Source organism: Sphingobacterium lactis, assembly GCF_011046555.1.
In the GTDB taxonomy this organism is placed as follows: Bacteria; Bacteroidota; Bacteroidia; order Sphingobacteriales; family Sphingobacteriaceae; genus Sphingobacterium; species Sphingobacterium lactis.
Genome location: NZ_CP049246.1, coordinates 1439921 through 2362666 on the forward strand (window position 1 = coordinate 1439921; position 922746 = coordinate 2362666).

Genomic DNA, 922746 nt, shown 5'->3' on the forward strand with positions numbered 1-922746 from the left:
TTTTTTATAAAATATCCATGTTGATTAAAAGTTGTAGATAATATCCGCGTATAAATAACGTTTTGAATAATAGGGTTTGTTGATTTAGGATTGTTTCGGCCTTTACCTAAAACGTTTTACTTCAACTAATCACTTAATAAACCTTAAACGATTATTTATTCATTAACGTTAATTAACATGCCAAACATTTACAGTTCAAGAATGTATCGAGCAGGTTTTGTCCGGGGGAGCGTATTGTGCTTTGCCCTGATGGCCTGTTCCTACGGAATTGCGGCAGAAGCTTCTTCAACGGCCCCATCACCAGCCAAGCGGGAGTTACGCGCACAAGAAACAGTGACCGGGGTTGTAAAGAACCTCAATACCGGCGAACCCATTTCCGGTGTTACGGTCAAAGTAAAAGGAAAGGAATCTGCAGCGCAGACCGATGAAAGTGGTAATTTCACCGTTAATGCGGTGGTTGGCGATGTCCTTCAGGTCAGCTTTATCGGTTTTAAAACCCAGGAAGTGCCGGTTAGTACAGCTGCCATGACCGTTAATTTAGCACCCAACGAAGAGGAGATCGATGCGGTTGTGGTCGTGGGTTATGGTACGCAGAAGCTAAAGGAGGTAACCTCTTCCGTTGCGCACGTGGATGCGGAGCAATTCCGCCAAAGTGGGGCGCGCAATCCGTTGGACCTAATCCAGGGTAAGGTTGCAGGTCTGCAGGTTTCACGTAGTGGATCCAATCCCAACTCTGGCGTTGCCACGCAGATCCGTGGGGCGATTTCCGTAACGGGATCCGCAAGTCCACTGTACGTCATCGATGGAATTCCGGGCGGTAACCCCGATCTGTTGCAACAGGATGATATCGAATCCATTGACGTCCTGAAGGATGGTTCCGGTGCGGCCATCTACGGTACATCCGCCAATGCGGGGGTTATCTTGATTACTACCAAGAAAGGGACACCAGGACAGCCACAGGTCAACTATTCCAGTTATTTCCGAAAAGACTTTCTGTTCAACCGACCTGATTTCTTGACCGCCGATCAGTTTCGTCAAAAGATCGACGAGGGCGCAATCAATAGGGAAGACCGTGGTCATTCCACCGATTTCTTCGATGATCTCGTGAACCACGATAACTTCTCCCATAACCACAATATTTCCCTATCCGGAGGGTCGGAATCCACGACCTATCGCGGTAGTGTGAACTACAGGAACCTACAGGGTATCGCGAAAGAAAATGGTCGCGAGGAATACACCGTTCGGATGAACCTCAACCAAAAGGCGTTCGATAATAAGGTTAATTTCCAGTTGAACATGGCGACCAATACCAACCATGCGAACATGCTGGGCGGCGGCGGCTGGGAAAGTGAAGCCACCAAAAACCCTACATTTTCCAATTTCAACGATGATGGCTCGTATTACTACGACTTTACCAGTACCAACGAATTTGCCCGTCTGTCCACTGAAACATCATACCGGAAGCAGCAGACCTCATCCATTGACGGAAAGGTTGATGTCGATATCATCGAAGGCCTACGCTTTTCGGCATTCGGATCGGTTCAGCGAAACTCATATGTAGATGGATCCTATAGGCAATTGAACAGTGAGGCATCCTTGGAAGATCAGGATTACCCAGGTGGCGGTTATGCCTCCAAGGCAAACCTGTTGAACCAAAAGTATGCTTTTGAACCGACCTTAACCTACAACAAAACCTTTGCAGATGTACATAGCCTGACCGCCTTGGCGGGTTACAGTTACCGCTATGAAATGGATGAAGGACAGAGTGCCGACAACCGGGGCTTTATCAACGACCGTTTCAATGAGGATAACCTTTCTGAAGGTCAAGCGCTGCGCGATGGACGCGCCAATCTGGACAGTTACAAGAACGATAACACCCTGATCGCTTTCTTTGGTCGTGTCAACTATGCCTTCAATAACAAATACATGATCCAAGCTATCGTTCGCCGTGAGGGATCGTCCAAGTTTGGAGCCAACAACAAATGGGGTACTTTCCCATCCCTTTCTGCGGGTTGGAATATCTCCAGTGAGGAATTCATGCAGGATGTGGCTTGGGTGAACTTCCTAAAGCTAAGGGTAGGATATGGTGTTACGGGTAACACCGGTTTTGCGAACAATGCCTCGCGCCTGACCTTGGGTGGCGGAGGTAAATACCTCTACCCGGATCAAGCGTACCGGGAAACCTACGGTCCGGACAGGAACCCAAATCCGGATTTGCGATGGGAAACCAAGAAAGAAACCAATATCGGGGTGGACTTCACACTCTTCGACAATAAATTATCCGGTGCCATCGATGTCTTCCAACGCAAGACAGTCGATCTATTGGATATTTACAGAACGCCGCAACCACCCTATATCCGCGAGAACATCTATTCCAACGTAGGAACGATGTCTTCCAAAGGTATTGAATTGGCGTTGAGTTACCGCGTGATGGACAAAGGTGATTTCAAGTGGAGCATGGATGCAACGGCGAGTACCTTAAAGAACGTGATGGAAAGCTACTCCAATGATGTCTTTACCGTGAAATACAAGACCTTCGGATCGATCGGCGGTGCCGGTGATTTAGGCGATGCCTATACCACGTTCGAGGGACAGCAAATAGGTCAGTTCTTCGGAAAGAAATTTGCTGGATTTGATGACGATGGGAAATGGTTATTCTACAACAGAAATGGAGAAGCCGTTCGCAACGATGTCATCAACAATTCACGCGATGATCTGAACTCCTCGGATTTGCAGCATTTGGGTAATGCAGTACCGAAGTACTATGTTTCCTGGACGAATAACTTCAGCTACAAGAACTTCGATCTCCGCATTTTTATGCGCGGTAAGTTCGATTACGATATCCTGAACACCACCGCCTTATCCTATGGAAATAAGGTGTGGACCGGTAACCTTTTGCAGGATGCTTTTACGAAGTATGACGAAATCAACGACACCTACATGTACTCGGATTACTATTTGGAAAACGGAAGCCACTTCAAGATTGATGAGTTGACCCTAGGGTATCGCTTTAACTTGAACAACAGCCGTTATTTCAAGAACCTGAGGTTGTATGTTACGGGACAAAACCTATTGACCATTACCGGATATTCGGGAAATGACCCTGACTTCGTGCTGGACACTGGTCTGGGGAATGAAATCAATGGACAACGTCTGGGTATCGATAGTAGAGGACCCTATCCAAATACACGGTCCTTCTTGTTTGGTGTAAATTTTGGTTTTTAATTCGGAGAAAAAATGAAAAATATTCTAAAAATAATGTTGGTTGCTTCCGCTTTGACAGCAGGTGGGTGTACCAACTTGGATGAGAACGCTTATGATATCATCGTGGCGGATCAATTCTATGAAAATAAAAATGAGGTGCTGTCGGCAGTGTTACGTCCCTATACCCACGCCAATGCTTGGGTATCCCCATCCGGACAGGACGGTTGGTGGCGGCCGGCGGAATTAACGGCCGACCAATTGGCATGGCCGACAAAAGGGCGCCATGGTGAAGATAACGGGAAATGGAAAAGATTCCACTACCACACATGGAATGTCGATGAGGGCAACATGAACCAAGCTTGGGTATTGATGTACTGGGGGATCGGTCTCTGCAATAGCCCGATCAGCATCCTGGAATCCAAGGATGTTGCAAGCATGGGCATTACGGAAAAAGAAAAGAATGAATTTATCGCAGAGTTGAAATTGCTGCGTGCATTCCATTATCTGAAATTAATGGATCTTTTTGGCAGCTTGCCGATCACGATAACGGCACCTGCCACCAACAATGAGCCGATCCCGGAGCAAACCCCGCAGAAGGAAGTCTTCGCCTTTATCGAGAAGGAAATTCTCGAAAATGTAGAGAAGGCTCCGAAATTGAGCCGTGGCATGATGGGACGGATGAGCCAAGCAGGTGGCTACGCCATGCTTGTAGAGCTCTATCTGAATGCGGAGAAATGGTCCGGAACAGCGCGTTGGGATGATTGTATCAAAGCTGCGGATAAGTTGATCAGTGGTACCGCAGGTGGACAGAACGGTGGCATGGTATTGGAACCGAATATTGTCGATTCCTATTCGCCAACCAATGATAAATCAAAGGAGGTCATTTTCTCGGTTGCCTACGATTATCAGACGGCGGATTTCGCAACAGGTTTCCCAAGTGAGTTTTATCATTTCGTTCAGCGGGAAATCTACGGAGGTGGCCGGACCGGTAACAATGGTATCGTGATGATCCCAGGGGTATATACTACCTTCAAGGATACCGATATGCGGAAAAAGGAATGGTTCCTGGCAGGCCCGATGGTGAAATTCTCCGATGGAAAATCCCCAGTTTTGGGTTCCGAGGAATATAAGGACAAGCCTTTGGTTTTCGTGGACTATATCCGTCGGGAATCGGAAGGTAAAACGTCCTCGACCATGAGTGATGGTGAAGAGAATTCGGGTATCCGCTTCAACAAATATAAACTTGGAAATTCCTTGACGGGTGTTGTCAACGGCGAAACGGTTGCACCGAATCCAGAATACAACAATACCGATTGGAACATCTACCGATTGAGTTGGATCTACTTTGCCAAGGCAGAAGCGCTGATGCGCAAGAGCGGCGGTGCTGCGAATGCAGAAGCCGTGGAATTGGTGAATACCGTGAAGAAACGAGCATTCAAGGCTGCTGACTGGGAAAAGGAGAAGTACACAACCTCGACCCTCACCTTGGATGAATTGCTGGCCGAGCGCGGTCGTGAGTTTATCTTTGAAGGCTTCCGTCGCCGTGACCTGATTCGCTTTGGAAAGTTCCATACCGCAAGCTGGTGGGATCACAAACCATCGCAGGAATACAGAACGTTGTTCCCGATTCCACAACAACAGATTTCGATGAACCCCAACCTGAAACAAAACCCAGGTTATCCAGGAGGGTAAGCTTTACCTTTGTTATATTTTTTGAAAGGAACCGTCCGTTATTGGATGGTTCCTTTTTTATGCGCAAGCATTCTCCATTCGGGATCCTTCCAAAAGCAAACGATCCCGTAAAACCAAGTTTCACGGGATCGCTTTATTTAACAAAGAGTATTCAAAAATTAAATATCTACGGTCGCATCCATGGCGAAATCTTCATTTTTCAAATGCACGATTTCAGTTGCTTTTTCGTAGTTGGTGGATTTCTTCGAGAAGAAATCGTGTTGTGTTGTTTCGGTATTCAAGCCGTTCAATACAATCGGGTTAACCTGCTTCACTTCGAAGATAGGATCAAAACCTAAGTTCATCAAGGCTTTATTTCCGTTGTAGCGCACGTATTCTTTCACCTCAGCGGTTAATCCCACTACGGTGTACAATTCTTCGGTATACTTGATTTCGTTCTCGTACAGGTCGTTCAACAAGTTCATGAAACGTTCTTTCACTTCTGCTTTGTTGTTCAATCGCGCGAAGACTTCCTGACCGATCAAGCCTACGAAAACCCCGTGGATGGATTCATCAGCGATAATCTTCTTGATGATATCCGCAGAAGCCACCATCTGACCCTGTCCGCATAACCATAGTGGCAAGAAGAAGCCAGAGTAGAAAAGGAAGGATTCCAATAATACGGAAGCACCCAAGGCCATGAACAACTCTTCATCGGAAACGACTTCTTTATCGATCGCACGGTAGTGCTGATCGATGGTTGCCGCCTTATACTGTAAGAATTTGTTCTGTGCCACCCATCCGAAAACATCGTTGATCTCGTTGGTTGTCGACACTGTCGTAAAGATTGTCGAATAGGACTTCGCGTGGATCGCTTCCATCATACACATGTAGGATAGAACGGCTTTATTCTGTAGGGAGCTGATGTGGTCGATGATCTTTGGCATACCCGTATGGCTCTGCAGGGTATCCAAAAGAGTCAATCCACCGAGTGCTTTCTTGTAACACTCTTTCATGTCCCAGCTCAAGCCTTTCCAGCTATCGATATCCTTGGAAGGGATATATTCCGTATCAATCCAGAACTGTCTGATGTTCTGCTCCCAGAACATCAAGGCATAATCGTTGTCTGGTGTATTCCAGTTTACGGCCGTAAATTGTTTACTCATCTTTCTTCTAATATTTTAGTGGAAGAAGCTGAATTGGGCAAGGTGTCCAATTCAGCTTCTTTGGTATGTTTTATCTGTCTTTTGGAGGATGTATTATGCCGAGCAGGAAATACATTCCTCGATGGTTGATTTACGCGTACGGGTATAGTACAGCGATTTCAAGCCTAACTTATGACCGTAGATGTAGTATTTAGCTAGATCACGGGTTGAATCTTTCGAGTTCGTATGCAAGATCGTTGATACCCCTTGGTCGATGTGACGTTGAATCACAGAGATCAATTTCAAGACTTTCATCTGGTCCATGTCGTAAGCCGACTTGAAGTAGAAGTAGTTGTCGTTTGTTAGATACGGCATCGGGTAGTACGTTGTACTGTCGCCATACTCTCTGACTTCGATGATATCTACGATTGGCATAACGGATGCCGTTGCGTTCATGATATACGATGTAGATTGGTTCGGAGCGATGGCCAAACGGTAAGCATGGTAGATTCCGTGCTCGGCTACCTGTGCTTTCAGGTTCGCCCAATCTTCAATCGTCGGGATGTGGATACCTTCGAACAATTCTTTTACCTTATCGGTTTTCGGCATGTAGTCGCGGTCCAGGTATTTGTCGAAATAAGCACCATTTGCATAGTCTGATTTTTCGAAACCTACGAATGTACGCTGACGCTCTTTTGCGATTTCCATGGATGCTTCCAGGGAATAGTAGTTCATGATCATGAAGAACGTGTTCGCGAAGTCTAGCGCTTCGGTGGATTCGTACATGATGAAGCTCTTCGCCAAGTAGCCGTGCAAGTTCATGGCGCCCAAACCTACGGAGTGTAACTCGCGGTTTGCTTTGGCAATGGAAGGTACCATTTCGATATCGGTCACATCCGTCACCACGGTCAATGCGCGCATGGCTGTTTTCACAGTTTCCTTGATCCGTTTGTTGTCCATCACTGTAGCGATGTTCAGGGATCCCAGGTTACAGGAGATTCCATAACGGATGGTATCTTCTTTACCGTAGATATTGATGTCCGATACTTCGGATACCTGCATGATCTCGGTACATAGGTTGGAGAATTTAACTTTCCCGATGCCATTTAGGGCATGGGCGCGGTTGGTGTTCTCCTTGAAGAAGATGTATGGATATCCAGACTCTTTCTGTGTCTGTGCAATCTTCACCAAAAGGTGACGTGCGTTGATTTTTTTCTTCTTAACGTTCGGGTTGGTGATCAACTCGTCGTACATCACATCCATATCCAACTCATCAAGGTACTTGCCGTACTCTTGCATTACGGTGTGTGGATAGATCAGGTAGCATGGTTCGTCTTTTTCCGCCAATTCCATGAACTTATCCGGAACGATGATACCGATGGATAGGGACTTGATCCGTACCTTTTCATCGACGTTGATTTTCTTACAATCCAAGAACTCTTCGATATCGGAGTGGAAGATGTTCAGGTACACCGCACCAGCACCTGGGCGTTGGCCCAATTGGTTGGCGTAGGAGAAGGTGTCCTCCATGATCTTCATGATTGGCAATACCCCACCTGCACGTCCGTCCACGCCCTTGATGGCTTCGCCACGACCGCGGATTTTGGAGATATTGAAGGATACACCACCACCGATAGAGGATAGTTTCATGGCAGAATCAACCGCATAACCGATACCGTTCAGGTTATCGCCGATCTCATCCAAGAAACAGGATACCAATTCACCGGAACGTTTCTTTCCAGCGTTCAAGAATGTCGGGGTAGCAGGCTGATATTCTTGATTGATCATAATTTCAGCATATTCGATGGCCTTCTGCACACCTTCTTCGCGAGCGAGGAATAGGGATACAGCAACCACGCGGTCTTCGTAGCGTTCCAAGAACTTCTCGCCAGAGTCATCACGTAAGGCATAACTTTGGAAGAACTTGAAAGCAGCCATAAAGGACTGGAAACGGAATTTCTTCGCATAGACGAAGTTGAATACCTCTTCCATTTGCTCAAACGTAAACCATTTGTAGAAATCGATATAGTAATTGTTCTCTACCAAATAGTCTATTTTTTCCTTCAATGTGTAAAAGAAAACGGTGTTTTTATTTACATATTCCAGGAAATAGGCGCGTACAGCCTCCTTGTCTTTATGCAAGCTGAACTCGTCATCATGTTTGATCATGATTTCGTTGTTAAGCAATATCCAGTTTTTCGCTACCTCGTTTGCTATCATAGTGCTGATTTTTGATGATGTCAATAAATTGATTAATATCTTCTAGTGTGCCTGAAAGTTCGAATTTCATCGCTGTAGGGATGTCGAAGTTTTCAGAGATTTTGTCTGCTGCAATGGCAAAGTTGCGCCCCCAGTTTCTGTTTCCGCTGGATGTTACCGAGCTGATCAGGTGGGCTTGCTGCTGCATGAAGGTCTCCGTTTTCTCGGGCACCTTGCCAAAGTTTGTGGTATAGGTGATCAGGTGTCCAGCCTCCTGCACTTCCAAGCCATCTTGGATGCGTAGAGCCGTCCATCCTGTAATCTGAACGACTTTGTTAATAAAGCGTTCCACATTACCTGTTCGAGAGTCATAATATAAATAAATCATAATACCTCCGGATTTATGTTCATCTACAATGCAATTTGATCCAACTCCGCAGGGTTGAAACCAATGATGCGGTTCTTGATCTCGTCGTTCTCCAGTACAATGACAGTAGGTACTGTGCGAACTTTAAACTTAACAGCTAATTCCGGCTCGTCGAAAGGATTGATCGTTTCATAGGCAATACCTTTACTGTCCAGGTAAGCCGACACTTGTGCGCATGGAGCACAGTCATTTTTTTCGAATTTAATGATTCTTGCCATGTTATATTAAGTTTAAAAGAATTTGACTTATTTTAAGCCTTGGTCTTTGATAAATAAAAAAACGTTTGAATCGAGAAGGTCATTTTCTCGAGGTAGAACAAATATCTACTATTTTCCTTCGGTAAGGGAATGATACTTTTCCACATCAATTCCCAAAACAGAGTTAAAACACCCTTGGCAACATCCAAGGTTCGCTAAGCTGTTGTTTTACAACCCCGTAGCTATGTGGATAACTTTGGTGAGCCTAATTGTAGAGAAAAATTTACTTCCAAATCTTTCCTCTTTTTATTGTCATAATCGGTTGAAAATTTTGGCTTTTTTAACCAAAATCATTATATATATTTTATTTGACCTCGGCAATGCTTAAAATGTTAAATTTGTGTACTTGTTCATGGCCATTTTCGGAAAATAACCAGGGCGTCGCCCATCGGCCACCAGCCAACAAAAAATTATTAAAGACTAAATAACAAAAAATTATGAAGTACAATTTCCTCTTTATTTTGTTGTTGATTTTCACCCTGGGCCACGCCCAAGAAAATCTCTCCTTTCAGAAACCCGTTCAGGATATCTTGACCTTGGCAGACTACCAACGCCCGCCTTCGATCCAGATGAGTAGCGATAAGGCATGGGTGCTCTTTATGTACCGCCCGACCTATAAGACATTGGCCGAGCTGGGGGTGGAAGAGACCAAGCTTGCCGGTCTACGCATCAACAAGAGCGCAGCAATTTCCAGCACGGAAACATATTTTGATAGGCTTCAGGTGAAACCAGCAGCAGGAGATGCCTATATTGATATCCCGCTACCTGAAAATGCGCAGGTATCCAATGTACAATTCTCACCAGATTCCAAAAAGATCGCATTCACGAATACAGATGCTACTGGGGTAGCGTTATATATCTACCAATTGGACAGCAAAAAACTGGATAAAATCACGGAATATAACCTGAATGCGATTCTGCACCAACCATTTCTCTGGAACCGCAGTTCCGATAAGTTATTGGTCAGCCTCCGTCAACGTTTGGTGAAGCGTGAACCTTCCGAAAGGGTAGTTGCTTCAGGGCCTATCATTTCGACCTCGGATGGCCAGGTTTCGCAATTGCGTACCTACCAGGATCTACTGAAGACACCCGATGATGAACGTGAATTTGAAGAATTGACTACTTCCTCATTGGCATGGGTCGACTTTACAGGTGCACAGACCAAATTTTTGGATAACGACCTGTACATGAGTTCCTCCCTATCACCGGACGGCCAGTATGTTTTGGTGACCAAGTTGAAGCGCCCATTCTCTTATGTTGTCCCTTATTACAGTTTCCCGACGGAATCCACTGTGTATGACCTGTCCGGAAATGTGGTGAAGCAGGTGAATGCAACGGATTTGATGGAAGTGATGCCTAAAGGTTTCTCTTCTACGCGCCCTGGCAAACGCTCCATGAACTGGCGTTCCGATAAACCGGCGACCCTGTCTTTTGTACAGGCGCTCGATGGTGGCGACGCCAATAAACCGGCAGAATTCCGTGATGAACTTTTCCTATGGGATGCGCCATTCACAGCGGCTCCGAAATCCATCGTCAAATTGGCCGATCGCTTTGGTGGCGTGCAATGGGGGAATGACGAATATGCTTTGGTATATAGCCAATGGTACGATACCCGGAATATCAAAACCTTCCTATTGAACCCAACAACCGGAGCAAGCAAGTTGATCCATGACCGCAACAGCCAGGATATCTACAGCGATCCAGGGTATGCTTACAGCGATAAGAACCAGTTCGGTACCTACAGTATGTACATCAAGAATGGCAAGTCATACTGGTTGGGATCCGGTTATACCAAAGAAGGGGAGTTCCCTTTCATTGACGAATTTGATTTCAAGACTTTAAAGACCAAGCGTCTGTACACGGCAAAAGCAACCGATAAGCAAGAGCGTATTGCCTCTGTGATCGATATGGACAAAGGTAATATCCTGATCTCCTTGCAATCACCAACAGATTACCCGAATTATTACGAGAAGAACATAAAATCCGGAAAGACCAAGCCGGTCACCTCCATTGAAAATCCGTTTGCCAGTTTAAAGGATGTGCACAAGGAAGTGCTAAACTACAAGCGTAACGATGGCGTGGAACTGTCGGGTACACTGTATCTCCCTGCGGGATACGACAAGACCAAAAAGGAAAAACTTCCGCTGTTGATCTGGGCTTACCCACGTGAGTACAAGGATAAAGCAACTGCAGGGCAGAGCACGGCGAATCCGAAGCTGTTCACATTCCCGAGTTACGGATCCTTTATCTATTGGGTGAACCGCGGGTATGCGGTACTGGATAATGCGGCATTTCCAATCGTTGGCGAAGGTAAGACCGAGCCGAACGATTCCTTCATCCCGCAATTGGTCGCCAATGCTGCCGCCGCTATCGATGCTGTGGATCAATTGGGCTATGTAGATACTGCTAGGGTCGCTGTTGGAGGACACTCGTATGGCGCTTTCATGACGGCACACCTCTTGAGCAATTCGAATTTGTTCGCTGCGGGGATTGCACGCTCAGGTGCCTACAACCGTACGTTAACACCATTTGGATTCCAGAGCGAGCAACGGAACTTGTGGGATGATCCGAAGTTGTACACCACGATGTCGCCATTCTTTAGTGCCGACAAGATGAAGACGCCAATGCTGTTGGTGCACGGTGCCGCAGACAACAATCCAGGAACCTTTACCCTTCAGACCGAGCGTTACTTCCAGGCCCTGAAGAACTTGGGCGCACCAGTGCGCATGGTATTGCTTCCAGGGGAATCCCATGGCTATGCTGCCAAGGAGAATATCTTCCACTTATTGTGGGAACAGGATCAATTCTTGGAAAAATATGTGAAGAATAAAAAGAAATAGGAGGGACCTCCAATTGTAGGAAAGGTGGATTTTGGTGAAGGGTGCTATACACCCGCCAAAATCCACCTTTTTTTGTTATTTGGCTGCTTTCACATTCATGGAAAGGCCGTAGTTCCCCCAAGCGAGGTGAATCTTTCCGGATTTGTCCGCAGTAATTTTCAAGCGCTCGACACTATCCGATGTTTCCTGGTTGTCGACGTCTACACGCAGTGCATCCTGCGCCTCATCATACTCAGTACCCCATTTCTTCCAAACCTTATTGAAGATAAAGGTGGTCTTTTGCTCACCCGGAATGGCATGCAAACTGTATTTACCGGCAGGTAGTGCCTTGCCTTCCACTGTAACGTCTTTATCGAAGGAAACCGTGGTTGCTTCATTCGCTCCGGCGCGCCAAACTTTACCCACTTCGGCAATATCAACACCCAATTGGCGTCCTTTCAAGGATGGACTGCCATAATTGATGGCAATGGTGACACCATCATCCGTGGTGACGCTCGAGCTGTCGGGAGGACTTTGCTTCGGTTTCGTTTCTTGCGCCTCGGCAAGACCAAAACTGAAAAGCATAGTCAAAACTAATAAGATCGTAGATGCTTTCATGTTCGTTATTTTTTTTGGTTTTCAACTTTAATAATAACCTAAAATAATCAAAATTGTTCATCAATTCGCTTATAAATCACCAACTTAACGTATTTAATGATAATTTAACAAGGCGATGCCGTACCCTGCTTCCTTAATTTTTCCGGAACGAAAACACCGCTGAACTCAGGGGATCATCCGCTTTTCCCGACAGGAGCTCCATTTCGATGTTGAGGTCAAAAGGGGCGAAGTCACAATTCAATTTCCCGGTGATGAGCAGCATGGCCATTTCGTCTGCCGGGTTGCTCGCATACAGCGTAATCCGGGCGTGGATGGTTCGGTCCAGCAGTTGGAAACCAATCCGCTCGATGGATCGTTCCAGGTGGACCAAGAGCCGCAGATACGCAATGATAAGATTCTTGATGCCCAGCTCCGGAACCTGACCAGCAGCGTTGCTGGGATCCGTACAAAGTTCATCATACGTCCGATTGAATAGTTTCGCATCCACAGTCTGTAAGAAAGCCGAATACCGGAGATCGTTGATGAAGGTGGAGAACCATGCCGTTTTCAGGATGGTTTGGTCTTGTATTTCTTTATTTTTTGCTACCATAGTCTGTGGTTGTTCGGTTTACACGAGAGGTATACCTGCTGTAAACCCGTCGTATAAATATAGATATTTTCTTTTGAATTAAAAAAATTACAACATTACCTTTTGATGAAAAAATTGAATGTTTAATGCCTCATTTACAACCTGATCACCTGGCCCGAAAATCCCGAGTAAAGTCAGTACGGGTACGTCTGACGATGCATTTTTACTCAAGCGTAGTTTTTAAGGTTGTTTTACGCTTTTTCGATGCATAGGAGCAGATTTTTAGGTAATGGTGCGTGTCTGTTCCTTAGCGGCAGGGATGGACCTTGTCCGACATGAGAGCGTGGTGAGAGCGTACTGAGAGCGAGGTGAGAGCGTGTCCATAGCACGCTCTCACCTCGGTTGTACTTCGGACGCACCGCGGACGCATGTCAGACAAGGTCTAACTTCCGTCCTAAACCATTACAAGCTGGTTTTCTTACCAAACTTTGAAATGTCAAATCTATAATAACTCGCTGCAGGAGATGAAATGTTCGAAAATGGAGAGCGTGTCGAGGTTGTCCTTTTGCTAAGAAAGTTGGAGAAATATTAGGAAATTGATAAAAGGAATGAAATCTTGGATTAAGAAATCGCTTGATAGTCAGTGTTTTAAATATAGGAAGATTATCATTTATTTCCTAATGAAAAATCTCAAGAATAAGCCAGAAATATAAAAGCCATTTGGAAACAATTTTCCCTTCTGTTGAATGTATTGGTCAGCAGCACCCCCCGTTGATTTTAAATTATTTTATTTCTTTTGTAACAAAAGCTACAGAAAAATGACAATTCCCGTATACTAAAAAAAGCAACGACCAGAATTCTCATGGTCGTTGCATCTACTTTATTTGGAGGGTTAGTTGCGTTTTTATACCAGATACTCGAATAAAGTCTGGTCTTTGTTGACTTCAATGAAGTCAAACTTATAGGCTTTCAGCCGTTCTAATAATGTAATATAATCATTTGGATGATTTAATTCAACACCAATTAACGCAGGACCGCGTTCACGCTCTGTTTTTTTAATGTATTCAAAGCGGGTGATATCGTCTTTTGGTCCCAAGACCTCGGTTACCAATAACCGGAGGGCACCCGGGCGCTGTGGAAAGCGGACGATAAAGTAATGCTTGAATCCTTCATATAACAGGGACAACTCTTTGATCTCGCTCATGCGATCGATATCGTTATTGCCACCGGAAATGATACACACCACTTTCTTGCCCTTGATCTGATCTTTATGGAATTCCAAGGCGGCTACGGATAGTGCACCTGCAGGTTCCACCACAATGGCATCCTTGTTATACAGTTCGAGGATAGTCGTACAGATCTTTCCTTCGGGAATGGATCTGATGCTGGTCAGGAGCTGCGAACTGATGTCATAGTTGAGGGAGCCGACTTTTTTAACTGCTGCCCCGTCCACGAATTTGTTGATGTGCTCTAGCTCAATAGGACCGCCATGTTGCATGGCTGCCTGCATGGAAGGCGCACCTTCGGGCTCTACCCCATAGCACTTCACCTGCGGTGCCACCTTGCTCAAATGATAACTGACACCGGAAGATAGACCGCCGCCGCCAATCGGGATAAACACCGCATCGACATCCGGAAGATCCTCCAGGATTTCAACTGCCACCGTTCCCTGGCCTTCGATTACCTTCGGGTCATCAAAAGGTGGAATAAAGGTCATGCCATGCTCCCGAGCGTATTCCAATGCACCTTTTTGGCAATCATCGAAGGTATCGCCCGTGAGGATGATTTCGATATTGCCATTTCCCCACATCTCCGTCTGGGTGATTTTCTGGCGTGGTGTCGGTCCGGGCATAAAGATGACGCCTTTGATATCCAGTTTCTTGCAGGATAGGGAGACGCCTTGCGCATGGTTGCCGGCACTGGCACAGACTACGCCACGTGCACGTTCATCGGCACTGAGGCTGCAGATCTTGTTGAAGGCACCACGGAGCTTGTAGGACCGTACAACTTGTAGGTCTTCCCGTTTCAGGTAGACCTCCGCACCGTATTTCTCCGACAGGTGATGGTTGTATTGTAGGGGCGTGCGTTTGACGACGTCCTTTATTTGTTCTTTGGCAGAGACCGAGTCTAAGGTAAGTGTCGATAGATCCAAACTCATTCTTTTCGTACTGTTTAGTTTAGGTGATTGAAAAAGGCTGGAAAACCAGCCTTTCTATAAATTTTATTTTACTAGGCTCAAGAGGTCTTCATCAACGATTTCTTTCTTCGCATCTGCAAGAACCAAGAAACGCTCGTAGCAATTTGCCAATGTTTCCTTGTCGAGGTTATACCCCAAGCGCTCCAAGTGGTGCTTCAGGGCGTGACGTCCTGAACGTGCGGTTAGGATAATGTCTGCCTCTTCCAAGCCGACATCTTCCGGACGGATGATTTCGTAATTTTCGCGATGCTTGAGGAAGCCGTCCTGATGGATACCGGAGCTGTGGGCGAAGGCATTCCGACCAACGATAGCTTTGTTCGGCTGAACCGGCATATTCATCATGTCGCTAACCTTTCTGGAAAGGGCCGTGAACATTTGGCTATTGATGTTGGAGGAAAGTCCACCGAACGATTGGTTGTGCACTTTCAGGATCATGGCAACTTCTTCCAGGGAGGTGTTTCCGGCGCGCTCACCGATGCCGTTGATGGTACATTCCACCTGACGGGCACCATTCTGGATGGCTGCAATGGAATTGGCCGTAGCCAAGCCCAAGTCATTGTGGCAATGCGCTGAAATAATGGCCTGATCGATGTTCTTCACATGTTCCTTCAGGAATTTGATCTTGGCGCCATATTGGTCCGGTAAACAATAGCCGTTGGTATCGGGAATATTCACAACTGTCGCTCCGGCACCGATCACCGCTTCGACCATCTTTGCCAGGAATTCCAGGTCGGCACGGCCGGCATCTTCCGCATAGAACTCCACATCCTCCACATAGGATTTGGCATGTTTTACGGCTTCTACGGCGCGTTCTAGGATTTCCTCACGCGTACTGTTGAACTTATATTTAATGTGCATATCCGAAGAACCGATACCTGTATGGATACGGGGTCTCTTCGCATATTTTAAGGCCTCGGCCGCGACATCGATGTCGTTTCTGTTAGCGCGGGTCAGTGCACAGATGATCACATCGTTCACTGCCTTGGAAAGCTCAACGACCGACTGGAAGTCTCCAGGGCTTGAGACCGGAAAGCCAGCCTCGATAATATCGACCCCCAGACGTTCCAGATCTTTAGCAATTTCGACTTTCTCTGGGGTCGTCAATTGACACCCCGGCACTTGCTCACCGTCACGTAATGTCGTGTCGAAAATGTATAAGTGATTAGGATCGTGTAACATATCGTTAAAATTTATGTTTATACCTTGATTAATTTCTACTTTAAGAATTCCAAAACCTTGGCGCCCATTTCCTTGGTGCCCAAGATCTTGTCCGCTGCGGTCTCCGCATTGGCGATGTCCCCCGTTCTCCAACCGGCTTTCAGGGTTGCTGCCACAGCATTGGTTACTTCTTTGGCTTCTTCCTGTAATCCGAAGGCGATGTCCAGCATCAGCGCTGCCGATAGGATAGAGGCCAATGGGTTCGCCTTGTTCTGTCCTGCGATATCATGCGCAGAACCATGGATCGGTTCGAAGAATCCTGTTCCGTCTCCCACCGATGCCGACGCCAACATACCCATGGATCCCGCAATCTGCGAAGCTTCATCCGTTAGGATATCACCGAATAGGTTTGCGGTCAATACCACGTCGAATTTCTTCGGGTTCTTCACCAGCTGCATGGCCGCATTGTCGATGAACATGTGCTCTGTTTCCACATCGCTGTATTCTTTGGCCAGTTCCTGCACCACTTCGCGCCATAGGCGGGAAGTCTCCAATACATTCGCCTTGTCGACTGAACATAACTTCTTGCTTCTGGTTCGTGCAGCCTCGAATGCCTTGCGGGCGATACGCTCCACTTCATAGCGGTGGTAGTTCATCAGGTCGGACGCAAAGGTGTTGTCTTCGTTGCGGTTTTTTTCACCGAAATAAACATCTCCCGTCAATTCACGGAAGAATAGGATGTCCGTGCCCTTCAATACCTCAGGCTTCAAACTGGACGCATCCAAGAGCTCGTCGAACAACAGGATCGGACGCAGGTTGGCATATAAGCCCAATTCCTTGCGTATTTTCAATAAACCTTGCTCGGGACGAACCTTTGCTGAAGGGTCATTGTCGTATTTGGCATGGCCAATGGCACCGAATAAAATGGCATCGGACGCTTTCGCTTTTTCCAATGTTTCATCGGGCAATGGGTTTCCGGTCGCCTCAATGGCTGTATGGCCCATAATGGCTTCATCAAAAGTAAACTCGTGGTTATACTTCTGTGCAATGGTATTTAGAACTTCTTTTCCCCAAGTGGTTACCTCTTGGCCAATTCCATCTCCGGGAATGATAAGAATGTTTTTCTTCATGTGTTATAAAACGTTTTCTACTTTATTTTCCAAGGCTACTACTTCGCCTTTTTCTAATATGATTCTTTTTTCGATGCACTGCGGCAGCTGACTTTCATAATGGCCCACGTAGATCAATGTTTTGCCGTGGCGGCAGAGTTCGTCGACCACTGCATTGAAGTACCGTGCCTGTTGCGCATCCAGTCCCTGGCAGGGCTCATCCAAGACCAATAAAGGAGGGTTCTTGATGATGCTTCGCGCCAGCATAGCCAAGCGCTGCTTGCCTAGGGGCAGCGTATGCAGCAACTGATCTTTATGTTCCGTCAGATCGAAGAAAGCCATCAGGTCCTCAATCTGTTTTCTTTCCTGGAATTTCACATCGATAAACCAACCGATACTGTCGTAAAATCCGGAGGCTAAGGTATGCCATACCGTTGCCTGTTGGTCAAAGTACCAATGCATTTCCGGTGATATCATACCGATCTTTTCCTTGATGTCCCAGATGCTCTCGCCGGACCCCCTTTTCTTGCCGAATAGGGTGATGTCCAGTCCATAGGATTGGGGATGGTCACCATTGATCAAGCTCAGTAGCGTCGATTTCCCGGAACCATTGGGTCCCTGTAGCAGCCATTTATCCCCGACCGCTATTTGCCAGGACACGTCCTTCAGGACGACTTTTTCTCCATACCGCACCACAATGTTCCTGAGGTCCGCTATGCTGTCAAAATCGGTCTGCGGTTCTTCCATAAGGAAAGCCGGCAAATCCTTCGCTTGGCGCAGGGCATCCTGCGGAATGTCTGCCAATGCGGGAACCACCTCCAACTTACCGTTGCTGATATGTGCGTAACGGTTCATGGCTGCGGGTAGGATGTGATCATTGGTAATCAGTACCAATTGCACGCCTTCTTCCGCCAATTCGTCCAGCCAATCATTGAGGGCGTACCTCGACTGCGTATCGAGCCCGGTGAAGGGTTCATCGATCAGCAGCAGCTGTGGTTTCTGCCACAGTGCCTTGACCAATTGCAGTTTCTTGTGTTCGCCGCTGGATAGCTCGATCAGTTGAGAATCCATGGTATGTGCAAAACCCATGGCATCCATCTTATCCTGAACCGTGCCCAGATCCAGGCCGTTGGATTTCGCAAAGTGCAGCAGTTCCGCACGTACCGTCAAGGTATCTTGGCCTTGGTGGCGGTTGTAGCGCTGCTGGTAATAGAAATTCCGGTCGCCCTCCAAATTGGTAAACTGGTACCAGTTGGAAACATAGATCGCTTTGGGCAGCAGCGGGCTTTCGGTATCGAAAGCATACGTAATGGTTCCACTGCTGGAAATTAATCTAGCGATGGCCTTCGCCAGCGTACTCTTTCCGGATCCGCTTGTGCCCGCAAGAACGTAATGGCTTCCGCGTTCAATAGTCCATGACAGTTGTTGCAAAACGGGCGTCTGCCCGTATGCTACAGCAAGATTGTCGATATGGACTATAGCGCTCATTATCTAATTTGATCTATTTTGCTCGAATGCTTCGATTTCGTTTTTATGGCTCAGGATAAAGTCGATGTCATCATAGCCATTGATTAAACAGGATTTCTTGTATGGATTGATCTCGAATTCGAATTGCTCGCCAGTGTCCGCAATGGTAATGGTCTGCGCTTCGAGATCCACGTTGATCGCTGCTTCTGGATTAGCAAATACCTGGTCAAAGATCTTTTCCAAAAATTCTTCCGGTACGGTGATCGGCAAGACGCCATTGTTCAGGGCATTTCCTTTGAAGATATCGGCAAAGAAAGAGCTGACCACGACATCAAAGCCATAATCCTGGATTGCCCAAGCGGCATGCTCCCGAGAGGAGCCACAGCCGAAGTTTTTGCCGGCAACGAGGATCTTCCCGCTATAGGTGGGGTTGTTCATCACAAAATCAGCCTTGGGCTGGTCATTGCTGTCATAACGCCAATCGCGGAATAAATTGTTTCCAAATCCCTCTCGCGTGGTTGCCTTCAGGAAACGCGCGGGAATAATTTGGTCTGTATCAATATTTTCTATCGGTAGTGGAACTACGCGAGAACTTAATTTTTCGAATTTTTTCATGTTTCTGTGTCTTAAGGAACTTTAAAGATGTTGGGTTTGCAATTCGCTTGGTTATACCAATTCCCGTACATCCACAATTTTGCCTGTTACGGCAGCTGCAGCAGCGGTCAATGGGCTTACCAGCATGGTACGCGCATTTGGCCCCTGTCTACCTTCAAAGTTTCTGTTGGACGTAGAAACACAGTATTTTCCTGCTGGAATCTTATCTTCATTCATCCCTAAGCAAGCAGAGCAGCCCGGTTCACGGAGCATGAAGCCAGCTTCTTCGAAAATCTTGTCGATCCCTTCCAATTTGGCTTGTGCTTCCACTTGTTTCGAGCCCGGGACGATCCATACTTCGACATTTTCCGCCTTGTGCTTGCCCTGTACGAAGGCAGCAACCTGACGTAAATCTTCAATGCGGGAGTTGGTACAGCTACCGATGAACACATAATCAACGGGTTTGCCCATCACTTGTTCGCCATCGTTAAAGCCCATGTAATCCAACGCCTTTTTGTAGGATGGTTGTTCGTTATCCGGCTGGGAATCCGTGGTTGGGATATGCTCCGTAATGCCGATGCCCATTCCTGGGTTCGTACCATAGGTAATCATCGGTTGGATGTCCGCTGCATCAAAGGTTAATACCTCATCGAAAAGAGCATCCTCATCCGAGTACAGGGTTTGCCAATAGGCCAATGCTTTGTCCCATTCTTCACCTATAGGTGCGAATTCGCGGCCGTGGATATAATCGAAGGTGGTTTGATCCGGTGCGATAAGACCGCCACGGGCACCCATTTCAATACTCATGTTACAGATGGTCATACGGCCTTCCATGCTCAGGGAGCGGATCGCCGAACCTGCATATTCCACAAAATACCCTGTACCACCGGCAGCAGAGATCTTTGAAATAATGTACAGGATGATGTCCTTGGCACCTACTCCGTTGCCGAGTTCACCGTTGACCTCGATTTTCATCGTTTTCGGTTTCTGCTGCAATAGACATTGCGTAGCAAAAACCTGCTCCACTTGGGAGGTACCAATACCGAAGGCAATCGCTCCGAAGGCACCATGGGTAGACGTATGGCTATCTCCACATACCATTGTCTTTCCAGGTAAGGTTATGCCCAATTCAGGGCCAATGACATGGACAATCCCTTGGTAAGGGTGGCCCAAGCCATACAGCTCAATACCGAACTCCTTACAGTTCTTGGTCAGCATGTCGACCTGGTAGCGAGAAAGTTCTTCTTTGATTGGCAAATGCTGGTTCAATGTGGGTACATTGTGATCGGCAGTTGCCACAGTTTGATCAGGACGGAATACTGGCAGTCCTCTCTTGCGCAATCCATCGAAGGCCTGTGGGGAGGTCACTTCATGGATCAGGTGGGTGTCGATATATAACATATCTGGAAAACCCGCTTGACGCTTGACGACATGTGCATCCCAAATTTTTTCTACTAATGTTTTTCCCATTGTTCTCTTTATACTCTTGTTGGTTTGAAAATCTAGAAGGGGTAAAATGAAAATTTGATAATTTTACCCCTTATATAGCTATCTAATTTACGGAAAATTAAACAGTTTTTATAGATTTCATTGCAGTCATTGCTTTACGCAACTTCCTGCCCACAATTTCTACTTCATGATTTCTTAATATCTCGTTAATCTGAACCAGTTTGATGTTGTCTACAGACCCATCTTTTCCTTCATTGTAGTTCTTGCCCACCACGTCGGTATCGATTTTCTTCATGAAGTCTGCCAATAACGGTTTACATGCTTGATCAAACAGGTAACATCCGTATTCTGCCGTATCGGAGATGATGCGGTTCATTTCGAAAAGTTTCTTCCGCGCAATGGTATTAGCGATCAATGGTGTTTCGTGCAAGGACTCGTAGTATGCGGATTCAGGTTTGATACCTGCTTCGACCATGGTCTCAAAAGCCAATTCTACACCGGCGCGAACGAAAGCAACCATCAACAAGTAATTGTCGAAATACTCCTGTTCGGAAATTTTAACATCTCCTGCAGGTGTTTTTTCGAATCCTGTTTCACCGGTTTCCGCTCTCCATTTCAATAGGTTCGCATCGCCATTCGCCCAGTCTTCCATCATGGTCTTGGAGAATTCTCCAGACATGATATCGTCCTGGTGTTTTTGGAATAACGGACGCATGATATCTTTCAATTCTTCGGAAAGTTCAAAAGCTTTGATTTTCGCAGGGTTGCTCAAGCGATCCATCATGCCGCTCACACCACCATGTTTCAACGCTTCGGTGATCACTTCCACACCATACTGCACCAATTTAGAAGCATAACCTGCATCGATTCCTTTTTCCACCATCTTGTCGAAGGAAAGGATAGAACCCGTTTGCAACAGTCCACATAGGATGGTCTGCTCGCCCATCAGGTCGGATTTCACTTCCGCAACGAACGATGATTTCAATACCCCGGCGCGGTCGCCACCTGTACCTGCACAATAGGCTTTTGCCTCCGCCCAGCCTTTACCTTGCGGATCGTTCTCAGGGTGTACGGCGATAAGGGTCGGCACACCGAATCCACGTAGGTATTCTGCACGCACTTCCGATCCTGGACACTTCGGTGCCACCATGATCACGGTGATATCCGGACGGATCTGCATTCCTTCTTCCACGATATTGAATCCATGGGAGTAGGATAGGGTAGCACCCTGTTTCATCAAGGGCATGACCGCATTGATGACCGAAGTATGCTGCTTATCCGGAGTCAGGTTGATCACCAGGTCCGCGTTTGGAATCAATTCCTCATACGTACCTACGGTAAAGTTATTGTCGGTTGCATTTTTCCAAGAATCTCTCTTTTGTTCAATAGCTTCTTTACGCAATGCATAGGAAACATCCAATCCACTGTCACGCAAGTTCAGGCCCTGGTTCAAGCCTTGAGCTCCACATCCTACGATTACGATTTTCTTACCCTTTAAAGCATTTACACCTTCATTGAATGCTGCAGAATCCATAAATTCTGCGACTCCTAATTGGTCTAACTGTTCCCTAAGTGGTAATGTGTTGAAATAATTTGCCATTGTAATACTGTTAAAATTTTTTTCGATTAAGGTTTCTTATACTTATTTGTTGATTATTCTTCTTTGGGCCGTTGCATAGCCGAAGTGCAGATTGTCATGGCCAATGGAGGTTACGAGAACATCTGCTATGCTGTTCAGTGTAGCTCCATAGGTAGCCGTTTCGTAAGGCGTGGTCGTCTGGAAGACTCCCGCATGATAATCCGCTTCAATCTGCTTGATGGAATCGATAGCGATTGCTTTCAGCTCGTCTACCTCTTCCTGTGTTACGTAGTAGCTCGGTTTTGTTCCTTTGGCATAGGCAGCCACGTACTTGACCCAGTCCACACCTTCTTTAATGCCCGTCCGCGTATAGCTCAAGGTTTGCGTGCTGACCACGATATGACCAAAGTTCCATATGATGTTGTTATTGAAGCCGGCTGGAATCTCGTTCAATTGATCCAAGGTAAGCTCATCGATCAGGTTGATGAAAGCCTTACGTCCGTCGACAATAAATTTGAAAACACTCTCCATGTGATGTATGTTATTGCTGTTTATAAAATGAATTACATGGTAAATACATCGTCCCGTTGATCCAGGAATTCATTTTCCACGATATCCGGTGCCGGCTCGTTGATCTCGAATTGCTTTAACTTGGTGTGGAAACCAGCGCTATCCTTGATGATGGCGATGCGTGCGCCACGCACGAACTCGATCAGGCTGTATTTACCCAATTCTTCCGTTAGGCGATCGATCTCTTCGCGATGTCCCGCTGTTTCAAAGACGATGTAGTCGTTTCGGATAACCACGACATTTGCGCCATACTGACGCAATAGGCGTTCGACCAACACTTTCTCCGCGATGGCTTCTGCCGGAACCTTGTACAGGGCCTGCTCTTGCCAGATCAGCTCATCGTTGGTGTTGAAATAAGCTTTCAAAACCTCCACTTGCTTTTCGATCTGCCGACATAATTTACGCACCACTTCTTCCGATTCGGTGATCAGGATCGTGAAACGGTGGATGCCTTCCACTTCGGAAGGGGAAGTGTTCAAGCTCTCGATGTTGATCTTCCGTCTGGAGAAGATGCCGGATATACGGCCGATCATCCCGATGGAATTCTCTGTATAGATGGTTATGGTATATTCTTGTTTTTCCATGATTACTTCAATCTAATTTCTGACACACTCGTTCCCTGGGCAACCATTGGGAACACATTGTTCTCTTTACCCACCATGACCTCCAATAAGTAGGCGCCATCATGGTCGAGCATTGTTTTCAGGGCATCCTTTAATTTTTCACGTTCGGTGACCTTATTTCCATCAATGTAATATCCTTTGGCCACAGCGACGAAATCGGGGCTGGTGATATTCACGAAGGAGTATCTTCTGTCGTGGAACAGTTGCTGCCACTGGCGCACCATACCCAAGAACTCATTGTTCAGGATCAGGATCTTCACCTTAGCACCGAATTGCATGATGGTACCCAACTCCTGGATGGTCATCTGAATCCCGCCATCACCGATAATGGCAACCACATCGCGTTCCGGAGCACCGTACCATGCACCGATGGCTGCCGGTAAACCGAAGCCCATGGTTCCCAAGCCTCCTGAAGTAACGTTCGATTTGGAGCTGTTGAATTTAGCATAACGGCACGTGACCATTTGATGCTGGCCCACATCCGTTACCACTACGGCATCACCACCGGTCAGTTCGTTCAAGACCTTGATGACCTCACCCATGGTCATGACATCGCCTGTCGGGTTCAACTCATCCTGGATAACTTCTTTGATCTCTTCTTTTTCCAATTCACGGAATTGCGCCAACCATTCGGCATGGTCCGTCTGATTGACAAGTGAGGTCAGTAGGGGCAAAGTTTCTTTACAGTCTCCCCAAACCGGTACATGTGCTTTTACGTTCTTATCGATCTCGGCCGGGTCGATATCCAAATGGATGACCTGAGCCTGTTTTGCATATTTGTCCAATCGGCCGGTGACACGGTCATCGAAGCGCATCCCGATCGCAATGAGCACATCACATTCATTGGTCATGACATTCGGGGCGTAATTCCCGTGCATCCCCAACATGCCGACATGCAGCGGATGGTCTGTTTCCAATGCGCTCAAACCCATAACGGTAGAGGCCGCGGGAATGCCCGTCTTTTCGAGGAAGGTCTTCAATTCCTGCTCCGCCTTGCCTAGGATAATTCCCTGACCGAAGAGAACGAATGGTTTTTTCGCTGCGTTGATAGCCTTGGCTGCCTCCTCCACGTATTCTTTACGTACGATAGGCGCAGGGCGGTAACTGCGGATATGCTTACACGGCTCATAGCCCATATAATCGAACAACTGCAGCTGTGCATTTTTGGTGATATCGATCAAAACCGGCCCCGGTCTTCCCGTTTTGGCAATATAGAATGCCTTGGCCAGGACACTTGGGATTTCATTCGCATCGGTTACCTGGTAGTTCCATTTGGTTACCGGCGTTGTAATATTGACGACGTCGGTCTCTTGGAAGGCGTCGGTTCCCAATAGGGAGGCAAATACCTGCCCGGTAATGCAGACAATCGGATTGCTATCGATCATCGCATCGGCCAAACCTGTCACCAGGTTGGTGGCTCCAGGACCGCTTGTTGCAAAAGCCACACCCACACGTCCTGATGTACGTGCGTATCCTTGCGCAGCATGAATTCCACCTTGTTCGTGACGGACCAGAATATGTTGCAGCTTGTCTGTATAGTCATACAAGGCATCATAAATTGGCATAATCGCCCCACCCGGATACCCGAATACCGTATCCACGCCCTCGTGGATTAAGGCTTCCATAACAGCTTGCGATCCGCTCTTCTGCGTTAATGCAGCTGTTGCTCTGGCGTCCTTTGCTTCCGTTGTTTCAAGTGTCATTTTCGTCGTTATTTAAATGGAGGAACGCTATGCGGAGCAATGCCGCTGTTACCGTTCCTGTTATTCTTTATCTGTTGTTGGTTTGCGCAGCTTGCCTTGCTGCAGCTGTGCTTTCTTTCTTATAAATCCGTTACGCAGCCCTGCGACGCATTGGCCACTGTTTTGGCATATTTGTACAGCACCCCTTTGCTTACCTTCAATGCCGGTTGCATCCAAGCGGCACGGCGCTTCTCGATTTCTTCGTCTGCGACTTTCAGGTTAATGCTGTTGTTGACGGCATCGATCTCAATAATGTCATCATCCTGTACCAACCCGATCAGTCCGCCGGCATAAGCTTCCGGTGTGATGTGCCCGACTACGAAGCCATGTGTGCCCCCGGAAAAGCGGCCATCGGTGATGAGCGCTACGGAAGAACCCAAGCCTGCACCGATGATCAAAGAGGTTGGTTTTAGCATTTCAGGCATCCCCGGAGCCCCTTTAGGACCTTCATTTTTGATCACGACAACATCGCCGGATTTAATGCGGCCGGTTTCCAGACCTTTGACCAGGTCATGTTCGCCATCGAAGACACGTGCCGGACCGGTGAATTTCTCCCCTTCCTTGCCGGAGATCTTCGCTACGGAGCCTTGCTCCGCCAAATTTCCGTAAAGGATCTGCAAATGACCTGTCGCCTTGATCGGGTCATCCAGTTTATGGACGATCTTTTGGTCGTATTCAATAATGGATTTTACATCGGCCAAGTTCTCCGCAACCGTCTTTCCTGTTACGGTTAAGCAGTCGCCATGCAATAGTCCTTCATCCAATAGGTATTTCATGACCGCAGGGATACCGCCATATTGGTGTAGATCCTGCATCAGGAACTTGCCCGAAGGCTTGAAGTCTGCCAACACTGGAGTTTCATCCGACATGCGCTGGAAGTCATCCGGAGTGACCTCTACGCCTACGGAGTGGCCCATGGCGATAAAGTGCAATACGGCATTGGTTGAACCACCGAGAATAACAATGATACGCATGGCATTTTCAAAAGCCTTGCGCGTCATGATGTCCGATGGCTTGATATCTTTTTCCAGAAGGATACGGATGTATTTTCCGACCTCTAGGCATTCGTTTTTCTTTTCTTCGGAAACGGCTGGGTTGGATGATGAGTACGGCAAGCTCATGCCCATTGCTTCGATCGCTGAAGCCATGGTATTGGCCGTGTACATCCCGCCGCAAGCGCCCGCTCCGGGACAGGTATGGCGGATAACGCCGTCATAATCCTCGTCTGAGATGGTGCCGGCAATCTTTTTACCCAACGCCTCAAATGCGGAGACGATGTTCAATTCCTCACCTTTATAATGTCCAGGTGCAATGGTACCGCCATACACCATAATCGCGGGACGGTTCAGGCGTCCCATGGCCATGATCGCACCCGGCATATTCTTGTCGCAGCCTGGGATGGCAACCACGCCATCGTAATACTGACCGCCGCAGATGGTTTCAATGCTATCGGCAATGACATCGCGCGATACCAACGAGTAGCGCATGCCATCCGTACCGTTGCTCATCCCGTCGCTCACCCCGATGGTACCAAAAGTCAACCCGACCAGATCGCTGTTCCAAATCCCTTTTTTAACCTGTGCTGCCAGGTCATTCAGGTGCATATTGCAGGTGTTCCCGTCATAGCCCATGCTCGCGATGCCCACCTGTGCCTTCTCCATGTCTGCATCGGTCAGACCGATGCCGTACAACATGGCCTTGGCAGCCGGCTGTGTCTCATCCTGTGTGAAGATGCGACTGTACTTGTTGATTCCCCCTTGGTTATCAGATGATGACTTCATAGTTCTCTTGCTCTAATACTAAATTTTTATATTTTCTTTGGATAGATGCGCCGATGCTATCTTCCCATGTTTCTGGGAATACCACATCGTCAATTTGTTTTATACCGATAATTCCCGCTGCGGTGCCGCTCAAGAAGGCACTATCGGCCTCGTAGATGTCCTTGACGGAAATACGTTTCTCGATGATCTCAAAACCCAGGTTTTTACAGATCTCGATAACGGTTTCGCGTGTGATCCCTGGGAAGATATTTCCCAATGGTGGCGTGTAGATCTTAAAGTCTTTCTCAATGAACAGGTTCTCACTGGAAGCCTGTGCCACAAATCCATCCTGATCAAGGAGCAAGGCTTCATCAAAGCCTTTCTTGATGGCATCGGATGTGGCCAAGATGGAGTTGATGTACTGCCCGGAAACCTTCGCATCGATAGGGAAGGACTTCGGGTTGGGACGCTCGATGCGGGAGATGTTTACCTTTAGTAGGTGCTGACCTAAGTAAGGTCCCCATTCCCAAGCGGCGATCATGATGTTCGCTGTATCGGACGCCGTCAGGTGCATGTTGGATCCGGAATAGATCAATGGCCGGATATAGGCCGAACGGAGATTGTTCATCTCCAGAAGTTCATAGGATTTTTCAATAAGCTCGCGGTTGTCCCAGGTGTAGGGCAAGCCGATGGCCTTGCAGGAGCGCTTCAACCGCTCGAAGTGTTCCTCTGCCTTAAAGATCCGCGTGCCATTATGGGTGCTGTATGCACGTAAGCCTTCAAAGGCACCATAACCATAGTGTAAGGATTGGCCGAACATATCAACGCCCGCATTGCTCGCCTTCACAAACTCGGCGTTCAGATAGATTAGTGTGTCCTGATTGTAATACTGCATAATACCTGTGTTTTATGACCTCTGTTTTTCCTCCATAGGGGATGCCTCAACGGAGTGCATCCAATGGTTTTGTTAAGTTAGCTCGAAATAAAATTCTTTACAATAGCCATACAATTTATTTTAAGAAAGTTTTTTATTTCGAATCATGGTTTATTAAAAAATATTATTTTGTTTAACTGGCTAATTTTCCTATTTAAATTTTACAGCAGGTAGACTCAAATTAAAATTGGTATATTTTTGTTTTTTCAATGGATTTCGGAAACTCGCCGAAATTCTTCCTGAAATGACCTTCCGTGCCGGAAAAGTTGATAAAATATGCCCCAAAAAAATAGCCCTTAAAACTTTGAAGTTCTAAGGGCTATGCTATCTTTTTTTATCTATCTAAGCTTCTGCTATTCCTTCCGCTAAAACGATGATATTATTTTCCTTGACTTCAACGACGCCACCTTTAATAATAATGACTTGTTCATCATTATTATTTTTAATAATGACCTTTCCGTCTTCTAGCGTAGACACAATAGCAGCGTGATCCTTCAAGATCTGGAATGATCCTGCGGAACCCGGTACAGTAACAGCAGTTACTGGGCCTTCAAATGCTAATTTGTCTGGAGTTATGATTGTTAATTTCATTTTGCTGAGATATGTGATATGAGATTTGAGCTATGCGATATTTTGTTTTAAATAGGAGACATCTGCAGATGCACATGTCTCCTATCTCAAATCTTATGTCTAAAGTCTATCGTTAGACTGCTTCTGCTAATAGTTTTTTACCTTTTTCGATGGCATCATCGATGTTACCTACCAAGTTGAAGGATGCTTCAGGGTATTCATCAACTTCACCGTCGATGATCATGTTGAATCCTTTGATGGTATCTTTGATGTCTACTAGACAGCCTTTCAAACCTGTAAATTGCTCTGCAACGTGGAATGGCTGTGATAAGAAACGTTGTACACGACGTGCGCGGTGTACTGTTAATTTATCTTCTTCAGAAAGCTCATCCATACCTAAGATAGCAATGATATCCTGAAGTTCCTTATAACGTTGAAGGATTTCTTTTACGCGTTGTGCTGTATTGTAGTGCTCATCACCTAATACTACTGGAGAAAGGATACGTGAAGTGGAATCCAATGGATCCACCGCAGGGTAGATACCTAGCTCAGAGATCTTACGTGACAATACTGTTGTTGCATCCAAGTGAGCGAACGTTGTCGCTGGAGCAGGGTCAGTTAAGTCATCGGCAGGAACGTAAACCGCTTGTACGGAAGTAATGGATCCGTTTTTAGTGGAAGTAATACGCTCTTGCATCAAACCCATCTCCGTAGCAAGTGTTGGTTGGTAACCTACCGCTGAAGGCATACGGCCTAATAACGCGGATACCTCAGAACCTGCCTGTGTGAAACGGAAGATGTTATCGATGAAGAAAAGGATATCACGACCTTGTCCTTCGCCGTCACCATCACGGAAGTATTCCGCAATCGTTAATCCCGACAAAGCAACACGCGCACGTGCACCTGGAGGCTCGTTCATCTGACCGAACACGAATGTACATTTGGATTCTTTCATCAATTCCAAATCTACTGTATCCAAAGGCCATTGTCCTTTTTCCATTTCTTCCATGAAGTGATCGCCATATTTGATAATGCCGGATTCCAACATCTCACGAAGCAAGTCATTTCCTTCACGAGTACGCTCGCCAACACCAGCAAATACCGAAAGACCACCGTGTCCTTTTGCGATATTGTTGATCAATTCCTGGATCAATACGGTCTTACCTACACCGGCACCACCGAACAATCCAATCTTACCACCTTTAGCATAAGGCTCCAACAAGTCGATAACCTTGATACCCGTGAACAATACCTCTGTTTCTGTGGAAAGATCCTCGAATTTAGGAGGTACGTTGTGGATAGGACGACCGTTTTCTTTGTTTAGTGCTTGAATACCGTCAATTGGGTCACCAACAACGTTGAATACACGACCTTTGATTTCTTCGCCAATCGGCATTTTGATAGGAGCGCCGGTATCAACTACTTTCATGCCACGAACTAATCCTTCTGTAGCATCCATTGCAATCGTACGAACACGTTCCTCACCTAAGTGCTGTTGAACCTCTAATATAATGCGTTGTCCATTGTCTTTTTCAATGTACAATGCATCATAAATCTTAGGAAGATTTTCATTGTCGGCAAAGTTGACGTCAACCACTGGGCCGATAATCTGCGCTATTTTACCAATATTGGGCATATTATAGGGACTAAAATTTATTAATCAATTTATATACAGCTTGTTTTACGCACTGTATTTTGGAATGCAAAAATAAGTTTTATCTTATTAAAACCAAAAGGGATATGCATATTAATTTTTATTTTTTTCATAATCCATGCAATATCCCATTTCCCTTATTTAATTCGGTCTTGGATTAGTCCATGCGACACCTTAATTAAGGCAAGGTTATTTTGTGTAATCCAGATACAGATCCACCTGCCGTCACCTTAAATAAAGGCTTCGCCGCGGTTCCCGTCAGCTCAAAATACCCGTTTTCACTGCCGCTTTTTGTATTCACCCGCAACAGGGTTCTGCCATCGATCTCAATGGCACAGAATGCCGCACCGGGATTTGTAACCGCAGGAATGCCGGTGATCTTCGTGCGCTTCTTGGAAGCGACATCGATTTGGTGGAATTCCCATACATCTTCAAAGTTGATGTTTCCTGTTGGGCCTCCGGTTAATGCCGTGTTGGGAATTACCGTAATGAGCTTGCCGTCCTTCGCAAAAACCGAAACAAACTTACCCCCTTGCTGGATATCATCCATATTTAAGGACCAAGTTTTGTCAATCGTTGTTTCCGCAGCCTTGATGCGGACGATTTTTGACTTCCCGCCAACCGGAGAACGACCCTGTGTAACGATATACAGGTCTCCATTGCTGTCGAAGTCATACATATTGTTGTCGTTGATATAGGCAATGGAGCCGGTATCTTCAATCGTTATGGTTTTTTCATGTTTGCCTGTGGCTATATCAATCACAGCAATATACACATCGGGAAAATAATCGTCGAAAAATCCCTTTTGAGGGCCATTGGTCTTGGCGTAGGTAATATTTGCAAATAATTTACCGTTCTTCACGGCAAGGAATTTCTGTCCGATAGAGCGGTAAAGGATTTCAGGAACGTCTTTTCCTCTTTCATTCACGACGGCGGAGAAGTCCAAATCCCCCGTGCGGGCCATCGTTGATGGGTTGAATGTCTGGATTTTCAAAGGAGCAGCGCCATCCCAGTAAAATCCCTTAGTTTGATCCACGATGACAAAATTACCGGAGCCATTGGTCTTATTATCCGCGGAAATAAACTTTCCAGGGGTTATTTTTCCGGAAGCATCCACCACAAGCTGTTCGATGCCCAATTCATTGGCATTGGTACTGAACATTTTTAAAAGTTGGTTGCCTACTGGTCTCCAGCCACCAAAGCCCATTCCTTGGGTACTGTTGGCTCCATTGCTCACAATATTGCCGGATGGTAGCTCATCGAATGCCACCGCATAACCTGGTTTCGTTAGGTTGTTTTCGCTCATCGTAATCAGCACGTACTTTTCTTTTGCTTCGGGATTGGGTAGTGTAGGTGTGGGGGTGTCATCACCACAACCCGCAAAAAGGCCAGCGGTAAGAACCATGGCTAAAGCTAATCTTAATCTGTTCACTATCATAATCGTTTCATTTAGTATGCTGTATTCTTTAATAAAATCTGTAACTCAATTTCAGGTGGAAACTTCTCCCTGGTCGCTGCACGCGGTAATAATCGTATATGTCCTTGTTCAGGATATTCCTGACCTCGGCGCCGAGATGCATTTTCTGCTGAGGGAAAGCATAGGTCAATCCGGCATTGAACAGGTGCTGGTCCGGAATAATTAAATTGGTATTCATGTCCGCACTTCCGGAAAGCCCCAGAAATCCACCAGGTTCGGCCTCCCGAGGAATTGTTTCCAGATAGAATTCCCGCATGTAATTGTAATGTGCTAAGACCTTCAGCTCATCTCCGTCCTGAAATACCCCGCTATATTTAGCAGATGCGCCAAGGTTTGCGAAGAAATAGGGTGTATTGCGCAATCGGGCCTTGTTTTTCCAGGTATCCAGTGCATTCGTAATGCCGTACAGGCGTAAATCTTGCCAGGTTGCATTCCCGTTTAGGGTGTACTGCTCGGTCAATCGATAATTGATGTCCACATCCACACCGTAACCACGCACGTTTTCCTGGTTTTGATATTGAGCATTAGGTGCCTGGATAGGCACCAACAAGATCAATCCTTTTGTGTTTCTGAAGAACGAATTGGCCTCTAGGGTTAAAGATTCGTTCGGTTGGGACTGAACCCCCAGGTTCAGGTTTAGGCTCTGTTCCGGATCGAGTTCAAAATTCGGAACGATAAAGATGTTGTTGCCGAAAAGTTCTTCCCGCTCCGGTAGGCGGTAGGTGTATTCAACGGATGCCCTGGCAAAGGTGCTGGTTGATATTTGGTATTTCAGGGCTTCGGTAAAACCCCAATAATCGCCGGATATATCCCGTCTGTCGTTATCAGTTATGGGGGTCGAAAACCAGGTGTTCTGGTATCCGGATGCTCGGTATCGGTAGTATTTGGCCATGAGGTGGTTCTGGAGCCGATCATCGAGAAGGCCTTGCTCATAGGAAAGACCGAATACATGTTTTTGGTAAGTCGATGATAAGGATAGAATATCGATATCGGTACCCTGCAATCTGGGTCCCAATGGATCTTCTCCGGAACGTTTGGCGGAAGTGAACACATGGTTCAGTTCCAGCTTGCTATCGGGCTTCAAGAGGTAACTGACATTTGTTCGGGTTACCCATTGCCGCTCGTCGATAGCCGATTGCGAAGGTAATCTGCTTTCACCTACCTGCGTTCCGGGTGTGAATTCGCCAAACCAGTCGTAGGATCCATGTAGGGTGTCGATACGTGCTGTTTTAAGGATGTTGAAGGTCGTAAATTGATCTATTCGTAGTCGATTGTCAAGTATATTCTTCTTGTAGCGCACCGAAGGTGCCAGAGTGGATTGCTTGCTGTGCAGCGACCCAAAGGCATCTGTCATCAGGGCGGGGTGCTGTTGTTCTTTTTTCAGGTTGAAACCCGATAATCCAAAGCGCAGTTCATCTGCCCAACGTCTATTTCTCACACCAGCAAATGCTTCTCCCATGATATGGTTGTAGGCATTGTGGAACATCGGTAACCGCATGGGTTCTTTGTTCTTCGTGTCTGGGTTCACCACTTCCACTAGCGCCTTATAATCATTTGCTGCATAATTGAAGAATGCTTCCAGACCATAAAACCAGCGCTGGTCTGCGCTTGATTGCGAAGCCAGAACACCTGCACGATGGGTTTGGAAGGAACCGATTTCATAATAGGCATTGACCTTGCTTCCCATCTGCTTGTTTGTCACCAGGTTGACGGCTCCGCCTAAGGCATCAGCACCCAAGGAGACAGGGAGTACCCCTTTGTACACTTCGACATGGTTCAGCATTTCCACCGGAAGGGCAGATAGGTTATACCCTTCACCTAAATAGTCAAGCGGGATGCCATCCTTGAAATATTTAATGGCTTTTCCCTGAAAACCATTGACTGAAACCTCCGGGCGACTGCCCAAGCCGCCATTCTGCCGGATACGGATTCCTGTACTTCTGTTCATGAGGTCCGTGAGTGAGGTGGCCTGCGTAGCGATTGCACGCGTATCGATATAAACCGATCGGATAGGGGCCTGCTTAATTTTTTGGCTTTGGTTGTCTCCGGTCACCTGGATTCCTTCGATTTTTTCTGCCGATTCAATAAGGGGAATAGTCAGCGTTAAATTTTCCGTACTGCTGACCAAAAGGGTGTCCGTGTAGGGGACATAACCCAAAGAACTGACCTGTATGATGTATTTCCCAGATGGTACATCGGAAAAAACGGCTACTCCACCTTCTCCTGTTTGCCCTGCATTGTTCCCGATTTGCACGCTGGCTCCGGAAATAGGGCTTTCAGTACCGTTTTTAACGATTTCAACCGTGATTTTACGGAATTGCTGGGGGAAAGCCCAAAATGAAGAAAATAAGAATAGGATCAATGGAAATAGTAGTCTCATGTGTGCTAATAACCCTCATTTTTAATGTTGAATGGTTACAAATATAGGTTTAATTAGACTTATTATAAATAATATTTGATATTTATTTAGAATCTATCTAAATTAGTGGCCATCCAAATGGAGTAAAAGTCACAAACATTTATCCATGAGTAAAAAAGTTTATCAAGTAATCGTAAATGTGCTTAATACGAATGAAAATTTTATTGGCGCCCCATTGTACCTCGTGGGTACCTTTAATAATTGGTCTGCGCGGCATTTACCCATTGGAGAGATTCCTGCGGTAGGGGAGCGCATGCACTTTCTGCTGCCAGCCGTCGAAGCGGGAGACTTGGAACTTAAGCTCAGTAGAGGCGATTATAGAACCCTGACAGCAGACCAAGATGGAAAACTGGAAGATCCGCAGATTTTCAAGATTCAAAAGGATACGGAAGTAACGCTGACCATTGAGAACTGGCGGGATCTCTATCCTGCTTCCACCGCGAGTCCACAGGTACATGTACTTGATGAGCATTTCTTTTTCCCTGAACTGGATGTGTTCCGGAAGGTGAGTATCTATCTTCCCGAGGATTATGTCGGATCGGAACAAAGGTATCCTGTACTGTATATGCATGATGGACAGCATCTCTTTGATGAGGCGACATCGTTAGGCCGTTCAGGTCCCGTCGAGTGGAAAGTTGATGAAACCATAGATAGTTCGGGTTCATCGGTTATTGTAGTGGCGATCGATCATGCAACCGATTACGAAATTCGGCAACAGGAATACCTGGTCAATAGCGGAAAGGGTACGCCGGATCCGAAAGGATGGAAATACCTGCATGATATTGTGCATACCCTGAAACCCCATGTTGACCTTAAATATAGAACGCTCGCAGGCGTACGACATACCGCTATGTTGGGGAGCTCCCTAGGTGGTTTATTGACCCTTTATGCCGGCTTGGCGTATCCCCAGGTTTTTGGCACCGCGGCCATTTTTTCACCTTCCATCTGGATGGATGAAGAAAACCTGTACCGCTATGCGGCGGAAAAACTAGGGATGGGTGTCGACAGAAAAGAGCAGGAATTCTATTTCTACATTGGCGATAGGGAGCGGCGATTCCGAATGATGGATGCCAAGAACAACATGCGGTTGGACATGGACCGCTTCTATACCTGGTTTGCGGAACATTTCTCAGGCAAGTTGACCCTTGATGTCAACCCGGAAGGCAAGCATGACTGTGGGTATCATAGGTGGTTTGTTGTTCTTGTTGTTAATCCTTAAAAAGCAGGCATGAAGACATCCCTTAAAATAGCCCTCCTTGGATTGATCCTGCTGGCGGTAACTTTAGGTTTCCTATTCGTGGATATCGACCTGGATAACCGATATGCCTTAAATAAACGGACCATGCGTTTGGCAAGTATGGTCCTGGTTGGCATCAGTGTGGCGTACTCATCCATTATTTTCCAAACGATTACAAATAATCGGATTCTTACGCCTTCCATAATGGGATATGAAGCTATTTTCATTCTCTTTCAAACATTTATAGTTTTTGTCTACGGCGATAAGGCTTTCCAGGTCATCGGGCAGCAGGAAAACTTCTTCTATGCGATCGTGCTGATGTTGGGTTTCTCTTTGGTGCTCTACTTTCTCCTGTTCGGAAAAAGAAAGCGCGGAATGTACTTCTTGTTGCTGACAGGTATGGTCCTTGGGACGCTATTTCTGACCATAAGCCAGTTTATGCAGGTTATGATCGATCCAAATGAATTCTCCATTGTACAGAATTTTATGTTCGTCAGCTTCTCCAAGATGAACACCAAACTATTGGGCATTGCCGCCGCCACGCTTGTTGTCGCTCTTGCATTTACCAGTTTCCATTTGCGGAAGCTCGACGTTCTTGCACTTGGGCGCGACCATGCCGTGAATTTGGGGCTGTCCTACAATCAGGTGGTGCAGCGCTTTTTGTTGGTGATTTCCCTGTTGGTTTCCGTATCTACGGCTTTGGTGGGGCCGATTACCTTCTTGGGTATTTTGGTCTGCAACCTAACCTACGAACTATTACCAACACGTAAACACAGTATTATGTTGCCTGTATGCAGTTTGATTGCCTGCATCTGTTTGGTGTTCGGACAATTCCTGGTCGAACATGTCCTGAGTTTTTCAACGACCGTCAGTATCATTATTAATTTTATCGGCGGAGTTTATTTCATGTATTTATTATGGTTAACACGGAAAAAAATCAGTTAGTCTATCAAGGCATCCAGAAGCGTTATGGCAAGGCCGAGGTTTTGAAGGTCCTGTCGGGGAGCATTCCCAATCGGCAGATTACCTCGCTCATCGGTCCCAATGGTGCCGGCAAGAGTACGCTGTTGTCCATTTTAAGTCGGTTGATCAAGCAGGATGGAGGCGAAGTCAGTTTCTTCGATAAGCCCTTGAACGAATACCGTGGTGCCGAGCTGGCCAAGAAGCTTTCCATTTTGAAACAATCCAATCACCTTGATCTGAAGTTGACCGTTCGGGATCTCGTTTCCTTTGGTCGCTTTCCTCACAGCAAAGGGCGGTTGTCTGCCCATGATTGGGAAAAGGTGGATGAGGCATTGCAGTTTTCCGATTTAATGGACCTTCGGGATGCCTATATCGATGAGCTTAGTGGGGGACAGCGGCAACGGGCTTTTATCGCCATGATTATTGCCCAGGATACCGAATATATCCTCCTTGATGAGCCCCTCAACAATCTCGATATGAAGCATGCTGTCCATGTGATGAAAACACTGCGCCGGTTGGTGGATGAAAAGGGGAAGACCGTAGTCATCGTTATTCATGAAATAAACTTTGCTGCACAATATTCCGATCACATCATCGCGCTCAAAGATGGCTATATCGAATTTGATGCTCCTGTCAATGACGTGATCAGTGCGGAAAATCTCCAATCGATCTTTGCTATCGAATTTGATATCATCGAAAGGAATGGTAAAAAAATATGTAATTACTTCAATTTATAATATGATTAAAAAATTTTTAAAGACCAGCTCTTCTTTATTTGTGCTGGTTATGGGTTTACAACTGTTGCTCTCCTGTCAGTCCTCAGATAAGCAGGCTGGAAAAACAGCAGGCCAGGATACCCTGCAGGTTTCCCATAAACTGGGAAATACCGTATTGGTGAAAAATCCCGAACGTGTGGTTGTACTGGATATTGGTGCCTTGGAAACCATGGATGCACTGGGTGTAAAGCCCATTGGGATTCCCAAGAAATTTGTGCCAGCGTATCTGAAGGATTTGCTGGATGATCCCAATATCGCGGATGTCGGGTCCGTTATTGAGCCTGACTTCGAAGCCATCGCGGCATTGAAACCGCAATTGATCCTTCTGTCCACGCGGCAGGAGCGGTTTTACGAAGAACTCCAGGAAATCGCACCAGCGGTATTTATTGGCACGGACAACAAGAATTACTTGCCCTCCTTTGAAAAGAATGTGCAATTGATCGGTCGAATCTTCGAAAAACAGAACGATGCACAGGAGCAATTAAACGCATTGGAAACAAAAATCAAGCAAGCGCAAGCAAAGTATAGCCAAGATCCCAATAAAGCGCTATTCCTGATTTTCAACAATGGGAAGTTCTCCGCGTTTGGACAAGGCTCCCGCTTTGGTTTTATTCACGATGTTCTGGGGATAAAACCGGTATTGGATCTACAGGATGAGTCCGTGCACGGGCAGCGCGTATCCAATGAGCTCATTGCAGAGTCTAATCCAGACTATCTCTTTATTGTTGATCGCAATGCGGCGGTGCTGGGTAAGGTTTCCAGCAAAGAAGATGTCGAAAATAAATTGATCAAACAGACCAATGCCTATAAGCAAGGAAAAACCTTCTACCTGAACCCGAATGTCTGGTTTATTTCGGGAGGTGGATTAACATCCGTCAACATGATGGTGGATGATATTGTCAACTTAATTCAGTAAGGAAATGGAAAAACCGAAGATTTCAAAATACGTTTTTAAGGTAACGGCGAAAGAAAACATAACGCCGCACTATATCCGGATCAAGTTAAAATCGGATGAGGACATTGAATTCGATCAATGTACGCCAGGGGCAAACAATAAGATTTTTATTCCGCCCAGTGGAACTCGAGAGGTTCAGTTTTCGACCTTTGATCCCGAAAAGGGAGAATGGGTGATGCCTGATGATGCGATCAAACCCATCGTCCGTACCTATACTCACCGGGCAATTGACCCGGAGACCAAGGAGATTACCATAGATTTTGTCAACCATGGGGATAATGGTCCGGCTTCGGCCTGGGCCAGGAATGCCGTGCTGGATGATCAATTGGGTGTCGCCATGAAAATCCGACCGACGGTACACGTTGGTGAGGCTGACCACTACCTATTGATCGCGGATTCTACCGCCATCCCTGTGTTGTGCTGTATCCTGGAATCCCTTCCTGAGGATGCTTCAGGGCGGTGCATTGTCGAAGTCGCTACACCTGAAGATAAACATCCCGAGGTTCAGCATCCCGGATTCGAGGTTACTTGGTTGGTCAATCCGCATCCGGAGAAAGGGAGTGCACTCGCGGAGACCGCTAGGGCATGCGCCATCGATCCCGATAAGAAATACTTCGCCTACATTGCTGCCGAATACAGTACGGTCAGAGATCTGAGACAATACTTTAAGGAAGAGCTAGGTTGGGGAGCCAAGGATTTCTATGCGTTCTCGTATTGGAAGTCAGGAACGGCCGAAGATAAATCTGCGCAAGATCGTCGAGAGGAACGTGGATAAAGAATATTTAAATCTTAAATAGGACACTAAGACCAAAATTGAAGTATTTGTTTTGTGATCCATTAAATTGAGTTTTGGCAATGTTTCCATTTTTATAAAAAAGATAATCAACTCCCTTAAATCCTTTAGACATATATGTTTCTGTTTTAATTCCTGTATGAACAGATGGAAATATTAAATAATGGATGCTCATAGAAGATTTGAAATCCAAACCAAAAGATTTATGAATAAAGCTAGGGTTCTGGTTCAAATTAGTTCTTTCTGCCCATTGAGCTTGAGCAAAATATTTATTTGGTGAAATAGAAAAGACTGTGCTAAATTCAAGGTTATTTAAGCTAACTATATCCTTGAAGGAGATAATAATACCATTTTTTTTAAAATGATAGCTTGAAATCAGTTCTGAATTTTTGTGAAACAATAGATTAGTACTATTTACCTTAGTTATGCCAATGTAAAAGTTTCTCATAAAATTTTTATGAGAAACTTCGAAAGTTAAATCTGATTTTTTGCTACCAGAACTAAAAAGCTCTTTTGAATAAATGATATCCGTTTTATTATCTGATTTAAAATCTTGGTCAAGCGCTGTGCCTTTATATGAAATTAACTCGGAATATGAGAATTCGTAGGAAATATCTTTGAGTTTTAACCCTAAAGCATACTTTGATCCTGAATAAACGTTTTTCCAACTTAATTCTGATAATATATTAGGACTAAGGCCATTTTCATTGCCTGCAATAGACCATTTTAAATTTTCATTTTGGATAATTTTGCTAAAATTCTGATACGAGGTGCTCTCTTTTTGTAAATATTGAGCTGAAACTGTTGTAGCAGAAGCACAGAATGTTACGACATATAGAAATAATGATTTCTTATACCATCTAAGAAAGTAATCGTTTTTCTCTCTTAGATGGTGGGATATATTAGAAATAGGGCCCAACGATGTATCCTGAAATGCTCTTAACTTGGTTAATTCTGTTTTTGTTAAAATTGTAAAAACTTATTGCTTTTTCATCATATATTGGATAAATAGTAGTTGTTTCGGGTTTATCTTGAGGTTTTTCATAAAATCTAACATAAATTTTGTTTTGAAATTTTATCAAATCCAATTTTCTTTCCACTTTGTAATGTGATTCATCATAAGCAGAATTATTAATTTCAATTTTATCAATATCACTTAAAGCATTTAGGATGGGAGTAGACGAAAAATTTGACAATCCATGCATACTTCCAAATGTAAAATATCTAAATGTTGATATTCGTTTGTTGAATAGTTGAATTGAGTTTGAGCTATTAACTTCACGTAATATTGTATTCATTCTTTCATTGGAAGTTTGATTATATGTATTTATACTTCCTTTAATAATGCGTGGTCTATCTGGAAATATCATTATGGCACTTTCAATATCATCTAATGTGTGCCCTGCTCCTAAAATATCGCCGGTTGAAAATAACTCCAAATTTGTGTCGGTTTTAAAAATCTTTAAATAAGAGTAAAGAATATAATCTTTGACCTTCGCTCTTTTTTCATGATCCTCAATAAATTCATATATTGGGATTAAACCGTTCTTGTTAATTTTTACTATTTGCGAATTATTATTAGTTACTGAACTTTGCCAATTAGAAGTATTAATTTTTGTTGTTTTAGGATTCGAGAGGGATATTGATTCTTCAAGGCTTTTTGTAGGATCTCCACCATATGTTTTATAATATAATTCAGCTTCTGAATTGCTTGATGATTCTTCTTTCGTATAAGATCCATCATAATTGAATGTTGTTCCTGCAAATAATGTAGTAATTGTTGCTTTTAAACCTGCTTTTACAGTTTGATTTTTATTGGAGTGATTTGCACGTGATCTATATGCAAAATGTAACTTTGCTCCATTCATAAAATTTAACACTACATGAGTTCCATAAGTATTTACTAATTCGGCGGGAGCTAAGGTCTCGCAATCGCGAACAAAATTGGGTTCTATATATGATTTAAGCATTCTCATATCTCCTACAAAAGAAATTTTATTTTTTAATATCAATTTGTCGAAGGTAGCATACGAATAGTAATTTGAATCACGTGTATTTTTTTTAAAACCTGCGGTTAAAGTTGCCTCTGCAATTTTAAAGATTGTCTTAGCATATATATTAAGATCGTTACTTAAAAGTTTTTTATAAGCTGATGACGTTTCTCCAGAAAGCAAATATCCATCTTGATAATCCAAAGGTTTAAATTCAATTGTTTTATGATTAGCTTCATGCAAATCTTCAATTCTCAATATTTTTCCACGTACAGCTTTGGGAGATCCAATTTCCTCTAATATGTCGTACCCATAACCAAGCTCTTTAAATTCATCTTGGCCAATGTATCTTGGTGATGTGTCCTTACTGATTTGTGAAAATTCTTTTTTGCAAGAAGTTGTCAACAATAAAAGAAAAAGAAATAAAAAGTTTAAATTTTGATTCATAAGTTTTTGAATTTAGTTGTTTTTTTTGATAAATTTTATTGTTAATAGTAAATTGATTAATTGTTTAGGGTGTTGTCTTGCGTAATTGTGTTGGGATTAAAATAATTCAATTAATTAGTTTTGATTTGCTTTTAATTTTATTTTAATTAATAATTGGTGTTAATTATTAATGTTATCGATACAAATGTATTTAGAATTAGTTTAAATAAAAATAAAATTATCAAATATTTAATTTTAATTCTTTTTAAACGTCATGAATAGTTCTCTTGATTGAATTAAAAATAAATTTCGAAAATATTCATAGAAACTTGTTTCTGTTAAATAATTGGTTAATTTGTAAAGAACTAAAAGCCTAAGTATATGAAATATGTAATGCTGCTGCTGATCTCATGCAGTATGCCATTTTTTGCGCAAGCACAATGGAACTATCCCAGTTATGATGCTTTAAAAAAGCAGTTCAATACACTTTCTTCCCATTCGTCTGTCGAAATGGCGTCCATCGGTAAAAGTTATGGCGGGGAGGAAATTCCCATGCTGAAAATTCAGAAGGATAAGCTGAGCCGGCCGACGCTACTGATCGTTGCCGGAGTTGATGGGCGACACCCTGCTGGCGTGTTGCAATCCTTAAGAATAGTACAGGAAATCGTAGGGAAGCCACAGGGCGAACTGGAGTCCTTATTATCGGAGAAGTCGATTTGGGTCATTCCCGTCCTGAATCCGGACGCCTATAAGCGGAATATAAATAGTGGTCGCTGGCATGCGGGGAATGGTCGTGCGATTGACAACGACCGGGATGGCCGCCTGGATGAGGATCCCGATGTGGATCTGAACAAGGATGGTGTCATCAGTCAGATGCGGGTGAAGTCTCCTGCAGGACAGTACAAGGTACACCCCCTGCATCCGAGTGTGCTGGTGCAAGCGGATAGGAGCAAGGGAGAAAGCGGCCAATATGAATTGTTTATGGAAGGTATGGATACGGACCACGATGGGCAGTATGGGGAAGATCCATCCGCTGGCGTGAACATTGACCGGAACTTTACGTTCGATTATCCATTTTTCGAATCAGAGACCGGAGACTATGCGGCCTCAGAACCGGAGACACGCGCCTTTATGGATCTGCTATTCGACCAACCGCAAGTGGCAGCAGTGCTGCATCTTGGTATGCAGAATAACCTATCGGTAGCAGAACCATTTGACCAGCGGAAAGCGAGTGAACGCATTGTGAAGTCATGGTCTAAAAACGATGTACAGGTGGCAGCAATGGTGAGCAAGTTGTATAACGATGCGGTAAAATCACAAGGTGAAGCGCCGAAACTACCTGCCGGTAAAGGCAACCTCTCCACTACCGCCTACTACCATGCGGGTAAGTTCAGTTTTGTTACCCCAGGCTGGTGGATTCCGGCAAATTCGGATACCAGCAAAAATGTACAACGGGTGCCGAATGGTAAGGAATTGGACCGTCTGGTGAATTGGGTGAATAACAAAGGAGTTCAAGGAGCCGTATTGCCGTGGACCAAAATTGATCATCCGGACTTCCCGGGACAGGAAGTTGAGGTGGGAGGCGTGGTTTCTGCGTTTCTCAACAATCCGCCAATTGACCATCTGGAAGGTCCTGCGAAATTGCATACGGAATTTGTCCTGCAACTGGCGAAATCGTTGGCCACCCTGGAGTTCTCGACACCGAAGGTAACGGCTTTGGGGGATGATATCCACCGGATCGAGATCCGTCTGTATAATACGGGAGCCATGCCTACCTATCCGGAAATTGCCGATCGGATCAAGCATGTCTCCAAAATGAAAGCTATTCTCGACATGCAGAAGAACCAATCTTTCTTAAGTGGGAAACGTCTGCAGCTTTATCCAGCCCTACAGCCCGGAGATGCCCTATCGTTATCGTGGCTGGTCAAAGGAAAAGGGACAGTGAAACTGACGGTTGGATGCCCAACGGCAGGTGAGAAAACAGTGGATATAAAACTATAAACCCCGAAGAAATGAAATTTACACAGAGCATACTTGCAATGGCGCTGGCATTCAGCCTAAGTACGGCCATAGCCCAGAATAAAAAAGATGACGTTAGCCGCGAAATAGCAGGCCTTCGAGCGGTAGGTTCCCCCTCGAACCCAAAGGTGCCGATGAACTGGAGTCGCTACCATGACCTCAAGCAGATGGAGCAATTTTACCGCGACCTGCAGAAAGCATATCCTAACCTGATCAAATATGAATCCATAGGAAAGAGCTTCGAAGGTCGGGATATTTTCGTACTTACCGTAACGGATTTCAACCAAGGAAAAGCAGAACAGAAACCAGCGATGTGGATCGATGGGAATATCCACGCCAATGAGTTGCAGGGTTCCGAAATCTCTATGTACACCGCTTGGTATCTTGTGGAAAACTACAATGCAGTACCCTTTATCAAGGAGCTGCTGAAGGATAAGGTGTTCTATATTGCACCGACGATTAACCCGGATTCACGGGAATATTTTATCTATAACCCCAACACGATGCATTCTTCGCGCACCGGGCGTCGACCATTCGATAACGATGGCGATGGATTGGTTGCGGAGGATCTGTATGACGATCTGGACAAAGATGGCGAGATTGTCATGATGCGTCGGAAGTCCAAAACCGGGCGGTATAAGGTTGATCCGGATAATCCGAACCGGATGGTTATGGTGAAGCCCGGTGAGGTCGGCGAATATGAGCTGCTGGGTTTCGAGGGGATTGACAATGATGGGGATGGCTTGGTCAACGAAGATATTACGGGCACCTACGACCCGAATCGTGACTGGGGGTGGAATTGGCAACCCAATTATGTGCAGGGTGGAGCCCTGTATTATCCAGGTACACTTCCGGAAACACAGGCCGTGAAGAAGTTCATCTATGCGCATCCCAATATTGCCGGTGCGCAATCCTACCACAATTACGGAGGTATGATCCTGCGCGGCCCTGGTGCGGCGGAAGATGAACGCTTTTATTCCCGGAAGGATGTGCAGGTGTATGATGCACTTGGTAAAACCGGTGAAAAGATGTTGCCGGGTTACAATTATATTGTGATCCACAAGGACCTGTATACGGTATTTGGGGGTGAGATTGATTTCTTGGCTCTTACCCGTGGCATTTTTACATTTTCAAATGAGCTGATGACCACCTATAAGCTGTTCAATGAAAAAGCAGAAGGGGGCATGCGTCAGAGTGATGAATACTATGAGTTCGATAGGTTGCTGATGTTCGGGGATGCCTACGTGCCGTGGAAAGAATTCGACCATCCACAATATGGCAAGATCGAGATCGGTGGGGCTAAGAAGAATTATACGCGGAACCACCCGGGATTCCTGTTGATGGAAGATGCCCATCGCAATGCGGCTTTTACCATTTACCATGCATACCATTTGCCTAAACTTGAGCTCATGGAATCTTCCATTACCCCTCTTGGCGGAAATTTATATGAGGTCAATGCTACCATTTGGAATACCCGCATAATCCCGACGCATTCCGACCACGATGTGAAACACCGTATCGAACGCCCGAACCACATTCGCCTGGAAGGCGCCAAGGTGGTGACCGGCATGCAGGTGATCAATAAAGACTTCAACGAAACTAGGGAGCAGAAATATAAACCTGAACAGATTGAGGTAAACAGCATAGACGGCATGTCCGCTGTACAGGTCCGTTGGATCGTCAGGGGCAATCCGAATGCAGCGAAATTGATCGTTGACAGTCCGAAAGGTGGATATCAGGAATTTCAGTTGAAGGAAACGGCAGGAAAGTCCTAAACCGAGGGCGCTAAAATAAAACAGGGTTGACCACATTCCAATGGTCAACCCTGTTTTATTTTATTAAGTACTAAGCTTAAGAATTTCTTTTTAATTGCTCATCCAAAAGTTGGCGTTTCAACAGTTGTTCTCTTTCCATAGATTTCTTGCGGAGGGTCTGTAGCTCTTCCTGCAATTCATCCACGGTGTTCTTGCTTTCTGTTGTGTCAACCTTCGCTTTTCGGAAAGCAGCAAGGATTCCGAATAGGGCAGCGGCCAATACGATGATAATTACCCATACCATCGTGTGGTAGGAGCTTTTGGAAAACTGAATGCCCAGGAAGGAAATGCTATCGGTCTTTTGCTGTTCCGCAGATAGGGCAGCACTCAGTGATTTCACGGAGTCCTGCAAGCCTAAGATATTGCCTTCCGAAGATGATGCATCACCACGTAAAGTAGCGATTTGCTTTTTATAGGTGTTCAGGGAATCCCGGACATTCTTGCGGATGATATCGAGGTTTGTTTTGCGAATTATCTTAAAATCTTTGTCCTGAGATCGTGACTGTAGATTCAACACAACAAACTGGCTGTCCAAACTGGAGGTCATGAGTTTTTGCTGAAGGGTCTGTCCAGATACACTTGGGACTAACACCCAAAAGAAAAGAATAATAGCTAATAATCGCGTCATAATGATTTGTGTTTTTCACTTTAAAGAACCAAGTTTAGCAAAATTATTAGAATTTGTAAAGAACATTCTGGAATTTGGCAAAAGATATCATTTTCTAAATGAAAGATTAATTATTAATTAATCTTTAACATTTGCAGTTCTGCATTGCGTACACTATAATTTAGGACTTCCACCATTATCGCACTACTTTTTGTTCTATTGGTAATTTATAGGGGTGTTTACTATAAAGAATTGAACAAGAAACCGTTAAAATTTTTATTCTCATAAAAATCATTCAAGATTAGCAGTTTGATATAAAATCCTTAAATTTAAATAAATTATAAACTGATAGGTTTTGATACTGTTTCACCAAAAAATATTCTAGGATTGTTCCTGATTTAAGGAAATAATTTGGTTTTCATGGGGATCCATGACTGCAAACAGTACACAAACACACTATTTATTTCATATACCTTTTATAGGATTTAATACGGAAAGAAATGATTGATAAATCGGTGTCCAATGCCAAAGAAGCCATTCAAGATATTGCGGATGGCATGACCATTTCCTTAGGAGGGTTTGGTCTTTGTGGCATTCCTGAAAATTTAATTGCCGCACTTTTGGAAAAGGGTGTGAAGGATTTGACCTGCATCAGCAACAATGCCGGGGTTGATGATTTCGGCTTGGGGCTGTTGCTGCAGCATAAACAGGTCAAGAAAATGATTGCTTCCTATGTTGGGGAGAATGCGGAGTTTGAACGGCAGATGTTGAGTGGCGAACTGGAGGTGGAACTGATTCCTCAGGGAACTTTGGCGACACGCTTAATGGCCGGTGGTTACGGGATGCCCGTGATCTATACGCCCGCGGGTGTGGGTACAGAGGTTGCCGAAGGCAAGGAAAGCCGCACCTTTACCTTCCACGGTGTGGAAAAGGAATACTTGATGGAATATGCTTTTGAACCGGATTACGCCTTGGTCAAAGCCTGGAAAGGTGATCGGGACGGTAATTTGGTCTATCGTGGGACAGCACAGAATTTCAACCATGCTGTAGCCATGTGTGGCAAGATCACCATAGCGGAAGTTGAGGAATTGGTAGAGCCTGGGGAGCTAGATCCCAACCACATCCATACGCCTGGGATCTTTATCAATAAGATCTTCCAAGGCGAGAACTATGAAAAGAGAATTGAACAACGTACAGTAAGACAAAAAGATGAGCAATAATAAAAAAGTATACATCGTAGCTGCCAAACGGACGGCTATGGGCAGTTTCGGTGGCGCAATTTCAAGTGTGTCGGCAACAAAATTAGGTGCTGCGGCAATTTCGGGGGCATTAGATTCCCTAGAATTGGGCAACTATGAAGTGGACGAAGTGTATATGGGGTCGGTCCTACAGGCCAATTTAGGTCAGGCTCCGGCTCGACAGGCTTCCAAATTCGCAGGTTTGCCAGACCATGTGCCGGCAACAACCATCAATAAAGTATGTGCCAGTGGTATGAAAGCCGTATCTATTGCTGCGCAACAAATCCTCTTGGGTGATGCCAAAGTGGTTGTTGCTGGTGGTATGGAAAGTATGAGCCAAGTTCCCTACTACGATTCTGCGGCACGCTGGGGTGCTAAATTTGGTCACCAGCAATTGGAGGATGGATTGCTGAAGGATGGTTTGACTGATGTGTACTCCGATCAGGCGATGGGGAATTGCGGTGAGCTGTGTGCTGAGAAGTACGAATTGAGCCGTGAGGATCAGGATGAATATGCCATCCAATCGTATACGCGCAGTAAGATTGCGTGGGAAAGTGGAAAGTTTGCCGGTGAGGTGGTTCCCGTAGAAGTGAAAACACGGAAAGGGGTGGAGGAATTCTCAGAGGATGAAGAATATAAGAATATCAATTTCGATAAGGTAGGTCAACTGCGTCCTTCATTTAAGGCCGACGGAACCATTACGGCAGCAAACGCATCGACACTGAGCGATGGTGCTGCAGCCTTGGTCTTGATGAGCGGCGAAAAGGTAGCAGAGTTGGGCTTGACACCCTTGGCGGAAGTCGTTGCGTATGCCGATGCCGAGCAGTCTCCGGAATGGTTTACCACCACGCCAGCCATCGCCACCCAGAAGGTGCTGCAGAAAGCTGGTCTGACCATCGACGATATTGATTATTTTGAATTCAATGAGGCCTTCTCGGTAGTCGCTCTCGCCAACGCCAAGATTTTGGAGATCTCTTCTTCAAAAATTAACGTGTATGGTGGGGCTGTGGCCTTGGGGCATCCACTGGGCTGTTCCGGTGCACGTATTTTGGTGACATTAATTTCGGTATTAAAACAAGAAAATGGAACCCTGGGCTTAGCCGCTATCTGTAATGGAGGGGGAGGTGCCAGTGCCATGATCTTAAAAAAATGTTAAGCTATGCTGGATAAATTTGGAATCGCGAAACGAATCGCCAAGGAAGTTAAGGATGGATACTACGTCAATCTGGGTATCGGTATTCCTACCTTGGTGGCTAACTATATTCCCGAAGGGATCAATGTTGTTTTACAGAGTGAAAACGGCTTGTTGGGCATGGGACCCTTTCCGTTGGAAGGTGAGGAGGATGCAGACTACATCAACGCCGGAAAACAGACGATCACAACCCTACCAGGTTCTGCATTCTTTGATTCGGCCATGAGCTTCGGAATGATCCGCGCAAGGCGGGTCGACCTGACCATCCTCGGTGCGATGGAAGTTTCCGAAAATGGCGATATCGCCAATTGGAAAATCCCAGGAAAGATGGTCAAAGGAATGGGCGGAGCCATGGATCTGGTTGCCAGTGCCGAAAACATTATTGTTGCCATGCAGCACGTCAATAAAGCTGGAGAATCCAAGCTTCTTCCGTCCTGTACGCTGCCCCTCACCGGAGTACGCTGCGTAAAGAAAATCGTGACGGAACTCGGGGTATTCGAAATCGTCCCAGAGGGAGGATTCAAAGTCCTTGAACTCCACGAAGGCGTATCCCTCGACCAGGTACGACAAAGTACTGCCGGAAAGCTGGTCTACTGAGGATAGATATGAGATACGAGTTGTTAGATTTGAGATATGAGAATTGAGATGTGAGATAGTAAGGGTAAGCGAGGTGCAATATTTGGCTGAAGAATATCCTAATTTCCTTCATGCTATTCCGCCCTATGTCTAACTACTTAATTCTAACTACTACAAACTGTAACAAAAAGGGTGGGCGAGGTGCAAAATTTGGCTAAAGAGATAAGTGTACTTTGCAATTCCGCCCTAGGTCTAACTACTTAATTCTAACTACTACATACTGTAACAAAAAACGGGAGCTCCTAAGAGCTCCCGTTTTTTGTTACCTCAGATCGACCAATTCAAATCCCGGATATTTTGTTTTCTGGAATTGGAAGGCAGCATCTGCGATTGGGGAGTTTACATATAACCCGTTGATAGTATAGGTATATTTGGCTCCCGATTTATCAAATATTGTCACATCGTGGATGTGTTTGTTCTTGTTTATTCTCAGCTTGATCTTTGCATAGTTGCTCTTGGTATCCGCTGGAGACAGGTCGATAACCGTTAATTTACCGACTTTGCCTGCACTTTCATCGGTGCTGCTCACGTAGTTGTAGCCATCCCTATAGAATGTGAAGATATTGTTCGGTCCTATGGATTGACCGGAGTTATCCGCTTCAGATACCTGAACTTCTTTATCTTCCTTCAGTACAGACCAAACCGATTTCCCATCGGAAATCAATTCCTGCGTAGGCAGGTTGATCTTGTATTTGTTTGCACCCTTGTTCAGAAAGAGCTGGCCTTTGTCGTTATAACTTTCGCCATTCTTCTGAGTAGCTTTAAAGCTGAAATCCGACTGAATCGTGCTATAACCGTCATATTTACGGGATACTTCGTCCAAAAGTGCTTTTGCAGCCTTGTCCTGTGCAAAACCTGTGGTTGCTGCCAGGAAGGCGATACATACAAAAAGTAGTTTTTTCATCATTAATCTTTTCTTAACGTTTCCAAATACTGTTCCAATGAATACTCATCCGGGTAGAGGACCTCGCGGGCCTTGCTGCCTTCAAATGGACCTACAATACCTGCAGCTTCCAGTTGATCGATGATTCTTCCAGCGCGGTTATAACCTAATTTTAACTTGCGCTGAATTAATGATGTTGAGCCTTGCTGATGCATGACGATCAGGCGTGCTGCTTCTTCGAACAGTTGGTCGCGATCGTCCGGATCGAAGTCCGAAACGTCGGAGCCTCCATCTTCGCCCACATATTCCGGTAGGAGATGTGCTGACGGGTAACCGCGTTGGGATCCGATGAAATCGGAAACCTGGTCCACCTCCGGCGTATCGACAAAAGCACATTGGATACGGATCAGGTCACTTCCTGTCGCCAGGAGCATATCCCCGCGTCCGATCAGCTGATCGGCACCACCACTATCCAGGATAGTCCTGGAATCGACCTTGGACAATACCCTGAATGCTAAACGAGCCGGGAAGTTGGCCTTGATCGTACCTGTGATGATATTCACGGATGGCCGTTGCGTGGCAATGACCAAGTGGATACCTACCGCACGTGCTAACTGCGCCAGACGAGCAATCGGTGTTTCCACCTCTTTACCTGCTGTCATCATCAAGTCGGCAAACTCATCAATAATAAGAACTATAAACGGTAAGAATCGGTGACCCTCCTCAGGGTTTAATCGCCGATTGATAAATTTTACATTATATTCCTTTAAATTCCGGACCTGCGCGTTCTTCAACAGATCATAACGCTGGTCCATTTCGATACATAGGGAATTTAAGGTGTTGATTACCTTCTTCGTATCCGTGATAATCGCTTCATCCTCGTTTGGTAGTTTTGCTAAGAAATGGCGTTCGATCTTTTTGAACAGAGAAAGCTCCACTTTCTTCGGATCGACCAGAACGAACTTCAACTCCGCAGGATGTTTCTTGTACAGCAGCGACGTCAAGATCGCGTTGATACCAACGGATTTACCCTGACCCGTCGCACCCGCCACCAAAAGGTGAGGCATCTTCGCCAAATCGGCAATATACACCTCATTGGAAATCGTCTTTCCTAAAGCTATAGGCAGGTCCATGTCGGTTTTCTGGTATTTCTCCGTGGCCAAGATAGAGCGCATGGAAACCATCTCCGGTGACGAGTTGGGAACCTCGATACCGATGGTGCCCTTTCCAGGCATTGGCGCAATGATACGGATACCCAAGGCCGCTAAGCTTAGGGCAATATCATCCTCCAGGTTCTTGATCTTGGAAATACGAACCCCCGGTTTCGGGATAATCTCGTAAAGGGTTACCGTAGGACCAATAGTCGCCTTGATGTGTTCGATCTCAATGCTGTAGTTCCTTAAGGTTTCAACAATTTTATTTTTGTTCGCTTCAAGCTCTTGTTGGTTGATCGTGATCTTGCCAGTTCCGTAATCTTTCAAAAGATCAAGGGTAGGGTACTGGTATCCGGAGAGATCCAACTTAGGGTCATATTCGCCGAATTTTTCCACAAGATCATTGGCCGTGATCGGTTTTTCCTCGATCACTTTCGCTACGGTAAGCGCGGGTTCAGCCACGACTTCTTTTTCCTGCGGCGCAGGTGGGTCGATGGTCAGCTCAATTTCCTGGTTATTTTGCCCGAAATTGGTATTGGGTTTTATCGTGTTCAACGGTAAAGAAACGGTGTTATCCTCCACAGGTTCCGTTTTTAATCCAATGTTGTCCACATCGCCCTCTTCCTCTTCTTCTATCACTTCCTCTTCAACGTGGTTGTACGTATGTGTGGCTACCTGAGCCGTATTATCACGTACTTTATTGATGTGATTTTGGTGTGCCTGATTGGTGGTTGCAAGGTCTTCTTCCTCATCTTCCTCATCGTACTCCTCATCTCCATTGCTGTTGCGTAAGGACTGGAAGGAGAACTTCAGATCCAGGTTGTAGATCAGTACCAGAGCGGTCAGGATGATAAAGATCAAGAGCCCTGCAGTTCCGATGACGCCAATCTGTGATTTCAAAATCTGATTCGTCCAGAATCCAAATTTACCTTCCAGGATATGGGGCGTATTGGAGATGAAATCCTGTGCGAAGCCCAAGGTCACGGAAAGAATGATGATGGATACTGCGGAATAGATGATCGTTTTCCATACTGGCAGGATCGAACGTTTATAGAGAAACTTATAGCCGATGACAAAGATCACCAAGATAAACAGGAAGGAGGCTATACCGAACCATTCATACATGAATTGGTTGGCCAACAGGGCCCCAAACTTTCCGAGTTTATTTTCTACGACTGGGGTCTCGACCGCTTCATCGTTGATTTCCTCTGTAGTCTTCATTAAAGTGCTCCAGCCACCGTTACTCTGAGCGATGTAACTTTGGTCTGCCTGCCACGTAAAGAGGTAGGAGACAAATGCTACGGTAAATAGACCGGCAAGGATCAATAAGAATAAACCTAATATTTTAAGTGCCTTTTTCTGACCTTCCGAAAAATTGAATTGGTCAAAAGACTTTGTCCGACTGCGTTTTTGATAGGATAGCGTGGTATTCTTCGCCTTCTTAGTCCCAGTTGAACCACTGCTGTTTTTGAATGTGTTTAATTTTGCCATTAAATGACGCTATTTTCTTTAGTACAAACTTAAAAAAAAACCTTAAAGTATACGAATCATAACCCATAGGTTGGTCCTTACTTTTTGTTTAAAATGTCGATATATTCAGACAGGGGCTAAATTGTACGATCTTTTCAGGTTCCTTGGTATTGAATTACGTATCCATGTAGCAATAAGCTTTCCAAAATCGTTGTATATTTGAAATTTAAGATTTATAAAATAATATGTCCATTCCAAAATATATCATTTCTTTCACCATCCTTGTTTTTTGCCTCATAACAAGCTCATGTTCCAAAGATAATGCGTTAGATGAATTAGATGCTCCAGGTAGCTTTGCCGGTGTTTCGGCGTTCAATGCTATCGGTGGAAGCGATAGTTTGGAGCTGATGATTGCGGGGCAGGTCGTAAATCGAGACGGGGAGATCTTCAGTGAAGGGACCAACCTGGCTTACAGAACGGTCTTCCCAGGCGAACAAGCCATTGAACTGAAATCCTTCAGTCCAAATGCAATCTATGCCAAAGGCAAGCACCATTTTCTGGGGTCTAAATTCTATTCCATCTTCTTCTGGGGGAAAGGATCACAAGACTATTATGTTTCCGAGGATGATATCCTCCAACCTAAAGATGGCTTCGCAAAAATTCGTTTTGTTAACCTTGTGCAGGGCTTAAAAGTCAAATTGGACTATAAAAATCAATCGAGCGTCCAATCGCATTCCTTTACTACGCCCATCAGTAACTTCGTAGAAGTAAAACAAGGGGCCAATATGGAGCTTTCGGTTAGTTCGGCTGATAGTAAATTGGCTGCTGTGGAAGAAAAGGTATGGCTGCAGAACCAAGCCATCTATACATTTGTCATTTATTCCGTTCTTAATAAGGAAACTAAACAACCGGAGTTGAAACTTCAACAGATTAAACTTCCTTAGATTTACTTGAAACAAATATGTAAAAAGCCCCGATAATTCGGGGCTTTTCTTGTGTGTTGCTATTAATGAACGGTGATCAGGTAGTAGTTTTTCTTACCACGCTGCACGATCAGGTATTTGTTGTTGATGAGTTGATCCGTGTTGACGGTCATTTCGATATCGTTCAATTTCTCACGGTTCAACGAAACTCCACCACCTTGAAGCATTTTACGGGCTTCCCCTTTGGAAGGGAATACCTGTGAATCTACAGCTAGGAGATCCAGGATATTGATGCCGGCGGCAAGTTTATCCTTGGCAATCTCAAACTGAGGGACACCATCGAATACTTCAAGAACAGCCTCATGGTCCAGATTGGACAAGAAATCCAGTGTTCCGTTTCCGAATAGGAACTCCGACGTCTTCACTGCAGTTTCATAATCCTGCTCACTGTGTGTACGAATGGTGATATCCTTCGCCAATGCCTTCTGCACCAAACGCATATGAGGTGCTTGGTCATGCTCAGCAATGATGGCATCGATTTCTTCCTTCGGTTTCAACGTGAAGATCTTAATCCAGTTTTTGGCGTCATCATCCGTTGCATTCAACCAGAATTGATAATATTTATATGGAGAAGTTTTCTTCGCATCCAGCCATACTGCGCCGGATTCCGTTTTACCAAACTTCTGCCCATCGGATTTCTTGATAAGCTGGGTAGTCAAGCCGAATACGGTACCCTGTTCCTGGCGGCGTACGATCTCACTACCTGTGACGATGTTACCCCATTGGTCGGAGCCACCCATCTGCACTTTACAGCCATGGTTCTTCCAAAGATAATAGAAGTCATACCCTTGAATCAGTTGATACGAGAATTCCGTGAAGGATAAACCGTTCTCCCCCTCTAGGCGTTTCTTAACCGAATCCTTGGCCATCATGTAATTCACGGTAATCAGCTTTCCAACGTCACGGATAAATTCCAAGAAACTGAAGTCTTTGAACCAATCGTAGTTGTTCACCATCTTCGCATCCGTTTCACCTTCGCCAAATTCCAGGAATTTGACCAATTGGTTTTTCAACGATGCGACATTGTGTTTCAGCGTTGCTTCATCAAGAAGGTTACGCTCTGCCGATTTAAATGAAGGGTCACCAATCATTCCCGTTGCCCCACCAACCAAAGCAATAGGCTTGTGGCCTGCATGCTGAAAGTGGATTAACGTCATGATTTGGGTTAAATGACCAACATGTAGGGAATCGCCTGTTGGGTCGAAGCCGATATAGCCCGCCACTTGTTCTTTGTTTAACAATTCTTCTGTTCCTGGCATGATGTCTTGAAGCATGCCTCTCCAGCGTAGTTCTTCTACAAAGTTCATAATATAACCCTTAAATTATTTTTAATTAAGATTGCAAAGATACGAGATTATAATGTATCTTTCAGATAATAATTGCTAGGAGCGCTTGGATGAATTTTCTTTCTCATTTCTATTTTGAACGTTTTGCAACCCATCCGGAGCGGGTAGTGGGCTCCCTACTACCAGATTTACTGAAGAACTTCGATAAGAGCTATACCTTCCACCCCCAACGGTTCGAAGAGCAGTTGTTTACCCATCCGCTGGGCGTTGAGCTGTCCGAAGGGTGGTACCGGCATGTGGAAGTCGATAAACTATTCCATAGTAGCACCTATTTCATCGATCACAGCCATTACCTGCGGAAGGAGCTTGATCCCGTCATTGCCGATCTCCCTATCCGTGGAACCTTCCTAGCCCATATTGCCATTGAACTGATTTTGGATCATTTGCTCATCAAACATGAATTGGTGAATGTTTCCCGATTATATGAGAACCTTGCCAATGTCAACCGCACGGTGCTCAAAAATTATTTAATAACCATAGGGGTTCCAGATGTGGATGGATTCCTGACCTTTTATGATAAGTTTATTGCATGGCGTTATATTTTCGAATATAAAGACTTGGAACAGATTTCAAAGCCTTTGATTAATATTTCAAAACGGATTTGGCAGTTCGAGGTGACGGCAGATGTACATGAGCGAATGACGGCAGTACTGCTTTCCTATACGGAGGAGCGGATGCATGATTTTAAAGATGTATATGCATATATTCAGGATAATTTGACGTATTTGTCATAAATTTTTTCACTTTTGTTGAAACTCCAATAAAAATTAACTTAATATGGCTAATAGGCTATTTCGAAAGAAAAGCGTAGATCAGATTCTTTCAGATGCGGAACATGGCGGCTCGGGCTTAGCGAAAGTCCTTGGTGTCCGGGACTTGGTTTCCTTGGGTATTGCCGCAATCGTCGGTGCCGGTATTTTCAGTACCATCGGACTGGCGAGTTACAACGGAGGTCCCGCAGTCTCCTTATTATTTGTCTTTGTGGCCTTTGCCTGTGTTTTCACAGCACTATCTTATGCACAGTTTGCCAGTACGGTTCCGGTTTCCGGATCGGCCTATACATATGCCTATGTGGCATTCGGCGAACTTTTCGCATGGATCATCGGTTGGGCATTGGTGCTCGAATATGCAGTTTCCAATATGGTGGTGGCGATCTCCTGGTCGCAATATTTCGTATCGATGCTGGAAGGATTCGGTATACACCTCCCCAAATGGCTGACCATGGCGCCGGGATATGCCCTAGATGCCCACCAGAAATTCCTGGAAGTAGGGTTGGATAAAATGGAATCCATCGATAAAGTTGCCCTACAGGCCTATGAAACGGCTCCTCGGATTTTGGATATGCCCATCATCTTTGACCTTCCGGCCGGCTTGATCACATTTTTTGTGACCTGGTTGGTATACATCGGAATCAAAGAGTCCCGCAAGGCCAGTAACTTCATGGTCCTGGTGAAGGTCGGGATTATTCTGGCAGTTATCCTTGGTGGTATTTTCTTTGTGAAACCTGAAAACTGGGTGCCTTTTGCTCCCAATGGCTTGGGTGGCGTAATGAGTGGGGTGGCTGCGGTATTCTTTGCCTTTATCGGCTTCGACTCCATTTCTACCACAGCGGAGGAATGTAAGAATCCGCAGCGCGATCTGCCGCGCGCAATGATCTATTGCCTACTTATCTGTGCTGTACTGTATGTGGCCATAACCCTCGTCCTAACGGGGATGGTGAATTATACCGAATTGAACGTTAAGGATCCATTGGCATATGTTTTCCAATATGTCGGATTTGACCACATGGCGGGTATAATATCGGTTACTTCTGTCATTGCGATCACATCCGCATTGTTGGTGTTCCAATTGGCACAACCGCGGATCTGGATGACCATGAGTCGGGACGGATTGCTGTGGAAGAAATTTGCCACCATCCACCCGAAATATAAAACACCATCCTTTGCGACAATCGTAACAGGTATCGTGGTTGCCGTACCGGCCTTGTTCTTCAAGATGGATTTCTTTGTGGATTTAACGTCCGTGGGGACTTTCTTCGCCTTTATCCTGGTATGTTGCGGTGTGCTGTATATGGATGCCTCAGGTCTTTCCAAACGCTCCAAATTTAAGGTGCCTTATGTGAATGGGAAGTATATCGTCGGGATTGGATTTATCATCGGCGTCATTCTGGTTTATCAATTCAGCGGAGAAACAGTTTCTCATTGGATGGAGATGGGTTCTGCCAATATCCTTTTGCATAAATCGCTGGTCATATTCTTCTGGTTGACATGGTTGGTGCTGAGTTACCTCAGTTTCAAACATAATTTCTCGCTCTTGCCGGTAATGGGAATCCTCATCAATCTGTACCTGATGTCAGAGCTTGGAGCGAGCAACTGGATCATCTTTATCCTGTGGTTATTGGCCGGTTTGGTTATCTATTTTGGGTATGGCTATAAGCATTCCAAACTCAGAAACAGAGAGGAAGAAAAAACGGTATAATCGGACAGTTTAATCAAGAGATATATTTTTAAAGCATAAAAAAGCGCCTGTGAAGAGTATCACAGGCGCTTTTTGTTGAGGCGTTATTTATTATAACCGTGTCAGCTTGACTTCTTCCGTGTTCGGAATGGTCAGTGGCACGCGCTCAAGCGTTACGAAGCTGCTATCCAGGCCAAAACCTTTCTCCTCGGAGAGGCTGAGCTTCTTCAATATTTTATAGATTTCCGTAATGATCTTCTCGTTCCATTTCAGGAAGTGTGTCTTGGAGATGACTTTCTCGAGTACCACAAAGTTGAAATCGCCAGGGATATTGTGCTTCTTCAGGGTTTCATAGTTGCTGGTGATATTGATTTCTCCATTTTTCACCATATCTTCTACTACTTTACGGAAAAGCAAGCTGATTTTCTGTTCCTCCCGGAAACCGAGATGGAAGTCAATGCGGATCAATTTCCCAGGAATCAATTGGGTGACCTTATATTCTCGTGTATGCGGGTTGTCCATGACATCCACGTGCACCAACCAATATACATCGGCACGTTTCGCTTTCTTGTTGATGATGGAATAGGTGATCTTGGATTCTACCTCGTACAGGTTGTTCGCACTGGTCAGGTAGACCAGATGGGAGGCGAACAGGGGAACGGATTTGTCCTCGCTGAGTTCGGACAGAATAGGAAAGTAGTCCCGGATATTGACGAACTTCACAAAGCGATTCTTAATTTTCCGTGCGCCGTACCAGCTATACATCACAATGAACAGACTCATCGCCAACAGCAGGGTCAACCAACCACCATGCGCAATCTTACTGATATTTCCGACTAGGAATGCCACCTCGATGATGGTATAAACCGTTGCAAAAAGACCGATCAATACCGCATTGATCCGCTTGCGGATCATAAAAACCGTCATCAGGATGGTGGTCATGATAAAGGTCAGGTTGATGGCCAGACCATAGGCAGCCTCCATATTGCTGGATTCTCGGAAGACCAAGATGACCAACATACAGCCCAAATACAGGATGAGGTTCACTGAAGGTACATAAATCTGTCCCTTGTGGTCACTCGGGTAGCGGATTGCCACTTTTGGCCATATATTCAGGCGTACCGCTTCAGCAATCAGGGTAAAGGATCCCGAAATCATGGCCTGACTGGCAATGACCGCCGCAATGGTCGCAATGGTAACCCCCCAGATCACAAACCAATCCGGCATAATCGCATAGAATGGGTTGGTTTCGCCCAATAACAATCCGTTGTGCTCCAAAAGCCATGCACCCTGTCCGAAATAGTTCAGGATCAGCATAATCTTCACATAGATCCAGCTGATGCGGATGTTGGACTTGCCCACATGGCCCATGTCCGAATACAGCGCTTCAGCACCCGTGGTACACAGGAAGATGGCACCCAGGATAAACCATGCATCGGGATAGGTCGCCAGCAGTTGGTAGGCATAATACGGATTGAGGGACTTCCAAATATCCGGACTGTGTCCCAAATAGGAGACACCCAATACACCAATCGTGGTGAACCAGATCATCATCAACGGACCAAAGACCCGACCCACGATATTCGTTCCGAACCGTTGGATGATAAAGAGGAAGGAAATGATGAGCACCACCACGGGGATTGTCGGGAAATTTGGCGTTTTGATCACCAAACCCTCGATGGCCGAAGAAATCGTGATGGCCGGTGTGATCATCCCATCGGCCAGGAGCGTACTACCTCCGATAATAGCCGGAATAATTAGCCATTTCGCCTTTTTCCGAACCAAAGAGTAGAGCGATAGAATACCGCCCTCGCCCTTGTTGTCCGCATTCAAGGTGATCAGGACGTACTTTACCGTGGTCTGAAGCGTTAAAGTCCAGAAGATACAGGACAGACCGCCATAGATCATGAGTTCCTGGATTTCTCCCTTGTTGAAAATTGCCTTGAATACGTAGAGTGGGGATGTGCCTATGTCTCCAAATATGATACCTAAACTGATTAATAAACCGCCCCAACTAAGTTTGTTGAGATTGTGTTTATGGTCTGATGACATATAGATTGTGCGTTAGTTTTGTGTCAATTATTGAGTGCAATATTACTACTTTTATTGCGACAACGTATTTTCTTGTTAAAAATTGTTAAAGGGTATAGTTTTTGCTCATAAAAAAAGTAAATTTTTTTAGTTTTGCATTAGGAAATAAGGATTAAATGTTTATTTTTGATTAAACCATTGACCTAGTTCCTATATCCAACTTTTACTATGAAATTAGAATTGAGAAAAATATCACGTCTTGCAGTCTGTAACCTATGTCTTTGCTTAGGTTTAGCAGGATATGCTCAAGCTTCTAGTTTATCCACTTCCACTTCTTCCACGGTGACGGCATTTGATTTTTCCGCAGACAAACCGGAGGAGAACGAAAAGTTGATCAATAATGTAAAGGTATTCTACAACGGCATTGCCGATCAGGTAGCTGTTCAATTCAAATTGAGCAAATCCAGTACGGTAAGCATTCGGGTGATGGATGCCCTGGGGAATGAGGTCTTGAGTCTTCACAATGGTTCCCTGGAAGCTGGCGTACAGAACCTGCAGTTCGAGACACACCAGAAATTGACCGATGGGTTTTACTTCGTTCGTGTGTCGAGTGGATCAGAGACCATCGTAAAACGTATTTCAGTTCGAAATTAAATCCATTTTTGGAAAATTAGATATTTAAAAGGCCTTCAACAGAAGGCCTTTTTCATTTTCTAACCTGTAATCATTTCACAGGTATGATTGAAAAACAGAAAAGCCGGACCTGTGAAGGATCCGGCTTTTACATGCTTGTATGAAATTCTTATTTTCTATCTGCGATAGGAACGTATTGACGAAGGTTCTCACCAATGTACACCTGTCTAGGGCGGCCAATTGGCTCCTTGTTGTCACGCATTTCTTTCCATTGTGCAATCCATCCCGGAAGACGGCCCAATGCGAACAATACGGTGAACATATCCGAGTTGAAACCTAGTGCACGGTAGATGATACCGGAGTAGAAGTCAACATTTGGATACAATTTACGGTCGATGAAGTACTGATCGCTCAGTGCTGCTTCTTCCAGACGTTTCGCGATATCCAATACCGGATCTTGAACGCCTAATTTTTCCAACACATCGTCACATGCTTTCTTGATGATTTTAGCACGTGGGTCGAAGTTTTTGTATACACGGTGTCCAAATCCCATCAAACGGAATGGATCGTTTTTGTCTTTTGCTTTTGCCAAGTATTTGTCAGCATCGCCGCCATCGTTCTTGATCGCTTCCAACATCTCGATTACCGCTTGGTTGGCACCGCCATGCAATGGACCCCAAAGGGCATTGATACCTGCGGAAATGGATGCGTACATGTTTGCGTTTGATGAACCTACCATACGTACCGTAGAGGTCGAACAGTTTTGCTCGTGGTCCGCATGTAAGATCAATAATTTATGCATCGCATCGATTACTACTGGGTCGAAAGTTTTCTCCTGATTTACTTCGCCGAAGATCATGTTCAAGAAATTCTCGATATAGCCAAAGTTGTTTTTCGGATAAACTACCGGATGGCCCAAAGATTTCTTCTGGATCCAAGATACGATCGTTGGCATTTTCGCCAAAAGATTGATGATCATCTTGTTCTCTTCCTCGTCCGTTTGGTTCGGGTTCAAAGATTCTGGATAGAATGCCGATAGCGCACCTACCAAACAAGAAAGCTGACCCATCGGGTGAGATTTGGATGGAAATCCAGCAAAGAAATTCTTCATGTCTTCGTGGATCATCATCTGCGAACGGATGTCCGCACGGAATTTCTCCAATACATCCTTCGTTGGAAGTTCGCCATAAATCAATAGGTAGGCAACCTCTAAGAAAGTAGATTTATCCGCTAAATCTTCGATCGCATAACCACGGTAGGTCAATACACCTTTCTCTCCATCTAAGAAGGTAATGGCACTCTTTGTCGATCCTGTGTTTTTAAATCCCGGGTCTAGGGTAATGTATCCTGATTGGTCTCTTAATTTTGAAATATCTATGGCTTTTTCATTCTCCGTTCCCGTGATAACAGGGAAATCAAATGTAGTCCCATTTAAGTTAATAGATGCAGTTTCAGACATAATCTAATTTCTTGTATTTATAGTGATATTACTTTAATCGTATTCTTACAAATGTATAAAATTGATTTCTATTTTTTACCCCCGGCGTCGATAATAAATGACACAAATTCGTCATTTTGGCTAAATATTAGCCACTTTTTCAAGGCATTTGTTCAGAACAGCCAATTCTTTTCCATTATCGATATCGAATGCAAATTGATCCCTTGAATCGCACCACTATCGCTTGACAATCAATCCCTAAACGCGTAAAAAAATGTTAAAATATTTGGACGTCTACGAAAAGTTCGTAAATTAGTGAAAAATACGTAGACCTATGGAAAAGCTAACCTTGCAAGAAGAAGAAGCGATGTTGTCGATCTGGCAATTGAATGGTGGTTTTGTCCGGGAAATCCTGGAGAATCTTAAAGACGGTCAAATGCCCTATACAACCCTGGCGTCCACCATCCGGAACCTGGAAAAAAAAGGCTATGTGAAAGCCGTGAAGTACGCTAATGCCAAGCGGTATGAACCCATGGTATCGGCGGAAGAGTATAAAGCCAAGTTCATGAATTCCTTCGTCGGCGATTATTTCAAGAATTCGTATAAGGAAATGGTTTCCTTCTTTGTGAAGGAGGAGAAGCTGAGTTCCGAAGAGTTGGAGGAAATCATGAGTATGATCAAGAACCAAAAATCTTAAACGATGGAAGCGATACTGACCTACCTCATTCAAGTGAACCTGCTCTTGGCGTTGCTGTTCCTGGGTTACCAAGGTTTGTTGAAAGGGCTAACTTTCTACAGGCTCAACAGGCTGTATCTGTTGCTTGGCTCAATGTACGCCTTCCTGTACCCATTCTTAGATGTAAAGTCTTGGTTTGCGGACAAGCTCGAGCTCCCTCAGGGTATTTTCTATAGTTATCTCCCGGCGGTGGAGGTGGAGCAGGCCACCCAATTCAGTTTCGTCGATCTATTGACCTACACAGTGCTGTTGGGGGCAACCGTGTTCTTTACAAAATTGCTCATGCAGTTATTGAGCCTGCTGCGTATCCATTGGCACTCCAAACCTGCCCATTGGCGGCAATACCTCTTTCGTAACGTGGTTTTTCCCATTACGCCGTTTTCCTTTTTCAATAAAATCTATCTCCATCAGGAGCAGCACCATGACCTGGAGCTGAACGATATTTTCAAGCACGAATACGTCCATGTGAAAGGCCTTCACAGTATCGACGTCCTCTGGTTTGAAATGGTGTTGATAACCTGTTGGTATAATCCTTTCGTATGGCTAATGCGCAAATCCGTACGTCAAAATCTGGAATTCTTGACTGATCAACAAGTGCTGGATAAAGGTGTGGACCGACAGGCTTACCAATACTCGCTGCTGCATGTCACCAAGCAGGGTGCTCGTGTGGACATCAGCAACCAGTTTAATTTTAAAACCTTAAAAAAGCGCATTATGATGATGAACAAAAAACGCTCATCGAAGGTGGAGCTGGGCAAGTACGCCTTTCTCCTCCCAATCTTGATCATTACCGGCATCAGTTTTTCAGTAAACAGGGCAGAGGCTCAGATTGAAAAGGTGGTCATCCAATTGCAGGATGCCGACGTGGTCGAACAGATGGACCGGGTGATGACCATTAAGCTCCCGGATACCACCAAGCAAGAGGTCAATCGGGTCCATATCGCCAGGGACATGGGAACCCCAGATTCCATTATAGTGAATTTGAAGGAATCTACCGACGAAGTAATCGTCCGTGAGAAAGGCAACATGGAACAGGGGACAAATACTGAATTCCGCCCCAAAGTGGAACGGATTACCGTAGATCTTCGGAGACCTGTGATAATCTATAATGGAGAAAAACTGTCGAAGGAAGCTTCCATAATAAATGTTCCGCTCGAGGAAATGTCGTCCGTGGAAATCATAAAAGGTCCGGAGGCTGTACAGAAATACGGTCAGGAAGCAAAATATGGCGCCCTTGTTGTCAGGGGTAACCTTCCTGCAGATCGTTTTATGCCCAGGACACCGCAGGTAGGAGTTGAGTTCAGATCCAAAAAGGTCAAGAATATACCAGGGTTGACTGTCAGCGGACAACAGACAGATACCGTTATAACGGTACAGGGATTCCAGTCGAAACCACAACGGTTACATAATGGGGAAGGGATGAAGTTCGAGGCGAAACAACAGGATCTGACAGAAATAACGGTGCAGGGCTACAAGCGTCCTGACAAAACTGAAGATAATTCTTCCGCTGCCGAAAGTATTCCCCACCGCATTCGAATCTTAGGACATTCGCTAAATTCTGGGAATGCAAGGGATGCACTATATTTTATCGATGGCAAGGAAAGCTCCTTCAAAGAGACCCAGAAAATCAATGCCGCGGAAATTGATAGCTTTGAGACAATAAGTCCAACTTCTGCAACATCCCTATACGGTCAGAAGGGCAAGCATGGAGCGATCATTATTACAACCAAGAACGCCAAGAGAAAGTAATCGGAATTTTTAACAATCTATATTTTTTAACCCCATCAAATTAGGCAAAAAAATAGCAGCCCTTGGGCTGCTATTTTGATTATTTGATATCCTTGAAAATTACCGGACTGTTGCCGTACAATGGCGTTGATCCGTCCCATTTCTCGATAAATTGTTGTTGGATGATCAATGGTGATAGGGTTTGCTGCCTAAGTTCGTTGGCTTTGGCTTCTGCTTCCGCCTGCACGATCATCTTCTTGGCATCGGCCTCTACCACTTTCAGCTCATTTTCGGCCTGTTGTGCCTTCTGTATGGCCGCATTCTTGGCATTGATTGCTTGGGTGATGGATTCCGGGTATTGGATGCCACTGGTCAATTGCTCCAGCACAAAGCCTTCCTGAGCCAGAAACTTGTTCATCTTATCCTGTACACCCGCTTCAAAACGTTCGCGATTGCTGATAATCGAATCCGTACTGTAGTTATTGAATTCAATACGGTAAACATCCTTGATGTGGTTCACCAAGGTCATGTTCAGGATCTCCTCAACCGGTTTGCGGTATTTGGTGAAAATCTTTGGGGAACTGCCCAAGCTTACCCGAAGGGAAAGGGTAGGATCCACCGAAAATACAGAACCATCCTTGGCATTCACGGTAAAGCTCTCGTAGTTTACGGTCTGTACATAGGTCGGAAATTCATAGATGGATTCGGTAACCGGGTTGTACCATACGCGGCCGGTAACTAGGCTGACGTCCTGAACACCCTTTTCCGAACCGTACAATTTGACTTTGATGCCCTCATATCCTGCGTCAATACGCTCCGTACAGGAAACCCAGACAATAAAAGCCACAATAAGTGTTGCGCTAAGCGCGATGAGGTTACGTTTCATTAAATTGGTTTGTTAATTAGATATAGTATAAATTTATAAAGTACGGCAGCTAAAAGGATAAGTAGGCCAACTCCAGCAATAACATCCCAGTCATTCGCTTCACTTAGCAAATGAAAAGCCTGTGTCGACCCCCAAATCAAAAACACAAGGACTACCGGAATGGCAATGAATGGTCTAATTTTATCCATGGCGATAAGTTCAATATTTGTCTATAAGATACCGAAAAATGCCGAATTATAAAAGGGGTAGACCCGAAAAAATAATATATTATTTGGTGTTCAGGTTGGTCATGGTCAACTCGATCCCGATGTTGATGAAGCTGTTCACCATTTTCACGGCATGCTCGATCAGGGCCGGGAGCTCACGGGCTTCCTCTTTATCGAACGGACCCAGGACATAGTCCACCTGACGGCCCTTTGAAAAATTGTCGCCAATCCCGAAACGCAGACGTGGGTAATGCTGGCTACCGACACTGGCTTCTATGGAGCGAAGACCATTGTGCCCGGCTGCAGAACCCTTGGGTTTAATGCGCAGTGATCCGAACGGTATCGCCAGGTCATCAACGATAACCAAAACATTCTGGATGGGCACCTTCAGCTCGTGCATCCAATAGTTAACGGCTTTCCCACTCAGGTTCATGAATGTCGTAGGTTTGATCACCACCACATTGTGGCCGCGCTGCTTGTACTCCGTATAGTACGCATGCTTCAGCGTAGACCAGGTGCTGCCCGCTTGGTTGGCAAGCTCATCCGCTACCATAAAACCAATGTTATGTCTCGTGTCGGCATATTCCCTGCCGATATTCCCTAAGCCTACGATCAAATAATTCATGCTTGCAAAAGTAAGATTTATCGCGCTGTTATTGAAATATTATATCTATCACGGAAAAATGTGACCAAGGGAATTTTTTAGCATTCCTAAAAAAGACAAATTTGTCTTAAATATAAAGCACATATCATGAAAAAATTATTCAACATCGGATCAATCGCATTATTAACCAGTTTAGTGATCGCTTCATGCGGCAACGCGGACCAAGGAAAGTCCAGCGAAGTCGACCATAGCGCACATACAACGGAAGCAACCGCTGAAACGTCAGCACCTGCGTCCACCCCGTCAACAACGGCTGCCGCAACGTCAAACACGATAACTGTGGAAAGCAACGACCAAATGCAATTCAATGTGAGTGAACTGCACGTCAAAGCTGGAGAGCCTGTAAGCCTGACGCTAAAACATGTCGGCAAAATGGATAAAAAAGTAATGGGCCATAACCTTATCGTCCTGAAATCAGGGGCTGATGTCGCCAAGTTTACCGAAGAAGCCTTGAAAGCACAAGCGACTGACTATATCCCGCAATCCAGCGATATCGTCGCGCATACCGACCTGATCGGTGGCGGGGAAGAGAGTAAGATCGAATTTACACTGGATAAAGCTGGGACCTACGATTTCATCTGTTCGTTCCCAGGCCATGCCGGAATCATGAAAGGAAAGATTATAGCCGAATAGTTGAACAAGTGAAACTGGTGCAGCGTAAGGCTGCACTGGTTTTTTAAAACCCAAACCTTCGTATCATGACAAGAGAGAAAAAATTATGGTGGTCCTTTATCCTCGTGGTGCTGATATCCTTCGGGGTATTGCTGTACTACGGGTATGAGATCTACCAAGTAGCACCACCCGTTCCCGAAGCGGTCGTCGATGAAAATGGCGAACAACTGTTTACCGGTGATGACATTCGGGATGGGCAGAATATCTGGCAAAGTATCGGTGGTCAGGAAGTGGGTTCCATCTGGGGGCACGGCGCATACGTCGCACCGGATTGGACAGCTGATTACCTGCATCGCGAGGCTTTGCATATCCTCGGAATCTATGCACAACGGGAATATGCAAAACCCTACGATGCCCTCCAAGAGGAACAGCAGGCCTTACTTTCGACCCGCTTGAAAAAGAATATCCGAAAGAACACCTACGATCCGGCGACAAAAACCCTAACCATCGATGCCGATAGGATCGCAGCATACCGCGAACTGTCCGCTTATTATGCAGGTCTGTTCACGGATGACCCCAAATTTGATCAATTGCGGAAAGATTATGCCATTCCGGTAAATTCCATTCAGGATGCTACCCGCATGCAGCAGATGAACGCATTTTTCTTTTGGGCAACCTTGGCAACGGTTACCAACCGTCCGGATGCCGAAGTATCCTATACCCACAACTGGCCGAACGAGAAGCTCGTGGGCAATGAAATGACCATGGACCTGCTGGCCTGGTCGGGGGTAAGTATTATCCTCTTGATCTTTTGTGTAGGTGCGCTCGTGCTCTACCAAGTGAAATCCGGGGAGGATGATGAATTGCTGTATCCCGCGGAAGACCCGTTACTGCGACAAGGCGTAACACCATCCATGCGGTTGGTGAAAAAATACTTCTGGGTGGTGAGCCTCTTGATGTTGGTGCAAGTGGGGTTGGGGATTGTTACGGCGCACTATGGTGTGGAAGGCGACGGGCTGTACGGTATTCCGATCGACCAGTTTCTTCCTTATGCTGTAACGCGGACCTGGCATACACAGCTGGCTATCTTCTGGATCGCCACAGCCTGGCTGGCAACAGGCCTCTATATCGCACCGGCGGTATCCGGAAAGGATCCGAAATTCCAGGTGTTCGGCGTAAACTTCCTGTTCATAGCGCTATTGATTATCGTTGCGGGGTCCATGATCGGACAATGGTTCGGGGTCATGCAAAAATTGAACCTTGTGGAGAACTTCTGGTTCGGGCACCAAGGATATGAGTATGTCGATCTGGGCAGATTCTGGCAGATCTTCCTGTTTGTCGGCCTCTTTGTATGGCTTGCCTTGATGATCAGACCATTGCTGCCGGTATTGAGGCGCGGAGGTGAAGAGAAGAACCTGATCATTATGTTCCTGATTTCCTGTTCAGCCATTGCGCTGTTCTATGGTGCAGGGCTAATGTGGGGAAGACAGACCAACTTGGCCATTGCCGAATATTGGCGCTGGTGGGTGGTACACCTGTGGGTAGAGGGCTTCTTTGAAGTGTTTGCTACCGTGGTGATGGCTTTCCTTTTCGTTCGCCTCGGATTGCTGAAACCGAAAAGCGCAACCTCAAGTGTACTGTTCTCCACCATTATCTTCCTATCCGGGGGGATCTTGGGGACTTTCCACCACCTGTACTTCTCGGGAACACCAACAGCTGTTATGGCATTGGGAGCTACCTTCAGTGCGTTGGAAGTTGTGCCATTGACCATTATCGGTTTTGAGGCCTACCATAATTACAAGATCTCCAAAGCGACCAAGTGGCTACAGGATTACAAATGGCCGATTTACTTCCTGATTTCCGTGGCCTTCTGGAATTTCTTGGGAGCAGGGGTCTTTGGATTCATCATCAATCCGCCAATCGCACTCTATTACGTACAAGGTCTCAATACCACACCGCTTCACGGACATACCGCTTTATTCGGAGTGTACGGGATGTTAGGAATAGGCTTGATGCTGTTCGTGCTCAGAAGCTTGTATCGCAATGTGAAGTGGAATGACAAACTGATCAAGGTCGGCTTTTGGGGATTGAATATCGGTCTCTTGGGTATGGCGCTCCTTAGCCTTTTGCCGGTGGGTGTTTGGCAGGCCATTGAAAGTATTGGCAAGGGCATGTGGTATGCCCGGTCTGCCGAGCTGATGCAGCAACCGGGAATGGTCTTCCTGAAATGGATGCGTACACCGGGGGATGTGGTGTTCGCCATCGGTGTCTTCGCCATCGCTTGGTTCGTATTTGATTTAACCCTTAAAAACAAAAAATAACAATAACATGGAAAATTTAATGAATGAAAAAATAGGCGATATCGTAGCTAAGAATTTCAAGACTGCTGCGGTATTCACAAAATATGGATTGGACTTCTGTTGCGGTGGACAGATTAGCTTGGAGAAGGCTGCCGAGAAAAAGGGCATCGATGCCGAAGCACTGTTGGCGGAGGTGAATGCTGTCCTGCAGGAAGGCGGTCAGGAACAGATCGACTTTAATGCTTGGCCTACGGATCTCCTCGCATCTTATATCGTGAAAACTCACCACCGGTATGTACGTGAGAAAACTCCTGTATTGCTGACCTACCTCAACAAGATTGCGAAGGTCCATGGTGAGCGGCATCCGGAATTACTTGAGATCAATAAACTGTTTGAGGAATGCGCGGTGGAGCTTGGCCATCACCTGGAAAAGGAGGAAAAGGTGCTGTTCCCGTATATTGAAAAATTGGAAGAGTCCAAAACAGATCGCAATGCCTACCAGCAGCCTGGTTTCGGATCGGTGAAGAATCCCATCTGGATGATGATCCACGAGCACGAAGCTGAGGGTAACCGCTTTGAAAAGATTGCTGAATTATCGAACAACTATACTGCGCCGGATGATGCTTGCAGCACCTACCGGGTAGCTTTCGATATGTTGCGCGAATTTGAACAAGATCTTCATAAACATATCCATTTGGAGAATAATATCCTATTCCCCAAATCCATAAAATTGGAAGAGACCCTGCTTTAGAATCTCCTCATTATGACTCCATATTCATGCGCCCGCATGGAACGTAAAACAGCGTTCGAAAATTAAATTAAGTAAACGGAGAGGTTATCGTGCATAGCCCCTCCGTTTTTTGGTGAAAAATGCGGTTTTTTATTATGTACGGGCGGTTTTTGAATTGTCATAAAAATGTAACGAAGGTCGCTTTTTTGCATGGTAACAGTCATATTTTATGCGCGATTTTTAGGGTATTTTTAGTTAAAAGGAAAGGATAAAAAGAATACAAATTAACATCTACTATATGAAAAGGAAATTCAAAATTTTCAGTATGCTGATGGGGTTTGGCCTTGCATTTATGAGCTGCAGCCAACCTGCCGAAAATAAGGCAACCGATACCAGCAAGATACCGGTAAAGGGGGAGTTCGTAGCCGAACTGACATCCCCGCCGCATGTTCCAAAACCTATTGGCAAACGGGATGCCGCCAAGCTTAAGGTAAGCTTGGAGATCCTCGAACTTGAGGGCGAAATGGTGGATGGCGTAAGCTATACCTATTGGACCTTTGGTGGAACCGTGCCGGGACAGTTTATCCGTACCCGCGTTGGGGATGAGGTGGAGTTTCTGTTGAAGAACCACCCGGACAACAAACTGCCGCACAACATTGACCTGCATGCCGTAACCGGTCCTGGCGGTGGTGCGGAGTCTTCCCTGGTGGCGCCTGGACATGAGGTGTCGTTCTCATTCAAGTGTCTCAACCCCGGACTGTATGTGTACCACTGTGCCACAGCTCCCGTGGGTATGCACATCGCAAATGGAATGTACGGCCTAATCCTGGTCGAGCCAGAAGGTGGATTGCCACCCGTGGAGCGCGAATATTACGTGATGCAGGGGGACTTCTATACCGAAGGTGGCTATGGCGACAAAGGATTGCAACCATTCGATATGAACAAAGCGATCAAAGAAGAAGCTGATTATGTGGTGTTCAATGGCAATGTGAATGCATTGGTCAATGAAAATGCCCTTCAGGCAAAAGTGGGTGAAACCATTCGCCTCTTTGTCGGTAATGGTGGCCCCAACTTGGTGTCTTCCTTCCACGTGATCGGAGAGATCTTTGACAAGGTGCATGTTGAAGGGGGAGACCTGATCAATAAGAATATCCAGACCACGATGATCCCAGCCGGAGGTTCTGCCATCGTGGAGTTTAAGGTGGATGTACCGGGAACATTGGTGCTCGTCGATCACTCCATTTTCCGCGCCTTCAATAAGGGAGCGCTCGGGATGATGAAGGTAGAAGGTGAGGAAAACCACCAGATCTATTCCGGAAAGATCATGGAAGGAATCTATCTACCTGAGGGTGGTACCATCCAGAAAATGCCGAAGAAGAAAAAGGTAGAGGTCATTGAGAACAAGACAACCGATCAATCCATCAAGGATGGAAAGGCCATCTTCGCCAGGACCTGTTTGGCCTGTCACCAAAGTGAAGGGCAGGGGATCAAGGCGGTATTCCCGCCATTGGCAAAATCCGATTACCTCAATAAGCACAAGGATAAATCCATTGATGCGGTTCTGTTCGGCCTGAAGGGAGAAATAACCGTGAATGGCGAGAAATATAATTCTGTCATGCCTAGTCAGGCGCTATCGGATCAAGAAGTGGCCGATGTGCTGAACTATGTGTACAGCAACTGGGGGAACAACAAAACCGTTGTGACGCCAGCGGACATAAAGAAACGTCGAGAAAAATAAGAAATCAGGGGCAAGGTCCTGAACGACCTTGCCCCCAAAACCCTGATCGCTATGTTTAAATGCTTCACCTTCCTGATTGTTTTGTTTGGGATACTTTCCCTTCCGCCAGCACTTTCGCAAGAAATGGTGCTGGTGAAAAAAGGGAGCTTTGTGCCGCTCTATGGGTCGGCAGATAAGCAGCCAGTACAGGTCAAGTCCTTTTACCTGGATGTTTATCCCGTTACCAATGCCCAGTACTTGGAGTTTCTCAAACAGAATAAGGCCTTCACAAAATCGCAGATCAAGACCATATTTGCCAACAAGAGCTATTTGGCCTATTGGAAGTCCGACCTGGATTACGGGGATGCGAAACCAAATGCGCCGGTGACGAACGTATCCTGGTATGCAGCGAAGAAATACTGTGAGCGTATGGGGAAACGTTTGGCCACGGTGGATGAATGGGAGTATGCCGCCATGTCGGATGCAAAGACCTTGGACGCACGCGCAAAGAAATCATACAACCAATATATCCTGAATTGGTACGAGAGCCCACGAACATATAACAACGTGGTTGGCAGTACTTTCAAGAACTATTGGGGGGTCTATGATATGCATGGCTTGGTTTGGGAGTGGACAGCAGATTTTAACAGCACCTTTCTGACCGGCGAATCGCGGAAGGATCGGGGTGATGATGGCAATTTATTTTGCGGCGGTGCCTCGGTCAACGCCAGCGACCTGATGAACTATGCCGCCTTTATGCGCTATGCCTTTCGGGGCAGCATGAAGGCAGCCTATGGCGGCAGGAACCTGGGCTTCCGATGCGCCAGGGATTATAAGTAAGGAGCAATTAAGGAATAATTAACGAATATGAAACTACGAATGAAATACCTCGGATGGGTAGCCTGCGTGGTGGGGCTATTGCTGGGCTGCCAGCCCAAGAGCGGCGACACGCAAACTGCCAAGAAACAGCCAGTCGTGACGGAGGATCTTTCGGATCTGTCCGTCTATCATTTGCCGGCCCATTGGACAAACCAGGATGGCGAACAGATGGAATTGAAGGACCTCCAGGGCAATGTGGTCGTCGTGGCCATGATCTATACCTCCTGCAAGGCGGCATGTCCCCGTTTGGTGGCGGATATGCGGCATATCGAGAAAACAATTGACACGAAGCATAGGGATAGGGTCAAGTTTCTTTTGGTCAGCATTGATCCGGAAACCGATACCCCCGAAAAGCTGAAGCAATTTGCCATCGATAATGAAATGGATGGACAGCAATGGCTTTTCCTTCGCTCCAATGAGAACGATACGCGCGAATTTGCGGCAACATTGGCCGTGAATTACAAAAAGATATCGCCGATCGATTTCTCCCATTCCAATATCATCAGCCTGTTCAACCCGGGTGGTGAACTGGTCTACCAGCAGGAAGGGCTGGGCGTGGATTATGCACCGACCATTGCGGCCATTGAAGCCGAGGCCAACAAACTTTAAGCATGCACTTACCCTTTATATATTAAGTTAAACAAAAGAAGGCATCGAGTGATCGATGCCTTCCTATTCTATACCGTGGTTGGTATGGATTATTTTTTACCGCCTTTAGCAGCTTTAGCAGCTTCTTGCTCTGCTTGACGCAATGCACGAGACATTACTACCGATACGATCGTATCATCGCTGTTGTTCAATACGACTGCATCTTTCAATTCTACTTGAGCAACGCGGAAAGATTTACCTACTTCTAAGCTTTCCATAGGAACTTCGATTTCCTGAGGCAAGTTGTTAGGCAATGCTTTTACGCGAAGGTTACGTAATTTCTGTACCAATTTACCACCCATTTTCACACCTGGAGATGTTCCGGTCAATTTGATTGGGATGTTTACAGAAACTTCTTTATCATCGAATAATTCCAAGAAATCCACGTGAGTAACTAAGTCAGTCAATGGGTGGAATTGAGCTTCTTGAACGATAGCTTTTGATTTTTTGCCGTTGATATCCAACTCTACGAAGACAACTTCTGGAGTGTAAAGAACGGATTTCAAATCAGCTGCGGATACAGATAGGTGTGTTTGCTCTTTACCACCATAAAGAACCGCTGGGATTTTTCCCTCGTAACGCAATTCTTTTGCATCTCTTTTCCCTACGTTCTGTCTTGCAGAACCGCTAATAGCAATTGATTTCATTTGTTAAATATTAAAATTTTGAGGTGCAAAGATAATCAATAAGTTGAATTACTGAAAGGATTTTCATTTTATTTTGGATGAATAATCCGCTGGCTATCAATTATTCCGAGAAAAAGAAAAGCGGCAGGGAGATCATTTCCCTGCCGCTCTTTACATTTATAACCTAAATGGTCTTATTTTACGTCGAATAGATCAGAAATTGATCCATGCTCGTTTACATTCTTGATTGCACCCGCAAATAGGTTCGCCGTGGAAAGTACCTTGATCTTGCTGCACTGCGCTGCTTTTTCAGGGTTCAATTGAATCGTGTCAGTAACGATCATTTCAGTCAATACAGAATTCTCGATGGTTTCGTAAGCCTTGCCCGATAGGACAGCATGCGTACACACCGCACGTACCGATTTTGCACCGTTCTCCATGATCAATGCTGCTGCCTTGGATAATGTACCCGCAGTATCACAGATATCATCGATCAGAACCACATCCATACCTGTAACATCACCGATGATGGACATGGATTCAATTTCGTTCGCACGTTTTCTGCGTTTGTCACAGATCACAACCTCTGCATTGAAGAATTTCGCGAATGTACGCGCACGGTACGATCCGCCCATATCCGGAGAAGCGATCATCAGGTTCTCCAAGTTCAAGGACTTGATGTAAGGAACAAAGATTATCGCACCATCCAAGTGGTCAACCGGGATATCAAAGAATCCTTGGATCTGTGCTGCGTGCAAGTCCATGGTCATGATACGGTGAGCACCCGCAGCGGTAATCAGATTTGCAATCATCTTCGCGCCAATCGCTACACGTGGTTTGTCCTTACGGTCCTGACGTGCATAGCCAAAATAAGGTACCACCACCGTGATGTAATGCGCAGAAGCACGCTTCGCAGCATCGATCATCAAGAGTAATTCCAATAAGTTGTCTGAAGGTTGGTTGGTCGATTGGATGAGGAATATATCGCTCCCGCGAACTGATTCATTGTAAAATGGTTGAATCTCGCCATCTGAAAACTTTGACAGAGTCATGTCTCCAAGAGGTTTTCCGTATGATTTTGAAATCTTCTCCGCTAATTCCAGTGTACCCGATCCAGCGAATAATTTTACGGTATTAAATTGCAAAGGCATGGTGAAATGATTTTTGGGGTTTTTATATTTTTTATACTGTTTTCTGCACCATCGTTAACTGCTCTTCCCAGAGTCTGTTAAATAATTATAGCCGCAAAGTTAGGTAAATGTTTTAGATTATGAAATTAGAAATGAATAGGGAAAGTTCAAGTTTGCTTGGCCTGTTGACGTAGCGGTTTGCCTTGGGGCTTGGCGCTATGCTGAAGCAACTGTTCGTTAACGGAGTAGGTGTGCAGGAACGCCAATGCCCTGTCGCCTTTCATCGCAATTTGCCCCAACGCAACATGTGGTGTGCGAAGGCTGGCAATTGGTTTATATGCATGAGTTGCAACTCTAACAAAAAAATAGGAAAGGGTGGACCTTGTCTGAGGTGCATGCGAGGTGCGACCGAGGTGTAGCCGTGGTGAATACGTGTCTATAGACACGCTCTCACCACGCTCTCAGTACGCTCTCACCACGGTCTCATGTCGGACAAGGTCCTTGTGTAATTTTAAGGGAATTATCGTTGGTTTATGGTTATGTGTCTTATAATGAGGTGATTGTATGTTTTTTTTCTTTGAGTGCAAAATTCGCCAATAAGCGTTTATTTGGTAGTTTTGCACCAAATGTTTGCTCTAAATAGCTATTATTTGAAAAAAAAGCAGCAGCTAGTAGATGTAAAGATTGTTTTAAAGGGGATTGAAGGGGGAGGATGAAGCTGAATTTTTATTGTGAATATTTTTTAAATATATGTTCTATGAAAACTATCATTTTTTGAGATTAAAAATTCACTTTAAAGCCAATTCCCCTAATTGTTTCTATAATTAAATTTTCATCTCTTTGTAAATACTTTCTCAATCGAGAAATGAATACATCCATGCTTCGACCTGCAAAGAAGTCATTGCTTTGCCATACCTCCTTTAATATATCATCTCTTGCAATCAGTTGGTCTTTGTGCTGAATAAGGTAAGAAAGCAATTTGTTTTCTCTTTCAGTTAATTGGATGGAACCGCTTTGAGGGTGTGTTAACAACATTTTTTCTTGGTCAAAAGTATAATTGCCTAAAGGAATAATTTGATGCAACGTCGGCTGGATTTTTGTTCTTTTTAAAATATTGTGGAGACGTAAGGTCAGCTCTTCTGGGTCGCAAGGCTTGGTCATATAATCATCGGCTCCGATCTTCAAACCTGTTAACTTATCGATTTTCTGGTCTTTGGCAGTTAGAAAAAGGATTGGCAGTTTGGGATATGAAGAAAGGAACAATTCTGCTAGCTTAAACCCATTCATATGAGGCAGCATGACATCCAAAATTGCAATATCATATAAAGAAAGGGAATCAAGTCTATCCAGCATTTTACGCGGATCATCTATCCATTCCACACTCATATCGGAATATTCCAGGTATTGCTGCAACATTGCTCCAAAGTCGGGATCGTCCTCAACTAATAAGACTTTATTTTCCATACGGCAAAACAATTAAGAATTCTGAACCTAGATTAATTTGGCTCTTTACTTTGATATCTCCATTGAATTGATCTACCACCCTTTTCACGATGTTTAGTCCTAATCCAAGACCTTTAGTATTATGGACATTGTCCCTTTGTACACGATAAAATTTCTCAAAAATATATGGCAATTCATCGGCATCAATTCCCTGTCCATTATCTACAACCTTGACATTTAACATATCATCAATAAAATCAACCGCAAGACTTACCTGAGTCGCTCCATATTTGAAACTGTTTGTTATCAAATTACTAATGATGGTTTCAAATAAAACCTTATTAACTTGAATTGTCTGTTGAGGAAAAGATAATAGATTTACTTGCCCGTTTAATTCAGTTGTCTGCAAATCGGATAATAAGTGGTTGATGTCATTTAAACCATAATCACTTTTTTCGGTTGTTACATCAGGATCAGTTAGTGGTTGTAATAATTTCTCCAATCGAAGTATCTGACGGTCTAAAATGGAGAAATTACTATCACTATGTCTTTTCTGCAAATTAATTGATGCTAACTTCATAGTAGAGATAGGTGTTCTCATTTCATGCGAGACATTGTCTACCATATCATGGAGAACCAAAACCTGTTTCTTCTGTTTAAGAAGATTTTTATAAGTTATATAGAATATATAAAGAATGGCTATAAGAATTAGGAAGGAAGCTACAACAAACAACAATAATTCACTAAATAAAATCCAATACAAGTTAGCTATGATAAAAGTAGTTTTTCTTGAAACCAAAAAACCATAGCTTATGATTTTTTTATCTTCGTTAACCTGTTCATTTATCCTTTCTTTTTCTGAAGTTGACTTGGAATAGGACATTTCCCAGGTACCACTAGTTAGAGAATTTTCCAGCCCTTTAACTTCTGAAGATTCATAAATTGTGATGTTCTTATTAAGAAGATTTCGATTTTTAGTATTAGAATATATTGAGGTTAACTCTTTTTTCACCCCAACTTGATAGCCAAGGTCCATGAATAAGCTATCTACATATTTTTTTAATTTCCTAGATACCGTATCTGAACGATCATTGTAAAATCTTCGAACACTATCCTCATTGATTTTATTTTCATCTAATGCAGCAAATAATTCTACATAGCTTTTGTTCTTCATGTAATAAGAATCATCGAATTTATCTACGTCATCTTCTAAGTTCTTTAATTTTACACGAACAGTCTCGACAATCTCCTTTTGCTTCAATGCATAACTATTGACCAGAAAATAAACCTGCATACCGACCAATACTGTAAAGAGTAGCAAAAATGACAGGATATATATAATTGGCCTTTTGTTCATAGCACAAATATAGATTAAGGAATTCAACATTAATGTACATTAACCTCTCATTAACCGTTTGTTAACCATCGTTTCAAAGCCCATTCATCAATTTTGAAAAAAAACTATGATGAGATTCGTTTTAATGCTACTATTATTTCCTCTATCACTGGGTGCTCAAGAGATAATGCTCAATGGTCGTGTGTTTTCTGAACTACAAAAGCCGATCAATTCGGCTACCATCACTTTTAAAGATATCCAGACAAAACAACCCCTAACATCTGCAGTTTCTAACAATGATGGAACCTTTAAAGCAACTTTCAAAGCTCATGACAGTTTGATATTGGAAGTTTCGCATTTAAGCTTTGAAAATTACACTGAGGTCCTATCCCCAAATTCTATCGATAGTTTGCTGATTCAACTGTATGCTAAAGGTAATCAGTTAGAGGAAGTTTCTGTCATTGGCAAAAAACCATTAATAACCCGCAAGATTGATAGATTGGTTTTTAATGTCGAGAATAGCAATATTACTTCACTTAACAGCTGGGAAATACTTAAGAAAACTCCATTGGTCAGTGTTCATGGTTCAACAATAAGTGTAAGAGGTAATTCCAATGTTAAAATACTTATTAATGAAAAACCTGTGATGCTGAGTGGTGAAGAGCTAAAGGCATTATTGGAAAGTAACAACGGAACTGATATCGAAAGTATTGAGGTTATTACAAATCCGCCCGCAAAATATGAAGCATCTGGTTCTTCAGTCATTAATATTAAAATGAAGAAGACTAATTTATATGGCTATAAAGGTGTTCTCACAGCAAGACACACGCAAAGCGACTTTGCAAAAGAATTAATTGGGATCAGTAATTTCTTTAGGTCTGAAAAATGGAACATCAAGGCTACCTACAATTTCATCAGTGGAACATATGCCCGATACGGGACCGATTTTATTTATTATCCAAAGGACGAAACGGAATGGAAAACAGAATTGAACAGGGTAGACCACGCAAAGAAACAAAACAGCTATTCAATTGGGGCCGACTACTCAATCGATAGTACAATAACCCTTTCTTTTGGAATCGATGGATATTATGACCCTAAAACTTATGGATATTATAATGTACCAACTAATATTTCAAACAATAGTGGAACTGTGATTTCTAGATATCAAACGCTCAATGACCATATCCGAACTAATAAGAATAATAATTTCTATACCCAATTAAGTAAAGTATGGTCAGAAAACAAAAAGCTGGATTGGACAAACTATGCCTCCTTCAGCAACAGTACTCATTGGCAAGATATACAGACCCATCTCAACTTTTTAAATGAGCCAAAGGACACATCTCATTTTAGTACTGATAATATAAATAAAATCCAGATGTATGCAAGCCAAATGGACCTATCAAATTCATGGAAAGGGGTTGGTTTGGAGTATGGTGCGAAATACAGCTTCGTTAAGACCCAAAGTGATTTGCAATTCCAAGAAATGGGTAATGGAACTATGCAACATATACCTGAAAAAAGCAATCTCTTCAATTATAAAGAACATAATATATCAGCCTATGCATCAGGTAGCTATTCTTATAAAAGATGGCAGTGGAAAGTAGGATTGCGAGCTGAACAAACTTTGTTAAATGGTACTGTTGAACCAAGCCTGGATATTAATAAACAAAATTATCTAGAATTTTTTCCTACTTTCTACATGCAATATAATCTTGAAAAAGCCGGGCAGATAGGTTTTTCATATGGAAAGCGGATCAGCAGACCTTCATACACTTGGTTGAACCCTGCAAAGTCATTTTACAACCTTTTCTCCTATTTTCAGGGAGACCCCAGACTTCGAGCAACCCTTGGCCATAATCTCAGCTTGAATTACACCATAAAGAATTGGAATATCGACCTTTTCTATCAATATGAAAAATGGCCAAATATGGAAATTTCATTTCAAAACAACGAGACAAATGAGCTGGTCTATAAATATACCAATATCCGAAAAAGAGAGTTGGGTGGTCTGAGTATAAACAAGAATTTTTTGCTCTACAAATCTTGGCAACTTCAGACGGATCTAACCGGTTATTTCCATGAAAACCAATTCATTGGAATGGATCAACAATTATACTTTAATAATGTATTCTTTTTTAACAGTCGAATTAATACGAGTCTGGTTATTGACCCGAAATCTAAGTGGAATTTGGAGGTTGGATATAACTTCTACTCTCCTTCTATCCAAGGTCCATTCACGATATCATCTTTTTCCAGTACGTATTTAACAACATCAAGAAAATTCTTCAAGGAACGGTTAGAGCTCGGTCTTTCCTTTATGGACATTTTTAAAGATGAAGGGACCACTATCAGAACGCGTTACGCCGATCAAAACAATTACTTTTTAGATTATGCTGATGCATGTAGAATTGTCGGAACCCTTAAATATTCCTTCGGGAACCAGACTTTGAAAAATGGAAAGTCAGTGAAACAGGCAGAAGAAAGAGGAAGGTTTTGATCTTTAAAAATAATACTTATATGGTAAAATAAACCTATATATGGATTACCGGGCATACAAATAAAACATATTAGTGATCCACTTAAAGTATGGAAATAACTACTTCAACAGTATAAATCGAAAAATATCAGGGGATATAATGTTTAAAAATATTGAATACCGGGAAAAGTCTACCTGGCTGCGTAGTTGCGGGTTAGAAAGCCGAAACTTTCAATCTCGAACTAAGCTGAGCAACTGCCATTTAATATTTTTTAAATATTAAAAAATGAAATAAAAAAATGAGTATTGAAGGCAGTTTCCTTGCCAGAATTAGCAGAGGAATTTCCAAAAATTCCCGGCCGCCCGCCGGGGCAAATTTTGGGGCGAAAAAAAAAGCTTCGATTTTCATCGAAGCTTTTCGTTTGGTTGCCCGACCTGGATTCGAACCAAGACAAACGGCACCAAAAACCGTCGTACTACCATTATACTATCGGGCAATCCTTTTATGTTTTGTCGCTAGGTTGTTCCCTTTTGACGATGCAAATATACGTCGAGTTTTCTATTCTGCAAATAAAAAATACGTTTAATTATTAAATATACTGATTTTCAGTCCAATATTTTTTCACGTTATCGGTGCTGTTTGGTATGTCAACGGCATTTGCTGGATTTTAAACGGATAAATTAGAAACTATTTCGGCAATTATAATTTGTAATCCTTATTTTCGAAGCAGATTTATTAGAAAAACCTTCTATATTTTTATGAACTATAACAAAATCAATAATCTGTTGGGATGGGCGGTAGGAATCATCGCTACCTTGACATACATATTGACACTAGAAAAGACAACGAGTTGGTGGGATACCGGTGAGTTTATTGCATCGGCGTATAAATTGCAGATCGTGCATCAACCTGGAGCACCATTATTCTTGATGATCCAGAACCTGTTCTCGAATTTTGCGATGGGTGATAACACGCGGATTGCCTACTGGATGAACATCGGATCTGCAGTATGTAGTGGATTGACCATTACCTTCCTCTTCTGGACGATCACTGCTTTGGCGAGAAAAGCCTACCTGCACTTGAATAAAGAAGAAGTCCTCAACCAGGCCAACCTGATCAAGATCATGGGTGCTGGCGTTGTCGGAGCTTTAGCCTATACCTTTTCCGATACATTCTGGTTTTCAGCGGTGGAGTCCGAGGTATATGCGATGTCTTCCCTGTGTACAGCAGTTGTATTCTGGGCCATCCTGAAATGGGAAGCACGTGCCGATGAGCCTGGTGCCGACCGTTGGTTATTATTGATTGCGTATGTGATGGGACTTTCCATTGGGGTTCACCTCTTGAACCTTTTGGTTATTCCGGCAATTGCCTTGGTGATCTACTTCCGCAAAGCGAAGCAGGTGACCGGTATGGGGGTTGCCAAAGCCTTACTCTTGGGGGTTGTCGTCCTGGGTTTTGTGCTGTGGGGCGTTATCCAGTATGTTATTAAGTTTGCCGCATTCTCCGACCTGTTTTTCGTGAACAGCCTGGGTATGCCATTCGGATCCGGCGTGACTTTCTTTGCGCTGTTGTTGGTTGGTCTATTGGTATTCGGTCTGTGGTATTCCCACAAGAACCTGAAATATATATTGAACATTTCCCTGTTAAGTTTGGTGTTGATCCTTTTCGGATACAGTTCATTTTCCATGATCCTGATCCGTGCAAAAGCAGATCCAACCTTGAATAACAGTGATCCTGACAATGCCTTTACGTTCTTGAGTTACCTGAACCGGGAGCAGTATGGTGATGAGCCGTTGATGAAAGGTCGTTATTTCGATGCGCAGCCAACGGAAATCTTCAACACGGGCAATGTGTACCGTAAGGACGGTAATAAATATGTCGTTGCCAAACAGAAATTCGATTATAAATGGAGCCGGACAACCTTGTTTCCGCGTATCTATTCCGATAAACATTCCGGTTACTACCGTGATTTCTTGAACCTTGGACCAACGGAAGAACCTACCATGGTGGATAACCTGAAGTTCTTCTTCGGTTATCAGATCGGGGAGATGTACAGCCGTTATTTCATGTGGAACTTTGTGGGTCGCCAGAACGATCATCAAGGGCCGGGATCCTTCTCCGAAGGAAACTGGATCTCCGGGATCAAACCTATCGACAACATTCGATTGGGCGGTCAATACGCCCTTCCGGAATCCGAGAAAAACAATGCCGGTCGAAATACCTATTTCTTCCTGCCGCTGATCTTGGGGATCCTGGGTGCCATTTGGCACTTCAATAAGCAGCAAAGAGGAGCAGCCGTTGTTGCCCTATTGTTCTTCTTTACGGGATTGGCCATCGTGCTATACCTGAACCAAACACCAATGCAGCCACGTGAGCGTGATTATGCCTATGCAGGATCGTTCTATGCATTCTGTATCTGGATCGGTTTCGGCGTGATTTGGCTTGCCGACCTGATCGGTAAAAAGGTGAATACCAAGAACGCTGCAATCGGCGCAACTGCCGTAGCGACCTTGGCCGGACCGGTATTAATGGCTAGCCAGAACTGGGATGACCACGACCGCTCGGAGAAATTCCTTGCCCGGGATATGGCAAAGAATTACCTAGAATCCTGTGCACCGAATGCAATCCTCTTCTCCTACGGAGATAATGATACCTACCCGCTATGGTATGTTCAGGAAGTCGAAGGCTTCCGTACGGACGTTCGCGTCGTCAACCTTAGTTTATTGAGCTCCGATTGGTACATGCGTCAGATGATGCAGAAAGTGAATGACGCTGATGCGTTGCCGATCAACATCGATCCGGAAAAAGTAAAGGATGGTGTCCGTGATGTCATCTATTACAACGATCTGAATATCCCGGGACACGTGGATGTGGAAGACCTATTGACGATCATGCTTTCCGATGATCAGCAATATAAGGTGCAACTGCAGAGTGGCGACTGGGCCAATATCCTGCCGACCAAGAAAATGCAATATAAAGTGGACAAACAAGCTGTCCTAGCAAATAATGTGGTACCTAAAGGATGGGAATCAACCATCGTCGATACCATGCAATGGACATTCCCGGGCGGTATCATCAGCCGTGCGGACCTTTCCATCATGGCGATCTTGGCGAACAACAACTGGAAACGTCCGGTTTACTTCACGACGACCACACCTGAGGAAAACTTTATCGGCCTTGGAAAATACATGATCTCCGAAGGTTTTGCCATGCGCCTGATGCCGGTGGATACCGGTGCTGAAGGGGCAGATGGCAGCTTGGTGCTGGATGCCGAAGGTACCTATAACAACATCATCAATAAGTTCCAATGGGGTAATATCGCTCATGCGAAATACCTGGATCCGGATTCCTACCGCTACATCAGTATGTACGCAGGAACCATCTTCGGTGAGACCGCGCAGAAACTGATCTTCCAAGGGAAACAGGATATGGCGAAGAAATTGGTGAACAATGCCTACGAAAACCTACCGAAGAAAGTGTACCTGATGTCTGAAGCATTTTCGTATGCTTCCCTGATCGATGCCATGTATAAAGTAGGGGAAGTGCAGAAAGCCAACGAGATTGCAAAACGCAATTTGACGTTCATCCGTGAGAATATGGCCTACTACATGAACATTGCCGAAACCAAGCCGAATTTGGAAACACGCAACATGCGCTTTGGTTTGGCAGCCATTCAGAATTACCAGCGTATCCTGGAGGCCGCACAGCAGAAAGAGCTGTTGAATGAGGTCAACAAGATCTATGAGGTGTACAGACCATTGTACGAAGCCGCACAGAACTAACGCATACCAAAGATATAGGCAACCCGCCGTCTCCGCCCTGATCAAGAAAGCTTCAGGATAGAGACGGCGGGTTTCTTTTTTGGTGTCTTCAATTTCCGGTAATCGGCATCCATTTCCACGGATTAATTTCCCAACAGCGCTGTCATTAATTACGATTTTTGGAAAAAATGCCTTACTTTTGCCTAAATAAATCCATAGATGAAACAATCGATATTATTAGATGGACCGAAGTTTCAGATTACGCTCAAGCGATTGTCTCAACAATTAATTGAGAACCATGGGGATTTCTCAAATGCCGTAATCATTGGAATTCAACCGCGCGGGACCTATTTAGCACAACGTTTAGCAGAAGAGATCAAGGAAATGACCGGAGCCGTGGTGCCCGTTGGCATCCTGGATATTACCTTTTACCGGGATGACTTCCGGATGAAGGGGGCCAGCCCATTGGCAGCCAACAGTACCGTGATCGACTTTATCATTGAAGGAAAGGATGTCATCCTGGTGGATGACGTACTGTGGACCGGAAGGACTATCCGTTCGGCCATGGATGCTATTCAGGCGTTCGGCCGTGCAAACCGCATTGAATTGATGGTATTGGTGGATCGCCGCTTCTCGCGCCAGATCCCGATCCAACCCGATTATATCGGTATCCAAGTGGATTCTATAGATTCGCAAAAAGTAATTGTGAGCTGGAAAGAGGTGGATGAAAACGATAGTATCGTGCTGATCACCGAGAAGAAATAGTCTTAGTTTTATTGTTTTACACATGTCAACAACCGAACAACTGAGTACCCGCCATTTATTGGGTATAAAAGATCTGAATAGCAACGATATCCAATTGATCCTGGATACCGCCGCCAACTTTAAGGAAGTCCTGAACAGACCGATCAAGAAGGTTCCATCCCTGCGTGATATTACCATTGCGAATGTGTTCTTCGAGAACTCCACGCGGACAAGACTGTCCTTCGAGCTGGCAGAAAAGCGCCTCTCTGCGGACATCGTGAACTTTGCAGCTTCATCATCTTCCGTGAGCAAGGGCGAGACCCTGATCGACACGGTAAACAATATCCTGGCGATGAAGGTGGATATGATCGTTATGCGCCACCCCTATGCGGGCGCCGGCGTATTTCTGAGCCGCCATGTGGATGCCCAGATCGTCAATGCTGGAGATGGTGCACATGAGCACCCGACACAGGCCCTTCTGGATTCTTTTTCCATTCGCGAGCGATTGGGCGATGTGGCTGGAAAGAAGGTCGCTATCATCGGTGATATCCTGCATTCCCGTGTTGCACTGTCCAATATCCTATGCCTACAGAAGCAGGGTGCGGAAGTGATGGTGTGCGGACCAACGACGCTTATCCCTAAATATATTACCTCACTTGGTGTGAAGGTGGAGCACGATCTGATGAAAGCCCTGAATTGGTGTGATGTCGCGAATATGCTGCGCATCCAATTGGAGCGTCAGGACATTGCTTATTTCCCTTCCCTTCGGGAATACTCCATGTTGTATGGATTGAATAAGCAGATCTTGGATTCCTTGGATAAGGAAATCGTCATCATGCACCCCGGACCGATCAATAGAGGGGTGGAGATCACCTCCGATGTTGCGGATAGCAGCCATTCCATTATCCTGGACCAGGTTGAAAATGGGGTTGCCGTGCGTATGGCAGTGCTCTACCTCTTGGCTGGAAAAAGAGGATAGAAAACAAAAGACCTTTTTAGTATATACGAAAGCCCTTCGGACCGAACCCGAAGGGTTTTTTGCTGCGCGGAAATTTCATTTGAACGTGCTGATTTAAAGAGGTTTCATCTTAAGTTCACTTCGATTTAAGGTCTACGTAATACGCAATAGCTATAATACGCTATATAAGATTATGGTTTCTGCACAACAACATCAGGACATGATTCTACCGTCCTACAGGGGGTTGGCCCGGGGTGCTTATTCCTTTAGTACGGGATGGCCGGTGTGCGAGTTTTCCCTCGAAAAGTTCTTCCCGAAAATGGGGATCCGATTATATCAAAAAAGATACTTTTCGCAAGACTTCATCGTTTTCATACGGGCGGGGAATGTGTTGTGTTAAATAACGTTAAAAGCCCTAGGTTATTAACAGTTGTTAAGAACTTTTGAGGAAAACATACAACTTATACACTAATTTCGTAGGTTGAAGGAATTGTATCATTTCGCCAGTGGAATGGTATGTTTTTAATAGAAAAGGATTCATTTAAAGGAGTATTCAATCATATGTATAAAAAAATTTACCAGGCAGGAATAGCCTTAAGCTTGATGAGTACGCCCGTATTGGCACAGCACTCGGCATGGCAGGAGGTGAACAAGGCCTATAAGGACGGACTGGAGCTTTATGAGAGAGGGAAATTCAGTTCAGCGGCGAAGCAATTCGACAAGTTTGAGGAGATCCGTACGAAGTCGACGCTGCAGCTAGATGAGACTGAAGAGCTGTCGTTATTGAAAGAAAACGTTCGTTATTACCAAGCGGTGTGTGCCCTGGAATTGGGGGAGAGCGATGCAGAAGGACGTTTCTTGAAATACCTCCGCGATTACCCGGCAAGCTCCAACTCCAAAGCGGCATATTTCCAAATCGGTAAATCATATTATGCGAAGAAAGATTATGCCAAGGCAATCGAGTGGTTCGAAAAAATCGATGGCAATAATCTAGCCGGAGCGGAAAACACAGAATACCGTTTTAAATTGGCCTATGCCAAATTCATGACCGGCGATTATGAAGCCGCAAGACCGGTATTCAACGAGTTGAAAGATAAGGGCGGACAGTACCAAGAGGCTTCCATCTACTATTCAGCCTACCTGAGCTACCTAAATCAAGAATACAAAACAGCATTGAATGAGTTTGAGCGCCTAGAAGGGTCGAAAACTTATGAAAACAGCTACCCATACTACATCACGGCACTATACTTCTTAGATAAGCGTTACGATGACGTATTGGCCTATGCACTGCCAAAATTGGAGTCCACCAAGCAGGAAAGTGAAACGGAAATGCTCCGCATTATCGCTGCGACCTACTTTATCAAGGGTGACCTCGATAAATCCAAGGATTACTACGATAGATTCCAGGCACAGGACCAAGGGAAGACACAAAACAACCAGGACAGCTACCAGATCGGTTATATCAACTACAAGCTGGGTAACTACGAAAAGGCGATTAGCGAATTGGAAAAATTGGAAGAACCGGATGCGTACTTCCAGAGTGCCATGATTACCTTGGGTGATGCCTTCCTGAAAACCGGAAATAAACAGAGCGCAAGAAATGCTTTCTTCCGTGCATCGAAATTGGATTTCGACCCACAATTGAAGGAGGAAGGTTTATTCAACTATGCGAAGTTATCCTATGATCTGGAATTCCACCAGGTTGCATTGGATGCCATCAATGAATATATCGCAACCTACCCAAGAACCCGTCGTGCGGAAGAGGCAAAGACCTTATTGGCCGAGGTGTTGTTGAGCACGAAGAACTACCGCGCAGCGGTAGACGTGTTGGAAGATTTGCCAAACAGAGGTCGGGATGCGAATGCAGCCTACCAGAAAGTAACCTATTACCGTGGTTTGGAATATTACAACGAGCGTGCCTTTGAAAATGCAATCTCCATGTTCATGCGTTCCGAAGCGAACCGTTATGATGAGGAGATCTATGCGTTGGCAACGTATTGGAAGGCCGAAGCGATGTATGAGGTTCGGAAATACAAAGAGGCCGTAGCCGCCTTCAACAGATTCCTTTCCTTGCCGGCAGCGCGTAAGACAGATGTGTACAATTATGCCAATTATGCTTTGGCATACGCGGCATTCCGTGCGGATAACTACAGTACGGCGGCCAACTATTTCGAACGCTTCCTGGCTAGTGGTGGTAAGGATGGTATCGACTTGAATACGCGCAATGACGCTATGGCGCGCGCTGCGGATTCCTACTTGGCCATCAAAAATTACAGCAAAGCGGCCAACTATTACGATAGATTGATCGCATCAGGAGCACAGAGTCAGGATTACGCACTTTTCCAAAAGGGGATCCTATTGGGCTTACAGGGTGATAACAACGGTAAAATTTCCACACTGAACACCGTGATGTCGAAATATCCGAAATCAAACTATGCCGATGATGTAGCCTTTGAAATCCCGTATACCTATTTCTTGATGGGGGATCACGACCGTGCCATCACCGGGCTGCAGAAAATGGTGGAACAATACCCGAGAAGTTCGTATGTGCCAAGAGCACTGACGACCATCGGTTTGGTACAGTACAACAAAGACGAAAATGATGCCGCTCTTGCGACCTTCCAACGTGTGGTAAACCAATATCCGACAACGGACGAGGCTAAGCAAGCGTTATCATCCATTGAAAATATTTATTTGGATCGTGGTGATGCATCGGGTTATATCCGTTATGCTACCGGAACGAATATTGGTGATTTGAGCACGGCTGAGCAAGATGCCCGTACGTTCTCCATTGCCCGTACGTTATTCGACCGTGGAAACTGGCAGGCATCCGTGGAAGCCATCAATGCCTATTTCGATAAATTCCCGAAACCGATCCAAGAGAAACATGCCCGTTTTATCCGTGCGGAAAGTAATGCGCAATTGGGTAAGGACAAGGAAGCCATGCATGATTTCAATATCATCATGAACGACTGGACCTCGGCGTATACCGAGCGTACCTTGATCTCCGTAGCGAAATTGCACCTGCGCAACAACGCCTACAATGAAGCCGTACAGGTTCTGAAGAAACTGGAATTGACTTCCGAATACAAAGAGAACTACGGTTGGGCGGTGAACAATTTGTTGACCAGTTATTTCAACATGGGCGACTATGCAGAAACGCTGAACTATGCGAACATCATCAAGAAGTATGAGAAGTCATCGGAAGAGGATATCGCTAAGGCGCACCTGTATGCGGCGAAGGCTTACCTATCGACAAGTAAAGGTGGCGAAGGTATGAAAGAATTGAACCTTGCGGCATTGAAGTCCAAAACAGAAACCGGAGCGGAAGCCCGTTTCTTAGTGGCAGAACAACAATTGAAGAACAAGAATTACGATGGTGCTATCAAATCAGCATTTGATATTTCCGACTCCTTCTCTTCTTACGATTACTGGGTAGCAAAAGGCTTTATCATTATGGCCCAAGCGTACCAAGGTAAGGGCGATAACTTCCAGGCGAAATCAACGCTGGAGAGTGTGATCGACAATTACGAGAATAAGGATGATGGAATCTTGGATGAGGCGACAAAACTATTGGAAAAAATTAAATAAGAATAGGACAGATGAAGTTGAACAAAGTTTTTAAAAGATCAACCATATTAACTTTATTATTAAGTGCTGGTTTCGGGGCCTATGCGCAGAAACGCGATACCGTAGACCGCCCAGTAACCTTAGACTCTTTTGATATCGTACGTGATTACAGACCTATTCTTGCTGATGCGGTAAAAATCCGCCGTAGCCCTGATATGGCCAACAAGCGTGAGTACATGCCTAAACTTAACTATGGAAATGTACAGGATAAGAAATTGGATATCAATACGGGATTGAGCGCCCTCCAGGTGATGGAGACGCCATTCTCGAAGATTGCCGATTACAAGAGCAATTACATCAAATTTGGTGCGGGTAACTTCAATACTATTCTAGGTGAAGCGTACTTTGCCGTAGAGGATTATGAGGATATCCGTTTCGGTGGTTTTGCGAAGCACCTGAGCCAGAAGGGTAGCCTGGAGGATCAAAAGTTCTCCAAACAGGAAGTGGGTATCTTCGGACGCCGTATTTTCCCTATGTTTACCGTAGATGGCGTGATCGGCTACAATGGTTTCGGAACCCGTTTTTATGGAATTCCAACCACTGTTGACAATATTTCATTGAACCCATCGCGTGAGGCGCAACGTTTCAATGATATCTACTTTACAGGTGAATTGACCAGCAATTTCGACCCAGAGAACGAAGATGCATTAAGTTATTCCGTAAAGGCAGATGCCTATACGTATAACGATAAGTACGAGGCAAGGGAAAGTTCCATTGCGCTATCGGGATACCTGAACAAACGCTACAGAGCATTCAATGCCGGAGCGAATCTATCCTTGGATTACAATACCATTAAAGGTGTGAACACACCAGACGCGAAGTTGAATAACTCCGTGGCGAACATCAATCCATACATCCGTTTCAAAGGGGAGAACTACAACATTACCTTGGGCGCGAACATTGTTTCTGAATTTGGCGACAGCTCCCGTTTCAATGTGTTCCCAGAAGCAGAGATTGACTTCGCTTTGGCACCGGGTTACTTCTACATCTTTGGTGGGGTTACTGGCGGTGTGGAAAAAGGATCTTTCCGCGACTTCACGCGTTTGAATCCATATTTAGGTTCCAATTTCAATATCCAGAATACCATCGAGCGGATGAATATCTATGGGGGTATCAAAGGGAATGCAGGAGCAACCTTTGGCTATAAGGTAAAAGGTTTCTACCGGAAGGTAGAGGGCTTGGCCATGTTCGTGAACAATGCCACGACGCCATTCAATTTTGACCTGGTCTATGACGGAAACGGCGATGACGCGGTGAAACATGTCGGTATCGAAGGGGAGATCAATGTACGCCTATCGGCCCTAGTGAACTTAGGTGGTCGCTTGAACATTGACCAATACACCATGGTCAATCAGGAGGAAGCTTGGCACATGCCAAAGATGAGATTGGCAGCAAATGCGCGATTCAATATTTCAGAGAAATTATTTATCGATGCTGAGGCCCTATTCCATGGGAATTCCTACGCGAAGGAATACACCTATTTGGATGCAACCACAGTACCTACGGATTATAAGAAAGCGACAGTTGCGTCGTTCTTTGATTTGAGTGCTGGTGCAGAATACAAGGCCACCAAGCAATTAGGGATCTTTGTGAAAGCGAACAACATGTTAAATACGGAATATTCTCGCTACCTGTATTATCCGAAACTAGGATTTAATATTTTAGGTGGTGTAAATTTTTCTTTTTAATCGAACAAACTATAACTTTGCAGCAGGAACAGGATAAATGGATTTAGGTAGATATATTCATCAGTTATTAAAGCGCCGTAACGAGGTTTATGTGAAGGGTTTGGGGGTATTCAAGCGCATTCATACACCTTCAGTTTACGATGAGAAACGGGCTGTATATCTGCCACCGGTCACTTACCTGGAGTTTGATGCGAAATCCACCTCAGGTGTAGATTTCGTGGACTATCTGCAGCAGGCCAAGCAGCTTTCCAAGCAGGCCGCTGAAGCCGAAGTGGAAGAGGCTGTTGTCACTTTGTTGGCGAACATCCGGGACAATGGTCAGGTGCAGCTGAATCATGTCGGACAACTGATCAAGCACGGGTCATCCTTGGTTTTCAAAGCCGAAGACCTGAGTGGATTTCAATTGCAACCCATCGAACGGACAATTGCTGAGCGGGAGGAAGAGACCCCTGTGGTCGAAGAAACCGTAGAACCGGTTCCAGCTCCAGCACCAGAAGTGGAAGAGGTCGTAGAAACGCCGATTGCCGAGGAAGTGGTGGAAGCTCCCGTTAATGAACCGGTATATGAAGAAGAATACAGTAGACCTGCGGGTAAATCTTCCTGGTACATATGGGTCGGTCTGCTGGCCCTCTTGATCATTGGGGCATTGGTTTACTTCAATTGGTCTTCATCCGCGGCACCGGAGGCAACAACGGCCGCTGGATCGGATTCAACTTCAGGAACTACCGATAGCATCGCTCAGGCATCCACTTTGGATAGCAGTAAAGCGGTTCTGGCAGATTCCCTGGCGGCAGACACAACGGGTAAGAAAGTGTACAATCCACTTATTCCGGCAAATCACACCTATCAGATTGTTATCGGTACGCACAGTACCCTGGCTCAGGCGTACGAACAAGCCGAATCTTTTAACAAGGCAGGCGTTGAATCCGTACGGGTGATTCCGAGCAATCTGGCGCATAACAAGAAAAAAGTAATCTGGGATTCCTACGAAACAAAATTACAGGCAGATTCTGCATTAAAATATGTGCGCAAGCACTATGTATCCGATGCTTGGCATCAAAAAATTAAATAGTAATCAATCAAAACAGTAAAATATTCTTTTAAACTATGTCATTAGTACAAAACCCAGCGATCGTTGACACATTGAACCAAATGCAACAACAGCAACCGGTAGCTTTAGCTACAACGGATGATCTTAATCTTTTAGAGTTATTAATGAAGGGTGGATGGATTATGATTCCAATCCTCTTGTTATTCTTCTTGGGATTGGTTATATTCTTTGAACGTTACATCACGATCCGTAAGGCAAGCCGTTCCGAAGGTGGATTACTGGCACAGGTAAAGAGCAATGTATTATCGGGTAAGATCGATGCAGCGATGGCCGCTTGTCGTTCCAATAACTCAGCACTTTCCAGAATGTTGCAAAAAGGATTGACACGCGTTGGTCGTCCGATCAAAGATATCGAAGGTGCGATCGAGAACCAAGGTAAGTTGGAAGTTTCCCGCTTGGAGAAAAACATCAATATCTTGGGTATCATTGCCGGTATCGCGCCGATGCTTGGTTTCGTAGGTACGATTTTCGGGGTTATCCAGATCTTCCGTGATGTGGAGATGGCCGGTGGTATCGATATCGGTTCGGTATCCGGAGGTCTTTACGTGAAGATGATCGCTTCGGCATCGGGTCTGACCATTGGTATCTTAGCCTACATCGGTTATCATATCCTGAACATGATGGTTGAGCGCTTGATCTTGCGCATCGAAACGGATGCTATTGAATTTATTGATTTATTGGATGAACCAAGCATGTAATCCGGGTAACCGATTACAGTAAACGAGCTAAAATGAATTTACGAAATAGAAGAAATAAACCTGCTGCAGAAGTGCACACCGCGGCGCTGAACGATATCATGTTCTTCTTGATGTTGTTCTTCCTATTGGCTTCCGCAGTCTCCAACCCTCAGGTGGTGAAATTGCTGTTGCCTAAGTCCAGCGCTGGGGAGCAATCGGTAGCGAAAAAAACCATGACCATTTCCATAACCAGTGATCTGGTCTACCATGTGGATAAGCAACCTGTCCCTTTGGAGCAATTGGAATCTTATATCCAATCCAACCAGGCAACAGGTGAGGAGCTGACCATTATGTTGTACGCGGATAGCACCGTGCCGATCCAGAACGTGATTTCGGTCATGGATGTTGCGAACAGGTTGAAGGTTAAATTGGTATTGGCTACCGAACCCAAGAAAGATTAATGGCACTGCCATTAAACGTTTTGGGATTTGAATGGTCGTAACAAAGAAGAGATAAGGACATGTATTACAATCAATATCGCGAAGAAAATAACCTGCCGAAGGCATTTGGGATATCCTCATTGGTGATGGCTGCCTTGGCAGCTATCGGATTCTTCATTGTCTTTGGTCAAGACATTCCAGAATACGGTATGGGTGGTATCATCGTGAACTATGGTACATCCCCAGAAGGTATGGGTGATGACTATATGAGCGTGGATGAACCTTCCATGGATGAGAATGCGAATAATGTACGGCCCGATAAGATCGATCCGAATTCAACACCGATCCCTACACCATCCCAGCAGGTAGCCGATAAGGCTGTCGCCACGCAGGATGTGGAAGAGGCACCCGTTGTTGCCAAAGCGGAGAAACCTGTAAAGGCGGTCGCTGAACAGACCACAGCGGAGAAAAAGAACGCTACACCGGCAGTAAATCCAAATGCCCTGTACAAAGGGAAAAAGAACAATGCACAGGGAACAGGTGATGGTACAGGGTCCACAGCCGGAAACCAAGGCTCCAAACTGGGTGACCCATTGGCCAGCAACTATGGTGAAGGTGGTTCCGGATTCGGAAATGCCATGCTTTCCCTGGAGAATAGACGCTTTACCGTCCCACCAAAGATTGATGATAACGGCCAACAGACCGGAATTGTCAAGATTGAATTTACCGTGGACAAAAGTGGTAAAATCGTCCGTGCAAGACAGGCCAAAGGAACCACGATCGCGGATTACCGTTTGATCGAGAAATGTATCCGTGCGGTGGAAAATGCACGCCTGAACGAGCTCCCTAATGCTCCACAGACCCAAACCGGTCTGATTACTTTCAGATTTAGAGTACGATAATACTGCATATATGAAAACATTTACAGAGGTAATCGAGTATCTTTTTGCTCGATTACCTATGTTTACACGTGATGGTGCCTCAGCCATCAACCCCGACGTCGATAAGACCCTATTGTTTTGCCAGCACTTCGGCAACCCCCAGCACAAATTCAAATCCATACATATCGCCGGTACCAACGGCAAGGGATCATCCTCACACATGACCGCCTCCATTTTGGCAGCAGCAGGCCTGAAGACAGGATTATATACCTCGCCTCATTTGGTGGACTTCAGAGAGCGCATCCGCATCGATGGGCAGATGATTCCCCAGCAATGGGTAGTGGATTTCGTCAATGCCAACCGGGAATTCATCGAGGACATCAAACCTTCGTTTTTTGAAGTCACCGTTGCGATGGCATTTGCTTTCTTTGCAGAAGAGCAGGTGGACATCGCTGTGATCGAGGTCGGTTTGGGTGGAAGGCTCGATAGCACAAACATCATCCTACCGGAATTATGCCTCATCACCAATATCGGCATGGACCATATGAATATCCTTGGTGATACCATTCAGGAGATCGCTGGGGAAAAGGCCGGCATTATCAAGCCTGGCGTTCCGGTAATTGTGTCGGAGAAACAGGAAGAGATCGTCTCTGTTTTTGTGGACAAAGCGGCAGCAGGTGATAGTCCGCTAACTTTTGCGGAGGATGTATATACCGTTCGTCAATCCGAAAGGAAACTGACGGGGATGGATGTCGCGGTTGAGGATGTCAAGACTAAGGAATGCCATGTATGGCACCTGGACCTGGCCGGATCTTACCAACGGAAAAATATTATTGGGGTGCTCTGCGTAGTGGATAGCCTTCGTGAAATGGGGTATACCCTGACGGAAGAACAGGTACGCTATGGTCTGTCCCATGTGCAACAGGCAACCGGTTTGCGTGGGCGTTGGGAAACCCTGAGCACCGATCCTTGGGTGATCTGTGATACCGGACATAATGAGGACGGCATTAAAGCCGTGGTACGAAACCTGACCACCCTTAATTTTCATCACTTGCACATCGTCATGGGCGCAATGAAGGATAAAGACCTGGCACATATCCTTCCACAACTGCCTAAGCATGCGCATTATTACTTTGGAGCACCTGACATGCCAAGAGCGATGAGTGCCGCGGAACTAACCGAGCAGGCAGCATCCTTCGATTTGCAGGGCAATCCATACCCTAGCGTGGAAGATGCTTACCAAGAGGCATTAAAAGCGTATAAGGAAGGTGATTTGATCTTTATCGGTGGAAGTACCTTTGTTGTCGCTGAGGTCTTGACTAATCATTCTTAGTCAATTCCCCGCGAATAGGCTGCTGTACCCAATGTGCTACTTCTTCTTGGCTGGATAATTCCCCCTGAAGGTACATGAGCTTGGTTACAGCGGTCTCAAATGTCATGTCATACCCATTGAGTACACCAATGGTCTGAAGGCCCTGAGAGGTCTCGTAACGCCCCAGTTCTACCGAACCAACCTTGCACTGGGAAATGTCCAGGATGTTCTTTCCGGATTTAATAGCACCTTCCAGAAGATCCAAGAACCACTTATCCGTCATGGTATTGCCGCTACCGAAAGTTTCCATAACGATACTGCGTACATTGGAGTTCAATACAGCTTCAATAGTTTCCGTACTGATGCCCGGGAATAACTTCAAAACCCCAACTTGGTTGTCGATATCGTAATGACAGATGAATTCCTTGTCGTCATTATTTAAGAGGACTTCCTCGTTGTAGCGGATATGGATGCCCGCCTCAGCAAGAACAGGGTAATTCGGAGAGCGGAAAGCCTCGAATTTATCCGAATTGTATTTGAAGGAGCGGTTTCCACGGAAGAGCTTGTTGTCGAACAGAATGCAGACTTCTTGAATAATGGAACGTCCATCTTTCTTGGCGGATGCGATTTCCAGGGCGGTCATCAGGTTCTCACGTGCATCGGTGCGGATTTCGCCGATCGGGAGCTGTGATCCGGAGAAAATTACCGGTTTCTGCAAGCCTTCCAAGAGGAAGCTCAGCATGGATGCGGAAAACGCCATGGTATCGGAACCGTGTAAGACCACAAAACCATCATACTTCGTGTAATTGTCGCGGATAATCTTTGCCATTTCCAACCAGATGCTTGGGCGCATGTTGGAAGAATCGATGATGGGATCAAAAGAATGGACCGTCAGTTCATAGTTCAAGCGACTGAGGTCGGGTAAATTCTTTTCAATTAATTCAAAATCAAATGGAATAAAGGTACCTGTTTCTTCATCTTGTACCATACCAATTGTTCCACCGGTGTAAATGATGAATATATTGTGCATCGATTAAATTTTAAAGATTAGTTTGGAGTTATTTGTTGTTATTTCAGCAATCTTATCGATTGCCATCTCATGGATGTCTGCTAATTTTTCGGCTACATAGTACAGGTAGCTGCTTTCATTTTCTTTACCACGGAAAGGCACGGGAGCGAGGTAGGGTGCATCTGTTTCCAGTACAATGTGCTTGAGATCGATCTCCTTTACAACGGCATCCAGTCCGGCCTTCTTAAAGGTCAGGACGCCACCGATTCCGAGCATGAAACCGAGGTTAATCGCGCGATGGGCTTGCTCCAGATTGCCCGTGAAGCAATGGAAGATCCCGAATAGCCGTTCGTCCTTTTCGGACTCCAAGACCTCGAATACCTCATCGAAAGCCTCTCGGCAATGGATGGAAATCGGTAAGCCCATTTCTTTCGCCCAGCGGATCTGCTGGCGGAAGGCTTCCTGTTGCCAGGCTAGTGTGGACTTGTCCCAATAGAGGTCAATGCCGATCTCACCGATCGCATAGATCTTGGCCGTATCGATGCGCTGACGGATGGTAGCCAATACCTCCTGGAAATTTTCCTTTACGTCGCATGGGTGCAACCCCAACATGGGGAAACAATTCGATGGGTAGGCATCGACCGTTTCGAAGACCTTTTCCATCGAGTCGATATCGACATTCGGAAGGAATAGACGGGTAATACCCTGATCAAAACAACGCTGCATCTGCTCCGCCAATTTAGGGGTGCCTGCATGGTAGTAAATATGGGTATGTGTATCCGTTAAGGTCTGATTCTTTAGGTCAATTTGCGCTGCCATGGTGCCAAAGTTAACATATTGTTAGTTAACCTGTTTGAAATGAATAAAAAAACGCAGTTATCATAATGAAAACTGCGTTTTTTTAAGAATATTGTAATTTATCACCTGTTTAGTTAACAGGAATTTGAGTAGGTGCTCCAGTCGGTGGAGTTACCTGTGGTGTATCACCTTTAGGGCCTGCAATGATGTCCGTGATTTCCACATCAAACACCAATGGTGCATACGGTGGAATCAAGTTGCTTTGCTGACGCTCACCATAACCTAAAGCTGAAGGAATGATGAAAGTAGCTTTTGATCCTTTTTTCAATAATTGAAGACCTTCAGTCCATCCTTGAATCACTGGTGTGTGTCCGATACGAACGCGCAATGGCTCATATTGTTTCATCGGGTGGAAGCTGTTTTCTTTCTTCGCGATATCCAAATTGCTGGTATCGAAAACTTTTCCATTCGTTAATTTACCGGTATAGTTCAATACTACGGTATCACCAACTACAGGATTAGCACCTTTACCTTCTTCTTTGATTACGTACTGTAAACCTGAAGCAGTTTTCTTTGGTTGCAATTTGTTTTTTTCAACGAATCCAGCGATTTTGCTCTCTTCTGCTTTCTTCAAGCCTTCCATTTCGCCCATGTAGTATTTGTTTACTTGGTCAAAAAGTGCTGAATCAGTTAAGTTACCTTTCTTAAAGTGTTTTTTGACTTTAATCGTGAATTGGATGTACTTGTCTGCGAATTCTGGTTTAGGTTGTCCAGTTCTAGCAGCCATGGTATCTAAATCCAATTTAAATACGGCGCTATCACCTTCACCTAACATTTTTAGGATTGTGTTATTGTCACCTGGGTAACCACCTTGCATTAAGGAATCTGGAACGATAGGTGCAATCTGCGGTAATCCAAGGTCATATGTGCTAGCCAAAAGGGAGTCACGGTCTGTTTTAACAACGATGTCCATGGCAAGAACGTCACCACCTACTGCTTTTTCGCTGGCTTTGTCCTCGAAGAACTTGTATTCTAGGCCACCTTCGCCTTTTTTGAAATTCTGGCAAGATGCAAGCGCTAGACCTGCTACTGCTGTTAATACTAAAATTGATTTTTTCATTTTTCTATTTATAACGCTTATTATATGCTTATGTTAAATACTCTTTATATTCCGGTAATACCGATTTGAAACGGTTCACGACAGTCTGTAGATCTTCCGTTGAATTTCCACCGGCAGCATTCAAATGGCCACCGCCATTGAAATGTTTCTTGCAGATTTCATTGCAAGGGATATCGCCAATGGAACGCAAAGATAATTTAATTAATTCAGTTCTATCAACAAATAGTCCTGCCAATCGAATGCCTTTGATCGATAGGGCGTAGTTCACCAACCCTTCGGTATCACCAGTGGTCACATTGAACTTCTGCAGATCCTCGCGGGTCAAAGCAAAAAGTGCTGTATGGTATTCCGGAATCACTTCCAGGCAATTCAGTAGGCAATAGCCCAAGAATTTTAATCGGTTCTCCGTAGAGCTGTTGTAGATGTTCTCATGGATCTCCCAGTTTCGTGCGCCTGCATCAATCAGGTTGGCAATGATATGGTGAACGGCAGAGGTGGTTGACTTGAAGCGGAACGATCCAGTATCCGTCATAATACCGGTATATAGGCAACTGGCAATTACATCATCAATACCTTCCTTGTCGTTATAGACGTCGGCAATAAAAGTATACACCAGCTGAGCAGTTGCTGCAGCATTGGAATCCCAATAGGACACCTGTGCGAAATCTTCGGGATCCAGGTGATGGTCGATCATCCATTTCTGCCCTTTGGCTGCGCGGATAACCGGTTCCAGGATATTGGTACGGGAAAGTGCACTGTAATCCAAACAGAAAATAATCGCTGCCTCATCGAACAGTTGTTGTGCACGATCTGGCTGTTCCGGATAATAGATCAAGGTCTCAAAACCGGGCATCCACTCCAAGAAGGCAGGGAAATCCGAAGAAAGCACAACATGCACGTCATGTCCCTTCTTTTTCAACCAATGGTATAGACCCAATGACGAGCCTAACGCATCGCCATCCGGTTTATGATGGGTTGTGATGATAATCTTCTTAGGTTTAGCTAGTTCTGTTAAAAATTCTTCTCCTTGTAACATACGTATTTTGTGATTGCAAACCTACTGAAAAAAAATCTGCAAATAAAAAAAATTAACGGCTAAAGTTGTACCGCTTGCAAATTAAGCGATGTCCTGAAAAGCTTGATTACGAACAGCTTAATGCCTGTAGGCATAAAGTTTGAAATCGCGCTTCGTACTGATCAAGTAATTGCCTGTATTGTAATTGATTTTACCATAGTAAAATAGGGGCTGCGCTTCCAATGGGAATCCTTCCAGCACGCCACCATCCGAATTGAAGACATAAATCAGGTTATTTCCCTGAACGGCAATCCCCAGCTGTTTCATACCCCCTGGAGCAGGGAAGAACAAGGGCTCGTCGGCAATATTCTGTGAGAATGTATAGTCAAAAACAGGACGCAACGGGTCCGCCAATTCATACACCTGCAAAACATTGCCATCTGTAATCAGCATTTCCGGTGTGGAATTGCCTTGTATGTTTTCTACATATACCTTGAATCCGGAGCGCCAAGTACCTTCCGTGACAACCTTCGTCGTGCCATCACCTTGGATTTCATGCACCTGGCCAGCATCATCAACGGCATAGAATATGTAACGGTTGTCCCTGTTCAATACAGCCAATGGGCTCACGAAATTCACGTCGCCTTCCAGATCGATCTGCTTGGCTTCATTTCCGGAAGCATCAAAAAAGTAGATGCGCCCGTAGCTGGTCTGCACCACGATCTGATTGTCCAACAATTGCGGCAAACCGAGGATTTCCCCTTCCACCTGTACATTGTCCCAGCCTGTAATCGGTCCGCCATCCATGTCGTATGCTAAAAGGCGGGAGGAAGCAGGGATAATTATACGTTCCTGACCATCCCAATCCACCACGATGGGTTTTCCGGTTGGCTCAGCTGGTAAGCTCGTGGAGAAACCACTGAGGTTCTTGCCTTCGGTATCCATCCGGTATAGTCTTCTGCGATCCGTTACGGCCAAGAGGCTGCGGTCCTTCAATTGTTGGATGCCGCCTACTAATCTTCCCGCAACTAGGGTAGACCATTGTTTGGTTCCCGATGGGTGAATGGCATGTAGGGTATGGTCCTGCTCCTGTGCGATGATCATCTGTGACGTGTCCGCATATTCGAAGACATACGGGCCATTGATCAGGCGGCTGCCCAATTTATATTCCCATTCCGCATTTTCGCCCAGGCGATTCTTGCTCTTGTAGATGGCGTAGAATCGGCTCAGGAAATTGCCGCCATTTCCGGACAGCTGCAGCGACCACGAGTAAAATTCTTGGTAGCCATATTCTTCATCGTTGCGGAAGTTCCTGCTGTATTTATCATTCAGCACATTCTGAAGGAAATTCTTCGCATTGCCGGAGTTCAGGAAGAACGTCACATTGGCTTCATTTCCCTGAATCTGTTCATAATTCTTGAATCCCAATTCACCGACCAAGAGATCCCGTCGGTTCCACTTGCGGCGGTATTCTGTGAGGGTACTCTGATGGTTCGCCATAACCAATAGGTCATCGATCAAGATGAAATAAGGTCTGGAAAAAGCTTTCAGGCCATCCCCAAAAAAACGGTATGGCATATTCGCATAGCGGAATCGGTAGATGCTGTCACCAACGCTCTCCGCAAAGTCACTGAGCGTGGAGTCCAATACTGTAGTGTCCTTAAGGCTCACAAATCCCAGATAGTCCGAATTGGTCTGCTCCACGACGGCAAAATTACCGGCCAGGTTGTTCCGGAAAGCATCCAGCATGCCTTCTTTTTCTTTTTTCAACTGTGTTTCCTGTCCCTGCAATTGCTTGAAGTTGTCCTGCGTGGATTGCCAGCGACTGAGGTCCGAAAACCAAGTCGAAGCATCACTGAAGGAATATTCAATGAAAATCATGCTGTTGGATGGGAAATAGTTGTACAACCGTTGGGTTGATTTCTGTTGGTTGGCAAAAAGCGCTATATATTCCTTTTCGGTATCGACCAATTCACTTTCCCCGGTCAGCATCAGGGCATCATTCTTATAGTTGATGTTCCAGACGGTTTGTCCTTTTAGATTGATGAACTGCCGAAGGAAATCACCCGCTCTATTTTTCTTGAATGCTGCTACGAAAGCGGGCATATTTTGTTGTGGCAAATAGACGGTGAAAGGGGCATTTCTGTTGTTGTGCTCATTGAAGAACGTCAATTGTTCCTCATTTAATTTCGGGGTCTTCCTATCATTGATCTTGAACAACAGTTCTTTGTCAAAGCTGGCAAAGAAGATGTTCTCCAGGTAAGAAACATAGAAGATGGAATCGGTCAATTTATGGTCTCGTTCAACGGTATCTTTTTCCGTTTTAAGAAACTGATAGATGCGGATTCCTGCTGTATCCTGCGTAGTGACTTTATACTTGGAACTGATCGTCAGCATGCCCTGGTCAACCTCCGCCTGTTTGAGTTTGGTTTGGCTTGGTACACTGAACAAGGTACTCACGGATTCCTTCCCTGGATGGAGGGAAATGAAAACATCCGTTCCATTAATGTATTCATCCAGGTTTTGACTGCGCAATACATGATTCTTGAGGTGATTCAATTGGTCCATCTGTTGCTTCCCGAGCATGGCTTCGAAGATTTCAAAGTCCATGAACGTTTTATCTGTGGATGCATCATTCACAAAGGATGTGATCAAATACGTATCTGCAGGTAAATGTTGGATGGGTCGTACGGCTTCTTTCTTCTCTTTATTCAGATCTCCGAAATAGAACACCGAAGCAACGACCACGGCTATGAAGAGGAGAACGGAAACAATAATTGTATTTCTCATGGACGAAAAGACTTCCTTTTATTTGTTTTCAATTTCAATATAGACAAAAATGCAAAATTAGGAGTGGTTTTATGATTTATTTTATACATTTATAAACGAAAAATCATAAGCGATTATTTTAGCTTCAATTTATGAACAAACAAATTATCCTGACTGCTGCTTTTTTTGGGCTGTTAGCTGTAATTCTTGGCGCTTTCGGCGCACATGGTTTGGAAGGTAAGATTTCCGATAAACAATTGGAAACGTGGGGGACAGCAAATCAGTACCATTTCTACCACACCCTAGCCTTATTGTTCTTATCGACATTCTCTAGAGCAAAAAGCCAATCGATTAAGGTTTCCTACATCATGTTCACCCTGGGTATATTCTTGTTTTCGGGTTCACTTTACCTATTGAGCACAAGAAATCTATTGGGCATCGAAAATATTTCCATCATCGGTCCGGTAACTCCATTGGGCGGACTATGTTTTATGGTCGGGTGGATCGCACTTTTTGTTGCCGCAATGAAGAACAGGGCATAGCACGAGAGACGTGTACATAACGATGTGAAAAACGAGATATTGAGGCGACCCTAGGGTCGCTTTTTTTATGATCGTCGGCGAAGGAGCTGTTTTTATATGTGAAATAGGCGAGTCGCTTGTTATCGCACTGCCAGATGGGGTTTAAACCCGAGAAAAATGTTATTTTTGTTTATGTCTCAACTGGATCTGTCCTCAGGGAATCGTAAAACTTTATTTGTGGAGGTGGTGTTGCCTTTGGCGATTGCCAAGACGTACACCTACCGGGTTCCACAGGAATTGAATGATAAGGTGCAAATTGGTGTGCGCGTTATTGTTCAATTTGGTCGCAACAAGATCTATTCAGGTATTGTGCGCACCATTACGACGGAGGCGCCGCAGCAGTACGAAGCTAAATATATCCTGGATGTCGCAGATCAAAAGCCCATCCTGCATGAGCGACAATTGGAGCTGTGGGATTGGATCGCGGAATACTACATGTGCTATGTGGGGGATGTGATGCAGGCCGCTTTGCCGGCTGCGCTGAAAATGGCTTCCGAAACCAAAATCGTAGCTTCCGATGATCCCAATCTGGACCGTTCAGCAGTATCCGATAAAGGGTATATGATTCTGGAAGCGTTGGATATCGCTGGCGAACTATCGGTAAACGATGTGATCAAGATATTGGGACAGAAAACTGTCTTTCCACTGCTGCGTAGTTTGTTTGAACATGGCTATATCCTCATCTCTGAGGAGATTAAGGAACGTTATAAACCGAAAACAAAAGCTTACTTGCGGCTGGCTTCGGAATTTAACGATGCCGATGGTCGCCGCGAACTATTGGATAGCCTAAATCGGGCGCCAAAGCAACAGGATGCTATTATTGCTTTTCTACAGTTGCTGAAAACAAAGAATGATATCTCCCGGCAGGATGTAATGGAAGCGTCGGGGTGTGGTGCTGGAGCAATTACCGGTTTGATCGATAAAGGCGTACTGACTGTCGAAGAAAAAGTTGTCAGTCGATTCGAAGGAACGGATATTTTATTATCTCCAGACTTTACGTTCAGCGAGGCTCAACAGACTGCTTACGATAAAATAAAACTTGAATTTAAGGAAAAGGATGTCAATCTGCTGCATGGGGTAACCGCCTCAGGGAAGACGCAATTGTATATCCGACTCATTGAGGAAACACTTGCCCAAGGCAAGACGGCCCTATACCTGTTGCCTGAAATTGCGCTGACCGCACAGATTACTGAACGGTTGAAGTTGCATTTCGGTGATAAGTTAGGGGTGTACCATTCCAAGTTCAATGATAATGAACGCGCAGAAGTATGGCATAAGGTTAACAACTCCGAATTTAAGGTCGTTGTGGGCGCACGATCGTCTGTTTTCCTGCCGTTCCACAACTTGGGGCTGATCATTGTAGATGAAGAGCACGAGAATTCCTACAAACAATACGATCCGGCACCGCGCTACCATGCCCGCGATACCGCCATCTACCTGGCGCATCAACACCAAGCAAAGGTATTGTTGGGATCAGCGACACCATCGGTGGAAAGCTATTATAACGCCAAGGCAGGTAAGTATGGATTGATCGAGCTGTTGGAGCGTTATGGAGAAGCTAAGATGCCCGAGATTCAGATTATCGATATTACAGCAGCCTCCCGGAAGGAAGAGATGTTTTCCTACTTCAGTGCGGATCTGTTGCGCGAAATTGATGAGGCTGTAAAGCGTAAGGAACAGGTGATCCTCTTCCAGAATCGGCGCGGACACACCCCATTTCTCCAGTGTGGAACCTGTGGGTATGTCGCCAAATGCATCAATTGTGATGTCAGTTTAACCTTCCACAAATCGAGTAACCTGATGCATTGCCATTACTGTGGTTTCTCCGAAGAACTGGTCCAGACCTGCCCAGCTTGCGGTTTGCCCAATATGCAAAGTAAGGGCTTCGGTACCGAAAGGGTGGAAGAGGAGCTGGAACTGCAGCTCCCGAATCTACGCATTGGTCGGTTGGACCTTGACTCCACCAAAGGGAAGTATGGTTTCGACAAGGTCATCTCCGCATTTGATAATCAGGAATACGATGTGCTGATCGGTACGCAGATGATTACCAAAGGCCTTGATTTTGGGAATGTAACATTGATCGGTATTATCAACGCCGATTCCATGATCAACTTCCCTGATTTTCGAGCATATGAGCGTGCCTTTTCACTATTTTCTCAGGTTTCGGGTCGTGCCGGTCGAAGGCAGACTCCAGGAAAGGTGATCATCCAGACCAACACGCCGAACCATCGGATTTTGGAACAGGTGACCAATCACAATTACCTGGATATGTTCATGACGGAGGTCACGGAACGAAAGAACTACCAATATCCACCTTTCTATAGGCTCATCAAATTGGATGTAAAACATACGGACCAAGATCTGGTGAACCACGCTGCCAAAAACCTGGCATCGCTTTTACGCCAGCAATTGGGTGCAAGGGTCCTCGGACCAGAACCTCCACTGGTGGCCCGTGTTCGGAATAACTACATCCAGACCATTACCCTCAAGATTGAACGGCAACAGATTTCCATTGTGAAAGTGAAGGAGCTGATCAAACAGGCTCTCCTGCATTTTGAACTCGATAAGAAGAATAAAGGGGTACGCGTGCAGATAGATGTCGATCCGTATTAAGCGTTGGTTTGAAGAACCTTCTTTTTCTTTTTTGTCTTTCGTGCCTGTGCCTGCACCTTGTGGCGCCACAGGATAAACCCTGTTACGGGTAAGACAGCACAGAAAAGAGAAATGATAAAAGCCAGTATTTTCGTAGGCAGACCGCCGATATTACCGGTATGGAGGTCGTAATTCAAGGTTCCGATCCGATCGCCCAACTGAAGTGTGGCAGGCGCATTGACCCGGTCGACTTTATTCTCCGCTTTGCTGAAGTAATACCATTTGAAATCTCCCGTTTTCATTTCCTGCATCCGAATCTGGACATCAAAAGTCTCATTTTCTGGTTTGCTGCTGCGGATGGACATCATTCCCGATTGAGGGTATTTCTTTAGGAGGAAATGTAGGGCATTGTCCAGTTGTTCGCCATTTTGAAAATGCATGGGAATGGATGTAACCGGTGGCGGAGCATCCACTTTCTGTTGGCTGTCCAGGGCATTGAAAAATTGGATATATCCCGTCTTGAAAGATGGATACGTAAAGACCAGCCCCGTAATAGCAATGACCAACGCCAATAGGAAGGAGTAAAATCCCATGACATTGTGAAGGTCGTAATTCAGTCTTTTCCACTTGGCTTTCCAGTCGATCCACACACTGCGTTTCAATGCCTTGCCCCGCCAGCGTTTCGGCCACCACAGGACCATTCCGGAAATTAGGGTAACCACAAAAATGATGGTGGACACCCCGACAACCCATGTGCCGACTTTTTTGCCCAATAGGAGGTTCATGTGCAGTTGCAGGGTGATCTGGAAAAACTCAGTTTTTGAATTTTCAATGGCAACGAGTTGACCGGTATAGGGATTCATGAAAATCCGTTTATAGGTTTTAAACTGGTTCCAATACCCAAAAGCAGTGTTATCCACATCCTGTATACGAAATATCCAGGATCGGTTCTTTGCCGGGTAGAGGTCGACACGCGAAACCTGTTCATTTGCTTGAAGATGTTTCTCGGCAGATGCACGCAGCGTACTGAGCGGAAGTGCATCACCGGTATAGGTATCCTCAAGGAAGTATTTTTCGGGGTAGCATAGGAGTTTGAGTTCATCCACAAAGGTGTAGATACAACCCGTAAGACCAAGGATGACAACGACAATTCCCGTTGTTAGCCCGAGCCACTTGTGCAACCATAGGATACCCCGTTTTATCATCTTAGAATCTGTAATTGATATTCAGTGATGCTGTAGTGCCAGTTCCCTTTACATATTCCGCATCCACGGCGCGGTATTGGCTGACAACAGGGAAATAGTCTTTATTCAAAAGATTTTCAATACCCAATCCGACAGCCCAATTACGGTTGATCCGGTAGCTACCTGTCAGGTTGAACAGGTCGATGGACTTGACACGACCTTCACTGTTCTTGTACACCCCTTTGTCATTCGGTTCGAAACGATCCCTTGATCCGGTAAGGATATAGTGGAGTTGGAGGTTCAAAGCAGGAATGGGACTATAATAGACATATGCTGTGGCTTTATCCGGTGTTATGCGCGTACCATTGAGGTAGTGGTCTTCATTTTCGGAATCTTCCGCTTTACCTTCCACATGGGTATAGGTCCCACCAAGGGTCCAGGTATCGGATAGTCTCGCGTTCAGGGCAAATTCTACACCCTGCACCTTTTCTGGTAATCGCTGAGCAACCAGATAGCCATTTACATCGACCAATTCCACCCCCAATTTCGAGGTACTGTAGTAATAGGCGGCCGAGAAATTGAAGATGCTGTAATTGCTGCTGAACCCGATTTCATAGTTATTGGTGATAACCGGATCGGTTTTGATGCTGTCCAAATCGTTGTCTGTAGCGCGGCGTACGATTCGGCCCAACTCATTGATGGCAAATCCCTGTGAAAAGCTTACAAAAGGATTGAAGAAATCAAATTTATTGTAGCGAAGTCCGGCATTGAATGTTGCGCCTTTATAAGGTATTTCTCCCCCTGTAACCGCGATGCTGCCCTCGTTGTTCGGACCTGAGGCAATGGTATGGAAATCCTTGATCTTCACGGTTGCATTTTCATACCGAACACCCCCTTTAAAGATCAGGTTCTCAAAGAAGTCAACACGCAATTGTGCATAGGGTGCAAAATTAACCATATTCATGTCAGGAATATAGATCCGGCCATCGGTCAGGTTCTGGTCTGTAATATCGTTGAGTAAGTCCAAGCCATAAGTTACATCCGCTTGGGAATTCAGCAATCGAAATGGCGTATTCAGGTTCAGGCGAAGTCCTTTTTTCTCCGAATTGATCTGGGTCTGTCCCGGACCGTACCATGCAGTGCCCTTTTCTATATAGCGGTTCATGGACCGGAAGGTGTTGTAGTACAGCGATGCTTGCAGGGAGGTTTTTCCGATCAGGTTGTTCTTGCTGTAGGTAAGCATGGCATTGTGGTTATACGGTGTACCGGTAGGCTTTCCTGGGTCTTCACCCGCTATACCGATCGTAGCTTCCGAACCGTATTTGCCGACTTTACTGATGTACTTCGCATGCTGGCTGCTGTTGAAGAAATTATACAGCAACGATATGGAGGAAGTGGTGTCGATTTCATAACCGACTTTTAAAAACGCATTGTATTGGTAAGAGTTGGACAAGCCATCGGTTTGGCCCAATGGAAGTCCGTCGGCGTCACGCTGTAGACCTGTATAATCCACAGTTCCGCTTACGGTATAGTTCCATTTATTTGCGCGACCAAAGAAGGATTGATCGACACGGTAGCCAAATGTTTCACTGCTGTGGTACGGATTTAAGGTACTGCTCAGGTTGGTGCTGCCCGAAAATGGTTTGTTACTGTCTTTATTCGTCTTGGTAATGTAGTTGATGATACCTCCGGCAGATCCATTTCCATAAATCGAAGTTGCGCCCTTAATGACCTCCACGCGTTCGATCACCGCTGGATCGATGGAGCGGATATCCCGTGCCCCGTTCATCAATGGGGTAGATTGTGGAATTCCATCGATCAATACTAAGACCGAACGGCCACGAAGTGTTTGCCCGGTATTGGTCGCCTTGTTGTTGCTTACACCCAATCCCGGGACTGTATTTCCAAGGATGTTGGAAATATTGGTGCTGATCTGACTTTGTGCTTCAATTTCCTTGCTGGTCAGGATCGTGATCGAAGAGGGCACTGTGGAAATGTGTTCCGGTTTACGCCCCGCCGTAACCACAATCTCATCCAGGTTATTTTTCTCTTGAAGAACAAATTGAAGGGGGGATGTGAGTGTATCGGTCCGGAAGGTGTATTTAATCGGTTCGAAACCTGTATAGGATAATTGCAATTGGATGGGTTGTTTGAAGTCATTTAAGCTATAGCTAAATTCTCCATTGCTATCCGTTCGGCCCAAGGATTTTCCGTTGATCCGAATGTTTACATCCGCTTGCGGACGTAAATCTGGAGATTGAACCTGGATGTTAAATTCTTGTGCAAAAGCAATTTGAATCAAAAATAAAAGGGTAATTACGACTTTGTATGTTGCGTTTTTGCTTAGGTAATGCATCTTATTCTTATTTAGAACAATTAAAAATTGAGCCAAAAATAGATAAAGAATCATGAATTGCAATAACAAAATTTGCAATTATTTTAAAATGATGAATAATCTAGTTAAGATTAGCTATTTGTGGAATGGGTTATTCCGTTTTCCAATCGATGCTACCGAGGTATTTACTGCTTGTGCAAGGTGTCAAATCGTTGATGGGGCCAAAGGCAATATAAACATGGTATTTGATCTTTTTAAGGGATTTCCCCAAGGGGATAAGTTGTTGTGCACTAAGGGGCGAATTGCCGTACATCTCTGCGATGATGGGATGCTTTGTTGGTTTGTCCGGAAACAAGAGAACCATGGCCTTGTATTCCGCCATTTTCTCCTTGATCTGCAATTGCGGATTGAGTGTCCAACTGATGGAGAGAATCTGCTGCTCGGCACTGATATGTAATGCAGCGCTGTCGATTGGATTGGCAGGTCCTTGGCTGAAAGAGAACTTTTCCCAGAGGATTTGCAGTTCTGTTTCGCTTTCATCGATAGCATGCTGCAGATTATAGGATAACGCTGCATTCTGGGGATTGAAATTCGGGAAATAATATTTAAATCCGCGTTTCACAAAGGGTTGGATGAATGAAAGGTGCTGCTGCATAAGTTTAAGCTTGACCTGCTGGTTACTGGGGTTCTCGGAATTTGGCTTCATGGAAAATTGCTCTTGATCTTTCTGGAAATGGACAACGCCCTTGTTCGTGACATTGGCGGATTTATGTGCCTGTCCTGAAACCTTACCAATGTTCGATACATTTTTTGCTGCCATAAAGAAAGAATAATATGTTTTTATAAATATATTAATTTTCTTTTTGTGAAAATAATTATTCCTGATTATGAACAGGAAAGTTTGGGGAGTTTAAAAGAAAGGAAGGATTTGTGTCGGGCGTAGGTGCTACGCCCTTTGGGAGAATCTTTTACCAGGCTTGATCGCCCACCAGTGGAACGAACCGGAAGGTGTCTAGTTCAATGCGCTCGAAGTCATTTTCACCGACCCGCAGAATGGTGACCATTTTCTGGAATTTCTCATCGCCTACAGGAATCACCAATAAACCACCCAAGCGGAGTTGCTTCAACATTTTTTCCGGCACGAACGGCGCTCCGGCAGTCACGATGATCTTGTCATAAGGTGCATGTTCCGGAATGCCCTTGGAACCATCACCCAGAAAGAAATTCGGCTTGTACCCCATATATGGTAATACTTGGATAGTTCTGTTAAACAGGTTTTCCTGGCGTTCAATGGTGTATACCTTTGCCCCCAATTCCAGGAGGATGCAGGTCTGGTAGCCAGAGCCCGTCCCGATTTCCAACACTTTATCACCCTTACGGATGTGCAACAGCTGACTTTGGTAGGCTACGGTGTAAGGTTGAGAAATGGTCTGTCCATCCCCGATTGGGAAAGCAATATCACGATAAGCTTGGTTCCAGAACGTCTCGTCGAAGAAATAATGGCGTGGCACTTTTCCGATCGCCCGTAAGACCTGCTGATCTTCGATGCCTCGTTTTTCCAGATGCCTCACCAATTGTTTCCGCGCGCCCTGCTCCCTGTAATTGTCAATAAACTTATACGCCATATTCTTCAAAATTAGCCTTATTTTATCACATTCCCGACGTAAAAATGCAAAACATTCACCATCAGAACTGTTATTAATTTTCGGCATAAATATTAGCCTCCTGCTATTTTTTTGTACATTTATAGTTGCGGACGGTGTACAAAGTAGCGGCGATAAATTATTCCGGAATTGCAAGCGCATGGCTGTCATGGCATTCATGCCGATCCCGAATAGTATTTGGCGGTTTCCGATTACCATCCCACAGTTTGTCCATTCAAATTTCGAGATATATGAAAAAGCTATCCCTGCTGTTCGTTGTGCTCCTGTTGCAACTGCAGTTTATTTTTGCCCAAGAGAAAAAGTCCCCATCCGATGATGACGTTATGAAAGTATTGGCTATCGGGAATAGTTTTTCGGAAGATGCGCTAGAAAATTACCTGCATGAGTTGGCAACTGCAGCAGGCAAAAAGATCGTCATCGGAAACCTATATATCGGTGGAGCACCGCTTGAGCTGCACCTCAACAATGCGCATAACAACCTGAAGGCTTACAGTTACCGTAAGATCGGTGAGGACGGAAAGAAGGTTACGAAAGATAGTACCAGTCTGGAAGATGCCCTAGCCGATGAGAATTGGGATTATGTCAGCTTGCAACAGGCAAGTCCGCTATCCGGAAAACTTGATGTCATCAATGAATCCCTGACTGACTTGTGGACCTATGTATTTGCGCATGTCCATTCCTCCACTAAATTACTGTATCACCAAACATGGGCTTACCAACAGGATTCCAAGCACGAAGGCTTCAAAAACTATAACAATGACCAGCTGACGATGTATGACAGCATCATGCATGTGAGCAAAGAATTGGAGAAAATCGGCGATTATGCCTTTATCGTACCTTCGGGAACGGCGATTCAAAACTTCCGCACAAGCTCGGTAGGCGATAAGTTGACCCGAGATGGATACCACCTGAACCTGGATTACGGACGATACGCAGCCGCCCTGACGTGGTACGGTAAATTGTTCAACCTCGACCCGAGGAAGACAACCTACAAACCCGAGAAAGTATCGGATCTGGAAGCGAAAATAGCACGCGAGGCTGCACATAAAGCCATAAGGAAGCCCTACAAGATTTCAAAGATCAGAAAGTAACGATCGATATACAGAAGAAGCATCGCCCACGCGGTGCTTTTTTCTTTTGGCGTCGGCTATAGCTCATGGATTTTTGTCTGCGGATGCGGGAATACTTTTGCGCTTGCTGACCGGAAATTCCGCGCCTAATCCTTACCTTAGTGCCATGAGTACCGAATTTTACCAACAGAACGTCGACCGGACGAAAGCCCAAATCACATCCTTGGAAAAACAGATCAATAAAAACGCCTTCTATAGGTTGGGGTTGATCCTGGTAGGAGGGATAGGTATCTGGCAGCTGTTCTCGCTGAATAATATCCTATTGGTTTTGGGCGCGATGTTGTTGGTCATCGTGCTGTTCGCCTACCTGGTTTTCAGGCAGGCAAAAGTAGATCGGAAACTGGAGGAAGCGAAGGTATTCCTGCGGGTCAATGAAAATGAGCTAAACATGCAGGCCGGTCAGCCGAACATGTATGCTGATGGCGCTGCATTCGAAGATCCAAAACATCCCTATAGCGGCGATCTGGATATCTATGGGCCAAATTCATTGTTTGCCCTACTGAACCGATGTGCAACTCGTGACGCCGTTCAGGAATTGGCAAATTGGCTTATGGCACCGGCAGACCGAAAAACCATTTTAGATCGCCAAGAGGCTGTCGAGGAGTTGAAGCAAGACCCGGAACACCTGCAGGGGATCCAAACAAAAATGCTCTTCAACCTGGGGTCTAAAGTAAATCTTCGATCGTATATCTACAGCTATTTCCACGACCAATCCCTGCAATTTGGAAACACATTCTATAAATTCTATGTCCCGCTGGTTCCTTTTATTTTCTTGGCAGGCATACTATTTTCCATCTTCGTGCAGAATTTAGGGGGGTATTTATTGGGATTGGGGATTGTTCATCTCTTATGGACGATGAGCCAAGCGGGGCGGGTGAGCCAGTTTTCCAATAAAATCGATAAGATTGGCATTTCGCTAATCGGCTTTGCCGATGCCATCAAATTGATGGAAGAAAAACAATATCAAGCGTCCCTGAATAAGGAGTTGCAGCAGCAGATCCATGTGCAGGGCCAGGATAAGAAATTATCGAATATCATCCATGAGTTGGGTAAACTGATCGACAAGTTGGATGTACGAAACAATATGCTCGTTGGAGCCTTGTTGAATATGCTATTTTTATGGGATTTCAAACAGGTGATGGCCATCAGCAAATGGAAGGATCACTATGAGGATTCCATTATCTCGGGGTTTGATGCCATTGCAAAATATGAGGCATTGGTTTCCCTCGCTGTTCTCGCGTATAACCACCCCAACTGGACGCAACCTGTGCTGTTGCCGGATTTCCAAAAGGATGCCCTTATGGCTCAGGATATCAACCACCCCTTAATTTCAGGAGGAAAATCTGTTGGCAATGATTACAGCGCTCAGGATCACCGGATCGCATTGATCACCGGTTCCAACATGGCAGGTAAGAGTACCTTTCTACGTACCGTCGGGATCAACGCCGTGCTTGCCTATGCCGGTGCTGTGGTCTGTGCGAAACAATTCGCATTGCCGATCTATCAGTTGGTGACCTATATGCGGATCAAGGATTCCCTGAACGAAAGCACGTCCACCTTTAAGGCCGAGTTGGATCGCATGAAATTTATATTGGACCGTGTTTCCGATATAAAAGACAGCTTCTTCCTGATCGATGAGATGCTGCGCGGAACCAATTCCGTGGATAAATATTTGGGATCCAAAGCCATTATCAAAAAATTGATTGCCTTGGATGGGCGAGGCATGCTGGCCACTCATGATCTGCAGCTTTCCGAGCTGGTGAACGAATATCCGATGGTATTGAAGAACTATCACTTTGATATTCAGGTCAAGGGTTCCGAAATGCTGTTCGATTATAAATTGAAGGATGGTGCCTGCACGATTTTTAATGCCTCCATGCTGCTTAAAGGCATCGGTGTTGTGGTAGAAAGCGAAAAAGTTGATTAACTTTGCCCCTTCAAATTTTAACATGACACTTCAAGAACGTATTGAACAAAGTGAAACACGCATTACCATGACGGTGTTTCCTTCCCTCACCAACCACCACGATACCCTATTCGGTGGTAAGGCGATGTCCATGATGGATGAGGTTTCCTTTATGTGTGCCACCCGATTTTGCCGCAAATCCTTGGTGACAGTTTCCACCGATAAGATAGACTTCCACAAAGCGATCCCCTCTGGCAGTATCGTAGAGGCCGTTGCCCGCGTAGAAAATGTGGGACGCACGAGTCTTAAGGTCTTCGTGGAGATCTTTTTGGAAAGTATGTACGAGGATGGTCGCCAAATGGCGATCCAGGGACGCTTCACGTTCGTAGCCCTTGGCGATGATAAAAAACCGATCCCCGTCTTGGAAGGATTGGATGTGCAATAAGCGATCAGCTTAATTTCGCACGCTCATATTGTGGAGCCCAGGAAATCGGTACGCCCAATTCCTGGGCCCAATGATACACTACATGCGGATACCGTAAGAATTCACGACCCAGCAATATCAGATCGGCTGCATCTCGTTCCAATATATCCGTTGCTTGCTGGGCAGTCGTAATCAGTCCGACCGTACCGGTATAGATGCCGGTCTCCCGCTTTACTTCTTCGGCAAAGGGCACTTGATAGCCCGGTTCCACGGGAATCTCCTGATGATGGACTGCACCACCTGATGAGATATCCGCTACTTCCACACCCATATTCTTCAATTCCCCGATCAAGCGAATGCTTTCCTGGAGGTTCCATCCACCCTCCGCCCAATCCGTTGCGGAAAGACGAACCCATAAGGAATGCGCATGACCCAATTCAGGTCGCACCGCTGCAATAATCTCCTTCAGCAATCGGGTTCTATTTTCAAAGGATCCGCCATAGGCATCAGTCCGTTCGTTCACCAAAGGGGAAAGGAACTGGTGGATAAGGTAACCATGGGCAGCATGGATTTCAATGATCTGGTACCCTGCTTGGACGGCTCTTTTGGTCGCTGCCCGAAAATCGTCAACAATGCTTTTCAGCTCGTCGACAGTCAGGGCAATCGGTGGATGCTCATCCGCATGGTAGGGGATGGGGGATGGTGCTACCGTTTGCCAGCCATGGGGGTGTGCCGGAGCGAACTGCTCCCGACCCAACCAAGGCAGCTGCGTGCTGGCCTTCCTGCCGGCATGCGCCAGTTGAATACCAGGAATACTATCCTGCGATTGGATGAAGGCAGCAATGGGTTTCAATTTCTCCGCCTGTTGGTCGTTCCATAGCCCCATATCCCCATAGGTGATCCTGCCGGCAGGAGATACAGCCGTCGCTTCCTGGATTACGGCGCCTGCACGGCCAATGGCAAACTGTCCCAGATGGACCAGGTGCCATTCCGTTGCCTTTCCATCCTGTGCGCTGTACTGGCACATGGGGGAGACAACGATACGGTTGTTCAATGAAATTTGGGATAAAGGTAGTGGGCTGAATAAGATGGACTGTGACATGCTTGAAAATTAGATGATCGAAGGGAAATCCCTTCTTTCCAAGATACGCATTTATAGTCAAAATAAGGCAAGGGGCAAGCGTTATTGCCATTGGGATGGCAATTTCAGGGTAATGGAGGAATTGGTTTATTCGTTGCGGATAACAGGCTCCAGATCCTTCAGTTCGGCTTCGGTAAAAAGCCGATAATGGATCTTAAAGGTCTTGCCCATGGGCGTTTCCAATGAAAATCCGCCAGGACCAAATCCATCCAGTACATCCAACGTAAAATGGGAATATTGCCAATACTCGAAGAGATCCCGGTCTATCCAGAACTCAAATCCCTCCACCAGACCGATCATGGCATCGTTCATCCGGGGGTAGAAGCCTCCCTTTTCGAAACATTGCGGCTGGGTTCCCTCGCAGCACCCACCGGCTTGATAGAACATCAGTGGTCCGTGTTTTTCGGCCAATTCTTGAATAACTGCCTTTGCAGCATCGGTAACATCGATTCTTGAAATCATAAATTCTTCGTTTAATAGAAAGGGGTTACAGAACATAACCCCATTTCACACTTAACTACTATTAATTGTATTTAGAAGAAACCAAGTTTTTCCTTGCTATAGGAGATTAGCATATTCTTGGTCTGACGGTAATAGGCAAGCATCATCTTGTGGTTTTCACGACCGATTCCGGATTGCTTATATCCACCGAAAGGTGCGCCTGCAGGGTAGCTGTGGTATTGGTTTACCCAAACGCGGCCTGCTTGAATCGCACGCGGAACCATGTATAGCTGATGCGCATCGCGTGTCCAAACGCCAGCGCCCAATCCGTAGATGGTATCATTGGCAATCTCGATCGCTTCTTTTTCATCCTTGAAGGTCGTCACGGCCAGAACTGGTCCGAAGATCTCCTCTTGGAAAATACGCATTTTATTGTTTCCCTTGAATAGGGTCGGCTTGATGTAGTATCCATCTTCCAAGCCCGAACCGACGTTGTTCTCATCTCCACCGGTCAACACTTCTGCACCTTCTTCCTTACCCAACTTGATGTAGGACATGATCTTGTCCTTCTGGATCTTCGAAGCCTGAGCACCCATCATCACGTCTGGATCCAGTGGGTTACCCACCTTGATCTTGTTCACGCGATCGATTACCCGCTCAATGAATTTGTCATAGATGTCTTCTTGGATCAATAGGCGGGAAGGACATGTACAGATCTCACCTTGGTTCAGGGCGAAAAGGACCGCGCCTTCGATGGCTTTGTCCAAGAATGCATCATCCTCATCCATAACCGAGCTGAAGAATACGTTCGGCGATTTACCGCCCAGTTCCAGCGTTACAGGGATGATGTTTTCCGTAGCGTATTGCATCACCATACGTCCTGTAGCAGTCGATCCCGTGAATGCCGCCTTGGATACCTTTGGATGCGTCACCAGGTGACGGCCCAATTCGGATCCAAAACCGTTTACCACGTTGATCACGCCCGGTGGGATTAGATCGCCAATCAATTCCATCAATACCAAGATGGACGTCGGGGTGCTTTCCGCTGGTTTTAACACAACGGTACATCCAGCCGCCAGAGCAGGGGCCAGTTTCCATACTGCCATGAGGATCGGGAAGTTCCACGGAATGATCTGTGCAACGACGCCGATAGGTTCGTTCACGATCAGTGAAACTGTATTGGGATCAAGCTCTGATAGCGATCCCTCTTCGGCACGGATCACACCGCCAAAATAGCGGAAGTGGTCTATGGCCAATGGGATATCCGCGTTCAGGGTTTCGCGAACGGCTTTACCGTTGTCAATGGTTTCTGCAGCGGCGATCATTTCGAGATTCTGCTCGATGCGGTCCGCAATTTTGAACATAATGTTGCTGCGTTCTGTTGCCGAAGTCTTGCTCCAGCTCTCAAACGCCTTCGCCGCAGCCTCAACAGCCTTGTCGATATCTTCTTTGGTCGAATGTGCTACCTGTGTGAAAGGCTTTCCATCGATCGGCGATATGTTGTCGAAATATTTTCCCTGTACCGGGGCAACGAATTTGCCACCGATGTAATTGTCATAACGTTCTTTGAACGTCGGTCTTTTAACTTCACCCATAGTTGTTGTATTATAAAGTTTATTATTGGACTCTTTCTCAAATTTACCGAAAGGGCATTTTTATCGATAGCATTATAGTCGCTATTCATAGCATTATAATTACAGTAGCGTGTTTTTTGTTTTATTTACTTTTTTTAAATTTACGGAACGACCGATTATAAATGATTTACTATGGATAACAGAAAATTAATCCAGCAGTTGCCGTTTTCAAAAGAACATGAGATCAATACATTGGTCGAGAACCGTCGTGCCTTCACCTTGAACAATTTTGAGCTGAACGTCTATGAGACCTATCAGGCCAGTCATTTGGTGCCATTGCGCTTCAATGATATGGTGATCATCAATATGTTGAAGGGGAAGAAGGTGATGCACTTGGAGGATATTCCCGCATTTGACTATTTCCCGGGCGAAACGTTGGTGCTGCCTGCCGAGAGACAGATGAAGATCGATTTTCCGGATGCCCAGATGCAGGATCCCACACAGTGCACGGCATTGGTGATTTCCGCCGACAAGATCACCGAAACCATTGATTACCTCAACAATCAATATCCAAAGACGGACAGCAAGCTGTCCTGGGATTTTTCCTGGAATAAGTTTCACCTCATCAACACGGCGGAATTGACTGCCCTGACGGATAAGTTGTTCGCCAATATGATCTCTGATGATCCCTTCAAGGATATGTTGGCCGATCTGCAGTTCAAGGAACTCCTGATCCGCATCATCCAACAGCAACAGCTCGGTGAGCTCTTGGAACCCAGCAAGGCGGTAAGTAGCGAAGTAGACCTGCTGATGAGCTATATCAAAAGGAATATTTCAGAGAAATTGACGGTGGAGGACCTCAGCAAGGTCGCCAATAGGAGTAAGGCGAGTTTATTTCGGTTGTTCAAGGATGAATATGGCATTACACCTATGGAATTGGTCATTCAGGAAAGGTTGCGGAAGGCAAAGGAAATGTTGAAAGCGGACCACAGCATCAAAGAGGTATGTTATGCCTGTGGGTTTACAGATGTGAATTATTTTACCCGATTGTTTAAGGCCAGGGTGCATGTTACACCCGGTGCCTTCCAGCGGGAAACAGGTGTTAGCGTTTCATAGCACGATCCAATTCCCTTTTGGTCTCTCTTTCCTTGATACTGTCGCGCTTATCAAAATCCTTCTTACCCTGCGCCAGGGCAATCTCGACCTTGGCAAATCCGCGCTCGGATATAAAGATCCGCAAAGGCACGATCGTATAGCCCTTTTCTTCCCCTTTCTCGCGTAATTTCTTCATCTCACGCTTTGTCAAAAGCAGTTTTCGGTCTCTTTTTGCTTCGTGATTATAGAACGATCCAAAGGAGTATTCCGCAATGTGCATATTCCGGATATAAAGTCCGTCCTCGAAGAATGCACAGAAGCTATCGTTGATGTTGGCCTTTCCCTGTCTGATGGATTTAATCTCGGTTCCCAGAAGTGCAATCCCTGCGACATATTTGTCAAGTAGGTGATATTCAAAGGAAGCCTGTTTGTTTTTTATGTTTACCGATGCAGAAATAGCCATTATTTTGTTTAAATTAATTCACAAATGTAGTAAAATTAGATTTTTAGCAAAATAAGAGTTGCTTTAGACTAAACTTTATCTTAATATTAATTTAATTTTATGATATTTATATGTCAAATGAAAAACGATTTGAAACTTAAGTTTTGTATGTTTGCGTCGATTTTTTGTAAAGAAAGGTAATAATTACATGAAGTATTCAGTGTAATAGAAATGTTTTGTACCTTTGTGGGATTTTTGACGATTTATGTTGAAAGTTCAAAAAGTAAATATTATTGAGTAAATAGATACCTGAACGAATGAGCAAGGGAAAATTAAACGAAAGAACTTCGCGGTTTTTAAATGGCGAGTTAGGAGATATCAAGTCGAAAAACTTATATGCTTATTTTAGACCGATTCAATCCAAGCAAGACACCGAAGTTATTATCGATGGCAAGCGTGTGTTGATGTTTGGATCCAACTCATATTTAGGGTTGACAACCGATGTTCGTATTATCGAGGCCGCACAGGATGCGCTGGCTAAATATGGAACAGGTTGTGCGGGTTCACGTTTCTTGAATGGTACCTTGGATATTCACGTGGAATTGGAAGAAAAATTAGCCGACTACGTGGGTAAGGATGCTGCCATACTGTTCAGTACAGGTTTCCAATCGAACCTGGGTCCATTGTCCTGTTTGACAGGTCGCCATGACTATATCCTTTTGGATGAACGCGATCATGCTTCCATTATCGATGGTAGCCGTCTGTCGTTCTCCAAAGTTATCAAATATGCGCACAACAACATGGATGATTTGCGCGACAAGATGTCCCGTCTTCCTGAGGAAAGCTTTAAGCTGATCGCAACGGACGGTATCTTCTCCATGGAAGGCGATATTGTAAAATTACCGGAATTGGTGCAGGTAGCGAATGAGTATGATGCGGCCATCCTTTGTGATGATGCGCACAGCTTAGGTGTTATCGGTGAAAAGGGTGCCGGAACAGCGAGTCACTTCGGATTGACCGAAGACGTAGACTTGATCATGGGTACCTTCAGTAAATCATTGGCCTCCCTGGGTGGGTTTGTTGCCGCAGATACCGATACCATTGAGTTCCTTAAACACCGTGCCCGTTCCTTAATGTTCTCGGCAAGTATGACACCTGCATCGGTTGCATCCACGCTGAAAGCCCTGGAAATTATCCAAACCGAGCCTGAGCATATCGAGAAATTATGGGCGAACACCAACTACGCCAAGAAATTATTGTTGGATAATGGTTTTGACCTGGGTGCTACCGAAAGCCCGATCCTTCCTGTCTTCGTGCGCAACAACGAGAAAACGTATGTCGTGACCAAGATGTTGCAGGATGATGGGGTATTCGTGAACCCTGTGGTTGCTCCGGCCGTACCAGCGGAAGAATCCCTAATCCGATTCTCTCTAATGGCGACGCATACTTTCGACCAAATTGATGAAGCCGTGGATAAAATGGCTAAAGTATTCAAAGCCTTAGAGGTGGAGAGTTTTATAAGTTAAACACTAACCGAATACAAAGTGATTACTATAGTTCCTGTTGAAACAAAGAAGGAGAGGGCGAAGTTCATCGATTTCCCGCATGATCTCTATGCGAATGATCCGAACTATGTGCCCGAACTTTTCTTAGGACAGGATGATTTATTGAATCCTGCGAAACATCCCTATTACAAGCATTCCTCCGCACGCCTGTTCCTAGCGTACCGCGACGGAAAGATTGTGGGCCGGATCGCAGCATTCTGGAATGTAAATCATAATGCCTTTAATAAAGTGAACGAAGGCCAATTTGGCTTTTTCGACTGCATAAACGACCAGGAAGTTGCCGACCAATTGTTCGCCGCTGCAGAAGCATGGGTGAAGGATAAGGGCGGTGATAATATCGTCGGACCAATCAACCTGACCACGAACGACACCACAGGTCTGCTGGTACAGGGTTTCGATCGGCCACCAATGGCGATGATGCCCTACAATTTTCCATACTACGAAGATCTGATCCTGCAAGCGGGGTTCGCCAAAAAGGTCGATCTGCGCGCATACCTCGTGACCAAGGCGACAGCCAGTCAGCGGTCGGTATTGCTTTTGGATAAATTGGAAGAGCGCTTGAAGCGTTCGGGAATCATCCTGCGCCAGATCAATCTGAAGGATTTCAAGAATGAGGCTGCCCGTATCAAAGAGGTGTACAACAAAGCATGGGATAAGAACCTGGGCTTTGTGCCGATGACGGATGATGAATTCATGTATGTCGCCAAGGACCTGAAAATGATCGTGGATCCCAAATACTGCATTGTCGCCCAAAAGGGTGATGAGATCATCGGTTTTGCATTGGGTATCCCGAATATCAACGAAATCCTGATCAATATCGAAAGAGGTCGCCTCCTTCCGACGGGAATCTTTAAGCTCTTATTTGGTAAGAAGCATGTCAAATCCGTGCGTGTACTGATGCTCGGCGTCTTGGATTCGTACCGTAAGTTAGGTATTGAAGCCTGCCTATACGGTCGCATCATCAAGAATGCACTTCCTTCGGGAATTGTCGAAGCGGAATGTTCCTGGATGTTGGACCACAATTATATGATGAACCACGCGATTGAACAGATCAACGCGGACTTATATAAGAAATATCGACTTTTTGAAAAAGCGGTATGAAAAAGAAGATCTTTATAACTGGTGCGAGCGGATTTGTAGGCTCGCACTTAGTTGAAGCCGCCCAAGCCCTGGGGCTTGAAGTCCATGCTGCGGTTCGGAAAAGCAGCAAGATTGCCGATATCAAACCTTTTGTAGATAAATTTGTCTATCCCAATATGGCAGATGCAGAGGAACTTCAGCAGCTTTTCGAAGCCGAACAATACCATTACATCATCCATGCAGCAGCCATGACCAAGGCAAAGGAGGAATCCCAGATGCGCCAGGTCAACGTCGGCTATACGCGCGCCATCCTGACGGCGGCCACACAGGCCAATATGCCGCTGGAGCGGATTACCTATGTCAGCAGTCTCGCAGCGATCGGGCCGATTCCCTATGCCAGCGAACGCTTGATCGATGAATCGTTCCCGTATCAGCCGCTGACCGTCTATGGTCGCAGCAAACAGGAGTCGGAGCTGATGATCCGGCAGGAATTCCCAACGGCACCCGTGTCGGTCATGCGACCTACCGCCGTGTATGGGCCTCGCGAAAAGGATATCTTTATCCTCTTCGAAACCATGAACAAAGGATTGGACCCCTATATCGGGCGCAGTCCGCAAAAATTGAGTTTTATCTACGTGAAGGACCTGGTGGACGTGCTGTTGCAAGGTTGCATCGTTCCGCAGGAAGGCCTTCAGTTCTATAACCTTTCCGATGGGGAAGTATATTCTCGGTACGCCATGGCGGATATCTTTAAAACGGTAATCCGCAAAAAGCTGTTGCGCGTGCATGTTCCGTTCAGCCTGGTGCGCGGTGTCGCGGCACTTTCCCAGCGCCTATACCGGAACTCCACCAAGACCCCGGTCATCTACCCGGAGCGGCTGCACGAGCTGACAGCCGAGAATTGGGGATGCGATATCTCCCGCGCAAAAGCGCAATTGGGCTTCCAGCCAAAGTTTGACCTCGAACAGGGGTTGAAGGCGAGCCTGACCTGGTACAAAGAAAATAATTGGCTTAAATAGTTCTATTGAAATGAGTGACGGTAAAATAAATAAAAAGCTTTTTCAGGATAGAAAGCGGACAAATATATTGAGTAACCCCGAGCAGCGCCTGATTACCTACCTGGTGCCGCGCATCCCGAACTGGATTTCCTCCGACGGCCTGACTGCTATCGGTATGTTCGGATCCCTCATGATCCTCGGCAGTTTCCTGCTGGCGGAATATGTGCACATCAATTACCTCCTTTTGGGGATCGTTGGTTTCTTCGTGCAATGGTTCGGAGATTCCCTGGATGGGCGTATCGCCTTCTACAGGAATAAATCCCGCAAGTGGTACGGATTTGCTTTGGATATCGTGATGGACTGGGTGAGTACGGTCTTTATCGGTTTAGGGTACGTGCTATATGCACAGGGTGATTTCAAATATCTAGGATTTACCCTGGTGGCGCTTTACGGTTGGGCGATGATTATTTCCCAGTTGCGCTATCGGATCACGGATCAGTACACCATCGATGCAGGACTGATGGGGCCTACGGAAATCCGTGTGATCATCTCTTTGGTGATGGTCTTGGAGGTGTTTGTTCCTGGTTCTATCAACTATTCGGTATTGGCCATCTGTATCATCCTGTTCTTTATCAACCTTGGGGACACCAAGAAATTGCTGGCCATGGGTGATGCGAAGGACCTGGAGGAGAAAGCGAAGAAAAAAGCTGCTGAAGAAGCTGCACAACAATAATCACTGGGCAGATGAATGCGAAGGTACGTGAATTTCTAAGGGCGCAACTATCGGCATTTGTCGGTGGCCTGTCGGACTTTGGGATCTACACCTTCTGCTATACGGCACTGAAGTTGACCGCTCCGCTTTCCAATGTAATTTCGGGCAGTTTGGGTGCCGTTGTCAACTTTACGATCAATCGGTATTGGTCGTTCAAATCTTCCGAAATGCCCATCGGGAGCCAACTCTGGAAGTTTATCGTCGTGGTGCTCTGCAGCATTGGCTTGAAAACCCTCGGCGTCCATATCTTTGTGGATAAGCTCCACTGGCACTTCCTCATCGGAAAGCTCCTGATCGAAATCGTTGTTTCGCTGGGGTTCAACTTTACGATGCAGAAGTACTGGGTGTTCAGGAAGGAGAGGTGAGATATGAGTATTGAGATATGAGATGCGATTTGTGAGATATTAGATGTGAGTATTGAGATATGTGATAGAAAGGCGGCCAATGGGTTGCCTTTTTTTTTGGTGGGGGAGATGAATCTGCTGGCGCACGTCTTTTGATTTGGGGCGTGCGGAGGCTGATTTGTGCCCGGTCTAACCTCGCAGACGGGATTGCTGGCGCGCGTCTTTTGTGATGGGCGGTGGATTGGCGAACTTGTGCCCAGAGCACCTGCCCAGAGGTAGAGGCCCGTACATGCCGATGCGATTTCAACTGATTGGCACCACGTAACCCCGGAGGGGTGCAACTATTTTAGCAGTGGTGATAGGATAGAATTGCCCGATCGCCCCGTTTTTTGGTTTGCTTCAGCAAACCAAAAATCGGGGCGGTCGGGCTTTGGGTATGTGTAGGCGCACTGCTAAAATAGTTCAACCCCTCTGGGGTTGCATGGCGGATAGGTGGGTTGCGCGTTGGCGGACTTGTGCCCGACACTATCTCGCCGACGGGATCGCTGGCGCACGTCTTTTGTGGTGGGCTGCGTGGTGGCGGACTTGTGCCCAATGACTGAACAATTGATCTTGCCCCGGACCCCCCCAAGTATCGTTTTTTACAACTTTTCCGGCTTTTTCCAGCGGTTGCGGTAATCGCACCGACCAAAACCCCGAAATAATCGCTTAACCTGCATTCTGCTTTTCGGCCGAAAATCGCGCACTGCGCATGATAGACGGATATTTTACCTAAAATTCACCTTTTTTCACCCACTTTACCTGCCTGGACCTTGTCCGAGGTGAGAGCGTGGTGAGACCGTACCGAGAGCGGGGTGAGAGCGTGTCCATGGGACGCTCTCACCTCGGTAGTACCCCGGACGCACCTCGGATGCATGTCGGACAAGGTCCAGGGCAGCCGCAAGGCGGTTCCTGCACAGGGGCACGATTAGGGGAATGGCAACAGGGACCCTACCCATATTACGGAATGGATAATACGAGAGCGTGTTGGGGTTGCGGATTTTTTTATGAAGAGGGGGTCCTGCCATGGATATGGCAACCGGGGATGGCGGCCGCGGAAATGGCGGCCGCCGGAATGAATATAGGGAATATATTTCTGATGGGGAGGATATTAAGCGCTTAATATAATATGGGAGGGGAGACGCTGACTGGGTTTCTCCGACGGGACCGCTGGCGCTTTTGTTGTGGGCGGCGGGTTGGCGGACTTGTGCCCCGGGCAATGTCCAAGTGCAAAATATAAACAATCCCTCCACCCCTGGGCACAAGAGATCCACCGCACCGGCCCTCCGCACAACTCTTGCGCCAGCATCCGCACTGCCCACGCACCGGGTAGCACGTTGGCAAACCCCGGAGGGGTGCTGCTAAAATAGTTCAACCCCTCTGGGGTTGCATGGCGGTTAGGCCTTCCCCCCCCCGGGCACAAGAGATCCACCGCACGGGCCCTCCGCACAACTCTTGCGCCAGTATCCGCACTGCCTTCGCACTGTCCGCGTTCCGTCCCACGCACCTGCGCGCCGTTCCCAACCCTTCGCCCACCTTGTCCGCGTTCCGTCCCCGGACCGCCCCCAGGCCCCCCGCACCCCCCCCTTTCCGCTGCGCTTCCCCGAAAATTATCCGCCATTGGCATAGGCAGTTACGCGCTATCCCCGAAAAATCTTTGCCGGGCCCCTTGGAGATATGGATGATTTTCCCCTATCTTTGCACCACTCCGCAAGGGAGGGACGCCGGAAACGGCACTGACATATGGGTAATTGGAACGGATCGGAAGGTCGCCCCTGGGCACCGGAAGATGTCCGGAAAAAAGCCCCCGAAAATTATTTCAAAATAAATTTTGGGGATTAAAAAAAACCTCTTACCTTTGCAGTCCCAACTACGGGGAACGGCACAGGGCGCGACGCCCGGAGCCGGAAAACAATGACAGATCAGGACCCTTCCGGGGGTCACGATATACAGGCCGAGGCGCGATGCGGAGGCCGCAGAAGTTCTTTAAATGATCATGTAGCGCAGCGATTAGTCGGAAGACGAAAGCTGAAGATTTATTAAGTTAAGTCAATTCAGAAAATCTCGGGAGCGGGAGAACAACATTAATACAGACGATTCTATTTTTATAAATAGTCTCGATCGAAACTTCATTTTACAATGGAGAGTTTGATCCTGGCTCAGGATGAACGCTAGCGGCAGGCCTAATACATGCAAGTCGGACGGGATCCAGGGGGTAGCTTGCTACCTTCTGGTGAGAGTGGCGCACGGGTGCGTAACGCGTGAGCAACCTACCCATATCAGGGGGATAGCCCGGAGAAATCCGGATTAACACCGCATGACACAGCAACCCCGCATGGGGACACTGTTAAATATTCATAGGATATGGATGGGCTCGCGTGACATTAGCTAGTTGGTGGGGTAACGGCCCACCAAGGCGACGATGTCTAGGGGCTCTGAGAGGAGAATCCCCCACACTGGTACTGAGACACGGACCAGACTCCTACGGGAGGCAGCAGTAAGGAATATTGGTCAATGGGGGCAACCCTGAACCAGCCATGCCGCGTGCAGGATGACTGCCCTATGGGTTGTAAACTGCTTTTGTCGGGGAATAAACCCCACTACGTGTAGTGGGCTGAATGTACCCGAAGAATAAGGATCGGCTAACTCCGTGCCAGCAGCCGCGGTAATACGGAGGATCCGAGCGTTATCCGGATTTATTGGGTTTAAAGGGTGCGTAGGCGGCACTTTAAGTCAGGGGTGAAAGACGGCAGCTCAACTGTCGCAGTGCCCTTGATACTGAAGTGCTTGAATGCGGTTGAAGACGGCGGAATGAGACAAGTAGCGGTGAAATGCATAGATATGTCTCAGAACACCGATTGCGAAGGCAGCTGTCTAAGCCGTTATTGACGCTGATGCACGAAAGCGTGGGGATCGAACAGGATTAGATACCCTGGTAGTCCACGCCCTAAACGATGATGACTCGATGTTTGCGATATACAGTAAGCGTCCAAGCGAAAGCGTTAAGTCATCCACCTGGGGAGTACGCCCGCAAGGGTGAAACTCAAAGGAATTGACGGGGGCCCGCACAAGCGGAGGAGCATGTGGTTTAATTCGATGATACGCGAGGAACCTTACCCGGGCTTGAAAGTTACTGAAGCATCCAGAGACGGATGCGTCCTTCGGGACAGGAAACTAGGTGCTGCATGGCTGTCGTCAGCTCGTGCCGTGAGGTGTTGGGTTAAGTCCCGCAACGAGCGCAACCCCTATGTTTAGTTGCCAGCATTTCAGGTGGGGACTCTAAACAGACTGCCTGCGCAAGCAGAGAGGAAGGCGGGGACGACGTCAAGTCATCATGGCCCTTACGTCCGGGGCTACACACGTGCTACAATGGATGGTACAGCGGGCAGCTACACAGCAATGTGATGCCAATCTCGAAAAGCCATTCACAGTTCGGATCGGGGTCTGCAACTCGACCCCGTGAAGTTGGATTCGCTAGTAATCGCGTATCAGCAATGACGCGGTGAATACGTTCCCGGGCCTTGTACACACCGCCCGTCAAGCCATGAAAGCTGGGGGTGCCTAAAGCATGTAACCGCAAGGAGCGTGTTAGGGCAAAACCGGTAATTGGGGCTAAGTCGTAACAAGGTAGCCGTACCGGAAGGTGCGGCTGGAATACCTCCTTTCTAGAGCCCGCCCCGAGAGGTCGCTGCGCGACATCATGATCATATATTGAATAAAAAGAAGACATTCAGAAGAAAGTGCCCGCCCCGCAAGTGGGAGGTACCGAGAGATGAGAGAGATAAGCTAGTCCCGTAGCTCAGTTGGTTAGAGCACTACACTGATAATGTAGGGGTCAGCAGTTCAAATCTGCTCGGGACTACGACGCGAAGGGGAATTAGCTCAGCTGGCTAGAGCACCTGCCTTGCACGCAGGGGGTCAACGGTTCGAATCCGTTATTCTCCACATTGGATATGGGATGTGAGATATGAGATATGGGATATCACCCGTACGAATATCCGTCCGGATCTATCCAGAAGAGTTCTTTGACATATTGGAAGAAAAGAGATAACAAGAGAAGACAACAGAGGTCTGTCGCAGCAATGCGCGGACCGAAAGCAACCTACCACTTGGCAAAAGGGGTGGTAGCGTGAAGAAAGTAAACAAGGGCACACGGGGGATGTCTAGGCTCTCAGAGGCGATGAAGGACGTGATAAGCTGCGATAAGCCACGGGGATCGGCAAATGCGAATCGATCCGTGGATTTCCGAATGGGGCAACCCGGCATGTTGAAGACATGCCATCAAATGAGGCGAACGCGCTGAACTGAAACATCTAAGTAGGCGTAGGAGGAGAAAATAACAATGATTTCCCAAGTAGTGGCGAGCGAACGGGAAAGAGCCCAAACCATGGTTGTTACGGCAATCATGGGGTTGTAGGACCACGATATTGTACTGTGCTATGAACTGGAAGCAGGTGGGAAACTGCGCGATAAGGGTGAGAGCCCCGTACAGGCAAAGAATACAGGCATAGTGGTATCCTGAGTACCGCGGGACCGGAGAAATCCTGTGGGAATCCGCCAGCACCATCTGGCAAGGCTAAATACTCCTGAGAGACCGATAGTGGACCAGTACCGTGAGGGAAAGATGAAAAGAACCCCGAACAGGGGAGTGAAAAGAACCTGAAACCGTGTGCTTACAAGCGGTCGGAGCGGAGCGATTCCGTGACGGCGTGCCTTTTGCATAATGAGCCTACGAGTTACTCTTGTCCGGCAAGGTTAATCGATTAAGTCGAGGAGCCGAAGCGAAAGCGAGTCTGAACAGGGCGCATAGTCGGACGAGGTAGACGCGAAACCTTGTGATCTACCCTTGGGCAGGTTGAAGGTGCGGTAACACGTACTGGAGGACCGAACCGATAAACGTTGAAAAGTTTCCGGATGACCTGAGGGTAGGGGTGAAAGGCCAATCAAACTGGGAAATAGCTCGTACTCCCCGAAATGTTTTTAGGAACAGCGTCGGCATATGAGTCTAGCAGAGGTAGAGCTACCGATTGGGTGCGGGGGAGTCAAATCCTACCAAATCCAGACGAACTCCGAATGCTGCTAGATATGGCCGGCAGTGAGGCTTTGGGTGCTAAGGTCCAAGGCCGAGAGGGAAAGAACCCAGACCATCAGCTAAGGTCCCCAAATCCGTTCTAAGTTGAACTAACGAGGTCCGGTTGCCCAGACAGCTAGGATGTTGGCTTGGAAGCAGCCATTCATTTAAAGAGTGCGTAACAGCTCACTAGTCGAGCGGCCGGGCGTGGATAATAAACGGGCATCAAGAACGGTACCGAAGCTATGGATTGCAATTTATTGCACTGGTAGGGGAGCATTCCATCGGGGGCGAATCCGCAGGGTGACCTGTGGTGGACCTGATGGAAAAGCAAATGTAGGCATAAGTAACGATAAGGCGGGTGGGAAACCCGCCCACCGAAAGACCAAGGTTTCCTGATCAACGCTAATCGGATCAGGGTCAGTCGGGACCTAAGGCGCATCCGAATGGAGGCAGCCGATGGCCAACGGGTTAATATTCCCGTACTGTTGATGACTGCGATGTGGTGACGGAGTAGTGACACTGCCGCGAGCTGACGGAATAGCTCGTTGAAGGGCAAAGGTATTGGACCGGTAGGCAAATCCGCCGGTACAGCTGAAGCCCGATAGTACGGCAAACCCTCGGGGGCGCCGATAGTGCAGGTAAGCAGACTTCCAAGAAAACCCGCTAAGCTTCAGGTCATCAAGACCCGTACCGCAAACCGACACAGGTGGTCGAGGAGAGAATCCTAAGGTGCTCGAGTGAATCATGGCTAAGGAACTCGGCAAAATGGCCCTGTAACTTCGGGAGAAGGGGCGCTTCCTCCAGCGATGGAGAAGCCGCAGTGAAAAGGCCCAGGCGACTGTTTAGCAAAAACATATGGCTTTGCGAAATCGAAAGATGAGGTATAAGGCCTGACACCTGCCCGGTGCTGGAAGGTTAAGAGGGGATGTCATCCGCAAGGAGAAGCATTGAATCGAAGCCCCAGTAAACGGCGGCCGTAACTATAACGGTCCTAAGGTAGCGAAATTCCTTGTCGGGTAAGTTCCGACCTGCACGAATGGTGTAACGATCTGGGCGCTGTCTCAGCCATGAGCTCGGTGAAATTGTGGTATCGGTGAAGACGCCGGTTACCCGCAACGGGACGGAAAGACCCCATGAACCTTCACTATAGCTTAACATTGAAATTGGGTACAGGATGTGTAGGATAGGCGGGAGTATGTGAAGCGGTTTCGCCAGGAATCGTGGATACAACCTTGAAATACCGCCCTTTCTGTATTCGGTTTCTAATCCCGCACAGCGGGAGACATTGTTTGGTGGGTAGTTTGACTGGGGTGGTCGCCTCCAAAAAGGTAACGGAGGCTTTCAAAGGTAAGCTCAGTACGCTTGGTAACCGTACGTGGAGTGCAATGGCATAAGCTTGCTTGACTGTGAGACCTACAAGTCGACCAGGGTCGAAAGACGGACATAGTGATCCGGTGGTTCTGTATGGAAGGGCCATCGCTCAAAGGATAAAAGGTACTCTGGGGATAACAGGCTGATCTCCCCCAAGAGCTCATATCGACGGGGAGGTTTGGCACCTCGATGTCGGCTCGTCACATCCTGGGGCTGGAGAAGGTCCCAAGGGTTGGGCTGTTCGCCCATTAAAGTGGCACGCGAGCTGGGTTCAGAACGTCGCGAGACAGTTCGGTCCCTATCTGTTGTGGGCGCTGGAAGTTTGAGTGGATCTGACCTTAGTACGAGAGGACCGGGTTGGACGGACCGCTGGTGAACCTGTTATGCCGCCAGGTGTACGGCAGGGTAGCTACGTCCGGGATAGATAAGCGCTGAAAGCATCTAAGTGCGAAACTAGCCACGAGATGAGACTTCCTCATAAGGGTCGTCGGAGATTACGACGTCGATAGGCCACAGGTGTAAAGGTTGAGAGACCAAAGCCGAGTGGTACTAATAGCCCGAAGCTTTCCAATGCGGATAGTCTGTTGTCCTCTCTCTTTTTTGATCTTTTCTTCCAATAACATGTCAATGATGGAATCATCCATCAAAAGGTATTCAGGTGCCTATATCGGCGGTGTCCACCTCTTCCCATTCCGAACAGAGAAGTTAAGCCCGCCAGAGCCGATGGTATTGCCGTAACAGGTGGGAGAGTAGGTCGGTGCCTAATTTTATACAAAAGGCCATCCTTGCAAAGGGATGGCCTTTCTGTTTTTATAGTATTGAGATGTGAGTATTGAGATGTGAGAGGGAGTATTGAGATGTGAGTATTGAGATATGAGACCCATGCGTGCCGGAAAGGAAACATGGGTCTTTTTCCATTTATAGTATTGAGATCTTAGATGTGAGATATGAGACCCAGGTGTGCCGGAAAGGATTAGATTTATCTTAATACTAAATACTAGCTGCTAAATATTATTTTGCACTATCCAAGCCTTTCTATCTCAAATCTCACATCTCAAATCTCATATCGGAAAAAATAGATCGTATTCCCCCAGAATACGATCTATTTTTTTCTCCAAACAAATTTGTTATCACAACTGTTTAGTCTGTGAAATTTGAATGGAATTTTAAATTAATTTCTTTGGTCGTTGGTTTTTGAGGAATTTCATTTCCTTGGCTGCTCATATTTCCTGGTCTTTTTCCATTCTTATGCAATCACTTAACTATAGTTTTATAATTTTATGAAGAATCTCCTCTGTTTTCTTGCCTTAGCTGTCTTTGCTTTGCCTGGAATGGCTCAACATGTCGATCTTATTATCCACAACGGTAAGATCAGTACTTTATCCGATCAACACCCCGATGCGCAGGCTGTTGCCATTGCCGGCAACAAAGTGCTGCAGGTGGGGAGCAACCAAGATATCCTTAAATTAAAAGGTAACCAGACCAAGGTCATCGATGCCAAGCAGCACCGGGTTATCCCTGGACTTTTCGATAGCCACAGCCATGTGATCCGCGGAGGCCGATTCTACAATACCGAGCTTCGGTGGGATGGGGTAACATCCCTGAAGCGGGCTTTGGAGATGTTGAGGGAGCAAGCCAAGCGGACCCCGAAAGGGCAGTGGGTGCGTGTCGTTGGTGGCTGGAATGAATATCAGTTTGAGGAGAAGCGACTTCCAACCCTAAAGGAAATCAATGAGGCTACGGGTGATGTACCGACCTTTATCCTCTACCTGTATGGGAAGGCCTGGGTCAACAAATCTGGACTTGCAACGCTCCATATTACCGGTGATACCGAGAATCCGCCTGCGGGGTTGATCGAGAAGGATGAGCAAGGGAATCCGACCGGACTGCTGGTGGCTGAACCTAGTGCATTTGTCCTCTATTCCACCCTCGCCAAGCTGCCGGAATTGACCACCGAGGAGAAGGTAAACTCAACGCTGCAGTACTTTACCGAATTGAACCGCATTGGGGTTACCGGTGTGATGGATGCCGGCGGAGGCTTCCAGAATTTTCCCGATGATTATGGCATTACCGATTCCCTAAATAAACTGGGCATGATTACCATCCGCCTCCCTTATTTCCTGTATGCACAGAAGAAAGGCACCGAACTGGAGGATTTCACGAAGTGGGTGGGGATGGCCGATGTAGGCGCGCATGCCACCAACAAAGTCAATCAAGTCGACTATTATACCGCAGGTGGGGGCGAAGGATTGCTCAGTGATGCCGCTGATTTCGAGAATTTCCTCTACCCGCGTCCCGAATTGCCGCCAACCTTGGAAACAAACCTCAAAGCCATTATTCGCCTGTTGGCCCTGAAAAAATGGCCATTCCGTATTCATGCCACATACGATGAAAGTATCACACGATTCCTTGACGCCATAGAAAAGGTGAACGAGCAAGTTCCATTGACGGATAATGTCTGGTTCATCGACCATGCTGAAACTATAAGTGAGGAGAATATGCAGCGCATCAAGCGCTTGGGCGGAGGTATTGCCATCCAACACCGTATGGCCTTCCAGGGCGAACTGTTCATCAAGCGCTATGGAAAGAAACCGGCCTTGGATGCGCCACCAATTAAGCGTATACTTGCTATGGACATTCCAGTTGGATTGGGAACGGATGGAACGCGCGTAGCCTCCTTCAACCCATGGATAGCGCTCTACTGGATCACCACGGGGAAAACCGTGGGCGGAAACCAAGTCATGGGTGAGGACTTTGTCCTGGACCGCACGACCGCCCTCCGTTTAGCGACCCATAAAGGCTATGAACTGGTCAGGGATATGGACAAGGGGAAAATCGAAAAAGGCTATTTTGCCGATATGGTTATCCTGGATGAAGATTATTTCCAGGTGGACGCCGAACGGATCAAGAACATCACGTCAAAGCTGACCATTGTTGATGGAAAGGTTGTCTATGGCGATACCGATTACAGCGATGTCGCACCCAAGAAATTGGAAGTCCTGCCGTCATGGTCTCCGGTAAAATATTACGGAGGTTATCAGACGCAAAAGAAATAGGAATTATATGCAACCTAGAATCAACCTGTCCCTGTTTATCCTATGCGGCTTGCTGCTGGCGCATATTGGGTATGCACAGCAACCGCTACCTGCGTTCAAGCCGTTGCGCTATAACGAGGATTACAGCTATCTGGCGAAGGATACCGCCCGGACAAGCTATGAGAACATGAAATTTATCCCACTTGGGAAACAACAGTATCAGTATTTAAGCATTGGCGGGGAGGCACGTCTGCAATATTTCCATGCCAAAAATGAGGAGTGGGGCGATGTGCCTGCAGATAACGATGGCTATATACTTTCGCGTTTCCTGTTGCACGGTGATTTTCATTTTGGCTCCCGTTTCCGGACATTTGTACAACTCCAGAGCAGCTTGAGCGGCAGCAGAATCGAGCCCAGTCCCGTAGATGAAAACCCCTTGGATCTGCACCAGGCATTTGTGGATGTTGTTGCCCTGCAGCAGGAAGAAACACAATTGACCCTGCGCTTGGGGCGGCAGGAGATGTCCTATGGCTCCCAGCGATTGGTTTCGGTTCGCGAGAATCCGAACAACCGCCAATCCTTTGATGGCGTAAAGGTGATGCTGAACCGGAACAATACCTCAATTGACGCGTTCTACTCCCATTATGTGGCCGTAAAGAAACAGATCATGGATGATGGATTCGATAAAAATACCCGATTCTGGGGTGTTTACGGTACCCAGACTAACCTGCCGGTATTGGGGAATTTGGACCTGTACTATTTGGGTTTTTCGAAGAAAAAAGCGGTGTACAATGCGTTAACAGGTGATGAAGAACGGCACTCCATTGGTTCGCGCATCTGGGGAGGTTACGGTTCATGGACGTATGATCTGGAGGGACTCTATCAATTTGGCCAGCTTGACGCGTTGGATATCCAAGCATGGACGGCTTCCCTGAATACCACTTACCAATTTGTCGATGCGCGCTTTCAGCCTGAATTGGGACTGAAAACAGAACTCATCAGTGGGGATAAGGGTACTGGGAAGACCTTGGGAACGTTCAATCCGATGTTTCCGAAAGGTGCTTATTTTGGTTTGGCAGCCGTGATTGGTCCATCGAATCTGGTCGATCTGCATCCCTCCGTCAACTTCTCCCTATCCAAGAAACTCGATCTGACGCTGGACTACGATATTTTCTGGCGCATGGAAGAACAGGATGGCATCTATGCCGTTAACATGTCGCCCATCTACGGAGACGGAAACACCAACGAAATGCACATCGGAAATCAATTGACCAGTGCATTGCTTTTTTCGCCAAATCGGTTCATCAATATTCGTGGTGAATGGACCTGGTTCCAAGCTGGCGATTACCTGAAAGCCGTCAGCGCAGGAAAAGACTTCTTCTTCTCTGGACTCACATTGCAGTTAAAAATTTAAAAATTTTTAACGGTATTTAGTAGTTAGTATGAAGTATTAAGACCTATGCGTGCCGGGGTTTTTAGCATTTAGTAGGATGCCTTGGGAAGTGGGGCGGCATGCTATTTCCGAGGATCTTTATCTATTTCCTTCGCCCATAAGCCGAGTCTATGCTCACGGGCATATTGTTGCGCTTTGTAAAAGCGTTCTTCATATTTAATATTCGGAGCAATTGTCATCAGGATACCATTGCCCGTTCTGACGATCAATTCATTGACCATTTCGCCATTTTCCAGATAGACATAGGCCAGGGTCCGGCCAAAGGGATCCAGTGGATCCACATCCAATTCCAACCTGACTTTTTTTCCCTCCAGTAATTCCATAAGGTAGGCCTTGGATTCTTCTCCGTAATATTCTTTTTTCTTCTTAAAGGCATTGCGGTTTTCCGGAGCATCGATCCCAATGAATCGTATCTTTTGTCCTGTCGGACTGCCGTCCTCAATCCAAAACGTATCGCCATCTACAACATGACGTATGGGATAGAACTGCTCCTTGCTGAGGCTCTGCTGGGCTGAGGCTCCCGAGGTAGACGTGCTATTATCAGGATGCTCAAGCGCACAGGAAGTGAGGATATAAAGAAATGTTGAGATAACAAGACCTTTCATGTGTGATTTTTGGATAAAGGTAAGAAGGATTCGGATGGGGATTTACGGAAAGCCGTAAAATAGGGCATTGGTTTTTGAAAGGATACAAGGTGGAAAATGTTCTGAATATTTTATGATCAACGCAGCTGTTATAACTCCTTAAAATAGTACAGCTGTAAAAACTGTCCTCCTGAGTCGTACTTTGAAATGGTGTAGCAGGGAAAGGTGCATATTAATCCTAAAAACAATGTTACATTTACCCGTGTTAAAACTTAAATTTCAAATAAAAAACTATCCTTAGCTGTGCGCATAGGTTTTTTTATTTCGTATAGTTTTTCTTTTTATTCTTTTCGGAACAAATAATTATCTTTCTGATGCATTAATCACGCATCTCTGGTTATTTTGACCTTTAAAAAATTAAATTATGTTCCGTTCAAGTAGCTGTACTTTTTTATTTTGGATATTTTTATTGTTTAGCCAATTAGTATACTCGCAAACAAGTTACATCTTATTTGATAAATCCAAATTATCCGGCTCAACGGTAAAGGGGATCCCATTTAATAATGCATATATCGATATCAAACCCAAAAAGAAGGGTGAATTCGTGGATCTGACCATTTATAATTTCAAGTTTAGTCATGGTTACCAGACGCGATATCTAGATAATAAGCAGGTTTTTCAACATTGGCAAAAGAGTCTGAAGGATTTGCAAAAAAAGAATAACAGACATAATAAAGGCGGAACAATATGGAATTCAAAATGTTGCAACAAAAGGGAAAAAACGTGGATGTTAATAATCTAATTATGAGTTTAGTAATAATTTTAATTCTTTCATCCTGTCAAGGCACAAAAAGCTATATTAATAGCAAAGGGTACGAAATTATTCATCACACTCAGGATAAATCGGTCCAACAAGTTCCTCTGCTTGTACATGGAAAAGTTACTATCAGTGAAACGGGTAAAAGAGCTGCTTTTGCAACATTACGGTTTGAATCAAGAAAGGGTAAAATCTATAATGCAAAGGCAGATAAACGAGGCTTTTATAGTATTAATTTAGATGAGAAATATTTCGAGGGAAATGTTAACGTAGAAGGAAAAGGGTGTTCATTTATGGTAGAAGATGTGTTTTTTGGTTATTCAGATGCCAGTGAATTTAACATTAAGCTATATAACTATGACAAGCCAGGTAACTTTGTTGTTCTGAACAAAGATGAAATCATTTTTATAAGGGAAAGAAGTGCAACAAAAGATAGTCTTAAGGTGGACCAAAATAATAGTAATCTACAATGATTCGGATCTATTAAAAAGTCTATATACTATATTTGAAATGCATTAATGAAGATTTACTTCATCAAATCGGGTCAAGATTTTGATTCAAAAGTAACTGATGAGAAGAAAGAGGAAGTAAAGGGCATATTTGCGAAATTTAAAACTATTTTAAAACTAGTGATGCTAAATTCAATGATTTTTTAACAAAACATGCTAATTCAAAAGAAAAGATGCCATGTGCAAAAGAAAAATAATTACCCTATTGTTACTGCTTTGTTTTAGTACTTTGCTTGGCTATTCTCAACCGCAATACATCCTATTTGATAAATCCAATTTATCAGGTTCAACGGCAAAGGGAATCCCATTTAAAAATGCATATATCGATATCAAGCCCAAAAAGAGGGGCGAATTCGCGGATCTGACCATTTATAATTTCAAGTTTAGTCATGGTTACCAGACGCGATATCTAGATAATAAGCAGGTTTTTCAACATTGGAAAAAGAGTCTGAAAGAGTTGCATTTCTTTCCGAAAAATATCCTGATAACGATGACGCCACTCACACGGGATAAATTCAAGAGGGTCGATGTTACGGATCAGGTAAACCGTGGGGAATTGCAGTTTACTGTGGCGGACTCGCTTTTGAAATCTGCAGTAAAAGAAATTTTCTACGGGATTTATGCACCCTTAGGCGTCTTGGATTGGGACCAGGAGCTAAAGATTAAGCGTCTGGATTTCAGACTCGTTTTAAAGGAGAGGGATCGTTATTTCCTCATCGATAACGAAACCTTAACGGAATTTTATTATGTGGATTACAAACCTATTTATCAGGATCTCCTGACGACCTGTGGCATCCATCCAGCCACACGGAATGAACAAAAAGCAGCTTATATCAAAGGAGCTGTTTATCCAACAGGGCATGGAAAAAATCTAATCGGGAAAATATTAAAGGATAGTGCCCTCAACATTGATTTGAAAGAGAACAGGTACGTCAGATTTTATCATTTCTGGACAAATTCCTACGTTCTGAGTTTTTACAAATATGGTGATCGTTGGGGACAGGATCGTGCCTGGTGGGTCGATAGCGGAATAGGGGATTTTGTGTACGTTGAATCTATAGGAATTATCAATGGTAATTTCCTGGATTATTTCCGAAAAGCATTGCCGACATATAGCGCGGATGCCAAAAACAATCCACAGTTTCACCTTTACTTTGAGACTGCCCGAATAAATGGGTTGAAGGCGAGGGATTATCTGCAGCGGTATGCTAGTAGTAAAAAGGGATTTTTTTAACGCCATTACTTTCAATTATTTTCAGGAAAGATATTTTTTTGGATTGACCAGATCCCTATGGGCCATACTTAAACTACATTTGTGTCTGTTCGATATTAATTTAACATTATTTTAAACATTAAATAATAAAATAATAGTTAAATTTACCTTGTATTCAAACAGCTGCACGATGTCGGACCCATTTAAATTAAAAGTATGGACACACAGATGAAAGGCTTGGATTTCCAAGAGGTGAGACGAATCCGGAAGCTGTTGGAGAAAATCTACCTATTGAATGAGCAACACTTCCCCTTGCTCAGTGAATATTTGGAACAGATCAGTTCTTCCATGGAAAATGGCAACCCTGCCGAAACAGATGATCCCACCAAACAGACCTTACTCGATGCCCTTGATCTTATGCAGTTAATGAAAATCAGTAGATCCACCTACTATAGGTTGAAAAATGCGAAAATGATCCGTCCGATCAAGGTCGGAAGTAAAGATTACTTTACGCAAGCAGAAATTAAAAGGATTTTGAATAGAAAATAAGCGTGCGACATCCGTAAGTCCGATGTGGGGAGGTCTTGTTGGAAGACTGATGCAAGTCATCGTTAATAAAAGTGGTGTTTGATTCTATTTATTATCTTTGTTCATGGAAAATATGGGGCCAAGTATAACCTGATATTTGCCTGTCCAAATTATGGAGCATTACGAAATTAAACAGCATACATCAAAGAGGTACCCTGGTGCAGGTATTCGCTTACACCTCCAAAGAGTAGGCGGATGGTAAAGCGAACAACACTTGAGCGCTTGTCCACGGCCGACCTTGAAAAATTCATTTCTCCAGACAGCCGTAAGGTCGCTGATGCTGTGGAAATGGCGATTACCATTCTTAAAGAAAGAGGACGCATTTTTTCTGAGGAGGAAGATCAGGAACTAAAAGCAATGGTGGAAAGGAAGCGTGCGGAGGAATTTGTCGAACCATTTCCAGCTCAGGGTACGCTGTTGGAAACTCCTTATGAAGAACCGATAACAATTGACGAAAGTGCCATTTCGCTCTATTCTCAGCGAACCATTTTACTCTTTCTTTGTTTCGTGGGGATGCCTTTCGCCATAGCGCTCCAGGCCTACAATTTCCTTAAATTGCATAAAACTAAAGCATTTTTCACGGTCCTTTTATTTGGGATCATCCTCTTTATCTTGCAATATTTTCTTTGGGTATATTATCCGTTATTTGATGAATGGTCCGGAAGTGATTACATCAAAAGAAAATCCAATATCCTTTTTATTATACCGGGGATAGGAGCGGTTGGGTTGGTCGCTCTTTGGAAAAAAAACCTTGATCCGAATGTCAGTTATAGGTCCAAAAATTATCTATTTGCATTATTGCTTTCGTTGGCTGTCCTAATTGTATTGTACTTAACAGTTGGTTTTATCCCAGGATTTTCAATTTTAAATTATCTGTTGCACTTGATCATGCAATAGTTGATTAATGCTAAACCACTTCGTGAGTAACAAGGATGGGCACAGATGGAGTAATAGTGGTTTGCTTGGATACTTGAGCCTAAAATTTGAACGAAAACAGTATCCGGAGATCACCTTTGCGCTGTGGTTTATTGGCATGCAGCCCGAATGCGCTATGCAATACATGTGGTGCACTGCAATTTCCTACAGATTACAACTTGGATGCCGTGTTAGCAACATCGTGGACCTTTTCAAAAAATCAAATCAATTCCTTACCTTTTGCGTCTAATCCATTTTAACGTCGTATTATCTTATGAAACGATACTTTTTATTAATTTCTGCCCTTTTTCTGGGGCTGATGAGTTATGCGCAGCGTATTCCATTTGCGGATAGCACCATTGTTACAAAACATAACATCACTGCAAATGGCCAGAAGTTCGGCTATACGGCCAAGACTGGTTTCCAACCGGTATGGGATGCGAATGGCAAAGTGTTGGCCACCGTGCATTACACCTATTATTCGCGTGACGGTGTAAACAAGAACAACCGCCCCTTGGTTATTTCATTCAATGGCGGTCCAGGATCGGGATCTGTATGGATGCATCTGGCCTATACGGGTCCACGCTTATTGAATATAGATGATGAGGGCTACCCACTGCAGCCTTATGGTGTTAAGGAAAATCCATATACCATTCTCGATGTTGCCGATATCGTTTATATCGATCCGATCAATACCGGATATTCCCGTATTCTGGATGAGAAGGCAGACCGGACACAGTTCTTCGGCGTCAATGCGGATATCCGCTACCTGGCGGAGTGGATCAATACCTTCGTGACGCGCAACAACCGATGGGCATCACCAAAATACCTGATCGGGGAGAGCTACGGTACGACCCGCGTTTCCGGATTGGCGTTGGAATTACAGAATGCCCAATGGATGTACCTCAATGGAGTTATTCTGGTGTCTCCGACGGAGCTGGGCATCAAGCGGGAAGGCGCCGTGGAGCAGGCCAATATATGGCCATATTACGCCGCAACGGCCTGGTACCACAAGAAATTGGCGCCAGCATACCAGAACAAAAAGTTGGAGGACTTCCTTCCGGAAGTAGAGGCATTTACCATCAATGAGCTGCTGCCAGCCTTGGCGAAAGGACACAGCATTACTGCGGAAGAGAAAAGTGCCGTAGTCAAGAAAATGGCACAATATACCTCCCTTTCGGAACAGGTTATCCTGCAGAACAACCTGAATATCCCAACCTCCCTGTATTGGAAGGAACTGCTCCGCGGTGAAGGAAAGACCATCGGTCGATTGGATTCCCGATACCTGGGCATTGACCTGCGGGATGCTGGTGAACGACCGGATTATAATGCCGAACTGACCTCCTGGTTGCATTCGTTCACACCGGCAATAAACTATTACTATGCGAATGAATTGAACTATAAATCCGATGTAAAGTATAATATGTTCGGACCGGTGCATCCATGGGACAATAAGAACGACAATACCGGTATGAACCTGCGTCAGGCGATGGCCGCCAATCCATACTTGCATCTGATGGTGCAGTCGGGTTATTTCGATGGGGCTTGCGATTATTTCAACGCCAAATATAACATGTGGCAGATGGATCCTTCGGGTAAGCTTGCGGACAGGATGAGCTTTGAAGGATATCACTCCGGGCACATGATGTATCTCCGCAAGGAAGATCTGATCAAGGCCAACGAAGATATCCGTCAGTTTATCCGTAAATCCTTACCGAAGGAAGGGCAGGCTGCGAAATATTAAGGGGAACTTCCGCATACTAACACTAGAAATCGCACTTCCTTTTAAGCTACGCTATAAAAAAGCGTTGTTTTTAGGTAAATTATTAACTGATTAGTATGTGTTTTTTGGAAATTATCCCATCTTTACGGCTTTATTAGAATGATGTACTATGATGAATACATATGAATTGATCTCCATTGGGCTATACATGCTTTTAATGGTATTGATCGGATTTTACTCGTGGAAGAAATCGACAAGCAATTCGGAGGAATTCCTGATCGGTGGACGTAAGATGGGAGCTGCCGTTACGGCACTTTCAGCGGGTGCTGCCGATATGAGCGGTTGGTTGCTGATGGGTTTACCTGGGGCCATGTATATGTCGGGAATTTCAAGTTCCTGGATTGCGATCGGTCTAACAACGGGTGCATTCCTGAATTACGTCCTGGTGGCACCGCGGCTTCGCGTTTATACCGAAGTGGCCAAGAACTCCATTACTATTCCCGTATTTTTTGAAAACCGATTCCATGATAAAACACAGCTGTTGAAAATCGCATCTTCCGTTTTCATCCTGGTTTTCTTTACCCTATATACCTCCGCGGGTATGGTCTCGGGAGGACGGCTGTTTGAATCTGCTTTCCAGATGGATTACTACACCGGACTGTTTGTGACCACCTTTGTGGTTGTGCTGTATACTTTCTTAGGGGGCTTCCTCGCCGTAAGTCTGACGGATTTCGTGCAGGGCACCATTATGGTGACCGCCTTGGTCATCCTTCCGATCGTGATGGTGAGCCAGATCGGTGGTTTGGGAACAACCATGGACATTATCGAAACGAAGAACAGCAATTACCTCAACCTCTTTACCGGCACGACGACGGTGTCGATCATATCGTTGCTGGCTTGGGGATTGGGGTACTTTGGGCAACCGCATATCTTGGTCCGCTTTATGGCCATTGACAGTGTAAAAGATATCCCCAAAGCCCGTAATATCGGGATCAGCTGGATGATCTTTACCGTAGGTGGTGCAATGTTGGTCGGTCTGTTCGGAATTGCCTATATTGCAAAATTTGATGTGGCCACCATGGCCAAATTTGATGGAAGCAAAGAACAAGCAGAGACCATCTTTATCTACCTATCGCGCATCCTTTTCCACCCATTGATCGGTGGGTTCCTGTTATCCGCGATTTTGGCGGCTGTTATGAGTACCATCTCTTCCCAGTTATTGGTGACTTCGAGTTCCATGACGGAGGATATTTACAAGACTTTCTTCAATAAACAGGCTTCAGCAAAGCGAATGTTGATGATGAGCCGGTTGTCCGTGTTGATCGTAGCCATCATCGCGCTTTTACTGTCCTTGAACCCGAAAGATAGCATCTTAAACTTGGTGGGAAATGCCTGGGCCGGATTCGGCGCTGCATTTGGTCCACTGATCCTATTGTCGCTCCTTTGGAAACGGACGACCGCTACTGCAGGACTTTTGGGGATGTTGGTCGGCGGTGCTACGGTACTGCTATGGGTGTATGTTCCGCACGATTATAAGGATGTGTATGAAATGATTCCTGGTTTCTTGCTTGGTTTTCTGACCATTGTGGTGGTTTCCTTCCTTTCGAAGCCAGTATCTCAAGAAGTACAGGATGAATTTGATGAAGTCGCTCGTATTGTGAAAAGTTAAAGTGAGCCAAATATTTGCAGGAAAACTTAATCACGTTTTCAATTGAATAGGATAGCGCTTGAAATCGAAGTACCTTCGATTTCAAGCGCTATTTTTTAATCTAAAGTCCTTTCCTACGAAATCCGCTATATACAAGACTTTTGGAGGCTTTTTCCATTTCTAAGATCTCAATTCTTCATCACAGCACGCCAATTCAAATGGATTCCCTATCTTTGGCACCAACTATATTATAACCCTACGATTATGTCACAACTAACCATCATTGATCTGGCGGCCAAGCTAGGCTTGTCGAAGTCGACGGTTTCCCGCGCTTTTCGAAACAGTAGTGATATCAATCCGGAAACAAAGGCGCGTATTTTGGCGATGGCGGAGGAACTCGGGTTTTCACCGAATACCCACGCATCAAATCTTCGCGGTAGCAAGAGCCAAACCATTGCGATCATTATCCCTGAGTTTGGGAATAAGTTCTTTAGCTTGGCAATTAAGGGCATTGAATTGGTGACACGATCGAAGGGTTACCACACGTTGATCTATGTAACAGATCATCAGGTGCAGAATGAGGCAACGATTGTTCGTTCTTTATCCAATGGTCGTGTAGATGGTGTGATCATGTCGGCATCAGGCGAGGGACATGAACATAACCACATCAAGCAATTGCGAAGCAAGAATATACCAATCGTATTCTTCGACAGAAATTATGACGATATCAATACGGTCTATGTAACGGGGAACGATGAGGAGGCAAGTTTCAAAGCGACCGAACATTTGATTGAAAACGGATGCAAACGGATAGCCTATTTGGTCATCAATAAGAATATTTCGATTGGCAAGGTGCGTATGGATGGCTATGCGAAAGCCTTGGCAAAACATGGGTTGCCCTTTGATGATCATTTGGTATTGGATACGGTCAATGAGGCGGAAGAAAATTGCAAGGATATCCGTCAGTTGCTTCGGGAATCCCGTCCGGATGGCGTAGTCGCTTCCGTTGAGCGATTGGCAATCTCAACCATGCGCGTGGCGCGTGAGGAGGGTCTTAAGATTCCTGACGATATCAAATTGATCGGGTTCTCCTGTCTGGATATTACCGACCTGGTACAACCTTCGTTGAGCGTCGTGAAACAACCTGCTTTTGAAATGGGCAAAATTGCAGCAACTTACCTGTTTGAGTCCCTTGCTAAACCGTTAAATCTTAAAGAACAGGAAACTACAATCCTCGAATCAACGCTAATTTACCAAGATTCTAGCAAAAAAAGTTGAGCAAAAGTTTGATTTTTAGCTAGGAAGCGGTTATCTTCGAATAGGATTCGGGAACATTCCCAAAATTCGATAACCAATAATTGCTTTTGATATAAACCTATTCATAAAAAGTATTTATTCGTAATAACTGTGGAAAACATCCGATTGGATAAGGGAAATCCAATACGTGACGCATATTAAACCCAATTTGAACACCGACACCTGTACTGCCGCAGGGACGGTATGGAAACCTAGATAATGAAAAACCGGTTGGTCCTTTTCTTTATTTGCGCTTTTCTGGCTGCGAACAGCAGCTGCAAGAAGGATATTGCAGTAGAAAATCCCCCAATTGAAGTCAGTGAATCAGATGGTTTTGTGCGCATTGATGAACATTTCCTAACCTGGGAACAAGAGATTACCCTCCGTTTTGATTTACGAAAAGGAAATGGTGAGCTCAGCAAAGCTACGGGCGATCTATACCTACATGCAGGGTTGATTACTCCCGGTAGCTCCAATGCTTCGGATTGGAAAGCAGTTGCGACGGAATGGAACAAGAACAACCCTTCTCACAAACTGAAGAAAGAGGAGGATGGCAGCTATAGTTTCACCTTTACGCCGAAACAATTCTTTGCGAGCTATTCCGCAACAGATGCACTGTATATGGCATTTTTGGTGCGCAATGCCGATGGCACACAAGTCGCACGAAATGCAGATGGTTCCGACCTTTATCTTCCAATAAGTTTCCAGCAGAAACTGGATGTGCAGTTCAACAGGCCGGTTGTGCTTCCGACGTATGTTGCCCGTACGGAAAAGCAATCTTTTGCCTTACAGGAAGAAATTGCTTTTGAAATTCTTTCATCGCAGAAAGTGGATAAAATCTCATTATATCTAGGAAGCGAAAAGATTGCCGAGGAAAGTGGGAGCGAAGTGCTCAAGGTAAAGTATACCCCCAAAACTGCCGGAGGACAGCTATTCCGCGCGCGCGTGGAAAGCGGAGGACAGACTGCGGAAAGAACCCTGAGCGTATTTGTAATGGGTGGTACTGCCGTTGCCGAACTTCCGGAAGGTGTAAAAGCCAATGGCATAACCGTTGATCGAACAAAAAATACGATATCCTTTGCCATTACAGCTCCGAATAAGCAATCTATCTTTTTATTGGGCGATTTCAATGGGTTCAAAGCCGATGCTGCCTATAGCATGAGCAGAACACCGGACGGAAAGACCTTCTGGGTTACCCTGCCGAATTTGGATTTCAACCGAAATTATACCTACCAATTTCTGGTGGATGGACAGGTAAAAATCGCCGATCCCTACAGTGAATTGGTGCTGGACCCAGCGCATGATGCAACAATTCCCAATATTCCTGCGTATCCTGCAGGCGCAAGCGGACATGTTTCTGTCCTTAACTTGACGCAATCCGCTTATCAATGGACGAATACGGCCTTTACCAATCCGCATCCTCAAGATCTGGTAATCTATGAAACCTTGGTACGCGATTTTATCCAAAGCCATGATTATAAGACTCTGACCGACTCTATCGGTTACTTTAAACGATTGGGCGTAAATGCGGTGCAACTGATGCCTGTGCAGGAATCGGAAGGAAATTCCACATGGGGTTATAATCCATCCTACCACATGGCACTGGACAAGTATTACGGGACGAAACAAGAATTGAAAACCTTTATCGATAAATGCCATAGTGAGGGCATCGCTGTTATTTTGGATGTGGTCTTAAACCATGCCTTTGGACAGTCGCCTTTGGTGCAGTTGTATATGGAGAATGGTACAGCAGCAGCGAATAACCCGTGGTTGAATGCGGTTGCCATGCACCCCTTTAATGTGGGAATGGACTTTAACCATGAAAGTCCATATACACAAGTGTTCGTGAAGGATGTACTGGCGTACTGGATTAATGAGTATAAAGTGGACGGTTTCCGATTTGACCTTTCCAAGGGATTTACGCAGAAGAACTCCGGTACTTCTGACAATGCCGTGGGAGCTTGGTCAGCATACGATGCGAGCAGAGTGGCCATCTGGAAGAAGTACAACCAATACCTGAAGTCGCTGGATAGTGATTTCTACGTTATTTTAGAGCATTTTGCTGAAGACCGGGAGGAACAGGAATTGGCAAATGAAGGCCTGTTGCTGTGGAATAACCTAAACCACGCCTTCAATGAGGCGACGATGGGATATGCATCGGATTTCACCAGGCTCTTTGCCAGTAACCGTGGCTTCGGTAATGCCAACCTGATCAGCTATATGGAATCGCACGATGAAGAACGCATTATGTTCAAGAACTTGCAGTATGGCAATGGCAATGGGGCATATTCAGCTAAAGCGCTGAAAACTGCACTGGAAAGGACCAAAATGGCGGCTAGCTTTCTTTTGGCTGCACCTGGGCCAAAGATGATCTGGCAATTTGGGGAGTTGGGTTATGATATCTCCATCGATTACAATGGGCGGACCGGAGAAAAACCGATCCACTGGGAATACCTAAAGGATACGGACAGAGGGAACCTATATCGCCATTTTGCGCAGTTGATCAGGATGAAAAAAGCCAATCAGATCTTCCGAAATGGCAAATTGCTGTCTTCATCTTTGCAGGGAAGTGTAAAATACTACGTGTTGGAAGAGGGTAGTCAACAGGTGCTGTTGATAGGAAATTTCGACGTTAAGGCACACGACTTCCAGATCCCATCTGCTGTGCAGGGAACGTGGCGGGATAACCTCACCAAAGATACGCGGGTCTTAACTCCAAATTCCACCTTGGCATTAGCGCCGGGAGCCTATTATTTTCTGAGTAAAACCTTACTAAACATAAACTAATTAAATTAATTGTAATGATGAGCAAATTTACTTTTCGAGTTGTATGGAGCATCGGTTTTCTGATGGTTCTGTGCATGACAACATTTGCCCAAACAGCGAGTCTCTCAGGCCGAATCACCGACCAGAATGGTCAGCCAGTATTGGGAGCGACTGTGCAGGTAAAAGGATTGCAGGTTGCCACCGCTTCCGGCGCGGACGGGAATTATTCCCTTTCCAATGTGCCGGTAGGAAATCAGGTGATCTCCGTCAATGCCATGGGATATGGTTTGGATGAGCAATCCATTGTGATCAATGCTGGAGAAAATAGCCTTAACTTCAGCTTGATTGAAACTTCGAGCGATTTGGATGAAATCGTGGTAATCGGTTACGGTATTGCAAAGAAAAAGCAGATTGCCGGTTCGGTTGCATCTGTTGGCCCCAAAGAATTTAACAAAGGTGTCGTAAGTTCGCCTGACCAGTTATTGACCGGTAAAGTGGCGGGTTTGACGATCAACCGGTCCAGTGGTGACCCAACTGCAGGTTCAACAGTGCAGTTGCGTGGTCCTTCGTCCCTGACGGCTAGTTCGTCACCTTTGTATGTTATCGATGGTATTGTCGGCGCAAGCATTGATCTGGTTGCACCTGATGATATCGTTTCCATGGACATCATGAAAGATGCTTCCTCCACAGCTATCTACGGTTCACGTGCTGCCAACGGGGTTATTTTCGTAACCACCAAGCGAGGCAAAGCGGGTAAGCCAGTATTGGCCTACAGTGGATATGCAGCATCGGAATCCATTTCGAACCGCGTGAATGTCCTGAGTGCAGACGAGCACAAACAGTTTGTTGAAGAACATGGACTGACCGTTTCCCCTGTGGAAACAGGCCACAATACAGATTGGCAGGATGAAATTACACGTAGTGGTATTTCCCACAACCATAACCTTTCCCTAACGGGAGGTTCCGAAGGAACACGTTATAACGCTTCCATTAACTATTTCAATAATCAAGGTATTGTGAAGCGCAGCAACCAAGAGCGCATCGTAGCCCGTTTAGGGGTTGATCAAAATGCTTTTGATGACCGTTTGAAACTTTCTCTGAACGTAGCGAACAGCTTGAAAAAAGGTAGCCACGTAGATTATGGTATCTTCAATGGTGCAGCGCGTTTCGTACCGACTTCACCGGTTATGTTGGAAGATGAACAATATGCGCCATATGGCGGATATTTCCAGGTTCCGGGTCGTACGAGTTACTTGAACCCTGTGGCGATGTTGAACCAACGTGATGAAAACCGTGAAAACAACACCCTATTGGCAAGCTTAAAGGCCGATCTAACCCTGACAAAAGGCCTGACTTGGTCCAATGTCGTTTCCTACCAACGCAATCAGTACGATAAAGTGTACTACATGCACCGCACGGATTTCGACTCCAAAGCATTGGGCGTTGGATATGCAGAACGTGATAACTACAAGAATATCGATCAGATCTTTGAAAGTTACCTGAACTATAACCTGACCAAGGACGTCCATAACATCGAAGCGATGGCAGGTTATTCCTACCAAAAGACCAAGAACAATGACGGTCTGCACGCTCGCTCAACGGGATTCCTTTCGGATGACCTGGGTGGCAACAACCTCAACTTAGGTACATTGCCGACGGGTTACAACCCTTATGCAGATACCCCTTATATCTTGGAATCCCTATTGATCTCCTATTTCGGACGTGTAGGGTATACCTTTGACGATAAATACATCTTAAGTGCATCCCTGCGTCGTGATGGTTCGTCCAAATTCGGTAGCAATAACCGTTGGGCAACTTTCGGGTCTGTTTCCGCAGCATGGCGTATCTCCGAAGAGGAATTCATGAAAGATCAAGAATTGTTCTCGGATTTGAAACTGAAGGCAGGATACGGTACTTCGGGTAACCAGAATATCGACCCATACCGCCAGATCCTAATCTTTGGACCGCGTGACGGACAGTTCCTATACAACGGCGAATGGGTAAATGCATACGGTGTAAACCAGAATGAAAATCCTGATTTGAAATGGGAAACAACATCCATGTTGAACGTGGGAATCGATTTTGAAATGTGGAAAGGTCGCTTTGGTGGTAGCATCGAATACTACCAAAAGGAAACAAAAGATCTATTGTATGAATATGACGTTCCTTCTCCTCCCTACCAATTCAACAGATTATTGGCGAATGGTGCGAGCATGACCAATAAAGGGGTGGAAATCTCCTTGAACGCTGTGGTCTATAGAAATGAAAACTTCTCTTACAATACCTCGGCAAACTTTGCACGCAACATCAATGAGGTCGGTAGTTTGGAATCCAACATCGAGAACATCGGTGTATCGCAGCGCTACGAAGGTGGCATCGGCTTGGAAGGATGGACCGGACAGACTGCGTCGATCGTATTGCCAGGGCAACCTATCGGGACGTTCTTTGTCGCGAACTACATCGGATATGATCAGGCAACGCAAAAGACCAAATACTTAACGCCAGCGGGTGAAGTCGTGACACAAGATCAGATCTCCGCTCCGGATGATTACATGATCATGGGCCACGCCCTACCGAAGTTTACCTATGGTTGGAACAACTCTTTCCAATATAAGAGTTGGGATTTCAACTTCTTCCTACGTGGGGTATATGGTAACCAGATCTTCAATGCTACGCGTGCCGATCTATCCAGATTGCAGCAGGCAAACGTAACGAACATCTCCAAGGATGCCGTTGAGGAAGGGATATTCGAAACACCATTGATCGCTTCAAGCAGATTCCTGGAAGACGGATCCTTCTTGCGTTTGGATAATGCGACCCTTGGTTATACCTTCAAGACGGATAAGATCAAGTACCTGAACAATGCACGCGTGTATGTTTCAGGACAGAATCTATTCACGATCACGAACTATACGGGAGTTGATCCAGAGGTTAGTCTGTCGGGTCTAGCGCCAGGTATTGACAATAGAAATTATTATCCGAAAACAAGATCCTTCTTGCTAGGTGTTAATCTTACTTTTTAATCTGTGAGCCATGAAAAAGAATTTCAATAAAATCTATATACTCTTAGCCTTGGGGCTAACCCTGGCGGGGCAGTCTTGTACGAAGTTTGACGACAAGATGTACTCAGCCTATACGGAAGAGACGTTTCCCAAGACACCGGAACAATTTGTTGCGGTTACAGGTCCGGTATACACATCGGCACGTGGTTTCTTCGATAATTATTTCAGTCTGCAGACGGGTGGTGCGGATGAGGTAGTCGTACCTACGCGCGGTGGTGACTGGTTTGATGGTGGTAAGTGGCGTGATATGCACTTCCATACCTGGTCGGCGAACCATGAGGTCGTTGCCGGTACATGGGATTGGGGATTCAATGCCATCGGTACCTGTAACCGTGTGCTGAGCATCTTGGAAAAGGCGCCAGAAAATGACACAAAAGCACAGACCATCGCTGAAATCAAAACCATGCGTGCATGGTACTATTCCCTATTGTTGGATACGTATGGAAATATTCCATTGGTAACCACCTTCGATACGGGTACGGAATTGCCGAAAACGGCTCCACGTGCACAGGTGTATGAATATGTGGTGAAAGAATTGGAAGAGAACCTGGCCGCATTGAGCGAAGATAAATCGACAGCAACCTATGGTCGTCCGACAAAATGGTTTGCCCATGCGCTGTTGGCAAAGATTTACCTGAATGCCCAAGTGTATGCCAATACGCCGCAATGGAATAAGGTAGTTGAGCATACCAATGCCGTGATCGCTTCGAATAAATATGCGCTGGATGCGAACTTCCTAAACCAGTTTCGCCCGGAGAACGGCGCGGGAGATATTGAACCGATCTTCTCTATTCCTTATGACGCCAATCGTGCGACCGGTAATACCTTATTCAACCGTGTATTGCATTACTCACACCGGATAACTTATGAACTCAGTGTGAACCCTTGGAATGGATGGAGTACACAGCCTGCGTATTTCGATCTGTTCGAAGATGATGACCTTCGCAAGGAGCAGTGGTTGTACGGTCAGCAATATGACAATGCCGGCAATCCATTGAAGTATAACAACATTGATGTAGTTATTGACCCATACGGTTACAACCTGTTGCCGGGTTCTGACTTTGATATCGGTGGTGCCGATGATGGTGGTCGTTTGGCGGGAGCGCGATGCGTGAAATATTTTCCGGACAAGAACCAGCTGAACAATCAGGCTGGAAACGATGTGGTTGTCATGCGCCTTGCTGATGTGCTGTTGATGAAAGCGGAAGCTATTCTTCGCGGTGCGACCAACGGAACGCGCGCTGAAGCGCTGACTGCGGCCAATATGGTGCGCGGAAGAGCATTCCCTACGGCTCCGAACCGTTTGTTTACGGCTGCTAACCTGACGTTGGATGCCATTTACAAAGAGCGTGCGCTGGAATTTACCTTTGAGGTGACACGTCGTACGGATATGATCCGTTTCGGCAAGTGGGAAGATGCACAGTTGTTCAAGGCTGCGAATGCTGGTGAGACCTATAAACGTCTATTCCCGATTCCTGCCAAAGCACGTGCAAACAACAGCAATTTGGATCAAAATCCTGGTTACCCTAATTAATGAAGACAATTATGAAATTAAAATTTAAACATATCATGCTCCTGATGCTATCTGTAGGCATCCTTGGTTTTCAGGCCTGCAAGAAGGTGGAGCATGGCATCGATGATCAAATCGTTTCGATCAACGAAGGAACGGCAAGCTCCGTTCAGGTTGGTAAACCACTATCGGTGGGTTTCCTAAGCAACAATGTCACCAACTTTACCTTCAGTATTGTGAAGGCAGAAGGTGGCGATGCTTTATTTACTCAAGAGATGACCTTTCCCGGTGACTCAACAATCATCGAACGCGAGTTCGATCTGCAGTCGGATGCATCGTGGGTAGGGGAGGCGCTATTGAAAATCACCTACCAAGCCGGTGGACAGACCGTGGAAAAAACAAAACCGATCACATTCTTGGAAAGTAACCCCGTGATGTACATTGTGGGCGGATCTATCGGTGCAGGTTGGGAACCGACCTTGGCTGTGCCTATGCAGCTATACGATGCAGAGAGCAAGGTGAAATTCCAAACGTTCCAGTACATTACTGTCGATGGCAGTGGTTTCAAATTCCTGCCAACGAACATTAATTGGGAAGATGGTTATGGCAAGGGTGCAACGGCAGGAAGTCTATTGCAGAGCAATGATGCGGGCAATGTGGAAGTGGCAGCGGATGGATTCTACCGTGTTCGGATGGATGCCGAGAAATTAACCTATGAGCTTCTGAAGACAACTTGGGGTATCATTGGAAGTGCTACCGCAGGAGACTGGAATACCGATACACCAATGACTTTTGCCGGTGGTAAAGGAACCTACACCTGGAAGATTACAACAGCGTTGATTCCTGGGGAACTTAAATTCCGGGCGAACAACGATTGGGGAATCAACTTCGGTGGAACCCTGGATAACCTGGTACATGATGGTCCAAACCTTAAAATCGATGCCGCAGGAACCTATGATATCGAATTAAATCTCTTGCCTACAGGATATACGGCAAAAATCACAAAAAAATAGGCTTGATAGCGCCGTAATGATGAAGCGGGAGAATTGCATATAGTTTATGTTAGGCGGTCTGAAAAGACCGCCTTTTTTAATCTTTACATTCTCTTACACCCCCACTGTCTCACATCTCAAATCTCAATCTCAAATCTCTCAACTCACATCTCACATCTCATTGCTAACTACTATCTTTGCTCCATGACCATGCACGACCTAAAGCCTTCCCTTCGTTTGGGGCAGATCATCAACATGAACATCGGTTTTATCGGTGTTCAGATTGGTTTTGCGTTGCAGAACAGCAATGCCTCGCGCATTTTGCAGGCGAACGGTGCGGATCTGGAACATTTGCCTTTATTTTGGCTAGCGGCTCCATTAACGGGCATGTTGATACAACCCATTGTTGGGCATTATAGCGATGGTACTTGGGGACGTTTTGGTCGACGTCGTCCGTATATTTTCATAGGGGCAATACTGACTGCTCTGGCACTTTGCCTGATGCCGAATATAGGCGGTTTTCAACTGTATGCCAGTGCCCTTCTGATGGGTGCCATTATCTTTACCTTTGCGGATGCAGCGATCAATGTGGCTATGGAGCCCATGCGTGCCATGGTTGGGGATAAGCTACCCAGTGGGCAGAAGAACCTGGGCTTTTCCATCCAGACCGTGCTCATAGGGGTTGGCGCGGTCATTGGCTCATGGTTACCTTATGGCTTGCAAACCCTGTCCGAGCAAACAGGTTGGGGTTTGGCAGAGTTGGGTGGCGATGCTGTCGCTGCTGCTTTCTATGTCGGAGCCGTGCTTTTATTGCTTACCCTATTTTGGTCCATTTGGACAACGAGAGAATATACACCTAAGCAGTTGCATGCTTTCCATGAAGACCAGGGTAGGCCGCTGATAAGTGTAGCAAAGCGTGGTTTGATTGCTTCCCTATGGACGGATTTTAAGCATATGCCGCAAATCATGCGCGATTTGGGTTGGGTGCAGTTCTTTTCGTGGTTTGCGCTCTTTATCATGTGGGTGTATATGACCCCTGCTCTGGCGGAACATATCTATAGGCAGCGGCCAGAGGACTATCCCGATGCGATCGCTGCAGCGGGCAATTGGGTTGGTGTGCTATTCGGTGTCTACAGTGCAGTTTCAGCGGTATATGCGCTCTTCCTCCCAGCCATTGCCAATCGTTGGGGCAGGAAATTGACCCATGGCCTATCTCTTTTCCTGGGCGGGATTTCCTTTCTTGCGCTATATTTTATCCAAGACCCGATCTTCCTACTGATTCCCATGCTGGGGATAGGGATAGCATGGGGGAGTATCCTCGCGATGCCCTATGCCATGTTGAGTGATTCCCTCACCACCGAAAAAATGGGAACCTATCTCGGTCTCTTTAATTTCTTTATTACACTGCCCCAGATTATTTGTGGATTTACCGCCGGTTGGATCATTAAGTACCTCTTCGATAACCAACCGATGTATGCTATTGCACTTGCAGGTATATTGATGGTTTTCGCTTCCTTGTTAATGATTCGATTTAAGGAAAATAAATAGAATCTTTCTTTTGTGGTATTAATGGTTTGTTAAATGTTTTAATGTTCTTGGTTCGGGGTAGATATCGATCAGGCAGTCGGAAAGAATTATATCCTAATGGATTTCGGGATAACATATTTTCATGTGAGTACCGATATGTTGTATGAAGATTGGACGAAGATTTCTTCCCTTAAAGCGGCAGATCTCGATAATCACCTTTATGTGAATGGAATTGGTTATGGTAAAAGGTTCTTGATTCTGGTGGAATCTGCATCCTCGGAACAGGAACTTAAAAATATCATCGAAAGATTTTTCTTCGATAAACCCATTACAGCTACTGATAAAACTATCCTCGCCAACTCTTCTTTCCATGCGCTGACCTTCGGAAAGGATGCAATTGCTCCAGACAAAGAAAATCCAGTCAAGGCTTATGTCGACTACCTAAAGAAGCCATTTACCAAAGAGGATTACGGCACACCGGTCTATATGGTTCTTTTCGATTTAGAGAATCAACTGTACTACAATGAGATCAAATAAAAAATCCCCCGTTGTTCTGCTTGTAGTCAACGAGGGATTTTATGTATAAAAATGTTATTTTAATTCAAGATCGGTGTTAAAGTATACCCTTTGTCCTTGAGCAATTGTAGGATGCCGTTCTTTCCCATAAGGTGTGCTGCACCAACCGCGAAGAACATACTGTTGTTCTTCATCATGTCCGGCATTTTGGTCATCCATTCTTTGTTTCTATTGGTCAACATCATGGCTTCTTTTTCAGGCGTCATCGTTGAAGTTTTTGCCAACCACTCTTCCAGAGCGGCAGGTTTCTGCCCAAAATATGCTTGAACCAGGTGCTTTGTCTGCGATTTTACGCTGTCGATTTGTAGCACGTAATTGTAAAGGTCTTCTGCCTTAAAGAATTCATTCATCATATTGATTTGGAATTCGACAGTTTCCAGCTCATCTACCGGCTTACCGGCTGCACCTTCCAACTTCTTCAATTCCAATTCCATCATTTTAAAATCCGTAGGGTTAGCACATTCAAAACCCTGAATGGAAAGAATGGACAGTAACATCGCAGGTCCTACCTTATCCAACATAGCGGAATTGAGGTTACGTGTCATCAGCACGCTGTCAATAACTTTCTTTTTCTCTGGTGCCAAACCATCAAAGAAACCTGGAACAGGACCCATATTGGCCTGCATAGCTTTCAGGGTTTCCGGATTTTCCGCATCGATCTCAAATGCAATCCGATCACTGGTTTTCAGGGCTTCGTTGACTTTATTCTCAATCTTGAAATCCTGGCCACAAGCCATATGTAAAGTCCCGAAAACATACGAATCCTTCGTTAATCCGTTACCTGATACTTTCCACAAGAACGTGTCCTGAGCAAATAGAGCCACCGACATGCATAATGCGATAGCAGTAAGAAATAGTTTTTTCATAGTTGTTTAGTCTTGATATATAGTTAGTCGCTGTTTTGTTGTATATGTTACAGAATTTTGTTAAAAAAAGATATTAGCCTTCCATAGCGCAGTTTTCGTCTATTTTCTGGTTGATTTTGATCGGCTGAATTTCCAGTTGAAATCTATACCACGTACACCTAATAATCACGCACCTCCATATGCACCTGTGCAATACCGGATTTATCCCAGAATATTTTCCCGCAGTTATCACAATGGGATTGCGCAAGCTTCATTGTCGAATCCTTATACCGCAATTCCCATACATTTTTACAGGAGCAGTCAGGGCAGGTCACGGTGAACATCGTTCTGCTGGGTAAGTCATCGAGGGACTTGAATACCCAATTGGATGAAATTATCCTTCGGAGCCTATGCGCATCTTTTCTGCTGACCAATATGATTGAACAGGCATCATCACTTAAATTAAGCAAGAGCATGGCGACTTGGTACGCGTCCAAAACTTTCCGGTAGGAAAGGAGAGTATATGGTATAGTTTCAGGGCGATCATTTTTCAGTAAAGATTCTCCACTTCGAATGATCTCTTCCCAGGCTTCATCTTCCGGTTCGACTTGAAACTTTTCCCTAAGACGGACATGTAAAAATTGATGGAATTTTTCTTTGTCAAACTTTCCTTCGAGGTAATGCGTCACGTGATTTTCAAGCAAGTAAGCATAGAGTTCCTTATCCGTGCACAGCAAATTGAAGTTGACCTGGTTAAGCTCCTTCTCAGATAAGACCTTGGTTAGGAAAGTCTTGAAGTTCATCGAAATAATTGTTGGTTTGTGTAATTATAACGAAAAAATATATTTCCTTATTGTAGGTTATGTTGTGAAAATATGTTGTTCATGAAAAATTTGCTCTTAACGGAAACCGTCCGTAAGAAGGCCCAATTTCAGGGATCAACGTACGGACGGCATATCAGTTCCCGAACGGGAATAATGTTATGGTTATAGCTGGCTAAACGTCAGTTTACTCGGGTGTGCCTTGTCAAAATACAAACGGTGTGTATTTTTGATAAAGTCTTCTTTCTTGGCTTTAAAGATATCCATAAACTGGTTTGGATTTCTATCGACCAAAGGGAACCAGGTATGTTGGATCTGCACCATCACCCGATGTCCCTTTTTGAAGGTGTGTGCCACATCAGGAAGGGTAACCTTTACCGGGGTAATTTCATTCGGTGTAAATGCTTCAGGCTTACTGAAGGAATTACGGAATTTTCCACGAAGCACATCTCCACGCACCAACATCTGATAATTCGGCATCACAATTTTTTCATCGATAGCTGAAGTGGCAGAACTGGAATCCGGATATACATCGATTACTTTAACGATGAAATCAGCATCCGTTCCCGTCATGGAAACATGCAGATCGGCCATTATGGGGCCAACCATGGTTAAGTCCTCCGGTAGAGGGTCTGTTTCAAAAACCAGGACATCTGGTCGATTGGCAACGAAGCGTTGATCGGCAATCATATATTCCCGCGTGCGGTCCACAATGGTACCTTCCTGGAAGGGCACGGGTTTGTTCGGATCGCTCGTATACTCCACGTGCGAATCGGTTCCATCCTGCGGGGCATCACAAAGTCGGCCTTCAGCTGATAGGTAGAAAGACTTTTCTTTTACATTTTTAACTGGCCAAGCATCAAATGAGGTCCACTCGTTAGATCCCGTGATAAAAACTGTTGCTTCGGCTGGATCGAATTTTCCTTCTCCTTTGAGATAATATTCAAAGAAAGGCAATTCGAAACGCTGTTGGTACTCGAGGCTAGTTTTCTGACCGAAGCGGATATCACCGAAGGAATCACCTTCGGATCGAACCCATCCGCCATGGTACCAAGGTCCCATAACCAGGATGGAGTTGTTTTTCTTGTTGCGCTGTTCAATTTGTTTGTAGGTTTCGAATGCGCCATAGGTATCTTCCGCATCGAAGAGTCCTCCCACCACCATAACAGCTGGTTTTACGGCATTGAGGTGTTCGGTGATGGTTCTGGCCATCCAAAAGGTATCACGCGTGGTGTGCTTCTCCAAATTGTTCCAGAATTTCACGGTGTGGGATAGATAATCGTTCTTCAAGCCGGAAAGGGTAGGATTGTCCATAAAGAATTTATAGAGATCCTTGGAAGGGAGAGTAAATCCTTTTGGGCCTTCCTCGTTGGTAATCGGTTTTGGCCGTGGTGCATCAAAGATATACATGAAACGGAATGCATCGGTCAAGAACAGTGCTCCGCCATGGCGAAAATCATCGCCGATGAACCAGTCGGTTACCGGTGCCTGCGGCGAAACGGCTTTCAATGCAGGATGGCTGTCGATTAGACTGGCGGTAGAATAGAATCCTGGGTAGGAAATACCATACATGCCCACTTTACCGTTGTTGTTTTTCAGGTTCTTTACCAACCAGTCGATGGTGTCATACGTATCTGTGCTTTCGTCGATTTTATGGCCATTCTCCTTCGTTTTGGTCGGGCGGATATCGTCAAAGGTACCCTCACTCATCCACTTCCCGCGTACATCCTGATAGACAAAAATATATCCTTTTTTCATCATTTCGGGGAAATTTCCCAAGCTCTGTTTGAACTTGTCGGCACCATAGGGTGCCACGGTGTATGGCGTACGATTCAACAGGATCGGATAGCTTTTTGATTTATCCTTTGGCATATAGATCGAGGTAAATAGACGTGTTCCGTCGCGCATGGTAATATACTGTTCGATCTTGTCATAATTTGCCTTTACATAATCGGCATTGTCCTGTTGGGCCCAACTTTGCATCATCGCAAAAAAGAAGAGGAGGCAAAGGGTAAGTAATTTTTTCATTTGTTAGGTTTTTTGCTAGATTAACTTTACTAAAGTTAGGCTTTTTACTTAATTTAGAACAACAAATTTATACATGATGAGCATAAAAGAAGGATTTTTAGTGGAGTTGGAAAGAGAGACCAACAACACGAAAAGAATATTGGACCGTCTAAAGGATGAAGATCTGAATTTCAAACCACACGAGAAATCGATGGCCCTTGGTGAGCTCGCGGGCCATGTGGTGGAATTGCACAACTGGGTTTCTGGCGCATTGACAAGAAACGACTTTAACCTTGCGACAGATTATACGCCTTTCCGTCCGAGTACGGTTGCCGAACTGAAATCAGCCTTAGAGGAAGGCTACAAAAAAAATGAGCAGACCCTGGATCAATTTCCGGAAGAAGAATGGTTTACCAAATGGACCATGCGCGTAGATAATTATGTGATCGGTGAAATGCCGAAATTAGGTGCTTTGCGCTTTGTGATTACAAATCACCTGATCCATCACCGTGGGCAATTGGTGGTTTATCTTCGTTTGTTGGATATCCCGGTACCGGGACTGTACGGTCCTTCCGCAGACGAACAGAAGTAGTCTTTACATTTTAAAAAATATAAGGGCAAGCCAAACAGGGTTTGCCTTTTTTATTCTTTGATTTTTAAGTACTTGTGCATGAATTGGAATAATTTTTCAATTTTCATGTAATACATTGGGCAGTGAATCTGTCTTGTTAATAAATAGCGATAGAATGATGAACCAAGAAACCTTTAAAGCCACGGTATTTGTCCTGAAGGACAAGCTTTACCGTTTTGCGAATCGGTTTTTGGAACATCAGGAAGACGCTTACGATCTGGTGCAGGAGGTGATGCTTAAACTGTGGGAGCAGCGGGGTCAATTGACACAGTTGAAGAGCGTGGAGGGGTTTGCGATGCAGATGGTCAGGAATATGGCATACAACCGGATCGATCGGTTGGGAAGGCAGGCGAAATACCTGAGTCAGTTGCCGCCTGACATACAGCGTGAGGAGTATCCCTCGCTCACCCGGGAGCTGGTGCTGAAGATGATCGATGCACTCCCGGAAAAGCAAAGGCTCGTCATGTACCTCCGCGATATCGAAGAATATGAAGTCGCCGATATTGCCGAACTGACGAATCTGGAGGAAAATGCCGTGCGGGTCAACCTTTCCAGAGCTAGAAATACCGTAAAAGTAAACTTGACTAAAGTTTTTGACTATGAAAAACGAAGAATTGGATAAGCTGAAAGCAAAATACTGGGCAGGAAAAACCAGTATAGCAGAGGAGCGCAGGTTGAAGGAGCTGGAAGCTGATGCCTACTTCGGCATGCTCCAAAAACCGGATAGCAAGATGGACTGGGATTTCGATGACTTTATGCAGGATCTTCCGGAAGAAGAACTTGCGCAGCCAAAGGATAAGGTGCGGACCCTGCCGGGAAGGATGATAGCCCTGTTGGCAATTGCCGCTTCGCTGATCTTGGGATTCTTCCTCCTCCGGCCTCAAAATGGTGCTGAAAGCGATTTGAACACCGCTAGAATCGCACAAGCACAGCCACAAATCGAACCTTTGGATGTGCAAATGCCCAAACAAGAGGTCGCCGCGAATCGCTTAATGCACGAAACCGAAACTGAACAACCTGTTGTACCGCCGGCCCAGAGGATATCCCGTGCACCTAAGCAAAAGGTCTCAACACAACCAGTGGCTCAACAGCCCGAAGAAAATGAGTTTTACGTGGAAATTAACGGCGAACGGATCTACGATGAAGAAAAGGCGCTGGAGGTGACCGAAACGGCTCTGCACTTGGCGACTTCCAACCTGAGGAAGGGTATGGAAGGTGTCGAAAACATCAAGTATTTAACAATAGAAATCTAAAGAAATGAAAAGTATGAAAATGTTCATGTTGATAATTGGCCTCCTAATGGCCAGCATGGCACAGGCACAGATCTCGAAACTGGACCAGATTTTCGAGCAATACAAAGAGCAGAAGGGGGTTACTTCCATTAAGATCGGAAAGCCGATGTTCAAGATGCTCAATAAGATGAAACTGAATGATCACGATATCGAAACCATTAAACCGCTTTTGGGGAAAATTAACTCTATCAAGATGCTGATTTTCGAAGATGGTGGGACTTCGATCAAGGATCAGGTTAGTACGGCCATTGGCAGGCTCAATTACGAAGAGCTCATGGTTGTCAATTCCGATGGCAATAAAATCAAATTCCTCGCCGAAAAGGTTGATGGAGATTTTATAGACAATCTATTGCTGAGCATTACTTCCGATACCGATACGCTATTCCTGATCTTGGATGGGTCACTGAAATATGATGATATCAATAACCTTGTACAAACGAACTAATTCTTTAACCAATAAATAGAACCTTATGAAACGTTACATTGGATTACTACTCATAGCACTAAGTGTTTTCAGCTTACAGAGCTGCATGATCAAGCGTGGAGCGAATATGGATTTTGCCAAGGGGACCCATTTGGCCAAGGAAGCAGAAGTTGTTTCGATACGTGTGCCGGGGATCCTGATGAAGGCCTTTATTCGGAGTGAAATCAAAGAGCTACGGGAAGATGACCCAGCCTTGGCGATGGCGCTGAAGAAAATTAAGAAATTGAAATTTATGGCCGTATCTGGTGGTGGAAAGTCTGGCCTGCACAACAAATTCAATCAGTATCTAGCCGATAACAACTTCGAGGAATTAATGAGCCTGTACAGCGACGGATCTAAGATTTCGATCAACACCCGCACCAAGGGTGATCGCATCAAGCAAATTATGCTCGGGATTACGGATGAGGATGATCATGTCTTTGTAGATGTAAAATCAGATATCGATCTCAATGAGCTGAATGAATTGATTGCTCACTATGAGGAAGTGCAGGAAAAGAAATCACAGGAAAAAAGCACCGAACAATTGGAGGCGGAAGTTGTTGCAGGTGCGCATTGATTGGAAATAATTGTTAAACATATATAAAAAAGAAAGCCTGACTCGCTCGAGTCAGGCTTCTGTATTTTTAGCGCTTTCGAATTATTTAGCTAATTCTTCAGCCATTGCTTTTCCGATTTCAGCAGGGGATTCCACAACGCGGATTCCGCACTCGCGCATGATTGCCATTTTCGCAGCAGCTGTATCATCAGCACCACCAACGATTGCACCAGCGTGGCCCATACGGCGTCCCGGAGGCGCTGTTTGTCCGGCGATGAAACCAACAACTGGTTTCGTGCCGTTTTCTTTGATCCAACGTGCAGCTTCTGCTTCCATGCCACCACCGATTTCACCGATCATGATGATACCTTTGGTTTCTGGGTCGTTCATCAACAACTCAACAGCTTCTTTTGTCGTTGTACCGATAATAGGGTCTCCACCGATACCGATTGCCGTTGTGATACCTAATCCAGCTTTCACTGTTTGGTCAACCGCTTCGTACGTTAAAGTACCTGATTTGGAAACGACACCTACGCTACCTTTTTTGAAGATAAATCCTGGCATGATACCGATTTTTGCTTCTTCTGCCGTGATGATACCTGGACAGTTAGGACCGATTAAACGAGAGTTTTTGTCGCTCAAGTAAGATTTTACTTGAATCATGTCTTTAGTTGGGATACCTTCAGTGATACAAACGATCAACGCAATACCTGCCGCAGCAGCTTCCATGATCGCGTCAGCAGCAAATGCTGGCGGAACAAAAATAATAGATACATTCGCACCGGTAGCATCAACCGCATCTTGAACAGTGTTGAATACTGGGCGATCTAAGTGTGATTGTCCTCCTTTTCCTGGAGTAACACCACCTACTACGTTTGTACCGTACTCAATCATCTGAGATGCATGATAAGTACCTTCGTTTCCGGTAAAACCTTGAACGATTACTTTGGAATCTTTATTTACTAATACACTCATTTTTTCTTATTTTTTGCAACGCAAATCTACTATTTTGATATGACTTCTAAAAATCAGAGACGTAGGTATTTTGTTATTTTTTAATAAACTTTGTTTTGTTTACCAAATCCCACAAAACAATGCCCATTGTTACGGAAACATTAAAGGAGTGCTTGGTGCCAAATTGCGGGATTTCTAGCGTAAGATCCGACGCCGCTATAACGTCCTCATCTACGCCATGGACTTCATTTCCGAATACCAATGCATATTTCTTGCTGCTGTCCGGTTGGAAGGTTTCCAAGGATACACTGTTGCTGGTCTGCTCCACACTGATGATTTCATAGCCTTCCTCCTTCAACTGGGCAATCGCTTCGACACTATCCTTTACATGGCTCCAGGCCACGGATTGGGTAGCGCCAAGGGCAGTTTTCTCAATCTCCCGGTGTGGGGGTGTTGCAGTAATGCCACAGAGAACAATCTTTTCGATGGCAAAGGCATCACCTGTCCGAAAAGAGGAACCTACGTTGTGCATGCTGCGTACGTTGTCCAGAACCAACGCAATCGGCGTTTTATCCTGCGTTTTGAAAGTTTCTACATCAACTCGGTTCAGTTGATCCATCGATAATTTCTGCATATGCAAAGATAAACAATTCGAAATATTAAAAATGTTTTTGAATATTGGTTTTTGTATGTTATTTTTGCAGTCCGAAATTAAGAACAAAAAAGATTTAAAATTATTATAGCTAAGAGAAATGGCAAATCATAAATCGTCGATCAAAAGAATTAGAGCAAACGCTGCGAAGCGTCTAAGAAACCGTTACCAAGCGAAAACTACACGTAACGCAATCAAGAAATTACGTAACACTACTTCTGCGGAAGAAGCTAAAGAATTATTGCCACGCGTGGTATCTATGCTTGATCGTCTTGCAAAGAAGAACGTTATCCACAAGAAAAAAGCGTCTAACAACAAGTCTAAATTGACTAAATTCGTTAACAAGTTAGCGTAAGTTTAGCTTTTTCCTGAAAATATGTAGGGGATGTTTTTTAACATCCCCTTTCTTGTTTGGTGTCCAGTCATCTTATGTTCGCTCGACTAGTTTCTTTGGAATTATATTCCAATCCAGGTTTAAAGATGTAGATGAACATGGAATGGTTACCAACGAAATTGCCCCGATGCTTACGCTGCAGGTGCATTGACGCAACCTGAACCGTAATCATCGGGGCAATACTATTTAATCTCTTATTTATGGAAGTGGGAGCGAAAGTGAATTACTGGCTAACCACTTTGGGGATTATCTCTTCAAAATGGTATTCACCACCTCAGTCAATTTCCCTTCATTTTCTTTGTACGCCGATAGGTCGTATAATTCCACCTTCCTGAAATCGATCGGATGGCTTTCACTCTGCAGGTAGATGTAACCTTCCTTCAGCAGTTTGCCATCTTCTTTTTGCTTCGGATCTACGGGGCCAACATTTGCTCCGCCAATCTGCGGTTTATTATATTCCAGTACCACTTCACCTTCTACTATATGTTGGATCAAGGAATCTCCCAGCACCAGGAAATCCGCGGTTACCCATTGGTCGCCATGGTAGGTCTTCGATTTTGAACTTAGGCAGTGTGGGGTGAAGAGTTTATCCTTAATCACCACATTCGTGCCCGGTGTACATAAATTGGATGTCGTACGTTCATTCTTGCCATCTCCGCCCAACAACTGGCCCTCAATGGAAATCGGGAAATCCTGATCCTTTAACATGGTCTTGGGATCCTGTCCATGCAACATGGCTCCGCTATTGCTCCAAGCCCAGCCTTCACCACCCTTGGTCTGTTCGCCGACAAAGCGGTACTCCAAGCGGAGGATATAATAGCCGTAAGGCTTATTGAATGCCAAGTGACCATATTGTTGATTGAAATCATCATAACCATCATAACGCACCTTCAGGAGCCCATCCTCCACACGGAAAGTGTTTGCATAGTTGTCGCCTACCTCGTGCAAGCGGATCTTTGGCGTCCAGTCCTTGATATCCTTCCCATTGAACAGTTGGATCGGCTTGGGCGCTTCAGGCGCTTTAGTAGCGACCTGTGAAGTTGCAGAGCACGAGAATAAGGTGCCTAGGATGAGTGTGGCAATTGCTGATTTGATTTTCATATACATAGGTTTAGAGAAGTAAATTACGGTTCTTAACATATTCACTCGGGCGGACTCCGATCACTTTGTTAAAGGTGTTGCTAAACGTTGGTAGGCTATTGTACCCTACCCGTAACGCCACCTCGTTCACACTTAGCTTATCGTCAAGCAACAGTTTCAGGGAAGTCAGCATCCGCAATATGGTGAAGTATTGGATGTAGGACATGGCCAATTCTTTTTGGAATAACCGTGCCAATGTCCGTTCAGAAATATCGAAATGCTCTGCCAAGCTCTTGAAACTGATGTTCTCGGCGATGTTCTGCTCGAGGTAGGTGATAATCTGTTTCAGTTTTTCATTCTTCGGATACGGGAGAGCCAAAGGCAATTCCGTTTGGGAAAGCTCCGGCAGGATCAGTTTAAATGCTTTCGCAATGGAATAGCGCGGTTCTTCCTCCGGGAAAATATTGCCGTTCCAGCGGTTGGTGAACATAATCAGTTCGATCAATAGATCGTTCACCGGGTAGATGTTCACTTTATCGAAGAATGCCGTATCGGTACTGTATTTCGGGAAGTACAGATTTCGCATCACGACCTCTGGACTGCTGGGGTGGATACTGTGCTTGACATGTGGAGGAATCCAAATGTAATGCCTTGCAGGTAAAAAATACGATTTCTCTGCCGTTTTCAGGAAGACCACACCGCCCTCAGTATATAGGAATTGGCCCTTTTCATGTGAATGCTCGGTGACAGATTCGCCCATCACAGCATGATGACAGTAGATACTGTTGGCATACGTATCTACCTCTGTCATATAATATTTGTCAATATATTCCTTTTGCATTCAGATTAAGGAGTTAATGAGGCATAAATTTCCTGTTTTTTATTGATAAAAGCAAAGACTACAGGGGCATAACAAGCATTTATTAGCCTGTTCAAACCTTTATTTTTCCCATTCAGGCTAAATTTTCCAATTACCTCATATCAAGAGTAGGGATAAACTGGTTTAATCTCTTAAATTTACTGTGGATATTTTCCTGGAGAGGGGATGGTGCTGGATTTGAAGTGGAAACGGGATGTAAGTAACCGGTTACTTTTATTTTTGGGGTAAAAAGTAACTGGCGATTATGGATAATTTATTAACTAAAATATTGATTAATATTGCCCACTCTCTTTAGGAGATTTAAAATTTGATATCGTTATGATGGACAGAATACGCCTAGAAAGACTTAAGGAAAAAGTAATGACTGCCGAAGAGGCGGTGAAGTTGATTGAAGATGGCATGGTAGTAGGCTCCAGTGGATTTACCAAGGCTGGAGATAGCAAGGTGGTCCTTCCGGCACTTGCGGACTACGCAAAACAGGAAAATATAAAGATTACCCTGATGAGTGGGGCTTCCCTGGGTCATGGTACCGATGGGAAATTGGCTGAAGCCGGTGCGCTGAAGAAAAGGATGCCTTTTCAGGTCGACCCTATTCTAAGGAGCAAAATAAACAGCGGCGAAGTATTGTTTATCGATCAGCACCTGAGCGAGAGTGCTGAATTGCTGCACAACAAAAACCTTCCAGATGTAGATATTGCCGTGCTGGAGGTCGCTTACATCGACCGCGATGGCAGTATTGTTCCGACGACCTCCGTTGGTAATTCTGTAACCTTTGCCGCCTTAGCGAAAAAGGTGATCCTGGAGATCAATACCTCCGTACATGAAAATGTGTATGGGATCCATGATATCTATCAAGCGGAAGATTATCCACATCGGAATGTAATTCCTATCGTAGCGCCTTGGAATAAAATCGGACGTAAAACCATCCCGTTGAATCCGGATAAGGTTGCAGCGATCGTCTTTACGAACGTACAGGATAGCCCGGCCGATATTGCACCTCCTGATGAGAAAACTACGAATATTGCGAAGCACATCTTGCATTTCTTCGAAGAAGAGGTGCGATTGGGTCACTTGTCAGATCGTTTGTTGCCTATACAGGCGGGTATCGGAAAGGTTGCGAATGCGGTTCTAACAGGTTTCCTGCACAGTAATTTTTATGACCTGACCATGTTCTCCGAAGTACTTCAGGATTCGGCCTTTGACCTTATGGACGCCGGTAAATTGAGCTTCGCTTCGGCGTCTTCAGTAACCGTCTCTAAGGAATGCTATGACGGGGTCTTCAACAACCTGCAGCAATATAGGGATCGCTTTGTCCTGCGTCCACAGAACATTTCCAATACGCCGGGACTTATCCGTCGTTTGGGTATTATCGCGATCAATACAGCGATTGAGTTTGATATCTATGGAAATGTCAATTCCACCCACATTGGGGGAACCAAGATCATGAACGGTATCGGCGGTTCCGGCGACTTCGCCAGAAATGCCTATTTAAGTATCTTCGTGACCCAGGCGGCATCCAAGGACAATAAGATTTCACATATCCTTCCGATGGTTTCCCATACCGACCATACGGAACATGATGTCGATATTTTGGTTACCGATATCGGTCTGGCGGATCTACGAGGTTTGGCACCACGCGAACGTGCGCAGAAGATCATCGATAATTGTGTGCATCCGGACTACCGCGGGGAGCTGCAATCCTATTTCGACCGTGCCTGCGAACGTGGCGGCCATACACCACATCTGTTGGAGGAAGCATTCAGTTGGCATATTCGTTTCAATGAAACGGGGAGCATGAAAAAAGCTTAATATTTATTTTTCTTATTTAAATTGCAAAAAGCTTAGGGGTGACCCTAAGCTTTTTTTATGCGAAAGGGCTATCTTCCTTTCGGAAAATAGCCCTTTACAGATCGAATATAAAATTATCTATTTCTTCCTGGCAAGTAGATCTGGAAACCTACGGCCACACCCAATCCCGATTGTTTATCAGATTGTGCGTTGATGTTCGCTTTGGAATAGTTGTAACCCGCTGTTACTTCCAACGCTACTGTTTGCGTAATGAAGTGTGCATAACCGGCATTTAAACCTAAGTTTAATGCCACATCGTCACCGGCAGAACTACCACCGATACCGATATCGCCCTGTCCGAAGAAACGGCCCGTTGCACTCGCTCCTCCTGGGAAGTAATAACGTACGAATGGTGCAATACCATATCCCCATACATTATCGGCGTCTGCATCCGATGTCCTAAATCCCAAATTCGCCTGTGCACCGATCGCGACACCATCCGAGATAAAATATCCCGCTCTTGGGTTCACCTGGATATTGAAAGATTCAGATTCAAAGCTATAACCTAAACTTCCAATGGATCCACCAACCATCCAGTTGCCCTGTTTGATAGGCTCCATACCAACATCTGCTGAGGATTGCGGCACGGTATTGATTTGTTGAGCTGAACTATACGTTAAGCAGCCTGCTGTTAAAGCTAAAGTTAGTAGTAAATTTTTCATGTTATTTCTTGTTTATTATTTGAATAACAAAAAAACCTTAAAAATGTTTCATTTTTAACATATTATATAGACGAAAAACCCCAAGATCCGATGACGGTTTGGGGTTGTAAATGATTTTATTTTCGTATTCCGCTAATGGATATACGGAGACGTAATATTGCGTTTCTGAATATAGAAGTCCAATGCTTTCTGCGCTTCAAACGGTCTATCGGTAGATAGGATATCAGCGCCATTCACGATATAATCTGCATAGACTTGGTAGCCGGCACGCTCGGCAGCACGGTCCAAGTTACCAATCGTGCCGAGAATGGATTTTATGCCATGCTGGCGCAACAGCGAATAGGTAGAGGAATCGGGTTGCCGTGTTCCTACAAATGCAACTAAGCGATTGTCCGGGATGCCAAGGTCATTCAGGCGGGTCAGGTCATCCGATTTCCTGATGGAAGCTGAGATCATCAGATCCGGAGCCAGCTTATTGACAACTTCTGCCTGGTTTGCGGAATAGGTAATAATGATGCTATTTGATTCTGCTTTGGTTTTGCGGATGGCCTCGATTACTTTTTCGTAAGTTACAGATTTCTTGACGTCCAACGTATAGATCACACGTCCGATTCCCCAAGTTAGGGCTTCTTCGAGCGTAGGGATCTTATAACGCGTTTCTTCGCCATCGATATCTTTCAGGTGTAATTCCAATAATTCAGCGTAGGTCTTTTTTGATAACTTTCCTTTCCCTGTTGTCGTCCGATCCAACGTCTCATCATGCATTAGGACAAGGACGGAATCTTTGGTCATGGCGATATCACATTCGATGATCGCTGGCATCTTACTGGCAACTTCAGCAAATGTCTGAATGGCATTCTCGGGAAATCCTTTACCTGGACCGCCTCGGTGCGCACTGACCAAAGGGTAGGAGCCTTCCGCATAGGTCAGGAATTCGTACAGTTCATCCACAGTCTTTAATTTAAAGACCTCATCCACCTGAGGAACCTCTTCTACGGCATTGCCCGTACTGGTTCGGAAACAGGAAAAACTGAGGATGCTCCCGAACAATAGCAATAAGCAGGAGATGGAAATGTTTTTATTCATGGAATATTATCTTTTTAATAAGTTCACCAATTCTTCGAGTGGGGTGTTGATCTGGTCGACGATGATGCTGGAACGTTCATAAAATGGTGCCCGTTCTGCCAGTTTGGTTTCAATGAAAGCCAAAAGGTCGTCACCGGTCATTCCCTTGAGCCCTGGTCTTTTGTTGACATCTGAATTGCTCAACCGGTTCCAGAGCGATTTGGGGCTGTGCTTCAGGTAAAGGACGGTACCATGCTCGAGTAGCCAATCCATATTGTCGAAATAGCAAGGGGTCCCACCTCCAGTGGAGATAACGCCTGTTTTTCCGAGCTGTTGCTGCATAATTTCGCGCTCTACCGTGCGAAAGCGATCCTCGCCGTGCAGGGCAAAGTATTCCGGGATACTCATCCCGATGTGCTTCACGATCTCGTGGTCCAGATCAAGAAAGGGAAGTCCCATGGCGTTCGCCAGTTTCTTACCCCAAGTTGTCTTTCCACTCCCCATAAAGCCAACAAGAAAAATCGGTCGCTCCATTACTGTACCTTATCTAGATAGGTGTTGATCAATTCGTGCTTGCTCGGGAAATTGTATGCCGACCACTTCTTTACCACGGTGCCATTCAGCATCAATACAAGCCCTGGATTGGAGCGTACCATGCTCTTTAAAGGAACGGCATCCACGTAGAAAGTTTCCAGGACCAAGTCCATCTGGTCGTTCAGGTAATTCACCTCATCGGCAGACGATGCGGTCGCGAGGATGGCGCGTAAGTTATAGTCCGCCGAAAGATCTCTGATGGTGGAGTTGATCCGATCCAATGCCGCCAGATCCAATGGTGACATCTTTTTCAGGTCGGTACTCACTACGATGAAGTTGTAATATGGGTTTTCAATGATTTCCTGCGTGCGGTCTGTGCCGTCCATATCGGTAATGATCAAATCTGGGATCTTCAGCTCAAATCCTTTCTTTACCAATTTTGATTTAGGCTCACCGACCACTTCCCAATTTTCATCTTCCCAAAGTTTTTGACCCATGTATTCCTTATCGGTAACCGTTTTGGTTTCATTGGTCGTTTTATTCTTTAATTCATAGATGTGCTCATAAACATCAGGCTGTGCACCTTCAGGAACTTTCATGAGCTCAGGAAGGTTATTTCCCTCCTTGTACGGAAGGAAATCGATAAAAGGTAAGAAGTAGTACGTGTAGATCCCAATTCCAAAGGAGGCAATGATTATGAACGTCGCCAATAAGTTGAGCGTGAAGGCGCTCTTGATCCATGGACGGATTTCAGCACGTTTCACGAAAATATACACGATCAAAACCAGCAGCACAAGATCCTTCAGGAACGATTGCCAAGGGGTCAGCGGAATGGCATCGCCAAAACAACCACATGATTTTACGACCTCAAAGAATGCGGAATAGAAAGTCAGGAAAGTGAAGAAAATGATCAACAGCAGCAATCCCCAGGCTACTTTCCGACCCGCGATGCCCAAAATCAATAATCCGCCGAGAATAATTTCTACAGCACAGAGGAAAATGGCAATCCATGTCGCATAATCATGTAGGAAACCCAAATTCAGGACATGGAAATATTCCTGCAACTTATAACCAAAACCCATCGGGTCATTGGCTTTAATCAATCCGGAAAATATAAATAATAAGCCGACGAAAAGGCGTGCAAGCCATAATAAAATATTGGTCTGAGGTGGTTTCGTCTGTGAATAGGCTGTGGTATACGTCATAATCGTGTATTTAGGGGCAACGGCAGGCAAGTACAGTATGTTTTGATCATTGGGTAACCCTAGCTAAACATCCTGTTGTTTCCTGAGGTTGCATCCATAAATTTTATAAATGCATTATTGATAGTGAGAAACAAATATAACGAGAATATCACGAATCTCATGGTCACATTCATGTACAATTTTACCGTGACAACAATTTTTTGTAGCGATAAGTTTAACTTTGAAGAATGCATCTACCGAACTTTGAAGATATTGCTTACCTGCAATCTGGATCGCCCCTACAGCAACAAGCCTATGCCATCCTTCGGGACTTCAGGGTAATGGAGATTCTCCAAGATTTTAACCCCATCCTCATCGGTACGATACCCTTGGATATTGCCATCGCCAACAGCGATCTGGATATTGCCTGCGAGGTATATGATCTGCAGCTGTTCGCAGACCATGTGGCAAAACACTTTGCCAGATTCAATGCCTACCAATTTAATAGAAAATGGATTCGTGAGAAAGAGGTAGGAATTGTTAACTTTATCCTGATGGGAATCCCGGTGGAGCTGTATGGAGAGGGGAGACCAGTTCCGGAGCAATACGGATACCGGCACCTGGTGGTGGAGGCCAAACTCCTGGCATCGGGTGGGGAAGGATTGAAACGGGAAGTCATCCGCTTAAAGGAACAAGGGTTAAAGACCGAACCTGCTTTCGCGCAGGCACTGAACTTGGAGGGTGATCCCTATGAAAACATTTTATTGTTAGTATAGATACACATGGAAATCAAAAAGCCGGAGATTAGAGAGGTGCATATCATGCGGTACCTGCAGCCCTTTCGGGAAGGTGGATCCTTGCCTGGACTGGTGGATGCCGATGACGGATTCAGTTATGTCATCAAATTCCGCGGTGCCGGTCAAGGGAAGAAGGCCCTTGTTGCCGAATTTATTGGTGGCGAGTTAGCACGGTTCATGGGACTCCGGGTTCCGGAGATGGTATATGCGGAACTTGATGAAGGTTTCGGCCGCACTGAACCGGATGAGGAGATTCAGGATTTGCTCAAATTCTCCGTAGGGAAGAATCTTGGGGTCAGTTTTCTGAACGGTGCGATTACTTTTGATGCCAATGTGGATGAGATAGCAGCGGAAGAGGCCTCGAAGATCGTGTGGCTGGATGCCCTGTTGATGAATGTGGACCGCACGGTGAAGAATACCAATATGTTGATCTGGCATCGGGAGCTCTGGCTCATCGATCATGGTGCCGCACTCTATTTTCACCACAATTGGGACAATTGGGAAGATACCGTGGGGAAACCTTTCGTGCAGATCAAAGATCATGTGCTTCTGAAGAACGCCACGGAGGTGGAGCAGGTGGATGCCGCCTATAAAGGGTTGTTCACGCGGGAAAACATTGCCAAGGTATTGGAGGCCATTCCTGATGAGTGGTTGATCGACGAGGTGAGAAATCTCGGTGCGGACGAGGTCCGATCGGTTTACGTGGAATTTTTGGCAAGAAGGGCAGCGCATTCGGAAATTTTTGTAAAACAGATTCAAGATGCACGATAGGACCTTATATGAATTTGCCGTCGTGCGGTTGGTGCCACGGGTGGAACGCGAAGAGTTCGTGAATGTGGGCGTGCTTTTATATTGCCGCAAGCAACGGTATGCAGATTTGCTGTATGTGCTGGATGAACAGCGTTGCGGATTGCTAGCGAAGGATATTGACTTTGATCAGATCCGAGCGCATCTGGAGTCAATGAAGCAGGTCTGTTTGGGAACAAAAGCCGGCGGGGCATTGGCACAGCTCGATCAAACAGAGCGGTTCCGGTGGTTGACGGCTAAACGCAGTACCCTGATCCAATGCTCAGCTGTGCATCCCGGGTTATGTATGGATGCCAAAGAAACCCATCAGGAATTATTCGAAAAATTTGTGCTTTAATCATAGCCATCCTAAACCGGAAGAAAATGAACGAATTCTATAAACATATATACGATAAACAAAAAGCCGTGCAGGATATGCCCAGCAATAAGGCAATTGCACAATGGGCTATCAATGTGCTACACCTGCTTTTTCCCGAACGGAACTCCAAGTCCTTTGGCTCCGTGGAAGAAATTGCCACCGCCTTTCAGGCTTCTGAAACGGAACTCTACGATCTGATGTTGAAGACCAAAGCATGTTCCACCTGTGACATCAAGAATGTGGCCAAGCAATTTTTTGTGCAACTGCCAACGATTTACAGGACAATGCTGACCGATGCGCAGGCCATTTTGGACGGTGACCCCGCCGCAAAGAGCATGAATGAGGTCATCCGCACCTATCCAGGATTTTTGGCAATTTGCATCTTCCGACTTGCCCATGAGCTATGGGAGCAGGAAATTCCGCTGATCCCTCGGATCTTAACGGAATATGCGCACTCCAAGACGGGTATCGATATCCACCCGGGTGCTTTTATCGATGAATACCTTCATATCGACCACGGAACGGGAATCGTGATCGGGGAGACGTGCCGGATAGGGAAACATGTAAAACTTTATCAAGGAGTCACTCTTGGCGCGTTGAGCGTAGAAAAGAACATGGCCAATACGCAGCGGCATCCGATCATTGAGGATCACGTGATCATCTATGCAGGAGCCACTATCCTGGGTGGAGAAACGGTTGTCGGACATCACTCCACCATTGGCGGAAATGTTTGGCTCACCAGCTCCATTGCTCCGTATACCACGGTATACCACCAACCGAATTCAAAATTTATAGACGCAAAACCACTCGCATAATGGGAAATATAATCGATACTATAGGCAATACGCCGCTCGTGGAAATCACGGGTTTTCATGATAACCCCCGTGTCCAGATCTTTGCTAAATTGGAAGGCAATAACCCAGGAGGATCGGTAAAGGACCGTGCGGCGCTGAATATGATCCGCTCCGCAATGGAACGTGGTGAAATAACGAAGGAAACAAAGCTGATCGAAGCAACCAGTGGAAATACGGGAATCGCGCTGGCGATGATTGCCAGTATGTTCGGCCTACAGATCGAGTTGGTCATGCCTTCAACTTCCACCCGTGAAAGAACATTGACGATGGAAGCTTTCGGCGCCAAAGTAACCTTACTGGACAATATGGAAGTAAGCCGGGATTATGCCGAAGAAAAGGCCGCCACAGGAGATTACTACATCCTAAATCAATTTGCGAACCCCGACAATTATAAAGCACACATCAAAACGACAGGCCCGGAAATTTGGCGGGATACGGAAGGGAAGATTACGCATTTCGTAAGTGCAATGGGTACAACAGGGACTATCATGGGCTGCTCAATGTACCTAAAGGAACAGAATCCTGAAATCCAGATCGTGGGCTGCCAGCCGACACCGGACTCATCCATTCCAGGAATCCGCCGATGGCCGGAGGAATACCTGCCGAAGATCTTTGACCCCGCGCGGGTGGACCGTGTGATCGATATTGATCAAGCCGATGCCACTTCCCGTACCCGAGAATTGGCGCGTAAGGCTGGCGTATTTGCGGGCATGAGTTCCGGCGGAGCTTTTCATGCTGCGGTGCAGGTGGCCAATGAAATTGAAGAAGGCTGCATCGTTTTTATCGTTTGCGACCGCGGAGATCGCTACCTCAGTTCCGATCTATTCGGTTAGATAGACCTACAGAACTTTATAAAAAAGAACGTCAGGAATTACCCAATTCCTGACGTTCTTTTTTTGATTACCCAATCTCTTTAATTGTCTCGAGACCATATTTCATAGATTGGATCTCCTTTGGAGCTCAATCCTTTATGGTGCCAAGCGCCGTCTTTCAATTCTCCATCAAAGGAAAGGTCCGCGCCTACACGGCTGTTGTCCCTGGAGAAGAACACGATGTGTTCGGTATATTTCTTGTCCGCAAATCGGTAGGTACCTCCGCCAGTGCCATAGAATCCACGTTCGGCAGGATTGATAGCGATCCATTGAAAATATCCGGATACCAATAGTTTAATGGTTTTGCGGTCCCCGCGAGGAATCTCACCCATTTTATCGCCCTGCTGCCTTCCGGTAATGCGCCATAAACCATCCAGATCCTGCGCTTTTGGCGGCAATTGCTTGTACGTTAGCTTTGCTGAACTGATGGCATTGCCGTTCAACTTTGCCGAGGTGGATTTTTTCGTGCCTACCTCTGCAGGATTGGCATCGCTGTATTCGATGTCCACCACAATGCCGTCCTCACCCATGCTGAATGGTCCGCCCCAAGTGGAGAGGTACTTGTCGTCTTCGTATTGGATATAGGAACTGTAGCCATCAATAAAGAGCCAGAGATGGTTTATCTTCCCTTCTTTAGCCATATAGGCGCCGGTTAGTTTGGTCGGCTGCTGTCCAAATGCCACAATGCTCATGAGGATCACGGCAAAACTTAAACATAGTCTTTTCATACTGTTTCCGTATTGGTTATTTCTAATATAATTAAAACCAAGTAATTGGGAAACTGTTTTATCGAATGGGAAATCTCATCTCAGGGTTAAAACTCAACTTCGGGTGGGACTATTGGATTATTTTCGTAGGTTTTGATGCAATAAGCATTAATTTTGCGCCTACATTAAAATTAGTTGCGATTGTATAATAAATTCAGATGGCTGTTGGGCCTAATGGTATGCTGCCTTAGTTTTTCGGCAGGCGCCCAGGTGGATACGGTACGGCACTTGCCTACGGATACCCTTGTTTTTCGGAAGGATAGTTTATCCGAACTTCCTGCTTCACCGGCATTTTTGAAGGATACCATAGCGTGGAACCTAAACCCAAAAAGGGAGAAGAAGTTCTGGCGTGCCAGTGCGGAATGGTTTCTAGCACAAGCTTTCCCTGCGTCCTTTAATCGGTTTATCACCAAAGATCCTTATTCTTATATCAGTTTCCAGAATTTTCTGGATCATCAACGTTTCAGTGCTTGGGATTGGGATGACAACCAATTTACGACCAACCAGATTGATCATCCCTTCCACGGGCAGATCTATTTCAATGCCTTCCGGAGCAATGGTTATAACTTTTACCAATCCAGTTTAGCTACCCTTGCGGGAAGTTATATTTGGGAGACAGCAGGGGAGACCCAGCATCCTTCCATCAACGACTTGGTCAATACGACATTCGGAGGTATTGTGATGGGGGAGATGATGCATCGCGTGTCGCGGAATATTCTGGCCCGGAATCGATCGGACCACAATAGAATCGGAAATGAAATCGTAGCAACCATCGTCAATCCCATCAATGGGCTGAACCGGTTGCTGGATGGAAAATGGGGAAAACGGATCGATGATTATTACGGTGCAGATTCGTCCATTATCTCTGCGGAGGTGGATGTCGGTATCCGTAGGTTCGATGCCAAGGAAGGCGATTTCCTCAATGAAGGGAAGAACGCTTTCTATGGACGCTTGCGCTTCCGATATAGCAATGGAGACCACAACTACAAACGGCCTTTCGACCAATTCTCCGTAAATCTGGAGCTGGGGAATGGCGACAGTTCCTTTATCAATGCGGTCAATGTGCATGCCCTGCTGTACGGTGCAAAATTCTTCAAATCGCAGAAAGGCGATCATTACGGAACCCTGAATGCACATTATGACTTCTACAACAACGATGCGTTCTTCTATGGCGCGCAGAGTCTGAATTACAATTGGCTCTCGGAATTTAAGTACAAGAAAGGCTCTCGGCTGAACCTGAGTGTCGGTGCCGGAGCTGTTATCCTGGCAGCTGTACCGGATCCGTATCTCTTGTATGGTGCGAGTAGGAACTATAACTATGGTCCAGGGGCATCCTACCGCTTTAGGGGCGAACTGATGCTCTTTAACCGATTTATGATCAATGCAGATTACAATGGTGGCGTGTTCTTTACCATCTCCGGTACGGATTCGTATTATATCCTCCATGGACTAAATGTCGAGGGAAGCCTCCGTGTCTGGAAACGATGGTCCATCAACCTGAGCTCGGGGTATTTCAACCTGCAGGGACACTTCAAGGATCATCAATACCCAGATTTTAACCGGGAATATCCCTATGGAAGATTGTCAGTGGGGTATAATATCTTTTTTTAGATGTGAGATTTTAGATGTGAGTATTGAGATTTGAGATTTGAGATATGAAGGCGGCTATGGGTCGCCTTTTTTTTGCCGTTTTTTTGCCCTAGATGAGCCCCATCACGCTGGCGCAAGAGTTGTGCGGATTGGCTTGTGAGGTGGCTCTCTTGTTCCTCAGGCATGTTTAGGCATTTTCCCACCATGCAACCCCAGAGGGGTTGAACTATTTTAGCAAGCCATGGCTTTCCGCATGGAACCCCAGAGGGGTGTAACTATTTTAGGAACACCCCTTCGGGGTTGGCATGCGTGCAATTACATCCAACAAAACCAACCCATTAAAAGCCTAAAACAATGCTAGCGCAAGAGTTGTCCTCAAAACATTCGCCAGCACCCTACCACCCATCTTAATCCCTGCCCATAAAAAACAAAAAAGGTTAGCAGAAGAGCTAACCTTTTATTTTATAATTATTTACTAATTCTTATGGTGCTTATTTGTCAAGCTTTTCGAATTTATCGAAGTCAATTTTCTTAGACTTGATTTTCACAGTCTCTTTCAATTGATCGAATACTTTCAATGCTTTCACCTCTTCGAACAAACGGTTTGCTTGCTCTCTGTCAGATAATAATTGCATAGCGAATTGTTGCAATTGCTCATCTGTAGGTTCGTCATTGATGTTGTACATTTTGATTTGTGCGTAGATACGTTCTTTCGCCAATTCAACAACCTCATCGTACTTCACCTCTAGGTTATTTGCCGTAACGATACGGTTTTCAATGATCGTCCATTTCAAGTTGTTCAAGAAATCTTCGAATCCTTCTTCGATTTCTGTCTCCGCTAGGTTCGGGTTGGTTGCTTTCAACCATTTTTTCAAGAACTCCTCAGGGAATTTAGCGTCAACTTTCTCCATACCGTATGTGTATAGGTCGTTGCGTAATTTCTGTGCAGCGTTTTGTTTGAACAAGTTTTCAACTTCTTCTTTTACTTTTTCGTTGAATTCTTCTTCTTTAGTAACCTCACCAGCAGGGAATAATTTGTCGAAGAACTCTTGGTTCAAATCAGACTCTTCCAAACGGTTGATGTTTTTAACCGTCAATTCGAATTTGGTAACATCCAAGTTTTCAGCTTCATCTTCGGTAACACCCAAGATACGTGCTAAATCAGCCACTTTGAATGCTTTCTTCACGTCGATTTTCGCCGTGTCGTCTTTTTTCAAGCCTACCAAAGCTTTCTTTACTTTAGCATCCTCGATGATATCTGTACGTACGGAAGTAGTCTTCTCGATACCGTCCTCTTTATCTTGTTTCAATGTTGCGTACAACACGTCACCTTCCTCAGAAACTTCTGGGTTGGTCATCTTACCGTAGCTGCGACGTAGGTTTTTGATACGCTCAGCAAGAGTAGCATCGTCAGCCTTGATATCGTACTCTGTAAACTCTGTTTCAGCAGAGAATGGAGTTTCGAATTGTGGAGCAAGACCGATTTCGTAGTTGAAGTTAAAAGTATCATTGAAATCCCAGTTGTACTGACCGTCTTTATCTTCTTCCAATGGAAGCGGCTGGCCCAATACTTCTAGTTTTTGTTCGCCGATATATTCAGCAATTTTATCATTGATAATTTTGTTGATTTCATCAAATAAGATTGCTTTACCGTACATGCGCTTGATGTGGCCAGTAGGTACCATTCCTTTACGGAATCCAGGAAGGTTTGCTTTTTTAGCCTGGTCTTTAATTGCTTTATCAACCTGAGGGTTATAATCTGCAGGTGCTATTTCCACTTGGATTTTAGCGTTGATGTCATCAATGTTCTGGTGTGAAATATTCATACTCTTGTTTTAGCTATACGCAATTAATAAAAAAAATCCTCCTGATATTTATTTTCAGGAGGACTTCAAGTGCGGAAGAAGGGACTCGAACCCCCACGCCTTGCGGCGCCAGATCCTAAGTCTGGTGCGGCTACCAATTACGCCACTTCCGCGATTAGGATATTTATTGAGCCACAAAGATAGAAACCAAACCCATACATGTCAAGCATTTTCTGCTATTTTTTTCTGATTTTTATGTAACTGTTTGGATGTTAACCCGCTAAATTTTCAGAAATTTTTGCCGCAGTTTCGCAAAAGGACTTTTCATAGCCTTTCAACAGCCGTCAAAGGGATGTGCTACGTCAAAAATCAGCCAGTACAGCATATTTTAATAGGTGGAATTTATATCAAACGCGAGGAAAATTATCGGAAAATGTAAACCAATCCTTTCATTTATGGTAGTTGGGCGGTCTGCACTTCCTTTTTTTTGGAAGAAAAATGAAAATAAATTTGGAGGGATGTATTTTTCTCCTTTACTTTGAAACGCAAAGTACTTTTATGGATCAGAAAGATATTTTAAAAGAGATAGGTCAGATTCGCTCCATGATGGAGAAATCATCCAAGTTTATGTCCATCAGTGGGCTGTCGGGCGTATTGATAGGTTGCTTGGCCTTAGTGGGGGCGACGGCGGCATATTTTGTGGTGTACGGAACGGATAGCGCATTTGGCTACCGCGATTATTATGTACTCGATACCCAGGTTATTTGGAAACTGATCATCATTGCTCTGTTGGTATTGGCGATCTCTGTAACGGTTGGAATCAGTATGGCCAAGGCCAAGGCCAAGAAAGCTGGGCAGACCATTTGGAACCCGACCAGTAAAGCCTTGGCAAAGGCAATGGCCATTCCTTTGGTAACGGGTGGTTTGTTTGCTATGCTATTGGTCAGTAAAGGCGAATATGGGCTGATTGCGTCGACCCTGTTGATCTTTTACGGTTTAGCCTTGGCAGCAGCCAGTGTCTTTACCTTTCGCGAAGTTCGCGTGCTTGGGGTTTTGGAAATTGCGCTAGGGTTGCTAGCTTTGGCCTTCCCTGGATATGGTGTGGTGTTTTGGGCGTTGGGATTCGGCGTATTGCATATCGTCTACGGGTTAATTGTCCATAAAAAGTACGAGAAAAGGTGAGTTTAGATTTAACATTATATGACAAGGTATTCGAAAATAGGATCAGGTTGCAGATCATGAGTATCCTGATGGCGAATGAGTCCTATGACTTCAATTCCCTGAAGGAATTGTTGGAAGTGACCGATGGGAACTTGGCTTCAAACCTGAAGAACCTCGAGAAAGAGGGGTATATTCTGGTGACCAAAACCTTCATCGATCGTAAGCCGAATACCCGGTACAGCAAGACGGACAAAGGCCAAAAAGCATTTGAAAACCACTTGGTTGCCCTGGAAAATTTAATAAAACAGCAGTATAAATAATTTTTTTTACACATACACTTTGAAAGTCAAAGTACTTTAAGATAATTATGAGAGGATTACGTTTAAAATTCATGCTGTTCGTCTATAATTGGTCGACCCAAGTATATTCCGAACTTTTTAAAGGCCATGTCAAAGCCTGGGGGATTTCCAAAGAGGAGTTTCTGACCTATCCCGAAGGTAGCATTGGCGCTGCACTTGGCGCGTTTTACCAGGAAAAGGGCTTTGATGTCATGCCCAAGCTGGAAAATCATGATGTCTTCCATATCCTGACGGAAACCGGAACGGCGATTCATGATGAAATTGCCATGCAATATCTCCTGTTTGGAAATGGAAAGATCAGTTTATATCTATTGGGCATGCTGCTGATCGGTACGCTACTCTTTCCGGAGCATGGCCGGTATTATTTGAATTCCTTTCGCAAGGGCAAGCGTATGCAACGCTTTTACGATATCGCTTTCAAGGACTATCTCCTCGAATCCCGTCAGGCATTTCAACTCTCACTCTATAACAAAACGATACACACAACTTACAACACGATTTAAAAATGGAAAATAATCAACTTAATGAAGGTTTAGAGAACAGTTCTCCAAAATCCTTGTACGACAAAATTACCGGCTCCATGCTGTTGAAGATCTTCGTAATCTTCTTCCTGACGATCATTCTATTGATTCCAATGGCTTTGATCGGTGATCTCATCAGCGAGCGCAAGCAACGGGAAACGCAAGTTTCTACCGAAATTGCCAGAAAATGGGGATTGGAACAGGTGGTGAGTACTCCCGTGATCGCTGTTCCCTATGACGCGGTACACGAAACTATAAAACCGACAACGGATGGCAAGCAAACCACCGAAAGGATAGTGGTGAAGGAATGGGCATTCCTATTGCCGGAGAACAGCGCCATCACTGCGGAGGTTCAACCCGAACCTTTGAAGCGCGGCATTTTCCAAGCGATAGTGTACAATGCGAAAGTAACCGTTAAGGGTAATTTCAAGCCTTTTGATTTGACCAAATTGGATGTTCCAGCTACAGACCTGAAGTGGAACGAAGCGAAAATGGTCTTTGGAATTCAGGATACCAAGGGGCTATCTGCAAATCCAAATGTGCAATGGAATGGACAGGGATTTCCAATGGATAAATATTTCCAGGAGTTGGATCTATTCACCAATAATTTGACAACAAACCTGAACCTGACCGGCAATGAAGATTTGAATAAGCCTTTCCAGATTACCATGGACTTGAAGGGATCGAAATCCTTGAACTTCCTTCCATTGGCGAAGCAGACCACGATCCATGCTTCTGGAAACTGGGCGAACCCAAGCTTCAACGGCAACTTTCTACCGGAGGATCGGGAAGTGAATGAAACCTTCCGCGCCAACTGGTCGATTCCGGATTTCAACCGTAAGCTTGCTCAGCAATGGACCGGGGAACCAGTTGCCCTGTATAATTTCTTGGGGGTGGACCTTGCTAGTGAGGATGTCCAAATGACGGACTTCCCTGAACCTAAAGTTGTAGGATCCGCTGAATCCAGCGACAAATTGACCTCAAACGATTACGATATGGTGCAGATCAATTTCCTGCCAAATGTCAATAATTACCAAAAGGCAACGCGTGTGACCAAGTATGGTGCGTTGGTCATTGCATTGACCTTTATTTCCCTGATTTTTATGGAGATCATCAAGAAACAGCGCGTGCATCTTATCCAATATGTACTCATCGGTTTTGCCATGGTGCTCTTCTATGCGCTATTGTTAGCTATATCGGAACATATCGGCTTCAACCTGGCCTATCTGCTTGCCGCTGTAGCAACCATCCTGTTGATCGCCACCTTTGTCCGTGCGATTACCAAGGACGGAAAATCAGCATGGATCTTCGGTGCTATCTTAGCCCTGTTCTACACCTTTATCTTTGTGTTGCTCCAACTTCGCGACTACTCATTGATCGTTGGAACAGTAGGTTTATTCATCATCCTTGCCGTATTGATGCGTCTGTCGACAAAAATCAATTGGTATCAATTCGAGAAATAATGATCAAGTTAACCAGCGCATCACTACGGATGTACCTCACCAGTATCTGGCTGCTATTTTGGAAAACCAGTCGAGGAATTTAGGCTATGATTTCGCTTTGCCTGTCAACTTTAGTAAATTGGCAGGCAAAACGATTGTTAAAACTAAAATTATATGCACAAGATTTCATGGATTGGCGCATTCTTATTGATCAATAATATGGTTATTGCACAGGTAGGAAAGGAAGTCCCACAGAAAGTGGAACGTAAAACAGTGGATACACGCAGCAGGCACTCCGCAGCCGTGGAACCCTTAAGCCCGCAAAAATTATGGGAATTGGGCCGAGTCAGTGGGGAGGGATTATCCGCAGATGGTACCCAACTCATTTATGGCGTTTCCAATTATCAGTTTGATGATAACAAATCCGAAAAGAACCTCTATGTAATTCCTGTCAAGGGAGGTACACCGGTTCAGTTTACGACGGAGGCTGGTTCGGAATCGGTTCTGAAGGTCGATGGCGATCAGGTTCTCTATATGTTCAAGGGACAGCTATGGAAGAAAAGCCTAAAAGATGGCAATGCCACACAGGTGACCAATTATGAAGGTGGCCTGGAAAATGTGAAGATATCTCCGGATGGAAAGCATATCCTCTTCAGTAAGCAGGTGCTGTTGAAGCCCTATTACAGTCAGGATAAATACAAGGACCTGACAAAATCCAATGTCTATATCTATGATAATCTGGATTACCGCCATTGGGATACCTGGAATGATGGTAAATTCAACCATCCATTCGTGGCTACCTATGCCGATGGACAGATTGGAGAGGCTAAGGATATCTTGGGCGAAGAACCTTATTATTCGCCGACCATGCCTTTCGGCGGTGCGGAAGATTTTACATGGTCGCCCGATGGGAAGGCTGTGTTCTATGTCTGCAAGAAGAAATTTGGGAAGGACTATGCCCTCAGTACCAATACGGATATTTACCGATATGACCTGAGCTCCGGCGAAACGACCAATGTCACCGAGGGTATGATGGGATATGATAACAGTCCTGCATTCAGTCCCAATGGCAAGCTATTTACGTGGTTGAGCATGAAAACCGACGGTTATGAGGCTGATAAAAATGATGTGATCTTGCTGGATCCCCAAACGAATACCAAGCTGAACCTGACCGCACATTGGGACGGAACGGTGAACGCATTTACCTGGAGCAAGGATAACAAGAAAATTTATTTTGTTGCGCCAAGTGAAGGTACGGTGCAACTTTTTGAAATCCTGGTTCCCACCAACCTGAAGAACCGTGCCTTGCCGATCATTAACCAGATATCGTCAGGCGATTTCGATATTACGGGAATTGTTGGTGAAACGAAGGACGGCCTGGTCGTTACTTCCACAAAGATGACACGTGCAGCCGAGGTGTTTCTGTATTCCTTCAAGGATAAAAACCTAAAGGCCATCACAACGGTGAACGATCAACTGTACAGTACGGTCGCAGCGACAAAAGTAGAATCTAGGGTAACAAAGGCAACGGATGGCTTGGATCTATTCTCTTGGGTGATCTATCCACCGGATTTCGATCCTGCGAACAAATATCCGACCCTATTGTTCTGTCAGGGAGGACCGCAATCTGCCACAACGCAGTCGTATTCTTTCCGATGGAACTTCCAGTTATTGGCATCTCAGGGATATATTGTTATTGCGCCGAACCGTCGCGGAATGCCGGGTTGGGGCGTGAAATGGAACGAGCAGATCTCCAAGGACTGGGGCGGACAATCCATCCGCGATTACCTATCGGCAATTGATGATCTATCCAAGGAACCTTATGTCGATAAAGACCGCATTGCAGCCGTTGGTGCGAGCTACGGTGGTTACTCGGTGTTCCAATTGGCAGGTGTGCATGAAGGCCGCTTTAAGTCTTTTATTTCGCACTGTGGTCTGTTTGATATGAAGTCGTGGTACGGTACAACAGAAGAGCTGTTCTTTGCCAACCATGACCTTGGCGGACCGTACTGGGATAAAGCCAATGCAAAGACCTATACGGAATTCAATCCGAGCACTATGGTGGAGAAATGGAACACGCCAATTTTGATCTTCCAAGGAGGCAAGGACTACCGTGTGCCGATCGGGCAGGGGCTGGAAGCTTTCCAAGCAGCGCAGTTGCGTGGCGTAAAGAGCCGATTGGTTTACCTTCCGGATGAAAACCACTGGGTGCTATCGGGCCATAATGCCCAAGTATGGCAACGTGAATTCTTTGGTTGGTTGTCCGAAACCTTGAAATAGAAAAAGAAAGAATAGTATAAATGTAAAGCGGCCATGCAATGGCCGCTTTTTTTGTGAAGTAGGGGGGGAGAGTGGTGGAGGGTTTTGTAATGATGAGTGCTGGCGCATGCCAACCCCGGAGGGGTGTTCCTAAAATAGTTACACCCCGCTGGGGTTTCATACGGACAGCCATGGTTTGCTAAAATAGTTCAACCCCTCTGGGGTTGCGTGGAGGAAAAATGCCCAAATATGCCATGGGCACAAGAGACCCCACTCACTGGCCTTCCGCACAACTCTTGCGCCAGCATTATTTTTGGCTTTAAAAGGGTCGGTTTTGTGGGAGGGAAAGGGCGCGCTTTGCGCGCCCTTTCCCTCCCACAAAACCGACCTAATCGTGCCGTAACGCATGCTGGCGCTAGTCTTTTGTGGTGGGCTGTGGGGTGGCGGACTTGTGCCTAAAAACATGCCGTAGGCACAAGAAAATAGCTTCGAAAACTGCCCATGACTTGCGCCAGCGAGGGTGCTAGAATTCCATCCAAGGCACAAGAGATCCGCCACACTGGCCTTCCGCACAACTCTTGCGCCAGCGAGGGGGTTCCATCCAAGGCACAAGAGAACACACACTTGCCTTCCGCACAACTCTTGCGCCAGCGAGGGGGTTCCATCCAAGGCACAAGAGATCCACACACTAGCCTTTCGCACAACTCTTGCGCCAGCAATGTTTTCAGCATAAAAAAGGCGACCAATGGCCGCCTTAATATCTCAAATCTCACATCTCACATCTCACATCTACTTCGTGTCTTTCTTCCCGAAAATAGAGATCTTCAAGTATTTTCCTGGATTTTCTTTCAGGTCTTTCACGAGTTGGTCCAGACTTTCCGATGCGTTGGTCAGGTTGTTGTACAGCTTTTCATCGTGGATAAGCTGGCTAAGTGATCCTTCGCCTTTATTGATTTTATCCGTAATGGCTGCCACATCCTGCATCGCTTTGTTGGCGTTGTCCACCGTCGCTTTGATTTCCGTTTTGGAAAGGTCGCTCGAAAGGTTATCCAAGTTCGCGAGGATATTGTTGATCTTGTCGTTGTTGTTCTTGAAGTTCATAGTAATGGACTCCATATTGGACAAGATGTTGCTCAGGCGGTTCTTTTCTGCACCCATCAGGCCATCCACATCGCCGGTGATTTTTTCCAGATTTTTCAGGGATACCGAAATACTATGGATACTGCTTTTGAAGTCACGTTGGAAATTCTCATCCAATACCGAGTTCACGCCCGACAGGACGGAATCCAATTTTACGACCAGGTTCTCGATTTTCTTCTGCAAAGGTTCCACCTTTTCCATCAGATTGGCCTGCACATCCGAAAGAAGTGGGTCGCCATTGCGGGCCATGGTGGTACTGTTGCCCAGTTCAAAGACAATGGCCTTACTGCCCAGGAGATCCGCACTCACAATCCGTGCGACCGTATTGGAGGGGATATCGTAATCGTCATTAATCTTAAATTCAGTCTTGATCTTACCGTTCGGTTGGAGGGTAAGTTTCGAAACCCGACCGATCTGGAAACCGCTCACAAGCACTGGCTTGGAAACTGCTAATCCATCCACATTGTCGTATTCCGTATAAAAAGTGTTCTCGTTACTGAACACATTGTTGCCTTTCAGGAAACTATAACCAATAAACAAGATGGCAATTGCAATACTGGTTAATGCCCCTACTTTCGTTTCATTCGATATTTTCAAAATAACCGCTTTTAAGATTTGATACCTCTATTCTAACCGCCAATTTAAGAAAAAGTTTATTTTTCCACGCTTTTTCTGTAGGTATTTATCGCATCAAACAAGTTATTTACAATAGCTTCCTGTCCTGCTGCCGACATCATATACCGTTCTTCATCCGGATTGGAGATAAAACCGATTTCCGTCAGTACGGCAGGCATCCCTGCGGTGGCAAGGACGGCGAGGGACTGTTCCTTCACCCCGCGGTCGGTCCGACCGGAAGCTTTGAACTGGTCCTGCATATACGAAGCCAAGCGGATGCTCTGTTCACGGAATCTTCGCTTCATCAGCGAAAAGATAATATAGGTTGAGGGGTCTTTAGGGTCAAAACCACCATAGTTCTCTTTATAGTTATCCTCCATCAGGATGGATGCGTTCTCACGGATAGCCACATCCTGGTCACCAGTTCTGCTGAAACCCAGAACAAGGGTCTCCGTACCTTTGGCGCTCGTGTTTAAGGTACGTCGGGTGACGTAACGGCCATTCCTGGCTTTTACCCGCCGCGAGGTTACACCACCGGAGTTGCAGTGGATCGAAATGAATAAATCCGCATGGTGTTTGTTGGCTAGGGCAGGGCGTTCATACAATTTCGGGTACACATCGGTCGTGCGGGTGTACACCACTTTGATCCCTGGGAATTCCCGCTGTATTTTTTTACCCAGCTTGAGGCTTACCTGCAGGGCAATATCCTTTTCCTTGGATTGGCGCCCGACTGCCCCGGAGTCATGCCCGCCGTGGCCGGCGTCAATTACAATCGTCCTTAGTTTACGTTGGCTGCCTTGTTCGTCGTTTTGCGGGTCGGCAGGTTTAAAACTTGCCAATAAAACTACCGATACGCAGGTCAATAGGCAACCTACTTTTCTCCACATGTTTTGTTTTTGCTTGATAATACTATCCAATTTCACGTATCCTCTTTTTGTTATCTATTTTTTTATTGCATGCCCGAGCTGGTGCGGTAATGTTTGATCGCATCCACAATGTTCGCTACGATTTCTTCCTGCCCTTTGTTGGAAGCCATAAATTCTTCTTCCTGTGGGTTGGAGATAAATCCGATCTCCGTCAATACGGCTGGCATGGCTGCAGAGGCCAATACCGCTAGGGATAATTCCTGAACACCACGGTTCGGACGCCCTTTCTTCACGTATTCATTCTGGATATAAGTGGCAAAACGGATGCTCTTATCACGATAGGTGCGCTTCATCAGCGAGAAGATGATATAGGTTGATGGATCTTTCGGATCGAAACCACCATAGTTCTCTTGGTAGTTGTCCTCCATCAAGATATCGGCATTCTCGCGAACGGCAACATCCGATTCACCACGCTGTAATCTGTTGAAACCACAGACAAATGTCTCTGTGCCGCTTACCTCTGGTCGCTTGATCACTTGGGTGACGTAACGTCCGTTCTTTCCCTTCACCCGACGGTCCGAATTGGCCGAGTTGCAGTGGATGGAAATAAAAAGATCCGCATGGTTTTTATTGGCCAAGGCCGTACGCTGGTGAAAAGGAACATCAATGTCCGAGTCCCGTGTCAACATCGCTTTCACACCGGGCATTTCTTTTTCAATAGCCTCTTTTAATTTTTTTCCCACTTGCAAGACAATATCCTTTTCATACGTGAATTCACCCTTCGCTCCAGGTAAATTCCCGCCATGTCCTGGATCGATAACGATCAGTTTCATGGCTTTATTGCTCTTTCCTTCCTCTTGTTCCTGATTTTCTGGGGTGTTTAAATTGGAAGATTGCACAAACGTACTTAGGAATAATAGGGGAATAAGCATGCCTAGGGCCGTTGCAGTAATCTTAAAAGTTTTATTGAATTTCATAGTTATTGCCGTTTTTTCAATTCCTGTCTACAACTTTTCAAAAGTTAACTGTTAAATATCGTGAACTTTTTAAAAACCTAATCTATGTTATCGATTTTTGACTATTTTTGCCAACAAGAGTTTAAAATTAGCACAAAAATAACATTCATATTTCATTTTGAAGGCTTTAAGTTGTTTTTTCCTTTCAGTTCTGCTTTTCATAGTTGGGATGTCCCTTGGACATGCCCAAGTAATTCCGCCTTCAACACGGGAAAATGTTACAATTGATACCGTTGTGCGCGATACCGTTCCAACGGACACCAGCAAGAATAACTTCCGGGAAAGAACAGGACGCGATACAGTCCACATGAAAGATGAAGGTGGTCTGGAAACCGTGGTGACCATCACAGCGAACGACTCCTCTTGGAATGAAGTCAGCAAGAATGTGCTGCATTTGTTCAAAGGGGCAAAAGTAAAATATCAAGGATTCGAATTGGCGGCAGACTATATCCGTTTGGATCGGAATACCAATGTCCTTTTCGCATCTGGGGTAATTGACCACAACGATAAATATGTTGGGCGGCCGGTTGTCATTATGCCGGGTGAATCACCCATTGCGGTCGACTCCCTGCTGTATAACTATAAAACGCAAGTGCCGAAGACTTTCGGCGTGATGACGGAAGTCGATGGCGGTTACATCCAAGCGCGGGAAGTACGTAAGAACATTTACGATGAAATGTCCCTCTATCAAGGTTTGTACAGTACCTGTAACCTGCCTTATCCGCACACCCACTTCGGTATCCAGATTACCAAGGGGGTAATCACCCAGAAACAGATCATTGCAGGATATTCCTATCTGGTGGTGCAAAATATACCCATCAAATTCTTGGGCTTGCCTTTCGGTTTCTTCCCGAAACAGGATAAGAAGAGCTCCGGTTTCCTATTTCCATCTTTCGGTGAGGATGCTACCCGTGGTTTCGCCATGCGCGACCTGGGTTGGTACCTGACCTTCAATGACTATTGGGATTCCGAAATCCGCGGTACCCTGTATTCCAAGGGAACTTGGGAGGCCAATGTCCGGACCCAGTATTTGGTGAACTATAAATTCAACGGTAATTTTACCCTGCAATACGGATCGTATGTACAGGGTGTTGAGGGAACCGACAACTACGGTCGTGACAAGAACTTCCGGGTTACCTGGAACCACACCCAACGGCAGGAAGCTAACCCTGGGACGTCTTTCTCGGCATCGGTGAACTTCGGTTCGCGGAACGTCTACCGGAACTCCGCGACAACGGGCGCGTTCAATCCAGGACAAGCCGTGAACAACAGCATGCGTTCATCCGTAGCATATGGTAAAGTATTCGCCGATGGAAAGGTGAACCTTACGACGAATATGTCGCACGAACAGGATCTTACTACAGGAAAGTTATCCATGACTCTGCCAACCATCAGCTTGAACGTAGCAACCTTCAATCCGTTCGATTCGAAAGACCGTATCGGTGAGCAGAAATGGTACCAACGTATCACCGTCGGGTACAGCATGGCTGCGGAGAATCGGATCGTTACCACAGATTCCCTGTTGTTCAGAAAGGAATCCCTGCAAAATTTTACCAACGGTATGCAGCACAACATTCCTATAGCTTTGAGCATGAACGTTATGAAGTATTTCCAGTTCAACACCGCATTCAACTACACCGAACGCTGGTATCTGCAATCTGTACGCGACCGCCTGCAGAATGAAATCTATGGATTTACAAATGTGCGTGATACGTTACAGGGTTTTAAAAGAGCTTACGACTATACCGTTTCCAGTGGTCTATCCACTAAGATATACGGTAGCTATCCAAAGATCGGTAAGATCAATGCGATGCGCCATACCATTACCCCATCCATCAACGTCAATTACCGCCCGGATTTCTCTACAGATCGCTATGGTTACTACCGCGATTTTACGGATGCAACAGGCCGGTACAAACGCTATTCTATTTTTGAAAATTCATTATACGGATCGCCGGGAGAAGGAAAATCCTTCGGTATCGGTTTCTCCATCGATAACAACTTGGAAGCGAAGATCCGCGATGATAAAGACACCACCGGAAAAGGGGAGAAAAAGATCCCAATTATCCAGGGGCTGACCTTTAGTGGTAACTATAACGTAGCAGCCGATTCCCTGAAATTATCACCGATCAGTTTCTCCGGACGGACCTCCCTATTCGATAAGAAAGTCAATGTCAACTTCAATGGAGCTTTTGATGCCTATAGTTACGACCGGTACACAGGGAATCGGATCGATCGTTTCGCGATCAAGGATGGTACTTTGGCCCGTTTGACGAATTTCGGTCTATCCTTTGATTATAGCTTCAATCCGAAGGCCAACCAGAACAGGAGCGATAACATCGACTCCCTGCGAAGTCAGATGCCTAATCTGACCCCCGAACAGGCACAGGCCTTGGCGCGCATCAGTACAGACCCCAATGCATTCGTGGACTTTAATATTCCATGGAACTTGGCGGGATCCTTCAGTATGAACTATGTAAACGCTTGGAGCTCCGAGAAAGAACGTATGGTGTCCACAATTACCAGTACGGTCAATCTGCATGGCGATTTTAACGTGACTCCGAAATGGAAGGTACAGTTCAATACGGGATATGATTTTGTCCGTAACGAAGCCTCCATGACGCAGATCAGTATCTATAGGGACCTACACTGTTGGGATATGTCCGTAGGTTGGGTGCCGTTTGGTCAATTCAAGAGTTACAACATTACCATTCGGGCCAAGGCTTCGATCTTGCAGGACCTGAAATTAACCAAGAGACAGAGCCATTACTCATACTATTAATCGCTCGAACTAAATTCGCTACCTATGAAAGCCGAAATTATTACCATTGGTGATGAGATTCTGCTTGGACAGATCGTAGACACCAACTCCGCATGGATTGCGCAGGTCTTGTTCGCCGAACAGATCCATATCCAGCAAATTACATCCATAACCGATAAGGAGGATCATATTCTCCAGGCCTTGGCGGATGCCCGAGACCGTGCCGACCTGATTATCTGTACAGGTGGGTTGGGGCCGACGAAGGATGACGTCACGAAGTTTACAGCCGCAAAATTCTTTCTTACCGAACTGGTCCATGACCCCGCAGTATTGGCGCATGTAGAACAGATATTTGCCCGTTTCAACCGGACTATGCCGGACATCAACCTGGGGCAGGCAGATGTACTGGCCAACGGCGAGGTGCTCTTCAACGACTGGGGGACAGCCCCCGGGATGTGGGTGGAAGACCAGGGGAAAGTTTTTGTTTTTCTTCCCGGAGTACCTTTTGAAATGAAGAACCTCATGACCCATCGGGTGATACCGAAATTGAAAGTTTTCAAATCAACCGAACAGGTTGTTAACCGCTATATCCTGACGGTAGGGATTGGCGAATCGCACCTTGCCGAATCCATTGCCGACATCGAAGATTCCTTCCCCCCACATGTGCACTTGGCCTATCTTCCCAAAATAGGGTTGGTGCGCTTGCGCATTTCAGTAACCGGAACGGATATTGATGCCCTGAACAGGGAGGCCGACCAATGGAAGGAAGCCCTTGCGAAGCGGATAGGTAAAGCTGTCGTGGCAACGGAAGATATCAGTTTTGAGGAGGTCATCGTTCGTGCGTTTTCCACGTGTGGGTACACCTTATCCACTGCGGAGAGCTGTACCGGCGGGAACATCGCCCGCTTGATCACGGAAATACCGGGCTCCAGCGAGATGTTCCAGGGGAGCATCGTGGCCTATGCCAATTCCGTAAAGGAAAACATGTTGGGCGTACAGGCAGATACCCTGGCACACCATGGTGCAGTGAGTGAGCAGACGGTAATCGAAATGGCCAAAGGGGTGCAAAGCAAGCTGAACAGCAATTACGCCATTGCGACCAGCGGGATTGCAGGACCAGGTGGTGGTACGCCAGAAAAACCTGTAGGGACCGTCTGGGTTGCCGTAGCCGGGAGAGACCAGGTCCGGACCAAACTGTTTCAATTCCATCAGGACCGCCTATTGAATATTGAACGCACAACTGCCCAAGCGCTGTTGATGCTCTGGAATTTATATCAGGAAGAGTCGGGTTTTTAACGAAATAATATTCTTTGCACTTCTTTAAGTAAAATATTTAATTTTGTTTACTTGTCGAGTAACTTTTAATAATTAACTTAGTATTCTAACAATCCAAATAATTATAGATGGCAATATATAAACTATTTTTACCTAAGATGGGCGAGAGTGTTTCTGAAGCTACCGTGACCAAATGGGTAAAGCAGGTCGGAGATAAAATAGATGAGGACGATGCGGTAGTAGAGATCGCCACGGATAAGGTTGATTCTGAAGTTCCTTCCCCAGTTGCTGGAGTACTGAAGGAGCGACTTGTTGAAGAGAACCAAGTCGTTCAGGTGGGCGATGTTATTGCCCTGATTGAAACGGACGGTCCGGAAGGGGATGACCAGGCCCCTGCGGTACAGGAAGAATCCGCACCGGTTCAGGAGGAACGTGTAGAAGAGCAAGATATATCGGAAACCATGCAGGAGGAAGAAATTCCCGGTATGGACCAGATACAACATAACAGAACGGAAGTGGAATCCAATCATCAGGATACTCATTCCGGATCACAGGAAGCGCATTCGGGAATCCGTTTCTATTCCCCATTGATCCGCAATATTGCACAGCAAGAGGGGATTTCCCAGCAGCAATTGGATGCCATTGAGGGAACGGGAGCTGAAGGTCGTGTCACCAAGCAGGATGTGCTGAACTACCTGCAGGGGAAACCTTCCGGGACACCGGCACCTAGCGCCGTGCAACCGCAGCAGGAACAAGCTGCTGCATCGGTACAAGCTCCAAAAGCGACTGAACAGCCAGCACAGAATACACAACCTGTGCAGATCGTTCGCGCATCCGGCGATGATGAAATCATCGAAATGGATAGAATGCGCCGTTTGATCGCTGACCACATGGTCAACAGCGTGAAAACATCGCCGCATGTATTCTCGGTGGTGGAAGCCGATGTGACCAATTTGGTGAACTGGCGCAATAAAGTGAAGGATGGCTACAAAAAAGCAGAGGGCGAAAACATCACATTCACCCCGTTGATTATCCAGGCGATTGCCAAAGCCATCAAGGATTTCCCGATGATCAATGTTTCGGTGGACGGTTATAACATCATCCGCAAGAAAAATATCAATATCGGTATGGCAACGGCCCTACCTTCCGGAAACCTGATTGTTCCTGTCATCAAGAATGTAGATCAATTGAGCCTAACGGGGATCTCCAGATCGGTAAATGATCTGGCGAACCGCGCACGGAACAATAAATTGAAACCGGACGATACCCAGGGCGGTACCTTTACGATGACCAATATCGGTGCGTTCGGCAATATCTTCGGTATGCCGATCATCAACCAGCCTCAAGCAGCGATCTTGGCTGTCGGCACGATCAAGAAAAAACCTGCGGTTCTGGAAACGGAATTCGGTGATGTGATTGCTGTACGCCATATGATGTATATCTCCATGTCCTACGATCACCGCGTGATCGATGGAGCACTGGGAGGGCAGTTTATCCGTAAGGTAGCTGATTACCTGGAGCAGTGGGATGTCGATACGGTGCTGTAATTGACTGCTAGTCGATCGTATAAACAGCGCGCTTGCGCATAGACATACAAGATGGCGACCCATGCGGTCGCCATTTTATTTTACATTAAACGCTTAAGACAGCTAAAGGCACAAAGCAATTGCCTATATTTAAAGAAATCAACCGCTAAAAATTGGGCAAATCATCAATTTTGCCAATTCTTCATTATTTCCATTTATTTCTTGAGAAAGTCAAATTCCCTACACGCTCTCGCTGTTCGGTATTGGCAATGTATCGGTCTGTTTATTTCCGATTTCATAAGGTAATCCCGTGATGAACATGCTTCTGAATGGCTATACCTTGTCTGAGTTGCGTCCGTGGTGCAAGCGTATTCCATACGTGCTGCATACGTGCTATAGACACGCTATCACCTCGCTCTCAGTACGCTCTCACCACGCTCTCATGTCAGACAAGGTCCAGCATTAAATTCGGTGCTTTTATTAGTAAAAATATTGTAAAGTGTTGAATTCTAGTGTTTAATGAGTTTTTTTGGAGCTGATGTAAAATTGTGGTTTAAACGCTTATAGCGTAGGTTTGGTCGTGGGTGTGTTTGGAATGATGCAGATCGGGTAATTTTTGGTGGTGGATTTGTGACATTAGCATTTTTTTTTCAAGTCCGCCACGCTGGCGCAAGAGTTGTGCGGTAGGATTGTGTGTTGGATCTCTTGTGCCTTTGGATAAATACTCGCTATACAACCTTCGTTACAATTAATTTCGCAATGAGGTAAATGGCCAGCTCCTGGATTCCCTATATCGTATCAAAACCTAATGTGAATTTATTGTATTACCCACCATACAACCTCGTTAGAGGTGTAACTATTTTAGCACCATTCCGAGAAAGGCATAAAACCTCAGAGGGGTGTAAATTTAAAAGCTATAAAAATGCATGAAAGTCCAGGATTTCGATTTGCTAAAGCAAACCGAAATCCTGGACTTTCATGCTTTTACGTTTGTAGCGGTATTTCTAAAATAGTTACACCCCTTCGGGGTTGCTAGGCGTGCTATTATCAACCCCAAAAGACCCTTTATTAAAACCACGCTAGCGCAAGTGTTGTGCGGGTGGCCCTGTGTAGTGGATCACTTGTGCTCAAGGCATGCGATGGACCCCTGCCACTTATTTTAATCTTTCCCCAACCTGCCGTTTAAACGTATTGGGCCTGCGGCCTCGCTCTCGATTACCCACGCACCAATTTCTTTTTGATCATATACCGATACCGCAAATACAGTAACACCGACGATGTCAATAGACCCAATGTCAACCCATACCAGATTCCCTGTACACCGATATCCAGGACAATTCCAAGCAGGTATGCCACAGGAATCCCAACGACCCAATAGGCAAAGAAGGTTATAAAGGTAGGGATATTGACATCGCCCATGCCCCGCAGCGTTCCCAATCCGACAACCTGCGTGCCATCGAACAACTGGAACATACCGGCAATGATCAGTAGCTGCGATGCCATGGCCACCACTGTGGTATCCTTCGTGATGATGTAGGGCAGATATTGATTGAATACAGCGAATATAATGGCGCAGATGATCATGAACACCAAAACCAAATGGTAGGATACGGTGGCAAATTTCTGGAGCCTGAACAGGTTTTTTGTACCATACGCATTCCCCACCTTGATGGTTGCTGCGGAGGCAATCCCACTGGCCATCATGTATGTCATGGCCGCCAGGGTAATGGCCGTCTGGTGGGAAGCCTGTTCGATGGCACCGATCTTCCCTGCAATCAGGGCAGCCGCAGCAAAGGCGCCGATCTCAAACACATACTGCATGGCAACCGGCGCACCGATCTTCAGAATCTTCTTCATCCGCACCACATCGATGAACTTCACCGAGAAATGATCGATGTAGCGCTTGAAATTCTTGGACTTCAATACATACCAGGCCATCACGATCATCATCAAGATCCGATCCACCAGCGTAGCGATACCCACACCACTGACACCCATAGGCTTGATGCCGAACATGCCCTTTACCAGAATTATCGCCAGGATCACATTGAGCACATTCCCCCAAATGGTAATGTTCATTGCCTGCTTGGTGTAGCCCAACCCCTCGGCAAATTGCTTGAAGGTGTTGAAGGTCATCAATGGAACGATGGAAATGCTCAAGATCAGTAGATATGGCTTTGCGGTTTCCACGACCTGGGGGTCCTGGTCCGCATGTTGCATGGCCCACATGGATCCGAAGTAGACGAACAGGAAGAGGAGAATACCGGATATGATATTCAACCAGAAACTATTGGAGAGCAACTTGGCACATTCGGGCAGGTTATGCCTGCCATTTTCCTGTGCAATCAATGGCGTCAATCCATATGCAATGCCCAAGCCGATCACCAACACCACCATAAACACCGAATGGACCAAGGAAACCGCCGCCAGGGAAATCGTTCCGGCAAAGTGACCTACAATCATCGTATCGGCAGTTTGTACCAAGGTATGGCCGAGCTGTGAAATAACCACCGGACCAGCCAGTGCCATCGTGCTCAGGTAATACATCTTGTTGGACTTGAAGCGTGGTAGCATATAAAATTTCAATTTAGCCCACAAAGGTACGATTAAAAACAGGCATGGAAAATCATGTGGATATTAACTTTTTGTTTCTAATTATTTACACGAAAATATTGATGAAAAAAAATAATAGACTTACCTTAGCCTATTATCAAATTTAAAGAGAGAGATGAATTTAGCGTTTTTGAACATTGGAACCCAAGAGATGATGTTGATCGTTCTGGTCGCATTATTATTGTTTGGGGGTAAGAAATTACCGGAATTGGCGCGAGGGTTAGGACGTGGAATCCGTGAATTTAAAGATGCTTCGGAGGGAATAAAAAGGGAGATCTCTGACCAGATCAACAACTTTGAGAAAGAAGTTGATACCGTAAAGGCCGATATCGAGAAAGAACCTGAACCTACGAACACCGTTGCGGAGGTGCAGACCGAGCTGGACCAACCGTTGGCAACAACTGAGGAAGGGGAGAACCCGGAAAAACCGGAAAGGAAAACTCCACAATTTACGGCACCTGCCGGCACCTACGAGCATAAACCGTATACAACACCGACAGCTGACGATTACTACAGCTACGGCTATAACGATAACTTTGCAACGACTGCAGCACCTGCAGACTCGAACACGACACCAGATGATTTCCCGAAAGATGAACCTGCTTCTGAAATCGAAAATCCTGAAAAGGAAAACCCTACAAGACAAGCTTAAAACAATTAAGAATTCTATACGTACAAGCTGTTGAATTTCTTCAACAGCTTTATTTTTCCATTGATTTTTATGATGACAACCCACGAGATTATCGTATCGAAAGAACTATCGATTAGCGAGAAGCAAGTGCACACCACGATGTCGCTATTGGATGAAGGCGCTACGGTTCCTTTTATCGCGCGATACCGTAAGGAATTGACAGGAAGCCTGGACGAGGTCCAGATTACCGCCATCAGGGACCGCATGCAACAATTGCGGGAACTCGACAAGCGCAAGGAAGCGGTGCTGAAATCCATTGGTGACCAAGGCAAACTGACACCGGAGCTTGAGCTGCAGGTGAAAACTGCCGAAACCATGTCCGCACTGGAGGATATTTACCTGCCCTTCAAACCGAAGCGGAAGACGCGTGCGTCTGTTGCACGGGAAAAAGGACTCCAAGGGTTGGCCGACCAACTGTTGAACCAGGAGAAGATGGATGTGGAAGCCTTAGCGGAAACTTTCATCAATGCGGATCTGTCCGTAAATAGCAGTGAGGAAGCCTTAGCCGGAGCCCGTGACATCATCGCCGAACAGATCGCTGAAGATGCCAATGTCCGCGCACATGCCCGGAAAACAATCCTGAACAAGGGGCAGTTCGTATCCCGCGTGGTACCTGGAAAGGAAGAAGCAGCTTTGAAGTACAAAGATTATTTCGAATGGTCGGAAAACCTGAAGGATGCACCCTCGCACCGTGTGCTAGCGATGCGCCGTGGGGAGAAAGAAGAACTGCTTTATTTGGATATCGATGTGGCTGAGGGAGAGGTGCTGCCGGGTATCGAAAAGCAATATATAAAAGGAAGCAATGCCGCAAGTGACCAGGTTTCCCTAGCCTTGCAGGACAGCTATAAGCGCTTGCTGAAACCTTCCATGGAAACGGAAGTCCGCGTGCTGACCCGTCAGAAAGCGGATGAAGAAGCCATTAAGGTTTTTGCGGATAACGTTCGCCAGTTGTTGCTGGCGGCACCGTTAGGCCAAAAGCGCCTGTTGGCCATTGACCCGGGGTTCCGGACAGGCTGTAAGACCGTTGTGCTCGATGCGCAGGGCAATTTGTTGGAGAATACGGCGATCTTCCCGCATAATGGAGCGGGTGGCGCAGCAGAAGCGGAACGCATCGTACGCAATTTGGTGGACACGTATGCCATTGAGGCCATTGCTATTGGAAATGGTACAGCAGGTCGCGAAACAGAAGATTTTGTGCGGAAGCTGAATCTACCAAAAGCTACTATCGTGATGGTCAATGAAAGTGGTGCTTCCATCTATTCGGCATCTCCGGTTGCCCGTGAGGAATTTCCGGATCACGATGTCACCGTTCGGGGTGCCGTTTCGATCGGTCGCCGATTGATGGATCCATTGGCGGAACTGGTAAAGATTGATCCGAAGTCCATCGGCGTTGGCCAGTATCAGCACGATGTGGATCAGAACAAATTGCAATCGGCCCTGGACGATACCGTGATGTCCTGTGTGAACTCGGTAGGAGTAGAGTTAAATACGGCATCGAAACAGATCTTATCCTACATTTCCGGTTTGGGACCTGCCTTGGCGCAGCAGATCGTGAATTACCGCAAGGAGAATGGTCCGTTCAGCTCCCGCCGCGAATTGAAGAAGGTACCGCGACTAGGTGACAAAGCATTCGAGCAGGCAGCAGGATTCTTGCGGATTCGGAACGCCGAGCATCCTTTGGATTCCTCTGCGGTTCACCCGGAGCGTTATGCACTCGTGGAAAAGATGGCCAAGGATTTGGGCGTTTCCATCCAAGAGCTCATGAAAGATGAACAGGTACGCAAGCAAGTGGACCTTAAGAAATACATCAGTGAGGAAGTCGGCTTACCGACGCTGAACGATATTTTGCTGGAATTGGCTAAACCAGGCTTGGATCCACGCGATAAGTTTGAGGCCTTTTCCTTTACGGAAGGTGTCAACGCCATTGGCGACTTGAAGGTAGGCATGAAGTTGCCGGGCATCGTAACCAATATTACGAACTTCGGTGCCTTTGTGGATATCGGCGTCCATCAGGATGGATTGGTGCACCTGAGTCAATTGGCAAACCACTATGTATCCGATCCGCACGAGGTGGTGAAGGTGCAGCAACAGGTTATGGTGACCGTGACGGAGATCGATGAAAAGAGAAACCGTATCGGCCTGACCATGAAAACAGAAGAGAAAGCGCCACGGAAGCATGCGGATAAGCGTGCTGACCGGCGTCAGGAAAAGGCGCCAGAAACCGATATGGCGGCTAAGCTAGCAGCCTTGGCAAGCAAGTTTAAATAAGATTATGAACCGCATCCATCCCGATGCGGTTTTTTTGTCCCTTTATTTTTGGTATCTTAAAATCATGACAGCAGCAGACTTTGAAAAGACCCTAAATGAACCTGGACCGGATGCGAATTGGCCGGTGCAGGCAAAAGCCCTATGGTATGATGGCAAAGGCCAATGGAAAGAAGCGCATGACCTTATCGATCAACTGGATGATCGTGTTTCCGCCCATATCCATGCGTACCTGCATCGGGTAGAAGGTGACTTGTGGAACGCGCGGTATTGGTATAATCGGGCGAAACAACCGGAATTTACGGGAAGCTTAGTAGAGGAATGGAAGGCGTTGGTAGAACGGTATACGGATTAACGGGGTTGATCCACTTTCTTGACCGTATCCTGTTGGATGGATGGCAGGACCAATAGGCTGTCCTTTTTCGGTTTCCAGGTCCACATCTTTTTCCAGAACTCGCCGAGGGTATTGAACTCCGTTCGGTAAACCAAGCCCAAAGCATTGATGTAATCATCCGTAGGAGTGAACAGGATGTTCCGAGTGTTCAACCGGTTGTAGGCGCGGAACATTAAGCTTCCATCCCGGCGGATTTTATAGGTCAATTCCGCATCGGTGGCGACCTGATTCGAGAAGAAGGTAAGGTCGGTTGTTTGAATGTTCCTGCGATCCACAATTCCCCCGGTCAGCACCAAGCGGTCGTTGAAGAATCGGACCGATGCCGAAGCATCATTCAGCGAGCGGATGTTAAAATCTAAGAAATTGATATTGAGCGATTGCGCTAGGATGTTATTCAACTGGTTGAAGGCGATTTCCGTTCCTGCAGATAGCAGGGTATTGTTCACCTCACGGCCAAACTCATTTGTGGAATTGGCGGTAAAGCTGCGGCGAATGATCAAGCTCAGGGCTTGCTGGTTGACGTTGTTGGCGTCGCTGAGGTAAGATTGCAATTCATCCTTCACGTACGGTGTCTGCGGGAAATTCAGGTCAAAGGAGACATCCGGTTGGCTGAGTGTCCCTTTAATGATCATGTCCGCCTGCGCCAGCACGCGTTCGTTCTGCCCGGCACGTCCTGCAGCATTATACAGATCCGTTATAGAGGTCCGCTGTTGGTAGACGGCGGTCATGTTGACGGTTGCTCCAGCAGGGGCACCGGTCCATCGGATCGTACCGCCCTGCTTGATGTCGAAGTATTTGTTGATGAAATCCTGTGCCGTAAAGTGGAATTTACCCGAATTAATCGAATAATCGCCGAACATCTCGAAGTCCCCGAGACTCGAAATCTTCAAACTGATCTCTCCTGATCCGTTACCTTTCAGGGAACCGATATCCGTTTGCAGATTGACCTCGGCACTCGGGGTCAGCTCCAAGTCCATATTCATAGTCATCCCCTTGAAGAAATAACGGGATTCATTCTTTTTATTCTCGCTCGAATCTTGGCTCACGAAGTAGATGAAATCACTCTCCGAAACCGTCATCGCCGTATTGAAAGGGATGGTGATGGACGTGTTATCTTCCGAACGCGCTTTGATGTTGATGTCGATTGCCGAAGTCAGCCCCTTGAACTTATAGGTCCCCGTAGCGTAGGCTGTTCCGTAATAGAGGTTGTTGTCCTTGTAGGTCGTGTTGAGGATCATTACATTATTGGAAGCAACTTCTACGTCAATATACGGGTTGCTCAACTTCGATAGGTCTACCAGCCCACCCGCGACAGCCTGATTGCCTTTGCTATCTGCAAAGGTCAGGTTGTTCAACATGATGGTGTTCTTATCCAAGAGCACGGATTGATTGTTCAAGCTGTAGGATGTTTTCAGGTAGTTGACATTGAAGGACGCCGTTTCGATTTTTGCCAAGCCATTGATCTGCGGATTGCCCAACGTACCCCCGATTTCCAGATCGGCATCCATCTTTCCGGTCAGGTCAGATGCCAAGGACCGTACGAAAGGCTGCAAAAGGATCAGCTCCATTTGGTTGAGTTTTCCCTTGAGATTGATGGATTGATTTGCTGATTCCAGGCGATAGGTCCCTTGCAGGGTAAGTCCACGCTTCATGTCGTCCAACAATTGGAAGTCCAGATTCGCCATCTTGGTCTCTGGATCGAAGTCCGCCAACAGCACCAGCTGCCCAATCGGAATCTGATTATAGACCAGTGGGGTCGTATGGACATTCGCCGAAAGGTAGGGTTTCTTAAAGATGGAATGGATCTCGATATTTCCGTTCAGTTCTCCATCCAGATGGATGCCCATAGGTTTTGTGACCGACTCGATGGAGTGTAGATTGAATCGACTGAACCTGACATCCAACTTGTCGTCCTCATTGGACAAAACACCATTGAATTCTACCTGTTGATTGCCCTGTGATGCGATCAGTTTGTTCAGGTAAAATTTCCCTTTGGATACGCGCATTTCTGCATCCGTATTAAAGGACCATGGTTCATCGTTCACGACAATGGTTGATTCATTGAACTTGATGTATGCCGGTTTATTGTGTGCAAAGTGGATGTTACCACCTAACCGCAAGTGGTTCAGGTCGGTTTCTTCGGCTCCTTTGATGGTGAACAATAAACTGTCCTGGGCAAGGATGTTGTTGATCTCAATGTTATTCACGAATACGCTATCGCTGAGCAGCAGCCTATCGGCCTTTAGGTTCAGCGTAAAGGCATTTTCGTCGGCCATTTCCTCAATGGAAAGGTTCTCTAGGTTAATGCCCTGGTATTTGACGAATGGGCTGAAAGCCTTGAATGCCGCGGTGTAATCTTCGGAAGAGAAATGTGCTTCCAAGTTGGCGCCGTCCTCCAACGTAAGGGTAGGGTCTAGGAACGCCGATAAAGGCTCAAAGGATTTGATATCCAGTTTGAGGTCGAAAAGCTGCGGATTATACGGTTCGATGTCCAAACCAATGGCCGGCGCATAGCGCATTGCCAACGCCTTGAAGTAGGGAACAATGGTATTGAGGTCGATTATACCGCGCATCTCGGCATCCAGTACATTGGATTTGAGTGTCAGGAAGCGGTCTGTTTGGTTACCCTCCGCCGCAAAATAGAGGTCATCGATTATGAAATTTCCCTTGCTGGTTTCCATGGAAATCTGATCGGCAAGCAGATCCCCCGTCAGGTTGTTCAGGTTGTTGCCTGCCAGTCGTGTGCTGATCGTGGAATTGTAGATCAGGATGCTATCCTGATTGACGAAGCCCATGCGCTTCAGGTTGACCTTTTCAATCTGTGCGTCGACCTCGTAGGTGCTCTGCGAACCTTGTAGATTTACGGTCGCGAGATAGTCAAGACGGATGTTGGGGTCGCTGATCTGACCCTGGGCATCTATCTGCTGATCCTGCAGCACGGCATCTACAGCAATACTGTCGTATTGATAGTTGCTGAAATAGAAATTCCGAAGGTTACCGATGAGGCTCAGTTTCAGATCTTGGAGCACTAGGTTGCGGCCATCGAAATCCAGGTCGAACGCCGTATTGCGAAAAGAGGTATTGTTCAGGAGCTCGCCAATCTGGAATTCCTTCGATCTGGCCACACCTGAATAGGCTATGCCTTGTTGGATGTCTATTTTAGATGTGGTGGTCAGGTCACCCAATTGGGTTTCGAATTTTCCATCCACATCGAACAGATTGTACAGCCCCTGTAAACTTCCCTGAAAATGAATGGTTCCTAATTTATGGAGTTGCTCAGGAAGCGAAAAGTCTTTGCGATTCGCCAATTGCGGGACAAGCATTTCTACATCGTTAGCAGAGGTACGGAGTTCCCGCGCCTTAAAATCAAAGATTGTTTTATTGATATTGGGCAGTCCCTTGATGGTGAAGTCGCCCATTAACGATGTTTCCTGGCCTGTTTCGATAGCAGCATTGCGTACAACCATGTTGGCCACCGTTCCGGACACCTCCCCGCTATGGGCTTGGGCCTTGAATTTTACGAATTTCATGTCCGGAGCAAAATATTCGATATCCCGAGAGTCCACGAAGACATCCTGCATACTGGCTTGCATCTGCACTTTCTTTACGAAATCACTGAAAGCCCCGAAATCGGTGTAACTAAATTTCAGATAGTTTCCCACCGTAGAATTGTTCGTCAAGATATGGAGATCTTTAAATTCCATTTCTTTTTTCGCAATGCGGGTATTTGCACTCAATTCTTTCAGGTGGAATCCTGATTTTTCGCGAAAGCGCAAGCTTTTGATGCTTGTCCGTAGCGCTGTGGAATCGTAGTCGATCTTGCTGAATTCACCCGATAGGGCGGTCAGCTCAATATCCGAAAAATCAATACCGCGGCTGTGGTGCTTTTGGGTATGGTTGAGGATCTTGATATGGTTGTCCACCAATTTCAGCGCATCCAAGCGCAGCTCCATTTTCTTCTTGCTGGGTTGGTCTTCCTTTTTCTTGGGACGGAAGTAATCGATTAGGAATTTGATGTTGGAACTGTCCTTATAGACCTGGAAATCGACGTATGCCTGTTCTAGGGTGATCTGTTCGATGACAACCTTGTTCTGAAAGAATTCCGTCAGTACGAGGTCGGCATCCAATTTCCGCGCAGAGAGGATCTCGACGCCGTTTGGATCCGAGAGTTTGAATTCACGTAGGCTGAGTGCGGAGAAGGGCTTGAAGTAGATACTGCCAATTTCAACCTTGCCACCCAACTGTTTGGAGATATATCTTGCCGCCTGTTTGGTCAATAGGGTCTGGACTGATGAGAATTGTAAAGAGAATATCAAAATGCACAGCAGGGCCAACATGCTGAGCAAGCTAATCAACGTTATTTTAAGTATTTTTTTGATACTTTTGTAAATTAAATTTTAATACTTCTCTCAAAATGGCCATAATTCTAGGAATAGAATCTTCGTGCGATGAAACTTCGGCCTCTATCTGTATAGACGGCGAAATTAAGTCAAATATTATTGCAAGTCAAGCAATTCACGCTAAATATGGGGGTGTTGTTCCCGAGTTGGCGTCAAGAGCACATCAGCAAAATATTATTCCTACGGTAGACCAAGCAATTGCTGCTGCTAAAATAAACAAAAATGAGATAGATGCAGTAGCTTTTACACGCGGTCCCGGACTTTTAGGTGCTTTATTGGTAGGTACTTCATTTGCGAAGTCTTTCGCCTTGGCGATGAATAAACCGTTGATCGAAGTCAACCACATGCAGGCCCATATTCTGGCCCATTTTATCGACGATCCAAAGCCTAATTTTCCATTTCTCTGTTTGACGGTTTCCGGAGGACATACCCAGATTGTGTTGGTCAAGGACTATTTCGAGATGGAGCTGTTGGGTGAAACCTTGGATGATGCCGCAGGCGAAGCGTTCGATAAGACAGCAAAAATCCTGAACCTCCCATACCCTGGAGGGCCATTGATTGATAAACATGCCCAAAATGGCGATCCAAAAGCTTTTAAACTGCCAGAACCGCAGATTGCTGACTTGAACTTCAGCTTCTCGGGTTTAAAAACAGCCATTCTCTATCTGGTACAGGACGAAATCAAGAAAAATCCAAATTTCCTCGATGAACGCATGGATGACCTCTGCGCCTCGGTGCAAGATCGCATCGTATTCATTCTCCTGAACAAACTGAAGAAGGCAGCAAAGGAAACCGGTGTCAAAGATATCGCAATCGCCGGTGGTGTATCCGCCAACTCCGGACTGCGTAAGGGATTGCTGGAAATGGGCGAGAAATATAAGTGGAACGTATTTATTCCAAAGTTTGAATATTGCACCGATAATGCCGCAATGATTGCAATTGCCGGTTATCAAAAGCATCTTATCCAAGACTATGTGCCGCAGGATATTGCCCCGTTGGCAAGAATGACGGTGTAGCTCACATCTCCAAGCCTACTGCTTGAACTCCATTCTCACTTCGATTTTCTTGCCGTCGTTACCTTTTCTCCAGTCGGGACCATTTTGGATGATCTGCTGGGCGCGTTGGTTCAGCGCCGGATTGGAGGATTTCTTGATACGGATGTCAATCGGTCTCCCGAAGTTGGAGATATCGAATACCAACGTTACGTTGCCATTTCCCAATAGCGTCTGGTAGGTATTGTCGGTGATGTACTTTTTATAGGCTACCCATCCGATGAGGGGTTCGGATTTGATTTTCGCATTTCGGTTAGCCCTGCTGACCGCCACTTCCTGCAGGTATTCGAACTCCGGTTTCATGTGGGTAATCTTGTTGTTGCTCGCCGTCAATCTTTGTTTTTCGTAGCCCAAGGTCATCAATTCCAGTGTCTGGTTGTCGGAAGTTAGGGGCATCACGTACTGTCCGGACGAGTCCGTAATGGCAATGGAATTAGTCTTGACATCTTTTACCGTGACGTTGGCCAAGGGTCTGCCGGATGATTCATCCAGCACAATACCGGTGGCAAACCGCTTGGTATCCGGCGACGGGCTCATCTCGATGGAAGAAGCCATTGGCGCATACGCGGATGCTGCCGCCTTAGTCCGTTTTCCGCGGATCTGAATGACCGAGGATTGCGATTGCTTGGCCACTCCAGCGCTTGCATCCGCCAATTGGTCATGCGAATCTTGGAAACCCGCGGAGTCTGCCTTTGGAATTTCCCGCAGGAATATATCTTGATTGGCCGATACGATTTCATCGATGTGCTCGCCCCTGGAAGTTTTTGCTGCCGATCGACTGCTTCTCGATAATCGATCTTGATGATCACCGGCGGATTCCTCCGGGCTCGCCATGGCAATGATAGGATTCTCCTCAGGTTGCAGGTAACTGCTGTCCAGTTGGATGGTGTTCAGTGTCGTATCTGTTGGAGCTTCCTGTTGATCCATGGCGATGGCCTCGACAGCCGTTTCGGTCGGATCCTGTCTGCTATTGAGGTACCAAATCGTACCGATACCCAAGACCAAAAGCAGGGAAGCAGCAATGGACAATGTTTTATAGTAGCGTAGGGATCGAACGGGAGTAGGGTGGGTCCGTTCATAGATAGCGGCGTGCAATTCCGAAGCTTCCAACGGATCCTGCAGCTCTTTCTCCGCCTCCAGGCCCATGATTATGTCCATGAGCTGCTCGTCCTCATGGGAAGCTTTCTCAATAGCATACATTTCGGTCGAAGATAATTCGCCGTTCACGTATTGACGTAAATATGCTATATCAAAATGCTTATTCATGGCCATTCCTTTCCATACAGTTCTTTAAATTCCGCTTGCCATTTTGGATGTAACTTTTGACATCGTTCATGCTGAAACCGGTCAGCTCCACCACCTCCTTGTAACATTTCTGCTCGATAAAGAAGAGCTTGATACTGGTTTTCTGCTTGTCGATCAAGGTATCCAGACAACGTTCCAATTGCAACAACTGTTCCTCCTTTTCCTGATAGTTTTCCTCCGGATGCAGGTTGACGGAAAATTCCACAAAATTATCTGTAACAATTTCTTTTTGATTCTTGTTGGACCGCAAGGCCATCAAGCTGTGGTTCTTGCTGACGACATATAGCCAGCGTGGGAAGTCTTTGATTTCTTGCTTTTTAACCTTGTCGATGAGCTCTTCGAAGATATGCATGACGGCATCCTTGCTGCGCTCAGTTTCCTTGAAATAGCGTAGACAAACATAATAGACCATCTCACTGTGCCGTTGGAAAAGTTCGCCAAGATAGCTCAGATCTCCATCTTCCAGATAGCGGGACAGCAGATCTTCATCGGCCAATTTCTTCTGTTTGGACAAGGTTTTTGTGCTCATTTGCTGAAGGGAAAATAATTTTTTTTTCTCATTTATGGAAATTTGATTTTTCGTGCATCCCTTTGCAAAAATCTACGAATCATGAACAAGATATGGATACTTATGGTCTTCTTGCTTACCCTGGGCGGTAAGGGGATGGCACAGGAAAGGTTGATCAGTGGAAAGATTACAGAATCAACCAATGGCACCCCGCTTGCTGGCGTTGCGGTACAGGTACAGCAGACGAAGGCAACCACGAATTCGGATCAAAATGGCGAGTATCAGATCAAGGCATCCGAAGGGGATGTATTGGTATTTACTTACCTAGGCTATAAGGCTGTAACCAAGACAGTCAAGAAACAGCAACGAATCGATGTACGGATGCAACCCGAAGCCATGCTTTTGGATGAAGTTGCCGTGCGCAGCCCACACAAAATGGAGGTGATGGCTGCAGGTGTCACCCTGTCCAGGAGTAGAGTCGGCATGCCGAGACAACCTGTTTCAGAGAGTTACAAAGGCTTTGATGAAAATGGTTTTATATCGCCGCTGAAGGAGGCCCTCTCGACCTTTGCGGCCGATGTGGATGGTGCATCCTACAGCAATGTCCGCAGGATGATCAATGCTGGAGAAATGCCGCCCAAGGATGCGGTACGTGTAGAGGAAATGATCAACTATTTCCAATACAACCTCGCACCGCCAACCAATGGTGATCCTGTGAAGATCTATACAGAATTGGCTACTTCGCCGTGGAATAAAGCACATCAGTTGATGCGCATCGCGCTAAAAGCAAAGGATATTCCGAAGGCCAACCTGCCGGCATCGAATCTTGTGTTCCTGATCGATGTATCCGGTTCCATGTTCGGCCATAACCGACTGCCCTTGGTAAAATCCTCCTTGAAATTATTGGTGGATCAGTTGCGCGATGAAGATCGCGTCGCTATCGTCACGTATGCAGGGTCGGCCGGTGTGAAGTTGGAAAGTACGAAAGGGAGCCAAAAGATGAAAATAAAAGAAGCGATCGATGAATTGGAGGCCGGTGGTTCCACCGCGGGCGGTGCAGGAATCAAAAAAGCATACCAGATCGCCAAACAGAACTTTATCAAAGGCGGCAACAACAGAATTATTTTGGCCTCCGATGGGGATTTCAATGTCGGCGCCTCCTCCGATGATGCCATGGAAGATTTGATCAGCAAGGAGCGTGAAAGTGGTGTTCACCTGACCGTGCTCGGATACGGTATGGGTAATCTGAAGGATAGTAAAATGGAGCTATTGGCCAATAAAGGCCATGGAAACTATGCCTATATCGACAACATCTCCGAAGCGCGTAAAGCCATGGTTAACGAATTTGGTGGTACCTTGTTTACCGTAGCCAAGGACGTAAAAATACAGGTCGAGTTTAACCCAGCCTATGTGCAGGCTTATCGGCTTGTAGGCTACGAGAACCGTCTGTTGGAAGCTGAGGATTTCAATAATGACGCGAAACTGGGCGGTGATATGGGTGTCGGTCATACCGTAACGGCCATTTATGAAATTGTACCGGTAGGCGTAAAGAGTGGGGTTGTCGGTACGGTGGATCCGCTGAAATATCAGCAGAACGATAAGGCGCCGGTAGGCGCTAAGAACGGCGAGTTGGCAACCGTGAAATTTCGGTATAAGGATCCGGAATCAGATAAGAGCAAATTGCAGCAGATCGTAGTGGGCAATCAGGCCAAATCCATCGATGCTGCTTCCGAAGACTTTCGCTTTGCGACAGCAGTGGCTGAATTTGGTATGTTGATCCGCAACTCCGAGTATAAGCAAGATGCAAATTTTGATCGGCTTGTTGCCCGTGCAAAGCATTCGAAGGGAACTGATGACGAAGGTTATCGAGCAGAATTTATTCGCATGGCGGAAAACGCATCATCTTTGGTGAAGACCGATAGTTTTGATAAAGAGAATAGTAAATAGTTGTTTAAGGTTCATAGTAAAAAAGCAAACCCCAGCGGGTTTGCTTTTTTTATTTATTGATTCCGAAAGAATCTTATTTATCATTTTTCTGTTTTTCTTTCCATTGTTGGGCGAATGACTTATCCGCAATTTTGGGAAGTTCACGTTGGCTGCCCCAAGCCTTCTTGAAGAAATTTCGGACAAAGAAATTCTTGGTCTTGCCACCGAAGAAGTCGATGACCTTTCTTTTCTGAATGGCCCATGTGAAGAGCCCCCATCCCTTTTTCTCAACACCGGAAACTATATCCTGCTGAACGGCATCGCGGCGGTTCAAAAGGAGCATTTTCTGGATGTCGATGCCTACCGGGCACACTTCCGTACATTTCCCACATAGGGAGGATGCATAGCTGAGGTGCTTGAATTCCTTCATGCCGTTGAGGTGTGGGGAAATCAGGGAACCGATCGGACCTTGGTAGGTGGTTTCGTATGTATGCCCGCCAATATTCTGGTAAATAGGGCAGACGTTCAAGCATGCCCCACAGCGGATGCAGTATAGTCCCTGACGTTGGTCCTTCTGCTCCAGCACTTTCGTACGGCCGTTATCCAAGAGGATAACATACATCTCTTCCGGTCCGTCATATTCTGTGTTTTTCCGGGGTCCTGATAGGATGGTATTGTAAACGGTCAGGTTCTGACCTGTACCATGGCTGGCCAGGAGTGGCCAGAATAGATCCAAATCGTTCTGACTGGGCAATACCTTTTCGATCCCAACGACAGCGATGTGCACCTTAGGAAAAGTGGTCGTCAAACGCGCATTCCCTTCATTTTCCGTAATGGCAATGCTGCCGGTATCCGCCAACAGGAAGTTTGCTCCGGTGATACCGATATCTGCACTGGTGTATTTATCGCGCAGGATTTCGCGCGCCTTCATGGTAAGCTCCTCAGCCGTCGCTTCCAACGGCGTATCAAACTTCTCATGAAATAGTTTGGCGATTTCCTCCAAGCTCAAGTGCATTGCCGGTGTTACGAAATGGTAGGGCTTATGGTTCAGCAGCTGGATGATGAATTCTCCAAGATCACTTTCGATGGTCTCGATGTTCTTGCCTTCCAGGAAGTGGTTCAGGTCGATCTCTTCGGTAGCCATGGATTTGGACTTCACGATGCTCTTCGCCTGGCGCTGTTCCATAATCTTCCAGATTTCCTGACGTGCCTCTTCGGCATCATTGGCCCAGATCACTTTTCCGCCGTTGGCCGTGAAGTTCGCTTCGAAATCCAACAGGTACTTGTCCAGGTATTCAATGGTCTTCCATTTGACCAAGTTGGCCTTGATCTTACTATTTTCCAAATCAAAGAACTTACTCTTTCCCTTTTCGAAAGCAACGTCATATTTATCAATGTTGTTATTGATAATTTGTCGGTGATTTAAATCGAAAGATTTTGTCGCACTGTCCTTCAAGAATTTATCTGCTACTGTCTGTGCCATAGGGATGTTGTAAAGCTAATTGCAAAAATATAAGTTGATCGGGATTTTAACCATTTTAAAGATAAAAAATTATCTGGTTAATGCTTGAAAATGTGGAATACATTTAAAAAGTTGATAAATATACCCTTTATTCTCGCAAAAAAAATGGGATGCTGCCTCCAGCATCCCATTTTGGATATGTTGAAAATGTTGTATGCTAGTTTTTTGGGGCGATAAGGCTGATGCTCAATTCGTCCAATTGCTCTTTGGCCACCGTTGCTGGGGCATCGATCATCACGTCGCGTCCGGAATTGTTCTTCGGGAATGCGATAAAGTCTCGGATGGTTTCCTGTCCGCCAAGGATTGCCGTCAAGCGATCCAGACCGAATGCCAAGCCACCGTGTGGAGGGGCACCATACTGGAAGGCGTTCATAAGGAAGCCAAACTGCTCCTGCGCCTGTTCTGGTGTAAAGCCAAGGTGCTTGAACATCAAGGCTTGCATATCCTTGTCGTGAATACGGATGGAACCGCCACCAATCTCATTTCCGTTCAACACCAAGTCATAGGCATTGGCGCGAACCTTACCCGGATCCGTATCCAATAAAGGCATATCCTCGATCTTCGGTGAAGTGAAAGGGTGGTGCATCGCGTGGAATCTCTCCGTGTCCTCATCCCATTCCAAGAGCGGGAAGTCGATCACCCACAATGGTGCGAATTCATCCGGCTTGCGCAAGCCTAAGCGATTACCCAGCTCCATGCGCAATGCACTTAGTTGTGCGCGTGTTTTATTCGCAGGTCCCGAAAGGATCAAGATCAAATCACCGGCGCTGGCACCTGTGGCTTCTGCCCACTTCGCAAGGTCTTCCTGATCGTAGAATTTATCCACCGAAGACTTGAAGCTGCCGTCAGCTTCACATTTGACATACACCATACCCGATGCACCCACCTGCGGGCGTTTTACCCATTCGGTCAGCTCATCGATCTGCTTACGTGTATAAGATGCTGCTCCAGGAACGGCGATCCCAACGACAAGTTCAGCGTTGTTGAAGATGGCGAATTCCTTGTGTTGCGCCACGGCATTCAGCTCACCGAACTTCATGCCGAAACGGATATCTGGTTTGTCATTTCCGTAGGTACGCATAGCCTCTTCAAAGGTCATGCGTGGAAATTGCTCCACATCAATACCGTGGATAGTTTTCAAGAGATGACGGGTCATGCCTTCAAAAACATTCAGGATATCTTCCTGCTCCACGAAGGACATCTCACAGTCGATCTGCGTGAATTCCGGTTGCCTATCGGCACGAAGGTCCTCATCACGGAAACACTTCACGATCTGGAAGTATTTGTCCATGCCACCAACCATCAACAATTGCTTGAAGGTCTGTGGCGATTGCGGAAGGGCATAGAATTGACCTGGGTTCATGCGGGATGGAACCACAAAGTCACGCGCACCCTCAGGGGTGGACTTTATTAAATAAGGTGTTTCGATTTCACAGAAATCCAAACCTGAAAGGTAGTTTCTAACTTCTTGTGTTACCTTGTGACGGAACAATAGGCTGTTCTTCACCGGATTCCTGCGGATATCCAGGTAACGGTATTTCATGCGGATATCTTCACCGCCGTCAGTATCATCTTCAATGGTGAATGGCGGCAATTTTGATTCATTCAGGATCTCCAGGTTGCTAACCTTGATTTCAATGTCTCCCGTTGGGATTTTGGCATTCTTGCTGGAACGCTCGATCACCGTTCCGGTTACTTTAATGACATACTCTCTGCCCAATTCGCGGGCATGGCTGCGCAGGGTTTCGTCATCTTCACTATTAAAGGTAAGTTGTGTAATGCCGTAACGATCACGGACATCGATGAAAGTCATTCCACCCAAATCACGTGATTTTTGTACCCATCCTGCCAGGGTCACTGTTTTTCCAAGATCTGTTATTCTTAATTCGCCACAAGTATGTGTTCTGTGCATGATATCTTCAATTTTTTTATTGACCCACAAAATTATCTGATTTATATTAAAATAAAGAATATATATGTAGGGGAGCTGCATTAATTTCCCGGAAACGGAGCGATGGAACAGCTGCATCCCACCAGAAGGTGATGTGCACCTGAAATTTTGATTCATTTCCTCCACTTTGCCCCACCGGGACATCCATTTTGCTACCGATCCACCACTTTGCCCCACACTACCTAGCAAATCTGAATTTATCAGCTTAAAACAAAGAGGTTTAGACCAATATTAGTTAAAATTCTTTCCGCTTTTACAATTGATAATTTATTGAGATTCAATCGTATTGTGCGTTTTAAGGCCGTTTGAGGGCATTTTTGTAGTGGATAGGCTATGTGGAAAACTTTTTTGTGGGGCATAGTGGGGGATTGTGGGAGAAAGTGTATACTTTTACATTGAAATTACCGTAGAAGTATAGTAAATGATTCAATTAATCGGAGAATACGACTGTAAGCTAGACACCAAGGGAAGAATGGTGGTTCCTGCTGCGCTCAAAAGGCAATTGCCTGACGCAGAGCGGGAAGGGCTTGTCGTGAACCGCGGTTTTGAGAAGAATTTAGTGATCTATACGAAAGAAGAGTGGAATAAGAAGATGCTTCAGCTATCCAAGTTGAACCAGTACAACGTGAAGAACCGGAACTTTATCCGTCAGTTTATGCGTGGTGCGACAGAGTTGACCTTGGACTCGGCCGGTCGGGTGCTGTTACCGAAAACCCTTTTGGAATATGCGAATATTCAAGGGGATGTTTTCCTGCAGTGCCAATTCGATAAAATCGAGGTTTGGGCGAAAGCTGAATACGAAAATCTGATGGAGGGTAATTCGGATGAGGATTTTGCATCCTTGGCAGAAGAAGTTATGGGCGGATTTGATTTTGGAGGATTGGGAGATGAGTAATGAAATCGGCTACCACGTTCCTGTCATGTTGCAGGAATGCATTGATGCACTAGCTATAAAACCAAACGGCATTTATGTCGACGTCACTTTCGGTGGAGGAGGGCATTCAAAGGAGATTTTGAAGCATTTGGGGCCAGAAGGTCGCCTGATCGCTTTTGATCAGGATCCGGATGCCATCAAGAATGCGCTGCCCGATGAGCGATTTACGCTGATCCACCAGAATTTTAGATTCTTGAAAAATTATTTGCGATTGGAAGGTGTGAAGCAGGTGGACGGGATTTTGGCGGATCTGGGGGTTTCTTCACATCAGTTCGACGCGGCGGACCGTGGGTTTTCCATCCGTTTCGATGCGGATTTGGATATGCGCATGGACCAAGTGTCGGATCTGGATGCACGGAAGGTCTTGAATACCTATGCAGAAGAGGAACTTCACCGCATATTCGGTATGTACGGCGAGATTCAGAACGCGAAATCCTTGGCGAAAACGATTGTCACCAACCGATTGAACGGGCCGATCCAAACCGTAGCGGAACTTAAGGAAGTTATCAAACGTTTGGTGCCGAAAGGGAAGGAGCATAAATACCACGCGCAGGTTTTCCAGGCACTACGGATCGAGGTGAATAAGGAGCTGGAGGCATTGCAGGAATTCTTGGAGCAGACAGCGGCTGTCCTAAAACCTGAAGGGCGTTTGGTGGTGATGTCCTACCATTCCTTGGAAGACCGTCTGGTAAAGAATTTTATGGCCAAAGGGAAATTCAAGGGCGAAGTGGAGAAAGATTTCTTCGGCAACGAGATCAAGCCATTCCACGTGATCAGCAGAAAAGCGATCGTGGCGACGGCAGATGAAGTGCAGCAGAATAACAGAGCCCGCAGTGCAAAGTTGAGGGTGGCGGAAAAAAAATAGAGAGCAGGTACATGGCAAAGAGAAATACCATAAAGCAGAAAGAGCTGAGTGAGGAAGTTCAGGAGGAAATGTCCGATGCGGTTGAAGAGAAGGTTGAGGAAACGGAAAATTACCTGAAGAACATCTTTTCGCAGAAGAGAATCTCTTCCTATTTGGTTGCCAAGAACTTACCGTTTGTGGCATTTCTTGCTTTCTTGGGGTTGCTGTATATCACGAACCGACATTTGGCAGAAAACACGGTTCGGAAGATCGATAAACTGGGACGTGAAGTGAAGGAGATGAGTTGGGATTATAAGTCGCTGAATGCGGAATTGATGAAGTTGACCACGCAGACAGAGATTGCCAAGCGGGCGGATACATTGGGACTGAAGGAAAGGACCGAACCGCCGATTAAGTTAGAAATTGTTAAAGAAGTAAAATAGTAGATAGCGAAACATGAATATTAGAAAGTCCATATTGATTCGGGTTTACCTGGCATTTGGCCTGATGGTGTTTGGTGCGCTATTGGTTTTCGGGAAGCTCTTGCATCTGCAATATGTGGATGGGGATGAGTGGCGTCAGATCGCGGATAGCTTGACCATCCGTGAGCGCGTGATCGAAGCGGCCCGTGGAAATATCTACTCCAATGATGGAAGTTTACTGGCTACTTCGGTGCCAGAATATGAAATACGGTTTGATGCGATGGCCATTCCATCCGAGCACAATGATGTATTCAATGCTCGGGTGGATTCTTTGGCCAATAAGTTGTCGAAGTTTTTCGGTGACAAATCGGCACGTCAATACCTCACCCAACTGAAGGCGGCACGTGCCAAAGGTCAGCGCTATATGCTGATCAAACGCGATGTGTCCCATCAGCAATTGAAAGTATTAAAGACGTTCCCTCTTCTTCGGAATTTTAAGGAAGAGAAGGAGCGTTTCTCGAGTTCATTGATCGCGGTTCGTGAGAACAAGCGCATTCTGCCTTTCACCAACTTGGCAGCGCGTACCATCGGGTACAAGAATACCAAAGGCGACACCGTGCGTGTGGGTCTTGAAGGTGCTTATGGCGATTACATCGAAGGGAAAAGCGGTGTGCAGTTGATGCAGCGTATCGCAGGGGGTGTTTGGATTCCGGTAAACAGGGAGGTGGAAGTTGCCCCAACCGATGGATCGGATATCATCGCAACCATTGATGTAAACATGCAGGATATGGCACAACGTGCCTTGGAAAAACAATTGATCACGAGTAACGCCGATAATGGTTGTGTGATCCTCATGGAAGTCGAGACCGGCGAAGTGCGTGCGATTGCCAACTTCACGAAAGATACAGATGGCGTTTACCGCGAGAAATTCAACTATGCGATTGCGCAGGGTGCGGATCCAGGTTCCACCTTCAAAGTAGCTTCCTATTTGGTGGCGTTGAATGATGGTGTTGTGGATACAAATACTGTAATTGATATCGGCAATGGTACTTATAAGGTTCCGGGTCATACCATCCGTGACTCCCATGCGCCGAAGAAATCCAGGGTAACCGTGAAAGAAGCCTTTGAGGAATCTTCCAACGTCGGTGTTGCGAAAATGATCAATACGCACTACGGTAAGAATCCGGAGAAATTTACGGGCAGATTGCATGAGTGGGGAATGAACCAGCCATTGGGCCTTCAGATCCCTGGAGAAGCCAATCCATGGGTCAAAATGCCTGATAGCCGCTCTTGGAGCAAGTTATCCTTGGTACAGATGGCGTATGGCTATGAATTGAAATTGACACCACTACAGACATTGACGCTATTCAATGCCGTTGCAAATGACGGTAGAATGGTGGCGCCATTGTTCGTAAAGGAAATACAACATTTGGGAACAACGGTTAAGAAATTCGACGCCCGCGTGATCAACAAACAGATCGCTTCTGAAGATGCCATCCGTAAGATGCAGGCCATGATGAAGGGCGTAATGGTGGAAGGTACAGGTAAACGCCTGACCAGTCCATTGTACACTTCAGCGGGTAAGACCGGTACGGCGCAAATGGCGGACGGTGCAAAAGGATACGGAGCACGCAGATACCAGTCCTCATTTGCGGGATATTTCCCGGCAGATAATCCGAAGTATTCGATGATCGTCGTGATCCGTAACCCAAGGAATGGATATTACGGTGGATCGGTTGCAGGACCGGTATTCCGGGAGCTTGCAGACATGGTCTATGCGAATGACCTTTCGCTGCATAAGACATTTGACAAGCGTAAGGTAAATTTCACCGGTGCGAAAGTGCCTTATACCTTACAGGGTTCCAAGGATGCGACAGCGAAGGTATACCAGATGCTGGGCATTCAATCCGTAAACTGGAATACGGTTGTGGATTCGGGGAAAGATTCCTCAAAACATACACCATCCGCATTTACGGTGTCGGAATTTAAGGAAGGTATTGTGCCGAACGTCGTAGGTATGGGCTTGGTGGATGCGATCTATGCGATGGAAAATGCAGGTTTCAAAGCGACCATCCATGGTAAAGGAAAAGTGATTAATCAATCGTTAGCTGCGGGTCAGCGTTTGAGACCCGGCACGAACGTACTCATAGAATTGAAATAATATGTTATTGAAGGACTTGCTACATGCTATACCGGTAACTGATTACCGTGGTTCTCTGGAAACAGAGGTGAGCTCGTTATGCTTGGACTCAAGAAAAGTACAGCAGGGCAGTGCCTTTGTTGCCGTACGTGGACACCAAACCGATGGCCATCTCTACTTGGGGAAAGCCATCGAACTTGGAGCATCCGTGTTGGTGGTGGAGGAGTTGCCGGCAGAAATCAATGAAGGGTTGGTGTATGTGGTGGTTGCCGATTCAGCCTATGCATTAGGTGTGATGGCATCCAACTTTTACGGCAATCCATCGGCGAAGTTGAAATTGGTGGGTGTAACGGGTACCAATGGAAAAACGACCATTGCGACACTGTTGTTCAACCTCTTTCAGAAACTAGGTTTCCATGTGGGTTTGCTATCCACTGTTCAGAATATGATCGGAGACCGGAAAGTGGAAGCAACGCATACTACGCCGGATCCCATTTCCCTGAACGCACTGTTGCGTGAAATGGTCGAGGATGGTTGTGATTATTGCTTTATGGAGGTCAGCTCCCATGCGGTAGTTCAGCAGCGTATTGCAGGCTTGCGATTCGTGGGCGGGATATTCAGCAACATTACCCATGACCACCTGGATTTCCACGGAACATTCGCACATTATATCAAAGCGAAGAAAAAGTTCTTTGACGATTTAGATCGCTCTGCATTTGCGCTGAGCAATATCGATGATAAAAATGGGTTGGTGATGCTGCAGAATACTTTTGCACACAAGAAAACCTATGGCCTTCACCAAATGGCAGACTTTAAGGCTAAGATCCTGGAGAACCACTTTGATGGTATGCTCCTGCAGATCGACGGACAGGAAGTTTGGGTGAAATTGGTGGGCGACTTCAACGCCTACAACCTATTGGCGGTTTTCGGTGCAGCGATTTTGCTGGAGCAGGAAACGGTTAAGGTCCTGACCGCATTGAGCGAGATAACCGGTGCCGAAGGTCGTTTCGAGACTTTGAAATCCAGTACGGGTGTCGTAGCGATCGTCGATTACGCCCATACGCCGGATGCGGTTGAAAATGTACTGGAAACCATCAACGGCTTACGCCAGGCAGGTCAGCAGATCTTTACGGTGTTGGGTTGCGGTGGTGACCGTGACAAGACCAAACGCCCCGAGATGGCGGAGGTTGCTGCCCGATTGAGCGACAAAGTCGTGTTGACTTCGGACAACCCGCGCTCAGAGGATCCAGCGACGATCATCAAAGAAATGGAAGTCGGCGTGCCGGCGGACAAGAAAAAGAACGTGTTTTCCATTACCGACAGAAGAGAGGCCATCCGTGCGGCATTCCATCTGGCACAGCCAGGAGATGTCATCTTGGTAGCTGGAAAGGGACACGAGAAATACCAGGAAATACAAGGAGTGAAAAATCACTTTGACGATAAGGAGGAATTAATAAAAATTTTTAACGATCACAATTAGTCTGCATGCTTTACTATTTATTCACTTGGCTTAACGAGTATATCCACATTCCGGGTGCTGGATTATTCCAGTATATCTCGTTCCGTACGGCCATGGCAGTTATTGTGTCGTTGATGATCACTACAGTTTACGGTAGCCGTTTGATCCGCCTGTTGCACCAGAAGCAAGTTGGAGAAACCATTCGCGACCTTGGTCTGGAAGGTGAGAAAAAGAAACAAGGTACACCGACGATGGGGGGGCTCATCATTATTGCGGGTATCCTGGTGCCGACGCTGTTGTTTGCCAAGTTGGATAATATTTACATCATCCTGATGATCATTACCACGGTGTGGATGGGAGCTATTGGTTTCCTGGATGACTACATCAAGGTGTTCCGCAAAAACAAAGAAGGTTTGGCAGGTAAGTTTAAAGTGATCGGTCAAGTAGGTCTAGGTGTATTGATTGCGATCACGATGTACTTCCATCCAGAGATCGTTGCCAGACAGCAGGTGACCAACCCCACTTCTTCCAAGCCTGTTGAGGTGGTGATTAACCCATCAACTGGAGAAAAGATTTACGCAGAGAATGTGAAGTCCACGAAGACGAACATTCCTTTCTATAAGAACAATGAATTTGATTATGCCAAGGTATTGGATGTTTTCGGCATCACGAATCCTTGGGCTACGTTCGTGGTTTTCTTGATTGTGGTCGTGTTCATTATCACGGCGGTATCCAATGGAGCCAATATTACCGATGGGATCGATGGCTTGGCCACGGGTACCTCGGCGATCATGGGGGTGACCCTGGCGATATTGGCCTACGTGTCGGGTAACATCATTTTCGCAGATTACCTGAACATCATGTTCATCCCGAATTCGGGTGAGCTGGTAATCTTTGCCGGCGCTTTTGTAGGGGCATGTACGGGATTCCTGTGGTACAACGCCTATCCGGCGCAGGTATTCATGGGGGATACAGGATCCTTGGCCATTGGTGGTATCATTGCTGCCTTCGCCATCCTGATCCGTAAGGAATTGTTGATCCCTGTATTGTGCGGAATTTTCTTGATCGAGAATCTGTCGGTTATCCTGCAGGTTTCCTATTTCAAGTATACCAAGAAGAAGTTTGGTGAAGGCCGTCGGATTTTCCTGATGTCGCCATTGCACCACCACTATCAGAAAAAAGGATACCATGAATCCAAGATCGTGACGCGTTTTGTAATCGTGTCCATCATCTTGGCAATTTTAACCATCGTAACATTGAAAGTAAGATAAACAGATGCCAAACATTGCACATACATATTACCCACAATCTGGACGCCTCGTTATCCTTGGCGCAGGAGAGAGTGGTGTGGGTGCCGCGATCCTGGGTAAGGATAAGGGCTTTGATGTATTTGTGTCTGATATGGGATCTATCAGCGATAAATATAAAGCGGATCTACAGGCGGAGGGCATTGCTTTCGAGGAAGGGCAACACAGCGAGGAGTTGATCCTCAACGCTGACCTTGTCGTAAAGAGCCCCGGCATTCCGGAAAAGGCACCGATGATCAAGAAATTGAGAGCTGCGGGATTGCCCATTATTTCGGAGATCGAGTTTGCGGCACAATATACCGATGCCAAGCTGTTCTGTATCACGGGTTCGAACGGAAAGACGACCACCACATTGCTGACATATCATATCCTGAAAAACGGAGGTATGGACGTTGGTCTGGCGGGCAATATTGGCAATAGCTTTGCCCTGCAGGTGGCGCGTGAGCACCATGAAGCCTATGTACTGGAAATCTCCAGCTTTATGTTGGATGACATGTACCACTTCCGGGCCGATGTTGCCGTGATCTTGAACATTACACCGGACCATCTGGACCGGTATGACTATAAGATGGAGAATTATGTGGCTTCAAAGTTCCGCATGGTTCAAAATCAAACTTCCGCGGATTACTTCATCTACTGCATGGATGACCCGGAGACCATGGCCGCATTGGCAAAGCACCCTACTGCAGCGGTGCACCTGCCATTTACCTACGATTCCATGACGGAATTGGGAGCATACGTGGACACAGCAAAGAATATCAACATTTTAGTACCTAATAGAGACGCTTTTATCATGAATATTGAAGAATTATCATTGCAAGGCAAGCACAATGTTTACAACAACATGGCTTCGGGGTTGGTTGGAAAAATCCAGCAGTTAAGAAATAAGGCGATGATGGAGAGCATGAGTTCCTTTACGAATGTAGAGCATAGATTGGAACATGTGGCCATTATTGGTGGGGTGAATTATATCAATGATTCAAAAGCAACAAACGTGAATTCCGTATGGTATGCGTTGGAGAGCTTCTCCACGGATATCGTATTGATCATGGGCGGTGTCGACAAGGGGAATGATTACGAAATGTTGAAAGATCTTGTGCGCAGCAAGGTGAAAGCGATCATCTGTATCGGTAAGGATACGGGCCGTATTCATGAGGCATTTGAAGATGATACCGAAGTTATTGTGAACTCAGCATCGATGAGCGATGCCGTTCAGATTGCTTCCCACTTGGCGAAGAAGGGAGATACTGTTCTGCTTTCTCCAGCATGTGCAAGTTTTGATTGGTTTAAGAATTATGAAGACCGCGGCGATAAGTTCAAAGAAGCGGTAATGACTTTATAAAAAGAAAGGGGAACGATGGAATACATTTTTTCTAAACTGAAAGGCGATAAGTGGATCTGGATCATTGTGATCCTGTTATCCTTTTGGTCCTTGTTGGCTGTTTACAGTTCGGTAGGAACGTTGGCTTACAAGGAAGGCAAGGGTACGGAGCTTTATCTATTTAAACATTTATTTATCGTTGTTGCCGGTTTAGTGCTGATGTATCTGTCGCATAAATTGGATTACCGGTATTATGCGGGTATTTCCAAGTTATTGATGGTCATCACCATTCCACTATTGTTATACACCTTGGTGTTCGGAAGCAAGGTCAATGAAGCAAGTCGCTGGCTGACGATTCCGGTGATCAACCAGACGTTCCAGACTTCCGATTTGGCGAAATTGGCATTGATTACCTTCCTGGCGCGGATGTTATCCCGGAAGCAGGAAGAGATCAAGGATGTGAAGAAATCCTTCATTCCAATCATGGGGGCGGTTTGTTTTGTGTTCGTCCTGATTGCTTGGGCCAACCTCTCCACGGCATTGATGCTGTTCGGCGTGAGTGTGCTCCTGTTGTTGATCGGGCGGATCAGTTTCAAACAGATTGCAGTCGTATGCTTGGGCGGAGGTGTGCTCCTGATGTTGGTGATCCTGTTGGGGCCACGTCGTGCAACGTACATGAGCCGGATCGAAGGGTTCTTTAAAACAGAAAGCGTACATGACGGAAAGACGTCATTCCAGGACGATAAGAATTTCCAGGCGAACAATGCCAAGATTGCGATTGCGACTGGTGAGATGTTCGGTAAAGGTGTGGGCAATAGTGTGCAGCGTAACGTGCTGCCGCATCCCTATTCGGATTTTATCTTCGCGATCATTATCGAGGAATACGGAACGATAGGTGGGGCGGTGTTACTCTTTCTGTATATCGCACTGATGTATCGGTGCATACGGATCGTGACGCTGAGTCCGCGAGCCTTCGGGGCTTTTCTGGCGGCTGGGTTGGGCTTCAGCTTGACCATACAGGCCTTGGCCAATATGGCGGTAGCTGTCGGTTTAGGTCCGGTAACAGGGGTTCCGCTTCCGTTGGTCAGTATGGGGGGTACCTCCATCTTGTTCACCAGTGTGGCCTTGGGCATTATCCTGAGTGTAAGCCGGAACGTGGAGGAGTTGAAACAGGAAGAAGAAAAAGTTCCCGTAAAGAGCCCGAACAAAAAGGTTGTTGTCGGAACGATTTAATACGATTGAAAAATGGCGCATAGAATTATTATCAGTGGTGGTGGAACGGGAGGACATATCTTCCCTGCGATTGCGATAGCCAATGCGCTAAAGAATATTGCTCCGGATACCGAGATCCTCTTTGTTGGGGCCAACGGTAAGATGGAAATGGAGCGAGTGCCTGCAGCAGGATATGAAATCATCGGATTGGATATCGCTGGCATAAACAGACAATCTCCATTGAAGAATATCGGTCTTCCCTTTAAGATGATCAAAAGTCTGTGGAAGGCGAGACGCGTTCTTAAAGAGTTTAAGGCAGAAGCAGCCATTGGTGTTGGGGGGTATGCATCGGGGCCGTTGTTGATGATGGCCAACATGATGGGCTTACCAACAATCATCCAGGAGCAGAATTCCTATGCTGGGGTAACCAACAAGAAGTTGGGTGCCAAAGCCAGGAAAATCTGTGTCGCCTATGAGGGGATGGACAGGTTCTTTCCTTCAGAGCGTGTGCTTTTGACGGGAAATCCCATCCGTAAATCTTCGGTTTCGATCGAAGGCAAACGCGAGGAGGCCATGCATGCTTTCGGGCTGGATGCTTCCAAGCCTACGCTTTTGGTGACTGGAGGTAGCTTAGGTGCCCTGACACTGAACGATAGCATCAAGGCCGGGATCCCTGCTTTGGTCGCTGCCGGGGTGCAGGTGATCTGGCAGTGTGGCAGCTATTACTACGAGAAATTGCAGGCCGAATTTGGCGAGCAGCTTCCCGATAGCATCAAGCTGATGCCGTTCCTGGAGCGTATGGATTATGCCTATGCAGCTGCTGATGTTATCGTAGCACGTGCTGGTGCAGGGACCATTTCCGAGCTGTGCGTCATTGCAAAGCCCGTGGTGTTGGTGCCTTCGCCGAATGTAGCGGACGATCACCAGACCAAGAACGCCAATGCATTGGTGGTAAAAGGTGCAGCGCTGATGGTTCGGGATGTGGAAGCACGAGAAGGTTTGGTACCTGCCGTACTGGAATTGTTCCAGGATACCGAAAAACAGGCGGACCTGCGCGAGCAGATCGGCAAATTGGCCCTTCCGGATGCGGATGTGGTCATCGCACAGGAAGTTTTGAATTTAATAAAGTAACAATATGAATATCGACAAAATAAAACGAGTTTACCTTTTGGGGATTGGCGGAATCGGCATGAGCGGATTGGCTCGTTATTTTAGTCGTTTGGGGTGTGAAGTCGCCGGTTACGACCGAACTTCAACGGAGCTGACCAAAACATTGGAAGAAGAAGGGATGCAGATCACTTACACGGATGACTTGCAGTCCATTCCCGATGTATTCAAAGCGGCCAGTGAAGACACCCTATTGATTTACACACCAGCTATTCCCAAGGACCTTCAATTGAAGGCCTATTTCGTGGAAGCTGGGCATGAGCTTTTCAAACGTTCGCAGGTGCTGGGATTCATCTCTGCAAGCCGATTTACCATCGGTGTAGCCGGAACGCATGGAAAGACAACAACATCCACGATGGTCGCCCATGTGCTGAAGCACAGTGGATACGACTGTTCGGCATTTTTGGGTGGTATCAGCAGCAACTACCAGAACAATGTCCTTTTTGGGGACAACGATGTGGTGGTCGTGGAGGCAGATGAATACGATCGTTCCTTCTTGACGCTGCATCCGAATATTGCCATCGTGACTTCTGCGGATGCAGATCACCTGGATATCTATGGCGATGCGAATGAGTTGATCACGAATTTCAAACTGTACCTGGATCGCGTTGTTGAAGGCGGTACCAAGATCGTGAAGAAGGGGCTTCCTTTCGCTGGTGATATTGCTTACGCACGTGAAGAGGTATGCGATGCCTACGCCATGAATGTGCGCGTCGAAGATGGCGAGTTCTACTTCGATTACCATTCAGTGGATTTGGACATTAAGAACATTCACCTGGGTATACCGGGTTTACATAATGTGGAAAATGCAGTGGCAGCCGTTACGGTAGCCAAACTGTTGGGTATTTCCGCAGACAAAATTGCGGCGGCACTGTCGGCCTTCAAAGGCGTGAAGCGTCGCTTTGAGTTTATCGTTAAAGGCGAGAAAGGCATCTATATCGATGATTATGCGCACCATCCTGAGGAATTGCGCGCATTCCTGACTTCCATGCGGAAACTCTACCCGAACAAGAAACTGACGGTGGTATTCCAACCGCACCTGTTCACCCGTACGCGCGACTTCATCGATGGTTTTGCCGAAGTATTGGGTCTGGCGGATGAACTGTTGCTGATGGAAATCTATCCGGCGCGCGAGCTGCCTATCCCGGGGGTTGATTCCTCGTGGTTATTGGAGAAAATCGACCTGCAGAACAAACGCGTGGTGAGCCCTGAGGAGGTGCTATCCATCGTTGAAACAGAACAGCCAGAGCTATTGGTGACGGTAGGTGCTGGTGATATTGATAAATTGGTGAAACCTTTAAAAGCAATCATGACCGATGTTAAATAAGATCAGAAATATACAATGGCGCCAAGTCGCTTATTTTTTCTTAGGTCTTGTGGCTTTGGTCGGGGTCGGCATGTTGATGAGCTTGGTCAATAAGAAAGATCAGGTACAGGTATGTTCCGCTTTGAAAGTGATGGTCGAGGGGCAGGAGACCTTCATTGACCAGAATGATATCACATCAATGATCAAGGAGAAGTTCGGAACGGTCGTAGGGAAGCCCTTGAATCAATTGCCTTTGCAACAGATCGAGACAGAGCTGAAGAAATCGCCTTATGTTTCCGAAGCCGATGTGCATATGGATATGGATGGCACGATGCAGGTAGCGGTGCAGCAACGCGAAGTGGTGGTGCGCATCATCAGCCAGAATGGGCAGCAATATTATGTGGATTCCAAGAGTAATAAAATCCCGGTGACCCTGAAATATGTACCGCATGTAATGGTTGCGAATGGTTATATCAACGAAGGGTACAAGAAGGCACTGGAACCGGTGAAGAGTCAATTGGTGAAAGACTTGGTCAAGATCGTGGAAGACACGAAAGGCGACGACCTGTGGAGCAATCAGATCGTGCAACTGTACGTCAATGACGAGCGCGATATTGAAATCGTACCGCGTGTGGGCAGTCAGCAATTGATCATCGGCAATGCGGATTCGTTGAGCTATAAGTTAGATCGCTTGAAAAGCTTCTATACCCATATTTTGCCAAAGGTGGGCACGGATGCCTACAGCAAGGTGAACGTGAAATACAGCGGACAGATTGTCTGCGAGCGCAATGGCGATTGGTTTATCGATAGCCTGCAAATGAAAATGCACACTAAGTAATAATAAATAAGATATTTTAATAACATACAGCATCAAACACAGCATATGAAACCTAGAATTGTAGAAAACGAAAAAGAAAATCCAATCATTGTCGGGTTGGATATTGGTACGACGAAGATCTGCGTAACGGTAGGCCGTCGTAGTGGTTCGAACAAGGTTGAGTTATTAGGTGTAGGAAAAGCAGAATCTGCTGGCGTTAACCGTGGGGTGGTAGCGAACATCCAGAAAACGGTGACCAGTATCCGTGAAGCTGTTGCTGTTGCTGAAGGACAGTCTAACGTTGACATTAAGGTCGTGAATGTTGGTATTGCCGGACAGCACATCAAGAGTATTCAGCACCGAGGAATTTTGACCAAGAACGATGACGATGAAATTGGCCGCTTGGACATCGAGCGTTTGATTTCGGATATGTATAAATTGGTACTTCCTCCAGGGGAAGAGATCATCCATGTCTTGCCGCAGGAATTTACGATCGACAACGAACCGGGCATCAAGGAACCTATCGGTATGGCAGGTAGACGTGTGGAAGCGAATTTCCATATCATCTCCGGTCGTGTAACGGACATCAAGAACATCAAGCGATGTGTCGACAACTCCGATCTTGAAGTGTCTGATTTGGTATTGGAACCTCTTGCTTCCTCCGAGGCTGTGTTGGATGAAGAAGAGAAAACAGCAGGTGTCGTATTGGTCGATATCGGTGGTGGTACGACCGACGTGGCGATCTTCCACGAAGGTATTATCCGCCATACGGCTGTAATTCCATTGGGCGGAAATATCGTAACCGAGGATATCCGTCAGGGATGTGCCGTGTTGCGCAATCAAGCTGAGCAATTGAAAGTACGCTACGGTTCTGCCCTAGCGGATGAAAATAAAGATAATGAAGTGATCTGTGTACCTGGAATCCGTGGCCGTGAAGCCAAAGAGATTTCGGTTAAAAACCTAGCTTTTATCATTCAGGCAAGAATGGAAGAGATCATTGAGCACGTATACTACGAGATTAAGGCTTCCGGATATGAGGATAAATTAATCGCTGGTATCGTGATCACTGGTGGAGGTGCACAATTGAAGCACTTGGTGCAGTTGGTGGAATACATCACAGGTATCGACTGTCGTATCGGTTACCCGAACGAATACCTTGCAAAGACAGATATGCTGAACAAGCAGGCGTTTGATGAGTTGAAGAGCCCATTGTACGCTACGGGTATCGGACTCTTGATCAAGGGTATTCAGGCGATCGAAGAAGAGGAGATGCGCAATGAAGAGAAAACCACGAAAAAAGAAGCGCCAGTAAAAGAAAAACAGAAAGAAAACGTTAAGGATATTGCAGACGGTCAGTCTAAGAAAGAGGGTTGGTTTGCCCGGATCTTAGGTGACTGGATCAAGGACGGCGCGGACATCGATGACGATACGTTCATCGGAAAGAAATAATTATCAACATCGCTGTGTTTTTTCCACATTTTAACAAATGTGGAAAACTCTTGTTAAGATTTTGGTAATATTACATTAGAATTGTTGAATCAAGTTGCGTTAGCGTAATGGATTGAGGAAGAATTAAATAGGATAAAATATATGTCGATACAATTTGAAATGTTAAAGGAGAACTCATCAATTATCAAGGTAATTGGTGTAGGTGGGGGCGGTGGTAACGCAGTCAACCACATGTATAAGCAAGGAATTAGTGGTGTGGATTTCATCGTGTGCAATACAGATGCGCAGGCGTTGGAGCTGAGTCCGATCCCGAACAAGGTTCAGTTGGGTGCGAGCCTGACCGAAGGTATGGGTGCCGGAGCAGATCCTGACGTAGGTGAGAATTCCGCAATTGAGAGCATCGAGGATATCAAACGCATGTTGGGTACCAATACGAAGATGCTTTTCATCACTGCAGGTATGGGTGGTGGTACCGGTACGGGCGCAAGTCCTGTTCTGGCCAAAGCTGCCAAGGAGTTGGGGATTTTGACAGTTGCTATTGTTACTACTCCATTTACATTCGAAGGAAAGCGACGCCGTATGCAAGCCGAAGACGGTTTGGAAGAACTACGGAAATATGTGGATTCGTATTTAGTGATTTCCAACGATCGCCTACGGGAGATCTTCGGAAACCTAACGATGACTGCTGCATTTGCCAAAGCGGATGATATATTGACCACTGCGGCTAAAGGTATAGCAGAGATCATCACCATTCCGGGTTATGTGAACGTCGATTTCAAAGACGTGCGCACCGTGATGAACGATTCTGGTGTTGCCATCATGGGTAATGCCGTGGCAACGGGCGAACAACGTGCATTAGATGCTGTAACAGGTGCGTTGGCTTCCCCATTATTAAAAGACAATGAAATTGAAGGTGCTCGTTACATCCTATTGAACATTACTTCCGGTACACGTGAAGTAACCATGGATGAGGTAGCGATCATTACAGATTATATCCAGGAAAAAGCTGGTCTATCGGCAGACTTGATCTGGGGTAACTGTATCGATCAGAACTACGAAGAGGAACTTTCCGTAACGATAATCGCAACAGGTTTCCAAACTGCTGAAGAGCGCGTAAAGGAAAAAGAAAAAGAGAAGATCGCTATTCCCTTAACACCGGAAGTGCAGACTTCCGCATTTGTTAAGCCGGTTGCTACAAACCAGTTTGTGGAGCGTACGCAGTCTGAACCATCAGCCTTCGTAAAACCTTCAGAAACACCAGCTGCACCGAGTAACCCGCAGCCACCGCAGGATTTGTTCTCCAACAAAACATCGGTTGCTTCACAGGTGAATGCTGCTGCTGAAAAAAACGAACCTCAGGTTATCCGCCATACCTTGGAATTCGACGATAATTCCGATGTTGAAGAGGTAGAAGAGGATCCAAATCCACATGGATTTGAATTGAAGACTTCGGCTTCCATGTTCGAGTTCAAGTTACCAACTGTGTTTGATACCTACCAAGCGCCTGAAGAGGAAGAGGTAGAACCGGTAGCTGAGGTGAACGAAGTGGCACCGAAGGCAGAGATCGAATTGGAAGAAGCGAAAAAGGAAGAGACCAATTTTGAAGATCAATTGTTGAAAACAAAGGAACGCATCCTTCGCTTGAAAGAATTGAGCATGAAATTGAAGTCCTCCAACGGCCTTCAGGAATTGGAAAATGAGCCTGCTTACAAGAGAAAGCAAAAGCCTTTGGACGATGTTCCACATTCTTCCCAGTCGCAGGTTTCGCGTTTCACGCTATCCTTCGATGATGGAGAAACGGAGATCAGACCGAACAATTCCTTCCTGCACGATAACGTAGATTAATCTTATCCTATTTAATAAATTAAGGGTGGCCTGTGAAGGTCACCTTTTTTGTTTTTTATTTTAATTTTTGAAAAAAGATGCTAATTTTAAAGGTGTTACTAAAAAATTAAAACTTATAAATCTACAAATTATGGCAAGTATTGATAAATTCAAAGAATTGAAATCCCTAGTTGATGGGTTGGAAAATGATGCGGATAAGTTCTTCGCAAAGGGGAACAGTGCCGCGGGTACACGTGTGCGTAAAGGCCTGCAGGACATCAAGACCTTAGCACAGGATCTACGCCTGGGCATCCAGGAGCTGAAGAACAAGAAATAGTATTTCAGCACTCCTGTAACAGTTTTAAGCCCTTTTAGGGCTTTTTTTTATGAATTGTTGGCTAGGAATGATAAATTCGAGAATGAATCAAATCCAGAACCCGATATGGCTGATGAGCTCGGCCTACGACCAGCTTAATCAGGATGAATTGTTGGCGACAGCATCATCGGTAGGAGCACAGGGCATCGACCTGTGCGTCTTCCGGGAGGACGGTGCGCGCGCCGACCATACGGCCACCCATCTTGCCTATGGAAACTTTAGCCCCGAGGACGCCCTTGTTACAATAGCTAAATTTAACAGCAAAGGCCTTAGGCTCTCGCTTGGCGCCTTCGAGAACATGATCGGGGGTGATGTGTCCGAACGGATTAAAAATCAAAACCACCTGCTTAAATTGATCCGTATCGCTCACCTGTTGGGCGGGGATGAGAACGATGTGAAGGTTGGGACCTTCGTGGGCTATAACCATGAGTTGGGCCAGGAGATCGATGGGTTCCAGAAAAACCTGGATGAATACAAACGGGTGTTCGAACCGATCGTCCGCTATGCGGAAGATCTAGGGGTGACCATTGTCTATGAAAACTGTCCGATGGAAGGCTGGCGTTCCTCCCGGTTCACCACCACCTTCAACAACCTACCGGGTGTCTTGGCTGCACGGAAATTGATGTATGCCCTGATCCCGAGCAAGGCACACGGTGAAATCTACGATCCATCGCACGATATCTGGCAGCATACCGATCCGGTCGAGGTCATTCGGCAGATGGATATCTCCAGGCTCAAAAGAGTCCATGTGAAAACGACGCGCATGCACCGTAATCAATCGATCGTGGAATGGGGCGGTATGTACCCGATGCAGCATGTCGATGCTTCGCTGGCCGAAAGGGCAGGCGTGGCCATTCCGCAGAACGATTGGGATAGGCATCATTATACAGCCATGTTGCCAGGCTTTGGCGGAACGGACGATATGGATTGGAATGCCTTTGTGGAAGTGTTGCATCAACGCGGATTCCAAGGGCCATTCGAGATCGAGAATGAAGCGAAGAACTCCAAGGATACCCATAACCTTGCGGCCATCAATCAGGGCGCAAAGGCCTGCATCAGCTTCCTCTCGCCAATGCTCTGGTCGCTTACCGATCAAGGTTATGCCTACACTGCGCAACAACCCCTGCAGGAAGTCCACAGAAAGGACATTCCGGTGGAGACCATGGACAGGTTAAAAGCATAAAAAAAGGAATAACCGTACGGTTATTCCTTATCTGCGTTCATTTTGAACAAGGCTATTAGATCTGGGATGTTGTGAACGCCCAGTTTTTCGAAAATTCTACTTTTATAGGTGGAAACGGTCGAGGAGCTCAGGTTGAGGCGGTTGGACACCTCAATAATGCCCAGTCCTTCGATGAGGTGCCTGGCCACGTCCATTTCCCGATTGGATAATTTATAGAGTGGGTTCAGGCTATCGACCTTGGATTTGCTGGTTGTCAGTTTTTGGACATAGAGGTCCTTGATAGCTTCGGACATGTACCTGCCGCGTTCGAAGATGCTGTTGATGGCGTTGGTGAACTCGGTCATGCTGGTTGTCTTGTTAACATACCCAGCTGCGCCGGCTTCAATATAGCGCAAAGCATATAAGGTCTCGTCGTAGGAAGAGAATACCAGGATCTTCAGGTCGGCCTGGATTTCCAGGAGCTCTTTGATGACCTTGATGTTGTTTCCCCCGGGCATATTGATGTCCAATAATAAAAGGTCGAAGGTGGAGCTTTTCAGCTGAGAGAAGACTTCATCGTAGGTCTGTGCATGGACGATTTCTACAGCTTTAATCGTTTCCTTGATGGCTGTAGAAACACCCAACCTGACAATGATGTGGTCGTCGGCTATTAAAATTTTCTTCATAGAATCTAAATACAAAAAAGCTAAGTGCAACGCTTTTACTAGTTCAACCACATATTCAAGGATGGTTGATAAATTGTTTTTAGTAGTTAATTTGTTTCCTCAAATATAATAATTATATATCTTTTAGTTCAGTAATTTAAAATTTTTTACTTATAAAAGTTGAGTAAACGGATAAAAATAGTCAAAAATTTTTAAATATAATTTCAGTTTCTGAAACTAAACCCTTTTTTTTGCAGGCTATAACTATTAAATAATAATTTCACATTTAAACTAGAACACATTATGGGATTTTTAAAGGAGTTTAAAGAGTTCGCGATGCGCGGCAGTGTGATTGATCTTGCTGTCGGTGTGGTGATCGGTGGAGCATTTGGTAAAATCGTGACCTCATTGGTTGACGATATCATCATGCCACCGATTGGGTTCATCACAGGAGGCGTCGATTTCTCGAAAATGAAATATGTAATCAAGGAAGCGAATGAAGCTGCCGGTGTTACAGAAGTAGCGATTACCTATGGTAACTTCATCAACGTATTGATCCAGTTCCTGATCATTGCCTTCTGTATCTTTATCGTGATCAAAGGGATCAATTCTTTGAAGCGCGAGGAGCCAGCAGAACCGGAAGCAGCGCCTGCGCCGACCAAGGAAGAAGCATTGCTTACTGAGATTCGCGATATCCTAAAGAATAAATAAGCAAGCAAAAAGCTGAAAGAAGCAAATTATGGCGGTTTTACACCAAAATAATTTGCTTTTTTTTATTTATTAGTTTTTCACTGTTGCGTATTTGTGAAATAAACTTTATTTTTGCATTCCTCTTTTGAGGGATAAATTGATTAAAAATATTAAAACAAGCATAAAAGCGTCATGAAGAGAACATTTCAACCTTCGCAAAGAAAAAGAAGAAATAAACACGGATTCAGAGAGCGTATGAGCTCTGCAAATGGTAGAAGAGTACTTGCTTCTCGTAGAGCAAAAGGAAGAAAACGTCTTTCTGTATCTGACGAGTACCGCCACAAAGGTTAATCCAACTCTTGCCGGTGATTCATAGGTCGCGCTTTCATGGCCGGCTCTTACATCATCGAAATGGAAAAATATACATTTAAAAAAGAAGAACGATTATGCAGCAAAAGGTCCATCGATGACCTTTTCCATAATGGTTCTTCTTTTGTCGTATATCCTTTCCGGGTTGTGTACCTTGCCTATGAACCGCAGGAACGGCCATTCCCGGCGCAAGCCATCTTGTCCGTCCCCAAGAAAAGATTCAAACGAGCCGTGGATCGCAACCACCTGAAACGCCAGATGCGCGAGTGCTACCGCCAGCAGAAACATACCCTGTATGCTTTTCTGCAGGATAATGCGCTGCATATGTCGCTTGCCATTCAGTACGTTAGCAATGAGAAATTGCCCTTTGAAACCCTCAAGGCCAAAACAGCACAGCTATTAGCACGTCTAGAACATGAAATTGATCAATCTCATCTGGGAAAAGGGAATTAAGCTGCCATTGAAGTGGCTTTTCTTGCTTATCATCAGGTTCTATCAACTGTTTATCTCCCCATTCCTGGGAGCCAGCTGCCGCTACTCACCGACCTGTTCCCAATACGGAAAGGAAGCTATCCTGAAACATGGTCCCTTCAAGGGCGGATGGCTCACCTTCAAGCGGATTCTCCGTTGTAATCCATGGGGTGGTCACGGCCACGATCCAGTACCCTAAGCAAATGAAGTCGAACACCTACATCCTATCCATCGAAACAGCAACAAATCTGTGCACGGTTTCCTTAGCCAACCATGGTGAAACCCTCTTTTCCATCGTCGGGGAGGAGCCGAACCTGCATGCGACCAAATTGACGGTCTTCGTTCAGGAAGTTGTCGAAAGGGCAGGGCTTACCTTCGCCGATCTGTCGGCCATTGCTGTCAGCAAAGGTCCAGGTTCTTACACAGGACTGCGAATCGGCGTCTCTACGGCAAAAGGACTGTGTTATGCGCTCGATATACCTTTGATAGCAAATAATTCCCTGGAGGCACTTGTAGCGGGCTATATGGAGAAGTCAGATCGGGACCTGGATGGGGAAGTGTTGTTATGTCCCATGATCGATGCCCGTCGGCGTGAAGTGTATACCGCACTGTTCGATGCCCACGGTAGGGAACTTTCCGAAACCCACGCGCTTATCGTTGATGAAACGACCTTTGATTCTTACCTTGAACAGGGCAAGCAATTGATCCTATTCGGGTCGGGAGCCGATAAGTTCGCTGAAACATTTGCCCATATACCGGCCATTACAGTAGTACCGGCCTTCGAATCACTCGCTTCGCACCAGGATCGGATGGCATACGCCAAGTTTCAGGCTGCCGCATTTGAGGATGTCGCCTATTTCGAACCCTTCTACCTGAAGGATTTTGTGGCCACTACACCCAAGAAATCTCCCCTGCTATAGCCACCGCTTCCGCTTGAACCAGATGTAAATACCTATGGAGACCACTGCCATGGCGATCCATACGAACAGGTAGCCGTGCTTCCATCCCAATTCCGGCATGAACTCAAAATTCATCCCATAAACCCCCACGATAAACGTTAATGGCATAAAGAACACCGAGATAATCGTCAGGGTACGCATGATCTCGTTGGTATGGTTCGATTCGATATTGAAGTAGACCGACAGCAACTGCGCGGTATTTTCTGCAATATTGCGGTAGAGCGTGCTGGTCCGTGCATAGATATCGCGCAGATCCTGTGTATAGATGTTCCTGTATTCCGGCATGTGGAAGTAATCCACGATATCCTTGTACAGGGTCAGTACGATGCGGATCAGGTCAATCTGCCGCTTCAGGTAATACAGCCTCCGCAGGAAAGGCTTGCGCCGGTTATGGAGAAAGACAATCTCCTCGTAATCATCCAGCTTCTCCGAAAGTACATCGATGATCAACTTCTCGAACGTCTTCAGGGACGCAGACACCAGGCTGTTGACCAAGCTCTTGCTCGATTTCAGCTTCTTGTTGGTCGTGTCCATGTCGATCAGTTCGTTCAGGAAATTGATGTCGCCACGGTGAACCGTCAGGATAAAATCTTCGTCGTAAAAGATGGAAATCCGCAGGGTAAGGTCCATCAGGGTATCTGAGGTCTCCGGGAAGTTATCGGCAATGGAGCGGATGATCAGGAAATGGTAGTGCTCGAACTCCTCGATCTTTGGGAGATGCCCGATTTCCAGGCAATCTTTGATGGAAGCATCATTGAGTTGGTATTTTTCCTTGAGCCCATCGAAATCGGCCAGAATGGGGTCCGTGATGTCATACCAATCGTATCCGTGCAATTCTTTCTGGAGTATCTGCTTAACCATAGTTTACGGGTGAAATAAAGTTTAAATATAGCGGATTGGAATGAAATTTTGATCCGCCGCAAAGATTATGTCAGTAGTTGGGCAGGGCGGTGATATGGGTAGACCTTGTCCGACATGCGTCCGTGGTGCGTCCGAATTCCGAGCGTGGTGAGAGCGTGCCTATAGACACGCTCTCACCACGCTCTGACCACGCTCTGACCACGCTCTCATGTCGGACAAGGTCCGCCTGGAAGGTTGGGGATTCTGAGTGGATCCTTTGGGGTGTCATTTTGAAAATCAGGGTTGGTATCGGATTTAAGGCAGTTTTTGAGCATAAAAAAAGGGTTTCCCTGCGGAACCCCTTTTCTATTTACGGTTAGGCTAACTTATTTTTTAGCCGCGTTTTTGTCTTTGTATTCTTTGTTCAGCGCATCAAGTACGGAATTGGTGATATCCATAGCCGGGTCTGCATAAAGCACTGCAGGGTTGGTTTTGGAATAGGTCAATACCAAACGGTATCCTTTTTCCTCGGAGTGCTTCTTCAAGTAATCCGTGATTGCTGTGTACACTTTCGTGAATTCTGTCTGTTCTTCCTGCGCGATGGAAGTAGAAGCGTTCTGATCCATACGGCCAAGGTCGTTCTGGTGTCTTACCAGACGCTCTTCGGTTGCTTGACGCTCAGAAGCACTCATGGTTGCCGCTTTCTGCTGGTAGTCTGCCAATTCACGTTGGTAAGCCTGTCCCTTCGCTTGCAGGTCGTTCTGTGCTTTCTTCACTTTTGCTTCCAAACGCGTGCGCACATCCTTGAAATACTGGTATTTTTCAGATAGCGTATCGGAGTTTACATAGACGATTTTTTCTACGTTCTTTTCTACAGCTTCTGTTTTCGCTGCAGGCTCATTGTTCGTCGTTGTTTTTGCGGGCTGCTGTTGGTTACAAGCAACAATTGCTGCCGAAGCAACAAGACCTAACGTAATTTTTAAAATTTTATTCATTCTAATAGTGTATTTCGATTTTCTAAACGACAAACCTAAGATAAAAAAATTAAATTTTCTAGTATCCTCCGGAAAAGTGCTGAAAAAGTCCGTCTTAAATTATGTTAATTTACACCGTAAACGGGTACTTTTTTATTTGATTATTCCCTTAAAATTTCGTATTTTTGAAAGTTAATCAACAGTAATTTTAAAGGATTTTCATGAGCGAAGAAAACAAAAAAGCTTCAACGTATTCAGCGGATAATATCCAGGTATTGGAAGGATTGGAAGCGGTACGTAAGCGTCCCTCTATGTATATCGGTGATACAGGTGTTAAAGGTCTGCATCACTTGGTTTATGAAGTAGTCGATAACTCCATCGATGAAGCTGTTGCTGGTTACTGTGACGATATCGTCGTAACCATCCTAAAAGATAATGGTATTTCCGTAAAGGACAATGGTCGTGGTATCCCGACCGGTATCAATAAGAAAGAAAATAAATCGGCCTTAGAGCTTGTTATGACCGTGTTGCACGCGGGTGGTAAGTTCGATAAGGACACGTATAAGGTTTCCGGTGGTCTTCACGGTGTGGGTGTATCCTGTGTGAATGCCCTATCGACACTCTTGCGTGCCGAAGTGTACCGTGAGGGCAAGATCTTCGTGCAGGAATACGAACAAGGAAAACCAAGAGATGAAGTAAAGGAAATCGGTGTAAGTGATGTAACGGGAACTATCGTTACGTTCCACCCGGATCCTGAAATCTTCACCACAACATTGATCTATAACTACGATACGTTGGCGAATCGCCTTCGTGAGCTTTCCTTCCTGAACAAGGGGATCCGCTTGACGCTGATCGACGAGCGTGAGATCCTGGAGAATGGCGAGTTCAAGTCCAATACGTTCTTCTCCGAGGGCGGATTGCAGGAATTCGTGAAATTTCTGGATGGAAACAGGACTTCCCTGATTCCCGATCCGATCTATGTGGAAGGCATAAAGCAAGGTATCCCTGTGGAATTGGCCCTGCAGTACAACGATACCTATTCCGAGAACGTGCATTCGTATGTGAATAACATCAACACGATCGAAGGTGGATCGCACGTGGCAGGTTTCCGTAGGGGACTGACGCGTACGTTGAAGAAATATGCCGATGATTCCGGTCTTTTGAAGAACCTGAAAGTGGACATCCAAGGGGATGACTTCCGTGAAGGATTGACAGCGGTAATCTCCGTTAAGGTTGCAGAGCCACAATTCGAGGGACAGACCAAGACGAAATTGGGGAACTCCGAAGTAATGGGTGCCGTGGATGTTGCCGTAGGGGAGATCCTGAGCATGTACCTAGAGGAAAACCCGAAGGAAGCGAAGCAGATCGTGCAGAAGGTAGTTATTGCGGCACAGGCACGTGCGGCAGCGCGTAAGGCGCGGGAGCTCGTGCAGCGCAAGACGGTGATGGGCGGATCAGGCCTTCCCGGAAAATTGGCCGACTGTTCGGACCGCGATCCGCAAAAATGTGAGATCTTCTTCGTCGAGGGTGACTCGGCGGGTGGTACCGCAAAACAAGGCCGTGACCGTGCTACACAGGCCATCATGCCGTTGCGGGGTAAGATCCTCAACGTAGAGAAGGCCATGGAACATAAGATCTATGAGAATGAAGAGATCAAGAACATGTTCACCGCATTGGGCGTGAGCATCGGTACAGCGGAAGATTCCAAAGCGCTGAACATCGAAAAACTTCGTTACCACAAGATCATCATCATGACGGATGCCGATGTCGACGGTTCGCACATTGCGACGCTACTGTTGACATTCTACTTCCGTTACATGAAAGAACTGATCGAACGTGGATATGTCTATATCGCAACACCGCCGCTTTACTTGGTGAAGAAAGGTAAGGATTTCGAATATGCATGGACGGAAGATCAGCGCCTTGCAGCAATCCAGCGCCTGAAAGGTGCCGGAAAAGAAGACAGTGTACATGTACAGCGCTATAAAGGTCTTGGTGAGATGAACGCGGAACAGCTATGGGAAACCACCATGGATCCGGAAAGACGTACACTTCGTCAAGTAACCATTGAAAATGCAGCAGAATGTGACCGTGTATTCTCCATGTTGATGGGCGATGAGGTGGCTCCACGCCGCGAGTTCATCGAGCAGAATGCGCGCTATGCGAAAATTGATATTTAAGAGCATTTTCCATGCTTTCGAAAAGGAGTTGGCCAACTGGTCAACTCCTTTTTGTTTGCTATGCGGAATGATTTAATATGCGATTCCGTTCCCTTATTAATCTCTTCAACTATTCCTAATGTTCCCTTTACAATGCCTACCTAGATTAGCAATGGCAGAGCATCTGTATTTGGAACATGGATATGATATGTGTAAAATTTCTTGGTGTGGCGTGCCTTATTGGGCAGGTGGGCCTGGCATGTGCACAGACGGGAGCTGAAAACATCGATGAATTGATCGCTGGACAGGTAGGGGATGAAGCGGCTATGACGCTTGATTTTGTCGAACAGGCCGAACAGCTGGAGCAGCTGTTGCGCAAGCCCATTGATCTCAATTCTGGAACGGAAAAAGACTTTGCAGCCCTATTTTTCCTGAGCCCATACCAACAGTCCATGCTGCTGGCGCACCGGCAACAGAGTGGACCCTTCCAGTCCGTCCTGGAATTGCAGGCCATTCCCGGATTCAATCTGGAAACTGTGGAGCGGATGATGCCCTATGTCCATGTAGGCCGTATTTCTGACTTGACGTTTAAATCTTTGCCGGCAGTCCGTTCCTGGCGCGGTTCCTGGATGAGCACCTATGGCCGGCCCTTCCAACTGCAGCGTGGCTATCGAATTACCGACTCCGACCGATCCCGCTATTTGGGCACTGCAGATCGCTTGGTGAACCGTTTCCGGTTGCACTACCTCCAAACACTGTCCATGCACCTCAATATGAAAAAGGATGCGGGAGAACCGTACTTCAGCGACCGTCAGCAATATGGTTTCGACCATTATTCCGGGAGCATCCAGATCCGTGATCCATTTGGGTTGGATAAGATGATCCTGGGCGATTATCAACTTCAATTCGGACAAGGGTTAGTTATGTGGAATGGCGGTATCTTTGGCAAGGGTGCAGCCGCAGCTCAGGTTATGCAGCAGGCGGGAGGATTGCGCCCACATACCGGGCTTATGGAAACGGGCTTTCAGCGTGGCATTGCGGCGGAGTACAGCGTGCGCCATTTTCGTATAACACCTTTCGCATCCATCAATCGGCTCTCATCGACAGGAAAGATGAACAGAGGCATGGAGGTGGTGACCTCCATCAACAACTCCGGTTTACACCGAACACCAACGGAGCTCAGGAATAGAAAAAATCTTAGCCAGTATGTGTATGGAGCCAATATGACCTATCAAAAAAGCAATTTTGCCATGGGTGGAACCTATGTAATTACGCAGTTCAATCGGTATCTCAAGTTGAATAATCAGGCCTATAGCCGATACCGTTTCGAAGGGCATGTCCTTCAGAATATGGGTTTGCATTACCAATATACCTGGCGCAATCTGCTTTTCTTTGGCGAGTCCGCACTAAGTTTCCCTGGGGGCATGGCCCATAACCACGGCATGCTTGCCGGCTTGGGCCCCAAACTGTCCGCCTCTTTTAGCTTCCGCGATTACCAAAGGAACTACCGGCATTTCTTTGCTCGGTCTTTTCAGGATCAGTCCACCCTGGGAAATGAGCGTGGCCTCCATTTTACCCTGGTCTACCACCCCACCAGGAAATTGGAATGGGCCAGTTCGGTCGATCTTATGGCTTTCCCGTGGTTGAAATTCCGAACGCGCGAACCAAGCCGTGCGCTACAGGTACAGTCGCAATGGAGCAATATATGGTACAAAAAGGGTCACCTGCGCCTGCGTTACCAATACCGCTATTTCCAGGAGAATTACCCAGCGGTACTCAACGTGCAAGAAGGCATTGCCGACGTCGCCCGGCAACAGTTGCGGCTGCAGTTTCAATATGCCGTGCATCCTCGCTGGCAGATCGGCAATGCTGTAGAAGGCAAACTTTTCCAGAAGACCGGACATGAAGAGGATATTGGCTTTATGGTCCTGCAGGATCTCGCCTGGAAGGACTTGCCTAAATCCGTTTCTGGAAATTTGAGATTGGCCTATTTCCGGGTAGATAGTTACGAAGCCCGCATCTTTACCTTCGAAAGAGATGTACTCTATGGGTTTGGATTCCCGTCCTTCTATCGACATGGATTCCGCTTCTACCTGAATAAAAAAATTAAACTTTCCAAAGGTCTGGACGCATGGGCGCGCTACGCCCATACCACCTATTTCGGGGAAGAAAAGATCGGTTCGGGACTCACAGAGATCCGTGGTAACCAACGGAGTGATTTTAAGATTCAGGTGCGCTATTCGTGGTAATGGAAAACCTGAAGAATAGCTCTTTTCAACATGTACCATTCCTGCGGATCACCCTCTTTTTTGGACTCGGCATCACGACGGCATCCGTAGGTGAAGAAGGGTGTGAGTTGCTGCCCGTTGTAGGGATCTTCCTGCTGGTTTTATCTCTGTTTATTTGGCTATTATTTTATCTTGGTTATCAGCGGGTTGGCACAATGCTCATGTATGCCACCTTATTTATAGCAGGGTTTTATCATTATGCAATGTATGTAAAGCATCCTGATTTTCAGATCGATCGCCCACAAACCTTTGTGGCGCGGATTACCGAAGAACCTCGTGTGTCTGAAGGTGCTGTCCGCACCTCCCTGCGTTTGATGGCCTGGAAAAAGGAAACCGACTGGTTGCCAACGGAATTGCCAATTGTCGCAAGTTTCTGGCGGAATGATAGCTTAGCGACCCTACAGCTAGGGGATACCATTGCATTCCGAGGGGCTATAAAGATGTTGGAACCCCCGCTCAATCCCGAGCAGTTTGATTATGCCAGGTACTTAAAGAGCAAAGGGATTTTTTATGATGCATTCGTTCCACTGGATGCGGTAAAGGTGCTGGGCAGTGCTGAAAAAGGAAAGAGGGTGTTGCATACAATGCGAATGTCCCTACACCGAAAATTCAGTACCTATATTCCGGACAGCGAAGCGCATCAGATTGCTGCTGCCATTGGTTTTGGCTACCGGGCAAACCTCTCGCAGGACGTATTGGAAGCCTTTGCCAATACAGGGACCATCCATGTGCTCAGTGTTTCCGGGTTTCATGTCAGCTTGATGTTCCTGCTGGTGACGATGTTATTCAAACCGATGGACAGGATTCCGTATGGGCGTTCCTTTCGTTTTGTCCTTGTCCTGCTCCTTATTTGGCTCTATGCTGCAATCTGTGGTTTTGAACCTGCAGTACTGCGTGCAACGGTCATGTTCAGTATTTTCCTGATCGGTTATTGGCATACGCGAACGGTATTGTCGCTCAATACGTTGTTTCTATCCATGTTCATTCTCATTGTGATCGATCCTTTTATGCTGTTCGATGTCGGATTTCAATTGTCCTATCTAGCCGTGCTGGGCATTTTGCTGTTCTATCCCATATTGCAGGCAATGTATCTGCCCAAGCGCCGGAAACTACAGCATCTGGTTAATCTCTGTTATGTATCCATTGCAGCGCAGCTGACCACCACAAGTTTGGCACTATTCTATTTTCACCAGTTCCCCACATATTTCCTGCCCGCAAACCTGTTGCTGACCTTCCCCTCAACGGCCATTCTCTACCTGGGATTTTTCCTTATGCTATGTCCGGTTGATGTGCTTAACTCCTGGGTTGGCTATTTGCTGGAGAAATTGATCCTCTACAGTTTTCAGCTGTTGCAATGGATCGATTCACTGCCTTTTGCCAGTTTACAGGGATTGCCATCCTCTTTGTGGGCCCTGCTGTTGAGTTATGGTGTTCTCCTGCTCCTCATACTGGCGATTCGTAGGCATGCTAAAGCAGCTTTAATGGTGGCAGGGGTACTGTTTATTGGTCTATTGCAAGCGCTGTTCTGGCAGCGTTGGCAGGAGCAGGGATTTCGTGGGGTAAAAATCTACCAAATGCATAAGCAGATCGCCATTGCCCTGATCGATCGAGGTGCCGTGACGCTGATCAGCACCTTGGATTCCCTGAACCATGCCCACCTGCGGTTTGCAGTCCATCCCGATCTTAAGCGGTATGCTGCATTGGAACATATCCAATTCGAACACCTGGTTGTGGATAGTACGGATTATTTTATTTCCTGGCAAGATACGTTCCACATACAGGTGAAGAACATGTCTGGACCAACGAATAGTAATGCAGATCTGACACTGGTCCGAAAAAATGTGAAAATCTCCCCAACCGATGCGCGTGGTCTTGTGATTTTTGATGCTTCCAATTCTCAAACCTACTTGGATCAAGTACAGGTGGAATTGGCGGGAGGAAAGCTGCCCTATTATATTTTAAAGGATAATTTTGCGTATGTTTGGCGTTGGGAGTTATGATGGAAAAAACAAGTTTATCCATATTGAAAACATATTGGGGGTATGATCGATTCCGGCCTTTGCAGGAAGAGATTATCCATGATATTCTATTGGGTAAAGATACCTTGGCCCTGATGCCCACGGGGGGTGGTAAGTCCTTGTGTTTTCAGGTTCCAGCCATGATGCAGGATGGAATCTGCATTGTGGTGAGCCCATTGATTGCCCTGATGAAGGACCAGGTGGAGAACCTCCGTAAGCGGAACATCAAGGCCATCGCCATTTATTCGGGTATGTCCCATCGGGAGGTGGACATTGCTTTGGATAACTGCATTTTTGGGGACATCAAATTCCTATACCTTGCACCCGAACGACTGTATAATGACATGGTGCAGGAGCGTATCAAGCACATGCCGGTCAACCTCTTCGCCATTGATGAGGCCCATTGTATTTCCCAATGGGGTTACGACTTTCGACCTTCTTATCTTGAATTGAGCCATCTGCGGTCCCTAAAGCCCAATGTGCCCTTTCTTGCCCTGACAGCAACCGCCACGCCACGTGTGGTGACCGATATACAGGAAAAATTGGGATTCAGATCCGAGAATGTGCTATCCAAGAGTTTCCGTCGGGAAAATTTGGCCTATATGGTCCTGCCGGAAGAAAATAAGATGGGCCGCATGCTGAAGGTGATCACCAAGATCGGCGGGACAGGAATAGTGTATGTCCGCAATAGACGGGAAACCCAAGAAGTTGCTCGATACCTGCTAAATCATGGGATATCTGCCGATTTCTACCACGCCGGTCTGGATATGCAGACCCGTTCCAAGAAACAGGATGCTTGGACAAATAACCAGACCCGTGTGATCGTGGCGACCAATGCCTTTGGGATGGGTATCGATAAAGCGGAGGTCCGCTTTGTGATCCACCTGGATATTCCCGATTTCCTGGAGGCCTATTATCAGGAGGCGGGACGTGCAGGCCGTGATGGCAAGAAGGCCTATCCTGTATTGCTCTACCAACAGGCGGATCGAGACGAACTGTGGGAGAGCATTGACCAGAATTTTCCGGATTTTCAATATATCCAACAGGTTTACCACCATGTCTGCAATTATTTTCAGATCGCCTACGGCGCCGGACAGGGCATGACCTATGACTTCGATGTCGTGGACTTCGCGAAGAAGTATAAACTGGAGGTCATCAAGTGCCTCAGTGCATTCAAGTTTCTGGAAAGGGATAAATGGTTGTCGCTCAGCGAATCCGTTTATTTACCGTCTAGGTTTAAGTTTGAGGTGGACTTCCAGGAACTGTATAAATTTCAGGTGCAGAGCGTACATTTTGACCCCTTGATAAAAGCCATTCTGCGCATTTACGGCGGTGTCTTTGATTTCTATGTGGCCATCAATGAATTCGAATTGGCAAAGAAGATCGGCAAGCCCTCTGAGGAGGTGGTCCGGATGTTGAACCTGATGCAGAAACAGGAAATCGCTTCCTATATCGCAAAAACCGATTCCCCGCAGATGCAGTTCCTACAAGCCCGTGTGGATTACAAGAACCTGTACATCGATACCCAGTTCATTGCCGTGCGCAAAAGCCATAAAGAAGAACAGGTAAAAGCCATTTATGGCTACTTGGATGAAAAAGTATGCCGCAGTTTAGCCCTCCAGCGCTATTTCGGTGAGGAGGTGGAAGAACCTTGTGGTGCATGTGACCTCTGTTTGGTGAAAGCGCATAAAGCAGGTCTCGATGAATCCATCGGCAAGAAGATCCAATACCTGTTATTGGATTCTCCACGTACCCTGCACGCACTTATCGACGCCATCGATATGGGGAGTGAGGATGATCGATTGCGCGTTTTCCGCCAATTACTGGATGCAGGAACCATTCTCCTGAAAGAGGAGACATACCATTGGAATGCATTGTAGCACGATAAATTTCACGGCAATTTCACCCTAATCTAGAGGCTAATTGATTTGTTTCCATTAGTTTGTGTGCTCTATTGATAAAAAATCCTATCTTTAATAGTAACCAAATAAACTTTTGTATGGAACATTTTATCATCTATTTACCTGCAGCTCTCGCGCTGTTGGGTCTACTGTTCATGTTTGTAAAGGCGGGTTGGGTTGGCAAACAGGATGCCGGGGAGGACCGGATGCAATTTATTTCCAAAAGTATCAAAGAGGGAGCTATGGCATTCCTCAAGGCGGAATATAAGATTCTCTTTATTTTCGTCATCATTGCGGCCATTGCCCTTTTCGTGGTGTCCACGCTGGTGGAAACAACGCATTGGATTATTGTTGTTGCGTTCATCTTCGGTGCTTTCTTTTCTGCGCTTGCAGGGAATATCGGGATGCGCATTGCGACCAGTGCCAATGTACGGACCACCCAGGCAGCCCGAACGAGCTTGCCTCAGGCCTTGAAGGTTTCCTTTTCAGGCGGAACGGTTATGGGCCTTGGTGTTGCGGGATTGGCGGTGTTGGGCCTCAGTATCTTCTTTCTGCTTTTCTTGCGGATGTTCCTTACGGAAGGCGGTAATTTCTATCAGGAGATGACCGTTGTGTTGGAAGCCTTAGCGGGCTTTTCCCTAGGTGCTGAATCCATTGCACTTTTTGCACGTGTTGGTGGCGGTATCTATACCAAAGCGGCCGATGTGGGTGCGGATTTGGTGGGTAAGGTGGAAGCGGGCATTCCCGAGGACGATCCGCGCAACCCAGCAACCATTGCGGATAATGTGGGTGATAACGTTGGGGATGTCGCTGGAATGGGAGCCGATCTGTTCGGGTCTTATGTCGCAACGGTATTGGCCTCGATGGTGCTCGGAAATTACATCATCAAGGATATGTCCGAAGTAAATGGTGCACCGTTCACAGATGCCTTCATGGGCATGGGTCCCATCCTATTGCCGATCGTGATCGCTGGCGTAGGGATCTTGGCTTCCATCATCGGAACTTTCTTGGTGAAGGTGTCCAGCAATGATGCCAAGGAGAATCAGGTGCAGAAGGCCCTGAATACCGGAAACTGGACTTCGATAATCCTGACGGTCATTGCCTGTTATTTCTTGATTCAATATATGCTTCCCGAAGTGATCCAGATGAAATTCTTCGGTGAAGGCTACATCGATATTCCCCGGATGAATGTGTTCTATTCGACCATCGTCGGGCTGGCTGTTGGCGGATTGATTTCCGCTTTCACGGAATTCTATACCGGCTTGGGAAAAAAACCGGTATTGAATATCGTACAGAATTCGTCAACAGGTGCAGCGACGAATATCATCGCTGGTTTGGCAACGGGAATGAAGTCTACAGCGTCTTCTGTAATTCTATTTGCTGCTGCCATTTGGGGGTCCTATGAATTGGCGGGATTCTATGGTGTGGCCATTGCAGCATCGGCCATGATGGCAACAACAGCGATGCAGTTGGCTATTGACGCCTTCGGTCCGATTGCCGATAATGCCGGCGGTATTGCCGAGATGAGCGAACTCCCAAAAGAGGTACGCCAGCGTACCGATGTGTTGGATTCGGTAGGTAATACAACGGCGGCGGTAGGGAAGGGCTTTGCCATTGCATCGGCAGCATTGACCGCATTGGCACTCTTTGCGGCCTATGTCACCTTTACGGGAATTGATGGAATCAATATCTTTAAGGCGGATGTGTTGGCCGCGCTATTCATTGGGGGCATGATCCCTGTTGTGTTCTCGGCTTTAGCGATGCAATCCGTTGGTAAGGCCGCCATGGATATGGTAAACGAAGTGCGCCGTCAGTTCCGGGAAATTCCAGGGATTCTGGAAGGCACAGGTAAACCTGACTACGGCAAGTGTGTGGATATATCCACCAAAGCCGCCCTTCGGGAAATGATGCTGCCGGGAGCCATTACCATTATCACACCGATCATCGTCGGTTTTGTGATGGGAGCAGAGGCATTGGGCGCTTATATGGCCGGTGTAGCGGTATCCGGAGTGATGTGGGCAATCTTTCAGAACAATGCCGGTGGTGCATGGGATAATGCCAAAAAATCCTTTGAGGCCGGAGTGATGATCAATGGGGAAATGACCTACAAAGGTTCCGAAGCGCATAAGGCTGCGGTTACTGGAGATACCGTAGGGGATCCATTCAAGGATACCTCGGGGCCTTCCATGAATATCCTCATCAAATTGACTTGTCTGGTAGGTTTGGTAATCGCACCGATTCTGGGTGGACATACCGTGTCGGAGCAAGTGAAAAAGGACAAACCTCAGATTGAAAAGGTGGTTGTGTTGAAGAAAGAACCTGTAAAGCAGGTGGAGACCATAAATAGATAAATAAGAAATTGCAATAAAATTGAAAAGGCCGATAAGATGACTTATCGGCCTTTTTTATTGCTTGTTGAAATTTTATTCCACGATTCGCAGCTGTATATTTCCTGACCGGGCATTGGTGGTCGGGTCGTACATGCCCTCGATCTGGGTTATCCCCGAATTGAATGCACCGATGTTATTGGCCTTCACTTCGTAGGTAAAGGTGCGCTTTCCTTTCGGAAGATAATCGAAGAAATAATTTGTGGAGGCATCCTTCAGTGTGAAGTAATATCCCTCGCGCCAATGGTAACCGGAGCTGCGGAATACCGGTTCTACGCCTGATGGACGGCTATCTTTCAGGTGGACATACTGCAGGTCCTCATCGTTGATGACCGTCAGGACAACCCTGATCTTTTCGCCTATCTTAGCCTCCTTGCTCTCCAACCATTCGCCCTTGCGTTCCACTTGGTAGACCTTGCTGACCTTCAAGCCTTTTGTCGATGCCTCCACCTGATCCAGGGGAAGGAAGAATTGATGGATCAAACCACCATAAACCGTGCGATCGTTGTTGTTCTTAATCTCAATGTGGGTATCGGTCTGCAGTTCCTGTGGTGTAAAGGTTTTGGATGTCTGTCCCAATATTACTGAATCCATCGCTACGGCTTGTCGATCGACCAAAACCTGGACATTGTTTTCCATTCGGAAGTCCTGCGGATTATTGGTCAATAGCAAGCTATAGATGGCATCTACGGTCATCCAGGTACTGCGCCAATAGTTCGCTTCCTTTTTATAGAAGATCCATTGGCTGATGGCATTGAGCTTGGTCGGATCGTACAGTTTATAGGCCTCCAGCAGATAACTGTGCAGGCTGATGTCGTTGTAGTGGTTGCTATTGGATTCCCAGTACATGCCACGGTTTTCATCGTAGATCACTTCCTGCATGATCCTGTTCTTGAGTTCATTGGCCTCCTTTCCAGCACCGAAGAGCTGGTTGACGATCCATGCCTTGGCGGCTATTCCCGCTGGACTACCAGCCGTGTGGAGTGGTGCCTTGGCTATTCGAGCCTGTAGCGTTTGCTTGGCCTTCGCCGGAACAGGAACTACGCCATGCCAGAAGTGACGTGCATAGAGGTAATCCAAAGCGATGGATGCTGATGCTTTCTCACCAAAAATGGCCGGGTCAGCGTCCAGGTTCTGGATCAGTTTTTTCATCGATCCCTGCATTTTTGAGCCAATGGAGCTTGGTTTTAACTGAAGTGCCTTTCCTGCAACTTCCAGAATGCGGATTGAGATAACTGTATTTGCACTTCCACCTTCAAACCATGGGAATGCTCCGTTATCCAGTTGGGCTTTTTGCAGCTTGTTTTCCAATTGCTGTAGTTCGCTATGGATATTGCTGTTGAACAGCTCCGCCAAAGCAGCTAATTTCTTTTCATCGGCCTGCATGTCGCGGATCCAAGGCATCTCTTGTGCACTGAGCGAAGCCAATGCGCTGTTATCCGCTAAGCGCCCTTTTGTTTCCCTTTCGGTAATCGCTTTAAAATAATTCGCGATTGCTGGATATTCGGAACCGATGTATTCCACCATCTTCAATGCAAACCATCGGCTGGTTTGTTGCTCGGTGCAATCATACGGGTAATTATTAAGGTAGTCCAATGCGGAAATAATTTCCAATATCGGATTGCTCTGTACCTGCACCTTTGCCGTGAGGTTTTCCTTGCCGGCAGATTCAAGGATTAGCTCTTGCTGCTGCTGCGGCTTGAGGGTGAGTTTTTGGGTTTCGGATATAAGGATTGAATTGTTCAAAACGGCCAATTCCTGCACTTCACCATCAGAATAGCTATCTGAAGCGGCAACTATTTTTACCTGTACCGTTGGATAGCCAGCCGGTACCTTGATCTTCCAGGATACCGTTTGATTAGCACCCTGTTTCACGTCAAAGGATACGGATTCAGAATCGATAACAAAGTCTTTGGTTACCTCTGCATGATCAACGAGATTGATGAACGCTATCTTAGCCTGACCTTTTTGTTGTCCATCGCTAAGGTTTTGGACCTGCGCCTTTAAAATCATTTCATCATTTTCGCGGAAATAACGCGGCAGGTTCGGTTGGACCATCAGTTGCTTCTGGGTCTGGGCATAGTGCATGGCCTCGCCAACTTCCAATTTTTTGCCGTGGGCAAATAATTGCAGTTTCCATTTGGTCAGTGCTTCCGGTGTCGTAAAATCGAAACTGATAAGACCGTCCTTATCGGTGGTAAGATTGGGGTAAAAGAATGCGGTTTCCTTCAGATTTGTTCTCGGTACGACCTGATCAATTGCGCCGGATCCATCTTTTATGGCCTCCTTTTCCTGCCGAAGAGGAGCGTCATGCAAGTCATCATATGCAGTAGGTTCGAAAGATGCAACCGATAGGCCGGCTACTTTTCCAGCCATGCCTATTACTGCAACTTCATTTAACACAGCATCGGATTCTATAGCGCTCGCGCTGTAGTCTACCCTAGAGAAACCGTGAATGATCGTCCTATTATAGTTTTCCCAATCCAAATTTCTCCATAAGCCATAGTTCATGAACATGGGAATGCGTGAACCTAACGGTGTCACCATCTGTATTGGATTAATGACCGCAATGGATTGTGGGTAATTGCTCCAGTAGAATAGGTCGACCAGCTCTCTTTTCGATTGATAATTATGCGGAAAGTCGGTCTCAAAGTAACCACGGATATAATTTACCTGGAATTCGTCCAATGATGCATCATACATCGTAGCTAATACTTCAGCAGGAATGACTTTTCCGTCCTGGCGAATCTCAAAACTCCAGGTTTCCTGCGTTCCAGGAAGAATCTTGTCTCGAAAGGTTTTGGTCCTGATTTGCAATTTTTTCGATGCATCTGCAGCTGGAATCTGGAGGTCTATGTTTTCAGCCAAATTATTGACGATCAACAAGGCGGATACGTTGAAATCCAGAGCGATATGTTCCCTGGTTACAGGAAAGGAATACTCGGACTTACCGTTCTGGAAGGGTAAAATCTGAATTTCTTCCTCAGAAAAACTATTTGAGGTGTATAGATACAGGTATTTCGCCTCTTTGACATCCGAATAAAAGGTGATTTTTGCTCGATCGCCCTCTTTATACTGTGTTTTATCAAAGTTAGCCACCAAGAAGTCCTTATCTGTGATTTTATGGGTTTCCGCGGCATACAGTTCCACGGTTCTTGTGGAGGTGACAGTATCCTTGCCCTGCATGCTGATCGCTTCCACAAGGTATGCGCCTCGATCGAAGAGTTCGGCATCCAACTTGACCAGGGATGTGTCGTTGGTATCAAAGGTGTAGCTTTTTACCAATGTCTTCTTGGGATCCTTTAACCTGGTATCGTCATAGATCAAAGGAAAATATTCCTTATAGGCTTTCTTATCCAAAATATGGAAATTAGCATCCTTAAATTGAAAGGTCTGCGGGGGCAAGGCCACTTCAGGTTCCTGGAATTTATAGATATTGACTTTCCCGGCAAATTTTAGGGGTTGGCCATTCTGGTTTTTGGTATCGATATGGAGTGTTGCCCATTTCTTTTCCTCCGCTCTATCCTCGGTCAAAATATTGATGCGCCATGGTTTTTCGTCAAACTGATAAAAGGCAACAGCTTGTTGCATCTCTCCAGTTTGATTGACCACCTCTGCAGTTACCTGGATCGAGAACGACTTCAGCTTGGTCAGTGCTGTGTCGGTTAGGGGGATACGAATGTTGAATCTTCCATCCTCTGCAACGGTGACCGTACTGTCCTGCAATTGAAATTGCCTATATATGGATCCGTAGCTCGTGATATTTACCTTGTAGTTCACGGTTGCTCCCGAGAGATTGACGCCTGAAAAAGTTTCGACCTTTCCCGAAAATACTGCCGTATCGGTTCGGGTATATGTTTCCTCGTTGGTATCAAAAAGGACTTTAAAAGTCGGTCTTTTGTATTCCTCTACACGGAAGAAGTGTGCATTGATCTGCTCCTTGCCCCGGTAGATTTCAATTCGCATGCCGCCGTTCAAGGTCAATTTTGGAATGTGCAGTTCGCCATGGATGGAACCGAAGCTGTTACTGGTTAGGGTAAGGGAATCAACATGCTGTCCATTTCCATCGACGAGTTTAGCCGTGATCTTCTGTCCTTCCAATACCTTTCCCGATAGAAAATCGCTAGTGTAAATGATCGATTTAAAATAGACGGTCTGACCAGGTCTATAGATTGCACGGTCTGAAATTGTCCTAGCCCGGATATTTTCCTTGTCGTCTACATAATCCTGGAAATAGTTGTAACGGGCGGATTGCCTGTTCAATGGAACCAATTGTTTTTCGTCTTCGAGGTATAGTAAGAAATCACCGTTCGCGAAAGCGTCATCGCTTTCTTTTGGCTTAAAAATGAGCAGACCTTGCTTATTGGTCGTTGCTGTTTTTGACACCTGAATGGTTGAATCGGTGGTGTTGTGGAAGATTTGAATTTTCCGTTGGGCATAAGGCTGCCCATCGTTTCTGTTGATCAGCTGAACCAAAAGCGATTCATTGTCTTCTTTATCGGTCCGATTTTCTAGATAGCTGAATTGGTCGGTGATGATTATCGGATTTTTTGCCACGGTATGGAAAAGCCCATCATGGATAAAATCTTTATTATTGGAAACCAATACCATATAATTTCCAGCTTTTAGCGGATTTAGCTTATAAATGGTCTTATGTTCTTTGAAATCCTCCTCCCGGTCCAAATCGACCCGTTCCTCGTATGTAAGGGCAGCTGTTGTTGTTACCTTGCGGCTTGCGCTATCCTGTTCAAAGGTGAATTTCTGAAAGTTTTCGGGTGTATTGGTGATATTGTAGACACGGATGTACAAGTCTTTTGTATTCCTGAAATTGATAAAGAAGGGTACATATGTTTGCGTTGGTTGTTCATATTTGAACTCGACCCCCAAGGATGGCATCTTGATGATATTTTCTAAAAACTCTATATCTTTCAGCCATGGTGAATTTGCATAATCTTGTTTTGCTTGCTCCAGCATCGCTAGGGCTTCAACATATTTTTCCCTTGCGGCCAATAGCTCGGCAACCTTGCTAAGAAGAAAAGCATTAAAGTCACTTTTGTATGTTTCGACCTGTTGCAGCAGAGCCTTTTGTAGGTTATTTGATGGCTTCAACATTAGTTTTCGGTAAGCCAGATAAGCTTCAGCATTGGCATAACCTGCTGATCGATTCAGTGTACTGATCTCATCAGCGAGCTGCTGAATCTTGGGCTCCGACTTTTTCCCCATATTCGGCAAGAAGTTGATGTATTGGAGACCGATCTGATGGAAAAGGGTTGGTGTCAAAGATTGATTCGTACTATCAGTAAGTAGATACTGCCAATTGGTAAGCCCCTCTTTCTTCAGCAGCTGTTTATTTTCCAATGCCTGTTGAAAAATGGAATCGATGATTTTGTTCTTTGTAGAATCATTACCTGCAACAAACGGATGATCACTCTGACTTCTGAATCGTCTTTCACTGTTCAGAAACTCGGCATAAAAGAATTGAAGCAGGCTCTTTACTACAGGTTTGGCGGTGCTGATTTCCTGTTGAAAATGCTGATCTATTTTTAGGAAAAATTGATCTTCCGTAACGTTAACCAGAAGCAACCTATTCTCTGCCAGAAAGGCCCGCAATACCATGGGGTCATTGCCAGTGCGCTTGGCATAGGCTTTTATGTCGCTTAGGATGGGTTTGGCCTCTTCGTAATTATGGATCGAGATTAACCTTTCCACTTCCTTCCATTTTTCCTGAATGGAGGGGTCGCCAGCATTTCCCTGGCCAAAAGAAAGAATAGGTAGTAGCATGCAGATCAAAATAAATAGCTGTTTCATAACCTTGTGAATCATCAAAATTGAAATTTTCCCAAGTGATGCAATAATCGTTTGGTTTCCATAAAGCTAAGGAAAAAAACGCCTATTTTTTTTAAGGATACTTGATGGAGAGCTAATTAATTTTCATTTTTTTTAATGCTTTTAAGCGAGTTGATACAACAGAATTGATTCCTAAATGATATTTAGCATTATGTTTTAATATTCTTGAATTGATTGACAATTTCCAGCATTAGCGGAATTCCAGGGTTTCGATTTTGTTTATTCCAGACCAAGGATAATGTAGTTCGTTGGGGTAGGTGCTGCAATTCCAAAAAATCCACATGGGTGTGGTATCCTTTTTTCAGGGAGGATGGCACAATAGCTACGCCCAGACCCTGGCTGACCAAGTTGAAAATACTGAGAGCATTCACGGTTTTCAGCGTTACATGTGGAACGAAATCATGGTCTTCAAAAATACTCATCACCAATTCGTAATAAGAGTTGCTGTATTCCTTGGAGAATAGAATGAACGACTCCTGCTTAAAATCCTGCAAATTAACTTTCCCTTTTGTCGGAAATCGATTCTTGGGTACCACCAAGGAGAAATGTTCGGTGAGTATGGGTAACGACTCCATACCTATCGGCGTTTCCTTTATCCGCACAAATCCAAAATCTAGTTCCTTTTTGCTCAGCATTTCCAATTGGACTTCATTGGTGAGTTCATTGAGCGTAATGTCGATCAATGGCTGCTGTTTTTTCAATTCCACCAACAATTGAGGCAAAATGGCCTGAACTGCGGATCCGATAAACCCTAATTTTAAGGAGGTAATCTTCCCCTCTGTTATTTTCTCGATATGTTCCTTGACCGTTCCCAATTGATTGAACAACAGATCCACTTCCTTTTGGAGATAGCTGCCAGCCTCCGTCAGGGCGACATTCCGCTTATCCCGAATAAAAAGAGGGGTACCATAATAGTCTTCCAATTGCTTGATCTGTCGGGACAATCCCGGTTGGGCAATAAAAAGGCGCTCAGCTGCTCTTCGGAAGTGTAGTTCCTCTGCAACAACCTTAAAGTAATGTAAATGTCTTAGTTCTATTTGATAACTCATAGGTATCAATTTATATAAAAAATGGTATTACCAATTATCAAATATAGCAGGTAAATTTGGATATAGACAGGTTAATTATGAATACATTTAAATACGGAGAAGATTATTTAAGCAGTTCCATTGCTGTGGCAATTGCCAAAGGTGCGCAGCACGGGGTATTATCATCGGATACGATCGACAAGATCAACCAGAGTGCGCAGTATGTGCAGGATATCGTGGATTCGGGCAAAGTGGTTTACGGGATCAATACGGGTTTTGGCCCTTTATGTACTACTTTGATCAGTCCGCAGGACACTAAGAAATTGCAGGAGAATATCTTGAAGAGCCATGCCGTTGGCGTAGGAGAACCCATCGATAAGGAATTGAGCAAATTGATGCTCATCCTTAAAGTGCACGCATTGGCGAAGGGTTTTTCGGGTGTGCAATTAAGCACTGTAGAACGCATCATTTGGCATATTCAGGAAGATGTGATTCCAGTTGTACCTAAGCAAGGTTCTGTGGGTGCATCTGGTGACTTGGCTCCACTATCGCATCTGTTCCTTCCCTTGATCGGTCTTGGTAAGGTGTGGAAAGATGGGCAAGTCGTGTCCACCTCATCCGTTTTGCAAGAGAAGGGCTTGGAGCCTATCCACCTCGGTGCAAAAGAGGGGCTGGCGCTGATCAATGGAACGCAGTTCATGGCGGCTCATGGTGTAAAAGCAGTCGTGGAAATGAACCGATTAATGAACAATGCAGACCTGATCGCAACCTTGATGATCGAAGGGTTGAACGGTTCCATTAAACCGTTCTATGCGGAATTGCACCAATTGCGTCCATACCAAGGAAACAGTTTCGTGGCTTCCACCATCCATAACCTCTTAAAGGGTTCGGCAATTTTGGAATCTCATAAGAATTGTTCACGCGTACAAGATCCATATTCGCTACGGTGCATTCCACAGGTGCATGGCGCTTCCCGCAATGCCTGGTTGCATTTTCGGGATACCATCGAGCTAGAAATAAACTCGGTAACCGATAATCCAATCATTATCAATAATGAGCTTACCATCAGCGGCGGTTCTTTCCACGGTCAACCGATTGCCCTGCCTTTGGATTATGCAACATTGGCGGTGTCGGAACTGGGGAATATTTCAGACCGAAGAGTATACCTATCCCTGGAAGGTGAAACCAATGGGGTGCCGAAATTGTTAATGAAGACAACAGGATTAAATTCTGGATTTATGATCTTGCAGTACAGTACTGCGGCCATTGCCAGTGAAAATAAAGGGTTATGTTTCCCGGCCAGTGCAGATAGCATTCCGACCTCTCTAGGGCAGGAAGACCATGTCAGCATGGGTTCCATCTCGGGCAGAAAGTTACTCCAGGTGTTGGATAACGTAGATAAGATCTTAAGCATTGAGATGCTTTGTGCTGCCCAAGCGAAAGATTTCCACAACCCCTTGGCGTCGACTGCCGTGATCGAGGCGATACACCAACATATCCGGAAGACCATCCCGCACATCGAGGAAGATCAACCGATGCAGGAAATCCTGGACAACGCCTTAGCGATCATCAAATCTGGCGAATTGATCGAAGTCGCTAAACAAGCTGCTGCGGAACATCAAGTTGCCTATTTCGGAAAAGGTGAGGATTACTTTGAAAACTTTTAAGCATGAATGTACAGGAAAAATTAATTGGTCCGTTCAAGCAGTTGCTCACCATGCAGCATCTGCCTGTCAAGGGGGCTTTACAGGATAAGGATTTAGAGATCATTGCCGATGCAGGTATACATATCAAGGATGGCAAAGTGCAGACTGTAGGCAATTTTAAAGGCTTACAGGAGGCTTTAGGTGATTCAGTGGAACTGATAGAGCTGACGGGCGAATATGTGGCCCTACCGGGGTATATCGACTGCCATACACATATTGCCTTCGGCGGGAACCGTGCCAATGATTTTGCCATGCGCAATGCAGGAAGTTCCTACCTGGAAATTGCTGAAGCAGGTGGCGGAATTTGGAGTACAGTGAAGCATACCCGGGAATGTACGGAAGAAGAGCTGAAAAAGCTGACGCTGCAACGCGCTGATGACCTTTTTAAGCAGGGAGTAACGACTATTGAAGTGAAAAGTGGGTATGGACTGCGTGTAGACGAAGAATTGAAAACCCTTCGTGCGATTAAACAGGCCAATCTTTCCAGCTTTGCAGATTTGGTGCCAACCTGTTTAGCCGCACATATGCTACCCAAAGATTTTGAAGGCACAGCAGCAGAATACTTAACATTGATGGCGAATGAACTTTTTCCCGTATTGCAAGGCGAAGAGCTGACCAATCGGGTGGATGCCTTTGTGGAAAAGAGTGCCTTTTCAGCTGAGGAAATCGTACCGTATTATCAGCGCGCTAAGGAAATGGGTTTTGATATCACTGTCCATGCCGATCAGTTCAGCACATCGGGTTCCCACCTGGCTGTCGAACTTGGCGCGGTCTCCGCTGATCACCTGGAGGCATCAACAGCCAATGAGATTGACCTATTGGCCGATTCGGATGTGGTTGCCGTCGCGCTTCCAGCCGCGTCGCTTGGTATTGGATGCGCCTTTACACCGGCGAGAAAACTATTGGATGCAGGAGCCAGCTTGGCCATAGCTACCGATTGGAACCCAGGTTCCGCACCAATGGGCAAATTGATCGAGAGTGCTAGTATTCTGGCGACCATGGAAAAGTTGAGCAATGCCGAGATTCTTGCGGCGATTACCTTCAGGGCAGCAAAGGCCCTCAACCTTTCAGACCGCGGTCGACTCGTAGAAGGTCAATTGGCTGATTTTAATATTTACAGTACCGATAACTACCAAAACATTACCTATCAACAGGGGCGATTGCAACCTGTGGCCGTTTGGAAAAATGGCATGGAGGTCTATGTGCATACCGAAAAAATGAACTAACATGACTTTAGAAAATTTTCAGGCGGCAATCAAACAGGGGATTCCTTCTGAACTCCCAGCCGCAGTGGAACTCGATCATACCGTCAGCCATGCGCCAAAGCGCAAAGCTATCCTGACCAAGGAGGAAGAGAAGTTGGCCATCAGAAATGCGTTGCGCTATTTCCCACAGGAATGGCATGCTGAACTGGCAAAGGAATTTCTAAACGAATTACGCACCTATGGTCGGATTTATATGTACCGCTTTCGCCCAAGCTATGCCATGCATGCGCGTCCGATATCGGATTATCCGGCAAAGAGTCAGCAAGCGGCAGCGATTATGTTGATGATCCAGAACAACCTGGATCCAGCGGTTGCCCAACATCCACATGAGTTGATCACGTATGGCGGAAACGGTGGGGTTTTTCAGAACTGGGCGCAATACCTGGTTACCATGAAATACCTTTCGGAAATGGATAACCAGCAGACGCTGCACATGTATTCAGGCCATCCTATGGGGTTGTTTCCATCTTCGGAACAGGCACCGCGGGTGGTGGTAACCAATGGCATGATGATTCCTAACTATTCAAAACCGGATGATTGGGAACGGTTCAACGCATTGGGCGTAACTCAATATGGACAGATGACCGCAGGATCCTATATGTATATTGGTCCGCAGGGTATTGTCCATGGTACGACGATAACTGTAATGAACGCTTTCCGGAAACAATTGCCGAAAGGGGAAGAAGTTGCAGGAAAGATATTTGTCACTTCCGGTTTGGGCGGCATGAGCGGTGCGCAGCCAAAGGCCGGCAATATCGCCGGTTGCATTACGGTCTGCGCAGAGGTGAACCCTGCTGCAGCGCGGAAACGCCACGAACAGGGTTGGGTAGATGTGCTGGTGGAAGATATGGAAGCCCTGATTGCAACGGTTAAGCAGGCCGTTGAGGATAAACGTGTGGTCTCCATTGCCTATATTGGTAATATCGTTGATGTTTGGGAGGCGTTTGACCGTGAAGATATCCGGATTACCGTTGGTTCTGATCAGACATCGCTGCACAATCCTTGGTCCGGCGGCTACTATCCGGTGGATTTGACATTTGAAGAATCGAATGCACTGATTGCGAATGATCCGGAGCAATTTAAAAAAGAAGTACAGCGCACCTTAATTCGCCACGCTGCTGCCATCAATAACCACGTTGCCAAAGGCACATATTTCTTTGATTACGGCAATGCCTTCCTCTTGGAAGCGAGTCGTGCCGGCGCAGATATCATGGCAGAAGATGGGATCAATTTCAAGTATCCTTCGTATGTCCAGGATATTTTGGGGCCGATGTGTTTCGATTATGGCTTTGGCCCATTCCGTTGGGTATGTACATCCGGAAAACCGGAGGACCTCCGGTTAACGGATCAGCTTGCGCTCGAAGTCATGCAAGAGCTTCAGCAAGCGGCATCTGAGGAAATCTATCAGCAGATGGAAGATAACATCCGCTGGATCCAGGAAGCCGAGAAGAATAGGTTGGTGGTCGGGTCACAGGCACGTATTCTATATGCGGACGCGTTGGGACGCATGCGGATTGCCAAAGCGTTCAATGATGCCGTACAGGATGGCCGATTATCGGCTCCAGTCGTATTGGGTAGGGATCACCATGATGTCAGTGGTACGGACTCGCCATACCGCGAGACCAGCAATATCTACGATGGTAGCAAGTTTACGGCTGATATGGCCATTCACAATGTCATTGGCGATAGCTTCCGTGGAGCGACCTGGGTTTCCATCCACAACGGTGGCGGTGTTGGTTGGGGCGAGGTGATCAACGGTGGTTTTGGCATGGTGCTGGATGGTTCAGCTGCCAGTGAAGCGAAACTGAAACAGATGCTCTTCTTCGATGTGAATAACGGTATTGCACGACGTGCTTGGGCACGAAATAAAGAAGCCATGTCGGCCATTGAGACGGAATTGAATAGGACCCCAGAATTGCAGGTCACCAAGGCTGCGGTGGTTGCCGATGAACTTATCGACGGACTTTTTAATGCATCGAAATAATTTACATATGCACGATAAACAATATCAACCCGGAGATCGGGCTGCATGGACGGGCAGGGTCGATGGTGCGGATGCCAACTTCAGAAGGTGGCATCAGCGGATCGAAATGCTCAATCTGGATACACAGAAAATCGAATTCGATACCAGTTTTGTCCTTTTGGGATTCTGCTGTGACGAAGGGGTCCGTCGGAACCTGGGTCGGGTGGGGGCGAAGGATGGTCCTGCGACCGTGCGTAAGGTATTGGCAAATTTACCGGACCATATTCCTTCTTCTCAGGTTCTCATGGATGCCGGAGACGTTGTTTGCATCGGCGAGGATATGGAATCCGCCCAGCAGGAATTGGCCAAGCGGGTCGGACAGGTACTGGAGCAGGGAGGATTTACCATTGTGATCGGTGGTGGACATGAAATCACCTATGGCCATTACCAAGGAGTGAAGCAGGCAAAAGCAGGGAAGAAGATCGGAATCATCAATCTGGATGCACATTTCGACGCACGTCAAACTCAGGGTGGCCGCGGTAATTCCGGAACAGGATTCTACCAGATCCTGGAGGAAGCGAAAGCTGAAGGCATTGAAGTAGGCTACCTCGCCCTGGGCATACAGGAAATCAGCAATACATTGGGTTTATTCAGGTATGCCGATCAGAACGGAGTCCGGTATATCCTACGCAATGAACTTACCCCTTGGAACTTGGAAAAGATATTGGAACAGATTGAGGATTTTGCTAATGGGGTAGACGCCATTTATGTGACCGTCGATATGGATTTCTTCGCTGCACCGTATGCGCCAGGAGTCAGTTCTCCGGCGTTCAATGGGGTGGTTCCAGATAGCATGTATTATGCATTATTCAATTTTATTACCACCTTGCCGAAGGTGTGCACCATTGATTTTGCAGAGATCAATCCCCAATATGATATTGACAGTAGAACGACAAAATTAGCTGCGGAAATGATTTTTCGGCTAGTCAATAACGGCTAATATTCCTTAACTTTAAGGATAAATTATACAAATTAAGGAGTTTTATGTCGAATATCGATTTCATTAAAGAAGAAACCGCCGCAGATATCGGGAACTTTTTGGTGGGAAGGTTATTGCCTTTCCGTCAGAAAAGATCCATTGGCCCATTTGTGTTTATTGACCATATGGGACCAGCATGCCTCGCTGACCATGAGAATCTGGATGTCGGACCACATCCGCATATCGGCTTATCGACCCTGACCTATCTTTTCGATGGTGCTATTTTCCATCGAGATAGCCTGGGTACGGCTATGGAGATCAAACCGGGTGCCGTCAACTGGATGACTGCCGGAAAGGGCGTTGTCCATTCGGAACGAACACCGGAGTATTTGAGGCAACAGGATAAATATCTTCATGGCTTGCAGATTTGGGTGGCGCTGCCTAAGGAACTTGAGTTTATGGAACCTGAATTCCATCATATCGAAGCCAACGATATCCCAGCGTGGGAAGACGATGGCATCTCCTATAAGCTTATCGCAGGAGACGCATTTGACAAGAAATCTCCGGTTCCGGTTTACAGCAAGTTGTACATGATCGAGGTAAAAGCCTCAAAAGATGCATTGATTGATATCAAGGGTGAATTGTACGGCGAGAGCGGATTGTATATCCTGGAAGGCGAAATCTCCAGCAATGGCTTTACCTATGGACCTAAACAGATCTTGATTACATTGGATGCCCATCTGTGTACCTTTGAGATGAAGGCAGGGACTACCGTTTATATCTTCGGTGGAGAACCTTTCCCAGAAGAGCGGTTTATCTCGTGGAATTTTGTTGCCAGCAGCAAGGAGACCATTGATGAAGCTAAACAGAAATGGATCGACCATGAATTTCCGAAGGTACCTGGCGATGATGGCTATGTGCCTTTGCCAAGTCCACGAAAATAATATTGTTCAGGGTGTCCATGAGGACACCCTTTTTTAATCCTTTTGTATAGGAAGCGATGGATCGGCACCCCATTCGCTCCAGGAGCCATCATATAGGCTGATCTGGTCCAGACCTACCTCATGTGCCGCTAGTGCAATGATGGCGGCAGAAATGCCCGATCCGCACGTGAAGATTAATCTTTTACTGTTATCCGCTTTCCCTTCAAATACACCACGTAGTTCTTCCTCATCCTTGAGGTATTGTTCGTCCAGCACTTGGTCAAAGGGAATGTTCTTTGCACCAGGCATATGTCCGGAACGGAGTCCTTCCCGCGGTTCGGCTGCTGTGCCATGGAAACGTGCCGGGGAGCGAGCATCGAGCACCTGCACGTGGTCATTATCTAAGTTCTGTAGTAATTCTTCTTTACTGGTCAACCACTCTGCTTGCGGTTTGGCGATGAAGACTCCGTTTGTTTCAGCTTCACCATGTTCATGGACGATGGGCAAGCCAGCCGCTTTCCATGCTGGCGATCCGCCATTCAATACATACACTTTATCAAAGCCCATATACCGGAACATCCACCAAGCTCGTGGACTTGAGTACACCCCCCACCGATCATAAACAATAACGGTTGAATCGTTGTCTATGCCTAGTTTTTGGGCCTCCCTGCTGAACGTGTCTGCATCCACCATGGTATGCGGCAATCCGGAGCTATGGTCTGAAAATACACCTTCAATATCAAAGAATAGGGAATTCGGCAGGAGATCTACCTGCTGGGGGTCCAGCTTTTGATTGACCTTGTCAATACTGGCATCCAGGACAACACACTTTTCCTCATTGATAAGCCGAAGGGCATGGTCGGTTGATATTAGGGCGGATTGATTCATCATAAAACGGCTTTGTTTCGCTGAATGAAGTTAAGGATAATTTTTTGGAAAGGGGAAAGCTAGATGGAGGGAAGAGCAAAAATTGGGTAGGCTTGATGTTGGCCTTGCATCCTACCGTTACAAAGAAGGGAGGATGTACGGCACAAAAAAAGCCCCGGTTCATGAACCGGGGCTTCGAAGTATGTAGAGCAATCTAAACTTATTTAGATTTTTTCTCGTTGTCTTCCATTTGCTCTTTCAATTGAGCTAGAACGTCAAGATCACCTAAAGTAGATTTTTCAACTGAATCTTTAACTTTCTTCACTGCAGATGAAGCTGCTTTAGCTTCTTTCTTGCGGTTGTTGAAGTCTTCGATACGCGCTTCTGCTTTTTGGTCTTCCCAAATACGAGAGTGAGAGATCACTAGACGTTTGTTTTCTTTGTTGAATTCAATGATTTTGAACTCAGCAACTTCGTCAACTTTCAATGCTGAACCGTCTTCTTTTACAGAGTGTTTGTTCGGGCAGAAGCCTTCAACACCGTACTGTAGCGCAACGATATCACCTTTGTCACCAACTTTGATTACTGTACCTTCGTGAACAGAACCTTCAGTGAAGATTGTTTCGAAAGTATCCCAAGGGTTTTCTTCTAATTGTTTGTGACCTAGAGAAAGTTTACGGTTTTCTTCGTCAAGTTCAAGAACCACAACATCTAAACGCTCACCAACTTTAGTGAATTCGTTAGGGTGGTTAACTTTCTTAGACCAAGAAAGGTCAGAGATGTGGATCAAACCATCGATTCCGTCTTCTAATTCAACGAATACACCGAAGTTAGTCATGTTTTTAACAACTGCTGATTGTTTAGAACCTACTGGGTAACGCTCAGTGATGTTTTGCCATGGATCTTGAGTCAATTGTTTGATACCTAAGCTCATCTTGCGCTCTTCACGGTCAAGTGTTAAGATTTCAGCTTCGATTTCGTCGCCTACTTTCAAGAACTCTTGTGGAGAACGTAAGTTTTGAGACCAAGACATTTCTGATACGTGGATCAAACCTTCAACACCAGGGATGATTTCTAAGAACGCACCGTAGTCAGCTACAGTAACGATTTTACCTTTTACTTTAGAACCTACTTCTAGGTTTTTGTCTAAAGATTCCCAAGGGTGCTCAGAAAGTTGTTTCAAACCTAGTGCGATACGTTTTTTCTCGTCATCAAAGTCAAGAACTACAACGTTGATTGTTTGGTCTAATGCCAATACCTCTTTTGGATGCTCGATACGGCCCCAAGAGATGTCTGTAATGTGAAGTAATCCGTCAACACCACCCAAGTCGATGAACACACCGAAGTCAGTGATATTTTTAACAGTACCTTCCAATACTTGACCTTTTTCCAATTTCGCAACGATTTCTGATTTTTGGTTTTCTAAATCGTCCTCGATCAATACTTTGTGAGAAACTACTACGTTTTTGAACTCGTGGTTGATCTTAACAACCTTGAATTCCATAGTTTTTCCTACGTAGATATCGTAGTCACGGATTGGCTTAATATCAATTTGAGATCCTGGTAAGAAAGCCTCAACACCTTTGATGTCTACGATTAAACCACCTTTAGTACGTGATTTAACGAAACCATCGATAACTTTGTCATTTTCTAAAGCTTCGTTGATCTCTTCCCAAGATTTTTGAGTTTTCGCACGTTTGCGAGATAATACCAACTGACCGTTTGCATCCTCTTGTGATTCAACAAATACATCAACAGTATCACCTACTTTTAAGTCAGGTAAGTCACGGAACTCAGATAATGCTACCAGACCGTCTGATTTGAAACCGATGTTTAAAACAACATCTTTGTTATTGATCGATACAACTGTACCTTCAATAATCTCGCCTTGATTGATTTGGTTGAATGTGCCTGCGTATTGCTCTTCTAATTGCGTACGCTCTGCATCACTGTAGTTCCCAAATGCTTTTTCATCAAGATCCCAGTCGAAGTCTCCAGATGGAGTACTCCATGTGTTTGATTTAATCTCATCGATTAAATTTGAATCTGCTTCAGACTCAATCTGTTCAGTGTCCTTCACAACTTTTGTGTCAGCACCTTGTAGCTCTGCGTTTTTCGCCGCTAACTCTTTTTCTGCTTCTTGTTTTTTTGCCATTAATTAATAATCTCCTTTTCCCTACTGTGTAGGGATTGCAAAGATACTAAAAACTTTTATTTACAAGAGTTTAGATGAAAAAAAGAAAAAAAAGTTTTGAACAATTAGGGTTTTTCGGACATCGCCTCACCATCCTCAAAGATCGGGTAAATGGTTTTCAAGATCGTTTCTGTCAACTTCCGCTCGTTGAACGGCTTGATCAAAATACCATCAAAACTAACCTTTCTGACCTTTTCTAGTTTTTTAACTTGCTCATTATCAGAGGATGTGGCTATTATTTTAATATTATCCCACGCGCGGTTCGCACGAACGTTCGCCAATAACTCGTCACCCGTCATTACCGGCATGTTAATATCCGTAACAATCACATCGATAGGGACATTGCGGAGCACCTCCAGGGCCTCTTTTCCGTTGATCGCTGTGTTCACATGGTTGTGTAACGAGAAAAATTGCTTCAAATAGAGTAAGTTCAAGGCATTATCATCGACAATTAGCCAATTCAAGTCCTTCGGAAGGTCGTTCACTTTCTGCACATTCAGGGTTGTCTTCCTTCGCTGTTTTGGCTTAGGAATAGGAACCTCTACCTTAAAAATGGTTCCCAATCCCGCATTGGTCTTAAAGTTGATCTTCCCGTTCAACATGTTCACGATGTTCTTGGTGATGTAAAGTCCCAAGCCTACGCCACCTTCAATCTTATTGTTGCTGTTGACGGTATAGTATTTCTTGAAGATATTCTTCTTCAGCGCATCTGGAATTCCTTGCCCTTGATCCGACACGGTAATGATCAAGTTGCTTTGGCTATCGACATCCATGCTCGCCTTCACGGTGCCATGGGTGGAATATTTGATCGCATTGCTCACCAAATTACTGATGACCTGTTTCAGCTTGACTTCATCCGAAAAGATTATGGTCGGCTTATCCCTGTCATTTTCAAATTCCAGTTTAATATTCTTCAGGTCCGCTTGGTTTTTATGCGCCTCCATGACTTCGGCAAGGAGATCCATATAGTCGAAGTGACTGGACTCCAGTACATCGTGCTGATCGATCTTGCTGAGGTTAAGAATGTCATTGATCGTCTTGGAGGTCGCGGTTATATTCGAATAGGCAGATTCCAACAGCAGAATGTCCTTAGGTTGATACAAGTCCTTTCGGCTTTTCAAAAGATCCACAATACCGATCAGGGAATTGATTGGAGTCCGGATTTCATGGGTGATCTCTGCAAGGATATCGGTTTTCTGCTCAGCAAGTTTAGATGCATACACTTTCTCGTCCATCAGCTTCTGTTCATAGTAGCTCGTGAAAAATTGATAGTATACCAATATACAGATGACGATAAAGACAAAGGTCAACGAAATAATGATCTGCCACTTAAAGGTGTCAGTCTTGGCGATCAGCGTGCTGAGTTCATGATCTGTATTTTCCCGTTGGATCTGAATCCGTTGTTCATGGATTATCCGGATCAACTGGTTTGCACTGTGCAAGAGCGTGAAGTTGTCTGCCAAAAGTGCCCGTTCGTTTTTGCGCAATTTGCCAAGCGTTTGCTTCAGTTCTTCAAGCTTTTCCTGGGCCTTGATGTTGTTTTCATGAATGATCTTCTGGAGATTGTTGTTCTCCTGAATAATTTTTTCCGTGTGTTGGATACTGATATTATCTACGGTAACCGTATCATCTGTTCTTTGGAATATGCGCTTTAGCAAGGGTTTCCGCTTAACAACAATTTTCTTGGGATCCACCTCTGTCACCGTTTCTGTGGGCTGATGGATGGGAGACAACTCAAAAAGTTCGCTGTTGGAGTATTCCGTCCGGAGGATGTTGAGGTCCTTGGATGCCGTCAACATGGAGTCCAGCATACTGTTCAACTTGTCGTATTGGGGCAGCAGGTCATTTACAGATCTGCCCTTATAATCGCTGTTGGGTTTTTGCAGGGAGGAGTCTTCCTTAGCATATTTGAGGGAGTCTACAGCATCTTTGAGTTTCACTAATCGCGAACGGTAACTCGTATAGTCTTCCATGTTATAGGTGATGGAGAAAATACGGAAATGGTCCTCCGCCTCATTGAATAGCTTCAATAAGTCCGAGAAGTTATTCTGATCACTGTTAACGGAGGTATAGATATTCTGTATCCGTTGCTGTATGCTTTTGTACTGTATGTAGGAAAATATGAAAAATACAACGAAAGTAACAAACAGAACAATAATTGAGGTTAACAATATGTTCCTTACGTTTTTGTTTCGCCGACTCCTTTTTAACAGCTCTTTGTCTTCCATCCGCGTGGCTATATTATCTGTTTTTCATTCAGGTGACCGGGTGCGGCCACTTTCAGTGTACAAGTATAATAAATTTGTGTTAAATTAAATTTTGTTCGGTTTAAAAGAATTATAAACTCTAGGTTTTACAATTTTAATGCTTTGTTTGGAAAGGGCAATGCTGGCATTCAATTCGAAGCCAATAATTAGTATTAACGCATTGATATACATCCAAATCATGATGACGATTAGCGTACCGATGGATCCGTAAAGTTTATTGTATGCGCCGAAATTATTGATGTAAAATGTAAAGAGGGAAAATGAAAGCATGGCCAATAAAGTGGCCAAGGTTGCCCCCGGGGTGAATAATTTCCACTTTTTGGTGGAACTCGGACCGAACTTATAGATCAAACTCACTGTAAAAAAATAAATACTGAACAAGATTAACCATTGCGCAGTCTTAATTAAGAAGGCCCACAGCCATTTCAGGTCATAGTCGATATGTGTTTTCAAGTAGTTGATCAGGTAGTTGGATCCTGCATATAGGGAAATTCCTACGGCAAGTGCAAGAACAATAGCGATGGACAGGGCCAAGGCCACCATGCGCCGCTGAAACCACGTACGCGACTCCCGCGAGAGAGAGGCCTTGTTAAAGCTCATCATCAGCGTTGTCATCCCGTTGGTGGCAAAAAAGGTGCATAGCACAAAACCCGCAGAAAGTAAACCGCCGTTCTGTCGGTTGATGATATCCTCAAGGGTAGTCTCCAAAATGGAATAAGCATTGTCGGGAAGAGCCAATTGAATCAACTCCATCAATTGCTTTTGGAAATTGTCAATCGGGATGTAGGGAATGAGGGTAAAGAGAAAGATAATCCCTGGAAATACAGCCAACATAAAGTTGTAGGCTAGGGAAGAAGCTTTATTGATGATGGATTCACGGGCGATTTCCTGGAAGAAGAAGACCATTACGGTGTATAGGGGTAATTTCCCAAAACCGGGCAATGTTGCTGTTTTTGTCCACTCGATGAATCGGTCATAAATGCCGACATGCAGTAGCCTTTGGTGAATCTTTTTCATTTACTCTCCAAAAAATGGAGCCATCTTGTCCATAAAGACCTGAGGTGGTTTGCAGGGCCTGTTCCTTTTCATATCTACAAAAACCAGTTGGGTATACCCTGTGTTCAATAATTCCCCAGCTTCGTTAAATAGCTCATATTCAAATTTAATCCGTATTCCTGGCTTTTCCCGAATATAGGTATTTATCGTTATTAAATCGTCATACTTGGCGGCTTTAATGAATTTACAGTTCAAGTCTGTAACAGGCAGCATCACACCCATATCTTCCAGCTCCCGGTAGGAGATGCCCGTGCTGCGTAGCATCTCGGTCCGCGCCACCTCATAAAAGGCAGCGTAGTTTCCGTAGTACACATAGCCCATGTTATCTGTCTCCGCGTAACGGACCCTGACTTGATGCTGAAAAGTGAACATAGCTATTTCTTGATATTGCGTGCGTCAAGTGCCCGCTGGAATTTACGAGCATTCACCAAGTGTTCTGCAACGGTTTCTGCAAATAAATGATAACCGGAGAAGTCGTCCTTAGCGCACATGTAAATGTAATTGTGTTGATTGAAGTTCAAAACGGCGTCGATGGAAGCAATGCTCGGCATCATGATCGGTCCTGGAGGCAATCCTTTGTAACGGTAGGTGTTGTAGGGATTGTCAATCGCCAAATGCCTGTTCAACACCCTGCGGATGGTGAAATCATTGTTGGCAAAGATCACGGTTGGATCCGCCTGTAGCAACATACCCTTTTTCAACCTGTTCAAGTAGAGACCAGCGATCTTCGGCATCTCGTCCACATGCAGGGCTTCCCCTTTCACGATGGAAGCCAAGGTGCTCACTTCCTGCGTGGTCAGATTCAAGGCTTCGGCCTTCGCTTTGCGCTCAGCAGTCCAGAACTTTTCATATTCTTTCCCAAAGCGGTCGATGATTTCCTTAGGTTGTGTATTCCAATAGATTTCGTATGTGTTCGGAATGAACATGGAAAAGAAATTATCCTTCGTAAAGCCATAGGATTTCGCCAATGCTTCGTCGTTCAATAAGTTTAGAAACGCCAAGGAGTCCGCTTCGAATGATTTACCCAAAAGACCGGCAAAGTCCTCTTTCAGGCGGATGTTCTGGAACCTGAACTTAACGGCATCCTGATAGCCACCACGGAGGTTGCCAATCAAGCGCCTGTTGGTGAGGTCTTTCGATAGTTTATAGCGACCCGGTTTGATACCGGCACTCTGCAGGTCCATGGCTTTTGCCACGTAGCTGAAGTAGGTGAAGTTCTTCACTACGCCTTCATCCTCGATGCGTTTGATGACGCTTTCGTAGGGTTCATCCGTTTTCACGTAAAAGTATTCTGCATCCGTTGCAATGCTCGGAGCCATAAATGCTTGGTACCCAATGAAGGCTGCCACAAGCGCCACAATCAGGACAATGATCAAAACAATGCCTAATCCTCTTCTATTCTTTCTGTTTTCCGCCATGTTATGGGTTTTGTGTTGTTGGCTCCGGAGTTACCGGTGCCGGTGCTTGCTTACCTAGGGTGACATGGATGGCACTACCGATTGAAATAATCTTAGCAGCCGTATCCGGTGATTGTTTAACAACCACGGAACCCAAACTATCGGTTGTCGTTCCATCAAAATCCACAGATCCCAATACCAGACCTAAGCCAGCAAGGGCAAACTTCGCCTCATCGATATTGAAACCAACTAGGTTAGGGATATTGACTTCACTGTCGCCACGCCCATTACCGAGCACCAAGGAGATCTTCGATCCCTTCGGCACCATACGGCCCTGGCGGATGGGTTGCCCAGCAAACTTAACATCCAATACCACATCTCTCGCAATATCGTTCATATATACCGTATCCGCGATCTTCAAAGAATGGTTCTTTAAAATCGCTGAAGCCTCAATATAAGTCTTGTCCACGATGTCAGGGAAGGCGATCTCCGGTGCTGACTGCGTAATGATCGTCAGATAGATGGTCCTGCCGCTCTTTACATGCGCCTTTGGATCCGGATCCTGGTCGATCACCAAACCTGGTTTCGCATCCATTTGGTAGATGGAATCAATCTCCACTTCCAAACCGGCGCGATCAATGATATCCAAGGCCTCGCTCACATGGAGCCCCTTTAGTAATGGTACCTCCTGCGAATCGCCATGTTTCGTGTACATCTTCAAACCAAGGTACACGACAATAAATAATACGACTATGAAAATAAGTCCCGCGATCAGGTTCTTCCTGAAGGAACTCGTTCTCAAGTATAAAAAGAACTTAGACATCTATGATTTTTGTTTTTTGAATATCTTATTAACAATATTAATTCCAATTTTTGGGGTTTCCAATTCTGGAAGCGAATTATAGGGAAAATATAATCGTTGTGAATTATACGTTCTGGTCATCAAGTAGCCAATTTCAAGATCCGATTGTAATATACCTCGGTCTTTTCTTAACGGCATTATTATCTATTGTAAAATAAATAGCCCGCCAAATATAACACGCAAACATATGATAAAGAACGTATGATCCCAACAAATTTACAAATGCTGTAATTTGGGTTTATAATCCCTCGGCAAAAATAATAAATGATATACAAAAAGAGCACTAGAAAATGTTATTGAAATTTACGTAAAATTATGTGATATTTATTTTTAGGTTGATCCTGGATGTTTCTTGTTTAAAATTTAAATATCGTAGATCCAATTTTTGAAGGGAAGATGAAAACGTTAAGTGAATTTAGGTATTGAAAGTAGTGGTTTGAGCTAAAGCTTGGTTTAAACAAAAAATCAAAATAGGGATAAATGGACTGTGTTAAGATAGTGATTGCATATTGTTTACGGATGTCATTGGATTTCAAGTATATATGTTAAATTTTGCTTTGGTTTTTATTAATAAATGTGTAGATTTACTTTAAAATAATTAATAGGTCATGAATATGTTTAAAGTTATCAAGAAGTGGTTTAAAAAAGATGATGGTACTGACTTGAAGAGAGTTCGGGTTACTTCTTCCGGAGCTTTCTATATGAAGAGTGAGGATTTATTTCATGATAGCAAGAAGACACTTGAATTGATTGAAAAATTAGATAAATCAATTGCCAATTATATGAAGAGAAAATCTAGAAATCTTGACAGTGCTGTCTAATGCCACGGTTAGACCTCATAATTTTGCCATTATTAGCAGGATACCTCTTTCTAACCAATTTTAATCTCACAAAATATTATAATATTAGAGTCGATAGACAACGATTAGTTTTTAATTCGCTAATCTGTTCTGTCATATTATCTATACTTTCTTTTTTGCTTGATCATTTTATCCTTAAATCAGCACTATTTTCTGTTTTTAGAAATTGGGGAAATGTTTTAATAAATAACATTGTAGGCAAGGAGCACATCGAATTCGGATTTAAACACGCCCTACTGATGTTAGTAATTGCCTATCCTCTGGCTCTTTTATTAAATTTGATGGTTTGAAGAAAGTTCGCTTTCGGGTATACAATAATAAGGTTCGGTTCCCAATTGGATAGGCTTTTTTGGTTTTCACTTACACAAAAAAAAGATGAAGACAAATTATTAATGATAACTACTAAGGGTAATAAGGTCTATATTGGTTATGTAAATAAAATATCTGAGCCATTGGGCGAGCATTATATAACCATAATTCCTCAATATAGTGGATTTAGAGATAAAGAGAAGCTTAATCTTGCGATAACAACAAGGTATACTGATGTCATAAAACACTATGTTCAAATAGGTAAAAAAGAAGAAATTGGTAAAAAATTAGGTATAATTCTTCCATTATCTGAAATACTGATAGTTTCAAAATTTGACATGGAAATTTTTGGTAGATTCAATCCGAACGGTAATACGGATGAAATACAGCAATCAAAATCAAAAATAATCTGCAAAAACCTGTCAAATCTTTTAAATGATCTATCAAAATAAAGCCTTTAAGAAATAAACCCATTTATTTCTTAAAAATATGATTTGATACTCCGAAGGTTGTTTTGGAACTCATTCTTGAAATTTTTAAAAATAGATTGTTGATTTTAAAATTACATGTGAATAATATTCGTTTTTCCTCGTATCGCAAATTATATTTGTTACTCGAATAATACATATGAAAACTAAAGTAGCTTTAATTACCGGCGGTTATACTGGAGAATCGGAGATCTCCTATAAAAGTTCCGCCTTTGTTTACTCCCAAATCGATAAGGAAAAGTATGATGTCTATGTCATCGATATCACGGTAGCTGATTGGACCTATACCGATGATGCCGGCCAGAAACATACTATTAATCGCGAGGATTTCTCGCTTTCGATCCAAGGGGAGCAGGTCAAGTTCGATGTTGCCTTTATCATCCTGCACGGTACTCCGGGCGAGGATGGTCGTTTACAGGGTTATTTCGATATGATCGGAGTGCCATACACATCCTGTGGCGCATTGACATCCGCACTGACCATGAACAAAGGGTATACAAAAGCTATTATCCAGGACATTCCCAACTTAAACGTTGCGCAGTCCGTATTGTTATTTGATGTCGATCGCGCCAATGGGGAGGATATCGTGCAGCAAAAGCTGAAACTTCCTTTATTTGTCAAGCCGAATGCAGGCGGCAGCAGTATAGGTATGAATAAAGTGAATGCATGGTCCGAATTGGGCAAGGCATTGGACGAAGCCTATGATGCAGAAGGAACAGGACAGCAGGTACTTGTCGAGGAATTCGTGAGTGGCCGTGAATTTTCGCAGGGGATCTACCGCGATGCCCAGGGCCTACTGCAGGTGCTACCAGCTACCGAAGTGATCACCACCCGTGAATTCTTTGATTACATTGCCAAATATACACCGGGTTTAACCCAGGAAATAACACCTGCGGATCTGCGGCCTGAACAAAAAGAGCAAGCCGATGCGCTGGTTCGGGAGATTTATATCCGTCTGAACTGTAAAGGTATGGTCCGTGTGGACTTCTTCATCCAGAAGGAAACGGAAGACTTCTATTTTATTGAGATCAATACCATTCCGGGGCAAACAGCACAGAGCTTTATTCCACAGCAGGTCCGTGCTTCCGGGCGTACGGAAACTGCGTTCTATGGTGAATTGATTGAAGCGGCACTGCTAAAGCGCTAACCGCATAGGATACATAAAAAAACATAAAAGTAGGGGCTGACCATTTATGGTCAGCCCCAGTTGTTTAGTTGGTTTGGTAAAGATATTGGATTCAGCTTAATGGAGCTGGTTGAAAAGCAATTTAAACGTACCGTGTGTCTGTGCCCTAAAGGTTATATCGTTACCAAAGGTAATCAACCTCCCTTTTCCGACAGGCGCATCGAATGCCAATACTGCATCCTTTAAGTAGTGTTGGCCCCAGGACCAACCGCTTTTCAGCACGTTTGCCGAATTGAACCACAACAATGGTTTGATTTCCGTGTCGGTGATGCGGAACAGGTTGTCATTGCTGTAATACACATCGACCTGATCCTGATAGCCCCATGTACCGGGATGGTCCCGGTTAACTTGGGCGGTGAGTACGGAGCCAGGGGTATAGAATTGCGTGCGCTGTAGCGGTTTCTTGGATTCGTCCACCAAATGGCTCTCAATCCCCAATTGCAGGTGTTGCGCCAGGTCGCTGCTGTTGCCGATCGTGATGATCTTTCCCCCCGATTTTATGAACTGCCGAAGGACAGGAATACTCTTTTCTACAGTCAAACGACCCCATTTTGCCTGATGTTCGGCAGGGATATTCGCGGGCATCGCCGTATTGGATTGCCCCTGATAGCGGGAATTGCCCAATGGTGCGAGGCGCGGAATGGAATTGCCGGGGAGGATTAAGATGTCGTATTGTTCTGCAAGCGTTCCTTTGTCGATATCTCCGGGATAAACAACATCAAATGCATAACCATGGCGCTCCAATAAAAGACGTAGCCAGCCCGATGGCATGCTCCCGCCATAGGTATCCCATAAGGCAATTCGCTTCGGCTGGAGTGGTTTGCTGCCCTTTGGTAAATTGCGCATTCCGATACCGGATTGTGTCAGTACCAGATCATTTGCATTCTCTAGAATAAAATGCCCGCTTTCCTGATCCCGCCAAACCTTTTTGCCCTTTTTTAACTGTTCGTTGACCATGGTATAGCTATCGTTAACCGAAACCGGGAGCTGCACGAACTTGGCCTTGGGACTTTCGATCACCGCTTTTTCAATGGTCTGACCGATCGGTAATTTCTGGAACGGGCCAGGTAGCTCGTCCATGATCCGATCGAACTTGATGTCCATCAGATAGGCCAGTGTCCAGCCTGCAGCATCATATGGAGGGATTGGGGGACCACCGGGGTATTGGAAGTCATCCGGGTGATCCTGCGGTTCGAACATATCCAAAATATGCGGGCGGAAAGCTTGATCGGTTTTGATGACGTACGTCTTGGCCGGATATCGCTTGCCTGCGGCTGAAAAACTTGCGGTCGCCTGTTGTACTTCGATCCCGTTCTGGATCAGGGCATTCAGGAATGTGATGGCCTTGCCGTAATCCTCTTGGTCGGGAGCGATGATATAGGCGCGCGGGTCGCGAAGGTCTTTATTCTGGAAAACTTTATCCAAGAGTGCCCTTTCCTGTTCCCTTTTCAAGGGCGTCCGTTCATCTTTTCTGCGGGCTTGCTGCAAAGCGCTGTCGATGATGGCTACCTTGCTCGGCGACAATGGCCAAAAATCTTTTGAGCCACGGTCAATGGAGTTTCTGCCCATGCGATAGATGTTCATCAATACCTCGTCCTTATGGCGGCTCGCATAATTCAGAACTGCATAGTTCAGCGAAAGGGAATAGTCTATGGATTGTTGGAAATGCCAAACTTGTGGCAATACCGGATTCTGGGTGTCGTTGTTTGGGATTAGCCGCGCTGGTACCAACGGGATTTCGAATGGGGTGGGGTTTCCGATAATCTCTGTTAGGAGTCCGGTCATGTTATGAAAATAGGTCGTCGTCCGTAATCCGCCATTGTACCAGGTGGAAAACACGGAGCCATCCTTGGCGGTATAGCCAGGTTTTCCTTCCGCATTCAGGCGTGAAGCCATTGCTGCACCAAGGGCATCTATACCTGACATCAGGAGCGGGTCGAATACATAGTTGAAAGGGTCGCGGTAGGGCGCACCGGCAACCACAGCACCGGCAGGTGCCGTTTGGTGATGGTTATACATGATCTGCGGAATCCACTCCACGAACAGTTGTCGAGCCATATTCTGTGATTCCTTCAGGTTCAGCATAAAGAAATCCCGGTTGTTGTCATGGCCTGCATATTTCTGGTACAGAACAGGGACAAAACTGGTGGATCTTTTCTCAGGTTGTTTCTCCCGCATGTACCAATTGCTTACCAATTCTTGACCGTCCGGGTTGGCATGAACCAAAAGGATGATGGTATTCTGGAGGATATGTTGTGTCTCTGCGTCTATCTTTGACGCCAAAACATGGGCTGTCTGAATCAATTGATGCATGCCCACAACCTCATTGGAATGCAGACCGCCATCAATCCAGACTACGGCTTTTCCCTGCTCTGCCAATGCCTGGGCTTCTGCCTCAGGGATCTCCGCACGCGCCATCTTTCGGGAAATGTCTTGGTAGGTATCCAGTTTTGCGAGGTTTTCAGGAGAACTGATGATCAGCATGCATTGGTCGCGACCTTCCTCTGTTTTTCCGATGCTATGGTACTGAATGCGGTCAGACTGTTCGGCAATTTTCTTGAAATAACGTTCTGTTTCCGTGAAGTTGGCCAAGTGGTAATCGTCGCCAATCTGAAAACCGAAATGTTCCTTGGGGGTTGTGATCTGTTGTGCACAGGTCGGCTGCACCAACAGGCACAAAAGAATCAATAGGCCCAGGAGACCATATATTTTTTTCATAATTATCGGTTAGTTATCCCTATAAAGATAGGAAAGGGCATGCATTCCTAGGGAAGTCGGTTTCGCAATTCACGTATCTTCACAAGAATATTACAAAGCAGGGTCGGCGGAATATCCTGAAAATTGTTCTAGCTTGGAGAGCGGCGTCCCATTTTCTGCACCTTTGATTTTCGAGGTTCCGGAAAGCATACCTTATTCTTAGCCGTATTTTTTTGTATATTTGAGATGATATTTAGTACATATGATTTTAGTTGCAGATAGCGGGTCCTCACGATCTGATTGGATGCTCCATCTTCCAGATAGTAAACCATTACGATTCAGTACCAAGGGCCTTAATCCATTTTTTGTCTCAGAGAAGGAAATTGCGACCATCTTGACCGAGGTTCCGGAAATCATTCCCTATACCAAGGAGGTCAAGGAGGTGTATTTCTTTGGCGCCGGGTGTTCCACGCCGGACCGTCGGGAGATCGTTTCCAACGCGTTGACACAGATTTTTCCGGCATCGTTCATTTCTGTGGAAAGTGACCTGTTGGGCTCAGCCTATGCGACCTTCGGATTGGAGAAGGGGCTAATTTCCAATATCGGTACCGGTTCGGATATCAGTTTTTACGATGGCGAGATGCTGTCGCCAAGCTTGCATGGCAATGGCTATGTTCTTGGTGATGAAGGATCGGGTGCCTGGTTCGGAAAGCAACTGATAACCGCCTACCTATATGAAACCATGCCGCGCGACCTGATGCGCAAGTTCAAAGAGGTGCACCCCATAACCAAGGATATCATCATCCGCCACGTCTATCAAAAGGACCGCCCGAATGCTTATTTGGCTTCCTTCGCGGAATTTATGTCCGCCAATATATCCCACCCCTATATCGATAACCTATTGCGGAACGGATTCGATGAGTTCGTCCGGACCAATATCATGACCTATCCCGAATTTTGGGAACATGAATGTCATTTTGTGGGCGGAATTGCCTATTACTTCGATCTCCATTTAAGAGAGGTATGTAATTTGCATGGAGTAAGAATCGGGAAGATCCTTAAGAACCCTATAGAGGAGCTCTTCCATTTTGTGGTCGATAGGGAATTGAAAATTAATATTTAAAATTTAAGCTATGGTAGTTAGCATGATTATGTTCTTTACGATGCTGTTCCAGCAGCCTACGGTGTATGATTTCTCCTTTACCTCGCTGGATGGGAAGCAAGTCAACCTTGCTGATTTCAAGGGTAAGCAACTGCTGATCGTGAACACTGCGTCCAAATGCGGATTCACAAAGCAATACAAGGAATTACAGGAACTGCACGAACAGTACGGTGATAAATTGGTGGTAATCGGTTTCCCTTCCGATAATTTCGGAGGTCAGGAATTTGCGGATAACCAAGCCATTGCGGAATTCTGCGAAAAGAATTTTGGCGTAAATTTCATCCTTGCGGAGAAATCCGATGTAAAAGGGGAGCATATCAGTCCGTTGTTCAAATACCTGACTTCTGCTGAAAATCCAGATTTCAAAGGCGACATCAAATGGAACTTTGAGAAATTTTTGATCGGTAAAGATGGTAAATTGGTGCATCGATACCGCTCCAAGACAAATCCTATGGATGCCGAGATTACAAAGCAGATCATATAAAGAAATTCGCCATGACGGTGATAATTCAAAAAGCGCAAGAGATCCCTCTTGCGCTTTTTATATTTTCATCATATTTTCAACGATCTTGATTTCGCTTATCGTTCGTTCAGTTTGTAATAACAGCTTCTGCACCGGGGTTCATAACTTTCCTTTTCACCGAGAAGGACACGGGCATCGCTATCCTGTAAGCGATAGGAATAGTTTGCAGGAGCGCCGCACTGCATGCATACGGCATGCACCTTGGTGACATCTTCGGCAATGGCCATGATCGCAGGAATGGGTCCGAATGGTTTTCCGAGGTAGTCCATGTCCAATCCGGCAACTATCACGCGTATCCCGCGGTTGGCCAGCTCAACACATACATTGGGCAGTTCTTCATCAAAGAACTGGGCTTCATCGATTCCGACAACTTTGGTGTCGGCACTCAGCAGAAGGATCGCAGATGAATTGCTCACCGGTGTGGATGGAATGGAATTGCTATCATGCGATACCACTTCATTGACACCATAGCGGACATCGATCTCCGGCTTGAAAATCTCCACCGGCAGCTTGGCAAATTGCGCCCTTTTCAAGCGGCGGATCAGCTCCTCTGTTTTTCCAGAAAACATAGATCCACAGATAACCTCGATGCTGCCAACTCGGCCGCGACGATCATGGAAATTATGTTCAGAAAACAGCATCATATTTGAAAAAATTTAACGTAATTATCGTTTTTGGACACGATTTTTGCTATAAAAATCTTACCTGATATTGCCTACGAATATCGAAATTTAATCTTATTTTTGATTTAAGGAATCATTTAAAAAAAGAAAAGCTGTAGCAATCAGGCTATTTATTTTTTATTTGTCGCAATATAAAAACGGAATTACACACAAATCTATAGAAAACACATGGCTTATACTGATCAAGATATTTTAGGGAAAATTGGCGATCTTTTGGTAGAGATAAACGAGCAATATGCTGGTTTGGAAAAAGACAAGTTGGGCGAACGCCGGGCGGAGGTATTATTACTGGCCGCGCAGGCGAAATATCTGGCAGCACATATTGAGGTTCTGGCTTCCATTCAAGAAAAATCGGCAGCACCTGTTGCTGGCGCTACTGCGGTAGAGGAAGTTGAGGAAACAACGTTTACACCAGCATTGGAACATCACGAGGCGCAAGCCGATGAACAACCTGTTTTGGAGGAAATCAAAGAAGTCGAACCCGTTGAAAACGCTTTCGTTGAAGAATATGATGAAGAGGAGCCTGAAACATCTACCTATGGCGAGGCTTCCAATATAGCCGATGAGCAAGTTCGCGAGCAAGAGCAGGAGGAATTGGAAGTTGAGGCTGCGGACAACCAAGTGGAAGAAGTAGAAGAGTTGATAGAAGACGAACAAACCCCTGAGGAGATCGACGAGGTGGAAGAAGTGTCCAGTTTTAAGGATTTCAATGTTTCCAATAGTCCTGTCCACACGTCCGAATCAGACTATACTGCGGTAAAGCCTGCGCATGAGGTTGAAGAACAGCAAAGCAAGGACGAAAAAGAAGAAGATAACGTGCAGGAAGAGGTGAAAGTGGAGCCTGTCGTGAACGAGGTGGTGATTGAGCCTAAAGAGGTGTCCATTCCACAGGAGCCAAAAGAAGAGGAAGTGACCCTGAATGACCTGGCAAAGCAGGCTGAAATCAGACCGAGCCGTCCTTTGACCCTGAACGAATTGATCCAGCAACAGAAAAAAGCAGGACTGACCAATGCCAACCAGTTCAATACATCTTCAGCCTCTGCAGATCGTGGCGGAGAACGGATTTCCGACCTGAAAACGGCAGTAAGCCTTAACGATAAACTGTTATTCATCAAAGACCTGTTCAATGGCTATAGCTTGGCTTATTCAGAAGCTATAGAGTTATTGAATCGCTTTGATAACTTCGCAGAAGCAGACGCCTTCCTGCAGACAAATTATGCCCTGAAAAACAATTGGGCGGCAAAATCAGGAACAGTGGATAAGCTGTATGCCATTTTGCGCAAGAAATTTATATAGTCATGCCTACAAAAAAAAGAGACCATACGAAAATGGTCTCTTTTTTTATGGCTTTAATTTCCTTTTATAGAGCGAAACGAATCCATTGTTCGCCTTCATGTCCGTAGACAAAATACTTGGATTGAACGATCTCTGCCGATATTTCGGTATCAGGTAGGAGGTTGTCTTCCTGCAGACCGAAATCTGGTTTCAGGATAATGAAGATATTGTTGTCCTGCACGGCCTTGTAATCCCCGTACTCGGCATTGATCAATTCCGGAAGGGTACTCAGGAAATTCATGGAATCGGCCTTAAAGATAAGGATATCGATATGTTCAGGGCTATTTGCTAGGGGATTGATCTGTGCTCCTGCAATCTCCAGGATTTCCTCCAAGTATTCCCTATCGATCAGGTCAGCGGTCCGGTTCACGAACTCCACCTGTGGTCTGGCTTCCAAAGGAATGAACTTCAGTTTATGGATGATGATATTGATCTCCTCTTCCAAGACTTCATGTTTTTCTGGTGCTGATTGCTGCAATCGGTCGGCCAAAGCCGTATAATGTTTGAGTTGATGCATGGGGGTACTGTTTGGTGCAAAGGTAATGAAGCTCGTTAAAAGAACCTAAGGGATGGAGCAGTTTCCTAAATAATTCGTATTTTGGAAGCTGATTAAATCGAGAAGGATATGTTTGATAAATTATTTGAAGCGCAGAAACAAGCGGAGGAAATTAAAATGAGGTTAGACCATATCTCTGTTTCGGGTGAAGCAGAAGGTGGCAAGGTACGGGTGATTGCCTCGGCCAATAAAGAGATCCGAGAAGTGGTTATCGACCCTGAATTCTTGAAGGAAGCGGATAAGGAAGAGTTGGAGGAAATCTTGGTGGTTGCCTTGAACAAGGCCCTTACACAGGCGGAAAGCATCAGCCAGGCCGAGATGCAAGCAGCATCCCAGAGTTTATTGGGTGGCCTCGGTGGATTGGGTAACTTATTTGGAAATAAATAACGAACATGATGAAAGTAACTTATTACGGACAGTCCTGTGTGGAATTTGATTTTGATGGTACGAAGGTTCTTTTGGATCCATTCGTAACGTATAATCCATTGGCCAAGGATGTTAAATTGGCGGATATCAAACCCGATTATATCTTTTTGAGCCATGGTCACCAAGATCATGTTGCGGATATGTTGGCTGTTCAGCAACAGAGCGGAGCTACTGTTGCGGCGGTGGTTGAAACGGCAGCATGGGTACGCCGTCAGGGGGTGGAAGAAGATAAAGTCATCGAATATAACCTAGGTGGAACATTGGACCTGCCCTTCGGCAAGGTGAAAATGGTCTATGCAGCGCACACCAACAGCACGCCAGATGGTGAATACGGTGGGTTTCCTGTGGGATATGTATTCTTTCTGAAGGGAAAGACCATTTATTTTGCCGGTGATACCGCCCTGACCATGGAAATGAAACTGCTGGAACGCCACAATATCGATTGGGCATTCTTGCCCATCGGCGGACATTATACCATGGATGCAGGGGATGCCATTATTGCGGCGGAATTCGTGAACTGCGATAAGGTGTTCGGGATTCATTACGATTCTTTCCCTCCGATCAAGATCGATAAGCAACAGGTTGAAAAGCAATTTGCGGAAGCCGGAATATCCCTGTCGCTTCCAAAAATTGGCGAAACGATAAACTTATAAGAGCAATTTGATAATGCATAAAAAAGCCACATGTTTCGCATGTGGCTTTTTCTATGGAGTCGTTGCGGATTAGGCAACTGTTTTAGATCTGTTGATATGGAACTGTACCAAATCATCGATCGGAGAACGTAGGATCTTGCCTACTTTCATGCCGTACTGACTGGCTTTATCTTCCAATACATTTCTGAAGTTGTAACCTACAGAACCGATACAGTTAAATGTGTAAGACTGGTAATCTGGGTATTGACTCACCAAGTTCTTGAAGAAAGCTTCGAAAGCATCTTCAACAATCTGACGTGTATATTGGATATTCACGTTGTTATCATATACAAATTTGCTGAAGCTCGCACAGAAACGGTTTGCCAAAGGCTTGGTGTACACATTGTCCATGATTTCATCAGGAGTAAGCTTGTATGTTTCATAGAACACATCGGCAACATCTTTCGGCATCAAACCACGGATGAAATCAACCAATAGTTTCTTACCGATATAGCTACCGGATCCTTCGTCACCCAAGATATAAGCCGCTGAATCGATGTTGTGCGTGATGTCTTTACCATCATAGATACACGTATTCGTACCGGTACCCAGAATCGCAGCAAATCCAGCATTCGTACCCAAAAGTGCACGTGCAGCCGCTAATAAATCGTGACCAACTTCAACTTTAGAATTCGGGAAAACAGCTTGAATAGCGTCCTCCACAATCTTTGCCTTTTCTTCGTTATGCACGCCCGCTCCGTAATAATTTACTTCCGTAATCTTATCGTAAGGGATATCCTGAGGTAGTCCTTTCTTTAGGGATGCAATAATGTACTCGCTATCTACAAAATAAGGGTTGTATCCCTCGGTGTTGAAGTAGATTTTCTTGTTGTTATCATCTAACAAACACCAGTTTGTTTTTGTAGACCCTCCATCTGCAATGATTATCATTATTTATAAAGTTTAGTTTTAAAGTAAGTTGTTTTTACGTTTTACAATGGTATTTTATTTTGTATAAAATCCAAAATACGGTATTTATAAATAAAAATAAGAATTTTTATTCGATATATTGAAATTATTACCCCGATGGATGTGCATAAATAAAACAAAAACTCTCGTAATTTATTGATTACGAGAGTTTTATGATGTTAAAAATTTATTAACTACTTAGTGTAGTTTTTACAATTAGTAAAGGCTTAATGGCCGCCTTCGGCTTCGATACCGTCAATGTCAATGCCTTGTTTTGTAAGGAATTTACGAACCATAATGGCAAAAACAATAATGTAAAGGAATCCGATTACAGGAACGATATAGGAGTTGTGAATACCGATAATATCGGATAATTTACCTTGGATAGGAGGGATGATACCGCCGCCCAAGATCATCATGACCAAGAATCCCGAACCCTGTTCGGTGTATTTTCCCAATCCTACGATCGACAAACTGAAGATGGAACCCCACATGATGGAACACGCCAGACCGCCCGCTAGGAACGAATAGATGGCAATCGTGCCGGAGGTCAGTAAACCTGTAATCATCGCCAATAAACCGAACGTTCCGAAAATGATCAGTGTGCGAACCGGTTTATCCTTACTGATAAAGAACGCTAGGATTTGTAATGCCACGCACACAATGAAATAATACAATACCGACATGTCGAATCCGGCAAGGGAGTTGACACCAATAATAATGGTAAAGGCAATCAAAGGAACGATAATGGTTAAGATCTTCTTTTTTGAAGTCGAGAAATCGAATGCTGCAATGGCTCCTGCCCAACGGCCGATCATCATACCGCCCCAGTACATGGAGACATACGGCGTAATCTGAGAGGATTGCAGGTTGCCGAATTCATCCAGGGTCAACAATTCCCCAAGGTTACTACCGATGGCCACCTCAATACCCACATAGACGAACAGGGCAAGCATACCCAATACCAACTGAGGATATTTAAGGGCTCCCCATCCTTCAGGTTTCTTGCTCGCACTCTTGTATGCGAATAGTAATCCACCAACAACCACGGCCAAGGCACCCAATAACCAGAACATACGCTTGATCTCCAAGCCATGCGTCAATTCCTTGATCTGCGCAAGCAGACCTTGGTCATTGCTCAATGCTGCCTGTTCTTTCAGGTCCAAAATATGCAATGCCGTTTCAGACTTGTACGACGTGAAAACGGGAATGAAAGCACATAATAAAAGGATGGTCATGGTGATCAACGTGGTGCGCGCCTTGTTGGCTGGCTCCATATCTTCCAAATTGTAGCCCGGTGGCACTTTCTTCGAAAAGTGAAAAAGACCAGCGGCCAAGATGAACAGGAGTCCCACACCGATGTAAAGGTAAACAACCTTGTTTAAAGGAAGATTGGCAATTTCCGCATCGGAAATGGTTTCAAACGTTCCAAATAGGGCAAAGCCAACGATCAGTGGACCAATGGTTGTTCCCAACGAGTTGATACCCCCGCCCAAGTTTACGCGTGAAGCGCCTGTTTTCGGGTCACCCAATAGGACTGCAAAGGAATTGGCAGCTGTTTGTTGCAGGGAGAAGCCCAGGGCAACAATAAAGAGGCCGATCAGCATGCCTGTATAGACATTGACCTCAACGGCAACGATCATGGCCGCAGCTCCCAGTGCAGAGAAGAGCAATCCGTACACAATACTTCTTTTGTAACCCCACTTGCCGACCAGGTCCTTGCCACCGATGGTGCCGAAGATAAATAGCAGAAGGGCCCCAATGTAATATGCCGAGTAGAAGGCGAAATCGATCAGTTGGGACTGAAATTGGTCCAAGTGAAAGTAATTCTTACAAAAGGGGATGAACACACTGTTTCCTGCGGCGATGAACCCCCAGAAAAAGAACACCACAATTAAGGTGTACAGTGCGGGATAATTTGTTTGAGTTTGTTGGTTATTCATAAAATATGGATCTTACTTTGCAGATTTAATCGTGCAATTAAAGAATTTTTTTTCGATTTATAAATATTTTGCTGAGTTGCTAAATCATTTTATCAATAAAAATTGTTAAATTAATTATAGTAAGTAGAAAAAAAATCTTAAATTTCTTTTGAATTTACAATAGTTCTTTTTTTCTTTGTGACGGTTCTTAAATTGTCTTTCGGAACGGTAAAAAGAAAAATCTCTTAAAAGATTAACAGTTGCCCCCACAAAACATAGAATTACCTTTGTTTTACTGAGAGATACATTTTCATAAAAAAGTAAAATCCTTAAAGAAATCATATTTTAATATTAATGGATATTAATGAATTGAATACGAAACTCGTGTCTGAATTGCGCGAGATTGCGAAAGTTTTAGGCATTGCAGATGCTGAAAAGCTTAGAAAACAAGAGTTAATTGATCGTATTTCTGACATTGCCAAAGAAGCTCAACAGGGCGAACCTGTTGCGGTAGGTGGTGAAGAAGACGAGCAAGCGAACACCGAGCGTCCGCGTAAGCGTGTCCGTACGGTAAAGGCTGCGGAGCCTGTGGCTGTCGGAAGAAACAGAAGCCAAGAAGAAGAGCAACCGAAAATCGACTTCCCAAGTAAGCCTGCTGCCGAGCCAGCAACTCCCGAATCGCCCGCAACCCCATCCCCAGAACCCACCGCTAAAGCATCATCCCAAACAGATTTCGATAATGTTATTGTTAACGAAGGTGTCCTTGAGATCATGGCCGATGGTTACGGGTTTTTGAGATCATCAGATTATAACTACCTGACATCCCCGGATGATATCTATGTTTCCCAATCGCAGATAAAATTGTTCGGATTGAAAACAGGTGATAACGTGCGTGGTTGTATCCGTCCGCCGAAAGAAGGCGAGAAATATTTCCCATTGGTACGTGTGGAAGCCATCAATGGTCAGGATCCTGCTGAAGTTCGCGACCGCGTTCCTTTCGACTACCTGACACCATTGTTCCCGGATGAGAAATTGAACCTGGACCTTGGTCCCGGAAATTACTCTACTCGCATCATGGACCTGTTCACACCGATTGGTAAGGGACAGCGTGGTCTGATCGTTGCGCAGCCGAAAACCGGTAAGACCAATCTATTGAAGGAAGTGGCGAACGCCATTGCTAAGAATCACCCAGAGGTTTATTTGATCATCTTATTGATCGATGAACGTCCGGAAGAGGTGACCGATATGGCAAGAAGCGTACGCGCGGAAGTGGTGTCTTCCACCTTCGATGAGCCTGCCGATCGCCATGTGAAAATTGCCAACATCGTTCTGGAAAAAGCAAAACGTATGGTAGAATGTGGCCATGACGTGGTGATCTTATTGGATTCCATCACACGCTTGGCACGTGCCTACAACACGGTAGCTCCAGCGTCCGGTAAGATCCTTTCCGGTGGTGTGGATGCAAATGCATTGCATAAACCGAAACGTTTCTTCGGTGCGGCACGTAATATCGAGAATGGTGGTTCCCTGACGATACTGGCAACAGCATTGACAGAAACCGGTTCTAAAATGGATGAAGTAATCTTCGAAGAATTCAAAGGTACGGGTAACATGGAACTCCAGTTGGATCGCAAGCTTTCCAACAAGCGGATCTTCCCGGCTATCGACCTGACGGCATCCAGCACAAGACGCGACGATCTATTGGTAGATCGCGACGAATTGCAACGCCTATGGGTATTGCGAAACCACTTGGCCGATATGAATTCCCAGGAAGCTATGGAGTTCTTATTGACGCAAATGCGTGGAACCAAATCAAATTCGGAATTTTTAATTAGCATGAATGGCTAAAAAGCTGTGCTAAATTGATATTTTTGAGCCATCTTTGTATAAAGATGGCTTTTTTTATGAAGAAATATATCCCAAATACCATTACCTCCTTGAACCTGTTCAGTGGATGCATCGGTACCGTAATGGTGCTGAATCAGGAATTTACCATGGCATTCTATTGTGTACTGGCTTCGGGTATATTTGATTTCTTCGATGGTATGTCCGCCCGTGCACTGCACGTGAAATCCCTCATCGGTAAGGAATTGGACTCCCTGGCCGATGTTGTTAGCTTTGGATTTCTTCCCGGTGCGATCCTGTTCATGATGCTCAAGGAAACTACGGCACACCCTTATTTGCCGTACCTCGGGTTTATCATCACCGTTTTTTCAGCATTGCGCCTCGCCAAGTTCAATATCGATACCCGGCAGACCACCGATTTTATCGGTGTGAATACCCCAATGAATACTTTCGTGATTATATCGCTACCGTTTATAGCTCAGGATTATCCTGCCATCTATTCCACTTGGTTGCTGTTGGCGATTGCGCTAGTGAGTAGTCTATTGTTGGTGTCGGAGATTAAATTGTTCTCCATGAAGTTGAGTAGCCTGAGCTGGCAGGTCAATAGATTCAAATACCTCTTTCTGATCGTCAGTGTGGTCCTGCTTTTCTTGCTGAAATTTATGGCCCTGCCGATTATTTTGATCCTTTATATTGTCTTTTCCAAGATTCACTTTGCCAATGAAGTGACAGATCAGACCAAGGTTGCCTGATAGGATGTCAATTCCTGCATCGCCAGTCCGAAATCCTCTTCAATCTCGCTAAATAAAGTCCGTATGGTGGCTAAATCTGCCCCTTCTTGGCTCAAATTTTCCAGTTCTTGGAATTTCAGACGTAGCGCAGTGGCCCCTAAATATTCCATCGTCGGTTTAATATGGTGTGCCTTGGCCTTAATTTCGGCTAAATCTTCCTTGTGAACGGCATCAACCAATGCCTGAAAATCGTCCTGTCCCTGACCCAGGTACATCGGGATCATTTGTTTGACCACATCAATGTTGCCCATCATGCTCGCTAACATCGTGGTCGGGTTGATTATCTGGTATGTGCTCATGGTTGTAGGATTTTTACGTTTAGGGGATCTGTCGATTCCTGCAATAGTTCAGTGTTACTTTTCTTAAAAATTGGATGGATGTAGTCCGCAGCGATTTCCACTAAGGGAATCAGGGTGAAATTGCGTTCCTGAATGTAGGGATGTGGCACCTGCAGATCTTCCTCATGAACGATTTCCGAATTAAAATACAGGATATCGATGTCGATTATCCGCGATCCCCAACGTTGCCCCCTGATCCTTCCCAACAAGATTTCGATCTTCATGATATCCTGTAGCACCCGCTGTACGGTATGTTCGGTTTCCACTTGGATCACCTGGTTGAGAAAAATAGGCTGATCTTCCACACCCCAGGCTTCCGATTCATAGAGGCTCGAAGCCTGTATGATAGGACCGATTCGGTCTGTAATTTCTGCCCGGGCATCCTGTAACTGCTGTACCGGATTTCCAATGTTTGCTCCTAATAATAGGTAAGCTGTATTCATGGGTTTAATATAGGAATTGTTTATGAAAATCGGAATATTAGCTTAAATTTACGGACACGACAAGAACTATGAGATCATTTTTTAAATATGTATTGGCAACCATCACCGGGATCATTATCTCGACGGTTTTGCTGTTTATCATTTTTATCGGGATCATCAGCATGATGGTGAGTTCCGTAGGGAGCAGTACAGAAGCTGTTGTCCCGACAAATGCAGTCCTATTTATAGACCTGAACCACGAAATAACGGAAAAATCAGAGCCCAACCCATTTGAAAACATGGAGCTACCGGGGTTTGTGAGCACCAAAAGTATCGGTCTGAACGATATTGTTTCGAGGATCAAGGCCGCCAAGACGGATGGCAATATCAAGGGGATTTACCTGAATGTCGCCGGCGCAGGAACAGGCTTCGCTACGCTGAAGGCAATTCGTGAAGCCTTGGTGGACTTCAAGACTTCCGATAAATTTATCATTGCCTATAGCGATGGAATGACCCAAAAGGGATATTACCTGAATGCTGTGGCGGACGAGATTTACCTGCATCCGCAGGGATCACTGGACTTCCGTGGCCTAGCAAGTTCGGTCATGTTCTTCAAGGAAGCATTGGATAAGGTAGGTGTAGAAATGCAGGTGCTGAAGGTTGGTACCTACAAGAGTGCCGTAGAGCCGTTTATCATGAATTCCATGAGTGATGCGAACCGCGAACAGGTAAACTCCTATTTAGGGAGTATTTATGGAACGTTCCTACAGGATATCTCCACTTCCCGCAAGATTGCCGCGGACAGCCTGCGGTCTATCGCCAATGGATATCTGATCCGTGAAGCTTCCGATGCTAAGAAATACGGTTTTGTAAACGACCTATTATATAAGGACCAGGTGATTGCCAAGATCAAGGCGAAATTGGGCTTGGATGATAAGAAAGATATTCCGACGGTTGCCCTGTTGGATTACAAGAAATCTGCAGATAAGGGCGAGGCCGGTGGAGATCGCGTTGCGGTTTTGTATGCTTATGGTGATATCGTGGATGGAGAAGGTGTTGAGGGGCAGATTGGCGGCGATAAACTATCGCGCGAATTGCGGGAGTTGCGGAGAGATGATAAGGTGAAGGCCATCGTCCTGCGCGTAAACTCACCGGGTGGGTCCGCTTTGGCGTCGGAATCCATCTGGCGGGAGGTCGATCTGACCAAGAAAACCAAGCCAATCGTTGTTTCAATGGGTGACTATGCGGCTTCCGGGGGCTATTACATCTCCGCCGCAGCGGATTCAATTTTCGCCGATCCGACCACCCTAACGGGATCCATCGGCGTTTTCGGTTTGGTGCCAAGCTTCCAGAAACTGTTCAATACCAATCTGGGGATACATTTCGAAGCGGTAAAGACTGCGAAATTCGCGGATATGGATGTCGATATGGACCGTCCACTGACCGAAGAGGAAAAGACCATTATCCAAGGTGGGGTCAACAAGATCTATCAGGTGTTCATGAAGCGCGTGGCCGACGGACGTAAGATTTCCATTGCCGAAGTGGACAGTATCGGGCAGGGACGTGTTTGGACCGGTGAGCAGGCCGTAAAACTGAAGCTTGTGGACCGTGTCGCAACATTGGACCAAGCTATTGCAGCTGCTGCAAAGAAAGCCAAACTGGAAAACTACCGCGTGTCGGAATACCCAAGGGAAAAGGATCCTTTTGCCACAATTTGGTCAACTTCCAAGGATAAGATCAAAATGTGGATGTTGGAAGATGAACTCGGTGATTATGTAAAATACCTAGCAGAAGTGAAGAAAATAACCCAAATGTCTGGGGTACAGGCGAGGATTCCTTACCTCGTAGAAATATATTAATAGAAAAGGCGTTAAGAAGGATTTCCTGATTAGCGCCTTTTTTTTATCTTTAAGCTCTAAATCAACCGGAAATAAAAACAATATGAAAACTATCGACGATTTGAATTTCTCAGGAAAAAAAGCATTAATCAGAGTTGATTTCAATGTCCCTCTTGATGACAACTTTAAAATTACTGACGACAACCGTATTCAAGGTGCATTGCCGACCATTAAAAAGATTTTAAAGGATGGTGGATCAGTGATTTTAATGTCACATTTGGGCAGACCGAAGGAAGGACCTACGGATAAATATTCCCTAAAGCATATCGTAAGCTACCTATCTGAAGTCTTGGGTGTAGAGGTGCAATTCGCTGATGACTGTATCGGTCAGGAGGCCATTGACAAGGCCAAGGCTTTGCAACCGGGGCAGGTATTGCTGTTGGAGAACCTACGTTTCTATAAAGAAGAGGAAAAAGGAGACCGTGATTTCGCTAAGAAATTGGCGGATCTGGGTGATGTGTATGTCAATGATGCCTTTGGTACGGCACACCGTGCACATGCTTCTACAGCGGTTATTGCGGAATTCTTTCCGAATGACAAATATTTCGGCTACTTGATGGCGAAGGAAATCGAGAACGCAGAGAAGGTGATGAACAAGCCTGAGCGTCCGTTTACTGCCATTATGGGTGGGGCGAAAGTGTCCGACAAATTGGAGCTTATCGAAGCCCTATTGGATAAGGTAGATAACCTGATAATCGGCGGAGGTATGGCTTATACGTTCGTGAAAGCGCGTGGCGGAGAGATCGGAAAATCCCTAGTGGAGCTTGATAAATTGGATCTGGCGAATGAATTGGTGAAAAAGGCTGACGAAAAAGGCGTGAACCTGGTATTGCCTACCGATGCACAGATTGCAGATCGCTTTGCTAATGATGCGGAGGTTTATGATGGTCCGAATGACGAAATCCCTGCGGATATGCAAGGTTTGGATATCGGTCCTGAATCATCCAGTCACTTCAAGGACGTGATTATGGCATCCAATACCCTTTTGTGGAATGGCCCTATGGGTGTATTTGAGATGGATACCTTTGCAAAGGGAACGAAAGCTGTTGCTGATGCGGTTGTGGCTGCTACGGAACGTGGCGCATTTTCGCTGATCGGTGGGGGAGACTCCGCGGCTGCAGTATCCAAATTCGGAATGACAGAGCATGTCAGCTATGTCAGTACAGGAGGTGGTGCCCTTTTGGAATATATGGAAGGTAAGACCCTACCAGGTGTGAAAGCAATCTTGGACTAAGGGTATTTAACACATAAAAGTAAAGGCCGGATTATCTTATTCCGGCCTTTTTTATGTGTTAGCAGTAACCTTCCATGATCTGTCACACCCCTTACGTTCTCTTGTTCTTTACATCAAGGGTTTTAATACGTATAGCTCAAACTGAAGCTCGGGACCAGGTCGCCCTGTGCGCTGGGGTGGTTGATATAGGTCAGTTTTGCACCCACGCCGAAGTCCGGTAGTACATATTTGAACATATTAAAGTCTGCGGAAAGCCCCAATCCAAAGGAAACCGGTGCGCCATTGCTGTCCTGCAGGTTCTGGTAATCGGCAAAGAAATAGCCATGGAATCGCTTGATATAGGCCAGATTTCCTACGGACCAGTCCGGGTAGGCAATAGGGAACCTGTAGTTCATCAATAGGGTGTTTTCCACTTTTGGTGAATCAAAGTGTGCGAATCCACTGACCATGGGAATGTCATTGGAAGCCATGTACCGGCCGTCCTTATGCTGATAGGATAGGCGTGCCTGGAAGCCGTGATTCCGGAAGAAACCCGGAAAGTAGAAGTTGGTCCGTACGGCAAATAATGTCCCTTCCAGCGCCTTTTCAAAAGGCACATGCCGGTAGAGAATATTGATATTCTGGCCCCATTTCGGGATCAGATCCATTTGACTACGGCGCTGATTTCTGTTGAAATACACTTGATAATTGAGGGGAAAAGCTATTTCATCGATGAATCCCTGAAGGCTGGAAAGGCTGAGATCATATCTTTTCTGGTAGGATGTTCCGATATTCAGGCCGTAACTATAGTTCGTTTTTCCCCGATAGATGCTCATAGGGATCGCCATATCCAAGGTATAGACATGTTCCCGGAAGTCAAATTTGAGGTATTCATCCTGTGTATTGGCCTTGCGGGCATAGTCGATCTGGCCGCGATTGGTATAGGCCAACGTGAATTTCGGGTAGTATTTCTGGTAGATCAATTCGGCCGAATAGCTGCTTTTTTCGATTTCTAGGTCGTACTCGTAGCCCAATTTCAGCTGCGAAGTATTCAGCAGATCGTTCGCCAACCAGAAGATGCCAGGGCGATAATTGTCAAAACTTTCAAAGTTATTGCTGCTTAAACTCAAGCTGTGGAAGTTGAAAAAGTCACTCCAGGTACTGTATTTTTTGCTGGAAAACACCTGGGCTGCAGTATCCGGAAATGCCTCAGGAAGGGAATTTATGTTCCGATCGAGGGTCGGTTTTGCTTCGAAATCCGGTGAAATTGGGGTGCCTACAGCGCCGATTTTATCCAATACGGCTGCCTTATAGCCGTCAAATTGATAGTCGTTATACAGTATTTTGCCGCTCGAATCGGTGCTTGGGTAGAACGCGCCAAAGGCTGCATCCGTGATTTTATAGAGCTTGTTTTCCGCGGTTGCATAGCGAAATAGGTTGTCGATGTTGCCGAATTGCGCCTTGAAAACAAGGTCATTTCCGTAGTAGATCGGGCGTTGATACTCTTGATTTTTCCATGGGAATAGGGCTTTCCACTGCTTGGTTTCCAAGTCAATTTCCAGAATATTGGTGCCTTTTGGACCAATGGCAATCGCTGTAAGGGCCCGCCCATCGGCCCGCAAACTCGGCTGTTGGATCAGGATTTGGTCCGGAAATTCGATGATTTTCTCCTGCTTTTTGGTAAAACGGTCGATATAGAAGAGGCTGGAGACGTTGTTTTCGTCGACATGGACCGCATATACCTTTTCGGAATTTGCGCTTATTATAGGGCTGTAAAACCGGGAATTCTTGGAAAGGTCCGTCGTTTTGCCTGTTTTTAGGTCCAAAATCCGGATGATATTATACGTTTGCTTTCCATATCGAGCATCTTTGCGGAGCTCGTCCCATACCAAAAATTGATCGTTTACATGGAAATATGGCGTCAATTGATAGCCGATTTTCACCAAGATTTCCTCCTTTCCGTTGTTGGTTTTTCGGATTTCCGGGATGAATTCCGGCGATGAAACAAGGGTAAAAAGGGCACCTGATGTGTTCGATTGAGGGAGGTAATCATGGGTCGGATACCGAGATTTTCGCGCCAAAAGTAGGGTCGGTTCTTCTCCGATTTCCTCCTTTTTCCATTGTGATTTCAGGGAGTCCATCGTCGCAAGATAGAGCTTCCGAGCACGCAATTCCGTTGCTTTTTTTAATGCCCGATTGAAGGTGAATGGACGCACCAAATGGCGGCGCATGTCTTCCATGATTTGCTCTTTTACGGCGTATCCAAAAGCATTCGTCAGGTAGGTGTTCATGCTGTAACCTGTAGCATAGTAGGAGGGGGTAAGGTCCTTGAATGAACCCAAGATATTCTTGCTGAAACTGTAGTCTCTACCCGAGAGGATGTTGGTCCGGAGCGGCATCAGAAAGGTACTGCTTCGGCCTCGTCCCCCTGTTGAATATTCCGTTTCAATGGAGACGGCATCACCCTCAAAGTACCAAGCTGGAAGGTGAAGACCATAGAGAGCAAGGGCCAATTGTTCGAAAAAAGGCCCCTTTATCTTGCCTGTCAATTTGTCAAATTGTGCCACATGTCTGAGCTCATGTTGCACTAAGTTTGGTAACCACGCCACGTTATCACTGGCCGGCCCGGGCGTAGAAAATGCTTCAACTTTCCGAGGTGCCAACTGGGCAAATCCATTCTGTTCAATGTTATTTTCGTGAAGAATTATGGAAATCTTTCGTGGTTTAGATGCAAGCTGCGCTTTTGAAAAGACGATCATCTGATCGATCTGCTGGGCGAGGAGGGAGGCTGAACTTTCAAAGGATGATGGATAAATCAATTGGAAATTGGTCGTTGAAATCTGTCTCCATTGAATGGATGCAGGGGCCTGGTCGGTGTTAATTATCTGTGATTTTGTATGTTGTATATTTATTATTGATATAAAAACACATAAAATACTGATAAATAATTGTTTATGACGTGTAAAAAACCTTAAAAACCTCATTTGCTAAATATTTTAGTAAAAATAGCGTATTTTTTGTGAATTTTAAATTCATTTATATTTTGTAAAATATTGAAAAATAGATTCATATATTGTTTTATAAATTTGTTATTTTCTGTTGATTTTACGGTTAATATGCTTGTTTTATCCCGTGATTGTGAATAAAATAGCTGCTCTTGATTTGTGTTGTAAATGTATGTTAAATAGTTAGAATATACAAGATTTTTCTGTGTGGTGTAAGGGTCAGCGTTAACGGTGAATTGGAATTTTGAAAATAGCCTACTGAATAGGTCGAATTAAATTACTGCAGCCTTGCCCAGATTTTGATTTTGGTGGCGCGGCAAAAAATTGGTCGGATTTTTCTTTTGTCGAATGGGATGTTCTGGGTTTTGTATTTCTTGACTCCAAATGAGGGAATGGACGTGGGTTTTGTGTTCGTTTATTTAGCTGTCATTGTGGCATGTTTTTCTTATTGGTTGCCGCTGTTGTTTTTGGTGTAGTCGTGGTGACCAAGGGGTCGTTAAAATTTAATTATATTATCCGGTTAAAAAAAACGACTTTTGCACAAACGATTTTCGGACCCATGTAGGATTACAAAAATAAAGGAGGCGTATGGAAGAATTAGCAATGCTTGTTGCTCATGTAGAGCAGTTGATTGAACGTGGTGATCAGACCGAGCTTGCGGATTATTTGAACGAACTGAATATTTCGGATGTCGAGGAATTGATCGATGAGTTACCCGAATACGGTCCTCTATTTTTAGAAACCTTAAGTCTCAAAAGAGCGGTTAATGTTTTCCGTATTTTGGACTTCCCCACCCAAGAAAGAATCTTCAAAAAATTACCGGCGAATTTAATCCGAGAGCTCTTGAATGAGATGCCTCCGGATGACCGTACCTCCTTCTTCTCGGAGCTGACTGGTGATGTCGTAAAAAGGCTCATTATTCTCCTGACTCCGGAGGAGCGGAAAGAGGCACTTTCGCTGTTGGGCTATCCCGAAGATTCGGTCGGTCGTCTGATGACGCCCGACTACATCACCGTGAAAGAACACTGGACGATGCCAAGGGTGTTGGATCACATCCGTCGCTATGGTTCGGCATCCGAGACGATCGATGTGCTCTATGTTATCGATGCCGATGGTAAGCTGATCGATGACGTTCGGATCAAGGACATCGTGATCGCGGATCCGGAGGCCGTGGTCTCCGACCTGATCGACAACCGGCTGATCTCTCTCCGCGCCAACGACCCGCAGGAGGAAGCGGTGAACATCTTCCGGATGAACAACCGTGTCGCGCTCCCGGTGGTGGACGAACAGGACATCATGTTGGGGATCGTGACGATCGATGATATCCTCTGGGTAGCCAACGAAGAGTATACCGAAGACATGCAGCGCTTCGGGGGTACAGAGGCCTTGGATGAGCCGTACCTGGATGTGTCGATTTTCCACCTCGTGAAAAAACGCGCCGGTTGGTTGATCGTCCTTTTCCTCGGACAGCTCTTGACCTTCAACGTGCTCCAACATTACGAAGCTCGCCTAACGACCATCCTTGTCCTGCTCATGCCGGTCATCATGTCCAGCGGGGGTAACTCCGGTTCGCAGGCATCGACCCTGATCATCCAGGCCATGGCCATGGGTGAGGTGACCCTGCGCGATTGGTGGTTGGTCATGCGACGTGAGTTTCTTTCCGGAACCTTGCTCGGAATTATCCTCGGGCTTCTTGGGTTCTTCCGGATCGGAGCTGAGGAAGCGATCCAATCGACCTACGGTGCCGACTGGCCGCTGTACGGTCTGGCGATCGGCTGCTCCCTGGTGGGAGTCGTGCTCTGGGGATCCTTGGTCGGCTCCATGCTGCCCTTCATCCTTCGGCGCTTCGGTGCGGACCCGGCAAGTTCATCTGCACCATTCGTATCCACATTGGTGGACGTAACAGGCTTAGTAATTTACTTCAGCTTCGCAACCTACATCCTCCAGGATATCATGTACTAATTATTCTAATTGGTTCTGAATAACTTGCGAAAAAACGCTTAAAAATATTTGCACTTCTCGGTGAATCTTCCGATAATTGCATCACCGAAAACGAAAGGGACGGTTTAAACTCCTGAATAGCTCAGTTGGTTAGAGCATCTGACTGTTAATCAGAGGGTCGCTGGTTCGAGCCCAGCTTCAGGAGCAACAAAAAGCTCAGCATTACGCTGAGCTTTTTTCTTTTTCAGCCCTTTTGTGACCCCGCTGGCCCGCGGCAATGCACCGCCAAGCACGATCTTTCTGAAAATTTACAGTAGTACGCGCGAAATGGAATTTCGGGTAGGAAACCGATATTTTATGGCGAATTTTTCTTGCATTTTTCGTCTTAAAATGCTTATATTTAACACGTTATCCTTGTTTTGGCGTCTTGGCCGAAATTTGCCAATATTCTAAATATTCCCCGATTTTCTTATCAAATACAAACCGCAGACACGCTCTTGCCATGCGATGTTTTTGTCGTTTGGTCCATATAGCTATGGATTTCATAACCTCCAAAACTCAGAATACTAAAATAAAAGACGGTTGGACCTTGTCTGAGGTGCATCCGAGATGCGGCCGCGCTGTTACCGTGGTGAGACCGTCCTATAGGCACGCTCTCACCACGCTCTCAGTACGCTCTCACCTCGGACTCATGTCGGACAAGGTACCAACGTTATTATCGGGTTTTTAAATTTAATATTGTCTTAAGTGGTTGATAATGTGGTTTATATATGTGAATTTGTAAGTTTATTAAATTTGGCGTTTAAACGATTAATTAGGTGGTTTAGGTGGGGACTGCTGGATTTGCGGTTGTGCTGTCATATAATGGGTGATGTACTGGCGCATGCCTGAGCACAAGTGACCCACCGCTCATTGCCCCGCGCGGAACATTTGCGGTAGCGTGGGTTACACCCCTCTGGGGTTGTAGGGGTTGATTTTGGCTGGTTCTAAAATAGTGACACCCCTAGCGGGGTTGCATGGCGGATATAATATGGATATTGCAGAACGGCTTTATATTATTGAGATTTAGGACTAAAAAATGTCATAGGCATCCGCAAATCCATTGTGCTGGCAAAACAAAAAAATGAACTTTTATCACGCTATCCAACCCCGGAGGGGTGCAACTATTTTAGAGACACCCCTAGCGGGGTTACGTGGCGGATAGCAGACCGCTTATGGAGTGAGGATTTTGCACTAAAATTTCATAGGCATCCGCAAACCCATTGCGCCAGAAAAACAAAAAAAATGTTTATCACACTATCCAACCCCGGAGGGGTGCAACTATTTTAGTACATAATCGGAGAGACCGTGCAACCCCAGAGGGGTGTAACTATAAGCGCATGCCTGAGCGCAAGTGACCCACTGCTAATTGCCCGGCGCACAACACTTGCGCTAGCGTGTTTAGAATGTTGAATAAAGGTTGAGGTGAGGGAGGAAACGGCGCGCGATCTGCGCCGTTTCCTCCCTCACCTCAACCGCCCCTGCAAAACATGCCGCTGGCGCCAGTCTTTTGTTGTGGCCTGAGCGGTGGCGGACTGGTGCCGAAAAACATGCCTTAGGCACAAAAGACTCAACACGCATTGCCCCGCGTACAACACTTGCGCTAGCATTGCCGGACTGGTTCCCCAAGAATTACCGTAGGCATTCGAATTCCACCGCTCCGGTGGTTCGCGCCACACCTCTCGCTAGCACATCTCACTATAACTTCATATTACCTCAATCGAACACATCTCCAAACCTCCATACCGGCACTTTTAATCCCCTCCGCTGCATCTTTTTCTCTTTAACGACCACTTCGGCGCCCCGCTCCTCAAAGTCGCTTAAAACGCCTTAAATCGCTCCGATCGATTTTCTTGTTTTTGTCTTTCCCCGACCACCTCTCCTCGGAAACAAACCATTGCGGTATTCGGTTGTTCAATAAACAGCATGAAAAACTTGGAAGAATACAATCGGAAGCGAGATTTTTCGGAAACCCGAGAGCCCAAAGGCAAGAAGGTTGCCGGAAAGTCCACCGCACCCATATTTGTGGTGCAGCGGCATGAGGCACGCCGCCTGCACTATGATTTCCGGCTGGAGATCGATGGCGCATTGAAGAGTTGGGCCGTCCCCAAAGGACCGTCGCTCTACCCCAAGGATAAGCGCTTAGCGGTGCAGGTTGAAGACCATCCTATGGATTATGCCGGATTTGAAGGGTCTATCCCCAAGGGGAATTACGGCGCCGGCGAGGTCATGATCTTTGATTCCGGGACGTTCAGCTATCTGGAGGATAAAGATGAGCGCGCCTTTTTGAAGTCCTGGGAGGAAGGCAATATCAAGTTTGTCCTGAACGGAACAATTTTGAAAGGCGAGTTTGCCCTGGTGCGCATGAAGGGAAAGGGGGATGAAAACTGGCTTCTCATCAAGCATGCCGATGCCTATAGCGTGGATAAGCCCTATGATGCGGAGGATCATCTCGGAAAAAAGTCCGTAAGGGAAGATGATCAGGATGAGGATGAACCAGATGCGGGTGGTTCGGCCAAGATGGAGGATAACCTTCTGCCCATGCTGGCCAAGCTCAGCAAAAATATTCCCGATACGGCAGATTGGATCTACGAAAAGAAGTTTGATGGCTTCCGCGCCCTTGCGGCCATCGATGGCGGGTCGGTGAAACTGGTGTCCAGGAACGGAAATTCGCTGAATGGCAAATTTCCGAGCTTGGTGAAGGCGTTGAAAAAGATTCCGCACCAGTTGGTGCTGGATGGTGAGATCGTCATCGAGGACCAGCAGGAGCGGGCCCAATTCCAATACCTGCAGTCTGGAGAACCAATCCCGATGAAATTCAATCTGCGGTACTACGTATTTGACCTGCTCTATATGGATGGTTCTCCGCTCCATACGTTTGCCCTGAACGAACGTAAGGAAGTGCTGACACTCCTCATGAAGAAATATGCCTCCGAATTCCTCAAGCCGGTAGCGGCCTTGGAAATGCCTCCTAATGAACTGTTGGATTTTGCAGCGAAGCACAGCTGGGAAGGGATCATAGCCAAATTGGCTTCAAGTACCTACAAGTTTGGGAAACGCAACGATAACTGGCTCAAGATAAAATTGCGCAATGCCCAGGAAGCGATTATCTGTGGCTTTACAAAGCCTCAGGGCGGGCGCTCCTATTTCGGGGCGTTGGTACTGGGGGTCATGCTGGATGGGGAATTGCGCTATATCGGCAACTGCGGCACAGGTTTCACGGAAAGTAGCCTGAAAGAACTGCACGAGCGCATGGTCAAGCAGGTGCGCAAGACAAAGCCATTTTCGACGGATACGGTCGTGGCGAACGAACGTACCGTCACCTGGTTGGCGCCGACATTGGTGTGCGAGGTGTACTATTCCGAATGGACCATGGATCGCCACCTGCGGCATCCCGTTTTCAAAACATTAAGAACCGATAAAGACATGAAGGACGTAAAGATTGAAGATACGGTAACGAAGGATTCCGGTGCAGAAAAGAAAACCCTTACATTCGGTAAGAAAGAAGTGGCACTGACAAACCTCAACAAAGTGTACTGGCCCGATGGGAACATCACAAAAGGGGAAATGCTCGCCTATTACGAAGACATGGCGGACTATATCCTGCCTTACTTGAAAGATAAGCCGATATCGATGCGCCGATTTCCGGATGGCGTCGATGGGAAGAGTTTCTTCCATAAGGACGTGGATACGGAAAAGATCCCCAGCTGGCTGAAAACCACATCCATTATTTCGCAGGAAGGCGAGAAGCAGGTGGATTACCTGATCTGCAACGATAAGGCAACGTTGCTGTATATCGCCAACCTGGGTTCGATCGAGATCCATCCTTGGCTGTCGGATTTCAAGAAGATTGAACAGCCCGAATTTGGGGTATTGGATCTGGATCCGAACGGAGCCTCCTGGGAAGAACTGATCGATGTCGCCAATACGGCGCGTGGCATTCTCGATGAGGCCAAGATCGATGCATTTATCAAGACATCGGGATCTACAGGGCTCCATATATTCTTTTACGTGGGCAAGAAATTCGAGTATGAGATAGTGCGGAATTTCGTGCAGTTGATTGCAGAGTTTATCCATGCACAGCACCCCGAAACGACAAGCTTGGTACGGGATACCAAGAAGCGAAAAGGACTGATCTATCTCGACTTCCTGCAGAATAGGAGGGGGCAGACCGTGGTGGCGCCCTATTCCCTACGGGCAAAAGCTGCGGCAACCGTCAGTACGCCCCTGGATTGGGAAGAGGTCACGCATGACCTCCGAATGGAAGATTTTACCATACAGACCATCCAGGAGCGAATCGGTAAAGTTCCGGATCCCTGGGCCGATATCTGGGACAAGCCCGTGGATATCAAAAAGGTCATCCAGAGCTTCTAACCGAGGCTTGCCTTCAGTTTCTCCAACAGGTCCGTAGCCTTTGTGTTCTCCACCTTGATCTTGCGGATGGTGGCCCGTTTTCCCTTGCTCTTGGCCTTGATGATCTTGAGCAGCTCACTGCTGTATTCGTTCTTGAAGGCAGAAATGTCGAATTCCTTGCTGTTCATCTTGATCAATTGCATGGCCATGTCCATTTCGGCCTTACTGATCTTGATGCCGCTGACATTGATGGGGTCCTCCACCTCCCGAATTTCTTCCTGAAACCTGATCTTGTTGAGCACCAATACGTTATCGGATGGCTTGACAATGGCTAAATTCTCGGAACTGCGCATCACGAAGGTGCCCAATCCAGCCATCTTGCTCTTCTGTAGGGCTTTGTACAAGAGGGCATACGCTTTTTCGCCTGCTTTCTGAGGTAACAGGTAATAGGGGGTATCAAAGTAAATGCTATCGATTTCCTCCAATTTGACGAAGGTCTGCAGGTTGACCATTTTATTCTTCTCGGGCATGGCTTCCTCAAAATCGGCATCCTCCAGGACGACGTATTTGTCCTTCAGCATGTATCCTTTTACGATATTGTCCCACTCGACCTCCTTGCCACTCTCCTCATTGACGCGCTTGTATTTGATGCGTGCGCCATCCTTGCGGTCCAACATATCGAGGTCCAGGCTGCTGCTCTGTGTAGCCGAATAGATTTTGATGGGAATATTCACCAGGCCAAAACCAATGGCCCCCGTCCAGATTGCTTTCATAAGATTCTCCTTTCCCTTAAAACAGCTGAATTGGCATTTGGTTGTGCGCAAAAGGAAAAAGGATAAGAAAAGGGTGACCATTTGGTCACCCTGAGTTGAGTTTGTTTGTTTTAGTAGGTGTGTTAGACGGTATAATATTGTTCCCAACCTTTCGCCGGTGGAGGCCCTACGAGCATCTCGTTGGCAAAACGGTGGTTGGTGACCTGTTTGGTGTTCGGATCGAATTCCAGCTTGCAGTTCAGTTTTTGCGTGATCACACCGAGGCAGAAAACTTGACTGAGCGGACCGGCGATGGCAAATGACGAACGTGCTTTCTCGGTACCGCGGCAGGCGTTCAGGAAGTTGGCGAAATGGTTCGATGGGCTTGCCGGTACCTCCGGAAGTTTCGATGCCATATCCTTGGCTTTCTGTTCGGGGATGATCTGCAGCGTGCTGCCATGGGAACCGCCTTTGAAAATGGTGTCCTTGGCATAGATGATCTTTCCGGGATTCAATTTTACGGCTTCCAGCTTACCCGTGCTCGGTGGCGGGATATTCGGGTCAAGTCCGGATACACCGTAGCCCTGTGGGATTTCCGGTAGATTGTCCAGTCCATCGTACCAATTGATGTCCACGGCCGGCATGTTCCGGCGTTTCGGAAAATGGAACTTCAGGGTGGAGGACATCGGGAAGAAGTAGGAGTTATGCCCATCCAGCTTTACGGCTTCCACAGTCGTTGGCAGCCCTAGGTCCAGGAACTCATGTGCGGTATCCAGAATATGCGCGCCCCAATCGCCCAAGGCACCCATGCCAAAGTCGAACCAACAGCGCCATTGCCCATTCACAAAATCCTTGTTGTAATCGTGTCCAAGGGTCTGCATTTGCCATATCTCCCAATCCAGGGTCTCGGGAATGCGCTCAGGGTAAGGGAACCCCTTGATGTTGGGATCCCACCCATGCCAGCGTCGTGGGCTGTTCATGTGTGCGTCGATGCGGGTGACGTCCTTGATGATACCGGCATCCTTCCAGGCCTTGAATTGGAAATAATTGGCCTCACTGTGGCCTTGGTTTCCCATTTGGGTGGCCAATTTGGGGTTCTTCGCGGCTTTCTGCATCATCAGGTCCACCTCGGTGAAGGTGCGTGCCATCGGTTTTTCCACATATACGTGTTTTCCAAGGTCCAGCGCGAGCATGGTGATGGCGAAGTGGGAGAAGTCGGGGGTACCGACCACTACTGCATCGATCTTATTCGCCATGGCGTCGAACATCTTCCGGAAATCCTGGAAGCGTGGCACATCGGGGAACATCTTGATGATTTCCTGTGTCTGTTTGGCGCCCATGTCCACGTCGCACAGCGCGACGATGTTACACTGCCCCGTTTTATAGAATTCTTTGATAATTTCGTTCGCTCGGTTACCGATGCCCACACAGGCCAAGTTGACCCGCTCGTTGGCAGCGGCTAAGTTTACCTTTCCCAGTACGCTATTCGAAAGGAGTACGGCACCACCGGCAAGGATGGACCTGCTGATAAAACTACGGCGTGATAAGTAATGGTTCATGATAGCTATGTTTAGGTTTTACTTTGTTTTCTTGACTTTGATGGATCGGAAATATACTTCATCGCCATGATCTTGAAGCAGGATATGCCCCTTTTCCGCTTCGCCGAACCGATCCCAATCCTTGTATTTGCTGATGGCCACCAGATCACGGAATTCCTTGGACCCGCGCGTATAGCTGAGGATCTTGGCACCGTTCAGGTAGTACGTGACCAGGTTATTGCCGTCCACAACAAGTCGGCCGCGATTCCATTCACCGATGTTTCTTTTGGAGACATTCGGTTTTTCGGAAGTGATCAGGTCATAGAGCGAGCCCAAGGTCCTGTTGCCATCCCGCCCCAGTTTGGCATCGGGGTGGAGTTTGTCGTCCAAGATCTGGTATTCCAGACCGATCGCCGAACCTGAAGTCTGTTCTTTCAGGGTGACGAAATATTTTACGCCCGAATTGGCGCCCGGTGTCAATTTGAACTCAAAGGACAGATCAAATACCGCGTATTGATCTTTGGTGATGATATCTCCGCCGTTGGTGGATTCGGCACCATCGGATTTCTGTACCTTAATGGCGCCATCCTTGATTTCCCATCCCTTTGTTGGAAAACCATTTCCGCGTACACCGGTCCATCCTTTGGTGGTCTTCCCATCGAACAGCAATTTGTAGCCGGCAGCCTTTTCGTTCGGACTTAACGCATTCGGTGTCAGGTTAACGATGTATTGATCTTTGCTATACGGACTCGGTTTCAGGTTTTCCGTTTTGATCTTGATATTTTTGAAATAAACCTTTTTACCATCCAGTTCATCGGGAATGCTGTGCACCTGAAGGCCGATAAATCCGGATGCATCTACCGTGTCCACCACGTAAGCGGCAGGAACGCCGTTGACCCAAGAGCGCAGCTCATTGCCGATTGCTTCAATGCGGATGTGGTTATATTCTTCTTGCTTATAGGCTGTCTTGGCTTTTTCGTTCAATTCCAAAGGGTATATCCAGCCACGGCGAGCCTCATCGTACACGCCGCCGGTCCATGCCCGTGCCGCCGGATCAATGTCGATCTGGCGTCCATAGACCCGACCTTTCCCATTGTTCTGGTTCATATCGATATGGCTCCGGGTCTGAATTCCCGAATTGGTCTGGTTGCCCTCCAGCTTAACGTCCAGTTCCAGGATGAAATCGCCATAATCCTTTTCCGTAATCAGGAAGGAATTGGGGGTACCTTTTGTCATCCGACCAACGATTGCACCGTCTTCAATAGTGTAGGGCGCATCGCCACCCACGGCCTTCCAGCCTTGGAGGGATTTGCCATCAAATAGGGGTCTGAAGCCTTTGTCGTCCGTCTTTTGGCCAAATGCCGACGTGCCGAGCAACAACATACAGGAGAGGGTACTGATCGATTGTAAAATGGTTTTTCTTTTCATCTGGTTGCATTTTTTAAGCGCCTGTTTTGCGGTAAAATCCCTATCAACATGGAGCGGGTTACATCGCAATTTGCACTTGGCTAGTAAGTTTCTCTGTTAACCAAATCCTGCTTAAAAATTGATTCTTCAGTTTATAATCAGCAGTGGTTAGGTTTAAAGTTTTTCGGTTATTTAACACAAGTATAGAAAATTAATTATAGGCCATGGCATAACTTTCTCGATAATATTTACGAAAACGTTTTAGTCAGTAAACAAACGATTGTTTTAGCTAAAAAAGGGCGATACATAGGTTGGAGATAGGTTTAGCACTTGATTTGCTTTACACCAGTAGCACACAAGGATTCTTTTAGCATGTTTTTTAGCTGATTTTGTTGGAATGGCGTGCATACTTCTCCAAAAAAATGAATTATCTTGTAGCATCAACTCAACCACTATAAACTATTATGCTGCTACTCGGAATAGATTTAGGCACTTCATTTATCAAGGTTTCCATCGTCGACTCGGCCACAGGTTCGAAAGTCGCGTCCGCCCAATATCCGGAAACGGAGGCGGAGATCATCTCCGTCCAAAAGGGTTGGGCAGAGCAGGATCCAGAACGCTGGTGGACTTATACGAAGAAAGCTATACTGAAGGCCAATGCGGAGGAACTGTATAACCCCAAGGATATCCAGGCCATCGGTATTGCCTATCAGATGCATGGGCTCGTACTGGTGGATCGTGCGCTGCAGCCACTGCGAAACGCCATTATTTGGTGCGACAGCAGGGCTGTTGAGATCGGGAATACAGCGTTTGAAACGCTGCAACATGCAGGGTTCTTGCAGTCCCACCTGAATTCGCCGGGTAACTTTACAGCCTCAAAATTGGCTTGGGTAAAGGAAAATGAACCGGAAATCTATAGCCGCATCTACAAATTTATGCTTCCGGGCGATTTTATTAGCATGCGATTGACGCAGGAGATCAATTCCAACCCGAGCTCGATTTCCGAAGGTATCCTATGGGATTTTGAACAGGATAGCCTATCGGATCGTCTTCTGGATCATTACGGCATCGACCGGGAATTGGTTCCGGACATCCAACCTGTTTTTTCCGTTTACGGAAAGGTTGCTCCAGAAGTTGCCCAGGAATTGGGACTTTCTTCCGAGGCTGTCGTTAGCTATAAAGCTGGTGACCAGCCCAACAATGCCTTATCCCTAGGGGTGCTGGATGTTGGTGAGGTTGCGGCGACTGCCGGTACATCGGGTGTAATCTATGCCGTTGCCGACCACCTGCTCTATGATCGGGAGTCCAGGGTGAACAGCTTTGCGCATGTTGGGCATTCGGATGGGCAGACGAATATCGGTGTGCTGCTCTGCATCAACGGAACCGGCATACAGAACAGTTGGATCCGAAAACTTACGGGTGCGGAACGGTCCTATGCCGAAATCAATGCAGAAGCTGCACAAATCGCAGTTGGCTCCGAAGGCATCTTAGTGCTGCCCTTTGGGAATGGTGCCGAGCGGATGCTGAACAATAAGACTATTCATGGGCATGTGGAGAACCTTGATTTCGTGCGCCACAGTGCCGCCCATATCTGGCGAGCGGTGCAGGAAGGGATTGCCTGTTCGTTTCGGTATGGCCTGGATATCATCCGGGAGAATGATATCCATCCCACCGTCATCAAAGCGGGCCATGCCAATATGTTCCTCAGCCCGCTGTTCCAACAGGCCTTTGCGGATGTAAACCAGGTTGCGGTTGAGCTTTATGAGCAGGATGGCAGTGTTGGGGCTGCCCTTGGTGCCGGAATCGGTGCCGGGATTTTCCGGGATAAACGGGAGGCCGTAGCAGGACTGAAGCGGAAAGGCACCATCGAACCCCAGCAATCAACGCGGTATGAGGAGCTCTACAGCAGTTGGCTGCAAGCATTGAATCAGAAATTAAATCAATCTAACATATGAACGTACTATTAGGAGAAAAGGAGTATTTTAAAACTGTCGGACAGATAAAGTTTGAAGGGGTTGAATCGGATAATCCGTTAGCATTTCGTTGGTACGATGCGAATAGGAAGATCGGCGGAAAGACAATGGCAGAACATTTCAAGTTTGCCTGTGCCTATTGGCATTCCTTCAACGGCGACGGGTCGGATCCCTTCGGAGGACCGACGCATGTGTTTCCCTGGGATAAGAAAGCCGATACCATAGGTAGGGCGAAGGATAAAATGGATGCAGCCTTTGAGTTTATGACCAAATTGGGGCTGCCTTATTATTGCTTCCATGATGTGGATCTGGTGGACTACGGAAATGATATTAAAGCCAATGACACCCATTTGGGTGAGATCGTTGAATATGCCAAGGAGAAGCAATCCGCCAGCGGCATCAAGTTGCTCTGGGGGACAGCGAACCTCTTCAGCCATCAACGCTATATGAATGGAGCCTCCACGAATCCGGACTTCCACGTACTGGCGCATGCCGGTGCGCAGGTAAAGGCGGCTCTGGATGCGACGATCGCGCTAAAGGGTGAGAACTATGTCTTTTGGGGCGGTAGGGAAGGTTATATGACCCTTTTGAATACAGATATGAAACGTGAGCAGGAGCATCTAGCCCGTTTTCTGCACACAGCGAAAGACTACGCCCGGGGGCAGGGGTTCAAAGGCACCTTCTTTATCGAGCCGAAACCCTGCGAACCGACCAAGCACCAATACGATTATGACGCAGCAACAGTGATTTCCTTCCTGCGTCAATACGACCTGCTGGAGGACTTCAAACTGAATATTGAAGTGAACCATGCGACTTTGGCCGGACATACCTTCCAGCATGAGCTGCAGGTCGCTGCGGATGCTGGGCTGTTGGGGTCCATTGATGCCAATCGCGGAGATTATCAGAACGGTTGGGATACGGATCAGTTTCCGAATGACCTGAACGAATTGACGGAGTCCATGTTGATCATTCTGGAGGCCGGTGGCCTGCAGGGTGGAGGCGTGAATTTCGACGCCAAGATCCGTCGGAATTCCACCGATCCGGAAGATCTATTCTATGCACATATAGGCGCCATGGATGCCTTTGCGAGGGCCTTGGTCATTGCGGACAATATCTTGGAACATTCCGATTACCGCAAGATCCGTGCGGATCGCTATGCGAGTTTTGATTCCGGAAAAGGTGCGGAATACGAAAGTGGAAAACTGTCCCTGACGGATCTGCGCGACTACGCCATCGCCCAGGGGGAGCCTGAAATCCGCAGTGGAAAACAGGAATTCCTCGAGAATCTCATCAACAGGTATATTTAAGAAAAATCAATAGATGAGGTAATTTTATTGAAAATTAACCGGTTACGGAAATATTGGCTGTGTAGCATTAAAAATTTCAATATTTTTTTGCGGATTACATATTAAAACTCTATTTTTGTACCACTTTCAAGATGAGGCTATCTCATCTATTGAATTCCTGAATAGCTCAGTTGGTTAGAGCATCTGACTGTTAATCAGAGGGTCGCTGGTTCGAGCCCAGCTTCAGGAGCAAGATTAAAACAAGCCGGCAATAGCCGGCATTTTTTTTATATAATATTTGAATCCATGAGTTTAGTAATCGTTGGAACAGTTGCATTCGATGCCATTGAAACTCCTTTTGGCAAGACCGACAAAATCGTAGGTGGTGCAGCGACATTCGCTGGTTTGGCGGCATCCTATCTATATCCTGAAGTTAAATTGATCTCCGTAATTGGAGAGGATTTTGGTGATGAGAACCTGAACATCCTGACCTCCAAAGGCATTGATGTGGAAGGTGTCGAGATTATTCCTGGCGGGAAATCTTTCTTCTGGTCCGGAAAGTACCACAATGACATGAACAGCCGCGATACCTTGGTAACCGAGCTGAATGTATTGGCGGATTTTGATCCTAAGGTTCCAGCGTCCTACCAAGATTGCGAATACCTGTTGTTGGGTAACCTGACACCAGCGGTTCAGATGGCAACTTTGGAACGTTTGGAGAACAAGCCTAAATTGGTCGTTCTGGATACCATGAATTTCTGGATGGATGTAGCGATGGACGAATTGCGTGAAGTGCTTAAGAAAGTGGACGTCTTGACGATCAACGATGCGGAAGCACGTCAGTTGTCAGGAGAATATTCCTTGGTGAAAGCAGCGGAAAAGATCCTTCAGATGGGGCCGGCATACCTAATCATTAAAAAAGGTGAGCACGGTGCTTTATTGTTCGGTGAGGGACAGGTATTCTCAGCACCGGCATTGCCATTGGCGGATGTATTCGATCCAACTGGGGCAGGGGATTCCTTCGCAGGTGGTTTCATCGGATACCTTGCGAAATTGCAATCCGTAAACTTTACCAATATGAAAAATGCATTGATCTTCGGATCTGCCTTGGCTTCATTCTGTGTAGAGAAATTCGGTACAGAACGCTTGCAGAACTTAACAAAAGAAGAGATTTCTGACCGTATACAGGCCTTTGTAAAACTATCAAAATTCGAGATAAGCGAATAAGCTTATCTCGAATTTGCTTATTTGTGATTGTCGGTTTGTGAAGGAAGGGTTATATGGGATCCATTCCCTGATCCACCGTCAGTGTGATTTAAATAACGACTAGTTCTCCTTGAACTTGTAGGCAGTCAACGTCTTCTTCATTGATTTTCTTGCCACGTGGATACGTGTTTTTACCGTGCCGATCGGGATTTGGAGATGCTCCGAAATTTCATGGTATTTGTACCCCTCAAAATACATGGTAAATGGAACATAATATTCATCCGAAAGCTTGGATAGCGCGTGGTTGATATCTTCCATGATAAATTTGTCTTCACCATTGTTCTTGGTTGCGGATACGACCAAGTTAGTTTGAGAAATTTCTTCTTCCTTAGTGATGAAGGAATTTGTTTTGACTACGCGACGGTAATTGTTGATGAAGGTGTTTTTCATAATGGTGTACAACCATCCTTTTAGGTTTGTGCCGTCTCTAAAGTTCTTGAAGTACGTGACAGCCTTAAGCAGGGTGTCCTGTACCAGGTCGTTGGCATCATCATTGTCGCGGGTAAAGTTCCTTGCGTAACTTCTTAACGACTCCGAATGTTTTACGACCATGTGGTTAAATTCGATCTTGTTCATACAATTAGCGATTATAGTATAGTTAAATGTTTCGTTAATGATTTTTCAGATCTTCTGAAAGAAGCGATAACAATCGAAAGAATTATTATGCTATATGTTCAATTTTATGCAAGAGTTGTGCTGGAAATAAACAATATTGTGGAATTCGATAAGAAAAAATTACCGATTTTCGTTAAAAGTAAGGCGCAAAGAATTTAATTTCTGCGTTGAAAGTCAATAAAAAGGGAATTATTGTTTTATAATAAAAAAATAAACGGTTGGCGAAAATGTGGAAAACTTTTAAAGGATGTTTACCTCGCGTTCCAAAAGTACCCCAAACATTGTACGCACATCGTCCACAATAGTAGACGATACTTCGTAAATAGCATTCCCTGAGGCATTTCCTTTGTTGGTGAGCACCAAAGCCTGATTTTTCCAGACGGCTACTTCACCCACAGCTTTACCTTTCCAACCACACTTTTCGATCAGCCAGCCGGCTGCTAATTTTTCACGCCCATCCGGAAGGGGATAATGTACGATTTCAGGGTGTTCAGCTGCGATTTTTTGGAATTCCGCTGCGCTGATGATGGGGTTCTTGAAGAAACTACCTGCGTTTCCGATGGTTGAGGGGTCGGGTAATTTTTCCACACGGATAAATGATACCACTTCGGCGACATCACGAATGGTCGGTTCCGTGATTCCACGCTTGGCCAACTCACCCTCAATCGCTCCGTAACTAGTGTTTACTTTTCCGAACAGGTCCAGTTTGTAAGTCACGCTACAGATGATGAACCTGCCCTTATATTCACGCTTGAAAATACTGTCCCGGTAGGAGAATTGACATTCGGTATTGTTGAAGGTTACGAACTCACCGGTTTGGGTATCAAATGCGCGACAAGAGTAGAAAATGTGCATCAGCTCCTGGCCATACGCACCAATATTTTGGATAGGGGATGCGCCGACTGTCCCTGGGATCAGGGCCATGTTTTCCAAGCCTGCGAAATCATGATCGATGCAGTACCATACCAGGTCGTTCCACACTTCACCTGCTTCAGCAGTCACGAAAACCTGATTGCCCTCAATGAAATGTTGGATGCCTTTACTGGCCATGTGCACAATGAGTCCCGGGTAATCCTTGGTAAACAGGACATTACTACCACCACCCAGAATAAAAAATTCGGAATCAAAGGCTTTGTCCTCGTAAAGGCTGGAAAGCATGCTTTCGTCTTCAACTTTTACGTACTTTTGGGCCGTCGCTTGGATTCCGAAAGAATTCAATGCGTTAAGTGGCTGTTGTTTAAGGATAATGCTTTTCATTTTTTTGACCGAATCTTTTAAAAGTTCGAAAAATTAAGTTATCTTAGGTAACCTACAAATTCGGGTGTAAATATAGTTAAAGCACAATTTATAAACTAATAATAATTGCTGATGGCAAAAAATGCAGATGCGAAGCGAATGAAAATCTTGGAAGCGGCGAAACGGAGGTTTGCCCATTTTGGACTAGCCAAAACCACAATGGCCGAGATTGCCCAAGATTTATCCTTTTCAAAAGCACTATTGTATTATTATTTTCCGGATAAGAACAGGTTGTATGCCTCTGTCTTTGAGATGGCCGTGGATGAGATTATCACGGAGACCACTGCGAAGATCGAGGATGCCAACGGTGTGTGCCAAGCGATGGATGCCTTCCTAAGCACCCGCCTGCAGATCATCAAAGATAACTACAGCATCTTTGAGTATGCGTATTCCCTACGCAGTGAATTGCCACCCGACGTGGAAGAAGTCCTACCGAAATTATTTGAAAAGGAAATCCAGCAGGTCAGTACCATCCTTCGCAAGGGAATCAAGCACGATGGCTTGGTCGTGGATGATGTGGAAGTAACCGCCAAGATTTTATTGATTTCGCTATTGGGTATGCGCTTGGGAATCCTTCAGGAAGTGAAGAGCTTATTCCTGCCGCCATCCAAGGAAGAGTTTGACTATATCCTGGGTTTACAGCAGAAACTTGCCAAAATATTTTTGAACGGTCTTAAGAGTTAACGCTCTTCAAGATGTGGCTGACGATCAGGTTTGCATGCACCCGGGAGTTCTCGATGAACCATAGGTGTGTGTTCAGACCACCACAAACCACGCCCGCCAGGTACAGGTTGGGGATATTGGTTTCCATGGTCTCGGGATTGTGATGCGGTATGCAAGGCGCTTGCAAAGGAATTTCAACACCAATTTTTTCCAGAAATTCAAAGTTCGGTCGATAGCCCGTTAATGCCAGCACGAAATCATTCTCAATGACCTTCTTGCCGCGGGGCGTATCGAATTCCACCTCCCTTTCCGTAATGTTGGTGATGTTCGCATTGTAGTATGCCTTGATCTCACCAAAAGCAATTCTATTCTCTATATCCGGACGTACCCAATATTTGACACGTGGGCTAACTTCCTTCCCGCGGATGATCAAGGTCACTTCAGCACCTTTCCGATAGGTCTCCAGGGCAGCATCGATGGACGAATTGCTGGCCCCCACCACCACCACCTTCTGTTTGGCATAATAATGCGGATCGTCATAATAGTGGCGTACTTTGGGCAGCCCCTCTCCAGGAACGCCTAAATACATGGGTATATCGTAGAATCCCGTTGCGATAATCACATGTTTAGCGCGATAAGAGGTTTTACTCGTTGTCACCAGAAATAGGCCGTCTACTTTATTGATGTCGATAACTTCTTCGAATAGATGGGTATTCAGGTCAAATTTGCGCTCCACCCGCCTGTAATATTCCAGGGCTTCAGCCCGTTTGGGTTTCGGGTTGGTTGTCACAAAAGGAGTGTCGCCAATTTCCAATCGCTCGGACGTGGAAAAGAAAGACATGTTGATCGGGTAATTGTATAAGGAGTTGGTAAGACATCCCTTCTCCAAGATTACGTGCGAAAGGTTGTTGCGCTTTGCTTCGATTCCACAGGCAATGCCTATCGGTCCACCACCTACGATCAATATATCAATACTGTTATCCATTTCTTATCTCTAATTTTTGCGCTTGGATGGCGGTTTCCTTTTCCATCACATCCAAGGTCGATTTGTATAAATCTGCGGATATTTTATTTAAGAATTGCAATTGTTCTGTAATTAAATCCGTTTCTACAGGATCCAGCGTGTCCGGAGTCAGTTCCGGAAAATCCGAAACAGGCTGGAAGGGGCTGCTGTTCTCCTTGGCCGGGATTTCCTCGATGGATTTGGCCAAATTGTTCAAGATCTTCTTCAGGATGATCAGGTGCTCCTTTGTGTAGTTACTGTTCTTCGCTTCCGTCAATTGGGTCAACAAAGTCGCGCCATAGGAAGAGAGGATGTGGTTCAGTATTACGAACCGGTTGGCTTCCTTGGTGCTCTTCTGCCGCCATTTGGGCTCCGAGAGCATCCGTTGGAACGTAGATCCCATATTGGCTGAGGCAATGTAGAGCTCCTTGCGCGACAGTTTATAGCTGGTGATGCTGATGTCTTCCCCGGATAGGATCCGGACCGCCTGCGCCAGGTAGTTGTAATTGGCAATCAGCAGTTGACGGATATTGTTCTTGATCTGAAAGCTCTCCCAATTCGGAAAGACGATATAACTGGAAATAAAGGCAATCATCCCCCCGAGGAAGGTGTCGAAGATCCTTTCCTTGGCGATGTCAAACGTGTTGTGCCCGGTAAAGCTCAACATGATCAATACATAGGGAGTCATGAACATGACGGCCATAATGTAATTCACGCGGAAGAGGCTATAGGCAATCAGGAAGAAAAAGATCAGGAAGATAAACCTGGCGATTTCGGAATGGACCGTCATCAGGATGATGGCCCCGATGATACCGCCGATGATCGTCCCGAGGAGCCGTTGGAAATTCCTTTCCTTGGTCAGCCCGAAGCCGGGCTTCAGGATCACCATAATCGTCAGGAGTACCCAGTAACTGCCCATGGTACCGATATTGAACCACTGCGCGTTCAGCACCAGGTACGTGATGGACATCACGACGGCCATCCGCAGGGCATGGCGAAATATCGTGGATTCCATGGAAAGGTTGTCCTTCAATTTCCGCAGGTCGATATGCTCGGTCTGGATAAATTTGTTGGCTTCCTCGATCTCCTGTTTCTTGATCGTATTGTTCGGCCGGATAACGCCGTAATTGTAAATGTTGTGAATAAAGGAACTGATGTGGCGGATGCTAATCAGGATCTTCTTCAAGGGAATGCTGTTGATGTTCTGCTCCCTTTCGATTTTCTCGATGGACAGCAGGATGGACTCGATATCTTCCTTGAAGTTGTACAACGGTTTCGGCGCCCGGTTCGCATTGAGCTGGTAGGCCAGGTGATCGAGTTCATTGGCGGTCTTGATCAGTAGGTGCTTGAAGTCCTTCAGGATACCCGTGTGCCCATATTCCTTCCGGATTAACTCATAGTCATAATGCGTGGTCATGGCCTGTTCGTACAGGTCTACGATATCATTAAAAGTTAAGGTAAGGAAACGACCTATTTTCGTTGTATCTTTAATCGATCGCTTGCTCTGGAACAGCAGGTCGCGAACGTTCTCCTGGTGTTCATGCACTTCGATCTGCTTATCGATGAGTTTGCGGTAATTATCGTCGATATTGATTCTAGTGTCGTAGAAATTTGCACGCAGGCGGATGAAATCCCCGACGTGGCGGACCGTTTCGGAAAGTTCCTGTTGGGCAAGACGGTAAGGTCTGGCCTGGGTGATCGAGAAACTGATCAGCATGTACCATAGTCCACCGGTCGTGAAATACAGGAGGAACATGAGTTCATCGTGAAAACTGTTCTGGTCGTCTACATAAATCAGCATGATCAGGATGCCCATGGAACCGACAGTGGCGGCCCGGGCATTGAAGACGGCAAACATGGAATAGACAAAACAAAGGAGGCCGATTACGATGGTCATCAGCCAGATATTGCCGTTCACCAATACGGTGATGAATTGAGTGATCAGGCAGATGATGAAACAGGCAATCATGCCCGTTCGACGATGGGCTGGTGCGCCAGGGGTATCGGAAAGGCCAACTAATAATGCGCCAAGGGAAATGTAAGTCCCTAACAGGATCTTGTCCAATGCCGCGCAAATGATGATCGGAACGATACAGCCAATGGTGATGCGAAGGCCATCAGCAAAGTATTGACTGTAGAAGAAGTTACTTAATTCCTTGGTTTTTTTCATGTGTGCAAACAAAGATACGCAAGCCTAGGTTAATTTAAATGGGGTAAACATCCAATATACAATAAAAAGATGTTAAGATATTATAGATTTGAAGTTATTAAAATATTAATAAAACCCAATTGTTAGTGTAAAAATTACAATTACTCAATGAATTTACTATTAAAATTATATATTTGTGCTGGAAAGACTTTCCAAATTACAAACTAACACACACTCCACAAGAATATGAGATTAAGTCAAAAAAAAGCTGTATTCCAGAATGAAGTCCTTACGCGCTTTGATTTGTACAAGAGTTTGTTCCTGACCCTGCCATTTCAGCGGGTAAAACATACCGGTACGATCCTCCCTTTCTTCACGAACCATTGTGAACAGGGCGTAGAGGCACACCATTCTCCGGAACAGATTATAGATAGTTTTTTTGGGCAATATGAGCAGTACGTAAAGGAGGACGATCGTTTGGATCTGTTGTTCCGAATCGTCCAGTATATCGAACGACAGGTGGTTCTGTTCGATGCTGTGGAAGACTCCGCATTTAAGAAAGTCGGGAAGAGTGATGAATCCGGTGGAATGGAGTCTATCTTTACGTTGGCACAGACCAACCCGCAATTGAAAAAGCAAGTGGTCAGCCGATTGAAAGATCTTTCCGTACGCTTGGTGCTGACGGCACATCCGACACAGTTCTATCCTGGGCCGGTACTCTCGATCATCAACGACTTAATCGATGACTTGAAAAAAGATGATATCCCAAATATCCATCTGCTCTTGCAGCAATTGGGGAAAACACCATTTATCAATAAACAGAAGCCTACTCCAGTGGATGAGGCAATCAGCTTGGCATGGTACCTGGAAAACGTATTCTATAGCGTTGCTTCCGGTATCCAAGCGAAGATAGAGAACGAATTAGAGGTCAGTCCTGATGACATCGATCATTTGATCGAACTAGGCTTCTGGCCGGGAGGAGACCGCGACGGAAACCCGAATGTGACATGGGAAAGCACGAAACGCGTGGCTACGCTCTTGCGCACCATCCTTTTCCGCTGCTATTACCGAGATTTCCGGATCGTAAAAAGACGCATTACCTTCCGTGGGGTAGAAAGCTACATGGAGGAATTGCAGGAGCTGTTCTATGAGAACAGTTTCAATCCCGTGGAAAAGCCGGTAGATGAAACTGAACGGATCCTACACAACCTGACCGAGATTATCCGGGTCCTTCGTGAAAATCATGATGGGCTGTTCGTGGAAATCGTTGAAGACCTCCGTCGGAAGGTACAGACCTTCGGCTGTTTCTTCACGACACTTGATATCCGCCAGGACAGCAGTGTACTGCGCGAAACCTTCAATTGGCTGCTGGAAAATTACCCGAAAGAAACGGGCATCAGCTTAAAGGATATCGGCGACTCGGAAGAAGAGAAGGAAAAACACATCGCCTTTACGGAAGCTGACCTCCAGGAACAGGACGATGCAGCACCATTGGTGCAGGATACACTGAAAGTGATCCGGTTGATCAAAGATATTCAGCAGTCCGGAAGCGAGCGTGCTGTGCAACGGTTCATTATCTCCAATTGCCAGCAGGCCTCCGATATTCTGGGGCTGATGCAACTCTTCCTGTGGTCGGGGTGGACCAAGAAAGGGCTGACGATGGATTTTGTGCCGTTGTTCGAGACCGTGGATGACCTGAAACATGCAGCCGATGTCATGCGCAGTCTATATAGCAATAAAACCTATGCTGCGCACCTGAAGAAACGTGGCAACAAGCAGACGATCATGTTGGGGTTCTCGGATAGCACCAAGGATGGTGGTTACCTGATGGCGAACTGGTCGATCTATAAAGCGAAGGTGGAGCTGACCGCGATATCCCGTGAATACGATGTGGATTTGGTTTTCTTCGACGGACGCGGTGGACCTCCGGCACGTGGTGGCGGTAAAACGCAGCGTTTCTATTCGTCCATGGGCAAAGAAATCGAGAACAACCATATCCAGTTGACCATTCAGGGCCAGACCATCAGTAGCCAATACGGTTCCTTGGATTCGGCGAAATACCAAATCGAGCAATTGCTCCATGCAGGTGTCATTTCGGACCTTCGCCAGCGCGAAGGGGATACCCTGACGGCGAAACAGAAGAACATTATCGATCAGATGGCAGCTGAGAGCCATGCGAAGTTCCTGGAACTCCGCCACCATAAACTGTTCCTGAAATACCTGGAAACATTGAGTCCGTTGAAAGAATTGGCTTCGATCAATATCTCCAGCCGCCCGGTGAAACGCAATTCCGATAAGGAACTCCGCCTGGAAGATCTACGGGCCATTAGTTTCGTGACTTCATGGAGCCAGCTGAAGCAGAATATCCCAGGCTTCTATGGGGTCGGAACAGCGCTGCAATGGGCTGAGGACAATAACCTCTGGTCCTATGTGAAAAACCTGTACGAGACGTCGGGCATGTTCAATACGGTGATCGACAATTGCATGATGTCCATGACGAAGTCCAATTTTGATATCACGGCCTACATGAAGGACGATAAGGAGTTCGGCGAATTCTGGACCATGTTGAAGGAAGAGTTCGATCGCACTAAGGAATACCTGTTGAAGTTGACCGGCATGAAGGAACTGATGGAGAATTACCCGGTGGAAAAAGCCTCCATCTGTGAGCGCGAGAAAATTATCCTACCGCTGTTGATCATCCAACATTATGCGATTCGATTGCTTGAGGATAAGCAAAAAGACGATAAAAAGGCGGAAACATACCGGAAGTTGATCGGCCGGACCATCTATGGTGTGGTGAATGCGGGACGAAATTTAGCTTAGATTGATTTTGAATTAAATAGAAATGGACAGAAGTAAGGATAAATAGGGATAATTTTATATTTTTGTGTGTTTTTAAAATAATAAAGCGATGAAATTAAATACATTATTAGTTGCTGCAGCTCTTGCAAGTACATCTTTATCTTCATGTGTGTTCAAAACAGCAGAGGAAAACCAGTTGAAATATACGCATACTACATTGGTTGATGGTGACGCGTATGCATTTTTCAGACAAGTGGGTTCCATCGCGCCTTACGAAGTATCATATGCTGATCATGTTGCTACGGTAGGAAATGCACAAGCTAAAGATGCATCAGCAAAAGTGGCTGCCTATTTCAATGAGATCCTTCCGAAAATGGATTCCCTAGCTACTAAATACCATGTAGACTTCCCAATTCGCGGAACAGAGGTTTTTGCAGCGAAAAATGAAGAGAATGTTGCTGTTGAGCCTACACAGGCACCTACTATCGTTCAGGACTCCACAGTTGCAGTAGACGAAGCGGAGCCGATCGTGATGCAGCATGCAGCTGTTTACTCGGATGAAGCATATATGCACCACATCCAGCATCAGGTAGCCTTGGTAAAAGAACAAATGCGCAGATTATCACGCAATACCAATAAAGACCTAAGAGATTTTGCTCAATCGCAAACAGAAGCTGTTGCTCAGTTGTTTACTGCTGTAGGTGGTAAAGAAGATGCCCATGCGCATCACTAAGCAAAGATAAATGTCAGAAAACAAAATAGTTACAGGAATAATGTCGTATGGAATGTCCGGAAGGGTATTCCATGCGCCGTTTATAGAGGTTAACCCTCACTTTGAATTAAGGGGGATCGTCGAACGATCGACCAAGCAGGCGCAGGGCCGCTATCCCCATATCATCAGCTACGACACCGTTCAGGAATTGCTGGATGACCCTGCCGTAGAGCTCATCATCGTAAATACTCCCAACGATACGCATGTGGAATATGCGTTGGCTGCCCTAAAGGCTGGCAAGCACGTGCTGATCGAGAAACCTTTCGCACCCACAGTAGGCGAGGCCCGCATGCTATTCCAAGTTGCAGAGGAAATGGGCAGATTGATCCTTCCTTTCCATAACCGCCGGTTCGATGCTGATTTCCTAGCCTTAAAGGAAGTAGTTCAGCAAAAGGAACTCGGCCGATTGATCGAGCTCCACTTGCGATTTGACCGTTATAAAGAGGAAATTGGACCAAAGGTTTTCAAAGAAACGAAAAGACCCGCAGCGGGTGTTATCTATGACCTGGGGTCGCACTTGCTGGATCAGGCAATTTCCCTGTTTGGCAGACCCAAAGCGATGACCAAGATCAGCGGAAAATACCGCCCTAATACGCAGGTAGATGATTATGGATGTATTGTCCTCAATTATAAGGACGGATTGAACGTATTCATCACGACGAGCTTGCTGGTCGCCAATCCACAAGCCAGTTTTGTGCTCCACGGTACGAAAGGAAGCTTCGTAAAGAACCGGACGGACGTACAGGAAGCCCAGCTCATCGATGGCATGATGCCGAACAACCCTGCCTTTGGTGTAGAACCTGATGCGTCGGAAGGCATTTTGACCAAACCGGATGAGGACGGTAGATTAACATCCCGATTTATCGCGCCAGTTCAGGGCGATTATATGCAGCTTTTCAATGAAGTGTATGCTGCCATTCGCGAGGGCAAACCCTACTTTGTGACCAAAGATCAGATCATTTGGCAATTGGAAGTCCTCGAACCGAACAAATAAACTACATTTTAATGTTAAGTTAACATTCAGTTTATATTGTATATTTAACATTGTTAAACTTTTCAAAAACCATACAACGTGAGATATGCTGCTATAGATATTGGCTCAAATGCTGTGAGGCTGCTGATTGCTGATATTATTGAAAGAGAAAACGAAATTACCTTTAATAAAAACACACTACTACGCGTACCATTGCGCTTAGGTGATGATGCCTTCATTCATAAACACATTTCCGAGGGGAAATTTGAGAGCATGGTGAAAACCATGTCTGCCTTCCGCAACCTAATGGATGTGTACAAGGTCAAGGACTACATGGCCTGTGCTACATCGGCGATGCGCGATGCGGACAATGGACCGGAGGTCGTGAAAGCCTGCAAGGAGGTTGGAATCGATATTGATATCATTGATGGAGCTGTTGAGGCCCAGATCATTTATAATGTGCATAGCCATACGGCTATGGATAAGAATAAGGTATACCTGTACATCGATGTCGGTGGGGGTAGTACGGAGATTTCCCTGTTTGCCAATGGCGAACTGGTCGCCTCGCGATCCTTTAATCTGGGAACCATCCGGATACTGGACAATCAGGACAGTCCGGAAACTTGGGACGACATGAAACGTTGGGTCAAGAACATTACCAAAGGCCATAAGAATATTTACGGTATCGGTAGTGGTGGTAACATCAACAAGCTTTCCCGCTTAGCCAATGAGAAGGCGGACAAGCCGATTTCCTATGCGAAATTGAAAGCGTTATATGTCTACCTGAATTCCTATTCCCTAAAGGATAGAATCAACGTGCTGGAACTCAAGCAGGACCGTGCCGATGTAATCATTCCGGCTTCTGAGATCTTCCTGACCATCATGAAGGTCGGGCATCTGAAGAATATTGTCGCTCCACGGATCGGACTTGCGGACGGTATTATCCAGACCCTGATCAATAAAAATTTGAAAGGTGAGAAAGCCTAAAAAAACGTTGCAGGATTCAAAATAAAGATTAATTTTGCGTTGTCAAAAAGCCCAGGTGGCGAAATTGGTAGACGCACCATCTTGAGGGGGTGGCGCCTGAATGGGCATGGCAGTTCGAATCTGCTCCTGGGCACAAAAAATTGTAAAGAGACCGATCAGGTCTCTTTTTTTTGCTTTTCCCCCTTTATTTTCCGTTTAATCCAACCTTATATCCTACTGCCTCTTTTCCCATAGGAGATTTGGTTACAAGCAACCCAGATTCGGTTAGTATGCGTCTTTAAAAGATCATGACCTTTGTCAAACCAGAAGATGCCAGCTTATGTTCAAGTTATGGAAGAAACCTTAAGCAAAGTGTTTTCTGGGAATTGAAATAATGAAAATATGATACAGACAATTTTAGGGGCAAATGGACAGATCGGAGAGGAGCTGGCCCGCGCATTACACAGCAATTATACCGATAAGATTAGGTTGGTCAGTAGAAAACCGAAGCGAATTCATGATACGGATGAACTCTTTGCAGCAGATTTAAATGATGCGAAAGCAGCTTCCGAGGCGGTGAACGGGTCGTCGATAGCTTACTTCACACTCGGCCTTCCCATGGATACCGACCTTTGGGAACAGCAATTTCTGAAGATTACCCGAAACGTCATCGAGGCGTGCAAGGAGCACGGAACCAAATTGGTGTTCTTTGATAATACATACATGTATCCTCAGGATGGCCGCGTGCTGACCGAGGAGACAATCTTTGCTCCGAATGGTCGGAAAGGTAAGGTGCGGCAGGAAATGGCGGAAATGGTGCTGAATGAAATCGCAGCCGGCACGTTGGATGCTGTCATCTGTCGCGCACCGGAATTCTATGGGCCGCAAAAGACCCAGAGTATTACCAATTCGCTATTGTTTGATAAGGTAATGGCCGGTGAGAAACTGCAGGTTCCCCTGCGGGACGACACCAAGAGAAGCTTGATCTGGACTCCGGATGCCAGTCGGGCCACCGCGCTGATCGGTAACACCCCAGAAGCCTATGGCCAGACGTGGCACCTGCCGATCGATGCCAGCAGACCCACTTACAAGAAGCTTATTCAAAAAATATCTGAGGCTTACCAAACGAATTTTTCCTATTCGGTTATTGGAAAGTTCAAGTTTTGGGTGGGATCACTCTTCAAGAAATCGGTGCGGGAATTGCAGGAGTTGTTACCCCGCTATGCGACGGACAATATCTTCTCCGATGATAAATTCAGGAAAGCATTCCCCGATTTTCAGACGACTTCCTTCGGCGAAGGAATAGAAATTATAAAACAGGAACAGGCAAAAGCGAAATAAAAATCTTAATTTACAGTTATGAATGCCCCGGAACGGATAACTTCAATTGCTATGCTCCACAAAGTATTGGGCATGGAAAGACCCGCGCATCCCCTGATCAGTGTATTTGATTTCAATTCGGTGAGGTTGAAGGAACAGACTATCCTTCGCTCCCTGATCACGGATTTCTACATCATTGCACTGAAGAAGGACTGTGCAGGGAATAAATTTCGCTATGGGCAGGATTATTATGATTTTGAACAGGGGATCATGTATTTCCTTGCGCCACAACAGGTCATGCATTTTACCGATATCCTCTTGAACGATGTGGAGGGCTTTGTGCTTGTGGTGCATCCTGATTTTCTGCATAGCTATGGGTTAGGCACCACCATCAGGGAATATGGTTATTTTTCCTATAGCAGCAATGAAGCACTGAATCTCTCTGAAAAGGAGGAAGGTGCGGTAATGGCCATTATCCATAATATTGAACGGGAAGTAGACGCGAATATGGACGCCTTTACACACGATCTTTTGGTGTCCAATCTGCAACTGCTCCTGACCTATAGTGATCGCTTCTATCATCGGCAGTTCCTCACCAGCCGAAAGGCGAATAGTGCACTATTGAACAAGTTGGAAAATATCCTGGATACAGCCTTTGGAACGGCCTCACTATTGGAATCCGGTGTCCCTTCCGTGCAATCTATTGCTGAGCAATTAAACCTCAGCCCCAATTACCTGAGCGATCTATTGCGGGTGCAGACCGGACAGACTACGCAGCAGCATATTCAAGATCGGCTGATTGCGAAAGCGAAGGAACTCCTTTCGACGACGACCCTTAGTATTTCCGAGATTGCCTACCAGTTAGGCTTCGAACATCCGCAGTCCTTTCATAGGCTTTTCAAGAACCGTACCTCCATTTCTCCGGTGAAATTTAGGGCTTCGTTCAATTAATCCATCAAAATTTTATTGCTTTCTGCGCCCTTAAGGTCACGAATTATAAGGAAAGATATTTTATCCTGCCAACATTAGCAGGCTAATATTGTTATATCATAAGAAGAAGAGAACATGGCAATCAATATTCTATTTATCGTAACTAATGTGGACAAGTATGCGAACAGTACATTGGCTACAGGTCTCTGGCTAAGCGAGCTTACCCACATCTATGACCAGGGTGTGCAAAACGGCTGGACAATGACAATTGCCAGCCCAAAAGGTGGCAATGTGCCACTTGATCCGGAGAGTTTGAAGCCATTAATCCTCGATAAGGTGTCGAAAAAATACATTGATGATCGAGTTTTTATGGATGCTTTGGAAAATTCCAGGGCAATTACTGATGTTATGGATACAACTTTTGATGCCGTCTACCTGGCTGGCGGACATGCCACCATGTATGATTTCCCCGACGATGAAAACCTACAGGAAATCGTCCGGAATCATTATGAATCTGGACGCAAAGTCGGCGCTATCTGTCATGGCGTAGGAGGATTGCTGAATGTGCGGCTTAGCAACGGGGAATACCTGATTGCTGGTCGTGAAATTACCGGGTTTGATTGGTTTGAAGAAACTTTAGCGCGACGCAAGAAATATGTTCCCTTTAACTTGGAGGAAGCGATCAAGGACCGTGGTGCTCACCTGAAAAAAGCGTTGATCCCCATGACCTCCAATGTTGTGGTGGACGGGAATCTCATCACCGGGCAAAATCCATTCAGTTCTACAGCAATGGCCGAGGTTATGGCGAGCGAATTAAAAAAATAAAGAAAGCATGCAATAGGCCATGATGGCCATATTATATCATTATCAAAAGAATATATTATGACAAAAATTATTTCAGCAGATCAAGATCCGAAGATTTTCAAAGACATCAGATCCTTTTTAAAGGAATTAAATAGTGAAGGTGGTAAACCGATGGAAGAGATGGAGCCCGATGAAGCACGCAAAGTGCTGGAAGGAGCGCAATCTTCCGTCGAGGTTGATGTGTCCGGGATTACGGAATCGGAGCGTGACATTCAGCAGGATGGTCTGGATGTGCATATCCATATTGTAAAGCCTGCAGAAGCGAAAGAAGACCGCCTTCCGGTATTTATCTTCATCCATGGTGGAGGATGGGTTCTGGGGGATTATCCGACGCATAAACGCTTGGTTCGTGACTTGGTCGTTCAATCGGGTGCCGCTGCGGTTTTCGTTGATTACACGCCATCACCGGAAGCACGCTATCCCGTTGCGATTAACGAGATCTATGCCGCTACCAAGTGGGTAGCTGAACATGGTGACGAAATAGGAGTGGATGGCTCCAATTTAGCCATTGCTGGAAACAGTGTGGGCGGAAATATGACGGCAGTGACCTGTTTGATGGCGAAAGATAAAGGCGGACCAAAGATTAAGTTCCAATTGCTGTTGTGGCCGGTTACTGATGCAGATTTCAGCCGCGATTCCTGGAAGAATTATGCAGAAGGCCGCTTCCTGACAGCCAATATGATGAAATGGATGTGGGATCACTACCTTCCTGACACCGAAAAACGGAAAGAATATTATGCTTCACCCTTCCAGGCATCGCTGGAGCAATTGAAGGACCTACCACCAGCCTTGGTGCAATTGGCAGAGAACGACATCCTTTACGATGAAGGTTTGGCCTACGCGCGTAAATTGGACGAGGCCGGTGTACCTACGACAATACAGACCTACAATGGTTTTATCCATGATTATGGTTTATTGAATCCCTTGGAGCATATCAAAGCGGTGCAGCAGTCTACTAAGCAGGCCGCAGCAGCATTGAAGGATGCGCTGTTTTCCTAAGCAAGCCGTTTTATCTATAAAAAAAAGGTCGGAAACTATCAGTTCCGACCTTTTTTATGTTATGGCGTTCATTACAGTTTATTTGCCTTGACCGTAATCTCCGCAATATCCAGAACCTGGATTTCCTGTTCTTTTTCCTTTACCTTGACCCCGTCCCGAAGCATAGTCATGCAGAATGGGCAGGCCGCCGCTACGACAGAAGCTTTACTTTCGATAACATCTTCAATACGCTCCACGTTGACATCTTTATTTCCTTTTTCCGGCTCCTTGAACATCTGTGCACCGCCTGCACCACAGCATAATCCATTGGCTTTGCAACGTTTCAGCTCAACAAGGTCCGCATCCAATACTTCCAATGCTTTCCGTGGTGCCTCGTAAACCTCATTGGCGCGACCCAGATAACACGGGTCATGGTACGTAATCTTTTTCCCCTTGAATTCATGTCCGTCCTGTGGCTTCAATTTACCCTCATCGATCAAGGATTGGATCAATTGAGAATGGTGGATGACCTCGTAGTTTCCGCCAAGGCTTGGGTATTCATTTTTCAAGGTATTAAAACAGTGCGGACAGGCCGTTACGATCTTTTTGATTTCGTAGCCATCCAACACCTGAATGTTCATCATCGCCTGCATCTGAAAGAGAAACTCGTTTCCGGCACGCTTTGCAGGATCTCCGGTACAGCTTTCTTCCGCACCTAGGATGGCGTATTTGATGCCTACATGATGAAGGATCTTGCAGATATCTCGCGTGATGCGTTGCGCACGTTCATCAAAACTGCCGGCACAGCCCACCCAGAACAATAGGTCCGGGCTTTCGCCTTTGGCAAGGAGTTCCGCAACGGTAGGTATATGAAATTGATTTTCCATCTTGCTTTCTTTTTTATTGATTGGTCCAATTGGCACGGTCCGCCTGGGAATATTTCCAAGGGGCACCATTATTTTCCAGATTAGAGAACATGTTGTTAATGCTTGAAGGCGCCTGTGACTCTTCCATTACGGCGTACTGTCTCAGGCCAATGATAATTTCCAAAGGATTGATGTTGACCGGACATTGCTCAACGCATGCGTTACAGCTCGTACAGGCCCAGATTTCTTCCCGGGTGACATACGTGTCCAAAAGCCCCTTTCCGTCGTCCGTAAAGCTTCCATTGGCGTCGATGTTCTTGCCGACTTCCTCAACCCGGTCACGGGTATCCATCATGATCTTCCGTGGTGACAGCAGTTTACCTGTCATGTTCGCCGGGCATGCCGATGTACATCGGCCACATTCCGTACAGGTATAGGCATCCAGGAGATTCTTCCAGGTCAAGTCTTGAACATCCTTGACTCCAAAGCGACTCGGTTCGCCGGTTGGAGGAGGGAGGCTTGGATCCAGCATGACCTGCACCTCGGCCGTAACGGCTGGCATATTCTCGAATTCGCCCTTCGGCTTCAGGTTACTGAAGTAGGTGTTTGGGAAGGCCAAGATGATATGTAGATGCTTGGAGATCGGTAGGTAATTCAGGAACGCTAATACGCCGATGATATGGAACCACCAACAGAATCGCTCGATCAAGATCAGACTGGATACGGAATCCGGAAGGATCGGCACCAAGAAACTGCTGATTGGGAAAGCGCCAGCCACATGGTAATGCTCGGCACCCAAGGTCTGCAATTTATAATCCGCAGCATTCATAAACAGAAAGGCTGCCATCAAAAGAATTTCTGCGGTCAGGATCAGGTTAGCATCGGTCTTAGGCCAATTGTTCAGCTCTGATTGGTTCAAGCGCTTCACCTTCAGGACATTCCTGCGGATCATGAAAACCACACAGCCTGCCAACACCAGGAAAGCTAGGATTTCAAACGCATAGATCAGGAAGTTATAGAACCCACCCAAAACGGAAAGAACGCGATGTGTGCCAAATAGGCCATCGATCACGATCTCGAGCATCTCAATATTAATGATACAGAACCCTACATAGACAAAAAGGTGCAGTAGGGCAGGGATAGGACGCTTGAACATCTTCTGTTGCCCAAAGGCGACCAATAGCATGGTCTTCAAGCGCTCCCCAGGTCTGTCCGATCGATCCAATGCCTTTCCCAGTCGGATATTCCGGTAGATCTTGCTGGCATTCTTATAGAACAAGACCACAGCAGCGACAAAGAGAATCCCAAATATGAGTTGACTTATCATAGTTTAAATCTTAGGTTAACAAATATAAAAAATCAGCTTATACTATGCATGCATATTAAATTATTTAGACAGATTAAAAATAATTGGCGCTGCTTAATAAACATGCTGTAAAATGTCTGGACTGAAATGTAGTTTTCTGGCCGATTCAATCAAGGTAGGTATAAAAAATGATACAACAAAGCAGGGTGGAATGCAGCTTCATTTTGTAAATTGCAGCTGCAATCCCATCTGCTGTATAACCTAAACGTACGACTTGGCACAACGTTGCTGTCTGCTAACGGCTGATGATGAGGAAAGCAATAATACTATGGATATGGCAATTACAGAAGGGCATTATGACGTCATCGTCATCGGATCCGGTATTTCCGGAGGATGGGCCGCAAAGGAATTCTGCGAAAAGGGGTTGAAGACCCTTGTACTGGAGCGTGGATTCGATGTGCAGCATGTTAAGGATTACCCGACGGCGTACAAGGATCCTTGGGAGTTTCCGCATCGCAATCGGGTGCCGTTGCAAGTGAGAAAGGAGAACCCCATAGTTTCGCGGTGTTATGCATTTAATGAGGATGCTCAGCATTTCTTTACCCTGGACGCTGAACAGGAATACATCCAGGAGAAGCCATTCGATTGGATCCGCGGTTACCATGTTGGCGGGAAGTCGCTCTTATGGGCGCGGCAGGTGCAACGTTGGAGCGATCATGATTTCGAGGGTCCTGCGAGGGATGGCTTTGCCGTGGATTGGCCCATCCGGTATGCGGATATTGCTCCCTGGTACAGCTATGTCGAGCGGTTCATCGGAGTTTCAGGCAACCGGGATGGCAACGCAGCTATGCCCGATGGCGAATTCCTGCCGGCATTTGAATTGAATGCCGTGGAGCGCATGGTGCAGGAGCGATTGCCCAAGGGCTATCCGGATCGGCAGGTGATTGCCGGCCGATGTGCCCATATAACCGAACCGAAGGAAATACACATCCAACAGGGGCGCACGCGCTGCCAGAACAGAACCTTGTGCCAACGCGGATGCCCTTTTGGGGGATATTTCAGCTCCAATGCTTCTACTTTACCCTGGGCAGCAAAAACAGGCAACCTGACCATACGACCTAACTCCATCGTTGAATCCATTATCTTTGATAAAGATCGGGGAATTGCGACTGGAGTACGTATCATCGATGCGGAGACCGGTCAAGATTATGTGTTCAACAGCAGGTTGGTCTTCGTCAATGCTTCTGCCATGGCGAGTACCCAAATCCTGTTGAATTCCACCTCGGACCGCTTTCCAAATGGCTTGGGCAACGATTCTGGATTATTGGGGAAATATGTGGCCTTCCATAATTACCTGGGATCTATTTCCGCAACCATGGAAGGTTTTGATGACCAATATTACTACGGCCGCCGACCTACACAGCCCATCATTCCTAATTTTAGGAACGTCAGGAAGCAGGAGACGGATTTCTTGCGTGGGTATGCATCCTTTTTCAGTGCCTACCGCGGACAGGCAGCACCTACTGGTGACTCATTAGGTGCCTCTTATAAAGATAGCCTATCGGAAGTTGGCGGATGGGGGATAGGCATGATGATGCAGGGGGAGACCATACCCAAAGCAGAGAACCATATCCGCCTGAGCAAGGACAAACGGGATAAATACGGCATGCCGCAACTTATCTTCCATGTCGACTACGATGACAACGATAGGAAGAGCATGGCGGACTTTCTCGAGCAGGGGGCAGAAATGCTGGAATACATAGGCGCCAAGAACATCAGTACCCACGACAGCAAGCAAAACCCTGGGCTCGACATTCACGAGATGGGCGGAGCTCGGATGGGGCATGATCCCAAGAGCTCCTTGTTGAACAGTTGGAACCAATTGCACCATTGCAAGAATGTCTTCGTAACAGACGGTGCCTGCATGACCTCCACCGGGACCCAGAACCCCTCGCTAACCTACATGGCCCTGACCGCGAGAGCAGCGGACTATGCCATCAATCAGTACCTGAAAAAGCTGTAAGCTTAAAATATATTCGAAAAAACCCTATACTAAAGTTAATACGGAGATTACAGTTAGTGAAAAAATACAAACAAAAAAAAAGACCTTCAAGGCTTTCGCCCTAGGTCTAAATACTTAATTCTAATTACTAACTACTAAAAAATTAAAAAGGGAAATCTCTCGATTTCCCTTTTTAATTTTTTTTATTTTTTGGCTGCTGGTGCTGCACTTACACCTAGCTTCGCTTTGATATCAGCTGTTAGGTCATCACCTCCTTGGAAGTAAGGAACACTGCCGCTAGAGATATCCAAAACGTAAGCATATCCTTTTTCTTTTGCTACAGTGTTGATCGCAGTCATCACTTTTTGCTCGATAGGCGCGTAAAGTTCTTGTTGTTTCTTACCGATTTCTTCTTGCGCTGCTTGCTGAACACCTTGGATACGTGTTTCCATTTCACGCATGGTGTTACCAATGGTTTGAAGTTCTGCGTCTACCGCTGCTTTGTTTGCTTCGCTACGGTTTCTGATCTTCTCATTAGCTGTATTCTGTTGTTCTTGGTATTTACCAATCATGTCCTGAATTTCCTTTTGCTTTGTTTCGCTCAAGGTTTTCATTTGTGCTTCTGCAGCTTTGAATTCATTTGTAGACTGAACAATTTCTGCTGTATTGATATGACCGATTTTCTGTTGTGCGTTGACAGCGTTACTTGCCAATAAAATTCCTGATGCTAATACTACACTTTTCAATAAATTTTTCATGCTTTTTTTGTTAGTCTTATATTTTAAGATATAAGTTGATGCTCTTTTTTTATGTGTTTCTAATTAATTTAATTGCGCAATTATAATAAAAAATATTAGTTAGCTAAAGAAGGATTAGGTCTTAATCCTAATTTAGTAATCACTTCGTTACTTTTATCCAAGCTAGGGTTCGCATAAAGGAAGGAGTTTTCGCTTCTTTTATCCATGATAAAGTCAAACTGACCTGCTGCAGCCACATCTTGAATCGCTTTTGTTACGCGTGCTTGGATCGGTTTCATCAAGTTCTCACGGTTCTTGAACAGCTCACCATCCATACCGAATTTCGAGCGTTGGAATTCCTTCACCGATTTTTCCTTGTTCACGATCTCATCCTCACGGCGTCTGCGCATATCCGCGTTCAGGTTTGCCTGATCGCGTTGGTAGGCTTGGTACATCTTTTCGATTTCCTCATATTGCCTATCCACCTCTGCCTGCCATTGTTTGGATTGGTTATCCAATGTTTTCTGTGCATTGGTAAATTCTGGGATGTGTTTCATGACATATTCAGAATCCACATACGCTAGTTTCTGTGCAAATGATGCCGTACCTAACATGGTTAACATCACGATTAATATTACTACTCTTTTCATCGACATATTATTTATTTGAAATGCTATGTTTAAGACAATTGAAATATTAAAAAGTTTAATCCTAGAATCCGCCCATATTCTGGATGATACTGAATGTGAAGTTCTGTCTCCAGCGATCGGTCTGTAAACCAGGGATCGGATCCAGGGCATGACCGTAGTCAATTCCCAACATACCGAAGATCGGAAGGAAGATACGAGCACCCACACCTACAGAACGTCTCATCTTGAATGGGTTCACCTCGTCGAATCTGTTCCAGGTGTTACCTGCCTCCGCAAATGCCAGCGCAAATACGGTTGCTTGATCGTTCAACATGATCGGGTGGCGTAATTCCAATTGATATTTCGCATAGATCGGGCTACCGGATTGAATCGCGATGTTCTGCTGATTGCTACCTGTGGATGCCGGGATAATGGCACCGTTCGCATATCCACGCATCGCAATGATCTCAGAACCCTGTAAGAAGTCGAATCCTTGCATACCATCACCCCCTAATTTGAAACGCTCGAATGGAGAAACCGGAGTTTCATTGCCATAACGTCCCAAGTAACCAAACTGTGCCTGCGCTTTTAATACGAGTTTTCCAGCGATTTTAGTATACCATTGGGAATCAAATTTCCATTTGTGGTATTCGGTGAACTTGAATTTTTCCGCATCGGTCGCTGTTGCATAGTTGATGTTGTTCATCAAGGAATATGGAGGAGTCAACTGCACCGAGAACTTCAAGTGTGAACCTGAGGTCGGGTAGATCGGTGCGTCGATGGTATTTCTGCTGATTTCCTGCGTAAAGTTGATGTTGTATGCCGTACCATCCGAGAATACGAAGATCCCGTGGTAGTTATCCAATAGATAACGTTGGTAGGATAGGGAACTGTTGATCTGGAAGTAGTTGTCCGGCCATTGTAGACGCTTACCCAATGTTGCTGTCACCCCGTGCATCTGGATTTTAGGAATACCTTCATAATCCTCGTAACGGCCAGTCATATAGTTATAACGTTGCAACTGGGAATTCGAGATGTAGGCACTCAAACCAAAGTAGATCGGTTTCTTTCCGCCCAACCAAGGTTCGGAAAAAGAGAAACTGTAGGATTGATAGCGTTTTCCGGAAGTCTGTCCACGGATACTTAATTTCTGCCCGTCTCCACGTGGAAGAGGTCTCCAGGAGTCTTTCTTGAAGAAATTGCTGGTGGAGAAGTTGTTGAACGTCAGACCTAACGTACCGATAACCTGACCGGCACCATAACCACCGGAAAGTTCAACCTGGTCGGATGGCTTCTCGGCAACCTTGAATTCGATATCTGTTGTACCTTCTTCGTAGTTGAGGTTGATCGGCATTGGAGCCACCTTCTGTTCGTCGAACATCCCCAATTGGGAGATCTCACGCACCGAGCGTACCAAGAGTTCACGTGAATATTTCTGCCCTGGTTTGGTATAGATGGAACGTAGGACCACGCGGTCGTTCGTCACGTCATTACCTTTCAGGATAACGTTGTTGATCGTATATTGCTTACCCTCGAACATTTGGATGTCCAGATCAATGGTATCTTGATTGATACGTTTGATTACGGGTTGCACACTGAATGTCAAGTAACCATCGTTCTGGTAGATGGCTGCGATGTCATCGGAGTTACGGGTAGGACCCATCAGTTTAGAGGTCAATTTCTCCTCGCTGTACACATCGCCACACTTGATACCCAATAGGATATTCAGCACGGAGTCCTTGAATTTGGAGTTTCCGGACCAGCTGATATCACCTACATAATAGCGAGGACCTTCATAAACCTCCATATCGATGGCAATTTCGTTGTTGTCATGGCGGTAAATGGAATCGCGGATAATCTGCGCATCGCGGTACCCTTTATCCTGCATCTTAGCCACCAAATTGATCTTCGCCTCTTCGTATTTATCGTCCTTGAATTTTCCAGGTCCGAATACACGGTACCACGTTCTAGGTTTTACACCTTTTAGGAATTTTCGCAGTTGTTTGTCGCTGAAATTCTCGTTTCCTTCGAAATTCACGCTGTTCACGCGGATTTTCTTGTTTCTTTCCACATCCACAACCACGATTTCGTTGTTGTTCTGTCCGGAATCCTTCTTGGTTGTGATTTTGATATCCGGGTACATGTATGATTTTTCACGAAGGAATTTCTCGATGGTGGAGCGCGTTGTCATTAACATATTGTCGTTAACAATCTTACCGGAGTTGGTATTTAAGCGCTTGCGGACCTCCTCGGTCTGGCTCTTGGAAAGGCCGTTGATATCCACGCGGGTCAAACGCGGTCTTTCCACTACGCGGATCTCTAAGAAGATGGTCTCATCTTGGATTTTTGTTGCATATAATTGAACATCCTCAAAGAGGTTCTGGTTCATCAGGTCCTTGATCACGTTTGCGGTCTGCTCACTCGGTACCTCAATGTATTGTCCTACGGATAACTTGGAAATGGTAATCAAAACATCCGTATCAAGATACTGTGCCCCCTGCACCGTTACACCGCCGATCAAGTAGTTCTTTGGATCCAGGTAACTGATGTCGTCAGGGTTGTTCAAGTTCAACGGCCTGTTACCGATTTGAGCTTGAGCGAAATTGCATATGAATAAGGTGATTAAAATAGAAAGATTAATTATACGCTTCATCTACTTTTTATTATGTCTGCTAAAGTACAGCAAAGTCTTGTTAATTTTTGTTAAAAGAAATATTACGATATTCTGACATTAACTGCGGTTAATGGAAAATCCTGCAAAAATAGTGAAATCTTATAACTGTTCACTAGTTTTTCCAAATCTTCTTTCTCTATTCTGAAAGGATTCAATGCATTCAAATAGATTCTCGCGGGTAAATTCAGGCCACATGATCGGCAGGAAGAACAGCTCGGAATACGCAATCTGCCAGAGCATGTAATTGCTGATGCGTTCTTCACCTGATGTACGGATCAGGATTTCCGGATCGGGCATGTTGTATGTATAGAGGTTTTTACTGAAAAGTTCTTCATTGATTTCCTCCAGTCCGATTTCGCCATTCTTGTATTTTTCGGCGATATGGCGTGTTGCCTGAAGGATTTCCTCGCGTGAGCCGTAGCTTAAGGCCAGGGTCAGCGTACAACCGGTGTTGTCCTTGGTCTGATCGATCGTGCTCTGCAAGGTCACTTGGCAGTGATCCGGCAGGTCCGCTTTGCGACCGATGCTGTTCACGCGGATGTTATTGGCCTGAAAGGTTGGTAGCTCCTGGTTTAAGGAGTTGACCAGCAATTCCATCAAAGCATCGACCTCCGCCTGTGGTCTGCTCCAGTTCTCCGTCGAGAAAGCATATAACGTCAGGTAGGAAAGGCCAATTTCCACAGCGCCCTCCAGGGCTTCACGAACTGCGGAAACACCATTCTTGTGGCCAAAAACGCGAAGTTCACCTTTTTCTTTCGCCCAGCGGCCATTGCCATCCATAATGATGGCGACATGCTTGGGAAGGTTCTTCTTATCTATTTTATCTTTGATACTCATGTTATCATGCTGTTAATTAGCGGTAGGAGCGAGGATTAAGTTCCTTTCATTGGATAGTTTAGCGGGCTCCCCCTGTAGGCAATTGTCGCAACGGTAACTTGACACAGCCCATTTATCCGACACGTTCTCACCATATACCAGGGTAAGGATCGCGCGGTTGGGATGCAATATGCCGTTCAAGTCACTATTCGGTTTCAATATTATAAAATATAGAATTTCGGTAAAGATACAGGTTTTGGAGAAATCCTTATGAATTAAATAATGTTAAAGGTAGGGTTATCGGAAAATTAATAGTTCCGTACATCGATGCCCCAGAGGAGTTTCTCCCGGAGAATGCCAAAATACTGGTCATTCGGCAGGCGGATCAGGTTGATGCTGAATGGTGCCTTGCTGATTGTCAGGGTCGTCTTGGTGGACAGGGTCTGGCTCTTGGAGTCACAGCTCAGGATGTATTTCTCTGTTCTGCTTTCGATCTCCAGATGCAGCTGCATGTTCTCATTGACCACGATGGGGCGTACATTGAGGTTGTGCGGGGAAATGGGGGTGATCACGAAGTTGCCACTGCCGGGCATGATAATGGGGCCACCACAGCTCAATGAATAGGCCGTGGAACCGGTCGGTGTAGCAATGATCAACCCGTCCGCCCAATAGGAGTTCAGGAGTTCGTTGTCCAGTACCGCATTCACGGTGATCATCGCCGAGGTATCCGATCGGAATACGGTGATGTCATTCAGGGCAAAGTCCTCACCACGCACAAAGGAGCCGTCGGAGCTCTCCACCTGCAGCAGTGCGCGTTTCTGGATCTGGTAATTGTTGGCGAGGATCTGGTCGAGTGCCTCTTCGATATGGTTCTTGGAGATATTCGCCAGGAAGCCTAAGCGCCCGAAGTTAATTCCGGCCAAGGGAATGCCCGAGTCGCGGATCAGGGTGGCTGCCGACAGCATGGTGCCATCACCTCCCAGGCTCAGCATAAAGGCAATGTCCTGTGGCAGGTCCTTATGGGACTTGAACTTTTTAAACGTGAAATCCAATTTGCACAGCCGCTTCAGGAAGTTGTGGAAGTCGTGATGGATATACACGCGCACATTCCGTTCCCGCAGGTAGGTGAACAGCTCAATTACATAGCCGATAACGGACTGGTTGAATTCCCTACCGTAGACTGCAATGGCAATATCTTTCATGTTTTATTTTAATGCTTTTTCGCAAAGATGATAAAATCTGCTTAATTATATGTTCAGATAATTCATTAAAAGATTGTAGCGATCCTGGATGTCATCCTGGTCGGAGCCATCATTGAACGTTGCTTTCACGACATAATCATGTCGCCACAGCGATGCCAGCACCGAAGAGATGTTGTTCTTGTTCACCTTGATGGTCAGTTCCACTTTCGTGGAGTTCTCGATCATCCGGACGCCCGTGCTGAGGATCTTCGTGTTTTCAGATTCGATGATATGGGCCACATGTGTCAGGCTGTTGTCGCGATCCTCCATTTCCAAAACAATGATCGCACCCTTGTCCTGGTTGGATAGGGTCTGATTCAAGGCGCGCAACAAATCCTTCTGGGTCAATACGCCCACATACTCCTTCTGTTTATTGATGATGGGCAGTAGATCGAACTGATAGGTTTCCAGGAACTGCAGCGCGTCGTAGATGTGTTGGTAATCGAACAGGTAGATGAAGGGAAATGTAAACTTAAGGTCCTGGATCAACAGTCCCTCATCCTCGGCGGAAAGCAGGTCCTCCTCGGTGATCAGACCAAGGTATTCCTTGCCCTTGACGACCGGAAGTTGGTGGACGTGCAGCTCATTGACTTTGTCCAGGGCAAACGCCACTGTGTCTGTGGGCCGAACTTCGCTATAGCGCGTGGATAAGTTTTCTCCGATGTACATACTGCCTTTTATTTATTAAACCCCAATAAACACAAAACGTTTAATGCCGAGTTAAATATGCGTTCCTTGCTAAGGTAACGAAAATATTAATTTGACATAAATAAAAAGATGTTTTACTGTTGTTAAAACAAATTATGTAATTTTACACAACTTTTATAAAAAGTGTTTTAATATATGGACTTACTAGAGAAAGCGAAGTTTATTGAAATCAGGGAAGTCATACGTAAGAAAAGTCCAACATTAGCCAAATGGATCCCTTCACCATTGTTAAGTTATTTAGAGCGCACTATCCACGAAGATGAGATCAACTACATCATGAGGACCTATTATGATAAGATGGGTTTGGATTTTGTGGACTCCTTATTGCAAGAGTTGGGTGTGAATGTCCATTTGGAAGGGGCGGAGAACATTCCCTTGGATGAAAGTGTGATCTTTGCTTCCAACCACCCGTTGGGCGGTCTGGATGGTGTTGCGTTCATGCATGCCATCGGAAAGTACAGGAAGGATGTCAAATTCCTGGTGAACGATATCCTGATGAATATCCGAAACCTGGAACCGTTGTTCATCCCGGTGAATAAGGTCGGTAGTCAGAGTAAGTCGGGGATCGCGGCCATCGAGAATGCCTACGCATCCGATCAGGCATTGCTGGTTTTTCCGGCCGGATTGGTATCCCGCAAGATAAACGGCAAGATTGTTGACCTGGAATGGAAGAAAAGCTTCATCAGCAAGGCCAAAAAATATAAAAAGAATATCGTTCCTGTGTACATTGAAGGAAGAAACTCCAACTTCTTTTACAATCTGGCACGCTTTAGGAATAAAATAGGTTTTAAAGCAAACGTTGAAATGTTATATTTACCTGATGAGATGTTCTCCCAGCGCGGGAAGGATATCACCATCAGGATTGGGAAGAAGATTCCCTACACCCATTTTGATGTGAGCAAGAACGAGCGTCAGTGGGCTGAGGAAGTAAAAAAAATAGTATATGCCATGGCAGATGGTAAAAATTAGTGTATGCAAGAAATAATCGAACCGGTAGATAGAGAATTAATAAAGAAAGAACTGACGCCAGAGGCATTCGTTCGCTATACCAATAATGGTAGCAACGAAGTGTACTTGGTGAATTACCATACCGCTCCCAATATCATGCGAGAAATCGGCAGATTGCGGGAACTGACCTTCCGTGGTGCTGGTGGAGGCACAGGCCTTCCATTGGATATCGATGAGAATGATACCGCAGCCCACAACTACGATCAGCTGATCGCCTGGAATCCCGAGGACGAAGAGGTCATCGCCGGTTACCGCGTGATCAAGTGTGACCATTCCATCGCCGAGAATGGTGATATCCATCTCTCCACGGCACATTACTTCGAGTTTTCGGACAAATTCAAAGAGGAATTCCTACCCTATACCATTGAGTTGGGCAGATCGTGGGTGCAGCCGAAGTATCAGCCCGCAGTTGATAACCGAAAGGGCATCTTTTCCTTGGACAACCTATGGGACGGGCTCGGCGCTCTAGTGCTGATGAATCCGGAAGTGAAATATCTGTTCGGCAAAGTGACCATGTATCCCCATTACAATGAAGAAGCTCGGGATCTCCTGATCTACTTCATGAATCATTACTTCCCGGACCGCGACAACCTGGTGGAGCCAGTTAAAGAGCTCTATTTGGGATATAAAACCGATATCAGCAAATATCAGGGCATTTTCGATGGATTGGATTATAAGGAAGGGTATAAGATATTGAATGCGAAGATCCGCGAACTGGGCGAAAATATCCCGCCATTGATCAATACGTATATGAACCTGTCGCCGACCATGCGGGTTTTCGGAACGGCGCGGAACAATGAGTTCGGCGAAGTGGAAGAAACAGGCATTCTGATTTCCTTGGATGACGTCTATCCCGTGAAGAAAGAAAGGCACATGTCCACTTTCGAACGCGACAGACATTACGGCCAACGTCCCGTTAAAGTAAGATAATTATTGGGAAGGAAAAGGCGAAAGCCATTTCTGAGACCCATCGAAATAGTATAAAAGTCAGCAGGAAACCTGCTGACTTTTTTTTATCCCACCCCTTAAGACATATTGTTGCTCATAGCAAGAAGAAACTTTCGTCATTTTCAATAGGATGACACGCGAGAAAATAACTTATCGCCTGATTTTGCGTGTTTGTCTGTGAAGTTGTTGTTGCTTAATAAAAATTAAAAAACCTTAATTAATAGGTTTAATTAGCTGTAAAAAACGCTTTTCAGTTTAATCGTAGTGGTATGAATGTCGCTTTTAACAATTTCTTAACCATTTATTATCAATAACCAAACATTCCCGTAACACACAGGTTATCTAGCACGCTTATTTTTGCGCTAAAATCGAGCGGATAGTCTTGATTTTGGCAAAAAAGCGTTCCTGAAGCTGTGAATTCGAGTAAAAGTACCGCATGAAACAGCAGATTGATTCTTTTTTTTAAGGAAATAAAAGAATGGAAAGTCGGGAATGGCCGGTATGAAAGCGAAATATATCATCCTTATACAGCAATAGTATAACAAACTGAAAAATTACCTATCAATGTATCGATCTTCAAAGAAGTTAAGCAAAGTCGGGATCCTCTTGATCATGGGAATGGCCATGCAGGGGACGGCGACCGGTTCGGTTCCTTATTATCCGGTGGAGACCCACGTGGTGCAGGAGCAGATCAACGTCCGGATTACCGTCAAGGATCAGGAAACAGGAACGGCCTTAAGTGGGGTTAACATGTTGGTAGATGGCAAAGCTATCGGGTTTACCAACGACAGTGGGGTTTTCCAAGGAACCGTAACAAAAGGAACGACCATTCGTCTGCGGATGATTGGTTATACCCAAACAAGCATTACCGTAGAGCGGGAAACGTATGCCGTAGGTCTGAATTCCCTAGATGAATCCATCGACGAGGTTGTTGTTACAGCCTTGGGTATCAAGCGTGAGGAAAAGGCCCTGGGTTATGCCACCACGACGGTAAAGGGTGAACAGCTAACTGACGCAATGTCCAGCAACTGGATGGATGCGCTATCGGGAAAAGTAGCCGGTCTGAACCTGATGCGGTCCAATGCAGGTCCCGTGGGATCTACCAAAATCATCCTTCGTGGTGAAAGTAACTTGACCGATAACAACGAAGCATTGATCGTTGTGGACGGGGTCGTGGTGAACGGCGGTTCGGGAAGGCGATCTTCCCTAGGTTCCGATTCGCCATACGGAACATCATCGGACAATATGCCGGTGGATTACGGTTCCGGAATGGATGACATCAACCCGGATGATATCGAAAGCGTAACGGTCCTGAAGGGACCTGGTGCAGCAGCACTTTACGGTTCCCGTGCGGCTAACGGTGCGGTGATCATCACAACAAAAACAGGAACCAAGAAAGAACGGGGAATCGGTGTTACCATCAATTCCAATACCTCGTTTGAGAGCATGAACCGCTCCCCGGAACTGCAATATGAATACGGTCAGGGAACAGGCGGTGCTGCACACTATTCCATGGGCAGTTCCATCGATGGTGGAAGCACAAGCGGAACAAGTTCAGCCTATGGGCCGAAATTCGATGGACAAAATTTCTTCCAGTTGGACCCAACAACGCAAAAGGTAGGCTTGGAAAGAACGCCATGGCGTGCCTATGATGGCAAACAGGGGGTAAACGGCTTCTTTGATGTGGGCCGTACCTTTACCAATTCCGTTTCCATTGATGGAAATACGGACAAGACCTCTGCAAGGTTCTCTGCGACGAATGTGCAGAACAAGTGGATCGTGCCCAATACGGGTTACAAACGCAACACATTCTCCCTAGCCGTTAATTCCAAGGTTTCCGAGAAATTGACCATCAATACCAAGGTCAGCTACAATAACCGTTGGAGTGATAACCTTCCGGGCACGGGCTATGGTAACCAATCCCTGATGTACTGGTACATCTTCTGGCAACCGAGTGCCAATATTGAATGGTTGCGCGATTATTGGGTAAAGGGAGAAGAACAACGGAAGATTTTCTATCCTTACAGTACCTATCCGGAAAACCCATATGCGATCTCGTATGAGTTTATCAATGCCAATAACAGGCATACCTTTACGGGAAATGCACAGGCATCCTACCAGTTTACCAAGGAACTGAGCTTACAGGTTCGTGCAGCGATGGACTTCTCCGCGGAGAACAGGAACCAGAACCGCCCTTATGATGCGGGTTCCAAATTGGCAGAAGGAAGTTTCCGGACCCAATCCATTTTTTCCCGCGAAACGAATGCTGATTTCCTATTGCGCTACGCCAAGAAGCTGAACGATGATTTCGATTTCTCGGCAACAGTGGGTGGTGCAACCTTGAATAATGAATACCGAAGGGATGATATGACTTCCGATGGATTAACCTATCCGGGAATCTATAACCATGGAAACGCCAAATACGGAATCAAAACGCAACAGCTAAATGAGCGTTTCCAGACCAACAGCTTCTATGGTCTATTCACGGCAGCTTATAAAGAATTCCTTTTCCTAGATTTTACCGGTCGTATGGACTGGACGTCTACCTTAGCGGCAGTTAAGGATCCAGATAAGAAATTGAATTTCTTTTACCCATCGGTGAATGCCAGCTTTGTGATTTCGGAGGTTGCAGAAATGCCTTCCTTCATCAATTTTGCGAAAGTACGTGCATCGGTGGCCGGTACAGGTTCTGGTGTCACGAAACCATACATGACCAACTTCGCTTACCAGAAGCCGCCGAATTTAGTGGGCGGAGGAAATATCATGAACCCTACGGGATTGGTCAATCCGATGATCCTTCCGTTGAAGACTTCATCGTATGAAGTTGGTATGGATGTGCGCATGTTCAGAAAACGCGTGAACTTGGATGTAGCCTTATACAAAGCGAATACGTTCAGCCAGCACTTGAACCGTATTGTGGACGCTTCATCCGGAGTGAGCCGCTACCTGATCAACCTGGGTGAGGTGCAGAACTCTGGTGTGGAAGTGGCCTTGAACACCGATCAGATCAAAAAGGATAGCGGATTCAACTGGTCTTCCATGTTGACCTATACCAGCAATAAGAACGAGATCAAGCAGTTGGCGGATAGCTCCATTGTCCTGCAGCAACGTTCCGTTGGTTCCGGGCAAATCGTCGGATTTGTAGGAGGTAGCTTGGGCGATCTTTACGGATTGGGCTATGAAAGAGCACCGGATGGACAGATCATCTACGATGAATCCACTGGATATGCCAAGATCACCAAGGAGGTCATCTACCTGGGGAATACCATTCCGAAGGGCAAGATGAGCTTGGGAAATAATTTCAGCTATAAAGGCATCCGCCTGAATGTATTGTTCGATGCCCAATGGGGTGGGGTTGCTCACTCGCTGACCCATTATAAATTGGCGGAGCAGGGTAAAACTGTGAACACACTTCCAGGTCGCTACAGCGGCTTGATCGGAAACGGTGTGATACAGAATGCAGATGGATCTTTCCGCCCGAATGATGTCATCGCCACCAATGTGGATGAATACTACCGCTCACATTACGGTGCTGATAATGCCGAAGGAAGCACATTTGCAACCGACTTCCTGAAGTTCCGGGAGGCCCGTCTGGACTATACGTTTAATAGAAACGTGGTTAAACGTCTGGGGATCAATAGAGCAACCATCGGCGTGTATGGACGTGACCTGTTCATCTGGACGAAATGGCCTGCATTTGACCCTGAATTCGGAACATTGGATGGTTCGGATATCGTTAAGGGATTTGAGATTGCGCAGTTCCCATCCACCAGGACATTTGGTTTTAACCTCGTTGTTGGCTTTTAATCGATATTAATATGAAAATCAAGAATATACTGCTTTTGCTCTTGGGAATCACATTCCTGACAAGCTGCGATAAAGACTTTGTGGAGATGAACATCAATCCCACAACCCAAGATAAGGCATTGCCCCATATGTTTATGAACAATGCGCTGATCAATGCCGTAACCTATAACATGAACCGGAACAGGAACTTCAACAACGAGTTGATGCAGGTGACGGTATCCATTGGCGATGGGGATGGCAAGGTGTTCCGTTATGATTTCCGCCGTAGCTGGTCGGATTATACCTGGAACAACCACTACCTGAACATGTCCAACATCAAGGATATTCACAAAACGGCCTCCGAGGAATTGAACTATAACCGTTCTTACCAAGGCGTATCGCTTATTCTACAGGCTTGGGTCTATTCCATCCTGACGGATACCTATGGTGATATTCCGTATACCCAATCCACCTTGGGTCGCGATTCGCTATTGTTCGAACCGAAGTTCGATCTACAGAAGGACATCTACGTCGATTTGCTGAATAAATTGGATACAGCGAATACCCTATTGAAAGCCAATGACCTGATGGAAACGGGAAGTGATCCGATCTATAAAGGTGCACCTGATAAATGGCGTAAATTCGGAAATTCACTGTACCTGCGTCTGCTCTTGCGTATCGTTCATAAACCGGAAGTTCAGGAACATGCCTTGGCGAAGATCAAGGAGATCTTGGAAACCAATGCGTCCAATTATCCGATTATTGCCAGCAATGAAGAGTCAGCGATCTTACGTTGGACCGGAGTAGACGATTTCAAATCACCTTTTATGGCCACACGTGTCCAGGATTTCCGCGCATCGGCAATTTCCGAATTCTTCATGGATTTCCTTCGGGATACCAACGATCCGCGCATCAATATTCCGGAATACGGAACCAGTGGAATCAACCGCTGGGGGATTGCACCAGTATCGGGCAGTTTCGTCGGGGTGCCGAGTGGTTATGCGGCAGGTACGGAGGATTATTCCAAAATGTCCTACTTCTATTCCGCAGACCAGAACAAAGGGGTGAACAGCTTGCAGGTGGAGCCTCTGACGGGTATGATCATGAACTTCTCCGAAGTGGAATTCATCAAGTCCGAGGCGATGTTGAAAGGCTATATCTCGGGCGATCCGAAGACTCCTTTCTACTCGGGTATCGAATCGAATATCAGGTTGTGGATTCCGGAATGGAAGAGCAATGCGAAGGATCACTTGGTGGCTTCGGATATCGACTGGAATGATGCAGATACGTTCGAACAAAAGATGGAACGCATCCATAAGCAGAAATACCTGGCGCTCTTCCTGGTGGATAACCAGCAATGGTTCGAGTACCGCAGAACGGGACACCCTGTATTACCAAAAGGACCAGGTTTGCAGAACAATGGCGAAATGCCGGCACGCATGGCTTACCCAGTGTATGTGCAGTCGTCCAACCCAACAAGTTACAAAGAGGCCATAGCCAGACAGGGTGCCGATGAGATCAATACGAAAGTGTGGTGGCAAAAACCTTAATGAAAAGAAATTATTGACATGAAAAAGCTCATTACTAAAATCCTAGGGGCAGTAGCAGGAATCAGCCTATTGATCGGCTGTACAGAAGGAAACTACCCAGGCGGACAGATCAGTCCATACATCGGCATCTACGATGTCCGTACATTATACAAAGGCTCCCCGGTGGACCTGAACCTGGAAAGCCTAGGTGGTTCCGAGAAGATCACAGCGGTCGTTATATCGGACCATAGCGGGAACAACCTCCCTTCGGACCTATTGATCGTGCAGGACAAGCGTCGCTTGGATTTCCTGCGCGGAATTGCGATTCCTCTGGGTTCTGCAGCAAAAGACTATGTTCCGGGTGACTCGGTGATCATCAATATCAACGGAGGTGTACTGGACCGTGTGGATGGGATCTTACAGATCAAGAATATCGGTGCAGACCGCGTCGAAAAGGTAGCCTCCAACAGGGAGGTGATCACAACGGTCACAAACACCAGCAAACTAATCGAAAGACCCAATGATTTTGAGAGTACGATGGTGGCCATCGTCAAGGGTGGTTTTTCCTACACGCCGAAGCCTGGACAGGTACTTTCTGGTGAACAGCAGATCAACGATGGTTTTGGTTTGATCACACTCAACACGGATCCAAAATCCAAACTGGCCAATCTGCCGCAATACAAGATGGCGAACTATTATGGAATCGTCTTCACCAAATTGGAAGGCGATAGCCTGGTACCATACCACCGTATGCGCATCGAGAAAGATCTGGTTGAGCTGAAATCAGTTTACAAGACGCCGAAAGTAATCATCACTGGTTGGTCCAATGACCCGAAGGGTTCGGATGCGAACAACGAATATTTCCAGTTTATTGCAACTGAAGATATCGACTTTTCAAAAACACCGATGTCCGTTGTGACGTCGAATAACGCCAATGCATCGACACCGACAGGCGTGCCGGTCAATGGCTGGGCAACGGGGGATATGCGTACCTATAAATTCAACCTGACGTCAGGTTTTGCGAAAAAGGGAAGCATTTTCTATGTCGGTGGATCCAACAAACTGATCATGAGCACAGGTTCAACCAGCATCAAAGAGGCCAACTGGATCCTGGCGTATGATTATACCAAAAATGCAGGATTTGACTTTGGAAAAGCAACAAGCAATCTGTTGGCGAATAGTGGTAATGCCTACGGAATCGCGATCTTCGATGGTACCACAGTAACAAAGGAGTCCATCCCTGAGGATGTAGTCTGGGTAGCTACCGGTGGTAGTCTGACCAACAACACCAACGGATACCGCATTACGAACAATGACTTCTATGACATTATCCACCCATTGAATCTTAAGGAACAGCCGTTCTACCGCGCTGGATCAAATACCAATGCCCATACGTACAATACCCCAGCGGATGCGGGCTATTTCAATTACATGGGCGGGGAATTTAACCTGACCTTGGGCCGTTGGACCAAAGCGCGTGCGAAATATGCGCCAACATTGACAAAGGAATCTAAATTGGCGGAGATTGAAGATCCGCTTTACCTGACCAAGTTGGTGGAATAAAAAAACTTACAATCAACCTAAAACCAAGAAAGGGAGGATGCCGAATACGCATTTTCCCTTTTTTTGTCGACGAAAATCCAGTCCGTCAGTACAAAAGATATAATCTTTTGTTGGCCAATAGGTTTGGCAACAGACAGGATGGGGAGGCGAATAAAAGAGCGGTATTTCCTGAGGTACCATTGAATGATTCATGCTGGTTATCAGCATGATCTCTGTATTATTTAGCTAAATCGAATATTTTATTGTCGATTATATAGCTCGCAACTTCATCATTTTCTTGCAGCGTATAACTGCTGGTTCTTACAGGAGATACATCCCATAAATTGGGATTGCTTTGTTCATCATTTTTTCTAAATACCACCTTTTTCGTATTGTCAAAAATAATTTCAACAGAATCTAGCACGCTAGCAAGTAGAAACTCCTCCTGTTGCTGATTTATCCGAATGGATTCCCCCTTATTTATCTTATAGCCATAAGAATAACTATTCGCACTACCATTAATGGTAATATATCTTATTAAATCTACGGTATAATTTGTTTTATTGTTATATAAAAACTCGTTAGTCGTAGGTTTATAAGGCTCTGGCTTGCAGGAGCCTAAAAAAATTAAGAAAAAATATAAGGAATATTTCATGGCTCATAATTTAGGGAAATTTTAGATACATCGTCTATTTGGGTATTTGTTATTCCTGCTGGCTTGTTTTTTAATTCAACCCTAATACTTAGGCTAGAAATAGAGCGCCATTTCCTGGTGGGGGATGTTATCTTCCAGGTAGACCTCACTTTCCACTATAAAACCCAAATCCGTGTAGAACTTATGGAGGTACTCTTGTGCACTGATCCGGATCGGCATACCGGGGAATTGCTGTTTTTGGATTGCGATGGCTCTTTCCATCAATTCCTTGCCGTACTTATGGCTGCGGTAATCGGGATGGACGACCACACGACCGATGGAGCTACAGCCGGGATAGGAGACCTCCGGGGGAAGCAGGCGGGCATAGGCCACACAGGTGTCATCCTGCCAACCGAACAGATGGGTGCTCTGCTGGTCCTTATCATCACATTCGGGGTAGAGGCAGTCCTGTTCCAGCATGAACACATCGATGCGTACCTGTAGTATTTTGTACAGCTCCAATGCACTCAGCGCAGAAAAGGACTTACTCCGCCACTCCATGGTATTGCGCTTAGCTCAAAAGAGATTTAACGACTTCTGAAATGGTCCGGCCATCGGCCTGTCCAGCAAGCTTCTGGTTGGCTGCACCCATTACTTTTCCCATATCCTTAATGGAAGAAGCGCCGGTTTCTGCAATGATCCCACGAACCACGTTTTCGATTTCTTCGCGTTCCAACTGTTTCGGTAGGTATTCTTCAATCACCTGCATCTCCTCGATCTCAATCGTATACAGATCCTTGCGGTCCTGTTGTTGGTAGATTTCCGCAGACTCCTTACGTTGTTTCACCAATTTCTGAAGGACTTTGATCTCGCCGTCCTCAGTTAGTTCCTCTGCGTGTCCCTTTTCGGTATTCGCCAATAAGATGGCCGCTTTGATAGCGCGCAGACCGCGTAAGCGGATCGTGTCCTTGGCGATCATAGCCGCCTTGATATCTTGGTTGATTTGTGTTTCTAATGACATACTGTTTTTATTTTCTGATAACGAGGGTACCGTTGGCTTGTGCGGTAGGCATCACCAACAGGTCGTTGATATTTACATGTTTTGGGCGGGAAAGCACAAAGGATACGATCTCCGCAATATCTTGGCCGGATAAAGGCGTCAATCCATGATACACTGCCTTCGCTCGGTCCTTATCTCCATTGAAACGCACTTCAGAGAACTCCGTTTCCACCATGCCCGGGTCAATACTGGTCACCTTGATGCCCTGTGCCAAGAGGTCGATGCGCATGGCCTTGGTCAATGCGTCAACCGCGTGCTTGGTCGCACAGTAGACATTGCCATTTGGATAAACCTCCTTGCCAGCAATGGAGCCCAAGTTGATGATGTGTGGCTGTTCGCTGTTGGCCATCATCGGCACCACGTATTTGGTAACATAGAGTAAACCCTTTACATTGGTGTCGATCATGCGGTCCCAGTCCCCAATTTTGCCATCCTGGATAGGATCCAAGCCTTGGCTCAATCCGGCGTTATTGATGAGGATATCGACCTGCTGCCATGCTGCCGGCAGGTTGCCCAATTGGGATTCCACCTCATCTGCATTGCGGACGTCCAGTTTAAAGGTATGCGTTTCTACTGCGGGGTCGATGGCCAGGAGCTGTTGAACAAGCGTCTCCAGTCTGTCCAATCGTCTGGCGCAAAGCAGAAACCTATATTTGTGTTCCCTTGCTAATTCCAATGCACAAGCAGCACCGATTCCGGAGCTTGCACCTGTAATTAAAACCGTTCTCATGATCTGATCGTTTATATTGACTTATTTGTCGCATTCATATATGGTGCAGAACCCGAAGGTCTGCGGGCGGACAGTACATTTCGAGAAACCCACCTGTTTGGTGATCGCTGCAAAACGCTCTCCATCCGGGAATTTCGCCACCGATTCCGGCAGGTATTCGTAGGCTCTATTGTCCTTAGAAATCAATTTGCCCATTGCCGGGGTAATCTTATGGAAATAGATATTGAACAACTGTTTGATCGGGAAGGCTGTCGGATTGGACAGCTCCAGAACAATGGCCTTGCCCCCTGGCTTCAGCACCCGGCGGATATCGCTGAGCCCTTTTTCCAGATTCTCGAAATTCCGAACGCCAAACGCTACGGTCACTGCATCGAAAGTATCATCCGCAAAAGGAAGATTCTCCGAATCACCAAGGGTAACCTCAAACTGATCCTGCAGGCCTTTCTTGGCAATCTTCTCCTTCGCAACGTCCAACATCCCCTGGGAGATGTCCACGCCGATGATCTTCTTTGGATTCAGGATCTTGATCGAGTCGATAGCAAAGTCACCCGTGCCGGTAGCAACGTCCAGGATGTACTGTGGTTTGAGCGGTGCCAAGGAACGGATTGCCTTCTTGCGCCAGATCGTGTCGATACCCATGGTCATGAAACGGTTCAGCATATCGTAGGTCTTCGAGATGTTGTTGAACATATCGGCAACCTGCTCCTTTTTACCGTCCTGTTGATTGTAGGGTTTTACTGTAGATGAATCGTTTGACATGCTACAAAGATACAATAAAGTCGGCACAAAAAACCGTCTTTCCAAGGTCAGTTTTAAACAGAAAGAATACCTCAAAGGCCTTAACTCATTGACTATGAATTTGAAGAGCGGAATGGCTAAAAATTACCCTGGGGAAATTGCAGCGTGTAGGTTATTCACAACGCGCGATCTTATCCACATCTGTATAATATATTGAGTATTAATGCGTAAATTATACTATCCACAGGTTATCAACAATTGTTGTGGAATACTACCCTGCGTTTTCAGAGTGTGGTAGCGTGATTGTTGACGCATGGATTTTGTACTGTTCATAACTTGATGGGGGCTGGATGTTTATTTTTCTTACATTTGTTACCCTATCGAGAAAACAGAAAAATCAAGCCGGGAAAAAGTTTATAGTATGTCTTTAGAAAACGAATTTACAAACAGTGGTTCAGGACAGCCGAGCCGCGCAAGTTTCAACAAAAAGCGAACAAGTCTCAATAACCTGGTTTCAGGTTTAGGGAAGCTTCCACCACAGGCACTCGACCTGGAGGAAGCGGTATTGGGTGCGCTGATGTTGGAGAAAAATGCGCTGAGCGAGGTCATCGATATCCTGAAGCCTGACTCATTTTATAAAGAAGCACACCAAAAGATCTTTGAAGCTATTTTCAGCCTCTTCCAGAAAACATCACCGATCGATATCCTGACCGTTGTGGCGGAATTGCGGCAGATGGGCGCACTGGAAATGGTGGGTGGAGCTTACTATATCACCCAGCTAACGGATCGCGTTGTCTCGGCAGCAAACATTGAATACCATGCGCGTATTATCTCGCAAAAATATATCCAGCGTGAGCTGATCAAGGTATCCACGGAGATTATCAATTCTTCGTACGATGAAACATCAGATATCTTCGATCTATTGGACCATGCGGAGAAATCCCTTTTCGATATTGCGCAGAACAACCTGCGCCGCGACTCCCGGAAGATGGACGATATCATGCGCGAGGCGATTTCCTCCTTGGAGCTCCTGCGTGACCGTACCGACGGCCTAACGGGTATCCCATCGGGACTGACGGCGCTGGATCGGATGACCTCCGGATGGCAGCCTTCCGATTTGGTGATCATCGCGGCACGTCCGGCCATGGGTAAGACGGCCTTCGTCCTTTCGGTCGCCCGAAATGCGGCGGTGGACCATAACCGTCCGGTTGCCGTATTCTCCCTGGAGATGTCCTCCGTACAGTTGGTGAATCGTCTGATTGCCGGAGAGACCGAAATCGAACAGGAGAAGTTGAAAAAGGGGAATCTGGCGGACCACGAGTGGCAGCAGTTGCACTCCCGCATCGGACGTTTGACCGAAGCACCATTGATCATCGATGATACCCCGGCATTGAACGTCTTTGAGTTCCGCGCGAAATGTCGCCGTCTGAAGGCACAATACGATATACAGATGGTCATCGTCGATTACCTGCAGCTGATGCACGGTAAGAGTGAAGGCAAGGGCGGTGGTAACCGTGAGCAGGAGATCGGTAGTATCTCCCGTGCCCTGAAATCTGTGGCCAAAGAATTGAATATCCCGGTTCTGGCGCTCTCGCAGTTAAGTCGTGCGGTAGAGTCGAGACCAGGGAACAGTAAGCGTCCAATGCTCTCCGACCTTCGTGAGTCGGGTTCCATCGAGCAGGATGCCGATATGGTACTCTTCCTGTACCGCCCGGAATATTACGGATTGACGGAAGATGAAGAAGGAAGACCTACGGCAGGGGTCGGCGAGGTAATTATCGCCAAGCACCGTAACGGTGAGACCGGAATCGTGCCATTGCGCTTCGTCGGAAAATACGTGAAGTTCGTCGATCTTGAAGATGACTTCTCCGGTATGTCGGCTGACACGGGAAGCTTCCAGGATTTCGGAACCGGCATGGGCAGCGCCATGCAACCCTCCAATAACTTCGGCGACTTCGGCCGCGGCATAACCATGCCTTCCCGCATGAACGATATGCCGGATGATGCACCGTTTTAAAAGTAGTTAGTAGTTAGTATAAAGTAGTTAGACCGATGGCGGTTTTTTCGGCCACGCTGGCGAAATGTAGTAACAGGAGCAGTAAGATGATTTTTTGTGCCTACGGCATTTAAGCTGGCGCAAGAGTTGTGCGGAGGGCCGGTACGGTTGATCTCTTGTGCCTTAGACATGCGCTATCATCCCAATCGTCTTTCTGCTCCAAGCTGGCTAGCGCAAGGGTTAAATAGATGTCTTGTGCAGCTGTTTATTTTGTGCCTACGGCATGTTTTTCGGCACAAGTCCGCCACCGCGCAGGCCACCACAAAAGACTTGCGCCAGCGTGTGAAATGATGCGTTTAGGAGGGATTTTGGGAGGGAATGGGCGCGCAGAGCGCGCCCATTCCCTCCCAAAATCCCTCCCTTATTTCAAGCGCACAACGCTGGCGCAAGAGTTGTGCGGCTGCCTGTGTGTTGGATCTCTTGTGCCTCGAAATCTTCCCCCTTTTTTAATCCCAAGCCACCCGCTAGCGCAAGAGTTGTGCGGATTTCATGCGCAGCTGTTGTTTTGTGCCTACGGCATGTTTTTTTGCCCTTTTTTTAATATCGAGCCACGCTGGCGCAAGAGTTGTGCGGCTGCCTGTGTGTTGGATCTCTTGTGCCTACGGCTGCTTCACGCTTACGCTTAAATCCCTGCAACTCTCCCATAGCCATCATCCCTAAATCCTACCGAATCGGAAAATCATAATACACTTCTTTATTGGGTTCATTGATCAACGTATAATGCCACCATTCCTCCGCGATCGACTTAAACCCGTGCTTTTCCATGATATGGCGCAGCTTCTTTCGGTTTGCCTTCTGCACCGCTGTAATCCCTTGATAATCGTGATGCGATCGCTCGCCGAAATAGTCGAATCCCGATCCCATATCCAATTCTTTGCCGTCACGGAGATCGATCAAGGTAAGGTCAATCGTACTGCCACGGGAGTGGCCCGATTTCTCGGCGATGTACCCCAAATTGAAGAGATCCCTTTTGTCCACATCGGGATAGAACTCCTGCTTGGCAACCGTATCGGCAATTGCCGATGCCCATTCCTTAAAATGATCCACGGCCTGCTGCGGACGGTAGGCATCAAAAACCTTAAAGCCCAGGTTTTCCGCAGCTAGTTCCCGCTGTGCACTGGCCAGCGCAATAGCTGCTGCCTTACTCAGGTAAATCCTATTCCCCTCATAGCCACGGATGGGACGCCCCACGAAATTATGATCCCCATGATACCGCAGATCGATTGCAAGGGTAGGGATGGCCTTTTTCAGATCCACAAAAAGATCAGGAATCGACTGCCGCTGTACGCCGCAAGAAACGAACAGTAGGGAAAAAATCAAAGAGTATAGGAAGAGGTTTCTTTTCATGGATAGCCAAAATTGATCAATAGGTTAAAGATAAGGGAATATACGTAAAAGTGTGGGATCGACGGACCGGTCAATGCTCCTTGATGAGGTAATGGCTGAATTGCACCGAATTCTAAAAGTTGTTGTTGGGCAATTGGTTATCTGTAAAAAACTATCAGATTCTTGTGATATTGTTCGTACATTTAATTCACCAAAATAAACTTAAGCATGTCCATTAGTCGATATATCCTTCTGGGATTTATTTGGTTTTTAACTGTTCCAAATTCCAATGCCCAGCAGCTAGAGGAAGTCCTCCGACCATTTTTAAATTTTAAAACGTTAAGTTATACAGGGAATCTTGTTGAAAAGGGTGTATTAGATGACAAGCTCTACAGAAATACCATCAAAGCAAGTTTCGATTATTCCGGTAAGGATAGTGTCCAAAAAGTTCATAAGAAAGCTTACGCGGCCTGGAGGGATGCTAACAAATTGATTACTCTGGATTATTCGGATAGTACGTATAAGGTAAAGGAAAGAAATGAATATACAGGCCCTATTGATGATTCCTTTTTAGAGAGAATCAAACGAACCGCAAACAAATATCCGACGTTCCTGAAAGAAATCCCTAAAAGAGATTCGGTGCTAGATGGGAAAACGTATTATCTATATGAGTTTACCCCTTACGATTCCGTTTCGAATAACAAAAGATTTTATGAAACTACTAAGCTTTTAGTCGATAAGAAGACATTTGTTCCTGCTTTATATAGATTTGAGTTTGCCACAACGCTGATGGATAATGTTACCTATGTTACCTACTTCGTCGATCAATACCTTCACAATATTCGGATTAACGACCCAAATTTTAAGGATATTTCTGATATGACATTGCCAGCCAATTTCAAAACCTATGTTCCTAAAAAGAGACTGCCTATGTTAGTGGAAGGTACGGATGTGCCAAGTTTGAGTTTTTTGGACCAGGAACAGCAGCCTTTAGATTTAACTAATTTCAAAGGAAAAGTTATCTTATTAAATATAAGTTTAGTGGCATGTCCTCATAGTGTCAATTCGGTAAAGATGTTGAATGATTTTCATCACACATATGGAGACCAGAATTTAGTTATTATTTCTGTCTATCCCGTAGATGCTGCAGAAGATGTACAGAATATGGTGGCAAAATTCAATATCGAATATCCATATTACCAAAACACCAAAAACACACAGGTTCAACTCAAAGAATTTCAAACTTTGGGATACCCAGCTTTCTATGTTATTGATAAAAACGCGAAAATAAAAGCTGGTTTTGAAGGCTATAGTGATGAAATAGCCAAGAAGATAAAGGCAAAGATTGAACAGTCGATTTTATAGGTTATCTTTTTTCTGGTCTTTGTGCAACTTTTTAAGTTCCACCAAAACAACATGCCCTCCATTTCAAAAAAAATATTTTACTTAGCATGTATGAAGCAACGGATAGACCAGTCGACCTGGGAAAGAAAGGAGCATTATGCCTTCTTCAGCAAATTTGATGAGCCAATCTATGGCGTAACAGTTCCCGTGGATTGTACGAAGGCGTACCAGACAGCCAAAGAAAAAGGAGTTTCCTTTTTTATGTATTACCTGTACCGGGCATTGCAGGCCTTCAATGCCATCGAGAATTTTAGGTTGCGCATATACGAGGGAGAGGTTTATCTTTATGACGTTACCCATGCTTCCACGACGATGCTTCGGGAGGATAAGACCTTTGGGTTTACCTATATCGACTATCATCCGGATGAACAAGTTTTTCTGGAAGGCGCCCTTTCGGAAATTGCGCGGGTCAAGGCGAATTCCGGTTTGGAGCTTCGCGATGTGGAACCGAATATGGTGCAGTGTTCTGCGCTACCATGGCTGGATTTTACCGGCCTTTCGCATGCGCGCAGCTTCTCCAGGATCGATAGCTGCCCGAAAATATCCTTCGGTAAACTGGTGGATGAAGCGGGGGCAAAACGGATGAATATATCCATCCATGTACATCACGGACTGGTGGATGGGTACCATATCGGACTGTTCGTCGAAAAGTTCCAGCAATTGCTGGATGGAGTCGCATAATCTCCCTAAAACACGGTCTATTGGCGTGCTTACAACCCCCTCAGTGACTCTGTGGTAATAGGGGGCTTCGCCGTGCGTTCCTCTGTGGATAAATCATTAGCATAGTCCATTGATTTTTATTAAATTTGGGTCCCCCATTTTTGAGGTAATACGAAACATAAATTTAGGAGAACATTTTGGATTATTTAGCAGGACTGAACCCCTCTCAACGAGCTGCTGTAGAACAGATTAAAGGACCGGTGATGATCGTTGCGGGTGCTGGGTCTGGCAAGACAAGAGTGATTACTTACCGCGTAGCCCACCTGATCAGGCAGGGTGTCGATCCGTTCAATATATTGGTTTTAACCTTTACGAATAAGGCGGCGAAGGAAATGCGCGAGCGTATCATGAAGGTCGTTGGTGCCGAGGCGAAGAACATATGGATGGGAACCTTTCACTCGATCTTTGCGCGTATCCTGCGCGTGGAGGCGGAGCTGATCGGCTATCCGAAAAACTTTACGATCTACGATACGGATGATACAAAGAGTCTGTTGCGGGCAATCCTGAAGGAGCTGAACCTGGACGATAAGCTGTACAATGTGAACCATGTTTATGGCCGTATCTCATCGGCGAAGAACAACTTGATCTCTCCACAGGAATACAACAAGAACGAAGCGATCATGGCGGAGGATATCGCCAATGGACGCGGACAGCTGGGACAGATCTACATGACCTATGCACAGCGCTGCTACAGGGCAGGGGCCATGGATTTCGACGATCTCCTGTTCAAGACCAATGTGCTCCTGAACAAATACCCCGATGTGCTGCACAAATATCAGCACCAGTTCAAGTACCTGATGGTGGATGAGTACCAGGATACAAACTTCTCGCAGTACCTGATCGTGAAACGATTGGCTGCGGTGAACGAAAATATATGCGTGGTAGGTGATGATGCCCAGAGTATCTATGCCTTCCGCGGTGCCAATATCCAGAACATCCTGAATTTCCAGAAAGATTATCCGGATGTGAAGGTGTTCAAATTGGAACAGAACTACCGATCGACGAAGATGATCGTCAATGCGGCCAACAGCATCATCGCGAACAACAAGAATCAGTTGGAGAAGAATGTATTCTCCGACAATGAGGATGGCGAGAAGATCAAGGTGGCACGTGCGTTTTCGGATAACGAAGAAGGGAAGATCGTCGCGGAGGCCATCTCCCAAGAGAAGGCGTTGAAGAGCTTAAATTACAAGGATTTTGCGATCCTATACCGGACGAATGCGCAATCCAGATCGCTGGAGGAGGCCTTGCGGAAGCTGAATGTGCCGTATAAACTTTATGGAGGTACCTCATTCTACCAACGCAAGGAGATCAAGGACCTGATTGCTTATTTCAGATTGACCTTCAACCCCAACGATGAGGAAGCGTTGAAGCGGGTCATCAATTACCCGCGTCGCGGAATCGGAGATACGACGGTGGAGAAAATCATGGTGGCGGCGGATCAGCAACAATTGCGACTTTGGGATGTGGTTGCCAATGCGCAGATGTTCCTGGACGGACGCAGTGCCGCTTCGGTTTCCAACTTCGGCCTAATGATCCAGAGCTTCCAGGCAACGGCAAAGACCAATACGGCATTCGATACGGCCATGCACATCGCCCAGCACTCCGGTATCCTGAAGGACCTCTATGAGGACAAATCCGTGGAAGGGCTGGCGCGCTATGAAAATATTCAGGAATTACTGAACGGGATCAAGGAATTTTCCGAGCGTGAAGACCTGGAGGAAAAAGGATTGGATATCTTTATGCAGGATATTGCCCTCTTGACCAATGACGACAATGACAAGGATCCGAATGCCGATACGGTTTCGCTGATGACGATCCATGCCTCAAAGGGGCTGGAATTTCCGGTGGTATTTATCGTTGGCTTGGAAGAAAATTTGTTTCCTTCCCAATTATCCTTAAATTCAAGGTCGGAACTGGAGGAGGAGCGGAGGCTGTTCTACGTGGCGGTAACCCGTGCGGAGAAGAAACTGCATCTTTCCTATGCGACGTCCCGTTACCGTTGGGGCACACTGAACAACTGCGAACCGAGCCGCTTTCTGGACGAGTTGAATCCAAGCACTTTGGATCTGGACTTCAACCCACGGACGGCCATGGCGAGCAACGACGATTTCGGCTCCGAGCGTGTCAAATGGCAGCGCAAGGAAGAGTCTTCGGGGGACATGTTCTCCAAGCCGAAGCCGAAGGTGATCAAGACAACATCCATTCTGCCGAAAGCCCACAAACCGACCGAAGGCTTTGCGCCATCGGATACTTCGGGGCTGCAAGTTGGTATGGAAGTTGAGCATGAACGCTTTGGATTTGGTAAGGTAATTAACCTAGAAGGCAATAAACCGGACGTAAAAGCAACTATTTTCTTCAAAGAGTTGGGACAGAAGCAATTGTTGCTTAAATTTGCCAAGCTAAGAATAGTGAATTGATACCCACGATAAAACAGAACTTATAGCACCCCATAGGGGTATTGCAACACAAACATATGATTTTTGATTACAACAGTACAAGACCCAAGTTAATATTAGCTGAGTACGGTAGGAATGTGCAGAATATGGTCGACTATATCTGCAGCTTGCCCGACCGTGAGGAGAGAAACCGCTTGGCGCAGGTCGTTATCGATATGATGGGGGTGCTGAACCCGCATCTGCGCGATGTTTCCGACTTCAAACACAAACTTTGGGATCACCTATACATTATCTCGGATTTCAAGATTGATGTGGACTCCCCATATCCGATTCCGACCAAAGAGAACATCCACCACAAACCGGAACCGTTGAAGTATCCGAACCACAATATCCGCTTTAAGCATTATGGATATACCGTGGAGGAGATGATCGGTAAGGCCATGTCTACCCAGAATGAGGAAGCAAGACAGAAAATGGCGCTTTCGATCGCGAACTTCATGAAAATGGCCTACCTGACCTGGAATAAGGATGCGGTTTCTGACGACCAGATCCTGAACGACTTGCGCGTGCTGTCCTCAGGAGCACTGACTTTGCCTGCAGATACCGTGTTGACCAAGCTGGATTTCAAAACGCCTCCTCCGGGAAGCAGAACCAAGCCGGCAACGGGCAGCGGCAGCAACCAGCAGCAGAACAAAAAGCAGAACAACTCCAACTTCAGGGATCAAAAAGGTGCTGGCGGGCGTAAACCTTCCAACAGCAACTATGGAGGTGGCCACGGTGGACACAGCAACTACAACAATAAAATGAAGAAAAAATAAGCCCATGGAAATAAGGAAAGCAATTGCAGGAAAACCCAACAATTGCTTTCTTTATGCTATGGTCTGTAAACTTGGTCTGGAAGTCAGGGAATTATTCTTGGCTCGGATACCATTATTATACATATGAACGCATTTGAAATAAACGGTGGTAAACCATTAAAAGGAGAAATTGTTCCTCAGGGAGCGAAGAATGAAGCCCTGCAGATTATCTCTGCGGTGCTCCTAACAGAAGAGAAAATTACGATCAGCAATATTCCCGATATCAAGGATGTCAATAAACTGATCGATCTATTGGCGGCCATGGGCGTAACGGTAAACCGCGTGAGCGAGGATACCTACGAATTTGAAGCCAAGGATATCAATATCGACTATTTCCAATCGGAAGAATTCAAGAAAAAAGGAGGGAGCCTCCGCGGATCGATTATGATCGTCGGTCCTTTATTGGCACGCTTCGGTAAAGCTGCAATCCCGAAACCGGGAGGCGATAAAATTGGACGCCGCCGTCTGGATACCCACTTCCTGGGTTTCGAGAAATTGGGTGCCAAATTTATCTATGATGCCGAGAACCACTTCTTCAATGTGGATGCATCCGAGTTGCAGGGAACCTATATTCTGATGGATGAGGCTTCTGTAACCGGAACGGCAAATATCGTGATGGCTGCTGTTCTGGCGAAGGGTACAACCACCATCTATAACGCGGCATGCGAGCCTTATCTGCAGCAGCTGTGCAAGATGCTGAACCGCATGGGTGCAAACATCTCCGGTATCGGATCCAACCTATTGACCATCGAAGGGGTGGAGCGCTTGGGTGGAACGACTCACAGGATGCTGCCGGATATGATCGAGATCGGTTCCTTCATCGGACTGGCCGCAATGACCGGTTCTGAAATTACCATTAAGGATGTGTGCTTCAAGGAGCTGGGAATTATCCCTTCCGTATTTTCACGTTTGGGCATCAAATTCGAGCTTCGCGGTGATGATATTTTTATTCCTGCGCAGGACAGCTATGAAATCGATACCTTTATCGATGGATCCATCCTGACGATTTCCGATGCGCCATGGCCAGGTTTCACACCGGACTTGTTGAGCATCGTGTTGGTGACTGCCATCCAAGCCAAAGGAAATGTCCTGATCCACCAGAAGATGTTCGAGAGTCGTTTGTTCTTCGTGGACAAACTGATCGATATGGGGGCGCAGATCATTCTGTGCGATCCACACAGAGCAACCGTAATCGGCTTGAACAAACAGAATAAATTACGCGGTATCGAGATGACCTCTCCGGATATCCGTGCGGGAGTTTCCCTATTGATCGCCGCCCTATCGGCACAGGGGAAATCCGTAATCTACAATATTGAACAGATCGAGCGTGGTTATCAGCATATTGAAGAGCGCTTGAAAGCATTGGGTGCGGATATCCGCCGTGTGGACGTGCAACCGTCCGGTAACTAAGCCCCAATTGTCTTTTTATTGTTAAAAATAGAGTAGCCAGTAGGAATATCTACCAAGCTACTCTATTTTTGCTTCCGAATTAAATGTTCTAAACATATACAATGAAAAAAATCACATTATTATCTGCTATCGCAGCATTAGTTCTGGCTTCATGTGCTGGAAACCCTGAAGGAAAAAAAGCTGAAACGAAAGATTCAGTTGTCGTTACGCAAAGTGAAGTTGTAGGTACTACATTCAATGTAGATACTGCTGCTTCCAAAGTCGTTTGGACAGGAACAAAGGTTACTGGTAAACATACTGGTACAGTAAACATTAAATCTGGTTCCCTAACAGTTGATAACGGTGCACTTACAGCAGGAAACGTTGTTTTGGATATGACGAGCATCAGCTCTACAGATCTAGAGGGCGAATACAAAGAGAAATTGGATGGCCACTTGAAAGCTGATGATTTCTTCGGCGTTGCAACGCATCCAGAAGCGAGCTTCACCATCACCGAAATTAAACCAGGTGCTACAGCGAACGATATTACCGTTTCTGGTAACTTGATCATCAAAGGCGTGAGCAAAAACATCACTTTCGATGCGAAAGTTGTAGAAGCTACAGATGCAACAATCAAAGCAACTGCTAACTTCAACATCACAAGAGCTGACTGGGGTGTTTCTTACGAAGGTAAATCTGATGATTTGATCTCCAAAGAAATTAACTTCGATATCAACCTAGTGGCTAACAAATAAGCCCAAGGTTATCGAATGGAAAAGAAGGTATCTGAATAGATACCTTCTTTTTTTATTGGTTTTCCCATCATCAAATCCATTCTGGAAGGCACATGTGAATCATCCCTTGGTACATTAAGAAATTGTTATTTGTGCACTTGGAATTGCTGTTGTCAATACAAATTTCTATATTTCATACATCACCTATCCAATTCATAGCTGCATTTCCGTTTTGCAGAATCCCTAATTTTCTAAGTGCCACGTTGTAAAATCGATGGCTTCAACACGCTCTCACATAACGAGGTTTGTATACTATTTCCTATTTTCTTGAATTTTTCGAATTGTATGGCATTGACAAAATCCGCTTTGGGTTAGGTGTGGACCTTGTCCGACATGCATGCGAGGTGCGACCGAGGTTTAAGCGTACTGCATACGTGCTATAGACACGCTCTCACCACGCTCTCGGTACGCTCTCACCTCGGACGCATGTCAGACAAGGTCAGGGGAGGGAAAGGTTGATTTAAGGGTGTAAAATCTAGTTGTTTTTGTATAATATAATGACTTTCAGGGATTTGTGGTGTTTTGTTGCCAAATTTGTAATTATAGTGTTAAGCGTTTATTTAGGGGGGGTAAGGTAGGGGATTAAATAGCTATATGTAGCTATTTTCTGTTAAAGAAAATGCGTTTAATTTTGTTAAAACAATTAACGCATAATAAAAAGTGATAGGAAAATAAATTAGAAAAATTGGGTTTGGGTGTGATCATAATTATGGCAACCGCAATGAGGAATCCATTTAAAAACAGATAAATAACAATTAAAAACTTAACACTATGAAATCTTTGACAACACTTTTAATCTTTTTGTGTGGCATTACTTTCAGTCATGCACAAGTTAAAAATCCAGCTTCAAGCAAGCCACTATTTGATGAGGGCATAACCTGGACTACCAAAGAAGAAAACGGAAAGATAGGGTTTGGTTATACCGATTCGGAATGGGTTTGGGCCATAAAACCAACATTTGATAAAATCGCATCAGGTGCGCAGTTTCTTTCAAAACAGAAATATGCGACCATGACCCTGAAAGGAAATCAAACACTGAATCCTAAAAATTGCGGTGTACGATCGCACCAGTCCAATATTGCTATAATCGATCGCAAAGGGAATATTTTGATAGAAGGCAAAACGGGTGAAAGTTTTAAACTTATCCCGAATTCTTCTTATGCCATCAAACTAATTAATGGACAGGGAGATGCATCAAAAGGGTGCGAAGCGTTCATCATAAATATAGAAACAGGTAAAACCGTTCATCAGTTGCAAGCAAATTATTCCGATATCACGTACAATGAGCATTATGTGAATTTGTGGGGCAATGAAGGGATAAAGTTGTTCTATAATTTTGATGGAACCGTTTATCAGAATGATACGCCTTTTTATTTGCCTATAAGAAAAGAATTTAAAACCAAAAAATACAATACCTTTTTGGCGTATGCTGAAAAGTCTCGGGTTTTTAATGAAAATGTTACGGGGTTCTTTTTTGGTTACGGAGATAATTTCAAAATTGTAAAAGAAAACTGGGTTAATATGTCTAAGTAATGAACGCTTAAACTCTCTAAAATTATGAAAACCAAAACAATTATGACGGCAATACTATTGCTGTTCGGCCTAATCAGCTTAGCGCAAAAAATGGAGTATAAAACCATTCAGGATCTAGAAGATGGAGAAAAGGTTTCTGATATTTATATTATCGATCTCAAAGCCAAAACCTTGAAGGTAAGGTTTGAGGACGGAGTGAATATAGAATATAAAATAGATGCCTATACAAAAAAGGAAAACCAGGAAGATGAAGATGTGTATGGAGAAGACAGAGGTGTAAAGTTTACGGAGCATCTTATAGAACTCGAAGATAAAAAAGTTACTCCGGATCAGTTGTTAAGGACTATTGCATATATCAAATTGATGGTGCCTGAAAATCAATACGCTGCCAAATTTCGTAAAATTTTGCATGTTAGATATCATGGGTTGACTTCATTTTATTATTCGGTCACTGAAAATTAAAATATACAACCATAATCTTCAAGAAAACTTAGAACTCCGTTTGGGTGGATTAAATAAAACACTATGAGTGCATTTAACATCTTTAGGAAAAAAGAAGGAAAACCTTTACCGCCGGCATATCAAGTAGGACAAGAGTGGAATTATCATACCCGTCCCGGTGAGGAAAACTCGACGTTGAAAATTCTCAAAATAGAAACGTATAAAGAGTATGGCACTATAGTTCACATTGCATTTTCCGGTGTATGCATTAAAAACCCGAAATACCCAAACGGAGTTTTAGAAGAAGTGCTGCACTTGCCTGTCGCTGAAGATGCTTTACGCAACAGTACCACAACGTTAAAGAACGACCGTGTATCCCTTCCTAATTACGAATTGGGTTATGTCCGTTGGAAAGCCGCCTTTGACGAACAACAAGCAGGGCATTTCGGAATTCCATTGCGCGAAGCCATTCAATGGTTGGAAGACGGCACGTATGAGGTGAAATAGTAAAAAAAGCAAATTCTTCAATCCATCCTTCTCCTTTTCGCAAATTAACCTACCAATTGGCCGGCTAAAGTCCTATTTTTGTAACCTATCAACGGTCAGTATATGAAAATTACCTTACTGTGTATCGGCAAGACGGACGATCAGCATATTTCGCAAGGCATTGAGGTGTATACCAAGCGCCTGAAGCATTATATTTCTTTCCAGCAGATCATCATTCCGGACCTGAAGAACAGCAAGAACCTGACAGAAGCACAGCAGAAAGAAAAGGAAGCACAGCTGATCCTGAAGCAGATCAGTAACCTCGATTATGTGGTCCTGTTGGATGAGCGCGGCAAAACATACAGCTCCATGGAGTTTTCGGTCTTCCTGGAGAAGCAAATGATCGGTAGTGTGCAACACATGGTATTCGTGATCGGTGGCCCCTACGGCTTTGATAACAGTGTGTATGAGCGTGCCAATGGAAAAGTATCCTTGTCGAAAATGACCTTCTCACACCAGATGGTACGCCTCTTCTTCGTCGAGCAAATTTACCGTGCTTTTACAATAATGCGCGGAGAACCCTACCATCATGAATAATTTTATGTATTTTTAAGGTTTAGCGCATCTTTAATAAAAGAAGGAGGAATAATGGATTTAGATAAATTTAAAAGAGATTATAAATATAAGAGTCAGGAAGGCGCCCATAGTGGGGATGTGAACAAATGGATCATCATCATCGGCGGAGCATTGGTCATCCTGCTCGCATACTTATTTGCATAAGATTTTCATTTGAATTTTTTTGAATGTTTTAGGGTTTAGCGAACGTGCTAAACCCTATTTTTTTGCCCCATCTACCCCATGCAAATCACGTGGTTTTTTAAAGGTTTTTTAATGAAATATAACCATGAAAAGTACCACGAAAACCGTTATTAAAATTGGGATATCCGTCACTTTTTTTAATGACTATTGTAACAAAAGTAAATAGAAGCTAATTTTATTCATTTCAGACATTTCGTAAATTTTGGTATACCTGAAATGATTTTGAATGCCTTACTTAAAATAGGTATGAGGAAACCTTGCATGGAATTACCCAGCTAATTTTCACTTACTTAAAATGGATAGCCCTGTTATTGTGTACGGTAATAGCTATCTATGACCGTTTTTGGCTGTTTTTTACTTTTTTTATTCTATTAATCTGATTAGGACAAAAAAATAAGGCGATACGGGGAGTATCGCCTTAAAATCACACTAACTATTAATAAAACCCTATAGAACTAGGTGTTTTCAAAACATAGATCCTGGGTAGGGTAAGCCCTATTTCCAAGACCCACTGTAAAAGTAAAAACCTTTTATTATAAAATCAAATAAAAGTTGCAACATTTATATTATTCTTGAATTTTTACTATTGATTTTAGAAATTCCCGCCAAGCCGCCTGATCGGTTTTGAATGTCAAGTCATTTTCTTGCAATTGATGCAAAGGAATTAATCGGAAGGCCTGTAGTTTTCCTTCAAGTGATTTTTCCGTAAAGTCAAACGTACGTGTCGTTATTTTTAAATTAACTTTATTAATGCACTTCACCTGGTAATAGATGGAAATGATCTGACTTTCGTTGAAACTTGATTTTTCATAGAAATCGGTGGTGTAGATGTGCTTGAGCACCTCGACTTCCATACCCGTTTCTTCCATATATTCGCGCTTCAGGGCGTCGATCAATCCCTCTCCATATTCCAATCCGCCACCTGGAAATTTAGTGAACGATACATTTTCGGTGCGCTCGTCGGAGATGAGGACCTCATTGTTCTCGTTTAACAGAATTCCATATACCCTGACATTGAATAAAAACATAATATGATGATGTGGTGGGGCGCTCCTGCGCCCAGACAAAATTAATAGCTGAATTTTATGAAAAATGGTATACCGTTCACGGCACCCAATTGACTACAACGGTTGAAAACCTGATTCCACGGCGTCCGTGTCCAGACCGACAATGGAGTAGTGCTTCGGCAAGAACCAGGAAATGGTATTCATGGCCTGTTTGTATTCGTTCTCGTTGGCAAAATTCTTCGGCGTGATGTTCAACACCAAATCCTGTGTTACCTTCTCTTCGTCGGTGTAGTTCCGTGCAATCAACATGATCATGGGATTCTTTACGCCGGAATACTGAAGGAATTCAGCCAACTGCTTCCGTGCATAGCCAGGAAGGATCTCTTCCGACGGCTGTCCCACCAAGATTTCCTCATCCTTGCCGATAACGAAATCCGCGTTGTTGCGGGAGAAGAAATGCTCGTCGGTATAGAATTCCTGACGCAACGCATAGTTGACCAGGTCGCCAAAGCTGAACATCCAATCCGGATCCTGTTTGCGTGTGTTCAACGCAACGCCAAAACCGTTCTGAAGCAGGGTCGGTAATTTATCTTTGATGACAAAGGCCTGAAAGTTTTCGCCGGGTTCCACACTGCGTAAATTGAAGTACGGAAAACCATCATTGCTCATGACGATCTCCGGCTCCGATACTGCTAGATTGGCTTCCGCAATATTATCGATGAACTGTGCCACCCATCCGTTGTTCCGCTCTGCCAAAGGCACATCCAGCAAATTGTTGATAACGATTGTTTTCTCTAGATCGCCCAATCTCCCGTTGCCCGCATTCGCGTCAAAAAAATGCAAATTACTCATAGATATTCTGAAAAATTTCGGCTAAATGTAATCAATATTGTCTTAATGTTAAGAGTTTTATTTGAATTTGGTCGTATTAATAAGGGGGAAGGATGGCAAAAAGCTCGTTTATTTTGTTATTTTTGTTAAAAAAGAAAACACTTTAATGTCAGAATTAAATACGACAAGACCAGTGCACTACAATTCAGCGAAAATAAGCTATGAGGAATTCCGCCAGGTACTCATTGAAGATTATAAACTAGCCGTTCAAAGCCGTTATGTGAGCCTCTTGGGAAGGAAAGAAGTCCTGACCGGAAAGGCGAAGTTTGGAATCTTCGGAGATGGGAAGGAATTGGCCCAAATTGCGCTTTCGAAGGTTTTTAAACCTGGAGATTGGCGTTCCGGTTACTATAGAGACCAAACGCTAGCCTTTGCACTTGGCATAAGCAGTATCTATAATTTTTTCTCGCAATTATATGCAAACCCCGACCTGGAGGCCGATACATCGTCCGGTGGCCGGCAGATGGTGGCGCACTTTGCCACACCTTTGCTGGATGAACAGGGCGAATGGCTCGATCAGACCCAACAGGTCAATTGCTTTTCGGATATTTCCACCACAGGTGGGCAGATGGCCCGAATCCTCGGTCTCGGACTCGCTTCCAAGCTGTACAGGGAAAATCCAAACCTCTCCCACAAAGCGCCATTCTCGAAAGAAGGGCAGGAAGTCGTGTACTGTACAATCGGGAATGCGGCAACATCCGAAGGTGTATTCTGGGAAACCGTCAATGCGGCAGGGGTAAAACAGATCCCTGTTGTCATCTCCATTTGGGATGACGGCTACGGCATCTCCGTGCCAAATGCGGTGCAGACCACAAAAGGCGATATCTCCAACCTCCTGCGCGGATTTCAGGAAGATGAATACGGGACGGGATTGGAGATCTTTAAGGTCAAAGGCTGGGATTATGCTGGCCTGTGTGAAGTGTATGAGAAAGCGGCAGACTTCGCCAGAAACCATAGCAAACCATGCATCGTCCATGTTGTCGAGGTCACTCAACCGCAGGGGCACTCCACCTCAGGGTCGCACGAGCGGTATAAATCCGATGATCGCCTGGCTTGGGAAGTAGACTACGACTGCAATAAGAAAATGCGCGATTGGCTGCTGGAATCCGGAATGGCGGAGGAGCATGAGCTGGAAGCCATCGAGAACGAAGCGAAAGATTTTGTGCGCCAGGAGCAGAAACGCGCCTGGGCAGATTATAGAAAGACCTTACAGACAGACCTGGAAGGCGCGATAGCAAAGCTGGAAGCCATCAATCACCACGCCGTTGAAATTCCTTTGAAGACCTTACTCTCCATTACGGAGCCTTCACTGAAGGAGGTCTATGTGAATGTTCGACGCGTAATCCGTGAATTGCGGGGTGAGGATATTGCTGGCAAGGATGAGCTGATCGCTTGGTACAAGCAACAACGTGAGGTCAACTACGACCGTTTTAACGATAAACTTTTTGTGGATACGGCACATTCACCATTGTCGGTTCCCGTTGTGGCGGCGGCCTACGATGCCGATGCTGCAGTGGTCGACGGCAGGGAAGTGCTGAATGCCTGTTTCCGGGAGAATTTCCATAACGATGCGCGGCTCTTGGCATTTGGGGAGGACGTGGGTAAGATCGGTGATGTGAACCAAGGGTTTGCCGGTCTGCAGGAGGAATTCGGCGATCAGCGGGTATTCGATACGGGGATCCGGGAATCAGCGATTATCGGAAAGGGAATTGGCCTCGCCGTCCGTGGGTTCCGACCGATCGCAGAGATCCAATACCTGGATTACCTGATCTATGCCATGCCGGTATTGAGCGATGATCTGGCCAGTTTGAGCTACCGCACCAAGGGACGCCAAAAAGCGCCTTTGATCATCCGTACGCGAGGTCACCGATTGGAAGGAATCTGGCATTCCGGATCGCCTATGTCGGTGCTATTGGGCGGATTGCGTGGGATACACCTCTGTGTACCGCGGAACATGACCCAGGCAGCAGGGATGTACAATACCCTGTTGAAATCCGACGAACCCGCATTGGTTGTGGAATGCCTGAATGGGTATCGCTTGAAGGAAAAGATGCCGAATAATATCGCTGACTTTACCGTGCCAATCGGAAAGGCCGAAAAGCTGCGTGAAGGTAATGATGTAACCGTGGTATCCTATGGATCTACACTTCGCATCGTTCAGGAAGCAGCGCTCGAATTGGATAAATTGGGGATTACCATCGAGATTATCGATGCGCAGTGCCTGATGCCGTTCGATAGGGATCACATCTCCGTGGAATCCCTGAAGAAAACCAACCGCTTATTGGTTGTCGATGAAGATTTTCCGGGAGGCGCCTCAGCGTATATCACCCATGAAATATTGGAAAAACAGGGCGGATACTACCACCTGGATTCCCAACCCAAAACATTAACGGCAAAAGCCCACCGTCCGCCTTATGGGTCGGATGGCGATTACTTCACGAAACCAGCGGTGGATGATGTAGTCGAAGCAGTCTATCAGATGATGGCAGATGCCAATCCAACAAAATATCCTCCTTTGTACTAAGGAGGATATTTCCTCTATTTTGTTTCAGAAAATAATGCTGCCGCACCGATGATGGCGGCCTGTTCCTGATATTTACCTATCTGAATCCGATAATCCTGCAATAGGGAAGGGTCTGGGAATATTCTGTCCCAAGCTTTTGCTATATTTCCGCCAATAATAAAGAAGCGGCAATCATATTTTTGGCTGAAGAAGTGAAGGAAATCCAAGAGGTGTTGCTGATATTCCTGCAGCAGTTGCTGCACTTCTTTGGTGTCGCCATGTTGCTCCAGGATCTCGCGAAGTCCGCTCTCCTGGTAGCCCGATAATTCCTCAAAGCGACGCACGAACCAACGCGTTACGAGGTGCTCCTCAAAAATAGAGGTCTTGTACGGGGTATCCCACAGATCGGCATCAAAAGCTTTTTCGCCATTGTTCCATACCGCACTGCCCAATCCTGTACCCAAGGTAATGCCCAAAATGCGCTGTTCCTGCTCCAATCCGCAACCGAAGATCTCCCCCTGTAAAAATGCGGCGGCGTCGTTGATGTAACGGATGTCCAAGTGGCCCTTGCCGATCCCATCCAGTATCGGTTGGGTTACCTGCATCTGGTAAATACTGTCGTACTTGGATTGCCCCTTCATCAAAGCAATTCCTTTTTCGTAGTCAAAAGGACCCGGTGCTGCTATACCTACCTGTAGTACAGGTTCCTCTGTTTTTGCCAAACAGGCTTTCATGTTGGAGGTCCAATCAAGAAAAATCGATTTAGCATTTTCCGCGGAATTCACATGCGTCCGCGTAACAGTATGTTCGAGGATCTGCCATGTGTTTTTTTCGACAATGGCGGAAGTGATATGGGTTCCGCCGATATCACAAGATAGGATATAGTTGCTAGTGTGCATGCGTTGAATAGGCCTTATACTTGAGTAAATGGTCAGCAATTACCAGTGCAGCCATGGCTTCAACGATAATTACCGCTCGGGGTACGACACAAGGGTCATGACGTCCCTTTCCTGAAATGGTAGTTTCCTGGCCTTCTTCATTGATGGTATCCTGATCGCGCATAATCGTCGCGACAGGTTTGAAGGCTGTTTTGAAGGTAATATCCATCCCATTGGAGATACCGCCCTGGATACCGCCCGAGAAATTGGTGATTGTGCTTATTTTGTCGCCATCCTTGACGAAAATATCATTGTGCTCAGATCCTAACATCGTAGAACCATCAAACCCCGATCCATATTCAAAACCGTGTACAGCATTGATGCTCATCATGGCTTTCGCCAGGTCGGCATGTAGTTTGTCGAAGACGGGTTCGCCAAGGCCTACGGGCACATGGCGTATAATGGTGGATATCCTGCCACCGACCGTATCCCCATTCTTGCGGACTTGGTTGATGAAGGTTTCCATCTCCGCCGCCGTTGCCGGATCGGCACAGCGGACGATGTTCTGCTCTCTTGTTTCCAATAGGGCAGCCAGGTCCTTTGCATCCAGGTTGGGTGCTTCGATGGTACCCACGCCGGAAACATGTGCAAAGATCTCAATTCCGTGTTTCTTTAGGAACAATTTAGCCACTGCCCCCGCCGCAACACGCGCTGCTGTTTCCCGAGCTGATGAACGACCTCCACCGCGGTAATCACGGATACCGTATTTAACCTGATAGGTGTAGTCGGCATGGGAAGGACGGAATTTATCCTGAATGTGGGAATAGTCCTTGGACCGTTGGTCTTCATTCGGAATGATGATGGCAATGGGCGTTCCTGTCGATTTACCCTCGAAAGTACCAGAAAGAATCTGGGCGGTATCACTTTCCTTGCGTTGGGTGGTAATCTTGGATTGACCGGGACGGCGCTTGTCCAATTCCGATTGGATAAACTCCTCGTCAATGTCAACCAAGGATGGACAACCATCAATAATTACCCCTATAGCTTTTCCGTGTGATTCGCCGAAAGTACTAATCCTAAATAAATCTCCAAATGAATTTCCTGCCATAATCGATTATGCCGTAAATATATAAAAATTGCTACTAAATCCGCTTAGCTTACTAATAATTCTCTAATTTGCCTGTTCAAAGCCATGGTTTTCCAAGTGTTCGTAGAACATGGGGTATGATTTCTCCACCACCATCGGTTCCTCAATGGTCACCTGCTTGAACACCAACGCCAAAGGCGCAAATGCCATCGCCATGCGGTGATCTTCATAGGTAGCAATGGTGAGGTCTCCCGGATCCTGAACGTTCGCAGTTTTCAGGTGGTAGGTTTCCCCATCGGCAATCAGCTCCGCTCCGAACTTCGCGATTTCCGTCTGTAGGGCAAGGATTCGGTCGGTTTCCTTGATTTTCAGGGTTTCCAATCCAGTAAAGGATACATCGCGCTGCAGTGCTGCAGCCACAACAACCACCGTCTGCGCCAGGTCTGGACATTCCTTGAAGTCGAATACTGTTTTCGAACTTTGGTTGCCTGTTTTCCGCAGGTGCAGGCCGTCGGCTTCAAAACTGGATTCCACACCGAAGTGCGTCATGATCTCCACAATGGCCATATCGCCTTGCAGGCTGTGCTGTTTCAATCCCGGTAGGACGAGTTCGCCAGCCTCTGCCAAAGCAACCATCGCATACCAATAGGAAGCGGCGCTCCAATCCGGTTCGACATAAATGGTGGTTTCCTTGTACGGTTGTTTCGCAATATGAATGCTGTTTTCCGTGAATTCGTAGGAAATTCCGCAATCCTGCAACATGGCGAGTGTCATCGTTACATAAGGTCTGGAGGTCAGCTCGCCCACGATATCGATATGCAAGCCTTTCTTCAGATTGGCCGCGATCAGCAGGAGGGAGGAGATGTATTGACTGCTCACATTTCCCTGGATAGCAATGCGGTCCTTACCTTGGATCATGCCACCCTCGATCTGCAGGGGCGGGAAACCACTCTTCTTTTCGTAATGGATATCGGCACCCAAGTCCTTCAGGGCATCCACGAGGATCCCGATTGGGCGCTGTTGCATCCGTTCGGTACCGGTGAGGATGAAATTTCCCTTTTGCAGGTTGAGGTATGACGCCAGGAAACGCATAGCCGTTCCCGCCGGACCGATATCGATCGTAGTATAGCCTTCCGTAGGGGATGCCGCTTGCTGCAATGCTGCGGCAAGGGTTACGGTATCTGCGGCTTCGGACAGGTTTTCAACCTGTACGGCACCTTTGCTCAATGCGCTGATAATAAGAGCACGGTTGCTCTCTGACTTGGAGCCAGTAAGTTGAACCGTGCCTTTGATTGTTTTTGAGGGATGCGTTAATACTAAGCTTTTCGCCATTATTACGCCTCCGCTACAGGTTTAGTGTTCATGACCTCGTTCTGTCTGCGAATCGATTCGTTATGAAGTAATTCTAGGTATTTCGAAGTGAATTCTTCGCTCAGGTTCAACGCCTTACCCAATTGGATACGCTTCTGAACGATTTCATCCCAACGGTTGATCTGTAGGATCGTTACGTTGTTGTCTCTCTTGAATTCGCCGATTTTCTCTGCGATCTTCATGCGGTCAGCGATTTGTTTGATGATCTGGTCATCCAACTTGTCGATCTGTCCACGCAATTCTGTCAATTTATCCTCGAAAGCTGGGTTGTCAGATTCCGGTTTACGGATGGATAGGGTATCCAATAGATCAGCCAGGGCAGCAGGCGTAACCTGTTGTTTTGCATCTGTCCAAGCTACTGAAGGATCAATATGTGATTCGATGATCAATCCCTGCATATCCATGTCCATCGCTTTTTGCGTTACGTAAGGGATCAATTCACGGTTACCGCAGATATGGCTCGGGTCGTTGATGATCGGTAATTCTGGTGCGATCGCTTTCAATTGGATGGCGATATCCCACATCGGTTCATTACGGAATGCTGTTTTCTCGAATGAAGAGAATCCACGGTGGATAGCTGCCAATTTCTTGATTCCGGCACGGTTCACACGTTCCAAAGCACCGATCCATAAGGATAGGTCAGGGTTAACCGGGTTTTTGATCAATACAGGAACATCAACACCCTGAAGGGCATCTGCAATTTCCTGAACGGTGAAAGGGTTTGCCGTTGAACGGGCACCGATCCATAGGATATCAACTCCTGCGGCTAATGCTTCTTCCACATGTTTTGCTGTTGCAACCTCTGTTGCGGTCAATAGACCGGTTTCCTCTTTCGCACGCTTCATCCACTCCAAACCGATGCTGCCAATCCCTTCGAATTCTCCCGGGCGGGTACGTGGTTTCCAAATACCTGCACGTAGAACATTCACCTTACCTGTGTTGGCTAGTAAATGTGCAGTCGATACCAATTGCTCTTCAGTTTCAGCACTACAAGGTCCGGCAATGATTAATGGCTTATCTCCTGTGTCTAACCAAGATTTTAAAGGGAGAATGTCTAATGAATGTTTCATTTTATTAAAGTTAGATTGTTTACTTATTTATGTTGATTTAGATCTTTTCGTTCTTGATGTATTCACCCATGATACTGAAGTTCACGGTGTGTTTCAATACTTTGCGGATGGCCGCGTCATAATCGGCCTGTTTCTTCCATTCCACGTCCACGTAGAAATCGTATTCATTCCTGCGGCCAACGACCGGCATGGACTGGATCTTGCTGAGGTTGACGTTCTGTTCGGCAAAACATTGCAGCACTGAGGCCAATGCGCCGATGGAATGTGAGGTCTGGAAAGATAGGGACGCTTTGTTGGCATTCTTCTGCTCTTCCAATTCATTGGATAGGATCAGGAAGCGGGTCGAGTTCTTTTTGTTGGTTTCGATACGCTTTTCAAGAATGGTTAAACCGTACAATTGCGCTGCTGCCTCGCTGGCAATGGCTGCGGTGTGGGTCAGCTTATCATCCAGGATCTTCTTCGCACATGCTGCCGTATCCATTCCTTCCTTTACGATCCATTCTGGGTGATCACTCAGGAATTCATCACATTGGCGTATCGCGATCGGGTGGGATTCGACAAATTGAATATCCGCTAGTTTTACTCCCGGTAGAGCCAATAGATGCTGCTGTATGTTCAGGTGCACCTCGCCAATGATATGGAAGCGGTAATCCCGCAATAGGTTGTAATTTGGAAGGATACTCCCCGCAATGGAGTTTTCGATCGCCATAACCACGTAATCTGCCTTCCCTTGCTTCAACATCTCGCAGGTCTTCTTGAAGGAGTCACATTCAATGGTCTCAATCTCCCGGCCGAAATATTTATAGGCGGCTTCTTCGTGGAAGGAGGCTTTAACCCCTTGGATGGCAATGCGTACTTGATCGTTCATGTGTTGTGTTATACTGTGATAATGTCATAAAAAAAGTCCCTAACTTTTCAGCAGGGACCTCTATATTTCTTTCGCAATAAGATATACTAGTCCCTGCTCTTATTATAAAAATAAAAGAACCAAAAGTTTGTATATCCGTATTGATTGTTCATTTCCCGTTTATTTGTTGTCAAATATAGAGCTTCTTTAAATAAGTGCAAAATGTTTTTTTAAAATAATTCATTTTTAGTGGTTTTTATGCAATAAAAATGGATAAAAAATTGATTAAAAAATGCATAAAAATATGGTTAAAAAATGATGTTTTATACGTGTTTTTTGAGTTTAAATTTTATAAAACATGTGTTTTAATACATTTAAAAGCATTTTTGTTGATTATTTAGTTAAATAAATTGTGTTAATTTTTTGCTCAAAAAATGCTGTAAAAATAGCTGTAAAAATAATTGAAAAATATTTTAAAAATCAGGTGTTAATAGCTTGATATTTTGGTGATTTTTACCTGTTTTTAATAAATTGTTTATAATTTCTAAACATTGGAGAATGTGTTTTTTCCTGTTTTTCGGAAAAATAGGGGTTCAGTGCGTTCCGATTTCGGAGGGTATGTGGTAAAAGGATATATTTGCGTATGGTATACCATCGGTATTGCTGATGGTTTAAATTATTGCATATTATTATGGTTTTTATCCTGCTTTCTGTCCTCTGCTCTGTCATTGTTTCCATCCTGATCAAATGGGCTAGGCAGCGGGGAATAAATTATCTGCAGTTATTGGTGTGGAATTATCCGATTGCCCTGCTATTGACCTATGTGGTGTTGAAACCTGAGCTTGTCCCTTGGACGTCCGATTTACCTTGGCACCTTTACCTCCCTTTGGGCTTCCTTTTGCCTTTTATCTTTATATGTATTGCACTTTCCATTCGGTATGGTGGTATCGTGAAAACGGAGGTTGCCCAACGGCTCTCTTTATTCATACCGCTGATTGCTGCCTACCTGTGGATGAATGAGCAGTTCCTGCCGCAGAAATTTGTAGGCATCGCGGTGGGGCTGGTTGCCATTGTATTCTCCATCGGCTGGCAGAAAGGGGGAAGTGGCCATGAACGTTCCTATTGGGTATTCCCTTTGCTCGTATTCGTTGGTATGGGCATCATCGATATTATTTTTAAGCAAATTGCCCAACACGATGGTATAACCTATATGTCTTCCCTATGGATCGTATTTGTGCTTGCCCTGTTCTTTGCCCTATTGTTCCTGCTGTATCTCTTGTTCATACGGAAAGAACGCTTTGATGGAAAGGCTGTGGGTTACGGTGCAATACTTGGTCTGTTCAATTTCGGAAATATTGTGTTTTACATGAAGGCCCACCGTGCCCTCCCAGATAGTCCTTCGCTGGTCTTTACGGGGATGAATATTGGCGTAATTGCCGTTGGTGCCCTTGCCGGTGTCCTGTTATTTCGGGAGAAGCTTAGCATTTACAATAAAATTGGGGTATTTTTGGCGATTGTTTCAGTATTATTAATAGCATTTCTGTGAGTTTATTTGAAGATACCTACCGTACCATTGACGAACCTTCCGAAGGCATATTCCGGGATAAGGGCAGCAAGTTCATAGCCTATGCCTATCCATTTAAAGATGAGAACAGCATCAAGGATATTATTGCCGAACTAAAGTCGCTGCATCCCAAAGCAAGGCACCATTGCTGGGCATACCGCCTAACGCCGGACCGGACCGTATTTCGTGTGAATGATGATGGTGAACCTTCCGGAACAGCCGGCCGTCCAATCCTGAATATGCTCCTTTCCATGGATGTCACCAATATCATGGTGGTTGTGGTCCGTTATTTCGGAGGAACCTTATTGGGGGTGCCAGGCCTGATTAATGCTTACAAGACCGCCACCCAAGAAGCATTAGAAGCCGCAACAATCGTCGAGAAAACGGTGAATGATGTCTACGAAGTGGCCTTTGATTATATGCAGATGAACGATGTCATGCGCATCGTGAAAGATAGCGACCTACAGGTGCTAAGTCAAGATTTTGATACGAATTGTAAAATCACTTTTGAAATCCGTAAATTACAGGTAAATGAAGTTATTGGCCGACTGGAGAAAGTCGACCAGGCCAAAATCAAATACCTACGGACCATATGATTAACGATTCAGAACTGATTATCAATGCAGATGGTAGCATCTACCATCTAAATCTATTACCCGAAGACATTGCCGATACCATCATATTTGTCGGTGATCCAGACCGCGTTCCTTTGGTATCCAGATATTTCGATGCAATTGAGGTGAAAAAAGGAAAACGTGAATTCATTACCCATACGGGCACAATCAAGGGGAAGCGGCTGACGGTCATCTCAACCGGTATAGGAACCGATAATATCGATATCGTCCTGAACGAATTGGATGCCCTGGTCAATATTGATTTTGCAACCAAGACCCTTAAACCAGAAATAAAGTCGCTCGATATCATCCGGATCGGCACGTCCGGTTCCATTCAGGGGAACATCTCCATGGGGACGGTATTGGCATCGGATTTTGCCATTGGCTTCGATACGCTGATGCAATACTATAAAAAGCCATATACCGAACCGGAAGTGCAATTGCAGGCCGCAGTGATCGATCATTTCGGAGACCTGACGTTCAAGCCTTATGTCGGGCGGGCTTCCCAGAAGTTGTTGGAACAGTTTGCTTTTGATCTCCCGAAAGGAATCACCATGACCGCGCCAGGTTTCTATGGTCCGCAGGGACGCATGGTCCGTTCGCAGAATACCTATCCGGACCTTATTAAAAAGGCGAATTCCTTTGAGATCTTCGGCAGGCACCTGACCAATCTGGAAATGGAAACAGCAGGCATTTATGCCTTGGCGAATATGTTCGGTCACCACGCCATTTCCATCAATGCAATATTGGCCAGCCGTGTCAACGAGACATTTAGCACCAATCCGCAAGAAGTGGTGGACAAGGCAATCCGCCTGGTATTGGATCGTTTATAGCCTTATATGCCGACAGTTCCTTTTCGGGAGGAGTCGAAGCGCAAGAGAATAAACAGCAAGATCGTGAATGACCAGAGGGAAGATCCTCCATAGCTGATAAAAGGCAATGGAATACCAATCACCGGAACGATCCCTATGGTCATGCCGATGTTGATGAAAAAATGGAAGAATAGGATAGAGGCCACCCCATAGGCATATATCCGCGCAAATGCCGTCCTTTGTCGTTCGGCAATATTGACCAACCGAACCAAGAGCGCCACATAGAGCGAAATCAGCACCACCGAACCCACAAATCCCCATTCTTCACCTACGGTACAGAAGATAAAGTCGGTACTCTGCTCGGGTACGAAGTTGTACTTGGTCTGCGTTCCTTGAAGGTATCCCTTGCCGAAAAGCTGACCCGAACCTATAGCGATCATCGACTGGTTCAGGTTGTAGCCCTGACCTTTGGGATCGTCCATTTTACCGAGGATAATATCGATACGGTTCCGCTGGTGCGGTTGTAGGATCTGCTCATAGGCAAAATCCACACAGAGAATATATACGCTGGAAACGGCGAAGAGAATCGCCATATTGATGACATTCTTACGCTTCTTGCGCATCATCCAGGCAAAGAAACCACAGATGAGTGCAATACAGCCGATCAGGATCCATTGATTGATCAATAGCGCCAATACGAACAATAGGATTGCCAGACCCCCAATGATCAAGAAATTGGTGCTGACATAACCTTCTCTATAGAAGACAAAGATCAGGGAAAAGAAAGCCAACGCCGAACCTGTATCCGGCTGCAACATCACCAAGGCTACAGGAAATAGCACGATGCACGCACCGATGAAGAGGTTCTTCATGGATGGGTTCTTATTCGTCTGATTGCTCAGGTAGTAGGCCAATAGTAAACAGGTGGCCAGCTTTCCGAATTCCGAAGGCTGTAACCTGAAGCTCCCCAGCGGTATCCAGGCCTGGTTACCACCGACATTTCGCCCCACAACCAATACGGCCACCAACAGCAGGATGACGACGATGTAGATGATGGGAGCGGAAGATATAAAAAATCGTGAGTCAATGATCAGGATACAGATCCCGATGATCAACGCCGTAAAGATATAGATGGATTGCTTACCATAGTTTGTTGCCAAGTTGAACAGGCCCGGGTTCTCCGGATCATAAACGGCGGCGTGGATGTTGAACCATCCAATCAAGCATAGGGACAACCACAGACCGATCGTGATCCAATCTATCCTACCGAAAAAGCTCTTCTTTTGTAGGTTATTCATGGTTTCTCCTTACTTGGCTATGGTGTACTAATATGGCTGATTCCTTTTGCTGTTTCTTGGGTTCCGTAGCGGCAGTCCGTAGGGTCTGCTTCTTCGGTGCATTCTTGGTGCTGTCCTTCTTGGTGGAATCCTTCTTTACCGTTTCTTCTTTTTTCTCCACTTTCTTCGGTTTCGGCATTAGGTTTCCATTGTAGATCCTATCCTGTATGTATTTCGGCAGGGAGATCGTGTCCTTGAGGTATTTTTCGACCATCATACTGGCAATAGGCGCTGCCCAGGTACCACCATATCCGGCGTTTTCCACGAATACGGCAATGGCGATCTTCGGATTGTCACGTGGGGCAAAGGCAAAGAATACCGCATGGTTCTCGCCGTGTGGATTCTGTACCGTACCGGTCTTTCCACACATCTCGATTCCTGGAATGCGGGATGCCGCACCTGTTCCTCCCTGGTTCACCGCTTGGCTCATGCCCTCAATAACGGGTTCATAATGTCGCGCATCCACCCCAGCAAAAATCTTCTCAGTAAATTCTTCTTTCAGGATCTGCTTCTCGCCAATGCCCTTGATCAGGTGCGGGCGGTAATAGAACCCTCGGTTGGCGACGATAGCCATGATATTGGCCATCTGTAGTGGGGTAATCCCCAACTCACCCTGACCGATGGAAAGGGAAATGTTATAGCTGGAACGCCATGAACCATTGCCATAGCGTTTGGTATAGAAATCAGATGTAGGGACCAATCCCGGTTTCTCACCCGGCAGGTCAATGCCCAATTTATGGCCTAAGCCGAACTTACCCAACGCGTCGCGCCATAGGTCGTAGGCCTTAGGGCCGCTCATGCCACGGGAGTCGATCATCTTGGCGTAGACATAGCCGTAATACGTATTGCAGGACATCTTAATGGATTTGACCAATCCGGTCGCTCCATCGACGTGCGTACAGCGCATGATCGCGCGTCCACCGCCATAGCGGTAACCTCCCGGACAATAGAATATCGTCTGGTCGTTGATGACGCCGGCCTGTTGTGCCGTCAGTGCCGCAACGACCTTAAACACCGAACCCGGTGGATAGGAGGCCTGAATAGGGCGGATGAACATCGGCTTGGTCTCGTCATTCAGCAACTTCATGTAGTTGTTGCCGAGCTCCCGACCGACCATCATGTTGGGGTTATAGGAGGGACTGCTCACGAAGCTCAGGATCTCACCCGTGGAAGGCTCGATGGCGACCACCGATCCCAATTTGTTCTTCATCAGCTTCTCCGCCAAGATCTGCAGGTCTTTATCCAATGAGGATACCAAACCATCACCTGTTACGGCGAGGGTATCGTACTTTCCTTCCATGAAACTGCCCTTCGGCCGGTTCAGTGCGTCGACCATCTGGTTTTCCACACCGCGCTTGCCGCGCAACAGCTCCTCATAGGCACGCTCCACACCCGATGCACCAATATAATCGCCAGGGCGGTAGAAACCGTTGGACTTTTCGATGTCGCGTTCGTTCACCTCTTGGATATAACCCAGAAACTGCGCGGCGATGCTATCCGGATAACTGCGGACCGTACGGTTCAAAGGATAGAACCCCCTGAATTTATACAGGTGCTCCTGGAATTTTGCATAGACGGAAGAATTTACCTGCTTCATGAACTGTGAAGCACGGTAAGGAGAATGGGCTTTCGCCTTTTTCATTCGGATGTTGAAATCGGCCGTGTCGATACCCAATAGGTCGCACAGCAGAAGCGTATCCAGATCTTTCACCTCCCGAGGGGTGACCATGATATCATAGACAGGTTCATTCTGTACCAAGACCTTTCCGTTCCGATCGAGGATGACCCCACGGGCAGGATAGATGATCTTCTTGCGCATGACATTGTTGTTTGCGGAAAGGAGGTATTTGTCATCGATAATCTGAATATAAAATAACCTCGCCACAATAATAAGTGCAATGGCAATGAAAATCCCTTGGATAACGAACTTTCGGTTGAAGTAACTATTGTTCATGCGGAACTAATCCTTTTCCTTAATTACTCAATAAGCGAGATTTTCTTTTGTAAATCAGGACGCTGATCAAGATGATTAACAATATAGTAAATATACTACTCAATAAGATACTCAGCAAGGTGCTCAGGTAATTTTGGAAACTAAAGTATTCCACATGGAAAAGCACGAAGTGATGGATCAGGGTGCCGATGGCGATATACGAGAGGTACCATTTCGAGCCCATATTTCCCAATGCGGGGGTTTCGAAGGTGCCCTGGACATCGACATCGAGGGTAATCTGGTGGAAGAATATTCGGTACCAGGCCAAAGCTACACACGCTGCGGCATGCACACCGACGGAATCGTAGAATGCATCAACCGTCAGTCCGGTCACGAAGGCCAGGATATACAGCATGAAGTTCGGAATGCCAATCGGCAACAGGAAGATGATCAGGATGTACGGAAATGGACTCGCCAAGTTGTAGTACCCGATATTCTTGAACAGGACGACCTGTATGGCAATCAGGATAACGAACCGTATGATGTTTGCAATAATCGTCCTACCCATTGTTATCCTCCGTCATTGTTTCCAGTTCTACTTTCTCGGCTTCCAGGTTATCTTTCACGATATACACATGATTGAGGTTGGCGAAGTTTGTCCGCAGTTTGATGCGCACGTCCAGGAATGATCCCCCGGAGGTTATGCCCGTTTCACTAACTGAACCCACCTCGATTCCTTTCGGGAACAGGGAGAACCCAGAGGTGTAGACCTTCATGCCCTTTTTTACCTTAACGTGATTGGGAATGTCCTTGACCAAGGCCGAAGAGGGGTCTACATTATTGCCCCAGACCAACGATCCGAAGACATTGGTGGTATCCAGGGTGACCGAGATTCGGGTGTCCGGGTGCAGGAGCGACTGAATAGTACTGAAATGCTTGGAGACATTCAGGACAATGCCGACCACCCCGTTTGACGTTATGACGCCCAATCCGGTTTCCACCCCATCCAGGGAGCCCTTATTGATGGTAATGAAATTGCTTTTCTGATGTATACTGTTGTTCACGACTTCGGCCATGGTAATCTGGTAGCGATCCATTTCAATGGAGTCGACAATGCGTACCGAATCCAGGGTATCCGTCAGCATGTAATGCTGGAGTTTCTGGTTGAGCATCGCATTTTCCAAAGCCAGGTTCTTGTTGGTTTCCTCCAAGGCAAGGTAACTTTTCCAGGAATTCAACTTGCCATAGAACGACCCGACGACAACGTTGGAGGAGTTGATGAAGGTAGTTCGCTGGAAACGGTTATTTTGGACAACAAGTAGAAGGGAGGCAACAAAAAAAAGAATAAACCAAAAAAAGGCGTTGTATCTAACCAAGAAAAGCCAAAGGTTCTTCATTATTGTTGTCTTTTAATAGCTACGCGATATAACGTTTGAGAACATTATATCGCGCACTTATAATCTTATTCTAATTTATTACTGCATTAAGAACTTGAAACGGCCGATATTCTTCAGCGCGATACCTGTACCACGTACAACGGCACGAAGAGGATCTTCGGCAACATGTACCGGTAATTTGGTCTTTGCCTGAATACGTTTGTCCAATCCGCGCAATAATGCACCACCACCGGTCAGGTAAATACCTGTTTGGTAGATGTCCGCCGAAAGTTCTGGCGGCGTAATTTCCAATGCCTTAAGGATCGCTTCTTCGATTTTGGAGATGGATTTGTCCAAACAGTGCGCAATCTCGGTATAGGATACAGTGATCTGTTTTGGGATACCGGTCATCAGGTCACGACCTTGAACGGCGAAATCCTCAGGTGGATCTGTTAATTCAGGAAGGGCAGCACCAACTTCGATCTTGATCTTCTCCGCAGTACGGTCACCGATCATGATGTTGTGCTGACGACGGATATATTGAACGATATCCGAGTCAAAGTTATCTCCGGCAACACGGATAGACTGGTCACAAACAATTCCCGATAGGGCAATCACCGCAATCTCTGTGGTACCACCACCGATATCGATGATCATGTTTCCAACAGGCTCTTCCACATCGATTCCGATACCTACAGCTGCTGCCATCGGCTCATGAATCAAGTACACTTCCTTGGCTCCAGCGATTTCCGCGGAATCACGTACTGCACGTTTCTCAACCTCGGTAATGCCCGAAGGGATACAAACGACCATACGTAGGGAAGGGAAAAACCAACTCTTTCCTTTGTTGATCAATTTAACCATCCCACGGATCAGATGCTCAGCAGCCGTAAAGTCTGCGATTACACCGTCGCGCAATGGTCTTACAGTTTTTATGTTATCGTGAGTTTTACCCTCCATTTGCATAGCCTGACGACCAATGGCGATAACCTTATTTGTCGTGCGGTCAAATGCTACGATTGAGGGTTCATCAACTACTACTTTATCATTGTGAATGATTAGGGTGTTAGCTGTGCCCAAGTCTATTGCAACTTCTTGCGTAAACCAATTAAAAAGCCCCATTTAGATGTGAAAATGTTATTTGTAATTTAAATGCAAAACTAATGAAAAAAAATCGTTTTTATATCAAGGGCAATTTAGAAAAATCATTCTTTGTAGCCGAATTTATAACGCAATTTCTGATTCGTTACTGCAAACGAAAATTATCTTGATTTATTGTAAGGACAATCCAATATAATAATTATATGTATCCACCTTAAAGTTCGCTTTTGTCAGTCCTTCCAGCCTGTGTATCTTAAATTTTGTTGTAGGCGTAATCAATTTCCGCTTGCCATCTTTGTCAAAGATATGAACCGGCATCGTGAAGTCCTTAACAGCTGAAATCCAACGGATCATGAACACGCCCGGACTGTTCTCGATTACCTCCAACGTCGGGATGTTATTGGTTTGCACGTACTGTTCGAACGTCTTCGTCAGGTCGATCCCCGAATGTGTATTCATATACGTTAAGATGTCGTTGTAGTCAACTGTCTTATGGTAGAAGGTGCTGTTCAATCCGCGCAGAATTTCCCGCCATTTGTCATCGTCGTCGATCATCGTACGGATCATGTTGTGTAACACACCGCCTTTGTTGTACATATCACCGGAACCTTCCTTATTGACATTGTACGGACCCTGGATCGGACTGTTATTTTGAATCCCTCGACGGTTCCCGTTGACATATGCTTGGCTGGCTTCTTTACCATAGAAATAGTCGATAAATAGCGCCTCCGAATAATTCGTGAAACTTTCATGGATCCACATATCGGCGAGGTCCTTCGCGGTAATGTTGTTCCCGAACCACTCGTGCCCCGATTCGTGAACCACGATGAAGTCCCATTTCATGCCCCATCCGGTACGTGAGCCATCATTGCCGAGGTAACCATTGATGAATTTGTTCCCGTAGGCGATCGCACTTTGGTGCTCCATCCCCAAGTGAGCAGTTTCTACCAATTTGTAACCATCTTCATAGAACGGATATGGCCCAAACCAATGTTCAAATGCTTTTAGGGTTTCCTGCGCATTTTTCTTGAGGTGCCCAATCTTTTTGGCATTTTCCTTAAGGACATAGTAATCCAGTTTCAACAGGCCCTTTTCTCCGGAATAGGTCTCCTGGAAATGCGCATAATCGCCGATATTCAGTGCAACGTTGTAATTGTTGATGGGGTTGTCCACCTTCCAGTGGTACTTGGTGTACCCGTCCTTTAACTTCTCCGTTTTCACCAAGCGGCCGTTGGAGACATTCATGACGCCATTGGGTACTGCCACCGAAATCAACATGCTGCTGACTTCATCCGACTGATGATCCTTATTTGGCCACCAAACGCTGGCACCCAAACCTTGACATGCGGTAGCAACCCAAGGTTTCCCTTGGCTATCCTGTTTCCAGTCAAATCCACCATCCCAAGGTGCACGTGTAGCCTGAATCGGCGTTCCTGAATAATGAACCGTAAAGGAATCTACCTTACCCTTTTCAATGGTGCTGGGGAAATCGACGAAGACAGCATTGAATTCCCGACTGAAGGGCAAGGATTTTCCTTGGTATTCCACTTTATCCACCGACAGGTTATCGAACAGGTCAAACTGTAGTTTGTTGAAAGCATCTACCGCCTTGAATTTGAATAGGTTGGTTCCGGATATGGATTTGTTCTCCACGTCCACGCGGACATCCAAATGGTAGTACTGTATATCGTAACAGGTCCTGAGCGGTGTAAGTTCACCACGCAGGGAATCGGCCTTGGTGTACAGTTCCTTTGCTTTCATCAATTGTGCGTCTGCTTGCTGTATCCCCGCAGCCAACAGCACTCCAAATAGGATAGGTTTTATGTTCATCATGCTTTCGCTAAATAATTGGTTGTTTCTTTTTGTTAAAGTACGCTTCGATTTCGGAAAGACCAAACGCATTGAGGCAATTCTCCTTGGTCAATCCGCCCTTCCGCGCTACGTATACCCCATATTCCATGTCCAGATGGCCTTCTTTTCGGTGGGCATCGGGATTGATGGAGAGCAATACGCCCTTCTCCAGTGCATATTGGTGCCATCGCCAATCCAGATCCAAACGCAATGGGTTGGCATTGATTTCAATAACGACCTGGTTTGCGGCACAGGCATCGATTACCTTTTTGAAATCCAGGGGATAACCGGCGCGCGATAGCAAAAGTCGTCCCGTTGGGTGACCCAGAATTGTGGTATAGGGGTTTTCAATGGCCTTGATGATGCGATTTGTTGCTTTCTCCTGATCCATTTTCAGGTTGGCGTGGATCGAGGCCACCACGAAATCAAATTTCGCCAGGATCTCGTCGGGATAATCCAGGGATCCATCCCCTAGGATATCCGATTCGATACCCTTGAATATCCTGAATGGTGCTAATTCGGCATTCAATTGGTCGATTTCCTGCCATTGTGCTTCTACGGTTTCAATGGCAAGCCCTCGGGCGTAAACTGCCGTTCGGGAGTGGTCACAGATTCCTAGGTATTCCAAGCCCAGTTCTTCCTTGCAGTACAGGGCCATATCCTTGAGGGTATGCACGCCATCGCTATAGGTTGAGTGGTTGTGCAGGGAGCCTTTCAGGTCGGCATAGGTAATCAGGTGGGGGAGGTCATTTGTTCTTGCTTTCTCGATCTCATTTGTGCCCTCGCGCAGCTCCGGTTCGATATAGGCAAGGCCCAATGCTTTATAAATAGCTTCCTCACTGTCAAGTTCCTGAATTTCGCCTATTTCCTTCAGTGCGGCGATATGCTTTTCTGACCCTGTGGTCAACAAAAGATTCTTGGCATAAGCTACTTCCGGGCTTGCAATAACTTCGACCGCAAATCCATTTTGCTCCTTAAAGCTGATCTTTCCGTTCGTTGCTTGGACATCAAATTCGAAGTCCAATGCTCGGATGGCCTGTTCCACAGCATCTATATCGGCAGCTATCAGTATCTCGATTTTTTGCAGCACTTCCATCTTACGGCGGTAATCACCTGTAAAACTTATCGCAGCCATTGGCAGCTGTTCCTGCAGATGGCCCATGAGCTCCTGTGCTGAAGGCAGTGCCTTCGCATATAAAAACCAACCTTGGCTGGCAATCGAGAATTCGATGGCTTTCTTGATTTCCTCCTGCGTTTTCAGCCCAAAGCCCTTGGCTTCGACCAAGCGGTTTTCATTACAGGCATAATAAAGCTCCCCAACAGACTCGATCTCCAGATCCTTCCAGATGATCAACACCTTTTTTGGCCCGAGCCCCTTTATCTTCATCATCTCGATAATTCCTTCCGGTGTTTTTGCCAGGAGATTCTCCAACTCCGGAAATGTCCCGGTCGTAACGACCTGCAGGATCTTTTCAGCTGTGCTCTTGCCGATATTCGGTTGTTCACTCAGCGCTTCCAGATCGAGACTGCTTGCCGCAACGGGAAGCTTGTCGATCCGAAAGGAGGCCGTCGCCATAGCCTTGGTCCGAAAAGGGTTTTCATGGTGAAGTTCCATCAATTGGGAACATAGTTTAAATACTTTGGCTATGTCTTTATTTGTCATCTTAAATTATCAATGTGGGAATACCAAAAGTACAAAATAAGTCGGGAGAAAGGGAATGGAATTCCGGGAAAGAGTACAAGAGAAGAAGGAACGGCAGGGGAGAAAGGTTCAAGCTGTGGCGCAGGGCAAATAAAAAATCCTGAGGCGGGGAACCTCAGGATTTTACCAAACCAATTATTAACCTAAATTATGAAATTATATACTCAATTACTCTTTTGCTTTTCTTTGCTATTATAACGCCGACTAGTATGGTTTCTTGTGTTGGCAATTGCAGATTAACATCTTTTAACAATTCGATTCCCGTTTGCTAAACGGATTTATCGAATTGCATTAAAAACAAAAAAGGCCCTTTCTTGCGAAAGGACCTAGCAGTTTATTTAGTTTGTTTTTAATGCTGTACGTCTTCAGTTTTCTTCGGTTCTGGTTCCGGGCGTTCGTACTTGTGGATGATCAGGCGGATACCTGAGTTCTTCGTCAAGAATTTAATCGACCAGTTCACGAATGTGACCAATCTGTTCCGGAATCCGAAGATGGATACCAAGTGAACAAACATCCAGGTCATCCAGGCAATGAAGCCTTTCATGTGCAAGCTACCCATATCTACTACGGCTCTGTTGCGTCCTACGGTAGCCATGGATCCTTTATCGAAGTATTTGAAATTGCTGTTTTCTTGGTTCCCCAATTTGTTGACGATGTGCTTTGCCACAAAGTTTCCTTGTTGTTGCGCCACAGGTGCTACACCAGGTAACCCTCTAGGGTTGTCTTCGGTTATCATCGCAGAGACGTCACCAATTGCATATACATCTTCCATTCCTTCTACACGGCATTGCTCATCGATACGGATTCTGTTTCCGCGTTCTATGATTTCCGGGTTGATACCTTCCGGCATCTGCCCCATAACTCCGGCACCCCAGATTACGGTTTTCGTAGGAATTTTCTCGCCTGAGGAAAGGGTAACCGTGTTGCCATCGTAATCCGTTACGACAGTATTCAATATCGTCTTGACACCCAATTCATGCAGATAGCGCTCGGCATCGCGTGAGGATTTCTCCGATAGGGCACCCAAGATCTTGCCTGTTCCTTCTACCAGATATACTTTCATCTCGTAGGTCGAAAGTTCAGGGTAATCTTTCTTCAGCATGTGCTGTTGGTATTCGGCAATCGCTCCGGAAAGCTCCACACCCGTCGGGCCACCACCTACAACAACAAAGTTCAAATAACGCTCTCTGTCCTCGGTGTTCTTGCGCAATACGGCTTCTTCTAAGTTCTGCAATAGGTAGCTCCGGATATTCAGGGCTTCCACGATGCTCTTCATCGGTAGGGCATATTTTTCTACCTGTTTATTACCGAAGAAGTTGGAAGTAGCACCCGTTGCAATGATCAAATAATCGTAATCGTAATCGGCAACCGAAGTGTGCACAATCTTTTGGACAGGGTCAATGCGGAAAACTTCAGCCAGACGGAAACGGAAGTTCTTCTGGTTCTTGAACATTTTACGCAATGGGAAAGATATCGAATCCGATGCTAAAGTTCCGGTCGCAACCTGGTACATCAGGGGCTGGAAGGTATGGTAATTGTTTCGGTCGATCAGCAGTACTTCAACCTCTTTGTTTTTCAACTGCCTAGCGGCTTCTACACCTCCGAATCCTGCTCCTATAATAATTACTCTTGGAAAGTTTCTTTCAGAACGATTTAGCAACATAATACTTTCTTGTTATAAGAATTTTAAAATAAGGCACAAATATCTGACATTTTTCAGTCTTATTCAGCAATAAATTGCATTAATTTTATGTAAAACTGGATTTATCTGTTTAAACGTGTGCTATCTTCTTTGTTATCAATTACTTATTGCCTACCATCTAAGTGTTATAAGTACACTATTTGTTTACTTATTGTAAACTGCCTTTGATCTTTATGGATAATCCATTATCCTCATCGGTTAACCGCAGTTGGCAAGCAAGTCTGCTGTTGTCATCCGAATCGGGGAGTGTATCCAACATATCCAGCTCCTGATCTTCAGGTGCAGGAAGGTTCTCCCCGCCGGATAATACCTCCACATGGCAGGTCGCGCAGAGCGCCATTCCGCCACAGGTAGCCAGGATGTCATATTCTGATGCTTTCAGGATCTCCATCAAGCTCAGGTTGATATCCGTTGGGACCAACACCTCTTGTGTACTGCCGTCCCTGTCTTCTACATTGATCGTGATCGTGTTTTCCATCTTAGAATGCATTTACTCCATTTACGGTTGTGTATTTAAAACTCAGCTTTTGCTCCGGATATACATATTTAAAGGCACTCTGCGCCATAAGCGCAGCCTCATGGTAACCACAGAGGATCAATTTCAGCTTGCCGGGATAGGTGTTGATATCCCCGATTGCGAATATGCGTTCCACATTGGTGGAATAGTCAAAGGTATTCACGGCGATCGCATTTTTATCGATGGTCAATCCCCAGTCGGCAATCGGTCCCAATTTCGGGCTCAAGCCATACAAGGGGATAAAGTGATCCGTAGGAAGAACAACCTCTTCCTTACTTTTGTTGGTTAAATGTATCGTTTCCAAGTGGCCATTGCCGTTCAACTTGTGCAGGTTGTGGGATAGCAACAGGTTGATCTTTCCTTGCTGTGCTAGATTGAAGACCTTCTCAGCTGAATCCGGTGCGCCGCGGAAGCTGTCGCTACGGTGTACCAGGGTTACTTCCTTGGCAATATCGCTCAGGAAGATGGTCCAGTCGAGGGCAGAATCACCACCGCCAGCAATAACAATGCGCTGATCACGGAATTTTTCCGGATCCTTCACCATGTAGTGCACATTTTTGCCTTCATAGGTAGTCAGGTTTTCCAACTCTGGTTTGCGTGGTTCGAAACAACCCAAGCCACCAGCGATCACGACTACTTGGCAGTGGATCTGTGTGCCTTCGGAACCCACAACAATATAAGACCCATCATCCTGCTTCTGTAGGGCATCTACCCGTTCGCCAAGTGAGAAGGTCGGTTGGAAAGGCTTGATCTGTTCCAATTGGTTATCGATGAGCTCCTGAGCCGTGATACTCGGGTATCCCGGGATATCGTAGATCGGTTTATGCGGGTAGATTTCGGAAAGTTGCCCGCCGATCTGAGGCAAGGCATCGATCAAATGGCAGCGCATTTTCAATAATCCTGCTTCAAATACTGCAAATAGACCGACCGGTCCTGCTCCAATAATGCAAATATCTGTTGTAATCATATCTATACGGTTTCTAAGTTTTTATAAATTGTATTTAATATTCTCGTGAAATGTTCAAAATCCTCCTCGCTCAGGTTCTCCCAAGCTTTCATCCGGAAATCCTTAACCAAGGGTGCCAAGTTATGCACCTGCTCCTTGCCCAATTCAGTCAGTTGCACATGCAGGCAACGGCGATCCGTAGGGTGTTCCACACGCATGACCGTTCCTTTCTTGATCAACAGATCGACGATTCGCGTCAGCGTTGGTTGATCTTTGCCACAGCGGTCCGCAAGGTCTTTATGAGTCAGGTCTTCCTGCTCATATAAGGTTTTCAGGACCGACCATTGGTCCACCGTCAAGTCGATGCCATTTGCGTTGAATGAAGATTGCGCAAATTGCTTCACCCGTCGGGCCGTACGGTCCAGAACGAAGGAATATTGATTGTACTTTTCTTTTAGCATAACAATTATTAGTATGACAAGTAAATGTAGACAAAGTTTAGCACAAGTAAAAGTTTAGACAGCTATTTTGATATAAAGATTACGGAATCAGTGCAGAAGGGGGGGGATAGCAACTGTTTTAACGCTGCGGGGAGATTGATGGGTGGTATATTAATAGAAAAGCCGCTTGGTAGCGGCTTTTTGCTATTTTGGGATTAGTAGATCCATTTGAATTGGTATTCCTTTTCAGGAATTTTGATGCGGTCGGCAAGGCGCAATAACCGGTCTGGCAAGGCCATCAGGTAATCACGTGCCTTTTCACCTTTTTCATTGAGGCCGGTAACTTGGTCAATCTTCCAGTCTGCGATCAGGTCTTTCAGGATATCCACGTAATCGACTGCGGTATACACACCCAAACGCTGCGCTGCATCCGAGAAATGAGAGAAAGCTCCACCTTGAGGACCACCCGATTCCCGAAGGAAGTGAGCAGGCATAACAATCTTCTTGCGCATCATATCCTCGAAAGCCAACATCACCTCACTTGGGTCAACTGCCATCGCGTGGGAGATAAAGGACATATACGCTTTTGCATGTCGTGCTTCATCCGCAGCGATCACACCGCACATTTTTGCCAGTAGCTTGTCACCACTCTTTTTGGAAAGGCCGGATACCCGTCTATGGGATACATTGGTTGCCAATTCCTGGAAAGAGGTGTATATAAAGTTCCGGTATGGATCAGCTCCGGTACCGATATCAAAACCATCCTGGATCAGGTATTGCGTAGACATTTCAAATTCACGCATGTTGATCCGTCCGGATAGGTATAAATATTTGTTCAATAGATCACCGTGGCGGTTCTCTTCAGCGGTCCATGCACGGACCCACTTCATCCAACCTCCCTGTTCATTCTTGTCTACCTCTTCCACCATGGTCAACCACGATTCATAGGTAGGCAAAGCTTCTTCGGTAACCGTGTCACCGATCAGCACAGCAACCAAATCGTAAGGGAGCTCACGCGCGCTTTCCTGCAGGTCGCGGACTTCTTCGAAAAAAGTGTCACGGGATGAGTCCGGAAGAAAGTCGGCAGGTTGCCACATGTCCTCAACGGGTTTTAAATACTCGGACATCTCATTCAACATGAACGGTTCCAAGTAGGTCATGACCTCTTTTCTTGAGCCTTCTGGTATGTTTAAAGGTAATTCTTGCATATTAGAAACAAAGGTAGTCAAACAATATTTAATAAATCTTTAATATTCGTTTTATTTTGATGGGAATATTCTCCTACTATTCCGCTCAAATTTCAATGGTTCTCCAGTCGTAGATTCCGTTAATTATTACGTTTAAATAACCAATATGTTGCCCATTATGTTTTATTTAGTGTTAACTTTGTAGTTTGAAATCAAAATAAATATACATTGAGCAATCTAGATATACAAGCCATCCGAGCAGCTTTCCCGATATTGAAACGTGAGGTGAATGGAAAGCCTTTGGTTTATTTGGATAACGGCGCAACTACCCAGAAACCACAGGTGGTGATCGACGCTATCCTAAATTACTACACGGATATGAACAGCAATGTTCACCGTGGGGTACACTATCTGAGCCAGATTTCCACCGATGCCTTCGAAGTGACCCGCCGGAAGGTTCAAGAATTTATCCATGCTAAGCATGATTACGAAATCATCATCACTAAAGGGACGACGGACAGCATTAACCTGGTTTCGACCTGTTATGGCGGTGCGTTCATCCATGAAGGCGATGAGGTGATCATTTCGGCAATGGAACACCATTCGAATATTGTGCCTTGGCAGATGCTATGCGAGGCGAAGGGTGCAAAATTGCAGGTCATCCCGATGAAAGAGTCTGGTGAACTGGATATGGACGCCTACCGATCGCTATTGAATGCAAACACCAAACTGGTTTCGGTAAATTATGTGTCCAATGCCTTAGGGACCATCAATCCTGTTAAGGAGATCATTGATTTGGCTCATGCGGCTGGCGCTGTGGTATTGATCGATGCTGCACAGGCCATTCAGCACATCAAGATCGATGTACAGGAACTGGATGTTGATTTCTTGGTATTCTCCGGACACAAGATGTACGGACCGACAGGCGTTGGTGTGCTTTACGGTAAGGAAGAGCTATTGAACAAGATGCCGCCATATCAGGGCGGTGGCGATATGATCAAGGATGTAACCTTCGAAAAGACCACGTACAACGAACTTCCGTTCAAATTTGAGGCCGGTACACCGAATATTGAGGCCGGAATTACACTGAATGCGGCAATCGACTTCATCAACGACTTGGGTATTGATAACATCAAGGCCTACGAAGATGAGTTGCTGGCCTATGCAACGGAAAAATTGAGCGAGGTCGAAGGGATCCGTTTCATCGGTACAGCGAAAGAGAAATCATCGGTTATCTCCTTTGTTGTGGATGGTACCCATCCCTATGACATCGGCGTAATCCTGGATAAACTGGGTATTGCCGTTCGTACGGGACATCACTGTGCACAGCCTGTAATGGATCAATTCCATATTCCGGGAACCGTCCGTGCAAGTTTGGCAGTTTACAATACGAAAGAGGAAATTGATGCCTTGGTGGCCGGCGTAAAGCGTGCCGTTGCCATGTTGGTATAATTTAAAAATAGAGCATGACTATAAACGAAATACAGGATGAGTTAATCGAAGATTTCGCCTTCTACCAAGACTGGATGGAGAAATACGAATACATCATCCAACTGGGCAAAGAATTGCCCCTGATCGATGAAGCCAATAGGCAAGATCAGTACATTATTAAGGGATGCCAATCCAAGGTATGGTTGTTTCCCGAAATGAAAGATGGCAAGTTGTTTTTCACAGCAGATTCCGACGCCGTGATCACGAAGGGATTGGTGAGCCTGATGGTAAAGGTCCTATCTGGGCATTCGCCGAAAGAAATCGTTGATGCGGACCTGTACTTTATCGATCAGATCGGATTGAAGGAACATCTTTCTCCAACTCGCGCCAATGGCTTATTGGCCATGGTGAAACAGATGAAACTCTATGCACTTGCCTTACAGCAAAGGGTATAAAATGATAAAAGAATGAAAAAAAGCTAATCCGATCGGGTTAGCTTTTTTTATTTTGACTAGCCTTTAGGGCTGTACTTTCAAATGTTTGGAGTTGATCCGTTTTCCAAAGAAGATCTCTGCCTTTTCATTGAAATCCATCGGGTCATCGGTGGTAAAGAACTGGAGCTGCTTTCCTTTGGAACATATTTCTTCCACTTCGGGATGTCTCTTCAGGTAGTCTTCCAAACTGTCGGCAACCAATGCTCCCTGCGAAATGATTTTGATGTGCTCCGGCACATATTTCCGGATGATCGGCAAAAGGAGGGGGTAATGTGTGCAAGCTAAGAGAATGCTATCGATCTGCGGTGCATCCTGCAATAGCTGCTGGATATCCTGCTGGATGAAATAATGCGCTCCTTCGCTATCCAGTTCATTATTTTCCACCAAGGGCACCCAGAAAGGGCATGCATGTTGGAAGACCTGGATATCGGGATGGAATTTATTGATTTCGATCAGGTAGGATTCCGAGTTCACGGTTCCCTGTGTTGCGAGGATCCCGACCTGTTTGGTTTTCGTGAATTGATCGACGACTTCGGAAGTCGGTCGGATGACACCAAGGACTTTCTTTCCTTCGGGAAGGTAATGTTGCTGTATGGTACGCAGTGCTTTTGCCGATGCGGTGTTACAGGCAAGGATAACGAGGTTGCATCCCAGATCGAACAGCTTGAACACACATTCCTTGGTATACTCGTAAACGGTCTCAAACGATCGGGTGCCGTAAGGCACTCGGGCGTTGTCACCCAGATAGATGTAGTCATAATCGGGAAGTTTCTTCAGGATTTCCTGAAATACCGTAAGCCCTCCATATCCGGAGTCGAAGATTCCAATGGGTCCCGCAAGATGTTGATTCGACATACCCTCTATTCAATTTTTTGTGTTTACAAAGGTTGTTGATTATTGACGAATTTGCAAGTGGAAAATGAAATGGGATACCACCTAAAAAGGCGAGGACGATTACTGATAGCGTAATCGTCCTCGTGCTCTTCTTATGCTTTTAGCAACTCAGGTTTCTCTTTGTATAATTTCCACATCAATTCCCCGAATAAGGTATTCGTCCAAGCGAACCAATGGCGGGTGAATTTCTTGGGATTGTCCTTGTGGAACGACTCATGCATAAAGCCGGTGTCGCCATGGGTTTTCTTCAACATCTGCACGCATTGTCTGATTTCTTCATCATCGGTAGATGTAAATGCGCGCATGATAATCGACATCGGCCAGATCATATCCCGACCGATATGCGGTCCACCGATACCTTCGGCAGCCGTTCCCTTAAAGAAGAATGGGTTCTTCTCCGATAGGATAAATGCTCTGGTGCGTTTATAGACTTCATCATTCTTGTCGATGGCATTCAAGTAAGGCAAAGCCAATAGGGAAGGGACATTGGCGTCGTCCATCATCAGGTAACTGCCAAAACCGTCCACCTCAAAGGCATAGATCCTACCATGTTCAGGGTGATCGATGATGCCGTATCTGTTCACGGCGTTTTCCACTTCTGTTGCTAATGCTTCCATCTGCTCGGCCAATGCGGTGTTGTTCTTTACCTTGCGCAGGATCTCCGCAGATTCGCGTAGGCTAACAATGGCAAACAGGTTGGAAGGGATCAAAAATCCGAAAATACTACAGTCATCGGATGGGCGGAAACTCGAAACGATCAGTCCAACAGGGTTGACCGGATAGCCATAGCCGTCGACCTGCAAGGTGTCGGTACCACGAGAGGTCGTCCGTTCGAATTTATAGGGGCCCAAGCCGTCCTTACGTTGTTGTTCCTTAAAGGTCTGCAAGGTCTTTTCCTGTGCTTTTACCCAGGTATCATCGAATGGCGTGGTGTCATTCGTTTCCTTCCAATAGTTATACGCCAAGCGGATCGGGTAACAGAGTGAGTCGATTTCCCATTTCCGTTCGTGCATGCCCGGTTTCATGTCGGTATGATCCGAAAACCATTCCCCTTTTTTGGTAGGATCGTTATAGAACGCATTGGCATACGGATCGATATTGATACATTCCGATTGCTTATTGATGAGACCTAAGATGAGGTTCTTTAATTTCTTATCCTTGTTGACGAATTGGATATACGGCCAAACCTGCGCACTGCTGTCACGGAGCCACATCGCGTCGATATCTCCGGTAATCACGTATGTCAATTGACGGTTGCCTTTGGTTTCATCGAAAACGGTGGTATCCAAGGTATTCGGTAAACAGTTGTTGAATAACCAACCCATTTCCTTATCGGCAACATTTTTCTGGAATTCTTTGATCATATCCTCCACCAATTTGCTGCTGAAGTGGCGTTTGTCCACCGCTGTGCGTACCGTAGGGAATTGATTGAATGATTCTGCGAATGAGAATTTACTAGCGAGCATTCCTGCACCGAATAATGCGGAATTCTGAATGAAAGTTCTGCGCTTCATATATTAAGATCAAGGATTTTACAATTAATTATTGCAGCAATATACAAATTGTATCTTATTTTTCCCATCAGGACTAAACGTTTTAGCAATATTTATCCCATTAAATGCCGATGTCGGGGATAATAAAAGTATCTTTGATGATTTTTAGGAATAAAATTTGATAGAATAGCGCAAACAGTACGACTCTTAACAATTATGAAGCACACGTTATCATATGCAATCGCCGGAATCCTGAGTCTCTCAGCATTCGGGAGCTTGCAAGCACAGGTCAAATATCAACCCTACTCGTACCAGCATCACCAAAAGTATGACGAGGAGTTATATTCGCCAAAAACCCGATACCACACATCGGTAAAACCGACCTTATTCCAAGGGCGTATGTTGGAGAAGTTGGATTCCATCCAAGGGCTCAATCCGACCACATCTGAAAATTGGTTCATGCGGAAGATTTTCAATGAACACCTGATCGAGGTGGAGAAAGAAGATCACACTTTTTACCTGGATGTCCTTCCGGACTTCGTAATCGGGACCGAATTGATCGATTCGGATAAACGGACGACCTGGTTGAATACCCGCGGTGTCCAAGGTGGGGTAACCATTGGTGATAAATTCACGTTCTACGGTAATTTCTTTGAAAACCAAGGTGTTTACCCGAGATACATGGATGATTATATTCGGGAAAGTATGGTGGTTCCAGGGCAAGCGATGTCGAAGAATCGTTTCGGCAAGAAAAAAGACTGGATGTATGCTACGGCGAATGCTACCTATGCATTTTCCGATTATTTCCATGCGACCTTAGCCTACGATAAGAACTTCATCGGTGATGGTTATCGGTCTGTATTGCTATCGGATTTTTCATCCAACTATGCACACCTGAAATTCAGCGGAAAGATTGGTAATGTTCAATATACTTCCATTTGGGCATACATGAACGACCCTCAGAATCCACGGGTAGATTCCCTGAATTCCGGCGGCCGCTTTGGGGACGGGATTAAATGGGGTGCATTCCAATATTTGGACTATAACGTAACAAACCGTTTGTCCATTGGTTTCTTCCAATCGGTCATCTGGGCAAATCGCAATCAAGCGGGACATCGCGGGTTTGATTTCAATTATATGAATCCTATCCTGTTCTTAAGACCAGTAGAAAACAATAACATTTCATCGCCGGACAAGATGTTCCTGGGATTGAATGCGAAATATAAAGTATTGGATAATGCAACGGTGTATGGCCAATTCCTATTGGGTGAGTTTACCGCCAAGGAATTCTTTGCCAACAACGGTTACCAGCACAACAAATGGGGGGCACAGCTCGGTGCGAAGGCCTTCAATATCTTTGGTGTGCAGAACTTGAATATCTTGGGTGAGTACAACCTCGTTCGCCCATATACCTATCAGCACTTTGTCTCCATCTCGAATTATAGTAATCGTGGCGAGCCTTTGGCACACCCGCGTGGAGCCAACTTTAGAGAGTTGATCGGTATTGCGAATTATTCATGGAACCGCTTTGATTTTTCCGTACAGGGTTTATACAGCCGCTTTGGTACCGATCCATTGGATAACCTGATGCGCCCGATCAATTATGGTGGCGATATCTTCCAGTCCTACAATACCGCACCGAACAGGTACGGTAATAAAATTGGGCAGGGTGTGCAGAATGATCTGTTCTATGCTGATTTCAAAGCCGCCTATGTATTGAATCCAAAATATAACCTGCGTCTAGAACTTGGCTATACCCAACGGTACAACAAGATCGAAGGCGAGGCGACCCAGAAATCAGGAGTAATTAATTTCGGATTGCGCTCAAGTTTCAGAAATCTATATTCAGATTTTTAGGATATTGGTATATTTAGCGGATAAAATCAGTACATGAAGAAGATATTAATCCTGAACGGGCCAAATTTGAACCTATTGGGTGTTCGCGAAAAGGGCATCTATGGCGTTCAATCCTTTGACTCCTACTACGAATCGCTGCAATCGGATTTTCCGGAAGTGGAATTACATTATTTCCAGAGCAACAGCGAAGGTGCTCTGATCGATAAGCTCCATGAAGTCGGTTTTTCCTTTGATGGGGTCGTTATGAATGCCGGTGCATATACGCATACCTCGGTGGCGATCGGAGATGCCATAGCGGGCATACAAACACCCGTGGTGGAAGTGCATATCTCCAACGTGCACCAACGAGAAGAATTCCGTCACCATTCCTTTTTGTCCAAGAATTGCAAAGGCGTAATTCTGGGCTTTGGTCTGGACAGTTATCGACTGGGAATACTGAGCTTGATCAAGTAAAAATACATTCTTTACTTCAACGCAAAATAATTATACAGAGCGAACCTGATGGTTCGCTCTTTTTGTTGTTCATTGGTCGGCAGCAAAAAGTGTTATTTCTACACGATTTAACTTAAAATAGAATGTAGTCTATAGTTATACGCAATCGGTTGCATTAATTTACGCAATCGTTTTCGTTGCGTCTATGCTCATTTCATTCCATCTTGATTGCCTATCTTTCTCGAAGCTAAATTATGTAACATAACTAATTTTTAAGCATGAGGAGAAATTTTACGAATTACTTTCTAATGCGTAATGCTATGCCTATAGCGAGCGCATTAGTCATCAGTTTATCGATGCCAACCCAGGGTTTTGCATTGACTAAGCTGGAGCGAATTGCCGCATTTTCGACAGTTCAGCAGGAGCAGGTTACCGGGAAGGTGAGTTCTGCCGAAGGACCGCTAGCTGGCGTGACCGTTACGGTCAAGGAAAACCCTTCCATTGCCACATCTACGGATGAAAGTGGACAATTCACCATTCAAGCGACCAAAGGACAGACTTTAATCTTTAGAAACCTAGGTTTTGAGACCGTAGAAAGACTGGTGGATGGACCGACCGTACAGGTTACACTATCGAGTAGCGATGAGGCCATTGATGAAGTTGTTGTGGTGGGTTTCGGTACGCAAAAAAAGGCAAACCTTACAGGTGCCGTACAATCGATCAGTGCAAAGGATTTACAGGATCGCCCCGTGACGAACGTGTCTTCGGCAATCCAGGGTAAATTTGCCGGTGTTACCATCACGCAGAACTCTGGTCAGCCGGGTAAGGACAACGGCTCTATCCGCATCCGTGGTCTCGGTACAGTTAACAATGCGAATCCATTGGTCATTGTCGATGGCGTTGAAAGTAGCATGAACAACATCAACCCAAATGATATCGAAACAACAACGGTATTAAAGGATGGTCCGAGTGCTGCGATCTATGGATCGAAGGCTGCGAACGGTGTGATCTTGATTACCACGAAAAAGGGAAAATCCGGTGAGCCACAGTTGAACTATTCAGGATATGTAGGTCTTCAGGATCCAACACGCTTACCGAATTACATGCGTTCCTACGACCATGCGGTCATCTTGAACGAGGCTTTGCAGAACGAAGGCAAAACGGTGCGTTTCTCGGAAAGTGATTTAGCTGCTTTCCAGAACCACAGCAACCTGGACACGCATCCCGATACAGATTGGTTAGGTTTGCTGTATTCCGAAAATGGTTTGCAACAGGCACATAACGTGCAATTGTTGGGCGGAACGGATAAAATCACTTACATGGGATCCTTAGGTTTCTTGGGACAGAATGGGGTGATCAAAGTAGCGAATTCCAATCGCTATAACCTTCGTACCAACATCGGTGCGCAGATTTCTTCGAAATTGAGAATGGACCTTGGTCTGGCATACAATTACCAACGGATCAACGAGCCTGTCAATCCATATACTGGAGATATGGCACAGATCTTCCGTCAGTCCAACCGGATTCCGTCTTTCATTCCGTATAAATACTCATCCGGTGAATATGGATACTATGGTGATGGTAACCCGATCGCATGGTTGGATATGGCATCCACAGATCGCATGATCTACAAGCATACCATGATCAACCTATCCGCGGAATACCAAATCGTGGACGGCCTGAAATTTAAACAGGTGGTAGGTTTCCAGCCGATCGATAACATCTCTTCCAAATTTGTGAAGTCCATTTCTTACTACGATGTAGTGAACAAACGACCTGGTCCGACACAAGGGGTAAATAACCTAACGATTTTAAATTATCAATCGGAACGTTTGACCTTGCAATCCTTATTGACGTATGATAAAACCTTTGGCGATCATCAATTGAATGTATTGGGAGGTTTTATGGACGAGAAGCTAAGACATGATTTCAGTTCCGGATACCGTGAGGGCTTCTTAACGCAAGATCTTGAAGAGTTGGATTTAGGAAATCCTAATGGACAGAAATCAAATAGTGGTGCAAAACAATTGATTCTTAGATCCTACTTCGGACGTGTCAACTATGCTTTTGCTGGCAAATACCTTCTTGAAGCGAATGTGCGTCATGATGGTACATCCCGTTTCCTAGGAAACAACAGATGGAGTACTTTCCCATCATTCTCTGCCGGATGGCGCCTTTCTCAGGAAAGTTTCTTCCAGAATTCAAGCCTAGCGAATTCCATTTCAGAGCTTAAGATCCGTGGGGGATGGGGTAAACTCGGAAACCAGCAGTTATTGGCCGTTAATGAAAACCAATATCCTACTGACGGGTATTACCCAGGTTACTTCGTGATTGAGCCGGGATACAATGCTGTTCTTGGTAATACCGTGAGCCCAGGTGGTGCGATTGTGACGCAAGCCAATCCGCTATTGGTATGGGAAGAAACCGTGAGTTCGAACATTGGTTTCGACTTGAACCTGAAGAATAATTTCTCCATTGTAATGGACTATTTCGACCGCCGTACGAACCAAGTGTTCCTGAGCCTTCCTGTTCCGGTAACATTAGGATTGAATGGCCCGGTTGAAAATGGCGGTAAGGTGAAAAACAGCGGTGTGGAGTTGCAGTTGAACTACAGAAATACAGCTGGTGATTTCACCTATGACTTCTCCGTAAATGGATCTTACATCAAGAATGAATTGGTTGCCTATCGTTCAGCGACAGCAGAGCCACATAGTTCCTACTATGTGTATCAACCAGGATTGCCAATCCGTTCCTTCTATGGTTACGAGAGCAACGGCATTTACCGTTCCGACGAAGAATATAAGAATAGCGGTGTAACGGGAATCAACGGTGGCCAGAATATCGGTGCCGGTGATATTATCTACAAGGATCAGAACGGCGACAATAAAATCGACGGTGCTGACCGTGTGTACTTGGGTTCTCCAGATCCGAAATACATCTTCGGTTTAACGGCCAACCTTTCTTACAAGGACTTTGACCTGAACGTGTTCTTCCAAGGGGCAGCAGACGTGAAAGGTTACCTATGGGGTGAGGCTATCGGTAGCATCTCCGGATCGGATAAACCAACGGATATGTATGCAGATCGCTTCCATCCGGTAAACAATCCGAACGGTTCCATGCCGCGCGCATTGACTACATGGGTACAGAACAGCCCGGGTAGCACGCCATCGGATTTCTGGATTCAGGATGCCAGCTACCTGCGGATGAAGAACATCACCTTGGGCTACAACATTCCGAAATCGGTATTGTCGAGAATCGGACTTAAAGGCGCCAAAGTGTACTACAGTGGGCAGAACCTGTTGACTTTTACAGGCTTTGCAAAAGGATTCGATCCGGAAGCACCTGCTGGAACCCGTGGAAACTACTACCCACAGGTGAAGACAAATGTGTTTGGATTAAATGTTAATTTTTAAGGTTACGACGATGTTAAATAGATATAAATTTTTAATCGCATTGGGATTATTTGGCTTGGTGTCCTGTGAAACACTGGATCAAGAGCCATTGGATAGGAACAACTCCGAGAATTTCTGGCACTCCCAAGCCGAGGTGGAGTACGCCGTGTCCGGTTTGTACAATGGATGGGAAGTAGGAACGCAGATTTTTTATATGGACTGTGTATCCGATAACTCCATGAGTGATTTCCCTTGGGAAGGCTTTCAGGCGTTAGGAAATGGTACAGCCAGCCCAACGAACTCAGGAAATGCAGAATCAAGATACTCCTATACCCTGATCCGTAAAGCGAACTGGATATTGGAGAATATTGATAAAGCACCGATTGCCGATGACTTGAAAGATAGATTCAAGGGCGAGGTGCGTACGCTGCGTGCGTATAAATATTTAGACCTTGCCATTTTATTCGGTGGTGTGCCATTGATCACCAAGACCGTGGATAAAGATGAGGCTTTGGTGGAGGCGAGCACGCGCGAAGCGATCTTCGCATTCGTGGATAAGGAATTGCGTGAGGCTGCAGCACAGTTGCCACCAAAAAATACAAGCGGACGCATGTCAAAGGCTTCAGCTTTGGGATTCCTAGCACGTAGCTTGGCATTCCAGAAAAAACATCAGGAAGTAGCCAACGTGACCAAGGAGATCATCGATTTAGGTGCTTACAGTCTGTTCAGTGATTACGCAGGCCTATTCGAGATTGCTAATGAATCCAACTCGGAGGTTATCTCAGAAATCCAATACATCGCCAAGGAGCAGGGATATACCAGTTTGGGGATTATGATGCCGAACTCAATGGGTGGATGGAGTTCCATCGTGCCTATCCAAAGTTTGGTGGATGATTATGAGACCAAGAACGGAAAGACCATCAAGGAAGATGCGGCTTATTCGGCAGCGAAACCTTTCGTGGACCGTGACCCTCGTTTTGCGGCAACCATTGTTTACCCTGGAGCGAAATACAACGGTGTAATCTTCGATCCTTTGGATCCAAAATCGAATAACTTCCCTTCCGGTCCGGATAATGCTTCCAGTACAGCTTACAACTACCGCAAGTATCTACAGAATCCATCCAGCTATGATAACGTTTGGAATGTGGGTGTAAATATCATCGTACAACGCTATGCAGAGATTCTTCTGTTGAATGCGGAGGCGAATATCGAATTGAATAAAATCGATGAATCTGTATATGCGAATATCAATGCCGTTCGTAGACGTGCGAAAATGCCAGAAGTGGATCGTTCGGTGTATGCAGGTCAGGCGAAGATGCGTGAATTGGTGAGACGTGAGCTTCGCGTAGAGCTTGCAGGTGAAGGCCGTCGCCACTTCGATATCACCCGTTGGAACATTGCGAAGGATGTGCTGAAAGGTCCTGTATACGGTTCACTATCCAAAGGAACAGTTAATCCGACTACCGGAGAAGTAACCTTTACATCCTTAACGGATCGTTTCTTTGTAGAGAATAGAGTGTTTCAGGTTGGAAAGAATGAGCTTTGGCCAATTCCTCAGAGTGTGATTGACCGCTCGAAAGGAACGTTGAAGCCTAATCCTGGTTATTAAGTAACGCCTAATTATAGTTTGGAAGGTGCCGCATCATGCGGCACCTTTTTTTATGCTATATCAGTTTTAACCCGATTCTTAACGACAACGTGAAGGATCAACGAGAGCACCCCACCTGCGGCCATGACACCAAGCATCGGCCAAGGGGTTTCGTTGTGGAGGGCGCTCACCATTCCGGATGCGAAGGCACCGATGGCCATTTGTATACAGCCCAATAAGGCGGAGGCACTGCCCGCCAATCCCTTGAAAGGGGATAAGGCCACAGCCGAGGTGTTCGGGAAGATGAACCCGTGCCCAAAAAGAAAGAAAAAGATCAACATCAAAGCCACAGGGAAGGTCAATAGATCAAAGCTCAGCGCCAGCACCATTAGGATTCCGATGAATGCCTGCCAGGTATTGGCAAGTCTGCTGATCTGTTCGCTGGAATGTTTCTTCAGGAAGTACCTGTTCAATTGGGTGGCAATGATCATGGCCGAGGCCACGAACGCGAATGCCAGTCCATACTGTTGTTTGGTCAATCCGAAATATTGTTGCATGACAAAGGAGGAGCCTGCGAGATATGCATACGTTCCCGCAGAAGCGATCGAACCGATCAGACAATAGGATAGGAACACCTTGTTCGAAAGGACCTGCCAGAAATTCCCTAGAATGGACTTCGGTGCCAGCGACATTTCCCGATTTCCGGTATAGCTTTCGGGAAGTAGGAACCAGGTGGCCAGAAAGATGACCAAGGCCATGACCGCCAGGAACAAGAAGATAAAATGCCAATCCAGATGGGTCAGCATAAAGGCACCGATGCTGGGTGCCAGAATGGGCGAAACCCCGATCACCAGCATCAACAAGCTGAAGACCTTGGCGGCTTCCCTGCTGCTGTAGTAGTCCGTTACCATGGCGCGTGCACCAACCATCCCGCCGCAGCTTCCCAGTGCCTGCAGGAAGCGCAGGAAGATCAGGTGGTTGATATCTCTGGTGAAAAGGCACAGCACAGATGCGACAATATAAATCGCTAAACCGACCAACAAGGGTTTCTTGCGGCCGAATTTATCCAGCAGCGGACCATAGACCATCTGCCCAAAGGCGATACCGATAAAGTAACTCGTCAGCGAAAGCTGCACCTTATCGACGGAAGTGTTGAAATCTGTGGCAATATTATCGAATGCCGGTAGGTACAGGTCAATGGAAAATGGACCTATTGCGGACAATAGACCCAAAATCAATAACGTGACTTTCCGGTTGTTTTTTAAGGTTGATGACATCATGTTTTTCAATAAAAATGCCCTACCGAAAGGGTAGGGCATCGCTGTTATGCTGTACGCGTTTCTTTCGGTGTTCTCAATAGCAGGAAGATTCCTACGAGGATAAACGGAATACTCAGGATCTGTCCCATATTCAGCAGCATGCCCGCTTCAAAGGCTACCTGATCGATCTTCACGAACTCAATGACGAATCTGGCACCAAACAGGAGAATCAGGAAGATACCGAAGAATTTGCCCGGTATAGGTTTCATGTTCTTCTGGTACAGTGCCCACATGATGAAAAAGATGATGAGATAGGCCAAGCATTCATACATCTGTGCAGGATGGCGTGGGATCTGGTCGATATTCGCGAAAACTACCGCCCAAGGGAGGTCCGTTGGGTTTCCGATCATCTCCGAGTTGAAGAAGTTCCCCAAGCGGATAAATGCCCCAGCGATCGGTACGACCAAGATCAGTCGATCTACCAGCCACATGAAGTCTGTTTTGGTGTTGCGAGAGAATAGCCACGTAGCCACTAAAATCCCCACGGCGCCACCGTGGCTCGCCAGTCCCGTAAATCCGGTCAGTCGCCACTCATTGCCCACTTTTTGAAAAGGGATGAATATCTCCAGGAAGTGTTCCCGGTAATACGGCCAATCGTAAAAGAAACAATGGCCCAATCGTGCTCCCACCAAGGTACCCACAAAGATGTAAATCGTCAATTTATCGAGAAGCTCCTGTGATTTCCCCTCACGCTTGAAAACCTTTAACATCAAGATATAGGAAACCACAAAGGCCAATAGCCAACACAGGGAATAATACCGGATGCCAAAGCTGCCAATACTGAATAATTCAGGCTTTGGATCCCAGGTTATAAAACTTAATAATTCGGTCATGCTCATAATAAAATGTCCCGTAAAGATAAGGTTTCGGTTTTTATTTTTGCGAAAATTACGGAAATAGTTATTTTGCGATAATTAAGGATAAAGCATGGCGAAGAAAGCATTAAAAACAGAAGAAACAACGACTCCGTCGGTGGTAACCCCCAAATCACTGGCATTTTTCGAGCAATATATCAACAATCCATCCCCGACGGGATTTGAGTGGTCAGGTCAGCGGCTGTGGTTGGATTACCTGAAGCCATATGTGGATGAAACCTATATCGACAATTACGGTACCGCAGTTGGGATCATCAATCCGAAAGCGGCCTATAAAGTGGTGATTGAAGCCCATGCGGATGAAATCTCCTGGTTCGTGAACTATATTTCCAAGGATGGACTGATCTATGTCATCCGAAATGGGGGTTCCGATCATCAGATTGCCCCTTCCAAACGGGTGAACATCCATACCGACAAGGGCATTGTGAAAGCCGTATTCGGGTGGCCGGCCATCCATACACGGGCCGGTGAGAAGGAGGAAGGCCCAAACATGAAGAACATCTTTTTGGACTGTGGTTGCACTTCCAAGGAGGAGGTTGAGGAATTGGGGATCCATGTCGGATGTGTGATTACCTATGAAGATGAATTCATGATCCTGAACAACCGCTATTATGTGGGCCGTGCCATGGACAACCGTGCCGGTGGATTTATGATTGCCGAGGTAGCCCGCCTGTTAAAGGAGAATAAGAAAAAACTGCCTTTCGGACTTTATATCGTCAATTCCGTGCAGGAAGAAATCGGTCTTCGTGGTGCGGAGATGATCGCCCATTACATCAAACCAAATGTAGCCATCGTGACCGATGTGACCCACGATACCAACACTCCGATGATCAACAAGATCACCCAGGGCGATCTGGCCTGTGGAAAGGGACCGGTGGTATCCTATGCGCCTGCAGTTCAGATCAACCTCAACAAGCAGCTTATTGAGGTGGCCAACGCGAATAATATTCCTATCCAACGTCAGGCGAATTCCAGGTTTACCGGAACGGATACCGATGCTTTTGCCTATTCCAATGGTGGCGTGCCTTCCGCACTGATCTCTCTGCCATTGCGCTATATGCACACCACGGTAGAGATGATCCACAGAGATGATGTGGACAACGTCATCCGCCTGATCTACGAAATGGTGCTGTCCATCAAAGATGGGCAAGATTTTAGAACATTCAATAAATAACAACCAATATTTAATTAACATGGACAACAACAATGTAAATGCGCCAGAAGGGCAAGAGTTAAGCATCGAATTAACAGAAGAAACCGCAGAGGGCGTATACTCCAACCTAGCGATCATCACACACTCCAATACCGAATTCGTGGTGGACTTCGTGCGCATCATGCCAGGAGTGCCGAAAGCAAAGGTGAAATCACGTATTATCCTGACTCCGGAACATGCAAAGCAACTCTTGAAAGCATTGCAGGAAAATATCAACCGCTTCGAAGGATTGAATGGCGATATCGTATCCAAAGATATGCCCTATCCGTTGAATTTTGGCAATGCCAAAGGGGAAGCGTAAATAGTAGTTAGTAGATAGAATTAAGTATTAAGACCTATGGCGGCCGGCATGGCCGCCATTTTTTTGTTTTTTTGAGGTAATAGCACACATGCCAACCCCGGAGGGGTGTAACTATTTTAGAAGCACCTGCACCGACCTTGTCCGAGTTCCGTCCTAGGTGCGAGCGTATTGCAACCGTGGTGGAAGCGTGCCTATAGACACGCTCTCACCACGCTCTGACCACGCTCTCACCACGCTCTCAAGTCGGACAAGGTCTGTCTTGTCCTTATATAGCTATACAAATTATTGGATTAATTCTGAATTGATTATACAGGCAAATTTGGTAATACTATATGTACTATACAAACTCTTTCTGCACTATTGGATATTTTTTCGGTCTCCATCTCTTTCTCAGCGCACCTGACCTCATATGTGCCTGTTCAGGTGTGAGGTAATCACAGCTCGCGTGGGGCCTTAGGTTGTTGTATACCCTGATGTTCTCCCTGATCTTTCTTGTGGTCTCCCTCAGGCCACTCTGTGATGCGTAGAGGTCAAACTCCGCCTTCAGTATGCCGTTCACCCGTTCGGCTATCGCATTCTCATAGGGATCCCCGTTCTCGGTCATGCTGACCCCGATCCCGTTGGTGCGTAGGATATCCACATAGCCTTTGCTACAGTACTGCGAACCCCGATCGGAGTGGTGTATGAGTCCCTTTCCCGGATACTGCCTCTGCTGCAGTGCCATCTGCAGGGCATCGATACATCCCTGTGCCGAGAGGTCGCCCCTGAACGCCCAGCCCACTATCTTTCTGGAATAGGCATCGGTGACCAGGCTCAGATATCCCCAGCGCCGGTTGAGCTGTACATAGGTGATGTCGCTTACCCAGACCTGCTCGGGGCGCTCGACCGCAAGTTCCTTTATCAGGTTTCTGTACTTCTTCATCCAGTGCCGCGAATCGGTGGTGACCGCCTTCCTCTTCCTGACCCTGATCTGTAGGGAATGCTCCCTCATCAGGGCGAAGAGATAGTCGCGGCCGATCCTGATCCCATGTTCCTGCAGGGGGCCGGCGAGCATATGGAGCAGCTTCCGGGTACCGATCCTCTTCTGTTCGCTGCGTATCCGCAGCACGTGCTGCAGGATGATCTCGTCCTTCAGTCCGACATCCTGCACCCGCCACTGGCGGTCATAGTACGCATGCCTTGTTTTGCCAAACAGTCCGCAGATCAAACGGATCCCCATTGCTGGGGATTCCTGTTTGATCTTTACGACCGCTTGGCACCAGACTTTTTTCTGATGTCGATCTTGAGCTGTTCCTCGGCAATATCGATCATGGTATCCAATGCCCTGATCTTCAGGTTTGCATATTCCAGGGCCTTCTTCAGGGCCAGGATCTCTGCCTCTTTGGGGTCTACGGGTTTCTTGTTGGCCATATCATCGGGTTCTGGGGAACTAAGTTCGGTATTTTTCCCCTTATATTCCCTGACCCATCTGGAGACCGTACCGCAGGAGATATCAAAGGTGTTCCCCGCCCGGTAGGCGCTCATCCCGTCCTGGACCGCCCTGATCACTGAACGCTTCAGCTCGGTGGTATACCGCTTTGCCCCAATGGGCTGTCGCCCGAACTTCTTCATCCAGCGGATCAGGCTCACTTCGGAGACACCGTACTGTTCCATCAGGTCCCGGCGGGGGACCCCAAGTTCGATCTGATCCAGCATGTGGAGGATCAAACGCTTGTCGAATGGCTGCTTCTTACTGGTCCGCTCAGCGAACTCAAACTCTCTTTCTATTGTTTCCATACACTTTGTTTTTGTGTATAGCTTTTTTAGGATTGGACAGTCCAAGAAAATTTCCCTTGAAAATCCGGTATCTTTGCCTGATTATCACTTGGAAATCAGGCTTTACGTGATTGTTCAAACGTAAACGTCATGCTTAATCCTAAACTGTAGCAAAACCTGCCGTTTTTTTACTGAAATGACGTTATTGCCTTCGATGTTGGATGGTGCCAAAATCTTACGGAATTCTTCGCCTTTGTGTGGTGCCCTGAAACTAAGTGAATGGCTGGATAGCGAAATCAAAATGGATAAGGAAAAAGCGCATCTTGTAGATGCAAAGCGTAAAATCCTTGCTTTTAAGTAAAGTTTGGAATGGGATTTGTTTATTAAGCGTAGTCAGTACTGACTAAAAAATAGCATCAAGATATATGGATATTAAAGTTAGAAATCTTAGTAAGAAAGATTATAAAGATTTGAAGAGCTCTATGGAGGAGGCTTACCATGGATTGGGAGATCCATGGACAAAGGAAAATATTACCGATCTGATCGATATTTTCCCGGAGGGACAGATTGCGGTAGAGGTGAATGGGAAAGTTGTGGCATGTGCATTATCCATTATTCTAAATTCAGCAAAGACCAATGTTTACGATAAATATTATACCATTATCGACGACGGAAAATTTGACAAGCATGATGTAGATGGCGACACTTTATATGGAATCGAAGTCTTCGTACACCCTGACTTCAGGGCTTTGCGTCTTGGTCGCCGTTTGTACGATCAGCGGAAGGAATTGTGCGAGCAGATGAACCTGCAGCGCATCATCGCCGGTGGACGGATCCCGAACTACCACAACTATTCAGATACCATGACGCCGCGGACCTACATTGAAAAGGTGAAACGCAAGGAGATCTACGATCCGACCCTGACGTTCCAGCTTTCCAATGATTTCCACGTGAAGAAGATCCTGAAGAATTATCTTCCTGAAGACACGGAATCGCTGGAGGTAGCGACCCTGTTGGAGTGGAACAATATCTACTACGAACCGGATGCGCGATCCAACTCCGCCACTAAGCAGACGATCCGTCTGGGCTTGGTACAGTGGCAGATGCGTCTGTTCAAGGACCTGCAGGAATTCTATGATCAGGTGGAGTTCTTCGTCGATACAGTTTCCGATTATGGAACGGATTTCATTATGTTCCCGGAGTTTTTCAATACCCCATTGATGAGCCCGTACAACGAGTTGCCGGAGCGTATGGCGATGGAAAAACTTGCCGAGCACACCAAGGAAATTATAGAGAAGATCCAGCAGTTTGCCGTATCGTACAATGTGAACATTATTTCCGGATCGATGCCGATCATGGAACGCGGGAAACTGTACAACATCAGTTACCTGTGCCACCGGAACGGTAGTCTGGATTCCTACAAAAAAATCCACATCACACCGAACGAGATGCGTTACTACGGCTTGGTCGGTGGTAATGAGGTGAAGGTATTCGATACGGATTGCGGTAAGGTTGGGCTATTGATCTGTTACGACGTGGAGTTCCCGGAATTGAGCCGTATCCTGGCAGACCAGGGTATGCAGATTTTGTTCGTCCCTTTCATGACCGATACGCAGAATGGTTATATCCGTGTGCGGTCCTGTGCACAGGCTAGGGCCATTGAGAATGAATGTTATGTTGCGATCGCGGGATCTGTAGGTAACCTTCCGCGCGTGAACAATATGGATATCCAATATTCGCAATCCGCGGTATTTACACCTTCGGACTTTGCATTCCCGAACAATGCCATCAAGGCGGAGGCCACACCGAATACGGAAATGGTCCTGATTGCCGACGTGGACCTGTACGCCTTGCGCGATCTCCATGAATATGGGACAGTGAAGATCCTTCGCGACAGACGTAAGGACCTCTATGAGGTGAAGTTATTGAAATAAATACCTTGAAAAACATAAAGATCAGCCAAAAGCGGTCGTGGATTCAATTTCACGGCCGCTTTTTTATTGATTCGGATTGTATTTCCGTGCTCCATTGTTTGTAATGGGCATCTATCCGCTACATTGATGGCTCATTTCCATGGAATTCCTTTTCCCTTGCCATACGCATTATAGCTAGATGTAGCTATTTTTTCAACCTGATTATAGCGGTAACTTTGTTAAAGGAGTTTACGATTAACCAATTAAAACACCACATTATGAAAACGATAGGAACACTTTTGACCATTGTCCTTTTTCTGTTCGGTTATTCAAGTTATGCCCAGAACAAGGAACATAAAGAATATTATGACAGCGGAAAATTAAAGTTCGTAGGCTATATGACACCTGACGAAAAGCTAGTCGGTGAATGGAAATCGTATTACGAGAGCGGAAAATTGATGGGGATATCCATATTTAAAAATGACAAGCTGGAAGGTGATGTCAAAGCATATTACGAAAGCGGGAAATTGAGGGCTATTGAGCCCTATAGAAATGATCTTCTTCACGGCGAGGCAAAAATATATTACGAAAGTGGCGGTCTGAAAATGGTGGAGAACTTTGTCGATGGTGAATTAACGGGTGAAATCATCTATTACTATAAAAATGGACAGCCGGATAACCGGAGGAAGGAATTGAAAGCGGCATTACAGGCGAATTTGGTTAAGGATGAATCGATTGTATCTGTTTCGCAAATAGTGGTTGGAATCCGGGAAATTGACATCTATTATTTGGATGATAGCGAGTTGTCGGAGAAAATGGTTAAGGTGCCAATGAACCTCCATAGCATTGATCAAGAGGGGATCATGACATTTCGTGCCCATAAGGATGATGTGGGCACTTTTCAAAAGACGAGAGATTTGAAATTCGATGGAGATAAGGTGGAATATTTTTTCAAAAAGAATGGGGATTATCGATCCTATTTTGTCTCCGGTTCCTTGGATGTTGGATTTAAGGTGAAGAAAGAAGGGATAAATAAAATAATGCAATTGATGAAGGGGATTAGCGAAGATTTGGAAAACTGAAAATTACGGAACAGAAAAGTCTCATACCATAAGAATATTTTTAATATCAAGCCTTATGCGCGTAATCAATATGTTAAAACAAACGCAAGCGGAAATCTCCAGCAGCTATGAAGTGGGGCAAGAATGGCGCTATCATACACGAGGAGGAGAGGAGCAATCCCTGGTTACCATAGTTAAAATCGAAGACGATGAAAAATATGGACCCATAATCCATATTGCGGTATCGGGGGTACGCATCAAAAACTTGAAGTATCCCAATGGAATATTGGAGGAGATCTTTCATTTACCCCTTGTGGAAGGGGCCCTACGGAATAGCACGACGAAATTGAATAGGAGCAATGTCCACTTACCAGATTATGAATTCGGTTACGTCCGTTGGAAAACTGCGTTCGATCGAGAGGAAGCAGGTTGTTTTGCGATTCCTTTGCGTGAAATCGTTCAATGGTTGGAGGACGGTACTTATGAAATAAAGGACGTGAATGAAAATTAGCGGAGCATCAATTTTACCAAACCAAATGATGTTTATGGGCTGCAGGATCTGCAGCCCATGTTGTTTATTTGAGTTCGCGAATCCAGATATTGCGGAAGCTCACCAGATCGCCATGATCCTGGATGGCAATAGGGCCGGCGCCGTGTGCTACCATCTTGGGTAGGCCGATGTATTCCGTAGTACCCTGCAATTCTGAATTGTACTGTACCAATACGCCGTTATGGATGACGGTGACCATTCCTCGTTTGATCAGGATCCCGTTGCTGTTGAATCGGGGAGCCGTATACAAGATGTCGTAGGTATGCCAGCCGTCTTCCTGTTTTCTGGCTTCCGCAAGCGGTGGCTGCTGTTTGTAGATACTGCCTGCCTGTCCGTTTGTATAGGTCTTGTTATCGTCGTTATCAAGGACTTGAATCTCATATTTTCCCTGCAAGAATATTCCAGAGTTGCCACGTCCCTGGCCTTCGCCTTTGATGACTTCTGGGCTCTTCCATTCGACGTGCAGCTGGAAGTCCTCAAAATTCTTCTTCGTGACAATTCCTCCCGTACCAGGTTTTACCGTTAGTACCTGCCCCTGTACGGTCCATGCTGCAGGGCTCTTTCCGTCCTTCTCGCTGACCCATTCGTTGAGGTTGCTGCCATCAAAGAGGACGATGGCATCCGATGGGGCTGCGGTTCTGCTGGTTTTCACAACAGGAGGGACTGGTTCGTAAAATTCGGTGTCCTGGGGCTGGAATTTGGTCTGTGCTCCGGCATAGGAGATCCCAGCAAAAAGCGCGATCAATAAGGTTTGTTTCAACATAGGTTTACGTTTTATTTTATGTTAATATAAGAAAAAACATGGAATTTCATTTATTGGTGCAGCTCAAACAATAGAAAATGTAAATAAAAAAATTGGTAAGCAAACATGGAATAATGCGCTAGGAAATTGAAGCCTGAAGGAAATGAAAATCATAAAAATATTTTCTATACATCCATATATAGAACATTTTAATGTTATATAAATAATTAATTAAATAGTTTCGTAATATAAAAAAATTAAGTTTATTGTAAACTTAAAGTAAAATTGTATATTTGGTATAGTAATTATCCGAATAAATAAATTGCTTATTTCTCAAAAAGTAATTTTTAATCAAAGTATTCCATAACGCCTATTAAATTTAATTTTAGCATATATTAACGAATGAAATTATCTATCCTAGATCAGTCCTTGTTAATTGAGGGCAAAACAGGTGCGGATGCAGTCAGAGATACAGTATCTTTAGCTATTGCAGCAGATGAGTTGGGTTTTCACCGCATTTGGCTATCAGAACATCACAATCTGTCATTTTTACAAGGGTCATCCCCAATTGTTCTCTTATCAGCTATTGGAGCCCAGACTAAACAGATTCGTATTGGTTCTGGGGGAGTAATGTTACCCAATCACAGTGCTTTTCATATTGCCGAAAACTTCAGAATGTTAGAATCATTATATCCAAATCGAGTAGATTGCGGTATTGGAAGGGCTAGTGGAGGGGATGCGTTTTCGCGTTCTTTACTAAATGGAAATGACCGTATAACCAACCAAGATTTTGAACAGCAAGTAAGCGCACTAGATATGTATTTACATGATGAATGTAAAAGAGCTAAAGCGAACCCTTCAACTCTTAAAGCCCCTCCAATTTGGATGCTTTCGGGTGGAGGACACCGAAACAGTGGAATTTACCCTGCGGAAAATGGTTTGGGTTTGGCTATTGCAGCATTCATAAATCCTAATCCAACTCCCGAAGCGGCAGTTGAATATATTAGAAGATTTAAACCGTCAGAAGAATTGCCCGAGCCAAAAATCATATTGGCATATAATTGCATTTGTGCAGAAGATCCGAAACGTTTGGCCCAACTTAAAAAGTTATCTGATTTGTTTCGACTTACTCGTGATTCAGGTAATTATATGCAATATGTTCCTTCCGCCGATAAATTAGATGGCATTCATTTCTCGAAGCAACAAAAAGAATATTTAGAAAGTATTTCTGGCAGAGAATTGGTCGGAAATGCAAAACAAATATTTGAACAAGCCAAAAAAATAGGAGCTGATTTTTATTCAGATGAAATTATGCTGTCCATGATTTCATATACTTTGGAAGACAGGATTTCTGCTATAAAAGCACTTTCGGAAACCTTTCAATTAAATAAGAAAATAGATAAAAATGAAAAATAACATCGTTTTATCGGTTCTGGATATTGGGCCAATTCGTGAAAATCAAACTTCAAGTCAAGCATTTTCATCAATGACAGATTTAGCTCAACATGCAGAAGAGCTTGGTTATAATAGATTCTGGGTAGCAGAGCACCATAATGCATCTGCTTGTGTAGCTGGATCCACATCAGTAATTGCTGGGGCAATTGCCGGAAAAATTAAAGCCATGAATACTGGAGGATATGTACTGCTCCCACACTATACACCATTCTTGGTAGCAGAGCAAAGCGCAACACTCGAAGCTTTTTATCCTGGTCGAATTGATTTATGTATTGGTGGCGCAACAGGTACAGATTCTCTAACAACTGCATTAATTCGTGGTGGACGTATGAATGCCAATCAAGACTATGCAGAAATGATTCAACAAACCCTATTGTTGTTGCAGGAAGGTGGGGCAGATTTTTATGCTGAAAATAAAAAATATCATTTTTCAGTAATGAATGGCGCAAATTCAAAACCATCAGTTTGGTTAATGGGCGCATCAGAGCAAGAGGCAATAATTGCAGCAGAATTAGGGATTGGATTTGCACTTCCGTTTCATGTCACTGCTGATTACCGTGGTGCCGAAGTTATTCAGGTTTATAGAGATAATTTTAAAGCAAGTACATTTTTCCAAGAACCTAAAGCAAGTGCTACAGCAATTGCTGTAGTTGGAGAATCTCAACAAGAAGCGGAAAGATTGGCTATTGCACATTTGCAAACTCTGGGGGCTTTCCGTTCTGGTGAATTAAAAGGTTTACAGCCATTGTCAGAAAATATATCTGCTGAAATGTTTTCAAGTAAATATAGAGCAATGACCGAACATATGCGATTAACATGGGCTATCGGGAATGCAGAAAAAGTTGTTCAAAAATTAAATGAAATAATTGATGTTCTAAAGCCTGATGAACTAATGATTTCTCCAATGAATCCAAGCTCTAAATTTGATGACCCAAATCTTTCCCAAGCAAGGGTTGGAGCTTTGGAAGCTATTGCAAAGGGTTTCGGAATGGTATAACAAATTAATGATTCGTCCTTAAAAACCCTAACCCAATTTAATTCTTGTTAAATTTCTGATTATTGCCCCAACGCCCCGGTTTTTTGGATTGATTGGTACTTTCACCAACCAGCAGAATGTTCAAAAACCACCAATCTGATATTGATATCACTAAATGAGGGTTTGAATGTGTCTTTTGTTAAACAAACTTCAAGTCTGATTACAAATATTAAATGCAATTTGACCAAGATTTGCACTTAATGTGACTAGGAATAAATAAAATATATGATATTATTTGATAAAGTATTGAAAATTGTGGTTTTGATGACTCCATTTGTTTTTTTGTCATCAAGTTTAAGTTGTATTAGTAGCCGTGGAACAAATGTTATGGGACCTAATGGTCAACAAACAAATGTTATTGATACGATTTCTGGAGGTTATTATGAAATTTCAAAAAATCCAAAACAATGGATCAAATTGACCTTGACTCCAGACACTTTTCATTTAAATAAACTTCAAGATGGAATAGTAAAATTAACACTATCAGAAAACCATCCATGGGCAAGTACTGGTCGTTATGTGACAGTCCAAAGATGGGAAAATAAAAAATGGATAGAAGTCAAAGCTCCTGAAAGGGAAGTCAGGAATAGTATTTTGAAGATATTTAATGGATCATCTCAATTCGAACATCCGTTTTCAATTCCGGTTTACTTCAGAGAAGGTGAACTCGTTCCTGGAAGGTATCGGATAATTAAAAGTATTAATCTATACGAGGTCAGAGGTAAAGAGATTCTCTTGGTTTATGAATTTCAAATGGTCAAATAGATGGCTGAAACGATCAGAGAATAGGAGGAATATTAACACTAACCCTTTTTTTAAATAAACTCTTTACCCGACCTAAAACCTGAATTAGTTTCGGCTTTTCCTTCTCTTTCTTCTTCGTTCCCATCGCCCTCGATTGCTACCACATGTATAAGTCTTGGCTTCGCTGGAAAGTAGAATAAAATAGACTCGTTTTTGTTTTCGGAAATGATGGCATCAAATTTTTATTTAAATAGCCCCCGTTGGATGGAAGTTATAAAACAATTTGAGTTTGCATTTTAATTTGTTATAATTTTGTTATAACTTTAGTGTTATGAAAACTAAAGTTAGAAAAATAGGTAATTCATATGGAATTATAATAGGAAAGCATATTCTTGACCAACTTCAAGTTACGGATGAAGTTTCTTTATCTGTCCAGGATTCTAAGATCATTATCGAAGCAGTTAAAACAAAACATCGTGAAAATTGGGAAGAAATGTTATTAAAAGCTAATTCTTTAAAAGATGAAGAGGTTTTAGAATACCTTGATAATGATTTCGACAAAACAGAATGGACATGGTAAAAAGATTTGAAGTTTATCTTGTTGACCTAAGTCCTACCATTGGTAGCGAAATTAATAAAATTAGACCTGCTGTAATAGTTTCACCAAATGAAATGAATAATGCTTTAAACACCGTAATTATTGCGCCTTTAACATCTACTCTAAAACCCTATCCTATGCGTGTAAATTGTAAGGTAGATGGAAAGCAAGGTCAGATTGCTTTAGACCATATAAGATCTGTTGATAAAAAAAGATTAAAGGTTAAACTTGCAGAAATTAATAATGCTACACAAAAAGAAGTGATTAATGTTTTATTAGAAATGTTCTCTTAAATAAATTATAAATAACAATCCTTAAACTAATATAAAATGGCACGAATAACCCAAGAAATAGCATTGACCGATGTTCGGTTCTATTCACCTATCGGATTCTATGAAGAAGAGCAGGTTTTGGGCAATGAATTCTACGTGAGTGTATCGGTACGTTTTCCTTTTGAGAACCCTGATGCCGAAGTGTTGGACAATACCGTGAATTACGAGGAATTGTATGGAATTCTGGTGGAGGTGATGAGCCCGAAGCGGAAATTGTTGGAGTCTGCAGCGGAAGATATCCTGAACCGCGTGGTTGAGGAATATGCCCATGTACAGGAAATCAGTGTATCCATCAAGAAGGCCAATCCACCCTTTGGCGGAGATCTGGCAAATTCGGTGGTATCCCTGTTTTATGTCCGTGAAAAATAGGGCAGGGAGGCCAGCGGGAATTAGTAAGGTCCCATCAAAGGCACAAGTGACCCCACGCGCAATCCCCGCACACAACACTTGCGCCAGCGGGAATTAGTAAGGTCTGTCATGAGGCACAAGTGACCCAACCCATCATCCCCACACACAACACTTGCGCCAGCGAGAATTAGTAAGGTCTGTCATGAGGCACAAGTGACCCAACCCATCATCCCCGCACACAATACTTGCGCCAGCGAGCCCATTAAAGCCATTCTATCTCACATCTCAAATCTCACATCTCATATCTAACTCTCATATCTAAAAGAGACATTCTGTCTACCTAACACCCTCTAAATCTGACAAATTGTCCTTTGAATATGAAAATTATGGGATGGTACGTTACTTGATTATAGGATACTACAATTAGCATTTAAAAATTAGAAAAACATAATTAGGAGGAATAAAACATGGCATTAATAAAATTACCAGGAAAATCGTACAACACAGATGCAGTGAATCCATTTGTAAACAATGTATTTGATAATTTATTCAACGATTCATTTATTTCCGATCGTTTGGTAACACGCGTTCCTGCGGTTAACATTACGGAAACCCCTGAAGCTTTCACCATTGAATTGGCAGCTCCAGGATTACAGAAATCTGATTTCAAGATCAATGTAGATAAGAATATCATGACGATTTCTGTTGAAAAACAAGACGAGAAAGTAGAAGACGGCAAAGTATATAGCAAAAAAGAATTTAGCTACACTTCTTTCTCCAGATCATTCACTTTACCAGAGGTAGTGGATTATGCAAATATTGACGCAGCATATACCGATGGTGTATTGCATATCAAGATTGGCAAGAAAGAGGAAGCGATCGTAGCAAAACGATTAATTGAAGTGAAATAGTTTAAGTTTAGTTGTGGTTAGTTGAGGAAGGCAGCACGTTTGTGCTGCCTTTTTTTATGAATACGACCTATGGTAGTCTTGAATTGTCATAGAAATGTCTTCATTTAAAAATTTGTTTTAACTACTTAACACTGTTAAGTAGTTTTGTTTTTGTAAAAGTTAAAGAAATTGACAAAGCAGGTAAAACATAAAGAAGATTTACGGACCGTTATCTTGGAAGCTGCCAAGCAGCTGTTCGTACAGGAAGGATTTGAAGCGACCTCCATTCGGAAGATCGCGAAGGTGATCGGCTTCAGTCCAACTACCATCTATTTGTATTATAAGGATAAGAGTGATATTGTCTATGCGCTGCATCAGGTCGGGTTTGGTATGTTGCGGGACCGTTTGGAGCCATTGATGGCTGTGGAAGATCCCTTTGAACGGTTGAAGGCCTGTGGTCGGAATTATATCCGATTGGCGTTTGAGCACCCTGAATATTATCAGGTCATGTTTATGTTGAAGGAACCCATTACCTTTTTGCAGGATGAAAAGGCTGTTAATAAATGGCCGGAAGGAGAGCAGGTTTTAGCTTTCCTGAAGATGACCATAGAAGAGTGCCAAGCACTGGGTTATTTCAAAGGGCAAAACCCTTTCTATACAACGATACAATGCTGGGCGACTGTCCACGGTTTGGTTGCCTTGAACATTACCGACCACCTGTCGTGCATCCAGGAAATCTTTGGTATGCAGGAAAGTGTAGAGGAACTTATTTACGAGTCTTTTAAAACGTTAATCACTTTGGTCAGTACGGCTAAGTGATATTTTTTTGAATATTAAGTTAACACTGTTAATAATGAAAATTGCTATTCCCATCTTAGTCGCCATACTTATGGTATGGAACACCGGACAGCAACTGTACGGACAGGAAAAACCCTTGGACAGCTACATTAAACAGGGACTTGATTCCAATCTGGTGCTTATCGAGAAGGATCTTTCCATGAAAAAAGCCCTGAACGGACTGGAAGTTGCACGCAGCATGTACCTGCCGAGTGTTAGTTTTGATGTGACCTATTCCCATGCGGAAGGTGGTCGTTCCATCAACCTGCCCGTCGGTGATATGTTAAATCCGGTGTACACTACCCTCAATCAATTGACCCAGAGCCAGAATTTTCCGCAGATCGCGAACGAAGAGATCAATTTTTTGCCTCGTCATTATTATGATGCGAAGGTGCGGACAACTGTCCCTTTGATCAATACGGATATCAAGCACAATAAAGTGGTACGTGAGAAGATGGTGGAATTGAGCAAGGTGGAGGTAGAGACCTATAAACGGGAACTGGTAAAAGATATAAAAATTGCCTATTTCAATTACCTGAGTGCCGTTCAGGCACGTGATATTTACGAGAATGCACGGAAGTTGGCTTTAGAAGGGAAGCGCGTAAATGAGAAGTTGCTGGAAGCCGGGAAGGGATTGCCCGCCTATGTTGTCCGCTCGAATGCTGAAGTCGCTGAGCAGGATGCGAAAATTGCCGAGGCCGAGCAGCAGATTAAGAATGCAAAATATTATTTCAATGCCTTACTGAATCGACCGGCAGAGAGCGAAATAGCCTTTGAAGCGGCTTCACCCGCTGCTGTAGAATCGCAGATCAATGGACTGTCGGTGGATATCGAGGGACGTGAGGAGTTGAAATCTCTTGCTACCAATATCGCCATCCAGGAATCGATGGTCGACATGAGCAAACAGGTTTTCATACCGAAGTTATCGGCATTCCTGGATTTGGGTTCTCAGGCGGAGGGAATGAAGATCAATGGCAATTCTCAATACTTCATGGTCGGTGCGCAGTTGAGTTTTCCCATTTTCGAGGGAAACCGAAATAGGTTAAAGATCAAAGAAAGTCAGATTGCGGTTGCGGAAGCGCAAAATCGTCTGGATCAGGCTCACCAGCAATTGGAACTGTCTGCAATGGTTGCCCGGAATGAACTGATTGCCATGCAACGGAACTACTCCAGTGCCAAGGTGCAATTGGAGGCCGCAGCAACCTACCAACGCTTGATTTTGCGTGGATTCAATGAAGGCGTAAATACCTATATCGAAACCATTGACGCGCGATCTCAATATACCAATGCACAGTTGGCATCCAATATTGCGGCTTTCAAGCTGCTTGCTGCCTCAGCGAAATTAGAACGTGAAAATGCATCTTACCCATTAAACTAAAGACTATGAAACTTGCAAAATATTCTTTCCTGTTGGCTTGTCCTTTCCTGATGCTTGGGGCATGTCATCAATCCGACCGAAAAACTGAACTTGTTATCCAAGATACCATTCCCGTAAAACTGATGTCGATCAATGCCGGGGCAGGGTCGGGGGCTATTGATGCGACCGGTGTCTTTACCACTGATGATGAAACCATCCTCAGCTTTAAGAACGGCGGGGTTATTTCCAGGATCCATGTGAAGGAAGGCGATGCGGTTCGTAAAGGGCAGGTATTGGCTTCTGTTTTGAGCTCCGAAGTTGACGCCCAAGCAGGGCAGGCTCGATTGGCGGTGGAGAAGGCACGTCGCGATTACGATCGGGCAAGTAAATTATACCGCGATAGCGTGGCGACATTGGAACAGATGCAGAATGCACGCACCGCTTTGGAAGTTGCGCAGCAGGACGTGAAATCGGTACAGTTCAACCAACAATATTCCAATATCTATGCACCAGTTTCAGGATATGTCCTTGCCAGGCTCGCAAATGAAGGCCAGGTTGTCGGTCCGGGAACTCCAGTACTGCAGGTGAATGGTGCCAATCAGGCACGATGGACCTTGAAGGTTGGCGTCAGTGATCAGCAATGGACCCAGATCCAGGTCGGCGATCCGGCACGGGTGAGTACCGATGCGATGCCGACCGATACCCTGCAGGCTGCTGTTTTCAAGAAATCCGAGGGGATAGATCCCCAGTCGGGAACATTTGCCATCTTTCTGGAACTGAAACAGAAACCTTCCTATAAATTGGCGTCGGGTATCTTCGGGAGGTCGCAGATCATGACTTCCGTCAATCAGCAACAAAATAACTGGCAGATTCCATTCTCGGCCTTGTTGGATGGCAATGGCCGTGAAGGGTATGTATTTATTACGGAAGACGGTAAGAAAGCAAAAAGACAGAAGGTGAAGATTGCTTCCATCGGTGACCACGTGGTTACCGTGAGTGCGGGTCTGGAAAATGCACAGGCATTGATCGTTTCCGGAAGTCCTTACCTAGTGGATGGATCACCCATAGTCGTTCAGAAATAATCTCCAAAACGCAGTATCATGAGTTTAATAAAATATCCCATTAAAAACTACCAATTCACGATGATCATGGTGTTGTTGATCATGGTGGTTGCGGTTACCTCGATGCTCACTATGCCTAGGGCGGAGGATCCCGATATGAAGGGGGTGAGCTTCCCGGTATTGGTCATCCATCCCGGTACCAGCCCGAAGGACATGGAACAGCTAATCGTAAAGCCTTTGGAGGCGCGTTTCTATGCTTTGGATCACATCAAGACCATCAAAACCACGATCAACAATAGTGTTGCCTCTTTCTTCGTCGAATTTGAATACGGTCAGGATTATGATAATAAATACCAGGAGTTGGTTCGTGAGCTGAATGCTGCACGCTCGGAATTGCCGGATAATATTTATCAGATGGAGGTACTGAAGATAGACCCCACGAATGTAAGTGTTATCCAGTTGGCGATGATCTCGGAGAATGCTTCCCAAGCCAGCATGAAGAAATATGCGGATCAGCTGAAACAGGACTTGGAGAAGGTGAAGGCTTTAAAGGAAGTGGAGATCTCGGGGCTTCCGGACCAGCAGGTCCGCATCGACCTGAACCAAGCAAAATTGGCAGAGCTGGGTATTCCCATGAATAGGATCATTCAGGCTGTTCAGAGTGAGAATCAGAATATACCTGCGGGAAGTGTCAATGCAGGCACACAATCTTTCAGTGTGAAAAGTTCCGGTAACTACCAGAGCATTACAGATATTCAAAATACCATAGTGGGAAGTGGGGAAGGCAAGAATATCCTGCTCAAGGATGTAGCTGACGTATACCCCGCATTTGGGGTGCCATCGCATATTACGCGTTTGAATGGCTTTAAATCCGTGATTATCAATGCTGCCCAGAAGCAGGGTATGAATATATCGGACACGCAGGAAGAATACTTGAAGGTCATCGAGCATTTCAAATCGGGTTTACCCGAGAATATCAGTTTGATTACCAACTTTGACCAGGCCGAGAATGTCAATAAACGATTGGGTGGCTTAGCAATTGATTTTGGTATTGCCATTGTCCTGGTGCTGTTCACCCTGTTGCCATTGGGGATCCGTGCATCGGTGGTGGTGATGATTGCCATCCCACTGTCGCTGGGCTTGGGGATTATCGCTATGGATTCGTTTGGCTATTCCCTGAATCAGCTCAGTATCGTAGGTTTTGTGGTCGCCTTGGGTTTGGTTGTGGATGATAGTATTGTGGTCGTGGAAAATATCGAACGCTGGATGCGGGAGGGCTATAGCAGACATGAGGCGGCCATTAAAGGGACTGAGCAGATCGCCCTTGCTGTGCTGGGATGTACCGTGACCTTGGTTATCGCCTTTATGCCTTTGGTATTTATGCCCGAGATGGCGGGGGAATTTATCCGCAGTATGCCCATTGCGGTGATTTCATCGGTCATAGGATCCATGTTGATTGCCTTAATGGTTGTTCCCTTCTTGGCAAGCCGACTGCTGAAGCCGCACGAACATGAAGGTGGGAATGCGATCTTGCGCGGTATGCAAAGCATCATCCATAAGAGCTACGGCGTATTCTTGGATAAAGCCCTGAAACATCCGGGCAGAACTACACTGATTGCATTGGCCATATTCTTGGGTTCGCTAGCCTTGATACCCGTTGTCGGATTCAGTTTGTTCCCACCATCTGAGAAGCCCCAATTCATGATCCATATCAATTCCTCGCTTCAATCCAATCTGGAGACAACTGATAGCATTACCAAGCAGATTGAAAGGGAATTGAAGCAATTGCCCGATGTTAAGTATTTCACCAGCAACGTAGGAAAGGGAAATCCGAGGGTGTACTACAATATGCAACAGGAACGTGAAGATGTTTCCTATGCGGACATATTCGTGCAATTGCATGAAGATGTGAAGTCCAAGCAGAAGATTGAATTGATTGAACAGTTGCGTAAGAAGTGGACGCCATATTTGGGCGCAAAGGTGGAGGTTCGCGACTTTGAACAGGGTGTTCCTGTCATCTCTCCAGTGGAAGTACGTATTATGGGTGAAAACCTGGATACACTTCAAGCTCTTTCCTATAAGATTGAGGAATTGCTGAAACATACCGAAGGATCGGAATACGTGAATAACCCGATCAAGAACAACAAGACCGACATTAAGGTCAATATCAACCGGGATAAAGCCATGGCCTTAGGGGTACCGACCTCATCGATTGACCAGACCATCCGTGTGGCCTTGGCGGGGTATAGTGTGGGAACTTATACGGACCCGGATGTGGATGATAATGACTACGATATTTTGGTGACTGTTCCGAAGGAGCGCGAAGCCAGCATAGCCACATTAGCGGGGATTTTCGTCGACAATGCCGCTGGAACGGCAATTCCATTAAACCAGTTGGCAAGCCTGGAATTTGAGGAATCCCCGGCCAATATCTATCATCAGGATAAAGTCCGGACGGTATCCGTAAATTCATTCGTAAAGAAAGGGTATGGGAATGATGAAGTCATCAATGCTGTTATCAAGCAGATGGATGAATTTCCGCTTCCTGCAGGTTATACCTATGAGATGGGCGGGGAGGTAGAGAGTCGCGAAATGGCTTTCGGCGGTTTTGGGACGATCATCCTGATTACGGTCTTTATGTTCATTGCTGTCCTTATCCTGGAATTCAAGACCTTTAAAAGCACGTTGATCGTACTCTCTGTAATCCCATTGGGTATCGTCGGGGCAGTGATTGCCTTGTTGCTAACAGGCAATACGTTATCTTTTGTGGCAACCATTGGTATTGTAGCGCTGGCGGGCATTGAGGTGAAGAATACCATTCTATTGGTCGATTTCACCAATCAACTGCGGCGAGAGGGCATGCCGTTGAACGAAGCCATCGAAAAAGCGGGTGAAATTCGTTTCCTACCGATCATCCTTACTTCCCTTACCGCCATCGGCGGGTTGATGCCGATTGCTTGGTCGTCCAACCCATTGATATCGCCTTTGGCAATTGTCATGATCGGGGGATTGATCAGCTCGACACTTTTATCCCGGATCGTTACGCCGGTTGTATATAAACTAATACCGCCAAAGATTGACGAAGAAGAACAAGTGGCATAAAAACAGTAACATAAAAAATGGGTGGACACGAGAAGTGTCCACCCATTTTTTATGTCTTTTTTATTATTGCTGGCCAGATTTATAGCGGTGATATTCTTCCTTTAATTCATCATATCTTCTTTTCCAATCTTCCGGCGTTCTGGAAGCAAGGTTCTTGAGGTTTTTCAATTGCGTGGAGAGTACACAGGAGGCGAATCCTGCAGTGATGATGGCCATTCCAGTCCAGATCACTATGGTAAGCCCGGCAAATATAGGATTCCACAACAGCATAAAACTGAATAGGATACCTAGGATTCCGAAAAACAAAGTCCAACCCCAGCTTCTAACGCCATAGCTTTTGAGATCCAGGGCGAAGGAAACATACTGAATGGATCTGAATAGAGCGAAAAACCCGATAATAAAAGGAAGGGTGGTCATGGATATCGCTGGATTATTCAGTAAGAGCACACCGAAAAGGGTATTCAAAATCCCTCCCGCCAAGTACCAGCCCCAACCATCCAACTCACGCTTATTGCTTAAGGAAAAGATGATCTCCATGATTCCTGCGAAAAGGAAGGAATAGCTGAACATAATGGAGAGGGTTACATAGGATGCAACAGGTGTGGAAAGCACGTATATGCCCAAGAGGATCAATAAAATCCCAATAAGTAACGGAATGTACCAGTGCTTGATTGCATTTCGGATCGTTTTTAGAAAATTTTCCATAATTGAATTATTTAGTAGCGGTTGTTTAAGTAAATAAATGTAAGGAATTCAGGTGAATACATTTGTTTTATAGTTACATAAAATAATGATAAGGCTTATTAATTTTTGGCTTGGATGTGAAATGACAGAAAATCAAACAATAGCCATGTAAAATTGTTAATCAGTAAAAGAAAAGTTATGAAGAAATTATTGATACTAGGTTCTGCAGCACTGATGATGGTCGCATGTAACAACCAGAACAAAACCAACGATACGGGTGTTGCAACCGGTACGGACGCTCCACCACCAAGTACGGAAAATTCAACGATTGCGCCGAATAATCCTGCGGATGTATTGCCGCATGCGGCCAAGGAATTTATTTCTACCCATTTTCCGAATACCACTATTCTGCATGTAGAGAATAAGCAGAATCCAACAACGGATGGAACTGTATTCGAAGTTGAACTCTCTGATAAAACAGATATTGATTTCGATAAGGACGGAGAATGGCGTGAAATCAGTGCCGAAGATGGGGTGAACATTCCAATGGCTGTACTTGCTGATAATGTGCAGAGCCACCTGAAATCAAAATATCCAAACTTGACGGTTCGTTCCATCGATAAGGATATCGATGTGATGGCCGTAGAGATGTCGAATGATGTGGATGTTATTTTCGACTTGGCAGGAAAATTCCTTCGTGAAGAACGCTAATTTATTTATGCTTGTTATATTGGAAAAGCCCAGTAGACCTCGGTCCACTGGGCTTTTCTTCGCTTTGCTCAGGAATTGAATTACCCCAAGCTTGCCAGGCTTTCTTCCAAGATTTGGATCTTCGCCTCGGCATCTGCTTTTTTATTCTTTTCGTTTTCAACGATCTCCGGTTTTGCATTCTGCACAAAACGCTCGTTCGAAAGCTTCTTATCTACCGATGTCAGGAAGCCTTTAAGGTATTCGATTTCCTTACCGATACGTTCTTTCTCGGCATCTACATCGATGTTGTTCTCAAGCGCCACATAACACTCGTCCTTGCCCGCTAAGAAACTAACCGCTCCGGAAACTTTTTCCTTTACGAACGTCAGCTCTTCAATATTCGCTAGCTTGATGATGCTATCCTGATATTTACTGTAGTCGATATTGGTTGCATTGATGGCTAACGGCAAGGCTACTTTTGGTGAAATACCCTTTGAGTTGCGGATGTTACGAACCTCGGAGATAACCTGCTGCACAATTGTGAATTCCTTGATGCACTTTTCATCGTATGGCTGCACCGTAGGGAAATCTGCAACGATGATACAGTCGTTTTCTTCACGTCCGAACAGCTCATCGTGCCACAACTCTTCCGTTAGGAAAGGCATGAATGGATGTGCGAGTTTCAAAACTTTCTGGAATAATCCTTTTACGGTTTCCAACGTTTCCTTCTCGATAGGGGTCTGATAGGCTGGTTTAACCAGTTCCAAATACCAAGAACAGAAGTCATCCCAGATCAACTTATAGGTTGCCATCAGGGCATCCGAAAGCCTATAGTTTGCGAAGTGCTCATCGATTTCTGCTACGGCTTGGTTGAAACGGTTTTCAAACCATTCCGCGGACATTTTTTGCGCATCCGTTGCCGGTGCATTGCTAGTTTCCCATCCTTTTACCAAGCGGAACGCATTCCAGATCTTATTTGCAAAATTTCGACCCTGTTCGCAGTAGGAAACATCGAACATCAGGTCATTTCCTGCAGGGGAGGATAGGAGCATACCAACGCGTACACCATCCGTTCCGTACTGTTCCATCAGTTCGATAGGATCCGGGGAGTTCCCCAATGATTTTGACATCTTGCGACCCAACTTATCACGAACGATCCCCGTTAGGTACACGTTGCGGAAAGGAGGTTTTTGTGTATAATCATGACCCATGATGATCATGCGTGCCACCCAGAAGAATAAAATTTCTGGAGCGGTCACCAAATCATTGGTTGGGTAATAGTATTGGAAATCTGGGTTTTCAGGGTTGCGGACTCCATCAAAAACCGACATCGGCCATAAACCGGAGGAGAACCAAGTATCCAATACGTCGTCCTCTTGGCGGATTCCTGCTGTGGATTTGCCCTGTTGTTCAAAATCAGCAACCGCTTCGCTTTCCGTTTTGGCAACTACCCACTCATTCTTGTCGTTGAACCACGCTGGAATACGCTGTCCCCACCATAACTGACGGGAAATACACCAATCCTTCACATTTTCCATCCAATGTTTATAGGATGCGAAGAACTTCTCAGGAATAAGTTTAATGGTGCCATCTTCTACATATTCCAATGCTGGCTTCGCTAGGGTGTCCATTTTCAGGAACCATTGCATAGAGAGTTTGGGCTCGATAGCGGCATTTGTTCTTTCGGAAAATCCGACCTGAGATTTGTAGTCCTCGATTTTTTCGATCTGGCCAGCCTCCTCCAGAAGAACAGCGATTTTCTTGCGTGCTGCAAAACGATCTTCTCCAATGAGGATCTGTGCCTTTTCGTTCAAGGAACCGTCATCGTTTAGGATGTCGATTACTTCGAGGTTATGTTTTTGTCCGAGTTCGTAGTCATTTAGATCGTGTGCCGGTGTCACCTTTAAACAGCCCGTTCCAAATTCCATTTCTACATATTCATCTTGGATAATCGGAATCTCCCGATTGATCAAAGGTACGAGTACTGTTTTTCCCTGAAGATGCTTGTAGCGTTCGTCCAACGGATTGATACAGATGGCGGAGTCCGCCATGATGGTTTCCGGACGTGTAGTCGCTATGATGACATGCTCATCGCTATCCTTGATCTTGTAACGGATATAGTATAGCTTCTGGTTCACTTCCTTACGGATTACCTCCTCATCGGAAAGGGCTGTTTTTCCCTGTGGGTCCCAGTTCACCATACGGATACCCCGGTAGATGTATCCATCTTTATAGAACTTGATAAATGTATCGATCACGGCTTCGGAAAGATCTGGGTCCATGGTGAACTTCGTTCTATCCCAATCGCAGGAAGCACCCAGTTTTTCAAGTTGCTTCAGGATGATACCACCGTATTTTTCCTTCCATTCCCAAGCATAGGTCAGGAATTCCTCACGTGTGATGGACGATTTCTCGATACCTTTTTCTTTAAGCATAGCGACGACTTTGGCTTCGGTAGCGATGGATGCGTGGTCTGTACCCGGAACCCAGCATGCGTTTTTACCCTGCATACGGGCACGGCGGATCAAGACATCCTGAATCGTGTTGTTCAACATGTGTCCCATGTGCAATACCCCTGTCACGTTCGGTGGAGGCATTACAATGGTGTATGGCTCACGCTCATCTGGTGTGGAACGGAAGAAACCCTGCTCCATCCAGTAGGAATACCATTTCTCTTCAGCTTCTTTTGGATTGTAAGTTTTTGCTATGCTCATTGTATAAATCAATTCTAAAAGGAGTACAAAAATACGGATTTATAGGCTTAAATCCCATTGGTCGAACCTAAATAAAATGGCAATAGTTAAAACAATGCTAAATATTGGTTAAGAAGCTGTTAACAATGTCGAATTAACCGTAAATTTGCCGGATTAAACGAATAGAATAGTATGCGGGCTGCACTAAAGGACCTGAGAGGCTTTATTTATTACTTTTGCTTCTGGTTGGTTCCGAGTCTTTTGGATCGGATAATTTTTTTAATTTCCTATGTGGAGAAGGTTCAAGATGCGTCATTCAGCGATATCTTCCGAATCTTTTTTGCCGGTTTTGCCTTGGATCTTTCCATGGCCTCGTATATCTGTGTGCTTCCTTTTCTAGCCTATTGCATTTTGGGGCTATTGCCAAAAACGGATTTTAAACGAAAAGCACTCAATTGGTATACCCTGATTTTTATAATTGTATTTTTCATCGTCAGCTTCGCCAATGTCAATATCTATCGGGAATGGGGCGATAAGATTTCCAAACGTGCATTGGAGCCTCTCGGACAAGACCCATTGGGGGCCTTTTCTACGGTTGGTTCAACACCGGTCATTGTTCCGATTTTGGGGGTACTGCTATTTTCTGCAGCTACGTATTGGCTATATCTTAAATTATTTAGGAAGGTATCCTTTCCCCAACAAAGGTCGAAAATATGGTTCATATCCCTTTTTCTACTAGGTGGAGTGATCCTGTTCAGTTTTATCCGTGGGGGATATGGCAGGGCACCATTGAATCCGAGTCGGGCTTATTTTTCGGCAAATTCCTTTTTTAACCATGCCGCTGTGAATACCCACTACGCCTTGCTTCGCGAATTCTTTACCCGCAATCAGCGGCAGCGGTCTCCATATCATTATTTTAATGATAAGAAAGCAATCAGTGAGTTGATGGACCCTATTTTTGAACATCGTCCAGAAGCTACCGTCAATGTGCTGACTACCCCAAGACCCAATGTGGTCCTGATCGTTGTCGAAAGTTTCGTCGCGCAATTGATTGAATCGATGGGTGGAGATAAAGGAATAGCGCCCCATTTTGAATCGTTGATTCAAGAAGGCGTGTTTTTCAATCAGATTTATGCTGCATCGGACCGGTCGGATAAAGGTATTGTCGGCATTTTCAGTGCTTTCCCTGCGCAAGGCCCGGAAAGTATCATCAAGTATATCGATAAGCACGAGAAAATGCCCGGTATTGGTCAGGAATTTAAAGCCGCGGGCTACCATACCTCATTCTATCACGGTGGGCAGAGTGAATTTTACAACATGAAGTCCTATATGCTAACTCATGGTGTGGAAAGGGTAGTGGACAACATCGACTTCAATCCTCTGGAACCCCGCACGTCCTGGGGTGTTTATGATCATATCGTATTCAATCGGATGATTAAGGATCTGCAAAAAGAAAAGCAACCTTTCTTCACCAGTATGTTTACCTTGGTTAACCATGAACCCTTTGAGTTAAAGGATAACTATCAATTCGGAACGGCTACTAACGTGGATAAATTCAAGAGTACCGCATTTTACACCGATCAGGCTATTTATAATTTTATTCAGGATGCAAAAAAACAACCGTGGTATAAAAATACCTTGTTCGTTGTGATTGCCGATCATGGACATCGATTACCGACGGAAAAGTATGACATTGTTCAACCTGAACGTTTCCATATTCCGCTGTTGTTCTTTGGTGATGTGATTAAACCAGAATTTCGCGGTAAAAAATATGGAAATATCGGTAATCAGACCGATTTAGCGACCACATTGCTGAATCAACTTGGATTACCAAATAGCCGCTATACCTGGAGCAGGGATCTGTTCAATGCCACCACAGCACCTATTGCATTTTATAATTCTAAGGATGCCTTTGGCGTAATCACCAAAGATCAGGTGGTGTCATTTGATCGGGTGGGCAATAGGATCAATTACGAGAAAAATAAAGAATATCCAACATCGAAAACCGATAGTCTGCTGCTGACGGCAAAGGCGTATTATCAAACGGTTTACGAAGATTTTATACAGTACTAATGGGGAAGAAAATCAGCCTAAAGGGATGGATGGGTCCGTATGTAGCACTAGCCATTCAATTTGTTATGCTACTTTTAGTATATGCGCTATTGCGTTATGGATTTTATGCATTCAACAGCAGCCAATTTCCGCAGGTAAGCGGAGTGGAATTGCTGACCATGATGTTGGGGGGCGTAAAATTTGACATTGTTGCCCTCTTGTACATCAATATTTTGTATATCCTATTGTTGGCTATTCCCGTTCCTTTCAAATACCATGGCACCTACCAGAAAATATGCAAATGGGTGTTTGTGGTGAGCAACAGCATTGGTATTGCACTCAATTTGATCGATTATGCCTACTATCCTTTTACCCTGAAAAGGACCACGGGTACGGTCATTGACCAATTCGCTAACGAAGAAAATCTCTATAAACTTGCCTTTGATTTTGCCATAGACTATTGGTACCTAATCATTCTTTTCGGTTTTATGGTTTGGGGATTAATCAAATTCTATGATTTGTTCTTTCTGCAACGCCCTGTTCGGTTCCATTGGAAGTTTTATGCAGTGCAATTGGCCATGTTGCTTGTTGTTGCATTCCTCTTTGTGGGCGGTGTCCGAGGGGGATGGGCGCACAGCACACGGCCCATTACCCTCAGTAATGCCGGCGATTATGTGAAATCTCCGGAGGAAATGAATATTGTTCTGAATACGCCATTTTCGATTTTGAAGACACTAAAGGCCGTGAATCTGAAGGAGGAGCATTTCTTTACGGAAGAAGAATTGAAAAAGCTGTATCCGGTTATCCATGAGCCAAATGATACGGCATCCTTCCGGAAATTAAATGTGGTGGTCCTTATCCTGGAAAGTTTCGGCAAAGAGCATATCGGTTTTTATAACAAAGACCTTGACAACGGCCAATACAATGGGTATACGCCATTTCTGGACTCTCTGATAGCTGAATCCTATACCTTCAATCGATCGTATGCCAATGGCCGGAAATCAATCGATGCGCTGCCATCGGTGATCACGGGCATTCCCTCGATCGGGGAACCTTTCGTACTTTCCGTCTATTCGGGAAATAGGACGACGAGTTTGGCGAAATTATTGGCGAATGAAGGCTATACCACTTCTTTTTTCCATGGAGCACCCAACGGCAGTATGGGCTTCTCAGCGTATATGCAATTAGCCGGCATCCAACATTATTACGGCAAGAACGAATATAATAATGATGCCGATTTCGATGGTATTTGGGGGATTTGGGATGAGCCCTTTATGCAATATATGGCCAAGGAAATGGACCAGATGAAAGAGCCGTTCTTCAGTAGCTTTTTCTCGTTGTCCTCACACCATCCTTTCAAGGTACCTGAACAATATGCGAACACCTTTCCAAAAGGCACATTGCCCCTGCATGAACCGCTAGGCTATGCCGATCACGCTCTGAAAGAATTCTTCAGGACCGCCTCAAAAAGCGATTGGTATAAGAATACCCTTTTCGTCATCTGTGCGGACCATGCCAGCATGACCCATTTTCCGGAATATGCAACCATGCCGAATTCCTTCGCCATTCCTATTGTCTTCTATTATCCAGGAGGAGAGGGGCAGCTGAAAGGGGTATCGGATAAATTGGTGCAGCAGATTGATATCATGCCGACGGTGCTGAACTTTTTGCACTACGATAAGCCGTATTTCTCCTTCGGATTTGATGCTCTAGATCCGCGCCAGGATAATTTTTTGGTAAGTAACATCGGTAGCAGTTACAATTTCTTTATGGGCGATTACTACATGAGCTATGGCGATAGAGAGGTGAAATCCCTATATAACTTGCGCACGGACAAATTGCTAAAGGAAGATCTGAAAGGAAAGAACCTTCCAGTTCAGGATTCACTAATGCGGAAGTTGGAGGCTTTTATGCAGCAATACAACAACCGCATGATCCACAATAAACTGGTGGCGGATTAATTCCAAAGAGTTCTGCCAAAGTTATAGCGTAGGGTAAACATCTGTTGGTTATCCACATAGCCCGGGGAAAAATGGAAAGATGCGGTAAATTTCCCCTCAATACGATCCGTCCGGAATGGAACCCACCCCAAATCCAGGCGGTCATAGCTTTTCCGGTGGTAGAAAGGATCCCCATTGGGTAGGTTCAATGCTTTCCCCAGATATAAGGTGTTTTCCAGGAAGAATCGTCTGTATCCGAGATGGACGTTGGCAATAAACCCTGGCGCTTTGCGCATGTCGTATTCCGTACGAACGCGATCGAAGCCTACAACGGCGCCTGCATCGATGGTTAAGGAATCTAAGATGGTCTTGTGGCTTAAATCCGCGCCCAAACGGAGCATGATAACCGCGTTGTCTTGGATATGCTCATCAATGCTGTCGTTGCTGGTTAAGGCATTGTGGTACAGGAGTCCATCGTTCTTCACGTAAAAGTTATTGATGGTGTATTTTCCGGAAATACCCACCACAAACTGTTCCCTGTTTTGGTGGCTCTGTTTGCTCAACCAGTCTATGAATACCGTCTGTTGGAAATTTGAATTCTTATAATTGAAATACATGCCCTGCACATTCGGACGGTCATACATAAACGTATCCGCCAATACCAACCTCGGGATTTCCTTTAGCCGTTCATATCGAGGAATGAATCCCAATGCAAAGTCAAAGTTTTGGTTTTTATAGTTATAGTAGGCAATGGGGTTTATGCGGCTTTTGTTTTCCTTGTGGATGCCAAATTCCTGATTGAAATGTATCCCTCCATAAACGCGGTGGTTTTCCTCCAATTGAAAATAAAGTTGGGGAGATAGGGTAGCACCGAAGAAGGTCTTGGGAATGGTATATTCCGCACTGTACTCCCTGTTATCGGCATAGCCAAAGAAGTCGATTTCCAAACCCACCTGCTGCGCCTGACTTTTGGAAAAGATGGCCACGCAGAGCAACAGTATGCAGGAAATCTTGATATATAGGGAATACGTTTTACACATAGCGATTGTTGTTGGATTGAAATTGCCCAAAAATACAAAAGGTCGCCCATTTAAGGCGACCTTTTTTCATATCATTGTTGGTAATTATACTTCTAATAATAATCTTGCTGGATCTTCCAACAATTGTTTAACGCGGACAAGGAAACTTACTGACTCACGGCCATCGATGATACGGTGGTCATAAGAAAGAGCGATGTACATCATTGGGCGGATCACTACCTGACCGTTTTCAGCTACTGGTCTTTGGATGATGTTGTGCATACCCAAGATAGCTGATTGTGGCGCATTGATAATCGGCGTGGACATCATGGAACCGAATACACCACCATTGGTAATGGTAAATGTACCGCCAGTCATTTCTTCGATCGTCAATTTGTTGTCGCGAGCTTTACCAGCCAATTCAGCAATTGTTTTCTCAATTTGGTGAAGTGACATGGATTCCGCATTTCTGATTACCGGTACTACAAGTCCTTTCGGAGCGGATACCGCAATTGATACATCGGCGAAATCTGAATAAACGATTTCATTCTCATCGATACGAGCGTTCACTGCAGGCCATTCTTTCAATGCTGTAGTTACCGCTTTTGTGAAGAAGGACATGAAACCAAGACCGATTCCGTGTTTTTCTTTGAAAGAATCTTTGTATTTAGAACGTAAGTCCATGATCGGCTGCATGTTCACCTCATTGAATGTGGTCAACATCGCTGTTTCATTTTTCACCGCTACTAAGCGTTTTGCGATGGTTTTACGTAATGAGCTCATTTTCTCACGACGTTCGTTGCGCGAACCGGCAACTGCAGGAGCAGCAGCAGTAGTTACCGCAGGGGAAGCAGCAGCTTTCGCTTCTGTTTTTGCAGGTGCAGACTGTGCTTTTTCAGCATCTTCTTTCGTGATTCTTCCATCTTTTCCTGTTCCTTTTACGGATGAAGGATCGATGCCTTTTTCTCTAAGGATTTTTGCCGCAGCAGGAGATGCAGTACCAGCAGCATATGTTTCTGGACTTTCATCTTCTTCTTTTGCCGCCGCAGGAGCTTCAGCTTTTGCAGCAGGTGCTTCTTCGGATTTCTCCGCTGGAGCAGCACCGCCAGCAGGGGCGTCACCTTCTTCGATCGTACATACTACCGCACCAATTTCCAGTGTATCACCTTCTTGTACGATAATTTTCAAGATACCGGCTTTTTCAGCTGGTAACTCGAATGTTGCTTTGTCAGATTCCAATTCGGCGATGTTCTCGTCCATTTCGACGTAATCACCATCTTGTTTTAGCCACTGGGCCAAGGTTACTTCGGTAATCGACTCACCTACCGAAGGGACTTTGATTTCTAAGCTCATATTTACTTCTTTTAATCCTTCTCGAAATATACGTTATATATACAACGGATGGTTAAACAATTTGTTTATTCAAATGATTTATTAATTATTGCTTCTTGTTGTGCAATGTGTTTCTTCATGTAACCTGTTGCAGGGCTTCCGCTCTGTGCACGTGCGATTACATCGGTGAAAGCCACATCCGTGTTGCGGAAGACACGGCAGTAATACGGCCAAGGGCCCATATTCTCGTTCTCTTCCTGAACCCAGAAAAATTCCGTTGCTTTTTTGTAGCGCGCGCGGATAGCTTTCAGTTGATCAACCGGTGCTGGATACAACTGCTCGATGCGCACAATAGCGATATCGGTACGTTTCTCAGCCTGTTGTTTTTCCAGTAGATCGTAGTAGATCTTCCCTGAACAGAATAACACACGCTTAACCGTTGTTGGTTTTGCGTACGTATCATCGATTACCTCTTGGAAATTAACCTCAGTGAAATCCGTTAATTTGGAAACCACTTTCGGGTGACGCAATAAGCTTTTCGGTGTGAATACAACCAATGGTTTACGGAATTCGCGAACCAGCTGACGGCGTAACAAATGGAAATAGTTGGCCGGAGTTGTACAGTTCGCTAAGATCATATTGTCGTTCGCACATAACTCCAAGAAACGCTCGATGCGACCTGAAGAGTGCTCCGGACCCTGTCCTTCCATACCGTGTGGCAACATCATCACTAAACCATTGGAGCGCTTCCATTTCGTTTCCGCACTGGAAAGGTATTGGTCAACGATGATCTGCGCACCGTTGTAGAAGTCACCAAACTGTGCTTCCCAAATAGTCAATGCCTGAGGATTTGCCAATGCATATCCATATTCAAAACCAAGAACCGCGTACTCCGAAAGTAGGGAGTTGTAAATGTTGAAGCGTTCGCCACCATTTACGTTGGCTAATGGTACATATTTCTCTTCTGAATCCTCCAACGTCAATACGGCATGACGGTGGGAGAATGTTCCGCGTTGTACGTCCTGACCGGAAATACGAACACGCTTGCCTTCATCCAATAGGGTAGCATAGGCCATCAATTCACCCATTGCCCAATCATAGCTGTCGTTCTTCACCATAGCTGCACGATCTTCGAACAGTTTCGAGATCTTGCGGAAGAATTTCTTGTCCTTAGGTAGGGTCGTGATCTCGCCAGCCAATTTTAAGAATTCCTTCGCAGGAACTTTGGTGTCTACCGTTTCAAAGATGTCAGCTTTCTTCGCTGCATGTAGGCCTTTCCAAGCGCCACGGAACATCGGGATTTCCTCCTCAAGGTTCTCGATCTGCTTCGCAAGGTTTAATTGCTCTTGAAGGTAATCTTTGAATTCCTTCTCAACATCCTTCACGTAGCTTTGGTCGATGGATTTCTCATCAACTAATTTCTTCGCATAGACATCTTTCGGATTCGGGTGTTTCTCGATGGATTTGTACAACAATGGCTGCGTGAATTTAGGTTCATCAGCTTCGTTATGACCGTAACGACGGTAACATAATAGATCGATGTACACATCGGTTTTATATTTCTGGCGGTATTCAACAGCAAGGTTTACTGCGTATACTACGGCTTCAGCATCATCGCCATTCACGTGGAATACCGGAGATGAAGAAATCTTAGCCACATCAGTACAGTATGTACCTGAACGCGCGTCCTTGTAGTTGGTTGTAAAACCTACTTGGTTGTTGATGACAATATGAATGGTACCACCTGTACGATAGCCTTCCAGTTTGGACATTTGTGTTACTTCGTAAACCACACCTTGTCCAGCAATTGCTGCATCACCATGAATCAGGATCGGTGCAATTTTGGAAGAGTCGCCGTTGTATTTCATGTCGATTTTGGAACGGGTGATACCTTCAACGATAGGGTCAACGGTTTCCAGGTGCGACGGGTTTGGCGCAAGCGATAAGTGGATTTGTTTGCCATCATCTGTTGTTACGTCTGATGAGTAGCCTAAATGGTATTTTACGTCACCACCAAATTGTAATTCTGGATCTTCCTCTGCGTACATCTTTCCTTCAAATTCAGAGAAGATGGTTTTGTAAGGTTTACCCATGGTGTTCGCCAATACATTTAAGCGGCCACGGTGCGCCATTCCGATCATAAACTCCTGGATGCCCAAGCTAGCACCTTTTTCAATGATGGAGTCCAACGCAGGAATTAAACTTTCAGCACCCTCTAGGGAGAAACGTTTCTGTCCCAAGAATTTTGTGCCCAAGAAGCTCTCAAAAACAACTGCACGGTTCAGTTTTTTGAAAATACGTTTCTTTTGGTCAACCGTATATTTTGGTTGGTTTCTGTCCGCTTCCATGTGGTCTTGCAACCATTTGATTTTCTCAGGGTTACGGATGTATCTGAATTCAGCACCGATCGAGCGACAGTAGGTATCTTCGATGAGCTGACGGATATCTCTTAATTTTGCGGGTCCTAAACCAACTTCAACACCGGCATTGAATACAGTATCCATATCCGCTTCGGATAGGCCGAATGTTTCCAATTCTTTACCTGGGTAGTATTTGCGACGCTCGCGAACAGGGTTGGTTTGGGTAAAAAGGTGACCACGGTCTCTATAGCCGTGGATCATGTTCAATACGTTGATTTCTTTTAGCGCATGATCCGAAACATTGACATCGCCACTAGGTGCACTTGCTTCAGCACCTTGACCAAAATCAAATCCTTCAAAAAACTTCTGCCAGCCAAAATCTACTGAATTTGGATCAGCTTTGTATGCTTGATATAATCCGTCGATGTAGCTCGAATCTGCATTACTCAAAAATGTCAATTTGTCCATGTGGATTGGGGTGATAAAATTTTGCCAAATTTATAAATAATAAACTTACTTTCCCGCATTTTATCGATATTAAATACAATGTTTTAGCTTGTTTTGCTAATCGATTTCAACGTGAAAATAAATATTAGTCAATTTTTAATAAACGATGCATTATCGCATGAGTGATAATCACGAATTTATACGTGTTAAAGAACCATTTATTGCTTCTGCAACTGGATTTTCTTAGCGAATTCCTGCCATGATGGCGTACTGTTTTCCTTGGGGCTAGTGCCTACGCCGGAAATATGCGCCCAAAAGCCATACGTTGTAGCTGGAGCATAGTCCAAGAGTTGCTCCTCAAAATAGCTGGCGCCAATCAACCAATTGGAGTCAACCTCAGCCGTGAAGTATTTGGAAACCAGTCGACGCTCGGCATAGGTCAAGTTACCGGTCTCCCGAAGCGCCTTCATGAGTTTATCAACGCTATCTTCACCGGTCGTGCCGTTCTTCCAGCGTTCCAGATGCTCTGGATGCGAGAAATCCGTGCCTTTGATGTCCTGTTGAATTCCCTGTTTCTTGAAAAAAATATTGGGATATTTCTTGAGCATAAACCGAAAATAATCTCGCCAGAACAGCATGTTCATTAACCGCTCATATCTTTTCTTATTCTGGATAAGATTGGATTCCTGCATACGCTGGTAAACATAGATCGGTGATAGTGCTCCCACAGCAATATATGGGGAGATGGAGGTGAAATTTTGGATTCCCTGATACTCTGGATCCAGCAAACGCTCCAATGCAGCAATGGCATTGCCCTCACCGCCTTTTAAGTTGAGGTTTGTAGATTGCACTTCTTCAGCAGAAAAGCCCAATTCTGCCAAGGTTGGTACTGCTGTTTCTTCCAAGTGCTGCGGACTGATGATTTTAGCAGGTGCCGGAATAGCAGCGCGTACATGGCTCTCCCGTTCTACCTTTTTCCTGAAGATATTGAATTTATCCGGAATATCCTTAATCGGAAAGGGGAGGTCCTCCTTGTGAAAAAGGGTGTGGCCAATAAAGTGACGCAAGTTTATCTTGTTCTCCCACAGTGCTTCTTCCACTTTTTCGGAAATATCCGTCTCGCGGGAGGCCACTTCGCGGTGATGATAGACTTCATCGACCTCATATTTTGCACACAGCTTGGGTAATATCTCTTCCGGATAACCAATAAAGGTCATCAGGTCACTGCCCATGGCTTTTAACTCGTTTTTCAGTGCAGTGACACTTTGGATGAGAAATTCCGTGCGATTTGTTCCTGTATTGTAATGGTCGAAATTGTTCTTTTGGAAATAGCGGGTGTCAAAACAATATACCGGGATGATTAAATCAGATTTTAGGATGGCCTCTGCCAATACCTCATTATCATGTAATCGTAAATCATTTCTAAACCAAACAAGAACTACTTTTTTACTCATGCTATAAATCCCGGGTATGCGATGTCTAACAAATATAACCTAAATGTTGGGACTGGGGCGATTGGGGTGCATTATTTGACATGTGATAGACAATAATATATTATTTGCAAAAAATTGTTTGTTTTGTAAAATTATAAGAAAAAGGAAACATTCACCTGACATTCGGTGTTAGGTGTAAAATAAATAATTTTTGGAGGTGAGATGGAAGTGTTATTTTCAGGCCTTAATTCCTATTTAGGGAGGAGAGCCATCAGTAACCTGAGTAGGGAGGAGTTTAATGTTCATGGAATCGTTCGTGATTTGGATTTGTTCAAATCGCGTATGATCGAAGAGCCAACGGGAACCTTAAAGAAAGTAGATTTGTTGCGGAAGGGAAAGGAATTTGAGGAGTTTAGGGTTGAAGGGGGCATTGGTTTAGCCATTTATATTACGCATGTGCCTACACTGAGTGAAATGGTGAACCTGAATTTGGAGTTAGTTACATTACGGAATTTTATTGATTTGGCGCGAGCTAATGGGTGCAATCGTGTGGTCTATATCTGTCGATTGATGGATAAACCATTTGTACGCGATATCGAAGCTTTATTGAAGCTCGCAAATATCACTTATACAATCGTTCTGAAGAACTTGGCAATTGGTAAAGGTTCTGTGTTGGATAAATATATGCACCAACTCATTAACGGAAAATACCTGGCTTATGACCGCAAATTTGCCAATGTGAAGTTCAATCCGATTTCAGCATTGGATCTCCTGCGGTGGATATACAATATGGACTGGCAGAAGAATTTCCTCAATCAGATCATTGAAATTGGCGGACCACTCACCGTGACGATCCAGGAAATGTATCGATTGTATAAGAAAACGCTCTATCCGGAGGCGTTGGTGAAAAGTTTTAAAGTGCCACAATTTGCAATGAAGTTGCTGCGCAATAAGTTATACCATATCCAAAAGGAAGACGAGATTGAATTCAAGAGACTAGTTGAACGGGAATATCCCATTGATAATACTACCTGGAAAAACATTATGCTATTTTCCTTTACCCCATTGGAACAGGTGATCCGTGTCGATCAGTAGGTTTTTATTTTCCTAAATTCCTTTGTTTCATGTACATTTGTAGCTATTTGTGCAAGTACTATGGGATACAAAAGTTTAAGGGAATGCGTCGTTGACCTGGAGCAAAATGGTCATTTGGTTCGTGTAAAAGAGGAAGTGGATCCATATCTAGAAATGGCAGCAATCCACATGCGTGTCTATGATGCGCAAGGTCCAGCATTGTTATTTGAGAACATCAAGGGATCCAAGTTTCCTGCTGTGTCGAATCTGTTCGGAACGTTGGAAAGATCCAAATTCATGTTCAGGGACAGTCTGGCTCATATCAAGAAATTGGTGGACGTGAAGATGAATCCCATGGCCGCCCTCAAAAATCCCTTTCAGTATGCCGGTTCGTCCATGGTCGCTTTAGGCGCATTGCCCTGGCGTAAGAAGTCTGGAGCACCCATTCTTTACGGACAGACACGTATCAGTGAACTCCCCCAGATTGTCAATTGGCCAATGGATGGTGGTCCATTTGTGACGATGCCACAGGTGTATTCCGAAGACATCACCAAACCAGGAATTATGCAGGCCAACTTGGGCATGTACAGAATCCAATTGGCGGGAAATGAATATATTCAAGACCAGGAAGTCGGGCTTCATTACCAATTGCATCGTGGTATAGGGATTCACCAAACCAAAGCGAACGAACTGGGCAAACCTTTAAAGGTGAGTATTTTTGTTGGTGGCCCGCCATCACATCCGCTATCGGCGGTAATGCCCCTGCCAGAAGGACTCTCCGAGATGATTTTTGCAGGTGCCCTCGGTAACCGTCGATTCCGTTACTTTTACGATGAAGAAGGGTTTTGTATTTCCGCAGATGCCGATTTTGTCATTACGGGAACCGTTTATCCAAATGAAAATAAACCTGAGGGTCCATTTGGCGACCACATCGGTTATTACTCCTTGATCCATCCTTTCCCATTGATGAAGGTGCATAAAGTTTATCATCGGCAGGACCCGATCTGGTCGTTTACGGTGGTGGGTAGACCGCCACAGGAAGATACGAGCTTTGGTGCCCTGATCCATGAAATTACTGGCAATGCCATTCCGCAGCAGATCGGCGGCCTCCACGCAGTGCATGCCGTGGATCCTGCAGGCGTACACCCGTTGTTGTTTGCCATAGGTAGCGAGCGATATACGCCTTACCAAAAAGTGGAAAGGCCACAGGAGCTATTGACCATTGCGAATCAAATCTTGGGGACAAACCAATTGAGTCTGGCTAAATACCTGTTCATCTCTGCTTTCGAGGACAATCCAAAACTGGATATCCATAATATCAAAGATTTCTTTACCCATATCTTTGAACGGATCGACCTAAGCCGTGACCTGCACTTCCTGACCAATACGACCATCGATACTCTGGATTATACCGGCGACGGGTTGAATGCAGGATCCAAGGTAACCTTTGCCGCTGTAGGTGATAAGAAAAGGGAACTCCTGCGTGAACTCCCTGCCAATTTCGATCTTCCGCGGCCATTCCAGCATGCAAAATTAGCGCTGCCAGGTATCGTGGTGATCGATGGAAAACCATTCACGACCTACGAAGAAGAAGCTAAATATTTGGCAGAATGGACCACTGCCGCTAAGGATGTAAACTGGTCCGGAATCCAATGTATTGTCCTTGCGGACGATGCTGGATTTGCAGCGGAGAATGAAAATAATTTTGTGTGGGTGACTTTTACGAGATCCAACCCCGCATATGATATCTACGGTATCGAGAGCTTCACGAGCTTTAAACATTGGGGTTGCCACGGTCCAGTCATCATCGATGCACGGAGCAAGCCGCACCATGCCCCTGATCTGATCAAAGATCCCGAGGTGGAAAAAAGAGTTGACCAACTCGGCGCCAAAGGCGGATCACTGCATGGGGTGATATAGTTTTTGAGATGTGAGATGGGAGATGTGATTTGGAGATATTAGACGTGAGATATGAGATATGAGACAGTGGGTGTGAAGATGCCTAAATATGGCTCATAGATTTATAAAACATCAATTAACTTTTTGATAAACAATACGGGGCTAAAAGCCCCGTATTTTGTTTGATTTGATGATTTTTTTAGAGATTGAGGTGATGACAACCGACCTCCTTCTAAAGGATGTTCAATACTGTTTATGAGGGGCAGACACTTAATATCGCATATCTCATATCTCCAAATCATATCTAGTATCTCGCCTCTCAAAAACTAATTCAGTTTATCAAACCTGAAATTCTGGTTGTTATTTCCTGTAGTGCTCCAGATTATCAAAGAAGTACCATTAGTTGCGACTCCATTGTTTACATCCAATCGTAGAGATGGTGCATGGGCTGGAGCTAGGCTGAATACATTGTTCCCTTTGGATTCGACCTTCCATTTCTGATTGTTCGTTGCACCATACGACCATACTTTTACCTCCGTACCCAATGATGTTGCCGAGTTAGGTACGTCTAGTACCTTCGTTGTATCTGCCATCGATTTTAGGACAAATGTTCCATCCAAGTTTTTCCTAGCCAACCATTTTTGGTTATTTCCGATATTGGATGTCCAAAGGGTAACGGCAGTACCGTTATTTGGGGTGCTGCTGTTTACATCAATGACACTGGAGTTGTTGATCAATGAAGTTATCTTGTAAATTCCTCCGTTCACTAAAGTTGCTGACGTATTGTCTTCGCTTAAAGTACTTGGCTCAATGGTAGGGTTCGGATAGTTATAGCCAGCAATGGTGGCATACACGGATTCGTCGACCCGAAAGCCCCATTTACGGAAGAAGGTCGTTAAGTTTCTGCCCGTTACCTGGCTCGCGGTTTTCATGAACCAGCTCATTTTGTCCTTATCCGTCATGGCGGTATTGCGCGGTTCCAATCGTCCACGTTTGTTGACCTCAATAAAGAATTGGTCGCCAAATGCCAAGTATAGTTGTTGGAATAAAACCAAACGGGTAAAATGATCGTCATAAGTTCCGGTCATGGTATTAAAGTCCTTTGTGGCTGAGGTGTTATTGATGAAGTCAAATGCCGGTCCATAGCGGTTGTACACTTTTAGGTTAGAAGGCGTAATACCCAACTTCCGTTCCACATGTAGGGCATAGATATTTACCGTTACTTCGCCTAATGTACTCCATGTCCAGATGTATTGTTGATGGAGATGACCCAATTCGTGCCACATTCCCCAGCCGCCCGATGCCATAACTGGCGTAAAAGCCCCTGCTAATGTTGACGGGCCAAAGGCTGTACCATAAAAATAAGCATAAGCACCGTATGGTGTATTGTCTGCATCTTGAACCATTAATACGCGATTGTAAGCATGATCACGATGCTGAGGAGCTGAGTTGTCGAGTCCCATCAATTGGTTCTGCCAATCCCATATCTGATCGGCAAGTTGCAGCACATAATTGTTATCTTGAGTGGCGATACTTTGTGCATATGATCTTCTATATACTTGCATCACTCGATCTCCTACTAAAAGCACATCAGGTGTCGGATAATTTGATAATTGCGCACTCTATTCCGTTTGCGTAGTTATTCCTTTAATAAAGGTAGGTACTTTTTGATGACCGCTGTTGAAAGTGATCCGAACCTTGCTCGATGCTGGATTCAAATTGCCATATCGAATCCAGAGAATACCTCCTTTAGCTCCTGAATTAAGGGTATTATTACCTGCTTTCAATTGCACAATGGTTGGTTTAGATGTATAAGTCTCGTTCAGGTAATAGGTACCTATCAACAGGTAGGGCAATTGTGAACCTTGTAATTGATCAACTGTTAAACTGAAATTGGTGTTGGCAGGTACATAAAATCCTGTCGGTTCAAAATCTGCCCATAACCAATGCTCAAATCCCAAACGTTCGCGTTCCTTTGCGGGATCTACCTGTTCTGTAAATTCCTGAACATTCTTTCCAATGCTAGTTTTTAGATTCGGATTGATGGCAGCACGTTTCTCCGTTGCCTCCTCAGGATGGTTGGATTGAAGAATTTCTTTTTGGCATGAGAGAATACTCATACATACAGCTAAGCATAGCCATGCTAGGTTTCTTTTTTTCATAATCTAAGGTTTATATATAAAGAAACTAATTTTGATTTATTAGGTTTTGGTAAAATAACCGATGAGAGAAAGAAATATTCATTTTCTACATTTACACGGTAGTTAAATCGATTGCGTAATTTTAATTAACATGCATAAATAAAAGGGCTTTTTCAATTGATTGCTTCCAAAGTGAAATTTTATTTATCCAACTTCGATATTCAGCCTAAACTTTTATGGAAAGAAGTACCCCTAAAAAAACTTCTTAAATATGTATTTATTGTAACGATTATTCCCTTTTGGTATTAATGAATCAATAATAACGTTCAATAATTGATAAATATTCAATAAAATATTAAAAACATTATGAAATTTGTTTTTAATTGTTTTACTTTGTTTCATTCATTCAATAAACGAGTAAAAACATTAATAAAATAATAATCATATGTGCGGAATTGTAGGAGCATTTGAAATTAAGCAGTCTCTTTCGGAGATACGACCTCAGGTTTTGGAAATGTCGAAACGTATTCGTCATCGTGGACCGGATTGGTCGGGGATATACAGTTCGGAAAAAGCTGTATTGGCCCATGAGCGTCTGGCGATTGTGGACCCAAAATCTGGAAGCCAACCCCTGTATAGTCCGGATGGGCAAGTGGTGTTGGCTGTAAATGGTGAAATCTATAACCATCAAGAACTGCGAAATTCATTGCCAAACTATCAATTTTCAACACAGTCTGATTCAGAGGTTGTCCTTGCTCTATATTTGGAAAAGGGACCTGCATTTGTGGAAGAACTCAACGGTATTTTCGGCTTTGCATTGTATGATACACGCGAGGATACTTTCCTGATCGCACGAGACCATATGGGCATTATCCCTTTGTATTATGGAAAAGATGAATGGGGACAGTTGTTTGTTGCATCGGAAATGAAATCCCTCGAGGGATACTGTACTGAGATTGCGCAATTTCCTCCCGGACATTACCTGTATAGTAAAAATGGCCTAACGCCACAGCGATGGTACACTCGAGATTGGGAACAGTATGAAACGGTATCGAGTAACGAAACCAGTATTGAGGACCTGCGTCAGGGCTTGGAAGATGCGGTTAAACGACAATTAATGTCGGATGTCCCTTACGGTGTTTTGCTTTCTGGAGGGTTGGACTCATCGGTTATCGCTGCGATTACGAAGAAATTTGCTGCAAGACGCGTTGAATCCAATGATCAGGAAGAGGCATGGTATCCACAATTGCACTCCTTCGCAGTTGGATTGGAAGGATCACCGGACTTGATCGCTGCGAAAAAAGCAGCGGATCACATCGGAACCATTCATCACGAAGTGAACTTCACCATTCAAGAGGGATTGGATGCGATCCGGGATGTAATCTATCACTTGGAGACCTATGATGTCACCACAGTTCGCGCTTCTACTCCGATGTACCTTTTGGCAAGAGTCATCAAGTCCATGGGGATTAAGATGGTCCTTTCCGGGGAAGGCTCGGATGAACTGTTCGGCGGATACCTGTATTTCCATAAAGCACCAAATGCACAGGAGTTCCATGAAGAAACGGTACGTAAATTAAAGAAACTCTACCTGTATGATTGTCTTCGTGCGAACAAGTCGCTTGCGGCTTGGGGTGTTGAAGGGCGTGTGCCTTTCTTGGATAAGGAATTTATGGATGTGGCCATGCGGATTAACCCCAAGGAGAAAATGATCCGCGATGGACGGATGGAAAAATGGGTGGTAAGAAAGGCTTTTGAAGATTACCTGCCAGAATCCATTGCTTGGAGACAGAAGGAGCAATTTTCCGATGGTGTGGGCTATTCTTGGATCGACACCCTAAAAGAACAGGCCGAGACGAAAGTAACGGATACGGAATTTGAAACGGCTGCCTCACGGTTTCCGATCAATACACCAAAGAATAAAGAAGAATACCTGTACCGCAGTATTTTTGAAGAGCATTTCCCTAGCGATGCCGCAGCACTGACCGTACCATCTGTAAAGTCCGTTGCCTGCAGCACTCCGGAAGCACTCGCTTGGGATGTCTCATTCCAGAACCTGAACGATCCATCGGGAAGAGCGGTTGCCCACGTGCATAACGAAAGCTATGAAAAGAAAACACCGGTCGTTTAATCAATCAGCAATACCATAATCAAGGATAGAATTGAGGGTTGGCCATACGTGGTCAGCCCTTTTTTTGATTAGGATTTTTTTAATGAGCAGGCAGCTGTTTGTTTTTTCTCTTTGCATGCAGAATTGCACCCAGGGTAATCCCGTATTGCGCCAAGATATACGTGCTCATGATCAATAGGGATGCATTGGGCATATAGGCAACAAATTTATTGATGGCTAAAAATGAGTCCGACACGACAAATAAAATTGCTCCCAAGAAAGTGGCCAGAAAGCTTGCTAGGTTGGTCTGTGTCCTTCGGGTGAATGCAAAAATGACCATAGCCGAAATGGCAACAATATACAGGATGACGGGAATTTCCAATATCCCTAAACTGGGTTTGAGTACCCCAAAGAAATAGAAACCGTAGGTTGCCAACAAGCCCGTTGGTAGCAGATAGCCTTTATGCCTGGTTAGATTCTGCGGTTTTGTCTGCAGGAGGAATGCGTAAATGTACAGCACGTGACCGATAAGGAAAGCCGCTAGGCCCAAAACAAAAGCATCCTGTAACATCAGGAACACATCGCCCATCCACCCGAAAACCAATCCCAACCCAATGAGTTTATTGAATTTCCCCTTAAGGCCGGTCTCAAAAAAGAGCAACAATAAGAGTGATGGACAGATCAACGGTTTTGTCCAGGTCTGCAGATCTATTTTATGGGCATAGATGCTATACAAATGCAGCGCAGCGATCAGCCAAAAGACAATATCTGCAATGACCTGCTTTTTCATTATGCCGCATTTTGTTTCCGCGCTCTATTCCTTTTGATCAGCACATAGCTCAGCCATAACAGCAACAGCCAAACCGGTATCAATTCCACGGAGATCTTAAGGTCCGTATACCACATCATGGCCAAGACACCCAAAAGGAATAGCAGGCTGAAGTAGTTACTGATTGGATAGAATAGGGTAGGGAATTTGGTTTTGATTCCCTGTTTGTTCTTTTGATTTCTGAAGAAAATATGCGTTAGGGAAATCATGATCCAATTGATGATCAATGCGGAAACCACAAGGGACATCAGGATATTTAAAGCTTCCTCAGGTATAACTTTGTTGATCAAAACAGTTACGGCCACAATTCCCGCGGAAACCAGAATGGCATTGACAGGGGAGTGGTTCTTGTTCAATTTCTTGAGGAATGCTGGTGCATTTCCCTGTTCGGAGAGGCCATATAGCATTCTTGAATTGGAGTATACACAGGAATTGTATACGGATAATGCCGCAGTAAGGACAATGACGTTTAAGGCATTGGCAATGATGGTTGTGAAATAGAAGGTCTTCCCGAATAGGTCAAATTGGAATCCCTTGAGTGTCGCAAATACCTCCACAAAGGGACTGGTATCGGCAGTAATGGAACGCCAAGGCATCAACGAGAATAGGATGAATAAGGCTCCAACGTAGAAGACCAGGATACGCCACAAGACCTGATTTGTCGCTTTGGGGATGTTTTTCTCTGGGTTTTCTGCTTCTGCTGCCGTGATGCCGACTAGCTCCAGGCCGCCGAACGAGAACATGATAATGACCAAGGCGGCGAGCAAACCGGAATAGCCTGTTTCTGCATCGCCACTGAACCAGCCATGCGGAAAGAACCCGCCATCGTTATAGAGGTTTTCGACGGTTGCTCGCTCACCTCCATTTCCCGAAATCAATAGATAGGTTCCGAATAGGATCATCGCAATAATGGCGACGACCTTGATAATGGAGAACCAGAACTCCGTTTCCCCATAGACCTTGACCGAAGCGAGGTTGATGGCATTGATGACCACGAAGAAGAACAAGGTTGATACCCATAGCGGTATCTCCGGCCACCAGAACTGCACATATTTACCAATGGCTGTCAGTTCGGCCATACTGACCAAGATGTAGAGCAACCAGTAATTCCAACCCGATGCAAAACCGGCAAATGGTCCCCAGTATTTATTGGCAAACGAGCTGAAGCTTCCTGAAATAGGTTCTTCAACAACCATCTCGCCCAATTGGCGCATAATGAAGAAGGCGACAAGCCCTGCAATCGCGTAGCCCAATATCACGGACGGACCTGCAAGGATGGCCGCTTTGCCGACCCCCAGGAACAGACCCGTACCAATGGCGCCACCCAAGGCGATCAATTGGATATGCCTATTGCTTAATCCCCGTTTAAGTTCTTTCTCGTTTTTATCTTGCACAATGAATAAGGTTAATCTGAAATGCTAATCTTTTACTATAATTGGTTTTCATCCAATAAAGCGTACAAGATAAATTTTTCATTTTAATTTTTAGGCATGAAAAGGAAAAAGAGCGGAATGGAATCCCAAATTTTTAACATCTGAATATACCCTTTTGATACCCTTTGCCATGATTTACAGTGGATAGTACAGCAAATAGTTATGTTCGTGATATAAAATATTTTGGAATGGGTCCTATTGTCCAGGTTTAGGTTGTTGCTAATGCCAGCATTAGCTGCTCTGTAAGATCAGCCGAGCGTTTTCGAATTTTCTGTGCCGTAAATCCTCTTTTTGAATCCAGAAATATAACGGCCGCAATCTGCCCACATCATTTCATTTTCTTCGTTGCTATCAATCTGTAATAATAGGGTCCATTTATCTGCCAATCCCTTGCAGTCTGTGTCTTGAGTTCTTGTATCCCTTTTCCCTGCGTATCGGCGTCGCAGGTAGTTCAGAAGCATGTTCACTGGTTATTTGTCCTTTATTTAAATTTAAGGAAGAATGAGCGAATAAAAAGAGAGGGACAGGGTGAATGATTAATTTAATATAGAGTTAACACGTCAGTCTTACCTTTGTTAGACAATAGTTTCCCAAATCGAGATGCTGAAAGGTATAAATCAAACAGAAATTCAGAAATGGTTGCATGGTGATGATGCGGGATTTCGACATATTTTTGATGCATATTACCCAAAGCTTTCGCTAGTTGCCCTGAATCTATTAAAGAATAAAGAGGATGGAGAGGAGATGGTCATGGATGTGTTCTATAAAGTCTGGAAAAAAAGATACGCCCTGGAACATGTGGAAAATTTTGAGACATACCTTATTCAATCGCTTCGAAATCACATAATTGATCGAAAAAGAAAGAAGGTATTGTTGATGCAAGAATTGGAAGCAATACCTTTGGAAACATTAGGTTCTACTGAACAAACAGAAGGAGAATTTAAAGAATTATTGGAGATCTATGAACAAGCCCTTTCCAAATTGACGGGAAAACAGAAAGAAATTTATCTGATGAGCCGCGAACTGGGTATGTCACAAAAACAAATTGCAGCGTCATTGTCCATCTCCCAACATACGGTCAATAATCACATCAGCACCTCTTCCAAAATCCTCAAAAATGAAATGGGAGAATATTATAAAGCTCTTTCCATACTTTGCATTTTCCTTCCTTACCTTAAATAAATCGCTTTAACCACATTTGGAAACCAGGATTACCGTGTTAATTTTTTATGAATCTTAATAGCTAAATTCTCTAGCATGTTAAGCATTTGTTATCTAAGAAATACCTCATTATTAAGTTTGCATTTTTTGCCTGAATGACCTAGTTATAGTCAACAACAATCCACGTCTATATAGGTAAATGCCCTATTTGGGAGCTTTTAAGTTTTAACTAGATAGAAAGAAGATGCAAATAGCTATTCCTAATCGTGACATGTTAGTCAACTATTTTTTAGGAACACTTGGTAAAGAAGAAGAGGAGGTAATCGATGCTTTTTTGGCCTTACACATCGAGCTGGAGTATGTGGATTCCTGCTTAGTTGAGGCTATGGATAAAATGGAAATAACAACTTTTCCAAATGCTTTTCAAAAGGAACGTGTATGGAACATGTTATTGCAAAAAATGGAATCTCATGAATTACCGAAAAGGAAGTTGAGACAATCCTGGTTTAGAGTTCTAACGGGCGTCGCAGCAGCTGTAATACTTGTTGCATTCTCGATTATCTGTTACACGCGCATGCAATCGAGAGATGCAGTTGAAGCAGATTTAAAAACCATTGTTGGTGCGCCTGCAGGGAATAAAGCTAATTTGAAATTGGCAGATGGCAGAGCAATTTCGTTATCCGATGCTTCAGCGGGTAATATGATCGAACACTCTGGAATTCGGGTTCTAAAGAATGCCTCAGGTGAAATGGAGATAAAAATTGCTGAAGGAAAGCAGACATCCCAGAATGCCTTCCATAGGATCAGTACTCCTCGCGGCGGACGGTTTAAAGTTGTTCTGCCAGATGGTAGCCTTGCATGGCTGAATGCAGAGTCAGCTATTCGATTCCCAGAAAATTTTATGGCTAATCAACGTAGAGTAAATGTTTCAGGAGAGATTTATTTTGAAATCGCTAAGGTCAAAAATGAAAATCAGGAAGCTATCCCTTTTGTTGTGGAAAGTGGTCGACAGGAAATCCGCGTCCTTGGTACACACTTCAATGTTCAAGCATACCCAGAGAATCAGGAAATAGAAACAACGTTGATCGAAGGTCGAGTACAGGTGCTTTCCAAAACATCCGGTAAATCGGTCATCCTTATACCTGGTCAACAGGCTAAAGTCGGACAAAACATTCAAGTGAAAGAAGTAATCAATGAAGAAGTCCTTGCATGGAAAAATGGGGATTTTTTCTTTCAGGATGATGAACTCCAACAGGTTCTGACAGACATCTCACGCTGGTATGATGTTGACTTCGAATGCCCTGAACGATTGAAAAAAATAAAAATTTCGGGAATTGTCTCTCGGGAGAAATCACTGGACTCCATTTTAAAACGACTTTCCTCATTGGGGAAAGCCCACTTGGAGCTAAAAGGAAGGAGGATTATAGTGAAAGAATAGTTACAAGACTAGTCATAAAAAAGAAGCGGAGGTGCTACCAACACCTGCCGCCAATAGTTAAGTATTATCAAAATATGTGGCAACAAATTTCAAATCAACAATAACTACAGAACAAAAGTATGGATTTTTATCAAATCATGCGTGTTATGAAACTCACCATGGTCTTATTAACCTGTTTTTTTATGCAGGTAAGTGCTACAACGTATGGCCAGCTTATTAACATTAATAAAAAGGATAGCAGTATTCCTGAACTTCTCTTGGAAATCAGAAAGCAGGCTGACTATGATTTTCTTTTTGATTCTGGCCTGTTTTATCCAATTTCAAAAATTGATATTCATGTAGAAAATGCGCGCGTAGAGGACGTATTGGCGGACTATTTGCCCAAGGACTTGTTTGAGTTTTCCATAGCTGATCGTATTGTAACGATTAAGCGTCGGACACAGCCCCCACCAATTGATCGATTGCAGGAAGGTTTCACCATTTCTGGTCAAGTAGTGTATGCCTCGAATGGTTCACCAATTCCTGGTGTATCCGTAAGGCTTAAAGGGACTACTACGGCGTCTAGAACAGATAACAGTGGAAATTTCACCATTAAAGTGAGCAAGAATGGGGATGTTTTAGTTTTCACATTTCTTGGCTTGGAGACTAAAGAAGTTCCAGTATATTCTTCCCAGACGACGATCTCCGTGCCTTTAAGCCAGGCGACTGCGAAAATTGAAGAGGTGGAAGTGGTTGTGCAAGCCAGGAAGAAACTAAATACTGAAGTAGCGGTGCTGGATGAACGAAAGAAATCATCCATCATCCAGGACGCCATTTCAGCGCAGCAAATCGAACGGACAGCATCCATTACCACCACACAAGCTTTGCAGCGTGTGTCTGGGGTCACGGTAACCGATGATAAATATGTCGCCATCCGAGGGCTGGGGGATCGCTCTGTCATTGGCCAATTGAATGGTGTTCGACTCGCATCTTCCAACCCTGACCGAAGTACCCTTCCGCTGGACCTTGTGCCCGCAACACTTTTGGACAATATCACCGTGTATAAAACGGTTACGCCCGACAAACCTGCCGATGCCGCTGCAGGGATCGTGGAACTCAAAACCAAATCTGTTCCGGATAAACAGGTGTTGGAATTTGTTGCGCAGACCGGAACAAATTCTGAAATCGGAATCGGTGGAACCTACAACAGCTTCTGGAATAGCGAATATGGCGCATTTGGCACCGGAATTAAGGATAAGAATCTACGGCAGGATTTCAAGGATTTATCCCTCCAATATGCTGGAGGATTAAAAGATATCCAGAACTTGATCATCAACTCTGGATATAATGTTGCAGATAGGGAGGAAGTGCAGCGCATAAATAGTATTATGCAATCTTTCGACCCCGTGCTAACAACGGAACGCAAGCGAGCTCCCATCAATCAATTGTATTCGCTAAGTTTCGGAAATTCCTATTCCGTCTTTAAAAAACATAAACTAGGGGTCATCCTTGGTGGAAATTATTACAAACGTATTCAAGATATCGCAAATGGTGAGTTAAATCAATATTCTATTTTTCAGGGAATTTTGACGGGAAACCCATCCATATCCTCACCGCGCGGTATTCCAAATTTTACTACTCCGAATACATTGAAGATGGGGCAAGCTATGACCTTGCGGGAAAATACGGGAATAGAAACATTAAATTATGGCGTATTAGCTGGTTTAACCTATCGTTTTAATCCTAGACATGAAATTAGCTTCCAATATTTAGGCAGTTGGGGCGCCGAAAATGAAGGTACACACTTAAATGGACAGTATAATTATTCAGGGTTATTTGGTGAAGTTGCGCATACAGCCTATTCCCTAAAACAGACTGAGCGTAACTTACAAACATTTAACCTGCAGGGGGAACATAAGTTTTTTCAAGGGACTTATTCACCTCGATTAAGCTATAATTTAGCGACCTCCGAATCATTCCACAACAATCCGGATTCACGTTTTGTGCAACTTGTGAGTTATACAACTCCCGATGGTGGGTGGTACATGAAGCCAGGTACGATAGATTACCATTATTCAAAAACCTTATATGCTTTACCTTCCGGTTATGTAAATGGATTTGGTCCGTATGGGCTATTACAAGCAGAACCCAATGGACGCCGCTGGCGGACCATGGAAGAAACCAATTACAATTACAAAGCAGATTTAGAAATTCCATTTCCCTTTTTACAGCAAAAACAGATCTTCAAAATTGGAGGGAATTATCTGAACAGAGATCGAAGTTTTGATGAGAATGTGATGTTCCTGCCAGGGTCGAACTTTACCACGGGTGGTGAATATCCATTGTATCAAGTTGAGGGGCAGCTGGACCGCTTGGTCAGCTCGGAAATTGTCGGGATAAAGAATATTGAAAACTCCAATGGTGAGGGTGATTTGCCGCAAAGTGGATTTCTATATAATACCCGAAAATCACCCAACAATTATAAAGGCTATTATGAAACTCGTGCATTTTATGGTATGGTGGATTTGAACCTGCGGGAAGATTTGCGATTGACAGGGGGTGTTCGTTTTGAGCAGACCGATATTCAATCCACCGTAGATACCGTGAATGTATATGTTGATCCTGCCCTGTCAGAATCTACTGGCATTACCCTGATCAATCCGAATTCGAAGTACAAAACCAACTATATGCCTTACTATTCGGTGAATGCAACCTATGTTTTCAAGGAAAATATGAATTTCCGTTTGGCTTTCAATACAGCATTAGCCAGACCAGAATTACGGGAATTGACAAATGTATTCGAGTTTGATGTCTATCAGATGGGTTTGGTGGTCGGAAACAGAAATTTAGTGAATCAGAAAACTGAAAATATTGATTTTCGCTGGGAGTGGTTCACCAACCCAGGTGAAGTATTGGCCATCTCCGCATTTGGAAAACGTCTGAATAATCAATTGGTTAAAGTTTACAGTTTGAGGACTGAAGGTGTAGACGCTAAGTTTCAGGAATTTCCGACGATACAGTTTCAAAATGACCCCAACACCGGGTATGTATGGGGTTTGGAACTCGAGGCTGTACAGAATTTAGGGAAATTTCATGAGGCAATCCAACATTTCAATATCGGTGCAAATGTCCTGATGGCCCAATCGGAGGTGAAGAAAACTGAAGAGCGACTGCTTGCCAATCGGATTATTGACCGATATGCTGCTGAAAAGAGCCCCATCTTTGAGCAAGCACCCTATTCGATCAACACCTGGATAAATTACGAACGACCAGGTTGGGGTACAAACCTGACAGCAACTTTCAACATGGTGGGCGAACGACTGGTCCAAATTAACCTAACTGGGGAACCGGACCTCTATTCTCGCCCTGCGCCAACCTTAGACCTAGTATTCAGCCAAATGCTCAATAAGCGATTGCAGTTCAAAGGCTATGCTAAGAATATCCTGAATCCTGACAATAAACTCAACTATACCAATGCACAAACCGGTGGTAAATGGTATGGAAAAGAATATATCAATCGCAGTTACAAAAAAGGAGTGGAGATCATGGTTGGATTCAGTTATAACTTATTATAAAATGAAAACGATACAGAATAAGAACATAAAATTGAAACTATTTGCCAATTTGCTCTTCCTGTTGTTGATAACAATAATGGTTGGATGCAAAAAGGATAAGCTGGAATCCATTGTCGATCATCGCGTCAAGCAGGAACTCCTTAGTCCTTCACATCTTCGGTTGATCAATCTGACACAATATAAGCATGTAGTCGTTGGAAAGGATACCTTAACAAATCTCGGTTTACCATCTATAGTTGGTCCTGGAGTAGAAGGGGCGGTTGCCTATCCACCAACAACATATTTTCCAGAAAATGGGGTGCTTGGCACGACTTGGAATATTCCTCAAATCTTCCTGAATGCAAGTGCTAGTACGAAAATTATCCTTCGTGATTGGACAGAGACAGGGATAGGAAGTTATGAAATGGGTGGACAATTGGAGGTGGACGTGAAAGAGCAAGGTCAACAAGCGAAAGATTATTATGTCTGGACCTCACATCGCTACGTCGAAGAAAATGTCGCTCCGCAACCAAAAGTACTGGAGGTTAAACGCGATGAGAACGGTCCGACCCGTGAAGGTTATATCAAGATCCGTGTCATCAATTTGGCAGCGAAAATTATATCCTCTGGGGCAGGAATTGCAACAAATGCAGAGGATATCCTCGATAGTTATACTTTGAGTTATGTTGATGGCTCGGCTGTGCATCCGAAATTGAGCAATGTGGCGCAGGGCGAGGTTTCGGAATATGTCGAGTTGCCTTATGGATATTATCAATTTCGCATGCTGGCGCAGGATAAAAGGCAACTTGCCTATGGTAATTACTCGAAAGACGAATCTATCATTGCAACAGATCCAGCAACTTCTACCATAGGTCAAAGTGAAGGAGTCGGCTCAGGTCAGACCTTTAACCCGATTCAAAGTTTTAACCCCGGGGGGGTATACACCATTGTCGTAGCGCCAATGTTATTGGAATACCATGGAAGTGGAGGAACGGTCGGCTATTACCAGAACGCCTATCAGATAATTCGCGATAATGAACCTGCTGTTAATCGAGCTCTTGCTAAAATGCAGGTTGTCAATACCCTCGTCAATTATGATAATATATCTGTAAGGGTTAATGATAAAGTTTTTGCCGAGGTAGGCTATGCACAAGCTTCTGATCAGCGAATCAGTAAAGTAGGTGTACACAAGGTTGAAATTTTTGATACGAAGAACACCTTGTTAACGAGTCAAGAAATTAAACTGATTGGAAACGATAATGTGACCATTTGGGTAAATCAGGACCGAACTGGTAAAATCATTGCGTCAGTTGCGTATAATAATCTTACGGGGGTACGGCATTTGGGTAATGCAGATGATAATGCAGATTACAGCCGCTTTAAATTTTCTTTTCCCTTTGAATTGCGCTTTTTCAATTTTGCGCCTGAATATAACTACCTCACGTTTACAAGGGATGAGGGACAGAATTTGGCTGGCAATTTAGAGGCCAATGTACGAGCTTTTCAAAATCTCCAACCTGGTCAGGTGGTCAATATGAATCCAATGACTTATCCCGTCATGTATAATAATATGGGGTTCAATATCTATTGTTACCAATCGACTCCCGAGGTTGTACCAGGAGATCGATTATTAACTATTCAGAAATTGAATACGGAAGATTTAATCACCAATAAAGCACTGTATGATGTCCGTGGCAAATTGCCGAGTTACGAAGCTGGAATCTATTCTATTGCCATTATCGGAAATTCAAAAGCTGCCACCGACGCCAAAAAACCTCGATTCTTTGTGCTTAAACATCATCAATAACCAAACATAATAGGAAAAAATGAAAACAAAACTGATAAACAACTACGTATACTTAGTTTCACTGGTCATAGGAATCCTGATGTTACAAGGATGCAGCAAATACGATTACAGGACTGTAGAAGAACCTGCATATCTGCGCGTCTTCAACTGTTTGAGTTATGAAGTGAAAATGGAAAACAAAGATCTTCCCGTTCCCTTTTTGACCATGTTGATCGATCCGGAATTCGATGAAAATGGTATACCCATTGGAGCGGCCATTGTAGGTGATTTCCTTGACACCAGGAGACCTTATGCACCACCTTTCCCATTCTATACAGGAAATAAAGAGAAAGTAAATTATGAGTATCCTGGCAATGAAGATGTGTTGGTTGGTCCGATAATGAATGGCATTAATATGGCCTCCTGGGCTCAGATTCCCTCGGGCGAACACCGAATAATTTTCGTTAACAGACCAAAAACTGATGTTCCATTTGCTCAATTGGAGGAACGATTCAGAAAACAGGTTTCTTTGGATACAGTGTTGACTCTGGATGCAAAAGAAGTATATACCCTGAATGTCCTCCAAAAAGATTTGTCCGCAAAGGAAAATTTTGCCTACCTGCGTAAAGAAAGCTTTCACAAACAGGCTTTTGATGATCAAAAAGTATATGTAAACTTTTATAATCTAAGTAATGAAGGCTATTGGAAATTGCCAAATGATATCAAACCAATGTCGGCAGGTGTCCAAGATGAAATGTCTGTATATGTAACCCTTAGAGATTTGGGCGAATATGCTCCTGGGGCTTTTGATATTATGGAAATACCTGGTTATACCAATCGGTATTTAGGAAAGATGTACAGGAATACAAGCAGCAATACGGTCACTCCCTATTTTAGTTTTCCATTATTTGCCAAGCCGAATGCCGAACGGATCACTAATCGTCAAGAGGCAGAGGTAACCGTCTTGGTTCCCTATATGTCTCCCCAGTTACTGAGCGATAGCGCACCTAATGCAGAGTTTATACGGCTCACCTGTAATGTGCCAACTAATGTCTTGGCCAACACGAATACCGATCCTTATTACCGAGCTTCTAAGTACATCAATTTCTTGACCATCAGAACACACGCTGGAAAAAATAAAGAACAGGTGTTTTCGACGATAAGTTCAATTGAATTTGTAAATGGTTCGGTGTACCTGACTTCGGTACAAAGGGTTTTTCCCGAACCTGAATTTTAAAATTTAAAGATTGAAAAATGAAAATTTACAACTTTTATAAAATATCATGCCTCCTGTGTTTATTCTTTACCCTCGCGGCTTGTCGACATGATGAGGTTTCGTTGACCATCGAAAGTGAGCAGTTTCGATCTTCCGTCGATTACATTGAAAACAATTATGCCTTGCGTATTTTCTCGGAATTGATCAAAAAATCCGGTATGTATGAAGAATTGGCAACTCACAATAATCTGACTTACCTTATTCCCACTGATAGGGCGTTAATAAGCCAAGGGTTTACCATAAACGAGGCGCAGGAAATGAGCCAGGAGCAAGCTATAAAGATGGTTAAAGAATATCTTGCTGAAGGACTCATTCCCACAAAAGCTGTCCCTAATAATACCATTGATAATAAATTTAAAAATCTGAATGATGAACAGCTGTATTTTGCCAGTACGGAAGGTAAATACTATGTCAATGGAGTATTGATGGATAAAAATGGGAAAGATATTACCCTGACCAATGGAATATTACATGTGTTGGAGGGAAAATTAAATTTTACATCGTTAACCTTAAAAGAATATTTATCCCAACAGACAAAGTATAGCCTTTTTACTGCAGGATTGAAGAAATTCGGTTTATGGGAAAAGCTGAACGGCGAAATTCCTTATACCGTCTTTGCACTCACCAATGCCCAAATGGAAGCTGCAGGCATGAACAAAACCTTTTTGGATGAAATGGATGCCAAAGATTATTATCCGCATTTATTTTCGGGATATGTTATTCCCAATCATTTTCTGACCCAGGATGCTACGGTGCTATTAATGCCGGTTTATATCTTTATGGGTGCAGATAGCGTCTACTTTGAACGGAATCAGGTCGCGTTGTTTGATAGCGGTGATCCAGCCTATCAAAATGCAGTGATGACCAGTCCGTCCAGCATTGGCCTTCTTTCCTATAAAACGCAGAGGCCATCTCCAGTCGCCAGTGAAGGGGTTGTTTTTGCTACTAATCCTGAGCATTTAAATATAGAGTGTTTGGACGGCGTTGTCCATGAACTTGATAAAGTCCTTACTCCACCCGAAAAAGCTAAGAAATAAGAACATGGAAAATCAGAATAATCTATTTATGAAAAGATTCATGGGCTATCTACTCCTATTGTTTTGTATGGCCTGCCAGAAAAATGAATTTATTCCCAATGTGGAAGGTGAAGCGATTCCATATCAGGATAGTCTGTCCTATAGCACCTTGCAAAAGGAACTTGAAAAACCAGCATTCTCCATCTACAAGATTCTATGGGATAAAGCTGATTTCCCTGGTTTTGCAAAACAGGATTCCCTATCCGAATATCCTGTCAGCAGGACCATTACAAGAACCTATTTCCTGGTGGAAAATGGTGTGCTGGAAAAGGCAGGAATAAGTACATCAGTTGCTAAGTCTATGCCTGTAGAGCAAGCTAAGGAATTAGTGTTTAATCATATTTACCAACAAGCCTATGATGTGGATAAAGGTCTTGATGGGAATGGAAACAGTTTAAAATCATATCTGCATTATCCAGTTCCTGAAGGTGTTTTTCCACTGAGCTACTATGTCTATCAAATCAAGTTAAGTTTTGTTAACGGGAAACTCCTACGTGATGGACAGCCATTTGACATTGGGAAACCTCTATGGACAAAAGAGGGAAGTGTTATCATTCCGGCAAAGCAACTTATAGTGCAGCAAAAGGATATGTTGGAAATAATGGAAAATGATCCTGACCTGAGCATTTTTACTGGTTGGATAAAATGGCGGGATACTGAATATCTCCGTCTCCATAACTATTTGGCTGATAGTTTTGGTCCCGGATATGAGTTCATGAAGGCGGATGATCAATATTATCAATTGTATAAGTTCAACTTCAAATTATTGTCCAATCCGACACCCAAATATGGAGATGGTTTCCGTTTTCAACGGTCAACATTCCTGGCTCCAACAAATGAGGCTTTCAGAAAATTAGGCTTTAACTCATTGACCGACCTGATAGCTTTTCAGGAGGCTCACTACAAACCTCAACCTACAGATTGGTCCTTTTTTGAAGAGTCATTTGCTGTTGATGATTTGTTGGAAAAGCATTTTTGGAAGGAAGGCGTATTTATGCCGGGGCAACAATTTGAAATCTACAGTTATTTGATCAATCCAACATTTTTCTCACGCATTCTAGCTCCACCAAATAGTAATAGTGATATCCAGGCTGGTGGTGATGCAAAGAACGAAATTACCCTAGCTATAAAAAATTCACCCTATCCAGCGGGGAAGCTCATCAAAAAGGATATCCCAACATTGCAGGGCCCACTGCATACGATAGATGCTATACTTGTACCCACAAATTTTAAACTGGATTTTAATAAGAGAAAATATGAAAAATAAAATATGGATTGTCAAGGTATTGGTGCTATTCATTTCACTATGCACCCAGTCTTGTAAAAATAATGTACTGGAAAATCAAATCAGCAGCAATTCCATAGGTTCATTGCTCATGGATAATCAGGGTTTTCAAGAAATTAAAAAAGTCCTGAATCTATCCGATAGGATGAAGGAGCTTGTGGGGACGGAAAAGAGGACTGTCTTAGCCTTTACCGATGACACCTATTTGACGACCTATCTAACGGGTGGTATGGAAGAACTAACTTATGGCTTTGAAAAAGCGCCAGCAGAATTCATCAGGCGAATTGCGGATTTCAATATTCTATTGGACGATCATGATTTTCTTGCTCTTCCACTGAAGAAAGAACAGGCAATTGCGGTCGACGGAAATAAAAATTTTATTATTTCTCGGTCTATTGTTTCCGGGGATACCTTGACTACCATCAATGGGGCACGCGTAGTGAACGTGTTGAAGGGATCAAATGGGACGGTGTATGTACTTGATAAAGTATTTTTCGGGAATGAGGATTATGCACATGTGAGTGAAGGATTAGCTTCGCAAAAAGCACTTACGCTATTCAATTATGCCGCTCAGGTTACGGGGATGAAAAGTTTTCTGGCTAATGGTTCATCCTATTTTACGGTTCTAGCTCCTTCAAATGACGCTATGGCCATGGTTGGATACCCTGATTTTGCCAGTATTGATGTAGCGGATAAGGACAAACTTGTCTATTTTATCAAATCCCATATCATTTCTGATAGAAAATACATGATTGATATCGAGCTTGAATTAGTTCCATACACAAAACCTTTTCCCGTAGAAACACTGTCGGGCAATATCATCTACGGTGATTTACGCACCTTTTATGATACAGCAGATAATAGAAAGGGCTTCTGCATAATTGGAGAGGATTTTAATGAATATGATCTAGCGAAATTAATGCAGCGAGATATCCTCTGTAAAAACGGGCTGGTCAATATTGTAAATATGGCCTTAATTAAACCATAGGCTGCACAAAAAAGTTAACCATGAAATTTATTTCTTTTTATAAGAGCATAGTGACAGGGATACTAATCTTTACACTAAGCTTAACGGGGCATGTAATGGCCCAGGAAACTGCCGGTGCCTTAACGGGTAAGGTATTGGATATGGATGCAAAACCTTTGGATGGTGCTACCGTTGAAGCATTGCATACCCCATCCGGAACGCGCTATGCGCTTTCCACAGATCGAGAAGGCCGATTTACCATTACCAATATGCGGATTGGAGGACCTTATTTGGTGACCGCACGTATGGTAGGTAAATTGGTGGAGGAAAAACCAGAAGTTTTTATTCGATTGGGTGCAGCGCAAATCCTTGATTTTCAGTTGCGATCTGCAGATCAGGTCATCGATGAGGTGGTGGTAAAAGCTACCCAGCGCGGACAGCGTGCCGATAACTACGGAACCGGTAAAAACATTTCGAATGAACAGATCAAAGACATGCCAACGGTAAACCGTTCCATTACCGATATTACAAGATTGACGCCACAGGGAAGCCGAGACAATAGCTTTGGTGGAACGAACTTCAGGTATAATAATGTTACCATTGATGGAGCCATCAATAACGATGCAATCGGATTTTCACCATCGTTGGGTGGCCAAACGGGAACCTCGGGCATGGCGGGAAGCTCAACACGAACCAATCCAATTTCCATGGATGCAGTGCAAGATATGCAGGTGTATCTGGCACCATTCGATGTGAAGATCGGAAATTTCACGGGTGGTTCCATCAATGCAGTAACCCGATCGGGAACAAATCGAGTGGAAGGTTCGGTATACGGGTTTGGACGGAATGCCAGCTTGGTCGGAAAGGATAGAGTAGGGACCCTTGGAAAAATGAATTCAGATTTCTACGATTACCAAGCCGGTTTTCGGATTGGATTCCCGATCATTAAGAATAAGCTGTTCTTCTTTTCCAACGAGGAAATTACTCGGAGAGAAGATCCTAGCCAATTAAATATAGGCACCATCGAAACGTTGCATATCTTGAGCCCTGAAGATGCCGAAGCGATTTCCACCTCTGTTAATAATAGATACGGTTCAATTTTCAATGCCGGAACACCCGGTTTATATACGAATTGGAGCAAATCCACCAAATTTTTCAATCGCTTGGACTGGAACATCAATGATCGACATCAATTGGCTGTCCGGAACAACACAATATTCAGTAAAGCTACCCATATGGACAGGGATCAGCAGGATTTCCGTTTCAGCAGTATGGCTTTCGAGCAAACCAATAACCAAAACAGTACCGTTGCTGAACTGAAAAGCAGGTACAATAACCAATGGTCATCCAATGCACTTATTGGATTTACCGTTGTCAAGGATAAACGCGATCCCATGAGCGATCCCACATTGCCTCAGGTGCAAATCCAAGGGCGCACACCAGGCACAACCATATATTTAGGGACAGATCGTGAAGCCAGTATCTTTGATATGAGACAGCAGACGATCGAATTGACGGCGAATGTGAACTGGAACACGGGTAGACATAAGGTCCTTTTTGGAACGCATAATGAATTATATGCGATCCAATATGGCTTTGTCAACAGCTGGAATGGACGGGTAGACTACAACAGTGTGGAGGACTTTATAGCCAATACGCCATACCGGGTTCGGGGTAGCTATAATTATATAAATAATAGTCGCGATTATATCCTTAAAAATCCTGCAGCTGATTTTCAGGTCAACATGTATAGTTTGTACATGCAAGATGAAATCAGACTGCATGATCGCCTTAGCATAACCCCAGGCTTACGCTTGGATTTAATGCAGCTACCAACCATGCCTACTTTGAGCGAAAAAGTCAAAACGATGCAAACGGATCCCTATTATGGTTCTACCTATCATTACACGCCGATCAATCGCATTACGAATGATTTCTTCAATCGGATCCAGATCTCGCCACGGATTGGATTCAGATGGGAGACCAACGAGAATAGAAATGTGGTTATCAGGGGTGGTGCCGGAATGTTTACCGGAAGAATTCCATTTGCCTGGTTAGCGTATGCTTATTACAACACTGGAGATAGCTATGGTGCCTTCGACCAAAGAGCGGATCAGAAGCCTTTCGTGCCGGGGTCGGATGCGATTGAGCCGAATCCTAATGGGTTGGGTAAGTTTATTACGGAGAATGCAACGGACATTTCCGACGTGCACAGCGGAAAAACACAAGTCGATCTGGTGGACAATGGATTCAATCTTCCCCAGATATTGCGAGCAAGTGTTGCGGTAGACTTTGAAACAGAGAATAACTGGAAATTTACACTTGAAGGATTATATACCAAGAATTTGAACGATGTGCTATTCCAGCAACTCAATACCAAGGACAATCCATACTGGTACGGCTATGATCCGGAAAGGAAACAACCTGTTTATTCGGGTTCTGTTGATAACCGATTCTCCAATGTGTATTTGTTAAGTAATACCAATCAGGGACATCGCTATCATATAACGGGAACCGTGACGAAGTCTTTACTGGAAAATCTGCAGTTTACGGCCAGCTACACCTATGGAAAATCAAAGGATCTCAGCAATGGTGTTCGGAACTCTATGGAATCCAATTGGCAATTGAATCAATCGCTTGTACCGAACAATCCAACTCTGGCCTATAGCAATTTTGATATCCGCCATCGAATTGTTTCCAATGTATCCTATTCAGTGGGTTGGAATCGTTATGGAACAACCAATTTTGGTTTATTCTTCTCAGCACAATCGGGCAGTCCATTTTCCTACGGGATAGTGAACCGGAGCATTCAAGGGTTACCTCAGCAAGTTTCCTTGGTCTACATACCTAGGCAGGAAGAAGCTGTTCGCTTTTTCCAGAATATTGCCAATGGACCAACTGCGTTGGAACAAGCCCAAGCCTTCAATGCATTCATTGATCAGCATGCGTATTTGAAAGGGCGGAGAGGGCAGTTTACAGAACGAAATACAGGAAGAACGCCATGGAATGTACAAGCAGACTTTCATGTTGCACATCAATTGCCCATTACTAAATCAGGTCAATCGATCACCATATCAGCAGATATCGTCAACTTAACTAATTTGCTGTACAAGGAATGGGGTGTGCAATACTTCTCGCCAAACACGTTCAATTCGACAAGTTCGGTAGGGTTGGAACCAACTTTGTTTCCGCCGCAGCAAAATGCAGGAAATTGGCCAGTTTTTACATTTAAGGATCCAGGAAAACCTTACAGTGTAGATTACTTCAATTCAAGACCTCAAGTCCAGTTGGGATTGCGGTATTCTTTTTAAACGAAAACTACGTACTATAAATTGGAGGTGGGTAATCAAATCGATTACTCACTTCTTTTTTATTACAAAAGGTTCAATAAGACCAATCGTTAGCCATCATCATAAAAAATCTTATGTTAAATAGATTATTGTAAAAAATCCCCCTAGTCAGCCTCAATAGGGGATATCAAAAAAGGGACAGCTAACGCCGTCCCTTTTTCTTATGTGATCAATTCAAAACTACCCTTATTTTTTCGGTTTTATTTCCACATCACAGTTGCACCCTTTTCCACAGCCAGGCGTACCTGATTTCTTACTGAAGAAAGGTTTGAAAATAACATAGAGCGCGAATATAAAAAGCGCGAAAATAATAATGTATTGAATTGTTGTACTCATTACTTTAGAATTTGGTAAGCGATCAACGCAGCTACATATGCCAAACCGGTCATGAACAAGGTTTGGATCAAGGTCCATTTCCAGGATCCTGTTTCCTTGCGTACTACACCGATGGTAGCCATACATTGCATTGCGAACGCATAGAATAATAATAACGAAATTCCGGACGCAAAATTATAGGCTGGTTTTCCTGTGTTTGCGTTTATTTCAGCACGCATCCGGGATAATAAGGTTGCCTTCTGGCCTTCATCTTCAATATCGACATCATCGTCAAGGCTGTAAACAACCGCCATGGTTCCCACAAATACCTCACGTGCCGCAAAAGAGGAAATCAGTCCGATACCCATTTTCCAGTCGTAACCCAAAGGGCGAACGATAGGTTCGATGCCCATTCCAATATATCCCAAGAAGGAATGTTCCAGTTGATAAGAGGCAACTTCTCTGGCCAAATCATCCTCAGCCATATTGGGATTGTTTTCCGTAACGATTTGTTCGGCATCATAGAAATTCCTATTCGGCCCGAAACTGCCCAATACCCACAATACAATGGAGATCATCAAGATAATCTTACCGGCTTCGAAAAGGAATCCAGAAGCTTTATCCCAAACATTGGTCAGCACGTTCTTCCAATCCGGCATTTTATAAGTCGGTAATTCAAAGATTAGGAAGGATGAACGCACGGACTTGATCACTTTATTCAAAATCCACGCGGAACCCAATGCACCGACAATACCCAATAGATACATAATAAATAGGGTAATACCCTGCACATTAAAACCAAGGAAAGTCGTTTCGGGAATAATCAATCCAATGATCACGATATAGATCGGTAAGCGTGCCGAACAGGTCATGAACGGGGTCACCAACATCGTTAGCAAACGTTCCTTTGGATTTTCGATATTCCTTGCGGACATCACAGCAGGGATGGCACATGCTGCTCCCGACATTAAGGGAATAACAGATTTACCGTTCAAGCCAAAAGGACGCAACCAGCGGTCCATAAGGAAGACCACACGGCTCATGTAGCCGGATTCTTCCATAAGAGACAGGAACAAGAATAGGATAACAATCTGTGGGACGAAGATGACAATACCCCCGATACCCGCCACGATTCCATCGATGAACAATGAGGAAAGCGGGCCTTCAGGCAATACGCCAGCCAGATATTCCGTCAGGGATCCAAAGGTGCCATCGATCCAATCCATCAACGGTCCGGACCAGGTGAAGATCGCTTGAAAGATCAGGAAAAGCAATCCGAAGAAAATGATATAGCCCAATACAGGATGTAAAAGGATGCTATCGATTTTGGAGGTGCTATCCAGCGTTTTATTTTCCGCTTTATTCAGGATGCCTTCCAGGTCTGCAGTAATCTGGTCGTGACGGATCACGGATTCCATTTTTTGCATCTCCTGCGGATTCAGGCTGTATTTTGCCTGGATCTGTGCGATTTTTTTCTGGGTTGGTTGGTCCAGGTAACTTACGTTGTCCTGCGCCAAGTATTGCCATGTCAGGTATTCCGTTGCCAATGGAAAAAGCTTCTTGGCTTCCTCCATTGGAGCTTTGAACTCCTGTGGTACCTGGAATCCTCCGGTGTAGAATCCCGGTTTCTCATCCAGCGATTGGATCAAATCCTGTAATCCCTTGCCTGTTCTGGCATTGGTTTTATAAATTTTGGTCTTCAGGTAGGCTTCCAATTTTGGAAAATCGATGTTCATTCCTTTGCTGTCGATTTCATCCATCATATTGAGGACAAAAATAGCTGGGAGGCCCAACTCGCGTGCTTGTTGGTACAGAATAATCCCGCGCTTGATGGTTGCGGGTTCCGCCACAACAACGGTCAGGTCGGGGCTGAGTTTATTTTCTTTCTGACTTAGGACCTTAAATACGATTTCCTCATCCAATGAATTCGGGAATAGGGTATAGGTTCCTGGTAAATCAATGATTTGATACGTCTTGTTGTTGGCTTTTAAAGTACCTTCTCTTTTTTCTACAGTAATACCGGGGTAGTTTCCCACCTTCTGGTTCAATTTGGTAAGACGGTTAAATAAGGATGTTTTACCTACATTGGGATTGCCCAGCAGTACGATATTGGAATTTCTCATTAATTAAATAATAACTGCGGTAATAAGTTTAGCTTCGGATTTTCGGATGGCGATCAACGCGTTGTTCTCTAGGATGTTGACACAAATAGGGCCATTGAAGGGCGCTTTATATTTGATTTCCACGAGGGATCCCGGATAGAACCCAAGTTCATAAAATTTGGCTGGTATTTCTTGGGATTTGATATGATCGATTTTAACGACATCCCCGATTTTTAGTTCGTCGAGACTAACATTTAACTGCATTATTTGAAAGTTTTTGAGCAGATTTTAAAAAATAATGTACAATAGCAAAGATAAATAATTAAAATCTTTTAAATTGCGTATTAAGTCACACTAATGTATTTATACTATGCCAAAGATTGAAGAACTTGTAAAAGTCAGGCAATTCGCAAGTCCTTGGCATCGCGCAACAATTAATATTATTTACACGAGCAATTGGTTGAACGTGATGCTAGAGAAACGAGCGGGTGCGAGACAAATCACCTTGCAACAATTTAATGTGTTGCGTGTACTGCGGGGGCAGTACCCAAATCCCGTTACCAACAATTTATTGAAAGAACGTCTATTGACCAAAACGCCAGACATCAGTCGGTTGGTAGATCGGATTGTAAACAAAGGTTTGGTTTCTCGGGAAAAGAACAGCGTGGATAAACGCGCGGTGGATCTTTTGATCACCGAAAAAGGTTTAACCCTGCTTGAGGAAATCGAGAGCGACATGATGTTAGGGGATATCCTCCAGGATAATCTAACCGCTGATGATTGCCTCAAGCTGAGTGAATTATTAGATAAATTCCGAGGCCCGATGAACGGGGTCGAATATTAACTAATGATCATGATCATGATGGTCATGGTCGTGATGCTCTTCCACATGGTCCGCAGGACCGTGGTGATGATGCGCATGATCGTGACCATCAAATAAAAAGTTCGCTAGGGATACCAATACACCCAGTAATACAGCGAGCATTTTCTTTTTGTTAAAGGTATGGTGGTCTGCAGAACCCGATTCAAAAAGGATCGTGGTTGAAATGTGTAGAAATATACCAATGACAACGGCCATCATCTTATCAAAATACTGTGCTACATTGCCGATTTCTCCAGCACTGATCCCTTTACTGGTCAAGAAACCCAATGGTGTCATTGCTGCAAAGATGGCGATGAAGAGGATAATCGTCTGTTTGGAAAGTCGTGTGCCGATCAAGAGACTGCCCAGTGCAAAGGCTGCCGGGATGTGGTGAATGGCAATACCGAACACCAATTCATTGCGGTGACCGGAAGCCAATGGGAAGCCCTCCAGGAAGGCGTGAAGACATAAACTGAGTAAAATGGCAATCGGGAAAGCCTGATGGTTATGTCCATCCTCTTTATGAATATGCCCATGTTCTATACCTTGGGAGAAATGTTCCAATACCAATTGGAATAGAAATCCACCTAAAATGTACAATCCGATGATTTCACCCGGCGTCTGATTGCTGTGGTAAACCTCAGGAATCAAATGCAGGACGGTAATCGAGAAAAGGTAAGCGCCAGAGAAGGAGAGAACCAGTTTTAACAGTTGGGTGTTGTCCCTTTTCACAAAGAAGACAGCGATACCGCTCAATAATGCGGAGAAAAATAAGATCGAAACAATCAAGAAACTACTCATACAGGTGTTGTTGTGGGTTGGGGTTGGGGTTCGAAAAATTTAGGATAAAACCTTTTGAATAAATAACCTGTTCCTAAACCTATAAGTGTCCCGTTTATTGCACCCACCAGGATATCCAATGGATAATGAACACCGACATAGATTTGAGAAAAAGATATGGAAATTGCCCAAAGGAGACATAGCCATAGGGCATGCTTCCACTTGCGGCGGAATAATACAATCCAGAAAAATGCCATGGCAAAGTGATTGGTGGCATGGGAGGAGGTGAAACTGTAGCCTGAGCCACAACGTGCGCGCAGATTAACCTCGTTCTTGAAGACCACATCATTACATGGACGGACCCGCTTCACTGTTTTCTTGATCAAATGGGAAGAGACCGAATCGGAAATACCAAAGGTGCCCAATGTGCAGGCAACGATCAGGATTCCCACCTTACCGTAATGTTTGATGAAGAAGATAATGAGGAATAAATAAAGAGGTGACCAGGTAAACGGATTGCGTAAAATAGGTAATAACCAGTCGAAAACAATATTGCTTAAGCTCTGGTTGATGAATAAAAAGAGTTCTTGATCGAATTGAATTATTTTCTCTAACATGATTGTTCAATAGTAAGGACAATTAAAATTTAATTATACCAAAACTATAAAAAAAGATGTAATACCTACTTTAATATCGCAAACGAAACAAAGTTGCAACAAAGATAGGTTCTTGTTTGGAAAAAAAGAATAAAAAACGATAATATTATTTTAATGCCTTAAATTTACCGGCATTAACAATTTCATTTATGGCTTTAATAAAATCTATTTCAGGAATTAGAGGAACGATTGGTGGCCGTCCTGGCGACAACCTGACACCAGTTGACATCGTGAAATTCACGGCTGCTTACGGAAAGATCATTACCGAAAACGCATCGAACAAAACCATCGTTGTGGGACGCGATGCACGCATCTCGGGCGAAATGGTTTCCAATTTGGTGATTGGAACCTTGCAGAGCATTGGCATCAATGTGATCGACTTGGGGCTGTCAACTACACCAACCGTGGAGATTGCCGTTCCAAAGCTACAGGCTGCAGGCGGTATTATCCTAACAGCTTCCCATAATCCTGGTCAATGGAACGCATTGAAGTTATTGAATGAGAAAGGTGAATTTATCGATGATGCGAAGGGTAAGGAAGTGTTGGAGTTGGGTGAGAGCTTGAATTTTGACTTTGCCGAAGTACATGAGTTGGGAAAAGTGACTAAGGACGAATCCTACATGCAAAAGCATATTGAAGATGTGCTTGCGTTGGAATTTGTGGATGTGGATGCGATCAGGAAGGCAAACTTCAAAGTTGCGGTAGATGCGGTAAACAGTACGGGTGGTACATTTATCCCTGCGTTATTGGAAGCACTGGGCGTGCAGACCGTTTATAAAATCCACTGTGAGCCCAACGGAGATTTCCCGCATAATCCCGAGCCATTAAAGGAACACCTTACGGATTTATCCAAGGCTGTTTTGGATCATGGAGCGGATCTGGGTATTGCCGTGGATCCCGATGTGGACCGTTTGGTTTTCATGATGGAGAACGGTGAGTTATTCGGGGAGGAATATACCCTAGTTGCTGTTTCTGACTTTATCCTATCCCATAAGAAAGGGAATACTGTTTCCAACCTATCTTCGACAAGAGCGCTTCGTGACGTCACAGAAAAGCACGGCGGGGAATATTTTGCCGCAGCAGTAGGTGAGGTGAATGTGGTCACAAAAATGAAAGAAGTGGATGCCGTGATCGGTGGTGAGGGTAATGGTGGAGTAATCTACCCGGCCTCGCATTATGGCCGTGATGCCCTGGTAGGTGTAGCACTTTTCTTGACACATTTGGCGAAATTGGGAAAAAAAGTAACGGAATATCGTGCCGAACTTCCGCAATATTTCATGTCCAAGAACAAGATTACCCTGACTCCAGGTTTGGATATCGATAACTTGTTGAACAAGATGCAGGAGAAATATGCCCATGAGGACCATTCCACAATTGATGGGTTAAAGATAGACTTTGCGAATGAATGGGTGCACTTACGTAAATCCAATACGGAACCGATCATCCGAATCTATTCCGAAGGTCCAACACCGGAAGCAGCAGAAGCAATTGCGCAGAAGATTATGAATGAAATTCAGGAAATTGTAGGTTAATATACCGGCATACAGCCTGTAAAAATAAAATATCCCCCAAATCAGCTATTGCGTGATTTGGGGGATTTCCTTTTTTTTACCCCATGAACATGAAGACGCTATTATTAACCCTTATGATTTCCCTTGTCCTCGGCTTTGCGGGCGCGCAGGAGCGGGTCAATGTCCGGATAAAACAGGATTACAAACTCATCAATGGTTCGGGCGGTGTATTTACATTGAAGAAATCGCCTTTTAAGTTTGTTTTTCACGTCAAGGGAACGGATGGTTTTTTAATAGCTTTTACGCAGCAGGACGATATTTATCGATCGGCCATTGGCGAAGCAGACCTGGAGGTTATGTGGTTTGCCAATACGGGAATGGCAGAGAGTCTGTTCAATTCGGAGAAATCTGTGACCATTTCGGATGAGGCTCCTAGCTATTGGTACTTCACTGGTATTACAGAGCACCGTTTCGACCCCCATCCACAGGGCACAGCCCAGGAATGGATGGCCGAGCGGTCGGTGGATGCGTTTTACCTCACAGAATTCTCGGATACATACCTGATTAAAGATATGGTGCGACCACTGTATTTTATCATCTACAGCCCTACCTATGACGAGGATTATAAGTTGATCGATAAACAGATTTTATACCACGGTCAACTCCATTGGAAATAATTTCATTGCCTTTGTTCCATCTTCGCTATTAAATCCTTAATTTGCTATAACTTACGGATTAACCTAGCGACTTCGGTCGATTGTTATTTTTGGGAACGAATGCAAACTAAATACATCTTTATTTTTTCTGCGCTTGCTATGGTCTTTGCCATGTTTGTTGGGTGTGTCAAGGACCCGGAATACAGCAACGAACTCCTAAACCGTACGGAAAGTGTTATTGAGTTACAATCGGGCATTGCCGATCGGGAGATTGCGATGGAATCGGAAGATTGGGCGCTGACCTATGTCCGCTTCGTGGGCAATAGAGGCGACATCTATGCGAATGATTATAAACCATTGGCATTGGATTCCGTGGGCATGGTAAAAGCTGGAAACTGGCTGTCCGTAGAAAAGAAAAAGGACAAAGATGCTGTACTCTTGCTGTCCTTGGATGAAAATTTCAGTGAGGAGCCCCGGCGCTTGCGGTTAGGGGTTAGAGATGGGCAATCCATGCGAGAAATTCTTGTCACACAGCGGCGGGGGAGTGGGTATGTACTGAAAGAAAAGATCATTACCGAGGAGGAGGCAACTACCTTTGAGCATAATGATATTTTACGGCGGAGAACCCTTGCAAATGCCAATGATCATCCGATAAACATCGGCTATTACATTCGAGACCTGCTCCGGGATACCCGTTTCACCTCTGAATTTGAACTGAAGGATCCAGCGCACTTTGGCTGGTTCCCGGAACCGGATTCGATGATCCGGATGCTGCCGGTGACCTATGAAGGAAAGGTCATCTGGGATGAACCCGTGAAATTTCAGTCGCGGATTACTTATTTTCCCTATCAGCAGGATAATCCAACGGTGGTGATGAGAGAGATCCCCGCCAATTCGGAATTAATTATGCAGAGCCAAGTTCGGATGCGCTACAGGATTTGTAATTTCACCTTTGTGGTGCAGCATGTCGATACCAAGTTTGAGACCCGTATCCAAGGGGTTTGGAAACAACGCATCCCGCTGACCTATACGATCAATGAATGGGTAAATTAGAAACCGTTCTACCCTGATGGCACTTCTTCCTAAGTACAATCTATTTAAGATGTTTTTGATTCCGCTCGTTGTTTTTCTATACGGAGAATATTCTGTTGGATATCCTGCATGATCCATTTTGCCCATACGCTCGCATAGAAATTGAAAGTTGTTTTCAGGGTGAAATGACTGTATAAATGCAATCTGTAGGTGTTATCGGAAAGCTGTTCCAATTCGTAGGTTCCATCCTTTACATTAAAGAATTTCCCACCCACAACCACATGTTCGTCCAAAGTCGTTGACGGAATTTCATAGGGATTCGCTTGAATAGAGAAGGTCATTTTCTTTTGGTGCTCGTAGGCAGTGACAGTTTCATGGAAGACCAAACCGTTCGTAAAAATTGCTTTTCTATACCCGCCGACAGCAGCTTTGTCCAGTTCGGCCTCAACAGGTCTCGGAAATCCGAGGAAGCTGTTCAACCAACCGGAATCCTCTTCCTTACTGATATGAGATACTCGTGTTACCAAATTCCAGATCGTTTCAGGAGAGGCGTTGATGTCAATGTAGTTGTATGCCCTGTAGGTTTGTTGCGGTCGGCCGATTTTATTTTCAATCGGACCGAGAAAAAAGGGAAGCAATATCGCGATGGAAACATAGGTCTTTTTGCTTTTCAATCTTTTCAGAAGTGCACCTATATAACCACCCAAAGATGCTGTAAGCATCCAAAGGGGAAATACCATCACCCAACATGCCCATCCCTCCAGCTCTAACACCAATGTTGCGAACAAAAAGATGGCTAGCGGAATCCAAGGGAAAATCAATACATAACCTTTGGATTTCAAGTCTTTTTCATCGGAAAAGTAGGTGGCGATAATGCCCATAATGAACGGACTGAGGAATAGAAAGGAGATCGTCATGACGCCGAATAGACCTTCCATGGACTTCATTCCGAATAGGATACGAAGGATAAGGGCATACAACGCGGGAAATAGAAAAACAGTGAGAATCTTTACGGTTTTTGAAGTATTCAGCATGGCTAACTTGGTATGTTCTAAAATATAAAAAATAATTGCATGATTCAAAATGAATGTCTATCTTTGCCACTCATTAAATAATTAACAATTTTAATAAATAACAATGTACGCAATAGTAAATATAGCAGGGCAGCAATTTAAGGTTGCAAAAGACCAATATCTTTTTGTACACCGTTTACAAGGAGACGAAGGCGCTAGTATTGAATTTGACAATGTATTGTTAGCAGAAGACGGTGGTAAATTCACTGTAGGTACACCAGCTATCTCAGGTGCTAAAGTTTCGGCTACTATTTTGTCACATTTGAAAGGTGAGAAAGTTATCGTATTCAAGAAAAAACGTCGTAAAGGCTACAAAAAGAAAAACGGTCACCGTCAACAATTCACTAAAATCCAGATCACTGGTATCAGTTTATAATTGAATTTTTAATCTGACGAGAGTCATAAATTAGAATAAAGAAATGGCACACAAAAAAGGTGCGGGTAGTTCCAAGAACGGCCGTGAGTCACACAGTAAGAGATTAGGTATCAAAATTTTCGGTGGTCAACAAGCAATCGCTGGTAACATCATCGTTCGTCAACGTGGTACACAGCACAACCCTGATGCTAACGTTGGTATCGGTAAAGACCATACTTTGTATGCTTTAATTGATGGAACAGTAGTTTTCCGTAAAAAAGCAAACAACAAATCTTATGTTTCTGTACAACCAGTAGAAGAAAACAACTAAGGTTTCGTTATAAGATACATAAAAAGCCTGTTTGGATCTCCAGACAGGCTTTTTTTGTGTTTGTGGTAGGCGTATGGAGAACGGCAGGGCATGGACGCTGGCGCACGAGATGTGCGGTTGCCATGGTGCGACTAAACGATACCAACCAAAATAAAAAAGCGTTAATCCATTACAGATTAACGCTTTGTCTTTTGATCCTGTGGAGAATACCGGATTCGAACCGGTGGCCTCTTGCCTGCCAGGCAAGCGCTCTAGCCAGCTGAGCTAATCCCCCTTAGCACCGCAAATATAGGGTTTTACTTGGAAATTCCTATTTATATGTAAAGTTATATTTCCATGAATCCGTATAGGCTACTTCGGACATAAAATTATAGAATGATTCATAGCTTTCGGCCGGAAATTCTCCTTCTTTTAAGACCAGTTTACGGTAGCAGATCATCTTGCCGTCTTCAAGTTTCACCGTGAATTCATAACTGCCCATTGGCACTTCATTTTTAACCGTTTTGGGAAGAATAATCGCTTTCAGATTTTTGGGAAGTTCAATTATAGTCTCATCGATATCCGTATATCCGCGCGTGATTTTCACTGGATTCTTCCTGTTGCGAATATCGGGAATACCAGTAGACCTGTTGAAGATGTTTGGAAAAACAGTCATGTTATCCTTATTCCTGACAGCCAAATTCTCAATGCTGATCTGCAGATCTTCCTGCAAGGTGAGCTTAGGAGCGCTGTTAACCTTATAATTTACATCCAAAAATTGGATACGATTGATATCATATTGCTTGCGCAGGGCCTTGACTTGCTCATCCCTCACTTTCTTGATGTTGCTGAAATGGTTGTCAAATTGTGTCCCTGCAAATGCCGTGGACAGGGAACCCGTCATGTTTCCTAGCGAATCCAATTTCAGGTTTGCGATGCGGTGTTGCAGGTTGTCTTGGTAATCATATACTGCCGTACGCATGACCTGGCCACCCTCCGGCGTACAGGCCAACACCAGTCGATCGTCCGTAAAATCACCTAGGTATCCAAATGGCATGTCCTGGCTGGTACATTCCAACCACGTCGTGTCATTGGCAAAGGGGAGACAGAGAATAACATGATTGCCATCGATTATGTTGGCGAATTCAGGCTCCACATCAATCTTGCGGTTGCCCGCTTCGACGATACAGTAGTAGGAGGGAATATTGGCCACATCCAGCAAGGCTTGCGTATAGTTTACCAAGGCCTTGCAATCGCCATAGCCTAGGCGGTCCACATCGGTCGCAGGGAAGGGTTCCTGACCACCAATACCGATCTGAATACTGATGTATCGGGTTTTTTTCTGCATGTATTCATAAATCGCCTTGGCCTTTTCGCGGTCTGTTTTCAGGTCCTTGCATAGCTCTTGGACTTTCGCTATCGTGGCAGGTGCCAGTTTCCGCTTATCCTTCAGCAGGGTGGCATTCATCCAGTTGCCGAAACTTTTCCAATCGGTTGCCGAGCCATCATACTTATAATAAGAAAATGCTTCCGGAACTGCCATCACGTGCATGCCCGTAATTTGACGGATAGGACTGAACGGCTCCGAACGGCTCGCCGGAATGTTCTTGGCTTCCCACGTATAGATTTTCTGTTTGCCCTGTTCTTCCACCTTACCCGGTGATTGAAGATTCTTGGTCAATATCCGCAATGTCAAATCCGAGGGCGTCACAATCTGGTAACTGCTTTTCTCTACGGAAACATCAACTGTATAGTTGGGATTCCAGGAACCGATGATTAAACTTTGATTGTGCTTTGTTTCGTAATCCAATTTAATGGTGTACGGATAACTGTTCTGCTTGGGATCATAGTGCTTTAAACGGCTGCTGGAAAACATGGTCACCTCATCCGATGCGCTATAATCTTTAAAGTCCTTCATGGTAAATTTCTTGATCAGCTTTCCATCACCATCATAGATTTCCCCTTTGATACTTTTGATCTGCCGAGATTTATCATAGCCGAACACCTGATCCGCATAGGCATCACCTTTGGCGTTGTGAATGGTCATAATTTGAGTCCCTGTTTGGGTCATATCATCAGGGCCTTTGATAACATAGGTTCGGATGTCCTCCCGAATAGTTGCAGCAGCGTGGCTGCGCAATTCCTTTGGAATGCTGGACGCTTCATATTGTGCGGACGCCTGTTGTGCTACGGAAAGAAATAAACAGGCAATAAGGATAAACTTCTTCATGCTATTGCTTTGCAAATTGAAAATCTTTCTGTTGTTGTTGAATGATCCGGGCGTATAGCTCCTTCAGGAAAAAATATTCATCGGAAGTGTAGATGGCCTTGTTCATGGATATCTGCTGTTGGATCATCAGGTTATTGCCTTCTATGGCCGATTTAAATGTATATTTAGCGGCTTGTTCCGGCAGCGTCATGGAAATATCCTTCGGTTTATCTTTAAGGACATAACCATTTGGCAGGGTGAAATTAAAGTTATACAGCTCGCTTTCCTCTGCACCGAGATCCACAGGGTAATTCCGCTGTTCCAAGGTAAATGGATTCTTGGTTATACGATTGTAAATCATGGGATTCAACACATACCGAAGGTCATTAAAGTTATCCCGAAGGTCTATTTCAAAGGTTAATTCCTCAAACAGACTTTTTTCAAGGTTGTTCAGGTTGTCGACTTTCGATTTTTTTATCCGGAAATTACCCGAATTCTCCATCAGTTTCTCTTCGTATTCTTCCAATGAAGGGTATTCGTCAATCGTATTTCTTTTCGCTAGCGCTTTTAAACCTGTACTTTGAATTCGTAGGGTTCCAGTGATTTTGCCCGTGCTATCCAGAACAGCGAGTACATTGTAGATGTTTTTTGAAGGTGTGGTATTGACCAGGTCCACCCAATCTGATTTTCCCTTGGAATAGATCACCCGTCCCTTATAATTAATGGACTCTAGGGAAAGTTCTCCGAATGGCAGCATGTTGACAGATGCATCCAATAGGTAATCCTTGCCATCGATCTTGACCATGCATAGCACGCCGTTAAAATCAGTGAGGACCGGGTAAAGTAATCCCGGTATACCTGTTGTGCGGTGTGAAAAAATGACTGGATAGGCCTCGATGTCTGCAGCATTCATGGCTGCAACCAAGGCAAGGTTGATATCAGCGATGTTCCCTTTTTTCTCCGCTAAAGCTTTTTTGATTCCTTTTTCAGCGTATTTTCCACCTACTTCATTCCAAGCAATATGATCCTGGATATAATAATAGATATTCTTTGCTTTGGCCAGATTGGTCGTTGCCGAATCGACCATCGTAGGTAAAAGTTCCTTAAATGCTCCCTTATTTTTTATCTGCCCACCAAAATCCTTATCAGCCATCAACTCTTCATCGATATTGGCCCACGTTTTTGCAAAATTGGTCACACCGCCGGCTGGTCGGGTATACGAACGCAATTCAAAATTGATGGAGGAAATATAGTTGATCGGCGCAAGCATAAAACCTTCATCCTTAAATGCAGGGATATCCTTCATAATGTAGATCAGTTTGGAACAATCTTGCCTATTCCCGCCATATAGAAAATGTTCCCGTAGGATTTCGTCCTTTTGTTCCGTCAGACCGTAATAACCTTTCATGGACACATTATAATCAAATGTTGCAGGTATTACAGCCACATATTCACTATGCAGTTTTGGTAGGTTCGATTGAAAATACCACGTCCTAAAATTTCTGATGAATGGACTGTAAAGCCTATAGGAATATTCAATGATCGAATTTTCCTTGATATTAGGAAGCGTAAATTTCAGTTCATTTGCGTACTGTGAAGCCTTCTCGTTAAATACGGCTTCACGTTTCATTTCCGTTTCTTGGACCTGACCATTTTCATAGTTGAGCGTCCTGCCCTTCAATTCCTTAATATACTCTTCCTCGTTTCCTGACTTATACAGCCTCAGTTTTACATTCGCCTCGTCAAATCCTTCCTTGTCCAGGATTTTGATGCGCACATGTTTTACATGGACGATCATTAACTGTTCATCACCCTCGACGTACTGCAGTTCGGTACGACCATGCTCGAAGAGAACAATCGCATGAGCTGTTGTGTCAGTTTTTTTCAGATCATCCGTAAAATTGCGGATATGGATTTTGGGTAGGGGGTTTTCCTGTGCATTACCCATTGCACATGCCATAAGCATGGCCAGGATGAGATAAATAGATTTCATAAACAATTGGTAATAGTTCACCAAATGTAAAAAATATTAAGTTAATTGTCGGTTAAATAATTTTTAATTGGTCTTTTTTTTGGAAAAAAAATGATGAGGTTGCGTAGTGCTTAGGTTAAGCTTCCAATAATTGTTTCTCGTAAAGAGAGAAGTATTCCCCCTGTTGGGCGAGAAGTTCTTCATGGGTGCCTTCTTCGATAATCTTTCCATCATCCAGAACAATGATATGATCGGCGTTCTTGATCGTTGAAATGCGGTGTGCAATGATAATGGAGGTCTTGCCTTTCATGATGCGGCCAAGGTTGTGCAGGATTTCCTCCTCGGTCTTGGTGTCCACAGCAGAGAGACAGTCGTCAAACATCAATATCTGCGGATCTTTTACTAATGCCCGTGCAATCGATACCCGTTGTTTCTGACCTCCGGATAAGGTAATTCCACGTTCGCCGATATGGGTGTCAAAACCTTCGTCAAAGGCAATGATGTTCTCATAGACCACAGCATCCTTCGCGGCCTGTTCGACTTTTTCCTGGTCCACCTCATCCAACCCAAAGGCAATGTTTCGCGCTATGGTGTCCGAAAATAGGAATACGGACTGCGGGACAAATCCGATCTGTTGGCGGAGGTTATCCAGATGAAAATCCTTGATGGGTTGCCCATCGTAGCGGATTTCGCCGGCATCGGTGTCGAACATGCGCAGGAGGAGGTTCGCCAATGTGGACTTGCCGGATCCTGTTTTCCCGATGATGGCCAAGGTTTCGCCAGGTCGGATATGGATATTGATATTATCGATGGCTTTGATGCCGGTATCCGGATAAGTAAATGACACATTCTTCAGCTGTATGTCTCCTTCCAACTTCCGGTCCTCAGTACCGTCCTTGATTTCCGACTGGGTATGGAGAAATTCATTGATCCTTTTTTGGGATGCTGCTGCCCGTTGAATTAGGGAGGTCACCCAAGCCAAGGACATGGCAGGAAACGTCAGTTGATTGACGTAGATGATAAATTCAGCGATGTTCCCCGCAGTGATATTTCCGGCATTGACTTCCAGACCACCCACGTAGACCGTGATAATCGTACTGAAACCAATCAGGAAAATAATCAGTGGGAAAAAGATCGCCTGCACCTTGACCAATCGCAGGTTGATGTTCCGGTAATTATCACTCTCCGTCCGAAAATTAGTCATTTTATCTTCCTCACGCGCATACGTCTTCACTACACGGATGCCGGAAAAAGTTTCTTGGACAAAAGAAGAGAGATTGGACAATTGCCGTTGGATGCGCTCGCTCCGGCGGTTGATGACCTTGTTCACGAACAAGATCAACACGGAGATGATCGGTATGGGGAGGAGGGAATAGGTCGCCAACGTGGCATTCACATTATACATCGCATAGATGATCATAATGGATAACACCACGGTATTGATGGCGTACATGATGGCAGGGCCGAGGTAATTTCGAACCTGGTTGACATCCTCGGTTGCCCGATTCATCAAGTCCCCAGTATTATTGCGTCTATAGAAGGCAAAATCCAGCTGTTGGTAATGCTGGTAAATTTCGTTCTTGATATCGTATTCTATGTGGCGCGAGGTCAGGATCAAAGTCTGGCGCATCATGAATAGGAAAATTCCCCGCAGCAGTGCGAGGACCAGCACCACAATACCGAAGAAAAGCAAGCTCTTGCTGAAGATGTCATAGATCAGTTCCTGCCGGTCGAAACCGTCATACAGTCGGTACAGATCAATGTTTTCCTTGACCAAGTCAAAAGCTTCGCGAATGACCTGTGCGGGCAGAATTCCGAAGTAATTGGAGATAATCACGAAGATTATTCCGGGGATGATCTGCCAGCGGTACTTGTAGAAAAACTTATTGAGGTATGACAATTCCTTCATTCCAACAAAAGTATCTATAAAATTTTAAATAATTGGGCGATAAAGTTGTGATAATGTCAATAGTTGAACCTATTTCATATATTTTGCTGCTAGTGGTTAAAGAACTAAATAATTTGTTAATTTTGTAGCTGTTAATTTTTGTTTTTAATATGCAAAAGGATTCTACCTCGCTATTTGATTTGATGCGTGTTTCTGACCATCAAAATATCTTCATTTGTAATGATAAGGAAGTTGGATTGAAGGCGATTGTCGCCATTCACGACACCACTTTAGGACCAGCCATCGGCGGGGTTCGTATGTTGCCGTACAGCTCAGAGGCAGAAGCCATTGATGATGCGTTACGTTTGTCCAAAGCAATCACGTACAAAGCATCGTTGGCAGGATTGAATCTTGGTGGAGGTAGTGCCATTATCATTGGTAACAACCGTACAGAGAAGTCTGAAGTATTGATGCGCCGTTTTGGTCGTTTCATCAACGGGTTGAATGGAAATTTCATTGCATCCATCGATGTGGGTACAACCCAGAAGGATCTGGAATACATCCATGCGGAAACAAATTATGTAGCTGGCTTACCGACTTCATTGAATGGAGCCGGAGATACCACGGTATTTGCTGCAAAGGGTGTTTATTATGGTATCAAAGCTGCAATCAAGGAATTGTACGGAGATGATAACCTCGCAGGCAGAAAGATTGCCGTTCAAGGGGTAGGCAGTGTGGGTGAGCATTTGGTATCGCTGTTGCGCGCCGAAAATGCACGCGTATACGTTTCGGACATGACCGAAGAGCGCAAGATGAAAATCGCGGCAAAATATAAAGCTGAACCTATCACTTATTCAACCAGCTTTGAATTGGATGTCGATGTCTATGCACCATGTGCACTTGGTGGCACTGTTAATCCGGATACGGTTCCGCGTATGCGTTGTAAGATCATTGCAGGTTCTGCCAACAACCAACTCTTGGAAGAAGAGCGTACCGTAGAATTGTTAAAGGAACACAACATCCTTTATACACCTGACTTCTTGATCAACGCCGGTGCATTGATCAGTTGTTTCTCCGAACTGGAAGGTTATGGGGCTGACCGTACGGACCACTTGATCCGCTACATCTACACAGCAACGAGACACGTGATCCAGAAATCTAGAGAAGAAAATATTTCAACATACCAAGCTGCGAAGGACCTGGCTGAAAAACGCATCCAGGACATGAAGAAGCTTAAATAGATTAATATAGTATAATATCGTTCTTTATAAAAAATCGTTCTTTCAATAAATTATGCTAAATAGAAGACACCTTAGGGTAAAGGTCATGCAAACATTGTATGCCTACAGCTTGTCCGAGGACAAGAACATTGTAAATTTTGAGAAAAGTCTGCTCAAAAGTGTGGAAGAGGTCGATGAAATGTACATCTGGACACTGAATCTTTTGGATGAGGTAGCCGAGTACGTACTTATCGATGTGGAAGGTATTGCCAATAAATGGATACCAACCGACAAGGATAAAACCTTTACATCCACCAAACTGAACAGCAACACCTTTATCGACTCGTTGAGACAGAACAGGGAGTATTTGGAAAAGGTAAAGCGCTATAAGGTCGATTGGAATTACGATCCGGAGATCGTACGTTCTATATTTGCCCAATTGAAAGAATCTGAAGCTTACCTGGAATACCTGAAACTGGAAGATCGTTCGATTTCCGCTGAAAAGGATATCATCAAGTACATCTTCAAGAAGATCATCTTGAAGTCGCCTGATATCGAACAAGCTTTTGATGAACGTTTCATCAACTGGCAGGTAGATAAGGAAGTATTACAGGCGATGGTGGCAAAGACCTTCAAAAACTTTAACTCGGAGGTTCCTGCAAAGAACCAGTTGGCCGATTTAACGCCATCGTGGTTGGAAGATAAGGACTTCATCCTAGACCTATTGAAGCTATCCATCAAGCATGCCAATGAATATCAGGAAATGATTGCCGGAAAAACCAAGAACTGGGAATCCGACCGGATTGCATTGGTCGACAATTTGCTGATGCGTATGGCCATAACAGAGCTGATTAATTTCCCGACCATCCCTGTGAAAGTGACAATAAATGAATATATTGAGCTTTCAAAATCTTTTAGTACCCTAAAAAGTAGTACCTTTATCAATGGTATCTTAGATAAGATATTAGCCGATCTGACGACACAACGTCGCATCAGAAAAGAAGGAAGAGGATTAATTGCATAAGTTTTTTATGAAACACACTATTTTATCAATATTCGCCGTTGCGGCATTGCTAACATCTTGTAATCAGGGACCGAAGGAACACACAGGCACGGCAGGTGATGGTACAACAGTATCGACCGAGGCCAGCGCTGGTGCTACCGGAAAAATTGAATTCAAGGAAGAAGCTTTCGATTTCGGAAAGATTAAGGAAGGGGAAGTGGTGAAGCATGTATTTACCTTTACCAATACGGGTGAAGCACCTGTCATCCTATCCCAAGTGACAGCATCCTGTGGATGTACTACGCCATCTTTCACGACAACACCGGTATTGCCGGGTAAATCCGGAGAGATTGCCGTAGAATTCAATAGTGCAGGTATGGTGGGTCAGCAACAGAAAATCATCACCGTAGTTTCCAATTCGGAAAACAACATCACGACGATTCAGCTGAAAGGTACAGTAGACGCGGCGTAATTAAAAGTAAACTATTATAACAACATACAAATGATTTCAACAGTTTTATTACAAGCTAGCGGAAGTGGATTGATGCAGATGCTTCCAATGGTATTAATTGTTGTGGTTTTCTATTTCTTTATGATTAGACCACAAATGAAAAAGCAAAAAGAGCACAAGAAATATATCGAAGAGATTGGTGTAAACTCAAGAGTCGTAACGACTGCAGGTATTCATGGCCGTATCGTTGAAGTAAGCGATAAGACCTTCTTGGTAGATGTTGGCAACGGTGTGAAGATCCGTTTCGATAAAACAGCAATCTCCCTAGAGGCATCGAAGGCATTGAACACGCCAGCTGCTTAATCACTGGTTAATACCAGTAAAGAAAATTGAAAAAGCTACCCTTGGGTAGCTTTTCTTATGTTCAGGATGTTCGTTATTTCAATCGCCAGGAAAGAATCCGACTGATCTTGTTGCCCTGTGTCATCTGCGTCACCTTGACTTCAGGTGTCTTGTGATACTCAAGAATGGCCTTCAGCGGCTTGATATTGTCCTTGTCCGAAACCAGTACGGAACATAGTCCGATCTGATCGCGGAAATCAAAACTTTCATAGATCATCTGGCTGATGAATTTCTTTTCCCCTCCTGGATACCACAGCTCATTGGACAGGCCTAGGAAATTGGAACTGGTGCTTTCTTCTTCCTTGTGGAGCTTTTGGTTCTTCCGGATAATGGTCTGTCTGTAATCGTCGCGCGATTTAAAGAATGGCGGGTTGCACATCACACCATGGATATATTCTCCTGGTTTGATGATGCCTTTGAAAATGTGCGCCGTATCTTCCTGATGCCGCAAGTCAATGGCCTTCTTCAAGAAACTGTTCTTTGTGATTAATCCATGTGCATGCTGCAGGGAAGGAATATGTGTATCGGTGGCAATAAATTTCCAATCGTACTCCTGATGGCCCAAAATGGGATAGATTAAACTTGATCCCGTTCCGATATCAAGGATGGTGATGTCTTTGTTCTTCTGTACTCCCAAAAGGTCTGCCAAGTGGTGGATATAGTTTAACCTTCCCGGTATGGAAGGGCAGAGGCTCTTTTCCAGGATACTCCAGTTTTTGATGGCAAATCCCGTTTCCAATAGGGCTTTATTCAGTAAGAATACCGCTTCATGGTCCCGAAAGGGGATGGTTTGCCGCTCATCGGGCGTCAGCACAATGTGCTTTTTCAAACTTGGAACTTGTCGGCTTAACTTTTTGAAATCGTATTCCGTGTTAAACTTATTCCGTGGGTGCAGGTTTTTTGAGTTTTTTTCCATTATTTTTACAATACACAAAGATACCTATTAATATATAAAATGATTGAATCTAGCATATTATTAGTCATGGCACTCTTCTTTTTTATGGCCATGCTATTTGTCGTATCCCAACGTTTCAAGATTTCATATCCCATTTTACTGGTTGTGGGCGGGCTAGCGATATCATTTATTCCAGGTATGCCGCAGATCAGCATCAACCCCGATATGGTTTTCCTGGTTTTTCTGCCGCCGCTTTTATTTGAGGCCGCTTGGTATACCTCCTGGAATAGCTTCTGGAGGAATAGACGCTCCATCCTGACGATGGGATTTGGGCTGGTATTTGTCACTTCCCTGGCGGTAGCTTATATCTCCGTCAGTCTGATCCCTGGATTTACCTTGGCGCTGGGCTTCCTGTTGGGAGGTATTATATCCCCTCCAGATGCCGTTGCCGCCACTTCGGTACTCAAGGATGTCAATATTCCCAAACGCGGCATCACCCTCTTGGAAGGGGAAAGTTTGGTCAATGACGCTGCTTCCCTGACTGTCTTCAGGATGGCACTGGCTGTGATCATGACCGGCGCCTTTACGATGCAGGAAGCCGTGGTCGGATTCTTTACCCTAGCGGTGATGGGGATTTTTGTCGGACTGGTCATTGGTCATATCCTGTATTTTTTCTTACGCTATATTGCGAAATCATCCAGCATTACCACGCCCATCACCCTGATCGCTCCCTATATTATGTATATCGTGGCAGAACATTTCGAATGGTCCGGTGTCCTGGCTGTAGTTTCAGGTGGATTATTCTTATCGTTCCGCTCCAAGGATTACATGAATTACCACACCCGGATTCAGGCAACCGAAGTCTGGGAAACCGTGGCCTTCCTGCTCAATGGTTTTGTCTTTATCCTGATCGGGTTGGAGCTTCCCATAATTATAGAAGGCATTGAATCGGTTTCCAAAGAATGGGCACTCAATATTGCTCTGATCATCACGGGTGCCATAATCGTGGTGCGTATTGGCTTTATTTATGCGGCATCCTATATTCCTTACCTGCTATCCAAAAAAATCCGACGGAAGGAAGGTCATCCTGGCTGGAAGATGCCGCTTGTGCTGGGGTGGGCTGGCATGCGTGGGGTCGTATCCTTGGCATCGGCATTGGCCATTCCCATCTACCTGACCAACGGACAACATTTCCCGCACAGAAACCTGATCCTGTTCATCACCTTCGTAGTGATCTTGATAACGCTGGTCGTGCAGGGCTTAAGTCTGCCATGGCTCATAAAAGCCGTGAAATTAGAGGGCAATTCCGAGGAGCTTCCTGAGGAAGCACAGATTGAGGCGATTCGATATCGCCTAGTTAAGGAGGAAATGAAAGTTTTGCAGACCAAATATGCCAAAGAATTGGAAGAGAGCAACACCCTCAAGGCAATCAATCTACAATTGAAGCGCAGTTTGGAAGCAACGGCAACAAACCTCAGCAGTGAGGCGAAGATCAAACTGGCAAACGAACGTGGTCTTTATAAAAAAGTGATGCAGGATCTCATCGATGTCCGAAGGAAAATTATTTACGACATGGTGGCCGAGAAAATTTATGATGAATCCGTATTGCGGTCTCTCGAGCATAATCTGGACCTGGAAGAGTCCCGATTGAACCGAAAATAAATCGGGAAAAGCTATGGAATCTGGAGGTAGAAAGCATCCTATTACAAATGTTGCTATGAAAAGATTCGCCCTATATATTTTGGTCATTACCTGCATTCTTGCCTGTCGGCACAACAAACCTGGGCGGGCAATGGAAGGAATGTACCTGCTCCACGAAATTTTCCCGACGTATTCCTATATGGACTTTGCCTACAATGATATCATTCTTTCGGTCATTGAGCAGGACAGTGCACGGTTTTCCAAAATGAAGGCCGATGTCAAGTTCCTGAAACCTACGCTCTCCAATTGGTTTCCAGCGAATGTGCCTAGACATCCATCACAGGAGATCAGGTTCACTCAAAAAATGAAATGGGTAAACAGCCTGTTGCCGGGAAGTGCCCAAGATTCCGTATCGTACCTTTCCCAGGCCATGCGCACCGATCAGGTATTCCTTAGCCAAGCTGTTCAGGCAAAATTCAACGGTCGGGCCATGCCGATCCAAGGCGCTAAAAAAGTAGTCAAATATGCCTTTGGCGTGCCAATCCTAAACGCTGATGGAAATCGGGCGGTTTTGGTTTCGGAGATGTTCACGCCACATGGCGAACACGTCTATTATGCCTTGGAAAAGACAGATGGAAAGTGGAAAATCACGGCCTTTCGTTACTTCTTTGTCTAAGCAATCATTACTTTGGACGTAGTTCTTTTATGTACCTCATGATGTTTTCTGCTTTTTCAGTGGGATAGAGGTAGTTCATACGTGCTGCAGTAGTTTTTGCGATGCTATGAAAGGTATGCAGGAGTTCCAGGGTGGCATCCCAATTCTGGGCAAGGGATGAGGCAGCAAAAGTATCCTGCAATGCATTCCATTCCCCATCGTCCAGAAAGTTCTTGAAAAGACGCCCGTATTTGTTGGTGGTCACCTTCCATCCATTCCGACTCCCCACATACCACTCTACCATAGGGATGACATATTCCACCCGGATGATCTTTTCCAACATGAATTTGAAGTAAAACAGATCTCCGCGGATCAGGCATTTGGGGAGATAGGTCACATCCCACCAGAAGTCTTCAACCACTTCATTGAATGATTCTTCTGTCGGCTTCTTGATAATACTTACCTGATGGCTTGGCGGTTGTATCCCTTCGGTCAGGTTATCCTTGTCGGCGAGGACGATATAGCCGATATCCCAGTCCTCGGGCAGTTTTTCCGCTGTCACCTCCGCGCGAAATTGAGCTGTGGAATACAACTTAAAATCCACTTTCACGGTGTCCCAATATTGCACCATTTTCATGGCATGTTTATCGGCAAATGCGCTTGCATCCTCCTCATAATAATTCAGTACATCCCCAAAGGCATCCAACCAAGAGCTGTCGCGCATATATTTGTCCACATCGGAAAAAACCAGCTCGATATCCAGATCACTAAAGTCATCGACTGGGGCCAAGGGATTCACCAGGGAGCTGGTCAGCAACGCTGCTCGGATATCGGCATTGTCGGCAATCCAATTCTTGATTTGCTGAAGTTTCTCATCACGTGCCTGCATAATATTGGTGTTTAAGAAATCAATATAATAAAAAATCCCAATGGCGGTGCCATCGGGATTTTTTACAACTGTTATGTTATTCCAACTTATTTGCTTTGATTTTCAATCCACTCACGGGCATTGACAAAGGCTTCCAACCATGGTGTAACCTCATCTTTGCGACCGTCAGGGTAATTTGCCCAGTTCCATTGGAAAGTGGAACGCTCAATATGTGGCATGGTTACCAAATGGCGACCTGTTTTATCACACAGCATAGCTGTGTTGTAATCGGCTCCATTCGGGCTGTGCGGATATTCAGCATAGGCATATTTCGCGACGATATTGTACTGGTCCTCAGCCTCCGGTAGGTTGAACTTTCCTTCACCGTTCGAAACCCATACCCCAAGGGTAGTACCTGCAAGCGTAGAGAGCATAATGGAATTATTCTCCTGAACTTTAACGGATACGAAGTTGGATTCGTGTTTCTGAGAAGTATTGTGCAACATCTTGCCGTGCACCTTGTGCTCCGGATTGATCAATTCCAATTCCATGAACAACTGACATCCATTACAGATACCAACGGAAAGGGTATCCGGGCGTGCATAAAAATTCTCCAGGGCTTTCTTCGCTTTTTCATTGTAAAGAAATGCGCCGGCCCATCCTTTGGCTGAACCAAGAACATCTGAATTGGAGAATCCACCTACGGCACCGATAAACTGGATGTCCTCCAGCGTCTCACGGCCGGAGATTAAGTCCGTCATGTGAACATCCTTCACGTCAAATCCCGCAAGGTACATGGCATTTGCCATCTCACGTTCCGAGTTGGAACCCTTTTCACGAAGGATTGCCGCTTTAGGTCTAGGTTTGCTTGAATCGATCGTTGGTTTTTTACCTGTAAAGTGTGCCGGGAATTCGAAACGCAACGGCTGGTTCTTGTAGTTCTTGTAGCGTTCTTCGGCAGTACCGTTTTTCGATTGCTTCTGATCCAATAGGAAAGAGGTTTTGAACCAAATGTCACGGCTCTCTTCCACTTGGAACGTAAAGGAGTCTGCATGGTTTGCAATGGTAATTTCATTTCCGGAAATTGCCTCTCCAATCTTCACTGCTTCGACACCTGCAGCTTGCATAGCCGATTCGAATGCATTGTTATCTTTTGCTTGGAGCACCAAGCCGATGTTTTCGTTGAACAAAGCCTTAACGGAGTCCGTTTCCTGCAATGGAGAAAGATCGTAATTTGCTGCAAGATCCACATCCGCAAAACACATCTCCAATAGCGTCGTGATCAAACCTCCAGAACCAATATCGTGACCTGCAACGATCTGATCTGCTTTGATCAATTCTTGAACTGTGTTAAAGGCTGTCTTGAAATAGTTCGCGTCCTGGATGGAAGGAACTTCCGATCCCACTTTATTTAAGATCTGCGCGAAGGACGATCCGCCCAATTTAAAGCGATCCTTCGACAGGTTGATGTAGTAAATGGAGCCTGCATCTTTTTTCAGTACCGGTTCCACCACTTTCGTGATATCTGTACAGTTTCCGCCGGCAGAGATGATGACAGTACCCGGAGCAATGACATGCTCACCGTTCGGGTATTTCTGCTTCATGGATAGGGAATCCTTACCCGTTGGGATATTGATGCCCAACGCAATGGCAAAGTCCGAACAAGCTTTTACGGCAGCATATAAGCGTGCATCTTCTCCTTCGTTGTTACATGCCCACATCCAGTTTGCCGATAGGGAAATACCTGCCAAGCCGTTGATGATCGGTGCAAAAACAATATTGGATAGTGCTTCGCCCATGGCGTTGCGTGAACCAGCAGCGGGATCAACCAACGCCGTTAGAGGCGAGTGCCCAACTGTAGTAGCAATACCTTCAGTCGATTTATAATCCAGGGCCATCACCCCAACGTTGTTCAATGGCAGTTGCAATGGTCCAACACACTGTTGTTTGGCAACGCGGCCACCAACACAACGGTCCACTTTATTGGTCAACCAATCTTTCGCCGCAACTGCTTCCAGTTGCAGGACTTGGTTAACGTAAGTAGGGATGTCTTGGCTCGTATAGGAAAGGTCAGCGTATGTACGGTTAACCTTCTTGTCGTTCATGATGGTCTTCGGCGATGAACCGAAGAAATCTTCCAGCGCATAGTCCATCGGTTTCTCACCTGTAGTTTTCGATTCAAAGGTGAATCGGTGGTCGCCGGTCACATCACCAACGGCATACATCGGTGCTCTTTCCCGGTCAGCTACAGTTTTCAACGTCTCGATATCCTCTTTGGCAATTACCAAGCCCATGCGTTCTTGGGATTCATTACCGATGATTTCTTTTGCCGATAGGGTAGGGTCTCCAACCGGAAGTTTGTCCAGGTCGATCAAACCGCCTGTATCTTCTACCAATTCAGATAGACAGTTCAGGTGACCGCCTGCACCGTGGTCATGAATGGATACGATTGGGTTGTTTTCGCTTTCCACAAAGGCACGAATGGCATTTGCGGCACGCTTCTGCATCTCTGGATTTGAACGTTGGATGGCATTCAGCTCAATTCCCGATCCGAATGCGCCGGTGTCCGCAGAAGATACTGCTGCACCACCCATACCGATCCGGTAGTTCTCGCCACCCAGGATAACGATCTTGTCGCCAGTCTGTGGCTCATGCTTCTTGGCTTGGCTCAATTTACCATAGCCAATACCACCAGCTTGCATAATAACTTTATCGTAGCCCAATTTACGTCCATCCTCTTCGTGTTCGAAGGTAAGGACGGAACCCGTAATCAAAGGTTGTCCAAATTTATTTCCGAAATCCGAAGCGCCATTGGATGCCTTGATCAGGATATCCAAAGGTGTTTGATAAAGCCATTCACGCTCCTGCATTCCTTTTTCCCAAGGGCGATCCTGTAAAAGTCTGGAATAGGCGGTCATGTAGATTGCCGTTCCAGCCAATGGTAAAGCACCCTGGCCACCAGCAAGGCGGTCACGGATTTCACCACCCGATCCTGTCGCCGCGCCGGAGAATGGTTCAACCGTGGTCGGGAAATTGTGGGTCTCCGCTTTAAGGGAAATCACGGAATCAAACTCTTTCTCCGCATAGAAGTCCGGTTTGTCCGCAGTTTTCGGTGCAAATTGCGTAACACGTGGCCCCTTGATAAAGGCTACGTTATCTTTATAGGCAGACACAATCTGGTTGGGATTGGTCTCCGATGTCTTCTTGATCAGTTTGAATAGGGAAGTAGGTTGCTCCTCGCCATCGATAACGAATGTACCGTTAAAGATTTTGTGGCGGCAGTGTTCCGAATTGGCTTGGGAGAAGGCAAAAACCTCAGAATCTGTAAGTTTTCGACCGATTTTATCCGACAGGTTATTCAGATAATCCACCTCTTCAGCGCTTAATGCCAACCCTTCGGATTGGTTATAGGCCTGAATGTCGTCGATATCCATAATCGGCTCCGGAGAGATGTTGATCGTAAACATATCCTGTGTTAGGGCCGAGAATTTCTGGGACACCATCGGATCGAAATCCGAGAAATCGGCAGCCACTTGCTGGAACTCCTCAATGCGGATAATCCCTTCGATCCCCATGTTCTGGGTAATCTCCACGGCATTGGTACTCCATGGTGTAACCATGGCTGCACGTGGGCCAACATAACTGTCGTTAAGGGTCAGCTCATCTTGTTTCTTGGCATTGCCAAACAGCCAGTTTAATTTGGAAATATCGTCGGTTGATAGCTCTTTTTGGGTTTGAACAGCGTAAGCAATGTTCAATGGGTTCACGAAGAAATGAATCATTTTTATAGTGAATTTGAAGGTCCTTCAATTATTCCGCAAAGTTACGGAATATTTTCACAATAAATGGGGTATGGAAAGTTTCTTTTTGTCAGGTTAAAGCCTTTTTTCCGGCAATGTGAGCGGCTTTCCCTAAAATGTGATTTCTCGCTTCAAAATACTACATTTGTAGCATGGCTTTAAGGCGAATTAACAAGACCCAGCGGCGGAAATTGTCCATTTTCCTGCGCTGTATCATTATCTCATTTTTAGCTTGGACACTGTTTGCTATTTCCAGTGATTACAATTTCACGAAAAAGGCAAGCATGACCTATGTTAATTTGCCCGAGAACAAAGCCTTTCACCCCCTGCAGTCCGATACGGTAACGGTAAATATAAAAATGTCCGGCTGGAAGGTCTTCATGGAAAGACTGCGGCCCGATACAGCAAAGATCCAGGTCGACCTCAGTGGACTGAAATCCCGAAATTTCATTGTCTTCGGCAACCAGATCGGTTTTATTAACCGCCAGTTTCCTGGAGATAAACAAGTGGTCGGCGTCTCTCCAGACACCCTATATTTTGATTTCTCCAAGCAGACCCAGCGCAAGGTGCCCGTTAAAGCGGTGCAGAATCTTACCTTTCAGCGCCAGTATGGTGTCATAGGTGCAACGCGCACCGTGCCTGAATATGTGACGATCACCGGACCGTTGGAAGACGTGGCCAGTATTGAATACCTCGAAACCGATACCATCAAAGGGAAAGACGTAAATACCGATGTGCGTACCGTAGCTTACCTCAACAAGCAGCAACGGACCAATATCACCATCTATCCGACCTTTGCCGAAGTTATCATCCCGGTAGGGGAAATGACAGAGAAGATTATCGAATTGCCGATCAAAGTCGAAAACAGCAAGGGGGTGACCTCGGTCCGCGTTTTGCCGAGTAAGGTCAAAGCGACCATCCTGCTTGCCGTTAAGGATTATAACAAATACACCTCACGCGACTTTGAAGCGGTTGTTGATCTGGAAGCGTGGAAGGACCATAATGTAAGCAGCCTGCCGGTCATCATGACCAAGGTGCCTGATTACTGCCAGGTATTGAGTATCGAGCCGCAGAACGTGGATTTTTTTGTAAGGAGATAGTATGGGTTTAAAGATAGGAATTACCGGAGGGATTGGTGTCGGCAAGAGTGTGGTTACACGGATCTTCAAAGTATTGGGTATCCCGACCTATGATGCCGATAAAGAAGCCAAAGGGATCATGACCAAGAGCGACGCCGTGCGGAAAGCGCTTACGGAAACATTTGGCCCGGAGGTTTATTTTGAATCCGGTGAATTGAACCGGAAATGGCTCTCCAATCGGGTGTTTGCCAATGCCGAGGAACTTAAGAAATTAAATGCCATCGTCCATCCGGCAGTCATTAAGGACGGACAGGATTGGGCAGATGCCCAAACAGCAGCATACAGCATCAAAGAGGCGGCATTGCTATTTGAAAGCGGCTCCTATGCTTCCCTGGATATCAACATTCTGATATCTTCTCCCAAGGACCTGCGCATCACACGTGTCATGGAACGCGATGGTGTGAGTCGTGAAGAAGTCCTCAGTCGAATGGACAAACAAATGGCGGAGGAAGAAAAGGAGAAATTAGCAGACTATATCGTATATAATGATGACCTTCATAGCCTGGTGGAACAAGTGATTGCTCTGCATGAGCGATTCCTCCAGATCCAAAATAATTAAATGCAAATACTTGAAGACTTTTTGGTCAAAAGGGACAAAGGGTATTACTGTTCCTATGGAAATTTCTACTTGGATCCGTTGTATCCGGTTGAAAACGCCGTTGTTTCCCATGCGCATGGCGACCATGCATCCCCTGGTCATAAAAATATCTATGCCACGGCTGCAACCGCGCAGATGATGCAATACCGCTATCCCAAGCAACCATTGTCGAGTTACCATATCCAAGGCTTTACGGCTGGATTTTCGATTAACGGTGTGGAGCTTGTTTTTTATCCTGCGGGTCACATCCTCGGCAGTGCCCAGATCCTAATGGTCTATAAGGGAGTCCGGTATCTGTATACTGGCGATTATAAGCTGCAGGAGGACCCTACGTGCGAGGCCATCCAGATTGTTCCTGCAGATGTGCTGATCACGGAAACTACGTTTGCCAACCCCGATACGAAACATCCCGATCCTGTTGGCGAGATCATGAAACTGGATGTTTCCAGCAATATCCTGTTGGGCTGTTATGCCTTGGGAAAGGCGCAGCGCATCACTGCTTTATTGAATACCTATCTGCCACACAAACACGTGCTGGTGCACCACAATATCCTGCCGTTCCATCGGATCTATGATGCGATGGGGGACGTGCGCCTGCAATACGAGGTGTACAACAGAAAGGCGATGAAAGAAGCCGGCAGTAACAAGGTTTATCTGGTACCGCCATTGACGTTCAATAGCTATCGGCATGCAAAAAATGTGCTGAAGGCTTTTGCCTCCGGTTGGGAGCGTTTGCAGGCACAGAATGACATCAGTCTATACCTCTCGGATCATGTCGATTGGGCTGATATCCTATACTTTATAGAACAGGTGAAGCCAAAGGCCATTTGGACCCTGCACGGTGACGGACGTGAGCTCCATCGGTACTTTTCCGAAGAAATTGCAATTCGTGATATAAAATCTGAAACATTTTTAAATGATTATTGTTAGTAAATCGATTATCAAATTAGGATTTACTATGAATAAATTTTTTAGAGCACTTATTGCCGGTTGGGGGGCAAAGAAAATGGGACTTGGTTGTTTTGGAACCATTGTCGTATTTATCATAATCTATTACTTATTGGGGTACTTGTAGGAGTAAGACCTTTAGGAATTGAAAGATCTTAAAAAAAGATGGCTAGATGGAAAATATCTAGCCATTTATTGTTTAACAAAAGCCAGGACGGCTTAATATGAAGAAATTGTGTAGGGAACACAGAATTTCCATGTATGTAGTCAACGTTGAAATCAGAAGTTAGCCGATTCGATTAATAATTAGTTGGTTAGAATTTACAAACGAAATCCGGTCTGAAGGAATTCAAATGTTGATGTACTAATATATTGAGTCTTGGGCAAATAAAAAATACCATTTGTAAGGTATTTTTTATTAAAATTCGTTAATAGTTATAATTTATTGATTATCAGTTGCTTTTGTTTTTATAAAAAAGCTAAAAAAGTATCTGAAATTAACTTTTTCCTGATTAAGGTAATGGTGGACGAAGGTGGTAAATTGGCTATTGTTAGGATTTTAACTCAATTTGAAGCTCAAAAGGCAATATATGTTGATGGTGAAAAAACTAACTAAGTTATAGCCGTATTTATGTACGATTTTGGGTGATCAAGAAGTTGGACAAAAAATAAAACCGTGATTATTACCTAATCACGGTTTTTTTATTGGAAACAAAGCTGTTCCAGCCTAAATTATTGACATTGATTTTCTAGTTTACAACCTGCCGAATTTGCCAGCGTGGAAATCTTCGAAGGCTTGCGCCAACTGTTCCTGTGTATTCATGACAAAAGGGCCATAATGTGCGATTGGTTCATTTAATGGTTCCCCACTCATGATAAGTACCAAAGTATCTTCACTGGTTGCGGTCAATTTGAAAGTATCTGCCGCATTGTTCTCGAACATTGCAAAACTATCCTTCGCCAGTTCCTGGCTATCATTTACCATGACGCTGCCTTCGATTACCAAGATTGCGGTGCTCCAGGTATTGTTGAACGTGAATTTAGCTGAAGATCCCTGTTGCAAATACGCATTGTAAAGATCGATTGGTGAAAAGGTTGTTCCCGTTCCTTGCTGTCCTTGGTATTCACCAGCGATGACATTGACGAAGCTCCGCTCATCGATCGGTACCCTGGTCATTTCACCAACGCGCAAATCCTGATATTTAGGTGCAGTTTCCTTATCCTTCGCCGGGAGGTTGACCCACATTTGTACCATTTGGAATGTGCCGCCGCGTTTGGAAAATTCTTCCTCGTGGTATTCCTGGTGGAGAATGCCGGATCCCGCAGTCATCCATTGCACATCACCCTCGCCGATGACTCCATGGTTCCCACGGCTGTCCTTGTGTTCGATTTTTCCTTTATAGGCAATGGTCACCGTTTCAAAGCCTTTGTGCGGATGGGCACCAACCCCACGTGGGATTTCCTTGGCTTCAAAGTCAATGTCGGCATTGTAACCCACTGCGAAGAATGGGGACATCCGTGTGCGAGGGATTTCCTTTCCGATAAAGGAAGTGGTGTAAAATGCATCACCTACCCAATTGAAGTTCCGCGGTGTAAGTACCTGCTCTATATTTCTGTAATTCATGTCTACTCCTTTTTAAATGTTTTGATTATTTGCTCAAAATATCCTGTACAGCGGCGCTGATTGCTGGATATTTGAACGTGTAGCCCGCGTCTACGATGCGGTGAGCTACCAAATGCTGTCCCTTGAATGGTGCAATGGTGTAATCTGTACCTTTCAATTCATTGGAAATTACCTTGAAGATATCCTGTAAGGAGGCCGGCTCTGGTGCTACGGAATTGAACACACCATCCAGGTTGTTCTCCACCGCAAATGCAAATATCCCGGCCATGTCCTCCACGTGATTCCAAGGGTAGGATGCACCATTCGGCTGCTGCGCTACGGATGGATCCTGCAGGACCATGTTTTTATAGATCGGGAAGATGCCACCGTCATGTCCCAGAACCAAGGAAACCCTGATTTTTGAAACATGCTCCGCTACACCATCAGTTTTAAACTGATCTGCTGCCTTTTCCCAATCATCGCTCAGTTCAGCCCCGAATCCTTGTCCTTTTTTGCCATTTTCATCAATCTCCTCGGTGCTGTCCGTGAATCCGTAATACCCTATTGCCGAGGCGGAAACAAATGCCTGCAGTTTTTGTCCGCGCTTTTGCAATTCCTTATGCAAGAAATTGGCAGCTCCGATCCGGGTATCATAAACCAGTTTCTGGCGCTGTTCAGTAAGCGGTGTACCGTCATTCAGCTTGGAGCCTGCGAGGTGCACGATGTAATCCACATTGTCCAAGGCATGTTCGTCGATTGTCCAGGATTCCAGGTCCCAGGCGAACTCATTATCCGCCTCTGGGGTACGCGTTAAAAGTTTAATGTTGTATTTGCCCGCCAATTGTGGGATAAGGTGTCTTGCGATAAAACTATTTGCTCCTGTAATTAATACCGTTTGTTTCATGTCGTTAGTTCTGATTTTGTAGAACAAAGGTAAGCTGTTTTGGAGAAAGGGACCTCATGCGTTACCCATAGGTAACCAGTTACTTGTAGGTAAGGGGAGTGGTGAGGGAGGAGGAAAGGCTGGTTTGTTTTCCCACGATAGGGCGTCCTACTAAAAAAGCCCGTCAGAGACGGGCTTTTTGTGGTGCCAGCTGGATTCGAACCAGCGACACAAGGATTTTCAGTCCTTTGCTCTACCAACTGAGCTATGGCACCTTTTCAAGTTTTTTTGAGGATCTGTAACTTGGCAGATGATGTTGAAAAGCGTTGTTATTCGCTTACAACGTTACAAAGGTAAAAATCCTAGGGTGAAATGCAAACAAATATTGGTTAAAAGCCTGTAAAACGGTTATTATCACCGATATAATTTTATCTAGATGGTGGGAAGGGGGGTAGTTGTGGGGGCGTTAAAAGATTTTGATAAAGGCACAAGAGAACAGCCGCACAGGCCATCCGCACAACTCTTGCGCCAGCGTTGTTTACGGCTTTAAAAGGGGCGTTTTTTTGGGATGGGATGGGCGCGCAGAGCGCGCCCATCCCATCCCAAAAAAACGCCCTAATCGCGTCATTTCGCACGCTGGCGCAAGTCTTTTGATGTGGGCTGCGCGGTGGCGGACTTGTGCCAAAAACATGCCGTAGGCACAAAAAAAACAGCACCTTAAACGGCACGCTGGTGCACGGGTTATATACGTTTGATTCAACATGTTCTAAAGTAGTTACACCCCTCTGGGGTTGCATGGCGGAATTGTGTTTAACATGCCAAAGGCAGAAGAGAACAGCCGAAGCGCCTTAGCATCCAACACGTACGAAAACATAATCATTTTAAATTATTATATAACACGCTATTCAACCCCGAAGGGGTGTCACTATTTTAGCTCACGCATTAGAGCGCGAAATAACCCCAGAGGGGTGTAACTATAAGCTTTTGCCAAAGGCACAAGAGAACAGCCGCACAGGCCATCCGCACAACTCTTGCGCCAGCGTTGTTTACGGCTTTAAAAGGGGCGTTTTTTTGGGATGGGATGGGCGCGCAGAGCGCGCCCATCCCATCCCAAAAAAACGCCCTAATCGCGTCATTTCGCACGCTGGCGCAAGTCTTTTGATGTGGGCTGCGCGGTGGCGGACTTGTGCCAAAAACATGCCGTAGGCACAAAAAAAACAGCACCTTAAACGGGACGCTGGTGCACGTGTTGCATACGTTGATTCAACATGCTCTAAAATAGTTACACCCCTCTGGGGTTGCATGGATTTGTTCAGGTGTGTTCTAAAATAGTTACACCCCTAGCGGGGTTGCATGGCGGAATTGTGTTTAACATGCCAAAGGCAGAAGAGAACAGCCGATCCTGCTTTCTACCACTTTAGAAGGCGGACCATTTAATAAGATATTTAACACGCTATCCAACCCCGAAGGGGTGTCACTATTAGCTGTTGCCAAAGGCACAAGAGAACAGCCGCACAGGCCATCCGCACAACTCTTGCGCCAGCGTTGTTTACGGCTTTAAAAGGGGCGTTTTTTTGGGATGGGATGGGCGCGCAGAGCGCGCCCATCCCATCCCAAAAAAACGCCCTAATCGCGTCATTTCGCACGCTGGCGCAAGTCTTTTGATGTGGGCTGCGCGGTGGCGGACTTGTGCCTCAAAACATGCCGGAGGCACAAAAAAAACAGCACCTTAAACGGTACGCTGGTGCCCGGGTTGCATACGATTGATTCAACATGTTCTAAAGTAGTTACACCCCTCTGGGGTTTCATGGATTGGTTCTGGTGTGTTCTAAAATAGTTACACCCCTAGCGGGGTTGCATGGAGGATAATCTTATGGATGTGCCATTTTTGTAATTGTAGCACGGCCATATGGCATGGCGGATTTGGTGCTTAAACAATTTGCGCGGACAAGTGATCCAAACCATCTGCCTTACTATCCAAGACGTACGAAGACATAATCATTTTAAATTATTATATCACACGCTATCCAACCCCGAAGGGGTGTCACTATTTTAGCTCACGCATTGGAGCGCGAAATAACCCCAGAGGGGTGTAACTATTAGCTTTAGCCAAAGGCACAAGAGATCCACCGCACAATCCATCCGCACAACTCTTGCGCCAGCGTTACTCATCAATTCCTATCTCTGAAAACCTATTTCTCAAAAATAAAATTTCAATTATTCATTATAAAGTGTTAAATTACAATCAATTATCCGCAATTGTTCTCAAAATACTCGCTTCCAAACACCAATTATAAATTCACCATTGTTATTATTGATTATCTACCCTATTATTAATTAACAGCTTGAATTTTTAGCAAAGTAAAAATCACTACACGCTCTCGCATTGCCATTTTCATAATTTTCTTCCCCTAAAAAGCTGCCAACAAAACTTTCAAAATCTGCGCTGATTTGGGCAAGACGCCCTAGTGACCTTGTCCGAGGCCCGTGCGGATTCCGTCCGAGTTGCGTACGTGGTGGAGCCGTGCTATAGACACGCTCTCACCACGCTCTGACCACGCTCTCACCTCGGACGCACCTCAGACAAGGTCTCTACTACATGAAATAGAAGATCGACTAATTATTGATTTAAAATGTTGATTATCAATTTTTTATACTGAATAGAAAGCCTCATAAACCAAGCCCAGTTTTAAACGCTTAATTCCTATTCCTGGGCTTATTGACGGCTTAGACAATGAAATAAATAAAAAATCAATGGAATAAGATGAAAATAGGGCGTAGGGTGTACATGATTTCCCCGGCAGGGCGCCATAGGTCTAACTACTAAATTCTAATTACTAAATACTAAAAAAGCCCGTCTCTGACTAGTCATGGTCGGAAGAAATTCCGACCATTTTTTATGTCTTAAAAACCTTACCCGGGTCGCCTCCGGCAAATATGATTAGAATAGTAGTTATCATATCCCGTAGCTCCATTGCTATCCGTCTTTTAGCGGTTTTGAAGCCCAAATTATTGGCTTTTTTGTAAATAAGCAAAAGCATCGCTGCAATCATTGTCATATAGACCATCACCTCAATCCCGTTCTTGTTCATTGAAACCAGATGGCTCAGGTTGAGTTCCTGTTTCAGGAACCTGAAGAACACTTCAATGTCCCAGCGCTTTCTATAATAATCAGAAATTTCCTTGGCAGAAAGATTGAATTCGTTGGTCAGGAACCAAAATTCCCTGTTCGTCCTTTGGTTCCCGATGACCACCAAACGGAATACGGTTTCCACTTTCTCTTGCCGATAATGCTGTTTGCCCCGTTTGTTCTGGATGGGATTTCCAGTGTAAAGCTTTACCTTGCTGTCTTTCAGCACCTCCCAATCATCCCATTTTAGGGATTTCTCCGCGTCAAGTAACGGTTCAATCTCTTCAAATTTTCTGTTTCCTTTCGAACGGATGATGAATTTTACGGATCCTTCCTCAAATTCTTTCATGGTCCGTGTTGATTGCAGACCCCTGTCGATGACATAAATATTGTGGTGATGCTCTTCTTTTCTTACATGTCTTAAAACAGCTTCCGGGAGTGCGGAGTCTTCGGAAGAGTATTTTTGACCTGTGAAAACCTCTACCCCCGAAGGTAGGATGCCATCAAATGAAAAACTGAATTTCACTAATTTCTTGCCGCTTTTCTGGTCGATCCCTTCCTTTAGCTTAGAGCAGGCATCGGCAACAATAGTGCTGTCAACCCGTATCAGGTTGTATTTGGCTATCTTCGTTTTGTCATAGGATTCCGCAAGCCGTAAATACATCTGCTCATAGATCTCTTTGAAATAACTGGAGTCGATCTTGGAAAGTATCTCAGAGATGGAGCTCCTGCGAACCCTTTCTTCTTCCCCCAATCCAAACAGGGCTTTGAAGACGCTACTGTTAAAGGTGTCCTCAAGTGTCCTCTGGCTCAATCTAACGTTGTCAAAAAACACAGAACAAGAGCAATAGAACATTTTCCTCCCATGGAGGACCTTGCTAAAATGGTCAACCTTGGTGGTTGGTGAAAGGTGGCTTAAAAGCGACTCGGGAATGAAATCCAGAACCTGACTAAGGGAAACTTTGTGGTCTTTAAATACTGTGATAAAAGTTTGATTATCAGATAATTATAAAATTATTTTTATCCATATAAAACATAAAAAAGTCGGAAGAAAAATCTTCCGACCATGACTACCTGTAGGGGGGGCTTTTTTTAATGAATTTCAGAACAAAGGATATAACATTAAAACGGTATTTAATAGTAATACCATATTTACTTTTAGTATTGACAGCCAATAGTAATTTATTACTCTTATTCTATTACTTAACTATTATAAACAAAAATACCTTATCTATTTTGTAATAGTTCAATTGCATATTTTTTACTAAATAATATTTTTATTTATTAATTATTTATAATACTTTTACTAAACCTAAGTGAAAGACAGTCCATTTGATAGAAACCTTACGACCTTAACTTAACTCGAATGTAAAACTTGTCTAATGAAAATTATTAGTTCCATAAAATATGTCATAGTATTAACGGTATGGTTTTTCCTACTTTTCAAATCTACACAGGGCCAGACTCTATCAGTGAAGGACACAATTCATGGAAATTGCTTTAGGTTTTTAGATGACCCAAACAATTACATAACGCTTGAGATTGTCCCCGACACCATAAAGAAAAATATTATTCCCAAAAAAATCACTATAACCTTTACTAGGACTGAAAATATGAAAGCTTATGGTGCAGGCTATCGCTTTATTTTACAAAAGTGGAACGGCAAGAATTGGAAAGTAGTGAGCTTTAAGAAACCTAAAATCGAGGGTTCTATAAAAATGGTAGTCGCTTTTAATGACATTCTGTTTCGATTTGATAAATTCAATAAAATAGAAACTGAAATAGATCTTTATAGATACTTTGATAAAAAAGATTTGAAAACAGGTAAATATAGAATCGTAAAAGGATTTATGCCATTTGATGGAATCAAAAAACACATTTATCTATCTAGTGAATTTTATATCGTAAACTAAAATATAATTTAAGGTAATATAGGGTCCCAAAAAAGGTTGGGGCTTTTTCTTTTTATACTATTGAACTTCTATCGAACCCTATAAAAAAGCTTATCTTTTTTTTCGTTCAAAAAAACGGTAGTTATCTTTATATCAATATTTGGGCAGAATGGTGTATGAATTGTCGGGTTCAAGTTCCTTACATTCATAAATTAGAAGAGGATATGAAAGGTAGAAATATCAAGTTCATTGGTATATCTATAGACAGAGATGAAGAAATAGGTCTAACTACTAAATTCTAATTACTAAATACTAAAAAAGCCCGTCTCTGACGGGCTTTTTGTGGTGCCAGCTGGATTCGAACCAGCGACACAAGGATTTTCAGTCCTTTGCTCTACCAACTGAGCTATGGCACCTTTTGTGCATGAACCGTTACCGGACTTGCGTTGCAAATGTAGGGTCTTTTTTCGAATTCCAAAACTTTTGGGACAAATATTTTGTGCTAAATTTTCAACGGCTTGATTTTGATAGAGATAAAATTACATCAAATAAACATTGCGTATACGCAAATAACGGTATCTTTGCACTTCAATAAAATGTTATGAGTAAAAGAGGAAGAGTTCTGGTAGCTATGAGTGGGGGAGTGGATAGTTCCGTTGCTGCCGTCATGCTCCATGAACAAGGCTATGAAGTCATAGGTATTACGATGAAAACCTGGGATTATGCAAGTTCCGGGGGCTCTTCAAAGGAAACAGGCTGCTGCAGCCTGGACAGTATAAATGATGCGCGTACCTTAGCGGTAAACTATGGTTTCCCGCATTATATTTTGGATATCCGTTCCGAATTCGGAGATTATGTAATCGATAATTTTGTGGATGAATATATCGCCGGTCGCACACCAAATCCATGCGTGCTGTGCAATACCCATATCAAATGGGAGGCACTGATGAAGCGTGCGGATAAATTGGACTGTGAGTTTATCGCAACGGGTCATTATGCGAATATCCGCCTGCACGACAATGGCCGATACGTCATTTCCAAAGGGCGTGACGAGAATAAGGACCAATCCTACGTGCTGTGGGGCGTATCCCAGGAGAACCTGGCGCGTACGCAATTTCCATTGGGGAATTTCACCAAAAAAGAGATCCGCCAAATGGCGCTGGATATGGGACAGAAAGAGATCGCCAATAAATCCGAAAGCTATGAGATCTGCTTTGTGCCGGATAACGATTACCGTTCTTTCCTACGCCATAAGCGTCCGACGATCGACCAAGAGATCGGTCCTGGAAATTTCCTGCTATCCGATGGTACGGTCGTAGGTCAGCATATCGGTTATCCGTATTTTACCATTGGTCAACGTAAGGGCTTGGGTATTGCCTTGGGCAAACCGATGTTCGTGATCGAGATCCTACCGGAGAGCAACTCCGTGGTCTTGGGAGAAGAACATGAGCTGGAAAGAGGGCAGGCCTTTGTGCGCGATGTGAATCTGGTGAAGTATGCTTCCCTTGATGCACCGATGGAAGCGATTACCAAGATCAGGTATAAGGATTCTGGAGCGATTTCAACATTGACACAACATGGAAGTATCATGCAGGTTGATTTTGAGCACCAAGTGAAAGGTATTGCACCAGGGCAATCGGCTGTATTCTATGAAGGTGATGACCTGTTGGGTGGTGGCTTCCTGATGAAGGATGCACCAACGTTCTAAGGGCTTAAAACTATAAAAAAAGGCGATGTCAGATTTCTGACATCGCCTTTTCTATTTCTAGGCCTGATTACGATAATTTAGCAACCTCTTGCGCTAGATCAATGATTTTGTTGGAGTAACCCCACTCATTGTCATACCAAGAAACCACTTTCACGAAGTTATCGTTCAAGGAGATACCTGCTTTTGCGTCGAAGATGGATGTACGTGCATCCCCCAAGAAGTCAGTAGATACCACATCGTCCTCAGTATAGCCAAGGATACCTTTCAATTCGCCTTCAGAAGCATCTTTCATGGCTTTCTTGATGTCCTCGTAAGAAGCACCTTTTTCCAAACGTACCGTTAAGTCAACAACGGAAACATCCGGTGTAGGAACGCGAAGGGACATACCTGTTAATTTACCTTTCAACGCAGGCAATACAAGGCCTACCGCCTTAGCCGCACCTGTTGAGGATGGGATAATGTTCTGGTAAGCTCCACGACCACCTCTCCAGTCTTTCGCTGAAGGACCGTCAACAGTCTTTTGTGTAGCTGTAACAGCGTGTACAGTTGTCATCAAACCTTCTACGATACCGAATTTATCGTTCAATACCTTAGCGATTGGCGCTAAACAGTTTGTTGTACAAGAAGCATTGGATACGATGTTGTATTCTGCTTTCAATTCTTTATGGTTTACACCCATTACGAAAGTAGGTGTGTCATCCTTTGCAGGAGCGGACATGATTACTTTTTTCGCACCGGCATCGATGTGTTTCTGCGCCAATTCCTGTGTAAGGAAAAATCCTGTAGATTCGATGATCACTTCAGCACCCACTTCATCCCATTTCAGGTTTGCCGGGTCTTTCTCAGCCGTGATGCGGATCGTTTTTCCGTTTACAACCAAGTTGCCATCTTTAACTTCTACCGTTCCGTCGAATTGACCGTGTGTAGAGTCATATTTCAACATGTATGCTAAGTAGTCAGGTTCAACTAAGTCATTGATTCCCACTACTTCGATATCACTGCGTTTCACAGCAGCTCTGAATGCTAAGCGGCCAATACGGCCAAATCCGTTAATTCCAATTTTCATTTCTACTAATTTTTATTTAAATAATATTTTACTAGGTTTTGTACAGGTTCCTTGATGATGGTTCCGATTACCAAGTGATGGTCTTTGGCAATCTGCCGCAACCAATCTCCGTAATTGTTGGCCACCGAACCTGTAAAATTTAAGGTTGCATCGGGATAGGCTTCGGAAAGTGGGACCACATAGGTCTTCACATACGTATCCAAGCCTTTTTTGATGATCCCCTCCACATAGGGATCATCCTTGTTCTCGAGGATGAAATCGGCAAAGGAGGTCAGGAAGATATTCGGATTCGGTGTATTGTACGTTTTATCCAAAATGCCCTTCCGATCCAGGTTGTGCTTGCGTTCGAATTTCTCGCGGAAACCCGGCGGCATGGATTCCGTCAGGAAGTCCTTCAGGATCATCCTGCCCTGCCAATTGGTGGAGGCCTCATCTGCTAGAATGTATCCAAGGCCAAAATTGTTCTCGATTATTTTTCTTCCATTGTAATACGCAGCGTTGGATCCACTACCGATGATACCGATGATGCCCTTTTCATTGCCGAAGGTCGAGATGGCCGATGCCAGCATATCGTGGCTGACCTTTACCTTGGCATTCTTGAAGAACTGCATGAAGACGTTCTCGATCTTTTCCTGCCGCTCACGGGAGGAAGCCCCCGCACCGAAGAAATAGATCTTGCGGATCCGCTCGGCATGGTTGATCAGTTGCGTGTTCTTGTTCAGGATCTGGTAGATGAACCGTTCATCTTGTATATAGGGGTTGATACCGGTTGTTCGGAAACCGTGAAGAATTCTTCCTTTTTCTGCTAAGCGCCAATCGGCATATCGTGAACCGCTAAATACTACTGCTATCATATGGTTATATATTCATTACTTCAGCAATCGTGATCAGTTCCTCGTCCAGTTTGAATTCCTTTCCGCGCAAGGCTTCCTCCAGGGTAGTGGTCACCATCTTACTGCCACGGATACCCACGGTTGCACTTCTGTTACCTTTCAATAATTCATTTACGGCAAAGTACCCCATTCGGGTAGCGAGGACACGGTCAAAGCTGCTTGGGGAACCCCCACGTTGCAAATGTCCTAATATACTAACTTTTGTGTCATAAAAATCAAATTTTTCATTGACACGTTTAGCGACATTGTAGGCACCGCCATTTTTATCGCCTTCAGCGATAATCACGATCATGGAAGTCTTGTTCCTGTCCTTCGCCGTCTCCAGCATATCGATCAGTTCATCGATTGCGGTTTCCTTTTCGGGTAGCATAATGGCTTCGGCACCGCCTGCAACACCCGCATTCAGGGCAATACAGCCGGAGTCACGGCCCATCACTTCCACGAAAAATAAACGGTTGTGTGAGGCTGCGGTATCCTTGATCTTGTCGATGGCGTCAATAACGGTATTGTTCGCCGTATCGAACCCCAACGTGTAATCCGTACCATACAGATCGTTGTCAATGGTGCCGGGAATGCACAACACTGGGATATCATATTCCTGGGAGAATATTTCAGCACCCGTAAACGTTCCGTCGCCACCAATTGCAACCAATGCATCAATGCCTGAACGTTGGATATTATCATATGCTTTTTTACGGCCTTCCAGCGTTCTGAATTCCGGACAACGTGCAGACTTCAGGATAGTACCACCTTTCTGTAGGATTGAACTCACGGAACGACTCACCATTTCCGTAAAGTCCCCCTCGATCATCCCTTCGTACCCCCTAAAAATTCCTGTTACTTTGATATTGTTGTATAATGCTGTGCGAACTACCGCTCGAATGGCTGCATTCATGCCTGGAGCATCTCCACCGGATGTATATACGCCAATTCTTCGTATTTTGTTCATTAGGTCTTTTTTATTTTTTAGAATTACGAATATAATGTGTATTTCTTACACTATTAAATTTTTTTGGTAATTTGTTTGTGAAATTTAAGGTTTTTAACGATTATTTAAAGCAAAGAGCGGTCGTATTCCAAAAATTGTATTTCTTGCCAGCTAAAATTACGAAGTTGCCGGTTGAAGTGCTATCCCTTTTTTATTCTTTTTGTAACGGGATAGGTGTGGGGTGGAGGAGGATTGGTTTCCGATTGGAAAGGTTGTCATTTTTAAGAAATTAGTCGATTTTGGGCGACGTTTATTTTTCTTTTTTGATTTTTTTCAATTCCAGCCGTCGGTTAACTAATTTAATTGTTATAATTGTTGAGGTTTTCAAGAACAAGGTAGATCAATTAAAATAAATTTAGATTTTGCAGACTCATTTTACGATTGATTGTGTGATTTTGGCCTTTGATGAAGGTCAAGTGAAGGTGCTATTGGCAGAACGTAACGAATATCCGTACAAGGATTGGTGGGCATTGCCTGGGTATTTCGTGAACAAGTATGAAGAGATGGAAGATGCCGTTGCGCGGATTCTGTTGGAAATGACCGGTTTAAAGGATATCTATATGGATCAGCTTGCCGCCTTTGCCGGCGTGAAGCGTCACCCTGAGGGGCGTATCTTGACGGTGGCCTATATGGCGCTTGTGCAAATGGATGAGGTCCGTAATAAGATTGCCACAGGTACCAATTACATGCGTCAGTTAAAATGGTTCCCTGTTGACGAGCTACCTGATCTGGCATTTGACCACAAGGAAATCCTGCAACTCGGCCTTGATCGGCTAAAGAAATCCGTAAGTTATTCCGCAACCCCGTATGAGCTCCTGCCCGCAAAATTTACATTGACCCAACTCCAACAGGTTTATGAAGCACTGCTCAACAAAAAATTGGACAAACGTAACTTCCGCAAAAAGATCAACAACCTGGGGTACCTCAAAGAACTCAATGAATTTCAGAAAGGCGTGTCCTATCGAGCTGCCAAGCTCTATTCCTTTGATAAGAAAAAGTTTATGAAAATGTTCAGTCAGGACTAAACAGCACGCATTTAAGCTACATTTTCTCTACAAAATAATATTTACCCTTGTTAAATATGTGTTAATGGTCACATTTTTGACAAAGGCATGATATTATTTGATATCTATTCTTTACTTTTGAACAAAATTTGAAAAAAGTCAAAAATAATAAAAGGTAAAAAATGGAAAATCGTAAGGATCAAATCATCGAGGCAGCGCTGAAACGCTTTGCTCATTTTGGTTTTCATAAGACCACAATGAACGAAATCGCCGATGATCTGCGAATTACTAAAGCAAACTTATATTATTACTATCCGGATAAATCAACCCTTATTCTGGATGTTGTATGCAAGATTGCTACAGATTTACAGGCAGATGAGAAAAAGGTCATCGATCAGTATGCGAACAATTTCATGGAAACCATGTTCAAGCTGATTGAATTGAGGGGGGATTTTACCCGTAAGTATTACATCTTTCATATTAACGAGAACCTTGATTGGATCAAGGGCATCGATATCTATGAAGTCATGGAGGATTTCTACCAGCGCGATGTGGCGTTGTTGAAATGCCTATATGAAAAAGCAATGACCCATGAGGGCTTGGTATTGGACAATGTGGATGAAGTGGCCCGAGCTATGGTTGAGATCCAAAAGGGCGTGAGTTTTATCCATACCATTTCCGACATGATTACAGGCATTCCGAATGATGCGAATGTGGATAAGATCATCGAGAGCCAAAAGCGGGCGGTTAAATTAATTTTTGAAGCAAGATTAGCGAAATAAATAGAATGAATAGAACAAAAGTGTTTACCCTAATAATGGCCGGACTTTTTTCCGGATCATTGTTGCATGCGCAGGAAACCTTGACTTTACAGGAGGCTGTCAAGTATGCGCTGGAAAATAAAGCAGAAGCGAAGAAAGCCAAGCTTGATGTGGAGAATTCCGAATACATGATCGATGAGGTTCGGGCTGGGGGCTTGCCACAGATTAGTGGTCAAGGTTCATTGACGTATAACCCATTGATCCAGAAAAGTGCCTTAGATGGTGCTTTGATGGGACGACCAGGTGAAACCATTATGGTGGCATTCGGTCAGCCATGGCAAGCAAACGCAGTGGCGCAGGTAAGTCAGCAGCTTTTCAACCAATCGTTGTTCACCGGCTTAAAAGCGGCCAAGTCAACACGTGAATTCTATCAGATCAATTCACAATTGACCGATGAACAATTGATCGAGAAAGTAGCCAATGCATACTATGAAGTCTACCAATCGGATCTGCAGTTGAAAACCATCGATAACAACTTGCAGAACACCACCAAAACTAGGGATGTGCTGAGAGGTCTTGTTGATGCTGGATTGATGAAAAAGATTGACCTGGACCGTACCGAGGTTGCTATCAACAACCTGATGGCGCAACGTCAGGTGGTGATCAATGCACAGGAACTTCGTGAAAATGCACTGAAGTTCGCTATTGGAATGAATATTAATGAAGAAATCGAATTCCCTGCGGAGACGTTTGATGTGGATGCATCCCTGTTGAGCGAGGATTTCGATATCAATAACCGTACAGAGATCAGACTTGCTGAAAAGCAGATCGAATTGTTGGAGCTGAACAAGCAGGCTAAACGCGCGGAATATTATCCAAGCCTATCTTTCACGGGTAACTTGGGTTACTTGGGATTCGGACAGAAGTTCCCCATCTTCAATAGTGATGCGAATTTCTCCCCATATTCTGCATTGGGTCTAAACCTTTCTATTCCAATCTTTAATGGTGGTGCAACGAAAGCAAGAATTAACCAGGCAAACGTGGATATCTTCAAGGCGAAAGTAGACTTGGAAGATGCGAAATTAGGCTTGAACCTTGCAGGAGCCAACGCGAAAGCGCAGATCAAGAACAGCTTATTGACGGTTGACAATAACCGCCGGAACGTACAGATGGCGCAGGATGTGTTGGATGATACCAATAACAACTACCAGAACGGATTGGCGACATTGACCGAGTTATTGGATGCTGAGAATGCATACGCAGATGCACAGAACAACTTGAACACCTCACTCTTGAACTATCGAGTTGCGGAAATTCAATTGATTAAAGCAAAGGGGAATTTAAAATCATTAGTAAACGAATAATTAACAACCATAAATGAAACGCGCAATTATATCTATCGTAGTTATCGCAGCTGTTCTAGCGGCCATGTTCTACATTTTAAACAAAAACAAAGCAAAGGTCGCTGAAGAGACGGCGGTTGTAGCGCAGAAGAATTCGGCAGTAGCGGTGCGTATCGATACTGCAACCAATCAAGCGATGAACTTGGCCTACCAGGCTAATGGTACGTTCATGCCGAAACAAGAGGTGACCGTAGGTGCAGAAACTGGCGGACGCGTTGTCCGTGTTTTGGTAGACGAAGGCTCACGCGTGAGTGCAGGACAGACTTTGGCCATTGTCGAAGGCGATAAATTAAATGTTAATGTATCAAATGCACAGGCAGCTTATGATAACGCACTTTCCAACCTGAAGCGTTATGAGAATGCCCTTTCCACAGGTGGGGTTACGCAGATGCAGGTGGATCAGATGCGCCTGCAATTTGAGAGCGCAAAAAACAACCTGAAGAGCGCCAAATTGACTGCCGGTGATGTAACGATCAAAACTTCCGTATCCGGAATTGTAAACTCCCGCAAAATTGAACCGGGTGCTTATGTAAGCCCAGGTACACCAGCGTTCGATATCGTGAACGTAAGTACGTTGAAATTACGTGTAAACGTGGATGAAAAGAACGTAGCAACGCTTCGCGTAGGTCAGACTGTAGAGGTATTGGCAAGTGTATATAACGATAAAACCTTCACAGGAAGAATTACCTTCATCGCACCTAAATCCGATGGTAGCTTGAACTTCCCAGTGGAGATCGAAATCGCAAATAATGCAAACAACGACCTACGTGCAGGTATGTACGGAACTGCCGTATTCGGTGGCGAAGGAACTTCCAATGCTTTGGTCGTACCGAGAACAGCTTTCGTAGGAAGTATCTCTGACAATAAAATCTACGTCCTGAAAAATGGTAAAGCAGTAGAAACGAAAGTACAGTCGGGTAGAAGCTTCGGTGATCTGATCGAAGTAACGAGCGGTTTACAGTCAGGCGATCAGGTGATTATCTCTGGTCAGATTAACTTAACGGATCAAACTCCAGTTGAGGTCATTAAATAATTTGCGAGAAATTCTATTATGAAGATTACTGAAATATCGATAAAACGTCCCAGTCTGATCATTGTATTATTTATAATACTGACATTGGGTGGGATATTCTCCTATACCCAACTGGGATATGAGTTGGTACCTAAGTTTGAGGTAAACGTAATTACCGTTCAAACGGTTTATCCAGGGGCTTCACCAACAGAGGTTGAAAATACCGTAACCAAGAAGATTGAAGATGCGGTATCTTCCTTGGAGAATATCAAGAAATTGGAGTCTACCTCCATGGAGAACGTCTCGGTCGTGATGATCACCCTGAATGATGGGGCCGATGTCAACTTCCTATTGACGGATGCACAACGGAAGATCAATGCCATCCTGAATGACCTCCCAGAGGATGTGGATGCACCATCCCTGAATAAATTCTCCCTAGATGATGTTGCCATCATGAGCTTGGCAGTAACATCCAACCTTTCCGAGAAACAATTGTATGACCTCTTGGACAACAAGATCCAACCGATCTTTGCCCGTATCAACGGGGTTGCGAAGGTTGACCTGATCGGTGGTGAGGAAAGAGAGATCCAAGTGAGTGTGGATGCGCAGAAATTGGAAGGTTACGGCCTTTCCATCGGACAGATCCAACAGGTGATCGGTCAATCCAACTTGGACTTCCCTACGGGTAACGTCAGTACCCGTGAAAACCGGACGACCATCCGTTTGGCGGGTAAAGTGTCGGACGTGGAAGAACTGCGTAACTTACCGATCACGACGCCTGCCGGCGTGACCATTTTCCTTCGTGATGTGGCTGATGTGCAGGATGGTATCAAGGAGATCGAGAAGATCGCCCGTTTGGACCAGAAGAACACCATCATGTTGCAGGTGTTCAAACAGTCGGATGCGAATGCGGTTGAGGTTTCCAGTTTGGTAAAAGAAACTATTGCAACCGTAGAGAAGGATTATGCTAACAACAACATCAAGGTGTTGGTAGCGAATGACTCTACGGACTATACATTGAATGCAGCCAACAACGTAATTCATGACTTGATGATTGCGATTGCCTTGGTGGGTTTCATCATGTTGTTCTTCTTGCACTCCCTACGAAATGCTGCAATCACGATGGTGGCTATTCCATTATCCTTGATCGCTACATTTATCGGACTTCTATTAATGGGCTATACCCTGAACCTGATGTCCCTATTGGGTCTATCCCTTGTGGTAGGTATCCTTGTCGATGATGCGATCGTAGTAATCGAGAACATCCACCGCCACATGGAGATGGGTAAGAACAAGGTGCGTGCGGCATATGACGGAGCAAAAGAAATCGGATTTACAGTTGCGGCGATTACGTTGGTAATCGTGGTGGTGTTCTTGCCGATTGCGATGTCAACCGGACTTGTGGCCAATATCTTGGCGCAGTTCTGTGTGACCGTAATTATCTCCACCTTATTGTCCCTATTGGTATCCTTTACCGTAGTACCTTGGTTATACTCACGTTTCGGCCGTTTGGAGCATATCAATCCAAAGTCTTTCTTCGGAAAATTGATCCACGGTTTCGAGGCAGGTTTGACCAAATTTACACACTGGGTAACCGGTATCTTGGAATGGGCCTTGAAAAGCAGATGGACTAAGTTTGGTACCTTAATGATTGCGGTATTCCTTTTCTTCGGATCTTGTAGTTTGATCGGTATGGGTTATATCGGTTCCGACTTCTTCCCATCTTCGGATAAAGGAGAGTACCTGATGCAGTTTGAATTGGAGAAAGATGCTTCATTGGAGAAAACAAACTTCCTGACGCAGAAAGCGGAAGCTATTATTTCTGGAAAACCCGAAGTAGAACGTATCATCACTACGGTAGGTCAATCCTCCGACGGGATGAACTCCACATCGGGAACCCGTTATAAATCGGAGATCCACGTGATCATGAAGGATACCTATACAGGTAACTCGAAGGTATATGCTGCGATTTTGCAGCGTGAATTGGAACAAGCCTTGATTGGTGCGAAAGTTAAATCCGTGCCAATGGGATTGATGGGTGCAGAACAGGCGCCATTGAAATTGACGATTATCGGTTCCGATCTACAGGATGCGGCGGAATTCGCAGAGAAATCAGCTGAATTGTTACGTAAGATTCCTGGAGCAACCAACGTAAAATTATCCTCTGAAGGTGGTAACCCGGAAATTAATGTCAAGGTGGACCGCGAGAAAATGACATCCCTAGGCCTGAATGTGGCAACCGTAGGTATGACCATGCAGACCGCGTTCTCCGGAAATACAGACAATAAATTCCGTGCAGGAGATAACGAATATGATATCAACATCCGCTTCGATGAGCAGAGCCGCTCCAACATCGCCGATGTGCGGAACTTGAAGTTCATCAATAGCCAAGGTACACCAATCTCCTTGGAGCAATTTGCTGAGGTATCTTACGGTTCAGGTCCTTCCTTATTGGAGCGTCGTGATAAATCACCGGCCGTTTCTGTACAGGCTTCCCTAGTGGGCCGTACCTTAGGTGATGTCGCGAACGAATGGCAAGAGCAATTCGACAAGTTGGAACGCAAGCCTGGTGTTGTTTATATCTGGGGTGGTAACATGGAAAACCAACAAGAAGGTTTCGGTACCTTATTGATTGCTTTATTAGCGTCCATCATCTTGGTTTACTTGGTTATGGTGGCCCTATACGATAGTTTCACTACACCATTTGTCGTGATGTTCTCGATTCCACTGTCCTTCATCGGTGCGTTGTTACTCTTGGCATTGACCGGACAGTCCCTGAATATCTTCACGATCTTGGGTATCATCATGTTGATCGGTTTGGTGGCGAAGAATGCGATCCTTTTGGTCGACTTTGCGAATCACCGTAAAGAGCATGGTGACAATACGCACGATGCCTTGGTTGCTGCCAACCATGCCCGTTTGCGTCCGATCCTGATGACGACGATCGCCATGGTGTTCGGTATGATCCCGATCGCTATCGCAACTGGTGATGGTGCGGATATGAACCGTGGTCTTGCCATCGTAATTATCGGTGGACTATTGTCTTCGTTATTATTGACCTTGGTAGTCGTACCTGTCGTTTACTCGTTATTCGATAGTATTGGCCGCCGTTGGGGCAAGAAAGAGAAAACAGACTATGCAACATTGATCGATGCCGATTATGTTCCTAACGAACATTATGTGGATGAAATGGATGTGAAGCACAGCTAATTCAGCCAACAATTAAAATTAAATATCCGAAAGGGCCTGGAATTATTCAGGCCCTTTTCATTTTTCATGAAATCAATAGTTAAAATTAGCTATGTTGGCATATGAAATTAGCATCTTTGTATGGTAACCGAGATCTGAAAGACTATGAAGAAATATATCCTATTCCAAGTAGGGTTTGTGATGATTGCGTGTCAGCAGCCCACCAGGACGCGGACTGAAATCCCTCAGGATCCCGATATGCTCGATTCGTCCCTGTCAGAGCTTTCTCTGGAGAAGGACACCATCGAACAACCTAGGGTATCGCGGTTTCCCATTCGGAATTTTCCGGTTCAGGATACCACGAATTTCGATAATTACCAAGAAGATGAGCTGTTGGATCCCAATTCCTGGATCACCAGCTATATCAAGCAACGCTATCCGGAGGCTGGGCCCGTGAAACTGCGGTATCAGTTGATCTATTCCAAGGATTTCAGATCCATCGTCGTCACCTTGCCGAAGGGTGAAATGGAGCTCCTCACGATATTGGTCAATTTAGATCCCAATAACGACGTGCTAGGCGTGTTGGAGGTTGCCTATGATGAAATTGCTGAATCGGCCTTTAGAAAGGAAACTTCATTCTATGCAGACAGAATCGAAGTTACAGAAGTAAATGGCATGACGGATCCAGCGGAAACGGAAACAAAAATCTATAAAGTAAATCAATACGGTGCATTTATACTGCAATCGGATAAATAAAAGGCCTGCATATATTAATTTGACGTTTGAGAGCCTGCCCTAATGTTAGGGTAGGCTTTTTTGTGTTCATGCAATGGTTTCAAATACCGGGTTAAACAACAGGAAAGTAAGGATAATTGTGACTTATACATGATGCCCGAATGGAATAACCTCATGATCCTGCAAAGAATCCTGCACATTGCCTTGGCAGATTTTAATAATTACCATGGAAAATTATTTTTGCCTTCCTCAAATAACGAAAAAAGTGATTGGAAATTCCATAAAACTTGCGTGGTTAAACATGTAAAATAAAATTTGGTAACTCATTGAATGAAAGGTAGTTGATTATTTATGTATATAACTGGTATCTACAAAATCTATTTACTTTTTTGTTTTATTTTTAATTCTCAGCAGATTTTTGCTCAATTTGGTCCTTACAAACGCGCTAATATTTCTTGATTATTGCCGAATGATATTAGATCAAGATAACACATACGGAAGGGGGATCCTTCGCTAATTTAAAGCTCGAATACCCTAATGCTAACTATTAATAAATGAAGGCCCGGAATCTCTCGATTCCAGGCCTTTTTTACTTATTGAAACTTTCTTTCTTGGGTTTATTCCTCGTGATCATCTACCTTGTTTGGATTGGGCGGTAGGGGATTGGTATCGCTCTCTGGACGTTTCCCTGTATCGCTTTCTACCTGATCTTTATCCTGATGTGTTTCCGTAGGTTTTTTCTGCTCATCTTCTTCAGTTGTTGTTCTTGTCTTTGTCATGTCTTTCACGTATTAAATGATTATCTATTCCGTTCTGCTCTTTGAACAATCCAGGTCCTGTTTTGTTCGCCATAGATAAGGATATGGCTCTATCTTTTTTTGTTTATTGAATTTCAATCGAAAACAAACTTTTGTGGGGAAATGCTGTTACATTACGTAAGTAAGCAATCAATGAGACAGGTAGAAAAACAAGAAAGCAAGGGATTTATTAAGGATACATTTACCATTCTGAAGAATAGTGTAATGGGCTTCATGAATGAGGACAGTATGAAATATTCGGCTTCACTAGCCTATTATACGATATTTTCACTTGGTCCCATTCTCGTGTTGATGATTTCCCTAGCGGGAATCTTTTACGGTGAAGATGCGGTTCGGGGAAAGTTGTTTTCGGAATTGAACGATCTGATTGGAAATGCTGCAGCGCGACAGATTCAGGATGTGATCAAGAACCTTGAATTGTCAGGCAAGTCCAATCTCGCGTTGATCGTCAGTATCGTGACTTTGATCATCGGTGCGACAACTGTCTTCGGGGATATGCAGAATTCCATCAATAAGATCTGGCATGTGCGTCCGAAACCTAAAAAAGGCTGGGTGAAAATGATTTTCGACAGGTTACTTTCTTCGTCCCTGATCATTGGATTGGGCTTCTTATTGGTCGTGACATTGGTAGTCAATGGTATCATCATAGCGTTGACAAGCCGTTTGACGCGTTTCTTTCCCGATATTACCGTCTATCTGATGGATGTCATCAACTTCGCCCTGACCTTCGGTATTACCTACTTGTTGTTTGCAGTAATCTTCAAGGTCCTGCCCGATGTAGACATCAAATGGAAGCCTGTAAAGGCCGGAGCGCTTTTTACAGCAATTCTTTTTGCCATCGGTAGGTTTGGGATTGGCTTTTACCTGCAATCATCCGACACGGAAACCACCTACGGTGCTGCGGCATCCATTGTCCTGATTCTACTGTGGGTATATTATACAGCCGCGATCCTTTATTTTGGGGCGATCTTCACTCGTGAATATGCGACATTCCATGGCATCAGTATCGAGCCATCTGAATTTGCCGTGCATGTGGAAATGCAAGAGATTGAACGAAATGGAGGGGAAATTCCGCCAGCACCGCTGACGGAAGAGGAAAAGGTTATTGAGAAAAAGTAGGTCCGCCTACTTATAATATTTCTTGACTTTCTTTTCGAGATTCTCGATGACCGCACCTGCGAAGTCTCGATCAAACAGCTCGGTGGCATGATTCAATGCCCCGGGACTGAATACATTGACTTCCATGATCTTATCCCCAACGATATCCAAGCCGACTAGGTACATCTCGTCTTTTTTCAATTGCGTAGATACCTGTTTGACCAGCTTGAGGATATCCTCGGTAATCTCTGCCTTTTCAGCAGTAGCACCCTGATGAATATTGCTGCGGATTTCATTTTCCTGCTGAACGCGTCTGACAGCAGCGTATTCTCCGTCAACCATGAGTGGTTTTCCATCCAATAGGAAGAAACGGATATCTCCCTTGGTTGCTTCGTGAAGGTATTCCTGCGCAATGATATAACCGTCACGTGCAATCGCTTCAACAGTCTGCTTTAGGTTCTGCCGTTCTTTAAAGTCAATCATGAATACATTTTTACCACCAGAACCCTTTAGCGGTTTAAGGATGATTTTATCTTTCTGGGCATCCAAGAAGCGCTCGACGTCTTCATGGTTTCGGGTGACCAAGGTTTTTGGACGGACCGCTTTCGGGAAATTCTCTAAGTAGAGTTTGTTGTTTGCCTCCACCAAGTTGTCAGGGTCATTGATAACCAGTTTTCCCATTTTCTTGATGAGCTGTGCGAACTGGACACCAGAAGCAGCGGCCCATGGGCGATTGATCATATCCAAGGTGGGATCAAATCGCAACCAAAGGACATCAATATCCTTCATGTTCACTTTTTCCTTTTTCGCAGCCTTCAGGAATTTTATGAACTCCCGATCATTGCGGAGCTCATGCGCAGGGGTTAATATACGGCAGTGAGCAGAAATGTTCTTTTCTCCTTCGTAGATAAAGTCTGCCAAACCGATATAAATAACGGTGTGACCACGTTCCAGGGCCTTTAACGCCAGCAGCGTGGTCGTAAATCTCTCATGCTCCTTATGAGATTGATTTATAAGAATTGCAATTTTCATATCGTTCCTAACTATTATATTAATTTGAAGATGTTCCCTTTCCGTTTGACGGTTTTCCATTGTTCGCTATAATCTGGGAAGAGGTAGCGGGGAATAATTTTGGGTGGTACGAGGATATCCTTTTGAAGGAGATCCTTGATAATGGAGAGGTAATCCTTACGGATTTTTCCCATCATCAGGAGGTGGACATTATTGCCGTCCTTGAGGTAGGTCAATAACTCCATGATGCCCTTGAGGTAGAGTGCGTCCTTGGTCAGGCCGCCCCCGCGGTAAACGCGCATGACGATCTGAAAGGCTGTTTCATGCTTGAAAGCGAATTGATCGACGAGCATAAAGAAACAATCGCTGAAACTATTGCCCAGCAACATGTGCTGTACGGCGAGTACGCGTGCGGCAATGATGCGTAGCCGGCTGTTGTTCAAACCGCCAACGATATATTCGGACAGCACGGCCAGGCCTTCCTGCAGTTCCTCATAACCAGGAACACCCAGGCTGAACAGGTTCAGCGGTTGCTGACGGCCATTGAAGTAGGTGACCACATGTGTGCCGATCTCATGCTGTATCAACGCTTTTGCGCGTTGTTTTGTCAATTTATATTCTGTACTGATATTCAGCGCTCCGCGGTTTACCATCACCCCGGAGATGTCTTCTCGAACCCGGATCGGACAGTTGAACTCCGGATCCTGTTGCTGTAGGAATTTGACCTCTTCACGCGCCAATTTTGCGAAATCATGCGCATTGATGATTTCGTCCGGTCGCTTCTTTGCATCTTCATCTTCCGTCATCATTAGGATAGCGGTAGCGGAGTTGATCAATTTCTCGGAAACATTTCCGAAGACCTGCAAACTGCCGTGGACAAAATCCTCCTTACCACGGTCCGCCAACATGGTGACCATGGAGTCCAACTCGGCACGTTTATCCCGGAAGATGTAGGCCATCGTGGGATCGTAAATATCCTCAATTCGTAGATTGTACAGCCGTCGTTTCACCAGATCGGGATCCACGTGCATCGGGCGGTACAGGAATTTTGGGGTCTTATAGAATTTATCTTTCTTGAATTGTAACCAGGCATCTGTCGTGTTCAACGGGGTAACCATGAGCAAGAAATCAAACTTCTTGCTTTCCTGAGAAAGGGCGCCGTCAATATCTGACATCAAAGGCGTCAAGACCTGGTGGAAATTGATTTTTTGTGCCGTTGCATTCAAATGGGTGTAAACCCGTAGGAACTCAAAAAATAAGCGGGACAGTGATTTGGCCAATGATTCCCGGTACAGACGCATCATGATCGGCAGGACCAGATCATTATTATCGATGTAATTCTGTTTGATGGAGATGCCCATCAACAGGATCTGTTTGTTCTGTAGTTCTTTCTGATTATATAGGGCTGGAAGATCCGGTGGCATGGGGATGTGGAGGTCCTTTGCTAGGGAGATACTGATTTCCGGCGCTTCCTTGCGCATGTTCTTCTGGAAATATTCTGCCAGAGGGAGAATGTCCTTTTGGCCGACATGGATCTGGATATCCTCAGTCTGATCTTTGTCCGCAATCCAAGCTTCCACCAATAGACAGGCACCGAACTCTTCTGCCAATTTCTGGGCAATGGGCTTCAGCCAATCCTCCAGTGCAAATTCGTCCGACCGACAGACAATGCTGGCATTCTCGGTCTTGGCGAGGTCCGACAGCATCTTGTCCCTCTTCTCGGCATCCTTTACCCGATAGATAAAGACGTAGGGAACAATCTTATTGAAGATGAATTTCCCCGCATTCGGAATCTGATAATGCACTGCATTTCTCTTGTTGATGGCATTTAGTAGCCTATTGAGCTGTTTGTTCTTATCTTCCGTCATAATTGAAATGCTTCTTCAGCGTTCCCAGGGAGTTCATCAATAATTGTTTTATCTCAACGATACGTTCTAAATTAGGCGTACCGGTCCATTCGTTCATGAAATCCTTTCGGAATTCGAAGGAGATCACGCAACCTTTATCGCCGTATTTGGCGTTCAGGTATTGTGCCAGATAGCCTCCCTTAAATTTTATGTTCTCCCGGATGTCAATAGGTTCTCCATAGAGCGTATCCTTGCTGATGCAGTTCATAAGCTCGGCAACCAAAGGATTCCATTTCTCCTGGATGTAGGCCGTGCCGAGATTGATCTGCGGATTAGCTTCGGTATCAACCTGTTCCAACTCATCGTTACGCTTTGCGTTGTAGCTATGAATATCATAAACCACGAAGTATCCGAAATCTGCTATGCTTTTCTGGATAAGTTCATCGATCTCATTGTAGATGTTCTTGTGGTCCTGGTAAAGTTCGGCTAGGATATTTTCAGGAAGGCTATCCTTCCACACGTGAATGCCCCAGGCTTGATCCTTCCGCAGGTATACGGCATCTTCGATCTTCCGATTGATATCCAATTGGAACCGTGAAGTGCCCACGACAAATTGACTGATGGGCAATTCGGCGAAAACCGCTGTAAAAGGGTCTTCTTCCCGCAGCCGATTCTCTTCGGAAACTTCAAGGTAAGGTTCGGTGATGGGGTCAACTTGATGACCATCATGAATGGCGAACGCCCAGAAAGGAACATGTAAATCTTTAATGAAATATCGGGTCAATTTAGACATAGCAAATACACAGTTTAATTAAATAACAATAAATCGCTTATTTCGTTTGCGCCAATGACCATTTAAATGGAATAACAACCGGAAGTCGGAATTTATTGGTATCTTGAGGATAGAAAACCTAATTCTAGCATTATTTTACTGAATACCATGAAAAGAACCGTAAGTTACATTCTACTGTTATTGCTGTCCTGTTCGCAAGCTATTGCACAGCGCAGCGATTGGAAGGAAGAATCTGTTGCCAACAAGGAAGAACGCATGAAATGGTGGCGTGATGGCCGTTTTGGCATGTTTATCCATTGGGGACTATACGCTCTTCCCGCGCGACATGAATGGGTGCAGAGCCGTGAAAAGATTGACCACGAAACCTATAGGAAAAACTATTTTGACCTGTTTAACCCGGACCTGTATAACCCGACCGAATGGGCACGGGCGGCCAAGGAGGCAGGGATGAAATATGTGGTGCTGACAGCCAAGCACCATGAAGGTTTCTGCCTATGGGATTCGAAAACCACGGATTTCAATGCAGCCAAAACACCTTACGGGAAGGATTTGATCAAACAGTTTGTAGATGCTTGCAAGGCGGAAGGCCTGAAAGTGGGTTTCTATTTCTCCATGATCGATTGGTCGAATCCGGATTTTACCATCGATTCCAATCACCCGCTTCGGGATAATCAGGAAGCGAGGGCGAAGAATGGGCGCAAGGACATGGGGAAATTCAGGCAATACCTGAAAGATCAGGTGCGGGAGCTACTGACCAATTACGGTACCATAGATCTTCTTTTCTGGGATTTTTCCTACCCCGGAAAGGATGGAAAGAGCAACAAAGATTGGGATAGTGAAGGGTTGATCAAACTGGCGCGTGAGCTTCAACCGAATATCATTATGAACGACCGGCTCGACATGTACGACCATGCCTGGGGCTGGGATTATAAAACACCTGAGCAGTTTATGCCCAATAAATGGCCGGAATACAATGGACAGCGGGTGCCATGGGAAACTTGCCAGACCTTTTCGGGCTCTTGGGGGTATCACCGGGATGAAAATACCTGGAAGTCCAACAATCAATTGATTGCCATGCTGATCGAAGTGGTCAGTAAGGGTGGTAACCTGTTGCTGAATGTAGGCCCGACGGCACGTGGAAATTTCGATGCCCGTGCTACCGACCGTTTGGCGGCCATCGGTGATTGGATGAAATTCAACAGCAAGGCCATCTATGGCTGTACGGAAGCACCGGCAGATTTTGAGCGTCCGGATAATTGCCTCTTGACGTATAACCCCGAAACCAAGAGACTCTATGTCCATCTGCTGCAGTATCCATACAAAACGTTATATCTGCCGAATTTTAAGGGCAAGGTGAAGTATGCACAGTTTCTGCACGATAACTCCGAAATAAAATATACATCCCGTTCCGGTGCTGAACCGGGGGGTCACATGACCATTACCGCAGGTGAAAAAGACCTTATCGTGGATCTGCCTGTCGTACGTCCTCAGGTTGAAATTCCAGTTATCGAATTGGTTTTGAATTAATTAGCGTGAAATTGTTACAGGTAGAACTATACTAATGCCTTGCGTGTTTACGTTGTAGAGTAATAACCAATTTTAAAAGGAGGTCATTATGAACCTAATACAACGTATTGAACATTGGGGCGATGCCCACCATCCGCGGTGGGTAGACTTTGTCAGGATCGGTTTGGGTATCCTGATTTTCGCCAAGGGGGTAAGTTTTGTCATGGATCGAGATTCCGTGTTTGCCCTTATCGAAAGGACGCATTTCCAGCTTTCCATTTGGTCTGCGGTACACTATGTCGTGTTTGCCCACCTCGTAGGTGGTCTATTCATCATGCTGGGTTTTCAGACCCGACTGGCAGTTGCGCTGCAGATACCGATTTTGATCGGCGCGGTATTCTTCGTGAATATTACGAATGGATTCAGTTTCTTAAATTCTGAATTCTGGCTATCATTGGTGGTGCTGCTCCTGCTCATTTATTTTCTGGTTGTGGGGTCAGGCCCTTATTCGCTGGATAAAGCAATGGATAAACCAGGCTATAAACGGGATATTTAATTCTTATTGGGATATACCCAATCTAAAGGGTTGAAATGAATGCCCAAAGATAAAGTATACAAAAATGGCGGCCTGAATTGGGTCGCCATTTCTTTTGTAATCTAGCAAATACCTTATTGGATACTGTAACCACCGTCAACCACTAAGGTGTGTCCAACAACAAAGCTCGCGGCGTCACTACAGAGCCAGAGTACGGTTTCAGCGATTTCCTCGGGTTTCCCCAGTCGTTTTGCAGGAACGGTTGCGATCATGGCATCCAGCACATCCTGCTGTCCGCCCTCCATCATCTTGTCGACCATAGGCGTATGGATAATGCCTGGACATATGGAATTGATCCGTATACCCATTGGCGCATACTCCAACGCTGCACTTTTGGTGAGTCCAATGACGCCATGTTTTGCCGCATGGTAGGTCCCGCGCTGGGCCCCGCCCAGGATGCCGCCAATTGATGAGCAATTGACAATAGCGCCGCTGCCTTGCTTGCGCATGTGCTGCAGTTCATATTTCATACAGCTCCAGACGCCGCGTAAGTTGATGTTGATTACTTTTTCAAAATCTTCGATGTCCTGATCAGCCGCATCTGCCAGGATATTTTGAACTGCAGCGTTATTGTATGCAGCATCCAGTCTACCGTACATCCTTACCGTTTCTTCCACCATTTCCCGGACTTGCTCATCCTTAGAAACATCGCAAATGATACCCATTGCTTGGTGTCCTGCTGTCAAGAGGCTATTTACCGCCCGATCCAAGGCCTCCCTGTCCATATCTGCCAATACAACGGTCGCTTCGGCTTCCGCAAATGCTTTGGCCGAGGCGAATCCTATTCCCTGTGCTGCACCTGTGATCAGGGCTACTTTTCCATTCATGTTTATCATCGTATATATTTTTTCGTATTGAAGTTTGTGCTGTTTAACGCTTATGGTCAAAGGTCCTAACTTATTGCTGACCACACCATATACATTACACGGATTTTGTTACCATTTTTACGGATTAGGTTCGGTAGGAATCAAAAAGACAAAAATGTGGGTAGATTTGTTTGGCATAAATTATAGAAATGGAAGAGATTTTAAGGATCGATACAGTTAGTGAGCACGATGCATTCTACCATAAGGAAAATTTGCATCCTTTGGTGAGTGTGATGGATTTTGATGGTCGGGTACCAGCGGAATATGCCTCCCGTATGAATTTTGGCTTTTATATCATTTATTTGAAGGAGGTGGTCTGTGGTGATGTAAAATATGGAAAACAGCAATATGACTATCAGGATCGCACGTTGGTTTTTGTGGCGCCGGGTCAAGTCATACAGCTGGATATCCATGCTGATTACAAGCCGCAGGGTTACGCATTGCTGTTCCATCCGGACCTTATACGTGGAACGGATTTAGGGAATCATATCGATCGATATTCGTTCTTCTCCTATCAATCCAAGGAAGCGCTTCACCTCTCTCCAAAAGAACGGAAGATTGTGCTGGACTGTTTTGAAAAGATCCAATTTGAGTTGGAACAGGGCTTCGATAAACATAGCAGGTTATTGATTGTTGATAACATAGCCTTATTTCTAAAGTATTGCCAGCGGTTTTATGATCGACAGTTCATCACCAGAAGCGAAGCGAATTCAGATGTATTACAACGCTTTGAAAAAGAACTGGACAGCTATTATACATCAGATAAGCCGCAGACCTTGGGATTGCCTTCCGTTAGTTATTTTGCGGAGAAACTTCACCTTTCCACGAATTACTTCGGTGACCTCATTAAAAAAGAAACCGGCAAGACAGCTTTTGAATATATACAGCTTAAAATAATGGGCATCGCCAAGCAACAGATTCTAGACCGACAGAAAACCATCAATGAAATTGCCTATGATTTAGGCTTTAAATATCCAGCACATTTCTCCAGAGCTTTTAAGAAAAGCGTAGGCATAGCTCCTATTGAATTTAGAAGACAGGGTTGAAAACGATTGGCGGCTGTGTGATCTTTCTCTTTCCACTGCAAAAGGGCCATATATGCGCTGATTGCCGCATTTCCATTGATATCCTACTTCTTACCATACATCAATGCTTTGGCCTCCACATTGGGGTATCTTTGTATAACAAACAAGGATATTTATCATGAAAACAAAACAAATCGAGAAAGTAATCAAACCAGGGAAAGCACATTTTGTGGGCGATGGATTTCGTGTCCATGGTTTTATTCCGGCAGCCATAACCATGGAGCGCATGGACCCTTTTCTTGTCTTTGATTATAATGCTACATACAATTTTCCGGCAAGCGAGATTCCAAAAGGGGTCGGTGTTCACCCGCATCGCGGTTTTGAGACCGTTACGCTGGCCTATAAAGGTCGTGTCGAACATGGCGATAGCTCCGGGGGTGGGGGTGTCATTGCGGAAGGAGATGTGCAATGGATGACAGCGGCATCGGGAATCCTGCACAAGGAATTCCATGAAACCGAATGGAGCAAAACCGGGGGTGATTTCCAAATGGTCCAATTGTGGGTCAACTTACCTTCCAAGTATAAAATGACTGCCCCAAAATATCAAGCCTTGACAAACGCTACGATTCCAAAAGTTGAGCTTGACGGAGGCCTGGGAATTGTGGAAGTCGTAGCTGGAAACTATCAGGAAACAGCGGGTGCGGCAAGTACCTTTACCCCGGTACACCTATATAACGGAAAACTTAAACAGGGCGGCCGCATGGACTTCGCACTTCCTGAACATTTCAATACTGCGGTGTTGGTTCTGGAAGGTCAGGTGATCATCAATGGCGAACCTATTCCTACGGATCACTTTGTACTTTTCAAAAATGAAGGTACGGATATCCATATCGAAGCCGATTCCGATGCCTTGGTGTTGGTGCTTTCCGGTGAGCCAATCAATGAACCGATTGCAGCCTATGGGCCCTTCGTGATGAACACCGAAGAGGAGCTGAAACAGGCTTTCCGTGACTTCCAGACCGGTAAATTTGGCCATCTGGCAGATTAAAGTGCTCTTTTCAACATGCTTTTATAAAAAAAGCCCTTCGACCAATTCTGATGAACCATTGGGTTCTCGGAATAGGCCGAAGGGCTTCATGCTTTTTGGGGTTTTTAATAATTAACCGAAAGCCCGACCCCGAATCCCATATCCGAGTCGTAGTGCGTTCGGATGCCCAGGTTCTTGGTCAGGATATACCGCAGATCGCCCATGTATTCCAGGTCAGAGTTCACCATGAAACCGGCGCGCAACCTTTTGGAAACGGGGATGTCCTCGCGCATAAGTTGTAGACGAACATTACCGTTGTGGTAAAGCTCAGCTTGGAAGCGTACGAGCATCGGTAGGGTATAGGCAAATCCGACCGAAAATAGCGCCCGTTCATCCTTGCTGTTGCGCTGGCCGAAAATATTCTTCTCGACTTCATGATTGTCCATCTTCCGATAGCGATAGTCAAAGCCCACAAAAGGCATAAACCATTGCATCTTACCTATATATCGACCCAAATGGGTCTCCACCTCATAGCCATGCATATCATGGTATCCCAAGCGCCATTCTGATGTCAGGCTGTAACGCGCATTGTGGAGCATCAGTTCACCATCATTACCATTTGTGGCGAAATCATTCTGGATCATGAAATGCGGCATATTGCTTTCTTTCTGCAACATACGGTACGCTTTTGCTGGGTTCGGAATGTAGGGGTTCGGTTCCTGTACATCGGTGCTGAACACCCGATTCATACCCGCCATCATGTGGTAAAGGATATGGCAATGGAAGAACCAATCCCCGGCAACATTGGAGTGGAATTCAATGGTATCCGTCTCCATCGGCATAATATCCAGCACATTTTTCATGGGGGCATAATCACCCTGGCCATTCAGAACACGGAAATCATGTCCGTGGAGATGCATGGGGTGCCGCATCATCGAGTTGTTGTACATGATAATGCGGACTATCTCGCCCTTTTTGATGAGGATCTTATCCGATTCATCCAGAACACGGTTGTTCATGCTCCATACATAACGGTTCATGTTCCCGGTCAATTCAAATCGGAGTTCACGAATCGGCGCATCCGCAGGCAGCGTAGTTTTGGTCGGCGAGCGCAACATGGCATAGTTCAGCGTCACGATATCCGAGTTGCCGTGCTGACCATGGTCCATCTGTTGCACGTGTTGTGCGTGGCCTTCATGCCCATGCTGTGGCTTTTCAGTCTTTTTGCCATGTTGACTGTGGGCCATCACCTGCTTAGTAGGCTCCGTTTCTTTCTGCCCATGCTGCCCATGTTCATCGTTCTTTTTATCTGATTTCGTTGGTTTATCTGATTTCTTGTGCTGATCATGGTCCATCTGTTGATGGTTTCCTTCCTTGGTTTCCCCGCCCATAGCATGGCTACCGCCATGGCCTTCGTGGCCGGCTTGTCCTTCCATCTCCGGATACATGACAGTATTCATGTCCATTTTCTGTAGGGTCATCTTCATGCCCATGTCATCGAGGTCACCGTTCATTTTCATCATGTCGTTCATCATCTTCATACCCTCGAAATATTTTAGGGTAGGTAGGGGCTTTACGAGCTGCTTAACGCCAGAGCCCAGGTACATCGAAACATTGCTCGTCCGATCTTCCGGTGTGGCCATAAATTCATAGGAAAGACCATCTTCAGGAATCGTTACGACGACATCATAGGTTTCCGAAACCCCGACGATGAGTCGATCCACTTCTACAGGCTCCACATCGTTCCCATCATTGGCGACCACGGTAATTTTACCACCGGCATAGGTCAACCAGAAATAGGAGGATGCCCCTGCGTTGATCACGCGGAGACGGACCTTGTCGCCGGCCTTAAATTCCGGATAGGAACGTTCCGTTTCGCCGTTCAACAGGAACCGGTCATAATAGACGTCACTGACATCCATCGCGAGCATCCGCTTCCATTCATTGGTCAATTTGGTTTTGAAGTGACCGGCTTTAATGGCCTCTGCATAACTCTGGGTTGCATTTTTCTTGATCGCAAACCAATCATTAGCATTATGCAACATCCGATGGACGTTATCCGGATCCAGATTGGTCCATTCACTCAATACCACCGGTATGGAGGGGAGGTCATCGATGCCTTTACGGAAGGTGGGGTCATCAGGACGTTTATGCAGGATCATCGCGCCGTACATACCGATCTGTTCCTGCATGCCGGAGTGGCTGTGGTACCAATGTGTACCACTCTGAATGATCGGGAAACGGTATACGAAGGTACTATCTGCCGGAATGTGCATTTGTGTCAGAAATGGAACACCATCTTCCTTATTGGGCAGGAATATCCCATGCCAATGCAGGGAAGACCCTTCCTTTAAATTATTGTGCAAATGAATCTCCGCCGTGTCACCCTCCGTAAAATTTAAGGTAGGCATGGGGATCGAACCATTTGCTGCAATTGCACGCTTTTCCTTGCCGCCATAGGTCACCGTGGTATCGTTCAGGTATAGGTCATACCGTACCACCTGCTGCGCAAACACCGTCGATAAACTACAAACAGCAAGGAGAAAAAGTGTTATGATTCGTAGATTTTTCATTATATCCTATTTCGTATGTTGGAAGTTTTACCTGGGTTATATTTTCTCTTTGGTTTCGCCACAGGTCATCATTTTGGACCCGAAATAGGGATTCTTTATGGCCTGCTGCTGACTGACCCAATAGGCACCTTTGTTACTGTTTGCCATCGGGCAGAACTGCCAATAGAGCGCCATATCGCTTTCAGCATCCTTTGCTAGCCTATAGAGGTTAGTGGAAAGATCCATAAAAGCTTGACGTTGGGCTTCTATGGAATTCTCCTGCGCAATTTTACTTGCGGATGCGGCAATGGATTTGTTGACCTCCATCCAGGTGTGGTGTTCTTTCTCTGCTAAAGTTGCCATATCCACCTGTGCAACGGATTCGGAAAGTTTCTTTGCGGCTTCCGCTGCCTTATCTGCATCCGTTCCGACCAATGCGTCCTTAACGGCAAGGTAACTGTGAAATACGGGATCCAGTTTGCCAGCCGTCGTCTTGGTGCTTTCTTGTGATTTTTCGTGATTTTGGTGCTCACCGTGTTCCATGCCATGCTCAGGAGCCTTGGTTGCGATGGCGCGATCGTATTTGCAGCAGGAATGGAGGTTTGCATAGACATCATCAGGAGCCCGGAAGCTCGCATTATCATATCCCGCTTGGGCTATTTTTTTGAGGATGGCCTGTTCATTGGTTTTCGTGCTGTCATAGGTTATGGTTGCTTTCTTGGTGTCCACATCCCACTTTACGGCTGCGATCTTGCCATCCGATCCGCTCGTTTCAATGGTTTTCTTACACATACCACAATTTCCGTTGACATCGACTGTTGTTGTCACTGCATTTTTTACCTGTGCAGACAGGGTATATACGCCGAGGCCGAAGATAAGGCCCAAGCTCATTGCTATCTTTTTCATGATTTTAATTTTTATTCCATAAATGTTCATCGCCGATGGCTGACCACCGACATTGGTTCCTATATACATAGGAACACAAAAATGCTACAGCTGTTCTAAGCTATTTTAGGCGGAATAAAAATGGAAGAGAAACCTGAAATCACCAGGTTGCGGTTCAATGCCATGTATTCCTGCTTGGGAAGCAGGATCTGGAAATTGAAATTCAAGGAAGTTGCCTGGACCATGCAACAGGAATGGTTCATAAATGCGACACAGCAACAGCCGTTTTTACCGGAACAGGCACTGTGCTCAGGATCAGCATCAGATGCTTCAGAACCTTCGCAACAGGAATGTGCGGTATGTTGATCATGATCAACATGCGTGCAACTTTGATCAGCAATAGGGGCAGGGCTGTGATCCGTGCAGGCCATACTCTTCGCCGGACTTAAATAAGCCAGAAGAAATATACTGAGTATGCCGATCCATTTTGCCATAGTATGAATACCCCAAAAGTAGATAAAATGTTTTCCAAATGGTAATTTTTCCCTTGAGAACATCTCATCAACAGGTCTTATGGGATTCTGCTGACAATCAAGGGAAATAAAAAATAATAAAAAAATGTTATGAAACCGAATGGTTGCATTTATATTTGCAACTGAATGGTTTCATAAAATAAAAATCATGAGACGAGATATCTATCAAGCTATTGCAGATCCAACCCGTCGGGCAATCCTGGCGTTGATTGCTACACAGGCGATGACACCCAACGCAATTGCTGGGCATTTTTCAACTTCACGCCAAGCGATTTCCAAGCATTTACGTATCCTGACCGAATGTGAATTGGTGCAAACCAAAACACAGGGTCGAGAAATCCATTATGCCTTGGTGGTCGATCGGATGAAAGAAATTGACCAGTGGCTTTCGCAATTCCGCACCTTATGGGAGAACCGTTTTGAACAGCTGGATGAATTATTAATAACCATAAAAAACCAAGAACATGAAAAATAATTTATTATTTCAATTCGATGTGGATAGGGAACAGAAGACCATCCGGATCAAGCGTGAATTTGCTGCAGATTTGCCACTGGTTTGGCAGGCTTGGACGACTCCAGAATTTTTGGAACAGTGGATTGCGCCGATACCATGGCGGGCTGAAACCAAGACGATGGACTTTCGAGAAGGTGGACATTGGCATTATGCCATGGTTGGACCGCAAGGCGAAAAGCATTGGAGTCGTTACGATTATCTAGAAATCGTTCCTCAAGTAAAAATTATGGAATCCCGTGGCTTCAGTGATGAAAGTGGTGCGATGAATCCAGATTTTCCGACAACCCTGAGCACAACGCTATTTTTTCAAAAGGAGGAGCGGACCTTGGTCGAATTAACCGCAGTTTATGGAAGTTTGGACGTGCTGGAATATATGGTCACTCATGGCTTTAAGGAAGGTATGGACGCCAGTTTGGCCAATCTGGATGAACTGCTGGAGAAGAGTAGCAAAGGTTAGTTGCGTGCTTATGCTATAAGGCATTAATAAAAAAGCCCAGATGCATGGCATCTGGGCAATCACACTAACTATATTACTATATACTATTTACTTCTAATATGTTGGTTTTTCAAGGTAGATGTAGGTAAACATCAATTGAAAGTTAAATAGTCGTTCTATAAGCTTTCCATTAATCCCTTCGGGGAATACTACAGGACCCATTTGGCCCACAACCGATATTGAATAGAGGCAACGCACAGAGCAACACACCCAAAATGATGATCAACCACATGTCTGCCTTAATTCCCTGCACCACAATAATAATCCCCATAATCAAGCGCAAAATGCGCATGACATTCCATTGGGCAACATATGTTTTAACTTTATCCATTTTTATACGCCATTCTTATAAATAATTCCGTACCCTGCCTTGGTCCAATGCTGTTGTAGCAAGGTTCCAATTTCCGGATGGTGAATTCTTTTTCAAACAATTGTTCGTACGCTTCAGCACTTCCCCCAAACGGTGGACCTTCCTTTTCAAATGTTACGTCGAAGAGCACACCTACGATTTCTCCTCCTTTTCGTTCCAAGAGGCGCGAAGCCTGTTTCACATAATCGGGGCGTTGCGACGGTTCCAGTGCGCAGAAGAACGTCTGCTCCAGCATCAGGTCGAAATCTCCCTTCAGATCGAAGAAGTCTCCCAAAAGGATCTCAATCTGCTGTCCGGTAAATCGTTCCTTGACCTGGGCTATCGCTCGAGGGGCAATATCGATTAACGTAATATTGGTAAAGCCAGCTTCAAGCAAATGCGCTGCCTCATAGGCATTCCCACAGCCTGGAATCAGGATTTTCGCATCCTTATCCGGAAAAGTGTTGAAAAATGTGACGATAGGCGTTGAAGCATAGCCGATATCCCATCCCGTTTGTTGGTTCTCCCAACGTGCATTCCAGTATTCTTTATCCATATTGTAAAATCTATGAAGAAAATGTACAGATACACAGGTGCCTCCCGATTGTAGGGACAAATTTCAGGATAATATTTAAACGGCTGTGTATCATTTGTTACATAATCGCTAGGTGACAAAAAAGTAACGGCTATTTTACGAATCGGCCGTTTTACGGTTGGTACCGCATGTTGACCATATCAAATCCAGGGGCCCAATAATCGGTGATGCGTTCCAGAACGTGGAAACCCTGTTTTGCATAGAACGCCTCCGCCAATTGGGAGGTGCGTACCATGATGGTGTCGATGTTTTCCTTGGCCAACGCATGCTGAATCCGATAGTGGGTCAGGAAAGTTCCCGCACCACTTTTCTGGAAATTCTGGTCGATAAAATCCCAACTGAGTCGCGCGGTAGTACCATCCGCATCGTAGTTGATCCCTCCGGCGCCAATGAGTCGATCCTGTTGCAGGACCACAAAATAATCAGCTATCTCTTCCTGAAGATACCTAATGAGATCCGCACGTTCAGATGCTGCAAAATACTGAGGGACATTGCTGTCAAATATAGTCAGTATGTCTTCGAGATCAGTTATCTGATAGGGACGTATTCGCAATTGCTTGTCCATGCCTAATCTTCCAGGTGATTCGCCTGTCTGTATTTTTCAAAGGATTGCCAATACCGATCCTTAAAAAACTCCATACGCATATTCAATTTATCTGCGTACGCTTCGATAAATTCATCCATAACTTCCGATGCATAGCGAAAATCCCGGCAGGCAAAGAAAGCCTCGCGGATGCCGTTAACCGTTTCTGTCCCCAAAAAGATAAAACCCGGTCGTTGCATCAGGCGTTCTTCGATTTTTTCCTCCACGCTGACCATCAGGTCGAAAGTGTCGGCATCGGGGAATCCGCTCTCATTTGCCGGAATATATTCATTCATGATCACCAATATCCAAGGGTGGGACGCTTTATGGTCCCAATTGAGGACAGTGGTGTTTATAGTGGATATAATAGGCATATCTTCCTGTGTCGTTCCTTCAAATCCCGTGTAGGAATCGTCGGTAGGGTCATAGGTGATCTCCTGGTATTTTTCGACGAATTCCTTTTCCCGCCAATTGAGGTAGTCCGGGAGTTTCTCCAAAGGAATAAGTTCCTCGATATCGGCACCGGGGCCACGAACTTCGATATGATCTACGGTGTTGATCATCACTTCTTCTCCAAGAAAACTATCCAGGAAGAGGAAAGTGCCGTTCAATATCTCCTGATAGGATTCTGGGTGAAAGGAGTCGTATACAAACATCAGGTCGATCTTGTCGGGGAAATTCGGGTTGACAATGGGGTAGAACTGCAAGTTGTTCTTGCCGAAGGTCAAGCCTTCTGTGCGGATTTCAAATTCCAACTTCTTGGTGCCCGGTTTCAGGGCTTTGAAGGACCAGTTGGGCAGCGCAGGCGCTGCGTCAACCATCTTTTCGGCGTAGGCCACATGTTGTACGACACCTTCTGGAGTAATGTATAGATGGGCTTTTCCATCATCTTCCAAGCCCACCAGAAAATAAAGGGACGGGTGGAGCGCATTTAACTGAGCGCCCAACTTTGTGATCAGTCTTTCCTCTACCTGATCGTGGCTTTGGATGATCTGGAAAAATTCGTCGCTATTTTCCGCAAACCAATCCCAGAATGACTGGATTGGGTCTGTATGGTTGTCTATCTGTTGATCTGTTGTGTTGAGCATATATTTTGCGGTTAAGCTTTTGAAATCTGTCCTATTCCTACTAAATATAGGAATTTTGAAAACTATTCATATAACAAGCTTTGTTAAAGAAAAGTTTAATTTCGTTAATCTGCGTAAAAAAGAAAAGGTTGCCCACACAAATGGACAACCCTTCTATTATCTTCGCTTGATCGTTAGGCGATTGGCTCTGGAGCTTCCTCGTCAAACAATGGCAATTCTTTAATGATGTTGTACCAAGAGATGATCTTTTTGATATCTGAGGTATATACACGGCTTTCGTCGTGATTTGGCGCAACCTCTCTGAAGAAATTGCGGAGCGTATCACCGTCTGCTTTTGGATCTGGCGTATTGCCACCATTCGTTTTGATAGTTTCCAATACATCCATCAAGCGGATTTCATCATCCTCACCGTAGATGGTGATGTCCTCTAGGGTTGCCATCTTGGTTGTCGAAAGATTGACAACGGATTTTACTTTGGCAGCATCCAAGGATTCCAATACGAATCCACCTTTATTCTGACCGATCAATTTAAATAGTCCTGGTTTACCAGTAACTGATACTAATCCTCTTAAGTTCATTTTTTTATCGGTATTAATCTTCTATAACTTCTACTCCTAAAATACGGTCTCCTTGACGGATATCGTCCACAAGGTCTACATTCTCGATCACTTTACCGAAGCACGTGTGGTTGCGGTCCAAGTGTGCAGTATTGTTGCGGCTATGGCAGATAAAGAATTGGGAACCTCCTGTATTTCTTCCAGCGTGTGCCATGGAAAGTACACCACGGTCGTGGTATTGGTTGTTTCCGTCTAATTCACAGTCAATTTTGTAACCCGGGCCACCTGTGCCTGGCATACCTGTTGCGCCTTCACGTGTGTTCGGACAACCACCTTGGATTACGAAATCTGGGATAACACGGTGGAAAGTCAAACCGTCATAATATCCTGATTTTGCCAATTTAATAAAGTTCGCAACTGTATTTGGAGCATCTTCTGTGTAGAACTGCACAGTCATGTCGCCTTTTTCTGTTTTAATAATCGCTTTACTCATGATTACTTACCTTTTTTTCTGATTAATAGGCTACAAAGATAAGGTTTCTCTCTTAATTCTAAAGGAATGCCGTTAACTGATTGATATTCATGTTGATGGTTTGTGTGATATTCTTTAATTTTACTTTCAGGTAATTTATTTTCTAATCATGTTGTTTTGTCACATCAGATAATCCGGGAATGGTCGCTGTCGGATCGGCCAAGGGAGAAGCTTCTGGAACAGGGCCGGCGCGCATTAACGGATGCGGAGCTGTTGGCCATCCTGATAGGTTCTGGCACCAATAAAGAAACCGCGGTGGATCTTTGTCGGCGGATACTGGCGAGTGTGGAATATGACTTATTCCGGCTTTCCCGGTTGGAGGTATCGGAACTGATGGAATTTAAGGGAATAGGTTCGGCAAAGGCCATCACGATCGTTGCAGCTCTGGAATTGGGCCGGCGCCGCCAGGAGACCGATGCGGCAGAGCGGGCCCAATTGAATTCCTCGTCGAAAGCTTATCAATTCCTCCGGTACAAACTCCAGGATCTTGGCCACGAGGAATTTTGGGTAGTCTATCTGAATACCGGGTGTAAGGTTTTGCAGACCCAGTTTATCGGCAAGGGTGGGGCGGATTTTACACCTGTTGATGTCCGTATGATCTTGAAAGCCGCACTCCTGTGCAATGCCACCTCACTTATCCTTTTCCACAATCACCCTGCTGGGACATTGAAACCCAGTGAGGCTGATAAGAAAATTACCAAGAAGATCAAATCTGCAGCTGAATTCATGGAATTGAAGGTCCATGACCATATCATCATCTCCGACACCGGATACTTCAGTTTCCGAGATGAAGACCTGCTGTGATTTCTTATCCTATATCAAGAGGGATATAAACCCAAACCCGCATTTTTGTGTTATACTAAGGAAAGGACAAAATAGACATGGCAAAATTTATCTATCATCCAGCTGATACCCGAGGACATGCGGACCACGGTTGGTTAAAATCAAATCATACTTTCAGCTTTGCAGGTTATATGAATGCAGAGCGCATGAATTTTGGCGCACTGCGCGTTCTGAATGACGATTTCGTGGCGCCCGGAATGGGCTTCGGTCGGCACCCGCACAGCAACATGGAAATCATCAGTATTCCCCTTGAAGGTGAGTTGGCCCACAACGATAGCATGGGTACCGGTTCGGTAATCAAAAAGGGCGATATCCAGGTCATGAGCGCCGGAACGGGAATAGAACATAGCGAGTACAACCACAGCGAATCCGAACCGGTTAAATTCTTGCAGATCTGGGTAATTCCGGATAAACAGGATGTAGAACCCCGGTATGATCAACAAACCATAGATTACGATGCAGCAAAGAATAATTTCCTGCAAATATTATCTCCAGATGCTGATGATGCTGGGGTATGGATCCATCAACATGCTTGGTTCCATATTGCCGATTTCGATGCGGGAAATGCCCGTCAGTATGTGATGAAAGACGCTGAAAATGGATTGTATATCTTTGTGCTGAATGGTGAATTGGATGTGGAGGGGCAGAAGTTGAATACCCGTGATGGCCTTGGTGTACTTGGGGCGCATGATATCAAGATCAAAGCAGATACACACGCGGAATTCCTACTAATGGAAGTGCCTGTACGCTAAGGGAAATTTACGATAATTTACAAGATAATATATAAAAGGAAGGCTGTAAGCCTTCCTTTTCCTTTTTTAAGCATACCAACTTATCAATGAGGTTCCTGTTCGCCATTTTTTTCGATGGCGATGTTCTTTTCTTTTGGCTGTTCCTTTTTATCCTTGCTCTTGACAATCAGAAAGAGGTCCTCCTCAATCTCTAAAAAACCATACTCATAGCAGAAGGTATAATCATGCCCTTTGGCCGTCGTCAGGTTATGGGTATGGTATTGAAAAGAATAGCCAAATTTCATCAGTTTGTGCCTTTTTACCTTGGTCATCTTTTCTTCTCCTAACAATTCTTGGAGAATGCGTCTATTCCTGCGGAGATGATTGTTGATATCCCGCAGGATATTGTAATTGGTGCTGTTCAACTTGTTGTTGTAGGCATTGCGGCAGCTGTCATTACAGAATTTCTTATCCGACCTGCCATAGATAGGCTCTGTGCATTCAATACATCTTTTTCTGTCCATCTTTTTGATGTTAACCAATTTTAATTGTTTAGAAACGATTGTAGTCGAAAGTAAATATTTTATACCCGACTACGATTTTCTTTGATACCGAAATTTGAATCGGTTAAATAAAGAAACTCTAATATAGTTTTTAGAAAAATATTATCAAATAAATAAATATAAACTTATGGCAACTTTCAAGAATTCAGTACAATTATTAGGTAGATTAGGTGCGGATGCGGTAATTCGGACCTCCGTAAACGGTTCGAATTATTGCATGGTCAATCTGGCGACAAATATTTCGCGCAAAAAAGGGAATGGTGAACAGTTGCAGGTTACCCATTGGCATACCATTACCATTTGGGGTCCCCTTTGTGAGGAAATGCGTAAATACGGAACCAAGGGAAGTCTCTGGTTGATCCAAGGGATATTAACGAATCGCAAATATGAGGATCGGGAGGGAGAGACGAAATACAAATGTGAGGTCCGCGCGGATATGCTGATGTATCTAGCACCGGCAAGTGTTGGTAATCAGGCCACAGTGTGATCGCATGGGTGCAAAAAAAGTCGGCTTGGAGATTTATGGCCTCCAAGCCGACTTCTTTATGCTTTAATTAGCGTATTGACTAGATAGCCTTACGTCTTATGGTAGCTGCCATCCAGCGATAGTGGAAACCGTTTTCGGGATGTCTGTATTATCCATTTTCTTGTGGAATTGTTCAGCACCGACGCCAATCGCAAAAACGGGAATATACGCCGCTGAGTGGTTTGAAGATGCAAAGCTCATGGAAGATGCTTTATTCACGGCCTTAACCGCAAGTGCAGCGATCTTATCGTTTACTGCATACATACTTTTGCTGGTTTCGTTCTTGTGCTCAACAAAGCTCTTGTGGTATGCTTCCTGTAAATCCTCTTCATCATCTTCGGAAATTTTGATGGATTTCCAAAGACCCAAATGTTCACCCAGGAAGTTTTTCAACTGATCCCAGCTTGCATTTTCATTCTTGCTGCGGAATTCATTGATCAATACCGTCAACTGCTCTTGCGATACCTTTTGGTTCTGCAGGTTTTTTAGACGTAAGGTCGAGCTGCCATTACCCACGGCCATTCCACCAGTTTCATGATCCGCCGTAACAATGATCAGTGTTTCTTCAGGATGTTTCTTGTAGAATTCATAAGCTTTCTCCACGGATCTATTGAAGTCCAAAACTTCTTGGATTGAAGTCGCACCATCATTGGCATGACATGCCCAGTCGATCTTTCCGCCTTCTACCATCAGGAAGAAGCCTTGATCACCTTTGCTCAATGATTCAATCGCTGCAGATGTGATCTCTGCAAGGTTCAAATCACCTGGCTTTTGGTCGATGGCATATTTTAAGGATACAGGGTCAGTTCCTTTTTTGTTCATCAAAATCAGCTTCTGTGCGCTCGATTTTGCTTTGTTGTATTCATCCAGTCCATACACCAATTTGTAACCTGCTTTTTCCAGCTGTGGGAAAAGTGGCGCTACTTCTTCTTTCTTGGCATTGGTGTTCGGTTTTAGAAAACCAGATCCCGCGAAGAAATCAAAGTTGGACTTGATGATGTCCTGACCGATCTCATAGTACATGTCACGATCGGGTTGCGTTGCATAGAAAGATGCTGGTGTAGCATGGTCAATACTTACACTGGTCGTAATGCCGACTTTCATTCCTTTTTCTTTCGCCAGGTAGGCAATGCTCTTATATGGCTTTACGCCTGCACTATCCATAGCGATCACACCGTTTTTAGTTTTGTGACCTACCGCCAGGGCCGTACCACCAGCACCTGAATCGGTAACTCCATGCGATAGGGAATGCGAAGTAGCAAATGTAGCATACGGGAATTGACTGAAAACAGTAGGGTAGAATGTATTCTTATTGTCCAGGGATGCTTGGTAAAGTTCAGCGGAATGTACTTGGGCAAGCCCCATACCATCACCGATCATAAAGAAAATGTATTTCGGTTGTTTCTGCGCGGAGGCCGTTCCAACGAAAATAAAAAAGGCAATGATTAATTTGAAAATATTTGATTTCATGCGAATGTATTTAGTTCGATTACAAAAATAGTCTTCTCGTATTAAGATAATGTTAATTATAAATTCTGGCGAGTTGCAAACAAAATGTTACAGTAGGTGTTGTCTAATGTAAACTATAAACAAAAGTTATGGAAAATAATTTATTAGATCTTGCCCGTTCATATTTCAACGAGCAAACATTTAGTCATCTAGCCGGTCAGGAGAACCTGTCCAATGACGAAGTGAGAAGAGGTATTGACACTGTTTTACCGACCTTATTCTTAGGTTTTCAGCGTCACTCGGGCGGTGGGTTAAAGAATATTTTGGATACATTGCGGTCCAGGTTTTCAGGTTTTAACTTTTCGGATGTGACCCGTTTCAGTCCTCCTGAGCAAGCAGTTCCTCAGGATGGTGATAACACACGTTCGGTTTTGAGTTCGTTATTCGGCGGTTCGTTCGATCAGATCATCCCGAATACGGCAAGTTTCTTGGGTATCAATACCAACAGCTTGATCCGTCTGTTTTCGGCAGGATTGCCAGCGGTAGTTGGTGCATTGACAAGTAATGGACAGCGTTGGGATACAACTTCCATCGAAGCTGACCTGAACAACAACCGGTCGAATTTCCTAAAGGCACTTCCTGCGGGATTACCGTTGAATATGCTTTCGGATGATCCGACTTTGGGTCGTGTGGAACCAATTGTTGATCCAGTTAGGGATGTGGTTGTGGAAGATCCGATCGTGCCTACAACGGCGCACGTAGATCCTAGACCTACACGCGAACCTGTACAGGCATTGCCGCCTGCAGAGGAAAGGAAAAAAGGAGCAGGCCTATGGTGGCTATTGATCCCGATTATCCTATTGTTGTTGTGGTTCTTCTTCGGAAAAGGATGTAACCGCGAAGATGCAGCCTTGACAGATTCTACCAGTGTGGACACCATGATTACCGATACGGTGGTATCAACAGTACCTGTTACACCTGCGGACACGATCGTACGCGAGAGCATTATGGTAACTCTACCGAATGATGTAACGATCAATGCCTACAAAGGTGGTATCGAAGATCAATTGGTACAGTTCCTAAACTCCGATTACAAAACACTTTCCGATGAGGAACTTAAAGATCGTTGGTTCGATTTCGATAACTTAAACTTCGAATTGGGTACGGCGAACATCCTACCGGAAAGCCAAGTGCAATTGGATAACCTCGTAGCGATCCTGAATGCATTCCCGGATGCAAAAGTGAAAGTTGGTGGTTATACCGATAAAACTGGTGATGAAGCCATCAATAAAAAACTATCCAACGATAGAGCAATGGCTGTAAAGAATGCTTTTGATACCAAAGGTGTTGGCGATCGCGTAATTGCTACAGAAGGCTATGGTTCTCAATTTGCTGAGTTCCCTGCTGAAGCTCCTGAATCTGACCGTGTGAAAGACAGAAGGGTAGCAATCAGTGTAAGAAAATAATAATTCCATTATCTCTATAACTGAATTATCGCAGCACTCTGCTGCATAAATGGAAAGAGCTTCACCTAGGTGGAGCTCTTTTTCTATGGCGCAATTCTATCTGTTAGTTAATTTTATGCCGATTATCCGCGCCATGTTGCACTAAACTCTTATTTTTGCCGCATGTTAACAAAGGAACAGCACAGTATGATCACGGGTGATTTCGAGAAATTCTTTAAATCGCTACAGGCACAGAATCAGCCATTTACATTTGAGGTATTTGGGGAGTTTGCGGCCTCAATCCTGAACTTTTATGTCGGTTCGGGCCTCATTCTTCTGGCAGATAAATTGGAAGGGGCGGAGCTGTTGGTGAAATCATTCAATGCTGGACTGGGGAATGTCATCACCTCAGCAGATCAAAAAGAGATCGCCGTGTCGGTGGCCCAAGATCCAACATTGAACTATCAGCTTATCCAATCCATCTTTGGCTAGCGCGTTCAGCGCTAAGCCTCCTGGATGGTCCAGGTCAATTTGTTGATGTCATAGCCGCAGGCCTCAGCATAAGCCAAGTAGAGTTCCTTCCGCGTCTGGGAAATGGTTTTCTCGCGAGAAAGAATCCACATATGGTCGAGGTCATCGCCGAATACCAACGCATCCTGATAGTCTTCGTCTAATCGAACGATATTGTATCCGGAATAGAAAGGGCCAAAAAATGAGACTTTGAGGGCAGCTTCATTGGGTGCCCCCAGTAACTTGGCCTTGCCGATACTGGTTTTCTGTTTTCCTGTCCGAATATGTACACCGCTATTTTCCACTTTCAGGGAGCCATCTTCGTTTTTACTGTAGGTCGCAGTGACATCCTTGAGGTCCTTCTCCCAGAAGAAATCCAATCGGGCAATCTCATACCACGTGCCGAGGTATTTTTCCAGGTCGAAATTATGGATGACTTCCACTTCGGATCGAACGGGGCGTAGGTAATTGTAGATTACCGATCCCAGGGCAACGGCAGATAAGGTTATCAGGGTTTTCTTTTTGTCCATCGTAATTATTTTATGGGAAAACAGCTTAAACCCATTAAAAGTTTAAGGAGATTCCTAGTTTTGCATTAAAATTAGAAAATTGTATTCAAGAGAAGAAGCAAAGAAGATCAAAGAATCCTTTTGGACGAGTTTCGGCCAGTATATGGCACCTGTGCCTTCTGCAGATGGCGAAAAGGTAACATGGGTCAATTACAAAACGGGGATCCGCAACCTGTATTTCCGGATGGATGCGAGCAACAAGGTTGCGCAGATCGGAATTGTCATTGCCGATTCGGACGCCGGCATTCGGGCCTTGATCTTCGAACAATTCCAGGAATATCGAACCGTGCTACATGCCGAGTTGGGGGAGGAATGGATTTGGGATGCGGAATATTACGATGAATATGGCAAGGCTACTGCCCGGATATACACCGAGATCCGCGGATCCAGTATCTTCAACCAGCAAGATTGGCCTGCGCTGATTTCCTTCTTTAAGCCACGTATCATGGCGCTGGATAGTTTCTGGTCTACGGCGCAATATGGATTTGAAATGTTTAAATATTAAAGTATATGAAAATTGTAGGTAGAGTAATGCTTTTCTTTATGTTGCTGTCGTTTAGTCAGCAGGCATTCGCATGGGGCATGACAGGGCACCGCGTGATCTCTGAAATCGCGGAGAAACACCTGAGCAGAAAAGCCAAGCGCAATATCGAACGCTTGATTGGCCATCAGAAAATTGCCTATTGGTCAAATTGGGCAGATTTTATCAAATCCTCGCCAGATACCCTGCTCCTGAAAACGGGATCGTGGCATTTCCTGAATACACTAGGCAACCTCACGCATGCACAATTCCTGGTGGAACTGCAGAATTCTCCGGAACAAAACCTTTATAAAGCTTATAAAAGAGTAAGACAGGATGTAGTCAACAAGGAGCTGACGCTGGAACAGCGCCAGCAGGCATTTTATTTTATGGTGCACCTGTTGGGTGATGCGCACCAACCGATGCACGTGAGTCGGGCAGAGGATCTTGGAGGTAACCGTATTCCTGTGACTTTCTTCGGCCGTGAGGGCAATATCCACCGCATTTGGGACAGCGACCTCGTGGATAACGAGAAATATTCCTATTCCGAATATGCACGCGTATTGGATTATGAAAAATATTTCTATAAACAGTACACCAACTCAACTTTTGAGGATTGGTTGTATGAGTCGCACCAATTGGCCAATATCATCTACGATGATGTAGCAAAGAACAATAAGCTTTCCTACGATTATATCTTCCGTTTCAAAGAGCCTATGGAAAATGCTTTGCTGAAAGCTGGGCTCCGTTTGGCAAAAGAACTGAACGAGGTATTCGGGTAGTGAACACCCATAATCCAAAAAAATATCGGGACCATTTTCGGGTCCCGCTATTTTTTTGTGCTCTAATTGTTCCTCTAATTGTTCAGCGTCCAATCGAAATAATTTCCCTTGGCGAGCATGTTCTTCCCTGCTGTCGTAAAGACAAAATCCACGTAATCGCTGCTGCAGCTTTCCGTATCGGAACAACAGTACCTGCGGTCGATGTCGAATTTCAGCCGAAAGCTACCTTTATTCTTTGCTTTATCGAACTTGAATTTTGCAACTTTCAGGTTGCCCACCTCCGGGCTACCATCTTTATTGCCCAAGGCGTCGAACACGAAATCCTTTAGTTTGTCGGTCTGCGCTGCAGGGATAAAGTCCAGGAGCGTCTGAGGTTCGATCTCCAGCGAACCGATCTGCTCTTGGGAAATGGGGATGTTGAATTCAAATTCTTTAGCTTCCATAGTTTAAATATTTTTCCAATTGCCGCCAGTCCGGGAAATGGCTGTTCCAAAATGTGCTGGTTTGCAGTGTTGGATCCACCAAATCGGTCATGGCCATGGCAACGATGTATTCGTTCAGTCGCCTGCTGAGCAGGACATTGTGCTTACTGAAAGTAAGTTGTTTAAGGTCCTGCTGCATGGTGTAGTGGCTTCTGCTCAGTTTCCGAAAGGAAACCTGAGCGACCAAAATGCCCAGCTCCTCTTCCCATGAACCCACGAGATCCAAAATCGTTTGCTCAAAGAGCTGCGACCGGATATCTTCTTCGATTTTTGATCTTTCCCTTCGCCTGAAGAGATTGGCGCCGGCAAGGATAAGTTCTTTTTTAATGAAGGGTTTCTGGTAACTGTCAGGTAGCAGTCGGACGTTATATTTCTTATCGAAAAGTTCCAAGGTGAAAAAGGATAGTCTTTCTTCGTCTTCTGTTGGATCGGCTGCCTGTTCCTTGCCGAATTGGCGGATATAGGCTTTGATTTCGTCCATGGAAATCCCTGGTTGTGCATAGATGATGTTTTTCTGGGCACCGGTGCGGGCAATGCGGATTCCGGCCTCCGATGTGCCGACCAATTCGTAATATGTGCCTTCGATTTCGATAAACATGCCTTGCAAATAAGCAAATAATTGGTGATTTATCGAAATAAGATGAATTATATAAGCATCGTTACTTCAACATTTTTTCAGAATCGTTATGTTTGTGTGAAAACTTACCGAAGTTTTTAGAACAAAATAAATGGTTTATTATGAAACAATACGTATTAGCGGCTGCATTGTTGGCTAGTTCTGTCTATGTCTTCGGGCAGGAACAACATGCAATCAACCCATCCTACATGGACAAATCTGTACGTCCTCAGGATGATTTCTACAATTACGTGAATGGTAATTGGATGAAAACTGTCGAAATTCCTTCCGACAAAGCACGTTGGGGATCCTTTGATGAGCTTCGCGAGAATACCGATGAGGCTACCCTCCAGATCTTAAAGGAATCGTTGGACACCAAGTTTGATAAGGGCACCGACGGTCAGAAGATTGCGGACCTTTACAAATCCTATGTGGATTTCGATACCCGTAATAAATTGGGCATTGCTCCAATACAGCAACAATTGCAGGATATCGATAAGATCAGCAACATGAAGGAACTGTATGATTACTTCCTGAAGTATGCGGAAATTGGCGGTAACCCATTCTTTGGTGGCTATGTCTATGCCCACATGAAGAACAGCAACATGAACGCAGTGTACCTTGGCGGTGGCGGTTTGGGTCTTGGACGTTCCTATTACCAAAAAGAGGATGCGAAGAACACCGAAACACTTGGAAACTACCAACAATACATCAATAGCCTGTACAATAAGGTAGAGCCTAAAACACGTGACCTAAAAGGTCCTAAAGTTGTCGCATTCGAGAAATTGATCGCTTCGAACCTAAAGACGGTTGAAGAGCAACGCGATGCGCAGAAACGTTACAACCCGGTTGCGGTGAATGATCTGGGTAAGATGGTTAAGAACATGGATGTGCAGAAATACCTGCAGACTATGGGTTTCAAAGCGGATACCGTGATTATCGGCGAGCTTAAATATTACCAGAACTTGGATAAGATCGTCAATCAGGAAAACTTACCTGTCATCAAGGAATACTTGAAGTTCCACATTATGGATGACGCGACAGGTTACCTAACTAAGGAATTGGATGAATTATCATTTGATTTCTATGGCAAGAAATTGAGAGGACAGAAAGAACAGCGTGCATTGGATAAACGCGGGTTGGAATTCGTGAATGGCAATGTAGGCGAGCTTTTGGGTAAATTATACGTAAAAGATAATTTCCCTGCAGAAGCGAAGGCAGCATGTGAGGAATTGGTGAAATACCTGATCAAATCATTTGATGTTCACATCAATAACCTGGCTTGGATGTCCCCAGCAACAAAAGAAAAAGCATTGGAAAAATTGTCCAAATTTACCGTGAAGATCGGATACCCGGACAAATGGAAGGATTATTCAACGCTAACTGTTGGCAACTCCCTGATCGAGAATGTGCATAACATCCAGCGTTGGAGCTTCCGTGAAAACTTGGCGAAACAAGGAAAACCAGTTGACAAGTCGGAGTGGGGTATGAGTCCACAGACCGTAAATGCTTATTACAGCCCATTGTTCAACGAGATTGTTTTCCCTGCAGCAATCTTGCAGAAGCCATTCTACGACTACAAAGCGGATCCTGCGGTTAATTTCGGTGGTATCGGTGCGGTAATCGGCCATGAGCTATCCCACGGATTTGACGATTCTGGATCACAATACGATGGAAACGGAAACCTGAACAACTGGTGGACTGCTGAGGACAAAGCGAAGTTTGAAGCAGCTGCTGATGCACTTGTTGCACAGTTCGAATCCTATGAGCCAGTACCGGGTGTATTTGTGAACGGTCGTTTTACATTGGGTGAAAACATTGGTGACCTTGGTGGTTCATCGGTGGCATTCGATGCGCTTCAGATGTACCTGAAAGATAAAGGAAATCCAGGATTGATCGATGGATATACACAAGATCAGCGCTTCTTCCTATCTTGGGCAACGATCTGGCGTACAAAGACTACGGATGAGTTCGTGGTGAACCAAGTGAAAACAGACCCGCATTCGCCGGCACAATACCGTGCAGTGGGTCCGATCATCAACTTGGACGCTTTCCACAAAGCTTTCGATACCAAAGAAGGTGATAAACTATATGTTCCTAAAGATAAACGTATCGTAATCTGGTAGGACTATTAATCCAAATAAAAAGCCGCTTTAAAATTTTTAAAGCGGCTTTTTAATTTCGTATATCTGCACGATTAAAGCGTAGTGTCGTCCACATTCGCTTCAGGAGCATTCTCCTGTACGGATTTCATTCCGTTTGTTCGTCCAGCTTCGCTCTCATACATCTCACTTGTGCCGATAATCTGGCCGTTCCCCGCTTTTAAATTGAAATAGAACTTTCCGTTCTTTGCCGTCAGCTTATCGAATCTCTTCACATCCGGCGCATTTTTCTTGACCGAAGCGATCCCGTTTTCGCAGGCCGCTTTGGTGGTGTAGCCTTCACTACTTAAGATCACTTGACCATTGGAAGCTTTCAGGTTAAATTGGAACTCGCCATTTTTCCGTAATGATATTACAAACTTTCCCATATTTAATTTTAATTAGTTTCTAATCCTAATTTACTAAAATTCAATAAATGTCACGAACCCAAGGACTTATTTTTTAATTTATTGTAGTTCTTTTCCATCGACGTAATACCAGGTGCCCTGAGTTTTCTGGAATCTGGACTTCTCGTGGTGGACAGCAGGATTGCCCTGTTGGTCGATATAATGCGCTTTAAACTCGACGGTGTTTTCCGTTGCACGGAGAATCTCCAATCCCTGCCAGTGGTTCTCCCGACTCCATTGTGCAATGGCCTTTTTGTCCTGGAATCTGCGGGTACTGGGGTGGAAGGTGTCATAAAGGAAATCGATCAGCTGCAGGGCAAATGCGGTATAGCGCGAACGCATCAAGGCTTCGGCAGAAAGGGCTGCTCGGGCATCCTGATGCACGATTTCACAGCAGGAAACATAGGGTAGGGACGATCCACATAAACAATTTGCACTCATCATCAGTCTATTAAAATTTAAACCCAAAAAATCACACGATTTGGTCTGGATGTTGTTTTCATAAAGGTACGCATGATATAATTGTCATGAAAATATCTATATAAGTATTGTTACAAACTATAATTTAAAAACAGCCGTTATAGAGGCAAACAACAAACCCCTAAATGACAACATTGAAGAATGAATTAGTTGGCACATGGCAACTACTTTCCTATATAGAAGTACCGATCAAGGGTGCTGATTCCAAATTCCCGATGGGGCAAAGCCCGAAAGGAATTCTCATTTACGGTGCAGACGGGCACATGTCTGTACAGATTTCCAACGCTGAACGTAACAAATACCAATCTGAGGACCGCTATCTCGCAAGTGGCGAAGAGATCCAAGAGCAGGTGAAGGGCTTTATCGCCTTTGCAGGGACCTATCAGATCGATAGCTCCAATGCGACCGTGCTGTACTCGATTTCTACATCGTCCTTTCCCAACTGGGAGGGACAGGTTCAGGAACGTAAATTGGACTTTGAAGGTGATATCCTCTATCTTAAATCGGTGGAGCCCATTCTTTCGGATGGGGAATACGTAAATAGTTACATGACCTGGCGCCGCGTGGAGAAGGAAGAATTCCTTTCCCGTCGCGAAAGATATCTCGAAATCACGCAATCCAGGCAGGTAAAGAGCCAGTTTGAGGACTGATGAATTTTTCAGGTTGATGGCACATTTTTTTACATTGATATGTATCGGAGTTTTTTCCAAAAATCCGTACCTTTGTGCCATCAATTCAAGCTATGAGTGACGCTATAAAACACGAGTGCGGAATCGCGCTCATCCGACTTCTAAAACCCCTCTCTTATTATCAGGAAAAATACGGCACGCCCTATTACGGGATCAATAAGTTGTACCTGCTTATGGAAAAGCAGCACAACCGTGGTCAGGATGGCGCCGGTATCGCAACGATTAAATTCGATGTGAAACCCGGAAACCGGTATATCTCCAGATATAGAGCAATGGGTTCATCCGCTGTGTCCGAGATCTTCGAATACGTTCAGAAGAAATTTGCGGCAGTAAACAAGGCGTATCCGGAGGAATCCAAAGATACCCAATGGTTGAAGGATAATGTAAGCTTTACGGGAGAGGTTCTTTTGGGACACTTGCGTTATGGCACACATGGTAAGAACAGCATCGAGAGCTGTCACCCTTTCTTAAGACAGAACAACTGGATGTCCAGAAATCTCGTTGTTGCGGGTAACTTCAACATGACCAATGTAGACGAGCTCTTGCAGCAACTGTACGATTTGGGACAGCACCCGAAAGAACAGGCCGATACGGTAACCGTATTAGAGAAAATAGGTCACTTCCTAGATGAAGAGAACCAAAAACTGTTCGACCAATTCAAACAAGAAGGATTATCCAATATCGAGATCAGTGCACAGATCGCCAAGAATCTTGATGTTGCCAAAATATTGACCCGTTCGGCGAAGACCTGGGATGGTGGTTATACCATTGCCGGTATCTTTGGCCACGGTGATGCATTCGTAATGCGTGATCCAGCAGGTATCCGCCCGGCATTCTATTACCAGGATGATGAAATCTTGGTCGTGGCATCCGAAAGACCAGTGATCCAGACAGCATTCAACGTGCCTTTGGGTTCTGTAAAGGAAATCAAACCGGGACATGCCCTGATCGCTAAAAAAGATGGAACGGTGACTGAAGAAATGTTCAGACAACCGGTGGAACAGAAATCCTGTTCTTTCGAACGCATCTATTTCTCACGTGGTTCCGATGCGGATATCTATCAGGAACGTAAGGCCCTAGGTAAATTATTGATCCCACAGGTGCTGAAGAGCATCGATAAGGATATCAAGAACACCGTGTTCTCCTTTATCCCGAATACGGCAGAAGTGTCCTACTACGGAATGATGGACGGGGTGAACGAATATGTACGTGCCTGCCAGAAAGATGCGCTCTTGAACCGTGCAGATAAGATTTCCGATGAGGAATTGAACGATGTATTGGAGATGAGACCGCGCTTCGAGAAATTGAACGTGAAAGATGCGAAACTGCGTACCTTTATTACGCAGGATGCAGACCGTCAGGATATGGTGCAGCATGTGTACGACACGACTTACGGTATTGTGCGTGACCATGAAGACACAATCGTCGCAATTGACGACTCCATCGTTCGCGGAACGACCCTAAAACAAAGTATCCTGACCATTCTGGATCGCCTGAATCCGAAGAAGATCGTAATTGTCTCTTCGGCTCCACAGATTCGCTATCCGGATTGTTACGGTATCGATATGTCAAGAATGAGCGAGTTCGTAGCCTTTGAAGCCGCAATTTCCCTATTGCGCAAAAACGGACTGGCACACGTTATCGACGAGGTCTATCAGAAATGTTTGGCATCGGTTACCTTGCCAAGCGAACAGGTAGAAAACTACGTGAAGGCCATTTATGAACCGTTCACCGATGACCAGATTTCGCAGGAAATCGGTAGGATCATCAAACCGCACCACCTGAAAGCTGATGTGGATGTGATCTTCCAGACCCTGGATAACCTGCACATCGCCTGCCCGAACCACAAAGGTGATTGGTATTTCTCAGGAGATTACCCAACCCCGGGAGGAAACAAGGTCGTAAACAGAGCTTACATGAACTGGATGGAAGGAAAGAACGTAAGAGCTTACTTCTCGTCTTAAGACAAGCGTCCAGCTTAATATATTTTCGGAAGCCCCGTTCCAGCTTGTTTGGCAAGCTGAAACGGGGCTTCGGTTTTTGGAGGGATTTTTTGTGCCCTGGATGGGACCCTCACGCTGGCGCACGAGTTGTGGGGGAGGGATGTGCGGTGGATCTCTTGTGCCTTGGATGGAACCCTCACGCTGGCGCAAGAGTTGTGCGGCAGGCATGTGCGGAGGATCTCGTGTGCCTTTGGCATGCGCCAGCATTCCCCCCAAAAATCTCTCCCTTATTTCATGTGCACAACGCTGGCGCAAGAGTTGTGCGGCAGGGTTGTGCGGAGGATCTCTTGTGCCTTGGACCGTGACATTTGGCTTTCCATCAGCTTTTGATTGCATATTCCATAACCAAACGCTTTGTGAATTAAATATTTTACCCGTCATACAACCTCGTTAGAGGTGTAACTATTTTAGCAAGCTATTCCAGTCCGTATGCAACCCCAGAGGGGTGTAACTATGAATGGCATATAAAAAATAGCCAGAACGCCCAAGATTTCGATTTGCTAAAGCAAACGAAATCTTGGGCGTTCTGGTTTTGATGGTTTGTAGCGGTGTTTCTAAAATAGTTACACCCCTCCGGGGTTGGCATGTGCGCTATCCCAACAGGTCGTTATATTTGCTTCCGAAATGTGGTAAAGGAACTGTAAAATGTTTTTGTGCCTACGGCATGTTTAGGCACAAGTCCGCCACTACACAAGCCCACTACAAGAGACTTGCGCCAGCGTGCGAATTGACGCGATTAGGAGAGATTTTGAGAGGGAATGGGCGCGCTCTGCGCGCCCATTCCCTCTCAAAATCTCTCCCATATTTCAACCGCCCAATGCTGGCGCAAGAGTTGTGCGGCAGGGCTACGCGCTGGATCTCTTGTGCCTTTGGCATGCGCCAGCATTCCCTCCCAAAATCTCTCCCTTATTTCATGTGCACAACGCTGGCGCAAGAGTTGTGCGGCAGGGTTGTGCGGAGGATCTCTTGCGCTCAAGGCATGCGTCAGCACCCATATCACTCACGCTAATCCCTAAACCCAACCTTGTCTGACTTCCGTCCGAGGTGCGACCGTGGTTTAACCGTGGTGGATACGTGCTATAGGCACGCTCTCACCACGCTCTCAGTACGCTCTCACCACGCTCTCACCTCGGACAAGGTCTGTCTTGTCCTTATATAGCTATACAAATTATTGGATTAATTCTGAATTGATTATACAGGCAAATTTGGTAATACTATATGTACTATACAAACTCTTTCTGCACTATTGGATATTTTTTCGGTCTCCATCTCTTTCTCAGCGCACCTGACCTCATATGTGCCTGTTCAGGTGTGAGGTAATCACAGCTCGCGTGGGGCCTTAGGTTGTTGTATACCCTGATGTTCTCCCTGATCTTTCTTGTGGTCTCCCTCAGGCCACTCTGTGATGCGTAGAGGTCAAACTCCGCCTTCAGTATGCCGTTCACCCGTTCGGCTATCGCATTCTCATAGGGATCCCCGTTCTCGGTCATGCTGACCCCGATCCCGTTGGTGCGTAGGATATCCACATAGCCTTTGCTACAGTACTGCGAACCCCGATCGGAGTGGTGTATGAGTCCCTTTCCCGGATACTGCCTCTGCTGCAGTGCCATCTGCAGGGCATCGATACATCCCTGTGCCGAGAGGTCGCCCCTGAACGCCCAGCCCACTATCTTTCTGGAATAGGCATCGGTGACCAGGCTCAGATATCCCCAGCGCCGGTTGAGCTGTACATAGGTGATGTCGCTTACCCAGACCTGCTCGGGGCGCTCGACCGCAAGTTCCTTTATCAGGTTTCTGTACTTCTTCATCCAGTGCCGCGAATCGGTGGTGACCGCCTTCCTCTTCCTGACCCTGATCTGTAGGGAATGCTCCCTCATCAGGGCGAAGAGATAGTCGCGGCCGATCCTGATCCCATGTTCCTGCAGGGGGCCGGCGAGCATATGGAGCAGCTTCCGGGTACCGATCCTCTTCTGTTCGCTGCGTATCCGCAGCACGTGCTGCAGGATGATCTCGTCCTTCAGTCCGACATCCTGCACCCGCCACTGGCGGTCATAGTACGCATGCCTTGTTCTGCCAAACAGTCCGCAGATCAAACGGATCCCCATTGCTGGGGATTCCTGTTTGATCTTTACGACCGCTTGGCACCAGACTTTTTTCTGATGTCGATCTTGAGCTGTTCCTCGGCAATATCGATCATGGTATCCAATGCCCTGATCTTCAGGTTTGCATATTCCAGGGCCTTCTTCAGGGCCAGGATCTCTGCCTCTTTGGGGTCTACGGGTTTCTTGTTGGCCATATCATCGGGTTCTGGGGAACTAAGTTCGGTATTTTTCCCCTTATATTCCCTGACCCATCTGGAGACCGTACCGCAGGAGATATCAAAGGTGTTCCCCGCCCGGTAGGCGCTCATCCCGTCCTGGACCGCCCTGATCACTGAACGCTTCAGCTCGGTGGTATACCGCTTTGCCCCAATGGGCTGTCGCCCGAACTTCTTCATCCAGCGGATCAGGCTCACTTCGGAGACACCGTACTGTTCCATCAGGTCCCGGCGGGGGACCCCAAGTTCGATCTGATCCAGCATGTGGAGGATCAAACGCTTGTCGAATGGCTGCTTCTTACTGGTCCGCTCAGCGAACTCAAACTCTCTTTCTATTGTTTCCATACACTTTGTTTTTGTGTATAGCTTTTTTAGGATTGGACAGTCCAGTGCGTTTTTTGTGCAATATAACACGTGTTTTTATGTATGTTATTGATATTTAGTTGTTTAACTGGTTTTTGAGATTTGAAGGAAATTGTATGGATAAACGTTTAACTAGCCGCCTTAGCTTTGCATCGAACACAAAAAAATGGAACCCTTATTCAGGGTTCCATTACTATCTTATCCGTACTGATGCTTATTCAGCAATCAGAGGAAATTATCCATACATTTTCTGCAGTGTTAGTTCAGGGTTGCTTTTCCCGAACCAGTTTCCACTTCATCGTGCTGCGTCGCGATCAATGTTTTGTTATCCGTCAATACAGGTCCTTTCTTGATCATCTTGGTGCTGGCGAGGTATTGTTTGTTGCCGGCATAGATGTACATTAATGAACCGCCTTTGATGGTATTGATGATCGGTTTCGTCACTTCTCTGGGTAGGGCCGGGCAGCCATAGCTGCGGCCTAATCTACCTGTCGATTTGATGACGTTCGCGCTGGCATAATCTGCCCCGTGCACAACAACCGCTCGCGGGCGAGCCTGATCGTTGATGCCCTTTTCAAGGCCATCTAAGCGTAGGGAATAGCCATTACCACCCATATAGGTCTCTTCAGCAAAGTAGAAACCAAGGGAGCTCTGGAATGATCCATGTTTATTGGAGAACGACGTGGCGAATTTTTCACCGGAATTTCTCCCATGGGATACCAAGCTGTGGTAAAGCATCTTCTTGCCTTTCAGATCGAGCACATACATTCTTTTCTCTGTGGAAGGCAGGGTGAAATCGATAATCGTAATGATGTTCTTGTTTTTTGGGTTTAGCTGGTTGTAGCCTTGCATAGCTTCTTCAAAGGCTTCCCACTTAATCGTCCCCGCGAGGTGCATCTCATCATACAACGCTCTAACCGGGTCTTTTGTTAACTCTACCTCTACCTTCGTTTGTTTGATTTCCTTAGGGGCGGCGATTTTGTGATTGTTTAGGTCTCCTGTGAATGAGGAGGTCGCAAGGGCCCATAATGAAATAAGCAATAGTTTATTCATAAGCACATTTTCCTAGTCTATTTATACAAAATTAGGAAAAATATGATAATCAAAGTGTTAATTAGCGCTTAATCTATGACTATGACCAAAGCCTGATATGGTTTTGACGTGTCGTAAACAAATTTAGCATGAGATGACGCATTCCTGACACACATGTGCGAGCGAGGGGTCGTTCCCAATGACCAACTGTATTCGACGATCTTGCCCTTCGGATTGTTTACCGGAACCCCATGAATATAGCCTCCATTGGTGAATCGGGACGCATATGGCGCAAATCCCTCAATGGTTTTGGTACCGTCGCCAAAGTAGAACATCTTCGGTTTTTGCTCCTGAACCATGAATATCCCAACCGGAGTTTCCATTTGGTGGGGTGGCTTGTGGAGACCCGAAGTAGCAGGGTTCATACTGCGGATTTTCCACTCATTTTCACCCGTTCTTTCGACGGTTAAAATATTTTGGTTTGTAACATCCACGAAGTTAACATGCGTAATTTTTAGGTCTTCACCGATATTTTTTACGTATCGCTTTGGTACGAACCACGAACCTTCAAAGGAAATACCATTCACTTTGACCATCTTCAGGGTATCACTGCTTTCCAAGGAAACCAAGGAACCATCGCGTCCATAAATGGAAGGTTTCTCGCTGTTTTCTTCCCGATACAGGGGAGCGGATTGGTATCGTTCGGTTCCCAAGGTATCCGAAACACGTTTATACGCATTTCTGACGAAATTTTCCACCACTGGCGATTCCCCGTTTCTGTTTTTATAGTTCTGAAGGACGCCATAGGTATGTGGTGCCCGCTGGAAGTTTTCGACAAAGGCCAATTTCTCCTTGATCTTCTCCAACTGGAATTGACGGGTGGTATCCTTATACGGGTAAGTTTCTTCTAAGGTATGCTGATCGTATTGGAGGTCTTTTTCCAATTTTATGTCGGCAGCCGTACGCGGTCTTGCTTTTTCTGCTTCTTCCGCTTTCTTGATCTGTTCCAAGGAGTCCTGCTTTCTCTTCTCCGCAGCAGTATCGGTGTTTTTTGTGGTAATCTTACAAGATGCAGTGATCAATAGGGCACATAGTACCGACCAGAAAGCATATTTTCTCATGCTAAATATTTAGTGTTTTGATTTTGGTTTGCGATAAAATGCCGCAAAATAAACAATTGTTTCAATTTCGATAAAAGCATAAGTAAAAATCATTCCATTATTATGGAAAATTGGTAATTATTTTAATATTTATGGAAATGAAGCTGAAAAACTACATAGAAATTGCCGTTTGCATCATCACCAACGATCGGAATGAACTTTTAACAGTTCGAAAGACGGGTTCTACCTATTATCAATTGCCCGGTGGGAAATTGGAGCCCCAAGAATCGGCCATGGCCACATTACTGCGTGAGCTTAGAGAAGAGTTGAATCTGGAATTTGAGGAGTCGGATTTTAGGTTGGTAAAGATCCATGAAGCCGATGCGGTCAATGAACGGGGTATGCGGGTACGTGGGCATGTGTTTCGGTGCGCCAGGCCAATACCCATGAGCCTGTCTGCGAATGCCGAACTGGAGGAGGTCCGGTGGGTAGGGCCGGAGGAAGTGGATGCTGTAAAGTTGGCGAACCTCTTGCGCCAAGTGGCAATTCCCGAGTGGTTGAGACATTAGAAAAATGCCTTGATAACTTTTGCTAGAACTAGCATAGTATGCATAGCCATAAAAAAGCCTGTCAGCTTGCTGACAGGCAATCAATCAATTAAATTTATTTTAAAGACTATTTACTATTAAAAGTGGAAAGTCACACCTACTGTTGGTGCTAATGAATTAGCATTTAAGCCGTAGGAGTTTGTAGTTGTTTCGATGTCTGTAGCCTCTGCTTTATCGGTTGAACTTTGGAAATAAAGACCTTTAACTTTGAATTCGATTCCAATGTTGGAAGTTGGGAAAAATGCTATACCAGGAGCCAATTCAACACCGTAGTTAGAAATAGTCGATACTTTGTCGTCATTGATTTTTCTTTCTCCCCATGACATAGGTACGGAAAGCTGACCGAAGAATTTAACCGGTCCTGCATTGTTGCTGTACATTCTACCAAATGGTGCTAATTGAAATGCTGAGCCAGTTTCGCTAGAATTTTCATTGTTCTCAGCTTTGGTCCACTGATAACCTAAACCCAAACCTACAGCAATGTTATCTGCAACGAAGTAACCTACATTCGGAACAATGCTAAGCGAGTTTATTTTGAAATCAGAATCTTTTACGTTGTGACCATCGTAATTAACTTGGCCACCAAGCATAAATTTACCTTTTTCTGTTTGTGCATTTGCTGCAAAACCTAAAACTGCTACTGCTGATAATGTAAGTAAAATTTTTTTCATGAATTTGTTTTTTTAAATTATTTGACTTTATTGTCATATATAGTCAGGTGGTCAATTGCTATGCCAGTATTAGCCGCTTTAACGGATCCCATTAATTAAAAAAACAACTGATTTTTATAAGTGCCTAACTTTGAATGCAGTGAGCGTTTAGGTATTTCGATACCTGATTAATTCGTGACAATTAACAAACAATTACTGCGATTTGTGCAGTTTTCTTGAAGGGAAAATAGATGAATTTTGAGACAATATGACATAAGTTATGACTGCCAAATACTGACAAATTGAGCAAAACAGTAAACTCCTGTATTTCGCTGATTTGTTTAATCTTTACTCGTGGCTGTTCTGTTCTTAATTCGGCTCAATGCTTGGGGTGTGATGCCAATATAGGAAGCCAAATGTTTTTGGGGAATCTGTTGGATATATTGCGGCTGTTCTTTTAACAGCTGCAGGTACCTTTGCTCAGCCGTGAGGTTGACCAGGGAAATCTCACGTTGCGTTTTCAGAACAAAAAGGGTTTCACTTGCCTTTCTGCCAATAAGGTTTCCCACACTGGTTTTTGCATAGACCTCCTGCAGGTCGGCATAGGAAATCCGTAGCATGGCGGTTGGCTCTAATATTTCCGCGGCATAGTAGGAGGGCCGCTGCGTAACAAATGAATCGTAAACGGAAGTAAACCACCCATCAAAGGCAAAGAAGACCGTAGTTTCGGATTCCGGATTGGGAATAAAGAAACGAATGATACCTTTTAGGGTAAAGGAAAGATACCGTTCCGTCTGTCCAGCGTCCAGCAAGCGGTGTTTTTTCGGAAATTCCTTATAAATAAGCTTGGATTGGAAAAAATCCCAGTCTGAATCCGGCATCTTGGTCTGGATCAGGTCTTCCATAGCGGTCCGCAGTTTTTCCATCGTGCTTTTTAGTTAGGTGCTGCCATAAGGTAATTAATTCTTGGGATTTAATAAAATCTGAGGGGTGGAGAACGATTAGATTTCAATACGTTGAATTGAGCAATTCAGGATAATGTGTTATATCGCGATGTGAATTTTACGGTTAATAATTTATAGGCTGTATTCGCCAATTAGGTGTTTTTAAAGTCATATATTTATGCCATATGCTTAAGATCTGATCTTAGTGCTTACATTGTAGGCACCGTATTCAAGAAAATATTTTCTGTATTACGTGGGCAATGCTAATCACAACACACCTGCATGGAAAAAGTAGCACATCCTAAACTTTCAAAATCCCTTTTATGGCTCATGACGGTTGTATCCGGAGTCGTGGTTGCAAACAATTATTACAACCAGCCGCTTTTGGCGGAAATTGCGAATGAATTCCAGGTGAGTGAAGCTGCTGCGAGTAGAATTACCGTATTGACGCAATTGGGGTATGCATGTGGCCTATTGATGATTATTCCGCTAGGTGATAAATTATTCCGCAAGCGGTTGATCTTGGTCGATTTGATCTTTGTCATGTTGGCTTTGATCTGGATGGCACTTTCGGATGCAATTTGGATGATGGCTGCAGCGAGTTTCCTGATCGGTTTTTCCTCGGTTATTCCCCAGCTTTTCGTACCCATGGTGGCAGATCTGTCGGATGAGGAAAATCGGTCCAGTAATATCGGGATGGTCATGTCGGGTCTTCTGATGGGAATTTTGCTTTCGCGCTTCATCGGGGGTATCGTTGGCGATGTCTGGGGATGGCGCAGCATCTATTGGGGTGCAGCGGTGATGATGGTGCTTTCCTGGGGTTTTATCTACCGGATGCTGCCGGAAATGAAGCCTAACTTTAAGGGAAATTATGGGTCCTTGATGAAATCGGTTTGGGATTTGGCGCGCACGCAGCCCATCCTGCAGCTCGCAGCATTCCGGGGTGCGATGAGCTTTGCCTCACTTTGCGTCGTTTTCACGACCTTGGCTTTTCACCTGGAACAGCCTCCATTTGAGGCGGGACCTTCCGTCGCTGGAAGTTTTGGCCTGATCGGAGCCGCAGGTGCACTGGCCGCAGCCTTTGTCGGTCGACTGAATCAACATTGGAGCCGTAATAAGATTATCGCCATTTCCCTTTTCCTGTTGCTCATAAGTTGGTTCTTTATCTATTTCCTCGGAAATTACTATATCGGACTGGTCATCGGGATTGTGATGATCGATTTGGGACTACAGGCATCCCACATCATGAATCAATCGGATTATTTTGCCATTAAAACACCGGCCACAAGCAGGTTGAATACGGTCTATATGGTTTCCTATTTCATTGGTGGATCGTTTGGATCCTGGGTGGGAGGCCAAGCATGGTCAGCTGCAGGCTGGACGGGGGTCTGCTTAGTTGGGGTGCTATTTGCCGTGCTAGGATTAGTCGCCCACTTGCTCTTTGCAAACAGATTACAGAAGAAGGTTTCCCCTTAATACATATAGCGAATCATGAAAGAAACAGGAGTAAAACATATCAACCCTACAGGAATCTTTGATCCTACGCCATTTGCATTCTGCCATAGCGTGCAGGTGCCTAGCCAGGCCAATCTGGTATTTATCTCTGGCCAGAGTGGAGGCGTAGGAGAAGGCCATCTATTGGCAGAGGATTTTGCCTCGCAAGTGAAGTCTGCCCTGGAAAATCTCCAAATAGTATTGAAGGCCCATGCCGCTACCGTGGCTCATGTGGTCAAGATAACCGTACTTATCGTGGATCATAACCCACAAAAAATGGAGATATGGACCTCCATGGCGAAGGAATTCTGGAAAGGCTACGATCTACCCGTGAGCACGCTCATTCCGGTGCCTACATTGGCACTGCCAGGCATGCTGATCGAGGTGGATGCCATAGCTGCAGTATCTGAATATTAGCGATAAATAAAAATGGCTGGAAATTTTCTTCCAGCCATTTTATATGGTAATAGATTTATGGGGTTACCTGCTAATCCAATTTTACGGTATTCAATCGAATCGAGTTGAGGATAACCGATACTGAACTTAAGCTCATGGCGGCTGCCGCAATCATAGGAGACATCAGGATACCAAAGCTTGGGTAAAGTATACCCGCTGCAATGGGAATACCAATCACATTGTACAGAAAGGCAAGCCAAAGGTTCTGTTTGATGTTGCCGATCATGGCCTTGCTCAGCTTGTAAGCCTTATGGACGCCGGTAAGATCGCCTTTGATCAAAGTAATCTCTGCGCTCTGGATGGCTACATCGGTACCCGTACCCATGGCAATGCCGACATCGGCCTGCGTTAATGCCGGTGCATCATTGATACCATCACCAACCATTATCACCTTCTTGCCCTGCGCTTGCAATTCCTTGATGCCGTTCAATTTGTCCTCCGGAAGCAAGCCTCCTTTGGCATGCTCGATCCCGGCTTTTTTCGCCACAATATCCGCCGTGTTCTGGTTATCTCCGGTGAACATATACACCTCGACACCTTCGTCCTTGAACCGCTTGAGGACCTCGATGCTGCTATCCTTCAGGGCGTCGAATGCCGCAACCAATCCCGCAAATTTGCCGTCAATGGCCAATACCGATACCGAATTCCCTTTTTTCTGCAATTCCTCAATTTGACCCTGCTCATCAGGGCTGATGGCTACGTTTTGCTCTTTCATCAACCTTGGTGTACCCAATAGGGCGCTCATGTGGTGGATATTTCCTTTTACGCCCTTTCCGGAGATGTTCTCAAACTTGGTTACATCAAGAAGGCTTATATTTTGTTCCTGTGCCTTATCCAACATGGCCTGTGCCAGCGGGTGGGTACTGTTCTTGTTTACGGAGGCTGCAATCTGTAGGATGTCATTCTCCTTAAATTGTGTATTTCCCGAAATTACTTCCGATACGGAAGGCTTTCCAGCCGTAATGGTTCCGGTTTTATCCACGATCAGCACATCTGCTTTTTCCATCTTCTCCAAAGCCTCCGAGTTTTTTACCAGAATGCCGTTCTTTGCACCCTTGCCAATACCAACCATGACCGACATTGGCGTGGCCAGTCCCAATGCACACGGACAGGCAACAATAAGCACCGCCAAGAGGTTGGTAAACGCCATGGCCAAGCTATTCGGCACACCGGAAATGTACCACAGTACAAACGTGATCACTGCAATCCCGATCACCGCAGGGACAAAGATCTTCGAAATCTTATCGGTGAGTTTCTGGATCGGAGGTTGACTCCGACTGGCGGTATTGACCAATTGGATGATCTGCGATAGTAAGGTCTCCGAACCGATCTTCTCTGCCTTGATCAATAATTCATGATTCCCGTTGATCGTTCCGCCGATGACCTTGTCGTTCACATCCTTCTCCACAGGGATAGGCTCTCCCGTGATCATGGATTCATCGATAGAAGAGTTACCTTCCGTTACGACGCCATCTACCGGCACTTTATCTCCGGCGCGAACACGCAGGATATTGCCGGCTTTAACATCATGGATCGCTATTTTTCTATCTTTTCCGTTCTCCACCAAAATGGCTTCAGCCGGGCTCAGCTTGATGAGCTCTTTAATTGCAGAATTCGTTTTGGAATGAGCCTTTGCTTCCATGACCTGACCAAGAAGAACCAAGGTCAGAATAACTACCACCGACTCAAAGTACAGATGCACTTCGCCATGGTGTCCCTTTAGTTCAGCCGGGAATAGCTGCGGGAAGAAGAAAGCCAGCAGACTGAATACAAATGCCGCAGCCGCACCAAGACCGATTAAGCTGAACATATTTAAGTTCCAAGTCTTGAAGGAAGTCCATGCGCGTTGAAAGAACATCCAACAGGTATAGAACACGACAGGAAGGGTCAATAAGAGCTGAAGCCAGGCATTCACCGAATAGGGGATGACCTTGCTGACCGGCTGTCCCGGAAGCATGTCGCCCATGGACAAGATGAATACCGGAACAGTACAGGCCACGGAGATCCATAACTTCCGCAATAGATCCCGATAATGTTGATCGTCTTCCTGAGTAACCTGATTCGGTACCAATTCCATTCCACAGATGGGGCAGTCACCCGGATGGTCCTGAACAATTTCCGGGTGCATCGGGCAGGTATATTCTACTTTTAAGGTCGTCTCAGGGATTTTTTCAAGGTTCATGCCGCAAACCGGGCAGGACCCAAATTTATCATAAACCTTATCGCCTTCACACATCATCGGACAATAATACTTACCCGCATTATTTGCATTGACAACCGGTTTATGCTGCTGATGTTCCTGGTGAGATGGTGCATTAAAATCTACTTTCTCGACCGGGCGTAAGTGCATATTGCAAACAGGGCATCGGCCAGGTTCGGTATAGACTTTGTCCTTGCCTTCGCAGAACATCGGGCAGATATATTGTCCGCTTTCGGAAATCTCCGGTTCTTGGGCATGTTGATGGGCATGGTGGTCATGACTGTGGGAATCTCCATGTTTATTTGCAATGGTGTAGTGACCACCCAATTCATCCAATTTCTGTTGCATGGCAGGTAGATCAATTCCCCTTTCAGCATGCACCGTTGCTTCGCCTTTTTCCAGATTGACCGACGCGTGCACACCCTCCAGTTCATTCAATTTCTTTTCCACATTTGTCCGGCACCCATTGCAGGTCATGCCCTCCACAGCGAAAACCTGCTCGACAGTTTGCTCAGTGGCATGTTCGTCCTTCACCTCTTCAATATGGTAATGCCCACCAAGCTCCTTCAGCTTTTCCTGCAGCTGCGCTAAGGAGATTTCCCTTTCGGCATGGATCATGGCTTCTTCCTTTTCCAGGTTCACCTGCGCTTCCACGCCAGGAATCTCGTTCAGTTTTTTCTCGACGTTGGTCCGGCAACCATTACAGGTCATGCCTGAAACTTTATAGATATGGTGATGCTTCATTGAATTTTATCTTTGATAATAATACAAATGTCGGAAGGATTGGGTTCAGAATTGTTACATAATTCCCACCAATAGTTGTAAAATTTTATAGAAATTGCAATTGATCGAGCAACGCTGATCATAAACCTAAAACGTATGAGCATTTCACGAAGAGATTTTATTTTCAAATCGGCAATGCTGATTCCTGCCTTGCACATGGGGTCAGTATTTGCGAAACATTCTGCTGAGCAACCGCTGCGCGTCGGTGCCATTGGTATCAAGGGCATGGGTTGGGCAGATCTGAAATCCATTATCCATCTTCCCCAAGTAACTTGTACCGCAATCTGTGATATCGATGACGCGGTTATCACTGAGCGTCTACAAAACCTAAAAGACTTGGGTCAAAACCCCAAAGTGTATAAGGATTATAGGGAATTGGTGAATGACCCCCAGGTTGATGCCGTAATCATCGGGACGCCCGATCACTGGCATTGCCTGATGCTTGTGGATGCCTGCAAGGCGGGCAAAGCGGTATATGTAGAAAAGCCGATCGGTAATTCCATTGCGGAGTGCAATGTCATGCTCGAAGCTAAAAATAAATACAACAGTATTGTTCAAGTGGGGCAGTGGCAGCGTTCGCAAAAGCACTTTCGCGATGCTATTGATTTTGTGCATTCCGGTAAACTCGGAAAAGTTCGCTTGGTGAAAGCTTGGGCGTATCTTGGTTGGAAGAAGCGGGTGCCTATGAAACCCGATGCGCAGGTTCCCCCGGGTGTGGACTACCAATCCTGGCTAGGGCCAGCAAAAATAAGACCCTTTAATCCCAATCGCTTCCATTACGATTTCCGCTGGTTCTGGGATTACGCAGGTGGTCTAATGACCGATTGGGGAGTGCATCTGCTCGATTATGCGCTATTGGGCATGCAGGTGTCCGATCCAAAATCAATTATGGCGGCAGGAGGGAAATTTGCCTATCCTGAGGATGCAGGTGATACACCGGATACCTTAACTACCGTATATGAATTCGAAGGCTTCAATATTCAATGGGAACATGCAACAAGCATCAGTGGAGGACCTTATGGCCGTGAGCATGGTATCGCGTTTATTGGCAATAACGGGACCTTAGTATTGGATCGTAATGGTTGGGAAGTCATTCCCGAATTTGACCGCATGGCAGCCGTACCGTACCAAAAGAAAGTGGATAGTGGTCTGGATCTGCACATGAAGAATTTTGTGGAAGCCATTCGCGCGAAAAATCCCGCGCTATTGAACGCGCCACTGGAGGTGGGTGCCCATATTGCCAAATGCGCCCAAATGGGGAATATCGCCTACAGAACAGGTAAGAAAATCTATTGGGAAAAGGAGAAACAACGTTTTAACGAACCTGAGGCCAATAAATTATTGGCAGCAGCCTACCACAATGGATACCGCCTGCCGAGGGTCTAGCCATTGTCTAGATGATAGGGAAGAGCGATGATTTGGGATCAACTGGGTAGTTTTCCTTTAAGGTACGGAAGAAGCCAGCATTGACCTGGTTATCCTCTATAATAAAGGGAATGTAAATGGGTTGTTGTTGAACGGTCAGTTCATAGTAACCGAATAGGACCTGCCTGTTTTTTTGGACCGATCGTACCGCTCGAACGTGCTGCACATCCCGCAACAGGTTGAATCCCATGCGGTTCCCACTCAACCATTCCACCTGGACATCATTGGTGTTGGGATTAAACCAGATGCGCTGATCCTTGGCATATTTCAATTGGTTGTTCAAGAGAAAGAACTGACTCATCAAATACAGGCTAATAGGGAGGGCAAAGAGAATGATCTTTACTTTCATGGCAAGCACGATGGTGATGACAAACAAGATGGCACCAATGGCAACGGTGTAAATGGTATTCTTGATAATGCGCTGAAGAATTGGGACTGAAGATTCTATCAAGACAAAACCCTGCTTAGTGCTGCGCTGTACAGCCGTAGATTTATTGCTCATCATCAATCGACGTGAGATAAAATAAATCAAGACACCCAGAAGGATTGCAATAAGCAGGATCTTACTCATCTTAATATTGTTCCGATTCGTTAGGGTACGTCACGGACTTGACATCCGAGATGTATTGTTTTACCGCTTTATTGATCTCTTCGTTTAGGTTGATGTACTGGCGAAGGAATTTTGGTTTGAACTCCTGTGTGATCCCCAACATATCGTTCACCACCAAGACCTGGCCGTCGGTTCCGGATCCTGCACCGATACCAATGGTTGGGATCGTCAAAGATTTGGAGACTTCCTCAGCAAGTTTTGCCGGTATCTTTTCCAGTACAACAGCAAAACAACCTGCTTCTTGGAGTGCTAGGGCATCTTTACGGAGTTGATCTGCTTCAGCTTCCTCTTTTGCGCGCACGCCAAAGTCGCCGAATTTATAGATGGACTGCGGAGTTAATCCCAGGTGCCCACATACAGGTATTCCTGATTGCACAATCTTTTTGATGTTATCGATGATTTCGATACCACCCTCCATTTTAATGGCATGCACTCCGGACTCCTTCATCATGCGTACAGCAGCCTTATAGGCATCTTCAGTGGCACCCTGATATTCCCCAAAGGGAAGGTCAGCAATGACCATCGCACGCTTTGCACCTCGAGCTACCGAAGCTGCATGGTAGATCATGTGGTCCAAGGTCATCGGCACGGTAGTTTCATACCCCGCAATAACATTGGCAGCAGAATCGCCCACCAACAGAACGTCAATACCAGCATCATCCAAGATCCTGGCGGTAGAGAAATCATACGATGTTAACATGCTGATTTTCTCACCTTTACTTTTCATATCGCGAAGAATCGAAGTCGTAATTCGCTTGATTACTTTGTTTACTGACATGTATAAATGCTTTTATTGCAAAAGTATGCATTTTTATAGGAGTATCAACTTGAATGTTAACCATTTGGGGAAAGTACCCTGAATAATAGAAATTTAGCCGTTATTTCTTATTTTTGCGGTATGATTCCACAAGAGAAAAATCTATTCAAATATCCCAAGTTTCAAGAGTTGATCATCCATGAGGACGATAACCTGATTGTCATCAACAAACCGCCTTTCATAGCATCCTTGGATGCTCGCGATGGGGGGGAGGTGAATATCTTGCGCTTAGCCAAGAACTATCACCCAGATGCGCAGGTCTGCCACCGACTGGATAAAGATACCTCAGGCGTCCTTTTGATTGCTAAGAATCCAGAGACGTACCGCTTGATGTCGATTGAATTTGAGAAAAGACGTGTGGACAAAACATACCATGCCGTAATCGGTGGAACACATATTTTTGAGGATCTGCATGTTGATCTACCAATCCTGAACCAGGGAAACAAGAATGTGACCATCGACCGGTACAATGGAAAACCTGCGGAGACTATCTTCAATAGCATAAAATATTTCAAGCACTACACATTGGTGGAATGCAAACCGATTACAGGGCGCATGCACCAGATCCGTATCCATTTGGCAACCCAACATGCCGCCATTGTGGGAGATACCATGTATCGCGGGAAGCCTGTTTTCCTTTCGCAGATTAAAAAAAGAGGATACACGCTGTCCAAGGATCAGGAGGAATTGCCGATCATGAAACGCTTTGCCCTACATTCCAAAGCGGTAAAATTTACGTTGGATGGCAAGGAATATGCCTTTGAAGCCGATTACCCGAAAGATTTTGCTACCTTGGTAAAACAGTTGGAAAAGTTTGATTCGTAGGTATGACAACGCAAAAAAGTAAAACCAAAAATATTATTTCCTGGGTCATTATCGGTGCATTGGCATTAGTTGTCCTGATTCCCGATTCACGTGTTGCGCTGCAACGTGGACTCATGAAGATAGGTCTGTTTAAACCCGAGGTAAAAGAGCAACCGCAGACCAGCAATGCCTCATCTGCTACACCGATGGTGATGACCGAATCGGTTACCCTTTCGGATGAAACGGGCAAAACATTTAGCACCCACGACTTAAAGGGTAAAGTGGTGTTCATAAATTTCTGGGCAACATGGTGTGGACCATGCCGGGCAGAAATGCCATCCATTCAGGCAATCTACGATAAATACAAGGACCATGAACAGGTAGCATTCTTGTTGGTGGAAGTTGACCATAACATCGAGGGGGCAAAGGCTTTTCTTGCGAAAGAAAAATTGAACCTTCCTGTTTATTATCCGGAGAGTGCTATTCCGCAGGCCTGGATGAGTGATGCCATTCCGTCAACGGTCGTGTTGAACAAACAAGGGGCATTGGCCTTTGACCACAAAGGAATGGCGGATTATTCCACCAAAGAATTTGAAGACTTTTTGATTTCCCTAATCAATCAATAACAGCATGACAAAGCAAGAGCTTATCGATCAGATAAAAAGCAAGAAAAGCTTTTTATGTGTTGGTTTAGACACCGATATCACCAAAATTCCCGATCACTTATTGGATGATGAAGATCCAATTTTCAGTTTCAATAAAGCCATTGTGGAAGCAACGGCTGATCTAAGTGTAGCCTATAAGCCTAACATTGCCTTCTATGAAAGCTATGGTGTAAAAGGATGGGAATCCCTTCGTAAAACGTGGGAAATCTTGCCTAAGGATTGCTTTAGCATTGCTGATGCGAAACGGGGCGACATCGGGAATACATCCAAAATGTATGCGCAAGCTTTTTTCAACCCCCAATCATCGGGTCTTGGCTTTGATTCCATTACCATTGCTCCGTATATGGGTGAAGACTCCGTGACGCCATTTCTAGATTTTCAGGGAAAATGGGCAATTGTTCTTGCGCTGACTTCCAACCAGGGAAGCTTGGATTTCCAGAATTTCCAAAATACCGATGGCAAACAGCTATTCGAAGAAGTAATTGATAAGGTCAATACCTGGGGTACTTCCGAGAACCTGATGTATGTTGTCGGGGCTACGCGAGGTGAAGCTTTCCTGAAGATTCGAGAACATGCACCCGATCATTTCCTTTTGGTGCCGGGTGTTGGTGCACAGGGCGGTTCACTGGCTGATGTCTGTAAATACGGCATGAATAAGGACTGTGGCCTACTTGTAAATAGTACAAGGGGGATTATCTATGCTTCAAAAGGTAAGGACTTTGCAGAACGTGCGCGTGAAGAAGCGATTGCCCTGCAACAGGAAATGCAGCAGCAGCTTGAAATTCATGGTGTTATCTAGCTTAAGTTAAATTAATTCTTACTTTTTGTTAAAATTTCCATCTTTGGCATAATAATTTGGGAAGATGGGCGGTTAATGTATGCTATGTTAAAAGTAAGATCTCGTTTCCTAGTATTCGGTTTGCTATCAGGTATGGCCTGGTTGAGCAGCTGTAGTTCGGTTTACCTCCCGAACGTTCCGGCAACCCCGATGTTCAATAATAAAGGTGAAGGTTATATCGCTGCCCACGTAAACCCGAAAGGGAATGCCAGTGCAAACTTGGGTGTCGCCTTTACGGACCATCTCGCAATTATCGGAAATGGTTCCTATATCAACTACAGATCAACGAATAACGACTTTAAGCAATACCTTTATGAAGGAGGTTTGGGGTATTTTACAACCGTTGGCAAAGCCAAGCGCAGTGTCCTGGAATTTTATGCCGGATATGGCGTTGGAGCAACCACTGATGTAGATGAACGTGCGAGTACAACAGGAACTACACCAGTAGAAACTCGTGACCTCGACTTCAATAAGATCTTCATCCAAGCGAATTTCTCCTCAACACGTAAGAACAAGCTGAACCTTTTTGGTAAACCTCGCGAGCTGAATTATGGTACTGCCATCCGCTTGAGTAGAATTAAGATGGACCGTTTCGAATTGAACGGCGTACCGGCACCATTGGAAGAGAACCTCTACATCGAACCTGTATTTTTTACCCGCTTGGAGCTGAACAAAGGTTTTCAGATTCAATATACCAATGGCTGGAACATCGGTTTGATGGATAATCAATTCCTTAAACCCGGAAATGCCGTATTTACACTGGGGTTGATTTATAATTTTGGAAGAAATAAATAAGCTATGAAAAAATTAATAGGAATGTTGGCAATCTGTTCGGTATTGTTCCTTTCAGGATGTCAGGTGAATAAAAAAGCACAGATTAAGGCATTGGCGGATTGTGAGTACGATGTCGAATCCGTGGATCAGGTTAAGTTTAACGGAAAGACCTTAGATGCGTATAAAGGTGCTGACGGAAATTACAATGTTTCCTCCCTTGCTGGCATTGCCGTAGCGCTATTCAGTAAGGAATTGCCACTGGAAGGAAAAATCAATATGAAGATTTCCAATCCGGAAAATAAGAAAGCTGCTTTCAACTCCTTTAAGTATGTGATCGAAATCCAGAACTCGCCATTATTTGAAGGGACAGTGGACCAAAATGTAAGCCTGAACCAAGGAGAGAGCACCATCGTACCGATGACCTTCAAGGCGAACATCTTTAACAAAGCAAAGGAAAATGGATTCGATAGGTTTTTCGATGAGCTTTTCAATAAAAAGTCTGAGGGTTTTATGGTGTTGAAGATCAAACCTTCAATCCGTATTGCAGGGCAGAACATTTACTATCCGTCCTATATCACCGTAGATAAGAACTTTGGCCAGAAATTGTTCAAGCTCTTTAAGATCTAAACGATATTCAACCCAACAATTGTCAAGAAAATACAAAGTCCGCTCAGGCGGACTTTTTCATTGTATTTATTTTTCAGCATATAGCTTCACTTTGGCTAGGCTTTCCCGATACATATCGTAGGTGTAGACATTGTAAGGCAAAATTTTACTCGCCAAATATTTGGATAATACACAGCAGACCAATAGTGGAGCAAGTAAAATAAATCCATTCGGAACTATATTGCAGATCAGCACTACTGCGGTTAGCGGTGCATAGATTGCTGCTGACAGTGCGGAACCCGCACCGATCAGTGCAAAGTTAATAGGCAGGACATCCATATGGAGAACGGTCTTGCAGAAAATGCCTAAGGCAAAGCCCAGGAATGCGCCTGCGATAATGCTCGGCGCAAATACACCACCGTCACCACCTGCACCCAAGGTGAGGGCCGAAGCCAGTGGTTTCAGCAACACCAGGAATAGGAGATAGTATACTGAAGCGGATTCGGTATTCAATATTTCATTCATGCCATGGTAGCTATCGCCGAAAAGGATAGGGAAAAAATAAATAATCAATCCTACCGATAAGGCTCCTAAATTTACGCGTATAAAGTTGTTGGAAATACCGCCGAAGAAATTCTTGACATGGATTACAATTAAGGTGAAACCTACTGCAAACAGGGCGGATAACCCACTGAGAAGGAGAAAGAATGGCGTGGCATGCCATTTCCATTCTTGGATGTGTTGCGGTATCAAAGGCTCCTTGCCAATGGCCAATATAAAGATGGCAGAAACAACGGCAGCAGTCAGACAGGCTATCAGGACACTCCATTTGAACTTTCTACTGATAGCTTCCAAACCGAACAGCATGCCGGCCAGCGGGCTGGAGAACAATATGGCTACAGCAGCAGTTGCAGCAGCACAGATGAGTTCTCTTTTATACATTCGTGCCGAAAAGCTTCGTTTGTAGACCTCATTTCCTATGGTTGCCGTTGCTACGACAGACGATACCTCAATCCCCGTCGACCCGCCAAAGATGACCGTTAGAAAACCATTGATATAATGCGAAGGCAATTTGAAAAGGGGCAGATGGTCTTTGCGAAGGTCCAATGTTTTATAGATTTCGGCCATTCCCTTATTCTTTCGGCCCTTGAACAGGTATTTCCGTAGGAAATAAATAATTGTGATACCGACCGTTGGAAGAATAATAAAATACAGCGGATTGTAATCGCGTATTGTCGTGTAAACAATGTGTTCCGTGTGTTCGGTGATGTATTTGAGGGAATATGCTAAGAAAGCACTTAAAATGGCAACCAAAAGAGAGGCTGCGACAAGCTTGTAATAATGGTGTTGAATAACTTTTTTCCTATTCATGATGAATTGAGATGAAAGACCTATTTAACATGTTGGGATCTATTTCCCGCCAAGAAACCTATCCGCGACAAATGTAGGTATTTATTGCCAAGCATCGAACTTGGAGTACGGTGGAGATGTATTATTGCTGTTGCAAGCGAATGGAGAAGGGGAGAGTTATTGCCTTGATAGGCAACTCGCAAATCAGCACACCTATAATCTATTATTCCTTGTCCTTGCTGATCAAGTGCAATGCTTTACCTTTGTGGGCGGCAATGTGGTCCGTTTTACTGCTTTTGATTTCGTACTGTGGGTCCTCCGGTGATGCATGGTGTGTATAGCCTTTATAGTCAAAATCAGCTGTATGGATTTTTATAATCGTACCTGAAACCTGACCAGCTTCAGAATTCCACCCAACGGTATCTCCAATTTTAAATTTCGTTTTCATCAGTGAATAGATTTGGTGTTTGATAAGTTAATTTTCCGTGGACAAGATTGGCCGCTGCGGTGTAAGGGTGCTCTACGGCTTTGTCGAGTCCCATGATGTTCCAGACTTTCCAACCGTTCATCTTGAGGTAATCCGCAACGAGCGATCGGTGGCACCGCCACCATACCGCCTCCGCACACATGATGGCCGCATTCTGTTGGGATGCTACCTGTTCGAGTTGTCGGATTGCGGTGCGGAATGCTGCACTCTCCATATAATCTGCATACCCCCGAAAACCTGCATTTCGCCAGGCGGTGTTCTGGCTATCCTTTTTAGGGGACCTACGGCCGCCCAAAGCCTCCATATGCAAATATGTGATCTGTGCTTCTGCAAGTGAGGCCTCAAGCTGCCCTGCATTGAACTGTGGATATTTGCGCGAAGAGGGAAACCGGCGGATATCAACCAATATCTCAATGGCAAACGATTGAAGTATGGCGATGAAATCTCCAATGCTGTGCGTCGAATGGCCAATGGTGTAGATGGTTTTATTAATCATGATTTCCAGTAAATGCGTTCAGATATTTGTCGATATAAAGCTCTTTCTCCTTCGATTTATATTGTTGGATAAAACGGGGATGCTCCAATACGGTAATCTTTTCGAAAAGATTGACCTCCTTATTGATGTCATGGATGAAAGTGGCGTTTCGTTTGCCAAGGACAAATACTTCGTCGCACGCCAATCCCAATGCGATATGGTGACGTAAGGACTGGATCATAAAAGGTCGGACGGCATCGTATAAAGCCTTATCATCATAGTAATTGGCATTCAATAAAACACCAGGTCTTGCTTCGCGGGTAATGGCCAATGGAAATGGGGAATTGATGTAGAAGTCAGAATAGAATGCTTCTGGACCACCGTACGCTTGAATAACATCATATAAATAGACAGATGAAATTTCATGGGTATGCGCTGAATGCATAGGGATGCCGCACACCGACTCCAGGCGTTTGGTATCCGTAAATGGAACTCCAGTGACTCCAGCACCATGCCGGCTCGGATTGATGCCGATTATGAACCGCCTTTGTTGGTTATCATTGTAGAATTTCGAGTAAAATTGTTGCATGACTTGCATAGTCTCCGGATTATCGAAAAATGGATTGAGCACATGGAATCCTTGGGGAAGTTTTCCTGTATAGTGTAAATTCCTGTTAAACGATATGACTTTGTCAGCAAAGGTGGGTTCCATCAGCACTTTTATTGTTATTGTGAACAAGCGGGGTGAATTCGCTCTACTAAAATAACAATGCAACAAAGGGATGGTTTTTAGAAATAGGGATTAGCAAACGGTAACGTGATAAATGGAGAGTCTCACCACTCTCCATTTATGGATAATATGTATAATTTAGAACTTATAGGTTAAACTGCCCATCGCATGGAACAACCGTTGCGCATTGGCCGTTGTATAACCAATCCAATATTTCTGATTCGTGAAATTATCGAAGTTTACCCCAATCCTGTATTTTTTCGTATCGTAGAATACATTCGCATTCATGATGAAATAGGCCGGAAGTTTAAATACTTCTTCTGTCTTTGTAGTCGCGTTCCATTGATCGAGGATTTTATTGTCACTGGCATAATTGCCTCCCAAACCAATGCCTAGGCCGCTCAACTTGCCATCCAGAAAAAGATAACTGCTGTAGAAATTGGCCTGCCAAGGTGCTGCCGCAACCGTCGGACGACGGCCCTGGATGTTGGGCGCTGCTTTCAACAGCTTGCTATCGTTGTATGAAACACCCCCAAGGATGGAGAATCCCCGCACCAAATAGGCACTGATCTCCAATTCCATCCCTTTGCTCTGCAATTTTCCCGATTGGTCCTGTATGGCAATCGAGGTGTTCGGGACCATTTCCCCGGTTCGCAAAATGGTGTTGCGTACTTGTATGTCGTAATAATTTAAGGTGGCGCTGAACCTGTCGTCAAAAAGAATGGCCTTAATTCCACCCTCTAATTGGTTCGCAGTTTCCGGATCAGATAGCTTCGGGGTTCCCTTATTGTCGGCTATGTAATAGCCATTGCTCTTAAAGCTGTTCTGGTAGTTGCCAAAAATGGAAAACTTATCATTTATCAACTCATAAACGACTCCCAACTTAGGTGACCAAGCCGCCTGTGTAAAGGTCTTGACATCATTTGGACCCACAGTTCCTGCACCAATCGTATTGCTTTCATACCGAATTCCCATCATAATGTTCAACTTGGCCAAGGGAGTGATCACATTGGAGATATAGGCACTATAGGTATCCTTCGGTCCAATTTGGTTCCACCGATTGCTACTGTCAAATTTCTTGGGGTCCAATTTCAATTTATTGTAGGTTTCCGTTAAGGAATTCGAATTCATGCCAGAGAAATCCTTGCTGTTTAAGGGTTGCCAGTCATAAGGTGTAAACATAAAATGGATCGCCTCTTCGGTACGCATATAATCGAAACCGATTACAGTGCGGTTCCGAACTTCATTCCATCGGTAATCCAGATTGACATTCTGTTGAATCTGAAAGATTTTTACCGTGCTGTTTTCCATGGATTGGTCAGCACGCGCTACCCCCAAATCCTTATCCTCTGGGTTCTGGGTGAATTGGCCTTTCGGTGCAAGATAGAAATAAGGACTGAAACCGTTGGAATGTGTATAAGTGTGATTGATATGGGTGCTGGATTTAATATGGTCGTTAATCTGATAGATTCCCTGTCCAAAAATATTATGAATCTTTGTCTTGGTCGTCAATCCATTGCCAGAATAGGATTCCTTGTAATCCAGATTGAGGTTTTTGGAAAGGTCCTTCATGTTGGATGCGCCCAAGGCAGGAGTGAGGTAGAAGAAAATCTGCTCGGGATTGCCTTCGTTAAAGTTTCCTTCATAGTCAACCGTCAGCTTAAATTTGTCGGACACTTGATAGGATAGGGAAGGTGCAAGGGCAAGATAGGTATTCTTCGCATCTGGTTTCTGAAAGGTTCCTTCATTCGTGTATGCAGCATTCAATCGGAAAAGAAGTTTCTTATCACGGCTCAATGGCGTATTGATGTCAGTTTGCGCTCGGTAATAATTGTTACTTCCGGAGATCAGGGAAACTTGACCTGCAAGGCTATCTAATGGTTGCTTAGTAACTCTGTTGATGACACCTCCATATGAAGAGACATTGCTCCCATAGAGGGTGGCTGAAGGGCCTTTCAGCACTTCGAGTTTCTCTAGGTTAATGGCATCGATATTGGAAGTAATTGGGGCTACCAAGCCGTTTCTCAGCGGATTGTTGATCAGGAAGCCCCGTAAGGACATGATGGTACCACCATCACCGGCACGGTGGGTTGAGCTCCACATTTTTTGTATACCGGTTACATTTCTGTATCCTACATCCAGTGTGAACACCTGTTGATTTTGGAAGAAAATTTTGTCAATTGAAGAATAGACCTGGGCATTCTCAATGGCTCTCAGGGGCATTTTGTTCGTGAATTCAGTGTCTTTCTTGATGTAGGTATTGATCGTGATCTCATCAATGGTTTGCGTATTTAACGTATCAACCTGTTCATTTTTAGGGGTCTGTGCAAATGATTGTAGACCCAGAAAGAGTATCAAAAGGAGTATAAATACTTTCATTGTTAAATTTTTAAGTGATAATATTTTGTAATCATGATATAGATTGGGATGGCTAGGCAAATCCAGCTGCCGATGTCCCAGTACAGCTCTTCCCCAACTAAAGCGCAGGTCAATCCAACAAGTGTGAGCAAAGCAACAACTGTCGGTATTTTCCAGACCTTATTCAATAGCCTGTTTTTCATGGATGGTAGTGGTTTTGGATTTAAATTGAAGGGTCGCCTTTCGACGAAGGTACCAGAGGTAAACCCCGGTAATCAGAATTATTATGGAGGCAATGTCTAAGATGGTCCAAATAATTTTGAGGGGTAGCCCGCCATAATCACCAAAATGAAGGGGTTGACTGATGAAAAGGGCGGTTACAAACCATGGCATTTTTCGAGCATCCGTAAATTCTCCGGTTGCCGCATCGATCAGGACTGGCATGAGAAGTCTGGAGGTGAGTTCAGATCTCCCTTTCATGAATACCGCGTAGTGGTGATTGCTGGAAAATGCAGTGCCCGGAAATGCAATCAGCAGGGTTTCCATTTCTGGTAGTTTTTCTTCAGCAGTCTGCACCGCCAAATCGATTGAAGCATAGGTAGATTCGACCTTGGGAAGATCTTTGTAATCTGCTGTCATTTCCGCAAGCTGCCCCTGTTGCCAAAGCACCACAATAACATCGGATAGGGTATTAATGACCCCGGTAAAGCCAACCACCAGCAACCACGTCATCGTCACAATACCCAGTAAGTTGTGGGTGTCAAGCCATTTGAGACGCTTTGCACGGTGTTTGCGGACCATACCAAATTCATATTTCCGCATAATCGGTCCATACAGGACAATCCCTGAAATAATGGATATTAGAAATAGTATGCCCATAAGTCCCATGAACAATTTACCGCCGATGCCTAGAAACACATCGGTATGCAGGCGGTACATCCAATACATAAACCCTTCATTTTTGGGTTCCCCCAAAACAGAACCGGTATATTCATGGAGAAGTACGTATTTGCTTTCCTCAAATGGAGCAAGGGGGTCCTCTGCCAAATCAAATAATACCTGATCGGGATGTTCCTCCTGATCCCAAAAAGCAAACCTGACCTGCCGCCCTGGGCTGGAAAGTTCCGCAATTTTCAATAAGGTGTCCTGACTTAGTTTTTGGTTTACATGATGGTCTTCCATGCTGACTTCTGAGAAGATGTCCTCAATTTCATGGTGGAAAATCAAGGGGAGTCCCGTTATGCACAAGAGTAAAAGAAAGACGGTGCAAATTAGGCTTGTCCATTTATGCCAATTAAACCATCTTTTAGCGGTATTGATGTTCATTGTTTAATCTTTCGGTTATAGCATGCTTGGTTTCAAATAATTACAGAACCAAAACTAGGTCTATTTAGAATGATTAAAAATAGATAAACGGATAAATTTCCTATTATTAAATAAAAATTTCGTTTTGCGTTAAATTTGTAAGGAGGATAACAGATTCCCTTAATCGTGATCCCGGTTAAAGGTATAGCCCACAGTCCATTCAATGAAATCAGCTTTCCCCATGTGCGCCTTAATGGACACACCGGCATTGATGTTCTTATAGACATAATACCGAGCACCGGCACGCAGAAAGATCGGCTTTATTTCGCCATTGAAGCGTTGATTGTGGATGTAATACCCCACATTGCCGTTCAGGACCAATCGTTCATTCAGGATATGGGCAACATAGAAGGAGGGACCGCCGGAAATCTTGGATTTCAGCTCTCCGGATTTATCACCCGCGACTTCCTTATCATTCCCCGAGGAGGAGTAAAAGATATCCAGACCACCACCCAAACGCCATTTATAAGATACGTGCCTACTGGCATAAGCGGAAAGCGTCGTCTTAAAGAAGCGGTGCGGAAGATCATCCCGCAACTGCTTAAAGCCTACGCCATAATTGAGGTGATATAAGATTTTTTTGCTGTAAGGCTTCAGTACGGAGTCACGCTTGATTTGGATATCAGGGTTTATTTGATAATTAACAGACAAGGTAACAGGGACCAGATTCACCCCTTTGTTTGGTAGAGCCAGTGCACCGTTGGAAAAATGATGGAAGGCCAAGCCCACACCGGCTTTCCAGTGGGGATTGATTTGGTACTGCGTCCGGATACCCAGATCAATGAATACATTGTTCTTGGATCCAATGACCAAGTTTAAAGGATTTTCATTTTCATTGTAAGGCTTGAAATTCCCCGATAGGCCCAAGCCGATTCGGTAGTCGTAGCTCCATCGGCTATTTTCCTTTGGTGCTATCGGTGTCTGGACAAAGCCGTAAACAGCAAAAGGACTGCCTAAGATGTCGGTATTGAATGTGCTGGAATACAATCCGATGCCGTAGGTCGGGTAATTGTAGATCTGGTAATATTGATCTCGTTTCGCCCTTTGCTTAAAACCAACTTTAAAATTCAGACCGTTATAATACGCCCCTTCATACGTGCTGTTTTTCAGACCCTTTTGTGCCAAAATACCACCGTTTTCAACCTCTAATTCCAGGATTAGGGGGCTTTTTTTGATTTCCTCTGTAATGGTAGACAACTGCCCAATGGACATGGTCGGTATCAGGAAAAAGAAAGAGAAAAACAAAAAGTATCTCACAGACGAATTTTAATAGTTAATTTTTATGAAGGCACAAAAATAGTAATAACTTTGAACCGTATAACGAAGGCACTGTCATTTTTGTTTCAAAACGATACTCCTTTTCGGTAAAAACTAGCATCGTGTCAAATTTTATCCTCATTATTTTTTGCTTAGCCGCAGGAATAATAAGTCGTAAATTCAATTGGGTAGCCAAAGATGGTTTCAAAGCGCTGAATGCCTGGGTCCTTTATTTCGGATTGCCCGCTATCTCTTTCAACTTCCTGCCTAAACTGACCTGGAATAACAGCCTGTTGTTTACCATGCTAGGGCCATTGTTGGTGCTTTCGGGATCTATCCTTTTCTTCTACATTCTCGAGCGGACATCCAAATTGTCCAAGAGGACCTCGCATACCTTGATGCTGATAGCAGGACTGAGCAATACCTCATTTGTTGGATTTCCCTTGATCACCGCCTATTTCGGCGCAGATAAACTACCCATTGGAATTGTCAGTGACCAAACAACGTTCTTTCTCCTCTCTACAGTTGGCGTGGTGATCGCCGTGAAGGGGAGCCTGAAGAAAAATAACCATGTTGACTTTGGCTTTATTCTTAAACGTGTATTCACTTTCCCTCCGCTGATCGGTTGCCTATTGGCCTTAATCATTCCTCGGTTTATAGATGTCAGCAGCTTGGATGACTTTTTCCATACCATAGGATCGACAGTTTCTCCGGTAGCTTTATTTTCGATTGGATTACAATTAAATTTCGGCATCGTAAAGAGTGAGATCCCGAATATAACCTATGCGATTATTTACAAACTTATAATCGGTCCAGCAATCGTCACGGCCGTTGCATACTGGTGGGGTCTGAAAGGTGAAATTATACAGGTATCTATATTTGAGATGGCCATGCCTAGTCTGGTGGCTACCAGTATTATATTAAACCAATTTAAACTCAATTCCAAAGTCGGAAATAGTGTGATTGGACTCAGTATTCCTATAGGATTATTGACCACATACCTGTGGTTTTATGTGCTGAACAGCTATTTTTTGTAACCTAATTGTTATTAAAAGTTCTATCCATTTACGTATCTTTATTGAATTATATTCAAAGAAATACGGTTTATTTTTAGATTTTAATACTTTAAATTGTTTATGAAGAGAGTTCTATTCTTTGCTTTACTGGCAGGAATGCAATTAACTTACGCTCAAGAAAAGCATGAGCGTTATACCCAGCAGATTGAAGGTACGAGTTTAACGTTTTCCATGGAAGCCATTCCTGGAGGTGAGTTTCAGATGGGGAGTGCTTCCGGTGCGAATGCAGATGAAAAACCTGTTCATAAAGTAAAGATTGATCCATTCTGGATGGGAACCTACGAGGTGACCTGGAATATATTTGAGCCCTTCCTATACAAAGACTTTGAAGTTACCAAATCTACTGACGGGAAGGTTCCTGCTGAAGTCGATGCGGTTACAAGGCCTACCAAGCCGTACCTGGACATGACTTTCGGATTTGGAAAGGACGGGCAGCCTGCCCTGGCCATGACCCATTATAACGCGATTCAATTTTGTAAATGGCTGTATGTGCGGACCGGTGTATTTTACCGATTGCCAACAGAGGCAGAATGGGAGTACGCATGCCGGGCTGGTTCTGATAAAGCTTATTTTTTCGGTGATGATGCTGCTCAATTGGGTGAATATGCAGTTTTTCAGGAAAATGCAGATGGCAAAACAGCGAAAGTAGGAACGAAAAAAGCGAACCCTTGGGGGTTATATGATATCTTGGGCAACGTCTCGGAATGGACATATGACCAATACGCTGAGGATTTCTACCAACAGTTTGCAGATAAGGTGGCAGATAACCCGGTGAATGTGCCTACGCAACTCTATCCACATGTGGTGCGTGGAGGCTCTTTCGAGAGTGCAGCTATAGATTTGCGTTCTGCAGCACGTGGTGCATCCGATCCGATGTGGAAGCAATTGGATCCGCAGATTCCAAAGTCAAATTGGTGGTTCCCTGAAGCACCATTTGTAGGAATGCGTTTGGTAAGGCCAGTTAAACAGCCTAGCCACGAGGAGATTATGGCGTATTACGACAAGGCGCCAATCAAGGATTTTTAATGGACATAACCAACAAAACAATATTCAACTCAATTTAAATCTATTTTCATGGGAAGTTTAAAACGCAGGGATTTCATAAAATCCTCTTCAACCATGGTTGGTGCGGCAGCATTGGCTAGCGGTTCCGTGGGTAAAGTGTTCGCAGCGGGCAGCGACATCATTAAGATTGCTTTAATTGGCTGTGGAGGCCGTGGAACTGGCGCAACATTCGATGCATTTGCATCAGGCCAAAATATCCAATTGGTAGCGATGGCAGATGCCTTCAAAGATAACTTGGACAAAACATACGCCACTTTAAAAGAGAAGTTCGGCGACAAGATCAATGTGCCGGACAGCCGCAAATATGTAGGTTTTGACGGATACAAAGCAGCGATCAAGGATGCGGATGTCGTGCTTTTAGCGACGCCTCCGGGTTTCCGTCCCATCCATTTTGAGGAAGCGGTAAAAGCGGGCAAACATGTCTTCATGGAAAAACCCGTTGCCGTAGATATTCCAGGAATACGTAAGGTCCTGGAAGCAGCAAAAGAAGCAAAAGCAAAGAAATTGAACGTGGTAGTCGGTTTACAGCGCCGGTACCAAACGAACTATAGAGAAGCAATTAAGCGGATCCAGGATGGCGCCATCGGCGATATCGTCGCAGGTCAGGTTTACTGGAATTCAGGAGGTGTATGGGTTCGCCCGCGTAAACCGGAACAAACCGAAATGGAATACCAAATGCGCAACTGGTATTATTTCAACTGGCTTTGTGGTGACCATATCGTAGAACAGCACGTCCACAATATCGACATTGCCAACTGGGTGAAAGGAAAATATCCGGTTTCGATCCAAGGAACAGGAAGCCAAGCGCATCGCTCAGGCAAGGATTATGGCGAAATCTATGATAATTTTGCGGTAGAATTGACCTATGATGATGGTTCAGTTGTTTATTCACAATGTCGTCATTTTGAGGGTATTTCCAACCGCGTAGATGAAACATTCCAGGGCACAAAAGGGCGAGTTTACCTTTCAGCAGGTAACCAAGCGGTACTTTGGGGACCTGATGGTAAAGAAATCTACCGACACAATCCTAAAGGCAATCCAAATGCTTATCAACAAGAACACAAAGAGCTGTTCCAGGCGATTGCGGATGGTGAATACAAGTTCGACAATGCAGAATACGGTGCCTATAGCACGTTGACAGGTATTATCGGAAGGATAGCCTGTTATACAGGAAAAGTCATCAAGTGGGATGAGGCTATGAAATCCAATATTGATATCATGCCGGAACGTTATGCATTTGATGCCAACCCGAAAATTATGCCAAATGCCGAAGGACTTTATCCTGTGGCTATGCCAGGCATTAATGTCGAGAAATATATCTAATAATATTTCATAGTGATCAGAACCTGCAGTTTTATCCTATGTATGCTAATTGGTTGTTGTGCGCTAGCGCAGCAGCCAATTACTGCTTTACAACGGTTTGAACTTTATGGGCAGGCTCAGGGAACAACATATACCATATCATACTACGACGAAAAGCCTCGTGTCAACCAATCTGCCATTGATAGTATTTTTGCCGTAATTGACCGCTCAATGTCTCTTTACAAGGAGGGGTCATTGATCAATCAATTCAATGCAAATGATACTAAGCGGATTGCGATGGATCCGCACATGGCAACTGTGATCAAGAAGTCATTTGCCATCCATAAAGAATCGAAAGGCCAATTTGATATTACCGTGAAGCCATTGGTTTCCCTATGGGGTTTTGGTCCTGATAACAGGCAAGATCTTCCGGATGCTACAGCAATCGCTAATGCAATGAAGACCGTTGGCATGAAGAAACTTCGAGTCAGGGGAAATTCGCTACTGAAGCGTGTCCCTTCCTTGCAGATTGACCTAAACGGCATTGCACAGGGATATACCGTGGATGTATTGCACGATTACCTGATGGCTAAAAATATTACACAGTTTATTGTTGAGGTTGGAGGCGAGATCCGAGCCCATGGAGAAAAGCCCGATGGGACACCCTTCAGGGTATTGATTGACCGACCGGAATCTGCAGGAAACACCATATCACATGTAGTGGAATTGCGGAATAAAGCAATCACGACATCAGGTAGTTACGAGAAGTTTCGTCAAGTAAAAGATTATACGTTTTCCCATCATATCGACCCCCGCACGGGGTACCCTATAAAGTCATCAACGATTGCGGTAACCGTGATAGCGGAGACTGCGATGGATGCCGATGCCTATGACAATGTTTTTATGGCTATGAATCCACGGGATGCAATTACATTTGCGAATTCAAAAAATATAATTGATATTTATTTATTGTATCTGGAAGAAGGCCAAGTAAAAGAGGGCTATTCCAAAGGGTTCAAGAAGTATTTGCTGACCGACTGAATACTTAAATTATAAACTTAATCCTAAATGAAACGATCAGATTTTTTAAAGAATAGTTCGCTATTGGTTGGAGCTTCGTTGTTTAGCAACGGACTTTCGGCGAAGGAGCAAGCTGTGCAAGGTATGGAAGATCAAGCTGCGAATCAACCCTTCAGATTAAACTATGCTCCCCATCAAGGGATGTTCAGTGCATCTGCTGGAAAGAACTTCTTGGATGAAATTCAATACATGTATGACCTCGGATTTCGTGGTATCGAAGATAATGGTATGCCGAGCCGTTCGGTAGAGGAGCAGAAGAAAGTCGGGGAACTATTGGCTAAGTTGGGAATGGTGATGGGTGTCTTCGTCGTACCTAAGGGCGGGAACGGTGCCAATACCTTGGCCGCAGGTAAAGAGGAACACGTGGATATATTCCTGAAAGGATGTAAAGAGTCGGTAGAAATCGCGAAAAGATGTAACGCTAAGCATGTAACAGTCGTTCCTGGAGATTATGCCAGAAACCTACCCATTGGGGTGCAAACCGCTAATGTAGTGGAAGGCCTACGTAGGGGAGCGGAGATTTTTGAGCCACATGGCATTACCATGGTATTGGAGCCGCTGAGTGATACACCGGATCTTTTCCTTCGCTTTACCGATCAGACATATGAAATCTGTAAAGCGGTGAATAGTCCATCCTGTAAGATCCTTTACGATGTGTACCACCAGCAGAAAAATGAAGGTAACCTGATTCCATTGATGGATATGTGCTGGAGCGAAATCGGCTATATTCAGGTAGGGGACAACCCTGGAAGGAAGGAGCCAACTACTGGAGAGATTAATTACAAGAACCTATTCAAGTGGTTATATAACAAGGGGTATAAGGGAATTGTCGGAATGGAACATGGCATGTCTCAACGTGGGAAGGAAGGCGAGCAGGCGCTCGTGAAAGCCTATCGTGAGGTGGATTCATTCTAATGCTAAACGCTATTAGCAATGAAACAAATTTGTTATGAAATTTTGATAATCCTTAATTATCTCTATCTTTAATTATAAGATTTTTAATAAACCTTAAACAATGTCTTCAACAATCAAATTTAAATTGTCTTTTATGATGTTCCTCGAATTCTTTATTTGGGGAGCATGGTTCGTGACATTAGGGACCTTCCTAGGTAATACCTTGAAGGCTTCCGGGCTTGAGATTTCCAATGTATTCTCAACCCAATCCTGGGGTGCCATTATCGCACCTTTCATCATCGGGATGATCGCGGACCGTTATTTCAATGCCGAGCGTATATTAGGAGTCTTACACTTGATCGGTGCGCTATTGATGTACCAACTTTACCAAAGTGATTCTGTGGGAAACTTCTTCCCATATGTATTGGGGTATATGATTCTCTATATGCCAACACTATCCTTGGTTAACTCCGTTTCTTTCCGTCAGATGAAAAATCCAGAGAAAGAATTTTCATTTATCCGCATCTGGGGTACCATCGGGTGGATCGTAGCCGGTCTTTCCATTTCCTACCTGTTCAAATGGGATAGCGAACAGGGCTTACAAGACGGTTTATTGAGAAACACTTTCTTGATGGCAGCAGTAGCATCGTTGGTATTGGGTATCTTTTCTTTTACCTTACCAAAGACACCACCGGTTAAAGCTACTGGATCTGGTGAAAAAGAAGGCATTGCGAAAATATTGGGATTGGATGCGATTAAGCTATTGAAAGATCGCAACTTCCTGGTTTTCTTTATCTGTTCCATCCTGATCTGTATTCCATTGGCATTCTACTATCAATATGCTAACCCATTCCTAACAGAAATTGGTTTGGCAAATGCTACGGGAAAAATGACCATCGGACAAATTTCCGAAGCCCTTTGTCTTTTGCTATTGCCCGTATTCTTTACGCGTTTTGGATTTAAGAATACCATCCTTTTGGGGATGTTAGCGTGGGTATTGCGCTATGTGCTATTTGCATACGGGAATGCGGGAGAGCTTACTTTTATGCTATTGATCGGTATTGCCTTGCATGGTATCTGTTATGATTTCTTCTTTGTATCCGGCCAGATCTATACGGATTCCAAAGCAGGTAAGGATAATAAGAGTGCTGCACAGGGATTGATTACCCTAGCGACCTATGGCGTTGGCCAGTTGATCGGTTTCTGGATTGCAGGCTATGTAAGCGATATGTATGTCGATATCAAAGCTTCAGATGTTGCGCTATTCTGGAATAAACTATGGGTGGTGCCAGCAGGAATTGCCTTTGTCGTGATGATCATCTTCATGCTATTCTTCAAGAAGGAAACTATACAAACACAAACAGAAACTAATTAAAATTTAAAAGATAATGGTAGAAAATAATGTATACGATGCTATTGTTATCGGTTCCGGTATCAGTGGTGGTTGGGCTGCCAAAGAACTTACCGAAAAGGGACTGAAAACAATTATGCTGGAGCGTGGCCGCAATGTGGAACACGTAAAGGATTACCATGCTAATAAAGATACTTGGGAGTATCCGCATAGAGGTGGTAGGACAATCCAAATGGAGAAGGATTATCCTGTACTGAAGCGTGATTATCCATTGAATGAAAAGAACCTTGACTTTTGGGTAAATGAGAAGGAGAGTCCATATACGGAGGTGAAGCGTTTCGATTGGTTCAGAGGATATCATGTAGGAGGTCGTTCCTTAATGTGGGGACGTCAGAGTTACCGATTGGGTGATCTGGACTTTGAAGCAAACTTAAAAGACGGACATGGCGTTGATTGGCCTATCCGTTATAAAGATATAGCGCCGTGGTACAGCTATGCAGAAAAATGGGCCGGTATTTCCGGAAACCGTGATGGCTTAGATGTATTACCGGATGGTGACTTCATGCCTGCAATGGATTTCAACATCGTTGAAAAAGACCTTGCTGAGCGTTTGAAAAAGGAATATGGCGGAAACCGCCATTTCATCATGGGCCGTACAGCGAATATTACAAAACCGCACACCGGCCGTATCAACTGTCAATACCAAAACCAATGTTGGTTGGGCTGTAACTTTGGTGCTTACTTCAGCACACAATCTTCTACCTTGCCACCAGCAATGAAGACCGGTAACTTGACCTTGAGACCATTCTCCATCGTAACCAAGATTCTTTACGATAAGAATACCAAAAAAGCGACAGGCGTAGAGATCATTGATGCGGAAACAAACCAGACTTATGAATTCCATGCAAAGGTAATCTTCGTTTGTGCTTCGGCATTCAATTCGACATGGGTATTGATGAACTCGGCTACCGATGTTTGGGAAGGTGGTTTGGGAAGTAGCAGTGGCGAATTGGGTCACAATGCAATGGATCACCACTTCCGTTTGGGTGCAAGCGGAACGGTAGAAGGTTATGAAGATAAATATACTTTTGGACGCCGTCCTACAGGATTATATGTACCTCGTTTCGTAAATATTCCAAGCGATACCAAGCAACGTGATTATGTGCGCGGTTTCGGTTACCAAGGTGCGGGCAGCCGTGGCCGTTGGTCCGGTGAAGTGGCAGAGATGCAAGTCGGCGGAGAATGGAAGGATGCAACTTGCGAACCAGGAAACTGGAGCATCGGATTCACCGCATTCGGTGAGATCCTACCTTACCATGAAAATAAAATCAGCCTGGATAAAACAGTGAAGGACAAATGGGGACTTCCAGTACTATCCATGGACATGGAGATTAAGGATAACGAGATGAAGATGCGTAAGGACATGACCGAAGAGATGAAGGAAATGTTGGAGAAAATCGGCGTGAAGAACGTAAATACCTACGATAGTGGTTACAACTTCGGTATGGGTATTCACGAGATGGGAACCGCGCGCATGGGACGTGATCCAAAAACTTCGGTATTGAACGGAAATAACCAAGTATGGGATGCACCGAACGTATTCGTTACGGATGGTGCTGCGATGACGTCCGCAGGTTGTGTGAACCCATCGTTAACCTATATGGCGTTGACAGCCCGCGCGGTTGATTTCGCAGTAAGTGAACTTAAGAAAGGTAATTTATAATTCGATAAACCCAATATGATGAGTAAGAACAATTCGAGAAGAGAATTCTTAAAGAACTCTGCAATTGCTGCAGCAGGTATCAGCATTGTCCCGAGACATGTATTAGGCGGTTCAGGCTTCATCGCACCGAGTGATAAGTTGATCGTGGCTGGTATCGGTGTTGGTGGCAAGGGCGAAAGTGATATCAAATCCTTTGCCGATAGTGGTAAAGCAGAGATCGCATACCTTTGTGATGTGGATGATCGTCGTGCGGCAAATTCCGTGAAACGATTCCCGAAAGCCAAATATTATAAAGACTATCGTGAGATGTTGGATAAGGAACACAAGCATATCGATGCGGTTTCCATTTCTACGCCCGATCATAACCATGCGATCCAGTCACTTGCAGCTATGCAACTGGGCAAGCACGTCTATGTACAGAAGCCATTGGCTCATGACGTTTGGGAAGCACGCGTGCTGACCGACGCAGCAAAGAAATATAAAGTAGTGACCCAAATGGGGAACCAAGGTGCATCCAACGATGGCCCACGCCAAGCACGTGAGTGGTATGAGGCTGGCCTAATCGGGAATGTGCATACGGTATATTGTTGGACCGACCGTCCGGTATGGCCTCAGGGGATTTCCTGGCCGACGCAAAAATCGGAGGTGCCGAAGGAACTGGACTGGGATCTTTGGTTGGGTACAGCCCCGCAAAAAGATTATGTCGATAAATTAGTGCCTTTCAACTGGAGAGGTTGGTGGGACTACGGAACCGGTGCACTGGGCGATATGGGCTGTCACTTGTTGGAAGTACCATTCTCCGTTTTGGGATTGACCTATGTACAGGATGTTCAGGCTTCCGTAGGTTCGGTATATGTGGATGAATTCAAAAGGGGATACTTCCCAGAAAGCTGTCCGCCATCGAGCCACGCAACTATGACCTTCCCGAAAGCAGCACGCACAACAGGACCCGTGACCTTACATTGGATGGATGGTGGTATCCAACCGACACGTCCAGAGGAATTGGGACCGAACGAGATATTCGGCGACGGTGGTAATGGTATCCTCCTAATTGGTGATAAAGGAAAGATCCTTGCCGATACATATGGTGAGAATGCTCGCCTTTTACCGACATCCAGAAAAGAAAATGTTGCCCTGAAATACGAACGCGTAAAAGGTGGCGCAAGCGGACACTACGCACAGTGGGTAGAGGCTTGTATCGCAGGTTATGGCAAGAAAGAAGTCAGCGCACCATTCGAAATCTCAGGACCATTGACAGAAGCCCTTTTAATGGCTAACCTGGCAATCCGTGGAGCAGATCTCCGTGTAGATGGCAAATACCCTGGACGTAGCTTGAAGTTACTGTGGGATAACCAAAACATGAAAGTAACGAACTTTGATATCGTCAACCAATTCATCAAGCGTGAATACCGTCAAGGTTGGGGAATTGATTACAAAATTTAATCGCTAGAACTCATGAACAGAAGAGAAGCATTAAGACGCGTAGCGTTTATAGTTGGAGGATCGGTCGTTGGTGCGAACCTGTTTTTACAGGGATGTAACAGACCAGCTTCAAAAGATGTAGCTACCCTTTTTGAGGGAAGTACACCAGATTTCATCGGTGAAATCGCTGAAGCTATCCTTCCAAAAACAGCAACTCCAGGCGCGAAAGAAGCCGGGGTTGGGGATTTCATTCCTGTAATGATCCGCGATTGCTACGAGGAGAAAGATCAGAAAATCTTTATCGATGGCTTGAATGGCATCGATGACCGTGCAAAGAAAGAATTCAAGAAAGGATTCTTGGAGCTGACTCCAGAAGAGAGATTGCAATTCGTGAATGCATACGATAAGGAAGCCAAAGAATATCAGGGCAGCAAAAAAGAGGATGATCCGAATCACTTCTTTACCCTATTCAAGCAATTGACCTTAACAGGTTTCTTTACCTCAGAGGTCGGCATGAAACAGGCTTTACGTTATGTGAAAATCCCTGGAAAGTATGATGGAAATTACCCGTACAAAAAAGGAGATAAAGCTTGGGCGATCTAATCGTCAGTGTGTGCAATAAAAAAATGGTCGGTACCTTGGTACCGACCATTTTTTTATGCTTTTTAGCGCGTCAGACGCATGAGGAAGTGTAGTCTGCCATCTTTCTGTATGGCGTAGGTTTCTCTGTCGTCAGCGGCTTTAAATTGGTCGATATGGATCTCGTCACCATAACCCAGCTCTTTCAGGAAGTTCATCTCCAATGTACGGATGGTACTCGCCAGTATGATTTTCGGGTCCATGGCATCAAACACCCATTCCATGTATTTTACATTATTGGCATGGTTAACAATATCCAAATCGGAAAGCTTAACGCGATGTTGACCCAAAGGCTGGAAATCAACAATGCCATCGATTTTCTCGGTTTCTTTCATGGTGGAATGCATATCGCGGAAATATTCCATGTGGTCGGTATTCAAAGCAAGGACATCCGCCCGCCGCTTGGCAATATTGAATACGACCCAAAGGCTCGTGGCCGAAACTAGAACTTCATCGCCCATCACCAACTGGAAATTCCGTATGGAACGGCTACCCGTAAAATCTTGAATCCATGTTCTGACCTTGACCTGCTGTGTGTATTTTGGCAATCGCTTGATTTCCATGAGCATCCTGCTCAAAACCCAGGATTGGTGAACACCTAGCATGGCCTTATACCCAAAACCGATCTCCTCGGCATGTTCACTCGCGGTCACCTGAAGGATATTGTTCAGCTCACTGTACTTCAATTGTCCGTTGGGATAGCATTGCGTAAAATTAAGCGTCCATTCTTTCTCAAAGATTCCCATCTGTTATTTCTATAATTTATTGCAAATGTAACTAATTTAATATTCTGCACTAATTCTGCACTAAAATGTTGCTGAAATATATATTAATCCCTAAATTGACGTTAACCTTATAACACCTTTATAAAAAAATAGAAACACATGATTGGTACTATAATTCAAAAAGAAGAAGTCGATAAATATAGAATTATCCCTGCTGAAGAAGATAGATCGGCACATTTTGCCAGTAAATTGCAAGGTGCGGTGCGCCTGGGCAATGAGTTCAAGTCAAAAACAGATATCGTATTCAATACCGAAGACGGCCCGAAGCGGATCGAAACGACCGTATGGTCACTTACCGATAAATATATCCAGATAAAGAACGGGATATTGATTCCACTGAAATCGTTGATAGAAGTTGAATACTAAGTAGAAGAAATAGCAAGCCCCGGATCGAATGAACCGGGGCTTTTCTTTACCTTATGGGGTTATTATGTATGGAATTTATTTATTCCATACCCTTTTAGGGAATGAATAGCAACATCACAAAAACAGCAAATAAAAGCAGGTGCATGACTCCCGCAATTGCTGTGGTCCGACGCCCGTTAAACGTGAGAAAACTTAAGATCAATGTGATAATGAAAAGGATGGTCTCACTTGCTGTCAAACCGAATAGAACAGTCTTACCAGCAATCAGACCAATTATTAATACCGCTGGAACTGTAAGCCCAACCGTGGAAACGAATGCCCCATGGCAAAGGTTGATCGCACGCTGGAACTCTTTGTTCAAGGCAGCACGTACTGCCGTCATGGATTCCGGTGTAAAGACAATGATAGCGATCAATACCCCGCCCAACATCGGAGGGAAATCCGCAGCTTTAATTCCATAATCCACTAGTGTTGCCAGATTATGGGAAAGCAGAACAATGGGCAAGATCATCGCGATCAATACAATACTGCGTACCAGGATTTCTGAACCGCGGTTCGCGGTTTTTATTTCCGGCGCCACCTGGCCGATGCGGCTTCGATCAGCAAAAGGAATCGCTAATTTGCCAGGCTCAGGCTGGATATACAGGTGCTTATAACCCTTCATCTGGAATGCCAGAAAAACGCCATATAATAGAACAACAAGACTGGCAATAATGACGGCTTGGCTATCCATGAATTCTCCGTTTCCCTTTCCCTGAATAAAATTTGGTAATAGCAGTGAAATGCCACCCAACATCATGATCATGGAAAGGTAGGTTGATGTGCCTTGCGCATTATATTCCTGCTCACCATATTTCAGTGCGCCCAACAGGATACATAAGCCCATGACCAGGTTCATGATGATCATCATGACCGAGAATATGGAATCCTTACCGATCGTTGGGTTTTCCTCCGGACCGAACATCATGGCCGCAATGAGGATAACCTCAATGGAAACAATGGAAAGCGTCAAGATTAAAGTCCCATAGGGTTCTCCCAGTTGATGGGCTAACTCGTCTGCCTCTTTCACCACGCCAAAGGCCGCAATGATAATGGTGAACAAAACCAATAGGAAAATCCCAATCCCCAAGAGCGGTTCTGTATAAAAACCTTCAAGCTGCTTGCCAAAGAACATGAATGCAATAGCAATGGCCCAGATATACAGTAATCTGTAAATGGTGTTTCTTGTAAAGATATGATTCATTAATTTTCTCGACTTTCTTTTGATTGAGTTACAAAAATCCGCAATAAAGGTTTCATTATGTTTTACAATTGTTAAAAAATAGGGACGGATGCTATGGCGTAATTTTCAGGAAAAGAGCCTCATAAATTCGAGGAAAAATAGGAAAGTGTCATTTATCGTAAAACATTATGAACAAAATAACGTACTAATAAGGAAGAGCAAACTTAATTTTTATGATAGCTGTAAAAGTCACCTATATTGTGGAGGAAGGTTATATTGACGAGAACCTCAGTAGGATCGCCGGATTCCTAGCAGATTTTAAACATTTAGACCAGTCACGATTCCAATACGATGTCCTCCATGTCAAGGGCAGTCCAACTTTTGTCCATGTCTCCCGCTATAAAGACCAAGAGGTACAGCAGGAAATATTGGGAAATACCATATTCCGCAAATTTCAGGAAGAACGCGATAAACGATTGGTAGGAGAGCCTTTAATCGAATATTTGGATATCAATCTTCTGCGGTCGCTATAATTCCCGGAGAAAGAACATGTAGCAAGATGCTGAATCAGGGATATAGGATAGGAACCCAAATGCATCGTTTTAAACGGTACAAGTTTTTAGGGCTCATTAAAAATTTCCTAATTATGAAATTCTTAAAATTAACCTTCAGCGCTATAGAGATCAATTCTTGCCTTTATAAAAAGCTGATAGCCTGTTTCCTGAACAAAGCGTTCCATGCGTTGTGCCTGTCCTATCCTTGACATCGGACGTAGGTTATTGATGGCGTATGCTCTTTTATGGCTAAAGTTTACAGATTCTGGCTCTTGTTCAAAATAATGGATCGTACTCCGCAATTGTCCTTCCGCAATCTTAATCCATTTCGATCCAAACTGATTTCTAGATTTTAACTCTACAAAAGCAATGGTATTGTCGCAGGTCAGTACCCCATCACACCGTTTGACTGATTTGTTTTTAGCGAGTACCGGCAAGCGAACGCAATGATCAATGGCATAAAATGAAATGGATGAACAGTAAAAATTGTCAACGGTTGCAATCCATCTTTCCCCATTGATTTCATCCAAATAAGCAGGTTGACCTTTTACGCCTTTAGAAGCGATATCATCACAGATACCAAATGTGGACTTACATGATGTATGCTTGCATTCCTGCCCAAAAAAATCAACCTGCATTACCTAATTAAGATGCTGAAGGGTTAATAACGAAGCATACATATCATTGAACTCGCCTAAAGCAATGTTCAACTGGTGCTCGTCGGAAGGAACACCGTGGTATGTACTCAATCTTGTTATTTCCCCGCTATCGGCTTCAAATTCATAGATAACCAAATCCTCACCATGAATAAAGGGAGTGGGCGGCATAATATGCCCAATCCTTTTATAGTCTGCTACCCTTGACAATCTATCGGATACCTGTTCAGCCTTAACCGCTAAAGTTAGGTAATTGATCAAGTATGGGCTGTGCGTGGTCATAAGCAATTTATTTTGATCACTAAGGTTGTTCATGGACAATAAACTATATAAAATAGATCTTTGGGAATTCGGATATAAATTTTGTTCCGGTTCCTCCACAATATTAACGAATGACGTATATGTGATTATAGGACCTATCCTTTCAGAATCCATGGATTTCATGCTTTCAGAAAAACTTCCCAAATCGCTACTTTTATTCAGATAATATATTCCTGGATTTTCCCTGACGATATTACATGCCATAGGCGAATCTGAAAATAGTCCTGATTCCAATTTTTCAACTGATTCTGCCATAAATTTCGAAACTACGAATAATGGAATTGCCGATTGTAAACCACTGGATACATCAGAAATGGCTAACTTGAAATCTTCTCCTGAAACGTAAGCACTTTCATTGATCGGTTCATATTCAAATACCAGATTATTGATCGGAATAGTAATCCCATGGCTATAGTGTATGGCAGCATCCTTGAATTCAGCATAAAAGGTGGATAAAGGAGCGGGAATACATCCAGCCTGAACCCCATTATGAAGTACACCAATTAAAGCTCTTGTTGTTGGAACGTATAAGGTCTTCGCTATGGAATACTCCATGCGTTTTTTCAATTTTATTGAAACCTGACCACCTTGGAGTTTAAAGTGCAGCACATTAGTTCTAAATTCAATGGTTTCCCGTTTGTCATCCCTGAAATATACCGCCAAATTATGAACTGCAGCATATTTAATAAATTTAGATCGGGTATTGACCTCCGACTCCTCAATTTCTCCACTGATCAGCATTTTCTCCAGCTGATACAGCGCCGAAATCAATTTAGCCAAAATACTTTTACCGGCACCTTGGTCACCCGTGAAAACGGTTACTTTTTTTATCTCCAAAAAGCCTCCATTTTCCTTTAGTCCCTTCTTGATAGGTCCAAAATGTAATACCTTGATTCGTACCATAACAATCATATTAAACTCCCCTAAGGTACAATTTTTAATCTGGGATTAAAACAATTTTAAAATTTTTCTCAAAAAGAAATAAAAACTTAATTTTGATTGTCGCGCACGATTAGGTAGCAATGGGTTTTACTTTACGCGAGCTGCTTCTATTATGATCAATTGATTTTCAATATCCGTGCAGAAGAATAGATAGGTGCTGCCGCCATCCTTAATTTTATATTTCTTGCGGATGACTTCCACCTTTTCAGGAAAATTTTTGGTGGCAATATTTGCTTTTTCGAAAGGATTGTTCTTTTTGAGCACAGCATAAGGTAATACCTGTTTAACCTCGAATATCCGACCGGGAAATTCAGGAATGAACTGTTCGCCAGTATAGAGGTGGGTATGTTGGTGCAGCTTGCCCAATCCAAAATATTTGCCGACCGCTTTGAACGCCCCGGCCTTGGTGATGGATACATCCGGATCGTACAGGTAGTGCTGTGGTTTCTGAAACCTGCTCAAGGTACCACGTTCCGTGTCGAAAGTAAATTCAAAACTCTGCAATTGATCCTGAAACAGGCGAATAGCCCGGATCTGTGTTTCGCCAATAAAATCTCGTTCTTGGATGAAAAGAAGTTCCTTGCAGTCATTGTCCAAACTGATAACGTAGACAAAGCGCACATGCTGGAGGCTGTGTAGCGCAGTACTGATATCAAGTAGGGGAGATACCTTGCTGATAATATAGGGCGCCTTGCTGAAGAAAAGATCCTGAAGGTCGACAATATTGGGTTCACAATGCTCCAAAAGGAATACTTTCCCTTGATTGATCCGGCGAGAAGGGTCAACATAAATATAATCAAAGCTATTGTCGGGAGATTCCTTTAGAAAGTCGATGCCATTTCCCGCAAAACAACTGATATTGGGAACGCGGAGAACTGTAGCATTATAGGCTACGATTTCCGATAGTTTCGTGTTCAATTCACAATGGATGACTTCGCTGGCTTCCTGCGCCATATAGCAGGTGTCTACGCTGAAGCCTCCCGTCAGATCGATGACCCGAGATCCTTTGGCAATCAGCGTCTGTTTGATTAGTGCAGTATGTTCTGAGGAACATTGCTCCAGATTGATTTTGTCGGGGTAATAGATTCCTTCGCTATAGGCCCAAGTGGGTAGCTTCCGGACACTGCGCTGCCAGCCGTCAATTTGGGAGGCCAATTCTGCAGCGCTCACATTAGGGAAAGGGCTTTTCTTCAAGGCAATTTCCGCAGGTGATCGTTCGCGGTTCGCCTTAATGAACTCTTGCACATCTTTCGCTAAAATATGTCTATTCATCTTTGTCTTTCACAAGCATTTGGCAGGTATAACTATCCTTAAGTTCGCGAATAATTTCCTTATTTACCAATACCCGATCGATTGTTTGCTGATTGTAGTAACGGATGGTAATCAATTCCAACCCACTTTCCACGGAAACTTTATAGCGTTTCTCCAATTGTTCCAGAAGCGATTGCACGTTTTCTCCCGTATCATCCACCGCCACTGAAAAGCTAATGGCCGAGTTGTGCATCATATTGATCTTGATCCTGTTCTTATGGAAAGCATCGAAGATATGGCTGAGGTTATCTTCTACGATAAAGGAAAAATCGCGCGGCTGGATATTGATGAATACCTGGTTTACCTTAAAGATAAAGGACGGGACAGGTAGTGTCTGATTTGTAGTTTTTATCTGAGTTCCAGGTTCTTCTGGATTGACGAAGGACCGTACGTTCAAGGTGATCTTCTTATTCTGAAGTGGCTTGATCGTTTTTGGGTGGATGACTGTTGCGCCATAATAGGTCAACTCAATAGCATCCGTATAGGACAGCTCAGGGATCAGTTCTGTTTTATCGAACCATTTTGGGTCTGCATTGAGGACACCGGGAACATCCTTCCAGATCGTGATGTTCTCTGCATTTAGACTGGCTGCAAATATAGCCGCCGAATAATCGGAACCCTCACGTCCCAGTGTGGTCGTGAAATTTTCCGTCGTGGAACCGATAAAGCCCTGTGTAACGACGATATATTCGTCCAGGATCGTCGGAAGTTCCTTGCGGATCTTCTCCTCCGTCTTTTCCCAATCTACTTTCCCTTCGCGGTAACTGTTGTCAGTTAAGATGAAATCGCGCGCATCGACCCATTGTGTCGGTTGGCCCATATAGGATGAATAAGCCGCCACGATCTTGGTCGACAGCAACTCCCCAACGGAAACAATCTGGTCAAAAAGGTATTCGTATTCATCCTGTGGTTCTTCTTCCAGGATCCATTCAATCTCAACAAAGGTATTGGCGATATCATCAAAAACGGGATGGTCGGCTGGGAATAACGCATGCAGCACGTCGAAATGTTCCTGCTTCAGGCTCTCCAGAAGATCGAACGCTTCACCGGTCTGCTTATAATAGCTGTCCGTAATACGTACCAACTTGTCTGTCGTTTTGCCCATTGCCGAAACAACAACCAAAAGGGAGGAGTCTCTATATTTCTCAACAATCGAAACTACGTTTTTAATGTTTTCTGCACTTTTAACGGAGGCACCGCCAAATTTAAATACCTGCATTTAAGCTATTGAATTGAGGTAAAATACTTTTTAATTTCGTTTATATAATTCTTGCCTGTTTGGGTCATACAGTCCATTACCGCTTCGTATGGAATTTGGAGTGTGGTAGTACCCGCAGCGTAGGGTTTGATCTCGTATGGATTGTAGTGAAATACAATGCTATCCTTGGTAATCCCGTAGTTCGCAGCTAGTGTGAAAATGCCATCCTCAAAGAAATAATCCTTCTCCAGGTCGGTCGTGTCGGTCAAGCCCTCATCTTCACGAAAGAATTTCTCTGCAATTTTAGTAAATTCTTTCATCTTATTCTCAGAAATAAATGTATTCAGTGGTAATTTCCGGTAATTTTTAAGGTCATAAACGTTCCACAGCTCAAATGAATTGCCATGCGCACCACCCGAGAAGTCATAAGTAAAGTTCTTCAAGAGCATAATCTCCGGGGTATAGGTCCCTACGGAAACCTCAGTAACCTTAAACCAGGCCAACGGCACATTGATGTCGTTTTCCTCTACAAAATTCCCATATCCCTCCAAAAAATTGCCCATATAAGTGGCAATATCAGGCTCTCCATCAAATAAAATGTTCTCCTGAACGAGTTTGTTCATGTTACTGTCCTGAAAAACAGGATAGGTTACTTTCACGTAGGACGTGTCAATCTTGCCCTCATGCTCGGTGAAATACGGACTGAATTCCTGGAGCGTGGTGTCCCGATAGACAATCGTATCCTGACCGGGTTCTCTGTGCACCATTTGCTTGCTCGCGCCATCGGTTTTGTTGCTCTGGCAGGAGGCAAGAAGGGCAAGCGCTAAAAAAGTAGTTCCTAAGGGTTTGATAAGTGTATTAAAAGTTAATGTTAACATTTAGCCATTCGTTTTCAAAGTTCGTGTTATATTTTTTATAAAAGCGGATAGCAGGCTCATTCCAGTCCAAAACCTGCCACATCATCCCCGAATAACCTTTTTCCTTAGCAAAAGCAATGGTATGGTCCAACAGCACTTTGCCGTAGCCCTTGCCGCGCATTTCTTCGGTTACAATGATGTCCTCTAAATATAAACGTCGTCCTTTCCATGTTGAGTATCGAATATAGAAAAGAGATAGGCCAACAATCTGCCCGTCATGTATCCCCACGAACGCTTCCCAAACCGGATGTTCACCAAATCCCGCTTCAATGACCTCCTCCATAGTAACCGTGACCTGCTCAGGGGCTTTCTCATACAATGCCAACTCCCGCACAAGCTCCATGATGCGCGGGCAGTCTTCCACAACTGCTTTTCTAATCGATAAACTCATTATTGTGCTTTATAATGTTTGATAACTCTTTTTCCAAAAATAGTACTGCCCAAACGAACCATATTGCTGCCTTGTTCGATCGCCAATTGGTAATCCGAAGACATGCCCATCGATAGAATGTTAAAAGAATCCTCCTTCCTAAAGTAGGTGGTCTTGATGCCGTCGAAAAGCATTTTTAACTCGTAAAACTCTTCCTTAACGATTTTCTGGTTTTCTGTATTGCTCGCAATACCCATCAAACCGCGAATACGAATGTTCTTCAGTGCGGCAAATTCCTCACTGCGCAACAATTCGATAACTTCTGCATGGTCCAGCCCGAACTTCGTGTCCTCATCAGCAATAAAGATTTGCAATAGACAGTCAATGGTACGGTCATGCTTCAAAGCCTGCTTATTGATTTCCTGTAGAACCTTCAGGGAATCTACAGAATGGATTAGCGTGATGAAGGAAGCAATATACTTTACCTTATTGGTCTGCAGATGCCCAACCAAGTGCCATTGGATGTCCTTTGGAAGTTCCTCATATTTCGCAACCAACTCTTGAACTTGGTTTTCACCGAACACGCGTTGCCCGGCTGAATAGGCCTCCAGGATATCCGTGTTGGGCTTCGTCTTGGAAATGGCAACCAGCTCGACGCCAATAGGCTGAAGTTCCTGCTGTAATGCTGATATATTAGATGCTATACTCATGTTGAATTGGGTTCAATTGATGAATTTAAGAAAGCTATGTGCAAGCTTTTACGTAAATTTGTGCAAATTTACAAAATGCATCGATTAATACTTGTTTTAATACCGTTGTTTTTTATCACAATCGCCTGTAAAAAGCAGGCTCCGGAAGGCATTCTCCCAAAGGAGGAGTTTGTCGAATTGATGTCGGAGGTGCATATTCTGGACGGTTACTTAACGAATATCAATGCCGACAGTGCCAAAAAGGTAATCGACCCCCTGTATGCAGAGGTGTTTGGCAAATTCGGATTGGATTCGGCATCTTTCAGCAGGAACGTGAATTATTACTATGGTGATCCACGCCTGACACTGGAAACCTACGATCAGTTGATTAAGAACTTGGAAGGCAAGGATCGCGAATTCTATAGACAGGATTCGATCAAGAGCAAAGTCTACCAGGATAGCGTAGGCCGTTTATCGAGGCTCCAGACGCAGGCTATAAACCTGCAGCAGATGATTGGCAATGCAAAAAGCGATTCACTGAAAATGAGTATCGCCGAATATACACGCAGAATGTACGCTCCATCAGGATTGGTGTCCCTATGGGAAAAAAACCTATACCGCATGGGCGATTCCGCCGTGCCTGGAGCGCCAACATCCATCAGTGTACCGACACCGGTACTTCCGGAACCGGAAAAACTAGTGCCGCTAGAAGAGCCTAAGCTCGTACCATTGGGCGATACGCCGAGCGTCACGATGCCAGATATCCGACGGATACCAAAAGAACAGATTAGAAGCAGGCATTGATTTAGATTTTAAAGAATGATTTATCCACAGAATGCAGTAGAAAAGTTAGGGTTTGCGGAGATAAAGGAATTAATTAAGGTCAAATGCTTAAGTGAGGCAGGGAAGGAAATGGTCGCAAAGATTCAGCCGCAGACAAAGCTGGACCTCATCGATCGATACCTGCGCCAAGCAAAGGAATTTAGAGATCTATTAGTACATGATTCACCATTGCCAGTGGATCATTTTTATCCTATAAAATCCATTATCGAAAAGGCAAAAGTAGAAGGATCCTTTCTCCTGGAGGAAGAGTTCCATCGGATTCTTTTGTCGCTAAGGACCGTATATGCGGTCATTCGGTATTTCAATGAACGCGAACAGCAATACCCGAACCTGGAATTGCTGTTTGAGCATCTTCCGATTGAGAAGAATATCCTCAGAAGCATCGAACAGATCATCGATGATCGCGGGAAAATCAAGGAAAATGCCTCCAGATTGTTGATGGAGATTACCCAGCAGATTTCGAAAGCGGAACAGGAAGCACGAAAACGCCTGGATACCGTTTTTAAACAGGCCCAGAAGAATGGCTGGACCGCCGATGGCAATCTTACCATTCGAGATGGCCGTCTATGTATACCGATCCTGGCCGAAAACAAGCGTAAAGTAAAGGGATTGATCCACGATGAATCCGCAACGGGGCAAACAGCGTACATCGAACCGGAAGAGGTGTTCCACCTGAACAATAAGGTGAGGGACCTGGAATTCGAACGTCGCAGGGAAATAGTACGGATCTTAACACAGCTTACAACTGAATTGCGCCCACATGTGCCCCTGTTGTTTTCGTACCATAGCTTGTTGACCAAGCTGGATTTCGTTCGTGCAAAAGCCTTGTTCGCCCTGGATATTGATGGTGAAATGCCGGAGATTTCCAAGGAAGCAGAAGTAAACCTGCTCCAGGCCAAGCATCCTTTGCTCTACCTCAGTTCCAAACAGGAAGGCCACCATGCTGTGGTGCCGCTGAACCTGAAAATTGACAATACCGATAGGATCTTGCTGGTTTCTGGACCGAACGCAGGTGGAAAATCTGTCTGTATGAAGACCGTTGGACTCCTGCAGTTGATGTTCCAATCCGGATTGTTAATCCCTTGTGAACCCGAGTCCAAATTGGGCGTCTTCAAACAAGTATTCGCTGATATCGGTGATGACCAATCCATCGATAGTGACCTGAGTACGTACAGTGCACACCTGTCCAAAATGAAATATTTTACCCAATTCTCGAATGGACGAACCATGGTGCTGATCGATGAATTCGGAACGGGAACGGATCCACTTTTCGGTGGGCCCATTGCAGAAGCCGTGTTGGAGGTGCTGAATAAGAAACAGATCCGTGGCGTCATCACGACGCACTATTCCAACCTGAAGGTCTTTGCCAGCAATACCGAAGGTATAGAAAACGCATCCATGCTGTTTGACAATCAAGCCATGAAACCCCTTTATATCCTGCAAGTAGGTAAACCGGGAAGTTCCTATGCTTTCGAGATTGCGCAAAATATTGGCTTGCCGAAGGAAGTGCTCCATTTGGCCAAACAGAAGATCGGTGTGCAGCAGAAAAAAGTGGATACCCTCTTGGTGGACCTGGAGCGTGAGAAAAAAGAAGTGTACGACACGAAAGTAGCGATCAACTTAAGGGAAAAGGAGATCTTGGCAAAACAATCGGAATTGAATGAACTGCAATCCTTCCTGGAAGAGAACAAGCGCCAACTGATGCGCGATGCAAAGGAGGAAGCGAAACAGATTATCAAGGACGCGAACAAGCTCGTTGAAAATACCATTGCCGGTATCAAATCGAGCCAAGCCGACAAGGAGGAGACCCGCAAGTTGCGCGCTGGCCTGCAGCAGGCAACAGATAAACTCAAGGAAAAACAACCGAAGGTGCACCGACCGGAACCACAGCCACAAGCCGAAAATGAAAGCATTGAGGTAGGAGACTGGGTGCGGATCGTCGAAACCGGAAACGAAGCGCAGGTCATCGAATTGGCCAAGAATAACCTCATCCTAGCACTGGGAGATTTGCGAACTGTTGTGAAGCGCAACAAGGTTGAGAAATTGCGTGGAAAGGAAAAAGCCAAGGCTACTAAACGCAGCCGTTCCGTTTCGTCCGAGAGTGTTGCTGACTTCAGCCCTGAAATCGATGTCCGCGGCATGCGAACAGAAGATGCACTCCAGAAGATCGAACAGGTGCTCGATCGCGCCGTAATGATCGGCTACCCGTCCCTTAAAATTGTGCACGGTAAAGGCGATGGTATCCTGCGTAAATTTATACGTGATTATCTCCGGAAGTATAACCATGTCAGCCGGTTCGAGGATGAACATGCTGACCGGGGAGGAGATGGTATTACCTATGCCTATATAGACTAAAAGAGCCTAAAAAGAACATTTTATTGTAAAAAGCTAAGAATCAGTTGTTTGACTGTATTTCTTAGCTTTTTTTATGTGCTGAAATTTTTGGTGACTTTGAAGAAAATTGATTAGATGTACGATACAATGTGTGGTTTAATAAGGTGGCGGGATAAAATGGCAAATGTCCCAAAGCAGTGGAGTGATGAGTACACTTGCCGGGACCTTGTCTGAGGTGAGAGCGTGGTAAGAGCGTACTGAGAGCGTGGTGAGAGCGTGGCTATAGCACGACTGCACCTCGATCGCACTCCGCACGCACCTCGGACGGAACTCAGACAAGGTCCAATGTATGTTAAAGTGGGATTGTTGGTTGGATAGCAAAAATGAAATTAAAAAGATTTGCTGCCGTTCACTGAAAAAATCGCAAAGCGACTGCGTGTGTACTTTAGCGGAATGGAAAGGATCTAACAAGAAATTTACGGATTTACGAAACCAGGGATAAACTGATTCAGAGTAAGGGTTGGTGGTTATAACTGTCTAACTATAAGTGTTTTAATTAGAATATTTGCAGTTCTGACAGATTTATTTTTTAAGGATTCCCATTTTCAGCCGACTATCCCAATTGCAATGTTTGCAAAGGCAACTCATTACTAGACCATTTGTAAAACAGTACGTTGGTGAGTTTACAATTCCTTAATGGTTTACGACCTGCAATCGAGGGGAGAAGGATTCGATTTACATTAAAATCACATCTTTATACTGCTTTGAGAAAAAACTTTTCCACATTTTGATAAATGTTAAAATTTGTTAAAACATCAATGTTTTGGGTGTTTCATTGCTAAAATTTCAATTGATATGGATTGGTTGTTGCAAAAGTATTGAGGTTTTCAAATCGCATTTACTCGAATGGGTCAAAGAAATACAAATTAATGGTTGTGAGTATATTAAGTTTATGTTAAGCATTGAGGAAAGTCAATCTGACTTTTTACTTTTGCAGTGAATTAATAACAAACCATATGAAGAAATCTTTACTTTTCTTTGCTTTGGTACTTGCGAGCTACGGAACTATCCAAGCGCAGGTTACCACAAGTAGTATGACTGGTGTTGTGACACAATCCAATGGGTCTATCACATCAGGAGCTACAATTAAAGCCACCCACACTCCATCTGGAACTGTCTATTCAGCTTCAGCAAATGAGTCTGGTCGTTTTAACCTTGCCAACATGCGTGTTGGTGGACCGTACCGTATCGAGATCACGTACGTAGGTCAGGACCCTGTTGTTTATGAAGATGTTTATTTGCAATTAGGTCAGCCATTTGTTTTAAATCCTGTTTTCGGGGAAGCTTCAACAACTATCGATGAAGTAACGGTAGTAGGTAGAAGAAATACCAATGCAAATAAAACAGGTGCCTCTACGAACGTTGGTTTAAAGCAGATTCAGGAACTACCACAAATCAGTAGATCCATTACCGAATTTACCAGATTGACACCTCAAGCAAGTGGAAATTCATTTGGTGGTAGAGATGCTAGATTCAATAACCTTCAAATTGATGGTGCGAACTTCAATAATGGATTCGGATTAAGCTCAAGTGCTTTACCTGGAGGAAGCGCACAACCTATCTCTTTAGATGCAATCGAAGAGATTTCAGTGAATATTGCCCCATTTGATGTTACGCAATCTGGTTTCACAGGAGCTGGTATTAATGCGGTAACTAAATCTGGTTCTAATGAGTTCCATGGATCGGTTTATGGCTTTTATAACAATGCTCATTTAAATGGTGTAAAAATCAATAAAAAGAACATTGAGTTCGTTGATGCTACTAAGCAAAACTATGGTTTGACATTAGGTGGACCTATCATTAAGGATAAATTGTTTTTCTTTGTGAGTGCAGAGCGTGAAGTAGCGACAGGAGCAAATGCTCCAGGGGCTAACTTATGGAGACCATCTGAATTTGGTGTGGCAGACGTTGCAAATAACATTTCTAGAGTTCGGGAGTCTGATCTTGTAGCAGTAAAGAAACACTTAATAAATCAATTTGGCTACGATCCAGGAGAATATCAAGGATATGCTGATGATGCAAAACAATTTGGAAATAAGATTTTAGCTCGTATTGATTGGAATATTAACGATAAACATAAGGCTGCTTTCCGCTATAATGAGTTAAGAGGTGAGTCCATGAACGTTGCAAACGGATCTTCTGGTCCTCAACCAAGATCTTCTTGGAACCGTGTGAGTGAAAACGCAATGACCTTCCAAAATGGTAATTATGGTTTTGAAAACATTGTTAGATCATTCACGGCTGAGTTAAACTCTAATTTTAATTCACAATTATCAAACAAGTTCTTGTTTACATACTCCAAGATACAAGATAAGAGAACTACTCCAAGTAAACAGTTATTCCCATTTGTGGATATTTGGGACGGAACTTCGGGCGGAGGTAACTATATCAGTTTTGGTACCGAATTATTTTCATACTTAAATGATGTAGTGAATGACAACTTTTCATTTACAAATAATTTAACGTATAACACAGGTATTCACTCCTTCACCGGAGGTTTAGCTTTTGAAGTTCAAAAGTTTGGAAACTCTTATACGAGAATGGGAACGGGATATTACCGTTATGCTTCCGTGGAAGATTTCTTGAAAACTGGAACTCCAAACGAAGTAGCGCCAATTATGTTCGGATTAACTTATCCATACCAAAATATGGATACTTATGCTCGTATTAATTTTGGACTAGCTTCTGCATATGTTCAAGATAAAATTTCCTTTAACGATCGATTGAACGTTACTGTGGGTTTAAGAGCTGAGTTACCAATTTATATGAATGATCTGACTCCAAACCCTTCAATTGATGCATTAAAATTATTGAATCCAGAGGGTCAGGAAACAACTTATAATTCTGGATTATGGCCTAAATCTAAACTTTTGGTCTCTCCAAGATTAGGATTCAACTATGATGTGTTCGGGGATAGATCCTTAACACTTCGTGGTGGTACTGGTATCTTCACTGGACGTGTTCCATTTGTATGGTTAACAAACATGCCAACAAATGCTGGTGTTCTTCAAAATACTGTTGAACCAGGTGGTTATGATCAAGTGGCTGGATGGATAGGAAATGTTAGATTCCACCCTGAAGACATCTACTACCATTTGAACAATGTTCCTGCCGGAGCAGAAAATGTATTTATTAAAACTCCTAAAGAGGGAGCTCCTTCATCCTTTGCTTTGGTTGATAGAGAATTTAAAATGCCTTCTGTTTGGAGATCAAGTATTGGTGCTGACTATAAAATCCCGAATTCCCCAGTAACTTTGACAACAGATATCCTTTATACTAGAGACGTAAATGGTATCTTCCAATTTGGTGCGAATAGAAAAGCAACATCAGAGAAAATGAACTATGCTGGTGTTGATAGAGATTTCTATCCAAATTCAGCTTCTTACCAATACAATACAGCTATTGGAGCTAACAACGCGACAGTGTTAACAAATACAGATACTAAGGGGTATGCCTTCTCCGCTACTTTTGGTGCTTCAGTTGCTCCTTGGAATGGTTTATCTGGTTCCATTTTCTATACATATTCAGAAGCTAAAGAAGTATCAGCAAATGCTGGATCAAGTGCTGGTTCTGCATGGGCAGGATCACCTGTTGTCAACACACCTAACCAAGATTTCTTGAGTATTTCAGATTTTGCTGTACCACACAGAGTTTTAGCTAATATTTCATACTCAATTCAAAATTCTACAATTGGAATTTATTACAATGGATCACACCAAGGAAGATTCTCGTATTATCATAGTTTCGACTTAAATGGTGATGGTATTTCTAATGATCTATTATACCTTCCTAAAAATACAGCAGATATGAAATTTGCTGATATTAAGAATAATGATGGCGAGGTCGTATTTACAACAGCAGATCAAATCAAAGCATTTGATGAGTTCGTTGAAAGTAACGGGTTATCATCCTATAGAGGTCAGATACTTCCTAGAAATGAATTTTTGATGCCGTGGTTAAATAGATTTGATATTCGTTTCACTCAAAATATCTTAAATAGCATTGCAACAAAAGGCGATAAGTTACAATTTACAGTAGATGTAATCAATGTAGGTAACCTATTCAATTCTGATTGGGGAGTACAAGATCAAATCCTTACAAACGGACGTGCTATTTTAGGACGTGTTGGAAGAAATGCAGTAGCAGATCCTACTTTCCAGATGTTACAAGATAATGGGCAATTAGTTACTTCTCCATTTAGAGCTGCAAGTACAACTTCTACTACTTGGAGTGCAATGATTGGATTAAGATATTCTTTCTAATATCTAGATAGAAATCCTATTATATTCGAACCCCTCAGCTTTGCTGAGGGGTTCTTTTTTGCATAAAAAAACCGTCGAAATCTTTTCGACGGCTGTATTGCTAATTTTATTGCGTTTAAAAATTCGGTTTCAATAGGTACTTATCGTAGAACCTAAAGATATGTTCTGCAGCTTCCTCCGCCGTATCGACCATCCGGTAGAGGTTTAGATCCTCCTCAGAGATATACCTGTTTCCGAGCATGGTATTCTTGATCCAATCGAAGAGTCCGTTCCAATATTCGGAGCCCACCAGGACGATAGGGAACCTGGCGATCTTTCCGGTTTGGATCAGCGTGATGGCCTCAAAAAGCTCATCCATGGTGCCGAATCCGCCGGGCATAACGATATATCCCTGCGAGTATTTCATAAACATAACCTTACGCACGAAGAAATAATTGAATTCCAATAATTTATCGCGGTCGATGTATTTGTTGTGGAACTGTTCAAAGGGGAGTTCGATGTTCAATCCTACGGATTTACCGCCGGCATTGTAAGCGCCTTTATTTGCTGCTTCCATAATGCCCGGTCCACCGCCGGATATTACACCGTACCCACGGTCGGCCAGCAGGCGCGCAATCTCTACCGTAAGCTGATAGTATTTATGTTCATCGGGTGTTCTTGCAGACCCGAAAATGGATACACAGGGACCAATCTTGGCCAGTTTCTCAAATCCATCCACGAATTCTGACATGATCTTGAAAATCTGCCAGGAGTCCTTCACTTTTATTTCCTGCCAAGTTTTATTGGCGAATGAATTTCTGATTTTGTCGTCTTTTACCATATGGTGATCACTAAATTAATATAGGCCCTAAGCGAATAACTTGCTTCGGGTGGATGTAAGATAAGATTTTATATTAATATTTTCTAAACAGGAGCAGCAGTTTTTAAGTACCGAGATTATTTAAAAATTTTAAGGAAAAATTGGTTTTGTGTTTACTTTTTTTTAGCTTAGATAGCATAAACCTATTCACAACTTTTCAAAATAAACCTTTATGAACAGAAGAGACTTTATTGGCAAGACAGCACTCGGTGCAGCTGCTATAACGATTTTGCCCCGCCATGTATTGGGTGGAAACGGCTTTTTGGCCCCTAGTGATCGGATCAACCTCGGCTATATAGGCGTAGGGAAGCAGGTTCCTGTGTTGCTACATGGCCTGATGGGCGTACCGGAGACCATGGTCATTGCCGCAGCTGATGTAAACAGTCAGAAATTAAGCCATTTCATCGGCGAAGCCAACAAATTGAACGCCAAGAAAAGTGGGCATGAGGTACAGGGGTATGGGGATTATCGGGAACTTCTGGGGAGAAAGGATATTGATGCGGTTGTGATTGCCTCTCCGGACCATTGGCATGCCATGCATGTGGTGGACGCAGCCAAGGCTGGGAAAGATATCTATTGCGAGAAACCTTTGGCCCTGACCATAGATGAAGGCCGTGCCATGGTGGATGCTGTGCGTAAATATAAGCGCGTCCTGCAGACAGGAAGTATGCAGCGTTCGCAACATTATTTTAGGCAGGCTGCTGACCTGATCCGCAACGGATATATCGGAGACATCAAGGAAGTGAATGTATCGATCGGAGAGCCTGTACGGGAATGTGATTTACCTTCTTTACCGACACCGGCACATATCGATTGGGATTCGTGGATTGGACCGTCACTGTACCGTGGATTCAGCCCGGTGCTCAGCCCGGAATTGAACAGTAAGGAATGGGCGTTGTGGCGCCTGTATCATGGTTTCGGAGGTGGATATATTACCGACTGGGGTGCACATATGTTCGATATCGTCCAATGGGCATTGGATATGGATAGCTCAGGCCCGGTTTCCTTTACTCCTCCGGATGTGCCAAACGCGAAGGAAGGTCTTTACTTCACTTATAAGAATGGCGTTAAAGTCAACCATAAATCATGGGGTAGTTTCAATGCCATCCAATTCCTAGGAACAGAAGGCAAGATCGAAGTGGCTCGGGAATTCCTGCGTTCGGACAAGGCAAATCTACCGGAGATGAAGATTGCCGAGAAGGACCGCAAGGTATATTATTCGGAAAATCATTACAAGGACTTTACAGATGCCATCAAGAAGCGCTCTAAGCCTATCTGTGATGTAGAGGTCGGTCACCGTACTGCAACGGTTTGTAATGCGGTAAATATCGCTTACCAATTGCAGAAGCCTATCAAATGGGATCCGCGGAAGGAGCAGTTCGATAATCCATTTGCCAATAACCTGAAGGGTAGACCGTATCGCGGCAAGTGGAATTACCTTGATTTTTAGATTCGCAATACTTTAGATTTGTTTCATAATCCGATGCGCCTGCAGTCTTCGTGACTTGGGCGCATTTTTTTGGTCAATATTTTCGTAATTTTGAAACATGAACTTTTCATCTAAGCTTTTGGAACATGCGGTTGAGGAATTTGGTAAACTGCCCGGGGTCGGAAAGAAGACGGCGTTGCGGTTGGTATTGCACTTATTGAAGCAATCGGATGCAGAGGTTGGTCGTTTTACGCAGTCCATAGACAAGCTCAAACAGGAGATTAAATATTGCAAGACCTGTTTCAATATCTCGGATATGGAACAATGTGAGATCTGTGCGTCCGTAAAGCGGGACCATGGATTGATCTGTGTGGTGGAGGATACGCGCGATGTCATGGCGATCGAAAATACCAATCAGTTCAATGGCGTATACCATGTGCTTGGCGGGTTGATCTCACCGATGGAAGGGGTAGGGCCTGCAGACCTGAAGATCGAAGGGTTGATCGACCGTGTGAAGACAGGAAACGTGCAGGAGATCATATTGGCCCTCAGTGCGACCATGGAAGGGGATACCACCATTTTCTACCTCTATAGAAAACTGAAGGAATTCGATGTGCAGATTTCCACAATTGCCCGCGGTATATCCTTTGGTGGGGAATTGGAATATGTAGATGAAATTACACTGGGACGTTCCATTGCTACCCGTGTACCTTACGAAAGAAACGTTAGCTAGGCTCGCGGTCCATTTTTGTAATGATCCAATAAAAACCGATACTGCAGAGACCCATCAATATGGCCGTAATAGTCCATAGGGTCGTATACCCGTAATGTTCTGCTGTGTATGTTCCCAAGTAAGGAGAGAAAATATTTGCGGCAGCAAAGGCCAATGAGTTAAAGCCCATATAGGCTCCTTGGTTGCTCCGGCTGGCACGTCCAATGGCCACCGTAGCCGTAAAGGGAAGGGTCAACATTTCTCCGGTGGACAGGAAGAACATCGCCAAGAACAGCCACGCAATTCCAAAATCAACAGTCAGCATCAGGTAGGAGAATGCGGCAATCGCCGTTCCCCACAGCATAATCTGCCGAACGGAGAATCGATGCTCCACCACATGCACCAGCACCATTTCGAAGAGCACAATGACAAATCCACTGAACCCAAGCAAAAGTCCGATCTGATCCGCATGAAGACCATGAATCTCTTTATAGAAGAGGGGTAGGGTACTTAATAACTGGAAGAATGCCATGGAAAACAAACAGCACAGGATATTGAACACAATGAATTTCCCGTCGGCATACGCATTCCGGACAGGCTTATCTTTGTCTTCTTCCGCAGATATATTGATCTGATTGACTTCTGTACGTGCTTTTCGGTTCCTGAAGAAAAGGATGAAGACGATCAAGGCCGATGCCGCAGCAATGGCATTGCCGTAGAAAATCCAATCATAGGAAAATTTAGCAAGGAATCCACCCAGGGCAGGGCCGATGGAAAAACCAAGGTTTACGGCCATGCGGTTCAGGGAATATGCCTTGGTAATGTTCTCCGGCTTGGCATAGCGTGCAACGGAAACCGAGTTGGCAGGCCGGAAAATATCAGCGACAACCGAAAGGGTGAAGATCATCGTTGCTAGCCCTTCAAAGGTCCTGAATTGTGGCAATATCAGGAACAACGGGATCACCATGGCCAGACTGAAGGCCTGAACCTTAAAGCTGCCGAACTTATCCGTCAATAGTCCACCCAGCCAGGAACCACAAACGGAACCCAGACCAAAGCATCCCAGAACGATACCGATCTGAGGCTTGCTGAAGTTCAGCTCCGACGACATATAAATCCCCAAAAAAGGAATCACCATGGACCCTGCACGGTTGATCAACATGACCAAGGCCAGCAACCAAGCAGCAGGGGATAAGCCCTTATAGGAATTTAAATAGAGTCGGATTAATGCTTTCAAATTGTCGTTCTAAATTTCGTTTATGATTCAAATAGCTATTAGGCCAATCTGTTGTCCAAGGTAGCATCAATGCTATAGGTTTGGGCAACGGTGCGTTTTGTACCTTTCTTACGGTCCAGGATAAAATCGATCCTTCCCAAATTGACACCTGATCTTCCGGTCTGATTGACAAGGGTGATCTGATTATCCAGATTACGGACTTCCGTAGGTTTATCCAAGAAGGTGTGGGTATGTCCACCGATGATCAGGTCAATATACCTTGAGTTTTTAGCAAGAACAAGATCGGAGACCTTATCCGTATCATACTGGTATCCGATATGGGAAAGGCAGATGATAAGGTCGCACTTTAACTTATGCTTTAACAGCTGGGTGTATTTTTCGGCTACTTGAATCGGATCCGATATCTTGACACCGGTATAGCTGTTCGGGTCAACAAGACCGTTCAGATCAACACCGACCCCAAAAACACCGATTTTAACACCATCCCGCACGAAGGTAACATAATCTTTGGTTCTTCCTTCCATTACGGTGCCCGTAAAATCATAGTTGGAGGTCACGAACGGAAAGTTCGCTTTATCGAAATGCTTCAATAGTCCGTTCAAACCGTTGTCGAACTCATGGTTCCCGAAAGTTCCTGCATCGTATCCCAATTTCGACATCAGTTCCAATTCGATCTGTCCGTCAAAAACATTGAAATAGGGCGTGCCCTGGAACATATCTCCGGCATCGAACAGCAGGACGTTGGGTTCCTCGGACCTGATCTTATTGATCAGAGTACTTCTTCTCGCTACACCACCCAGACCTTGCAATCGCGTACCGTCCATAGGGAAGGGTTCAACGCGGCTATGCACATCGTTGGTGTGCAGGATCGTAATCTTTACTTCTTTTGATCTGCTGTATCCTACAGCTGGAAGTGATCCAAGGGCGGCGGTAGCACCGATGGCCATTAAACCCTTGATAAAGCCTCTTCTATTGTATGATTTTAACTCTTCCATCTAATTTTCCTGCTACTTGTTTACCGTTTGCTGTTAACTCTTGTACATACGTGATCAAGGCTTCCCGAACCCGTTCTGGTGATGTGAAGCGCTTCACAGGGCTGTTCAGACCACGAACCAGATCACCACCGTTGGCAATGAAATCGTAAGTCACTAATTTATATGTGCGGTTGGGGTCAATTTCCTGACCTTCAATGGTAAAATTAATTCGTTTTTTATCCTTAATCGTTATCTGCGCATTGCCGATGGGCTGTCCGTTCGTTTCTGCGATAAAATCAGCAAGCACAAGAACATCGCTGCCCTTCAATTCCAGGATCGTGATGTAATTTTCAAAGGGCATGAGTTCGAAAATGGAACCTACCGTCACATCGCCCTGTTTGAGGCTGGCCCGAATGCCATCTTTTGTAGCCATCGAAAATGAAACTTCGGGATCTATCTTGCGGCCAATGGCCAACAACGCATCGACAAAGAAATTACTCAGGTTCGATTCCGGAAGACTCCTGTTCTGCGGCATGCTTTCCGGGGCATAGCCCAGTACCTCGTTCATTTTATCTTCCAGTTGATGCTTGAAAGGGAGGATATAGTTGCTGATCGTCGTATCCTCTGCTATCTGGCTGTCGATGGCCAACATTTGTTTATTGGATACCGTAGTTTGGTAATAGGAGGATTTGCAAGAGCTTGTCAGCATGAGGGCAACCATCCAGAAAAGAAGGTTGTACTTCGTGAACCGTGTACGCATAGTCATGAAATTATACGCAAAGGTATTAAGATTGCCGTGAATACGAAAAGATTTACACTTGAATTCGGGAATCAATCGCAAAGATTAATATCAGGGTAACGATTTGTTAATTCATTTCAAGTCTGTCCTCAAAATACCGATCGATAAAGCACCGAACCAAGCCGAACAATTGTCCTTGTGGACCCAACTTCGAGATCTCTATCGTGCAGTTGTGGGCGATTTTCTGCATAGAGAATGTCTGGATCTGCTGTTGGATGGGGGTGGTCATGAGGGAAGCAGCTTCCGCGAAGCAGCCGGTCAGCACAATGGTTTCGGGGTTGAATATCTGGATGAATATGGAAATGGCACGGCCTACACGGCTCCCCAGTTCGGATATCAGCTGGATGGCGTATTGATCACCATCGAGAGCCGCATTGACGATGTGTTCCGGACGCAGTTCATTGTTCTTGAATTTGGAGACGATCATGGTCGGCATGCCATCCGCAATGTCGGCCTTCGCCCGATTTACCAAGGCCAATCCAGAGGCGATGGTTTCTAGGCATCCGCGCTTACCGCAATAACAGAGCTCGCCCTCCGCGCCCAAGCTGATGTGACCCATTTCGCCGGCAAAACCACTTTTACCAAGCGCCATTTCCCCTTTCGCGAGAATACCCAAGGAGATGCCCCAATCCAAGCGGATGATCAAGCTGTCCTTGGCGCCCTTCAGATGGCCATAATAACGTTCCGAAATACTGGCCACCTTCGCATCATTGACTATCCGGGCTGGCTTTTTCAGGACCTTCTCAATGAAGGATTCCAACTGGAACCCTGTTTCATAGAAATAGGTGTAATTTTCGCCGGTATACCAATCGATCAAACCGGGCATGGAGATGGCAATCCCAGAGATCTGCTCAAAGGGGATGGGATCGGTCTCAAAGTGTTTGTGCACCAGGTCGATCAAGTTGCTGAGGCCATCGAGGTTCGTCGTGAGCGAGAACTCATAAGCCCTGCTTTCGGATAGGGCATTGCAATTGTTGTCCATTACCGTGAGGATAGCAGAGACCTTGTTGAGCTCGATGGTCAATATCTTAAACAGGCCACCATTGAGTTGATAAAGGTTGGGCTTCCTGCCTCCGAAGGACACGCCCCGCTCAGCCTGAACGATATATTTCTGTTCCAGGAGATCGATCATCAAGGAATTGATCGTTGGGAAACTGAGATCCATCTTGGCCATCAGGTCATTGACCGTAGCCTTTTCCATTTCGTATATGGTCTTTAACAGCAGAAACTTTTTCTTCGCCACCTTGGCTGCCTTATATGTTTTTACCTGAGTAAAATTGAATAAATCTTCTACAAAATTCATGGTTGTGGTTATTGGTATGCCAATCAGGCATTGCTTGGCTAATGTTTATGAATAAATTTAAACTAATATATAAAAATATTAATTATAATACGGAATATTAATCAAAATTTTACTGTAAAAATTAAAAATAGCAGCAGGGATTAGCCTCAATTACTTCTGTTTTAAAAGAATAATAGCAATTGATCCGTCTATGCGAAAAATGGACTAAGGGAGCGAAACGAATAAAAAAGGGGCCGTCCAACGGACAGCCCCTATATTCATATGGTTAAATACGTGTGTTATTTTTTGTCGATCTTGTACAATTTACCACCGTCGGTAATGGTATAGATCGCGCCAGATTTGCTCTGGATGATGTCGCGGAAGCGTTCGCCTTTATCTGCCAAGATGCGTTCTTCTCCGACCACCTTATTGTTGTCTATAACCAATCTGGCAATGTGCGTACTGCTCAATCCCGTAATAAATAGGTTGTTGTTCCATTCAGGAACATTGGATCCTGTGTAGAAGATCATGCCACTAGGAGACAATACGGGATCCCAGTAATAAACCGGTTGCTCCAAACCCTCTTTTTGTTGGATTGGTGGCGTGCCGATGGCTGGACCAGCATATTCAATACCGTAGGTAATGGTCGGCCAACCGTAGTTTTTACCCGGCTGTACCAAGTTGATTTCGTCACCACCGCGCGGTCCGAATTCTGAGTTCCATAGATCACCTGTAACCGGGTTGAAGGCCAAGCCTTGTGTGTTCCGGTGGCCATAGCTATAGATTTCAGGTTTTGCGTCGGAACGGCCCTCGAATGGATTGCCGGCAACAGCCTTACCATCCTTCGTGATGCGCAAGATCTTACCCAATGCAGAGTTTAGATCTTGTGCCTGTGGACGTGTCTCCAAGTCGGAGCGTTCCCCTGTGGATACGAATAAGTTTCCGGATTTATCGAACAGGATACGTCCGCCATAGTGTAATTTTCCGTTATACGTAGGTAGTGCCTGATAGATTACTGTAGCCCCTTCAATGGATTTCTCATCTTCGGAAAGTTTACCCTTTGCCACAGCGGTGTGGTTGCCACCCTTGACAGGCTCCGCAAATACCCAATATACCATTCTGTTGCTAGCGAAATCAGGATCTAGGGTGATGCCGAGCATACCTCCCTGTCCCTGTGGGTCAGCTTTTGGAACACCTGAAAGTGGTTCGCTGATGGCTTTTGTAGCCGGGTCAACGATTTTCATGGATCCCTCGCGTTCCGTGATCAGGAATTTGCCGTTCGGCAATTCGGTGATTCCCCAAGGTGCTTTCAGCCCCTCAACCACTACGGTGCCCTCGTAGGCCGTATTGGTCTTTACGCCAGCAATACGGGTTTGCCCCTCAAATGCTGGCTTGTAGTCTGTATTTGCTTTATTTTTTTCTACTGGAGGTAATTTAGTCGTGTCCTGCACAGTTCCGGTCGTGTCCTTTGGATCATGCCCATTGGAATTGGCTCCCGAACACGATGCAAATGCAGTCGCCGCAGCTAAAAATAAGGCATTCGAAAAATGTTTCTTCATGTTAGTGATTGTTTTTATGTTATTAGTTGATGTCTGTTAATTAAACTCCGGACGTTTCGGAAAGTTTGCCACATGTGCATATTTCGGTCCCATGCTGATCAATGCTTCCTTCCAGAGGTCCTCACCGTCGGTAATAAAGGCAAGGTCAATATTAAAGGAGTTGTGCACCGCCCAGGAATTCTGCTTGATCTCCTGATCGAGCTGACCAGGGCTCCATCCGGAATAACCTAAGAATAGCTTTGCCTCATCGGGGTGGATCTTCTTCTTCTGGATCAAGAGCTTGAGCGTATCGAAGTCGCCGCCCCAATACAGGTCATCCACGATATGGGTTCCACTCTGCAGTTTATCAAAAGCCTTGTGAACGAAGAATAATGCATTGCCTTCCACAGGTCCACCAAAATAGAGGGGGATATCCGTGTTCTCCACATCCTCCAGGACATCGGAGAGGTAGAGTACCGATCGGTGGTTCAGGATAAGGCCTACCGTACCTTCACTATCATTGTGTTCACAGAGGAGAATGACAGAGCGTTCGAAATTCTGATCCAGCATAAACGGTTCAGAAAGTAGTAGGCTGCCGCGTTTGGGTATATACTCATTGAACATAGTAGATGGGATGTGTTTAACCAAAAATACGTATTCTACATGTTAATTCCACTGTAAAATAGCAATAATTTTCCGTTCCCATTCCATTAAAAATGAAGATTATGTTAAGTTTGTAGGAAATAAATCAGCTATGGCCATTGAACACAAAGAAATAGCAGCGATCCGTGAAGACTACGCCAAGAGCAGTCTGAGCGAATCCGATGTATTGAAAACGCCCATTGAACAATTCAGTAAATGGTTCGATGAAGCGCTGAATTCCGCAGTCATAGAGCCTACCGCGATGGTGCTTTCCTCGGTGAATGAACAGGGGAAACCTTCCTCACGTGTGGTCCTGATGAAGGACATCAAAGCGACGGGCATCAGTTTCTTCACCAACTACAACAGTAGGAAAGGACAGGAGATCATACAGCAGCCATTTGTGTCGGCATTATTTTTCTGGCCGGAGCTGCAGCGACAGGTTCGTTTCGAGGCTGAGGTGGAGAAATTGCCGAAATCCGATTCCGATGAATATTTCGCATCCCGTCCGCGAGGCAGCCAGATCGGTGCAATTGCTTCACCGCAATCGGCCGTGATCGAAAATAGGTTGGCATTGGAAAATAGGGTCGCCGAAGTCGAAGCCGAAATGGAAGGACAGGATACGATTCCTCGCCCGGAATTCTGGGGAGGATTCCTGCTAAAGCCTTACCGTGTGGAATTCTGGCAGGGCCGCAGCAGCCGCCTGCATGATCGGATCGTTTACCTCTACGAACAGGAAGAATGGCAGATTAACCGTTTAGCACCGTAACATGATCGAAAAAATAAACCAGGATCTGCTGAAGCATGTGCATCCCGATGCCGTAGAATCGGTACAGGAAATCGGATTGCAATCTGCACTCTATATCCATCCGGAATACCTTGTTGCAGTATGTACCTATTTGCGTGATACAGAAGGTCATTATTATGATTTTCTATCCAATATAACCGCGGTGGATTTCTTTCCTGCGGACTATTTTGAGGTGATCTATCACCTGAGTTCCATCCCGTATCAGACCCAATTGACCCTGAAGGTAAAACTCCCTGCAGGACGGTCGTTGGACGCACTCCCTGAAGTGCCTTCGGTATCTTCCGTGTGGCGAACTGCCGATTGGCATGAGCGCGAGGCGTATGACCTGATGGGCATATTCTTTACTGACCACCCCGATCTGCGACGTATCCTGATGCCTGAGGACTGGGAAGGGTTTCCATTACGGAAAGACTACCAAGATCCTGAAACTTATCACAATATCCCTGTAAAATAACAAACATGAACGAACGTTACGCCGAAGCAAACAAGCGATACCAGGAAAGGATACAATCGGTTTCTTCACAGGAAATGGTGATCAATATGGGGCCGCAGCATCCCTCTACGCACGGTGTCCTGCGGTTGGAATTGATTACCGATGGGGAGATCGTTAGGGAGATTATCCCACACCTGGGCTATCTGCACCGTTGTTTCGACAAGCATGCCGAGTCCATGAATTACGGGAAATCCATACCGTTTACAGATCGTTTGGATTACCTCGCCTCTATGAACAACAGCCATGCTTTCGTGATGGGCGTGGAGCGTATGCTGGGCATACAGGACAAATTGCCTAAACGTATCGAATACATCCGGGTGTTGGTCTGTGAGCTGAACAGGATTGCATCTCACCTGATCGCCATCGGAACCTATGGGATTGACATCGGCGCTTTCACGCCATTTATGTGGTGCTTCCGCGATCGAGAGCATATCATGAACATGCTGGAATGGGCTTCCGGCTCCCGCATGCTTTACAACTATATCTGGGTAGGCGGGCTTTTCTATGATCTGCCCGTAAACTTCGAGGAGCGCTGTGCCGAATTTGTCGCCTATTTCAAACCCAAATTGATGGAATTGGACGACCTGCTCTCCAATAACCAGATCTTTATCCAACGTACTGCCAATATCGGTGCCTTGCCTGCAGATGTCGCTATCAATTACGGCTGCTCAGGACCGATGCTACGTGCATCCGGGGTAAAATGGGACCTGCGTCGTATTGATGCTTATTCGGTATATCCGGAACTCGACTTTGAAATCCCGGTCGGAAAAGGGGAAATGGGCTCCTTAGGCGATTGTTGGGACCGCTACAAGGTTCGCGTGGATGAAGTGAAGGAATCGGTTAAGATTATCGAGCAGTGTTTGGAACGATTGGTAAGTGATTTTAAGCGGACACCCGATTTTGACCCGCGTGGTTTGGTGCCCAAGAAAGTGAATCTAAAACCACAGGACTATTATGTCCGTGCAGAAAATCCTAAAGGTGAACTAGGCTTTTATTTCTCGACCGTAGAAAAATCAGATATCCCTAGACGTGTAAAGGCCAGAGGACCAAGCTTTAATAACCTATCGGTCTTGCCGGAGCTCGGTAAAGGGGTGCTGATAGCTGACCTGATTGCTATATTGGGTTCCATCGATATTGTGCTTGGTGAAGTCGATAGATAAAATAAACGTGCATAAAAGCGCAAATTATTTTAGGAGATATGCTTTTTTTAATTATATTTGCTATCTCATAATTTAAGTTTATAATTGGTTAATAGAAATGGGTTGGAAAATGTTGCCAGACAGAAGTAAAACCCATTTTTCCGCTAAATAAAGTAGATTTTGTGTATCTGTTCAACAAACACCCTTAGTGAAATAAGGGCAAAAAATCACAAGTTTTTACCGATATTTTACCGGAATTTATGGCAACAATAAAACCGATTGTCCGAATGGACCACAAAAGAACAGATGGGACCTGGAGAGTTTCATACCGCCTTTATCATGGCAAAATCCTGCATATTCCCACAACTCACTACGTTGGATCAGAAAGTATCAATAAGGATACGGAGGAAATTAAAGAGGAATTCATAACGAATTACATCTCCGAAGAGATTCGTACTTTACGGAAAAAAATAAGTCAACTTGGGAGGAAGATCGACCTGATGACCTGTGAGAAATTAAGGGAATACCTTGTTGAAACTGACAAAACAATGGATTTCTTTAAGTTTTCGACCCTTTACCTGGGTAAAATTGTCGACAAAAAGAGCGATAGTTCCAAGGTAACATACAAAGCTGTGATCAATAACCTTAAACTATACCACAGATCAGAGGTGCTTTCTCCCTTAGATATCACGGAGCATTTTGTTGCCGAGTTTGAATATTTCCTATTGTATGAAAAGAGCAAGCCTGTCAAGCCATCGACCATTAACATCTACATCCAATTATTCAAGAAGATGTTCAAGGAGATGAAGAAGAAATTCAACAACGCTGCGATCGGTGATATAAAGATACCGCATGATCCATTTGAAAGCTGGGAGAGACTAAAGAAGGGCAGAGTAAGGAGCAAAGACCTTAATCTGGAAATTATACGGAAGATAAGGGATATGGATACCAAGATCAACAAAACGGACAAAGCCATAGGCAGAGATTGCTTCATGCTCATATTCATGATGCTTGGCATGAACCTAAAGGACATTTGGGATAACATATTGAAGATTACACCGGAATCGACCAGGCTTGATTACAATCGATCCAAAACCCAAGGCAGGAGGGTAGACGAAGCGTTTATAAGTGTTTCGATACCTAATGAAGCAAGGCCATACATAAAGCGGATACAGGACTTCCTGATAAGAAAGAAGTACAAGAATTACAATTCGTTCTATCATGCCGTAAAATGTAAGTTGGTGGTTATTGGGGGTGAATTAGGGATAGATAGTTTGGGTACTTATCATGCAAGGCACTCTTTCTCCAACATTGCGGTTAACGATCTCGGGGTAGACTATTATCACATGTCATTAGCATTAAACCATATCGATGGCTTGAATAATTCAACCAGGCATTACATCAAGCCCAATTGGACATTCATAGATAATGTTCAGAATAAGGTCATTAATTACCTATATCAAGATCAAGAGATCCAAAATAAGGTTAAAACTAACATTTTGAGTAATATTTTATTAAATCCTTTGAAATACTAAAATAATTAGTATATTCGTAGTGTTGAATCAGGTACATAATTTCTAGTTTTTTTTGCAGGACATATATTTTATACAACCGGGGCTGTAGTGATACATCCCTATCTTTTAAAGAAATTCATATTTTTCATATTTAGGTTTATAATTGGTTAGTTGAAATCCTTACATCTCCCAGGTGTAGGGATTTTTCTTTTTGCTATCATTTTTAGTATTTGTTTGGTAGCTAAATATTTTTAGCTTAGTTTTGTTATTATTTTTAGCAAATTTTAGCAAAGTGGCATTGACCGATAAACAACAACGATTCGTAGAGGAGTACATGGTAGATTTAAACGCTACCCAGGCCGCTATTCGTGCCGGTTATAGTCAAAATACTGCTCATTCAATAGGAGCTGAAAACCTTATAAAACCTGAAATCCAAGAAGCTATACAGAAACGCAAACAGGAGCTGTCAGATCAAACAGGTATAACAGCAGAGCGAGTGCTTAAAGAATATGCTAAGATCGCCTTTAGTGACATTAGAGAACTTTATACCCCTGACAATAATCTTTACGATATAAGACAATTGGATGATGAAACTGCAGGAGCGGTGATGTCGGTTGAAGTCGATGTAATGAGTGTGCAGGGAATGCCTGTAGGCGAAACTAAGAAAGTGAAGCTTTATAACAAGCTTACTGCATTGGAAGCCTTAGGAAAACATATTGGTTTGTTCGAAAAGGACAACAAACAGAAACAGGCGGAGGTACAGAACATTATCAATCTGGGAAGTGGTGTTAAGCCAAAGGAGGATGAATGATAAGGCTTTTACCAAAGCAGGAGAATGCGGTTTACTACCTCAACGATAAAGTTACGAATGAGGTCTTATATGGCGGTGCGGCAGGAGGTGGTAAATCGGCATTCGGATGTATGTGGCTTATACAGAATTGTCAAAAGTACCCTAAGTCACGATGGCTTATGGGGCGTTCTAAGCTAAAGACATTAAAGGAAACAACCTTAAATACGTTCTTTGATATCTGCGCACAATTGGGCGTTTCTGATCAGTTTCATTACAATCAACAGTCCGGAGTAATTACGCACCTTAACGGATCGGAGATAATTCTTAAGGACTTATTCCTGTATCCGTCGGATCCAAACTTTGATAGTTTAGGATCACTGGAGATAACCGGTGCTTTTATCGACGAATGCAATCAGATTGTTTTTAAGGCATGGCAGATCGTTAAATCACGTATTCGATATAAGCTAAAGGAATTCGGCCTAATACCCAAAATGCTAGGTAGCTGTAACCCTGCTAAAAATTGGACTTATTCTCAATTCTACCATCCATTCAGAAAGAAGGAATTAAAGCCATACAGGAAGTTTATTCAAGCGCTGCCAACGGATAACCCACACTTACCGGAAAGTTACTTAGAATCGCTTAGACAGCTTGACGAAAACAGTAAGCAAAGGCTTTACTATGGAAACTGGGAGTATGACGACGATCCGGCAGCATTGATAGATTTTAGAAAGCTACAGGACATCTTTACAAATGATTTCGCTCATGGTGGTTTGATGTATATAACTGCTGATATAGCGAGGTATGGAAGGGATAAGACTGTTATAGGTGTATGGTGTGGTTATAGGTTGATTAAAATAGTGGAATTTGGCAAAAACAGCATCACCGAAGCTGCCGATAAAATCAAAGAACTTGCTAAGGAATATGAAGTTCCTTTGTCGCATATAATTGTTGATGACGATGGTGTGGGTGGTGGAGTAGTCGACATTTTAAAATGTGAGGGTTTTGTTAACAATTCTCGACCGCTTGATAATCCAGAAACAATGGAGCAAGAAAATTACATGAACCTCAAGAGCCAAATGTACTATGCCTTAGCAAAATGCATCAATGAATCTAAAATATGGATTGATATTTCCGACGGAGGAATCCAGGATATAATTGTTCAGGAGTTAGAGCAAGTCAAGCAACATAACATGGATAAGGATGGTAAAAAGCAAGTATTACCAAAAGAAGTAGTAAAAGAACTGTTGGGTAGATCACCTGACTACGCAGATATGATAATGATGAGAATGTGGTTTGAGTATAGATTTAAATTCGAGTTTTATGTTCGATAAAGATAAAGTGATAGTATTTGGATTAAGACTGTTGCTCATGGCTTTGGTTAGTTATGGGCTTCATTCGTTTGTATTGGTCGATCTAAACGTATTTGATTGGTCTATCCTTGCTAGAATAACCTATTTAACCCTAACAGCAGTATTTATGGTATTAATCAATTTAAAGCAATCAAATGGCTAGTTTCGGGCAATACGTCAATAAGGCATTAGGTTTCAATCCCCAAAAGAGGGAATACGAGAACCAGTTAAATGCTATCCTATACGGTAACCTTATCAACTTCAAGGATGTGGTTTTCTACAACTACTGTAGGGAGGACTTTATCCTAAAAGGGTACAAATCCAATGCAGAGGTCTATTCCATCGTTAAGAAGATCGTGGATAAGCTTTCATTCGCTCCATTGTACCTATACGAGGAAAAGGAAGATAATAAAAGCTTAAGGTACAAAAGCTGTAAGAAGTCGGTGGATAAGGTTGAACACGCTAAATACAACATCTATCGAACTAAGGCACTCGATTTTGTCAATGACAACAACAACTTTTCAAAGCTGATCGAGCAACCAAACGAGCATCAGTCATGGAATGAGCTTATTGAACTGTTCCGCATATTCTACTTTGTACAGGGTGAAGCGTTCCTATATAGGGAAACGGCAGACGATAGCGATATCGCATTATCTATCCATGTATGTCCGGCTAACCTTATGGAGCCGGTATTCGGAGGAACGATAAACGATCCTATCACAGGTTGGAAGCTTAATCTATTGAACGGTCAGATACGAAAATTGGATGCGAAGGACGTTTTTCAATTGAAGATGGCAAATCCCGAATTTGATTCTATGGGTAGCCAACTTAGGGGAATGTCACCACTACAGGCAGGACAAAAGTATCTCCAGTTAGATGATACGGCAGTAAAGGCTTGGTTAAACAGTACGGTCAACGAGGGGGCAAAGGGATTGATCAGTCCTAACCATGCAGATCCTAAGTTATGGCTTACACCTAATCAGGTTGATAGCTTACAGAACAGCATCGAGGAAAAGATACATGGTGCGGAGAACAAAAACAAGATCGTTGCATCGGCTATGCCTATCCAATATACTGCCATCGGATTAAGCCCACAGGCATTGGCAATCGTTGATGGTCTTAAGTACTCCAATGTAAAGCTATGTGATTTATGGGGTGTTCCTCCGGTACTGTTCGATCCTAACCCTACCTATCAGAACATGAAGGAAGCAAAGGAAAGATTCGTTAACGAGGTTATCATTCCATATCTGAATAAAGAAGAAGAAGGACTTAACAGATGGCTTACAGAGCCTTTCAAACGTGCTGATAAGAAGAACTATGTATTGGATTATGACACGAGCGTTTACGATGAATTGAAGCTTGATTTAGAGGAAAGGAGAGCATTGAGTGAAATCTTATCCATCAATGAAATGCGAGTACTGGAAGGATGGGAAGAGATTGAGGACAGCGATGCAGCCAATCAGGTATTCATTGCATCGGGTAAAGTTCCTTTGAATGAATTTGATATGGGATTAACATTAAATGATGATTTAAATAAATAGATATGAGCAAATTAAGTGTAAACCTATCCTTTGAGGTGTTAAACGTTGAAATTATAGCAAACGTTAAGGTATGTGACGAAATAAAGCAAATAAATATTGCTACTATGTCATACGAAGATTTTGAAAAGAATTTCTGTTATGATGACGGCGATGAAATCAAGGAAAAGAAATCGTTGAAGGAATTAGTTGATGATAAAGTGTCTAAACAAAGCGTTGTTGAATTTAAGGCGCAATCCAGTCCTATAAATTTAGATATGGTTAAAGATAGATCAGCACGAATACAATAAATAAATGAACCCAAAACTACAACTAAGAAGATACGCAAGAGCAGAGGACAGAAAGCTTAAGGCATACGAGAAGAAGTATGCAAAATCAATCCTACGTGTCCTTAACCACCAACTTGATGAAGCAATCCGAAACCTTCAATCAGGGGCTATCTTCTTAGATGTAAGTATGAACGATGTACTATCCAATCTCTACAAAGAAGTGGGGGTAGAAATCGCCAATAGTCAGTATGATGCCCTAACATCATTCAAGACCAAAGCAAATGAATTCTTCTTAAACACCTGGTTAGACTTCATGACCAATTATATCCTATCCTCAATGGCAGGTAGGGTGACAGGTATCAATGACACTACCCGAAAGAAGATTCAGGAAACAATAGCTATCGGTTTTAACTTAGGTCTGGAAGCAGAACAGATAGCGCAGTTCTTAAGAGAGCGTATCGGACAGTTCAACGTTTACCGTTCCATTATGATAGCCCGTACCGAAATAGCAGAAGCAGCCAACATCGCCAAAGATAGAAGCTCGGAAGATTGGGAAAGGGAAACCGGAGAGAATCTATATAAGGTATGGATCAAAAGAGCAGCTAAAGAGCCAAGAACATTCCACCAAGAACAAGACAACGGAAAAGCTATCCCAAAATCCGATTATTTCCAAGTAAGAAACCCAAAAACAGGTGGTGTAGACTTAATGATGCGTCCACACGATCCAAATGGTGGGGCTATTCAGAACGTGCAATGCTCATGCGTTGTAGTGTACGTTTCTGAGAGCTACGCCCGTAGATTAAACTCCCAAAAGTAATATTTGCTAAAAGTTTAGCATAAAATAGCTAAAAATATTAATCTAAATTTGTTTTGTATTGCTAAAAGATTTAGCTTTGTTGCTAAAGTTATTAGTATGAGTGAATTGGTATACAAAAATGCTTCTGTTCCTTTTAAGGATATGGATGACCAAACAGGGTTCCTGATTGGTTATGCCAATATTTATTCCATTAAAGACTTAGTAGGGGATATCTCAAATCCTGCATCTTTTGTGAAAACAGTTTCCGAAAGAAAAGCTAAAATCAAAATCTATAAAAACCACGACAATAATTTATTGGTAGGAGTTCCAAAGGAACTTAACCCATATGATTCAGTAGGGCTTCATTTAACTGCAAAAATGTTAATGGATACCTCATTAGGTAGAGATACTTATTTTGAATCTAAGTTTTTGGTTGAGAATGGGTTTGAAAGCGGGTTCTCTATTGGCGGTTACGTTGTAAAGCGCAATCCTAAGCAAAGAGCAGAGGTTATGGAGTATAAACTTGATGAAGTTTCCGTACTGACCAAAGAACAGGCTAATCAGGGTTCTATGGTTCAGATTGTGAAGTCTATCCAAGATCAAGAAGAAATTACCCAAGAAGCATTCTGGAATATCATCACCAAAGCATACGACAATCACAAATTCAGTGATAACGTACTAAAATCATTAGAACAGTTTTTGAAAATGTCACTCGAAAATCAGGAGCCGAGCGATAGCCCAATCGAAACCACTCCGCAATCAGAGCCGACTAGTATTATAAAATCAATTTATTCAAATTTTTTACCATAAGATCATGGCAGAATTAACAGAAGAAGAAGTAAAAAAGGCGGCACAGGAGAATATCGAAAAGATTGCAAAGGATGCTGCAGAGAAAACGGCAGAAGAAAAAGCGAATGAAGCCGTAGAGAAGTCCTTAAAGGACAAAGGTTTCGTAACCAAAGAAGATGCTGAAAAATCTGCGGAAGAAGCTGTAAAAAAGGCTTTGGATGCTAAAACAGCAGAAGATAATAAACGTTTCGACACATTGTCGGCACAGATCAAGAAAGCGTCACAGATTGAACCAGTGGAGAAAGTAAACAAATCGTTCAACGAATATTTAGCGGAAGCTATCGAGGAAAACAAAGAAGCTATCCAAAACTTTAAAAAGGGTAGTCCAGAATTGACCATCGCCATGAAAGCAGTAGGTGATATGTCAATCGCCAACAACTTCCCTAATGCTACTCCATTTGTACAGGATGTGAGAACAGGTTTGATTACTGTTCCTCAAAACCGTGTTTGGTTATCTGATATCATCCCTGGAGGAAGTTCTACAGGTAACTCAATCCTTTATCCAAAAGAAAATGGCGGTGAGGGTGCAGTAGGTTTATGGACTAATCCAGCTGTTGACAAACCACAGGTTGATTACGATTTGACAAGCCAATCCGCATTCTTCAAATGGATCGCAGGGTATGTTATCATCGAGCGTGAAATGTTGGATGATATCGCATGGTTACAGTCGTACTTACAATCGAAGTTGCTTATTTCCTACAAGACAGCGGAAAACAATTTCATCTTAAACGGTTCTACAGACACAAACCCTGTTACAGGTATGTTGACTGCGGCAACTGCTTATAATGGAACGTTTACCAATGCTGTTGACCGTGTGATCGATGCAGGATGGGGGCAAATCGTTGAGACTACTCACGAATTCTATAATCCTACTCATACAATCCTTAATCCTCGTGCAGCTGTTAGCTTAGGCTTAAACAAAGCAACCGGTTCTGGAGAGTACGATCTACCTAATGGATCAGTAGCATTCAGTAACGGTAAATTATCTGTTGGTGGTTTAGATGTTGTTACTACAACTGGATTGCCTGCAACTGACTTCTTAACATTCGATAGAAACGCTTTAGCTTACGTAACCCGTATGGCTCCAGAGTTGAGAATGTTCGAAGATGCTGCATTGGCAAAACGTAACAAAATCATGTTCCGTATCGAAGGTCGTGCAACATTGGCAATCTTCAACAACAATGCATTGGTAACTGGTCCTTTAGTTGATCCTACACCATAATCAATAAGGCTGTTTAGTTAGTTTAAATATAGTTTTAGGTAGTCAGGGTGGGGAAACCCACCCTTTCTTTAAACACTAAGAAATGGAAATCAAGCGTAAAGTCAAGTTTTTAAAAGACCATGTAAACGGCATCAAAAAAGGTGACGTGAGCGACTTTAACGAAGCAAGGGCGAATTACCTTGTAAGAACGGGAGTAGCTGAATACGTGGAGGAAAACGAGCCTAAACAAGCTGTAAAGCAGACCAAAGGCAAGTTAAAAACAACTAAGTCCGAACCCTGTAAAACCTGTTAATCATGGCTAATCCAATACTAGACGATGTTAAGACACACATGAACCTTGATGGTATCGATGATTTCGATGCGCTATTGTCAAGGTTATTGGTAGGAGCGATTGCACGTGCTGAAAACATCACGGGCAGGAACTTTACCAATATAGCCGATTTGGAGACGTACGAGGTAATGAATCCAGAGATATACAAGGCTGTTTTAATGGACGTAGCAACGGGATTCGATTCAAGACAGGATAACAGCGAGGGGATGGATAACGAAGCTGTAAACGCTTCAATCTACACTTATAGACAATATTCTAAAAGACCAATATTCTAATGCGGTTCGGTAGTTACGATCAAAAGATTCAGTTTGTGCGGTTCGGTTCGGAATCCGATGGAGCAGGGGGTACTAATCCTGTTGAGATCGTTGAACTGACCACCTTTGCACAGGTCAATCAATTGAAGGTAAGGGCAGACCTGGAGCAATCACAGATGCAGTTGCCGGAAACATATCGTGTTAGGATGATGGTAAGGAGTGGGTTCAATCCTACTGTAAAGAATACGGTAAAATGGAGAGGTGGATATTTTGAGATTAACACATCCCCTCAAGTGGAAAGCGTAAGGCTTAAAAAGGAATGGATCTTTGATATAGTTAGGAGCAACAATGGCTAAGGGTGCAATCATCAATACGATTGGGAAGGATTTGGAAAAGTATCGGAATGATATTGTAAAGAAGGCTAAAGATCTTGTTGGTGAGTATGCTTCAGAATTAGAGGACAAAGCAACAAGAGGTGCCCCAAATTTTATAAGGATTCAAAAGGAAGCTTTTAACGGTGGTCTTAAAGCTGAGGTTGGACCAGAAGGTAATGATCCGTTAGCGGCTTATATTGAATTCGGAACGGGATTAAGTGCAAAAGAAATATTGGCTCCTTACCCTCAGTGGATTAAAGATATAGCTTGGAAATACAAAAGACCTGAAGACGGCACATTAAAAGGAAAGCCTTATCTGTACAATAACTATTTGGCTCTTATGCCTGGATATCAAAAAAGGTTCAAAGAGTTGGTAGATAAAAAATACAAATCATAATGGATGTATCAGAAGCAGTTAGAAGAGCTCATTTTGCAGCATTAACACCACTCATTGTAGAAGGTGTGACTATTCCTGTATTTGATGAAGTAGTTAATCCTGATGAAATTATACCAACGTTAAATGGGGCATCTGTATATGTTATTATTCAAGATCAGCAGGAAGTAGAGGGTATTCAAAATTTCTGTGGTTATCGGCAAAACTGTTCAATTACTCATAGGGTTGTGTCCAAGTTTGCTACGAATAAATCAATAGGCAAAAAGGTAGCTGAAAAGCTCTCTGATATTATCCAATCAAAGATCAAGCCAACAGGTAAAACGCATTCATTAGTTAACGCTAACGGATATACATTTCAAAGTGTAAATAAAGAATTAAGCAGAACCATATTTGAAGAAGCTAACGGAACAACAGCAATTAGCAAAGTAATCATTTACAATAACATAGTAAATCAATAAAAGATGGCAGGAGAAGTTTATATCAAGGGCGATGTTGGTACTCTAGCATATTGGGATGGTGACGCATACAAACCAGTAGTTTGTTTGACATCATCTTCTCATGAATTGACCATGAATACCGTAGAGAAGGTAAACATGTGTAATGCAGGAAGGACTATTCAGAGTGCGCAATCTATTTCGGAAAGCGTACAGATCGAAGGGGAAGTAATCGACACAACTGCAGTTGGGGGAGTTTCTCCAGGTGTAACGGTTGGGGAATTGAAAGCGTTGGCACGTGCGCAAGTATCGGGCGGTTCAGATAGCTTTAGGTTGAACAGAGGTCCAGAAGGGTACATTTATTTTGATGCCCTTTTATCCAATGTTTCCGACAACTACCAAGCAGGGGAAGATGCAACATTCAGTGCTACATTAACGATCACAAACGATCCATCGGACACCGATCCCAATGTGACACCATAACTCTTTAATCAATGGAAAAACTAAAGATAGCAGTAAACGAAAGTAAATCGATCGAGCTTCATTTCGGAAGTTGGGTCATGGGGCAGTTGGCAAAACAAGGATGGGGCTATGACCTTTCCGGGGTTCTTACCAAGATCGCATCCAATCCATTTGAGAGCATGGCAACATTGCTACACTTGGGATTGTGCAGCGCACAGAAGAAATCGCAGTCACTTAATGAGCTTAGCCTTGATGATGCCTATGACATATTGGATGAAATAGGCAAGAATAGCGAAGATGAAGCCATGAAGATCCGGGATGCTTTCCTGTTGTCCGCATTCGGTGAAAAGGTGCTTGATGCGCTTAAGAACCTGAATGAAGATGAACTGGAGAAAAGCGAGGAAGCGTCCAAAAAAAAAGTGGTGAAGATGAAATCCAAGTAGATTGGGAAACTGATTGTGTAGCCTTTGCGGTGGGCGAGTTGGGTTTAAGGCTACACGATTTTTATGACATGTCTTGGTATGAGTTTACCCTAAAACGATTTGCTTATTTCCGGCAACGCAATCATAAAGAGAAGGAGACATGGTACAATACCCGTTTCTTGGCGCACCGGATAGCCATTTCACATCATTCAAAGCCAAATCCATCTTGGTTCACTGAAAACGGATTAGAGAAGTTCTTACCTATCGATTCCGACAGGACAAAAGTTAGGGTGTCGCAAGCAAACAGGGAAAACCATTTAAGAGAGTACGAGGAATATTTACGACAAAAGAATAGCAAGAAATGAGTTTTGTAGCTACCATAGAAGCGGACATCAATAAATGGACCCCCAACTTAGATAAAGCTGGTAAAGACGTTAATAATTTTGCTAGTAAAGTTTCGGGGAACTTAAAGAACGTATCAAATTTATTTGAAAAAATAAATGGTACTTCTATTGGGGGGCTTCAAAACAGACTTGCTCAATTAAAGTTAAATTTAGAGAATGCGACAGACATTCAAAGTATATCTAAGTACAACATACGAATAAGGAATACTCAAGATGAAATTGAGCGTTTAAAAAACTTAGGCCTTCAAACATCGAATTCTTTAAAAAATATTGGGTCATCATCTGTAACTAAAGGTATTGATCAATACAGTAGGTCCTTAAGGGGTAGCAATACTGTTGCTATGGAATTCAACCGGATCATTCAAGATGCTCCCTTTGGAATGATGGGTATTTCAAACAACTTAACCCAATTGACCGATAACTATAAGACCTATGCACAATCGGTAAGACAGGCAGCCTTGGAGCAGGGCAAATCAATCAGTAATTTCCAGATATTCAAAGGGGCAGTAGCAGGTATATTAAGTCCTATCAATCTATTCAGTTTGGGTATTTCTGCTGTTACCTCTGGACTGATCCTATACCAACAATGGCAACAGAGGGCTAAAAAAGCTACCAAAGAAACGTCTGATAAATTCAAGGAACTTGCCGAGAATCTAAATAATATTAGCGCAACTATGTATAAGGCTGCGCAATCATCAGGCAATGAGGTCGCTCAATTGAATGCTCTGTATAAAATAACCACGAATGTAAACCAAAGTACAACCGCCCGTAAAAAGGCCGCTAAAGAGTTAATAGACCAATACCCTGCTTTGTTTGGAAAGTTCAGCCAGGAACAGGTGATGTTGGGTAGAGCTAAAACTGCTTATGACGAGGTTAGCAAGTCGATTATTGCAACGGCAAGAGCACAGGCTGCATATGGACGTATTGGTGAAAAGGCTTCACAACAATTAGCGATTGATGAAACCAATAGAAGCCTACAGAAAGAAATTTCCCTGCTTGATGTTGCGATTAAACGTCAAGAAAGTTTAACGACCGCAGGTCAAAGTGTAGGTGCGGCTGCTGAAGCTGTAGAATCGGGAAATGTAAGAAAGTTGAATGATCTATATGAACAAAGATCAAATATATTAAATCAGGTAACCGGGAACTTGCTCGATAGGGCAAAGATCCAGGAGGATATTAATCAACTTGAAGGATTTGCCGTTACGAATCAGGCAAAAACTATCGCTACAACCGAAAAGGCGGAGAAGAAAACAAAGGATTACACCGATTCAATTGCTAAGCTGATGGCAGAGCTTAATGGTGGAGCATTAAGCGAGTATGATAGACGTATTTACGAGATAAACATCAAATACGAGGGTATATTTGAAACCATCAAGAAGATTGGGACTACCTCAAGACAGCAGGATGCCTTCGGGTTGGCAACGCAGGCAAAACGATTCGAGATCTTAAGGGCGCAAGCAGAAAGGTTTGTCGAGACAACGGCTAACCTGAAAGCTATAAACGTTGGTGGTTTATCAAACCCAGATGTTAATATTCCTATAACTTTAAACCCTACCCTTGCAAACGGCGCTTATGAGAAAGTAACATCAGATCTGGAATTAGGGACTGAATCCTTAGTTGATAGAGTTAATAGCGTTCTTTCTTCGGGAATATCAAATGGGCTTACGGGCATGTTTAATAACATAGGGGAAGCAATGGCTACAGGAGGAAATGTTATGCAAGCAATAGGGGATTCATTAGTTAGTGGTTTGTCTAATCTTGCCAAGCAAATAGGAGAACAGATGATAGCCTTTGGGGTAGCAGGGATAGCGTTAAAGAAATTAGCAATGAATCCATTTCTTGCAATAGCAGCAGGGGCTGCATTGGTTGCGTTAGGGTCATTTGCTTCATCTTCGGTAGGTAGGCAAACAGCCAACTTCAATGGGACGAATACATCAAGTTATGGAAGTTCTGTAAATACTTCATCAGGGGCATTCCCCCGTGGAGCTTACTACAACAATGACAAACAGGAAGTAGAATTCAAGATCCGTGGCAATGATCTGGTTGGAGCAATGAAAACTAATAACAACAGGAACAAAAGATTGGGATAGTGGCATACAATACCAAGTACATATTAAACTATTGCAACCGGCATGGCAAGGGATTGAGGATAGAACTTCAATTGTGGGACTATGTTGGCGAAGCATTTATCCTGGTTAACGAGGATCAGTATCTGTTGGATCAGGATGGGGCATACCTTTCCACCAACATCGATGGCAATTATGATCCGCAAAGGGATAAGAATGCGATAGTGGGTGGTCCCAATCCATTTACATTGACCTACAAGAACGATATAGGGGAGAAAGGCGGGGCGATCAGGGCAACCAATGCCGATATGCAATTCTATGAAGATATCCTATTCAACATAGATGACCTGGCAACCTCGGATGAAACGCAGATACGTGCTGTATTCTATATGGATGACCAGATTGAATGGATAGGGTTCGTTACACCGGACTTCTTTAACGTTAAGATCGAGGAAAACCCGCTGATCACCCTCACTGCTTCGGATAGGATCGGGATTCTTAAGGATGTGGAATATTCGGTAGCATCGGACATAACGCAGAATGTTAGGATTATTGATATTGTATCAAATATCCTTAAGCAAACAGGTCTATCGCTTGATATCAACATCGTATGCGGAATGTACTGTGATCAATTTGAATTATTCTCCGGTGATGAGGAATTCGAATCATTCGAGTACAACAATCCATTCTATGATTCATGGGTGAATGAATATAGGTTCGTGACCAATATCGAAACGATGGAGACATTGAATTGCTATGATATCCTGCAGGCGATATCCAATCAGTTCAACTGTTTGGTTACTCAATATAAAGGGGCATGGTGGATTATCAATAAGTATGATCTAGAACAGGGTAAAGGGATTAGGTTCAATTACAACTCTGCAGGCGAATATCAATCTATAGAAAGAATCTCATTCCGGGAGGAATATTTCAATCTGATCGATTCGGGGAGTGAAAGGACAATTATACCTGCAGGGGCTAAGAATACCTATGTACTTGATAATGGTCCCGAAATGATTTATCCTCTAAATGCGTCATTGAATTCCGATACTGTGTTGATTTCTGATATAAGATATTGGTGGGGCAGGTTTTCAAGCTCATCTATTAACACGTTCGATATTCCGTCTGAATATAATTCGAATGGATCTATCAAGGAAAGTTATGAGAATGAGGTAAAAGAATTGCTGATTAATGAAGGTGTCATTACCACATTGGCAAACGATTCGACAAACTTTACCCCCGTGCCTTCCACTATTCCCGGAACGTCATACATCTTGGAATCGAATAAATTCAAGGTTGTGACCATGGATAAGCGTAAATCATCATTCAAACTAAATGTTAAGGGGACAGGCAAGCCCTTAACCGCATTGATGATCGGAATGTTTATGGAGATTGAAAAATCGGGGGAGCCTGGGGTAAAATACCATTTCAGTCTGGTAAATGAAATTTCAAGTGACGGCAAATCCTTTTCCGGCAACAATGTTTTCGTAAGAGTAGATAACATCAATTCCGCATCTAATATTCCTGTTTACCCATTTGGGTTTGAGAATAAATACAACTCATTAAACATTGCAGTGGATCAAGATTGGAATATTGAAATGCATATTGCTGCAGGTCAAATGCAAACCTATGATATTAGCACAGCCAATTTCTTCTTCCGGATTTATCCTAATGCAGCATATAAGAAAAACGATTACAATCAGGATCTAACAGAGGTACACAACATCCTTAAGTCGGTTTCCGTAACATTTCTGAATGATAACCAGACGCCAAAGGGAACTGTTTTCCAGAGCAGATTAACCGGACAGTTCACCAAACCAACGGATGAACGAAATGTGATGTTCGGGGATTATCAGACAGTAGGTCAGAACGGGTTCTTTTACAAATATCGGGAGGATAGCTTAAGTATTATGTATAACCACGCAGGGCAGATGCTTAGGACTTGGTTCACTCCATATGACAGCGAAAGAAACCCTTTATTGATCCATTCACTTAGGCAATTGACCTACTCCTACGGCAGGGCGCATGACGAACTTAAGATAGGGTTTGATATGGATAGGATCGATCCATTTGCACACTATGCGGTAAGATGCTTTAGTGATCGGTACATACAGGTCAATCCAGAGGATGACTATTTACAGGAGAAGAACAGCAGATACATAACAACAACGATCGGCAAATACCTAAACAGCAAAAGATTCGTATTTGTCGAAGGAAAGATTGACTACCTAAGGAGCCACTTTGAGGGTGTGCTTGCTCAAATTAGAACTAACGAGGTTGAACGGCAGGAGTTTATATACTCCTATTTTGAACAGGGGGATATTAGTTAAATGAGTATAGAGAATGGCTACAGTTAAATTTTGGCAGGAAATGGCGAAAGCGTCCACCGTAAATGGAGTGGACAAAATGATGTTGGGCAAGAACGAAACAGGGGAAACGCTGTATATCGACTTTGACCAAGCAAAGGAGTATTTAGAGATAACAGGAGAGCTTATTGACCCAGTTTCACCTGGGACACTTGCAGATCCGGCAAATTTACCTCCAGCTCCTGCGGGACAAAAACGAAAGTTTGAACCTGAACCGGGTTATTATACCGATGGAACAACTACTTTCAATGTAGATTCTACAAAAAGATATTATTTCTATTGGAACGGCACTACCTGGTCCCTTAAGGACATGGGGGCTTTGCCGACGGAATCGAAGGCGCAGGTCATCGAGGTGGGGAATCAGTTAGCTCCTACGAGTGATGCAGTGGCTAAAGAGGACTACCTGAATAAATCCAAGGTAAAGGTTGAGGTAATTTCAGTCAACAAGTTCAATAAGAACACGGCCATTAAGGGCAAGTATTTGAGCAACGACCAGATAATTACAACCAATCCGAACACATATATTTCTGCTGACATTAGTGTCGTTGGTAATGCGTCCAAGAAACTTACAATTTCAGGATTGCCCACGGTAAGGAATTCTTATAGTTATCAATTCATCAATGAATCTGGATCTGTTGTTGAATACGGTTTTATTCCTGAAAGCGCAGGTGAGCATGCTACGATATCCTACACATCATCGACTATCACCGGATTTAGGATTACTGTATTCTCAAATAAATCGGGAGAGACAAACAACCTCAATTCAATTCAGGTTGAATTTGGAGACACCAAAACAGCTTATTCGCAATATAAAGCCAGTGCTACTTCACTGTATGACCTTGAAATACAATCCACTTACGCCAAAAAAGTGGCTACTGAACCTGTATTCAACAATGATATTACTTCAAAGGCTTATGTAGACATTACGATGCAGGGTGTTGTTGGATATGACCTATTTAGGGATTCAGCATTCCTGTTCGACCTAAATAATTCGGAGTACGAGTTCATTTATTCGCAGGGCACACCGACCACATCATCCATTGGCTACATCAGACCTATAAGTAAGACCGGGAAGCTGAATAAAATAGGATTCTACATAGGTAGAAATGTAAATACCGCCGGTGTAATCACTGCAACAATTGGCACGGTGCCATCCTTGGGAGCGTTCGGTGTTAATGCGGTTACATTCTTGGGTAGCTTCACCATTCAATCCAGCGAATTGCCGGCATCTGGTGTTGTATTCAAAGAAATATCATTACCAACTTCATTGAATGTAAATTCAGGTCAGAACCTTGTTGTGCTGTTTGATACACCAACAGCAATTCCCGTATTTAAGAATACAGCTTCCTCTCCTTATTCTATCCTTTACAAGACGACGGGGAATCCGAATCAGTGGAGCTACGGCTATAGGAAGTCATCCGGGATATACCTTGCCTATGAGAATGCTGATACCAAGCAGTCGCTTAATGCAATGGTGGACAATAAGGTTACAGACCTACAGGATACATTCAAGGGATTGAAAATAGTTACCATAGGTGATAGCATTACATATCACGCTAATAGTTGGGCGAGGCAGTTATTTTCTAAGTATGGAACGGATTACATAAATCTCGCAATTAGCGGGGCAAAATTTATGGACTATCCCGATACCGTAATAGACCTGAACGATAACATATCATTCGATAGCAGGAACAATACCGCACTAAATCAGCTATTGAGATTGGCAAAAAAATTAACACCTGTGGGTCAACAAATTTCTATAACCAATCCATTCCGAGGAGAAACATTTACAGTTCCTACAGAATTCGGTGTCGGAACGGGGGAGTTTACACAGCCTGACCTTATTGTCGTGGCTATGGGTACAAATGATACAGTATATGCCACCAAGGACGAATTGTTCAATATCCTATCAACTCCTTTAAATGAGTTGGATAGGACAGCTAACATGGTAACCGGAATGAGATTCTTTACTGAATACCTAATGGCTCTATGTCCGAATGCTCAAATTATCTTCTCCACACCTATTCAGGCATCATGGATGGGAAACAGAAGATACGAGGTAACAAGACACAAACGGGATAGGATTGTCGAGAATTGCGGTTACTATTCCATTCCGGTAATTGATTCATTCAATGAGAGTGGTATTTCCGAAAAATTTGAAGTTCAAAGCTCACAGGGAAGGTATTTGTCCGACGGACTTCACCCGGACGCAAACGGCAAGAAGCTAATGGCGGATTTCTTGGGAAAAAGGATCAAGAATATATTGTTCAATTAACCAAACCAAAGCCCCTATCTCGGTAGGGGCATAACATAGGGAAGAATGAGTAAGGAGAGGATCAAGGAGATACAGCGATTGGTAGGCGCCAATCCTGACGGAGTGATAGGTAATGAGACCCTGACCAAGTTTCAGTGTAAATACGGAATTCCAAGCAAGGCGATGGTAGCACACTTCTTCGGTAACCTTGACCATGAGAGCGGAGGGTTCAGTATCGTGGAAGAAAGCGGAATGTATTCAGCGCAAAGGTTGCTGCAGATATTTCCCAAGTATTTCACATCGACTGCCATGGCAAAGCAGTACCAGTATAAGCCGGAAGCGATATTCAATATTACCTACGGTGGACGGATGGGGAATAATTCCCCGGGTGATGGGTATAAGTACCGTGGACGTGGATATATGCAGACTACCGGAAAGTACAGTTACGATCGTTTGGGCAAGTATTTGGGTGTGGACCTATTGCGAAATCCCGATTTGGTGGCAAGTAAATACCCGCTTGAAAGTGCGCTGTTTTACTTTACCGACAATAAGTTGTGGGGACTTGTGTCGGATGTAAGCGAGGATAGCATCAAACTGATCCGTAAGCGTGTAAACGGTGGCTACAACGGTCTTGATGATGTCCGGAGCAAGGTTAAGAAGTATTATAATTTGATGAAGTAAGGGGATGAACGAGCAAAAGCAAGATATGATTGATCGAAAGGTCGATGGAGTGGTAAAAATATTTGGTTTGGCCAGACAGGAAATTCTTGCTTTAGTGGCAGTGTTTTTCATGGGAACTACCGGATGGCTATTATACCTGTATATTTCAACCTACAAGGACCTTAATAATAGGATAGTTGAAGAAGTCCGCAAACAGGTGCCTACAGAAGTGAGTGAGCGCGTAAATGAGCAAGTTCCTGCGGTTGTTGACAGCAAACTTGAAGGCGTTAAAGAGGGGGTTGATAAAGCCCTAAATAAAGTGGACACCATCGTTCAAAGGATCGGAGGTAAATAATGAAAAAGGCAATAGTTCTATTGATGTTGCTATTGTGGGTAATCGTAACATCGTCAAGTCAAAACAAGCCGGTAGAGCGCATTGAACGTGCGCCATTGGTAAAGTCATTGGATAGTTTGAATAGTTCATTAAACAAGCTAAAATTAGCATTAGATGAGAGGGATTAAGATATTGGCAATGGCGTGCCTGGTGTGCGTCCTTGCTTCTTGCGGATCGCTGCGCAACAAGAGCAAGTCAAGCGAGAAATTGGAGATTATAGAGGGGGCGAAACTGCAGCAGACCGCTACGGAACAGTCCGGAAGCAAGGTAGCTATAACCGAACGTGAGGTGGATAAGGGAACAGTGGTCACCGAGAGAACGACCACGACAACCACTAACCGTGATGGAGCCAAGGGTACTGCTGTAATCCGCAAGGGCGACCTCAAGCCCGGGGAGAATACCATACCCATGGACAGCGCATTAGGACTTATCAAGGCTGTACTCGATACGCTCAATCAGACACTTACCATTGAAGTTACCACACCTGCGGCTAAATCGGAAACGGTCATCACCGAGCGGATAACGGAGCGAAAGGATGTGGACCGTGAACGCAAGGAGGAACGGCAGGACACTTCGAGCAAGCAGGTGGCAACGCAGGTCCAATCGGATAGGCGTGAGAGTGCGTCAGGCGAGGAAAACGAGAGCAAGCCAAATATCTGGGCGGTACTGGTGAGCAAGATCGGTTGGGGCATCGCTGGGGTGATCTTGATAGGGTTTGTTTTGTGGTATTTATTCCGGAGGAAGTAAAACAATCCCCAATAGCCTATATCATTGGGGATTGAATTTACATTGAACTTGGGAAGTTCGCACTTAACTATGTATTATTTAAATGTATTTTACAATTTAACAAATAAAAAGGAATTTTTAAAGGTTATTTTCTGATTGCTCTAAAAATATATAATTCTAGATATAACAGACTTTAAATTGCTTGCTTTAAAAATAAACCCCTGGAAAAGGGGTTTATTAGTAATAATTAACAAACATCAAAAGAGATGATAATCCTAGGATTTATTACAATTTAAGATGTAATTAAATAGGGGTATCCTAGGTGAATGCCTTATAGGTAAAGCATTCTAACCGATTCACATCGGGATTGAATAGGTAAGTGTAAATAAATATAAGAAATGTTAATGAATTGAAAAATGTAAGCCCTAATATCGGGAGACATTGGGCTTACGCTACCAATTATTAAAATGAAATCTAATATAGAAAATTATTATTTAGAAGTTGAATTAAATTTATTATGCTAATCCCTATAGGATTGAAGAATTTTCCTAAGTGTAAATTTTGATGACCTAATTCTAGTTTTAATAGTGTTCTCTGAAATATTTAAAGTATCAGCAATTTCTTTATAAAGATAACCGCTTAAATACATTTTAAAGGTTTTTTGATTAGTTATTGAGAGACTATTCACAGAATCAAATATATCATATAAAGCAAATTTCGTGGTAGATCCATTAAAATAATATTTTTGTCTATATAACCCAATAATTATATCATTATTTTGAACCTTTTTTCTTCGATTTATTGTTAGAATTTCATTTCGAAATGTGTTGATTAAAATTGTAAATATCCATTTTCTAAAATTTGTCCCAGGTTCAAAAGAATTCTTAAACCTGATTGCTCTCAAAAATGTATTCTGAACAAGATCTTCAGCATTGCATCTATTTTTAGTTAAATAATTAGCATACAGTAAAAGATCACCTCTTAATTCCCATAACTCTTTTTTAAACTTATCCATAATAAATTATTATTATGTTAAAATAAAAATATACGCTTTTTGTTTGAACAAAATTTATTTCTAACTGTTAATCAGATAAATAAACTTTTAAAATTATGGCACTAACGACAGCAAATGAAGATCAAGTAAGTAAAGAGATCGAAACTCAGACAGCAAAAATCCCATCAGTGGTATTTTTGGGAGCGGCCCTTTTGGCGATGGGAGTTTCTGCAGCCTTAAAATGCAGTAAAGGGCGTGATGATAAGGACGCTCTTTTCATTGGGCAATGGGCGGCCCCTTTTTTATTGTTGGGAATCTACAACAAAATTGTAAAAACTGAAGGACACGATTAATTATGATCATTATTACCAAAAAGGCCAACAAAATGATGGCCTTTATTTTTGTTGCTAATATCCCCCCATCCTCTTACTCCCCTTGCTCTTAACCTTATTCCCCACGAACCTGGTATAGAACCAATGCAAGGCACTTGCTTCATCATCATTCCGTGCGTATCCTTCGACTTCTTCACGAGATTTATCAATAAGAGTTGCCCCTATTTCGTTCAGTATAAGATCTCGGATGTTCCGTGGGTCGGTATTTTTTAAAGGGTTCTCGCATTCTTTGATTGCCTGGAGTATTATATCTATTGCTTCTTGCATAAAACAAAGGTAGGGAAATGTATTAATACCTGTATTGAAAATAATTCTCACTATTCTAATTATCCCTTGTCCTTAGAATATGGATAATCATATCGAATTCAATCTGAAGAAAATTATTTTGAGACATGCTCTTTGGTTAAAGGAAAAATATTCTCAGGAAGAAGCGGAATCATTTATTAGAGAAACATTGAAGGAGCACCCAAAGGACAGAAGGAAGTTACTGTTTTTGATTAGGAAAGTTTAGATAGCCTAACGGTTTGTTAGGCGTGTGTAAATTTTGGTTTAAAATCTTGCCATAGTTCTAAGGCAGTTTCTTGAATTTGAGGTAACCAATACTTGTTTTCAGCTCTTACACCTTTCTTTTTACCTTTTTCTATATAGGTGACAAAAGCATAGTAAGACATATTCTTCTTTGATTGATCAAATTCGTATCTCAAACTATCAAAATGAAATGTGACCTCTACTTTTATACGGTCTCCATTCTCTAACTTGTAATTTTTCTCTTTATGTGCCATATATTTTAAAGTCTTAACTATATACAATTTTAAATAAAAATTATTTACATTCTGAAAATGCCAAAATTTAAAAAGATTTTTTGATGAGTGTTGATTGCGAACCAATATGGGTGATTGAGGATAAATGTCAAACATTTATTTATATAATTTTATTATAAGGTTATCAATTCTTTTATCACCTAAATACAATTTTTTTTATAACATTAAGCACCAAAAGATACGTAATGATTAAGGGAAGATTGTGATGGGAAATTATTTTTTTTATTGATAATTGTTTTCAGTTTATTCACAATAGAGACTAAATCAATTATTTGACATTACCCTACATTAACTTTAAACAATTGGTTTGTAATTTCTAATTTAGTATATTTAAATTCTTAATAGTATGACCCCAAACCCAACTGGGGTTAGTGTGATAGCCAGTCTCTGCGGACTGGCTTTTTTAGTTCTGTGAATAGTAAATATCTAAACAAGAATTCAACTAAATAAATAAATCTCCGTTGGGAATATATTTAAAGACACTTTGCATTAATACCTATTAGATTATGAAGCCCTCACAACATAATTATGCTGGAGGGCTAATGTTCCACTAACTAGAACCCAATAAAATTCTTATAGGATATTTTAGAATGACATTTTAATGTATAACAAATTACTAATTAGCACAATTAATTCTCTGTCTACCATACGCCCTACCAATCATATTGGTTGGTCCTGAATTCACTTGTGTAGCTACAACTGTATTATTAGTTGTTTTATTCCAAACTACATTCGTATTTAAAAATGCCTGATAATAATACCTTATACTCGTTTTAAAGTCATTATTGTAAATTGGGCCTCTTTTTTCAGTCCAAACTTCAACTTCTTCAAGAGGGCCATAATCTTTTCTGCTTGCATATAATTTTATTATACCATCTTGCTGAATATGTATTCTAAAAATTGGATGGTCCTTATCTCCCTTTACAAAATATATCTCCGGGATTTCTGGAGTGGTGCTGCCATTATATTTTATACCCCATCTCTTACCGTCACTTTTAAACCGTATATTTTGAACTAAAGGAGGTACGTCAGTATGTAGATCGACAAATTGAAAGTCATATGCTTCTGTTCTATAAACTTTCTGCACCCATTGCCAATTCGGAATTATCCACCCGGTATTTTCATATCGTTCTTCCCAAAAGTTTCTTCTCAACAATGGTTGTCCATTAATTACTAAATTTAAAGAGTTATCTAAATAATGAACATCAAATATAAATCCATAGTAGGAAGGGGGCGCAGTAAAAGTCTTGGACTCACCATTACTTAAGTTAAAATTTTGAATATTTACTTCTTGTGTGCAAGGTGCATTGACAGTAATATTTAAATTGTACTTTTTCCCCGGCTCTATTGGTAAATTCTCAATTGTTAAAGGCTTTATTAATCCATTAATTTTCAGTTTTTCAATAGTTATCCTTCCATTAGTTACGGTTGGGGATATAATAATACCTGGATTACTGATTGCTTTTGCTAAATTAAATGAGCTTTCAGGAAAAGTTATAATCTTATCCTCAGTATTGGCATTGTAAGTGAGTGACCCGTCAGATAATTTTAAATTCGAAGATATTCGGGATGTAGAAAATTTTATTCCACTTACCGATTCAATTTTACCTCCAAAACTACCTGTTGACGCAACAATTGTCAATTCACTAAATAAATGTTTAAGATTGAGTTTTAAATTATTGTTACCTGCAACTAATTGGAGATCTGATTTAGTATAAACTAAATCTCCTTTCGCACCAGCTAAACTTGCAGTGGTTAACAACTCTTTATTTAAAGGGGCAGGTAGTTCCGATTCACTATTAACAGAATATGCTACAAATGTATACTTTTTCCCTGCATCAAGTTGAATTGGTGTAGATGTCGTTTCAGATCCATGAATAAAATCTTTTTCTGTTACATATACATTATTCAAGTAAACTAAGATTTTATACTTACTTTTATTTTTAAGGGGTTCTTTAATTACTACTGCCTGTTTTGAATCTTGAGAGAGATTTTTTACAGAAGTGTTGATAGAATTATTTTTATTATTCACTTTTGATAAGGATAGTTCAGTCGTAACAAAAATATCCTCGGAAAATTGAAATGTTTGCCTGTCAACAATAGATTTATCACTGCTTGTTTTTCTTGAAGCATCAGCAATTTTGCCGTCCGATTTCTCTAACTCGGAATAGTCATAGTCCGTTGATATTGTGAAATTTAATTGAGCTTCACCTTCGCCGTTATTAAGTGATGACTCTTTTTCACATGAATAAAAAAGAACTGATAGAAGAATAATTTTTATTAGTGTATTTTTCATAAGAGTGATTTTACCAGTCCCATTCATAGTTTTTGTTTTGATCATTTCCTTTTTCCCATTCAGTTGTTACATCAGAAGATGTTTGTGGCTTGACAAATGCAGATCCAGCACAAATAGAACTTTCTATAACAACTACATTACAGTTAATTTTTGGTGGCGTGTATTTTTTTTTCTTCATATTACTGTGTGATTTACTTTCGCAAAAGTAATTATACCAGAAGAGTATTGTGCGATAAAAATTGGTTATAAAATAAATTGTAGATGTTCGTTTACATACGTTTAGCCTAATTCTTGTAATAGATTCGAAAATAAAAACTTCATGATTTCTGATATTATGTCAAAATTTTTTATTCAATTATTGCGCAAAGAATATACGATAAGCTATTATTGGTAGATTAATTAAAAAAAATAATTTAGTATTTTTAAAAATAATTTGATTCATCCACTGAATTTTTCAGAGCCTTAAGATTGCACTATCATTGCACTAACTATTTTTTAGATTTGACCATTATAAATATTTGTCGGTTTAGGCCGCGGCTAGAAAATTTAATAATGCCATATTTAATGGATAATTGCTAATTATGACTGATTTGATGGATAATTTAGGAAGAGGATTGCTTTTGAATTTTACGATCTAAGGACAAGTAAGCCCGATTGATTAAAGGATTGATATGCTTCTGATCTTCAATGTTTCTAATTCCATTCATTACCGAGGTATGGTGAACGGAACATACTTTACTAATTTCGGTAAATGTATAGCCTTCCTTTCTCAGCAAACTCCAGGCAATATGCCTCGCTGTCGCAATCCTTGATACCCTTGACTTACCGATAACCTGTTCATAGGTCAGATGAAAGTAATTAGCAACAGTGCGTATTACTATTTTCATAGATATGGCGTGAGTACTGGTCCTAAAGTCCTTCTGCGTCCTTGGCGGAAGTCCTGCGTATATTAGTGGGGTCATGTTCTATTAATTAATTTGTACAAAATCCAGCTTGACAACCTGATCCTGTGCCAAAAATGAAATCTAATTGGATACCCATTTTAGATATTTCCAACAAGCTGTTTTTATCCTTAAAAGTTCTTTTCATTAATTCTTCATGGACTGCAGCCCAATACATAATTGGGGCGTGTTCATCAAAATTCTTCCGTAGTTGTTGCTCTTGTTTCCAAAAGCAGTTAAGACAATTACTATCCGAAGGGAAAATGATGTTTTTATCCTTCCAAAACTCTTGAATGTGGTAGTGAATGATCTTATCATCAACTAAAGGGAATTCACCTACCCTCCAATCAATTTCTTTCCACCTATGAATCCAGGTGTTCGACTTTTCCCTGTATTCACAATGGGTTGCATATTTCCATGATTCTGTAAATCTTTCTGCCCGTTCCATTTCATCCCAGCGGTAACCAATTCGCATTTTTACAGGTAACTCGAAGTAGATTAGAAGGAGGTCGAAAATTGCTTGCATTTTCATTATGGTAGTGCAAAATCGCTTACTCATGTTTGGAATAGCTTTCTTGTAACTCATCATCTGTTCCCATCCCATACCACGGACCCAAATAATTTCCCTACCTATCATCTGTTCTAAATCGAACATTGTCCAAAGGATTTGAGGATCTTCGGAAGTGGCAATAAATTCAGGCCAGTTAGAGCAATACTTTTGAAGCTTATCGTTAACTCTTTGAATCATCTTTTCGTCCTTATATCTTTTATGGAAATGAGCATTGGCATTATGATCGTCAATACAACACAGCGCAAATACATCCAAATCAGCTGGATAGTTAGCCGCAATATAACTTGAGGTCTTACCTCCTGAAAGTGAATTGACAGTTAACATTACGCTACCATTTTTAAAAGTTCCTCGCCTTGACATTCAGCCCAAGCCTGGACCACATGAGGAACTACACTGTTACCAATAAATTTCTTCTGATCCGATTGATTACCGTACAACTTGTAATCTTTTGGAAACCCCTGAATAAGTTTCAATTCAGAAACTTTTAGCATTCTCATACGGATATCTGATATACCGTACATAGCCATAAATTCTTTTATCTTTACCATGGTTTCGGAATCATCTTTATAGATTTCAATCCTCACGCTTGTATCAATTGAATACTGAATGAAATAAAGTGGAGCTTTGTCTTGTCGTGCAATGATTGTTGGGCAAGGCTGTTCAATATGCATCGTATGACCTCCGTGAGAAGGGTTGTATATAAACCCTTTTGCAGTCATCAAAGCGTGTTTGTCCGATGTTAAGATTGTGCCTGCCGGCTGATCGATAGATTGATGATTGTGTTCGCCTGAATACTGTTTATCCAACCAATGTGCCTGAACTAACGAAAACCTATCCTTTGTAGGTATCGTATCTAATGGATCATTAATTGATTCACAACCTTTTTCATTACCATAGTACTTAGTCAGGAAACAAGGATTAACTAAATAATGATGTTTTCTACTTGCCAAAATTGTCGGGACAGGTTCATCGACCGATTTGGAAACTCCTTTATAGGAAGATGTAATTACGAAAGGCTCAACATTTACCAACGCTTGATTTGCAGCAGTAGTAATTGTAGCTAATGGGCTGTTAACTGATGCTATCTTATTCATTGGTCTACCTGAAAAGTATTTGGTAATGAATGAAGTCTGAGCCAAAGCTAGTCTTCCTTGACAAGCTATTGTGGGTAAAGGATTATCTATTGATTGAGCTGCAACCTTTCCCTGTCGGTTCATAGAGTTATATTTTACTACAAAGGAAGCTTTACCTCCTGCCACTTCTTTGATCAATCCTGCATAAATACGTTTGAGGGAATTCTCTACTAATGGTTTTTTACGTCCAAAAATGCTTTCTCCTTCATCCTCAAAATCCAATAGGTCCTTAACGGCATTCCATTTCTTCAGATCGCTACCGAATAGGTTTGTTTTATTAGATCCTGTTTTGGAATGTGTAGGTTCTGGCCAAACAATAGGCAGTCCATTTTTGGCAAAGCACCCGAACAACCTATTACGGGAAGTATAAGCGCCAAAATCAGCTGAATTTAATTCACGCCAATCATCACGGTAACCAAATGACTTGATATGCTCTCTCCATCTCATCCAATCAATGCCCGATTTCATGCTCAAAGGTTTTCCATTTTCATTTAGTGGACCCCAAGACATAAATTCTACCACGTTTTCAATCTGAACATAATCCGGATTGATAGCAATTACATATCTGTCTAAGTGATCAGCTAAAGTCCTGGAATCTGCATCCCTCGATTGACCTCCTTTAGCCTTACTGAAATTCGTGCATTCCAAAGAAGCCCAAAGAACAACTTTTGCATTGGGGTAAAGCTTTCTATATGTTTTAACTATTTCAACCAAGGGATCGAGGTGAAGCGTTCTGATATCCTCCTCAAAGTGATATACTTCAGGATGGTTTTCCCAATGGCTACGGATAGCTTTGTGATCGTGGTTGACGCAAGCTGCAACGATGGCGATTTGATTTCCTTCTTTATCCTTTGCTTTTGCAAATCCTGTTGTTGTACCCCCAGCTCCACAGAATAGATCGACCACAATGTATCTAACGGCTTCGGGATTCTTAACCATTTGCGGAGTAAACGGTTTATGTTGAAGTATGAATGCGTTTATCATCCTTCCAACTCCTTTCCATCAATAGGTAGGGCGAGGGAGCGAGATGGCGTGCCATGACATTTTTTAAACTTCAATCCACTTCCACATTTACAAGTTTCATTTCTTCCTTGTGGCTTATCGGTTTCGGGGTTGTAGTAGCCAACAATGCGCTCTCTTTTTCCTTGTGGCATTAATGTGGCAAGCCCTGCGTAAACTGCTGCTATTGCTATACTTTTCTTTTCCATTTGGTTGTGTGGGTTATTTGACAGGATGGTTTCTGTGAGCATCACGCTCTTTCATTTCCCAATCGTAGTCAAGTAAATAATTGTGTGAATTGCCTTTAAGGTTGTATTTCTCTTTGCTGAATGACACCTTTACAAAGTGCCTAAGTATTGCGTTTCTTGATCGGTTGTAATCGCAACGGTGGATAACTTTTTCATCAAGGCGATAAATGCTGTTTGGCTTGCATTTGAGAGGTTCGGAATGATAGAATAATCTATTCATTTGATCGATACTTTCCTCGTGGTCTTGAACTAATTCAAATTCACCTGTCACGTATTCAGTAGGTATGCAATCGCACCAAATGTAATTGATGTCCTCAGTCATAAATCCATCGCAATGCCAGCCAAAACGATTAAGGTTTTCACCGCTCGGAACGTAAAGGCATTTTGCTGTTAGGTAGATGTAGTAACCATTTAAGTTTGCATCAATGTTTTTACCAAAGTCGTAGCAACACAAATTAATTATGCTTCGCAAATTGTTTAGCCTTTCGGGGACAGCGAATCTTACTGTCTCTTTTAAGTGTATAGGCAAATATTGATAGAAATACATTTCTGAATTATCGACGATAACATCTGATGCTATTTCGATTGGTTCACTTCCGTATATTTTCATGGCAGTAACTCAAAAATGTGCATACCTAAGTCCATGCCGACATGAATATCTGCACGACCAATAAATTCCAATTTGCTGACATCACCACAATCAAACTTTTGACCTGTTTTGTACAGTCTGAAATTGCGTTCTACGTTTGGCGCATCCAATTCGACTATTGCCCAAATAGCAACAAAACCTTCTTGATTCTCGCCTTTGATAATCTTTGCCCCGTAAGGCATTTCTATTGTGGACTCCTCTTTCATTGGGAGGATAAATTTGTGTATTGCTTTCATTCTTCTAATAGTTAAGTTTTACGAAGCCAATGACCTCAGTTTCTTTTCCTGTTCTTCTTTCCATGCCGACCGGATTTCCTCGTTGCTCCGGGGATCGTCAAGCTCCACGAACTTGATCGTGTTCTTGTTGTCGTACATGGGTACGGAGCGCATTGCTTTGGGTTGTTTGGTTTCAAAGATTTTTTCGCCCTTCTGTAGCTTTACATGACCTTTTTGCATTACTTCTAAAGATTGCTCCTTATCCTTTTTCTCCTTAGCTTTTGGTAGGGGCTTAGGAGTTGCTTTAGGAACACAGGATGAACCACGTTTCCGGTAATCGCTCTGTTTGAAGTCCTTCTCCAATGGATGACCGATCAATAATTTGGATAGGTAGGATGGGTCCTTACCGTATTTCTTGGCTAATTCAATCCGGGTAAGGGTTAAACGCTCCTTAGCTATCTGTTCAATGAATTGAAGTCTTTTGGTTTGTCGGGAAAGGTCCTTTAGTGGCATACCTTTGCTTATCTTTTCCGCATACCGGGCTACGGTCATGGGAGATACTTTTGTTTCTCTCGCTATATCAGCAAATGTTTTATTTGTGGAAAGCAGCTTAACAATTAAGTCTGTCTGTTCCTTAGTTACTCTTGCCATAAGAATTAAATGTTTGATAGTCTTGAATAAGAAAGTCCTAGCTTTCGGGCTAGGACTGGGTTCTGTTCGATATGTTGATGATGTGGCCAACAAAGTGATTTGAAATATCTTCGGTCGGTCAAAAGAGTTCCTATCCTTCCTTTTGCATGATGTAGTGTTACCTCCATGCTATTGCATCCGGGATACATACAAACAGGATTTTCAGATAGGAAACGAGCTTTAACTATTCTGTATTCTCGTTCTTGTTGGGTGAGCTTTTTTGACTTCTTTCGAATTGGAGCTTTTAACGGTTTCTTTTTCCAACTCTTTAACTTAGACTTCCAATAGCATTGCTGACAACGTTTAAGGGCATAGACTAACCTTAGCTGATTACATTCTATGCAATTAGCTGTTTTTCTTTTAATCGTCGTCATGTGTTAAAACTTTAAAGAAAAATGAGAGTTGACCGTAAAAGACAAATACCCATTTCCAATCAAAGCCAAATAGATTGCCGATACCATATGCAATGAAAAATCCGAAAGAGCAAAGGACGATTGCGAATATTAATTTTAATAAAAACATAATTTTAAAGTGTAATAATTTCTACTTCTGTTTTAGGTGTTCCATCTGTGTAGACTTTCAAAGCTTCGGTTAAGCAAATGCAGCTATCATCTTTCCAATAGACAGTGTTTAAAGCGTCACAAACGAATTTTATTAAATTGTCTATGTCAGGTCGAGCAGTATGATAAATCGGTGCTGTAGCCTTTAAAACCGTGCTGTTCTTTCCTGTTCCAAAGTGTGACTTTGGCCGTGGGAAACTGAAAGTAATTTTTAGATGGATCGGTTGATCGAGTGGGGCAGGTGGGGCATTCTTTTTGACTTGCCAAAGGAAGTCGCTTTTGTCATTCTTGCTAGGGTCGTAATTGAAACCTTTCCCCATCCTGTGACGTTTTAAGGCTTTCGGTTCCCCTAGTACTTCAAAGCTAATCATATTTCAAAATCAAAAGTTCAAAGAAGTAATTCAGCCAAACTTCATCCTCCTGGGGGCCCGAAGGATCCTCAATGAGCGTTAGCTGCCCTTGTTGGAAAACTAAGTAAACGTGTCCATGTGAATGGAAATCGTAGTACATATCCTTATCGTAAGGGATATTGTTTTTTCTTGCTCTAGAAATTACTTCTCCAAGCATTTCATGTCCGTATATGTGTACATGGACATTGTCTATTGTTTTGTTATCTGACATAATTTAGAATTGTTAAGATTTTTTATTTAAGAATTTTCTTTCCAAGAACTCTGTAAATCCTAGCACTTTATCGCCTAATTTCAAGAATCTTCCAGAAGTATTTTTGATACCGAATTTTGAATGCAGATTGTCAAATTGCCTTATGCATCTTTGTGTAAAAACTTCTCCTTCGGTTTTAATCCTTTCAACTTTTTCAATTTCTGGTGCTTTCTTTTCTCCAATTGCTTTTTTGATTGCTGCAATAACGTCTGGATGATAGCCTTCGCCGATAGGATTTTCTTTAATTTCCTCTCTATGTTTAGCCAATCTCAATTGTTCATACTCATTCATTCTATCTTGGGAATATTCTTCCATCCTAGATAGTATTAATTGGCCGTCTACGCTATCATAAAACTTGCCGTAATGTCCTAGCTTCATTTTGTCAAAAAAGAGCTTTAAATCGGCTAAATTGAAGTGAGGGAAATATTTGAGTATGTAGATTGACGTTTGATTGGTTTGTGAAGCGTTCATAATCTTGCCTACATTTAGAAATTCAACCAAATCCGTGATGAATTCTTGAACCACTAAGTGAGCTACTTCGGAATCCTGTTTTCTAATTTTAGCTATTGAAGGGAGATTACTCTGGATTACTTGTTGTATACTTCGATAGTCGATCGGCAAGAGCCTGTTGATTAGCGATCCTGAACTCTCGAACTTCTTCAACTCGTTCTTGTCTTGATTGAACACCGAAATTTGATTTTGATTTTCCATTGAAATTTTTGTTTTCATTTTTTGACCATGTAATTAATCTTCTGCCCACATCGAAAACTTTTTGCATTTCGAAACGCATTTTTTTTCCATTCGAATTTTTCTCAGTCCAATACCTCCAAAAATCATTAAGTGTGTCACTGGAATATTTTTCTTTGAATGGCGCTATCTGTAATCGAAATTCTTCCAATCGATCTTCAATATTTTTTTTTGTTTGTGTGGACGAAAATTTATTTTCGGCACTAACACTATTAATAGATATATCTGTATCTTTTACTGTTTCTTTAACTATATCTATTACTGTATCTGTTACTATATCTTTAACAGCGATATTTGCGACTGTTTGCGATTTTGACGTATCGCTATTATCGCATAGCGATTTGTTGCGAGAATTAGCGATTTTTTGAGCTTCTTCAAGAGTGATTTCCTTTTTTTCAAACATCTTGTACAAATCAATATGCCATCTTTTCAAATTTCCGATCACACCGCTATTGCTTCTTTCGGACTTGGTATTCTCGTATCTTTTTAGATCTCGCTTAAGTTGCTTCTTTATTGGTTCGAATGCCATGATAAGAAGTCTTTCATTATTCTCGAATTCTGGGTTTTTATCGTTGACATAAGAGAAGATGTGCTTTATTAATTTTCCTGCTTCTTCATCCGACAATAAATCAAATTGAGACTCCCAATCAGCGTAAACCACAAATGCTTTCTTGTCCTCTGCCATTGCTACTCCTTTCTTAACTTTTCGTGCGTTTTCTCCCTTTCTTCCTGGATAACCTTTGTAAGGTTTGATATAGATTGAGTGTCGAGGAAAACCAATGACTTGATAAGTTCGTAGACTTCCGTAAAGTGTTCGTACTCCATGTACTCTGCTTTATCTTCTTTGAGCCTTACAGCTTCCCCAAGGGATTTGATTATATCTTCCGATAGTTTGTATATCTGATCTCCCTTTGATGCAATCTGTGGCTTTAAAAAGTTAGTTCCTTTGATGGAGGAATAATATCCTATTTGGATGATCTTGCCAAGTATGTGAATGGTAGCTAAGTCTCTAAAAAGATTATCCCTTTTTTGCTCTAATAATAACTTAGGTCGAGGAATTGTTATTGAATTCATGCTGACCTCCTTTTTGTCCAATCAGGTGCAGTATATCCTGCAAATGTTAACTTTTGCTTTTCCACATCGACAATTGTCAATATTGATTGGAATCTATTTTCCTTGGCTTCATTTACCTTATCCAATGCCATTTCTAGCGTCTTAAATCGAAATGGTGCAAGCTGCAGCTCGGGGCAGGTAACTTTATAAGGTTTTTCACTGTCGATTTTATCAAACCTGGTGAAAACAGGTCTTGATTTTGGTTTTACTGACATAATGATAATTCGTTTTGGATTTCCTTCATTCGGTTAGTTAATTGTTCCTTTCGGGTCATGATTATCTTGGACCCCTTAAGATTGTTTTCCCATATATCTATTAGGGAATCATGAACTACTAAAAGATCATCCTGTGTTATGTGGTTGGGGCAAACGGATACGCTAGTCCAATCCTTATTTGAAGTGCAGTCGAATTGGCTACTGGAGAACACCTTGTAAAATACATGGATGTAAGATGGGTGTATTGTTAAGTTTACCTCTCCAAATCTGAAACTAAGAGGTGATTTGATATTGTCTATCAATGGTAGAAACCTAGTCTCTATCAATTGAATTATTTCCTTGATTTCCATTTTGGTTTAATTGGAATCGGGGATCTGATAATTAAGATATACAGCGCATATCCTTATTATGTCCTCGATGTAGTCAGAAAATTGAGTTTTTGTTAAATCCTTTGTGGATGGAGTGTTAAGAATGGTTTTGAAAAATTTATGCACTAATATTGGATTACTGTATCGCTCTCTTTCCCATCCGGCTTCTATGAGAGCGATTGAGGCGTGGTGGATGATTATTGACCAATAGTAAGCATTTGCATCAATTGATCTTTTAGCCATGATTTGAAAATTCACCAAAATAAATATCAGAAGCTTTTACATATGCCTTATGAGCTTCATTCGGACAATCAAATAAACCTAAGTGCTTTTGTTTTTTTTCTACATATATTGTAGCCCTCCATTTACGTTTTGATTTTTGCCAACAGACACCTTTGTAACCAGATTTGTTTGTAGATCTTATCGTTTGGTTTTTTAGATTTTCGGAATGAAAACAAGCTCTAAGATTTATTTTTCTGTTATCCGACCTGTTACCATTAATATGGTCAATTTCTTTATTTTCATAGTCTTTAACAATTAACCTGTGCATTCTTAAGGTTATTTGTTTTCCACCTTTAACTATTGTTGTTCTTGCATAACCATTATCGTAACACCAAGTGTAGTTTTTAATAATTGGTAAGTCATCAAAATCTATTAAAGCAAACTTTCCTTGTGTTAATGGTATAGATACTGTGCCATCGAAATTATCAATGTATTTACCTTTTCTATTCATTTTAACATATTTACTTAATGCTTATAGCCAATCCCATTTTACCCTTTTGAATTGGAGGTTTTATTTCCACTCCGTTTTCATCAAATATTGGTTTAGTTATGGTTTTTAAAAACTTCTCACGATCTTTTTTCTTTTTGTCCAATTCTGCAATCTGTTGTGATAGTTTATTCCATTCTTCATCATCGCAGGTTGTAAAGTCATAAGAAACCCCTGTCATTTTCTCTGTAATATCACACCCATATTTCTTATAAACTTCTCCTTTACCTAATCTTGTTTCCTGTTCGGCATAAGGTCTGATCGTCTTTTCAAGTTGAGCAAACAATTCTTGACCTTTTTTAGCTGTAATAAAGAGCTTTAAGGCATCTGTGTGTCCTTCTGAAAGGTTTCGCTTTGCCTGCTCCACATATTTACTTATATAGTCTTTATTAAGGTCTAATAGGATAGTAGGGGTTACCTGTATTTCAAATTCTTGGTTCATGATTAATTATTTTGAAGGTTTGTAATTCTTTTCTGCTGATTCTAATGTTTCTTTATAGGCTTTCTTCATTCTGAATTTTTCATTGAGTTTTGAAAGCCATTTTTCACCCTTGTTGATAAGCGATAGGTAACCATTGAATTGATCTTCTGTTAACCATGGCCTTGTATCTTCAGGTTTGTCAACTTTATTTCCAGAAGCTCTATTTGCATCATCATCTTCCTCTTGGAGATTAAGCAATGCTTTTAGGGTGTATCTTCGATAGTATGTAATCGCTGAACCTATTTTCTGTGGATCTTGTGATTGAGGAAGTTCTAATGAGCTTTCAATCTTTTCACCCGTATCTACATCAATAACTTGTGTCAATAATGTATTGCCATGGATAGGCTGTAAAACCATTAGGTTTTGATTGTGGAATAACGGATTGGACAATTCAATCAATTGATTGATGTCAGCATACTTAGATTTGAAAAATGGATTATCTGCATCCTTTGTTAACTTTCCAATGTTCTTTTGGATTTCGAATAGTTTCTTATATATCGTCATATCTTTATCTATTAGTTATAATCACTTCATACTCTCTTACCCCAACATATAGGGCGTATAAAAAGAAAAAAGCCATTACAGCTATTGCAATGACTTGAAAATAGAATCGAAACATTTCCTTAGTTTCTTCATCTAAGTAGAACCACCAGTTCTGAACTGATCGGTCTATTCTTTTAAAAAGTTTCATTATTTAGGAAATTTAAATGGTGAAATGATTTTTGACTTAGCTCTATAATCTTCTTATGTGAGAAGTATATCTTGCTATTCTTTCCGTTTTGGCTTACAGGCTTTAATAATCCTGCCTTGATCCATTTGGTTACTCTTTGCTCTCCATAAAGCCTTTCACTTTCCAATCGTGAAAGCTGTGGTTTAGATAGTGTTATATCTACCTTATCTCTTGCTATAATGGAGTGTACCAATGCTGTCAGATCCTCTAATGATACTTGAATGATTGTATTTTCCATATGTTATTAATTTTAAAATGAAAAAGCCCGACTGTTACATCGGGCTTTGTTTGACATTTACGTTATTAGGCGGCTAAAAATGTCTTAAATCTGCCTTCCTTATTTGGAGTGGAGAGAACAGGATTCGAACCTGTACTGAACATATGGGAGTCATACCCTCGCCTAAAGGCTACGTAGCGTCTACCATTCCGCCATCTCTCCATTTTAAAAGCAAGGGCAGGGATTCCATAGGGTGTCTCGACTTCGAAACCTACGCGTCGCTGTTTCCCCGTATACCTCCGCCACCTTGCTTTATGTTTTTAAACCTATCCATCCGTTAGCCTCCTACGGGTTCAAAGACCTACGCTCTGCATTTCAAAGGGCTTGCTTTGATCTTCTCATGCTTCGGTAGCTGGATAGGTTATATCTTCAAAGAACTTGCCTAGTATATAGGCTTTTCGGTAGTGATGCCGTAATTGTATTTTTTATCTAATTGGCGAATGAAAAACTTATCATAAGCATTCATGTACTTTTTGCCAAACTTCACTCTACCGAAATATTGGTCACGTCTGATTCTTATAAAATCACCTTTAACATTCCCAAAGTAATCAGTAAAGTATAATCTATACCAAGCGACAATCAATGATTTCCTTAATATTAAACCTGATAATCCAATTATTATAAACCCAGCAACATAAAGGATGCAGAATGGTAAACCAAAGAATAACATTGATACTGAATAGTACCATTTCTCGTTGCTTCCAAATGCTATTCCTGAAACAAAAGCATTGATGATGAAGTAAATGTAAATCGCGTCTTTCATTAGTATATAGGCTTTTCGGGTTTTACAATGGGTTGGTAGTGGGTGACTTTCAGCTCTGGTATGATATATTTTTTATAATACTCAAAATCGTTAAACGTCATAACACTACCATTAGAGCAAAAAGCATAATAGTTGTAACTATCCTTCGGCAAATCCCCCTCACTCTCTATCCTTATCCACCCGTTGTTGTTTTCGATGCCTTGTAGGGATTTGGGTCTAATAGTGAGCTTATATATATCTTCGTCACATGTCAAGTAGTGTGTCAATGAATAATTCTTACTCTTAGTTAGATAATCCATACTGTAGTAATAGAACCAACCTTCTTCATCTACCTTGTCCTTTACTTGCTCCCAATACTCACCATACGCCTTGCGTATAGCTTCTTGCTTTGCGGTGTTTGGCATGGTTAGTCGTTTTTAGTAATTTTAACACATACATCATTCATTACTGAATCTCCCCAACCATTAATAGCTCCTGAAACAATTAGCTCCGGATCATCGGTTTGAATAGCGCACAATAAAGCACCACCAAAATCTATTGTTACTGTGTATTTCTTTTCCATCTCTATTCTACTTAAATAGTGGTTGCTCTTGTGAGGAGGTCTTTCAATTGATCGAAGTCATAATCATTACCCCACAACCTATCGTTGTATATTTTATCCAACATCTCCAACATTTCCGGAGCGTGAGCGATTAGCTGGGCGTTGGCTTTGGCTTCTTCATTATTTCTACCTGAGATATGAATTAAACTTTCTTTGTTTTCTGAATAAACAGATGAAACAATTCTGCTTTCGGTGTTTCTGTACCAACTTCCTTTAGTTCCTTTAAATTTCATAACTACGTGTGTTTGGTTAATTAATAAATTTATAAGCACCCTATAACCGATTCGAACGGTTCCTCGCTATCCTTTATAGAATAGGGTGTGTTTGTTCGATAGCTGTCCCGATACCTCCGTTAGACACCCTTCGTTTCCTCATTGGTGGAGTCTTACATGGCGACACATCTGCAGTAGTCACTACTGTATATTACTATCCATACGTCAAATAACTTTCCGCAACCTTTGTTGCTTAGCTCCCGATCAAGGTTTCGAACCTTACTGCCTATAGCTTATCGGGAAATTTTAAACATGGCTTGCGCTAGACAACCGTGTTTTGATTGTTTAATTACCTGTAAATCAGGCGGTATTGTTTATTTGATTTTTGTTGCTATTTTTGAGTTTTAACCTTATTTATGAAAAAAAAATTTGAATGGCTCTCAAAGCATTTCTCTATTTTAGGGGCTATTACAACATTAGTTGTTTTACCGGTTTTGTATTTTTTATATCCATTTCTAATTACTTCGGTTTGTCTAGAGCTTTGGTTGATAATCCTATTTTCTTTTATTCCTTTTTTATTGTTAAAGACATACAATTTTTACTATAGCGTTAAAAAGCGAAAGTTTAAAGGCGGAGAAAGGGTTGTTTTTGCTCATACTGCTGGATTCGACGCAAATTATGTTAATGGATATTCTTTATTTCATGCAAAAAAAGTAGTTGTAAAAAACCTTAAAAACGAAATAATTACTGTTCATGAGGATTCTTTGGAGTTGTTTGATTCAGAGCGTCACGCGCAAGTTTCCTAAGTGTTTCGTTGTCTTTCTGCATACCTTCCGAAACTATTTTAAGAAATTCTTTATCCTTTTTCTCTTTTAAAAAAAGCATGCTTATTATAGCATTCCAAACAAAGAATACTATCAAAAAAACTACTTGGATGATCTCTCTTATTTCCATGATTATCTGTTTCTGAATTGGTTAATTGAATTTTTAATTACTCTTGCCGCTTGATTTGAAACCATAGCGCATTCTTCGTTTCCGTAACGGCGATTTTTTTCAATGTCCTCTTTAGCCAACATTTCAGCAAATTGTATAGCCTGGAGTTCTAAAGCTGACATGTTCTCACGGATATTTGATTTTTGAGGTATGCCCTTTTTCTCACGTACCCCACTTGCATCTTTTCCGTAAAGCTCTATGTACATTGCATTGGTACATCTTTGATATCCATCACCGGAGACACCGTGTCTTTTTAGAGTAGAGGTAAATTCGTTACGAGCCGCCTTGCCTGTTATTCTCTTTGAGATCCATTCAGGTGAATATCCTTTTTTAGTGTAAGTAGTTATTGCACGGTCAACAATAAGATCAGGATTCTTTTCTTCTTCAACTCTTTCGAAGAAAACTTCGTTTACTAAAGCGTGTAATTTTGGATCAAGATATTTAGCGTATGAGAGTGCTATTTGTCTATGAGCTTCAGTACCACCGCCTTTACCTCTCTTAGATTTTATAATGTGATTTGAAGTCACATTTAGAATTTCACTAACAGTGTGAATTAATTCTTTAACATTATCTTGTTTCACCCAAGTTCGAGGATCTTTATTCTTAGGACTGCCAGCTAATTCATATAGACCATTTAGAGAAAACATTCCGTTTTCTTTTTTAACATTATCAAGAATGTTAGTCTTTTGAGTTTTTGATAATTGGTTCATTACTCAGCCCTCATAATAATGGTTACACCTTCTTTGAATTTAGATTTAGAAAGAACAATTCTTCTGTCTGGATTAAGTTTCTGGAAGATTGTTCGCTGCGTATTTAGGTAGCTGTAAGCTTTGTCGCTCTCAACTCTACCGCCTACATCAAGGCTCTCTAAAATTTTTGTGGCTGACAAAATACATGATTGATCTTTTTGCATAATTATATCTATTTATTATTTTAATAATAGATATATATTTATACCTTTGTGTGGTATTCATTATATCTATCGTTGTTCTGATAAATCAAAAATAGATATAAATAGATATAGTTGCAAATAAAATAGATACAAATAGATATAAAATATTGCAAATGTCTGTATATCAGGGAGAAAAATTTCGCTTATTTATTGCTAAAGTGAAAAACCTTTATTCGAATTATGGTTTTCCAGCTAAACCAACTAATGAAGAGATTGCCGAAAAGCTTGGCGTTAAACCCATGCAGTTGAATAGGTATTATAAATCAGCAAATCTTCAAAAGGAAACCGTTCTAAGAATATTAAAATCCTTTAATGTTTCGGAAAGTGAAATATGGGGTGAAGTTGATAACCTCCATGATTGGTTTGAAGGCGATGTCTCCAAATTTGTGTCAAAAAATAGTAAACCTAAAACCAAACCAAAAGAAGAAATAACACCAATACCTTATGATGATTATATGATGGTTGAATATGTAGACTTATCAGCTAGCGCAGGCATGCTCGGGGGATCCAATGTGGATTTGCTGCCTGACTATAAAAAGAGACTCGTTCCAAAGGAATTTGAGAACGGAAATTATTTAGTCGTTCGTGTTAACGGAGATAGCATGACCGATGGATCGGATATTTCTATCCCAGATGGAGTAGAGATATTGGTAAAAGAACACGTTTTGGAGAACGGAGACAAACTACCGATCAGAGGAAATCTATTTGTTATATGCTCCAGGGAAGGTAACGTATTCAAGCAGATCGTAGAACACAACACCGACTTAAGCTATATCCGCTGCCATTCCTACAATCCCAAATATGAAGATTATAACATTCCAATGGATGATGTATTCCAGATATTCATTTACCGCAAGATAGTAGGGTATAGACCTAACATTCCAGAAATCAAATAAATAAAACCAATTGATATGAAAAAAATTTTATTGATTATTTTATGGTTAATTCCATTTGTTTCATTCTCTCAAATTGATTATGATACATATTTTATTAGTACAGGTGGTGCTAAAGAAGAGTTAAAGATTCAGGTTTCTGAAAAGGGAGGAACGTTAGATCAAGTTTTTATTTATGCAAAATCGTTAGAAGGCGAACATTACAGATCCGTATTAATTATCGATGCGAAAAAGCTTCCAACTTTTATAGAATATTTAAAGTTTGTTAAGAACAAATATTCGGAATGGTCCGAAACTGCAAAAAATAATAATGTTCACAATTTGTTAAAAGACATCGATGCAGATCTAAAAGATTATTACATGGTTGGATTCGCTATTGGTGATTGGTATTTCGATAGGAGGGTTAAAATCAAGGCTAAGTTTTCAGTTGATAATGAAAGCATGGAGTTATATTTATATACAGACAAATTATACAGCTCAACTAATACTTATATTGATAACAAAGGTTTGTTCATCCCGTTTTCTAATAATGAAGATTTAGATTTACTTATAAAGAAATTGGAGGTAGATGTTATTTCAAATTTCTTGAAATCAAATAAGGGGAAAGAGAGTTTGTTTAATTAGTGTTTTACCAAGTTTTTACCGAAACAAATTTTAACACTTGTAACCAACTGAATAACAGTACACTACAGATATATTAACTTTATAATTGGTTAATAGTAAAGGGAGCAATTGCCAGATTGCTTCCTTTTCTTTTTGTCTAATTTTAGAAGCTACCTGAAATCTATATGAAACATGCATGAATATGCAAAATCATAATGCTGTCCCCTACAGCAAAATTTTTTCAATCACGCCTCATTTCTTATCCTACATCAATAGCAGACGATTTCAAAAACGCTAATTTTACTTTAAAGAAAACATTCATTAACCCTTATTGTTGTTAAGCTATGAAAGATCAATTTTTGGATATCCCTTTAAAGAAGAATGAAGAAAAAAGTAGGTTTGAATTGGAAGTCAATGGCCACATTGCTTTTATCGACTACAAAGAAACAAACAGCACAATTGCTTTGATTCATACGGAGGCACCTGCTGAACTTGGTGGAACCGGAGCTGCTTCAGCCTTGGTGGAGAAAACCTTGAATTTTATCAAAGATGCCGGTAAGAGCATTTCGCCATACTGCCCTTATGTTTTTGCCTATATTAAAAAGCATCCGGAATGGAAGGAACATGTATCGCCTCGATTCCCGAAATACGACGAGATTTAGTGAGCAATAATTTTCCATAAAAAAGGGATGGTTTCATGCCTATCCCAAAAATGAAGGAGCCAGTTTTGGCTCCTTTATTTTTTAATTTGCTGTGTGGTACAGCTCTTCAAATTCCTTTTTATATTTTTCAAGGATGACCTTGCGCTTCATCTTAAGAGTTGGAGTCAGTTCCCCTTCCTCGATGGTGAATTCATTCGTCAGGATGATCGGTTTCTTGATCTGTTCCCAATTCCCGAAATGCTGGTTCGCAAGCTGCACTTCCTTATTGATTTTACGCACGATCTTCGGTTCACGGAGGAACTTCTCCTTGGATAAACCCTTCAATTCCGGTGCTTCGTTTTTGCTCCAATCCTGAAGGTGGGCATAATTCGGAACGATGTATGCCGAAGCAAACTTCTGTCCGTCGCCGATGACCATCGCTTGTTCGATATAATTGGATTCCAATAATTTCTTCTCGATAGGCTGTGGGATAACATATTTACCACCGGAAATCTTGAACATTTCCTTCTTCCGATCGATGATCTTCAAGAATACTTCGTCTTCCCAGACACCGATGTCACCGGTATGCAACCAGCCATCGATAATCGTCTTATCGGTTTCTTCCTTATTCTTGTAATAGCCCTGCATCACGTTCGGACCCTTCACCAGGATCTCACCATCGTCAGCAAGTTTGATTTCCACATATTTTACCGCTAAACCTACCGTACCGATACGAATCCCTTTGATGTAATGATTCACGGAGATAAGGGGAGAAGCCTCGGTCATGCCGTAACCTTCGTAGAGGGGAATGCCGGCAGCCAAGAACACACGTGCCAACTTCGCCTGCAAAGATGCACTTCCGGAAGCAACAGTTAGTAAGTGCCCGCCCAAAGCTTGGTACCATTTATCCAAGACCAAAGATTTGGCTACCTTCAATTTGAGGTTGTAACCGAATGATCTTTTCTCTGGGTTTGGATCGTATTCCTCCGCCACCTTCACCGACCAGTCGAATACCTTGCGTTTGAATCCGGTCAGTTCCATTCCGGTCTTCATGATTTTCTCGTATACTTTTTCGAGGATCCGCGGAACGGCAGTCATGATATGTGGCTTGACTTCGGTAATGTTCTGGCCGATCTTATCCAGGGATTCAGCGATGTGTACCGTGATCCCAATGTACATATAGGTATAGATAACCATCCGTTCGTAGGCATGACATGGCGGAAGGAAGGTCAATCCCCTATCGTATGCTTTACACGGAGTAATTTCGCGCGCCGCCAAGACATTGGATATGATGTTGTGATGCGTCAGCATAACGCCCTTCGGTTTCCCCGTTGTACCTGAAGTATAGATTAGGGTTGCCAAATCCGTATGCTTGATTTTGTTGCGCAGGTCGTGGATCGTGCTGTCGGGAATATGTTGACCTACCGTATCCAGTTCTTTCCAGTTGCGCAATCCTTCATGCTGCTCAATGCAGAAGATGTACTTGAGTGTATAGATGGAACCTGTCAGTTCCACCAATCTGTTGTATAAACTTTTCGTGCTGACAATGCAAAGTTTGATCTCGGCATCATTAAAGATAAATTGATAATCCGAATCACTGATGTTGGGATAGATGGCTACCACGACGGCACCGATCTGTTGAATGGCGAAATCAACGATATGCCATTCGATACTGCTGTCCGCAATCAATCCCACCTTATCGTTCGGCTTAACACCCAATTCGATCATCCCCTTGGAGAGGGCATTCACCTGCTCCATGAATTCCACCGTCGAGGTATTTTTCCACGCGCCATTTACCTTATGCGAGAACATGGCCAGGTTTGGATATAGATCGACCTGCCGTAAGGCAAGGTCAAATAGTCTAAGATTTTCCTCCATAATAACATAATAACCTGTCTTTCAGATATTATCGACAGGATTCTTAACCTGCATAACAGATGCGGGCATTAAGAAGTTTTGCAAAAGTATAAAAATGTAACCATCCTACGCTAAAAATTATTAGAATCCTTGGGGTTATCCTTGCGAATTTCATACTGAAAATGCTTATTATTTATCAAATGGGTTATTTTTTAAGTGTTTTTTGTTTAACTAGTTAAATCCTTTAAGTTTGTATAAACTTGAATTTGATGAGAACCTACGACAATCCCATCCTCGAAGCTTTGCCTAAGCATCTGCAGCGTTATGTTGTGGATCAGAATTACGATCGATACTCTGCCATGGATCAGGCCATCTGGCGTTACGTTATGCGTCAGAACTACGCCTATCTGAAAGATTATGCCTTCTATCCCTATATTCCAGGGTTAACCAAGGCAGGCCTAACCATCGAGCGCATTCCGGATCTGCAGGAAATGAACGATAGCTTAAAGCGGATAGGTTGGGGCGCCGTTACGGTAGATGGTTTTATCCCACCGGCAGCCTTTATGGAGTTTCAGGCCAATTGTGTATTGGTTATCGCTGCGGATATCCGCCAGATGGAGCATATCGAATATACTCCAGCACCGGATATCATCCACGAATCATCCGGTCATGCCCCAATTATCGGTGAACCTGAATATGCAGCATACCTGCAATATTTCGGAGAGGTCGGGTCCAAGGCTATGAGTTCCGGCAAGGATTTCCAATTGTACGAAGCCATTCGGCATCTGTCTATCGTAAAGGAACGCGAAGATGCTACGCAGGAAGAGATCGATTCCGCTACGAAAGCATTTGAAGAGATTGCCAATAATATGGGGGAACCTTCGGAGATGGCATTGCTGAGTCGCCTGCATTGGTGGACCGTCGAATACGGATTAATTGGCAGTGTTGAGGACCATAAGATCTATGGTGCCGGTTTGCTGTCCTCCATTGGGGAAAGTGTCAGCTGCATGCAACCGGAAGTGACCAAACTGCCGTATTCGTTGGAAACCATTACCTACAGCTATGACATCACCAAACCGCAACCGCAGTTGTTCGTAACACCTGATTTTCAGCATGCCCATGCGGTGTTGGAGGAATTTGCCGATGGCATGGCCTTCCGCACAGGCGGAATTGCCGGGTTGCGCAAAGCCATTGATAGCGGGCAGGTGAGCACGGTGCAGTTAAGTTCCGGACTTCAGGTTTCGGGCGTATTTGAACACTTTATCTCCGATACGGAGGCCTTTGCCATTAAAACAACAGGCCCCACAGCTTTGGCCTTTGAAGGTAAGGAAATCAAAGGGCAGGGGAAAAAGCACCATCCTGATGGATTCAGCTCCCCCTTGGGCGAATTATTGGGCCAAAAGAAGTCACTGGAGGATTGCACGGATACAGATTTGCAAGCGATGGGCTTGGAGATCGGGAAATTCTGTACCCTATATTTTAAATCGGGAATCTTGGTTTCCGGGCAATTGGATGCTATGGTCCGAGAGAGGGATAAGCTACTGATCTTAACATTTTCAGATTGTACCGTCGTGCATGAGCCGAGCAACAAAACACTATTTCAACCCGAGTGGGGTGTTTTCGATATGGCCGTTGGAGATACTATTTCTTCGGTATTTGCCGGCGCTGCGGATAAGTTTGCGTTTGATCCTGAAGTCTCCGTTTCTAGCACGAAAACGGAGAAGATTGTTCGTACACAGGCCCAGTTGGATCTATTCTCCATCTACGGACAGATCCGCGAAATAAGGCGATCAGAAGTTGAAACGGGAACCTTGGAGGAGCTCGTGCAGGAGGTCATCAACCACCATCCAGAAGATTGGTTAGCCTTGGTTGAGCTGTATGAATTGTCCGTATTCAACGGTGATACCGCCAATACCAAACGGATTAAAGATAGCTTAATGAAAAAGGCCGAGCAGAAACCCGACCTTCATAAACTTATCGTTGATGGGCTTCGCATAGCGGAAACCCAACCTATCAATCTTGAATTAGTGAAGTAACAACACCTGCCAAGCCAGGTCGATATCGCCCTCATCCAATAGTTTGGCAGCATGGCGTTGCAGCTCATTTCGTAGCTGTACGGGATCATCCTTCCACATGGTCAACAGGCTGAGGGTATGTTCGTCGTGAACAATCGAATCATCCTTTTCTGGAAGTGCTTCGATATTGGCGAGCAGCCCCAACTGATTTCCGGTCAGAATGGCGGAATTCCGGATATCCTCAGGTAATTGGTCCACACCGATTCCCATTTTGCGGAGCGGTTTTGGTACTTCGAACAGGTTGTCCGCTGTTACCCGGCAGTACCAGTTTCCACCCAGTCGAGCTACCAGATCCAGACCAGCCTGGTCGATGTGGTCATCTTCATCGAGCAGGTGCGATTTGATATGCATTGCCACAACCTCGGCAATGACCAAGTTTCCCGATCCGCCAGCTTCCGCGAAGGTGATCACATCCCGTACCTTACATTCCAACTGTACCGGTGATTCCGCCACCCGTGGTGGACGGATGTGCTTGGAAGGCGTTGCGCTAAATCCGGATTTCTCAAATTCATCAACCCCCTTCGGATATTCGGTACTTGATAGGGAAGTCTGTTGCACCATGTCGTAATTCACGATGTTGATCACGACTTCCGGTACTTCACGGATATTTTCCAAGGTATGCTTGTCCTTCCCATCGCGCATGCGTGTCAAGGGGGAGAACACACAGATCGGTGGCGTGGTCGACATAAAGTTGAAGTACGAAAAAGGACTCAGGTTCACATTTCCGGCTTTATCGATGGTCGATGCAAAACAAATGGGACGAGGTGCAACTGCGTATTTTATCAGCGTATCAAAGGTGCTGCCGTGTGTCTTTTGGTCAAATGTTTTCGTGTCGTTAAACTGCATATCGTTAAGATTTTGTTGGTTTTTCAGTGGTTTCAGGATCCAGGAGCACGGTGTTTTCCAATACACCGAGTGCGGTTACTTCCATTCGTACGGTATCCCCCGGTTGTAGCCATTGTTCCTGATAGGTGGGGTCCATCCGTTTTCCGGTTCCATTGAGCTCCAGGAAACAACCGGTGCCCACGGTTCCTGATCCTATGATGTCTCCAGGGTAAAGGGTGACGCCATAGGAAACCCGTTCGATAATCTCCGCAAAGGTCCAGTTCATGGAATTGAGGTTGCCAGTGGATACCAGCACATCATTTACAAAGCAGGACATCTGCAGGTTATATGCGGCTCCGGTATGTCCGGGCATCGGTTCTGTGAGGTAGCCTTTCAGTTCTTCCCGACTCACGAAATACGGACCGAACATGCTGGCAAAATCCTTCCCCTTGGCAGGGCCCAGGTTCAGCTTCATCTCTTCCATCTGGAGGCGACGAGCGCTGAGGTCGTTCAGGATCATAAACCCAGCAATATGGTCATCCGCTTCCTGCACAGAAATGTTCTTCCCCTTTTTACCAATGACGATGGCTACCTCCAGTTCAAAATCCATCCGGTCGAAATGCTGCGGTTGGCAGTACACAGGACCTGGACCCTGTATGGCTTGGTGATTGGAAAAGTAAAATACAGGGAATTGGTCAAATTCGGGAATCATCTCCAAGCCACGATTTAACCTTGATGTTTCCACATGCTGTCGAAATGCATAGGCATCTCGGAAGGAAGGGGGCTTGGGTAGGGGGGCTAAGAGTTGCACTTCTTCCAAGGTACGACCCTTTCCCGGGTGTTCACTTGTTACGAAACGCTGGACTGCTGTTTCTGCCTCGCGCATTCCTGTATCCCCTTGTTCCAGCAATTCCTGGAAACTGCTCGGCAAGTTTGGTGAAATCACTTTGCTCGGATAGACCAGGTTGTCAATTACGAAACCTAGCGTCGCTGCGTTGTTCTCTAAATAGCTTACAATCTTCATAATGCCCTCTTGCAGGTCGGAGACCTTAAATTTATGTTGGTTACAGTGAGATTATAGGAAATATTATTTCATAAGACCTCATTTATTTTCACAATATTTCTGTAAATATATAATTATAAAGCTTATATTTGAAATAATCGATTATCAGTTATGAACTCAACACCTGTACAAATAGCAAGCCTTCCACAAGGTTTGACGCCCTATATCAAGGCGTTATTGGCAGAAGTTGTGTTCGCCCAATACTAATTTTTCCTTCCCTTTCCTTCGATTCCTGACAGATGGCACTATGCTATCTTGGTCTTGTCCATTTTTTAATCATTATAAACTATTTCATTATGCCACTTTATCATCATTTGGGAAAAATCCCTCCAAAAAGGCATACCGTCTTCCGCAAGGAAAACGGCGAGCTGTATTCGGAAGAGCTGGTTTCCACACATGGATTTTCCAGTGTGTATTCTTTAGTTTACCATTGTTATCCACCGACGATCGTTAAAGAAATTCGAGAACCCTATGATGTCGCTCCAAAGATCGCGCGGGAAAAACATCTCAAACATACCAGCCTGCGTGGCTTTCAGGTTGCACCTAAGGAAGACTATCTGGACAGCAGAACGCCCGTATTGGTCAATGCGGACCTCCATATCTCCTTGGCTGCACCTCAAAAATCCATGACGGATTATTTCTATAAGAACAGTCAGGCAGACGAAGTAATCTTCGTGCATGAAGGTTCCGGTGTGCTGAAAACAGGATACGGGGAACTGAAGTTCAGTTATGGCGATTATTTGGTGGTGCCTCGTGGAGTAATCTATCAGATTCACTTTGATACACCGGAGAACAGACTCTTCATCGTGGAATCCTTCGAGCCCATCCGCACGCCGAAACGTTATCGCAATGAGTTCGGTCAGCTGATGGAACATGCTCCTTTCTGTGAGCGGGATATTCGTAGACCTGAAAACCTACAGACCTTTGATGAGAAAGGCGATTTTGAAGTAAAAATCAAGAAACAGGGACTCATCTATCCGTATATCTACGGCAGCCACCCCTTTGATTTCGTTGGCTGGGATGGCTATCATTATCCATGGGCATTTTCGATCCATGATTTTATGCCGATTACGGGGATGCTGCATCAACCGCCACCTGTCCATCAGACCTTCGAAACCAATTCCTTCGTGCTCTGTAGCTTTTGCCCGCGTATGTACGATTACCACCCCGATTCCATTCCTGCCCCATATAACCACAGCAATGTAGACTCCGATGAGGTGCTGTACTATGTTGATGGAGACTTTATGAGCCGGAAATCGGTGGAGCGCGGACAGATCACGCTCCATCCGGGAGGCATCCCGCACGGGCCGCACCCTGGAACGGTGGAGAAGAGTATCGGACAGACCCGCACGGAAGAACTGGCGGTCATGATCGACCCCTTCCGACCATTGATGCTCACCGAAGAGGCCCTATTGATTGAAGACCAGGATTATTATTCATCATGGATGAGTTAACCAAATAGCAAGAAAAAATTATGACACAGACATTTGCAGAAAAGATTGCCAAAGCGCAAGATTTCTTACCCATTAACGGGACAGATTATATTGAATTTTACGTAGGGAATGCGAAACAAGCGGCCCATTATTATAAAACGGCGTTTGGTTTCCAATCGGAAGCGTATGCCGGTCCAGAAACCGGCGTCCGCGACCGAGTATCGTACGTGGTCAAGCAGAATAAGATCCGCTTGGTCCTGACAACGGCACTCAAGTCCGAGCACGAAATTTCCGAACACGTTAAGAAACATGGTGATGGCGTTAAGGTATTGGCCCTTTGGGTTGATGATGCGGAGAAATCACTGAAAGCAACATTGGATAGAGGCGCTAAGCTTTACCAAGACCTTCGCGTTACAAAGGATGAATTTGGTGAAGTGCGGACAGCAGGGATATATACCTATGGCGAAACGGTCCACATGTTCGTGGAACGCAAAAATTATACTGGACCATTCATGCCGGGTTTTGAAGCCTGGAAAAGTGATTACAATCCGGAAGAAACAGGTTTGCTGTACGTGGACCACTGTGTGGGAAATGTGGGATGGAATAAAATGAATGAAACCGTGCAATGGTATCAGGATGTTATGGGATTCGTCAATATCCTGTCCTTCGACGATAAGCAGATCAACACCGAGTACTCGGCATTGATGAGTAAGGTGATGAGCAACGGAAATGGGTATGTGAAGTTTCCGATCAATGAGCCTGCGGAAGGGAAGAAGAAATCGCAGATCGAAGAATACTTGGAGTTTTATGAAGGCGAAGGGGTGCAACATGCTGCCTTGGCCACCAATGATATCATCAAGACGGTAAAAGCTTTGAAAGCACGTGGCGTCGAATTTTTGGGCGCACCTCCGGAGGCCTATTACGAAATGTTGCCGGAACGTGTAGGAAAGATCGATGAAGAAATCCGTGCGATCCAGGAATTGGGAATCCTGGTCGATAAGGATGAAGAAGGATACCTGTTGCAGATCTTCACCAAGCCTGTAGAGGATAGACCGACACTGTTTTATGAAATCATCGAGCGCAAAGGAGCACAGAGCTTCGGTGCCGGTAATTTTAAGGCATTATTTGAGGCGATTGAGCGCGAACAGGAAAAACGTGGTAACCTTTAATCTCCTTCGTTGTCAGATATGAAAGCATTACTGCAAGAATTTGAGCATAAGAAGCCGGAAATCGTCTTCGAATGGAAAGATACGGAAACAGAAGCTGAGGGTTGGGTTGTCATCAACTCCCTGCGTGGCGGTGCTGCCGGTGGTGGTACACGGATGCGTTTGGGGCTGGATCGTAACGAAGTGGAATCCTTGGCCAAGACGATGGAGGTGAAGTTCACCGTCTCGGGGCCTGCCATTGGGGGTGCCAAATCGGGAATTAACTTCGACCCTTCGGATCCCCAAAAACAAGGGGTCTTGGAACGATGGTTCAAGGTCGTTACACCCTTGTTGAAGAATTATTATGGAACCGGTGGAGACTTGAATGTGGATGAGATCCACGATGTAATCCCCCTAACGGAGCAATTCGGTCTTTGGCATCCACAGGAGGGTGTTTTGAATGGACATTTTAACATCCGCGAGAATGGACGAATCCACCAGATCGGCCAACTGCGGACCGGTGTATCCAAGGTCTTGGAAGATGCGAATTATACACCTGATTTGAAACGCAAATATAAGGTTGCGGATATGATTACGGGATTTGGTGTTGCCGAGTCCGTGCGGCACTTCTATCAGCAGTTTGGTGATGAAGTAGCTGGCAAGCGAGCTATCATCCAAGGTTGGGGAAATGTGGCGGCATCAGCGGCGTTTTACCTGAGCAAGCAAGGCGTGAAGGTTGTGGGGATCATTGACCGTGTTGGCGGCGTGATCAACCCTGCAGGATTCTCAGAGGAGGAAATCCGCAGGATGTTCCTTTCCAGAAAGGGAAACAGCCTGTTTGTGGAAGATATGCTGACTTTTGAAGAAATCAATGAGCAGGTATGGTCCTTGGGGGCCGAGGTATTTATTCCTGCGGCAGCGTCGCGTCTACTTTCCAAGGATCAGGTCCAACAGTTGATCGATCAAGGTTTGGAGGTGATCGCCTCCGGCGCGAATGTGCCTTTTGCCGATCGGGAGATATTCTACGGCCCAGTCATGGAATTTGCCGATGAACATGTCGCCGTGATTCCGGATTTTATTGCCAATTGCGGTATGGCACGCGTATTTGCCTACCTAATGCAACCCAATATCGAAATATCCGATGATTCCATTTTCAATGATGTTTCTACGGTCATCAAAACAGCAATTGAAAAAATACACCAGCAAGACAGCGAAAAACGGACCCATATATCCTCCAGGGCTTATGAACTGGCGCTGAAACAACTACTTGGCTAAACTATCTAACAGAAAATCCCGATTTTTAATCGGGATTTTTTATTAGCAAGTTTAGACGTATTTAGAAATAAGTAAGTAGTATGCAGGCCTATGATGGCCACTGCCTACACTAAAAAATCTTTAGAAAAATAATTTATTGTACACCCAATTAGCTGTCTCAAATCTCACATTTTATCTTATGGAACGGAGGTTCATCCGCTCACTTTGTTAGACAGAGATCGTAATGGTTTTCGGCATTTTCTTTTCTTTAAAATCATTTTACAGGGGTAACTTTATACCCTAGCGATTCCAACCGATCAAATACCGAGGTACTTTGGTTCATAACGCATGAAACATCGAAAGTAATCACGCAACTTTCTTTTGTTATTGCCCCGATTATACCTTTGACTATCAGATCTGTCCTCTTTTTCTCAATATCCGAATGTTCATATCTTGAATTTAAAAATTTCGTACTTTTATAGAGTGAGTTTATTCCCTGTATATCTTCTTTGTAATAGAATTCGGCTTTCGAAGCAAGCGTCTGCTTGATCTCTTGCTCATTATTAAGCACATAGTCAATTTCATTTGACCAATAATCATTACCATAATCATTTATAATAGAAACCGCGTCTTTGATCGACAAGAGTTCCTTCACAGGGATTCCGTACTGTTCAGCATATGCCCTAAATAGGAATTCAGTATAATTAGCATGGCTACACTCTGGATACACCGCTTTGGAAAGCACATTATACGCATAAATTGGTTTGTAGTTATTAAGTGTCCTTTCGTCTACTTGTACAATACTTAACTTCGCTCTCACTCTCATATATGTTTTTGAAGAGAGTATTTTGTTAAGAGTTGATTTCGAATCGTTAATCCGTAGCAACTTTTCAGTCTCTATGGCAGTATTAGGATTATTGATGCTTGTCTCGGTATAATAAGCTTTTACCTTATGCAAAACATATTCCATTTTACTCATTAATGAACTGCTCTCCTCACAGAGACTTGGCGTAGTTAGAACTATGTAAGAATCGTTTTTTAGACTATTACCACTTATTTTCCATAGTAAAGAATTTGCTATAGGCTCTTTGGCATAGGAGTGGCTGGCAGTTAAGGTTCCTATCATTGTTAAAATCATGCAGTAAACTATTTTCCTCATTTGTTTATTGTGTTATAATCGAGATTCAATTTTTTACTTTCTTTTGGTTAAAAATATTTTCTTTATTTTATATTCAAATTTGTATGAGGACACTTAGATCTTTAAGAAAAACGACAAAAAACCAACTTAATCAGTATGAGAATTCTGTATTTTATCATCCGTATTTTGAAGTGTTGATAATATATAAGCTCCAAAGACATATTTTTTTGTGTCCTCATCAATTATTTTTGCTTTAAAGGTCTGTGCGAAGATTTGATTCATAATTATGAGCATTGTAATAGGTAATTCCAGTAAGTTCAAAATGTGGTTACCGTACATACCCCCTAGCACTATCCTTTGTTTTGAATGTAACTATGGGTAATGATTTTTTTTATCCAGAAAACATATTAATTTCTTTTGAAGATAATATAAATTTTTAATATTATAAATTTTTCTAAAATAATTTTTTAGGCTTACGAATCCACCAGATCGGCCAACTGCGGACCGGGGTATCCAAGGTCTTGGAAGATGCGAATTATACACCGGATTTGAAACGTAAATATAAGGTTGCGGATATGATCACGGGATTTGGCGTTGCCGAGTCCGTACGGCACTTCTATCAGCAGTTTGGTGATGAAGTAGCCGGCAAGCGTGCTATCATCCAAGGTTGGGGAAATGTGGCGGCATCTGCGGCGTTTTACCTGAGCAAGCAAGGAGTGAAGGTGGTGGGCATCATTGACCGTGTTGGCGGTGTGATCAACCCTGCTGGATTCTCCGAGGAGGAAATCCGCAGGATGTTCCTTTCCAGAAAGGGAAACAGCCTATTTGTGGAAGATATGCTGACTTTTGAAGAAATCAATGAGCAGGTATGGTCCTTGGGGGCGGAAGTGTTTATCCCTGCGGCGGCGTCGCGTCTACTTTCCAAGGATCAGGTCCAACAGTTGATCGACCAAGGTTTGGAGGTGATCGCCTCCGGCGCGAATGTGCCTTTTGCCGATCGGGAGATATTCTACGGCCCAGTCATGGAATTTGCCGATGAACATGTCGCCGTGATTCCAGATTTTATTGCCAATTGCGGTATGGCTCGCGTATTTGCTTACCTAATGCAACCCAATATCGAAATATCCGATGATTCCATTTTCAATGATGTTTCTTCGGTCATCAAAACAGCAATTGAAAAAATACACCAGCAGGACAGCGAAAAACGGACCCATATATCCTCCAGGGCATATGAACTGGCGCTGAAACAACTACTTGGCTAAACTATCTAACAGAAAATCCCGATTTTTAATCGGGATTTTCTGTTAGATAGTTTAGACGTATTCAGCATAAGTTGGTAGCATGTAGACCTATGATGGCCACTACATACACTAAAAAAGCTTTAGAAAAATAATTTATTGTACACCCACCTTTCTATCTCATATCTCAATTCTCACATCTCAATGCTACCTAGATCTTTTTCCGCTCTTCTGGTTCTGATATATTCTTCGATGATCGGGAGGTCAGCGTTTGCCCAGTCGTAACGGAAGAGTTCGGTCGGGTCCACCCAGATGACCTGTTCATGTTCCAGGACTTTTAATTTCCCGGATTTTACAGAGCAGATGAAGGGGTATAGCGTTAGGGAAAAGTCGGGGTAGTGGTATTCGACTTTTGTCAGTTCTTCATGGATGTGGATGTCAAGGTTAATTTCTTCCTTGACTTCCCTTATTAGGCATTGTTCGAGGCTTTCACCTTCTTCCAATTTCCCTCCAGGAAACTCCCACTTGAGGGGCAGTTTCATACTGGCAGATCGCTGGCAAATTAAAATTTGCTGATCTTTTTCAATTAAGGCGCAAGCTACATGTATCATTATAGTAAATATAATGATTTTGCGCAATTGGAAAGAAATGTAAATAAAAAAGTACAGCCATTAACCTGCTGTACTCTTTTATATCATTTATTTTTTAGGGTAATGCATTGATGTCTATGGCAGGGGCGGGGTTGCTGTGTTCAAAGGTGAATACGGTGCCCGGTTTTTCAATTTCATTAAAGAAACCACCATTTTTCAGGAAAAAGCCCTTGTCGTTCTTGCCGCCGGTCGCATCGATGCGCTGATTCGAACGGTAGGTGTCATCCACGGAGAGGGAAGCGGATTTGACTTTAATCCAGTTTCCCGATTTATTCCGCACCCACTGGTTCTTATAGTTTGCAGAGCGCCCAAGGTGTCCATTATTCGGAATGAAGTTTTCCAGAAAACTGTGGAATCGGGTCAAGTTTTTATCGGTATGCGGTCTCTTGAAGCTGGCAATCAACAGCCAATTTGCCTGTTCAGGCCCAGAAAACCAAGCGGTATAATCCGTATTGCCCTTTCCGTCCGGTTGACCTTTCAATAGGAATTTATAGGTAGCACCGGCCTTCCAGTTGTATTTCAGGTAACTCTGACCGCCAGAACCTTCATTACCGAATTCGCCTGTATAGACATTGGGGCCTTTTTTGTTGAGTACGATTTTGTAGTCATCAGGAATCTCCCCAGGTTTATCGGTTTCATAGGGACTCCAGACAGAAAACAGCACCCTACGCTCCGTTGGAGAATTCACCTGGAAGCCAAAATATCCTTCCCCGAACCCATTCGCCATAAAGTACGAGCCAACGGCATCCTGCCCCTCGGGAACCTCAATCTCCGAATAGTAGTAACTGATTTCTTCGCCTTGCGGAACGTCATAGTTTAAATGGCACGATGGTCCTCTTCGTGACCAATAGTACATGTTTTCCCGATCGCTGAAAACCAGTCCTCCAGCTGTCGCAGGACCACTGATGCTGAGTTGCTGCAGGTCGGCAAAATAGCCGCCAGTTTTGGATACCCCCTGCATATTGATCTTGTTGTATCCGGTGGTTACGGTAAATTCACCGACTGGATATGCTCCATTTGCAGCTTTTCCCAAATCCACCGTTTTTTCAGTGCCGTTTACAGCAACCTTTACCGTACTGGTATTCCCAGCGGGTAGCACCTGTCCGCGCAAGCCGATGGTCACCTTTCCTGCCTGCTTGAAATACACATAGGTACTGATTACAGATTCACCATCTGTCCAATTCCCCAATCCGGCATTGGTAATGACTGCCGAAGATTTATCTGAATTTTTTGTCAGATAGCTGTTTCCACCTAGGGGAACAAGATAAGTGGAGTCGTTTTCCATTTGGGTTGTCGGCTTAACGCTGCCCAGGTTCTGTTTTGCACAGGAGGTCATCGCTAATACGCTCAGGAGTATAAGGGTACCCACATTGGGCAGGGTCAATTTTTTGATCATGATGAAATGCTTTATTTGAATATAGTGAAGCCTCGGGAGAATTAAAAATTATCGCGTGAAGCAAACGTTTGCTTAATTTGATATGCGATGCGAAAGCGTACTGGAATGATCTATTTTCGGGAATGTAGGTTGGAAAATTAGCGATACATGCTTTTGGAGGATATATACAAATACTCTACTAAAAAAATGTAAAAGCGCGCTGGAGAGGTCAGAATGTCATTTTCTATCCATTAGCCGAATTCAGCTATACATTCCGGATGACTTTCTGAGGTCGAAAACAGCTAAATTAGCAGCAATCAATCTAATCGAACACTAAATAATTAGACTTATGTTTTTTACCGTATCCAGACACTCTGAAGCAAGTTTTTTTGCCGATCATCTAGAAAATCCGCAAAACCCGGGTAACCCAATGGTTTTAGATTTTCAGCGGACCTATTCAGCGACTGCATTCTTCAAGACAATTTCGAAGGATTTCGCTGTTCTATATATCGATACAGTTACCAATAAGCCCATCTCAAAAAAGAAATGGACGAATGAAATGCGTGCGTTTGCAGAAGAAAATAAAAATCAAGTTCCCGCTGCGCCTTACAAAATAAAAACCACCATTGTGGGCTATATCATGATGCTGTTTGTTGTAGGACTTTTGGGCTACCTGCTATATGAGGAATTTAAACCGAATCCACAGGAGTCGGCATTGGAACAGCCGTCGGCATTGGAAGAGGCGATTACACCAGGCAGTATCTTTTTCGGACGATACACGGTTTCGGATCCCCAAACGAAAGCCCCTAAAGAAGCAGGTTTTGGCTGGTTCAAAATCGTTTCTGTGGAGGGCGATACCTATCAAGTCGCTATGGGGACTGAAATGAGCACTTCGCACCAACCTTCCCTGCAGATGAACAGTACGGATTTCAAAACGGAAACCATTCCCATGAAGATCAAGACAATTGAATCGTATCAAGTGGATCTGGTCTCTGTAGATCAGGGTACAGAAGTAACCTTCACCGAAAAGAAATAAGCTATGGGTATACTCGATGGCATGACACCGAAGAAATTAATTATATGGATTTTACTGGCCATTGGAATAGGTATTGTGCTCTTTATTTTAATGCTTTACCTGACGCTGAAGACCAAAACGACCAGCTTGGAAAGGATTACGCCCTATAAGGAGTCGCTGAAAAGAGAGCTGGTTACTTTGCGTCCGGTGCATATCTTTGAACTAATGGAGCCGACAAAATCGAATTATACCTATGCGATGTCGGATACGAACCAATACTATTTCCAAGTACTGGAATCTGAGACTGGAGCAGATATACCCCTTACGAAACTGAAGGATTCCATTCCTGCCGGTGCTACGATCTATTTTGAAAAAGCTGTCAATTATACAAATGGCGTTTCAGGCAGTTCTACACCGCGATTTTTTGGCACCATCTCCTATAAGGAGAAAAAATACCCCATTGAATTTGTCTGGGGTCGGTATACCTACAAAAGTCATCCGGAGAATCTTAGACCGGGTTTTACTATGGATTTGGCACCTTGGAACAATCGTGTGGATACCACCATCTATTACCTCCCGAGAGGTAGTTTTTAAGCCGTTGGATTTGCAACTTAGCGTACCTAACGGTGATTGAGGGCGTCGATAAAAGAATCGACATCCGCTTCTTTTGTTGCCCAGGAACATACCAGACGGACAACGGCTTTTTCATCATCCAGCTTTTCCCAGGTATAGAACGCAAACTGTTCGTTCAATGCTGTTATCACCTGGAGCGGTAGGATAGGGAAGAGCTGATTGCTTTCAGGGGTTAGGGCAAACCCATAACCTGCTGCAGCAATCCCTTCGGCCAACTTACGCGCCATGGCATTGGCGTGCTTGGCCAATTCAAAATATAGCCCATCGTGAAACAAGGCATGGAATTGAATGCCCAAGAGCCTACCTTTGGCCATTAAAGCTCCCTTTTGCTTGAGGTAGTACGGAAATCCTGCCGCATCACAGGCATTATTGAAAACGATGGCCTCCCCAAGAAGACCGCCATTTTTGGTGGCGCCGATGTAGAATACATCGCAAAGTTCGGCAAATTCCGGTAAGGTAAGATCTGCTTCGGATGAAGTCAGTGCGACCGCCAGACGGGCACCATCTATAAACAGTTTGAGGTTGTTCGCTCGACAGTAGTTGGAAATTTCCTCTAGTTCAGCACGATTATAGATACTCCCCAATTCTGTGCTCTGGCTAAGGTAGACCATGGCCGGTTTCACCATATGATGGTCCGTATGGGCTTTGATCACCTTGTCAATCCCTGTAACGTCAATCTTGCCCATGGCATGGGGGACCAGATTGATCTTATGTCCGCAATTTTCAATCGCTCCGGTTTCATGCACCTGGATGTGTCCGGTATCGGCCGCAATAACCGATTCGTAGGACTTCAGGAGGTGGCTGATCACCAGCAGATTGGCCTGCGTCCCGCCCGATACAAAATAGACTTCTGCGTCGGGATTACCGATCTGCGCGCGGATCATGTCCTTGGCTTCCAGGCTCCACGTATCATCACCGTAACCGGGTTCCTGTTGGAGATTGGTCTGCGTGAGCAGGTTTAGGATTTCAAGATGGGCACCTTCGCTGTAGTCGTTCTTAAAGCTAATTTGAGATTGCATGCTGTAAATATAAGGAAGGAACGGGACAAAGAAAAAGGCAACCTTTTTCCAAAGATTGCCTTAATCGTATTTTTTTTGTTTCTTATTTACCGAACATGCCTGCAAGGCTGTCTAGGATACTTCCTTTAGCGTTCTTGTCGTTCTTTTGGTTGAAGAAATCACCAACCAAATCGCCAAGACCACCGGTATTGGTTTGCTGGTTTCCTGCCGGCTGGCTATTCTGGGAAGCTCCGCCACCAAGAACCGAACCGATGATGTCACCTAAGCCACCGCCTTGTCCGGCTGTATTGCTGTTGCCACCGCCCAAGATACTACCTAACAGGTCGCCCAAGCCACCACCGGAACCTGAAGATTCCTGCGATTGGCGCTGCTTACCCAAGTAACCCATTACCAACGGTGCCAAAAGTGCTAAGATACCACCGATTTTACCGATGCTGATTCCCGATTTTTCTGATAGGGATTCCTTTACCGTGTCCGTATTCTTTCCGAAAATATGGTTCACCATTTTATCTTCATCTTCCGTAGGACCATCGTTGAACAGACCGGCAAGGTTATCGAAAATACCACCATTGTGCTTGGAGCTCAACGCTTGTTGGATGCCTTCTGCTCTTTCGGGACTTTTTTGTGCGTTGTAGTTCAACGCCGACATCATTAACGGAACAGCTGCTGCAACTACATATTGTGCTTGATTTTTGTCTACGCCTAATTTTTGGGAAATGCCCTCAATTGCTTGCGATCCAACGCTGCCAGAGATTAAATCTGTGATATTCATGTGTTATGCTTTTTTAGTTTATAAATGTTATTTTAGAACTCAAATATTTTGCCAATAAATCGAAGATATGAAAAAATCATTCTTGCTTTTCGGGTTTGTCGGTGCTTTATGTGTCATGGGCTGTAACCGTGAACAGAAAACCGTACAGGCACCCGAAACTGAACCACCAACTTTAACGGTTGAACTTGCCGAAACGATATTTTCCTTACCTACGCACTGCTTGGAAGTGGAGTACCCGAATAAGCTCGGGCAAACGTTGGGGAGTGCTGCAGATCTGAAGACACCCAAAACACTGCGACCTGTTTTTTATGGCTGCTATGATTGGCACTCCTCTGTGCACGGATACTGGTCCATTGTCAAATTGATGCAGAAATATCCAGCAGTGGACAGTGCTGGTCGGATTCGCGACGTACTCAATCGGCACATTACGCCGGAAAACGTGGCACAGGAAATGGCCTTTTTCCAGGATGAGAACAACCTGAGCTTCGAGCGTACCTACGGTTGGGCTTGGCTCTTTAAATTACAGGAGGAGCTGCAGCAATGGCAGGACCCCGATGCGTCCCGTTGGGCATCTGCCTTGCAACCCTTGGTCACGCTGTTGGTGGATCGCTATACCAGCTACTTACCCAAACTGGTCTATCCCATCCGTGCTGGACAGCATGATAACTCGGCTTTCAGCCTGATGCTTTCCCTAGAATATGCGAATGCAGTGGGAGATACCGCCTTTGCATCGACCATCAAGGAAAATGCCATTCGGCTTTTCGAAAAGGACAAGGGCTGTGACCTGGCTTACGAACCGAGTGGATATGATTTTCTATCCCCTTGTTTGGAAGAAGCAAACCTGATGCGGATGGTCTATGATAAAGATGCGTACCAGCAGTGGTTGAAGGCATTTATGCCAGCATTGTATAAAGCGGATTTTGCTTTGGAACCTGCCATTGTAAAGGATCGCACTGATGGTAAATTGGTGCATCTGGATGGATTGAACTATAGCCGTGCCGCTTGTCTTTACGGAATAGCCGGAACAGACCCTGCGCTTGCGCACCTCAAGGATATCGCCAATACGCATTTTCGCTTTTCCATTGGAAACCTCCATGCCAAGGACGATTATATGGGAACGCATTGGCTCGGCACATTTGCGCTATATGCCGTGGAAAAGGGGAGTGGCGGAAATTAAATCTTAGCTTTTAGATCCGCACCACAGTTTAAATGAAAATCCCTGTCGAATCATGTCATCGGCAGGGATTTTTACATTAGCATATGGGGATTAATTTGTTTTCGTGCAGTTTTACGGCCACCTGATGGATCTGCGTAAATCCATCTTCTGTGCTGATAATGGCCGAAAGATCGATGCCGCGACTGGAAAGCGCATTGATCAATGCGGTTCGGAATGCCGTTTTACTGGTGCCCCAGTTGGACTTGACCAGATCATTGTTCAATACCACGAGTTCGTTGGTGGAGTAGTGCGTAAACTGCTCCAAAAGGTGCTGTTGTAGGGGTTTTGTGTTCGACATACAATACATGTTTAAAAAGTTTAACCATCATTGCATTCAGAATAATAATTTGCTTGATTATAGTACGTTGTTTTTGGCTTGTCGCCCGTATTGGTTTACCACCGCGGTGTCTTCACTCGGTTGGTATTGCCTGTGCAATTCTGAATACTCTACAAACTTAGTGGATTATTTTTTAATTCCAAAAATATTTCAAAAAAAATAAAAATTAGCCTGCATATCCAGGTGAAATTTAAACGTTTAAAGATTTGAATAGCAAAAACTTATTGCGTATATTCAGTTCAGCGATGTCCACATTCACCCTTCCTCCATCATTTTGTAAAATCTTCTAGAATCCAGGTGTCTTCTTAGTAAAGTCATATCGACACCACGCTCTCACCTTATGCAGTTCGCACAGTTTGTTCGTTCCCATTTGCCAATTTCCAAATCCTAATGAGCGAATTATTGTCGCTTGGGATAGGTGTGGACCTTGTCTGAGGTGCGTCCGTGGTGCGTCCGTATTGCATACGAGGTGGGACCGTGTCTATAGACACGCTCTCACCTCGTTCTCAGTACGCTCTCACCACGCTCTCACCTCGAACAAGGTCCAAGCAATTTTTTGGGCTATTTGGCTTATAATTTTATGTAAAAAATTGATAATAAGTGTTTTAATAGAATTTTTAGTAGAAATGAAAAAAAAGGTGATAAACATTTATTTGGTACTTTTGGTCAGTGGTTTTGTGAATTCTCAGGGATTTTGAAAGCGAGGGATAAAGAGGGGCAGGGAAGTACCCTGGAAAGATTTATTTCGTTAGGTAGGAAGCCAGCATAGCATTTATTGATATTTGCACTGTGCTGGATACCGAACCACCATGGAAACCTTCAAAACTTCCACAAAAAAACCGGGGTTCGAGGATAAAGCAACATAGCATTGCTTTATCCTCGAACCCCGGAACAATCTTTTTATTAACCTCAAGCTAAATAGCCGCTTCCGGCATCCTAGCTGATCTTATAGTTCTTTCCGAAGTCTGGCTACCGGAATATTCATGGCCTCTCGGTATTTGGCAACGGTCCGGCGGGCGATGGAATAACCCTTTTCCTTCAGAATTTCGGTCAGTTTTTCGTCGGCAAGCGGTTTTCTCTTGTCTTCGTTGGCGATACATTCCTCTAGGATCTTCTTCACCTCCTTGTTGGAAACTTCCTCTCCGGATTCCGTCTGGATGGCTTCCGAGAAGAACGATTTCAGTAGGAACGTGCCGAATTCGGTCTGTACGTATTTTGAATTGGCCACACGCGATACCGTAGAGATATCCATTTCGATCTTATCGGCAATATCCTTTAGGATCATCGGTTTCAACATGCGGTCGTCACCGGTCAGGAAGTAGTCGTATTGGTATTCCATGATGGCATTCATGGTCTTCAAAAGCGTCTGCTGACGCTGCTTGATGGCGTCGATGAACCATTTTGCCGAATCCAGTTTCTGTTTCACGAACTGTACGGCTTCGCGCATCTTCTTGTCGTTCTTTTCGGCTTTTTCATAATGCTCGAACATCTCCTGATACGATCTGGAAACGCGGAGCTCCGGTGCGTTCCTGCCGTTGAGGGTCAGGTGCAGCACGCCGTCGTTGTTGCTGATATGGAAATCCGGGATGATCTGCAATTGCTTGCCCGCAACGGCACCCGAATCGCCAGGTTTGGGATTCAGCTTCAATATTTCGTTGACAATTTCTTTCAGCTCCTCGGAATCAACGCCAAGTTGCTTTTCGATCTTATCGTAATGTTTCTTTGTAAATTCGTCGAGGTAATTTTCAATCACCGACATGGCCTTCTGGATAATCGGGTTGGTCAGGTCCTTTTTGCGCAGCTGAATGGCCAAACACTCCTGCAGGTTGCGCGCACCGATGCCCGGAGGGTCAAAGGTCTGCACGATCTTCAGGATTTCCTCCACTTCCTCTTCTTCCACAATGACATTCTGCGAAAAGGCGAGGTCATCGATCAGGGAAGGGATCTGGCGCCTCAAGTAACCGTCATCATCCAGGGAGCCAATGATCTGTTGGCCAATGATATAATCCTTATCCGAAAGGGCTAGCAGATCCAATTGGTTCTGCAGGTTTTCATAGAAAGAATCCTGAATGGCAATGGGGATCTCTTTCTTTCCATCCTCATCGTCATGGTCATAGCCACCGCCATAATCGCGGTAATCATCTTCCTGAATATATTCATCCACACTAAATTCCTCTTCATAGGTATTGTCTTCCATACTGAAGTCATCGTCCGGGTCTTTGTCCGGATATTCTTCAACAGGGTCGTTCATATTGGCCAAGCTGCCATCTTCCAGGGCAGGGTTTTCCTCAAGCTCCTCTTTGATACGGGCGTCCAAGGACACCGTAGGAACCTGAAGCAATTTGATGAACTGTATTTGCTGAGGTGATAGTTTCTGTAATAATTTCTGCTGTAACGTCTGTTTTAACATATCCCCGATTACTAAGTCTGGTAAAAATAGGCATTAAAATTGAGATTCATTGTTGAATCTCGATTAATAAAAAGTTTAGGTACAGTTTTTGCTATTATAATCTGCGGATACCCAGTCCCCTTGTAAAGGAAAAACATCAATTGTTAAAATTCGTTAATTTTGTACAGAAGTAGCTTTTTTGGTGGAATAACTGTAGATTTTTCCAAAGTTTTGTTCATATTTACCGTATGTTTAGACGTGTCAGGAACAAATTTTTGCGTATCGCACTGATTGTTATTTACTTTCTTATTTTATTCACTTGCGCGGTACAAATCAACTTTTTGGGTCTTTTCGGGTCATCGCCCACCAAAAAGGAAATCATGTTGCCTGAACTGAATGTATCCTCTGAACTGTATACAGCGGATTCCGTTCTTCTCGGACGTTATTACAAACAGGACCGGGACCCCGTACCTTTCGACAGTATTTCCAAAAACATTACCAATGCTTTGATCGCCACGGAGGATGTTCGTTTCTACAAACACCATGGGGTGGATTTCGTGGGCTTATTCGGCGGGATCGTATCGACGATTTCCGGGAGCGATCGTGGCGCCAGTACCATCACGCAGCAGTTAGCGAAAAACCTATACCGTACGCGTTACAAGGATGCCCAAGGTTTGCTCGGTAAGATTCCGGGCGTAGGTCTGTTGGTAACAAAATACAAAGAATGGATGACTGCTTTCAAGTTGGAGAGCAAATACAGCAAGGAAGAGATCATGACCATGTACCTAAACACGGTCTCCTTCAGTAACAATGCCTACGGGATCAAATCCGCTTCAATCCGTTATTTCGATAAATTGCCTTCCGAGGTCACCGTCAATGAAGCTGCCGTATTGGTGGGCATGTTGAAGGGAACGACTTTATATAATCCAATTCGAAATCCTAAGAATGCGCTAGCCCGTAGGAATACGGTTTTGAGCCAAATGCAAAAGGAGGGTTACCTCAAGCAGGAGGAAATGGACAAGCTGGCGAAGGATTCACTGGGCTTGAACCTTAACAATCAGGAAGTGCGCAATTCCAACGATTCGTACCTCCGCACAGCGGTGGAAAAATGGTTGGAGAAGTGGGCGGCTGATAACGATGTCGATATCTATACTTCAGGTTTGAAGATCTATACCACCATTGATTCCCGCATGCAGAAAATTGCGGAAGGGGTGGTGGAAACCAAGATGAAAGAACTGCAGCAGCGGTTGGACAATGTATGGGGCAATGAGCTTCCTTGGCGCGATAAAGAGGGTAACGTGATTCCTAATTTCCTGGAAGACCATGCCAAGAAATTACCGATCTACGCCTCCCTGATGAAGAAGTACAACGATGAGGCGAAAGTCTTTGAGGAATTGAACAGGAAAAAGAGCATGGAAGTCTTTACCTGGGATGGGATGGAGCAGGTGGACTATTCGACGATGGACTCCCTGAAACATTACCTGACCATGCTGAATACCGGTATGATGGCCATGGATCCCTACAATGGGGAAATCAAGGTCTGGGTCGGCGGTATTAACCATAACTACTACAAGTTTGACCACGTGAATCAGGCAAAGCGTCAGGCAGGTTCTACCTTCAAGCCGTTCGCCTATGCAGCGGCATTGGAATCGGGCATGGCGCCATGTGATAAATATGAGGATAAACCGGTGAAGATCGAATTCATCAACAACAAGGGTGAACACGAAATATGGGAACCGAAGAATGCGGATTGGAGTTTTTCCTACAGCAACCTGTCGCTAAGGCATGCCATGGCTCGTTCTTTGAATACGGTTACCGCTCAGATTACAGAGGCTATTGGCTGGGATAAGGTCGTTGCGATGGCCCATAAATGCGGAATTGACAGCAAGTTGGAATCCGTTCCTTCTGTGGGCTTGGGTTCTAATGATGTGTCTGTACTGGAGATGGTTCGCGGATATGCGACCTTTATGAATGAGGGTAAGCGTACGGAGCCGGTTCTGGTTTCACGGATCGAAGACCGCGATGGTCGCGTGATCGCAGAATTTAAGACCGAAACCAAGCAGGCTATCACACCTGAGAATGCCTGGTTGATGGGATATATGCTTCGCGGAACGATTGAGGAGTCCGGTGGTACATCGCAGGCCCTTTGGGAATGGGATCTCTTCCAAGAGGAAAACCAGATCGGTGGAAAGACCGGTACATCTTCGGATTACGTAGATGGCTGGTATATGGGTGTAACCAAAGATCTTGTGGCCGGTGTTTGGGTAGGATGTGATGAGCAGAGTATCCATTTCAAGAGTTCGGCGACGGGGGAAGGTTCTAAAACGGCACTGCCTATCTATGCGCTATTTATGGAGGAGCTGTACAAGCATCCGGAATTGGGCGTTACTTTCGGGAAATTCCCGGAAGCGAAGGTGGAGATTACCAAACAGTACAATTGTCCGGGTCCACGCGTGCGAGCGCCACAGCGGTCTTCCGGTGATTCAGCCGAAGCTGTCGAGCTGGAGGTCCCGAGCATCGTATTGCCGAATATCGGGGGTGAGGAAGGTGCTGGTCAGGAGGGATCCGAAGAAGAAACAAATTGATCGTAATAAATTGATATAAATTATTAATTTTATTTGACTAATAATCAGTTATGAAATTTAAGAATATACTTTTCTCAAGAATTCTTTTTGCCAATTTAGTATTGTTTCTGTGCTGCACCTTTATGCCTACCGCCACCCAGGCGCAGTATTTTGGCCAGAATAAAATGCGGTACAAGAAGTTGGACTTTAAGGTTTACGATACGCCACACTTCAATATCTATTATTACCTGAAGAACGATTCGATGATGAATTGGTTGGCGAAGGAATCTGAGGTTTGGTATGAGCTGCATCAGCAGGTCTTTCAGGATACCTTTCTACGGAAGAATCCGATCATCTTCTACAACAACCATCCGGAATTCCAGCAGACAACAGCCATTTCGGGAGAAATCAGTCCTGGGACAGGTGGTGTTACCGAAGCGTTCAAGCAACGTGTCATCATGCCGATCATGCAGATCAACCAGCAGACCCGTCACGTACTGGGGCACGAGTTGGTGCATGCCTTCCAATACCGAGTACTGATCGAGGGTGGTGATTCCACACGCTTGGAGAACATTGCCAATATCCCGTTGTGGATGGTCGAAGGGATGGCGGAGTATTTCTCCATCGGGAAGAAGGATGCCTTTACCTCGATGTGGATGCGCGATGCCTACGCCCGCAATGATTTGCCTAGCTTACGCCAGTTGACCGAACAGTCGCAAAAATATTTTCCCTATCGTTATGGTCAGGCCTTCTGGTCCTACATCGGTTCGACCTATGGGGACACCGTCATTATGCCGCTTTTTATTGAGACTGCAAAGTATGGCTATGAGAGTGCGATCCGCCGGGTATTCGGCTATGATGCGCAGACCATGTCCACCCTTTGGAAAAATAGCATGGAGAATACCTACCGGAACATGGGCCGCGATACCACATCGAACCCTATCGGGCAGTTGCTCTTGTCGCGCAAGAATGCCGGTCGGATGAACGTTTCTCCGGCGATTTCACCAGACGGTAAGTATGTGGTTTTCCTTTCCGAGATGGATCTGTTCAGTATCGATCTCTTCCTGGCGGATGCCGAATCCGGGAAGGTGATACGGAAGCTCGGCAGTCGACTCACCAATCGGGATATCGATGAGTTCAGTTTTATAGAATCCGCAGGGACCTTCTCGCCGGATAGCAAGTTTTTTGCATTCTCGGTGTTCAGTGAGGGCAAGAATAAATTGATGATCGTGGATGTGGGGACCGGTAAGACGGTTTCTGTACAAGCGATGGGGGATATTACGGAATTTACGAACATCACTTGGGCACCGAACGGAAGTTTGGTCGCCTTTTCAGGCCTGAAGAATGGTCGAAGTGATATCTATACGTATGACCTCCAAACCAAGGAGCTCAACCAATTGATGGATGATAAATATTCCGATTTTCAACCTAGCTTCTCCAGAGATGGTAAGTTTATCGTGTTCAGTACGGACCGGATGTCCCTGGAGTCATCCAGCCGCAGCGTGACCATCCCAATGAGCTTGGCCGTTGTGGATGTGAATACCAAAGAGATTCGGGAAATCCCTGTGTTTCCAGGTGCGAACAACCTGAATCCGCAATTCTCGTCCAATGGCGAGGAGATCTATTTCCTATCGAACAGCGACGGTTTCCGGAATATGTACAAGATCAAGATCGCCGACTCTTCGGTAGAGCGTATGACCGATTACTTCACAGGTATCAGTGGGATTACGGAATACTCTCCGGCACTGAGTGTCTCGGCGAATGATGATATTGTGTATTCCTATTATAAGGACAATGCCTATACGGTATATAAGGCAAAGGCCAGCGAATTTGAATCTGTAGCTGTCGATGCGGCTGAGGTGAATCAGGAGGCTGCGATGTTGCCGCCGGCACAGAGCCGTGGCGTAAATGTGGTGAACACGAACTTGACTAATTTCAATGCATATGGTCGGATTTCGGATGCACAGATCAATGAGGTGCCGTACCGTCCAAAATTTAAACTGGATTACTTGGCCAACAGTGGCGTGGGTATGTCCGTAGGTTCTCGTTATGGTGCAGGTATCAGCTCGGGTGTGCAGGGGATGTTCTCCGATATCCTCGGATATAACCAGATCTTCGCTGCCCTGAACATCAATGGAGAGATTTATGATTTCGGTGGGCAGGTGGCCTACATCAATCAGCGCAGCCGCTGGAACTGGGGTGGGTCGCTATCCCATATCCCTTATCGATTCGGTTTCTACGACTTTGCGACGCGTGATTTGGGGAATGGTCCGGAGAATGTGCTGGATCAGTACCTGGTACGCTCATTCCAAACGCAGGTGGATGCCTTCGTGGCTTATCCATTCAATAGACATCACCGTTTCGAAACCGGTGCCGCTGCATCCTACAACTCCTACCGTGTGGATCGCTATACACAGACGGCTTTCTATTATGGTAACCGCGAGAAAGTTTCCAATGAAGAAGCTGCGGCAGCGATGGGCGTGAATAACTTGGATCCATTCAACCTGATGCAGGTGAATGCTGGATTCGTGGGTGATAATGCGGTCTTTGGTATTGCAGCACCATTGCAGGGATTCCGCTACCGCCTAGGTGCTGAACAGTATTTTGGAACCTACAGTTTTACGGCTTTGAATGTGGACCTTAGAAAATACCATCGGATTAAACCCGTGACCATTGCGGCGCGCGTGTATTCTTACATGCGTATGGGTACCGATGCTGATAAATTATACAACATGTATATCGGTTATCCTTATCTCGTACGTGGATATGAGTCAAACTCCTTCGGGCCGAGCAGCATGATCGGGTATACGGATCTTTCGGGATCCAAGATGGTGGTCGGAAACTTTGAAATCAGGTTGCCTTTCACCGGACCTGAGAAATTGGCAGCAGTACCATCGAACTTCCTGTTCACGGATCTAAACTTCTTCGTGGATGGCGGTCTTGCTTGGTCAGATGCGCAGACTGTCAAATGGAAGAAAACGGATGCCGACTTAGTGACGCGGACGTCAAATGGGCAGACGTATCAAATATATGATCCTATGGTGACCATGCCGGTTTTCAGTGCGGGGATTTCCTTGCGCGTCAACCTGTTCGGCGCAATGATATTGGAACCTTACTATGCTATTCAGTTGAACAATCCGACTCGTGAGAAATTCGGGACGTTTGGATTAAACTTTGCACCGGGTTGGTAGTCTAATCCAATGAGTGCGTAGGATTTAGTGTAGGGGAAGGTTGTTAAGGCCGTTGTTTATTGCTTATGCATAAACAACGGTTTTTTTATGTCCTGCTGTACGGGGCAGGGTGGGATTGAGGCTCAACCAATTTGGGTTCTGCTTGCGGATCAATCTTTCCTTGACCAATCGGCACATGCCGTTTAACTCACTCAATCTTTTCTCTGCAGCCTGCATGTTGTCGAATGCTTCCACAAGCACCATTCTATTCAGAACTGCAAATGGGAAAAGGGCAGGGTTTCCTTGGCTGATTTCCTGTTGGGTGCCATTCAGGTTCGTGGTCAAGCCGGCCTGTAAGTATCTCCGGTTGGCATCTGTTGCTATATAAGTGTAGTATTTATTCATTTTTATCGTGTTTTAGCTAAATTATTTGGTTATTTAGAATCCTTTTACTAATTTTATTGGCACAATATTACTAATAATATTAGTATTTCAAAAACTTATTTAAAATTATTTATGTCGAACATTTCATCAAATCTCAAATTCCTCAGGAAGAAAAAAGGCTTAACGCAACAGCAATTTGCTGATTTAATGGAGATTAAGCGTGCTTCAGTAGGGGCGTATGAAGAAGATAGAGCAGAGCCGAAGTATGAATTGCTAAAAAAGATAGCGGAGTTCTATGATCTAAGTATGGATGAATTGGCGAATGATGAAATCGATGAACGTTGGAAGCCAACACCGAAGAGTAATGCGTCCAACCTGCGGGTATTGAGCGTAACGGTGGACGCCCAGGATCGGGAGAATATTGAGTTTGTGCCGGTAAAGGCAAGTGCCGGGTATTTAAATGGCTATGCCGACCCGGAGTTCGTGAGTGAATTGCCGAAGTTCTCCCTGCCATTATTTAATCAAGGTACGTACCGGGCGTTCGAGATCAAGGGGGATTCAATGTTGCCTTTGCCATCAGGTTCCTTGATCATCGCAGAGTATGTAGAAAATTGGCATGATATCAAGACCGGGCAGACCTATGTGGTCGTGTCCGCAAATGATGGTGTTGTTTATAAACGCATCGGACAAAAGTTTAAAGAGGATAAGGGATTGAAATTGGTATCCGATAATAAGACCTATGAACCTTATTGGGTTTCGGCCGCAGATATTCTGGAAGTATGGAAAGCGAAGGCTTTCGTGAGTACGGAATTGCCGGAGCCAAGTCCAGAGCCTACATTGGAAGGATTATCCAGTATGATGGCCCAGATGCAGAAAACCATCAAGTCCATGGGTGATAAAAATTAGTGTGATGCGTATTTGTTTTGTGAAATAAAAAGAAATTGTGTACCTTTGTACTATCTGAAAGGAAGGGGGCATGGTATGCCCCCTTTTTTAATATCAATTTTTAAATATGCAGGTTGAGAATCGAGTAATCGAATTAATTGAAGAGAAGATTGCGGACCGCGAGGATTTATTCATCGTGAGTGTTCGTTTTCTGAAGAACGGGGTGTTGGAGATTTTGCTTGATGGGGATAATGGTATCGCCATTGAGGATTGTGTGCAGGTGAGCCGTCATGTTGGTTTCCATTTGGAGGAGGAAAATGTGATCGACAAAGCCTACCGTTTGGAAGTTTCTTCTCCCGGTATCGATACTCCATTGGTGATGAAGCGTCAGTTTGATAAGAACGTAGGTCGTTCCGTTCAAGTGAAGATGTTGGATGGCACCAAGCGTGAAGGGGTGTTGCTTTCGGCGACTGACGATTCCATCAGCATTGAAGAGAAAGTTAAAGAGAAAGGTAAGAAGGCTGTTCAAGTGGAGTCGGCTATCCCTCTCGATCAAATAAAGGAAACAAAGGTGTTAATTTCATTTAAATAAGAATGAGTACGAATATAAACTTGATAGACTCGTTTCAAGAGTTCAAAGACTTCAAGAACATAGACCGTCCGACGGTGATCACTGTATTGGAAGAGGTATTCCGCAGTATGATCCGCAAGCGTTTCGGAACAGATGAAAACGTGGACGTAATTGTGAACCCGGACAACGGTGACTTGGAAATCTGGCGTACCAGAGTGGTTATGGAAGATGGATTCTCTGAGGATGACGATCTGGAGATCGAATTGGCAGAAGCACATCAATATGACGCTGACCTGGAAGTCGGTGATGATTATATCGAGCAGATTACATTGGAAAGCTTCGGAAGACGTGCCATTCTTGCGGCTCGTCAGACGTTGGTTTCCAAGATTCTGGAATTGGAGAAAGACGAAGTATTCAAGAAATATAAGGACCGTGAAGGAGAATTGGTTGTTGGTGAGGTATACCAAATCTGGAAAAAAGAGATCTTGGTTCTGGATGAGGACAACAACGAGTTGATCTTGCCGAAGAACGAGCAAATCCCAGCGGATTATTTCAAAAAAGGAGATAGCATCCGTGCGGTTGTACACAAGGTGGATATGATGAACACCAATCCAAAGATTATCATCTCCCGTACTGCCCCTGAGTTCTTGCAGCGCTTGTTCGAGCTTGAGGTTCCTGAGATCTTCGACGGATTGATCACGATCAAGAAAATCGTTCGCGAACCAGGAGAGCGTGCTAAAGTTGCGGTTGAATCGTACGATGACCGTATCGATCCGGTTGGTGCTTGTGTGGGTATGAAAGGTTCCCGTATTCACGGTATCGTTCGTGAGCTACGCAATGAGAACATCGACGTGATCAACTTTACGACGAATCATTCCTTATATATTACACGTGCATTGAGCCCAGCTCGTATCACGTCCATCAAGATTGATGAAGAAGGCAAAACGGCAGCTGTTTATTTGAAACCGGATCAGGTTTCATTGGCAATTGGCCGTGGCGGACACAATATTAAATTGGCCGGTAAATTAACAGGCTACGAAATTGACGTTTACCGTGAGAACGGTGAAGAAGAGGAGGATGTGGATATCGAAGAATTCGCAGACGAAATCGACAGCTGGATCATTGATGAATTCAAGCGTGTAGGGTTGGACACCGCGAAATCCGTATTGGCACTTTCCGAAGAAGAACTGGTGAGACGTACAGATCTAGAAGAGGATACCATCCGCGAGATCTTGCGTATTCTACAGGCGGAATTTGAATAGAAATATTCAAAAATCATGGATTTAACATTTTGTAATAATTTGTTAAATCCATGTAAAAAAACATATTTTTGTAATACGAAATTTATATTTAGAAGATAGTAGATGACAGAAGGTAAAAGTATAAACTTGCTTAAAGCTGCAAAAGAGCTCAACATTGGTATTGGTACCGCAGTGGAGTATTTGGTAAAGAAAGGGTTTGATGTAGACTCTAAGCCAAGTACGAAACTGAGTCCAGATATGTATGGGGTTCTTTTGAAGGAATTTCAGGGTGACAAGATTGTTAAGGACGAAGCTAAACAAATAGTTATTGGCAAGATTCGCCGTGAAGAGAATCCAGCTGGCGGCAACACAAGCTCAAGCCCTGAGTCTACTGAGGAGAAGGATAGCCCGGCCGAGGTTAAGGAAATCTTGATCAAGAATGCGGCTATCGATGCTGACAAAGCGGAGGAGCCGAAAAAAGAAGAGGCTTCATCTCCATTGAAAGTGGTGGGCAAGATCGATCTGGATAGCTTAAAGCGCGGTAAGCAAGCGGCTAAGCCAGAGGCGAAAGAAGAGGAGAAGAAGGCTCCCGAACCGAAGAAAGAGGAACCTGTGAAGGAAGAGCCGAAGAAGGAAGAACCTGCGCCGGTGAAAGAAGAAAAACCAGCTGCAGAAGTGAAGCCTGAACCGAAGAAGGAAGAACCGAAACCTGTAGAGGCGCCGAAACCGGTAGCTGAACAGCCGAAGGTGGAGAAACCTGCAAAAACAGAAGCAAAGCCTCAGGAAGAGGTTAAGAAAAATATCGAAGTGGAAAAACCTGTCGTTAAAGCGCAGCCTCAGGATGAGGTTATCCGTGCGCGTTCAGAAACGTTAAGCGGACCGAAGGTGGTTGGTAAGATCCAATTGCCTGTGGCGAAGCCTCATAAACCTGTTGCATCCTCATCTTCAAATGCAGGGAACCAGCATGACAACAAACGTAAGCGCAAGCGTACGAATAAACCGAATACCCCAACGGGTACAGGTGGTCAGGGCAACAACCAAGGTGGTCAAGGCGGTCAAAATCAGAATAGACAAGATGGCAACCGTCCGCAACACCCTGGTGCGAACAACAACAGACCTAATCGTGGAAACCACCCGAACAATGACCGTCAAGGGAACAGAGGTGGTGGCCGTAACGACCATAGAAACAAACGGAATGACACACCGAAGGAGGAGCCTACAGAGAAGGAAATCCAAGATCAAATCAAAGCAACATTAGCGCGCTTGAGCGGTGCCGGTAAATCCGGTAAGTTCGCGCAACGTGCGAAACTGCGCCGTCAGAAGCGGGACGATATAGCGATGTCCGCAGAAGAGGCAGCAATGGAGCAAGAGGCGATGTCCAAAGTGTTACGCGTTACGGAATTCGTAACAGCGAACGAATTAGCGAACTTAATGGATGTTCCGGTAACTCAGGTTATTGCAACATGTATGAGTCTCGGTATGTTCGTGTCCATCAACCAACGTCTTGACGCCGAAACATTGGCGATCGTAGCGGATGAGTTTGGATACCAGATTGAATTTATCAAACCTGAGGACGAGGAAGTTGCCGAACTGGAGGAAGCGGATAATGAAGCTGACTTGGTTCCTAGAGCACCAATCGTTACGGTAATGGGTCACGTTGACCACGGTAAGACATCCTTACTGGATTATATCCGTAAAGCCAATGTAACCAAGGGTGAGGCCGGTGGTATCACGCAGCACATTGGTGCCTACGCGGTAACATTGGACGGTGGTAAGAAAATTACCTTCTTGGATACACCGGGTCACGAAGCCTTTACGGCGATGCGTGCTCGTGGTGCGCAAGTAACGGATATCGTTATCATCGTGATTGCAGCGGATGACGCGGTGATGCCGCAGACAAAAGAGGCGATCAACCACGCGATGGCAGCAGGTGTACCGATCGTATTCGCTTTCACGAAAGTGGATAAACCGGGATCCAATGCGGACCGTATCCGTGAACAACTTTCGGCCATGAACATTTTGGTGGAAGATTGGGGCGGTAAATACCAAGCGCAAGAGATCTCCGCGAAGACAGGTGAGAATGTTGATCTATTGTTAGAGAAAGTATTATTGGAGGCTGAATTATTGGAATTGCACGCGGATCCGAAGAAACGCGCTGTAGGTTCCGTAATCGAGGCTGCCTTAGATAAAGGTCGCGGTATCGTGACGACAGTGCTTGTACAAGGTGGTACATTGCGCGTTGGTGATCCGATCTTGGCGGGTTCTTACTCTGGTAAGGTGAAAGCCTTAACCAATGAGCGTGGCGAACGCGTGAAAGAAGCAGGACCATCCATGCCGGTACAGATCTTGGGTATGGCGGGTGCACCGACTGCAGGTGATAAACTTTACGTTCTGGAAAGTGAATCCGAAGCACGTCAGGTGGCGAATAAACGCCTTCAATTGCAACGTGAGCAAGGTATGCGTGCAACCAAGCACATTACCTTGGATGAAATTGGTAGACGTTTGGCTATCGGTAACTTTAAGGAACTTAATATCATCGTTAAGGGTGATGTGGATGGTTCTATCGAAGCACTTTCCGATTCCCTATTGAAACTGTCTACGGATGAGATCCAAGTGAACATCATTCACAAATCCGTGGGTGCGATCTCCGAGTCCGACGTCTTGTTGGCATCGGCATCCGACGCGATCATCATCGGTTTCCAGGTTCGTCCTACGCAGAATGCGCGTAAGCTTGCGGAAAACGAACAGATCGATATCCGTCTATACTCCATCATCTACGATGCGATCGAAGAGATCAAATCCTGCGATGGAAGGTATGTTGGCGCCGAAATTGGAAGAGAAGATCGTTGCGGAAGTGGAAGTACGCGAAGTGTTCAAAATTTCCAAAGTGGGTACCATTGCCGGTTGTATGGTGTTGGATGGTAAGATCAACAGAAACAACGAAATCCGTATCATTCGCGATGGCGTCGTAATCCATACGGGTAAATTGGCTTCCTTGAAACGTTTCAAAGATGACGTGAAAGAGGTTGCACAAGGTTACGAATGTGGTTTGAGCATCGAGCGTTTCAATGACCTACAGGAGAAAGATATCGTGGAGGCATTTGAGCAAGTAGAAGTAAAACGTAAGTTGTAATCACAACTGCGTCAAGCATAATGAGGTCCGACCCTGTGGTCGGACCTTTTTTTGTGCCGTTATAATGGCCTATCGACGGTTTCTATTTGATTAATCTGCATAATGCGCTTATCTTTGGCATATGTTTACATTTCGGATTTCAGCCATTGTTCGGCAACCCAATAACAATATTTCCATTCGTTTCGAAGATGTGTCCGGAAACTTTCCGGCTTATAAAGCAGGTCAGTTTCTGACGCTGTCCTTTGAATTTGGAGATCGCGAGGTTCGCCGGTCCTACTCCTTTTCCAGTTCGCCCCTTGTGGATGAACCCTATGAGGTAACCGTGAAACGGGTAGACAATGGGGAAATTTCGCGATTGCTTCACCACCGGACGAAGGAAGGCGATGAAATCCAGGTGATGGAGCCGCAAGGGCTATTTACCTATGAACCATCTGCGGAAAATCACAAGACGATTTTCCTCTTCGGCGCAGGCGTCGGCATTACACCGCTGTATTCTATCCTGAAGACCGCATTGGTGGGCGAGGAGCATACTAAGGTCGTGTTGGTGTATAGCAACAGCTCGCGCGAACAGACTGTATTCTATGAGGAGCTTCTGGCTTGGCAGGAACAATATCCGGATCGGTTGCATATCGAATGGATCTGGTCCAACTCCAAGTATCTGCTAAAGGCTCGCCTTAACCGGGAATACATTATTTCACTGGTAAATGAACACCTAAACGGTTCGATGGACGGTGTATTCTATATGTGTGGTCCACTGTTCTATATGGACCTCGTGCGTTTCACCTTATTGGGCATGGGCTTCCCTGAAGCTGATATCAAGCGCGAAACCTTCCATTTTCCAGAGGAGGAAGAGGATGATGATGAAAAGGAAGAAGAACCGGTGGATACGACAAGTTATGATATTGTTTTGAAATTCCAGGGCAATGCTTATCCCATGACAATTCCCTACAACAAGACCATCTTGGATGTAGGTCTGGAGCATAAATTGAAGTTACCCTATTCGTGCAAATCGGGGATGTGCAGTACTTGTATCTCCCAAGTTACGCAGGGAGCCGTTCGAATGGATTACAATGAGGTATTGACCGATCGTGAAGTCGATAACGGACGCTGTTTGATCTGTACTTCGCATCCCTTAGAAGATGGTACGACCATTGAAGTGATGTAATTCAGGCCTATCTATAAAATAAAAGGAGAGATACCACCAAGTATCTCTCCTTTTATTTTTGTCGTGTTTTTGCAACCTGCTATTTGTGGGCGATGGGGAGGTTTGTTCCCAATTCCCGATTTAGGGCAGTATTGAAATCGGTCGATAAAAAGGCTGTTTCAGCATCGATCCGTTGATGGATAAAGAAATAAACCTGCTGCAGGCCGGCAGCTTTCAATTCCTTGATGCGGCTCACCCACGCCTGTAGCCGTAGCTGATCGATCAGCGGCGTACTGGAAACAAAACGAACGAACAGCACTGGGCTTGTTAGCTGAAAAGTCAGCGTATCCCGACGGCCGGGGGTGTCGATCTGCGTGTTGGTGATGTGGTTGCTGCGCAATATATCCAGGTATTCTCCGTAAACTGCCGGATCATTGTACCATTCCGCATGTCTGACTTCAAAGGCGAGGGGATAACCCTTAGGGAACTTCTGCATAAAAGATTCCACTCGTTCCATCACCTTTGGTCTGAAGTTCTCGGGCATCTGCAGGAAAGCCATGCCCAGTTTTTCCTCGAAAAGAACCGTAGCATCAACAAAAGCTTCCACCTTTTCATCTGTATTGTTGAGTCTGGAATAGTGGCTGATGCTGTTGGTGAACTTCGGGCAGAACCGAAAATCTTCGGTGGTACGTTCCTTCCAGGTCAGGATCTGTTCCTTGCTGGGACTTCTGTAGAAGGTGCCGTTGAACTCCACGGCATTGAACTGTTCCGAATAATACCGCAATTCATCCTTGGTACCCCGCGGATAAAATCCCTTTAGATCGGCCTTTGACCACTTTGGATATCCCACAAAAACTTCGAAACCATCGGCCTCTTTAAATTTCTGGAGGTATTTCAAGGTCTCCTGAGGAATATCCACAAAGGAAAAGTCAATTTCGCTGGCATCCGCCACCTGTCCAAATTTCATGTGCTTTTGCTATTCGTTTTGCAATCCGTGTTCGATTGGCAAAGGTGGCTATTTTAGTTCATGTTTTACCCCTTCAAAAGTCATTTTTACAGGTTTTATCAATCCATTTTCATCAAAATGCATTTCGTCGATACAGGTTTCGCGCTCAAACGACGCTTTTTTACCTAACGGACGACGGTGATAGACAATGTAATATTTGTCTTCATTGGGCACCTTGATGACGGAATTATGGCCGGCACCCGTTGCGATTTCGGGGTCCTGCTCCAGGATGGTGCCTATCCGTTTGAAAGGTCCGAATGGCGAATCTGAAATGGCATAGGCCACCTTGTAGTTGGGCAAGCCCCAGCCACCTTCCGACCACATGAAATAATACTTATTATCCTTAATGAACATAAATGGTCCTTCCACATATCCTTCTGGGGTAATTTCCTTATGTATGGTGCCGTCGGCAAAAGGAACAATGCTCTTGAAGTCATCGCTTAACTTGACTACATTGCAATGTTGCCACCCGCCATAGAATAAGTAGTGTTGGCCATCTTTATCCTTGAATACAAATTGATCGATCGGTTGAGCGCCATTGACAATCTCGTTGATCAGTGGCTTGCCGATCAGGTCTTTATAGGGGCCTTCCGGACGATCCGCAACGGCCACGCCGATGCCGCCGATTTCGCCCTCGTGGACATCATTTGCGCCAAAGAAGAAATAATATTTTCCATCCTTCTCGATCACGCTCGGTGCCCACATAGCCTTATGTGCCCACTTGATCTCGGTATTGTCCAAAATCCGGGGGTGCTTTTTCCATGTGACAAGATCTTTGGAAGAATAGGCGTCAAAAAAGATCTGCTGTTCATAGGGGGCAGAATAGGTGGGGTAGACCCAATATTCGTTGTTGTAAACTATGCCTTCCGGATCGGCATACCAGCCGGGGAAAATGGGGTTCTGTTGTGCTTGGGAGATACCAGTGATGGCCAATGCGGCCCAGGTTAAAATAGGGTTCTTTGCTTTCATTCGGGTTTAAGTTTCCTGAAAATAAGAAAATTGACCTACATTATGAAATCCGTGAACCCCAATCGGACAGAAAACAAATAGGCTACACTCGGTAAAGCATAGCCCATGGCATAAAATTATATGTAAAAAATGGTCTTTATTTTTCTGGATAGGTGGCTACGATGTTTCTGATCTTCCAACCTTCATTCGTGTTGCAAAGCGTCACATATTCGTATTTACTGAATTTCTCGAATTTACTCTCTACGCGGACAATGCTGCAATCGTTGTTCTTTTCCACGAAGGTGTACGAAGTGGTAACATCCAGCTTCAAACCTTTTGTTCCTTTCAGGTGCTTGATGTAGGTGCTGCGTGTCACCTGATCTTTATTGGAATTGTTCGGTGAAGAGAATTTGAAATCTTCAGTAAATAAGTACTTCAACAAACTTGTTTCCCCATTCGTGGTCGCATCGATGTAATGATCGATAATGGATTCAGCTTTCAGGAATTTGATCGGTTCAGCCTTTGTATTGGCTAGGATCATTGAACTTAAGAAAGTTAGTACCGCGGTGCTGATTAAAGTGATTAGCGTTTTCATGACTTTTATTTTTTTAGTGTTTATGTTATATGTAATTGTTTGATTCAAAGGTATATCGAAAAGTAAAGCGCGTCCATACGGTTTAGGCGGGACAATCTGAAAACTCGGTGAAAACGGAATATCTTTCGGTGAATTTTATTCGGGTTTGTTGTTTCTCGGTGAATGAGATAATTTTTTTGCGTGTCGGTGTACTTTTTTGATCAAATTGGCGTCTATATCCAAATTGGTTACTATGCGATGGATATTAATTTTACTCCTCTGTCCTTTATTGGGTATGGGACAAACTGGGCCTTATAATCATGCGGACAGTTCCGCAATGGATGCGGCAAATACCTTCAAATGGAAGAAATTGATCATTCCCAGCGTTTTTGTAGGTTATGGTGCTGCCAGTTTATTTTCGGAGGAGCTGATCGAATTGAATACATCGACGCGATACGAGACGCGGGAGCATATTAAACCGGGAGCAACCATTGACAATTACATGCAATACGCACCTGCCGCTGCTGTATATGGGTTGAATGCATTTGGCATAAAAGGAAAACATGATCTTCGCGACCGTACGATTATTTATGGGAGCTCCCAGCTTATCCTCTCTGCCTTTATTATACCCATGAAAAAATTGGGGCTGGAGGTGCGTCCAGACGGGTCCAACAGGGCATCATTTCCTTCCGGACATACCGCTACGGCATTTTCTGCCGCGCAGTTTATGTTTCATGAATATAAGGATTCGAATCCGTGGATTGCTTTTGCAGGTTATCCGGTTGCGGCCGCAACGGGAACCTATCGGATATTCAACGATCGGCATTGGGTAGGTGATGTTGTTGCCGGGGCGGGGATCGGTATGCTCTCAACGGAAATGGCCTATTGGTTATTCCCATATACCTCAAAGCTATTTCATCGGCAAAATCATTGCGATTATCATGGTCATTATGGCCATCATGCCTCTCTGCTTGTGACCCCAACCTATCAGCAGCACGGTATTGGAATCGCCATGCTCTCGGAATTTTAGCGCATAAATGAACATAGCTGCCCGGGAGGGCAGCTATGCTACGTGTTAATTATAATAGTAAGTGTGAAATTAACCAATTTTAAATGAGGTCATCGTCAATGCGCCTGCCACGGCAGCATCGTTGAAAATTGTTAAGTCCTCGTTTTTGTCCTGTAGCGCCAGCGCATAGATCATGGGCAGGTAATGCTCTGGGGTTGGGATGGCCATCTGCCATGCTTTTCCCTGTTTGTCAAAATCAATCAGTGGCTGGTGATTTCGGTCGCGGATATACTCCTTCATCTTCTCGTTGGCTTCCGTTGCCCAATCGAAGGCAAAACCTACGGTATTGAGGTGCTGCCAGGAAACCATGCGTAGGTTATGGACATTATTTCCCGATCCGATAATCAACACTCCTTTTTTGCGGAGTGCCGCCAGTTCCTTTGCCAAGGCATAGTGGTAGGCTGCAGGTTGGGAGTAGTCGATGCTCATTTGGATGATCGGCACATCGGCCTTGGGGTAGAGGTGTTTCACCACCGACCAAGAGCCGTGATCCAATCCCCATTTATCATCCAGGTGCACTTCCGTGCCCTTCACTAAATCCTGTACGGCATGGGCCAGCTCCGGTGAACCCGGTGCCGGGTATTGCACATCGAAAAGAGCCTGCGGAAATCCACCGAAGTCATGGATGGTCGTTGGGTTTTCCATGGCGGTTACATACGTTCCGCGTGTTTCCCAATGGGCGGAGATAACCAAAATTGCCGTTGGTTTTTCAATTTCCGTACCCACACGTTTAAAGCCCTGCACAAATTCATTATCCTCAATCGCATTCATCGGGCTACCGTGGCCCAAGAACAAAACGGGCATCGTTGCACTGTTGTTCAGGCCATCGATAAATTTATTTAATCCACTCAATTTTACTGCCGCTCCAGCCAATGGTAAGGCTGCAGCTGCTGCTAAAAATTGTTTTCTGTTCATGTCGTCCATGTTATAGTTCCTTTCAAACTGTAATACAAAGATCGCCACAAACTACAGGCAAGTGGTATGAAGATTTGGTAAAAAAGTATAGATTTTAGGAAATCAACCGTTGCATCTCGTCCCGAAACTCAGTAGGAGTCTGTCCTGACTTCTTCTTGAACACGCTGGTGAAATAGGCTTTGTCGGCATAGCCGATGTCAAAACCAATCTCAGACACGGTCTTGTTGGTGCTGATCAGTAGATTCTTAGCTTCGATGAGCTTGCGCGTTTCGATAATTTCCGAAACGGATTGGTTGAGGACATGTTGGGTGATGCTGTTTAGGTTGCGGGCGCTCATGAATAGCTTTTCAGCATAGTAGTTGACACCCTCTGGCCGACGAAAGTTTTCTTCCAAAATCGACAGGAAGTTCTTAAAGGTGATATCCTGGTTCCTGTACAGGTTGCCGTTCTCAGGGCTTACCTTTTTTCGCTCGGATTCGATCATGGTGAATAGGGTGGTCAGGAGTTCCCGAACGATGGAAAGCTCCGGCGTTTCCTGTTGCATTTCTTCGCTCATCATTTCACAGATCTGGTTGATGCGTTTGAAACAGCGCTCCTCTGGAAATTGCAGGTTGGCATTATCGTGATAATACCCATACAGATTAAAGGTCGTTTCGGGAATGAATTCACTCCGGAAACGGATAACCCAGAAATCGCATTCCCCATCCTTTACCAAAGGCACGACCCGGTGAATTTTGCCCCTGGTCACAAAGCAAACAAAAGGTGATTCGTAAACTTCACTCTTGAAATCTATAAAATGCTCGATCATGCCCTGAATGCCGATGATGAGCTCCTCAAATTGATGTTGATGAGGTTCATTCGCCGTACCTTGGATTTTTTCCGCCTCAGCGTAATCGATTTTATAGATTTTAAATAAGTCTTCCATTCGTATACGTGTGATTTTCAATCCTAAATATCCGACTTTTTCAGTTAAATTCTGTAGTCGAGTTTGGATTTTGTTCGGTATTGGAGGAAAAAACCGGTTTTTAGTGAGGAAAGTGGGTAATGTTCCTCGATTTTTAAGTAAAACAGGGTCTTATTTTTAAAATTTTCAATTTTTATCATTTTATTTTTAAATAAAAACAGTATTTCTTAAAAAATATTTTGTAAAATTCATTTTTTATGTATTTTTGATTCAAATAATTCAAAATATATGGTTTTCTCTGGTAAAAAATCCTTTGTGCCGTTAGTTTTTATGGCTGGTCTGGTTCTTCTTGCTCTTTTATTTACTAAACCACCTAAAAATTTTGGTAGTTTCTCTTTGAATGACGCTGATGTTGCTTGGATGTTGACTTCTACAGCCTTAGTTTTGATCATGACCCCTGGATTAGCCTTCTTTTATGGGGGTATGGTGAAGAAAAAGAACGTTATTTCTACCATGTTGCAAAGTTTTATCTGCATGGCGGTGGTTGCTGTCCTATGGGTAGTGTTCGGGTTTAGCTTGGTGTTCGGCGAATCCATTGGTGGGGTTATCGGGGATCCTCGCACATTCTTTATGTTTAATAATGTGTTGGAGCACGCTCCTTGGGAAGCTGCACCGACGATTCCATTTGCGCTTTTTGCCATCTATCAGTTGAAATTTGCAATTATTGCCCCGGCGCTGATTACAGGTGCAGTGGCAGAACGTATTAAATTCACCTCTTATATCTTATTTATCTGTTTATTTTTTGTATTCGTCTATGCACCCTTGGCGCACGCTACTTGGCATCCCAATGGGATCTTGTTAAAAATGGGGGTGTTGGATTTTGCCGGTGGAACGGTAGTGCACATGTCCGCAGGGCTGACAGCCTTAGCTGCAGCACTATATTTAAGGAAGGGCAAAGAGATGCATATGCATAGCCCAGCTAGGATTACGTATGTGCTGCTCGGAACGGGACTGCTGTGGTTCGGATGGATCGGATTCAATGCAGGGAGTGCCTTTTCGGCTTCCGGATTGGCGGCTACAGCACTGATTACCACCTCGACAGCGTCAGGAGCAGCCGCATTGATGTATATTTTTTTGGATGCGGCAAAAGGTATCAAGCCTTCCGCCATGGGTGTATGCATCGGTGCAGTGGTCGGTTTGGTCGCGATCACACCAGCGGCCGGCTATGTGACCTTTGGCCACTCCCTGGTGATCGGTGCGTTGGCAGCACTGGTGAGCCGCCTGGTGATTGCCTGGCGGACGAAGTCCAGGATCGATGATACCCTCGATGTGTTTCCGAGCCACGGCGTAGGAGGGATGGTCGGGATGCTCCTGACCGGGATATTCGCCACACAAGCCATCAACCCCGGAATCCATGGGAACGGATTGTTCTTTGGTGAGTGGGGGCTTTTCCAAGCCCATGTGCTGGGGCTGATCGGTTCGACGGTGTTTATCCTCGTGATGGCATTCCTGATCCTCAAACTGACTGACCTCATTACCTCACTGCGCGTAACGGATGCAGAGGAGGAAGCTGGTCTTGACGTCACCCAACATGGAGAAAAACTGTGATTATTATTAACTAAACATAACCTGAATGGAAAAAGTCGACTATCCGGTCGGCTTTTTTTTTGTGATTATTCCAAACCATTTGTACTCCAGCTTGTTGATAATATAGATCAACTAAATAACTATGAAGAAATTACAATTTATTATAACAGGTTTGTTTGCCATGGGATTAATGACCGCCATGAGTTGTAACAACAGCCCGAAGGATACAACCGGTGAGGATGTGGAAGCATTACCAGATCCAACCGAGGGTGGGGATGCTGAGCGCTACAACATCAATGCTCCAGATGAGCAGGTTATTAAGCTCGATTCTACGGCAATGGATTCAACCGCAGTAGATACCGCCCAATAATCACATTCTTTTATATTTTTGTTAGTCAAAAGCCTGTTCTCTCCCAGATCGGGCTTTTTTATGGCCTATAAGGTAGTATTGGAGCATATTGATGCAGGTGTAGGGATTTCCATCTCGCTATAATCAGTATATTTACGGAAACAGACCAATATGCGAAAACTTCTCATCTGCTTCTTCTTTAGCATTCTGCTGCCATCTGCTTTTGCCCAACACCTCATTCAGGGGCGAGTGTTCGATGCCCAATCTAAAAAACCGATCGCTGGAGCTTCAGTCTATATAAACAATTCTTCCAGTGGAACAAGTACGAACAAGGAAGGGGAATTCTCGCTAACCAGTAGAAATGCGCTGATCGAACTGATCGTAACCTCTGTGGGCTACCAGAAATCATCGACGCAGGTATCCCTTCCGCTTCAGGAAAAGGAAGTTCGGATTGAACTGCAGGAGCAGTCTACCGAAATAGAGGAAATCGTGATCCGGGGTAGCTTGAAAGATGGATGGGCACGATACGGTAAATTCTTTGAGGAGAATCTGCTTGGTGTGGGGTATTTCGCAGAGAATTGTACCATTAAGAATAAAGAAGTGGTGAAGTTCCAGTACAGTGAAAAGAATAAGGTATTGACGGCCTACTGTACTGCTCCATTGGTAATTTACAACAAAGACCTCGGGTATGAGCTGACATATGATCTGGTGGATTTTTCAATGGACTACAAGACCCAGATGTTCTACTTCGCAGGTTATGCATTATTTAAGGACATCGGCAAGGGGAAGAAAAAATTCGAACAGAATCGCCGGGATGCGTATCAGCTATCCATTACTCGATTTGCAAAAAGTACCTACAATTTAAGTTGGGCGGACGACGGCTATGTTGTCCGGAAATTGGTTAAAAAGGAAAATGAAGTCCGCCGTGATGCCAAGGCAAAGTACAGTGAGGTTTTAAATACCGTTATGAAAAAATATAATGGGCAATGGGGTAGATTTTTTGCCTCACAAAAGGAATACACAGAACAAATGGTGTCGGATATGCGTAAGCAAATGTCGCAACCTGAACGGATCAGTTACCTGATGGATGTTGTCAAACCGGAGGAGGTTGTTCGGCGAGTTGATGGCCGGGATGATCTCATGTGGATCAGCTATGCAGATTTTCTCTATGTGATCAATCCGGCAGCCTTTGAGCATTCAAAGCGCAAGATGATACAGCAGTCGGCTTATGAAGTAACGGTACTCTATCTGCAGCGCCAGGAGGAGGGCGTGGTCATCGATGCTTTTGGCAGTTATTTCCCATCCGATAATTGGGTGCTGAATGGGCATGCGGTGAATTTTTCCAAGTTGGCTTTCTTGCTTCCTATAGATTATGTCTTCTCCGAAGCAGAGGGAAAGTAGTAAGGGAACCCTAGAGGGGACAATTAACAGGGCAAATCGTCTTATTTAACGAATATTTCTATTACTTTTAACATCGATTATGAACGTCATGCAGAACCGCACTAACGCAAATACCATATGATTATCATTGGTTGTATTTTGGCCATCCTGGTAGGAGTAACCTTGGGGATGATAGGGAGTGGGGGAACCATCCTCACGGTACCCATCCTGGTCTATGTGATGGGCGTGGATCCTGTATTGGCGACCACGTACTCGTTGTTTGCAATCGGAATCACCTCCCTAATCGGGGCCGGAAGGGGGATCATCCGTAAAGAAGCGGATCTCCCGAAGGTGCTGACCTTTGGGGTGCCTTCCTTAATAGTGGTTTTCCTGACCCGTTCCTTTATCCTTCCCCTTGTGCCGGAAGTTATCCATATCGGTGATTTGGTTTTCCATCAGAATGTATTGCTGATGATCCTGTTTTCCTTCGTTATGATTGCGTCCTCCCTCAGTATGATACGTTCAGGTAAGATGACCTTGAAGGCACCGGATGAAGCAGTGAAAACGCCAATTGAAGTCATTGCATTACAAGGAGCAATGGTTGGATTGGTAACAGGACTCGTTGGTGCAGGAGGTGGATTCCTCATTATTCCCGCCCTGATCAACTTCTATCACCTGCCCATGCGCAAGGCCGTAGCGACTTCGTTGATTATCATCACCATCAATTCCTTCTTCGGTGTAGTCGGTGACCTCGAGAAATTTCCGCAATTCGATTGGCCTTTATTATTGGGCTATACGGGAGCCGCAATCTTTGGTATCTTCATCGGCTTCTATTTTGCGGATAAGGTTTCCAACAAGTCATTGAAGGTAGTATTTGGCTATATGATCCTTTTGGTGGGTTGTTATATCCTCGTGAAAGAGTTGCTTTAGGTTGTAGACCCACAGGTTTTCCGCTTGTTTTTTTGCAAACAGAGCTTAGCGAAGGCTCATGTCCTATCGCTGTTCGTGTGCTCTTTTAAATAGGAATGGAGATTTTTGGTTTGGTTTTCTACCTACAATTCGTATCCTGCATTGCGCTTTCCTTTTTCCGCTTTCTTGCTTTCCTTATGGCGATAAATCAAAATGAATATCATACCCGAAATTATGGAAAGGTTGATTCGGCGTAAGGTCACAAGCTCAAACTCACCTGTTTCAGACCAACTGGAAAGAAAGGATACAATCCCATCAAAAAAGAATACACAGATTGAAAAGACTATGGCGTTTAACAGTATTTTCATGGTAATTGGTTTAATGTCTTGAAGTTACCTAATATAAATGAATAAAAAAAGGAAGAGTAAAGCTCTTCCTTAATCTTAATATAAATTTAATATGTTACTTCTTGGGTTTGGCTGTCATTACAAATTCCAATGTTCCGCCAGCCATGATATCCTCATGATTGATTTTGAAATCCTTGATTTCCTTACCATTCCACAATGCCTTGCTCACGTACATGTTTTTTTCCGATTGGTTCTTGGCAATGACCTCCAGTTTTCTGCCGTTCTGCAAGTGTATGGATGCTGATTTTACCAGAGGACTGCCTAACCAGTACACGTTTTCCCCTGGAGCAACAGGGTAGAAGCCCAAGGAGCTGAACAGATACCATGCTGACATCTGTCCACAGTCATCATTTCCACCTAAGCCTGCCGCGCCATTGTGGTATTGGTTGCGGATAATCTGGCGAATACGTTCCTGCGTCTTCCATGGACTCTTGGTCTGGTTGTACAGATAAGCGACGTGGTGCGAAGGCTCATTGCCATGAACGTAATTCCCGATAATACCTTCACGTGTAATATCTTCTGTGTTAGCAAAGTATTTATCCGGTAGGTGCATCGTGAACAGGGAATCCAGGTAGGATTCAAATTTCTGCTGTCCGCCCATCACTTCCATCAATTGTTCAGGCTGGTGCGGTACGTATAAGGAATAGTTCCAGGTGTTGCCTTCAATAAAGCCCTGGCCGTGCGTGTCAAGGACATCGAAGTTGGCCCTGAAAACGCCCTTGCTGTCCTTAGGACGCATGAAACCAATGCTTGGGTCGTAAAGATTGCGCCAATTTTCGGCTCTTTTGCTGAATTCCGCCGCGATATCCTCCTTACCCAATTTCTTGGCAAGCTGTGCGATACACCAATCATCGTAGGCATATTCCAAAGTATTTGAAACTGAAGTGCCGTTTACATCGTCAGGTACATATCCCAGATCCATGTATTCACCGATGCCTTCATAGCGGCGTGCTTTCGCGGTCTGTACACAGGCAGCCAATGCTGCTTCCGCATCGCCCTCATACGTGCCTTTCATGATGGCATCCACCACAACGGAAACAGAATGGTACCCGCTCATACACCAGTTCTCATTGGCATAGTGGGACCAGATCGGCAACATCTTCAAAACGGATTGGTCGTAATGCGCCATCATCGAGGAAACAATGTCCGCATTTCGTTTAGGATCTACCAAATTCAACCACGGGTGGAAGGCGCGGAACGTATCCCAGAGTGAAAATGACGTGTAATTTGTAAATCCTTCTGCTTTATGTACCTCTTGATCCAGACCTTTGTATTCGCCATTGACATCCATGTAAACCGTAGGCATCAAATTGGCGTGATACACCGACGTGTAGAAATTCACCAGATCTTCCTTATTGAGCATATCGACCTGAAAGCGCTGTAATTCCTTTTCCCATTCATCTTGGCCGCTTTTGAGCGTCTGCTCAAAATTCCAATCCGGTGTCTCGTAGTCCATATTTTCCAGCGCATTCTTCATGCTCACCGGGCTAAGGGCGACTTTCATCATCACCTGTTCCTGATCTTCCGTATCGAAATCCAGATGCATCTTGATGTTATGGGCAGCTAGATCAGGGAAATTATCCTCCTGATTGAATTTCCGCCAAAATCCTTTGTACTGTACGTTCTTGTCGTAATATTTAGCGCCATAATTCTTGAAAGGCTTGGACGTACGGATTGCGAAATAAACGGTCCGTGTTCTTGCCCATCCGTTGGTTTGGCGGTATCCCGTGATGGTGGAGTCGTTCAATGCCCGCACGACGGTCCATACATTCTTGCCCTCGTAATTGTAGATTCCGGCAGTAAGGTCTAGGATGAGGTGTGATTGATCCGATTTTGGAAAAGTATACCGGTGGAAACCGACACGTTTGGTGGTTGTAAGCTCGGCAAGGATCTGGTGCTTATCCAGTTTAACCTTGTAATAGTTGGGTTCTGCAGTTTCATTCGCATGGCTGTAGGGTGACCTGTAGCCGCTTTGCGGTTGGTCGGCAGTGCCTGGGTTCAATTGGACCTTACCCTGGGTGGGCATCACGAGGATATCGCCCAGGTCGGAGTGTCCCGTTCCTGAGAAATGCGTATGGCTGAATCCCACAATGGTAGGGTCGTCGTATTGGTAGCCCGCACAATACTTGTAGACATCACCCGTATACTTGCCATTTACAGCGTAGGGAATGGTATCGGTGTCCGGACTTAGCTGCACGGCGCCAAAAGGTACTGTCGCACCTGGGAAGGTATGTCCCATCTTGGCGGTCCCGATCAAGGGCTTCACATATTGTTTGAGGTTGTTCTGTTGCGCAAAGGCCAGTGTCGGCATCATCGCCAACAGCAGTAGCTTTCGAAGGTTTCGGTAGTTTCTGATCATATACGTATGGTATCGAAGGTTTACGGATCGCTTTTTAAGCGAACTAAAACGTTAATGTCTTGTTCAAATATATTCAAAAGAATTAAAAAGCCTGCCCATTGTCAAGGATTTTTCCGCGTTAATCAGCCGGTTCGACAAAATGAAGAAGTTAACCTGGATTCATTTTTCGAGGGATAGACAACGGTAACTTTGTTAAATAAAAAAGGAGGAGCTATGAGTCAAGATGCAAAATTAATGTGTGCCATTATCCTGTTTATCATTCCCACGATTGAGTTTGGAGGCCATTTTCTGCTGCGGTATATGCAAGGGAAATATAAACACCTGGCATTAACGCCATTTCAGCAGCGGATGTTCAAATCAGGCCATTCCCATGCCGGAGTTTTTACCATCATGGCCCTTATCTGCCAATTGTTGGTGGACCACGCCGGTTATGACGACTCGGTGTCGTGGTTTCTGCGTATCGGGTTCATCGCTTCCGCTATCCTGATCTCAGGCGGTTTCTTTTTTGGAGCTATGGGTCCCGGCAGGACAACCACCAACCGATGGATAGGGCTGTTGTTCGTGTCCATTTTCCTGGTGACGACCTGTCTGATAACCCTCGGGGTCGGATTGATCAGGGCATAAAAAACCGCTGCCACTTCTTTTCATGAAATGGCAGCGCTCAATGGATTTCTGTGCTTAGAGATTGGTGGATATGTCGTTCAACAGCTTTTTGGCGTTGTTCAAGTCCGTATTCCAACCCTCGTATCGGGTGTTGTTCCCAAGCTTGTCTATTGCCTGTTGCAATGCTGTCAATTGGTTACTGTCATTCTTCGCTTTCAATTTTTCCAGGACAATACGTGCTTTCTCGTAATCCTGAATGCCTTCCAACATTCGTTCGTAACGTATGGAGGTTCGGGCTTTGGGATACACAATATAGGTATCTCCGGCGGGCCAGGTTCTAAATCGAGAATCCTGGAGCGGATTTTCCACCCAGGAGTTAAAAGCCCAACGCAGTAGGCCATCAAAACCGGTCGCTAGCGCATACCAGCCCAGATAGGTGGATTCCCCCGGATCCGAAAAAGTAAACTGGTTAGGGAAGGCATCCGAACAACAGATGTAGAACGTGCTGTTCAAACCCCGTTTCTGCCGATCCAGAATGTCCTGCTTTTCATAGGGATGTCCTACAGCAATACTGATGTCCTCGCTTTCGGGGTACCGCTGGTAGGTTTTCTGATTATCGGCATAGGAAACGCCCAATTCAGGGCTTACCTTCTTCATTAGCGTTAAGGCGGCATCCATTTGTTCCCGTTCGCGCTCATCGATGGCGATGTTGGTTTTTTCTAACCAGCCCTTTGCTTTCAGGTGCTTACTAAAGTCCTGCAGGAAGGGTGTCCAGAGTTCTTCGAATACCGGAGTGCCCGGTTTGGCGACCACGTTGATGGTCTTTCCGGTCTTCGCATCCCGATAATGGATCTCATTGTTCCAAGGGATAATGGAGTAGCAGTTTATCATTTGATTGATCCCAAGGTCGGACATAAAATTAATCCATCGGTCAAAGACTTGGTAGTCATAGGACCAGGTGCCATCGCTATTTTTCGTCCAGGTAATCATATCGGCGTAAGGATCATAGGTCTGCACATTCCATGGGTCCTTGTTCACGGTGGCCGTGATAACCTTCTGTCCAGCATCGGCAAGCAATTTCATGACCGGTTCCATTGCTTTGAAGTGTGCATCGGACCACATGGCTACGCCTTCTACTCGAGCGACTGCTGAAGGGTGTTGCCATTGATCCAGGTGGAACTTCCAATCCTTCGGCTCGGGTAGGGTCTGATCGATAACCTCGACCTCAAGTGCCAGGGATTTAAACGGTTTCCCTGCAACTGAAATTTCAACAGTCCCTGCATATTGCCCTGCGGCTGCATCACGCGGAATGGCCACCTTGATCCACACCGGTCGAACCGTATTGCCTTCCATAGAATAACTTGTCAGGTTGTCCAGCATATCCGGTGATAAGGAAGCCGCGAAATTCTCCGGCTTGCGATGCCCACAGCCTGGACCGAACTCATCAGTCATCACATAACGGAGGAAATGGGTGCTCGTTGCGGTATTTGGTAGTTTATTATTTGTAGATGAAAGGGTTGTGACTTTTACTTCAATATTATCTTTGGGTTCTGTTGTCCACAGCAGGACTTGGGCATTTAGCTTCTCACCCCTCCAGCCGCGGATCTGCAAAGCGTCTTTTTGCTCGACGGTCGGCGCCAAGGATTTCGGGAATCGGAGATCGGTACTGACGAAGGAGGCCTGCATACCCGACTTCACACCGGACCAGTTGATAAGCTTCTTATCAATGGGGTCAGGCAGTTCATTGAATTGTACAGGTAAAGGGCTTTGCGCAAATAAGTGGGAAATGGGCAGATGAATGAGTGTGCCCGCAAGGAGAGCAGCAAATAAGGCTTTCTGAATTTTCATGCGTATCAAATAAGTTTCGGTTATATCGAAGATACGGCAAATATTCAGGGAATGGATAGGATTGCTGTAACGAATCCATAGAAAAACCCCCTTAACAAAATGCTAAAGGGGTTTTATTTGCTCATAATTCGTCTTAATTGTAGAATTTCGTTATTGCACTATGAATTTCAGCTTCCGTTGCATTCAATTCCATAAGGGAAAAATTAATATATCCTTTGTTGGTTTTCATAAAGGTGTCCTTCACAAAGAAGTTTTTCATGCGCTGTGCATACTTCTCCGGATTGATTACTTGCACAAACATCATGTTCCCGCTGTGATCGATATGTGTGATGTCTTCCCAGTCAATCAGTCCTGCAGCTTTGGCCACAGGTGTTGTCTTGCCCGTGATTCCCTGCGCATCGATGCGCAAGGCAACCTCATTCGGATCTTTGGGCGCCAAAATCAATTTTAAAAATGCCCCAAAGCCCAAAAGTGCCAGGAAAACGGAAGTGACCTTCCACATGATCAGTGCGCGTGTGTCGACAAAATAAACATAGTAGATAAATACCAGCCCAACGATTCCTATGACTAGGAAAAATAGCGCAATTTTTTGCTGTTGACCTTTTCCGTATTTAAATTCAAATGATTCCATAACTCGTGTTTTTTTGAAATGTTTCAGCAATCAAATTTATATAAACAACGTGTATTCCCCTAAAAAGGTTGCTTCTGGCGTCTCTACATTTTATCTACAGCATACCTTCCAGGGCCTGTAAAGGCCAATGCGGCCGAAATAAAAAGGATGGCTAATGGCGGAGTCATTGCCTCGATGGTGTCCCCATTGCGGAAATGAACCATGGTCAGTGCAACGATGAAATTTACGGCAAGGAGTCCTGCAGCCCAGCGTGTCTGCCAACCGATCAGTATTAAAAGCCCACAGATCGATTGAATCAGCACGGAAGTAACAGCAGATACAATCGGGACGGGAAAATGGAAAGATGCTAGAAAGCCGGCAAATTCCTGCATGTGTTCCCAGCTGAATAGATTGTCCATGACCCCGTAAATAATGCGGATCCCTAGGAATAGGCGTAGGAGCAGCAGTCCTATAGCGGTTTTGTCGTTCATATTGGTTATTTATCCAAATAACGCAATTCGTGTTGAATTATGATAGCTATCCCTGAAGAATCTTTGCTTTTTCAGCATTGAATTCATCCTGGGTCAATATGCCAGCGTCCAAAAGTTCTTTGAGGTCCATAAGGGCTTTTTTCTTGTCAACTCCGGTATTGGCTACGTGCTGCGGTTGGGGCGGTGGTGCCGCAACTGCATGCGAAGCTGGAGACCCGAACTGCAGCAGGAGTGCCGTAATTTCATTGAATCCTTTGATATTGGCGTAATCAATGGCCTTCTGTTCTTTAATATTCACCACTTGCGGATCAGCTTGGTTTTCCAAAAGATATTTCAGAACATCTTTCTTACCATTGGCGGCTGCATAATGCAATGCCGAATTACCGGACTCATCCTGTTGGTTGATGGCAGCGCCCCGCTCAATGAGGAGTTTCACCATGCTCAGGTGCCCATTTTTAACGGCATGGTGCAAGAGGCTCTCGCCACCCTGGTCTAGGTGCGCATTGAAATTAAACTGCGCATCCAGAGAAAGGTTGCTGTTGGTTTCCACATAGTCCAGGTAGCCATAAAGCGCTTGTACATTTCCAGTGACTGGGCGGGCGTGGTTCACATCCAGGCCATGGTCCAATAGGGTGGCAACGATTTCTTTCTGATTGTGTGCACAGGCGTACCAGATGGGAGACATGCCGTTTTCATTGCTTAGATTGACATCCGCTCCATGGTCCAGCAGCAGGTTAACGATTGCCTTGTTGCCCTCATAACAGGCTACAAGCAAGGGGCTTTCCCCAAGCTGATTGGTCTGATTGACATCTGCACCGTTATCCAACAGCAATTGGACCATGGGGATCTGCCGACTCTTGGTCGCCAGCAATAGAGCGGTATTGCCAATCTTGTTGGATGCTGCCGGATCTGCACCAGCCTGTAGCAATATTTTTGCGGCTTCGGTGCTGCGGTTGGTCACCGCTAAAAGCAAAGGGGTGTCGGTGTTGTTATTCGATAGGTTGACATCCAGGCCTTTATCCAAAAGGAGTTGCAGCACATCCGACTGGCCGGTAGAGGCCGTGAGATGAAGTAAGCTGTTTCCTTTGAGATCGTTCAAGGCACAATTGGCTCCTCGCTCAATCAGGTACACAGCCGTTTGTTTCTGCTTTTGCAAACAGGCAAAGAATAGGGGTGTTTCCCCCTGATGATCTTCATAATCAATGTCTGCACCCTCCTCCACAAGGATCTTCACCAGATCCAAGTAGCCGCGATGTGCGGCATAGTGGAGCGCTGTACGCCCCTTTTCATCGGTATATGCAACATCGACCTCCTTGTTGGCCAACAGTAATTCTGCTATCTTTCGTTTTCCGCCTTCGCAGGCGATTATAAATGACATGGACATGCTAGTTCTCTTTTTGTTGTGCTAGTAATAATAATTCGACCGTTTTGTTCTTCAGGTTATCCTCTGCGGCAATCATCATCGGTGTTTGTTCCGCATTATTGGTGAGGTTGGGGGATGCGCCAAGATCCAACAGTTTCTTTACCTTTTTGTAGGTTTCGCGAGCGACCTGCTGATCATGATTGCTGTCTACAGATACAACCTTGTGCAATAAGGTGTTGCCAGTATCATCTTGATGATCAATATCGATATCCTGATGGGCCAATACCTGTTCGAATAGGCTTGCTTTCTTTTTGGCGATCCAATCCCAACCGGACACCTCCCTTTGGTAATGGGGCGAAGTGCTGGTCAGGTCTGCGCCATCTTCCAATAGCCGCAGCAATAATTTCGGATGTTCCTCCTGCTGGCCTTGGATCATCCGTAGGTATTCATGCAAGGCTTTCACCCCATCGATATTCCGCTGTTCGAAATCCATCGTTTCGTATTGTGATAGCCTGTCGTATACTTCCAGATCGAACTTATGTGCAATGGCAATGTGGTAGGCCGAAATACCATTGCTGTCCTGAAGGTTAGGTTGAGCGCCATGCGCCAGTAAGGTGTCCACAATCGACTTTTTATTGGAGTTCAATGCGAGATGCAGCGCTGTTTGTTCCACCTTATTCGTGTCGTTGATGTCTACGCCTTCAGCAAGCAATATCTGGGTATATGTTTCTAGATTATCGGGAGTTATGCCGTGTTTCTTAATGATAAGGTGTAGTAAGTTATCCTCAGCATTGGTCCTGAAATTGACCGAACAGCCAGCTTCGATTAAGGCTTGGAATATGGAGGGGTTCACTGACTTTTCAATGGCGTAACTTAACAAAGTGTGTCCATTGACTTCATCATTGATATTCTCCGATCCGGCGACAAATTCCTTCAGGAAAACGAGGTAGTCTTCATCCGCATTTCTCACGTTGAGGAGACTGCTGAATATACTGTTGTTCCAATCGTCGAGGGCATAGATGTCGCGCTCGATGGTGCCGGCATCGGCCATCGCCATCAGGAGGTCATAGCCCTTATTCCGCAGGATAGAATCATAGAATTGGGGGTAATCGTATGATTTTGCTGTGTCGGGAATGCGTGCACCCTGATTGAATAGTAGGATGGCTTCCTCAAAATTCTTGCTTTCTACAGCTTGGATAAATGGCGTCTTTTCTAGCATGGTGAAGGGTTTGTATGGATTTCAAAAAATGATTAGGGTTCAGGGAAAATTAATCCGATCTGATCAAACGTGTCGCTATCAATCGTAGGGCAGTGGAAAGTCCAATTTTCGGCATACACATCTGGATCTGGTGACATTAGTAGGATGGCTTTGCCGTCGTTTACCAACAACAACTTGACATCCTGTGTTTTGGGCAGGTTGTCATGCATCCAGTTTCCGGTTTCCTCACTCACGGTTAACCGCAGACCGGGCATGTTATGGGCAAGTTCAAGCCCTATTAGCTGCTTGATCTGAGTGGAGGCAAGGAAGGGTTCTGCAGGAATTTTCATGTTCTGGGGCATATAGGAGTCATATCCTTCCACGACATAAATGCCATCTGGACGATCGACGCTAAAAAAGGCAAGCGGTTTTGACGGATCAGGTTGCTGTCCGTTGAGGTGTATGCCTGAGATCAACCGTGTTGCATCCGTATAAATCGCATCATAGAGGTCTTCCAGGTCGCGTTCAAATCTGTCGAATTTGTCAGGAGAGTTAGCATGTATGTCCTCAGGATTCATTTTACTGAATTTTTCAATCTCTGCATCGTTAAACTGCTTCTGGAAAAGCACGGCCAAGGTGTCCTGAATAGGCTTGCTGAAGTATTTTCTCTTGTAGGCTGCAAATTCCGGTGTGGTCTTGTTCCGGATGATCTGTTCCATGTGCGCCGGGGAATAGGCCTGCAGCGCATCGTCAAATTGCATGATAATGCCCAATCTCTCCAATATGCGTAAGGACGTAGAGTCTGGCCGTTGTTTTTCCGCACGGCAACCGAAATTTCCCATGATGATGAATATGAACAGTGTGAATTTGAATAGGCGCATCTGAAGTGCTTTTAATTTCTAGTGAATTGCTACTTGCTCTTTAAACGCTAATATAATCGGTGAGATTGTCAAAATATTTGGGTGTAGATGAATTGTATACGGGGATAGCGGATTGACTACAGCCGTAAAATACCTAAGATTTGGTATGGTAAACGAAAGTGAAAATATGTATTTTGGTAGTATTAATTTAAATATTAATTATTAATACAATTAATCTGAATTTACATTGTTTTTATTTTTCGTTTGTCGATGATGTGTGTTTTGGTTTTTAAATACATTTCCCAGATTGATCGTGTCGTGGTAAAAAGTGCCGGGGTCTTACTGCTGACGATGTGTATAGGTCTTTCAGCATATGCGCAGCGGGCGGATACGGCTCGATTTCAGGAGGGTGAAGCTGTGGATGGGAAAGTATCCCCAATGTATCACCGTGAATATGCCGTTCCGGCCGTATTCTTGACGTTTGGGATTGTATCGCTCCGCAATCCCTACATCAAACATCAGGACCGCGGGCTACGCGACGGGTTGCAACGGGACAACCATGATCGCTTTCCGATCGATGACTATACGCAATATGTACCGACGGCCTCTTTTTTGGCGTTAGATCTGCTCGGGGTCGAAGCAAAGCATAATTTTAAGTCGCGATTATTTACGGGTTTAGTAGCGCATGGACTGATGGCCGGGACAGTCAACCTGATGAAGGGAAGCCTGCCCGTCATGCGACCGGACCATTCCGCAGCTAACTCTTTCCCTTCAGGACATACGGCAACCGCATTTGTAGGGGCAGAGCTGATGTGGCAGGAATACAGGCACCAATCCGTCTGGTATGGCGTTTCGGCGTATGCAGTCGCTGCAGGAACCGGCTTTTTCAGGATGTACAATAATAAACATTGGTTTTCAGATGTCGTAATGGGGGCAGGGGTAGGCATTTTAAGCGTCAAAGCGGCCTATCTGCTGCTCCCTTTGGTGGAAGGCAGGTTGAAGGGAAAGAAACGCGCATACGTCCTGATTCCGACCTATAATGGGGAGCAATATGGGCTATCGTTGCACTGTAGCCTCCATTGAGGGGATATTTCCTATAGATTGATGCTGTCATACGCCCATTGCAACAGGGCTTGTCGCTGTTTGGGGCGACATTGCAGGTCTCCGAAATGGCAATTTCCCTTTACCTGTGCCGCATGTCTTTTCATCGCTTTCCAACGCTTGATCTGTCGCAGGTCATCCTCAGATCGTCTGCCCATAAAGTACCGACAGTACCATTGAAACCATCCGCGCGGATCTTGGGGATGAATCCAGCCTTTTTCGAGCCATATTTTACGGGGCTGCGAAGCAATGATCTGGAAATAGTTCAGCTTGGGGTCGCCAAATGGGCTTTCTCCCACGTAAAGTTTGGCGTTTGCAAACCATGATGTCGGGAACTCTTCGGTGCAATCCGTCAAGTATCTACCGCCAAAAACGCCAAGCTCCAGCATTTCCGCAGGGCTTAGTTCGGGTTGGAATTCCGGATGGAAGTCCTGGCCCATAGCTGCGGTCAGGGTATAGCTATAGTCCTGCTGCATGCGGTCATGGACGTGGATGACGGTCATGGTGCTGCTTATTTTCTTTTCTTGCTGTAGGTAAGGGCCTTGTCGTTCTTTTTGTAACGGAACATGAAATCATAGATCTTCTCGCCATGAAATAACCGCTCCACACTTCCGTGCGTACCGCCGGGGATGATCGTTAGGGTCGCATCGGCGTTCTTATCGCATTTCTTGATCGCATTGTAGATCTTTTTGGATTCGGATGCTGGAACAGCCGTATCGGCACTTCCATGCTGGATCCATAGCGGTACCTGCGTTAGGTTGCAGGCATAGCTTTTGGTGCCTCCTCCGCAGATGGCGACAGCTGCAGCAATGCGGTCCGGATACTTACCGGCTACATCCATGGTGCCGTAGCCTCCCATGCTCATGCCGCACACATAAACGCGCTGTTCATCAGCTGGATAATCCTTTAATACCTTATCCAATACTTCAATTACTTTGTCAGGGTTCCAGCCGTTGGAAGTTTGCGGTGCAATGACGATGGCGTCAAGATCTTTTCCGCGCTCAATGGCACGTAATACCCCATAGCGCTTCACGCGGTTCAGGTCATGGCCAGAAAGACTCCGTCCGTGCAGGAAGATAATAACAGGAAGTTTATCAGTGGGTTTCAGGTTGGTCGGCGTGCGAACCCAATAGGAGTAGCCAGATTTTGATTTATACGACTTTAGCTGTGCAGAACTGCCAAATGCAACGCATAGCAGCAGACTCAGCGTCAATAGGAGATGTTTTGTCATTATATTACATTAATTAATAGCGGATTAGCTCCGAATAATGCCTGTGAATTACTGTGATTTTAAAACAAAGTTCGCAAGATAGCAACTCTGCTATTTCTGTACAAATAAGTTTATTCAAGAACTTGATACTAAGTGCAATATAATTTTCATGACATTTCTATTACATTTCTGCTCGTATTTTATTATCTTGGGGTACCATTTAGAAATTGAAGAGCTATGAAAAGAAAAATAATCACACTCGTCGCATTATGTGCGATGGTGGCAGGGCTAAGTGCCTTTCATCATGCAGATCAGGAGCACCCTCGTCCAACCAACCTGAAAGTCCTGCCGAAGAACATCAGCCATGAGGAATTGGACAAGACAATGAAATCATTCAATATGGCATTGGGCGTAAAATGTAACCATTGCCATGCGCCAAAGGCGAATGGCGAGAAAGGGTTAGACTTTGCTTCGGATCAAAATCCAAAGAAAAATGTCGCTCGGGAGATGATCAAGATGACGAAAAAAATCAATAAGAAATACCTTAACCACGAACATGATGGGATGGTCATGAACATTTCCTGCAATACCTGTCATAACGGAAAAACAGAACCTTTTACCATTGAAAAATAATTGATTAAACTAGTTCAATGAAACCTTTGGTTCGTATAACATATTGTCCCAAATGTGGTTGGATGCTTCGCGCGAGTTACATGTCGCAGGAGCTGCTGACCACCTTTGTGGATGATATTCAAGGGGTGCAGTTGGAACCCAGTGAAATTGCGGGTCGTTACACAGTTTTTGTCGATACGGAAGAAATTTTCGACCGGAAAAGGGAAGGGCGCTTTCCCGAAATCAAGGAACTTAAACAATTGGTTCGCAACAGGGTAAACCCGGACAAGGACCTGGGCCACGCTGACCACTAGATGCATTTTCTTACCTGTTCTTTACCTAATCTTTCACATTTCTTAACCTTTATACCATTAAAAAATCTGTATTTTTAACTTTCACCACAACAGATTTTTTGTAAATGCGCATATTACACACTGCAGATTGGCATTTGGGTAAAAAGCTTGATTTCTTTTCCCGTTTGGAGGAACAGCGGGAGGTCATGGACGAAATCTGTCAGATCGCGGACCGCGAAGAGGTTGACCTCGTCGTTGTCTCCGGCGATCTGTATGATACCTTTAATCCACCCATTGAAGCCACAGAATTACTGTATAAAACCTTAAAAAGATTAACGAACAACGGTAAGCGTCCCGTAATCGCTATCGCCGGAAACCACGACTCCCCAGATCGGGTGGATTCTCCAGATCCACTGGCACGTGAGTGTGGGATATTCTTCTTCGGTCAGCCAAACCTGGTGACCAAGCAATTGACGGTGGAAGGGGCATTCGATGTCATCCGTTCAGATGAAGGATTTGTAGAGTTAAAGATCCCAAAGTATTATTATCCAATACGTATACTATCCACAGCATTCGCCAATGAAATGCGATTGAAACAGTTCCTCGGCTTTGAAGATAAGGCTGCGCAATTGCAGGAAGTGCTGAAGGAACGCTGGCGGAACCTAGCGACCCAATATTGTGATTCCTTCGGGGTAAACCTCCTGACCACCCACCTCTACATGCTGAAGCGTGGGGGCGAAGTCCTGGAAGAACCGGAAGGAGAAAAACCCATTCGGTTGGGCTATGCGGATCTGGTCTATTCGGATAGTATTCCGGCACAGATCCAATATACGGCATTAGGTCACCTGCACCGTTTCCATGAAATTGGTCAAGGTGATGCTCCCGTCATCTATCCAGGTAGTCCTTTGGCGTATTCCTTCTCCGAGGCTGGACAGAAGAAGCAAGTGGTTCTTGTGGACTTGGAACCCAATAAACCGGCGCAATACAGCACCGTAACATTGGAAAAGGGAAGGCAATTGCACCGCAAGCGCTTTCATTCGATCGATGAAGCGGTCGTGTGGCTGCATGAAAATCCACATGCCTTGGTAGAATTAACCCTCGAGTCCGACGAATTCCTTTCGGCAATCGATCTCAAGCGGATCCATGAAGCCCATGATGGCATCATCCATATCATCCCGATCGTCAATAGAAAACAGGAACCAGGCTGTACGGTACAGTCCGTAAACCTGGATCAGGATATGAAGGATTTATTCAAGGATTTTTTCCGTTCCAAGTATGGACAGGATCCAAATGATGAACTGATGGCCCTATTTGATGAGGTCGCTGCAAATACCCTAGAAAAAGAAGATTAACATATGCTGCCACTATATTTAAGTATAGAAGGACTATATTCCTACCAAGAAAAACAAGAAATTGATTTTACCGAGCTCACCGAAGCCGGTCTCTTTGGGATCTTTGGCGCGGTAGGGTCGGGAAAATCGTCCATATTGGAAGCGATCAGTTTTGCGCTGTATGGTGAAACCGAACGGTTGAACAAAACCGATAGGCGCTCCTACAACATGATGAACCTCAAATCCAATCAGGCGATGATTGTTTTTGAGTTCCTCAACTTCGAGCAGAAGAAATACAGATTTGTTGCGCAATGGAAGCGTCGCAAGAATTTTGAGGATACCACCACCATCGAGCGCACGGCCTATGAGTGGATCGGAGATGGTTGGATTCCGCTGGATTCTGCCGATGGTTCCCATGTGACCAATCTTTCGTACGCCAATTTCCGACGGACCATCATCATTCCACAGGGTCAATTCAAGGAATTCCTGGAATTGCGCGGCAAAGACCGTTCGGAAATGATGAAGGAGATCTTCTACCTGAATAAATTCGACCTAGGGCCGAAGGTTGGCTTCCTGCAGGCCGGCAATAACCGGAAGCTGGAAAACCTGAAGGGTGCCCTGTCGGGGTTTGAGAGCGTGTCGGCAGATGCGCTGGAAAGCAAGAAGAAGGAAGTCGTGGAGGCGAAGGAAACGCTTGCACAAACCAAGGTGTCCTATCAGGAGTTATTGGGCAAGGTGCAATCCCTTCAGGAATTCAAAGACAAGCAACTGGAGGTACAGCAGAAAACTGCCCAGTTTGAGGAGCTCAACAGCCGTAAGGAGAAGGTGAAGCAGCAAGAGGCCGAACTGAACCGGTATGAACGGACTTCACAGGCTTTCCGTGAGCCATTGAACTATATCCAATCGCTGAATACCGAAAGGGAGACATTGATCCATAAGATCGAGAACTTCCAAGTGGTCAAAGAGCGGCAGTTGCGCGAAATCGATGTGGTGGAAAGGGAGATTGCCAATATACAGGCGGATTATCTCAACATCAATGGACTCCGTGCGCAGGCTGAGGATTATAAGCTGATTTCCCTGATCAAGGAAAATGAGCGCAAAGAGGTCGAACTGCAGAATAGATTGGCGAAAGGTGCCCCCTTTGTGGAGCGCTCCAAAGAATCGGAACTTAACCTGGCCAAAAAGCTCGAGCAGGCGGAGATCAACCTGGAGAACCTCAAATCGGAGAAAGTGGATACTTCCCAACTCATTGAGATGGAAAAATGGTACCAACGGAAAGATACTCTCAAACAGCAGTTGGATGCTGCCGAAAAGGAAATCAGCCAATACCAAACGGAGTTGGAAGCCGATATCAAGATCTTTAACCAAGCAGGGTATACCGAGGACAACTGGGGACAGGTGATCCAGAATGAATTACTACTGATTGAGGATAAATACGGCAAATTACGGGAACAGGAAACCCACTTACAGGTGCAGGCGCAGTTGAGTCGCTTTGCCACCGATCTGCAACCGGGATCGCCCTGTCCACTCTGTGGTGCTTTGGACCATCCAGAGCCAACCGTCAATGCGCATGTGCAGGACGAACTGCATAAGCTGAACCAGGAGAAGTCTGTCTTGGAGCAGGAGCGTACGTCCTTCGTGAACTTGCGTGATCAGCTGACCAAGGCCTCCATAGCGATGCAATCCAAACGTGGACAGCATGACCGTATCAGCGCCATTCAGCAGCGTAGCGCGGAGGAAATGACGGTCCATGGCGGTCTTTTCCAGTGGCCGGGCTATTCACCGGACGATATCGGTGCGTTCGAATCCCAGAAACAGCAACTGAAGACCAATGAGCAGCAGACGGCAGCGATGGAGGCTGAAGTGAAATTAATCCGTCAGGACCTGCAGAAGAGCAAGGAGAACATTGCCCGCTTTGAAAAGGAACTGGATGCCATCCGCGCGGAGATTGCCGTCGTACAAGGCGTTAGCCAGCACAGCAAGTCCGGATTGCAACAGTTGAACTTCGCCGAATTTGAAGGACGCGATCTGGAGGAGGTACGCAAGATGAAACTGCAACTCGACCAGCATATCGTACAGCTGGAGGGGAATTACCTCAGCCTGAACCAAAAATTGAACACCTACAAGACCAAGTTGGCCGAAGTAGTCGGTCAGTATACCGCTGCCAAGGACCAGCTGAGTATCTATAACCAACAGTTGAAGACCCGGCAGGAGCAGATTGCCAAACTCCTGCGCGAATATGGCTTCGCCGATATCACCCAGGTGCAGTCCATTATCCAGCGCGTTATTCCCGTTGAGCAGATCCGTCAGGAGATCCAACAGTATTTTGTCCGTTTGGAAGTGCTGGAATCGCAGATCAAAAGCCTCAATGAATTCCTGGCATCCAAGGAATTTTCGGAAGAGGACCTGGAAACGACCAACAAACTGTTTGAATTCAAGAAAGAGGAGTTGGAGTTGCAATTGGCGTTGACCGGTGGTCTCGAGAAAGAACTGGCGCACCTGACCCTCGAATTTGGGAAAAAGGAAAAGCTGTTGGAAGAATTCGACATGTTGAATAACCGCGGTTCCAACCTCAAGACGCTGGAAAACCTATTCAAGGGCAATGGTTTCGTGAATTACGTGTCCAGTATCCATCTCCGGCAGATGTGCGAGATGGCCAACCACCGTTTCCACCGCCTGACAAGGAACCAACTCAGCCTAACGATCAACGATAGCAATGAGTTCGAGGTTATCGACTTCCTGAACAACGGGTTCCGCCGTTCAGTGAAGACGCTTTCCGGCGGACAGAGCTTCCAAGCCTCGCTATGCCTGGCATTGGCATTGGCCGAGAATATCCAATCGCTCAATAAATCAGATAGGAACTTCTTCTTTATCGATGAGGGCTTTGGTACGCAGGATGCTGAGAGCATCAATACCGTATTCGACACGCTGCAGTATCTGCACCAGGAGAATAGGGTAGTGGGTATCATCTCCCACGTAGAAGAACTGAAGGAGCGCATTCCGATGTCCGTTACGGTTGTCAAGGACCATGAGGATGGTTCCCAGCTGTATCCTTCATGGAAATAGAGCAGGAGACCCGAAATATGTAAAACAAGAAAGGCCCCGCATCACTGCGGGACCTTCTCAATTAAACATATAACCACTAACTAATAAAAATTTTAATATCGCTTTCTAGCTGTTTGAACTTTCTACAGTTTTCTCTTCTACTTCTTTTTCTACCGGCATCTTGCGGTCCATTCCCTTACGCTTCATTTGGCGATCTTTGAAATTGCGCTGTCCGTCGCGGTTGAATCTATCTTTGCGGTTCTCCGCCATTTTATTTTTCATGATTTCCTGCTGCTCTGGAGTCAGTAACTTCTGGAACTCCTCACGCTCCGCTTTCATCTCTCTGCGACGAGCATCGCGCTCCACCTGCATTTCCTCATGTTTTACTTTCCATTTTTTCGCTTGGTCCAAATGGTAAGCATATACTTCTTTTTTCTGAGCTTCTGTGAACTTTAGCTCCTTATCCAAACGATCGGTCTTCAGTTGTGCGATCTCTTCAGGTGTTTTCTTTTGCAAACGGTCTGCACGGTGGTGCTTGCGGTGCTTAACTTCCTGACGAACCTCTTTCTTATGCTGAACGCGAGTAGAGTCCTGTGCGTATGCTGAAATACTTAATCCTGCGAATAATGCTGCTAATGTTAATATCTTTTTCATATCTCAATTTCTTTTAATGTTTTTCATTCGTGTTTCTTACCTTTTGGAGTGTTTTGCGGTAGTGAACGTTTAATCTGCAATATGTTAAACTTTGTTAACGCTTTTCGATCAACTACCCGCTCCATTGGGTTTTAAGAATAGATAGAAAAATGCCCTTAAGGTTTATTTTTCTATCCGTTAAAAACTGTTAAGACGTGATTTTGGTGGGAAATAGGGGCGGCTTGAAAAATAAAATGGCTTAAAATCAGTTAGTTTTGTGGTAACCGTAATTTTATTTTTGGATAATAAAGGATAAGCCCTATATTTGCATCGTTCCAAAGGGAATAAGCCCAGGTGGCGGAATTGGTAGACGCGTTGGTCTCAAACACCAATGAAGCAATTCGTGCCGGTTCGATCCCGGCCCTGGGTACTAACGGTAAAGCGGGTTTCAGTGAAACTCGCTTTATTTGTTTAAAAACCCCCTTTCCGGAACGCAAACCAACCCTTGACTCGGGTAATTTATTAATCCATTTCGGAAATTTTGCTAACATCGGTGTTAACATGAATTTCTGAGTATGGGAATCGTTAATAATGAACCCGGAACTATGTTCAAGTTTTCCACCAAACTTCATGTGCACAAGCATCGTGTGAAAAAAAACGGCTATGTTGCCATTAATATTCAGGTAAATATTTCCACTCCAGGAAATTTAGATCGTGATTATTTCCCATTGAGCCTTGATTGGCCACTGGAACTAATTGATTTTGACCAAAGCATCCTGAATCCAAGATTTAAAGGAGATTCCGATGCGAATGATTTCAATATGATCATTATGTCGGAACGGTCTCGCATCAATGAGATAGCCAAAATTTATAGATTGTCCGGAAGGTACTTAAATACGGATATCCTAAAGCGTGAGCTATTCTATTTCGACACTTCCAAATCGGTCATCGGATATTTCATCAAACGTAGGCGTGAGCTAATGAGATTAAAGGTCATATCGGAACAGACTTGGAAAAATTATGGATCTACAATAAAGGCCCTGGAGGAATTTAACCAGAACCTAAGATGGGATCAGGTCAGCGTTAAGTTTATGTTTGAATTCCGGTCTTGGTTAAAGAAGAGGAGGAAGGCAAATGGCAATCTAATCAGCCATAATACTGTTTGGACCAGGATAAAGGATATAAAAGCCTTGTTCGGCAATGCGAAGGATGAAATTCAGGTTTTTGTACCTCAGGATGTTATTGATTTTCCCAACCCATACGTCGAGAGTGAATCTACCTATTTAAATAAGGAGGAGATAGTGCGTTTGATCCAGCAAATGGATGCTGATGTATTGAACCCTACACAATTTAATGTGTTGAAGGCCTTTTTATTTTGCTGCTTTTCGGGTATCCGGATATCAGATTTGTACAATTCAAAATATTCCTGGATGTTTTCCGATAATTTCATGAAGTTCACCATGCAGAAGAATTCTGAGCGAAAACCAAAAACCATAACTATCCCTTTGATTCCAATAGCTAAGGTATTTATTTATGGTACAAATGGAAATTTATTTGAGCTACCTACTATGCAGGAATATAATCGGAGCCTTAAGGATCTAGCTGGATTTGCAAAGATTGATAAGGTTATTACCTCACATGTGGCCAGGCATACTTTTGGTTATTTGATCATGAAATACGTCGGCGACATCTATCTGTTGAAAAAGCTCCTCGGACATTCAAAGATAGCTACGACGGAAAAATATGCCCATGTAGATGATGAGGATAATTATGAAAAAACCCTTCAAATTCAGGGAGATTTTGAAGGGTTGTGGAAAATGAAAAATGTTTAATAATTTATTGTGATAAAAGAATTTATCGTTATTTTCTATATTAATCCCCCTACCGAGATAGGGGCTTGGTTTGGTTAATCAAATCGTTTAAAAAACTGCAACATTTCTACCCAAGCAACCGGAATGTTATTCAGAACGCCCCCCAACTTTGTCTGAACGTTCACGAATGGGCCAGCCGTATCAGTTGTGTGGTGAGGGTCTCCGCTACCAGTTGGCATATCCCTAAACTCAAAGATGCCTCCGCCTTTCCTAGTCCATTTTTGAACGGCTTTTAAATGCTGGTAAATCCAACTATCATCTGGAGCGCAAAATGCCTTACTTGGCACATGGTCGATTTTAGTATAATTCAATGGCAATAATTGAATAGGCTTATAGCTGTCGGGGAATTGTTCTTCCGGTGTGTCCATTAATACCCCGCACCAGCACGAAACATATCCGACAAACTTTTCGGCGTGCTGCAAAAGAAATGATCTACTCCCAGCGCTATAGTAAGGTGTTACGGTCGTATCTCCATCAACAATGAATAATGGTGAAACATCGCCCTCAACTCCGAAGCTCCTCATGGAAGCTTCCTTTTCAACATTTGTATACCCAAAATTATTGCCGAATGGTGTTGGAGTCGCCGCAAGGAATACTTTTGATTTTACCGGAATGGAAGTTGTGTACTGTATGTTACCAACCTGAACGCCGCCCTGCGATTTTCCGAACAGATGCACTCCATCGGCACGAACATTGAAATTTTGAATTATATAATTATATACGCTCTGCGAACAAGCTGAATTATCCGGACATCCTGTGTATTGTGTAACCCCTGGGTATTTACTCGACCACGAGAACATATCAAATACTGCATAACCCTCATCCAATAGATACTGAACGTAAGGCTTATAAGGAGCATAGAAATCCAACAACTGCGTACCTGCTGAAGAATGCGCAAAATATATCAATCTTACTGGAGTCCCCTTTGGGTCGTAGTTCTTTGGTAGCCTGATAATACCGTGCGTGTAATATGAATTTGCGTCATACTGTGCGGGCCCATTTGCCTGACCCTGATCCAACATATCCCTGCCATTGGCGTTGGTCGTGACATTGACCATGAATGACATTACGTTATTCCCGGTCTCATTGTTGTTCATTGTATAAACATCGCCTGAGAATTTTCCGTTTATCTTCAACGATGGCAAGCTGGTAATAACGCCTGAATCCGTTCTGTTTACATGTAGCTTAACGTATTCAGTTCTGGAATCGCACTTAAACTCGTTTCCGGTCAGTAATGTTCTGGAAATAAACGCAAATCTATCGTCGTATTGATGCAGGTAGACGTTATATGCAGTCAGTTCGTTTTTATTGATGGAAAATTTACCCTTTAGATTCAGGTATCTTGGTGTCCTGAAATTCTTGTGGAATTCAGCATCCTTCCATGCTTTATCTTGCTGAACAGCAGGTAATAGTCCGGTGGAATCAACCGAACCCCTTGCCATATCAACGATAACGTTCTTGACAATAGACTTTGACTCCGTTTCGGGCATAAATTCAGGATTGAACACATCTCGTTCGATAGGTTCCGACCAAGGTTGATATGGCAATGCAACGCTTCCCGGATTAATCTGTAGCGTTTCGAGCCATGTGAATGAGCTATCCTTAACCAACGTCCTTACAAACCCTGTTATTGGTGAAATGAACGTTTGACTGACGCCTGAGCCACCTAAAATAGATGAATCCACCGTAGTGTCATTTGCATTCTTAAAGAAATACAGATTCCTACCGACTACGCTCATTGTCTTCCCTACAACGGTATATGATTCCCCCTGCACCACCGGGATGGGATGCGACATATTAAATCCATTCCTTGTCTGCAATACTCCGCTGACAACATCGTGGTTTAAGAGGATGTCAGCTTTATTGAATAGGTTATTGCTCGTTGGCTCAATATTCTTTACAATAAACGTTTCCTTTGACATGTATTTACCCAATGCCAGAATATCAAGGTCAAGTGCATTAATATCCTGCGAACTCTCATTGCTCAAATACACGCCTAAATGCTTAGCTGTTTCAGGAACTTCAACCTCATGTTCAAGGACGGTATTTCCGGTGTCATTAAGCAGGTCATGGAATTGGCTTCCCAATGCGATAGGATCATCGGTAAAATAACCAATCCTGAACCTATTGCCCTGAACACTTGGGCGTACAACCTTAAATCTCTTCTGCTCTCCAATTGCAATCGTGAACATTACACCGGTGGCAAATCCTGCTACTGCAGGTGTAGAATTTAACGTAATCCTTGTTCTCTGATAAGGCTTAGGCTCAACCAAAGCACTATAAATAGGGTCTACATATTTATATGTTGCATCACTCGTAGGAGCTAACTGATTCCCGACCTCGATGACCTGTGTTGACCCAAGAACCTCCCAGTCAGTAGCATTTGCCGATGGTGCCTGCGAAGTATCCACTTTTGCTCGGTAAATGGTAGTACCCACAGTTTTGACAGTATCCTTAGAATAATTGCCGGTAGTGAATTCTGATATTTTTGAAGAACTGTCAGGAAGCTTTATTCTTAATACACGGCTATAATCTAATCCATCAAATTGAGCGAAAGCGAATTCATCATCGGCGATAGTAATAGTTCCCTCCACAACTTTATTATAGGTTCCCGGACCAAGAATTGTCCATTCATTAATATTAAATTCTGATAGAGTAGATCCAGGGAGAGGAAAGGTTTCAGGTAATCCGGCTGTATTTGATAAACCCGTTAAATCTATTTTACTTTTAATCCACTGGTATAGTTCTTTAAATGTCACGCCTCGAAAACCATTTTCATATGCATATTGCCCTAGCAAGAATGCTGTTTCAAAATCATCGATTGGTGCCAATTGATTCACTTTTGATTCCATTTCAATTATATTTTAGTTTAGGTAATTGTTAAATATTGAGGTGTAGCACCGATCTCTGGATGGTACTGGCTTGTGTCTGCTAATCGGAAACTGAATGTGTGGCCATTTAAACTCCCCTTGATCTCTTCCGCTTTATTTTCTGTCATAACGATTGGAACCAAGTTCCCCTGGTATAAGAAATATCGAACTTTGCTGGCCATAAAATCCAAATATTGTCTGTGATCATCCTTGGTCGACATGTATCCGGAATTCTTTTCAAATTCGATTCCTAATTCATTGAAATATTCATGTTCGATTTCTTCGATTATTGCCGTCTGTGCAACGTTCTTGTGCCTAATGAGCATCTCGCCATTTAATACCAGCGTGTCCCATCCACCTAATCGATTTTGATAGAAAAATACATCCGATTGGAATTCATAATGTTCCTTAAAGAAGAACCGCTTAAACCTGACCTCCTGTCCCTTGGTATTTACTGTGAATGCTTCGAAATAGACATATTCTCCACCAAGGTGATAGATCATTTTTCCAGGATTGAGATTGACCGATTGCAGCTTATTCGCTTCAAGTTTACCCAGTGTTTTTACAACTTCACTGCCGTCCACCATCCTGGCGCGGATCCTGATGCTCTCTTCTTCCAATGGTAGCGCTGTCAGGTAAAGCGGTTGGTGGTAATATGCCTGACTGTGCTGAGGCGTTAAATTCAACCAAAAGTTTCGGAAGTAGGAGGAAATATCCTTGATTGAAGTATGCAAATAGCCTTTCAAAATTTTATAGGACCTGATTATTTCCTCTTCTCCATCGGTAAAGGTTAATTTCAGGTCTTGGATAGCCAAATCATGGACAGTAATCTGATTGGTATAGATTGGCAGGGTAAATCCCATGAAAGAATGCACCAAGTGTTTTATCTGGATATTTAAAACGCCATCCTGAGGAGGAGCATTATATTCCTCCTGCAGCAATAAACTGCCACCCAACTCCATTTTAAGCCCGATTGTTGGTTTGTCAGATCGGAACCTCAAATTGGGTAGGTTCAGAGAATAATTGTAAGCATCTGGTTCTTGTGCAATCGTAATCATTTAAAATTGAATTAGATCGTAGGATATTCCAAGCGAAGCTCCCCAGGTAATGCCCTGAGGGGTGATGACCGGCCCGGCCGTAACGCCTAATCCCCACCTGGGTGATTTGGGAATCTTATTCACATCATATACATCCGAAATAACAACCCTTGGATCACTGGCCATGATGGCCGATCGATATTGGTACCTGGAGAATATGTTCTTCCTATAGGGGGCATGAGCCTGTGTAAGGCGTATTTTAGCAGTAGGGTAGATGGAGTCGTTCTTCAGATTTACTTTAACATCAAATACAGGATCCTTCTGGAGAACCAACCATTCCGTTTTCAAAACGGTGTCAATAATTCGTTCGCCTTTTCCCTTTCCCGCTGCTGTGACCAATGCAGATGATAAACGATCGATTTCCTTGGTCGCCACCTTGAGTGCAATGGCAAGTGTATCGGCTAATCCCTTACTGACATATCCATCTACTGGCCCCGTCGTTCTCACGGTATTGTAGATATAAGTCACTTTGGAGCTATCAGCATAAAAAATAGTGTCAATAGGTGATAGTGGAACAGCACCATTCGCCTTCAGGGCATTATCATATTGTTCCTGTAGCGTCCGATTTTCCTTGTTTTTAGCATTATAATTTCGGTATAGTATAACACAGGCAACACTGGTCAAAACCAGCAATAAAATCAATGTAAATGTGGTCTTCTTCATGGCATTACTTTATTAATTTCCTTATTTGTTGATTCCCTGATCAAGGAATCGTTTGATTGCGTCTCCTTGTCTCGCATCACATAATCAAATAATCTGTTCCGGACTTCGTCAAGCTGCCGGTCTTTTACAGCGATGATAGAATCTTTCCGTTTTTCAGCTTCCAAACAATTGGCCGCTGCGCTTCTTAGTCGATGCTCTCCTAATCCGCCCCACGTGATCAATGCCACCAATAAAATAGTCAACAAGGTCAGTTTGACATTTTTATTGAGAGCGTTAAATATCGGTTCGAACAGCTTTAGAAACATGATGTAAAATTCCAATTGTGAGCGGGGTATTTAAAGGACAGCGCTAGGCCTCTAGGAAATCTGCATTAATGGGTGAAATACTCGTAAGGCCAATGGTATACTGGAGCTTTTTTATCAAAAAATTGCGTCCGCGGATATGAACCTTTTCCAAAACATTTAAGTTTTTCAGATCCACTATATTTAACTCAACAGTGGCATTCAAGCTAACTTTATCCCTTTCAATCCATTCAGCAAAATTTTTGTGATAGGTTTCAAACAAGCCGAATTCACCATCCCACGATAGTATATTTGGTCCAGTAGTATTTTTTTCCAGATTCCCTCCTAATCCCGGATATCTTTTGTTTTCATCCTCTTTAATCGATCTCCTGCCCTGGAAGAATGTTAGGTAGATTTCATTTGGCCTATTGTTTCGATCGATATCTTTGAATCCGGGAACAGACCATTCATGCCTTGGACCTTCATTAGAATATGTGGAATATAATAGAGCAGGGTACATGGGCAATGGAATAGCGTTAGAAATCATATTGAAACTTTCTCTCTTTCCCTTTTCAACAGAAAAATTAAAACCATTATCCTCAAGAGAGTAATTGATTTGGTGTTCATTAACTGTTCCATTAATTTCTCTTATCGACACCTCTTGAACTTCTTTTTTAAAGATTTGGCTCAAAACGACAAATTTATTTTCATAAAATTTAGTTTCATCCAATTGGTATGGTTCCCTCATCATTCCATACATGTCATCAACTTGCTTGGAGGCTGAAATATTAGCCTTTTCGTCCGTCTTAGATTCATACCCATATAGATATTGTTTACCAGTTTCGAACTTTAGATTCAAAGTAGAACTGATTTTCATGGACCAATCAATTGATGCGTCTGCCGATAAAATATCACTGTTGCCAAGAATTGTTAATTTTCCTTTAGTGGCCGTCATAGTCATACAGAACAGATTGAGTAATGATTTTACAAAATCGTTTGATCGTACAGAGGGAAGAAAATCATTCAATTCAATATAAGGCTCACTATAATATGGCGATTGTGGAGTTGGCCTGGGGTTTGAAACCAATGGAGGAAAATGACCTATTTTATTGTAGAACGACATGTCGGCAGATTCCCGTTTGTGCCATTCACTGAAATAATAGGTGGGCAACAGTAGGTCATAAAGATAACCCCGTCTAAATGGATTGTTAAGAAGGATATTGCCGAATATTGCATCGAATAGATAGCCAATACGGAATTGGGGAAAAATGTTGGCATGACTGTTTCTCTTGTTATTGTTGCCATCCTGATGCTCTTCAAGTAAGAACCTTCCGTTCATAGGATTGAACATATTAATATATTCTTGGTCCTGTGCTTTATATCTATCTTTTTTCTGATAATACTCGAATCTTCCAAACGGACTAATACCCTTATGAATTTCACTATAATTTGTAAATGGGTGGTTTTCATTGACAAGTACGATGGGTCCGGCAACCATATCCCCTCGAGAACCGCTCCCCAATTCATCTGCCCATCGTGCGTAGTTGTAGGCAAAATTTAAAGAGTTGTTGAAATCCACCATATTGTAGCTCCCGGGAAAATATTTTCTTCCAATGTCCAGGGTGTTCATTGGCGCCTTCAGATATTCATTGAAGTCAATGCCAATAAATTGTAGTTTGATATCGGTGAGAAACTCTAGAAATACAACATGTCCCTTCAAAATTTCAATCGAATTGAATCGTATGGAACAGGATTTATTTAATTTGCTCGCATTCCCATTTACGCCATAACTTGCAATCCGATCAGGAAATCCAAATGCCTTAAGGTTCCTCGGGGTTGGCGGAATTTCAAAATTCAAAGAATATGGCGCCGGAATCCGATCCTCGGTCATGAGTGGGTTTTCAACCGTAATTGCCAATTGTATATCCTTATGGAGGTCAACGCTGATATCAGCAATAATAATTTCAAGCATAGATTAAAAATTTCCGTTATTCTGTATGGTATTCAATTCTGCCATTTTTTCGACAAACCCTTCCTTGCCCAGTAAGGTTACCGTTGCCCTAATATTCGGGAGGGCTGCTTTGAGCTCATTTATCGCCAATAGATTCTGCTGGAGCAAATTTTCCAATGAGGTATTTCCACCGGTACTTCTATCCGAGGGTGAAACCGATCCTGAAATGGATCCACCGATTTGTCGACCCTGTATTCTGTTGCCAAGGGTATTTCCAATGATATCGCTGAGCGTCATCGTACTGATTGATCCATTGCGCTGGGCAGTATCCAGCACATCAAGAATTGGCTTAATATGTGGATTCTCTACAGCATCATTATTTGCGACCCATTCCTTTCCTTTTTCCCCGACCAGAACAGTCGGACTGGAAATGAACCCTCGTTTATTCGGATCTGATTTTGCACGGAATTTCTTGCCATCCTGTGCGCGGATGACATCCAAGAAATTTCCGCCGGTTTCCGCTCCAGGAATTTCCGGAAGGGGAGTGGCCACGATAGTACCGATCTGTAAAGCACCAACAGCAGCTATCAATGCCATAAGGAATGGATTGGGAAATGCTGAGGTGATCCCCTTGGCCGTATTGACAATGGCAGTCATCAGTGCCACATTCCTATCACGTTTCGCCTGATCACGGGCCACAATGGCCTTCTTGCGATCTAGGTCCTTATCGAGCTTCTCAACCTGCTTGTTATACTCTTCCTGGGAGATAACCCCGGAATCCAATCTCCGCTTAAGATTCTCCTTTTTCTGATTATTGGCGCGTTCATCCTGCTGCAACTGAGCATTCTCTTTCGCGGATACCAATGAATTATAAGAACTCCATACTTGACCTGCAGCACCAAGAATGCTAATAACTTGTTTAATCTTTTCAATTGTAGTATCGACATTTGAGAATAATGTTTCCCATTGGCCGATTGTCATACCTAAAATATCGACCTTTTCCCTGTCCGAGTTATCCAGGTCATCTTTTTTCTCTGTTCCAGTCAACCCTGCGAGCTGTTCCCGAATTTCTCGGATACGATCAAGCAGGACCTTTTTTTCCTCTTCAGATAGAATCTTATCGGAAAGTACCAATCCATCGAATTCTCCGGAAGTTTGCGCACGTTGGAGGACATCGGCCAGCTTGGTCAATTGACTTCTCAGCAACGCCTGTTCTTCCAACATCTGTTGATTCTGAATGAGTTTTTTCGCCTGAGCGAGAGTTTTTACTTGAGCGAGTTCTTGTGAGGTAAGGTCTTTTGATAAATACTGTTTAGCCTGACCTAGCGTCCGAATGGCGGTCAGTTCTTCCATGTGCTTAATACGGAGGTCGGTGACTATGTCCTTATTCGCGGCTATGCGGGTATCAATCTCCTTGGCGATCGCAGATGCATCAATCTTCGCTAAATTGGCTTTATGTTCAGCCTCCAATATTTCCAGGGCACGTAATTGCCGAGCAGTCATTTCCTCGCGTTGTACCCCGAATAATCCGGCCTTCGCCAAGCGTTCCTGGTATGCAGCAACTTCAGCCTCGGCTTCAGATTGTTTTTTGAGCAGGATGGCATCAATGGCTTTAGATTCTGCCAATAAACGGGAATTCAATTCTTTTTCAGCCGATTTGGTTGTATCCTTAAGTGTCTGATTGTATTTACTGTGAATCTGATCCACCTTCTGTTGGTAATCTGATTCGATAGCCGCCATTTTCTCCAATTCTTCAGTAGTCATCAGGCGCTTATCCTTCCGGAATAATCCTTCTTTTTTCAAGCTTTCCTGATAGTATTGTTCTGCCTCCTGGAGCTCCTTTTGGAACGCCTTTTTTCTGGAGGATTCGGCTTTTTTCGAATCTCCACCGGAAGCGGTTGATACCGTAACAGGATCTTTTGTAGGATCAGGTTTTTCACCTTTTACTGCATTTAACATAGATGCTTCCATATTTCCAATGAAGGAAGCTAGTTTTAATTCTTCGGTTTCGATCGTTTTAATATTATTATCGACATGTTTTTCGTAGGCCTTTCGCCAATCATTGCTTAAAAATGTTTCAGGACTCATAGCCTCCATTCTTTCTTTGATTGTCGCACCGGAGAACCCACGTTCTTTACGATCTTCTTCTTCTAACTTTGCCTGAGCCAATTTTTCAAGTTTCCCCCTCGATGCTCTAATTGTCGCTTGTTTGACTAAAGACTTGGTGTATTCATCTATGGCTTGCTTGGCCTTTCCGGCCATAATCTGCTCATCGGTATAGTCCTTAAGTACATTCGGCATTATATCACGCAGCCGTTTTACAGCTGCTAACCTAACGCCATCTGCTTGAGCTCGATCCATCGCAACGGAAATTGATTGTTCAATGGATGCCTTTTCGCCGGCAACCGCCTTTTTCCCTTCCAATGTTGCGTCGGTAACCGCCTTCTGCGCCCTTTCGGCATCCGATAATTTGGATGAATATTGGATAAGGTATGCTGTCAATCCCAAAATTGCTGCAGCAACTAATCCGTATGGATTGGCCAACATCCGGATATTCAATAATTGCTGTGCAGCAGCTGCCCGCGTGATATTACCGGTAAGAACGGCCATAATCAAGTTGAGAGATAGCGCGGCAACACGTTTTACCGCCATCAAACCAGTGGTGATGGCTTCCCATTTCGCGGCAATCTGAACCGCTGTATAATAAGCGATGATAGCTACGGTCAAACTGCTGATCACGCGGAAGTTATCGGAAATAAAGGTAATGGTGGAACTCAATAATTTTATGAAGGTCCCAAATATTCCAAATCCCTGGGTCATTACCGGCCAGAGCTTTTCTCCCAGTTCGATCCAAAGGTTCTTTACCTGCTTTTGCGCCATCGCCAATTTGGCCCCGGCAGACTGGTTTTTGATTTCATATTCCTGGGTAATGGAGCTGCCATCCTCCATCGCCTGGTTCGCCAATTGCATGGAACCCTTCAGTACATCCACATTATTGGCCAATGAGCCCAATACCCCTATTACGCGTCCACCGTCCTCACCGAGGTCACCTAAGGTCGATGCAAGTTCATTGATGCCATTCGAATTGTCCTTAACACCGGACAGCACCTTGGTAAATGCGCCCATGAAATCCTTCTCCAGCAGCTGCTGGAAATCCTTTACCTGCATGCCGGCATACTTGCTGTACGTTTCTGCATTTGAAGCCATTTTCACGAACAGCTTACTGAGCGCTGTGGAAGAAACCTCTTCGGTCTGACCGAGCTGATCAAGTGCTGCACCCAATCCCAATATCTGATCGATGGAAACCTTGGCCAATGGAGCAACCCCCGCCATCCGTCGGGCAAACTCCACCATATAACCCTCGTTGGCGGTGGAAGCCATTCCCAATTCATTCAGTGCGGAACCAACCTTTAGGAATGCATCCTCTGTGCTATAAATATCCTTCAGCTTAAAGATGTCGACCAACTTGCCAATCTTATTGACCGTTTCCTCAACATTTCCACCGAGATCCTCATTCAGGGAAACGATGATCTGATTATTTGCCCGGACAAATTCGGTGATCTCCGAAATTTCATTATAGCCTAACTTCCCGGCGATACGGGACAGTCCCAATAAATCTTCCTGGGATGTTCTCGTTTCGATTTCCTTAAGTTCTTCATTCAATTCCCTGGCTGATTCCTTGCTGAGGTTGGTGGTCTTCATCACGTCAGCAAGTAGATCATCGAAACTAGCATATTCCGTAATAGCTTTCCGGACACCCATGGTAACGGCTGCAAGGGATGCAGCTGTTGCAGCAGCAGAGGCCACCCATCCCTTAAACCGATTGGATAGGGAATCAACAGATTGTCCAGTGCGTTCAGCACCTTCTCTAAGCTCCGACAGCCTGGAGGTTACTATCTCTATTTGCTTACTGTACTGTTTATATTGCTCGGATCCTGGAATACTGTTCGCTCGCAATCGACGTAAATCGGTTAGCTCACGGGTTAATTGGGAGGTTGTCTTCTGCTCCAGTGATAAATTCTTGATCAGTCGATCCTGTTGAGCTGTCAATTCCTTCACGCGATCGCGATTGGTGCGAATCTCCCCGGAAAGTTCTCGGTAGGCTTCCGAATCCTTTTTTCCCTCCTTGGCCAGCAAAGCCTGTTCTTCCTTCAGCTCTTTGATCCGGAAGGTAGCATCGGTGATATCGCGTGCGAGATCGTTTATTTCTTTCTGTGCCTGATTGGCATTGACGATAACATCCAGGGCAAGGGTTTCAGATTTTAATTTTTTAGCCATTAAATCCTCCTTCCCATTTGGATCGGATCATATCGATGGTCTCTTGTGTATATCCAAATTGAAGACGTTCGGCCAATCCATAATAATGACCCATGACAAATCGATTATAGATCTGCAGACCACGTCCGGATGATCGCTTGCTTTGGCCCCTCCGGCTACGCTTGAATTTATTCCGGATATCCAAGAACCTGGTATAAGCAGGAACTTCAATGTGTAATTGAGCATTGGATCCAGTTCCTGTGACCGTGGCTTTACGATTTCGGATCAGATTTCCAGTCCTGCTCTTTAAAGCATTCTTAATGGCGATGCCCTGATTCCGAATAAAGCGGTTCCCTTCATCCCGTAAAGTATTCTCTATGAATTTAGATCTGATTGCATCCATGGTGATAAGTTGATGCAACGAATGTAGCGCCATACGTATGGCATATAAAGGACAGGTAAATCGGGAGTTAGTGCCGGCAATTCAGTAGAAGATCTGTAATAATTGCTTGTTATATCTTTTTTCGTTTTTACTAAAACAAAAACCGCCTTTAAGTATGTTTAAAGGCGGTTTTTTTAAAGGCTGTCATATTTCTGGAACCGTTCCTAAAAGTGCAACTGCATTTTACGGACAGGGCGGGCGGCCTGATTTTAGTGAAGGAGAAATTTTTATATATCTATTCCGTATTAATTGTTTGAAAATCAATAGAATATTGATTTTTTATTTTGCTTTGTTGAATATTTTTGGTGTTTTGAACGTAAAAGTCTTGAAAACTCTTCAAACCTTTTGAAGTCAACTTTGAGAATCTCCGCATGATTCTCATTAGTTTTTCTATGAAGGTTATATTTAATTTTCTCTTTTTTTATCATTTCTATACCAGTTGAAATCTTTTGGGCAATTCTAACATCAACAATCTTTAAATTTTGATACTTTCTCAAGGTTTTTAATAATCCTTTTAAAAGAATTAATTGGTGAATTCTGATTGATCCTTTAAAATAATTTCTTTGATATTTTATGATATAATGATCAAGAGAATGAACAAGATTAAAAAGGTCGGCTAAATTTTTATCAGTAATTACTAGTAAACCGGGAAATAGTAAGCTCTTTTTTAATAGAATTTTTAATCCATCATGTTTATAAACAATGTTTTGTATTTCTGGTAATACTTCGGTGAGATGCAGATCAGTGTCTTTAGCAATTCTTTCAATTTCTCTAGCATTCTCATCATTTTTAAGCGAAAGGGAATCTAAGGTTTGTTTTATTGATGTAACGCTTAATTTGTAATTAATTAACAATAAACGCTCCTGCTTATCAAAAGAAAGTTCTGTAGTTGCTTCCAAAAGGTCCTCAATATCATAGCGATCGAGATGATTATAAACTAAGGTGTTAAAAGTGTGGATTGCATTGAAGGAATTACTGCCAAAAAAATTTTTTCTAATTCCTTTTTTCAAATGTTTTATATGATTACAATACCCTTTGTGGATTTTTTTGTTGATTTCAATTATAGTGGATCTTCTATTTGAATTAAATCTATTTTGTTTTTCATTTTCTGATTTCTTTTGGTAGTAAAGTGTTAGAGAAACAGTCATCCAAGCGACTAAAGCTGAAAGAATGGCTCCTACAATTATTGCTGCCCAATCGGTTCCATTTTCGCCATAAAAATCCTGAATGAAGAATAAATCAAAAATCCCCAGTAGTTTCATAAATAAATAGTTTGGTGGCCTCCAATATACCAAAAAAGCCGAGAAATGAACCTCGGCTTTTATTAATTAGTAGTGCAGTGTAATTTTATCAGCTTGTATAGATGCCAGTAGCACACTATCATCCATATCTCGAACCTGGAGGACTTCTCCTTGTTTCAGAAGTCCGGTGTTCCTACCATAAACATATAGGTTCTTTAGGAAATTACTGGGGTCCTTATTTATTTTCAATATGTCCAAATAGGTATAGAAGACACCTGAATCTCCCGTTTCCAACATTTTCTGATGCTTCAACTTATCAATGAGAATAAACTTGTTGGTAATTGATCCAACAGTTTGAATAGGTTTGGCTTTCCTCTTTATTTTCTTCAATAATCCCATAATCAAATATATCAATTTTATAACTCAATCACCATTGACCAACCCAGGTACCCACCAAATACATTATATTCCGGAATAATGTTCACCGTGGAAATATCACCTTCAGGAAATAGGCGACAATACCCGGTGTCATGATCACCTTCTCCAAACAGATATTGCTTCAATTCCATAATAGCTGCCTGCGTATCAGCATACTGAGCAAGTTCCTTATCATCAGAAGTTCCTTCCACTTGCCGGGTTACCATATAGAACAGAATTTCATGCAGATCCTTATACGAATCTTCCTGACCAGAAAATGAGTAATTCGGATATACAGCGACCAATTGAATGCCGGATTTATCCTTTAATTTTTTCATCACCTGTTCCTCTGTGCTGCATAGAACATAGCCTTTAATCCCGATGGATTCTACGATATCTTTGCAAATTTTGTTGAATTCTAGTACTGTTATCATGGTGTTTTTGGTTGATCTTGATGTTTTTTTAATAAAAAGAGCAGCACATCGTATAGCAATGTTTGTCCAGTGGATGTTGCATCGCCAAAGACGCCTGATTCCGCAATATCCATCAGCACTCCAGTCCATCCTAAATTTACCCTCTGCGTATTGTTTGATGAAGTTGCTGTCTGCGGGAAGAGTATGGAAAGATTGACGTCGATGCCGTAGATATCAAGATCTTCTTCCTGGAGACATTTTATACAGAATGAAAACCAGATCGCGATCACTTGTTTCTTCCAGGTCGGGACCTTGGTGAAAATCTCCGGTTCAATAATATAATTGTGCAAACTTCTTCGCTCCCCACGCTCGTTTTTCGGCCGATAGATGGTTGCAATAAAATAATTGAGCAACAGTTCAGCTTCTTCTTCCTGATCTTTGGCCTCATAATATTGATCCAACAACGTAATGGAATTTTTGAACTCCATTAATGTCATATCGGAAATTAATTGATCAGGCCCATAATAATTTTCCAACAGCACAGGAAAGTTATTGGTAATGGTATTGTACTGCAGTTCCAGATTTTCATCTTCATTTTCCACGAATATCCAATTGCACAATTCCTGGGACAGTTGATAGATCCGCTCATTGACTGCATTGTTTAGGCCCAGTCGATTCCTCAGGAAATACATAAAGCCAAATTTTAACCCTGTCAATTTCGAAAATATCTTGATTCTGAAATCGGCCAGAGAACGGGATCCTGCCATTACTTCAAAGGCGAGCTCCAAGATAAATTCAACCTGAGCCGGAGAACATTCGTCCCAATCGCTCGGAATCTCTACGATTTGTTGTTTTGATGGAATCTCAATACTGTGCATGGCTTAAGTACTTGCAAATTTATCCCCTGGATCATTTTTCGGCAGCATTTTGTACTCCAGGAATTCCGGAGTTTGTTCAAATCGTTTCCGCTTGATTTCATCAATGCAGGCAAATGCATCCATTTCAATCCGTTTGCTGAAATAAGAGAGTTCCTCTTTATCTGCTGGCCTGCTTGCATTGGCCGTGTGACGCTCAGAGATCATCGTTTTCACAATTCCTGCAGGTAATACCTGCGTGTTCAATCTCCGGACAGCCAAGGCAATGGTCGCCAGCACCTGCGCGCGTTGGGTAATCTCCAACAATTCCATTTGGTATTGATTGAGGTTGCCTTTCTGAAATGCTTCCAACAATGGTTTATAGTCGTTGGCAAGTGCCTTCCGTAAATCCGTTGTTTGAACCTCCTGGAGCAAGGGAAGTGCTAAATAATAGAATCGTGCGGAATTGTCAATGGGATAATACTCGCCGAATGTTGCTGTATTGTTGATGAATAATTTTTTTGATGCTATTTTCTGGGTTGACTTTTCCCATGCGTCATTTCCAGACTTATCAAGGAATCCAATCAATCGGTCCACGGCACGCTGGGCACTGGATAGGTGTGCTGCATCATCCCGATCCAACATCCATTCCCATGGCAGCTTTTCGTTCTGATCATCGATCTTGATCTTTCTGGTGGATTGATCATGTGAAACTAGGTTCAGTTGGTAGAACCGAAATGTTGCCATCAAAGCTACCGGCAATTGGACCATTTTCAATAATTTCAGTTCACTGGCGCTGGCTGTGGGTTTTTCTGCAATATCGAGAGCTTGCTCCATAAGCCCATCTCCAACCACTTTGGCCAGTTCTTCCGTTTCAATTTCAATATGCTGGATGATTCTGTCAAAATCATTTGATGCATACCAGGATGTTGTCAACTTCCTTAAAGTCTCGCTGTCTTTAATGATCATAATTAAACTTGATTTTTAATCCGATTTTTCGGAGAAACTTCATCTTCCTTCATAATGACCTTTCGGTAAAAACCAATCTTTATATCGGTACCTGGCCAATTGACTTGAATAGCCTGATTTAAGGCTTCGAAAATAATACGCTCCGGAATATTCACATCAGTTAGCACATGGAATTTGGCTGCATACAGTTGCTGAGAACCACCGGAGAATGAATTGTTGGTAATAAGGTTGGCCAATGCCGGATTCAATCCCATTCCGGAGGTTGCCGCTGAATCAGCTTTTTCGGAAACCTTGATCTGGGATTCAATAAATTCTTTGATGGATTGCTCTATGGGTTCTATTTTCCATGCGCATAGGTTGCCATCCAAGTCATGGAAATCCACTGTTTCAATAAATTTCCCCGCATTCTCCTTGCCGGCCAAAGCATTGGCAATGGAACGGAACAATTCCTCTTTGACATCTTTTAACCGAGAGTCTATCTGCGCGTCGGTTTCATCCGGAAATCGTTCAGCTAATTTCTGTCGCTTATCATCCCAATAGCCTTGCGGAGAATGGATGTGGAATGCAGCTGAAATACCATTTACGGTTAAATAATTGATAATGTCCGGAATATCCGAGGCTGTGCTCAGCCATTTCAACGTTCCATAATAGGAGGGGATGGAGTAGAAGTTCCTGGAGAAGCTGTACAGATTATGGTAACTCATGGAAACGCCATAAGTAAATGGCTGATTCTTATCGAATACAGGGAATGTGGCAATTCCTGAGTGAAGGCAATTGTTTTCAAAATCCCCAACGAAAATATGTTTTACATTTTCCAGACGCTTTTCCGGATGTTCCGGCCACTCCAATCTTGCCCAGGTATTGAGGACAGGCTCCAGTTTTACAATCTTTGGCTTTCCGCCGATCCGGGGTCCCTTGTTCCGGTACCATCGGGTATAATATCCCTTCAGATGGATGAACTCCGTTGTCATGATTTCAATGTAACGATCGGAATCCCACGATTTCAACCAGGCTTCAATTTCAGCATTCCGGACGGGAACCCGGATCTTATTGTTATCATCGTCGATTTCTTCACGATATAGGAATGGGCCATCCCCATATTGAAGACCTATTTTACGTTCCAGGATGCCAGGGCCGATATTTGAATTGTCCATAACCCGACGAATAACTACCGGTAGATCATTGTTGTGTCCATAGCTCACGATCTTTTTACCCATCACGATGCTTGGATCAAGCTCCCAGGAATTGTTTGCGGAAAATAGTTGAGAAAAATGGGCATCATCGCGTCCATGTGACATGGAAACGGTATAGACGGATCCGTCCGGTAAATGGATCGCATTCGTTTTATCGGTTATCTGTTCGTTCTTCATTCAGCTACAAATTTTAAGGATTGACCGTTCAGGGATAACAGGCAGCAATGCCAGAACCTTCTGGGTTCACCGGTATTGGTATTGATATATTCTTCCTGAAGCTCTGCAAATTGGTTATACTGGATTTGTCCACGATTCCTCAATCGGGCATTATGTACTTCCACAATACCATCTGAAGTACCCCGGGATAGAGAGTACGACATAAAAGTAAAGCTGAAGGTTTTTCCCAATTTAGAAAGTCGCCTCATTTCAGTAATTGCCTCGAATATGGTCATGAGTAATGTTTGTAAGACCAAAAATCAATTAAATGGTATGGATCATAAAGGACAATTATCCAACAACCGATGATTCTGAAATATGCTGAGAAGTCCGGTGCTTCACCAGATTCCTCCATTCTCTCCGCATCATCAAATATTTAAAGCTATCGGATGGATTCGTCGATTCCATGGGAAGGCGGTGGATTGGGAATTTCTCCGACGTTTTATCCTTTGTCGTCACAGATGCCCCTCGTTTGTTGGGAACAATCTTAGTTCTCGCACCCTCCAGGGAAGCCTTTAATTGCTTGCATTCGAAGAAGTCAATATCAATCTTGGGGAGTTTCGGATTCGAGCCTGAGAATAATTCCTGCATAAAGATATACTCCTCTGCTTGACCAATATTTCCCTGGTTCCTGGACATGAGGTTAACTTTCCAACCAGTTTTCGTTCTTCCATCTTCCTGAAATTCTATGGCATTCTTGAACGCTTGGGCCAAATCTACCTTTGCATCTTTATAATTGTTGGCGGCACGATCATAATACGCATTGATGACCTTCTCTTCCTGACGATTGAAATATTCACGAAAATTCGCCGCCAATTTAGGAATCCAATCAGGGGAGAGGGTATACATAAATTTGAGGATCTTATATTCATTGTTGGGTTTGGGTTGGCCAATGGTCATGGAAATCATATTTCCGAAATCCAAACCTACTTCAATGATTTTTTTCCGATTCAAGTTCGTCAAGATCCTACAGTCTTCCTGATCATCAATACCAAAATGTTCAGCCCATCTGGCATCTTTACCATCCCGGTAAAAATGCTTTTCGCCGATATTCGCATAAAACCTATCACCTGATTCCAATGACGATTTAAGGGATAGGACTGCTGTATCGACGTCGCCTAAATCACTCTGTATTGCGTCGGAGAACCAATCAGGGGTAAGGATATCAATATTCACCAGGGAGGAGGCAATAAAGAATAATGTTTGCCCATCTTTCTGCATGCGTAATGATTTCCACCTTTCACGCCATCTTTCCTCAGTCCTCAGTTTCTTTGCGGCTTCCTCATGATCATTTTTCTGTTGAAAATAAATGCGCTCCTGGATGCATTCATTGAGCACTATTGCCGCTTTTAGGATCCGCAATATGGCGGACTTCTTCATTTTGTTCACCTGTTTCAGGATCCAGTCATGCTCACCAATGTTCTTGGTGTTCGGCATATCTGTGGTAAAGGTATGGCCACGGTAAAATGGCGATTTGCCATATTTTACAGCATAGCCACGAACCGCTTTAAGTAAGTTGGCTATTTTATGCTCAATAAAATATTTGACCTCATCCCCAATCACATGTACATAGGATCGACCTGCTAGCGACGCTGGACGATCCAACGATCCGAATGTGATATTCAAACCGGTGAAGAAGATCATCGTGTGCTTGTAGGATACCAGTCGGTTGTAAGGCTTCCAGAAATGTTCTCGGATTTCCGGTGGAAGATCCACCTTTTCCGCTTCTGAAAATTCTGGAGGTTGCTTGCCAAGAACAAAATGAACCCCTTCTTTGAATCCCTTCCGTTCCAATCCCTCCAGTACGGATGGCAATACATTCTTCTGGAGATTGGAATAGGTGTCGGATACCCAGACTATCGGCGCTCCTGGAAGATCATAAACCATCGCAATTAAGCGCTCCACTACGATTTCTGTAGTCTTGGCAGAACCCCTGCCTAGGACCATGTAAAGGAATCTTGACAGAATGAGCGCTGCGAATTGAGCGACCCAGTTTGCAAATGCTTGTGATATTTCCTTGGTGATTTTAATTTTTGGTCTCCAGGCCATGTGTGGATTAGTGGTTAAGGTGGTTTTATGGTGATTATTTCTTGAAATCCTCTTCGATTTTATCCAACCTGGAGGCAATATCCAATTTGTTGATCAGGGCATCCTGCTTGAGTGATTCCTTTACGGATTCAGGGTGATCCAGGGCATCAATCTCAGCGGCAAGTTCCATCCGGTTGATCGGAGGTAGGCCAACTGTTTCAGCATCCAGTGTATAGACTTTAATGGTTGGTAGATACATCTCTTTAGGAAGTTTCTCCACATCCGGCTTATCCAACTCAAGCATGGAGGCAGCCTGCTTGATGAGGTTGCCATATACCTCCCAATCTCTAGATGATTCGGCATTTTGTGCAACAACATTCGCAGCTTGCTCCAGTTTATCAGCAAACTTTGCTCGTAAAGATTTCTTATTGATATTTCGGTTGCCAAAGAATAGGTTCAGGGATTCTTCATACATTTCCGATGCTCGTTGATGCTTAAGGCCAAAATGTTTTACAAAGAATTCAACCGTGGCCTTGCGTCCATAGATTCCATCCATGTCGCGAATAAATACCAAGGTGTCGATGTATAATTGTTCTTCGGCCGAAATGTCTTTTATGGACTTTCCCGCTTGAATATAATCATTCAGGGATTCCAGGATTTTCTTGCTTTCAAAAGTTCCGAAAATATCCATCTTGGAAATTTTGAAAGCTCTGGTCCGTTTAATGTCATGGATCTGTTTCTGTGCCGGCACATCTCCTTCCGCGGCTAAACGATGAAGGCCCAATCGTTCATCCATATCCTGCTTAATCTTGCCAGCCTTGAGTCTTTCTGCCAGGAAAGAATCATCATCGGCTGCAATTTGTCGGAAGATGGTTTTATTGATTCCGAAATAGGTTGCAATTTTATCGATTGAATAATCTAATCCGGAAAGAATTTCCAGCTTATCCCATTCTTCATCGGATAAATTGAGGTTAGGGTGCCTTATGGGTTTGGTTTGCTCCATAAAGCAAAAATGCCACAGATAACGTGGCATGGAAAGGACGATACTAAAGCCTAATACAAAACTTTAGCATCTTGTTTGGGAAGATTGTCTGCTTTTCCAGTATTTATTAGCTCTGTAAAAATAAGATTATAGAAAGCAATAGAATCAGGACTTTGCATTTTCCTATAATCAACATATTCTGGTAATTGAAGTGTAGAATTTAAGAAATCCACCGCTTTGAAAATAACGTTGTTTAATTCGCTATTTTGGGTTTCTGTTAATGAATTTTTGAAATTATAATAGTTTTGATCTAAATGAGCAAAAATATTATTTCGAGTTGCTCGTATTGAATCGATAGCAGGTTTCAGCATATTTATCTCATTTTTCACTTGTTGAGCTTCTTCCCTATATTTTTCATTTTGTCTAATACCATTTAAAGCTTTATTAATATTGAAATGATTGTCACCGCTTGAAAGTAACTTCGATATCTCCATTACATATACATGATAATGATTTTTCATTAACATTAATAAGGCTGTTGGAATGGGTAAACTCACATTAAAATTGTCATTATAGTAAATTCCACAAAAAGCAGAGTAATTATGTTTAGCTTCAAACACAATTCTATTTATGCCAAGTACGAGCTCAGAATAATCTTTTATAGTCATAAATCAAAATTTTACTATAATACCAAATTTACTCCAATAATCTATTCACTTCAGCCAATTGCATTTTAAACTCCCTTAACTTTGATTCTCTTCCAGCAAGCAGATCTTGTCTCTTTTCAAGTTTGATTTTTGATTCCGTTCTCCAGATGTTATTTTCCAGATTCTTTTTTTTCTTGAACAAGTCCATTGTGGTCATCCCACGAAGCGCCTTAAGCTTTTTGTACTGGCTAAAGACCTCATGGTGGCCCAGTACGGATTTATTTTTATTGTAATGTTCCAGTTCCTTAAAAATCCGGTGATTATTTATAAAATTATCGACCAATCGGCTGACTGATCGTAGCTGGTCCTCGTGGGTTCCTGCAGTAAGATTGTCATATTCGGATACGCAAATAGTGTACGCAGTTATTTTATCCGATATCAGCAGCTTTAATTCCGGCGGGCATTCAGGATCCGCGAGAAATGGCCATTGATTTCTCAATCGGTAATCCTCTTTTTGCGGTTGTGAAGCAATCTTCTTTTGCTCGACAGAAAAAGTCAGTGGTAAACCGGCTGCCTTCAGCAGTGATATCCGGATGGTCTGCAGGTGGCGTTCCGGCCTCTTTGAGATCAGCCGGGAAACGGCGCTATTAGCATCTACATAATCCATAAATAAGCGAAGGCCGACCTCAGGGTCGGCTCCGCCTAATAACCAATTATGAACAAGATTTTTAACTTCCATTCCATGTCCTGGTTCTGCCGGTATCGATATGGACAAACGTTTTGTAATACCCGATTCCGCCTGATTTCTTATTGCGTTTTACGGTTTGCTTCCATCCTTTGATGTTTCCATTCAGTGGGTAAGTGTCCAGCGCATTCCCTAATTGGTGCTCACTCGAAGTGGCTCCATTTACCGACTTGTTGTAAGCTGATGACCGATAGCTGGAGGAAATTCTTACAGCAGAACCAAATTCGGTTCGGTATAGCTGGAGCTCGGCTATGATATTGGCATTTATCCTGGTGAATGTATTCGCCTTGTTTTTGGTTAGAAATTCATGCAGCTTGAAATTTTCGGTCAATTGAAAATTTGGAGCACTCGCATTGAATTCCAGATAATCCCCATCCGTCTTGATGCCATGCTGAACAGCTGCTGCTAGAATGGCTATAACCATTCCCTTCTTAGAGCTCATAACGGGAAGGGTTTGGGAAGGCTTCTTCCAAATGTTCTTTAATGGAAATCCAGCCTTTCGAATTACTATTTAAAAATTTACGTTCCTTGAATACATTATCCAAAACGTTCTTCGGAATGTCTGCCCGGTAAGCAGATGCCAACAATGAATCATTCGCATCTCCGGATAGGATTAATGGTCTCGCATCCGGATAAAGCTCATTGAAATACAAGGATTCAATGGGATAACCGTTTTCCAGGCAATTGTATTTTTCAATGATTTCCAGCAATTTATCCGCGTTGAATAACATTGGTGTATGCGTTCCGTATCTCACGCTCGGCAGCGAGTTGGCAGCCAATGCCTTGGCGGCGCGTAAATTATTCTGTGCATACAAGGATGTGCCGGTTCCTGTCTTATTCAGGTCATCACGGAATGCTTTTAGGATCCCAATGTCCTCGGGATACGTTGGAGCCAGTAGGAATATGTCGTCATTGGATAGGATGAAATTACCCGAAATAATTCCCGAGCTGATGGCAGTGAAAATTTTATGGTTCACATCGGCCTGTGGGTTCCGGATCATAGCGGGAGCTGGGCAATTGCATACCTCCTTGACCAAATGTTGTTCATGCGGGATATAAGTGATCTCAGGTGAGAACCAATCCTCCTGATCGCCAATAATGACAACCTCGAATGGCATCTTTAAATTTTGTTGCAAAGCGCGCAGTGCAATTTTTAATTCGTCACCGGCAGCTTCCGATTTGAGGTAGGGAATAAGTACCTGGATTGGCTGAACATCGTTTCGTTCCTGATTTTCAGTTTCCTGGTCATCACCTGCAACCTCGATAAATCCATTGATGCTATAGGTGTCATCTTCCTCTTTTACAATTAATTCAGATTTGAGGAGTGAGGTTAAAGTGCCAATTACGGTTCGCTTAGCTAAGCCGGTACTGGTAACCAGAGATTCAATTGAATTGTGGCCATTTTTAAGGCCGTCAATCACTTTATTTTGATTTTCGGTAAGTTGTGTCATTAGATTGGTATTATAGGTTTAAATAAAGGCACAGGTTGCCCTGTGCCTCTTTATTAAATTCCTCCAGATGCTGACCCTGTTGTGTCAGGGGCTAATGCTGGATTTGCCCCCTGGTAGAAGCCGGCAACAAATTGCCCCCTGATTTTCTGTGCAAAATTGAAGGTAGATTTGTTGGCCTCGTTATTTCGCTGATTTTCCAAGCCAAAATACAGGGGATTACATTGCCACCCATGCACCATTTTACCTTTACCATCACCACATTCATCCGTAATCGCGATAAATGGTTGACCGATCCATTTCTGCTTGAATTCTTCGATCTCCAGGTAGTTTCCTGGATGGGTAAAGGTTAAAGTTTGAATGAATCCCTCTTCATCAGTTTCCCCTTCTAAATTATCGGGTCTGGAAATTGAGGAAGAAGTGGCATATAAGCCAATTGCCGTTGCTGCAGCTTTCATTGTAATATCACCGGTTACCAATACATCCTCAATTCCTCGCGTTGGGAATGTAGCGATATCATCATAGGGAATGAGGATGATCTGAGAATTTACTGGCTTGGGAGCACCGGATTTCTTCTTTAGTGAAACTCTTTGATATGGCATTTTTTTAAGATTTAAAAATGATCGATTTGTTAAATAGGGCAGTCTAGGACTGCCCAGAGATTATGGTTGATTAATAAATGTTAGATACCACCGGCACCACCAGCCGATGCTGGCTCTTCTACAGGTGCACTTCCATCAGGAAATTGATTGGATGGTCTAAGTCCAGCTTGCGGGTCGTATCCAGCAGGCACGTAAGCAAATACGGCCTCAGCAATCTGGAAGCCTACGCCTAACCAAAATTCCCCAAACAAACGAACTTCATAATCGTGCTTCTGAACGTCGTTGATTACGTTTGGAACTTCATTCTTGTGACGTAACTTCACCATGTTTCCATCTGGAGTAGAGAAGACAATCGGAGACCCTGACATACCATCCAGAGCAACTAAAGTATTGACTGAATAATCAATTTTCGCTGTACCGAAATCACCATCTTGCCCACTGTTTTGACCCCAGACCTTCTTGTAGGACCGTTGGTATTTTCGGTAGACCTCAGGTGATACATAGATGTTCATCTTCTTGTTCTTGTACAATGGCGTCAATTTGTCCACAAATGATTCGAAGAACGCTAGGATTTGTTCAGCAGTAGCTGTGTCCCAGTTGATCGTTGCATCGGTGAAATTGACCTTGGAGGCTGCGCCCAAAGCTTTTTGGCTAACCAAAATAGTCTCGATTCCATCCATGCTGTCCTCAGGATCAGTTGGCGTATTGGGGTCTGCGTTCTCCACATATTTTCCCTTAAAGATCATTCTCAATTCAATGTCATCAAGGATCTGTGGATAGATCAATTGTTCCCAGATGTATTTTGTGATAGGCATCTGATCCGGAGATAACCGCTCATCGTACAGATGGAATAGGTAGGAATCAAGAACTTCAGCAGGAATGATAGGAACATTGATCTTGTGCCTACGGTTCTTTATCACTAAAGGCGTGAATTTTGTGTTTCCTTTAGGTGTCCACTTCGGTGTGAATTGTTGTACCACCGAATTGATCTGTGCCTGTACTGCTCTATGTTCGGTTACAGCAGGGACTGATTTGAAATATTTTGAGGAAGTAAAGCCATTGAATAATTGACGGACAATTTCAAGGTTATTTCCATTCATGCTCAAATAGGTCCCAAATTCCTGGCGAACGGCATCCACATCCATAGTTTTGCCCTGTGCCGAGATCATGGATCCTGTGGCTAGGAATCCAAATGCTGCAGCATAATGTCCCGCTTTACGCAGAACGGACATTACCTTAGGAACACCTGCTTTACCTTGGAATTCATTAGTTTCTGGATTTGGAATTTCCTCAGCGGAGGCCATCAATGCCTCGATTAGACTGTCTTTCCTCTTGTTCTCAGCAATCGATGCTTCCAGTTGAGCGGCAATGCCATTGGTTGCTTCTTCCGCCTCAGGAGCGAAAAAAGCCTTCATTGCTTCGTGAATTGCCTTGGCATGATCTTGCGGATTTTCTGCTGCCAAACCTTCCTTAAACTTTGCCAGAACATTTTCACCATAAGCTAACTTGATGGTTTCTTCCTGTTCCGCGGTAAGTTTGTTTTCAGCAATAGAAGTGATTCCTAAAGCTGTTAATACTAGGGTTTTAATTTTATTCCAATTCATTTTTTAAATAGGATTAGGTTGATAAATTTTAATTTTTTGGAGCCCAGGATTGTACCGAGGCATAGTCAATTGCATCTTTAAGGGTTCCGATTTTATCCGCTAAGCCGATGCGCACGGATTGTTCGCCGGCATAGGTTGCTCCTGATAGGATTCCAGGCGTATCCAATACAAGGGCATTCCCACGATTCGCTTTTACGGCATTTTGAAATTTAAGGGCCATTGGGTTGAGCATCTCCTCCCTGATCTGGGCATAGTCTCCCTTCATTACCTTCTGAAAGGCAAGGTTCTTATCACCGGACGGATCCGCATAAATCTCATGGAATTTGGCGCCCTGTTTTTCGTAATAAGGGATCATGTCCAGGAAGGATAGCATAACGCCTATAGAGCCGAATATGGAGGAAACATCATTATTGCAGTAGATATGATCACATGCAGAGGCCACCCAGTAGGCAGCGGAACATGCTGCATCACAATGCGCAACAATTGGTTTGCCCAATGATTTCACAAACTGAATTGCATCCAATAGGGGTGGAACGGCATTTACAGCTCCTCCTCCGGAATCGATATCCAGGACGATTGCCGAAACGTTTTCTTTGCTCGCAAAATATTTTATGTAGCTGGCAATTTCTACCATGCCGTACGTGCAGAGGGTTCCGTATTTGAGCATGGTGCCCTTCACCGGGAGAACGATTACCTTGGATCCTTCATCGCCGATATCCTCAGCATTATGTTCCTCGTCATCTTCGTAGGCCATGATGCTTATGTTATCCAGGGTTTGGAAATTGTTCTGGAACACATTGTTGGAATTAACGATCCCTTGAATCTGAGGACCCATGCCCATGGCAAGTTCCGGTCGGAGCATGAATTGCCCGCGAAGAATCGCATCGATCAGGTGATGTTGCCAGTTTGCTTCAATTTTTCTTTGCATGCTAAATTTCTTTACTGCAAAGGTGGATTTATGCGGTAGGGTGGGAAAGGACGATTTTGCAAATAAAATAGCCGCTCCAGTTAATTGGAACGGCCATTGGTAAATGTTTGAATGAAAATGTTTAAGCTATTGGATTAAGTCTGAATGGTGGTGTATTGGTCTTATGGCTGAAATCAAACTTGGTGATCCCAAGGTCGACCCTGATCCTTGATAGCACCGGGATGTACGGCGTACCTATGATCCATTCTTCTCCATTGCATAGCCTAATTTTAAGCAAGGATTCTGCCAGCGGCGAGATGGTACCGGTTAAACGTGCATTTACCGATACGCTGTAATATGCATATTGATCATTTCGATTGTGAGTATACTCCATTTCTCCAGATGCCGGTGTCATGGGGAGCTTGATCCATTCTTTAACTTCAATATTAACCAAGCCATTTCCAAGGTCAATAAATGACTTGATATATTGGGTGGGTGAATAATGGATGGATTCTATTATTTTGGGTGCCATATTATTGATATTGTTGGATTTCGAGAATTGTCTTCGATATAATGTTGTTCTGGATCTGAACCCTCCGTGCCAAACGGTTTACCATGGTTTGCAGCTGTTTTTCTTCCGCTCGATACGTGCGTTTCTTCAATTGCTCGATCTCACCGATTCTACTGATCAGTTTCCTTGACAAAATAAAATTGGTAATGACATCCTTCTGTTTTAGGCCTAAATTTTTACCCACAAAATAATACTGGATGAAATCCTGGTTAAACGTTGCGATCAGAAAATCATTGATCTTCCGCTGATCATCCGGATGGATAAAGCTGAATCGCGTAAATAGGCTGGGTAATGCGGAGGTTCGTGGCAGCCGGAAAAATACCGCTCTATCCGGATTGATCTTCTGTTCAACAGGGAAGTCTGCTTGGCGGACCATCGAACAGATAAAGCGTCCCAGTTCCGTATCGCGGAAGATGGAAAATGCTCCATTTTCCATCGCAAATTTGGAGTTTAGATACTCACGATGCATCTCATCTTGTATGTGGCAAACGACGTTCATAACACCTTGAAATTGGTATTATCAAAATTACCGATTTTTCGCTCAAAATGCGAATTTAATGTATTGAAAAATAGTAGTATTATGTAGTTTATTTAAACATATAATTCGCTTTAAATACGAATTGCGTGGGAGAGATTATTCTGGGGCAACTTCTGATCAAATATACATTGAATTAAGTTGCGAGTCAAAAAATAGCGTATTTTTTTGTAATTCTGTAATTTTGTAATTCACCTCTGATAATCAATAAGTTACACCATTACATTTTCCAATTACATCAATTACATTTTTATATTCAATTTGTAATTGGTGGGAACTCATTACAAAAATTACAAAAATTTGTAATTTGAAGATTTTCATTACAAATTTTTGTAATGAGGTATTCCGCTTATAATCAACCCTTTATCTTATTGTATTTTCTGTAATTACAAAATTACAGAATTTTAAAGGTTAATATATATAAGAGGTTAAAGGAGAATCTGCCGGACAGGGCGGGAGGGAAGCTATGGAGTGACCGGCAATACTGCGCCGGTCACGATTTTGCGCTGCTTCGCGAGCGCTGGTAAACACAATGGAGAGAAGGCGGGGTGACAGTTGGGGAATAAAAAAAGCTGCTTATTCAGCAGCTTGTATTTGGGTGATAGCTTTATTCAGCTCTTCGATAATAGCGGTCTTATCAGCATCGGTTATTTTGTTCCGATTGTTACCGGCCAACTTCTTGTTTAGGTGAAATGAATCGAAAAAAGCAAGGGAGATAACATCATTGTTACCTCCCTTGGGCATGCCGCCCGCTTGCACAGACGATATGGCGCAAATTTAATGAAAATTTTCATTGTTTATTTAAGCGGCTATTTTTAATAGTTCTTCACCTTGGCATTCAGCCCAAGCCTGGACCACATGTGGAACTACGCTGTTACCAATAAATTTCTTCTGGTCCGATTGATTACCATACAACTTATAATCTTCCGGGAAACCTTGTATGAGCTTCAATTCTGAAACTTTAAGCATTCGCATCCGGATATCTGATATTCCGTACATGGCCATGAATTCCTTTATCTTGATCATGGTTTCAGGATCATCTTTATAAATCTCAACATGCACATGCTCGCACATCTCGTACCGGATAAAGTAAAGTGGGGATTTGTCCTGTCGCGCAATAATCGTAGCGCAGGGTTGCTCTATGTGCATGGTGTGGCCACCGTGCGAAGGATTGTAGATAAAGCCCTTTGCAGTTATCAATGCATGCTTATCATTTGCCAAAATTGAGCCCGCAGGTTGGGTGATGGACTGATGATTTCTATGTCCTGAATACTGCTTATCTAGCCAGTTAATTTGGACTTTCGTAAATCTATCCTTTGTGGTCAAAGTCCCAGCTGGTTGATCGATTGATTGAACATTTTCCCCATTCCCGTAATATTTTGTCAAAAAACAAGGTGTCACGGATACAAGGGATTCGTGGGGTATTGTGGTCAATGTTGGTGCCGGGCTATCGATTGAGGATATCTTTCCGAATGGGTTGCCGGAATAATTCTTAACCAAATATGAGGTTTGAACTAAACCTAATCTATTTTGGCATGCAATGGTGGGCAGTGGATCATCTGTTGATGGAGCGACAACTTTACCTTGTTTATTCATCGAATTATATTTTATGATGAAATTGTCTTTGCCGCCTGCAACTTCTTTGATTAACCCAGCATAAATGCGTTTCAACGTATTCTCAACCAACGGCTTTTTTCTGCCAAAAATGGATTCGCCTTCATCGTCAAAATCCAATAGATCCTTAACTGCATTCCATTTTTTTAAATCACTTCCGAATAATGTATTCGTGTTGCTTCCAGTTTTGGAGTGTGTAGGATCCGGCCATACAATGGGCAATCCTTTTTTTGCAAAACATCCGAATAATCGTAATCTTGAGGTGTAGGCACCGTAATCTGCTGAGTTCAGTTTCTTCCAATCGTCCCGGTACCCGAAGGATTTAATATGCTCCCTCCAGCGTAACCAATCTTTTCCTGAGTTCATGCTTATTGGTCGACCTTTCTTATCCAGTGGTCCCCATGACATAAACTCAACCACATTCTCGATCTGAACGTAATCTGGGTCAAGGGCAATAATATATCTGTCCAGGTGCTCTGCCAAAGTTCTGCTGTCAGCGTCACGGGACTGGCCACCTTTTGCCTTACTAAAATTTGTACATTCCAAAGATGCCCACAATACGACTTTAGCATTTGGATATAGAATCCGATATCGGTCTACAATTTCTTTTAATGGTTGGGGATCAAGCGTCCGGATGTCCTCTTCAAAATGATATACTTCCGGATGATTTTCCCAATGGCTCCGGATCGCCTTATGGTCATGGTTTACACATGCCGCAATTAAGGCTATGGGATTATTGTTGTGATCCTTAGCATTTGCAAATCCTGTTGTTGTTCCACCTGCGCCGCAGAATAGATCCACGACAATGTATCTAATAGCTTCGGGATTTCTCACTATTTGCGGGGTGAAAGGTTTGTGCTGGAGTATGAATGCGTTGATCATGGGACTTGGCATTTAGTTAATAGGTCGGATATTGTAATGCAAAGCTGTGTGTCAGGTATTGCAGGTTTTTCAATGTTTAATAAGTCAATTTGTATTTCCTCCAACATTTCAATAAGTTCCCTATTCTGTTTAATAAGTTCCTGTGTTTGGGACTGGGCATATCGTACCGTTAATTGTAACCACATGCCATCGTAACTTGACATTGTGCCGTATAAAGAGCGCAATAAAACAGGCCAGTTTAATACGTTGTTTTCTTTGGCTATTTCTTGCTGAATTTGAAAAATATTCTTACTCATATCCCATTAATTTTAAGCCTATTTCAACTCTTAATTCACGTATTATTTCGGCTATTTCATAGTATCCCATTGAATCATCTATATTTAATAGAATTTCTTCTAAAACACTGGAAGCACCTCCATACATATCTGTTAAAATACTATCTACAACTGCATCGACGTTTTCAGGTTCTATGTTGTCGATTAAGTTTCTTGCGGTTTCTCTTAGCTTTTTATCTAAGTTGTTTATCAGTTTCATAGCTTAACCTCCTTTTGTTTCAATTCCACCTTTACCGCGGTGTTTCCATGTTTTTTTATTTCCTTCCAAGGAATTAGAAATAACTTTTCAGCCCAAACAATTACTTCATGTCGCGTCCATCTAATGGAATCGATAACTATCGCGCCGTCATGCCATTTAAAAGCCCATAGTTGAAGTGTTTGAATGTTTTTTTCCATAGAATTATGCCTCGAATTTAAATCAGGTAAAATTCCTAGATACCAGAATGTTCCATCCGGAAATGATTTAACCGTCATATATGTAAATATTTTAGGTCCAATTGCGGTTTCTTGTAAAGCGTCCTCAGCTTCGCCATTTTGAGCAATATAAATTCCTTCTTTGAGCATGATATTACAATTTGAGACGACATAACCGCAGATAATGTGATAATATAATAGTTCATCAATTTCAATGGGTTTATCTCCCAGATATTTAATCAAATCCTCTTCTTGGTTTTGACATTCAAATTCATCAAGTGTTTTTATTGTTTTAGTGGCTAGTATCTTGGACTTTACATCGAATTCTTCCAGATATGCTTCCAGTGCATCTTCCTTGGAGGTAGTTTCTGTTAGATTTAGCCCATACTTCGCATTGATTTCCTGCACGGGAAAATTATTGTCCATAAAGAGGTTCATAAATACAATGATTGCCTCTAATTCTTTTCTTGTCATGTTGATTGGTTATATTTTTCAATTTTTTCATTGTTCAATATTTGTTGGACCTTTTTGAATACATAGCCATTGAAGGCCATTTCTTTAGTAGTCCAGGAACATTCGTATTCATTCCAGTAGAGGGTATGAGATTCAACATCTCCTTGATTTTTGCCATGATAAACTGTTGCCTTCACTTCCTTCGTTCGAGGTTTCCACCGGCGTCTTGCATCATGGATAAACCGTTTGATATTTTCTACCTGTAAACTAAATTTCAGTTTCTGAAGCCTTGTAAAGCTCTGTTCCAATTTAGATTCGTAACTCATGATTTGAGATTTAATTTGTAAATCCGATAATTTTTAAATGTCCCGTTTTCAAGAACCGGTCGAGGTTTTCAACCGATTCATTAATTATCCTTTTTCGGTTCGAAACGTCCACAAACCCTGCAGCTGTTTGTGGATGATCCCCGAATTGAGATTTAACCATCCATCCATTATGCATTTCAACTTCATAGCCGAGGCATCCTGGATTTCCCATGGTGACAGTCACCACTTCAAATTCCCGGCGTTTGCTGTCTATAAAGCGAAGGCCCAGTGGCCAAGTTGGACGGATGATTTTTCCCATTATTTTTCGCGTATTGAAATCGATTTCAGACGTACATCTGTATCGAATATTTCTACTGGCCACTGGTTCAACTCAATGGCAGCTCTGATTTCTTGTTTAGCGGATTCCATGTTTATCCCTCTCAATTCCACTCCGCCTTTAAAGGCTCTTGTGGTTCTGGGTTTAACCAGGTCGATGATTTTCTTGATATATTCCATGTTGGTCTCGTTTTAATGTTGTTATGGCCAATTGGGGCCGTTTGTTTCTGGATCTGGCACTGGAAAGTCTTCCTGAGAAATAATTGGTTCTGTAGGGTCGTAAATGCGGTCACTGATCGATGATGATTCCGATTGGAGGTAAAACATGGATTGTGTTTTCTTCCGGTCCGATTTTATCCATCTCTTATCGCGACCGTCAAAGCGTACCTCATCCCAAGTCTTGAGTACCCTGCCGTCCGAATTCTGTACAGCTTTGGGATTCAATGTCAGTTTTTTCAGCTGTGCATATAATTTCATTTTGGCGTTAAATCCAGTAGAGGTGATGTTCTTGATGGAGGATTCCATTTTATAATCTTCCATGGCAAAATGAGAGGGGATAAAGCAATCGAGCCTATTGGATTCTGCTGAGAAAAAAACCTCTGCCCAAGCAAGAAATTGGAATCCCATGTTGTTGGTGAGTGATCGGTCCATAATGTTTTCCATAGGTGCTTCAATCCATGTTGGCCAGGAAAGGTAAAGCTGGCAGCACTGCGCCATGAAATTTAAATCCAAATTCCACTCTTCATCTGAATACTCAGAAGACCAGAATTCTTTGCCAAAATCATCAATCGGCTGACGGTTTTCCTTGAACATGCCGGATTTGTCCACATGGTAGTAGTTCGATGTGCCAAAGAATAGGATCCTACGCATGGTTGAAGGGCCCATATCATCCGGGGCAAAGTTTGTTGTGATACCCAATTTTGGGGATTCCTCAAATTTTATACTTGTCCGGGTCTTCCCCTTGGGGTTCACCGTAATATCACCGGTGGTCATGGAGAACGTGCGCTCCATGGGGAATTCGCGGGTCGCATCATCAATATAGACCACATCCGTGTTGGAATTGACCTGTTCAAATACGTGGTTATCATCAAACAGCTTGGCGTTCTTACCGTCAAACTGGAGGAGATTCTTCACCATTCGGATCCCATTGAAGAATATAGACTTACCGGTACCACCGAATGATCCCTGATCCTTTTGTGGCGTGTCATCCATACCGAACACGATCCATGGTCTGGATTGCGCTTTGTGCCGGTGCATGAGATAACCGAATGCATACATTTTATTGATCAGGTGGACAATCTGGTCATATCTTTCTTCTGGGGTCAGATTTTCGCCAGTAACGGTAAACTTGTTGCGCTGCTTGTATTCCTTGATCTCATCAGCGGTCAGGTCCTCCAAATTGTCCTCTAGCTCCTTTCGCCAATAAATCCGGGATGTCTGCATAAGAAATCGGAAGAACATCGAATCTGAATTGTTTATCTGCAGATGAAATATTTTGTCTTCGTCCTGCGTCACTTCGAACATTGGATCCAGTCGCCGAACCTTGTGTTTTAATATCTTGGATTCCCATACCATTTTATCCACCCGGCTGTTTGGGATTTCTTCGATCCCTGCACCAGTAATTCGCCAGGTCGTGTTCTGGAAGAACATGTATTGGGTCCAGGCATCGTAATCGCGAAAATCAGGATCCAGCACGGGTAGCGAATCAAACGAAGTGTTGCTCAAGGAAGTGGAACGGTGCAATACGTTGAGTAAATCCTCTGGGGCATACCTGGATCGCAAAAAATTGAGCAGGTAGGCCTTGATGTCTTCCGGCTTTACTGGTCGTACCAAGTTACCATCGATGTGGATGAACTCCATGGTTTCCTCGTTTACTTTCCTTCGCCCAAAGCCACATTTTACCAGGAAATTCAGCACTCGTTCCATAGACAACTTGTATTCGTATAAGGGTCTACCGTACCTGATTTTAGGGTTTCCGGATCGGTCAAATGCCAATTGATAATCCCAGAACCGGTACATCATGGCCACCTTGACCAAATTCTTTAAGTCAGAGGCTTTATAATGCTTCAGGAAATCCCTTAAGTCCTTGCAGGGCCGGCCGTACTGATCGCGCTTGGTCTGCAGTTCCATTGGTAGTTCTATAGTCCGGATATCCAAGAAGAAATCTGATGCATCAGACTTGCACAATCGGTGGTTCTGCAATTGGCCGGTTGCATCCAGATCCGGACAGGTCATAACTGATTTGGCCTTCTGGAATAATTTAAAGACTTGATCCTTGGATAGCCTGAAGTGCTCTGAGGATGGATAAACCACGTGATAGCCAAGCGCACGCAGGTTTAGTGCGTCAGAACCACCCGTACAATAAATGATTTCTTCCAGTTTCGGCTTTTCCTTCTTGCTCTCATCCTCATCCTTGGAATCTTCATGGTCTTTAACCACCTGCTCATAGGCACGTTTTACCTGGGCATACCCATGCAAGAACTGCGGGTCAAACTTGCCGTCATAGAAGAATCGCCTTTCTTTTTTTGCGGATTTTGGTTGGTAAATTTTTGAAAAGCGATCACCGTTCTTTCCCTCTTCTTCAATGCGAAAAATGGGGTAAAATTCCGTAGCGGTAAATGTAATCGCTTTACGTTCCTTGATGATGGTATAGCTATCCAGTGCATGCCAATGCTGTTCTTTAAGTACAGCCCTCAGCTGTTCCAGAACAGCTTTATGGCGTTCCTCTTCCTTCCGGTTCCGGTGCTGATATTCGATGTTGCTCCAAACCTTGTCCGAGAATAGGATGCGTAAATGAGATTCCGAAACTTCCTCGGCATGTACAAAGAATTTCTCTTTGTCGTTCTGATCCGGTTTAGCATCCGCAGAGGATACCTCTGCCTGGTACATGGATCTAATTGCTTCCGGTGATCCTATACCGTGTCGTTCAGCAATAATGGCAATGGCCTCACCGTATTCGCAGTTCTCCCGCTTCTGGGTGTACGTAATGGCATTGTGCCATTTACTGACGGTATCACCGAAATCACGAACGATATAATTCCCATCTTCCGTTTGCTTGATCATGGAAGATGGCGTCTTTTCATTTCGAGTTGGGTCTACAAAATGTTTTTTCTTTCCGACGTACTGATCGATATCAGCTATATAGAATCGGAAAATATCCAAACCGCCATTGGTCGCCGTAAATATGTCATCCTTGGTTATCTTATACTGCGCCATTCTCCCTACACGATTTATTTGAACCGGTGTTCATGATGAAGATCAATAGCGCCAGGAATAAGATCAGGCACAGGACGATTAGGAAAATATTGATTGCTGTCAGGAATTGAATTTCCTGGTTCTGCTGGATAAGCATAGCAGAAGATATATCGGGATGCATAGTAAAATAAATGAAAGGTTATAAATCCGTCCAGTCAGCAGGACGGAATGATTGAGCAATAAAGAACGTACTGACTTGCCCATGACCTTGACTCGGTTTAATTCTTCAGGTTGTTCTCATGGATCGCTGTACAGAAACTGAGAATGGGGACAATGTGGTTATCGAAATGGGTTTTAGCCGGCGAGGGTTTGATGGGCATTAATTCAGCGAAACTTACCCGTGCATTGGCCAGCTGGCTCGCCAAGATCTCCAAGCGACTCTCGGAATAGGTATCTATGATATGCCTTAGTTTGCACAGCGCCTTCTGGCGTTCCGCTGTGAAGCGATTGCCGGCCGTATAGGCATAACAGCGCATGCTTATGAAATTACGGATCTCATTGGTGATGAACTTAATGGTCCGGATCCGAATAATGGTGTGTGCCTCAGCTGAACTGCGGACGGTAATCTCCACCGGTTTTATCTTCGTAAAATTCGGATAGGAAATAACGATTTTTCGTTGTTGCGGAATTAATAGTGCTGTAATCATGAGATTGGTTTTTTAGGATTCAATGATATTTCGTTTCACGGCCCAGGTGGCCATTTCTATTTTAGAACTTACCCCAAGTTTCCGTTGAATATTTTGATTGTGGGAGGACACCGTTTCTTCCGAAATGGATAGTTCGTCGGCGATGATCTTATTTGGCTTACCCGCTGCCACTTTTTTAAGGACAATAATTTCCTGCTTGGTTAGGTGGTCATCTCCGACCTTAATGGCAGAGCATAATTTTCCTTCTGATGCACATTGGCCACGGCGGCCACATTCAAAATATTCGACATGCTTTATCTTCCCATCCGCCTCCATATCCGCGTGGCCATCAAATCCGCCAAATCGACAGATGATGTATTGTCGCATGGCTTCTTCCCTCTGGATGAAATCCCAAGCGACCAATGCCCGGAGCGCTTCCGGATTCTCCAACATATCCTGTTCAATCCTTTCCATTATCCAGACGGGAAAATCTCCCCATAAATAAGTCTTACCCTGATGAAGGCATTTGATGTTGTTGTTGAATACATAGAATTCCACATTGTCATCTTCCAATCCGGGAGGGAGGGCTTGTTTGACTTTATTCAGATCGATCATATTCGTTATTTGGTAGTTAGATGGGATTTTAACTGTAGTTTAAATCCTCTTAATTTGAGAGTGAATAATGAAGTGTTCGTTATTTGCCATTGTATTCAACCTTGGAAATTGCTTTGAGCAATTCTCTGGACTTAGCAATGATCCGGTGATTGTACTTATCCTTGATGGTGTGTAGTTCTTTATGCACAGTCACTCGGGATACGGGGTACCCATCCTGGGAGAGTGCTTCGGAGACGATCCTCGCGAAGGCGGTAGGAGCATTTTTGCGGATAAATTGAAGTTCGTTTCCGCTAACTTCAATAGTGCTTGAAAGATGTGTTGTATTCATTTGTTCTAGTTTTTTGTTATTATTGTTCGTTACTGCATTTTGTTACTGCAAATATGTAAACAAGTTTTAAATTATGCAAACATCTTTGAGTGAAAATTCTTCTTTCTTTGAAAGAATTATTCAAATAATTGATTATAAGGGTATTAAAAATGTAAACATTTTTGCAACAAAGTGTTTAGGATATGATGCTCCTCAAAAGATTAACAGATTAAAAAAACCTGAAAACAATCCTTCATTCGAAATTTTGATTGACATAGTAAACAAGTTTGAAGAAATTGATGCTAATTGGCTCTTGACAGGTAGGGGAGATATGTTAAAAAGTTGCAAACAAGATTCAAATGTTGTAGCTCTCGGAAAAGATTTTCCTTCCAACTGCGAGGAATTAAGGGATAAGTACATTAAATTATTGGAAGATTATAATCAGCTTCTTAAATCAAAGTTGAACGGAGATTCTTCAGCAGATAAGAGTGTTAGCTAAGCCGATACTTAAAGTGGTTTGGAGGAATTGGGATAATTGAGTAAATATTTAAAAAAAACATAAAAACCAAATCAAATGAAAAAGTTCATCCTATTTATTTCAATGCTTGGAATTAGTTTTTCATCATTGAGTCAAGAAAAAATTACTGAATTAAGCAAGGAAAAGGCTAAAGAAGAATATTGCATGATTCTCGCAACTGCGAAATTCTTAAGCACCAAAGTCACTATTGATATTGATTTTGGTCAAGAATGGTCATTTTGGAAGGATAAAAGAGGCCTTCGAGATGAAAACGGGAAAAAGATAGTATTTAATAGTGTAACTGACGCCCTTAATTACATGGCATCTGAGGGCTGGGAGTTTGTTAATGCGTATGTAATAACTGTAAGTGGCCAAAATGTATATCACTATGTTATGAAAAGAATGTTAACTGGCCAGGATAAGTTGAAGGCAAGCGCTATTAGTTAAAATCAGGATACCAATATATAAAATATGAAATTTTTGAAAATTTTAATCGGTGCTATTGCATCCATTGTTCTTTTTGTCGGGTGCCATGATGAAAAGAAAGAAGAGCAACTTAGCAAGAGAATTTTAGAATTAGAAAATGAGCTTGAAAACTGTAAATATGGTGAAGAAAAATTAACTGGCTTAATAATAAATACCTTTGAATCTAAAGATTATAATAAGGTCATAGAAACCTTTAATTCCTTTTCAAATAAATTCCCGGGATCAGCTCGTTTAAATTCAATGAAGGAATTAAATGACGCAGCTCAAAAGAAAATTTCCGAAGAAAAGGAATTAAAAAAAGCAAGTGTAAAAAAATTAAAACTTGATTTTGATGATGTAAGAGGTATTTCTTGGTATAAGCAAAAATATTTTAAACATTATTCAAATACGAATAGGGCTTCAATTTATATCGGTAAGGAGAAAGATAGCATGCCTTTTTTAAGGCTTCAATTGTCATATACGGGCGATGACTGGATTTTTTTTGAAAATGCATATTTGTCCCATGATGGAGATACTAAACAAATTTTCTTTGATGAATATCAAGAAAAGGATTCAGATAATGGAAATGGAGCGGTATGGGAGTGGATCGATGTTAAAATTGATGATTCTCAAGTATCCTGGTTTAGGAAATTTGCTGAATCGAAAAATGCCAAAATGAGATTATCTGGAAAGTACACTAAAGACAGAAATTTAACACCACAAGAAAGGCAAGGTATTCTCGATGTTTTAAATGGGTATGAATATTTAAAAGAAAATCCTTAAAAGATAGTCTATAGAAAAATTTAAAGAATATGTTATTAGCCCAATAGAAGCAGGATTAAATTCGGCAAATATTTATGTCAATATAATGAATAAAGTTGCGAGTAAAATCTGCAAACATCGTTGTTAACATTTTGTGTAAACCATTGATTTTCATGATAGTAATTATATCGGCCCTGGGTACGGAAAAAAGCTCATCTTACGATGAGCTTTTTTAGTATATAGTAATTAGTATTTAGTAGGTAGACCTATGGCGGCAAGGCAGGGTGGCTAGGCAGGAGAGCAAGTTTTGGACGGTTAAAGCACCCCTGGAACCCTTGATGGATTTTATAAACCTATACCAAAGTCCCTAATAACACGTTGGTGCAAGTCTTTTGTTGTGGTCCGAGCGATGATGGAATTGTGCCTAAAAACCTTTCCAAATGCACCTGAAAATCAACCCCAGAGGGGTGTCACTATTTTAGAAACATGATTGAAAAATTTTTAAAACCCCAGAGGGGTGTAACTATAAATTTTTGCCTATCCACCAATTCTTGTTGTTTGCTTTAATCTCTGCCATCAAATAGCTATAATAAGCATTTATATTCACCATTACTTTTCTATTTGTTTAAAATATAAAATATTGATTATAAATGTTTTATGTGTAATTCTATCTATTTCCTTCCATATCCACTGTCTGGACCTTGTCCGACATGAGAGCGTGGTGAGAGCGTACTGAGAGCGAGGTGAGAGCGTGTCATAGACACGCTCTCACCTCGTAAACACCACGCACGCATCTCGGATGCATGTCGGACAAGGTCCATATAGCCTTGAAACGCGATTTTACAAACTACCTGAGCAAATGTTTTGTCAACAGAATTATTGATGTGATGCAAATATCACAAGGCGAGAGCGTGTTGGACGTATGAAATTCTTAAAAAAAGAGAAATACTATTGAAAATTGACGAATCTGGAGATCAGATTGCCAGAGTGTAAGACTTTGGTAATCAGCTTGTTTAAATATAGGAATTTATTTATAATAACTGGCAACTAACCATTGTTTTAAAGGGTGAAATTTTTGGGAAGGCTTTGGATCTGGGGTATTGTGCTAATACCTATATTTTTTCTTGGGAAAAGGGGGCACTCCAAAAAAAAATCAGCCGGGGCATTACCCCGGCCAATTCATATATCTTTCTTTAGCTAACCAGCTCCTAAACTTGGCTGTTTAATCCCATAAATACCGCACCACCGATAAACACGATTACCATCAGAATATAGAAAACAATCATAATAACCGTCATGATTCCGATAAACTTGTAATGTTTTTTAAGGAAGTTGAATGCGCTATCCAAAGTTGCTTGGTCCTTGATTTCCAAAGCAATTTTAAGATTGGTGCTGAATTTATAGAGCCACCAGATTGGGAGTGCGTAAATCACCATAATTAAAATCAAGATGATGAAGTAGGGGATGGAGAAAGCTCCAAACTGATTTGGTAATGGACCAAGACTGCCCGAAGCTGTCGTGAGCATCATGAAGATCATAGCCAACACATAAAATCCGATCCCGATCAAACCCAAGATGGATAGAAATTTAGTCCATTTTGCAGCTTCACGAAGGTATATTGCTGTCTGCCCGGTGATCTTTAAATCACGGTCTTCGTAATGGTATTGGTCGCCCGTATTCAACGGTGGTTGATAGGAAGGATTGTCTTGGCCAGGTGTGTTTTCTGTATTTTCCATTTTTATAAATTAATTGGTTAAGTATTCTGTAAACTAAAAATATAGAAAATTTTGATATCTATTCGATAATTTTTTGACTAAATGCTGTTGGATACTGTTTATCGGTAAAAATGTGTCGAATGCTTCCTATAAGGAGCTTGGACTAAGTCATATTATTTGGGAAAAGGTTGAGGCAAGTTAAAAATATTACAAAAGGCAATGAATTAAGGCCCTCTTTTCCGAAAAAATAAAATCAAAGGAAATAGATTTAGTTGACTTGGCAGGTTTTTTGTATTTTAAGGGAGAGATAAACCTTTTTTTATGATGATACGTACATTATTAGTGGCTTTTATTGCGCTTGTATCCACGAAACTGCATGCACAGAGTTTAGATATGACTGCCATTCGGAATGATTTCAATAAAGGCGTGAAGGATGAAAGTCTTTGCCAGAAGCACTTACAGGCACTGAACAAACATGCGGATAGTCCCGTCGAACGTGGGTATGCCGCCGCTTATCACATGTTCATGGCAAAGCATACGGGTAACCCCTTTAAAAAGATGAATATTTTTAAGGAGGGAAAAGCAAAATTGGAGAAAGAGTTGAAAGGCAATCCCAATAATGTGGAGCTGCGGTTTATCCGATTGAGTATACAGTACCACATTCCCAAGTATTTAGGCTACCATAACGACATCGAAAAGGATAAGGATTATGTGATGAACAACCTGTATAAACTGAATGATAAGTTCGTGAAGGATAAAATTTATAATTATTTAAAGGGTGCAAATATGTATACTTCGTCAGAATTAGCGTTATTAGGACGATAAATACACAGTATATATGAAAATAAACAGCAAGTACATTTTAGTTTTAGCCGTAACCCTGTTTTTTGGGGAGTTGAAAGCCCAGATCAAACAGACCGTATCCAATTTTGATGTTTTGGAAGTCACCGATCGTTTATTGGTGAGTATTGTTCCGGCGGCCGATGGCCAACAGGAGATGGAAATCAAGGGAGACCTGGCCGACAAGGTCGAAGCGGTGTATTCCGGGAATACGCTGAAGTTAAAGATGAAAGGGGGCTATATTATGCAGGGCACACAGGCATCTGTGATTTTGCATGCACCTTCCATTTCGAAAATTGTGGCAAAGAAAGGATCTGAAGTGAACATTGAATCCGACCCGATGGAAGTGAACGCCTTTTCGGTGGTAGCGAATGAAGGTTCGCGTGTCCGTTTGAACGTGCATGCCGTGGGTGTGGATGCGATTGCGAATACCGGTTCGGTCATTGATATGCTGGGTTCGGCAACCAAGCTCAATGTAAGCACAACGGCGGGCGGCTCTTTCTACGGGAAGGACCTGAAGACGGAGATTGCTTATGTGCGCGTGAATGCTGGTGGCAAAACGGAAGTTTATGCTACGGAGTCTGCGGATGTGGAAACACGGGCAGGCGGGACAATCGATGTATATGGCAATCCGGCACAGACAAAGCACCGGAAAATCGCCGGCGGAAAGATATCTTTCCATAAATAAGAAATACGAAATTAGGGGAGGCGCCAATCCGAGAGGATTGGCGTTTTCCTTTTTGCTACAATTAGTTTAAAATCCTGAAATAAAATCAATCTTGATTTGTAACTTTGCGGCATGTCAGAAAAAATTATCATTCTCGATTTCGGATCGCAATATACCCAGCTCATCGCGCGTCGCGTTAGGGAACTTAATGTCTACTGTGAGATTCACCCGTTCAACAATCTTCCAGAATTTGACGAATCGGTAAAAGGAGTTATCTTTTCCGGTAGTCCATACTCTGTACGTCAGGAAGATGCGCCGCAGATTGACTTCCAGTCCATTCAGGCTAAATTTCCGTTGTTAGGTGTTTGTTATGGTGCGCAATATATCGCGCAGCATTCCGGTGGTGAAGTTTTGCCGTCGGAAATCCGTGAATACGGTCGTGCGAACCTTCAGTTCGTGGATCAGGAGAATGATTTATTAAAAGGCATTCCGACGCAATCGCAAGTATGGATGTCGCATGGCGATACGATTAAGGAAGTTCCAGCAAACTTCAAGATCGTTGCCAGCACGGATAAAGTACGTGTGGCGGCTTACCAGGTCGAAGGAACCCGTACTTACGGTATCCAATTTCACCCGGAAGTTACACACAGTACCGATGGACAGGTATTGTTGAAGAACTTCGTGATCGATATCTGTGGCTGTTCACAGGATTGGACCGCAGATGCATTTGTCGAAACTACCGTTCAGGAATTAAAGGAGCAGTTGGGCGATGATCATGTGATCATGGCGCTTTCCGGCGGTGTGGATTCCACTGTGGCTGCCGTATTGTTGCACCACGCCATTGGCGACAAATTGCACTGTTTCTTCGTAGACCACGGTCTATTGCGGAAGGATGAATACGAACAGGTATTGGCATCCTACAAGGATATGGGCTTGAACATCAAAGGCGTGAACGCGAAAGAATTGTTCTATTCGCGCTTAGCAGGAGTTTCCGAGCCGGAACAAAAGAGAAAAATTATCGGTGCATCCTTTATCGACGTGTTTGATGAAGCTGCCAAAAGTATACAGAATGAATTGCCTGAGGGTGTAGAAGCGAAATGGTTGGGTCAGGGTACCATCTATCCCGACATCATCGAATCCATTTCCGTCAAAGGACCTTCGGCAACCATCAAGTCACACCACAATGTGGGTGGTCTGCCTGATTACATGAAATTGAAGGTGATCGAGCCGTTGAAAACTTTATTTAAGGATGAGGTAAGACGCGTTGGAAAGTCCCTGGAGGTTGATCCAGCGATCTTGGGAAGACATCCTTTCCCAGGTCCCGGCTTAGCAATTCGTGTTCTTGGTGATATTACGGAGGAAAAGGTACGGATTTTGCAGGAAGCAGATGACATCTATATCCGTAACCTAAAAGAATCGGGTTGGTATGATAAAGTATGGCAAGCAGGAACGATCTTTTTGCCGGTACAATCTGTTGGGGTCATGGGCGATGAACGCACCTATGAACATGTTGTTGCCCTGCGTGCAGTAGGCTCCCTGGATGGAATGACCGCCGATTGGATTCACTTGCCGTATGATTTATTAGCGAAAATTTCAAATGAGATAATCAATCATGTTAAAGGAATCAACAGAGTCGTGTATGATATCAGTTCAAAACCACCAGCAACCATTGAGTGGGAATAAAGTAAGAAATAACATTATCAGGGGAACTTTTTCAGCCCTTTGTTTAGGGGCCATCCTTGCGGTAAGCTCATGTTCACCTAAAACAACAGGTGGTGTGCTTCGGAACCCGGATGTTTACGGCGGCAAGATCCGCCCGGAAACTGGGAAGACAACACCGGAGGAAGGGAAAAAGGAAACCGGAAAGAATAACGAAAATGTAAAAGCAGCGGATCAATCAACGAATATCGCGTTGCTTTTACCTTTTCAGCTGAACTTGGTTTCAGGGAACAATGTCGTGGAAGCCGATGTGAAGCGCTCCGCGCTGGCATTGGATTTCTACCAAGGGTTCCAGATCGGCGTAAATGAAGCGACCAAGAAAGCCGGTGCCTACACGGTAAAGGTGTTGGATTCCGAAGACAGCGAAATGAAGAACCTTTCCTTGGCAGCGTCCAAGGATGTGGAAACGGCCAGCCTGATCGTCGGCCCAATCTATCCCAAGGAAATCAGATCCTTTTCCAAAGGAAATAAGAACAAGAAAGTTTTACAGGTGAATCCATTGGCTGCAACCATGCCGACGGAATTCAATATCGGAAACCTCGTTTCCATTACGCCACCGATCCGCATTCACATGCGTGCCATCGCCAAGGAAGTTGTGGACAATTACCGCGAAGGGGATGTGATCGTGGTATTCGATGCCAAGGATAATGACCACCGTCAATTTATCGGAGGCTTTGATGAGGAAGTGAAGAAATTAAATCCAAATGCCAAGATCGTCCATGCGGCGACTATCTGGTCCCTGGGCCAGGCCTTGCCGGATTTGAACACGGCGTTGGTGGTATGCGGTACGACCGAAAAGACCCAATTGCGTGCATTGGTTGCCGGATTGGATGAAAAGGTAGGTGAGGGGTATGCAGTCCGTTTATTTGGCCATCCGAACTGGAGCAAAGTGAACTTTGGCAGCTACGATAATTTCTACCGTATGGATCCGACCATCACTTCCGAAAGCCACCTGAAAGCTTGGAGCTCGGACGTGCAGAACTTCCAGAGAACCTATAAGAATGCCTATAAGGTCGATCCGACAGATTTCTCCTACAAGGGATATGATGCCGGTAAATATTTCGTGAGCCTATTGAATAAATATGGCGAGAACTATGCGGAGAAAGTAACGGAAGAGCGTTACTCCGGTTTGTTCAGCGATTACCAATTTAATTACAACCCACAATGGGGTTATGTGAACCAGGCGGTAGCTTTGAAGACGTACCGTAACGGTTCATTCCAATAAGCAACCGTTTTGGAAAAAAATACCAAGAGAGCCTTATTTCAGGTTCGAAATTTCGAGAGAACAATTCAAGAATATTTGTTTAAGGAACCTTTTGCGAGGTTCCTTACGCAGTTTTATAAGAACAACAAACAGATGGGTTCTTCCGATCGCCGGATGAATACCCGCTACTGCTACAACTATTTCCGTTTGGGAGGTGCTTTCAGCGATCTCTCGGCAACGGAACGCCTGGCGATAGCGGAATTCCTGTGCGAGACGGAAAGTGCCGTGGTGGAGGCTTTCCGCCCGGAATGGACAACTATGCTGGAGCATCCTGTCGAGGAGAAGGTCGCCATCGTGGAAGAGCTGGATCCTGACTTTTTGCAACGGGTATTCCCGTGGACAGCCCAGCTGTCTGAGGCCATAGATACGCGTGCGTTTCTGATTTCGCATTTCGTACAGCCCGATTTGTTTATCCGCCTCCGCCGTGGGAAGGAAAAGCAGGTTATGGATGCGCTGACGAAAGCAGATGTTGCCTTTACAGTTTTGGGCCCGCAGACCTTAGCCCTTCCAAATGGAAGCAAGCTTCAGCAGGTCCGTGGTATCGATGGCCTGTATGAAGTACAGGACCTTTCCTCACAACAAAGTTTGAATTTGGCTACGATCCGTGCAAAACAATCCTGGTGGGATTGCTGTGCCGCATCGGGTGGTAAATCACTGTTGCTGCTGGATCAGGAACCTGATATCAAACTGATGGTATCGGATATACGCATGAGTATCCTGCGCAACCTGGATGAACGCTTTGCTGCTGCCGGTGTTCGTACCTGTTACCGAAAGAAAATAGTAGACCTAAGCGATTCTGTTCAGCACATCATGGAAAAGGAATCTTTTGATGCCATTCTGCTGGATGCGCCTTGTTCAGGGTCAGGAACGTGGGGGAGAAGCCCCGATATGCTCAGCAAGTTTACGACAGCGGAGATCGATCGCTTTGCTGATCTGCAAAAGAATATTGTCCGCAATGCGGTGCCTTACCTGAAAGATAATGGGCAATTGCTGTATATCACCTGTTCTGTATTTGCTGCCGAGAATGAAGAAGTGGTGGCATTTATTGAGAAGGAGTTGGGCCTCACGCTACAGGCCAAGGAAAATATCCTGGGTTATGGCAACAAGGCCGACTCGATGTTTGCGGCGGTATTCCGGAAAGCTTAGTCGCAATTCAACGGAATCACCAAAACTGGGCAGTTTGCCTTGCGGATCAACGACTCGGAAACACTGCCGGAAAGGAAATGATCGAAGCCCGTACGTCCATTTGTCCCCACAATGATCAATTCTGCGGTCCACTCTTTGGCTACCTGTAGGATTTCGTCGCGGATGTCACCGACGCGGTTGAACGTAAAAGTTTCCGTTGCTCCGGTAAATTCATGTGCCAGTCGGTTCAGGAAATCCTGTGACGCCTGTTGCTGTATTTCCGTGACCTCCGGTACGATAATCGGCTGCTGCCCCAATAAAGGGTCAACGCCGTAGGAAGTCGGTGAGGTGGGTGGTACGACGGTTACCAGCGCCAAGGCAGGTTGCAGGTCGGCCACTATTTCTTTTGCATAATTGATGGCCCGTTCCGAACAGGGGGTTTCATCAACCGCTAATAATATTCTAGAGAATCTTCTTGATGCCATGATATTTAGATTATAATGTCTATCTAATATAGAAAAAACGTTTAAATTAGCCGGAATGTTTTATAAAACTCGATAAAAATGGCGTTAGCAGTATGTACACTTAGCTCGATTTCGGTCTATCAGGAGCCGAAAATAGCAGCAGTCCGGGTCTATGAATTACTCTTTGGGGAAGGCCTTCTCGTGTTGGAACGCGCCAAGGAATGGGTGTATATACGTGTGCTGGAAACGGATATTCAGGGCTGGGTGATGGAAGGTCAGTTTGAAGAGGTGGATGCAGTGCCAACTTATGACTTCATCGTGGATGACGTCGGTGGCTTTGCATTGGGCGATGAACAGGCGACGATCGCCTTATTCCATGGAAGTCCGATGCCCGAGAATGGTGTGCTGACGACAAAGGTCAACACCTACAATTTCCTGAACGACCCCTTAAAAGTAAATTTTGGTTTTGAGGTTGAACGTGATCGGGAAACATTGGAGAATTTTACAGCAACTTATCTGAATAAAACGGTTGCCCATAAAGGTCGGACCGAACACGGGTTGGACAGCATTGGCCTCTGCGGCTTGTTCTACCGCCATTTTGGCTTTGAATTGCCGAAAGATTTGGAGTCCATGCTGACTTTGGGGAAGGCCATTGACTTTATTTCGGAAATTCAGGATGGTGACCTGGCCTTCTTCGAGAACGAAGAGGGGATCGTGGACCATGTCGGATTAGTAGTGAGCGAGGATGAAGTGCTGCATGTCCGGGAAAAGGTGCGCATCGATCACTTGGATAATGAAGGCCTTTTCAATAAGGACCTCAATCAGGTGACACATAAGCTGCGCATCGTTAAACGAATCTTTGATTAGAAGAATAATATTAATCTATATAAAAAAGAAAGGGTTATCAATTTGATAACCCTTTCTTTATGTGAATATTGTCTCTATTACTTAAACATTGAAACGGAAGTGCATAATATCACCATCCTCCACGATATAGGTCTTTCCTTCTACGGATAATTTTCCGGCTTCTTTCACGGCAGCTTCGGAACCGTACTGTACGAAGTCGTTGTATTTGATCACCTCGGCACGAATAAATCCTTTTTCGAAGTCGGTGTGGATGACACCTGCAGCCTGAGGTGCTGTATATCCTTTTTCTATTGTCCAAGCGCGAACTTCCTGTACACCTGCGGTAAAGTAAGTCGCCAAATCAAGTAGAGAGTATGCTGCGCGGATCAATTTATGAACGCCGGATTCTTCAAGACCCAAATCTTCCAAGAACATCTTGCGCTCTTCGTAATCCTCCAATTGAGCAATCTCCGATTCGATCTGCGCGGATATAACCAATACCTCAGCATTCTCGTCCTTTACGGCTTCTTTTACGCGATCAACGTAGGCATTACCCGTATTCACGGAGCCTTCATCCACATTACAAACGTAAAGCACAGGTTTCACCGTCAGGAGGGTAAGGTCATCGATGAATTCAAAATCCTCAACGGAAATCGGAGCAGTACGCGCGGATTTACCGGCTTCCAGATGTTCCTTCACAACAGAAAGAATTTCGTAGGTTTTCTTCGCATCCTTATCACCGCCGGTCTTTGCCATTTTTTCCACCTTCTGGATGCGTTTTACAACCGTATCCAAATCCTTAAGCTGCAATTCCGTATCGATGATCTCTTTATCACGGATCGGATCGACCGAACCATCAACGTGGATCACGTTTCCATCGTCAAAACAACGCAATACATGGATAATCGCATTGGTGGTTCTGATATTCCCCAAGAACTGGTTACCAAGACCTTCGCCTTTGGAAGCACCTTTTACCAAGCCCGCGATATCAACGATCTCGATGGTATTCGGAACGATCCGCTGTGGATTGACCAATTCGGCCAGCTTATTCAAGCGGTGATCCGGCACGGTAATAACCCCCACATTCGGTTCGATTGTACAGAATGGGAAGTTTGCTGCTTGCGCTTTAGCGTTTGATAAACAGTTAAATAAGGTTGATTTACCTACGTTCGGTAGGCCTACGATACCACATTGTAATGCCATATTGCTATTTGTTAAAATTGCGACAAAGATAAGAAAATGAAGGTATATAAAACAGCCCTGCGATGGATAATTTATAAACCGTGAAAGAGGACGGTTTACGAAGATTTCATGACATTAAAATGAAAAATAAACTATTGATAATTAGTGGTGTAGCGTAAGATTTACAATTTTTAACAAATTTCGGTTAATCCTTTCTTTGGAAATGGATGTCAGAACAATAAACAACGCGGGCCGAAAAGGTCCCGAATGATAAGGAGGTTATATGAAAAAGTTATTTTACATTACGTTACTATTAGGGGGAATAGCCTTAGCGAAACCCGCGGAAGCACAAGTGAGTGTGAGTTTAAATATCGGGATCCAACCACAGTGGGGACCTGTCGGATATGATTACGCCCGCTATTATTATATGCCGGAAATGAATGTGTATTACGATGTGTCCAACAGGTATTACCATTATTACGATGGCCGCAGATGGCGCTCGCACCGCAGTTTACCAAGCCGTTACAGACATTATGACCTGTACCGGACCCATAAGGTGGTGATCAACGAATCGAGTCCTTGGCGCAACCATAGCCACTACTACGATCGCTATCGGAATTATTCTAGAAGTTCTCGCCAGGTAGCTATCCGTGACGGAGGACGTCATTACCGCCACGATAGAGGTGACTACAAATACAACCGCAAACGCGAAAAAGAACATTACAAAAGATATAAAAAAGCAGAAAAACGTCACCATCGGGAACACCGCGGAAGACATTAAAAGACATAAAGCAGTACAGTATAGTTAGTGAAAAACGGGGGCCTTGTAAAGGTTCCCGTTTTTAGTTTTGTCGATTAAAATTCTTACTTTTGTGAAAAATATTTTGTAGATCATATTGGGTTATGTGGAAGAAAACTTTTGCCGTTGGGATTGCTGCCGTTACTGCCTTATTATCAGTTAGTTCATGCAATTCTATCGTTGGGAATACTGCGGCACAATCGACTGTGGATTCATTGGGAAATCCTATCGATAATGAGGAAGCGCTTGTGAAGAAGGATACCGTACGGTTAATGGATTTGCTGGACTCCCTGAACAAGGGGAAAATCCAGTTTCCAGCCATGGATTCCATCAATAAAGTTGATCCAAAGGTAGCCAAGCGCAACATGCGCGATTCCATCTACCGCGAGTTGAACAAAAAAGATAAACACATCTATCTAACCTTTGACGATGGACCATTGATTGGTAGTTCGGCTATCGATTCCATTACCACGGCAAAAAATATCAAGATCAGTGCTTTTTTGGTTGGCAAGCATGTCAATATGAGCAAACGTTTGAAGCGTGACTTCGACCGTTACATGAACAATCCGTTGGTGGATTGCTATAACCACAGCTATACCCACGCCGGAAACCGGTTCCATGCTTTTTACAGCAATCCGGATATGGCAACTGCCGATTTTGAAAAGGCAGAAAAAGACCTTGGCCTGAAGCACAAGATCATCCGTATGCCAGGTCGTAACATTTGGTTGTTCGATGATGTGCGCCGTATCGACTTGACATCTGGGCAACAGACTGCGGATATGCTCGGGGTGAACGGTTACCGGATCTATGGTTGGGATGTGGAGTGGAAGATCAATGGCCTTTCCGGAAAACCGGTGCAGTCCGTGGATGAAATGTATCGCCGGATCCGCAATATGCTCGGCAACAAATCCACCTTGAAACCCAACAACATCGTCTTGTTGATGCACGATGATATGTTCCAGAACAAAAAGGGGCAGCAGTTATTGAGCAGCCTGATTGATAGCTTAAAGCAGCATAAAGACTATAAATTCGATTTTATCGCAGACTATCCTGTAAAATATTAGGAGATGGTCTGCGTTTAAACTTTTTTTCGAAAATAGCGTTTAACACGTATGACCATTACCCAGTTATTCAAGAAAGTTCTTCCTTTTACCAAACCGTATAAGAATTTAATATTCTATACCCTTGTGCTGACCGTTGTGGGTTCGTTTGCGGCCCAAGTCAATGCGTTTATCCTGAAATATACCGTCGATACCATCAGCGAGTTGTTGGTGAATAAAACCCCACTTCGGCAGGGCCTTTACCTGCTGGGCGTTATTTCCGCGATCCTCTTAGGGAAGGAAATTCTCTACTCCATCGTGCAGTTTGGGCAGAAATATTACGGTGAGAAATTGCGGATCATGATTGCGCGGGATTTCTCCCAAGCGATTGTCGATCGCATTTTGACCTACCGCATGGCCTTCTATACCTCCGGGGTCAATGAATCCGGTAAATTGCAAACTCGTATCGACGCCGGCATCAGCTCCCTGACGCGTTTGGTGCAGAATTTCTTTATCGATATCCTGCCGTTGTTTGCCAATGCCATTGTCGCCCTGGTCTGTATGTTCCTAGCGAATTTCTATGTCGGTCTGGTCGGGCTTTTTATCATCCCCATTTATTTCTATGTCTCCCAACTGCAGGCCAAGCGGCTATCCGGTTTCCGGAGGAACATGCGGAATTACCGGGAGAACAAGAATAACCAACTGATCAACCTCATCGATTCCATTACGGTCATCAAGTCCTTCGTAAGAGAGGAAACAGAGGCAGAACGCCATAAGGAAATCCAATATGAGATGACCGAAAACCAGATGGCAACGCGCAAGACTTCCTTTATTTTCGAGAGCATTAAAGGTTTTATCGAGCAGATCGGCATAGTCATCGTTATTATCCTCACCGCCTATTTTGTACTGAACGAGCAGATGACCATTGGTGCCATTATGTTCCATATCATGTTGTTCAACAACGTATCGGCACCAATCCGTCAATTGCACCGCATTTATGATGAGGTCAACGATGCCTTGATCTATTCCGAGAGCTTCTTTGGCATTTTGGAAGATGAAGGGCAAAAGGAACCATCCGGTTCGTATAGGCCCGATCGGATCAAAGGACATATTGAAATCCGTAATGTTGATTTTTCTTATCCGAATGGCCACCAGGCCTTAACGGATGTCAATATGCGGATTTGCCCGAACCAGAATACGGCGCTGGTCGGTCTTTCCGGTGCAGGAAAAAGTACCATTATCAACCTGCTGGATAAATTCTATGAACCTACTTCCGGACAGATCCTGTTGGATGGTGTTGACCTTCGTGAGTATGATACCGAATTCCTGAGGGAGAATGTCGGACTGGTATTGCAGCGAAACCATATTTTCAAGGGCTCAATTGCCGACAATATTCTGTACGGTCGCCCTGGTGCCAATATGGACGATGTGATCGATGCCGCCAAGAAGGCTTCTATTCACGACCAGGTACTGGAGTTGCCAAATGGCTATGATTCGGAGGCACACCTGTTGTCGGGTGGGCAACAGCAACGTATTGCGATTGCGCGTATGTTCCTGAAGAATCCACCGATCATCTTCTTGGATGAGCCTACTGCCAACCTGGATGCCATTGCCACCGAACAGATCAAGAACAGTTTGGATGCGATCAAGGTGGGCCGGACAGTCATCATTGTCTCGCATAGCATTTCGCAGATCATTGATGCCGAACATATCATCGTCATGGAAAAGGGGAGGGTTGTGGAAGATGGTACCCATGAGGAACTGTTCGATATGCACGGTACCTACTATAAAATCTTCAGTGCGATGGCTAATAGTCTCAATATTCATAAAATTACCGAGTCCATGCGCGAAGATTAGCCCCTTGCGCGGATTTAGGCGTGTTTTTTGTTATGTGGTAAAAAGATGTTAAGAAGCGAAGTATTATGTTTTACCCAGTCCTAAAATTCGTTGTTAAGTTCGGCTTGCGGTGGTATGTGTCCGAATGGCGTTTGCAGAACCTGCAACAGGCCAACGCCAATGTTCCGGCCTTGATTATTGCCAATCATCCAAATTCATTTTTTGATGCCCTGGTGATAGCCGTCCATCAAGAATCGGAGATTCATTTTCTGACCCGCGGTGATATCTTTGAAAAGCCCCTGGCCAATTGGACACTGCGGACCTTCTTTATGTTGCCGATCTACAAGAAATCCGACGATGAGGAATCTGAGATCAAGAATGCCTTTGTTTATGATGAATGTGTTAGCCATTTGAAACAGGGTACCAAGATCCTGATCTTCCCGGAAGGCGTTTCTCGAAATCACTTGGGTATAAACACCTTTATGCCGCAGGGGACCAATGCGCTGATTCAGCGTGCAGTGAAGATGGATATTCCCATTCAGGTCCAACCTTATCTATTGCGGTATAGCTCCTTCGACCATATTCCGAAAGCAGTTTCCTTACAGGCATTGGAACCGATCGATTCTACGGACTTTCTACAGGATGGGCAGGTGATGAGTACCGATGTGCTGTTCAAAGCGAAAAGGGCCATGGAAAACGAGTTGATCCAAGAACCTCTGGAGTCCAATCCTGATTTACGAAAGGAAAAGGAATGGATGCGCTTGCCTGCCAAGTTGGGCTATTATACGCACAATTGGCTCTACCAGCTGGTGAAGAAAAAGGTTCGGGAAAAGACCGACGGCACCATATTCTTTGACTCCCTCTTGTTTGGGGTGCTGTTGTTCGGATATCCGTTGCTGATCTTCATACTCAGCCTTATTTTGGGTAATATATTCGGTTTCTGGTGGGGGATGCTCTTTTTTGTCCTGCTACCCTTTCTATCGTATTGCTGGGTTCAATATGAACCTATCCGCGTGATGTCGGATGAGATGGAAGACCGAACAAATAGGCTGAATGGCTAAAGTTGCTCCTGCGTGCGCCTACCTTTAAATTTCTGGAAAATGCGTTTGCCATATTTAATGGCGAGAAAAAGGATAATGATGACCAATATGCCGGCTAGTATCGGCAGGAATATCGCGAACACACTCATGATCGTGGATCCTACGGTTTCTACGGTGGATATGATGGGATTTCCCAGGCCTGCCGTTGTTCCTGAGGAGGCTGCACGGGTTCCGGCAAGGACGGAACTAATGGTGGCTGCCGTTCCACCACCAGCGATGATCGCCAAAGGCCATTGCGCCCAATCGTTCATTTCCGTAAACTGGGAAGCAAACAAAATTGACCCCGCAACAGTTGCCAACGGCACGGTAATGCTGTCCAGGATATTATCTACGAAAGGAATATAATAGGCGAGGATCTCGATCACCGTCGCTATGCCCGTCGCGATCACTGCCGGCAATCCACCAATCCATGCGTAACTGGAGTCCAATGGAATCCAACCCATATACGTCCCGAAACTCAGAAAGAAAATGGGTAGAAAGACGCGGAAGCCTGTAGCTGCGGCTAAGCCAATGCCTACAAATAGCGAAAGTATATACGGTAATATTTCGGTCATGGTGCTATTGATCTGTAATAGCCTTGGTTGGTCAAGAATTATGCCGATTTCATGACGGTATGTAGCTGTATGTTTATCGAGAAAAAAATAGTGATACATCGGAGATGGCATTAAAAAAGCCCCATTCTTATCATTCAAATGAGGCTTCTTTGTATTTTCTTGTGGTTTGAGAAGGTAGATTACCCTTCCAATTCCATGATTTCTTCCGCGAGTGCTTCCCAATCGGCTTGCATCTGCTCGAACTTCGCTTTCTCCGAATTGTAATTCCGGGTATGTTCCTGGAGTTTCTGCGCGTCAGCATAGATTTCTTCTTTGGCCAGCTCAACCTCGAGACCCTTCACCAGCTGATCCTGTTTTTCGATCTGCTCTTCCAAAGTAGCCAATTCCCGGTTCTTTTTCTGGATGATCTTTTTGGTATCTTCCGTTGGCTGTACTTTTTCCTTTTTAGGTTCTGCCTTCGGTTTCTTTTCTTCTTTGGTCTCCGGCTTTACCGTACGTTTGGAATTCCACTCCTCAAACTCTTGATAGGTGCCCGGGTATTCCTTGATTTCTTTGTTCTCGATAAACCAAATCTTGTTGGCAATGTTGTCCAGGAAATAACGGTCGTGGGAAACGACGATAAATGTTCCTTCGTATTGTTGGAGTGCCTGGATGAGGATGTTCACGGAAGCCATGTCCAAGTGGTTGGTAGGCTCATCGAGCACCAGGAAGTTCGCATCGGCGGTTAAGGCTTTCGCGAGGGCCACCCTTGATTTCTCACCTCCGGACAGCACTTTGATCTTTTTGAATACATCGTCACCTGTAAAGAGGAAGGATCCCAAGATGGAGCGCAGTTCCGTTTCGGTATGTTTCGGTGCGAAAGCGACCAACTCGGCAAGAATGGAGTTCTCCAGGTGAAGGGCCTCCAATTGGTGCTGCGCAAAGAAGGTTTGGGATACATTGTGTCCCTTGGTACTGGTGCCTTCAAAATCCTTATCCGCATCAGCTACGATGCGTAGGAGGGTGGACTTTCCTTTTCCGTTGGCACCGATCAGTGCAATTTTATCGCCCTTCTCGATCAACCCATGTGTATTCTTGAGTATCTCCACATTCGGGTAAGACTTGGAAATATTTTCCATGGTCACCACGTGCCGACCCGAAGGCTTGGAGAATTTAAAGCTGAAGTTCACTTCCGGATTGTCATCATCGACTTCATCGATCTTTTCCATCCGATCCAGTGCTTTAATACGCGATTGCACCATTTTGGCCTTACTGGCCTTGGAACGGAATCGCTCGATCAGGCGTTCTTCCTGCTTAATCTTCGCTTGTTGATTTTTGTATTGATTGCCCTGCAATTCCTCGCGTAGGGCTTTCTCTTCGAGGTAGAAACTGTAGTTTCCAGCACAGAGGGTCAACTTTCCTTTACGGGATTCCACAGTCTTGTTGATGATGCGGTCCAGGAAGTACCGGTCGTGGGAAACAATCACGATGGCGCCATCGAAGGCCTGCAGATATGTTTCCAGCCATTTGATGGAAGGTAAGTCCAAGTGGTTGGTTGGCTCATCCAGGAGCAAGATATCCGGAGTCTGTAGCAGGATGCGTGCAAGCATGACCCGCATACGCCAACCACCGGAGAAGGTCGCCAATGGGCGCTGCTGCTCTTCTTCGGAGAATCCCAGTCCGGCTAGGATTTCATGCGCCTTGAACTCGATGCTATAGCCATCCAATGCCTCGAATTCCATCTGTTTATCGCTCAGCTTATTCAAGATTTCCTCGGAGTAGTCGGTTTCCATCTTCTTGAGGAGATTCTCGATCTCGACATGCAACTGGTTCTGGCGCTCAAAGGCTTCCATCGCCACATGGAGTATGCTTTTCTCGGAATGATAGGATAGGAGATCCTGGTTTAAATAACCTAGTTTGAGGTCCTTGGCCATGGAAATGGTCCCGCTGGTCGGGGAGTACTCGCCAACGATGAGTTTCAGCAATGTCGATTTTCCGGTACCATTGGCACCGATTAATCCGGCTTTATCACCCGGCTTGATGTGCCAGTTGGCTTCATCATACAGGGCTCTGGACCCGATTTCAAAGGTTAAGTTATTTATAGATATCATTTCGGTTGCAAAAGTAATAAATATTTCTCCATCTTTGGCTACCTTTGCAGGCATGTATAAGCTAGTTAAACCGATTTTCTTCTCCATGAACCCCGAAGAGGCACACCATACGGTGACCGGTGGGTTGAAGTTCTTCAATAAGATCTGGGGCTCAAAGGCCCTGCTGAATTCCCTCTATAACGTGGAGGACCCCCGTTTGGAAACGAAGGTATTTGGCTTGACCTTTAAGAATCCCGTGGGATTGGCGGCAGGTTTTGACAAAAATGCGGAATTCATCGAGGACATGGCGCGATTGGGATTCGGATTCATTGAGATCGGGACTGTAACGCCGAAGCCTCAACCCGGAAATGACAAACCACGCATGTTCCGCTTGGTCGATGATGCTGCGCTGATCAACCGGATGGGATTCAATAACAAAGGTGCGGATGTCGCAGCCGGTAAGTTGAAATTCCTGAAAGAAAAGAATGGCGTCCTGATCGGTGGAAACATTGGAAAGAATAAGGTTACGCCGAATGAGGAAGCGGTGAACGATTATATCTATTGCTTCAATAGCTTATTCGATTACGTGGATTATTTCGTGGTGAACGTGAGTTCTCCGAATACACCGGGATTACGGGATCTACAGGAAAAGGAACCTTTGATGAAGATCCTCAATACCCTACAGGAGCTGAACACGAAGAAAAGCAATCCAAAGCCTATTCTTTTGAAGATCGCTCCGGATTTAACATTTACGCAATTGGATGATATCGTGGAAATCGTGATGGAAACCAAGATTGCCGGTGTGATAGCTACAAATACAACGATTGCCAGAGAAGGCCTTCAGAGCCACCGCATGCTGGTTCAGGAGCCAGGAGGTGTGAGTGGTAAACCATTGACCAGAAGATCAACAGAGGTGATCCAGTACCTTGCCGATAAGTCAAACCGCGCATTCCCGATTATCGGGGTGGGAGGAATCCATTCGGCAGCGGATGCCATTGAAAAGTTGAACGCTGGTGCAAGCTTGGTACAGGTCTATACGGGTTTTATCTATGAGGGTCCAGGATTGGTTGCTGATATCTGCAAAGGCATCCTAAAGGAAAGATCGAAGTAACGGAAGCCCAGAATAGGGCGTCATTGAATATAAAAAATCCCCTTTGAAGCAATTCAAAGGGGATTTTCTGTATGTGTTAGTTTTCTTTGGTTAAGATATAATGATCTTTCAAAGGCCCTTCAATCGGATTGCCTTCTTGATCCAATGAAATCAATTGGTTTTCGCCAACCTTCAATTTCATGTTCACTTCTTTACCCATTAGGTGCACTACACTTCCGTTGTTGTGCCACATAAATTTACCCGTATCTTCCACTTTGGTATCTCTTTCCTGATAAACACCCGTATAGGTGAAAGTAAGATCAGGATTTAGGACCACAGTGGTTTCGATCCCTGGGCAGTCCGCACAAGGGATAACCCCTTTGTACGTTCCGTTCCAATCCAATGAATTTTGGGATGTATGAACAGTATCTGTGACTTGACTATCCAAGGCTGTAGTCTCTACCGAGTCCTTAGATTCAAGTTGTTTATTTGCATTCGAGGTACAGGCACCGAACGACATAAGCGCGATGGAACCTGAAAAAAGCCAAAGGTATTTCATGAGCGTATTTATTTTTGTCATGATTTACCCAAAAATTGAGCCAAATGCCCTCATTTATTGGGTATTAAGATAATAATTAATAATTCTTTAAAATAAGTAGGTTATAAACTAGATGTTTAAACATATATATCTCAAAAAATTATAAATTTTTTAAAAAAGTAAGATTAGCGATTTGCCAGCCATTGTCTATTTTGGTAGGCAGCATCCCAGAACATAAACTCCAATTCCGAGGCGGTAATGAATGCCTGCCTCATGGCTTCCCGGATTTGTTGCGTCGTATTTTCAGCAAGTTGATCCGTATAGGCTAAAGCTTTTTTAACCCCTTCGGCAAATTCCTCACCACTGTACGTATCGATCCAGTTTTTGTATGGATTTGCATCACCGGTCTGTTGGCTGAGGATATAATCCCCGACTTCTTTATAGATCCAGAAGCACGGGAGGATGGCGGCTGTTGCCACTTCAATGGAATCGAAAGCAACGGTGCTCTTCAGGAAGTGGATATAATGGTGGCAGGTGGGTTCGATGGTGATTTCCTGTTGCTGTTCCAATCCGAATTGCTGGAAATACGCCTCATGGAGTGCTTTTTCAACGACCAGGGCATTTTTTCCGAATTCAAAGAAATCCAATGCCATGTCGATATCCATCGCTTTGGAACCCAGTGCAGCTAGCGCTCGGCCGTAATGTTCCAGATATTTGGCATCCTGCAGCATATAAAACTGAAACTTTTCGAGAGGGAGTGTGCCGCCTTTCAATTCTTGAATGAAGGGCATGGCTAGGATTTTATTATATAGGGGTTGGATATCTTTCCAAACGTGTTCAGTCCATTTCATATGTAATTAATTTTTGAGGGTTAAAAAAATGATTCAAGGGGCCATTCCCTTTCCCGATGGTAAGATCCTTTCCGGCTATGATCGCTTGGTTTACATAGGCGAGTCCCTGTTGGGTGGACGAGGGCAGGTCAAAGCCCTGCGCCAGATAGGAAGCAATGGCCGAGGAGAGGGTGCATCCCGATCCGTGTGTATTCTTGGTGTCCACTCGTGCAGATTCATAATAACGGACAGGCTGGTCCTTTTGGATCAGGAGGGTGGTGAGGGTTTCTGATTTCAGGTGCCCACCTTTCAAGAGGGCTGCCTGACAGCCCAGGTTAAGTATCTGATCGGATACCTTTTCCATGTCCTCCAAGGTGGTAATGGGCTGCCCGGCCAGGACGGCGACTTCGTCCATGTTCGGCGTGATGAGCGAGGCTAAGGGGAAAAGTAAAGATTTGATGGCCGAAATGGTGTCATCGTTGATCAATTTATGCCCACTCGTAGAGACCATCACCGGGTCGAAAACAAGGGGCCCGGTAAAGGATTCCAGTTTTTCTGCGATGATCTCCACCAGCGCCGTGGAATGCACCATACCTATTTTGATGCTGTCGGGATAGGTATCCTCGAAGATACAATCCAGCTGTTCGCGGATGGCCTGTGCAGGAATGTCGAATATATTTTTTACGCCCTGGGTATTCTGTACGGGCAAGGCTGTCAATACGTTCATGGCATAGCAGCCCAGGGCGGAGATGGTCTTGGTATCGGCTTGGATACCAGCGCCACCACTGCCATCGAACCCTGCGATGCTCAGTACGGTCGGGACATGGTATCGGGATGTGTTGTTCATGATAAGCTATTTTTAAGTTCTTCAGCTGCTTTCCGGGGGTCCAGGCTGGAGCAGATGGCCGATACTACGGCGATGCTATTGGCACCGGCGGTGAAAGCTTCGTGTGCATGGGCAAGCTGCATGCCACCAATGGCAATCAGGGGTTTGTCGGTTTGGGTCCGAAGATCCCGGATGCCATGCATTCCCCAGGCTGTAATGGTGTTGGTCTTGGTCGGTGTCGGAAAGATCGGGCTGACGCCGAGATGCTGGACAAAATCCATGTTGTGGTCCTGCAGTTGATCGAGGAGCTCCAGCGACCAGCCGATTTGAAACCTATGGCCAAATTCCTCGTGGATCTGTTGCGGTTGTCGGTCGGTTCGGCCAACGTGGATACCCCAGGCATCCACGGCGGAAGCGACTTCCACATTGTCGTTTATGACCAAGGGGATGCCATACCTGTCTGTTAATGCTTTGAGGGCCATTGCTCGTTGGATAAAAGTTGCTGTATCCAGTTCCTTCTCCCGCAGTTGGATGATATCCACTCCACCGCGAATCGCTTCCTCCGCGACTTGCAGCCAGGGGAGATGCACACAGTCTTTTTCCGAAATCACCAAGTATAGGGGATAGGGGAAATTAGGATGAATGGGCATACCGGCGCATTTTCAGGTTTTCCACGATCTGTTCCTTCGAAAGGTTAAAGAGGATATCATACAGGTTGAGCTGCAGTGTGCCTGGACCCTTTGCCATGCTGGCTGCCATCTCCCCAGCCAGACTGGTAATGGCGACCCCTGCAATGGCTTCATCGAATGGCGATGTTCCAAGCCCCAAGAAGGCACCCGTTATAGCCGTAGCTGTACATCCAAGTCCAGTGACCTTGGTCATCATCACGGACCCGTTCACCACCTCAGCAATTTCCTGATCCGAAATGATATAGTCGATTTCCCCGGATATACAGACAACGGAACCATATTGCCGGTTAAGGAACTTGCCGGCACGTACCGCTGCACTGCTATCCGCAGTGCTGTCGACTCCTTTACCCTTCGTGTCGAAATGCTGCAAAGCCAAGATTTCAGATGCATTCCCACGGATGGCCGTAGGGCGTAGTGCCAGGAGCTCTTTTAGAATATCATTTCGAAGTGTGGAGATGCCAGCCCCAACAGGATCTAGAATCCAAGGTTTATGCAAGGCATTTGCTGCGCGTGCCGCCTTCAGCATATTTTCTGCCCAAGGTTTGCTCAAGGTGCCTATGTTGATGACCAAACTGTCGCACAACTGCAGAACCTCTTCGATTTCCTCCTCGGAATGCACCATAATGGGAGATGCTCCTAAAGCCAATAGCGCATTGGCGGTGTTGTTCATGACCACGAAATTGGTGATGTTCTGCACGAGGGGAGTTCTTTCGCGGACTTGGGACAATAAATGATAAATGTCGTTTTCCATCTTTCTTCTTTTTAACGAAATAATGGCTTGAGGGCAGGAGAATAGCAGTATAAATCGATCACGATCGTTTGCTTTTCCCTACGGCGGTATGATCCGCGTCAGGTTCAAAGGGACTCTCTCAATTCTTTTCAGAATACCCCTAAAGCCAATCAAATATAGGCCAAACTATTTGGAATTTCAAATGCAGCGCACTTACCCTTTCAAAAGGCTCTTGATGCGCAAGATTGTGTCCCGATCCTTCTGCTTTTCACTTTCGCTCAGGATTTCCCAAGGCACCAGTGAGGGGTGAAGGAGCAGTTGATCGTCCCGTTTTTCGCCGAAGGCCCAGCCATTGAGATAACGGTGTGCCATCCAACGGTTGTGCTCAATAATGGCAAGGGTCTCCACCTCAGCTGCTGTAAAGGTGATAACTTCCTTTTCCGGAACGGGCCATTGCCGTTGTGTCAGGATAAATTTATAAGGGATGTGATCGGCTTGCGCGCGATTGGCATCCTTGGCGTCCTCGCGTAAGGTCGGCCAACTCGAGGTGTATCGGGCACTCTCCGAACTCGCTCCGGAAAGCAACGTGGTGTAGTCGTCGTGGATGGCTCGCGCCAGTCGATCTTGCTTCTCACCAGTAATAAATTCCCAATTGGATATATCCTCCAATTGACCGAAGAAATTCAGGCTTTCGGTATCCGAGGCACTCCGCATGATCTTACGGAGACCTTTGCCTTCAGCATTCAGCACATAGATCGGCAGCTTGGATTCCTGTGTTTTATTAAGGATTTCCAATGCAGCGTTTAAATTGCTCTGGTCATCATCGAAGGCACAGACCAGAAGGCTGCTTTCAGTTTTTTCTGTTAATCCTTGATCTGTCAACAGCGCATTGTATGTGCCATCAAAGACATGAAAATGGACCGGAAAAATATGATGCGCCATGGGATACTGTTCCGCGAACAGGCGTTGGTCACGATCTGCCTGCGGACTGTAAATATGGATTTCGGTATTGTTTTCGATGGCCACATGGAATACACGTAACGCCTGAATGACCATGGCTTTTGCGAATTCCCCAAATCCCAAGAATACCAATCGGTTGATATGGGCAACGGATTTCCCCTGCTTGGCAAAATCCAGTGGCAATTGGGCAAAGAACATCCTGGCCATCATCTTGTGAACATTGAAGAAATGGAGTTCCAGCTGTTTGTCCTGGAACTGTATTTCCGCATTTTTCACCAGATCGACCAGTCGTGGGTTGCTCAGGTGCAGAAAGCAACGGAGCTTGTTCGTGCAATTTGACTTCTTATAGATATCTTGAACCGTTTCATAGGTTTCGATGACAGTTTGTTCATTTTCCAGAAAGAGAATCAGGCTATCGGCACGTTTGATACCCGCTTCCAGCAGGGTGTTCTCTTCATCCGCATTGCCGATGATGACCAGATGGCCCATTTTGGTGACTGACTTGATATCCGCATGGGCTGTTTCCTTTTCAATCGCGATGCCCTTTTTGCCGTAATCTTCCTTTAAACTCTTCATCAGCTGCCTTCCTTTTTTCGAAATACCAACACTGATGACATGGTTCTTTTTAACCGATGCCTTCAACAGGTTGATCTGTTCGGAGAACACCTTTTGGATGATCTTGTAGGCGCCGAAGATCAGAATGCCGATAGTGCCGATCTTGGCAACGATCAGTTCCCAAGGTACATCCTGCTGTTCCAAGCCCGTACCGGAAGGATCTGACCCGAAGACGATCTTGATGAGTCTATAGATGCGGTCCGGGAGATACCTTAGCGTATTGCTCTCCGGAAACATCTTGGATAGTCCAATCCAGGAGAGCGCCAGCAATACCACCACGAACAGGATCCCTAATAGTCCTTTCTGTCTTCTTGTCAACTTCATCTATTTTAATTTTGATTTGGCTTCGTTGAGGAGTTTCTCCACCTCAGCCTTCAATTCGTTGTTTTTTATTAAAAGTAACTGTTTTTCTGTAACCTCGACCAGACGTTGCCCAATATATTGCATTTCGGGCTTGCTGCTGTAATGGTTGGCCACCATAGCGCGTGCCAATGGATGGTAGATGTGCGTCACGGCCAATAGCTGCAGGTTCGCGTCGGTTTTGATCGGATAATTTTGCCGAAGGATTTCCAGGATACTCGTTTTCGAACTCGGGGAAATACTCCGCAGGAAAGGATCATCAAAATACCAGGTACTGTAATTCCCAGTAGTATCCACGAATGGGAAGATCGCTCCTGATGCATTGTCGTATTTCTTGCCGTAGAATTTCTCCAGATCGCGAGCCACCTGCTCATTGGACATATCCACCTGTCCCGGTACTTCCCAGGTATTCACCGTTTTCCCGAGCACCAACTCCTCAATGGTCATCAATTTTTTATCGCCCGGAAGCACGAAGATATTCGAAAACTTCTGGTTCATAAATGGCATCGTCAGGATATTTCCTGTACGGGCATCGACAATCTTGGTCACAAATTGCAACCCATTTCCATCATCCTGAACAAAGATTTGCTTGTCATCTTCGGAGAAGTGGAAATATTTGGAATATTTACTCACCCGGATGCGCTGTCCAAAGGGTTTCCCTGTTTCGATGTTCCAGAGCCGCATGTGGTCCGCATCATCCGAGATGGCCAACACATCATCCGCATTATTGAACATCATGAACGGAAATTCAATGGTCTTCAACGAAAAGACTTCCTTGTAATCCGTACTGTTCAACAGCTTGGTACTTCCGTTGTTATCCGTCAGTACGAGGTATTTTCCGGTATTGGAATATCGGCCACTGCTCAGTGTTCCTTTTTCCTCTTTCAGCACCTTTCCACTGTGCGGGTCGACAATCTTCCACGAGCTTAATCCAACGAGGATAGCCTGCGTAAAGTCCGGAGATATCGTGAATCCGGGGATTTCTGCTTTCTCTTCATACTTGAAAATTTGCTTGCCCGTAGCAATATCCCAGGCAGCAAAGCTATTCTTTCCGGTACGGGAAGCGACCTCTTTCTCATCCACCTTGAAGATGTACAATTTGGGTTGAGCATCGATCGCCTTTCCAATTGGTTTGCGGCTGGTGAGATCATAGAAATATGTTTTACCACTCTTGCCTTTCACCAACAGGTTCTTGGTTTTATGCAGCACGATAATAGTCGCGATGTTCTCAGGTGCGGTAATGATATTTTTCGTTTTTGTTCCGTTCTCGAGGTTGAGCTCATCAATGGATTTACTATCCTTATAGATGGTGTAGGCTACATTTTCGGTAATTCCCGGTACAGCTACGATAAGTTCATTGGGTTCAAAGTACTGCGCCAATTGTAAGGGTGCAGCCTTGACATTATCGATAAAAGTTTGGTTATCCGAGCTGACCAGCTGTTGATTCCAGTTTGGCGAGTTATATTGTAAAGCCATATCATCCTGTTCCAACATCTTCGTTAGTGGGCTGATAAAGAAAACGTTTCCCGGCAGTGCCGTTGATTTGGCAACTGAACCAGTCGTGAGGTTAAGCTGTGCGATCTGTTCATTATTTCCGGCATGCAGCTGACCATTTGTTGTAAACCCGACGTATTTGGCTGTATTTACCTGCGTATTGGTCCATTCTTGGCCTGTCACGAGATTATAGTAGTTGATGCCGAAATTACCGAACAAGGCAACCTGCTTTCCATCCGGACTAAATGCTGGTGGTTTTGAAGTATACGGTGTTTCTTTACGTAATTTCATTGTTGGTGTAGGAGTGGTGATATCAAAGAATAACCATTCATTTTTTTCCTTATGGGCAATCCCTATAAGCAAGAGATCCAATTTTGGCGAAAAATAAGAGGTCTCCAATGGATATCCCGAAAGGGTATGCAACAGTTGTTCCTGCTTCGTTTCGGTATTCAGGAGGTATAGCTTTTCCATTTGTTTGAAGAGCACCATTTTTCCGTCGCCGGAAACCGCGGAGATGGTCAGAAACGTGCTGTCCGGATTGGCGCGAATGGTTTCAAGCTTATCTTTGTCGATATCATACCGTACAATCGAATTATCTACTGTGGTAACATACGCCCGATTGGCTTGATCAAAAGAAGGATAGCGCGCCTGTTTGGTCTTGACCTGTCCCAATTGCTTGATCGGTTTTCGGTTGATGGCGTCCCAGACTTGGAGCACTTGTGTGAAATCACCGGAACTGGCCCAACCGACCAGCCATTTTCCATTGGGAGAGAACCGCAAGTTGCCGACATTGATATTCGGCATCAGGGTCATATCATCCTGAACGGCGAGCATGGAATGGGCAAACAATTTGGCGTCATCATCGCCTCGGCGGGTGGCTTCGGCAATATAGGCCGCACCATCGCCATATTCGCTTTCCGTGAGTTTATTGATCCCTGATGCATAGAGCGACTTGGCGAGGTTTCTTACCGCAGAGTTCCGTTGGTTCCAAGCGAATATTCCGGCAATGACCGCCAAAATACCCAACACACCGATTACGGCGGCAATGCGTTTGATATTTCTGTTCTTCTGTTTTATTTTCTCGAGCTGGTAAGCCTGGTCGCGTTTGGTCAATTCCCCGAGCGGAACCCCAAGGATTCCAGAAATAATTTTTAGGAGCGCCAGATCCAACCGTTGTTTATATTCATCCACCCGGGATTTGATTTCCTGGTGGGAGAGCCCCTGCTCGTGCAGGTGCATACGATAGGCCTCTGGAGAGGTGAATCCTTCGTCCTGTGTATGCGGAATACGGACGTCTGCCGCCAGCACCTCCTCAGGTTTGGACTTGTCCACCTGCCCATCACCATCGACATGATAGCGTAACTCGTCAGGAAAGCACTGTGCCTCGGTAATTGTATCACCGTATTCAGGCTCCCCCTTGAGGATTAATGCCATGATTTGTTGGGATTTTCCACTCTGCTTGAAATAGCGGAGCTCATCCCGAACATAGGTGGACCGGGCGGATTTCGGGGAACTGAGGTAGATCAAGTATTCGGAGCGATCCAATGCATCGGTTAGGGAGCCACTTAGGCTGGAACTTGCGGAAAGCTCCTTCTCATCCTGAAAAACGGGATAGATTTGCCTCGGGATTTCCTTACCTGCGGTATTTTTCTTCCCGATCAGGTCCTGCGGGATTTCGTAGGTCTCCAGGGCATGGTGCAGCCAATCGGCCCACTTTCGCCCTTCACCTTGATTATCACTATGGCTGTAACTGATAAATGCCTTGTACTGTTTGGCCAATTCCTTGTTTTGCTCTTCCATAAGAAGGATTTTTTAATGATGTAACCGTTAAAATTTCACATGAAATCCATACCGTAGCCCACAGCACCGGGCCAAGCTGCTTCGAGTAGGGGGCAGCTAGGCAAACTTTCCATAAATAGGTTCCCTTTCCAAATCCGAAAAGAAACGACATCGTGGTAGAATATCAATTTTGTTTTACAAAAACCAATCCTTTTTTAATTAAATGTTTAAACATCTGTGTTTTAATTCGCGTGAAATAACTTTTAGTAGGGTTAGGGCAAGATTTTAGCATATTAAATTTTCATGAATTCTTATAGACTTTCCACTGTTTATTGAATTTCGATACCAAACCTTTTGTAAAATATTCTTGATGAATCCTTGTTTTCTGAAATCTTTTATACCTTTAAAAACCTTTTTTAGAACAAGCGATTATTTACTGAGCAGGAATTATTATTCGTAATTTGATCGTTTTACATGTATAAAAACAAACACAAGCTCTTTTGGGCATTGGCGTTGCCGCTGATGCTTGGAGCACCCACTGCCGTAGCTCACGGTGCAGAACCAGCCATGAGCCAACAGCGTGATACATCGGCTGTAGTAGCGGTAGCTCAAATCAATCCCACCACCGTTGAAATCCTTTTTCAGAATCAGCAACGTTTGGTCTTGGATTTTTATGGGAAGAATATTTTCCGACTATTCCAAGATCCAAAGGGAGGAATCCTACGGGATCCCGAAGCTAAACCTGAAGCACAGATCCTGGTCGATCAGCCTCGGAGGGAAGCGGGTAAGATCAATATCTCAGCGACTGCGGATTCCTATGTCATCTCCACGGCAGAAGTTGCCTTTTCCATTGCTAAGAACTCCGGCCTGTTTCAGGTGACCAATGTGAAGAACAAGCAGCTGGTCCTGGAAAATACCGATGCCATTTCCTTTGGTAAAAAAAGGGTTGAAATTCAATTTAAGGCGAATCCTGATGAATATTTCTATGGTGGAGGCGTGCAGAACGGTCGTTTTTCGCACAAGGATAAAGCCATAGCCATTGAGAACACCAACAATTGGACGGATGGCGGGGTAGCATCGCCCACACCTTTCTATTGGTCAACAAAAGGGTATGGCATCATGTGGTACACCTTCAAGAAAGGGAAATACGATTTTGGTAAATCGAACTCCGGCCAGGTGTCCCTAGGCCATGATACCGATTATCTGGACCTGTTCCTGATGGTGAGCGATTCGCCAGTGGGCGTCCTGAATGATTTCTATCAATTGACCGGAAACCCGGTACTATTGCCGAAGTTTGGCTTTTATCAAGGTCATCTCAATGCATATAACCGTGATTATTGGAAGGAGGACCCCCAAGGGATTTTGTTTGAAGATGGCAAGCGTTATAAAGAGAGCCAGAAGGATCAAAGTGGCGTCAAGGAATCGCTGAATGGCGAAAAGAATAACTATCAATTTTCAGCGCGTGCGGTCATCGACCGATATGAACAGCACGATATGCCTTTGGGGTGGATCCTGCCGAACGATGGCTACGGAGCCGGATACGGGCAGGAAAAAACCTTGGATGGAAATATAGCGAATCTGAAGAGTTTAGGGGATTATGCGCGTTCGAAAGGGGTAGAGATCGGTCTCTGGACCCAATCTGATCTGCATCCCAAAGACAGCATCGATGCATTACTGCAACGCGATATAGTGAAGGAAGTTCGGGATGCCGGCGTGCGAGTCCTGAAAACGGATGTGGCTTGGGTTGGCGCCGGATATTCCTTTGGCTTGAATGGTGTCGCGGATGTGGGGCACATTATGCCATACTATGGACAGGATGCACGGCCATTTATTATTTCCCTGGACGGTTGGGCGGGTACCCAACGGTATGCAGGCATCTGGTCGGGTGACCAAACTGGAGGACAATGGGAATATATACGCTTCCACATCCCGACATACATCGGATCCGGACTTTCCGGACAGCCCAATATCACCTCCGATATGGACGGCATCTTCGGCGGCAAGAATACCCGAGTGAATACCCGTGACTTCCAATGGAAAACCTTTACCCCCATGGAACTCAATATGGATGGCTGGGGATCCAATGAAAAATATCCACATGCCCTCGGTGAACCCTATACCTCCATCAACCGACATTATCTTAAGTGGAAATCGGAATTGATGCCGTATGCCTACAGCATCGCCAAGGAAGCCATCAACGGGAAACCCATGATTCGCGCCATGATGTTGGATTATCCAAATCCATATACATTGGGCACGGCTACACAATATCAATTTCTTTACGGGCGGTCACTGCTCGTTGCACCGATCTATCAGGAAACTAAAGTCGATGCGGAGGGGAATGATATCCGGAATGGGATATACCTGCCTGAAGGGCAATGGGTAGATTATTTTACGGGAGAATTGTACCAAGGGAATACCATCATCAATACCTACGATGCGCCCATTTGGAAAACTCCGGTATTCGTCAAGATGGGAGCCATTCTTCCGTTGGACAACCCCCACAACAATATCCAGCAAATCAATCCGAATCAGCGGATTTATGAAATCTACCCTTCAGGAAAATCGAATTTCTATGCGTATGACGATGATGGGATCACCCAAGCCTACCTGCAGCAACAAGGTGTTAGCACCTGCATCGAATCGGATGTGAATGATAAGGGGCGGGTAGAGATCGTTGTCCATCCTGCGGAAGGTGATTTTGAAGGATTTATAAAGGAGAAAGGGACGGAATTCAGGGTAAATATGACCCAAGCCCCCAAAAAGGTACTGGCGAAAATAGGCAAGAAAAACATAAGGCTCCGTGAAGCAAAGTCCAAGGCAGAATTTGACAGCCAGGATAATGTATATTACTATGAGCCGCGCCCAAATTTAAATCAATTTGCTACGAAGGGGAGTCCTTTTGCATCAGTGGAGATCATCAAGAACCCCATGCTTTACGTGAAGGTGGAGAAAACCGATGTTTCCCAGGATGCCGTAGGGTTGACCATCGAAGGATTCGCTTACAATCCGCCAAATACGTATAAGAAATCCTCGGGACAGCTCGCTGCGCCATCACAGGTTGCAGTGGCTCCAGATCATATCAAGGCCTATACGCTACGACCAAGTTGGACTGCAGTTCCCAACGCCGATTATTACGAAATCGAATTCCAGGACATGACGTATTCCCTCATCCGGGATACGAGCCTGTTGTTCGAGGGCTTAAAACCTGAAACGCAATATGCTTTCAAGATCCGATCGGTCAACAAGGATGGCCATTCCGATTGGCAGGCTTTCCAACAGCAGACGAAATCCGATCCATTGGAATTTGCAATCCGTGGTGCAAAGGGCCAAACATCCGTGCCTAACCAAGGTTCCGAGGGTGTGAACAACCTGTTTGATTTCGATGAAGGAAACATGTGGCATACGAAATGGGGACAAAAAGCGGTTCCATTTGACCTGATTATCGACCTGAACAGCTTCAATGATCTCGACAAATTCCAGTACCTGCCACGGTCGGGTAGAGGGAATGGTATTTTATTGGAAGGCAAGGTATATACATCCAACGATAAGGAAAACTGGTCCGAAGCAGGTTCGTTCACCTGGGAAAATACAGATGCCATGAAAGAATTTGTCTTTGCAGCACACCCCAATGCGCGGTACGTGAAACTGGCGGTCACAAAAGGGGTTGGTGACTTTGGTTCCGGACGGGAGTTGTATGTCTTTAAGGTGCCAGGCACAGAAAGTTACCGACCTGGCGATATCAACAATGATAAACTCATCGATAGCAATGACTTGACCTCCTATTCCAACTATACCGGTTTGCGGCAGGGCGATGCTGATTTTGAAGGCTATGTCAGCAATGGCGACATCAACAAAAATGGCTTGATCGATGCCTATGATATTTCCGTGGTGGCCACGCAACTGGAAGGTGGGGTGGACGCCGATGATAAGGATCAGGTCTCCGGGAAAATGAACCTTACTACCGCTAAAGCAACTTACAGCAAGGACGAAATAATGGAAGTACTCCTCAAAGGCGAACAGCTGCAAGGCGTCAATGCCTTCTCCTTCGCGTTGCCGTACAATCCGCAGGATCTGGAATATTTGGGTATGGAGAAAGTTGCCGCCTTCCCGATGGAGAATTTGAGCAATGACCGTCTGCATTCCAATGGGCAGAAAGCATTGTACCCGACCTTCATCAATATCGGTGATCAGGATGTGCTATCAATTCAGAATGAGGTGATTGTGAAGATACGATTTAAGGTGAAACGGAATTACAAAGTCAATTTGACGGTTAAGGACGGCATCTTGGTTGGTAAGAATTTGAAAACCGAAAAATTCTAATAGAATAGGAGCACTATGGGTCGACTTCCAGATTTTGATTGAACTTACGTTATCTGCTTGTATTATTGATTTGGCAATATATAAATTTAAACAAGCTTTTTTAGATACGTTGTATACTAACAAAACACCAAGCTCATAATCTGTTCCTAACCCAAACCCTCCTAAAAATAAGAAGGACCGCATTGCTTGACCAGATGGCCAGGCTTTGCGGTCCTTTGTATAATTAGGCGTTATTACTTATGCAAGTACAAACTGTAAGTCAGCTTGGAATTTAACATCCTCGCTCACCATCACACCACCAGTTTCCAAAGCAGCATTCCAAGTCAATCCGAATTCGTTACGGTTGATTTTACCTTTTACGGTGTAACCTGCTTTCTGGTTACCCCAAGGATCTTTACCAATACCACCGAATTCTACCTCAAAGGTTACCGGTTTGGTCACGTCCTTGATGGTTAAATCACCGGACAGTTGATATTCGTCGTCGCTGGTTTTCTTGATCCCAGTGGATACAAACTTAATTTCCGGGAATTGCGATACCGCGAAGAAATCCTCACTCTTCAAGTGTTGGTCACGCTGACCGTTTTTCGTGTTGATGGAGTCCGCTTTGATATCCACGGATACGTGTTTTGCACCGTCCAATGCTTCATCCGCATTATCCACTACCACGTTGAAGTTCTCAAAATGACCTTTTACAGTAGAGATCATCATGTGTTTCACTTTAAATTCGATTTCGCTGTGTGCAGCGTCCAAGTTCCAATTTGCCATAATATTTTTTTCTATTTTATTTTTCTATTGTTTGTTGCAACAAATATCAGGGTAAAAATGTTTGTGCACATTGATGTATGTTAAGAAATGTTTTTCTCCTCTGGGGCAACCTTTATAATATGCGGTTTGGAAAAAATAATCAGTTGATACTGAATACATGACAAAAAAATTACGGTTAAAATCTGTTAAAGGTATTTGATGAATTGATTCTCGTAGTATATTTGGCAACGAAATGAAAATGATAATCACACTGATGTTATTCTTTGCCTTCCTGCTCATCAGGAGCGGCAATAGCCATGAGGTTATCAATTCATCGACCCGACCGGCGATCAGCTTTATGGAGAACCATCTCCATCATGACCTAAAGCTTGATCAGCGGCAAGATCAACAAATTTTAGTTTCTTCAGCAAGTAGCCATGGTGCGCATGGTGGTGATCACGTCATCATCAGTGAGCAGGAGGCCGAGGATTTCCAACTTTGGAAAGACTACCACCTTTCGATGGCTTTCTATGCCTGTTTGATTGCTTTTACCTTTTTGGTATTTGGTACCCAACGTTGGGTACCCGCACTGGTAGACCGTGCCCACTTAAAGGCCGGCAACCCTTTATTTATCTCCCTGCGTTCCCTACGTATTTAAGATTATCCTATTATCAATAGTCATCGCGTAACCGTATTGCTGTTGTAATGGCATAGCTTTGCCCATTCCGACCATACCTGCTTCATGATGTACTATTGGATGTCCATATCCCTCGTATGGCTCATTTCCCATACTACATTCAATTTTAGTTTATACATAGCAAATAATCATGAAGAGAGTTCTTGTACTCATGGGTTTGGCGGCTGCATGTAGCCAGTTCGCCTGTTCCCACAAAACCGAAGAAAAACAAGAGGGCGTAAAATATACTGCGACCTCACCTGCCGAATTGGATACCAGCTTCAACAGGGAGTATGTATCCCAGATCAAGTCCATCCGCAATATTGAGCTCCGTGCCCTAGAGAAGGGGTATCTGGAGCAGATCTATGTGGATGAAGGGCAAACGGTGCGTAAAGGGCAACTGCTGTTCCGCATTATGCCCCGCATGTACCAGGCCGAACTGAAGAAGCAACAGGCCGAAGTCAGCGTGGCACAGATTGAGGTAGAGAACACCAAGAACCTCGCCGATAAGCAAATCGTGTCGCCGAATGAACTCGCGATGGCCAAAGCCAAACTGGACCGTGCTAAAGCGGAGGCCAACATCGCTGCGCTGCATCTTTCCTTTACAGAAGTGCGGGCCCCTTTTGATGGTACCATCGACCGGATCCCCTTGAAATTGGGGAGTTTGGTGGATGAAGGTGAATTGCTGACCAGTCTATCGGACAACAGCCAGATGTTTGCCTACTTCAATGTATCCGAACCGGAATACCTCGATTACCAACGCAATGTTGCCAACCGTGGCGATAACCACGTCAGCCTATTGCTGGCCAATAACGAGCAGATGGATCAGAAAGGTGTGGTCGAGACCATCGAAGGTGAATTCGATATAGAAACCGGAAATATCGCTTTTCGAGCCAGATTTCCAAATCCCAATAAACTGCTGCGCAATGGTGAGACGGGCAAAGTCCTGATGACCATGCCTATGAAACATGCGTTGATCATCCCACAGCGGGCCACTTATGAGGTACAGGACAAGAAATATGTCTACCTGATCGCAAAGGATGGCAAGATCAGTTCCAAACAGATCAAGGTCAAAGCGTCACTACCGGATCTGTATGTCATTGCAGAGGGCATTACTGCCAATGATAAGATCCTGCTGGATGGTATCCAGAAAGTAAAGGACGATGACAAGATCACCTACACTTTCGTACAACCTAGAGCGGCCATCTCGAACCTCAAGTTGAAAACAGAATAAGCAGTATTAAAGGATAGAAGAAATGTTTAATAGATTTATAAATAGACCGGTCTTATCGATCGTAATCTCCTTGATCATTGTTTTCTTGGGGGTATTGGCGATGACCCAATTGCCCGTGACCCAATTTCCATCCATATCCCCGCCTAAGGTGAATGTCACCGCGGAATATCCGGGAGCGAATGCGGAACTCATGATCAAAGCGGTGATCATTCCCCTAGAGCGCGCAATCAATGGGGTGCCCGGGATGAAATATATGGCGTCTGACGCCGGAAATGATGGTGAGGCCAGTATACAGGTGGTCTTTGACCTGGGGACGGATCCCAATCAGGCTTCCGTCAATGTACAGAATAGGGTAGCTTCGGTGGTCAATAAGCTGCCACCTTTAGTTGTCCGGGAAGGGGTGAAGATCACGCGGGAGGAGTCCAATATGTTGATGTACATCAATATGTACAGCGATGAAAAGGACCTGGACGGGAACTTTATGTTCAACTTTGCGGATATCAATGTGGTCTCCGAGTTGCGCCGTGTACCGGGAGTGGGTGTTGCCAATATCTTGGGTAACCGGGAATACGCCATGCGCATCTGGTTGAAACCCGATCGCATGACCGCTTACCACATCTCTTCTGAGGAGGTGATGAAAGCCCTGGAAGAGCAGAGTTTAGAAGCATCGCCAGGCCGTGCTGGGGAATCCTCCGGTATTGAATCCCAATCTTTTGAGTATATTCTCAAATATTCGGGTCGTTTTACCACGGAAGAAGAATACGGCAATATTATACTGAAGGTGAGTCCGAACGGCGAAATTCTCCGCCTGAAAGATGTGGCGGATGTTCATTTCGGCTCTGCGATGTACGACATCTATTCCACTTTAGATGGGCGCCCTTCGGCGGCAATCGTCCTGAAACAATCTTACGGTAGTAATGCATCCCAGGTCATTAAGGACGTCAAGGCGAAGATGGAAGAGCTGCAGCAGAACTTTCCAAAGGGGCTGCATTATGAAATCAGTTATGACGTATCCAAATTCCTGGATGCCTCCATGGAAAAGGTGGTGCATACGTTGGTGGAAGCCTTTATTTTGGTTGCCATTGTGGTGTTTTTATTCTTGGGCGATCTTCGCTCGACCTTAATCCCGACCATTGCCGTGCCGGTTTCCTTGATCGGTGCCTTTCTGTTTATGCAATTCTTTGGTATTTCCATCAACCTGATCACCCTCTTTGCGTTGGTGCTCGCAATCGGGGTGGTGGTTGATGATGCCATCGTGGTGATCGAAGCGGTACATAAAAAGATGGAGGAAGATCATATTTCGGCATATAAAGCCACGAAGCGGGCCATGCACGAAATTGCTGGTGCCATTGTGGCCATTACCTTCCTTATGGCTGCAGTGTTTATTCCCGTGGCCTTTATGTCCGGTCCGGTGGGGATCTTCTATCGGCAGTTCTCCATCACCATGGCCACCTCCATTATCCTTTCGGGTATCGTGGCCCTGACATTGACACCGGCATTATGTGCCATTCTATTGAAGAACAATCACGGCAAACCCAAGAAGAAATCCCTAATCGATAAGTTTTTGGGAAGCTTTAACCGAGGGTTCGATAAGATGCAGAACCGGTATGTCCAGTTGCTGAGCAAGATGGTCAATAAACGGGTGCTGACCTTCCTCATCCTGATCGGGTTCTGTATCGGGGCCTATTTCCTCAACAACAGCGTGCCTGCGGGTTTTATTCCCAATGAGGATCAAGGGATGATCTATGCGATTATCCAGACGCCTCCGGGATCGACCTTGGAAAGGACCAATAAAGCCGCCATGGAATTGCAGAAGGAAGCCGAAAGTATCGATGGTGTGGAATCTGTTTCTTCATTGGCAGGTTATGAAATCCTGAACGAAGGTACAGCTGCCAATACGGGAACCTGTCTGATCAGCTTAAAAGGTTGGGAAGAGCGTAAGGAATCTGCGCATGAAGTGATCGAGCAATTGGAGAAATGTGCAGAAAATATACCGGGCGCTTCCATAGAATTCTTCCAACCGCCGGCCGTTCCTGGGTATGGTGCCGCAGGTGGTTTCGAATTGCGCCTGCTCGACAAAACCGGGAACAATGACTTCCAGAAAATGGAACAGGTCAGTAAGGATTTTGTACGGGAGCTCAACAAGCGCAAGGAATTATCCTCCGTATTTACTTTCTTCAGCGCCAGCTTCCCACAATACCTGCTAAAAATCGATAATGAAGTGGCCCAACAGAAAGGTGTTTCCATTGAGAATGCCATGAGTACGCTGTCCACGTTGGTAGGGTCAAACTATGAAACCAACTTTATCAAGTTTGACAGGCAATATAAGGTGATGGTGCAGGCCTTACCGCAATACCGTGCTCTTCCGGAAGATATCCTGAAGCTCTATGTTAAAAACGACAAAGGGGATATGGTGCCATTCTCGGAATTTATGCACATGGAGAAGGTGTACGGTCTTTCTGAAATTACGCGCCACAACATGTACTTGGCTTCCGAAATATCGGGGTCGCCGGCATCGGGATACAGTAGTGGCGAGGCCATCAATGTCGTAAATGAAGTCGCCCTCAAGACGCTCCCTCGCGGTTATGGCATTGATTGGGCAGGTATTTCAAAAGATGAGGTGGCCCGTGGTAACCAGGCCATGTACATCTTCCTGATTTGTTTAGGGTTTGTGTACCTGATTCTTGCGGCACAGTACGAAAGCTTTATCCTGCCATTGGCGGTCATCCTATCCCTTCCAGTCGGTATTTTTGGAGCTTTCTTTTTACTCAAGGTGCTGCATCTGGAAAACAACATCTACGCACAGGTAGCCTTGGTGATGCTGATCGGTTTACTCGGAAAGAACGCGGTCTTGATCGTGGAGTTTGCAGTCCAGCGGAAACAGGATGGACTCAGTATATTGGATGCGGCGATGGAAGGGGCGAAAGTCCGTTTCCGGCCGATCCTCATGACGTCTTTTGCCTTTATTGCCGGCCTGATTCCATTGGTCATGGCGTCCGGGCCGGGTGCTATTGGGAACCGAACTATTGGTACTGCGGCGGCAGGAGGGATGCTCTTCGGTACCATATTCGGTGTCCTAATTATTCCGGGGCTCTATTACATTTTTGGAACGATCGCTTCCAAGCGTAAATTAATTAAACATGAGGACGAAAACCCGTTAAGTGAAGAAATCGATGGAAACAACTAGAAGAAGAATCATCAAGGGCTTGCTCCTCACGGCAGCTACCACAGCAGTGGTCGCCTGTAAGGCTCCGCAAGCTACGCAGATGAAAGAAAATAAAACATTGCCTACGGCATTTGCGGAAAATACTGCCGTTCAGGATACCACCAATTCGGGCAATGCGAAGTGGCGGGAATTCTTTACCGACCCAGACCTGATTGCCCTATTGGATACGGCCGTAAAAAACAATCAGGAATTGAATATCACCCTACAAGAGCTGGAGATCGCGAAGAGCGATATCCAGCTCCGCAAGGGGGCATTGAAGCCGATCGTTGGGGTGAGAGCCGGTGCTGGGTTGGAAAAGGTCGGTCGCTATACGTCGCAGGGGGCCGGTGATGCCAGTACTGAAATACGTCCGGGCCATGAAATGCCCGATCCGTTGGGTGACCTGACCGTGGCCGCCTTTGCCCGTTGGGAGGTGGACATCTGGAGAAAACTGAAAGACTCCGAACAAGCGGCGGTTAATAGGTACCTCGCAACGGTGGAAGGCAAGAATTTCGTGTTGAGCAGTTTGATCGCCGAAGTGGCCAATTCCTATTATGAGTTGCTGGCGCTGGATAACCAGTTGGCCATCATCCAGCAGAATATCATCCTCCAGGATAAGGCCCTGGAGGTGGTACGGGCGCAGAAGGAAGCCACCCGGGTGACGGAATTGGCGGTGAAGAAATTTGAAGCTGAAGTCGCCAAGACCAAAGGTATGGAATTTTCTACCCGTCAGCAGATCAAGGAAACCGAGAATCGGATCAATTTCCTTTTGGGACGATATCCGCAAGAAATTGTGCGGAATACAACAGGATTTATGGATTTGGTGCCTGCCAGCGTAAAAACCGGGATTCCAAGCCAACTGTTGGAAAATCGCCCCGATATCCTACAGGCGGAGCATGAGCTGACGGCTGCCAAACTGGATGTGCAGGTCGCACGCAAGGAATTCTATCCTTCGCTGGACATCTCCGCTGCTTTCGGCTTGCAGGCCTTTAAACCTTCGTACCTGTTCCGGTTACCGGAATCGCTGCTGTACAATGTGGTCGGCGATCTGGCAGCGCCATTATTGAACAAGAACGCGCTGAAGGCCGAATTCAATGCCGCCAATTCCAGACAGATTCAGGCCGTTTACAATTACCAGAAAACGCTGCTCAATGCGTTTACGGAAGTGTCCACGCAGCTATCCAATATTGAAAATCTGGAAAAGGGATACCAGTATCAGGCTCAGGAAGTGGAGGCCTTAAATAAATCCATTTCCGTATCCAATGACCTCTTCCGAGCGGCGCGAGCCGATTACCTCGAGGTTCTTATGACCCAACGAGATGTGTTGGATGCCAAACTCGAATTGATAGAAACCAAAAAACAACAATTGAATGCTGTTGTTAATGTGTATAAAGCTTTGGGTGGAGGTTGGAAATAACCACCACGAAATTGGATGAGGTTAGTTGGTAAAAGAGGACAGGAAACTGTCCTCTTTCCTTTTTGGGGATAGGCTTGACCTTGTCTGACTTCCGTCCGTGGTGTTCCCGTAATGTAGGCGTGGTGCATACGTGTCATAGACACGCTCTCACCACGCTCTGACCACGCTCTCACCTCGGACTCACCTCGGACAAGGTCTGTCTTGTCCTTATATAGCTATACAAATTATTGGATTAATTCTGAATTGATTATACAGGCAAATTTGGTAATACTATATGTACTATACAAACTCTTTCTGCACTATTGGATATTTTTTCGGTCTCCATCTCTTTCTCAGCGCACCTGACCTCTTATGTGCCTGTTCAGGTGTGAGGTAATCACAGCTCGCGTGGGGCCTCAGGTTGTTGTATACCCTGATGTTCTCCCGGATCTTTCTTGTGGTCTCCCTCAGGCCACTCTGTGATGCGTAGAGGTCGAACTCCGCCTTCAGTATGCCGTTCACCCGTTCGGCTATCGCATTCTCGTAGGGATCCCCGTTCTCGGTCATGCTGACCGCGATCCCGTTGGTGCGTAGGATATCCACATAGCCTTTGCTACAGTACTGCGAACCCCGATCGGAGTGGTGTATCAGTCCCTTTCCCTGATACTGCCTCTGCTGCAGTGCCATCTGCAGGGCATCGATACATCCCTGTGCCGAGAGGTCGCCCCTGAACGCCCAGCCCACTATCTTTCTGGAATAGGCATCGGTAACCAGGCTCAGATATCCCCAGCGCCGGTTGAGCTGTACATAGGTGATGTCGCTTACCCAGACCTGCTCGGGACGCTCGACCGCAAGTCCCTTTATCAGGTTTCCGTACTTCTTCATCCAGTGCCGCGAATCGGTGGTGACCGCCTTCCTCTTCCTGGTCCTGATCTGTAGGGAATGCTCCCTCATCAGGGCGAAGAGATAGTCGCGGCCGATCCTGATCCCATGTTCCTGCAGGGGGCCGGCGAGCATATGGAGCAGCTTCCGGGTACCGATCCTCTTCTGTTCGCTGCGTATCCGCAGCACGTGCAGCAGGATGATCTCGTCCTTCAGTCCGACATCCTGAACCCGCCACTGGCGGTCATAGTACGCATGCCTTGTTCTGCCAAACAGTCCGCAGATCAAACGGATCCCCATTGCTGGGGATTCCTGTTTGATCTTTACGACCGCTTGGCACCAGACTTTTTTCTGATGTCGATCTTGAGCTGTTCCTCGGCAATATCGATCATGGTATCCAATGCCCTGATCTTCAGGTTTGCATATTCCAGGGCCTTCTTCAGGGCCAGGATCTCTGCCTCTTTGGGGTCTACGGGTTTCTTGTTGGCCATATCATCGGGTTCTGGGGAACTAAGTTCGGTATTTTCCCCCTTATATTCCCTGACCCATCTGGAGACCGTACCGGAGGAGATATCAAAGGTGTTCCCCGCCCGGTAGGCGCTCATCCCGTCCTGGACCGCCCTGATCACTGAACGCTTCAGCTCGGTGGTATACCGCTTTGGCCCAATGGGCTGTCGCCCGAACTTCTTCATCCAGCGGATCAGGCTCACTTCGGAGACACCGTACTGTTCCATCAGGTCCCGGCGGGGGACCCCAAGTTCGATCTGATCCAGCATGTGGAAGATCAGACGCTTGTCGAATGGCTGCTTCTTACTGGTCCGCTCAGCGAACTCAAACTCTCTTTCTATTGTTTCCATACACTTTGTTTTTGTGTATAGCTTTTTTAGGATTGGACAGTCCACTGAATTCAAAGCGCAAAATTTTGCCTTTGAACAGTGCTTTCGGACTAAAAAAGTGCTTTAAAAGGCTATTTAACCAGTTTTATTGCGCAAATTTAAGGTAAAAAGCGATAGTCTATAAAATAGCAGTAATGGGATAAAATTCGGTGCATTGTACCCTTTGAAAATGGGTGAAAAACTCGGCCATTTTAACGGATATTGGAAAATAATTTGTTATAATAAGTTAGGATTTTATCTTTGCGGGAGAATTTCAAATAACCTTTTAAAAGGAAACTTAATTTATGTTTAAGAAACGAAGCTTTTTAGCACTATTTGCCAGCACGAGTTTATTCTTTACCTCCCAAGCGCAGGAAAGTCCATTCTCCGTTGGGGTCCATATGGATTGGTCCATGGAGTCCCCATCTTTTGAAAAGTACATCGGTGTACAGGGAAAATATGATCTGACGGAGCGCCAATCGCTGCAAGCGCAGCTTGGTGGAAGTACTTACGATGTGCGCTATATTGGTGTGGATTATCTTTATACGGTATTCCCGTTGAAGCGCATGCCGAGTGTTTTTGTTGGGGGAGGAGTAGCCTATGAGAAAGTCGCGGGCACAAGCTATGATGACATCACCTTTAATGGTCAGGCAGGCATGCAGTTCGACATTGGCCGATTTTCGCCTTATGTCGGCTATAAAGCACGTTTTTTCTTTGAGGCTGAGGGAATAGATCCAAGTTACCTTATGCTCGGTCTTCGGTTCCGCCTATAGAAGTAAGAAGATATCAGGTTGATTTCCTGGCAATGATATGCGATTTCAATTTGATGTTTTCGAATTCCTCCACGGGATATTTCGCATGGATCAACTGCAGCAACTTTTCAACGCCGATCTTGCCCATCTCTACGGTCGGCTGTACCACCGTGGACAATGCCGGGTTCAACGAATTGGGGATATGGATATTCGAGAAGCCAATGACCGCAATTTCTTCCGGGCAGGCAATGCCCAAAGTTGCCAGGACACCCAGCGATAAGGTGGTGATATCATCCGTTGCACCTAGGATAGCATCGATAGGAATATGCTTTTCCCGCATGGATTGAATATGATTCTTGATGGAGTTTTCGATCTCGTTATGTTTTCCATAGTCGCATTCCAGGTACAATTTAGGATCAAATGGTAGGTTGTGATCCATGAGGCATTTCTTAAAACCATTCAACCGCTCTTCGGTAATACCAATGTTCTTGGCGGTGATGTGGAGAATGTGTTTCCTTCCCTGGTCCAAGAGGTGCTTGGTGGCTTCATAGGCCGCCGCCTGGTTATCCGTACCTACTTTGTGGGTCTGTAAAGGATGCTGCACCCGATCGAAAAGGACAACGGGAATACCAGCCTGTTGGAGATCTCGGAGAAGCTCCACATTGGAGTTGTGTGCAACGGGAGAGATCAATAAACCGTCGATTCCTCGCATGCGCAGGACTTCGATGGCGTTGCGCTCCTGTTCAATGTCATCCCGGCTCTGCATGATGATGATGTCGTATTTCTGTTCATGGGAGGCGATATGGATCCCATTCAGCACTTGCGAAATAAAGGTATTGGAAATGTTGAACACGATGACTCCGATGGTATTGGTCTTCCCGGTCTTGAGGTTTCGGGCGACCTTGTTCGGTACATAATTGTGCTTCTTGGCATAATCCTGAACCAACTTCTTGGTGGCATCACTGATTTCGTAACTGTCAGATAAAGATTTTGAAACAGTAGATATGGACAGATTGAGATCTTTCGCTATATCCTTCAATGTTTTACGTTCCATAAATCGCTATACCCTCCTAAAGTTAGTTTTTAATAATTCGATGTGTATTAAATAAACAGAAATAAATTGGAATTATCAATCGTTTGCACAAAAAAATATTGTCGCTTTTATTTGCATTAGCCTTGTAGGGTGGGACGTGCCGTCGCAGTGGATCCCTATAGCAAATCGGCTACAAATTGCTTTTTTGGCTAATATTCAGGAATTTTTATGTTGAAGCAGAATAACTGTTTCTAAATTATTGTTAGCCCATGCTTTGCGAATTTAATTGTTGTACTGGTTAATGTTTGTGGGTTGTTGACCGTTTTTGGGCTTAAACAGTTGTTTAAACACCTACACAGATTAGGCAAAGTGGAATAATTTTCGTTCGTGGTTAAATGGATATTAATCATTTGGAAGAAGGAGTCATGCAAAAGCTACATGTGATAATTACGGGTGCTACGGGAATGGTCGGCGAAGGTGTGCTTCAGGCATGCTTAGCCAATGAGCAGGTGGAATCGATATTGCTGGTAAACCGAAAGCCCAGTCAGTACCAATCCGAAAAGATCAAGGAGGTGATCCTTTCCGATTTGTCGGATATCAGCCAACTGGGTGCGGCATTGAAAATATACAATGCCTGTTTTTTCTGCGCTGGTGTATCCTCTGTCGGTATGAAGGAGGAGGAATATTATCAGAAGACCTATACCTTGACGATCAATTTCGCGGAGGCTCTTTTGCGGGAACAACCGGATATGACCTTCTGTTATGTGTCGGGCACCGGAACGGACAGTACCGAACAGGGACGCTTAATGTGGGCGCGAGTAAAAGGGAAAACTGAAAATAAACTGCTGCGTTTACCCTTTAAGGCCGTCTTTAATTTTCGGCCAGGCTTTATGCGGCCCTATCCGGATGCCAAACATATCAAAGGGTTCTTTAAATTCCTGCGCGCCATCTACCCGGTGCTGCGCCCATGGAAACCATCCTATTTCCTGACCTTGGAGGAAGTCGGAAACGCGATGATCAATGTATCCCTTCACGATTACAATAAAGACATCCTGGAACCGGCAGATATTTCTTTTCTGGCAGCGAATAAATAAAATACTATCTTTAGGTAATATACACGTTAACTTATCTGGTTTTCGCTCACTTAACCGCTATTGTTATGGTACATAGATCAACACGTTTTTTTCTCTTTCTATTTTTTATTCTGCAGGTTTTCTGTTTGCAAGCGAACGATGGTGCTTTTTTCGCACGTGGCAATCAGCTTATTCCCATCCAGGAAAAGGATATCAAGGTGACCAAGGAGATCCTTAAATTAACAAAGCTGGAAGGTGGGATGATCGAGGTTTCGGTATATTACGAATTCCATAATCCAGGAGCCGCGAAAAAGGTATTGGTGGGGTTCGAAGCCATGTCTCCAGAGGGTGATGTGGACGGGACGCCAAAGAAAGGCCAGCATCCGTACATCCATGATTTTACGGTGGATTTGAACGGAAAAAAGCTTCCCTATGCGGTATCCATGGTTGAAAAGGATGGCTATATCCGTGATGGAAAAATTGCCTCTTTGGACATGAAGAAATATAAAGGCGAAAAAGGTGGCAATTATGTAGATTTTGATTATGTCTATCATTTCGATGCCCATTTTCAGTCTGGGAAAAATAAGATCAAGCATACCTACCGATATGATGTTTCGGGTTCCATAGATTATGAATTCAATTTCGAATATGTGCTGACAGCTGCCAACCGCTGGGGAAACCAACAGATCGATGATTTTACCCTCATTTTGGATATGGGCAACTCTATTAGCTTTAGCATGCCAAAGACGTTTTTTGGCAAAGCCAGTAATTGGACGATTACGGGTGTTGGAAAAGCCGTTGATATGCCTGCACAGGAGGGGCTAAACGATAAACCTTATGTCGAATTCCAAGTCCGGGAAGGGGAAATCCAGTTCAAGAAGAAAAACTTCAAACCTGCCGGTGAACTGTTCGTATACAAACAACGGATTATTCAGAATCAGGAAGGTGCAGGCGCAGTGAAGCCATTCACCGTGCCGTTCACCCACTCCGAAGACCAAAATTGGCGGGTTTTCAAGAATCCTCCAAAAGAACAGATCAACAAATTATATGACCAGCGCTATGCGCGAATGGAAGCAATCTTCGGTGATCCCATACTGCAACGCTTTTATCCAATCTGAACACCTTTTTCTTAAGCTCATCAAAGAATCTTTCAAAAGCAGTCCTAGAGACTGCTTTTTTGCTTTAAAGTTTAGCTTCTTCCATTAAAAGGCAGAATTAGCTACATCCGCTAAGGGATATTAAATGTTGTAACTTCCATGATACCCACTGTTTTTAACTAACCTCTTGTTAGTTAGGGTTTTATTCAAATAAATTTTAACTCAAATCCGTTTATTTTCCTAAAATTTTTCAAAAAAGTTACACATATTAAATTTTATTCTGTTAATTAGTAGTACAACTAAAAAAACTGATAAACCTATTGCAATTATAAGAGAGACCAAAATTAGGATGACCCTTTTTTTTAGCCAATTTTTTAAATCGTTTTAGCATTATTAATTACTAACAATAAATCTATGTGGAATTCTGACAATTTTACTCGGAAAGGAAGCAGGAAGTGGATTATTCCATTGGTTCTGCTTGCAACAAGCTATGGTTCAGCACAGGCCCACACGCCTTTTGGATCTGTTGCTTTTCCCTCTGTAAAGGTAGCTTCCAACCAACAGACCGTTAGCGGTAAGGTTATGGACGCAGGCACCAACCAACCTATTGGTGGTGTTACGATTACCGTAAAGGGAACCAATGTAGCTACACAAACGGATGACGCCGGTAACTTTACTATTGAAGCGGCATCGGGAACGGTATTGGTAGCGAATTTCTTGGGCTATAAGTCCCAGGAGAAAACTGTGAGTTCCGGCACCATGAATTTCTCGCTGGAGAGTTCGGAGCAGGAAATTGAAGAACTTGTCGTTGTCGGTTATGGTACGATGCGTAAATCGGACGTAACAGGATCGATTTCGATGGTGAAAGGGGAGGACATGGTCAAGGCGCAGAACTTTAGCCCGCTAGACAACCTTCGTGGTAAGGCAGCAGGGGTAAACATCTACTCCAACTCCAGCCAACCGGGAGCCTATGCCAACCGCGTGGTGATCCGGGGTACAAACACCATCAACTCGTCTTCCAATCCACTCTATGTGGTGGATGGAGTCGTAATGGAAGATTTCCATTTGTTGAACCCGAATGATATTGAACGTATCGAAGTATTGAAGGATGCATCTTCTGCAGCGATCTACGGTGCGCGTGGTGCAAATGGTGTAATCTTGGTGACCACCAAACGTGGTCATAAGGATGGCAGTAGAACCGTGAGCTACCAAGGTTCCGTAAGCAGCAATTCCGTGCAGCGCTATATGGACCTGCTTTCCGGACAGGAATGGGTAGATGCCTTTATGATCGGTTTGAAAAATGAAAATGAATGGCAAGGGAAAAAGTGGTCATTGGATAAGAAAACGTGGTTCAACGATCCAAACTATTTCGATGCCAGCGGTAACCCATTATACAATACAGATTGGCAGAAGGAAGCAACCAGAAACTCCATCTCCCAAAACCACCAGATCAATATCCAACAGGGTGACGAGAATTCATCCGTGGGTGCTTTCCTGAACTACTCGGATAACCAAGGGGTAGTGAACAACACCTATTCCAAACGGATCAACGGTAAGATTTCCTACGATGCGAAAATGAAAGATTGGTTATCGACCAGCATCAACTTGACAGCAAACCATACCTGGGGTCAGTATACACCAGAAGATGGCGGTGGACAGGATGCACGCCGGACGATGATCGAAATGTTGCCTTGGTTGCCGATCTATCAACCGGATGGACAATATACCGTATCCTCATCCTCCACAATCTCCGAGGTGTTGGGATTCGAAGGTATGGCCAACCCGGTTTCCATCCTGGACTTGCAGACGCGTAACCGATACAATACCCAGATCTTTGGTAATGCAGCCTTTACGTTCCACTTAATGGAGGGATTGGATCTGAAAACCCAGATCGGTGTGGATAACCACCGTAAGGAATACCGTGGATACTCGTCCAAAACCCTAAATAACATCTCCAGACCGAACGGTTGGGCAGATGTGAACAACTGGAACGACCTGTACTGGCAAGAAGAAACCTACCTGACCTACAACAAGGCATTCGATAAGCACAGAATCAATGCAATGGCCGGTCTATCTTGGCAGCAGCGTACGTATTTCGGTGCGAACGTACATACGGAAGGATTCTTAACGGATGCGTACCTGTACAACAACCTGGGTGCCGGTTTGATTCCTTCTCCTCCATCTTCTGGATACAACAAATGGGCGATGAACTCTTATTTCGTCCGCGGAAACTACAGCTATGACGATCGTTATTCATTGACCGTTACGGCCCGTGCGGACGGTTCTTCCAAATTCGGTAAGAACAATAAATACGGTTTCTTCCCATCGGCAGGTTTTGCATGGAATGCTTCCAACGAAGAATTCCTGAAAGGCAATGAGACGATCTCGAACTTGAAATTCCATACAAGTTTCGGTATCACCGGTAACTCGGAAATCAGTCCGTACACATCATTGGCTTTAATTTCTGCTGGATCGATCCTGATGGATAACAACCGTGTCGGTACAGGATTCGTCGGTAACTTGGCGAACCCAGATTTGAAGTGGGAAAAAACAAAGACGTACGATGCGGGGATTGAATTGGGTCTCTTCCAGAATCGCTTGAACTTTGATGTGTCCTACTACAACAGAACCACTTCTGACCTCTTGTTATTTGCTCCGGTTCCGACCAGTTCTGGTTTCTCCAGTGTGATGAAGAACATTGGTTCCGTAAGAAACTCCGGGGTAGAGATCCTCGTGAATGCTTCTCCGGTTCGCAATGACAATTTAACCTGGAACATGACCTTGAACGGTAGCTACAATAAGAACGAGGTGTTGCAATTGGGCGAGAACAATGCAGATATCTACCTGAATGGTTGGGTAGGTGGTCCGAACAGTGTGATCCGTGTTGGCGAAAACCTGAACAGTTTCTACGGTTACAAACGTAACGGCATCTATACCGTTGAGGATTTTGAGAACGGCACCATTACCAAAGATAAGATTGGTAGACCGAACCGTTCCACTACGCAGGAAATCCTGGGTAAAGGTATGCCGGATTGGGTAGGTAGTTTCATCAATACCGTAAACTACAAAGGGTTTGATTTCACCCTCGATCTACAGTTCAACTACGGTGTGGAAACCATGCAGCAGTTCTACCACTCAACGTATGACCGTTTCGGTATCACCAATGGTTTGAAGGAGATCTTGACGGATGCATACAATGGTACAAACCCGGGTGGCATGCAGCAAGCCATCTACCTGACAAACAACGGCCATGCTGGTCAGGATACGAATGTGGATTCTTCATGGATCGTGGATGGTTCTTACCTACGTGTAAACGTGGTACAATTGGGCTATTCTTTCACGTCTGATCTTGCTCGCCGTATGGGATTATCCGCATTGCGTATCTATGCAAGTGCAAACAACCCTTGGTTGATCACTTCCAAAGAATTCAAAGGATACGATCCGGAGAGTACATCATTGGGCGACGGTAATAAATTCGGTCAGAACATGACGTTCTTCTCTTACCCAAGAGCGAAGACATTTACCTTCGGAATTAACTTAACCTTATAATTTTAAATACTGATTATCATGAAAATCAAACATATAGCAATAGCCCTGATGCTCACCGGAATGATGGGATTAGGCTCTTGTACGAAATTTTTGGAAGAGGAGCCAAGGTCAAATGAGAAATTTGAGGCCTTTTTCAAGACGAGAGAACAAGCGGAAAGTAATGTAAATGCGCTGTACCGCCGAGGTGCGCCTTCGCGCTATGGTGTTGCGCCTAGTGCCTACCTAGGGCCAACGGCTTCCATTCCTTCCATGCTGACGGGATATTTCACGAATTCCTATGAAGGTCAGGAGTTGGTGTGTTTATATTCCAAGCAGTTGACCAGACAGCAGAACACACGTGTAGTCTCCAATACGATGAACACCATCTGGGATCAGAGTTACCAAGCGATCAATATCGCCAATGCAGGGATCATGTATATCCCGAACATTGCGATGCCGGATGAAGGGGTGAAGAATAGATTGATTGCTGAATCGAAGTTCTTCAGGGCATTCAACTATTTCTACCTTGTGAAGACATTCGGTGACATTCCACTGCCAACAGAACCTTATGTTGATTTGACGAAGGATTTCTTCTTGGAGCGCCAGCCGAAAGCAGCTGTGTATGCGTTGATCGAGAAAGATTTGAAGGAAGCGGTCGAAGCATTGCCAGCCAATACATTCTCCGCAAATGGAAAGCGGATCACGAAATATGTTGCGGCCATGGCGTTAGCCAATGTGTACCTGCAACAGGGTAAATTCGCAGATGCTGCGCAATACTCCAAAATCGTGCTGCAGTCCGGCCACAGATTGACCCAGAATGATGATTTGGCAGCAAATAGTGCCTACAACAAACTGCGAACGACCGATAACCTTGAAGAAAGTATCTATGCCTACGAATTTGATGCAACGATCAGTAACGGCGGCTGGTGGCCAACCTACGGTTTCAACGGTTCGGCAACTGCGGTATTTGATAAGTACTCCATTTTCGAACGCGTTTATGGACCAACAGATAACTTCTTGAATGTGTATGCGGCAGACGATCTGCGCATTAAGCCTAACCAGTTTTTCCATTGGGAATATAAAAATCCGAATACAGGAAAGGTTTGGAAATCGGAGCAAGCGGGTATTTGGTACTATGTCGAAGAAAATGCACTGTTGAATACCGGACGTGCGACCAAGGATTGGAATATTTACCGTTATTCTGAAGCGTTATTGATCGCCGCTGAAAGTTTGGTGAAAGCTGGCAATGCAGTGACTTCGGAAGCTGCAGGGTATTTGGCGCAGATTAAAGCGCGTGCCAACACGAAAGGAAAAACAGTTGCGCAGTTTACGACCGAACTACAAGCTTTATCGGCTACGGCTTTTGTAGAGGAAGTATGGAAAGAACGTTTGCGTGAGCTACCATTGGAATTCAAGATGTGGGATGACTGCTTGCGGACAGGCAAATTCCCGGTGATTTCCACTACGCAAAAAGGATCGGTGACTTTCGTGAACTTGGTGGGTGCCAAGAACGGTTTTGGTGCTACATTCAAAGAGTCGGATCTCTTGTGGCCGATCTCCATGGATGAGTTACAGCGAAACCCGAAACTGGAACAGAATCCAGAATACCAGAAAAATTAATACGTTAGTAGCATATCTAGTGAAGGAAGGGGGCAGAATTGCCCCCTTTCCTTTTAACGGTATTTTAAAGCGCTTCCAGGATAAAGTCTATCCGGTCTTCGACGGTTCCCGTCGGAACTTCAATAGGGGTGTAGCCATGTTGGATATAGCATTCCTTGAGGGCATTATAGGTAATAACCGCTTCCTGCCAAGACTGCTTGCGCTCGGAGTCCTGTTCAAAAATCTCGATCCAGGGCGGGAGGATAAAAACCTTTTTGTAGGTGATCGAATTCAGGACCTTGATGTAATTTCGGGGAAACTGTAGGTCCTCCATGATCATGTAAGCAATGGTATCTAGGATCCCCCGGTCAAAAAAGCAAGCTTGATCGGCGTAATCAATCTCCGCTAGGCTATAGGCATCGATGGATTCCTGCCACATCCGATCGGCATACGCCTGTTTATCCGCCCAGGGCAAAGCCAGACCTCTGTTGGCTACCTGGTCCTTAATTATCCGTCGAGCAACTTCTTCCACAAAGGGATATCCTTGTTGCTCCAGTCCTTCTAAAAGTGTTGTTTTTCCGGATGCCGGTCCTCCGGTTATGGCATAAAAATGATGGTGCATAGGCCTGTGTTATGTCTATGGTTCGGGTATTTCCGTTGTTGATTATAAATTTAATTCCAAAATTTCTCCAGGCAATCCATCCATAAGCAGCACCTCGATACTGACAAAGCCATTGTTCAGCAGGATCTTACGGGAGGCCAGATTATTTGGATCAATGATCGCAAACAGCTTCGACACTTCCGCCTGTTCCCGAGCATGTGCAATCAACCCCTTGGCAATCTTACCCGCAATGCCCTGTCCCTGCCTTTCGGGGATAATGATGTATCCCAGTTCGGCTGCATCGGCTTGCTCTTCACCGAACTCCAATTTTCCCAACCCGATAAAGGCACCGGAATCCCGGTCGAGGATCTTGAAATTGCCAAATTGGGAATGCTTCCCATTGATGTGGAGGAGTTTTTCGTAATCCGACCGTGCCTCATCGGCAGGCAATGCCCGCTCGGTTATCATGGCCATAACCGCTGCATTGCCCACAAGTTGATAGTAGTGGGAGAAATCCAGCTCATTATCCACGAATGGAGTCAATATAAATTCCTCGATATTAATCATTGCCTAAAATTTTATTGTTTAAAGATAGTTAAAATCAGTCGAAGGTCTAAATTTGCTGCAAAATCATCACATAAAAAAACCTGAAGCTGGGAACTTCAGGTTTTTTACCAAACCAATTATTAACCTAAATTATGAAATTATTTTACTCTTATTACTCTTTTGCTTTTCTCTACAACTATAACGAGGTCTTTTCGGGTTTCGTGTACGGGGATGGTTATCTTAACATCTTTTAACACATTGATTTGTAAAGGGATGAAATAGGGGGTGGGTACTATGGGAGAGGTGCTTTTCCCTTTTTTGTTGGGCTGACCAGCAAATCTGAAATTAGCCCAGCAACGCAAAAAAAACCACCTCACCAAACTTATTATTTTTTATCATGTTCTTATTGCAGTTTTCTACTTACTATGGAGGGTGGTCAACGTGCTGTTGGAGCTTGGGGCTCAAATCTTTAGATCCACATATACATCTACTTTTTTACGGGAAATTTACAAGAAATGAATGAACGAATCGCTGTTATAGGGTCTGGTTTTTCTGGACTGACCGCTGCGGCTTATTTAGCAAAATCTGGACGGGAAGTCCATCTTTTTGAAAAAAATGCCGAGGTGGGAGGCCGTGCCCGGCAATTCAAGACCGATAGTGGGTTCGTATTTGATATGGGGCCCAGTTGGTATTGGATGGGGGATATACTGGATCGAATGTTTGCCGATTTTGGGTATAAGCGGGAAGATTTCTATGAATTGATAAACCTGAATCCACAGTTTGAAATGGTTTTTTCGGATCGAAAGATTGATGTGCCACAGGATATGGACGGGTTGCGGGTCCTGTTTGAGGAATTGGAACCCGGGTCCGGTATACAGTTGGAAAGATTTATGCAATCTGCAAAATATAAGTATGAGGTGGGCATGCAGGATTTTGTCCTTAAACCCTGTCACAACTGGATGGAATTTATGTCACTGAAAATCGCCAAAAGTGCAGTACGTTTGGATCTCTTGAGCAATTTTCGAGACTATGTGGGCCGTTATTTTAAAAGTCCATATTTACGGGCTCTGATGGAATTCCCGGTGATATTCCTGGGCGCTTCCCCCAAACAGATTCCGGCCATGTACAGCCTGATGAATTATGGAGGCTACGCTTTAGGGACACATTATCCCATGGGTGGATTTTACAGTGTCGTGCGTGCCTTGAAGCAGATCGCAGAAGAACAGGGGGTAGTCTTTCATGTGGGATCTCCTGTCAAGGAAATTGCTGTTGAAGATGCAGGACAGCTGGCTCTTCAGGTGCAGGATGAGAAAAGGCAATTTGATAAGGTGGTATGCTCTTCGGATTATCACCATACGGAAACTTTGCTTCCGCCGGCATTGCGGAATTACTCGGAAGAGTATTGGGAGTCGAGGACCTTTGCACCATCCAGTCTGATATTCTATCTGGGGATCAGTGAAAGGATTCCCAACCTGAAGCATCACACGCTATTCTTTGAACACGATCTGGATGAACACATCGAAGATATATACGGGACTAAAAAATGGCCTGAGAACCCGCTATTCTATGTGTGCTGTCCTTCAAAAACCGACGATTCCGTCGCTCCGCCAGATAAGGAAAACATATTTATCCTGATGCCGCTGGCAATCGATATCGATGACGATGACGCCGTGCGGGAGGAATATCTTCAGAAAATGCTGAAACGGCTATCGCAGCACACAGGTGTACAGGACCTGTATGAAAAAATTGAATACAAGCGCAGCTTCTGCGTCCGTGATTTTAAAGCAGATTACAATGCCTATGGTGGTAATGCCTACGGCCTCGCCAATACATTGAAACAGACGGCGGTTTGGAAACCGAAACTCCGGAATAAACATATTGAGAACCTGTATTATACAGGGCATTTAACCGTGCCGGGACCTGGCGTACCGCCGGCGATCATTTCCGGAAAAATAGTAGCCCATGAAATTATCAAATCTAAAGAAACACGCGCATGAAACAATTATTTGATGAACTGTCATTTTCCGTGAGTAAAATGACCACCAATACATACAGCACAAGTTTTTCTTTGGGGATCCTTGCGCTGAAGCCAACGATTCGCTCCGCGGTATATGCCATCTACGGATATGTACGGCTTGCGGATGAAATCGTAGATAGTTTCCATGGGTATGATAAACATCGCTTGCTGCGCAGGTTGCGTATTGAAACCGATGAGGCTATACAGGAGGGTATATCGTTAAATCCGATCATGAATGCCTTTCAGGCTACGGTCAATAATTTTAAGATTGACAGGGAATTGATCGAGCAATTTCTGCACAGCATGGAAATGGATCTGGCTAAGATCGATTACAATTCGGACCTCTATAAGGAGTACATCCACGGGTCGGCTGAGGTAGTCGGACTGATGTGCCTGCAGGTTTTTCTGGATGGCGATCGCGAGAAATTTGCTGAATTGAAGCCATACGCCATGAAACTGGGATCCGCATTCCAAAAGATTAATTTCTTGAGGGACCTGAAGGATGATTACCATATCCTCGGACGTACCTATTTTCCCAATATTGATATGGCAACATTTGATAATGCCGTGAAACAGCAAATAGAACAGGAAATAGGAGAAGAGTTCCGTCAAGCGTTGATCGGCATTAAAAAATTGCCGAGTTCATCCATTTTCGGTGTTTACCTAGCCTACAAATATTACCTCTCGCTATTCTATAAAATTAAGCGTAAATCTTCGAAAGATATCATTAACAATAGGGTTCGGGTGGCGAATACGGAGAAGGCTTATGTGGCATTCAAAAGTTATGTGCGGTATAAAACAGCATTTCTCTAATGAAGGTATTTCTATTGGTTATGGCGCTCCACATCTTCCGAATCGGCGGAATGAACGATCCTGTTTTGGATCGGGTTCGCTCGCATTATGGCGAACTGGCATCGAATAAGGCCATCTGTATGGAATTGAATCAGGCATTGACAGTTTCCCAAAGGACATCAACTATCCACTTGGGCTATCTTGGAGCCGTGCAGACCATTATGGCCAACCATACCGCAAATCCGATCAATAAATTGAAGACCTTCAAAAAGGGACGGCAGCTTATTGAAGAGTCTATTCAGCTGGATCCGAAAAATGCAGAATTGCGCTTTATCCGGCTATCGATTCAGAAAAAAGCACCATCTTTTCTGGGTTACCGAGGGAATATTGCAGAGGATGTGGCATTCCTTCGGAAATATAAGGAGACTATTGCCTCCCAGATGGTGCGAAAGAACGTAAATGAATTATTGGCAGAAAAATAAGAGTAGGGAATTATGAATATTGTTATCATGCTTATCACATTTCTCCTGATGGAAGGCGCAACCTGGCTGATTCATAAATACGTCATGCATGGATTTCTCTGGCTACTCCACAAAGATCATCACGACCATAGTAATCCTGGCGTCCTGGAAAACAATGACTATTTCTTCGTCATATTTGCCATCCCGACCATTATCTTGATGTATTTTGGATCACTTCGCGATTACAATTACCTGTTCTTTATCGGGCTGGGGATCATGCTCTACGGTGTTGCGTACTTCTTTATTCACGATATTTTTATCCATCAGCGGATAAAGATTCTTTCTGACACAAAGAATCCCTATTTCCTGGCTTTACGAAGAGCGCATAAACAACACCATAAACATTTGGGGAAGGAAGAAGGGGAGTGTTTCGGATTTCTCTATGTGCCGATGAAATATTTTAAAATGTACTTTAACAACAGCCGAAAATGATAGCGTATACCTATATCCTGGTTTTGTTTTTTACGGTCATTATCTGTTTCATTGCCTCTTTTGATCGTCGGATTCGTTTTGATAGGCATTTTCCAGCCTTTCTCAAAGCAGCCATCATCGTGGCCATTCCATTTATCCTATGGGATATTTGGTTCACCGACCATGGGGTTTGGTGGTTCAATCTGGATTATACGCTGGGTTTGACCATCGGTGGTTTACCGCTGGAAGAATGGCTATTCTTTATATGCATACCGTTTTCCTGTGTGTTCACCTACTTCTGTTTTGAACGCTTTTTTAAACTGGATTGGGCAGCTGGATTTAACAACATCGTGGTTTTTATCACCGTGATTGTTTGTGCGGTGGTGGCACTGTTGCACCATGATAAATTATATACATTGGTAACAGCAAGTATTACCGGGTTGTCGGTTATTTACCTGCATTTCGTGGCGCGTAAAGAGTGGATCGGTAAGGCGTCCTTGGTCTTTACGGTATTGATGCTTGGATTTTTTCCGGTCAATGGCGTGCTCACAGGGACGGGTTTGGAATCGCCCATCGTCAATTATAATCCGAAGGAATTTCTGGGAATCCGCTTGGGCACTATTCCCATTGAAGATGCGGTATATGGGTATACCCAATTTCTATGGGTTTTATTTTTCTTCAAAAAATTTATGCGGCAAGATGAACGCAGGGAACAACATCATTTACATTAAAAAGTAGGTAAGGGAAAAGGATATGGATAGGAATAAGGTGGTTTTGGTGGATGAAAATGATCGTCCGCTACAGGAGATGGAGAAGTTGAAGGCGCATGAACTCGGGGAATTGCATAGGGCATTTTCCATCTTTATCTTTAATGATAGGGGGGAGCTCCTGCTGCAGCAGCGAGCTGCAGCCAAATATCACGGTGGTGGGCTGTGGACCAATACCTGTTGTTCCCATCCGCAATGGGGAGAGGATATTCTACACAGTGCCACGGAGCGGTTGGATTTTGAGATGGGCGTGCAGTGTCCTTTAAAATGGATTTTTGCCTTTACCTATCATGCTGAAGTAGAAAATGGATTGATCGAACATGAATTCGATCACGTCTTCTTAGGTAACTTTAATGAGGATCCCATTGTCAATGTCGATGAGGTACAGGATTTCAGATGGGTGGATTTAGAAACGTTGGAAAAGGAAATGAAAGAATTTCCAGACCGCTTTACAGCCTGGTTCAAAATGGCATTGCCAAGAGTAATCGGACATTTAAAATGCAGTTGATTTGCCTTCATAAATAGAATCGTTTTCATCGAAACTATTTGATTTATATCGTGTTCTATTAAAAAGGAATATTATGAACGACAATAAATTTGATCTTACAGAAGGTAGAGAAAAACTAAAGGAAATTGTAGATAAAATCGATGTAGGTATGATCTGTACATTTCCAGAAAATTCAGATTATCCACATGGTGTGCCAATGAGTCGCCAGGAAGTCGACGATCAGGGCAATATCTGGTATATCTGTTCTGCAGATAGCGATACCCACAGGAATATTGAAAAGAATGACAAGGTTAGTTTGTTCTATGCTGATGCAAAGAACTATACTTTCCTGAGCATCAACGGTACGGCCACGCTTCTGCGTGATCAAGCCCGCATCGATAAATATTGGAACAAGTTTATGGAGTCCTGGTTCGAAAAAGGTAAAGACGATCCCAATATCCGTTTGTTGCGTGTGGATCCGACCGATGCCCATTATTGGGATTCGGATTCCTCTAAAATCGGTACATTCTTTACCATGGTCAAAAATATGGTCACCGGAGACCATAGCGACTTGGGTAAGGAAGGCGATCTGAACGTTTAAGAAAAAAAGCAAACTTCTTTTCATTTTAGAAGGTTAATAGGTCGGTGCTGTACAGCGTGAAGTCCCGTATTACGGAATTCTTAGCGTACATCTCCGGCCTTTTTTCATGGGCAAAATATCTTGTCTACTTGCATCACAAATTCGCTCGATCATTTCTAAATATTCTCATTCCGTATGACCATACAACCGGATGAAATCTTAATTTTCTCTTTCGTGAATCGTTTGATTAACAATAGTTTATTAAATTTAGGTGGAATAACACGAAACATTCACATAACCGATATGTCATGCATGAACTCTTGATTGCCAAAATTTCAACATACATCGACCTGAATGATCAGGACAAGCTGCTTATCCAAGAACTCTTTATTCCCAGGAAGATTCTAAAGAACGAGTATTTCCTCGTGGAGGGAAAAGTGTGTCATGAGGTTGCTTTCATCAATTCCGGTCTGTTCCGGTATTTTATCGATGTGGATGGCGATCCGAAAACCATTGCCTTTTCCAAGGAAAATGAATTCATGAGCAATTACGAAAGCTACCTGCCCAAGGAGCCTTCCACAAAGTATATTCAGGCATTGGAGGATGCCGAGCTATTGATCCTCCATCGTGATAATTTGGATAGGTTCTATGCGCAGGTTGCAGAAGGCGATCGCTTTGGCAGGAAGGTAATGGAGGAGCTTTTTGTGCATTACCTGAAAGCATTGGGAGCATTTTACACGGCAAGTCCGGAGGAGCGTTATCTCTCCCTGGTCAAGGATCAACCGGAGTTGTTGCAACGTATTTCCCAATACCATATTGCATCCTATTTGGGGATTCAACCACAGTCCCTTAGCCGAATCCGTGGAAGAATCGGCCTCTAATTTCCGTTCTTAACTTGGGTGAATGAATAGGAACAGCTTTCGGGCTAACTTGCACCCATGATAGCGAATAAGACAAAAGAAAATATTGGGGTGCAGATTCTGCAATCCGCAGCAATGGGGGGTGACAGCGTCCTGGAATTTGTGATCAAACCTGGAGAGAAAACCCCAAAACATTATCACCGGATATTTACGGAATCCTTTGAAATTCTTGCTGGCAGTCTCTGCATAGGTCTTGGAAAGACTGTACAGACCTACCACATAGGCGAAAAACTGGATATTCCACCTTATTGCGTCCATTACTTCCATAATGTGTCGGAAGAAGATTGCCTAGTTCGGGTTACCGTGCAACCCGGAAACCTGAATTTCGAACGGGCCCTAAACCTATCCAAAAGCTTGGCTGCCGATGGTTTGGCGTCACCAGCGGGTACTCCTAAGCGGTTTAAGGACCTGGCGCTCTTTGTATTTCTCAATGATTCCCATTCGGTAGGGGTGTTGGGGGTGGTACAGCCTGTGCTGACTGCTGTAGCCAAGTGGCAGGTGAAGAATGGGTATTTGCAAAAGCTTCTCGATAACTATAAAATTACTTAAGTTAAATAGTCTATTATCAAGTAATGTTAAGTAGAATTTAAATAAATATTATCTTATTGATTAATAGTAAAATTTTTAACAGTTAAAATTTACATTTAAGAAAACAAATCGTAACTTTATAAGGCATTTTGGGTGGTCTTAAAGTTTACGTTGTGGATTATTTCTATATCATTGGTGGTTTCCTGTTAATTCTAATTCTCTTACGGTTTACTAAGCTTCGTCAGCTTTTCTGTCACCATAAGTTTGTCGCAAGACGCGTCAATGGGCGGTACCCTGTCGGGGTATGCAAGAAATGCGGAAAGAAAACCTATAATTAGAGGATTAACAATGTTAACCTGTTTTGTTGGGGCATATAAGAGGCTAAAAATTAAACTTAGTTGTAAATTATAAATTTTTGTCCCCAAATCTCGTTTTTACCTTTGTCTTCGGCTCTCTAAATACAGCGCATATGCCGTGTTTGAATTGTCGTAATTTTCTTCCAAATACCATTCCAGTCGCAATTTTGTGATTGTCTGATTGTTGAAACTTTCCCCATATAAGGACATGCTTTGATCATTTTCTTTGGACAGCCAATCCGCAAACTCTATTGCTGAGCTCCACGAAGCAATGGTTTTATTTGCCCCCCAACCATCGTATACATCAGCCAGGAGGAAAAGACCATCTTTAATGAATAACCCCAATCCACAATAGTCTCTATGCGAGTAATAAAGTCCAGCCATCTCCGTTGGATTAAGCTTTAGCTTATCCGTGATCTTTAAGGCTAAGGTTTGTCCGTAAGGAGTGTTGTCCAATTCCTGATAGTAATCCATTTCTCTTGCTGAAAGTGTTTCAATTTCTATTTTGGGGATTATGAGGTTCATGTGTTGGGTTTTTGGAATGTTAGAAATGAAATGATAAAATAGATCTTGGCCAGTGTGTCCCTTTTATACGTTATATAAACTAAAACATCCGTAGTCTGTCCTTACACCTAATTTTTCTCCCACAAACTTAATTTCACATTTTTTTCCAAGATGTTCAATCTTAAAACTGCTTAAAAGCTTTCTATTGGTAAAGTCAAAAACGTACGCAGTTACCCGTTGTAAAAGAACCAATTTTGTTTGGTCGGTATTGAAACAAAAGGCATTTACCTCCTTTGTAAATTCAGGAATTTCAAGTTCTTTCATTTCGATTTCTTTATTTGTAGAAAGGTCAAAATAGCGCATTCCCCAAGTTCCATATTGTTCTCTAACCACCAATAATTTGTTATCATTCGCAAATTCCAATTGAAAGACCATTTCGAACTTTCCATTTATTTTACTTAAAAGGTTTCCGTTCGTTGCGTCGATAATCTGAATTTCGCCAACCTGATTATGAAAGGCCAATAATTTTCCATCGTCGGATAACTTTCCGCAGAATGGCGTTGTTCCTTTTATCACTTCTACTTCGTATCCTGATGCGTGTATAATTTTGTTCAGATTATCCAATATGCACAGTTTTCCTAATGTTGCAAACGCTATTTTGTCTTTTGCAACGGATATAAAACTGTCAACATAACTTTTTTCCTGTCCTAAATTGTTAAACGTTCCATTTTCGATATCAAACTCATATATATAGTGGTCAAGATCTAAGATTAAAGAGTTCCTTTCTGCGCTGTATTCCATGTTCCAGGCTAATGACTTTGGTAATGCTATGGTTTTGAGGAGGGTTCCAAAGGTATCAATCAGATTAATTGTGCCAACAGATTCAGCATTTTGCATTTTGTCTTCATAAACAAATATGCCAATCGGCGAATTCTCAAGAGCCAAAGCTCCAGTATACGCTCCGCCAATAAATTTATGCAGCGTTGGCTGTCCTATTTCGGCGTTTTCATTGTTTAAGACAAATCCTTTTTTCAAGGCTTCCCATTCCTTTTTGTAAAAATTCTTCAAAGCTTCATCACGGCTTAAAAATTCCTTTTCGGTAGTTTTTAGCTTATTATCTTTTCCAGTTTCAGAAATAAGAATTTTGTCTTTTAAAGTGAGGTTTATTAGCTTATTTGAGTGCTTATCAATCAGTTTGTGGGTTATTTCTTTCATCTGTTTTGATTTTTCGGGTATTGGGAAATAAGGGGAAGTATTGTTAATTGCTAACCTAATGTACAAAAGTTTAGGGAATTAAATGGGGAAGGGGTGGTTTGGTGGAATTAGGATAGGTTTTAAGCGGAAGAGAACTTTGTGTCTAATTGCAGGTAGGCTTGAGGACTTTTCTGTTGTGGAGTAATTCAAAAAAAAGACTATAAAGAATTTAAGGTATCGACTCCAGTTTGAACTCGGTTTTAGCGGGCGGGATTGCCTACGGCGATCCCGAATGGGGGGAGGCTAAAAGATAAATTAAAACCACGCTCGCAGGCTCGCTCGTTTTGTTGTTTATAGGGATTTGCTCAAACAAGTTTGGCAAACCCCTATAAACAACAAAAACCCGACTTAACAGTCGGGTTTTAATTTATCTTTGCGGAGAGGGCGGGATTCGAACCCGCGGTACCGTTTCCAGTACGACAGTTTAGCAAACTGTTCCTTTCGGCCACTCAGGCACCTCTCCGGGTTTCGACAGTGCAAACATAACGCAAAAAAATCATTTCGCAAAGTCGATTTACGTAAAAATTGGCAATTTCTATGCTTTCCAGAGCAACCTTCTGACTACCAATTTGTTTTTTTAGCTATCCTTCTTCTTGCTCAGGTCGTAATCGATCCTGACGTGATAGATGCTCTTGAGCATCGACTTGAAGATCTTGGCAGATTCCGAGATTTCGCGCATCGTGATATCCGCATTCTGGAACTGCCGCTGCATCAACTTGTGGTCAATGATTTTATCGACCAGGTTGTTGATGGATTCCTCGGTCGGTTCCTTCAGGGCACGGGATGCAGCCTCCACAGAGTCGGCCATCATCAGGACAGCGGTTTCCTTGGAAAAGGGCACGGGGCCAGGGTATTTAAATGTCGATTCATCGATCACCTTATCCGGGTTTGCCTTCACCGCCAGGTTGTAGAAGTAATCCACTTTGGTCGTACCGTGGTGGGTACGGATAAAGTCGACCACCACCTCAGGCATCTGGTTCTTGCGGGCCATCTCGATACCCTTCAGGACGTGCGAGATAATGATCTGCGCACTCTGTTCCGGTGTCAGCTCCTCGTGTGGGTTATCGTTCGTTTTCTGGTTCTCGATAAAGTACAGCGGGTTGATCATCTTCCCGATATCGTGGTACAGCGCTCCTGCGCGCACCAATAACGGATTTCCACCGATCTTATAAATTGCGGCCTCCGCCAGGTTTGCCACCTGCAGGGAGTGCTGGAAAGTGCCTGGTGCCTTAAGCGACAGCTCGCGTAATAACCTAGAATTGGAGTTGGTCAGTTCCATCAACGTCAGGTCGGACACAATACCGAAAAGTTTCTCGAAGGCATAGATCAGCGGATAGGCGAGGAGGGTCAGGCCGACACTCACGGTGAACGGTAGGATGTCCTGCCAATAGATCGATGCAAAGGTTCCGTTCCGGGTAAGGACCAAACCGACATACGCCAGGATGTAGGTCGCCAAGATCAGCACACTCGATACAAGGAACTGCTCTCGCTTAACCAGGGTCCGGATGCTATAGATGGCCACCATGCCGGCGGTAAATTGCAGGAATACGAAGTCGAAGCTGTTCGGCACGAACAGTCCGGCCACCAATACCATCAGGATATGGATATTGAGGGCAATCCGCGTATCGAATAACAAACGGAAGATAATCGGTACCGAACAATATGGAATGTAATACAGGCTCGGGATCTTGATCTTGATTGCCCAGCTCAGTACACCCAGCATGACCAGGATAACGATGAAGATAATGAACAACAACCGGTTGTTGTTGAAGATATCCCTCCGGAAGAAATATAGGAACACCATCAGGAGCGCCATCGCCAGCGAGATCAGGATGAAATGCCCAAAAGTCACGAGGTTCTGCTCGCCACTGATGCGGGATTCGTCCTCAAATACGCGGCGCAACGATTCAAGTTTCTGGTAGGCATCGTTGTTGATGATCTTGCCCTGCTCGGCAATGAGCTCATCCTTCTGCACCATCCCGCGCGTGGTGGAAATATTGGCCAGCGCCGTCTGTTCTACCTTATTGGTCTGGCTTTCGTTGAAGACATAGTTGATGGTAATGTAATTCTTCAGTACTTCGGCCAACCAGCGCTTTCGCGAGATCAGTTTGTTCTTTTCCAGCGCACCGACAATGTAATGGGATGCCGATTCAATCGTAAAGCAATCTACGGTATTCTTCTGCTGGGCAATGTTGTCGTGCACCAGCACAAAATTATATTCGAGGGAGGTCGGGTCGTTCTTGGTTGTGTCGCTGCCCTTGTTCTGGTACCTGTTGTTGAGGGAGATCACGCCCCGCTCATAAATGTAGGTGAGGAGTGCAGTTCCGACCTCGCGGTAATCGGTGATCTCGCCGGATTCGGTCGAGTCCAATTGGCTGGCCTGCCATTTCTCGTTCAGGTCCGTATTGAACTGGTCGATCTGTTCCTTGCTGGCAACATCGTTCAGGTTGTAGATGGGCTGTATGGTCTTCAGGATAAACTGCCTGTCGCGTTCCATTTCTTCGGCCGTCTTCAGGATGGCGAAGTTATAGGGCGAGGTCAGGTTCTCATGGTTCCAAGGCTTTCCTTTCTGGTATTCATAGCGGAAGCGGGGCTGCTTGGGCAGGAATATACAGATCAGGATGATGGTCAGCACGACCATGCCGTATTTCCATACGGTGGAGTTTTGTTGAATCTTATCCTTAGGGTAGTTTATCTTTAGTTTAGCCACAGTTCGATTTTAAAGCGTTCTATTCAAACAAATGTAGGGAATTTACGGCAAAACCAGTTCTTTTTAATGGTCTGCTGGGGTTGGTTTTCGATTTCGGTGGCTTCAGTACGAGCAGTTTACTGCAGTTTTGTTAAAGGAATGTAGCAATTCCGCTGAAAACGGCTCTATTTTTCAAATAGCGCGGAATTACTGTTATCTTTGCAAAAAATTAAAGAAATGTCCACACACTCCCATTTAATTGCCCCATCGGTTTTGGCTGCTGATTTTGCGAATCTGGAAAGAGACGTGAAGATGATCAATGACAGCGAAGCGGATTGGTTTCACATCGACATCATGGATGGTGTCTTCGTGCCGAATATCTCCTTTGGATTTCCCGTGATGAGCGCCATTGCCAAACATGCCAAGAAACCTTTGGATGTACACTTGATGATCGTTGATCCGGACCGTTACCTGCAGGCTTGCAAGGACAATGGTGCCGAAGTCATTACCGTGCACTACGAAGCTTGTACGCACTTGCACCGCACCTTGGCGGCGATCAAGGAATTGGGATGTAAGGCCGGTGTTGCGCTGAACCCGCATACACCAGTTTCCCTGTTGAAGGATGTGATCCAGGATATCGACCTGGTCTGCTTGATGTCGGTAAACCCGGGATTTGGAGGACAGAAGTTCATTGAGCGTACCTACGCGAAGGTGAAGGAATTACGTGCGCTGGCGGTGGAGAACAATACGGATGTACTGATCGAGATCGACGGGGGAGTAGGCTTAAGCAATGCGGGCAAATTACTGGCTGCGGGTGCCGATGTGCTCGTTGCGGGGAGCTTCGTGTTCAACGCTGCTGACCCGATTCAGACAGTAAAGGATTTAAAAGCGGTAGACCCTACAGTACAAGCGGTTTAGGGCGCTGTTTAGAATTTTTCCAAATTAGCTTAGGGTGGCAGAAATGCGTATAACGCGATGTTTTTTTTGTATTTTTGCGTAGCGCAGATCAACTTAAGCGCATGTGAATTGAATTTAATAAATCATCATTAAACTAAAAATAAATGGCTTTTGATATAGACATGATCAAAAAGGTTTATGCACAATATGATGAGCGTATCAATGCAGCTCGTCAGGTTGTAAACAAACCATTGACACTATCTGAGAAAATTTTGTATGCACACCTTTGGGATGGTAATGCAGCTGAGGCTTATGAGCGTGGAAAATCATACGTTGATTTTGCACCGGACCGTGTAGCGATGCAGGATGCTACCGCGCAGATGGCTTTATTGCAGTTCATGCAAGCAGGTCGTCCAAAGGTTGCCGTTCCTTCCACTGTACACTGTGACCACTTGATCCAAGCGCGTGACGGAGCAGCAGAGGATTTGAACCGTGCAAAAACAGAAAGTTCTGAAGTATTCAACTTCTTGAGTTCTGTATCGAACAAATACGGTATCGGATTCTGGAAACCGGGTGCAGGTATCATTCACCAAGTTGTCTTGGAGAACTATGCTTTCCCAGGTGGTATGATGATCGGTACGGATTCCCACACCGTGAATGCGGGTGGTTTGGGTATGGTTGCTATCGGTGTTGGTGGTGCGGATGCATGTGACGTGATGGCAGGATTACCTTGGGAGCTTAAATTCCCGAAACTTATCGGTGTAAAATTAACAGGCAAGCTTTCCGGATGGGCAGCGCCTAAAGATGTGATCTTGAAAGTTGCTGGTATCCTTACTGTAAAAGGTGGTACTGGTGCTATCGTTGAATATTTCGGTGAAGGTGCAGAGTCCCTTTCTTGTACAGGTAAAGGTACGATCTGTAACATGGGTGCGGAGATCGGTGCTACGACTTCGACATTCGGTTACGATGCGTCTATGGAGCGTTACTTGCGCGCTACGGACCGTGCAGAGGTTGCTGATGCGGCTAATGCGATCAAACAACACCTTACTGCTGACCCTGAGGTTTATGCTAACCCTGAACAATACTTCGATCAATTGATCGAAATCAACCTTTCGGAATTGGAACCTTCTTTGAACGGTCCATTCACTCCGGATTTATATACGCCAATCTCCCGCATGCGCGAAGAGGCTGGTAAGAACGGATGGCCTACACGTGTAGAGTGGGGATTGATCGGTTCGTGTACAAACTCTTCTTACGAGGATTTGTCTCGCGCTGCATCCATCGCTCGCCAAGCGGTTGAAAAAGGATTGGTAACGAAAGCTGAATTTGGTATCAACCCAGGTTCTGAGCAGGTTCGTTTCACAGCTGATCGCGACGGTCTATTGAAAACTTTCGAAGACTTGAACGCAACGATCTTTACCAATGCATGTGGTCCATGTATCGGTATGTGGGATCGTGCAGGTGCGGACAAACAAGAGAAGAACACGATCGTTCACTCGTTCAACCGTAACTTCGCTAAACGTGCCGATGGTAACCCGAATACGTTCGCATTCGTAACATCTCCAGAGATGGTTGCAGCGATCGCGATTTCCGGAGACCTAGGTTTCAACCCATTGACGGACACATTGACCAACAAAGATGGTGAACAAGTGAAATTGGATCCACCTACAGGTGATGAATTGCCGGAAAAAGGTTTCGCAGTTGATGATCCAGGATACCAAGCACCTGCGGCTGACGGTTCTGATGTGGTTGTCGATGTATCACCAACTTCTGATCGTCTTCAATTATTGGAGCCTTTCAAACCTTGGGAAGGTACAGACCTTAAAGGCTTGAAATTATTGATCAAAGCGAAAGGTAAATGTACAACTGACCACATCTCGATGGCAGGTCCTTGGTTGAAATACCGCGGTCACTTGGATAACATTTCCAACAACATGTTGATCGGTGCTGTAAACTACTTCAACGAGAAAACAGATAACGTGAAAAACCAATTGACAGGTGAGTATGGACCAGTTCCAGCGACTCAGCGTGATTACAAAGCGCAAGGCGTCGGTTCGATCGTTGTAGGTGATGAAAACTACGGTGAGGGTTCTTCCCGTGAGCACGCAGCCATGGAGCCTCGTCACTTGGGCGTTCGCGCGGTATTGGTGAAATCTTTCGCTCGTATCCACGAAACGAACTTGAAAAAACAAGGTATGTTGGGATTGACTTTCGATAACAAGGATGATTACGATAAAATCCAAGAAAACGATACCATCGATATCATCGGTTTGACAGAATTCGCTCCGAACAAACCATTGACGATCGTTCTTCACCACGAAGATGGTACCACAGAAGAAATCTTGGCAAACCACACATACAACGAACAACAGATCCAGTGGTTCAAAGCTGGTGGTGCATTGAATATCATTCGTGCCAATCAGAATTAGTATTTAGTAGTTAGTAGTTAGAATTAAGACTGACTGCATACGGAATATATGGAAAGCTGCCCTTGGGCAGCTTTTTTTGTAGGATGATTTTTCTTTGGGGGCTTGGGGTGCAAAGGAATGGGAATTATAAGGGTAAAGAGGATTAATGTTTTTTTTTCTCTTTCTCAAAACCAATCCGCGTATATAAATATGTGACGGAAAAATTCCAGTCAAATCTATGCAAGCATTATTTCGTGCTATTTTGCGCCATGCAACCCCGTCAGGGGTGTAACTATTTTAGAAGGTTTAATTATATGCGCAATGGATACATTTTCTTTCTTCCAAACTCCACCAAATGTTCCTTTTCCGACTTTTCCCGCGTTTGCGGTAATCACGCTGACCAGAATACCATTATAAACGCTTATTGCTCATGTTGTTTTTTGGTCAATAATCGCGCTATATGAAGTCTCAGGGGCTATTTTTCCTGATTTCCCCTTCTTTTTCCTTGAAAGACAGGTCTGGACCTTGTCTGACATGAGAGCGAGGTGAGAGCGTACTGAGAGCGTGGTGAGAGCGTGTCCATGGCACGCTCTCACCACGGTAGCACTTCGAACGCATCTCGGATGCACCTCAGACAAGGTCCAGATAAGCTGACAGCGGTTTCCGTACCGGCAATTGATTTCGGATATGGCAACAGTGGCCGTACCCAAATTGCGGAATGCATATGGCGAGAGCGTGGTGGGCTTATGGATTCGATAAAATAATGGATAATTTGCGATGAAAATGGTAGATTGGAGTGAAGCAGGTGTATCTATGATTGCTCGAATGAATATAAGAAATATAACCTCCATATGGATAGATTTAAATGCTTAATATGGATCACCATTCCATCTCCCAAAAATCATTACTTATCCCTACCTTTATGTTATAATCAATCTATGAAATGCTGAAATCGATCTATAAACTCGCTTTGATGGCCGCACTAACGACAACAACTATGGAAGGACTTGCCCAAAAGACGCCCTATGAACTCGATAAGAATGGAAATACAACCGTCACGTATGCGGAATTGCGTACCTATTACGATAAATTACTGGCAGGGCGTACGGATGCCAAGCTGATCGATATCGGTCCGACGGATACGGGGAAGCCGCTGCAGTTGATCGTGCTTTCTAAGGATGGGGATTTCGATCCGCAAAGCATCAAGGCAAAGGGTAAGGCCGTGATGTTCATCAACAATGGAATCCATCCGGGAGAACCGGAAGGGATCGATGCATCGATGATGTTTATCCGTGATATCCTGAAAGCAGAACATTTGCCGAAGGACCTCGTACTCTGTGTAATCCCGGTCTACAATATTTCGGGGATGTTGGATCGCGGTGTCACCCGAGCAAACCAGAATGGCCCCGATGCCTATGGTTTCCGCGGATCTCGTCAGCATTATGACCTCAATAGGGATTTTATAAAAGGCGACACCCGCAATTCAAGGCTCTTCCAACAGGTGTTCTCCACCTGGGACCCGGATGTGTTCTTTGATACCCATACCAGCAACGGTGCCGATTACCAATATGTCATGACGTTGATCGAGACCCATAAGGATAAATTGCATCCCAAGCTTGCGCCCTATATGAAGGAGCGCTTCACCGATGTGCTCTACACACGGATGAAAGCTGCCGGATTTCCCATGATCCCGTATGTGGATTCCAAGGGCGAAACCCCCGAGTCGGGTCTGGTGTCCTTTCTGGAAAGTCCGCGGTATTCCACGGGCTATGCCGCCCTGCATAATACTATCGGTTATATGCCGGAGACGCATATGTGGAAACCCTACAAGCAACGGGTGGAATCGACGTATCTCCTAATGAAGAATTTATTTGAGGTCGCCGTTGCGGAAGCCAAGACGCTGGTAGCCCTACGGAATGATATCAAAGCGGAAGTGTCCGAACAGCAATCTTTCCCCATCAGCTGGGAGTTGGATGAGGAGCATGTCGATACCATTTCATTTATGGGCTATGCCTCGGGGAAACGTGCAAGTGCCGTGTCAGGAAAGGATAGGTTGTTCTATGACCGCACGAAACCGTTTACCAAGCAGGTTCCGTACTATACGACGTATAAGCCAAAGGTTGTTGTGCAAAAACCGAAAGCGTATGTCCTTCCCCAAGGGTATGATCGGATCGTTGAGTTGATGCAGCTGAACGGAGTCAAGATGGAGCCGTTGGCAAAGGATACGGTTCTGACAGTGGAAATGTATTATATTACAGGCTATAAAACGTATCCCAATGCGTATGAAGGGCATTATCCGCACCATTCGGTTGAGGTGTGTACGGAAAGGATGGAGATACCTTACTATGCCGGGGATTGGTTAATCGAGACGAATCAACCAATGAACCGCTATATCATAGAAACCCTGGAGCCCCAAGGAATGGATTCCTTTTTCAACTGGAATTTCTTTGATGCCATCCTCTCGCAGAAGGAATATTTCTCAGCCTATATCTTCGAGGATACCGCTGCAGATTTGCTTGCAAAAGATGCGGAACTCAAGAAACGTTTCGACGATGCCAAACGCGCAGATCCTAAAATGATGGAGGAAGCGCGGCTGCAATTGGACTGGATCTACAGGCAAACACCGGCATACGAAAAAACGCACTTGCTATATCCGGTAGGGCGGATGTTATAGATGAAGTGAATGCTGTTGACAAAGGGTTGTCATCACTGGCCATTACCTTTGGTATAAACAAAATACGAACGATTATGAGCACAGCATTTATGACCCAAGAGCAGTTTCTGAATCATTGGCAAGGCCATAGGAACCTGACTAGAAAAACAATCGAAAAATTCCCGGAGAAGGATCTTTTTGAATTCCGTATCGGTGGGATGCGTACCTTTGCCGATTTGATCAAGGAACTCCTCAGTATTGCCCTTCCGGGGTTGGAAGGTATTATCGCCAATAAAACAGACGGATACTCTCATGACCTCCCGCAGGCTACAAAAGCGGAATTGCTGGCGGAATGGGACAGACAGACGCCATTGATCACTGAAGCGTATAAGCAATTGAAACCTGAGCAGTTCCCCGAAAATTATAATCTGTTCGGCCAATTCAATGCACCAATCTATGAGAATCTCTTGTATTTTATGGACAATGAAGTCCATCACCGGGCGCAAGGCTATGTGTACCTGCGGGCGCTGGGCATCGAACCGCCGATGTTCTGGGAACGGTAAAATATTTGAAAATAAAAAAGTCTCCATCAATTTTGGAGACTTTTTTATGCGGTCCTAATTTATCAGCTTTGTACAAAGCTACCGCAGAAAGGCTGTATAAAATGAATTCAATTATTTGGACTTAAAAACGGAATTTACTTCCTTGATTTTCCATACGCCGGCATCCTGCACCATGGTTAGGTAATCTGTACGTTTAAAGTTGCCGAAGTCCAAAGTTACTTTGGCCAAGCTGTATTTTCCCGATTTCTCCACCACTTGTGATTCGACGTCACAGCTGTACGTAACACCTTCATTTCTCTTCAATTGTTGGATGAATTTTGATCGAGAAAGCGCCGGCTGATCGGTTTCGGTATTGAATTTCTGTGTGAAGCCCTCATCGAACAATTGATCTACGAAAGCGACATCACCTCTAACGGAGCTGTTTACATATTCCTCCACAACATTCTCTACAACGGCATTGTTCAGTTTATCCTTGTCAATGGCAAAGGCGGTCAATGAGGAAGCGAATAATAGTCCTGCTACTGCGAAAGTTTTTACTAGATTTTTCATGATTAAGTTCTTTTAATGTTATCGTTTAATTGTTATTGTTTATTTGATACTCCAAAGGTAGGGTGGTATCAAAGGTGATAACAGGCTGTTTAGGTCAGAACTTGAACTTTCTCGGTCAATCTAGGTGTTTATTCGGTGAAAATCTGCAGGTTGGTTTTCCGGATTTTCACCGATGTGTTCATCGAAGGATTACGCCTGTAGGAGGTGCTTCCTGTGGTTTTTGCCCCATTCCACCAGGTAATTGATGATTTCTTTGGAACTGCGGCCGTATTCGCTGATGCTGTATTCCACAGTCTTGGGTTTGCCGGGCATCTCTTCCCGCACGATGAGCTGATTTGCCTCCAGGTCTTTCAACTCTTTGGTCAGGACCTTGGCAGAAATGCCCAGAATCTCGCGTTGTATCTTCTTAAAGGTATTGACCTCCTTTTCCCTACTGATCAGGTAATGCAGGATCAGGAGCTTCCATTTTCCACCCAGAATTTCCAGGGTATCGCGCATGGCCAATAAATTTCCGGTACATTCTACAGGATCGTTCTTTAAGGGTTGCTTCATGGATTGTCTTTTTAGCTTTTTTTATTTTCCGCCCGTGCCCAGTTCAACATGTGTGTGTAGAGGCTGTCCATACTGGCGGATCTGTTCTCGTTATATTTCTTCAGTAATTCGTTGTTAAACCTTCCAAAGTTGATGAACCCACGGCTTTTCTCCATTTGGTTCACCATTTTCGGGAGGTACTCGTCCAGGTCTGCCTGGCTGTAATGGTCTGCCAAATATAGGGAATAAACAGCCCAGGTCATATATTCGTTGAAAACGGTGTAGGCTGTGGAATAACCACTGGTGATGCTGCCATCGGCCCAAGTCTCGCGTTGGCTGAAAATTTCGTTGACAGCGTCAGCAAAACGATCCGTAGTGGGATTTACATAATTGTGATCGATTTCCGTAAAGACGACCCTGCCGGCAAAGATTTCATTTTGGGCCTGGCTTCTATCTGGTAGGGCATTGGCCTTCTGGATGTACATGACCGTCTGAGACAAACCATTATCTGAAAAACGTTGCGTGGAATGTGCCCCGCCGATCAATGGTGAAAAATAGATCATGTAGGAACCGTAGCGCATATTGAATTTCTTATCTAACCAGGCCTGCATCTTATCAATGTGGTTCAGCTGGTTGTATGTCGTTAACAAACTATCATAATAGGGTTTGTTGTCGGCATAGAATTTTCGGAAATTCGATTTCTTCGCAAAGTCCTGCATCAAGGCCAGGTCTTTCATCGGATCGAATGTATACCAACCCGCAGCGGCCTCCCGGATAATTCCGTTGTTCTTTATCGTTCCCTGCTTATCGAAATTGTAATTCACCGCATTCATCTTCAGGGCGTAGTAGTATCCATAATTGTCGTCGGAAAAGATATGCAATTTATGTTGCTCCAGATAGCGCATATCCCCAATGTATTTGTGAATGGTGTCAAGCATGGGATGGTTGCGGTAGGGAGCAAAATGCGTTTTCAATCGCTGGTAATAGTCCGATTTGGTGTCGAACATATTCCCTTCCTTTTCCGCATCTTGATGTAGTGCCATCAGGATATTGACCAGTTCGCTGACCTCAGGAATGGCAACTGTGGTTTTATTCCGGTGGTTTTTGACGTATTCATCAGTAAAATTTACATTGGGTACCACACCGACGATTTGCTGCCTCGCTGTGTCATTCTTGCTGTTAACAATGATTAAGTCTACCTTTTGACCTACCTGGATTGGAAAGGATACGGAATCCTTGCCATCACTATAGGTAATGGTGTTTTTCTTGGACTTGCAATCTGCCTTGAATACAGCTAATGGAGTTTTCGGGTCGACGCGCCATTGTGCAGTTTTTAGTTCGCCATTTACGGTGATCCGTAAATGATCGGCATCCGTTTTAAAGGTCTCCTGTGCAAAGCACGCCTGTGCCGCAAGGAGTAAAGTTGACAGGAGGGTGGTAGCTGTTTTCATAATTGCTGCGTCGTGTGATTCTCAGGACTAAAATAAAGGATTTGCTGTGGAAATTAAAACGTTTCCACATGTATTCTGTCCGCCTTTATCCGGACAACGCGGTCACTGAGGAATTGGAAAAGCAGATCATCAGTAGGAGTAGGGATCGCCTGATCGATGAGGGCATTATTGGTTTGCCGATCGGCAGAAGGATAAAAGGTAATTCCATCCAACCTGCTGTCCTCCACCAGGAATTCCAGGTTCGGCTCCGTGATAGCTAGATAATTCACTTTGAAGGCGGTGAAAAATAGACCTTTGCAGGATTGGGGTTGCCCAGCGTTACTGTTCGATCGAAAATGCAGTTTAAGAATGCTTCCCTGCATTTGGATCTCCTGGGCTAAAAAATCAAAATCATTATGCAGATCGAACAACGTATCCCCGATGCGAATATATATCAGATCCCGAATTTCAAAATTTACGTCCATACTAGGTTTTTATCGAAAATAAGGAAATTGAAGTAATTTTTGTACTGGCTAATAAAAAAGCCGACGATCCGTTAATGAATTGGATCCCCGGCATAAAGTATAGGGAAAGAAATTATATGCTTCTAAAAACTGATGGCATACTGGGCATAATTTTCCCAATGTCCATTAGCATCATGTTTTAACGTGATGTTACACACCTTGGCTTCCTTGCCTTCCAATAGGGATTTATCGATATCGAATTCCGTTCCAGCGGTAATTCCGGTTTGCATTTGCTGACCGTCAACAAATAATGTGAGCCCTTTTTCCACTTGATCACCCGTCACTTTGAAATGCATTTTGTTCTTGTCGTTGCAGGAAGATAAAGCTAGTTCGCCATGGTAATGCAATCGGTCCATTTCGATGCGCTTTTGCTCGTTCGCTAAATTGGCATCGCCCTGAAATGGATTCCCAAAAAATAAACCTCCTATAATCAGACTTGAAAAAAATAATTCATTCATATGTACTCCTTTTATATGTTTAATCTATTGTAATAACGATGTTACAATTGCTAATATTGTGCCAAGTCGGCAAAAATGAGGTTTACATGCTATATTATTTCAATAAGATCGGAATGAATCGTAAAGCCGTGATACTGGACGACTGGTCCCATGGAAGCTTTAAAAAAAATCCCGAAGCGGGGAACTTCGGGATTTTCTAACTAACCAATTATTAACCTAAATTATGAAATTTTACTCAATTACTCTTTTGCTTTTCTATGGGATATATTACAAAGCCCATGCCTAAAATTTCCCGTTGCGATACCTTAACATCTTTTAACAGAAGAACTGTCGATGCACAAAAAAAGCCCGAGCTGGTAGCCGGGCTGTATACGCTGGATGCTGATTGAATCAATCCGCCAATTGTTTTGCTAGATAGGCCATTGGGAAATAAGCCAACGCAAGATCGACGATGGTAAACCATAGCGGAGAAGGAATCATAAATACGGCTGCCAGTCCTCCCAGAAAGAAAAATACGGCGATTCCCATGGCGAATGCCAATTTGCTGGTTGGGGCAATTTTGGCAGCCACGAATGCACCGACGAAGGTGCCCAGGGCATGTGCCAGAAATGGAAACAGGAAATGCTTCGGTTGGAATAGGTGCATGGCTTCCTTCAGTCCCTCGGCAGTAGTAACATCGGCATCAATCGGCGGTGGAATAATAGTGCCGGAGATATTCACGAGAAACATGTTGACTAAACTACCGATAACAATCCCCAAGAGGATAGCCAGAATTTTGCGAAAGATGGGTTTCATGTGTGCAATAATTGATTTGGATATAGGGGCAAATGTAGACTATTTATTGTAATATTTAACCCATTGGAAAATAAAATTTAGCCTATTGGAGTGCTTCTTCGAGGTCCTTCACAAAACGAACGGTTCTTCCCCTGTTGCTTTCGGCAATAAACGCCTGAAGGCTAGGAGAGGGGGTAGTTGCGAAGTCTCAAATAATGCGGAGCTGCATCCTATAGTTGGCGAATTTTTGAAGTATTTCCCCTGCCATTCCATTCTTTAGATCGAAGAATTCGGCATGTATATTTTCCCGCTGTAGTATGATGCGATCGAACCCTTGGTAATAGCAGTCCACCATGAGCTGGAGGGCTTCCTCGTTGCTGCCCATGAGGATCTGATCGGAATCCAGGTGTGCGGATTTTATTGCTGCAGTGAAATAAGGTGTAATCGTCATCTCCCCTAAATGTAACGCTATTTTCTTGAATATGGGTAATTGGAAAAAAAGAGACCTCGCTCAACTGGCGTTAAACGAGGTCAGGGGTATATAGATAATAGTTAATGTGACTTCTTATATCGGCCATTTCACCATGGGCGAAATGGAGAAAGAAAAAATCCAATTACTGTGTGGAGGGCTTTTTTTTCGTTGAGATGCCCAGCAGGCTGTAAATTGGGCATACACCAATGAAACTGGTAAGCACAAAGATGCCTGCTATGACCAAAAGTACAATCGCCAAGGTGCCGGAAATAACTTTAAAAAGATATAGCGCGATGATAATTAGAGCAACAACGATTCTGATCGCTTTGTCTATGGTTCCCATATTTTGCGTCATAATATAATAGTATAGGTGATTAACTATACAAATATGTACCATATCTTCTTGTTTTTCAGTGATATTTATCACATTAAGGATAAAATTTCGACTTTATTGCGAAATAATTTCACCTGACCCCGTTGTTCCAGCTGTTTGAGCATACGGGAAATCACCTCTCTGGAGGTGGCCAATTCATTTGCAATCTCTTGGTGGGTGATAACCAGTTGGTTGCTTTCCAATACTTTCGATTTTGAAATGAGGTAGTCGATCAATCGCTCATCAACGCGTTTAAACGCTACGCTGTCCAGGGTCGAAATGATCTCATCATAGCGAGTATTCAATGTTTTAAGCACGAACATTCTCCAACTGGGGTATTTGTCGTACCAGATGGTAGCATGGGATGCAGGGATAGCAACCAATTCTACATCATCCTCGGCAACAGCTTTGATATTGCTGAGTTTGTTCATGAGGGAAGTTGAAATGGACACGGCACAGGATTCTCCAGCTCGAATATGATAGAGCAGGAGTTCATTCCTTGCCGGAGTCTCCCGCAGGACTTTGATGGAACCTTTCAACACCAATGGGATTACCTTTATATACTTGTGGGGTTCTACAACGGTTTGACCAGAACTAAACTGTAGGGGTATACCTACATCCTCAAACTCCAAGCGCAAATCATGCTCCTGGAGGAAGTCGAATTTACTTAGATTCATCTTATATTAATAGTAGTGTGTGACTGTAAATTTACTGTTTAAACATGGAAATCATACATTGATTTCCATTTATTTTGAATCTTAAGGAATTACCAGTTGAGATCTTTAATTAATTCAGTGATCAAGGTTCGTGCATCCCGATGCTTTACCAATGCCGCTGCTTGCCCTGCCCAGAGCGATTTTAACTCCGGGTTGGAATCAATATTGGCGGGGTAGGCGCCAAGTTTTCCGATAATTTTACCCTGAAGCGGATAGGGTGCCATCTCTTCCTGATAGTTTTTTAGCTCCTCGGTCAGCCTATTGGCCAACCCCCTGGATAATCTGCCGGTAAAAACTTTGGTGAGCGTCGTATATTTTGCTTTATCGGTGAATAGGATATCCTTATGGCCCTGACTGGTTCCCGACTCCTGTGTAGCCAAGAAGGCGGTGCCGATCTGTACGGCATCCGCTCCGAGTTGAAGGGCAGCGCCTACGCCACGTGCATCGCTGATTCCCCCAGCAGCGACAACTGGAATCTTCACGGCATCCGCAACTTGTGGTATCAGGGAAAAGGTGCCTACTAAGGAATTTTCAGGGGTATCCAGGAAGGAGACGCGGTGACCACCTGCGTCGGCACCTGAGGCAACGATGGCATCAACGCCAGCATTTTCTAAGGCAATTGCTTCATCCACCGTGGTAGCAGTGCCTAAAGTAAGGATGTTCAAGCGCCTACAGTGTTCGAGAACATCGGAAGATGGAATGCCATAGACAAAGGAAAAAACGCGTGGCTTAACGGCAAAGATGGCTTCCAGCTGATCTGCATAGCGGGGAGCCTGAGGTAAAGGATAAGTGGGGAATTCCGCACCGACCTCCTCGAAGTAGGGTTTCAGGATGCTCAGGATCCGGTCCAGATCGGAAGAGCTGAAAGTATGCGCAGCCTCATCGTAATCATTGACCCATAAATTTAAATTGAACGGTTTATCCGTCTGTTCCCTGATCTTGCCTGCAATTTCAATGATTTCCGAAGCACTGTGCGGTTGGCACCCGTAGGATCCCAGACCGCCCATCTCAGAAACAACTTGTGTTAGGGCTACAGATGAAGCGCGACCACCAAAGGGGCCCTGAACGATCGGATAGGCGATATCGACTAGCTCTGTAAATCTATTTCCTTTCATCTCTATTGTCTATTAATTTATTCCATAACTATTTAAACCACTTACAGTTAAATCTTCACTGTGTTGGGTAAGTTAAATTAAGATAAATCATACTAGGAAAGATTATTCAAATGTCATATTTAATTGGTTGTAGTATTAAATCTGCTTTCAAGTGATTTGGAATTGCCCTGATGATATTGTTAAAAGTTGTTAATCTATACATGGCGGGACACGAAAGGCAAATGGTTTGCGTTTCTATAGTAACAAAAGCAAAAGAGTAATTGAGTAAAATTTCATAATTTAGGTTAATAATTGGTTAGTTAGAAAATCCTGAGGTTCCCCGCCTCAGGATTTTTTTATTCGGAATTTCGTGATTTCAGAAACATACAACATTCGAATTAAAAAGCGCGGTTGACCAGCATTGTTAAAAGATGTTAAGGTACCGCAAGGGATAAATTTAGGCATGGGGTTTGTAATATTACCCATAGAAAAGCAAAAGAGTAATTGAGTAAAATTTCATAATTTAGGTTAATAATTGGTTAGTTAGAAAATCCTGAGGTTCCCCGCCTCAGGATTTTTTTATTCGGAATTTCGTGATTTCAGATACATACACCCTTCGAATTAAAAAGCGCGGCTGAACAGCATTGTTAAAAGATGTTAAGGTATCGCAAGGGATAAATTTAGGCATGGGGTTTGTAATATTACCCATAGAAAAGCAAAAGAGTAATTGAGTAAAATTTCATAATTTAGGTTAATAATTGGTTAGTTAGAAAATCCCGAAGTTCCCCGCTTCGGGATTTTTTCATTTTACCTATACCTGAACACCGAAGAGATACCCGACCAGGGCGGAAAGGCCCATGGCAATAGTCCCCCAGATGACAATGCGTATGATGGCTTTCCCTATCGGGGCCCCGCCGGTCTTGGCAGAAACTACACCCAAAACAATGAGGGAAATAATCGTGAATACGTAGAGGTAATATTCCATGTAGGACAATGGTGCCAATAAAGTAACCAAAAGTGGCAGAACCGCACCTGCCGTAAATGCAGCTCCGGATGCCAAAGCGGCTTGAATGGGATTGGCCTGGCTCATTTCCGTAATGCCCAATTCATCGCGCACATGCGCTGCGAGGGCATCTTTCGCAGTGAGCTCTTTGGCGACCAACATCGCCGTTTCTTCCTTAAGCCCCCTTGATTCATAAATCTTGGCTAACATTTGCAATTCCATTTCCGGCATTTCCGCGAGTTCTTCCGCTTCCCGAGCGATATCGGATTTTTCAATATCTGTCTGTGAACTTACCGACACATATTCACCAGCTGCCATGGATAGGGCACCTGCCACCAAACTGGCCATGGTGGCCAACAGGATGGGGTCGCGCGACGTGCTCGCCGCCGCAACTCCAATGGCCAGACTGGATACTGAAATAATACCGTCATTGGCGCCTAGCACAGCGGCTCGCAACCAATTGCTGCGGTGCACATAATGGTTGTCGAGGTAATTGTCTAACGTGGGTTTTCTGGAAGGATGGGACGTCATGGTGATCGTGTTTGATGTATGCATTAAAGTTAAGCATTATCAAAGTGGATACCATGGCTTAGCGCAAATCATGCTTTTCTTTGCAGCTTGTATATTAGGCTCTTCTCCAAGCCCGGGAAGTCATCCAGGTAGCCGACATGGTCAAACCGACATTTCTCCAGAACATGGATCGAAGGCTTGTTCGCTGGCCGGACAATGGCAAATATCTCGGGTTTATTCAACGTATTGAACCCATAGGTAATGGCGTTATTCGCTAATTCGGTCGCAAAACCCTTTCCCCAGGCGGCTGTATCCAACCGGTACCCAAGATTCAGCCGATCTTCCAAGATATACTTCTTCCAGGACAGTCCACCAAAACCAATTGTACGGTCAGGGAATTCCTTTGTTTTAATCTTCCAGAGGCCAAAATCATGGATATCCCAATGGGATAATATTTCGGGAAAGATCGTGTTCGCACGTTCATAACTCATGCCACCGTAGGGGTTGAACGCATTGGTCTCAGGATCGCCATAGATTTCATAAAACCGTTGAAAATCAGCAGCTGTAGGCTGTTCAAGAATTAAACGCTCCGTAGTTAGTGTCATGAAATGAAAGTTTTGTGGCCGTATAAGTAACGAAAGGTGTGCGGTTAAATTGTGTAGGGGGGAGGGGAATAAGAATTAGCCTAGACGATATCCACCTAGCATAAAAGTTTGGGTAATATGAAGATTGCCATTTTTATTCCGGTATTTCCGCTTCGGGTATATTGACGTAGAAATATTGCCAAGCGAAATAGATGGCAAGGATAAGGATAATGACGACGGCGATTAATATTAACGTCTTTCTAAGCTTAACATCCATGAGTTCCTGATTTTATGTGATCGAATAAAAATCCCAAACCTTCCTTAACTTCTTCCGTGGTTTTCCAAAAGGCAGAATACAGAATGTACACCAATATGACGGCCAGAATAATGATAATTAGCCATACCAATGTTCCGTTGAATTTTTTGTCCTCTAGCATAAGAGATTTTGTGTTGATCCAATAAATGAACACATGAGTTGACAAAAAGTTAGGCATAAAAAAAGCCTTCCAAGAACTTGAAAGGCTTCAAAAAGAAGTACGCCAATTAGGGTTCGAACCTAAGACCTACGGTTTAGAAAACCGTTGCTCTATCCAGCTGAGCTATTGGCGCTTGATTTTGTTATGCAAAAGTAGGCTTTTGGAGTTTAAAAGCAAAATAAATTATCTATTTTTTGGGTACATCGGAATAACTAATTGCAATACAAGTACATATTTTTTGCAAATTTCAAAATAGGATAAAATGCTATCCTATATGATGCAGAAAATGCAGTTTTGGTTTTTCAATATGAGGCTATAAAGAATTAAAAATCAGTTTCTTTGCGCTTTAGGGCTGTTTTCGAGGTATACTATTTTCACTTTTAATTTGGAGATCAACACAGATTTTGTACTTTTGTCGCGGAGAGTTGGCAGAGTGGTCGAATGCGGCGGTCTTGAAAACCGTTAACTGTCACAGGTTCGGGGGTTCGAATCCCTCACTCTCCGCTGAAAAAGCTTCTATCGAAAGATTGAAGCTTTTTTCGTAAATCAGCAATCCTTTTCCTTTCATTTGGTAATTTGACTATATGTTGTGCTTCGTAGGGATCAAGATTACGCTTCACTTTACCCACCTTCCCGAAAAAAAGAAGGCAACCCTTTCGGGCTGCCAACTCATGTATAGGGGTTTTCAAATATGGACGAACTAATTTTTACGTACGCAACGCACCGACGTATAGATTCCTGAAAGTCCAGGTGCTGGTGTTACGATTAAGGACGGAACCGTGGTGTAATTCATTACAGCAAACATGGTTGGTGTTTTTGTCCGCCAATACCCTTTGGTTGACGCATAACTTAGTGAAGAAGGGAAGAACTGCAGAATCGGCCCTTCAAAGATCGATCTGTAACCTACCGGTACAAATTCCAATAGCTCATCGCGGTAGAATGGCCAGCCCTGTACGGCATCATCTGAAGTGAATTCCACATCCCAGTTGTTGTTGAGATCTCGATAGATTTCCTTATTGGTATGTGCTGCTAATTCCTCAAATTGAGCAACAGTAGGGAGGTCCCAGGTATCTTCGGGGTACACCAGTTCACAGATATTCTTTCCCCGATCGACATCGTAAATATCGTCTGTAAAATAATCTGTATAAGGAATTACCAATCCTTCAAATAGCGGGTTGTCAAATCGGAAGAAATATTCACTGATGCCTGTAATGCTGCCAGGGCCATCAGCATCACGGTATATATTTCCGCGCGCCCAATATGTTGTTCCGATACGGATTGCCGATTCGATGATCTTAATGGAAACGAGGTACGATTTTCCTGCTTCCGGTGTAAAAGCTGGAAAGGAGAAGGATTTGTTGTACACTCCTCGAATTATGGATTCCTCTTCGCCGGTAATTTCATCCAACCTATTTGTCTGTGCACGAATAGTATCTGTCGTAATGGTCAGAGCAACAGGGGAAGTACCATTTACAGGGCTAAAAAAAGCAAATCGGTGCTTTGAATTTGGAATGGTAACAGAGTCTGTCCCAACCGGAACACGATAACTCCTTCCGTGATTATTGTAGACCGATAATCCCGATAAATCGCTGGAGAAATTCAGCAACGTACTATCTTTTAGGCGGAAATTTGCTTTCTGCATGCCGTTATTGCTTTCAAATCGAGGCGTTGCCATGGTAATTCCAGAAAAAATTCCCCGGCTGTTATATTCAATGACGAAGCGTGCCGTTTTACGGGTGAAGACGATGTCGGAAATGAGATTCGGTTGGCTATCGTCCATATTGGTGGTGATGACACCTGTAGCATAACCGAAATCCTGACGCAACACATCATTGTTCCCTGATGGCATGATCGGAATTATTCCGGTAGCATCATTATAGGCTGGGATTTCGCCTTCGCTGTTATAGGTATACGCATACCAACGATATTTTTTTCCTCTATCGGCTGCGATTGCCAATTTATTGGAACCTATTGTTCCCTCAGCCTGATCATGTATCGTTGTTGGGTTTCCACTTTCATCTGCATTGTACAGTACAACGCGGTATTTGGTATCTTCAACTAAGGTGGAAACGAACCGTTCAGCGCTATTTTCGCCCGAGGAACGAGCGGCAACACTGCTCCTGATCCCCGTCCTTGGGTTTTGCATCAGGTCGTCTGTTGTCTCGGTTATGGTCATTTGGGCGTCCAATTGACCAAGTTTAACTCGTTTACTGGCAATAATGCGTGGCCCTTTTGCCCTACGGGCACTGGTGCTCAATTTTTTTTCGGATTGATCATCTCTGCTTGCCATGCCCTGCACGGAAAAGGAAATTTTACTGTTGCCAGTCCCTGCAATTGTTCCGCGTGCGTCCGACGCTGCGGTATCCTTCCGGCAGGAGTAGAATGTCATCGTTGCGAACAAGGCAAGTAGGGAGATAATTTGTATATGTTTCTTCATGTGCTGTGAATTGTCTGTTGATTAAATTTCAAAATCCTTGTAATGGTTATCGGGGGTATCATACCAATCTTCCATCAGGGGTTCATTATCTGCTCCACCGGTTTCAATGTTAATGGAACCAGCAGCAATGGATTCCTCCATTTCAATGAGGGCGACCGTCAGCATTGGAGCGATATAGGTCTTTTTTGATTTGGTTTGTTTCATAATCACTTTCATTTAGGAAGGTTTTAACCTTATATTTTTCATATGTTTTCACCAAAATTATCCCTTAAGAAAATAGTGTTGAAATAAATAGGTGTTTATAACAGGTAATGCGGCAAAAAATTCAGCATAGTGATTTTGATTTCTTCGCATTGGTAAAAAAAGGAGGTTAAGGATTGTTTTTGTTAATTGAAATGTGAGAAGGGATGGAAAATTTGTGAATTATTTGGAAAATACTGATGGTTTTTGGTATGATTATAATGGTTAAGCAATTTCAAGTTTTTCAAAACAATGATTTTAGGGCTCAAAATGCTTTATTTAGAGAGAATATTCTGGATAGTGGGTAATTCTACGTTATTTATTGCATGTTCCCGTAGGGGAATATTAATTTTTGGCGTATTCAGAATTAAATTTTTGTTAAACATCTATTGGTATCGGTGATAGAAAGTGGGAGAGAGGCATTCCACTTTTACTTGATTTTCGTTATAGTTTAGGGAAAATTGGTGGTAAAATGGAAATTATTAAGAAGCTACACAGCACTTGATGGGTGCTGTGTAGATTTGAATTATTTTTTACGGATGCACCTTACAGAAACTCTTCTGTTCGGTTGTCTAATATCAAAGCTGATGATGTCTTGCTGGTTATGGGTATGTTGTAGCAGGGCAATTCCGTTATCGGTACTTTTGTACCACATAAAACCGAATGTCAGATAGAAAAAATCGGTGTGCTGGAAATAGGATGCACTTATGGTAATGCCAGGTTCCTTAATTCCCATGGGTGCAATAATCAATCGGTCTGAAGGATAGGATGGAGGGCCAAGTACGGGCACATCGGGATTTACCCGTATATACCAACTCTGCAATCCATCTTCCAGCACTTCTTTATTGGTATAATTTATCAATTCTTCATATTCCGCACGACTGGGAAGATCCCATAACCCTTGTGGATACATTGCTTCGCAGACATTTAATCCATTCGGCAAGTATAATTCCGATCCTAGGATATATTCTGAAAAGGGGATGGTATTTGGCTTGTACATGATATTATCATACCGAATCTGGTATTTTGAGGAGGTATCGTTTGGAAATGCAGAATTGGTATAAATATATGTGTTTCCACGTGCCCATTGTGTCGTGCCGATTGGAATGGGTGATTCCAATAACTTAATGGAGATGAAGTAGCTCTTTCCTTCCGTAGCGACGAAATCTGGAATTTCAAAGACATTATTCCGGAAGCTACGTTGGACTTCCTTGGGCTGAAGTTCTTCGTCCAGTAGTTGGGAAGTTACCATCAAGGTGTCGAGACTAATTTTTAGCTGAATTGGGGTGACCCCATCGGTTGGAACATAGAAGGTTTGTCGTACTTTGGTGTTTGGAATAACCACCGTATCTACACCCATTGGGACAGGGATGCTTACACTTTGATCATTCACGGATTCCAATCCTGCCGTATGTGTGGTGAAGTTTGTGTATTTACCAGTTTTAAAGTTGAAATTTCCCTGTTGATTTTGGCCGGATCCATCGGACAATCGTGCCTTGGCCGAGATGATCTGAGCAAAAAGACCTTTCGTATTATATTCGATGACCATCCTCGCTGTCTTTCGTGTAAGAATAATCGAGCGGATAATGTTCGGCTTTGTTTGATCTGGAAAGGTATTCAGGACATCAGTGGCGAAGGCAAAATCTTTTCGATAGGCATTGATGTCACCCGATGGAACAATGGGTAGTTCATCAAATCCGCCGAACGGTGGTATAGGAGATTTGCTGTTAAAGGTATAGGCATACCATCGATACTCCTTTCCTGCATAGGCTTGGATCTTAAGTGGTTCTGGCCCTACGACACCTTCTACTTCATCGTGAAGCGTGGTCGGATTGCCGTGGCCATCTGTATTGAAGAGCAAAATTTTGTATTTGGTTCCAGTAGCGAGTGTACTAAAGTCCTGTGCCTTTATTCCAGGGTGGGTAGCTTTTGATGCTGAAGCTGTTAATTGATAGTGTACAGGCAATTCATGGATGCTGAGCATGGCATCTATGCCGTTCAAGGATACGATTCTGGATTCAATGGGAGCCTGTTGATCATTATTCGTTGATAAGGCATCTGGGGATTTTGCCATGCTGCCCTTACTACGGCCATCAATGCTATTGGATAGCCCTTTAATTTCGAAAGTTATTTTCGTGTCCCCAATACCGGCATGCGTTTTTTCCTCCTCCTTAACTTTTGCCTCCTTTTTGCAGGAATTAAAAAGTAGGAATAGGGAAAAACATAGTATTATGCTGATAGAATATGTTGTTGATTTAGAATACATGATGAATTAAATTTTGAGGTTCTTGTTAAGTATTCCAGGTGATTGTAATGATTTGTCTTCCCAAATGTTCGGGTCATCTGGGTTTGAAGCAGCTAGAGATCTACATCTTTGTATCGATCGTCATTGGCATCCTCCCAATCATTTACAAATAAATCCTGATCGGTTCCACCCGTATCTATTGTGACAGATCCAGCCATAATAGATTCTTCAAGTACAATGAATAGGGATTCTATCTTCGGTGTACTGTACTTGATGTTGTTTTTTGGTTCTTTCATAACTTACTAGTATTTAATTACTTGTTTTGGATATGATTAGCGAATCAAAGCTACTGCAATAAATACCTGAAATTCGAAAAAAACAGTCTTGATAATTGGTAAAACTACTTGATTTTCAGAATTTTATGTTTGTTTTCGTTAAATCGAGAACGATAATTGGAATTCACCATTCTGCTTTAATTTATTTTAATATGCGTTAAGGTTGTTTGTTATATGCGGAGAAATTAGTGCGGGTCGGGCAGATTCCGGGTAGGTGAGTACGAAAAAATCCCCGTTCCTAAGAACGAGGATTCCCCATAGTAAATAAATGCACGGATTTATTTGGTCTTGTCAGGTGATATTATTGTCTTCTTACGCAACGGACCGGCGCGTAAGTGTAAGAATTTCGGCTTACATTTTGAATGATTTGGGCCTGAGGATTATTTGAATATAAGAATTGTGCGAATGTTCCCATGGTCCTAGTTCTGTAATATCCTACAGTAGAGGGATAATTCGTACTGTTTGGGTAGTAATCATAGACATATCCCTGCAGAGTCGTTTGGTAACCAACGGGTACAAAATCAAGGAATCCATTTGGATAGGATGGAGCACCCTGAGCTGGAACGGTAGGGATTACGCGTAAAAACCAGCTGTTTCGTAATACTATTACAGATTTGTTGGTATAAGCGGCCAGATCTCTAAAATCCTGTTGCGTTGGTAAATCCCATGTGTCACGTGGATAGATCAATCGGCAGATATTTCGTCCATCTACTACATCATAGATATCATCTGTAAAATAATCGGTGAACGGTACGACATACCTGGATTCGTATAATGGGTTATCGAACCGAATCATATATTCATTGAATCCTTCTGGTGTAACAAGTCCATCGCCATCGCGCCACGTATTCCCGCGCGCCCATTTGGTATTTCCAACAACAATGGGTGATTCGATCAATTTTAGTGAAATCCGATAGATTTTTCCGGGTTCCGGTACAAAAGATGGGAAAGGGAAAGATTTATCGAAGAAATCGCGAGCTGAATTTAGCTCCAATCCATCGCTTGCCTTAACCTGGATGCCAAGTAGTTTGATCGTATCGGCAGAAACGACCAAAGAACTTGCGGTCTGCCCATCTGCAGGACTGTAAAATTTAAATCGCCACTTGGTGTTTGGGGTGACTACAGAGTCGACTCCCACGGATACATTATCTCTATCCGACGTATAATTCTTTATCGATCCTCCAGGTAAATCGCTGGAAAAAGCAGTATGTGTACTGTCCAGTAATCTAAATTCGGTTCTAAATACGCCACTGTTGCTCTTGATCATTGGACTGAATCCTCTCAACTGCGAAAACATCCCTTTGCTGTTCACTTCGACTTCGAATAAAGCAGTCTTTCGGGTGAAAACGATCCGCGTTATATTATTATCTTCAGTTTCTGATGTGGTAATGAGGCCGGATGCATAAGCAAAATCTTGCCTGCCCGATTGACTGTCTCCCGAAGGTAGGACAGGAACGGTACCCGATGTAGCATTGAATGCCGGAATAGTTGAAGTGTTGTTGTAGGTATAAGCATACCATCTGTATTTGCGATCCGCATCGGCTTGGATCTGTAGGCTGGTATTTCCCACCGTTCCTTCGGCTTGCGCGTGGACAGTTGTTGGGTTGCCCTGAGCATCCGTATTGAAAAGCACGATACGGTAAGTTCTGCCCTGACGTATGTTTTCAGTATTCCTAATAGCGGAGGGTGCTCCTGAGCTGTGCTTGGATCGGCTGTCGACCGTCTTCCTTCCGGATCCGGTAGTGTTCTTTTCCGAGATGGTTACTAGGTAATCCATATCCCCAACACTGACAATTTTGCTATTTGCCAAGATTACCTCACCGCCTGAGGTGACTCCCTTTGATGACTTCGCAGGTGCCTCCTTTGAACTTTCTATCCCATCAATGATAAAGGCAATTTTGCTATCGCCTTTTCCAGCTGTGATAATTGTCTCAGTAACTGATTCTTTGGTATCCTTGTTACAGGCACCCAGAAATATCGTTAAACTAAGGACGCCAAATTTTAGGTATGTTTTTAAGATGTTGTTCTTTCCCATTTGCTTTGTTGTTTATGAGTTGATAATTGGAATGAAATCGGTTATAGGTCAAAATTTTTATATTTATCCTCTTCCGAATCTTCCCATTCTTCAATTAGGGGGTTATCGCCCAATCCACCTGCCTCTACGGTGATGGATCCAGCGGCAATGCTTTCTTCAAGTTTGATGATGGTCCACAAAACTTCTGGGGAAACGTAGGTTTCCTGTAAATTTAAATTTTTCATTTCGACGTTTTTAAACAGCTAGACGCTTGTATGTTTTTCAAAAAATATGAACAAAAGTATACCATCGAAAATTCATAATATTAACTTAATGTATTGATAATAGGAATTTTTAAGAAAATTTCTTAAAACAAACAATATAGAGTTGAAATGCGTTAGGATGTTACCAATTGTTGATTACAGAATGTAATTTGAATCGTAACATAACGAATAGCCGAGTTAGGAACCTCAACACTAGAAAGGTAATCCGGCTCAGGATTGCAATCTTTTGCAAATCCCATCCGATGCTGTAAAAACGCTGTTAAAACACTATCCTATTCGCTTCAATATTGGTATCTTTGTTTCTTATAACCATTAAAGGAGGGGTAATTTGATACATATTGGTGTAATCGGTAGTGGAAGTTGGGCTACTGCAATGATAAAGATGTTAACGGATAACGCCATCGAGAAGCAGATTCATTGGTGGGTCCGTAAAGAGGAAGATATTGATTACATAAAGCAGTATCGCCACAATCCATCTTATTTAAGTGCCGTAGAAATAAAATTGGAGAAAGTTCAATTGGTGGCCGAGGTGAAAGCAGTTTTTGCCGCATCGGATATCATCATTCTTAATACACCAGCTGCCTATTTGGAGGATGCCCTTAAGGACTTAACACCAGAAGATTTTAAAGGAAAGCTCATGGTTTCCGCCATAAAGGGGATCGTACCATCCATAAAATTGATTGTCGGTGAATATTTGAACCGCAAATTTGATGTTGGCTTGGGTGACACCGTCGTAATTGGTGGGCCGTGCCATGCTGAAGAAGTTTCCTTGGAAAAACTTTCCTACCTGACTTTTGCCTCAAAGAATACCGCAAATGCCGCAACGGTCGAACAATATTTCCAGAGTCATTACATCAAGACCGTTGAATCCAATGACCTATTGGGGGTGGAATATGGCGCCGTATTGAAAAATATCTATGCCTTGGCTGGTGGTATCTGCCACGGTTTGGGGTATGGAGATAATTTTCAAGCCGTTCTGATTTCAAACGCCATACGGGAGATGGAATATTTTGTAAATGCAATCGATCCGCAACCCAGGGAAATCAATAAGTCCGCTTATTTGGGTGACCTCTTGGTTACGGCATATTCCCAGTTCAGTAGAAATAGAACTTTCGGGACAATGATCGGAAAGGGCTACAGTGTCAAGTCAGCGCAATTGGAGATGAACATGGTGGCGGAAGGCTACTTTGCGTCAGATTGCATCCAGGATATTATTCTTCAGCATCAATTGGAGATGCCCATTTGCAATACCGTCTACAACATATTATACAAACAGGAACCGGCCGCATCTGCGGTTCGTAAATTGACCGATAAACTAACATAATGATAAGCAAGGAAATCATTGCCGAAAAATATAAGGAAATCCAGGATGAGATAACACAAGCCCTGGAAAAATTGGATGGGAAAGCGACCTTCCAAGAAGAATTATGGGAACGTGAAGGTGGAGGAGGGGGAAGGACCCGTGTCATTCAGCATGGAAATATCCTGGAAAAGGGTGGCGTAAATTTCTCTGCAGTACATGGACAGTTGCCTGCGCCCATTAAAAAAGCGTTTGGTGTGGAAGAAGACGAGTTTTTCGCTACAGGAGTATCTATCGTTATTCACCCCAACAATCCATGGGTACCCATTATTCACATGAATATCCGGTATTTTGAGCTCAATTCGGAGATCCGTTGGTTCGGAGGTGGGATTGATCTGACGCCGCATTATATCCAACAAGAAGATGCCCAGTATTTCCATAGGGAGCTTAAAGCTGTATGTGATCGCTATAAGGATAGTTTCTACACCGATTTTAAAGCATGGGCCGATAACTATTTCTTCATTAAGCACCGGGAGGAAACACGTGGGATCGGCGGTATCTTTTATGATAAGTTGACCCCCGAGAAAGCAGGCGTTTCCGAAGAGGAAATCTTCAACTTCTCCTGCGACCTGGGTCGATTATTTCCGAAAGTATATTCGGAATTGGTCAACCGGAATCGGGATAAAGCCTATTCCGAGCGCGAGAAGAATTGGCAATTATTGCGTCGTGGCCGTTATGTTGAGTTTAACCTGGTCTATGATGCAGGAACAAAATTCGGTTTGGAGACCAATGGCCGAATTGAATCCATTTTGATGAGTTTGCCGGAACAGGCGAATTGGTTCTATAATTTCCAGGTCGAGCCAGGCTCCTTGGAGGAGGAAACCCTATCCTTATTGAAGAAGGGCGTAAATTGGGTTTAGTCTTTTACCTTAGAACACTACATGATAAAATTTGAAAGATTCACTCTTGCAAATGGACTTCGCTTTTTAGTACACGAAGATCCACATAGCCCGATGGCCTGCATGAACATCCTATATGATGTCGGCGCGAGAGATGAACAGGAGGATAAAACGGGATTTGCGCACCTTTTTGAGCATTTGATGTTCAGTGGGTCGATGAATATCCCGAACTATGATCAACCCCTGCAGCGGGTTGGCGGTGAGAACAATGCGTTCACCTCAAACGATATCACCAATTATTACATCACCTTGCCCGCCAATAACTTGGAAACAGCATTTTGGTTGGAATCTGATCGCATGATGGGTTTAGCCTTTAATGAACAGGGTTTGGAGGTGCAACGAAATGTTGTGATCGAAGAGTTTAAACAACGCTATCTGAACCAGCCTTATGGTGATGTGTGGCTTAAATTGCGCGAATTGGCGTATAAGGTCCATCCCTATAAGTGGGCGACCATTGGCAAGGAGATCAAGCATATCGAAGATGCGAAGATGGAAGATGTCAAGGCGTTCTTTGCGAAATTCTATCGGCCGAACAATGCCATAGTAACCATTGCGGGGCATGTGAAATTGGAGGAGGTGAAGGATTTGGCAGAAAAATGGTTCGGCGATATCCCTAGTGGCGAGCCTAATCTACGTTCTCTTCCTGTTGAGCCTGCGCAGACAGAAGCTCGTTTGAAACATGTCCATGCCGATGTTCCTGTGGATGCCCTGTATATCGCCTTTCATTCCGTGGATCGTTTGCACCCGGATTACCAGACCATCGATCTGATTACAGACATCTTGGCCAGAGGAACATCCGCACGATTGTACCGACGATTGGTCAAAGATCAGCAGTTATTCAGCGAGATCAATGCCTATGTGGTGGGAAGTTTAGATCAGAACCTGGTCGTAGTCGAAGGTAAACCTATTGAAGGCGTGTCTTTGGAAGATGCCGAAAAGGCAATCTGGAAAGAGCTGGATACACTCAGCAAAGAGGAAGTCTCCAGGGAGGAACTGACCAAGGTAAAGAACAAGATCGAATCGACATTGGTTTTCGCAGAGTTGTCCATTTTGGATAAAGCCATGAATCTAGGATACTATGAGTTGTTGGGCGATGCGGAACTGTACAATCAAGAAGTTGATAATTATTTAAAGATCAATGAATGGGATATTATGCGTGTGGCAAAGGAAACTTTCCAGCACACAAACTCCTCAACATTATATTACCATGCCAAAGAAAGGGTAGAAGATGCTAAATAGAAAAGAAGCTCCTGCACTGCATGGGATCGATATTATGCAGATCGAAAGACCGGAAGAATTGATTTTCGCCAATGGATTGCGTGTATTTGTGTTCCGCGCTCCGGAACAGGAACTCATCAAGGCTGAATTTGTGTTCAACAATATCTTCGGACAACCTGAGAATCCAGTAAGGAATACCGCATTGAGTTCGATGCTGAAGGAAGGGACACCAACCTATAACAGCGCGCAGATTGCCGAAAAGATCGATTTTTATGGGGCATACCTGGTGCCTGAGTTTAGTTTTGACCAAAATGCACTGACGTTATATACGCTCAAGAAGCATGTGGATGCCGTTTTGCCGATTGTATTCGATGTGCTGAATAATAGCATAGTCCCGCAGCAGGAACTTGATACCTATATTCGGAACAATAGGCAGAGCCTGCAAATCTCCTTGGAGAAAACAGACTTTATAGCTCGCCGAACATTTTATAAGGGTATATTCGGGGAAACCCGCTACGGACAGTATGTTACGGATGAACTCCTTAAAAATTTAGAGCGTGAAGATATTCTACGCCTGTACAAACAACAGATCCAGCCAACCAATGCAACCCTCTTTCTGTCGGGTAATATTACGGAAGAAGTAATGCATTCTTTCCGAACCTACTTTGAAGAGCAATGGCAAGTTGAATCAACAATCGAAACAACACTTTATATTCCACAGAATTCTCCAGCAACGGGATTGGTATACACCGCCAAAGCTGGCGCCTTACAATCCTCCATCCGCATGGGGAAATTGGGGATCCAGAGATCACATGTAGATTATCCTGCCCTGCAATTCACCAATACCTTATTCGGCGGGTTCTTTGGTTCGCGATTGATGAGCAATATCCGTGAGGATAAGGGATACACCTACAGTATCGGTTCCATGGTGGCGAATTTAAACCATGCCGGATTTATCTCGGTGGTAACAGATGTCGGTGCTCAACATACTGAAGATACCCTACATCAGATTGCCTTGGAGTCCACACGCCTGCAACAAGAGAAAGTTAAGGAAGCTGAACTTGAATTGGTACGGAATTATATGCTGGGCGGTATGCTGGGGAGTTTGGAATCAATCTTTTCCCATGTTGACAAATTCAAATCCGTTTATTTCTCGGGGTTAACCCTGGATTATTACGATTATTATGCACAGGTAGTTCAACATATCCAAGCGGATCAAGTGATGGATATGGCGCAGAAATACCTTGGGACAGAGGATATGCTAAAAGTTGTGGTGGGCAAAATGTCCCACGAGCAACTCGAAGGGTAGATTTAGCATTAATGACATAAGAAAGCGGGGTTGAACACGTTCAACCCCGCTTTCTTATGTTTAGTTTTGACTAATTTTCTTTTGCCATTAAATCTTGAATGGCCACGGAGGCTAATGCACCACCGAATGCAGCAGGCAGGTAAGACATCGTGCCATAGGCAGATTTCTTATAGTTGCTGCCATCTGTATACAAAAGGGATTCCTTATCGGGTAATTCGGTGGAAAACACCACTTTGACCCCTTTACGAATGCCATGTTTTTTCAGTTTTTTACGGATGTGCTGTGCCAGTTTGCAATTGAAGGTTTTGCCAATATCGGCGATCCGGATTTTCGTAGGATCTAATTTTCCGCCTGCACCCATGGAACTCACAAATGGGATTTTCGATTCTATCGCGCGACGGATGAAGAACAATTTTGGCGTGATACTATCGATAGCTTCCACACAGTAATCCGGTTGCAATTCCAGTAACCCGGGAATGGACTGTGGCATTACAAATTCCTGAACCACGTTGAGCTGCAGTTCGGGATTGATGGCCAAAAGACGTTCTCGCATGATTTCAGCCTTGGCAACACCATGATTGGTCGCCAATGCCGGTAACTGTCTGTTTCTGTTGCTGGGATCCACGGTATCACCATCGATAATGGTCATTTTCCCAACTCCGGAACGCGCAATAAATTCTGCGGCGAAAGACCCGACACCACCTAAACCAAGAACCATCACATGTGCGTTTGCTAATTTTTCCAATGCCTCTCTACCGACTAGGGCTTCGGTGCGTGAGAGCCAAGATAAATCCATCATTCTTCTATTGTATAATTAAAAACCTGCTTGAAATTCAGCATGATCTGCTGCTTCAGTTGCTGCAGAGGCAGCTTTCTGACGCGGCAAAAATACGCATAAATTTCAGAGATTTTTGAATTTTTATCATCGCTCTCCAAGAAGATGCGGTCCAATGGAACCGCTTTGATGAATTCATCCATTCCACCTTTGAGGATGTGAGACCCAACAGAAAGGTGAAATCCATTGCTCAAGAGCGTTTTTGCGAGTTCCCAATGCTTGGCATAGCCATGCATCATTACAGGAACTGCATTGTGTTTTCCCAGTAATGCGGCCAATGTTTCGCTATAGGAACGGACCGTATGCAGCACCAATGGCTTCTTCAATCTATTGGCCAATTCAATCTGCCTATCAAAGGCCATTTGCTGCCGTTCCCATGGGGTAGCCGTCAATTTATCCAGCCCACATTCCCCAACGGCCAGAACGCCGGGTTTATTTGCATACATTTCCAAAACCTCAAACTGCTTCTCAAAATCAGTATCGATATACCAAGGGTGGATACCCGCAGTACACGGCGTGCGCGTCATGTAATCTTTGGAAACAATGACATTGGGCAGTGTAAAAATGCCCTGATCGGGAACCGCATGATTATGGGTATGGATGTCGATATACACTAGGGGAATTTTTAAGTAAATGTAACGGAAATTCTGGGTTAATCCACAATTTCATAGGATCCGAATTCCAAAACTATTATTCCACTGGTGGTGTCGATTTTGAATCTTTTCCGCGAGTGGTCTATGTCAAAGTTTTTATCAATATCCTGTACCTCCTCGGAGATTTCCAAGATCACAGGATAGCCCTCATAACTGATTTCAGAACGGGAGTAATGGGTCACTTGATTGAATTGCAAGCGGCACTCGTTGTCCTGTCCTTCTACATCCAGCAAAAGGGTAACATATAAAGTCTGAGTCTTTGAATCCTCTTCTGTCCTAACAATTTCGGCTCCCAATAATGAATCAATGTCGATGGTCATATGCTGTTTTTTCTAAATGGTCATACAATAATAACAGCAGTTTGCACTTTTCGTTTTCAATTCGAATCAATTGTTGCTAAAAACGAAGTTATTAACCTTCAAGTCGTTCAGAACGGCCTGTAGAAGACTGATCTTCCGAACAGCACGGCTCTGCGCTTTGATTCGTTTAATAAATGGATGCGCCTTTCCCGATGGGTTTGTTTGGCTTTTTGAGGAGTTGTTTCTTTTATGGAACATGATTCCTCCTTTTCAAAGTTTATAATGGTAGACAGCAAGTTCTGTCATATTAAAGATAAGTTAATGAAATGAGAATACCAAGAACCTGATATTTTGGATTCCCGATTCCGAATTGAAATAGGATTTCCATATCTTCGTTTCAAAATTCAGTCCTTGTTAAAAATAGCACACCATACAGCTTATATCCATCCTTTACCAGAAGGACATCGTTTTCCGATGTTGAAATATGAGTTGATACCAGCGCAATTGCTCTATGAAGGATTGGTCACAAGGGATCAGTTTTTTGAACCTGGTCTGGTCGACAAGGAAATAGTCAAGCTTGCGCACGATGCCACCTATGTGGAGGATATGTTGGGTCTGCGCTTGGATCCGAAGATGCAGCGTAGGATTGGTTTTCCCATGTCCGCCAGTTTGGTTGATCGGGAGCTCTACCTCATAGACGGCACCATTCAAGCCTGCTTTGCGGCGATGGAACATGGTGTTGCTTTTAATACGGCCGGAGGGACCCATCATGCTGGTCGCGATTTCGGGGAAGGATTCTGCCTGTTCAATGACCAAGCGGTTGCTGCGGCATATCTCCACCATCAAGGGATCGCCAAAAGGATTTTGATCATCGATCTGGATGTGCACCAAGGGAATGGAACTGCCCATATCTTCGCCGATCATCCGGATATCATTACTTTTTCCATACATGGCGAGCGAAATTTCCCTTTTCATAAGGGGAAGTCGCATGTAGATATCGGGCTGCCTGATGGCGTGGCAGATCAGGAATACCTACAACTTTTAGCGCGTGAACTGCCTCGGTTATTCCAGGACTATGCGCCCGAATTTGTATTTTACCAAGCCGGAGTGGATGTGCTGGCGACCGATAAATTGGGGAAGTTCAATATGACGCCGGAAGGTTGTCGGAAGCGGGATGAATTGGTATTTAGAGCCTGCAGGGATTTTCAGATTCCCGTGGAGGTCAGTATGGGCGGCGGATACTCTGTACATATCAAGGATATCGTCAATGCCCATGTCAACACCTACAGGACAGCAATAGATTTATACGATTTTTAAAATATTATTATGTTATTTCATCAAGACGCAGATTTCAAACATTTGATCATTCATCATGTCGGCAATAAAAGCCAGGACGAGTATTTTACCCTTTCGGAAGAAGAAGTGGATGTACATCGGGACGAAATTCTTGCTGATTTACTGATGCAGTATTTTATGAAGCCTTTTTCGAAGGCCAATGAGGTTTACCGCTTCTATCACCCCAACGATACATTGGACCTCAATGAAGTATATTATTTCGCACGTCAGTATTTTGCCGGTGAAAAGCCATTCATTGATTTTTCAAAGGATATCGCGAAATACCTGTACGAGGTAACCGAACATCCGAAGATCAAATCCGGAGAGCTCTATATTGTGGCATTGGATAATATACAGATGGAAGGAGAGGACCATAAAGCGATCGGTATCTTCAAATCGGAAAATAAAGAAGCTTACCTCAAGGTGTATTCCGAGGCTTCTGGCTTGGATGTGAATTATGAGGAAAAAGCCATCAATATCAACAAATTGGACAAAGGAGTGGTCATTGTAAATGTAGAGGAAGAAGAAGGCTATAAAGTACTCTGTGTTGACCAGACCAATGGTTCTGAGGCCGTGTACTGGAAAGATGATTTCCTGAAATTACGAACGCGCAATGATAATTTCCAACAAACGGGAAACATCATGAAGGTGTACAAGAACTTTGTGAACGAGAAGATCGATGAGGTTTTCGATATGGATAAAGCCGATAAGATCGACTTGTTGAATCGGTCGATGAACTACTTTAAATCCAAGGAAACGTTCGATGAAGAGGAGTTCAATACGGAAGTGATCGGAAATCCAGATGCAGTTTCTCTCTTTAAGGATTACAAGAGTAATTTTGAGGAAGAATTCGATACCCCCTTTCAATCCAACTTTGATATCGCGGCACCTGCGGTGAAGAAAATGGCATCAAGTTATAAATCTGTGTTGAAATTGGATAAGAACTTTCATATCTATGTGCATGGCAAGCGGGAACTTTTGGAGAAGGGATATGATGAAGATAAGGGCATGAATTATTACAAACTATATTTCGAGAACGAAGATTAATGTGGCAGCGGAATAGGACATTGGTCATTTGGCTTATCAGCATTTTTATATTGCTGATAGCTGTTAATTTGATTCAGGGAAATCCCGATTGGATTGAATATGGTTATAGCCGATCGTTCTATCCAGTATACGCCTATTTACCGAAGATCCTTTTTGGCTGGTTGCCTTTCAGCATTGGCGATCTGCTGTATGTATCGCTCGGCGCTACTTTATTAATCCTTTTCCTGAAGCCGATTATCCTATTATTTCGCAGGCAGGGGAGGTTGGCGATGCGGCGATTCTTGGTGTTCTTAGGCGTGCTCTTTTCAGTCTACCTGTTTTTTCAGGTGGCATGGGCCATGAATTATTACCGCATTCCTGTCAGTAAACAGTTGAAGCTTAACGTGGATACGGTGTATCTCGAGGATCATCTTTCGATATTAGCCGACCATATAGCCAAAGCCAATCAGCTTCGTGCGCAAGTCAATATGCGTGAACAGAAACGTGATAGCGCGAATATCGAGGTAGAACAGCTGATGCGTGAAGATGCGCAATTTCCCATGTTGAGCAAAACACAGGTCAAAGTGAAATACCCGCTGGTCGGTGTAATGGCATCCTATTTTGGTGTCTCGGGATACTTTAATCCATTCAGTAACGAAGCGCACGTCAATGGCAATATGCCATTGCATAGCTATCCCTTTACGGTAGCCCATGAGCTATCCCACCAGATGGGGATCGGGTTTGAGGATGAATGTAATTTTATAGGTTTTGTGAAGTTGCAGGACCATCCCAATCCATGGTATGCTTATGCGGCATATTTGGAAAGTTCCACCTACCTCTTGCGAAGTCTCTATTTGGTCGATAAAGGAAAGTTTGAAGAGTACAAATTGAAGTTTTCAGCAGCTGTTAAAGCGGATCTGCAAGCGGATCAAGCCTATTGGCAGCAATATACTGGCTGGATCAATACACTATCGGGGATGTTTTACAACCAATACCTGATCCATAACAATCAAGCCGAAGGCATGGCACGCTATGGTATGGTCAGCCGGTTGATCATTGCCTGGGAGAAACAAAAAAAGGCAGCCAACTAGGCTGCCTTTTGTGTCTTATATGTCGTCTTAAACGGAGAAACTTTCGCCACAGGCACATGTCCTGGACGCATTGGGATTGTGGAATTCAAATCCCTTGCCGTTCAATCCGTCGGAATAATCCAATTCAGTCCCTGCCAAATACAGGTAGGATTTGATATCCAAGCAAATCTTGACACCGTTATCTTCGAAGAACTGATCGCCCTTCTTTTCCTCATTATCGAAATTCAGTTTGTAGGAAAGACCTGAGCAACCGCCACTTTCCACGGCCACGCGTACGAAATAGTTGCTGTCGTAGTTTTCATCCCTCATGATCGTATCGATACGTTCCTTTGCTTTATCTGTAATGGTAACCATGCGTAACTCCTTTGATTGTATACTTGCAAATTTACATAAAATCTTAACAGCTTCTTTGAAAAATCATCTGACTTCTGTCATATTAACCCGTCTTTGTACATTTCCCAGATTGGGGAGTGCGCTCGGATAGCTGCTACGGCCTCTTTTAGCTGTTGGATGGCGGAATCCACTTCTTCGCGGTCCGTATATTTGCTGAAACTGAACCGCATACTGCAATAGGCATCTTCAGCGGAATATCCCATTGCCTTGAGCACATGGGACGGATCCCGATCACCAGAGACACAAGCGGATCCTGAAGAGAAGGCTACTTGAGGTAGCTTGGTCATCAGTTCTGCTGTCTTCACATGCTTGATCAGGACATTGCTGGTGTTCGGAAGGCGATTCGCTCCTTTTGTTGGGATACTGCTTTCCTCGACAGCCTTTAGCAATTCCGCTTCAAAATAATCCCGAAGGGTCGCTATTTCAAACTTTTGCTGCGCTTGATGTGCTGCTTCTCCCAACCCAACAATTTGATGTACAGGATAGGTTCCGCCACGCAAGCCATGTTCCTGTTTACCACCTGAAATCAACGCAGGAATCTGTATGGGTTTTGATTTTCGGCGAATATACAAGGCGCCAATTCCTTTCGGCCCATGCATTTTGTGGGCACTAAGGCATAAGATATCTATCGGGGTTTCCTCCACGTTCAGCGGTAATTTGCCGATCCATTGGGTAGCATCACAGAAAAACAGCACACCTTTACGTTGGCAGATTTCAGCAATTTCCTGCAAGGGGTGAATGACCCCCGTTTCGTTATTGGCTGCCATCAGGCATACCAACACCGTTTCCGGTCCTATGGCATCTTCCAAGGCCTGGAGATCTATTTCCCCCAGTCCATTGACCTTCAGCAAATCGATGGCCATGCCTTCCTTCGTAAGCTGCTCACAAGTTGTCAGGACAGCCTTGTGTTCCGTTCCGCAGGTGAGGATGCGGTTGCCTATCGTTCGATAGGATTTGCTTATACCACGCAGTACGGTATTGATGGCCTCGGTTGAACCCGAGGTAAACGTGATTTCCTTGGGGTTAGCATGAATCAATTCGGCCACCTGAATTCTTGCATGCTCAACAGCGTGGCTTCCCTGACGACCTAGTTTATGTTGAACGCTGGAGGCATTGCCATATTGTTCTTTCAGATAGGGCAACATGGCTTCCAAAACAAGGTCATCAATCCGCGTGGTGGCATTATTGTCGAAATAGGCGATTTTCATGTGTTAAAGTTATCTAAAATTTTCAGGGCAAATACGCTAATATTGTCCTTTTTTATAATTTTGAAAATTAAAATTACACACTATGAAGTTTGCAAATCTGGAGAGTAGTTTGGAGAAACTATTTGATTCCATCCTGTTGAAAATGCCGAGCATCGTTGTCGGCTTTTTAATTTTATTTATCGGTCGTTATGTGATCAAGTTCCTGTTGCGCTTCATTGATCGCCGGTTTGAAAAGCGAAATGTGGATATGTCCATCCGTTCGTTTATCAAGAGCATGGTTAAAATTACCCTATATGTGCTGCTGTTATTAACGGTTGCCAATACCATGGGTATACAGACCACCTCTTTTATTGCCGCTTTATCTGCCTTTGGTTTGGCAGTGGGTATGGCCTTGCAGGGCAGTTTGTCAAACTTTGCCGGAGGTGTCCTGATTTTGATGTTCCGACCATTTGACGTTGGCGATTATATCTCCAGTGCCAACGGATCTTCTGGATCGGTGGAACGTATCGACCTCCTGTATACCACGTTGATCGACGATGACGGTATCCGTGTGTTCAGTCCGAACGGCACATTGGCGAACTCTGTTATCAAGAATTTCACGAAGATTGCTTACCGCAGAATGCAGTTCTCATTGGTGATTTCCTACGATACCAATATCAAGCAAGCCCGTGAAGCTATCCTTGCAGTGTTAGCTGCTGATTCCAGGGTACTGGAAAAACCTAAAGCAGAAGTAATCGTAGGTGATCTTAAAGAATCCGGCATCACATTGACGGTACGTGCTTGGGCTAATCGGGAAGTGTATTGGGCGACCAAGAATGAAGTAGGGGAAGAGATCAAGAACGTGTTGGATGGCAAGAATGTCGTATTCCCTTCAAATATCGTAAAGATTATCGGTGAAAGTCCGAAAGGAACCAATCCAGACCAAGTGCAAACTTAGTCCTTGGAATGGATCAACACATAATATCGGTAAGCTACAACAGCCTGTTGTAGCTTACTTAATTTAGAAGGATCCTCCTTGCTATATTTTGGTAAAATAGCCTGATTGATTTTGTTCAATATCCTAAAGAATCCCTTTTTCATTTCTTTTTAGTGTATTAGTGTGTTTAAACCTACCGCTAAAAGTGCGCCAATAATTGGTCCGAGTACCGGAACCCATGCATATCCGGCATCAAATCCAGCTTTATTCTGAATCGGTAGGATCGCATGCATGATACGTGGCCCCAAATCTCTAGCGGGATTGATGGCGTATCCTGTTGTGCCCCCAAGGGATAGGCCGATCACCCAGACTACAAAAGCAACAGGGATAGCGCCAATGGATCCCAGGCCGACAATGGAATCGTCAGACAACTTCGCATCCGTAAAATGCAGGATGGTAAAGATCAACACAAAAGTAGCAATGGTTTCCGAAAACAGGTTGATAGGTAAGTTCCGGATGGCAGGTGCGGTACAGAACACCGCTTGTTTAGCGCCGGCATCATCTGTTGTATCAAAATGGCTTTTGTAAAATAACCAAACGCATGTGGCACCGATCATGGCTCCCAGGAACTGGGCACCCATATACGATAGGGAAGTGGCCAAATCCATCTTACCCAGTGCGAGGTTGGCAATTGTCACGGCACAGTTTAAATGCGCTCCGCTATAGGGACCTGCGATGGTGACCCCAACGAAGACGGCCAATGCCCAAGCTGTGGCAATCACTATCCAACCGGAGTCATTGCCCTTGGTCCCTTTCAGGACGACGTTGGCAACAACGCCGCCCCCCAGTAATATCATTACGGCAGTGCCGATCAATTCTGCAATAAATGCTGTCATAAGTGGTTTATTTTAGGTTGCTTATCTTAATTCTCTTTAAGGGTTTTGTGACCAATATTTTACGGCATTGATGGCACGGTTCCATTCTGCCAGATTCTTGGTCAATTTATTGGATTTATCTGCATCAATGCGTTTATCTTCTTTCCAAATGGCTTCCAATTCTGCGGTATTCTCCCAAAAACCGACAGCCAAACCTGCTAAGAAAGCAGCGCCCATGGCGGTGGTTTCTGTGATTTCCGGCTTGACAACGGTAGACTTCAGGATATCTGCCTGAAATTGCAGGAGGAATTTATTTTCCGTAGCCCCGCCGTCCACACGCAGTTCCTTGATCTTCGTCTGTGAATCTGCTTCCATCGCTTTCAGGATGTCGTGGGTCTGATAGGCGATACTTTCCAAGGCTGCACGGGCAATATGGGCGTCTGTTGTCCCCCTGGATATCCCGAAAATGGTACCGCGTGCATTTGGATCCCAATGCGGCGCCCCAAGACCCGCAAATGCAGGGACCAGGTAAACTCCGTCAGTATTCTCTACACTGGTTGCAAGTTTCTCAATATCGCTGGATTTCTTGATGATCTTTAATTCATCGCGCAACCATTGCACAACAGCTCCTCCGATGAAAATACTGCCCTCCAGGGCATAGATGACTTCCTTGCCGATCTTCCAGGCAATCGTCGTTACCAGTTTATTCTCTGATTTGACAGGCTTCGTGCCAACATTCATCAACAGGAAACAACCTGTTCCGTAGGTATTTTTCGCCATACCTTTTTTCAGGCACATTTGTCCAAATAGTGCGGCCTGCTGGTCGCCTGCAATACCGGCAATAGGTATGGACTTCGACCCCAATTCCTTGGAGGTCTCGCCATAGATCTCCGAAGAGCTCTTAACTTCCGGAAGGATGGATGCTGGAATATCAAAAAGCTCCAACAAGTCTTTATCCCAACCGAGGTCCTTAATGTTATATAGCATGGTGCGGGAAGCGTTCGTCACGTCAGTCACGTGCTGCTCACCATTGGTGAGGTTCCATATCAACCACGAATCTATGGTGCCAAAGGCCAATTCGTTGCGCTCCGCCATTTTGCGGGCGCCTTTGACATTATCCAGGATCCACTTGATCTTGGTAGCGGAGAAGTAAGAATCGATCAATAAACCGGTTTTCTCCTGCACGGTTTCCAGGTGTCCCTCTTTTATCAACTGGGCACAGTAATCCGCTGTCCGACGGTCCTGCCAAACAATGGCATTGTAGATGGGTTCGCCCGTCCGGCGATTCCAGATGACAGTAGTCTCCCGTTGGTTGGTAATACCGATACCTTTGATAGCATCCAATTTGGTTTTATGTTTCGCCAATGCTTCCGTAAAGACGGCAAGCTGCGTTGACCAGATCTCCCGAGGGTCATGTTCAACCCACCCCGATTTTGGGTAGATCTGTTGAAATTCTTTCTGTGCGATATTGACAATTTCGCCAGCCTTATTGAAAAGGATGGCGCGTGAGCTTGTTGTACCTTGATCTAAAGCAACAATATATTCCTTCATTCTCTATTTGTTTATATTGGTTTGAATTACAACAGATAACGATCTGCTAATTCATTGAATTGATTAACTTCGTTTTGTGCCCATTCTGATGATTTGCCCAATTCCTGAGCCATCAATGATGCAACTTTTGGTGCAGCTTGTTTTGCAGCTTTCGCATCCAAGAGGAGCAGCCGACAGCGTCTTGCCAGAAAATCTTCTACCTTGCGGATCATCTCATAGCGACATGCCCAAACTACCTCGGCAGCATTGTATTCATAGCCTTCCACCAAATGCTCACGAAGGCTCTCATTCTCCTGGATAAGCTGTTGGATCGCTTGATAATCCTTGCCGTATAAGTTCCAATGTTCATGGTAGACATCAGGCGTTGAACCATGGATAGCCAAGTGTTTGGTTCGACAAGGGACTTCCTTCAGTTTTCCTACAGAAATGGCCATATTAACCGTTTCTTCGGCCATCTTACGGTAGGTTGTCCATTTCCCACCGGTGATCGTAATCAATCCCGATGCACTGTGGATGAGTTTATGGTCGCGTGAAATCTCTTTTGTGCTTTCCTCATTGTCCTTGGGAGCAGCTAAAGGCCGTAATCCTGCATAGATACTTAGGATATCTTCCCTTTTTGGTGCCGGATTCAGGTAATTATCTGCTGTAGTAAGGATAAAGTTGATTTCATCCTCCATGGGCCTTGGCTCTATTTCATGTTCGTTAATTGGAATATCGGTTGTACCTAACAGCACTTTCCCATGCCATGGCACGCCAAACAATACTCGTCCATCACTTGTTTCTGGAATCATTAAGGCATCATGGCCATCGAGGAACTTCTGATCGATAACGATGTGGGAGCCTTGACTTGGTCGAACCAGGTTCTTGTGATTTGGCGTATCCAATTTTAAGATATCATCCACAAAGATTCCTGTGGCATTGATAACCGTTTTAGCTTGAATGGTATAGGTCTGTCCAGTTTCTGTGTCCCTTACGGTAACACCATTGATTTTTCCGTCTGCATTTTTATGGAAATCGCTTGCTTCCATATAGTTCAGCACAGTGGCTCCATGCTCTACTGCTGTCTGACCCAGGTTCACGGCAAGGCGCGCATCATCAAACTGTCCATCATAATACAAAATCCCACCCTTCAGTCCATTTTGTTTAATATGGGGCAACTTTTCTACGACCTCTTTCTTGGATAATAGGACTGATTTGCCTATCCTAAGGCTTCCGGCCAACCAATCATAAAGTTTGAGTCCAACGAGGTATTTTAACTTGTCAAAAGTAGAGTAGAGGGGAATAACGAAAGATTGTGCAGAGGAGACGTGAGGTGCATTTTTAAAGATTAACCCTCTTTCGCGTAGCGCACCGATCACCAATTTAATATCGCCATTGGCGAGATAGCGGACTCCACCGTGCACCAATTTGGTACTTTTGCTACTGGTGCCTTTAGCAAAATCATATTTTTCAACCAATAAGACCTTAAACCCGCGGCTGGCAGCATCCACTGCCGTTCCCAAGCCTGTCGCGCCACCACCAATGATGACCATATCCCAAACCTGGGAGAGGGTCAATTGTTCCAATTGGTCTTTCCTATTTATTTCAATTAACATTTTTTATTGTTTTATATCCTTAAATGTAAGAAATTTCAGGGGGATTAATCAAGGCGTTACCAATTCTTTACCGTAAATTAATATGAAAAGAAAAATTAGCAATAGTTATAGCGAAGGCGGTTTTCGCAGGCAGAAAGATTAGTTTTGGAATTTTTATTTCCATAAAGGAGATATCAATGAGCTTTCAAAAGCTTTTATTACCTTTTTCCTAACTACCATATTTACGTCCTTATTTGGGCATAAATGGGAAATTTGCTATCCTAATAAGAGAGTGTCAATTAAAATGTAAGGTCAGCTTCGGTGGTTAATATCCTATTAGGATTAGCAGTTGAGGTGGGGATATTGGCTTTTACTTCATTTCCGTAATAATTTACTTACGCAAACGGTTGTTTAAACCTTTTATAATATTTTTAAATTTATATGGCATAAATTAGTAAAGATTTGACCGATTACAATAAGTCAAAACGCGTAACTTTTTATAGAATTGTAAAACTAAATCTGATAATACAATTTATAGGAAGATAATTTGTGTTTTAGGAGTTTCAAGTACATTAAGAATGATGGCAGGACTTTTAAAGCATGCATTTGTCATATCCAAATGAATCTTATCCATTATGAAAGAAACAAATAATACTTCTAGGCGCGATTTCATTAAGAAATCGTTGATCGGGGCGGCAGCATTTACCATTGTTCCTCGTTTTGTTCTTGGAAAAGGGTACTTGGCGCCAAGTGATCACCTGACTAAAGGTGTAATTGGTGTTGGTTCCATGGGGCGTGGACATTTCAACTATGCCGGTACGAAAACCGTTGCTATCTGTGATGTCGATACGCGACATTTGGCCATTGCCCAAAAAGCACTTGGTGGTGGGGTAAAGGAGCACCATGATTTCCGTGACTTGATTAATAATCCAGAAGTTGATATTGTACATATTGCTACACCGCCACACTGGCACGGATTGATGGCTGTAGAAGCTGCCCGTTCAGGAAAAGATATTTGGTGTGAAAAACCAATGACCAGAACGATCGGTGAAGGTAAAAAAGTAAAAGAAGCTGTAAAACAGCACGGTAATATTTTCAGATTGAATACGTGGTTCCGTTTTGATGCCAATTTCTACGGCATGAATGTACCGGTTAAGAAAATCAAGAAATTGGTCGATACAGGGATGTTGGGCTGGCCGCTTAAAGTGACCATCAGTAAACATACTGGATTCGATTGGAAGTTCTATTGGGTTGGGAAAACAAACCTTCCCGTTCAACAGGTCCCGAAGGAGTTGGATTATGAAATGTGGTTAGGTCCTGCCCCATACAAACCGTACAGTGCACACCGCACGCACCTCACTTTCCGCGGCTATTGGGATTATGATGGTGGCGGATTAGGGGATATGGGTCAGCATTATTTGGATCCGGTTCAGTATTTCTTAGGCAAGGATAGCGAAAGCCCGATCAAGATCGAGGTAGACGCGCCTCAACAGCATTCCGATGCCGTAGGCACATGGCGTAAGATCACCTATACCTATGCGGACGGTTGCCAAATTATTTTGGATGGCGAAGGTACAGAGGTAGGAAAGGCCTACATCGAAGGGCCAAAAGGAAAGCTTTATCGTGGCTTTGTTTCCGATATTCCGGATATGGAGCGCAAGTTAGCGCAATATCCTGATCCAGCGCCACAGGTGACCGATTTTGTGGAGGCCGTACGTACGCGGGAAAAATTCGCGTTGAATGAGGAAAATGGTTATTATTCTTGTACACTGGTCAATTTAGGACTTGCAGCCCTCCGTCTGAACAGGACCTTGCATTTTGATTCCAATACGCAAGAATTTGTAAATGATGAAGCTGCTAACCGATTAATTAACCAACCGATGAGAGGCCCTTGGGCATTCTAAACCGACAAATCATGAAAAAAGTATTTAACACCATAACCGCTCTATTATTTATCCAGGTAGCTGCCTATGCTCAACAACCAGGCAACAGGACCTCGGCTACAAAAATTGCCGATGTCTTGGCGCAACAACCTGCCGAAGAACAAACGAAGTTCTTGCAGGCCATGAAAGAGTTGGAAGGTTTTACCGCCGATGATGTATCAGCACTGTTGATCGGGTTGAAGCCACAGGGCGGAAATAATGCGCCAGTGGAATATGCGACGAATTCCTATGCATTTTATGTGATGCAACCAGGAATGGATGGTCAACGGGCGACTTATGTGCAAGGCTTGTTGCATGCCTTGGATAAATTGACCGATAAAAATAACAAAGGCTATGTTTTCGAGCTTTTGAAATTCTGTGCGAAGAATGATGCCATTGAAAAAGTGGCTCCATATCTTTCCGATGAAGAGCTTGCTGAGAAAGCCGCACGCGTGCTGAATGCTATCCGTACGCCTGAGGCTGCACAAGCGTTGCACACAGGGCTCCAGAATGCGCCTAGCGAGAAGATCGCCATGGGTATTACTGCTGCTTTGGGAGACTTGGAGTACGCAGAGGCTGAGGCTAAGATTATCGAACTTCTCGGGAATTACAATTCCGATAACTATCAATTGACCGGGCTAACGGCCTTGAGCAAGATCGGTGGGACAGCATCGGCTCCAGTTTTCCTGGAGAAGGCCAAAGCGAAGAATTTTCAATTCGATTCGAGTAATGCTGCTAGCTTAGCTGTCGATTATGCACAGACGCTGGCACGAAAGGAGAAACATAAAGAAGCAAGCACGTTTGCAAGTACGCTATATAAGCAAGCAGCAGGTGCGAAAGCTTCAACGATACAGGCAGGTGCTATTGCTGTTTTAGCTGATATCGCCCCCGCAAAACAGAAGAAAGAACTTTTGAAATTGGCGTCTGGTGAAGATAAATTACTTCGTCAGGTAGCCCTAGATCTATTGGCTGAAGATGCTTCTGCAAAAGACCTAGCGAAATTAGCTGGTTCATTGCGCAAGCTCGATGGAGATGCACAAGAAAGCGTTTTGAATTTCTTAGCAGACAAAGAAGCTACGGTAGCCACAAAAGCAATCGAGAAAGGTTTTTCAAGCCTAAAAGATGAAGAGGCAAAGGTTGCCGCATTGCGTACCTTATCGATTCTATCCAAAGGAACAAACACCGAATTCCTGATCCAACAGATCCCAACGGCATCCGAAAAGGAATTAGCCGAGATCAAGACGCTGCTTCTTACAGCTCCAGAGCAGTCTACTATTGGGCAGGTCAATAAAGCTTTAGCTTCGGCGGATCCAAAAACGCAGGTTGCTTTATTGGATGTGCTGTCCACACGCACCAATGCCGAGTCAGCTGCTGCTGTATTGCCATTAACCGCGTCTACAGATCCAGCAGTGAAGTTAGCCGCCTATAAAGCATTGCCTACCGTTGTCAATAGGGATAACTTGGAAGCTGTAATCCGTTTGATGGATTCGGCATCTCCAGAGGAACTTGTATTCGCTCAGGAAGCCGCAATCATCGCCATCAATTCAGGAGCGAACAAGGATGCTGATATCCAACGCTTGGCAGGTAATATTTCCCGCTCGGCAGCACCGTCAGCAGGAAAATATTTCCCTATTTTCGCCGGTGTCGGTGGTCCTGAAGCATTACAGGCTGTACAAAACTATGTCGGTACTGAAGGGCCGTTGAAAGCGGAAGCCATCAAGGCGTTAGCAAATTGGACGAATGCAGAATCCTTACCGACGTTGATCCGTCTGTCAAAAACAGAAAAAGACCCAGCAATCTTTGAAACGGTATTCAGCGGATTGATCAAGCAATTGAATGCCAGTGAGGTGAATCCCGAACAGAAAACATTATTGCTACGTGATGCCTTTGCATTGGCACAAAATACAAAGCAAAAGCGCGCAGCACTTAATAACCTGCAGTCCACAGGGACCTATAATGCCCTGATCTTTGCTAGCAAGTACATGGATGATGCGGAACTGGGTGGTGCGGCAAGCAACGTTGCGATGAATATCGCGATGGACCATAAAGATTATGTGGGATCAGATGTTCGCGCGATCTTGAATAAAGCGGCAGAGAAACTGTCCGGAAGTGAGAGTTCGTATCTGAAAGAGGCCATTGTTCGTCATTTGGCCGAGATGCCAAGCGAGCAGGGCTATGTTTCCATCTTCAATGGCAAAGATCTGACCGGTTGGAAAGGTTTGGTGGAGAATCCGATTGCCCGTGCGAAAATGTCAAAAGCTGAACTTGCGAAGAAACAGGCGGAAGCTGACAAGAAAATGCGGGAGAGTTGGTCTGCCATCAATGGCGACCTGGTGTTTTCTGGCCACGGCGATAATATTGCCACGGTGAAGCAATACGGTGATTTTGAAATGTTGGTTGACTGGAAGTTGGATCCGAACGGAAAAGAACCGGATGCAGGTGTATACTTGCGCGGAACGCCACAGGTGCAGATCTGGGATATCTCCCGTACCAATGTCGGAGCGCAGGTTGGTTCCGGAGGCTTGTACAATAACACGAAAAACCCGAAAGACCCATCCAAAGTAGCAGATAATGCACTTGGGGAATGGAATAACTTTAAAATCCGAATGGTTGGCGAGAAAGTCTCCGTTTGGTTGAATGGTGAATTGGTTGTTGACCAGGTTACGTTAGAGAACTATTGGGACCGTAATCAATCGATTTTCCCAACGGAACAGATCGAATTGCAGGCGCACGGATCCCGCGTGTGGTACCGTGATATCTTTGTGAGGGAAATTCCACGCCAAGAGATTTCCACATTAAGCGATCAGGAAAAAAAGGAGGGATTTGAACTTTTATTCGATGGAACCAACCTCGATAAATGGACGTCATCTCCGGCTTATGAAATAACGAAGCAAGGTTATATTCGTTCGAATCCGGACGCGAAATTCGGAAAGAACCTCTATACGAAGAATCAATATGGCGATTTCATCTACCGTTTTGAGTTCAAGCTAACGCCTGGAGCGAACAATGGTATTGGCATCCGCACGCCATTGGAAGGTGATGCAGCCTATGCAGGTATGGAAATCCAGGTTTTGGACGATACGGCAGATGTATACAAGAACCTAAAACCCTATCAGTACCACGGATCAGTTTATGGGATTATTGCGGCCAAGCGAGGTGCATTAAATCCTGTCGGTGAATGGAATACTGAGGAGATCCGCGTTCAAGGCAACAAGATCAAGGTGACGGTGAATGGAAAGGTCATCGTTGACGGCGATCTGCAGGAAGCTAGCAAGAATGGGACAGCCGATGGCAAGCAACATCCTGGACTGCAGAATGCTACCGGTCATATCGGATTCCTAGGCCATGGCACGGAAGTATTTTTCCGCAATATCCGTATTAAATCATTATAGGGAAATATACATTCAACATACAGCGTCAGTAGTTATACTGACGCTTTTTTTGTTCGTAAAAAAGAGTTGACACAACGATTTATCAGGTTATATTCTCGTATTATTGTTCTGAAAACCTTATTAATTTTGAATTGCATGCAGAAAAAAAAGCTCATTGTCCCATTCCTTCTGTTTGGGGCCATTTCCGTTGCGCAGGCACAGTTAGCACCCCTGACTGTAGACAAAATCATGCGCGATCCGAAATGGATGGGAACCTCGCCAAGTAATTACCGTTGGTCCGATAACAGTGCCTATCTGTTTTTTGATTGGAACCCTGAGGGAAAAGATAAGCCAGATGTCTATCGATTGGATGTCTCCACACAGAAATATACCCTGTCCACTGACAGCATTGCGAAATTGGCGTCAGCACCACGCTATATCTATTCCAAGGATAAATCATTAGCCGTATTTGAGCGGGATGGGGATCTGTATGTCAAGGATATCAAGAAAAATAAAATAGTACGCCAAACGGAAACAGCGGCTTGGGAAAATCCGTTAACATTTTTGAACGACAATTCCATTGTATTCCTTCGTGAGGAAAATCTCTACAGCCTCAATCCGAAGCATTCGACCTTGAAGCAACTTACGAATTTCCAAAAGGGAAAAGCTAAGGGCGAGAGTAAATTGAGTGCCCAAGATGCCTGGTTGAAAGAAGACCAAGAATCGCTTTTTGAGGTATTTAAGGAAGAAGATCGTAAAAAAGAGAAATCACCGAAGAAAAGCGGATTGAAACCATTGTATCTGGGAGATGGTTTTTTGGCAGGCGCTTCTGTTAGCTCCGATGGAAAATACATCACCTACCGGTTGGTTTACCCTGCAAAAGGGAACCGGAACACCATTGTTCCTGATTTCATTACCCGGTCGGGGTATGTGGAGGATCTGAACATGCGGACTAAAGTGGGAAATGAACTGAGCGGTTATAAGACGTTTGTATATCAAGTGGATCGGGATACCGCACTGGAGCTATCTGCATCAACTATTCCTGGTATCAAGGATCTTCCGGCTTACCTCAGTGATTATCCGGAACGCAGGAAAAAACTTCAGGAGGCCAATTCGGATCGTGCCGTGTATTGGGGGATTCCTTCCTGGTCTCCAGACGGCCAGATTGCAGTAGTAACGGCCAAGGCGCAGGATAATAAGGATTTATGGTTATTGAAGCTCAATCCTGCTGATGGGACGGTTAAGGTACTGGATCGCCAGCATGACGATGCGTGGATCGGAGGTCCGGGTATCGGTCGGGAGGTAAAATGGTTGAACGACCATATATGCTATTTTCAGAGCGAAGCAACCGGCTATTCCCATTTGTATAGCTACGATATACATACGGATCAAAAGAAACAATTGACCTCGGGGAATTGGGAGGTGCAATCTGTGGAGCTTTCCAAGGATGGAAAACAGTTTTATATTTCCGCGAACAAGGAGCACCCCGGAATCACCCATTATTATTTGTTGCCCGTAGCAGGAGGGGAGCTAACGCAAATTACAGGGATGAAGGGTGGAAATGAAGTAACGCTGTCACCGGATGAAAAATGGCTCGCCATCAACCATTCCACCATGAATAAACCTTGGGAATTGTACCTACAGCCTAATCGTCCGGGTCGCGAGGCGAAACAGATTACCAAATCAACTACTTCCGAATTTGATAGCTATGCGTGGCGGAATCCGGATTTGATTTCCTTCAAGAACCGCCATGGGGATGATCTCTATGCGCGGGTATATCCGGCCAAGGATCCACATCCGAGCAAACCAGCAGTTGTCTTCGTCCATGGTGCGGGCTATCTGCAGAACGTCCATTATTGGTGGAGCCAATATTTCCGGGAATACATGTTCAACAACATGCTCGCTGATAACGGCTATACGGTAATCGATATTGACTATACAGCAAGCTCAGGCTACGGCAGGAACCACAGAACCGGAATCTATCGGCATATGGGTGGTAAAGACCTTACGGACCAAGTAGACGGTGTAAAATACCTCGTTGATCATTATGGAGTCAATCCGGCAAATGTGGGTATTTATGGTGGATCGTACGGCGGATTCATTACCCTCATGGGTCTTTTTACAGAACCCGATGTCTTTAAGTCCGGAGCTGCCCTGCGCTCCGTGACCGACTGGGCACATTACAACCACGGCTATACCTCCAATATCCTGAATACACCGGTGGAAGATCCAATAGCATTCAAGCGGAGCTCGCCGATATATTTTGCCGATAAACTGAAAGGAAACCTGCTAATGCTCCATGGCATGGTCGATGTCAATGTTCAATTTCAGGATATCATTCGCTTGAACCAGCGGTTGATCGAATTGGGGAAAGACAATTGGGACCTCGCGGTTTATCCCGTAGAGGACCATGGTTTCGTACAGCCTAGCAGCTGGACAGATGAATACAAACGTATCTATAGGCTCTTTGAAAGAACCTTAAAGAATTAAAAATAACGATTGGCTAATTGGTAGTATATCCGTAAATTCGTTATAACCACCAATTAGCCAATTGATTATGCATTATAACCAAATTCTGTACCTGCTTATTCTGGTTTTTTCCCTGTTAACAACCATCGTATTCTTTCTTGACGACAATGCCGAAAACAATAGGGTAGGCTATATCGCTCTAGCCATATTTTGCTTCGTCAACCTATTCTATTACTTCATGTCCACCTACAAACGAAAAAACTAAAAATACAAGCACCCATCCAAAAAATAACTCCTAAAGCCCAACACCCAAAAATGACAAAAGACGACCCTCAAGCCGCCTTTCATCTATTTTATTATTTTAAATCTCACATCTCGCATCTCATTTCTCCCACTTAATATCACACATCTCAAATCTCACATCTCACTTCTCCCCCTCACATCTCGCATCTCATTCCTCCCCCTTAATATCTCACATCTCACATCTCGCATCTCATGTCTCCCCCTCACATCTCCCTTAGGCTACATCCCGCAAATCCACCGCGACAACGCGTGATACGCCCTGTTCGACCATCGTCACGCCATAGATAATATCCGTGCTGGCAATCGTCCGTTTATTATGCGAAACCACGATAAACTGGGATTGATTGGAGAATTCACGGATGATATTATTGAATTTATCGATATTGGTATCATCCAAAGGCGCATCAACCTCATCGAAAATACAGAACGGTGCTGGTTTCAACAGGTATAGCGAAAACAGAAGTGCTGTTGAAGTCAGGGTCTTCTCACCACCGGAAAGCTGATTGATGGAAAGCGGACGTTTCCCTTTTGGACGGGCAACGATGTCAATATCCGACTCCAAAGGATTGTTGGGATCGCTCAGAACGATATCACAGGAATCCTCCTCATTGAATAGCGAGCGGAATACTTTAATAAAGTTTTCACGAACAGTCGTGAAGGCATACATAAACTTATCGTTGGCCGATTGGTCAATCTCCTGAATGGTACTCATCAGCGATGCCTTGGCTTCCAATAGATCGGTCTTTTCCTTATTGATAAAGTCATGGCGCTCATTGATCTCATCGTATGCTTCCTTCGCCATAGGGTTGATCGTGCCATAGTCATCCAATTGCTTCTTCAGTTTTTTGCACCTGATCTCCAACTCCGACAATTCAGGGCGGTTTTCAGGGATTTCATTCTCCAAAAGGTCCTGTAGGTCAATATTGAATTCAACGGATAAACGTTCCTTCAGCGCATTCAACTCGATCTGTAGCGCTGTACGCTTATCCTTCAATTCCGAAATCAATGCATCGGAAATATCCTTGGATTTGCGGAGCTGATTGATTTGCTCCTCCATGTCGTTGACAGCTTTACGAGATTTGAAGAAGTCTTCTTCCATTTCCTGCAGCCCTTTTTCCAACAGTTCCTTCTGCTCGTACATGGACCCCAGGTCCGTGTCCTTGTCATCGACATGGCTTAGCGCTTCTTTCAGATCTAGTTTAACCTGTTCCGCTTCCTGGGTAAATTTCTCGATGCGCTCGCTCAGCGTATCTTTTTGGGTTTCACGGTATTCCAAATCCCGGAGGATCGTATTGACCTTATTCTGTTGCTGGTGGAATTTGATGTTTTCCTGGTTGAAAATTGTCGACTTCTCGTTCAAAGATTCACTGATTTCCAGGAAGGCCTCCTCCAAGCGCTGCAATTCGGTTTGGTTACCCGCAGCATTTGCTTTCAACGCTTCCATAGCCGGTTCAGATTGCGCCAATTGCTGGATAATGCCGGCAACTTTTAGCTCAATATCCTGTTTTCGTTGTTGGCTATTGGTAATGAACGTTTGGTACTGTTCCTGCTTGGTCTTAACCGACGTCAATTCATTTGTTAAGCGATTGAGTTGGATCCGATGTTCGTCGATAAATTCTTTTTGGGAACTGCCTTTCAAACTGATGGATTCGGATTCTAGTTTTTGCTGATCGACCTGCAGGTCCTCAATCCGCTTTTGTAGGGTCTTAATCTCCTTTGCTAGGTTTTCTAAATTCTTCGCCCGACCAATACGCTTCCCTTCAAAAAGGCCTACTGAACCACCGCTTAATCCTAATTTATTTTTGGAAAACCTACCTTCACGCTGCAAGATAATACGCTCATCTTCAGGTAATGGAGATTCCAAGTTGATCTCCTCTTCAGACTTTAGGAGATAAACGTTGTGCAACAGGATGTTACATAACGGTTTGTATTTATCCTCAACGGAGATGATTTCCATAGCTGAAATCATCCTGTGATCATCCTTTGGTAGGGTGGTAGCTCCTTTTTGGCCATTCAGTGCTTCCAGGACAAAGAAGTTTGCTCGACCGCGAGATGCATCGCTCAGCAATTGAATCGCCTGTACGGCATCTTCCTTCTGCTCAACAACGTAATGATTCATCACGGGCTCTAGGTAATTTTCGATGGCCACGCGGTAATCCTCCTTACAGAACAGGATATCCGAAAATAGGGGTGGAGTCTTTTTCCATCCCGCATTTTTTTTCAGAAAGCGGATGGATTCTGGAAAGCCCTCCAGGTTATCGACCAAGGATTTCGTTAGATTATATTCATTCTGTTTGGCATCGATGACACGAACCTCACGATTTAACTCCTCATTGGTTTGCTTGATGCGTATTTCGCAATCTTGAATTTGTTGTTGCAGCGCCTCCTCGGTTCGCATTGCACTATCGAACTGCTCCTGTTGGATATGTACACGTTCTTCCAGCTCGGCAACAATTTTGTTGAATTGGTTCAATTCCACTTCTTTGGATTCCGTATCTGTTGCGGTACGGAGGGATTCCTGCTCCAAGGCATCCTTTTGGATCCCTAGCACAGCAACTTCCTTCTCCAAGGCATGTATCTGATCTTGCAATGCCCGCGCATTACGGCCAAATTCATCGAATTTGCCTTTCGCATTCAATTGTTGTGCGCGCAATTCTTCCACTTCCACCTTGTTGCTGTCCAAATCCTGCTGAACAGTATCCAAGATCTGCTGCTCCTCAAAAAGCTCTTCGTTCAATCGCTTTACCTGATGCTCGATATGCTGCAATTGTTGCTTGTCATGATTCAGATCGTTCGCCAGGCGTGTTTCCTTTTCCTGAAGGTGGGATAGCTGTGCATTCTTGATCTTTTTCTCCGACTCATACGACCTGATCTTATTGATATATTCCTGAGTCGCCTTTTGCTGGGCCGAAAGATGTTGTTCTTTTACTAGGATATCATTCTTCGAAGCCTGTACGCCCTGTTCCTTACTTTCCAGTAGCGAAACGACTTCCTGAAGTTTTTCTTTCTGTCCTTCTTCCTGCTCGTTGATGCGCATCAGGTCGGTGTGGAAATTTTCCAACTTATAATACGCCAAATCGATGCTGGATTCCTTGTATTCCTCCTTTAACTTGAAATATTTTTCTGCCTTCTTGGCTTGATTTTCCAGGGTCTTCAGGTTTTTATTGATCTCGAACAAGAGATCATCTACCCGGGAAAGATCAGCTTCCGTATCGCGCAACTTTGCAAGGGTTTGTTTCTTGCGAACCTTATATTTGGATATTCCAGAAGCTTCTTCGAAGAGGTTTCTACGGGAGTTGTCCTTATTGGCAATAATTTCATCGATCATCTTCAATTCGATGATGGAATAAGTGTCCGATCCAATACCCGTATCGAGGAATAGATCGGTAATATCCTTCAATCGACATTTCACATCATTCAAACGGTACTCACTTTCTCCAGTTCGGAAAAGTTTTCTAGTAATGGTCACGGTGGTAAATTCCGTCGGCAGGATATTTTTGGTATTGTCGAAGGTCAAGGAAACTTCGGCGAGGTTGGCTGGTTTGCGGTTCTTGGTTCCGTTAAAGATAATGTTCTCCATCTTATCGGAGCGTAGGTTCCGGGTGCTCTGTTCACCAAGGACCCAGCGCATCGCATCCACAACGTTAGATTTTCCACAGCCGTTCGGGCCAACGATAGCCGTAACCCCTTCATTGAAATTGATGGTTACCTTGTCCCCAAAACTCTTGAATCCTTTGATCTCTAACTTCGTTAACTGCATGAATTGTTTCAAAAAATGTTTGCGAAAATACGGAATTCCAACTACTAATGGAACAGTAGAAAGGGATCCGCTTGACAACTAAGGAATTAGCCTATGCGAGGATTTCCTGCAGGTAAATAAACTCCGCGGTGTCGCCATCTGCAATCCTAAAAACGCCTTTTGCCGTCCTTAAGTATGCCGCGATGGCTGTAAGTGCCCAAGCGATTTGCTGGCTGGCACCAAAAGTAGGTTTCGTCAGAAATGTGAAATCATAAAAGTCACCATAATTCTTGATGACATCCAGATTTTCGAGTTCCTCGGGGGAAACATCGTTAGCGTCCCATCGCCACGACCATTGCTGGTTGGCAGCTTCCAGCTTTCCTACAGCCTGAAACCGAAACGATAGGGAAGTGCCATCTGCATTGGTAAAGGTGATGCTTTTATTTTCCCGATCAACGGTATATTGGTCAAACTGTCCAAATCCATAATTTGCTTCCAAATATTCTTGCTGATCGCTGATGAATTCATGTGCCCGCTGGTGCAGCACACGGAAAGCATCATCGATTTTAATCTGATCTAGGCTCATAGTCCACAATATAATGAATCTGTAAAAATAAGAAAAGCCCGAATAAATCGGGCCTTCCAATTATGGATGTATTATAAAGCTGCCTTAGTTGTAATTTACGGTAGAAATCGTCAGTGGGAAATCGTTATTTCCTTTTGTGCCGAACAGGACGAAATTGTAATGTTTTCCAGCTTCGAAATTCACTGATTCCGTTTTGGCAAGTGTATTTCCAGCCTCATCAACTGCTGTAACCTCAAACTTACCTGAGTTGCCAGCGGTGAATACCTGCGATTTAGAAAGGGTAGCAGGCGTCTCCATATTGCGGTTTTTGAAAGCTTCAATATCGAGGTCACCAACTTTCAAGGTCACTTTGCCTGTATTGGCGCCCAAATGGATAAATCGGTATGCTGATTTGGTGCCTAAATTCTCAACTGCCTCATCCACGACGCGAACAAAGGCAGGCTTGGCTGCTGTGCCAAAGACATAGCCACTGTAGTTTACACTGTCCTTAAAGGTTAACGTGGTGTCGATCATGGCTGTTGAAGGTGCCGTCCGATCGAAGATTTCAATTTTCTTATTGCCAGGAATGGCATAGAAAAATGTTCCTCCGCGATAGGCGCCATTGGATTGGCTTACTCCACTGCCATTGATCCGCAAATGTATTCCGGTTTCTTTAGGGTAGTAATTGAAAATACCGACAATGGGTAAGTTGGATTGTGGTGTTGCGTCTCCATCTTTCAAGCAACTGCTTAAGGTAAAGATGCTGGCGATTATCAAAAGTAATAGATGCTGTTTTTTCATGTTGTTCAGTAAAATCAATGTTGTAATTTGTTTCGATGAACGTTCAATCAAAAAGACGGCATTCGCAACAGTTATGCTACACCTGGCATGAAAAAAATTAAAATGCTTTCCTTTTGGGATTTTTTAGCTGCGGTCTTATTTGGGTTAAAAAGCGTTCCAGACCCATTTTTTGGATGGTTAGCACCTCCTGTTCAAAAATGGGAATCAGTTGCATAATATGGATGGGAGACGCCTTTTTGCCATCCCGAACCTGTGTTTCTGCTGATTCTTCAATCGCTGGTACAACAACGAAGGCATTCAGTCCAGAATCTGAACTGATCTGTTGGCCGATGCGAATGATTTCCCCCTGCAGAAAGGGGCAATCTCCCCGCAAATTGTTGGCCAGATAGCCTACTATATGCGCCCAAGCCATATCTGTTGCATCCATTTCCAGAAATAGTTCGATCCTGTTATGCTGATCCGGATGGGGTGCAAAAGAAACACCGTACGAGTAGGTGCGCATCCCGTGGGATGCTGTTTGCGGAAAGGTAAGGGTATAGACAAAAGGCATTTTCTTCTTTACGCTCTTTTCCCGAAATACCTGTCCCTTTTCACCATAACTCGATTCTAGGGAATCACGAAAATGTTCCAATGGGGATTTCAAAAAATCGGGCTTGCTGAGCTTCATCTATACTTTTGACCTGTTTTATGCCGCCTAATATAGCCATTTATGTAAAATTTACAGGGGAAACTGTCAAAATGACTTAAAAACAACATATGGAATATTCCTTGATGTTTACGTTATCAAATTCAGAAAAATATAATTTAAAGACATATGCAAGAAGAGAAAGGTACGATTTCCATCCATACCGAGAATATATTCCCGGTCATTAAAAAGTTCTTATACTCGGATAACGAAATATTTTTGAGAGAATTGGTGTCCAACGCTGTGGATGCCTCTCAGAAAATCAAGCGACTCTCCGCCTTGGGGCAGTACAACGGGCAGGTTGGTGATCTAACGGTCGATGTCAAATTGGATGAAACGGCAAAGACCATCACCATTTCCGATAATGGAATCGGGATGACCGCAGAGGAGATCAAGAAATATATCAACCAGATTGCATTCTCCGGCGCAACGGAGTTTATGGAGAAATTCAAGGAAGCCAACGATGCCAATGAAATCATCGGTCGTTTCGGATTGGGTTTCTATTCCGCATTTATGGTGGCAGACCGTGTTGAAATTGATTCCCTGTCGTACCAAGAAGGTGCTGAACCTGCACATTGGACCTGTGATGGTAGTACATCCTATGAAATTTCTACCGGTACCCGCAGCACGCGTGGAACGGATGTGATCCTTCATATCAATGAGGAATCGCAGGAATTCCTGAACAAACAGCGCTTGCAACAAATATTGGACAAGTACTGTAAATTCTTGCCGGTACCAATCCGCTTTGGTACGAAATCAAAAACCGAGGAGGATGGACAGGATGCTGATGGAAAACCGCACTATAAAAAGGTGGAAGTTGATAACATCATCAACAATACCCAACCGGCGTGGACAAAATCACCGGCAGACCTTACAGACCAGGATTACCTGGAGTTTTACCATGAACTGTATCCACACTCCATGGACGAGCCTTTATTCTGGATCCACCTGAATGTAGATTATCCGTTTAATCTGACCGGTATTCTCTACTTTCCGAAGATCAAGAACGAGATGGAAATCCAACGGAATAAAATCCAACTGTATTCTCGCCAGGTGTTCATCACGGATGAAGTTAAGGACATCGTTCCAGAATTCTTGATGTTATTGCAAGGGGTAATCGATTCGCCGGATATTCCGTTGAACGTATCCCGTTCGTTCCTGCAGGCTGATAGCAATGTGAAGAAAATAAACAACTACATCACCAAAAAGGTGGCTGATAAGTTGAATGAAATCTTTAAATCCGATCGCAAGGGTTTTGAGGAAAAATGGAAGGATATCAATCTGTTCATTAAATACGGCATGCTCAGCGATGAGAAATTCGCGGAGAAGGCCAATGATTTCTGTCTTTTGCAGAATGTCGATAATGCCTACTTCACCTTTAAGGAATACTACGAAAAGGTGAAAGATATCCAAGTGGATAAAGATGGAAATATCATCTATTTGTATACTCAGGATAAAGCACAGCAGGATAGCTTTATTGCGGCGGCAAAGGCGAAAGGATATGATGTGCTGGATTTTGAAGGACCATTGGATACCCACTTTGCGGGTTATGTAGAGCAAAAGGGTGGTGAAAAAATTCAGATGAAGCGTGTGGATTCCGATGTAATCGACAAATTGATCGCAAAAGATGAGCAGATTGAATTGGCACTTTCCGAAGAGGAAACCAAAAAAGCAACCGATATTTTCGAAAAAGCCATTTCACGTGCGGACATGAAAGTAGAGGTGGATGCACTTCCTGAAAATGATCTGCCAGTTTCCATAACCATGGATGAATTTATGCGACGCATGAAGGATATGGCAAAAACGGGAGGAGGCATGGGATTCTATGGTACATTGCCGGATAACTACAAAGTAACCGTAAATGGAAACCACCCATTGGTAAAACGCATCTTAACTTCCGATGAGGCTGAGGCAAGCCAATTGGCTAAACAGGCCTTTGATTTGGCATTATTATCACGTGGATTGTTGACAGGTCCTGAATTAACAGCATTTGTAAAAAGAAGCGTGGAGCTGATCTAGAAAATTATAAAATAAGTAAAATGCAGAAAATGGAGTTGGCAGAAATGTCACTCCATTTTTTGTTTTTATTCAGTTTTTCCTGCCGCAAAGAGCAACGCTGATAACGACTTGTAGTTCATCTGCTACAAGTTTGGGATTTTATGTTATCACGTAATTTTTCTCAAAAATGCGTTTCCTCCAATAAAAAACACCAAAATATGACCACCGTCATTTCTGCTTGAAAGTGAAAATTTTTGGATGAAGCGAAAAAAAATCACCTCTTGTAATTTTTACCGATTTTTTAATACTTCAAAAAATAAAAATTTCTTACATGGAAAATTATTGAAAAGTATTGTACCTAAAAGCGGGTATTCCTGTTTATTGATTGTAAATAATTTTTTAATGATTTAAAATATTACACTAATAGATAGGGGTGAATTTGGTTATTTACGCATGTAGGTGTTCAACTACATTTTAAAGCAAGTTAGATTTTGGAATTTAAATATGAAATATCTTTGTAATCGAAATCACGTATAATTTAATCAAGAATCGGAAAGTGAATACGAATATTGATTAAGTGATTTAAAATTAGCGTGTCAAATTGAAAGTTTATGGCTTCATTGTTAATTGTGGCGAACCTTTCTTTAAGAAATATTGTTATAGCTAATAATAAATTAAAAAATAGTGATTTTTTAAGAGATTCTCAGGCATTAACCTGCGATTCAATTAAAAACTGAAGCATCTAGGGGTATTTGTTTCAGTATGTATAAGATAATAGTTAGCGAATTTCAAATGAACACACAAAAGAAGAAGGACTATTCTTCTCCACGCATTGAGTTGATCAATGTGGAATTGGAGCAGGGGATAGCGAGTGGCTCCACTTATTTTCAGCCCGGAGGGCCTGGAAGTCCGAACACACCAGAAGTCGAGGATTGGAAACAGGATAGTGAATCCAAAGATTTTTGGTTGTAATGCAATCACATTTATTAACAGAGGTACTTTATTTACACGAACACATTATTATGAAAAGGTTTATATCATCATATAAATTACTTTTTACATCCGGAGTCCTTATGGTCTTATTTTCCATGCAGATCACTTCCTGTAAAAAAATTGAGGAGGGGAATGTCGGCATGGAGGGCGATGGCTCAACGCTTATCTTTAGAATGACAGGAGTGACAGATCTTGTTGAAGAAACGAATGAAACATCAAGTTCAAATCAAGGGGAAGAGAAAAAGGCATCTACAAAGAAAAGTGTTAAGCGGACCACAGAAGCAGCGGGTACGCGAGATATTGTTAATTTGCCAGGTTTTGGTGAAGTGGCCAAGATGACTTTTGAATCCACGTACGGTGATACTGAGATGGAAGTGAAGGAGGCCGCTGGCATCAACAATGCGAAACTAGCGCAACAGCGTGGTATCAATACGTCCACGGCATCGGGAACAAGAAATTCCACCAGTGGCTCTGGAGCGAAATATGCAGCCAGCAAACCCATGAAAACAGGGAATAAGTACCGCTTGCTCATTATGGATACCAAGAACAATATTCTCGCGCAAGCAGTGGGAACCTCAGGAACCGACCTGAAAATCCCTGTCGAAGGAAATAAAACCTACACCTACGTGATCTATTCGTTCAATGACGGTACTGATCCCGGCGCTTACAATTCAACTTTTACGATTGGCCATAACGGTAAGGATTTTATTTACAAAAGAGGTACCGTTGCTATTGGAACCGGTAGCCCGGAGAAACCGTATACCCATATTGAACCGATTGTCATGAACCATATGCTCGCGCGTATTGCGGTTAAATTCGATGCGTCCACCTATCCCGGTGCTACGTCGATCTCTACATTGCAAGCACGGTTTACGCCTGAAACGATGTTTCACCAAGCGAACTTTGACTTGAAGGCAGGAACCATAGGCACTCTTACTGAGCACGGGCCAGGTGTAGATCAAACAGCATTTATTGATTTCGTGAATGAGCCTACTACGGCGATGCCGGCAGGCGATCCGAAAATTAAGGTGGCACATTTCTACACCGCTAAGTTTCAACCGATCACTTCCTTGAAGTTGAACTTATATAATCTGGTGGTTGCAACATCTTCAGGTAACAAAACCTATAGTTCTACCACGGGTTTTCAATTCAATTTTACGACTATTTCACCCCTTGCGGGCAAGAGTACAAATGCGGTCATCAACTTGAATCCATCCGCACCTTCGGTAACCGGACTGACTTGTGCAAACGCGGTATTTACACCGACAACAATGACGCAGGGAACACCAGTGACCGCTGGGACGACCATGACCGTGCCTTATACAGGTGGTAATGGCTCAAGCTATAATGCACAGACCATAACGGCGAACGGATTGACCTTTACCTTGGCAGCGGGACGACTGAATGTCGGATCTGGCAATCTGGTCTATACTGTTACCGGTACGCCAACGGCAGGTGGAAACATGAATGTCGCCATTACTTTTGGAGGCAGAACTTGTACCGTGGTGAAAGCTGTTACACCAAAAGCTGCTATCGTTACAGTCATTACTTCAAATTGTGTTAATATCTATTACGAGAATAAAGGTACGCACCTGATGATGAAAGTAGCTCCAAACGGCCAAACGGTGACCTATCCAGTCAATGTGACGGGTACCGGTCAATACACGGCGACTATGACCGTAGAAGGGTTGACTTTCTCGGGGACCAAGGAATTTACCACAACAGGAACGAATACGATGGTGTTGACAGCTTCAGGATCGCCAAATCGGGCAGGAACTTATGCGTTTACCATTCCGACAACAACGCAGGTACTCAAAGTACCTGTGGGAAACAGAACGATTGATGTTACAAAGACAGATGGTGCCTATGCAAATACATCAACAACCGGATTTAAAACACAGACGGGTCTTGCCAACAATGGGTTTGTATCCTTGGATGCAAAAGTAGGATTTAGATCGGATACATTCTTCCCGATGCTCCGCATCATAATCGGATCGCAGCGTGCCAAATTCTCCTCGTATGGGGACGCCAGCGGCTCAATGACCAACTATAAACTGGGCAACATGTCCAGGATGTTCGGTCCATTTGGAGCAGGGAATTATTTCGGCTATAAAGATAACCAGGCACAAGATCTGGATGACAGTAATGGCCATTATAGAGCCGAATATAGCGTTTTTGATAATACCATGATCAGTGATGGTATGTACATTGCGGGTACAGCATTGGCAAATCCATATGTCGTATCGTACTTAAATCATGACAATCTGGATTTCGCAATCTTCGCGTTATGGAATGCACCTTCCACAACGACGTATAGAACGGTGTTGAGAACTACACCATTCGATGCAAAAACTACGGCATGTCAATAAAAGAATAATTAATAGTAAGTGCATATAGGGAGCTGGGTCCTCTGGCTTCTATAATCAAAGGTTCCTGTTCATCCCCGTTCAGGAACCTTTTCTTATTTTAGCGGTATAGGAAATCTTTAAAATAAATGGACATACAAATGCGCACGGAAGAACCCCAGGATTTTCCTGAAATTAGGAAGTTGTTAATTGAAGCTTTTGCAGATGAAATACATAGCGACCATAGCGAACAGGATTTGGTGGAGCGCCTGCGGGCATCGCAAGGCTATGTACCGGAGTTGGCCTTGGTGGCGCTTATCGATGCGGAACTGGTCGGTTATATTCTGCTGACAAAAATCGAAATTCAAGGGGTAGATGCAGTACACGAGGCACAGGCGATGGCGCCTGTTGCCGTACGTCCGAAGTTTCAGAACCTTGGAATAGGAGGGCGGTTAATCGAGGAAGCACACCGAAGGGCAAAAACATTGGGATTTCAAGCGATTGTCCTATTAGGTCATGCCCAATATTACCCGCGGTTTGGTTATCGGCAGGCCAGCGCGTATGGCATCAGGCTACCTTTTGATGTGCCGGACGAAAATGCAATGGTCAAAGAGCTGGTGCCGGGCGCACTTCATGGCATAGCGGGGGAAGTAATCTACCCGAAGGAGTTTTTTGGGTGATTTGAGAATGGTTTCCATGGCCTGGAATGGGCGATTTTGGCAACATATTTTTCAGCTTTGGCAGTAGATAAAAAAATATCTAATTAGAAATGAGCTTTTTCGGTGTATTTTGTACGAAATCAAGCGATATAATTTGGAGAATATGAAGAATAGGCTTACTTTTGTATCACGAAAACACGGTAGGTATAGCTCAGTTGGTTAGAGCACTAGATTGTGGTTCTAGGGGTCGTGGGTTCGAGCCCCATTACTTACCCGAAAAGCTTCTCTGAAAAGAGGAGCTTTTTTCGTTTGTGGGGATTTTTGGAGAGTTAGATTGCTGGAGTGCAATTTGGTGTGCTGGCGCATGTTTTGAGGCACAAGAGATCCACCACACTTGGCCTTCCGCACAACTCTTGCGCCAGCGTTATTCATTGATTATAAAGGTTTGACTAGTGCAGACATGAGCCTGGTTTGGCAACTTTGCAACCCCGGAGGGGTGTCACTATTTTAGCAACACGCCTACAATCCGCCAAGCCCCAACGCCCACATTTTTGGTTTGCTAAAGCAAACCAAAAATGTGGGCGTTGGGGCAATTTAATCTTGGGTGGCTTGCTAAAATAGTTACACCCCTAGCGGGGTTACGTGGGTATTAGACAGCTGAATTGCAATTTGGTGTGCTAACGCATTTTGAGGCACAAGAGATCCACCGCATTTGACCATCCGCACAACTCTTGCGCCAGCACGCATTCCGGGAATATGCCATAGGCACAAGTGATCCACCGCACTTGGCCATCCGCACAACTCTTGCGCCAGCACGCATTCCGGGAATATGCCATAGGCACAAGTGATCCACCGCACTTGGCCCTTCGCACAACTCTTGCGCCAGCACGCATTCCGGGAATATGCCATAGGCACAAGTGATCCACCGCACTTGGCCCTTCGCACAACTCTTGCGCCAGCGTTATTCATTGATTATAAAGGTTCGATAGGTGTAGGCATGTGCAAGGTTTGGCAACTTTGCAACCCCGGAGGGGTGTCACTATTTTAGCAACACGCCTACAATCCGCCAAGCCCCAACGCCCACATTTTTGGTTTGCTTTAGCAAACCAAAAATGTGGGCGTTGGGGCGATTTATTCTTGGGTGACTTGCTAAAATAGTTACACCCCTAGCGGGGTTACGTGGGTATTAGACTGCTGAATCGCAATTTGGAGTGCTAACGCATTTTGAGGCACAAGAGATCCACCGCACCTGGCCCTCCGCACAACTCTTGCGCCAGCGTTATTTGTTGATTATAAATGGTTTGAGGTTTGGGAAACAGGCGCGCAGAGCGCGCCTGTTTCCCAAACCTCAAACCCAATACGTCTAAAAATTAAACTAATTATTATTTATTTATCATATAAATTATTATAATTTAATATTCATACATCTATATTAGCTCCGTATTATAAAATAAACTGTTATTTCCATGAATGAACTATTCAAAACCTGCGTCATCTTACTTGAGCAATTGGCGGCACTTACGAACACAACCTACGAAGAAATTAATATCTATATTTTCGTAATTGCCATGCCATTGATGTTGATCCTGCTGATTATTAGCAATTTTATATTAACACTAAAGCTGTGGAAGCGAAATAAAGCGACTGTGAGCAACGGCAAATTGTAAGACCATCTAGATAAGGTCAGCTAGTTCCTTCATTCTCGATGTCTGTGATGCTCATCATCTCCAGATTCGAAGGTGGAGGAACATTTTGCTGGGCTTGCGCATATTCCTATTACTTTTCCCGCAAAATAATTTTGGAATCTCATTTTAATCGCCTATATTTCAGTCAAATAACTTCAGGGTCCCAATCGAAACCCAACTGCCTTTTTCAACTTCCATTTTCATAGATCTTTCTTTAATTTCCTATTATTCTCATCACTAATATCCTACTTCATTGGAAAAGTAAAAACGCTAACACGCTGTCGCTTTGCCATTTTCGTAATTTCATTTCTTCGTACTACTGTTTGTGGGTTTGCAGGAAATATGCGTTGATTTGCCTTAATGACAATATATAGGCTTAATGGACCTTGTCTGAGGTGCTAGCGTATTGCGTCCGAATTGCAACCGTGGTGAGAGCGTGTCTATAGGCACGCTCTCACCACGCTCTGACCACGCTCTCACCTCGGACGCATGTCAGACAAGGTCCTATTCGCCATTTTCTATTGTGATTAAAAGAAAAATACTTTAACAGTTATTTAATCCTTTTTTTTGGGGTCATTATACCTTTTATCAAAAGCAACATATTTCAAGTATGGAAGCATTCTACCCAAATTGGTACGTATAAATACTTGAACCTTAGCTGTTTTTATTGATTTTCAGGAATTTTGTTGTAAATTTTAAAAAAACAAACCAAGTCCTTTGACGAGTTGTTCATTGCAACACACGGAAGGTTTAAAGTCACACCGTATAAAATCATACTATTAATAATTAAAAAAGAGAGGAGATAAGATTATGGCTTATGATGAATTAGTTAAAAGATGTATTGATTTATGTCAACAGTGCGAAACGGCATGTTTAACCTGTGCGGATGCCTGTCTGAACGAGAAAGATATTGATATGCTGCGCGACTGTATCAAGACGGATCTGGAATGCGCTGAAATCTGTGGGGTAACCGCTCGTATTTTGGCGTTGAATGGGGACTTCCAGAAGGATATCGTGCGTCTATGTCAACAATTGTGCGAAGCATGTGCTGAGGAATGTGAAAAACATGCTGGGCACGGTATGGAACATTGTGAAGCATGTGCTAAGGCATGCCGCGCATGTGCTGAAGCCTGTAAGAAATTAGTTGCATAATAAAATGCCAATTATTCCAATTTACCTTAAGCCCTGAAATAGGCCTTTACCGTATTTCGGTAAATTTAAATTAGATCTTAAGGTAAATTTAATCTATTATTAACCTTGTAAAGCTTTGGTAATTTGATATATAAGGATATATTTGTTTAAGCTTTTACATAATTGTTAACCAACTTTTAATTAGCTGCCATGGTTTCTAAAAATATTCTCGTAGATACCACATTGATTGGAACCCTCCAATTTTACGTATATGTTTTCAATACGGAAACAGGTGCTATTGGGTTCGGCATGTTTATCAATGATGGCCCCAAACCAATATTCTATTTATTAAATGGCAATGGTTCGCGGATTACCTTGAATTTTGACGATGAACAAATTCTATGGCTTTGCCAACAGAGTACCTTCTCTACCGATGAACGACGGATGCTGTTCAAGGAGTTTCTGGCCTACGCTACTAAAATGGAGAAGAAAGCTGCAAACTTAGTGTTTCGTGACGCCAAGATGAATTATTTGTCTGAATCCCGCGAAATAATACGCTACAAACGCATGTACGTCCATTTCCAGAATGAATCCCTATCATCCAGCAAACGAAGCCTTATAACTGATTAAGGAGCAATTGTTCGTAGGATTGCTGTAGGATATCCACTGTTTTATCAATTTCTTCTAAACTCAAGTTTCCGAATCCGATACGCATTGCGGTTATGTCCCTCGTCTGGTACAAGAGGGTCTTGGGGATAAATAAGTTTCTTTGCTTGGCAAGATGTGCCAGTTTGGCCAGATTGATTGGGTGCTTCCACCTGATCCATAGGGCCAGTCCGCCGTTGGGAATCTGAAAATCCAGCGCATGACCCAGTTTTAAGCTCAGTTGTAGCGCCATGTGATCCCGCCGCTGTTTATAGGCTTTCAGCGAGCGCTTCAAGTGCCGGTGAATCGCGCCCTCTTCAATCATTTCACCAAGTGCCTGTTCCATTAATATATCGCCCTGCCGATCAATGATCCCCAGATGCTTGCGCATCTCGACCATGATGTCCTCCGGTCCGACAATAAATCCCGTTCGGAATCCCGGGGCCAAGGATTTTCCAAAAGAACTGACATAAATGACCATGCCCCCCTTATCTGCGCTGATGAGCGGGAGGGAAGGCTGTTTATCATATTGGAAGTCATATTCATGGTCATCCTCCACAAGTACGAAGCCATATGTGCTTGCCAACTGCAATAAGCGCATCCGTTTTTGCGGGCTGTGGTTGATGGTCGTAGGATAATGGTTTTGGGGTGTCAGGTACACCATGCGGATTGGTTGTGTTTTGCACAGCTCTTCGAGTGCATCCAGGTCCAGACCATCAGCGCGTAGGGGAACCGTTGCAATTTTGCTACCCGACTTTTGGAAAATCATATTCGCAGAAAAATAACTGAGTTCGCTGACTACGACCGTATCTCCCTGTTCCAGCAATATTTCCGCAATGATATACAGGCTCATCTCGGTACTTCTGGTGATGAGGATGTTCTTGCTGTCAATCTGTAGACCACGGGAGTAATGCAGGTAATTTTTCATCTGCTCCTTGAAATATTGGCTACCGTCGGTTTGAAAATAACCCATTTTGGATTGGTTGCTCTTGCGTTTGATATTGGCACTATAAAAACGGGAAAGATCATCCACTTGTGTCAGGCGGATATCCGGCGTGCCATCCGTCAGTTGATAAGCGCAATGTGCCTGTTCAAATGGACTTTCCAGGAGAAAGGACTTCCGGAAGGGGTAGCCGGTATTTGTCGGAAAGGCATTGGCCAATTTTTTATGGCCTTTTTGATGGGGCAATTCTGCGGATATGAAAGTCCCTTGGTTCGGTTTGATCTCCACCCAGCCTTGCGCATACAATTCATCGTAAACTGCGGTAATCGTGTTTCGATGTACTTCCAACAGGGATCCTAAAGCCCTGCTCCCCGGCAATTTAACCCCTGGGTTGATCTTCCCCAAGTTAATCGCATAGATGAGCTGATTTGCGATCTGCAAATAAATCGGAAGTGTCGCTTGCCGATCGATCTGGACAAAACTGCGGAATGGAATTTCAGCCGGACTATTCATATTCTTAAAACTGGCACCTAGTAATAGTCCGGCAAGGTACTACTTTTGGTGCAAATACACATATTATGAAATCTATTCTAACAAATATCGTGTCACAGGATCCGTTGCATGCGATGTGGTTGAACACCTTATCCTTTATGGAAAATTCCGGAGCGCGAAAGATCTCGGCATGCGAAGATCGGGAGTTGACCGACCTAATGCAATTGAAACATGCGGCAGAGGAGCATAGGCATGCCTATTACCTAAAAAAACAGATCGGGAAATTGGATGTCTCGGGATTTGACCATTACCTGTTGGATAGCATGCTCGGTGGAAGGGAATCCATGCAGTACCTCCACCAATTGGATCTGTTGACCTGTAGGTACCTAAAGAAGACATTTGACCTTGCTGGACAAGATCTTAAGTATGCTGCTTACCTCTTTGTCACCTACGCCATTGAGGTACGTGCTGATGCACTCTACCCAATTTATCAGGAAGTCCTGACCGAGATGGGGTCCAAGGTGATGGTCAAATCCATTATCCTGGAGGAGGAAGGTCATTTGGAAGAGATGATCGGACAATTGCAGCATTTCCATCCGGATTGGGAGCACCATGCGGCTCATGTCATTGCACTAGAGCAGCAGCTCTTTGATCGTTGGGTAGTGGCCCTCAGCAAGGAAGTTGACCATGAAATCCTGTCAGCACGTGCAAACTGATCTGTCCTGCAGGCTACAGGAGGTCAAGGAGCGGGGAACCTACAGATCCTTGCGACACGGACGCGGACCTGTTGATTTCTTTTCCAATGATTACCTGGGCTATACACAGAACCTCGCGCTACAGCACTATGCGAAATCACTGATGGAGGGTTATCCACACTATTTTATGGGTTCGACCGGATCCCGCCTGATCAGTGGCAACTATCCCATAACGGAAGAGGTCGAAGCCTGTATTGCTGCTCATCATGAGGTACAGTCTGCCATGTTGTTCCCGACGGGATATATGGCCAATCTAACCCTATTTTCAACGCTGCCACAGCGGGGAGATACGGTAATCTTGGATGAATATGTACACCGGTCGGTGTTGGATGGCTGTCGTATGGGGGCAGCCACACGCTGGAAATTCCGACATAATGACCTGAACCACTTGGCGGATTTACTGGCTAGAGCGAAGGGGCGGATCTGGATCGGCGTCGAGAGCCTGTATTCCATGGATGGGGATTTAGCGCCTTTGGTTGATATGACTGCTCTTGCGCAGCGCTACGGTGCTTGCCTGCTGGTCGATGAAGCCCATGCAATCGGTGTGTTCGGATTGGGATTGGTGAAGGAATTGGGGCTGAGCGACCAGATTTTTGCAAGTGTAGTGACTTATGGAAAGGCTTTTGGTCAGCATGGTGCTGTTTTGTTGGGAAGCAAAACCTTAAAGAATTGTGTGGTGAATTTTGGGAGTCCCTTTATCTATTCCACGGCGATGCCCATCGCCTCGGGTCTACTGATCCAGCACGCGTATGCCACTTTCCATTCCGACAGTACGGCACAAGAGGCTCTGGCGGACAGGGTACGGTATTTTGAGCAGCATGCCCTGGGAGAATCAGCATCGGGGAGCCCAATTAAACCGATCTACTTATCGAAAGATGCTTGTAGGGCAGCTGTGTTCAACGAATTGGAAGACCAGGGGATCTCCTGCAGTTATATCAAATCGCCTACGGTTCCGATAGGCAAGGAGCGAATACGGATTTGCCTGCATGCCTTTAATACGCATGCTGAGATCGATAGCCTTGTAGGAATTCTTAAAAAATATCAATGATGAATAAGCGCTATTTTATTACCGGTATAGGAACAGAAGTAGGGAAGACGGTTGTAAGTGCAGCGTTGGTGGATTATTTAGGGACGGCCTATTGGAAGCCCATTCAATCCGGCGACTTGCAGGCCAGTGATTCCATGCGGATTCGTGCCTTGTGTACTTCCGAACCCACCATCTTTCCTGAACAGTATCAATTGAAACATCCAGCATCCCCACATGATGCTTCGGAACGTGAAGGGATCCAAATCAGCTTAACCGATTTTTCCATGCCTAACCAAACGGCTGCGCTATTGGTAGAAGGCGCTGGTGGACTGTTCGTTCCGATCAATTCGGAAGAATTTATGATCGATCTGATGGACCAGCTTGGGCTTCCTGCCATCCTGGTCTGCCGAGATTATTTGGGATGCATAAACCATACCCTGTTGAGCATAGCCGCATTGGTCCATAAAGGCATACAACTTGCTTTTGTGGTGTTCAACGGAGCATTCGAACCGGCGACCCAACGGGTAATCGAAAGTCACCTGCCCGCTGGAACTGACGCTATATACATCCCTGAAATAAAAGAGATTAACAAAATGAATTTAAGTACTGCCGTAGGGCAAATCAAAATTGTAGAACATACAAATGGAGCATTTAGAAAGTAAAGAATTACGTCACGATTGGACGAAGGAGGAATTGTTGGCGATCTATCATCGGCCATTATTGGATTTGGTTTTTGAGGCCGCCAGCGTACATCGTAGGTGGCATCGACCGGATGAGGTTCAGATTTCAACATTGCTGTCGGTGAAAACAGGGGGCTGTCCCGAGGATTGTTCCTACTGTGGTCAGGCCGCACGCTACCATACCGATATCAAGGTGCAAAGTCTCTTGCCGACCGAAACAGTTCTGACGCATGCGCAGAAGGCAAAAGATGCGGGTTCTTCCCGTTTCTGCATGGCTGCAGCATGGCGCGAAGTGCGGGACAACCGTGATTTCGACCGGATCATCGATATGGTGAAAGGGGTAAATGATATGGGGCTAGAGGTGTGCTGCACACTGGGTATGTTGACCGAGCACCAAGCGCAGCGATTGCAAGAGGCGGGCTTATATGCCTATAACCATAACCTGGATACTTCGGAGGAATTTTATGACGAGATTATCTCCACCCGAAAGTTCGATAACCGGATTCAGACGATCAATAATGTCCGAAAGGCAGGCATAACGGTCTGCTCGGGAGGTATTATCGGTTTGGGCGAAAAACCGGCCGATCGGATATCCATGTTGCGCACCTTGGCGAATATGGAGAGACATCCGGAATCAGTTCCCATCAATGCCCTTGCTCGGGTACCCGGCACGCCCTTGGAAAATCTGCCGAAGGTCGATGTGTGGGACATGGTCCGCATGATCGCAACGGCTCGCATCGTGATGCCTGCTTCGATGGTGCGGTTGAGTGCAGGGCGCATTGAGATGACGGAAGTGGAGCAGGCCTGGTGCTTTATGGCCGGGGCGAATTCCATTTTTACGGGCGAGCGGCAGACCTTGCTGGTTACGCCAAATCCTGGGGTTGATGAAGATATGCAGATGCTACAGAATTTGGGGCTGAAACCGATGCCATCGAAAAAGGAGGTGTCGTGCAGCAATGGATAGCACGCGATAAAGCCGTCAATTGGCACCCGTATTCGCAGATGAAAACGAGCAACCATATCCCCATCGTCCGTGGCGAGGGGAGTTACATCTTCGATGGAAATGGGAAAGGTTACTTGGACATGATCTGTTCGTGGTGGGTGACCCTACATGGACATGCCCATCCCTATATTGCCACCAAGGTGTTTGAACAGCTCAACACATTGGAGCAGGTGATCTTTGCCGGCTTTACACACGAGCCGGCGGTTGTGCTTTCCGAAAGGTTGCTGGCTTTGTTGCCTGCCAATCAGGAAAAGGTGTTCTATACAGATAACGGCTCCACGGCTGTGGAAGTAGCGCTCAAGATGTGCATACAGCAATCCTATCAGCGCGGCAATCGAAAATCCAAGATTGTGGCCTTTCGCAATGGCTATCATGGCGATACCTTCGGGGCGATGTCGGTATCCGCCCGTGGCCAATGGACCTCCCCATTTGCAGATATGTTGTTCGATGTGCTCTTTATCGATGCGCCGACTCCAGAAAATCTACAGGCGAGTATAGCAGTCCTTCGGGACCATGCGGATGAAATCGCCTGTTTCATCTATGAACCTTTGGTGCAGGGAGCAGGTGGGATGCTGATACATCGAGCGGAAGACCTGTCGGTTCTGATGCGGGCGTGTCGTCAATTGGGCATCCCAATGATCCAGGATGAGGTATTCGTCGGCTTTGGACGAACCGGAACATTGTTCGCTGCGGATCAATTGACGGAGATGCCGGATATCATGTGCTTTTCAAAAGGATTAACCGGAGGAACCATGCCAATGGGCATAACCACCTGCACCGAAGCGATCTATCAATCTTTCTATGATGACGATAAACGGAAGGCATTATTCCACGGACATTCATTCACAGCAAGTCCGATTGCTTGTGCGGCATCGCTGGCGAGTTTGGACCTCTTGTTACTTCCTGAAACTAGGGCGAGTATCAAACGGATCGTGGATAGTCAGGCCCAATTTGCGCGAAAGCTTCAGGATTACCCAAAGGCAAAGCATGTGCGGCAGCTGGGAACCATATTGGCCTTCGATTGGGCGGTTGAAGATGGGAATGGTTATTTCAGCGATATTCAACAGCGTTTGTCTATGTTCTTTATGGAACGTGGCGTGCTATTGCGACCATTGGGCAATGTCGTATATATCTTGCCACCGTATTGCGCGACAACAGAACAACTACAGGAGACATACGAAGTGGTGATCGAGGCATTGAAGAGGGATCGGTTGTGAATCTAATGGAAAGTTCGGTTTGACATGTCGGGTAGGGGGAGGTGAATGGATTGAATTTTGTTGAGTTAAATTATTGTAAAAAATTGAAAAATTTAGAATTTGAAAAAATCAAAATGTGAACTTGAGTATTCATAAATGTCCAATTGTTTCTGTGCCTCTTGACTAGCGGCTTTTTAGTCTAACTCATTTTTATCAATGCCGGCTTGTTTAAGTACGGCAAGGAAAGTACCTTTTTTCATATCCTTGCCACCGTGTACAGGCACAATAACCGTTTTATTGGTAACGGGGTTACAATAGAGTTTGTGCGAACCTTTGGAGCGTTTGAAAATAAAGCCGTGTTGTTCTAGAATTTTGATAAGATACATTGGGCTTAGGTTCATTCTGCTTGAAGGTTTAAAGAGTACTCCAAAGTATTGCTATCATCGGGAACAGCTTCACCTCTTGCCTGCAATTCTTCAATGTAAAGTTCGATAGCTTCCTTTGCCATTGCGATAGCTTCGTCCACATCTTCGCCATAAGTAATACAGCCAGGCAAAGCAGGAACAGAAACCGTAAAACCGCCTTCGGTTTCCTTGTGTAAATGGATCTTGTATGTGTACATATTATTGAGCAATTAAAGTTTGTAAATTATCTTTCATACGCTTATTAGCTAACGCCAAATCAATCATTTTAAACAAGGCTTGTTGTTCATCAGGAGCGAGGGTATCAATTAGTTTTATTTTTTGCATAAGAGGCAGGTTTACCTCTTGTTGCAAATCGTCCGGCTTAAAAAACTCGGCTATATCCACTTCAAAGACCAAAGCCAGTTTTTCCAATGTAGAAATAGACGGTTCCACCTTTCCATTCTCAATTCGGCTGTATTGCCCTTGTGGAACACCCGAATCTGCACATACTTCTTTTTGGGAAAGGTGTTTAATCGCTCTCAAACGTTTGATATTCTTAGCTATTAGTGCTACTGTCTGTACCATAAACAACTCATTTATACAGCAAAGTTAATAAAATAGCTATTTTATTGCAATGGAATAAAATTTAAGTACGCTTATTTATGCAGTTAAATATATATGCAAGCAATATAAATATCCATTTTGATACAAAAATAATTTAATATGTGGAAATAATGGAAATCAGAGCACAATTGTGCATACTAAGCGTATTGCAACATTACGTATTAAAGGAGGGCATTTATAGCAGCAGTAAATCAAGAGCCTACGCAGAGAGCCGAAATATCTACACTGCAATTTTGATGAATGATGAAATCGAGAAAAAGAAAAGGTGTTTTTTATGACAGCGATGCTATTGAATATACCTTTGAATACTTTAGAAAGCAGAATGAGGTAGAGAATAAATAACAATAAATTTAAGCCCAGCAAGTCCGTATCCGCCATACGAACTATAGGTTTGCTGATATTTCGAAGTTCTGCGGATTCGGGCAATATTGCATTGTCTTGAAATCGTTTGAGAGGCTTTAAAAGTTACAGCTCAGCTTGAATTTTCAAACTGGCCTTTCTCTTATTTAATTTTCTTTTCGGCAATCTTTCTGTATAGCTGTCCGTCCCATTGGTAGGTTTCTTCCACCTTGCTAATTTTGTACTTAAGCTCATCCGGTGGATTGTCCATATCGTAGTCTTCCGCTTCACCAGTTTCAATGGTCTTTAGGACGATATCCTTACCCAGCTGATGTTTCTTGGGAAATTTCAACTCTTCATCATAATAATAGACCCCTGCATCGGAAACTGATGATGTTCGTGGCAGGAGTATAAGGTGCTTTCCATCGAAAGCTAATGCCTGATGGATGCTACTGATCCCGCATGCTTCACCTAAAAATCGGATGGAGTAGGTCTGCTTGGCGGTTGCAATGCTATTTCCCTGCTGTAGCTCGCTCATACTGTAGCTCTGTTCCGAATGATAAAATGGAAACCCCTTGCTGTCGAGTAGTTGAAGGTTCTTGTCCAATACTTTGGTTTCCACCCAATAATAGGCATCGTTGGGGTCGTTACTCTTCCAAGCAAAGCCATACATAAATAGCTGCCCAGATTTAGCATCAACTTGTTGGTCGATGCTCAATAATCCTAGCCAGATATAGCCTGTGCGAGTTTTTCCATCAGCCTGATATTGAATTCGGTGCCATGGTAATTCCATGCCGCGGATGAACGTCGCATGGTATCCTTCGTCGTCCAAGAATGTGACCGGAGTTCCCAATGCCAGGGAATCCTGGAGTTGGCTTTTGCTGCTGGGTTCGGTTCGGATATAAGCCATATTGACAAAAACCCGAGCACTGCTATCCTTGAAGGTATGATAGAGATTGAAATTATCGTCCTGAGCATATGCTGCTGGTTCCTGCGCAAAAAGAGGGGAGGTAGCAGTAATTAAAACCAGAATGACCATTATTGTTTGGTACATGCGTTTCATTTTCATATTGTTTCGCCTGAAAGTTTAAAGATAAGGAATAAAAGAGGTAGCTACCTATAGCTGGTTTCAGGGATTGTTACTGTTTATCGGAAAATAAAGTCCCGCATTGATTTATTGTGTTGTGAGTCTATTTATAGCCAGAATAACGGTATAAACTTAGTTTTTAGCGATTAGGATTGTTGCTATTTTGTAAAGTCTACTGATGGAGTAGATAAAATTTAAAATAATTACTCTACTAATTAGGTAGATTATATATATTTGCACCAGATTTTACAAAATATGTTAAAAAGACCTCATCATTACTGTTGCCGAATGTGCATAGGAGATAGCTAAACCACTGCTACTATCTCCAATAATTATTATCCTTTTTTTTAATTCATCAACTCAATTTTATTACATGAATAGAACGATATATTTATATCTCGTAGGGCTATTTTTTGCTTTGAGCACAACCACTGTGCAGGCCCAACATTTGATACGCGGCAAGGTGCTCAATGAAGACGGGCAACCTGTTTCGGGAGCTACCGTAACCGATGTCGCTTCCAAAAAACAAACACAAACCAATGCATCCGGTGAGTTCAGTTTTGACCTGCCTTCTGCAGCGCGGGAACTCGCCGTTCGCTTCCTGGGTTTTCAGGATCAGACAAAGATCTTTAAAGCAGGGGAGACCTTGAATTTTCTATTGGTACCTTCCAGCGATGTACTTGAAGAGGTTGTCGTAACAGCCTTGGGGATTTCCAGGGAGAAGAAAGCATTAGGTTATGCCGTGCAGGAGGTGAAAGCTGCTGAATTGCAAACGCGACCGACAAATGCCATGGCTGCCCTTTCGGGGAAGGTAGCAGGGCTTCAGGTTGTTTCCTCCGGCGGAAATATGGGGGGATCTACACGGACACTGCTCCGTGGTATTAATTCCATCGCCGGGAATAACCAACCTTTGTATGTTGTGGATGGTACGCCGATCGATAATTCAGACCTCAATTCCGCTTCTACTGTAAGTGGTTCTGTAGGTAAGGATGTCGGTAATATGATCCAGGACCTCAATCCAGATGACATCGAAAATATATCAGTGTTGAAAGGGCCATCGGCTGCAGCGCTCTATGGCTCGCGTGCATCCAACGGTGTTATTCTGATAACGACGAAGAAAGCGGGTAAAGGGGAACAGGTGAACATCGATGTGAATACCGGTCTTGAATTGGAACATATCGTGCGCTTGCCGAAGCGTCAACAGTTATATGGACAGGGCTATTCGCAAACTTTTCAGACGGTCGATATTAATGGGCAATCGTTTAAGATTGTGGATTATGCATCGGATGAAAGCTGGGGGCCGAAATTGGATGGTACACCCGTTCTGCACTATTATAACCTTAATCCGGAACAGGCGGATGATTACTTGAAGCCATCGCCATGGATTTACCCAGAGCATGATGTACACTATTTCTTCCAGACCGGCTTGGCCAATACAAATAACCTGGCCATTTCCGGGAACAGTGGAAATACAAATTACCGGTTCTCCTATACGAATAAAAATGTCCGCGGAACGGTACCCAATGCCAGTTTGGGCCGTAATACCCTGAATTTCTCGGGCGGAACTAAATTGGGAAAATTACAGATCAGTTCCACCGTCAATTATATCCATAACAACTCCTTGGGTAAACCTTGGACAGGAGCTTCCAATCGGAACATTATCCTGGAAGCTTTCCAATGGGGCGCTGTGCAGGTGGATTATAAGCGTCTACGGGATTACAAACGTGAGGATGGGACACCTTTGGCTTGGAACCGTACAGGATGGCAGAATACACCGGCGGCTGAAGCTACCCGATTTATCGATAACCCGTATTGGTCGGCTTATGAAAGTTATCTGGAAGAAAAGCGCGATCGATTCTATGGTAATATTGGTCTGCAATATGAGGTGAACGACTGGCTGCAGGTAGGGGCAAAGGTGCACGGGGACATCTATCAATTTGATTCCAAGGATCGTATTGCTGTATACTCCCGGAGTACATCCTACTATGAAGAAAACAGCAATAAATTGAATGAATACAATTATGAGTTCCTAGCAACGGCGAAGAAAAATTGGGATAAATTTTCCTTGGTTGCCAATGCCGGCGCAAACTTGAGAAATCAAAGTCGCCAGGTGAATTACGGCACGACACAGGGGGGGCTCAATGTGCCAAATTATTACAACCTGAAAAATGCCAACTCGGTGAAAATCGAAAACTTCAAGTATGATCGCCGGATTGCGTCGCTCTACGGAAGTGCTTCCTTCGGTTATAATGACCTGCTATATTTGGATGCAACCGTGCGCAATGATTGGTCATCAACTCTACCAACGGATGCCAACTCATTTATCTATCCGTCCTTTACCGGAAGCTTTGTCTTCTCACAGTTGCCTGCAGTTCAGGAACTGGGCTGGCTTTCTTTCGGTAAGGTGCGTTTAGGTTGGGCTCAGGTCGGAAATGACACAGATCCTTACCAATTGTACAAAGCCTATGAGGTTGAGCAGTCCTTTAACGGTAGACCATCCAGCAAATTACCGGCAACATTGAACAATGCGACACTAAAACCAGAGATTACCAGTTCGTGGGAAACAGGGGTCAACCTGCAGTTCTTCAGGAATAGATTGGGCTTGGATGTTACCTATTACCACAATACGTCCAGGAACCAGATTTTACCGATTCCAGTTTCCGCAGCCTTCGGCTATGAAGCGAAGGTGCTGAATGCCGGTAAGGTAGAGAACAAAGGTTTGGAAGTAATCTTGACAGGGACACCGATTCGGAATGATAACTTCGAATGGAACACTACATTGAACTGGTCTACGAATAAGAATAAAGTTTTGAAGCTCGATGATTTGGTAAACACGCTGACTTTAAGCTCCTCCTTGATCAACTTGGTAGCTCGAGAAGGAGAGCCTTACGGGCAATTGTTGGGCTATGATTTTGTGTATACCGATGCGGGAGAACGCGTAGTGAAAGAGGATGGAACCTATCAACGTACCTCGCAATTGGTACCGTTGGGTTCGGTTCTGCCGGATTATCTATTCGGTTTCCAGAACGGTTTCCGGTACAAGAATTTCAATTTGGGCTTCTTGATCGAAGGTCGTGTAGGTGGCAGTTTCTATTCTCAGACCTATAGTGTGGGGATGTACTCCGGAATACTGGAAAGAACCGCTGCCAATAATGTCCGTGAGAATGGTGTCGTGCTGGAAGGTGTAAAAGCAGATGTGGCCTTTAATCCTGACGGTACCTATACCACTTCGAACATCCGGGAAAATGATACCCGCATCACAGCGCAGCAATGGGGTAGAAATGAGTCCAATGGACCGACAACCTTCTCCATCTTTGACGGTACATTCGTGAAACTGCGCGAAGTAACGCTAGGCTATCAGATTCCTTTAAAGAATGCAAATCTGGTGAAGCGTGTCCATGTTTCGGCTTATGCACGTAACATTTGGAACATCTACACAAAGAGCAAATATATCGATCCAGAGTTCGCAAACAGCAGTGGGAATGTCCAAGGTATCGAGGCCGCAAATATTCCAACGCCTTTAACCTATGGTTTTAATCTTAGCCTTAAATTTTAATCGACAACCATGAAATTAAAACATATTCTATATTCCACTTTGTTGAGCGTAACATTGTTCTCCTGCTCCAAAGACGTGTTCAATGAGATCAATACAGATCCGAACCGACCTGATAAGGTGCCTACGCCCAGCTTATTGATCTCAGCAGAGCGGCAGTTGGTAGATGCCTTGCGCAGTGAAGCCATCAATTATCGCGGTGCGCAACTATTTGCTCAATATTTCAGTCAGAATATATATACGGATCAGTCCCGCTATCAGATTTCTGCAAGTTATTCCGATGGCTATTGGACAGCGACCTACAAAGCGCTGAACAATCTGAACGAAATCATTTATTTGAATGAAAATCCGCAGACCCAGGTCGAGGCACAAGCTAATGGTGCCGGTGCAAATACTACGCAGGTAGCCATTGTTCGTGTTTTGAAATCTTTTGCCTTCCATTCCCTAACGGACGTATTTGGCGATATTCCTTACGAATCCTACGGTAACAAGGATGCGGATTTTGAAGCACTGAAGCAAAATCCAGATATCCTGACCCCTAAATATGCGAGCCAGGAGAAAATCTATAGCGATATACTGAACGAGTTGAAGGCTGCGGCGGATACATTGGCCAAATACAGAACAGGGAATACCTTTGGCGCTTCGGATATTATCTATCAGGGCAAAAATGAGAAATGGCTACGGTTTGCCAATTCCCTTCGCTTGCGCTTGGGTGTACGGTTGTTGACAAAGGATAAAGCATTGGCAACCAAACATATCGAAGAAGCTTTGGCCGGTGGGGTATTCACTTCAAACGAAGACAACGCTGCTTTTGTCTATTCAACGAGTTCCCCTTATGAGGCACCGCTGTTCCGCGCAACGGTTACTGCAAACCGTAAGGACTTTGCTGTATCTCACGTGTTGATCGATGTATTGAAAGGCAAGCGTGGACCATTTGCTTTCAAAGATCCAAGATTGGAAATATATGCCCGGCCGAATGCCAGGAACGAATACAAAGGTCAACCATATGGCTTGCCATTGGCAGCAGGGAATCTTTTTCCAACAGATAGCATTTCCTTGCCAGGGGAAGTGATCAGTATCGCAAATGCCAAAGAAGTGCTGCAGGAATACGCAGAGGTGGAATTCTTGAAAGCGGAATATAAAGGATGGGAGCAGACGAGTTATGTAAAAGGCGTAAAGGCATCTTTGGAACGCTGGGGAGTAGCAAAGGGGGCAGCGGATACGTATGTGGCGCAATTACCTCCTGCAACAAAAGAAAATATACTTTCCCAGAAATACCTTGCCCTTTTTGGTCAGGGCATAGAATCCTGGTCAGAAATCCGACGCACAGGTTATCCATTATTCTTGGTGAAGAAGGGTGAGGTGATCTGGTCGGGAACAGTGGAAGGAAAGCCGGTTTCTTATACCTTTACACCTGAATTGGTGGCTGAGATTCCGAAACGTCTTGTTTACCCACTTGCTGAACAACGCACGAACAAAGCAAATTACCAATCGGCCTTATCCAAACAGGGGGACGATGTGATGAGCACTAAAATTTGGTGGAATAAATAATAAAAAATGCGGCCGAGGCCGCATTTTTTATTTAGATTGTATTTTCTTCGCAGTCAAACTGTACAGCATCGGCAGTTTGCCTTCCATGCCACGAATCTGAAATTTCTTAGGTGCAATTTCAACCGTATTCAGGAAACAGTTGTACGGGGAGTAGTCATATTCAGCGAATGATTCTACAGTCATCCCGTTATTGATCAGACTTTGGATGACATCCGAAAGCGGATGGTTCCAGGATACGGATTTGGCAACGATGTTTGCTTCTCTATCGGCATAGGTACCAGTTTCTTCTTCGATAATTGCCTCTTTATTGAAATATGAATACGCTATTTTAGTGAATTCATAATCAAAGGACCATACGATCGGATGAAATTCTACAAATACCAATTTTCCACCGGGTTTTAGGCACCTGGTAATCACTTGTGCCCATTTGTTCAGGTCAGGCAACCATCCAATGGTTCCATAACTGCTGAACACCAAGTCAAATTGGCCGTCCAGGCTATGTGGTGTTTCATATACATCAGAACAGATAAAAGTGGCGTCCAATCCAAGGTGATTATTTAATTCCTGAGCCTTTGCGATCGCCCTATCCGAGAGGTCAACGCCGGTTACGGCTGCGCCCAAACGTGCTAGGGAAAGACTGTCCTGCCCAAAATGGCATTGGAGGTGGAGTATTTTTTTGTCCTTTACCTCACCTAATAGATCCAGTTCAATCGGATTTAAGGACGTTTCTCCGTTTAGGAAATCCGCATTGGCATAGAAATCACTGGTGACATGTGCGTCAGTTTTCTGATTCCAGAGTTTTTTATAGATTTCTTTGTATTGTTCCTGTTCGGTCATGGGAATTGCTTAATCTGTATCTGCGGTTTTCTTTTCTGCAGCTACTTCTTTGTCTTCTGCAGTGGCATCCAATTGGTTCTCCTCTTGTTCCTCTTCGGCCTGATCTTCATATTGCACATGCACAAAAATAGGGTAGTGATCGGAGTTATAATTGTCCAATTTACGCAAATCTTTTAATTTGAAGTCCGCGGAAATAAAAGCATGGTCAAGTGGGAATTGCAACAGTGGTTGTTTTGCATGAAATGTGTTATAGAAACCACGGCCACGGCGTGGGTCCAGGAGCTCACTCATTTTCAGGAACAACTCCGTGGTATAGCTCCACGCCACATCATTCAGGTCACCAATAACGATGACAGGAAGTTCGCTGTTCTTCGCTTTATCTGCTACCAATAGTAGTTCTTTGTCGCGCTCCGTTGAACGCGGATTCTCATTCGGTACCGGAGGAGTCGGATGGACCGCATAAATCTGGACGCGTTGTCCTGAAGGTAGCTCCAATTGGCAGGAAATGCTCGGGATTTCGTCTTCGACCAAATAATTGACCGAAACCTCATGTAAAGGAAATTTAGAGAATAGCAACATGCCATAGGTATTATCGATAGGAACTTTCACCTGAAAGGTATATTCCTGATCCAATACGCTCGTTTGCCTAGCCCATTCATGGCTGGTTTCCAGTAGTAGGATTAGATCTGGGTCGTTCGAGCGAATGACGCGCAGACACCCCTTGTAGTCGTCATTATCCTCGTAGACATTTGATATCATGACCTTGAGGTTATTGTCAGGATCTTCCATGGTCGCTTTGTACACCTGCTTTTTTCCAAGGAAGGTAAAAGGTAAAATCTGGAAGAGCAGATATCCTATGTTTAAAGTCATGGCACCTGCAAGTATCCATAATACCTGATTGCCTCGATCTCCCCAAACCACCCAAATGCCAAGCCAAGTCAGAGATAGGACAAGCTTTTGAATTCTCGGGTATTCAAATACGCGAAACGTCCAGAAGTCGTTCCTGATAAATGGTAATGCCGTGAATACAATTAATAAACCTCCAAAAATATAGAGTAGTGTGCTCATACGGCTAAAATAACATTTAAATGGCAGTTCCTGTTTTTCAATTTATGTTTTTAACACTTATTGTTAATTCTTCGCCATAAAATGGAATTAAATAAATGTTTGCCCGGATTTAGTGGTATATTGAGTACAGAATCAAGGAACACTAAAATTTAAACTATGGCAACTGGAAATAGAAGAGCGTACGATACATTAAGCGAAGCTGTAAACGATTTGCAGCGTTTGGGGTATACCGAAGATTTTACCGTGCAGGATGACGGAGAATGCTTGTTTTGTGTAGGCAGATCCATGGAACTTTCTCCGGAGGAATTTGTGATCGATGAGATCTATAGATTCGAAGGAATGACCGATCCGGGTGATGAGAGTATCGTTTTTGCAATCTCGTCAAAAGATAACCTGATAAAAGGCTTGGTGATTAATGCTTTTGGTGCTGAATTCAGTTTCCGATCCTCCAAGTTGGTGGAAGAGCTGAATCGCAAAAAGAAGGACGCTTAATCGGTAGCCGAATCATTGGTTTGATCTTGGATCTTGTATACACAGCGCGGCTCATCCGCCAGGATGTGCTGTATGCGTTCCACAGTTAAATCAGGCCCCAGTAAGGCTTTGAAATTTTTCAGCTCCGCACGGCAAAATTGTTGGCATTCCGTTGCGGCCGCGCATATTGGACAATGGTTTTCAATGAATAAATAACTGTTGTCCATTTTCTTCCATTCCGCCATATACCCCTCCTCTGAACGTACCTTACTTAATTTACGGAGTTTATCCTCAATGGTTTTTGCGCCCTTCAATCGATCGGCATATCGCGAATAGGTGGATTTTTCCCGATCGGAAATCAACAGCTCCAATGCATTTTCTCCCAGCAAGGATTTGACCGACTTCAACAGTTGGACGGTAATATCGGCATGGGTATCGGGGAATTTTGCCATGCCCTGTGCACTTAAAGAATAATAGGTATTGGGGCGCCCAACACCGATACATTTGCTGCATTTTTCCAATAGACCTTCTTCATGAAGCTTGACCAATTGTTGGCGAGCGCCTTCCTTGGTCATCTTCAACTCGGTAGCAATCACATGTGCATCCACTTCACCCCGCATCTTTGCCATCATCAGAATCTGCTGGCCACTGTTCTTTTTCATAAGCAATAAAATACTTGTTTTATTCCGTACAAATATACATATAAATAAAAATTATATGCTGTAAATATTATTGATAAGGTCCATAACTTTCTAAGAAATGTTTGTTTTTGACAAATAGAGCGCGATTTTAATGTAAATAATAAGATTTTTAATCATTTAATAAACCAAGTAAAAACTTGTTTAATTTGTATTTGTTTCTAACTTTGTTGTACACAATTAAAGGAGATTATTATGAAATATACATTAGACAAGTTGCCGTATGCCAATGATGCCTTAGTGCCGCATTTCGATGCCGAAACCATGGAGATTCATCATGATCGTCACCATCAGGCATATGTTGATAACTTAAACAAAGCATTAGAAAATAACGAGGAAGCTAACGCGTTGGATTTGGAAGGGATCCTGAAACAGGTCAGCAAATTTAGCCCTGCCGTTAGAAACAATGGCGGTGGCCACTATAACCACAGTCTATTCTGGAATATTTTATCAGCGACTCCAAAAGAAAATCCGGAAGGGAAGCTTTTGGAGGAAATCAATAAAACATTCGGATCGGTAGATCAATTGAAAGCGGACTTGAAGAACTTGGGGTTGGGTCAATTTGGTTCCGGTTGGGCGTGGTTGCTGGTGAAGCACAATGGCACCTTAGCGATTACTTCTACGGCTAATCAAGACAATCCATTAATGGATACGAATATCCATAACCAAGGGTATCCCATTTTAGGTGTGGATGTGTGGGAACATGCCTACTACCTCAACTATCAGAATAAAAGAGCGGATTATTTGGATGCCTTTTGGCAGGTTTTGGATTGGGCAGCAGTGGAGGAAAATTACAAAGCCGCGTTAGCGAAAGTATAAAGAACATTCATCATGGATTTCATCAATAAAGTAGAACTGACTGGAATAAAAACCGTTGATCTGTTGGATTTCAAACCCACTACGCCTGTTGTGGCGTTGGATATTGCAGATTTCCTTCACCTTGGTCTCATGCTCAAGGAAAAGGAATTCAAAGAAGCTGTGGAGCGATTTCATTGGTCTACATTTACAGACCAAGCAGTTGCGGTCTTTTGTTCTACGGAAGCCATTGTTCCTACATGGGCTTTTATGTCCATTGCTGTTAAGTTGTTGGAGGTGCATGCCCAATTTGATTATTGTACGGTAGAAGCATTGGAATTGTCCCTGTGGAAGAGGGAAGTAGAGCGTGCAGATTTCGCGGGTTTAGCAGGAGAAAAGGTAGTTGTTCGCGCACATCAGGCCATAGATCCCAGCCTGTACATGTTGGTCAGTGCTCGTTTGAATGGAATCGTCAAGACATTGATGTTCGGGGAAGCGGGTCTCCCGAAGGTCATTTCAAAAAATTGATATGAAAGCGTTGATATTTAATGGCGCATTGGAGCGGAATCCAAATGCGACAGCCTATAAAATTGCGGAATATCTGCAACGGATTTTAAGCATCGAGGGGGTGGACACGCAAGTGTTCCATGTTGCAGATTCTGGAATTCCCTTGTTTGATTATTCCCTGAAGAAAACACCACAGTCGGTGGAGATTATGAATCATGCCTTTCGAAGCGTGGATATGCAGATTTGGTTGAGCCCACTTTATCATGGTGGCATGACCGGCGTTATGAAGAATTGCCTGGATTGGTTAGAATTCAGTGTCAAGATGCCACAGCCTTACCTGACGGGGCAGCGTATAGGTCTTGTCTGTTGGGCCGATGGGGTACAGGCCATGCAGGGCATCAATGCAATGGATGCGGTGGCAAAATCACTCCGTGCTTGGACCTTGCCGTATGCCGTTCCGGTGCAGAAGATCGAGCTATTCGATGAACAGCGCGAGATTGCTGAGAAATATCAGGATAGGTTCGGTTTATTGACCCAGTTGTTAGTGCATGGGCCAAGAAAACTGACACACATCAATGAATAATTAACTAAAAAACCTAGTCATGGAAAATTACATGCTAACATTTAAAGCGCCTTTGAAAGCGCTGTTGCAACGGCAACAGGTATATGAATTGCTGACACGGCAATTCCCACAAATTGGTCCCTTATCCATCGATATGGACGATAAGCAGTTCGTGCTGAATGTTCAAGCTCCAGCACGCATGGAGCATGAAATTCAGTCCGCACTCTTGGATGCTGGGCATCGGGTGGCCTATGTCGGTGCGAAACTGATCCCTCTTGTTTTGGAAAAAACAAGAACCGCATAATGTTTTCAATTCTATTTTTCGAGAAGAGTACCCTGGATTCAGGGTGCTTTTCTTTTTAAATACGGACCACATTTCACGAACAGGAAGGCATTCCTGATTTATTTTTTTCTTAGTTTTGAAAAAATATAACAGTTAATTTTTATGGAGTTAAACCAGGTGTTTTCAAATTTCACATTTCGGAAAGCCCACGCTGAGGAAGCAGAAGCAATATGGGGAATTATTCAAGAAGCTATTGAGAAACGAAAGGCGGAAGGTAGCCGGCAATGGCAAGATGGATATCCCAATCTGGATGTTGTAAAGCAGGACATAGCTACAGGTTATGGGTATGTGAGTATCGATGAGGAAGAGATTTTGACTGGGTATTTGGCTTTAATATATGATGGTGAACCAGCCTACGATGCTATTCAGGATCAGTGGTTGACCAACCGACCATATGCCGTTGCGCACCGCATTGCCGTAAGCCAGGACCGTTATAAAAAAGGGCAGGCCACCTGGATGCTGGAACAAGCGGAAAGGCAGAGTTTGCAAGATGGGTACCTCAGCTTAAAAGTGGATACTAATTTTGATAATGAGGGGATGCTCCGTGTATTGGAAAAAAGAGGTTATGTATATTGCGGAGATGTCTATTTCCGTGGCAGTGCCCGAAAAGCATTCGAAAAGATGCTCGATCAATAGAAAAGCTGCTTTTTCAAGCAGCCTTTTCATCTTTATCTTGTAAAGAATGCTGTCACCAGCCCACACTATAACACCCAATGCGGTGTAAAGTTTTACATATCAATATTTTATTAGCTTGGTAACTTACCAACGCGCATCATAATCTTCCAGGTGACCTGTTTCGTTTTCTGGGGATCTGCCCATAACGGCATCAATTGATCCTGTAGCTTTCCGATAGGATTGACCTGTTCCTGCTGGATGAAACGCTGTGTTGCTGACCAGGTAAGTAAGTGACCCAAGAGGTCTTGCAATTTGAAGCTTTTTCGGATATAAAATTCCGGTGGTTCGATCTCGCGGAACGGAAAAGGAATCGTCATATACCCTTGGCGCAACAGGTTAATTTCTTCTGGCCAGTATGGTCCCACAATCCGATCATGGAAATCAAGAAGAATTCGATCAATCTCCGGATTGATGGTTGGAGTGGCATACGCCCAGATCGCGATGATTCCATTTTTCTTCATTACACGTTTTGCCACTTCATAAAATTGATCGATTTGGAACCAATGGATTGCTTGGGCTACCGTTATTAAATCCACAGAATTATCCGATAAAGAAGGTTTTTCTGCGGTTTCTACATGATAACTGACCCGCTCATGCTCAAAAGCATTCTCGATTTGTGCTTCACTCGGATCCGAAGCATGAACATGGTCAAAGTAATCTGCCAAGTGAATGGCCGATTGGCCATTGCCCGTGCCACAGTCCCAAGCTAATGCCTGAGCGGGACTGAGACTCTGTAAGTAGTCGTACAATTCATGAGGGTAGGATGGTCTAAACTGAGCATATATCGATGCCTGCTTAGAAAAATTGTCATTGAATGCTGCCATATTCCCGAATTTCAATTGTCTGTATTAAATATACAAAATATTGTTTTCCAAAACACTAGGTAATTCAGCAATTAAATGGATAAGGTGTTACCCAATAGGTATGGGATTAGCCGATATACTGCATGCGAAGTACTTCCCAGCGTTCTTCGTTAAACAGGATATACCGTTTTTTAAAGGGGATGATCTGGAATCCAACTTGTTGATAACAAGAGATGGCAGCTTTATTCCAATGGTATACATTGAGGAATAATTGATCCATGTGTAGTTGCTTGCGAGCAAATTCGATGAGTGCCTGTAAGGTCATACGTCCATAACCCAAGTTGCGCAGATTTTCTTCGCCAATCAACATCCTGCAGATTACTCCTTTTCCTGAACCACAATCAGAAATTTCTGCATGCCCCACTACTCGGTTTCTTTCCTTGCAGAATACTTTGAACACATACCTGTTGGGATCTTGGAGGTGTGCTGCTAGTTGGTGGCATGTTAATGGGAATTGGAACCTTTGGCCAGCAAACTGGAACAATAGTCGTTCGCTTCCCACCCACGCTATCAATTGGGTGTAATCTGAGGTTTCAAATGGAAGCAACGTAATCATACCACAATTTGCAAAATAAATTACAAAAGAAAAATGCGGATGAGGTGGGAGATAATGTTGCTAGATAGTTTCATAACCATACATGGGCAAAAGCGAAGGAATCAGTGTTTTGAGTGACGTAGAAATTTGTCGACATAAAAATGCATTTCCCGTTATTCCTTTTGAGGGTTCCTGCTTATTTCTTTAACTTTGAGCAAGTTAATGTCATAACAATTTAAAATAATTCATCATATTAAAACTACTTATAGAAAAACAACATGAAAAGCTATCCGAATTTTGGATAGCTTTTTTTCTTTTTCAAGATATTTAAGTCAATATTTAAGTTATTATTGGTGGATTGAAAGCGTTAAATATTAAAAAATAATAAATTTTATGTTTTAATATTATATTAATTTAAAATATGTTATTTTTGTACCGGTAATTCCATTGGGTGATTGAGCTAGACGCGCATAATATTAACCTACAGTATGCAGTTCAGCTTTTGGATTTTTTCTGGCATAATTGCGCCTTTTCACGAAAAGGTGTGGCTTACATTATTTCCATTCAGGAAAATGTGCCTTTCATTTATGCTGGGAAAGCAAGGACAATTTTATTTCTATTTATTGCGATACACGTAGCATCTGCAGTTTTGATAGGAAATACAGTCTGATATAATCGTAATCATATATTTTTAAAATGGAAATAACCCATAACACGCTAGAAGGGCAAGGCCTTGATAGAAAATTACAGGACATGTTAACCAGTTGTTTTACCACCTCCAGCAATTTGTCTACATTGACCTTGGAGCAACAGACCAACCTGATCCAACTCTTCGACCAAATAAAGTACAAAGACATTATTGATCAAGGATTTTGGAGTTTGAAGGGCGGCTTGAATCATTACCACTTGAGTTTGAACGAAATTAAGATGACGCTATTGGAAGTGATGTCTTCCCGTTCGGATGAGAAAGAACGCTTGATCTTAAAAGAGGTCTTCCTATTCTTAAATATCCTCGATGATCCTAGTTTTTATCAATTGTTTGCACTTCGCCAACTCATCAATTGCCCGGAAGAAATTTTTGATGAGAAATATGAAAATGTAAAAGCTGAATACTTTAATTCGTAGTCGGAAAGTACAAGTTCATATTTGCGTTTTTAATTGTTACCAAGAAAAGCGGATTTCCCATCGCGGAAAATCCGCTTTGTTTTTAACCTTGAAGATAGCCGATAGTGCAAAAGGGATACCTGCCAATTTCATTTGAAATTTCATTAAAAAATCGGTTTGTTTTTGAATAATTATTAGCGATTTAAGTATTTGATTATCGACTTTGTTTTTCTTGTTCAAATTTTATTTTCTATAGTCAAATTGTTGGTTTTAAAGTGTTTAAATCACTATTTTAGCCATTGGTGGGTATGCGCATCTGCCCACGTAGTAGTTCTTACTTAGTATTCGTTGAATGGCGGGTGGATTTGAAGAGCAGCGCGAAAATAACCAATAAACTTATATGCAATTAACACAATTTACCCCGGAGCACCACGCTTTCCGGGAGAGCTTAAAATCGTTTGTACAGAAAGAAATAACCCCATTTGTTGATGAATGGGAGAAAAAGAATGAGATCGATCGGGACATTTGGAAAAAAATGGGAGACATGGGGTACCTCGGTCTCATCTATCCCGAACAATATGGTGGTTTAGACTTAGACTTCTTTTATTCCCTCATTTTCTGTGAGGAACTATCCCAATGTTATTCCGGTGGATTTACCATTTCTGCTTTGGTTATCCAATACATGTCGGCACCATATCTTTTGAAATATGGTAGTGAAGAATTGAAGGAAAAATATTTGTCGAAAGTTATCGCCGGGGATTTGGTGAGTGCTGTTGCTATTACCGAGCCGGGTGCTGGATCCGATGTTCAGCGGATTAAAACAACGGCCATTCGAGATGGCGATTATTTCATAGTGAATGGATCAAAGACATTTATTACGAATGGTTACTATGGTGATTTTTTCGTTACGGCAGTCAAAACGCGTCCGGAATTAGGGGCTAGGGGAATCAGCTTATTGCTTATCGATCGACATGCAGCAGGAGTGACGGCCAATAAAATTGAAAAAATGGGCTGGCATGCTTCGGATACCGCAGAGTTAGGTTTCAATGAGGTTCGGGTACCGGTTTCTCACCTGATCGGTGAGGAGGGGCAGGGATTTCGCTATTTGATGGGTGGCTTGCAATTGGAACGGTTGACAGCAGCGATCCATAGTGTGGCAACAGCTGAGTCAGCTATTCAATATACTCTAGCTTATATTAAGGAACGTTCAGCATTTGATAAACAGCTGAAAGATATTCAAGTAATCCGTCATCGCATGTCACAAATTATGGCGGAGGTAGAAACGGTTAAAGCGTATGTGTACCATTGCTGCGCCTTGCAAAATGAAGGTAAATATGCTGTTAAGGAGTGTTCCATTGCCAAATTGCAAGCAAGTGAACTTGCAATTAAAGTCGTGAACACATGCCTTCAATTTTTTGGTGGCTATGGCTTTACCGAAGATTACAAGATTGCACGCCTTTATCGGGACGTACGCGTTGGAAATATCATCGGTGGTACATCAGAGATCATGTTGGAAATCTTATCGAAAATATTTATCGATGGGGTGGACTATAACAGGGGTTAATTTGTTAAGTTTATGGATAATCAAGCAATCAGCGGCATGAAAACAGAATTGATTTCGATACATAAAATGGAGCAGGGTGTTTTTGAACTACGCCTAATCAACCCCGATAAACAGCCTAAGGAAATTACACTTAAGGAATTAAAGACTATTTTACAGAAAATAGGACAATCCCTGGCAGATTCTGCGTGCAAATCTCTTTTCTTAATTGTCGAAGGAGCCTTTATTGACGGCGATCTAAAGCAAATGCTGCAAGCAAGGAAGGATGTTTCCTTTTTAAAACTGCTTCAGGATATTGAAAAGTTAATCGCTAAAATTCTAAAGGTGGAGAAGGTGACTTCTGTCTTTTATGATCAGCCAGCCACAGGATTTATCGCATCCCTGCTATTGCTGTTCGGCAATCGTGTTGCCGTGGGCAATAAAGCCAAATTTGGATTTCCAAATATTCAGGTAGGTGTACTGCCTGGGCAAGCAGTGGTCTTTAACTTATTGCATATTGTGAAATTGGAGAAGGCGGTGGATCTTTTGCGGACCGGAAAGCTCTATCCTGTATCGGAGCTTGCCCAGATAGGGGTCATCGGTGATCATCTGCAAAGTTGGGAAGAGATGCCAACATGGTTGGAGCGGGAAACCAAGAAAGCAAGACCGCAGGGTTCACGATTGCACCAAGTTATCCAAGCTAAGGGTATGGAAGAAGTGCTCGAGAATCTGCCAAAGAATTCCCTTTATCATGATTTTCTACTGAGTGTACTTTACAATGCTACACATATCTTCGGTGAAGCCTTCATCCATCAGGAACAACTTTCCTATTATAGCCTATTGACGGCAAAAGAGACCATTGCACGAATTCGGACCTTTCATTACGGTATTGCTGCCGCTAAACAACTTGTCGAAGAGTCCGAGACGCCTTTTGAAGTTAAGAAAGTAGCAGTTATCGGGGCGGGTATGATGGGAGGTGGAATCGCCTATGAGGCTGCTCGTGCAGGCATGAATGTGGTGCTGAAGGATGTAGATTTGGCAAGCGCGGAACGTGGGAAGAGCTATTCCGAGCGGGTAAGTTCGAAATTGATTCAACTCGGGAAAATGAAACAGGAGGATAAGCCGAAACTGCTCGAACGGATCCTGGCAACCGAACAGGTGGAAGATCTGGATGGCTCAGATATTATTGTTGAGGCGGTGTTTGAGGATAAATCCTTAAAGGCGTCAGTAGTGAAGGAGAGTCAGGATTTTCTTAAGATGAACGGTGTCTTTGCCTCCAATACGACCTCATTGCCCATTTCTGGTTTGGCGAAACAATTTGATGATGCCAGTCGGTTTATTGGTCTACACTTTTTCTCACCCGTGGATCGCATGGCTCTGGTTGAAGTGATTAAAGGTAAGAGTACTTCGCAAGAGACCTTACAGAAAGCATTAAGTTTTGTGGGTAAGCTGCAGAAGACACCTATCGTGGTGAATGATGGGCCTGCATTTTTCACCTCTCGTATATTTTTCAATTACCTGCTCGAGGGTATCACCATGCTCTTGGAAGGTATTTCGATGGAGCGGATTGAAACCAGTGCACGACATGCTGGATTCGCAGTGGGTCCTTTAGCTGTTTTGGATGAGATTTCATTGCCACTAATGGTCCATGTGTATGAACAGCTTCCAGAAATGAACCATAGCCAAAAAAGGGTGTACAATTACCTGCAGGAATTGATTGAAGAAGGGCGATTGGGCAGGAAAGCAGGAAAGGGTTTTTACGATTATCCCGAAGGGGGGACAAAGACGTATTGGACGGATCCGGAATTGGAAATATTGGATGTGCAAATCGCTGATAAGGATATTCAGGAACGGCTATTGGCCGTCGTGGCGCTCGATAGTTTCCGATGCCTTGAGGAAGGTGTGCTCGAGCAACCCATCGATGGAGATATTGGTTCGGTGTTGGGGATCGGATATCCGGCACATACTGGTGGGGTAATCAGTTATATCGATGGAATTGGCCTACAGGAATTTGTTGCCCTATGTGATAAATTCAGTCAATACGGTGATGAATGGGAGGTGCCTGATTACTTGCGGGAACTGAAGGATCAGCAATATACTTTTTATGATTGTTTTGAATCAAATTGGCCGTTGGCCGAATCTTAAATATTGAAAAGCCCCTGAATCTTGTGGATCAGGGGCTTTTTTTTGGATAATGATTAAATTATACCATCATATCGACCAATTCCTGTACAGGGAGACTGCGGATAGTGTCGAGCTCCAAGGTATTTGCCAGAATTGTTTTCTGTTGTTTATCGGCAAATACGCGCGCCAGATTGATCTTGTATTTTTCAATCAGTTTAGGGATGCCTTCATCGCGTCTGCGCTTATGTCCAATTGGGTATTCAACCACCACTTCATTGAGTATGGTTCCGTCGTTGAGTTCCAGGGTTAGGGCATTCGCAATGGACCGTTTTTCTGGATCATGGTAATCTGCCGTAAATTGTGGATCCTCATGACAGGTGATTTTCTCACGTAGGGCATCAATGCGTGGGTCTGCGGCCACACTGTCCTCGTAATCGGCTGCTGTTAATCTTCCGAAGATCAAAGGAACGGCAACCATATATTGGATGGCATGATCACGGTCTGCAGGGTTGTGTAAAGGCCCTTTTTTATCGATTATGCGGATGGCTGCTTCATGGGTCCGGATCTGGATTGATTTGATATCTTCAGCGGATTTACCCATGCTTTTCAACTGATCATGCAGCGTCATGGCAGCCTCCACGGCTGTTTGCGAGTGGAATTCAGCAGGGAATGAGATTTTGAAAAGCACATTCTCCATGACGTAAGTACCGTAAGGTCTTTGGAATTTAAAGGCATTCCCTTTGAAGGAAACATCATAGAATCCCCATACAGGTGCTGTCAGTACGGACGGGTACCCCATTTCACCCTTTTGAGCTATCAAGGCTAACCGAACCGCACGTGATGTGGCATCGCCGGCTGCCCATGATTTACGGCTGCCGGTATTTGGCGCATGTCGATAGGTCCGTAACGATTGACCATCGACAAACGCTAAGGAAATCGCATTGATAAGCTCATCCTTGGTTAATCCCAATAACTTTCCAACAACAGCAGTCGAAGCCACCTTCACCAAGATCACATGATCCAAACCTACTTTGTTGAAGGAATTCTCTAAGGCCAATACACCTTGGATTTCGTGCGCCATAACCATGGCTTCCAATACCTCTTGCATAATCAGGGGTTCCTTACCCTCAGCGACGCGGTTTCTGGATATCCAATCGGCAACAGCAAGGATTCCGCCTAGGTTGTCTGATGGGTGTCCCCATTCTGCAGCTAGCCATGTATCGTTGAAATCTAACCAACGGACCATCGCCCCGATATTAAATGCAGCTTGGATCGGATCCAACTGATATGGAGTTCCGGGAACTTTGGCTCCATTGGGAACGACTGTTCCAGGAACGATGGGGCCTAATAATTTAGTGCAAGCAGGGTAGGTTAAAGCTTCAAAACCACAACCTAATGTATCAAGAAAACAATAATGTGCAGTCTGTATGGCTAAGTCGCTGTTGATTTTATAATCTAGGACGTAATCTGCAATATCGACTAATACTTGATCCGGGTTGGGTCTGTTGTTTGAAATATGTGATGACATTTTAAAATTTATGTGTAATTAAGATCTTTTTTCTATAGGAATAAATTCGCGATTCTCTGGGCCTGTGTAGTTTGCGCTGGGCCGGATGATTTTTCCATCCTGACGTTGCTCAATAATATGTGCTCCCCACCCAGAGATACGTGACATAACGAATAATGGGGTAAACATATCGGTAGGGATGCCCATTAAATGGTAGGCAACGGCGGAGAACCAGTCTAGATTCGGGAACATTTTTTTCTCATTCCACATTACCGTTTCAATCCGTTCGGCAATATCGTAGAGACGCATATCGCCAGCTTCTTCCGAGAGTTTCTTTGCAATTTTCTTGATCACCTGGTTTCTTGGGTCTGCAATCGTGTAGACCGGATGGCCAAATCCGATGATCACTTCCTTGTTTGCCAATCGCTTCTTGATATCAGCTTCGGCTTCATCCGCATCTTTATAGCGTTGTTGAATTTCAAAAGCTACTTCATTTGCACCGCCATGCTTTGGCCCGCGCAGCGCACCGATGGCACCCGCAATGCTGGCGTATACATCTGATCCTGTGCCTGCAATAACCCGTGAGGTAAAGGTTGAAGCATTAAACTCATGCTCAGCGTATAGATTCAATGAAACCTGCATCGCATGGACCCAAGATGCACTTGGTTCTTTTTCATGCAAAAGGTGCAAGAAATGGCCACCGAGGGTTGGATCATCGGTTTTTACTTGAATTGTTTTATTATGGTGGGAATAGTGATACCAATAAAGTAGGACGGAGCCCATGCTCGCCATCAACCGATCAATAATATTCCGGGTGTTTTCGACTTCATGCTCTAGTGGCTCAGGTTCAATCGTTCCGAAAAATGATACCGAAGTCCTGAGGACATCCATGGGATGTGCTGTTTTAGGGATTAATTTCAATACTTCTTCCAAGGAAGTTGGCAGCCCACGGTCTGCGATCAGCTTCTTTTTATAGGTTTCCAGTTCACTGGCAGTCGGCAATTTTTCATGGATCAAGAGATAGGCCACTTCTTCGAAACTTGCCTTCTCGGCCAGATCTAAAATATCATATCCTCGGTAATGAAGATCATTTCCACTTTTCCCTACAGTACACAAACTGGTATTGCCAGCAGGTACGCCAGATAGGGCTACGCTTTTCTTAGGTTTGAATCCTGATTCATTCGTTTCGCTCATATTATTTGTTTTTGAATAATTGGTCAAGATGGTTCTCATAGCGGTAGTAGTCTATGCTCTGGTAGAGTTCTTCGCGCGTTTGCATGGTATCCAAAACCTGCGCTTGGGACCCATCCTGGCGAATATGCTGATAGACAATTAAGGCCGCCTTATTGGCCGCACGGAAGGCCGACAATGGATAGAGTACAATAGAAACGCGCGCTTCCTTAAGTTCCTCTACCGTATAGATCTTTGTCTGGCCAAATTCGGTGATGTTGGCTAATATTGGTAAGCCCGTAGCTTCTGCGAATCTGGTGTAATCGTTGATATCACGAACGGCCTCGGCAAAGATGAAATCTGCGCCAGCGATTTGATAGGCAACGGCACGTTCTAAAGCTTTATCTACTCCTTCGGAAGCAATGGCGTCCGTTCGGGCTCCAATGACAAAATCGCGGTCTGCACGGGCATCGACGGCTGCCTTAATGCGGTCCACCATTTCTTCCGTGCTCACCAGTTCCTTGCCCGGTCGGTGGCCACATCGTTTCGCGCCTACCTGATCTTCCATATGTATACCCGCAGCACCCGCTTTTTCCAGGGATTTAATCGTCCTTGAAATATTGAATGCCGACGGGCCAAAGCCCGTATCAATATCCACAAGCAGGGGTAAGGAGCAGACATTGGTTATGCGCTCCACATCGATGAGGACATCCTGAAGGTTGGTAATGCCTAGATCAGGGATGCCCAAGGACCCCGCGGCAACTCCGCCTCCAGATAGATAAGTGGCTTTAAAACCGGATTGTTCTGCTAATAGTGCGTGATTGGCATTGATGGCGCCAACTATTTGTAATGGATTTTCAGCCTCAATAGCTGCTCTGAGTTTTTTACCTGCAGATTCCTTCATAAGATTGTAATCGGAATTTATCGTTTATAATGTCGTTTCAGGGCGCTAAAAATAAGCAAGAATTGCTAAAACGCCCTTCAATAAAGATAAGGATTTAAGTCCGATTTTACGAAGGTTTTTATTGGGGAAATTGGAATAAAAAATTGACTGTAAATAATATAGGAGCGGTATAATTCGCTAAAATTTATTAAGCATATAGACGGCGGGTTTCCAGGAAAAGCTCAATTTGATTAGTGACCTGTGCGAGGTTATTTAGGATATCTTTGGACCAAAATCTGAATACGGTATAGCCCAGCTCCCGCAAGGCAAGATTACTCCAACGATCGACTTGCATGTTGCGTTCGATTTTAGGGATCCAGAATCGGCGATTGCTGTGGATTCTATCTTTCTGCGCTGCCCAGTCATAGCCATGCCAGAATTCACCATCCACAAAAATAGCGAGTTTATATTTTTTGATGACAATGTCCGGTTTACCGGGCAAATCTGTTTGATGGAGACGGTACCGGATATTCTTGGCCCAAAGTGCTCTCCGCAGACGAACCTCCGGCTTTGTGTTTTTTGCCCGAATTTTTGACATGATCTTCCTCCGCTTTTTACTCGTGTAGAATCCTGCGGATTCTGTAAATCGCGGAACTTGAATTGGCTGTTCATCTTGACGATAATCCATCATAACACAAAGTTACGAATAATTACATAACAGCGCCTTTTCTGAGGAATGAGGAAGGTGTACGTGGGACCTTGTTTTTAATGCTAATTATGCACAATTAATTCACTTTTTTAGCGCTTTTAAACTCGTCATAGATTTCCTCCTGAAGTCTTAAGAGATGTACCTTACTGTCCACATGCGTGATGTTAAGTGCATTCCAATATTCTCCAATTCCAATAAAAAGTTGGGTAATGGCTTCATCATTGTAAGTATTCCCTGCAAAAATTTCATTTTCGTTCGCTAGAAAGTTAGTCAAATCATCAAATGATTCTGTAGTTAGGCTATCGCGGTAGGCTTTTATTTCAAGAAAATCTTTTAATTCCACCTTGAGTTTTTGAATTGACGGTTTTAGTTTTTGGAGGTTGCTGATAATCAATGGGAATTCGGTTTGCTGGAAAATAAATTGCGTATCCTCCTTGAGGGCATAATAAAATTTCATTCGCTTTTCGAATTCTTCTTCATACATGGCAAATACATTATAGGCTTCCCGAAGTAGGAATTCTTTACCCGTTGTTTTTGCCATCTGATAGAAAGTCTGGAATATTTTACGATTTAGATCTTCAAGGTACGCCCTTTTTTCTTTCAGTTCGGCATTAATTTGCTGGACTACCTTGTTGACCTGTTTATTTTTATATCGAACGCCATCGTAATCAAAACGTCTTAATTTGATCTCACCTCGATAAACAGCTTCCAGATAATATTTGTCTTGGGTAAGCGCTTGTATTTCAAAAGTGAGATTTACATGCTCATCGCTGAATAATACATCCAAAGGCAATAATTCCCCCTGAAAAGCGTCAGCCGTGAATTTGGAAATATAGGGTTGATGGTAGTTGTAAAATTCATTATAGATTTTTGGAATTTGATAGCGTTCAAATTCCTGTTTATAGGCAGTGACAAAGTCGGTTACCTCTTGTTGATAGGTGGGACCCTGATATTGTGATTCGGCGAACAATATCTGGAAGACACGATTTGCCAGGTTTTCGTCCAACCGCAATAGGTCATTAGCCGGATTGTTAGACACCTGGTCTACATGGATATTCAATGCATCGATTGCCGAAGTGCGTGCTTCTTCCGTCGGATGTGATGCCCATAAATCCTCAATGATCAACTTTGATTTGTCAAACCGAGTTTTATTGGCCAATGTGAGTTGTGGGAAATTATGGACAAGATTGAGGTTGTGCCTTTCACTCAGCAAAATTAGGGTAGCAGCATGTGCGGCAAAAAAGTTTTGAGGGACAATATTCTGGTCGCTGATTTGTTGGTAATAGCGAATAGTTTCTTGAAATGCATAATCTGCAAAAGATAAGCGCAAAAGACCGTTCCGCATGGCTTCGGAACCGGCAACATGGGTTGCAATAGCATCGGCATGGAATTCCATCTCCCGGGATAGGGACATGTAATTGATATTGATGAAATTGTATAATCTCCTTAAAATCGATTGAATCCCATCAATAAAAATTCCTGAAAGAGTCATGGCAAATGATAACAGCCAGGATGTGGAACCAATCCTGTTCTGCATTTTTTCTAATGTCATGTCGTTGTACAACAGGTTGAATAATACTTTATTGACAATATATACATAGCTGCCAACTTTCATGCTACGTTGGGCAAAGTGTCCAAATTCATGGGCTAGTATAGCTTTTAATTCCTGTTGTGTAAGCGAATTAATAAGCCCTATCCCGATCTGCAGATTTTTCCGGGTCGGAAAGATCATGCTCCAAAAAGTAGAATCATAGAAAACGGATGCATTCACAAACGGGGTAAGGTAGACATGTTTTGGAAATTGGGTGCCGACTTCGGTGGCAATACTACGGATAAGTTCAAAGAGTTCGGGTTGATCACTTTCTGTCACCTCGATTTGATCGGAGAAATCTTCACTTTTCTTAGCGAAAATAAACTTGATCATAAAATATAGCACGGTGAGGCTGGTTCCAATCAAGGCCAACCCAATTGCAAGCGTCATAAGCCCAAATTTCATCTTCATCACTGCAACCCCGGCGTAGATGCTCAGTGCCACCAATGCTATTGAAGATAAGAAAAGCAAGATGTAAACGACGATGAAGATTACAATGGATAGGAGTGTCCTGCGGACTTGTTTTTTAAAGTTGGCAGATATCTGGATATCCATTGGCAATTAATTTAAGTGAAATAAATATAGTGATAAACTTTTGCTTTATTTCTGCCGGGAATATATTTTCAGCTTATCGTGTCAATTAGACTGAACCTGTTTCATATTGTTCCTACTCATTTCATTTTTTCCTCCTCGATTGGTGCCGTTCTATTTTAGCTCTCGATATCAAAAACAGCCGGCATGCAGGCATTGGTTAAACTTTAAAAAAAATAGAAAAAATGGCAAGAATTACGAAAAGTCCTCTAGGAGCTTTCTACGGAAAGGTAGGCAATATTGTAGGCAGCAGATGGAGATCCATCGATTACATCCGATCGATGCCAACACGTAGGAAGAGATATGCCCCTTCAGAGGCTCAATTGGCTCAAGCTACCAAATTTAAGATGGCCTCAGCATTCTGCAAACCTATTCGGCAGTTCCTCAACATCGGCTTTATGGATTTCGCACAAAAAAGGATGACTGCAGTTAATGTAGCGGTTCGAAATCTTTTGGCGAATGCGATTTTTGGGGAGTATCCGAAATATAACGTTGATGAGTCAAAAGTGGCACTGAGCGATGGACCACTTCATGAACTGATTGACCTTAAGGCGGAAGTGGCAGCAGATAAAACCATTATCCTTTCCTGGAAGAATCGGGCAGATGCTACGGATGAAGAAAAACGATCAGAGGTATATGGTATGCGTTTGTATGATAAAAACCGTCAATTCCTGATGCTGGACAAACAAAAAGCTAATGTTACGGAAGTGAAGTTTACCGACCCACTTCTGGAAACGGAAGGGACGATTCATGTGTGGTTATTCCGTTTTGATCCCAAGACAAGATTGACTTCACCAAGTCAATACCTGAAAGTGCAACTCACTTAATCAAGCAAGCATAGGGGAGTGCGATAGCACTCCTCTTCTTTTAATTCGAAAATTATGGTCACGCTGATTCGCATTGAAGAGCAGATAAATACAACATTATCAAAGCTATTTATAGCTGACGAATTTATGTGTTATGCTTTGGAGGATAGGATCCGTCAGCAGAAGGTTTACGGAAGAACTTGTATTCCAGAGGGTGTGTATCCACTTCGTGTAAACAAAACTTCGAAGATGGCGGCAAATTATAGGTCCCGATTCGGAAAAGTTCACGAAGGTATGGTTGAAATTCATCAGGTTCCAGGATTCTTGGGGATATTTTTTCACATCGGTAATTCCCATAAAGACACGAAAGGGTGCCCACTATTGGGCGCGCGATTTAGCATTAAGGATAATGATTTCTACGTATTCGATTCGAGACGGACATACCTTCGGGTTTATCCACGCTTATTGGAGGTTGCGGAATCTCCACATGGTATAATTGAAGTGGTCAATCACATTAAAAGGCCACAAGTTTTCACAGCTAAAATATAATTAAAATGAACAGAATAATTGACGTGCTCGTACGGGTTCTGGAAACCTTGGGTACAGCCCCCGTTAAATTTCCTGCAAAGTTACTTGAAGGAGCGAAATACCTGAGTTTCACGCTCAGTGTGCTGAAGCAAATCCTCGAGATGCAGAAAGGGTATAAGAAGCGAAGAAATGAACGAGAAAATAGATTCCTGTATTTCTGAGGATAATCCATGTTTAAGAATAGGCTGACCCGTTGAGGTCAGCCTTTTTTATGCTTATTTTTTAGCTGAGGTGATACCCCTGATTTTTGAACTCCATGGACGCATAATAGTTGTATTTTTCTTTATTTAATGGGTAATCCCAGCAGCCCATGCGGTGGTATATCTTTCCGCCGAAACCCGACTTGAACCGGTACAGCCCATACATCGGGTGCGATTCATCCGCTTGCGGCGCAATGCCAAAAAAGTCATATTCCGTACATCCCTTCTCTTTGGCTACCTGCATGGCGCGCCATTGTAAGGCATAGGTAGCCATGTAATTTCTATTTTCTGTTGCAGAAGCTCCATATAAATAGGTCCCTCGGTTTCCGGATACAACAAGAAACATAGCTGCCAAAGGTTTCTCTTCCACCTCTGCAACCAAAAGATAGACTTGGGCTGGAGACTGCGTATCATTTGCTCGCGCGCTCAGTACGATGCGGAAATAATTGATGTCATGCAGGAAGAAGTTATTTCTTTGTGCAGTCTGTCGATAGAGTTCATACCAGATGTCCAGGTGTTCAATGCCCAAGGAGCGGATTTGCACCCCCTTGCGCATCGATAAATTGATGTTGTAGCGGGTCTTGGATTTCATGTTGGCGAGCAAGTAGTTCTCGTCCAGCAGGAGGTCCATGAAAATGGTATTCGAGGGGAGAATATCGGTGTTTGCCTTTCTTAAATTCCAGTTTTCCGTGCTGTAATTCAAGCGTAATTCCTGAATTCTTTTTTCAGGTACCCCAATCCAATTGCCATGGATATCATAACAATCATCTTCTTTGGCCCATTGGGATTCCCAGGAAAGGTCGTAGCGGATCATGATGCAGCTTTTAGGAAGAAAATGGCGTAAGCTCTCGGAGAGTTGCTCCAGAAAATAGCCTTGGTTTTCCGAGTCAGGCTCTATTTCCGGGCCATAAGGAACATAGGCTATACAATGATCAGTATCCAGGTATTGAAGGATAATCAGAAGATCCCCGATGATATAGGTTTCTTCCTTTCCATCAGCAAACAAATCGGTGGATTTTACACGGAAGTTGAAGGCCTCCGTTTGGACTCCCTGTAATTTTTTTACTTCCGACCAATATGCGGTTTGTTGTATGATGGAGGTTTTATAGATGTCTTTTATTTCCTTATCCTCAATGTTTGCAATCATAGTTTCCTGACTTTTACAGGCACAGCATGCAGGAAATCAGCCAGAAATCCTTGCTTTTGTGCCAAAAAGAGGCAAACATAGCCAATAAAATAAGGTTAATCGAATTTCATTGTCATAATGTTGTTAAGAATAGGGTATTTGCTGGAAATCCTCCCAGAGGACGATTAGTCTTCATCTATGATTTCGGCAACTCGGCCGATCTGGCCGTCGTCAAGCCGAACCTTGATTCCACGGGAATGGTAAGGAGCAGAAGTCAAAATGTTTTTCACGATACCTTCCGTGAGCTCTCCAGTACGTTGATCTTTCTTCAATATGATATTTACAAGTTGCCCAGCTTTAATGTTTGCGCGGCTATTTGGATCTTTCATGGTCGTTATTTTAAACAAAAATAGCCATTTATTTATGTAAATGGCTATTGGGAAATTGGTGAATTGTTAGTTGAAAACTTCACCAAATTGATAGAATGTATCGTTCGCAACAGCAACTGCCTGGTTATGATCTGTTTCTTCAGCACCTTGTGCGTTGAGGACCGTTGTAAATCCATTCCACATAGCAGCACTGGCTTCGCCATAGCCTTCGAAAAAGGAGAAGCCTTTGCTGATGCCATTTTTCTGTAGTAGCTGAACAATATAGGGGCCACCCATGATGGATCCTTCCAGGACATACAGTGAGCTTAGTGCCTCTAATGTATTGGTAACCTTTGGCGCATGCGCTTGTGGGAATTGCTCAATATTGCCTCCTAAAGTGATAATGTCGTTTAAAATATATGATGAATTTCGACGATTGTCTTTATCGGGTAGGACTGTTTGGTCAATGAAAGGATTCGTATTGTCTTCAACCGCTTTAAAATAGGCATAGAAACCTTTCAATAAGGTTACATAATCCGCTTCAGTCTGAATGGCTTTTATTTTTCTAACAATAACAGCCTCCACCTTTTGATGGGCAACTTTTGTTCCTTCTTTTATGATTGTGCTCAGCATATTTATCTTCATCTAAACAATTATGGATTTAAAATGGGTAAACCTTTCGAGAAACACGAATTTTAAAATGGAATTTGAGATTTCTATTACAAATGAAGTCCATATGGAAATGAAATATTCAGGAATTATGCCTGCTGTCGGTGAAAAATTGAGTAGATTTGATTACGCTTAACACCTTAAAAATCAAGTTATCATGGAGTCGCCTCATGTTTTAACCCTATTAGCAGATAAATTGCAATTATATACTGGCGATGATCAGTTCTCCGATGAGCAACGCTTTAAGCAGATCGTAGATTATGTGGAAGAATTAATCAATCATGATTTACGGAGGCTCATGGGTATTCTATACCGCATTGACGTATCTGAAGAAAAGATAAAACAAGCATTGGCCAGTCAGGACAAAGATCAATCCTCCGCATTGATCCTTGCAAAACTGATGGTCGAACGCGAGCTTGAGAAAGTTAAGTTTCGGGAGCAATATAAGAAAGCCCGATTAAAGAGCAGTAATTCCTGATTTTGACACGCTGCTGTTTTTACAATTCGCCTTCCTAAGGGAGATGACCTATCTTTGGTTAATCAACAGAAACTACTATGCAAAACGATATTTCACGTAAGAATTTTATTAAGAACTCTGTTTTGGGGTTAGCAGGTATTGGAATGGGGGGCACCCTTTTCCAAAAAACACAGGCCATGGAGAAAATGAATAGTAGCGGTAAGCAGCAATATAAAAATGTACGACTGGAAACCGGTTTTGAATATGACGGGGAGGAGGTTATCGGCACAAAAACCGATCTTTTCCTCATTACTGTGGAAAATGGGTTAATCGCCAAAATAGAACCTAATACAAATGCTTCAGATGCCATTGATGCCAAGGGATATTTGATGTTGCCTTCCTTTAAGGATATGCATATCCACTTGGATAAAACCTTCTATGGGGATCAATGGAAAGCTACACGCCGCCGCAGTGGTGGTGTTAAGGGCATGATAGCTTTAGAACAACAGATGATGCCCGATTTATTGAAAAATTCTACAGAGAAAGCTGAAAAGCTGATCGAATTGTTGCAGTCGAAAGGTTCATCATTTGCTCGATCACATGTAAACATTGAACCAACCTCCAAATTGGACTCCCTGAAAAACTTGCAGCGTGCATTGGAGAATAAGAAAGATGGTTTTTCCGCGGAATTGGTCGCTTTTCCACAGCATGGTGTATTCTATACCGATACTGTGCCTTACTTGAAGGAAGCGGCGCAGCTAGATATTGATTTTATTGGTGGAGTTGACCCTTATACCATTGATGGCGCAATCGAAAAGACCATTGATTTTACCGTCCAATTGGCCCTGGATCACGATAAGGGAATAGATATCCATTTGCATGAAGGAGGCGAATCTGGCTTGCTCACGGTAGAATACTTGATCAAGAAAGTAAATGAGAATCCAAGTTTAAAGGACCGTACTTACTTAAGTCATTGTTTTGTCCTTGGAAGACTCGATAAACCTAAACAGGAGGAGATATCAGCGAAATTAGCGAATGCAAAAATCGGCATTGTTTCCACCGTACCTTTCGGAAACCTGGTTATGCCGATACCTACGCTACTGAAAAATGGCGTTCGAGTCATGACAGGTAATGATAGCATTGTGGACCATTGGAATACATTTGGTTCAGGAAGTGTATTGCAGAAAGCCAACCTTGCTGCCCAATTATATGGTTATTCCACGGAATTTGACCTTTCACGAGCATTGGCATTAGCCAATGTTGATGTTCTTCCAGTTGATAATAAAGGGCGGCAACAGTGGCCTAAAGTAGGGAACCAGGCAGATTTTGTCCTTGTGGATGCCAGTTGTTCCGCAGAAGCTGTATCCAGGGTTTCTGAAGTCAAGGGATTGGTGGTAAAAGGAAAAATGGTATAAAATAAATGCGCCAGCAAATTTGATAACTTGGCTGGCGCAATCTTTTCTGTAGGGTAGGGAATGACGGTCTTTGGACGGAACCTATCCCTCAATCCAAATACCCTCCTTCCCATCGACAGCTTCATATGGACGCGAATTTCCATTGAGCAAGTCTGTTTCATGGCCTTCAAGATGCCAATTCAGATCACTAGGATCCACCTTTTTCAATTGAAATATCGCATCAGCATCGCGGAAATGTAAATCACTCTTTAACAGGTTGATTTTATTCTGCTCAAATAGCTGTTCGGCTTCATCCTTGCTAATGTAGCGTATTTTATTTGCTCGCGTATCAAAATCCTGCAGCTCTTTTTCCATCTGCTTTGGATAATTGTCAGCAAGGTATCCAGCATATAAATTTCTATCCTTTTTGCGCAGCGCTTCATTTTTATAGGCGATACGTTCTGGGTTCAATTCAAAATTGAAATCTTCGGGATTCTCACGGAAACCAAATTTCCGGTTTAAGTCCTCTACACGTTGTTCTAATGTTGGCATATATGTCCTATTTTCTTTAAAAAACGTTTTTGAGCAGATTTTGTTGTCAGAAAATCTATTCCAGTACATTAAACGTATTTTAAACGTTCCTCTTCAAGGTCAATCTGCTGGATTTGTTGGCGGATGATGTCTTCATCGTATTCTTCTTCCTTATTTAAGAGGGATAAGTATTGCCTTTGTTCCTCAAAGATTTCCAGCAGTATCTTTCGGCTGGTCTCATCCATCCAACTGCTATCTTGGACTTTGGATTGGTCTTCCCAATGTTTAAGTATTTTTTCCATTCCTGCATGACCTTTATATTCCTCGGCATATTTTTCTTTCACAAAATTATACACATGGTTTCGCAGGCCTACTTTCATCTTTTGTCTAGTGTTCCGTTCTATTTCTTCTTGATCTTCCAACCCTTGGAACGGCTTTACCCTACGGATGATATAGGGCAAGGTAAGTCCCTGAATAACCAACGTGAGCAAGATTGCTACAAAGGTTATAAACAGGATGAGGTTCCGATGTGGGAAAGCTTCTCCATTTGGTAGGGTAAGGGGGATGGCCAATGCTGCAGCCAAAGAGACCACGCCACGCATCCCAGTCCACCCCAATATAATTGGAAGGAACCACCTTCTTTTTCTAAATTGTGCCTGGTGAGCAATCTGTCGCCTGAAAATAATGGTAGCAAACATACCTGCATAGGCTGAGATAATACGGGCAATGATCAGAATGGCAGTAACCAGTACACCATAGCCAATTGCCACTTTTAATGGTGTCCCGTGGGCGCGAATGCCAGAAACGATTTCCGGAAGGTCCAAGCCTATGATCAAAAATACCGCACCATTCAGTAGAAAGACAAAACTTTCCCATACACTGTACCCTTTTATCCGGCTGCTGCTGGATAGATACTTCAATCGACGCGCTGACATAAATAGGCCACCCGTTACTACCGCCAATACGCCTGAACAATGGAATTGTTCAGCGATCCAATACATAAAATATGGTTCTACCAAGGTCAGGGCAATATCTGAAGGAGCATCAGTGGAAAGATGTTTGTGAATCCAGATAAATATGAATCCGACCAAAAGACCAATGCTTACCCCACCGAACAACATCCAGAGAAAATCTACAGCGGCCTCTTGGATTACGAACTGACCGGTGCCTACAGCAACAAGTGCAAAACGGAAAATAATCAACGAGCTGGCATCGTTCAATAAACTTTCCCCCTCCAGTATAGCAGCAGTTGATTTTGGGACCTTTACAAACTTGATAATAGCACCGGTGCTGACAGCGTCAGGAGGTGATACAATTCCTCCCAATACAAAACCGAGGGCAATGCTGAATCCTGGAATAATTTGATTGGTGAATAGAGCAACCAACAAAGCGGTGAAAAACACGACCAAGAATGCAAAACTTCCAATGATACGCCACCATTTCCTCATTTCCTTAAAAGAAACGGACCATGCTGCTTCAAAGAGCAATGGAGGTAAGAAAATAAAAAATATGAGGTCAGGGTCTATTTTAATCAAAGGCAATCCGGGGATAAAACTAATTGCTAAACCCGCAAGGACTAAAAGAATGGGGTAGGCTATTTTCAGTTTATTAGCCCAAATAGTCAGGATTACTATGACAAGTACCATAACCAAAATGAATGGGAGTATTGTATGCATAAAGTTGTGTGATTATTGAAAGTAAATGTAAGAAATCAGCGAATCTCTTGAATCCGAGATTTTTCCATTTGTAGCTATACTGTAGTTTCCGGATGGTTACTGGAATTTGACACCTATGAAAATTTGGATAAAATAGCCCTATTATTGCCTATAAAATCCTATCTTAAGGGGAATAAACCTAACCTTACCGAATACCATGAAAAATTTAAGCTTCAATCGCCGACAATTTCTTGCAGGTTCTGCCTCGTTGCTTTCACTTGCCGCATTGGGTAACCCTGTTCATTCTTTTGCTCATTTCGCAAACAAACGGGTCGGTCTGATCGGCTGTGGATGGTATGGGAAGGGCGATTTATTCCGTTTATTGCAAGTTGCCGATGTGGAAGTGGTTGCCATTTGTGATGTGGATGAGCGACATCTCCATGAAGCAGCAGCGCTAATTGCCGGTAAACAGAAATCGAAAAAGGAACCAAAAAAATATAAGGATTATCGAGATTTATTGAAAGAAAATACCCTTGACCTGGTACTTATCGGTACGCCCGACCATTGGCATGCACTTATGGCCATTGCAGCAGTCGAAGCAGGAGCACATGTTTATCTGCAGAAGCCTGTCAGTGTGGATGTGCTAGAAGGGGAGGCCGTGGTTGCCGCAGCTAGAAAACATAACAGGAAAATCCAAGTCGGAACGCAACGCCGAAGCACGCCCCATATGCAGGACGCCAAGAAAAATATTGTCGATAAGGGGCTTCTGGGAAAAATATCCCACGTAGAAATGTGCTGTTACTACCACATGAAGAGCAGTGCAAATCCACCGTTGCAAGAGGTGCCTGCATTCCTTGATTATGAATTATGGACAGGTCCTGCTCCATTACGACCTTATGATGGTCTTCCGCACGGTGGATGGTGGCGGTCCTTTATGGAATACGGAAATGGCATTACTGGGGATATGTGCGTTCATATGTTCGATACGGTCCGGTGGATGCTGGGATTGAAATGGCCGAAGAAAGTAGAGGCCACAGGTGGCATCTATGTGCAAAAGGAGGGAAAGTCCAATATCGCGGACACCCAGACTGCCATATTTGAATATGATGAGCTCAACTGTGTTTGGACGCATCGTACCTGGGGGACACCTACCGATCCGGAATACCCTTGGGCATTTATCCTCTATGGTGATAAAGGAACACTTAAGGGAAGTGTGATGAAATATGAATTTATTCCCACCAAAGGAGAGAAAATTATCAAAGAGGTCCTATATGAAAAAGAAAAATACCCCGAAGATCTGAAAGAACCAAGGATTGAATTGCATGCAGCTCCAGCATCTCGACGCCACCTGTTGAATCTCTTGGAAGCGATAGATACCGACACCTTACCTGTAGCCGATATTTTGGAAGGTCATATTTCCTCTGCCAGCTGTATTCTGGCAAATATTTCCATGCAATTGCAACGACCGATCTACTATGATCCCGAGAAAAGAATCTGTGTGGATGATAAAGAAGCCACTGCACTGTTAAAAAGAGAATATAGAGCGCCGTGGAGACATCCCTTTTAGAGATGAGATGTGAGATGTGAGATTTGAGACAGTGTGTCCTTTTATCTCTTTAATTCAGGACGATGCTTGCTCCTTGGAGGTGAGAGTTGATTGATTAAATTATTGAGTTTGGGATCGGTGAAGTAATTTTGATATTTATAGCAGACTTTAAATTTTAGGTTCGTGCTTGAGGCTGATCTCACGTAATAGGTTTATAAAGTTATCGCGTAAAATTTGTGGTTCAGCGATTTCGATCATATCTCCGAACATTAACAACCATCGTGGAAATTCATGCTTTATATCTTTGACATCAAAATGCATCTCAATATGATCTGCATGTTTAATTTCGTCTACTAGGCCGTAGTAATTCCTTTGCCAACGGAGATAACTGGAATATTCGGGTTTTACCCGAATAATGGCCCTGACTTTAGGTGCTTCGGGTTGAGCTTTTGCCTCTAGGTATTCCCCAATGGTCATGTGACGGGTACTAAATGGTGTTTTTGTTAATTGAATCCGGTTGATGCGGTCGCTTCGAAATTGCCGAAAGTCTTGTTTTTCTATGCAGAAAGCAACGATATACCAGAAGCCGATTTCATGGATAATGCCAATCGGCTCAATGGTCCGAAGCTGCGGACGGTCGTCTTTAATGCCTTGATAATCAATCTGTACTTGTTTTTTATTGGCTATGCTTTCAATGGCGTAGCTCAGTACATGGGGAACTTTTTCCTGAAATATAGGGCTTCCCTGTTTACGCATGATGATTTGATCCTGGGTATGGTTGACCAGATCGAGTTCTTGACTTTTTAGGATGGCCTTTATTTTCATCATGGCGGAGGCATGGATGGCCGCACTGGCTTCATCCAAGAATTTCTCCGCTAATTTTTCCACAGCTACGAAACTGAGTGCTTCTTCTTTGGTAAAACTAACAGGAGGGAGGCGGTAGCCTTCCATCAGGCTGTAGCCCATTCCCGCTTCCCCAATTAGGGGAACGCCGGCTTGTTCCAGACTGCGAATATCCCTATAGATGGTACGTAGGCTCACGTCGAAACGATCGGCCAAATCCTGTGCCCGAACAACGCGCTTTGATTGCATCTGGATCAGGATTTCAACGATTCGGTCCAGACGTTTTTTTATATCTACAGACATCGCTGACTTATAGTTCGCTTAATTTGAAGGTGTCTTTCAGTCGGATGCCCTTTTCTGTATACTGCAGCGTGGCGCATTCATGTTCAGCATCATGCTCCAGAAACATAATGTATTCCTTATCCACGATCTCTTTCCAATAATCTTGACGCTCTTGCATGGTTACCAAAGGACGCACGTCATACCCCATAACATAGGCGATGGGGATATGGCCGACGGAAGGAAGCAGATCTGCCATATACAGTAAGGTTTTTCCCTTATATTCAATCTGCGGCAACATCATGGCTTCGGTATGGCCATTAGCAAAACGCATCTGTATAGATGAATCATATTGGGGAGCGCCGATGTCGATAAAGTTCAACTGACCGCTCTCTTGGATCGGCAAGATATTTTCTTTGAGAAAGGATGCTTTCTCACGCGGGTTGGGGTTTACCGCCCATTCCCAATGATCTTTGTTTGTCCAATATCGTGCGTTTTTAAATGCTGGCAACAAGCGCTCACCTTCGCGAACGATGGCACCTCCACAGTGATCAAAATGAAGATGAGTCAAAATAACGTCTGTGATATCGTCACGGTGGAAACCCAACTTCGCTAGGGAAGAATCCAAGGTGGCATCACCGTGCATGTAATAGTGGCTGAAGAATTTTTCATCTTGTTTGTCGCCAATCCCAGTGTCCACCAACGTCAACCGTTTGCCATCCTCGATAAGGAGCAGACGGGTGGCCCAAGTACACAGGTTTCGTTCGTCGGCAGGGTTTGTCCGTTGCCAAATACTTTTTGGAACAACGCCAAACATGGCACCGCCATCCAGTTTAAAAAATCCAGTATCTATACTATGTAATTTCATTTCGATTCCCTCTTTCTATAAAAATGAGGTTTTCTGCCGAGGTAGGCAAATGAAATTCGTAACTCCTTAAACAAGCTTCCGCTAAAAAAAGTTATCATTGCAAAAGGTATGAAAAAAAATACACTAAACAATTCATTGAAAATGAAACAGATGCTTAAAAGAATATTCTTGCTAACCTTGCTTTTAATAGGTGTTTCGCAGGTACAGGCGCAAATAAACCAACAAAATGACAAACTCTATGTCCGATTGGCGGAAATTGAAATTCGTCCCGAATGTATCGAGGCTTATAGAAAGATTCTGGTCTATGAAGCCAAGGAATCCGTCGCTAAAGAAAAGGGAGTACTCTCCATTTTTCCTATGACGATTGCGGGCGAGCCTCATAAAATCCGAATTCTAGAAATCTATGCGTCAAAACAAGCGTATTCTTCGCATTTGGAAACCGAACATTTTAAATTTTATAAAAACGAGACCGCAAAAATGGTAAAGGATCTGAAATTGATCGATCTGGAGACATTAGATCCAGAATTTATATCAATGATTTTCAAAAAGGCAGTCGATTAACGAATCAGTAATTTTGGTAGTTTTATCCGTATTGCGGGTAGGAAAAAGAAAAGTTAATTGATCAACTTTGACAAGTTAGTTTATAGTCATGTCAACATGATGAGGAAAGGGCATAGTGCCCTTTTTTTGTGCATTATACTTCGATGTGCCTAAGATTCCAAATTATATTCCCTTCATTGGGTGATTTAGCAGTATCTTCGTGGTATAAAATACCCAATCAACAAAATTATGACGTACAGCAAGAAATCTTCGGTGAAGGAAATCCAGGAGCGTTTTGACCAGGATGTGGAACGATTTTCGAATCTGGAAACCGGCCAGTTAACCACATTGGATGCTAAATTCAATATGGACCTGATCACGACGGCAATTGTCAAAGCATACCCAAAGTTGGCCACGGTATTGGATATTGGCTGCGGTGCGGGTAACTATGATGTGAGCTTACTTCAGCAGAAAAGCCCTTTAAACATGACACTTGTGGATCTAAGTAAGCCCATGTTGGAACGTGCCGAGCAACGCGTACGGGTATTGAACACCGGAGAAACCAAAACTGCACAGGGTGACTTCCGGAAAATGGAATTTGCTGCTGGGCAATTTGATGTCATCATCGCTACAGCGGTCCTCCATCACCTGCGTGATGACCAGGATTGGGAAGATGCCTTCAAAAAATTATACAATTGGCTAAAACCAGGAGGCAGCATCTGGATATTCGACCTGATCCAACAGCAAAATCCAGCGCTCCAAAAATTTGTTTACCAAGAACTATACGGTGATTACCTCATCAAACTAAAAGATGAAGCCTATAGAGACCATGTTTTCGCCTATATTGAAAAAGAAGATTCCCCAAGACCCCTCATGTACCAATTGGACATGCTCCGAAAAGTCGGTTTTTCAGAGGTGGATATCCTGCACAAAAACCTATGCTTCGCCTCTTTTGTCGGCGTAAAATAAATCCATAATCACTTGTCTAATAGTCAGATCCTCGTTTGATTAATGCATTCCGTCGTTTCCAAAAAAAAGGACGCCCAATTGGACGTCCTAGGTCTTAATTCTTAATACTAAGTACTATATACTAGTAAATTCTAGTGAATAAAAAGTAACTCTCTTAATTTCGGCAATGGCCATTTCGAATCGTCAACTATTTTTTCCAATTTATTGACATTGTATCGAATTTCATCGAAGAATGGTTTTACCACCTCATCATAAGCAATTGCTTTTTCACGGATATCTTCAATCGTGTTTGCTTTTTTCCGTGCTTGGCGCATTTCTTCTGCTTGTTCCAGAATAATGTTCACATGTTTCGAGATCCGCTCCACATAGTTCAATTGGGAGCTGTATGCTTCCTTGTTAAGCCCTAAATCCTTTAGACCGCGTACATTTTCAATCAACTGATTTTGGTAGATGATACATGCCGGCGCAATTTGACTTGTTACTACATCACCGATAACACGTGCTTCGATCTGTAATTTCTTGAAGAAATTCTCCAACAAGATCTCATGTCTGGCTTCTGATTCTCTTTTGCTGAAGATTCCCAAAGTTTCAAAGAGCGCAATGGATTCTGGTTTTACATAGACATCCAAAGCTTTAGGTGTGGATTTGATGTTGGATAGGCCACGTGCTGCAGCTTCGATTTCCCATTCCTCGCTATAGCCATTTCCTTCGAAACGGATTGCTTTTGAATCTTTAATGTATTTGCGCACCACGTTCAAGATGGCAAGGTCTTTTTTCGTTCCTTTTTTGATTTGCTTATCCACTTCATTCTTAAATTCGATCAACTGGGTTGCCACGATCGCATTCAAGATAGTCATAGGTAGGGCGGAGTTTGCGGATGAACCAACTGCACGGAATTCGAATTTATTTCCTGTAAAAGCAAATGGCGAAGTTCTATTACGATCGGTGTTATCCATCTTTAAGTCTGGAATTTTAGGAATACCATGCCACAAGCTAGCATCAGCCTTCACTTTCTTCGCTACGCGTGCAGATTCAACCTCTTCCAAGATCTCATCCAATTGGGAGCCCAAGAAGATGGAGATAATTGCCGGAGGAGCTTCATTGGCACCTAAGCGGTGGTCATTGGAATGGCTGGCAATGGAAGCACGCAATAGATCGGCATGTTCAAATACTGCCTTAATGGTGTTCACAAAGAACGTCAAGAACATCAGGTTGTTCTTTGGCGTTTTCCCAGGTGACAACAGGTTAACTCCTGTATTGGTGATCAAGGACCAGTTGTTATGCTTGCCTGATCCGTTTACTCCACTATATGGTTTTTCGTGCAATAACACTTTGAAGTTATGGCGGATGGCAACCTGTTCCATGACGTTCATCAACAATTGGTTGTGGTCAATGGCTAAGTTGATTTCCTCAAACATAGGTGCACATTCGAATTGCGATGGTGCAACTTCATTGTGACGGGTCTTCAATGGAATACCTAGTTTAAGGGCTTCATTTTCAAGATCCACCATATACGCTAATACACGTTCAGGGATAGCACCGAAGTAATGATCCTCCAATTGTTGACCTTTAGCGGACATGTGACCAAATAAGGTTCTACCTGTCAATTGCAGATCCGGGCGGGCATTGTAAAGGGCAAGGTCTACCAAGAAGTATTCCTGTTCGATACCTAAAGAGGCAGTCACCTTTGTTACCGCTTTATCGAAGTATTGAGCAACTTCAGTTGCTGCGCGATCGATGGAAGCAATGGCTTTCAACAAAGGCGCTTTGTAATCTAAAGATTCTCCTGTGTAAGAAACGAATACCGTTGGGATACAAAGTGTTTTACCGGCGCCTGTTTCAAAGATGAAAGCAGGGGAGGAAGGATCCCATGCCGTATACCCACGTGCCTCGAAAGTGTTACGGATACCGCCATTTGGGAATGAGGATGCATCAGGTTCCTGTTGAACAAGTGCATCGGCATTAAACTTCTCAATAGCACTACCATCACTATCGGGCTCAAAAAAAGCATCATGTTTTTCTGCTGTCGAACCTGTTAACGGTTGAAACCAGTGGGTATAGTGTGTCGCACCGTTTTCCAATGCCCAAGTTTTCATGGCTTGTGCAATGTAATCCGCCAGTTCGCGGCTGATTCTCTTGTTCTCATCAATAGCAGTGGTCAACTCTTGAAAGGTGCCTTTTGGAAGATAATCTCTCATTTTGTTGATGCTGAATACATTTTTGTTGTAAATGTGAATCGCACGCTCTGAATTCACCTCCGTTGTTTCGTTGAACATGTGCTTGGAAGCGGATTCAACTGCTGAAAGTCTTGAATTTAACATGATGTTTTTGGTGTATTAAATATAAGTTTGTTGATTATGTCTTTATTTTATCAGAAATAATATTCAAAAGTAGAGTAATTTTAGAAAAACAAGTAATTTTTTTTGAAAAAATAATTGATTTCTAATGTTTCGATTGTTTTTTAATAAAAATAGCCGATAAAAATGAATTTTTATCGGCTATTTTTGGTTTTTACACGTTATTATTCTGTCTCAAGACCCCAATCTATTCCTTTTTCAGTTGCTTTGACACCTTTTTTGATCCAATTAGCAGC

791 protein-coding genes, 16 tRNA genes, 3 rRNA genes, 3 pseudogenes and 2 riboswitches (1 of these 815 running past the window's edge) are annotated in these 922746 nt (G+C 44.5%); of the genes and pseudogenes, 417 read left to right on the forward strand and 396 right to left on the reverse strand.

Translation table 11 applies throughout. The annotated features are described in order from the left end of the window. Nucleotides 1-177: 177 nt before the first annotated feature. Both G6N79_RS06335 and G6N79_RS06340 read left to right on the forward strand, forming a co-directional pair. Nucleotides 178-3225 (forward strand): SusC/RagA family TonB-linked outer membrane protein, encoded by a 3048-nt coding sequence (locus G6N79_RS06335; RefSeq protein WP_234993218.1) that lies wholly within the window; start codon nt 178-180, stop codon nt 3223-3225. 12 nt (nt 3226-3237) lie between these two features. Next, nucleotides 3238-4896 carry a RagB/SusD family nutrient uptake outer membrane protein gene (locus G6N79_RS06340; RefSeq protein WP_103906834.1) on the forward strand — a complete coding sequence of 553 codons (1659 nt, stop codon included), beginning with the start codon at nt 3238-3240 and terminating at the stop codon, nt 4894-4896. Nucleotides 4897-5054: 158 nt separating this feature from the next. Here G6N79_RS06340 and nrdF read toward each other — a convergent pair whose 3' ends face one another. The 4 genes from nrdF to G6N79_RS06360 form a co-directional block, all read right to left on the reverse strand. Further along, nucleotides 5055-6041, reverse strand: coding sequence for a class 1b ribonucleoside-diphosphate reductase subunit beta (gene nrdF / locus G6N79_RS06345; protein WP_103906835.1), 987 nt, complete (start codon nt 6039-6041; stop codon nt 5055-5057). Nucleotides 6042-6134: 93 nt separating this feature from the next. After that, nucleotides 6135-8240 carry a class 1b ribonucleoside-diphosphate reductase subunit alpha gene (nrdE, locus tag G6N79_RS06350; RefSeq protein WP_103906836.1) on the reverse strand — a complete coding sequence of 702 codons (2106 nt, stop codon included), beginning with the start codon at nt 8238-8240 and terminating at the stop codon, nt 6135-6137. Further along, nucleotides 8200-8607: a class Ib ribonucleoside-diphosphate reductase assembly flavoprotein NrdI gene (gene nrdI / locus G6N79_RS06355; RefSeq protein WP_103906837.1), complete on the reverse strand. Its 408-nt coding sequence runs from the start codon at nt 8605-8607 to the stop codon at nt 8200-8202. The genes nrdE and nrdI overlap by 41 nt, the downstream gene beginning before the upstream one ends. A gap of 23 nt (nt 8608-8630) precedes the next feature. Then, nucleotides 8631-8864 (reverse strand): glutaredoxin family protein, encoded by a 234-nt coding sequence (locus G6N79_RS06360; protein ID WP_103906838.1) that lies wholly within the window; start codon nt 8862-8864, stop codon nt 8631-8633. 476 nt (nt 8865-9340) lie between these two features. Here G6N79_RS06360 and G6N79_RS06365 point away from each other — a divergent pair, with 476 nt between their 5' ends. Next, on the forward strand, nt 9341-11743 hold the full coding sequence (locus tag G6N79_RS06365; RefSeq protein WP_103906839.1) for an alpha/beta hydrolase family protein: 2403 nt from the start codon (nt 9341-9343) through the stop codon (nt 11741-11743). Nucleotides 11744-11818: 75 nt separating this feature from the next. On the opposite strand, the gene G6N79_RS06370 is transcribed toward G6N79_RS06365, so the two are convergent. The 18 genes from G6N79_RS06370 to G6N79_RS06455 form a co-directional block, all read right to left on the reverse strand. After that, nucleotides 11819-12340, reverse strand: a complete 522-nt coding sequence (locus G6N79_RS06370) for a DUF2911 domain-containing protein (RefSeq protein WP_103906840.1) — start codon at nt 12338-12340, stop codon at nt 11819-11821. A gap of 133 nt (nt 12341-12473) precedes the next feature. Next, nucleotides 12474-12929, reverse strand: a complete 456-nt coding sequence (locus G6N79_RS06375; RefSeq protein WP_103906841.1) for a hypothetical protein — start codon at nt 12927-12929, stop codon at nt 12474-12476. 883 nt (nt 12930-13812) lie between these two features. After that, complete coding sequence (gene ilvA, locus G6N79_RS06380) at nt 13813-15066, reverse strand: threonine ammonia-lyase IlvA (protein WP_103906842.1); 1254 nt, start codon at nt 15064-15066, stop codon at nt 13813-13815. Nucleotides 15067-15129: 63 nt separating this feature from the next. Then, nucleotides 15130-16284 carry a 2-isopropylmalate synthase gene (locus G6N79_RS06385; RefSeq protein ID WP_103906843.1) on the reverse strand — a complete coding sequence of 385 codons (1155 nt, stop codon included), beginning with the start codon at nt 16282-16284 and terminating at the stop codon, nt 15130-15132. 35 nt (nt 16285-16319) lie between these two features. Continuing rightward, complete coding sequence (gene leuB, locus G6N79_RS06390) at nt 16320-17393, reverse strand: 3-isopropylmalate dehydrogenase (protein ID WP_103906844.1); 1074 nt, start codon at nt 17391-17393, stop codon at nt 16320-16322. Between the two features lie 3 nt (nt 17394-17396). Continuing rightward, nucleotides 17397-18860: an ATP-binding cassette domain-containing protein gene (locus G6N79_RS06395; protein ID WP_317046382.1), complete on the reverse strand. Its 1464-nt coding sequence runs from the start codon at nt 18858-18860 to the stop codon at nt 17397-17399. Nucleotides 18861-18863: 3 nt separating this feature from the next. Beyond that, nucleotides 18864-19454 carry a 3-isopropylmalate dehydratase small subunit gene (gene leuD / locus G6N79_RS06400; protein WP_103906846.1) on the reverse strand — a complete coding sequence of 197 codons (591 nt, stop codon included), beginning with the start codon at nt 19452-19454 and terminating at the stop codon, nt 18864-18866. A gap of 51 nt (nt 19455-19505) precedes the next feature. After that, a complete protein-coding gene (gene leuC / locus G6N79_RS06405; RefSeq protein ID WP_103906847.1) occupies nt 19506-20903 on the reverse strand; it encodes a 3-isopropylmalate dehydratase large subunit in 1398 nt (465 codons plus the stop codon). A 97-nt stretch (nt 20904-21000) separates the two neighbouring features. Beyond that, complete coding sequence (ilvC, locus tag G6N79_RS06410; protein ID WP_103906848.1) at nt 21001-22482, reverse strand: ketol-acid reductoisomerase; 1482 nt, start codon at nt 22480-22482, stop codon at nt 21001-21003. A 42-nt stretch (nt 22483-22524) separates the two neighbouring features. Continuing rightward, nucleotides 22525-22992, reverse strand: coding sequence for a DinB family protein (locus G6N79_RS06415; protein ID WP_103906849.1), 468 nt, complete (start codon nt 22990-22992; stop codon nt 22525-22527). A 32-nt stretch (nt 22993-23024) separates the two neighbouring features. Next, entirely contained in the window at nt 23025-23615 is a 591-nt protein-coding gene (gene ilvN, locus G6N79_RS06420) for an acetolactate synthase small subunit (RefSeq protein WP_103906850.1), read from the reverse strand. A 2-nt stretch (nt 23616-23617) separates the two neighbouring features. Beyond that, the gene (gene ilvB / locus G6N79_RS06425) at nt 23618-25357 is read right to left on the reverse strand and encodes a biosynthetic-type acetolactate synthase large subunit (RefSeq protein WP_103906851.1); all 1740 of its coding nucleotides are present in this window, start codon (nt 25355-25357) and stop codon (nt 23618-23620) included. Between the two features lie 119 nt (nt 25358-25476). After that, nucleotides 25477-27177, reverse strand: coding sequence for a dihydroxy-acid dehydratase (gene ilvD / locus G6N79_RS06430; RefSeq protein ID WP_103906852.1), 1701 nt, complete (start codon nt 27175-27177; stop codon nt 25477-25479). Further along, entirely contained in the window at nt 27161-28051 is an 891-nt protein-coding gene (locus G6N79_RS06435; RefSeq protein ID WP_103906853.1) for a branched-chain amino acid transaminase, read from the reverse strand. The genes ilvD and G6N79_RS06435 overlap by 17 nt, the downstream gene beginning before the upstream one ends. 381 nt (nt 28052-28432) lie before the next feature. Beyond that, complete coding sequence (atpC, locus tag G6N79_RS06440; protein ID WP_103906854.1) at nt 28433-28681, reverse strand: ATP synthase F1 subunit epsilon; 249 nt, start codon at nt 28679-28681, stop codon at nt 28433-28435. Between the two features lie 112 nt (nt 28682-28793). Beyond that, nucleotides 28794-30296, reverse strand: a complete 1503-nt coding sequence (gene atpD, locus G6N79_RS06445; RefSeq protein ID WP_103906855.1) for a F0F1 ATP synthase subunit beta — start codon at nt 30294-30296, stop codon at nt 28794-28796. Between the two features lie 196 nt (nt 30297-30492). Then, on the reverse strand, nt 30493-31752 hold the full coding sequence (locus tag G6N79_RS06450) for a hypothetical protein (RefSeq protein WP_146060639.1): 1260 nt from the start codon (nt 31750-31752) through the stop codon (nt 30493-30495). 28 nt (nt 31753-31780) lie between these two features. After that, nucleotides 31781-34171 (reverse strand): TonB-dependent receptor plug domain-containing protein, encoded by a 2391-nt coding sequence (locus tag G6N79_RS06455; RefSeq protein WP_103906857.1) that lies wholly within the window; start codon nt 34169-34171, stop codon nt 31781-31783. Nucleotides 34172-34316: 145 nt separating this feature from the next. Between G6N79_RS06455 and G6N79_RS06460 the strand changes: the two genes are divergently transcribed. From G6N79_RS06460 to G6N79_RS06480, 5 genes are read left to right on the forward strand one after another with little or no spacing between them, the layout of a single operon-like run. Then, nucleotides 34317-35429: an alpha/beta hydrolase gene (locus tag G6N79_RS06460; RefSeq protein WP_103906858.1), complete on the forward strand. Its 1113-nt coding sequence runs from the start codon at nt 34317-34319 to the stop codon at nt 35427-35429. A gap of 9 nt (nt 35430-35438) precedes the next feature. Further along, nucleotides 35439-36392: an iron chelate uptake ABC transporter family permease subunit gene (locus G6N79_RS06465; RefSeq protein ID WP_103906859.1), complete on the forward strand. Its 954-nt coding sequence runs from the start codon at nt 35439-35441 to the stop codon at nt 36390-36392. Beyond that, nucleotides 36365-37147 (forward strand): iron ABC transporter ATP-binding protein, encoded by a 783-nt coding sequence (locus tag G6N79_RS06470; protein ID WP_103906860.1) that lies wholly within the window; start codon nt 36365-36367, stop codon nt 37145-37147. The genes G6N79_RS06465 and G6N79_RS06470 overlap by 28 nt, the downstream gene beginning before the upstream one ends. Before the next feature lies 1 nt (nt 37148). Then, nucleotides 37149-38102: a siderophore ABC transporter substrate-binding protein gene (locus tag G6N79_RS06475; RefSeq protein ID WP_160003759.1), complete on the forward strand. Its 954-nt coding sequence runs from the start codon at nt 37149-37151 to the stop codon at nt 38100-38102. Nucleotides 38103-38106: 4 nt separating this feature from the next. Further along, complete coding sequence (locus G6N79_RS06480; protein ID WP_103906862.1) at nt 38107-38916, forward strand: siderophore-interacting protein; 810 nt, start codon at nt 38107-38109, stop codon at nt 38914-38916. Between the two features lie 7 nt (nt 38917-38923). Here G6N79_RS06480 and G6N79_RS06485 read toward each other — a convergent pair whose 3' ends face one another. Further along, a complete protein-coding gene (locus G6N79_RS06485) occupies nt 38924-39853 on the reverse strand; it encodes a hypothetical protein (protein WP_103906863.1) in 930 nt (309 codons plus the stop codon). Beyond that, nucleotides 39837-41372, reverse strand: coding sequence for an MAC/perforin domain-containing protein (locus G6N79_RS06490; protein ID WP_103906864.1), 1536 nt, complete (start codon nt 41370-41372; stop codon nt 39837-39839). Before G6N79_RS06490 ends, G6N79_RS06485 begins: the two co-directional genes overlap by 17 nt. 360 nt (nt 41373-41732) lie before the next feature. Between G6N79_RS06490 and G6N79_RS06495 the strand changes: the two genes are divergently transcribed. Together G6N79_RS06495 and G6N79_RS06500 are read left to right on the forward strand one after the other, a co-directional pair. Then, nucleotides 41733-43352 (forward strand): M14 family zinc carboxypeptidase, encoded by a 1620-nt coding sequence (locus tag G6N79_RS06495; RefSeq protein ID WP_103906865.1) that lies wholly within the window; start codon nt 41733-41735, stop codon nt 43350-43352. An 11-nt stretch (nt 43353-43363) separates the two neighbouring features. Next, nucleotides 43364-45145, forward strand: coding sequence for a M14 family metallopeptidase (locus tag G6N79_RS06500; protein ID WP_103906866.1), 1782 nt, complete (start codon nt 43364-43366; stop codon nt 45143-45145). Nucleotides 45146-45221: 76 nt separating this feature from the next. Here G6N79_RS06500 and G6N79_RS06505 read toward each other — a convergent pair whose 3' ends face one another. Next, nucleotides 45222-45812 carry a hypothetical protein gene (locus G6N79_RS06505; RefSeq protein ID WP_146060640.1) on the reverse strand — a complete coding sequence of 197 codons (591 nt, stop codon included), beginning with the start codon at nt 45810-45812 and terminating at the stop codon, nt 45222-45224. Nucleotides 45813-46291: 479 nt separating this feature from the next. Here G6N79_RS06505 and G6N79_RS06510 point away from each other — a divergent pair, with 479 nt between their 5' ends. The 3 genes from G6N79_RS06510 to G6N79_RS06520 are packed head-to-tail and all read left to right on the forward strand — an operon-like array spanning nt 46292 to nt 48818. Further along, a complete protein-coding gene (locus G6N79_RS06510) occupies nt 46292-47011 on the forward strand; it encodes a CoA transferase subunit A (protein WP_103906868.1) in 720 nt (239 codons plus the stop codon). Then, entirely contained in the window at nt 47001-48185 is a 1185-nt protein-coding gene (locus G6N79_RS06515; protein ID WP_103906869.1) for an acetyl-CoA C-acyltransferase, read from the forward strand. The genes G6N79_RS06510 and G6N79_RS06515 overlap by 11 nt, the downstream gene beginning before the upstream one ends. 3 nt (nt 48186-48188) lie before the next feature. Beyond that, nucleotides 48189-48818, forward strand: a complete 630-nt coding sequence (locus tag G6N79_RS06520; RefSeq protein ID WP_103906870.1) for a 3-oxoacid CoA-transferase subunit B — start codon at nt 48189-48191, stop codon at nt 48816-48818. Between the two features lie 301 nt (nt 48819-49119). Here the strand turns inward: G6N79_RS06520 and lolA1 are convergent, their stop codons facing one another. Together lolA1 and G6N79_RS06530 are read right to left on the reverse strand one after the other, a co-directional pair. Next, a complete protein-coding gene (gene lolA1 / locus G6N79_RS06525) occupies nt 49120-49764 on the reverse strand; it encodes an outer membrane lipoprotein periplasmic chaperone LolA1 (RefSeq protein WP_103906871.1) in 645 nt (214 codons plus the stop codon). Continuing rightward, entirely contained in the window at nt 49764-52385 is a 2622-nt protein-coding gene (locus G6N79_RS06530; protein WP_103906872.1) for an FtsK/SpoIIIE family DNA translocase, read from the reverse strand. Before G6N79_RS06530 ends, lolA1 begins: the two co-directional genes overlap by 1 nt. A 224-nt stretch (nt 52386-52609) precedes the next feature. On the opposite strand from G6N79_RS06530, the gene G6N79_RS06535 reads away from it, so the two are divergent. Continuing rightward, complete coding sequence (locus tag G6N79_RS06535; RefSeq protein ID WP_103906873.1) at nt 52610-53308, forward strand: DUF4397 domain-containing protein; 699 nt, start codon at nt 52610-52612, stop codon at nt 53306-53308. A 62-nt stretch (nt 53309-53370) separates the two neighbouring features. On the opposite strand, the gene tyrS is transcribed toward G6N79_RS06535, so the two are convergent. Then, a complete protein-coding gene (gene tyrS / locus G6N79_RS06540) occupies nt 53371-54654 on the reverse strand; it encodes a tyrosine--tRNA ligase (protein ID WP_103906874.1) in 1284 nt (427 codons plus the stop codon). 89 nt (nt 54655-54743) lie between these two features. Here tyrS and G6N79_RS06545 point away from each other — a divergent pair, with 89 nt between their 5' ends. Both G6N79_RS06545 and G6N79_RS06550 read left to right on the forward strand, forming a co-directional pair. After that, nucleotides 54744-55427, forward strand: a complete 684-nt coding sequence (locus G6N79_RS06545) for an ACP phosphodiesterase (protein ID WP_103906875.1) — start codon at nt 54744-54746, stop codon at nt 55425-55427. Between the two features lie 43 nt (nt 55428-55470). After that, nucleotides 55471-57171 (forward strand): amino acid permease, encoded by a 1701-nt coding sequence (locus G6N79_RS06550; RefSeq protein ID WP_103906876.1) that lies wholly within the window; start codon nt 55471-55473, stop codon nt 57169-57171. Between the two features lie 90 nt (nt 57172-57261). On the opposite strand, the gene G6N79_RS06555 is transcribed toward G6N79_RS06550, so the two are convergent. Next, nucleotides 57262-59202 carry a KUP/HAK/KT family potassium transporter gene (locus tag G6N79_RS06555; RefSeq protein WP_103906877.1) on the reverse strand — a complete coding sequence of 647 codons (1941 nt, stop codon included), beginning with the start codon at nt 59200-59202 and terminating at the stop codon, nt 57262-57264. A 207-nt stretch (nt 59203-59409) separates the two neighbouring features. Here G6N79_RS06555 and G6N79_RS06560 point away from each other — a divergent pair, with 207 nt between their 5' ends. Then, nucleotides 59410-59835, forward strand: a complete 426-nt coding sequence (locus G6N79_RS06560) for a T9SS type A sorting domain-containing protein (protein ID WP_103906878.1) — start codon at nt 59410-59412, stop codon at nt 59833-59835. 148 nt (nt 59836-59983) lie between these two features. On the opposite strand, the gene G6N79_RS06565 is transcribed toward G6N79_RS06560, so the two are convergent. Next, a complete protein-coding gene (locus G6N79_RS06565; RefSeq protein WP_103906879.1) occupies nt 59984-61273 on the reverse strand; it encodes a citrate synthase in 1290 nt (429 codons plus the stop codon). A gap of 313 nt (nt 61274-61586) precedes the next feature. Here G6N79_RS06565 and G6N79_RS06570 point away from each other — a divergent pair, with 313 nt between their 5' ends. Next, a complete protein-coding gene (locus G6N79_RS06570; RefSeq protein WP_103906880.1) occupies nt 61587-61949 on the forward strand; it encodes a BlaI/MecI/CopY family transcriptional regulator in 363 nt (120 codons plus the stop codon). 3 nt (nt 61950-61952) lie between these two features. Further along, nucleotides 61953-63737, forward strand: coding sequence for a M56 family metallopeptidase (locus G6N79_RS06575; RefSeq protein ID WP_103906881.1), 1785 nt, complete (start codon nt 61953-61955; stop codon nt 63735-63737). Nucleotides 63738-63816: 79 nt separating this feature from the next. Here the strand turns inward: G6N79_RS06575 and G6N79_RS06580 are convergent, their stop codons facing one another. Further along, nucleotides 63817-64602 carry a prohibitin family protein gene (locus tag G6N79_RS06580; RefSeq protein WP_103906882.1) on the reverse strand — a complete coding sequence of 262 codons (786 nt, stop codon included), beginning with the start codon at nt 64600-64602 and terminating at the stop codon, nt 63817-63819. A gap of 267 nt (nt 64603-64869) precedes the next feature. After that, nucleotides 64870-65433 carry an aminoacyl-tRNA hydrolase gene (gene pth, locus G6N79_RS06585; RefSeq protein ID WP_103906884.1) on the reverse strand — a complete coding sequence of 188 codons (564 nt, stop codon included), beginning with the start codon at nt 65431-65433 and terminating at the stop codon, nt 64870-64872. A 126-nt stretch (nt 65434-65559) separates the two neighbouring features. On the opposite strand from pth, the gene azu reads away from it, so the two are divergent. From azu to G6N79_RS06615, 6 genes are all read left to right on the forward strand, one after another. Beyond that, nucleotides 65560-66105: an azurin gene (azu, locus tag G6N79_RS06590; RefSeq protein WP_103906885.1), complete on the forward strand. Its 546-nt coding sequence runs from the start codon at nt 65560-65562 to the stop codon at nt 66103-66105. Between the two features lie 65 nt (nt 66106-66170). Continuing rightward, entirely contained in the window at nt 66171-68405 is a 2235-nt protein-coding gene (locus G6N79_RS06595) for a nitric-oxide reductase large subunit (protein ID WP_200818809.1), read from the forward strand. Nucleotides 68406-68412: 7 nt separating this feature from the next. Further along, nucleotides 68413-69135, forward strand: coding sequence for an iron-sulfur cluster repair di-iron protein (gene ric, locus G6N79_RS06600; protein WP_103906887.1), 723 nt, complete (start codon nt 68413-68415; stop codon nt 69133-69135). Nucleotides 69136-69412: 277 nt separating this feature from the next. Then, nucleotides 69413-70852 carry a copper-containing nitrite reductase gene (gene nirK / locus G6N79_RS06605; protein ID WP_103906888.1) on the forward strand — a complete coding sequence of 480 codons (1440 nt, stop codon included), beginning with the start codon at nt 69413-69415 and terminating at the stop codon, nt 70850-70852. A gap of 51 nt (nt 70853-70903) precedes the next feature. Then, a complete protein-coding gene (locus G6N79_RS06610; protein WP_200818810.1) occupies nt 70904-71671 on the forward strand; it encodes a formylglycine-generating enzyme family protein in 768 nt (255 codons plus the stop codon). A gap of 27 nt (nt 71672-71698) precedes the next feature. Continuing rightward, entirely contained in the window at nt 71699-72319 is a 621-nt protein-coding gene (locus G6N79_RS06615; protein ID WP_200818811.1) for an SCO family protein, read from the forward strand. Between the two features lie 89 nt (nt 72320-72408). On the opposite strand, the gene G6N79_RS06620 is transcribed toward G6N79_RS06615, so the two are convergent. The 4 genes from G6N79_RS06620 to G6N79_RS06635 all read right to left on the reverse strand — a co-directional run bounded on the left by G6N79_RS06620 (nt 72409) and on the right by G6N79_RS06635 (nt 76914). After that, nucleotides 72409-73005 (reverse strand): 50S ribosomal protein L25/general stress protein Ctc, encoded by a 597-nt coding sequence (locus G6N79_RS06620; RefSeq protein WP_103906890.1) that lies wholly within the window; start codon nt 73003-73005, stop codon nt 72409-72411. A gap of 173 nt (nt 73006-73178) precedes the next feature. Then, complete coding sequence (locus tag G6N79_RS06625) at nt 73179-74135, reverse strand: ribose-phosphate pyrophosphokinase (RefSeq protein WP_103906891.1); 957 nt, start codon at nt 74133-74135, stop codon at nt 73179-73181. Nucleotides 74136-74894: 759 nt separating this feature from the next. Then, nucleotides 74895-75578, reverse strand: coding sequence for a response regulator transcription factor (locus G6N79_RS06630; RefSeq protein WP_103906892.1), 684 nt, complete (start codon nt 75576-75578; stop codon nt 74895-74897). Continuing rightward, nucleotides 75568-76914 carry a sensor histidine kinase gene (locus tag G6N79_RS06635; protein ID WP_160003761.1) on the reverse strand — a complete coding sequence of 449 codons (1347 nt, stop codon included), beginning with the start codon at nt 76912-76914 and terminating at the stop codon, nt 75568-75570. The genes G6N79_RS06630 and G6N79_RS06635 overlap by 11 nt, the downstream gene beginning before the upstream one ends. Before the next feature lie 106 nt (nt 76915-77020). On the opposite strand from G6N79_RS06635, the gene G6N79_RS06640 reads away from it, so the two are divergent. Beyond that, nucleotides 77021-79396, forward strand: a complete 2376-nt coding sequence (locus G6N79_RS06640; RefSeq protein ID WP_234993220.1) for a TonB-dependent receptor — start codon at nt 77021-77023, stop codon at nt 79394-79396. 402 nt (nt 79397-79798) lie between these two features. On the opposite strand, the gene G6N79_RS06645 is transcribed toward G6N79_RS06640, so the two are convergent. Further along, nucleotides 79799-79872, reverse strand: a tRNA-Gln gene (locus G6N79_RS06645). Nucleotides 79873-80134: 262 nt separating this feature from the next. Here G6N79_RS06645 and G6N79_RS06650 point away from each other — a divergent pair. The 10 genes from G6N79_RS06650 to G6N79_RS06695 all read left to right on the forward strand — a co-directional run bounded on the left by G6N79_RS06650 (nt 80135) and on the right by G6N79_RS06695 (nt 94599). After that, nucleotides 80135-83158, forward strand: a complete 3024-nt coding sequence (locus G6N79_RS06650) for a glycosyltransferase family 117 protein (RefSeq protein WP_103906894.1) — start codon at nt 80135-80137, stop codon at nt 83156-83158. A gap of 198 nt (nt 83159-83356) precedes the next feature. Then, nucleotides 83357-83902 carry a bifunctional pyr operon transcriptional regulator/uracil phosphoribosyltransferase PyrR gene (gene pyrR / locus G6N79_RS06655; RefSeq protein WP_103906895.1) on the forward strand — a complete coding sequence of 182 codons (546 nt, stop codon included), beginning with the start codon at nt 83357-83359 and terminating at the stop codon, nt 83900-83902. Between the two features lie 22 nt (nt 83903-83924). Next, nucleotides 83925-84860, forward strand: coding sequence for an aspartate carbamoyltransferase catalytic subunit (locus G6N79_RS06660; protein ID WP_103906896.1), 936 nt, complete (start codon nt 83925-83927; stop codon nt 84858-84860). 540 nt (nt 84861-85400) lie between these two features. Next, nucleotides 85401-88430, forward strand: a complete 3030-nt coding sequence (locus tag G6N79_RS06665) for a tetratricopeptide repeat protein (RefSeq protein WP_103906930.1) — start codon at nt 85401-85403, stop codon at nt 88428-88430. Nucleotides 88431-88441: 11 nt separating this feature from the next. Further along, on the forward strand, nt 88442-90157 hold the full coding sequence (locus G6N79_RS06670) for a TonB-dependent receptor (protein ID WP_103906897.1): 1716 nt from the start codon (nt 88442-88444) through the stop codon (nt 90155-90157). A gap of 37 nt (nt 90158-90194) precedes the next feature. After that, nucleotides 90195-91229: an HU domain-containing protein gene (locus tag G6N79_RS06675; protein WP_160003763.1), complete on the forward strand. Its 1035-nt coding sequence runs from the start codon at nt 90195-90197 to the stop codon at nt 91227-91229. Between the two features lie 35 nt (nt 91230-91264). Then, on the forward strand, nt 91265-91966 hold the full coding sequence (locus G6N79_RS06680) for a MotA/TolQ/ExbB proton channel family protein (protein WP_103906898.1): 702 nt from the start codon (nt 91265-91267) through the stop codon (nt 91964-91966). 32 nt (nt 91967-91998) lie between these two features. Then, nucleotides 91999-92406: an ExbD/TolR family protein gene (locus G6N79_RS06685; RefSeq protein ID WP_103906899.1), complete on the forward strand. Its 408-nt coding sequence runs from the start codon at nt 91999-92001 to the stop codon at nt 92404-92406. A gap of 59 nt (nt 92407-92465) precedes the next feature. After that, nucleotides 92466-93287, forward strand: coding sequence for an energy transducer TonB (locus G6N79_RS06690; protein ID WP_103906900.1), 822 nt, complete (start codon nt 92466-92468; stop codon nt 93285-93287). Nucleotides 93288-93297: 10 nt separating this feature from the next. After that, entirely contained in the window at nt 93298-94599 is a 1302-nt protein-coding gene (locus G6N79_RS06695; RefSeq protein ID WP_103906901.1) for a bifunctional folylpolyglutamate synthase/dihydrofolate synthase, read from the forward strand. Here G6N79_RS06695 and G6N79_RS06700 read toward each other — a convergent pair. The 5 genes from G6N79_RS06700 to G6N79_RS06720 all read right to left on the reverse strand — a co-directional run bounded on the left by G6N79_RS06700 (nt 94586) and on the right by G6N79_RS06720 (nt 101310). After that, on the reverse strand, nt 94586-95608 hold the full coding sequence (locus tag G6N79_RS06700; protein ID WP_103906902.1) for an asparaginase: 1023 nt from the start codon (nt 95606-95608) through the stop codon (nt 94586-94588). The two genes, G6N79_RS06695 and G6N79_RS06700, sit on opposite strands and share 14 nt — an antisense overlap. A gap of 3 nt (nt 95609-95611) precedes the next feature. Beyond that, nucleotides 95612-96406, reverse strand: a complete 795-nt coding sequence (locus G6N79_RS06705) for a TatD family hydrolase (protein WP_103906903.1) — start codon at nt 96404-96406, stop codon at nt 95612-95614. Nucleotides 96407-96515: 109 nt separating this feature from the next. Next, the gene (locus tag G6N79_RS06710) at nt 96516-97505 is read right to left on the reverse strand and encodes an FKBP-type peptidyl-prolyl cis-trans isomerase (protein WP_103906904.1); all 990 of its coding nucleotides are present in this window, start codon (nt 97503-97505) and stop codon (nt 96516-96518) included. Nucleotides 97506-97533: 28 nt separating this feature from the next. Continuing rightward, a complete protein-coding gene (locus tag G6N79_RS06715; protein WP_103906905.1) occupies nt 97534-98541 on the reverse strand; it encodes a DHH family phosphoesterase in 1008 nt (335 codons plus the stop codon). A 117-nt stretch (nt 98542-98658) separates the two neighbouring features. Continuing rightward, nucleotides 98659-101310, reverse strand: coding sequence for a PQQ-binding-like beta-propeller repeat protein (locus G6N79_RS06720; protein WP_103906906.1), 2652 nt, complete (start codon nt 101308-101310; stop codon nt 98659-98661). A 131-nt stretch (nt 101311-101441) separates the two neighbouring features. Here G6N79_RS06720 and G6N79_RS06725 point away from each other — a divergent pair, with 131 nt between their 5' ends. Beyond that, nucleotides 101442-101831 (forward strand): DUF423 domain-containing protein, encoded by a 390-nt coding sequence (locus G6N79_RS06725; protein WP_103906907.1) that lies wholly within the window; start codon nt 101442-101444, stop codon nt 101829-101831. Between the two features lie 156 nt (nt 101832-101987). After that, nucleotides 101988-104483 carry a replication restart helicase PriA gene (priA, locus tag G6N79_RS06730; RefSeq protein WP_234993221.1) on the forward strand — a complete coding sequence of 832 codons (2496 nt, stop codon included), beginning with the start codon at nt 101988-101990 and terminating at the stop codon, nt 104481-104483. Here the strand turns inward: priA and G6N79_RS06735 are convergent. The 4 genes from G6N79_RS06735 to G6N79_RS06750 all read right to left on the reverse strand — a co-directional run bounded on the left by G6N79_RS06735 (nt 104480) and on the right by G6N79_RS06750 (nt 109606). Further along, nucleotides 104480-105667: a PepSY-associated TM helix domain-containing protein gene (locus tag G6N79_RS06735; protein WP_103906909.1), complete on the reverse strand. Its 1188-nt coding sequence runs from the start codon at nt 105665-105667 to the stop codon at nt 104480-104482. The genes priA and G6N79_RS06735 overlap by 4 nt on opposite strands. Before the next feature lies 1 nt (nt 105668). After that, nucleotides 105669-108002 (reverse strand): TonB-dependent receptor, encoded by a 2334-nt coding sequence (locus tag G6N79_RS06740; protein WP_103906910.1) that lies wholly within the window; start codon nt 108000-108002, stop codon nt 105669-105671. A 130-nt stretch (nt 108003-108132) separates the two neighbouring features. After that, nucleotides 108133-108801, reverse strand: coding sequence for a DUF6266 family protein (locus tag G6N79_RS06745; protein ID WP_103906911.1), 669 nt, complete (start codon nt 108799-108801; stop codon nt 108133-108135). 148 nt (nt 108802-108949) lie between these two features. Beyond that, entirely contained in the window at nt 108950-109606 is a 657-nt protein-coding gene (locus tag G6N79_RS06750) for a protein-L-isoaspartate(D-aspartate) O-methyltransferase (RefSeq protein ID WP_103906912.1), read from the reverse strand. A 269-nt stretch (nt 109607-109875) separates the two neighbouring features. Here G6N79_RS06750 and G6N79_RS06755 point away from each other — a divergent pair, with 269 nt between their 5' ends. From G6N79_RS06755 to G6N79_RS06765, 3 genes are all read left to right on the forward strand, one after another. Beyond that, nucleotides 109876-110736, forward strand: coding sequence for a DUF4886 domain-containing protein (locus tag G6N79_RS06755; protein WP_103906913.1), 861 nt, complete (start codon nt 109876-109878; stop codon nt 110734-110736). Nucleotides 110737-110881: 145 nt separating this feature from the next. After that, nucleotides 110882-112702: a MutS-related protein gene (locus G6N79_RS06760; protein ID WP_103906931.1), complete on the forward strand. Its 1821-nt coding sequence runs from the start codon at nt 110882-110884 to the stop codon at nt 112700-112702. 22 nt (nt 112703-112724) lie between these two features. Continuing rightward, the gene (locus tag G6N79_RS06765; RefSeq protein ID WP_103906914.1) at nt 112725-113126 is read left to right on the forward strand and encodes an acyl-CoA thioesterase; all 402 of its coding nucleotides are present in this window, start codon (nt 112725-112727) and stop codon (nt 113124-113126) included. Between the two features lie 4 nt (nt 113127-113130). On the opposite strand, the gene G6N79_RS06770 is transcribed toward G6N79_RS06765, so the two are convergent. The 3 genes from G6N79_RS06770 to G6N79_RS06780 all read right to left on the reverse strand — a co-directional run bounded on the left by G6N79_RS06770 (nt 113131) and on the right by G6N79_RS06780 (nt 116282). Next, nucleotides 113131-114207 carry an NADH:flavin oxidoreductase/NADH oxidase gene (locus G6N79_RS06770; RefSeq protein WP_103906915.1) on the reverse strand — a complete coding sequence of 359 codons (1077 nt, stop codon included), beginning with the start codon at nt 114205-114207 and terminating at the stop codon, nt 113131-113133. A gap of 126 nt (nt 114208-114333) precedes the next feature. After that, the gene (locus G6N79_RS06775; RefSeq protein WP_103906932.1) at nt 114334-114708 is read right to left on the reverse strand and encodes a DUF779 domain-containing protein; all 375 of its coding nucleotides are present in this window, start codon (nt 114706-114708) and stop codon (nt 114334-114336) included. Nucleotides 114709-114779: 71 nt separating this feature from the next. Next, a complete protein-coding gene (locus G6N79_RS06780) occupies nt 114780-116282 on the reverse strand; it encodes an aldehyde dehydrogenase family protein (protein WP_103906916.1) in 1503 nt (500 codons plus the stop codon). 171 nt (nt 116283-116453) lie between these two features. On the opposite strand from G6N79_RS06780, the gene G6N79_RS06785 reads away from it, so the two are divergent. Next, nucleotides 116454-117377 carry a helix-turn-helix domain-containing protein gene (locus tag G6N79_RS06785; RefSeq protein ID WP_103906917.1) on the forward strand — a complete coding sequence of 308 codons (924 nt, stop codon included), beginning with the start codon at nt 116454-116456 and terminating at the stop codon, nt 117375-117377. Here the strand turns inward: G6N79_RS06785 and smpB are convergent. After that, nucleotides 117364-117819: an SsrA-binding protein SmpB gene (gene smpB / locus G6N79_RS06790; protein WP_103906918.1), complete on the reverse strand. Its 456-nt coding sequence runs from the start codon at nt 117817-117819 to the stop codon at nt 117364-117366. The genes G6N79_RS06785 and smpB overlap by 14 nt on opposite strands. Before the next feature lie 296 nt (nt 117820-118115). Here smpB and spt point away from each other — a divergent pair, with 296 nt between their 5' ends. The 12 genes from spt to G6N79_RS06850 all read left to right on the forward strand — a co-directional run bounded on the left by spt (nt 118116) and on the right by G6N79_RS06850 (nt 133490). Beyond that, nucleotides 118116-119324 (forward strand): serine palmitoyltransferase, encoded by a 1209-nt coding sequence (gene spt / locus G6N79_RS06795; protein ID WP_103906919.1) that lies wholly within the window; start codon nt 118116-118118, stop codon nt 119322-119324. An 18-nt stretch (nt 119325-119342) separates the two neighbouring features. After that, nucleotides 119343-120464, forward strand: coding sequence for a hypothetical protein (locus G6N79_RS06800; RefSeq protein WP_103906920.1), 1122 nt, complete (start codon nt 119343-119345; stop codon nt 120462-120464). Beyond that, on the forward strand, nt 120461-121462 hold the full coding sequence (locus G6N79_RS06805) for an NAD-dependent epimerase/dehydratase family protein (protein ID WP_103906921.1): 1002 nt from the start codon (nt 120461-120463) through the stop codon (nt 121460-121462). Before G6N79_RS06800 ends, G6N79_RS06805 begins: the two co-directional genes overlap by 4 nt. Nucleotides 121463-121472: 10 nt before the next feature. Continuing rightward, a complete protein-coding gene (locus G6N79_RS06810; RefSeq protein ID WP_103906922.1) occupies nt 121473-122174 on the forward strand; it encodes a CDP-alcohol phosphatidyltransferase family protein in 702 nt (233 codons plus the stop codon). Nucleotides 122175-122185: 11 nt separating this feature from the next. Further along, nucleotides 122186-122578 carry a GtrA family protein gene (locus G6N79_RS06815; RefSeq protein WP_103906923.1) on the forward strand — a complete coding sequence of 131 codons (393 nt, stop codon included), beginning with the start codon at nt 122186-122188 and terminating at the stop codon, nt 122576-122578. Between the two features lie 2154 nt (nt 122579-124732). Further along, nucleotides 124733-126261 (forward strand): 16S ribosomal RNA (locus tag G6N79_RS06820). 123 nt (nt 126262-126384) lie between these two features. After that, nucleotides 126385-126458 (forward strand) — tRNA-Ile (locus G6N79_RS06825). Between the two features lie 9 nt (nt 126459-126467). Then, nucleotides 126468-126541 (forward strand) — tRNA-Ala (locus G6N79_RS06830). A 187-nt stretch (nt 126542-126728) separates the two neighbouring features. Further along, a 23S ribosomal RNA gene (locus G6N79_RS06835) occupies nt 126729-129613 on the forward strand. Between the two features lie 82 nt (nt 129614-129695). Beyond that, nucleotides 129696-129807: ribosomal RNA gene (gene rrf, locus G6N79_RS06840) — 5S ribosomal RNA — on the forward strand. Together the 16S, 23S and 5S rRNA genes with 2 tRNA genes alongside form the textbook arrangement of a ribosomal RNA operon. A 514-nt stretch (nt 129808-130321) precedes the next feature. Continuing rightward, nucleotides 130322-132097, forward strand: a complete 1776-nt coding sequence (locus G6N79_RS06845; RefSeq protein ID WP_103906933.1) for an amidohydrolase — start codon at nt 130322-130324, stop codon at nt 132095-132097. Between the two features lie 7 nt (nt 132098-132104). Then, complete coding sequence (locus G6N79_RS06850; protein ID WP_103906934.1) at nt 132105-133490, forward strand: alginate export family protein; 1386 nt, start codon at nt 132105-132107, stop codon at nt 133488-133490. Nucleotides 133491-133591: 101 nt separating this feature from the next. Here the strand turns inward: G6N79_RS06850 and G6N79_RS06855 are convergent, their stop codons facing one another. Next, nucleotides 133592-134134 carry a thermonuclease family protein gene (locus G6N79_RS06855; RefSeq protein WP_103906935.1) on the reverse strand — a complete coding sequence of 181 codons (543 nt, stop codon included), beginning with the start codon at nt 134132-134134 and terminating at the stop codon, nt 133592-133594. 783 nt (nt 134135-134917) lie between these two features. Here G6N79_RS06855 and G6N79_RS06860 point away from each other — a divergent pair. The 13 genes from G6N79_RS06860 to G6N79_RS06920 all read left to right on the forward strand — a co-directional run bounded on the left by G6N79_RS06860 (nt 134918) and on the right by G6N79_RS06920 (nt 153216). After that, the gene (locus G6N79_RS06860; RefSeq protein WP_103906937.1) at nt 134918-135403 is read left to right on the forward strand and encodes a hypothetical protein; all 486 of its coding nucleotides are present in this window, start codon (nt 134918-134920) and stop codon (nt 135401-135403) included. A 526-nt stretch (nt 135404-135929) separates the two neighbouring features. Next, nucleotides 135930-136673, forward strand: coding sequence for a hypothetical protein (locus tag G6N79_RS06865; RefSeq protein WP_146060641.1), 744 nt, complete (start codon nt 135930-135932; stop codon nt 136671-136673). 195 nt (nt 136674-136868) lie between these two features. Beyond that, nucleotides 136869-137201 carry a MerR family transcriptional regulator gene (locus G6N79_RS06870; protein ID WP_103906939.1) on the forward strand — a complete coding sequence of 111 codons (333 nt, stop codon included), beginning with the start codon at nt 136869-136871 and terminating at the stop codon, nt 137199-137201. A 234-nt stretch (nt 137202-137435) separates the two neighbouring features. Continuing rightward, nucleotides 137436-138137, forward strand: coding sequence for a hypothetical protein (locus G6N79_RS06875; RefSeq protein WP_103906940.1), 702 nt, complete (start codon nt 137436-137438; stop codon nt 138135-138137). 292 nt (nt 138138-138429) lie between these two features. Next, nucleotides 138430-139899 (forward strand): S10 family peptidase, encoded by a 1470-nt coding sequence (locus G6N79_RS06880; protein ID WP_103906942.1) that lies wholly within the window; start codon nt 138430-138432, stop codon nt 139897-139899. 148 nt (nt 139900-140047) lie between these two features. Continuing rightward, complete coding sequence (gene putP / locus G6N79_RS06885; RefSeq protein WP_200818813.1) at nt 140048-141547, forward strand: sodium/proline symporter PutP; 1500 nt, start codon at nt 140048-140050, stop codon at nt 141545-141547. Nucleotides 141548-141790: 243 nt separating this feature from the next. Then, complete coding sequence (locus G6N79_RS06890) at nt 141791-142804, forward strand: LacI family DNA-binding transcriptional regulator (protein ID WP_103906943.1); 1014 nt, start codon at nt 141791-141793, stop codon at nt 142802-142804. A 237-nt stretch (nt 142805-143041) separates the two neighbouring features. Next, nucleotides 143042-145609 carry an alpha-amylase family glycosyl hydrolase gene (locus G6N79_RS06895; protein ID WP_103906944.1) on the forward strand — a complete coding sequence of 856 codons (2568 nt, stop codon included), beginning with the start codon at nt 143042-143044 and terminating at the stop codon, nt 145607-145609. A gap of 14 nt (nt 145610-145623) precedes the next feature. Then, nucleotides 145624-148611, forward strand: a complete 2988-nt coding sequence (locus G6N79_RS06900; protein WP_103906945.1) for a SusC/RagA family TonB-linked outer membrane protein — start codon at nt 145624-145626, stop codon at nt 148609-148611. 10 nt (nt 148612-148621) lie between these two features. Next, complete coding sequence (locus G6N79_RS06905; RefSeq protein ID WP_103906946.1) at nt 148622-150184, forward strand: RagB/SusD family nutrient uptake outer membrane protein; 1563 nt, start codon at nt 148622-148624, stop codon at nt 150182-150184. Between the two features lie 11 nt (nt 150185-150195). Further along, nucleotides 150196-151173 carry a cadherin repeat domain-containing protein gene (locus tag G6N79_RS06910; RefSeq protein ID WP_160003768.1) on the forward strand — a complete coding sequence of 326 codons (978 nt, stop codon included), beginning with the start codon at nt 150196-150198 and terminating at the stop codon, nt 151171-151173. Nucleotides 151174-151362: 189 nt separating this feature from the next. Then, entirely contained in the window at nt 151363-152700 is a 1338-nt protein-coding gene (locus G6N79_RS06915) for an MFS transporter (protein WP_103907126.1), read from the forward strand. Between the two features lie 96 nt (nt 152701-152796). After that, nucleotides 152797-153216, forward strand: a complete 420-nt coding sequence (locus G6N79_RS06920) for a hypothetical protein (RefSeq protein ID WP_146060642.1) — start codon at nt 152797-152799, stop codon at nt 153214-153216. 59 nt (nt 153217-153275) lie between these two features. Here G6N79_RS06920 and G6N79_RS06925 read toward each other — a convergent pair whose 3' ends face one another. The 3 genes from G6N79_RS06925 to G6N79_RS06935 all read right to left on the reverse strand — a co-directional run bounded on the left by G6N79_RS06925 (nt 153276) and on the right by G6N79_RS06935 (nt 156949). Beyond that, nucleotides 153276-154121 (reverse strand): TraB/GumN family protein, encoded by an 846-nt coding sequence (locus G6N79_RS06925; protein ID WP_103906949.1) that lies wholly within the window; start codon nt 154119-154121, stop codon nt 153276-153278. A gap of 158 nt (nt 154122-154279) precedes the next feature. Beyond that, nucleotides 154280-154903, reverse strand: coding sequence for an SIR2 family protein (locus G6N79_RS06930; RefSeq protein WP_103906950.1), 624 nt, complete (start codon nt 154901-154903; stop codon nt 154280-154282). 183 nt (nt 154904-155086) lie between these two features. Further along, complete coding sequence (locus tag G6N79_RS06935; protein WP_103906951.1) at nt 155087-156949, reverse strand: CocE/NonD family hydrolase; 1863 nt, start codon at nt 156947-156949, stop codon at nt 155087-155089. Nucleotides 156950-157022: 73 nt separating this feature from the next. Here G6N79_RS06935 and G6N79_RS06940 point away from each other — a divergent pair, with 73 nt between their 5' ends. The 5 genes from G6N79_RS06940 (at nt 157023) to G6N79_RS06960 (ending at nt 159891) form a co-directional block, all read left to right on the forward strand. Further along, nucleotides 157023-157520 (forward strand): DinB family protein, encoded by a 498-nt coding sequence (locus G6N79_RS06940; protein ID WP_200818814.1) that lies wholly within the window; start codon nt 157023-157025, stop codon nt 157518-157520. Between the two features lie 154 nt (nt 157521-157674). After that, nucleotides 157675-158181: an RNA polymerase sigma factor gene (locus G6N79_RS06945; protein WP_103906952.1), complete on the forward strand. Its 507-nt coding sequence runs from the start codon at nt 157675-157677 to the stop codon at nt 158179-158181. Further along, the gene (locus G6N79_RS06950) at nt 158159-158812 is read left to right on the forward strand and encodes a hypothetical protein (RefSeq protein ID WP_103906953.1); all 654 of its coding nucleotides are present in this window, start codon (nt 158159-158161) and stop codon (nt 158810-158812) included. The genes G6N79_RS06945 and G6N79_RS06950 overlap by 23 nt, the downstream gene beginning before the upstream one ends. A gap of 4 nt (nt 158813-158816) precedes the next feature. Then, nucleotides 158817-159296, forward strand: coding sequence for a DUF4252 domain-containing protein (locus G6N79_RS06955; RefSeq protein WP_234993222.1), 480 nt, complete (start codon nt 158817-158819; stop codon nt 159294-159296). Between the two features lie 25 nt (nt 159297-159321). After that, the gene (locus G6N79_RS06960; protein WP_103906954.1) at nt 159322-159891 is read left to right on the forward strand and encodes a DUF4252 domain-containing protein; all 570 of its coding nucleotides are present in this window, start codon (nt 159322-159324) and stop codon (nt 159889-159891) included. Between the two features lie 81 nt (nt 159892-159972). Here G6N79_RS06960 and sucD read toward each other — a convergent pair whose 3' ends face one another. Together sucD and G6N79_RS06970 are read right to left on the reverse strand one after the other, a co-directional pair. After that, nucleotides 159973-160845, reverse strand: coding sequence for a succinate--CoA ligase subunit alpha (gene sucD, locus G6N79_RS06965; protein WP_103906955.1), 873 nt, complete (start codon nt 160843-160845; stop codon nt 159973-159975). Between the two features lie 73 nt (nt 160846-160918). Beyond that, on the reverse strand, nt 160919-161458 hold the full coding sequence (locus G6N79_RS06970; protein ID WP_103906956.1) for an RNA methyltransferase: 540 nt from the start codon (nt 161456-161458) through the stop codon (nt 160919-160921). Between the two features lie 118 nt (nt 161459-161576). Between G6N79_RS06970 and rpsT the strand changes: the two genes are divergently transcribed. Next, on the forward strand, nt 161577-161831 hold the full coding sequence (gene rpsT, locus G6N79_RS06975; RefSeq protein ID WP_093098462.1) for a 30S ribosomal protein S20: 255 nt from the start codon (nt 161577-161579) through the stop codon (nt 161829-161831). A gap of 285 nt (nt 161832-162116) precedes the next feature. On the opposite strand, the gene G6N79_RS06980 is transcribed toward rpsT, so the two are convergent. Both G6N79_RS06980 and G6N79_RS06985 read right to left on the reverse strand, forming a co-directional pair. Continuing rightward, a complete protein-coding gene (locus G6N79_RS06980; protein WP_103907129.1) occupies nt 162117-162971 on the reverse strand; it encodes a 3-keto-disaccharide hydrolase in 855 nt (284 codons plus the stop codon). Nucleotides 162972-162981: 10 nt separating this feature from the next. Beyond that, nucleotides 162982-163761: an AraC family transcriptional regulator gene (locus G6N79_RS06985; protein WP_234993223.1), complete on the reverse strand. Its 780-nt coding sequence runs from the start codon at nt 163759-163761 to the stop codon at nt 162982-162984. Nucleotides 163762-164148: 387 nt separating this feature from the next. On the opposite strand from G6N79_RS06985, the gene G6N79_RS06990 reads away from it, so the two are divergent. Then, entirely contained in the window at nt 164149-165639 is a 1491-nt protein-coding gene (locus G6N79_RS06990) for a succinate CoA transferase (RefSeq protein WP_103906958.1), read from the forward strand. Nucleotides 165640-165752: 113 nt separating this feature from the next. Here the strand turns inward: G6N79_RS06990 and G6N79_RS06995 are convergent, their stop codons facing one another. The 4 genes from G6N79_RS06995 to G6N79_RS07010 all read right to left on the reverse strand — a co-directional run bounded on the left by G6N79_RS06995 (nt 165753) and on the right by G6N79_RS07010 (nt 169144). Next, nucleotides 165753-166340 carry a porin family protein gene (locus G6N79_RS06995; RefSeq protein ID WP_103906959.1) on the reverse strand — a complete coding sequence of 196 codons (588 nt, stop codon included), beginning with the start codon at nt 166338-166340 and terminating at the stop codon, nt 165753-165755. 132 nt (nt 166341-166472) lie between these two features. Continuing rightward, nucleotides 166473-167426 (reverse strand): glycerophosphodiester phosphodiesterase family protein, encoded by a 954-nt coding sequence (locus G6N79_RS07000; RefSeq protein WP_103906960.1) that lies wholly within the window; start codon nt 167424-167426, stop codon nt 166473-166475. A 6-nt stretch (nt 167427-167432) separates the two neighbouring features. Beyond that, nucleotides 167433-167939: a shikimate kinase gene (locus tag G6N79_RS07005; RefSeq protein ID WP_103906961.1), complete on the reverse strand. Its 507-nt coding sequence runs from the start codon at nt 167937-167939 to the stop codon at nt 167433-167435. Continuing rightward, nucleotides 167939-169144 (reverse strand): BT_3928 family protein, encoded by a 1206-nt coding sequence (locus tag G6N79_RS07010; protein WP_103906962.1) that lies wholly within the window; start codon nt 169142-169144, stop codon nt 167939-167941. Before G6N79_RS07010 ends, G6N79_RS07005 begins: the two co-directional genes overlap by 1 nt. 227 nt (nt 169145-169371) lie before the next feature. Between G6N79_RS07010 and G6N79_RS07015 the strand changes: the two genes are divergently transcribed. Genes G6N79_RS07015 through cysM form a run of 5 tightly spaced genes read left to right on the forward strand, consistent with a single transcriptional unit; the run spans nt 169372 to nt 172772 of the window. After that, on the forward strand, nt 169372-169899 hold the full coding sequence (locus tag G6N79_RS07015; protein ID WP_103906963.1) for a DUF4269 domain-containing protein: 528 nt from the start codon (nt 169372-169374) through the stop codon (nt 169897-169899). A gap of 6 nt (nt 169900-169905) precedes the next feature. Further along, complete coding sequence (locus G6N79_RS07020; RefSeq protein WP_103906964.1) at nt 169906-170691, forward strand: HipA family kinase; 786 nt, start codon at nt 169906-169908, stop codon at nt 170689-170691. Next, nucleotides 170681-171064 carry a DUF3037 domain-containing protein gene (locus G6N79_RS07025; protein WP_103906965.1) on the forward strand — a complete coding sequence of 128 codons (384 nt, stop codon included), beginning with the start codon at nt 170681-170683 and terminating at the stop codon, nt 171062-171064. The genes G6N79_RS07020 and G6N79_RS07025 overlap by 11 nt, the downstream gene beginning before the upstream one ends. Nucleotides 171065-171090: 26 nt before the next feature. Then, nucleotides 171091-171900, forward strand: a complete 810-nt coding sequence (locus G6N79_RS07030) for a serine O-acetyltransferase (RefSeq protein WP_103906966.1) — start codon at nt 171091-171093, stop codon at nt 171898-171900. After that, nucleotides 171900-172772, forward strand: a complete 873-nt coding sequence (gene cysM, locus G6N79_RS07035) for a cysteine synthase CysM (RefSeq protein WP_103906967.1) — start codon at nt 171900-171902, stop codon at nt 172770-172772. Before G6N79_RS07030 ends, cysM begins: the two co-directional genes overlap by 1 nt. Before the next feature lie 80 nt (nt 172773-172852). Here the strand turns inward: cysM and G6N79_RS07040 are convergent, their stop codons facing one another. After that, complete coding sequence (locus G6N79_RS07040; protein WP_146060643.1) at nt 172853-173539, reverse strand: hypothetical protein; 687 nt, start codon at nt 173537-173539, stop codon at nt 172853-172855. A 180-nt stretch (nt 173540-173719) separates the two neighbouring features. Here G6N79_RS07040 and G6N79_RS07045 point away from each other — a divergent pair, with 180 nt between their 5' ends. Further along, nucleotides 173720-175189 carry a DUF3943 domain-containing protein gene (locus tag G6N79_RS07045; protein WP_234993224.1) on the forward strand — a complete coding sequence of 490 codons (1470 nt, stop codon included), beginning with the start codon at nt 173720-173722 and terminating at the stop codon, nt 175187-175189. Nucleotides 175190-175659: 470 nt separating this feature from the next. Here the strand turns inward: G6N79_RS07045 and G6N79_RS07050 are convergent, their stop codons facing one another. Both G6N79_RS07050 and G6N79_RS07055 read right to left on the reverse strand, forming a co-directional pair. Beyond that, a complete protein-coding gene (locus tag G6N79_RS07050) occupies nt 175660-176994 on the reverse strand; it encodes a trigger factor (protein WP_103906970.1) in 1335 nt (444 codons plus the stop codon). A gap of 70 nt (nt 176995-177064) precedes the next feature. Continuing rightward, a tRNA-Leu gene (locus tag G6N79_RS07055) sits at nt 177065-177146 on the reverse strand. A 385-nt stretch (nt 177147-177531) separates the two neighbouring features. Here G6N79_RS07055 and G6N79_RS07060 point away from each other — a divergent pair. The 5 genes from G6N79_RS07060 to G6N79_RS07080 all read left to right on the forward strand — a co-directional run bounded on the left by G6N79_RS07060 (nt 177532) and on the right by G6N79_RS07080 (nt 182736). Continuing rightward, nucleotides 177532-178155, forward strand: coding sequence for a hypothetical protein (locus G6N79_RS07060; RefSeq protein ID WP_103906971.1), 624 nt, complete (start codon nt 177532-177534; stop codon nt 178153-178155). After that, a complete protein-coding gene (locus G6N79_RS07065; protein ID WP_103906972.1) occupies nt 178152-178454 on the forward strand; it encodes a winged helix-turn-helix domain-containing protein in 303 nt (100 codons plus the stop codon). Before G6N79_RS07060 ends, G6N79_RS07065 begins: the two co-directional genes overlap by 4 nt. A gap of 47 nt (nt 178455-178501) precedes the next feature. After that, nucleotides 178502-178996 (forward strand): hypothetical protein, encoded by a 495-nt coding sequence (locus tag G6N79_RS07070; protein ID WP_146060644.1) that lies wholly within the window; start codon nt 178502-178504, stop codon nt 178994-178996. 2 nt (nt 178997-178998) lie between these two features. Then, entirely contained in the window at nt 178999-180477 is a 1479-nt protein-coding gene (gene creD, locus G6N79_RS07075) for a cell envelope integrity protein CreD (RefSeq protein WP_103906974.1), read from the forward strand. A 153-nt stretch (nt 180478-180630) separates the two neighbouring features. Next, nucleotides 180631-182736 carry a S9 family peptidase gene (locus G6N79_RS07080; protein WP_103906975.1) on the forward strand — a complete coding sequence of 702 codons (2106 nt, stop codon included), beginning with the start codon at nt 180631-180633 and terminating at the stop codon, nt 182734-182736. A 768-nt stretch (nt 182737-183504) separates the two neighbouring features. Here G6N79_RS07080 and G6N79_RS07085 read toward each other — a convergent pair. The 3 genes from G6N79_RS07085 to G6N79_RS07095 all read right to left on the reverse strand — a co-directional run bounded on the left by G6N79_RS07085 (nt 183505) and on the right by G6N79_RS07095 (nt 186313). Beyond that, a complete protein-coding gene (locus tag G6N79_RS07085) occupies nt 183505-184452 on the reverse strand; it encodes an MlaD family protein (protein ID WP_103906977.1) in 948 nt (315 codons plus the stop codon). A 56-nt stretch (nt 184453-184508) separates the two neighbouring features. Continuing rightward, on the reverse strand, nt 184509-185357 hold the full coding sequence (locus G6N79_RS07090) for an N-acetylmuramoyl-L-alanine amidase family protein (RefSeq protein WP_103906978.1): 849 nt from the start codon (nt 185355-185357) through the stop codon (nt 184509-184511). A gap of 62 nt (nt 185358-185419) precedes the next feature. Continuing rightward, complete coding sequence (locus tag G6N79_RS07095) at nt 185420-186313, reverse strand: N-acetylmuramoyl-L-alanine amidase family protein (protein WP_234993225.1); 894 nt, start codon at nt 186311-186313, stop codon at nt 185420-185422. Nucleotides 186314-186521: 208 nt separating this feature from the next. Between G6N79_RS07095 and G6N79_RS07100 the strand changes: the two genes are divergently transcribed. The 3 genes from G6N79_RS07100 to G6N79_RS07110 all read left to right on the forward strand — a co-directional run bounded on the left by G6N79_RS07100 (nt 186522) and on the right by G6N79_RS07110 (nt 191935). After that, complete coding sequence (locus G6N79_RS07100; protein WP_234993226.1) at nt 186522-189134, forward strand: putative LPS assembly protein LptD; 2613 nt, start codon at nt 186522-186524, stop codon at nt 189132-189134. Between the two features lie 24 nt (nt 189135-189158). Next, nucleotides 189159-190409 carry a competence/damage-inducible protein A gene (locus G6N79_RS07105; RefSeq protein ID WP_103906980.1) on the forward strand — a complete coding sequence of 417 codons (1251 nt, stop codon included), beginning with the start codon at nt 189159-189161 and terminating at the stop codon, nt 190407-190409. A gap of 107 nt (nt 190410-190516) precedes the next feature. After that, a complete protein-coding gene (locus G6N79_RS07110; RefSeq protein ID WP_103906981.1) occupies nt 190517-191935 on the forward strand; it encodes a dihydrolipoamide acetyltransferase family protein in 1419 nt (472 codons plus the stop codon). Between the two features lie 1194 nt (nt 191936-193129). Here G6N79_RS07110 and G6N79_RS07115 read toward each other — a convergent pair. Next, complete coding sequence (locus tag G6N79_RS07115; protein WP_103906982.1) at nt 193130-194488, reverse strand: MATE family efflux transporter; 1359 nt, start codon at nt 194486-194488, stop codon at nt 193130-193132. Nucleotides 194489-194642: 154 nt separating this feature from the next. On the opposite strand from G6N79_RS07115, the gene G6N79_RS17675 reads away from it, so the two are divergent. The 3 genes from G6N79_RS17675 to G6N79_RS07130 all read left to right on the forward strand — a co-directional run bounded on the left by G6N79_RS17675 (nt 194643) and on the right by G6N79_RS07130 (nt 197838). Beyond that, nucleotides 194643-195179: a Sec-independent protein translocase subunit TatA/TatB gene (locus G6N79_RS17675; protein ID WP_103906983.1), complete on the forward strand. Its 537-nt coding sequence runs from the start codon at nt 194643-194645 to the stop codon at nt 195177-195179. A 72-nt stretch (nt 195180-195251) separates the two neighbouring features. Further along, on the forward strand, nt 195252-197486 hold the full coding sequence (locus G6N79_RS07125) for a Tex family protein (protein WP_103906984.1): 2235 nt from the start codon (nt 195252-195254) through the stop codon (nt 197484-197486). A gap of 64 nt (nt 197487-197550) precedes the next feature. After that, nucleotides 197551-197838: a hypothetical protein gene (locus tag G6N79_RS07130; RefSeq protein ID WP_103907131.1), complete on the forward strand. Its 288-nt coding sequence runs from the start codon at nt 197551-197553 to the stop codon at nt 197836-197838. Here the strand turns inward: G6N79_RS07130 and G6N79_RS07135 are convergent. Continuing rightward, complete coding sequence (locus tag G6N79_RS07135; RefSeq protein ID WP_455430872.1) at nt 197835-202268, reverse strand: translocation/assembly module TamB domain-containing protein; 4434 nt, start codon at nt 202266-202268, stop codon at nt 197835-197837. The genes G6N79_RS07130 and G6N79_RS07135 overlap by 4 nt on opposite strands. Before the next feature lie 23 nt (nt 202269-202291). Between G6N79_RS07135 and tsaD the strand changes: the two genes are divergently transcribed. After that, nucleotides 202292-203293: a tRNA (adenosine(37)-N6)-threonylcarbamoyltransferase complex transferase subunit TsaD gene (tsaD, locus tag G6N79_RS07140; RefSeq protein ID WP_103906985.1), complete on the forward strand. Its 1002-nt coding sequence runs from the start codon at nt 202292-202294 to the stop codon at nt 203291-203293. Between the two features lie 15 nt (nt 203294-203308). On the opposite strand, the gene G6N79_RS07145 is transcribed toward tsaD, so the two are convergent. Then, the gene (locus G6N79_RS07145) at nt 203309-204595 is read right to left on the reverse strand and encodes a carboxypeptidase-like regulatory domain-containing protein (protein WP_160003770.1); all 1287 of its coding nucleotides are present in this window, start codon (nt 204593-204595) and stop codon (nt 203309-203311) included. Continuing rightward, nucleotides 204588-205163 (reverse strand): RNA polymerase sigma factor, encoded by a 576-nt coding sequence (locus tag G6N79_RS07150; RefSeq protein WP_103906987.1) that lies wholly within the window; start codon nt 205161-205163, stop codon nt 204588-204590. Before G6N79_RS07150 ends, G6N79_RS07145 begins: the two co-directional genes overlap by 8 nt. 81 nt (nt 205164-205244) lie before the next feature. On the opposite strand from G6N79_RS07150, the gene G6N79_RS07155 reads away from it, so the two are divergent. Beyond that, a complete protein-coding gene (locus tag G6N79_RS07155) occupies nt 205245-207089 on the forward strand; it encodes a vWA domain-containing protein (RefSeq protein ID WP_103906988.1) in 1845 nt (614 codons plus the stop codon). A 73-nt stretch (nt 207090-207162) separates the two neighbouring features. On the opposite strand, the gene G6N79_RS07160 is transcribed toward G6N79_RS07155, so the two are convergent. Both G6N79_RS07160 and aspS read right to left on the reverse strand, forming a co-directional pair. Next, nucleotides 207163-208551 carry a LutB/LldF family L-lactate oxidation iron-sulfur protein gene (locus G6N79_RS07160; RefSeq protein ID WP_103906989.1) on the reverse strand — a complete coding sequence of 463 codons (1389 nt, stop codon included), beginning with the start codon at nt 208549-208551 and terminating at the stop codon, nt 207163-207165. A gap of 196 nt (nt 208552-208747) precedes the next feature. Then, entirely contained in the window at nt 208748-210502 is a 1755-nt protein-coding gene (aspS, locus tag G6N79_RS07165; RefSeq protein ID WP_103907133.1) for an aspartate--tRNA ligase, read from the reverse strand. A gap of 460 nt (nt 210503-210962) precedes the next feature. Between aspS and mraZ the strand changes: the two genes are divergently transcribed. The 15 genes from mraZ (at nt 210963) to G6N79_RS07240 (ending at nt 228302) form a co-directional block, all read left to right on the forward strand. Then, a complete protein-coding gene (gene mraZ, locus G6N79_RS07170; RefSeq protein WP_103906990.1) occupies nt 210963-211436 on the forward strand; it encodes a division/cell wall cluster transcriptional repressor MraZ in 474 nt (157 codons plus the stop codon). After that, nucleotides 211429-212340 (forward strand): 16S rRNA (cytosine(1402)-N(4))-methyltransferase RsmH, encoded by a 912-nt coding sequence (gene rsmH / locus G6N79_RS07175; RefSeq protein WP_103906991.1) that lies wholly within the window; start codon nt 211429-211431, stop codon nt 212338-212340. The genes mraZ and rsmH overlap by 8 nt, the downstream gene beginning before the upstream one ends. Before the next feature lie 11 nt (nt 212341-212351). Then, nucleotides 212352-212762 (forward strand): FtsL-like putative cell division protein, encoded by a 411-nt coding sequence (locus G6N79_RS07180; protein ID WP_103906992.1) that lies wholly within the window; start codon nt 212352-212354, stop codon nt 212760-212762. Nucleotides 212763-212775: 13 nt separating this feature from the next. Then, complete coding sequence (locus G6N79_RS07185) at nt 212776-214902, forward strand: penicillin-binding protein (RefSeq protein WP_103906993.1); 2127 nt, start codon at nt 212776-212778, stop codon at nt 214900-214902. Between the two features lies 1 nt (nt 214903). Beyond that, on the forward strand, nt 214904-216361 hold the full coding sequence (locus G6N79_RS07190; RefSeq protein ID WP_103906994.1) for a UDP-N-acetylmuramoyl-L-alanyl-D-glutamate--2,6-diaminopimelate ligase: 1458 nt from the start codon (nt 214904-214906) through the stop codon (nt 216359-216361). 5 nt (nt 216362-216366) lie between these two features. Continuing rightward, complete coding sequence (mraY, locus tag G6N79_RS07195) at nt 216367-217611, forward strand: phospho-N-acetylmuramoyl-pentapeptide-transferase (protein ID WP_103906995.1); 1245 nt, start codon at nt 216367-216369, stop codon at nt 217609-217611. 4 nt (nt 217612-217615) lie between these two features. Beyond that, nucleotides 217616-218989 (forward strand): UDP-N-acetylmuramoyl-L-alanine--D-glutamate ligase, encoded by a 1374-nt coding sequence (murD, locus tag G6N79_RS07200; RefSeq protein WP_103906996.1) that lies wholly within the window; start codon nt 217616-217618, stop codon nt 218987-218989. A 15-nt stretch (nt 218990-219004) separates the two neighbouring features. Next, nucleotides 219005-220201 (forward strand): FtsW/RodA/SpoVE family cell cycle protein, encoded by a 1197-nt coding sequence (locus G6N79_RS07205; protein ID WP_103906997.1) that lies wholly within the window; start codon nt 219005-219007, stop codon nt 220199-220201. Nucleotides 220202-220213: 12 nt separating this feature from the next. Then, entirely contained in the window at nt 220214-221311 is a 1098-nt protein-coding gene (gene murG, locus G6N79_RS07210) for an undecaprenyldiphospho-muramoylpentapeptide beta-N-acetylglucosaminyltransferase (RefSeq protein WP_103906998.1), read from the forward strand. Between the two features lie 4 nt (nt 221312-221315). Next, on the forward strand, nt 221316-222674 hold the full coding sequence (murC, locus tag G6N79_RS07215; RefSeq protein WP_103906999.1) for a UDP-N-acetylmuramate--L-alanine ligase: 1359 nt from the start codon (nt 221316-221318) through the stop codon (nt 222672-222674). After that, the gene (locus G6N79_RS07220) at nt 222664-223491 is read left to right on the forward strand and encodes a cell division protein FtsQ (RefSeq protein WP_103907000.1); all 828 of its coding nucleotides are present in this window, start codon (nt 222664-222666) and stop codon (nt 223489-223491) included. Before murC ends, G6N79_RS07220 begins: the two co-directional genes overlap by 11 nt. Before the next feature lie 45 nt (nt 223492-223536). Next, complete coding sequence (ftsA, locus tag G6N79_RS07225) at nt 223537-224919, forward strand: cell division protein FtsA (protein WP_103907001.1); 1383 nt, start codon at nt 223537-223539, stop codon at nt 224917-224919. Between the two features lie 141 nt (nt 224920-225060). After that, entirely contained in the window at nt 225061-226764 is a 1704-nt protein-coding gene (gene ftsZ / locus G6N79_RS07230; protein ID WP_103907002.1) for a cell division protein FtsZ, read from the forward strand. 130 nt (nt 226765-226894) lie between these two features. Beyond that, entirely contained in the window at nt 226895-227080 is a 186-nt protein-coding gene (locus tag G6N79_RS07235) for a histone H1 (RefSeq protein ID WP_103907134.1), read from the forward strand. Nucleotides 227081-227162: 82 nt separating this feature from the next. Then, entirely contained in the window at nt 227163-228302 is a 1140-nt protein-coding gene (locus G6N79_RS07240; protein WP_103907003.1) for a sugar phosphate isomerase/epimerase family protein, read from the forward strand. A 20-nt stretch (nt 228303-228322) separates the two neighbouring features. Here G6N79_RS07240 and G6N79_RS07245 read toward each other — a convergent pair whose 3' ends face one another. After that, nucleotides 228323-228967, reverse strand: coding sequence for a response regulator (locus tag G6N79_RS07245; protein WP_103907004.1), 645 nt, complete (start codon nt 228965-228967; stop codon nt 228323-228325). A gap of 282 nt (nt 228968-229249) precedes the next feature. Between G6N79_RS07245 and mscL the strand changes: the two genes are divergently transcribed. The 5 genes from mscL to tsaB all read left to right on the forward strand — a co-directional run bounded on the left by mscL (nt 229250) and on the right by tsaB (nt 231396). Then, nucleotides 229250-229657 carry a large-conductance mechanosensitive channel protein MscL gene (mscL, locus tag G6N79_RS07250; RefSeq protein WP_103907005.1) on the forward strand — a complete coding sequence of 136 codons (408 nt, stop codon included), beginning with the start codon at nt 229250-229252 and terminating at the stop codon, nt 229655-229657. Nucleotides 229658-229828: 171 nt separating this feature from the next. Beyond that, a complete protein-coding gene (rpmH, locus tag G6N79_RS07255) occupies nt 229829-229987 on the forward strand; it encodes a 50S ribosomal protein L34 (protein WP_086947645.1) in 159 nt (52 codons plus the stop codon). 60 nt (nt 229988-230047) lie between these two features. After that, nucleotides 230048-230458: a ribonuclease P protein component gene (locus tag G6N79_RS07260; RefSeq protein ID WP_103907135.1), complete on the forward strand. Its 411-nt coding sequence runs from the start codon at nt 230048-230050 to the stop codon at nt 230456-230458. Further along, nucleotides 230421-230675, forward strand: a complete 255-nt coding sequence (gene yidD, locus G6N79_RS07265) for a membrane protein insertion efficiency factor YidD (protein ID WP_103907006.1) — start codon at nt 230421-230423, stop codon at nt 230673-230675. Before G6N79_RS07260 ends, yidD begins: the two co-directional genes overlap by 38 nt. 4 nt (nt 230676-230679) lie before the next feature. Then, nucleotides 230680-231396, forward strand: coding sequence for a tRNA (adenosine(37)-N6)-threonylcarbamoyltransferase complex dimerization subunit type 1 TsaB (tsaB, locus tag G6N79_RS07270; protein WP_103907007.1), 717 nt, complete (start codon nt 230680-230682; stop codon nt 231394-231396). Here tsaB and G6N79_RS07275 read toward each other — a convergent pair. Together G6N79_RS07275 and G6N79_RS07280 are read right to left on the reverse strand one after the other, a co-directional pair. After that, a complete protein-coding gene (locus G6N79_RS07275) occupies nt 231391-232296 on the reverse strand; it encodes a magnesium transporter CorA family protein (RefSeq protein WP_103907008.1) in 906 nt (301 codons plus the stop codon). The two genes, tsaB and G6N79_RS07275, sit on opposite strands and share 6 nt — an antisense overlap. Before the next feature lie 365 nt (nt 232297-232661). After that, nucleotides 232662-233270, reverse strand: coding sequence for an OmpH/Skp family outer membrane protein (locus tag G6N79_RS07280; RefSeq protein WP_103907009.1), 609 nt, complete (start codon nt 233268-233270; stop codon nt 232662-232664). 200 nt (nt 233271-233470) lie between these two features. On the opposite strand from G6N79_RS07280, the gene gyrB reads away from it, so the two are divergent. The 5 genes from gyrB to G6N79_RS07305 all read left to right on the forward strand — a co-directional run bounded on the left by gyrB (nt 233471) and on the right by G6N79_RS07305 (nt 243966). Beyond that, the gene (gene gyrB / locus G6N79_RS07285) at nt 233471-235429 is read left to right on the forward strand and encodes a DNA topoisomerase (ATP-hydrolyzing) subunit B (protein ID WP_103907010.1); all 1959 of its coding nucleotides are present in this window, start codon (nt 233471-233473) and stop codon (nt 235427-235429) included. 206 nt (nt 235430-235635) lie between these two features. Further along, nucleotides 235636-237657, forward strand: coding sequence for a ComEA family DNA-binding protein (locus G6N79_RS07290; protein ID WP_160003772.1), 2022 nt, complete (start codon nt 235636-235638; stop codon nt 237655-237657). Then, entirely contained in the window at nt 237657-239696 is a 2040-nt protein-coding gene (locus tag G6N79_RS07295; protein WP_103907012.1) for a ComEC/Rec2 family competence protein, read from the forward strand. The genes G6N79_RS07290 and G6N79_RS07295 overlap by 1 nt, the downstream gene beginning before the upstream one ends. Continuing rightward, a complete protein-coding gene (locus G6N79_RS07300; protein WP_234993228.1) occupies nt 239693-241594 on the forward strand; it encodes a RecQ family ATP-dependent DNA helicase in 1902 nt (633 codons plus the stop codon). The genes G6N79_RS07295 and G6N79_RS07300 overlap by 4 nt, the downstream gene beginning before the upstream one ends. Before the next feature lie 119 nt (nt 241595-241713). Next, nucleotides 241714-243966, forward strand: coding sequence for a sodium-translocating pyrophosphatase (locus G6N79_RS07305; protein ID WP_103907013.1), 2253 nt, complete (start codon nt 241714-241716; stop codon nt 243964-243966). A gap of 72 nt (nt 243967-244038) precedes the next feature. On the opposite strand, the gene G6N79_RS07310 is transcribed toward G6N79_RS07305, so the two are convergent. After that, complete coding sequence (locus G6N79_RS07310) at nt 244039-249810, reverse strand: alpha-2-macroglobulin family protein (RefSeq protein ID WP_160003774.1); 5772 nt, start codon at nt 249808-249810, stop codon at nt 244039-244041. A gap of 188 nt (nt 249811-249998) precedes the next feature. Further along, entirely contained in the window at nt 249999-250898 is a 900-nt protein-coding gene (locus G6N79_RS07315) for a LysR family transcriptional regulator (protein ID WP_103907015.1), read from the reverse strand. Nucleotides 250899-250975: 77 nt separating this feature from the next. Here G6N79_RS07315 and hutH point away from each other — a divergent pair, with 77 nt between their 5' ends. From hutH to G6N79_RS07340, 5 genes are read left to right on the forward strand one after another with little or no spacing between them, the layout of a single operon-like run. After that, nucleotides 250976-252544 (forward strand): histidine ammonia-lyase, encoded by a 1569-nt coding sequence (gene hutH, locus G6N79_RS07320; protein ID WP_103907016.1) that lies wholly within the window; start codon nt 250976-250978, stop codon nt 252542-252544. 2 nt (nt 252545-252546) lie between these two features. Further along, nucleotides 252547-253809 carry an imidazolonepropionase gene (gene hutI / locus G6N79_RS07325; RefSeq protein WP_103907017.1) on the forward strand — a complete coding sequence of 421 codons (1263 nt, stop codon included), beginning with the start codon at nt 252547-252549 and terminating at the stop codon, nt 253807-253809. A 1-nt stretch (nt 253810) separates the two neighbouring features. Continuing rightward, nucleotides 253811-255832, forward strand: a complete 2022-nt coding sequence (locus G6N79_RS07330; protein ID WP_103907018.1) for a urocanate hydratase — start codon at nt 253811-253813, stop codon at nt 255830-255832. A gap of 7 nt (nt 255833-255839) precedes the next feature. Further along, nucleotides 255840-256811, forward strand: a complete 972-nt coding sequence (hutG, locus tag G6N79_RS07335; RefSeq protein ID WP_160003776.1) for a formimidoylglutamase — start codon at nt 255840-255842, stop codon at nt 256809-256811. Between the two features lie 44 nt (nt 256812-256855). Beyond that, the gene (locus G6N79_RS07340; RefSeq protein WP_103907020.1) at nt 256856-257734 is read left to right on the forward strand and encodes a pirin family protein; all 879 of its coding nucleotides are present in this window, start codon (nt 256856-256858) and stop codon (nt 257732-257734) included. A gap of 33 nt (nt 257735-257767) precedes the next feature. On the opposite strand, the gene G6N79_RS07345 is transcribed toward G6N79_RS07340, so the two are convergent. From G6N79_RS07345 to G6N79_RS07375, 7 genes are all read right to left on the reverse strand, one after another. Further along, nucleotides 257768-258604 carry a sulfurtransferase gene (locus G6N79_RS07345; RefSeq protein WP_103907021.1) on the reverse strand — a complete coding sequence of 279 codons (837 nt, stop codon included), beginning with the start codon at nt 258602-258604 and terminating at the stop codon, nt 257768-257770. Nucleotides 258605-258800: 196 nt separating this feature from the next. Further along, a complete protein-coding gene (gene rpsA / locus G6N79_RS07350; protein WP_103907022.1) occupies nt 258801-260735 on the reverse strand; it encodes a 30S ribosomal protein S1 in 1935 nt (644 codons plus the stop codon). 104 nt (nt 260736-260839) lie between these two features. Then, nucleotides 260840-262945 carry a hybrid sensor histidine kinase/response regulator gene (locus G6N79_RS07355; RefSeq protein WP_160003778.1) on the reverse strand — a complete coding sequence of 702 codons (2106 nt, stop codon included), beginning with the start codon at nt 262943-262945 and terminating at the stop codon, nt 260840-260842. 141 nt (nt 262946-263086) lie between these two features. Continuing rightward, nucleotides 263087-264058, reverse strand: a complete 972-nt coding sequence (locus tag G6N79_RS07360) for a YihY/virulence factor BrkB family protein (RefSeq protein WP_103907024.1) — start codon at nt 264056-264058, stop codon at nt 263087-263089. Continuing rightward, a complete protein-coding gene (locus tag G6N79_RS07365) occupies nt 264059-264469 on the reverse strand; it encodes an acyl-CoA thioesterase (protein WP_103907025.1) in 411 nt (136 codons plus the stop codon). Nucleotides 264470-264471: 2 nt separating this feature from the next. Next, on the reverse strand, nt 264472-265515 hold the full coding sequence (gene mltG, locus G6N79_RS07370) for an endolytic transglycosylase MltG (protein WP_103907026.1): 1044 nt from the start codon (nt 265513-265515) through the stop codon (nt 264472-264474). A 1-nt stretch (nt 265516) separates the two neighbouring features. Then, nucleotides 265517-266317 carry a PASTA domain-containing protein gene (locus G6N79_RS07375; RefSeq protein ID WP_103907027.1) on the reverse strand — a complete coding sequence of 267 codons (801 nt, stop codon included), beginning with the start codon at nt 266315-266317 and terminating at the stop codon, nt 265517-265519. A gap of 653 nt (nt 266318-266970) precedes the next feature. Between G6N79_RS07375 and G6N79_RS07380 the strand changes: the two genes are divergently transcribed. The 3 genes from G6N79_RS07380 to G6N79_RS07390 all read left to right on the forward strand — a co-directional run bounded on the left by G6N79_RS07380 (nt 266971) and on the right by G6N79_RS07390 (nt 269160). Next, complete coding sequence (locus G6N79_RS07380) at nt 266971-267177, forward strand: hypothetical protein (protein WP_146060645.1); 207 nt, start codon at nt 266971-266973, stop codon at nt 267175-267177. A 431-nt stretch (nt 267178-267608) separates the two neighbouring features. After that, nucleotides 267609-267977 (forward strand): hypothetical protein, encoded by a 369-nt coding sequence (locus G6N79_RS07385; RefSeq protein ID WP_103907029.1) that lies wholly within the window; start codon nt 267609-267611, stop codon nt 267975-267977. Between the two features lie 175 nt (nt 267978-268152). Beyond that, nucleotides 268153-269160 (forward strand): D-alanine--D-alanine ligase family protein, encoded by a 1008-nt coding sequence (locus tag G6N79_RS07390; RefSeq protein ID WP_103907030.1) that lies wholly within the window; start codon nt 268153-268155, stop codon nt 269158-269160. 96 nt (nt 269161-269256) lie between these two features. On the opposite strand, the gene G6N79_RS07395 is transcribed toward G6N79_RS07390, so the two are convergent. Then, on the reverse strand, nt 269257-271917 hold the full coding sequence (locus tag G6N79_RS07395; protein WP_103907031.1) for a M14 family metallopeptidase: 2661 nt from the start codon (nt 271915-271917) through the stop codon (nt 269257-269259). Nucleotides 271918-272158: 241 nt separating this feature from the next. On the opposite strand from G6N79_RS07395, the gene G6N79_RS07400 reads away from it, so the two are divergent. After that, complete coding sequence (locus tag G6N79_RS07400) at nt 272159-273019, forward strand: N-acetylglucosamine kinase (protein WP_103907032.1); 861 nt, start codon at nt 272159-272161, stop codon at nt 273017-273019. A 10-nt stretch (nt 273020-273029) separates the two neighbouring features. Then, on the forward strand, nt 273030-273542 hold the full coding sequence (locus G6N79_RS07405) for a glutathione peroxidase (protein WP_103907033.1): 513 nt from the start codon (nt 273030-273032) through the stop codon (nt 273540-273542). A gap of 95 nt (nt 273543-273637) precedes the next feature. Here G6N79_RS07405 and G6N79_RS07410 read toward each other — a convergent pair whose 3' ends face one another. After that, the gene (locus tag G6N79_RS07410) at nt 273638-274222 is read right to left on the reverse strand and encodes a thymidine kinase (RefSeq protein WP_103907137.1); all 585 of its coding nucleotides are present in this window, start codon (nt 274220-274222) and stop codon (nt 273638-273640) included. A gap of 210 nt (nt 274223-274432) precedes the next feature. Between G6N79_RS07410 and G6N79_RS07415 the strand changes: the two genes are divergently transcribed. After that, nucleotides 274433-275560, forward strand: coding sequence for a hypothetical protein (locus G6N79_RS07415; protein WP_103907034.1), 1128 nt, complete (start codon nt 274433-274435; stop codon nt 275558-275560). Nucleotides 275561-275624: 64 nt separating this feature from the next. Here G6N79_RS07415 and G6N79_RS07420 read toward each other — a convergent pair whose 3' ends face one another. Further along, complete coding sequence (locus G6N79_RS07420; protein WP_103907035.1) at nt 275625-276116, reverse strand: hypothetical protein; 492 nt, start codon at nt 276114-276116, stop codon at nt 275625-275627. 108 nt (nt 276117-276224) lie between these two features. Here G6N79_RS07420 and G6N79_RS07425 point away from each other — a divergent pair, with 108 nt between their 5' ends. After that, nucleotides 276225-276542: a YbaB/EbfC family nucleoid-associated protein gene (locus tag G6N79_RS07425; protein ID WP_103907036.1), complete on the forward strand. Its 318-nt coding sequence runs from the start codon at nt 276225-276227 to the stop codon at nt 276540-276542. 5 nt (nt 276543-276547) lie between these two features. Continuing rightward, nucleotides 276548-277234, forward strand: coding sequence for a metal-dependent hydrolase (locus G6N79_RS07430; protein WP_317046383.1), 687 nt, complete (start codon nt 276548-276550; stop codon nt 277232-277234). 69 nt (nt 277235-277303) lie between these two features. On the opposite strand, the gene G6N79_RS07435 is transcribed toward G6N79_RS07430, so the two are convergent. After that, complete coding sequence (locus tag G6N79_RS07435) at nt 277304-278164, reverse strand: N-acetylglucosamine kinase (RefSeq protein ID WP_103907037.1); 861 nt, start codon at nt 278162-278164, stop codon at nt 277304-277306. Nucleotides 278165-278409: 245 nt separating this feature from the next. Continuing rightward, complete coding sequence (locus G6N79_RS07440) at nt 278410-280125, reverse strand: MFS transporter (RefSeq protein WP_103907038.1); 1716 nt, start codon at nt 280123-280125, stop codon at nt 278410-278412. Nucleotides 280126-280458: 333 nt separating this feature from the next. Between G6N79_RS07440 and rho the strand changes: the two genes are divergently transcribed. Together rho and pssA are read left to right on the forward strand one after the other, a co-directional pair. Continuing rightward, nucleotides 280459-281952: a transcription termination factor Rho gene (gene rho, locus G6N79_RS07445; protein ID WP_103907039.1), complete on the forward strand. Its 1494-nt coding sequence runs from the start codon at nt 280459-280461 to the stop codon at nt 281950-281952. Nucleotides 281953-282008: 56 nt separating this feature from the next. Further along, nucleotides 282009-282701, forward strand: a complete 693-nt coding sequence (gene pssA, locus G6N79_RS07450) for a CDP-diacylglycerol--serine O-phosphatidyltransferase (RefSeq protein WP_103907139.1) — start codon at nt 282009-282011, stop codon at nt 282699-282701. On the opposite strand, the gene G6N79_RS07455 is transcribed toward pssA, so the two are convergent. Continuing rightward, nucleotides 282683-283039 (reverse strand): Hpt domain-containing protein, encoded by a 357-nt coding sequence (locus tag G6N79_RS07455; RefSeq protein WP_103907040.1) that lies wholly within the window; start codon nt 283037-283039, stop codon nt 282683-282685. The genes pssA and G6N79_RS07455 overlap by 19 nt on opposite strands. Then, nucleotides 283036-283521, reverse strand: coding sequence for a 2-amino-4-hydroxy-6-hydroxymethyldihydropteridine diphosphokinase (gene folK, locus G6N79_RS07460; protein WP_103907041.1), 486 nt, complete (start codon nt 283519-283521; stop codon nt 283036-283038). Before folK ends, G6N79_RS07455 begins: the two co-directional genes overlap by 4 nt. 68 nt (nt 283522-283589) lie before the next feature. Between folK and sppA the strand changes: the two genes are divergently transcribed. Beyond that, on the forward strand, nt 283590-285359 hold the full coding sequence (sppA, locus tag G6N79_RS07465; RefSeq protein ID WP_103907042.1) for a signal peptide peptidase SppA: 1770 nt from the start codon (nt 283590-283592) through the stop codon (nt 285357-285359). An 82-nt stretch (nt 285360-285441) separates the two neighbouring features. Beyond that, nucleotides 285442-286632: a phosphoglycerate kinase gene (locus G6N79_RS07470; RefSeq protein WP_103907043.1), complete on the forward strand. Its 1191-nt coding sequence runs from the start codon at nt 285442-285444 to the stop codon at nt 286630-286632. 122 nt (nt 286633-286754) lie between these two features. Here G6N79_RS07470 and G6N79_RS07475 read toward each other — a convergent pair whose 3' ends face one another. Then, entirely contained in the window at nt 286755-289430 is a 2676-nt protein-coding gene (locus tag G6N79_RS07475) for a hypothetical protein (RefSeq protein ID WP_103907044.1), read from the reverse strand. A gap of 774 nt (nt 289431-290204) precedes the next feature. On the opposite strand from G6N79_RS07475, the gene mgtE reads away from it, so the two are divergent. The 3 genes from mgtE to ligD all read left to right on the forward strand — a co-directional run bounded on the left by mgtE (nt 290205) and on the right by ligD (nt 295970). After that, nucleotides 290205-291578, forward strand: coding sequence for a magnesium transporter (gene mgtE, locus G6N79_RS07480; RefSeq protein ID WP_103907045.1), 1374 nt, complete (start codon nt 290205-290207; stop codon nt 291576-291578). Nucleotides 291579-291688: 110 nt separating this feature from the next. After that, nucleotides 291689-291762: transfer RNA gene (locus G6N79_RS07485), tRNA-Asn, on the forward strand. A 1760-nt stretch (nt 291763-293522) separates the two neighbouring features. Next, a complete protein-coding gene (ligD, locus tag G6N79_RS07490; protein WP_103907046.1) occupies nt 293523-295970 on the forward strand; it encodes a DNA ligase D in 2448 nt (815 codons plus the stop codon). Here ligD and ku read toward each other — a convergent pair. From ku to G6N79_RS07505, 3 genes are all read right to left on the reverse strand, one after another. Continuing rightward, entirely contained in the window at nt 295967-296722 is a 756-nt protein-coding gene (gene ku, locus G6N79_RS07495) for a non-homologous end joining protein Ku (RefSeq protein ID WP_103907047.1), read from the reverse strand. The two genes, ligD and ku, sit on opposite strands and share 4 nt — an antisense overlap. 122 nt (nt 296723-296844) lie before the next feature. Next, nucleotides 296845-298260: a Gfo/Idh/MocA family protein gene (locus G6N79_RS07500; RefSeq protein ID WP_103907048.1), complete on the reverse strand. Its 1416-nt coding sequence runs from the start codon at nt 298258-298260 to the stop codon at nt 296845-296847. Between the two features lie 18 nt (nt 298261-298278). Next, nucleotides 298279-299667, reverse strand: coding sequence for a 3-keto-disaccharide hydrolase (locus G6N79_RS07505; RefSeq protein WP_103907049.1), 1389 nt, complete (start codon nt 299665-299667; stop codon nt 298279-298281). Between the two features lie 443 nt (nt 299668-300110). On the opposite strand from G6N79_RS07505, the gene G6N79_RS07510 reads away from it, so the two are divergent. The 4 genes from G6N79_RS07510 (at nt 300111) to G6N79_RS07525 (ending at nt 304132) form a co-directional block, all read left to right on the forward strand. After that, entirely contained in the window at nt 300111-301601 is a 1491-nt protein-coding gene (locus G6N79_RS07510; RefSeq protein WP_103907050.1) for a xylulokinase, read from the forward strand. Beyond that, nucleotides 301598-302926 (forward strand): xylose isomerase, encoded by a 1329-nt coding sequence (xylA, locus tag G6N79_RS07515; RefSeq protein WP_103907051.1) that lies wholly within the window; start codon nt 301598-301600, stop codon nt 302924-302926. The genes G6N79_RS07510 and xylA overlap by 4 nt, the downstream gene beginning before the upstream one ends. A gap of 155 nt (nt 302927-303081) precedes the next feature. Then, nucleotides 303082-303155, forward strand: a tRNA-Asn gene (locus G6N79_RS07520). A 56-nt stretch (nt 303156-303211) separates the two neighbouring features. Continuing rightward, complete coding sequence (locus G6N79_RS07525) at nt 303212-304132, forward strand: PfkB family carbohydrate kinase (protein WP_103907052.1); 921 nt, start codon at nt 303212-303214, stop codon at nt 304130-304132. Between the two features lie 99 nt (nt 304133-304231). On the opposite strand, the gene G6N79_RS07530 is transcribed toward G6N79_RS07525, so the two are convergent. Further along, on the reverse strand, nt 304232-304747 hold the full coding sequence (locus tag G6N79_RS07530; protein WP_103907053.1) for an RNA polymerase sigma factor: 516 nt from the start codon (nt 304745-304747) through the stop codon (nt 304232-304234). A gap of 279 nt (nt 304748-305026) precedes the next feature. Continuing rightward, nucleotides 305027-306043: a UDP-N-acetylmuramate dehydrogenase gene (murB, locus tag G6N79_RS07535; protein WP_103907055.1), complete on the reverse strand. Its 1017-nt coding sequence runs from the start codon at nt 306041-306043 to the stop codon at nt 305027-305029. A 111-nt stretch (nt 306044-306154) separates the two neighbouring features. On the opposite strand from murB, the gene G6N79_RS07540 reads away from it, so the two are divergent. Next, complete coding sequence (locus tag G6N79_RS07540) at nt 306155-306766, forward strand: TetR/AcrR family transcriptional regulator (RefSeq protein ID WP_103907056.1); 612 nt, start codon at nt 306155-306157, stop codon at nt 306764-306766. Here the strand turns inward: G6N79_RS07540 and G6N79_RS07545 are convergent. Both G6N79_RS07545 and G6N79_RS07550 read right to left on the reverse strand, forming a co-directional pair. After that, nucleotides 306756-307730, reverse strand: coding sequence for a YpdA family putative bacillithiol disulfide reductase (locus G6N79_RS07545; protein ID WP_103907057.1), 975 nt, complete (start codon nt 307728-307730; stop codon nt 306756-306758). The two genes, G6N79_RS07540 and G6N79_RS07545, sit on opposite strands and share 11 nt — an antisense overlap. After that, nucleotides 307723-309918, reverse strand: a complete 2196-nt coding sequence (locus G6N79_RS07550; RefSeq protein ID WP_103907058.1) for an FUSC family protein — start codon at nt 309916-309918, stop codon at nt 307723-307725. The genes G6N79_RS07545 and G6N79_RS07550 overlap by 8 nt, the downstream gene beginning before the upstream one ends. 225 nt (nt 309919-310143) lie before the next feature. Between G6N79_RS07550 and G6N79_RS07555 the strand changes: the two genes are divergently transcribed. From G6N79_RS07555 to G6N79_RS07595, 9 genes are all read left to right on the forward strand, one after another. Further along, nucleotides 310144-312720, forward strand: coding sequence for a phosphoenolpyruvate carboxylase (locus G6N79_RS07555; protein ID WP_103907059.1), 2577 nt, complete (start codon nt 310144-310146; stop codon nt 312718-312720). Nucleotides 312721-312808: 88 nt separating this feature from the next. Then, nucleotides 312809-313432, forward strand: coding sequence for a hypothetical protein (locus G6N79_RS07560; protein ID WP_103907060.1), 624 nt, complete (start codon nt 312809-312811; stop codon nt 313430-313432). Nucleotides 313433-313472: 40 nt separating this feature from the next. Next, nucleotides 313473-314465, forward strand: a complete 993-nt coding sequence (locus G6N79_RS07565) for a Gfo/Idh/MocA family oxidoreductase (protein WP_234993229.1) — start codon at nt 313473-313475, stop codon at nt 314463-314465. Nucleotides 314466-314543: 78 nt separating this feature from the next. Beyond that, on the forward strand, nt 314544-315431 hold the full coding sequence (locus G6N79_RS07570; protein WP_103907062.1) for a Ppx/GppA phosphatase family protein: 888 nt from the start codon (nt 314544-314546) through the stop codon (nt 315429-315431). A gap of 49 nt (nt 315432-315480) precedes the next feature. Further along, nucleotides 315481-315564: transfer RNA gene (locus G6N79_RS07575), tRNA-Leu, on the forward strand. Between the two features lie 248 nt (nt 315565-315812). Then, entirely contained in the window at nt 315813-316751 is a 939-nt protein-coding gene (locus G6N79_RS07580; RefSeq protein ID WP_234993230.1) for an NAD-dependent epimerase/dehydratase family protein, read from the forward strand. Between the two features lie 51 nt (nt 316752-316802). Beyond that, nucleotides 316803-317681, forward strand: a complete 879-nt coding sequence (locus tag G6N79_RS07585) for a helix-turn-helix domain-containing protein (RefSeq protein ID WP_234993231.1) — start codon at nt 316803-316805, stop codon at nt 317679-317681. Between the two features lie 114 nt (nt 317682-317795). Then, the gene (locus G6N79_RS07590) at nt 317796-318485 is read left to right on the forward strand and encodes a type 1 glutamine amidotransferase domain-containing protein (protein WP_103907064.1); all 690 of its coding nucleotides are present in this window, start codon (nt 317796-317798) and stop codon (nt 318483-318485) included. Between the two features lie 57 nt (nt 318486-318542). Next, nucleotides 318543-319523 carry an alpha/beta hydrolase gene (locus G6N79_RS07595; RefSeq protein WP_103907065.1) on the forward strand — a complete coding sequence of 327 codons (981 nt, stop codon included), beginning with the start codon at nt 318543-318545 and terminating at the stop codon, nt 319521-319523. A gap of 71 nt (nt 319524-319594) precedes the next feature. On the opposite strand, the gene G6N79_RS07600 is transcribed toward G6N79_RS07595, so the two are convergent. Beyond that, entirely contained in the window at nt 319595-320389 is a 795-nt protein-coding gene (locus G6N79_RS07600) for a (Fe-S)-binding protein (RefSeq protein WP_103907066.1), read from the reverse strand. 13 nt (nt 320390-320402) lie between these two features. Continuing rightward, a complete protein-coding gene (locus G6N79_RS07605; RefSeq protein ID WP_103907067.1) occupies nt 320403-321695 on the reverse strand; it encodes a (Fe-S)-binding protein in 1293 nt (430 codons plus the stop codon). Between the two features lie 313 nt (nt 321696-322008). Here G6N79_RS07605 and G6N79_RS07610 point away from each other — a divergent pair, with 313 nt between their 5' ends. Beyond that, a complete protein-coding gene (locus G6N79_RS07610; protein WP_103907141.1) occupies nt 322009-323697 on the forward strand; it encodes a GMC oxidoreductase in 1689 nt (562 codons plus the stop codon). A 182-nt stretch (nt 323698-323879) separates the two neighbouring features. Here the strand turns inward: G6N79_RS07610 and G6N79_RS07615 are convergent, their stop codons facing one another. From G6N79_RS07615 to G6N79_RS07640, 6 genes are all read right to left on the reverse strand, one after another. Beyond that, entirely contained in the window at nt 323880-324434 is a 555-nt protein-coding gene (locus tag G6N79_RS07615; protein ID WP_103907068.1) for an OmpH/Skp family outer membrane protein, read from the reverse strand. Between the two features lie 95 nt (nt 324435-324529). Further along, the gene (locus tag G6N79_RS07620; protein WP_103907142.1) at nt 324530-325063 is read right to left on the reverse strand and encodes an OmpH/Skp family outer membrane protein; all 534 of its coding nucleotides are present in this window, start codon (nt 325061-325063) and stop codon (nt 324530-324532) included. A gap of 61 nt (nt 325064-325124) precedes the next feature. Further along, nucleotides 325125-327695 (reverse strand): outer membrane protein assembly factor BamA, encoded by a 2571-nt coding sequence (gene bamA / locus G6N79_RS07625; RefSeq protein WP_103907069.1) that lies wholly within the window; start codon nt 327693-327695, stop codon nt 325125-325127. Nucleotides 327696-327815: 120 nt separating this feature from the next. Next, nucleotides 327816-328553, reverse strand: coding sequence for an isoprenyl transferase (locus G6N79_RS07630; protein ID WP_103907070.1), 738 nt, complete (start codon nt 328551-328553; stop codon nt 327816-327818). Between the two features lie 287 nt (nt 328554-328840). Beyond that, nucleotides 328841-329734 carry an NAD kinase gene (locus G6N79_RS07635; RefSeq protein WP_317046384.1) on the reverse strand — a complete coding sequence of 298 codons (894 nt, stop codon included), beginning with the start codon at nt 329732-329734 and terminating at the stop codon, nt 328841-328843. Between the two features lie 45 nt (nt 329735-329779). Next, nucleotides 329780-330442: a CBS domain-containing protein gene (locus G6N79_RS07640; RefSeq protein ID WP_103907071.1), complete on the reverse strand. Its 663-nt coding sequence runs from the start codon at nt 330440-330442 to the stop codon at nt 329780-329782. Between the two features lie 174 nt (nt 330443-330616). On the opposite strand from G6N79_RS07640, the gene glsA reads away from it, so the two are divergent. The 5 genes from glsA to G6N79_RS07665 all read left to right on the forward strand — a co-directional run bounded on the left by glsA (nt 330617) and on the right by G6N79_RS07665 (nt 339315). Continuing rightward, the gene (gene glsA / locus G6N79_RS07645) at nt 330617-331450 is read left to right on the forward strand and encodes a lyso-glycine lipid O-acyltransferase GlsA (protein WP_103907072.1); all 834 of its coding nucleotides are present in this window, start codon (nt 330617-330619) and stop codon (nt 331448-331450) included. A 3-nt stretch (nt 331451-331453) separates the two neighbouring features. Continuing rightward, nucleotides 331454-332419 (forward strand): glycine N(alpha)-acyltransferase GlsB, encoded by a 966-nt coding sequence (glsB, locus tag G6N79_RS07650; protein WP_103907073.1) that lies wholly within the window; start codon nt 331454-331456, stop codon nt 332417-332419. A 582-nt stretch (nt 332420-333001) separates the two neighbouring features. Then, nucleotides 333002-336244 carry a SusC/RagA family TonB-linked outer membrane protein gene (locus tag G6N79_RS07655; RefSeq protein ID WP_103907074.1) on the forward strand — a complete coding sequence of 1081 codons (3243 nt, stop codon included), beginning with the start codon at nt 333002-333004 and terminating at the stop codon, nt 336242-336244. A gap of 11 nt (nt 336245-336255) precedes the next feature. Then, nucleotides 336256-337773: a SusD/RagB family nutrient-binding outer membrane lipoprotein gene (locus G6N79_RS07660; RefSeq protein WP_103907075.1), complete on the forward strand. Its 1518-nt coding sequence runs from the start codon at nt 336256-336258 to the stop codon at nt 337771-337773. Nucleotides 337774-337791: 18 nt separating this feature from the next. Then, a complete protein-coding gene (locus tag G6N79_RS07665) occupies nt 337792-339315 on the forward strand; it encodes a DUF5689 domain-containing protein (RefSeq protein WP_164527204.1) in 1524 nt (507 codons plus the stop codon). Nucleotides 339316-339532: 217 nt separating this feature from the next. On the opposite strand, the gene G6N79_RS07670 is transcribed toward G6N79_RS07665, so the two are convergent. From G6N79_RS07670 to ubiE, 5 genes are all read right to left on the reverse strand, one after another. After that, nucleotides 339533-339949 (reverse strand): hypothetical protein, encoded by a 417-nt coding sequence (locus tag G6N79_RS07670; RefSeq protein ID WP_103907076.1) that lies wholly within the window; start codon nt 339947-339949, stop codon nt 339533-339535. Nucleotides 339950-340042: 93 nt separating this feature from the next. Next, nucleotides 340043-340489 carry a GNAT family N-acetyltransferase gene (locus G6N79_RS07675; protein WP_103907077.1) on the reverse strand — a complete coding sequence of 149 codons (447 nt, stop codon included), beginning with the start codon at nt 340487-340489 and terminating at the stop codon, nt 340043-340045. Between the two features lie 10 nt (nt 340490-340499). Next, nucleotides 340500-340949 (reverse strand): GatB/YqeY domain-containing protein, encoded by a 450-nt coding sequence (locus G6N79_RS07680; protein WP_103907078.1) that lies wholly within the window; start codon nt 340947-340949, stop codon nt 340500-340502. 7 nt (nt 340950-340956) lie between these two features. Further along, nucleotides 340957-341721 carry an SDR family NAD(P)-dependent oxidoreductase gene (locus G6N79_RS07685; protein ID WP_394341712.1) on the reverse strand — a complete coding sequence of 255 codons (765 nt, stop codon included), beginning with the start codon at nt 341719-341721 and terminating at the stop codon, nt 340957-340959. An 18-nt stretch (nt 341722-341739) separates the two neighbouring features. Then, nucleotides 341740-342477, reverse strand: a complete 738-nt coding sequence (ubiE, locus tag G6N79_RS07690; protein ID WP_103907080.1) for a bifunctional demethylmenaquinone methyltransferase/2-methoxy-6-polyprenyl-1,4-benzoquinol methylase UbiE — start codon at nt 342475-342477, stop codon at nt 341740-341742. A gap of 400 nt (nt 342478-342877) precedes the next feature. Here ubiE and dnaB point away from each other — a divergent pair, with 400 nt between their 5' ends. Beyond that, nucleotides 342878-344473, forward strand: coding sequence for a replicative DNA helicase (gene dnaB, locus G6N79_RS07695; RefSeq protein WP_103907082.1), 1596 nt, complete (start codon nt 342878-342880; stop codon nt 344471-344473). 702 nt (nt 344474-345175) lie between these two features. On the opposite strand, the gene G6N79_RS07700 is transcribed toward dnaB, so the two are convergent. Continuing rightward, nucleotides 345176-345859 carry a M15 family metallopeptidase gene (locus tag G6N79_RS07700; protein WP_103907083.1) on the reverse strand — a complete coding sequence of 228 codons (684 nt, stop codon included), beginning with the start codon at nt 345857-345859 and terminating at the stop codon, nt 345176-345178. 207 nt (nt 345860-346066) lie between these two features. Here G6N79_RS07700 and G6N79_RS07705 point away from each other — a divergent pair, with 207 nt between their 5' ends. The 11 genes from G6N79_RS07705 (at nt 346067) to G6N79_RS17680 (ending at nt 356641) form a co-directional block, all read left to right on the forward strand. After that, a complete protein-coding gene (locus G6N79_RS07705) occupies nt 346067-347203 on the forward strand; it encodes a TlpA family protein disulfide reductase (RefSeq protein ID WP_103907084.1) in 1137 nt (378 codons plus the stop codon). Nucleotides 347204-347293: 90 nt separating this feature from the next. After that, the gene (locus G6N79_RS07710; RefSeq protein ID WP_103907085.1) at nt 347294-347923 is read left to right on the forward strand and encodes a chloramphenicol acetyltransferase; all 630 of its coding nucleotides are present in this window, start codon (nt 347294-347296) and stop codon (nt 347921-347923) included. Nucleotides 347924-348099: 176 nt separating this feature from the next. Beyond that, nucleotides 348100-350382, forward strand: coding sequence for an ATP-dependent helicase (locus tag G6N79_RS07715; protein WP_103907086.1), 2283 nt, complete (start codon nt 348100-348102; stop codon nt 350380-350382). A gap of 56 nt (nt 350383-350438) precedes the next feature. Then, nucleotides 350439-351179: a DUF4290 domain-containing protein gene (locus G6N79_RS07720; protein WP_103907087.1), complete on the forward strand. Its 741-nt coding sequence runs from the start codon at nt 350439-350441 to the stop codon at nt 351177-351179. Nucleotides 351180-351302: 123 nt separating this feature from the next. After that, nucleotides 351303-352628 carry a UDP-N-acetylglucosamine 1-carboxyvinyltransferase gene (gene murA, locus G6N79_RS07725; protein ID WP_103907088.1) on the forward strand — a complete coding sequence of 442 codons (1326 nt, stop codon included), beginning with the start codon at nt 351303-351305 and terminating at the stop codon, nt 352626-352628. 101 nt (nt 352629-352729) lie between these two features. Further along, on the forward strand, nt 352730-353362 hold the full coding sequence (locus G6N79_RS07730) for a YceI family protein (protein WP_103907089.1): 633 nt from the start codon (nt 352730-352732) through the stop codon (nt 353360-353362). A gap of 810 nt (nt 353363-354172) precedes the next feature. Further along, a complete protein-coding gene (locus tag G6N79_RS07735; RefSeq protein ID WP_103907090.1) occupies nt 354173-354934 on the forward strand; it encodes a hypothetical protein in 762 nt (253 codons plus the stop codon). Between the two features lie 24 nt (nt 354935-354958). Continuing rightward, nucleotides 354959-355396, forward strand: coding sequence for a hypothetical protein (locus tag G6N79_RS07740; protein ID WP_146060646.1), 438 nt, complete (start codon nt 354959-354961; stop codon nt 355394-355396). A 63-nt stretch (nt 355397-355459) separates the two neighbouring features. Then, nucleotides 355460-355882 (forward strand): hypothetical protein, encoded by a 423-nt coding sequence (locus G6N79_RS07745; RefSeq protein ID WP_103907092.1) that lies wholly within the window; start codon nt 355460-355462, stop codon nt 355880-355882. A 102-nt stretch (nt 355883-355984) separates the two neighbouring features. Then, on the forward strand, nt 355985-356458 hold the full coding sequence (gene rlmH, locus G6N79_RS07750) for a 23S rRNA (pseudouridine(1915)-N(3))-methyltransferase RlmH (RefSeq protein WP_103907093.1): 474 nt from the start codon (nt 355985-355987) through the stop codon (nt 356456-356458). A gap of 51 nt (nt 356459-356509) precedes the next feature. Beyond that, the gene (locus G6N79_RS17680; RefSeq protein ID WP_262508101.1) at nt 356510-356641 is read left to right on the forward strand and encodes a hypothetical protein; all 132 of its coding nucleotides are present in this window, start codon (nt 356510-356512) and stop codon (nt 356639-356641) included. Nucleotides 356642-357246: 605 nt separating this feature from the next. On the opposite strand, the gene G6N79_RS07755 is transcribed toward G6N79_RS17680, so the two are convergent. Together G6N79_RS07755 and G6N79_RS07760 are read right to left on the reverse strand one after the other, a co-directional pair. Continuing rightward, a complete protein-coding gene (locus G6N79_RS07755; protein ID WP_103907094.1) occupies nt 357247-357708 on the reverse strand; it encodes an NUDIX domain-containing protein in 462 nt (153 codons plus the stop codon). A 93-nt stretch (nt 357709-357801) separates the two neighbouring features. Further along, nucleotides 357802-358539: a hypothetical protein gene (locus G6N79_RS07760; protein ID WP_103907095.1), complete on the reverse strand. Its 738-nt coding sequence runs from the start codon at nt 358537-358539 to the stop codon at nt 357802-357804. Between the two features lie 145 nt (nt 358540-358684). Between G6N79_RS07760 and G6N79_RS07765 the strand changes: the two genes are divergently transcribed. Further along, nucleotides 358685-361102 (forward strand): alpha-ketoacid dehydrogenase subunit alpha/beta, encoded by a 2418-nt coding sequence (locus G6N79_RS07765; RefSeq protein ID WP_103907096.1) that lies wholly within the window; start codon nt 358685-358687, stop codon nt 361100-361102. Between the two features lie 14 nt (nt 361103-361116). On the opposite strand, the gene G6N79_RS07770 is transcribed toward G6N79_RS07765, so the two are convergent. The 5 genes from G6N79_RS07770 to G6N79_RS07790 all read right to left on the reverse strand — a co-directional run bounded on the left by G6N79_RS07770 (nt 361117) and on the right by G6N79_RS07790 (nt 366355). Then, nucleotides 361117-361980 (reverse strand): ROK family protein, encoded by an 864-nt coding sequence (locus G6N79_RS07770; protein WP_103907097.1) that lies wholly within the window; start codon nt 361978-361980, stop codon nt 361117-361119. Continuing rightward, on the reverse strand, nt 361970-363067 hold the full coding sequence (aroC, locus tag G6N79_RS07775) for a chorismate synthase (protein ID WP_103907098.1): 1098 nt from the start codon (nt 363065-363067) through the stop codon (nt 361970-361972). The genes G6N79_RS07770 and aroC overlap by 11 nt, the downstream gene beginning before the upstream one ends. 63 nt (nt 363068-363130) lie before the next feature. Then, entirely contained in the window at nt 363131-364378 is a 1248-nt protein-coding gene (gene aroA / locus G6N79_RS07780) for a 3-phosphoshikimate 1-carboxyvinyltransferase (RefSeq protein ID WP_200818815.1), read from the reverse strand. 2 nt (nt 364379-364380) lie between these two features. Beyond that, nucleotides 364381-365487, reverse strand: a complete 1107-nt coding sequence (locus G6N79_RS07785; RefSeq protein ID WP_103907100.1) for a chorismate mutase — start codon at nt 365485-365487, stop codon at nt 364381-364383. Nucleotides 365488-365524: 37 nt separating this feature from the next. After that, entirely contained in the window at nt 365525-366355 is an 831-nt protein-coding gene (locus tag G6N79_RS07790; RefSeq protein WP_103907101.1) for a prephenate dehydratase, read from the reverse strand. 670 nt (nt 366356-367025) lie between these two features. Here G6N79_RS07790 and G6N79_RS07795 point away from each other — a divergent pair. From G6N79_RS07795 to G6N79_RS07805, 3 genes are read left to right on the forward strand one after another with little or no spacing between them, the layout of a single operon-like run. Then, a complete protein-coding gene (locus tag G6N79_RS07795) occupies nt 367026-367880 on the forward strand; it encodes a DMT family transporter (RefSeq protein ID WP_103907102.1) in 855 nt (284 codons plus the stop codon). Further along, nucleotides 367877-368494 (forward strand): IMPACT family protein, encoded by a 618-nt coding sequence (locus tag G6N79_RS07800; protein ID WP_103907103.1) that lies wholly within the window; start codon nt 367877-367879, stop codon nt 368492-368494. The genes G6N79_RS07795 and G6N79_RS07800 overlap by 4 nt, the downstream gene beginning before the upstream one ends. After that, nucleotides 368491-369345: a nucleoside phosphorylase gene (locus G6N79_RS07805; RefSeq protein ID WP_103907104.1), complete on the forward strand. Its 855-nt coding sequence runs from the start codon at nt 368491-368493 to the stop codon at nt 369343-369345. Before G6N79_RS07800 ends, G6N79_RS07805 begins: the two co-directional genes overlap by 4 nt. A gap of 2 nt (nt 369346-369347) precedes the next feature. Here G6N79_RS07805 and rodA read toward each other — a convergent pair whose 3' ends face one another. The 12 genes from rodA to G6N79_RS07865 all read right to left on the reverse strand — a co-directional run bounded on the left by rodA (nt 369348) and on the right by G6N79_RS07865 (nt 383437). Continuing rightward, nucleotides 369348-370622, reverse strand: coding sequence for a rod shape-determining protein RodA (gene rodA / locus G6N79_RS07810; RefSeq protein WP_103907105.1), 1275 nt, complete (start codon nt 370620-370622; stop codon nt 369348-369350). Then, nucleotides 370615-372615, reverse strand: coding sequence for a penicillin-binding protein 2 (mrdA, locus tag G6N79_RS07815; RefSeq protein WP_103907106.1), 2001 nt, complete (start codon nt 372613-372615; stop codon nt 370615-370617). Before mrdA ends, rodA begins: the two co-directional genes overlap by 8 nt. 19 nt (nt 372616-372634) lie before the next feature. Beyond that, nucleotides 372635-373162, reverse strand: coding sequence for a rod shape-determining protein MreD (locus G6N79_RS07820; RefSeq protein ID WP_103907107.1), 528 nt, complete (start codon nt 373160-373162; stop codon nt 372635-372637). Then, nucleotides 373155-373991 (reverse strand): rod shape-determining protein MreC, encoded by an 837-nt coding sequence (gene mreC, locus G6N79_RS07825; RefSeq protein WP_103907108.1) that lies wholly within the window; start codon nt 373989-373991, stop codon nt 373155-373157. Before mreC ends, G6N79_RS07820 begins: the two co-directional genes overlap by 8 nt. A gap of 78 nt (nt 373992-374069) precedes the next feature. Further along, the gene (locus G6N79_RS07830; RefSeq protein WP_093098220.1) at nt 374070-375092 is read right to left on the reverse strand and encodes a rod shape-determining protein; all 1023 of its coding nucleotides are present in this window, start codon (nt 375090-375092) and stop codon (nt 374070-374072) included. Between the two features lie 150 nt (nt 375093-375242). Next, nucleotides 375243-376904, reverse strand: coding sequence for a M1 family metallopeptidase (locus tag G6N79_RS07835; RefSeq protein WP_317046385.1), 1662 nt, complete (start codon nt 376902-376904; stop codon nt 375243-375245). Nucleotides 376905-376911: 7 nt separating this feature from the next. Further along, entirely contained in the window at nt 376912-378585 is a 1674-nt protein-coding gene (locus G6N79_RS07840) for a DNA polymerase/3'-5' exonuclease PolX (protein ID WP_103907109.1), read from the reverse strand. A 388-nt stretch (nt 378586-378973) separates the two neighbouring features. Continuing rightward, entirely contained in the window at nt 378974-380287 is a 1314-nt protein-coding gene (locus G6N79_RS07845) for an NAD(P)/FAD-dependent oxidoreductase (RefSeq protein ID WP_103907110.1), read from the reverse strand. A 187-nt stretch (nt 380288-380474) separates the two neighbouring features. Then, a complete protein-coding gene (locus G6N79_RS07850) occupies nt 380475-380804 on the reverse strand; it encodes a 2Fe-2S iron-sulfur cluster-binding protein (RefSeq protein WP_103907145.1) in 330 nt (109 codons plus the stop codon). Between the two features lies 1 nt (nt 380805). After that, nucleotides 380806-381810 carry an NAD(P)/FAD-dependent oxidoreductase gene (locus G6N79_RS07855; protein WP_103907111.1) on the reverse strand — a complete coding sequence of 335 codons (1005 nt, stop codon included), beginning with the start codon at nt 381808-381810 and terminating at the stop codon, nt 380806-380808. Nucleotides 381811-381812: 2 nt separating this feature from the next. After that, complete coding sequence (locus tag G6N79_RS07860; RefSeq protein WP_103907112.1) at nt 381813-382250, reverse strand: MarR family winged helix-turn-helix transcriptional regulator; 438 nt, start codon at nt 382248-382250, stop codon at nt 381813-381815. A gap of 194 nt (nt 382251-382444) precedes the next feature. Beyond that, complete coding sequence (locus G6N79_RS07865) at nt 382445-383437, reverse strand: acyl-ACP desaturase (RefSeq protein WP_103907113.1); 993 nt, start codon at nt 383435-383437, stop codon at nt 382445-382447. Nucleotides 383438-383644: 207 nt separating this feature from the next. On the opposite strand from G6N79_RS07865, the gene G6N79_RS07870 reads away from it, so the two are divergent. Then, nucleotides 383645-384868 (forward strand): cysteine desulfurase, encoded by a 1224-nt coding sequence (locus tag G6N79_RS07870; protein ID WP_103907114.1) that lies wholly within the window; start codon nt 383645-383647, stop codon nt 384866-384868. 14 nt (nt 384869-384882) lie between these two features. Then, nucleotides 384883-385302, forward strand: coding sequence for a SufE family protein (locus tag G6N79_RS07875; RefSeq protein WP_103907115.1), 420 nt, complete (start codon nt 384883-384885; stop codon nt 385300-385302). Nucleotides 385303-385365: 63 nt separating this feature from the next. Here G6N79_RS07875 and murI read toward each other — a convergent pair whose 3' ends face one another. Both murI and G6N79_RS07885 read right to left on the reverse strand, forming a co-directional pair. Then, on the reverse strand, nt 385366-386196 hold the full coding sequence (murI, locus tag G6N79_RS07880; protein WP_103907116.1) for a glutamate racemase: 831 nt from the start codon (nt 386194-386196) through the stop codon (nt 385366-385368). A gap of 131 nt (nt 386197-386327) precedes the next feature. Then, on the reverse strand, nt 386328-387749 hold the full coding sequence (locus G6N79_RS07885; protein WP_103907117.1) for a glycoside hydrolase family 125 protein: 1422 nt from the start codon (nt 387747-387749) through the stop codon (nt 386328-386330). 195 nt (nt 387750-387944) lie between these two features. Between G6N79_RS07885 and G6N79_RS07890 the strand changes: the two genes are divergently transcribed. The 4 genes from G6N79_RS07890 (at nt 387945) to G6N79_RS07905 (ending at nt 395018) form a co-directional block, all read left to right on the forward strand. After that, nucleotides 387945-389585, forward strand: coding sequence for a gliding motility protein RemB (locus G6N79_RS07890; protein ID WP_103907118.1), 1641 nt, complete (start codon nt 387945-387947; stop codon nt 389583-389585). A gap of 33 nt (nt 389586-389618) precedes the next feature. After that, complete coding sequence (gene aroQ / locus G6N79_RS07895; protein WP_103907119.1) at nt 389619-390038, forward strand: type II 3-dehydroquinate dehydratase; 420 nt, start codon at nt 389619-389621, stop codon at nt 390036-390038. 299 nt (nt 390039-390337) lie between these two features. Continuing rightward, nucleotides 390338-393430, forward strand: coding sequence for a SusC/RagA family TonB-linked outer membrane protein (locus tag G6N79_RS07900; RefSeq protein ID WP_234993232.1), 3093 nt, complete (start codon nt 390338-390340; stop codon nt 393428-393430). A gap of 10 nt (nt 393431-393440) precedes the next feature. After that, nucleotides 393441-395018, forward strand: coding sequence for a RagB/SusD family nutrient uptake outer membrane protein (locus G6N79_RS07905; protein ID WP_160003780.1), 1578 nt, complete (start codon nt 393441-393443; stop codon nt 395016-395018). 50 nt (nt 395019-395068) lie between these two features. Here the strand turns inward: G6N79_RS07905 and G6N79_RS07910 are convergent, their stop codons facing one another. After that, nucleotides 395069-396277: a multidrug effflux MFS transporter gene (locus G6N79_RS07910; protein ID WP_234993233.1), complete on the reverse strand. Its 1209-nt coding sequence runs from the start codon at nt 396275-396277 to the stop codon at nt 395069-395071. A 44-nt stretch (nt 396278-396321) separates the two neighbouring features. Continuing rightward, on the reverse strand, nt 396322-397149 hold the full coding sequence (gene lgt / locus G6N79_RS07915) for a prolipoprotein diacylglyceryl transferase (RefSeq protein ID WP_103907146.1): 828 nt from the start codon (nt 397147-397149) through the stop codon (nt 396322-396324). Between the two features lie 94 nt (nt 397150-397243). On the opposite strand from lgt, the gene G6N79_RS07920 reads away from it, so the two are divergent. Together G6N79_RS07920 and G6N79_RS07925 are read left to right on the forward strand one after the other, a co-directional pair. Further along, entirely contained in the window at nt 397244-398365 is a 1122-nt protein-coding gene (locus G6N79_RS07920) for a M42 family metallopeptidase (protein ID WP_103907123.1), read from the forward strand. Between the two features lie 19 nt (nt 398366-398384). Then, entirely contained in the window at nt 398385-398705 is a 321-nt protein-coding gene (locus G6N79_RS07925; protein ID WP_103907124.1) for a DUF3467 domain-containing protein, read from the forward strand. A gap of 337 nt (nt 398706-399042) precedes the next feature. Here G6N79_RS07925 and G6N79_RS07930 read toward each other — a convergent pair whose 3' ends face one another. Together G6N79_RS07930 and G6N79_RS17525 are read right to left on the reverse strand one after the other, a co-directional pair. Further along, nucleotides 399043-399924, reverse strand: coding sequence for an IS3 family transposase (locus tag G6N79_RS07930; RefSeq protein WP_103908025.1), 882 nt, complete (start codon nt 399922-399924; stop codon nt 399043-399045). Between the two features lie 23 nt (nt 399925-399947). Continuing rightward, nucleotides 399948-400481, reverse strand: a complete 534-nt coding sequence (locus G6N79_RS17525) for a transposase (RefSeq protein WP_146060690.1) — start codon at nt 400479-400481, stop codon at nt 399948-399950. A gap of 175 nt (nt 400482-400656) precedes the next feature. On the opposite strand from G6N79_RS17525, the gene G6N79_RS07940 reads away from it, so the two are divergent. From G6N79_RS07940 to G6N79_RS07955, 4 genes are all read left to right on the forward strand, one after another. Next, a complete protein-coding gene (locus G6N79_RS07940) occupies nt 400657-400821 on the forward strand; it encodes a hypothetical protein (RefSeq protein ID WP_160003794.1) in 165 nt (54 codons plus the stop codon). Between the two features lie 64 nt (nt 400822-400885). Beyond that, a complete protein-coding gene (locus G6N79_RS07945; RefSeq protein ID WP_103907408.1) occupies nt 400886-402394 on the forward strand; it encodes a carbon-nitrogen hydrolase family protein in 1509 nt (502 codons plus the stop codon). Between the two features lie 257 nt (nt 402395-402651). Further along, nucleotides 402652-403455: a toxin-antitoxin system YwqK family antitoxin gene (locus G6N79_RS07950; protein ID WP_103907409.1), complete on the forward strand. Its 804-nt coding sequence runs from the start codon at nt 402652-402654 to the stop codon at nt 403453-403455. Nucleotides 403456-403510: 55 nt separating this feature from the next. Continuing rightward, complete coding sequence (locus G6N79_RS07955) at nt 403511-403945, forward strand: hypothetical protein (protein ID WP_103907410.1); 435 nt, start codon at nt 403511-403513, stop codon at nt 403943-403945. Nucleotides 403946-404009: 64 nt separating this feature from the next. Here G6N79_RS07955 and G6N79_RS07960 read toward each other — a convergent pair whose 3' ends face one another. Then, entirely contained in the window at nt 404010-404747 is a 738-nt protein-coding gene (locus G6N79_RS07960) for a 3-keto-disaccharide hydrolase (RefSeq protein ID WP_103907411.1), read from the reverse strand. 381 nt (nt 404748-405128) lie between these two features. Between G6N79_RS07960 and G6N79_RS07965 the strand changes: the two genes are divergently transcribed. The 11 genes from G6N79_RS07965 to G6N79_RS08015 all read left to right on the forward strand — a co-directional run bounded on the left by G6N79_RS07965 (nt 405129) and on the right by G6N79_RS08015 (nt 416486). Beyond that, the gene (locus G6N79_RS07965) at nt 405129-406142 is read left to right on the forward strand and encodes an MsnO8 family LLM class oxidoreductase (protein WP_103907412.1); all 1014 of its coding nucleotides are present in this window, start codon (nt 405129-405131) and stop codon (nt 406140-406142) included. Beyond that, complete coding sequence (locus G6N79_RS07970; protein WP_103907413.1) at nt 406132-407178, forward strand: MsnO8 family LLM class oxidoreductase; 1047 nt, start codon at nt 406132-406134, stop codon at nt 407176-407178. The genes G6N79_RS07965 and G6N79_RS07970 overlap by 11 nt, the downstream gene beginning before the upstream one ends. Nucleotides 407179-407442: 264 nt before the next feature. Then, complete coding sequence (locus tag G6N79_RS07975) at nt 407443-407982, forward strand: immunoglobulin-like domain-containing protein (protein WP_103907414.1); 540 nt, start codon at nt 407443-407445, stop codon at nt 407980-407982. Between the two features lie 310 nt (nt 407983-408292). Continuing rightward, nucleotides 408293-408541 carry an AbrB/MazE/SpoVT family DNA-binding domain-containing protein gene (locus G6N79_RS07980; protein WP_103907415.1) on the forward strand — a complete coding sequence of 83 codons (249 nt, stop codon included), beginning with the start codon at nt 408293-408295 and terminating at the stop codon, nt 408539-408541. Continuing rightward, nucleotides 408535-408852 carry a type II toxin-antitoxin system PemK/MazF family toxin gene (locus tag G6N79_RS07985; RefSeq protein ID WP_200818833.1) on the forward strand — a complete coding sequence of 106 codons (318 nt, stop codon included), beginning with the start codon at nt 408535-408537 and terminating at the stop codon, nt 408850-408852. Before G6N79_RS07980 ends, G6N79_RS07985 begins: the two co-directional genes overlap by 7 nt. Nucleotides 408853-408888: 36 nt before the next feature. Next, nucleotides 408889-409260, forward strand: a complete 372-nt coding sequence (gene folB / locus G6N79_RS07990; protein ID WP_103907417.1) for a dihydroneopterin aldolase — start codon at nt 408889-408891, stop codon at nt 409258-409260. A 446-nt stretch (nt 409261-409706) separates the two neighbouring features. Next, on the forward strand, nt 409707-410150 hold the full coding sequence (locus G6N79_RS07995; protein WP_103907418.1) for an Hsp20/alpha crystallin family protein: 444 nt from the start codon (nt 409707-409709) through the stop codon (nt 410148-410150). Nucleotides 410151-410318: 168 nt separating this feature from the next. Beyond that, nucleotides 410319-410948, forward strand: a complete 630-nt coding sequence (locus tag G6N79_RS08000) for a TetR/AcrR family transcriptional regulator (RefSeq protein WP_103907419.1) — start codon at nt 410319-410321, stop codon at nt 410946-410948. Nucleotides 410949-410982: 34 nt separating this feature from the next. After that, nucleotides 410983-412344 carry a TolC family protein gene (locus tag G6N79_RS08005; protein ID WP_103907420.1) on the forward strand — a complete coding sequence of 454 codons (1362 nt, stop codon included), beginning with the start codon at nt 410983-410985 and terminating at the stop codon, nt 412342-412344. A gap of 5 nt (nt 412345-412349) precedes the next feature. Beyond that, a complete protein-coding gene (locus tag G6N79_RS08010; RefSeq protein WP_234993253.1) occupies nt 412350-413405 on the forward strand; it encodes an efflux RND transporter periplasmic adaptor subunit in 1056 nt (351 codons plus the stop codon). Nucleotides 413406-413423: 18 nt separating this feature from the next. Beyond that, entirely contained in the window at nt 413424-416486 is a 3063-nt protein-coding gene (locus tag G6N79_RS08015) for an efflux RND transporter permease subunit (RefSeq protein ID WP_103907421.1), read from the forward strand. 63 nt (nt 416487-416549) lie between these two features. Here the strand turns inward: G6N79_RS08015 and G6N79_RS08020 are convergent, their stop codons facing one another. Continuing rightward, nucleotides 416550-417191, reverse strand: coding sequence for an HdeD family acid-resistance protein (locus tag G6N79_RS08020; protein WP_103907422.1), 642 nt, complete (start codon nt 417189-417191; stop codon nt 416550-416552). 177 nt (nt 417192-417368) lie between these two features. Between G6N79_RS08020 and G6N79_RS08025 the strand changes: the two genes are divergently transcribed. Next, complete coding sequence (locus G6N79_RS08025) at nt 417369-417881, forward strand: PepSY-like domain-containing protein (RefSeq protein WP_103907423.1); 513 nt, start codon at nt 417369-417371, stop codon at nt 417879-417881. A gap of 80 nt (nt 417882-417961) precedes the next feature. Here the strand turns inward: G6N79_RS08025 and G6N79_RS08030 are convergent, their stop codons facing one another. After that, nucleotides 417962-420574, reverse strand: a complete 2613-nt coding sequence (locus G6N79_RS08030) for a valine--tRNA ligase (protein WP_103907424.1) — start codon at nt 420572-420574, stop codon at nt 417962-417964. Between the two features lie 270 nt (nt 420575-420844). Here G6N79_RS08030 and G6N79_RS08035 point away from each other — a divergent pair, with 270 nt between their 5' ends. Together G6N79_RS08035 and G6N79_RS08040 are read left to right on the forward strand one after the other, a co-directional pair. After that, nucleotides 420845-422626: an LTA synthase family protein gene (locus G6N79_RS08035; protein ID WP_234993254.1), complete on the forward strand. Its 1782-nt coding sequence runs from the start codon at nt 420845-420847 to the stop codon at nt 422624-422626. Next, nucleotides 422626-424566, forward strand: coding sequence for an LTA synthase family protein (locus G6N79_RS08040; RefSeq protein WP_103907426.1), 1941 nt, complete (start codon nt 422626-422628; stop codon nt 424564-424566). Before G6N79_RS08035 ends, G6N79_RS08040 begins: the two co-directional genes overlap by 1 nt. Here the strand turns inward: G6N79_RS08040 and G6N79_RS08045 are convergent. The 4 genes from G6N79_RS08045 to G6N79_RS08060 form a co-directional block, all read right to left on the reverse strand. Beyond that, a complete protein-coding gene (locus tag G6N79_RS08045) occupies nt 424563-425585 on the reverse strand; it encodes a hypothetical protein (RefSeq protein WP_103907427.1) in 1023 nt (340 codons plus the stop codon). The genes G6N79_RS08040 and G6N79_RS08045 overlap by 4 nt on opposite strands. An 84-nt stretch (nt 425586-425669) precedes the next feature. Next, nucleotides 425670-426917, reverse strand: a complete 1248-nt coding sequence (gene odhB, locus G6N79_RS08050; RefSeq protein WP_103907428.1) for a 2-oxoglutarate dehydrogenase complex dihydrolipoyllysine-residue succinyltransferase — start codon at nt 426915-426917, stop codon at nt 425670-425672. Nucleotides 426918-426982: 65 nt separating this feature from the next. Next, the gene (locus tag G6N79_RS08055; RefSeq protein WP_103907429.1) at nt 426983-429724 is read right to left on the reverse strand and encodes a 2-oxoglutarate dehydrogenase E1 component; all 2742 of its coding nucleotides are present in this window, start codon (nt 429722-429724) and stop codon (nt 426983-426985) included. Between the two features lie 197 nt (nt 429725-429921). After that, a complete protein-coding gene (locus tag G6N79_RS08060) occupies nt 429922-431157 on the reverse strand; it encodes a deoxyribodipyrimidine photo-lyase (protein WP_103907430.1) in 1236 nt (411 codons plus the stop codon). 201 nt (nt 431158-431358) lie between these two features. On the opposite strand from G6N79_RS08060, the gene G6N79_RS08065 reads away from it, so the two are divergent. Together G6N79_RS08065 and G6N79_RS08070 are read left to right on the forward strand one after the other, a co-directional pair. Beyond that, nucleotides 431359-432231 carry an SDR family oxidoreductase gene (locus G6N79_RS08065; RefSeq protein ID WP_103907431.1) on the forward strand — a complete coding sequence of 291 codons (873 nt, stop codon included), beginning with the start codon at nt 431359-431361 and terminating at the stop codon, nt 432229-432231. Nucleotides 432232-432291: 60 nt separating this feature from the next. Continuing rightward, complete coding sequence (locus tag G6N79_RS08070; RefSeq protein WP_103907432.1) at nt 432292-434130, forward strand: UbiD family decarboxylase; 1839 nt, start codon at nt 432292-432294, stop codon at nt 434128-434130. Nucleotides 434131-434435: 305 nt separating this feature from the next. Here G6N79_RS08070 and G6N79_RS17685 read toward each other — a convergent pair whose 3' ends face one another. From G6N79_RS17685 to G6N79_RS08080, 3 genes and pseudogenes are all read right to left on the reverse strand, one after another. Then, entirely contained in the window at nt 434436-434963 is a 528-nt protein-coding gene (locus G6N79_RS17685; protein WP_262508104.1) for an RICIN domain-containing protein, read from the reverse strand. 30 nt (nt 434964-434993) lie between these two features. Then, nucleotides 434994-435716 (reverse strand): annotated as a pseudogene (locus G6N79_RS17690) (M60 family metallopeptidase); the annotation flags it as partial. A 15-nt stretch (nt 435717-435731) separates the two neighbouring features. Further along, the gene (locus G6N79_RS08080; protein WP_103907434.1) at nt 435732-436271 is read right to left on the reverse strand and encodes a hypothetical protein; all 540 of its coding nucleotides are present in this window, start codon (nt 436269-436271) and stop codon (nt 435732-435734) included. A gap of 424 nt (nt 436272-436695) precedes the next feature. Between G6N79_RS08080 and asnB the strand changes: the two genes are divergently transcribed. Continuing rightward, on the forward strand, nt 436696-438381 hold the full coding sequence (gene asnB / locus G6N79_RS08085; RefSeq protein WP_103907435.1) for an asparagine synthase B: 1686 nt from the start codon (nt 436696-436698) through the stop codon (nt 438379-438381). 79 nt (nt 438382-438460) lie between these two features. Here asnB and G6N79_RS08090 read toward each other — a convergent pair whose 3' ends face one another. The 3 genes from G6N79_RS08090 to G6N79_RS17740 all read right to left on the reverse strand — a co-directional run bounded on the left by G6N79_RS08090 (nt 438461) and on the right by G6N79_RS17740 (nt 441083). Beyond that, on the reverse strand, nt 438461-439150 hold the full coding sequence (locus G6N79_RS08090) for a lysoplasmalogenase (protein ID WP_103907436.1): 690 nt from the start codon (nt 439148-439150) through the stop codon (nt 438461-438463). After that, nucleotides 439150-440583 carry an amino acid permease gene (locus G6N79_RS08095; protein ID WP_103907437.1) on the reverse strand — a complete coding sequence of 478 codons (1434 nt, stop codon included), beginning with the start codon at nt 440581-440583 and terminating at the stop codon, nt 439150-439152. The genes G6N79_RS08090 and G6N79_RS08095 overlap by 1 nt, the downstream gene beginning before the upstream one ends. 287 nt (nt 440584-440870) lie before the next feature. Next, nucleotides 440871-441083, reverse strand: coding sequence for a DUF1963 domain-containing protein (locus G6N79_RS17740; RefSeq protein WP_103907438.1), 213 nt, complete (start codon nt 441081-441083; stop codon nt 440871-440873). Between the two features lie 178 nt (nt 441084-441261). Here G6N79_RS17740 and G6N79_RS08105 point away from each other — a divergent pair, with 178 nt between their 5' ends. The 9 genes from G6N79_RS08105 to G6N79_RS08145 all read left to right on the forward strand — a co-directional run bounded on the left by G6N79_RS08105 (nt 441262) and on the right by G6N79_RS08145 (nt 456455). Beyond that, nucleotides 441262-441804: a sigma-70 family RNA polymerase sigma factor gene (locus tag G6N79_RS08105; protein WP_164527205.1), complete on the forward strand. Its 543-nt coding sequence runs from the start codon at nt 441262-441264 to the stop codon at nt 441802-441804. Nucleotides 441805-442027: 223 nt separating this feature from the next. Continuing rightward, nucleotides 442028-443221, forward strand: a complete 1194-nt coding sequence (locus G6N79_RS08110; RefSeq protein WP_103907440.1) for a FecR family protein — start codon at nt 442028-442030, stop codon at nt 443219-443221. 146 nt (nt 443222-443367) lie between these two features. Beyond that, entirely contained in the window at nt 443368-446775 is a 3408-nt protein-coding gene (locus G6N79_RS08115) for a TonB-dependent receptor (protein ID WP_103907523.1), read from the forward strand. Between the two features lies 1 nt (nt 446776). Beyond that, nucleotides 446777-448561: a hypothetical protein gene (locus tag G6N79_RS08120; protein WP_103907441.1), complete on the forward strand. Its 1785-nt coding sequence runs from the start codon at nt 446777-446779 to the stop codon at nt 448559-448561. A 19-nt stretch (nt 448562-448580) separates the two neighbouring features. Further along, nucleotides 448581-449777, forward strand: coding sequence for a hypothetical protein (locus G6N79_RS08125; protein ID WP_146060660.1), 1197 nt, complete (start codon nt 448581-448583; stop codon nt 449775-449777). Between the two features lie 17 nt (nt 449778-449794). Then, the gene (locus tag G6N79_RS08130) at nt 449795-450853 is read left to right on the forward strand and encodes a fasciclin domain-containing protein (RefSeq protein ID WP_103907443.1); all 1059 of its coding nucleotides are present in this window, start codon (nt 449795-449797) and stop codon (nt 450851-450853) included. A gap of 28 nt (nt 450854-450881) precedes the next feature. Then, nucleotides 450882-452159 carry a hypothetical protein gene (locus G6N79_RS08135; protein ID WP_146060661.1) on the forward strand — a complete coding sequence of 426 codons (1278 nt, stop codon included), beginning with the start codon at nt 450882-450884 and terminating at the stop codon, nt 452157-452159. After that, nucleotides 452149-453165, forward strand: coding sequence for a fasciclin domain-containing protein (locus G6N79_RS08140; protein WP_160003796.1), 1017 nt, complete (start codon nt 452149-452151; stop codon nt 453163-453165). Before G6N79_RS08135 ends, G6N79_RS08140 begins: the two co-directional genes overlap by 11 nt. A gap of 20 nt (nt 453166-453185) precedes the next feature. Further along, the gene (locus G6N79_RS08145) at nt 453186-456455 is read left to right on the forward strand and encodes a TonB-dependent receptor (protein WP_103907446.1); all 3270 of its coding nucleotides are present in this window, start codon (nt 453186-453188) and stop codon (nt 456453-456455) included. A gap of 374 nt (nt 456456-456829) precedes the next feature. Here G6N79_RS08145 and feoB read toward each other — a convergent pair whose 3' ends face one another. Both feoB and G6N79_RS08155 read right to left on the reverse strand, forming a co-directional pair. After that, the gene (gene feoB / locus G6N79_RS08150; protein ID WP_103907447.1) at nt 456830-458932 is read right to left on the reverse strand and encodes a ferrous iron transport protein B; all 2103 of its coding nucleotides are present in this window, start codon (nt 458930-458932) and stop codon (nt 456830-456832) included. Between the two features lie 3 nt (nt 458933-458935). Next, nucleotides 458936-459175, reverse strand: a complete 240-nt coding sequence (locus G6N79_RS08155; protein WP_103907448.1) for a FeoA family protein — start codon at nt 459173-459175, stop codon at nt 458936-458938. Between the two features lie 106 nt (nt 459176-459281). On the opposite strand from G6N79_RS08155, the gene G6N79_RS08160 reads away from it, so the two are divergent. Then, nucleotides 459282-459755, forward strand: coding sequence for a MarR family winged helix-turn-helix transcriptional regulator (locus G6N79_RS08160; protein WP_103907449.1), 474 nt, complete (start codon nt 459282-459284; stop codon nt 459753-459755). On the opposite strand, the gene G6N79_RS08165 is transcribed toward G6N79_RS08160, so the two are convergent. Next, nucleotides 459756-460574: a ZIP family metal transporter gene (locus tag G6N79_RS08165; protein ID WP_103907450.1), complete on the reverse strand. Its 819-nt coding sequence runs from the start codon at nt 460572-460574 to the stop codon at nt 459756-459758. It abuts the gene before it with no gap. Beyond that, a complete protein-coding gene (locus tag G6N79_RS08170) occupies nt 460571-461170 on the reverse strand; it encodes a phosphatase PAP2 family protein (RefSeq protein WP_103907451.1) in 600 nt (199 codons plus the stop codon). The genes G6N79_RS08165 and G6N79_RS08170 overlap by 4 nt, the downstream gene beginning before the upstream one ends. A gap of 188 nt (nt 461171-461358) precedes the next feature. On the opposite strand from G6N79_RS08170, the gene glmM reads away from it, so the two are divergent. The 3 genes from glmM (at nt 461359) to G6N79_RS08185 (ending at nt 464429) form a co-directional block, all read left to right on the forward strand. Further along, on the forward strand, nt 461359-462741 hold the full coding sequence (glmM, locus tag G6N79_RS08175; protein ID WP_103907452.1) for a phosphoglucosamine mutase: 1383 nt from the start codon (nt 461359-461361) through the stop codon (nt 462739-462741). Between the two features lie 89 nt (nt 462742-462830). Next, a complete protein-coding gene (locus G6N79_RS08180; RefSeq protein WP_146060662.1) occupies nt 462831-463397 on the forward strand; it encodes a hypothetical protein in 567 nt (188 codons plus the stop codon). Nucleotides 463398-463496: 99 nt separating this feature from the next. Next, nucleotides 463497-464429 (forward strand): hypothetical protein, encoded by a 933-nt coding sequence (locus G6N79_RS08185; RefSeq protein ID WP_103907454.1) that lies wholly within the window; start codon nt 463497-463499, stop codon nt 464427-464429. A gap of 44 nt (nt 464430-464473) precedes the next feature. On the opposite strand, the gene G6N79_RS08190 is transcribed toward G6N79_RS08185, so the two are convergent. After that, on the reverse strand, nt 464474-465442 hold the full coding sequence (locus G6N79_RS08190; protein WP_103907455.1) for an SRPBCC family protein: 969 nt from the start codon (nt 465440-465442) through the stop codon (nt 464474-464476). Between the two features lie 103 nt (nt 465443-465545). On the opposite strand from G6N79_RS08190, the gene rplU reads away from it, so the two are divergent. After that, nucleotides 465546-465857: a 50S ribosomal protein L21 gene (gene rplU / locus G6N79_RS08195; RefSeq protein ID WP_103907456.1), complete on the forward strand. Its 312-nt coding sequence runs from the start codon at nt 465546-465548 to the stop codon at nt 465855-465857. Between the two features lie 43 nt (nt 465858-465900). Further along, a complete protein-coding gene (rpmA, locus tag G6N79_RS08200; RefSeq protein ID WP_103907457.1) occupies nt 465901-466167 on the forward strand; it encodes a 50S ribosomal protein L27 in 267 nt (88 codons plus the stop codon). A 200-nt stretch (nt 466168-466367) separates the two neighbouring features. On the opposite strand, the gene G6N79_RS08205 is transcribed toward rpmA, so the two are convergent. The 4 genes from G6N79_RS08205 to G6N79_RS08220 form a co-directional block, all read right to left on the reverse strand. Next, nucleotides 466368-466441: transfer RNA gene (locus G6N79_RS08205), tRNA-Ala, on the reverse strand. 36 nt (nt 466442-466477) lie between these two features. Further along, the gene (locus G6N79_RS08210) at nt 466478-468376 is read right to left on the reverse strand and encodes a DUF3857 domain-containing protein (RefSeq protein ID WP_103907458.1); all 1899 of its coding nucleotides are present in this window, start codon (nt 468374-468376) and stop codon (nt 466478-466480) included. Nucleotide 468377: 1 nt separating this feature from the next. Beyond that, the gene (locus G6N79_RS08215; RefSeq protein ID WP_103907459.1) at nt 468378-470348 is read right to left on the reverse strand and encodes a transglutaminase family protein; all 1971 of its coding nucleotides are present in this window, start codon (nt 470346-470348) and stop codon (nt 468378-468380) included. 115 nt (nt 470349-470463) lie between these two features. Then, nucleotides 470464-472236: an ABC transporter ATP-binding protein gene (locus G6N79_RS08220; RefSeq protein WP_103907460.1), complete on the reverse strand. Its 1773-nt coding sequence runs from the start codon at nt 472234-472236 to the stop codon at nt 470464-470466. 149 nt (nt 472237-472385) lie between these two features. Between G6N79_RS08220 and G6N79_RS08225 the strand changes: the two genes are divergently transcribed. The 4 genes from G6N79_RS08225 to yajC all read left to right on the forward strand — a co-directional run bounded on the left by G6N79_RS08225 (nt 472386) and on the right by yajC (nt 475252). Next, nucleotides 472386-473456 carry a Glu/Leu/Phe/Val family dehydrogenase gene (locus G6N79_RS08225; RefSeq protein ID WP_103907461.1) on the forward strand — a complete coding sequence of 357 codons (1071 nt, stop codon included), beginning with the start codon at nt 472386-472388 and terminating at the stop codon, nt 473454-473456. Between the two features lie 52 nt (nt 473457-473508). Continuing rightward, nucleotides 473509-474459 carry a transcription antitermination factor NusB gene (gene nusB, locus G6N79_RS08230; RefSeq protein WP_164527206.1) on the forward strand — a complete coding sequence of 317 codons (951 nt, stop codon included), beginning with the start codon at nt 473509-473511 and terminating at the stop codon, nt 474457-474459. A 7-nt stretch (nt 474460-474466) separates the two neighbouring features. Further along, nucleotides 474467-474910, forward strand: coding sequence for a DUF1573 domain-containing protein (locus tag G6N79_RS08235; RefSeq protein WP_103907463.1), 444 nt, complete (start codon nt 474467-474469; stop codon nt 474908-474910). A gap of 78 nt (nt 474911-474988) precedes the next feature. Beyond that, complete coding sequence (yajC, locus tag G6N79_RS08240) at nt 474989-475252, forward strand: preprotein translocase subunit YajC (protein ID WP_317046386.1); 264 nt, start codon at nt 474989-474991, stop codon at nt 475250-475252. 73 nt (nt 475253-475325) lie between these two features. On the opposite strand, the gene rlmF is transcribed toward yajC, so the two are convergent. Further along, nucleotides 475326-476207 (reverse strand): 23S rRNA (adenine(1618)-N(6))-methyltransferase RlmF, encoded by an 882-nt coding sequence (gene rlmF, locus G6N79_RS08245; RefSeq protein ID WP_103907465.1) that lies wholly within the window; start codon nt 476205-476207, stop codon nt 475326-475328. Nucleotides 476208-476273: 66 nt separating this feature from the next. Between rlmF and G6N79_RS08250 the strand changes: the two genes are divergently transcribed. Further along, nucleotides 476274-477848 carry a Na+/H+ antiporter gene (locus G6N79_RS08250; protein ID WP_234993255.1) on the forward strand — a complete coding sequence of 525 codons (1575 nt, stop codon included), beginning with the start codon at nt 476274-476276 and terminating at the stop codon, nt 477846-477848. A 55-nt stretch (nt 477849-477903) separates the two neighbouring features. Beyond that, nucleotides 477904-478503 (forward strand): hypothetical protein, encoded by a 600-nt coding sequence (locus tag G6N79_RS08255; RefSeq protein WP_146060663.1) that lies wholly within the window; start codon nt 477904-477906, stop codon nt 478501-478503. Between the two features lie 7 nt (nt 478504-478510). On the opposite strand, the gene G6N79_RS08260 is transcribed toward G6N79_RS08255, so the two are convergent. Further along, nucleotides 478511-479371 (reverse strand): aminoglycoside 6-adenylyltransferase, encoded by an 861-nt coding sequence (locus G6N79_RS08260; RefSeq protein ID WP_103907468.1) that lies wholly within the window; start codon nt 479369-479371, stop codon nt 478511-478513. Nucleotides 479372-479457: 86 nt separating this feature from the next. After that, the gene (gene purL, locus G6N79_RS08265; protein WP_103907469.1) at nt 479458-483132 is read right to left on the reverse strand and encodes a phosphoribosylformylglycinamidine synthase; all 3675 of its coding nucleotides are present in this window, start codon (nt 483130-483132) and stop codon (nt 479458-479460) included. Between the two features lie 170 nt (nt 483133-483302). On the opposite strand from purL, the gene G6N79_RS08270 reads away from it, so the two are divergent. Genes G6N79_RS08270 through G6N79_RS08280 form a run of 3 tightly spaced genes read left to right on the forward strand, consistent with a single transcriptional unit; the run spans nt 483303 to nt 485817 of the window. Then, nucleotides 483303-484250 carry a CdaR family protein gene (locus G6N79_RS08270; protein ID WP_103907470.1) on the forward strand — a complete coding sequence of 316 codons (948 nt, stop codon included), beginning with the start codon at nt 483303-483305 and terminating at the stop codon, nt 484248-484250. 1 nt (nt 484251) lies between these two features. Beyond that, nucleotides 484252-484848 carry a dephospho-CoA kinase gene (coaE, locus tag G6N79_RS08275; protein WP_103907471.1) on the forward strand — a complete coding sequence of 199 codons (597 nt, stop codon included), beginning with the start codon at nt 484252-484254 and terminating at the stop codon, nt 484846-484848. After that, complete coding sequence (locus G6N79_RS08280; RefSeq protein ID WP_103907472.1) at nt 484849-485817, forward strand: MBL fold metallo-hydrolase; 969 nt, start codon at nt 484849-484851, stop codon at nt 485815-485817. 772 nt (nt 485818-486589) lie between these two features. Here G6N79_RS08280 and G6N79_RS08285 read toward each other — a convergent pair. The 4 genes from G6N79_RS08285 to G6N79_RS08300 all read right to left on the reverse strand — a co-directional run bounded on the left by G6N79_RS08285 (nt 486590) and on the right by G6N79_RS08300 (nt 492436). After that, nucleotides 486590-487459 carry a pirin family protein gene (locus tag G6N79_RS08285; protein ID WP_103907473.1) on the reverse strand — a complete coding sequence of 290 codons (870 nt, stop codon included), beginning with the start codon at nt 487457-487459 and terminating at the stop codon, nt 486590-486592. A gap of 25 nt (nt 487460-487484) precedes the next feature. Further along, nucleotides 487485-488342, reverse strand: a complete 858-nt coding sequence (locus tag G6N79_RS08290) for an NAD-dependent epimerase/dehydratase family protein (RefSeq protein WP_103907474.1) — start codon at nt 488340-488342, stop codon at nt 487485-487487. A gap of 181 nt (nt 488343-488523) precedes the next feature. Further along, nucleotides 488524-488596: transfer RNA gene (locus G6N79_RS08295), tRNA-Phe, on the reverse strand. A gap of 2622 nt (nt 488597-491218) precedes the next feature. Next, entirely contained in the window at nt 491219-492436 is a 1218-nt protein-coding gene (locus G6N79_RS08300) for an IS4 family transposase (protein ID WP_103907475.1), read from the reverse strand. Between the two features lie 397 nt (nt 492437-492833). On the opposite strand from G6N79_RS08300, the gene G6N79_RS08305 reads away from it, so the two are divergent. Together G6N79_RS08305 and G6N79_RS17745 are read left to right on the forward strand one after the other, a co-directional pair. Beyond that, nucleotides 492834-493364, forward strand: a complete 531-nt coding sequence (locus G6N79_RS08305; protein WP_103907476.1) for an immunoglobulin-like domain-containing protein — start codon at nt 492834-492836, stop codon at nt 493362-493364. Nucleotides 493365-493456: 92 nt separating this feature from the next. Then, on the forward strand, nt 493457-493645 hold the full coding sequence (locus G6N79_RS17745) for a TlpA family protein disulfide reductase (RefSeq protein ID WP_394341720.1): 189 nt from the start codon (nt 493457-493459) through the stop codon (nt 493643-493645). A gap of 41 nt (nt 493646-493686) precedes the next feature. On the opposite strand, the gene G6N79_RS08315 is transcribed toward G6N79_RS17745, so the two are convergent. After that, nucleotides 493687-493759, reverse strand: a tRNA-Phe gene (locus G6N79_RS08315). A gap of 185 nt (nt 493760-493944) precedes the next feature. Here G6N79_RS08315 and mnmA point away from each other — a divergent pair. After that, on the forward strand, nt 493945-495051 hold the full coding sequence (gene mnmA, locus G6N79_RS08320; RefSeq protein WP_103907478.1) for a tRNA 2-thiouridine(34) synthase MnmA: 1107 nt from the start codon (nt 493945-493947) through the stop codon (nt 495049-495051). Between the two features lie 67 nt (nt 495052-495118). Here the strand turns inward: mnmA and gap are convergent, their stop codons facing one another. Genes gap through pfkA form a run of 3 tightly spaced genes read right to left on the reverse strand, consistent with a single transcriptional unit; the run spans nt 495119 to nt 497959 of the window. Next, nucleotides 495119-496117, reverse strand: coding sequence for a type I glyceraldehyde-3-phosphate dehydrogenase (gene gap / locus G6N79_RS08325; protein ID WP_103907479.1), 999 nt, complete (start codon nt 496115-496117; stop codon nt 495119-495121). A 5-nt stretch (nt 496118-496122) separates the two neighbouring features. Continuing rightward, nucleotides 496123-496971 carry a hypothetical protein gene (locus G6N79_RS08330; protein ID WP_103907480.1) on the reverse strand — a complete coding sequence of 283 codons (849 nt, stop codon included), beginning with the start codon at nt 496969-496971 and terminating at the stop codon, nt 496123-496125. Nucleotides 496972-496975: 4 nt separating this feature from the next. Then, entirely contained in the window at nt 496976-497959 is a 984-nt protein-coding gene (gene pfkA, locus G6N79_RS08335) for a 6-phosphofructokinase (RefSeq protein ID WP_103907481.1), read from the reverse strand. Nucleotides 497960-498360: 401 nt separating this feature from the next. Between pfkA and G6N79_RS08340 the strand changes: the two genes are divergently transcribed. From G6N79_RS08340 to G6N79_RS08365, 6 genes are all read left to right on the forward strand, one after another. Next, nucleotides 498361-499023, forward strand: coding sequence for an NUDIX hydrolase (locus G6N79_RS08340; RefSeq protein WP_103907482.1), 663 nt, complete (start codon nt 498361-498363; stop codon nt 499021-499023). Between the two features lie 161 nt (nt 499024-499184). Then, a complete protein-coding gene (locus G6N79_RS08345; protein ID WP_103907483.1) occupies nt 499185-499784 on the forward strand; it encodes a TetR/AcrR family transcriptional regulator in 600 nt (199 codons plus the stop codon). Nucleotides 499785-499789: 5 nt separating this feature from the next. Next, nucleotides 499790-501127, forward strand: coding sequence for a TolC family protein (locus G6N79_RS08350; RefSeq protein ID WP_103907484.1), 1338 nt, complete (start codon nt 499790-499792; stop codon nt 501125-501127). A gap of 13 nt (nt 501128-501140) precedes the next feature. Beyond that, on the forward strand, nt 501141-502199 hold the full coding sequence (locus G6N79_RS08355) for an efflux RND transporter periplasmic adaptor subunit (protein WP_103907485.1): 1059 nt from the start codon (nt 501141-501143) through the stop codon (nt 502197-502199). A gap of 18 nt (nt 502200-502217) precedes the next feature. Continuing rightward, nucleotides 502218-505388: an efflux RND transporter permease subunit gene (locus G6N79_RS08360; protein WP_103907486.1), complete on the forward strand. Its 3171-nt coding sequence runs from the start codon at nt 502218-502220 to the stop codon at nt 505386-505388. A gap of 144 nt (nt 505389-505532) precedes the next feature. Then, nucleotides 505533-506123 (forward strand): hypothetical protein, encoded by a 591-nt coding sequence (locus G6N79_RS08365; RefSeq protein WP_103907487.1) that lies wholly within the window; start codon nt 505533-505535, stop codon nt 506121-506123. A gap of 596 nt (nt 506124-506719) precedes the next feature. Here the strand turns inward: G6N79_RS08365 and G6N79_RS08370 are convergent. Further along, nucleotides 506720-506881, reverse strand: a complete 162-nt coding sequence (locus G6N79_RS08370; protein ID WP_160003800.1) for a hypothetical protein — start codon at nt 506879-506881, stop codon at nt 506720-506722. Nucleotides 506882-507052: 171 nt separating this feature from the next. On the opposite strand from G6N79_RS08370, the gene G6N79_RS08375 reads away from it, so the two are divergent. Continuing rightward, a complete protein-coding gene (locus G6N79_RS08375) occupies nt 507053-508039 on the forward strand; it encodes a YihY/virulence factor BrkB family protein (RefSeq protein ID WP_103907488.1) in 987 nt (328 codons plus the stop codon). A gap of 6 nt (nt 508040-508045) precedes the next feature. Here the strand turns inward: G6N79_RS08375 and G6N79_RS08380 are convergent, their stop codons facing one another. Genes G6N79_RS08380 through G6N79_RS08390 form a run of 3 tightly spaced genes read right to left on the reverse strand, consistent with a single transcriptional unit; the run spans nt 508046 to nt 511669 of the window. Further along, nucleotides 508046-509050 (reverse strand): ATP-grasp domain-containing protein, encoded by a 1005-nt coding sequence (locus G6N79_RS08380; RefSeq protein WP_103907489.1) that lies wholly within the window; start codon nt 509048-509050, stop codon nt 508046-508048. 14 nt (nt 509051-509064) lie between these two features. After that, entirely contained in the window at nt 509065-510897 is a 1833-nt protein-coding gene (locus tag G6N79_RS08385) for a peptidase MATCAP family protein (protein WP_103907490.1), read from the reverse strand. Further along, on the reverse strand, nt 510884-511669 hold the full coding sequence (locus tag G6N79_RS08390; protein ID WP_103907491.1) for an N-formylglutamate amidohydrolase: 786 nt from the start codon (nt 511667-511669) through the stop codon (nt 510884-510886). Before G6N79_RS08390 ends, G6N79_RS08385 begins: the two co-directional genes overlap by 14 nt. 147 nt (nt 511670-511816) lie before the next feature. Between G6N79_RS08390 and G6N79_RS08395 the strand changes: the two genes are divergently transcribed. Together G6N79_RS08395 and G6N79_RS08400 are read left to right on the forward strand one after the other, a co-directional pair. Next, nucleotides 511817-513196, forward strand: a complete 1380-nt coding sequence (locus G6N79_RS08395) for an alpha-L-fucosidase (RefSeq protein ID WP_103907492.1) — start codon at nt 511817-511819, stop codon at nt 513194-513196. 88 nt (nt 513197-513284) lie between these two features. Continuing rightward, nucleotides 513285-513731: a DoxX family protein gene (locus G6N79_RS08400; protein WP_103907493.1), complete on the forward strand. Its 447-nt coding sequence runs from the start codon at nt 513285-513287 to the stop codon at nt 513729-513731. 113 nt (nt 513732-513844) lie between these two features. Here the strand turns inward: G6N79_RS08400 and G6N79_RS08405 are convergent, their stop codons facing one another. Beyond that, nucleotides 513845-514597 carry an SDR family NAD(P)-dependent oxidoreductase gene (locus G6N79_RS08405; protein ID WP_234993256.1) on the reverse strand — a complete coding sequence of 251 codons (753 nt, stop codon included), beginning with the start codon at nt 514595-514597 and terminating at the stop codon, nt 513845-513847. A 188-nt stretch (nt 514598-514785) separates the two neighbouring features. Here G6N79_RS08405 and G6N79_RS08410 point away from each other — a divergent pair, with 188 nt between their 5' ends. Both G6N79_RS08410 and G6N79_RS08415 read left to right on the forward strand, forming a co-directional pair. Next, nucleotides 514786-515682, forward strand: a complete 897-nt coding sequence (locus G6N79_RS08410; protein ID WP_103907495.1) for a helix-turn-helix domain-containing protein — start codon at nt 514786-514788, stop codon at nt 515680-515682. Between the two features lie 157 nt (nt 515683-515839). Then, a complete protein-coding gene (locus G6N79_RS08415; protein ID WP_103907496.1) occupies nt 515840-516709 on the forward strand; it encodes a pirin family protein in 870 nt (289 codons plus the stop codon). 104 nt (nt 516710-516813) lie between these two features. Here G6N79_RS08415 and G6N79_RS17625 read toward each other — a convergent pair whose 3' ends face one another. Both G6N79_RS17625 and G6N79_RS08425 read right to left on the reverse strand, forming a co-directional pair. Then, a complete protein-coding gene (locus G6N79_RS17625) occupies nt 516814-519261 on the reverse strand; it encodes a multicopper oxidase domain-containing protein (protein ID WP_103907497.1) in 2448 nt (815 codons plus the stop codon). A 36-nt stretch (nt 519262-519297) separates the two neighbouring features. Continuing rightward, the gene (locus tag G6N79_RS08425) at nt 519298-520146 is read right to left on the reverse strand and encodes a DUF3347 domain-containing protein (protein WP_234993257.1); all 849 of its coding nucleotides are present in this window, start codon (nt 520144-520146) and stop codon (nt 519298-519300) included. 120 nt (nt 520147-520266) lie between these two features. On the opposite strand from G6N79_RS08425, the gene G6N79_RS08430 reads away from it, so the two are divergent. The 3 genes from G6N79_RS08430 (at nt 520267) to G6N79_RS08440 (ending at nt 521629) form a co-directional block, all read left to right on the forward strand. After that, on the forward strand, nt 520267-520491 hold the full coding sequence (locus tag G6N79_RS08430; RefSeq protein ID WP_103907498.1) for a hypothetical protein: 225 nt from the start codon (nt 520267-520269) through the stop codon (nt 520489-520491). Between the two features lie 315 nt (nt 520492-520806). Continuing rightward, nucleotides 520807-521133, forward strand: coding sequence for an ArsR/SmtB family transcription factor (locus tag G6N79_RS08435; protein WP_103907499.1), 327 nt, complete (start codon nt 520807-520809; stop codon nt 521131-521133). Further along, nucleotides 521123-521629 carry an SRPBCC family protein gene (locus tag G6N79_RS08440; RefSeq protein WP_103907500.1) on the forward strand — a complete coding sequence of 169 codons (507 nt, stop codon included), beginning with the start codon at nt 521123-521125 and terminating at the stop codon, nt 521627-521629. The genes G6N79_RS08435 and G6N79_RS08440 overlap by 11 nt, the downstream gene beginning before the upstream one ends. 169 nt (nt 521630-521798) lie before the next feature. On the opposite strand, the gene G6N79_RS08445 is transcribed toward G6N79_RS08440, so the two are convergent. The 6 genes from G6N79_RS08445 to G6N79_RS08470 all read right to left on the reverse strand — a co-directional run bounded on the left by G6N79_RS08445 (nt 521799) and on the right by G6N79_RS08470 (nt 525333). Further along, nucleotides 521799-521999 carry a hypothetical protein gene (locus tag G6N79_RS08445; RefSeq protein ID WP_103907501.1) on the reverse strand — a complete coding sequence of 67 codons (201 nt, stop codon included), beginning with the start codon at nt 521997-521999 and terminating at the stop codon, nt 521799-521801. Next, nucleotides 521992-522573 (reverse strand): methyltransferase domain-containing protein, encoded by a 582-nt coding sequence (locus G6N79_RS08450; RefSeq protein WP_103907502.1) that lies wholly within the window; start codon nt 522571-522573, stop codon nt 521992-521994. Before G6N79_RS08450 ends, G6N79_RS08445 begins: the two co-directional genes overlap by 8 nt. 151 nt (nt 522574-522724) lie before the next feature. Beyond that, nucleotides 522725-523177 carry a GNAT family N-acetyltransferase gene (locus G6N79_RS08455; protein ID WP_103907503.1) on the reverse strand — a complete coding sequence of 151 codons (453 nt, stop codon included), beginning with the start codon at nt 523175-523177 and terminating at the stop codon, nt 522725-522727. A 2-nt stretch (nt 523178-523179) separates the two neighbouring features. Next, nucleotides 523180-524283 carry a DUF695 domain-containing protein gene (locus G6N79_RS08460; RefSeq protein WP_103907504.1) on the reverse strand — a complete coding sequence of 368 codons (1104 nt, stop codon included), beginning with the start codon at nt 524281-524283 and terminating at the stop codon, nt 523180-523182. Between the two features lie 173 nt (nt 524284-524456). Continuing rightward, the gene (locus G6N79_RS08465) at nt 524457-524861 is read right to left on the reverse strand and encodes a DUF5606 family protein (protein ID WP_103907505.1); all 405 of its coding nucleotides are present in this window, start codon (nt 524859-524861) and stop codon (nt 524457-524459) included. Nucleotides 524862-524874: 13 nt separating this feature from the next. Next, nucleotides 524875-525333: a peptidylprolyl isomerase gene (locus G6N79_RS08470; RefSeq protein ID WP_103907506.1), complete on the reverse strand. Its 459-nt coding sequence runs from the start codon at nt 525331-525333 to the stop codon at nt 524875-524877. A 156-nt stretch (nt 525334-525489) separates the two neighbouring features. On the opposite strand from G6N79_RS08470, the gene radC reads away from it, so the two are divergent. Together radC and G6N79_RS08480 are read left to right on the forward strand one after the other, a co-directional pair. Beyond that, nucleotides 525490-526176, forward strand: a complete 687-nt coding sequence (gene radC / locus G6N79_RS08475) for a RadC family protein (RefSeq protein ID WP_103907507.1) — start codon at nt 525490-525492, stop codon at nt 526174-526176. A gap of 77 nt (nt 526177-526253) precedes the next feature. Next, the gene (locus G6N79_RS08480; protein WP_103907508.1) at nt 526254-526967 is read left to right on the forward strand and encodes a pirin family protein; all 714 of its coding nucleotides are present in this window, start codon (nt 526254-526256) and stop codon (nt 526965-526967) included. An 83-nt stretch (nt 526968-527050) separates the two neighbouring features. On the opposite strand, the gene G6N79_RS08485 is transcribed toward G6N79_RS08480, so the two are convergent. After that, nucleotides 527051-527470, reverse strand: coding sequence for a hypothetical protein (locus G6N79_RS08485; protein WP_103907526.1), 420 nt, complete (start codon nt 527468-527470; stop codon nt 527051-527053). Between the two features lie 166 nt (nt 527471-527636). Here G6N79_RS08485 and ssb point away from each other — a divergent pair, with 166 nt between their 5' ends. Then, nucleotides 527637-527996 carry a single-stranded DNA-binding protein gene (gene ssb / locus G6N79_RS08490; RefSeq protein ID WP_103907509.1) on the forward strand — a complete coding sequence of 120 codons (360 nt, stop codon included), beginning with the start codon at nt 527637-527639 and terminating at the stop codon, nt 527994-527996. Between the two features lie 96 nt (nt 527997-528092). On the opposite strand, the gene G6N79_RS08495 is transcribed toward ssb, so the two are convergent. Beyond that, complete coding sequence (locus tag G6N79_RS08495; protein ID WP_103907510.1) at nt 528093-529505, reverse strand: alkaline phosphatase; 1413 nt, start codon at nt 529503-529505, stop codon at nt 528093-528095. A 128-nt stretch (nt 529506-529633) separates the two neighbouring features. Here G6N79_RS08495 and G6N79_RS08500 point away from each other — a divergent pair, with 128 nt between their 5' ends. Then, the gene (locus tag G6N79_RS08500; RefSeq protein WP_103907511.1) at nt 529634-530950 is read left to right on the forward strand and encodes an OmpA family protein; all 1317 of its coding nucleotides are present in this window, start codon (nt 529634-529636) and stop codon (nt 530948-530950) included. A 162-nt stretch (nt 530951-531112) separates the two neighbouring features. After that, the gene (locus G6N79_RS08505) at nt 531113-531421 is read left to right on the forward strand and encodes a hypothetical protein (RefSeq protein ID WP_103907512.1); all 309 of its coding nucleotides are present in this window, start codon (nt 531113-531115) and stop codon (nt 531419-531421) included. 11 nt (nt 531422-531432) lie between these two features. Here the strand turns inward: G6N79_RS08505 and G6N79_RS08510 are convergent, their stop codons facing one another. Then, nucleotides 531433-531969: a lipocalin family protein gene (locus G6N79_RS08510; RefSeq protein ID WP_103907513.1), complete on the reverse strand. Its 537-nt coding sequence runs from the start codon at nt 531967-531969 to the stop codon at nt 531433-531435. Between the two features lie 79 nt (nt 531970-532048). On the opposite strand from G6N79_RS08510, the gene G6N79_RS08515 reads away from it, so the two are divergent. Beyond that, a complete protein-coding gene (locus G6N79_RS08515; protein ID WP_234993258.1) occupies nt 532049-532513 on the forward strand; it encodes a DUF4268 domain-containing protein in 465 nt (154 codons plus the stop codon). Between the two features lie 5 nt (nt 532514-532518). After that, nucleotides 532519-533310 carry a S1/P1 nuclease gene (locus tag G6N79_RS08520; protein WP_103907514.1) on the forward strand — a complete coding sequence of 264 codons (792 nt, stop codon included), beginning with the start codon at nt 532519-532521 and terminating at the stop codon, nt 533308-533310. A gap of 74 nt (nt 533311-533384) precedes the next feature. On the opposite strand, the gene G6N79_RS08525 is transcribed toward G6N79_RS08520, so the two are convergent. Both G6N79_RS08525 and G6N79_RS08530 read right to left on the reverse strand, forming a co-directional pair. Then, on the reverse strand, nt 533385-533753 hold the full coding sequence (locus tag G6N79_RS08525; RefSeq protein ID WP_103907515.1) for a hypothetical protein: 369 nt from the start codon (nt 533751-533753) through the stop codon (nt 533385-533387). Next, nucleotides 533743-534390, reverse strand: coding sequence for a SprT family zinc-dependent metalloprotease (locus G6N79_RS08530; protein WP_103907516.1), 648 nt, complete (start codon nt 534388-534390; stop codon nt 533743-533745). The genes G6N79_RS08525 and G6N79_RS08530 overlap by 11 nt, the downstream gene beginning before the upstream one ends. 140 nt (nt 534391-534530) lie before the next feature. Between G6N79_RS08530 and G6N79_RS08535 the strand changes: the two genes are divergently transcribed. Beyond that, complete coding sequence (locus tag G6N79_RS08535; RefSeq protein ID WP_103907517.1) at nt 534531-536534, forward strand: M13 family metallopeptidase; 2004 nt, start codon at nt 534531-534533, stop codon at nt 536532-536534. Nucleotides 536535-536605: 71 nt separating this feature from the next. Here the strand turns inward: G6N79_RS08535 and G6N79_RS08540 are convergent, their stop codons facing one another. Beyond that, complete coding sequence (locus G6N79_RS08540) at nt 536606-536938, reverse strand: YegP family protein (protein ID WP_103907518.1); 333 nt, start codon at nt 536936-536938, stop codon at nt 536606-536608. 78 nt (nt 536939-537016) lie between these two features. After that, entirely contained in the window at nt 537017-537397 is a 381-nt protein-coding gene (locus G6N79_RS08545; RefSeq protein WP_103907528.1) for a YchJ family protein, read from the reverse strand. Nucleotides 537398-537561: 164 nt separating this feature from the next. Here G6N79_RS08545 and G6N79_RS08550 point away from each other — a divergent pair, with 164 nt between their 5' ends. Together G6N79_RS08550 and G6N79_RS08555 are read left to right on the forward strand one after the other, a co-directional pair. Continuing rightward, nucleotides 537562-538086, forward strand: coding sequence for a lipocalin-like domain-containing protein (locus tag G6N79_RS08550; protein ID WP_103907519.1), 525 nt, complete (start codon nt 537562-537564; stop codon nt 538084-538086). A 92-nt stretch (nt 538087-538178) separates the two neighbouring features. Further along, the gene (locus G6N79_RS08555; protein WP_103907520.1) at nt 538179-540089 is read left to right on the forward strand and encodes an amidophosphoribosyltransferase; all 1911 of its coding nucleotides are present in this window, start codon (nt 538179-538181) and stop codon (nt 540087-540089) included. A 1262-nt stretch (nt 540090-541351) separates the two neighbouring features. Here the strand turns inward: G6N79_RS08555 and G6N79_RS08560 are convergent. From G6N79_RS08560 to G6N79_RS08575, 4 genes are all read right to left on the reverse strand, one after another. After that, complete coding sequence (locus G6N79_RS08560) at nt 541352-542233, reverse strand: IS3 family transposase (protein WP_164527198.1); 882 nt, start codon at nt 542231-542233, stop codon at nt 541352-541354. A 23-nt stretch (nt 542234-542256) separates the two neighbouring features. Further along, nucleotides 542257-542790 carry a transposase gene (locus G6N79_RS17535; protein WP_146060690.1) on the reverse strand — a complete coding sequence of 178 codons (534 nt, stop codon included), beginning with the start codon at nt 542788-542790 and terminating at the stop codon, nt 542257-542259. Between the two features lie 276 nt (nt 542791-543066). Further along, entirely contained in the window at nt 543067-543861 is a 795-nt protein-coding gene (locus G6N79_RS08570; RefSeq protein WP_164527207.1) for a murein L,D-transpeptidase catalytic domain family protein, read from the reverse strand. A 68-nt stretch (nt 543862-543929) separates the two neighbouring features. After that, nucleotides 543930-544961: a L,D-transpeptidase gene (locus G6N79_RS08575; RefSeq protein ID WP_103907863.1), complete on the reverse strand. Its 1032-nt coding sequence runs from the start codon at nt 544959-544961 to the stop codon at nt 543930-543932. Nucleotides 544962-545098: 137 nt separating this feature from the next. Here G6N79_RS08575 and G6N79_RS08580 point away from each other — a divergent pair, with 137 nt between their 5' ends. Next, a complete protein-coding gene (locus G6N79_RS08580; RefSeq protein ID WP_160003822.1) occupies nt 545099-545509 on the forward strand; it encodes an NUDIX hydrolase in 411 nt (136 codons plus the stop codon). A 116-nt stretch (nt 545510-545625) separates the two neighbouring features. On the opposite strand, the gene G6N79_RS08585 is transcribed toward G6N79_RS08580, so the two are convergent. Further along, nucleotides 545626-546219, reverse strand: coding sequence for an outer membrane beta-barrel protein (locus G6N79_RS08585; protein WP_103907865.1), 594 nt, complete (start codon nt 546217-546219; stop codon nt 545626-545628). A gap of 320 nt (nt 546220-546539) precedes the next feature. After that, a complete protein-coding gene (locus G6N79_RS08590; protein ID WP_103907866.1) occupies nt 546540-547124 on the reverse strand; it encodes a Crp/Fnr family transcriptional regulator in 585 nt (194 codons plus the stop codon). A 300-nt stretch (nt 547125-547424) separates the two neighbouring features. On the opposite strand from G6N79_RS08590, the gene G6N79_RS08595 reads away from it, so the two are divergent. Both G6N79_RS08595 and G6N79_RS08600 read left to right on the forward strand, forming a co-directional pair. Continuing rightward, a complete protein-coding gene (locus tag G6N79_RS08595) occupies nt 547425-548618 on the forward strand; it encodes an MFS transporter (RefSeq protein ID WP_103907867.1) in 1194 nt (397 codons plus the stop codon). A gap of 15 nt (nt 548619-548633) precedes the next feature. Continuing rightward, nucleotides 548634-549053: a RidA family protein gene (locus tag G6N79_RS08600; RefSeq protein WP_103907868.1), complete on the forward strand. Its 420-nt coding sequence runs from the start codon at nt 548634-548636 to the stop codon at nt 549051-549053. A 70-nt stretch (nt 549054-549123) separates the two neighbouring features. On the opposite strand, the gene G6N79_RS08605 is transcribed toward G6N79_RS08600, so the two are convergent. Further along, complete coding sequence (locus G6N79_RS08605; protein WP_103907869.1) at nt 549124-552036, reverse strand: heavy metal translocating P-type ATPase; 2913 nt, start codon at nt 552034-552036, stop codon at nt 549124-549126. A gap of 135 nt (nt 552037-552171) precedes the next feature. On the opposite strand from G6N79_RS08605, the gene G6N79_RS08610 reads away from it, so the two are divergent. After that, nucleotides 552172-553461: a Gfo/Idh/MocA family protein gene (locus G6N79_RS08610; protein ID WP_103907870.1), complete on the forward strand. Its 1290-nt coding sequence runs from the start codon at nt 552172-552174 to the stop codon at nt 553459-553461. A 7-nt stretch (nt 553462-553468) separates the two neighbouring features. Here G6N79_RS08610 and G6N79_RS08615 read toward each other — a convergent pair whose 3' ends face one another. Then, the gene (locus G6N79_RS08615; RefSeq protein WP_103907871.1) at nt 553469-554071 is read right to left on the reverse strand and encodes a hypothetical protein; all 603 of its coding nucleotides are present in this window, start codon (nt 554069-554071) and stop codon (nt 553469-553471) included. 1 nt (nt 554072) lies between these two features. Continuing rightward, nucleotides 554073-554888 carry a 3-methyl-2-oxobutanoate hydroxymethyltransferase gene (panB, locus tag G6N79_RS08620; protein WP_103907872.1) on the reverse strand — a complete coding sequence of 272 codons (816 nt, stop codon included), beginning with the start codon at nt 554886-554888 and terminating at the stop codon, nt 554073-554075. Between the two features lie 120 nt (nt 554889-555008). On the opposite strand from panB, the gene G6N79_RS08625 reads away from it, so the two are divergent. The 5 genes from G6N79_RS08625 (at nt 555009) to G6N79_RS08645 (ending at nt 558635) form a co-directional block, all read left to right on the forward strand. After that, nucleotides 555009-555752, forward strand: a complete 744-nt coding sequence (locus G6N79_RS08625) for an RluA family pseudouridine synthase (RefSeq protein WP_103907873.1) — start codon at nt 555009-555011, stop codon at nt 555750-555752. 2 nt (nt 555753-555754) lie between these two features. Continuing rightward, nucleotides 555755-556357 carry a TlpA family protein disulfide reductase gene (locus G6N79_RS08630; protein ID WP_103907874.1) on the forward strand — a complete coding sequence of 201 codons (603 nt, stop codon included), beginning with the start codon at nt 555755-555757 and terminating at the stop codon, nt 556355-556357. Between the two features lie 4 nt (nt 556358-556361). Then, a complete protein-coding gene (gene pyrF, locus G6N79_RS08635) occupies nt 556362-557195 on the forward strand; it encodes an orotidine-5'-phosphate decarboxylase (RefSeq protein ID WP_103907875.1) in 834 nt (277 codons plus the stop codon). Nucleotides 557196-557279: 84 nt separating this feature from the next. Continuing rightward, nucleotides 557280-558029 (forward strand): hypothetical protein, encoded by a 750-nt coding sequence (locus G6N79_RS08640; protein ID WP_103907919.1) that lies wholly within the window; start codon nt 557280-557282, stop codon nt 558027-558029. A gap of 3 nt (nt 558030-558032) precedes the next feature. Continuing rightward, entirely contained in the window at nt 558033-558635 is a 603-nt protein-coding gene (locus G6N79_RS08645; protein WP_146060681.1) for a hypothetical protein, read from the forward strand. A 66-nt stretch (nt 558636-558701) separates the two neighbouring features. Here G6N79_RS08645 and G6N79_RS08650 read toward each other — a convergent pair whose 3' ends face one another. From G6N79_RS08650 to G6N79_RS08680, 7 genes are all read right to left on the reverse strand, one after another. Beyond that, the gene (locus G6N79_RS08650) at nt 558702-559985 is read right to left on the reverse strand and encodes a chloride channel protein (RefSeq protein WP_103907877.1); all 1284 of its coding nucleotides are present in this window, start codon (nt 559983-559985) and stop codon (nt 558702-558704) included. Between the two features lie 202 nt (nt 559986-560187). Continuing rightward, entirely contained in the window at nt 560188-560412 is a 225-nt protein-coding gene (locus tag G6N79_RS08655) for a hypervirulence associated TUDOR domain-containing protein (RefSeq protein ID WP_103907878.1), read from the reverse strand. Beyond that, a complete protein-coding gene (locus G6N79_RS08660) occupies nt 560396-560947 on the reverse strand; it encodes a DUF488 domain-containing protein (RefSeq protein WP_103907879.1) in 552 nt (183 codons plus the stop codon). The genes G6N79_RS08655 and G6N79_RS08660 overlap by 17 nt, the downstream gene beginning before the upstream one ends. After that, complete coding sequence (locus G6N79_RS08665; protein WP_103907880.1) at nt 560940-561638, reverse strand: SMUG2 DNA glycosylase family protein; 699 nt, start codon at nt 561636-561638, stop codon at nt 560940-560942. Before G6N79_RS08665 ends, G6N79_RS08660 begins: the two co-directional genes overlap by 8 nt. Nucleotides 561639-561794: 156 nt before the next feature. Next, nucleotides 561795-564035, reverse strand: a complete 2241-nt coding sequence (locus G6N79_RS17695; protein ID WP_103907881.1) for a TonB-dependent siderophore receptor — start codon at nt 564033-564035, stop codon at nt 561795-561797. 159 nt (nt 564036-564194) lie between these two features. Next, nucleotides 564195-565340 (reverse strand): PepSY-associated TM helix domain-containing protein, encoded by a 1146-nt coding sequence (locus tag G6N79_RS08675; RefSeq protein WP_103907883.1) that lies wholly within the window; start codon nt 565338-565340, stop codon nt 564195-564197. Nucleotides 565341-565499: 159 nt separating this feature from the next. Continuing rightward, complete coding sequence (locus tag G6N79_RS08680) at nt 565500-566636, reverse strand: acyloxyacyl hydrolase (protein ID WP_234993283.1); 1137 nt, start codon at nt 566634-566636, stop codon at nt 565500-565502. Between the two features lie 122 nt (nt 566637-566758). Here G6N79_RS08680 and G6N79_RS08685 point away from each other — a divergent pair, with 122 nt between their 5' ends. From G6N79_RS08685 to G6N79_RS08725, 9 genes are all read left to right on the forward strand, one after another. Next, nucleotides 566759-567673, forward strand: a complete 915-nt coding sequence (locus tag G6N79_RS08685; protein ID WP_103907885.1) for an AEC family transporter — start codon at nt 566759-566761, stop codon at nt 567671-567673. 99 nt (nt 567674-567772) lie between these two features. After that, entirely contained in the window at nt 567773-568738 is a 966-nt protein-coding gene (locus G6N79_RS08690; RefSeq protein ID WP_103907886.1) for a formylglycine-generating enzyme family protein, read from the forward strand. A 48-nt stretch (nt 568739-568786) separates the two neighbouring features. Further along, complete coding sequence (locus tag G6N79_RS08695) at nt 568787-570100, forward strand: Gfo/Idh/MocA family protein (RefSeq protein ID WP_103907887.1); 1314 nt, start codon at nt 568787-568789, stop codon at nt 570098-570100. Nucleotides 570101-570142: 42 nt separating this feature from the next. Then, the gene (locus G6N79_RS08700) at nt 570143-571120 is read left to right on the forward strand and encodes an FAD:protein FMN transferase (RefSeq protein WP_234993284.1); all 978 of its coding nucleotides are present in this window, start codon (nt 570143-570145) and stop codon (nt 571118-571120) included. Between the two features lie 27 nt (nt 571121-571147). Continuing rightward, entirely contained in the window at nt 571148-572074 is a 927-nt protein-coding gene (locus G6N79_RS08705; protein ID WP_103907889.1) for a hydroxypyruvate isomerase family protein, read from the forward strand. Nucleotides 572075-572174: 100 nt separating this feature from the next. Further along, nucleotides 572175-573428 (forward strand): nucleoside permease, encoded by a 1254-nt coding sequence (locus G6N79_RS08710; protein ID WP_103907890.1) that lies wholly within the window; start codon nt 572175-572177, stop codon nt 573426-573428. Between the two features lie 13 nt (nt 573429-573441). Further along, nucleotides 573442-575127 (forward strand): GMC oxidoreductase, encoded by a 1686-nt coding sequence (locus G6N79_RS08715; RefSeq protein ID WP_103907891.1) that lies wholly within the window; start codon nt 573442-573444, stop codon nt 575125-575127. A gap of 18 nt (nt 575128-575145) precedes the next feature. Continuing rightward, the gene (locus tag G6N79_RS08720) at nt 575146-576570 is read left to right on the forward strand and encodes a Gfo/Idh/MocA family protein (RefSeq protein WP_103907920.1); all 1425 of its coding nucleotides are present in this window, start codon (nt 575146-575148) and stop codon (nt 576568-576570) included. Between the two features lie 12 nt (nt 576571-576582). Then, nucleotides 576583-577152, forward strand: a complete 570-nt coding sequence (locus tag G6N79_RS08725; RefSeq protein ID WP_103907892.1) for a gluconate 2-dehydrogenase subunit 3 family protein — start codon at nt 576583-576585, stop codon at nt 577150-577152. A gap of 62 nt (nt 577153-577214) precedes the next feature. Here G6N79_RS08725 and G6N79_RS08730 read toward each other — a convergent pair whose 3' ends face one another. Then, complete coding sequence (locus G6N79_RS08730) at nt 577215-577934, reverse strand: acyl-[acyl-carrier-protein] thioesterase (protein WP_103907893.1); 720 nt, start codon at nt 577932-577934, stop codon at nt 577215-577217. 138 nt (nt 577935-578072) lie between these two features. On the opposite strand from G6N79_RS08730, the gene G6N79_RS08735 reads away from it, so the two are divergent. Further along, the gene (locus G6N79_RS08735; RefSeq protein WP_103907894.1) at nt 578073-578339 is read left to right on the forward strand and encodes a hypothetical protein; all 267 of its coding nucleotides are present in this window, start codon (nt 578073-578075) and stop codon (nt 578337-578339) included. Nucleotides 578340-578433: 94 nt separating this feature from the next. Here the strand turns inward: G6N79_RS08735 and G6N79_RS08740 are convergent, their stop codons facing one another. Continuing rightward, complete coding sequence (locus G6N79_RS08740) at nt 578434-579582, reverse strand: calcium:cation antiporter (protein WP_103907895.1); 1149 nt, start codon at nt 579580-579582, stop codon at nt 578434-578436. Between the two features lie 212 nt (nt 579583-579794). On the opposite strand from G6N79_RS08740, the gene G6N79_RS08745 reads away from it, so the two are divergent. Further along, complete coding sequence (locus tag G6N79_RS08745; RefSeq protein WP_103907896.1) at nt 579795-580094, forward strand: hypothetical protein; 300 nt, start codon at nt 579795-579797, stop codon at nt 580092-580094. 128 nt (nt 580095-580222) lie between these two features. Here the strand turns inward: G6N79_RS08745 and G6N79_RS08750 are convergent, their stop codons facing one another. The 7 genes from G6N79_RS08750 to G6N79_RS08780 all read right to left on the reverse strand — a co-directional run bounded on the left by G6N79_RS08750 (nt 580223) and on the right by G6N79_RS08780 (nt 586540). Continuing rightward, entirely contained in the window at nt 580223-580753 is a 531-nt protein-coding gene (locus G6N79_RS08750) for a hypothetical protein (protein WP_103907897.1), read from the reverse strand. Between the two features lie 3 nt (nt 580754-580756). Beyond that, nucleotides 580757-582004, reverse strand: coding sequence for an AAA family ATPase (locus G6N79_RS08755; RefSeq protein WP_103907898.1), 1248 nt, complete (start codon nt 582002-582004; stop codon nt 580757-580759). A 117-nt stretch (nt 582005-582121) separates the two neighbouring features. Beyond that, a complete protein-coding gene (locus G6N79_RS08760) occupies nt 582122-583306 on the reverse strand; it encodes a class I SAM-dependent methyltransferase (protein WP_103907899.1) in 1185 nt (394 codons plus the stop codon). Next, nucleotides 583299-584564 (reverse strand): aspartate kinase, encoded by a 1266-nt coding sequence (locus tag G6N79_RS08765; protein ID WP_103907900.1) that lies wholly within the window; start codon nt 584562-584564, stop codon nt 583299-583301. Before G6N79_RS08765 ends, G6N79_RS08760 begins: the two co-directional genes overlap by 8 nt. A gap of 5 nt (nt 584565-584569) precedes the next feature. Then, the gene (locus G6N79_RS08770; RefSeq protein ID WP_103907901.1) at nt 584570-585421 is read right to left on the reverse strand and encodes a DUF3298 and DUF4163 domain-containing protein; all 852 of its coding nucleotides are present in this window, start codon (nt 585419-585421) and stop codon (nt 584570-584572) included. Then, entirely contained in the window at nt 585402-585851 is a 450-nt protein-coding gene (locus G6N79_RS08775; RefSeq protein WP_200818854.1) for a GNAT family N-acetyltransferase, read from the reverse strand. Before G6N79_RS08775 ends, G6N79_RS08770 begins: the two co-directional genes overlap by 20 nt. Next, a complete protein-coding gene (locus tag G6N79_RS08780; protein WP_103907903.1) occupies nt 585851-586540 on the reverse strand; it encodes a YggS family pyridoxal phosphate-dependent enzyme in 690 nt (229 codons plus the stop codon). The genes G6N79_RS08775 and G6N79_RS08780 overlap by 1 nt, the downstream gene beginning before the upstream one ends. Before the next feature lie 105 nt (nt 586541-586645). Here G6N79_RS08780 and G6N79_RS08785 point away from each other — a divergent pair, with 105 nt between their 5' ends. The 3 genes from G6N79_RS08785 to G6N79_RS08795 all read left to right on the forward strand — a co-directional run bounded on the left by G6N79_RS08785 (nt 586646) and on the right by G6N79_RS08795 (nt 594018). Further along, on the forward strand, nt 586646-587323 hold the full coding sequence (locus G6N79_RS08785) for a DUF4296 domain-containing protein (protein WP_164527208.1): 678 nt from the start codon (nt 586646-586648) through the stop codon (nt 587321-587323). A gap of 15 nt (nt 587324-587338) precedes the next feature. After that, nucleotides 587339-589717, forward strand: coding sequence for an endonuclease MutS2 (locus G6N79_RS08790; RefSeq protein WP_103907905.1), 2379 nt, complete (start codon nt 587339-587341; stop codon nt 589715-589717). Between the two features lie 995 nt (nt 589718-590712). Continuing rightward, nucleotides 590713-594018 (forward strand): TonB-dependent receptor, encoded by a 3306-nt coding sequence (locus G6N79_RS08795; RefSeq protein WP_103907906.1) that lies wholly within the window; start codon nt 590713-590715, stop codon nt 594016-594018. Between the two features lie 115 nt (nt 594019-594133). Here the strand turns inward: G6N79_RS08795 and G6N79_RS08800 are convergent, their stop codons facing one another. Continuing rightward, nucleotides 594134-594838 carry an LOG family protein gene (locus G6N79_RS08800; RefSeq protein WP_103907907.1) on the reverse strand — a complete coding sequence of 235 codons (705 nt, stop codon included), beginning with the start codon at nt 594836-594838 and terminating at the stop codon, nt 594134-594136. 211 nt (nt 594839-595049) lie between these two features. On the opposite strand from G6N79_RS08800, the gene G6N79_RS08805 reads away from it, so the two are divergent. Then, nucleotides 595050-596327, forward strand: a complete 1278-nt coding sequence (locus tag G6N79_RS08805; RefSeq protein WP_103907908.1) for a Gfo/Idh/MocA family protein — start codon at nt 595050-595052, stop codon at nt 596325-596327. Between the two features lie 97 nt (nt 596328-596424). Continuing rightward, a complete protein-coding gene (gene recR, locus G6N79_RS08810) occupies nt 596425-597039 on the forward strand; it encodes a recombination mediator RecR (protein WP_103907909.1) in 615 nt (204 codons plus the stop codon). Here recR and G6N79_RS08815 read toward each other — a convergent pair. From G6N79_RS08815 to G6N79_RS08840, 6 genes are all read right to left on the reverse strand, one after another. Then, on the reverse strand, nt 597032-598255 hold the full coding sequence (locus G6N79_RS08815; protein ID WP_103907910.1) for an MFS transporter: 1224 nt from the start codon (nt 598253-598255) through the stop codon (nt 597032-597034). The genes recR and G6N79_RS08815 overlap by 8 nt on opposite strands. Nucleotides 598256-598293: 38 nt before the next feature. Continuing rightward, a complete protein-coding gene (locus G6N79_RS08820) occupies nt 598294-599250 on the reverse strand; it encodes a metallophosphoesterase (RefSeq protein ID WP_103907911.1) in 957 nt (318 codons plus the stop codon). Continuing rightward, complete coding sequence (locus G6N79_RS08825; RefSeq protein WP_234993285.1) at nt 599225-599989, reverse strand: 5'-nucleotidase C-terminal domain-containing protein; 765 nt, start codon at nt 599987-599989, stop codon at nt 599225-599227. Before G6N79_RS08825 ends, G6N79_RS08820 begins: the two co-directional genes overlap by 26 nt. Nucleotides 599990-600095: 106 nt before the next feature. After that, the gene (locus G6N79_RS08830; RefSeq protein WP_103907912.1) at nt 600096-601331 is read right to left on the reverse strand and encodes an ROK family protein; all 1236 of its coding nucleotides are present in this window, start codon (nt 601329-601331) and stop codon (nt 600096-600098) included. Between the two features lie 278 nt (nt 601332-601609). Further along, entirely contained in the window at nt 601610-602869 is a 1260-nt protein-coding gene (locus tag G6N79_RS08835) for a PQQ-dependent sugar dehydrogenase (RefSeq protein ID WP_103907913.1), read from the reverse strand. A gap of 36 nt (nt 602870-602905) precedes the next feature. Then, entirely contained in the window at nt 602906-603472 is a 567-nt protein-coding gene (locus G6N79_RS08840) for a YqgE/AlgH family protein (RefSeq protein ID WP_103907914.1), read from the reverse strand. A 130-nt stretch (nt 603473-603602) separates the two neighbouring features. On the opposite strand from G6N79_RS08840, the gene pdxH reads away from it, so the two are divergent. From pdxH to G6N79_RS08960, 24 genes are all read left to right on the forward strand, one after another. Next, nucleotides 603603-604256, forward strand: coding sequence for a pyridoxamine 5'-phosphate oxidase (pdxH, locus tag G6N79_RS08845; RefSeq protein ID WP_103907915.1), 654 nt, complete (start codon nt 603603-603605; stop codon nt 604254-604256). A gap of 1 nt (nt 604257) precedes the next feature. Then, nucleotides 604258-604749 (forward strand): NADH-quinone oxidoreductase subunit C, encoded by a 492-nt coding sequence (locus G6N79_RS08850; RefSeq protein ID WP_103907916.1) that lies wholly within the window; start codon nt 604258-604260, stop codon nt 604747-604749. 5 nt (nt 604750-604754) lie between these two features. Beyond that, nucleotides 604755-605948, forward strand: a complete 1194-nt coding sequence (locus tag G6N79_RS08855) for an NADH-quinone oxidoreductase subunit D (protein WP_103907917.1) — start codon at nt 604755-604757, stop codon at nt 605946-605948. Between the two features lie 239 nt (nt 605949-606187). Next, nucleotides 606188-607462, forward strand: a complete 1275-nt coding sequence (locus G6N79_RS08860) for a phage integrase SAM-like domain-containing protein (RefSeq protein ID WP_103908022.1) — start codon at nt 606188-606190, stop codon at nt 607460-607462. A 241-nt stretch (nt 607463-607703) separates the two neighbouring features. Further along, nucleotides 607704-608252 (forward strand): terminase small subunit, encoded by a 549-nt coding sequence (locus G6N79_RS08865; RefSeq protein ID WP_206517943.1) that lies wholly within the window; start codon nt 607704-607706, stop codon nt 608250-608252. After that, nucleotides 608249-609562 carry a phage terminase large subunit gene (locus G6N79_RS08870; RefSeq protein WP_103908021.1) on the forward strand — a complete coding sequence of 438 codons (1314 nt, stop codon included), beginning with the start codon at nt 608249-608251 and terminating at the stop codon, nt 609560-609562. Before G6N79_RS08865 ends, G6N79_RS08870 begins: the two co-directional genes overlap by 4 nt. Before the next feature lie 173 nt (nt 609563-609735). Further along, a complete protein-coding gene (locus tag G6N79_RS08875; protein WP_103908019.1) occupies nt 609736-611121 on the forward strand; it encodes a phage portal protein in 1386 nt (461 codons plus the stop codon). Between the two features lie 2 nt (nt 611122-611123). Beyond that, on the forward strand, nt 611124-611408 hold the full coding sequence (locus G6N79_RS08880; RefSeq protein ID WP_103908018.1) for a hypothetical protein: 285 nt from the start codon (nt 611124-611126) through the stop codon (nt 611406-611408). Nucleotides 611409-611412: 4 nt separating this feature from the next. Then, nucleotides 611413-612204 (forward strand): structural protein, encoded by a 792-nt coding sequence (locus G6N79_RS08885; protein WP_103908017.1) that lies wholly within the window; start codon nt 611413-611415, stop codon nt 612202-612204. Nucleotides 612205-612300: 96 nt separating this feature from the next. Continuing rightward, nucleotides 612301-612993: an HK97 family phage prohead protease gene (locus G6N79_RS08890; protein ID WP_103908016.1), complete on the forward strand. Its 693-nt coding sequence runs from the start codon at nt 612301-612303 to the stop codon at nt 612991-612993. A 4-nt stretch (nt 612994-612997) separates the two neighbouring features. Further along, nucleotides 612998-614254, forward strand: coding sequence for a phage major capsid protein (locus G6N79_RS08895; protein ID WP_103908015.1), 1257 nt, complete (start codon nt 612998-613000; stop codon nt 614252-614254). An 82-nt stretch (nt 614255-614336) separates the two neighbouring features. Further along, entirely contained in the window at nt 614337-614546 is a 210-nt protein-coding gene (locus G6N79_RS08900; RefSeq protein ID WP_103908014.1) for a hypothetical protein, read from the forward strand. Between the two features lie 2 nt (nt 614547-614548). After that, the gene (locus tag G6N79_RS08905; protein WP_103908013.1) at nt 614549-614860 is read left to right on the forward strand and encodes a head-tail connector protein; all 312 of its coding nucleotides are present in this window, start codon (nt 614549-614551) and stop codon (nt 614858-614860) included. Beyond that, entirely contained in the window at nt 614860-615195 is a 336-nt protein-coding gene (locus tag G6N79_RS08910) for a head-tail adaptor protein (RefSeq protein ID WP_103908012.1), read from the forward strand. The genes G6N79_RS08905 and G6N79_RS08910 overlap by 1 nt, the downstream gene beginning before the upstream one ends. Further along, nucleotides 615188-615610, forward strand: a complete 423-nt coding sequence (locus G6N79_RS08915; protein WP_103908011.1) for an HK97-gp10 family putative phage morphogenesis protein — start codon at nt 615188-615190, stop codon at nt 615608-615610. The genes G6N79_RS08910 and G6N79_RS08915 overlap by 8 nt, the downstream gene beginning before the upstream one ends. Beyond that, nucleotides 615610-616065 carry a hypothetical protein gene (locus G6N79_RS08920; protein ID WP_103908010.1) on the forward strand — a complete coding sequence of 152 codons (456 nt, stop codon included), beginning with the start codon at nt 615610-615612 and terminating at the stop codon, nt 616063-616065. Before G6N79_RS08915 ends, G6N79_RS08920 begins: the two co-directional genes overlap by 1 nt. 3 nt (nt 616066-616068) lie before the next feature. After that, nucleotides 616069-616524 (forward strand): hypothetical protein, encoded by a 456-nt coding sequence (locus G6N79_RS08925; RefSeq protein WP_103908009.1) that lies wholly within the window; start codon nt 616069-616071, stop codon nt 616522-616524. 11 nt (nt 616525-616535) lie between these two features. After that, nucleotides 616536-616946 (forward strand): hypothetical protein, encoded by a 411-nt coding sequence (locus tag G6N79_RS08930; protein WP_103908008.1) that lies wholly within the window; start codon nt 616536-616538, stop codon nt 616944-616946. A 340-nt stretch (nt 616947-617286) separates the two neighbouring features. Further along, the gene (locus tag G6N79_RS08935; RefSeq protein ID WP_103908006.1) at nt 617287-619419 is read left to right on the forward strand and encodes a hypothetical protein; all 2133 of its coding nucleotides are present in this window, start codon (nt 617287-617289) and stop codon (nt 619417-619419) included. After that, on the forward strand, nt 619419-621725 hold the full coding sequence (locus G6N79_RS08940) for a hypothetical protein (RefSeq protein ID WP_103908005.1): 2307 nt from the start codon (nt 619419-619421) through the stop codon (nt 621723-621725). Before G6N79_RS08935 ends, G6N79_RS08940 begins: the two co-directional genes overlap by 1 nt. Before the next feature lie 13 nt (nt 621726-621738). After that, nucleotides 621739-624036 (forward strand): SGNH/GDSL hydrolase family protein, encoded by a 2298-nt coding sequence (locus G6N79_RS08945; RefSeq protein WP_103908004.1) that lies wholly within the window; start codon nt 621739-621741, stop codon nt 624034-624036. Nucleotides 624037-624081: 45 nt separating this feature from the next. After that, the gene (locus tag G6N79_RS08950; RefSeq protein ID WP_103908003.1) at nt 624082-624696 is read left to right on the forward strand and encodes a glycoside hydrolase family 19 protein; all 615 of its coding nucleotides are present in this window, start codon (nt 624082-624084) and stop codon (nt 624694-624696) included. 4 nt (nt 624697-624700) lie between these two features. After that, on the forward strand, nt 624701-625030 hold the full coding sequence (locus tag G6N79_RS08955) for a hypothetical protein (protein WP_103908002.1): 330 nt from the start codon (nt 624701-624703) through the stop codon (nt 625028-625030). 153 nt (nt 625031-625183) lie between these two features. Next, on the forward strand, nt 625184-625816 hold the full coding sequence (locus G6N79_RS08960) for a hypothetical protein (protein WP_146060689.1): 633 nt from the start codon (nt 625184-625186) through the stop codon (nt 625814-625816). Between the two features lie 499 nt (nt 625817-626315). Here the strand turns inward: G6N79_RS08960 and G6N79_RS08965 are convergent, their stop codons facing one another. Continuing rightward, complete coding sequence (locus G6N79_RS08965; protein ID WP_103908000.1) at nt 626316-626810, reverse strand: RNA polymerase sigma factor; 495 nt, start codon at nt 626808-626810, stop codon at nt 626316-626318. Between the two features lie 95 nt (nt 626811-626905). Here G6N79_RS08965 and G6N79_RS08970 point away from each other — a divergent pair, with 95 nt between their 5' ends. Beyond that, nucleotides 626906-627142, forward strand: coding sequence for a hypothetical protein (locus tag G6N79_RS08970; protein WP_103907999.1), 237 nt, complete (start codon nt 626906-626908; stop codon nt 627140-627142). 566 nt (nt 627143-627708) lie between these two features. On the opposite strand, the gene G6N79_RS08975 is transcribed toward G6N79_RS08970, so the two are convergent. From G6N79_RS08975 to G6N79_RS09095, 25 genes are all read right to left on the reverse strand, one after another. Then, entirely contained in the window at nt 627709-627963 is a 255-nt protein-coding gene (locus G6N79_RS08975) for a hypothetical protein (RefSeq protein WP_146060688.1), read from the reverse strand. 655 nt (nt 627964-628618) lie between these two features. Continuing rightward, nucleotides 628619-630298, reverse strand: coding sequence for a fimbrillin family protein (locus G6N79_RS08980; protein ID WP_146060687.1), 1680 nt, complete (start codon nt 630296-630298; stop codon nt 628619-628621). Nucleotides 630299-630308: 10 nt separating this feature from the next. Then, nucleotides 630309-630476: a hypothetical protein gene (locus G6N79_RS08985; protein ID WP_160003835.1), complete on the reverse strand. Its 168-nt coding sequence runs from the start codon at nt 630474-630476 to the stop codon at nt 630309-630311. A gap of 424 nt (nt 630477-630900) precedes the next feature. After that, nucleotides 630901-631260: a helix-turn-helix domain-containing protein gene (locus G6N79_RS17750; RefSeq protein ID WP_103907995.1), complete on the reverse strand. Its 360-nt coding sequence runs from the start codon at nt 631258-631260 to the stop codon at nt 630901-630903. A 10-nt stretch (nt 631261-631270) separates the two neighbouring features. Beyond that, nucleotides 631271-632134 carry a hypothetical protein gene (locus tag G6N79_RS08995; RefSeq protein ID WP_103907994.1) on the reverse strand — a complete coding sequence of 288 codons (864 nt, stop codon included), beginning with the start codon at nt 632132-632134 and terminating at the stop codon, nt 631271-631273. After that, nucleotides 632134-633882 (reverse strand): DNA cytosine methyltransferase, encoded by a 1749-nt coding sequence (locus tag G6N79_RS09000; protein WP_103908023.1) that lies wholly within the window; start codon nt 633880-633882, stop codon nt 632134-632136. Before G6N79_RS09000 ends, G6N79_RS08995 begins: the two co-directional genes overlap by 1 nt. 41 nt (nt 633883-633923) lie before the next feature. Next, a complete protein-coding gene (locus tag G6N79_RS09005) occupies nt 633924-634151 on the reverse strand; it encodes an SEC-C metal-binding domain-containing protein (RefSeq protein WP_160003831.1) in 228 nt (75 codons plus the stop codon). 13 nt (nt 634152-634164) lie between these two features. Beyond that, the gene (locus G6N79_RS09010) at nt 634165-634800 is read right to left on the reverse strand and encodes a hypothetical protein (RefSeq protein ID WP_103907992.1); all 636 of its coding nucleotides are present in this window, start codon (nt 634798-634800) and stop codon (nt 634165-634167) included. Then, entirely contained in the window at nt 634797-635075 is a 279-nt protein-coding gene (locus G6N79_RS09015; RefSeq protein ID WP_103907991.1) for a DUF7352 domain-containing protein, read from the reverse strand. The genes G6N79_RS09010 and G6N79_RS09015 overlap by 4 nt, the downstream gene beginning before the upstream one ends. Nucleotides 635076-635093: 18 nt before the next feature. Continuing rightward, the gene (locus G6N79_RS09020) at nt 635094-635705 is read right to left on the reverse strand and encodes a helix-turn-helix domain-containing protein (RefSeq protein WP_146060685.1); all 612 of its coding nucleotides are present in this window, start codon (nt 635703-635705) and stop codon (nt 635094-635096) included. Nucleotides 635706-636270: 565 nt separating this feature from the next. After that, nucleotides 636271-636675 (reverse strand): RusA family crossover junction endodeoxyribonuclease, encoded by a 405-nt coding sequence (locus tag G6N79_RS09025; RefSeq protein WP_103907988.1) that lies wholly within the window; start codon nt 636673-636675, stop codon nt 636271-636273. After that, entirely contained in the window at nt 636668-636925 is a 258-nt protein-coding gene (locus G6N79_RS09030) for a hypothetical protein (RefSeq protein WP_103907987.1), read from the reverse strand. The genes G6N79_RS09025 and G6N79_RS09030 overlap by 8 nt, the downstream gene beginning before the upstream one ends. A 12-nt stretch (nt 636926-636937) precedes the next feature. Continuing rightward, nucleotides 636938-637435 carry a DUF6633 family protein gene (locus tag G6N79_RS09035; protein ID WP_146060684.1) on the reverse strand — a complete coding sequence of 166 codons (498 nt, stop codon included), beginning with the start codon at nt 637433-637435 and terminating at the stop codon, nt 636938-636940. Between the two features lie 106 nt (nt 637436-637541). Next, nucleotides 637542-638396, reverse strand: coding sequence for a DUF6291 domain-containing protein (locus G6N79_RS09040; protein WP_103907985.1), 855 nt, complete (start codon nt 638394-638396; stop codon nt 637542-637544). Between the two features lie 2 nt (nt 638397-638398). Continuing rightward, entirely contained in the window at nt 638399-638785 is a 387-nt protein-coding gene (locus G6N79_RS09045) for a hypothetical protein (protein ID WP_103907984.1), read from the reverse strand. After that, complete coding sequence (locus tag G6N79_RS09050; protein WP_103907983.1) at nt 638782-639039, reverse strand: hypothetical protein; 258 nt, start codon at nt 639037-639039, stop codon at nt 638782-638784. Before G6N79_RS09050 ends, G6N79_RS09045 begins: the two co-directional genes overlap by 4 nt. A gap of 603 nt (nt 639040-639642) precedes the next feature. Continuing rightward, the gene (locus G6N79_RS09055) at nt 639643-640140 is read right to left on the reverse strand and encodes an HNH endonuclease (protein WP_103907980.1); all 498 of its coding nucleotides are present in this window, start codon (nt 640138-640140) and stop codon (nt 639643-639645) included. 10 nt (nt 640141-640150) lie between these two features. Further along, nucleotides 640151-640618: a hypothetical protein gene (locus tag G6N79_RS09060; RefSeq protein ID WP_103907979.1), complete on the reverse strand. Its 468-nt coding sequence runs from the start codon at nt 640616-640618 to the stop codon at nt 640151-640153. A 6-nt stretch (nt 640619-640624) separates the two neighbouring features. Next, nucleotides 640625-641161 (reverse strand): ERF family protein, encoded by a 537-nt coding sequence (locus G6N79_RS09065; protein WP_103907978.1) that lies wholly within the window; start codon nt 641159-641161, stop codon nt 640625-640627. Between the two features lie 173 nt (nt 641162-641334). Then, complete coding sequence (locus G6N79_RS09070; RefSeq protein WP_103907976.1) at nt 641335-641625, reverse strand: hypothetical protein; 291 nt, start codon at nt 641623-641625, stop codon at nt 641335-641337. A 109-nt stretch (nt 641626-641734) separates the two neighbouring features. After that, a tRNA-OTHER gene (locus G6N79_RS09075) sits at nt 641735-641826 on the reverse strand. Nucleotides 641827-642046: 220 nt separating this feature from the next. Then, nucleotides 642047-642427: a hypothetical protein gene (locus G6N79_RS09080; protein WP_103907975.1), complete on the reverse strand. Its 381-nt coding sequence runs from the start codon at nt 642425-642427 to the stop codon at nt 642047-642049. Further along, nucleotides 642427-642831 carry a hypothetical protein gene (locus G6N79_RS09085; RefSeq protein ID WP_103907974.1) on the reverse strand — a complete coding sequence of 135 codons (405 nt, stop codon included), beginning with the start codon at nt 642829-642831 and terminating at the stop codon, nt 642427-642429. Before G6N79_RS09085 ends, G6N79_RS09080 begins: the two co-directional genes overlap by 1 nt. Before the next feature lie 2 nt (nt 642832-642833). Continuing rightward, entirely contained in the window at nt 642834-642989 is a 156-nt protein-coding gene (locus tag G6N79_RS09090) for a hypothetical protein (protein ID WP_160003829.1), read from the reverse strand. A gap of 11 nt (nt 642990-643000) precedes the next feature. Beyond that, nucleotides 643001-643261 carry a hypothetical protein gene (locus tag G6N79_RS09095; protein ID WP_103907973.1) on the reverse strand — a complete coding sequence of 87 codons (261 nt, stop codon included), beginning with the start codon at nt 643259-643261 and terminating at the stop codon, nt 643001-643003. A 395-nt stretch (nt 643262-643656) separates the two neighbouring features. On the opposite strand from G6N79_RS09095, the gene G6N79_RS09100 reads away from it, so the two are divergent. Beyond that, nucleotides 643657-644046, forward strand: coding sequence for a hypothetical protein (locus G6N79_RS09100; protein ID WP_146060683.1), 390 nt, complete (start codon nt 643657-643659; stop codon nt 644044-644046). Nucleotides 644047-644196: 150 nt separating this feature from the next. Here G6N79_RS09100 and G6N79_RS09105 read toward each other — a convergent pair whose 3' ends face one another. Both G6N79_RS09105 and G6N79_RS09110 read right to left on the reverse strand, forming a co-directional pair. Continuing rightward, nucleotides 644197-644943, reverse strand: coding sequence for a KilA-N domain-containing protein (locus G6N79_RS09105; protein WP_103907970.1), 747 nt, complete (start codon nt 644941-644943; stop codon nt 644197-644199). After that, nucleotides 644943-645146 carry a hypothetical protein gene (locus G6N79_RS09110; RefSeq protein ID WP_103907969.1) on the reverse strand — a complete coding sequence of 68 codons (204 nt, stop codon included), beginning with the start codon at nt 645144-645146 and terminating at the stop codon, nt 644943-644945. The genes G6N79_RS09105 and G6N79_RS09110 overlap by 1 nt, the downstream gene beginning before the upstream one ends. Nucleotides 645147-645298: 152 nt before the next feature. Here G6N79_RS09110 and G6N79_RS09115 point away from each other — a divergent pair, with 152 nt between their 5' ends. From G6N79_RS09115 to G6N79_RS09125, 3 genes are all read left to right on the forward strand, one after another. After that, on the forward strand, nt 645299-646081 hold the full coding sequence (locus tag G6N79_RS09115; RefSeq protein WP_103907968.1) for a S24 family peptidase: 783 nt from the start codon (nt 645299-645301) through the stop codon (nt 646079-646081). A 15-nt stretch (nt 646082-646096) separates the two neighbouring features. Further along, nucleotides 646097-646702 carry a hypothetical protein gene (locus G6N79_RS09120; RefSeq protein WP_103907967.1) on the forward strand — a complete coding sequence of 202 codons (606 nt, stop codon included), beginning with the start codon at nt 646097-646099 and terminating at the stop codon, nt 646700-646702. A gap of 323 nt (nt 646703-647025) precedes the next feature. Then, nucleotides 647026-647343 carry a GNAT family N-acetyltransferase gene (locus tag G6N79_RS09125; RefSeq protein ID WP_103907403.1) on the forward strand — a complete coding sequence of 106 codons (318 nt, stop codon included), beginning with the start codon at nt 647026-647028 and terminating at the stop codon, nt 647341-647343. Nucleotides 647344-647424: 81 nt separating this feature from the next. Here the strand turns inward: G6N79_RS09125 and G6N79_RS09130 are convergent, their stop codons facing one another. After that, the gene (locus G6N79_RS09130) at nt 647425-649200 is read right to left on the reverse strand and encodes an AMP-dependent synthetase/ligase (RefSeq protein WP_103907402.1); all 1776 of its coding nucleotides are present in this window, start codon (nt 649198-649200) and stop codon (nt 647425-647427) included. A gap of 248 nt (nt 649201-649448) precedes the next feature. Between G6N79_RS09130 and G6N79_RS09135 the strand changes: the two genes are divergently transcribed. Beyond that, nucleotides 649449-651215 (forward strand): aromatic amino acid hydroxylase, encoded by a 1767-nt coding sequence (locus tag G6N79_RS09135; protein WP_103907401.1) that lies wholly within the window; start codon nt 649449-649451, stop codon nt 651213-651215. Here G6N79_RS09135 and G6N79_RS09140 read toward each other — a convergent pair. Continuing rightward, a complete protein-coding gene (locus tag G6N79_RS09140; protein ID WP_103907400.1) occupies nt 651204-652100 on the reverse strand; it encodes a flavin reductase family protein in 897 nt (298 codons plus the stop codon). The genes G6N79_RS09135 and G6N79_RS09140 overlap by 12 nt on opposite strands. 4 nt (nt 652101-652104) lie before the next feature. Then, nucleotides 652105-653103: a fumarylacetoacetate hydrolase family protein gene (locus G6N79_RS09145; RefSeq protein ID WP_103907399.1), complete on the reverse strand. Its 999-nt coding sequence runs from the start codon at nt 653101-653103 to the stop codon at nt 652105-652107. 335 nt (nt 653104-653438) lie between these two features. Between G6N79_RS09145 and G6N79_RS09150 the strand changes: the two genes are divergently transcribed. The 3 genes from G6N79_RS09150 to G6N79_RS09160 are packed head-to-tail and all read left to right on the forward strand — an operon-like array spanning nt 653439 to nt 656995. Next, a complete protein-coding gene (locus G6N79_RS09150) occupies nt 653439-654596 on the forward strand; it encodes a homogentisate 1,2-dioxygenase (protein WP_103907398.1) in 1158 nt (385 codons plus the stop codon). Nucleotides 654597-654616: 20 nt separating this feature from the next. Then, the gene (gene hppD / locus G6N79_RS09155; RefSeq protein WP_103907397.1) at nt 654617-655744 is read left to right on the forward strand and encodes a 4-hydroxyphenylpyruvate dioxygenase; all 1128 of its coding nucleotides are present in this window, start codon (nt 654617-654619) and stop codon (nt 655742-655744) included. 18 nt (nt 655745-655762) lie between these two features. After that, a complete protein-coding gene (locus tag G6N79_RS09160) occupies nt 655763-656995 on the forward strand; it encodes a Glu/Leu/Phe/Val dehydrogenase dimerization domain-containing protein (RefSeq protein WP_103907396.1) in 1233 nt (410 codons plus the stop codon). Between the two features lie 253 nt (nt 656996-657248). Here G6N79_RS09160 and G6N79_RS09165 read toward each other — a convergent pair whose 3' ends face one another. Then, entirely contained in the window at nt 657249-658112 is an 864-nt protein-coding gene (locus tag G6N79_RS09165; RefSeq protein WP_160003791.1) for a TraB/GumN family protein, read from the reverse strand. Between the two features lie 548 nt (nt 658113-658660). Here G6N79_RS09165 and G6N79_RS09170 point away from each other — a divergent pair. Next, nucleotides 658661-659374, forward strand: a complete 714-nt coding sequence (locus G6N79_RS09170; protein ID WP_234993251.1) for a Rossmann-fold NAD(P)-binding domain-containing protein — start codon at nt 658661-658663, stop codon at nt 659372-659374. A 170-nt stretch (nt 659375-659544) separates the two neighbouring features. On the opposite strand, the gene G6N79_RS09175 is transcribed toward G6N79_RS09170, so the two are convergent. Beyond that, entirely contained in the window at nt 659545-659961 is a 417-nt protein-coding gene (locus G6N79_RS09175; RefSeq protein ID WP_103907393.1) for a (deoxy)nucleoside triphosphate pyrophosphohydrolase, read from the reverse strand. Nucleotides 659962-660055: 94 nt separating this feature from the next. Then, nucleotides 660056-661396, reverse strand: a complete 1341-nt coding sequence (locus G6N79_RS09180; RefSeq protein ID WP_103907392.1) for a DUF3472 domain-containing protein — start codon at nt 661394-661396, stop codon at nt 660056-660058. 328 nt (nt 661397-661724) lie between these two features. Here G6N79_RS09180 and G6N79_RS09185 point away from each other — a divergent pair, with 328 nt between their 5' ends. Then, the gene (locus G6N79_RS09185; RefSeq protein WP_103907391.1) at nt 661725-662411 is read left to right on the forward strand and encodes a hypothetical protein; all 687 of its coding nucleotides are present in this window, start codon (nt 661725-661727) and stop codon (nt 662409-662411) included. Between the two features lie 3 nt (nt 662412-662414). Beyond that, complete coding sequence (locus tag G6N79_RS09190; RefSeq protein WP_146060659.1) at nt 662415-662984, forward strand: hypothetical protein; 570 nt, start codon at nt 662415-662417, stop codon at nt 662982-662984. 26 nt (nt 662985-663010) lie between these two features. Here G6N79_RS09190 and G6N79_RS09195 read toward each other — a convergent pair whose 3' ends face one another. Together G6N79_RS09195 and G6N79_RS09200 are read right to left on the reverse strand one after the other, a co-directional pair. Then, complete coding sequence (locus G6N79_RS09195; protein ID WP_103907389.1) at nt 663011-664042, reverse strand: threonine aldolase family protein; 1032 nt, start codon at nt 664040-664042, stop codon at nt 663011-663013. An 82-nt stretch (nt 664043-664124) separates the two neighbouring features. Further along, on the reverse strand, nt 664125-664814 hold the full coding sequence (locus G6N79_RS09200; RefSeq protein WP_103907388.1) for a DUF937 domain-containing protein: 690 nt from the start codon (nt 664812-664814) through the stop codon (nt 664125-664127). 67 nt (nt 664815-664881) lie between these two features. Between G6N79_RS09200 and G6N79_RS09205 the strand changes: the two genes are divergently transcribed. Then, the gene (locus tag G6N79_RS09205) at nt 664882-665991 is read left to right on the forward strand and encodes a DUF2891 domain-containing protein (protein WP_103907387.1); all 1110 of its coding nucleotides are present in this window, start codon (nt 664882-664884) and stop codon (nt 665989-665991) included. 76 nt (nt 665992-666067) lie between these two features. Here G6N79_RS09205 and G6N79_RS09210 read toward each other — a convergent pair whose 3' ends face one another. Continuing rightward, complete coding sequence (locus G6N79_RS09210) at nt 666068-666328, reverse strand: 5-oxoprolinase (RefSeq protein ID WP_103907386.1); 261 nt, start codon at nt 666326-666328, stop codon at nt 666068-666070. Nucleotides 666329-666387: 59 nt separating this feature from the next. Then, a riboswitch (SAM-I-IV-variant riboswitch) is annotated at nt 666388-666481 on the reverse strand. A gap of 832 nt (nt 666482-667313) precedes the next feature. Beyond that, entirely contained in the window at nt 667314-668777 is a 1464-nt protein-coding gene (rpoN, locus tag G6N79_RS09215; protein ID WP_103907385.1) for an RNA polymerase factor sigma-54, read from the reverse strand. A 227-nt stretch (nt 668778-669004) separates the two neighbouring features. On the opposite strand from rpoN, the gene G6N79_RS09220 reads away from it, so the two are divergent. Together G6N79_RS09220 and G6N79_RS09225 are read left to right on the forward strand one after the other, a co-directional pair. Continuing rightward, entirely contained in the window at nt 669005-671341 is a 2337-nt protein-coding gene (locus G6N79_RS09220; RefSeq protein ID WP_103907384.1) for a transglycosylase domain-containing protein, read from the forward strand. A 50-nt stretch (nt 671342-671391) separates the two neighbouring features. After that, entirely contained in the window at nt 671392-674511 is a 3120-nt protein-coding gene (locus tag G6N79_RS09225) for a peptidase MA family metallohydrolase (RefSeq protein ID WP_234993249.1), read from the forward strand. A gap of 63 nt (nt 674512-674574) precedes the next feature. Here G6N79_RS09225 and G6N79_RS09230 read toward each other — a convergent pair whose 3' ends face one another. Beyond that, nucleotides 674575-674895: a GIY-YIG nuclease family protein gene (locus G6N79_RS09230; RefSeq protein ID WP_103907382.1), complete on the reverse strand. Its 321-nt coding sequence runs from the start codon at nt 674893-674895 to the stop codon at nt 674575-674577. Nucleotides 674896-675006: 111 nt separating this feature from the next. Here G6N79_RS09230 and G6N79_RS09235 point away from each other — a divergent pair, with 111 nt between their 5' ends. From G6N79_RS09235 to G6N79_RS09255, 5 genes and pseudogenes are all read left to right on the forward strand, one after another. Continuing rightward, nucleotides 675007-675780, forward strand: coding sequence for an XRE family transcriptional regulator (locus G6N79_RS09235; protein ID WP_103907381.1), 774 nt, complete (start codon nt 675007-675009; stop codon nt 675778-675780). 106 nt (nt 675781-675886) lie between these two features. Next, complete coding sequence (rimP, locus tag G6N79_RS09240) at nt 675887-676351, forward strand: ribosome assembly cofactor RimP (protein WP_103907380.1); 465 nt, start codon at nt 675887-675889, stop codon at nt 676349-676351. 2 nt (nt 676352-676353) lie between these two features. After that, nucleotides 676354-677592 carry a transcription termination factor NusA gene (nusA, locus tag G6N79_RS09245; RefSeq protein WP_103907379.1) on the forward strand — a complete coding sequence of 413 codons (1239 nt, stop codon included), beginning with the start codon at nt 676354-676356 and terminating at the stop codon, nt 677590-677592. A 102-nt stretch (nt 677593-677694) separates the two neighbouring features. Continuing rightward, nucleotides 677695-680704: pseudogene (gene infB / locus G6N79_RS09250) on the forward strand (translation initiation factor IF-2). A 121-nt stretch (nt 680705-680825) separates the two neighbouring features. Beyond that, complete coding sequence (locus G6N79_RS09255) at nt 680826-681869, forward strand: ferredoxin--NADP reductase (protein WP_103907377.1); 1044 nt, start codon at nt 680826-680828, stop codon at nt 681867-681869. 79 nt (nt 681870-681948) lie between these two features. Here the strand turns inward: G6N79_RS09255 and G6N79_RS09260 are convergent, their stop codons facing one another. From G6N79_RS09260 to G6N79_RS09270, 3 genes are all read right to left on the reverse strand, one after another. After that, a complete protein-coding gene (locus G6N79_RS09260) occupies nt 681949-682815 on the reverse strand; it encodes a DUF72 domain-containing protein (protein ID WP_103907376.1) in 867 nt (288 codons plus the stop codon). Between the two features lie 48 nt (nt 682816-682863). Beyond that, nucleotides 682864-683823: a glycoside hydrolase family 43 protein gene (locus G6N79_RS09265; RefSeq protein ID WP_103907375.1), complete on the reverse strand. Its 960-nt coding sequence runs from the start codon at nt 683821-683823 to the stop codon at nt 682864-682866. Between the two features lie 136 nt (nt 683824-683959). Next, nucleotides 683960-684397: a nuclear transport factor 2 family protein gene (locus G6N79_RS09270; RefSeq protein ID WP_103907374.1), complete on the reverse strand. Its 438-nt coding sequence runs from the start codon at nt 684395-684397 to the stop codon at nt 683960-683962. Nucleotides 684398-684629: 232 nt separating this feature from the next. Here G6N79_RS09270 and G6N79_RS09275 point away from each other — a divergent pair, with 232 nt between their 5' ends. Then, entirely contained in the window at nt 684630-685406 is a 777-nt protein-coding gene (locus G6N79_RS09275; protein WP_103907373.1) for a phosphatase PAP2 family protein, read from the forward strand. Between the two features lie 69 nt (nt 685407-685475). Here the strand turns inward: G6N79_RS09275 and ygiD are convergent, their stop codons facing one another. The 3 genes from ygiD to G6N79_RS17755 all read right to left on the reverse strand — a co-directional run bounded on the left by ygiD (nt 685476) and on the right by G6N79_RS17755 (nt 687716). Further along, nucleotides 685476-686360 (reverse strand): 4,5-DOPA-extradiol-dioxygenase, encoded by an 885-nt coding sequence (ygiD, locus tag G6N79_RS09280; protein WP_103907407.1) that lies wholly within the window; start codon nt 686358-686360, stop codon nt 685476-685478. Nucleotides 686361-686454: 94 nt separating this feature from the next. Continuing rightward, on the reverse strand, nt 686455-687285 hold the full coding sequence (locus G6N79_RS09285; RefSeq protein WP_103907372.1) for an AraC family transcriptional regulator: 831 nt from the start codon (nt 687283-687285) through the stop codon (nt 686455-686457). Nucleotides 687286-687512: 227 nt separating this feature from the next. Continuing rightward, the gene (locus G6N79_RS17755) at nt 687513-687716 is read right to left on the reverse strand and encodes a hypothetical protein (RefSeq protein WP_394341717.1); all 204 of its coding nucleotides are present in this window, start codon (nt 687714-687716) and stop codon (nt 687513-687515) included. Here G6N79_RS17755 and G6N79_RS09290 point away from each other — a divergent pair. The 4 genes from G6N79_RS09290 (at nt 687715) to G6N79_RS09305 (ending at nt 691510) form a co-directional block, all read left to right on the forward strand. Continuing rightward, nucleotides 687715-688872 (forward strand): ammonium transporter, encoded by a 1158-nt coding sequence (locus G6N79_RS09290; protein ID WP_394341716.1) that lies wholly within the window; start codon nt 687715-687717, stop codon nt 688870-688872. The two genes, G6N79_RS17755 and G6N79_RS09290, sit on opposite strands and share 2 nt — an antisense overlap. Nucleotides 688873-688993: 121 nt before the next feature. Beyond that, nucleotides 688994-689221, forward strand: a complete 228-nt coding sequence (locus G6N79_RS09295; RefSeq protein ID WP_103907370.1) for a hypothetical protein — start codon at nt 688994-688996, stop codon at nt 689219-689221. Nucleotides 689222-689371: 150 nt separating this feature from the next. Continuing rightward, on the forward strand, nt 689372-690601 hold the full coding sequence (locus G6N79_RS09300; RefSeq protein ID WP_103907369.1) for a carboxypeptidase-like regulatory domain-containing protein: 1230 nt from the start codon (nt 689372-689374) through the stop codon (nt 690599-690601). Between the two features lie 117 nt (nt 690602-690718). Continuing rightward, a complete protein-coding gene (locus tag G6N79_RS09305; RefSeq protein ID WP_103907368.1) occupies nt 690719-691510 on the forward strand; it encodes a sulfite exporter TauE/SafE family protein in 792 nt (263 codons plus the stop codon). A gap of 122 nt (nt 691511-691632) precedes the next feature. Here the strand turns inward: G6N79_RS09305 and G6N79_RS09310 are convergent, their stop codons facing one another. Both G6N79_RS09310 and G6N79_RS09315 read right to left on the reverse strand, forming a co-directional pair. Next, nucleotides 691633-691857 carry a hypothetical protein gene (locus G6N79_RS09310; protein WP_103907367.1) on the reverse strand — a complete coding sequence of 75 codons (225 nt, stop codon included), beginning with the start codon at nt 691855-691857 and terminating at the stop codon, nt 691633-691635. A gap of 94 nt (nt 691858-691951) precedes the next feature. Beyond that, entirely contained in the window at nt 691952-694255 is a 2304-nt protein-coding gene (locus G6N79_RS09315) for a GH92 family glycosyl hydrolase (protein WP_103907366.1), read from the reverse strand. A gap of 213 nt (nt 694256-694468) precedes the next feature. Here G6N79_RS09315 and G6N79_RS09320 point away from each other — a divergent pair, with 213 nt between their 5' ends. Next, a complete protein-coding gene (locus tag G6N79_RS09320; protein ID WP_103907365.1) occupies nt 694469-694879 on the forward strand; it encodes a hypothetical protein in 411 nt (136 codons plus the stop codon). A 54-nt stretch (nt 694880-694933) separates the two neighbouring features. On the opposite strand, the gene G6N79_RS09325 is transcribed toward G6N79_RS09320, so the two are convergent. From G6N79_RS09325 to G6N79_RS09350, 6 genes are all read right to left on the reverse strand, one after another. Continuing rightward, on the reverse strand, nt 694934-696706 hold the full coding sequence (locus G6N79_RS09325; RefSeq protein ID WP_103907364.1) for a DUF4091 domain-containing protein: 1773 nt from the start codon (nt 696704-696706) through the stop codon (nt 694934-694936). A 133-nt stretch (nt 696707-696839) separates the two neighbouring features. Next, nucleotides 696840-697337 (reverse strand): STM3941 family protein, encoded by a 498-nt coding sequence (locus tag G6N79_RS09330; protein ID WP_103907363.1) that lies wholly within the window; start codon nt 697335-697337, stop codon nt 696840-696842. 83 nt (nt 697338-697420) lie between these two features. Further along, on the reverse strand, nt 697421-697807 hold the full coding sequence (locus tag G6N79_RS09335) for a DoxX family protein (RefSeq protein ID WP_103907362.1): 387 nt from the start codon (nt 697805-697807) through the stop codon (nt 697421-697423). Nucleotides 697808-697853: 46 nt separating this feature from the next. Continuing rightward, nucleotides 697854-699185 carry an ankyrin repeat domain-containing protein gene (locus tag G6N79_RS09340; RefSeq protein WP_234993248.1) on the reverse strand — a complete coding sequence of 444 codons (1332 nt, stop codon included), beginning with the start codon at nt 699183-699185 and terminating at the stop codon, nt 697854-697856. 7 nt (nt 699186-699192) lie between these two features. After that, nucleotides 699193-700389 (reverse strand): ankyrin repeat domain-containing protein, encoded by a 1197-nt coding sequence (locus tag G6N79_RS09345; protein WP_103907360.1) that lies wholly within the window; start codon nt 700387-700389, stop codon nt 699193-699195. A 32-nt stretch (nt 700390-700421) separates the two neighbouring features. Continuing rightward, nucleotides 700422-701249, reverse strand: a complete 828-nt coding sequence (locus G6N79_RS09350) for a hypothetical protein (protein ID WP_103907359.1) — start codon at nt 701247-701249, stop codon at nt 700422-700424. A 249-nt stretch (nt 701250-701498) separates the two neighbouring features. Between G6N79_RS09350 and G6N79_RS09355 the strand changes: the two genes are divergently transcribed. Next, nucleotides 701499-702311, forward strand: coding sequence for a phosphatase PAP2 family protein (locus G6N79_RS09355; RefSeq protein WP_234993247.1), 813 nt, complete (start codon nt 701499-701501; stop codon nt 702309-702311). An 11-nt stretch (nt 702312-702322) separates the two neighbouring features. On the opposite strand, the gene G6N79_RS09360 is transcribed toward G6N79_RS09355, so the two are convergent. Then, nucleotides 702323-702832: a hypothetical protein gene (locus G6N79_RS09360; protein ID WP_103907357.1), complete on the reverse strand. Its 510-nt coding sequence runs from the start codon at nt 702830-702832 to the stop codon at nt 702323-702325. Nucleotides 702833-702840: 8 nt separating this feature from the next. Beyond that, nucleotides 702841-703560 carry a carboxylesterase family protein gene (locus tag G6N79_RS09365; protein ID WP_103907356.1) on the reverse strand — a complete coding sequence of 240 codons (720 nt, stop codon included), beginning with the start codon at nt 703558-703560 and terminating at the stop codon, nt 702841-702843. A 216-nt stretch (nt 703561-703776) separates the two neighbouring features. On the opposite strand from G6N79_RS09365, the gene G6N79_RS09370 reads away from it, so the two are divergent. The 4 genes from G6N79_RS09370 (at nt 703777) to G6N79_RS09385 (ending at nt 708841) form a co-directional block, all read left to right on the forward strand. After that, the gene (locus tag G6N79_RS09370) at nt 703777-704172 is read left to right on the forward strand and encodes a c-type cytochrome (protein ID WP_103907355.1); all 396 of its coding nucleotides are present in this window, start codon (nt 703777-703779) and stop codon (nt 704170-704172) included. 17 nt (nt 704173-704189) lie between these two features. Then, complete coding sequence (locus G6N79_RS09375; protein WP_103907354.1) at nt 704190-704465, forward strand: Rdx family protein; 276 nt, start codon at nt 704190-704192, stop codon at nt 704463-704465. 104 nt (nt 704466-704569) lie between these two features. Then, on the forward strand, nt 704570-705796 hold the full coding sequence (locus G6N79_RS09380; RefSeq protein WP_103907353.1) for a metallophosphoesterase family protein: 1227 nt from the start codon (nt 704570-704572) through the stop codon (nt 705794-705796). Nucleotides 705797-705799: 3 nt separating this feature from the next. Next, nucleotides 705800-708841 carry an AAA family ATPase gene (locus G6N79_RS09385; protein WP_103907352.1) on the forward strand — a complete coding sequence of 1014 codons (3042 nt, stop codon included), beginning with the start codon at nt 705800-705802 and terminating at the stop codon, nt 708839-708841. Between the two features lie 105 nt (nt 708842-708946). On the opposite strand, the gene G6N79_RS09390 is transcribed toward G6N79_RS09385, so the two are convergent. Further along, nucleotides 708947-709474, reverse strand: coding sequence for a hypothetical protein (locus G6N79_RS09390; protein ID WP_103907351.1), 528 nt, complete (start codon nt 709472-709474; stop codon nt 708947-708949). Between the two features lie 327 nt (nt 709475-709801). Between G6N79_RS09390 and G6N79_RS09395 the strand changes: the two genes are divergently transcribed. Continuing rightward, nucleotides 709802-709883 (forward strand) — tRNA-Leu (locus tag G6N79_RS09395). Between the two features lie 145 nt (nt 709884-710028). After that, complete coding sequence (locus G6N79_RS09400; RefSeq protein ID WP_103907350.1) at nt 710029-711285, forward strand: site-specific integrase; 1257 nt, start codon at nt 710029-710031, stop codon at nt 711283-711285. Nucleotides 711286-711359: 74 nt separating this feature from the next. Here G6N79_RS09400 and G6N79_RS09405 read toward each other — a convergent pair whose 3' ends face one another. The 36 genes from G6N79_RS09405 to G6N79_RS09580 all read right to left on the reverse strand — a co-directional run bounded on the left by G6N79_RS09405 (nt 711360) and on the right by G6N79_RS09580 (nt 747420). Next, entirely contained in the window at nt 711360-714176 is a 2817-nt protein-coding gene (locus G6N79_RS09405; RefSeq protein WP_103907349.1) for an alpha/beta hydrolase family protein, read from the reverse strand. A gap of 17 nt (nt 714177-714193) precedes the next feature. Beyond that, a complete protein-coding gene (locus tag G6N79_RS09410) occupies nt 714194-715252 on the reverse strand; it encodes a hypothetical protein (RefSeq protein ID WP_103907348.1) in 1059 nt (352 codons plus the stop codon). After that, on the reverse strand, nt 715253-715954 hold the full coding sequence (locus G6N79_RS09415; protein WP_103907347.1) for a DUF6808 domain-containing protein: 702 nt from the start codon (nt 715952-715954) through the stop codon (nt 715253-715255). 348 nt (nt 715955-716302) lie between these two features. Further along, a complete protein-coding gene (locus G6N79_RS09420) occupies nt 716303-718207 on the reverse strand; it encodes a hypothetical protein (RefSeq protein WP_103907345.1) in 1905 nt (634 codons plus the stop codon). 3 nt (nt 718208-718210) lie between these two features. After that, entirely contained in the window at nt 718211-722464 is a 4254-nt protein-coding gene (locus G6N79_RS09425; RefSeq protein WP_103907344.1) for a phage tail tape measure protein, read from the reverse strand. After that, nucleotides 722457-722846 (reverse strand): hypothetical protein, encoded by a 390-nt coding sequence (locus tag G6N79_RS09430; RefSeq protein WP_146060658.1) that lies wholly within the window; start codon nt 722844-722846, stop codon nt 722457-722459. Before G6N79_RS09430 ends, G6N79_RS09425 begins: the two co-directional genes overlap by 8 nt. Nucleotides 722847-723145: 299 nt before the next feature. Further along, a complete protein-coding gene (locus G6N79_RS09435; protein WP_103907342.1) occupies nt 723146-724147 on the reverse strand; it encodes a hypothetical protein in 1002 nt (333 codons plus the stop codon). 66 nt (nt 724148-724213) lie between these two features. Continuing rightward, on the reverse strand, nt 724214-724525 hold the full coding sequence (locus G6N79_RS09440) for a hypothetical protein (protein ID WP_103907341.1): 312 nt from the start codon (nt 724523-724525) through the stop codon (nt 724214-724216). Between the two features lie 17 nt (nt 724526-724542). Beyond that, nucleotides 724543-724977 (reverse strand): hypothetical protein, encoded by a 435-nt coding sequence (locus G6N79_RS09445; protein ID WP_103907340.1) that lies wholly within the window; start codon nt 724975-724977, stop codon nt 724543-724545. After that, nucleotides 724974-725834, reverse strand: coding sequence for a hypothetical protein (locus G6N79_RS09450; protein WP_103907339.1), 861 nt, complete (start codon nt 725832-725834; stop codon nt 724974-724976). The genes G6N79_RS09445 and G6N79_RS09450 overlap by 4 nt, the downstream gene beginning before the upstream one ends. Nucleotides 725835-725837: 3 nt before the next feature. Then, a complete protein-coding gene (locus G6N79_RS09455; RefSeq protein ID WP_103907338.1) occupies nt 725838-726779 on the reverse strand; it encodes a DUF6712 family protein in 942 nt (313 codons plus the stop codon). Between the two features lie 2 nt (nt 726780-726781). Further along, a complete protein-coding gene (locus G6N79_RS09460; RefSeq protein WP_103907337.1) occupies nt 726782-728149 on the reverse strand; it encodes a hypothetical protein in 1368 nt (455 codons plus the stop codon). Beyond that, the gene (locus G6N79_RS09465) at nt 728146-728352 is read right to left on the reverse strand and encodes a hypothetical protein (protein WP_200818831.1); all 207 of its coding nucleotides are present in this window, start codon (nt 728350-728352) and stop codon (nt 728146-728148) included. The genes G6N79_RS09460 and G6N79_RS09465 overlap by 4 nt, the downstream gene beginning before the upstream one ends. A gap of 127 nt (nt 728353-728479) precedes the next feature. Continuing rightward, nucleotides 728480-730135 carry a hypothetical protein gene (locus tag G6N79_RS09470; RefSeq protein ID WP_206517944.1) on the reverse strand — a complete coding sequence of 552 codons (1656 nt, stop codon included), beginning with the start codon at nt 730133-730135 and terminating at the stop codon, nt 728480-728482. A 136-nt stretch (nt 730136-730271) separates the two neighbouring features. Continuing rightward, entirely contained in the window at nt 730272-731219 is a 948-nt protein-coding gene (locus tag G6N79_RS09475) for a hypothetical protein (RefSeq protein ID WP_103907334.1), read from the reverse strand. A gap of 50 nt (nt 731220-731269) precedes the next feature. Then, nucleotides 731270-731866, reverse strand: coding sequence for an AbiU2 domain-containing protein (locus G6N79_RS09480; protein WP_103907333.1), 597 nt, complete (start codon nt 731864-731866; stop codon nt 731270-731272). Nucleotides 731867-731894: 28 nt separating this feature from the next. Then, complete coding sequence (locus G6N79_RS09485) at nt 731895-732584, reverse strand: hypothetical protein (RefSeq protein ID WP_103907332.1); 690 nt, start codon at nt 732582-732584, stop codon at nt 731895-731897. After that, the gene (locus tag G6N79_RS09490) at nt 732574-733032 is read right to left on the reverse strand and encodes a YcbK family protein (RefSeq protein WP_103907331.1); all 459 of its coding nucleotides are present in this window, start codon (nt 733030-733032) and stop codon (nt 732574-732576) included. Before G6N79_RS09490 ends, G6N79_RS09485 begins: the two co-directional genes overlap by 11 nt. After that, nucleotides 733022-734041 carry a hypothetical protein gene (locus G6N79_RS09495; protein ID WP_103907330.1) on the reverse strand — a complete coding sequence of 340 codons (1020 nt, stop codon included), beginning with the start codon at nt 734039-734041 and terminating at the stop codon, nt 733022-733024. The genes G6N79_RS09490 and G6N79_RS09495 overlap by 11 nt, the downstream gene beginning before the upstream one ends. Before the next feature lie 53 nt (nt 734042-734094). Beyond that, nucleotides 734095-734640 carry a hypothetical protein gene (locus G6N79_RS09500; RefSeq protein WP_103907329.1) on the reverse strand — a complete coding sequence of 182 codons (546 nt, stop codon included), beginning with the start codon at nt 734638-734640 and terminating at the stop codon, nt 734095-734097. An 80-nt stretch (nt 734641-734720) separates the two neighbouring features. Then, complete coding sequence (locus G6N79_RS09505; protein ID WP_103907328.1) at nt 734721-736244, reverse strand: hypothetical protein; 1524 nt, start codon at nt 736242-736244, stop codon at nt 734721-734723. A gap of 28 nt (nt 736245-736272) precedes the next feature. Beyond that, on the reverse strand, nt 736273-737172 hold the full coding sequence (locus G6N79_RS09510) for a S49 family peptidase (RefSeq protein WP_103907327.1): 900 nt from the start codon (nt 737170-737172) through the stop codon (nt 736273-736275). A gap of 121 nt (nt 737173-737293) precedes the next feature. After that, nucleotides 737294-737683, reverse strand: coding sequence for a hypothetical protein (locus tag G6N79_RS09515; RefSeq protein ID WP_103907326.1), 390 nt, complete (start codon nt 737681-737683; stop codon nt 737294-737296). 1 nt (nt 737684) lies between these two features. Continuing rightward, a complete protein-coding gene (locus G6N79_RS09520) occupies nt 737685-738221 on the reverse strand; it encodes a hypothetical protein (protein ID WP_146060657.1) in 537 nt (178 codons plus the stop codon). Nucleotides 738222-739058: 837 nt separating this feature from the next. Continuing rightward, nucleotides 739059-740753, reverse strand: coding sequence for a DNA cytosine methyltransferase (locus G6N79_RS09525; RefSeq protein WP_103907324.1), 1695 nt, complete (start codon nt 740751-740753; stop codon nt 739059-739061). Continuing rightward, the gene (locus G6N79_RS09530) at nt 740750-741049 is read right to left on the reverse strand and encodes a hypothetical protein (protein ID WP_103907323.1); all 300 of its coding nucleotides are present in this window, start codon (nt 741047-741049) and stop codon (nt 740750-740752) included. The genes G6N79_RS09525 and G6N79_RS09530 overlap by 4 nt, the downstream gene beginning before the upstream one ends. Further along, nucleotides 741042-741287 carry a hypothetical protein gene (locus G6N79_RS09535; RefSeq protein WP_103907322.1) on the reverse strand — a complete coding sequence of 82 codons (246 nt, stop codon included), beginning with the start codon at nt 741285-741287 and terminating at the stop codon, nt 741042-741044. Before G6N79_RS09535 ends, G6N79_RS09530 begins: the two co-directional genes overlap by 8 nt. Further along, on the reverse strand, nt 741284-741976 hold the full coding sequence (locus G6N79_RS09540; protein WP_103907321.1) for a hypothetical protein: 693 nt from the start codon (nt 741974-741976) through the stop codon (nt 741284-741286). Before G6N79_RS09540 ends, G6N79_RS09535 begins: the two co-directional genes overlap by 4 nt. Next, a complete protein-coding gene (locus G6N79_RS09545) occupies nt 741973-742281 on the reverse strand; it encodes a hypothetical protein (protein ID WP_103907320.1) in 309 nt (102 codons plus the stop codon). Before G6N79_RS09545 ends, G6N79_RS09540 begins: the two co-directional genes overlap by 4 nt. A 10-nt stretch (nt 742282-742291) precedes the next feature. After that, on the reverse strand, nt 742292-742579 hold the full coding sequence (locus G6N79_RS09550; RefSeq protein WP_103907319.1) for a hypothetical protein: 288 nt from the start codon (nt 742577-742579) through the stop codon (nt 742292-742294). Further along, complete coding sequence (locus tag G6N79_RS09555) at nt 742579-742776, reverse strand: hypothetical protein (protein WP_103907318.1); 198 nt, start codon at nt 742774-742776, stop codon at nt 742579-742581. Before G6N79_RS09555 ends, G6N79_RS09550 begins: the two co-directional genes overlap by 1 nt. Before the next feature lie 21 nt (nt 742777-742797). Beyond that, nucleotides 742798-745812: a primase-helicase family protein gene (locus tag G6N79_RS09560; protein WP_103907317.1), complete on the reverse strand. Its 3015-nt coding sequence runs from the start codon at nt 745810-745812 to the stop codon at nt 742798-742800. After that, nucleotides 745799-745972 (reverse strand): hypothetical protein, encoded by a 174-nt coding sequence (locus G6N79_RS09565; protein ID WP_160003789.1) that lies wholly within the window; start codon nt 745970-745972, stop codon nt 745799-745801. The genes G6N79_RS09560 and G6N79_RS09565 overlap by 14 nt, the downstream gene beginning before the upstream one ends. Nucleotides 745973-746069: 97 nt before the next feature. Continuing rightward, nucleotides 746070-746498: a hypothetical protein gene (locus tag G6N79_RS09570; RefSeq protein ID WP_103907316.1), complete on the reverse strand. Its 429-nt coding sequence runs from the start codon at nt 746496-746498 to the stop codon at nt 746070-746072. A 12-nt stretch (nt 746499-746510) separates the two neighbouring features. Beyond that, on the reverse strand, nt 746511-747092 hold the full coding sequence (locus G6N79_RS09575) for a helix-turn-helix domain-containing protein (protein ID WP_103907315.1): 582 nt from the start codon (nt 747090-747092) through the stop codon (nt 746511-746513). Nucleotides 747093-747171: 79 nt separating this feature from the next. Beyond that, a complete protein-coding gene (locus G6N79_RS09580) occupies nt 747172-747420 on the reverse strand; it encodes a hypothetical protein (protein WP_103907314.1) in 249 nt (82 codons plus the stop codon). A gap of 73 nt (nt 747421-747493) precedes the next feature. Between G6N79_RS09580 and G6N79_RS09585 the strand changes: the two genes are divergently transcribed. From G6N79_RS09585 to G6N79_RS09595, 3 genes are all read left to right on the forward strand, one after another. Beyond that, nucleotides 747494-747898 carry a hypothetical protein gene (locus G6N79_RS09585; protein ID WP_103907313.1) on the forward strand — a complete coding sequence of 135 codons (405 nt, stop codon included), beginning with the start codon at nt 747494-747496 and terminating at the stop codon, nt 747896-747898. A 75-nt stretch (nt 747899-747973) separates the two neighbouring features. Further along, on the forward strand, nt 747974-748363 hold the full coding sequence (locus G6N79_RS09590) for a hypothetical protein (protein ID WP_103907312.1): 390 nt from the start codon (nt 747974-747976) through the stop codon (nt 748361-748363). A 24-nt stretch (nt 748364-748387) separates the two neighbouring features. After that, nucleotides 748388-749164, forward strand: a complete 777-nt coding sequence (locus tag G6N79_RS09595) for a hypothetical protein (protein ID WP_103907311.1) — start codon at nt 748388-748390, stop codon at nt 749162-749164. 1187 nt (nt 749165-750351) lie between these two features. Here G6N79_RS09595 and G6N79_RS09600 read toward each other — a convergent pair. Continuing rightward, on the reverse strand, nt 750352-750879 hold the full coding sequence (locus G6N79_RS09600; protein WP_103907310.1) for a DUF5362 family protein: 528 nt from the start codon (nt 750877-750879) through the stop codon (nt 750352-750354). A 300-nt stretch (nt 750880-751179) separates the two neighbouring features. Between G6N79_RS09600 and G6N79_RS09605 the strand changes: the two genes are divergently transcribed. The 5 genes from G6N79_RS09605 to G6N79_RS09625 all read left to right on the forward strand — a co-directional run bounded on the left by G6N79_RS09605 (nt 751180) and on the right by G6N79_RS09625 (nt 756494). Then, entirely contained in the window at nt 751180-751683 is a 504-nt protein-coding gene (locus G6N79_RS09605; protein WP_234993246.1) for a hypothetical protein, read from the forward strand. A gap of 13 nt (nt 751684-751696) precedes the next feature. Continuing rightward, the gene (locus G6N79_RS09610; RefSeq protein WP_103907309.1) at nt 751697-752386 is read left to right on the forward strand and encodes a GIN domain-containing protein; all 690 of its coding nucleotides are present in this window, start codon (nt 751697-751699) and stop codon (nt 752384-752386) included. A gap of 111 nt (nt 752387-752497) precedes the next feature. Next, nucleotides 752498-754048 carry a glutamine-hydrolyzing GMP synthase gene (guaA, locus tag G6N79_RS09615; protein ID WP_103907308.1) on the forward strand — a complete coding sequence of 517 codons (1551 nt, stop codon included), beginning with the start codon at nt 752498-752500 and terminating at the stop codon, nt 754046-754048. Continuing rightward, nucleotides 754005-755309: an ABC transporter substrate-binding protein gene (locus tag G6N79_RS09620; protein ID WP_146060656.1), complete on the forward strand. Its 1305-nt coding sequence runs from the start codon at nt 754005-754007 to the stop codon at nt 755307-755309. Before guaA ends, G6N79_RS09620 begins: the two co-directional genes overlap by 44 nt. Nucleotides 755310-755384: 75 nt before the next feature. Beyond that, a complete protein-coding gene (locus tag G6N79_RS09625; protein ID WP_234993245.1) occupies nt 755385-756494 on the forward strand; it encodes an RsmB/NOP family class I SAM-dependent RNA methyltransferase in 1110 nt (369 codons plus the stop codon). Here G6N79_RS09625 and G6N79_RS09630 read toward each other — a convergent pair. Further along, nucleotides 756491-756958: a universal stress protein gene (locus tag G6N79_RS09630; RefSeq protein WP_103907305.1), complete on the reverse strand. Its 468-nt coding sequence runs from the start codon at nt 756956-756958 to the stop codon at nt 756491-756493. The genes G6N79_RS09625 and G6N79_RS09630 overlap by 4 nt on opposite strands. 78 nt (nt 756959-757036) lie before the next feature. Between G6N79_RS09630 and G6N79_RS09635 the strand changes: the two genes are divergently transcribed. Continuing rightward, entirely contained in the window at nt 757037-757804 is a 768-nt protein-coding gene (locus G6N79_RS09635) for a C40 family peptidase (protein WP_103907304.1), read from the forward strand. Between the two features lie 81 nt (nt 757805-757885). Here G6N79_RS09635 and ychF read toward each other — a convergent pair whose 3' ends face one another. Continuing rightward, nucleotides 757886-758986, reverse strand: a complete 1101-nt coding sequence (ychF, locus tag G6N79_RS09640; protein WP_103907303.1) for a redox-regulated ATPase YchF — start codon at nt 758984-758986, stop codon at nt 757886-757888. A gap of 262 nt (nt 758987-759248) precedes the next feature. Here ychF and G6N79_RS09645 point away from each other — a divergent pair, with 262 nt between their 5' ends. The 4 genes from G6N79_RS09645 to G6N79_RS09660 all read left to right on the forward strand — a co-directional run bounded on the left by G6N79_RS09645 (nt 759249) and on the right by G6N79_RS09660 (nt 763701). Continuing rightward, nucleotides 759249-759746, forward strand: coding sequence for a hypothetical protein (locus G6N79_RS09645; protein ID WP_103907302.1), 498 nt, complete (start codon nt 759249-759251; stop codon nt 759744-759746). Nucleotides 759747-759868: 122 nt separating this feature from the next. Beyond that, nucleotides 759869-760828, forward strand: coding sequence for a polysaccharide deacetylase family protein (locus G6N79_RS09650; protein WP_103907301.1), 960 nt, complete (start codon nt 759869-759871; stop codon nt 760826-760828). A gap of 48 nt (nt 760829-760876) precedes the next feature. Next, nucleotides 760877-762661 carry an ABC transporter ATP-binding protein gene (locus G6N79_RS09655; protein WP_103907300.1) on the forward strand — a complete coding sequence of 595 codons (1785 nt, stop codon included), beginning with the start codon at nt 760877-760879 and terminating at the stop codon, nt 762659-762661. 65 nt (nt 762662-762726) lie between these two features. Next, nucleotides 762727-763701 (forward strand): 1-acyl-sn-glycerol-3-phosphate acyltransferase, encoded by a 975-nt coding sequence (locus tag G6N79_RS09660; RefSeq protein WP_103907299.1) that lies wholly within the window; start codon nt 762727-762729, stop codon nt 763699-763701. Here G6N79_RS09660 and G6N79_RS09665 read toward each other — a convergent pair. Together G6N79_RS09665 and G6N79_RS09670 are read right to left on the reverse strand one after the other, a co-directional pair. Further along, entirely contained in the window at nt 763698-764393 is a 696-nt protein-coding gene (locus tag G6N79_RS09665) for a DUF4126 domain-containing protein (RefSeq protein ID WP_200818830.1), read from the reverse strand. The two genes, G6N79_RS09660 and G6N79_RS09665, sit on opposite strands and share 4 nt — an antisense overlap. Before the next feature lie 80 nt (nt 764394-764473). Then, the gene (locus tag G6N79_RS09670; RefSeq protein WP_103907404.1) at nt 764474-766384 is read right to left on the reverse strand and encodes an ABC-F family ATP-binding cassette domain-containing protein; all 1911 of its coding nucleotides are present in this window, start codon (nt 766382-766384) and stop codon (nt 764474-764476) included. Between the two features lie 52 nt (nt 766385-766436). On the opposite strand from G6N79_RS09670, the gene G6N79_RS09675 reads away from it, so the two are divergent. After that, nucleotides 766437-767474, forward strand: coding sequence for a quinone-dependent dihydroorotate dehydrogenase (locus G6N79_RS09675; RefSeq protein WP_103907298.1), 1038 nt, complete (start codon nt 766437-766439; stop codon nt 767472-767474). Nucleotides 767475-767550: 76 nt separating this feature from the next. Here the strand turns inward: G6N79_RS09675 and G6N79_RS09680 are convergent, their stop codons facing one another. The 7 genes from G6N79_RS09680 to G6N79_RS09710 form a co-directional block, all read right to left on the reverse strand. After that, nucleotides 767551-768033 (reverse strand): copper resistance protein NlpE, encoded by a 483-nt coding sequence (locus tag G6N79_RS09680; RefSeq protein ID WP_103907297.1) that lies wholly within the window; start codon nt 768031-768033, stop codon nt 767551-767553. Between the two features lie 143 nt (nt 768034-768176). Beyond that, the gene (gene tenA, locus G6N79_RS09685) at nt 768177-768842 is read right to left on the reverse strand and encodes a thiaminase II (protein WP_103907296.1); all 666 of its coding nucleotides are present in this window, start codon (nt 768840-768842) and stop codon (nt 768177-768179) included. Further along, on the reverse strand, nt 768829-769668 hold the full coding sequence (gene thiD / locus G6N79_RS09690; protein WP_103907295.1) for a bifunctional hydroxymethylpyrimidine kinase/phosphomethylpyrimidine kinase: 840 nt from the start codon (nt 769666-769668) through the stop codon (nt 768829-768831). The genes tenA and thiD overlap by 14 nt, the downstream gene beginning before the upstream one ends. Beyond that, a complete protein-coding gene (thiE, locus tag G6N79_RS09695) occupies nt 769665-770297 on the reverse strand; it encodes a thiamine phosphate synthase (protein ID WP_103907294.1) in 633 nt (210 codons plus the stop codon). The genes thiD and thiE overlap by 4 nt, the downstream gene beginning before the upstream one ends. Further along, on the reverse strand, nt 770281-771087 hold the full coding sequence (gene thiM, locus G6N79_RS09700; protein ID WP_103907293.1) for a hydroxyethylthiazole kinase: 807 nt from the start codon (nt 771085-771087) through the stop codon (nt 770281-770283). The genes thiE and thiM overlap by 17 nt, the downstream gene beginning before the upstream one ends. Nucleotides 771088-771145: 58 nt before the next feature. Further along, nucleotides 771146-771238, reverse strand: a riboswitch (TPP riboswitch). Between the two features lie 41 nt (nt 771239-771279). Beyond that, entirely contained in the window at nt 771280-772965 is a 1686-nt protein-coding gene (locus G6N79_RS09705) for an NAD-binding protein (RefSeq protein ID WP_103907292.1), read from the reverse strand. Further along, nucleotides 772966-776295 carry a TIR domain-containing protein gene (locus G6N79_RS09710; protein ID WP_103907291.1) on the reverse strand — a complete coding sequence of 1110 codons (3330 nt, stop codon included), beginning with the start codon at nt 776293-776295 and terminating at the stop codon, nt 772966-772968. It abuts the gene before it with no gap. A 453-nt stretch (nt 776296-776748) separates the two neighbouring features. On the opposite strand from G6N79_RS09710, the gene G6N79_RS09715 reads away from it, so the two are divergent. Beyond that, complete coding sequence (locus G6N79_RS09715) at nt 776749-780597, forward strand: TIM-barrel domain-containing protein (RefSeq protein ID WP_103907290.1); 3849 nt, start codon at nt 776749-776751, stop codon at nt 780595-780597. A gap of 237 nt (nt 780598-780834) precedes the next feature. Here the strand turns inward: G6N79_RS09715 and G6N79_RS09720 are convergent, their stop codons facing one another. Next, on the reverse strand, nt 780835-781362 hold the full coding sequence (locus G6N79_RS09720) for a YceI family protein (RefSeq protein WP_103907289.1): 528 nt from the start codon (nt 781360-781362) through the stop codon (nt 780835-780837). A 232-nt stretch (nt 781363-781594) separates the two neighbouring features. On the opposite strand from G6N79_RS09720, the gene G6N79_RS09725 reads away from it, so the two are divergent. The 4 genes from G6N79_RS09725 (at nt 781595) to G6N79_RS09740 (ending at nt 787873) form a co-directional block, all read left to right on the forward strand. Continuing rightward, nucleotides 781595-781999 (forward strand): hypothetical protein, encoded by a 405-nt coding sequence (locus G6N79_RS09725; protein ID WP_146060655.1) that lies wholly within the window; start codon nt 781595-781597, stop codon nt 781997-781999. Between the two features lie 169 nt (nt 782000-782168). Beyond that, complete coding sequence (locus tag G6N79_RS09730; RefSeq protein WP_103907287.1) at nt 782169-783251, forward strand: efflux RND transporter periplasmic adaptor subunit; 1083 nt, start codon at nt 782169-782171, stop codon at nt 783249-783251. 22 nt (nt 783252-783273) lie between these two features. Beyond that, nucleotides 783274-786438: an efflux RND transporter permease subunit gene (locus tag G6N79_RS09735; RefSeq protein ID WP_103907286.1), complete on the forward strand. Its 3165-nt coding sequence runs from the start codon at nt 783274-783276 to the stop codon at nt 786436-786438. Beyond that, complete coding sequence (locus G6N79_RS09740) at nt 786425-787873, forward strand: TolC family protein (protein ID WP_103907285.1); 1449 nt, start codon at nt 786425-786427, stop codon at nt 787871-787873. The genes G6N79_RS09735 and G6N79_RS09740 overlap by 14 nt, the downstream gene beginning before the upstream one ends. Before the next feature lie 279 nt (nt 787874-788152). On the opposite strand, the gene G6N79_RS09745 is transcribed toward G6N79_RS09740, so the two are convergent. Both G6N79_RS09745 and G6N79_RS17540 read right to left on the reverse strand, forming a co-directional pair. Further along, the gene (locus G6N79_RS09745; protein WP_164527209.1) at nt 788153-789034 is read right to left on the reverse strand and encodes an IS3 family transposase; all 882 of its coding nucleotides are present in this window, start codon (nt 789032-789034) and stop codon (nt 788153-788155) included. 23 nt (nt 789035-789057) lie between these two features. Next, entirely contained in the window at nt 789058-789591 is a 534-nt protein-coding gene (locus tag G6N79_RS17540) for a transposase (protein WP_206517945.1), read from the reverse strand. 323 nt (nt 789592-789914) lie between these two features. On the opposite strand from G6N79_RS17540, the gene G6N79_RS09755 reads away from it, so the two are divergent. Continuing rightward, nucleotides 789915-790382: a hypothetical protein gene (locus G6N79_RS09755; RefSeq protein WP_103907147.1), complete on the forward strand. Its 468-nt coding sequence runs from the start codon at nt 789915-789917 to the stop codon at nt 790380-790382. 13 nt (nt 790383-790395) lie between these two features. Here G6N79_RS09755 and G6N79_RS09760 read toward each other — a convergent pair whose 3' ends face one another. Then, nucleotides 790396-791415, reverse strand: coding sequence for a LacI family DNA-binding transcriptional regulator (locus G6N79_RS09760; RefSeq protein ID WP_103907148.1), 1020 nt, complete (start codon nt 791413-791415; stop codon nt 790396-790398). Between the two features lie 374 nt (nt 791416-791789). Between G6N79_RS09760 and G6N79_RS09765 the strand changes: the two genes are divergently transcribed. From G6N79_RS09765 to G6N79_RS09780, 4 genes are all read left to right on the forward strand, one after another. Beyond that, entirely contained in the window at nt 791790-792488 is a 699-nt protein-coding gene (locus tag G6N79_RS09765; RefSeq protein ID WP_234993234.1) for an NAD-dependent epimerase/dehydratase family protein, read from the forward strand. 65 nt (nt 792489-792553) lie between these two features. Beyond that, complete coding sequence (locus G6N79_RS09770; RefSeq protein WP_146060647.1) at nt 792554-793585, forward strand: hypothetical protein; 1032 nt, start codon at nt 792554-792556, stop codon at nt 793583-793585. 393 nt (nt 793586-793978) lie between these two features. Beyond that, nucleotides 793979-797113 (forward strand): SusC/RagA family TonB-linked outer membrane protein, encoded by a 3135-nt coding sequence (locus G6N79_RS09775; protein ID WP_103907150.1) that lies wholly within the window; start codon nt 793979-793981, stop codon nt 797111-797113. A gap of 18 nt (nt 797114-797131) precedes the next feature. Further along, the gene (locus G6N79_RS09780; RefSeq protein ID WP_103907151.1) at nt 797132-798712 is read left to right on the forward strand and encodes a RagB/SusD family nutrient uptake outer membrane protein; all 1581 of its coding nucleotides are present in this window, start codon (nt 797132-797134) and stop codon (nt 798710-798712) included. 64 nt (nt 798713-798776) lie between these two features. Here the strand turns inward: G6N79_RS09780 and G6N79_RS09785 are convergent, their stop codons facing one another. After that, nucleotides 798777-799313 (reverse strand): AAA family ATPase, encoded by a 537-nt coding sequence (locus tag G6N79_RS09785; RefSeq protein WP_103907152.1) that lies wholly within the window; start codon nt 799311-799313, stop codon nt 798777-798779. Between the two features lie 42 nt (nt 799314-799355). After that, nucleotides 799356-799859, reverse strand: coding sequence for a GNAT family N-acetyltransferase (locus G6N79_RS09790; RefSeq protein WP_103907153.1), 504 nt, complete (start codon nt 799857-799859; stop codon nt 799356-799358). 494 nt (nt 799860-800353) lie between these two features. Here G6N79_RS09790 and G6N79_RS09795 point away from each other — a divergent pair, with 494 nt between their 5' ends. The 9 genes from G6N79_RS09795 to G6N79_RS09835 all read left to right on the forward strand — a co-directional run bounded on the left by G6N79_RS09795 (nt 800354) and on the right by G6N79_RS09835 (nt 806882). Next, nucleotides 800354-801835, forward strand: a complete 1482-nt coding sequence (locus G6N79_RS09795) for a phytoene desaturase family protein (RefSeq protein WP_103907154.1) — start codon at nt 800354-800356, stop codon at nt 801833-801835. Next, complete coding sequence (locus tag G6N79_RS09800; RefSeq protein WP_103907155.1) at nt 801832-802668, forward strand: phytoene/squalene synthase family protein; 837 nt, start codon at nt 801832-801834, stop codon at nt 802666-802668. The genes G6N79_RS09795 and G6N79_RS09800 overlap by 4 nt, the downstream gene beginning before the upstream one ends. Next, nucleotides 802668-803129, forward strand: a complete 462-nt coding sequence (locus tag G6N79_RS09805; RefSeq protein WP_103907156.1) for a hypothetical protein — start codon at nt 802668-802670, stop codon at nt 803127-803129. Before G6N79_RS09800 ends, G6N79_RS09805 begins: the two co-directional genes overlap by 1 nt. 12 nt (nt 803130-803141) lie before the next feature. Beyond that, nucleotides 803142-803600, forward strand: coding sequence for a sterol desaturase family protein (locus G6N79_RS09810; RefSeq protein WP_103907157.1), 459 nt, complete (start codon nt 803142-803144; stop codon nt 803598-803600). Continuing rightward, nucleotides 803597-804310 carry a lycopene cyclase domain-containing protein gene (locus G6N79_RS09815; RefSeq protein ID WP_103907158.1) on the forward strand — a complete coding sequence of 238 codons (714 nt, stop codon included), beginning with the start codon at nt 803597-803599 and terminating at the stop codon, nt 804308-804310. The genes G6N79_RS09810 and G6N79_RS09815 overlap by 4 nt, the downstream gene beginning before the upstream one ends. A 22-nt stretch (nt 804311-804332) precedes the next feature. Then, nucleotides 804333-804854, forward strand: a complete 522-nt coding sequence (gene idi, locus G6N79_RS09820) for an isopentenyl-diphosphate Delta-isomerase (RefSeq protein ID WP_103907159.1) — start codon at nt 804333-804335, stop codon at nt 804852-804854. A 73-nt stretch (nt 804855-804927) separates the two neighbouring features. Beyond that, nucleotides 804928-805434, forward strand: a complete 507-nt coding sequence (locus tag G6N79_RS09825; RefSeq protein WP_103907160.1) for a pyridoxamine 5'-phosphate oxidase family protein — start codon at nt 804928-804930, stop codon at nt 805432-805434. A gap of 287 nt (nt 805435-805721) precedes the next feature. Beyond that, nucleotides 805722-806294: a Crp/Fnr family transcriptional regulator gene (locus G6N79_RS09830; protein ID WP_103907161.1), complete on the forward strand. Its 573-nt coding sequence runs from the start codon at nt 805722-805724 to the stop codon at nt 806292-806294. A 57-nt stretch (nt 806295-806351) separates the two neighbouring features. Next, nucleotides 806352-806882: a cupin domain-containing protein gene (locus tag G6N79_RS09835; RefSeq protein WP_103907162.1), complete on the forward strand. Its 531-nt coding sequence runs from the start codon at nt 806352-806354 to the stop codon at nt 806880-806882. Nucleotides 806883-807295: 413 nt separating this feature from the next. Here G6N79_RS09835 and G6N79_RS09840 read toward each other — a convergent pair whose 3' ends face one another. The 4 genes from G6N79_RS09840 to G6N79_RS09855 form a co-directional block, all read right to left on the reverse strand. After that, the gene (locus G6N79_RS09840; protein ID WP_103907163.1) at nt 807296-807742 is read right to left on the reverse strand and encodes a hypothetical protein; all 447 of its coding nucleotides are present in this window, start codon (nt 807740-807742) and stop codon (nt 807296-807298) included. Between the two features lie 63 nt (nt 807743-807805). Beyond that, nucleotides 807806-808936 carry a WD40 repeat domain-containing protein gene (locus tag G6N79_RS09845; RefSeq protein ID WP_103907164.1) on the reverse strand — a complete coding sequence of 377 codons (1131 nt, stop codon included), beginning with the start codon at nt 808934-808936 and terminating at the stop codon, nt 807806-807808. A gap of 415 nt (nt 808937-809351) precedes the next feature. After that, a tRNA-Ser gene (locus G6N79_RS09850) sits at nt 809352-809438 on the reverse strand. Between the two features lie 114 nt (nt 809439-809552). Beyond that, nucleotides 809553-811685 (reverse strand): HD family phosphohydrolase, encoded by a 2133-nt coding sequence (locus G6N79_RS09855; protein WP_103907165.1) that lies wholly within the window; start codon nt 811683-811685, stop codon nt 809553-809555. A gap of 216 nt (nt 811686-811901) precedes the next feature. On the opposite strand from G6N79_RS09855, the gene rpe reads away from it, so the two are divergent. The 4 genes from rpe to G6N79_RS09875 all read left to right on the forward strand — a co-directional run bounded on the left by rpe (nt 811902) and on the right by G6N79_RS09875 (nt 818185). Beyond that, a complete protein-coding gene (rpe, locus tag G6N79_RS09860; protein WP_103907166.1) occupies nt 811902-812582 on the forward strand; it encodes a ribulose-phosphate 3-epimerase in 681 nt (226 codons plus the stop codon). Between the two features lie 143 nt (nt 812583-812725). Then, nucleotides 812726-814990, forward strand: a complete 2265-nt coding sequence (locus tag G6N79_RS09865; protein ID WP_103907167.1) for an aconitate hydratase — start codon at nt 812726-812728, stop codon at nt 814988-814990. Nucleotides 814991-815912: 922 nt separating this feature from the next. Next, nucleotides 815913-817643, forward strand: coding sequence for a M14 family zinc carboxypeptidase (locus tag G6N79_RS09870; protein WP_146060648.1), 1731 nt, complete (start codon nt 815913-815915; stop codon nt 817641-817643). A gap of 74 nt (nt 817644-817717) precedes the next feature. Next, entirely contained in the window at nt 817718-818185 is a 468-nt protein-coding gene (locus tag G6N79_RS09875; RefSeq protein ID WP_103907168.1) for a DinB family protein, read from the forward strand. A 111-nt stretch (nt 818186-818296) separates the two neighbouring features. Here G6N79_RS09875 and G6N79_RS09880 read toward each other — a convergent pair whose 3' ends face one another. The 14 genes and pseudogenes from G6N79_RS09880 to G6N79_RS09940 form a co-directional block, all read right to left on the reverse strand. After that, entirely contained in the window at nt 818297-818734 is a 438-nt protein-coding gene (locus G6N79_RS09880) for a nuclear transport factor 2 family protein (RefSeq protein WP_103907169.1), read from the reverse strand. A gap of 189 nt (nt 818735-818923) precedes the next feature. Beyond that, nucleotides 818924-819286 carry a winged helix-turn-helix transcriptional regulator gene (locus G6N79_RS09885; protein WP_103907170.1) on the reverse strand — a complete coding sequence of 121 codons (363 nt, stop codon included), beginning with the start codon at nt 819284-819286 and terminating at the stop codon, nt 818924-818926. Nucleotides 819287-819297: 11 nt separating this feature from the next. Beyond that, nucleotides 819298-820716, reverse strand: coding sequence for a DUF4932 domain-containing protein (locus tag G6N79_RS09890; RefSeq protein WP_103907171.1), 1419 nt, complete (start codon nt 820714-820716; stop codon nt 819298-819300). Between the two features lie 53 nt (nt 820717-820769). Next, on the reverse strand, nt 820770-821180 hold the full coding sequence (locus G6N79_RS09895) for a hypothetical protein (protein ID WP_103907172.1): 411 nt from the start codon (nt 821178-821180) through the stop codon (nt 820770-820772). Nucleotides 821181-821302: 122 nt separating this feature from the next. After that, complete coding sequence (locus G6N79_RS09900) at nt 821303-821677, reverse strand: hypothetical protein (protein WP_103907173.1); 375 nt, start codon at nt 821675-821677, stop codon at nt 821303-821305. Between the two features lie 390 nt (nt 821678-822067). Further along, nucleotides 822068-822472 carry a hypothetical protein gene (locus G6N79_RS09905; RefSeq protein ID WP_103907174.1) on the reverse strand — a complete coding sequence of 135 codons (405 nt, stop codon included), beginning with the start codon at nt 822470-822472 and terminating at the stop codon, nt 822068-822070. A gap of 82 nt (nt 822473-822554) precedes the next feature. Beyond that, nucleotides 822555-822902 (reverse strand): annotated as a pseudogene (locus G6N79_RS09910) (DUF4180 domain-containing protein). Between the two features lie 163 nt (nt 822903-823065). After that, entirely contained in the window at nt 823066-823278 is a 213-nt protein-coding gene (locus tag G6N79_RS09915; protein WP_103907175.1) for a YgaP family membrane protein, read from the reverse strand. A gap of 68 nt (nt 823279-823346) precedes the next feature. Beyond that, complete coding sequence (locus tag G6N79_RS09920) at nt 823347-823973, reverse strand: Crp/Fnr family transcriptional regulator (RefSeq protein ID WP_103907176.1); 627 nt, start codon at nt 823971-823973, stop codon at nt 823347-823349. An 89-nt stretch (nt 823974-824062) separates the two neighbouring features. Further along, complete coding sequence (locus G6N79_RS09925; RefSeq protein WP_103907177.1) at nt 824063-825127, reverse strand: NAD(P)H-dependent flavin oxidoreductase; 1065 nt, start codon at nt 825125-825127, stop codon at nt 824063-824065. A gap of 790 nt (nt 825128-825917) precedes the next feature. Then, complete coding sequence (locus tag G6N79_RS09930; RefSeq protein ID WP_234993236.1) at nt 825918-826664, reverse strand: VIT1/CCC1 transporter family protein; 747 nt, start codon at nt 826662-826664, stop codon at nt 825918-825920. A 44-nt stretch (nt 826665-826708) separates the two neighbouring features. Next, on the reverse strand, nt 826709-827224 hold the full coding sequence (locus G6N79_RS09935) for a GNAT family N-acetyltransferase (protein WP_103907178.1): 516 nt from the start codon (nt 827222-827224) through the stop codon (nt 826709-826711). A 133-nt stretch (nt 827225-827357) separates the two neighbouring features. Then, the gene (locus G6N79_RS17700) at nt 827358-827480 is read right to left on the reverse strand and encodes a hypothetical protein (RefSeq protein WP_262508102.1); all 123 of its coding nucleotides are present in this window, start codon (nt 827478-827480) and stop codon (nt 827358-827360) included. Nucleotides 827481-827738: 258 nt separating this feature from the next. Next, nucleotides 827739-827812 (reverse strand) — tRNA-Arg (locus tag G6N79_RS09940). A 286-nt stretch (nt 827813-828098) separates the two neighbouring features. Between G6N79_RS09940 and G6N79_RS09945 the strand changes: the two genes are divergently transcribed. After that, nucleotides 828099-828183, forward strand: a tRNA-Ser gene (locus G6N79_RS09945). 196 nt (nt 828184-828379) lie between these two features. Here the strand turns inward: G6N79_RS09945 and G6N79_RS09950 are convergent. The 6 genes from G6N79_RS09950 to G6N79_RS09975 form a co-directional block, all read right to left on the reverse strand. Continuing rightward, a complete protein-coding gene (locus G6N79_RS09950; RefSeq protein WP_103907179.1) occupies nt 828380-830116 on the reverse strand; it encodes a hypothetical protein in 1737 nt (578 codons plus the stop codon). A 21-nt stretch (nt 830117-830137) separates the two neighbouring features. Further along, nucleotides 830138-830320: a hypothetical protein gene (locus G6N79_RS09955; RefSeq protein ID WP_103907274.1), complete on the reverse strand. Its 183-nt coding sequence runs from the start codon at nt 830318-830320 to the stop codon at nt 830138-830140. 562 nt (nt 830321-830882) lie between these two features. Next, on the reverse strand, nt 830883-832622 hold the full coding sequence (locus G6N79_RS09960; protein WP_103907180.1) for a hypothetical protein: 1740 nt from the start codon (nt 832620-832622) through the stop codon (nt 830883-830885). 92 nt (nt 832623-832714) lie between these two features. Beyond that, nucleotides 832715-832897, reverse strand: coding sequence for a hypothetical protein (locus G6N79_RS09965; RefSeq protein WP_103907181.1), 183 nt, complete (start codon nt 832895-832897; stop codon nt 832715-832717). A 340-nt stretch (nt 832898-833237) separates the two neighbouring features. After that, on the reverse strand, nt 833238-834971 hold the full coding sequence (locus tag G6N79_RS09970) for a hypothetical protein (RefSeq protein ID WP_103907182.1): 1734 nt from the start codon (nt 834969-834971) through the stop codon (nt 833238-833240). A gap of 41 nt (nt 834972-835012) precedes the next feature. Continuing rightward, complete coding sequence (locus G6N79_RS09975) at nt 835013-835195, reverse strand: hypothetical protein (protein WP_103907183.1); 183 nt, start codon at nt 835193-835195, stop codon at nt 835013-835015. 367 nt (nt 835196-835562) lie between these two features. On the opposite strand from G6N79_RS09975, the gene G6N79_RS09980 reads away from it, so the two are divergent. Genes G6N79_RS09980 through G6N79_RS09995 form a run of 4 tightly spaced genes read left to right on the forward strand, consistent with a single transcriptional unit; the run spans nt 835563 to nt 840020 of the window. Beyond that, nucleotides 835563-836558 carry an NAD(P)H-dependent glycerol-3-phosphate dehydrogenase gene (locus G6N79_RS09980; protein ID WP_262508103.1) on the forward strand — a complete coding sequence of 332 codons (996 nt, stop codon included), beginning with the start codon at nt 835563-835565 and terminating at the stop codon, nt 836556-836558. Beyond that, nucleotides 836558-837454 carry an oxygen-dependent coproporphyrinogen oxidase gene (gene hemF, locus G6N79_RS09985; protein ID WP_103907185.1) on the forward strand — a complete coding sequence of 299 codons (897 nt, stop codon included), beginning with the start codon at nt 836558-836560 and terminating at the stop codon, nt 837452-837454. The genes G6N79_RS09980 and hemF overlap by 1 nt, the downstream gene beginning before the upstream one ends. A gap of 21 nt (nt 837455-837475) precedes the next feature. Then, nucleotides 837476-838732 (forward strand): M16 family metallopeptidase, encoded by a 1257-nt coding sequence (locus G6N79_RS09990; RefSeq protein ID WP_103907275.1) that lies wholly within the window; start codon nt 837476-837478, stop codon nt 838730-838732. Next, nucleotides 838722-840020, forward strand: coding sequence for a M16 family metallopeptidase (locus G6N79_RS09995; RefSeq protein ID WP_103907186.1), 1299 nt, complete (start codon nt 838722-838724; stop codon nt 840018-840020). Before G6N79_RS09990 ends, G6N79_RS09995 begins: the two co-directional genes overlap by 11 nt. Nucleotides 840021-840090: 70 nt before the next feature. Here the strand turns inward: G6N79_RS09995 and G6N79_RS10000 are convergent, their stop codons facing one another. From G6N79_RS10000 to G6N79_RS10015, 4 genes are all read right to left on the reverse strand, one after another. Further along, nucleotides 840091-840819, reverse strand: coding sequence for a tRNA threonylcarbamoyladenosine dehydratase (locus G6N79_RS10000; RefSeq protein WP_103907187.1), 729 nt, complete (start codon nt 840817-840819; stop codon nt 840091-840093). Further along, nucleotides 840816-841469 carry a TatD family hydrolase gene (locus tag G6N79_RS10005; protein WP_103907188.1) on the reverse strand — a complete coding sequence of 218 codons (654 nt, stop codon included), beginning with the start codon at nt 841467-841469 and terminating at the stop codon, nt 840816-840818. The genes G6N79_RS10000 and G6N79_RS10005 overlap by 4 nt, the downstream gene beginning before the upstream one ends. Nucleotides 841470-841507: 38 nt before the next feature. Next, a complete protein-coding gene (locus G6N79_RS10010; protein WP_103907189.1) occupies nt 841508-841828 on the reverse strand; it encodes a hypothetical protein in 321 nt (106 codons plus the stop codon). A gap of 66 nt (nt 841829-841894) precedes the next feature. Next, nucleotides 841895-842065 carry a hypothetical protein gene (locus tag G6N79_RS10015; protein ID WP_160003783.1) on the reverse strand — a complete coding sequence of 57 codons (171 nt, stop codon included), beginning with the start codon at nt 842063-842065 and terminating at the stop codon, nt 841895-841897. Nucleotides 842066-842218: 153 nt separating this feature from the next. Here G6N79_RS10015 and G6N79_RS10020 point away from each other — a divergent pair, with 153 nt between their 5' ends. The 3 genes from G6N79_RS10020 (at nt 842219) to G6N79_RS10030 (ending at nt 845259) form a co-directional block, all read left to right on the forward strand. After that, nucleotides 842219-843124 (forward strand): histone deacetylase family protein, encoded by a 906-nt coding sequence (locus tag G6N79_RS10020; RefSeq protein WP_200818821.1) that lies wholly within the window; start codon nt 842219-842221, stop codon nt 843122-843124. 9 nt (nt 843125-843133) lie between these two features. Then, entirely contained in the window at nt 843134-844189 is a 1056-nt protein-coding gene (locus tag G6N79_RS10025; protein ID WP_103907191.1) for a nucleoid-associated protein, read from the forward strand. A 68-nt stretch (nt 844190-844257) separates the two neighbouring features. Further along, nucleotides 844258-845259: a DUF3810 domain-containing protein gene (locus tag G6N79_RS10030; protein WP_160003785.1), complete on the forward strand. Its 1002-nt coding sequence runs from the start codon at nt 844258-844260 to the stop codon at nt 845257-845259. A gap of 27 nt (nt 845260-845286) precedes the next feature. Here G6N79_RS10030 and G6N79_RS10035 read toward each other — a convergent pair whose 3' ends face one another. After that, nucleotides 845287-845613, reverse strand: coding sequence for a HesB/IscA family protein (locus G6N79_RS10035; RefSeq protein WP_103907193.1), 327 nt, complete (start codon nt 845611-845613; stop codon nt 845287-845289). Nucleotides 845614-845690: 77 nt separating this feature from the next. Continuing rightward, nucleotides 845691-846860, reverse strand: coding sequence for a cysteine desulfurase family protein (locus G6N79_RS10040; RefSeq protein WP_234993238.1), 1170 nt, complete (start codon nt 846858-846860; stop codon nt 845691-845693). Between the two features lie 82 nt (nt 846861-846942). Between G6N79_RS10040 and G6N79_RS10045 the strand changes: the two genes are divergently transcribed. Then, entirely contained in the window at nt 846943-847797 is an 855-nt protein-coding gene (locus G6N79_RS10045) for a mechanosensitive ion channel family protein (RefSeq protein WP_103907194.1), read from the forward strand. 149 nt (nt 847798-847946) lie between these two features. Here the strand turns inward: G6N79_RS10045 and G6N79_RS10050 are convergent, their stop codons facing one another. The 3 genes from G6N79_RS10050 to G6N79_RS10060 are packed head-to-tail and all read right to left on the reverse strand — an operon-like array spanning nt 847947 to nt 851797. Then, on the reverse strand, nt 847947-848672 hold the full coding sequence (locus G6N79_RS10050; RefSeq protein WP_103907195.1) for an MIP/aquaporin family protein: 726 nt from the start codon (nt 848670-848672) through the stop codon (nt 847947-847949). 36 nt (nt 848673-848708) lie between these two features. Then, the gene (gene glpK / locus G6N79_RS10055; RefSeq protein ID WP_103907196.1) at nt 848709-850202 is read right to left on the reverse strand and encodes a glycerol kinase GlpK; all 1494 of its coding nucleotides are present in this window, start codon (nt 850200-850202) and stop codon (nt 848709-848711) included. Nucleotides 850203-850228: 26 nt separating this feature from the next. Further along, nucleotides 850229-851797 (reverse strand): glycerol-3-phosphate dehydrogenase/oxidase, encoded by a 1569-nt coding sequence (locus G6N79_RS10060; RefSeq protein ID WP_200818822.1) that lies wholly within the window; start codon nt 851795-851797, stop codon nt 850229-850231. Nucleotides 851798-852411: 614 nt separating this feature from the next. Between G6N79_RS10060 and G6N79_RS10065 the strand changes: the two genes are divergently transcribed. From G6N79_RS10065 to G6N79_RS10075, 3 genes are all read left to right on the forward strand, one after another. Continuing rightward, a complete protein-coding gene (locus G6N79_RS10065) occupies nt 852412-853680 on the forward strand; it encodes a Gfo/Idh/MocA family oxidoreductase (protein WP_103907197.1) in 1269 nt (422 codons plus the stop codon). 11 nt (nt 853681-853691) lie between these two features. Next, nucleotides 853692-857090, forward strand: coding sequence for a 3-keto-alpha-glucoside-1,2-lyase-like domain-containing protein (locus G6N79_RS10070; protein WP_103907198.1), 3399 nt, complete (start codon nt 853692-853694; stop codon nt 857088-857090). Nucleotides 857091-857225: 135 nt separating this feature from the next. Beyond that, complete coding sequence (locus G6N79_RS10075; protein WP_103907199.1) at nt 857226-859559, forward strand: S9 family peptidase; 2334 nt, start codon at nt 857226-857228, stop codon at nt 859557-859559. Nucleotides 859560-860055: 496 nt separating this feature from the next. Here G6N79_RS10075 and smc read toward each other — a convergent pair whose 3' ends face one another. From smc to G6N79_RS10095, 4 genes are all read right to left on the reverse strand, one after another. After that, nucleotides 860056-863601, reverse strand: coding sequence for a chromosome segregation protein SMC (smc, locus tag G6N79_RS10080; RefSeq protein ID WP_103907200.1), 3546 nt, complete (start codon nt 863599-863601; stop codon nt 860056-860058). 91 nt (nt 863602-863692) lie between these two features. Further along, a complete protein-coding gene (locus tag G6N79_RS10085; protein WP_103907201.1) occupies nt 863693-864166 on the reverse strand; it encodes a DUF6882 domain-containing protein in 474 nt (157 codons plus the stop codon). Nucleotides 864167-864250: 84 nt separating this feature from the next. After that, the gene (locus G6N79_RS10090; protein ID WP_103907202.1) at nt 864251-864946 is read right to left on the reverse strand and encodes a DUF4397 domain-containing protein; all 696 of its coding nucleotides are present in this window, start codon (nt 864944-864946) and stop codon (nt 864251-864253) included. Nucleotides 864947-865043: 97 nt separating this feature from the next. Then, a complete protein-coding gene (locus G6N79_RS10095; RefSeq protein WP_103907203.1) occupies nt 865044-865613 on the reverse strand; it encodes a suppressor of fused domain protein in 570 nt (189 codons plus the stop codon). A 147-nt stretch (nt 865614-865760) separates the two neighbouring features. Between G6N79_RS10095 and htpG the strand changes: the two genes are divergently transcribed. From htpG to G6N79_RS10135, 8 genes are all read left to right on the forward strand, one after another. After that, nucleotides 865761-867650 carry a molecular chaperone HtpG gene (htpG, locus tag G6N79_RS10100; protein WP_103907204.1) on the forward strand — a complete coding sequence of 630 codons (1890 nt, stop codon included), beginning with the start codon at nt 865761-865763 and terminating at the stop codon, nt 867648-867650. A 771-nt stretch (nt 867651-868421) separates the two neighbouring features. Beyond that, on the forward strand, nt 868422-868601 hold the full coding sequence (locus G6N79_RS10105; protein ID WP_103907205.1) for a hypothetical protein: 180 nt from the start codon (nt 868422-868424) through the stop codon (nt 868599-868601). Between the two features lie 50 nt (nt 868602-868651). Continuing rightward, nucleotides 868652-870991, forward strand: coding sequence for a hypothetical protein (locus G6N79_RS10110; protein WP_146060649.1), 2340 nt, complete (start codon nt 868652-868654; stop codon nt 870989-870991). A 125-nt stretch (nt 870992-871116) separates the two neighbouring features. Further along, nucleotides 871117-871647: a GNAT family N-acetyltransferase gene (locus G6N79_RS10115; RefSeq protein ID WP_200818823.1), complete on the forward strand. Its 531-nt coding sequence runs from the start codon at nt 871117-871119 to the stop codon at nt 871645-871647. A 179-nt stretch (nt 871648-871826) separates the two neighbouring features. Then, nucleotides 871827-871900, forward strand: a tRNA-His gene (locus tag G6N79_RS10120). A 1192-nt stretch (nt 871901-873092) separates the two neighbouring features. After that, nucleotides 873093-873293 carry a hypothetical protein gene (locus tag G6N79_RS10125; RefSeq protein WP_103907209.1) on the forward strand — a complete coding sequence of 67 codons (201 nt, stop codon included), beginning with the start codon at nt 873093-873095 and terminating at the stop codon, nt 873291-873293. A gap of 828 nt (nt 873294-874121) precedes the next feature. Beyond that, nucleotides 874122-874463 (forward strand): four-helix bundle copper-binding protein, encoded by a 342-nt coding sequence (locus G6N79_RS10130; protein WP_103907210.1) that lies wholly within the window; start codon nt 874122-874124, stop codon nt 874461-874463. A 189-nt stretch (nt 874464-874652) separates the two neighbouring features. Then, nucleotides 874653-875072 carry a hypothetical protein gene (locus tag G6N79_RS10135; protein WP_103907211.1) on the forward strand — a complete coding sequence of 140 codons (420 nt, stop codon included), beginning with the start codon at nt 874653-874655 and terminating at the stop codon, nt 875070-875072. Here G6N79_RS10135 and G6N79_RS10140 read toward each other — a convergent pair. Further along, nucleotides 875059-876543 (reverse strand): aminotransferase-like domain-containing protein, encoded by a 1485-nt coding sequence (locus tag G6N79_RS10140; protein WP_103907212.1) that lies wholly within the window; start codon nt 876541-876543, stop codon nt 875059-875061. The two genes, G6N79_RS10135 and G6N79_RS10140, sit on opposite strands and share 14 nt — an antisense overlap. Nucleotides 876544-876608: 65 nt before the next feature. Here G6N79_RS10140 and G6N79_RS10145 point away from each other — a divergent pair, with 65 nt between their 5' ends. From G6N79_RS10145 to bioA, 5 genes are read left to right on the forward strand one after another with little or no spacing between them, the layout of a single operon-like run. Then, the gene (locus tag G6N79_RS10145) at nt 876609-877238 is read left to right on the forward strand and encodes a hypothetical protein (RefSeq protein WP_103907213.1); all 630 of its coding nucleotides are present in this window, start codon (nt 876609-876611) and stop codon (nt 877236-877238) included. Continuing rightward, nucleotides 877228-878325, forward strand: coding sequence for an aminotransferase class I/II-fold pyridoxal phosphate-dependent enzyme (locus G6N79_RS10150; protein ID WP_200818824.1), 1098 nt, complete (start codon nt 877228-877230; stop codon nt 878323-878325). Before G6N79_RS10145 ends, G6N79_RS10150 begins: the two co-directional genes overlap by 11 nt. Continuing rightward, nucleotides 878322-878966 (forward strand): dethiobiotin synthase, encoded by a 645-nt coding sequence (bioD, locus tag G6N79_RS10155; protein WP_234993240.1) that lies wholly within the window; start codon nt 878322-878324, stop codon nt 878964-878966. Before G6N79_RS10150 ends, bioD begins: the two co-directional genes overlap by 4 nt. Further along, nucleotides 878947-879948 (forward strand): biotin synthase BioB, encoded by a 1002-nt coding sequence (bioB, locus tag G6N79_RS10160; protein WP_103907215.1) that lies wholly within the window; start codon nt 878947-878949, stop codon nt 879946-879948. The genes bioD and bioB overlap by 20 nt, the downstream gene beginning before the upstream one ends. Next, on the forward strand, nt 879933-881204 hold the full coding sequence (bioA, locus tag G6N79_RS10165; RefSeq protein WP_103907216.1) for an adenosylmethionine--8-amino-7-oxononanoate transaminase: 1272 nt from the start codon (nt 879933-879935) through the stop codon (nt 881202-881204). The genes bioB and bioA overlap by 16 nt, the downstream gene beginning before the upstream one ends. Before the next feature lie 173 nt (nt 881205-881377). On the opposite strand, the gene G6N79_RS10170 is transcribed toward bioA, so the two are convergent. The 4 genes from G6N79_RS10170 to G6N79_RS10185 all read right to left on the reverse strand — a co-directional run bounded on the left by G6N79_RS10170 (nt 881378) and on the right by G6N79_RS10185 (nt 883604). After that, the gene (locus tag G6N79_RS10170) at nt 881378-881584 is read right to left on the reverse strand and encodes a type II toxin-antitoxin system HicA family toxin (protein ID WP_103907217.1); all 207 of its coding nucleotides are present in this window, start codon (nt 881582-881584) and stop codon (nt 881378-881380) included. Next, the gene (locus G6N79_RS10175) at nt 881581-881805 is read right to left on the reverse strand and encodes a type II toxin-antitoxin system HicB family antitoxin (RefSeq protein WP_103907218.1); all 225 of its coding nucleotides are present in this window, start codon (nt 881803-881805) and stop codon (nt 881581-881583) included. The genes G6N79_RS10170 and G6N79_RS10175 overlap by 4 nt, the downstream gene beginning before the upstream one ends. Nucleotide 881806: 1 nt before the next feature. Next, nucleotides 881807-882172, reverse strand: a complete 366-nt coding sequence (locus tag G6N79_RS10180; RefSeq protein ID WP_103907219.1) for a helix-turn-helix domain-containing protein — start codon at nt 882170-882172, stop codon at nt 881807-881809. Between the two features lie 541 nt (nt 882173-882713). Further along, nucleotides 882714-883604 carry an SH3 domain-containing protein gene (locus G6N79_RS10185; protein ID WP_146060650.1) on the reverse strand — a complete coding sequence of 297 codons (891 nt, stop codon included), beginning with the start codon at nt 883602-883604 and terminating at the stop codon, nt 882714-882716. Nucleotides 883605-884010: 406 nt separating this feature from the next. Between G6N79_RS10185 and G6N79_RS10190 the strand changes: the two genes are divergently transcribed. Then, a complete protein-coding gene (locus G6N79_RS10190; protein WP_103907221.1) occupies nt 884011-887193 on the forward strand; it encodes a SusC/RagA family TonB-linked outer membrane protein in 3183 nt (1060 codons plus the stop codon). 9 nt (nt 887194-887202) lie between these two features. Further along, nucleotides 887203-888741, forward strand: a complete 1539-nt coding sequence (locus G6N79_RS10195) for a SusD/RagB family nutrient-binding outer membrane lipoprotein (protein WP_103907222.1) — start codon at nt 887203-887205, stop codon at nt 888739-888741. A gap of 27 nt (nt 888742-888768) precedes the next feature. Here the strand turns inward: G6N79_RS10195 and G6N79_RS10200 are convergent, their stop codons facing one another. Further along, a complete protein-coding gene (locus tag G6N79_RS10200; protein ID WP_103907223.1) occupies nt 888769-889578 on the reverse strand; it encodes a class I SAM-dependent methyltransferase in 810 nt (269 codons plus the stop codon). Between the two features lie 9 nt (nt 889579-889587). Beyond that, a complete protein-coding gene (locus G6N79_RS10205; protein WP_103907224.1) occupies nt 889588-890646 on the reverse strand; it encodes an endonuclease/exonuclease/phosphatase family protein in 1059 nt (352 codons plus the stop codon). 156 nt (nt 890647-890802) lie between these two features. Here G6N79_RS10205 and G6N79_RS10210 point away from each other — a divergent pair, with 156 nt between their 5' ends. Continuing rightward, a complete protein-coding gene (locus tag G6N79_RS10210; RefSeq protein ID WP_103907225.1) occupies nt 890803-891138 on the forward strand; it encodes a phosphoribosylpyrophosphate synthetase in 336 nt (111 codons plus the stop codon). Here the strand turns inward: G6N79_RS10210 and G6N79_RS10215 are convergent. Next, nucleotides 891135-891779 (reverse strand): helix-turn-helix transcriptional regulator, encoded by a 645-nt coding sequence (locus G6N79_RS10215; protein ID WP_103907226.1) that lies wholly within the window; start codon nt 891777-891779, stop codon nt 891135-891137. The genes G6N79_RS10210 and G6N79_RS10215 overlap by 4 nt on opposite strands. A gap of 231 nt (nt 891780-892010) precedes the next feature. Between G6N79_RS10215 and G6N79_RS10220 the strand changes: the two genes are divergently transcribed. The 5 genes from G6N79_RS10220 to G6N79_RS10240 all read left to right on the forward strand — a co-directional run bounded on the left by G6N79_RS10220 (nt 892011) and on the right by G6N79_RS10240 (nt 894658). Then, nucleotides 892011-892634 (forward strand): superoxide dismutase, encoded by a 624-nt coding sequence (locus tag G6N79_RS10220; protein WP_103907227.1) that lies wholly within the window; start codon nt 892011-892013, stop codon nt 892632-892634. 12 nt (nt 892635-892646) lie between these two features. Then, nucleotides 892647-893138: a DUF2480 family protein gene (locus G6N79_RS10225; protein ID WP_103907228.1), complete on the forward strand. Its 492-nt coding sequence runs from the start codon at nt 892647-892649 to the stop codon at nt 893136-893138. Between the two features lies 1 nt (nt 893139). After that, on the forward strand, nt 893140-893700 hold the full coding sequence (locus G6N79_RS10230; protein ID WP_103907229.1) for an NADPH-dependent FMN reductase: 561 nt from the start codon (nt 893140-893142) through the stop codon (nt 893698-893700). Nucleotides 893701-893719: 19 nt separating this feature from the next. Beyond that, the gene (locus G6N79_RS10235; RefSeq protein WP_103907230.1) at nt 893720-893983 is read left to right on the forward strand and encodes a hypothetical protein; all 264 of its coding nucleotides are present in this window, start codon (nt 893720-893722) and stop codon (nt 893981-893983) included. Nucleotides 893984-894124: 141 nt separating this feature from the next. Continuing rightward, nucleotides 894125-894658, forward strand: a complete 534-nt coding sequence (locus G6N79_RS10240) for a GNAT family N-acetyltransferase (RefSeq protein WP_103907231.1) — start codon at nt 894125-894127, stop codon at nt 894656-894658. A gap of 110 nt (nt 894659-894768) precedes the next feature. Here the strand turns inward: G6N79_RS10240 and G6N79_RS10245 are convergent, their stop codons facing one another. After that, a complete protein-coding gene (locus tag G6N79_RS10245; protein ID WP_103907232.1) occupies nt 894769-895521 on the reverse strand; it encodes a class I SAM-dependent methyltransferase in 753 nt (250 codons plus the stop codon). A gap of 106 nt (nt 895522-895627) precedes the next feature. Next, nucleotides 895628-896116 carry a GNAT family N-acetyltransferase gene (locus tag G6N79_RS10250; protein ID WP_103907233.1) on the reverse strand — a complete coding sequence of 163 codons (489 nt, stop codon included), beginning with the start codon at nt 896114-896116 and terminating at the stop codon, nt 895628-895630. 732 nt (nt 896117-896848) lie between these two features. Between G6N79_RS10250 and G6N79_RS10255 the strand changes: the two genes are divergently transcribed. The 3 genes from G6N79_RS10255 to G6N79_RS10265 all read left to right on the forward strand — a co-directional run bounded on the left by G6N79_RS10255 (nt 896849) and on the right by G6N79_RS10265 (nt 900884). After that, the gene (locus tag G6N79_RS10255) at nt 896849-897220 is read left to right on the forward strand and encodes a hypothetical protein (protein WP_146060651.1); all 372 of its coding nucleotides are present in this window, start codon (nt 896849-896851) and stop codon (nt 897218-897220) included. A gap of 379 nt (nt 897221-897599) precedes the next feature. Beyond that, entirely contained in the window at nt 897600-898763 is a 1164-nt protein-coding gene (locus G6N79_RS10260; RefSeq protein ID WP_103907236.1) for an acyl-CoA dehydrogenase family protein, read from the forward strand. A 12-nt stretch (nt 898764-898775) separates the two neighbouring features. After that, nucleotides 898776-900884 (forward strand): 3-hydroxyacyl-CoA dehydrogenase NAD-binding domain-containing protein, encoded by a 2109-nt coding sequence (locus tag G6N79_RS10265; RefSeq protein ID WP_103907237.1) that lies wholly within the window; start codon nt 898776-898778, stop codon nt 900882-900884. Between the two features lie 58 nt (nt 900885-900942). On the opposite strand, the gene G6N79_RS10270 is transcribed toward G6N79_RS10265, so the two are convergent. From G6N79_RS10270 to G6N79_RS10290, 5 genes are all read right to left on the reverse strand, one after another. Next, a complete protein-coding gene (locus G6N79_RS10270; RefSeq protein ID WP_103907238.1) occupies nt 900943-902391 on the reverse strand; it encodes a bifunctional 2-methylcitrate dehydratase/aconitate hydratase in 1449 nt (482 codons plus the stop codon). Between the two features lie 18 nt (nt 902392-902409). Beyond that, the gene (prpC, locus tag G6N79_RS10275) at nt 902410-903564 is read right to left on the reverse strand and encodes a bifunctional 2-methylcitrate synthase/citrate synthase (protein WP_103907239.1); all 1155 of its coding nucleotides are present in this window, start codon (nt 903562-903564) and stop codon (nt 902410-902412) included. Nucleotide 903565: 1 nt separating this feature from the next. After that, nucleotides 903566-904444 carry a methylisocitrate lyase gene (gene prpB / locus G6N79_RS10280; protein WP_103907240.1) on the reverse strand — a complete coding sequence of 293 codons (879 nt, stop codon included), beginning with the start codon at nt 904442-904444 and terminating at the stop codon, nt 903566-903568. 187 nt (nt 904445-904631) lie between these two features. Continuing rightward, nucleotides 904632-905114, reverse strand: a complete 483-nt coding sequence (locus G6N79_RS10285; protein ID WP_200818825.1) for a very short patch repair endonuclease — start codon at nt 905112-905114, stop codon at nt 904632-904634. Between the two features lie 94 nt (nt 905115-905208). Next, nucleotides 905209-907278 (reverse strand): M48 family metallopeptidase, encoded by a 2070-nt coding sequence (locus tag G6N79_RS10290; protein WP_103907241.1) that lies wholly within the window; start codon nt 907276-907278, stop codon nt 905209-905211. Between the two features lie 221 nt (nt 907279-907499). Between G6N79_RS10290 and G6N79_RS10295 the strand changes: the two genes are divergently transcribed. From G6N79_RS10295 to G6N79_RS10305, 3 genes are read left to right on the forward strand one after another with little or no spacing between them, the layout of a single operon-like run. Then, nucleotides 907500-908141 carry a DUF6266 family protein gene (locus tag G6N79_RS10295; protein WP_103907242.1) on the forward strand — a complete coding sequence of 214 codons (642 nt, stop codon included), beginning with the start codon at nt 907500-907502 and terminating at the stop codon, nt 908139-908141. Between the two features lie 54 nt (nt 908142-908195). Then, complete coding sequence (locus tag G6N79_RS10300; RefSeq protein WP_200818826.1) at nt 908196-908669, forward strand: DUF5675 family protein; 474 nt, start codon at nt 908196-908198, stop codon at nt 908667-908669. Between the two features lie 5 nt (nt 908670-908674). Next, nucleotides 908675-908869 (forward strand): hypothetical protein, encoded by a 195-nt coding sequence (locus tag G6N79_RS10305; RefSeq protein WP_103907243.1) that lies wholly within the window; start codon nt 908675-908677, stop codon nt 908867-908869. A 61-nt stretch (nt 908870-908930) separates the two neighbouring features. Here the strand turns inward: G6N79_RS10305 and G6N79_RS10310 are convergent, their stop codons facing one another. The 3 genes from G6N79_RS10310 to G6N79_RS10320 form a co-directional block, all read right to left on the reverse strand. Next, nucleotides 908931-910055, reverse strand: coding sequence for a lipid II:glycine glycyltransferase FemX (locus tag G6N79_RS10310; RefSeq protein ID WP_103907244.1), 1125 nt, complete (start codon nt 910053-910055; stop codon nt 908931-908933). Nucleotides 910056-910219: 164 nt separating this feature from the next. After that, on the reverse strand, nt 910220-910423 hold the full coding sequence (locus G6N79_RS10315; protein WP_103907245.1) for a YwbE family protein: 204 nt from the start codon (nt 910421-910423) through the stop codon (nt 910220-910222). Between the two features lie 66 nt (nt 910424-910489). After that, nucleotides 910490-911047: a biliverdin-producing heme oxygenase gene (locus tag G6N79_RS10320; RefSeq protein ID WP_234993241.1), complete on the reverse strand. Its 558-nt coding sequence runs from the start codon at nt 911045-911047 to the stop codon at nt 910490-910492. Between the two features lie 181 nt (nt 911048-911228). Between G6N79_RS10320 and G6N79_RS10325 the strand changes: the two genes are divergently transcribed. After that, nucleotides 911229-911549, forward strand: coding sequence for a hypothetical protein (locus tag G6N79_RS10325; protein WP_103907246.1), 321 nt, complete (start codon nt 911229-911231; stop codon nt 911547-911549). Nucleotides 911550-911725: 176 nt separating this feature from the next. Continuing rightward, nucleotides 911726-912943, forward strand: a complete 1218-nt coding sequence (locus G6N79_RS10330; RefSeq protein WP_234993242.1) for an amidohydrolase — start codon at nt 911726-911728, stop codon at nt 912941-912943. Nucleotides 912944-913024: 81 nt separating this feature from the next. On the opposite strand, the gene G6N79_RS10335 is transcribed toward G6N79_RS10330, so the two are convergent. Further along, nucleotides 913025-913474 (reverse strand): hypothetical protein, encoded by a 450-nt coding sequence (locus G6N79_RS10335; protein ID WP_103907248.1) that lies wholly within the window; start codon nt 913472-913474, stop codon nt 913025-913027. A gap of 68 nt (nt 913475-913542) precedes the next feature. Beyond that, nucleotides 913543-915099 (reverse strand): Na+/H+ antiporter, encoded by a 1557-nt coding sequence (locus G6N79_RS10340; RefSeq protein WP_234993243.1) that lies wholly within the window; start codon nt 915097-915099, stop codon nt 913543-913545. Between the two features lie 226 nt (nt 915100-915325). On the opposite strand from G6N79_RS10340, the gene G6N79_RS10345 reads away from it, so the two are divergent. Further along, entirely contained in the window at nt 915326-916675 is a 1350-nt protein-coding gene (locus G6N79_RS10345; protein WP_103907250.1) for a Gfo/Idh/MocA family protein, read from the forward strand. A gap of 147 nt (nt 916676-916822) precedes the next feature. Here G6N79_RS10345 and G6N79_RS10350 read toward each other — a convergent pair whose 3' ends face one another. Beyond that, a complete protein-coding gene (locus G6N79_RS10350) occupies nt 916823-917800 on the reverse strand; it encodes a helix-turn-helix transcriptional regulator (RefSeq protein WP_103907251.1) in 978 nt (325 codons plus the stop codon). Between the two features lie 7 nt (nt 917801-917807). Next, the gene (locus tag G6N79_RS10355) at nt 917808-918644 is read right to left on the reverse strand and encodes an MBL fold metallo-hydrolase (protein WP_103907252.1); all 837 of its coding nucleotides are present in this window, start codon (nt 918642-918644) and stop codon (nt 917808-917810) included. 108 nt (nt 918645-918752) lie between these two features. Here G6N79_RS10355 and G6N79_RS10360 point away from each other — a divergent pair, with 108 nt between their 5' ends. Beyond that, entirely contained in the window at nt 918753-919205 is a 453-nt protein-coding gene (locus G6N79_RS10360) for a putative quinol monooxygenase (protein WP_200818827.1), read from the forward strand. A gap of 228 nt (nt 919206-919433) precedes the next feature. After that, complete coding sequence (locus G6N79_RS10365) at nt 919434-920153, forward strand: class I SAM-dependent methyltransferase (RefSeq protein WP_103907253.1); 720 nt, start codon at nt 919434-919436, stop codon at nt 920151-920153. 131 nt (nt 920154-920284) lie between these two features. On the opposite strand, the gene G6N79_RS10370 is transcribed toward G6N79_RS10365, so the two are convergent. Together G6N79_RS10370 and G6N79_RS10375 are read right to left on the reverse strand one after the other, a co-directional pair. After that, nucleotides 920285-922474 carry a glutamine synthetase III family protein gene (locus G6N79_RS10370; protein WP_103907254.1) on the reverse strand — a complete coding sequence of 730 codons (2190 nt, stop codon included), beginning with the start codon at nt 922472-922474 and terminating at the stop codon, nt 920285-920287. Nucleotides 922475-922674: 200 nt separating this feature from the next. Then, nucleotides 922675-922746: the final stretch of a S9 family peptidase gene (locus G6N79_RS10375; RefSeq protein ID WP_103907255.1), read on the reverse strand. Its footprint extends 2721 nt past the window's final position; 72 of the gene's 2793 nt are visible here — the last part of the coding sequence; its start codon lies off the right edge, out of view; it ends in the stop codon at nt 922675-922677.

Coding starts and splice junctions, on each gene's coding strand:
- G6N79_RS06335 (WP_234993218.1), top strand. CDS start 178: ATGCCAAACATTTACAGTTCAAGAATGTATCGAGCAGGTTTTGTCCGG.
- G6N79_RS06340 (WP_103906834.1), top strand. CDS start 3,238: ATGAAAAATATTCTAAAAATAATGTTGGTTGCTTCCGCTTTGACAGCA.
- nrdF (WP_103906835.1), bottom strand. CDS start 6,041: ATGAGTAAACAATTTACGGCCGTAAACTGGAATACACCAGACAACGAT.
- nrdE (WP_103906836.1), bottom strand. CDS start 8,240: ATGATAGCAAACGAGGTAGCGAAAAACTGGATATTGCTTAACAACGAA.
- nrdI (WP_103906837.1), bottom strand. CDS start 8,607: ATGATTTATTTATATTATGACTCTCGAACAGGTAATGTGGAACGCTTT.
- G6N79_RS06360 (WP_103906838.1), bottom strand. CDS start 8,864: ATGGCAAGAATCATTAAATTCGAAAAAAATGACTGTGCTCCATGCGCA.
- G6N79_RS06365 (WP_103906839.1), top strand. CDS start 9,341: ATGAAGTACAATTTCCTCTTTATTTTGTTGTTGATTTTCACCCTGGGC.
- G6N79_RS06370 (WP_103906840.1), bottom strand. CDS start 12,340: ATGAAAGCATCTACGATCTTATTAGTTTTGACTATGCTTTTCAGTTTT.
- G6N79_RS06375 (WP_103906841.1), bottom strand. CDS start 12,929: ATGGTAGCAAAAAATAAAGAAATACAAGACCAAACCATCCTGAAAACG.
- ilvA (WP_103906842.1), bottom strand. CDS start 15,066: ATGAGTTTGGATCTATCGACACTTACCTTAGACTCGGTCTCTGCCAAA.
- G6N79_RS06385 (WP_103906843.1), bottom strand. CDS start 16,284: ATGTTACACGATCCTAATCACTTATACATTTTCGACACGACATTACGT.
- leuB (WP_103906844.1), bottom strand. CDS start 17,393: ATGAAGAAAAACATTCTTATCATTCCCGGAGATGGAATTGGCCAAGAG.
- G6N79_RS06395 (WP_317046382.1), bottom strand. CDS start 18,860: ATGAGCGCTATAGTCCATATCGACAATCTTGCTGTAGCATACGGGCAG.
- leuD (WP_103906846.1), bottom strand. CDS start 19,454: ATGAAAAAATTCGAAAAATTAAGTTCTCGCGTAGTTCCACTACCGATA.
- leuC (WP_103906847.1), bottom strand. CDS start 20,903: ATGGGAAAAACATTAGTAGAAAAAATTTGGGATGCACATGTCGTCAAG.
- ilvC (WP_103906848.1), bottom strand. CDS start 22,482: ATGGCAAATTATTTCAACACATTACCACTTAGGGAACAGTTAGACCAA.
- G6N79_RS06415 (WP_103906849.1), bottom strand. CDS start 22,992: ATGGAGAGTGTTTTCAAATTTATTGTCGACGGACGTAAGGCTTTCATC.
- ilvN (WP_103906850.1), bottom strand. CDS start 23,615: ATGGAAAAACAAGAATATACCATAACCATCTATACAGAGAATTCCATC.
- ilvB (WP_103906851.1), bottom strand. CDS start 25,357: ATGACACTTGAAACAACGGAAGCAAAGGACGCCAGAGCAACAGCTGCA.
- ilvD (WP_103906852.1), bottom strand. CDS start 27,177: ATGAAGTCATCATCTGATAACCAAGGGGGAATCAACAAGTACAGTCGC.
- G6N79_RS06435 (WP_103906853.1), bottom strand. CDS start 28,051: ATGCAGTATTACAATCAGGACACACTAATCTATCTGAACGCCGAGTTT.
- atpC (WP_103906854.1), bottom strand. CDS start 28,681: ATGAAATTAACAATCATAACTCCAGACAAATTAGCATTTGAAGGCCCA.
- atpD (WP_103906855.1), bottom strand. CDS start 30,296: ATGCCCAATATTGGTAAAATAGCGCAGATTATCGGCCCAGTGGTTGAC.
- G6N79_RS06450 (WP_146060639.1), bottom strand. CDS start 31,752: ATGATAGTGAACAGATTAAGATTAGCTTTAGCCATGGTTCTTACCGCT.
- G6N79_RS06455 (WP_103906857.1), bottom strand. CDS start 34,171: ATGAGACTACTATTTCCATTGATCCTATTCTTATTTTCTTCATTTTGG.
- G6N79_RS06460 (WP_103906858.1), top strand. CDS start 34,317: ATGAGTAAAAAAGTTTATCAAGTAATCGTAAATGTGCTTAATACGAAT.
- G6N79_RS06465 (WP_103906859.1), top strand. CDS start 35,439: ATGAAGACATCCCTTAAAATAGCCCTCCTTGGATTGATCCTGCTGGCG.
- G6N79_RS06470 (WP_103906860.1), top strand. CDS start 36,365: ATGGTTAACACGGAAAAAAATCAGTTAGTCTATCAAGGCATCCAGAAG.
- G6N79_RS06475 (WP_160003759.1), top strand. CDS start 37,149: ATGATTAAAAAATTTTTAAAGACCAGCTCTTCTTTATTTGTGCTGGTT.
- G6N79_RS06480 (WP_103906862.1), top strand. CDS start 38,107: ATGGAAAAACCGAAGATTTCAAAATACGTTTTTAAGGTAACGGCGAAA.
- G6N79_RS06490 (WP_103906864.1), bottom strand. CDS start 41,372: ATGAATCAAAATTTAAACTTTTTATTTCTTTTTCTTTTATTGTTGACA.
- G6N79_RS06495 (WP_103906865.1), top strand. CDS start 41,733: ATGAAATATGTAATGCTGCTGCTGATCTCATGCAGTATGCCATTTTTT.
- G6N79_RS06500 (WP_103906866.1), top strand. CDS start 43,364: ATGAAATTTACACAGAGCATACTTGCAATGGCGCTGGCATTCAGCCTA.
- G6N79_RS06505 (WP_146060640.1), bottom strand. CDS start 45,812: ATGACGCGATTATTAGCTATTATTCTTTTCTTTTGGGTGTTAGTCCCA.
- G6N79_RS06510 (WP_103906868.1), top strand. CDS start 46,292: ATGATTGATAAATCGGTGTCCAATGCCAAAGAAGCCATTCAAGATATT.
- G6N79_RS06515 (WP_103906869.1), top strand. CDS start 47,001: ATGAGCAATAATAAAAAAGTATACATCGTAGCTGCCAAACGGACGGCT.
- G6N79_RS06520 (WP_103906870.1), top strand. CDS start 48,189: ATGCTGGATAAATTTGGAATCGCGAAACGAATCGCCAAGGAAGTTAAG.
- lolA1 (WP_103906871.1), bottom strand. CDS start 49,764: ATGATGAAAAAACTACTTTTTGTATGTATCGCCTTCCTGGCAGCAACC.
- G6N79_RS06530 (WP_103906872.1), bottom strand. CDS start 52,385: ATGGCAAAATTAAACACATTCAAAAACAGCAGTGGTTCAACTGGGACT.
- G6N79_RS06535 (WP_103906873.1), top strand. CDS start 52,610: ATGTCCATTCCAAAATATATCATTTCTTTCACCATCCTTGTTTTTTGC.
- tyrS (WP_103906874.1), bottom strand. CDS start 54,654: ATGAACTTTGTAGAAGAACTACGCTGGAGAGGCATGCTTCAAGACATC.
- G6N79_RS06545 (WP_103906875.1), top strand. CDS start 54,744: ATGAATTTTCTTTCTCATTTCTATTTTGAACGTTTTGCAACCCATCCG.
- G6N79_RS06550 (WP_103906876.1), top strand. CDS start 55,471: ATGGCTAATAGGCTATTTCGAAAGAAAAGCGTAGATCAGATTCTTTCA.
- G6N79_RS06555 (WP_103906877.1), bottom strand. CDS start 59,202: ATGTCATCAGACCATAAACACAATCTCAACAAACTTAGTTGGGGCGGT.
- G6N79_RS06560 (WP_103906878.1), top strand. CDS start 59,410: ATGAAATTAGAATTGAGAAAAATATCACGTCTTGCAGTCTGTAACCTA.
- G6N79_RS06565 (WP_103906879.1), bottom strand. CDS start 61,273: ATGTCTGAAACTGCATCTATTAACTTAAATGGGACTACATTTGATTTC.
- G6N79_RS06570 (WP_103906880.1), top strand. CDS start 61,587: ATGGAAAAGCTAACCTTGCAAGAAGAAGAAGCGATGTTGTCGATCTGG.
- G6N79_RS06575 (WP_103906881.1), top strand. CDS start 61,953: ATGGAAGCGATACTGACCTACCTCATTCAAGTGAACCTGCTCTTGGCG.
- G6N79_RS06580 (WP_103906882.1), bottom strand. CDS start 64,602: ATGAAACGTAACCTCATCGCGCTTAGCGCAACACTTATTGTGGCTTTT.
- pth (WP_103906884.1), bottom strand. CDS start 65,433: ATGAATTATTTGATCGTAGGCTTAGGGAATATCGGCAGGGAATATGCC.
- azu (WP_103906885.1), top strand. CDS start 65,560: ATGAAAAAATTATTCAACATCGGATCAATCGCATTATTAACCAGTTTA.
- G6N79_RS06595 (WP_200818809.1), top strand. CDS start 66,171: ATGACAAGAGAGAAAAAATTATGGTGGTCCTTTATCCTCGTGGTGCTG.
- ric (WP_103906887.1), top strand. CDS start 68,413: ATGGAAAATTTAATGAATGAAAAAATAGGCGATATCGTAGCTAAGAAT.
- nirK (WP_103906888.1), top strand. CDS start 69,413: ATGAAAAGGAAATTCAAAATTTTCAGTATGCTGATGGGGTTTGGCCTT.
- G6N79_RS06610 (WP_200818810.1), top strand. CDS start 70,904: ATGTTTAAATGCTTCACCTTCCTGATTGTTTTGTTTGGGATACTTTCC.
- G6N79_RS06615 (WP_200818811.1), top strand. CDS start 71,699: ATGAAACTACGAATGAAATACCTCGGATGGGTAGCCTGCGTGGTGGGG.
- G6N79_RS06620 (WP_103906890.1), bottom strand. CDS start 73,005: ATGAAATCAATTGCTATTAGCGGTTCTGCAAGACAGAACGTAGGGAAA.
- G6N79_RS06625 (WP_103906891.1), bottom strand. CDS start 74,135: ATGCCTTTGCAATTTAATACCGTAAAATTATTCGCTGGATCGGGTACA.
- G6N79_RS06630 (WP_103906892.1), bottom strand. CDS start 75,578: ATGGAAAATAAAGTCTTATTAGTTGAGGACGATCCCGACTTTGGAGCA.
- G6N79_RS06635 (WP_160003761.1), bottom strand. CDS start 76,914: ATGAACAAAAGGCCAATTATATATATCCTGTCATTTTTGCTACTCTTT.
- G6N79_RS06640 (WP_234993220.1), top strand. CDS start 77,021: ATGATGAGATTCGTTTTAATGCTACTATTATTTCCTCTATCACTGGGT.
- G6N79_RS06650 (WP_103906894.1), top strand. CDS start 80,135: ATGAACTATAACAAAATCAATAATCTGTTGGGATGGGCGGTAGGAATC.
- pyrR (WP_103906895.1), top strand. CDS start 83,357: ATGAAACAATCGATATTATTAGATGGACCGAAGTTTCAGATTACGCTC.
- G6N79_RS06660 (WP_103906896.1), top strand. CDS start 83,925: ATGTCAACAACCGAACAACTGAGTACCCGCCATTTATTGGGTATAAAA.
- G6N79_RS06665 (WP_103906930.1), top strand. CDS start 85,401: ATGTATAAAAAAATTTACCAGGCAGGAATAGCCTTAAGCTTGATGAGT.
- G6N79_RS06670 (WP_103906897.1), top strand. CDS start 88,442: ATGAAGTTGAACAAAGTTTTTAAAAGATCAACCATATTAACTTTATTA.
- G6N79_RS06675 (WP_160003763.1), top strand. CDS start 90,195: ATGGATTTAGGTAGATATATTCATCAGTTATTAAAGCGCCGTAACGAG.
- G6N79_RS06680 (WP_103906898.1), top strand. CDS start 91,265: ATGTCATTAGTACAAAACCCAGCGATCGTTGACACATTGAACCAAATG.
- G6N79_RS06685 (WP_103906899.1), top strand. CDS start 91,999: ATGAATTTACGAAATAGAAGAAATAAACCTGCTGCAGAAGTGCACACC.
- G6N79_RS06690 (WP_103906900.1), top strand. CDS start 92,466: ATGTATTACAATCAATATCGCGAAGAAAATAACCTGCCGAAGGCATTT.
- G6N79_RS06695 (WP_103906901.1), top strand. CDS start 93,298: ATGAAAACATTTACAGAGGTAATCGAGTATCTTTTTGCTCGATTACCT.
- G6N79_RS06700 (WP_103906902.1), bottom strand. CDS start 95,608: ATGCACAATATATTCATCATTTACACCGGTGGAACAATTGGTATGGTA.
- G6N79_RS06705 (WP_103906903.1), bottom strand. CDS start 96,406: ATGGCAGCGCAAATTGACCTAAAGAATCAGACCTTAACGGATACACAT.
- G6N79_RS06710 (WP_103906904.1), bottom strand. CDS start 97,505: ATGAAAAAATCAATTTTAGTATTAACAGCAGTAGCAGGTCTAGCGCTT.
- G6N79_RS06715 (WP_103906905.1), bottom strand. CDS start 98,541: ATGTTACAAGGAGAAGAATTTTTAACAGAACTAGCTAAACCTAAGAAG.
- G6N79_RS06720 (WP_103906906.1), bottom strand. CDS start 101,310: ATGAGAAATACAATTATTGTTTCCGTTCTCCTCTTCATAGCCGTGGTC.
- G6N79_RS06725 (WP_103906907.1), top strand. CDS start 101,442: ATGAACAAACAAATTATCCTGACTGCTGCTTTTTTTGGGCTGTTAGCT.
- priA (WP_234993221.1), top strand. CDS start 101,988: ATGTTATTTTTGTTTATGTCTCAACTGGATCTGTCCTCAGGGAATCGT.
- G6N79_RS06735 (WP_103906909.1), bottom strand. CDS start 105,667: ATGATAAAACGGGGTATCCTATGGTTGCACAAGTGGCTCGGGCTAACA.
- G6N79_RS06740 (WP_103906910.1), bottom strand. CDS start 108,002: ATGCATTACCTAAGCAAAAACGCAACATACAAAGTCGTAATTACCCTT.
- G6N79_RS06745 (WP_103906911.1), bottom strand. CDS start 108,801: ATGGCAGCAAAAAATGTATCGAACATTGGTAAGGTTTCAGGACAGGCA.
- G6N79_RS06750 (WP_103906912.1), bottom strand. CDS start 109,606: ATGGCGTATAAGTTTATTGACAATTACAGGGAGCAGGGCGCGCGGAAA.
- G6N79_RS06755 (WP_103906913.1), top strand. CDS start 109,876: ATGAAAAAGCTATCCCTGCTGTTCGTTGTGCTCCTGTTGCAACTGCAG.
- G6N79_RS06760 (WP_103906931.1), top strand. CDS start 110,882: ATGAGTACCGAATTTTACCAACAGAACGTCGACCGGACGAAAGCCCAA.
- G6N79_RS06765 (WP_103906914.1), top strand. CDS start 112,725: ATGACACTTCAAGAACGTATTGAACAAAGTGAAACACGCATTACCATG.
- G6N79_RS06770 (WP_103906915.1), bottom strand. CDS start 114,207: ATGTCACAGTCCATCTTATTCAGCCCACTACCTTTATCCCAAATTTCA.
- G6N79_RS06775 (WP_103906932.1), bottom strand. CDS start 114,708: ATGATTTCAAGAATCGATGTTACCGATGCTGCAAAGGCAGTTATTCAA.
- G6N79_RS06780 (WP_103906916.1), bottom strand. CDS start 116,282: ATGGGTGAAGTTAAAAGACCGACGTTCAAAGAACGTTATGACAATTAC.
- G6N79_RS06785 (WP_103906917.1), top strand. CDS start 116,454: ATGGATAACAGAAAATTAATCCAGCAGTTGCCGTTTTCAAAAGAACAT.
- smpB (WP_103906918.1), bottom strand. CDS start 117,819: ATGGCTATTTCTGCATCGGTAAACATAAAAAACAAACAGGCTTCCTTT.
- spt (WP_103906919.1), top strand. CDS start 118,116: ATGAGCAAGGGAAAATTAAACGAAAGAACTTCGCGGTTTTTAAATGGC.
- G6N79_RS06805 (WP_103906921.1), top strand. CDS start 120,461: ATGAAAAAGAAGATCTTTATAACTGGTGCGAGCGGATTTGTAGGCTCG.
- G6N79_RS06810 (WP_103906922.1), top strand. CDS start 121,473: ATGAGTGACGGTAAAATAAATAAAAAGCTTTTTCAGGATAGAAAGCGG.
- G6N79_RS06815 (WP_103906923.1), top strand. CDS start 122,186: ATGAATGCGAAGGTACGTGAATTTCTAAGGGCGCAACTATCGGCATTT.
- G6N79_RS06845 (WP_103906933.1), top strand. CDS start 130,322: ATGAAGAATCTCCTCTGTTTTCTTGCCTTAGCTGTCTTTGCTTTGCCT.
- G6N79_RS06850 (WP_103906934.1), top strand. CDS start 132,105: ATGCAACCTAGAATCAACCTGTCCCTGTTTATCCTATGCGGCTTGCTG.
- G6N79_RS06855 (WP_103906935.1), bottom strand. CDS start 134,134: ATGAAAGGTCTTGTTATCTCAACATTTCTTTATATCCTCACTTCCTGT.
- G6N79_RS06860 (WP_103906937.1), top strand. CDS start 134,918: ATGAGTTTAGTAATAATTTTAATTCTTTCATCCTGTCAAGGCACAAAA.
- G6N79_RS06865 (WP_146060641.1), top strand. CDS start 135,930: ATGACGCCACTCACACGGGATAAATTCAAGAGGGTCGATGTTACGGAT.
- G6N79_RS06870 (WP_103906939.1), top strand. CDS start 136,869: ATGGACACACAGATGAAAGGCTTGGATTTCCAAGAGGTGAGACGAATC.
- G6N79_RS06875 (WP_103906940.1), top strand. CDS start 137,436: ATGGTAAAGCGAACAACACTTGAGCGCTTGTCCACGGCCGACCTTGAA.
- G6N79_RS06880 (WP_103906942.1), top strand. CDS start 138,430: ATGAAACGATACTTTTTATTAATTTCTGCCCTTTTTCTGGGGCTGATG.
- putP (WP_200818813.1), top strand. CDS start 140,048: ATGATGAATACATATGAATTGATCTCCATTGGGCTATACATGCTTTTA.
- G6N79_RS06890 (WP_103906943.1), top strand. CDS start 141,791: ATGTCACAACTAACCATCATTGATCTGGCGGCCAAGCTAGGCTTGTCG.
- G6N79_RS06895 (WP_103906944.1), top strand. CDS start 143,042: ATGAAAAACCGGTTGGTCCTTTTCTTTATTTGCGCTTTTCTGGCTGCG.
- G6N79_RS06900 (WP_103906945.1), top strand. CDS start 145,624: ATGATGAGCAAATTTACTTTTCGAGTTGTATGGAGCATCGGTTTTCTG.
- G6N79_RS06905 (WP_103906946.1), top strand. CDS start 148,622: ATGAAAAAGAATTTCAATAAAATCTATATACTCTTAGCCTTGGGGCTA.
- G6N79_RS06910 (WP_160003768.1), top strand. CDS start 150,196: ATGAAATTAAAATTTAAACATATCATGCTCCTGATGCTATCTGTAGGC.
- G6N79_RS06915 (WP_103907126.1), top strand. CDS start 151,363: ATGCACGACCTAAAGCCTTCCCTTCGTTTGGGGCAGATCATCAACATG.
- G6N79_RS06920 (WP_146060642.1), top strand. CDS start 152,797: ATGGATTTCGGGATAACATATTTTCATGTGAGTACCGATATGTTGTAT.
- G6N79_RS06925 (WP_103906949.1), bottom strand. CDS start 154,121: ATGAAAAAACTATTTCTTACTGCTATCGCATTATGCATGTCGGTGGCT.
- G6N79_RS06930 (WP_103906950.1), bottom strand. CDS start 154,903: ATGAACTTCAAGACTTTCCTAACCAAGGTCTTATCTGAGAAGGAGCTT.
- G6N79_RS06935 (WP_103906951.1), bottom strand. CDS start 156,949: ATGAAAAAATTACTTACCCTTTGCCTCCTCTTCTTTTTTGCGATGATG.
- G6N79_RS06940 (WP_200818814.1), top strand. CDS start 157,023: ATGATGAGCATAAAAGAAGGATTTTTAGTGGAGTTGGAAAGAGAGACC.
- G6N79_RS06945 (WP_103906952.1), top strand. CDS start 157,675: ATGATGAACCAAGAAACCTTTAAAGCCACGGTATTTGTCCTGAAGGAC.
- G6N79_RS06950 (WP_103906953.1), top strand. CDS start 158,159: ATGAAAAACGAAGAATTGGATAAGCTGAAAGCAAAATACTGGGCAGGA.
- G6N79_RS06955 (WP_234993222.1), top strand. CDS start 158,817: ATGAAAAGTATGAAAATGTTCATGTTGATAATTGGCCTCCTAATGGCC.
- G6N79_RS06960 (WP_103906954.1), top strand. CDS start 159,322: ATGAAACGTTACATTGGATTACTACTCATAGCACTAAGTGTTTTCAGC.
- sucD (WP_103906955.1), bottom strand. CDS start 160,845: ATGAGTGTATTAGTAAATAAAGATTCCAAAGTAATCGTTCAAGGTTTT.
- G6N79_RS06970 (WP_103906956.1), bottom strand. CDS start 161,458: ATGCAGAAATTATCGATGGATCAACTGAACCGAGTTGATGTAGAAACT.
- rpsT (WP_093098462.1), top strand. CDS start 161,577: ATGGCAAATCATAAATCGTCGATCAAAAGAATTAGAGCAAACGCTGCG.
- G6N79_RS06980 (WP_103907129.1), bottom strand. CDS start 162,971: ATGAAAATCAAATCAGCAATTGCCACACTCATCCTAGGCACCTTATTC.
- G6N79_RS06985 (WP_234993223.1), bottom strand. CDS start 163,761: ATGACAGAGGTAGATACGTATGCCAACAGTATCTACTGTCATCATGCT.
- G6N79_RS06990 (WP_103906958.1), top strand. CDS start 164,149: ATGATGGACAGAATACGCCTAGAAAGACTTAAGGAAAAAGTAATGACT.
- G6N79_RS06995 (WP_103906959.1), bottom strand. CDS start 166,340: ATGAAAAATTTACTACTAACTTTAGCTTTAACAGCAGGCTGCTTAACG.
- G6N79_RS07000 (WP_103906960.1), bottom strand. CDS start 167,426: ATGAATAAAAACATTTCCATCTCCTGCTTATTGCTATTGTTCGGGAGC.
- G6N79_RS07005 (WP_103906961.1), bottom strand. CDS start 167,939: ATGGAGCGACCGATTTTTCTTGTTGGCTTTATGGGGAGTGGAAAGACA.
- G6N79_RS07010 (WP_103906962.1), bottom strand. CDS start 169,144: ATGACGTATACCACAGCCTATTCACAGACGAAACCACCTCAGACCAAT.
- G6N79_RS07015 (WP_103906963.1), top strand. CDS start 169,372: ATGCATCTACCGAACTTTGAAGATATTGCTTACCTGCAATCTGGATCG.
- G6N79_RS07020 (WP_103906964.1), top strand. CDS start 169,906: ATGGAAATCAAAAAGCCGGAGATTAGAGAGGTGCATATCATGCGGTAC.
- G6N79_RS07025 (WP_103906965.1), top strand. CDS start 170,681: ATGCACGATAGGACCTTATATGAATTTGCCGTCGTGCGGTTGGTGCCA.
- G6N79_RS07030 (WP_103906966.1), top strand. CDS start 171,091: ATGAACGAATTCTATAAACATATATACGATAAACAAAAAGCCGTGCAG.
- cysM (WP_103906967.1), top strand. CDS start 171,900: ATGGGAAATATAATCGATACTATAGGCAATACGCCGCTCGTGGAAATC.
- G6N79_RS07040 (WP_146060643.1), bottom strand. CDS start 173,539: ATGAAAAGACTATGTTTAAGTTTTGCCGTGATCCTCATGAGCATTGTG.
- G6N79_RS07050 (WP_103906970.1), bottom strand. CDS start 176,994: ATGAATATTTCACACCAGAACATTGATGACATCAACGCTAAAATCCAA.
- G6N79_RS07060 (WP_103906971.1), top strand. CDS start 177,532: ATGGATCAGAAAGATATTTTAAAAGAGATAGGTCAGATTCGCTCCATG.
- G6N79_RS07070 (WP_146060644.1), top strand. CDS start 178,502: ATGAGAGGATTACGTTTAAAATTCATGCTGTTCGTCTATAATTGGTCG.
- creD (WP_103906974.1), top strand. CDS start 178,999: ATGGAAAATAATCAACTTAATGAAGGTTTAGAGAACAGTTCTCCAAAA.
- G6N79_RS07080 (WP_103906975.1), top strand. CDS start 180,631: ATGCACAAGATTTCATGGATTGGCGCATTCTTATTGATCAATAATATG.
- G6N79_RS07090 (WP_103906978.1), bottom strand. CDS start 185,357: ATGTGGAGAAAAGTAGGTTGCCTATTGACCTGCGTATCGGTAGTTTTA.
- G6N79_RS07095 (WP_234993225.1), bottom strand. CDS start 186,313: ATGAAATTCAATAAAACTTTTAAGATTACTGCAACGGCCCTAGGCATG.
- G6N79_RS07100 (WP_234993226.1), top strand. CDS start 186,522: ATGTCCCTTGGACATGCCCAAGTAATTCCGCCTTCAACACGGGAAAAT.
- G6N79_RS07105 (WP_103906980.1), top strand. CDS start 189,159: ATGAAAGCCGAAATTATTACCATTGGTGATGAGATTCTGCTTGGACAG.
- G6N79_RS07110 (WP_103906981.1), top strand. CDS start 190,517: ATGGCAATATATAAACTATTTTTACCTAAGATGGGCGAGAGTGTTTCT.
- G6N79_RS07115 (WP_103906982.1), bottom strand. CDS start 194,488: ATGCTACCACGCTTCAAGTCCAACAAGATGTATTACCTGAGCACGATG.
- G6N79_RS17675 (WP_103906983.1), top strand. CDS start 194,643: ATGAATTTAGCGTTTTTGAACATTGGAACCCAAGAGATGATGTTGATC.
- G6N79_RS07125 (WP_103906984.1), top strand. CDS start 195,252: ATGACAACCCACGAGATTATCGTATCGAAAGAACTATCGATTAGCGAG.
- G6N79_RS07130 (WP_103907131.1), top strand. CDS start 197,551: ATGACAGCAGCAGACTTTGAAAAGACCCTAAATGAACCTGGACCGGAT.
- tsaD (WP_103906985.1), top strand. CDS start 202,292: ATGGCCATAATTCTAGGAATAGAATCTTCGTGCGATGAAACTTCGGCC.
- G6N79_RS07145 (WP_160003770.1), bottom strand. CDS start 204,595: ATGAATAAGCATTTTGATATAGCATATTTACGTCAATACGTGAACGGC.
- G6N79_RS07150 (WP_103906987.1), bottom strand. CDS start 205,163: ATGAGCACAAAAACCTTGTCCAAACAGAAGAAATTGGCCGATGAAGAT.
- G6N79_RS07155 (WP_103906988.1), top strand. CDS start 205,245: ATGAACAAGATATGGATACTTATGGTCTTCTTGCTTACCCTGGGCGGT.
- G6N79_RS07160 (WP_103906989.1), bottom strand. CDS start 208,551: ATGGCACAGACAGTAGCAGATAAATTCTTGAAGGACAGTGCGACAAAA.
- aspS (WP_103907133.1), bottom strand. CDS start 210,502: ATGCACAGAACACATACTTGTGGCGAATTAAGAATAACAGATCTTGGA.
- mraZ (WP_103906990.1), top strand. CDS start 210,963: ATGATTCAATTAATCGGAGAATACGACTGTAAGCTAGACACCAAGGGA.
- rsmH (WP_103906991.1), top strand. CDS start 211,429: ATGAGTAATGAAATCGGCTACCACGTTCCTGTCATGTTGCAGGAATGC.
- G6N79_RS07180 (WP_103906992.1), top strand. CDS start 212,352: ATGGCAAAGAGAAATACCATAAAGCAGAAAGAGCTGAGTGAGGAAGTT.
- G6N79_RS07185 (WP_103906993.1), top strand. CDS start 212,776: ATGAATATTAGAAAGTCCATATTGATTCGGGTTTACCTGGCATTTGGC.
- G6N79_RS07190 (WP_103906994.1), top strand. CDS start 214,904: ATGTTATTGAAGGACTTGCTACATGCTATACCGGTAACTGATTACCGT.
- mraY (WP_103906995.1), top strand. CDS start 216,367: ATGCTTTACTATTTATTCACTTGGCTTAACGAGTATATCCACATTCCG.
- murD (WP_103906996.1), top strand. CDS start 217,616: ATGCCAAACATTGCACATACATATTACCCACAATCTGGACGCCTCGTT.
- G6N79_RS07205 (WP_103906997.1), top strand. CDS start 219,005: ATGGAATACATTTTTTCTAAACTGAAAGGCGATAAGTGGATCTGGATC.
- murG (WP_103906998.1), top strand. CDS start 220,214: ATGGCGCATAGAATTATTATCAGTGGTGGTGGAACGGGAGGACATATC.
- murC (WP_103906999.1), top strand. CDS start 221,316: ATGAATATCGACAAAATAAAACGAGTTTACCTTTTGGGGATTGGCGGA.
- G6N79_RS07220 (WP_103907000.1), top strand. CDS start 222,664: ATGTTAAATAAGATCAGAAATATACAATGGCGCCAAGTCGCTTATTTT.
- ftsA (WP_103907001.1), top strand. CDS start 223,537: ATGAAACCTAGAATTGTAGAAAACGAAAAAGAAAATCCAATCATTGTC.
- ftsZ (WP_103907002.1), top strand. CDS start 225,061: ATGTCGATACAATTTGAAATGTTAAAGGAGAACTCATCAATTATCAAG.
- G6N79_RS07235 (WP_103907134.1), top strand. CDS start 226,895: ATGGCAAGTATTGATAAATTCAAAGAATTGAAATCCCTAGTTGATGGG.
- G6N79_RS07240 (WP_103907003.1), top strand. CDS start 227,163: ATGAATCAAATCCAGAACCCGATATGGCTGATGAGCTCGGCCTACGAC.
- G6N79_RS07245 (WP_103907004.1), bottom strand. CDS start 228,967: ATGAAGAAAATTTTAATAGCCGACGACCACATCATTGTCAGGTTGGGT.
- mscL (WP_103907005.1), top strand. CDS start 229,250: ATGGGATTTTTAAAGGAGTTTAAAGAGTTCGCGATGCGCGGCAGTGTG.
- rpmH (WP_086947645.1), top strand. CDS start 229,829: ATGAAGAGAACATTTCAACCTTCGCAAAGAAAAAGAAGAAATAAACAC.
- G6N79_RS07260 (WP_103907135.1), top strand. CDS start 230,048: ATGGAAAAATATACATTTAAAAAAGAAGAACGATTATGCAGCAAAAGG.
- yidD (WP_103907006.1), top strand. CDS start 230,421: ATGAAATTGATCAATCTCATCTGGGAAAAGGGAATTAAGCTGCCATTG.
- tsaB (WP_103907007.1), top strand. CDS start 230,680: ATGAAGTCGAACACCTACATCCTATCCATCGAAACAGCAACAAATCTG.
- G6N79_RS07275 (WP_103907008.1), bottom strand. CDS start 232,296: ATGGTTAAGCAGATACTCCAGAAAGAATTGCACGGATACGATTGGTAT.
- G6N79_RS07280 (WP_103907009.1), bottom strand. CDS start 233,270: ATGAATAAAATTTTAAAAATTACGTTAGGTCTTGTTGCTTCGGCAGCA.
- gyrB (WP_103907010.1), top strand. CDS start 233,471: ATGAGCGAAGAAAACAAAAAAGCTTCAACGTATTCAGCGGATAATATC.
- G6N79_RS07295 (WP_103907012.1), top strand. CDS start 237,657: ATGGAAAACCTGAAGAATAGCTCTTTTCAACATGTACCATTCCTGCGG.
- G6N79_RS07300 (WP_234993228.1), top strand. CDS start 239,693: ATGATGGAAAAAACAAGTTTATCCATATTGAAAACATATTGGGGGTAT.
- G6N79_RS07305 (WP_103907013.1), top strand. CDS start 241,714: ATGGAACATTTTATCATCTATTTACCTGCAGCTCTCGCGCTGTTGGGT.
- G6N79_RS07310 (WP_160003774.1), bottom strand. CDS start 249,810: ATGAAACAGCTATTTATTTTGATCTGCATGCTACTACCTATTCTTTCT.
- G6N79_RS07315 (WP_103907015.1), bottom strand. CDS start 250,898: ATGAGTTATCAAATAGAACTAAGACATTTACATTACTTTAAGGTTGTT.
- hutH (WP_103907016.1), top strand. CDS start 250,976: ATGAATACATTTAAATACGGAGAAGATTATTTAAGCAGTTCCATTGCT.
- hutI (WP_103907017.1), top strand. CDS start 252,547: ATGAATGTACAGGAAAAATTAATTGGTCCGTTCAAGCAGTTGCTCACC.
- G6N79_RS07330 (WP_103907018.1), top strand. CDS start 253,811: ATGACTTTAGAAAATTTTCAGGCGGCAATCAAACAGGGGATTCCTTCT.
- hutG (WP_160003776.1), top strand. CDS start 255,840: ATGCACGATAAACAATATCAACCCGGAGATCGGGCTGCATGGACGGGC.
- G6N79_RS07340 (WP_103907020.1), top strand. CDS start 256,856: ATGTCGAATATCGATTTCATTAAAGAAGAAACCGCCGCAGATATCGGG.
- G6N79_RS07345 (WP_103907021.1), bottom strand. CDS start 258,604: ATGATGAATCAATCCGCCCTAATATCAACCGACCATGCCCTTCGGCTT.
- rpsA (WP_103907022.1), bottom strand. CDS start 260,735: ATGGCAAAAAAACAAGAAGCAGAAAAAGAGTTAGCGGCGAAAAACGCA.
- G6N79_RS07360 (WP_103907024.1), bottom strand. CDS start 264,058: ATGAAAAAGATTCACCAAAGGCTACTGCATGTCGGCATTTATGACCGA.
- G6N79_RS07365 (WP_103907025.1), bottom strand. CDS start 264,469: ATGTTCACTTTTCAGCATCAAGTCAGGGTCCGTTACGCGGAGACAGAT.
- mltG (WP_103907026.1), bottom strand. CDS start 265,515: ATGGCGGAAAACAGAAAGAATAGAAGAGGATTAGGCATTGTTTTGATC.
- G6N79_RS07375 (WP_103907027.1), bottom strand. CDS start 266,317: ATGTCTAAGTTCTTTTTATACTTGAGAACGAGTTCCTTCAGGAAGAAC.
- G6N79_RS07380 (WP_146060645.1), top strand. CDS start 266,971: ATGTTTAAAGTTATCAAGAAGTGGTTTAAAAAAGATGATGGTACTGAC.
- G6N79_RS07385 (WP_103907029.1), top strand. CDS start 267,609: ATGATAACTACTAAGGGTAATAAGGTCTATATTGGTTATGTAAATAAA.
- G6N79_RS07390 (WP_103907030.1), top strand. CDS start 268,153: ATGAAAACTAAAGTAGCTTTAATTACCGGCGGTTATACTGGAGAATCG.
- G6N79_RS07395 (WP_103907031.1), bottom strand. CDS start 271,917: ATGAAAAAAATATATGGTCTCCTGGGCCTATTGATTCTTTTGTGCCTG.
- G6N79_RS07400 (WP_103907032.1), top strand. CDS start 272,159: ATGATTTTAGTTGCAGATAGCGGGTCCTCACGATCTGATTGGATGCTC.
- G6N79_RS07405 (WP_103907033.1), top strand. CDS start 273,030: ATGGTAGTTAGCATGATTATGTTCTTTACGATGCTGTTCCAGCAGCCT.
- G6N79_RS07410 (WP_103907137.1), bottom strand. CDS start 274,222: ATGCTGTTTTCTGAACATAATTTCCATGATCGTCGCGGCCGAGTTGGC.
- G6N79_RS07415 (WP_103907034.1), top strand. CDS start 274,433: ATGGCTTATACTGATCAAGATATTTTAGGGAAAATTGGCGATCTTTTG.
- G6N79_RS07420 (WP_103907035.1), bottom strand. CDS start 276,116: ATGCATCAACTCAAACATTATACGGCTTTGGCCGACCGATTGCAGCAA.
- G6N79_RS07425 (WP_103907036.1), top strand. CDS start 276,225: ATGTTTGATAAATTATTTGAAGCGCAGAAACAAGCGGAGGAAATTAAA.
- G6N79_RS07430 (WP_317046383.1), top strand. CDS start 276,548: ATGATGAAAGTAACTTATTACGGACAGTCCTGTGTGGAATTTGATTTT.
- G6N79_RS07435 (WP_103907037.1), bottom strand. CDS start 278,164: ATGATAATCATTGCAGATGGAGGGTCTACAAAAACAAACTGGTGTTTG.
- G6N79_RS07440 (WP_103907038.1), bottom strand. CDS start 280,125: ATGAATAACCAACAAACTCAAACAAATTATCCCGCACTGTACACCTTA.
- rho (WP_103907039.1), top strand. CDS start 280,459: ATGGATATTAATGAATTGAATACGAAACTCGTGTCTGAATTGCGCGAG.
- pssA (WP_103907139.1), top strand. CDS start 282,009: ATGAAGAAATATATCCCAAATACCATTACCTCCTTGAACCTGTTCAGT.
- G6N79_RS07455 (WP_103907040.1), bottom strand. CDS start 283,039: ATGAGCACATACCAGATAATCAACCCGACCACGATGTTAGCGAGCATG.
- folK (WP_103907041.1), bottom strand. CDS start 283,521: ATGAATACAGCTTACCTATTATTAGGAGCAAACATTGGAAATCCGGTA.
- sppA (WP_103907042.1), top strand. CDS start 283,590: ATGAGATCATTTTTTAAATATGTATTGGCAACCATCACCGGGATCATT.
- G6N79_RS07470 (WP_103907043.1), top strand. CDS start 285,442: ATGAAAACTATCGACGATTTGAATTTCTCAGGAAAAAAAGCATTAATC.
- mgtE (WP_103907045.1), top strand. CDS start 290,205: ATGGAAGAATTAGCAATGCTTGTTGCTCATGTAGAGCAGTTGATTGAA.
- ligD (WP_103907046.1), top strand. CDS start 293,523: ATGAAAAACTTGGAAGAATACAATCGGAAGCGAGATTTTTCGGAAACC.
- ku (WP_103907047.1), bottom strand. CDS start 296,722: ATGAAAGCAATCTGGACGGGGGCCATTGGTTTTGGCCTGGTGAATATT.
- G6N79_RS07500 (WP_103907048.1), bottom strand. CDS start 298,260: ATGAACCATTACTTATCACGCCGTAGTTTTATCAGCAGGTCCATCCTT.
- G6N79_RS07505 (WP_103907049.1), bottom strand. CDS start 299,667: ATGAAAAGAAAAACCATTTTACAATCGATCAGTACCCTCTCCTGTATG.
- G6N79_RS07510 (WP_103907050.1), top strand. CDS start 300,111: ATGCTGCTACTCGGAATAGATTTAGGCACTTCATTTATCAAGGTTTCC.
- xylA (WP_103907051.1), top strand. CDS start 301,598: ATGAACGTACTATTAGGAGAAAAGGAGTATTTTAAAACTGTCGGACAG.
- G6N79_RS07525 (WP_103907052.1), top strand. CDS start 303,212: ATGAGTTTAGTAATCGTTGGAACAGTTGCATTCGATGCCATTGAAACT.
- G6N79_RS07530 (WP_103907053.1), bottom strand. CDS start 304,747: ATGAACAAGATCGAATTTAACCACATGGTCGTAAAACATTCGGAGTCG.
- murB (WP_103907055.1), bottom strand. CDS start 306,043: ATGAAAAGCATTATCCTTAAACAACAGCCACTTAACGCATTGAATTCT.
- G6N79_RS07540 (WP_103907056.1), top strand. CDS start 306,155: ATGGCAAAAAATGCAGATGCGAAGCGAATGAAAATCTTGGAAGCGGCG.
- G6N79_RS07545 (WP_103907057.1), bottom strand. CDS start 307,730: ATGGATAACAGTATTGATATATTGATCGTAGGTGGTGGACCGATAGGC.
- G6N79_RS07550 (WP_103907058.1), bottom strand. CDS start 309,918: ATGAAAAAAACCAAGGAATTAAGTAACTTCTTCTACAGTCAATACTTT.
- G6N79_RS07555 (WP_103907059.1), top strand. CDS start 310,144: ATGAGATTAAGTCAAAAAAAAGCTGTATTCCAGAATGAAGTCCTTACG.
- G6N79_RS07560 (WP_103907060.1), top strand. CDS start 312,809: ATGAAATTAAATACATTATTAGTTGCTGCAGCTCTTGCAAGTACATCT.
- G6N79_RS07565 (WP_234993229.1), top strand. CDS start 313,473: ATGTCGTATGGAATGTCCGGAAGGGTATTCCATGCGCCGTTTATAGAG.
- G6N79_RS07580 (WP_234993230.1), top strand. CDS start 315,813: ATGATACAGACAATTTTAGGGGCAAATGGACAGATCGGAGAGGAGCTG.
- G6N79_RS07585 (WP_234993231.1), top strand. CDS start 316,803: ATGCTCCACAAAGTATTGGGCATGGAAAGACCCGCGCATCCCCTGATC.
- G6N79_RS07590 (WP_103907064.1), top strand. CDS start 317,796: ATGGCAATCAATATTCTATTTATCGTAACTAATGTGGACAAGTATGCG.
- G6N79_RS07595 (WP_103907065.1), top strand. CDS start 318,543: ATGACAAAAATTATTTCAGCAGATCAAGATCCGAAGATTTTCAAAGAC.
- G6N79_RS07600 (WP_103907066.1), bottom strand. CDS start 320,389: ATGGAAAATCAATTTCATATACCTACCGTTGCGGAACTCCTTGCCAAA.
- G6N79_RS07605 (WP_103907067.1), bottom strand. CDS start 321,695: ATGATAAGTCAACTCATATTTGGGATTCTCTTTGTCGCTGCTGTGGTC.
- G6N79_RS07610 (WP_103907141.1), top strand. CDS start 322,009: ATGGCAATTACAGAAGGGCATTATGACGTCATCGTCATCGGATCCGGT.
- G6N79_RS07615 (WP_103907068.1), bottom strand. CDS start 324,434: ATGAAAAATTTATTGAAAAGTGTAGTATTAGCATCAGGAATTTTATTG.
- G6N79_RS07620 (WP_103907142.1), bottom strand. CDS start 325,063: ATGAAAAGAGTAGTAATATTAATCGTGATGTTAACCATGTTAGGTACG.
- bamA (WP_103907069.1), bottom strand. CDS start 327,695: ATGAAGCGTATAATTAATCTTTCTATTTTAATCACCTTATTCATATGC.
- G6N79_RS07630 (WP_103907070.1), bottom strand. CDS start 328,553: ATGAGTATCAAAGATAAAATAGATAAGAAGAACCTTCCCAAGCATGTC.
- G6N79_RS07635 (WP_317046384.1), bottom strand. CDS start 329,734: ATGAAAGATATTGCCATTGCAGTCTACGGTAGGGAATTCAACCAGTCC.
- G6N79_RS07640 (WP_103907071.1), bottom strand. CDS start 330,442: ATGTACATCGGAGAAAACTTATCCACGCGCTATAGCGAAGTTCGGCCC.
- glsA (WP_103907072.1), top strand. CDS start 330,617: ATGGACTTACTAGAGAAAGCGAAGTTTATTGAAATCAGGGAAGTCATA.
- glsB (WP_103907073.1), top strand. CDS start 331,454: ATGCAAGAAATAATCGAACCGGTAGATAGAGAATTAATAAAGAAAGAA.
- G6N79_RS07655 (WP_103907074.1), top strand. CDS start 333,002: ATGTATCGATCTTCAAAGAAGTTAAGCAAAGTCGGGATCCTCTTGATC.
- G6N79_RS07660 (WP_103907075.1), top strand. CDS start 336,256: ATGAAAATCAAGAATATACTGCTTTTGCTCTTGGGAATCACATTCCTG.
- G6N79_RS07665 (WP_164527204.1), top strand. CDS start 337,792: ATGAAAAAGCTCATTACTAAAATCCTAGGGGCAGTAGCAGGAATCAGC.
- G6N79_RS07670 (WP_103907076.1), bottom strand. CDS start 339,949: ATGAAATATTCCTTATATTTTTTCTTAATTTTTTTAGGCTCCTGCAAG.
- G6N79_RS07675 (WP_103907077.1), bottom strand. CDS start 340,489: ATGGAGTGGCGGAGTAAGTCCTTTTCTGCGCTGAGTGCATTGGAGCTG.
- G6N79_RS07680 (WP_103907078.1), bottom strand. CDS start 340,949: ATGTCATTAGAAACACAAATCAACCAAGATATCAAGGCGGCTATGATC.
- ubiE (WP_103907080.1), bottom strand. CDS start 342,477: ATGTCAAACGATTCATCTACAGTAAAACCCTACAATCAACAGGACGGT.
- dnaB (WP_103907082.1), top strand. CDS start 342,878: ATGTCTTTAGAAAACGAATTTACAAACAGTGGTTCAGGACAGCCGAGC.
- G6N79_RS07700 (WP_103907083.1), bottom strand. CDS start 345,859: ATGAAAAGAAACCTCTTCCTATACTCTTTGATTTTTTCCCTACTGTTC.
- G6N79_RS07705 (WP_103907084.1), top strand. CDS start 346,067: ATGTCCATTAGTCGATATATCCTTCTGGGATTTATTTGGTTTTTAACT.
- G6N79_RS07710 (WP_103907085.1), top strand. CDS start 347,294: ATGAAGCAACGGATAGACCAGTCGACCTGGGAAAGAAAGGAGCATTAT.
- G6N79_RS07720 (WP_103907087.1), top strand. CDS start 350,439: ATGATTTTTGATTACAACAGTACAAGACCCAAGTTAATATTAGCTGAG.
- murA (WP_103907088.1), top strand. CDS start 351,303: ATGAACGCATTTGAAATAAACGGTGGTAAACCATTAAAAGGAGAAATT.
- G6N79_RS07730 (WP_103907089.1), top strand. CDS start 352,730: ATGAAAAAAATCACATTATTATCTGCTATCGCAGCATTAGTTCTGGCT.
- G6N79_RS07735 (WP_103907090.1), top strand. CDS start 354,173: ATGAAATCTTTGACAACACTTTTAATCTTTTTGTGTGGCATTACTTTC.
- G6N79_RS07740 (WP_146060646.1), top strand. CDS start 354,959: ATGAAAACCAAAACAATTATGACGGCAATACTATTGCTGTTCGGCCTA.
- G6N79_RS07745 (WP_103907092.1), top strand. CDS start 355,460: ATGAGTGCATTTAACATCTTTAGGAAAAAAGAAGGAAAACCTTTACCG.
- rlmH (WP_103907093.1), top strand. CDS start 355,985: ATGAAAATTACCTTACTGTGTATCGGCAAGACGGACGATCAGCATATT.
- G6N79_RS17680 (WP_262508101.1), top strand. CDS start 356,510: ATGGATTTAGATAAATTTAAAAGAGATTATAAATATAAGAGTCAGGAA.
- G6N79_RS07755 (WP_103907094.1), bottom strand. CDS start 357,708: ATGTTTTTATTCAATGTCAGGGTATATGGAATTCTGTTAAACGAGAAC.
- G6N79_RS07760 (WP_103907095.1), bottom strand. CDS start 358,539: ATGAGTAATTTGCATTTTTTTGACGCGAATGCGGGCAACGGGAGATTG.
- G6N79_RS07765 (WP_103907096.1), top strand. CDS start 358,685: ATGTCAGAATTAAATACGACAAGACCAGTGCACTACAATTCAGCGAAA.
- G6N79_RS07770 (WP_103907097.1), bottom strand. CDS start 361,980: ATGCACACTAGCAACTATATCCTATCTTGTGATATCGGCGGAACCCAT.
- aroC (WP_103907098.1), bottom strand. CDS start 363,067: ATGGCAGGAAATTCATTTGGAGATTTATTTAGGATTAGTACTTTCGGC.
- aroA (WP_200818815.1), bottom strand. CDS start 364,378: ATGGCGAAAAGCTTAGTATTAACGCATCCCTCAAAAACAATCAAAGGC.
- G6N79_RS07785 (WP_103907100.1), bottom strand. CDS start 365,487: ATGAAACATTCATTAGACATTCTCCCTTTAAAATCTTGGTTAGACACA.
- G6N79_RS07790 (WP_103907101.1), bottom strand. CDS start 366,355: ATGAACGATCAAGTACGCATTGCCATCCAAGGGGTTAAAGCCTCCTTC.
- G6N79_RS07795 (WP_103907102.1), top strand. CDS start 367,026: ATGGTTTTTATCCTGCTTTCTGTCCTCTGCTCTGTCATTGTTTCCATC.
- G6N79_RS07805 (WP_103907104.1), top strand. CDS start 368,491: ATGATTAACGATTCAGAACTGATTATCAATGCAGATGGTAGCATCTAC.
- rodA (WP_103907105.1), bottom strand. CDS start 370,622: ATGAATAACCTACAAAAGAAGAGCTTTTTCGGTAGGATAGATTGGATC.
- mrdA (WP_103907106.1), bottom strand. CDS start 372,615: ATGAACAATAGTTACTTCAACCGAAAGTTCGTTATCCAAGGGATTTTC.
- G6N79_RS07820 (WP_103907107.1), bottom strand. CDS start 373,162: ATGGGTAGGACGATTATTGCAAACATCATACGGTTCGTTATCCTGATT.
- mreC (WP_103907108.1), bottom strand. CDS start 373,991: ATGAAGAACCTTTGGCTTTTCTTGGTTAGATACAACGCCTTTTTTTGG.
- G6N79_RS07830 (WP_093098220.1), bottom strand. CDS start 375,092: ATGGGGCTTTTTAATTGGTTTACGCAAGAAGTTGCAATAGACTTGGGC.
- G6N79_RS07835 (WP_317046385.1), bottom strand. CDS start 376,904: ATGATGAACATAAAACCTATCCTATTTGGAGTGCTGTTGGCTGCGGGG.
- G6N79_RS07840 (WP_103907109.1), bottom strand. CDS start 378,585: ATGACAAATAAAGACATAGCCAAAGTATTTAAACTATGTTCCCAATTG.
- G6N79_RS07845 (WP_103907110.1), bottom strand. CDS start 380,287: ATGTTGCTAAATCGTTCTGAAAGAAACTTTCCAAGAGTAATTATTATA.
- G6N79_RS07850 (WP_103907145.1), bottom strand. CDS start 380,804: ATGGAAAACACGATCACGATCAATGTAGAAGACAGGGACGGCAGTACA.
- G6N79_RS07855 (WP_103907111.1), bottom strand. CDS start 381,810: ATGATTACAACAGATATTTGCATTATTGGAGCAGGACCGGTCGGTCTA.
- G6N79_RS07860 (WP_103907112.1), bottom strand. CDS start 382,250: ATGCTAAAAGAAAAGTACAATCAATATTCCTTCGTTCTGGACCGTACG.
- G6N79_RS07865 (WP_103907113.1), bottom strand. CDS start 383,437: ATGCAAGAATTACCTTTAAACATACCAGAAGGCTCAAGAAAAGAGGTC.
- G6N79_RS07875 (WP_103907115.1), top strand. CDS start 384,883: ATGACTATAAACGAAATACAGGATGAGTTAATCGAAGATTTCGCCTTC.
- murI (WP_103907116.1), bottom strand. CDS start 386,196: ATGTCGAATCAACATCTTGCGGGACCCATTGGAATCTTCGACTCCGGA.
- G6N79_RS07885 (WP_103907117.1), bottom strand. CDS start 387,749: ATGAAGCGCAGAACTTTCATTCAGAATTCCGCATTATTCGGTGCAGGA.
- G6N79_RS07890 (WP_103907118.1), top strand. CDS start 387,945: ATGAAGCACACGTTATCATATGCAATCGCCGGAATCCTGAGTCTCTCA.
- aroQ (WP_103907119.1), top strand. CDS start 389,619: ATGAAGAAGATATTAATCCTGAACGGGCCAAATTTGAACCTATTGGGT.
- G6N79_RS07900 (WP_234993232.1), top strand. CDS start 390,338: ATGCCTATAGCGAGCGCATTAGTCATCAGTTTATCGATGCCAACCCAG.
- G6N79_RS07905 (WP_160003780.1), top strand. CDS start 393,441: ATGTTAAATAGATATAAATTTTTAATCGCATTGGGATTATTTGGCTTG.
- G6N79_RS07910 (WP_234993233.1), bottom strand. CDS start 396,277: ATGATGTCATCAACCTTAAAAAACAACCGGAAAGTCACGTTATTGATT.
- lgt (WP_103907146.1), bottom strand. CDS start 397,149: ATGACCGAATTATTAAGTTTTATAACCTGGGATCCAAAGCCTGAATTA.
- G6N79_RS07920 (WP_103907123.1), top strand. CDS start 397,244: ATGGCGAAGAAAGCATTAAAAACAGAAGAAACAACGACTCCGTCGGTG.
- G6N79_RS07925 (WP_103907124.1), top strand. CDS start 398,385: ATGGACAACAACAATGTAAATGCGCCAGAAGGGCAAGAGTTAAGCATC.
- G6N79_RS07930 (WP_103908025.1), bottom strand. CDS start 399,924: ATGGGGATCCGTTTGATCTGCGGACTGTTTGGCAAAACAAGGCATGCG.
- G6N79_RS17525 (WP_146060690.1), bottom strand. CDS start 400,481: ATGGAAACAATAGAAAGAGAGTTTGAGTTCGCTGAGCGGACCAGTAAG.
- G6N79_RS07940 (WP_160003794.1), top strand. CDS start 400,657: ATGACGTTATTGCCTTCGATGTTGGATGGTGCCAAAATCTTACGGAAT.
- G6N79_RS07945 (WP_103907408.1), top strand. CDS start 400,886: ATGGATATTAAAGTTAGAAATCTTAGTAAGAAAGATTATAAAGATTTG.
- G6N79_RS07950 (WP_103907409.1), top strand. CDS start 402,652: ATGAAAACGATAGGAACACTTTTGACCATTGTCCTTTTTCTGTTCGGT.
- G6N79_RS07955 (WP_103907410.1), top strand. CDS start 403,511: ATGCGCGTAATCAATATGTTAAAACAAACGCAAGCGGAAATCTCCAGC.
- G6N79_RS07960 (WP_103907411.1), bottom strand. CDS start 404,747: ATGTTGAAACAAACCTTATTGATCGCGCTTTTTGCTGGGATCTCCTAT.
- G6N79_RS07965 (WP_103907412.1), top strand. CDS start 405,129: ATGAAATTATCTATCCTAGATCAGTCCTTGTTAATTGAGGGCAAAACA.
- G6N79_RS07970 (WP_103907413.1), top strand. CDS start 406,132: ATGAAAAATAACATCGTTTTATCGGTTCTGGATATTGGGCCAATTCGT.
- G6N79_RS07975 (WP_103907414.1), top strand. CDS start 407,443: ATGATATTATTTGATAAAGTATTGAAAATTGTGGTTTTGATGACTCCA.
- G6N79_RS07980 (WP_103907415.1), top strand. CDS start 408,293: ATGAAAACTAAAGTTAGAAAAATAGGTAATTCATATGGAATTATAATA.
- G6N79_RS07985 (WP_200818833.1), top strand. CDS start 408,535: ATGGTAAAAAGATTTGAAGTTTATCTTGTTGACCTAAGTCCTACCATT.
- folB (WP_103907417.1), top strand. CDS start 408,889: ATGGCACGAATAACCCAAGAAATAGCATTGACCGATGTTCGGTTCTAT.
- G6N79_RS07995 (WP_103907418.1), top strand. CDS start 409,707: ATGGCATTAATAAAATTACCAGGAAAATCGTACAACACAGATGCAGTG.
- G6N79_RS08005 (WP_103907420.1), top strand. CDS start 410,983: ATGAAAATTGCTATTCCCATCTTAGTCGCCATACTTATGGTATGGAAC.
- G6N79_RS08010 (WP_234993253.1), top strand. CDS start 412,350: ATGAAACTTGCAAAATATTCTTTCCTGTTGGCTTGTCCTTTCCTGATG.
- G6N79_RS08015 (WP_103907421.1), top strand. CDS start 413,424: ATGAGTTTAATAAAATATCCCATTAAAAACTACCAATTCACGATGATC.
- G6N79_RS08020 (WP_103907422.1), bottom strand. CDS start 417,191: ATGGAAAATTTTCTAAAAACGATCCGAAATGCAATCAAGCACTGGTAC.
- G6N79_RS08025 (WP_103907423.1), top strand. CDS start 417,369: ATGAAGAAATTATTGATACTAGGTTCTGCAGCACTGATGATGGTCGCA.
- G6N79_RS08030 (WP_103907424.1), bottom strand. CDS start 420,574: ATGAGCATAGCAAAAACTTACAATCCAAAAGAAGCTGAAGAGAAATGG.
- G6N79_RS08040 (WP_103907426.1), top strand. CDS start 422,626: ATGGGGAAGAAAATCAGCCTAAAGGGATGGATGGGTCCGTATGTAGCA.
- G6N79_RS08045 (WP_103907427.1), bottom strand. CDS start 425,585: ATGTGTAAAACGTATTCCCTATATATCAAGATTTCCTGCATACTGTTG.
- odhB (WP_103907428.1), bottom strand. CDS start 426,917: ATGAGCTTAGAAATCAAAGTCCCTTCGGTAGGTGAGTCGATTACCGAA.
- G6N79_RS08055 (WP_103907429.1), bottom strand. CDS start 429,724: ATGGACAAATTGACATTTTTGAGTAATGCAGATTCGAGCTACATCGAC.
- G6N79_RS08060 (WP_103907430.1), bottom strand. CDS start 431,157: ATGAGTAAAAAAGTAGTTCTTGTTTGGTTTAGAAATGATTTACGATTA.
- G6N79_RS08065 (WP_103907431.1), top strand. CDS start 431,359: ATGGAAGTGTTATTTTCAGGCCTTAATTCCTATTTAGGGAGGAGAGCC.
- G6N79_RS08070 (WP_103907432.1), top strand. CDS start 432,292: ATGGGATACAAAAGTTTAAGGGAATGCGTCGTTGACCTGGAGCAAAAT.
- G6N79_RS08080 (WP_103907434.1), bottom strand. CDS start 436,271: ATGAAAAAAAGAAACCTAGCATGGCTATGCTTAGCTGTATGTATGAGT.
- asnB (WP_103907435.1), top strand. CDS start 436,696: ATGTGCGGAATTGTAGGAGCATTTGAAATTAAGCAGTCTCTTTCGGAG.
- G6N79_RS08090 (WP_103907436.1), bottom strand. CDS start 439,150: ATGAAAAAGCAGGTCATTGCAGATATTGTCTTTTGGCTGATCGCTGCG.
- G6N79_RS17740 (WP_103907438.1), bottom strand. CDS start 441,083: ATGCTTCTGAACTACCTGCGACGCCGATACGCAGGGAAAAGGGATACA.
- G6N79_RS08110 (WP_103907440.1), top strand. CDS start 442,028: ATGCAAATAGCTATTCCTAATCGTGACATGTTAGTCAACTATTTTTTA.
- G6N79_RS08115 (WP_103907523.1), top strand. CDS start 443,368: ATGAAACTCACCATGGTCTTATTAACCTGTTTTTTTATGCAGGTAAGT.
- G6N79_RS08120 (WP_103907441.1), top strand. CDS start 446,777: ATGAAAACGATACAGAATAAGAACATAAAATTGAAACTATTTGCCAAT.
- G6N79_RS08125 (WP_146060660.1), top strand. CDS start 448,581: ATGAAAACAAAACTGATAAACAACTACGTATACTTAGTTTCACTGGTC.
- G6N79_RS08130 (WP_103907443.1), top strand. CDS start 449,795: ATGAAAATTTACAACTTTTATAAAATATCATGCCTCCTGTGTTTATTC.
- G6N79_RS08135 (WP_146060661.1), top strand. CDS start 450,882: ATGAAAAGATTCATGGGCTATCTACTCCTATTGTTTTGTATGGCCTGC.
- G6N79_RS08140 (WP_160003796.1), top strand. CDS start 452,149: ATGAAAAATAAAATATGGATTGTCAAGGTATTGGTGCTATTCATTTCA.
- G6N79_RS08145 (WP_103907446.1), top strand. CDS start 453,186: ATGAAATTTATTTCTTTTTATAAGAGCATAGTGACAGGGATACTAATC.
- feoB (WP_103907447.1), bottom strand. CDS start 458,932: ATGAGAAATTCCAATATCGTACTGCTGGGCAATCCCAATGTAGGTAAA.
- G6N79_RS08155 (WP_103907448.1), bottom strand. CDS start 459,175: ATGCAGTTAAATGTTAGTCTCGACGAACTAAAAATCGGGGATGTCGTT.
- G6N79_RS08160 (WP_103907449.1), top strand. CDS start 459,282: ATGCCAAAGATTGAAGAACTTGTAAAAGTCAGGCAATTCGCAAGTCCT.
- G6N79_RS08165 (WP_103907450.1), bottom strand. CDS start 460,574: ATGAGTAGTTTCTTGATTGTTTCGATCTTATTTTTCTCCGCATTATTG.
- G6N79_RS08170 (WP_103907451.1), bottom strand. CDS start 461,170: ATGTTAGAGAAAATAATTCAATTCGATCAAGAACTCTTTTTATTCATC.
- glmM (WP_103907452.1), top strand. CDS start 461,359: ATGGCTTTAATAAAATCTATTTCAGGAATTAGAGGAACGATTGGTGGC.
- G6N79_RS08180 (WP_146060662.1), top strand. CDS start 462,831: ATGAAGACGCTATTATTAACCCTTATGATTTCCCTTGTCCTCGGCTTT.
- G6N79_RS08185 (WP_103907454.1), top strand. CDS start 463,497: ATGCAAACTAAATACATCTTTATTTTTTCTGCGCTTGCTATGGTCTTT.
- G6N79_RS08190 (WP_103907455.1), bottom strand. CDS start 465,442: ATGCTGAATACTTCAAAAACCGTAAAGATTCTCACTGTTTTTCTATTT.
- rplU (WP_103907456.1), top strand. CDS start 465,546: ATGTACGCAATAGTAAATATAGCAGGGCAGCAATTTAAGGTTGCAAAA.
- rpmA (WP_103907457.1), top strand. CDS start 465,901: ATGGCACACAAAAAAGGTGCGGGTAGTTCCAAGAACGGCCGTGAGTCA.
- G6N79_RS08210 (WP_103907458.1), bottom strand. CDS start 468,376: ATGAAGAAGTTTATCCTTATTGCCTGTTTATTTCTTTCCGTAGCACAA.
- G6N79_RS08215 (WP_103907459.1), bottom strand. CDS start 470,348: ATGAAATCTATTTATCTCATCCTGGCCATGCTTATGGCATGTGCAATG.
- G6N79_RS08220 (WP_103907460.1), bottom strand. CDS start 472,236: ATGAAGGAATTGTCATACCTCAATAAGTTTTTCTACAAGTACCGCTGG.
- G6N79_RS08225 (WP_103907461.1), top strand. CDS start 472,386: ATGCAAAAGGATTCTACCTCGCTATTTGATTTGATGCGTGTTTCTGAC.
- nusB (WP_164527206.1), top strand. CDS start 473,509: ATGCTAAATAGAAGACACCTTAGGGTAAAGGTCATGCAAACATTGTAT.
- G6N79_RS08235 (WP_103907463.1), top strand. CDS start 474,467: ATGAAACACACTATTTTATCAATATTCGCCGTTGCGGCATTGCTAACA.
- yajC (WP_317046386.1), top strand. CDS start 474,989: ATGCTTCCAATGGTATTAATTGTTGTGGTTTTCTATTTCTTTATGATT.
- rlmF (WP_103907465.1), bottom strand. CDS start 476,207: ATGGAAAAAAACTCAAAAAACCTGCACCCACGGAATAAGTTTAACACG.
- G6N79_RS08250 (WP_234993255.1), top strand. CDS start 476,274: ATGGCACTCTTCTTTTTTATGGCCATGCTATTTGTCGTATCCCAACGT.
- G6N79_RS08255 (WP_146060663.1), top strand. CDS start 477,904: ATGAAAAGATTCGCCCTATATATTTTGGTCATTACCTGCATTCTTGCC.
- G6N79_RS08260 (WP_103907468.1), bottom strand. CDS start 479,371: ATGCAGGCACGTGATGAGAAACTTCAGCAAATCAAGAATTGGATTGCC.
- purL (WP_103907469.1), bottom strand. CDS start 483,132: ATGATTCATTTCTTCGTGAACCCATTGAACATTGCTTACGCTGTTCAA.
- G6N79_RS08270 (WP_103907470.1), top strand. CDS start 483,303: ATGGCTTTAAGGCGAATTAACAAGACCCAGCGGCGGAAATTGTCCATT.
- coaE (WP_103907471.1), top strand. CDS start 484,252: ATGGGTTTAAAGATAGGAATTACCGGAGGGATTGGTGTCGGCAAGAGT.
- G6N79_RS08280 (WP_103907472.1), top strand. CDS start 484,849: ATGCAAATACTTGAAGACTTTTTGGTCAAAAGGGACAAAGGGTATTAC.
- G6N79_RS08285 (WP_103907473.1), bottom strand. CDS start 487,459: ATGAATTACAGAAATATAGAGCAGGTACTTACACCGCGGAACTTCAAT.
- G6N79_RS08290 (WP_103907474.1), bottom strand. CDS start 488,342: ATGAAACAAACGGTATTAATTACAGGAGCAAATAGTTTTATCGCAAGA.
- G6N79_RS08305 (WP_103907476.1), top strand. CDS start 492,834: ATGAAAATTATTAGTTCCATAAAATATGTCATAGTATTAACGGTATGG.
- mnmA (WP_103907478.1), top strand. CDS start 493,945: ATGAGTAAAAGAGGAAGAGTTCTGGTAGCTATGAGTGGGGGAGTGGAT.
- gap (WP_103907479.1), bottom strand. CDS start 496,117: ATGAAAATTGGAATTAACGGATTTGGCCGTATTGGCCGCTTAGCATTC.
- G6N79_RS08330 (WP_103907480.1), bottom strand. CDS start 496,971: ATGATAGCAGTAGTATTTAGCGGTTCACGATATGCCGATTGGCGCTTA.
- pfkA (WP_103907481.1), bottom strand. CDS start 497,959: ATGAACAAAATACGAAGAATTGGCGTATATACATCCGGTGGAGATGCT.
- G6N79_RS08345 (WP_103907483.1), top strand. CDS start 499,185: ATGGAAAATCGTAAGGATCAAATCATCGAGGCAGCGCTGAAACGCTTT.
- G6N79_RS08350 (WP_103907484.1), top strand. CDS start 499,790: ATGAATAGAACAAAAGTGTTTACCCTAATAATGGCCGGACTTTTTTCC.
- G6N79_RS08355 (WP_103907485.1), top strand. CDS start 501,141: ATGAAACGCGCAATTATATCTATCGTAGTTATCGCAGCTGTTCTAGCG.
- G6N79_RS08360 (WP_103907486.1), top strand. CDS start 502,218: ATGAAGATTACTGAAATATCGATAAAACGTCCCAGTCTGATCATTGTA.
- G6N79_RS08365 (WP_103907487.1), top strand. CDS start 505,533: ATGAAGAAATATATCCTATTCCAAGTAGGGTTTGTGATGATTGCGTGT.
- G6N79_RS08370 (WP_160003800.1), bottom strand. CDS start 506,881: ATGACAAAGACAAGAACAACAACTGAAGAAGATGAGCAGAAAAAACCT.
- G6N79_RS08375 (WP_103907488.1), top strand. CDS start 507,053: ATGAGACAGGTAGAAAAACAAGAAAGCAAGGGATTTATTAAGGATACA.
- G6N79_RS08380 (WP_103907489.1), bottom strand. CDS start 509,050: ATGAAAATTGCAATTCTTATAAATCAATCTCATAAGGAGCATGAGAGA.
- G6N79_RS08385 (WP_103907490.1), bottom strand. CDS start 510,897: ATGACGGAAGATAAGAACAAACAGCTCAATAGGCTACTAAATGCCATC.
- G6N79_RS08390 (WP_103907491.1), bottom strand. CDS start 511,669: ATGTCTAAATTGACCCGATATTTCATTAAAGATTTACATGTTCCTTTC.
- G6N79_RS08395 (WP_103907492.1), top strand. CDS start 511,817: ATGAAAAGAACCGTAAGTTACATTCTACTGTTATTGCTGTCCTGTTCG.
- G6N79_RS08400 (WP_103907493.1), top strand. CDS start 513,285: ATGAACCTAATACAACGTATTGAACATTGGGGCGATGCCCACCATCCG.
- G6N79_RS08405 (WP_234993256.1), bottom strand. CDS start 514,597: ATGAATGGAAAAGTAGCCCTGATCACAGGTGCAGCACAGGGAATAGGA.
- G6N79_RS08410 (WP_103907495.1), top strand. CDS start 514,786: ATGGAAGAGATTTTAAGGATCGATACAGTTAGTGAGCACGATGCATTC.
- G6N79_RS08415 (WP_103907496.1), top strand. CDS start 515,840: ATGAAAACAAAACAAATCGAGAAAGTAATCAAACCAGGGAAAGCACAT.
- G6N79_RS17625 (WP_103907497.1), bottom strand. CDS start 519,261: ATGAAAAATCTACGAATCATAACACTTTTTCTCCTTGCTGTTTGTAGT.
- G6N79_RS08425 (WP_234993257.1), bottom strand. CDS start 520,146: ATGAAAAAGATAGCAATGAGCTTGGGCCTTATCTTCGGCCTCGGCGTA.
- G6N79_RS08430 (WP_103907498.1), top strand. CDS start 520,267: ATGGAAGAGAAACCTGAAATCACCAGGTTGCGGTTCAATGCCATGTAT.
- G6N79_RS08435 (WP_103907499.1), top strand. CDS start 520,807: ATGAGACGAGATATCTATCAAGCTATTGCAGATCCAACCCGTCGGGCA.
- G6N79_RS08440 (WP_103907500.1), top strand. CDS start 521,123: ATGAAAAATAATTTATTATTTCAATTCGATGTGGATAGGGAACAGAAG.
- G6N79_RS08445 (WP_103907501.1), bottom strand. CDS start 521,999: ATGGATAAAGTTAAAACATATGTTGCCCAATGGAATGTCATGCGCATT.
- G6N79_RS08450 (WP_103907502.1), bottom strand. CDS start 522,573: ATGGATAAAGAATACTGGAATGCACGTTGGGAGAACCAACAAACGGGA.
- G6N79_RS08455 (WP_103907503.1), bottom strand. CDS start 523,177: ATGGACAAGCAATTGCGAATACGTCCCTATCAGATAACTGATCTCGAA.
- G6N79_RS08460 (WP_103907504.1), bottom strand. CDS start 524,283: ATGCTCAACACAACAGATCAACAGATAGACAACCATACAGACCCAATC.
- G6N79_RS08465 (WP_103907505.1), bottom strand. CDS start 524,861: ATGAACTTAAGAGGATTAGTATCAGTTACTGGTAAACCAGGACTATTT.
- G6N79_RS08470 (WP_103907506.1), bottom strand. CDS start 525,333: ATGAGTAAAGCGATTATTAAAACAGAAAAAGGCGACATGACTGTGCAG.
- G6N79_RS08480 (WP_103907508.1), top strand. CDS start 526,254: ATGGCAAAATTTATCTATCATCCAGCTGATACCCGAGGACATGCGGAC.
- G6N79_RS08485 (WP_103907526.1), bottom strand. CDS start 527,470: ATGGACAGAAAAAGATGTATTGAATGCACAGAGCCTATCTATGGCAGG.
- ssb (WP_103907509.1), top strand. CDS start 527,637: ATGGCAACTTTCAAGAATTCAGTACAATTATTAGGTAGATTAGGTGCG.
- G6N79_RS08495 (WP_103907510.1), bottom strand. CDS start 529,505: ATGAAATCAAATATTTTCAAATTAATCATTGCCTTTTTTATTTTCGTT.
- G6N79_RS08500 (WP_103907511.1), top strand. CDS start 529,634: ATGGAAAATAATTTATTAGATCTTGCCCGTTCATATTTCAACGAGCAA.
- G6N79_RS08505 (WP_103907512.1), top strand. CDS start 531,113: ATGTTAACAAAGGAACAGCACAGTATGATCACGGGTGATTTCGAGAAA.
- G6N79_RS08510 (WP_103907513.1), bottom strand. CDS start 531,969: ATGGACAAAAAGAAAACCCTGATAACCTTATCTGCCGTTGCCCTGGGA.
- G6N79_RS08520 (WP_103907514.1), top strand. CDS start 532,519: ATGAAAATTGTAGGTAGAGTAATGCTTTTCTTTATGTTGCTGTCGTTT.
- G6N79_RS08525 (WP_103907515.1), bottom strand. CDS start 533,753: ATGGAAGCTAAAGAATTTGAATTCAACATCCCCATTTCCCAAGAGCAG.
- G6N79_RS08530 (WP_103907516.1), bottom strand. CDS start 534,390: ATGTTTATCGAAATCGAAGGCACATATTACGAATTGGTCGGCACATCG.
- G6N79_RS08535 (WP_103907517.1), top strand. CDS start 534,531: ATGAAACAATACGTATTAGCGGCTGCATTGTTGGCTAGTTCTGTCTAT.
- G6N79_RS08540 (WP_103907518.1), bottom strand. CDS start 536,938: ATGGGAAAGTTTGTAATATCATTACGGAAAAATGGCGAGTTCCAATTT.
- G6N79_RS08545 (WP_103907528.1), bottom strand. CDS start 537,397: ATGAGTGCAAATTGTTTATGTGGATCGTCCCTACCCTATGTTTCCTGC.
- G6N79_RS08550 (WP_103907519.1), top strand. CDS start 537,562: ATGACAACATTGAAGAATGAATTAGTTGGCACATGGCAACTACTTTCC.
- G6N79_RS08555 (WP_103907520.1), top strand. CDS start 538,179: ATGAGTGACGCTATAAAACACGAGTGCGGAATCGCGCTCATCCGACTT.
- G6N79_RS08560 (WP_164527198.1), bottom strand. CDS start 542,233: ATGGGGATCCGTTTGATCTGCGGACTGTTTGGCAGAACAAGGCATGCG.
- G6N79_RS17535 (WP_146060690.1), bottom strand. CDS start 542,790: ATGGAAACAATAGAAAGAGAGTTTGAGTTCGCTGAGCGGACCAGTAAG.
- G6N79_RS08570 (WP_164527207.1), bottom strand. CDS start 543,861: ATGAATAAACTATTGCTTATTTCATTATGGGCCCTTGCGACCTCCTCA.
- G6N79_RS08575 (WP_103907863.1), bottom strand. CDS start 544,961: ATGAGAAAATATGCTTTCTGGTCGGTACTATGTGCCCTATTGATCACT.
- G6N79_RS08580 (WP_160003822.1), top strand. CDS start 545,099: ATGAAGCTGAAAAACTACATAGAAATTGCCGTTTGCATCATCACCAAC.
- G6N79_RS08585 (WP_103907865.1), bottom strand. CDS start 546,219: ATGAAAAAAATTTTACTTACATTATCAGCAGTAGCAGTTTTAGGTTTT.
- G6N79_RS08590 (WP_103907866.1), bottom strand. CDS start 547,124: ATGGAAAAACTGCGGACCGCTATGGAAGACCTGATCCAGACCAAGATG.
- G6N79_RS08595 (WP_103907867.1), top strand. CDS start 547,425: ATGGAAAAAGTAGCACATCCTAAACTTTCAAAATCCCTTTTATGGCTC.
- G6N79_RS08600 (WP_103907868.1), top strand. CDS start 548,634: ATGAAAGAAACAGGAGTAAAACATATCAACCCTACAGGAATCTTTGAT.
- G6N79_RS08605 (WP_103907869.1), bottom strand. CDS start 552,036: ATGAAGCATCACCATATCTATAAAGTTTCAGGCATGACCTGTAATGGT.
- G6N79_RS08610 (WP_103907870.1), top strand. CDS start 552,172: ATGAGCATTTCACGAAGAGATTTTATTTTCAAATCGGCAATGCTGATT.
- G6N79_RS08615 (WP_103907871.1), bottom strand. CDS start 554,071: ATGAGTAAGATCCTGCTTATTGCAATCCTTCTGGGTGTCTTGATTTAT.
- panB (WP_103907872.1), bottom strand. CDS start 554,888: ATGTCAGTAAACAAAGTAATCAAGCGAATTACGACTTCGATTCTTCGC.
- G6N79_RS08625 (WP_103907873.1), top strand. CDS start 555,009: ATGATTCCACAAGAGAAAAATCTATTCAAATATCCCAAGTTTCAAGAG.
- G6N79_RS08630 (WP_103907874.1), top strand. CDS start 555,755: ATGACAACGCAAAAAAGTAAAACCAAAAATATTATTTCCTGGGTCATT.
- pyrF (WP_103907875.1), top strand. CDS start 556,362: ATGACAAAGCAAGAGCTTATCGATCAGATAAAAAGCAAGAAAAGCTTT.
- G6N79_RS08640 (WP_103907919.1), top strand. CDS start 557,280: ATGTTAAAAGTAAGATCTCGTTTCCTAGTATTCGGTTTGCTATCAGGT.
- G6N79_RS08645 (WP_146060681.1), top strand. CDS start 558,033: ATGAAAAAATTAATAGGAATGTTGGCAATCTGTTCGGTATTGTTCCTT.
- G6N79_RS08650 (WP_103907877.1), bottom strand. CDS start 559,985: ATGAATAGGAAAAAAGTTATTCAACACCATTATTACAAGCTTGTCGCA.
- G6N79_RS08655 (WP_103907878.1), bottom strand. CDS start 560,412: ATGAAAACGAAATTTAAAATTGGAGATACCGTTGGGTGGAATTCTGAA.
- G6N79_RS08660 (WP_103907879.1), bottom strand. CDS start 560,947: ATGATTAATAAAACCATCTACACCATTGGCCATTCGACGCACAGCATT.
- G6N79_RS08665 (WP_103907880.1), bottom strand. CDS start 561,638: ATGGAACCCACCTTTGCTGACAAAGTCATATCGTTTAACAGGAATTTA.
- G6N79_RS17695 (WP_103907881.1), bottom strand. CDS start 564,035: ATGAAAGTATTTATACTCCTTTTGATACTCTTTCTGGGTCTACAATCA.
- G6N79_RS08675 (WP_103907883.1), bottom strand. CDS start 565,340: ATGAACATCAATACCGCTAAAAGATGGTTTAATTGGCATAAATGGACA.
- G6N79_RS08690 (WP_103907886.1), top strand. CDS start 567,773: ATGAAGAGAGTTCTATTCTTTGCTTTACTGGCAGGAATGCAATTAACT.
- G6N79_RS08695 (WP_103907887.1), top strand. CDS start 568,787: ATGGGAAGTTTAAAACGCAGGGATTTCATAAAATCCTCTTCAACCATG.
- G6N79_RS08700 (WP_234993284.1), top strand. CDS start 570,143: ATGCTAATTGGTTGTTGTGCGCTAGCGCAGCAGCCAATTACTGCTTTA.
- G6N79_RS08705 (WP_103907889.1), top strand. CDS start 571,148: ATGAAACGATCAGATTTTTTAAAGAATAGTTCGCTATTGGTTGGAGCT.
- G6N79_RS08710 (WP_103907890.1), top strand. CDS start 572,175: ATGTCTTCAACAATCAAATTTAAATTGTCTTTTATGATGTTCCTCGAA.
- G6N79_RS08715 (WP_103907891.1), top strand. CDS start 573,442: ATGGTAGAAAATAATGTATACGATGCTATTGTTATCGGTTCCGGTATC.
- G6N79_RS08720 (WP_103907920.1), top strand. CDS start 575,146: ATGAGTAAGAACAATTCGAGAAGAGAATTCTTAAAGAACTCTGCAATT.
- G6N79_RS08725 (WP_103907892.1), top strand. CDS start 576,583: ATGAACAGAAGAGAAGCATTAAGACGCGTAGCGTTTATAGTTGGAGGA.
- G6N79_RS08730 (WP_103907893.1), bottom strand. CDS start 577,934: ATGGGAATCTTTGAGAAAGAATGGACGCTTAATTTTACGCAATGCTAT.
- G6N79_RS08735 (WP_103907894.1), top strand. CDS start 578,073: ATGATTGGTACTATAATTCAAAAAGAAGAAGTCGATAAATATAGAATT.
- G6N79_RS08740 (WP_103907895.1), bottom strand. CDS start 579,582: ATGAATCATATCTTTACAAGAAACACCATTTACAGATTACTGTATATC.
- G6N79_RS08745 (WP_103907896.1), top strand. CDS start 579,795: ATGATAGCTGTAAAAGTCACCTATATTGTGGAGGAAGGTTATATTGAC.
- G6N79_RS08750 (WP_103907897.1), bottom strand. CDS start 580,753: ATGCAGGTTGATTTTTTTGGGCAGGAATGCAAGCATACATCATGTAAG.
- G6N79_RS08755 (WP_103907898.1), bottom strand. CDS start 582,004: ATGATTGTTATGGTACGAATCAAGGTATTACATTTTGGACCTATCAAG.
- G6N79_RS08760 (WP_103907899.1), bottom strand. CDS start 583,306: ATGAATAGACATATTTTAGCGAAAGATGTGCAAGAGTTCATTAAGGCG.
- G6N79_RS08765 (WP_103907900.1), bottom strand. CDS start 584,564: ATGCAGGTATTTAAATTTGGCGGTGCCTCCGTTAAAAGTGCAGAAAAC.
- G6N79_RS08770 (WP_103907901.1), bottom strand. CDS start 585,421: ATGTTAACATTAACTTTTAATACACTTATCAAACCCTTAGGAACTACT.
- G6N79_RS08775 (WP_200818854.1), bottom strand. CDS start 585,851: ATGAGTTTATCGATTAGAAAAGCAGTTGTGGAAGACTGCCCGCGCATC.
- G6N79_RS08780 (WP_103907903.1), bottom strand. CDS start 586,540: ATGAGTATAGCATCTAATATATCAGCATTACAGCAGGAACTTCAGCCT.
- G6N79_RS08790 (WP_103907905.1), top strand. CDS start 587,339: ATGATTTATCCACAGAATGCAGTAGAAAAGTTAGGGTTTGCGGAGATA.
- G6N79_RS08795 (WP_103907906.1), top strand. CDS start 590,713: ATGAAGAAATCTTTACTTTTCTTTGCTTTGGTACTTGCGAGCTACGGA.
- G6N79_RS08800 (WP_103907907.1), bottom strand. CDS start 594,838: ATGGTAAAAGACGACAAAATCAGAAATTCATTCGCCAATAAAACTTGG.
- G6N79_RS08805 (WP_103907908.1), top strand. CDS start 595,050: ATGAACAGAAGAGACTTTATTGGCAAGACAGCACTCGGTGCAGCTGCT.
- recR (WP_103907909.1), top strand. CDS start 596,425: ATGAACTTTTCATCTAAGCTTTTGGAACATGCGGTTGAGGAATTTGGT.
- G6N79_RS08820 (WP_103907911.1), bottom strand. CDS start 599,250: ATGGAAGAGTTAAAATCATACAATAGAAGAGGCTTTATCAAGGGTTTA.
- G6N79_RS08825 (WP_234993285.1), bottom strand. CDS start 599,989: ATGCGTACACGGTTCACGAAGTACAACCTTCTTTTCTGGATGGTTGCC.
- G6N79_RS08830 (WP_103907912.1), bottom strand. CDS start 601,331: ATGAATTTTGTAGAAGATTTATTCAATTTTACTCAGGTAAAAACATAT.
- G6N79_RS08835 (WP_103907913.1), bottom strand. CDS start 602,869: ATGAAGAAACATTTTTCGAATGCCTTATTTTTAGCTGCGGCGACTGCA.
- G6N79_RS08840 (WP_103907914.1), bottom strand. CDS start 603,472: ATGTTCAATGAGTATATACCCAAACGCGGCAGCCTACTACTTTCTGAA.
- pdxH (WP_103907915.1), top strand. CDS start 603,603: ATGGCCATTGAACACAAAGAAATAGCAGCGATCCGTGAAGACTACGCC.
- G6N79_RS08850 (WP_103907916.1), top strand. CDS start 604,258: ATGATCGAAAAAATAAACCAGGATCTGCTGAAGCATGTGCATCCCGAT.
- G6N79_RS08855 (WP_103907917.1), top strand. CDS start 604,755: ATGAACGAACGTTACGCCGAAGCAAACAAGCGATACCAGGAAAGGATA.
- G6N79_RS08860 (WP_103908022.1), top strand. CDS start 606,188: ATGGCAACAATAAAACCGATTGTCCGAATGGACCACAAAAGAACAGAT.
- G6N79_RS08870 (WP_103908021.1), top strand. CDS start 608,249: ATGATAAGGCTTTTACCAAAGCAGGAGAATGCGGTTTACTACCTCAAC.
- G6N79_RS08875 (WP_103908019.1), top strand. CDS start 609,736: ATGGCTAGTTTCGGGCAATACGTCAATAAGGCATTAGGTTTCAATCCC.
- G6N79_RS08880 (WP_103908018.1), top strand. CDS start 611,124: ATGAGCAAATTAAGTGTAAACCTATCCTTTGAGGTGTTAAACGTTGAA.
- G6N79_RS08885 (WP_103908017.1), top strand. CDS start 611,413: ATGAACCCAAAACTACAACTAAGAAGATACGCAAGAGCAGAGGACAGA.
- G6N79_RS08890 (WP_103908016.1), top strand. CDS start 612,301: ATGAGTGAATTGGTATACAAAAATGCTTCTGTTCCTTTTAAGGATATG.
- G6N79_RS08895 (WP_103908015.1), top strand. CDS start 612,998: ATGGCAGAATTAACAGAAGAAGAAGTAAAAAAGGCGGCACAGGAGAAT.
- G6N79_RS08900 (WP_103908014.1), top strand. CDS start 614,337: ATGGAAATCAAGCGTAAAGTCAAGTTTTTAAAAGACCATGTAAACGGC.
- G6N79_RS08905 (WP_103908013.1), top strand. CDS start 614,549: ATGGCTAATCCAATACTAGACGATGTTAAGACACACATGAACCTTGAT.
- G6N79_RS08910 (WP_103908012.1), top strand. CDS start 614,860: ATGCGGTTCGGTAGTTACGATCAAAAGATTCAGTTTGTGCGGTTCGGT.
- G6N79_RS08915 (WP_103908011.1), top strand. CDS start 615,188: ATGGCTAAGGGTGCAATCATCAATACGATTGGGAAGGATTTGGAAAAG.
- G6N79_RS08920 (WP_103908010.1), top strand. CDS start 615,610: ATGGATGTATCAGAAGCAGTTAGAAGAGCTCATTTTGCAGCATTAACA.
- G6N79_RS08925 (WP_103908009.1), top strand. CDS start 616,069: ATGGCAGGAGAAGTTTATATCAAGGGCGATGTTGGTACTCTAGCATAT.
- G6N79_RS08930 (WP_103908008.1), top strand. CDS start 616,536: ATGGAAAAACTAAAGATAGCAGTAAACGAAAGTAAATCGATCGAGCTT.
- G6N79_RS08935 (WP_103908006.1), top strand. CDS start 617,287: ATGAGTTTTGTAGCTACCATAGAAGCGGACATCAATAAATGGACCCCC.
- G6N79_RS08945 (WP_103908004.1), top strand. CDS start 621,739: ATGGCTACAGTTAAATTTTGGCAGGAAATGGCGAAAGCGTCCACCGTA.
- G6N79_RS08950 (WP_103908003.1), top strand. CDS start 624,082: ATGAGTAAGGAGAGGATCAAGGAGATACAGCGATTGGTAGGCGCCAAT.
- G6N79_RS08955 (WP_103908002.1), top strand. CDS start 624,701: ATGAACGAGCAAAAGCAAGATATGATTGATCGAAAGGTCGATGGAGTG.
- G6N79_RS08960 (WP_146060689.1), top strand. CDS start 625,184: ATGAGAGGGATTAAGATATTGGCAATGGCGTGCCTGGTGTGCGTCCTT.
- G6N79_RS08965 (WP_103908000.1), bottom strand. CDS start 626,810: ATGGATAAGTTTAAAAAAGAGTTATGGGAATTAAGAGGTGATCTTTTA.
- G6N79_RS08970 (WP_103907999.1), top strand. CDS start 626,906: ATGGCACTAACGACAGCAAATGAAGATCAAGTAAGTAAAGAGATCGAA.
- G6N79_RS08975 (WP_146060688.1), bottom strand. CDS start 627,963: ATGGCACATAAAGAGAAAAATTACAAGTTAGAGAATGGAGACCGTATA.
- G6N79_RS08980 (WP_146060687.1), bottom strand. CDS start 630,298: ATGAAAAATACACTAATAAAAATTATTCTTCTATCAGTTCTTTTTTAT.
- G6N79_RS08985 (WP_160003835.1), bottom strand. CDS start 630,476: ATGAAGAAAAAAAAATACACGCCACCAAAAATTAACTGTAATGTAGTT.
- G6N79_RS17750 (WP_103907995.1), bottom strand. CDS start 631,260: ATGACCCCACTAATATACGCAGGACTTCCGCCAAGGACGCAGAAGGAC.
- G6N79_RS08995 (WP_103907994.1), bottom strand. CDS start 632,134: ATGTTAACTGTCAATTCACTTTCAGGAGGTAAGACCTCAAGTTATATT.
- G6N79_RS09000 (WP_103908023.1), bottom strand. CDS start 633,882: ATGGTTAAGAATCCCGAAGCCGTTAGATACATTGTGGTCGATCTATTC.
- G6N79_RS09005 (WP_160003831.1), bottom strand. CDS start 634,151: ATGGAAAAGAAAAGTATAGCAATAGCAGCAGTTTACGCAGGGCTTGCC.
- G6N79_RS09010 (WP_103907992.1), bottom strand. CDS start 634,800: ATGAAAATATACGGAAGTGAACCAATCGAAATAGCATCAGATGTTATC.
- G6N79_RS09015 (WP_103907991.1), bottom strand. CDS start 635,075: ATGAAAGCAATACACAAATTTATCCTCCCAATGAAAGAGGAGTCCACA.
- G6N79_RS09020 (WP_146060685.1), bottom strand. CDS start 635,705: ATGGCAAGAGTAACTAAGGAACAGACAGACTTAATTGTTAAGCTGCTT.
- G6N79_RS09025 (WP_103907988.1), bottom strand. CDS start 636,675: ATGATTAGCTTTGAAGTACTAGGGGAACCGAAAGCCTTAAAACGTCAC.
- G6N79_RS09030 (WP_103907987.1), bottom strand. CDS start 636,925: ATGTCAGATAACAAAACAATAGACAATGTCCATGTACACATATACGGA.
- G6N79_RS09035 (WP_146060684.1), bottom strand. CDS start 637,435: ATGAACGCTTCACAAACCAATCAAACGTCAATCTACATACTCAAATAT.
- G6N79_RS09040 (WP_103907985.1), bottom strand. CDS start 638,396: ATGGCAGAGGACAAGAAAGCATTTGTGGTTTACGCTGATTGGGAGTCT.
- G6N79_RS09045 (WP_103907984.1), bottom strand. CDS start 638,785: ATGAATTCAATAACAATTCCTCGACCTAAGTTATTATTAGAGCAAAAA.
- G6N79_RS09050 (WP_103907983.1), bottom strand. CDS start 639,039: ATGTCAGTAAAACCAAAATCAAGACCTGTTTTCACCAGGTTTGATAAA.
- G6N79_RS09055 (WP_103907980.1), bottom strand. CDS start 640,140: ATGAATAGAAAAGGTAAATACATTGATAATTTCGATGGCACAGTATCT.
- G6N79_RS09060 (WP_103907979.1), bottom strand. CDS start 640,618: ATGAACCAAGAATTTGAAATACAGGTAACCCCTACTATCCTATTAGAC.
- G6N79_RS09065 (WP_103907978.1), bottom strand. CDS start 641,161: ATGACGATATATAAGAAACTATTCGAAATCCAAAAGAACATTGGAAAG.
- G6N79_RS09070 (WP_103907976.1), bottom strand. CDS start 641,625: ATGGAAAATACAATCATTCAAGTATCATTAGAGGATCTGACAGCATTG.
- G6N79_RS09080 (WP_103907975.1), bottom strand. CDS start 642,427: ATGAAAGACGCGATTTACATTTACTTCATCATCAATGCTTTTGTTTCA.
- G6N79_RS09085 (WP_103907974.1), bottom strand. CDS start 642,831: ATGCCAAACACCGCAAAGCAAGAAGCTATACGCAAGGCGTATGGTGAG.
- G6N79_RS09090 (WP_160003829.1), bottom strand. CDS start 642,989: ATGGAAAAGAAATACACAGTAACAATAGATTTTGGTGGTGCTTTATTG.
- G6N79_RS09095 (WP_103907973.1), bottom strand. CDS start 643,261: ATGAAATTTAAAGGAACTAAAGGAAGTTGGTACAGAAACACCGAAAGC.
- G6N79_RS09100 (WP_146060683.1), top strand. CDS start 643,657: ATGAAAAAAAAATTTGAATGGCTCTCAAAGCATTTCTCTATTTTAGGG.
- G6N79_RS09105 (WP_103907970.1), bottom strand. CDS start 644,943: ATGAACCAATTATCAAAAACTCAAAAGACTAACATTCTTGATAATGTT.
- G6N79_RS09110 (WP_103907969.1), bottom strand. CDS start 645,146: ATGCAAAAAGATCAATCATGTATTTTGTCAGCCACAAAAATTTTAGAG.
- G6N79_RS09115 (WP_103907968.1), top strand. CDS start 645,299: ATGTCTGTATATCAGGGAGAAAAATTTCGCTTATTTATTGCTAAAGTG.
- G6N79_RS09120 (WP_103907967.1), top strand. CDS start 646,097: ATGAAAAAAATTTTATTGATTATTTTATGGTTAATTCCATTTGTTTCA.
- G6N79_RS09125 (WP_103907403.1), top strand. CDS start 647,026: ATGAAAGATCAATTTTTGGATATCCCTTTAAAGAAGAATGAAGAAAAA.
- G6N79_RS09130 (WP_103907402.1), bottom strand. CDS start 649,200: ATGGAGGAAAATCTTAGACTATTTGACCTTGCCTTACGGCAGGTCGAT.
- G6N79_RS09135 (WP_103907401.1), top strand. CDS start 649,449: ATGAGAACCTACGACAATCCCATCCTCGAAGCTTTGCCTAAGCATCTG.
- G6N79_RS09140 (WP_103907400.1), bottom strand. CDS start 652,100: ATGCAGTTTAACGACACGAAAACATTTGACCAAAAGACACACGGCAGC.
- G6N79_RS09145 (WP_103907399.1), bottom strand. CDS start 653,103: ATGAAGATTGTAAGCTATTTAGAGAACAACGCAGCGACGCTAGGTTTC.
- G6N79_RS09150 (WP_103907398.1), top strand. CDS start 653,439: ATGCCACTTTATCATCATTTGGGAAAAATCCCTCCAAAAAGGCATACC.
- hppD (WP_103907397.1), top strand. CDS start 654,617: ATGACACAGACATTTGCAGAAAAGATTGCCAAAGCGCAAGATTTCTTA.
- G6N79_RS09160 (WP_103907396.1), top strand. CDS start 655,763: ATGAAAGCATTACTGCAAGAATTTGAGCATAAGAAGCCGGAAATCGTC.
- G6N79_RS09165 (WP_160003791.1), bottom strand. CDS start 658,112: ATGATTTTAACAATGATAGGAACCTTAACTGCCAGCCACTCCTATGCC.
- G6N79_RS09175 (WP_103907393.1), bottom strand. CDS start 659,961: ATGATACATGTAGCTTGCGCCTTAATTGAAAAAGATCAGCAAATTTTA.
- G6N79_RS09180 (WP_103907392.1), bottom strand. CDS start 661,396: ATGATCAAAAAATTGACCCTGCCCAATGTGGGTACCCTTATACTCCTG.
- G6N79_RS09185 (WP_103907391.1), top strand. CDS start 661,725: ATGTTTTTTACCGTATCCAGACACTCTGAAGCAAGTTTTTTTGCCGAT.
- G6N79_RS09190 (WP_146060659.1), top strand. CDS start 662,415: ATGGGTATACTCGATGGCATGACACCGAAGAAATTAATTATATGGATT.
- G6N79_RS09195 (WP_103907389.1), bottom strand. CDS start 664,042: ATGCAATCTCAAATTAGCTTTAAGAACGACTACAGCGAAGGTGCCCAT.
- G6N79_RS09200 (WP_103907388.1), bottom strand. CDS start 664,814: ATGAATATCACAGATTTAATCTCTGGCAGCGTTGGATCGCAAGCAATT.
- G6N79_RS09205 (WP_103907387.1), top strand. CDS start 664,882: ATGAAAAAATCATTCTTGCTTTTCGGGTTTGTCGGTGCTTTATGTGTC.
- G6N79_RS09210 (WP_103907386.1), bottom strand. CDS start 666,328: ATGTCGAACACAAAACCCCTACAACAGCACCTTTTGGAGCAGTTTACG.
- rpoN (WP_103907385.1), bottom strand. CDS start 668,777: ATGTTAAAACAGACGTTACAGCAGAAATTATTACAGAAACTATCACCT.
- G6N79_RS09220 (WP_103907384.1), top strand. CDS start 669,005: ATGTTTAGACGTGTCAGGAACAAATTTTTGCGTATCGCACTGATTGTT.
- G6N79_RS09225 (WP_234993249.1), top strand. CDS start 671,392: ATGAAATTTAAGAATATACTTTTCTCAAGAATTCTTTTTGCCAATTTA.
- G6N79_RS09230 (WP_103907382.1), bottom strand. CDS start 674,895: ATGAATAAATACTACACTTATATAGCAACAGATGCCAACCGGAGATAC.
- G6N79_RS09235 (WP_103907381.1), top strand. CDS start 675,007: ATGTCGAACATTTCATCAAATCTCAAATTCCTCAGGAAGAAAAAAGGC.
- rimP (WP_103907380.1), top strand. CDS start 675,887: ATGCAGGTTGAGAATCGAGTAATCGAATTAATTGAAGAGAAGATTGCG.
- nusA (WP_103907379.1), top strand. CDS start 676,354: ATGAGTACGAATATAAACTTGATAGACTCGTTTCAAGAGTTCAAAGAC.
- G6N79_RS09255 (WP_103907377.1), top strand. CDS start 680,826: ATGTTTACATTTCGGATTTCAGCCATTGTTCGGCAACCCAATAACAAT.
- G6N79_RS09260 (WP_103907376.1), bottom strand. CDS start 682,815: ATGAAATTTGGACAGGTGGCGGATGCCAGCGAAATTGACTTTTCCTTT.
- G6N79_RS09265 (WP_103907375.1), bottom strand. CDS start 683,823: ATGAAAGCAAAGAACCCTATTTTAACCTGGGCCGCATTGGCCATCACT.
- G6N79_RS09270 (WP_103907374.1), bottom strand. CDS start 684,397: ATGAAAACGCTAATCACTTTAATCAGCACCGCGGTACTAACTTTCTTA.
- G6N79_RS09275 (WP_103907373.1), top strand. CDS start 684,630: ATGCGATGGATATTAATTTTACTCCTCTGTCCTTTATTGGGTATGGGA.
- ygiD (WP_103907407.1), bottom strand. CDS start 686,360: ATGAACAGAAAACAATTTTTAGCAGCAGCTGCAGCCTTACCATTGGCT.
- G6N79_RS09285 (WP_103907372.1), bottom strand. CDS start 687,285: ATGGAAGACTTATTTAAAATCTATAAAATCGATTACGCTGAGGCGGAA.
- G6N79_RS09290 (WP_394341716.1), top strand. CDS start 687,715: ATGACCCCTGGATTAGCCTTCTTTTATGGGGGTATGGTGAAGAAAAAG.
- G6N79_RS17755 (WP_394341717.1), bottom strand. CDS start 687,716: ATGATCAAAACTAAGGCTGTAGAAGTCAACATCCAAGCAACATCAGCG.
- G6N79_RS09295 (WP_103907370.1), top strand. CDS start 688,994: ATGAAGAAATTACAATTTATTATAACAGGTTTGTTTGCCATGGGATTA.
- G6N79_RS09300 (WP_103907369.1), top strand. CDS start 689,372: ATGCGAAAACTTCTCATCTGCTTCTTCTTTAGCATTCTGCTGCCATCT.
- G6N79_RS09305 (WP_103907368.1), top strand. CDS start 690,719: ATGATTATCATTGGTTGTATTTTGGCCATCCTGGTAGGAGTAACCTTG.
- G6N79_RS09310 (WP_103907367.1), bottom strand. CDS start 691,857: ATGAAAATACTGTTAAACGCCATAGTCTTTTCAATCTGTGTATTCTTT.
- G6N79_RS09315 (WP_103907366.1), bottom strand. CDS start 694,255: ATGATCAGAAACTACCGAAACCTTCGAAAGCTACTGCTGTTGGCGATG.
- G6N79_RS09320 (WP_103907365.1), top strand. CDS start 694,469: ATGAGTCAAGATGCAAAATTAATGTGTGCCATTATCCTGTTTATCATT.
- G6N79_RS09325 (WP_103907364.1), bottom strand. CDS start 696,706: ATGAAAATTCAGAAAGCCTTATTTGCTGCTCTCCTTGCGGGCACACTC.
- G6N79_RS09330 (WP_103907363.1), bottom strand. CDS start 697,337: ATGGAATCATTTGAATTTAAATACGGAAAAGGTCAACAGCAAAAAATT.
- G6N79_RS09335 (WP_103907362.1), bottom strand. CDS start 697,807: ATGAACGACAAAACCGCTATAGGACTGCTGCTCCTACGCCTATTCCTA.
- G6N79_RS09340 (WP_234993248.1), bottom strand. CDS start 699,185: ATGTCATTTATAATCGCCTGCGAAGGCGGAAAACGAAAGATAGCAGAA.
- G6N79_RS09345 (WP_103907360.1), bottom strand. CDS start 700,389: ATGCTAGAAAAGACGCCATTTATCCAAGCTGTAGAAAGCAAGAATTTT.
- G6N79_RS09350 (WP_103907359.1), bottom strand. CDS start 701,249: ATGCGCCTATTCAAATTCACACTGTTCATATTCATCATCATGGGAAAT.
- G6N79_RS09355 (WP_234993247.1), top strand. CDS start 701,499: ATGATGTGTGTTTTGGTTTTTAAATACATTTCCCAGATTGATCGTGTC.
- G6N79_RS09360 (WP_103907357.1), bottom strand. CDS start 702,832: ATGACCGTCATCCACGTCCATGACCGCATGCAGCAGGACTATAGCTAT.
- G6N79_RS09365 (WP_103907356.1), bottom strand. CDS start 703,560: ATGACAAAACATCTCCTATTGACGCTGAGTCTGCTGCTATGCGTTGCA.
- G6N79_RS09370 (WP_103907355.1), top strand. CDS start 703,777: ATGAAAAGAAAAATAATCACACTCGTCGCATTATGTGCGATGGTGGCA.
- G6N79_RS09375 (WP_103907354.1), top strand. CDS start 704,190: ATGAAACCTTTGGTTCGTATAACATATTGTCCCAAATGTGGTTGGATG.
- G6N79_RS09380 (WP_103907353.1), top strand. CDS start 704,570: ATGCGCATATTACACACTGCAGATTGGCATTTGGGTAAAAAGCTTGAT.
- G6N79_RS09385 (WP_103907352.1), top strand. CDS start 705,800: ATGCTGCCACTATATTTAAGTATAGAAGGACTATATTCCTACCAAGAA.
- G6N79_RS09390 (WP_103907351.1), bottom strand. CDS start 709,474: ATGAAAAAGATATTAACATTAGCAGCATTATTCGCAGGATTAAGTATT.
- G6N79_RS09400 (WP_103907350.1), top strand. CDS start 710,029: ATGGGAATCGTTAATAATGAACCCGGAACTATGTTCAAGTTTTCCACC.
- G6N79_RS09405 (WP_103907349.1), bottom strand. CDS start 714,176: ATGGAATCAAAAGTGAATCAATTGGCACCAATCGATGATTTTGAAACA.
- G6N79_RS09410 (WP_103907348.1), bottom strand. CDS start 715,252: ATGATTACGATTGCACAAGAACCAGATGCTTACAATTATTCTCTGAAC.
- G6N79_RS09415 (WP_103907347.1), bottom strand. CDS start 715,954: ATGAAGAAGACCACATTTACATTGATTTTATTGCTGGTTTTGACCAGT.
- G6N79_RS09420 (WP_103907345.1), bottom strand. CDS start 718,207: ATGCTTGAAATTATTATTGCTGATATCAGCGTTGACCTCCATAAGGAT.
- G6N79_RS09425 (WP_103907344.1), bottom strand. CDS start 722,464: ATGGCTAAAAAATTAAAATCTGAAACCCTTGCCCTGGATGTTATCGTC.
- G6N79_RS09430 (WP_146060658.1), bottom strand. CDS start 722,846: ATGGATGCAATCAGATCTAAATTCATAGAGAATACTTTACGGGATGAA.
- G6N79_RS09435 (WP_103907342.1), bottom strand. CDS start 724,147: ATGAAACTACTGGGGATTTTTGATTTATTCTTCATTCAGGATTTTTAT.
- G6N79_RS09440 (WP_103907341.1), bottom strand. CDS start 724,525: ATGGGATTATTGAAGAAAATAAAGAGGAAAGCCAAACCTATTCAAACT.
- G6N79_RS09445 (WP_103907340.1), bottom strand. CDS start 724,977: ATGATAACAGTACTAGAATTCAACAAAATTTGCAAAGATATCGTAGAA.
- G6N79_RS09450 (WP_103907339.1), bottom strand. CDS start 725,834: ATGCACAGTATTGAGATTCCATCAAAACAACAAATCGTAGAGATTCCG.
- G6N79_RS09455 (WP_103907338.1), bottom strand. CDS start 726,779: ATGATCATTAAAGACAGCGAGACTTTAAGGAAGTTGACAACATCCTGG.
- G6N79_RS09460 (WP_103907337.1), bottom strand. CDS start 728,149: ATGAAGAACGAACAGATAACCGATAAAACGAATGCGATCCATTTACCG.
- G6N79_RS09465 (WP_200818831.1), bottom strand. CDS start 728,352: ATGTCGTACTCTCTATCCCGGGGTACTTCAGATGGTATTGTGGAAGTA.
- G6N79_RS09470 (WP_206517944.1), bottom strand. CDS start 730,135: ATGGTCCTAGGCAGGGGTTCTGCCAAGACTACAGAAATCGTAGTGGAG.
- G6N79_RS09475 (WP_103907334.1), bottom strand. CDS start 731,219: ATGGAGCAAACCAAACCCATAAGGCACCCTAACCTCAATTTATCCGAT.
- G6N79_RS09480 (WP_103907333.1), bottom strand. CDS start 731,866: ATGACTATAAAAGATTATTCTGAGCTCGTACTTGGCATAAATAGAATT.
- G6N79_RS09485 (WP_103907332.1), bottom strand. CDS start 732,584: ATGGAAGTTAAAAATCTTGTTCATAATTGGTTATTAGGCGGAGCCGAC.
- G6N79_RS09490 (WP_103907331.1), bottom strand. CDS start 733,032: ATGAGCTCTAAGAAGGGAATGGTTATAGCCATTCTAGCAGCAGCTGTT.
- G6N79_RS09495 (WP_103907330.1), bottom strand. CDS start 734,041: ATGACACAACTTACCGAAAATCAAAATAAAGTGATTGACGGCCTTAAA.
- G6N79_RS09500 (WP_103907329.1), bottom strand. CDS start 734,640: ATGCCATATCAAAGAGTTTCACTAAAGAAGAAATCCGGTGCTCCCAAG.
- G6N79_RS09505 (WP_103907328.1), bottom strand. CDS start 736,244: ATGAATTGGAATAAAATTAAAACCCTAGTATTAACAGCTTTAGGAATC.
- G6N79_RS09510 (WP_103907327.1), bottom strand. CDS start 737,172: ATGCAAAGAAAAATTGAAGCAAACTGGCAACATCACCTGATCGATGCG.
- G6N79_RS09515 (WP_103907326.1), bottom strand. CDS start 737,683: ATGGCACCCAAAATAATAGAATCCATCCATTATTCACCCACCCAATAT.
- G6N79_RS09520 (WP_146060657.1), bottom strand. CDS start 738,221: ATGAACGTCGTTTGCCACATACAAGATGAGATGCATCGTGAGTATCTA.
- G6N79_RS09525 (WP_103907324.1), bottom strand. CDS start 740,753: ATGATCAACGCATTCATACTCCAGCACAAACCTTTCACCCCGCAAATA.
- G6N79_RS09530 (WP_103907323.1), bottom strand. CDS start 741,049: ATGAGTAAGAATATTTTTCAAATTCAGCAAGAAATAGCCAAAGAAAAC.
- G6N79_RS09535 (WP_103907322.1), bottom strand. CDS start 741,287: ATGAAACTGATAAACAACTTAGATAAAAAGCTAAGAGAAACCGCAAGA.
- G6N79_RS09540 (WP_103907321.1), bottom strand. CDS start 741,976: ATGACAAGAAAAGAATTAGAGGCAATCATTGTATTTATGAACCTCTTT.
- G6N79_RS09545 (WP_103907320.1), bottom strand. CDS start 742,281: ATGAGTTACGAATCTAAATTGGAACAGAGCTTTACAAGGCTTCAGAAA.
- G6N79_RS09550 (WP_103907319.1), bottom strand. CDS start 742,579: ATGGGAAAAATCATCCGTCCAACTTGGCCACTGGGCCTTCGCTTTATA.
- G6N79_RS09555 (WP_103907318.1), bottom strand. CDS start 742,776: ATGGAATATATCAAGAAAATCATCGACCTGGTTAAACCCAGAACCACA.
- G6N79_RS09560 (WP_103907317.1), bottom strand. CDS start 745,812: ATGGCGCAGTATAAGATAACCAAGGATGACATATTTACGGCGACCAAT.
- G6N79_RS09565 (WP_160003789.1), bottom strand. CDS start 745,972: ATGCATCCCGATATATCTTCTGCTATGCTTATCCAGCAGAACCAGGAA.
- G6N79_RS09570 (WP_103907316.1), bottom strand. CDS start 746,498: ATGATTACAGCACTATTAATTCCGCAACAACGAAAAATCGTTATTTCC.
- G6N79_RS09575 (WP_103907315.1), bottom strand. CDS start 747,092: ATGATCGATCTGAATAAAGTCAAACAAGCCCTCCCTCCCGGATTGGAA.
- G6N79_RS09580 (WP_103907314.1), bottom strand. CDS start 747,420: ATGAATACAACACATCTTTCAAGCACTATTGAAGTTAGCGGAAACGAA.
- G6N79_RS09585 (WP_103907313.1), top strand. CDS start 747,494: ATGCAAACATCTTTGAGTGAAAATTCTTCTTTCTTTGAAAGAATTATT.
- G6N79_RS09590 (WP_103907312.1), top strand. CDS start 747,974: ATGAAAAAGTTCATCCTATTTATTTCAATGCTTGGAATTAGTTTTTCA.
- G6N79_RS09595 (WP_103907311.1), top strand. CDS start 748,388: ATGAAATTTTTGAAAATTTTAATCGGTGCTATTGCATCCATTGTTCTT.
- G6N79_RS09600 (WP_103907310.1), bottom strand. CDS start 750,879: ATGGAAAATACAGAAAACACACCTGGCCAAGACAATCCTTCCTATCAA.
- G6N79_RS09605 (WP_234993246.1), top strand. CDS start 751,180: ATGATGATACGTACATTATTAGTGGCTTTTATTGCGCTTGTATCCACG.
- G6N79_RS09610 (WP_103907309.1), top strand. CDS start 751,697: ATGAAAATAAACAGCAAGTACATTTTAGTTTTAGCCGTAACCCTGTTT.
- guaA (WP_103907308.1), top strand. CDS start 752,498: ATGTCAGAAAAAATTATCATTCTCGATTTCGGATCGCAATATACCCAG.
- G6N79_RS09620 (WP_146060656.1), top strand. CDS start 754,005: ATGATATCAGTTCAAAACCACCAGCAACCATTGAGTGGGAATAAAGTA.
- G6N79_RS09630 (WP_103907305.1), bottom strand. CDS start 756,958: ATGGCATCAAGAAGATTCTCTAGAATATTATTAGCGGTTGATGAAACC.
- G6N79_RS09635 (WP_103907304.1), top strand. CDS start 757,037: ATGGCGTTAGCAGTATGTACACTTAGCTCGATTTCGGTCTATCAGGAG.
- ychF (WP_103907303.1), bottom strand. CDS start 758,986: ATGGCATTACAATGTGGTATCGTAGGCCTACCGAACGTAGGTAAATCA.
- G6N79_RS09645 (WP_103907302.1), top strand. CDS start 759,249: ATGAAAAAGTTATTTTACATTACGTTACTATTAGGGGGAATAGCCTTA.
- G6N79_RS09650 (WP_103907301.1), top strand. CDS start 759,869: ATGTGGAAGAAAACTTTTGCCGTTGGGATTGCTGCCGTTACTGCCTTA.
- G6N79_RS09655 (WP_103907300.1), top strand. CDS start 760,877: ATGACCATTACCCAGTTATTCAAGAAAGTTCTTCCTTTTACCAAACCG.
- G6N79_RS09660 (WP_103907299.1), top strand. CDS start 762,727: ATGTTTTACCCAGTCCTAAAATTCGTTGTTAAGTTCGGCTTGCGGTGG.
- G6N79_RS09665 (WP_200818830.1), bottom strand. CDS start 764,393: ATGTATCACTATTTTTTTCTCGATAAACATACAGCTACATACCGTCAT.
- G6N79_RS09670 (WP_103907404.1), bottom strand. CDS start 766,384: ATGATATCTATAAATAACTTAACCTTTGAAATCGGGTCCAGAGCCCTG.
- G6N79_RS09675 (WP_103907298.1), top strand. CDS start 766,437: ATGTATAAGCTAGTTAAACCGATTTTCTTCTCCATGAACCCCGAAGAG.
- G6N79_RS09680 (WP_103907297.1), bottom strand. CDS start 768,033: ATGACAAAAATAAATACGCTCATGAAATACCTTTGGCTTTTTTCAGGT.
- tenA (WP_103907296.1), bottom strand. CDS start 768,842: ATGAAATGGACTGAACACGTTTGGAAAGATATCCAACCCCTATATAAT.
- thiD (WP_103907295.1), bottom strand. CDS start 769,668: ATGAACAACACATCCCGATACCATGTCCCGACCGTACTGAGCATCGCA.
- thiE (WP_103907294.1), bottom strand. CDS start 770,297: ATGCCCATTCATCCTAATTTCCCCTATCCCCTATACTTGGTGATTTCG.
- thiM (WP_103907293.1), bottom strand. CDS start 771,087: ATGGAAAACGACATTTATCATTTATTGTCCCAAGTCCGCGAAAGAACT.
- G6N79_RS09705 (WP_103907292.1), bottom strand. CDS start 772,965: ATGAAGTTGACAAGAAGACAGAAAGGACTATTAGGGATCCTGTTCGTG.
- G6N79_RS09710 (WP_103907291.1), bottom strand. CDS start 776,295: ATGGAAGAGCAAAACAAGGAATTGGCCAAACAGTACAAGGCATTTATC.
- G6N79_RS09715 (WP_103907290.1), top strand. CDS start 776,749: ATGTATAAAAACAAACACAAGCTCTTTTGGGCATTGGCGTTGCCGCTG.
- G6N79_RS09720 (WP_103907289.1), bottom strand. CDS start 781,362: ATGGCAAATTGGAACTTGGACGCTGCACACAGCGAAATCGAATTTAAA.
- G6N79_RS09725 (WP_146060655.1), top strand. CDS start 781,595: ATGAAAATGATAATCACACTGATGTTATTCTTTGCCTTCCTGCTCATC.
- G6N79_RS09730 (WP_103907287.1), top strand. CDS start 782,169: ATGAAGAGAGTTCTTGTACTCATGGGTTTGGCGGCTGCATGTAGCCAG.
- G6N79_RS09735 (WP_103907286.1), top strand. CDS start 783,274: ATGTTTAATAGATTTATAAATAGACCGGTCTTATCGATCGTAATCTCC.
- G6N79_RS09740 (WP_103907285.1), top strand. CDS start 786,425: ATGGAAACAACTAGAAGAAGAATCATCAAGGGCTTGCTCCTCACGGCA.
- G6N79_RS09745 (WP_164527209.1), bottom strand. CDS start 789,034: ATGGGGATCCGTTTGATCTGCGGACTGTTTGGCAGAACAAGGCATGCG.
- G6N79_RS17540 (WP_206517945.1), bottom strand. CDS start 789,591: ATGGAAACAATAGAAAGAGAGTTTGAGTTCGCTGAGCGGACCAGTAAG.
- G6N79_RS09755 (WP_103907147.1), top strand. CDS start 789,915: ATGTTTAAGAAACGAAGCTTTTTAGCACTATTTGCCAGCACGAGTTTA.
- G6N79_RS09760 (WP_103907148.1), bottom strand. CDS start 791,415: ATGGAACGTAAAACATTGAAGGATATAGCGAAAGATCTCAATCTGTCC.
- G6N79_RS09765 (WP_234993234.1), top strand. CDS start 791,790: ATGGATATTAATCATTTGGAAGAAGGAGTCATGCAAAAGCTACATGTG.
- G6N79_RS09770 (WP_146060647.1), top strand. CDS start 792,554: ATGGTACATAGATCAACACGTTTTTTTCTCTTTCTATTTTTTATTCTG.
- G6N79_RS09775 (WP_103907150.1), top strand. CDS start 793,979: ATGTGGAATTCTGACAATTTTACTCGGAAAGGAAGCAGGAAGTGGATT.
- G6N79_RS09780 (WP_103907151.1), top strand. CDS start 797,132: ATGAAAATCAAACATATAGCAATAGCCCTGATGCTCACCGGAATGATG.
- G6N79_RS09785 (WP_103907152.1), bottom strand. CDS start 799,313: ATGCACCATCATTTTTATGCCATAACCGGAGGACCGGCATCCGGAAAA.
- G6N79_RS09790 (WP_103907153.1), bottom strand. CDS start 799,859: ATGATTAATATCGAGGAATTTATATTGACTCCATTCGTGGATAATGAG.
- G6N79_RS09795 (WP_103907154.1), top strand. CDS start 800,354: ATGAATGAACGAATCGCTGTTATAGGGTCTGGTTTTTCTGGACTGACC.
- G6N79_RS09800 (WP_103907155.1), top strand. CDS start 801,832: ATGAAACAATTATTTGATGAACTGTCATTTTCCGTGAGTAAAATGACC.
- G6N79_RS09805 (WP_103907156.1), top strand. CDS start 802,668: ATGAAGGTATTTCTATTGGTTATGGCGCTCCACATCTTCCGAATCGGC.
- G6N79_RS09810 (WP_103907157.1), top strand. CDS start 803,142: ATGAATATTGTTATCATGCTTATCACATTTCTCCTGATGGAAGGCGCA.
- G6N79_RS09815 (WP_103907158.1), top strand. CDS start 803,597: ATGATAGCGTATACCTATATCCTGGTTTTGTTTTTTACGGTCATTATC.
- idi (WP_103907159.1), top strand. CDS start 804,333: ATGGATAGGAATAAGGTGGTTTTGGTGGATGAAAATGATCGTCCGCTA.
- G6N79_RS09825 (WP_103907160.1), top strand. CDS start 804,928: ATGAACGACAATAAATTTGATCTTACAGAAGGTAGAGAAAAACTAAAG.
- G6N79_RS09830 (WP_103907161.1), top strand. CDS start 805,722: ATGCATGAACTCTTGATTGCCAAAATTTCAACATACATCGACCTGAAT.
- G6N79_RS09835 (WP_103907162.1), top strand. CDS start 806,352: ATGATAGCGAATAAGACAAAAGAAAATATTGGGGTGCAGATTCTGCAA.
- G6N79_RS09840 (WP_103907163.1), bottom strand. CDS start 807,742: ATGAACCTCATAATCCCCAAAATAGAAATTGAAACACTTTCAGCAAGA.
- G6N79_RS09845 (WP_103907164.1), bottom strand. CDS start 808,936: ATGAAAGAAATAACCCACAAACTGATTGATAAGCACTCAAATAAGCTA.
- rpe (WP_103907166.1), top strand. CDS start 811,902: ATGTCCACACACTCCCATTTAATTGCCCCATCGGTTTTGGCTGCTGAT.
- G6N79_RS09865 (WP_103907167.1), top strand. CDS start 812,726: ATGGCTTTTGATATAGACATGATCAAAAAGGTTTATGCACAATATGAT.
- G6N79_RS09870 (WP_146060648.1), top strand. CDS start 815,913: ATGCTGAAATCGATCTATAAACTCGCTTTGATGGCCGCACTAACGACA.
- G6N79_RS09875 (WP_103907168.1), top strand. CDS start 817,718: ATGAGCACAGCATTTATGACCCAAGAGCAGTTTCTGAATCATTGGCAA.
- G6N79_RS09880 (WP_103907169.1), bottom strand. CDS start 818,734: ATGAAAAATCTAGTAAAAACTTTCGCAGTAGCAGGACTATTATTCGCT.
- G6N79_RS09885 (WP_103907170.1), bottom strand. CDS start 819,286: ATGAAGCAACCCTTAAAGAACGATCCTGTAGAATGTACCGGAAATTTA.
- G6N79_RS09890 (WP_103907171.1), bottom strand. CDS start 820,716: ATGAAAACAGCTACCACCCTCCTGTCAACTTTACTCCTTGCGGCACAG.
- G6N79_RS09895 (WP_103907172.1), bottom strand. CDS start 821,180: ATGGACGTAAATTTTGAAATTCGGGATCTGATATATATTCGCATCGGG.
- G6N79_RS09900 (WP_103907173.1), bottom strand. CDS start 821,677: ATGAATGAATTATTTTTTTCAAGTCTGATTATAGGAGGTTTATTTTTT.
- G6N79_RS09905 (WP_103907174.1), bottom strand. CDS start 822,472: ATGAAACCCATCTTTCGCAAAATTCTGGCTATCCTCTTGGGGATTGTT.
- G6N79_RS09915 (WP_103907175.1), bottom strand. CDS start 823,278: ATGACGCAAAATATGGGAACCATAGACAAAGCGATCAGAATCGTTGTT.
- G6N79_RS09920 (WP_103907176.1), bottom strand. CDS start 823,973: ATGAATCTAAGTAAATTCGACTTCCTCCAGGAGCATGATTTGCGCTTG.
- G6N79_RS09925 (WP_103907177.1), bottom strand. CDS start 825,127: ATGAAAGGAAATAGATTTACAGAGCTAGTCGATATCGCCTATCCGATC.
- G6N79_RS09930 (WP_234993236.1), bottom strand. CDS start 826,664: ATGCATACATCAAACACGATCACCATGACGTCCCATCCTTCCAGAAAA.
- G6N79_RS09935 (WP_103907178.1), bottom strand. CDS start 827,224: ATGACACTAACTACGGAGCGTTTAATTCTTGAACAGCCTACAGCTGCT.
- G6N79_RS17700 (WP_262508102.1), bottom strand. CDS start 827,480: ATGGATGTTAAGCTTAGAAAGACGTTAATATTAATCGCCGTCGTCATT.
- G6N79_RS09950 (WP_103907179.1), bottom strand. CDS start 830,116: ATGAAGAAACATATACAAATTATCTCCCTACTTGCCTTGTTCGCAACG.
- G6N79_RS09955 (WP_103907274.1), bottom strand. CDS start 830,320: ATGAAACAAACCAAATCAAAAAAGACCTATATCGCTCCAATGCTGACG.
- G6N79_RS09960 (WP_103907180.1), bottom strand. CDS start 832,622: ATGTATTCTAAATCAACAACATATTCTATCAGCATAATACTATGTTTT.
- G6N79_RS09965 (WP_103907181.1), bottom strand. CDS start 832,897: ATGAAAGAACCAAAAAACAACATCAAGTACAGTACACCGAAGATAGAA.
- G6N79_RS09970 (WP_103907182.1), bottom strand. CDS start 834,971: ATGGGAAAGAACAACATCTTAAAAACATACCTAAAATTTGGCGTCCTT.
- G6N79_RS09975 (WP_103907183.1), bottom strand. CDS start 835,195: ATGAAAAATTTAAATTTACAGGAAACCTACGTTTCCCCAGAAGTTTTG.
- hemF (WP_103907185.1), top strand. CDS start 836,558: ATGATAAGCAAGGAAATCATTGCCGAAAAATATAAGGAAATCCAGGAT.
- G6N79_RS09990 (WP_103907275.1), top strand. CDS start 837,476: ATGATAAAATTTGAAAGATTCACTCTTGCAAATGGACTTCGCTTTTTA.
- G6N79_RS09995 (WP_103907186.1), top strand. CDS start 838,722: ATGCTAAATAGAAAAGAAGCTCCTGCACTGCATGGGATCGATATTATG.
- G6N79_RS10000 (WP_103907187.1), bottom strand. CDS start 840,819: ATGATGGATTTATCTTGGCTCTCACGCACCGAAGCCCTAGTCGGTAGA.
- G6N79_RS10010 (WP_103907189.1), bottom strand. CDS start 841,828: ATGACCATCGACATTGATTCATTATTGGGAGCCGAAATTGTTAGGACA.
- G6N79_RS10015 (WP_160003783.1), bottom strand. CDS start 842,065: ATGTTCCATAAAAGAAACAACTCCTCAAAAAGCCAAACAAACCCATCG.
- G6N79_RS10025 (WP_103907191.1), top strand. CDS start 843,134: ATGTTATTTCATCAAGACGCAGATTTCAAACATTTGATCATTCATCAT.
- G6N79_RS10035 (WP_103907193.1), bottom strand. CDS start 845,613: ATGGTTACCATTACAGATAAAGCAAAGGAACGTATCGATACGATCATG.
- G6N79_RS10040 (WP_234993238.1), bottom strand. CDS start 846,860: ATGAAAATCGCCTATTTCGACAATAATGCCACCACGCGGATTGATGAC.
- G6N79_RS10045 (WP_103907194.1), top strand. CDS start 846,943: ATGAAGTTTGCAAATCTGGAGAGTAGTTTGGAGAAACTATTTGATTCC.
- G6N79_RS10050 (WP_103907195.1), bottom strand. CDS start 848,672: ATGACAGCATTTATTGCAGAATTGATCGGCACTGCCGTAATGATATTA.
- glpK (WP_103907196.1), bottom strand. CDS start 850,202: ATGAAGGAATATATTGTTGCTTTAGATCAAGGTACAACAAGCTCACGC.
- G6N79_RS10060 (WP_200818822.1), bottom strand. CDS start 851,797: ATGTTAATTGAAATAAATAGGAAAGACCAATTGGAACAATTGACCCTC.
- G6N79_RS10065 (WP_103907197.1), top strand. CDS start 852,412: ATGAAAGAAACAAATAATACTTCTAGGCGCGATTTCATTAAGAAATCG.
- G6N79_RS10070 (WP_103907198.1), top strand. CDS start 853,692: ATGAAAAAAGTATTTAACACCATAACCGCTCTATTATTTATCCAGGTA.
- G6N79_RS10075 (WP_103907199.1), top strand. CDS start 857,226: ATGCAGAAAAAAAAGCTCATTGTCCCATTCCTTCTGTTTGGGGCCATT.
- smc (WP_103907200.1), bottom strand. CDS start 863,601: ATGCAGTTAACGAAGTTAGAGATCAAAGGATTCAAGAGTTTTGGGGAC.
- G6N79_RS10085 (WP_103907201.1), bottom strand. CDS start 864,166: ATGAGCCTAGATCAGATTAAAATCGATGATGCTTTCCGTGTGCTGCAC.
- G6N79_RS10090 (WP_103907202.1), bottom strand. CDS start 864,946: ATGAAAAAACAGCATCTATTACTTTTGATAATCGCCAGCATCTTTACC.
- G6N79_RS10095 (WP_103907203.1), bottom strand. CDS start 865,613: ATGAAGCTCAGCAAGCCCGATTTTTTGAAATCCCCATTGGAACATTTT.
- htpG (WP_103907204.1), top strand. CDS start 865,761: ATGCAAGAAGAGAAAGGTACGATTTCCATCCATACCGAGAATATATTC.
- G6N79_RS10105 (WP_103907205.1), top strand. CDS start 868,422: ATGAACACACAAAAGAAGAAGGACTATTCTTCTCCACGCATTGAGTTG.
- G6N79_RS10110 (WP_146060649.1), top strand. CDS start 868,652: ATGAAAAGGTTTATATCATCATATAAATTACTTTTTACATCCGGAGTC.
- G6N79_RS10115 (WP_200818823.1), top strand. CDS start 871,117: ATGGACATACAAATGCGCACGGAAGAACCCCAGGATTTTCCTGAAATT.
- G6N79_RS10125 (WP_103907209.1), top strand. CDS start 873,093: ATGAATGAACTATTCAAAACCTGCGTCATCTTACTTGAGCAATTGGCG.
- G6N79_RS10130 (WP_103907210.1), top strand. CDS start 874,122: ATGGCTTATGATGAATTAGTTAAAAGATGTATTGATTTATGTCAACAG.
- G6N79_RS10135 (WP_103907211.1), top strand. CDS start 874,653: ATGGTTTCTAAAAATATTCTCGTAGATACCACATTGATTGGAACCCTC.
- G6N79_RS10140 (WP_103907212.1), bottom strand. CDS start 876,543: ATGAATAGTCCGGCTGAAATTCCATTCCGCAGTTTTGTCCAGATCGAT.
- G6N79_RS10145 (WP_103907213.1), top strand. CDS start 876,609: ATGAAATCTATTCTAACAAATATCGTGTCACAGGATCCGTTGCATGCG.
- bioD (WP_234993240.1), top strand. CDS start 878,322: ATGATGAATAAGCGCTATTTTATTACCGGTATAGGAACAGAAGTAGGG.
- bioB (WP_103907215.1), top strand. CDS start 878,947: ATGGAGCATTTAGAAAGTAAAGAATTACGTCACGATTGGACGAAGGAG.
- G6N79_RS10170 (WP_103907217.1), bottom strand. CDS start 881,584: ATGAACCTAAGCCCAATGTATCTTATCAAAATTCTAGAACAACACGGC.
- G6N79_RS10175 (WP_103907218.1), bottom strand. CDS start 881,805: ATGTACACATACAAGATCCATTTACACAAGGAAACCGAAGGCGGTTTT.
- G6N79_RS10180 (WP_103907219.1), bottom strand. CDS start 882,172: ATGGTACAGACAGTAGCACTAATAGCTAAGAATATCAAACGTTTGAGA.
- G6N79_RS10185 (WP_146060650.1), bottom strand. CDS start 883,604: ATGTACCAAACAATAATGGTCATTCTGGTTTTAATTACTGCTACCTCC.
- G6N79_RS10190 (WP_103907221.1), top strand. CDS start 884,011: ATGAATAGAACGATATATTTATATCTCGTAGGGCTATTTTTTGCTTTG.
- G6N79_RS10195 (WP_103907222.1), top strand. CDS start 887,203: ATGAAATTAAAACATATTCTATATTCCACTTTGTTGAGCGTAACATTG.
- G6N79_RS10200 (WP_103907223.1), bottom strand. CDS start 889,578: ATGACCGAACAGGAACAATACAAAGAAATCTATAAAAAACTCTGGAAT.
- G6N79_RS10205 (WP_103907224.1), bottom strand. CDS start 890,646: ATGAGCACACTACTCTATATTTTTGGAGGTTTATTAATTGTATTCACG.
- G6N79_RS10210 (WP_103907225.1), top strand. CDS start 890,803: ATGGCAACTGGAAATAGAAGAGCGTACGATACATTAAGCGAAGCTGTA.
- G6N79_RS10215 (WP_103907226.1), bottom strand. CDS start 891,779: ATGAAAAAGAACAGTGGCCAGCAGATTCTGATGATGGCAAAGATGCGG.
- G6N79_RS10220 (WP_103907227.1), top strand. CDS start 892,011: ATGAAATATACATTAGACAAGTTGCCGTATGCCAATGATGCCTTAGTG.
- G6N79_RS10225 (WP_103907228.1), top strand. CDS start 892,647: ATGGATTTCATCAATAAAGTAGAACTGACTGGAATAAAAACCGTTGAT.
- G6N79_RS10230 (WP_103907229.1), top strand. CDS start 893,140: ATGAAAGCGTTGATATTTAATGGCGCATTGGAGCGGAATCCAAATGCG.
- G6N79_RS10235 (WP_103907230.1), top strand. CDS start 893,720: ATGGAAAATTACATGCTAACATTTAAAGCGCCTTTGAAAGCGCTGTTG.
- G6N79_RS10240 (WP_103907231.1), top strand. CDS start 894,125: ATGGAGTTAAACCAGGTGTTTTCAAATTTCACATTTCGGAAAGCCCAC.
- G6N79_RS10245 (WP_103907232.1), bottom strand. CDS start 895,521: ATGGCAGCATTCAATGACAATTTTTCTAAGCAGGCATCGATATATGCT.
- G6N79_RS10250 (WP_103907233.1), bottom strand. CDS start 896,116: ATGATTACGTTGCTTCCATTTGAAACCTCAGATTACACCCAATTGATA.
- G6N79_RS10255 (WP_146060651.1), top strand. CDS start 896,849: ATGTTAACCAGTTGTTTTACCACCTCCAGCAATTTGTCTACATTGACC.
- G6N79_RS10260 (WP_103907236.1), top strand. CDS start 897,600: ATGCAATTAACACAATTTACCCCGGAGCACCACGCTTTCCGGGAGAGC.
- G6N79_RS10265 (WP_103907237.1), top strand. CDS start 898,776: ATGGATAATCAAGCAATCAGCGGCATGAAAACAGAATTGATTTCGATA.
- G6N79_RS10270 (WP_103907238.1), bottom strand. CDS start 902,391: ATGTCATCACATATTTCAAACAACAGACCCAACCCGGATCAAGTATTA.
- prpC (WP_103907239.1), bottom strand. CDS start 903,564: ATGAGCGAAACGAATGAATCAGGATTCAAACCTAAGAAAAGCGTAGCC.
- prpB (WP_103907240.1), bottom strand. CDS start 904,444: ATGAAGGAATCTGCAGGTAAAAAACTCAGAGCAGCTATTGAGGCTGAA.
- G6N79_RS10285 (WP_200818825.1), bottom strand. CDS start 905,114: ATGATGGATTATCGTCAAGATGAACAGCCAATTCAAGTTCCGCGATTT.
- G6N79_RS10290 (WP_103907241.1), bottom strand. CDS start 907,278: ATGGATATCCAGATATCTGCCAACTTTAAAAAACAAGTCCGCAGGACA.
- G6N79_RS10295 (WP_103907242.1), top strand. CDS start 907,500: ATGGCAAGAATTACGAAAAGTCCTCTAGGAGCTTTCTACGGAAAGGTA.
- G6N79_RS10300 (WP_200818826.1), top strand. CDS start 908,196: ATGGTCACGCTGATTCGCATTGAAGAGCAGATAAATACAACATTATCA.
- G6N79_RS10305 (WP_103907243.1), top strand. CDS start 908,675: ATGAACAGAATAATTGACGTGCTCGTACGGGTTCTGGAAACCTTGGGT.
- G6N79_RS10310 (WP_103907244.1), bottom strand. CDS start 910,055: ATGATTGCAAACATTGAGGATAAGGAAATAAAAGACATCTATAAAACC.
- G6N79_RS10315 (WP_103907245.1), bottom strand. CDS start 910,423: ATGAAAGATCCAAATAGCCGCGCAAACATTAAAGCTGGGCAACTTGTA.
- G6N79_RS10320 (WP_234993241.1), bottom strand. CDS start 911,047: ATGAAGATAAATATGCTGAGCACAATCATAAAAGAAGGAACAAAAGTT.
- G6N79_RS10325 (WP_103907246.1), top strand. CDS start 911,229: ATGGAGTCGCCTCATGTTTTAACCCTATTAGCAGATAAATTGCAATTA.
- G6N79_RS10330 (WP_234993242.1), top strand. CDS start 911,726: ATGGAGAAAATGAATAGTAGCGGTAAGCAGCAATATAAAAATGTACGA.
- G6N79_RS10335 (WP_103907248.1), bottom strand. CDS start 913,474: ATGCCAACATTAGAACAACGTGTAGAGGACTTAAACCGGAAATTTGGT.
- G6N79_RS10340 (WP_234993243.1), bottom strand. CDS start 915,099: ATGGTACTTGTCATAGTAATCCTGACTATTTGGGCTAATAAACTGAAA.
- G6N79_RS10345 (WP_103907250.1), top strand. CDS start 915,326: ATGAAAAATTTAAGCTTCAATCGCCGACAATTTCTTGCAGGTTCTGCC.
- G6N79_RS10350 (WP_103907251.1), bottom strand. CDS start 917,800: ATGTCTGTAGATATAAAAAAACGTCTGGACCGAATCGTTGAAATCCTG.
- G6N79_RS10355 (WP_103907252.1), bottom strand. CDS start 918,644: ATGAAATTACATAGTATAGATACTGGATTTTTTAAACTGGATGGCGGT.
- G6N79_RS10360 (WP_200818827.1), top strand. CDS start 918,753: ATGAAAAAAAATACACTAAACAATTCATTGAAAATGAAACAGATGCTT.
- G6N79_RS10365 (WP_103907253.1), top strand. CDS start 919,434: ATGACGTACAGCAAGAAATCTTCGGTGAAGGAAATCCAGGAGCGTTTT.
- G6N79_RS10370 (WP_103907254.1), bottom strand. CDS start 922,474: ATGTTAAATTCAAGACTTTCAGCAGTTGAATCCGCTTCCAAGCACATG.